Origin of the sequence: Vibrio gazogenes (assembly GCF_002196515.1) — a bacterium.
In the GTDB taxonomy this organism is placed as follows: domain Bacteria; phylum Pseudomonadota; class Gammaproteobacteria; order Enterobacterales; family Vibrionaceae; genus Vibrio; species Vibrio gazogenes_A.
The window spans coordinates 173,014-1,095,759 of record NZ_CP018835.1 but is presented as its reverse complement, the minus strand read 5'-3'; the positions used below and the strand labels follow the sequence as shown (position 1 = coordinate 1,095,759).

Below are 922,746 nucleotides of genomic sequence, written 5' to 3'. Positions count from 1 at the left end.
GTTGAGTGTTGAGTAGGCGAAAGACTCACTCATTCCCCAGGCCTCTGTAATCTCCAGACCCAGTTTATCATACCAAAGCAGCAGCTCAGGAGAGACCGGTGCCGAGCCGCAGCCAAGAACTCTCGCTTTATTCAGGCCTAATGCATGAGCGACCTTATTGCGGATGATGGTTCGAATCAATGGGATCTTGAGGAGCAGATCAAGCCGTTTTTGGGGGAGGGTATCCAGAATGCGTTGCTGAAAAAGTGTCCATAATCGAGGGACGGAAATAAATAGCGTCGGGCAATGCATTTTTACATCTTCGATAAACGTATCGAGGGATTCGGGAAATGCAGTCTGTACACCGGAGAAGATAGAAGAGCCAAAAATATAAACGCGTTCTGTGATATGTGCCAGCGGCAGATATGAGAAAAGCCGATCATGACGATTGATCCCGATAAACTGACTTAATTGGGTGACTGACCAGGCGAAGCCACCATAACTTAACATCGCACCTTTGGGGGTACCGGATGTGCCTGATGTATATACAATTGACATCAGCGACTGTTCATCATGTTCCGGTTTGTAGGTTGTAGGGGGATGATCGTGAATCAGTTGGTTGTACTGATATTGGCAGTGTGGCGCACTATCGTACGGAAGAGAAATACTGAGTAACTCAGGTTGGTTGTTCAGAACATCCATCACCGCGGTCATGTCATCCAGTTTGCCGATAAACGCTGCTTTGCACTCACTATGAGTGAGACAATAATCGATGGTGTCTTCTTTGGCAGTCGGAAAGATCGGTACGCTGACAAAACCGCCCAGCATCATCGCCAGATCGCAAATAAACCATTCAGCACAATTTTTAGAAATAATTGCGACTCGGTCTCCGGGGTTAAGGTTGAGATCATGTAATGCACTGACCAACCTTTGCGCATGGTCGGCCACTTGAGCAAATGTATAGGTCTCAAAGCGGCGATGTTTAATCTGCTTCAGATAAATATCATCAGGCCGCGATTCAGCCCAGTGGAACATACATTCGTAAGGTGTTTTGAATGTACTGCAATTGGTATGGTTTTGATGTCCTTTGTTGAGCATAAGGTATATCCATTATCAGACGGTATTATTTGGTAGTGTTGATGTCCAAGTGAATACACGATATATGACTTGGAGGGCGTCATCATACACGGGCCTTTATTGATACTCTATATTTATAGAGAGCCATTAACTGACGGTTTTATTGAGTTTCAAAGTTTTGATTGGATTAGCTTTACTTTAAGATGATTTCACTGATTTTGTTCTCTGTGTGATTCGTTTTTGTGATGTATTTCGAGATAAGTTACGTCAGAAAGTGACTCACTCTGCCACTTGATATTGGCGTGACAGGAATCAAGGACTGGTGATTTAGTCGGAGAAATGACTGGGATCCGGTTCTGGATATTTTCGGGTAATGTCTTTTAAAAATTCCTGATGGTTTCTCAGCGCATTGACACAATGTTTATCGAGTTTTCCTTCGGCAACCATTTTCTCTAGCTCTAATAGGGCAAAGGGGACAGAGCGCGCTTGTTTATAAGGTCGATGAGTGGTCAGTGCATCAAAAATATTAGCAACCGTGACAATTCTCGCAGAGACCGGAATATGATCGCCTTGGAGTCCGTGTGGATAGCCGCTACCGTCCATTAACTCATGGTGATAAGAAACAATTTCTTTCAGTGTCTGGATACAGGCATGATGCAGACAGTTGGCTCGTGACAAGACAGACTCCATAATCTCAATTCCTTTTTCTATATGCCCGATAACCTGCCGCCTTTCCGTCACCTCCAGTTCTCCGGGTTTTAAAAGCAAATGATGTGGTATCGAGAGCTTGCCGATATCATGTAACCGGGAAAAGAGCGTGATATGGTCGATTTTTTCATCGTCCAGATGATATTGCTGTGAAACACCCCAGGCGATGATTTTGGTGAAATGATGCATTCTTTCTTGATGATCACGGCTTTGAGCCAGATGTTTCGGGTTCTGTTTAAGAATGAAACTCGTCATATCCAGAATCTTATGAACGGTTTCATATTCACGGCCAATTGCCTGGCGAATTGTATCGATGTGTGTGGAGAGTTGTTGGTTGAGTTGTTCGTCGAAATGGTGTCCTTCGGCAGTATTGATAAAAATGAAACCAATAAATTCATCTTCATAATACATTGGAGAGGCGAGCGACGCGCCAAAACGTTGTTGTTTGAGCCATTGATTATGCGGTGTATCGTCTTCCAGTGACTGAATCGGATCGTTGATACAGCGATCACATTGTTCAACAGCACAGCGCTTCAGCTCGGTGAGTTGACTCAGCGGATATTCGTAGTGGCGTAAAATCTCATTGTCCGGGGTGCTGTCAGCATAGGTTTTTAAGTGATCGGAAAATGGTTCGTACAGGGCAAATGATATGCGGGCGATTTGAGGCAGTTGCTCGCGAATTTGTGCATGAATCTCAACAAACTGTTCATTTAGACTGCGCTGATGGGATGTATGTTGAACATCATTGTGATCAAGATGACTCATGTCGATACCCTTGCTACGATTTCTCACCAATGCCTTCTTGTTAGTTTAGAAGAATTGTGCATAAAAATAGCAGTCAGTTGTCGAAAAAATGCATTCTTTTCACACGACCCAATAGCGACTGTCGCGGCCTCGCATTTGCTATTCTGTGTGGCGGTTTTTGACAAGTCGTTAGTTGAGTTTTCTTACCGAGTCCCGTCTGACTAATGTGGGGGAAAAACGCAGCGATTGTGAGTCTGATGAGGTGCCTTTGGCCAGATTGAGTGCCAGTTGTGCGGCTTGCTCCCCCATCAGTTGAATCGGGTAGAGAACCGTGGTTAATTTAGGGCTGACATAGCGAGAAATTAATGCATCGTCAAAGCCGACAATTGAGACTTGATCCGGTAACGTCAGGCCGTTTTCTTCCAACACAAAAATTGCACCCGCCGCCATATTATCGTTGTAGGCAACGATTGCTGTGATATCCAGCGATTTTAGCAATAAGTTTGTGGTGGCGACTTCGCCCCCTTCGGTATTCGGTTCTGCTTGCTCAATATAACTGGCAGGCAGTGAAATACCATAATCATGTAGTGCGGCTTTGTATCCGGAAATTCGTTGGTCGGTATCTTCTATCGGGTGCGAAGAACTGATGCAAGCAATATTGTTATGTCCATTTTTAATCAGATATTCCGTTGCCAGATACGCCCCTTTAAAATTATCCAGAGAGATGCAGCGCTCGGCGATTTCTGGAATGTAACGATTAATCAACACCAATGACTTCACCTCTCGGGCATAATCAATTAACTCATCATCTGAAAGTGCTTTTGCGTGAATAACCAGCGCATCACAGCGACTGTTGATCAACAACTCTATTGCTTTGCGTTCGTGTTCAGCATGATGGTAACCATGACCGATCAAAACCTGTTTACCATTCTCATGAGCAACTTTATCGACGGCTTTCACCAACGTGCCAAAAAATGGATCAGATGCATCATTGACCAGAACACCGATAATATTGGTGCTTTGACTGACCAGAGCCCGGGCTGCGGCATTGGGACGGTAGCCTAATTTTTGCATTGCGGCTTTTACCGCTGTGATGGATGACTGACTGGCTTTCGGAGACTGATTCACGACACGCGAAACAGTTGCGACGGACACACCCGCTTCTCGTGCAACATCTTTTATCGTTGCCATTACATTCCTCTATACATCATTCAGATAAAATATGGTGCAGCGAACGATGACATCACAGCCCGTGAGATGAAGATGGGATTGTGTCTTCGGATGATGCCATCTTGGTGATATTTTCTGTAAACATGCGAATTCTATCATGAACGTACAGGCATAAAAATGTAGCGACCGCAAAAGTCTGAGTTTTCGTGAGGGCAAAATGAAATAAGGCCTCACGGAAGAGGCCTTCAATGATCAAGCTAAGACTTGCGTGAGGAGTTGGTCGATTTTAGGCCAGTGTTGCGGATGAATCCCTGCATAATTGACATACTTGGGGGCGTGACGATCATTCTCCAGTGGATGTTCCCAGCCATGCGTATGTTTAACGAAAAGGTGTGCAAAGGCTTCTGAAACCTCAAGGCAACCAGTGACAACCGTATCGATGTACGTTTGTAGGATTGGGCTTTGATGGCTCGGTGGCATGGGGTGATTTTTGACATAAACCCACACCGTATCTTCATCGCAGAGTGACAACTCAGTATCGATGTTGGCTGTGGCCAATTGGATACGATGATATCCCCGTTCACGCTGGTCAAACTGAGCCAGTCCTTCGGTTGATACATCGAGCAGCACTCCATTCACAATGCCGTCACCGAGTTGGGCAACCAGCGGTGAAGCCTGATAGCTGTCATCCACCATTCCCCAAGTTCGGGTTAATCCTTCAACCACCGCCGGACAGGTTAAACCTGTCTGCCCGGTCAATTGGCGTGAAGATGAATTCATCAGGCTGCCATACCCAAAGATGTAAATTGCCACAAAACCTCCGCTATGATGCTGTTATTTATTCTGTTTCGGCGCGATTAAGATAGGCTTCAACTTCTGATGTCATGCGCGCTTTTTCTGCGTCGGAGATGAAGCTGGCTTCAATCGCATTGAGTGTGAACTGGGCGAGTTCAGCATGCGTCATCTCATGGGCGTTAGCAACAGCAAGGAAATTATCAGTCATGTAGCCACCGAAATAAGACGGATCATCAGAGTTGATGGTGACACATAATCCTTGTCTCAATAACGCAACGATGTTGTGTTGTTGCATATTATCAAATACGCATAACTTGATATTAGACAGGGGGCAAACCGTAAGCGGCATGCGTGTCTCGGCCAGTTGTTGTACGAGTTGTGGGTCTTCAACACAGCGAACCCCGTGATCAACCCGTTGGACACCCAACAGATTCAAAGCATCGTCAATATTACTGGCGGGGCCTTCTTCACCTGCATGAGCGACGGGAATAAAGCCTGCATCCCGCGCCATTTGAAATACCCGGGCAAATTTTTCCGGTGGGTGACCTTGCTCTGAAGAATCCAGCCCGACACCGATAATTTTATCCTGATAAGGCAGGGCTTGTTTTAAGGTTTCAATGGCATCATCTTCACTGAGATGACGCAGGAAACACATGATCAACTGACTGGAAATGCCTAGTTCTTGCTTGGCTTTGTCCAGTGCAGCGGAGATTCCGTTGATGATTGTTTGAAAGGCGACACCACGGGCTGTATGTGTTTGTGGGTCAAAAAATATTTCAGTATGAATCACACGGTCAGCCTGACAGCGCAGCAGGTAGGCCCAAGTCAGGTCAAAAAAGTCTTGCTCATGAAGCAATACATTTGCGCCTTGGTAATAGATATCAAGGAAAGATTGTAGGTTGCTAAACTGATAAGCGGCCCGGACTTCTTCTGGTGTCTGGAAGGGGATCTTAACCTGATTACGTTTTGCCAGTTGAAACATCAGTTCTGGCTCGAGCGTGCCTTCAATATGAAGATGTAACTCGACTTTGGGGAGATTCTGGATAAAGTTTTGCATATCTGCCTCTGTGACAATCAGGTAACTCTACAGTGAATCAAGCGATTCACGAATATTTGCTCATGATAGCGGTGTATGATGAATGTGTTTTACCCGCTATTATATCTGTGCCACGGATTCTACTGAAAAAATCTGTGTTGTTCATCACTTGTCTGGCAAAGAAATGACGCTTTTCTATGGAGTTCAATATGCAGGTGCTGATGAATGCCATCATAAAAAAGCCGACCCATCAGGGCCGGCTTTGAATTTGAATCAAGGTGAGATGAATTCAAATAACATGAATTCATGCATTACGAATGTCACCTGCCCCTAGTTATTGCTGTGCAGTTCATCGTTGAGTTCTACCGCTGACTTATTGGCGAGACACTCGACCTGACCGGTCTGAGAGTTACGTCTGAACAGCAGATCGGAGACGCCTGCTAAATCACGCGCTTTGACGACTTCAACTTTGTTGCCATCTTTATCCAGCATTTGGACTTTGGTTCCGGCGGTGACATATAAGCCAGATTCGAGCGTACAACGATCGCCCAGAGGGAAGCCCAAGCCAGCATTGGCACCGAGAAGCGAGTTTTCACCGATAGATACAACGACTTTACCACCGCCAGAGAGTGTTCCCATGATGGACGCACCGCCACCGATATCTGAACCGTTGCCGACAAGCACGCCCGCAGAAATCCGGCCTTCAACCATGCTGACACCTTTTGTTCCCGCATTAAAGTTGATAAAGCCTTCATGCATAACTGTGGTGCCTTCGCCTACGTGAGCGCCGAGGCGAACGCGAGACGTATCCGCAATCCGTACACCTGCCGGGACCACGTAGTCAACCATCTTCGGAAATTTATCGACACAGTCAACACTGAGGACGCGACCCGCCAGACGTGCTGCCATTTGGCGTTCTGGCAGTTCCGGTAAGTCAATCGGCCCTTCGTTAGTCCAGGCAATGTTGTGGAGCAGGCCGAAAATGCCATCCAGTACGATGCCGTGTGGTTGAACTAAGCGATGTGAGATCAACTGAAGCTTCAGGAATCCTTCTGCGACCGTTTGCGGTTTCTCATCGCTTGCCAGAATCACCCCGACAAGCGGTTGTTCAGATGATGCAGCCTGAGTTGCAAACACAGCGCTGGCTTCATGCTCAGACTGAAATGCTTGCGCCAGTTCAGCGGCCTGAGCCTGAGTCACTTCAAATGTTTCGTTGCCACCCTGATAGTCGAGTATTGAGGTCAATTGGGAAACCAAAGCATCACTCGGGTTGAGAATCGGGGTCGGGAAATATGCTTCGATAATTTTTCCGTCACGGTTTTTCGTTGCTGTTCCAAGCGCTAGTGCAAAATAAGCCATTGTTTTCTCCGTTGATGAATCGCGTTGTGACATGGGCTCATGCTGGTGAGCTGTTCGTCTGAGTCAGCAACACGGGCATTGAAATCAGATATGACCATCATAAAGAGCCACTACACAGGATGAAAGCCTTCAAACGCAGAACGTCTGTCAATTGATATGAGTTGTCGTTTTAGCGATATATCATCCTATAAAGAAATCTTCAATCAAGCTGCCTGCTCATCGGTGTCGGTGGCTGCTTTAGGGGCTGACTTCTTCTCGGATTTAGGCTTGGCTGGTGCCGGTCTGCGTTTGGCGCCTAAGGCGTACAGCACTTCTTCTTTGTTTTGTGCCAGATACATAGCCAATTCTTCTTGCTTTTCTTCATTATCCAGTAATTCACTCTTGCCGAGTAAAGTGAATAATTCATCTGCCATATCGAGCATTTTGTCATAAGCATCTGCCTCGGCTTTAGAGGTAAAAGTCATTTTTTCTTCTCCATTCCGCTCGACCACGTACTTGACGATTACAGCCATGGTAATTCCTCTGTTTTGGTTGAATGATAAATACTGTTATTTTATACAGTAAAAATCATTATAAGTCTATTCATTGCGACGCCATTCAAAGCAAAATTGGATAAAGCATTTCAATAGCGGGTTTTGATATTTTTCTTTATGGACCAGCAACCAGAAGCGTCGGCGCATATCTAATGGGACGGATAACGAGGCGACTCGACCATCTTGTATCGCTGCCTTGGCTGCCAGTCGGGACAGACACCCGAGTCCTAACCCGGCGGATACGCTGTTAATCAATGCTTCGGTTGTATTGAGTTCAAATGCTTCATACCATCTTTCCAGACGAGGCGCGATGGTGCGGAGAAAAAACTCTCTGGAACCGGAACCCGCTTCGCGTAGTAGCCACTGGCTATGCTCTAAATCCGATAACTGGATGTCGGTTTTTTGAGCCAGCGGATGCTCAGGTGCACAGATGATGCACATTTCATCTTGACTAAATTGTTTGGATACTAAGGTCGGATGTAACGTTTTTCCTTCGATCAGGGCAATATCCAGCTCATAATCAACCAGTTTTTGGCAAATTTGCGCCGAGTTAGAAATAAATAATGTTTGTGTACTGTGCTGATATTGTTGCCGGAAGTGACTCAGAAGATAAGGTGCAACCTGATTGCCGATGGTATCACTGGCACCAATCCGCAACTGGCCGTATAGTCGGTTTTCGTGCTCAAATAATAGCGGAATATTATTGGCCCGGTTGAGCAGCTCATCCGCTAAGGGAAGTAACTTTCGACCTTCTTGATTGAGAATCAGCCGGTGATTCACTCGGTCAAATAACACATGTCCCAGCTGTTTCTCCAGCTCTGAGAGCGCCATACTGACGGCTGCTTTGGACAGAAATAGCTCTTCGGAGGCTTCTGTAAGGGTATTGTTACGGGTGACCACCGTAAAAATGTGCAATTGCCGGAGGGTGATATGAGTGAGCATATTGGGTTTTGTTCTCAACGGATAAGAATCTACATCTTTCGACATTTTATCTTTTTATTCAAGTCGGTGACATGGGAAAGCGAACAGGCAATATGCTAATCTAGTCAACAATGATGGTTTCTCAATCCGGACAACGCTTGTTTACTGTTTATCATTCAAATCAACTTGATACTCTCAAGATCCTGCTGGTTCATTTAATTCAAAGTGATCCATTGACTCACCCGTTTGAAGCCGAGCAAATTTTGGTTCAGAGTCCGGGGATGTCGCAGTGGCTGAAAATGGCGCTGGCGCAGGAGCTTGGCATCACGGCTAACATTGATTTTCCGTTGCCGGCGACATTTATCTGGGAGATGTTTTCCAGTGTGTTACCGGATGTCCCGAAGCGGAGTGCCTTCAATAAAGAAGCGATGACCTGGAAGTTGATGCGACTTTTACCGGAAATGCTCGATCAAGCCGAGTTTATGCCATTACAGCAGTATCTGGCGGATGACAATTCAGCGTTGAAACGATTTCAGTTGGCTGAAAAAATTGCCGATATCTTCGATGGCTATTTGGTTTATCGCCCCGACTGGATTGAACGTTGGGAAGCGGATCAACCGGTTGAATCACTGGCTGAGCGCCATCCGTGGCAACCGCTATTGTGGCAACGATTGTTTGAGGACACCAAGCGGTTGGGGCAGTCGCACTATCACCGCGGCAACTTATATCAACAGTTCATCGAACAGTTACAACAGACCCGGGTTCCTGACGGCATTTTACCCAAGCGGTTGTTTATTTTTGGTATTACGGCCCTGCCACCTCGTTATCTGGACGCACTCCAAGCTTTGGGAGAGCAGATCGATGTCCACCTGATGTTAACCAATCCGTGTCAGCATTATTGGGGGGAAATCCGTGATCGAAAGTATCTGGCCCGAGTTGCGAGTCTGAAGCGTAAACAGGTTGTATTACAAGAAGGCCAATGGGTTTCCGGTGGCGAACGCTCGCCATTAAAAGGGGGAATCGACGCCAATCTTGACGATGAACTGCATTTGCAGCAAGCGGTCGGAAATAGTTTGCTGGCATCAATGGGGAAACTTGGGCGCGATAACCTCTACCTGCTGTCGCAGATTGAAAGTGAAGAACATGAGTTTTTTATTGAAACGCCCCGAGATACGCTCTTACATCAGATTCAGGCCGACATTCTCCATCTCGAAGAACATCAGAATGATCAAATGCTGACCTCTAGCGAGCACAAGCAACCGATCAATAGCACTGATGATTCTCTGTCGATTCATCAGTGTCACAGTCCGCTGCGAGAAGTGGAAGTCCTGCACGATGAGCTGTTGTCATTGTTTGACCGTCACCCTGATCTCAAGCCCCGGGATGTGATCGTGATGGTTGCCGACATCAATACCTACAGTCCGGTGATTGAAGCGGTCTTCGGTAATGCATCCGCTGAGCGCTATATTCCATTTTCAATTTCTGACCGCACGGCGGATCAAGAATCCCCGGTTTTGCAGGCGTTCATGCGGTTGCTTCAGTTGCCGCACTCTCGCTGTCTTGCTTCGGAATTACTCGAATTGTTGGAAACCCCGACGATGATGGCGCGGTTTGATATCAATGAAGCCGAATTTTTACAGGCGAAGGGCTGGGTTGAAGCCGCCGGGATTCGCTGGGGGCTGAATGAGCAGACGGCAAGCGAGTTCGATTTACCGCCAACAAGACAAAACACATGGGAATTCGGGATTGACCGAATGCTGGCTGGCTATGCGATGTCCGATTCAGCAGCCATGCTGGAACTGGATGATCATAATGTAGCACCGTATAACGAGATTCAGGGGCTCGACGCTGAGTTGGCCGGCAAACTGGCTGCGTTTATCAGTCGGATTCGGGATTACCGTCAGCAGTTGCGGCAGACATTGCCGGTTGCCGAATGGCGTGAATTACTCCATGCCTTGCTGGATGACTTTTTTGTCGCTTCGGTGGAAGAGGAAGTCAGCTTTCAGCATATCCGCGATACGCTCAGTCATCTCCAGGAACAGTTACAGGACGCGCATTATGAAGCGCCGATTGCACCAGATATTTTATATCACTATCTTACCGGGCAGTTATCCAATGCCCGAGTCAGTCAGCGCTTTCTCGCCGGGCAAGTGAACTTCTGTACCTTGATGCCGATGCGTTCGATTCCTTTCCGAGTGGTTTGCTTACTGGGGATGAACGACGGGGTTTACCCTCGAACGGTGCCGGCCGAAGGGTTTGATTTAATGACGGAGCAGGCGCGCCCCGGTGATCGTTCACGCCGGGATGATGATCGTTATCTGTTTCTTGAAGCATTGCTCTCCGCCCGCGAGCGTCTGTATATCAGTTATGTCGGACGTTCAGTTCAAGATAATAGTCTCAGTTTGCCATCGGTTTTGGTGAGTGAGCTGGTGGCGTATTGCCATCAGAATTATTGTTTGGACGGGGATCAAGCGCTCGCCAGTGATACCTCCGGTGATCGGCTGGTACAACAAATGACTTCGTCCCACCCGATGGTGCCGTATAGCCCTGATGCATTCACCAGTCCGCACGGTAGTTATGCCAGAGAGTGGCTTCCGGCAGCGACGGGAACGGCGTTACCCGAGCCAATCGCTGCAGCCACGCAATTACCTGATTTCTTTGCCGATGTGGCATTTCCATTGGAATTGGACTTTGTCGAGTTACAACGCTTCTGGCGTTTGCCTGCACAGTATTTTTTCAATCGCCGTTTACGTGTCTGGTTCGAAAATGAGTTGGTGTCATTGCAGGATGAAGAGCCGTTTTCACTCAATGGTCTGGCACGTTATCACCTGCTCAATGAATTAGTCGCAGTCCTGCTGAGTGCGCGTCGCAGTGCCGCTGAGCCAGAGCACCATTCAGGCATGCCAGCACAACGTTCAGAAACACAGCAGGTTGAGCATTTTATTCAAACAAAGCGGGCACAAGGACAACTTCCTATCGGGGCTTTCGGTGAACTTGAGTTCCGCGAGCATTATGAACAAGCGCTCGCCCTGACCGAGGTCATCGATGAATTATGTCAGCAGCCGAAGCCTGACTGTGAGCTCAATTTCTATACCACAGCGTTGGGGGAGGATCGGCCGATTCAATTACTCGGTTGGGTGACTGACTATTTTCAATCCGGTCTGGTGCGCTATCGGGTTGGTCGTATACGTGCGCAGGATTATTTATCTGCATGGCTGGATCACCTAGCCGTTGCGGTCATGGGGGAATCATGTCCGACACATCTTATCGGTTATGAGCGCAAGAGTGGCGTTCAGCACCTGTATTATCCTGCGATGACGGCTCAGCAAGCCCAAGCCTATCTGGATGAGTTCATCCGCCTCTATGCTGAGGGTATGAATCATCCTTTAGCTTATTTTCCGCAAGTTGCGTTGGCCGGAATTGAAGCGGGTTTCAATCGTCAGCGGGAATGGCACGAAGATGAAGAAAAAGCCGCGAAAAAAATGCAAGAGGCCTTCATCGGTAATGACTTTAGTGCGGTTGGTGGCGAAGGGCAAAATGCTTATATTGGCCGTATCTGGCCGCAGTGGTCAGACGCTTTAAGTCAGACGGCGCATGCTTATGCGGTACAGATTTTACTGCCCCCGATGCTTTGGGTCAGAGCAGACACTGATGAATCATGAAACTCAGGGCATCACGCAAGTATGAAACCTGCGTGAGATGGTAAACCGAGGAAAGTGGGTGGCCGCCAGAAAATCGTTATTTTGTGTAGGGTGTTTGCTGTACGGCCACAGGTCAGAGGGACCATTATTCTATGAGTTGAGTAGTTCACTCAACTGAGGATGTCTTTAACTTGGAGCGAGATACTAATGATGAAAGGGTTAGTTATCCGTGAGTCAGATCTCACTCTCTTGTCAGGTATAAGCAGCGTGAATCGATTTATGTCAATTATATTGCTTAGATCACACTCCACCATGCTGAATCAATCGTTAACTTGGAGAACAAACGGGTATGAGTCACACAGCATCTGATGGCATGATCCCGCTAGAACCGATGCGATTTCCGTTGCATGGGATGCGTTTGATTGAAGCATCCGCTGGAACAGGAAAAACATTTACGATTGCTGGTCTCTATTTGCGCCTGTTGTTAGGACATGGCGATGCTCAGGTGCGCCATGCGACACCGCTGCGGGTGGATCAAATTTTAGTGGTGACATTTACAGAAGCGGCCACCGCTGAGTTGAAAGGGCGGATTCGTGCCCGGATTCATGAAGCCCGACTGGCATTTGCCCGACATCATAGTGATGATCCGCTGCTGCAATCCTTTCTCGATGAAATTCCTGATCATGCTGAGGCTGCCAGTGTCTTGCTACAGGCAGAGCGAGAGATGGATACGATGGCAGTTTATACGATCCACGGATTCTGTCAGCGGATGTTAGTTCAGAATGCGTTTGAATCCGGGAGCCGCTTTCATCACGATTTCATTACAGATGAAAGCCGTCTCAAAGCGCAGGTCGTGGCGGATTATTGGCGACGACAGTTTTATCCGTTGTCAGTTGAACTGGCGGCTGAAGTTCGTCACTTATGGCCGACCCCCAATGCTCTGCTGGCTCAAATCGGTCCTTATCTGAGTGGTCATGCGCCAGCGCTTTCCGTCAGTGCGATGGATGCCAGCCTTGAACAATTACATCAAGATAACTTGCACCGTATCGTTGAGATGAAGGCACAATGGCGACAGTATCAGTCTGATATTGATGCGTGTATTGCTGAATCGGATGTCAATAAGCGTGTGTACACCAAAAAATTCCGGCCACAGTGGATTGGGCAAGTGTCTCAATGGGCGGAAGCGGAGACGTATAGTTACTGGGTTCCCGAACAGTTGTCTCGTTTTTCACAACAAGTGTTGTATGAGAAAACGCCAACCGGTACACCACCGGAGCATCCGTTATTTGAGGTCATTGACGCGTTTCTTGCAACACCAGTGTCAATTGAAGCGCCTTTGAAAGCGCATGCGATTGACAGTTGTCGTCATTTGCTGGCAAAAGCAAAGTCGGAACAGCAGTGGTTATCGTTTGATGATTTGCTGTCTCAACTTTCATCAGCCTTGGATCTGGATAGCACCGGTCAGTTAGCGCAGCGGATTCGCACATTATATCCAGTTGCAATGATTGATGAGTTTCAGGATACCGATCCGCTGCAATACCATATTTTCAGCCACATTTACGCCCCGCATCCTGCGTGTGGCTTGTTGATGATTGGTGACCCGAAACAGGCGATTTATGCGTTCCGCGGGGCGGATATCTTTACCTATATCAAAGCGCGTCGTCAGGTAAGCTCCCATTATACGCTAGCGACCAACTGGCGATCCGGGCAGTCGATGATCGATGCGGTAAACCGATTGTTTGCCTCGTCTGATAGTCCTTTTCTCCATGATTCGGATATTCCGTTCATTCAGGTCGCGGCCCCACCTGAGGCGCAGCAGCGCCAATGGCAACTGTATCAGCAAGTGCAACCTGCCATGACTTACTGGTGGCCGGATGATCTTGAATCGGATTCCGTCATGACCAAAGGTGAATACGAACACATCATGGCAAATGCGACTGCGGCTCAAATCCAAACGGTTCTACAGGCCGCGCATGATGAGGCAGGGATCCTCTGTTCCAAGAATGGACCGAAAACGATTCAGGCTGGAAACATCGCAGTGTTGGTCCGGACGGGGCGTGAAGGACGACTCATCAAAGAAGCGTTGGCGCGTCAGGATATTGCCAGTGTCTATTTATCGAATCGGGAGAGTGTTTTTGCCAGTGACATCGCAGTGGATATTCAGCGTTTGTTGCAGGCGGTGTTGACTCCGGAGCAGGAGCGTCCGCTCCGGGCTGCGTTAGCCTCTCCTTTGTTTGGACTGGCGATTCAGGATTTAGATGCATTGAATAGCAATGAGTCGTTATGGGAGCGCGTGGTTCAGGAGTTTCGTCAGTACCGTACCATCTGGTCAGAACGCGGTATTCTGCCCATGCTACGGTCAGTGCTTTATCAGCGCCATCTTGCTGAGCGTTGGCTCGCACTCAAAGGCGGGGAACGATTGTTGACGGACTATTTACACATCGGTGAGCTGTTACAGCAAGCGGGAGCCGAAATTGAAAGTGATCATGGTCTGTTGCGCTGGCTGACTCAGTCGATGATTGATGTGGCTCAGGGAAGTCATCCGGAAACGTCGATCCAGCGGTTAGAATCAGAAAAAAATCTGGTGCAAATCGTGACGATTCATAAGTCAAAAGGGCTCGAATATGATTTGGTGTTTCTCCCGTTTGTGATGAGTTTCCGTGAGGCCAAAGAGGCGCGTTACTACGATGAGCAGCAGGATCGAATTGTTCTGGATATCACCCGTCAAGATGCGGCGCTTGCTAAAGCAGAACAAGAGCGGTTGGCCGAAGACTTACGTTTGTTATATGTGGCTTTAACGCGTTCAATCTATGGTTGTTATGTTGGGATCGCGCCGCTGAAAGGGCGTTCAGGAAAAGGAGCAAGCAGCGCTCATTTATCTGCAATCGGTTATTTGTTGCAACAGGGCGAACCCGGTGATGCCGGATTGTTGCAGCAGGGCATAGCATCTCAGTGTGATAGTGAAGGACACACGGTTATCGACATGCCGCCGCAACTTCCCGAGTCGCCTTTGCCCCGCGTTGACGCACCGCAGCACACGTTAACAGCGCAACAGAAACAGCAACCGATTGAGCGGGCGTGGCGCATGACCAGTTATTCCAATCTGGTTAAACAATCCGGCCATCATGCTTTTCTCGATGCCACACAAGAAGTACCTGGATTCGATCTCGATTCAGCCGGAGAAGCGGATGAATCTCTGTTCGATCCACAAGAACAGACGATTTTCACCTTTCCGAAAGGGGCAACCGCAGGGACATTTTTGCACAGTTTGTTTGAGCAGATTGAATTTACCGAGGCTCCGGATAGCCCGGCAAACACCAAGGTGATACAAACATTGATGACGTCGGCTGCGATTGATGAGTCTTGGCTGCCGGTCTTACAACAGATGCTCATGCATGTATTACAGACACCTTTAGATGGTAAAAAATTGCGTCTGGGGCAAATTCCAGCCCAGCAGCGTTTGGTTGAAATGGAGTTTCTGTTGCCGATTGATAAGTTACGTTCCCCTCTGTTGAACCGAATTCTGAAACGGTACGATGCTTTGTCCGCTCAGGCCGGAGAGCTGAATTTTGCTCAGGTCGAAGGGATGCTGAAGGGATTTATCGATCTCGTGTTTGAATATCAGGGTCGATATTACGTGCTGGATTGGAAATCAAATCATTTGGGAAATCAGCCTGAAGACTATAGCGCCTCTTATCTCGACGCTGCGATGGTTGAGCACCGGTATGATTTCCAGTATCAAATTTATACGTTGGCACTGCATCGATTTTTAGCCAGTCGTATGGTGGACTATACCTATGAGCAACATTTTGGTGGTGTGTTTTATCTGTTTCTGCGTGGTATGGATGGACAAACCCCGTCGGGGGTATTTGCCCATCGCCCTCAATTTGAACTGATTAATGCATTAGACCGTTTTTTTGCCGGAGAAGATGACAATATGCGTGCAACGCAGGAAGGACAAATGGAGCTCGACTTATGATCCAACTGGCTCAGTCTCTGGCATCGTTAGCTGAAAAACGTGTGATTCGTCCGTTGGATCAGCAATTTGCCCGTTTTATTGCTCATCAGTGCTCACAAGATCAGGCTGCGGTGGCATGGCTCGCTGCGCTGGTGAGTTATGAACTGGGTCGCGGACACATTTGTGTACCACTGGTGGGTGATGAAGGGCAAGTGGTGCGGTCGCAATTATTATTCGGTCATGCGGTTACTGAGTTGCACACGGTCAGAGACTGTGTTGAATCACTTGATTGGTTGGCGGTACTGACGCGTTGCCCATTGATTGGCGAGCCGGGCAGTTATTTGCCCCTGATCTTTGATGGAAAACGACTTTATCTCCAGCGTTATTGGTTCTATGAGCATCAGTTGGCGTTGCGCTTGCAGGGATTGTCATCACCCGTTCTGAACGATACGGCACAAACTGAATATTTAGCTGAAACGTTAAATCAATTATTTCCCCGTCCCTATGACAGCTTATTTGAGGCACTACAACAGGTGTCGTCAGTGGGAGAGCGGCAGCGTCTGGTCTGTGAATATCTCGATGTTGTTCAAGAATCTGCATTGGACTGGACGTCGATTGATGAATTATTACAGCAAGCATCCGGTGGTTCGGCACTTTCAGGGCTAAATACGTTGGTGCCGGAATCGGTATGTCTGAATTGGCAGAAGGTCGCAGCCGCGATTGCGTTAAGTCGCCGTTTTGCCGTCATTTCCGGTGGGCCGGGCACGGGGAAAACCACGACCGTCGCGCGGTTGCTGGCGGCATTGGTGAGTCAGAATCATGCGGTTCAGCAGAAGTTGGTGATTAAGCTGGTTGCCCCGACGGGAAAGGCTGCGGCACGGTTGACTGAATCGATCAGTCAGGCGGTTGAACGATTGACCATTCCTACGGAGATGAAAGCACGGATACCGACTCAGGCAAGTACGTTGCACCGGTTATTAGGTGCGATTCCGAATAGTGCCGAGTTTCGCCATCACCAGCACAATCCACTTCATGTCGATTTGCTGGTGGTTGATGAGGCGTCGATGATCGATTTGCCAATGATGTATAAGTTATTGATGGCCTTACCTGATCATGCTCGTTTGGTGCTATTGGGCGATAAGGATCAGTTAGCTTCTGTTGAGGCCGGAGCGGTGTTAGGCGATATTTGTGCGTTTCAGACTCAGGGATATAGCCGGAGTCAAATCACTCAGTTGGCTCGGTTAACGGGATACCAATTTGCTTCACCACTCCCTCATCAAGACGTGCCGCCACTGGCGGACAGTTTGTGCCTATTACAGAAAAGTTACCGGTTTCATGCTCGCTCCGGGATCGGACAACTGGCCAAAGCGGTGAATTCAGGTGATGTATCCCAGTTGTTTCAGATAACACAACAAAGCTACGCTGATGTACAAATTCATGGGTTGGATAGTGAAAGCTATCATCAAATGTTACAGACGTTGGTTGCCGAGTATGCACATTACTTGCACGCGATTGCGGATCAATCTGCAATCGCGGCGGGGACCACGCCTGAGAAAAAAGCGGAATATGTACTGCGGTTATTCCATCGTTGTCGATTATTGTGCGCGATTAGAGATGGCGACTTTGGTGTGACAGGTGTTAATCAGAGAGTGGAGCGAGCCTTAAGTCGTCATAAACTGATTCGTAAAAGTGATGAACCGTGGTATGAAGGTCGTCCGGTAATGATTACCCGTAATGATCACCATCTTGAGTTATATAATGGGGATATCGGCATTTGTATGCGAGATCCTCAGGATGATCGGCTAAAGGTCTATTTTGAACAGTTTGACGGCCATGTCCGAGGTTTTCTGCCAAGCCGGATTCCTCAACATGAGACCGCTTACGCCATGACAATCCATAAGTCGCAGGGCAGCGAATTTGATTTTACATTGTTGCTGCTACCACCGGATCATACCCCGCTTTTAACGCGGGAGTTGGTTTATACCGGTATTACTCGGGCGAGAAAGCGGTTGGCTCTCTTTACGTCTCCCAAAATCTTGCAGGCAGCTGTCAGGGTGAAAACACAGCGAGTGAGTGGTTTAAGAGAAAAAATGGCGGAGTGACTATTTGGGCTAATTCCGAAAAAGCCCGGAATTAGCCTGCAAATCGATGGACATCATTTATCGATTTAGGCCGATGGATGTGAATGTGATGGTGCGAATTTTGTAACGAGACTGACATTCCAGAATGAAGCTTTTTACTTGTTCATTCATCGGAAAAACGCAATGAACATTATGACCTTCTAAAAACTGATGGTCTCCCATGTCCCAGAAGCTTTGAAGTGAATTACAGATAACCGTTCTCATATTTTTGTGCTCTTAATGACTAATTTAGTGACTAAAAGCATCCTTGCGCTACTTTTTACTTTGAGTAAATACTGTGATCCGTGTTGCAAAAAATGTATCCATTGATTGATTGGGTGAATTTTACACAATTTGAAAATAGAGTAAAGCGGTTTGTTATCTGTTTAGTTTCAGTGCAATTTAAGTCTTTGCTATGACTGGCAATAAACATGAAACGGGCTTGAATGTCGCCATATGAGTGATTGCATCAGTGACTATCCAAGCCGAATCGTTCACGCCCGTTACAGTTCGAGACTCAATACTTTAGAGCGGCGTTGGTAGTTGTACAGGTTTTGTTTGATTGCCGGTAGTGAACTCACGTCCATCTCGACAAATCCCTGTTCTCTGAACCAATGCAGGCTATGCGTAGTGAGCACGAACATATGTTCGATCCCCATGTTCTTCGCTTGCCCTTTCATATGATTGAGCAACATCAGTCCACGATTACTATCTCGGTATTCATTATGAATGGCGACACATGCCATTTCTGCCATGCTCTCTTCCACATAGGGATAAAGCGCAGCACAACCAATAATCAGGCCGTCGCGGTCAATAATCGTGAAGCGATGAATTTCTTGTTCAAGCTGTTCTCTCGAACGACGCACCAAAATGCCTTTCTCTTCCAGTGGCTGGATTAAATCGAAAATACCCCCGATATCATCGATGGTGGCCTGACGGACCTGTTCTGAACTAGCCATGACAACCTGAGTACCGATACCATCAAAAGAGAACAGCTCTTGAATCAAGGCACCATCTTCTTTGTAGCTGACCAAATGACTGCGAGGAACGCCTGCGCGACAGGCTGAAATTGCAGCTCTGAGGAAACGAACTCTGCCAGTATGAATGTCTTGTTGCTCGTCGTCCTGGGGATCGGGTTCCATTCGGTTCAATAGCGCTTCGACGTCGGCTGGGAACAGCTCAGCAATCGCATTGCCGTGTTCATCAATAATGCCCTGTTCGGAACAGAATCCGATCAGTTTGTCGGCTTTGAGACGAATCGCAACTTGTGTGGCGACCTCTTCCGACAGAAGATTAAAACACTCACCGGTCACCGAACTGGCGATTGGGCCGAGCAGGACGATGGAGTCTTGTTCTAAAGCCCGGTTGATCCCATCGATATTGATGCGGCGCACCCGTCCGCTATGACAGTAGTCAATTCCATCATCAATCCCTAAAGGCTGGGCAATGACAAAATTACCGCTGACGACATTCAGTTGGTTACCTGCCATCGGTGTATTATTCAGGCTTAAGGAGAGTTTTCCGGTGATTGAAAGCTGGAGCTGACCTGCGGCCTGCATGACCAGTGGTAAAGCTTTTTCATTGGTGATCCGAATACCCTTATAGTAGGGCGTTGCACATGCTTGTTCCTGCAAAATCTGATTGATTTGCGGACGAGCACCATGCACCACGACCAGCTTTACTCCCAGACTATGCAGCAGGGCAATATCACTGATGATATTGGTGAAATTTTTGTCCGCGACCGCCTCACCACCGAGCATGATGACCATTGTTTTTCCACGGTGCGCATTGACGTATGGTGTTGATTGGCGAAAGCCTTTAACCAGTGCAGTACTTCTGTTTTTCACAGTAAAATATCCATGTTTATTTATGTTGAAATAATGACTTTTTATTCATTGTTGGGCAAGTATTTTTTATTGCTTTTTCATCCATGATTGTCTGCACGTCAGAAGTTGATAAATTTCGTTTAAATATCCGTCCTGTCGATTGCAGATGATGAATCAATTTGTCATGCTTTGCCAACCGTAAATGATGGAAAACGAACTGTGAAAAAAATATTGGGCCTGATACTGGCGTCTGTGATACTCAATGGGTGTGTGCACCCGACCGATCGTGCTCAACAGTATCTCGACGGCACATTATCAAATGATCTCAACCGGACAGAGACCATTACCTCCAACGCGCCTCGGGATTTTACCGAATTCCCGCTCCAGAGTGAGCTGGTTGTGCAAAATTCACCGTCACTGGCGATGCTCTATCAGCCGCTTTATCAGCATTTGAAAGAGTGGATTCAAGAAAGTGGCGATCCCGCAGAATTGCAACAGTACGGGGTTCAGGCGGCTCAGCTTCAAGGGGGCGATCAACAGGGGAATGTTTTATTTACCGGTTATTTTTCACCAGTGATTGAACTACGCCATACACCTGATGAGGTGTTTCGTTATCCACTATATGCCATGCCGGTCTGTGAGGCCGATTGTCCGACCCGGGCGCAGATTTATGCAGGAGCACTCTCCGGACAGGGATTGGAATTGGGGTACGCTGCAAATCTGATTGATCCGTTCATTATGGAGGTGCAAGGCAGCGGTTTTGTCCATTTCAGGGATGACGATTCTCTGGAATATTTTGCCTATGCAGGGAAAAACAACAAAGCCTATATCAGTATCGGCAAAGTGCTGATCGATCAGGGGGAGATCCCGCGTGAGAAAATGTCGTTGAAAGCGATCAAGCACTGGGTTATGACGCATCCTGAAGATGAAGTAAAAACGTTGCTGGAACAAAATCCGTCCTATGTGTTTTTTGAGCCAAGATCGGCGGCACCGGTGACCGGTTCTGCCGGTATTCAACTGTTACCGATGGCTTCGGTTGCCGGGGACCGACGGATATTTCCGATGGGAACGCCAATCTTGGCCGAAGTTCCCTTGCTCAATGCGGATGGCAGTTGGAGCGGAACACATGAATTGCGGTTGTTGATTGTGCTCGATACCGGCGGTGCGGTGAAAGATAATCATCTCGATCTTTATCATGGTATGGGTGAACGAGCCGGGATTGCTGCCGGGCATTACCGTCATTTCGGACGCGTATGGAAACTGGGTTTAGAAAACTCTCCGACGCAGGCACCGTGGGCTTTACCACCAGAAAAGTTAGAATAGTTTCCGGAGGGTTGTCTAGACTTTTGGAGCAAGAGTGCGTATAAATCGCACTCTTTCTTTTTCAAGATGCTTTGGCAAAATAGTTTTGACTTTGGGGAATGTAATGCGTGAATTAGATACGCCGGCTTCTGATGATTACAACCAGCGTTTTGGCGGAACCCGCCGTCTTTATGGTCATGATGCGGTTGAGATTCTCCGTGCGGCACATGTCTGTGTCATTGGTCTGGGTGGCGTTGGTTCATGGGGCGCGGAAGCGTTGGCCAGAACCGGTATCGGTGAACTGACTTTAATCGACATGGATGATGTATGCGTGACTAATGTGAATCGTCAGATCCATGCGATGCAAGGGACGGTTGGTCAAAGCAAAATCGACGTGATGGCGGCGCGAATTCGCTTAATTAACCCTGAGTGTCGCGTCAATTTGATTGATGATTTTATCTCTCCTGACAACCAACATTTGTATCTGAAACCCGAATTTGATTATGTGCTGGATGCGATTGATAGCCTGAAAGCGAAAGCCGCATTATTAGCTTATTGTCGCCGCAATAAGATCAAAGTGATTACCGTGGGTGGTGCCGGTGGGCAAGTTGATCCGACCCAGATACAGGTGGCGGATTTGACCCGGACGATTCAGGATCCACTGGCGAAGAAACTGAAAGATCGTTTACGGCGAGACCATCATTTTCCAAAAAATCCGGCGCGAAAGTTTGGTATTGAATGTGTCTTCTCGACCGAGCAATTAAAATATCCGCAGGCTGATGGTTCGGTTTGTGCGATGAAATCGACGGCCGAAGGTCCGAAGCGGATGGATTGTGCCACGGGGTTTGGTGCCGCAACCATGGTCACGGCAAGCTTCGGCTTTGTGGCAGCCGCTAAAATTGTCGAAAAACTGATCCGCAAATATCAACAGTGATGGAAGGGAATGTGATGCCTAGTTTACCGTTGTCGCCATTTGGTCGTGAAATCACTGCTGACGATGTGCAGCAAATCATGGCAAGCCTTCACGGCTGGGAAGATAAGTATCGCCAAGTGATTCAGTGGGGAAAACAGTTACCCGCGATGCCGGAGGATTTGAAATCCGAACGCGTTCAGGTCTCGGGTTGTGAGAGTCAGGTCTGGCTGGTGGCGGAATCAGAACAGGAGCAGTGGTTCTTTTGTGCCGATTCCGATGCCAGAATTGTCCGCGGATTGATTGCGATTGTAATGGCGGCTTATCAAGGGAAAACGGGTGATGCGATTGCGGCTTTCCCTATCGAAGACTATTTTTCCCGCTTAGGGTTGTTCAATCATCTCAGCCCATCCCGGGGCAATGGCCTTCGCGCTATCGTCCGGCAAATCCAGACACTGAGTCAGCGCTGACAGACAGGCAGCGTGTCACTCGGTGTCGTGTGCAGAACGCTGCGGTTAGAAAAAGCTCAGACTTTTGTCCAAGGCGGCAATAAACTTTTGCACATCCGCCATGGTGTTATAAATCCCGAAAGACAGACGAATGGTTCCTTGAATGCCAAACGCATCCATACAGGGATGAGCACAATGATGGCCCGCTCTGACAATAATGCCTTGTTGATCCAAGAGCGTGGCAACATCCTGATGATGCACACCTTCCACGATGAAGCTGAGAATACTGGCATTGGGCTGGTACCCGATTACCCGAACCGCTTCATACTGACTTAACCCCTGATAAGCCGAGTGTTGTAATTGATGCAGGTGTTGTTCTCTCTCTTCTGTTGCAAAAGACTGATACCAACGCATCGCTTCAGCCAGCGTAATTGCACCGGCGATGTTGGGGGTTCCCGCTTCAAATTTACCGGGTAATCCGGTAAATGTGGTTTGCTCAAAAGAAACCCTCTCGACCATTTTGCCGCCACCTTGCCAAGGTGGCATGGCATCCAACAAGTGCTGCTTACCATACAGAACGCCGATGCCCGTGGGGGCATACAGTTTATGGCCGGAGAAAACATAGAAATCAGCGTCCATCTCAATCATATTGACTGATTCATGGACGATCCCTTGTGCTCCGTCCACCACGACGACAGCGCCAGTCTGATGAGCCAGCGGAATAATCGCTTCTAGCGGTAGCCGAGTACCGGTGACATTGGTCATATGCGCAACCGCCACCAGTTTGGTTTTGGCATTGAGCAGTTGTGTATAAGCCTCCCAGCCAAACTCTCCCTGTGCCGTCATCGGGATCTTGACGACCCGTGCGCCTGTTTGTTCCGCAACCAATTGCCACGGTACGATATTCGCGTGATGTTCAGTTTCACTCACTAAAATTTCGTCACCTGCACTCAAGTTCGCTCTTCCCCAACTTTGAGCGATCAGGTTTAAGGATTCTGTTGCGCCCCTTGTCCAGATAATTTCCTGTTCGGAGGCCGCACCGATAAAGTCGGCAACCAGTGAGCGAGCTTGTTCGAATGCTTGGGTCGCCTCGGCAGTGAGATGATGGCTACCGCGGTGAACATTGGCATTCTGAGACTGATAATAGTGGGACAATCGCTCAATCACGCATTGTGGTTTTTGCGTGGTAGCGGCGCTGTCCAGATAGACATAAGCAGCATCGTTTAACGACGGAAACTGTTGGCGAACGGACGAAATATCAAGTGTCATGACGGTTACGACTCATTAAGTATTAAGCGGTTGAACGGGCGTAATCTCAGCCGGCGGTATCATCGGCTCAGCGACCTGCCACATGTGTTGTTCTCCGGAGAGCAGACGAACCAATTCCAGAGCGAATTCTAAGGCGGTTCCGGGCCCCTGACTGGTTAATAAATTGGCTGAGCTGTCGTAAACCACACGTTGTGTACTTTTCTGAGCATCGGGAATCTGTTGTTGAAAATTCGGGTGGCAGGTGAGCTGAGCTTCAGGGAACAGGTGGTGATACTGTAATACAATTGCCGGTGCAGCACAGATTGCAGCAACCAGACGACCGGCTTGTTTTTGCTGTCTGAGTTGCTCAATGAGGAGCGGATTGTCGCGGAAGTTTTCTGCACCTGTAAGGCCGCCGGGCAGAACAATCGCATCAAACGGTTGGTTGATGACATCGCGAAGCGGTGTTTCAGCGGTCAATATCACACCTCGCGAAGCTTTCATGACCCGTTGTTCTGTCGGATCGGCACTGGCGGTCACTACGTGATAACCCGCCCGAACCATCACATCAATGATCGTGATCGCTTCAATTTCTTCACTGCCGGTCGCAATTGGCACTAAGATGTTATAACTCATATGAGTGACTCCCACTGTTGTTCCAATATCCTGATGTGCTGATATAAGGCTTCGTTTTCTGGGACTGCAATTCTATGCTTTTTCGCACTGCTGAGCAGATATCCCGTAATAAAGTCTATTTCAGTTTTTCTCCGGTGATAAACATCTTGATGCATCGATGACTTATTTTCCGCTGTTGCAGTGATGACTCGGTCAATATGAGTGGTTAATTCTTCAAGATGTACCGGAATGTTCTCAGCTGCCATGACGGCACCCACTTCCGCAATCAGACGAGAGATGACAGCTTGGTATTCGGGAAGCGCTAAATTGCCATTCGGACATTGATGGATGGCGGTTAGAGGATTGATCACACAATTGACGGCAAGTTTGCGCCATAGGGCGTGTTCAATCTGGGGATGCCAGTGAACCTCAGGAAACGCATGTTCTAAGACATCGGTCAGAAACTGGCACCGATGACCTTGTTCATTCGCAGCACCGATTAAGGTTTCACCTTGTCCGGTATGGAAGAGTTGTGTCGGCGATGGCTTGAAAGCGCCATGTGTCGTCGTCGCCAGAATGATTGGATTGGTTGGTAATAAGGTTCTGACTGACTCAACCGTCCCCATTCCGTTGTGCATGAGCATCATGATGGTGTCTGGATCGATCTGATGGGCCAGTGAATGAAGGGCCGAAGTGACCTGCCAGGCTTTGACGGTCACCAAAATGAGATCAGCGTGTTTGATATCGTTGATCTGTCGGTTGCGGAATGTATAGCTGTGTTCACCGAACTGACATTGATAGTGAGATTCGGTTTGCCTGCCAAACACTGCGACCTGATGTCCGTCTTGCTGTAATTTGATGGCCCAAAGCGAGCCAATCGCTCCCGGGCCAATCACCAGAATATTCATGCTTTATTGGGGCTCATTGATTTGTTCCGAACGATTAGCGAGTCTAATCAAGCCTGATTTAAATGCAATCTTGTTTTCTGGATGCTTTTGCTTTTTCCAACAGATCCGTAAAATAATGTCGGAGCAGGTAAAGCATGATCAGACTCGGGACAACCATCACCGCAGTCAGAACAAAAAATAGCGGCCAGTTGTTAAGATAATCGACCATCGCGCCACTGAATGATGAGAGGACGGTGCGCCCGGCATTGCCTAAAGACGCTAATAGCGCATATTGCGTTGCCGAAAAAGCTTGTCCGGTCATTAAAGTGAGGAACGAGACAAATGCGACGGTTGAAAAAGCCGTAGTAAAGTTATCGACGATGACCGTTGCGAGAAAAAGGTGTTCATTCGGGCCTGCCTGCGCAATCCATGAGAACATTAGATTGCTGGCTGACATGGCGATCCCACCGATCATCAAGCCTTTCACAATACCGAATCGTACTGTCACCATACTCCCGATCAGCGTGAAGAACATCGTTGTCCACCAACCGATCATTTTCGAATAGTAACCAATCTGTTCATTGGTGAACCCGACTTCTCGGTAAAATGAAATCGACATTTTGCCCAAAAACGCTTCGCCAATTTTGAACAAAAATACAAATAGTAAAATTGTTAACGCAACCCGAACGCCGTTTCGTTTGAAGAAATCAATAAACGGTTCGACTACGGTGACGGAAAGCCATAGCAGAGCCGGCGATTCAATATACTGATGGTGACGCGCTTCCGCTTTTTGCTGCAAAAGATCCCGGTGGGTGACAGGTTCTCTGGTCATCAGTGTGAAGATGATCAGCACAACCATGACTGCGGCCATCCCAAAATAAACCGTATTCCAGCCATATTGATCGGCATTGGTAAACGCCAGATACCCCGGTAGAGAATAGCCCGTCCACCAACCGATAACGGCCATTGCGGAAGCTTGAGGTAGCTTTGACTCCTCAGCTTTATTGAAGGTGTCGATTCGGAAAGCATCAATCGCAATATCTTGAGTCGCTGAGACAAATGCGATCACCAGTGCAATCCCGTAGGTCATCATAAAATGAGTGGTGGTGGGATTGGAAAAAGAAGCAATTGCCAGTGTGGACAACAAAATGATGCACTGGCAGACAAAAATCCAGCTACGCCGTTGCCCGAGCCACCGACTCACCAGTGGGATATGAATTCGGTCTACAAGAGGGGACCATAAAAAATTGACTGAGTAGGCGACAAAAATACTGCTGAAATAACCAATATCCGTATTGGTAAATCCAGCATCTTTTAGCCAGCCGGACATATTGGAACCGATTAATACCCAAGGAAATCCACTGGAACATCCAAGCATGAGAACCCATGCTAAACGTTTATCGAAATAACTCTGAACAGTGGATTTCCACGTGTAGGATGATTTTTGCAACGAATAAACCTCTATTGTGCTGTTGATGTCGTTGCTGTGGTGTCTTTTTCAGGGACAACAAAAACACGTGTGATAATAATTGGTTCTACGGGGACATCTTTCATATATTTCTGGATGCCCGTTTTTTGCTGACCAATCTTTTGAATCACGTCAAACCCTGCCGTGACCCGACCAAATACGGCATAACCTGGTGGCCGCTTGCCGTAATTGAGGAAGTCATTATCAACCAGATTGATAAAAAATTGCCGGGTAGCGGAGTTTGGATCCTGAGTTCTGGCCATTGCGATGGTTCCGGTTTGATTGGACAAACCGTTATTGGCTTCGTTGGCGATTGGCGGGTAAGTTTTCAGCCGTTCCATTTGGGTACTGAATCCACCTCCCTGAACCATAAAGCCGGGAATGACTCGGTGAAAAATACTGCCGACATAACTGCCGTCTTCAACATAACGCAGGAAGTTTTTAACTGTGACCGGTGCTTGTTCGCTGTTCAATTCGACAGTAAACGAACCCAGTGTGGTTTCAAATGCCACACTGGGAGACGCCGAAGCGCTGAAACTAAACAGTGAAAAAAAGCAATAGGCCAGTATGACGGAGAAGCGATACCGACGCATTAAAAGTGCTCCCGCATATAGTTTTTCAACTCGTCATCTTGAGCAATCTTTTTCAGGACATTGTTGACGACATCATTAAAGACCATCTCGATATCATCATTTGATGCACTAAATGTTGACGTTTTCTTTGCGGTACCATGGTAAGTTTTGACCAGTTTTCCGGTTGGTGTTTCAGCCGTGATTTCAAGAACAACACTTGCGTTCATTTCGCTTTCCATAATTGAATGCTTCACTGAAACGAGCGCTTCTTGAATCTCTACCGTTACTGAGTTTTCGCTATTGACGCTGGTTGTAAAACCTTGAGATGAAAATTGCTGTGACAACGCATTCTCAATCGCGATTCGCACATTCTGGCGCGCATGAACCGGTTCGATATGTGCACGGCCGCTATCAACTAACGCAATATATTGAGAGGTTCTGACATCTTTACTCATCAGGGTAAAAGATTTTCCCTTCACAATATCACTCTGACTGAGGGCCGGTTGGGGGGCAAAGTTGATTTGTTGCTGCTGTGGGCCTGAACAGGCGGCAAGCAGTGCGACAGTCGCTGCAATAACCAGTTTTTTCATGAGTGGTTCCTTGTTCAAAATCGAGTAATCACATTAACAGATATGTATGGAAAACCAAGTCTGTATGGAACTCTAGGTTTGTGTAAAAACGTCATACGATTTGTGAGTGAGCCGATATTGAGAAATTGAGTGATAAACACTTCACCTTTCGCGTTTATCCTTCGTACTTCTCTTCTCCGACATCTATGGTCAGAGTTTAGCTGCTCACGATTTAGTTGCCTGTAAGATAACAAATTTTTTGTTCATCGCGACAGTTTTTACGTTAGATTTTCCAAATATTCTTGTGAGTTTTCCATCGTAGCCGAGGTGACGGTTACCGATCACTAATAATTCACCTCTCTTTTCCAGAACATGCTTTGCATCACAGAACATCTGCCAGGCAATATGATCAGTAATCGCATTCTGTTGGTGAAAAGGTGGGTTACATAAAATTAAATCAGCTGATGCGGGTGCCAAACCATCCAGACAATTATTAGCGATGCACTGCATATTTGCGCGGTTACCGAAGTGATAAGTTAAATTTCTTCGGGCTGATTCGACGGCCATAAAGCTTTCATCAATACAGGTTAAAGCCGCTTGTGGGTTTTGTTGTCCCGCTTTGATAGAGAGCACACCGTTACCGCATCCTAAATCGATAATGTGCTTGCAATTCGGCTTTTCTGGAATGTGGTCGAGGAAAAAGCGCGCTCCCAGATCAAGATTTTCTCCAGAGAAGACGTTAGGCAGATTGACTAACCGGATCGATTGATGATCAATTGCTGCGTCCCATATTAGTTCCGGAGATACCGATTGAAGAGGCGCATCCGCATTGGCAAACACTAAGCGATGTTTTTTCCAAGCGAGGGAGGTCTGAGTGGTGCCGAGATATTTCTCAAATAGTTGCAATGTTGAGGTATGGATGTCTTTCGCTTTGTTGACCGCAATCACTGGACAGGTTTTTGACAGATGGGTACGGAGCTGACTGAGTTGCCAGATAAGGTGACGATTATTCTTCGGTAACTGAAACAAAACCAAATCAATATCGGCAGGCAGATCTGCGAGCGTTGTCAGGCGGGTGATCGCGTGATTACCGTTCCGGGCCAAATTTTGTTGTACCCCTTGATGGGACAGATATGAATCACTCATCAGGGTGACTTGATGATCTTGAGCAAACCAACATGACAGTGCGCCAAAATGATCATTCAGAATCAAGACATGCTTGCCGGGAGATGGTGACATTGCTTCAACATGACGAATGAGATATTCGTCTCCGGCATCCCATGCCTGCAAATTTTCATAATGCTGCTCAGGGTAGCGGTGCAATGTCAGTGTTCGTTCGTTTAGTGATAATTCTGTCTTCATCGTTTTCAATCAGGCGCGTCGATTTATTAAATTATCGATTATTGTCGCAAATGCAGCACAAACAAGAAACTGAAACCTTTTTCTGAACGTCAGAGAGTAGTAATATATGTCGCCACAGGTTCACCGGAACATCTTTATCTGTGCTCAACACATTTTTCCGGTGATCTCGGAGAGAGAAAGTACATGATACAAGAAATTATTGAAGCGAAGTTACATCAGGCATTCCAGCCCGAGCACCTCCAAGTGCTTAATGAAAGTTATATGCACAATGTGCCAGCTGGATCTGAAAGCCATTTCAAAGTTGTGATTGTCAGCCCCTCGTTTGATGGACGGCGTTTAATTGAGCAGCACCGAGCAGTGAATCAGGTTTTGGCTGATGAATTGGCAGGTCAGGTTCATGCATTGTCGATCCATACCTATACACCTGAACAGTGGCGACAGAATTCTCAAGCGCCTGATAGCCCGATGTGTCATGGCGGTGGTCATAAAGAGATCTGAACGATGGCAAACGAAGTGGATTGCTAGTCATGAGATGTGATTGTCTCTGTCGTAGCTGTTTGTGCTTTCGAATCATCTATCTGTTTGATTAAACAACATGTTTACTTTAAATATACATCTTTGAAACGACTTGAGATAAGTGTGCTATTCGTCAAAATTATGATAATTTTTTGCATTATATTGCACCGTAATGAAGAAAGAAAAGCAGCTTAGATCATGGCATCAAATGCCTAAAAGATGGTACACTCCTGTGTCTGATAAATGTGCTTCACATGAGTGAGAAGCATGTTTGAAATAAGGTGTTACGACCTTGTTGCAAAAAGAATCAAGGCTGGATACCAGTGTCGTGTCTAGGGCTTATTTAGTTTTTCCGGCGTTTATCTCCGATTTGAATCACTAAACAGAGCCAAATTATTTACAGAATTTTAAAGAATCTTTTTCCCGATAAAATAGTGCAAGTGCGTATGATTACAATAAAGAAGGGATTGGATCTTCCTATTGCTGGAACTCCTTCCCAGGTGATAAGTGATGGTAAAACCATCAGCAAAGTCGCCTTGCTTGGCGAAGAGTACGTTGGTATGCGTCCTACGATGCATGTCCGCGTAGGTGATGAAGTAAAGAAAGCTCAAATTCTTTTTGAAGATAAGAAGAATCCTGGGGTTAAATTTACTTCACCGGTCTGCGGTAAAGTTATCGAAGTGAACCGTGGTGCAAAACGGGTACTTCAATCTGTTGTGATTGAAGTTGCTGGTGATGCACAGGTGACATTCGATAAGTTTGACGCGAGTCAACTTGCAAGCTTGGATCGCGAGCAAGTTAGAACACAGCTGGTTGATTCTGGCATGTGGACTGCGTTACGTACTCGTCCCTTTAGCAAGGTTCCTGCTATCGATTCTGCAACCAAAGCTATCTTTGTAACTGCTATAGATACAAATCCTTTGGCTGCCGATCCACAACTGATTATTAATGAGCAATCAGATGCTTTCGTTGCGGGTTTAGACATTTTATCTGTTTTAACAGAAGGTAAAGTCTACGTTTGTAAACAAGGAAAGAGCTTACCTCGTTCCGCTCAATCGAATGTGGAAGAGCATGTATTCGAAGGGCCGCATCCAGCAGGATTGCCCGGAACACACATGCATTTCCTTTATCCTGTGGATCTCAACCATGTGGCTTGGAGTATCAACTATCAGGACGTTATCGCTATCGGTCATTTATTCTTGACCGGAGAGTTATACGTTGATCGTGTTGTCTCTCTGGCTGGACCGGTTGTGAATAAACCACGTCTGGTTCGTACGACGATTGGCGCTAGCTTAGACGAATTGATCGATAACGAAATTATGCCTGGAGAAGTCCGTGTGGTTTCTGGTTCAGTCCTTTCCGGAGTGAAAGCCAGTGGTCCTCATGCTTATCTTGGACGTTATCATCTTCAAGTTTCAGTGCTTCGAGAAGGTCGTGAGAAAGAACTGTTTGGCTGGTTAGTGCCTGGTAAACATAAATTCTCCGTCACACGTTCGTACCTTGGGCACCTTTTCCAAGGCCAGCTTTTCAATATGACAACTGCCACAAATGGTAGTGAGCGTGCGATGGTTCCAATCGGTAATTATGAAAAAATAATGCCACTTGATATGGAACCGACATTGCTCCTTCGTGATCTCTGTGCCGGTGATACTGACAGTGCTCAGCGTCTCGGGATTTTAGAGCTCGATGAAGAAGATCTCTCACTGTGTACCTTTGTGTGTCCAGGCAAATACGAGTACGGCATGTTACTCCGTGAGTGTCTCGATAAGATTGAGAAGGAAGGGTAATTTCCATGGGTCTTAAAAAGTTTCTTGAAGACATTGAGCATCACTTTGAACCGGGTGCCAAGTATGAGAAATTGTATGCGCTGTATGAAGCGGCTGCGACAATTTTCTATACACCAGGCACGGTGACAAGAAAAAGCTCACATGTTCGTGATAGCGTTGATCTGAAGCGCATTATGATCATGGTTTGGTTAGCAGTTTTCCCTGCAATGTTCTGGGGAATGTATAATGCTGGCGGTCAGGCAATTGCTGCATTGAATCATCTTTATCAGGGTCAACAACTGTTAAGTGTGATTGATGGCAACTGGCATTACTGGTTTACCGAACTATTGGGTGGCACCCTAATGGCCGATTCGGCTGGTTGGGGCAGTAAAATGCTGCTTGGTGCAACATATTTTCTTCCGATTTACCTGACCGTCTTCATTGTCGGTGGTTTCTGGGAAGTCTTGTTCTGTATTGTGCGGAAACATGAAGTCAACGAAGGTTTCTTTGTGACGTCAATTCTGTTTGCACTGATTGTTCCGCCAACACTGCCTCTGTGGCAGGCCGCATTAGGGATCACCTTTGGTGTTGTTGTCGGTAAAGAGGTGTTTGGTGGTACGGGGCGTAACTTCCTCAACCCAGCATTGGCTGGCCGCGCATTCCTGTTCTTTGCTTATCCTGCTCAGATCTCTGGTGATGTGGTCTGGACTGCTGCTGATGGCTTCTCTGGTGCAACGGCACTGAGTCAGTGGTCTCAAGGTGGTCATAGTGCATTGGTTAATAATGTCACAGGTGCGACTATCTCTTGGATGGATGCATTCCTTGGCAATATTCCAGGTTCGATTGGTGAAGTGTCTACATTAGCGCTTGCGATTGGTGCTGCTTTTATCGTGTACATGGGAATTGCTTCATGGCGCATCATCGGTGGTGTGATGATCGGTATGATTGCGCTTTCAACCCTGTTCAATGTGATTGGCTCAGATACCAACGCAATGTTTAATATGCCTTGGCATTGGCACCTCGTTCTTGGTGGATTTGCTTTTGGTATGTTCTTTATGGCAACAGATCCCGTTTCAGCATCGTTTACCGATAAAGGTAAATGGGCTTATGGAATGTTGATTGGAGCAATGTGTGTTTTGATTCGTGTTGTAAACCCCGCTTATCCGGAAGGGATGATGCTGGCGATTCTGTTCTCGAATCTTTTTGCACCATTATTCGACCATATTGTCGTTGAAAAGAATGTCAAACGGAGATTAGCGCGCTATGGCAAACAATAACGATAGCATTAAGAAAACGTTGTTTGTTGTTATCGTATTGAGCTTAGTGTGCTCAATCATCGTTTCAACGGCAGCTGTAGGGTTGCGTAGTAAGCAACAAATAAATGCAGTTTTGGATAAGCAGGAAAAGATTCTGGAAGTTTCCGGTGTCGATATGTCATCCGGTAGTATCAAAGAACTTTACACGCAATATATCGAGACGAAACTGGTCGATTTTAAAACCGGTGAATTTGTTGAGAAGACTCCTGAAGGACAAACGGCATCTGACTATGATCAACGTGCGGCTTCAAAAGATCAATCACAGTCTCTGAAACTGCCTACATCTGAAGACCCAGCACAAATTCGTTATAGAGCGGATTATGGTTTGGTCTATCTGGTGAAGAAAGATGGCAAAATTCAGCGTTTGATTCTGCCAATTCACGGTAAGGGACTATGGTCAATGATGTATGCCTTTGTCGCAGTGGAGACAGATGGTAATACGGTTGATGGCATCATCTACTATGAGCAAGGTGAAACTCCTGGGCTTGGCGGTGAAGTTGAAAACCCAAACTGGCGTAAACAGTTTGTTGGTAAGAAGCTTTATGATGAAAATCACAAACCAGCAATTAAGATCGTCAAAGGTGGTGCACCTGCAGGATCGATACACGGCGTTGATGCACTGTCAGGTGCGACTCTGACCAGTGTTGGCGTCCAGCATCAATTTGACTTCTGGCTGGGTGATAAGGGCTTTGGTCCATTCCTGGCAAAAGTCCGTGACGGAGGTCTGAACTAATGTCTACTGTGAAAGATCTGAAAAAGAGTCTGTTAGGGCCGGTGTTGGACAACAACCCCATTGCTCTACAGGTCCTTGGCGTATGTTCCGCACTAGCGGTCACAACGAAGCTTGAAACAGCATTTGTTATGACAGTAGCGGTCATGTTTGTAACCGCGCTTTCTAACTTTTTCGTTTCATTGATTCGTAACCACATCCCTAACAGTGTGCGTATCATTGTCCAGATGGCAATTATAGCTTCGTTGGTAATCGTGGTTGACCAAGTTCTGAAAGCATATCTTTATGAGATTTCCAAACAACTTTCAGTTTTTGTTGGCTTGATCATCACGAACTGTATTGTTATGGGACGAGCTGAAGCATTTGCGATGAAAGAAGCACCAATTCCTTCTTTAATTGACGGAATTGCAAATGGTCTGGGTTATGGTTTTGTCCTGATCAGTGTTGGTTTCTTCCGTGAGTTATTTGGCTCGGGTAAAATCTTTGGAATGGAAGTTCTGCCGTTAGTGAATAATGGTGGTTGGTATCAACCAAACGGTTTGATGCTACTTGCACCATCTGCATTCTTCTTGATTGGCTTCTTGATTTGGGGCATCCGTGTATTCAAACCAGAACAAGTGGAAGCGAAGGAGTAAGGAACAATGGAACATTATATTAGTTTACTCGTACGATCCATTTTCCTGGAAAACATGGCGCTGGCTTTCTTTCTGGGGATGTGTACGTTTCTGGCTGTTTCAAAACAAGTCAAAACAGCATTTGGCTTGGGAATTGCCGTTACGGTTGTGTTAACCATTTCCGTGCCAGTCAATAACTTGGTTTATAACCTTGTTTTGAAAGAAAATGCACTGGTTGATGGTATTGATCTGACTTTCCTGAACTTCATCACTTTCATCGGGGTAATCGCGGCGTTAGTACAGATTCTGGAAATGGTTCTTGACCGTTTCTTCCCACCTTTATATAACGCACTGGGTATTTTCTTACCGCTCATTACGGTGAACTGTGCGATCTTTGGTGGTGTATCGTTTATGGTACAACGCGAATATGATTTTGCTGAGTCAATTGTTTATGGCTTTGGCTCCGGTGCTGGTTGGATGCTTGCGATCGTTGCGCTTGCAGGTATCCGTGAGAAAATGAAATATTCTGACGTCCCTCCCGGGTTACGTGGTCTTGGTATCACGTTTATCACGGTTGGTTTGATGGCGTTAGGCTTTATGTCATTCTCTGGTGTTCAACTGTAAGTCGGGTAAACCGCAGCAATAAGGAATAGTCAATGGACATTATTCTTGGTGTAGTGATGTTTACTCTGATTGTACTAGTTTTAGTTTTGGTGATTCTGTTCGCCAAATCTAAGCTTGTTCCAACAGGTGACATTACGATTCTAATTAATGACGATCCTGAGAAAGCGATCGTCACGAGCCCGGGTGGTAAACTTCTGGGCGCATTGGCGGGATCTGGTATTTTCGTATCATCCGCTTGTGGTGGTGGTGGCTCTTGTGGTCAGTGTAAAGTAAGAGTTAAATCCGGTGGTGGCGACATTCTTCCTACAGAATTAAGCCATATTTCCAAAGGTGAAGCTCGTGAAGGTGAGCGTCTGGCATGTCAGGTTTCCGTCAAAGCAGATATGGAAATTGAATTACCGGAAGAAATCTTTGGGGTTAAAAAATGGGACTGTACTGTTATCTCCAATGATAGCAAAGCGACTTTCATTAAGGAGCTGAAGTTACAAATCCCTGATGGTGAGTCTGTACCGTTCCGTGCGGGTGGATATATCCAGATTGAAGCGCCAGCGCACCATATTAAGTATTCAGATTTTGATGTTCCTGAAGAGTACCGCTCTGACTGGGAAAAATTTAATCTGTTCCGTTACGAATCGAAAGTTGACGAAGACATCATTCGGGCATATTCGATGGCAAACTACCCTGAAGAATTTGGCATTATTATGCTGAATGTTCGGATTGCAACTCCGCCACCGAATAATCCAAATGTACCGCCAGGCCAAATGTCATCTTATATCTGGTCTCTGAAAGAGGGAGATAAGGTTACTATTTCTGGTCCATTTGGTGAGTTCTTTGCCAAAGATACCGATGCAGAAATGGTCTTTATCGGTGGTGGTGCTGGTATGGCGCCAATGCGCTCACATATCTTTGATCAACTGAAACGCCTGAAGTCTCAGCGTAAGATCAGTTTCTGGTATGGTGCTCGTTCGAAGCGTGAAATGTTCTATGTAGAAGATTTCGATGCTTTACAAGAAGAGAACGATAACTTTAAGTGGTTCTGTGCGCTGTCTGATCCATTACCAGAAGACAATTGGGATGGTTATACTGGCTTTATTCACAACGTTCTGTATGAGAACTATCTGAAGGAGCATGAAGCGCCAGAAGATTGTGAATACTACATGTGTGGGCCACCAGTGATGAATGCTGCTGTCATTAACATGCTGAAAGAGCTGGGTGTCGAAGAAGAAAATATTCTTCTTGATGACTTTGGCGGTTAAGCTGTCATTTCATTCCCTGTACGATATGGCTGACTGTAAAGTCAGCCATTGTTTTATCTAAATGCTGTATTTTGCTATGGTTAATGACAGAGTATCCGATGATTATCGGCACGAGGTTTGTTGTTGAGATTGAGGTATTTAGTAAAAGCAGGGTAGGTGACTCGCTTGCGGATGAGTCACTAAAGTTGTGTGACTGGTGAAACGAAATTTGGGTTCAAAGAAGCTCTCTTCGGATCGATTCCCGCCTGTCTAAACCGTGAATGAGGTATAAATATGAGTACTTTCCTAATCACTTTTGCAATGTTTGTTGTTGTGATTGCAGCGATGGCGGTTGGATATATATTCCAAAAGAAAATGGTGAGTGGTAGCTGTGGTGGTTTGGGGGCTGTCGGTATTGAAAAAGTCTGCAACTGTCCAGAACCTTGTGATGCTCGCAAGAAGCGTGAAGCTAAAGCGGCGGCTAGAGCTGATCGTTTAGCTGAATGGAACAAAGACCGTATTGTTTAATTGATCTGACTTTGCCGATATTTATGCTGCTCTTAACGTTCCCATACTGAGAGCGGCATCCTGGCTAAATATCTCTAGTTAATTTCGTTATCCCCCTTCTGACTGGCATATCATCCTCGATTGTTTCGACAGTATCCATTCTTCCCATTCTGACCTGTCTCTATTGGTCAGTTCGTCTACCTATCTTCATGTTTGTCGTGTCGGGCATGATAGCGATAAGTCGGTTAACAAAAATTAGATCGCGATTTGGAGAAATATTACTTATTATATACTGTATGTATGAACAGTATTTTGAATTATTATGTCACGCGATGTATCAGGGAAGCGGTTTCAAAGTCGTGGAACGATGTCAGCTATCCCAGGGCGTTTTGATGTCCGTATTATAGAAACAGAGGATGAGTTTCATTCCGTCTCTTCACCGGACACGGAAATTCGCTACGAATACGCCAAGACTTTGATTACCTCAAATCAATCACCGGATATTCCGTTCCGCCTTTCAGTGAATCCATATCGCGGCTGTGAGCATGGTTGTATTTATTGTTTTGCCCGACCGACACATGCGTATCTGGATCTTTCTCCCGGCATTGATTTTGAAACACGTCTGACAGCCAAGATCAATGCCCCCGAGATTTTTGAAAAAGAGCTCAGAAATCCGAATTATCAGTGTCAACCCATTGCGCTTGGTATTAATACCGATGCCTATCAACCCATAGAGAAAGAGCTAAAGCTTACCCAAAAATTGTTGAATATTGCCTATGAATATAAACAACCAATTTCATTGATCACGAAAAGCTCTCTGATTTTGAGGGATATCGACTTATTGCAATCGATGGCATCAGAACACCTGATTCATGTCGGTGTTAGTTTGACGACGCTCGATAATGATTTATCGCGCAGGCTCGAACCTAGAGCCGTTCCGGGGGCTGTTCGCTTGAAAATGATCCGTGCCTTAAAGGAGAGAAATATACCAGTAACCGTGATGATCGCACCAGTGATCCCGTTTATTAACGATCATGAAATGGAGAATCTCGTACAGGCGAGTGTTGAAGCTGGTGCTGAGCGTGTTGGATATGTGATGTTACGTTTGCCTCATGAAGTTGCTCCTTTATTTGAAGATTGGTTAAAGATACATTTCCCGCTAAGGGCTGAGCGAGTTCTTAATCATCTCCGTAGTCTGCATGGCGGACAGCTTTATCAAAGCGAATTTGGTAAACGAATGACCGGCAATGGTGTTTATGCTGATTTCATTCGACAACGTTTTTATCTGGCAAGGCGTAAAGCTGGGGGTGATCAGCGTGAGTCCGCTATATTAGATAGCAGTCATTTCCGGTTACCTCCCCGTAGTGGGGAACAAATCACGCTATTCTGAATTAAGCATTTTTGCTAATGACGGTTATTCTAAGACATATTCTGGGGCTATGACGAAGTTCCAATATTGAGCAATAACACTTGAGACGGGGCTGAAAATGTATGCTCAGAAAGGTGTTATGTTATAAAAAGACGCTTTAAGTTAGACGTAATCTTGAGGATTTGAGAATAAGGGCTTATTCATATGTTCAATCTCCCCTCAAGTTATGGGAGATCGAACATTAGAATTTACCCTTTATGGAATAAGGCCAACCGAAGTTCTAACGAGCTGGGTTGTCAACACTTTGATTCAGGCACACTTTGCGTCGAGTTCGCGTGTCGTATAGCCAACTATAGCGACAATCATTATCATAGTTGTAACGGCCAACCTGAATTTGGTATGGGCCTAGCTGAACGCCCTGTAAAGATTGAAAACGACCTTGATAAAGTAAAGAAAAATGCAAATGTGGGCCCGTCGATGAACCGCCTTCACAAAGAGCGGTTGAACGTTGGTTCGCATAAATACCTAATTCAGTATCTCTCGTGACCCATTGGTCATTTTCTACTTGAATCCAGTCCATATGATAGTAGTTCGTTGCCCATCCGTTGGGGTTGGTCACTCTTACCTGACAACGAGACATGACTGTCACGTAACCATCATGAGCGGCTGTAACACTATAAGTGTTCTCTCCCCAACGTGGCCAGTTATAGGAAACATCGATAGATGATAAAGGATATCCATCTCCAGTGTGTGAATGTGGGCCATTGGGTATCCATGAATAGCCTTGCATCCATGGCCATTGGATAATACCGAGGTCATAATTAGCATCAGAAATCGCAGGCGCTAAAGCAAGAGCTGGAGATGCTGGTTTTACTTTCTGCTGTGCTTTTTGTGCAGGGAGGATCGGACCGAACCACTGTTCATATTGACGTTGCCAATTCATCCAATCTGCTAATGCCGGCAATTGCTGTACAACCGCCAAAGTGGCAGCATTGTAATTTTTCTGGGTCAGTGATTTGTGTGAATCGTAGTAGTAGAAATGTTGTGACAACTGATTTGCTACGGCTTTAATCTCATTCGCTGTCGGTACTTGTTTTGGATGAATAACCATTAGTGTCGTTAACAGCACTCTGGGATCAACACCGGTTGCTCCTGCCCAATGCTTCAGTGATTCCTTGTGTGCCCGCCATGAAGGTTGGTTATCCGCTAAAAAACGATCGATATCAAATGGTCGAAAATGGGGCTGGTAGACAAACTCGTTATCACCGATCAAAAGATTTGGCAGCTCACTACTGGTTAGCTTTGACTGTGGGATTTCGTGGGGAGTCGTGTTGGGATATAAAGAATGAGCCATAGCACCACTGCTTATACCTAGCAACACTAATCCGACATACATATATTTTTTTTTAAACATAAATGGTACTCCGCATGCGCTTAGTGTTTGCTCATCCTATAGCACAATATGCATCATATGGAGTGTTAAATGTGTAATTCTGGGAACATCCCACAAGTCAGTGTACATTTATGTAAATGTTAGATTATTCAATAAGTTTAGAGCGGTTTCGAGAATTTTACGTATATACGTTTCACTGAAGATGTTTTTTATTTTAGTGGGGTTGCTCATCAACATGTTTGATGACGAATTCGGTTGTTGAAACGCGCGCTCTTCCGACATTTCATCAATCAGCTTTTTACTCATGATCACTTAAAAGAAGCGATGAAAAACTATATACTGTATATAATAACAGTGTTTGTTGTTGGCTAGCAGCGTATCTATTTTGCTTGATAGCCAATTTAATACACGTGACTCAGTATCAGTATCGAGAATGACGATGACGAATAAAATCATTCACATAGATCTTGATTGTTATTATGCAGCGGTTGAAGCGCGAGATGATCCCAGCCTGAGAGGTATTCCATTGGCGATCGGAGGGTCTCAGTTTGGACGCGGGGTTCTCTCTACTTGTAGCTATGAGGCGCGTCAATATGGTATTCGTTCAGCAATGCCAACTGCCCACGCACTCAGACTATGTCCGCATTTGACGGTGATTTCTGGAAATATGGAGAAATACAAAGCTGTTTCTCAGCAAATCCGTGAAATTTTTACCCGATATACCGATGTGATTGAACCTCTGTCTTTAGATGAAGCCTATTTGGATGTAACGGATTCCTCGTTATTTCAAGGCTCTGCGACCTTGATTGCCCAAGATATCAGAAAGACCATTGAATCTGAGCTGAATTTAACTGCGAGTGCAGGGGTTGCCCCCATTAAATTTGTTGCGAAAGTGGCCTCAGATATAAATAAACCAAATGGGATTTGTGTCATTCCCCCGAGTGAGTTGCATTCCTTTATTGAGGGGTTAGCTCTGGGAAAAATTCCCGGTGTAGGAAAAGTCACATTAGAAAAACTACACAAGTTAGGTCTGTTTTATGGCAAGGATGTCAAAGCATATGAACATCATCTGCTGGTCAAACACTTTGGCCGGTTTGGTCAAACATTGTGGGACAGATGCCACGGTGTCGATAAGAGAGCCGTTGAAGTTTCCAGAGTGAGAAAATCCGTCGGTGTTGAAAGAACATTTAGTACAGATATTTATACGGAAGCAGAATGCTTAGCGGTGATTGACCGATTATATCCAGACTTAGTCACTCGACTTGAAAAAGCATCCCCGGGAAAGGAAATTATCCGCCAAGGGATAAAGTTGAAATTTGATGATTTTAAGCAAACGACAGTTGAGCATAAACAACAGACATTAGATAAAGATTTTTTTGCTGCATTATTGCGAGATGCGTTGTTGAGGCAACAAGGTCGGGGGATTCGTCTTATCGGTCTGTCAGTTGGACTAAATATCGAGCAAAGTGAAAAAGAACAGATGAGCTTCGATTGGTGATTTGCCGTAACCAGCTTTGTCACCCATTCTTGTGACTCACATACTATATCTATCGGCGGATAAAATAGAGACTTATCGTTTGTTTATATTGATTGACAGTTGAATATAGGAACATTTGAGCGTTGCATACCGAATATACGCTTTTTTGATTGTGAAAAGCCAATTTTTTGATTATTGTACTCATCAACTAGTTTATTGATATGTTGTATGAGTGGTATGGCACAATCTTCTTCGCGTGATTTTTTCGCGTCTCGACTTGGTTTCATTCTTTCGGCTTCAGGTGCTGCGGTAGGGCTGGGCAATATTTGGGGGTTCCCGACTCAGGTTGCCAGTAATGGTGGCGGTGCTTTCCTGTTAGTCTATCTGGTTCTGATTGCTTTTGTTGCATTTCCGATGTTGGTCGTTGAAATGGCGATTGGACGCCACGGTCAAGCAAATCCAGTTGATAGCATGCGTGCTCTTTCTTCTGATCCGAAAGCTCAGAAACTGGCCGCCGGTGTGGGGTGGTTGGGGTTAAGTGTTCCCTGTGCTGTACTTGCGTTTTACAGTATTGTTGGGGGCTGGATCATCTGTTTCTTTCTGGCCGCTCTCTGTCAGTTATTGGGATGGGCAGAACTCTCCCTGTGGTTAGAAGGTTTCTCTGTTGAGCGCAACTTGTTCGGAACCGTAATTTTCTATGTTCTAACAATTCTGATTGTTCAGGGGGGAGTAAAGCAGGGGATCGAAAAATGGTCGACACGTTTGATGCCAGCTCTGTTTGTCCTCTTTGCCGTATTGTTCATTTATATTTTGATGCAAGACGGAGCCATTGAAGGGCTCAAGCAGTATCTGATTCCCGATTTTACAAAAATATGGAATAAAGACCTGATTTTAGCTGCGATGGGGCAAGGGTTCTTCTCGCTGACAATCGGTGGTTGCTCGATGCTGGTGTATGGCTCTTATTTGAGTAAAAAAGAAAATCTCCCCAAAATGGCGTTGAGCGTCACACTGGTTGATACTGGGGTGGCCTTCATTGCCGGATTGGTTGTCATGCCCGCTATGTTTGTGGCAATGAAACAAGGTGTTGAGATTTATGCAGCGGATGGAAGCTTACTCAATTCTGATACCTTGGTTTTTCGTGTATTACCCATGATGTTTGAGAGTTTGGGCATTTTCGGACAATTTTTTGCTATTGTCTTCTTTTTGTTATTGACGATTGCTGCGCTGACTTCATCCATATCAATGCTTGAATGTCCGGTGACGCTTGTGAGTGAGCGATGGAATACCAGCCGAAATGGTACAACGTGGGCTCTGGGTGGCGCTATTGCACTCTTTAGTGTTGTGGTGCTCTATCATTTCTCGGCACTTTTTGGATTGGTAGTGATGTTGGCGACACAATACCTACAACCGCTTGCAGCCTTGATGTTCTGTCTGCTTGGCGGATGGGTTTGGCGTCATCGTGCTAAGATTACAGAACTTCAGCATGGTTTTCCGGGCGTATCTCAACACTGGTTTGGACGTTTATGGCCAGCATATATTAAATATGTCTGCCCTTTCTTTGTTGTTGCTGTGATGTGGTTCTCTCTATTTTCTTAGTTGAAGAGGGAACTTGAGATTCTATTTGTCTTTTAATGTCAGTGACTACTTTCCGTTATCGACGTTCCTTCCGTGACCAATACCCCCTCAAGAGCCTGTTACTTGGCTCTTGAGGGGCGTGATTATCCTCGTCCCCGTGTTCTTGTTGTTTTCAAAAGCGCATTCTTCTCGGCAAAATCAATGATCATGCCAGCGATATCTTTACCTGTCGCTTTTTCAATACCTTCTAAACCGGGAGATGAATTGACTTCCATCACCAGTGGGCCACGAGCAGAGCGGAGTAGGTCAACTCCGGCAACATTGAGCCCCATAATCTTTGCTGCATCAATAGCGGTTTTTCTCTCTTGAGGCGAAATTTTGATCAGTGTTGCTGTCCCGCCACGGTGTAGGTTTGAACGAAATTCGCCTTCAGCGCCTTGACGTTTCATTGAGGCAATGACTTTATCACCAATCACAAAACAGCGGATATCTGCGCCACCGGCTTCCTTCACATATTCTTGCACCATAATGTGTGCTTTGAGCCCCATAAAGGCTTCAATCACACTTTCCGCTGCTTTGCGGTTTTCTGCTAAAACGACACCAATCCCTTGGGTTCCTTCAAGGAGCTTGATCACAACCGGCGCTCCGCCGACCATGTTTAATAAGTCCTTAATATCATCGGGTTTGCTGGCAAATCCGGTGATCGGCATACCAATGCCTTTTCTGGACAGTAATTGCATAGAACGAAGTTTGTCTCTGGAACGACTGATTGCGACAGATTCATTGACCGGATAAACCCCCATCATTTCAAACTGACGTAAGACCGCGGTGCCGTAAAAGGTCACAGACGCGCCGATACGTGGAATGATGGCGCCAAATCCAGATAACTGCTCTCCTTTAAAGTGGATTTCCGGTTTTTCTGAGTTGATATTCATGTAACAGCGTAAAGCATCGATCACTTTGTAATCATGTCCCCGTTCTTTACATGCTTCAATCAGTCGTTGGGTTGAATAGAGTGAACTGTTTCTTGAAAGAATGCCGATTTTCATATGTTCTCACCAGAGGTCAGTAGAAATGATGCATCCGGATCAACGATGATTCTTGGTCGCATTGCTGTCCTGCCTAATAACATCCGAAATGCCATATTTTCACGATTTGTCAGCGTAATATCGATCGGCCATTGCGCTGTACCAAGCTTGATTTCTGTGCGGATTACATAACGTTTTTCCTCATAGCCACCGGAGTTTCTGACGATGCGTCGGTCAATCACTGGCGCTTCACAAATAACAACTTCTGAATCATCCTTTTGACGAGGATGCAGCCAGAATCGCACCCATTGTTCGCCTTCTTTTTTGAAAGTTTTCACTTTAAATGCGTGGAGACAAGATGTCTTTGCACCAGTATCAATCTTGGCATTGATCGCGGGAATTCCTAAAGCTGGGAGACTGAGCGTTTCTCTCCAGCCAATCATAATTTTTTCATTCATCTTTGTATTCTTCGATTAATAGACGTGAATCGATAGGAAAGGCGCTGGGCAATGTTATTCCTGCAAGGCTGTTCCCCCATCAGCAATCATAGTTCTTAGGGCGGATCTTATACAGAAATGCGCTTAATTTTTAAACAGATATGGTGTTGCCTGAGGGAACACTACCAGTAGTTTCGATATTGAGCGAATAAAAAAATTATCCGTCACGATAAATAATCATGATAGATGAAAAGGACTAAACTCTGGGACTCAATTATTTTTATTTTCAATGGGATAATATGCTTAAGCTTACGCCATATCAAAAGGGGGATTGACCGTAGCGGATGTTGTGATTTTCCGCTACGGCTGATAGGACTTAATCTTTTTCAGGGATACTTTTCAGCATCACAATCATCTGTTCCCAGAATTGCTGGACTGTGCTGATCTGCACTTTTTCGTCAGGAGAATGTGGGAATTTAATCGTCGGACCAAACGACACCATATCCATATCTGGGTATGGGCGCTTGAATAAGCCACATTCGAGACCTGCGTGAATCACCATGATATTCGGTTTATGACCATAGATATTTTCGTACTGTTCTCTGAAAATGGCCATAATGGCTGAATTTGTATCAGGCTTCCAACCGGGATAAGCATCATAGAAATCGACTCTCGCATCTGCGAGTTCAGCAATCGATCTCAGACTGCTTTCTACCTGCTGGCGTCCGGAGTCAATTAAAGAGCGAACTAAGCTGAGGATAGAAATGGTTGTTTCATCCGTTTTGACGACTCCCAGATTCAGTGAGGTTTCGACCACACCAGAGAAATCATCACTCATACGAATCACCCCATTAGGGCTGGCATTGAGCGTTGCAATGAAACGTTGTTGAGTCGATAAGTCGAAGACCTGATGTTGCTCCGGATCCAGTGCAACGTCATGGCATTCGGTGATGATATGACCTTCTGCTTGTGCCAGTTCCTGACGAATTGTTGCTGTGAAATGTTGGAATGCCTCTGTTAGCTTAGAGATATGCTCTTCAGGGAGACATAAGGTCACAGTGCCTTCACGGGGAATGGCATTTCTCAAAGAGCCACCCTGAAAATCAATCAGTCGTAATGCCAGTGGCTCGGCATGTTGTGCCAAAAATCGAGCGAATAATTTATTGGCATTTCCTCGGCCGAGATGGATGTCGCAACCTGAATGGCCGCCTTTGAGACCCTTAAGCTGGAGTTTGCGGACCACATGGTTTGCCGGAACTTGACTACGTTCAATATCAAAAGCGAGTAAGCCGTTAATGCCTCCGGCACATCCGACATAAACTTCACCTTCCTGTTCTGAGTCGGTATTCAGTAGGATCTCTCCTTCCAGATAACCCGGCTCCAGACCAAATGCGCCAGTCATGCCAGCTTCTTCGTTGATCGTTAACAGTACTTCTAAAGGACCATGTTGGATATTGTCTGAAGCCAACACGGCAAGGCAGGTTGCCATCCCGATACCATTATCTGCACCGAGAGTGGTCCCTTGAGCAGTGACCCAGTCACCATCAATATAAGGACGAATAGGATCCTGGGCGAAGTTGTGAACCGTCTCTTCATTTTTTTGTGGCACCATATCCAGGTGTGCTTGCAGTACGACCCCCTTGCGGTTTTCCATGCCTGATGTTGCCGGTTTCTTAATAAAAATATTCCCCGTCGGATCGCGTCTGACATCAAGGGACTGTTCTTTGGCCCATCCGATAATGTATTGAGCCAAGTTTTCTTCATGGTATGAGGGGTGCGGGATAGAACATATTTTATCGAAAAACGTCCAGACGAGAGATGGTGAAAGGTGACTAATTTCGGATTGGAATTCTGACACTGAAGACTCCTGTTCCACAATGTGGTTGTTGATGAAAAACAATGTGGTTGATAAAAAACAATGTGGTTGATGAAAAGTGGATCAAATTAAACTGAGTTGGTGCTTCATGCTTCATCTGTATTTAAGCATTCGTCTGTACTTGAGAAATCGAGTGTACTGAAGACCATGCGCACCAGTCGATAGCAAGAGAATATCACCCTCATCATGTAGGGGATAGCATGAGACCTGTTTTTTTAAAAAATCAGATATGAATAGTATTGATTTCGATTGCTACAGTTAAGGAATAAAATTACACAGAACAGTCATTTTTTGGTAATTAAATTACATCAATCTCAATAAAAGAGTCACTGAAATTTGATTTATTTGGTTTTGATCACGATATTGTTGTAATAAATTTTCTTTGTGGTATATTCAACACTGTTTGCAATGCTTCTATTTAACCCATTTACTGAGTGACCTGAATGAAGCATTCCTCTGTAAAATTGATGGGGGATATTCGGGACTCTGACTAGACCAATTTGCTTTGATGGTCTGTTGTGGAATTGGACATGATGGAAACTTGCAGCTCGGACATTTTTTGTTCACCCCTAATTTTTATTGGAAGATTTTGATCCCTTTCCAGCGCCACTTCATGTGAAGTGGCGTTTTTTTATCCTTTCACATGGTATTGTCTGGCCTGACCCTGTTCGTCATGGGGGGATGCCTCATGCATTTTTGATGACTTTTGTTGCGTCAATCGGAATATTTACAAGGTTTCATAAACTTGACTATTAGGTCAGTTTTTATATGAATTACGCTAGAATTTGCTGTCTTTACTCTCTATAATCGCCTCCCAATCGTTTACGCAACCGTTTACTTGAATCTATACAGGAACCATCATGCTCGAGAAGCTATTTAAACTGAGTGAACATGGCACAACCATGCGAACAGAAGTCATTGCGGGAATCACGACTTTTCTAACCATGGCTTATATCATTTTTGTTAATCCAGCGATCTTAGCCGATACGGGAATGGATCGTGGCGCTGTTTTTGTTGCAACCTGTTTGGCGGCAGCTGTTGGTTGTTTCATCATGGGATTTATCGCGAATTATCCGATTGCGCTGGCGCCGGGGATGGGGCTGAATGCCTTTTTTACCTATACCGTCGTGCTTGGCATGGGGTATACGTGGCAGGTCGCTTTGGCTGCGGTATTTGCTTCAGGCGTATTGTTCATCATACTGAGTTTATTTAAGATTCGAGAATGGATTATCAATTCGATTCCGATGTCTTTAAGGACCGGTATCTCAGCGGGTATCGGTTTATTTCTTGCCTTTATTGCATTAAAAAATGCTGGCATCATCGTTGATAATCCAGCCACATTGGTTTCTCTTGGCAATATTACCTCACTTCACTGTATCTTAGGCGCACTCGGTTTCTTTCTCACCATCGCACTGGTTTATCGCAACGTCAAAGGCGGTGTGATGATTTCTATTCTGGCGATCAGTGCAATAGGCTTGATGCTTGGTGATATCCACTGGGCCGGTGTGGTGTCGATGCCACCGAGTATTGCTCCGACATTTTTACAGCTCGATTTCTCAGCGTTATTAGATGTGGGGATGATCTCGGTTGTATTTGCATTCTTGTTCGTGGATTTGTTCGATACAGCCGGAACATTAGTGGGTGTCGCTCAAAAAGCAGATCTGATTGGTGAAGATGGAAAAATTCCTCGCCTGAACCGAGCATTGTTGGCTGATTCTTCAGCAACAGTTACGGGAGCATTGTTCGGAACATCGAATACGACCTCTTTTATTGAAAGTGCTGCTGGTGTTGCGACAGGTGGACGAACAGGATTAACGGCTGTTGTTGTTGGAATTCTCTTCCTGTTTGCTTTATTCTTTGCGCCTCTTGCAGGGATGATTCCCGCCTACGCAACCGCAGGTGCACTCCTTTATGTTTCTATTCTGATGCTATCTGGGTTGGTGAGTATTGACTGGCGTGATCTCACTGAGGCTGCACCCGTTGTCGTGACTTGTTTAATGATGCCTCTCACATCTTCAATTGCAGAAGGTATCTCTTTAGGGTTTATCTCATATGCAATGATTAAACTCTTGAGTGGTAAAGCCCGTCATGTTTCACTCAGCGTGTGGTTCATGGCTGCGATTTTTGTTGTAAAATATATCGCAGGTTAACGAATTTAGATTTTAGATAAAAAATTGGATAGAAAACAATGAGCAAAAGATTCCTGATTACCTGGGATAATATGCAGATGTATTGTCGTCAACTTGCCGAGCGACAAATGCCCGCAGAACAGTGGAAAGGTCTGATTGGGGTGAGTCGTGGTGGACTTGTACCAGCAGCGATTCTTGCGCGAGAATTGGGTATTCGTTACGTCGATACAATCTGTATTTCTAGCTATGACCATGATCATCAGCGTGATATGAGCGTACTGAAAGCGCCTGAGCATGATGGTGAAGGGTATTTGATTATCGATGACTTAGTTGATAGTGGTGATACAGCCCGTAAAATTCGTGAGTTGTATCCAAAAGCTAAACTCGTGACCGTGTGTGCCAAGCCGGCCGGTAAAGATTTAGTTGACGAATACATCGTTGATGTGGCTCAGGATACATGGATTGAACAACCTTGGGATACTGTACTATCCTATGTTGAGCCAGTGAATCGTAAGCTGAAATAGATCTTTTCGTATGAATTGATACTAATTTGAGAAAATGGTCCTGTTATGGACCATTTTTTTTGATGAATTTAAACGTTTTCTGAAGTGGTCCCGATTTATGTTTAAGAGTAACAAGAACAGTGACAACCTTTCTGAGCGATTGTTTGATAACCATAAACAGGCTAAAGAAACCTCTGCATTGACCCAGTACATGTCAAGTAGTCAAGGATTTGTGACTCAGAAAATTGAGGGCGCTTGGTATCGAACATTGAGGCGAATGCAATGGGCATGGCAGGGCATTGATTCGATTGATCAGGAAGAAGTTTTAGCACGGATCGCATCTTCATCACATTCGAGAACGGTTGATGAATGGCTAGATACGGTGATGGGATATCGGCAAGGTAACTGGGCTTATGAATGGAATAAATTAGGTACCCGTTATCAGCATGAATCTGATCAGCTTGAGGGGGAAGCCGCGGCTGAGCGCATGTTTGCAGCGTCCTTATGTTTTAGTATCGCCGGATATCCCCATCTCAAGAATGACACGCTTGCTATTCAGGCTCAGGCATTGGCAAACACCGCCTATACGGAAGCCGCGAAACGTTCTGGATACATTGTGAAACAGTTAGAGTTTCCGTATAAAAACAAGAACATTATTGCACATCTGCACTTATCACATACCGAGCGCCCCCAGCCTGTTGTTATTGTGACGGCTGGTCTTGATAGCCTGCAAACCGATATGTGGCGTTTGTTCCGAGATTATCTGGCACAGCGGGATATTGCGATGTTGACGGTTGATATGCCATCCATCGGATACAACTCGCAATGGCCTTTAACCGAAGATACCTCTGTTCTCCATCAAACCGTTCTGAATCAGTTGGCTCGCTTACCCTGGGTTGATCATCACCGCGTCGGATTAATCGGGTTTCGTTTTGGCGGTAATGCGATGATCCGGCTGTCATTTGTTGAATCCAGTAAAATCAAAGCTTGTATCGCTTTAGGCGCACCGGTTCATGATATTCTGTCTTCTCCTGAAAAATTAAAACGGATGCCGAAGATGTATTTGGATGTGCTGGCATCTCGATTAGGAAAAAATGTGGTCGACATTGATAGTTTATCTACGCAGTTGCGAGCGTGGTCACTGAAAGCACAAGGGTTTCTTACCGGTAGAAAAACAAAAACACCTATTTTGGCTTTGGGATTGGAGGGTGATCCGGTATCACCGCCTTCAGACAATCAATTGGTTGCAAACTATAGTGCTGGTGGGCGAGCAAAAGAGATTAAGTCAAAGACATTATTTCACGGATATGAGCAAGCCCTCGATTTGGCGATAAACTGGCTTGAAGATGAACTAATGCAGTGAATTTTTGTGCTATTTTATGTACAAGATATGCGCATTGTTGATCGTTAGAGTGACATGCAATTCTGTAAAAAAGGAGTGCTGAAATGCCAGAATTGAGCAAGGAACCAACCTACCACCGACTAAATGCAGCCTTTAAATCGTTAGGTCCATATTTGAGAGAAGAACAATATCAGAGTGGCACTTATCTATTTGATTGTCTGGCCGTTTGCGTTGATGATAAAAAATCACCGGAAGTGAGAGAGTTTTGGGGGTGGTGGATGTCATTATCACACTCGGATGAGCAGCAATTTGAAGCAAAATATGCCATCGGGCGATATGATCACGCTGGAAACTGGGTTCTTGAAGAGCCCCAACCGAAGGCATTAGAAGAAGTTCACCGAACTCAAAAAGCGTTCCACGAAAAGCTTGAAACGTTACTCAATGATAAATTTGGCTATGCGCTAGTCACCTGCGATCCTCTGTTAGTCGATAAATAATTCTCCTCTTATTTTCTCATTCTGTTAAAAAAGGTGCGGTTGCACCTTTTTCTACTTGTGAATTGCCCTTTTGATTGCTAAAAAGAATCTCTCCTTTTCTACTTAGATCGTATGATTGATGATGGCGATAGAACAACCTGAAAACGAACGACAATCAAAAACAATTATTATCAAGTTGGGAACCAGTGTTCTGACTGGCGGGACGCTAGCGCTTGATCGGGCACAAATGGTAGAGCTTGTCCGACAGTGTGCTGAGCTGAAGCGTCAAGGACATGCAGTTGTCTTGGTCTCTTCGGGGGCAATCGCTGCCGGAAGAGAGCATCTTGACTATCCGGCACTGCCGAATACGATCGCAAGTAAGCAATTGCTGGCAGCCGTCGGTCAAAGCCAGCTCATACAGGTTTGGGAATCTCTATTCTCGATTTACGATCTCAAAATCGGTCAGATGTTGCTGACTCGTGCTGATTTAGAAGATCGTGAACGTTTTTTAAATGCACGAGATACCGTGAATTCGTTAATCGCCCATGACATTATTCCCATCGTGAATGAAAACGATGCTGTCGCAACCGTTGAAATTAAAGTGGGCGATAATGACAATCTATCCGCGTTAGTCGGTATCTTATGTGGTGCAGATAAGCTCTTGCTTTTAACCGATCAATCGGGACTATTTACCGCTGACCCGCGTAAAGATCCCAATGCTGAACTGATTCGGGAAGTCAAAAAAATTGATGATACGCTGCGGAAAATTGCCGGGGGAAGTGGTACGACACTCGGAACCGGTGGTATGGCAACCAAGTTACAAGCTGCAGATATTGCTCGTCGGGCTGGTATTGAAGTGATTATTGCTTCAGGACGAGCCCCGAATGTGATTTCGGATTCATTGAGCGAACATCCTCAAGGGACACGCTTCTTACCATTGGAAGAAGCGTTGGAGAATCGCAAGCGTTGGATTCTGGCTGGGCCAGCAGCATCTGGCGAAATTATGATTGATGATGGCGCCGTGAACGCAGTTGTTTCTCAAGGAAGTAGTCTGCTGGCGAAAGGGATCATCGGCATTTATGGTGTATTTTCCCGAGGTGATGTGGCCATTATTCTCAATCAGTCACGGCAGGTGATTGCCCGAGGGATATCTTCATATTCCAGTCAGGATCTAGAGATTATTCAAGGCAAACATAGTAAAGAAATTAATGAACTACTGGGGCATGATTATGGTTCCGAAGTTGTACATCGGGATGATATGGTCGTGATTCAGGAATAAAAAGGAAGCATAGCGTGGATCTAATATCGATGGGAAAAGCTGCGAAAGAAGCCGCTTTCCAATTATCAACAGCAACAACGGCACAGAAAAACCGGGCTTTAACCATTATTGCCGATGAGCTGGAAGCAAACCGTGATGCAATTTTGGCAGCGAATGCGCTGGATATTGAGCAAGGACGTCAGTCAGGATTAAGCGAGGCTTTGTTGGATCGGTTATTACTCAACACTGAGCGTTTGGCCGGCATTGCCAGTGATGTACGGAATGTGGTTGGTTTACAGGACCCGGTGGGTCAAGAAATGGATCGTCGTATTCTGGAAAATGGCATGTCTCTTTCTCGTCGTCGTGTGCCGTTAGGGGTTGTCGGTGTCATTTATGAAGCCCGTCCCAATGTGACAATCGATATTGCCGCGCTATGTTTGAAAACCGGTAATGCGAGTATATTGCGAGGCGGAAAAGAGACGTTCAACTCAAATATGGCACTGGTCAAAGTCATTCAGTCATCATTGGAAAAAGCCGGATTACCGGCCGCATCGGTGCAATATATCGACAATCCTGACCGCACGCTGGTCAGCGAACTCCTGAAGCTGGATCAATACGTCGATATGATCATTCCACGCGGTGGTGCCGGACTACACAAAATGTGTCAGGAAAATAGTACGATCCCGGTGATTATTGGTGGTTTTGGTATCAGCCATATGTTTATCGATGCGAGTGCTGACCTAAATCGCTCTCTGGATGTGATTGAAAATGCCAAAGTGCAACGTCCATCAGCCTGTAATGCCTTAGATACATTATTAGTTCATCAGCAGATTGCTACTGAGTTTTTACCTCAACTGGCGCAACGTTTGAGTGATAAGGTGACTTTTGTTGCCGATGAATCAGCACAGGCTGGCCTGACGGATGCAGCATCTTTGAGAGCAGCTCAGGATGGTGACTTTGATACCGAATGGCTCAGTTATACGCTGGGTGTGAAAGTAGTGGAGAATCTGGAACAAGCGATTCAGCATATGCGAGCGCATCATGCGAGTCATTCGGATGCGATTTTGACCAACCGACTCGATCATGCTGAACAATTTATTAATGCTGTTGATTCTGCTGCGGTGTATGTGAATGCTTCAACGCGTTTTACTGACGGTGCTCAGTTTGGTTTAGGTGCTGAAGTCGCTGTTTCAACGCAGAAATTACATGCCCGAGGGCCGATGGGACTCGAAGAACTCACCAGCTATAAGTGGGTCGGCCGAGCGGATTATTTGTCCAGAAGTTGATATTTTTAGATGAATCGAATGGATTGTGTGATAAGCGGGCATTTTTGCCCCTTTTTCTTTCCCTCGCGTTAGCAATTCCGTTAAACTCACTCTCATTGGAGTGGAGGTGTTATGCATTGTCCTTTTTGTTCGGAAAATGATACGAAAGTCATTGATTCGCGTTTGGTTGCCGATGGACACCAAGTACGTCGCCGCCGGCAGTGTCTGGCTTGCCATGAGCGGTTTACCACATTTGAAACCGCAGAGCTGGTGATGCCCAGAGTGATTAAGTCAAATGGTAACCGTGAACCCTTTGATGAGGAAAAAATGATCAGTGGGATGCTGAGAGCGCTAGAAAAGCGACCTGTCAGCGCTGATGCCATTGATCTATCCATCAGCACGATTAAGTCGCGTTTGCGGGCGACGGGTGAACGAGAAGTTCCAAGTGACTTGATTGGTAACTTAGTGATGGAACAGTTGAAAGAGCTTGATAAAGTCGCTTACATTCGTTTCGCCTCGGTTTACCGGAGCTTCGAAGATATTCGGGAATTTGGTGAAGAAATTGCCAGATTGGAAGACTAGAAGGCAGTATTGATGAGTGTTTTTAGCGCGTTTGACTATCAAATGATGTCAAAAGCGATCGCATTAGCAAAGCGGGGGGTTTACACCACCACTCCCAATCCTAATGTAGGCTGTGTGCTCGCCAAAGCCGGTCAGATCGTCGGGGAAGGGTATCATGTTCAGGCTGGTGGACCTCATGCGGAAGTTCACGCACTGCGGCAGGCTGGAACGCAAGCGAAAGGCGCAACGGCTTACGTTACGTTGGAACCTTGTTCTCATTACGGTCGAACGCCCCCTTGTGCTGAAGGTTTGATTCAGGCAGGTGTGGTTAAAGTCATTTGTGCGATGCAAGATCCAAATCCGCAAGTCGCCGGCCGAGGAATTGCGATGTTGCAAGCTGCAGGCATTGAAGTTCTGACTGGCTTGCTGGAAGCCGATGCAAACGCACTCAATCCTGCTTTCCTCAAACGAATGAAAACCGGAATGCCATGGGTTCAGTTGAAAATGGCAGCCAGCCTTGACGGGCAGACGGCTTTAGCAAACGGTGTCAGTCAATGGATCACGTCTGTGGAAGCCCGGACCGATGTACAAAAGTTTCGCGCCAAAGCTAGTGCAATTTTGTCTACCAGCCAAACCGTGATTGCTGATGATGCGGCTCTGACAGTTCGGCATCACGCACTCCCTGAATCGGTTGGCCAGAGGTATCCATTGGCTGAGATTCGTCAACCGGTACGCATCATTTTAGATCAGCATCATCGCTTACATGACGGGCTGAAACTATATGATGGTGACGGGCCCGTGTTGACTGTGGGGCAGGACGACGCAGATATTTGTGTCGCTCTTGATTCAACAGGAAAACTCGACCTTCGTGCTCTGCTATGCCAATTAGCTGACAAGCACCAAATCAATCATCTGTGGGTTGAAGCCGGGGCGACACTCTCGCAGGCATTGCTGTCACAGCAGTTAGTCGATGAAATCATTCTCTATCTGGCTCCCAAATTAATGGGCAGTGACGGACGAGGGTTGTTTGGTCAGTTTGGTTTTGAATCGATGCAAGATGTATTTCAGCTCGATATCGCTGATGTAGTTCGGGTTGGCCCCGACGTTCGTATGACTGTGATACCGCAGTATCATTCCCCCAACGTACAAATATAAGAGTAACACCATGTTTACTGGTATTGTTGAATCTATCGGGACGCTCACCGCGATTACCCCGAAAGGTGAAGATGTTTCCATTCAGGTCGAAGTCGGTTCTCTGGATATGTCAGATGTCAAACTGGGCGACAGCATCGCGACCAACGGTGTGTGTCTGACGGTCGTGGCGCTGACGGAAAGAAGTTATACCGCTGATTTATCGTTGGAAACGCTCAATAAATCGAGTTTTGCTCATGCTCAAGTGGGCGATCGAGTCAATCTGGAAAAAGCCATGTTACCGACAACTCGGTTTGGCGGACACATTGTTTCCGGACATGTGGATGGGGTCGGCGAGATTATTGAGCGCGCTCAGGTTGGTCGGGCGATTGAATTTTGGATTGCTTTACCGGAAGACATTTGCCGTTACGTGGCGGAAAAGGGGTCTATCACTGTGGATGGGATCAGTCTGACCGTCAATGCATTACGCCACAACGCTTTTAAACTGACGATTATTCCCCACACATCGTCAGAAACTACCATTCACGCATTTCGGGTCGGGCGACGAGTGAATCTTGAAGTCGATGTGATGGCTCGTTATTTGGAGCGCTTACTGAGTGCCGGAGCTCCCGACAAGGGGGAGCAGAGTTCCGCAATGACCTTCGAATTTTTACAGCAGAATGGTTTTGCTTGAATGATCCACAATTTGTTGCTTGCGGTTGCATTGAAGCATCATACAGAACAATAGTCTAATTTCAGTACCGAGGATAAGAACGATGGCAATTAGCACCCCCCAAGAAATTATCGAAGATATTCGCCAGGGTAAAATAGTTATCCTGATGGACGATGAAGATCGCGAAAATGAAGGTGATATGATTATTGCCGCAGAGCATATTACACCAGAAGCGATTAATTTTATGGCAACGCATGGGCGGGGGCTGATCTGTCTGACGATGACCAAAGAGCGTTGTCAGCGTCTGGGGCTGGCTCCGATGGTTCAAGATAATAACGCCCAATTTACCACCAATTTTACGGTTTCGATTGAAGCTGCTGAAGGCGTTACCACTGGGATTTCTGCCGGAGATCGTGCCCGAACGGTTCAGGCTGCGGTTGCACCTGATGCAAAGGCTTCTGATCTTGTTCAACCCGGTCATATTTTCCCGCTTGCCGCTCAAGATGGTGGCGTATTGATTCGTGCCGGACATACGGAAGCCGGATGTGACTTGGCAAGATTAGCGGGTTTGGAGCCGGCTTCGGTAATTGTCGAGATTCTAAAAGAAGACGGTAGTATGGCAAGACGTCCAGATCTGGAAGTCTTTGCAGAGAAACACCAAATTAAGCTAGGGACGATTGCTGACCTCATTGAATACCGAAACAACACTGAAACCACGATTGAGCGTGTTGCGACTTGTCAGTTGCCAACCGTCCATGGTGAATTCGATTTAATCACTTATCGTGACGTCATCGATAACCAGGTTCATTATGCGTTGGTCAAAGAGAAAGAGAACCAAGATATTCCTCTGGTTCGGGTTCACTTGATTAATACCTTCACGGATGTACTTCATAGTGATCGGAATACCGATCGGAGCTGGAGTATTGAAGATGCGATGAAACGTATTAGTGCTGAAGGTGGTGTGTTAGTTCTGCTCGGCAATGAAGAATCTTCGGAACTGATTATTCATCGGGTCAAGATGTTTGAACTACAGGATAAAGGTGAAGCGCCTGCGATGGCCAAAAAACAAGGGACATCCCGTCGTGTCGGTGTTGGTTCACAAATCCTTGCTGACTTAGGCGTCACCAATATGAAGTTGCTCTCATCCGCGAATAAAAAATATCATGCATTAGGTGGGTTTGGACTGAATGTTGTGGAATATATCAGTCAGTAAGTCATCTGAGCGGGGATGCTCGGATGAAAACAGGCAATTTGTTTCCTTGCGTCTTCAGAAATACCATTAGAAATTAATCATGGAACTATGCTAGAATCCGCCGATTCTCGCTGATCAACAGAGTTTTAAGGAAAGTTTATGAAAGTGATTGAGGGAGGTTTCCCGGCACCTCACGCGAAAATTGCGATTGTCATTTCACGGTTTAATAGTTTTATTAATGAAAGTTTACTTTCCGGTGCAATTGACACGTTGAAGCGTCACGGTCAGGTAAGTGATGAGAATATTACGGTTGTTCGTTGTCCGGGTGCTGTTGAACTGCCGCTTGTCGCGCAGCGAGTTGCAAAAACAGGTCAGTTTGATGCGATCGTCTCTCTCGGGACCGTGATCCGAGGCGGAACACCGCACTTTGACTATGTTTGTAATGAGTGTAATAAAGGCTTAGCTCAGGTTTCTCTCGAGTATAGCCTACCTGTCGCTTTTGGTGTATTGACCGTTGATACCATCGATCAAGCGATTGAACGCGCAGGAACCAAGGCTGGTAATAAAGGTGCAGAGGCTGCACTGAGCGCGCTTGAAATGATTAATGTTCTTTCTGCAATTGATTCCTAATGGGGGCGCATGTGAAACCAGCCGCACGTCGTAATGCACGCCAGTTTGCTTTACAGGCTATTTATTCTTGGCAAATTACCCGTGAGAATGTCTCAACAATTGAGGCTCAGTTTCTCTCTAGTGATAAATATGATGATGAAGAGCACCGCTCAACGGAGCCAGCACTTCGCGCCCCTGAAACTGATGTTGAGTATTTTCGCGATTTGCTCACCGGTGTCGTGCAGAGTCACACTGAGCTGGATAGCAAAATTCGTCCCTATGCTTCTCGTCCGATGCAAGACCTGGACATGATGGAACTTGCTTTGCTTCGCTTGGCGATGTATGAGATGACGCGTCGCGGAGATGTGCCTTATAAAGTCGTGATCAATGAAGCCATTGAATTAGCAAAATCTTTTGCAGCAGAAGATAGCCATAAATTCGTCAATGGTGTGCTGGATAAAGCAGCGCCTCATGTTCGTAAGAAATAAGTGTTCGTAAGACGTAGAAAGCGATTAAAATGAGAAGGTCAGCGAGAGCTGACCTTTTTTATGTGCATGATATCTCTCTCCATATTCAGGAAAAATTTATGACGGGTGAATTTCGTTTAATTGATCGTTTCTTTAAGCAACGACAAACACAGCGTAAAGATGTTCAACTTGGCATTGGCGATGATTGCGCGATTGTAAAAGTACCTGAGCAAGTTCGGCTTGCGATCAGTACAGATACGATGGTCTCCGGGACCCATTTTCTTCCTGAGGCAGATCCTGCCTGGATCGCACATAAAGCTCTTGTCTCTAATTTAAGTGATTTAGCCGCGATGGGGGCTACACCAGCATGGTGTACGCTGGCTTTGACGCTACCTGAAACGGATTCAGTGTGGTTGAGTCGGTTTTGTGATGCCTTTTTTGAGTTAGCAAGTTACTACAATATTCAATTAATTGGTGGTGATACCACCAGAGGGCCGTTGAGTATCACGCTGACCGTACATGGCTTCGTACCAGAAACACAAGCGTTGACTCGCAATGGCGCAAAGGTCGGAGACTGGATTTATGTGACAGGAACACTGGGAGATAGTAAAGCCGGGTTAGAACTGATTTTATCTGCGGAGCAAACTCTTGATGATGTGAGTCGGGAACTCGAAAAGCGTCACTACTTTGCGACCCCCAGAATTCTTGCCGGGCAATCCTTGTTAAAACAGGCTTCGGCCGCGATTGATATCTCTGATGGCTTCATTAGTGATATCCAACACATTCTGACCGGCTCAGGTGTGGGAGCCAGTATTGACGTGAGTCGCCTGCCGATTTCTGAAGCACTGCTACAGTACGTAGGCGGTGATATGGTCAAAGCCCAGCAGTACGCATTAACAAGTGGTGAGGAGTACGAACTCTGTTTTACCGTCCCGGGGGAAAATCAAGGCTCATTGGTCAGTGCGCTCTCTCATTGTGATACCCCGTTAACTTGCATTGGACAGATTCGGTCTCAAGGACAGTGGGAACTACATCATGCAGGTAATCCCTTGTCATGGGAGTTAGCCGGCTATGATCATTTTCAGCAGGAGAAGTAATTGATGAAACCCACAGAAAGGCTGCATCTGGGCAATCTTTGGCATTTACTGGCGACGGGGTTTGGCAGTGGTTTATCCCCAGTGATTCCCGGCACTATGGGAACGCTGGCCGCAATTCCATTCTATTTATTATTGTCTCAGTTGCCATTTGCGATCTATGTCGCCATCACACTCTTCGCTACATTGATCGGTATAAAAATCTGTCAGCGGACTTCAGATGATATGCATGTTCACGATCATGGTTCGATCGTCTGGGATGAATTTGTAGGCTTTTGGATCACAATGTTAGTTGTTCCCTATATGGTTCAGGGGAGTGGTGAGTGGTCATGGATCGCTCTCGGTTTTGTATTATTCCGCTTTTTCGATATGGTTAAACCATGGCCGATTCGCTGGCTGGATCAGCATGTGGCCGGTGGATTCGGCATCATGATCGATGACGTACTCGCCGGAGTGATGGCAGGGATTGTGCTGGCGGGGATCGGTTTTGGGATTGGGTGGTTTGGCTGAGGCTCGATAGTTGTGAAAGCAAGGTTCCCAGCCGGGAACCTTATCTATCATTTTAATTTCATTAAATCATTTTCAATTTCGTGGATCTTACTGGTGACGACTTTTTCCAAATGGCGCAGATCACTGAGTATTTTTTCTTTCAGGTCTTGTTCGGAGAGTTCTTCTGGGGTTGTGATGTGGTTGAGTTCATCAATGACTAATGTGAGATTACGACTGATTTCTGTGATCTCTTTGTATTGGTGACTCCCACCATCGACCAGCACATTTTTCACTTGTCTCGGGTATTTGAACTTCACACTTTTCGCAAACAGTTCTCCTTTTTGTTTACGAAAATAAATCTTCAGCACATCTTTCAGGGCTTCCTGACGGACGGTGTAGCGTTCTATTTGGGTGGGATCATTGATTCCCAGGTTACTGAGGTGTGGGAACATAGACTATCTCTCCGATGGCTAGTGATAATATCAATGTATCAGCCTCTTCTCGGTTGAGGTAGCGCATGTTCCTATTTTGCATTGAAAGTTGTGGTATGGATCGCTCTATTTATCCCCGGTTTGAAGCGTGATAACCCCACTTAGTGGGGCATGAGTGCATCCACATTTTCGATTAAAACCTGTCGCAGATTTTCCTGTTCTTCAATACTCAGCTTGCCATGTGCGGTACTGGTAATGATGAATAAGTCTTCAGCTCGTTCACCGATAGTCGTGATCTTGGCACCGTGAATATCAAATCCCAACTCAGAAAATGTCGCACCGACTGTCGCAAGTAACCCTGGCATATCTAATGCTACAAATTCAACGAGTGTGCGTTTTTTACTCTTGGTCGGCAGAAAATCAACCTGCGTCTTGACTTTAAAGTGTTTTAAATTACTGGGGGTCCGGCGGGTTTTATGTAGGGCTGGTGTTCCCTGTCGGATCGCTCGGTAGAGATGGGAGGTCAGTGTTTGATGGCGCTCAGCATCAATGGTATCTCCATTTTGGTCCAACACCATAAATGTATCCAGCGCGTAACCATCTTTACTGGTCATGATCTGAGCGTCATGGACATTCAGGCCTTTGCGGTCAAGTTCTGCAACAACCGTGGCAAACAGCGCATGTTGGTCTTTGGTATACACAAAAATTTCTGTACCACCACGGGTGGCTTTCTTGCTGATTAAGATCAGAGGTTCATCTGGCGCTTGGTGGCGTAACATGTGCGTACAGTGCCAAGCGATTTGTTTATGTGTATGGCGTAAGAAATAGTCTGCTTTGAAACGTTGCCATAACGAATCAATGTCTTGCAGACTAAAGCCTTCTTTTCTTAGCAAAGCCGAAGAGAGTTGTTGGTTGTGTCGGATGCGCTCTCTGACATCTACTGGGTTTTCCAGACCTCTGCGGAGTGCCCGCTGGGTCGAATAAAACAGTTCTGCCAGCAAGGTCCTTTTCCAACTATTCCACAATTCTGGGTTTGTTGCACAGATGTCCGCAACGGTCAGACAGACGAGAAACTCAAGATATTCTTCATCACGGACTGTTTTCGCAAACTCAATAATGACTTCTGGATCATAGATATCGCGTCGCTGTGCCGTCACCGACATGAGTAAGTGATTCTGTACCAGCCATGATACCAATTTTGCCTCGGGCTTTGATAAACCATGTTCAATACAGAAGTCATAGGCTTCGACCGCGCCAATTTCTGAATGGTCACCGCCACGTCCTTTACCAATATCATGGAAAATAGCCGCGATAATCAGTAGCTCTTTCTTTTGCAGGCGAGGGTACACTTCACAGCAGATCGGGTGATGTTCATGATTTTTGGGATCACTGAAAATCCGAATATGTTTGAGCAAACGGATACTGTGTTCATCGACAGTATAAACATGAAAGAGGTCGAACTGCATTTGTCCGACAATATGACTCCACTGCGGCAAATACGCGGATAAGACGCCATGACGATGCATCAGGCTAAAAGCTTTCGTCAGCGCATTGGGGTGCCGGACCAATTCCATGAACTTCTCCCGGGCTGAAGGCAGCGTATGTAAAAAGTAGCTGAGTCGGCGTCGGGCTGTTCTGAGCTGTCTCATGGTCGTCGGAGCGACACCTTCAATCTGAGAGTTGTTCGCAATATGGATAAACATATCCAGAATTGTTTCCGGATATTGTTGGAAAAGCCCTTCGGTTCGAAGTTCGATCAGGTTGCCCCGTTTTTGAAAATGGTCATTGATGATTGTCGGCAGGGAGGCATCATCTTCATCCAGAATAGCCTGATCAAAGAGTTTGAGTAACATTTTATTGAGTTCAGCCACTCGTCTAAGCGTGCGGTAAAACTCTTTCATCATCATCTCAACAGCATGGTTGCCTTCTCCCTGAAATCCCAGATGTTCGGCGACTTGAGCTTGATGGGCAAACGTTAGGCGATTATCGTAACGTTTGAGCTCTAGATGTAGCGCAAAACGTACCCGCCATAAAAACTCCTGACATTCAGCCAGCTCCCGATATTCAGCATCTGTGAGGAAACCGTGGCTACTCATTTCGAATAATGAGGTTGCCCCAAAATGTCGTCTGGCAATCCAACTGAGTGTATGAATATCTCTTAACCCACCAGGCGTTGATTTGATATCGGGTTCCAAATTATAAGTCGTATCATGATAACGGGCGTGACGCGCTTTCTGTTCTTCAACTTTGGCCCGGTAGAACGTCTCTGTCGGCCAGAATGATTCTGACAGAATGATGAGTTTGAGTTGATGGTATATCTCTTCACAACCAGCGAGCCTTCTGGCTTCCTGTAGGTTGGTAGCGACGGTTAAATCTTCACGACCGATCTGACTACACTCTGCAATGGTTCTGACGGCATGACCGACTTCAAGTTTTAAATCCCAGAGAAGCGTGATGAATTTACTGATCTGTGTCTGAACGTGGGTTGGAAGTTTTTGTTTGGAAAGAATTAAAATATCGATATCTGACAACGGGTGAAGTTCTTTTCTGCCATAACCTCCCACCGCGATCAGTGTAAGTTCGTCGATCTGATGGAAATGATAAAACTGCCATAAACGTTGCAGCAATTGATCCATGAATTCTGCTCGACCATAAACCAAATCCGGTACTGAATGAGCGTTCAGAAACTGCTGTTTTTGCTCGTCGGCAAACATTTCCAGCTGATTTTTCAGCGAGGAAAGTGTTAGTTGTTCGTCTTGTAGTGTGAGTGGGGATTGAACATGCATATTAGTAGCATCCGTGCGACATACATCTTGTTTATAACTATGAATCTATCAAAGATACCTTCAGAAGCCTACCTTTTCCCTTTACATCCAATTGGAAAAAACACAGCCGCGATGAGGCAAGTTTATCGCGTTTTGAGTCGTGAATCGCATCGATTCTTAGCAGGAGGAGAATGCCTGCAATGCTAGGGTATCACGACATGCAGGCAGATTCTGATTTAGATATTGTGTAATTTAGATATTGTGTAAATGACGGGAAATTGTCTCGTCTTTGCGTAAGGTGAGCACTTCACAACCCGTATCGGTGACGAGCAGCGTATGTTCCCACTGCGCTGAGTTTTTGCAATCTGCGGTATAGACAGTCCAACCATCTTCTTCATCTAGGCGGCAGCTAAACTTACCCGCATTAATCATCGGCTCGATAGTAAATGTCATTCCCGGTTTCAGGACTGTTCTGTCACCGTTTTTATAGTGAACAACTTGTGGCTCCTCATGGAATCCGGCTCCGATACCGTGACCGCAGTAATCTTTCACAATAGAAAACTTCATTCGCGGATTATTTTTATTGTTCGTTTTGATGTACTTTTCAATCGCGGTACCGATTTCACCCAATTGGATGCCGGGTTTCACCACTTTCATTGCCAGATACAGGCTTTCTTGTGCCACCATACACAAACGCTTATCTGCCGGAGAGACATTGCCAACCAAAAACATTCTGGAAGTATCACCGTGGTATCCGTCTTTAATCACAGTGATATCGAGGTTGATAATATCGCCATCCTTTAGCACTGCTGGGCGCTGAATTTGGCCGTATGTACTATCTTCAGTTGCCGGAATACCATGACAGACCACATGATTAATGGACGTACAAATGGATTTTGTGAAGCCATGATAATTGAGTGGCGCCGGAATGGCCTGTTGGGTTTCTGTGATGTACCGATGGCAGATTTGATCCAGTTCTTCTGTCGTTACACCGGGTTTGACGTGAGGTTCAATCATTTCGAGTACATCTGCCGCAAGCTGGCCGGCAACACGCATCTTCTCTATTTCTTCTGCGGTTTTTATATTTACAGACATCGGTAATCTCTATTTTATTTGATAGGCACTGTATCGTACTGGTCACTTATTTTAACAAGCGCAGTCAGGAGCGCAAGCTGACAACATCGATGCAACATGATAAACCTGAATATCAAGCGGCGCACCTGTGGGAGATGATATTTTTTTCTAGCCAGTCAGCTGTGAAATATGATATAAAGCGCGCCGGAATGACAGAGTCGATTCCTATCTCCTACAGAGATATGAGTCAGTTTGCATTCCTTCCATTTACTTCTTTAAATCACACACATTCCGACACGTGTTCCGGGGTGCCTTTGTTGAAATCGTTCAAAGGTCGGATGCATGGGGGATGTGGAGGCCTAACCCCATAGAGGATGAAAATATGGCAACTGTATCAATGCGCGATATGCTGAAAGCTGGTGTTCACTTTGGTCACCAGACTCGTTACTGGAACCCAAAAATGAAGCCTTTCATTTTCGGTGCTCGTAACCGTGTTCATATCATTAACCTAGAAAAAACTGTTCCAATGTTCAACGACGCGCTGGCTGAGCTGGCAAAAATCGGTGAGAAAAAAGGAAAAGTTCTGTTTGTAGGGACAAAGCGCGCTGCATCTGAATCTGTAAAAGAAGCTGCATTAGCAAGCAACCAATACTATGTTAACAATCGCTGGTTAGGTGGTATGTTAACGAACTGGAAAACCGTTCGTCAGTCCATCAAGCGTCTGAAAGACCTTGAAGCTCAATCAACAGACGGTACTTTCGACAAGCTCACCAAGAAAGAAGCTCTGATGCGTACTCGCGAAATGGAGAAGCTCGAGAAATCTCTTGGTGGTATCAAAGATATGGGTGGTTTACCAGACGCTCTGTTCATCATCGATGCTGATCACGAGCACATCGCAGTTAAAGAAGCGAACAATCTGGGTATCCCTGTATTCGCAGTCGTTGATACGAACTCTAATCCAGATGGTGTTGACTATATTATCCCAGGTAATGATGATGCAATCCGTGCAGTTCAACTTTATCTGAATGCTGCTGCTTCATCTATCAGCGAAGGCCGTAACAAAGATGTTGTTGCTGTTGCTGAAAAAGATGGTTTCGTAGAAGCTGAATAATTGCGGCTCTGAGTCACACTTAGTCTGATGTGCAACATCTGTGACATATCGACTAGGTTATAGTTAACATTGGGGGCCGCAAACTGGCCCCTAATTTTTACCATATCCAGAATCAATCGAGGAATAGAGAATGGCTGTTACTGCTGCTCTAGTAAAAGAACTGCGCGAGCGTACTGGCGCAGGCATGATGGAATGTAAGAAAGCGCTTGTTGAAACAGACGGCGACATTGAACTTGCAATCGAAAACATGCGTAAAAGTGGTGCTGCTAAAGCTGCTAAAAAAGCAGGTAATCTGGCAGCTGAAGGCACTATCATTATCAAAGAAGGTGAAGGCTCTGCCGCTCTTCTTGAAGTGAACTGCCAAACTGACTTTGTTGCGAAAGATGAAAACTTTAGCGCATTTGCCCATGAAGTGGCTGCTGAAGCCCTCGCTTCTAAAGCATCTGTAGAAGAGCTACAGGCTAAATTTGAAGACACACGTGTTGCACTGGTTGCAAAAATTGGTGAGAACGTCACTATCCGTCGTGTTGAGTATATTGAAGGTTCAGCGATCGCGTCTTATCGCCACGGTGAAAAAATTGGTGTTGTTGTTGCTGGTGAAGGTGACGCTGAAACACTCAAGCACATCGCAATGCACGTTGCTGCATCTAGCCCTGAGTATGTGACGCCAGACGATGTACCTGCTGATGTTGTTGCGAAAGAACGTGATGTTCAAGTCGAAATCGCAATGAATGAAGGTAAGCCAAAAGAAATCGCAGAGAAAATGGTTGCTGGCCGGATGAAGAAATTCACTGGCGAAATCTCTCTGACTGGTCAGGCTTTCGTGATGGAACCGAAGAAATCTGTTGGCGAAATTTTGAAAGAAAAAGGTGCTTCTGTTTCTGCTTTTGTCCGTCTTGAAGTCGGTGAAGGTATTGAAAAGAAAGAAAGCCTAAGTTTTGCTGAAGAAGTTGCATTGGCTCAGAAAGGTTAATTTCTGATTCGTGAAGCGCTTAAAAGGACCGTGGCTATTGCTACGGTCTTTTCACGAATAAAACCATCATTAATTGTGATGAATATGTGTTTATAATTATCTGCAAGCATCTATTCATGACCATTAATCGATGAATAACTTTCTTGAGAAGGTAAACACCATGACAACGAATCCGAAACCTGCATATCAACGTATTTTGTTAAAACTCAGTGGTGAAGCTCTGCAAGGTGAGCAAGGCTTTGGTATTGATCCGACCGTGCTTGATCGGATGGCTCAGGAAGTGAAAGAACTGGTTGAGTTAGGCGTTCAGGTCGGTGTTGTGATTGGTGGTGGCAACCTATTTCGTGGCGAAGGACTTGCCAAAGCAGGGATGAATCGTGTTGTTGGTGACCATATGGGGATGCTGGCAACCGTCATGAACGGGCTGGCAATGCGTGATGCGCTGCATCGTGCTTATGTCAATGCTCGAGTTATGTCTGCTATTCCACTGAACGGTGTGTGTGATGATTATAACTGGGCCAATGCGATCAGTCAGCTGCGTCAGGGGCGTGTGGTGATCTTTTCAGCAGGGACCGGTAATCCTTTCTTTACAACAGATTCTGCTGCATGTTTACGTGGTATTGAGATTGAAGCTGATGTTGTGCTCAAAGCCACAAAAGTTGATGGTGTTTATAGTGCGGATCCGGTAGCAAACCCTGATGCAGAACTGTATGATAGGCTGACTTATAACGATGTCCTTGAAAAGGAACTACGGGTCATGGACTTGGCAGCCTTCACGCTTGCCAGAGATCATCAAATGCCAATCCGAGTCTTTAATATGAATAAACCTGGAGCTCTGCGTCGTATTGTGATGGGTGAAGCTGAAGGGACACTCATAAACAACAAGGCTTCATTGTAATCTTTATAGGTTGAGTAAGAATTAAGGTGATAATGTGATTAATGAAATCAAAAAAGACGCTCAAGAGAGAATGGACAAGAGCGTAGACGCGCTCAAAAATAACCTATCTAAAGTTCGTACAGGGAGAGCTCATCCAAGTTTGCTTTCTGGCATTTCCGTAGAATATTATGGTGCACCAACGCCATTAAATCAGGTTGCAAACGTCATTGCCGAAGACTCAAGAACACTTGCGATTACAGTTTTTGACAAAGAATTGGCACCAAAGGTAGAGAAAGCCATTATGATGTCTGACTTGGGATTAAACCCCATGTCTGCCGGTACAGTGATTCGCGTTCCCCTGCCAGCGTTGACGGAAGAACGTCGTCGTGATTTGGTGAAGATTGTTCGTGGAGAAGCCGAAGGCGGTCGGGTTGCTGTACGTAATATTCGTCGTGATGCTAACACTGAGCTGAAAAATTTATTGAAAGATAAAGAAATTTCAGAAGATGAAGAACGTAAAGCCCAAGATGACATCCAAAAATTGACTGATGTTGCGGTGAAGAATATCGATGACGTTCTTGCTGCAAAAGAAAAAGAGTTGATGGAAGTTTAATTGGTTTTTCCATATATTATTGAGGCGCTGCGCAAAGCCAGTACAGCGCCTTTTTGTTTGACATATTCTATTGAAAATCAATTCGTTTCTTATGCAAAAATCACAACTCTCGTCTGAAGCACTTCCCCAACATATTGCTATTATTATGGATGGTAATGGACGATGGGCTAAAGCGCGGGGAAAACCGAGAGTTTTTGGACATAAAAATGGTGTCAAAGCGGTAAGGAAAACGATAACGACAGCAGCCCAACTTGGCATTCAGGCGGTCACTTTATTTGCTTTTAGTAGCGAAAATTGGCGGCGACCTGAAGATGAAATCGGGGTGTTGATGGACTTATTTATTACAGCTTTGTCTACAGAAGCAAAGAAACTTCACAAAAATAATCTCCGATTACGGGTCATTGGTGATACCTCTCGCTTTAATTCTCGCTTACAGGATAAAATCGTTCAGACAGAAATGTTGACGGCTCAGAATACCGGAATGGTTGTGAATATCGCAGCCAACTATGGTGGTCAATGGGACATAACTCAAGCCGCGCGGCAAGTCGCTGAAAAAGTTGCGACAGGCGTTTTGACGCCATCTGACATTACCGAAAATATCTTGGCTCAACATATGACGATGTCCGATTTGCCAAATGTTGATTTGTTGATTAGAACGAGTGGTGAATGCCGGATCAGTAATTTTATGTTGTGGCAACTTGCTTACGCTGAGTTGTATTTTACGCCGACTTTTTGGCCTGATTTTAATGAAGAAAGCTTAATTGAAGCAATGACTTGGTTTGTGAACCGTGAGCGACGTTTTGGGTGCACCGGTGAACAAATTAAAGCAATGATGGATAAAAGATAAAGGTTCAGGATTTGAAGCTGAGAATTATTACCGCCTTGGTGTTGGCTCCCCTGGTTATATTAGGGATTTTTAAATTACCGTTGAGTATTTTCATCGCTGCATTGGCTCTGTTAGCGTTGCTTGGTTTTTGGGAATGGACACAATTTATTAGTCTAGATGCTCGTCTTATTTCGCTGCTGCCAGCCGTCGTTATCGGTGGTTTTAGTTTGTGGTGTTTACCTGAAGATTTTTCGATGAATCACGCTCTTCCGCTGCCTTACCAAGTTCTGTTATGGAGTGGTTTTCTGTGGTGGTTTATTGCAAGCTATCTTGCTGTTTCTTATCCAAAATCCCGACCGATTTGGGAGCACTCTAAAGGGCTCAAACATCTGTTTGGGTTGCTCACCCTTATTCCATTTTTCTGGAGTGTTTTACTGTTAAGAACGGAAGGATTATCCGTTGATCCATACCATGGCGCAAAGCTGGTTCTTTTTGTCTGTATGATTGTGTGGGTGGCAGATAGTGCTGCTTATTTTTCTGGCCGTTTTTTTGGAAAGCATAAAATGGCGCCAGCAGTTAGCCCGAATAAAACCATCGAAGGTTTAATCGGTGGGGTTGTGGCTGCATGTCTCGTTGCTTTTGGATTGGTAGAGTGGTTTGAATTGCACTTCTCAAGTACGAGCATGATGTTAGCGACGATTTTATTGACGGTTATTTTCTCTGTTCTCGGTGACTTGGTCGAGAGTATGTTTAAACGTGTCGCAGGAATCAAAGACAGTAGTCATATTATTCCCGGGCATGGTGGTATTTTAGACCGCATTGATAGTTTAACTGCCGCATTTCCTGTATTTGCATTCCTCTACTTTCAGGTGTAGTTGGTCGTTGGTGCTGTTCGGGTTTTGCTATGATGTCCCAAAAGAGTGATTCGATTTCTTTTATGCGTAAATTAACCATTTTAGGCGCTACAGGTTCCATTGGTGCCAGTACACTTCGGGTCATAGAAGCAAATCCCGAACGATTCTCTGTCGTCGCTTTAGTTGCCGGCAGTGATGTTGAGAAAATGTATCAACTGTGTTGTCGCTGGCAACCGCAATATGCTGTGATGGCATCAGAGCAGGCCGCGCATCAACTGCGGGGGCGCTTACAGGCCGATGCCGTGAAGACGGAGGTCTTATCCGGTATACAGGCAATGTGCGACGTTGCGGCGCTTAATGACGTCGATACAGTGATGTCTGCGATTGTTGGTGCTGCCGGATTGCTACCAACAATGTCTGCTATTAAAGCTGGGAAACGGGTATTACTGGCAAATAAAGAAGCCTTAGTGATGTCCGGTCAGTTATTTATCAATGCTGTCGAACAGTATGGCGCTCAGTTACTTCCTGTCGACAGTGAGCATAATGCCATTTTTCAATCTCTTCCGCCGAATTGCCAACAAGTTTTAGGACGATGCAATCTGGCCGAGAGTGGGATCTCTCATCTCTTATTAACCGGCTCTGGCGGGCCGTTTCGCTATACTCCGATCCAGACTCTTTCTGATGTGACGCCAGAGCAGGCCATCGCTCATCCTAATTGGTCTATGGGGCCTAAAATTTCTGTTGATTCAGCCACAATGATGAATAAAGGGCTTGAGTATATCGAAGCGAAATGGTTGTTTAATACTTCGCGCGATCAGCTTAAGGTTCTGATCCATCCCCAGTCTGTGATTCATTCTATGGTCCAGTATCGTGATGGGAGTGTGATTGCTCAGATGGGAGAACCAGACATGGCAACACCGATTGCTCATGTGATGGGGTACCCTGAGCAGCGGCTTTCTTCGGGCGTTGCACCATTAGATTTTTCTCAGTTGAGTGAGCTGACATTCATGCAGGCTGATATGGCGCGCTATCCTTGTTTGCAACTGGCGATTGATGCTTGTTATGAGGGGCAACACGCGACGACGTCACTGAATGCCGCGAATGAAGTTGCTGTTGATGCATTTTTAAATCGTGGGATTCGTTTTACAGATATTGCCGTGATTAATGAGCGTGTTTTGTCGAAGGTGTGTGCAACAGCAAGCGCTGCTTCTGTCATGAATTTGGAATCTTTGCTGGAGCTCGATACGATAGCGCGACAATCTGCACAGCAATTAGTCAAAGAGTATTCGTTATGAACAGTATTCTGTGGAATCTCATTTCATTCATTCTGGCATTAGGCATATTGGTTGCCGTTCATGAATTTGGACATTTCTGGGTTGCACGGCGTTGTGGGGTCAAGGTCGAGAAATTTTCAATTGGGTTTGGGCGTGCGATTTGGCGTCGCATTGCCAAAGATGGGACCGAATATAGTATCTCAGTCATCCCGTTAGGGGGATATGTGAAGATGCTCGATAGCCGGGTGGCTGATGTTCCTGAACACCTGCAACATCTGGCTTTTGACCAAAAAAGTTTATGGAGACGGACCGCCATTGTTGCCGCTGGGCCAGTCTTTAATTTTCTGTTTGCTGTTTTCGCCTATTGGGCCGTTTATTGTATTGGTATTCCCGCGGTAAAACCGGTCGTCGGTGAAGTTGCCCCGACATCGATTGTTGCGGATGCCGGATTACGTTCCGGTATGGAAATTCAGTCGGTGTCAGGCGTTGAAACAGGGAACTGGGAATCGGTCAATATGGCACTCATTTCTCATATTGGTGATGATCAGATGACACTCACGGTTCGTGAACCTGATGCTATCGGTCATCAGGAAATTTTGCATCTTGACCTGTCAACATGGAACTTTGACCCAGAAAAAGAGTCTCCAATGAAGGCTCTTGGTTTTAAGCCATATTCACCGAAGGTCTCAACGGTTTTGGCGCAGGTGATTGACGAAGGTGCAGGCGCTGTCGCTGGATTAACAAAAGGTGATAAGATTGTCGCTATCGACGGTAAAGACATATCTTCGTGGCAACAGTTGGTTCAGTCGGTACAAAGTAGTCCGAATAAGCCTCTGGAACTGTCGGTACTAAGAGGTGGACAACATCTTGAGATCACAATGATTCCGAACGCTAAAACATTATCTGATGGGCGAACCATCGGTTTTGCTGGAGTCTCGCCGACAGTAGGGAAGTGGCCGGAAAATTATCGTTATAATTTACAGTACGGTGTTTTTGAGGCTACTCCAAAGGCTGTTGAAAAAACGGGACAAGTGATTAATCTGACCCTCAGCATGTTGAAAAAACTGTTGGTTGGTGATGTTGGACTGAATAATTTAAGTGGTCCGATTTCTATCGCGAAAGGGGCAGGAACAACAGCTGAATATGGATTGGTTTATTTCTTAGGATTTTTGGCATTAATTAGCATTAATCTGGGAATCATCAATTTAGTGCCGCTTCCGATGTTGGATGGAGGACATCTGATGTTTTTTGCAATTGAGGCGATTACCAGACATCCTGTTCCGGAAAAGGTACAAGAGATTGGGTACCGAATCGGTGGCGCAATTATTTTTTCACTCATGGCAATCGCCATGTTTAATGATTTTACACGCCTGTGATGAATCTGCATTGATTAGGCATGGTTGTACAAAGGAATAATTAGAATAACGATGGCGATAAAGAAGCTTATCCTGACAACAGCGCTTGTCAGCAGTATGTCTGTTTACGGTGCCGAGCGGTTTGTTGTTCAGGACATTCAAGTTGATGGATTGCAACGTGTCACGCTTGGCGCTGTATTATTGAAAATGCCGATTCGTGTCGGAGATACGGTTGGCTCTCAGGACATTGCCGATTTAATTAAGGCACTCTATTCATCCGGTAATTTCGAAAACATTCGGGTCTTTCGGGATAATGGAACGTTAGTTGTTGAAGTCAAAGAACGACCAACAATTTCTAGTGTCTCTTTCTCCGGTAACAAAGCCATTAAAGATGAACAACTGACCGAAAACCTGAAAGCGTCAGGTGTGCGGGTCGGCGAAGCGCTCGATCGGACTGCGCTGAGTAACATCGAAAAAGGTCTGGAAGATTTCTATTATAGCGTCGGAAAATACAATGCCACAGTAAAGGCAGTTGTCACACCGTTGCCGCGTAACCGGGCCGACCTCAAATTTGTGTTTACCGAAGGTGTTTCAGCCAAAATTCAGCAGATTAATTTTATTGGTAATCATGTGTTCAGTGATGAAGAGTTACTGGCACGTTTTGATCTGAATGCCGATGTTTCATGGTGGAATTTCTTATCTTCAGATAAATATCAAAAGCAAATCCTTGCTGGTGACTTGGAAAAACTCAAGTCATTTTATCTTGATCGCGGGTATCTGAAATTTCAGGTTGATTCAACCCAGGTGTCCATTTCTCCTGATAAGAAGGGTGTTTATATTACCCTGAACTTAAATGAAGGCCGGCCTTATACCGTGAAAAAGGTATCCTTCAGAGGTGACCTCATCGGCAAAGAAAAAGAGTTCGAGACGCTGGTGCCTTTTGAAAAAGGAGATATTTACAAAGGTTCTTCTGTGACAGCGATGGAAAGCAGCATCAAGAAAATCCTTGGTGAATCGGGCTATGCCTATCCGACGGTACGAACTATCCCTGAATTTGATGACGACAAACAAGAAGTCTCTCTAGTGGTTCAAGTGTCTCCCGGAAAGCGGATTTATGTTCGAGACATTCGCTTTGTCGGTAATACAGTCACCAAAGATGAAGTGCTTCGCCGTGAAATGCGTCAGATGGAAGGTAGTTGGCTAAATTCTAAATCGATTGATGCCGGTAAAACTCGTTTGAATCGTCTGGGATTCTTTGAAACGGTTGATGTACAGACTGTTCGGGTGCCTGGCAGTGATGATCAGGTCGATCTGGTTTATAACGTCAAAGAAGCCAATTCAGGCAGTGTCAATTTTGGTATCGGTTATGGTACCGAATCAGGTATGAGTTTTCAGGTCGGATTACAGCAAGAAAACTTCTTGGGGACCGGAAACAGTGTGGGTATTACCACGACAATTAACGATTATCAGAAAAATGTCACTTTGAGCTATAACGATCCTTATTGGAATTTGGATGGCGTTAGTTTAGGGGGCAAGATCTTCTATAATGAATTTGAAGCATCAGAAGCCGGGATTGTCGATTATACCAATGAAAGTTATGGGACCAATCTGACGTGGGGATTCCCTTATGATGAACTCAATCGTTTTGCGTTTGGTGTCGGGTATACACATAACATGATTGGCAATCTGTCTCCTTATTTACAGATTGAAAAGTTCTTGATGTCTCAGGGAATCGATGCCAATACCGGGTCAACGGTTAATTTTGTGACAAATGATTTTGACCTCGATTTTACTTGGACACGCAATAACCTCGATAAAGGTTATTTCCCGACGGAAGGGAATTATCAACGTGCTTCTTATAAGATCACGGTTCCAGGGTCTGATACTCAGTATTTCAAGGCTCAATATAACATCAGACAATATATCCCACTGACGAAACAGCATGATTTCACCTTGCTGCTCAGAGGAAGATTGGGTTACGGAAATGGCTACGGGAAAAGTGGTGATAATGATAACCTTTACCCATTTTATGAGAACTTTTATGCTGGCGGTTTCTCCACTTTACGAGGATTCAGTTCAAATTCGGCTGGCCCAAGAGCCGTCTTCAAAAGTTTTGCAGATAGTAACAATGGTACATTAACAGCGACAGATAAGTCAGCTGGTGGTAATGCAATGATGCAAGCCAGTGCCGAGTTGATTGTGCCGACACCATTTGTGTCAGAAGAAGCTCAGAATCAGGTACGGACCAGCGTCTTTTATGATATGGCGAGTGTCTGGGATACTGAATTTAATTATCATGATCGTGGTTCAGATTATGGTAACGCATACTATTATGATTATTCTGATCCGACGAAGTACCGCTCGTCGTATGGTGCTGCATTGCAGTGGATGTCTCCAATGGGGCCACTTGTGTTTGCAATTGCTAAGCCGATTAAGAAATATGAAGGAGATGATGAAGAATTCTTCTCCTTCACGATAGGTAAAACTTTCTAAAAATGAGGATATTAATTGTGAGGAATCATATCAAAGCGATCAGTGTTGGTTTAGCTGTTTTGAGCATGTCATGTTTTAGTCTGGCAGCCGAGGCTGCGCAGAAGATTGGCTATATCAACACTGCCAAAGTGTTCCAACAGCTTCCTCAAAGAGAGGTTGTTCTGCAAAAAATGAAGCAGGAGTTTCAGGATAAAGCCGCTGAGCTACAAAGCATTCGGACTGAAGCGAAAAAGAAAGTTGAAAAATTGAAAAGAGACAGCTCATTAATGAGTGAGAGTGACGTCGAGAAACTTCGCATCGAAATTGGACAGCTTGATAGTAAGTTTAAAATTAAGTCACAGGCATTAGAACAAGCTTCTTCTAAACGAGAAGCAGAAGAAAAGGGTAAACTACTGAAAGTCATTCATGACGCGGTAGAAAAAATTGCCAAGAAAGAAGGTTTTGATATGGTCATTGATACTCAGGTTATGCAATATGGCAAACCTGAATATGACCTATCAGACAAGGTTATTAAAGCGTTGAAATAATTATATGATGGTAAAACTGACATTAGCCGAGCTGGCAGATATCACCGATGGTGAAATAATTGGCGACCCAACCGTTATGGTCGGGGCCGTCGCACCGATGAATACCGCAAAAGAGGGTGATATCACTTTCTTATCAAATCCGAAATATGCGCAGCATTTAGGTAGCTGTCAGGCATCGGTGATCATGGTCAAGGCTTCGCATCAGTCGCTATGCCCAAAGAATGTATTGGTCGTCAATGATCCATATGTTGCTTTTGCAAAAGTGGCTCAAGCTTTGGATACAACACCGCCTCCCGCATCAGGTATTGCAGCATCTGCTGTCATTGCTGAAGATGCTGTTTTGGGAAGTAATGTCTCGATTGGCGCCAATTCTGTCATCGAATCTGGTGTCGTTTTGGGTGATAATGTTGTTATTGGTGCTGGCTGTTTTATTGGTCAACATGCGGAGATTGGTGATAATACCCGCCTGTGGGCAAATGTTAGTGTTTATCATCGGGTCGTAATCGGTTCTGATTGTTTGATTCAATCCGGGACCGTTATCGGTTCTGATGGTTTTGGTTATGCCAACGAAAAAGGGGAATGGATTAAGATTCCTCAGTTGGGGACTGTCAGAATCGGTGATCGTGTTGAAATCGGTGCATCCACGACTATTGATCGGGGAACTCTCGATGATACGGTTATTGAAGGAAATGTTATCCTTGATAATCAGATGCAGATCGCACATAACGTGCACATCGGATATGGTACGGCAATGGCTGGTGGTACGATTATTGCCGGAAGTACAACGATAGGAAAATATTGTGTTGTTGGTGGTGCTTCAGTTATCAATGGACATATTGAAATTGCAGATGGTGTCACGATTACCGGCATGGCGATGGTCATGCGGAGTCTGCCTGAGAAAGGTGTTTATTCTTCAGGGATTCCTCTTCAACCGAATAAAGAGTGGCGTAAGACTACAGCCCGAGTGCTTCGGATTGAAGATATGCATAAACGGTTGAAAGCCGTTGAACAACTGTTGGAGCAACAAGTGGAATCTTAATTCTGCGATGTATCCTGAGCCGAATTTGATTGAGCGGTGAAGGATATAGAAAAAGGCTCGCATCGTGTGAGCCTTTTTTGTTGGCAATACACATATTGGTTTTTATTGATTTATATAGGAATATGACTTTGACTACTGAAAATAAAACGATGGATATCACTGAGATTCAGACACTCCTTCCACATCGTTACCCATTCTTGCTGATTGATCGCGTAATGGATTATGAGGAAGGGAAATATTTAGTTGGCTTGAAAAATGTTTCATTCAATGAACCTCAGTTCACCGGGCATTTTCCTCAATTTCCGGTGTTTCCGGGAGTCATGATTCTTGAAGCGATGGCTCAGGCGACCGGCTTACTTGCATTTAAAACTTTTGGTGCGCCTAAAGAGAATGAGCTTTATTATTTTGCTAGTATTGATAATGCGAAGTTTCGTAAACCGGTTACTCCGGGAGATCAATTAATCGTTGAAGTGGAATTCCTGAAAGATCGTCGGGGAATTGCACTATTCACCGGAGTGGCAAAAGTTGATGGTGAAGTCGTTTGTTCGGCGGAGCTAAAATGTGCTCGCAGAGAGTTTTAGTATGATTCATGAAACAGCTCAGATACACCCTACAGCAGTCGTTGAAGACGGTGCTCTGATCGGTGCGAATGTAAAAATTGGCCCATTTTGTTATGTCGAAGGCAATGTGGAAATCGGTGATGGAACTGAGTTACTGTCCCATGTCGTTGTCAAAGGCACGACGAAAATCGGTCAGGATAATCGTATTTTTCAGTTTGCTTCAATTGGTGAAGCTTGCCAGGATTTGAAATACAAAGGCGAAGAAACGCAACTGGTGATTGGTGATCGGAACACAATTCGTGAGAGTGTCACCATGCATCGGGGAACTGTACAGGATCAAGGGATCACCCAGGTCGGCAGTGATAACCTGTTTATGATCAATGCGCATGTAGCACACGATTGTATCGTTGGTGACCGGTGTATTTTTGCCAATAACGCAACGCTTGCCGGACATGTAAAAGTCGGTGATTACGCGATTGTGGGCGGGATGTGTGCGATTCATCAGTTCTGTCATATTGGGGAACATGTGATGTTGGGGGGCGGATCAATTGTTGTTCAGGATGTGCCACCTTATGTGACAGCTCAGGGGAACCATTGTTCTCCATTCGGTATTAATATTGAAGGTTTGAAACGGCGCGGATTTGAGAAATCTGAAATTCATGCTATTCGTCGTGCATATAAATTATTGTACCGTAGTGGTCTCAAGCTGGATGAAGCAAAAACGGAAATTGCAAAAGAAGCGCAATCAAGTCCCGCTGTTCAGATCTTTCAGGATTTTCTGCTGCAATCTGTACGCGGTATTATCCGTTGATTGATACACAATCAGCAAAAAGATCGCTTTGAATTGAGCGATCTTTTTTTATTGGTTCATCAATGCATTCTATTAGGGATTCAAAGTCAATAATGTTGGATAAAAGTAAGCCGCTCAAGATTGGTATCGTGGTCGGTGAGTTATCAGGCGATACGTTGGGTGAAGGATTGATCAAAGCGATTCGGGAACAGCACCCTGATGCTCATTTTGTCGGAATCGCGGGCCCGAAAATGAAAGCATTGGGTTGTGAATCTTTATTTGATATGGAAGAACTTGCCGTTATGGGGTTAGCTGAGGTCTTAGGACGGCTGCCTCGTCTTGTTAAGGTTAAATCCCACCTCGTTCGTTATTTTAAAGATGCTGACCTTGACGTTTTTATTGGAATTGATGCACCGGATTTCAATTTGCGTCTGGAGCGTAATTTGAAGGATGCCGGTATCACGACCGTTCATTATGTGAGTCCTTCGGTTTGGGCATGGCGTCAAAAGCGTATTTATAAAATTGCTCAGGCAACCAATTTGGTCTTGGCATTTCTGCCGTTTGAGAAAGCTTTCTATGATCGGTTCAATGTCCCCTGTGAATTTATCGGCCATACATTAGCAGATGCAATCCCTCTGAATTCGGATAAAAATGAAGCTCGGGCAACATTGGGGCTAGATACCGAAAAACGTTGGTTAGCCGTGCTGCCCGGTAGTCGGGGTAGTGAACTGAAAATGCTATGTCGTCCTTTTATTGAAACCTGTCAGAAACTTCGTCAGCGCTATCCCGATTTAGGATTTGTAGTGGCACTGGTGAACGATAAACGGCGTGAACAATTTGAAGCCGCGTGGCAGGAAATTGCCCCTGAATTAGATTTCGTGTTGGTGAATGGTACGGCAAGAACCGTCATTACTGCTGCGGATGCTGTGCTGCTTGCTTCCGGGACTGTTGCATTAGAATGTATGCTGGTGAATCGTCCCATGGTCGTCGGTTATCGATTTAATGCGGTGACGAATTTCTTAGCGAAGCGCTTGGTCAAAACCAAATATGTCTCGTTGCCGAATATTCTTGCCGATGAAGAGATCGTCAAAGAGTTATTGTTGGACGAGTGTACGGTGGAGAATTTATACCGAGAAGTCTGTGTTTTATTTGATGGTGATAATAGTTTGATGCAGAGCAAATTCACAGAAATTCACCAGCTAATCCGGAAAAATGCAGACAAACAGGCGGCTAATGCCGTTTTAAACCTGATAGAGCGATTGTAATGGCTAACGTTGAATTCCCTCCTTTTGAATATCCACTCGGTTATCAGCGTTTTGCTGGTGTGGATGAGGTTGGTCGCGGGCCACTCGTTGGCGATGTCGTGACTGCCGCGGTTATTTTAGACCCGGCCAGACCGATCTTGGGATTAACCGACTCAAAGAAATTATCCGAAAAGAAACGATTAGCGCTCTTCCCTGAAATTCAGGAAAAAGCAGTTGCGTGGGCGATTGGGCGTTGCTCTGCACAAGAAATTGATCAGATAAATATTTTACAGGCAACGATGCTCGCAATGCAGCGAGCCGTTGATGCACTGCCGGTTACGGCTGAGTTTGTTTTGGTTGATGGGAATCGGATTCCGTCCTTATCTGTTCCGGCAGCGGCTGTTGTCAAAGGCGATCTGCGAGTGGCCGAAATTAGCGCCGCTTCGATTTTGGCGAAAGTCACCCGGGATCAGGAAATGATGCTGTTAGATCAGCAATATCCAAACTACGGATTTGCGCAGCATAAAGGCTACCCGACCAAAGCACATCTGGAAGCGATTGAGCGTTATGGGGTGATTGATGTGCATCGCAGAAGTTTCAAGCCTGTACGGCGTATTTTGGACTTAGATAGATAATCACGTACAATATTTGGTTATCGCGTTTTTACAGACAGAGACGGTGGTTTTTTTACCGTGTCTGAACAGGATATTCATTAACATGTCTGACCCTAAATTTATCCATCTCAGAATTCATAGTGATTTTTCTATGATTGATGGGCTGTCGAAAGTGCCTCCTTTAGTCAAGAAGGTTGCAGAGATGGGAATGCCGGCGATGGCGTTAACCGATTTTACCAACCTATGTGGGTTAGTGAAATTTTACAGTACAGCCCATAATTGTGGCGTGAAGCCGATTATCGGTGCAGATTTTTCAGTCCGTTCGCAAGCATTCGGTGATGATCTGACTCGTCTGACGTTGTTGGCAGCAAATAATACTGGCTACAAGAATCTGACATGGCTCATCTCACAAGCCTATCTTCGTGGGCACATTCAGCATCAGCCTGTGATCGATCAGGAATGGTTGGCTGAACATTCGGAAGGTTTAATCGTTCTGTCTGGCGGTAAAAATGGTGATATCGGACAGGCTTTGCTCAAAGGTAACCAGAAACTGGTTGAGCAGTATGTCGATTTTTATCAGACTCATTTCCCCGACCGTTTTTATCTCGAATTGATCCGAACTGGACGTCTTGACGAAGAAACCTACTTGCACTTTGCCATCGAATTGGCAGAACAATATGACTTACCGGTTGTGGCGACTAATGAAGTTGTCTTTTTAAGTCGGGATCTATTTGATGCGCATGAAATTCGAGTCGCGATTCATGATGGCTATACGCTCGAAGATCCTCGCAGACCCAAACATTATAGTGAACAGCAGTATCTTCGTAGCGAAGATGAGATGTGTGAGCTGTTCAAAGACATCCCCGAAGCACTGGAAAATACCGTTGAAATTGCTAAACGCTGTAATGTGACGGTACGGTTAGGCGAGTATTTCTTACCGAACTTCCCCACAGAAGGGATGAATATTGATGACTTTTTAGTGAAAAAGTCACAGGAAGGGCTGGAAGAACGACTCGAATTCCTCTTTCCTGATCCACAAGTCAGAGAGCAGCAACGACCGGCCTATGATGAGCGTTTGCAGATTGAACTTGATGTGATCAACCAAATGGGCTTTCCCGGTTATTTCTTGATCGTCATGGAGTTTATCCAATGGTCGAAAGATAATGATATTCCGGTGGGACCCGGTCGGGGGTCGGGTGCCGGTTCTTTGGTGGCTTATGCTCTGAAAATTACCGATTTGGATCCGCTGGAATATGACCTGCTTTTCGAACGTTTTCTTAACCCGGAACGGGTCTCGATGCCTGACTTTGATGTCGATTTCTGTATGGATAAACGTGACCGGGTGATCGAACACGTTGCTGAGATGTACGGAAGAGATGCCGTTTCTCAGATCATTACTTTCGGTACCATGGCAGCAAAAGCGGTTATTCGTGATGTGGGACGGGTTTTAGGACATCCATTTGGATTCGTGGACCGAATTTCCAAACTAGTGCCGCCCGATCCGGGGATGACTCTGGAAAAAGCGTTTAAAGCTGAGCCTGCGTTGCAAGAACTCTATGACGTCGATGAAGAAGTCAAAGAGCTGATCGACAAGTGTCGCATTCTGGAAGGATGTACCCGAAACGCCGGTAAGCATGCGGGTGGGGTGGTGATATCACCGACCACGATTACCGATTTTTCCCCTATTTATTGTGATCCGGAAGGTCACTACCCAGTGACTCAGTTCGATAAAAATGATGTCGAGACTGCGGGGCTGGTGAAGTTTGACTTTTTAGGGCTGCGTACACTGACGATCATCGACTGGGCGCTTGGTCTGATCAATCCACGGTTAGAAAAACGAGGAGAGCCGCCGGTTCGTATCGAAGCGATTCCGCTCGTTGACCCCCAATCATTTCGGAATCTGCAAAACTCAGAAACAACCGCGGTGTTCCAGCTCGAATCGCGCGGGATGAAAGATCTGATTAAACGACTTCAGCCGGACTGTTTCGAAGATATTATCGCATTGGTGGCGCTGTTCCGTCCCGGACCTTTGCAGTCAGGGATGGTTGATAACTTTATCGACCGGAAGCATGGGCGCGAACCGATCTCTTATCCTGATGAAAAATGGCAGCACGAATCGCTCAAAGAGATTCTTGAGCCAACGTATGGCATCATTCTTTATCAGGAACAGGTCATGCAAATTGCTCAGGTCCTGGCTGGCTATACACTGGGTGGTGCAGATATGTTGCGCCGCGCAATGGGGAAAAAGAAGCCCGAGGAAATGGCGAAGCAGCGGGCGATATTCGAGCAAGGCGCGATCAATAACGGTATTGATGGCGAACTGGCGATGAAAATCTTTGACTTGGTAGAGAAATTTGCCGGTTATGGGTTTAACAAGTCACATTCGGCAGCATATGCTCTTGTGTCATATCAGACATTATGGTTAAAAACGCATTATCCAGCGGAGTTTATGGCTGCGGTGATGACTGCGGATATGGACAATACCGAAAAAGTGGTCGGTTTGGTCGATGAATGTATTCGCATGAATTTGACGGTGCTACCGCCTGATATTAATTCGGGGCTTTATCGGTTTAATGTCGATGATCAGGGCGCTATCGTGTACGGCATCGGGGCGATAAAAGGTGTCGGTGAAGGTCCGATTGATGCTATTCTCGAAGCCCGTAATGCTGGCGGACATTTTAAAGATTTATTTGATTTCTGTGCACGTGTTGATCTCAAACGAGTGAATAAGCGTGTCATTGAAAAACTGATCTATGCCGGTGCGCTTGATCGTCTTGGACCACATCGCGCTGCAATGATGGCTTCTTTGGATGATGCGGTTAAAGCGGCCAGCCAACATCGTCAGGCTGAATCATTTGGTCAAACAGATATGTTTGGTGTATTGACTGATGCACCGGAAGCGGTAGAACAACGGTATACCCAAGTGACGCCATGGCCGGAAAAAGTTTGGCTTGAAGGTGAAAGAGATACGTTAGGGCTTTATTTGACTGGGCATCCGGTCAATGCGTATCTGAAAGAACTCACTCATTATACTGATTGTCGCTTGAAGGATGTGACGCCAACACGACGCGATCAATCATTAAAAGTGGCGGGATTGGTGATTGCCGCGCGGGTTATGACGACGAAGCGAGGCTCGCGAATCGGGATATTAACACTAGATGATCGTTCCGGTCGGTTAGAAGCCATGTTGTTCTCAGATGCGCTGGAACAGTATGCAGAATTGCTGGAAAAAGATAAAATTTTGGTCCTAAACGGACAGGTCAGCTTTGATGACTTCAATGGTGGGCTTAAAATGACCGTCCGCGAAGTGATGGATTTAGATTCATCACGAGAGAAATATGCCAAGAGTTTGTCTTTATCAATCACTCAAAAGCAGATTGATGAACCATTTTTTGAGCGTTTCAGCCGTATTTTGGAACCTCACCGGTCCGGCAGTGTACCGATACATATTTATTATCAACGGGTTGATGCCAGAGCGAAATTGACCTTGGGTACCGAATGGCGAGTGACGCCGAACGATACATTGCTGGATGAACTGAAACAACTGCTTGGCCCCGGCCAAGTTGAACTCGAATTTAACTAAATTCAGCTGAAAATAAAGAAAGCTGAGTCAAAAAGGATCGGTAGATGAGCCTGAATTTTCTAGAATTTGAAAAACCAATTGCAGAACTTGAAGCGAAAATCGAAGCGTTGCGAGATGTTTCTCGTCATGGCGGGAGCACCTCAGTCGATCTCGATAAAGAGATTGAACAGCTAGAAAATAAAAGCATCGAGCTGAAGAAAAAAATCTTCAGTGACTTAGGTGCGTGGCAAGTTGCTCAATTAGCTCGCCACCCTCAGCGTCCGTATACTTTGGACTACATCAAACATGTCTTTACTGATTTTGATGAACTGGCTGGTGATCGAGCTTATGCTGACGATAAAGCAATTGTTGGCGGCATGGCGCGTCTGGATGGTCAACCTGTCATGGTGATTGGTCATCAGAAAGGCCGTGAAACTCGCGAGAAGGTGAAGCGTAACTTTGGGATGCCAAAACCTGAAGGTTATCGTAAAGCGTTGCGCTTGATGAGAATGGCGGAGCGTTTTAACCTGCCAATTATTACCTTTATTGATACGGCTGGTGCTTATCCAGGTGTTGGTGCTGAAGAGCGCGGGCAATCTGAAGCGATCGCGACCAATCTGAAGGTGATGTCCAGTCTAAAAGTGCCGGTGATTTGTAATGTGGTTGGTGAAGGGGGTTCCGGTGGCGCTTTGGCTATCGGTGTTGGTGATTATGTCAACATGCTGCAATACTCAACTTATGCGGTTATTTCTCCTGAAGGCTGTGCTTCTATTTTGTGGCGTGATTCAGATAAAGCACCTCAAGCTGCTGAAGCGATGGGACTCACTGCGCCACGATTAAAAGAGCTGGGACTGATTGATGAAGTTATCGAAGAACCTTTAGGTGGGGCGCATAGCAATCATCAGCAAATTGCACAGCGAATGAAAGAAACGTTGCAACGACAGCTTCAGGAGCTGGGTCAATTTGAGCAGGATGTTTTATTAGATCGCCGCTATCAGCGACTCATGAATTACGGTTATTGTTAAGTTCAATTCACGGTACGAATGCGCTTTGTTGTACTGAACATTTGATGCGATTGAAAGGGAGATCCGAATTGGGTCTCCCTTTTGTTTGCTCGTCGCTATCTCACTGAGGTCAATTCAGGTTTTCACCAGCAAAGCCCCAAGGTACACTGGCACCCTCCAGCGATTTTTTGAAATGCGATTTTGATGCTTTATCACGATTTTTCTCAGTTTATGACTGCTCAGATTCAATCACCGCAGGCTCGATGTATTCTGGCATTGAGTGGTGGTATTGATTCGCGTGTCTTGCTTCATCTGTTGGCTCGTTATGTGCGGGACAATCAGTGTCCGGCCATGGCGGTGCATGTCCATCATGGATTGAGCTCGTCTGCTGACCAGTGGGTTGAGCGTTGTCGGCAGTGGTGTGCAGAAGAAGCACTACCTTTTCAGGTGGCATATATCCAGTTCGATACTCAAGGTAAAGGTTTGGAAGCGGCTGCCCGTCAGGCAAGATATCAGGCATTAGAGCGTTATATCGACGAAGGTGATCTGCTGCTGACAGGGCAACATCGTGATGATCAACTGGAAACCTTTCTGTTGGCTCTCAAGCGGGGAAGTGGCCCGAAAGGCTTATCGGGAATGGCAGCATCGATGCCATTTCATCAAGGACGGTTAATCCGTCCGTTATTGCATTGTTCCAGAGCAGAGATTGAGGCGTATGCCAATACACATCAATTAAGCTGGGTTGAAGATGAGAGTAATCTGGATACTCGCTTTGACCGGAATTTTATTCGCCATGAGGTGATGCCCTTGTTGGTGGCGCGCTGGCCCCATTTCCCGCAAGCCGTACAACGTAGTGCCGAGTTATGTGCCAGTCAAGAAGCCTTACTGGATGAATTACTCCAAGAGCGCTTTCAGGCGGCGTTGCAGTCGGATAATCGCTTGTCGGTCCGTTGCTTATTAGACTGTGGAGACGCAGTGCGGGCACAGATATTACGGATGTGGTTCCATCAGTTTGAACAACAGATGCCGAGTCGGGGACAGCTTGAACAGATCTGTCATCAGGTCTTGCTGGCTAAATCAGATGCCAATCCGCGTTGTCGTATCGGCAATTATGAAGTGCGTCGCTTTGACGGTTATCTCTATTATATTCCTGTTTATGCGGATATTAGGGATTGGCAATGTCAGATAAAATTTAATCATCCGGTTGAACTTCCTGACGGGCTGGGCACACTAACATTAATCGATGATACTTTATTAACCTTAACCGAAAGCAGTCTATTGACTGAGCGTGCGACGGAGAAACCAGTTGAATTCGGGCTGGATAAACGTTGTCTGTCCATGCCACTTTGGGTGAGCTTTAATCCTGAAGGGCTGGTCGCTTCTCCCGTTGGGCGAAAAGGGCGACACAAATTGAAGAAGTTATTTCAAGAATACCGAGTTCCGAGTTGGCAACGAAGACGAATGCCGATTTTAATTAGCGGGCAACAAGTGATAGCCGTGGCGGGATTGTTTGTTGATGAGCACTTTTCTGGTTCAGACTATGAGCTGATTTGGCGCACTGACGCGTAAACTCTGTCACATCACCGTCAAAACGAGAATGCTTTGTGAACCGGAATATGTGTCATTGATGAGGCCATGTAATTTGATGGTATTGCACAGGTCCCTGATTGTGCTAGTTTGAGGTTGATTCGGATGAATCGAATCTCAGGTGTAGGGCGAGGATGATGCCAAGAATATATGATTAATCCATTCGTTTCATACTGGCGCGATGATTGCTTATCAGTAGCGGGATTGTTGAATGTTTTCTGCTGGTAATTGATAATGCCTGTAACCCATAAAGTTTAAAGGATGAACATGAAAAAGATAGAAGCTATTATTAAACCGTTCAAACTCGACGATGTTCGGGAAGCGCTTGCCGATGTCGGGATTACGGGGATGACAGTGTCAGAGGTCAAAGGATTTGGGCGTCAGAAAGGTCATACTGAGTTATATCGCGGCGCTGAATATATGGTGGATTTTTTGCCGAAGGTGAAACTGGAAATTGTTATCTCCAGTGATGTTGTTGATAAATGTGTTGATGCCATTATTGAAACGGCACAAACCGGTAAAATTGGCGACGGCAAAATATTTATCACCGATGTTGAACGAGTGATTCGGATCCGTACAGGTGAAGAAGACGAAGACGCTATCTAACCGAATGAAAGCAAGGAGCCGATGGCTCCTTCTTTCATTTATCAAGGATGTCATCAACGACTGTTTTATTCCTGCCATGTTATGCTTTGATTATTTTCCGGAAAATACACCATGAAAAAAAGATTGGCGATCATCTTTGCTGTCTTACTCCTCCTCTCTGGATTTGGCGCGACGATTGTTTTTCAAGTCCCGGACTCACCACAACTGATGACATTAGTACCTTCAACATCATCCGTTCCGGCAGTTGATGGGCAATGCTATCAGAATCGTCACCCGGCTGCTGCGATTGACGCTCAAGGGGCGTTGAATGTTTTGGTTTGGAATATCTATAAAGAAAACCGCTCCGATTGGGAGCCGGCTTTGACCGAATATAGTCAGCACAAACAACTACTCTTGCTTCAGGAATCAAGTTTTGGGTCGCCATTGTATCAATGGCTGATGCAGCAAAATTTGTCGGCATTGCAGGTTCGGGCTTTCTCTGTTTTCAACAAGTCTGCTGGCGTGATGAATATTGCAAGGCAACTCCCTGTTTCTGCTTGTGCTTATACTGCTGATGAGCCATTGATTCGTCTGCCTAAATCGGCTTTGGTTGCCTATTATCAGTTAAGTGACCCTCAGGCACAGACGCTGGCAGTGGTGAATGTCCATGCCATTAACTTTTCTCTTGGGATCGATGCATTTCAGGGGCAGTTGCAACAATTGACGCGAACGTTGGCCTCTCATCAGGGGCCGATCTTGTTTGCCGGTGATTTTAATAGCTGGAGTGATGAGAGAATTCAACTGGTCAATCAGATGATGGCCTCATTATCGATGCAGGAAGTCAAATATACGCATGACCAGCGGAAACAGTTTCTTTCTCACCCGCTGGATCATGTCTTTTACCGTGGGCTGATTCTGAATCAAGCCGATGTGATACAGACAACCGCATCGGATCATAATCCGATTGAGGTTTCTTTCTCTTTACCGCACTAGTGTATTGTCTCGAAGCGAGTATGGGGTCTGTGATTGAATGAGAGTCAATGAAAAGCGCTTTACCGGCGTTATAGGTGTTCCGGTAAAGCGTTTGCTGTGCTTAAACGCTGACTTTGGTTACATCGACATATAACTTCAACTGTTGGCCGGGTTGGAGATATTTTTCTCCCATCAGGCTATTCCACTTGATGATATCGGATGTTTTAATTCTGAATTTATTAGCAATGCCACTGAGGGTATCACCATTGCGAACCTTGTAAAATAAGGTCCGGATGATCGCGCCATCGCTGGCTTTTTTCCAAATCACCAGAGACTTACCAATCTTGAGCGGATCTTTCGGGCTCATTCCATTCCATTTAGCCAGAGATCGATGAGAGACATGATAGTGTTTGGCAATTGTCCATAAACTCTCCCCAGAGCGAACACGATGAGTCATCTTATATTGCCCTCGGACTCGGGACTGAATCTTCGCCAGTCGATTACTCATACTAAGTGTATAAGCTTTTTCGTCTTTGACTGAGGTTGGAATCATCAGATACTGTCCGACACGAATCAGCATCCCATCAAGATGATTCACGGTTTGAATGACTTTCGTGGTCGTATTGTATTTTTGGGCTATGGTGCTCAACACATCACCGGACTTAACCTGATAACGGATCAGTTTCAGCCCTTTTCCGTCGTCGGCCGCGATGGCCTGTTCAAATACACTGACTTTATCAACAGGAATCAGCAAGTTATATGGACCATTTGGGGATGTCGCCCATTGATTGAACGCTGGATTATAGCTCTGCAGTTCTCTGACACTGATGCCGGCATACTTTGCTGCAACGGCAAGATCGAGCTGCTTCTGGGGATCAACGCGAGCCAGTACAGGTTGGTTTGTAATCGGTGGGAGGTCAATACCATATTGCTGATGATGGGCAATGACATCGACCAATGCCAGCAGTTTAGGGACATAACTACTGGTCTCTTTGGGTAAATCTAGTGAGAAAAAGTCGGTTGGCAGGCCTTTTCTTTTGTTTCTTCGAATCGCAGAAGAGACTCGACCGCTGCCACTATTGTAGGCCGCAATCGCATGATTCCAATTGCCATTGAATTTCTTGTTCAGGTAGGAAAGGTAATCCAACGCTGCGTCGGTTGCCGCATCAACATCTCTGCGCCCGTCATACCAAAAGTTTTGCTTCAGGCCATATATTTTCCCGGTTGAAGGCACAAACTGCCATAAGCCGGCGGCTCTGCCATAAGAGTAGGCAAAGGCGTCAAACGAGCTTTCGACGACGGGGAGCAGTGCAAGTTCAAGTGGGAGATGACGTTTTTCAATCTTTTCAGTGATCAGATAGAGAAATGGTGTTGCTCTTTGGGCGACAGTTTCTATATGTCTGGGGTGTCTGAGATACCAAGCCCGATACCGTTTTACCGAGGCTTGATCCGGCACTGACAGACGAAATTGCATAATAATACGTTGCCACAAGTTTGCTTGTTCTTGTGGCGTGCGTATTTTTTTCTGTTCTTTAACAGCCGTCTGGAACGTTGCAGGCGGCTTTGCGGCTGCGTTTTCTGAATGCTCCGGCGACTGTGTATTGGTCGGTTCGGGAGTATTCGTTTGTTCAAACGGTTGGGTGGTTTGGCATCCGGTGACTAACAGCATTAGCACCCAACTGATATGTATTCTCATAAATTAATAACAGCCCTTTTTACACAGCCCGTGATGATACTTGTATCAGGATAATGATGACAAGAGAGGAAGTGTTAAAATTCATTTTTCCATTCACGCAATACTTTAAAAACAGAGACAGGATCAAGATCTGAGCTTCTATCTGAGACGGATTTAATGATTTCAGCCTGTTCCGGACGTAGAAAAGGATTAATTTGTTTCTCTAGCCCGATAGTTGTCGGTAAAGTGGGCTGATGATGGGCACGCAAGCGATTGACGGTATCGCGATATGCCTGTAGTGCTGGGTTTTCCGGCTCGACGGCTAATGCAAAGGCAATATTACTGGCTGTATATTCATGGGCGCAGTAAACTTTGGTTTCTTCTGGCAAAGCTCTCAATTTTTGTAATGACTGCCACATTTCCTCCGCTGTCCCTTCAAACAGGCGGCCACATCCGGCAGAAAACAATGTATCACCACAGAAAATTTCAGATTCACCCAAATAGCCGATATGTCCCAGTGTATGACCTTTTAAATCGATGATATGGAATATATGGCCGAAAACTTCAATTTGCTCCCCATCTGAGACGGGATGAGTGATACCGGGGATTGCTTCATTGGCCGGACCGACAACATGAATATGAGGGTAGTGGCGGACAAGTTCGCTGATGCCTCCCACATGGTCGGGATGATGATGTGTAATAAGGATTGCATCTAAAGTCAGATGATTGGATGTCAGGTAGTCAATGACAACGCCAGCATCTCCGGGGTCAACAACGACGCAGTGTTGATCTCGATTTTGGATGAGCCAGATGTAATTATCGCGAAATGCAGGTATGCTTTTGATGTTTAACATGAGTTATCTCCATTCACCTTCTTTTTATTGAGCTTATTGTAGCGGGGCAGTCATGGAACCGGCACGCAGTGAAAAAAAAATCGATAAGCCACACTCTTGGAACCAGTTGAAGAATGGTCAATGGGTCAGTGAGTCGATCCAAACCCGGTTAGATGAGTGGTGGCCGAAATTATTTGGTTATCATATGCTGAAATTGGGTGGTTTAAGTTGTGAGCTTGCCAGTAGTCTTTCAAATATTCAACATCAAGTCCATTTGGATATAAAAAACCCATTACATACACTCATTGCAGATGAGTATGACTTACCTTTTCTGGAAAAAAGTATTGATGTGGTGATTTTGGCGCATCAGCTTGATTATTGTAACGATCCGCACCGTATGCTCAGAGAGGTTGATCGGGTGATGGTTGATGATGGTTATCTGATTGTGACTGGATTTAATCCGATGAGTCTGAGTGGATGTGCGAGTTTCTTACCGTGGCGTAAGAAATATTTGCCGTGGAGTGGGCGGATGTTTACGCCCAGTCGTATCAGTGACTGGCTGGGCGTTTTAAATTATCAAGTGCTTGAATGCGAACGGTATGCGTTGTTTCCGGTTCAGAATTACCGTCCACTTTGGACTTGGCTGGAAAACAATATCAGTGATAGCTGTCGTACTTTCGGGAGTCTGTACTTTATCGTTGCCAGAAAAAGAACCTATCCACTGAAGCTGATTAAACCGCACTGGCGTTTCAAACGCCCGCTCAGTCCGGTTCGGGTCAATTACCGTACTCATTCTGAGTGATTGGTTACGGTTGATATCCTTCATCATCAGCGGTTGGTGACTCAGCCGCTGTACGAGCCAGCTCATCACAAATTTCATTTTCCCGGTGACCGGCATGGCCTTTGACCCAACGCCATTCAACGTCATGCCGCTGGGTTTCTTTATCCAGTGCTTGCCATAGGTCGGCATTTTTAACGGGCTTTTTATCTGCGGTTTTCCAGCCTTTCTTCTTCCAGTTGTGAATCCACTGGGTAATCCCTTGCCGGACGTATTGGCTATCCGTTGTCAGAATGACCTGACAGGGCTCTTTGAGACTTTTCAGTGCGACAACTGCCGCCATCATTTCCATTCGATTGTTCGTGGTTAATCGAAAGCCTTGAGACAGGTTTTTTTCAGTGCTTTTATAACGCAGAACAATGCCATATCCACCCGGTCCCGGATTACCGAGACAAGAACCATCTGTGAAAATTTCCACCTGTTTCGCCATGATTTGATACTATAAGCCACAGTGATTGAATCAATATAGTCTGACACAGTTATCCCAATGAATACTAGCAACAATTCTGAAATACATCGTATCGTGGTTCTCGATACGGAAACCACGGGTATGAATCAAGATGGTGGTCCGCACTATGAGGGACATCGAATCGTTGAGATCGGTGCGGTTGAAATCATCAATCGTAAACTGACCGGCAGACATTTTCATGTTTATCTCAAACCGGATCGCCAAATACAACCAGAAGCGATTGAAGTTCACGGTATTACCGATGAATTTCTCGTCGATAAACCGGAATATAAAGATGTCCATTCGGCTTTTCTGGATTTTATTCGCGGGGCTGAACTGGTCGCTCACAACGCACCGTTTGACGTCGGCTTCATGGATTATGAGTTTGCTAAGCTCAATGCCGACATCGGTAAAACAGAACAGTACTGTAAGGTGACCGATACGCTGGCGATGGCCAAACGGATTTTCCCCGGTAAGCGGAACAATCTGGATGTGTTATGTGAACGTTATGGGATCGATAATTCACACCGGACATTGCACGGCGCTTTGCTCGATGCGGAGATTCTTGCTGACGTTTATCTGTTCATGACCGGTGGGCAGACCTCATTGCAGTTTTCGGCAGGACAAAGCTCCGGAGATGGTGGTGAAGCCATTCGCAGAGTTGCCGCCGGACGAAAATCACTAAAGGTTTTAAGCGCAACTGCCGATGAGATACAAGCACATCAAGATCGTTTAGATTTAGTTGAAAAAAATGGCAGCTGTCTTTGGCGTCAGTAGGAGAGTGAATATATATGTTGCGGGTGTTAACGATCTTTATCGGGCTATGGGTATCGCTGGGAAGTTATGCTGCAACAAATTCTCCGGTGTCTTTGTTGGATAATCGCGTTCGGGTGGATCCGACAATCAGTCAGATTACTTTCGTCATCTACCGTGAGAAACCTTCGAAACCTGTGGTGTTAGTTCGTCCTGATGGTACTAAATACTATTCATGGCGGCATCCGGATAATGTCCGTTGGTATCAGGAACCCTCAATGGATATTATCTCGATTGATAAGCCCATGCCAGGTCCTTGGCAAGCGGTCGGGAAAGTGACACCTAAAAATAATATCAGACTCATCTCTAATCTGGCGTTGACCACCGATAAGCTCCCGTTACGGTTATATCAGGGCGAAGATATTAAGTTTACCGCTAGGCTGACTTCTGATGATAAGCCGTTAACGATCCGTGATTTCTTGGATCGCGTGAAACTGAAAGTGACCTTTACTAAATACATCGAAAATGAGGCTCAACTGGTCAAAGAAGCGCGTCCGACACCTGATGTTATTGGTGAATTTTCCGATGATGGTCGAGGGCTCGATGAAAAACCCGGCGATGGTGTTTTTACCGTTAAACTGAACATTTTTTCTGAGCCGGGAAGATACCGGGCTCGGATTACCTCGGGGAATGGTGTCTTTTTACGCGCACAGGAACAAGAAGTGCTGGTTTACCCGTCACCGATTACCACGTCTTTTATTCAGTCCCGTGTTGATGATCAGCCTCATCAAATCGTGTTTTCCGGGCTAGAAGGGACGATCAAACCGGGGTCGCTGGTGGCACATGTCGATCACTGGGATCGGTATGACAACCACTTTACTGCCGAAGGGCAATCCGGTAGTGACTCTCTGACCGTTAAACTGGCGATTCCCAACGATGGTGAAGTGGGTAACTTTAAATGGAATGGCCGAGTCTATGCGACTGAAGCCAACTCTCAACGGCCGCTTGTTTTCCCAATCCCTGAACATACGTATAGTGTTGTGGAAGATGTGAATATCGAGCAGACGCGCCTTATGCAAGAGAAAGCCCTTGCGGAAAAAGTTAAGCAGGAACAGCAGGAAGCGATACTGCAACAACGAGAGTCTGCAAGAATGTGGAAACTGATTTATATCGTGCTAGGGAATATCGGTGCTTTGATTTTGGGACTCATCATCTGGATGGTTGTCCGTAAGGTGAAAGCGAAAAAATCGGACGTATCATTACAGCTCGATATACCGAAAAAATAAGCGTGATGCCTTAAGTAACTTGTGGAATGCAAGCGTTATAAAAGAATGCCAGTCAGACTGACTGGCATTCTTGCTTATATCATGCTTATTTATGGCATGCTTAGTTATGGCAAGTACACTGCTTTTTCTGTATTCCTAAGTTTAGGATTCTTGTACCGGACTGGCTGTTTTTCGATTGCTACGTTTTGCTTTTCCTTGTTTCGGATGGTCAGGCGATCCGGCGGCTAACGTTTCCGGTGCAAAGTCATCGACATTAATCACATAGAGGCGTTCTTGTTCTGCCTTGATCAGTAGATCCGATTCATCACTTGAAATTAGCTGTTCATCCAGTGCTGTTTTGGCCAGTTGATCCAAATTGGTAAATGGATAATGTTTATTTTTCAGCTGACAGATTTTATCAAAAATCGGTTCTGCCTGAATGATTGTATCCAGAGCCTGATGGATTCGACCTGCTGGGTTATGTTCGCTTGCATACCAGTACTGATAACGACCCAGACGGTTTCTTGGTGCGGTATTCGATTGCAATAGTTTTGCAACTCGGTGATCCAGTTTGTCGCTGGGGCCGTGACAAACGCGTCCAAAAGGCATGAGGAGCCGTTTGAGCAGGGAACCCAAGACTGGGGACGGGTAGTTGTCGAGTAATTCTGACAATGCTACCTCCATCTGTTTCAGGCTATCTTCCAGAGCCCAGCGTACCAAATCTAGGTCTTCAGTGTGGCGGCCCTCATCGTCATAGCGTTTCAATGTTGCTGAAGACAAATACAGTTGACTCAGTAAATCTCCCAGACGGGCAGATACACGTTCTTTGCGTTTCAGGCTGCCACCAAGAGTCAGCATCGTCAGATCGGCCATGAGTGCGAGATTGGCACTGTAACGGTTAAGTTTTTGGTAGTAACGTTTGGTCTCATCATGATGTGGTGCTGCGGAGCCGAGTCCATTGGTGAGACCAAGCCAAAAACTGCGTGCTGCATTACTCACGGTGTAAGCAATATGTGCACTGAGTGTCTGGTCGAACTGTGCCATTGCGTTGTCACTTTGAGAGTGAGCCAGTTCCATTTCTTTGAGTACATAAGGATGACAGCGAATCGCACCCTGACCAAAGATAATCATCGAACGGGTCAGAATGTTCGCCCCTTCAACCGTAATTGCGATGGGCGCGCCCTGATAGTTTTTGGCAAGGAAATTTGACGGACCAAGGCAGATCCCTTTCCCGCCGGTAATATCCATGGCATCTTTGAGGCACTGTTGAGCCCGGTGGGTACAATGATATTTGACGATTGCTGAAATAACGGAGGGTTTTTCACCGTTCATGATACCCGTCACGGTGAGTTGACAGGCTGCATCCATCAGATAGGCATTGCCGCCTAAGCGTGCCAGTGGCTCCTCAATCCCTTCCATTTTTCCTATGGGTTGTTTGAACTGACGCCGGATTCTTGCGTAGGCACCGGTTGTCACAGCGGTTGTTTTAGTGACACCAGTCGAGTTCGATGGGAGGGTGATACCGCGGCCAACCGACAGACATTCAACCAGCATTCGCCATCCGTTACCGGCCATGCCGGGTCCGCCGATGATGAAATCGAGTGGGACAAAGACATCTTTTCCTTGAGTCGGACCATTTTGGAATGGAATATTCAGCGGGAAGTGACGACGACCGATTTCGACACCAGCCATATCGGTTGGAATTAACGCACAGGTAATGCCAATATTTTCTTCTTCACCGAGTAAATGATCCGGGTCTTGTAATTTAAATGCTAACCCTAATACGGTTGCTACGGGGGCTAGTGTGATATAGCGTTTATTCCAAGTCAGACGCATCCCGACGACTTCTTTTCCTTCCCATGTCCCTTTACAAACCACACCGAAATCAGGAATCGAACCGGCATCTGAACCTGCTTCAGGGCTAGTGAGGGCAAAACAAGGAATCTCCTGACCCGTTGCCAGCCGAGGCAGATAATAGTCTTTTTGCTCGTCGGTGCCGTAATGTTGCAATAATTCTCCGGGACCTAAGGAGTTTGGCACACCGACCGTGATGGCGAGAATACCAGAAACGCCTGCCAGTTTTTGCAGCACCAGTGATTGTGTATAGGCCGAAAATTCCAAGCCGCCATATTGTTTCTTGATAATCATGGCAAAGAATTTCTGCGCTTTGAGATATTCCCAGATTTCAGGCGGTAAGTCGGCCAGTTCATGAGTGACCTGATAATCATTGACCATTTCACAGACCTGATTCACCGGACCGTCTAAAAATGCACGTTCTTCTTCGGTCAGATGAGGTGTTTGATAGCGATGTAGTTGCTGCCAGTCGGGTTTACCTCGAAATAGCTCGGCTTCCCACCAGACGGTTCCTGCATCTAAGGCCTCTTTTTCGGTCTTGGACATTTTGGGAAGTTGGCGTTTAAAGAGGCTGAAAACTTGGGAAGTCACTAGATTTTGCCGGATGGATGGGACAGTCACGCAGGCAAGGACCAGTGCATAAATGACCCAGAATGTGAAACCGACCTGGCCAAGCAGCGTTAACACAATTAGTGACGCAGTAAGCATTCCTGTTCCCAATGCCATCGAGAGACGATGATAGGCGCAGATTCCCCATACCACGAGTAATACGACGATCGAGAGCAAAATACTCATATTCCTTTTCCTTAATCGGGAGATTCAGATATTTTTATCGTAGAACTATCGAAGAGGTCTTACCAGTTGTAATGTTGCAAAAGTGTTAAGGAGATCGGATTGTGAGTCACTTTCTGATGATTTGGTGCGATGATGCACTGGATCTGAGGGAAGAAACAGCATTCTTACAGGGCAAGGCTCGACAGAATGAATTGTTGGGGTAAACTCATGATTATCTCCGGAACATTTCACCAGTATTTTCTGAGTGAGCCGGGTAAACATGTATCGCTCTTGTCGTAAGAGTGCCATTTCAGCATACATCAAAGAGAATTGAGTTATGTACCACGATTTAATTAAGAACGAGCTGAACGAAGCCGCCGATGTACTAAACAAGTTTTTAAGTGATGAGCATAATATTGCTCAGATTGAGGCGGCTGCCAAGCTGATTGCAGATTCTTTTAAACAGGGTGGAAAAGTGCTTTCTTGTGGGAACGGTGGCTCCCATTGTGATGCGATGCATTTTGCTGAAGAACTGACCGGACGTTACCGTGATAATCGACCTGGCTATCCGGGGATTGCCATTTCAGATCCCAGCCATCTGTCATGCGTCAGTAATGATTTTGGCTATGAATTTGTATTTTCTCGTTACGTCGAGGCTGTCGGTGCGAAAGGTGATGTCTTGTTCGGACTGTCGACCTCCGGAAATTCCGGTAACATCCTGAAAGCCATCGAAGCGGCAAAAGCCAAAGGCATGAAAAGTATTGCTTTAACCGGTAAAGACGGTGGCAAAATGGCTGGCATTGCTGATGTTGAGATCCGAGTCCCTCATTTCGGCTATGCTGATCGTATTCAGGAAATTCATATCAAGATCATCCATATTTTGATTATGTTGATCGAGAAAGAAATGGCTTAATCACCGGTTCAATAGGGGAGCGTAGGTATGTGTGAATTGCTCGGCATGAGCGCTAATGTTCCGACCGATATCTGTTTTAGTTTTACTGGCTGGATTCAGCGCAGTGGCAAAACAGGGCCGCATCGTGACGGCTGGGGGATTACGTTTTATGAAGGGAAGGGGTTTCGCACATTTAAGGACCCGAAGCCGGGCTATCAATCCACGATTGCTGAGCTAGTTCAGAAATACCCAATCAAAAGTCGGGCTGTGATTAGCCATATTCGTCAGGCAAATCGTGGCGGGGTCAGTTTGGAAAATACCCACCCGTTTACGCGAGAGCTTTGGGGTCGTTTCTGGACGTTTGCTCATAATGGACAATTGAGTGGTTATGAGGCTCTCGATACAGCCAACCATCGGCCTGTGGGAGAAACAGACAGTGAACTTGCATTCTGTTGGTTGTTAAAACGTTTGGAAGATCAATATCCGACCCCTCCGGACGATGCAATAGAAGTCTGTCGTTTTATTGCTTCGCAGTGTGACCAGCTTCGGCAACTGGGGGTTTTTAATATGCTGTTGACGGATGGTGAGCATGTGATGACCTACTGTACCAATAATCTCTATTCAATTACACGTCGGTCACCTTTTGGTAAGGCAACCTTGATTGATGAGGAAGTCGAAGTCAATTTTCAGGAAGAGACGACACCCAATGACATTGTTACGGTCATTGCAACTCAGCCACTGACACTGAACGAGCAGTGGCACCGAATGAAGCCCGGAGAGTACAATATTTTTCATCAAGGCGAGTTGATTGATACCAATCAGTCTCAATTAGCGGATGTTCCGTTTGCGGAAGATAAACCCGGCTCTCAGGCTCCGACGGAGCCACTCGAGTAAAAAAAACAGAGGCTTGCGACATGGCAAGCCTCTGGCATTCCTTTTTGCAGATCTTTTATTTCAGCAAACCTTTTTGTGCAAAGGTTACTTTTGTTGCGTCATTCAGATCCAGCGTCTGAAGTTCTTCAGGATGCGCCCACTTAAATTCCTGAAACTCATCGTTAATTGCAATATGACGATTGGCACTTTCACAGTCGAATATCAGATAAATCATATAGATTTCTTCTTGGGTTCCATCCGGGTAAGTTTTGATCCGGGTATCATCTCTGAACTTCCAAGGGGAGATCCGCGTGAGCTCTAAATCAGGGCCCAGCTCTTCTCTGATTTCACGTCTTAATGCCTCTTCCATTGTTTCTCCCGGTTCCATACCTCCGCCGGGAAGCGCCCATTGACCGGGGAATACACCACGATCATTTGCCATTTTACAAAGTAAGTAATCCCCGTTGTTGGTGATCAAGGGGCAAACAATGGTTCGCTGTCGCATAAAGGCTCCTGTCTATTTTGAATTTTATTGGTAATTACATTGGGGATCGGGGACTATATTCATGAGTTCATGGCATAAAGTCATATATGTTTGATGCCGTTCTCCGGATATATTCTTGCTTATGCATAGAATATTGCAAATATATCATCCTTAATATGAGAGCGTTTCAATATAATATTAAAAGAGATGGTGTGGATAGACGGATTGCGTGAGGCATAAATTGAGGATGAGTAAAAACTGAACAGACGGCTCCGTGGAGCCGTCTGTTCGAGATTGAAAGTGCTGAGAATGTTGGTGATTAACGTGCTGAGTGGCCTTTATAGCCATAAACTCCCAGCGGCTCGCCATCAAGATAGGCTTTGCCGTCACGCATTTCGACGCGCTCTTCAACAAACCATTGTGTGACCAGTGGGTAGATCCGATGTTCTTGCTCCTGAATCTTACGGGTCAGGGATTCAATGGTATCATCATCATCGATGGGGACCCGAGCTTGCAGAATGACAGGGCCACCATCAAGTTGCTCAGTGACGAAGTGAACACTGGTGCCATGTTCTTCATCTCCAGCGAGAATCGCTCTCTGATAGGTATTCAGGCCGGGATACTTCGGCAATAGCGAAGGGTGAATGTTGATCATTTTTCCCATGTAATGACGAACAAATTCTGCGCTCAGAATACGCATATAACCAGCCAAAACAATCAGGTCTGGTGCGTATTCATCAATCTGCTCCATCAATGAACGGTCAAATGCATCACGCGTGTCAAAGGCTTTCGGATCGACAAAGATTGCCGCGGCATCTGCTTTTTTGGCTCTTTCCAGCGCATAAGCATCTGCTTTGTTTGAAAAAACAGCAGTCACCCTGCCATTGGGCATTTTAGAATCACAAGCATCAATGATTGCTTGTAAGTTGGTCCCGTATCCCGAAACTAAAACGACAATACTTTTCATGAACTATTTAATCTCTACTTGCGGTTCGTTAGCTTGTGCTTCTGCAATATGCCCGATAATCCAAGCATTTTCTCCTTCTGACTGGAGAAGTTCGACCGCAGCCTGAGCTTGTGCTTCTGGCAGCGCGATAATCAAACCGACACCGCAGTTGAAAGTCCGATACATTTCGTAAGTATCGACGTGACCTTTTTCTTGCAGCCATTTGAAAATCGCTGGCCATTCCCAACTGCTACCATCGATAACGGCTTTGGTACCTTGTGGTAGAACGCGGGGAATATTCTCCCAGAATCCGCCACCCGTAATATGAGAAATGGCGTGAATATCGTGTTCAGCGACGAGTTTAAGTGCTGATTTGATATAAATTTTGGTCGGTTCGAGCAAATGTTCACCAACGGCCTTTCCATCCAGCAATTCTGACTTATCTGCATTGGATACTTCCAGAATTTTACGGATTAGTGAATAACCATTTGAGTGAGGACCACTTGAGCCTACAGCTATTAAGCTATTACCGGCGCCAACTTTGGAACCGTCGATAATGGCTTCTTTTTCGACGACACCAACACAGAATCCAGCGACATCATAGTCTTCACCTTCATACATGCCGGGCATTTCTGCGGTCTCTCCGCCGATCAGTGCACAACCAGCCTGAAGACAGCCTTCGGCAATCCCTGAAACAACGTCGGCTGCGGTATCAACATCAAGTTTTCCAGTGGCATAATAGTCAAGGAAAAACAGAGGTTCTGCTCCTTGTACAATCAAATCGTTAACGCACATTGCGACTAAATCGATCCCAATGGTGTCGTGCTTTTTCATATCCAGTGCCAGACGTAATTTCGTGCCGACGCCGTCCGTTCCTGAGACAAGCACTGGGTGCTTATATTTGGTTGGTAATTCACACAGGGCACCAAAACCACCGATACCACCCATTACTTCTGGGCGACGCGTTTTCTTTACTGCACCTTTAATTCGCTCTACAAGCGCGTTGCCTGCATCAATATCAACGCCTGCATCTTTATAGCTCAGAGATGTGTTCTTGCCACTCACGGGGTCATCCTCGTTCTTTGGTTGGATATGAAAACGGCGCTATTCTACAGGGGAAAAAAGTAAAAGGAAAACGTTTGCGCTGATTTTTTTATCTGGTGAGATAGGCTGAAAATTCTTGGTAATCATCACTTCTCCATGTGCTAAATCATGATATTTCCTGATGTTAAGGATAAAATTAACGATAGAAAGTATGTATAATCGAAAAGTTTATTTGATTGAATGTCGGAGATGCAGATGAAAGTTGTCGAAGTTAAGCACCCGCTTGTCAAACACAAATTGGGTTTGATGAGAGAGGTTGATATTAGTACCAAGCGTTTTCGCGAGTTAGCCACTGAAGTCGGCAGCTTACTTACTTATGAAGCAACAGCAGATTTTGAAACCGAGCGCGTGACAATTGAAGGGTGGAATGGCCCGGTTGAAATTGATCAACTTAAAGGTAAGAAAGTGACGGTTGTTCCGATCCTTCGTGCGGGATTAGGCATGATGGATGGTGTGCTTGAGCATATACCGAGTGCCCGTATTAGCGTGGTGGGTATTTATCGGGATGAAGAAACACTTGAGCCCGTGCCCTATTTTAATAAGATTGCTTCAAATATCGAAGAGCGAATTGCTTTGGTGGTTGACCCTATGCTGGCAACCGGTGGTTCGATGATCGCAACGATTGATCTGCTAAAAGCGCAGGGATGTACTCAATTTAAAGTTTTGGTTTTGGTTGCAGCACCTGAAGGGATTCGGGCTTTAGAAAAAGCGCATCCGGATGTCGAATTGTACACTGCTGCAATCGATGATCATCTGAATCAACAAGGCTATATTGTTCCCGGGCTTGGTGATGCAGGAGATAAAATCTTCGGTACCAAGTAAATTGCATTCATCAGATAAAAAAACAGTCAGTCTTGCCATAGTCTGACTGTTTTTTTATTTTCGGTTTGTTTATCCCAATATGCGTGTATGGGTAAACAGACGCGATTGGCTACTATTTTGCTGGTTAATGAGGCCGCTTTTTCTGGTGACGCTCACGATTTTCCAGTTTTTGTTCCTGACTTTTACGCAAGAGAACATAGAGTGCGCCACTTCCACCGTGAAATCGCTGTGCACTGTGAACACACTGGACTTCTTCAATCTGGGGCAGCCAGTATGAAACATAACTTTTCATCAGTGCCGGCGGATTCGAATGTTCACCTTTTCCGTGAATGATGAGGACGGTTCTAATATCCATTCGCATACACTGACGTAAAAATTTCACAATCTCATCACGGGCCTGTTCCAGCGTTTTTCGATGAAGATCTAAACGTGCTTGGATGGGATATTTGCCTAGTCTGAGTTTTCGGTAAACACCATCCTGAACCCCGCTTTTCTTAAATTCGATCAGATCATGAGGTTTGACTGATGGTGCATGTTCCAGAGACAGATAATCAGACTCATGCTGTTCTAGTTTCATCGCTGCTTCTTGCCGGGCAAGGTGCGCCTCAGTAATCTGTAAATCTTTCTTCAGTTCGGCTGTATCGTGTATCAGAGGTTTGACATCTTCCATCATTTGCTGAAATAACTCGAAATCTTTCTGAGACATGCGTATTCCTCCGAATTGTTGTCAATCACATACCTTGAGGTCATTTTTGTATATATACCGAAGTGACTTTGATATGCAAGACTCTCGCAACATTCGTTTACCAAAGGTGGACCGGATAAAGGATAGTTTACTGTTCAGTTGGGGAAGCAATTGAAGCATTGTGTTTGAGTCATGACGGGAAATGTACGACAGACAAAAATAAAAAACCGGAGTGGAAAAGGGTCCGCTCCGGTGCATAGCTTATAACTGTTTTTTTACAGGAGCTAAGCGATCTAGTGAGGAGATTTGTCATTCATGACTTTGTTGATAAGAAACTGCACACTGTGACTAAACCGTGTTTACGCAGTGGCAATTTGTTTGTTAAAACACTCGACCTGTAAAAAGACTCGACTTGTAAAACAAGCTATCTGCCAAAGCAAAACCCTGATGTTCAGTTTTAAGCGATGTTTCCTCAAAGTTGCGAAGACGTACTAAACATAAAGTGAGTCAATCATTCAAGTGATGATCTGGATCAAGTGTATTGATGAAGTTACGTATTTGTTGAAATTCATGTGCCCATTGTCACATTTATAGTCAGAGGTGGATGTCTTTTGAGCACTTGATTCTTTTTTTTGAAAAATTAGCGAAAATGAGTTGCGTCTATAACAAGAATCCGTATTATAGCCACCCGTTGAGGCGCTGTTAACAGCCCCCAACCAAGACTCGGTGAATAGCGCAGTTTGGTAGCGCATCTGGTTTGGGACCAGAGGGTCGGGGGTTCGAATCCCTCTTCACCGACCACATTAAGAAGCCTCAGCATATGCTGGGGCTTTTTTCGTTTATCGGCATTGCTCCCGCTGGCTCGTTCCTTTCTCAATGGTATTTTGCCGGGTAATGGTGAATCCTTGTTTGGTCAGTAATTGAATTAAATTTTCCTGGCCGATTAAGTGTAAAGCACCGACGACAACGAGATATTTCGATGGGTGTTCTGTCAAGATCGGTGCGGTCGTCAGTTGCTTTAACCAGCGATGGTTTCTTTTGACTTCAAGTTGCTCAGACATTTCCTGGGGCATCTCGTGATGATCAATTAACTGTTTTAATTGTTCTGGATCGCCCAGATGCCAGCTTGTCACCAAACATTCAGTTTCGTGCGAATCTTCTCCCCAATCTTGCAGTCTGGTCGTCAGCAACGCCTTACCATTTTGCTTCATACCTGCCAGTAAATCGATTTGAGACTGGAGTGATTCGAGGCCAATAATCGGAATCGATGCAGATTCTGCTTTTTGAATCATATATTGATCAACACCGAGATCAGCTCGATACCCCAACCGATCGATAGCCTGCATTTGTAAACCGATAGCGGTTTGCCATGGTGGCGATGCTTTCAGACGCTGCACATTGAGATTTAACTCTTCAGCGATACGTTCTAATTTTTCCAGCTCCGAAGCGGAGAGCACTTGTTGTGAGGTCCACTTGACGGGTGGATATTGCAACTTGTTTGCCTGACGGATATCGGCTTCGACAATTAATCCATCACTGTCGCGAAGAAAGTCCATCACCGGTTTGGGTAACGGATACATATCCGGGTGCCCGACATGAATCGATCCCAACAGCATCAGTTGCGTCTGATCCTTACTGGCAAGCCAATATAATGGCTCGGCATTGGTATAGAAGCTGAGAATGATAGCGCCGACTGAAAGCAGGCGGGTGAGTTGCATAAGTTGATTTCCTATCTTGTGACATTCATCTGAACGCTAGCATAGATTGGGTCGTGGCTGATAAGCAACTGTTCATCACTCAAAATCATTGAGCCTTTGGTTCTGACGCATGCGGCTGATGCTGAGATCTAAATAGCCGCAACCGGTTGGCGTTTGTGACAACGGTAATCGATGATAAAGCCATCGCTGCTCCGGCAATGACAGGGCTGAGCAGGAAACCAAACCATGGATACAAGATGCCGGCTGCGACCGGGATGCCGAGGGTGTTGTAAATAAAGGCCCCGAGCAGGTTCTGCCTGATATTTTTTACCGTTGCTTTGGAGAGCGAAATGGCATTAAGAATCGACAAGGGTGAGCTGTTGAGAAATGTCATCTGAGCACTTTCGATGGCCACATCACTGCCACTCCCCATGGCAATACCGAGATCAGCTTGTGCGAGTGCTGGCGCATCATTTATGCCATCACCGACCATGGCGACGTTATGCCCTGCTTGCTGATATTCAATGATGTGTGCTGCTTTTTGATCGGGAAGCACCTGAGCGATGACCTCCTGAATGCCAATTTGGTTGGCGATAGCTTGGGCGACAGTATGGTGATCTCCGGTTAACATCACGGTTTTGATGCCCAGCGTATTGAGTGCTTGAATGGCTTCTGCCGCATCGGCTTTCATTGGATCGGCTACCGCAATCACGCCTTGAATATTTTGATCAATAGCAATCAGCATCGGTGTCCATGCCTGTTCAAGGAGATGATCAAGCGTGGTTTGTATTTGGCTGAATGAGGCCCCCAATGAGGTCATGTAATGCACTGAACCGATATGAACAGAATGACCTTTGTAAGAGGCTTTCACCCCGCGTCCGCGCAGGTTTTGAAAGGATGAGATCTGAGCCGGTGAGATTTGTTTCGAACGTGCGTATTCACATACCGCTTTGGCTAACGGGTGTTCCGATTGTTGTTCCAGTGCGTAGGCGATGGATAACAACTCATGTTGTTCCAGATTGATGCTTTCAACCGATTGCACCTGTGGTCTGCCTTCCGTCAATGTGCCGGTCTTGTCAAAGACAACCGTATCAATATGGCTGGTGGTTTGGAGTACCTCGGCATCACGGATTAGAATACCCATTTCTGCGGCCTTACCGACACCAACAGTTACTGATAACGGTGTTGCGAGTCCCAATGCACAGGGGCAGGCAATAATCAGCACTGTGGTCGCGACGACAAGCATATAGCTGATTTTGGGCTCGGGGCCGAACCAGAACCAGATCAACGCAGCCGCGATAGCGATAGCGACGACCACAGGGACAAACACAGCAGAAATCTGATCGGCAAGTTTCGCAATGGGTGGTTTACTGCTTTGTGCTTTTCTGACCATCTGAATAATACGGGAAAGCATGGTTTCACTGCCGACACCGGTTGCTTCAATCACCAGACTGCCATCATGGTTGATGGTCCCTGCGGAGACGGTATCTCCCGAACGTTTCAGTGTGGGAATTGGTTCTCCGGTTAACATGGATTCATCCAGATAGGATTCTCCTTGCATCACAACCCCGTCAACAGGCAGTTTATCGCCGGGTTTAATTCTCAGGTGCATTCCTTTTTCAATCTGTGTGACAGGAATTCTCTGATCATCACTCTCGGTGATAAGTGTTGCTTGTTGAGGCTGGAGCTGAATCAACGCTTGTAGCGATTGTGTTGTTTTCGCCTTGGCTTTTGATTCAATGGCATGTCCCAAAGAAATAAGACCGATAATCATGGCACTGGCTTCGAAATAGACATGACGGGCTTGGATAGGGAACCAGTGTGGTGCAATGACGACCATGATTGAGTAAAGCCATGCAACGCCTGTTCCTAATGCGACCAATGTATCCATGGTGGCTCTTTTGTGCCAAAGTGCCTGCCATGCACTTTGATAGAAGCCTCGACCCGCAGTACACAGTAGCCCTAAACATAAGAGACCGACGATCCCCCAGCTCAACTGTTGTTGCTGTGTTTGGATCAACATACTGCCACCGAAAACGCCCCATGCCATAATCGGAATCCCCAGTAACAGGCCCATGACAGCGTGACGGCGATGGTACTTGAGCATCGTTGTTAAATGGGCTTGCTGTTTTTCCTGCTGCTGTGCCGGGTCATCGATAATTTCAGCGTCATATCCGGCAGAGCGTACTGCTGCAATTAACTGCTGTTGATTCGGCGGTTGTGCGGAAAATGTTGCAGCACTTTGTTCTGATAAATGAACTTGTGCACCCTCAATACCGGAGACGGATAACAGCGCTTTTTCTACGGAAGTGACGCAACTGGCACAAGTCATGCCTTTGATGAGTAAATTGGTTGTGACGTCCATTTGATGTTGTTGACGAGATGGTGGTGTTGCTGACGTTAATTCAGCATCAGCATCAGCATCAGCATCAGTATCAGGAGGGAGATGACGACTGTTTGGGGATGATTCATTTGTAAAGGCTTGATAGCCAAGTGATGCAACTTGATCGAGAATGTCTTGTTCTGGCAAGGTTGTGACCAGTGAGAGCGACTCTTTGGTCACATTCAAATCTTGAATCTGTTCACTTTCACTCAGGAGGTCGGTGAGTTTTTGGACACACTTGCCACAGTGTAAGCCCTGCAATGTGTAATGTTGTTTTTTACCCACCTGATAGCCGAGAGATTCGATATTTTCGACAATTTCATCGATGGATGCATCGGTATCCATCTCAATGAGAGACGGGGAGAGATTGCAGATTTCGACATTCAAATTCGCTTTGAGCTGACGCTCTACTTTCCGAGCGCAGCCCATACAATGCAAGCCAGATAACGGTAGTTTTAAATGATACATGTTCGTCTCTTTCTCTATCCCATTTCGCATCAAAATAAACCTTGACGCAAGGGGAAGGTCAAGGCATTTCGCTATTTCTGGTTTTTTCTGCTGAGCGTGACGCGCTATCCACTGACATGACTGAAAATTCAGGACAAAGGGTCATTGTCGTGATTGATACTCAGGTGCTAGAATACTGGCCAAATTTTGGCTGATACATCTAGATCCGAAGTTGTTAAACTCGATCAGAATAAAGGTAAATCTCATGACGGTTAAAACGCGTTTTGCTCCAAGCCCTACAGGGTTTCTTCATGTCGGTGGTGCCCGTACGGCATTGTATTCTTGGCTCTATGCAAAACATCAGGGTGGGGAATTTGTATTAAGAATTGAAGATACCGATTTAGAGCGTTCAACGCAGGAAGCGGTCGATGCAATTCTGGAAGGCATGAGCTGGTTAGGATTGGATTGGGATGAAGGTCCTTATTATCAGACGAAACGTTTTGATCGTTATGATGAAGTGGTTGAACAGTTACTTGCAGCAGGGAAAGCGTATAAGTGTTACGCCCCTAAAGCGCTGTTGGATGAAGTTCGCGAAGAGCAGGAAGCCAACAAAGAGAATCCTCGCTATGACGCGAATCATCCGAAGATCAAAGCAGTGAATGATGCGGCAAAAGATGGCGATGCTTTTGTTGTGCGCTTCCGTAACCCGAAAGAGGGAAGTGTCGTTTTTGACGATCAAATTCGTGGACGGATCGAGATTCGTAATGATCAACTCGATGATTTGATTATCCGCCGGACGGATGGTTCACCTACATATAATTTCTGTGTAGTTGTTGATGACTGGGATATGGGCATCACTCATGTTGTACGGGGAGAAGACCATATCAATAACACTGCGCGTCAAATCAATATCTATGAAGCGCTGGGCGCGACGGTACCAACGTTTGCTCATTGTGCCATGATCTTAGGGGATGATGGTGCCAAACTTTCGAAACGTCATGGTGCTGTTTCGGTGATGCAATATCGGGATGACGGCTACCTGCCAGAAGCATTAAATAACTATTTAGTACGGCTTGGTTGGTCTCATGGTGATCAGGAAATCTTCTCTCGTGATGAAATGATTGAGCACTTTAGTCTGAATGCGATTAGCAAATCAGCTTCTGCGTTTAATACTGATAAACTGTTATGGTTAAACCATCACTATATCAAAAACTCGGATCCAGAATATGTTGCCGGACATCTGCAATGGCATTTGGATCATCAGGGAATCAATCCGGAAAATGGCCCAGCGGTAACGGAAGTTATCCAACTGCTGGCTGACCGGGTACACACCTTGGTTGAACTGGCGCAGCAGGCGCGTTATTTCTATGAAGACTTTGATGCGTTTGATGAGGCTGCCGCGAAGAAACATCTGCGTCCGGTAGCTAAAGCGCCTCTCGCGCTGGCTTTGGAAAAAATAACTGCGCTGGAGACATGGACGACTGAGAGCCTGCATCAGGTTATTGCTGATGTATGTGAGACACTGGAGCTCGGTATGGGTAAAGTGGGAATGCCGTTACGTGTTGCAGTGACTGGCGGGGGACAGTCTCCATCTGTCGATGCCACAATGCAGTTGATTGGTCAAGCACGTGTGATGAAGCGGATTCAAATGGCTATCGCGTTTATTGAGCAGCGTGAAGCGAATGCTGGCTGATATCATAAAATAGTGTGAAGACAAGTAAAAAACCGCAACCAAGGTTGCGGTTTTTTTATTTCGGTCATATAGAAAAGGTGTTGCATTGATTAAAGCGGGGCCACTGAATCTGTTGTCATGTTTCAAATGCGGTAAAGGTGACAGTAATTTTACACGCTCTTCTCTCATTCTTTACAGTGATGCAATACAGTGAACCTGATTCTATATGTTCGGTATTGATACAACACTGGGCATTCACAATAAAAAAGGAATAGCAGCATGAATAAAATGATAATGGTGGTATCGGCAGCATCATGGATGGTTTCCGCAATGATTCATGCCGAGGTTTATGTCGGTGGTAAAGTGGGCAAGTCTTGGCTGGATGATTCATGTCGTCCGACAGATGTGTGCGATGATGATTCATCGGCAGTCGGTGCATTTCTTGGATATCAGGTTTGGGATCATGTCGCACTTGAGGCCGGATATGATCATTTAGGCAAATTTACCGGGGCAGGCATGGTCAATGACCATGTGAATGCAGTAACCATTGCGCCTAAGTTTAATCTTCCTCTTTATCAAAACCTTGATCTGTATGCAAAACTCGGCGGTGCTTATGTTGACTATGGCTCTAAAGATGATTGGTCCTATCTGGCAGCTGCAGGGCTTGAATTGAGTGCGAATGACAATGTCGCTGTTCGCCTGGAATATCAGGCGCTCACTGATATGAATAATGATATTGTGCGAGCGCAAGGGAACATGGCAACACTGGGCGTCACTTATCGTTTTGGTCGCTCTGAGTCTACGCCTGTCGTTGCAAGCAAGCCTCGGCCTGCAGTTGCTGAGCCGGCCGTTGTTGCAGAAGCACCGGAACCAGCTCCGGCTGAACCCGCTGACACGCAGGAGATTAAGACGGTGAAAAAAAGCTTGAATAGTGCCAGCAGTTTTGCACTAGACAGTGCTGTACTGAGCAAGCAGGGCATCGCTGATCTTCAGGACGTCGTTGAGTTAATGTCTCGTCATTCTCAAGCGACAGCGATGGTGACGGGTTATACCGATTCAACCGGTTCAAAGAAATACAACCAGTCACTGTCGTTGAAAAGGGCACAGGCTGTTTCTGAACAGCTCGTTTCTCAGGGAATTGATGCTGATCGAATCACTGTGCGTGGTATGGGAGAATCTGAGCCTGTCGCCTCCAACGATACCAAAGAAGGTCGAGCGCAAAACCGACGGGTTGAAGTTGAAGTGCCGACATTCACTTATCAGGTTGTCATTAAAGAATAAACGCAAGACAGTTTCGAATTCAACTTGATTCAGCGCTGCGATATGAGGGCTTAAAGCTCGCATATCGCAGCGTTTTTATATGTATTTAGCCGTAAAATTCGTATTAAGAGCATGGGAAATACGGATGGAATGAATTACTCACTGTGTCGGGAGCGTCATCATTTCAGATCGATGCTATTTAATCGGCCCATAAAAATTAGAATATCGAGATAATCTTTGTGCGCATCGAGAAGCGCCTTTTTGGTTTTCGTATATGCGGCCAGCTTACCATGCTTGTTAATTGAACAAACGACACTCTTGAAGTGGCACTTCCCTTGATCGTCATAGGTACGCCAAGCGGCAATGTAGCAAGCATCCCGATAGTTTGGATTGTCTTTGGTTGGACGGGGTTTATAGATAATTTTAGGTTCAAGGCTGTGGGGTAATCGAGTCATCAGATAAGGATCTTTAAGGAGCATTCGCCAGTGCTTCCCCCACATTTGACGGCCGAGTTCATTACGAAGCAAAATCGCTTTTTTTAGCCCTTTTTTTTCACCAATACGAATGAAACCTACAGAGCGGTGTAAAACTTTATCATCTGGCGTATGTATGTGAATTTTGTAAGCTGTTTTCGCTTTAGAAATAAAGCGATGGCCAGTATTGGTTTCAAGATTACTCTTCTTCATCCGTTTGTTATCTATATTTTTATTATTAACAATAATAGATCAAATCACCACGAAGGTGAAGTGGTTCCGTTCACTTCAGTCATGAGTAATGCGACAGAGAATACAGCTCATGGCTGTTATCATTTACGTGTCTCAATCTTCTCTTTCATCCAGACAAGGTTCAGACCGATTCATGCCATATCAGCAACACTTTTTGTATTCTGAGCTAGTTTGAGATAACACACAACAATAGTGACAATATTCGAGAATGCCATTCAATTTTTATTGCAAGAAAAGTAACACTGGTACGCTTTGTTACTCAACATCACTGCTTGATGGGGTGTTTGGTTTAAATGACGATAGCCAAGACTTAAGCAGCGTGGAGAGTTGTGATTGCTCTGTTTGGCTTAAAACGCTGATCAATCTTTCCTGAGCTTGAACATGTTCTGCCAGAGCTTGATTGATAAGTTGGTGGCCTTGCTCGGTTAATTGCACCGAAATACTTCGGCGATCAATGTTGCTATGAATCCGGGTAATTAAATTCTTTTGCTCCAACTTATCGAGCCGGTTTGTCATCGCGCCTGAGGTTAGCATCGCAGTGCTGATTAATGCCGAAGGGGTTAGCTGATAAGGTGCACCAGAGCGGAGTAATGTTGCAAGTACGTCAAACTCTCCTGATTTGAGATCATATCGTTTATGAATATTGGCAACTTCTTGTTCTAAATGTTTAGCCAAATGTAGTATCCGGCCAAAAATGCTCATAGGCAGTGTATTCAGTTCTGGTTTTTCTGCCGCCCACTGATTGACGATCCTGTCGATAATATCCATAGCCTTATGCACCTGATTCAAAGAAGATAATGATATCTTAACATAAAGATTCTTTACAAAAACAAATTACTTTTTTATGATTAATAAAATTTCAACATAAAGATACTTTACATGAATATAATATTAGCAATGGTGGCTACATTTTTGTGGGGAACAACTTATGCAGTCACTCAAGCAACATTACCTGGATGGCCACCGTTGTTGCTCGGTGTATTACGAGCATTACCGGCAGGTATTATCCTTTTCGCAATTAAACCAACTTTTCCTGATAAAGGCACTTGGAAGGTATTACTCGCCACCGGTTTGCTGAACATTGCTATATTTTTCGGTTGCATATTTGTGATGGCACTGACCTTACCTTCAGCGATATCCAGTGTTGGAATGATGTCTGTGCCTGTATTTGCCATGCTGCTCCAATGGATAGTGATGAGAAAGCGGCCATCAGTGATTCAGATGGTTTGTGGTTTGGCGTTGTTTGGATTTGCAGCATTGTTATTTGACCCCGGTCGCTTGGATTTGAGCTTGTTTGGGCTTTCTGCCATGTTGATTGGTATCTTATGTATGATTTGCGGGAGCACATTGACTCAAATGTTGAACCAGAAATTGGCGTGGTGGTGTGTGTTGACTTGGCAACTAATTCTGGGTGGTTTTGCATTATTATTGATTGCGTTGGTTCACTTGAGCTACGAGCCGGCTCTCTATCTCAACGCATGGCAGCATTTGTCAGGTAAAAACGTGTTAGGACTGTTTTGGCTCTGTATCATGAATACTGCGGTTGCATATTCTCTTTATGTTTGGGCACTCAGACAGCTTTCAGTGGTTGAATTTACTTTTGCTGGGGTTGCCAATCCGATTGCAGGGATTTTGTGTGGTCTGCTGTTGGTTGGTGAATCTTATACGCCGATACAATATAGCTTGATGGTCGGTATGATTGTGATGTCCTTATTCCCTCAGTTCGTGAAAAGCTATCAGAAGCGAAGTGCATCAAAGAATCCTCTTCAGCCTCTCTCAGGGAAGTAACCCCCATTTCCTGAGGAGTAAAACAGAAAAAGCGGTGAGATACACCGCTTTTTAGTCATTTGCTTTTTCAACATCAGTTAATTTTTACATGCTGGGCCGTTTCGACTGGTTTCATTTCTATTTTCGGTACGACAACAACCAATACACCATCTTGATACTCTGCATAAATTTCTTTCGCGTTGATATTGTCACCTAAAGTAAAGCTACGTACCATCTTGCCTTGATAGCGTTCTCTATGAATGACTTTATCACCATCGGTTTTCTGTTCATTTTTCAAGGTCGATGCTTCGATGGTCAGCGCGCCATGCTGACAGCTCACCGAAATATCATCTTTTTCGACCCCGGGTAAATCCGCGATAATTTCAAATGCAGTTTCTTTATCCAGTATATCAACCCGCGGAGAAAAAGATTCAATATTAAAGCTTGGCCGAATCGATGGAAAAGCATGATCAAATAAATGATAGAAATCAGACCATGAGTCACGTGGAATTAAGCTCATCACAATCCTCCTGTTTGGCATCCTCGAACTCTCTATAAGTGTAGAACTCGTTCCGAAACTTAAATCAAAACATGCTTATAAATTGATATAAATCAATATTTAGGTGGCATTTTCGATATGGTTTTGAGTTATCTTTTTAAGTTTCTCAACATTATATTTCATGGGAAATGTGATTTTTTTAACATAATGATGCAAATTTTGTTTATAAATTTTACAAATTGATTTCCATCAAAGCAGTGTGGTTTTTATGTGCTACCGTGCGCCCAGTAGAGTCTTTTCGCCCAATGACAAGGAAAAATATAATGAAAAAAACACTTTGTGGATTAGCCATCATGACCGCCTTCGTTTCTGCTGGTGCTTTCGCCCACCAAGAGGGTGATTTTATCGTGCGTGCAGGGATTGCATCGGTTATCCCCAATGACAGCAGTGATAAAATTTTAGGTAGTCAGGAAGAGTTGGAAGTCAATTCCAATACTCAGCTTGGTTTAACGTTAGGTTATATGATTACGGATAATGTCAGCTTTGAAGTGTTGGCTGCGACACCATTTTCTCATGATATTTCAACGCCACTTTTAAATTTAGGTGAGATTGGTGAGACAAAACATCTGCCACCAACATTTATGCTTGAATACTACTTCGGTCAGTCAGATTCACAATTTCGACCTTACGTCGGGGCTGGTATCAACTACACCACATTTTTTGATGAAAAAATCAATGGTGCTGGTGCAGCAGCAGGCTTGAGTGATTTGAATCTGGATGACTCTTGGGGATTGGCTGTGAATGCTGGTGTTGATTATAAACTCGATGAAAACTGGTTTGTGAATGCTTCGGTTTGGTATGCTGATATTGATTCGACGGCAACCTATAAATTCAATGGTGCTGAAAAATCGACTGAAGTGCATATTGATCCAGTTATCGTGATGATTTCCGGTGGTTATAAGTTTTAAATACGCTCATTTCTATATGCATTTAAGGCAGCTTATCAAGCTGCCTTTTTCGTTTGTGTATTTCTCATCATTCAAGGTATCGCTTATGACGGTAGTCGTGCTAAGTCGTTGAAGATCGAGAGAGAAACGATTTGTCTCTTGAAATGACTTTCCGTTTTTTGTAAATTAGATTTTTCTAATTTAATAAGTGGGTCAATGTTATGTGGGATGACCGATATCAGGTCGATACATATATTTATGGCAAAGAGCCGAATGATTTTTTGCGTGAAAGTGTAAAGAATCAAGCTATTCCGTTAGGAAAGGTTTTGTGTCTGGCTGATGGTGAAGGACGAAATTCTGTCTATCTGGCGAAATGTGGTTATGAAGTAACAGCTGTTGACCTATCCGCCGTTGCGATTGAAAAGGCCCGCCAGTTTGCCGCTGAACAGGATGTGTCTGTGAATTTCATTCAGGCTGATCTGGATGAATTCGATTTGGGACAAGAAAAGTGGCAAGCCATTGTGGCGGTCTTTTGCCATCTGCCGCCTGTTGTGCGGCAAAAACTGCATCAGTCGTTACCGATAAGTCTCAAAACCAATGGCGTTTATCTGGTCGAAGGATATACACCAGAGCAGCTGAGATATCGAACGGGGGGGCCGTCTGAGGCTGATATGATGTTATCACGACAGATTTTGATTCAGGAGCTTCCGACGTTATCTCCTTGGTATATTGAAGAGAGAGAAAGGGAAATTCACGAAGGCGTGATGCATCGCGGCAGAAGTCATGTTGTTCAGGCGATTATGAAGAATATGCCATAGAAATTAACCGAGGTGGCGTCCCCTGCGAGATTTGAACTCACGTCTAAGACTTAGGAGGTCCTTGTTCTATCCAGCTGAACTAAGGGGACATCGGTATTTGCTGCACTGTTGGAAAACAGTACAGCAATATCAATATATATTACTGATTTAACTAAGATAAGTTAAGCCTTGATTTCATTTTATGAGCTGTTTGTGCATTACGTCGCCAATTTGAATGCTGTCAGCTAATTCGGCTTGATCAACTGACAGTTCGGCTTCCGTTTCATAAACACGATCAACGGTGAGTGTGATATCACTTTGAGTGACCTTATTGCGAGCCAATCCTCTTTGATCAATAAAGGAACCTGTATGCCATAATTGAAGCTTATCTCCTTTTTGAACCCCATGGATTCGGCCTAAATTCATCATAACAATATGGTCTGATTTAGAAATAACTTCCGGTAACGTGATTTTACACGATAGCTCAGATTCAAGATCCAACATTATGTGGCGGCTGAGACGGAGCAGCATTTCCCCATAGGTGGACGCCCAGAAACGAGCGCTTTTTGTGTCAACTTGGCTGGTTCTCGGGAATGGCCAACGCGCGATTTCACGATAATTACGATTGATGATGGCATTGCCCGTTTCGCCGTCAAAGACACTCAGATCCATTGCAAATTGACGATTAATCACTTCATCTCCGAAGGGTTCTGCAGCGATTGTTGCTGTGAGATCTGTGATATTACCGGCAATAATGTATTGGGCATTGTTATCTTCAGCAATCATTTTGAGTCGGGCTGGATAATTTTTATCAACCTCATAATCAGTGGTACCGACCGAGATAAAACTATGTGATTCCTTATCTAATTGCTTATTTAATACTTGAGAAAAGTCATCACCAATCTTGTAGATTTGTCCCATCACCGCCTGTTGCGGGGAAGCTAGTGTGATATTACTTACTAATACGGTTTTCTTATATTGTTCTACCTGGCAACCTGACGCAGATGGATAAATATCGATTCGAACTTTGACATAGGCAACATTGTTTTTGACCGTTTGTTCTTCGACCAGAATGTAGCGAACCTCATGATTGGTAAACTGAAACTCAGTACGCTGAGCATCCAGTAATGGGTAGAGGTTACTGATGCTACCGATATCTGCTCCGGAAAAGCTGATCGCTTTATATACGGCATCTTCAAGTGCATACAGTTTTGCCTGACTTTCTGATGAAACGACCGCGGCACTGCCGGTGACTTCATACCATGAGGCCGTTGCCGGTACTGTACCGAATATGAACAAAGAAAGTGATAAGAGGATGGTTCCTACATTTTTCATATTTACCTACCAATCAGGTATAAAATTTGCTTGTTATTCTGATAACGGTGATAAGAGCAGTTATCGGCAAAGCTTTTCTTCATGATGAATAACAAGAGAAAAGCAAAGAGTGTTCCACTTTTGCGTCAAAAACTGGACGCTTGAATGTCCGAGCTATCTGGAGAGCGGAAAATGAAAAAATGGCTATTGCTAGTGCCCGCGTTATTTTTAACAGCGTGTTCCTATGCCCCGATATATAATGGTAAAGAGCCCTATAAAGGCTCCCAGTTTATGTTATTAGAAAGTCCTCGTCACACTTTAGATTTCTTCGTTGAGAGTATGACTGAAGATTTAATGAAGTCGAATACCAGTGTGACAGCAAGAACACCGATTGCCGTCACCTCATTTGTCGACTTGCAAAATATGGATACCACTAACTGGTTAGGCAATTCAGTCACAGAGGGATTCATTCACCAGTTGCAACAACGAGGGTTCCAAGTTGTTGATTTTAAAACAACAGGTTCTATTCAGGTGACCCATCAAGGGGATTTTGCTTTCAGTCGAGATTGGAAGGATCTGGCTCAACAGCAGGAAATTCAATATGTGTTAACCGGAACGATGTTGCGTCAGGAAGGCGGGGTGTTGGTCAATGCCCGAGTGGTCGGAATGCAATCCCGGGTCGTTGTCGCGACAGCTCAAGGATTCTTGCCTGCTGATCGAATTGGCCGAGACTTGGATACATTGAATGCGGTCCGGACTGAAGATGGGGTATTGATTCGTTCTGATCCAACAATGACTCAGCCTTACACTGTTATTCTGCGTCCTTAGGAGTTGCTGATGAAAGTTTGGTTAATGAGCGCTATGTTTTTATTCTTGGTTGGATGCCAGCCGTTGCAGACCATGAAAAAACAAGAATGGCTGACGGCAGTTGGTTATGCTTCGATTAGTGAGCAAAAAGGTCGTAATGTAGAAGAAAAGCAAGTCCGTGCTATGCGGGCCTCTAAAATTGATGCTTATCGTGAGCTGGCTGAGCAGGTTTATGGTATGCGGGTTAGCGGACGAGCAGAGCTGATGGATCAACGACTTGGAACGGAAGCGACATCAGGTGCTGTTGACGGCGTCATTCGCGGAGCTGAAGTCGTAAGAAGCTATAAAGTCGGCGATAGTTACGTGACAGAACTGCGTTTGAATGTAGATAAGATGGAAAGACTAAGAGACTATGGTGAAGTCCAACAAGTTCCTGAAAAACGGCAGCAGACGTTGTTTTAATCTGTCGTGATTGATGGTTTTATTGCCACATGAGCGGCAAGTATTTTCTCTCCAGAATATAAAAAAGCGGCAATCATTGCCGCTTTTTTATATTGAAATCGACGAGCGTGTGAGAGCGAATGAATGAGAAAGCCTTATTAAGCTTTGATATTCGTGCCCAAAGTAGAAATGGAGCGTGTTTGCCCTTCCGCAGTGTAGGTCATGCCCATTTTACCTTGACTCTGTTGCATCAGATTATTCAGTTTATGAAAACTCATCTGTGCTCGGTTGAGGGCTTCACCATTAATATTGTTTGCTTGTTGGCAATCCCAAATGATGGATTTAATTTGTTCAACCAGACTTTTCAATGTCTCATCCTCTTGCAGGCTCGATACATGAGAATGTGATTCAATCCGTCGGTCAGTCTCGTTGAGCTGGTTAATCAAAGTAATTTTTTGTTTGGCAATGGCTTCTATTTGCGATGAATTACGTTGCGTAATGACCACCTTCTCCTGCTCTAGAAGTTCGGAGAGAGACTGAGCATTATTCAACTGAAACTCAAGTAGGTCTTGTAGTGCTGCCATGACTTAATTACCTGATTTCTTGGCACAGATGTCTGTGATATCGACCGATAATAATCGGTTGATTATTGCAGACCATCCAGCTCTTTTTCGAATTTGATCATGTTGTCGGCTAATTTGTCAGCGTCAACACGATAAGAACCATTCGCGATTGCTTCTTTGATTGCCTCGACTTTCGCGCTATCAAAAGCTGGGCTTGATGCAAGTTTACTATGAATTTCACCCATCGCTTTACTTTGTGAACTCAAAGACACTGCATCTTTCTTATCCGATGATGAAGCATGGTTTATTTTCTCTGAGTTTGATGTATTGTGCTCTGTACGGGACGAGTTCCGACTCGTATTCGTCAGAGACTGGCCAGAACGCACATTATCAATGCTTGCCATAATTGAGCCTTTTTATCAAAGTTAAATACCTGTACCGTCAATATCGACAGACCTACACCTTACTTTAGCATTTTCTTTGCCAAAAATGATGTTTTTTTATGCGGTATGGTTAGAAATGTTAAAACCGGACGGTCACTTCACCGATTCCGGAGACTTGAGCATCAATGATTCGGTTGGATTTATCGTTTTTCACCCGAATTTGTTCTCCCAGATCACCGTCTGATAGCGCTGTGCCTTGTGTGATAATAGACAACCCATTCTTAATTGCTTTGATTGTCACGGTTTCATTACGACAGACAATACAAATATCTCGGTCACTAATGACATCGTTTAGTGGAATATTTCTTTTAACTTTTGCTCCGATCACTTGATCAATTGTCGAAAATCCTTGCTGTCGGAAGCGAAGCAGATCTACCATACCCAAACTAACATCTTGTTGAGTAATGATTTGTCCTCGATTTAGCGGGGTGGCAGCAAGCACGGCAGGAACTGTGATATTCAATCGAACTGGTACATAGATCCGCCAATTATCTGTCGGACATTCAACAAGAACAGTGATATGGCTTGCAGAACCATTTCTTGATGAGGAAAAAGCCTTTAATCCTGTTGGACAATCGGATGCTTGTATCCGATTATCAAGAGGTGCCGCTGTGGCAACAATTTTCCCGCCTGTTGGATGCTCGATAACAGTGGTAGCGTATTTCTCTGCGGTTTCTCTAATGTGATCAATTTGTTCTTGAGTTGCTGCCTGAGTCGAAATATTAAAGAAAACAGATAAAATGACGATAATGCTATAAAAAAGTTTAAAGAAAGCTCTACACTTAGTAAAAGGCAGAGGGGATAGACACAGTTTCTTGAACATGATTCTGGTTCCCTTAATTTATTCATCGCTTGTTGTAGACTATCACTTTTTTACAGAAAAAGTTTGAGAGATGGAGATGGGGTTATGACGGGTATTCTTGATTCTGTGAATCAGCGTACACAACTCGTTGGGCAGAACCGCTTAGAATTGTTGACATTCCGGTTGAATGGTCGCCAGCGTTACGGCATTAATGTATTTAAAGTAAAAGAAGTGTTGCAGTGCCCAAAGCTGACTGCAATGCCAAATCTACATCGTTTAGTAAAAGGGGTTGCCCACATTCGTGGACAAACCGTATCTGTCATTGATTTAAGCTTAGCGATAGGTGGTCGGGCAACGACTGATGTTGAGAAAAGTTTTGTCGTTATTGCTGAGTTTAACCGGACCATTCAAGCGTTTCTTGTTGCTTCGGTTGAACGTATCGTCAATATGCGCTGGGAAGAGATTCTACCTCCGCCTGAAGGGGCCGGGAAAGCAAATTATCTGACGGCAGTCACCAATATTGAGAACGAACTGGTTGAAATTATTGACGTTGAGAAAATCTTAGCGGAAATTGCGCCGGTTGATGAAACGATGGATTCAACCATTGCAGAAGAAATTGCCCATGCCGAAGAAAATAAGGAACAGGAATTTGTTCGTCGCATCTTGATTGCCGATGATTCAACGGTTGCCCGTAAGCAGGTACAGCGTGCAGTGGAGTCTATCGGGTTTGAAGTGATTGCGGTAAAAGATGGTAAGGAAGCTTATGATAAATTGGTTGAGCTTTCTGACACGGATAATATCTATAACCATATTTCCTTAGTTATTTCAGATATCGAAATGCCTGAGATGGATGGGTATACACTTACCGCTGAAATTCGGCGTAATCCAAAACTGAAAGACCTTTATGTTATTCTCCACTCATCATTAAGTGGTGTATTTAACCAGGCTATGGTAGAAAGAGTAGGTGCGAATACATTCATCGCGAAGTTTAATCCTGATGAACTTGGTAATGCGGTAAAAGCTGCATTGGTTGACACTGAGCTAAAGAGAAGTGAATGACTGCAATAACAATCAGCGAACAAGAATATAAAGATTTTTGCCGCTTTTTAGAGTCTCAATGTGGGATTGTACTTGGGGATAGTAAGCAATATCTAGTTCGAAGCCGTCTTAGCCCATTAGTTACAAAATTTAAGATGGATTCTTTATCGACATTACTGAAAGAAGTCGTGAGAGGTGTTAGTCGAGATCTAAGAATTGCGGCTGTCGATGCCATGACAACGAATGAAACCTTGTGGTTTCGTGATAGTTACCCCTTTACAGTCTTATCAGAACGGCTGCTCCCTGAATTAGCAGCGAATCGCAGGCCGATTAAAATTTGGTCTGCAGCGAGCTCTTCTGGCCAAGAACCTTATTCGATTGCGATGACGATTCTAGAAACGCAGCAGAAAAAACCTGGATTATTAACAAATTGTTCGATTACCGCGACAGATATCTCTTCAACAATGTTAGATATTTGCCGTATCGGTAGTTACGATAGTCTTGCGCTGGGACGTGGTCTATCCCCAGAGCGCCGCCGCAATTTCTTTGAAGATGCCGGAGACGGCAGAATGAAAATCAAAGATAATGTGAAACGTTTGGTGAGCTTTAAACCTCAGAATTTGATGGAAAGTTATTCAATGCTGGGTAAGTTTGACATTATCTTCTGTCGAAATGTCTTGATTTATTTCTCAGCGGATATGAAATCGAAAGTTCTCAATCAAATGGCTAATAGCTTGAATCCGAACGGATATTTGTTATTGGGAGCTTCAGAATCGTTAACCGGCCTGACGGACCGTTTTGAGATGGTGCGATGTAACCCCGGCATTATCTATAAGCTTAAATAAATAGCTTCATTCTCTTTTTAAACCCGGCATTGCCGGGTTTTTCTTTTCTACTACCACAGTATTGGTCTGAAATTTGCGTGTGTTTTAGGTTAAAGGTAATCGTTAAAGTCATGATGAAGTAAAGTGATGCTATGTTCACTATGATTATCTTAGGATGAGCAGTAAAAGTTAAAGTTGGTACACAAATTGCTAAAAGTTATGGTGTGGCAATCAATATATCCATGAAGAGGCGTATATGGCAATCTCATTTGATAAAGCGTTAGGCATTCACCAGTACACAGTCGGTGTCCGTGAGCGTAATGCAGAAATGATTTCCAGTAATATCGCACAAGCGAATACGCCGGGATATAAGGCCAAAGCTTTAGATTTTGACAAAGCATTACAAGCGGCAAGTTCGGGGGCAAGTATTAGTCTGACTCGTACCAATGGACGGCATATTCCTGCCTCCATGGCAGTGATAGGGGAAGAGCTTTACCGCATCCCGACACAACCAGATACCGGAGACGGCAATACGGTTGATGTCGATTTAGAGCGAAATCTTTTTATGCAAAATCAGCTTCGTCATCAGGCATCCCTTGACTTTCTGGGTGGAAAGTTCAAAGGAATGACCAAAGCGATTAAAGGGGAGTAAATTAGATGAGTCTATTTAACGTATTCAATGTTACAGGTTCTGCCATGAGTGCTGAATCTGTTCGTCTAAATACCACCTCAAGCAATCTGGCGAATGCTGATAGTGTGAGTAGTTCTGCAAAGGATACTTATAAGGCGCGTCATCCGATATTTGCCGCTGAGTTAAACCGTGCAAAATCGAAAGATGACTATACCGTACCGGTGAAAGTCTTAGGGGTCTTGGAAAGTAATAAACCATTAGTTGCGGAATATAACCCTGACCATCCTCTGGCAAATGCAGATGGTTATATTTATAAGCCGAATGTGAATGTGATGGAAGAAATGGCAAATATGATTTCAGCTTCACGAGCATATGAAACCAATGTTCAGTTGGCTGAAGCGAGTAAGCAGATGTTGCTCAGAACATTGCAGATGGGTCAGTGAGGTATAGGAGATAACATATGGCCGGAATAGATAATGTTGGTCAAAATGGCAGTTTGTCCTATATCGATCAACTCAAGAAACTTCAAGAGCAAAAAAAGCCTGATGAGGTCACTGGTAAACAGGATCTGAAACAGGAAGACTTTTTGTCACTGCTCACTAAACAGCTGTCACAGCAAGATCCATTTAAGCCGGTCAGTAATGATCAGATGATTGCTCAAATGGCATCATTTGCGACGGTTGATGGTATCGGGAAGATGAACACTCAGTTTGAGAGTCTCAACTCTTCGATGACGTCGAATCAAGCGTTGCAGGCCTCTTCATTAGTCGGTCGTGACGTACTGGTTCCCGGGGCCAGCGGTGTGAAGAAAGATCAAGGCAATATGGCGGCAATGGTGAAGCTTCCTGCGTCTGTCGATAATTTACTTGTCCGGATTGAAGATGCTGCCGGACAGCTAGTAAGAACATTTGATGTCGGGGCAAAACCAGGCGGTGATAACCGGATCGAATGGGACGGCAAAGATCAAAGCGGCAACCCTTTACCGGGAGGCAAATATAAAGTTAAAGCTTCAGGTCTCGTAGACGGAAAGAGCAAAGAATTTGATGTTTCAACTTATGCAAACGTCAACAGCGTTCTTCTTGGCAAAGGTGATGGTAACGTACTACTCAATCTGGCTGGCTTTGATTCGCCAGTTCGACTTGCTGAGGTACTGGAAGTAGGCAAAGCGTAATACGCTAGCTAGATAGGAGAATTCAGGATGTCATATGTATCATTAAGTGGTTTATCGGCCGCTCAACTTGACCTCAATACCACCAGTAATAATATTGCCAACGCGAATACCTATGGTTTTAAAGAATCGCGTGCAGAGTTTGGTGATGTATATTCAAATTCATTGTTTACCAATGCGAAAACAACGCCGGGGAAAGGGGTTCAGGTCAACAAGGTTGCTCAACAGTTTCATGAAGGGTCGAGTATTTATACCAACAACCCTATGGACTTGCGGATTTCCGGGACCGGCTTTTTCTCTGTAGCAAAAGATCGTCTGGTACCACAACAGAATGAGTTGACACGTAACGGTGCTTTTCACATTAACCATGATAATTATTTAGTCACTTCGAATGACGAATACCTACTCGGTTATAACGTGAATCCCGATACCGGTGATGTATTGTCTTATGAGGCATCACCGATCAATATCCCGGCTGAGTTCGGTAAACCGAAGCAGACCTCCAATATTGATGTCGGTGTTAACTTGCCGGCAAACGGTGACTTGAAAGATCCTGCACTGTTCGATTTCGAAGACCCGGAGACATATAACCGTTCGACTTCATCGACGATCTATGACTCGATGGGGCAAGCCTACAAAATGACGACTTATTACCTCAAGGATCAGACTCAGCCTAATACTTGGCAGGTCTATTATACGATGACCGATTCTGCTGGGGAAAAACCAATCAATATTGTCGGTGGTGATGCAACGACCCCAACAGGACATGTCGGTCATACCTTGAAATTTAATAATGACGGGACTTTGGCGAGTATAAACAATGGACAAAATGTTGTATCTGAACCGTTAGGTGCCGGCGCGAATCCAATCAACCTCAACGGTGCGGATATCAACCAAGTGCTTTCATTCGGTCTGGATTCTTCAACCCAGTTTGCGGCACCATTTGAGCTGACTAAGTTTGATGAAGATGGCGCGACAACCGGATTTTTAACCAAAGTCGATGTCAATGAAGAAGGTAGTATTCTTGGTACATACTCAAACGGTGAGAATGTGACCTTGGGTCGTGTTGCTTTAGTCCGGGTTCCGAATGAACAAGGGCTAGATAAGAAAGGCGGGACTCAGTGGGATTCGACTAATGCTTCAGGGGATAAGATCTGGGGTGAATCCAATAAAGGTTCATTTGGGACAATTAATAGTGGGACGTTAGAGCAATCCAATATTGATATGACCCAAGAGTTGGTTGATTTGATTTCCGCACAACGGAATTTCCAAGCAAACTCCCGTGCATTAGAAGTCCATAATCAGACCCAACAGACGATTCTACAAATCCGCTAATTGGGGACTTAGGTTGAACAACATTCAACCACGAACGGTCAACAGCCCCTAGTAACGTTTGACTCAGACCGACGGCAACGTCGGTCTGACTTTTTCCTCCCTCCGGCAATCTTGCGGCAAAAATAGCCTCTCTGTTTTAATTTGTGCTGCTAATTATCTGATTTACATAGATATTGCAAGTTGGCATACCTATTGCTTTATACCTATCGTATGGCGATGATAGGAGTAAATTATGGACCGTGCATTGTTTCTGGCAATGAGTGGCGCAAAGCAGAATATGCAGGAAATGCAGCTCAGAGCGAACAACTTGGCCAATGTGAGTACGACTGGCTTTCGGGCTGATCTCGCCCAAGCTCGTGCGATGCAGAGTTACGGTGACGGGCTACCAACTCGCGTATTCAATATGACGGAGCGTCCGGGAAATAATTTTGCTCAAGGCAGCGTCATGACTACAGGCAGAGATTTGGATGTCACCATTCAGGGTGATGGATGGATTTCGGTGCTGGATGATACAGGTACAGAAGGCCTGACCCGCAACGGAAACTTCCAGATTGATGTCAATGGTTTACTCACAAGTGGCGGTGGGCATCTGGTTTTGGGTGATAATGATGCACCGATTACCTTGCCGATTCCACTGAGTAAAATTGAGATCGGTAAGGATGGTACCGTGTCCGTCATTCCTCAAGGTGCACCAGCGGATGCTCTCGAAGTTGTCGGACGAATTAAACTGGTTCGCCCTGATAATCGTTCGTTATACAAAGATTCAGTCGGCTTGTTTCGGGCCAAAGAACCGAATACCGCATTCAATGCAGATGCGGGTGTGACTTTACTGACTGGTGCTCTGGAAGGAAGCAATGTCAATGCTGTTGGAGAAATGACCAATCTCATTGATCTACAGCGTCAGTTTGAAATGCAAGTCAAAATGATGAGTACAGCAGAAGAAATGGATAAAGCGTCCAACTCTCTGTTGCGCACCGGTTAATGAGTGAGAGGAGAAGAACATGCATCCAGCTCTATGGGTAAGTAAAACAGGTTTAGATGCGCAGCAGACTAATATTGCGACGATTTCGAACAACCTTGCGAACGCTTCCACAGTCGGCTTTAAAAAAAGCCGGGCTGTGTTTGAAGATCTTTTTTATCAGAATATCAATCAACCCGGTGGTCAGTCTTCGCAGAACACTGAACTGCCAAGCGGGTTGATGCTCGGTGCCGGCTCTAAAGTTGTAGCGACTCAGAAAGTTCATACCAACGGGAATGTGCAAACAACCAATAACAGTATGGATATGATGATTGAAGGCGACGGGTTCTTTCAGATCATGATGCCTGACGGCAATATGGGTTATTCTCGGAACGGACAGTTTACCTTAAATGCTGAGGGAACGATTGTCACATCCGGTTCCGGCTACCCATTACAACCTGAAATCGTGGTGCCACAAGATGCTGTCTCAGTGACAGTCGGCAATGACGGGCAGGTCTCTGTTCGGATCCGAGGCCAGCAAAATAATCAGGTGATTGGTCAGATTACGACGGTGGATTTTATTAACCCCGGTGGTCTGGAGCCTGTCGGCCAGAACTTATATTTACCTACCGGTGCTAGTGGTGATCCGCAAGAAGGGGTGCCTGGATTAGATGGTTTGGGAAATATCCGTCAGTCGATGTTGGAAAGTTCAAATGTGAATGTCACTGAAGAATTAGTCAATCTGATCGAAGCGCAGCGGGTGTATGAGATGAACTCCAAAGTCATTTCTGCGGTAGATAAAATGATGAGCTACGTAAACCAGCAGCTCTAATTGGGATGATATGAGAGGTATTCGATGAAGCGCTTATTCATTTTGGGATTCATCTGTTTTTTATCGGGCTGCTCGCTCATGCCACAGGGAACGACGGAAGAGCAAGATGAGAGTGGCACAACGTTGGTTGATGCAGTTGAAGGCGATAAATCTGAAGATACAAGTGGTCAGGGATTGCTGGATGGATTAACCCGACGTGCAGATCCGGTTGCCGATGATCCAGCCTGGGCACCGATCCATCCCAATCAACGTCCGAAGCATTATGCCGCAGAAACCGGTTCTTTGTTTAATCTCAGTGCTGCGACGAGCTTATATAATGATTCAAAGCCCAGACAAGTCGGTGACATTATCACCGTAACCTTGAATGAAAGCACCAAAGCCGCAAAAAGTGCGGATGCCGATTTATCGAAAAAGAATGATGCCTCGATGGATCCATTGGAAGTGGGTGGTCAGGAAATGAAAATCGGGGACTACAACTTTTCATACAAACTTGGCAACGATAATAAATTCTCTGGCAGTGCCGCAGCTAACCAAAGTAATAGCATTTCCGGTTCAATCACGGTTGAAGTCATCGATGTGCTTGCCAATGGGAACCTGGTCATTCGCGGTGAAAAGTGGCTGACATTGAACACGGGTGATGAATATATTCGTTTAAGTGGTACGGTTCGTCCGGATGACATTGACTTTGATAATACCATTTCATCGAATCGGATTTCGAATGCCCGAATTCAATATTCAGGTACAGGAACCAATCAAGATATGCAAGAACCTGGCTTTTTGGCACGATTTTTCAATATTGCTCTATAGGATAAGTTTAAACGTCGTTTTTTTGGCATAGAAGACGACGTGTATAGTAGCGAAGCACAAGGTAAATTGAATGAAAAAGTTAACACTTTTTTTGCTGGCGACACTGTTTGTTTCCTTACCGGGACAGGCGGCAAGAATTAAAGATGTCGCACAAGTGGCCGGGGTGCGTAGTAACCAGTTAGTGGGCTATGGTTTAGTCACTGGGTTACCGGGAACCGGCGAATCGACGCCATTTACCGATCAAAGCTTCAATGCTATGTTGCAAAATTTCGGCATTCAATTGCCGCGAGGTACAAAACCAAAGACTAAAAATATTGCCGCTGTGATTGTTACTGCCGAGTTGCCGGCATTCTCCAAGCAGGGACAGACGATTGATGTTACGGTTTCCTCGATTGGTTCAGCCAAAAGCTTACGGGGCGGTACACTCATGCAGACGTTTCTCAAAGGTCTGGATGGTCAGGTCTATGCGATTGCCCAGGGGAATCTCGTGGTGAGTGGGTTCAGTGCCGATGGCGCTGATGGCTCTAAAATCGTGGGTAATAACCCGACTGTCGGTATCATTTCCAATGGTGCCAGTGTGGAACGTGAAGTTCCGAATCCATTTGCCCGCGGTGATTACATCACCTTTAATCTGATTGACTCAGATTTCACTACCGCCCAGCGTATGGCGGATACCGTGAATCAGTTTCTTGGCCCTCAAATGGCGACAGCAATTGACGCGACGTCAGTGCAAGTCCGGGCGCCAAGAGATGCAGGACAGCGGGTCGCGTTTCTTTCTGCGGTTGAAAACCTTGAATTTAACACCGCCGTGGGTTCTGCGAAAATTATCGTGAATTCGCGGACAGGGACGATCGTGGTTGGTCAGTATGTGCGGTTAAAGCCTGCTGCTGTGACACATGGTGGCATGACTGTTGCTATCAAAGAGAAACTAGGTGTGAGTCAGCCCGGAGCATTTGCAAATGGTCAAACGGCTGTGGTACCAGATTCCGATATCTCTGTGAAAGAGAAGAAAGGGAAAATGTTTAATTTCCAGACGGGAGTCACGCTTGATGATCTCGTCCGTGCCGTGAATGAGGTCGGTGCAGCGCCATCGGACTTGATGGCTATTTTACAGGCACTCAAACAAGCCGGTGCGATCGAAGGCCAACTGATTATCATTTAAGGGGAAGCACGATGGTCAATGACGTAAAAGATATCGGCTTTGTTCAAGATATTACCCAACTGGATCAACTGCGTAAGCAAGCGGTCAGCGGTGATAAAACAAGTGAGAAATCAGCATTAACTGCCGCAGCTAAACAATTTGAGGCGGTGTTCACATCGATGCTTTTCAAGTCGATGCGCAAAGCGAATTCCGGTTTCGAATCTGACCTGTTACATAGTAAAACGGAAGATTTTTACCGCGAAATGTTAGATGAACAGATGGCGAGCCAATTGAGTTCTTCTGGCCGGTTAGGGCTTGCAGACATGATCGTCGCGCAGCTTTCTACCAATATTGATGGGCAGACGTCGCAAACCGCTGAAGAATCATCTCAACCCGATCCTTTATTACAGGCATTGGCTCGTGTCCGAGCACATCAACAGCAAGTTTCTGAGCAGGAAAGTATGACAGATGTTCATCAGTCTGCTGCTATGACGGAGCCGCGTCGATTCGATTCTCCTGAATCTTTTATTCGTACATTGAAGCCTTATGCTGAAAAAGCAGCTCGCGTGTTGGGGGTTGATGCATCAGTATTGTTGGCTCAGGCCGCACTGGAAACAGGCTGGGGGACTAAAGTTGTCGCGAATGCTCGCGGAAGCAGCCATAACTTGTTTAATATCAAAGCGGACCGAAGCTGGCAGGGGGATAAAATGGCGACGCAGACCCTAGAATATTATGACCAGACACCGGTTGTTGAAAAAGCTTCATTCCGATCTTATGACTCATATCAAGATAGTTTCAATGACTATGTTCATTTCTTGAAAAAGAATCCACGTTATATGACGGCACTGAATAATCATCAGGGGAATCCGACCTCTTTCATTGAGGGAATTCATCAGGCAGGGTATGCAACCGACCCTGATTACGCGAACAAAGTTCTGCGGGTTCGTTCTCAAATTCAGCAAATGGATTAGTTCACTTTCTTCCGCCCTCTGCCGGGCGGAAATTTCCTTCCGGCATCTTAATAACTCATTGTATTTTATCTGATTAAATTAATGGCATACATATTGCTTCATGTTGGTAGAAGGTTCAGTTTTTACTGATGATTTTTATCTTGTGGGGGCGGTATGGCGTCTGATTTATTGAATATTGGGACTCAGAGTGTCTTAACATCTCAAAGACAGCTCAACACCACTGGTCACAATATATCTAACGTAAATACAGAAGGTTACAGTCGTCAATCTGTGATTCAGGGCGTCAATGCCCCACGCATGTACGGCGGTCAGACCTATGGTATGGGCGTTCATGTGGAAAATGTTCGCCGCTCTTGGGATCAGTTTGCCGTCAAAGAGCTAAATATTGCCACCACAGATTACTCCTACAAGCGTGATACTGAGCAGAACCTGGATATGTTATCCAAGATGCTCTCTTCTGTTGCCTCGAAGAAAATCCCGGAAAACATGAATGAATGGTTTGATGCGCTTAAAACGCTCGCTGATAGCCCGAATGATATGGGGGCACGGAAAGTCGTGCTGGAAAAATCTCAGTTAATAACCCAAAACCTGAATGATTTTCATGAAACGATTCGTCGTCAGTATGAGACGGTCAATAAAGGGTTAGATCTCGGCATCAAGAGAATTAACCAACTGGCTTTAGAAATTAGAGATTTACAGCGTCTAATGATGCGGACTCCCGGGCCACATAATGACCTGATGGACCAACATGAAAAGTTAGTGAAAGAGCTTTCTGAGTACACCAAGGTGACCGTCACGCCACGGAAAAATGCCGAAGGGTTCAATATTCATATCGGTAACGGACACACCTTGGTTTCTGGTACTGAAGCCAGCCAGTTGAAGATGATCGATGGTTATCCTGATACGCATCAATGGCGTCTGGCGATGGTTGAAGGGAAGGGGATTAAAGCCATTACATCGAAAGATATGGGGGGCAAGATCGGGGCATTATTTAATATGCGTGATAACGAGATTCCCAATGTACTTGATGAAATTGGCCGCCTTGCGACCAGCTTCTCTTATGATGTGAATAAATTGCAGCGGCAGGGTCTCGATCTGAATGGTGATATCGGTGACTTGATGTTTACCGATGTGAATGATGAGCGGATAGCCAAAGAACGGGTGATCACCAGTAGTGAATCTGAAGCCGATATGGCGGCTTATATCGAAGATGTTTCACAACTAAAAGGTGGTGAGTATTCACTACTTTATGATGGAAGTGACTACATTGCTATTTTACCGAATGGTGAGCAGAAAGTACTTTCTCCCAGCAGTGGCGAAATCTATATCGACGGAATGAGAATTGAAATTCGCAATGAACCGAAAGAGGGTGAGCGAGTGCTTGTCCGGCCAACTCGTTCCGGTGCGGCAACCATCAAAATGGAAATGAACGATCCGGCAAAAATTGCCGCTCAGAGTTATGAAGCTTCAACCACCTTTGCTCAGGGAAGCGCCACTTTTAATATTGTACAGGCCGGTGATTTACGAGAGTTCGAAATTGATGTTTCTGAGTTGGGAGATACCTTCACGGTTAAAGACAAAGACGGCAACATCGTTGCAGAGAATCAAGCTTATCCGCCGTCTGGCCCTGTGACCGTGATGGGAACGACATTTGAACTGTCTGCTGGTGCTTTGCCGAAAGATAAGTTTACCGCGAACCTGGTGCCCTCAGAAGGGGATAACGGCAACCTGAGAAAAATGCAGGATATCCAGACAGAGAAGAAGCTGGACAATAGTGAGTCCACGATTCTGGATGTGTACCACAATCTGAATACCAATGTTGGTCTGAGAATGTCTACGGCGTCTCGGTTGACTGATGTAGCCCGACTCGAGAAAGAAGCAGCCCAAGAGCGGATTGCTTCTGTATCCGGGGTGAACCTGGATGAAGAAGCCGCCAACATGATGAAGTTTCAGCAGGCATATATGGCATCTTCGCGGATTATGCAGGCGGCCAATGACACCTTTAATACCATTTTACAGTTGAGATAGGGAGGAAGAGCTTATGGTTAGTCGTATTTCAAGCTTCCATAACTATCAGGCTGTCCAGAATGATATTCGGCGGCAAGAAGCCAAGGTTTATCATAATCAGGCTCAATTGGCATCCGGTAAAAAGCTGATGTCTCCCAGTGATAATCCACTGGCAACGCATTACATTCAGAATGTGGGCCAGCAAGAAGAGCAGCTGCGCCAATACCTCGACTCCATTGTTCTGGTGCGTAACCGACTTGGACATCAAGAAGTCATTATCTCCAATGCGGAAGATTATGCCGATGAGGCAAAGCGAACGGTCATGGAGATGATCAATGGTTCTTTATCACCAGAAGATCGTCAGGCGAAAGAGCGAGAGTTGGAAGAGCTGTCTGATAACTTTTTGAATCTGGCGAATGTACAGGATGAACTGGGAAATTACATTTTTTCCGGGACTAAACCGAATAAGCAGCCCTTCTTTCGAGATAAAGAAGGCAATGTGACTTACGCCGGTGATGATTATCAACGCAAGATGAAAATCTCCAATAGTCTGGAAATGCCGTTCAACAATCCCGGCAGCAAAGTATTTATGCAAATCGATAATCCTTTTGGTGACTATGAACCTGATTATCGGTTGCAGGAAGGCTCCGAGTTATTACTGGAAAAAGCCACCAATACCGATCCTCAAGATCAATCAATGACCCGTCCTAACTAAGGTTGACACTTTTCCAGCCACAAATTGGAGAATGTCATGAAATCAATAGGTAAACGTACACAGCAAGATTATTCCCTTGCCTTTAAATTGGCGGTTGTTGAGCAAGTTGAAAAAGGTGAAATGACTTATCAACAGGCTCAAGAGCGGTATGGTATTCAAGGTCGCTCGACTGTTTTAGTTTGGCTTCGTAAGCATGGTCAACTAGATTGGTCTTTAGGCGCCTCTGAATTAAAGGGAAAAGGTATCGCTATGTCTCAGTCATCTTCCCCACAAACACCTGAACAACGCATTAAAGAGCTTGAACAACAATTAGAAGAAACTCAGCTAAAAGCCGATTTTTTCGAGGCTGTTGTAAAAGTCATGGACAGAGACTTCGGAGTCCGTCTTTCAAAAAAGCGCAAAGCCGAATTATTGAGGAAAAAACGCTTTCAAAGTTAACCGTGACAAAAGCTTGCTTGTTTATCGGGATTTCACGCCAAGCATACTACAAGCGCTGCGAAGCAGAAAAAGAACGAGTCTCCCATGAGACTCATGTGCTCATTGCTGTGAAGAAAGAGCGTCTGGTACAACCTAGAATAGGTGTCAGAAAACTAAAATATATTTTGTCACAAAAGTGTTTAATCATCGGCCGAGACCACTTGTTTGCTCTTCTTAAAGCGAACCAACTTCTTGTTCCAACAAGGCAAGCATACCATCGCACGACGAACAGCCATCATCGATTTCATTGTCACCCTAACATCATAAAATCGGGTTATGCGCCTGAGCGTCCCGAGCAGTTGTGGGTTGCAGATATTACTTATCTACCGACTCGTGAGGGAGAAACTTATCTCAGTTTAGTCACGGATGCTTACTCTCGGAAAATCGTTGGTTATCACGTTGATGACAACATGAAAACTCAATCCGTTAAGCAAGCGTTTATTCATGCGCTTAAAAGTAGAAGAACTCACCAACCACTCATTCATCACTCAGATAGAGGGTTACAGTATTGTTCGGCAGAGTATCAAACGCTTCACCAACAGAATGGCGTCAGTTGCTCAATGACAGATGGGTATGATTGTTACCAGAATGCGTTGGCAGAACGAGTCAATGGAATACTCAAAAATGAATATCTTCTTAACAAGCCTGCGAATTTAGAAGAAGCACGAAAGATGGTTGCAGAGTCGGTAAAAATCTATAATCAATATAGGCCACACACAGCTTTAAAATACAAAACGCCCGATGAAGTACATCGAGCGTTTTACTAAAATGTGTCAACCCATATCAGGACGGGTCACAAAATATACGGTTACTTTTGTTGATATGGGTAATGGCAAATATGGCTATCAGTTAGAACAAGATGGTAGTGCTGTTCAAGCCGGAGAATTTGACCCCAAGACCGGTATCAATTACGAAGGGGTCAATATTGAACTGAAAGGTCAGATTTCACCGGGAGATGTTATCGAGCTGTCTCCCAGAAAGACATTCAATATTTTTGATAGCTTCAAAAAGGCAATGGAATACTCACGTGATTCCGTTGCCGATGGATCAGCGACCGCTAAGCTCCATCAAGTGACAAGAGAGTTTCACGCGGCCTTTATCCACCTGACAAAAGTGAGAACGGATATTGGTGCGCGACTGAATACATTGGATATTCAGGAACAAGAACATGAAGACTTCAAACTGACATTGGCAAAATCCAAAAGTAGTTTTGAAGATCTTGATTATGCAGATGCCGTGATCGATTTTAATGAAAATACTCGTGCACTTCAGGCATCTCAACAGGCTTTCAGCAAAACGAAGGATTTAACACTGTTCAACTATATCTAACTTTCACTTGCCTTATGTGCCATGCCATAAGTCGCGAAAGGAGTTGTGTTGAATATTGTTTTTCGTTGAGACGAGCACTCGGATGAGGCGCGAGTTAAGAAAGCCAAGGTTTTGTCTGTTGCGGATGTCGATATCGTTATTGCTGAGGCAATCGGGCGGCAACGAAGCGGCAAAGCGGAAATAAAACAGGATTGCAGAGCAAACTAAATCCATCTTTATGTGGCTTAAGGTTGTTTTAACCTGTTGATTTGATTCAATAAAAAAAATTATTTTAAAGTTGGCACAGTAATTGAATTAAATCTATCAGAGCGCAAGTTATCGGTTTGGAACCGGCAATGTTGCAGATGTGGCAAGTTATTTACGGTCAGTGCTTCCAAATAAGAGTTAAAGCTGACCGCTTCGCAGAAAGCTTGCGGACTCAATAGGAGAGCAAACTATGACCATCACAGTCAATACCAATGTGTCAGCGATGACCGCTCAGCGTTACCTGAATAAGGCAACGGGTGAGTTAAACACCTCAATGGAGCGCTTGTCTTCGGGAAACCGGATTAACAGTGCGAAAGATGATGCGGCAGGTCTTCAGATCTCGAACCGGTTGACTGCTCAGTCCCGAGGGTTGGATGTCGCGATGCGAAATGCCAATGACGGTATTTCGATTGCACAGACTGCTGAAGGGGCAATGAATGAGTCAACCAGTATATTGCAACGGATGCGAGATCTGGCACTCCAGTCCGCAAACGGGACGAACTCCTCATCTGAGCGCAAGGCGCTGAATGAAGAGTATACAGCCCTTCAGGATGAATTGAACCGAATCGCAGAAACAACCTCATTCGGGGGTCGGAAACTGTTGAACGGTACGTTTGGTGAGTCTGCTTTCCAAATCGGTGCCAGCTCCGGTGAAGCGATCATTGTCGGTCTCACCAGCATTCGTGCTGATGATTTCCGGATGGGCGGTCAGACATTTGTATCCGAACAGGGAAAAGACATGAGTTGGGGTGTTCCTGCGAATGCCCGGGATCTGAAGTTAGAGTTTACCAAGAAAAATGGTGAACAGGTTTCAGTGGATGTCATGGCAAAATCCGGTGATGACATCGAAGAGTTGGCAACTTATATCAATGGGCAAGTCGACGATGTTACCGCTTCTGTGGATGATGACGGACACCTTCAGCTCTTTATGGCGGAATCTAATCTTCAAGGTAACCTCTCTATTTCTGGCGGGTTAGCAACAGAGTTGGGTTTGGATGGCGGACCTGGACAGAATACGACGGTTCAAACCACTGATATTATGAATGTTGGTAATTCACAGAACTCGGTCGGTGTACTTGATGCTGCGCTTCAGTATGTTGACTCGCAACGTGCAGATTTAGGGGCCAAACAGAATCGTTTAAGCCACAGTATCAATAACTTGTCGAACATACAGGAAAATGTTGAAGCGTCGAAGAGCCGGATTAAAGATACCGACTTTGCGAGAGAAACGACGCAGATGACAAAAGCTCAAATATTGCAACAGGCAGGTACTTCAATACTTGCTCAGGCAAAACAGTTACCAAACTCTGCAATGTCACTATTGCAGTAGTAATCGAGCTTTATCATTCAGCTCAGACGTGGGTATGTGATAAAGCTTGTTTGGTAAAGTGTGATTTGTGGATGGTATAAAGCTCTCTCAAGTTTAACACCTGCTTTATATTCATTCCTCATCATGCGCCCGGTTAGTCATGAGTGTTCATTTCTCTTGATCTCCACATGATTGACTTACCACCAATAGCCCCGGTTCTCTCAAAGATAAGGGGCTTTTTCTTTTCCCGTCATATCAATTCGTTATCCCCGAATAAGAAGACTTCAAACGCGATAATTCCGGCCTCTCGGCACCAAGAGGAAAAACTTGAGTCTTTTCTGAGTTTTATATGAGATTTGTGTTACCTCTCTCACTTTTCCCCCTCGCCGATCCCTTCATGACGAAAATTGCCCCTTTTTTCTAAAGGAAATTCATTCTGAGTCGCTAAAAGGTCGAACTTTGAGAGAACTATAGTTTTCCGAGACGTCGGAAAACAGTCAAGAATTTCCGCGACGTCGGAAAATCAATAGGAGAAACCACTATGGCGGTTAATGTTAACACGAACGTTTCTGCGATGACGGCACAGCGCTACCTTAACAGTGCAACGAAGTCGATGAACTCATCAATGGAACGCTTATCCTCAGGATATCGAATCAACAGTGCTAAGGATGATTCGGCTGGCCTTCAAATCTCAAATCGTTTGAGTGTTCAAAGCCGAGGATTGGGTGTTGCTGTTCGTAACGCAAATGACGGTATTTCAATTGCTCAGACTGCGGAAGGGGCAATGAATGAAACAACCAGTATTCTGCAACGGATGAGAGACTTGTCTCTTCAATCTTCGAATGGTTCTAACTCGAAATCGGATCGTGTTGCGATTCAGGAAGAAATTACAGCATTGAATGATGAATTAAACCGTGTTGCGGAAACAACATCATTCGGCGGTAATAAGCTTCTCAATGGTACTTTCGATACCAAATCTTTCCAGATTGGTGCTGATAGCGGCGAAGCTGTCATGCTCCACCTGAAAGATATGCGTAGCGATAATAGCATGATGGGCGGTATGTCTTATATTGCTGAGAATGGTAAGGGAAAAGACTGGCAAGTTCAAAATGGTGCCAACGATCTGACCATTACAGTCAATGATAAGTTAAATGGCGAGCAAACCATCAATATCAATGCGAAAGCAGGTGATGACATTGAAGAGCTGGCAACCTATATCAATGGTCAGACTGATATGGTGAAGGCATCTGTTGATGATGAAGGTAAACTGCAATTATTCTCGGATAGTAGTAAAGTGGATGGTCCAGTGAACTTTGGTGGTAGCCTTGCCGGTGAACTCGGTATCGGTGAAGGGAAAGCAACAACAGTCAGTAATATTGATGTGACTTCCGTTGGCGGTGCGCAACAGTCGGTTGCTGTCGTGGATGCTGCACTAAAGTATGTCGATAGTCATCGTGCTGAACTGGGTGCATTCCAAAACCGTTTCGGACATGCGATCAGCAACTTGGATAACATCAATGAAAATGTGAATGCTTCGAAGAGCCGGATCAAAGATACCGACTTTGCGAAAGAAACCACCGCATTGACGAAATCCCAAATCCTTTCTCAGGCATCAAGCTCTGTTTTGGCGCAAGCGAAACAAGCCCCAAGTGCTGCATTAGGATTACTTGGATAACCAGTTCGTTTATCCTTACGATAAAAATCCAGCTACGGCTGGATTTTTTTATGGCAGGTAAACAGAAAAAATAGGTTCTGAATCGATAGCATTCGATACATCATCAAGCATAATTTGTGTGGTTCAGATAAAAGAAAACCCAGACAGTTGTCTGGGTCAGAATCATGGTGCGGAAGGAGAGACTTGAACTCTCACACCTTGCGGCGCCAGAACCTAAATCTGGTGCGTCTACCAATTTCGCCACTTCCGCATTATATTTTGTTGAGCTTTCGCTCCGACTTTCAACATTGTATGTAAAGCAACATTATGCTCAAAGTCATTTGATATGGCAGGTCTACCTGGATTCGAACCAGGGAATGACGGGATCAAAACCCGTTGCCTTACCACTTGGCTATAGACCTGTAACATTCTTTTGCTTGGTGCGGAGGGAGGGACTTGAACCCTCACGTCCTAACGGACACTAGCACCTGAAGCTAGCGCGTCTACCAATTCCGCCACCACCGCATAAGAGTAGCAAAAGAATTCAATATGGTGGCTACGACGGGATTTGAACCTGTGACCCCATCATTATGAGTGATGTGCTCTAACCAGCTGAGCTACGTAGCCATAATCAGTTATCTGTTTGATAACAAATTCGTGGTGCGGAAGGAGAGACTTGAACTCTCACACCTTGCGGCGCCAGAACCTAAATCTGGTGCGTCTACCAATTTCGCCACTTCCGCATTGTTTATTGTTGAGCTTTCGCTCTGACTTTCAGTATCGTATATAAAGCAACACCATACTCAAAGTCATTTGATGTGGCAGGTCTACCTGGATTCGAACCAGGGGATGACGGGATCAAAACCCGTTGCCTTACCGCTTGGCTATAGACCTGTTGTCATAACTTCGTATCAAGAAGCTATCTTAAATATGGTGCGGAAGGAGAGACTTGAACTCTCACACCTTGCGGCGCCAGAACCTAAATCTGGTGCGTCTACCAATTTCGCCACTTCCGCATTGTACTTTGTTGAGCTTTCGCTCTGACTTTCAACATTGTATGTAAAGTCACATTATGCTCAAAGTCATTTGATATGGCAGGTCTACCTGGATTCGAACCAGGGAATGACGGGATCAAAACCCGTTGCCTTACCACTTGGCTATAGACCTGTAACATTCTTTTGCTTGGTGCGGAGGGAGGGACTTGAACCCTCACGTCCTAACGGACACTAGCACCTGAAGCTAGCGCGTCTACCAATTCCGCCACCACCGCATAAGAGTAGCAAAAGAATTCAATATGGTGGCTACGACGGGATTCGAACCTGTGACCCCATCATTATGAGTGATGTGCTCTAACCAGCTGAGCTACGTAGCCTCATTTTAGAGCGAGACAATATAATCAATCCCGCTGTTTGTTTCAATCTCTTTTTCCCAGATTGAGACAAATAAAATATGGCAGGTCTACCTGGATTCGAACCAGGGGATGACGGGATCAAAACCCGTTGCCTTACCGCTTGGCTATAGACCTGTTGTCATAACTTTGTATCAAAAAGTTATCTTAAATATGGTGCGGAAGGAGAGACTTGAACTCTCACACCTTGCGGCGCCAGAACCTAAATCTGGTGCGTCTACCAATTTCGCCACTTCCGCATATCTTTCCTAAAAACTTTTCATATTAAAAAGTACTTAGGAAATGGTGGCTACGACGGGATTCGAACCTGTGACCCCATCATTATGAGTGATGTGCTCTAACCAACTGAGCTACGTAGCCACAAACCCCAGTACAGGAAAGCCATAATCCTGCGAACGGAGCGCATTATGCGGATATGGCTTGAGAGCGTCAATAGTTTTTTTGAATAAATCGATGAAAATCAACTGTTCGTTTTTTTTTTAGTCAAACCGCGCTGTTTATAGACAAAATAACTCGCAAATCAATTGGCTGAGAGTTGTAAAGAGCGATGCCAGATTGATATTTCAGAGGAAGAGATGATGAGGGATTAAGCATAAGGCCCTCTGTTGAGGGCCTTATGTTCAGAGAATATTTGTAATCGGGTTAGACGTTGAAACGGAAATGAATCACATCGCCATCTTTGACAATATAATCTTTTCCTTCCAGACGCCATTTACCCGCTTCTTTCGCGCCACTTTCACCGTTGTACTGAATGAAATCATCATAACCAACGACTTCCGCGCGGATGAAACCACGTTCGAAGTCCGTATGAATTTTCCCGGCAGCTTGTGGGGCTGTTGAGCCAATAGGAATTGTCCAGGCTCTGACTTCTTTCACACCCGCGGTGAAATAGGTATGCAGTTCGAGGAGTTCATAGCCTGAACGAATTACACGGTTCAATCCGGGTTCTTCAATGCCCAAATCGGCAAGGAACTCATCTCGCTCTTCATCATCCAATTCAGAGAGTTCTGACTCAATGGCGGCACATACAGCGACAACAACATTATTTTCTTGGGCGGCAAATTCTCGAACCGCGTCCAGATAAGGGTTGTTTTCAAAACCGTCTTCATTGACGTTTGCGATATACATCGTTGGCTTGAGAGTGAGGAAATTGAGGTAACCAATAGCCGCTAATTCTTCTTTTGCCAGTGTTACACTGCGAGCCATTCCGCCTTCGGTGAGTACCGGGAGAAGTTTTTCCAGCACGGAAATTTCAAATTTTGCCGCTTTATCACCACCTTTAGCGCGTTTGGCTTGGCGTTGAATTGCTCGTTCACAAGTGTCTAAATCGGCCAAAGCCAATTCTAAATTAATGACTTCAATATCTTCGAGCGGAGACACTTTGCCAGAGACGTGCACAATGTTTTCGTTTTCGAAACAACGAACAACATGACCAATTGCGTCCGTTTCACGAATATTTGCCAAGAACTTGTTGCCCAGCCCTTCACCTTTCGATGCTCCGGCAACTAAACCGGCAATATCGACGAACTCCATGGTTGTCGGCAATACCCGTTGAGGGTTTACAATTTTAGCAAGCGCATCAAGACGCAAATCCGGAACAGGAACAATGCCTGTATTCGGTTCGATCGTACAAAACGGAAAATTTGCCGCTTCAATTCCTGCTTTGGTTAAAGCGTTAAAAAGTGTTGATTTGCCAACGTTTGGTAAACCAACAATGCCACATTTAAACCCCATGACTATAACCTTATTCAGCTTTGAATGTGTGTAAACGATTTTGTGCTTTCGTAAGACCTTCTTTGAGCAGTATGTCCAAACAGCGGACAGACTCGTCTACAGCGGCATCGAGGCATTCCTGTTCTTTTTCAGGCGCCTTACCTAACACATAACCTGTAACTTTATCTTTATGTCCCGGGTGACCAATGCCAATCCGAAGACGGTAGAATTCTCTATTATTACCCAGTTTATTGATGGTATCTTTTAAGCCGTTATGACCGCCATGACTGCCGCCTTGTTTAAATTTAGCAACACCGGGCGGTAAGTCGAGCTCATCGTGAGCGACCATAATCTCTTCCGGCTGGATCTGATAAAACTTCGCCAGAGCCGAGACGGCTTTTCCGGACAAGTTCATATACGTTGTCGGAATCAATAAACGTAAATCCTGACCTTGAATGGTGATTCGACCAGTCAGGCCAAAAAATTTAGGCTCATTTTTTAACACTGTATGGTGAACACGGGCTAGTTCTTCAATGACCCATGCTCCTGCGTTATGCCTTGTTCTTGCGTACTCTGGGCCTGGATTGGCTAGCCCAACAAGTAGTTTTATGGGTTGACTCACAGTCAGGCTCTCCTGATGTCTACAATGAAAAGCGCGGTATGATAGCACAGAATTTTTTATCCCCAAACTTCCTGGAAACGCCATCAGTTGTGATGATTTGTGTTGCAGCCGGTTTTTAGGAAATCAAAGCGAACGGCAAACTTTGGGAAATAAAAAAGCATCTCCGGAGAGATGCTTTTTACAACAGAAATGAACGATTAATTGAACATCGCTGAGATTGACTCTTCGTTACTGATGCGGCGAATTGCTTCGGCAAGCATTGTTGAAAGGGTCAACTGAGTCACACGGCCTGTTGCCTGCATTTCTTTCGAAAGCGTAATGGAATCAGTGATAATGACCTGATCAAGAACGGAGTTCTTAATATTCTTCGCTGCATTGCCTGAGAATACTGCGTGAGTCGCGTAAGCAAAAACACGTTTTGCGCCACGTGCTTTTAAAGCTTCAGCAGCTTTACATAGTGTGCCACCGGTATCGATCATGTCATCAACAATGACACAGTCACGGCCTTCAACATCACCAATGAGGTTCATCACTTCAGAAACGTTAGCGCGGGGACGACGTTTATCAACAATCGCAATATCGATATCCCCGAGTGCTTTCGCGGTTGCGCGTGCGCGGACAACGCCACCCAGGTCAGGGGATACGACGACTGGGTCTTCCAGACTTCTTGCTTTCATATCTTCAAGTAAGACGGGTGTTCCAAAGATATTATCAACAGGAACATCGAAGAAACCTTGAATTTGTTCAGCATGTAAATCGATCGTCAGTACGCGGTCAACACCAACGTTCGAAAGAAAGTCAGCGACGACTTTCGCAGTAATTGGTACACGGGCAGAACGGACACGGCGGTCTTGGCGAGCATATCCAAAATAAGGGATAACAGCGGTAATACGGCCTGCTGAAGCACGGCGCATCGCATCAATCATCACCACGAGTTCCATCAGGTTGTCGTTGGTTGGTGCACAGGTTGATTGGATGAGAAATACGTCGCTTCCTCGTACATTCTCATTGATTTGTACTGCAACTTCACCGTCTGAAAAACGGGAAACAGCAGCATCTCCAAGAGAAATATACAAGCGATCAGCAATACGTTGGGCTAGTTCAGGGGTAGCGTTACCGGCAAATAGCTTCATATCAGGCACGGTGGAAACCTCAGGGTTGCGTCCAGTATTTAAATAGGTTGGGTGTGGGCCGATTGATCATACTCTTGTCATGATGTCTAACAGACAGATGCGTCATTTTCCATCTTAACAATTGTTGTCTTCACAACGGTGAGTATAGCCTGTCAAAGTTTCTTTCAGCGGCGAAATATTACATCCTTTTGCTACAAAAGCAGAAACTCCATCCGGCAAACGGGAAAGAACATGTTGTGCTTCATTTTTGTTCGGAAATTCAGCAAAAACACATGACCCAGTCCCGGTCAATCTCGACGGCGCGTATTGTAGCAGCCATGAAAGTTGCTTATCAACCTCTGGGTAGAGCTTTCGGACAATTTTTTCGCAATCGTTTTCGTACGGCGCTTGTAAAAGCGTTGCCAGATCTCGCTTGAGCGTGTTTCTAGTTAATTTGGGATGCGAAAAAATGGCAGCGGTTGAAATACTGACATCGGGTCTGACAACGAGGTACCATTTTTCTTGGGGTGTGACGAATGTCAGCTTCTCTCCGACCCCCTCTGCGTATGCCGCATGGCCTTCAACGAAAACGGGGACATCAGCACCGAGTTGCAATCCGATTTCAGCCAGTTGATGTTGGGATAATCCGCATTGCCAGAGATGATTAAGTGCGACTAAGGCAGTCGCCGCATTGGATGAGCCTCCGCCGATCCCACCTCCCATCGGTAACACCTTATGTAAGTGAATCTCAGCGCCCAGCGATGTTTGTGTGTCGTGCTGAAGTTTCTGGGCAGCTTTCCAGATTAAATTATCATGTAACGGTACACCGTCAATTTCCGGATAGACCGCGATCTCCCCACTGGTATTGACTCGGATCGTCAGTTCATCGCCGTAATCGAGAAACTGAAAAAGTGTCTGTAACTCATGATAACCATCATCCCGTTGACCGGTTATGTAGAGAAACAAATTCAGTTTGGCTGGTGATGGCCAGACCGTCTGGCCAGTATTGAGTATTTCGGATGTATTCATTGTGTGACTTTCCATTGCGAAATATGGATATTTATTTTGGTTGATCCTTGTTGCAGGGATAAGCGCTCGGGCAGCGGAAGTTGCTGCGCTTTGAAGGTCACGGCTGTATATGTTTTATACTGTACCCGCCATTGTTGATTGGCGAGCTTTTTCTCTAGGTTATCCAGTGTGTTATCGGGCTTGAGAGCATACGTATCCGCAAGGGCGGGACGGCCTAGAATCCATTGACTGAGCGAACTGAGGGGAATATCCAGTCCGGTCAGTTGGTGTAGTAATAATTCCGGTGTCTGCGCTGTATAGTGTTGCCCTTCATAGGTCTCGGCTTCTGCACGTTGCGGATCAATATCCATCTTCAAGACGGTTTGCCCCAAAAATGTGGTTAGACGCAGTTGACTATGATGGTCAGATTTCTTCCATTGAAAATTGAGTGAGCGACGTTCTTGTGGCGATATGTAGCCCAGTTTTCCCGAGATTTGATAAGTGCTGATTTGTTGAAGACGTTGCTGGTGTGATTGCCATTCCACGGGTTGAAGAGGTGTCTGAACACTGCTACAGCCAGCTAAAATGATGATACTCAAAAATACTTGGAGGATACGATAAGTCATAAATACGGCTTTTGTTAGTCGAAAAACGGATGCTTTGAAACCAAAATACTATAACATTGATATCACGAAGTTATAAAAACAAATCCGTTAAAGTCTTTTCTTCAATAAGGGCATACAGTAAAATTCCTGTCTTACCCCTTAGAAGATGTGATCAGAGTACCTCCAGTCGATGTCCTTACTTGCCATTGGAATAAATCATCAAACAGCGCCTCTGGAACTGCGTGAAAAAGTTGCGTTTGGGCCAGATAAGCTTCCTGAAGCGCTGAGTCAGCTTCGGGAGTATGCGGATGTTAAAGGGAGTGTGATACTTTCGACCTGTAACCGTACAGAAGTGTACTGTGAGATAAAGCCAGCGAGTAAAGGACGTTTGATCGATTGGTTATCTGAGTTTCACCATGTCAATCCGCAAGAGTTAAAATCGAGTATTTATATTCATGAAGAGCAAGCTGCAATCCGCCACTTAATGCGCGTTTGTTGTGGCCTCGATTCTTTAGTTTTAGGCGAGCCTCAAATCCTCGGGCAGGTCAAGCAGGCGTATTCAGAATCGAAGGATCTGGCATCGGTTGATGCCGCGACAGAGAAACTCTTTCAGAAAGCATTCTCTGTTGCCAAAAGAGTCCGGACTGAAACGGATATCGGTGGCAATGCCGTCTCTGTCGCCTATGCGGCTTGTACGCTGGCAAAACATATTTTTGAATCTTTGACCAATGCAACGGTGTTATTAGTCGGTGCCGGCGAAACTATCGAGTTGGTGGCGAAGCATCTGGCAGCCAATGGTTGTCAGAAGATTATCGTGGCGAATCGCACCCGGGAAAGGGCAATGGGATTAGCCGCGCAATTTGATGCGCAGGTGATTCGCTTACAAGAGATTCCGGAACACCTTGCCAAAGCTGATATCGTGATTAGTTCGACAGCCAGTCCTTTGCCGATTATAGGTAAGGGGATGGTGGAAAAAGCGCTTAAAGCCCGGCGTTACCAACCGATGTTACTGGTTGATATTGCGGTGCCGAGAGATGTGGAAGCGGAAGTCAGCGAGATTGGTGATGCTTATCTGTATAGTGTCGACGATTTGCAGTCGATTGTAGACAGCAATATCGAACAGAGAAAGGTCGAAGCGATTCAGGCTGAAGCGATTGTCAGTGAAGAAAGCGCAGCGTTCATGAGCTGGATGCGGTCGTTACAGGCTGTTGATAGTATTCGCGATTACCGTGACAGTGCGAATCATATCCGTGAAGAACTTGTTCATAAAAGTCTTCAGGCGCTCGCGTTAGGGGGCGAGCCAGAAAAAATCCTTCAGGAACTTAGTTATAAGTTAACCAACAAATTAATTCATGCGCCGACTCGTGCATTACAGCAAGCTGCCGAGCAGGGAGAGCCTGCGAAGTTGGCTATAATCAGACAGAGTCTGGGGCTTGATAATCTTTAATTTCGATATTATTTCCGTATAAAGAAGAAACTATGAAAGCGTCAATTTTACAAAAGCTTGAAACGCTCGCTGAGCGCTATGAGGAAGTTCAGCACCTGCTTGGTGATCCTGACATTATTGGGGATCAAAACCGATTCCGTGCGTTATCAAAAGAGTATTCTCAACTTGAAGAAGTGACTCAATGTTTTCAAGCTTATCAGCAGGCGCAAGAAGATTTAGTTGCTGCCGAAGAAATGGCGAAAGAAGATGACGCAGAGATGCAAGAAATGGCTCAGGAAGAGGTTGAAGCCGCACAAGCGTCGATTGAACAATTAACCGATACACTGCAAATATTATTGCTCCCGAAAGACCCGAATGATGAGCGCAATTGTTTCCTTGAAATTCGTGCCGGTGCCGGAGGCGATGAAGCGGGCATTTTTGCGGGTGATTTGTTCCGCATGTATAGCCGTTTTGCTGAAAGAAAAGGGTGGCGTATTGAAGTCATGTCATTCAGTGAAGCTGAGCATGGCGGCTATAAAGAGATGATTGCTAAAGTCAATGGTGACGGCGTTTACGGCACATTAAAATTTGAATCTGGCGGTCATCGGGTTCAGCGAGTTCCGGCAACAGAATCACAAGGAAGGGTTCATACCTCCGCCTGTACGGTTGCCATTATGCCGGAAATACCGGAAGCCGAGTTACCTGAGATTAAAGCCAGTGATCTAAAAATCGATACTTTCCGTTCTTCGGGCGCAGGTGGTCAGCACGTCAACACCACCGACTCTGCCATTCGGATTACCCACTTGCCGACCGGTGTGGTCGTTGAGTGTCAGGATGAACGTTCTCAGCATAAAAACAAAGCCAAAGCGATGTCGGTACTGGCAGCTCGGTTAGCTCAGGCTGAAGAAGCGAAACGGGCGGCTGAAGTCTCAGATACCCGGCGTAACTTACTCGGCAGTGGTGATCGCAGTGACCGCATCCGAACTTATAACTATCCGCAAGGGCGGGTATCTGATCACCGCATCAATCTGACATTGTACCGCCTTTCAGAAGTGATGGACGGAGAATTGGATAGCTTGATTGGTCCGGTGATTCAAGAACATCAGGCCGATCTTTTGGCTGCATTGGCTGAGCAAAGCTAATCGATGATGTCTCTGCCAACCCGAATTGACGAATTAACTCGTTACAGCACTGCCGTGTTATTGGAAAGCGGCAGTCCTTCGCCTGCGATTGATGCCGCGGTATTACTTTGCCACGTCCTTGAGAAACCCCGTTCATATTTGCTGACATGGCCAGAGAAAACGCTGACTGAATCTCAGCTCAGCTGGTTTGCTGAATTATTGAATCGCCGTCAAAGCGGTGAGCCGATTGCCTATATTCTTGGGCAACGGGAATTCTGGTCCTTGCCGTTGCAAGTTTCCTCGGCCACGTTGATTCCACGTCCGGATACCGAATGTTTGGTGATTGTAGCTTTGGAAAAGGCGCGAGAAGTGACAGGGCCTATTCTGGACTTGGGGACCGGCACAGGGGCAATCGCCTTGGCTCTGGCTTCTGAGTTACCTGATATCCGAGTGACCGGGGTTGATATTCAGTCGGAAGCTTGCGAGTTAGCAAAGACAAACGCAGCGCAGTTGGGAATTACCAATGTGCAGTTTCATCAGGGAAATTGGTTCGATGGCATTGATGAAGGTACGAAATTTGCTTTGATCGTTTCAAATCCACCTTATATCGATGCGGACGACCCGCATTTACGATGTGGAGATGTTCGTTTTGAACCGTTGTCGGCCTTAGTTGCAGAAGAGCAGGGGCTGGCGGATATCCGAGCCATTGCAGTCGCGGCAAAGCAATACCTGCAACCTCACGGATGGCTGCTGTTTGAACATGGTTATGAGCAAGCCGAATCAGTCAGAGGATTACTGCAATCTTTGGGGTATCAGTCGATTCACACTGAGCAAGATGATTCTGGAAATGATCGCGTAACAGTCGGTTGCTTTCTGCCATAACGTTATTGATACCATCGCTTTATTTATGCCTAAAAAGTGCCCATAAGAGGACGTTTATGTATCTGGGATTAAAATATTTTCACCTATTTACCATTGTGACCAGTGTCGCTTTATTTTGTCTTCGCTACGGGCTGATGATGATGAACTCTCAAGCGCTTCACCATCGTTTTTTGAAAATCGCACCGCATGTGATAGATACCTTACTGTTGTTATCCGGTGTTGCATTGTGTGTCGTGACTGGCTTTATTCCTTTTACTCCTGAGGCTGCTTGGCTGACGGAAAAACTCATGTGTATGTTGGCTTATATCGCATTAGGCGTGTTTGCCTTGAAACTAGGCCGAGGGAAATTGCTGCGGACTTTCGCATTCCTTGGTGCGCTGGGCTGGGTTGCCATGGCGGCAAACATTTCTTGGACCAAGTTACCGATATTGATGCATTAATACTGGGCCGATATGTCTATGATTGAATTATTTGACGAAGATTTTGATGCGATGGAGCTGGTGGAAGGTGCACTGGTACTGAATCAGGCCATTAATCCTGAAACCCGGGTTACGTGGGCAGAACAGACATTAGTGAAGATGACCCATGAAGCTGAAGCGTATCTGGATGATGATGCTGATCCCAAAGCACGATTTGCCGCTTTTTTACAATTATTTTATCAGGATTGGGGATTTGCCGGTGATCACGAGGCTTATTTTGAGTCTCGTAATGCATTCATCGATCAGGTGCTGGAGCATCGTAAAGGCATTCCTGTCAGTTTAGGCGCCTTGTTATTGTATTTTAGTCATCGGCTGGGATTTCCGCTGAAGCCAGTGATGTTTCCGACTCAGTTTTTGATTCAGGTTGCTTGGTCCGATGAAGAACTTGTTTATTTGAATCCATTTTCTGGCGAATATGTTTCGAAGCATACGTTGCAAGCTTGGCTGATCGGTAGTAAAGGCCCCCTTGCCAAATTAAAGTCGAAACATCTTCAGGTCAGCGATCACCCGACCATCATCGGACGTTGGCTGGCCTTACTGAAAAGTGCGCTGATGCGTGAAGAACGTTATACTCTGGCGTTGAAGTGTACCAATCTGGCATTGACGTTTGTCCCCGATGATCCTTATGAAATTCGTGACCGTGGCTTCATTTATCAGCAACTGGAATGTCATCAAGTAGCGCTTTCGGATTATCAGTATTTTATTGAGCATTGCCCGGATGACCCCGCTGCTGAATTATTGAAAAATCAGGTGAATTTGTTGCGTAGTACAGCCGTAACAATCCACTAATATTGGGTTTATAGAGAGAATACGATGGAACAGAAAGTTGTAAAAGTTGGTGATATTGACGTTGCCAATGACCGCCCGTTTACTTTGTTTGCCGGTATGAATGTTTTGGAATCCCGTGATCTTGCGATGCAGGTTTGCGAGCATTATGTCAAAGTGACAGAAAAGTTAGGGATTCCTTATGTATTCAAGGCCTCATTTGATAAGGCGAACCGTAGTTCTGTTCATTCATATCGCGGTCCGGGACTTGATGAAGGGATGAAGATTTTTCAGGAACTGAAACAGACCTTCGGTGTCAAGATCATCACTGATGTACATACGGAAGCACAAGCGCAGCCGGTCGCGGATGTGGTTGATGTGATTCAGTTGCCAGCGTTTCTTGCCCGTCAGACTGATTTAGTGGAAGCGATGGCAAAAACAGGGGCGGTGATCAATGTGAAGAAGCCTCAGTTCATGAGCCCGGGACAGGTCGGCAATATCGTCGAAAAATTTGCCGAGTGTGGCAATGATAAAATCATCCTGTGTGAACGGGGTTCTTGCCATGGTTATGACAACCTTGTTGTCGATATGCTCGGTTTTGGCGTGATGAAAAAAGTCTCTCATGGTAGCCCGATTATTTTTGATGTGACCCATTCGCTACAAATGCGTGATCCAACCGGTGCAGCTTCCGGTGGTCGTCGTGAGCAGACGGTTGAATTGGCAAAAGCCGGTCTGGCAACTGGCATTGGCGGGTTATTCATTGAAGCGCATCCGAATCCTGCTCAGGCAAAATGCGATGGCCCTTCAGCGTTGCCTCTGAATAAACTGGAGCCATTCTTGGCACAGATGAAAGCCTTGGATGACTTGATTAAAGGTTTTGCAGATATCGACATTGATTAAATTGTTTCATCGGTGAAACAGAACACTCCAGAATTGTAGAAACCATCGTTTTATACGATGGTTTTTTTATGGGGGCTGAATACAGATCTGGCAGCTAATCAATGTGATACGGGCTCTGGTCAATGGAGATCGGCCGTGCGATCACATCATCAAATATTTGTGACCTTAAGTTCATAATCTTATAGTATTCTTTATCAGTTAATGTATAGGGCTAACTTATATTCAGGTCTCTTGAGGTGACCTGAATAGCAATGGACAGCCATGTCAGGGATCAGGATTGGCAGGAATATTATGCGATTATCACTTATTTCAACGCGATGGTTTTCAAATCAACTGTTTTCACATTTTTCAAATCAATGGCGTTACTCGAAAACCATGCTCAGTGCTCTGCTACTGGTGTTGCTATGGGGATGTACAACAACCCCTCAGAAACAGTGGCATCAGGATGAAACGTACCATCTGACGGTACTTCACACCAATGATCATCATGGTCGGTTCTGGAAGAACAGATATGATGAATATGGTATGTCTGCCCGAAAAACACTGATTGATCAGATCCGTCAGGAAGTGGCAGCCGAAGGCGGTAGTGTACTGCTATTTTCTGGTGGGGATATCAACACCGGTGTCCCGGAATCGGATTTGCAGGATGCCGAGCCCGATTTTAAAGGAATGAATATCATCGGATACGATGCCATGGCAGTTGGCAATCACGAGTTTGATAACCCGTTGGCTGTGTTATTCAAACAGCGCCTATGGGCGAATTTCCCCATGCTCTCGGCCAATATTTATGACAAGACAACCGGCAAACGCTTGTTCCGTCCGTATAAAATCTTTGATGAGCAAGGGGTTCGTATCGCGGTCATTGGTTTGACAACAGAAGATACCGCGAAAATTGGTAATCCTGAATATATCGGCAATGTTGAATTCAGAGATCCGAAAGTTGAAGCGAAGAAAGTGATCGCGACACTGAAAAAAACAGAACAGCCGGATTTGATTTTTGCTGTGACGCATATGGGGCATTACGTCAATGGTCAACATGGTATCAATGCACCGGGTGACGTTGCTCTCGCTCGTTATCTAGAACCCGGATCACTGGATATGATTGTGGGTGGTCATTCTCAGGAACCCGTTTGTATGGAATCCCCGAACGTTGCCGACACTCATTTTCAGCCGGGAGATGATTGTCAGCCGGATATTCAGAACGGGACGTATATTGTTCAGGCGCATGAATGGGGCAAATATGTGGGGCGGGCAGATTATGAGTTCCGCAATGGGCAGTTGAAGATGGTCAGTTATCAACTGATACCCGTCAATCTTAAGAAAAAAGTGATGCGCAATGGCAAGAAACAACGCGTATTGATCAATCAACAGATACCAGAAGATCCAGCGTTACTGAAGTTTTTGACGCCTTATGAAGAGAAAGGGAAGGCTAAATTAGAGCAAAAAATTGCCACAGTAAAAGGGCGCCTGGAAGGTGACAGAAATGTAGTGCGTTTTCAGCAAACCAATCTGGGCCATTTAATTGCAATGGCACATAAGAATAAAGTCAACGCTGACTTTGCTGTGATGAATTCCGGTGGGGTTCGGGATTCGATTGAATCAGGGGATGTTACTTATAAAGATGTGCTGAAAGTACAACCTTTTGCCAATATTATCACCTATGTCGATATGTCTGGTGCTGAGGTGATTGACTATCTGAATCAGGTTGCGACTAAACCCGTTGATTCGGGGGCCTATGCTCAGTTTGCCGGCCTTTCCATGACGGTCAGTCCTTCCGGTGTGTCTGACGTGAAAATTGGTGGTTCTCCGATTCAAATGACAAAAACCTATCGGTTTACCGTTCCGAGCTTTAATGCTGCCGGGGGGGATGGGTATCCAAAACTGACTGGACATGTCGGCTATGTGAATACCGGATTTGTCGATGCCGATGTTTTAAAAGAGTATTTACAGACCCATAGCCCGGTTGATGCTTCGTTGTACCAACCGAAAGGTGAGATCACTTATCAATAAAAAAAGTGTTTGACTCGGATTCGCGAGTGATTTTTACTTGAGGCGGCAAATTGCCGCCTTTTCAATTGCTGAAGGTGGCACGTTGCTTGATTGATAAAAAGGACTGACGTATGACTCCTGCGATTCGTTTGGCAAAAAAAAAGAAGATTTCTCATACAATCCATCAGTATGACCATGACCCGAATCATAGCAGTTTCGGGCTGGAAGCAGCAGAAGTGCTCGGGCAGGATCCGAAGAAGGTATTTAAAACATTACTGTTCGCGCTGAACGGTGAACCTAAAGCGCTGGCTGTCGCGATTATTCCGGTTGAGCAAAAGCTGAATTTGAAACTGGCGGCAAAAGCGGCTGGTGTAAAAAAAGCGGAAATGGCAAATCCTGACATAGCACAGAAAATAACTGGGTATGTGGTTGGTGGTATTAGTCCACTCGGGCAGAAAAAAATGTTGCCGACATTTATTCACTCCAGCGCAGAGACCCAAGAAACGATTTGCGTCAGTGCGGGTAAGAGAGGCTTGGAAATTGAATTAGCGCCTCGGGATTTGGCGGAACTGACACGCGCAAAATTTTTACCATTATGTTTAGAGAGTGAACCGACGGGATTGGAATATCAATAAACCGGCACTCATTTTCAACACGACATTTTCAACACGAATAAAAATCCCGGGCGTTGACGTCCGGGATTTTTTTATGGGTGATGCCGTGTATTAGTCTTCAATCTGCGCATTGTCAACGACATGGTTTTCGCCCAAGTCATCTGGCAAGATGAAATTTAACAAGATGGCAACGACACCACAGAGACTGATTCCCTGTAAGCTGAATTCACCGATACCGAAGGCCATACCGCCAATACCAAATACCAAGGTCACCGCGACAATCACCAGATTTCTGGATTTGTGCAGATCAACATGATTCTTGATCAGGGTATTCAAACCGACCGACGCAATCGAGCCGAATAACAAAATCATAATTCCGCCCATCACAGGTACGGGGATGGTTTGGAGTAAAGCGCCGAGTTTGCCGACCAGCGCTAAAATAATGGCAGTCACGGCCGCCCAGGTCATAATCACAGGATTGAACGCCTTGGTCAGCATGACCGCGCCAGTTACTTCACTATAGGTTGTATTCGGTGGCGCGCCAACCATCGCCGCTGCGATAGTTGCAATGCCGTCTCCGGCAATGGTGCGGTGTAGTCCCGGCTTTTTCAGATAATTTTTGCCGGTGACATTGGAGATAGACAGAATATCCCCCACATGCTCGACGGCCGGCGCAATGGCAACCGGAATCATAAACAGGATGGCATTAATATTAAATTCAGGCATGGTGAAGTGAGGGAGTGAGAACCAAGCAGCATTCTCAACCGCTTCGAAACTGACCACATCAAAAATCAGGCTCAGTGTATAACCGGCAATAATGCCACCGAAAATCGGCAGCAGTTTAAACATGCCGCGGGCAAAGACACTGATGAGAATTGTCGTAAACAGAGAAATACATGAAATCCAGAGGGAAATCTGTCCGTCAATTAATTGAACGGACCCGTCTCCCGTTTTTCCCAGTGCCATATTGACAGCTGTCGGGGCAAGCCCTAGTCCAATCACCATAATGATTGGGCCAATGACAACCGGTGGCAGAAGTTTATGGATAAACTCTGCGCCATTGACTCGTATCAATCCGCCGAGCAAAACATAGACGGCGCCGGCAGCAATCAGACCACCCATTGTGGCAGGTATGCCCCAAGCTTGAACGCCGTAAAGGATTGGTGCGATGAAAGCGAAAGAAGAAGCGAGGAAAATGGGGACGGAGCGACGGGTGATAAGTTGAAAAAGAAGGGTTCCGATACCGGCGCCAAAGAGAGCGACGTTTGGATCGAGTCCCGTTAGCAGCGGAACCAGAACCAGCGCGCCAAATGCAACAAAGAGCATCTGCACGCCTAATATGGCATTTTTCATGTTTTTTTCCCTGATTAAGACAAATTTTGAGGATTCTATCACTTATTGAAACGTTTGCCATGTTTCAAAGATGCTATTTTTTGTCAGGGAGGAGCAGGAATATTTGCTATTGTGGCAGGGTTTTCTTGCCGGGAAACCAATAGTTGCTTATGATCGGGACACGATTGTTGATGTATTTTGGATTACTATGCGAAATTTCGCTTGTCTGATTTTGTTATGCCTGACTTTTTCCGGTTATGCGGCAACTCAGGTCAATATTTATCGTTCGGAAGTCACGCTTGATCAAGAGCAAGATGAGTCTCAGGCTCGAATTCAGGGCATGGAGAATGTGATTATTCGGGCGACCGGGGAGCAAGACGCTGTGAATAACCCAGTGGTTAAGAAAGCGCTGTCTCAAAATCGTCTTTATTTGTCCCAGATTAGCTATGGTCAGAAAGATGACCAGAAGATAGTCAAAATGCAGTTTAGTGCCAAGCAGATACGAACGTTGTTGACTCAGGCACAACTCCCTTTCTGGCCGGTGAAACGGGCGACGATTCTTGTCTGGTACGTTGAAGACCAAAACTTTCAGCGTCATATCGCATGGGAAAACGTCGCGAATGCAAATGTTCAGCAATTGAAACAACTGGCTGAAAAACGGGGATTACCTCTTATTGTCCCGGTCGGTGATTTTGACGATATTACCAGTATTGAAGCATCGGATATCTGGGGTGAGTTTCTTCAGCCGATTCGTGATGCGAGTGAGCGTTATCATCCGGATGCAATTTTGATTATTCGGGCTCAGTCAGACACGCTGAACTGGAAGCTCTACGATCAAACACCAGAAAAACTGTTAGATATTACGGTGCCACCAATGAGCGGGAGCTTAAGTGGTGACGACGAACTTGCACAGTTGGTTAATCAATTAACGCAATACTATGCCAAGAAAAATCGGGTGGTGGTTGCCGGGCAATCGTCTCATTCGATGATTCTCAATGTGAAACATTTAAGCCGAGCCATTCATTTTTTCAAGCTGGAACAAGCGCTCAACCAACTAAGTTCGGTAGCGAGTGTTGATGTCATCCAAATTCAAGGGGATGAAGTGACATTCCGGGTGCATTTGTTAACCACTCAGGAAGCGTTTCAACAGGAGCTTGCTTCACTCAATTTGATTGAACGACAGCCCACCAAGCTTGATGCAGAGATGGGAGGTGATGGACAACCCGCTGCGCCTTCTCAAGCAGAGCAACCCACCTCATCTGAAGAGACTGCCGTTGACGGAACACTGAGTGACGAATCATTCTCTGAACAACCGCTATCTGCTCAACCATCATCTGAGGCACATTTGCCGAAGGATGCGACGGAAAAGAAGTCCGTAAATGACGTTGATTCTCAGGCGGTGGTCAATCCATCAGTAGAAATGGGACAATCTTCACTGCAATATCAATGGCGTCAGCATTCGGTGAATCAGCAAACAGATGATGATATTCAGGCCGAGGATTCACGCGACACGTTGTCCCAGCATCAGATCCCTCAAGATACACCGTAACAATCTGCGTTATGAGTATACGTAAAAAATAAAGGGCCATTCAGGCCCTTATTTTTACCGGTAAAATAGCAAACAGATGATAAAGCTTATGTATTTACTGTGGCAGGATTGAGTCGAATTGATAATGTAGCAAGACGCTGCCCAAGTCGTTGTGCGAGTGTCTTTTCTTCTGCACTCAATTGACCTGATACTGTAGCATGATGGCTGGCTCCATACGGTGTGCCGCCACTTTGAGTGGTATGCAATGCCGGTTCACTGTAAGGAATGCCGACAATCAGCATCCCATGATGGAGCAAGGGCAATTGCATACTTTGCAGTGTTGCTTCCTGACCACCGTGTAACGACGACGATGATGTAAAGACACATGCAGGCTTATCTATCAGAGCCCCACTGATCCAGAGTGGTGTGGTTGCATCCCAAAAGTGCTTCAGTGGTGCGGCCATATTGCCGAACCAGACCGGGCTTCCCATCGCCAAACCATCACAGTCTTTTAATTCATCATATGTCAGATAAGGATCAGATGACGGTTCTGTTGACGGCGGTATATCCGGGACGGTTCTCAGTAAGGCTTCACAACCAGCAACGGCGTTGACTCCTCGTGCAATTTGTCTTGCCAGCGCCAGAGTGGAACCATGGCGGCTGTAATAAAGCACAACAATCCGGTGGCTCATAGAATCTCGAGCACCTGCTCGGGGGGGCGGCCATGACGGGCTTTGCCGTTGGCAACAACGATTGGGCGTTCAATGAGTTTCGGATGTTCGATCATGGCTTGAAACAAGTCATCATCACTGAGTGAATCGCGGGCTAAATCGAGTTCTTTATAAATACTTTCTTTGGTTCTCATCATATCTCTGACACTGTGAACATCGAGTTGCGAATAAAGTGTTTTCAGGAGAGCAGGCGTGAGCTCGGTTTCCAGATATTTAATGACCTGAGGCTGAATTCCTTTACTTTCCAAAAGGGCAAGGGTTTCCCGGCTTTTTGAGCACTTAGGATTATGATAAATGACGACTGACATAATGACTCCTTCAACGGATTATTTTTGTAAAGCGAGGAATTGTTCCCGCTGGGTGATGAGTTGATCGATTCTTGCATCGTAGCGGGCTTGCTCCAAACTGCCTAATTTGGCGAGTTGGCTGGCCCGGGTATAATATTGGATCGCTTGATCCCAGTCTGCTTTCAGCGCAAACAATTCAGCGCGTGCGGCGTATTCTTCCTGTTGACTTCCCACATGATTACTGGCTTGTGAGAGTATAGACCAGCCATTCGGATCATCCGGATGATTGTGGGTATAGCGTTGTAGTGTCTGTACGGCACGCTGATATTGTTTGTCCGCCATTAAAGCATTGGCATAGTTAATCGTCAGGACTGAATTATGAGGTGATTGTTTCAGTGCTTGTGCGAGTAATTGGATGGATTGCTTGGCTTTCCCCTGCCCGATATAGAGATCGGATGCCGCATCAAGATAGAAGTTATTTTGCGGATCCGCTTTAAGCAGTCGTTCCAAAATAGGCGCTGCTTTATCGTATTGTTCATTGTCGATATAGACCAGTGCGGTGCCGTAATCACAGGCGGCTTGAATCACTGGGTCGTTCTTCTTGCGTTGGCGTTGTAACCAATCCAGCGCAGCTTTGTCATCAATGCCTGTATAGCGTACGACGACTCTGGCTCGGGCTAATTGATAGTCCTTTGCATAGGGGAGATTCACATGTTTATAGTGTTGTGCTCTGGCCCGGCTGTCAGTGATTCGGCTATCCGGTAATGGGTGAGTCAGCAGCATGGCTGGTGGATGGCTGGAGTACTGATACTCTGCGGATAATTTGCCAAAAAATCTTGGCATGGCATAGGGGTTGAACCCCGATTTTGCCAATGTTTCGATACCAAAACGATCGGCTTCTTTTTCATTCGCCCGGGTATAGTTAATCTGACTCTGGACTGAGCCTGCTGTTGTTGCTGTGATTGCTGCGATCCCTGCTTCAGGGGCCGCAATGGCTAACAAGAGCGAACCCGCGAGTGCCGCAATAGTTGCTGGAGAACGTTTTGCTTCTGCTTCCATGCTTCTGGCGAGGTGGCGCTGGGTCACATGGGCAATTTCATGTGCCATGACGGAGGCTAGTTCACTTTCTGTCCGGGTATGTAAAAATAGCCCTGAATGCAGCGCAACGTGGCCACCGAAGAAAGCAAACGCATTGATTTCACGGTTGCGAATCAAGAAAAAAGTAAATGGTGTTTTCACATCATTGGCATGTGAAACCAAACGGTGCCCTAGCGAGTTAATGTATTCATTTAACACCGGGTCATTGATAATGGGTTGTCTGCTACGAAGAATCCGCATGTAAGCATCGCCATATTGTTCTTCCTGATCAATACTCAGTGTCGCGCCAGCAACCGTGCCGATATCAGGAAGATCATTGGTATCAGCCGAGGCGGATGCAGATAACAATATCGATACAGATAGGCATGAGCAGAGTAAACTTCTGATTGGTAGGCTCATCATATTAATACTATTTTTCCTTTGCAGTCCTGACTATAGGACATTTTCTTCCGTTATTGGTTTCCCCAGCGTACCGGCATCGGTAGCAGACTGATTTTGTGCGATCCACTTTCCGATTCGATGACATGATTAACGGTGGCATACGTTGTAAAACACTATACAATAACAGCCCTATGGTGAGCATCAAGTGAAAGCATGAAACGCTATTTCCTCCCGATTAATATACATAGTTCAGCCTTATCTTCTTTGTTTTATGGTTTAACATCAATGCCAGAAAGCAATGTTTCAGTGATGAGGCAGGCTTTTTCCTATCTGACAATATCAATACAAAAACAGCTTAGAATATTTTCAGATGACATTGGTCTGTGTGCATATATCTGCGGAATGTAAGCAATTCGATAATTATTCTCAACTTTACGTAATAAAAGGACGTCATTACATGTTCGATATGTTGAATCGGTGGTACAAGCGGCGCTTTTCTGACCCCCATGCCGTTAGCCTTTTTGCAATGTTACTCTTCGGGTTCCTGATTATCTATTTTATGGGGCATCTTATTGCACCGCTTCTGGTTGCCATTGTGCTGGCTTACCTGTTGGAGTGGCCTATCATGCATATGGTTCGAATGGGGATACCAAGAACGTTGAGCGTGATTCTGGTCATTGCTGTTTTCGTGAGTTTAATGTTGGTCGCCGTATTCGTGCTGATTCCAACGATTTGGAATCAAGTCGGTAATCTGATTAATGATATTCCGAGTATGTATAGTCAGTTACAACATCTCATCAGTACCGTACCGGAGAAATATCCGGAGCTGGCTGATCTGGCAATTGTTGAGCCGATGATGGATAACATTAAGAATCAGGCTCTGCATTTTGGTGAAAGTGTGGTCAAAGGTTCGTTGGCCTCTTTGGTGAGTATTGCGACATTAGCGGTGTACCTGATATTGGTTCCTCTGCTGATTTTCTTTCTCCTGAAAGATAAAGGAGAGATGCTGAATACTGCCAGCAATATCATGCCCCGAAACCGGAAGCTGGTGACTAAAGTCTGGCTTGAAATGAATGAACAAATTTCGAACTATATCCGTGGCAAGGTACTGGAAATCCTGATTGTTGGTGGTGTGAGCTACATTGCGTTTGCCATTTTGGATTTACGGTATTCTGTATTGCTTGCTGTAGCTGTCGGTTTTTCGGTGCTTATTCCCTATATCGGTGCGGCAGCTGTGACAATCCCAGTTGCGATTGTCGGTATTTTTCAATGGGGGGTTACACCGCCATTTTATTGGTTATTGGTCGTTTACGGTGTGATTCAGACGCTTGACGGTAATGTGCTCGTTCCGGTTTTGTTTTCTGAGGCGGTGAATCTTCATCCGGTTGCAATTATTGTGGCAGTGCTGGTCTTTGGCGGGATGTGGGGGTTTTGGGGCGTGTTTTTTGCCATCCCTCTGGCGACATTAGTGAAAGCAGTTTGGCATGCTTTACCCTCTGGTGAGTTAGAGGATGAATCGTCACAAACCACGTCATAAAATTATAAAACTCGGCATTTATACATATAATAATTCATAAGTAAATAGACCGTATTTTTGGATATTTAAGCGTTGTTTTCACATTTGTCACATTGGCAAGTGTGGTTTTTTATTGTGGTGTCAGAGAGGTTTGCTATGAGGTTTAGCCAAAAGATAGTAGCAGCGTCATCGCTACTCTTGATCGTGACGATTTTGTTGTTGTCCTTGCAACAATTAAGAACGGTTAGAAGTAGCTTTGAGTCCTTAGTTTACAGTAGCTTACAAGAGTTAGTTTCAGGCGTAAAAAGTAGTATTACGACTGATATGCGAGCGAAAGAAGCCATGGCTCATTCGGTGACAGAAATAATTCAATTAGATCCCAACAATCGGGATTACGTCAAGAATGTGTTAGAAACCCCCACGCTCAAATCAGATTTTGTCGCTGTCGGGCTAGGGTATGCCGGTGATGGCGCAGTAATCGAAAATGATGATAACTGGGAACCCACACCGGACTATGATCCGAGAAAACGACCTTGGTACATTGATGTTAAAAAACAAGGGAAAATGTTCGTCACCGAACCTTATGTAGACTTCACGTCGAAGAAAATCATTATTTCTATCGCGACACCTATTTATAAAAATGGTCAGTGGCTTGGCGGGATGTATTATGATCTGGATCTCTCTGGTCTTTCGAATGTAGTGAACTCCGTTAACCTTTTCGATGCCGGTCACCTGTTTATCGTGACTGAGAAAGGGGAAACCATTGCCCATCCGAACCGAGAGTATAATGGGAAGCAATTTACCGATTATCTACCTGGCGCCCAGTTGAAAGCTGGTATGCAGCGTGTGGAAATTGATGGTAAAAACTACCTGATTAACTTCACTGAAGTGCCGAGTGAGCGTTGGTACGTTGGTGCTGTGATTGATGAATCTATCGCTTTTAGTACACTTTCTTCATTAAGAAACAGCTCTATTCTCTATACGCTAGTTGGTGTAATCATCAGCTTGATCTTGCTATCCCTGTTGATTAAACGGCTGATTCGTCCGCTTGGTATCCTGAACACTGCGATTGACGATATTGCTTCCGGTGAGGGCGATTTAACCAAACGACTGGAAACCGATCTGGATCACGAGTTTGCGACACTAGCGATTGGTTTCAATAAGTTTACCGAAAAGCTACAACATCAAATCAGTCAGTCGAAAGAAATTAGCAGCGATATCCTCGATGGTATCAAAACCATTGCGAATCATTCGAGACATTCGGCTGAAGGCATGCAATCCCAAATGTTGGAAGTCGATCAGCTTGCAACGGCAATGAATGAGATGGCCGCGACAGCGTCTGAAGTGGCTCATAACGCGCAAAATGCAGCGACGGCAGCAAAAGAAGCAGATGATGCGTCAAATGAAGGGGCTGAGGTTGTCAGTTATACCACGCAGTCCATCAATGAACTCTCAGCAAGAATTGATCAAGCGGTTGAAGAAGTCACTCAATTAGAGTCCGCGACTACGAATATTGAAACGATTCTGGAAGTGATTAATGAGATTGCCGATCAAACCAATCTGTTGGCATTGAATGCAGCGATTGAGGCCGCCAGAGCGGGAGATTCCGGACGAGGGTTTGCCGTTGTTGCTGACGAAGTGCGCACGCTGGCACAGAGAACGCAGAAATCAACAACCGAGATTCGAACGATGATTGAGCAGTTGCAATCCGGTGCGTCTTCTGTGTCTGCCGCAATGGGCGAGAGTAAAGGGAAGGCGGCTGAAGCGGTCGATAAATCGCATATTGCCAATCAGGCACTACAGCGTATCAGCCAAGCCATCCAGCAGATTAGTGATATGAATATTCAGATCGCTTCGGCTGCGGAAGAGCAAAGTCTGGTTGCTGAAGAAATCAACAATAACATGGTGAAAATCAAAGATATCAGTGGTGAAGTGGCTGACTCTGCCAAAGGAGCAAGCAATGCCACGCAGTTACAGGTTGATAAAGTGCATCAACAGGAAAAACTGCTGAATCAGTTTATTGTTTGATTTGTGATTAAATGATGATATTTAGCGAGCATAATGCCAGCCGTCAGGCTGGCATTTTTACATTGGTAGCTCTCGGTTCTTTTGCCACCGATTGGGCTGGGCGTTTTAAGCGAGGGGTTATTTACCGTTGAGGTAATCCAATACGACTTGATGGTGATCTTTCGTCTTGAACTTGCTAAATACATGCTCAATTTCACCTGATTCATTGATCAAAAAGCTTGTTCTGACGACGCCCATGTTTTCACGACCCATGAACTTTTTGAGTTGCCAAACACCGTATTTTTCACAAACTGCGTGATCTTCATCAGCGAGTAGGGTGAAGTTAAGTGCTTGTTTGTTAATAAAGTTAGTCAGCTTCTTCGGTGTATCCGGGCTGATCCCAAGAATAACGACGTCATGGGCATCTAGCTCAGCTTTTGTATCACGCAGCCCTTGCGCCTGAACGGTACAGCCTGGTGTTGAAGCGCGTGGATAGAAGTAGATCAAGACTTTCTTTCCTTGCAGCTCGGAGAGCGTTACCTGGTTCTCATCTTGGTCATTGAGGGTGAAATCTGGGGCAGTTTGTCCAGCTTCGATTGTCATGATTTTGGTCCTTACTCTCTCAATTTAAGTGATATGGCGTCGTATCGTTAGCGACGTCCTGTTTTGTGTTGTTATATCGTTAGAGTGTGTCTGTTTATCAATAACAAATTTTATCAATAACAAATTGTTCTGTTGGGTGGCCGCACTCTCGTGGATGGCCTGATGGCGGCACGCTTATACTCTCGGGATTTTATACCCTGAGAGTGAAAGAGACTCAAGTCAGACTGCAAGAAAGCTGAGACTCGATTCATCTAGGCAAATATGTCCAGAAACATCAAGCAACAATACCGATAAATCATTTGGATAGATTCTCTTATTTTACTCAAATAAGAGAACTTATTCACTTGTGTTTCTCAGTATCCTTACAGTACCATGCAGTGAGAGTCAACTTATGGAGAAAGACATGTTTTCTGGAAGTATAGTCGCACTAATTACCCCTTTTGATAGCGATGGAGAAGTAGACTACGGAAGTCTCAAAAAATTGGTCGATTTTCATGTAGATGCTGGAACCGATGCGATTGTATCCGTTGGCACCACTGGAGAATCTGCAACACTGACTATTGAAGAGCATGTCAAAGTTGTCTCAAAAACGGTTGAGTATGCACAAGGCCGTATTCCTGTGATTGCCGGAACAGGTGCGAATGCCACACATGAATCTCTGACATTTAGCCGTCTGTTGTGTAATACCGGTATTTCCGGGTTCTTAAGTGTCACACCTTATTACAACAAACCAACGCAAGAAGGTTTGTTCCTTCACTATAAAGCCATTGCAGAAGAGACCGATATCCCGCTGATTTTATATAACGTACCGGGCCGTACCGCGGTGGATATGCAGCCGGAAACAGTTGCGCGCTTAGCTGAAATGAAGAACATTATCGGTATTAAAGATGCGACCGGTGATTTGAGCCGGGTTGCGAAACATCGTGAACTTTGCGGAGAAGACTTTGTCTTACTGAGCGGTGATGATTCGACTGGATTGGAATTTATCAAGTTGGGTGGTCATGGTGTCATTTCCGTGACCAACAATGTTGCGGCAGCAGCAATGGCACAGATGGTTCATCTTGCCTTGGACGGGCAGTTTGATGCCGCTGAAGCGTTGAATGAAAAATTAATGGGTTTACATAAAAATCTGTTTGTTGAGTCGAGCCCGATCCCAGTGAAATGGGCGGCCCATAAAATGGGATTGATTGATGGTGGCTCGTTACGTTTACCCATGACAGAATTATCAGAGCCCAATCAACCGATAGTATTACAGGCATTGGCTTCTGCCGGATTACTATAGGTTTTTGAGGTTTGATTGCTGTGCCAGCATCATGGGACGGCAATCGTTGTACGAGAATTATTGTACGGAACCAAGCATTGGTTTTCGTGTAGGAGTATGAATGAAATTTTTCAATCAGCTGGTTTGTAGTTCACTGGCTGTATTTTTGATGTCTGGATGTTCTGATAGTGCGTTGACACGACAAACTGCAGAAGGCGACTTTGATTATTTAAACGCAAAATTATCCACGGCTTGGAAAATGCCTCAGGATGCTGAATTACAGCGCTACCACAATTATGATATTCCTGATGGAAAATATCAGGGTGGATTGGGGGAGCAAGTGGATATTCGTCCGCCTCAGTCCGTATTGACTTTGATCCCGGGTGTCCGGGTCGATAGTGATAAGAATCAGGTGACGTTCTGGACGGTGCAGCCGCAGCTTGCGGATGAAATCTGGCATGTTATTTCACAGTATTTAGAGCAGCATCAAGTCGCACGTTCGCAGTCTCGCCCATCACTGATCGATACCGCTTGGATATCATGGTCAGCAGAAGATGAAGTGGCACCCGTGAAAGCGAGATATCGTTATACCCGTTTACAACAAGGGAAAAAGTACGGTATTCAGGTCTCTTTGCTGGATATGCAGCAGAGTGGTTCAGCGGCAGAAAAGGCAATTTACATTCAGAATCGTTACACCGTGATCATGGCGAATGCGATTACGATGCAATATGATCAACAGGCTCAGGAAGAAGCGGCGAGAAAATCGCGTCAAATGGCTCAACAGATTGCTGTTGCCATGGGAGCGGATCGAAGTGGTTTGCCTGTAGTGATAGCCAGAACACCATATGACAATATGTGGCAACGCCTGCCTGATGCCTTAGCGAAGATTGGCTTTAGTGTCGAAGATCGCAACCGTTCTCAAGGCACGATAAAAGTTAAATTCAGTCAACCGGACGATGAAGTCTGGCAAAAACTGGATGTTGCTCCTGTTTCTCTTGATGGCGGCACATACACATTATTGCTGGGAGATTTAGGTAACCGGACGTCAATTAATATCACTGGTAAGGGTGATAAGCCTGTGACTGAAGAGAAGCTTAAAGCGTTTTCTACCGCGTTATCGGCATTGTTTCATCAATCGCACTAGACTGTGATTGATGATGAAAAGGGATGATTATTCATCCCTTTTTTTGATCTCTTGTTGATGCTTTTTATCTAACTCGATCAATCGATCCAAATCATTTCCTTGTTTCTTTTTCAGCTTATCGAGATTTTTGGGCGTCAGGTATTTGAGTGCGGCAATGTTTCCAATAATGATGCTGATAACGACAGTGATAATGAACCAAGGGGAGGCTAGGAAATCCATGTTATGCACCGTTCTGCTCGACATTGATGACAAATTGGGTGTAGATAGTATGGATCATTTTGTGGATCGTGTCTTTGCCTGCGATCGATTCATCAGCCAATGCCTGAAAAATAATATCAGGTGACATCTGATTGAGACATTGTGTTGCAATCAGATGATGACTGATATGCCACGGTTCGATCGACACGCCACCCCGATCCCGTTGATACGGCCGGAAAAAGCCAAATTGAGAAAGATGCTTGGTTAACCACGTCGAAAAATGAGCCTGATGACCGGATTGATATTCCCAGGGTTCCAGACGTAGGGATTCATTGGCGGGTAGCGCATTTCTGTCATACACATCAAAGTCTGTGCCCCAATGATGCCGACTGGCTCCGGGAAGGGCAGACCAGCGTAAAATTGCCAGAACTTTTTCTTGTGCTGGCATGTTTGAAGCATCAAGCGGACGACTTTGTGAATCGAGCAGCGGCCGTTCTCCTGAGAATTTTAGATTCCAGATAGAAAGCTGCTTGTGAAAATCACGGAATCCACTGGCAATCTGTAACTGGAATCCTGCTTGGTGAGCCGCCTGTTTCAACGCAAAAAAATCTTGAGCGACCTGCCGATGGATCAGGAAGGTCTTACTGTCCACAAGACATGCTTGCAGATGTTGCTCACTTTTTCCGGTTAATTGCGCAGGCGTCATATCATCGGGCCAGTAAGTTGTTCAAGGTATGTTGATACATATCGGTCAATTTCTCAAGGTCAGGAATACTGACACATTCATTGACTTTGTGAATTGTCGCATTGACCGGGCCGAGTTCAACAACCTGTGCGCCCATCTGAGCAATAAACCGCCCGTCGGAGGTTCCGCCGGTTGTAAGCAGTGCCGGGTCTTTATGGTTGATCTGGCTGACAGATTTGGTGACGGCTTCCACAAGGCTACCGGCCTCAGTTAAAAACGGTTTACCGTTCAATGTCCATTTCAGATCATAGTCCAGACCATGGGCATCAAATATGGAGTGCACACGATGTTGAATCTCTTCTGCTGTCAGCTCGGTACTGTAGCGGAAGTTAAATTGGACATGGAATTCACCCGGAATCACATTGGATGCACCAGTTCCCGCATGTACATTGGGAATCTGAAAGCTCGTCGGCGGGAAAAATGCATTGCCTTCATCCCATTGAATCGCAGCAAGTTCGGTCAATGCTGGCAGTGCTTGATGGACCGGGTTATTGGCTAAATGAGGATAGGCGACATGGCCTTGAATGCCTTTGACGACTAAGTCACCGGTCAACGAACCTCGACGGCCATTTTTGACCACATCACCGACGGCATGGGTGCTGGAGGGTTCACCGACAATACACATATCAATGATTTCATCCCGTGCCATCAAGGTATCGACAACCCGTGTTGTCCCATTGATAAACGGGCCTTCCTCATCCGATGTGATCAGAAATGCAATCGACCCTTGATGGTCAGGATGTGCTGCAATAAAGCGCTCAACCGCAACAATCATACAAGCAAGAGACCCTTTCATGTCTGCTGCGCCTCGGCCATGCAGATAGTCATCAATGACGGTCGGTTCAAATGGCGGGGTATGCCATAATTCTGCTTTTCCGGCAGGCACAACATCTGTATGGCCGGCAAAGGCAAATAGAGGGGCCTGTGTTCCTCGTCGGGCCCAAAAGTTGGTCGTGTCTTCAAAAACCATGATTTCGACGTCAAAGCCGAGCGCTTTAAGTCGCTCTATCATTAAGTCTTGGCATCCTGCGTCTTCAGGTGTAACCGAACGACGACAAATTAATTCTTTAGCAAGGGCGAGTACCGGACTATCGCTCATCCATTTGTTCCTTTCTATGCAAATATCTCAGAGTATTGTTCAGGAGAAAAACCAAGGTGGAAGGTGTTGTTGACCACCAAAACCGGGCGTTTGATCATTGCCGGGTATTCAACCAACAGAGGAATCACGGTTGTACTGTTTAAACTGTCTTTTTGTGCTTGCGTCAGTTGTCGATAGGTTGTGCCTCGTTTATTGACAACCTTGTCCCATTCTAAATTCTGACAAAATTCTTCAACGAGTTCGGCATGGATGCCGTCTTTACGGAAATCGTGAAAACGATATTCGATATTTTCAGCATCTAACCAGCGACGTGCTTTTTTTATTGTGTCGCAGTTGGGGATGCCATAAAGCGTAATGGTCATATGATTCCTCAAATTAGAGCAGGCTGTGAGCGCATCGTAGCAGGAAGTGAGTGCGCTGACAAAGTCATGATTTACCGTCAGCTCGATTGATGTGAGAGGTATTTTATTCATCGAGTGACAGATAAAAATGAAGTTATTGATCGAACGCAACACTCTTTGTGTGAAAACCGAAATAATGGGTTGGCACGTGAATAGGAGGTGTCAATGGAATTGAGTCCTGTTTTTGCAAGAAGGCTTTATCTAGCCTACTTGGTTGAAAATTTAGACAGGCCAAATGTCCCCAGATTAATTGAACATACCGGGTGGCCTCGTCGCACAATTCAGGATGTGTTGAAAGCATTACCGGCGATCGGTATTCAACTCATGTTTATCCAAGACGGAAGACGACACAATGACGGGTACTATCGGTTGTCCGATTGGGGGCCATTTGATAGTCAATGGATCGTCGAACGTCAGGATGATATAGCCGCCAGTCTGGGTAAATCCCTTTAGAGCGGGAAACGGATATCGTTTCATCGCGCTTTACTGTATGAAAATCAACAGAGTCAAGATGGTTTATGGCCCCTCTGCTCGAGCCTGTCAAAGGCAGCGAGGGTCATATTCGAATTGATATTCTTGGCAGAATCAGCTGACGGTTATCCTTGGTTGTGGGGTGATAATACGCAAGCCTAAAAGCCAGTATGTTCTGGCTTTTGTCCCTTCTTTTCTGAGTTGTATCCATTGTTCTAACACGGTTTTGAAATCTGATTTAGATTCAGAACGTGACCTGCATGAATAACCGCATAGATAAACAATCACTTAATATTTCCTCTCTGCATCCATTTCCGAATGTAACATTTCAAATGTAACAAAACTTTTCTGTTGTTAATGATAATTATTTTCGTTAGTATTTTTATTTGTGATTGTTCTCGCAGGATGTTTGTTATGTTAAAGCTGGTAAAGCTTTTCATTATTACGACGATTTTTACTTTTCATTACTCTGTTGCAGCTGCGGTACTTGACTATCAGGCTGCTGCGGATGATATCAATACGCGTCTGGATGAAGCGGTGCAACTTTATATGCATGGTGATGCTTTACAAGCGAAGCGCACGGTGCAAATGGCATATTTTGAAGTGTTTGAAGGTCTGGAAGGCCCAATCCGAATTAATTATTCCCAGAAATACGCGTATCAGCTAGAGGCTAGATTTGGTGAGATTCGGAAGATGATTGGCAATCAGGCATCGCTTGGTGACGTGAAGGACAACGTCGATTGGCTCAAAACTCAAATCGCATCGGTTCCTGCTATTCTGGAGTCAGGAACACAGTTAGTCGCAGAAACCGCGGACATCCATCATGCGTCAATTCTCCCTTACTGGCGAGAGCAAGTTCTGACCATTGAACGGCTGGTCAACCAAGGTTTAGCCAGTTATCGCACCTCAATTCAGGCTGAAACAGAACAGGCGCAGCAGGCAAAGCGGGAAGCCGCAGCGAAGCTGATACGACAGGCACAATTTGATGGTTATAAAAACTCTGACCTGGAAACCGCAATCCGCCTGAATCGTTCCGGTACCAAGGCTGCGCAATATAATGACATGTTCAAAGCTATGATTGATTTGGCGGAACAGCCATACACCATGCAGCATTTGGTCGCATTTGGTTATCAGGTTGCCACGCTGACCCAAGGGTTGAAAGATGATCTCCCCGGTCTGCCTGCGACTCGTGATGATCAGCAACAGACTCAGGAAGATGAACATTCAGGCGTTAAGCAAGACTGGCAAGCGGTGATCACCGGTATTGATGCAGCTATCGCTCAAGCGGTTGATCTCTACCAACAAGGTCAGATTGCTGATGCGATGATAGCGGTTCAGGATACGTATTTTGATCGCTTTGAATCGACCGGAATGGAAAATGCCATTGGTGCTCGGGACAGCGCGCTGAAATCTGAACTGGAAGGTTACTTCACTCGCATTGTGAGTCTGATGAAAGCCCGTTCTGAACTGGTTGATATTCAGGCGCAACAACAGGCATTGAGTCGTCAGTTGGATCAAGGTGCTAGTCTGTTGGGAGGCAGTCGTCAGGGAATTTGGGCAATGTTTATTGCCAGCCTCACTATCATTCTGCGTGAAGGTTTGGAAGCGTTACTGATCGTCGCGGCCATTACCGCTTATCTGGTCAAGAACGAGCATACTGACAAACTCTATATCATCAAAAATTCCGTCGTGGTGGGCGTGATATGCAGTCTGATCACTGCGGCCCTGTTCCAGTGGCTGTTTACTAATGCTGGCGCAAGTCGAGAAATGCTGGAAGGTATCACCATGCTGATTGCGGTTGTGGTGCTGTTTATGATGAGTTACTGGTTGTTGTCGAAAGTGGAAGCAACCCATTGGAAACAGTATCTCGAAAATAAATTATCCCGCTCACTCACCGCCGGTTCTATTGCCGGTCTGTGGTTCGCCAGCTTTTTAGCCGTTTACCGTGAAGGTGCCGAAACCGTGTTGTTCTATTATGCGCTGGGGGCTGATGGTTCATCCGATTCACTCATTGGGATCTTGAGCGGGCTCGGCGTGGGGATCGTGATTCTCGCAGTTATCTTTTTCTTGATGCGTTATAGCGTCGTGAAATTACCACTCAAACCTTTCTTTATCTTCACCGGTGGATTTATGTATCTGATGGCATTTGTATTTGCCGGTAAAGGTGTTTTAGAACTGATTGAAGCCAAAGTCTTTAACCCGACACTCATAGAGGCAGTTCCGCAAATTAGTTTGTTGGGGGTTTATCCTTATGTTGAAACGTTAATACCTCAACTCGCGCTGGTTGCCGCCGCGATTTTGGCATTGTTCGTCATTCAGCGTCAGGGTAGACAAACCGCGTAGCTCAATCTATGGCAATTTTTGTCTGTGACAACTTTTTATTGAAGGAATAATTCTAATGACGAATAAACTTTTAATCCCAGTTGCGATTTCAGCAATGACATTTGGTACCGCAGCGATTGCGGGTGAGCACCCGGCAGGGGATACCGTTGAAATGAATGGTATGGAACTGGCCGCAGTTTATCTGGAACCCGTCACGATGGAACCACAAGGAATGATGATGGCTGCTTCTCAGGCAGATGTTCACCTTGAAGCGGATATTCATGCACTGAAAGGCAATAAAAATGGCTTTGCAGCTGGTGAATGGATTCCGTATCTGACGATCAGCTACAAAATGAAGAATCTGGATACCGGTAAAACGCAACAGGGGACGTTCATGCCAATGATTGCCTCAGACGGCCCTCATTATGGTTCAAATGTGAAAATGCTTGGTGTGGGTAATTATGAGCTTTCGTTCCATATTGACCCGCCATCGAAAGGTGGTCTGCTTCGTCACACCGATGAAGCAACTGGCGTCGGCCGTTGGTACAAGCCTTTTGATGTGACTTACAAATTTAAATATGTTGGTCTGAACTAAACCTCCCGCCAAGTCTGGGACTTATACAAAGGTGGCTTTGCACTTGGTCAAAGCCACCTGAAAAATTTATCATGTGAGCGGATATGAGTTTTTATCTTTCTCAGGTTCTTTCCCACTTCCTTCTCCCCGCGATGATGTTCGGCTTGCTTTGGTCTGGTGCGAATACGTCGTATAAGCAAAGGTTCTGGTGGTTTGTGCTGCCTGTTGTCATTGGGGTTTGTGCTTATACGTTGTTGCCTTACAGCCAAGTCTATATTTTCTCAATCGGCTGTGCCTACATCGTGATATGCCTGTTGTTATTGGGCTACGGTTTTCTGAGTACACGACCGACCCGATTGTTGTTGGTCTGGCAGGCGATTGTGACGGTATTAGCCGCATTTATGTGGGCCAGAATCGCAAAACTGGACATGATGACAGCCACCAGTGTGATTAATACTGAACTGATCCTGAATGTGACGGCTTTGCTATTCGGGTTTGTTTTAATTGGTTCGGTTCACTTTTTTACCGGTAAAGTGTTCGAACAGCGCTCGCGTATCTTAAAAAATAGCTTCTTTTTTATCTTCATTTTGCTGGCAATTTTACCGCTCTCCGGAGAGGTGATTCTGGCTGGGATGAAGTTACAGATGATCGATCTGTATCAGGGACTGCTGAGTTACGTGTCAAAAGTAACCAATTTCTTCTGGTTGTATGCGTATGGTGTGCTGGCGCTGAGTCTGATTCCACTGAGTCTTATGACGTGGTGTGATGTGAAGCCGTTGAAAGATGCAGTGAAAGCACAACAGCAGCCGATCGCAAGACGTAAACTTCAGGCTCAACTGAATATTCAACGTCGCCGGGTGAGAAGTTTTGCAGTCAGCTTGGTGATGATTTTTTGCAGTTTACTGTATTGGGATGCTGTAGCGTCTCAGCCGCCAACACGTTCACCGGCGCAGACGATGACGTTGTCCGCCGATGATGCGGTCCATATTCCGATCACCGAGACGCTGAAAGACGGTAAATTACACCGTTATCAGTGGATTGCGAGTGACGGTAAAGTCGTGCGCTTTTTTATCATTGATCGCTACCCCGGTGAAATGAAGTTTGGCGTGGTCCTGGATGCCTGCATGTTGTGTGGTGATGCGGGGTATATTCAAGATGGTGATCAGGTGATCTGTCTGGCCTGTGGGGTACATATCTTTATTCCGTCGATTGGTAACCCGGGCGGATGTAATCCGATTCCGATTAAGCAATGGTCGCTGATCAACAATGAGATCGTCATTGGGAAAGCGATGCTTGAATCAGGTCTGCAGTATTTTAGCGATGTGGTGAAGATCACTGTGGTTGATCCGGTGAACGGCAAATCGCTGACCAATCTCGATGCCCCGTTTAGTTATACCTTCGGGGGGAAAACCTATTTCTTTACCGAGCAGGACTCTTACGATGCATTCCGTGATAACCCTTGGGGCTACGTTGAGCAGAGTTCAGCGATAGGAGGGGCACAATAATGCTATGGACAATGCTTCGTCAGTCATGGCGTCATGACCGTGGCCGGAAAGTGCTGGCAACGACCACTATTTTTCTGGCAGCCGGGTTAATTTCAGCATTACTGGCTATTTCGATTACCATTGGTGACAAGATGTCGGTTGAAATGAAACGCTATGGTGCCAACATCGAAATCAAACCAGAAGGTCAGGTGAATCTGCCTTATATGCTGAAACACGCGCTGACGGATATGGATAAAGATAGCCTGTTACTGGCGTCGGAATTACCCAATATCAAGAATATCTTCTGGCGGAATAATATCATTGGGTTTGCCCCTTATGTGCGCGGGGCTGTCACCATCAATCACGGGCAGCATGAAGTTCCTATTGTCGGCACGTTCTTTGACCAGCACCTTGCTGTCCCCGATGAACCGGATTATCACACTGGTAACAAGATTATCTCCCAGTACTGGAAAGTACAGGGACAGTGGCCGGATGATACCAAACAGCAGGCGCTGGTCGGAATTGTACTTGCCAGCCGGATGGGCTGGCACATTGGAGATCAACTGACGTTATCCGGTAAACAGCACCATGAACAGGTCACCATCACTGGTATTTTGACCAATGGTAGTGCCGAAGAAGAGTCCGTTATTGTGCCGTTACATGTCGGTCAGGCATTGCTGGGACTGGCTGGGCGTGTGGAAAGTATTAAAGTCTCTGCACTGACCGTGCCTGAAAATGCGCTGTCGAAAAAAGCGCGGGACAATCTGGAATCGTTAGACTCTGATGAATATGACTTATGGTTTTGTACCGCATTTGTTTCTTCCATCTCCTATCAGTTAGAAAAAGCGTTAAGTAACGCTGCTGTTCGCCCTGTTTGGCAAGTCGCGGCATCGGAAGGCATCGTCATTCGTAAAATTCAGAGTTTACTGTTCATGGTGACATTAGCCGCGTTTGTTGCTGCCTCGATGGGGATTGCTTCTCTGATGACCAATGCAATTTTGCAGCGTTCTAAAGAGATTGGTTTGATGAAATCCCTCGGAGCACATAACTGGCAGGTGTACTTGTTATTTTATGCTGAATCTATCGTGTGCGGTTTGCTGGGCGGCTTAATGGGATGTGCTGCCGGATGGGGATTATCTAAAGTGATGGGGTATGCCCTGTTTGGATCGTTTATCCCTTTTCACTGGATCATTATCCCGCTTATTTTGGTTATCTCGGTCATCATGACCATATGCGGTACCTATTTCCCTTCCCGACGAATTGCCGCACTTTATCCAATCGAGGTTTTGTATGGCCGTAAATAAACATTCGATGCAAAACCTGCTGATCATTCGTTCCCTGAAACTTCGTCTGCGTCGGGTTGTGGTGGTGCTTGCTGCACTGACCATGGGCGCGGCAATTGTGACCGCGATGGCTGGCGTTTATTTCGATATCAACCAGAAAATGAGTCATGAATTGCGTAATTACGGCGCGAATTTTTATGTTGGTCCTGATGCCAATGCTTCGACGTTATCGACTCGGGATTACCGTGACATGCTGGCTTTGGCGCCACAGGCGCAGTTAGTGGCATCCAGCCCGTATCTGTATGGGGTGGTGCAATCTGATTTAGAAAAAGTGGTCGCAATGGGCGTTGATTTTTCCCAACTGAAAAAGCTGGTGCCGTATTGGCAGGTTCGAGGGGAATGGATTGGTGTCTCTTTTGATCAACGCAATGCGATGATTGGTGTGAATCTGGCCAAGAAGTTAGAAGTGAAGGTTGGCTCTCAACTGAGTCTGATTCAGGGGGATACCCGGCATACTTTTACCATTAAAGGCATTATTGATGCTGGTGCTGATGAAGATAACTATTTGATCGTCAATATTTCGCTGCTACAGAAATGGCTCAACCAGCCGGATCAGGCCAATTACGCCATGTTTAGTATTGATAATGCGCAGGGACAGGTGAGCCAGTATGCCGAGCGTCTTAAAGCCCGTTATCCGAATCTGACCATTCGCCCGATTCTGAAAGTCTCTGCGTCAGAAGGAAAAGTGCTGAATAAAATCAAACTCCTGATGGGCGTGGTTGCGGTGGTGATTCTGATACTGTCTACCCTGTGCGTTAATACGACACTGACGGCAATGATTGGCGAGCGCCGCCATGAATTTGCGTTACAAAAAGCGCTGGGAGCATCCCATCGGGCAATTACCCGGCAAATTTTGTCAGAGACCTTGTTGATGACCATTGCCGCGATTGTGATGGGATTAGGTATTGGTTATATCCTCGCTCAAATCCTTGGGCAAACAGTGTTTAGTGCATCAATTGATCTGCGTTTTCCGGTCTTTATTATTACGACGATTTTATCGGTTTTTGCTGCGCTGGTGGCTGCAATCATCCCGACTTTACGCGCCATGAAAGTGGATCCGGCGAAAGTGTTGAAAGGAGAGTAATGTGTCTGAATTTGTCATTGAAACCAAAGGGCTGTGTAAGCGTTTTGAACATGTAAGTGCGCTGGATAATATCAACCTTTCCATCCGTCGGGGAGAATTTGTGGCGATTATGGGGGCATCCGGTTCGGGTAAAACCACCTTGATGAATATCCTGAGCTGTCTTGATACCGCGACGGAAGGACAGGTCATTCTCGATGGACATCATGCCGCGAGTCTTGATGAAGATGGCCGGCGGGCATTCCGGGCAGAAAAAATTGGCTTGTTGTTCCAGCAGTTCCATTTGATTCCCTATTTGACGGCGTTGGAAAATGTGATGTTGGCTCAGCACTACCATAGTGTCACGGATATCGATGCTGCAAAAAAAGTGCTGGCAGAGGTTGGTCTTGAAGATCGTATCAATCATTTACCCAGTCAGTTATCGGGAGGGGAGCAGCAGCGGGTCTGTATTGCCCGGGCATTGGTCAATGAATGCCCGATATTATTCGCCGATGAGCCGACCGGTAATTTGGATGAAGCGAATGAGCGGATTGTTTTGGAGATTTTCCAGCGTCTGCATCAACAGAACCGAACCATTATTATGGTGACGCATAACCCGGATTTAGGCCGTTATACTGACCGGATCATTCGTTTGCAACACGGCAAATACATGGGTGAGGAATTGATCAATGGTCATTAAGCGAATTGGCCTCAGTATACTGGTGGTAGCGCTTGCGGCGCTCAGTGGTTGTAAAGAGCAGACGTTGGCTGTTGGCGCGCCAGCCCCGGATTTAGCAGTGATGGATGCGCATGAGCAGCAGATGACGTTGCAACAGGTTCACGGTAAACCGGTCGTTGTTGAGTTTTGGTCATCAACATGTGGGGCTTGTCTGGTGATGATGAAAGCGTGGCAAAAATATGCAGATGCGCACCCCGATAAACTGCAGTTTATTGGCGTCGGGATTGATCCTCACCCTGAAAGCCTTGCTGCTTTTGCTGAGCAATTAGGCGTTACGCTGCCGCTTGGGCTCGATCAGCTTGGGATTACTCAGGAACGTTATCAGGTGATAGCCACCCCCACGACTTTTTTTATTGATCGCCACGGTGTTCTGAAGATGATTCATCTGGGGTACTCATCCGGAATGGATCTCGATCATTACGTCAATTTGATTCAGGAATAGGACAATACAGTGATGAATTTTTCATGGTGCCGTATGGGGCTGATTGTCATGCTCATGTCGGTCGCTAGTGTGGGATTTGCAGCAACCTCAGCCGAGAATATCGAAGTCGGCAAAGCGGAAATATTTATGCCGCAACCCAATGCCAGTGCCACTGGGTCAAAAATGACGATTTATAACCGTTCGGATAAGCCGCTCGTTATTCGTGAAGTCACCGGCCCGCGCTTTAAACAGATCATGTTGCATGGCACAACCTATAAAAGCGGGCAGCGTGAGATGTATCCGGTCGATCAGATTACGGTTGCCGCACACCAGAAACAGGCGTTAACGCCGAATACCTCACATATTATGCTGATGGGATTCACCCGGCCGCTACAAACGGGGGAGTTTGTGAGTCTGATACTGCATACCAATCAAGGCTTGGTGAGGGTTATCGCAAGGGTTGTACCGATGTCGATTCGTTAACATTCGTAGGTTCGTTAACATTCGTAGGTTCGCTAACATGTGTTCACGCTTTTACGTTTGTTTTTCCGTTCGTGTTTGTTTCACTGTTTTTGCTATCAGGATGTAACCATTTAAGATGAAATATCAAGCTTTACTCTCATTGTTCATGCTACCGGGGATCATGCTCCTTGGTGGTTGTTTTGATCATGAAAATCATGCCGAATCCGTGCCGCAAGCGTCCGTCACATCCCCGTCGAAAGCACAGCACAACAAAGTCATTCATCGTGATGAGAGACGGGCATTGCTGGATGTCGCCGGCCTCGGTATGGTTCACGATAGTACGGCGAATCTGATCAAGACATACTTTCACCCCGTATTACTGAATATGGAAAATCACACGCTGACGGATGAACCGGACGCAATTGCGCGTTATCGGGACAGTGTTAAGCACCACACGCTGGTCCGGCAGACGTTGGATGCCAAACAAAATCTAGCGCATTTGGCGAGTCGTGACCAATGGGCGATGGTGTATATCGTCGATGGTGATGATTTAGGCGAGACTGGTTCAGTCGCAAAGAGGGGGGCCGGACAAGAGCCCTCAAAAAGTCTGGGGAAACAGTTGATTGTGCCGCTCGAAGGTCAGGGATATTTGTCGATGTTGAAAGGTTATCTCTCCTTAGACCTTAAAACGCTATCGATTCATCGGATCCGCTTTTATGAGCAGGGAGAGACCCCAGCGCTAGGGGGCAAGATTATGACAAATGAACAGTGGCTTGCCCAGTTTCAAGGTAAACAGGTGCTCGCTGATGGTCAGGCTAGATTCCGCGTGGTTGCTCCCCATGACAGCAAGCAAGACCGTTTTACCGTTGATGGCCTGACTGGCGCGACCAATACCAGTCATAGCGTTGAAAATATTATCAATTACTGGCTGGGCCCGGATGGTTACTATTTTGCATTGACGTTACTACAGCAGCGCTATTTGTAAGGCAGGTTATTTGTCAGAGGCCGACGTTATATGACAAATGAGTTACATGCTAAATGAGTTATATAATAAGTAGCTGTATGACAAATTGTCAGTCAGACTGAGGCCCTGTGTCACTTATTTAGATAGCGACGTTAGCAGTTTGTTCTTCACGCATGACGGAGTATGATGTGTCCCAAGACAATTACACATCAGGGATCTTTTATGTCTCATCCTCAAACTGCAATTTTGCCAGAACCCGGACCATTTGCGCTGTATGCCATTTTTAAAGTTAAGCAAGAAGCGGCATCGGTATTGCGTCAGTTACAATCTTTACCGGATCTGGTCGAGACACTGAATGCATCTCAGCCCGGTGCTGACCTGTCCCTTTCCATTGCATTCAGTCATTCATTCTGGAAACAATTCGACGCGGCTTTACCGCCTGAGTTGGTGGATTTTACCCCATTAGGTCAGGGGGACATCCATGCGCCAGCGACCGACGTCGATTTTTTGATTCATGTGCACGGTCAGCGGCATGACTTACTGTTTTATATATTACGCCAACTGATGAATGGCATATCTGAATGGGTGGATATTATTGATGAAACTTACGGATATCGTTATCTCGATGCGCGAGATATGACAGGGTTTATTGATGGCACTGAAAATCCGAAAGATCAACGACGTCAGGAAGTTGCACTTATCCACGATGGTGAATTTGCCGGTGGTAGTTATGTGATGATGCAGCGATTTGTTCACCAGTTACCGGCATGGGAAAGATTGAACATTGCCGCTCAGGAAAAAGTGATCGGCAGAACGAAAGACGATTCAGTTGAATTAGATGATGTGCCGGCTGCATCTCATGTCGGGCGTGTTGATTTGAAAGAGAATGGTCAAGGGTTGAAAATCCTCAGACATAGCTTGCCATATGGGACAGTGAGTGGTGATCATGGCTTACTTTTCATCGCATATTGCCAGACTTTGCATAACTTCCAGGTGATGTTAGAGAGTATGTATGGCGAGCGTGATGGTAAAACGGATCAAATGCTCCGGTTTACGCAAGCGGTGACCGGGGCTTACTTATTTGCCCCCTCAGCAGCAATGCTACAGTCACTGAGCATGCGATAAATCCGCATTATTATAACGTTCATATCATAAGAGCTGTACATAATGTGACCGAGCCTGAGTGCTCGGTTTTTTTCACTAAAGATATCTCTAAAAACACCGATAGGGGGAAAATCCTGAGTGATTTTAGGTGAAAATTATGGCAATTACAGTCAATACCAATATATCGGCATTGCTGGCTCAGCATTATGTTAATCAGGCAAACAGTGCCTGGGTACAAGCGATGGAGCGTTTATCTTCTGGTTACCGGATCAATCATGCAAGAGATGATGCGGCCGGTTTGCAGATATCAAACCGCTTGGGGACACAAATGAGCGGGTTGGATGTTGCGGTGAGGAATGCAAACGATGGTATTTCAATCATGCAGACCGCAGAAGGCGCGATGCAGGAAAGTACATCACTCTTGCAGCGAATGCGTGATCTGGCCCTACAGTCAGCCAATGGTTCGAATTCCCAAGCGGATCGGCAGGCCTTGCAAGAAGAATATGTTGCCCTGAATGATGAGTTGAACCGCATTGCGGAGACTACCTCTTTCGGGGGCAGAAAGTTATTGAACGGGACTTTTGGCACTTCATCTTTTCAGATCGGTGCGAGTGCCGGAGAAGCGGTACAACTTTCATTCAGTAACATGCGTACCGATACGCTCGATATGGGCGGATTTAGCTATCTTGCCCAGAAGGTGCCCCCATCAAATTGGCGTGTCCAGTCAGATCAGAACCAGCTCACCATGCGTTTTAAAGATGCGCAAGGGGGCGATCAACAGATTGATATTGAAGCCAAAGCCGGGGATGATATTGAACAGTTAGCAACCTATATCAATGGCCAGACGGATCAAGTCTCTGCCTCGGTAAATGAGCAGGGGCAACTACAGATATTTATGGCCGGCAAAGAGACCGCTGGCACGATTGATTTCAGTGGCTCGCTTGCCAGTGAGCTACAAATCGGTGTGATGGGGTATGAATCGGTTAATGATATCAATATCACTCAGGTCGGTGGTGCACAAAGGGCGGTTTCCGTCTTAGATACCGCGTTATCGTTTGTCGATAAAAATCGGGCTGAACTGGGCGCATTTCAGAATCGTTTCGGACATGCCATCCAGAACTTGGACAATATTCATGAGAACTTAGCTGCTTCCAGAAGCCGTATCCGGGATACAGATTATGCCCGGGAAGCAACTCAAAGTATGAAGCAACAGATTTTGCAGCGAGTCAGTATGTCAATTTTGGCACAAGCCAAAAGGCAGCCGAATGTCGCCTTATACTTATTAAGATGAATCAGTCTAGAAATATGAGAAATAAAACACGATTGAGATAAGTGCGGTATCTCATTTTGAGTCCACGGGCTTACTTGACAGCAACGCACGGGTGCTGATGCCACAGTCTGATGAATCCGATTCCCCCGGTGAATCATTGCCTTTTATATTGTGAATGATTTTACGACTCACATCCTATCCAGTAAGCATATGAGCTGAGTGATTTAACACCGATATGATCGCAGGCTCCTCTCTGATTTGTTCGGTATGTCTTCCGCTCGTCTTGTTTTCTCATATCAAGTATACCCAAGTAACCTCAAGATGCAGGATTCAGAGTGTCTTCAATCGGCGTTATTCAAGGAAAATGTCGGCAGGAATGGCCTTCCCATTTCAATGGCATATTTGCTCTTATATCGAGTAGAAGCAGGGATTCGTCGTAGAAAAGGCTAAAAAGGTATGGAAAGTATATTGATGTGACGGTTTATGGCTGTAGATGAGGTGTCGTAAATAAAAGAAAAACGTCTCTTATCGTCCGGTTTGAGAGCATCTTTAGCAAAAAATGCAATGAATTTGATGAGCTGCTCAATCCTTGCGCAATTGGACTTTTTGTCGAAAAAAACTCAAAAAAATACTTAAGATTTTCCCACCCATGTCGTTAATAAAAGTAACTTTGAGAGAGCTACTTGGTTTTCCGAGACGTCGGAAACCGGAAACATCGGAAAATCAATTGGAGAAGTCATCATGGCAGTGAATGTAAACACAAACGTATCAGCAATGACCGCACAACGTTACCTGAATTCAGCAACACAAGCTCAGAATACATCAATGGAACGTTTATCATCAGGCTTTAAAATCAATAGCGCGAAAGATGATGCTGCGGGTTTGCAAATTTCTAATCGCTTGAATGTACAAAGCCGTGGCTTAGATGTCGCTGTTCGCAACGCGAATGATGGTATCTCTATTGCGCAAACCGCTGAAGGGGCAATGAACGAAACCACTAACATTCTGCAACGGATGCGAGACTTGTCACTCCAGTCTTCGAATGGTTCAAACTCTAAATCAGAGCGAGTTGCGATTCAAGAAGAAGTGACAGCATTGAATGATGAATTGAATCGGATTGCGGAAACAACCTCTTTTGGTGGTAATAAGCTTTTAAACGGCACTTTCCAAACTAAATCCTTCCAGATTGGTGCTGATAATGGTGAAGCGGTTATGCTGAACCTGAGAGATATGCGCAGCGATAATAAACAGATGGGTGGTACCAGTTATACCGCGGAAAACGGTAAGGACAAAAACTGGACCGTTCAGGCCGGGCAGAATGATCTTCAGATCAATCTGATAGACAAAGACGGGCAAGAGCAAAACATCGCTATCTCTGCTAAAGCGGGTGATGATATTGAAGAACTTGCAACCTACATCAATGGTCAGACCGATGCGATTAAAGCGTCAGTCGATCAAGATGGCAAACTACAAATCTTTGCCGGTAATAATAAAGTGGATGGTGACGTTACATTTGGCGGTGCATTAGCGGGCGAGTTAGGCATTGGCGAAGGTAAAGATGTAACCGTCGATACCATTGATGTGACTTCGGTCGGCGGTGCACAACAGTCAGTTGCTATCATTGACTCAGCATTAAAATATGTTGATAGCCACCGTGCTGAACTGGGTGCATTCCAGAACCGATTTAACCATGCAATCAGTAACTTGGATAACATCAATGAGAATGTCAATGCATCGAAGAGTCGAATCAAAGATACCGACTTTGCGAAAGAAACAACTGCATTGACCAAAGCTCAGATTCTGGGTCAGGCATCAAGTTCGATTCTGGCACAGGCCAAACAAGCGCCAAACTCAGCATTGAGTCTGCTTGGATAAGCCACTTACCACAAGACAGACCTTGTTTAAAAAATCCAGCTTCGGCTGGATTTTTTTGTATCAGAAGACATCATCCAGGCAATAAATTTTGAAGCAATTCACGCTTTTTTTACACAGTGGGCCGATTGAATAAAAAAATTAAAAATATTCTAAAGGATATAGATCCATAGCCGTTAACAAGATTGAGAGAAATGAGATGTGTGAAAGTGAGGTGAGAGACACAGCAGCACATCAACTATCCGTTAAAGGAGATCAATATGCCAATTAGTGTAAATACCAATATCTCGGGTATGACCGCGCAGCGTTATTTGAATAATGCTGCGGATAGCGCTCAGAAATCAATGGAGCGACTGTCTTCCGGTTATCGGATTAACAGTGCGAAAGATGATGCCGCAGGGTTGCAAATTTCGAACCGCTTAACCTCGCAAAGTCGCGGGTTAGACATGGCGGTTAGAAATGCCAATGATGGTATTTCAATTGCACAAACGGCTGAAGGTGCGATGAATGAGACAACATCTATCTTACAGCGAATGCGGGATCTGTCTCTGCAATCTTCCAATGGCTCCAACTCGAGTTCGGAGCGTAGTGCGATTCAGGAAGAGGTTTCAGCATTAAATGATGAGCTGAATCGGATTGCTGAAACGACATCGTTCGGGGGAAATAAACTCCTCAATGGGACGTTTGGTAGTAAATCTTTCCAGATCGGTGCTGATTCTGGTGAAGCCGTATCTTTGACGATGGGGAACATGCGTACCGATACGCAAAGTATGGGTGGTCGAGCCTATGTTGCGCAAGAAGGAAAAGCATCAGACTGGACGGTCTCTAACGCAACCGATCTTACCTTGAGTTATACTAACAAAGATGGTGACGCTCAAGAGTTGACGATTAATGCCAAAGCTGGCGATGATCTGGAAGAGGTAGCGACTTACATTAATGGGCAGAATAGTGATATTCAGGCTTCTGTTGGAGACGATGGCAAATTACAGCTATTTGCTTCTTCACAAAAAGTAACTGGCGATGTCACCATTGGTGGTGGACTGGGATCTGAAATCGGTTTCGGTCAAGGTCAGGATATGAACGTTCAAAGTGTCGATGTCTCAACTGTTGGGGGGTCTCAACTGGCGGTGGCCGTGATTGACGGTGCGCTGAAATCGGTTGATAGTCAGCGGGCTTCTTTAGGGGCTTTCCAAAACCGCTTCGGACATGCAATCAGTAACCTTGAAAATATTAACGAAAACGTGAATGCATCACGGAGTCGCATTAAGGATACTGACTATGCCAAAGAAACAACGCAGATGACCAAGTCTCAAATTCTGCAACAAGCAAGTACCTCGGTACTGGCGCAGGCGAAGCAGGCTCCATCTGCAGCTCTTAGTCTATTGGGGTAATCAACGGACTATTTTGAGCTTGGGGTCAAAGTAGTCTGATGATTTGAACCCAATGAGGTGGAAGGGAGATTGTTATGGAAGTTTCATCCTACACATCGAACATCCAGCCTTACGGCTCACAAAATGGCACTAAAATTGCTTCAGAGAATGACAGTAGTAGTGCAAGAAGTGTTTCTGTGAATAACGATGCAGAACGAATGGACAAACTTGCCGAAGAGATGAAAGAGCGGCAAGCGGATTCCGCTCAGACAGTCGAAAAACTGTCAAAAGAGCGGAAGCGAATTAACGAAGAACAGCGAGCCAAAGTGATGGAGCAGATGCATGAATTTGTCTCTTCACTCAATAAAGGATTGTCGTTTCGAGTTGATGAAGTGTCCGGACGAGATGTGGTGACGATTTATGAAGCCGACACAGGTGATGTAATTCGTCAGATTCCGGAAGAAGAGATACTTGTTGTCTTGCGACGCTTGGCCAGAGATCAAGATCATCGATCTGGTCTTTTGATGACCAAAGTGTAACGTTATTTTGAGGTGATTGGATGAGTCTGGGCCCGTTAGGGATGAATTCTGGCATGGATATTAATTCCATGGTTCGTAAGATTGTCGATTCGGAGCGTGTTCCCAAGCAGCAACGGATCGATAGTCAGCGGACACAAAATAATGCCAGTATTAGTGCCTACGGCCGACTCAGAGAGTCGTTGGATACAATGAAAGCGCTGATGGCAGATTTTCGCCAAGAAAAAGCGTTTGCATTGCGAAAAGTTGATACGACCAATGAAAATGTCGTTTCAGCGACAGCGACAACGGATGCCATCGCAGGAAGATACGCTATCGATGTGTTGCAGCTTGCCCAAAGCCATAAAGTTGCATCTAACGTTTTTGCGGAAGATGAAAAATTTGGGCCGGGTAAGCTGCATATTTCACTCGGCAACCGTCGTTTTACCGTTGATATTCAATCAGATTCGCGCCTAAAAGATGTCGTCAACGGCATCAATGCTGCGAAGGGCAATCCAGGGGTTCGTGCCTCTGTGATTAATGATATCGACGGTCCTCGTCTCATCATTGCTTCAAACCAATCCGGTCAAGAGAACAAAATTCAGATAGGTGCAGATGCGCCCAATGGTAGTAGCTTAAAAAAACTGGAATATAAAACGCTGGAGCAACGTGTTAAAGATTTAGAAAAAGCACGTTCCCAGGCGCAACAACTCATTACACCGCTCACACCAGAGCAGCAAAAAATTGCAGGGAAAGTTGCAGAAAAATTAGAAACGGCAGCCCGAGCCGTTGATCAGTCTGTCGCGGATGAGATCCGCCAGGCTGCTGAAAAAGTACAACCCGACACTTCTGCAACGAGCGAGTTATCTGACACTGCTGCCAGTGCAGCCGCAGAGGCCGCGAAAAAAGCGCAAGATTATGTCCGTCCTGAAGATCGCATTCCCGGATGGTCGGAAACCGCATCCGGGACATTATTAGACTCTTATCAGGAGCCGCAACCGGAACTGGATCAAAGTGCGATTGAGAAGTCTTCCGATGTGCCCGGATGGTCAAACACCGCATCAGGGACATTATATGATTCGTATGTAACGCCTAAAGAAGCTCAAGATAAACTGCAGAAAAAGTTAGCGCAGGAAGAAGCGGATATCGAGGCAGCCGTTCGCTCTGGTCAAATGACGCCAGAGGAAGCGAAAGCACAGGAACGCGCAAAATTATCGCCAGAAGAGCGGGCTTACATCGAAAAAGTAGAAAAAGTACAATCTGAACTGCAAGCTGCTCAGAACGCGTTTGATGCCTATCAAGGGATGTCAGAAGTTCAGTCTGCCCAGGATGCCAAAGTTATGTTGGATGGGGTTGCGACGCTGTCGAGCAATAACAACATTATTGAGAATGCGATTGATGGTGTTGATTTAAAGGTCAAAGGAAAGACCAAGGCCAACCAGCCACCGGCAGAAATTGACATTGAGTATGACCGGGATACGGTCAAAGATGATATTCACAAATTCGTCAATGCATACAATCAGTTTTACCAGTTGTCGAAAGAGCTATCAAATGTGGATCCAAAGACAGGACAAGCCGGTCCTCTCGCTGGGGACAGTGTTGTCCGTAATGCAGACTCTCGGTTGAAACGGGTTTTTTCTTCTCAGATCAAACAAGCGCCTGAAAATTTGAAAACACTCACGGAGTTTGGCATTACAACGACCCGGCAAGGCACATTGGAAATTAACGAAGATATGCTGACCCGACAACTGAACAACAATTTTAATAAGCTCGGTGAGTTTTTTGGTGGCCGAGATGGCTTTGCCAAAAGAGTTGAAGATGCGATTCAAGGGATGACGGGTGTCACGGGGTCTTTGCGTACTCGAGAAAAGAGTATGGTTGAACAGAATCGTCGTTTGGACGGTGACCAAGAGGCACTGGATCGCCGGATGAATACATTAGAACAGCGAACTCATGATAAATTTCTGGCGATGCAGGATGCCACAAGTAAGATGCAAAGCCAGTTGTCAGGGATGATGAACGCATTAGGTTCGTCAAATGGATGAGCAACTGAATCAACTAAGTGATCTTGATCACGAAATTAGTGAGCAACTTCAGGAAGAAGAAATAAACACTGAAGTTATTCACCGATTAGTCGATAAAAGGGATCAGATATTGCAGGTATTGGTTCAGGAAGCGTCAGAAAATCAACAATTCTCACGTTCAGAGCCGTGGCAGTGTGCAATCGAACGTACCCAACGACTTGTTGAAGAGATGCAACTGAAAACATCAGGTATCGGTCATTCACTGAAAAAGTACCGGTATGGGAATAAATCTGTTCAGCAGTACAAGAAGTTTTTATGAAAGAGGAAGACTATGCGTGGTTCTTTACAGGCTTACAAAAAAGTATCAGTGGACAGCCAGCTCAGTGCTGCCTCACCACATAAAGTCGTACAGATGCTGATGGCCGGAGCGATTGAGCGACTGATACAGGGCAAAGCAGCGATGATGCAAGGCAATATTCCTGTCAAAGGTGAGCGTTTAGGTAAAGCATTAGACATCATTATCAGTCTACGGAGTTGCTTGTCGATGGAAGATGGTGGGGACATTGCCAGAAACCTAGACCAGCTTTACGAATTTGTGATTACTCAGATCACACAGGCAAACCACCTTAATGAACCTGAGCTGCTTGATGATGTAATTGATATTATTCGAGAAATAAAATCGGCTTGGGATCAGATACCTTCAGAGTACCATCATCTCACGTCGTCTGAAGTGGGTGCATAGGTTTTATTGGAAGCATCTCACTCAATCGATGATTGAGTGTCGTCTTCGTATTGCCATATTTTTTGAATTCAATAGAATAGAGGCCACTATCACTATAGATTAGTGGCTTTTTTGTTGCTGGTCGTTTGAGTTTTTGTCTATGTTTATCTAGAGATAAATAGAGTAAACCATATCTCACAGGGTTAATATAGAAATTCAACGGCAACAATAACCTAATGGATGAAGGCAAATATACTTACCTATGCAAGGTTTAGCGAAACTGCTCGTGATTGAGGATAATCCTGCAATTCGTCAGCAAATCAATATTATTTTGGATTTTGTCGGTGAACCTTGCGAGGTAATCGAATCGTCTCAATTTGAACAGATTGATTGGTCTGACGTATGGGCTGGTTGTCTGCTCGGTTCATTACAAAGCGGACATCTGCCCGAGACAGTGCAGACACGTTTACAGGATCTCACTCATATCCCTCTGTTGATGATGGCTCAACAGCCTTATTCTCTGGAACCATTCTCTAATTATGTTGGCGAACTTGATTTGCCGCTTAATTATCCTCAACTGGCTGAAGCGCTGCGGCATTGTAAGGATTTTCTGGGGCGCAAAGGCATTTCTGTATTTACTTCCGGGCGTAAAACAACGTTGTTCAGAAGTCTAGTCGGGCAGAGTTCCGGTGTTCAAGAAGTCCGTCATCTAATTGAGCAAGTTTCAGGAACGGATGCGAATGTGCTGATTCTTGGTGAATCCGGAACCGGAAAAGAAGTTGTAGCCCGCAATGTCCATTATCATTCACCGCGACGTAACGGCCCTTTTGTGCCGATTAACTGTGGTGCGATCCCTGCCGATTTATTGGAAAGTGAACTTTTCGGACATGAAAAAGGTGCATTTACCGGTGCACTGACGGCGCGTAAAGGTCGGTTTGAACTGGCAGAAGGCGGAACCTTATTTCTGGATGAAATTGGCGATATGCCAATGGCAATGCAGGTGAAGTTGCTGCGAGTGTTGCAAGAACGCTGTTTTGAACGGGTTGGTGGTAATACCACGATTAAAGTCAATGTGCGTGTCATTGCAGCAACACATCGCAATCTGGAATCGATGATTGATAAGGAATTATTCCGCGAAGACCTCTATTACCGATTGAATGTTTTTCCGATTGAAATGCCTGCGTTGAAAGATCGTAAAGACGATATTCCTTTGTTAATTCAGGAACTGCTGACGCGCATGGAATCTGAAGGTGCTTCGCCTATCTGCTTTACGCCGAGAGCAATTCAGTCGCTGATGGAACATAGTTGGCCGGGAAATGTTCGGGAGTTGGCAAATCTGGTTGAACGAATGATCATCCTCTATCCAAATAGTTTGATTGATGTCAATCACCTACCAACCAAATATCGCTATAGCGATATCCCGGAATTTCAACCAGAGGCGAGCCGTTACAGTAGTATTGAAGAGCAGGAACGGGATGTCTTGGCAGACATTTTTTCCGAGGATTTTCAATTGAGTGATGTTGAGCAAGAGTTGATGAACCATGTCAATGCACCTCAATCTTTGCCACCTGAAGGCGTCAATCTAAAGGAATTATTGGCAGAGCTTGAAGTCAATCTGATTAATCAAGCCTTGGATGCTCAAGATGGTGTTGTTGCCCGTGCTGCAGACATGTTAGGGATGCGCAGAACGACGCTGGTTGAAAAAATGAAAAAATATAATATGAACCGTTAAACGTCAGAAAATAGTCAATATATTGTCATTATATTTTTCTGTTGATGTAATAACTTGAATTTTATATAGAAAATAGTCTGGAACGCTTTTTGCTTTTCAGACTATTGTTGTTTTTACAGAACAGAAAACGATTATGCAAGAATCTCAGGCGCAACAGCTTTCTCATCTCGATTCGATAGAAGATCAGGTTGAACGATACAAACAGGTACTGGATGTCATGCCTGCCGGCGTTATTTTGCTGGATACGCAGGGCATTGTCCGTGAGGCGAATCCTGAGGCGGTGCGACTGCTGGAAATTCCATTAGTCGGTGAGCGCTGGTACGCGGTGATTCAGTCTGCTTTTGCACCCAAAGAAGATGATGGACACGAAATTTCGCTACGCAATGGCAGAAAAGTGCGGCTTGCGATTTCAGCCTCGTCAACCGGTCAACTGATCCTCATTACCGATTTAACCGAAACTCGTTTGCTCCAGGCGCGAGTGAGTGATTTACAGCGGCTATCTTCACTGGGCCGAATGGTTGCATCATTGGCACACCAGGTTCGTACCCCTTTATCGAGTGCGATGCTGTATGCATCTAATCTTGCTGCGCCTCAGTTACCGGTTGCAACACGTGAACGTTTTCAAACGAAATTGATGGATCGGTTGCATGATCTGGATAAACAGGTCAATGACATGCTGTTATTTGCCAAGGGGGGCGACAATAAAGTCGTCAAACCCTTTACACTGGATGAGTTAGTTCAGGAATTTTATCCGATGGTCGAAACAGCGATACACAGTCATCAGATCGACTACGGGCAGGAAATTGAACATCCGGAGACAGCTTTGCTGGGAAACCCAAATGCAATTGCCTCAGCGTTGAGTAATTTGGTGCTGAATGCGATTCAGAATAGTGGCAAAGGTGCTCAGATTGATGTGTTCTTCCGACCGGTCCAGGACATGTTGAAGATTTCTGTACAGGATAACGGGCCGGGAATTGCTGCTGAAATGCAAAATAAAATTATGGAGCCTTTTTTCACCACGCGTTCTCAGGGCACGGGGTTAGGGCTTGCGGTTGTTCAGATGGTTTGTCGTGCACACGATGGACATCTAGACTTGATTTCTGAAGAAGGGGATGGGGCATGTTTTACGATGTGTCTTCCTCTGGAGCGGACGGTTTCTCATAAGAATTCAGAGACAGGAGAGTAATCATGGCTCAGAGCAAAGTATTAATTGTTGAAGATGATGAAGGTTTGCGCGAGGCATTGGTGGATACCTTAGCTCTGGCCGGTTATGAATGGGTCGAAGCAGATTGTGCTGAAGAAGCACTGGTAAAGTTAAAATCAGAGAGCGTTGATATCGTGGTCTCTGATGTGCAAATGGCGGGTATGGGTGGTTTGGCACTGTTGAGAAATATCAAACAGCATTGGCCGAATCTTCCCGTACTACTCATGACAGCCTATGCCAATATTGAAGATGCCGTTGCAGCGATGAAAGAGGGTGCCATTGATTATATGGCGAAACCATTCGCACCCGAAGTGTTGCTGAATATGGTTAGCCGTTATGCACCGGTTAAATCTGATGACAATGGCGATGCGGTTGTTGCTGATGAGAAAAGTGTCAAATTACTCGCTTTAGCAGAGAAAGTCGCTAAAACCGATGCAAATGTCATGATTCTCGGGCCGAGTGGTTCCGGAAAAGAGGTGATGTCTCGCTACATTCACAATGCGTCATTGCGTAAAGATGGTCCTTTTATCGCGATCAATTGTGCTGCGATACCGGATAATATGTTGGAAGCGACTCTGTTTGGTTATGAGAAAGGGGCTTTCACCGGTGCTATCCAAGCTTGTCCCGGAAAATTTGAACAAGCACAAGGCGGGACCATTCTACTCGATGAAATCAGTGAAATGGATTTGAACCTTCAGGCGAAGTTGTTGCGGGTGCTACAGGAAAGAGAAGTAGAACGGCTGGGAAGTCGTAAAAGTATTCAGTTGGATGTCAGAGTGCTTGCGACCAGTAACCGCGATTTAAAAAGCTATGTTCAGGAAGGTGAATTTCGTGAAGATTTATACTATCGCTTGAACGTTTTCCCAATTTCATGGCCAGCGCTGCGAGAGCGTCAGGATGACATCAAACCTTTGGCGCAGCATCTGGTTGAACGTCACTGTAAAAAACTGGGCATTGCAATGCCCCAGATCGCAACATCCGCAATTGAAAAACTACTCTCTTATCCGTGGCCCGGTAACGTACGTGAACTGGATAATGTCATTCAGAGAGCTTTGATTTTGAGTGAAAATGGCAATATCGACGAAGAACATATCCTCTTGGAAGGGGTCGATTGGAAAGATGCCGGCAGTTTACAAAAATTAGTTGAAAATGATCAGCCGCGCCCAACATCACAACCGGTTGAACCACCGACTGTCAAAACAGTGGCTCATAGTGAGATGAGTAGCCATCAGTCAAGTATTTCTGATTTGGGTGGAGAGCTTCGCGATCAGGAATATTCCATTATTCTGGAGACCCTGATCGCCTGTAAAGGGCGGCGGAAAGAGATGGCAGAGCGGTTGGGGATTAGTCCGAGAACCTTGCGCTATAAGCTGGCGAAGATGAGAGATGCAGGGATTGATATTCCCGGATAAATATCATTTATCAAATGGCACACTAATTGCTGGATAAGAGTTAAGCAACGGTTATACGAGTCAAAGATTTGGCTATCGGGGGAACTTATGAGACTAGATGGATTACAGACTGAAATGCAGTCAATGATACAGGAAGCCAGTGGTAAATCAGCGGCACCAACCGGACAGTCAGTGAGTGCTGACTTTGGTGAGCTGCTCAATACAGCGATTAATAATGTGAATGGGTTACAAAAGGCATCCAGTAATTTGCAAACACGCTTTGATCGGGGTGATGAAGGCGTGTCCTTGTCCGATGTGATGATTGCAAGAAATAAAGCAAGTGTTGCATTTGATGCGACCGTACAGGTTCGGAATAAGCTCGTTGATGCTTATAAAGAACTGATGAACATGCCGGTTTAACTTTGACGTTTCGGTATCAATTTTGAAGTATTGTAGGTAAGCAACGTGGCCGAAGATAACCAATCGACAGACCTGACTTTAAGCGACGGTGGGGCACTTTCCGCGGACACGGATTTGCCCGTTGATCATCAAGACCCTGATTTGGATGAGAAAAGTTCATCTCGGTTCGATTTTGCCGTCGGTGATTTGGACTTAATTCGTCAGGTCGTGCTTGTCCTTTCTATCTCTATTTGTGTCGCTTTGATCATGATGCTGTTTTTCTGGGTGAAAGAACCGGAAATGCGTCCATTGGGAGCCTATGATACCGAGGAATTAATCCCGATTCTGGATTATCTCGATCAGAGCAAAAAAGAATATAAACTCGATGGCAATACGATCTTGGTTCCGGTCACTGAATACAGTGGACTCAAACTGGATTTAGCCCGGGCTGGTCTGAATCAGGAGAAACAGGCCGGTGATGATATTCTGCTACAGGATATGGGGTTCGGCGTATCACAGCGCCTTGAGATTGAGCGCTTAAAACTGAGCCGCGAGCGCCAGCTAGCCAAAGCGATTGAAGCCATGAACCAGGTGAGAAAAGCGCGTGTATTGCTGGCGATGCCTAAATCGAGTGTGTTTGTCCGGCAAAATCAAGAAGCTTCAGCATCGGTTTTTTTGACGCTGAGAACCGGTGCAAATCTGAAACAGGAAGAAATCGATTCGATAGTCGATATGGTTGCCAGTGCAGTCCCTGGTATGAAAACCACCCGTATTACGGTCACCGATCAACATGGGCGTCTGCTTAACTCCGGCTCTGCCGATCCTGTATCCACTGCACGTCGAAAAGAACAAGAATTAGAGCGTAAGCAAGAGCAGGCACTCAAAGATAAAATTGATTCAGTGCTGATCCCGATTCTCGGGCTGGGGCAATATACTGCGCAGGTCGATGTTGAAATGGATTTCAGTGCGATTGAACAGACCAGCCGCCAGTTTGACCCGAAAAAACCATCGACCCGTAGTGAATACACGCTTGAAGATTATAACAACGCCAACGTTGTTGCAGGTGTTCCCGGAGCGCTAAGTAATCAACCTCCGGCCGATTCTTCTATCCCGGAAGATGTTGCACAAATGAAAGATGGTTCGACCCTCGGACAAGGATCGGTCCATAAAGAAGCAACGCGTAATTACGAATTGAACACGACTGTGAGCCATGAGCGGAAGCAGACTGGAGTGATTAATCGTCAGACCGTTTCCGTGGCCATTAAAGACCGTGAGGTTGTGAATCCGGATACGGGTGAGGTCACCTATAAGCCTTTGTCTGACAGTCAACTGAATGCGGTGCGTCAGGTCCTGATCGGTGCCATTGGCTATAATGAACAACGAGGCGATTTATTAAATGTCTTAAGTATGCAATTTGCCAAGCCTGAAGTGGAACAGTTGACCGATGTACCGATTTGGGAAAACCCGAACTTTGGTGATTGGGTTCGTTGGCTGGCAAGTGCATTGGTTATCATTGTTGTGATTCTGGTATTGGTTCGTCCGGCAATGAAAAAACTTATCAACCCAGCGGCAAGTGACGATGAAGACCAACTTTATGGTCCCGATGGACTCCCGATTGGTGCAGATGGTGAAACCAGCCTAATTGGGGAGGATATTGAAGCCGGTGATCTGTTCGAGTTCGGTTCGACAATTGACTTACCGAACTTACATAAAGATGAAGATGTACTGAAAGCGGTACGGGCCTTAGTTGCTAATGAGCCGGAACTCGCTGCTCAGGTTGTGAAAAATTGGATGGTGAATGATGGCTGATGAGAAAGAAAATGGCGGTGATCTGGTCCCTCAAGACATCGATGTCGGGTCAATTAGTGGCGATGAAAAAGCTGCAATTCTCTTATTGAGTCTGAATGAGGAAGATGCTGCCGGGATTATTCGTCATCTGGAGCCGAAACAAGTCCAGCGGGTTGGTAGTGCGATGGCTCGTTCGAGTGAGCTGAGTCAGGGCAAGGTCAGTGCTGTACACCGGGCATTTCTGGAAGATATTCAGAAATACACCAATATCGGGATGGGCAGCGAAGACTTTATGCGCAACGCCTTGGTTGCAGCCTTAGGTGAAGATAAAGCCAACAACCTGGTTGATCAAATCCTGCTGGGAACCGGTTCAAAAGGTTTGGATTCTTTGAAATGGATGGACCCGCGTCAGGTCGCCAGCATTATTGTCAATGAGCACCCGCAGATCCAGACCATTGTTTTGTCTTATCTCGAGCCAGACCAATCAGCGGAGATTTTGGCGCAATTTGCTGAGCGGGATCGACTGGATTTGATGATGCGGATTGCTAATCTGGAAGAAGTACAGCCATCGGCATTGGCTGAGTTGAATGAAATTATGGAGAAACAGTTTGCCGGTCAAGCGGGCGCACAAGCTGCGAAAATTGGTGGTCTGAAAGCCGCTGCCGATATTATGAACTATCTCGATAATAACGTCGAAGGCGTCCTGATGGAGCAAATGCGAGATCAGGATGAAGATCTGGCAACGCAAATTCAGGATCTGATGTTTGTCTTTGAAAACCTTGCTGAAGTTGATGATCAGGGTATTCAGAAACTGTTGCGGGATGTGCCACAGGATATTTTGCAAAAAGCACTGAAAGGTGCGGATGACACCCTGAAAGAGAAAATCTTTAAAAATATGTCTAAACGCGCTGCTGAAATGCTCAGAGATGATCTTGAAGCGATGCCGCCAATCAAAGTTTCGGATGTGGAAGCTGCGCAGAAAGAAATTCTGGCGATTGCTCGCAGAATGGCTGACAACGGTGAAATCATGTTGTCAGGTGGCGCTGATGAATTCCTCTGATCAATTGGTTTAAGGAGTCACGATGTCAGACAGAAAACGCGGATTCTTACGGCCGGGAACGGATACTGATGTTGAGTGTGCAAAAGTGTGGGGGTTACCCGATTATACGGCTGATACGCATGGTCAGGCAAAAGACACGGCACTGAAATATGATCCGGGATGGATACCGGAGGCTGAACGCTTGGTAGAAGAGATGCCACTGGAACTGACGGAAGAAGAAATTGAACTGATTCGTCAAGGTGCCTATCAAGAAGGATTGCATCAGGGTCAGGAAGCCGGTTTCAGACAAGGTTACGATAAAGGCAAAGAAGAAGGTTATCAGGCGGGGCATCAGGAAGGCCAAGAAGCCGGACAAAATGAAGGTCTGGCAGCCGGTCAGGAAATCATCGATACTCATGTCGCCAGTTTTGTTAATTTAGCGAATCAATTCGCCCAGCCCCTCGCACTGATGAATGCACAGGTTGAGCGTCAACTGGTCGATATGGTACTTGCTTTGGTCAGAGAAGTGGTTCGGGTTGAAGTACAGATGAATCCTCAGGTGATTCTGGATACGGTAAAATCTTCTGTTGAATCACTGCCGGTTACCGGTCATGACATTACACTGAAACTCAATCCAGAAGATGTTGAGATTATTCGTCAGTCCTATGGCGAAGAAGACCTTGATTTCCGGCACTGGACTTTAGTGAGTGAACCCTCTCTCAATCGTGGTGATGTTGAAATTGAGGCCGGTGAATCGAGCGTCAGCTACCGGATTGAAGAGCGAATCCGAACTACTCTGAAAAGTTTTTGTGAAGCAAACCGACATGGTGGTGATGCGTGTTAGCGTTAGAAGAGCGTTTTGCACAATACAAAATTCAGGGATTGTCCTCCCGTCCTATAGCTTCTGGCCGCCTCGTACGGGTGGTCGGACTGACTCTGGAAGCCACTGGATGTAAAGCACCCATTGGCAGTTTATGTAAAGTCGAAACGATGAGTGGTGAGATTGAAGCGGAAGTGGTCGGTTTCTCTGGCGCTCATCTTTATTTGATGCCGAGTGAACAAGTTTCAGGTATTTTGCCCGGAGCGAAAGTCACGCCGATTCATGGTGATACGGGTGTCCCCGTTGGTATGGAACTGTTGGGAAGAGTTATTGATGGTGTCGGGATGCCGTTGGATGGCAAAGGCCCGATTTATGCCGAACATAAAGCTTCTTTTCAATCTGCTGCGATCAACCCTCTTGCGCGTAAACCAATCTCTGAGCCACTGGATGTCGGTCTGAAGTCGGTGAATGGATTATTGACGGTCGGTAAAGGACAGCGTATCGGGCTCTTTGCCGGTTCTGGTGTGGGGAAGTCCGTGACATTGGGCATGATGACTCGCGGAACGACGGCTCAAGTCGTGGTGGTTGGTCTCATTGGTGAACGTGGACGAGAAGTTAAAGAATTTATTGATGAAATTTTAGGTGTTGATGGTCGTCAGCGGGCAGTTGTTGTTGCTGCTCCGGCCGATTCATCACCGCTTATGCGCCTTAAAGGGTGTCAAACCGCGTTGACGATTGCTGAGTATTTTCGTGATCAAGGGTTAGACGTCTTATTACTGATGGATTCGTTGACCCGTTTTGCGCAGGCACAGCGGGAAATTGCACTTTCAGTCGGCGAACCGCCGGCGACGAAAGGATATCCACCTTCAGTCTTTGCCAAATTACCAGCGCTGGTTGAGCGTGCCGGGAATGGCAGTGACGAGCAGGGGTCGATTACCGCATTTTTTACCGTATTGACGGAAGGGGATGATCTTCAGGACCCGATTGCCGATGCGTCACGGGCTATTCTCGATGGCCATATTGTTTTATCCCGGGAGCTGGCGGATGCCGGTCACTATCCGGCGGTGGATGTTGAAAAATCGGTGAGTCGGGTGATGCCTCAAATCACAACCGATGAACATCAGCTGATGTCAAAAGCCGTAAGACAAGTTCTGTCTGTTTGTCGTAAAAATCAGGACCTGGTATCGATTGGCGCTTATAAACCGGGTACTGACCCGGCGATTGATCAGGCATTTACCCTCAAACCGAAGATTGATATGTACCTGCAACAAGGCATGAAAGACACTGTTCCGTATGATATGTGTGTCAGTATGTTGAAGAATGTTTTGCAGATAGGTTCTGAATAATATGGAAAATGCACTGGAATTCTTGCTGGAACAGGCGAAAGAGACTGAAGAGAAAGCCGTGCTCGCATTAAATAGCGCACGTCAGGAACTTGAAGGTTATTACCGTCAGGTGAGTCAGATTGAACAGTATCGTCTGGATTATTGCCATCAAATGATTGACCGAGGGAAAGCCGGCTTAACGGCAAGTCAGTATGGCCATTTGAATCGCTTCTTAACTCAGTTAGATGAGACGCTTGCAAAACAAAGAGGTGCAGAACAGCATTTTATCGATCAAGTTGAAAACTGTCAGGAACATTGGCTTGAGGTGCGTAAAACGCGCCGTTCTTATGAGTGGCTACGAGACAAAAAACAGGCTGAAAAACAACAGGCTGAAATCAAACGAGAGCAGAAACAACTCGATGAATTTACAACGATTCAGTATGCCCGCAAAGCACTATTTTAAATGGACTCTTACCTTATCTGAATCACAATATTACTGACTGGATGAATGTTCTGATAGATATGGCTTAATTTTTGCTTATTTAATATCAAGTTGTTTGCATTAAAGTCATTTGTTTGTAATAGCAAATACCGTCAATTAGATTTGGTTTGCAAGAGTACTGGATATGAATATCAACCTCACGCCCACGTCAGGGACACAGAAAGTGCAGTCTCACCATAAAGCGGTTAGTGATGATACCGTTGTTGCTGGTGATGTTGCTGAATCGTCGCAAGAGTCCGGTGGCTTTTTTGCCAAACTGGCTGCTTTATTTAAGGGAGAGGATTCAGCTTCAGGAAAGTCCTCAGTCAAGAGCGGTGAGGCGAAACCTACCGAAGGGGGATCGGATGTTGCTGGTGATATGTCAGCGGATGCCCTATTGTCCGATCCAGACATCTCTGGCAAAAATATATCTGATAAAGAAGCTTCTGGAAAAGAGGGGTCTAAAGCCGAGTTGGTTGAGGCGCAGTCCCAGAAGAATTTGTCTGAAAACATTGATGATCTGGATAACACTCAAATTGCGGCTGCGAAAACATCTGGCGGACAACCTCAGCCTGATGGTGATACCGCAGTGCTAAATGCTCCTCAGCCCGAGTCAAACACGCAGTCCCATGCGACCATTTCTACGTCGTCTTCCCAGAAATCTTCTGAACAAAGTGACTCATCAGCACAGAAAGACGCCGCATTGCGGACAATGGGAGAGGGTGAAGCTGTGCTTAGTCGGCTTAAAGGCGCTGAACAGCAGCTTGTGTCGCAAAACGGCAACAAATTGCCAGCCTCGGATGACACTGAATCTGAGGGGACTAAACACTTAGCAAAACTTGTGCAGCAGGTCAATGTGACCGACCCAGATACACTTCAGAAAACAGCCGTCTCTTCCGCATTGCCTTTGGCTCCGGTGGAACCGGACAGTGACGCTTCTCAAACTCAGGGGCAAGGTGCGGATGAGCAGCAACTGACAGGAGAGAAGGCTGTGACGGTCGATTTGTCTCAGCTCCCGGACGCCGATGCCCAACAGCTTGGTCATGCTGCATCTGTTGTTTCATCTGCTGCTGTTTCATCTGAGGGACAAGCACATCGAGACGCGACCGTTTCACCGGAAAAAATACCTGCCGGGACAAATATCCAAGGTGTGCCAAATCCAAATATTATCGCTCAGGATGATATGCAGAATGTGACGCTAACCGATGGCGTTGACCACACTCAGGCGGCTGCATTATCTGGTACTGAGAGCAATACGGAAAAAGCCGCGCTATCACAAAAGCTCCTGCAATCGCTGAATCAAGATTTACCGCCAAGAGCGGATCCTCGCCATCATACACATATGGCTCAGCAGTTTGCCGCTCAACAATTGTCTCAGTCAACACCTGTTCCGGTGAATCCGTTGACTCAGGCGATTCAGAGTGATAGCCCCACCCATTCGCTCATGCATCTTCCCGGTGACTCAGCAGCTTCTCAGGCGGCATTACAGACTTTATCTGCGAGTGCTGTCGGACGTGAGCAATGGATTCGTCAGCGTCTGGCTGGATTTGGTGATGGTAAAGCCAGCTCTAGCTCAGAGGGAATGATTGGTGATGGTACGGGAAAAGAAGGACATTTTGCCCATCAGCTCTCATCACTGGCGGGTCAACAGAGTCAGAGTGTTCAAAGTCACATCAGAGCTGATGCTGCTCAGACTCCGACGTCAATTTATCTGGCAAAAGACGCCATGGCGGCTGATCAGCTTTCGGAGCGGGTCCAGATGATGATGTCCAAAAATTTGAAAAACATTGATATCCGCCTTGACCCGCCAGAACTGGGACGGATGCATATTCGGATGAACATGTCTGGCGATGCTGCGACGGTGCATTTTACCGTGGCAACCCCACAAGCCAGAGAAGCACTTGAACAGTCGATGCCTCGATTGAGAGACATGTTGTCACAGCAAGGTGTACAACTGGGGGAAACATCTGTCCAGCATCAAGGCAGTGGCAATCAACAGCAAGGCTATGCTGCTTCCGGGCAAGGTCAGTCCTCTGGACGAGGCGCTTTGACGGGGCAGGATTCTGTTTTTCATGATGATAATCCAGACACAGGTGTTAAACTTGATGTGGATGTTAGTTCGAAGCGTGATGGGATTAGTTATTACGCATAAGGTTAAAAATTAGTACGTTGCACATGCAGAGATAATTATGGCAGATGAAAATGATGTCGCAGATAATGCATCCGGCGGCAAAAAGAAACTTTTGATTATCATTATCGCCCTTGTGGTATTACTGATGGTTGGTGGCGGTGCTGCATTTTTTATGATGGGTTCGGATGATGAATCACCAAGTGCAGAGCCTGAACAGAGTGTTGAGAAGGCCGATAATAATAATGAACCGGTGGCTTATGTCAGTCTGCCTCAGCCGTTCGTATTTAATGTAACGGGCGATAAGCGTGACCGGATGGTGCAAATCAAAGTTCAGCTGATGGTTCGGGGCAGTGATAATGAAAATCAGGCCCGTTATCACTCCCCATTAATTGAAAGTTCTCTGCTCTCGACGTTTGCTTCTGCGACCGTGGAACAGCTGCGGTCACCCAATGGCCGGATTGAGTTACGTGACCGGGCGACGAAGGATATTCAGACTGCGCTGACTAAAGCGGTCGGTGAGCCAGTGATTGAACGTGTTCTGTTTACTGATTTTGTAATGCAATAGGTGATGTGTGACTGATCTATTAAGCCAGGACGAGATTGATGCGCTATTACATGGTGTTGATAGTGTCGATGATGATGATGAAGAAGAGTTAGACACGGATACGCGAGAAGCGGCCAACTTTGATTTTTCTTCTCAGGATCGCATTGTCCGGGGACGGATGCCGACGCTTGAATTGATTAATGAACGATTTGCGCGTCATTTACGTATCAGTTTGTTTAACATGCTGAGAAAAACAGCCGAAGTGTCGATCAACGGTGTACAAATGATGAAGTTCGGGGAGTACCAGAACACATTGTATGTCCCGACCAGTCTTAATATGGTGCGTTTTCGTCCATTAAAAGGGACTGCGTTGATTACCATGGAAGCGCGGCTGGTCTTCATTTTGGTGGAAAATTTCTTCGGTGGCGATGGCCGCTTTCATGCCAGAATCGAAGGACGTGAATTTACCCCGACAGAGCGTCGAGTTATTCAGTTATTGCTGAAAATTGTGTTCGGAGATTATAAAGAAGCTTGGTCTCCAGTGATGGGGGTTGAGTTTGAATATCTTGACTCCGAAGTGAACCCAAGCATGGCGAATATTGTCAGCCCGACAGAAGTCATTGTCGTGAGTTCGTTTCATATTGAGGTCGATGGCGGTGGTGGTGATTTCCATATGGTCATGCCATACTCGATGCTTGAACCGATTCGTGAACTTTTAGATGCTGGGGTTCAGTCGGATAAAATGGAAACAGACGTTCGCTGGAGCTCTGCACTGCGTGAGGAAATCATGGATGTGCCGGTTAATTTCCGCGTGAACTTACTGGAAAAAGTATTGGCATTAAGAGATTTGATGGAGTTGCAGGCAGGTGATGTTATTCCGATCGATATGCCTGAACATGCGGTTATGTTTGTGGAAGAGCTGCCGACCTTCCGCGTGAAAATGGGACGTTCAGAAGATAATCTGGCCATTCAGATTTCACAGAAAATTAAACGTCCTGATGTTGTGAAGACAGATTTAGCTTTTTTGAGTGAAGATATTATTTCTGATCTTGAAAGAGAAGATGAAGTAAAAGACTAAAGTAGGTAGCAAAGATGTCTGATATTGATGATCAAAAACTGGCAGATGAGTGGGCTGCGGCACTGGGTGAAGACCCGAATGCAGCATCAGATGACGATATTGATGAAATATTGGCGGCCCCGCTGGAAGAGTTGAAAGATACATCACAGCCTATTTCAGAAGATGAGCGACGGAAGCTGGATACGATTATGGATATCCCGGTGACCATTTCAATGGAAGTCGGTCGCTCGCAAATTAGTATCCGTAATTTGCTGCAATTGAACCAAGGCTCGGTTGTCGAATTGGATCGTATTGCCGGAGAATCACTGGATGTCCTCGTCAATGGAACCTTGATCGCTCATGGTGAGGTTGTGGTGGTGAACGATAAGTTCGGTATCCGTTTGACCGATGTGATTAGCCAGACAGAACGGATTAAGAAGCTGAGATAAGCGCGCTGATGAAACGATTAATTAGCCTGTTTAGTCTGTCTTGGTGTGCCTTTCCTGTCTGGGCAGAGGTTGGCGACTCCATGAGTATTTTGACGACGCTGGGGTCTTTGGTTTTTGTCATTGCCTTTATCTTGGTTTTGGCATTCTTACTCAAAAAGATGCGCTTACCTGCGTTGGGCCAACAAAAAGATCTGATGATCATTCGTCAACTTCCGATTGGTACAAAAGAAAAACTGTTGGTCGTTCAAGCGGGAGAAGAACAATTTTTAGTTGGCGCAACAAGCCATTCGATTCAATTGATTTCTAAACTTGAACAACCGTTGTCATCAGGATCTCAGACAGGGGAGCATCCCTTTGCGGGCCAACTTAATCGGTTTCTGAAAAAGAATGATAAAATATAGTTTCCATTTAATTACATCGTATTGGCATAGACTGGCCCTTCTTGGGCTGGTGCTGTGTTTAGGGGCGTTTTCAGTGATGTCTTGGGCGGCACCAGCACCAGGCGACGTTCAACCCGCTAATAGTTTAGTGACACAGAGTATTACTGCCCAGGGGCTTGCAAATACAGCAACGGCCGCTCACTCGAATCAAGCTGGTATTCCTGCGATAACCATGACCACCAATCCCGACGGTAGTCAGGATTATTCAATTAGTTTACAAATTCTCGGTTTAATGACGATGCTCGGCTTCCTGCCGGCATTAGTCATATTGATGACTTCGTTTACCCGGATTGTGGTCGTTATGTCGATTCTGCGACAGGCAATGGGGTTGCAGCAGACACCCTCAAACCAAGTCATTATCGGGATTGCATTGTTTCTGACCTTTTTTATTATGTCTCCGGTCTTTCACCAAGTGAATGAACGTGCGATCCAGCCTTATCTCAATGAGCAGATAAATGCCAAACAAGCTTTTGATGAGGCGCAGAAACCGATGCGAGCTTTCATGCTCAAGCAGACTCGGGTCAAAGATTTAGAGACGTTTGTGAATATGTCTGGCTCTCAGGCAACCGATCCACAAGATGTTGAAATGACGGTATTGATTCCGGCTTTTATCACCTCTGAGTTAAAAACAGCCTTTCAGATTGGTTTTATGCTGTTTCTCCCTTTTTTGGTGATCGACTTGGTGGTTGCTTCGGTCTTGATGGCAATGGGGATGATGATGTTATCTCCTATGATTGTTTCTTTGCCATTCAAGCTCATGCTGTTTGTGTTGGTTGATGGATGGAACCTGATTCTATCAACACTCGCAGGTAGCTTTGCACTTTAGGGGGATACGATGACACCAGAAGCTTTTGTTGAAATATTTCGCGATGCTTTATGGATTGTATTGTTAATGGTTTCGGCGATCATTGTGCCCGGTTTGTTGATCGGTTTAGCGGTTGCAGTGTTTCAGGCTGCAACCTCGATTAACGAACAAACGCTCAGTTTTCTTCCCCGTTTAATTGTGACATTGCTGGCGTTGATGCTGTTTGCCCATTGGATGACACGGATTTTAATGGAGTTCTTTTATTCCATGATTGATCGTTTACCACAAATCCTCTATTGAGGCGTTCGTTATGACATATCCGGCAAACCTGATTTTAGATTGGATCGCCACATATTTTTGGCCGCTGACTCGGATTTCTGCCATGTTGATGGTGATGACCGTGACAGGGGCCCGGTTTGTCACTGCCCGCGTTCGTCTTTATCTTGGCCTTGCGATTACATTCGCATTGATGCCTGTCATTCCGGTTGTACCCACCCATATCGAATTGCTCTCTGTACAGGGATTCATGATTACTTTTGAGCAAATTATTATTGGTGTCGCCATGGGAACAGTGACGCAGTTTATGATTCAGACTTTTGTCATGCTGGGACAAATTATCGGGATGCAATCCAGCTTGGGTTTTGCTTCGATGGTTGACCCTGCCAATGGGCAAAATACCCCGTTACTGGGACAGTTTTTTATGTTTCTGGCGACAATGTTCTTTCTCGCCACTGATGGGCATTTAAAGATGCTGCAACTTATCGCTTTCAGTTTTAAGTCATTACCGATCGGGCAAGGTGGGCTGACGTCTGTTGATTTTCGCGAATTGGCGTTATGGTTCGGGATTATGTTTAAAGTTGCCTTGACTATGTCACTTTCCGGCATTATTGCCTTGTTGACTGTCAATCTGTCGTTTGGCGTCATGACACGGGCTGCCCCACAACTGAATATATTTTCTCTTGGTTTTGCTTTTGCGCTCATGGTCGGGTTACTGCTGTGCTGGTACATTGTTACCGGGCTGTTCAGTCATTATGAAATTTTCTGGGAGCAAGGACAGGCTCAGGTCTGTCGGTTGATACGACTGAATTGTCAGGCACCTTAAGGAGAACCGATCATGGCTGAGTCTGACGGACAAGAACGTACCGAAGACGCCACGCCCCGAAGGCTACAACAGGCGAAAGAAAAAGGGCAGGTTGCCCGCTCAAAAGAGTTAGCGTCCGTGTCGGTACTGGTCGTCGGTGCGATCGCACTGATGTGGTTTGGCGAAAGTTTAGCGAAAGCCTTGTATGTGTCGATGGGACGGCTCTTTACTTTGAGCCGTGAAGAGATCTTTGACCTGCCGAAACTGTTCGATGTTTTATCCGGCTCGTTGGTGACACTGATTTTACCGATGATATTGATTCTGGTGACGCTGTTTATTGCTGCGCTCTTTGGTGCAACCGGTGTTGGTGGCATCTCTTTTTCGGCAGAAGCCGCCCGTCCTAAAATGTCAAAATTAAACCCGCTTAGTGGACTCAAACGTATGTTTGGTTTGCAAAGCTGGGTTGAATTACTCAAGTCTATTTTGAAAGTTACACTGGTTGCCGGTGCGGCTTTCTTTTTGATTAATAGTCAAAAAGTCGATCTATTTCAGTTGAGTCTGGATGCCTTTCCGCAAAATATTTATCACGCGTTGCAGATCTTATTGAATTTCGTGCTGTTGATTAGTTGTTCTTTACTGATTGTGGTCGCGATTGATATTCCTTTTCAAATTTGGCAGCACGCCAATCAGTTAAAAATGACGAAACAGGAAGTCAAAGATGAATACAAAGACACGGAAGGGAAACCTGAAGTAAAAGGTCGGATCCGGATGCTGCAAAGAGAAGCCGCGCAGCGACGAATGATGGCTGATGTACCTCAAGCGGATGTTATTATCACCAACCCGGAGCATTTCTCTGTTGCACTGCGGTATAAGCAAAATAGTGATAAAGCACCGATTGTGGTTGCAAAAGGTATCGATCATCTTGCCCTGAAAATCCGGGAGGTTGCCAGAGAACATGAGATTGAGATTGTACCGGCCCCCCCATTGGCGCGTGCGCTTTACCATACCACCGAATTAGAGCAAGAGATCCCTGATGGGCTGTTTTTAGCGGTGGCTCAAGTGTTGGCTTATGTGTTTCAGTTGCGGCAGTATCGGCGACGTGGTGGTAAACGGCCAAAACTGAATGAAGAAGCGATGACCATTCCAACCGATATGAATTATTAGCGTCCGACAGGGGGGATGCTGCTCGTTATTTTTATATTGCCGTTTGTGTTCTATTTTTCAGGAATCGACAGCAGTACCAGTAACGCACCATTGCCGCCAAAGACTAACGGTGCCTGATGAAAAGCCATGACGTCAGGATGCTGGGCCAACCACAAGGGGACTTTCTGTTTCAGAATGTGTTTACCAATCCCATGCTGAACACAGGCACAATGGATACCTTCTTTGAGACAGTAGGCGATCATTGCAGCCAGCTCTCTTTTCGCCTCTTTTTGAGTCATACCGTGCATATCGAGAAAAACGTCCGGTACATAAACGCCCCGACGTAGCCGCTTGACCTCATACTTGGAGACGTCACTGCGTGCATAGCGCGTCGGTCCTTCGTGATCAAGATGTGGCTCGAATTCATCAGAAAAATAGAACTCATTATCATCGGTATCACGCGTGTTGCGGCGTGTTAAATTGTGTTTGGCATTTCTGTTTGGTTGCCGGACTATGGTATCCTGATGCAACTTTTTTACGCCCTTTACTGCATCGTTGAATAAACTTGAGTCATCATCCTGATATGGGTCGTGGTCACTCATTCGCTGTTCATATGTTCGTTAAATATGGATAAGCAGTATTGTAGCGCTTTTTGGAGGCAATTTTGGATAAGATTTTTGTCGATGAGGCAGTCGCAGAGCTTCATACGCTTCAGGATATGATTCGTTGGACGGTCAGTCGCTTTAACGCTGCCGGACTATTTTACGGTCATGGGACCGATAATGCTTGGGATGAAGCCGTTCAGTTGATTTTACCCACTTTATATCTGCCGATCGATGCGCCTTCACATGTGTTAAGTTCTCGTCTGACGATGAGTGAAAGAACAGGTATTGTCGAGCGGGTGATTCAGCGTATTAAAGAACGTAAGCCTGTTGCTTATTTGACGAATAAGGCTTGGTTTTGTGGGTTGGAATTTTTTGTGGATGAACGGGTACTGATACCGCGCTCTCCGATTGGTGAATTGATTGAAAATCAGTTTCAGCCTTGGCTGACTGAAACACCGAATAAAATCATGGATCTCTGTACGGGGAGTGGCTGTATTGCCATTGCATGTGCGCATATGTTCCCTGAAGCTGAAGTGGATGCTGTCGATCTTTCTACTGACGCGCTGGCGGTTGCTGAAATCAATATTCAGGATCATGGGCTGGAACAGCAAGTCTTTCCCATGCGCTCTGATCTGTTCAGGGATTTACCCAAAGCCGCTTATGAGTTGATTGTCTCTAATCCGCCTTATGTCGATCAAGAAGACATGGATTCGTTACCGCAGGAATTTGAACATGAACCGGAACTTGGTCTGGCGGCAGGGGTAGATGGATTAGAATTAGTCCGCCGAATCCTTGCTAATGCACCGGACTATTTGACGGAGCATGGGATTTTGATCTGCGAAGTCGGTAATTCAATGGTGCATATGATGGCTCAGTATCCGGATATTCCGTTTACATGGCTGGAGTTTTCCAACGGTGGTCATGGGGTCTTTATGCTGACTCGCCAACAGTTAGTTGAATGTGCTGAGCATTTTTCTGACTACCGTGATTAAAGTGATTTGATGAGCGGGAAGCGCGGGGATTGCGGCTTTACATCAAATCAGAATCAAGCGACTATGAGGCCACGTATCGTGAATGTCGGTCTCATGAGCCTGATTGGTTCGCCAGAAATCACAACATAAAAAATAGTTATTCACAACATTAATAAACAGGAAAGTGCATGGCAGGAAATAGTATCGGGCAACATTTCCGTGTAACGACGTTTGGAGAAAGTCACGGTCTTGCTCTGGGATGTATCGTTGACGGATGCCCACCGGGACTCGAATTAACGGAAGCTGATTTGCAAGTCGATCTCGACAGACGTCGTCCGGGAACGTCTCGTTATACCACACAGCGGCGAGAACCGGATGAAGTGAAAATTTTGTCTGGGGTATTTGAGGGAAAAACAACCGGTACCTCGATAGGGTTGTTGATCGAAAATACGGATCAGCGGTCTAAAGATTACTCAGAGATTAAAGATAAATTCCGCCCCGGGCACGCCGATTATACTTACTACCAAAAGTATGGCATTCGGGATTATCGCGGCGGTGGTCGCTCTTCTGCACGTGAAACTGCAATGCGTGTGGCTGCCGGTGCCGTCGCCAAGAAATATCTGCGTCAGGCATATGGCATTGAAATTCGTGCCTATCTGTCACAAATGGGTGATATTTCTATCGACAAAGTTGACTGGGATGAAATTGAAAACAATGCTTTTTTCTGTCCGGATGTTGATAAAGTCGAACCATTTGACGCGCTGATTCGAGAACTGAAAAAACAGGGCGATTCTGTGGGGGCCAAAATTCAGGTTGTAGCGACATCCGTACCAGTTGGATTGGGAGAACCGGTTTTTGACCGTTTGGATGCAGATATTGCACATGCATTAATGAGTATCAATGCGGTGAAAGGTGTTGAAATCGGTGACGGGTTTGCGGTCGTCCAACAGAAAGGCAGTCAGCACCGGGATACATTATCACCGAACGGTTTTGGCAGTAATCACGCTGGTGGCGTGCTGGGTGGTATTTCAACAGGGCAAGACATTGTCGCCAATATTGCTCTGAAACCGACCTCCAGTATTACGATTCCCGGTGACACAATCACGAAAACGGGTGAAGAAACACAATTGATTACCAAAGGGCGTCATGATCCATGTGTCGGTATTCGTGCGGTTCCGATTGCGGAAGCGATGCTGGCGATTGTTTTGATGGATCACCTGCTGCGCCACCGAGGTCAGAATCAGCATGTCGTAACTGAGACGCCAAAAATCTGATCCGCTTTTTCTGCGCGAATTTTTTGCGTAAAATCTTGCTTAAATGCCTTCCTCGGAGGGCATTTTTTATGGCGAGACTTTACCTCTCATGGGAAAAACGGGAAAATGCACGCCGTCGTTACAACAGAACAAGTAAATCATGGGTCATCACTATCAGGACTTAATCAATATTTTTAATCAGACCTTTGCTGAACGTTATCAGACGCGTTTGGTAGCCGGGGATGATGAACCTATTTATTTACCGGCGAATGATTCGGTTCCTTATCACCGAATCGTTTTTGCGCATGGCTTTTACGCTTCCGCACTGCATGAAATTGCGCATTGGTGTGTTGCAGGGCCCGAGCGACGGCTGTTGGAAGATTTTGGCTATTGGTATGAACCCGATGGTCGGACTCGGGAAGTTCAGGCTGCGTTTGAGCAGGTGGAGATTCGCCCTCAGGCTTATGAATGGATTCTTTCAGTCAGTGCCGGTTTTCCCTTTTCGGTGAGCTGTGACAATCTGAATGGTGACTTTGAGCCGGATCGACTGCAATTTATGGTGAAAGTTCATGATGAGGTGATGCAGATTCTTCATCAGGGGCTCCCCGAACGGGTTGGTCTGCTGGCTGATGAATTACGAACTTTTTATCAGACGGCCCCGCTGTCTCCTGCGCTATTTGTTGTGAAATAATTTGTTGTGAAATAATGTTCGTCTGACACAGGATCGATGCCAATCATATTGTGCTCCCAATCAGGATAATTATATGGTTGCGCTGTCAAACAATCAGTCACTGTCGTGGCAATGAAGAGTATAAAATGATTATTGAATTTGAAGAAAAAATGCTGGCATTAATCGATGATGGGATTGCTCACGCTTCTGATGATGAGTTATTTGCCGGTGGTTATCTGCGTGGGCATATCTCACTGGCTGCTGCTTCATGTGAAGATGAAGGTGTTACCGAACTGGCTGAGCTGAAGACACGGATCGAAACCAGTCTGGACCACGCCCGTTCTGAGCTGGCACCGGCTGACCGCGTGATTGTTCAACAACTATGGGAAAGACTACTGTCTCAGATGGATTTTGCCAAGGCACCGTAAATCGCAGTGATGGTCATTCTAATTATTTGAATGTATCTATACAATTTTTGCGGTTGTTGCCATGGCGATGAAGGCTTATTCTGAACATACTATAGGATGATGAAGAGGTAATAACGGTGAAAATTATTGCATTTGGTGCGAGCACAAGTTCAGCTTCGATTAATAAAGCATTAGCAACTTATGCGGCAAATTTGGTCGCAGGTGCTGACGTTCAGGTCCTTGATATCAACAATTATTCAGTGCCGATGTTCAGCGAAGATTTAGAAAAAGAGATCGGTCATGCAGAAGGCGCGAAGGCTTTTTTGGATGATTTGTCGCAGGCGGATGCATTCGTTATTTCTTACGCCGAGCATAACGGCCATTATCCGGCAGCTTATAAGAATTTGTTTGATTGGATGACTCGGATTGAGCCGAATATCTTTCAGAGTAAACCTGCGGTTTATTTAGCGACATCTCCGGGCCCCGGTGGCGCTCAGTCGGTATTGGCTGCTGCAACTGCTTCTGCCAGCTTCTTTGGCGGTAATGTAAAAGCATCGATTTCCGTACCGAGCTTTTACGACAATTTTGACATAGAAAAAGGTCAAGTCACTAACCCGGCGATTGCTGCTGAGATTGAGCAAGCGGTTAAAACCTTACAGGGATAATCGTTGCGGGTTCTGATTGATGGTTTCGGCCAAACATAAATCACCCGAAGGGAAACCTCGGGTGATTTTTTTTGTCGTTAACGGGAGTTGATTGTGGGATTATGACGCCATCACGGCTTTGCCTTTGCGCAGTTTTCTGACCCACATTCGGCTGGGATGAATACGTTCTAGTAAATCGACAGATAGCGGCAGTGGATCGCCACACATGATAGAGGCCAGACATTCTGCCAGCAGTGGCGCGGAGCTTAATCCTCTGGAACCGAGCCCTAACATCCCGTAAAGATTAGGATAATGGTGAATTTGGGGGGCGGATTGCGCCGTTTGAGTCGCTAATGCATGATATTGTGTTTTGATGGTTTGCAAATCACCCAGATTACCGGCAAAAGGCAGATGATCACGGCTGACACAGCGAATCCCTTGTCTTGATTGATTTTGTGAAATATCGACGTCATCCGGCCACGATTGGTCCGGTATACAGGTTCGTAGCTTGTCTCGATTTTGTATTTGCGCGCTCGGGTCAAAGTCGATGTCAATATTCTGGCGATCATAACTGGCACCAATACAATGCTGTTGGTTGGCTGGATTGGCGGGCGTCATATAACCATCGTAACAAAGTACAGTGTTGAGATGATTGAGCGTATCCGTTGTCGGGATATGACTGACTTGACCTTTGACTTGAGCGAGTGGGAGTGTTTGAGTCTGGGGAAACTGATCAAACTGATGTCCGTTGGCAATGACGACACATTGATGACGGAAGATTTGATCCGCACTATGGAGTTGCCAGACCGATGTCTGGGCGTCCCAGTGGAGTTGATCAATTTGGGTGTGGAAATGGGTGTTGAGCCGGCCGGATGCCTGTAATGATGATAGTAGTTGCTCCGTGAGCTGTGCGGGACAAATCCAGCCGCCAAGCGGATAGTAAAGACTTTCCGATGTAACCGGTAAACCCAGTGTTGCTGAAGTCTGGTGAGCATTCAGACCGGTGACCAAGTCTGTCGGGAAACGCCCCGTTGCGATGGGATTCAATTTTTTGTGCGCCTGTTCGTTCCACATCAGCTGGGTGACGCCACACCACTGATAATCAAAATCGAGCCCGTCACGGTGTAGCTGTTCAACAAATTGTCGCGCATATAAAAAACTGGCGGCAAAAAAGCGGGATAATGGGTCATGTTGGGCATTCAGCAGCGGATAGATCGCCCCTTGACGATTACCTGATGCACCTTGTGCTGCTTGGTCATCTTGACAATAAAGCGTGACCTGAATTCCTCGGCGACTTAAGGTTTTTGCTAATGTGGCGCTGGCGATGCCGCCCCCGATAATGGCGACATCCGTTAAATCAGGAACCGACTGATGGGCATACCATGGCAGCATATTGGTGAATCCGGTCGGTGTTACAATTGTACCGACCAACATCTCTCGTTTGGTACCGAACCCTTTGACTTTTTGCATCGAAAAACCAGCTTCGATCAATCCTCGCCGGACAAAACCCGCGGCCGTAAATGTTGCACAAGTTGCTTCCGCTTTGGCTAGTTTTGCCATGTAATCAAACAGCTGCTGATTCCACATGTCGGGGTTCTTACTTGGCGCAAAACCGTCAAGAAACCACGTATCTATCAGGCCGTCTTGAGGGACGGGGACTAAAGGCATACAGTCATGAATATCACCGAACCACAGATCGAGCGTGACGGCACCGTCAGCGAGTGTGATTCGATGACATTCCGGCACTGCCAGCGGGTAATGTTGTTGGAGTTCTGCCGCATAATCTGCCAGTTCCGGCCAAGCTTGATGCGCTTTGATTAAGTCATCCCGGCTTACCGGAAATTTTTCAAAACTGATGAAGTGAAGTGACTGAAGCGGGGCGTCCGGATGTTGACGGTGAAACTGGTCAAATGCTTGCCATGTCGCGAGAAAATTAAGCCCGGTTCCGAATCCTGTTTCTCCAATCACAAATCTTGACCGATTAAAATACTCCCAGCGCTCAGGTAATTGATTTTTTTGAAGAAAAACGTATCTTGTCTCCTCAAGTCCATTCACATTCGAAAAATAGACGTCGTCAAACTCTCCGGATACGGGAGTTCCGACCTCGTTCCAGTCGAGTTTGGCGTTGGTTATTTTAGTCATAGCTGCGTTTTTCTTTTATGGGCGGTATACTAACGGTGAATGAATTGTACGAATTTCTTGGAAAGCTGACCACTTCAATGAACTTTGTCAGCTATCATCTTAGCGAAATTATACGAATTTTTTAAAGAATAGGGATCTTATATGAAACGAGTTGTAATAACCGGTATGGGTATTGTTTCCAGTATCGGTAACAATGTCGAAGAAGTTCTGGCATCTTTGAAAGCTGGAAAATCAGGTATTACAGCGTCTGAGCAGTTTAAAGAGAAAGGTCTGCGTTCTCAAGTATGGGGTGATTTGAAAATTGATCCATCAACTTTGATTGATCGTAAGCAAATGCGGTTCATGGGAGACGCTGCGGCTTATGCTTATTTGTCACTTGAACAAGCGATCGCTGATGCCGGATTGACACCAGATATGGTTTCAAACGACCGAACTGGTGTTGTTGCCGGTTCTGGTGGTGCATCATCATTGAACCAAGCTCTTGCTGTTGATACATTGCGTGAAAAAGGGGTCAAACGCGTTGGTCCTTATATGGTTACACGTACAATGTCATCGACTGTTTCTGCCTGTCTGGCGACACCATTTAAGATTCGCGGTGTGAATTATAGTATGAGTTCAGCATGTTCAACGTCTGCTCATTGTATCGGTCATGCAGCAGAACTCATTCAACTTGGTAAGCAAGATATTGTCTTTGCCGGCGGGGGTGAAGAACTGGATTGGACAATGACCATGATGTTTGATGCGATGGGTGCGTTGTCAACCAAATATAATGATACACCAGAGCGCGCCTCTCGTACTTACGATGCAGATCGGGATGGATTTATCATTTCCGGTGGTGGCGGTATGGTTGTCGTTGAAGAGTTGGAACATGCGTTGGCTCGTGGTGCCACTATCTATGGTGAAATCGTTGGTTACGGTGCCACTTCGGATGGTTATGACATGGTTGCACCTTCAGGTGAAGGCGCCGTGCGTTGTATGAAGATGGCGATGCAGAATACTGATCGCGTCGATTATATCAATACGCATGGCACATCAACGATTGCCGGGGATGTCAAAGAGCTCCATGCCATTCAGGAAGTGTTCGGTGGCAAAAGCCCTGCTATCTCAGCGACAAAAGCAATGACAGGTCATGCGTTAGGGGCGGCAGGGGTCCATGAAGCCATATATTCTCTGCTGATGCTTCAGCATAATTTTGTCGCACCAAGTGTGAATATCGAGAATCTTGATGAAGCGGCACAAGGGCTGGATATTGTCACAGAGAGCAGAGAGCAGGAACTGACGACAGTGATGTCGAATAGTTTTGGTTTTGGTGGGACAAATGCAACCTTACTGATGCGCAAGTATCAGGGGTAATTGTCCAGCCTCTTACACGACGATTTTGTGCAGTGACTGACGTTCTGCCTGTTCAATCGTTGTAAGTGATATACTTAAACTGAATCATTCAATGAAATACTCGGTGTCATATGATACCGAGTATTTTTGTATCAAACATTTATATCGAACCGTGTTCCGACTTTCTGTACAATCCTTCTTTAATTCATTTCGAAAAAGAAAAAAGATGATGTCAGGTATGAAAATCCTCATAGATGAAAATATGCCCTATGCTGAAGCACTATTCAGTCAGTTGGGTGACGTGATTCTAAAATCCGGACGTGATTTAACCGCTGATGACTTAGTAGATGTTGATGCATTAATGATTCGATCTGTAACGAAGGTCAATGATGCATTACTGCAAAAGGCGAATAAGCTCAAATTTGTCGGTACAGCAACAGCAGGTATGGATCATGTCGATCAGAAACTGTTGCAGGAAAGGGGAATTTTCTTTACCGCTGCACCGGGGTGTAACAAAGTAGGGGTCGCTGAGTATGTATTCAGTGTACTCATGGTGCTTGCACAACAGCAGGGCTTCTCTGTTTTTGATAAAACAATTGGTATTATCGGTGCCGGGCAGGTTGGCAGTTATCTTGCGGATTGTCTGTGTGGTATTGGCTTAAACGTATTGATCAATGATCCTCCTAAAGAAGCTGAAGGTGATCCACGCCAGTTTACTGAACTGGAAACGCTGTTGGAAAAGGCTGATGTGATTACTTTACACACGCCGTTGGTGAAAGATGGCGCTTGGCCAACTTATCACTTGATGGATAAGCAGCGACTCAATCATCTTCGGGCTGATCAGATTCTCATTAATGCGGCCCGAGGGCCGATTGTGGATAATGCTGCGCTGAAAAGTCGTTTGCAGCAACAGGATGGATTTACAGCGGTTTTAGATGTATTTGAGTTTGAACCAGAAGTTGATATGGCGTTGCTGCCATTGCTTGCTTTCGCGACACCACATATTGCTGGTTACGGTCTGGAAGGCAAGGCGCGCGGAACAACGATGATTTTTAACAGCTATTGTACTTTCCTCGGTAGTGATTTCTGGGCAAGTCCGAATAAGCTTTTACCGGTTGCTCCGATCTCTGAAGTGTGTTTGTCTCATGCTTGGGATGAAGCAACGCTCGTGAATTTGATCCATTTAGTTTATGACGTGCGTCGAGATGATGCGTTATTTAGAAGAGTCATTACCCAACCGGGGGCCTTCGATGCCATGCGTAAAAACTATTGGGATCGTCGTGAATACGGTGCAATAAAAATAACTGGTCAGCAGGATTGTCATTTGAGTCCGCTGTCAGAATTAGGTTTTCAAATTGAGGTAACACCATGAGCCAAAAATTTAACGTTGTTGTTTTCGGTGCCACAGGCGCTGTCGGTGAGACAATGATTGAAGTTCTTCAGGAACGTCAGTTCCCTGTAGAAACGCTCTTTTTGCTTGCGAGTGAGCGCAGTGAAGGAAAAAGCTACCGATTTAACGGCAAATCGGTGTATGTTCAGAACGTTGAAGACTTTGACTGGTCTCAGGCTCATATTGCTCTCTTTTCTGCCGGGGGAGAACTGTCGGAAAAATGGGCACCAATCGCTGCGGATGCGGGGGTTGTTGTTATCGATAATACATCTCAGTTCCGCTATGACTATGATATACCGCTGGTTGTTCCTGAAGTGAATCCTGAAGCGATCGCAGAATTTCGTAATCGTAACATCATTGCTAACCCTAACTGTTCAACGATACAGATGCTGGTTGCGTTGAAGCCTATCCATGATGCCGCCGGGATTGAGCGTATCAATGTTTCAACCTATCAATCGGTTTCTGGTGCAGGGAAATCGGGCGTTGATGAACTCGCCGGGCAAACTGCCAGACTATTGAATGGCGTACCTGCGGAGCCAAATCAGTTTAGTCAGCAGATTGCATTTAACTGTATTCCTCAGATTGATACCTTTATGGATAATGGCTATACACGTGAAGAAATGAAGATGGTGTGGGAAACTCAGAAAATCTTCAATGATCCAACGATTCAGGTCAATCCAACTTGTGTTCGGGTTCCTGTGTTTTATGGCCATGCAGAAGCGTTACACGTGGAGACCCGTACACCGATTGATGCGGATCAGGTGGCTGATTTGCTGCGCCAGTCTGAGAATATTGAGGTGTTCTCTGGTGAAGATTTTCCGACCCAGGTTGGTCATGCAGGTGGACAGGATAATGTCTTTGTTGGTCGGATTCGTAATGATATCAGTCACCATCAGGGGATTAACCTATGGGTCGTTGCTGATAATGTCCGTAAAGGCGCTGCAACCAATGCGGTTCAGATTGCGGAAATTCTTGTTCGGGATTATTTGTAATTCAGAATAGGATAAAAAAACCACCGATTTATCGGTGGTTTTTTTTACTTACGTTACTTACGTTTATGCGCGTTAGGGTTATCTTTGCAACTCCCTTCACGACATTTACCGTAAAGATAAAGACTGTGGTTGGTCAGTTGTACATTATACTGAGAAGCAATTTCTCTTTGGCGCTCTTCGATAACTTCATCAGAGAATTCAATCACTTCTCCACAATCAAGGCAAACAAGGTGATCATGATGCTCTTGTGTTGATAGCTCAAATACAGATTTTCCGCCTTCGAAGTGGTGGCGAGTCACGATACCTGCATCGTCAAATTGGTTAAGAACTCGATAAACGGTAGCCAGACCAATCTCTTCGCCAAGATCAATCAGTTTCTTATACAGTTCTTCAGCACTAATATGCTGGCACTCCGGCTGCTGCAAAACTTCGAGAATCTTTAACCGAGGGAGAGTGACCTTCAGGCCCGCATCCTTGAGTGCTTGGTTGTTATCAGACATATATTTTCCTGTTGATGATCTGCATCAGTAACAGCGTTTCATGATTTAAATTATTATAGGTTAGTCACCGCCAACAATAAACCACTAACTTTTAAAGGATATTGTATCTTTCCTGAGAGCGTGACAAACTATGCAGTTTGTTCCACATATAGATGCGAGTGATAATTGTACTTTATAAGATCCATCGGTAAATAAAAAGACCTGAACTGTCAAAGCCTGTCCAAAGTTTGAACATTCATTGTAAGCATAGGTCTTTTATCAATAAAAATCAGTCTTCTAACTCAGAAAGGCACATTTCATCGTAGACTTGGTTGACCCAGCGATTGACGCGATCTTCAGTGAGTTCCGGCTGACGATCTTCATCAATACATAGACCGACGAAGTTGTTATCATCCACCAGTGCTTTGGATGCTTCAAATTCATAGCCTTCCGTCGGCCAATGACCAATAATTGTTGCACCTTTGCTTTCAATGATATCCCGAACCGTTCCCATGGCATCACAAAAATATTCAGCGTAGTCTTCTTGATCGCCACAGCCAAAAATTGCAACCAGTTTTGTTGAAAAATCAATTCCTTCGAGCTCTGGGAAAAAATCATCCCAATCGCACTGTGCTTCGCCATAGTACCAAGTGGGGATGCCAAACAGCAGTAAGTCAAAGTTGTCAATGTCCTCTTTACTGCTTTTGGCAATATCTTGCACATGAACTAATTTTGTACCAAGTTGCTTTTGAATCATTTTTGCAACGGCTTCAGTATTACCTGTATCACTACCAAAGAAGATACCTACACTTGCCATAAAATCATTACCCTATATATGTGTCGTCTACTTATGGGATGGAACCCTGAAAATTCATCTCTGTATGATTGTCATCATGTACGGTTCGTTACCGCATTATCTGGATTGAGTGATTCAGTATGCCCATTTCGATCTGATGATTGCGCGAACTATACCACTGTTGTTCATTAAAGTTAATGCACCATCAGGAAGTGGATTGCTGATGGATTCCGTTGTTACTGAATAAGAATTTACGGATGACTCTCAACACGTCCTGAGGTTTTTCTGCGTGAAGCCAATGCCCAGTGTTCGCAATGATGTGCGCTTTTGCCTGAGGGAATTGTTCCAGAATCGGCGTTTGAGCATCTGAATTAATGTAATCAGAATCGCCGCCTTTCAGGAATAGTGTCGGCATTTGTACTGGCTGAATCGGTTGCCAGTCAAGAATATGCTCGTAATTGTTATATAGTGCCTCAACCTGAAAACGCCATGCCATTTTATCACCGTCTTTATAAAGTGATTTGCCTAAAAATTGGCGAACCGATTCTGGCTCAATATGTTGAGCCAAGATTTGCATCGCGGCTTCTCGGTTTGGCGGGTGCTTTTCCTGTACAGCGAATAATCCGGCAAACACATCATCGTGATGACGTTCATGATATTTCAGCGGAGCCATGTCAATCACAACCAACTCACTGACGAGCTGAGGATTGAGTGCTGCCAACTTCATCGCGACTTTCCCGCCCATCGAATGGCCGATTAATACCACTGGCGGCAGGTTGAGTGAGCGGATCAGATGAGCGACATCTTCAGCCATTAGTTCATAATTATGCGCTTCTGCTTGAAAAGACAACCCATGATTTCTTAAATCGGGACGAATGACTTGATAGTCGTTTTTTAGGTCTCGGGCCAGTAAACCAAGATTATCCAAGCTGCCGAACAGCCCGTGTAGCAGGATAATCGGTGACCCATCCCCTTCAATTTTATAGTGAAGTTGTGTAGACATTTTCTCTGTTTGTATTCGGTTTATCGTGGTGTATCGTAAAAGATCTCGCTATAATCCCAAAGAGTTTAAACATAGAGATTGTGAAAAGCGAATGAAAACAATTGAGGTTGATGAGGAATTATACCGTTATATTGCGAGTCAGACATGCCACATCGGTGAGAGTGCGTCGGATATATTACGTCGGTTGTTGAATGTCGATGGTCAGGAAGCACCGTCTCTGCCTGTTTCTCACGTTGCTCCATCTGTGCCGAATGAATCGGTGCACCCACAAGACCAGGCTGGTACTCAAGGTATCACCGTCAGTAAAGATGCAGGAAGAGAATCACAATTATCGGGTGTTCAGGTTATTCGTGAGTTGTTGATCTCCGATGAATTTGCTGCTCAGAAAAAAGTGATTGATCGATTTATGTTGGTGCTTTCTACACTTTATCATATTGATTCGGTTAGTTTTTCCGAAGCGATGGATGTGAAGGGTCGAAAACGGGTTTACTTTGCTGACAATGAGGAGACCTTGTTGGCAAGCGGTAAAACGACCAAACCGAAAGCGATTCCTAATACACCTTTCTGGGTGATTACCAATAATAATACCAGTCGTAAGCAGCAGATGATCGAGCAGCTGATGGTCCGAATGAATTTCCCGTCTGATCTAATCGACAAAGTAACGCTTTCAATTTAAATGAAATTTTATAACCTCATCATTGCTGATGAGGTTTTCTTATATTTGAGACGCTGTTCTTTGAAATACTGTGAGTTTAGATAACTATTATTTTGAAACCAAGGATGTCGTATGTCTATTCACCCGAGAGCTGGAAAGCAAGCACAACATGACGATTTGCAAAATATTCCTGTGCTTGTCTCTGATTATTACCGTCTTAAGCCTAATGCTGCTGAAAAGGCACATAAAGTCGAGTTTGGTACGTCGGGACACCGAGGCACTTCTGGAAAATCTTCATTTAATGAGAATCATATTCTGGCGATAACCCAAGCGATTGCTGAAGTGAGAAGTCAGGCTGGCATCACAGGTCCTGTTTTTGTTGGCAAAGATACCCATGCATTGTCGGAATGTGCATTTTCCAGTGTTGTTGAAGTTTTAGTCGCCAATGGTATTCAGGTGATTGTTCAGGCTGAGCAGGGGTATACCCCAACCCCGGGCATTTCCCACGCAATTCTGACCTATAACCGCAAGCATACGCAAAAAGCGGATGGGATTGTGATTACGCCTTCTCATAACCCACCTCAAGATGGCGGGATTAAATATAATCCACCGCATGGTGGTCCGGCTGAAGGTGAAGTTACGCAAGCGATCGAAAATCGGGCGAATGAAATTATTGCCGATGGAATAGCGACGGTTCAACGGATTCCGTTACAGCAAGCAATGGCATCAGAATACTATGTTGAACAGGACTTAGTGATGCCATATGTTGATGATCTCGTCAATGTGGTTGATATGTCTGCGATTCAACAGGCCAATCTGAAAATTGGTGTTGATCCACTCGGGGGCAGCGGCATTGAATACTGGCGGAAAATTGCAGCGACTTATCAGTTAAATTTAGAACTGGTCAATGAGTCGATTGATCCGACGTTTCAGTTTATGTCACTCGATAAAGATGGTGTGATCCGGATGGATTGTTCTTCGCCGTATGCAATGGCCGGATTGCTGGCGCTGAAAGATCAATATGATCTGGCATTTGGCAATGACCCGGATTATGACCGTCACGGAATTGTGACTCCGAAAGGGTTGATGAACCCCAATCATTTTCTGGCGGTTTGTATTGATTATTTGTATCGCCACCGTAACTGGAAAGCTGATGTCGCTGTTGGCAAGACGTTGGTTTCCAGTGCATTGATTGACCGTGTTGTTGCCGATTTAGGCCGGAAGTTGTGTGAGGTTCCTGTTGGCTTTAAATGGTTTGTCGATGGGCTGTTCGCTGGAGAGTTTGGTTTTGGCGGCGAAGAAAGTGCCGGGGCCTCTTTCCTAAGATTTGACGGAACCCCATGGGCGACGGATAAAGACGGCATTATTCTTTGCTTATTGGCTGCTGAAATCACCGCGGTGACCGGGAAAAATCCGCAGCAGTACTATGAAGCGTTGGCTGCAAAACATGGTGAGTCGAAATATAGCCGTCTTCAGGCTGTCGCAACCGGTTCGCAGAAAGCAGTCTTGAAAAAGTTATCTCCAGAAATGGTGTCTGCTCAGACACTGGCGGGAGACCCAATTACGGCAAGACTAACTCATGCCCCGGGAAATGGTGCTGCAATCGGTGGACTAAAAGTGACGACTGAATTTGGCTGGTTTGCTGCGCGTCCTTCTGGGACTGAAGATATTTACAAGATCTACTGTGAGAGTTTTAAAGGTGAAGAACATTTGAAACAGATCGAATCAGAAGCTCAGGAAATCGTCAATCAGGTTTTTGCCGATGCTGGTGTCTAGTTTTAATCTGTATTTGTCTCAATAAGATACAAGGGAGTGCTTCGGTACTCCCTTCGTTTTTCCCGAAATCAAACCGCCCCCAGAAAAATATAAATTTTTTATGAGTCTTTGTTCATATTTGTTGCGCTGCATTATATTCTCTCCGGTGATGAGCAAAATATGCTCAGTTATACCAATGTAAAAAATAAAGTCTGTTGTATACACCAATAGAGGATAACTAAATGAAACGTATCAAATGGCTGGGAATATTGTTAGCGGCACTGTTTGTTTCAAATGCATACAGTGCAAACTGGTCGAGTTGTGACCGGTGGGGAACTTATAACAATAATGGCTATACACTATATAATAATATCTGGGGACAGGGCTCTGGAACTCAATGTATGTGGGTAAACTCTTATAACAACTGGGGAGTCTGGGCACAGCATCCGAATACCGGAGGAATCAAATCTTATCCGAATGTATCTTTTGAACAGAATATCCGGGTCAGCCGGCTGAATACCTGCCGCAGTTCTTTCCAGATTGATGTTCCATCGTCTGGTGCTTATTCTGCCGATTATGATCTCTGGTATGACAATTACAGCTATGAAGTGATGTTATGGATGAACTATCGTGGTGACGTTGCGCCGATTGCTTATAATTATGATGCTTATGGGCGCCCGGTTCCGGCATATCGTAATGTGAATCTCGGTGGACATACCTGGAATGTGTATCGCGGTAGTAACAATGTTAATGAAGTTTTTTCCTTTGTACGCACCAGTAACACTCGCTCAGGCACCGTTGATATTGCAGCAATTTCAAAATGGATTCGCTCAAGAGGCTGGTTTGGTGATGCAAACCTTCACCAGATTCAGTTTGGGTTTGAAATCACATCTTCTCCCAACGGTGAAGATTTCCGGGTCGGTAACTATTCACTATCCTGTTATTAATTAAGCTCTTGTGATTAAAACGGTTGAATCATACTGACCAGATTCTGGTCAGTATGATGAGTTCTGTACCCGGTGATTCTCGCTGAAACTGCATCCTGAGATCATTTGGGGATACACGACAAGATGAACAACTTACTCCGGATCATGACAGACCGCTTCGACATTATTCCCGTCAGGATCCAGAGCAAAGGCACCATAGTAATGTTCATGGTACATGGGGCGGAGTCCCGGTTTGCCGTTATCTTGACCACCATGTGCGATAGCTTGGGCATAAAATTGATCAACAAGCTGACGTGAAGCTGCTGAAAAGGCCACATGACGTGGCGTATATGACTCTTTCGTCTCGATAATCCAGAATGCTAGTTTATCTTGTGGCCCGAAGGCACACATACGTTGTTGTGGAAATGCTTCATTCCATTCAGCGACCAATTCCATTTGCAGAGAGTAACCGAGTGGGGCAAAGACTGCGGCATAAAATGCTTTCGTTGTTTCATAGTCGGTTGCGTAGGTACTGAGGTGATCGAACATATTTTTGTTCCTTCTCTATTCATGTCTCTTGGGTTCTGAAATGCTCAGATTTAATGGGCAAAGTATAAACTCAGTTTTTATCACTGTATGGGCGGTTGAGATAATGTGCATTCTCTACTGTGGCCAGTGATCCGGCACGATAAACCAGAACTTCCCACTTTCTGACTGACAATGAACAGCCCGTTCCAATACATCTGGCTCGTAACGCTGGTTAGTTGCTGTTCGTCCGGTCATCCACTGGTCTCTTTTCAGTAAGTAGAGGGGTTCACGGATCTGGCTAAACTGAGCCTGATAGCACCAGTGGCCTCGGATTTGAGTTTGATTCAAGGTGTAACCCAGACAATCCTGAGGGATTGGCGCATCCGTAAACGGATTGATATAAAGTCGCCCCTGCATCAGGAGATGTCGCGATGCCACCTGCCATTGGGGGTATTGTTGTAAAACGATGGGATGCGTAGACAGCGGTAACTGATGGTTGAGCATATGCTGGAGTTTGATATCCAGCCGATCTTTCGCGTTTGGACCAAACCACAGCCCTTGATGGAGCAGATAGAACTTGATCGCGACTTCCCAATGCTCCTGTTGCGATGTGTGTTGATTATCGAGAATAAAGTCGATAGCTCCGAGAGTTTTGCCGTTATTGATAATCTGTACTTCTTCTGCGGTGAGTGTATAGGTTGCGCTGGATTTAAACAGATCTGAACAGACTGATTGATAGAGCAGCCCGAGTCGTTGATGTGGGTGCGCTGACCATGAAATCGGGACGGTGGCATGCTCTGTAAACGGTGAATACGGTTCTATCGGTGGCGCTGCCAGAAATAATCCGGGCGTCTCTCGGACCCATTGGGCAATTGCAGTTAAATCCATCGTGAATGCCTCTTGAAGTATTTCAGGTGTCATTGTAGCCTGCCTAGCACTTATCTCAAAAGCGGGAAGAACCATGAATAATCTTGAACTCGAAGCATTACTCCACGAGAAACTGCGTCCCGATTTAATTCAGGATTACAGTCCGAATGGATTGCAAATTGAAGGTCGTGCCGAAATCACCAAAATTGTCACCGGTGTTACGGCTTCTCAGGCCTTGATTGAAAAAGCGATTGCGCTGCAAGCCGATGCTATTCTGGTACACCATGGTTATTTTTGGAAGCGGGAGCCCGAACCGATTCGAGGCATGAAAGGGAAACGGATTCGGCGTTTAATCCAGCATGACATCAATCTGTACGCTTATCACTTACCACTGGATATTCACCCTGAGTTGGGGAACAACGCTTGTCTGGCTCGGTTATTAGAAATTGATGTGATTGGTGGCTTAGAAGGCCACGAGCAGTCTGTGGCGATGTATGGGGCTTTCAAAGAGCCGATAAGTGGTACGGATTTGAGCCGTAGGATAGCAACCGTATTACAACGGGAACCGCTGCATATTGCGTCAGGTGAAGATCAATTGATATCCACGGTTGGATGGTGTACCGGTGGGGGACAAGACTTCATTGATTTAGCTGCGGCCAAGGGGATGGATGCTTTTATTTCGGGTGAAATTTCTGAAAGGACCACACATAGTGCCCGAGAGCAGGGGATTCACTATTTTTCTGCTGGGCATCATGCCACCGAACGTTATGGTGTCAAAGCGTTAGGGGAATGGTTGTCCCAAACTCAAAATATAGCGGTTGAGTTTGTTGATATTGATAATCCTGTCTAATTAGACAGGTTAGAATCAAAAGGGCAGGTTGATCAACCTGCCCTTTGATTTATGCAAACATCTGGATTTTATTATTCACGTTCGTGTAGTGGTGAAAAATCGCGAAGTTTATATCCGGTATATAGCTGACGAGGGCGACCAATGCGACTTTCAGGATCACTGTGCATTTCATTCCAGTGAGCAATCCAACCGATGGTTCGCGACAGCGCGAAAATTACAGTAAACATAGAAATAGGAATACCGATTGCTTTCAAAATGATACCCGAGTAGAAATCAACGTTCGGGTAAAGTTTCTTATCGACAAAGTAGTCGTCAGACAAAGCAATTCTTTCCAATTCCATTGCGACATCCAGTAATGGATCGTCGATATTCAGTTCTTTCAATACTTCATGACAGGACTCACGCATTACAGTCGCACGGGGGTCATAGTTTTTGTAAACCCGGTGACCGAAGCCCATCAGGCGGAATGGGTCATCCTTATCTTTCGCCCGTGCAACGAATTCAGGAATGCGATCGACACTGCCGATTTCTTCAAGCATTCGCAGACACGCTTCATTCGCGCCACCATGAGCTGGCCCCCATAACGAGGCAATCCCCGCTGCAATACATGCAAATGGGTTTGCACCGGATGAACCGGCCAGACGAACTGTTGACGTTGAAGCATTTTGTTCATGATCAGCGTGCAGGGTGAAAATTTTATCCATTGCCCGCGCAACAATTGGATTGACTTCATACTCTTCACATGGTGTTGCGAACATCATATGAAGGAAGTTTTCCGCATAACCTAAGTCGTTGCGAGGATAAATGAATGGTTGGCCGACAGAGTATTTATAACACATGGATGCCAGTGTCGGCATTTTTGAGAGAAGACGATATGCAGCAATCTCTCGGTGACTATCGTTGTTGATATCTAGAGAATCATGATAGAACGCAGCAAGTGCGCCGACAACACCTACCATGACTGCCATTGGGTGAGCATCTCGTCGGAAACCGTGAAAGAAGCTAGCGATTTGCTCATGAACCATCGTATGGCGCGAAATTGTATTTTTAAACTCTGAGTATTGCTTCCTGTTTGGGGCTTCACCATAAAGAAGAATATAACAGACTTCCAGATAGTCTGCGTTATTCGCTAATTGATCGATAGGATAACCACGATGCAGTAGCACACCTTTGTTACCATCGATGTAGGTGATTTGAGATTCACAAGATGCAGTGGCAAGAAAACCAGGATCATAAGTAAAGTACCCGTTTGCTCCCAGTTGTCGAACATCAATTACCTCAGGTCCCATAGAACCGTTGATAATTGGCAGCTCGATTGGCGCTTTGCCTTCAACATGAAGGGTCGCTTTCTTATCTGCCATAACAATCTCCTTTGTTTATTATTTAATCCGTCCAGGATGTTTGCGAATGAATATTTAACTCCTGATTTTATTAAAGTCAATTCTTCTCCTGCGATGTGTGCACTCAATTGCGTTTTTTGCGCGAATTAAGTTAAAAATATGTTCTATGTAGCAAAAATTGTTACGTTAATTGTATTAGAATGTTGCGAGCCTTATATTGGCTGGGAATCCAGTCAGTCTGGACTGTATAAGAAGTGACCAGTAAGAAAATTTATGTTACATTTCTTAACCAATTTTTAACAAGTTTTTATCAATTTTTGTCCGTTTCTTACTTATAGTTGTATAAATATTGTTAAAACTTATCAGTTAGGGCTGACTCTTCGTTTATAACAATAATGCTCAATGAGGAGCTGAGTGAGCAAGCCTGTGAAAGAAAGAAATTTAAGACCCGTAAATCTTGATTTGCAGACCATCCGCTTTCCGATCACTGCGATTGCATCTATTCTTCATCGTGTTTCAGGTGTAATCACTTTTGTAGCTATCGGAATTTTACTGTGGTTGTTGTCTGTTTCGTTATCTTCTCCGGAAGGTTTTCAATATGCATCTGAACTTGTAGGTGGCTTCTTCGTGAAGTTTATCCTGTGGGGGATATTGACAGCATTGTCTTACCATATTGTCGGTGGTATTCGCCATTTGATCATGGACCTAGGTTACTTTGAAGAGTTGGAATCTGGCACTCAAACAGCAAAAATTTCATTTGCTGTTACTGTCGTTTTATCTCTGCTTGCAGGAGTCATGGTATGGTAAAGCATGTTTCATCTGTAGGGCGTAATGGGGTTCACGACTTTTTACTTGTTCGTGCAACCGCAATTCTGATGGCCCTGTATACCGTTTATCTTGTTTGTTTTTTTGCTTTCTCCGGTGATATTACTTATCAACTATGGTTTGATTTCTGGAGTGGTACCTTTACAAAAGTCTTCACAATGATTGCCCTCGTGAGTGTTCTGATTCACGGCTGGATCGGTTTGTGGCAGGTTCTGACGGATTATGTGAAATCCACACCGTTACGTGCTTTGCTACAGCTTGCCGTGATTGCTGTGTTATTTGGATATTTTTTCTCTGGCCTGTTTGTATTGTGGGGTGCTTAAGTGACTATTCCAGTTCGAGAATTTGATGCCGTTGTGATCGGCGCTGGTGGTGCAGGCATGAGAGCTGCACTACAAATTTCAGAGCAAGGCCTGTCTTGTGCTTTGCTATCTAAAGTATTTCCTACTCGTTCTCATACCGTTTCTGCTCAAGGCGGTATTACTGTTGCGTTAGGAAATTCGCATCAAGATAATTGGCAATGGCATATGTACGATACCGTAAAAGGTTCCGATTATATCGGTGACCAAAATGCGATCGAGTACATGTGTAAGAACGGTCCAGAGTCTGTTATTGAATTAGAAAAAATGGGACTGCCATTTTCCCGTTTTGAGGATGGCTCTATCTATCAACGTCCTTTTGGCGGTCAGTCAAAAGAATTTGGTGGTGAGCAAGCCGCAAGAACTGCCGCAGCAGCAGACCGTACTGGTCATGCTTTACTCCATACCTTGTATCAACAGAACATCAAGCATAAAACAACGATCTTCTCAGAATGGTATGCCCTAGACTTGGTGAAAAACCAAGATGGTGTTGTGATGGGGTGTACTGCTCTGTGCATGGAAACCGGTGAAGTGTGTTACTTCAAGTCGAAGGCGACCATTCTGGCGACAGGTGGTGCTGGACGTATCTACGCTTCAACAACAAATGCTCATATTAATACTGGTGATGGTGTTGGTATGGCATTACGTGCCGGTGTACCGATGCAGGATATGGAAATGTGGCAATTCCATCCCACCGGAATTGCTGGTGCCGGTGTTTTGGTGACTGAAGGTTGCCGAGGCGAAGGGGGTTACCTGCTGAATAAAGATGGTGAGCGTTTTATGGAGCGCTACGCGCCAAATGCGAAAGATTTGGCTGGTCGTGATGTTGTTGCCCGTTCAATGATGATTGAAATTCGAGAAGGGCGAGGATGTGATGGCCCATGGGGAACTCATATTAAGCTGAAACTCGACCATCTGGGTAAAGAAGTTCTGGAATCTCGTTTACCGGGTATCTGTGAGCTTTCCCGGACGTTTGCGCATGTTGATCCAGTCAAAGAACCGATTCCGGTTATTCCAACTTGTCACTATATGATGGGGGGTGTGCCGACTCAGGTCTCAGGCCAAGCGGTGAAACAAGATATTTCCGGTCATGATATCGACGTTCAGGGGCTGTTTGCTTGCGGTGAGATTGCATCTGTCTCTGTGCATGGTGCAAATCGTCTGGGTGGAAACTCACTACTGGATTTGGTTGTTTTCGGCCGCGCGACAGGGCTCCATCTTGGTGAAACATTGGCGGCTCAGGTTGAAGCGCGTGATGTAACAGAATCAGATATTGAAGCATCTCTGTCTCGCTACATGCGTTGGGAAAATAGCAAGGGTGGCGAAGATCCGGTGCAAATCCGGAAAGACCTTCAGGAATGTATGCAGCATAACTTCTCGGTATTCCGCGAAGGAGATGCCATGGCTGATGGTCTGAAAGAACTCAAAGTGATTCGTGAACGTTTGAAAGAAGCGCATCTTGCAGATAAATCCAGTGAATTTAATACTCAGCGTGTTGAGTGCTTAGAGCTGGATAACCTGATGGAAACCGCCTATTCGACAGCTGTTGCTGCCAATTATCGGACCGAGAGTCGTGGTGCTCATGCTCGCTTTGATTATCCAGACCGTGATGATGAGAATTGGTTGTGCCACTCGATTTATAACCCGGAAACTGAACAGATGAGTAAGCGTCATGTCAATATGACACCTGTTCATCGTGATGCCTTTCCACCCAAGATTCGTACATACTAAGGGGAGGACAATGTGATGAAACTTAACTTCTCTCTGTATCGCTATAATCCGGATGTGGATAAAAAGCCCTACATGAAGGACTATACACTGGACGTTCCTGAAGGTTCGGATATGATGGTACTGGATGCATTGATTCTGCTGAAAGAGCAGGATCCTTCGATTGCATTTCGTCGTTCATGTCGGGAAGGCGTCTGTGGTTCTGACGGTTTGAACATGAATGGCAAAAATGGCCTTGCCTGTATTACACCGTTATCAGCTTTGTCAGGCGATAAGATTGTCATTCGACCATTACCGGGGCTGCCGGTAATTCGGGACTTGATCGTTGACATGACACAGTTCTACGATAATTACGCAAAAGTGAAGCCCTATCTGATTTCTGATGGGAATTTACCGCCATCCAGAGAAAATTTACAGTCTCCTGAAGACCGTGAACATTTGGATGGATTGTATGAATGTATTATGTGTGCGTGTTGTACGACCTCCTGCCCTTCATTCTGGTGGAATCCGGATAAATTCATCGGACCAGCCGGACTGTTGGCTGCTTATCGTTGGTTGATTGACAGTCGTGATACAGCAACAGATGAACGCTTGTCTAATCTTGACGATGCGTTTAGTGTTTTCCGTTGCCACGGCATTATGAATTGTGTCAGTGTTTGTCCGAAAGGTCTTAATCCAACGAAAGCAATTGGTCATATTAAATCAATGTTGATTAAACGTTCTGTTTAGATGATGGTTTGCAGGTCTTCGGACCTGCATTTTCAGAGCTCGGCGTAGACCGTAGCAAAATGTGAAAACTACTGGTAAAGGGAAAATATGCACAACGGCGTGATGAAGGCATGGCTCGAGTCTTCACACTTGGCTGGCGCCAATGCAACGTACGTAGAAGATCTCTACGAACTCTATTTAAGTGATCCCGACCTGGTAAGTGAGGAGTGGAGACGTGTTTTTGAGGGGCTTTCGCGCTCTGATGAGAGTAATGTGGTTGAACAACCGCATTCACGTATCCGTGACTACTTCCGTCGACTCGCTCAAGAGACAAAGCATTACAATGTCCAAGTTAGTGACCCCGATGTCGATGCAAAACAAGTAAAAGTATTACAGTTAATTAACGCGTACCGCTTTCGCGGTCATGAAGCGGCTCAATTAGACCCTCTCGGTATATGGCAACGGCCGACAGTGGCTGAGCTTGCTCCCTCATTTCATAATCTTAACCCCGAAGACATGGAAGAGACATTTAATGTCGGTTCTTTTGCGATAGGTCAGGAGACCATGAAGCTTAAGGACATTTATGAGTCTCTGAATCAAATCTACTGTGGTTCTATCGGTGCAGAATATATGCACATGACCAATACCGAACAAAAGCGTTGGATTCAGCAGCGTCTTGAGTCGGTTGTCGGCCAGCCATCCTTTACTAAAGAAGAGCAAATCACTTTCCTTGAAGAATTGACTGCTGCTGAAGGTCTGGAGCGCTATCTGGGGGCTAAATTCCCCGGAGCAAAACGCTTCTCTCTGGAAGGCGGAGACGCACTCATTCCGATGATGAAAGAGTTGATCCGTCGTGCAGGTTCTCAAGGAATGCGCGAAGCTGTTGTTGGGATGGCTCACCGTGGGCGTCTGAACATGCTGGTCAACGTCTTAGGGAAGCGTCCTCAGGATTTATTTGATGAGTTTGCCGGTAAGCATGATGAAACTTGGGGAACCGGTGATGTGAAATACCATCAGGGATTCTCAGCTGATTTTGCAACCCCGGGTGGAAATATCCACTTAGCGCTGGCGTTTAACCCTTCACATCTGGAAATCGTTAACCCTGTTGTGATGGGGTCAGTCCGGGCTCGTCAGGATCGATTGGGTGATAAAGATGGTACAAAAGTGCTGCCGATTACCATTCATGGTGATTCAGCCATTACTGGTCAAGGCGTGGTTGCGGAAACATTCAACATGTCTCAGGCTCGTGGCTATCAGGTTGGTGGTACGGTACGTATCGTAATTAACAACCAAGTTGGATTTACCACCTCGAACCCTCGAGATACCCGTTCGACCATGTATTGTACTGATATTGCAAAAATGGTTCAGGCGCCTATTTTCCACGTCAATGCCGACGATCCGGAAGCGGTTGCATTTGTCTCCCATATTGCATTGGATTATCGAAATACATTCCGTCAGGATGTTGTGATTGATTTGGTTTGTTATCGCCGCCATGGTCACAACGAAGCGGATGAGCCCAATGCGACTCAGCCGTTAATGTACCAGAAAATTAAAAAGCATCCGACACCGCGTAAATTGTATGGCGATTTGCTGATTGAACGTCAGGATGTTGATGCCGAATTCGTGACTCAGGCCGTCAATGAATATCGAGATGCTTTGGATCATGGTGAAGTTGTTGTGAAAGAATGGCGTCCCATGGCAATGCATTCGGTTGACTGGTCACCTTACTTGTCTCATGAATGGGATGAAGTGTGGAAGAACGAATTTGACTTAGAACGACTGAAAGACATTGGTAAGCGTGTTTGTCTGTATCCGGAAAGTCATCAATTACAAAGCCGAGTCGAGAAAATTTACACCGATCGTCTGGCGATGATTAACGGTGAAAAATTACTGGACTGGGGGATGGCAGAGATTCTGGCCTATGCAACATTGGTTGATGATGGTCATCGGATCCGGATCTCTGGTCAGGATTCAGGACGAGGAACATTCTTCCACCGTCACTCTGTATTGCACAACCAACATGATGCCAGTACTTATGTGCCGCTGAAGAATCTTCACAGTAATCAAGGGCCATTCCAAGTCATTGATTCCGTGTTATCTGAAGAAGCAGTTCTGGCTTTTGAATATGGTTACGCGACAGCTGAACCCGGTGGTTTAACGATCTGGGAAGCGCAATTTGGTGATTTTGCCAATGGTGCTCAGGTTGTTATTGACCAGTTTATTTCTTCTGGCGAACAGAAATGGGCGCGTTTATGCGGTATTACAATGTTATTGCCGCATGGTTATGAAGGACAGGGACCAGAGCACTCTTCTGCTCGTCTCGAACGTTACCTGCAACTTTGCGCTGAGCAAAATATGCAGGTGATCGTGCCTTCTACACCGGCTCAGGTTTATCACATGCTAAGACGTCAGGTGATTCGTCCGATGCGTCGTCCTTTAATTGTGATGTCACCGAAATCCCTGTTGCGTCATCCACTGTGCGTTTCTTCAATGGAAGATTTGGCGAGTGGTACTTTCCAGCCAGCGATTCCGGAAGTCGATGAACTCGATGCTGCTCAGGTGAAACGCGTTGTTTTCTGTTCCGGTAAGGTCTATTACGATTTGCTGGCACAGCGACGTAACAATGAGCAAGAGGATGTCGCGATTGTCCGTATCGAGCAATTGTATCCGTTCCCGCTGGAAGATGTTCGGGCTGCCATTGCCCCTTATACCAATGTTGTGGATTATGTCTGGTGTCAGGAAGAACCACAAAATCAGGGTGCATGGTATAGCAGCCAACATAATTTCCGAGCCGCAATTCCTGCTGGTGCTGAACTGAAATATGCAGGACGCCCTGCATCGGCTTCTCCGGCCGTTGGTTACATGTCGGTTCACTTGAAGCAGCAGAAAGCGCTCGTTGATGATGCGTTGACACTAGATTAAGAACTAGAAATAAAAGGAAAAATAAATATGACAGTTGAAATTCTGGTTCCGGATTTACCTGAATCGGTAGCAGATGCAACCGTAGCAACTTGGCATAAAAAAGCGGGTGATGCGGTTGAGCGTGATGAAGTCCTCGTTGAAATCGAAACAGACAAAGTCGTTTTAGAAGTGCCTGCGCCAGAAGCGGGTGTGCTTGAGTCGATTTCTGAAGAGGAAGGCGCCACGGTACTATCAAAGCAATTGCTGGGGCTCCTTAAGCCCGGTGCTGTTGCAGGTGAGCCAACGTCTGAGAAAACAACATCGACGCAGCCTTCGCCGGACAAACGCCATAAAGCGAACCTGAATGAAGAGACCAATGACGCATTGAGTCCTGCAGTACGCCGTTTGATGGCCGAACATGGCCTTGAGGTATCTCAGGTCAAAGGTTCTGGTGTTGGCGGCCGGATTACCCGTGAAGATGTCGAAGCATATCTGGCGTCAGCGTCAAAAGCTTCAACAGCCGAGCAACAAGAAGCGGTTGCTGTACCTGCCGCAGCAAGAAGCGAAAAGCGTGTTCCGATGACTCGTTTGCGTAAACGTGTTGCTGAACGATTACTGGAAGCGAAAAACAGTACTGCCATGTTGACGACTTTCAATGAAGTCAACATGAAACCAATCATGGATCTGCGTAAACAGTACAAAGACCTGTTTGAGAAAAGACATGATATCCGTCTTGGTTTTATGTCGTTCTACATTAAGGCGGTTACAGAAGCGCTGAAACGTTATCCTGAAGTTAATGCTTCTATTGATGGCAGCGATATTGTTTACCATAATTTCTTCGATATCAGTATCGCTGTGTCAACACCGCGTGGTTTGGTGACTCCTGTGCTGAAAGACTGCGATATGTTGAGTGTTGCCGAGATCGAGAAGGGAATCAAAGCGCTGGCAGAAAAAGGACGGGACGGCAAGTTAACCGTAGAAGAACTGACAGGTGGTAACTTTACGGTGACAAACGGTGGTGTGTTCGGCTCTTTAATGTCAACACCAATCATCAACCCACCTCAGGCAGCGATTCTTGGTATGCATAAAATCCAAGAGCGTCCGATGGCGGTCAATGGCAAAGTAGAAATTTTGCCGATGATGTATCTGGCTCTTTCTTATGATCACCGTCTGATTGATGGCCGTGAATCCGTAGGATTCCTCGTCACAATTAAAGAATTGCTGGAAGATCCGACACGCTTGCTGTTGGATGTGTAATTAATGAGATGGCAGATATCTTCTTCCAGATATCTGCCATGCCGGCTGGGTTGCTCAACACCTGGTCTTGTGTTGTCAGCATGTATGGAAATAAACATGCCGTCATGTTTCAGCGCGTACTGAGTACCCTGCAAAATGTTTCGTTTCGTTGAAACGAAATTGAATGAAAAATAATATACAACGGAATAGCACAATGAATTTGCATGAATATCAAGCCAAACAGCTCTTTGCAGAATTTGGTCTGCCGGTTCCCGATGGTTATGCGTGCAGCACCCCACAGGAAGCTGCTGAAGCCACGGGTAAAATTGGCGGGACAAAATGGGTCGTAAAATGTCAGGTTCACGCGGGTGGCCGGGGAAAAGCCGGTGGCGTTGAACTACACGATACAAAAGATGGTATTCGTGATTTCGCCCAGAATTGGCTCGGCAAGAACTTGGTGACTTACCAAACTGATGCGAATGGTCAGCCAGTTACAAAAATCTTAGTTGAAGCGGCATCTGATATTGCCAACGAACTTTATCTTGGTGCTGTGGTGGATCGCTCCAGCCGTCGTGTTGTCTTTATGGCATCGACTGAAGGTGGCGTTGAAATTGAGAAAGTGGCAGAGGAAACACCAGAACTGATTCATAAAGCTGCTATCGATCCGCTTGTTGGTCCACAACCTTATCAGGGACGTGAACTGGCATTTAAGCTGGGTCTGAAAGGGGATCAGATTAAACAATTCGTCAAAATCTTCATGGGTCTTGGTGAAATGTTCAGTCAGTATGATCTGGCACTACTTGAAATTAACCCGCTGATTATTACCGGAGACGATAATCTGCTTTGCCTCGACGGGAAAATCAATATTGACTCGAATGCATTGTATCGTCAGCCAAAACTGAGAGAGATGCACGATCCTTCACAGGAAGATGAGCGTGAAGCTCATGCTGCTCAATGGGAGCTTAACTACGTTGCTCTCGATGGTAATATCGGTTGTATGGTCAATGGTGCCGGCTTAGCAATGGGAACGATGGATATCGTTAACCTGCATGGCGGTAGCCCGGCTAACTTCTTGGATGTTGGTGGCGGTGCAACTAAAGAGCGTGTTACGGAAGCCTTCAAAATTATTCTTTCCGACAGCAATGTACAAGCTGTTCTGGTGAATATCTTCGGTGGTATCGTGCGTTGTGACCTGATTGCTGACGGTATTATCGGTGCCGTTGAAGAGGTTGGTGTTTCTGTTCCGGTCGTGGTTCGTCTTGAAGGGAATAACGCTGAACTTGGTACGAAGAAGCTGGATGAGAGTGGATTGAACATTATTGCTGCAACTTCGTTAACTGAAGCTGCTGAGAAAGTTGTAGCTGCTGCGGAGGGTAAATAATGTCTGTATTGATAAATAAAGAGACCAAAGTGATCTGCCAAGGATTTACTGGCGGACAAGGGACTTTCCACTCCGAGCAGGCGGTTGCGTATGGCACACAAATGGTCGGTGGCGTATCACCGGGCAAAGGCGGTCAAACTCATTTAGGTCTACCAGTGTTCAATACTGTTCGTGAAGCGGTTGAAGCCACTGGTGCGACGGCATCTGTTATCTATGTTCCGGCACCTTTCTGTAAAGATGCCATTCTAGAAGCAATTGATGCGGGTATCGAACTGATTGTCACGATTACCGAAGGCATCCCGACGCTTGACCTGTTAGATGTGAAAGTTCGTCTGGATGAAGCGGGCGTTCGCATGATTGGTCCAAACTGTCCAGGTGTGATCACTCCGGATGAGTGCAAAATCGGCATTATGCCTGGGCATATTCATAAGAAAGGTAAAGTGGGAATTGTTTCTCGTTCTGGCACATTGACTTATGAAGCTGTGAAACAGACGACAGATGAAGGATTTGGTCAATCTACATGTGTTGGTATCGGTGGCGACCCAATTCCAGGGTCTAACTTTATCGACATTCTGAAGTTGTTCCAAGACGACCCAGAGACAGAAGCAATTGTCATGATTGGTGAAATCGGCGGCACGGCTGAAGAAGAAGCGGCTGCGTTTATTAAAGATCATGTGACTAAACCAGTTGTTTCTTACATTGCTGGTGTCACTGCACCTCCGGGTAAACGGATGGGACATGCTGGCGCTATTATCTCTGGTGGGAAAGGAACCGCAGATGAGAAATTCGCTGCACTTGAAGCTGCGGGTGTGAAAACCGTAAAAAGTCTTGCCAACATCGGTCAAGCTTTAAGAGATGTGACGGGCTGGTAAGTATTTCTAGTTCGTTCGAATGAGTAAGGAAAATCCCCCTCATGATTTGAGGGGGATTTTTTTACGCTTTATTTTTGACTAAGTGGCTCAGAATAAATAAACAACTGGCAGAGATAACCACTGACGGGCCTGCCGGTGTGTCAAACTCCCAGGATAAATAGAGCCCGCTTAAAACAGCGATCATGCCAATTGCCGATGCAATCATCGCCATTTGTTCCGGTGTCGTCGATAAACGTCGGGCACCAGCTGCCGGAATAATTAATAATGAAGTAATGATCAGCGCACCGACGAATTTCATACCGACAGCAATCACGAGGCCCACCATCAGCATTAATAATAGCTGCATCAAATCGGTATTGGTCCCTTCGACGGAAGCGAGTTCTTCATTCACAGTCGAAGAGAGTAACGGTCGCCAGATAAAGTAAAGCAACGTCGCAATCACCAAGACGCCTCCCCAGATAAAATATAAATCACTGGGGGTGACTGCGAGTAAATCGCCAAACAGATAGCTCATCAGATCAATCCGGACATCATTCAGAAAACTCACAGCAATCAAACCGACCGAGAGGGAACTATGTGCAAGGATGCCCAACAGGGTATCTGTCGCAATGAATTTCTGTCTTTGTAGAACGACTAAAATCGCTGCAATTGCTAAACAACATACCAAGAGTGCGAGGTTTAGGTTGATATCCAGTAAAAAGCCAAATGCTAACCCCATCAAAGAAGCATGCGCTAATGTATCGCCGAAATAGGCCATTTTCCGCCATACAACAAAAGAGCCAAGCGGACCAGCGATCAAAGCTATCCCGATTCCTGCCAGAATGGCAGGAAGTATAATCTCAACCATGGTGATGATGTCCGTGAGTGTGGTGGTTACATTGTGTCGCATCACCAGAGACCGGTTGTCCGGCTAGATCATGGTGATGTTGATGCTGGTGATGGTAAAAAGCCAGAGATTCTTCATGGCGTGATTGACCAAACAAGGCAATATAGTTGGGATGTTGGGTAATATCTGCGGGGGCACCATGGCAGCAGATATGGTGCTGAAGACAGATCACATGGTCTGTTTGCGCCATAACTAAATGGAGATCATGAGACACCATAAAAATGGCACAGCCGAACCGTTGTCTCAGCATTTGGATTAATTCATATAGATCAATCTGGCCCTGAACATCAACACCCTGAGTTGGCTCATCGAGTACTAAAATGTCCGGGCGTTGTAGTAATGCCCGAGCCAGTAAAACACGCTGTGTCTCCCCGCCTGACAAATGGTGCATACTGCTATGAGTGAGGTGTGCGGCTCCCACTAGTGTCAGGGCATCATTCAGCTCTTGGCGACTATAGCGCCCGGCAAGTTTCAAAAAGCGCTGGACGTTCAGCGGTAACGTTTCATCCAGTCGAAGCTTTTGTGGTACATAACCAATCTTCAGTCGAGGTGAACGTGTGATTTGCCCTGATTGAATCGATTGAAGTCCTAGCAAGACTTTGACCAGTGTTGATTTTCCCGCACCATTCGGGCCAATAAGGGTTGTGATTGTTCCTGACTCGACACGGAGACTGATATGGTCTAACACGTTTTTCTGGTTGAATGCGACGCAAACATTTTGTAGTTCGATCAGTGTTGACATGAAATAACTCGTTTGCAAAATGGTAATGTTATAATATAACATTTGTGAAAAATTGAAGCTATAAGCTGGGGATAAATTTCCATGAAGTTCTTTCGTCTCACTACATTCGCATTACTGTTGAGCCTATCAGTCCCTGTATGGGCACTGAATGTGTTAACCAGTATCAAACCGATTCAAATGATTAGTTACGAATTGATGGCAGGAGTCAGTCAACCGGATGTGCTGCTTGCGCCAAATACTTCGCCGCATGATTATGCACTTCGTCCTTCGGATGTAAAGCGGATCAAGCAGGCGGATCTGGTCATCTGGTTTGGGGAAGGGCTGGAACCCTTTCTATCGAAAGTCTTATCACATCAAACGAATCAATTGATGATTAGCCACATCAAAGGTGTACCGTTCAGACATTTTTCTGCGTCACATCATGATGATGGTCATCACCATCATGGCAATATCAATCCTCATTTCTGGTTGGGCGTTGAGCAGGTTCGAGTGGTTGCCAAAGCTATCACAGCGCGTCTGATTCAACAAGATCCGGATCATGCCACACAATATCAGGAAAATTTGACTCATTTTCTGGCGCAGTTAACCAAAACAGATAATCAGATTCAGACGCAGTTGGCTGCGTATCAGCACTATCCCTATTACGTTTTTCACGATGCATATGAGTACTTTGAGGCCCATTATCATTTGAATAATATCGGTCATTTTACCGTTAGCCCAGAACGAAAACCGGGCGCGAAGACTTTGATTGAGATTCGGACCAAACTGAAAGAACAGCCTAACGTTTGTATTTTTTCTGAACCTCAGTTTTTGCCTTCCGTGATTACCAGTGTCACTCGGGGGACATCGGCCAAAGTCGGAACGCTTGATCCGTTGGCAACCGACATACCACTGGCAAAAGGGAGTTATTTCCGCTTTTTAACCAGCTTGAGCCAGAGTTATACCAACTGCTTTAAAATGGCGCAGTAATTGAACCAATGACGTGGTATAGCGCTCGCTATACCACGTGTAAAAGCCTCCGGCATGAATGAAGACTTTGGAATTCTTCGAACTGTGTCTACTTTTGATCCTTCTCAATAATTTCCCTAATACTTACGCGTATACTAAAATCTGATAACGATAATGCTTCTCATAGATGATACCAGTAAGAATTAGCCATGAACCTATCTCAGTTAAACCCCGGTCAACGCGCATCGATTTTAGGATTTCACCAACTTTCTACGGAAGTTCGAAAGCGGTTAATGATTATGGGGATCTTGCCAGAAACCCCGATCCTTTTGATTCGAAAGGCCCCGATGGGAGACCCGCTTCAGATTGAAGTGCGTGGTGTCTCTCTGGCTATCAGAGAAAAAATTGCAACGGCAATTCAAGTGGAGATTATCGGATGAAATACAACATTTTAACGGTCGGTAATCCAAACAGCGGTAAAACAACGTTATTTAATGGTTTAACTGGTGCGCGTCAACAGGTCGGAAACTGGGCTGGTGTCACGGTTGAGAAAAAAACTGGGAAATATAGCTATTCTGGGAATGAATTCTCCCTCACTGATTTACCGGGTATTTATGCATTGGATAGTGGCAACGATAGCCACAGTATTGATGAATCGATTGCATCACAAGCGGTACTGTCACATCCGGCAGATCTCATTCTGAATGTCGTTGATGTTACCTGTCTTGAGCGAAGTTTGTATATGACCTTGCAGTTGCGTGAACTTGGTCGGCCGATGATTGTCGTGCTCAATAAAATGGATGTGCTCAAAAGAGAGCGCCGCTCGATTGATGTTAAACGATTAACGCGGTTGCTGGGATGCCCGGTTTATCCCATTTCTGCCAATAATAAATCGCAGGTAGTTCAGTTGAAAGAGAGTCTCGACAAAACCTTGGTACAGGGGATTACTCTCAATGAATTACGACTGGACTATGGTGATCAATTTGAGTCGATGATTGAGACGGTTACGCCATTATTTTCATCACAAACAGACACATCACAAGTCGTTTCGCATCGTGCTCTCGCGATCCGTGCACTTGGCTGTGACACCCTTATTACCAATCTTTTATCCGATTCAGCCCGACAACAATTGAATGATCTGCAACTGAATAGCCTTCTGGATGTTGACTTACATGTCGCGAATGTCAAATACACATGGTTACATGAGCAATGTCAGGATGTTCGTCGTGAGCAAGGTGTGTTAGGACATAACTTCACTAAGCGTGTGGATCAAGTGGTGCTCAATAAGTGGGTTGGTATTCCTTTTTTCTTTCTAGTGATGTACCTGATGTTTATGTTCTCGATTAATATCGGGAGTGCTTTTATCGATTTCTTTGATATTTCTGTTGGCGCTTTGTTGGTTGATGGGGGGCATACTTTATTGGATCAACATCTCCCGGTATGGTTGGTCACATTGTTAGTCGATGGTGTGGGCGGGGGGATCCAAACAGTTGCGACCTTCATTCCTGTGATTGCTTGTCTTTATCTGTTTTTAGCCATGCTGGAAAGCTCAGGGTATATGGCTCGGGCTGCGTTCGTCCTTGACAAAGTGATGCAGAAAATCGGCCTGCCAGGGAAAGCTTTTGTGCCGCTTATTCTGGGATTCGGCTGTAATGTTCCTTCAATCATGGCGACGCGAACGTTAGATCAGGAAAGAGAAAGACGATTGTCCGCTGCGATGGCTCCCTTTATGTCTTGTGGGGCCCGGTTGCCAGTTTATGCATTGTTGGCTGCGGCTTTTTTCCCTCATAGTGGTCAGAATATTGTATTTTCACTCTATTTATTGGGTATTGTCGCAGCAGTCTTCACTGGCATTGTGTTACGGCATACGATTTATCCTGGCAGTAGTGAAAGTATGGTGATGGAAATCCCAGACTATGAATTACCGACCCTACAAAATATTCTGATTAAAACGTGGCAAAAATTAAAACGGTTTGTATTAGGTGCAGGAAAAACCATTGTCGTTGTGGTGACCATTCTGAGTTTTTTAAATTCGGTCGGAACGGATGGTAGTTTCGGTCATGAAGACAGTGATACATCTGTGTTGTCCAAAGTTTCACAACACGTGACACCGCTATTTGCACCAATAGGAATAAAACAGGAAAACTGGCCGGCGACCGTCGGAATTGTGACTGGTATTTTTGCCAAAGAAGCCGTCGTTGGCACATTGAATAACCTATATTCCTCACAGTCAGATGACTCTGGTGATTTTGATTTACTGGCGAGCCTGAAAGAGGCATTGCAAACGATTCCTGATAACCTGATGTCGTTGAGTTTTTCTGATCCTTTGGGGATTGAAGTCGGGGATTTATCCGATACTCAATCTGCTGCTGCAGAGCAGGATGTGGATTCATCGATCTACAGTAATCTGCAATACTATTTTCAAAGTCATTCCGCAGCGTTTGCATATCTGATTTTTATTTTACTCTATACGCCTTGTGTGGCAGCGATGGGGGCTTATGTCAGAGAGTTTGGTGCCCGATATGCTCGATTTATTGCCGTCTGGACTTTTGGATTAGCTTATTGTTCGGCAACATTTTTCTATCAAGCGATGAATATCATGCAACACCCACTACAAAGTATGTTGTGGATGTCGTTCATCTTGATCGGTGGATGGGGCTTATATCGTTTGCTGAAGCATCAAGGTGATGTGATCAAAAACTTTGAGCGTCAAATCGTATGATTTTGAATGAGTTGAAAAGTTACCTGGAACAGCATGGCACAACCAGCGGTACGATATTAGCCCGTCATTTTCGAATCAGTGAAGATGGTATCGATGCCATGCTTGGCATTTGGGTCAAAAAAGGGATCATTTCCCGTTTTGTCGATACCAGTAAAAGTGGTGAGGTCCGGCGCATTCGTTATGCGGTCAATTCACCTCAGGCGCTGTCGCTGACGGCCATTCTTTGACGTTCTTTGAGTTAAACCGGTGTGAAAATACCGGACGGAGCCAATGCGGTTTTCAGTAAACTGGCCATATGTTGTTGTGCGGCATCACTTCTGCGGGTACCTGTCGTATTTCCCCAGACTGGCCCGGGCCATGCTTCATCTTCAGCAAATCTTGCAATGTGGTGATAGTGGAGCTGAGGGACCATGTTGCCCAACGCGCCCAAATTGATTTTATCGGGGTGATACTGAGACTCTAAAATCTGACTTATCCATTGAGATTCAACTAGGAATTGTTGCTGATCGACCATTGGTAAATGGTGGAATTCCTTAATTCCGGCACGTTTCGGGACCAAAATAACCCATGGTACTGCTTGATCCCAATGTAACAACACGAGAGAAAGCGGGAAGTCACCAAGGTAGGTTGTATCTTGCCGTAATTGTGGATGGAGTTCGAAACTCATTGCATTGCTCCCTACAATAAAATGAAACCAAGGGAGGATAACATACCTTCAGAGAGATATGCTCAATTCGTTGCCTGTGCTAAAAACGGTGATTGATTTTTGCAGTGATGAATGACATGAATTTCTAATTTTTTGATTTAGGACAGTATTTTTGTTCGATTTTATTGATGAAGATGATGAAAAATACACCAAGGTCTTCTCAATAGTTACCGATATACTAGGTATAAGACTGATTGATTTGGAGTAATTAATGAATAGTTTGATCCGTAAATTTGAAGCAGGAATGAATCATCCTGATGCTGCTAAGTTGATTCTCAGAGTGGGTTTCAGCTTAATGTTTTTACTGCATGGCATCCATAAAATATATGACGGAACTGCATTTATTCAGGGGATGTTTGTTGATCTTGGCCTGCCGGGATTTTTTGCCTATGCCGTCTATTTAGGCGAAGTGATTGCCCCGATCATGATTGTTTTAGGTCTGTTTACTCGTTTTGCTGCAACAGCAGTGATAGGGACTGCAATTGTCGTTATCGGGCTGATGCACCGGGATAATTTCTTTTCACTGAATGAATATGGTGCTTGGGCGGTGGAAGATATTGCGACCTATCTGTTTGCATCCATTGCTATTTTGTTGCTCGGCTCTGGTAAGTACGCGATGCGTCCAGATTAAAGCCAGAATAGTCCATAAAAAACCCAGCACATTTGCTGGGTTTTTTATTGTCAGTTCTAAACCACCGCCAAGGCGGTGGTGATGGTTGATCGCGATGATTTACATTCGTTCCAAGGTTTGAATTCCTAATAGATTTAAACCCTGTTGAATGGTTTTTGCCGTTAGGGCTGCCAGCTTCAGGCGACTGTTCCGCGTTGCCTCATCGGCTGCTGATAAAATAGGGCAAGCCTCATAGAAGCTGGAGAATTGACCCGCTAATTCAAACAGATAAGCACACATTAAGTGTGGCTGACCTTCACGGGCGACAGATTGAATCGTTTCTTCGAACTGGAGCAGTTTCGTGATCATCAATTTTTCTTTCTCATCGCGAATCAGCAGCTCGCCATTGAGATTGTCCATTGTGATGCCAGCTTTCGAGAAAATTGAAGCGACTCGCGTATAAGCATACTGCATATAAGGGGCTGTGTTGCCTTCAAAGGCGAGCATGTAGTCCCAGTCGAATACGTAGTCAGTGGTCCGGTGTTTGGATAGATCTGCATATTTGACGGCTGCCATCGCAACGGTTTTGGCGATATTCATTTTTTCGTCTTGGGCCAGCTCCGGGTTCTTACTCTCAATCAACCGGGTGGCACGATCTTCGGCTTCATCCAGCAGGTCAGTCAGGCGAACAGTTCCGCCAGCACGGGTTTTAAATGGTCGTCCGTCTTTCCCCAGCATCATCCCGAAGGCATGATGTTCCAGTGAAACACTCTCGGGGATATAACCCGCTTTCCGGACAATGGTCCAAGCTTGCTGGAGATGCTGATGCTGACGTGAGTCGATAAAGTATAAGACTCGGTCTGCCCCAAGTTGTTCATAACGATACTTCGCACAAGCGATGTCAGTCGTGGTATAGAGGTAACCACCGTCACGTTTTTGAATGATCACACCCATTGGCTCACCGTCTTTATTCTTGTATTCATCAAGAAATACGACTTGTGCACCATCATCTTCTTGCGCTAAACCTTGCGCTTTCAGATCGGCAACAACTTCCGGGAGCATGGGGTTGTACATGCTTTCTCCCATGACATCGGCGCGGGTTAAAGAAACATTGAGCCGGTCATAGTTAAGCTGGTTTTGAGTCATGGTGATATCGACCAGCTTTTTCCACATCTGGGTACAGAATGCATCACCACTTTGTAATTTCACGACGTAACCTCTGGCTTTTTCAGCAAAGGCTTCATCCTGATCATAGCGTTGCTTCGACTCACGGTAGAACGCTTCCAGATCTGCAAGCGCCATTGAAGGGGCTTCGTCATTTTGCTGAACGCGTTCCAGGTTGGCAATCAACATCCCAAACTGAGTTCCCCAGTCACCGATATGGTTTGCCCGAATGACTTTGTGTCCCAAAAATTCAAGGGTACGGACAACGGCATCACCGATAATTGTGGAACGGAGATGACCAACGTGCATTTCTTTTGCGACATTTGGGGCAGAGTAGTCTGCGACAATCGTCTGCGGCGCTTCTTGCGTAACGCCAAGTCGTGGATCAGCCAGTGCTTGTTCAGCTTGCTGAGCCAAAAATGTTTCACTGAGGAATATGTTGATGAATCCCGGGCCGGCAATTTCAGTCTTACTGGCAATTCCTTCCAGATCAAGTACATCCAGTACTTTTTGAGCAAACTCGCGTGGGTTCGTGCCCAGTTTTTTTGCAACCCCCATGACACCGTTGGCTTGATAGTCACCAAACTGTGGCTTTGCGGACTGGCGGACAGCGGCTGGGCTGCCGGCAGGCGCGCCTGCGGCTTCAAGTGCTTGAGATACTTTATCGTTTATCAATGCTTGGATATTCACGTACTTATCCTTCACTTCTAGGAATTGTCTGCTTGTGTATCATTCAGTGTGATACACATCTCGATCGGGTTCAAAAATTGGCGCACATCATAGCAATTTTATTATCACTCTTATAGAGAAAAGCGCCTGAATTTTTCTACTTTCCACCAGATCCTGTTAGGATTCAACCAGTCTTTCAACTGATGATGGTCGTCAAATGCATTCTCTCCTCACTACAAATCGTCTCACGCCAACACAAATGTATCAGGATGTGGATTTTTTCATTAATCAAATTAGTGAGTTATGTGATTCTCTCCAACTGGATTTAACCTCATTCCAACTGGATCATATTGCCATGCGCGTCAATAACTGGCAGCTTGCTGAAGCCGCTCATCAAGTTTGGCTAAATGAGGGAATGGAAATCTCATCGGCAATGATCAATGGCCGACCGATTATTGTGATTGAGCTGGAGACGCCGATCTTGCTCGGAGGATGGTCAACGCACTGTTTGGAGTTGCCTTATCCGGTGAAAGGGAAATCTTATCCGCGTCAAGGATGGGAGCATGTGGAATTTGTCATGCCTTCCAGTGCAACAAACGTGGACGATTTTTTGCAGGATATTTGGCAACGTTTCCCTGCACTGGAACAGATGTGGCCGACATTAGAACAGCGAGGGATTACGGTAAAATGTTCTGCGCCAAAAGGAGACAGAGAACGCTTGGTAAACCCGACAATTGCTTTTCGTCAGGGAGATGTTTGCCTCAAGTTACATCCCCATTCACTGGCACATGTGATCGCTTCAGAACATCATATTTAGCCTAGCTCATAAGCTTTCGGCATGAGTTGAAATGCTTCGATTGAGCCTATTTCTCTGCCCAGAGTGAGTTGTTCGGCACCATGGTGTACATTACCCTGAGTGTGCATGATGAGGCGATTGGCTGTTCTGGGTTTCAGTTCATTGACCACAAAGCGGATCATATCTGAGCGCGATAGTTGTTTCAGTGCCTGTAACACGAGTTCTCGCTGATTAAACTGATGGTCTTTATTGCCAATCGCGACCCAGAGACGTTGTGCCCGGCTTCTGAGTGTTGGATCCGGAATGGCAATTTGGTTGAACAACCCTCGTTTGCTGCTGTGCCATTGGTATTCGTTCAGTTCCAGTAAAACCAGATAAAAGGCATTCAGAAACTCATCAATCGAGGTGATTAAATCGATTGGCGCTGCATGGGGCGATTGCACATACATGACGATTCCCGGGTGGCGGTTCAGAGGGAGGTTCCCAGTCCCCACCATATATCCGAGCTGTTGTTTTGTCCTGATTTCATGGAAAAAGGTTGCAGACATCAAGTGGTTGGCTAAAGAGTACAGTGCAATACTTTTGGGTGAGATATCCGTACACTGGTAGTACAACACAACCGCGGAATCATCTTGATCACAGAAAACTTCCCGGCGGAAAGTCCCTTGTTTTCCCAGCATGACGAGAGGGCGGAGTGACTCTTCATAATGTTGATCTTGGACATGCAATGCCTGAATCAATTGTTGGCCGATTTGCAATGCATCCGATTTTCTCCAGTCCCCATAAACGAACATCTCCACATGGAGTTGGGATAACATCTGATCGACAAAAGGTGCCAGCTCTTGAACTTTGATTGTTTGCAATGCTTCAAGCAAACTTTCGTAGGGTGGGTTATTGGGCTGTAACAATCCAGTCATCGCATTAAACAGTTGTGAGATTGGTCGATCTTTCGCAGCATTTCGCCAGCTTCGTTCCAGTTGGGTTTTCACTGACTGGAAACGATGTTCACTGAATTCTCTCTTTTTGAAACGATCGAGAATGAGTGCCAACAGTTCTGGTTGTTTCTGACTGAAACCAGAAATGGACAGGGTCACTCCGCCTTGATGGGTATACATGTTATATCCCATCCCGGCAATTTCAGCCGGATAAGTTTCTTTAGCCAGTGAATCGAGAAAAATTTCGACGCACAAACGGGTCATTACGATATTGCGAGGACTCTGCACTGCATAAGGGCTATCAATGGCGACATAAATGACACCTTTGGGAACCAGGAATTCCTGATCTTGCATGTGCCACAGGCGAAATCCGTCACTTTCCTGAATAATTTGTGGTTGTGCATCATCAGACTCGATCGGTTTCGGTTGTAATCCATGGCAGATGAAGGGATTGGGCTCGGGCAATGCAATGTTGAGCTCTGACTGAGCCTGATGAAAACAGGCGAACTGAGCGTCAGTAAAATGGGTTACGGAATATGGGGTGTAATACCAATTCGCAGTCTGGTCATAGTCACCGCCCTGAGCCAGCAGGGTGGCTCTGAGATTTTCAGGTACAAACTGATCGATAATCTCTCTGAGCAGCGTTTCATCATAACCCACCATCATATAATCGCCATAGATGGTATCTTCTTCTTGGTAATGCTGCATATTCATGACCAGATGACTGACCATATCCAATGGGCGCGGGACTTCTTGATAACGGAACGTTGCTTCAAGAACCGCTTTTTTCTCTTCATAACGCCAAGCTTGCAGCCCTTTTTCCCGGATCAAACTGATATAGCTGAAAACTGCTTGAATAATGGCATCAACAGACGTCATTCCTTTCTCTGTGAGTAACATACTGATAGTAAATTCTCGGTAGTTACTTCCGCTGGTGCCGCCGCCGGCTGAAAGGCTCGTAATCCATCCTTTGTCTTTCAGCGCTTGTGTCAGGCTGTCTTTTCCTTCATAACCGAGTAGATGTGCAAAATAAGACAAGGGCTTTTGCTGATAATAAATATCCATGCAGGGTAATGGAAAGGACAAAAACAGCTTACGGATATCTTTCAGAGGTTCAACTTCAATCAACAGGCCGGTATGTTCGCTGGTGACATAGGGTTCCTGAACGCTTTTCCCCCGACGCTGCTGATTCATGATGTCAGCAAATCGTTCCGTAACCCACAGTTCCAATGTGTCGAGTGACTCTGGAGCGATGACCGCTAATGTCATTAAGTCTGCAGAATAGTGTTCATGGTGAAATTGCACAATTTCTTGACGAATACTGACCTGATGACGATCTGACAGCGTTTGTTCGTTTCCGACAGAAAATTTGGCGAAAGGGTGCTGTGGATGAATGGTTTCTTTATGCACTTGGTACAGACGTCGGATATCATCATTGAGTTTGAGTTTATATTCTGATTCAATGGCTTGGCGTTCTTTGTCGAGAGATTCTTCATTAAACAGTGGCGCAGTAAAAAATTGGGCAAAGCGATCCAGTGCCTTGTCAAAGGCTGCCGTGGTGACGTCAAAAAAGAAGCAACTATGCTCAGTCCCTGTCCAAGCATTATGTGTTCCACCATGTTGATTTATAAAATTTTGAAATTCACCGGGGTTTGGGTATTTTTCCGTGCCTAAAAATAGCATATGCTCTAGGTAGTGCGCTAAACCCTCACGATCCGCAGGGTCATCAAAGTGTCCGACGTTGATTGCCAGAGCTGCTGCACTTTTTTGCGCATTGGGGTCACAAATCAATAGCACCCGAAGTTGGTTTGATAAGGTGATATATCGGTAACTATTTGTATCATTTGGACTGATATGCACGAGACATGCCTCCAAGCGTGGCTAGGGAATCGATTATTAGTATGACGTTGAAAACTGACGTCGCCAACCTCAGATAACAATTTTATGAGTAAAATGTTATTTTAATTTGCTCAATTCGAGTGAAGCAGCCAATATAGAGTTGAGGTTTCTCTAACGACGAAAATCAGGACTTGGCTATATCGAGTGAGTATAAACTCACCTGTGAGTTTAATGGGGTATTTAAGGTAGCCATCGTATGAAAATTTTTATTATGCGTCATGGAGAAGCGGGATATTGCGCGACAGGTGATGCGAATCGGCCTTTGACCGATCTTGGAAAGAGTGATTCAGTTTCAGTGATGAAACAGGCGAATGACATACAGAAAATCAGTGTCGATAAGGTGTTGATTAGTCCTTATCTTCGAGCACAAGAAACATGGCAGGAAATCTCTGCTTACGTCGAAGCTCGCAGTATCGAAACTTGCGATGATATAACGCCGTACGGTAAATCAGATCGGGTGTTCGATTATTTGATGGCTTTGGCTGATATTGAGCGGGTCAATTCATTCTTTCTCGTCTCCCACTTACCTTTGGTCGGTTACTTGACCAGTGAATTCGTCAGAGACATGCCGGCACCGATGTTTCCAACATCTGGATTAGCCTGTCTTGATTATGTCCCTGAAACACAACAGGGTGAGTTATTGTGGCGTCTTGCGCCGAAGTAGCTTGTCGGTGATCGCGGTTCGAGACGGGTTTACAGACTTTTGTCAGAAAGGGAGGAACATTGAAACAGTCTGTCCCTCCCAATCTGGAACCAAAGAGGAAGTCATGTTCGGTCATTGACGTTTGTCTCTTGTGATGATTTCCGAGTGATTGATTTCCTATCTTTGTTATATCTTATGATGACGCCCGTCTGTCTGACGATGGCGTCATTTCTATTATCTATTCCTTATTCAGTCCTATTATTCTGGTGTGAACCATCTCATTTCAATGTGATGAGATGGCCAAGCGGGTGAGCCATAAATTTGACATGTTTATGGTGCAATTATTGCATGAACCGAGGAATCCAGAAATTCCCAATGACGGGCTGACGTTTAGGCTCTTCAACTTCCAACAGAGAATTATAAACGGTCATCTATGAAGTTTACGCTGCCATTTGCTGACAAATTATCCGCTATGCCACGGCGAACGATCCCTGCTATCGGTGCCCCGGTCATGGTACTTGCAACGCTGGGGATGGTGGTTTTGCCTATCCCGGCGTTTATGTTGGACCTCTTTTTTACGTTTAACATTGCTTTGTCAATGGTCGTCTTGTTGGTGACTGTATATACGCGCAGGCCCCTTGACTTCGCTGCTTTTCCTTCCGTATTGCTCATCGCCACATTACTGCGTTTAGCATTGAACGTTGCATCGACCCGGGTTGTTTTATTATATGGTCATGGTGGCCCGGGGGCTGCCGGTAGTGTGATCGAAGCATTCGGTAGTGTGGTGATTGGTGGCAACTATGCTGTGGGTCTGGTTGTTTTCCTGATTTTGATGATTATTAACTTTATGGTTGTCACCAAAGGGGCTGGCCGGATTTCTGAAGTAAGTGCTCGCTTTACGTTGGATGCCTTGCCCGGGAAACAGATGGCAATTGATGCTGATTTGAATGCAGGGTTGATAGATCAGGAACAAGCGCGTCTTCGTCGGTTTGAAGTGACAAAAGAAGCTGACTTCTACGGTTCGATGGATGGTGCTTCAAAGTTTGTGAAAGGCGATGCGATAGCGGGGATTCTCATCCTATTCATCAATATTGTTGGTGGGTTGACTATTGGGATGATCCAGTATGATCTGAGTTTCGGTGAGGCAATTCAGATATATACCTTACTGACGATCGGTGATGGTCTGGTCGCTCAAATTCCGTCGTTGCTCCTGTCCATCGGTGCGGCGATCATGGTGACGCGTCAAAATACCGATGAAGATATGGGGCAACAGGTAATTTTCCAGTTGTTCGATAATCCAAAAGCACTGATGATCACGGCTGCAATTTTAGGGGTAATGGGAGTCGTGCCCGGAATGCCTCATTTTGCTTTTTTACTCTTGGCTTGTCTGGCGGGTGGCGGTGCCTATTTGTTACATAAAAAACAGAGCAAAGTCGCTGAAAATGAACAATTACCCGCAGAAATCGATGCCGAATCTCCGAAGTTAAAAGAGCTGTCTTGGGATGACGTTCAGCCAGTTGATATCATTGGACTGGAAGTCGGTTACCGGTTAATTCCGCTGGTGGACCGCGATCAAGGTGGTGAATTATTAGAGCGGGTAAAAGGCGTCAGGAAAAAACTTTCACAAGATTTCGGCTTTTTGATCCCGCCCGTTCATATCCGAGATAATCTCGAGTTAACCCCGAACAGTTATCGGATCACATTGATGGGGGTTGCTGTCGGTGAAGCTGAAATTCGGCCTGATCAGGAGTTGGCGATTAATCCGGGGCAAGTCTATGGATTGATTGATGGTGAGCAGACCTTTGATCCAGCGTTTGGTTTAGAAGCGGTTTGGATTCGTGAAGATCAGCGAGAACATGCGCAGGCCTTGGGCTATACCGTTGTCGATTCATCAACAGTGTTAGCGACCCATTTGAGTCAGTTACTCACCAATAATGCTGCCCAACTGATTGGCCACGAAGAAGTTCAGAATTTGTTGGAGATGTTATCGCGCAGTGCGCCAAAACTGGTTGAAAACTTTGTACCGGACCAACTGCCGTTAGGCACCGTCGTTAAGGTTCTGCAAAATTTATTGAATGAGGCGATTCCGATTCGTGACATCCGAACCATTGTTCAAACCCTCGCTGAATATTCTGGAAAGAGTCAAGAACCTGACATTTTGACAGCGGCTGCCCGGATTTCCCTGAGACGTTTAATTGTTCAGGAAATCAATGGTATAGAGCCTGAATTGCCAGTGATTACATTGATTCCTGAACTGGAACAATTATTGCATCAAACAATGCAAGCGTCAGGTGGAGAGTCTGCAGGGATTGAACCCGGTCTCGCTGAGCGACTTCAATCTTCTTTGAGTCAGGCGACTCAAGAACAGGAGTTGAAAGGTGAGCCGGCTGTTTTACTTACATCCGGTGTTCTGCGCGCCACTCTGGCTAAATTTGTGAAAAATACGATACCCAACTTGCGCGTACTTTCCTATCAGGAGATTCCTGACGAGAAACAGATTCGAATTGTACAGGCTGTCGGTAACTAGCAGATAAACATGATGGTGGGTTGCTGCTTTGAAGATAAAACGATTTTTTGCTAAAGATATGAAAACGGCATTACTTCAAGTGAAAGAAGAACTTGGAGTAGATGCGGTGATCATGTCTAATAAAAAAGTTGCAGGTGGGGTAGAAATCGTTGCTGCGGTTGACAGCGATACTGTCGCTCCCAAAACACAAGCTCACGGTTATAATTCTCAACCGCGTTACCGAGATACGCCTTCACCTTCAGTCGGTTCATCCGGACGACGTGAGCTAGAAGAGGATCGCGTCCAACTCGGTCAACGGACGGCGGCAACGCTTCAGAAACCACAACGGCAGCAACAGTCGTCGAATCAACGTGGTTCAATGACCAACCGCTTTGCCAATTTACTGAAACAGTATACCCCAACTCAGTCAGACGAAGAGCCGACACGAGAAGATTCTTTATCGTCTTTGCTACAGCGTCAAACCAAAGAAAAACACACTTCAGCGAGCAATGGTGCTTCACGCAGCGGAGAGAATTCGCCTGTCAGTCGGTGGGAAGAGCGCGAAGAATTTCACAAGCCTCAACTGGATCCTTCCCGTTATGAACGTCGCCAGAAACGCGAAGAAGATGTGCAGAATTCACAGGATCTTGATTTGATGAAAGAAGACATTAATTCGATTCGTCGTCTTCTGGAACATCAGGTTTCTGGCTTAATGTGGCAGGAAGTTGAGCGTCGAGAGCCTCTCCGGGCCATGTTAATTAAGCGATTGTCTCGGATGGGATTGTCGCTGGAACTGGCGGATCAGCTTGCTTGTTATATACCGGAAGACACCCCGCCACCTAAAGCATGGCGCGCTTTACTTGGGTTAGTGTCAGATCAGATTCCGGTCGTCAATCAGGATATTTTAAAGCGGGGCGGGATTGTCGCCTTGCTCGGGCCCACTGGTGTCGGGAAGACAACAACAGTTGCAAAATTGGCTGCCAGAGCAGCAATGGAATACGGTTCGGATAATGTCGCGCTGGTCACAACGGATACTTATCGTATTGGTGCCCATGAGCAGTTAGCGATATATGGCAGAATTATGGGATGCCCAGTAAAAGTTGCTAAAGATTCCAACGAGTTAGCCGATGTAGTTCAACAGTTACGAAATCGACGTCTGATTCTTGTGGATACAGCAGGTATGGGGCAACGAGATGTGCGCTTGTCTGAGCAACTTGACACTTTAATGCAGGATCGCGGTGGCGTGATCAAAAGTTATTTAGTTTTACCAGCAACAGCACAAAGAAAGGTACTTCAGGAAACCATCGACCACTTCAGACGAATTCCCTTATCTGGATGCATCATGACTAAATTAGATGAATCTTTGAGTCTGGGAGAGTTTGTGAGTGTTGTGGTTGAAAATGCGTTACCAGTCGCTTATATCGCGAATGGCCAGCGTGTCCCTGAAGATATTGTGATTGCTCAGCCAAAATATATGGTAGCGAAAGCGAACGAATTGCTAGAGAAGTCGGCTGACAATGAGCCTCACTACTGGAGCAGTGACTCAGAGAGAATCTAGGCGGCGAATAAATATGACAGATAAAATGATTTTCGACCAAGCAAGCGGCCTACGCCGTTTAAGCCAACCGACACTGACAAAAGTGATTGCAGTGACTGGTGGAAAAGGTGGTGTTGGTAAAACCAATGTCACTTTGGGTATGGCAATGAGTATGGCTCGTCAGGGCAAAAAAGTGATGGTACTTGATGCTGACCTGGGATTGGCAAATGTAGATGTCATGTTAGGTATTCGTCCCAAAAAGAACCTGGGACATGTCCTGGCTGGTGAGTGTGAGTTAAAAGATGCTATCGTTGAAGGGCCATATGGGATTAGAATTATCCCGGCAACTTCCGGTACTAAGTCCATGGTTGAATTATCCCATGCGCAACATGTCGGGTTAATTCGGGCATTTGGCAGCCTAGAAGAAGAAATGGATGTGCTGTTGGTTGACACTGCAGCTGGTATTTCTGATATGGTTGTAAGCTTCGCCCGGGCGGCTCAGGATGTGGTGGTGGTGGTTTGTGATGAACCAACGTCAATTACCGATGCTTATGCTTTAATCAAGTTACTAAGTCGTGAGCATCAGGTACAGCGTTTTAAGATTGTTGCAAACATGGTGCGGAGTTATCGGGAAGGTCGTGAGTTGTTCGCGAAGTTGACCTTAGTCACAGAGCGGTTCCTCAATGTCGGTATAGAACTCGTCGCATGTATACCTTTAGACGATAATGTACGTCAGGCTGTGAAAAAGCAGAAAATTATTGTTGATGCATTTCCTCGTTCACCGGCATCGCTCGCGATTAGCTCTTTGGCGAATAAAGCATTAACATGGCCGATACCCAAAACACCGAGCGGCCATTTGGAATTTTTTGTTGAACGGTTGCTAAATCGAACTGAAATAGTAGGGGAACCTTTTGGTGAATAAGGCGCTGACGTACGATCAATATGGAAATCTCAATAATCAGCAGGCTTTTCTGGAAAAGTATTCTGTATTGGTTAAGCGTATCGCACACCACTTGATCGGGCGGTTACCGCCGAGTGTTCAGGTCGAAGATTTGATTCAAGCGGGAATGATCGGACTACTCGAAGCGCAAAAAAACTATGATAATAGTAAAGGTGCCAGTTTTGAAACTTATGCGGGGATCCGTATCCGTGGCGCAATGTTGGATGATATTCGTCGCGGAGACTGGGTTCCTCGCTCTGTCCATAAATATAATCGTGAGATCAGCCAAGCAATTTCGGTACTTGAAGGTGAATTAAATCGTGAACCGACCGATACAGAAGTTGCTAAGTATCTGGGAATGTCGTTAGATCAATATCATGGCGTCATTACCGATATAAATAGTTCTCGGATTGTTGGCATCGAAGATTTAGGTGTTTCTGATGATGCAATATCACCTTTTGATAGTGATGATGATAATTCACCATTTAAAGGTGTTGCTGACGAATCATTTCGTAAAGCATTGGTTGAATCAATAAAATCGCTTCCTGAACGTGAAGCTTTAGTACTTTCGCTCTATTATGATGAAGAGCTAAACTTAAAAGAAATTGGTGAAGTGCTTGGTGTGAGTGAGTCTCGCGTAAGCCAAATATTAAGCCAAACCATGCAGCGTTTAAGAACAAAGCTGCGTTCTTGGACACAAAATGACTAAATATCACTGATCTCATACTCAGTGGAGGCAATTTTGAATAAAAACATGAAAATCCTTATTGTTGACGATTTTTCAACAATGCGCCGAATAGTGAAAAACCTGCTCCGCGACTTGGGTTTTAATAATACTCAAGAAGCTGATGACGGGTTAACGGCTTTGCCTATGCTTAAGAAAGGTGATTTTGACTTTGTCGTAACCGACTGGAATATGCCGGGAATGCAAGGGATTGATTTACTGAAACACATTCGTTCTGATGAAGAGCTTAAGCACCTTCCTGTGTTAATGATTACAGCCGAAGCGAAGCGTGAGCAAATTATTGAAGCTGCTCAGGCAGGTGTAAATGGCTATATTGTCAAACCATTTACAGCGGCTACGCTTAAGGAAAAGTTGGATAAAATCTTTGAGCGTTTATAAGTCTTGAACTTTGATCTGAGTATCTGATCAGGTAAGAGAAACATTTATTCGCGTATAAAGGCTCTTCAGGATGATTGAATTAGAACAAGCACAACAGCTCGTCCATTTATTGGAAAGCGGCAAAAGAGAAGAAGCGAATGCATTATTGGTGGGAATATACAAGTCTAAGTCTGCTGATCCGATGTTTCGGCAGATTGGCGAGCTGACCCGAGAACTGCATGAGTCAATCAAGGAATTCACCGTTGATGAACGGATGAGTGAGATTGCGACAGCTGAAATTCCAGATGCAAAAGACCGCCTCCAGTATGTCATTTCCAAAACCGAGGTTGCTGCTAACAAAACGATGGATGCCGTTGACCGCTGTATGCCTATCGCTGATCAATTGCACCAGACACTTCTGGATGTTCGTCCTCAATGGAACGAGCTCATGAAGGGCCGAATCGCATTAGATGAGTTTAAAGCACTTTGCCATAGAATTGATGACCTACTCAGTCAGATTGAAGGTGATAGTTCGGAGTTACGTGGTGAATTGATGGACATTCTCATGGCTCAAGATTTCCAAGACCTGACAGGTCAGATTATTCGACGGGTTATCACACTGGTTAATGAAGTTGAGCAGCGGTTGGTCGATATTCTTACTGTGTTTGGAACAGAGCAATCAGAAGAACAAGAAGATAAGACAAAACATCAAGCCACTGCTCCTGAGGGGCCAATTTTGAACCCTCATGAAAGAAGTGATGCTGTTTCATCTCAAGACGAAGTTGACGATTTGTTATCGAGTCTTGGTTTTTAGAGGTGCCGTATGAGCTACGAATTAGACGAAGATATTTTACAGGATTTTTTAGTTGAGGCAGGTGAGATAATAGAGCTGTTGTCCGAGCAGTTGGTTGAGCTTGAAAATAATCCTGAAGATAACGACCTTTTAAATGCAATTTTTCGGGGGTTCCATACGGTCAAAGGGGGCGCTGGTTTCCTTGCTTTAACTGAGTTGGTTGCAACCTGTCACGGTGCAGAAAATGTCTTTGACATATTACGGAACAGACAGAGAACCGTCACATCTGGCCTTATGGATACGATGTTACGGGCTTTAGATACTGTAAATGAACAGTTCCAAGCGGTACAAGATCGTGAACCACTCGAACCTGCAGATCCTGCCTTACTTGAAGAATTACATCGACTTTCTCAACCCGCTTCAGCAGATGAAGATGAATCTGAGGATGCCGGACAATCTCCAGAGGCATCAGTGCCCGATGACGAGCCCGCAACACCGGTTGAGGATGTCTCTCAACCAACACCACCAGAAAACAACGCGACTTCTGAATCGGCAAGTACCAACTCGATTGATGAGATTACCCAAGATGAGTTTGAGCAATTGCTTGATGAACTCCATGGTAAGGGAAAGTCTCCGGTACATGGGGCTCCATCAACATCCAATGAGTCTGCACCAAAAGAGTCTAAAGCATCATCACCGCAGCATACAGTAAGTGATAGTGGTGATATTACCGATGACGAATTTGAAAAGTTACTTGATGAGTTGCACGGTGTTGGGAAGGGGCCTTCAGTTGAAGATGACGCACCTGTTACGACACCGCCACCGAAGAAAACACCAGCAGCAGATTCAACTGCTCAGTCGTCAGCACCGGCCTCAAGTGGTAGTGACAGTGATCTGATGACCGATGACGAGTTCGAAAAATTACTGGACGAGTTACATGGTGCTGGCAAAGGACCATCTATAGAAGAGCTGGAAATGGCGGTCAGACCGGCATCAGCTAATGTTGAACCTGCTGTGAAGGCAGAGCCTCCGAAAAAAGAATCTGCAGCACCAAAGGCTAGTACGCAGGCGAAACCAGCGGTTACTCCGCCAGTTAAAGAGAAACCAGAAGCGCAAACACAGGTTGCGAAACGGGAATCTAAGGAAGTCGCTGCCGCGAAAAAACCACAGGCTGAAGCGAGTGTCCGTGTGGATACATCTACACTGGATACCATCATGAACATGGTTGGTGAGTTGGTTCTTGTTCGCAACCGCCTGTTGAGTCTTGGCTTGAACAGCAATGATGAAGAAATGTCAAAAGCTGTATCGAATTTAGACGTTGTGACGGCTGATCTGCAAGGCGCTGTCATGAAAACGAGAATGCAGCCGATCAAGAAAGTATTCGGCCGTTTTCCTCGTGTTGTTCGGGATTTGGCGAGAAGCCTGAAGAAAGACATTGTGCTGGAAATGCGCGGTGAAGATACTGACTTGGATAAAAACCTCGTTGAGGCACTGGCAGACCCACTGATTCACTTGGTCCGTAACTCTGTTGACCATGGGATTGAAATGCCGGATGAGCGGGTGAAAACTGGTAAGTCTCGAACTGGGAAAGTGCTGCTATCTGCATCGCAAGAAGGTGACCATATTGAACTTTGCATCATCGACGATGGTGCGGGTATGAACCCGGATAAACTGAGAGGTATTGCCGTTAAGAAAGGGCTGATGGATGAAGATGCCGCTTCTCGTTTGACCAATAAAGAGTGTTTTAACCTCATCTTTATGCCGGGATTCTCCAGTAAAGAACAGATTTCTGACATCTCTGGTCGTGGTGTTGGTATGGACGTGGTTAAGACAGCGATTAATACACTCAATGGTTCTATCGACATCGACTCTGAGATTGGCAAAGGCACCAAAATTGCCATCAAGGTTCCGTTGACATTGGCAATTCTGCCGACACTGATGGTCGGTGTCGCAGGAAGCCCATTTGCGTTGCCGCTGGCAAGTGTGAGTGAGATTTTCCATCTGGATTTGAGTCGAACGAATGTGGTTGACGGACAGTTGACTATTATCGTACGCGAAAAATCTATCCCCTTGTTCTATTTGCAGAACTGGCTTGCGCCTCGTCAAGGTATCATTGAGCACCGTAAAGGGCATGGACATGTTGTCATTGTACAGTTGGGGAATCAAAGAGTTGGTTTCGTCGTAGATACATTGATAGGACAGGAAGAAGTCGTGATTAAGCCGTTGGATAATTTGCTGCAAGGAACACCGGGAATGGCTGGCGCAACAATTACCAGTGATGGGCATATAGCATTAATACTGGATGTTCCTGATTTATTGAAAAACTATGCTGCTGCATCTCGCATCTAACTGATTGGTGGAATAAGGGAAAATATGGCGATAAGAGTTTTAGTGGTTGATGACTCAAGTTTTTTCAGACGTCGTGTTAGTGAAATCATTAACTCGGAATCGCGTTTAGAAGTCATTGACGTCGCAATCAATGGTCGAGAAGCTGTTGAAAAAGCAAAAAGCTTGAATCCAGATGTCATTACCATGGATGTAGAGATGCCCGTGTTAGACGGTATTTCTGCTGTGAGAGAAATAATGGCAGATAATCCGACGCCAATATTGATGTTCTCTTCCCTTACTCATGATGGTGCGAAAGCGACACTGGATGCTCTCGATGCTGGTGCGATGGACTTTCTGCCCAAGAAATTTGAAGACATTGCCCGTAACCGTGATGAAGCGGTGACGTTGTTACAACAGCGAGTTTTAGAGATTGCGCGAAAGAAAGCGTATCTTCGTCGTGTCTCTCCGCTTTCTTCTCGTTCGAACACAACAACTTCCACGCGGACTCAGACGACCACACGAACGACTCGTCCTTTAAGTGGTAGTGTCAATACGGTACCGACTCGCTTTAAAGCAAGTGGTAAACGATATCAATTGACTGCTATCGGTACATCAACCGGAGGCCCGGTTGCGCTGCAAAAAATACTGGTGAAGTTACCCGCGAATTATCCTCATCCTATTTTGTTGATCCAGCATATGCCAGCGACTTTTACAGCAGCTTTTGCCAGCCGTCTTGATTCTTTATGTCAGATATCGGTGAAAGAAGCAGCTGATGGTGATGTTTTACAGCCCGGGGTTGCTTACTTGGCTCCCGGTGGTAAACAGATGATGATCGAAGGTCGGGCAGGCGCTGCCAAAATTCGTATTCTTGATGGTGGCGAACGGATGAACTATAAACCTTGTGTCGATGTGACATTTGGTTCTGCATCAAAGGTATACGCAGATAAAGTCCTTTCAATCGTATTAACCGGTATGGGTGCTGATGGGCGAGAAGGTGCCCGGATGTTGAAACAAGCAGGAGCAACGATTTGGGCACAAGACGAAGAGAGTTGTGTCGTTTATGGCATGCCACAGGCTGTTGCTAAAGCGGGAATATCGTCTGAAAGTTTGCCTTTGGAACGTATTGCTGAGCGTATTTTAGTAGAAGTGGGTCTTGCATAAGGAAAACCGATGATTGTTTGGAGTATTGCCAATCAAAAAGGTGGAGTAGGAAAAACAACGACAACGATTACGTTGGCTGGCCTGTTATGCAAAAAAGGTCATCGGGTACTTCTAGTGGATACTGACCCACACGCTTCACTGACGACTTATCTCGGTTATGATTCTGATCATGTTGAGTCAAGTTTATTCGACCTGTTCCAGTTGCCATCTTTGAATGAAGAATCAGTCCGTCCTCTTGTGATTGAAACTGATATTGAAGGGATGGATCTGATTCCGGCTCATATGTCTCTGGCAACGCTGGATCGTGTGATGGGTAACCGAAGTGGCATGGGATTGATTCTAAAGAAAGCTTTGTTAGCTCTTCGTCACCAATATGATTATGTATTGATTGATTGCCCGCCTATTTTGGGGGTGATGATGGTCAATGCCTTAGCGGCCAGCGATCGAATTTTGATTCCAGTTCAGACTGAATTTCTGGCAATGAAAGGTTTGGAGCGGATGGTGCGGACGCTCAGTATCATGCAGAAGTCACGTAGTCGAGAGTTTAAAGTGACGATTGTTCCGACGATGTATGACAAAAGAACAAGAGCCTCGCTACAGACATTAACTCAGTTGAAGAAAGATTATCCGGAGCAGGTCTGGACGTCTGCCGTGCCGATTGATACGAAGTTCAGAGATGCGAGTCTGAAACGTCTGCCTGCGTCTCACTTTGCTGAAGGAAGTCGGGGGGTATTTGCATACAAACAATTGCTTATCTACTTAGAGAGGTTGGCGATTAATGAATCGTGATGTCGCGTTATCGAGTGAACAAGCTTTAGACGATTACTTTGCTGCCTTATTAGATGAAGAGGCAGGGGAGTTAGAGCTGGTTCAAGAAAAAAACGCACAAGTTTCGCAAGAACCTGAAGTTGTACCACAATTACAGGCACAGCGTGTTAGTGTTATTCAACCATCTGAGACTCATCAACATGATGAAGCGTCGTTTCCGAATCTTGAGGATGTACAGCGGCTCTTGAATCAGATGGAATCATCGAATCCAGTTGATGAAATTGAAGATATTGAAGCATTGTTGGATAAAAATACTCTGGACATCTCCGGGTATCACGATGCAGTTGTTGATGAGAATGAGATTCAGGGTTGGGATATTGACCTGCAATCTGAAGATGTAATTGAAGTTGCAACGTCATCTGATGTCGATATTTCATCGGATGATGTATTGGAAGACGAGATTGCAACAGCGGAAGTTATAACCGAACCTCTGGCTGTTGAACCTGAACCTGAACCGACAGTTCAGACGGCTCAAGTCGAAGATGTTCAGGAGAATATTGAACAGCAATCGGATACCCAGCCAGAACCACAGACTCAGGTTGGTGGTACCATTGGCGAGATTACTTGGCATAGTACGGAACGGGCTGAAAACTTTCAGGTACTGTATTTTGAAGTCAATGAAATTATATTTGCTGTGCCGTTAGATGAATTAGGTGGTATCCATCGTCTTGAAAAAGTCAGCCATTTAATTGGCAGACCTCAATGGTATCTCGGTTTACAGACGAACCGCGATCAGCAATTGGATGTTGTCGACACTGCCCGTTGGGTGATGTCTGAAAAGTTAACAAATGATAGTTATAAGGACTCCTATCAATACATTGTGATGCTTGGTGACAGTACTTGGGGGCTCGCATGTGATCAATTGAGAGGAACCGAATCATTGAATCCTGAAAAGGTTCGTTGGCGTGAACGGGCAGGAAAACGCCCTTGGCTTGCCGGAATGGTAAAAGAGAAAATGTGTGCTTTGATTCATGTTGAAGCATTAACCGCCATGTTAAAGGCTGGATTAGATGTTAAAGCACTCGATAATGATTAGATTTACCGAAAACATTAGTGTCGGATTCGACTTAGAGAGGATAAGGTATGTCTCATACAAATGAAGTAGAAGTGAAAAAAGATAAGTCTAATGATGAAGTGCTTCAGTGGGTGACGTTCCAGTTAGAGGAAGAAACTTACGGCATTAATGTGATGCAAGTTCGGGAAGTCCTTCGCTATACTGAGATCGCCCCAGTTCCTGGAGCACCTGATTATGTATTAGGAATTATCAACCTACGGGGAAATGTGGTAACAGTTATTGATACCCGCTCTCGTTTTGGTTTGATTGATGGCGAAGTGACCGACAATACTCGAATTATTGTGATTGAGTCAGAACGTCAAGTTATCGGTATTTTGGTTGATAGTGTTGCAGAAGTTGTTTACTTGCGGACCTCTGAAATTGACACGACACCAAGTGTCGGAACGGATGAAAGCTCTAAATTCATTCAGGGTGTCAGTAATCGGGAAGGCAAGCTATTGATTCTGGTTGATCTGAACAAGCTTTTGAATGATGACGAGTGGGATGAAGTGGCTCACTTATAATGTATCGTGACATTTTATTAAGCTTTCCTGTACTGCTTGGGGGAGCTATTTTTGTTGTCTTCTTGTTGCTCTTGATAATATACCGTTTAAGGCGTCTAGTTTTAAAGCAGTCTGAGATGCGTCGTCAGGAGTCAAGGATATTAGATAAATCGCTGCAAAAGGCGAGTAAACAGCTTGTTGAGCTGCGTTCTGTCGTTGTGGGACTGGGGCAAAAAATCTCCGAGCAGGAGCAAATTATTTTGCATCAGGATGAGCGAATTAAAGAATTAGAACAGCAAGACAGCGATGCCCGACTTTACACCCGTGCTTCAAAAATGGTGCAGTTGGGGGCTGATATCAATGAATTAATTGAAGAATGTGAGTTGCCTAAAGCAGAAGCAGAATTGATGCTTTCACTCCAGAAGAAACTTTCCGGAGAGGAAAAAGTGCCACCGTTGAGGTCGCGTCCGGAAGGCGGGCCAGTCAAACGGAAAGTCTCTCCGAAAAAGTAAAGTGTATAAATTGATTGAAAAAGGAGTCTGCGGACTTCTTTTTTATTACATGTAAAAATACCGCAGGGCGTATGATACATGCATTGCAAGGTTGTTTGCTGCTGCGGTTATTCGTCGAGACTTTTTCAATCCTGAATCACAAAAGTGTGCTAAATTTCTCCGAAGGTATGCTGAATCAGTAGCGATGATTTGTCGAAATTGTTTGAGCTGAGACAGAGTGTAGCGGAGTCACATTCGAAATATGGTTATCAACAAGCTAATCTGGCTATTCGGAGAGTCGGTTGACGTTGTTATTGATAAACGATATGAATATACTTAGCAGGTTTTGAGTAGCCGATCATAGGACGCAACGATTTATCGGATTGAACGCTCATATCTGAATCAGAAAAGAAAACGGAAAAATAAAATGAATGACCGTATCAAGCGGCTTTGTCTAGGCTTTATTCTACTGGTTTTGGTTGGATGCAGTACAACGGATCATGTTGACCCACAGAACCCTAATGCATCGATAAATGATCCGCTTGAAGGCGTCAATCGCAGTTTTTGGACTCTGAATTACGATTATCTTGACCCTTACGTGATCAGACCCGTCTCTCTCGCTTATGTGGATCATGTACCCAATCCGATTCGCCGGGCAATTGCGAACTTTTTCTCGAATCTTGATGAGCCGTCAAGCATGATAAATAACTTACTTATGGGAAATGGCCACCAAGCGTTAGATCATTTTAACCGGTTTTGGTTGAATACGACTTTTGGATTGTTCGGATTAATTGATCTAGCATCTGAAGCTGGGATTACCAAGGCCGATCAGAAAGGATTTGGGGATGCGCTTGGGCACTATGGGGTTGGGAATGGCCCATATCTGATGGTACCCGCGGCCGGACCTTATACGCCCCGTGCAGCAACGGATTTAGTGGATGAAACCTACGCTCCACTCTCTTACTTGAATATTTGGGGGAGTGTTTCAAAATTTATTTTTGAAGGGATGGAAAGCCGGGCTGCATTGGTGAATCAGGAATCCATGTTGAAGGACTCTCCCGATCCTTATGCATTGACCCGCGAAATCTACTTACAACATCAGGATTTCAAAGCTGAAATTGAGAAAAAAGAGACCTATGATCCGGAGCAGGAAGAATTATTTGACCAATATATGAGTGAGTAAACGTGATCATCGGACTTATATCTTGAGGTGGCTGATTCAGGTAGACATGGTTCGGCCACTGAAATACTCGTTTTCTACAATATATTCGGTATTTCGAATCAGTTCATCTAACAAGACCGGTGTTGGCCGTGATTCACCATCAGCTGCTTCTAAAACGGGGATGACCGCTCCGACACGTATATTGAATGGTGTCAGTTCTTTTGCCCAGCTTTGGGTAAACCCAGTAACCATTGACGCCGAATTTTCAAATCCTTTGAGAGTCTCTTGATCGGTGTTCGAAATGATGTTGACAATCACACCGTCTTTTTTATCACGTCTCATGCGTTCAGCGCTCATCTGACCAAATGAAAAAATTGTCGAAGCCATAATGGTCAGATTATTCGTAAACATTTCTAAAGGCTGCTCATCTGTCACTGAAGGTAATGGGGTGTTAGGCCAGTGATTCACCAAGATATCCGGACCTTCATGATATTTCTCGGTAATAAAATTCAGTAATGCCTCGATTGAACCCGGTGTGTAATCCGGTAGAAAAAAATAGCTGGTACTTGCTGAAAGCTCTCGGATCCTTGTGTAAGTCGCTAACAGATCTTGTTGGTGTATATCTGCCAGGATAATTTTAGCGCCCAGTTGAGCGAAGCGCTCAGCTAATGCACTCCCCAACATCGTTGCTGATGAAGTGATCAGAATAATTGAATCCTTAATATGCATAACTGGCGTTTTCCTGTGGTTCATTATTTTTATTCATGTTTGACTAGCATGGTTGAACCGATCAGGGAACGATGTGAAAAGGGTCAAAGAATATATTTAAAGCTGTACGATGTGATCTGTTTTGGGGGGTAATTCACACAACCATCGGTGTATCACGGGGTGATTACAGAAAAACAGTTAGGCCTGAGCCTGAATCTGAGACAATCTCCGGTTAGTAACCAATTGATTATAAAGATCATAATTTAAAGATTGTGACGGTGTCTGGTCTTCAAGCTGGCGGCGTTGATGACCAGAGAGGTTGTGATAAACCGATTCTTCCAACTGGTGGGTATGCTCAGGGAAGTAAGACAAAGCGTCTGGATGTAAGTAATGCTGAAGTTTTGCCGAATGCATGCCGCCTTGATGAAATTGTAAAGCGATTTGAGCCCCGGATGGATAGCTTTCCTGATCTGAGCGCAAGGGTTGTGGTGATGCCAGAGCAAAGTGTTTTCGTAATTCACTGTCAGTATGATGAGTCGGATCAATCACTTCTGTTGCCGTGTTCTCACGCATATCGTTGGAGAGCATTGCAAGCAGCAAGGCAAAATCGGCGCGTCGATTCTGTGCAATCGCCTGATTGACGTTCTGCCCACATTGCAGCTCGTTGATCAGGTTTGCTTTATCCAGTGTATGTAGGATTTCGGTGGTTTGCGATTGCATCATCTTCTCCGTCTGATGATTACATATCGGCAGGAGTAGAGATGACTTTAATGTCATTCTTGTTGAATTTTATATAAAAAATCCCCTGCCAAGACAGGGGATTTTTTCAAATCCTGAAAGATTCGTAATGACCGAATTACTTCGCCAGATTTTCAGCCACAAAGTTCCAGTTAACCAGAGCCCAGAAAGCACTCATGTAATCAGGACGTACGTTGCGGTAATCGATGTAGTAGGCGTGTTCCCACAGGTCAACAGTCAGCAGTGGGGTTACACCAGCTTCAGTAATTGGTGTTGCTGCATTGGATGTATTGACAATATCCAGAGAACCATCAGCTTTTTTCACCAACCAAGTCCAAGATGAACCAAAGTTGTTGACAGCAGAATCTGTGAATTTTGCTTTGAAATCTTCGAAAGAACCAAACGCCTGATTGATAGCATCAGCAACAGCACCTGTTGGTTCACCACCACCGTTTGGTGACAGGCAGTGCCAGTAGAATGTGTGGTTCCAAATCTGAGCCGCGTTATTGAAAATGCCGCCAGATGAAGTTTTGATGATCTCTTCAAGTGACTTGTTTTCGAATTCTGTACCTGGGATCAGGCCATTCAGCTTAACCACATATGTGTTGTGGTGTTTACCATGGTGATAGTCGAGTGTTTCTGCTGAAATATGAGGTTCCAATGCATCTTTTGCATAAGGAAGAGCGGGAAGTTCAAATGACATTGCTCAGTTCTCCATTGTGTTTGAAAGAGTCACTCTTTCAGTTAGCTTCCAGAGTTATTTTCTTTTGATGTTCGTCAAAACGACTGACTTGGTTCTATTTTAGCAAGTTTTTACTTTATTTAAAGCACTAATTTGTCAACACAACGAGACAGCGTTGTATCCTGAACGAAAGAGACCATAATAATAATAGGCTTTTTATTCTCCGTTAATGATTTAGAATAGCCGATATTTTCAAACGCTCTGACGAGGACATCATGGAAACAATCGATAAAATTAAAAAGCAGATTTCTGACAATTCAATTCTGCTTTATATGAAAGGTTCGCCTAAGCTACCTAGTTGTGGTTTTTCATCTCAGGCAGCACAGGCACTGATGGCTTGTGGAGAAAAATTTGCTTATGTTGATATTCTCCAGAATCCGGATATCCGTGCAGAGTTACCTATTTATGCCCAGTGGCCGACGTTTCCTCAGCTGTGGATAGAAGGTGAGTTGGTTGGTGGTTGTGACATCATTCTGGAAATGTTCCAGAAAGGAGAGCTACAACCGTTGATTAAAGAAGCCGCAGCACGCGCAGAAAAAGAAAAGTAAACTGTATAAATTTACAGTTGATCCTGTTATGTTAAGGCCACAAATTTTTGTGGCCTTTATATTTTTATGCCTCGTCTATTTATTGCTGAAAAACCGAGTCTCGGCCGTGCGATTGCCGATGTTTTACCTCGTCCTCACCAGAAGGAGGATGGATGCATTCGTTGTGGTAATGGTGATATTGTCACATGGTGTATCGGTCATCTTTTAGAACAGGTTGAACCGGAAGTCTACGATGACCGCTATAAGAAATGGCGGTTGGAAGACTTACCGATTGTGCCGCAGCAATGGCAACTTCGTCCTCGAAAATCAGCCTCACGGCAACTGACCGTGATTAAGAAACTGCTTAAATCGCCACTACAGATTGTTCATGCCGGAGACCCGGATCGTGAGGGGCAGCTCTTGGTGGATGAAGTGTTAGAGTATTGCCGAGTTAGTCAACAGCGGCGTGCCGACACGGAACGTCTGCTGATTAACGATCTCAATCCGTCTGCGGTCAAACGGGCATTACAGCAGATCCGACAAAACCGAGAATTTATACCGCTCTCTGTCTCTGCATTGGCACGGTCCCGGGCCGATTGGTTGTATGGCATGAATATGTCGAGAGCCTATACATTGTTGGGGCAGCAATCTGGTTATCAGGGTGTGCTGTCCGTCGGCAGGGTTCAGACTCCGGTGCTAGGATTGGTTGTTCGTCGAGATGAAACCATTGAAAACTTTGTGCCTCGCGATTACTTTACTTTGCATGCCTTAATACCTTATCAAACCGCAGACCAAACCTTTGACATTCGAGCCCGCTGGAAACCGAGTGAAGCCTGCCGTCCGTGGCAAGATGATGAAGGACGTGTTCTCCATCGTCCATTGGTCGAAAACGTTGCCAGACGAATTCAAGGCCAGCCAGCGACTGTTACGGATTCAGAGCAAAAACAAACGCGCCAAAATGCCCCGTTACCTTATTCACTCTCTGCTTTACAGATTGACGCAGCGAAAAAATATGGAATGAGTGCCCAACAAGTGCTGAACGTATGTCAGGGCCTGTATGAAAAACATAAGTTGATTACCTATCCCCGTTCAGATTGCCGCTATCTGCCAACAGAGCATTGGCAGGCATCAGCCTCGGTGACTGCTGCAATCTCACATATTGCGCCAGCACTGAAGCAAGCGGTCGAGGGGGCTGATTTATCTTTGAAATCCAAGGCATGGAACGACAGTAAGGTTGATGCACACCATGCCATCATCCCCACACCGAAGACAAAAACCGCAATATTGTCAGGTGATGAGCAGAAAGTTTATCAATTGATTGCCAAACAGTATTTGATTCAGTTTTATCCGCCTGCATGTTATGCCGAGTCTCAACTGGTATTTGACATTGCCGGTGGTACTTTTATTGCCAAGGGGAAACAGATGGTCTCACCGGGCTGGAAGACCGTTACAGGGTTTCGTGATGATGACCAAGATGGTCTTGACGCTGTGCCCCCGCTGACCAAAGGAACTGTCTTGACTTGTCGTGAAGGAGAAATCGGCAATCATCAGACCGAACCACCGCGGCCTTTTACCGAAGCAACCTTATTGCTGGCGATGACGGGGATTGCTCGATTTGTTGAAGATAAGTCCCTGAAAAAAATTTTACGGGAAACCGACGGGCTAGGTACGGAAGCGACCCGCGCCGGCATCATTGATATGCTGATCAAACGTCAACTCTTACAGCGCGAAGGTAAACAGATCCGCAGCACGCCAGCAGGACGTGGGTTGATACATGCATTACCTGTTGCATCGACATATCCGGATATGACCGCTCAATGGGAGCATCAGCTTCAGGATATGGCGGAGAAAAATCAGGCTTATCAGCCTTTTATGAGCGCTTTGACACAACAGGTTGATCATTTAATGCAACAAGTGAAAACCGCACCGCCACCGGATTCTTTACGAGCACTCCCTCAGCCGGCGAAGCGAACGCGGGCAAGAAAGTCGTTTGCCAAACGAGGTTCAAGAAAGTCATCTAGCGCTTCATCAACCTGAAGAGGACGATTGTTGCAGGTAGGCCGCCATCTCATTTTCAGGAACCATGCCACCACCAGTTGCCCAGACTAAATGAGTGATATTCTGGGCCGGAATGTGATGAAGTTGAAGGCGGGTACAGTACGCTTGATCTTGCATGATTCGAATTGGACCGGGCATCCCGGCGAGTGCCGATGGTTCTAACTGAATATGCTCTTGTTGGCTGAGCATTTGTAAGTCACGATAAAGACGTTCGTCGCTGACGGTATAGAAACCGTCAATCAGCCGTTCCATCGCTTTACCGACAAACCCCGAAGGCCGGCCGACGGCAAGACCATCGGCAGCGGTTCGGTTATCGATTCCGATATCTTGTACGGCAATTGCATCATGTTGTCCGGTATAAACACCCAGTAACATACAAGGTGCATGTGTTGGTTCAGCAAACAGACAATGCACATGATCGCCAAATGCCATCTTCAAGCCAAAAGCAACGCCTCCGGGACCACCACCGACACCACAAGGCAGGTAAACAAATAATGGATGGTGTTGATCCACTATAATCCCCAACTGATCGAATTGTGTTTTCAGGCGCTGGCCTGCGACAGCATATCCGAGAAAGAGTGTTGTGGAGTTTTCATCATCGATAAAGAGACAGCGAGGATCCTGAGCTGCAGCATTACGCCCTTGCATGACTGCGGTGCCATAGTCCTGCTCATATTCTATGACCTTGACACCATGAGCGCGAAGCTTGTTTTTCTTCCATGCTCTCGCATCAGCAGACATATGAACCTCGACAGAAAATCCGAGCCTGGCACCGATTATCCCGATAGATAGTCCCAGATTGCCAGTTGAACCGACCGCAATTCGATATTGACTGAAAAACTGGCGGAAACGTTCTTCCAGTAATTGACTGTAGTCATCGGTTTCACGGAGTAAACCGGCTGCCATGACCAGCTTTTCAGCATGAGCCAGTACTTCATAGATCCCCCCTCTGGCTTTTATGGAGCCGGATATTGGGAGATGACTATCTTTTTTGAGCATCAGGCGACCCGGAATCTCAGTCCCTGAGTGTTGAACTAAGGCTTGCAACATGTCGGGTATTTCAACCACATCCGATTCAATCACCCCACCGGCATGGGCTGTTTCCGGAAATGCCTTGCTGATGTAGGGAGCAAATCGTTGTAATCGGTCACTTGCAGCTTGGATATCCGCATTATCAAGTCCAACATAAGGCAGTGCATTGGCCAATGTTGTCGCTGCCGGATTCAACCAACAGACTTCTTCTAATGCGGTCATTGATTGGATAAGAGGGTGTTGAGTCATCAACTGCTGCAGGGGCGATATATTCATCGATTCATTTCCTTACGCTGTTTCTGTGCTGGGCAATGTATTGTTGAGCAAAATATTGTCAGAAAGTTGATATCGGCACCACTCTTTTGCTGAATCGGCTAATATTTTACCGCTGGAAGCCGTCATGATCTTGTCGTAACTTCGGCAGAAGCGCTTTATCGCTGTTGGCAGGTAAGTAACAAAACGGAAGCTGTGAAGATAGTGATGCAAAAAGTTTCAGTGATGTGAGGCGGTCGTTTATTTCGAAATGCTGTCGGAAGAATGGATTGTCTCTTTCTATAAATCGACTATGCTTATCAAGGAAAATCGTCGCATTATCAAGATGATTGCTTGGTGATTCATATTATTGATTAATTTGTGTATAAATATGAATAAAAACAAATAAATGAGCGTTAATTCCATATCATGTCGGTAATCATCACGTATTCTGACTCGGAGTATAACGCCTCGCTGTATCATTTTTAATCGTGTTTACTGATGTGAAATACGATTCATTAAAATATAATCACGGAGACTTCATGAGAAAATATAAAGCAAAAGTCGTTCATATTAATCCAGAAGCTCGAGAAGAGATTACCTTTGATATTCATGGTTCAATTGTTCAATGTTTTTTAGGTCATGTCCCCAATGATATTCGTCTCGGGAAAAGCTATTTTATCACCTTCGCATTTCTGGACGAGGATTTCGCTGAACAATTTGGCGACGGTCTACCCGCAGTGACATCAGAACATGATGATTCTATGGAATTATCATTGTCGATTGGTGATGCGCCAATGGGGACTGAATATGCCTCACTGAATGGTCAATCTATCTCGATTCAGCTTGAACCCTGTCTCGAATCTTCGTTAGTTTAAAGTGACAATAATGAAATACTGTTATCTGATAAAAATCATCAATGATTTCAGGTGGCAGTTTATCATTGTTTCTTCAATATTTAGCCTTTCCTAATTTTATATATTCCCCAACGCTTTAAAATGACCCGACTCGACACCATGTATGTTGTGATTAGGTTTCTTGAATAGGAAATGTTCATTATATTTAATAAGTTCAACTGAACTTAAAATGACTAAATGTGAATTTAGTTGCATAATATATGCTATATGAAAAATGACCTATTTAAGATCCATAAAATACGATGTTCAACATGTTGTTGGAATGATGACAACGAAGCATTCGATGAGAGAGGAAAATATGCAGACATATCGGGCGGTTCATTTGGTTGAGAGACCCCAGCAGGAAATTACTGCAGATGTATTTTCAACCGAAACAGCAACAATACCAACGCCACAAGAGGGCGAGTTTTTGGTCAAAGTCACGCATCTTTCCCTGGATCCTGCAATGCGAGGCTGGATGAGTTCAGATGAGAATAGCTATATTCCCCCAGTGCAACTCGGTGATGTGATGCGTGCAAGCGGCATGGGTGAGGTTGTGTCTTCCAAACATCCGGATTTCCCCGAAGGAACCAGAGTGCTAGGTATGACGGGGATGCAGGAATATCTGGTTTCAAACGGAACCGGGCTGAACAAAATACCGGCAGAGATTCCGGCTGAAGCTGTGCTGGCGGTGATCTCACTACCGGGCGTTACGGCGTATCATGGCTTGTATCAGGTTTTACAGCCAAAGCCAGGGCAAACATTAGTTATCACGGCAGCCGCTGGGTCGGTTGGTTCACTCGTCGGACAAATGGCGAAGAATCTCGGATTGCGAGTTGTCGGGGTTGTCGGTAATGAAGAGAAAGGGCGCTGGATTACCGAAGAGTTAGGGTTCAATGCCGCTGTGAATTATCATGATCCAGACTTTGCCGAACAATTGGCAGCTGCCACACCGGATGGGATTGATCTGTTTTTTGAAAATACCGGTGGTGTTGCTCAGGCACCGATTTTCTCCCAGATGAATGCGCATGGGCGTATCGCTGTCTGTGGTCTGATTGCTGAATACAATAAAGACCAGCCTGATCCGGGGCCGAGTTGGATGAATATTATTAAGCGTCGCCTATCGATTCAGGGCTTTACTATGCCAGATCACTTTGATCGGTTTGCTGACTATGGCTTGGCCTTAGGCGGAATGCTGATGAAAGGAGAACTGAAGTATCGAACTCATGTCATTCATGGTATCGAGAATGCGCCTGATGCGATTAAATTGCTATTTAGTGGCGATAATCAAGGTAAGCTAATCGTCGAGTTATAAGAGTATATCTCTATCTCTAACGGGCTCTACTGAGCCCGTTTTTCATGGTGCTATCAACAAACGATTGATGCACAGCATGACGTTTTAGTTGTTGTTCTGAACACAGGTTACCAAGCTTTATAGATATGCTCGTAGCCGATACTGAATGCTGTATAAACCAAGAGTAAAGCTAATAGGTGTTGTATGCGTTGTAACCAGATTGCATTCAGCAGGTGTTTCCCGACAATCCCACCGATCACCGAATAACTCCCGGGCGCACATCCGGCAAACAGCGATAGTGCGACAGACCACCAGATGACCGGCCCTTCAGTCATGTTTTGTGCCGGAAACTGAATCGTTGCAATGGGGAGTGTTGCAATCAGCCCTTTGGGGTTGAGTAGTTGCATCATGAGCCCGCTTTTGAATGAAAGCGTGAAGGCGGTATATGACTTGAATGTCACGGATGAGCGTATCAACTGCCAGGCGAGATATAGAATGTAACAGCATCCGCAGAGTGCGATATAAGGGAGAATCTCATCATTGACGAGTGAGTGACCAAGATAACTTAAACTGATAAACAGGATGAACATTGCACAGGCCACCCCAAAGAAAAATCCGAGGTGGCGACGCGTGTGTCCCTGCATCCCACCGTTTAGACTGAGTAGGTTCACCGGACCGGGGGAATACATAATTCCCAGAGCATAAATCCATATTGCTAGCATAAGATGACAGACCTGTTTTGATGGTTATCAGGAGAAATGATATTGCTGGTTAGCGTTGTGGTACCAGATTCAGTTGCGTTTGATACTGTTTCGGGGTCATACCATAGAGCTTTTTGAAGCGGCGGTTCATATGACTGACGTCTGCAAAGCGGAACATTTGTGCAACTGCTGAGGCGGGGAGGCCGGACTCCAGCGCTTTTTGTGCGCCGTTGATACGGCAGTTGAGTACGTACTGGTGCGGTGTAATCCCAAATTGTGCCCGAAATAGTCGAATAAAATGATATTTCGACATATTCGCGACCGCTGCAATATCATCGACGATTAAATCGTCCTGATACTGACTGAGAATGAAGGATTTGGCTCGGTTCAGTAAGACATCCTGACGTCGTTGCGGCTTTGCTTCATATAAAGCCCCTGATTTTTTTACCAGCGTATGAGCTAAACGAAACAGGGCCAGTTCCTGTTCAATTTTCGAGTGATAACCGCTGTTGACGATGTGGATGAAAGCCAGGATCTGTTGTTTGAGAATCAGATCGTCAAACAATGTACCTTCGACTCGGACGTTGTGATTCGGTTTCACACCCAGTGCGAGAAAAAGGGCATGAAATGTCTGAGGATGGATATACGTGATCACATATGACAAATCCGTTGTACCGCCTGAATGCCCATCATGAACATCATCAGGATTGAAGAGTATGACGCCACCGGGAGGGCTTTGATGAAACCGGTGACAACAGAAAAAATCTTGTCTGCCACGTAATGTCACACCCAAAGAATATTCTTCATGTGCATGTTTGTCATAACTGAAATCGTGCATATTTGCCGTCAGTATCTTGACGCCCTCGAGCGCAGTGCTGCTTTCAAATTTGAAATGATTGCCTGTTCGCATATGAATATCTGACCTGCTGCGTATCACTTTTATTTTATGATAAAAAAGTCAATTTAGGAAAACTTGAACAAAATTGCTGAATTTGATTCGGGTTGTGCGCTTATTCGCTGAGGGACGTGGTGAGTGTTATGTGCTTGTATGACAGGGGCCTGGGAATAGCCCCCTTAAGGATGATACCTGAAGACGATGAGGTGAGATATCTTCGCCTTCAGGTTTTCGGTCACAAATCAGAGCACGATAGGGCAAGCGACCGCATGATGTTCATCGCCACTTAGTACCGGTTTATTTTGGGCACATTGTGGTTGCGCTTTCGGGCAGCGGGTGCGGAACACACAGCCAGATGGTGGATTGATTGGCGAGGGGAGATCTCCTTCCAGCATCTGAATTTTTTTCTCTCGTTCCAGATTTGGGTCGGGAATTGGCACTGCCGTCATCAAAGCGGTTGTATAGGGATGTTTCGGGGCTGCAAACAGCTTATCGGATTCACCAATCTCGACGACATTCCCCAGATACATCACCATGACCCGGTCAGAAATGTGTTTCACCACTGAGAGATCGTGAGCAATAAATACCAGACTTAACCCAAGCTCTTGCTGGATCTCTTTGAGCAAGTTCACGACTTGCGCCTGAATCGATACGTCCAGTGCGGAAACCGGCTCGTCACAGATGATCATTTTGGGTCGCAGAATTAAGGCGCGAGCAATCCCAATCCGCTGACACTGTCCGCCAGAAAATTCATGCGGATAACGGTTGATAAGGTTCGGCAATAATCCGACACGCATCATCATTTCTTTGACCCGGTCCTTCACTTCCAGAGAAGAGAGTTCCGGATAAAATGTCCGGAGAGGCTCAGCAATGATGTCACCAATCGTCATCCGTGGATTGAGTGATGCTAGCGGGTCCTGAAAGATCATCTGGATATCTTTACGGGTTTCCCGTCTTTGTACGGCTTTCATTCGGGTCAGGTCCTGACCAAGCCAGAGTACTTCACCTTCCGTCGCGTTGACCAGACCGATAATCGCGCGTGCAAACGTGGACTTACCGCAACCGGACTCACCAACCACACCCAGAGTTTCACCTTCGTACAGGCGGACGTTCACGCCATCAACGGCTTTGAGTGCTGTGGGCTTTGACCAAGGCCAAGCTGATTTGGCAGCCATCTGAAAATGAACTTTCAGATCTTTGATATCAAGTAGTAAGGGTTTCTGATTCATTTTTCCCAAGTCTCCCAGTCAGAAAAACAGGCCCGTTGGCGTTGATTGCCAAACGTTGTCAGGGCTGGTGTTTCATGTTTACAGCGTTCTGTGACCCGATGGCACCGTTCCTGATAAGGACAGCCGGGTGGGAGCCGTAGTAGATTGGGTGGGTTACCCGGAATCGTCGGGAGAACATCTCCTTCGGTATCCAAACGAGGAATCGCTCGCAGGAGGCCTTCAGCATAAGGATGACTCGGCTGATAAAAAATATCGTTGACGCTGCCATATTCCATCGTTCGGCCTGCGTACATCACCAAGACTTTTTCACAAGAGCCGGCGACTACACCAAGATCGTGGGTAATCATAATAATGGCGGTGTTGAACTCTGATTTCAGCTCGTTGAGCAGATCCATAATCTGGGCCTGAACGGTGACATCAAGTGCGGTTGTTGGCTCATCGGCAATCAACAATTTGGGGCGGCACAGCAAGGCCATGGCGATCATCACCCGTTGGCGCATTCCTCCTGAAAACTCATGGGGATACATATTGATACGCTTACGTGCTTCCGGAATTTTAACCGCTTCCAGCATCCGAATTGATTCTTCGAATGCCTCTGATTTTCCCATGCCTTTATGCTTCATCAGTACTTCCATGAGCTGGGTACTGACTTTCATATAAGGATTCAAAGACGTCATTGGATCCTGAAATATCATGGCAATCTGCTCTGCGCGAATTTTATTGAGCGATTTTTCTGGTAAATTCAGGATCTCTTGGCCTTCAAACAGGGCACTACCGGAAACTTTGCCGTTCTTTGCCAGTAGTCCCATCATTGCAAACACAGTTTGAGATTTTCCGGAGCCGGATTCACCGACGATTCCCAGAGTCTCCCCCTGTTTTAATGAAAAGTTCAGATCGTTGACGGCTGTTACGGTGCCATCCGGTGTCGAGAATTCAACCCGCAGATCTTTTACATCAAGTAAGTTCATACAGTGCTCCCGGATTATCTGTCTTTTGGATCGAGTGCATCACGCAATCCATCGCCAACATAGTTAAAACAAAATAGAGTGACAATCATAAATGCCGCAGGAAATGCGAGCTGCCAGATTGCCAGATCCATCGTATTTGCACCTTCTTGCAGCAAAGCCCCCCAGCTTGTCCGTGGTTCCTGAACACCCAGACCAAGGAAAGAGAGGAACGACTCAGTCAGAATCATCGTCGGGATAAGCAGTGTCGAATAGACGACCACAATGCCCAGTACATTCGGGACGATATGGCGGGTAATGATTTTCCACTGGCTAACGCCACAAACATGTGCCGCTTCGATAAATTCTTTACTGCGTAAGCTCAGGGTTTGCCCCCGAACAATCCGGGCCATATCCAGCCATGAGATTGCACCGATAGCCACAAAGATGAGCATGATGTTACGACCAAAGAAAGTCACCAGCACGATGACGAAAAACATAAAGGGGATTGCGTACAAAATTTCTAGCATACGCATCATGACACGGTCCACGCGACCACCGATAAATCCGGAAGCTGCACCATACAGTGTGCCGATAATGACAGCAACCAGCGCACCCAGAACACCGACAGCCAGTGAGATTTGACCACCAATTAAGGTACGGACATACAAATCCCGGCCCAGCGCATCCGTGCCGAAGATATGTTCGGCGGAAGGGGCTGCATTCATCGCATACCAATCGGTATCATCAAAACTGTAAGTCGCTGCATAAGGCAGGATGAGGACTGCCAAGGTAATCAAAACCAGAATGACCAGACTGACCATTGCTGCTTTGTTGCGTAGAAAGCGCATTCTGGCATCTTGCCATAAGCTTCTTCCTTCAATTTCCAATTGCTCGCTAAATCGCTCCAGCGCTTGGACATTGTCTTTTTTTCCTATCATGTGTCTGCCTCTCTCTAATAGCGGATTTTTGGATCGATATAAGCGAGAAGAATATCGACGATCATGTTGAACAAAATAAACAAAAATCCAATCAGGATGGTAATCCCGAGTACCAGAGAATAATCTCGGTTAAAGGCTGCGTTGACGAATAGTTTCCCGATCCCCGGTAAACCAAAGATTGTCTCAATGACCACCGAACCGGTAATAATGCCGACAAATGCAGGCCCCATATAAGATACGACCGGTAACAGCGCAGGCTTTAAAGCATGACGAATGACAATATAACTATAATTAAGCCCTTTGGCTTTGGCGGTCCGAATGAAGTTACTGTTGAGGGTTTCAATCATCGAGCCTCGGGTAATCCGGGCAAACGTTGCAATATAGAGCAATGACATGCCAAGCACGGGGAGAGCCATATATTTGAAAGAGCCGTCATTCCAGCCCCCGGCGGGTAACCACTCTAAATTAATCGCAAAGATAAAGATCAGCACCGGAGCAAAGACGAAGGAGGGGATCACGATACCCAACATGGTCGTTGCCATTAATGAATAGTCCAGCCAAGTGTTCTGTTTCAGGGCCGCGATTGTGCCTATCGCTACACCGAGAATGATCGTAAAGACGAAGGCTGTCGCCCCGATTTTGGCTGAAACCGGTAACGCTTTTCCGACCAACTCATTCACACTGAAATCTTTATACTTAAAGGAGGGGCCGAAATCTCCATGCAAAATGTTTTTCAGATAAGTGAAGTACTGGACACTAATTGGTTTATCCAGACCATATTCGGCATTGATGTTTGCAAGAACTTGTGGTGGAACTGCGCGTTCTGAAGAGAACGGGCTTCCGGGCGCAAAGCGCATTAGAAAAAAGGATATTGTGACCAGCACCAATAGCGTCGGTATGGCTTCCAGCATCCGTTTCGCAATGAATTTAAGCATAAACTCACTCTTGTGTATTTTAATTGCAACTGTGAAATGGAAAGGCTGTATGACATCTGCCATACAGCCCTGTCTTAATAACTCGGAATGACTTATTTTGCTTTAATATACATATCCCGAGTGTAAGTCATGTCTCCCGCATTATGGATCGGATAACCCCCTACGTAAGGCGCGAGTAAATGCGCTTTGACATACTGGTAAGTCGGAGCCACGGGCATATCTTGCGCAATCAACTTTTCTGCTTGGGCATAGTAGTTGGCACGCTCAGTGTCAGACGTGCTCACCATCGCTTTTTCCATGGTACTGTCATAGGCTTTGCTTTGATAGTGGGCATAGTTACCGCTGTTATTGGAGAGCATTTGAGAGAGGAAGGTTGATGCTTCGTTATAGTCACCACACCAAGCATCGCGAGCGACTTCGAAGTTACCTTGACGACGGTTGTCTAAGAATGTTTTCCATTCCTGATTTTCCAGATTGACTTTGACGCCTAAGGTTTTTTTCCACATCGATTGAATCGCCGTGGCAACTTTTTTATGGTTGTCAGATGTGTTGTAAATCAGCGTCAATGTTAACGGATTACCCTTGTCGTAACCTGCTTCAGCCAGAAGTTCACGCGCTTTTTGGTTCCGCTCTTTCTGTGTCCACTTGCCATATTCCGGCATCGGTGGCGTGAAGCCGGCAGTAATGTCCGGAGTAAAGGCATAAGCTGGCTTCTGTCCTTGGCCCATGATGGCCTTTGTGATGATATCGCGGTCAATTGCATAAGAGAGTGCTTTTCTGACTCGAACATCGTCAAATGGCTTTTTCCGCATATTGAAATCGTAGTAGTAGTTACACAGATATCCGGTGACAGAAACCGATTCAGGGTGGTCTTTCTTCAGTCGTTTGAAATGTTCTACCGGCATTTCGTAGGTGGAGTCCATCTCACCCGCGAGGAAGCGGTTCATTTCAGCATTTTGACTTTCGATCGGTAGATAAGTGACTTTATTAATGATCGTTTCAGCGTTATTCCAGTAAAGCGGATTGCGTTTGAGAACTAAACGCTCATTGACGACCCATTTGTCCAGAACGTACGCACCATTGCCGACAAAGTGTCCTGGTCGAGTCCATTTATTGCCCCATTTTTCGATAACTTTACGTGGTGCCGGGAACGTTGATTGGTGAACCAACATTTTGACAAAGTAAGGCGTGGGTTTATCAAGGTGGACTTCAAGTGTATGAGCGTCGAGTGCCTTAATACCCAGCGTTGATTTGTCTTTCTTACCTGCAACGATATCTTCGGCATTGGTCACATTACCTAACTGCAAATATTCAGCATAAGGTGAAGCGGTTGCAGGATCGACAAGCCGTTGCCATCCGTAGACGAAATCATCTGCTGTGACGGGGTCACCATTGGACCATTGTGCGTTTTTACGGAGATGAAAGATAAATGTTTTGTTATCTTTGGTTTCCCATTTGTCTGCGACACCGGGGATAAGTTTGCCGTAGCCATCTTCATTGACCAGACCTTCAAACAAGTCTCTGTCTACGTTCGCTCCGGGAACACCATTGACTTTCTGTGGATCAAGCGTTTCGATTTCTGATCCATTTCCCCGGACCAATTCTTGTACCGGAGCAAGTTTTGTTCCTTCGGGGACGTGTGCTGCATAGGATGGAAATGTTGTGCCGGCTAGAGTCAGGCCTAATCCCAGCATCATTGCTCGGGAAATCTTATTTTTATTCATGTAAAACTCCAGATTTTGTGTGATGACATCCGTGATCGTATTCATAAAGTGAGTGTCGATATAGGTATCCGAATAACTGAAAGAAATACTGGATTCACTATGTTGGACAAGTTGACTTTACTCATTATGCCCACTTTACAAATATCCCGTTACCCTAGCAACTTTTAGATGAATTTGCCATTTAGTTAACTATAAATTAATGATTTGATCTTTTTAAAACTTTAAACATGGTGTTTTGTCTGGTTTTTTGCCAGCAAAGGCAGACAGAAGAGTTTCATGAAATCCATTTCATCAACATTTTATATTGCTCGTTATATTGGGGGTTTATTCTGTTGGTAGGGAGAGAGCGATATTTTCATCTGCTATTGCTGAATATTTGAATAGCATTGTATTTTTTTTACTCAATAAGTTTGTCAATAATATGACGATCTGGTCTACGCTTTACATAAGGTAGCATTGGTTTGACCACTGCTGAATTAATTTGTTTCTCAGGGGCATAGACACACTTCAGGTGACGACACTCCTCCAAATATGATAAATCACAATGAAACAGAAATATATGCAGACCAGTTTAGAAAAAGAAATTCGGGCACGAGCGAAACGAGATCTTTTCTATATTTGTGCGATTGTTCTGATGTTGTCTGGTATCTCTTTGATAGCCAAAGTTGATCTGTTCGAACAACTCTACTTTTTTAGTCGTCAACATGAACACTGGGAAATGGATGAGATTACGCTGGTTGTGTTCTGGCTTGGTATCGGTGGGATTTTTTATGCTTATCGTCGGATGCAGGATTTACGAGACCTTCTCCATGAAGTATCGGATAAAGCTTTTTTCGATCAAGTGAGCCAATTGCCAAATCGAGTCTATTCACTGGAATGTTTAACACAAATGTTACACCGAGCAGAACGATTGGGGTATCAGGTAGCCGTGATATTCATTGATCTGGATAATTTCAAAATGGTTAATGATACCTATGGTCATGCCAAAGGCGACTTGTTATTGCAGGTTTTCGGTGAGCGGCTGCGTTATACGATCCGCAAAAGTGATATTGTCGGGCGTCTAGGCGGAGATGAATATTTGATTTTACTCGAGCTGGCAGATGAAGGTGAGCTGGCTCCCATACTGGAACGAATTAAATCCTTACAGGAAGAATCTTATCGTTTAGATGAAAATGATCTGGTGTTACGTTTTAGTGCCGGTGTGGCGATCTATCCTCATGATGGGGATACCGCAACCGATTTACTCAAAGCGTCTGATATTGCCATGTATCATTCTAAAGTGACCAAAAGAGGACAGATTGAACTCTATACCTCTGGGATGGCCGAGATACTCTATGCGCGCTATCAGTTTGAATCTGATCTGAAAACCGCGTTGCAAGATAAAACGTTCCATATGGCATACCAGCCACAGTTATCCCTGAAGGATGAGCAGATCACCGGTTATGAAGCACTCATTCGTTGGGAATTGAAAGGAAAACAGATACCGACCGCGCAATTGATTCAGATTGCCGAAGAAACCGGACATATTGAAGAAATCGGTTTGTGGGCGTTATATCAGGCACTTGAAGATGCATCATCCTTTTTGCAGGAAGATCAGCGATTGGGGGTGAATATCACCCCCCGGCATTTCTGGATGAGTGATTTTGTCAGTCAAATTCAGCAGGCATTAGCAGACTATAAATTCCCACCGCATCAGCTTGTTTTAGAATTGACGGAACCTGCGTTAGTCAGTGACATATTTGATGATATCCGACAGAAGCTCACTGATTTGAGTGCCCTTGGTGTCAAGGTTGCCATTGATGATTTTGGCATAGGATATTCTTGTTTGGGACGATTGAAAGAGCTCCCGATTAGTTGTTTGAAGATTGATCAAATCTTTACCCATGCGCTGGTGGACTCCGAGCGAGATCGATATGTGATTTCAACGTTGATTCATATGGCAAAGCATCTGAACTTGTCGATTCTGGCTGAAGGTGTAGAGTCCAAAGAACAGCTGGCACTGCTCCATCAGATCGGATGCCATATGGCTCAGGGCTACTATATTGGTGAGCCGGCATCTTTAACAACATTGGTTGAGCGGGTGAGGGCCTCATCTGGTTAGTGAACTCGCCCTTCGGGAGAGCCAAAAATGATGGCAAGTCCAATTGACTTGCCATGAATCGGTGATTCATTCGGCTTGCAGCCGTGATTACAACGGCATATGCAGCTTAAAGCCTTCGGTATCTGGTTCCAATGTCAGTGAGGTGTAGTCTGATATGGTGCTCACGCCCAGTAATGCTTGCGCATCTTGTACCTGTGTTAACAGACCGATGACCGGACATCCGGCAGCTAGCCCGGACTGTACCCCCGCGACAGCATCTTCAAATACCAGACACTGATCTGCTGTAAAACCGAGAGCCTGCGCACCGAGTTGGTAAGGTTCAGGGTCGGGTTTTCCGCGGGTAATTTGATCAGCGGTAATGACGACATCTGGTTTGGGAATCTTGGCTGCTTTGATTCTAGCATGCGCCACCGATTCATTACCGGACGTCACGATTGCCCATGGTACGTTGAGGTGATTCAACTGATGCAGAAAATCAATGGCGCCTGTAATCGGGACGATCCCCGCGGTATCTTGCGATTCAGCGTCTTTTAACCAGGCAATTTCCCGTTCAATCTCAGTTTGGGATTGACCCGCCATAAATTCAGCCACTGACTCGCTGGCAGGACGTCCGTGAATATGATGCAGAATGTATGCAGGGTCGAGTGACTGGCGTGTGGCAAACACAGTCCAGGCACGATTGACGGCAGCAATTGAATCAATCAGAGTACCGTCTAAATCGAACAGGCAAGCGCGAAAATGAAATTCAGTGGACACGAAGACTCCTTGGTTAAGGTGGGATTGGGTGAAACGGGTCAATCATAGTATTCCTGTGCGTATCATAACGGTAAGTGGGGATGACTTGAAGTCAGGTTTTGGTGAGATGAGTCGGTGATGGGGGCTACGTTGCGACATCGAGAACGATAGTGAAGACGTGCTTATCAAGATTAGTGAAGCCCCTGAAAATGAAGGGGCTTTGAACGAGCGTTTATTGGTCTTTATGGCGCCACAACATGGTTCTGACATAAGCAAATTGCGTCAGCTTACTCATCAGGATAATGGCACAAACGTGAATGGTGACCGCCCCCATTGTGGCATTGGCAAAAAATTCATGGATTTCAATCATCCAGTCTTCTCCCCAGAACCAGTCGGTTTCAGATAACCATCCCGTGATGGCTGTACTCAGAATGAGCAACCACATCAGCCAGATCATGATCGCACCGGCTGGATTATGGCCGACATGTTGGTCCTCTTTGGTGACCAACACCTCTTTCAGATGTTCCAGTGCCTGTGGTACAGAGGGCTTGAACGCCGATAAGCGCGCCGGAGAACGGGCTATCAGCCCCCATAGCAAACGGATACAGATCACGGCAATGACGGTATAGCCAACCCACTGGTGTAACGGACTGCCTTCCTCGGTCAGAAAATAATTCGATAGAAACAGTGCTGCCGTTGTCCAGTGTGTGATCCGGACGACTACATCCCAGATAAAGTCTTGTTTAGTCATCTTTTTCCTCTTTTACGACCTGCATATCAACCGGATTGTAGTAAATCTCAACTCGGTTTTTGTGGGGGTCATAGCCGTACAGTTCATAACAGCCGGTATGGGTTTTCTTAAATTTCTTAATCTGATATCCCATTTCAACAACCTGCGCTTTGGCTGTTTCGAAAGGTATCCATGCTGACTCTGGCTGGTGGGTACAGTGCGGGTCAGCAAAAGCCAGAGAAGAAGCGGTCACGGTTGTGAGTAAAATAGCCAGACGGTTCAACGTTGTTTTTGACATCATTTATGCTCCTGTTGCATCACGATTGGGTGGTGTCTTTCACAGGGCTGATTATGTGTCTGCAAACTTAAGAACGGCTTAAGAGATTCAGCGGTTTTCTACAACTGTTTCGGTTGATGTCGACTGTGCACGGGCGGATGATCAACTGGCGGTCAACGGTTCAATGGGAGCAATGATTATTTTAGGTAAACAGGCGCTGTCGGTGCGGTTCGGCAGCGATTCAGTCCGATGTCGTACAGAAAGGGGGCTATCCTGTCCGGTGCGTCGTATGACTCTGGAAACAGCGGCGAAAAAAGGGGACAATGGCGCGTTTTTCCAACGAATACGAGTCACATGAGCCAAAAAAGAAAGCCGACCAAGTCTAAATCATCGGTGTCTGCGAAATCATCATCTGATGTTAGTGTGAAAAAAGTGGCGGCTCCGAAAGGGCTACACCCACGCAATAAACATCAGGGGCGCTACAATTTTGTTGAATTGATCAACGTGTTACCTGATCTGAAAAAGCATGTTGTGAAGAATCCGAATGGTGAACCGACGATCAATTTTTCTGATCCGCTGGCCGTGAAGCTGCTGAATCAAGCGCTGTTAAGCCGATATTATCAGATAACGACATGGGATATTCCGCAGGGCTATCTCTGCCCGCCAATACCCGGGCGAGCGGATTATATTCATCGTGCCGCCGATCTGCTGGACCATGAGCCGGATTTGGTGTTGGCTCAGGTCAAGGCTCTGGATATTGGCGTCGGTGCGAATTGTATCTACCCAATCATCGGTGCTTGTGACTATGGCTGGCATTATACTGCCAGTGATATTGATCCGGTCTCAATCAAGAGTGCCAACCGAATCGCGGCAAGTAATCCAGTGCTTCAGGGGCGGGTTGAATGTCGGCTCCAGCAAGACAGTCGCTGTTTATTCAAAGGCATTATTCAACCGGGTGAGCGTTATCACCTCACCACCTGCAATCCGCCATTTCATCAGTCATTGCAAGCTGCTTTACAGGGCTCTCAGAGAAAACTGAATAACCTGAATGCCAACCGGATGAAACGTGGTCATGCCGGGCGTAACCAGAACCAGAACCAGAACCAGAACCAGCAACAGCCGAAGCCGACACTGAACTTCGGCGGACAAAATGCTGAGCTCTGGTGTCCCGGTGGTGAAGCGACTTTTATTAAAAATATGGCACTGGAAAGTCGCGAGTTTGCCGGGCAGGTCCTCTGGTTTACCACGCTGATCTCCAAGAAAGAGAATGTACGTTGGATGCAGAAACAACTGCAAAAGGTCGGTGTGCAGGAGATCCAAATCGTTGAAATGAGCCAAGGACAGAAGCGTAGCCGTTTTATCGCCTGGACATTTATGACTGCATCGCAGCGTCAACAGTGGCTGGTAGAGGGGTAGAATAAATATTCAAATCAAAGTCTGTATGTCTGGCCTGATTGAATTGATTGACTCTCAAATACGCTGTGTAAAATTATGCGCTGACAAATAGACGGCATCTGCTATTTATATTATTGTCGTTGGGTCTTATTGGATTGTCACTTCAGCGTTTTTTCCTGAAGGCAAAACCGGCATAGCTTCCTGATTGAAGCCGGCCGGTTTTTTTGTTTTGAACATCTGTTTTGAACATTTGTTTTGAATATGTGGTTTGAACATCATCATCGCTGAACTCAACTGACCGCGATCACCATTGGATGGGAAGGTATGCTATGAATCAATCTATTGGTAAATTATCAACGTTTTTACTCTCTCTATCACTGGCATTAGGCGGGACATCTTCTGCCTTCGCTTACACCGAACAAGTGACATTAAAGCAGGGCGTAATAACCGGCGTCACAGACTCAAATTCCGGCACCAATCACTGGCTGGGGATTCCTTATGCTCAGGCACCGGTTGGCGCATTACGTTGGCAACTGCCTCAGCCACCCAAGGCCAGTCATGAACGTTTTCAGGCCAATCAGCAAGGCAATCTTTGTCCTCAGCTCTCATCTGGGGAGGTGATTGGTGATGAAGATTGTCTGAATCTGAACATCTATCGCCCGAATACCCAGCAAACGCTGCCGGTTCTGCTCTATATTCATGGGGGCAACAATCAAGGTGGTCGGGCTGATGAGTTCGACCCGAGTCAATTGGCCGTCGATATCAATGCTGTGATTGTCACTTTGAATTACCGTCTGGGGGCGCTTGGTTTTAATCCGCTCACGGTGCTGAAATCCGATGATGCTGTTCAGGCTTCCGGTAATTTTACCTTGCTTGATCAGGCGCGGGCGCTGGACTGGATACGCAATCATATCAGTCAGTTTGGCGGGCAGGCAGATAATATCACGGTCTCCGGATTTTCAGCCGGTGGGCGCGATGTGATGGCGATGCTGATTTCTCCGCTGTTTGCCGGCAAGTTCGAACATGCGATTGTATTTAGCGGTGGGATGACGACATCGCCGGTAGAAGCAAGTCAGAAAGTTTTTCGTCGTGCGTTTGCGCCGTTGGTGGTCGAAGACGGGATTCAGCCGGATCAGCAATCTGCCGAAGCGTGGTTAGCGCAATCGACACCGACAGTTAAAAAATATTTGCTGGAACTTCCGGCGGATCGGATTGCCCGTTTGATGCAAAACGCAGCGATTCGGATGAGTGTCTTCCCGCATCTCTATCGGGATGGCACGGTGTTACCACAAGAGGGGTTTGCAACGCATCGCTATAACGAAGTTCCGACTATGATGCTGACGGGGCATGATGAGTTCTCTTTCTTTGCGTTAGGCGATCCCTATTTCCGCCAGAAAGAAGGTTGGACGACAGACCCGAAACTGGTCAATGAATATGGGTTTGTCTATCGATATGGCGGTATGTTGTATCGGTCATTTAATGTTGCTGAATCGGCACAGAAAATGGCGGCACATTTCCGGGCTCCGATTTATGCGGGTGAGTTTGACTACGGCTCGGATCCGACGGTGGTTGGCCCTCAAATGAAACATCTGGGAGCATTTCACGGCGTTTTCTTGCCGCTGCTGGATGATCACTTTCGTAAGCCTTATTTAGGCAAAGCATTTGATTCTCCGGGGGCGAAAGCTTTAGGTGCGTTGTTTAAGCGCCATCTGAAGGCATTCATCCGCACCGGCCATACGAGTTTTTCCGACGCGACGCGATGGAACCCGTGGAATCTGAAGCGTGAAGATCAAGGACAAACCGTTTACATGATGAATGCGAACCACGATATAGCCATTGCTTATCGAAGTGAACCGACTTTCACGGTCAAAGATGTCATCGCTATGATTGAAGATGACCATACCATTAGCCAAGAGAGTAAAGTCTATTTGTTGCAGCATGTGCTAAACGGTCGTTGGTTCAGTCGGGAACTTGATGAGCACTTTGGTAGTCCCACTTTATGGGCAGAGTGATTTTTATGTGTGCTGGATTGAGGTTTAACTCACTGAAAAGCGCCTCAGGACTGACCTCCGGGCTTCAGCACGACCATATAAGCATGATGTTTTAATGCATATCAGTTAAAATATTGTCCGCAACCACTGCCAGTCAATTGTCGTTCTTTGAACGTTCCCCCCAATGACGGCAGTGTGTTGCGGACAAACCTTGAATTTAGAATACGTACTCTAACATTGTGGTCTTTGTTTCATATTTATTCAAATTGTCTCTTCATTCAAATTTGTCTGGATCAAATCCGGTTGAATCAACCCCGCGACAGCATCACAGGCACTCCCACTTATACTCCGACAACGGTTGCAAGCATCTCGTTATGAGACTGATCCGGCGAAGCCCTAGAAAAACAGACACTATCCCCCAAATCATCGTCAGCGGGTGGGGTAAACACGCTCGAAACGGACGGTGATTCGAGTGTGATGTTCATCATCTGACCGATAGTTTTGGGTGCTATTTTTTTCTGACAGTAATGTTAAGATACCGAACCGTTATTCATTCTCATTTATGAATCGTCATCATTATCGTGTTCAATAGCATTCGTACTCATCGTCGTTTCACATACCGTTCATGGCTGAAGCTCAAGTGGCAACGGTCTATGGCGTGGTGTGGGCTATTCGCTATGTTGATGATTTATATGGCACCGTTAGTCTCCCAGACGATGGTGATGTCTCAAGCCGGTGTTCATTCTCAAACAGCGGTTGCTTCTCAAACCATGATGATGCACAAGTCAGCGCATCATCACCTGAATCGTCAATCCACCGAACATCCCACGACACACCCAGCAATGAACCACCAAGATGCTCACGCATTGCATCATGCTTGGTGTGGCTACTGTTCTTTGTTATTCCATATGAGTGCGATGACGTATTCGCCACTACAGTTAGCGTCTCACCGCGCTGTATTGACGTGGATTCGTGTGACGATTCAACCGTTCTTAATCCGTACCGAATGGCGTAAAAAACAGCTTCCCCGAGCCCCACCGATGACTTTGCTTTCCTCGATTTATCAACATTGATACAGCCCTGAATCTGGATGGTTCAGGGAGATTGTCGTGATACTTAAAAATCACCGGGATTGTGGTTGTGCTGCGTCCCGGCAAAGAGAATTAGAAATGAATGTTCAGTCTTCACAATCACCGGCAACTCTGTTGCTGGCTTTTATTGCGCGGCTTCACTTTTATGTGGGGATTTTTGTCGGTCCTTTTATTTTTATTGCAGCCCTGACAGGGACGCTTTATGTACTGACGCCTCAAATTGAGCAGCGGTTATATCATCATGAGCTCACGACCCCGAATCAGGGGGAGTTTCATACACTGGCGGCGCAGATCCGCGCAGCGCGGGAAAGCCTACCGCATGATTTAAAACTCAAAGCAGTCCGTCCTTCGATAGGAGAGGGATATACCACACGGGTCATGTTTATTGACCCGGATTTGTATGGTTATGAATCTCAGACTGTGTTTGTCGATCCCGTCACATTAGAGGTTCGGGGCAAACTGGCAAGTTATGGTACCAGCGGGATTTTGCCACTGCGTATCAAACTGGATTATCTGCATCAAAATTTGATGTTAGGGCAATGGGGACGCGTCTACAGTGAGTTAGCTGCGTCTTGGTTGTGGGTCGCGGCTATTGGTGGTTTGATTTTATGGTGGACGACCAGACGCCGGCAAAAGCGGATCCGGCAGCGGGGTAACAATCGTAATACTTATGTTAAACACCGCCGTCGTCATGTTCAGGCCGGTTTAATCATTGTTCTGGGGTTGTTTTTTATCTCAGCGACGGGGTTAACCTGGTCGAAGTGGGCCGGTAGTCATATTGCTGAGTGGCGTCAGGCGATTGGCTGGGTGACGCCTTCCGTATCCAGAGATTTACCCGGACATAAGACATCGATGTCTGGTATGTCCGCTAGTCATGATGCCCATGCCGAACACCACGCCAAACCACAAGATACCCATGGCATCAATCATGCGCAGGATGGGCAATTTGATGGTGTCCTTATGGCGGCAAGACAGGCTGGTATTGATGCTGCGAAACTAGAAATTGTGCCGGCAAAGACACCCGATAAAGCGTGGTTTGTGCGTGAAATCGACCGCGCCTGGCCGACACAGGTCGATAGTGTTGCTGTTGATGCCCACAATATGGTCGTCACCAGCCGCGCTGATTTCGAGCATTTCCCGCTGATTGCAAAATTGATTCGCTGGGGGATTGATGCCCACATGGGGGTTCTGTTTGGTTTACCGAATCAGTTACTACTTGCTGGATTTGGCCTGACGCTATGTATGATGGTGGTTTGGGGCTATCGCATATGGTGGAAGCGACGTCCTGCGGCGGGCTCTCCGGCACAGACATTATTGCAAACCTGGCTGGTGATGCCGATGTTATATCGGGTGCTCGCGGTCATCATTGCGGTGTCGCTGGGGCTGGCGCTGCCAGTGATGGGTGTAAGCCTGCTGTGTTTTGTGGTCATTGATGCATTGCGCTGGTGGCGTGCCGGGCAAGTGATGAAAACACGTTCCGCTTCATCCTGATCATTGACGGAAATAAAACCTCATTCTCTGGGCTTTGCGGAGAATGAGGTCGTGCTTGATCATTGCAGGTGATGGACATTTCTCTCATATCAACAATACTTGTTGAAGTGATGTTACTTTTCTGTCTCCGGAGAGGTGGTGCATAGCGATGGCGAACGAAACATTATCAGGATTAGACACCCAGACGCTGGCCCAAGTGTTTGAGCATATCGATATGGCCGTGGTTGTGGCAACCTTGGAACGTGAAGTTGTGTGCATGAATGCTGCCGCCAGAGCATTGTTCCGTTACTCGAGTGAGGAGATTTATCATCAGAGTACAGCGCTGCTCTACGCTGATCAGGCAGATTTTATCAGATTGGGACAGGAACGTTTCAACGCCAATGCCAACGAGACAAATGAGTCTTATGTTGTCCGTTACATCGATGCCGCCGGAGAGTCTTTTCAGGGACAAACATCGGGTGGCCTGATCAAGAATGCACAAGGGACACCGACATTTTTTGTGGCAATCATTCAGGATGATTCAGCGCGACTTGCAGCAGAAGAAATGCTGAATCGACTGCATATGATCACATCATCAAGACAGTTAACCTTCCATGAGCGCATTGAGGCTATCTTAGAGTTGGGGACGAGCCACTTTGGTTTACCCATCGGCATTTTCAGTAAAATATCGGGTGAGCAGTATGTGATTCAACAAGCGATTCACCCGGAGAATGCATTAGAACCGGGGATGACATTTGAACTGGGCATCACGTATTGCAGTCTCGTTTATCAGGCCAATGATGTACAGGGGTTCTCGCATGTATCAGAGAGCGAGATTGTTACCCATCCCTGTTTTGAAAATTTTGGTCTTGAAGCTTATATAGGCGTACCGGTGTTTGTCGATGGTGAGCGGTATGGCACGCTCAATTTCTCCAGTATTTGTCCGACGCGGAAATTTATTCGTCAGGATATCGAAATCGTACGGTTACTGGCCGAATGGGTCGGTCACGAAATTGCCCGTGAGCGAGACTTTAAAGCGTTAGAAACCGCACATGACCAGATGGAAGTTTTAGCCAACACCGATTCTTTAACCGGGCTTGCCAGTCGGAGCTGTATTGAGCAGGCGTTACAGGATCAAGTCACATTCGCGTTGAAATATGGCAAGAATCTGACGGTTGCGATTATGGATTTTGATCACTTCAAATCGATTAATGATCGATTTGGCCATCAGGTGGGAGATGAGGTTTTAGCATGTTTCGGTGAATTGGTCTCTGTGATGGGACGGAAAGGTGATTTTTACGGTCGTTGGGGAGGAGAAGAGTTTATCGTGCTTTTCCCTGATACCAATATGGCAGGGGTTTGCATCGCTTTAAACCGTTTGATGGATAGCCTGAGGCGCTCGGATCTGTCAGAAAAATATAGTGGCTTAACACTCACATTGAGCATCGGGGTCACGGAAATGTTACCGGATGACCATCCGGAAAGCATCGTACAACGTGCCGATCGGCTTCTTTATCAAGCCAAAGCGCTCGGGCGTGATCGAATTCAGCATGATTAAATTTCGGGTGAACGGTACTCCGGACAACCTGACAATGCAGGTATTTTAGATTCACTGCGCATATCTCTTCATCTTGTTCATTTTTCTCCTATGCTTGAAAAGCCTATATTGATAAAGATCACATTTAGACAATCGAAGTTACGATATTTTTGTTTGTTTTTGTTTGCTTGTTTTTTGTTTGAATCCTATCTCACCATTTATTTCCGATGTTTCTAGAATAATTTTAACGACGAGGGTGAGTGATATGTACAAAGAACTACGCCAAGAAAGGATCATTCAACTGTTGCGCCAACAAGGGCAGGCAACCGTTGAGTTTTTGTCTTTACATCTTGGGGTAACGAAGGAAACGATTCGGACGGATTTATCTAAACTTCAGCAAGATGGGGTATTGATACGACACCATGGCGGAGCATCGTTGAAAAAACATCTGCTCCAAAACGAATTGCAACAAGATAAAAGTTTGGATATTAGCCATTTGATGCGCACTCATCATCGTAATCGTGCTGTAAATTCGCAGCGAGCTTTATCCGCAGAAATGATCGGTAAGGTCTGTGTTTTTGGGGCATTTAACGTTGATATCGTTGCCCGGGTTGACCGCTTCCCTAAAAACGGAGAAACGTTGGTGGCTGAAAATACGACATTCGGACCGGGTGGTAAAGGTGCGAACCAAGCCATTGCAGCACATGCGGCAGGGGCTCGGGTTCATTTTGCGACCAAGGTCGGTAAAGACCAGTTCAGTCAGTTTGCCAAGAATCATTTTGATGCCTGTGGGATGGAGTCTTTTTCAATTTATGAAACGGATCAGGCGGCAACGGGCAGTGCGGTCATTTATGTCAATGATGCCGGGGAAAACTTCATCGCGATTTGTCCGGGGGCGAATCTGCTGGTTACGGATGAAGAAGTTGCGGAATTGATCCCGTATTTAACCGAATCAAAGGTGCTGTTAGTTCAGTTGGAAAATAACTTTGATGCCATTGACGGAGTGATGAAGCTGGCAAAAGGATTGAATGTCACGGTCATTCTGAATCCTGCCCCTTATTTACCCCAAGTTGATCGGTTTTTTGCGAATACAGACATTATTACGCCCAATGAAACGGAAGCTTCGCAAATTTCCGGCGTGGAAATCACCGATGTGGAATCTGCGAAGCAGGCGGCCCAGATTATTCATGAACGCGGGGTGCAGAACATCATTATCACCATGGGTAAGCAAGGCGTGGTGCTTTTTGATGGTCAACAGTGTTCCCATATTCCGTCGTACAGTGCTGTCGTCGTCGATACGACCGGGGCCGGTGATGCATTTAACGGTGCATTGGCTGCCGCGCTGGCGAAGGGGAAAAGCCTGACACAGGCAGCCTATTACGCGACCGCTTTTGCCTCTTTGTCTGTTGAGAGAGAAGGGGCTGCGAATATGCCGAATAATGCGCTAGTTGAGGCGCGAATGCTTCAGCAGCAAGTCACAGTTATCGCAATTTAGCGAATCAACTGAATGTTTTTAGGACATCGAGTTTTTAGGACACAGAAGATGAAAAAGATTGAAGGCATTGTACCGGTAATGTTGACACCGTTTACCGACCAAAATGAAATTGATTACAAAGGGTTAGAGAAGTTAATTGACTGGTACATTGCCAATGGTGCCGATGCGCTGTTTGCCGTCTGTCAATCCAGTGAGATGCTATTTTTGTCGCTTGAAGAACGGGTGGCCTTATCTCGGTTTGTGGTGGATTACACCAACGGACGGATTCCGGTGATTTCTTCCGGCCACATTTCACCGGACATTGATGATCAAATTACTGAGCTGACAGCGATGGCTGCAACGGGGATCGATGCTTTGGTTTTAGTCACCAATCGTCTTGACCCGGACAATCAAGGTACAGAAGCCTTCTTGAATCATCTGAATACGTTGATGGATGCCATTCCAGCGGACATGCCACTGGGATTATACGAATGTCCGGCACCTTATCGACGTTTGCTAACCGATGAAGAAATTCAATTCTGTGCAGATTCTGGTCGCTTTGTTGTGCTGAAAGATGTGAGCTGTGATCTGGAAACGGTGAAACGTCGTGTTCAGCTAACCAAAACCTCACCGCTGGCCATTATTAATGCCAATGCAGCGATTGCTTATGAAGCGATGCTGCATGGCTCGAAAGGCTTCAGTGGTGTCTTTACTAATTTCCATCCAGACCTGTATCACTGGCTTTATCACAATGCTTCTCAGGCCCCTGAATTTGCACAACAGCTCTCGTGGTTCCTTTCATTGAGCGCCGTGACTGAAACGCTGGGCTATCCGAAAAATGCTAAAGTCTTTCATCAGCGCCTCGGCACATTCAGTTCAGTGCACAGCCGCGTGACGGATGATGATGTGTTAGAGAAATATTGGGGCTTAGGGGTCATCCTTGATCAAATCGCGGCATCAGCGCAAGCATATCGGACGACGATGAAAACATTCGATTAAGTCGCCTATAGAGCGACTTTTACCTGAACCAATAAATAATATGACAGGAGCGCCAACATGAAACATCCCCTACAACTCAGTCTGATTACCGCGGCTCTATTGGCTTCAACCAGTGCCATGGCAGCGTGGCCAGAGAAACCGATTAAAATTATCGTTCCATGGGGTGCCGGTGGCAACACCGATACCGTCGCCCGTTTAGTTGCAGAAGGGTTGCAAGAGCAACTCGGTGTCAATGTCAACGTTGTGAACCGCACCGGTGGTGCTGGTGTTGTCGGACATGATGCGATGGCCAAGGCGAAACCTGACGGTTACACACTGGGTGTTGCAACGGTTGAAATCGCCATGATGCATCATCAGGGGATGACCGATCTGAACTATCAGAACTATACACCGATCACCCGATTAGCCGTGAACTTGGGGGGGATTCAGGTCGCAACTAACTCCCAGTTTAAAGATGTGAATCAATTGACGGATTATATCAAGCAACATCCGGGCAAATTGAAAGCATCTGGCAGCGGGCTGAATTCAGGCTGGCATTTGAATCTGATTGGGATGCTTGACGCGATGGGGGTTCCGACTGACTCCGTCACTTATGTACCTTCTGAAGGTTCAAGTTCTGCATTGATGGAACTGGTATCCGGTGGGATCGACTTTACGACCTCTTCTCCGGGAGAAGCGAAAAGTATGGTCGAAGCCGGTATGGTCAAAAACTTAGCCACTATGGCTGAAACAAATACCGGGCTGTACAAAGATATTCCGGTCTTCCAGCAGGCGACACCGTATAAATATAGTTTCTCAACGTGGAATGCTTTAGTGACACCGGCCGGCATTCCTCACGAGGTTCAGGAAAAACTTATTGCCACGATGAAAGCCGTATTTAAAGAAGGAAAACTCCAGAACTTTGCGACTAAGCAAGGGTTTGAAGTGTACCCATTGTACGGTGATGATTTAGGGAAGTTTATGAAATCAGAAGATGAGAAATACGGAAAACTCATCAATAAGCTGAAATAACGATAGTTGAAGTAACCATAGTTGAAGTACATAGGGGCGGAGGCTGCGGTTTCCGCCCGGATATTTAGCCTGTTGTGATGTGTAATCAATATAGGCTCTCAGAAAAACGTAGGTATCTTATGCGTTCATTACCTCTTTCCCAATTTATTCTTGGGATTTTTTCACTGCTTATACTTATTACCAGTATCCATCAATATGGTGGCATCGGCACTTACGGCGCAGGGTACATGCCAACCATTCTCAGTGCTTTTTTGTTGCTGTTTACCGTACTGGATGCCGTAATTCACCTGCGCCAGCGGCCGGAAAAATTACAGCTGACGGCTGTAGAAATTCGCGCGTTACTGCTGGTTATTGTGTCAATTGGGTTATTTACCTTTTTGATTTCCTATCTGGGTTTTCTGATTTGTGCGACAGGGCTGTTATTTGGCCTGATGAGTTTGCGTAACCCTCAGAAAATATTCATGAATATGGTCTTTTCAGTTTTGTCTGCAGGGACTATTTATTATGTTTTTGGGCATATCCTGATGGTCGCATTGCCTGAAGGTTTCTGGTCATAGGAGTGAATATGTCTGTTTTAGTCGAAGCATTTCAGTATATCGATATGAGCGCGATTCTGGCGGTGATTGCTGCCGGATTGTTCGGTCTCATTGTTGGATCAATCCCAGGGCTGACCGCGACGATGGCTGTGGCGCTGATGGTACCATTTACTTTTTTCATGGATCCGATCCCGGCACTGGCGCTGATGATTTCTATCGGAGCATCGTCCATTTATGCTGGTGATATTCCGGGTGCATTGCTGAGAATTCCCGGGACGCCAGCGTCTGCCGCTTATGTTGCGGACTCAAATGAGCTGGTGAAGCAGGGTAAATTAAATCGCGTACTCGGTATTGGCCTCACCAGTTCGGTTATTGGTGGTGTCATCGGTGCCCTTATCTTGATGTTCGCAGCACCGGTTCTGGCCCGATTCGCCTTAAAGTTTAGTTCTTATGAATATACGTGGCTTTCACTGTTGGGTCTGACCTGTGCCACATTAGTGGTGGGTAACCAACCCGTCAAAGGCATGATAACGTTGTGTTTTGGTTTGCTCCTCGCCTGTGTCGGTTACGATCAGATTACCGGTGTACCACGCTTTACATTCGGGCAGGTGAGTATGTTGCAGGGGATCAGCTTCATTCCTGCGATGATCGGTTTGTTTGCCATTTCCGGAGCGATTGAATACTACGCTGATCGGATTACCAGTAAAAAGCAAGATGTGATCCCGACTCAATCGAGCTTTAATCTGTTTAAAGGCATTCCGAAAACGATGTGGCGCTATAAGCTGAATATTGGTCGTAGTAGTATTTTAGGAACATTGATTGGGGCGCTGCCGGGCGCTGGTGCTGATATTGCGGCATGGATTTCTTATGCACTGTCACAAAAGTTTTCCAAAACCCCGGAGAAGTACGGTAAAGGATCTGAAGAAGCCATTATTGATGCATCATCGAGTAATAACGCGAGTTTAGCCGGTAGCTGGATTCCGTCTTTGGTATTCGGTATTCCGGGTGATTCCGCAGCCGCGATTATTATCGGTGTTTTGTATATGAAGGATATGAACCCCGGGCCGACACTATTTTTATTCCATCCTGAGAAACTTTATGCAGTATTTATACTGTTTTTCATTGCGAACTTGATGCTGCTCCCATTAGCAACCATTGTGGTTAACTTTATCAAGCGCGTGATATTTATTGATAAAGCAATTTTGTATCCGATTATTATTATTTTCAGCACCGTCGGTTCTTTTGCGATTAATAACTCGTTATCTTCAATTGTCGTGATGTTAGGTATGGGGGTTGTCGGATATTTACTTCAACGCGCACAGTATCCCATTTCTCCGATTATATTGGGGATGATTCTGGGGCCGATGCTCGAGAAAAACCTGCTCTCGTCACTGATTAAATCAGATGGGAATCCGCTGGCCTTCGTAGAGCGCCCGGTTTCAATGGTTCTCGCGACTTGCTTTGCTGTCGTGGTATTAGTTCAGGTCCGCTCGATCCTGAAATCTTTCAAGCAAGCGTAAGATAAAATACATCAATAGTCTGTGTGCTGATGACAACGATGGATAGACCTTCGCGCAAATAAAAATGCCACTGATTGATTCAGTGGCATTTTTTGTGGCTTCATCCAGTAAAAAACAATGGTGTTTAGCCCGCGACTTTAAAGAAAGATAGTCTGGTGTGTAGCTGCTCAGCCAGTACATTCACGGCTTGATTGGATTTTGAGCTTTCTTCAATCCCTTTAATGTTCTGCTGAACGAGTGTATTAATCTCTTCAAGCTGTTTTGAGATATCTTGCGTGACCGCGCTTTGTTCTTCGGAAGCCGTTGCCACAATGGCATTGACTTCAGTAATTCTGGTCACTTCCTCAGAGATGACTTCAAACGAGTTGGCTAATTCTTCTGTGGCAGCTTTCGCTGAAACCATCAATGCAACATTCTGACTCATTGAATCATCCGCCAGCATCGATTGTTCTTGCAGTTGAGAAATGATTTTTTGAATATCAACAGTTGATTGTTGCGTTTTCGCGGCTAACGCACGGACTTCGTCAGCAACAACCGCAAAACCTCTGCCATGTTCACCGGCACGCGCTGCCTCAATCGCGGCATTCAGCGCTAATAAATTGGTTTGCTCAGAAATACTATTGATGACTTCAACAACGGTATTAATATTTTCCGAATACTCTTTCAGGCGGTTGACGATATCTTTCGCGTCACGAATCGACGTGCTGATTTCTTCGGTTGTTTGCGTTGAATTTATCAGGATAGACTGGCTGGCGCCGATAATATGATTGGCCTGTGCGGCTGCTTCTTCGGCTTTGATTGCATTGGTTGCAACATCATGGGCTGTGGATGCTAATTCTGCTGAGGCTGTTGCCACTTGCTCAACAGAGGAGAGTTCGTGAAAGGAGTTGGTACGATTTTGCTCAACCAACATTAAAGACTGATCCTGTTTCATTTTGATTGAAGACATCACGTCCTGACTTTCTGAAACGACGTTAGATAATTGTTCAGATAACGTTCCTAGCGATGCAGATATACTATCCAGCTCATTGTGGCTCAAGGGCAATTCTTCCCGACTGACTCTGCCTTCAGCAAGTGCTTTTAACCACGCCACGATTTTGGGTAAATTTCTGACTTCTCTTTTGGCAAACCAGAACGAGAGCAAAGAAACGAGCAGTGATGTCGAAAGTGTAATTACCCAGCCCCAAAATGTCGCGCTTTTCAATTCACTTTGTGACATGGTGAATTCTTTATTCGACACATCGAGTTGAAGGTTAATTAATGCGGTTAAATCTCCTCCCATAGCATCAATGAGTGTATACAGCTGTTTGATCAGCGTGGCATCATCGATTTGATTATTTTTGTGTTGCTCTATCAATTGTGGGATCTGTGATTCAATTCTCTGAAATTTGACATTTAGCTCTTGGGTGAGCTTGATTTCCTTACCCGTTAATGCTGTTTCTAGATAGGCTTGCCAAATTTTATTTGCTTTATGCATTGCATCTGAAATGCTTGAGTAAAGTTGCGTTTTTGTGATTAGGCCGACGTGATGCTTATTGGCAGCATCAATCAAATTTACAGCGTATAAATCGGAGATTTTTTTCAAGTCAGCTAATGGGACGATCCGATCCAGATATACCGATTCAAATCGATTCATCACTTCTCGGGAAACCGTACCATTTAAAGTATGGACACTAAATAAAGCAAGGGAAAATAATAAAGGGATCAATAATAATTTGGTGGAAATGTTTTTCATGAGGTTAGTACGCCAATTGTTGGAGTTCAGTGAATACGAGAGCCATTAATGACGTGAAATTGTAATTATAGTCAATACAGGAATGAGTCTATTCTATAAAAAGTTGAGTTTCTACTCAAAAAAATATATTTTTACCCGTAAATCATAAATCAGTGAATTATTCTTATATTTTTCATTACATTAGGGTGTTTATTAATTTATTGTTTTTTTTATGGAAAACTGTTTCTAAATAATAGAAGAAATCAGATAAAAAAATGGGGCGGGAGAATTGCATTTTTTCTGGAATGTTTGACTAAGGTGTACTCGCTATGACGCGGAGCGAGATGCATTCGTCGGTCAATATGGCATGAGATAACCATAGAAAAAAGGATGGCCTCCCATCCTTTTCCTTAAATTTTTATACTATATCAATCAAAGGTTTTTTGTGATGTTTAGAGTTTCGCAAAGTATTTGCGAATCTCATCGACGGATTCACCTTTTGCTAAAGCTAATTCTAAAATAACTTTTGATTTCTGTGGATTATAAAATCCTGAACCGATCGCATTCTCATGTGTTGAGACATAACCGGTATAAACACGACTTGCCACGACAACAGGAATCCCTTTTTTCATTGCATCCTTAATCGCATCTTGAATCCAGCTTGGTGTTGATCCATCCCCCGTACCTGCGATGACAATTCCTTTCGCCCCGTTTTTAATCGCGGCTTTCATCAGTGAATCATCCTGATCCTGATAGCTATACAAAATATCGACTTTTGGCAGTTCTTTCACATTGGAGATGTCAAAATGTGGTTTTTCCATCGGTTGCGTATTTTTGTAATAAAAGTATGGCTGCCCACTGATAAAGCCACCGAGATAACCCGCTTCCGGCGCTTGGAATGTTTCTACGGCGTGAGTATTGGTTTTTGTGACATAGTAGGCTGGGCTAATCCGGTCATTCATGGCAACCATGGTGCCGCGACCATTTGCTTCATCAACACTGGCAAGTTTGACAGCATCATATAAATTCATCGCGCCATCAGCACTAATAGCTGTTGCCGGTCTCATCGCGCCAACGACGACCACTGGTTTTTTACTGTTCACCGTCAGATCTAAGAAGAAAGCCGTTTCTTCTAATGTATCGGTACCATGAGTCACAACAACGCCATGCGTTGTATCTTTGGCTAAATCTGCATTAATCGTTTTCGCCATATTCAAGAGCGTCTTTTTATCAATGTCAGGAGAGCCAACGTTAGCGATTTGGACACCACTTACATCTGCGAACCCTTTTAATTCTGGTACCGCATGGATCAGCTTATCTACGCCTAAACTCCCCGCTTTATAGTCGGTACTGTCCACATTCGAAGCGGATGCCCCTGCAATGGTTCCGCCTGTGGCGTAGATTGTTACATGAGGTAAATTGTCAGCATAACTAGAGATGCTGGTCAGTAACATGATTGCCGAAACCAAATATCTTTTTTTCATTACAAAGTCCTTTTAATAGAAAATACTGCACGATCAATACAGCATGATTCATGCCATGAAAATACAGTGTTTTTCGTAGCTAAAAGGGCATTCTTGGGTTACTTCAGTGCAATCGGTTACATTTTGCACCAAACTTGAACAAAATATATTAATTTCAATAGGTTGCATATGTATCATGCTAAATGATATGAATTCATCTGTGCCAGGAATTACGAACTTATTTATATGAAATTAGTGGAATTTGTCTTTTATTATATGAATGCTGCATATGATGATGTTTTTACGCTGAATCCTGCCTGACACAATGATTCAAGCACTGGGCTGATAAAGAAATGCCCTGTGATTTTATTCACAGGGCTTGGGCGCCTATCCCGTGGCTAAGCACCAGATTACATTGATGACTGTTCGTATCGAGAATCGAGAGCTTGAGCGCTCACTGTCTTTCTATGGTTCACGATTAGTGAGAAAGCGATAGGGTGGCACCGAAGGCGATCAGCCCGACCCCGCAAACCTGATTTACTCGGTGTCCAATACTTTGAAAAACAGATAATATTTTCTTCGAGGTTATAAGATATGCGACCAGGCAGAACCACAAGATATGCAATGCAGAAATGTACAGCCCATAAAGCAACGCAAAAGATGTGCTGTTATCCGTGTCAGGGGAAATAAGTTGACTAAATATACTGAGGAAAAACAGCATTGTTTTCGGATTCAACATGTTACAAAAGAATCCCTGTGTAAAATATTTCCGCGCATGATAGGGCTCCTGCGGTGCGGCTATCGCGTTACGGTTGAGTGTCAACTTTGAATAGAAAATGCCAGTTATCCCTAGGTAGATTAAGTAGGCTGAGCCGACGTACTTAATTATGCTGAATACAATGATGTTCTGTGATAATAAGTGACTGATGCCAAGGATTGAGTAGCTAATATGGATGCAGACACCAATCCCAATGCCAAGCCCGGTGAGTAGCCCTGCTTTTCGCCCGCTGCTCAGACTGTTTTTGACCACTAAAACGAAGTCAGCCCCTGGGCTTACGACAATTAACAATCCCAAAATTATGTAGCTTGTGATCTCCATATCTGTTCTCTGATCAGTTGATTTGAGATTATTGTAACTATCATCGAGCAAGTTATAATCGAAAAGATTACACATATTATGTGAGAAAAATTCACAAATGAGACACCTTAAAGCTTTCCATGTTTTTCATGTCGCCGCAGCGTCTGCCAGTTTTACTGAGGCAGCAGATAAACTTCACATTACTCACGGTGCCGTAAGTAAGCAAATTAAGTTATTAGAAGCGCACCTTACTCAGCCTCTGTTTTACAAGCAAGGTCGGGGATTAAGACTGACCCCAGAGGGAGAGTTACTGAAGCAGTACACTGATATTGCTTTTGATGCATTGGATACCGGTATTCATCAGATCAAGAGTGCCACCGTTGATTACCTTGAAGTTTCATGCGAGCCGACATTAACCATGCGCTGGCTCATGCCGAGACTGGCAGAGTATTACAAGATGTCTGGCGTGGATATCCGGTTATCCACCGCAGGAGGACCGGTTACTTTAGGCGAGAGCGGTTTATCAATGGCCATTCGTCGTGATGATTTTGATATACCGTCAAACTATGGGGTGCATCTGTTGGCTGAAGAGTGGGTCGGGCCGGTATGTTCACCTGAATACTGGCGTCAGGTTCAGCATGATTTCTCAAGTATCGTTCTGCTTCACAGTGAGACGCGTCGTGGCGCTTGGGAACATTGGTCGATTCAGTCAAATCATCAACTCCACCGCAACCAATGCAATCAATCGTTTGACCATTTCTATTTTTGTTTACAAGCGGCTGTCGATGGGCTGGGGGTCGCGATCGGTTCATATCCTTTGATTGCGGATGATTTGAAAAATGGCAGACTGGTTGCACCTTTTGGCTTTATTTTGTCCGGCTATCACTACGTATTATTGCGACAATCAGCAGCGTTAGTCCCCCAAGAGCAGCAGTTTCAGCAATGGCTTGAAAATGAATTCTTAGCGTGTGTGCCGCTCATTTGATCATGAAATTAAATAGCACAGAAATCGACAAACTCATTGCGCACCATGCAACCAATCAATATTAAGATGTAACTCTGGCATGTGTTGACTTTTCTGCATAATTTGATTGCCTCTTCAGAGGAGGAATATTTTCGGGAAGATTAAAAGAGTGAGGGCAGCGATGATGGCCCTTTTAATGTTGGTATTTATATCAAATAACGAATCCAGTTATGCAATTAATTAATGGCATTATAATTAATTTGATTTACTTTTGAGCAGAGAATCTATTTTCAAATTAATATATCATGAATCAATAGAGATAATTTTCATTTAAAATACAATGATTGGCATTGACTAATATAAGGGAGCATGCCATGGCACATGTGGCGTACATTACCATTAATGGTGAAAAGCAAGGTTTAATTTCCAGTGGTTGTAATACAAAAGATTCAATGGGTAATAAGTTTCAAGAACCACATAAAAATGAAATCACAGTTTTAGCCTGTGATCATCATGTGTCGAAAAACCCACAACAGCATAGTAAAAATCATTCACCAATTTTTATTACAAAAAATATAGACAAGTCGACACCATTGCTTGCCACTGCTTTTGCTAAACAAGAACATTTAAACTGCGTCATTGATTTCTTCCGCACAAATGAACAAGGCTATAATGAAAAATTTTATTCAATTGAATTGAAAAAAGCTGTGATTTCAGATATCAGTTTTTCACTTCCTCATACTGTTCATAATTATCAACATGAAATGTGTGAAGTCATCGCTCTTAGTTATCAAGAAATCACATGGAACCACAATGTTTGTGGGACTATGGGGTATGATAATTGGGATCAGGGAGGATGGTGAAATTTATCAATGGATTATAATATAATTTGAATAGTTTTGGTGGGTATAGGAATGATATCTATTAATGGCAGTGTCGGATATAAGTCCAATAATAGTCCATTGGATGTGGAAAATATAATAAATCTTTTGTCTGAGCGAAAAAATCAGTCTAGATATAATAAAGTTCTTTCTGAAATGTATGTACCTTCACCTAATGAGGTTGGATGTATAGATAAGTTAACGACTGCTATAAAATATTTTCAGAGAAATTTTCAAAAATTAGGAAAGCCTGATGGAATAGTATCTCCCAATGGAAATACTATCTTGTTTCTTGGTGGTATTCGATCTTCTGATAAAACGATAATTGTTGATTTAGATAAGCAAAATCTATATGCATATTCTGGGTCTAGTTTGGTTTTTGACTTTTACTGTACATCTGGTGATAGTTCTCATCCTACAGCAACGTGGCCATCACTACATAAGATAATGAGAAAATATGAAATTTACCGAAGCCGAACGTATGATGCACAGATGAATTATGCTATGTTTTTCACGTATGATGGAAAAGCAATTCATCAGTCACATGCTGTTGGTGTTACCACATGGTTGAAATCAGCAGGTATAGATGCATTTGGTTCTCATGGTTGTGTCAGGCTGTCAGAAATAAATGCTAGAATGCTGTTTAACTGGACACCAATGGGGACTCCGGTTTTCATTGACTTGGAGAAATTATGAAATTCGGTATTACACTATTGTCTTTAGTCGCATCTTTTTGTATTGGTGCCGCATTATCTAGTGTTTATTTTGAAAATAAAATATCTAATTTTAAAGAGGACATCGTATCTAAGGAAATGTCACTCTTGTCAATGTCTAGTAATGTCAGTGCTCCATGCAATGAAATAAAAAAAACAGATAGATGGTTTTCTCAAGAATATAAAGGATTTACTATCTTTTGGAAAAAATTAGACAGTAACGCTATTGTTAAATTCGTTGTTGATGATAATTATTCAAGTGCAGTTGATATATTGGATAATTCATGTCAGGTGAAGTGATGTGAATTTGTATTTCTCTCATAGAGCTCTAGAACTGAGTTGTATGAGATGTTTTTTAATTGGATACTTTTGTGGTGCGTGCATGAACGATACAGAAATCGACAAACTCATTGCGCACCATGCAACCAATCAAAATTAAGCAGTCACTCACATAAAACAGAAAACCTTATGTCACCCAAAGTACCAATCTCTCCGATACACAACAAAATCCGGTAACTGAGCAATCGCTATGAACTCCCACAGCGATTACGATTCTCAAGCTCCAGAAAAAGCGGGGCTGGGATTCGAACCCCGCACATTTACTTCTTTTTGATTTGGGCGTTGTACTGTAGTCGATTGCTATTGGTAAATCTTCGACTGTGCAGGTTGGTTCGAGCCGCCCCAGCCCCGGTACATGCCTTCGGTGTTGAATGGGAGGGCGATGTTCCCTTGGCTATCGACCGCAATCACGCCACCGGTGCCGCCAGTGCTGAGCAGGTCTTTAAACACAACATGGTTGGTTGCTTGCTCTAAGCTTTCGTGTGCCAGTGCCATACGAGATGAAATATTGTGGGCGACCACATGTCTCAGGAAATGCTCGCCATGGCCCGTCGCTGATACCGCGCAAGTTTGGTTGTTGGCATAAGTCCCTGCGCCAATAACGGGTGAATCGCCAATCCGGCCATATTGCTTGTTTGTGATACCACCGGTTGACGTTGCAGCAGCCAGATTGCCGTGTTTATCAAGCGCAACCGCACCGACAGTACCGAATTTGTAGTCGTTCTGCGTTGGTTCGAGAATAACTTCTTGCGCTTTCAGTGCCGACTGAAGTTGCTGATAGCGCATCTCGGTCGAGAAGTAAGTATTGTCTACTTCGACTAAGCCAATATCGCGAACAAACTGCTCTGCGCCTTCTCCGCCCAAATAGACATGAGGGGAGCTATCCATCACCGCACGGGCGACGTTAATCGGATTCGGACTGTAACGTATGCCTGATACCGCGCCGGCATCAAGTGTTTTGCCGCACATGATCGACGCATCGAGTTCATGTTTACCGGCGTGATTGAATACCGCACCTTTACCGGCGTTAAACCACTCGCAATCTTCCAGCATATTGACTGCAACTTGCACGACATCCAGTGCATTTGCACCGTCTTTCAGGCTTGCTAAACCGTCTTCGATGATGTTTTTTAATACAGTTGTAATTTCTAATTCTTGCTCAGGGGTTAGCTTCCCCTTAGACATTGCACCTGCGCCACCGTGAATGGCGATAGAATATTCGTTTAACATAGACATCCTTAGTGGTGGATCAGCTGATTAAGAAACTCGCGCGTACGAGGTGATTTGGGCGCAGAGAAAAATGCTTCAGGGTTGTTTTCTTCAACGATCTGCCCTTGGTCCATAAAGATGACCCGGTCAGCGACTTTGCGCGCAAAGCCCATTTCATGCGTCACGCACAGCATGGTCATTCCTTCGCTGGCAAGATCGGTCATGACATCAAGCACTTCAGCGATCATTTCCGGGTCGAGCGCGGAGGTTGGCTCATCAAACAGCATGATTTCAGGATTCATACAAAGTGCGCGGGCAATCGCGACACGTTGCTGCTGCCCTCCGGAGAGTTGGCTTGGATATTTGTTCGCTTGCTCGACGATTTTGACTTTTTTCAGCAAACTTAATGCTTTATCAATCGCAACCGACTCTTTCGTCCCTAAGTTTGCAGTCTGCGGTAATACACAGTTTTCCAGAACGGTCAGGTGAGGAAACAGGTTGAACGATTGAAAACACATTCCGACTTGCTTGCGCAGTTCGATCAGCTCTTTGGGGGTGTCACTGACGACCTGACCGAAAACATTGAGCGCACCGGATTGGTGTTTTTCTAACTGGTTGATACAACGGATAAGCGTTGATTTCCCTGAACCAGAAGGGCCGCAGATAACGATACGCTCACCTTTTTTCACGCTGAGATTAATATCGCGTAGCGCATGATATGAGTCGTACCACTTATTTAAATTTTTGGTGCTGATGACTTCCATGTAGTGACTTCTCCTAAAGGGGCATTATTTTAAGCGGCGTTCTAAATGAGCAGCGTATTGAGACAGTGAAAAACAGCAGATAAAGAAAAAGACAGCCAGAAATGCGTACATTTCATTTTCTAATCCGACCCATTTCGCATTGGAGAGGGTACTGGATGCCACGCCGACAATGTCTAATACACCGACGATCATCACCAATGTGGTCTCTTTTAAAATACCGACAAAGTGATTGAGCAATGATGGAATCGAGTTTTTCAACACTTGCGGCAGAATGATTTGTCCCATCATTCTCCAGTAACCGAAACCAAGTGCCTGAGCTGCTTCAAACTGCCCCTGAGGAATCGACTGCAGCCCGCCACGAATCGTTTCTGCCATATATGCCGCAGTGAACAGAACCAGAACGGCGACAACCCGCAGCAACACATCGAACTGTTGACCCGGTGGCAAGAACAACTGAATCATGAGTGAAGCCATAAACAGCAAGGTGATGACAGGAACAGAGCGCACCAATTCGATATAAGCCACACTGAGCCAATGGATCACCGGACGTTTCGAGCGGCGCCCCAAGGCAAGTAAGATGCCAAGCGGAAGGGCGAACACCATGCCGAAAATAGCCAAAAACAGTGTCAGCATCATACCGGCGAACTTGGTGGTTGAGATGGTCTCTAAACCGAATGTTCCGCCTTTAAGCAACATCCACATGGCAAACGGCAGCACCGCGATATAACAAAGCATCACGAGTTTGTTGAAACGCTTGATGTACAGCATTGGTATCGCGATTGCCGCCAAACCAAAGGCAACATCGACGCGCCATTGTTGAGCATCGGGGTACATACCGTAGGTGAATAGCTCGATCCGGTTTACCACGGGGAGCCAGCAGGCACCACCAGAGACACAGTCCGCTTGCGATGTTCCGACAAACGTGGCATCAAAAATAAACCAGTTCAGCAGGGTCGGGACCAACCACACCACAAACAGTAAGCCGATAACGGTTAGACAAGTATTGAATACTGAAGAGAACAGGTTTTGATGACACCACGCTTTCCATCCGGCTTTCATCTCAATCGCTGGGCGAGGCTCAATATATGCCATGGTCGTTTTACTCTGCATGTTTATTTCCTCCCTACCGCAACGTGTGAGTTGTACCAGTTCATTAATAAGCTGGTTACCAGACTGAATACACAATACGTTCCCATGACAATGAGAATACACTCAATGGCCTGACCGGTATTGTTTAAGGTGGTACCGCCGGTAGAAGACACCAGTTCCATGAAGCCGATGACGACCCCTAATGATGAGTTCTTAATGATGTTCAGGTAGACACTGGTGATTTGAGGCACCATCGGATAAATGGCTTGTGGAACAATCAACTGCCACATGATGGCTGAATCGTTAAATCCAAGTGCTTTGCCTGCTTCATGCTGACCTTTGGCGACTGACTGAATACAACCGCGGACAATTTCCGCAATGTAACTCGCACTGTAAACAGAGAGTGCAATCCACAATGCGACTAGCTCTGGAATTACGATCATGCCGCCTTGGAAATTAAATCCGGTCAGCTTGGGTGTGCTGTAATCGAAGTTACCCGAGAGCAAAGTCACGAGCACCACCAACAAGGGTAATGACACGATGATCGCGAGTAGCCGAGGCCACAACACTGGGGTAAATCCGACCCACTGAACTTTTTTGATCACCATTTTGCGATAACAAAAGGCGATACAACACGAGACCAGCAGCGCGAGAAACACATATCCTCCCCAGCCAGAGAATGATAAGTGAGGAATCGCCAAGCCACGGTTAGAAAGGTAGATATTATCGCCGAGCTGAATACTGTTACGAACCGCCGGTAAGCTTAGAAATATGGCATACCACCAAACGAGTTGAACCACGAGAGGCACGTTACGGATAAATTCTACGTATGAACGGCATAGGCGATTGACCACCCAGTTATTCGATACGCGACCAACGCCGATAATAAAGCCGATCACTGTCGCCAGAATAATGCTTAAAAATGATACAAGCAGTGTGTTGGCGACCCCGACATAGTAGGCCTTTAAATAAGTATCATTTTGGCTGTAATCAATCAGGCTAAACGAGATGTCGTAACCTGCACGCTCATCAAGAAAGTCGAAGCCAGTGGTAATGCCGAGTTTGGCAATATTTTCAGCAGCATTGGTACCTAAGTACCAAAATAAGAGCGTTACCGTGATTAAGAGCAGGGCTTGCTGACCCCAATCTATCAGGGTTCCTTTGGTCAATTTCATGTGTAATCCCAACCTGTCCATGAAGTGTCAGCCCACGAAGCCGCAGGCTGGCTGTTAAAGAGAATTAACGGAAAGGAGGGGAGTACATTAAGCCGCCATTTGTGTACAGAGCATTTGCACCACGTTCAAATTTCAGGGGTGAATTAACACCGACATGGCGTGCAAAAATTTCACCGTAGTTTCCTGTGGCTTGAATCGCTTTCAGTGCCCAGTCTTGTTTCAGGCCTAAATCTGTACCAAGGCTACCTTCTGTACCGAGCAGGCGTTTAACCACGGATTTTGGCGATGACTTCGCCAGCTTGGCCGCATTTTGTTGTGTGACATTTAACTCTTCTGCTTCGATAAGTGCGTTACCGACCATGGTGACAATGTCGCGCCATTCGTCATCGCCTTGTTTGACGTAAGGCCCCAGCGGTTCTTTGGAAATAACTTCAGGGAGAATGACATGCTTGCTTGGGTCTTTAAATAGGGTACGGCGTGCTGCCAGGCCGGTGATATCATTGGTGAGAGCATCACAACGGCCTTTTTGGTAGGCCGCGTAAAGCTCTTCTGTCTTTTCAAATACAACGGAACGATAAGTCAGCCCTCGAGCACCGAAGTAGTCTGCAAGGTTATGTTCAGATGTGGTCCCGGGGGACAGACAAAACGTTGCGCCATTCAGCTCTGCCGCAGATTTGATACCGAGGGATTTACGAGTCATGAAACCTTGGCCGTCGTAAAACCAGACAGTGGTGAAGTCAGCGCCCAGTTTCGCATCGCGAGAAACGGTCCAGGTTGTCGAACGGGACAGGATATCAATTTCACCGGAAGCCAGCGATGTGAAGCGGTTTTTCGATGTTGTAGTAATGTATTCAACTTTTTTCGGGTCACCGAGTACAGCCGCAGCGACCGCACGACAGTAATCCACATCCATGCCTGACCATTTACCTTGGTCATTGATATATGAGAAACCCATTTTATCGCTTGAAATACCACACTTTAGTGTGCCACGTTGAATCACATCGTCTTTAAGATTTGCATAACTACCCGCTGAAAAACCAACCGATAATAATCCATATGCAATAACTGCTATTGACTTTAATCTCATAATAAATCCTTTTATTTATTACATTTTTGTGGGTTTTTAATCAAAAAACCTTTCCTTCGATGACAATTTATGCGTTTATCTATGTTGATGGGAAGCATTTGATGTCTTGTATTTTGCATGACTTATGCAAAATTTCGATAATGTAAGGATAGAGGGTTTGAAGGATGAATGTTCGTTGGCTGAAAGACTTTATTACATTGGCAGATTGCCAAAAATTTTCACTGGCAGCTCAGCTAAATGCATCTTCTCAAGCTGCGTTTAGTCGCAGAATTCAGCAGCTAGAACAACATCTTCGTGTTGAGTTGTTTGACCGAAGCCGGACGCCGGTCAAGCTAACACCCGAAGGGAAGCGACTTTATCCCATAGCCGCAGAAATGGTTCAAATGGCAGAGCGTTGTGAAGAGATGGTTGCGAATAAGCCGAACCCGATGGTATTTGCATCTCTGCATACTTTGGCTTGTAACTTTTTCCCGCAGTGGTTTACGCAAATATTGAGCTACATGACGACGCCGCTGGTTAGCAGCATTGACTCCGGTGTGCGTTCGGTGACGGGGTACCAAGCGGCATTGCAATCTCAGAGAGCGGATTGTTTATTGTTTTATCAAAGCGACCAAGCGGCACGCTATTTTGAATCTGATGAATTTGAAGTCTTAAAACTGGCGGATGATGCGCTGGTCTGGGTTTGTGGAGCCTTGTTTCCTCTCGAATCGTTAGAAGAAGCATCGATTCCACATTTGACTTATGCTCCATCTTCTCAGCTTTTAGAGTTGTCTTTGCCACTCTTTAACGCCACCCCTCAAGCGAAAAAACTCTCGGTTGTTTTCCAATCGACCATTTCCGAATCTCTGTTGCCGATGGCGATACACGGTAACGGCGTGGCTTGCATTCCGTATTCTGTGGCCCGGGAATATATCGATGACGGCCGACTGATACACATTTGGCCGGAATATAGCGCACCGCTGGAAATTGTGCTCGTCCGACTGGCCGATTCTAAAAGCCCGCATCCTTATATCAACGAGTTATTTGAACATGCCAGAACGATTGCCGGGCAGGTGGGGAAATGAGGGGATGTGATTAACCAAGGGCAAAAACCAAAACGATTTTTGAAGCTTTTCTGAGCAAGGGACTGCGCATAAAAGCTGCCCCGGACAGCGCTCGCGAATCAACAGGCCTTTTGGGGCACTTTTGCGGCCAAGGCAAAAGTGTCTGGGGCGTAAGCATCGAATTGTGGAGAAATCGATAAGCCCAATGCGCACGATATTATTCCTCTTCAGCATAGCTACCCAAACCATTTGATCAGAACTAAAACGCGAACTCACACGCAAAAATGAGTAACCACTATGTCACCCAAAGTACCAATCCTTCCGATACACCACAAAATCCAGCAATCTGCCAATCGCTATAACCCCCCACAGCGATTACGCTTTACAAGCACCGACAAAACCGGTGCTGGGATTCGAACCCCGCACATTCACTTCCAGCATATAAAGATAATGCCTTGTATCGCATACGCTTTATGTGTAGCCTTAGCTCGCTCAAGTTACGGTGAGCTGGCAAGGCAACCGCTGGTTGGCCGTTCGGAAGTGCGGTAGTTCGAACCTTGTTCAGCTCACCACTTTCAGAGATTCGAACCTCTTAGTGGTGATGACAGATACTAACTTCCAAGAGAGGCCATATGCCGAATTCAGAACTTCAACAAATCAATAAGCCTTTACACCTTATCGCCCGCGAATACCTGATGCTCCTGCAAGGTTCATGTACCGATCCAAGCACAGACTACTGTGAACTCTGGCATGTACTGACTTTTCTGCATAATTTGATTACCGCTTCAGAAGCCGAATATTTGTTGGAGGATTAAAAGAGTGGGGTTGGTGAGTCTTGATCTTGCAAATCCACATAAAAGTTAATTGTAAACAATTTTAGATTGTACTAAAAAATTAAAAGGCTACCCAATGAGTAGCCTTTTGAAACCATTTATTAATTTTAAGCTGTCGATTTTTCAGAAAGGACATTTGATTTTTCTACTTCGTCTTCAAGCTCATTTATACAAAAATTGATGTAATAAACATTAAAAAATAAAGTGTAAAATGAGTTCATTGAATAATCTATCTTATAATTATTTAACATCATCTTCTGTATGGCTTTTTTAGCTTTAAATGCCCAAGCGACATAGAATATACAAGATAAAATACTTAACAAACCACCGAGTGCAGATACCTCAGGTTCAGCAGATAAAGCCGAAGACCAACCAATAAAAGCAGCTAAAACAATTAGAATTCGATAATCAAAGAACTTATCTTCTAATATTTCTTCCATTACACTATTGTTTTTAAATAACCACATTACATTGTAAATACCTAAAGTTGCAATTGATAGTAGAACAAAGTTTGATGTTTTAGTATTTACTTTATTTTTTAATAGATTCGCTTTCATTTAGTTTAACCCATATACGCTTACATAAAATTCTTCACCACTGTCGGTCACTTCCACTGTATAAGTAATTGGGATCTCATTAGATTCACCCGTTTTACTCGCATGGATCTCGAGTTGTGCCGCACATTCAAACATACCTGTTTTATCATCTTCATCTGTTGTTCTAATAGCACTAACAGAATATGAAAATAATTTTGCTACTTCTGCACCTACCTGTTTAACCATTTCATCATTTGCAATTTCTTTCACCAAATCTGTTGTTTCAGTATCCCCACACTTTGGAACTGATGGCGAGCATCCGCATAAAAAAACCATTAACGGCAGACACAATAACATTCTTCTCATATATAGACACCTTATTACATCCTAATAATCAGTATCTTATACTATACTAACTCAATAGCTTAGGGTAGTGTTGAATATCATAATTTTGATAATTTTATATATAAAATCGATGTTTCTTTTAAACAGTCAAGCAACAATATATGAAATCATATGCATTTTTTTCAATAGAAATATTGATAATTACTGACACTCCATTTTTTCAACAGTGTCTTTAAATGACTTAGAAAAGCTATCTTTGATAAGAATAAAATACAAAGGACTGAGATAAACAGCTCAAGTAAATGTTGTATTTCAACCAGTCGATCTGTCGAAGTAATCAATTTCAATTCACTGCAAACAAGGTTGCAAAATAAGAATCTAGTTTATTAAAATAATGTTGCATATTAAAAATATAGTTGTAATTTAATATTGTTCATATAGAAGCAGTATCATCAAAATAATTGAACTACCATCCCGAATATCTTTCCAGAGTGGATGATAACGAAGAGAGTATTATCCAATCTATGTCATTCAGCCTTGAAGAGATTTACCCGTTTTTCTCATGAGATATCCAGCGTTTTGTTTTTGACTTCCTCATATATTAGTAACCATCAATCAGTGAGGATGAGGATACCGAAATGCAAAGTAATCCTATGACAAAAGACAAGCCACTTGGCAAAATTTCCAATCAAAAAGCGCCGCTTCCTTCTGCTTCAAATGAACTGGAAATGGATGAAATCAGCAGTCAGATATTGCTCCAGAAGAAAATTCGGGTTCTGTTATATCAGGAAATTCCGGAAATTTTTGAATCACTGACGACCAGTCAGGTCATTCAGCTCCGGAAAGAATTTATACAGTATATAGCTGAATGCATTATCGATATTGTTGATAGTGAAGTCGGAGAGATTCGCCTGACTAATGCATCTGTTGGCGCGAAATTAGGCTGGTATGTCACTGAAACCTTATTGAAGGTAGCGTTGAATATGGCCTCTCAGTCAATTGGTGGCATCATTCTTGACTCTTTACATGAGGTTTTGAACACGCATGGTTCTTCACCATTTGAACTCAATAAACAGATGAAAGAGGTCCATTTTTCCGATGGCAGCTCGGGTAATGTACAAACAAGGCATGCCCAACCTTGGACAGCCGTGAATGATATTGATTTTGATGTTTTTTACCGTCAGCTCCTGAGTGATATAGGCGATACGACTTATACTGATATAGAACGTGAGGTCAGCAATTCGCTACTGGGACAAATTAAAGACAAAATGAGTACGTTTTTCTCTTGGCGAGATCGAACCCGCAACGGGTTGAAGTTTCAGACATTAACACATGAATCGGCGCTTGAAAGGCTGTTGATGCCTCTGGAAATATTAAGTTGGCGGATGACCATTGTCGAACAGTTAATTAATGCTGTGGTATTTGAAGAAATTGCTGAGGTGACCAAGCAGAAGACAGCGCATGATGCGAACTATAAACCCAATTTGAATGACTTGAAAACTGGGGTGAGAAATGCGAAACAGCGCATGGTCCGGCTGAATATTCATGGTTATATCACCTATCTGAACGACATTGCCCGCAGCTATATTCCCCGCGTGAATAAAAGGCGTTTGTCGACACTCATACTGGCAGAGACTCTGCTTGAGAATTCCCCAAATGTTTTGAGTCACTCGCAGGTACTCTCAAATTCATTCTGGCAATATCTTGATAAGAAAAAATTGATTGCTAAGCGAAAAGAGAATGCGCTGCCATCAGGAACCCCCCGAACAGATCTCCAGATCTACAAACTAAAGATGGATAAGACATACGACAGCAAGAAGAAGGACGATAAGCTCTGGAAAATGGTGGGTGAGTCCTTCCGTCATCGGCGCTTAGCCACGACGACCAGTGATAATCAATTTGGGCCAACCAGCAGTTTAGCGTGCTTTCTTGCGGCTGAATTGTTTGTTGATGAGAACTCAGAAAATGAGAAGCAAATTATCAAGGATGTTCATCAGGATTCCTCCTATCGGGCCTATACCCAATTTATTGATCTGGATAAATCGGATCGGGATTTTCTGGAGAATAAGCAAAAAACTGAGGAACTGAAGCTGAGTATAGGCGTGCCATCTTATCTCTACCCCAAAAAGAATTGATGAACCATCCCGATAACACGCTTGAATCAACAGGCCTTTTGGGGCACTTTTGCGGCCAAGGCAACAGTGTCTGGGGCGTAAGCATCGAATTGTGGAGAAATCGATAAGCCCAATGCGCACCATACAATGACACTCAAGATAGCGTAAATAAACCTAGTTGACTAAAGTTCGGCAAGTGGATAAAAACGCTATTCTTGTAGATAGGTGTGAACGAGTTCATCATACTTACCAGAGCGCTTCAATTCATCTAAGGCTTGTTGCCATTTATCAATCTCATCATCTGAGTGGTCTTTTGAAAAAGCGATATATCCGGCGTTCTTCTGAACCAAAACCGGGGTTTTCCGAATTTGTTTATAGGTGACTTCTGCCTGATTCATCATCGCCTTGACTAAGGAGTCACTGACAGGCACCAAGTCTATCCGATCAATTGCCAGCATTTTTAGGCAAGCAGTCCAGGTGTTGACGTCATAAACATTCTTAAATCCTTGTTCAAGCAGGTTTTCGTGCTGTGACGTTCCCCGAAGAACGCAAATCCGCGGAACTTCTTTAGCTTGCTCAAAGTCGGTGATAGGCGGTGTTTGATGCACCGATTCATAAAAATAGACATTATCAACCTGCAGCGGGCCAACCCACTTATACAATTTTTCTCTTAGCTTAGTTCTTGCGATGTTAAATAGAGCCTTTCTTTTCTTCTTGAGTTCAACCTGTCCACGTTTGAATGGCATGATCTGAAATCGAACCGGATGTCTGACAATAAGCATCATTTCACGGACAAGCTCCACATTAAACGCTCGTCTGCCACCATGCTTTAGACCGCGCAATTCACCATTTTCGTCAACATACACTTTCCCGAGGGTACTGTGGGTCAAAAAATCGGTTGTTTCGGCAACAGAGCTATTGGATAGCACGACCGCTAGCACAAGAAGGAAAAAGCTGATCCCATGACAATTACGTTTCATTTTCCATCCTCCCTCGAAACTGCACAAAACGAGTGACTATTTAGTACAGTGTAGCTCGAAATCAACCAAGAGTAAGAAGATGCGGGACAGCTTTGCGGCGCTCGGGCAGTTGTCTGTGGCTGCAATCGTACTCTGAGAAGATTGTACTATCGTGTCGAATGTGTTGGCTTGGAGGGGGGAAGAAGCGGTGTAATCAATCATTCCGAGTGAGTTCAAATTTATTCTTGTCGGTGATATAGACATTTTATGATGATGAAACACTGATAAAGACGAGTGTATAGGGGCTGTTGATCTTTCATGGTTGAATTTTGTTCAATCTGAACGGGTATTGATCGCGGCGCGGGGCATGCCGCTTAGCTATCCTAAGCAAATGACCCGTAACAAAGAGCAAGGCTCGTTCAGATGAACCCTTTGGGCAGCATTTGTCGCTCATTTATCCAGCGTTAGGTCATGGTTCATGTAGATCGCTACACTTCACATGACCTGCCTTGACTAAATGCACGACAAATTGCTGCAAAAACCATCACGAAAGGTCAACAGCCCCTAGCTTATACACTATACTGGAAAACTTAAGGGTGTTGAACGCTAGTATTGTCAAAGATGTCTCCCTTTCTATCAAAATTTAAATTAATGCGATACTAACGGAGAGATGAATGATCAATGAGAAATATATCGAACAGAACAGATATTTTAATTATAGAAATGTAGAACCTACGCTATATGATAATGTTGTACTGCCAGCCTGGATAAAATCAGAAATCGATGATCATCATGCTAATATATTGGATTATGGATGTGGATTTGGACAACTGATGCAAGCGCTATTAAATGAAAAATACATGAATGTGTTTGGCTTGGATATAGAAAAAAGTGCAATCGCACACTGCCATAGTAAAAATTTAAATGTCATGGAGTTAGATTTAAATGAATTGCATAATCCATTCAATATTAAATTTGATGTAATTATTTTTTCTCATGTCATTGAACATATGCCGAAAGAAAAAATAATTAAGACATTAGAACTTATCAAAAATACATTTTTATCTGAAGATGGTAAGTTTTTAATCGCTGTTCCAAATGCACAGGCAAATACTGATGCATATTGGGCTTATGAGGATTGGACTCATACGACACTGTTTACCTCTGGGTCTATTTATTATGTTTTGAAAGCAGCGGGGTTTAACAATGTAGAATTTTTAGATATAGATTGTACTTTAGGGATTCACTCAACGTTAAAGAGATCGATAGTGAAACTCTTGTTGAAAATATATATATGTAACAAAAGTTTCTGGAATAAAGTAACGCATAGTTCCTATCATAAACCATCACCACAGATATTTAGCTATGAAATTAAATGTAAAGCTTATTAGACTCTATCACGATTAGATATGGAGACTGTTGAGACTATTCATTATTCTGTGTCACGCCCATTGTTATAAATCTAGATATGGAGTGAGTCGACCTTCAAAGTGGATGCTGAGCTGAGACAACATCAGATTCCAGTGTTGCACCCGATGCGTCCACTTGTCACTGGCTTTCAACATCCCTGCACACAGCAATCTAAGCTCGGTGATGTTTACACGAGGAAGTCGTCTTGTCGTGGGCGTGTTGATGTCCTTTTCTGTGGTTGCCCGTTTTACCGCCTGCATGACGATGCGAGGTTTGTCTGTCATTGGTGAAAATTGCCAGTAAGACTGCGGCGAGCAGGCTGAGTAAGCCGGCACAGAACATAACCATCCCAAACCCCGCCGCGATAGCGGTTCGGTAGGCTGAGACGAGTGCTTCATGGCCCGCGGGGAAATCATTGCTGACGACTGCGCGACGGGCAACTTCAATGGCATCAGTCATGTTACCGGTGTTGATGATCCCGGCCATGTTTTGGATCGCATAGAGGCTCATGATGCTGCCAAGTACGGCAATTGCCAGCGTCATGCCTACCTGCCGCAGGGCATTCATGGTCGCGGAGGCGATCCCTGCTCGTTCGGTGGGTGCATACCCCATGACCATCATCCCGGTCGCGGGGACGGTGATGCCCATTCCCAAGCCAAGGAACATCAGAGTAACGGCGACAAAAATGTAAGGTGTATTGGCGCTAAACAGCGACATTGCACACAGAGACACACCGATCAACGCGTATCCACCGACCATCAGTTTTTTCAGCGCAATATATTGGGCCATCCGGCCAAATAGAAGCGATGACACCCCCATAACCATGAACTGAGGCGTCAGATGCCACCCGGCTACCGATGGTGCGTCTCCCCGAGCTTGCTGTAGGTAGAGTGACAGGAAAAAGAGGCTGGCATAGGCCGAAAAGCCCAGAGCAAAAGAGGCTAAATTTGCCACGGCCAGAGAGATATTGCGAAAAAGCTGAATGGGGAACAGTGGCCGTTTGATAGTCAATTCTGTCCGGACAAAGGCCGCAAAAGCCACCACGGCACAGAAGAGCGGAAGCAGGACTTTCTCCGTGGAAGCGCCATGTTCACCAATTTCAATGAGGGCATAACTGAGCATCCCAAGCCAAATCATACTTAATATCTGGCCAACCGGATCAAACGCTGCATGTTCAGGATATTTGCGCTCGACAATTCCCCAGACCCCAAGTAAAGCCGCAATGAGACCAATGGGGACATTGACCAGAAAGATGCTTGACCAGCCAATATGCTCAATCAGCAAGCCACCGATCAACGGCCCCGAAACCAATGACAAGGCATTACAAGCTGACCATCCACCGATGGCTCGAGCACGCTGGCGGGGATCGGGAAATGCGTGGGTCAGGATAGGCATGGCGCCGGGGATCAGCAGTGCACCGGCAACCCCTTGTACTCCACGACCCCACAGCAGGGTGTTCAGATCGGTGGAGAAAGCGCAAATCATAGAGCCTATAACAAATAGGGCAACGCTGCTTAGCCACACCCGCTTGTGCCCATATTTATCTCCCAGAGGGCCTGCGGACAGCATCACTGCAGAGAGTGCGATAGCATAAATGTTAATGATCCACTGAAGTCCTGCCATATCTGCATGGAGGGCCTCCTGAAGTGTCGGCAACGCGACGTTGACAATACTGATGTCCAGTGTCGACAGAAAGGTCCCAAGATAGGCCGCGATGACCAGAGCATGAGTTCGATATCGTTGCATGAGCCTTTTCCATTAAATGAGAATGAATCTCAATACTACATATTGACCGACCGACGGTCAATATGTAGATAACGTCGTAACTCGGATGGAAAAGCACCATAATCGCAGGATTTGACCTGTCGTTTTTGATATGCTTACGAAAACTTTCCGGTGAATGAATCTAAGGTAACTTTGGTCGTATCACTTTGAATCCGTTGCTTGATATTCGCGATAACCTCAAGTTCACGCGCCACGAATGTGCAAGCGGCACAGTTTGAAATGGAAAACACTGCTTACGATGAGATATAAAACAAACCATACGGCGTCTGCTCCTTCGAAAGTTAGGCGTGTCAAACCCGCGGAAGTTCGCCTGGATGAGTTGATGTCAGCCGCTGAACAACTGTTTCTTGCCAAGGGGGTCGACTCGACGACCATCAACGAGATTGTCGAGTTGGCACAGGTCGCCAAAGGTACTTTTTACCATTATTTCGCTTCTAAGAATGAGTTGCTTGCCGCCATGGGAGAGCGCTACACCGCCCAGTTTTTACAGCGGCTTGAAGAGAAAATCGAGACTTGTCAAGCAGATGACTGGCTGGGCCGACTTTGTGTCTGGATTCAGGAAAGCATTGAGGCTTACGCAGACACGTACCGCCTGCATGATATTGTTTACACCAATCATCATCACCATAACCGCTCGAACCAGGAGAAGAATGCGATTCTCGCGCAGTTGCAGCTCATTCTCGAAAACGGCACCCGTGTTGGTGTGTGGCAGATTGCTGAACCACGTATTACCTCGCTCCTGATTTATGCCGGTGTACACGGTGTGACCGACGACATTATTGCTTCTCCGGAAACCGATCGGGAGCATTTTATTCGTGCGGTCCTTGCGGATTGCCTGCGGATGGTCGGGGTCTCGGAGCGATGAAGACTTTCGAGAGACAATCGAGACTGGTATTGTGTTCGTTTTATTAAAAATCAGTATCTAAACAGGCCATAATATGCCAAATATAGCGCATGGATGTGTGTGCTGTTAAAGCGTTAATTTCCCGATATGAAAAGATTAAATTATGCATAAAAAACAAGCAGTAGAACCCTCGCAAAAAACGAAGGAAGAAGCGATGGATATCGCTAGAGCGACACAGCTCCCGGGTCAAAAGAAAGCGGAGACACAACGTATCGCTCAAGGCATTGAAAAAGGTATTGCGCTTTACAAGAAACAACAAAAAGCCAAAGCAAGGGCTGCCGACAAAGCCAAAAAGCAAGAAGCGAAATCAAAGGCGAGACGCCAAGATGATGAGCCAGTGACATTCGTAGAAACCAAAATTGAAACAAAGGTATCACCACTGCCTTGGGTGTTATTAATTGCGTCATGGATCGGCTTCTTGTTATTCTATTTTTTGAGATAGTTTCGCTTTTATTGATAGTGAACAATTACATCTTGAGCCGATTGGCTGAACCCAAATAAATCTTGATACGGGCACTGAACCCGAGCAGTAATCCTCCCGCCAGACCGAGTAGATGCGCTTGAATGGCAACCGGTGCTTCAATCAGCGCTCGGGTTGTTTCAGAAGCGCCAAAACACTGCTCCCAGATAACCTTGCTACATACACCCACAACGAGTAACCAACTGCTTTTTCTGCCTTGCAAAGCTTCGTTCAGCGCAAAGCTGGCAAATAGACCATGTAATATACCGGACAGTCCGACATAGAAATAAAGCTCAGTCCAGAGAAGCCCAATGCCAATGAACACACTTAATAACAGAAGTTGTTGCCAGAGTATGCGAGCGGAAGGTCGAAAAATGGAAGTAATCAGCCAGAGTGCGATCAGATTCATCGCCAGATGGGTAGTATTGGTATGGGTGAAATTTCCTGTTACGATCCGCCACCATTGACCTTGCGTGATAGCCTGCCTGTCCCAGTCCAGTGCATCTGCGAGCGGAGAAAACTGAGCGAGGATACAAATGAAACTGATCAGACTAAGTGTGAGATAGAGATGGGATCGCGTTATTGTATTCAATGTCAAAAAGCGCATAAGGCCTGTCTTTGCTCCACGATTGTCCCGTTGTCATCAACGATTGAGCTTATCATCCTTCAGCATCCGACAGAAGTCCGGAAGCCGACTGGAACGGCATGTATTCTGACTTTATCACTAGAGAATGCGGTGTGTCTGGTCGGCGAAAACTTTACTCAAGATGAAACATTGAACGCCTTATTGAATGAAACGGATGTTGCACATTTTGTCTTGTTTCCCGGAGAAGGCACTGCTTGTGTCAGTGATATTCCGGCTCCTTCGCCCGCACAGCGCTATAGAGTCATTCTGCTCGATGGTACTTGGAAGAAAGCTTACAAAATGTGGCAATTATCGACTATCTTGCATGAACTCCCCAGACTGCGTTTACCGGAATCCCTCCAGAGTTGCTACCGGATTCGCAAAGCCCCTCGAGACAACTGCCTCTCAACGGTTGAGGCCGGATATTATATATTGTCAAACTGGCAACCGGATCAGGACTTTAGCCCGCTATTGCATAGCTTCGAACAAATGATTCAGTTTCAGCTTGCGCAGATGCCACCCGAAGTCAGACTGCGGTATGAAAATAGTGGAAAATAGTGGGACACACGCTAAAAGATATATAGAAGATATATAGAGATATATAGGACACACACCGATTCTCTGGGGATACTGGGAATACGGGACACACACCTATCATTAATTGATAAGTGCGCTTGGTTATTCAGTTCATTTAAGTGCTTTAAATAGATTTTTAATCTGATTATCAAGCAGATAATCAGAGAAAGGGGAGGGGAATAATCCGTGAGTCACAGGTTTTATGGTATGACAAAACCTCAAGGACAGCGACGAAGGCTGAAGGTTTTGTATCGATTAAGAAATATGAAGGCCTATCATACGTTTGCGCTTGAGATGATGTTTAGCGAAGTTCAGACGTTCTGATGAACCAATCCAGAGTCGCGGCTCCTTTTCTAAAGCAGTGCAAAGGGCGAGACATTCCTGCTGAGGCAGAGATAGCCGTGTTAAAATATTTGGCAATTGAGGTGAAATATAGCCCTGTTTATCTGCTCTGATTTGTCGTCCGACCCAATCGACTAATTCAATATAATCTGTTAGCCGGAAAGGAATTACGTGCCTTTTCTCTTGATGTCCATATCCCATAAAATCAGCCAATTCAGGGACTTTTATTTTTCCTTGTTCAAGTGCAGTCAGCCGTTTTTTTAGTGCTGTATGCTCCGACTGTTCCGGTGTTTCAGCGACACTGGCCCGAACAGGGTTTAGGTCAACATAAGCCATCGCTGCCAGTAACGCTTTGTCATCAAGTAAAGCCTGAGATTTGAATCGACCCTCCCAGAATCGCCCGGTGCATTGGTCTTCTTGGTTAGCGAGCAGAGCAATTTCGTAATTGATTTCTTTCATGAACCAACTGAGCGAGTAGAGTCGCTGGCGCCAAGTTTCAATGATTTGATCACACGCTTTGTACTCAGCTTTAGAGACCAAATGACCGGACACAAAACGTTGGATTAGCGATGGCATCTGATGCGCTGTACACCATCGTTCAATGACGTCGTGTGGCGAAAGAGACAGGGCTGTTTGCTTATCAATAAACGCGACCAGATGATAGTGATTACTCATCACCGCATAGGCACAGATACCGATGCAATAAATAGAAGACAGTGACAGAATCCGAGATTCAACCCATTCACGGCGATGTTCATACGATTGACCGTTATAGTTGTCGTATCCACATAGAAATGAGCGACGGACACAACGAGAAACGCAGTGATAATAAGGTGTTACTTCAGGACAGATGAGTTGTGAACGGGCAGTTGTCATCGGTTGATTTTAGGTGATGAAAGATGAGGCAATCGTGAAGAAAGGTGTGAGTAAAAAGAAGCCCTGAACCGAACTATTTCGAGTGAATGCAAATTTATATTTGATTGGTTATGCAAAATTTCACTGAAATGGAGAGGGTGATTTGGGTGTGTGTCCCCATAACCCCACCATTGACCCCATGCACAATAACTTTAAAGCGCGAGTCCTCGTAAGCTAACCTATAGGTGTGTGTCCTCCATAAACCTCAACCCCATATATGTAAACCTTTCTTACAAAAGTTGTACAAGAAAAAATTTGTACAACTTTTTAAATTGCACTATCTTAGATTAAGAAGTTATACGGAAATTTTTCTTGTACAACAAACTGAGGTCAGTTCATGGATGTCCAAACCGTTGCGCTGTTCTATGCTCAGCTCAACAAACATAACCTAGATACACTGAACGATATTTATCACAATGAGATTGTATTTGAAGATGCGGCTCATCGTATTGACGGATTGACCTCCCTCTCCGACTATTTCATTAACCTCTATCAAAATGTTGAACGCTGTAATTTTACGATTCATGAACAGCACTCGACTGACAACGGTGGGTTCTTGATTTGGACCATGCATTTGCAGCATCCGAAGCTCCGTCAAGGTCAACTGGTCAATGTTCAGGGCGCGACGCAGCTACGCTTTCAAGATGGCAAAGTCATTTATCACCGTGACTACTTTGACTTGGGGGAAATGCTGTATGAACAGCTGCCAATCCTTGGTCGTGTGGTTCGCTGGATTAAGCGGAGGTTGGGACAATGAGTAGCGTACTAATTACCGGCGCGACGTCCGGTATCGGTAAGCAGTTAGCACAAGATTATGCACGGCAGGGATGGCAAGTGCTCGCTTGCGGCAGAAATGAGGCCGTGTTGAACGAACTCAGCGAGATGAGTTCTTCGATTACACCACTGCAGTTTGATTTGACTGATTATGAGCAAACACTTGCAGTGCTCAGTGAGCTGCCATTTATACCCACTTTGTGGATCTTAAATGCCGGAGGTTGTGAATATATCGATGATGGCGTGATGGATGCACAACTCATGTCGCGTGTAATGCAGATTAATCTACTTGGGATGGCCAATACCATTGAAGCGATTCAGCCGCATTTAACATCGGGACATCGTGTGGCTATTGTCGGTTCGATAGCCAGTGAACTGGCGCTCCCCCGAGCAGAGGCTTACGGGGCATCCAAAGCTGCGGTTGGATACCTGGCGAGAGCGTTACGGCTGTCCTGGGCCAGCAAAGGCATTGATGTGACTTGCGTGTTTCCCGGGTTTGTTGCCACACCACTGACTGAGAAAAATACCTTTGAGATGCCAATGATGATTTCGGTAGAAAGTGCATCGCAGGCGATTCGGTGCGGGCTAGAGAAAGGCGTGGCAAATCTCTATTTCCCGGCTCGTTTTACTTGGATGATTCGTTTGTTGGGGGGATTGCCCTATCGTTGGCAATATCAGCTCGTCAGTCGGTTTTTTGCGCCGAAAAGGACCAGACAATGAAGATTGCGATTATAGGTACGGGAATTTCAGGACTCACGTGTGGTTATTACTTGCATCAACAGCATGACATTACGCTGTTTGAGGCGAACGATTATATTGGCGGTCATACCGCGACGGTAGACGTCAATATGAACGGTCAGCCCTACGCAGTCGATACCGGATTTATTGTTTATAATGACCGTACATATCCTCATTTCATACGCATGATGAACGAAATCGGCGTCAAAGGGCTTCCGACTCAGATGAGTTTCAGTGTGCGTAATGACGCCAATGGGCTTGAATATAACGGTCACACGTTAACGACATTATTTGCGCAAAAGCGGAATTTACTTAAGCCGAATTTTTATCGGTTTATCAGCGAAATTCTGCGTTTCAACAAGCTTGCAAAAGCAGCGGCAGACAATCCCCGACAGCATCTACAAACCCTTGGGCAGTTTCTGGTCCATCATCGTTTCTCCGATTACTTCTGTCAGAATTACATCTTACCAATGGGGGCTGCAATTTGGTCATCCTCTTTGGCGGACATGCGCGCATTTCCGCTGATGTTTTTTCTGCGGTTCTTCATCAATCACGGCCTGCTGGATGTCACGAACAGACCCCAATGGTATGTGATTGAAGGGGGATCCCGTGCCTATATTGAGCCACTGACCAAAGGTTATGCCGATCGGATTCGTCTCAGTACACCGGTCAAACAGGTAAGACGCAGTCAATTTGGCGTCGATATTGCGACCGAGAGTGGTATAGAGACATTTGATGAGGTTATTTTTGCCTGTCACAGCGATCAGGCTCTTGGCATGCTTGAAGATGCCAGCCAGTGTGAAATCTCAGTGTTATCCTCCATGGCATATCAGGCGAACGAAGTTGTTCTGCATACCGACACAAGTCTGCTGCCCAAACGACCGGCGGCTTGGGCGGCCTGGAATTACTGGTTGCATGGTCACGATGGTGAGGAGATGAAGCTCCCGTCACTGACCTACAATATGAATATCTTGCAACACATCGATAGTGAAACAACGTTTTGTGTCACGCTCAACAGTACTGAGTATATCGAACCGGACAAAATTCTGCGTCGTTTCATATATCACCATCCGGTATTTACGGAATCCTCAATTCGGGCGCAGCAACGTAAATCAGAGATCAGTGGCGTCAATCATACTTGGTTTTGTGGCGCATACTGGCACAACGGATTCCATGAAGATGGGGTAAAAAGTGCTCTCGATGTGATCACTCAATTGCAATCTCAGGCGGTCAACAGAGACAAGGGTGTCGCATAATGACCAAAACAACGAGTGTTACACGCAGTGCATTGATGGTCGGCCATGTTCGTCACCGTCGCTTTACACCGGTTGAACATTCGATTCATTCACCACTCTTTATGCCGTGTATCGATTTGGATGAATGGCCCGCGCTCCGGCAACAGGTTTGGGGACTGGGTGAACGTTGGTGGCACTGGGCGCGTTTTCGTCGTGCCGATTATCTGGGAGACGGCGATTTGAAAACAGCCGTTCAGGATAAAGTGTTGCAGCTTACGGGAGAGCAAGTATGCGGCAAAGTGCTAGCCGTGGTGCACCTGCGTTATCTGGGGCTCTATTTCAGTCCGGTTAATTTCTACTATCTTTATGATCAGCAAGGCCACTGGCGTTATCTGCTCGCGGAGGTGAGTAATACACCTTGGAATGAACGACATTATTATGCGGTTCCGGCTGAATCTGGTGAACAAGGTGAGAATTGGACACATGACAAAGCATTTCACGTGTCACCATTTAATCCCGTGGAACAGCAGTATCGATGGAAACTGAAACCGTTGTCTGATGCCCTGATGGTGCACTTGGCGTGTCACCGGGACACCAAGGAATTTGATGCCACATTGGCGTTGAAAGCACAACCTTTTACCTCAAGAAGTTTGCTCAGATTGTTGATTCGGACACCGATCATGACGGTTAAGGTCGTCACAGGGATCTATTGGCATGCACTGAAACTATGGCTCAAAGGTGCACCATTTTATTCACACCCCAAATACCGCCGACATGAGACAGATAAAAAATAATTAGGAGAACGCGCAATGTTCAATTCGCCTTCATTAGAGATGCCTCAATCACTGACGTCGTGGCAGCAAGGTGCCCGAACCATGGTGCTGAAATCCCTCCGCCTGATAAAAATTGGCAGCCTGACATTGGAAGAAAATTTTGCAGGACAGTCGAGTATGTCTAACCAGAATGTTTCGAACCAAGGCACGATAGAACAATTTGGGTTTGCACATGACGATCAGCCACAGGCCCATATTCGGGTCAATCATCCTGACTTTTATGCCAGTGTGCTGAAAGGCGGTAGCATTGCAGCAGCAGAAGCATATATGGATGGTTGGTGGGACAGTCCCAATCTGACGGCTGTGACTGAACTGATGGCGCGTAACTTAAATGCACTGGATCAGTTGGAAGCACAAAGCAGCATGCTTGTCCGGGCGATGAATAAAGTGGGTCATTGGCTGAAACGCAACTCGATTGGGCGTGCCAAGCAAAACATTGAAGCCCACTACGATTTGGGCAATGACTTATATCAGACATTTCTCGATCAACGGATGCTCTACTCCAGTGCGCTCTACCTCAGCACCAACGATTCACTGGAACAGGCACAAATGCAGAAAATGGAGCGTTTGTGCCAGCAATTGCAACTGACAGCTAATGATCACGTGATTGAAATCGGCACAGGGTGGGGGGCGATGGCGATTTATATGGCACAACATTATGGATGCCGAGTCACGACCACCACGATATCGGAACAGCAGTATGCGTATGCGCAGGCCGAGATTCAGCGTTTGGGGCTTCGTGAGCAAATTACCTTACTCAAACAAGATTACCGCTTGCTTGATGGGCAGTTCGATAAACTGGTGTCGATCGAAATGATTGAAGCGGTCGGGAAATCCTATCTGCCATCTTATATTGCAAAATGTCAGTCGCTGCTCAAACCCGGCGGACGGATGGCGATTCAGGCGATAACCATTGCCGATCAGCGTTTTGACGACTACAGCAATAACGTGGATTTCATTCAGAAATATATCTTCCCCGGTGGATTTTTGCCCTCGATCACCGTCCTGACCCAAATGACGACGCAGCATACAGATTTCATCGTCCGTGATGTGTTTGACCTAGGGCTTGACTATGCCCAGACACTGGCTGACTGGCGCCATCGTTTTGAAGCGTCCTTGAACAAAGTGAAGTTACTGGGTTACGACGAACGTTTTGTCCGCATGTGGCGTTACTATCTGTGTTACTGCGAAGGCGGCTTTAAAGCGCGTACCATCAGCACCATTCATATGACGCTACAGCGGGCACAGTGATGCGTCGCTTCCTGCTGATTTCATTGTGGTTTGAAGCACTTTGGCTACTCGCCGTATTAGGACAGGCGCGTTTGCAGTGGATTACCATTGGCTTGGTAACAGTCACCATGGCGTACACTGCGTTACGATTCCCCTTGATACTCGGACGCATCATGATGGTGGCAGCCATTGGCATTACGCTCGATTATGTCAACCTCCATGTCGGGCTGTTTTCCTTTACCACCTCCTCTCTGCCGATCTGGCTGATCGGGTTATGGTTTGCCTTTGCTTGGTTTGCCAGCTTTGCTATTCCGGTATTCAGCCATCTACCGTCATTACTCGTTTTCAGCGCAACAGCTTTGGGCGGCGCATTGAGTTATTGGGCGGGGTATCGTTTTGGCGCCGTGCAATTTGCATGGTCTGTAGAAGGGGCGGTGTTCGCTTTGTTCTTGGAATGGTTCGGACTATCTTTGCTATTGATGAAGGTATTTAGAAATGCTAACCCCACGTTTAACCGCAACACTGTATCTGACCATGATCCTCTGGACCGCCACCGTTAACGGTGCTGAAGAGAAGGAGAAGTCATCAGCATCATGGGCCGACTGGCCGGTCGTCGGTCAGGCAACGCTATCTTGGTTGTGGTTCGATATTTATTCATCACAGCTTCGTACACCGGACGGCCACTACGAGCAAGTCCCGAATGATGTAACACCGCATCCTGTGGCGTTAGAGATTCGCTACTTGCGTGATATCAGCAGCAAAGATTTGCTTGAGGAGACACAAGCCCAGTGGGAGAGATTGGGCTATGACACGGTACAAACCAACGCATGGTTAACGTTGCTGGCCGAAATAATGCCCAGCGTTAACACGGGTGAGCGTTTGGTCTATGTCTCTGAGGGTCGTACCGGGCAGTTGTATTACCTCAATCAGCAGGGGCAGCAACGTTTACTTGGCAAAGTGGAAAATCAACAGATGAATGACGCATTTTTGTCGATTTGGCTGTCACCGAAAGCCGAATATCCGAAACTTCGTAATCAACTCATAGGAATACAACAATGAGACATATATTGAACGTGTTATCGCTGGTCATGTTGATGCTCATTGCCGGTTGTTCAGCCGATTTAAAAGAGTACCAAGCCAGCCAACCTGCTTTTGATCTGTTTGGTTATTTTCAGGGAGAAACGCATGCATGGGGCATGGTACAGGATTATAGCAACAAGCAGACTCGTCGCTTTGAGGTCAAAATTAAAGGGACAGTCACCGGTGACACTCTGACTTTGGTCGAAGATTTTGTGTTTGATGATGGTGAAAAGAATCAGCGTATCTGGACAATTACCCGCAGCGCTGACGGACATTATCAAGGGCAAGCCGACGATATCATCGGTGTTGCGACAGGGCAGGAGATGGGGAATGCGTTACAGTGGCAATATGATTTTCTGCTCAAAACGGACGATAGTGAAATCACGGTTTCCTTCGATGATTGGCTGTTCCGTCAGGACGAAAAACATCTGTTTAATGTCACCAGCATTCGCAAGTTTGGTTTGGAAGTCGGGCGCATCACGCTATTCTTTGTCAAATAACATATTCTTTGTTAAATAACAGTGTCGCGAAGTAATCGCTTCGAAAAGTCATATCTCTGACAAGTCATCTCAGCCGTTCATTCAATCTCACACCAAGATAACGCGTTGTTGCCGTAGATTATCTTGGTGTGTGTCCTCGTTATTAAAGGTGTGTGTCCCCGTAGTTTTTTAACCAATCACTTGTTTGATGACATCGGCAAACTGACCTCGGCTGCTGTCTTCTAACGCGTGGTGGCCGTCTTGAATGCACGCTTTCCCCGCAACAAAAACATCTTTAATCAGATTGTCATGGCAGGCAAATAGCCAGCGATTGATGAGGTCGGGCGTCTGACTTGCCATCAATAGTGGATGGGTCGTGTCCAACACCATAAAGTCGGCACGACATCCAACCGCAAGCCCCAATTGGATACCGCAAGCTTGATTACCACCGTGTAATGCCTGCGTATAGAGGTGATCACCGACGGAGGTTTGTGACTGGTTGTAGAGACGGTTACGTTGTTGGTCACGGAGTCGTTGACTATATTCCAGCAGGCGTAATTCTTCGGTCGAGGACAGGCAGACATGACTGTCGGAGCCAATACTCCATCGTCCGCCGGCTTGGGTAAACGCCACTCCGGGGAAGATACCATCACCCAGATTGGCTTCCGTACTTGGACACAAGCCGGCCACGGCACCGCTGGCAGCGATCATCTGAATTTCGTCATGATTGAGGTGGGTGGCATGAATCAGACACCAACGTTCGTTCAGGCCGATATGATTGTGCAGCCACTCAACCGGCCGCTGTTGGCTCCAGTTGAGACAATCATCGACCTCTTTCTGCTGCTCAGCAATGTGGATGTGGATTGGCTGTCCGTGATCCAATTCCGTCAACACCTCTTGGATCTGTTGCTGGCTGACCGCCCGTAGTGAATGAAAACAGATCCCAAGTCGGTGGCGGTTATCTGTGTGTGTCCCTGCTATCTGAGCGGTGTGTGTCCCCGTAAGCGCTTTCGCAAGTTGGTGGTGTAGTTGCAGATAACTGTCTGAGGAATGAATGAAACGCGCCTGTCCTTGATGTGGCGGTTGAGCGCCAAAACCCGCATAGCTGTATAGTGCCGGGAGCAGGGTCATACCGATCCCCGTGCGATCGGCAGCATTCAGGAGTTGGTGAGCCATTTCGGCCGGATCGCTGTAAGGCTGACCGGCTGCATCATGGTGGAGGTAGTGAAACTCACCGACCTGTGTATATCCGGCTTTGAGCATATCAATGTATAACTGCGTGGCGATGACATGAACCTGTTGCGGGGAGAGTCGGCCGACAATCTTGTACATTAAATCGCGCCAACTCCAGAAGCTGTCATTTGGATTGAGGCTGATTTCCGCCATACCTGCCATGACACGCTGAAAAGCATGTGAATGAACATTCGCCAGTGTCGGCAGAACCGGGCCTTGCAGACGTTGCACACCATCCGGTGGTGTCGCCTCTGTCGTAATCTGTGCAAAGTTGCCATTAACGATTTCAAACAGCACATTGTGTTGCCAGCCAGTCGGCAGCCATGCCTGTTCGGCAAAAATAAAAGAGCGGTCTTGTCGGGTTTCTGAGTGGGTTCCTGAGTGGATCGTCATCGCGTCTGTCCTCGTCACTGATGCTCATGAGTCTAGCAGAACTCATCTTGTCTATACAAGTGATGTTGCTGTCTATGCCTGTCCTGTTAAGCGGTTCATTTTTCCGCTATAATCCGGTCTTTATGATGTCAGTGGATAGCTGTAAATAAGATGGAAAATTCAACCACCCAGATGATGTGCCACTTGTCTCAATTGATCGATGATGCACCCGGTCCGATTTATGCCAAAGTCAAACAAGCGATTTGTCGTCAGATAGACACGGGAGAATGGCAACCGGATCAGAGAGTCCCGTCTGAGTCAGAGATGGTGAAAGCTTTAAGTGTCAGTCGCATGACCATCAATCGTGCGCTGCGGGAACTGACAGATGAAGGCGTTTTGATTCGTCAACAGGGGGTCGGTACTTTTGTCGCGAGAAAGAAATCTCATTCGGCGTTGTTTGAAGTGCACAATATTGCCGATGAGATAGCCAGTCGTGGTCATCGTCATCACGCAGAGCTGATTGAAATCACACTGGCAAAAGCGACGATGGAAGAAGCGATGAACCTTGGGGTCCGTACCAATCACCGTATTTTCCGTGCCACGATTCTCCATTTCGAGAATGAGCTGCCGATTCAAATCGAGTATCGCGTGGTCAATGCAGCACTGGCGCCTGATTATGATCAGCAGGATTTTCAGCACAATGGTGCTTACCATTATCTGATGAAAGTGGCTCCGATGACGGAAGGCGAGCATCTGGTTGAAGCGGTGCTTGCCTCTCCGGCAGAATGTGCATTACTCAACATTGACGCCTCGGAGCCGTGCTTGCAGATCAAACGTCGCACATGGTGTCGGGAGCAACTCGTCACCAATGCCCGCCTGATTTCTCCGGGGTCGAGATTCCAATTATTCGGTCACTTCGAGCAATAATATTGAGCCAGTTTCGCCAGACGGAAAGGTGTTCGGTGTCTGTTGATGATTGACTGATTCAATGAGTGGTTGATTCATCCAAATCAAATTTGGTAAGCGAAGCAAGGGGGAGAGCCGCCTTGCTTTTTTTATGTGTTTTTTTTGTGATGATGCTTGTGAAGAAAAACTTGCGCTGATTACGGTTTACTTTTATTGTTCTGTTAACTTGTATAGACATGTAATGTCATGATAAGCCTATCTTAGGCATCAGACTTGAAGCGTACGTGACGGAGAACATAAGCTCATGCCCGAATTAACATTACAACCCGGACAACTCACGCTCAGTGAGTTACGTCAAATCAGCCGAGAGCCGATCAAAATCTCACTCGACAGACAGGCCATTGCCGCCATTCATGCCAGTACCGAGGTGGTCAATCGGGTGATTGTCGAAGACCAAGCAGTTTACGGGATTAATACAGGGTTTGGTTTATTAGCTAATACCCGGATTGCCGCGGAAGATTTAGATGAATTGCAGCGTAGTATTGTGTTGTCTCATGCTGCCGGGATTGGTGAATTCATGAATGATGCCACCGTCCGATTGATGATGGTGCTCAAAGTGAACAGCCTTGCCCGCGGCTATTCCGGTATTCGTCTTACAGTGATTGAAGCGATGATCGCCTTGATTAACAAAGAAATATATCCCTGCGTACCACAAAAAGGCTCGGTCGGTGCATCGGGTGATCTGGCCCCCCTTGCGCATATGAGTGCGGTGCTGCTCGGTGAAGGACAGGCGCGTTATAAAGGAGAAGTTATTTCTGGTCAGGCAGCACTGGCGATTGCTGGGATGGAACCGATCCAATTAGCACCGAAAGAAGGGCTTGCCTTACTGAATGGTACTCAGGCATCAACTGCTTTTGCGCTCGAAGGGCTGTTTGCTGCCGAAGATCTCTATGCTTCCGCGACTGTCTGTGGTGCACTTTCTGTTGAAGCCGCACTGGGCAGTCGTCGTCCGTTTGATGAGCGAATTCATGCCGTCCGGGGCCATCAGGGCCAGATGGATGCAGCTGCGGCTTATCGCCATCTGCTGACGGAACAGAGTGAACTGGGAGAATCCCATTCCAATTGTGAAAAAGTGCAAGATCCGTATTCACTGCGCTGCCAGCCTCAGGTGATGGGCGCATGTTTAACCCAGATCCGCCATGCCGCAAGCACACTGCTTGTCGAGGCCAATGCGGTCTCGGATAACCCGTTGGTATTTGCTGAGCAAGGCGATATCGTTTCCGGGGGGAACTTCCATGCCGAACCGGTGGCTTTTGCGGCAGATAATCTGGCACTTGCCATCGCTGAAATCGGCAGTTTGTCAGAGCGACGGATGGCACTGTTGATCGATAGCCATCTGAGTAAGTTACCGCCATTTTTGGTCGAAAATGGTGGTGTCAACTCAGGGTTCATGATTGCGCAAGTGACTTCGGCAGCGCTCGCCAGCGAGAATAAAACGTTTGCTCATCCGGCATCCGTCGACAGTCTGCCGACGTCTGCGAATCAGGAGGATCATGTATCCATGGCGACATTTGCTGCCCGACGACTCAAAGATATGGCGGAAAATACGCGCGGGATTCTGGCGGTTGAAATCCTCGCCGCGGTACAAGGTTTAGACTTCCGGTCGCCGTTGAAATCAACCGAGCGGCTGGAGCAAGCCCGTGCCGACCTGCGTGCACGAGTTCCTTTCTACGATAAAGACCGCTATTTCGCTGCGGATATCGAAAAAGCCAACGGACTGTTGACGGAAGCCGTTCATAATGAACTGATGCCAGTCGGTTTACTGCCAAGTGTGACAAGGGAGCATTATGAATAAACAGCTGAATTTTGATTCACTGTGGTATGGCTGTGATGCCGCAACCATGGTGAATGGTCAGTACAGTGTGATTGAAGATGCTGCAATTGGCGTACACGACGGGCGAATCGCGTGGATAGGTCCCCGAACGCAACTTCCTGACTGTGATGCGCAGCAACAACATGATTTTCATGGTGGATGGGTCACGCCCGGTTTAGTCGATTGTCATACGCATTTGGTGTTCGGTGGCAATCGGGCCCATGAGTTTGAGCAACGGCTCAACGGCATGAGTTATCAAGCGATTGCTCAGGGTGGTGGCGGGATTGCGGCCTCGGTTCAGGCGACGCGCCAAGAGACTCCCGATCAATTGCTGGCTTCTGCGGCCCGGCGGCTGAAATCTCTGATGTGTGATGGGGTGACGACGCTGGAAATTAAATCCGGTTATGGCCTTTCAACCGAACATGAAGTGAAGATGCTGGAAGTGGCGCATCGGCTGGCTGAACAGTATCCGGTTGACATTCGGACCACATGTCTGGCTGCTCACGCGGTGCCGCCGGAATATCAAGGTCATACCGATGCCTATATGGATTATCTCTGTGATGAACTGTTGCCGGAAATCGCCCAACGAGAGTTGGCCGATGCTGTGGATGCCTTTTGTGAAACCATTGCATTTAGCCCGGCGCAGGTGGAACGTTATTTTCGCACGGCTCAGTCTTTCGGGATGCCGGTGAAACTCCATGCGGAGCAATTATCCTCGCTGGGAGGCGCCACTCTGGCAGCTCGTTTTCAGGCGCTTTCAGCGGATCATCTGGAGTTTATGACTGAAACGGATGTTGCAGCAATGCGTGAGTCCGGCACAGTTGCCGTGTTGTTACCGGGCGCCTATTTCACCCTCAAAGAAACCCAGTGTCCGCCCGTCGATCTGTTACGCCGCTATCAGGTGCCAATGGCGGTTGCTACGGACATCAATCCGGGTACGTCTCCGGTACTTTCACTACGTCTGATGATGAATATGGCTTGTACGCTCTTTGGTCTGACGCCCGAAGAAGCATTAGCTGCCACTACCATTCATGCCGCTCAAGCATTGGGTTTAGCCGAGAGCCACGGGCAACTGAGTGTCGGGAAAGTCGCCGATTTTGTTTGTTGGGATGTGGCAAGCCCGGGTGAGCTTAGTTACTGGCTGGGCGGTGATTTACTGAAAACACGAGTCAAAAGGGGAGTGATCAGTCATGTGGATGCCAATTGATCAGCCATTTCATTTTCGACCAGGGCAGAGTCCGCTCTTGGTCAGTATGCCTCATTGCGGAACGGCACTTCTGCCGGGGATGGATGCCCGACTGACCGATGCGGCCAAAGCACTGCCGGATACCGACTGGCATTTACCGGCGCTGTATGATTTCTTGGCCGAGATGGATGTCAGTGTCATTCAAGCCCACTATTCTCGGTACGTCGTCGATCTCAATCGTCCGGGTGATGATAAACCTTTGTATACCAGTAAAACCACCGGATTATTCCCTGATATCTTATTCTCGGGTGCGCCCATATTTATCGATGGTGGGTTTGATGAGGCGACGAAAGCGCGTATCAAAGCTGAAATCTGGCAGCCTTATCATCAAAAAATCAACGAGACATTAGCGCAGATTCGTGACCGGCACGGCTACGCAATCCTGTTCGATGCACACAGTATTGCCGCGCAGGTGCCGATGCTGTTTGACGGGACGTTGCCTGACTTTAATTTCGGAAATAACAATGGCCTTGCCTGTGATGCGGCCATGCTGGAAAACCTGGCTGAGTTGGTGCAACACAGCCCGTATACCCATGTGTGTAATGGTCGTTTCAAAGGGGGATACATCACCCGTCATTACGGGCAGCCTTCAGCACAGATTCACGCAGTTCAACTGGAGCTCTCTCAAGCGACTTACCTTGTTGATGCCCCTCAGACGCATCATGCTCAAAGCGATGCATCAGACGCTCAACCGGAGCAGACAATATACCGACTGGATCAGGCCAAACAGCAGCGTGTCGGGCCTCTGTTACAGCAGTTGATTCAATCACTATTAGCGCATGGTCACCCCATGGATGAAGTCAGATAAGGATTGAGGCAGGGTAAACATGAAGGTAAATGATATGACATTTAAAGCGATGATTTTAGAAGGGATTCCTGCAACTTTACCGCCTAAGCGTGAGCGCAATGAAAACCTCAGCCATGCACCGAAAAGAAAAGCCATTCTGAGCCGTGAAGAAAAAATCCTCGCGGTCAGGAACGCACTTCGTTATTTCGACAAGCAACATCATGCCGAACTGGCTGCGGAGTTTTATGCAGAGCTGGAGACCTATGGCCGAATTTATATGTATCGGCTGATGCCGGATTACCCGATCACTGCGCGCTCGATTGATGCCTTTCCACATCAGTCGAAGCAGGCTGCGGCGATTATGCTGATGTTGAGTAACAACCTTGATGAAGCTGTCGCCCAGCATCCGCAGGAACTGATTACCTATGGCGGCAATGGGGCGGTGTTCTCCAACTGGGCTCAGTATCGTTTGACGATGAAATATTTGGCAGAAATGACCGATGAGCAGACACTGGTGCTCTATTCCGGTCATCCGATGGGGTTGTATCCGTCCCATCCCAATGCACCGAGGGTCGTCGTGAGCAACGGTATGATGATCCCCAATTATTCAAAGCCGGATGATTGGGAGAAGTTCAATGCCTTAGGCGTGACTCAATACGGACAAATGACGGCGGGCTCGTTTATGTATATCGGTCCGCAAGGGATTGTGCATGGCACCACCATCACGGTGATGAACGCGGTCAGAATGAAACGCGATCGGGATCCGAACACGCTACCGCTGTTCGTGACTTCCGGCTTGGGAGGCATGAGTGGGGCTCAACCCAAGGCCGCTGTGATTGCGCACACCATTGGGATCGTCGCTGAAATCAATCCGAAAGCAGCCTATAAACGTCATGAACAAGGGTGGGTGGATGAAGTCCATCCGGATTTAGACAAACTGATTGAGCGGATCAAGCAGGCCCAAGTCGATAATCAGCCCGTTTCATTGGCCTATCTGGGGAATATTGTTGACTTGTGGGAGCGACTGGCTACAGAGGATATCCACATCGACTTAGGGTCGGATCAAACGTCACTGCACAATCCATGGGCGGGCGGTTATTATCCGGTCGGTTACACCTTTGAAGCATCCAATGCGATGATGGCCAGTGACCCTGAGCAGTTCAGAGCGGCGGTGCAGACAACATTGAAGCGCCATGTTGCAGCGATCAATCAATTAACCGCGAAAGGTATGTATTTCTTCGATTACGGCAATGCATTCCTGTTGGAAGCGAGTCGGGCTGGCGCTGATATTCTTAAAGCAGACGGCTCGTTTAAGTATCCTTCCTATGTTGAAGATATTATGGGGCCGATGTGTTTCGATTATGGGTTCGGTCCTTTCCGCTGGGTCTGTGCTTCATCGGATCCTCGTGATCTGGCGGTAACAGACCGGATTGCCGCAGAGATTCTGGAAGAGATGCACCAGCAGGCACCGGCAGACATTCGTCAGCAGATAGCCGATAACCTGTCATGGATTCGGCAGGCGGAACAGAACAATCTTGTGGTCGGTTCGCAAGCTCGGATTTTATATGCGGATGCCGAAGGGCGAATGCGTATTGCAGCAGCTTTTAATCAGGCTGTGAAACGTGGGGACATCTCTGCACCTGTCATTCTTGGCCGCGATCATCATGATGTATCCGGTACGGATTCGCCGTATCGGGAAACGTCCAACATTTACGACGGGTCTCGTTTCACTGCGGATATGGCGATTCACAATGTCATCGGTGATGCTTTCCGGGGAGCGACTTGGGTCAGTATTCATAATGGTGGTGGTGTCGGCTGGGGTGAAGTGATCAATGGTGGATTCGGGATGGTACTGGATGGCTCTGACGAGTGCGATACCCGGCTGAAATCAATGCTGCACTGGGATGTTAACAATGGTATTTCTCGCAGAAGCTGGGCAAGAAATGAAGGTGCGCGCTTTGCCATTCAACGGGCGATGGCACTTGAACCGCGGCTGAGAGTAACGATACCTGAAATCGCAGATGATGCATTATTAAATAAGGTGGTGAAGTAACACTACCTTCAAATTCAGACCGAACAGAAAGCGCCGCAACTGCGGCGCTTTCTGATCACAATGATGCTACCCTGAGCAAAATGAGGGGATTTAGCCTGAAATTTTATCGAAAGTGGTGGTACAGCTATCGCAGAAAACATCCATAAATACTGCCACTTCGGGCATGGTTGCGGTGAGTTTTTCAATCGTTCCGTCGAGCCCTTCTTTCACATGTACGAACTCATCGTTGTTAAAGCGTAACTCATTCAAGGTTTTGATATAAGCGGCAAGAATATCCGCAGCTTTGACGATGGCTTTATACTCAGCATCGACATGTTTTTGTACCAGTAAACCGGTGAACTCATCACGCAGGTCTTCCGGCAGGGTATCCAAACACTCTTGCTCAGCAATATCCTCAAGTTTTTTAAAGGCTGCGGTAAATTCCGGGCTATGGTACTTGGTCTTGGAATTGATATCTTGCAGCTTGGTTTCAGAGATCTCATGATAAATTGCAATCACGGCCGCTCTTTCCGGGTTTAGTTTGCCGCCGAAGCGTTTATTTTTAATCACCGTCAGCAAATGCGCAATGACAGCGACCTGATGTGAATGCTCGGAGACATTCTCTTCTTGAAAACAGTGCATCAGTGCCCAACGTTTGATCAGCGGCATCCGCGTGACCCATGCCATGAACGTACTTGGTTTTTTCTTCACTGGATTATCCTTTACAACTGAGGTGATACGGGGCGATGAACAGATATCATCACACACTGGTTATGGTACATGATTTGGGAAGGTGCGTCTCACCGTGTTGATCCGCACCAGAGGTTTGAGGCACTGAGTTAAGTGAGTAAAATCACTAACGGGGTGAACGATGACAAAAACGAAGTGATTAAATTGATTGAGTTTGAGTGCACCAAACCACCGCATTGTAGCGGTGGTTATTCAATGTCTGACGATCAGTTTTTAACTTTAACTATTGTCGAGCAATGAATTCTTTCCACATAATCATCGCCATAATCTTTATAGGTCATCCCTGATAGGTAGCTTCCTTTGGGGCAATAAGTGTTCCCTGTATACTTGACATGTTCCCAACTGACACTTTTCACAGTCACAGAATATGGATCGACTTCTAGGCAGCGAAAAGCCTCGACACTATCATCACCTGAATCTTCGTAATATAACTCAGTGATAATGCTATTTTTAGGGCATAAATAATCTTTACTGCCTTTGCCATCCATTTGTATTTGGGCCGTTCTATAATTTCCCCATCCCCAGCTTGGTGTTTCATACTGAAATTTTTCGATACTCCGATCACTGCCTCCAGAGCCGTATACGCCGTTAATACCACCGTTTACCCCATACCAACCTGTTCCTTTGCCATTCATTTGTTTCCAAGATGAAGATGCTTCTTGACCAGATTTAGTGGCGATGGAAGGGGAAGAAAAATAGTCCACTGTACTGGGGAAATCTTGATAACCTTCCTGACTCTCACCTGCCAATGTGTTCATCGACATACAAAGAATTGTACCTGCCATCATGAGTTGTAATTGTTTTTTCATTTTCTCAATGTCCTTATTTGATGATTAGCGTTTGTGAAACTCATTGCATTTACACTGTAGTCTATAAAAGGAAATGTTTTATTTTTGTTTCGGTTTTGTTTTTAATTTGTGATGAGCGTGTGGTTGCCGACGCTGGGAGGGGGGCTGGTACCCATGAGGCTGAAGTTGATGAAGCTTCAGCACACCAAACAACAGCACCACAAGTTGATCCGCCATGAAAGATGATTGAAGGCGGATGAATGACTTTAGTTGAGCTGAAAGCGTGAAGAAACCTCGCTTAAGCTCTGACTGGTGGATTTTAGATCCTCACTGAGTTTTTCAGTGTCATGGACACTCTGGTAAATATCCTGAGACATTTGGTGAATCTCATTGATGCTATGAGCCAGTTCTCTAGCCACATCCACTTGTTGCTCGGTTGCCGCGGCAATCATGTGGCTCATACCATCGATGGTTGTTGCAGAGGTCATGACATGGCCAATACTTTCTTGGCTGCTGCGGGCTTTTTCGAGCCCTGATTGCATCTGAGTTTGGCTAATTTCCATGGTGTTCACAGCTTGATCGGCATGGTTTTGAATGACATTAATGGTCTTATTGATCTCATCGATAGAGTCTTGGGTTTTTTGCGCTAAGGAACGAATCTCGTTGGCAACCACAGCGAAACCCCGTCCGGCTTCGCCTGCCCGGGCAGCTTCGATAGCGGCATTGAGTGCTAATAAATTGGTTTGCTCTGTAATATTGCGAATAACTTGAGAAACCATTTCAATGCCTGCACTGTCATTTTTCAGCGCTTGAGTCACGACAGATGCTTCAGAAATGGCACCAGAAAGCGATTCTGTTTGGTTGAGTGACGTTTGGATCACCTCTTTGCTGTTGATCGCATGGTCTTTGACGTCTGCTGCACTTTGCGCGGCTGTCACCGTATGCTGAGCCACTTCGGCAAAGCTCGTTTGTAATTGCGACATTGCTGATGCAACCGTGCTGATTTCGCTTTTCTGTTGATCGAGACGCATTGTGGTATTCGCCATTCTTTCCAACATGATTTGGCTGGCATTCTCGACGGTCTGAGTATTTTGCTGCACACCCTCAGCCAATCGATAGATACCTTGTTGCATTTGGTCAAATGAATGCGCTGCGCGTCCTAATTCATCGTCAGCGAATTGTGTTAATGTTAAGCGAGTGCGCAAGTCCCCTTTTTCTACCGTATTCATTTGCTCAATCAGCACTTTCAATGGCTTATTGACCTTGCGTGTCAGTAAAACGCCGAAAACGACCAAAAACAGGAGCAAGATTGTTCCAACGATGGCCTCAACCACAATCGCACGTTGCATTGCTCTGGATTCTTCTTCTTTCATCTTTATGCCTTGTGCTAATAACTGCTGTTGTAAGTCACTCAGCGAATCGACAATGGTGTTAAAAGGCGCGAGCATCGGGCCGAGCATTTCTGCGCGTGCTTTATCGATTTCTCCTTGGTCGATCAACGAAAGGTAGTGGTTTTGCATGTCACGATAAGCATTAATGCGGTGTTGTACCATTTTCATAAAGGATTTCATTTCTGCTGTATCGGCCACAGCACTAAAACGTTGCAGTGATGCTGCCACTTTATTGTTGTTTTCATCGATGGTTTTTTGAATATCCGCATGAGCACTTGCGCTGGTGGTGAGCCCGTAATCCAAAGCGAAACGACGGTAGGTAACCGTATAGAAGCGCAAATCCGAAAGTACAGACTGCACCTGTAAGTTATGGGTGACCAGTGTATTGAAGTGATCGCGAACATTACTGATGACGACAATCAGGTAGATACCGACAGCAAATACCATGGTGATGGCGATGCCAAAGCCCCATTGCATGGCTCTGGCAATTGATATTCTTGATAACATGCCTATTTCTCCTCATAGACGGATAATGGGGGGGCGATTATCAAGAATTTGGTTAAATAAATAAAATATATTATATGAATTACATTAATAGTTTTTGCCTATCAATGGTCGGGTGTGTGTCCTTGTAAGGTAGCCTTTGATCAAGCCGGAGCGTTCCAAACCTCAATTCAACGTTTTACCTTTCCAGTCTTTTACCTTTCCAGCCTTCGGCGCCGAAATATGACGCACAATGATGTTTTTTGATTTCAGCGGCAGTGGTGCTCTGTGCGCCAGTCACTCTTGCCAAGATGCAAGAGTGACCAGAAAATCTTGTTTGTTTGGCTTGGGTGCATGTTGTCCAGAACCGGCTTTTACAGGCGTCCTGCCCGGAAAAGCCTAACCATTCTCCCGGAATGGTTTTCTTTGTTGGATGGTTGATTTGAATGGGGTGAAACACTGAATCAATGACGCCAAATTGATCGATGATCTCAGGGGAAATTCAGGACGAATTTTCAGGATATGCTAACAGGAACAAAAAAAATGCAGCACTCAGGCTGCATTTTTCATTGTAAGTAAATGATTAATAATCAGACTCAAACGCGCCTAAATCAGGTGCGACGCCTTTATAACTATCACCGGCATAGATACCGGCATCAATTAAATCACTGCCTTGTTTTAGCAGGGCGTATTTGATTCTCGGGAGGGAACCATCCGCTTGACGCGGGTACATCAACTCACGTTCATCCAGACGGCGGAAATCTTTTGATGTGATCGTCACGGGCAAGTTGAAATAGTTGTAGATCATATCGTTTTCGGTGTTGTTGCCCAGATTGATGACTTCGTTGTGACCATCAAATCCTAAGTTATTCCGCATGTAGTGCCCGTAGCCTTTCACATCGGTTCTGTTGTCATCAAGCGTCGATAACATATTGTAGTTCGCGCTTTGGTTACGAATCGAAGTGTTGTTGATCCAATTCTGTCCGCCGATATGGTGATTGGCGTAAAAACCGGCAGAGCGATTACGTACCGCTAAGTTGTAACGAATAGTGTGGCGAGGAATGACGCTGGGTGTGGCACTGCCGTTGCGGCCATAACCGCCTGCTTTGAAACCATTACCATCACCCAATCTGGTGAAGTCTTGGTCATAACCATTGTAAAAAGCCCAGCTATATTCAATGGTGACTGCGGCATCAGCATTGATGAGATCAAAACCGTCATCACTGTTAAACCAGGCTCGTGAATGGCTGATGACATTGCCGGTATAGGATGATGAGGTTGGGTGCACCCCAAACCCATCAACGTTACCATTCGAGTGATGGTTTAATCCACGGTTATTGTATGCATCGACATTGAGGACATAGTTGTTACTGCCGGCAACCAGGTACCAGCCAATGGCCATACCATCATGAATCGCTAAGTTCTCAAAGCGATTACCATTGCCTTTGTTGATCATAAAGGCTTCGGATTGAGTGTGATGATCATCAATCGTGACCTGTACACCAACCACATCAAAGCCTTTAAATACGCAGTTATCCGCCCGGACCATAAAGGCCGTATTGCGATAATTCGCCGGTTTGACATTCGAAAAGTCGAAGACTGGTCGCTCGGAACCATAGTTAATATAGCGAATATTATCTTTGGTGATATTGTTGACGATTGCGCGAACACTTTGGTGTTGGGTGATATTCGAATTGTTTAAATAATAAGTACCGCCTCGGATATAGACCGTATCACCGGCTGAAGCAGCCGCTTGTGCTGCCATAATGGTTTTTAATGGGGAAGAGAGTGTGCCGGCATGACTGTCAGAACCGTAAGGGGCAATATATAGGTTTTTAGCAAAACCCAGATGGCTCACGGCCATGAGCATCGATAGCGAGATGATTTTAAATTTCATAATTGATCCATGTGTTATTTGTTTCATATAATAAAATATACGTATTAATTAATAAGATCGATCAATTAAGAAACGACGTTTCACATTTCTGAATCATGGTCACTGTTGCGTCAAAAATAGAGTCACCTTTGGTGATGATTGAATTGATATATTCTCACATATCAGCATTGGGATATGACTTGCTCTGATTTCAATGACAGGTTCCCCGAGCTGTACTGGCTATTGCAACAAACGGAAATCATTCTCACTACGATTGAACAGAGTTCACATCAATGCAAAAAATATATCAATCGTTATCAATAGTTAAATGAGAAATCATTGCAATAACATATAGGTGTTGATATGTTATAACATACCATTTAATGATAACTTACTCATTTTGTATGAAAAAAATATTGCTCGTCGTCGTGATTTGCATCATCGCTATCGCGATATATCAACATCGTCAGTCTCAGGATAATACCCAACTCACCATTTCCGGGCCGTTTGAGTTTAACGGTACCGACCTTTCCAGAGATGGATTTCTTTACAGTCGTCTCGGCGTTACCGAATCTTTAACCCGCATTCTTCCGGATGGAACGGTACAGCCATTATTGGCCACCGGCTGGACCCCTTCAGATGATGATCTGACATGGCGTTTTCGCATTCGTTCTGATGTGCATTTTCATGATGGTGTAACGCTTGATGCTGAAGCGGTGCGGCAGAATTTAGCTTATGCACGCACGCAACCGGGGGTGATTCGGCAAGTACCGATTCAGTCGATTGCGGTGAACAATCATGAGTTAGTCATTAAGCTATCGCGTCCTTATAGTCCGTTGTTGAGTGTGCTTGCACATTATAGTTTGGGCATGGTTTCTCCGGCGACGCTGGGTCAGGAAACGGATGGAACAGCCGTGATTGGCACCGGTGCATATGTGGTCTCTCTGGCTCAACCGCCGCATAAAATTGAACTCACGCAAAACCCGAATTACTGGGGGGAGCCTGCACATATCCATTCAGTCAGTTATCTGGCCGGGCACCGTAGTGAAAGTCGGGCATTGTTAGTGCGCAGTGGTCAGGCGGATATCGCTTATTCAATTGATCCGATTAGCGAAGAGGGATTAAGTGAATCGAAAAAGGTTACGGTGCATTCATTCGCGTTACCCCGAACGGTGTTACTGAAACTGAATCTTGCTCATCCGCAATTACGTCATCGGGCCGTTCGACAGGCGATCAGTCTGGCGCTGGACCGTGAAGGGATGGCTTCCACGGTGCTGCGTTTACCGGGATCAGCAGCTTATCAGCTGTTTTCGCCTTCACAGTCAAACTGGCATGTCGATAACCTCAAACGTGAGCGTAATCTTCAGCAAGCTAAAACACTGATGATGCAACAGGGCTGGTCTTATGATGACAAGGGTTGGTTAGTGCGTGATGGTCAGCCGTTCACGTTGACGCTCGTGACTTATGCCAACCGGCCTGAATTACCTGTTTTGGCAACCAGTATCCAGAACCAGTTGGCACTGCTGGGAATTCGGGTTGAGGTCAGTATTGATAACGCCAGTGCGATTCCGGCGAAGCATCATGATAATACGCTCGATATCGCGCTTGTGGCGCGTAACTTCGGGACGATGGGGAGCCCGCTGCCGATTCTTTATGATGACTTCTCTTCTCCGCGTGGCAGTGACTGGGGCCATATGAACTGGGATTCACCAGAAATCCGTGCCATCCTGACCCAACTTCTGAGTGAATCCGACCCGCAGGTCGCCCACCAGTTGTCTCAGCAGGTTGCACAAATAATGGCTGATGAGCTGCCCGTGATTCCGATTGCCTACAGTCACCAATTGATCGCGGTCAGTAAACGTGTCTCCGGATTCTCCTTTGACCCGTATGAGATTGATTATCGTCTGAAGGAGATGAAAATTAATGATTAACCTATTACTGAGACGTTTCTGTCAGTTGATATTTGTCGGCTGGTCAGTCGGCACAGTGACGTTTGTGATGATGAAATTTTTGCCCGGAGATATGGCGTTTCGCATTGCTGCTGCCCGTTATGGCCATGACTATGTGAATTTAGAGTCAGCCCAGCGAGTGGCGACCGATCTGGGGCTGAATCGTCCGGTGTGGGAGCAGTATGTGAGCTGGATGTGGGATTTAGCCCATTTCAATCTGGGTCAATCGATGGTCAGTGGTGAACCGGTGACAGCAAAAATTATGCACCATTTGGGCTATTCATTGTGGCTGGCCGTGGTTGCACTGGGGTTGTCACTGTTGATTGCTTTTCCTATCGGTATTTACTGTGCACGCCATGCCGGGCAGTGGCATGACAGGGTCACGTTACTGATTTCAAGTTTTATGCGGGCACAGCCGGTTTTTTTGATCGGGCTGGTGCTGATCTTATGTTTTGCGTTGAAACTTGATTTATTACCTGTGGCAGGGTTCGGACGTTTTGAACATGTGTTGCTTCCGGCTTTGGCACTGGCTTTGTCTCTGGCAGCCATGTCGAACCGAATGATCCGTAATACGGCAAAGCGAATTTTTGATGCACCATTTTACCATTTTGCGCGGTTGAAAGGTCTGAATGAATCGCAGACTTATGTGCATCATGGTCAGCGTAATATTACGTTACCACTGCTGGCATTTATCGGTGTGCAGGCTGTCGGGCTGGTGGAAGGGATTGTCATGATTGAGTCCCTGTTCTCTTGGCCGGGCATTGGTCATGCGCTGTCCCATGCCATATTCGGCCGGGATATTCCGGTGATTCAGGGGGCGGCATTGATGATGGGATTATTTTTTGTCGTGATTAATACTGGGGTTGATTTGGTTCAGTATCACTTTGATCCGCGCTATCGTCGCTCAGTTGCCGGAGGGATGGCATGAAACTCTATCGGACACAATGGATCGGTCTGTCGATCCTGACTATCTTGTTGGCGTTTGTTTTGATTGAAAAGCTCTGGTTTAAAGGGGATATTGCCCGTCAGCAGCTTGAACTGACGTTTGCTGAACCCAACTGGCACGATATTCTTGGCACCGATCATTATGGTCGCAGTAATGCCGCCCGCCTTGCCGATGCGATTATGAACTCGTTGCTGATGGCCGGGTTGTGTGTGACAACGGCATCATTGCTCGGGACGATTTCCGGCGTCTGGGCCGGATGGCAAAAAGGTTGGGTCGATCGTATTTTTTCGCTGTTGGTGAATATCGTCATGGCACTGCCCGGATTGGTTCTGGTGTTGCTGTTCGGTGCGATTTTTCCGGGGTCGTTTTTCTTACTGTTTATTGCTATTTCAATCACCATGTGGGCGGATTATTTCCGGGTGATTCGTAGCGAGACACAGGCGGCGGTATTGTCGGATGCATTTGAATCCTCGCGCCTGTTCGGATTCAGTCGCTGGTATCTGTTCCGGCGTCACATCTGGCCTGAAATCCGCAATGACGTCTATACCTTGTCCTGTTTTGGGGCCGGTCATGCCATTTTATCGCTGGCTGCGCTTGGTTTTTTGTATGTTGGGTTACGTCCGCCACACGCAGAATTAGGCATGATGATGGTGGAACTATTTCGGTATTATGATCAAGGATTCTGGGTGCTACTTCAGCCGATTGTAGTTGTTTCACTGCTCATATTCTCATTTCACCTACTTGCACAGCGAGGGTCTCGGACATGACACCATTACTTGAAGTTCGGCAATTGTCTGTCTGGCTGGGAGAGCACTGTGTCGTCGGGCCGGTCTCGCTGGCATTGGCGCATGGTGAATCGTTGACCATTCTTGGCGAAACCGGAGCCGGCAAGAGTTTGCTGCTGAAAGCGATTATCGGGGCATTACCGGCGTCATTTACCAGCCGTGGGGAAATCTGGTGGTCAGGACAGGCACTGCATACCATGTCGGTTCATGAACGGGAAAACTTATGGGGGCGGGTCTTCTCCATTTTGCCTCAGGAGCCTTCACTCGCGCTCGATCCCTTGATGCCGTTGTCCCGTCAGGCGGAGGAAGTACCGGCATTGTTACGCAACCATGATGCGCAAACAAGCCGAGCGCAGACATCACGCTTGTTTGATTCTGTCGGACTGCGTGGCCATGAGCCGAAATATCCGGTTCAGTTGTCCGGCGGGATGGCACAGCGTGGGGCTTATGTGTGTGCCGTTAGCGGTGGCGGTGAAATTTTGATTGCTGACGAGCCAACCAAAGGGCTTGATGATCATAACCGTGAACGTCTGGTTGACATGTTAGAGCAGTACCGTCAGCAGGGGGCGTTGTTGACTGTCACCCATGATATTGAAGTTGCAGAACAACTCGGTGGTACCATCATTGTGATTCAACAGGGCGATGTGGTCGAGCAGGGAAAAGCCGATGCTGTTCTTGCGGAGCCACAACATGCGTATACGCGCCAGTTGATCAACGCGCACCCTCGTCACTGGGCCATGCTCAATGACCATCAGCCTGGTGAGGTGTTATTGCGAGTCCATCAATTAACCATGGCAGTTGAGAATCGGGTTCTGTTTGAAGATTTGTCTTTTGAACTCCGGGCCGGGGAAGTATTAGGGATCCGTGGACCAAGCGGATGCGGTAAATCAACCTTGTGTCAGGCGATTCTCGGTTTACGGGCACCACTTGCGGGAGAGATTGAATATCTGCAACCACTGGGCGTCGGTCAGAAGCTCAAACTCTATCAGGATCCACCGAGTGCATTTGCTTCACATGTCAGTTTAGGCACTTTGGTTGATGATATTTGCCGTCGCTATCAGATTGCAGATGATGTGCCGCAAGCATTGATGAAACGGCTCCATTTAGATCCGAAACTATTGCAACAATCAGCCAGTCAGGTCTCCGGTGGGGAATTACAACGGTTTGCCATCTTGCGGGTATTACTGTTGAAACCCAAGTTACTGATCGCTGATGAACCGACCACTCGGTTAGACCCGTCCACGGCTCAGGAAACTCTGGCGCTGATCTTAGAAGCCGCCCGGGAAATTGATTGTGCGTTGTTATTGGTCAGCCATGAACACAATATGTTGAACAAAGTGTGTCACCGGGTTATCGAGTTGTCGTCGGATGTGCCGATCAGCGGGCAAGAGCCTGCGATGGCAGACCAACCGCTCACCGCTTCTGATTAAACACGGCGTATTGCAACACGGTAGATTGCAATACCACCATGGATGACAACACGCCAATACTGACTGGTTTATTTTGGGTTGGCTGTTGGTCTATCCGTTGGCATGTAAATAGGCCCGAATCATATTCGGGCCTATCTATTTTCAGGGGGGGGGGGTCAGGTCAGTGATCACACCATGAGCTGATGGTTTGTCGCTTACTGTCGGTAAGTCGAGAGGAACTGCTCGAAACGACTGATGGCAATTTCCAGATCTTCAACGTGCGGCAGTGTGACGATACGGAAATGGTCGGGTTTCGGCCAGTTGAAGCCGCTGCCCTGAACCAGTAAAACTTTTTCCTGAATCAGAAAATCGAGCACCATTTTCTGGTCGTCGTGGATGTTATACATCTTGGTATCAATTTTCGGGAATAAATACATCGCCCCTTTGGGTTTGACGCAGGACACGCCCGGAATCTGATTGATCATTTCCCATGCGCGATCGCGCTGTTCTAATAATCTGCCACCGGGCAGAATCAGTTCATTGATACTCTGATAGCCGCCCAGCGCGGTTTGAATCGCATGTTGCATCGGCACATTGGCACACAAGCGCATCGACGCCAGTATATCCAGCCCGGAGACATAACCCGCAGCAAGATGTTTCGGACCCGTGAGGAACATCCAGCCCCCTCTGAATCCACAAACACGATAAGCTTTTGACAGCCCGTTGAATGTCACCATGAGGACATCATCAGCGAGCGTTGAGATCGGTGTATGGGTTGCGCCGTCGTATAAAATCTTGTCGTAGATCTCATCGGCAAAGATAATCAGATTATGCTGCCGGGCAATTTCGATAAATTCCAACAGAAAATCACGGCTGTAAACCGCGCCTGTCGGATTATTCGGGTTGATGAGTACAATACCGCGGGTGTTCGGGGTGATTTTCTTTTTAATGTCTTCCAGATCGGGATACCAGTCTGACTCTTCATCACACAGATAGTGCACCGCATTCCCGCCGGAGAGCGAGACCGAGGCCGTCCACAGTGGGTAATCCGGTGCCGGTACTAACATTTCATCGCCATTATTCAACAGCGCTTGCATTGACATGACGATCAGCTCAGAAGCACCGTTACCGATATACACGTCTTCGACATCGAGGGCGCGTAATCCTTTTTTCTGATAGTGCTGCACCACGGCTTTACGGGCAGAATAGATCCCTTTGGAGTCGCAATAACCTTGCGATGTTGGCAGATTACGAATGACATCGACGAGGATTTCATCAGGGGCATCAAAGCCAAAAGGTGCCGGATTGCCGATATTGAGCTTTAGGATTTTATGTCCCTCTTCCTCCATTCGTTTAGCATGTTTGAGTACAGGACCCCGAATGTCGTAGCAGACATTATCAAGTTTTAATGACATCCCAATATTTTGCATGGCAGCTCCCCCGAAAATAATTGAATTTTTTTATTAAGTTACACTAAATCATGTTTTAAAAGAATAAAAATCTAAAATTATCTGATTTCTGGGCTAGAGCTTCGGGAGCATCTGACATAAAATGCTTACATCCTTTGACAGGAACAGATAAATCAATCAATAGAGTCGTTATTGATTCTCTCAGTTGAGGTCGCTTTGTCTTATTTTTACCAAGCAGTAAACCAACTCATTCACCAGATTCATCAGGCTTCTCCACAGGTAAGCCGATGCCAACAGGCGCTTGATTTCCCTCCTCATTTTGCTCTGCCAGACTGGCTTGCCGCGCAAACTTTATTTCCCAAATTCTATTGGCAAGATCGGGACAGCCGAGAAGAAGTGGTGGCTCTGGGGGCGTGTGTTACGTTTTCAGATCCCGCACCTGCCTATCAGGTGATCTCCGACTCTCAGCGTATTTGGGGCGGGCGTTCCTTTGATGGCGGGACAACTAAAAATCCGCACTGTAAAGAAGCGTTTTTCTTTCTGCCGCAAATCGAGTTAATTCGCGAAGGGCATTCATGGTTTTTATGTGCCAATTTAACTCAAGCGCGTGACACGACAATTCAGGCGTTACGGCAACTTCAGTATGAAATTCCGGCCTTACCACCGATTGCAACTGAAGTGCTTTCCGTTGATCATGCGCCTCAGCGTGCTCAATGGTGCCAGTTAGTTGAGCAGGCGTTGTCTGCGATGACACAACAGCAGTTTGATAAAGTCGTCTTGGCGCGTCAGTCTACGTTTCAACTGACGCAGTCGATTCAGGCGGCACAGTTATTAAAAGAGAGCCGACGTCAAAATGATCAGAGCTTCCATTTCTTGCTGGCAATTGACCAGCGGCATAGCTTTGTCGGTTCGACGCCGGAACGTCTGTATCAACGCCACGGAGAAGCGCTGTTTACCGAAGCGCTCGCTGGCACCATCGGCAGAAGCGATGATATCCAACAGGATCAGGCGTTATCCGATTGGCTGATCCATGATGATAAGAACGTGACGGAGAATCAGTATGTTGTCGATGATATTGTGGATCGTTTAACGCCTTTGGCGCGTTCTGTTGACGTTGGTGCTGAAACAGAGTTGGTGAAACTGCGTCGCGTACAACATTTGAAACGTCACATTACGGCGGAATTAAATCCGACCATTAATGGCGTCCAGTTACTGGGCGCATTACAACCGACCGCAGCCGTCGCGGGTCTGCCAAGACAAGCCGCTAAAACGTTTATTGAACGTTATGAGCCTTTCTGCCGAGGATGGTATGCCGGTTCGATCGGATATATCAGCCATCAACGTGCTGAATTCTGTGTTGCCATCCGCAGTGCGCTGGTCATGGATAAACAGGTCAAACTTTTTGCCGGGGCAGGGATAGTGAGTGGTTCGGTTGCCGAACATGAATGGTTAGAGTTGGATCGCAAGATGTCAACTTTACTCAGTCTGATTACAGAGATCTCTCCGGAGGAAGTCGTATCGTGAAATCTCAACAAGCGGTGATGAATCGCGTCTGGAGTCGGTTGATTCTGGAAGAATTATCGCGTCTGGGTGTACGTGATGTGTGTGTTGCACCGGGATCCCGTTCGACACCGCTAACACTCGAAGCCGATGCGCATTCGGCCCTGCGGCTCCATCGTCATTTTGACGAAAGAGGCTTGGGCTATCTGGCGTTAGGGTTGGCGAAAGCCAGTCATCAACCGGTTGCCGTGATTGTGACATCGGGCACCGCGGTGGCAAATTTGCTCCCGTGTGTGGTTGAAGCCAATCTGACGGGGGAAAAACTGGTGTTGTTAACCGCAGACCGACCGGTGGAACTGGTTGACTGTGGTGCGAATCAGGCGATTGAACAACCGGGAATCTTTACTGCACACGTGGCCCATGCGGTTAACTTACCCAGTCCGTCCACGGTCATTGCGCCCAACTGGCTGCTCACCACGCTTGATCAGGCACTCTTTGTGCAGGCGCGCCGTGGTGGTGCGGTGCACATCAATTGTCCGTTTCCCGAACCCTTGTATATACCGGAGCAAGATGAAGTTATCGACGATGCGGTTTATCTGGCTGGGGTTCTGCCGTGGCTGGCGAAGCGAGAGCCTTATATTATCAAGCAAAGCGAACCGCAGTTACCGCTGCCGTCTGACCCGACACTATTCTGTCAGCGTGGTGTGGTGATTATCGGTTCTCTGACGTTGGCCGAGGCTGAGCAAGCGAAAGCGTTCGCGCAGCGGTTGGGCTGGCCGGTATTCTGTGATCCTCAGTCCGGTGTCTCAAGTGACTGGGCATATTTCGATATCTGGCTTCACCATCGCACCGCCCTGCAAATCTTGTCTGAATGTGACGTCATCGTTCAGTTCGGAGGACAACTGGTTTCCAAACGGCTGAATCAATGGTTGCAACAGCATGTCATGCAACACGGAAGTCGTTATCTGTTGATTTCTCCGGATGAGAAACGCAACAATCCGTCACACCTGCCACAACAGCAGATTGTCGCACCGATTGAGGCTTGGGTTGATGCTCAAGTCGAGCAGAATCAGGCACAAACGGTCGGGTCATCAGCGGGGTGGGCGGATGCGTTACTCCCGTTGATTGGTCAAATTCCGGCGGTGGTACAGCAAGTTGCACAGCGTTCGGCATCCATTTCGGAATTAGATGTCGGCCAGTCAGTGGCAACGCTTGCCCCCGCAGCCGATTTATTTTTCGGGAACAGTTTGATGGTGCGCTTGGTGGACATGTTCGGCAAGGTCGCGCATCAGAACGTTTATTCTAACCGGGGAGCGTCGGGTATTGATGGGCTGGTGGCAACGGCAGCCGGTGTTCAGCAAGCGCGACAGCAACCGATGTTGTTAATGCTCGGCGATACATCACTTTTGTATGACCTCAATTCGCTCGCTTTATTGACTCGTACGCCTCAGCCTTTTGTGATTGTGGTGACCAATAATGACGGTGGGGCGATTTTTGACTTACTGCCAGTGCCACAGCAGCAGAAAACCGACTTGTATCAGATGCCACATGGTTATGATTTTCAACATGCAGCTGCCCAGTTTGGGTTGCGCTATGCCAAGCCCGATAGTGTGAGTGCATTGACAGACTGTGTCACGCAGCATTTCGAACACGGCAAGCATGGTTTGATTATCGAAATCAGTGTCCCTGCCGGTCAGGCAGCACAACATATTCAGCAGGTCATCCAGCATGTCTGTACTTTATAGCGTTTACACGCCAGCGGAGACGGAGCTTAATCAGGATCGACCCGTGCTGGTTTTTTTACATGGTTTACTGGGCAGCAGTGACGACTGGTCGAAAACCCTGACTCATTTACGCGACTTCCCTTGTTTGACCATCGATTTGTGTGGACACGGACATAGCCGTGAGCTGCGTTGTAGCGATTTTGACGACGTTTGTGCGCAGATTGCCCGGACGATTGCGAGCCGTTTACCCTCAGCGCAGCCGCTGGTGCTGATTGGCTATTCGTTGGGAGGACGGTTAGCGATGTACGGCGCCGTTCACGGGGCTTGGTCGGCCTTGAATATGACCACGTTGGTGATTGAAGGGGGGAACTTCGGATTGCATGATGAGTCCGCTCGTCAGGCGCGCTGGCAACAGGATCAAGCTTGGGCGAATCGCTTCGCATCAGAGCCGATTGCTGATGTTTTAATCAGTTGGTATCAGCAGCCGGTATTTTCTTCACTCAATGATGAGCAAAGACAAGATTTGATCACCCGACGGAGTGATAATCTTGGCACCGCCATTGCAGCGATGATGCGTGCGACATCGTTGGCTTTGCAGCCGGACTTGCTACCGGCATTGAAAACACAGCCGATTCCCGTTCAGTACATCTGTGGGGAACGCGATCAAAAATTTCGTCAACTTGCTGAATCCAGCGGGTTGCCAACACAGATTGTTTTGCAGGCAGGACATAATGTCCATCAGGAGCGACCCGAGGCGTTTGCCCGGTGTCTTCGGACACAACTCGCTCAACAGAGACGACAGCTTAAACAAGATAGGTAGATTATGACAATTACTGTAGGTATCAGTGAAGAAGAACTTTATGCACCGGTCAACTGGAACGATTGTAGCGGTGAGTATCAAGATATCCACTATCATAAATCGGATGATGGGATTGCGAGAATTACCATTGCCCGTCCACAGGTTCGCAATGCATTTCGCCCCCAGACAGTGAAAGAGATGATTCAGGCGTTGGCCGATGCCCGTTATGATTCTGGCGTGGGTGTCATTGTATTGACCGGGCTGGGCGAGGATGCATTCTGTTCGGGTGGCGATCAGAAAATTCGCGGTGATTATGGCGGCTATCGCGATGACGAAGGCACACACCATCTCAATGTACTAGACTTTCAGCGTCAAATCCGGACTTGTCCGAAGCCAGTGATTGCAGCCGTAGCCGGTTGGGCTGTTGGTGGAGGCCATGTTCTGCATATGATGTGTGATTTAACTATTGCGGCTGACAATGCCAAGTTCGGTCAGACCGGCCCGAAAGTCGGATCATTTGACGGTGGTTGGGGAGCCTCTTACATGTCACGGATCGTCGGCCAGAAAAAAGCCCGCGAAATCTGGTTCTTGTGCCGCTTTTATGATGCGCAGGAAGCTGTGGATATGGGGCTGGTAAATACCGTTGTACCATTGGCAGATCTGGAAAAAGAAACCGTACGCTGGTGTCGGGAAGTTTTACAACACAGCCCGATGGCGCTGCGCTGTTTGAAAGCAGCCTTGAATGCTGACTGTGATGGTCAAGCCGGGTTACAAGAGCTGGCAGGTAATGCAACGATGATGTTTTACATGACTGAAGAAGGTCAGGAAGGTCGCAATGCATTTAATGAAAAACGTCGCCCTGATTTTCATAAGTTTCCTCGTAACCCGTAAGTTGAAAAGCTCGGCAACGATTGAAATACAATGATTGAAATAAGATGTCTGGTGGTGATTGAACCCCCGGACATCGGGTCAAGAGGATCAGTGAAAATGCGTAGTGCAAAACTGTACCGCTATCGATTACCGATGGATAGCGGCGTGATTCTTCGCAACGAGAAGCTTCTGGAACGAGAAGGCTTCATCGTAGAAATGCATGAGCAGAATCAGGTAGGCCGGGGTGAAATCGCACCATTAGTTGGATTCAGCCGGGAATCTTCAACGGAAGCTGGTGTACAGCTTCAAGAGCAACTGGCACGCTGGTGTCGCGGTGAAGGAATTGACTATTCGTCATTATATCCATCCGTGGCGTTTGGTTTGTCTGCCGCAGAAGCCGAGTTATCCGGTGAACTACCACAAGCAGGGCATTATTTTGCAGCGCCCTTATGTATCGGTGACCCGGATGAGTTGATCGAGCGTCTTCAGGAATTGCCGAAAAAAGTCGCCAAAGTCAAAGTCGGTTGGTATGAGCCGATCCGTGACGGTCTGGTGGTGAATCTGTTGCTGGAAAGCATTCCTGAGTTATCACTGCGATTGGATGTCAATCGTGGCTGGACACCAGAGCAAGCGGCCAAATTTGCCAGTAAAATTTCACATTCTTATCGGCAGCGCATCGCCTATATCGAAGAACCGTGTGCAGCACCGAGCGATAGCATTGCCTTTGCGATTAATACCGGGATCGCGATTGCGTGGGATGAAACCTTACAAGAATCATTGCATGATCCCGATTTCAGTCTGGAAGACCTGACCGGTGTCAAAGCACTGATCATCAAACCGACGCTGATTGGTTCGATTGAACGCTGCCGTTACTTGATCGAAAAGGCCAGAGCTCTGGGAATGCAACCGGTAATCAGTTCCAGCATTGAGTCGAGCTTCGGCTTGTGTCAATTGGCACGACTGTCACGCTGGCTGATACCGGATGAAGTGCCGGGACTTGATACCGTCGGTCTGTTTCAGCAACAGTTGGTCGCCGCGTGGCCGGGATGTGACTTACCCGTTGTTGCGCTGGAAAGTCAGGAACTGATCTGGACGTCTTGATGATCAATGATGCCCCTGACCCGAACGCCCCGTGGCTGCGCTGGGCAATTGAACGGCCGACAGCCATTGCGCTGAAAGTCGCGCAGCAAACTTATACGTGGCAAGCGGTGGCTGAGAAAGTTGCCGCCATTGCAGCAGCACTACAGCAACAAGGCGTCGCTGCCGACGATATCGTCACATTGGTCGGCAAGAACCATCCCGATGCCGTCTGGGTGTTTCTGGCGAGGTTACATGCCGGGGCGTTGAGTGCCTTGTTGCCGCCACAGCCGACTGCCATGTTGCAGCGTAAACTGGAGACGATCTATCGTCCGAGTCAAACCATGTGGCTGTTCTGTGCCGATCCCAGTGAGGCTGCAGCATTGCAGATGCAGTTGCCGGACTGTCGCATGGTTGATTGTCAGCCCGCTCCCAGTGTCGTTAAGCCCGCCAACTACCATCCTGAGCAATTGAGCTCATTAATCTTTACTTCCGGTTCGACCGGTGAGCCAAAGGCGGTTGCCCATACGTCTCGCCAGCATTTCGCCTCTGCGCAGGGGTTGTTATCTCAGTTTCATTTCTCCGCCAGTGACACTTGGTTATTGAGTCTGCCTGTTTATCATGTGTCCGGGTTGTCGATTATTTATCGCTGGTTACGAGCGGGCGCTTGTCTGCGGATCGGACGCATTGAAGATTGTGATATGACCGATGTGACCCATGCTTCGCTGGTGCCGACTCAGTTACAGCGACTGCTAGATCAACCGATTCCTCACGCACTGACACATGTGTTGCTCGGTGGGAGCCATATTCCGCCGGAACTTGCCCATCGAGCAGCTGCGCTCGGCATTGAAACATGGCTGGGGTATGGCATGACGGAAGCGGCATCAACGGTTACTGCCAAACGTGTCGATGGTCGCGAGAGTTGTGGCAGCGTATTGCCTTTGCGTCAGGTGAGAATTGACCACGAACGGATTTATATCAGCGGTGACACGCTGGCTTGCGGTTATTATCGCCAGGGGACGCTGACACCGCTGTGTGACGATTCCGGCTGGTTCGACAGCAAGGACATGGGGTATTGGCATGCACAAGAACTTCATGTCACCGGTCGGGTTGATAATCTGTTTATCTCCGGTGGAGAGAACATCCATTGCGAAGAAATTGAAGCGGTTTTGGTCCGACATCCGCAGATTGATATTGCAGTGGTGGTACCTGTTGCTGATGCAACCTATGGGGCGCGTCCGGTCGCGGTGATTGGGTGTGAACAGGGTTGGCAGTCGATGGGCGCAGACATCCATGCGTGGCTTGAGGGACGGTTGGAGAAATTTAAATGGCCGGATGATTATTACCGATTGCCTGAATATTTTTATATGGAAGGCCGTACGCAAGGGATTAAAATTTCTCGTGCTGCGGTCAAAACGTGGCTGAATGCTGAAATCAAGATGTGCTGCGATCCAGACAAGCAGTTATGAGTTAGTCCAAAACAGAATTTTGGTTTGATATGCCTTTTCGTCATAATTAACCCAGTTTAATTAACTAAAAGGCATACCTAATGAAAAAAGGGCTTATGATTGCGACCATTATCATTCAGCTTTTCGTGGCCGTGCTGACCAGCGGTGCGACTCGGTCACTGGCTGAGTTAACTGCATTTTTGTTGATTGTTGCACTGTTTCTGGAACGCGCTCCCCGATCGTCATCCCGTCAAACCTCTTCGCTGTAAATCTGGCACCGTGTGCGTGTCTCACGATGCCAGTCAGCTGACTCACTGAGCGAGCATGATCCAACTCAGTGATGATACCGAGATAAGCACCCATAAACCGACGCCGAAAAGTAACGGTCTCGGACCTGCCTGACGTAACTTACTCAATGACAGACTACAACCAATCAAAAACAGACAAATGACTAAGGTCTGTTTCGCCAGCGCAAAGATGCCATGATAAATGGCGGAGAATTGCGGGAACTGATCATGAAAAACAATCGCAGCACAATAGAACAAAATGAAGTAAGGAATAGTGATTTTTCGTGATTCGCTACGAAATAAAAAGGTACTGACGAATGTCACCGGAATAATCCAGAGAGCACGAGCCAGTTTTAACGTTGTTGCGGTTTTGAGTGCTGTTTCTCCATAAGCAGATGCCGCACCGACGACGGAAGACGTATCATGAATGGCAATGGCAGCCCAGGTGCCGAATGTTTCCTGACTCATATTGAGCAGATGACCAATGGCCGGGAAAATAAATAAAGCCAGTGAATTGAGGACAAAAATCGTCCCCAGTGCGAGACCAATCTGGTCATCATCTGCATCGATGGCGGGTGCAACAGCAGCAATGGCACTCCCACCGCAAATCGCAGTCCCTGAGGCAATCAGATAACCGGTTTTACGCATCAGTCCAACCCGGACACTGACAAACCAGCCGATCAGCAAGGTCGTGAACAAGCTGGCAACGATTAACCCCAAACCATGTGTTGTGACGGTCAGTGCCGTTTGCAGCGGAATACCGAATCCGAGGCCGATTATCGAATAAGCGAGGAGCTTTTTAGTGATTTTGGCTAAAGGAATCCCTTGCGGAACCATGCCCAACGTGGTCAGAAAAAAACCGATGACCAGTGCTGTAGGCGAGGTGATATAAGCGGTCGTACAGGCCAGTAATCCAAGTACAAACGGAATGTTTTTGATCTGACAAGCATTTTTGAGCGCGTCAGAGGTTTCGCATGAAAAAGTACGGCTGAACAAACGACGGAATAAAGGGGCCATGTCGATACCACGGTCAGAAAATAGAACGCCATTCTAACGGAAATAAACGATCAGTCAGTTTGAATGTCTTTAACTTTCATTCAATAAAACTGAACAACTACCGCCATGCCCCTCTTAACTGCGCAACGTGTTGCTGTAACTGCTCACTGCTGGTGTCGGTCGCAACGATTGGCGGTGCCGCTTCTACTTCAATCTTGGCTCTGAAGCGTTGGGGGAACCCACGACAAGCACGGCCGCGGTGACGACTGAAATAACTGCCCCACATTCCTTTCAGTGCCATCGGAATGATCGGAGCGCTGGTGTGTTGAATAATGTGGTCCAGACCGCGTAGAAATGGCCCGATTTCACCGTCTGACGAAAGGCGTCCTTCAGGAAAAATACAGACCAGCTCTCCTTGTTGAAGTGCCTGTTCAATCTGGACAAACGCTTTGCGAATCGTTTTGCCGTGTGAAGCACAGATCGGGATAACGCCTGCACGATTCAAGACTGGCCGAATCAGCGGCACAGTGGTGTAATCGGCTTCCATCACAAAGCGGATCAAGCGCGGTGAAGCGGCACTGAGAATCAGCGCGTCCAGATACGTAACGTGGTTACAGATAATCAGAGCACCTCCTTGCGGCGGGAGATGATGCAGATTGCGGTAACGAACGCGGTAGCATAGCTTTGCCAGACATGCCAGCACGAAACGTAGTGTCTCAATCGGTCGCTTGTACAGTAAATAAACGGCAACGCCCAGATTGATCAGCGAGAGTAACAAAAACAGCTCGGGGATTGACCATTGCAGCAATGACAGGACGACAATAGCTAAAATCGCGCTGATGACCATAAACAGTGCGTTGTAGATATTGAGGGCTGCAATCACTTGAGCACGTTGGTCCGGATGGGCGCGTTGTTGCAATAACGTGTATAAGGGGACGATAAACATCCCACCGGAGACGCCCAGTAATAATAGACTCACAAAGAGCGGCCACAGCCCGGTGTGGGTAATAAAGGTTGTAAAGTCCATCGTGTGGGGGAGTGCGTCCGGCACGCCGTCGGCCAAACCGTAACCAAAGAGTGAGATTCCCAAGCAGGCCAGTGGCACAAGTCCGAGTTCAATACGATGGCGTGAAAGACGGTCACATAGGAGTGAGCCGAGTGCAATACCTACGGAGAACAGCGTCAACAGCCAAGAGACCGCGCCTTCGTTGCCGTGGAGGAAATCGCGTGTGAAGTTGGGAAACTGGGTCAGATACGTCGCTCCCATAAACCAGAACCAGCTGATGATCAGAATGGTCCGGTGGATCACGGGATCCTGTTTGGCAATCCGCAGCGTGTTACGTGTCTGTGAGATAGGACGCCACTGAAACCGTTGACTCGGCGCGGTTGCCGGGGCATTGGGAATGTAGCAACTTGCCAGATAGCCGCACAGGGCGACGATCACGACGGCTCCCGCCGCGATGTATTCTGCGCTCGGGGTTGAAGCTATCACACCGGCCAGTAAGGTGCCCAGCAAGATGGCTAAAAACGTTCCGGTTTCAACCAGCGCATTGCCGCTCATCAGTTCATCTGGTTTGAGTTGTTGTGGCAGTAAAGCATATTTGACCGGGCCGAATAAGGCAGACTGCGTCCCCATCAGAAAAAGCAGCAAGAGCAGAATAAGATAACTATGGGTGATGAATCCGATAGCGGCCAGACTCATGATGACCACTTCTAACATCTTAATTTTTCGGATCAGTTGGCTTTTTTCCAGTTGATCCGCAAGCACACCGGAAGATGCAGAAAATAAAAAGAAAGGCAGAATAAATAAACCGGCCGCGAGATTAATAAACAGAGTGCTTGAAATCGCCAGTTGTCCGGCACTGCTGAATGCAACAAACAACAACAGGGTATTTTTAAACACATTGTCGTTAAACGCCCCGAAAAACTGGGTGATAAAATAAGGCAAAAAACGCCGGGAAGAGAGCAGTGATGAAGTCGTATGAGACATGGGAGCATCCTTTTTACCCAGTGCGATTGAGTTAACGCTATTCTGGCGGGTTTGGTTACCAAGCCTTGAGATAATGAGTCAGTAGATTATGAATCAGTTCATTGCCATCAATTGGTGAGGAAGCAAAGAATTTATCATCGACACTCAGTAACGTGATGCCGTGGACACCGGCCCACAATACACGACTGGTGGTGGTAATCTCTTCTGCTGAACGTTGTGGTGCCAACTGTTGTAAGAGGGTTTCCAGTATGTCTGTCATGTGATCGATTCTTTGAGTCTGCCATTCGGGCAGATCTTCGCCATTCATATTGTGTTCAAAAATCAGTTGCCAGCGGAAGGTATGGCGTTGGGCAAAATCGTGATAGCAGTAGGCGAGCTGAAACAAGGCGTCGCGGTGATCGGTACTCTGACCGACGGCTTGTCGGGCGTCTTCAATCAGCTCATCGAGTGTTTGAGCGACAGCGTGTAATAACAGGAGGTTATAGTTACCGAACACATTGACTAATGTACTGGGGACATACCCAATCATAGCAGCGACTTTGCGTAAGCTCAGCTCATGATAGGAGTGATTGGTTAGAAATGTTTTGACATGTTCCAATGTCAGTTGAATGAGCTCTTCTCGCGTGTGATCGTTTCTTCTGGCCATGATCTGTAATCGTTAATGAACAACGTTCAATATATTATTGTTCCCTTGTCTGAGCGTCAATCAAAGCCTGCAATATTCTGATACATGTACAGTGTTTCTTTGGCGAGAGGGAGTGTCTATGATACTTGTGATCCCTTTTGACAAAATACAGGATAGACATGAAACGTTTTTTATCGTTGATGACTCTAATCATTGTTTCAGTGGCGGTCATGCCGGTTGCTGATGCAAAAAAATTCGGTGGTGGTCGCTCTTTAGGCAATAGCTTCAAAACAGCGCCAGCATCAAAGCAACAGTACAGCAACACCAACACACAGAACAATAAGGCAGGGCAGACTCAAAATGCCGGACGCAAAGGACTGATGGGGGGACTCATGGGTGGTTTGCTGGCTGGTGGTCTGTTAGCAGCCTTCTTTGGTGGTGCTTTCGAAGGTATCCAGTTCATGGATATCCTGATTATCGGGTTAGTGGCGTATTTTATCTTCAAACTATTGCGCGGGGTGCTGGCGGCCAAGCAGGGCAGTATGAATCAGCAGCAACCGGCATTTGGCGGAAACGCTCATCGACAGTCTCATGTGCACAGCTTTGAACAACCTGATTATGCCGCAGGTGGTCGTGGATTTGGTGCCGATGCTGCCAGCGATGTACCACACCGTTATCCGCCAGAGTTTGACCGGACGGCCTTTCTCAATGGTGCCCGGGAACACTATCGCATCTTGCAGGGGGCATGGAATCACAATGAGTTAGACACCATTCGTGAATATGTTTCTGTCAGTTTGTTTGAAGACTTGAAAGCAGAACGGGAGAAGCTTATCGGTGAGCAACATACTGATGTGATGTATGTCGACGCTGAATTTGTCCGGGCTGACTACGATGCAAACCGCGCCCAGTTAAGCTTACAATTCTCAGGGCGTTACCGTGATGCGGTAGAAGGCACTGAAGAAGAGATTCAGGATATCTGGCATCTTGAACGGGACTTAACCGTGCCGAATGCACCTTGGCTGATTGTCGGTATTCAAGGTTAATTATCGACCAGCTAGCTTGTTGATTGATAGAAACCAGTTGATTGATAAAAACAAGTTGTTCGATAAAAAATGCCTCCGTTTGCGGAGGCATTTTTCTGTTCAACGGACGGCCAGTTTAACCATTATCCCTTTGTTGAATCGATAATGAACAATGATCTCATACCTACTATTTTAGGTGAATTATAGAAAGGTATATACTATAGCCGCTCGCCTTGAAAGGTAGTTTCACTATGATAGATAGAAGGTAAATTGTTATATATGAAGTTCATTCAATTGTTTTTTCGTTGGCTAACAACTCAACATCCAGAAAAACGAATACGCTACAATGTTCAGCTCATGTTGTTTTGTCAAGGAAAGGGCCAGAAAAGGCTAAGAAAATATTTTCAGCGGAAAATATATTACAATCATTCGTGTGACATTAGTTGTACTTCAAAAATAGATAAATCCGTCACTTTTCATCATCCATTGGGGATAATTATAGGTGATAAAGCAGTGATTAGTGAGAACGTCAGAATATATCAACAAGTCACGATTGGTTCAAAAATGGTTGGTAACGAAATGCCAGTTATCAAGGAGAACGTGAAGATTTACGCTGGAGCAAAGTTGCTTGGTGGTATTACTATTGGTGCGGGCTCGATTATTGGAGCAAATTCAACAATAACCAAGTCTGTACCGGAGCGACATCTGGCTGTTGGATATAATCGTATTATCCCGTTAGATGAAGAGCTGACCGTTCAAGCTGTTTCAAATAATGAAGTTGTTTTAAATAATAAGGCAACAGATGCCGCCTTATTATTGTGAAAGACTCATTGGTATTCTTAGAAGCAAAGCGAGAACCTCGTGATTTAATACTATATCGATCAAATCAGCTAATCATTCTCCTTGATAAGAACATTATTTAAGCGAAGTGCAGGACATCACCGCTAGGTAGAACCCGGGCCAGTCGCGGGAAAATGGTTTCAAAAGCCATGTGGTGAAATTCAGCCGAGAATGAGCTACAAGCATTTTCGATGGTGATCATGTTATATCCGAGCTCCCAACCGTGACGCAGGGTTGATTCCACACCCATATTGGTGGCGATACCAACGACAACAAGATGACGAATCCCACGTCTGCGGAGCTGCATATCCAGCTCTGTTCCGGTAAATGCGCCCCATTGCCGTTTGGTGATCCGTAAATCACCGTCTTGAACCACGCCATCAGCCAGTGTCATCCAGTGCGCCATTGCGTCCGGTGCCGGTGTCGGTTCATCAACCACGCCGGGTGGGTAATCCTGTTGGTCGGCAGACCAACCGACATTGACGCCGACAACTGTTGCACCGTGCTGGCGAAAACGCGCTGCCAGAGATTGACACCGGGTTAGTATGTCATCTGAGGGATGTGGATAGCGTTGCGGTGCGAGTATGCCATGTTGTAAATCGATCAGAATCAATGCGGTTTCATGAGGATTCAATGTCAGCATCATAGTTTCCTTGAATGAATGAGAATCAGAGATTACGCCCCAGCCTGTAATTCAGGTTGAGGTGTGATCTTGGATTGCTGATCCGCAGAAAAATTCCCATTTCGTTCAAATGAATCCAGTTGTGTCAGATAAGGTGTGATATCACCGAAATGTTGACGCACCCAAGCTGGATTGTAATAGCAGTCCAGATAGCGTTCACCATCATCACACCACAGTGTGACGAGAGAGCCGCTTTCACCGTTACGTTGCATTTTCTGGGCGAGTTTGAGTGTCGCATAGAGGTTAGTCCCTGTTGACGGACCAGCTTTACGGCCGGTTTGTTTTTCCAGCCAATAAATGGTTGCGATACTGGCAGCATCAGGGACAGCCATCATGGTGTCGATTACACCGGGAATAAAGCTAGGCTCCACTCTGGGGCGGCCAATCCCTTCAATCCGGCTACTGTGTTGGCAAGTCAGTTGGGCATTATTGTGGACAAATGCATCGTAAAAGACGGAGTTTTCACAATCCGCTACACACAGTTGGGTTGGATATTGGCGGTAATGAATATGGCGTCCCAGCGTGGCAGAGGTGCCGCCGGTACCGGCTGACATCACCAGCCAGCTTGGTAGCGGGAAACGTTCTTGGGCCATCTGATCAAAAATCGCATGCGCGACATTATCGCTGCCACGCCAGTCAGATGCCCGCTCTGCATAGGTGAACTGGTCGATATAGTATCCATTGAGTGTCTCAGCCAGTTGTCGGGCTGCCGGATAAATATCACCAGCACGATCGACAAAGTGGGCCTGGCCTCCATATTGTTCGATCAGCTCAATTTTCTTACGCGCAGTGGTTCGTGGCATAACGGCATAGAACGGCAGGCCCAGCATCCGGGCAAAATAGGCTTCGGAGATGGCAGTACTACCGGAAGAGGATTCAATAATCGGCGTATCCGGTCCGATCAATCCATTGGTTAAAGCATACAAAAATAGTGATCGCGCCAAACGGTGTTTCAGTGAACCGGTCGGGTGGCGGCTTTCATCTTTGAGGTAAATATCGATGTTCTGCAAACCGGGGACAGGCAGTTTGATGAGCGGCGTCTCTGGGTGATGGGCTTCTTCGGCCATAATTTGATGAATTGCCTGCTTAATCCAACCATGATTACTGGACATATGAATACTTCCTCTAAGCGGATAAGATGAATGAACGACTAGAATAAAAATAACCGTATTCTGAGAGAAAAAGGTTTCATTTTTTACTGTTTATTGGCTAAATAGTAGAAAAATTTTCTCTCAAGTTGAGGTTGTGGAGTATGCAGTTGGATAAAACCGATAAACACTTACTGCGACTGTTACAGCAGAATGCGGATTGGTCTTTGAATGAACTTGCCGAGGCGGTTCATCTGACAACGACACCATGCTGGAAACGGTTAAAGAAGCTTGAAGAAATGGGTGTGATTCACAAGCGAGTCGCATTGCTGGATCCGGAAAAACTGGGATTAAACTTCACAGCCTACGTGATGCTCAAAACCAGTAATCACTCGCATGAGTGGTATGTCCGTTTTGTTGAAATTGCCTCAGAGTTTCCTGAAGTGATGGAGTTTTACCGGATGGCGGGGGAGTACGACTATATGATGAAAGTTGTGGTGAAAGATATGCGTTGCTTTGATGAATTTTACAAACAGCTGGTCAATCGTGTTGAAGGATTGAGTGATGTGACCTCAACCTTTGCGATGGAGTCACTGAAATATACCACGGAGCTGCCCTTATCATGAATGGTGATAAATGATCATGACGATGCTGAAGATTCGGTGAGTAAGCATGATCAACCATCATGGCCTGTCAACATTGGAAAACTTGTGGGCAGGCCATTTTAGTGTGAGAGCGGTCAGTTAACCAAATGCTCATTCACTCAATAACAATTAACCAAATAACAATGTAATCAAGACAATAGCGGCAAACAAAACGCCAATATATTTCAAGAAGAGACTCACATTTTTACTCCCTCCCGGTGGGGGGGTATTACAACATCCCATGCTGACCTCCGGTGCTCATGGTGAAGACATCCGTATCATAAAGCTTCCCCTTGGGGGAAAGTAAAGTCTGTCGTCATAAACTCTTTTATCTGGATGTGATGGCGTTCAATTAAGTGTTATTGGATTGATCACTGTCATCGGATTGCTTTGGACTGGCGTGATCGAGAAAGCGCATCACACCTTCTTGTACCGCACTGGCAACCAAATCACCTTGCTGATTGTAGATTTCACCCCGTACCAATCCACGGCCATAGGTAGCACTCGGACTCTCAATCACAAACAATAGCCACTCATCCATATTGAACGGGCGGTGATACCACATCGAGTGGTCAATGGTTGCGACTTGAAATCCCGGTGTCATCATCGTGACAGCATGTGGCTGCAATGCTGTGATCAAAAAGCCCCAGTCAGAGGCGTAGGCGAGCAGGTATTGATGGAGCAATTGATCACTCGGTAACTTGCTGTTAGCCCGGATCCACAGATACTGCTTGGGTTCGATTTTTTCCGGCTTGAACGGGTTCACCACATGCACCGGACGAATTTCAATCGGTTTCTCTCGACAAAACATCTTCTTGGCAGGTTCGGAGATGCGATGGGCAATTTGATTCATCAACTCAGTTTCAGAAGCATAATTTTCCGGACCGGGAATGTCAGGCATCGTGTTTTGGTGTTCGAAGCCGGTTCCTTCACCGTGGTATGACGCGGTCAGATAAAAAATCGGTCGGCCATTTTGAATCGCTTTCACGCGTCGGGTACTGAAATTACGCCCGTCTCTGAGCTTTTCTACATCATAAACAATCGGTTTTTCCGGATCACCCGGATGAAGAAAGTAGCTATGAAATGAATGGACTGTCCGCTCAGGATCGACGGTATAGCGGGCAGCAGAGAGCGCCTGACCGATCACTTGTCCACCATAAACCTGAGGTAACCCGAGATGTTCACTGTTGCCCCGGTAGAGTCCTTCCTCTAGTTTTTCTAATTGTAAAAGTTCGAGTAAATTATTGAGAGCTTCGCTCATACTACCTCACTATGTTATTTACACACCGACATCAGACGCTGTTACAAATCAAAAATCAAGTTTTGCCCCATTGATATTTATCTCTATAATTATGGGGTCAAAATGGAAGATATATAAAACTTATAATGATGAAACCTAACAATCAATGGTGCCTTTTGTTGTCCCTTCTCTGTGTTTTTCTCAGCAGTGCGGGACAGGCACACTCACAAACTCAAGCCCATGAACCTCGTATTGAACATATGACGGGCACATTACTCGGTGATTATCCATTACCGAAAAATGTGTTCGTGGTGGTGACCCTCAATGATCAAACGCAACATGATCAAGTCATTGCGAAATACCAGTTTCATGGTGATGGTTTAACATTGCCGATTGACTTTCAACTCGCTTATTCCGATTCGAACATCCGACCAAATCATCGCTATTGCATTCAGGCGAAGATTTTTGAACGAGGCAATGTCCGGTATTTCGGTACGGGGATGGCAACAGAGCTTGCGCTTGAACCGTCCGTCTATGATGGTCAGATCCAAATGACAGCGGTGAAAAGTGCATCATCACATTGAACCGGGTTGCCAGCGGTAGCTGCGCAGTGAAATCTTGCCGCGGCTGCTGATTGGTATCCCTTCTGCGACTAATTCAGCGCGTTGTCGTTCGTAATCCGGACCGGACAGTGAAATCTCACCCTTACTATTAATCACCCGAAACCAAGGGAGTGTCGAGCCTTTGGGCAGTTGCCCCAGCGCTTTACCGACATGGCGCGCGTAGCCCGGATAACCTGCCATTTTAGCCACATCACCATAGGTGCTGACTTTACCGGCCGGGATTTGGTGAATCACGGTAAATACCTGAGCGAGAAACTGCTGTTTATCATCGGAGTGAGCCATCATTGAATCCGTCAGAAAAGTCTATGTCATACGTTGATAACTTGAATTGATGCATATCAGTGTATGATCAAAACGCCTGTCTGTCAGGTACTTGATGAGCATCATGCATTGAGCAGAAGCGGCTTTATGGCGTAAAACGAGCAAAGCTGATTAATCCCTGCGCACTCAGTCGGTCTCTGTCCACTTTTATCAGAAAGGGGCTTGCAATGCCGATCTCAATCCTTGATAATCACCTCGCTTTCGATGCTCACCATCAAAGCCCTTATCTATGGAGGCCCTGGTCCTCCCGCAACACTAATTCGTGAACCTGGTCAGGACCGGAAGGTAGCAGCCACAGCGAATGACGTGTGTGCCGGGATGTGGCTGGGGCTTCCACCCAATTGTCTCTTTCCTGAGAAAAATCAATCCCTCACGTTTCATCTATTTATGCTTGCTCAGGTACTAAAATACGCTATTGATCCCAATTAAAAAAAGGCTCTTGGCAGTTTAGATTTCAGGTTCCGGCGCAGTTTCGCGAACTACGGATCATAAATGCGAATACAAACGAAATTTCGGGTTTATTGACAAAAGCTCTGCTAGATTGCTTGCGTTAGATGACCCGTCCTGATATGGGTTGACACATTTTAGTAAAACGCTCGATGTACTTCATCGGGCGTTTTGTATTTTAAAGCTGTGTGTGGCCTATATTGATTATAGATTTTTACCGACTCTGCAACCATCTTTCGTGCTTCTTCTAAATTCGCAGGCTTGTTAAGAAGATATTCATTTTTGAGTATTCCATTGACTCGTTCTGCCAACGCATTCTGGTAACAATCATACCCATCTGTCATTGAGCAACTGACGCCATTCTGTTGGTGAAGCGTTTGATACTCTGCCGAACAATACTGTAACCCTCTATCTGAGTGATGAATGAGTGGTTGGTGAGTTCTTCTACTTTTAAGCGCATGAATAAACGCTTGCTTAACGGATTGAGTTTTCATGTTGTCATCAACGTGATAACCAACGATTTTCCGAGAGTAAGCATCCGTGACTAAACTGAGATAAGTTTCTCCCTCACGAGTCGGTAGATAAGTAATATCTGCAACCCACAACTGCTCGGGACGCTCAGGCGCATAACCCGATTTTATGATGTTAGGGTGACAATGAAATCGATGATGGCTGTTCGTCGTGCGATGGTATGCTTGCCTTGTTGGAACAAGAAGTTGGTTCGCTTTAAGAAGAGCAAACAAGTGGTCTCGGCCGATGATTAAACACTTTTGTGACAAAATATATTTTAGTTTTCTGACACCTATTCTAGGTTGTACCAGACGCTCTTTCTTCACAGCAATGAGCACATGAGTCTCATGGGAGACTCGTTCTTTTTCTGCTTCGCAGCGCTTGTAGTATGCTTGGCGTGAAATCCCGATAAACAAGCAAGCTTTTGTCACGGTTAACTTTGAAAGCGTTTTTTCCTCAATAATTCGGCTTTGCGCTTTTTTGAAAGACGGACTCCGAAGTCTCTGTCCATGACTTTTACAACAGCCTCGAAAAAATCGGCTTTTAGCTGAGTTTCTTCTAATTGTTGTTCAAGCTCTTTAATGCGTTGTTCAGGTGTTTGTGGGGAAGATGACTGAGACATAGCGATACCTTTTCCCTTTAATTCAGAGGCGCCTAAAGACCAATCTAGTTGACCATGCTTACGAAGCCAAACTAAAACAGTCGAGCGACCTTGAATACCATACCGCTCTTGAGCCTGTTGATAAGTCATTTCACCTTTTTCAACTTGCTCAACAACCGCCAATTTAAAGGCAAGGGAATAATCTTGCTGTGTACGTTTACCTATTGATTTCATGACATTCTCCAATTTGTGGCTGGAAAAGTGTCAACCTTAGTTAGGACGGGTCAAGAACATGAAATAGAGATTCACAAACGCATGGGTGCTGTCGTCTACAACAGACAAATTTCAAACTTCGATCAGACATTTGTCGATTATAAACTTCGAAGGCACATAACTCGTTAACCAAACACCATTCTCAGAAATATAGAATTCAAAACCTTGCTCATACATGAGTTGGGATTTTATTTTTAAAATAACAGGTTTACCGTATCGCTGGCCAACAGTGACAGCTGTTTCCTTATCTGCAGATAAATGGACATGCTGGCGTTGCTGTGGTTTTAATCCTTCTTCGAGAATACTATCTAAAAATCGGGTCGCAGTACCATGATATAAAAATTCTGGTGGAACAGAAGGTTGTAGTTGTAAATCGACATGAATCGAATGTCCTTGGTTAGCTCGAATATGCTGACCATCTTCAGAGATAATGAAACGCTTTTTATCATTGGTATCTACAACGTCTTGAATTAAATTTCTGTCAATATCTTCGATTTCATTTGAAGTAGATGCTTTATCAATCAGCTCATCAATATTAGCCCATCCATGTGGGTCGAGCGTTAGGTCAATCGCTTCTGGTTTGTGGCGTAGCACAAAGCTTAAAAATTTACTGATCTGCTTGAGTTGATTTTGGGAAGTCATATATTTTATTTTCTCTATTACATATTCAAGTTAGTTAATTATTCTTTTCAAACAACCCCGTTCCACCAATCCTTTCAACCGCTGCACTTCTGTTTCCAGATATGCCAATTCTTCTTCGGTGATCTCATAATGCTCCGAGTAGCGGGCTTCGATATAGGCGCGTTGCAGGCGGCGGAAGCTGCGGCGGTGGAATTTGTTGTCGAGCGGGAAAATGGTTGCAAATTCAGCATCGATTTGGGCGCATAGTTTCCCCAGCTTTTCGATGTTGTGGGATTTGGGTAAATAATTGGTGCAGGTGAGCAGGGTACAGGCAAACAATTTTTCCGTGACTTGGTGAAGCTGAAATGCCGCAGTCTTCAGATGATGATTCGCAGTCATGAGTTCAAAACACATAAAGAATTCGTTGGCACTCGTAAACCACTGTTCATAATGCTTACGAGCGATCTCCCGTTGCTCTGCTTCGGTTAAATCCCCCGGCTCTGCCAGCGGTTTTGGTGTGGCGGCAAACAGTTCAATCCCTTCTTCGCAGATATCTTTGAAGAAATAATGCCCTTGTTGTAGCCGTTCGTTCACTTCCTGCAAATCATGGACAATCAATCCCAGCGGTGCGGAAGTGACTTTACGGTCGATTTGCTCTTTGGCGCGTTGCCAGACGACATCTTCTTCAACCAGTGCGGCTTTATTCACAATCACCAGAATATCGTAGTCACTGATATAGCCATTGACCGGATCGTTGACCCAAGTGCCTTTGGCGTGGCTGCCGAACAGGATGATTTTCACAATACGAAACTCGCTTTTACTCGCTGTTTTGCCCTGAAGATAGTCTTCCAGCGTATCGCGCAGAATAGTCGATATGGTAGCAAGCTCCTGCTGTTTGGATTCAGGCAAATGGTCGAGAGATGTTTTCATAAAGCAATGTTTGGTCGGTGTGGATTGAATGGCTCATAGGATAAAAGAAGCGAGCGGCAAAAAACACTGTTTGTCATGGTTTTAGTGGTGTTGCCTAGGGAAATGCGACAGGGTTCGGTTTTAGTAGTTTGTCTTGTTGTAGCCTCCGATTCCGAAATATGACGTACTTTAAGGTGTGTGTCCTGATAAGCGCGTAAACAATGAACCTATCTGGTGAACAATAAATTTCTATCGATGATCTATTAACCCACGACCATGATTCGTTTGTTAATTATTCAGATGTACAGCAGATATTCGATGGTCTGGATTGGATTGTACGTCGTAGTCAATCTGGAAATTTTACACCGTCGATGCTAATAACAGGTAAGACTGGGACAGAGGATTATATAGAGTTGCCGGAATCAGGTTTTCAGCTTCCTTTTTCCATAAATAAGATGCAAAAGCCCTCAGTACAAATACTTTCTCGAATTGATCACCGACGGAACTTGAACTTATTGCTTGTCCTTTTTAGTCAAAGTTGTTAGAAATCAATAATCGCTACTGAGTTTTTTTAGACTGTATTTATAATAACAGAGATTGAAAACATAATTGCTTTCCCATTCATTAAGTTCAACCCGCTAGCAGAATTAGTTTTTCCAGAAGCAATATTGCCATTAATTAAAGAAGTTTTAAAAAGTTAAGCATTGTATGACAAAGACCATCATTTCCCTAACTCGTTGGCTTGCCAACAGCATGAATAGTATTGCGTTATGGCTCGAAAGCAAAGATAACTCTGCCAGCAGCCAATCAAAATTCGTAGACCTTGCGCCTACTGATGAAGCAGACAAAGATGGCGTATATTCCGAAGCGATTCTGTTTGCGACAAACAATGAGAAAGTCTCCAATATTGCTCTGACTGGCCCTTATGGTTCAGGTAAGAGCAGCATCATTCAATCCTTCTTGAAAAAGTATCGGCGGCCTGCGCTTCATATTTCTCTCGCTGCGTTTGTTCCTGAAATTGACGTAGATGATGAAGCAGATGAGAGAAAGGTGAGCCGTCAAGAGATTGAAAGAAGCATTCTTCAGCAAATGCTCTATGGTGCAGACGCTAATAAGCTGCCATTATCACGGTTCAAAAGAATTCAGTCGCCCGGCGTTTGGTCGATTTTGAAATCTTTTTATATGATGCTTGGCATTGTCTCGCTTTGGTTTGTATTTCATCAGCGAGAAAAAATTATCAGCGGCACTTTTTTCGAACCTCTGACCCTCAGTAATTGGCTTAATTTAGGGATTTTTGGGTTCGCGGTCATATTCTTTTGGGTGATACTACATCACTTGTATGTTGCCAGTTTTGGCTTATCACTCAAGAGTATTTCGTTGAAAAGCGTAGAGATAAAGCCAGCACATGAGGATCAGACTTCCATACTAAATCGTCACTTAGACGAAATAGTCTATTTCTTCCAGTCAACCGATTACGATCTTGTCATCATTGAGGATTTAGATCGATTTAATAATGCCGATATTTTCGTCACACTGCGTGAAATTAATAGCCTTGTGAACGAGAATGCAGGGGTAAAACGCACCATCCGATTCCTTTATGCTTTGCGCGACGATATGTTTGTCAACACGGATCGCACTAAGTTCTTTGAATTTATTATACCTGTTATACCGATTATCAATACATCGAATTCAATCGATATGGTATTGGCTGAGGGAAACAGGCTTAAACTGGATGGCCGTCTGAATCGGCAGTTCCTGAGAGAGGTTTCACGATACCTGAACGATCTGAGATTGATTCAGAACATCTTTAATGAATATGCCATTTATGTTGCTAATTTAGAAAAAGATGAAGAGAACCTGCTCGACGCTAACAAGCTCCTCGCAATCCTGATCTATAAAAATGTTTACCCAAGAGATTTTGAGCAACTACACCGTGGAGAGGGGATGCTCGCCAATATATTGCACCACAAGAATGAACTGATTGAACAGGGCGAGGCAACGTATAAAGCGGAGATCTCGGAACTTGAAGCGCAGCTTGAAGCCGCTGAGCGGCAGACGCCATCAGACCTGAAAGAATTACGGCAAATTTATGCTATGGCACTGATTGAGAAGCTTCCAGAGGACATTGCCGGTGTTAGTTTAAATCACGGTTACGGTTGGATTCCACTTAAAAATCTTGTTAGCCATGATGAGTTTGAGCAATTGATAGAAGCGTCTCAATTAAACTACTACTACTCAGGCAGAAGAGGTCATTCGAGCCGAGTCAATGTGTCCCAATGGCAAAAAGAGATAGATTCTCAAAAATCCTACCAGCAGCGCAAGGAAGAGCTCGAAAGCAAGACTACTGATAATAAAAACAAGATCTTAAGCCAAATACGAGATCTAAGAGTTAAACTCCCAACACTTCGTACAACAAAGTTGAACGAGTTATTACGAGTGAATACTGACCGCATACGGGATCTTTTTGAGAATTTTGGGGAAAATGGGGATCTTGCCCGTTTTCTGATTCTGGAAGGTTATCTTGACGATAGCTATTACCAATACACATCACTCTTTCACTCAGGTCGTTTATCTCCCAATGACAACAAATTTTTGATCCAGATTCGGGCATTTGTCACGCCTGAACCGAGTTTTCCGCTCGACAATCCCAAAGAGGTCATCGCTGCGATGCGAGATGAGGATTTCCGGCAAAGTTATGTCTTAAACGTCAAACTTGTCGATAATCTTCTGAGTGACCGGACGCTTTACTTTGAGCAAACGAAAAAGCTCTTTAAATTTCTTTCGTCAGAATTCGAAAGCTGTGAAAACTTTTTCGATGCCTATTACAGTAGTGGCCAAAATGTTGCGGGTTTACTTTCGGGGCTGGCTAATAGTTGGGATGATTTTGTTCTAACGGCCATCGCCAATAATATTTCTCACGTTATCCAGATAGTTTCGAACTTACCGGAAAATTTACTCAAAAAGCTTGCAATGGAGTTTGCAGAATTTCCGACGTTTGTTGCGGAAAACCTTCCTGAGATTCTGCTGAATGTACCTGGCCTGGCATCAGAACGACTTGTTTGCCTTGGTTTTGAAGTTAAAGATCTGGCCGCAATAAAAGGACATCATGAAGTCGTAAACGTCATGTTCGAGCGGGGACTTTTCGAACTCACGCTTGCAAATATGGAATACATTTATCAGGCATTTGAGGGAGAGAGCGATTTTGAGCCGCTACATAAGAAGAACTTCACGACCATACGATCGATGCATAGCCCAATTTTATTGCAGAGAGTTGAACGCGATTTTGACCGCTATTTACGTGATATTCTTTTGGTAATTCAAGAGAATTCAGAAGAGGATGCTTCCACTATTCTGGCTGTGATTTGTCACGATGAGCTTGAGCAAGATGATCTGAGAACATTTCTTGAGCGGCAGACAATACAGCTTCCATCTTTAGAGGATGTTCCTGAAAGATTGTATGAAATGCTGTTTAAGCTATGCATGATCGAACCAACTTGGTTGAATTGTCTTGCTTTTATGGAAAGTGAAGGATTTGAGGTGGATATCTTGGTTGGGTATCTGGATCGAGATGATGTTCGTAAAATTATCCTGAAAGAGTCTATACCCAGCGACTCTGATTCACAGAAACTGCGTGTGTTCCTATTTAACGCGGGCTCGCTGTCTGATATCAGCTATAAAGAATATGTGAGCGCTTTACCTGAATTTTTCAAAGAGTTTCCTACAGGTTTTGAGCTATCAAAACTTCGAATTCTTATAGATGAAGGAAAAATTACATTCACTAAGGAGAGTTTGGAAGAGCTCTCTGATAGTAGGGATTTACAGGTACGATTCGTAGTGGCTAATATCAACACATACTTGGCTAATCCAGACAACTTTGAACTCGACGATGACTTCCTGGAAGTGCTTCTTCAATCTGAAATTGATAACGTAGCTAAGCTGGGAGTAATCAAATTGATGGATCTGGATGCGCTCGTGAACCTTCCAGAGCGAGCTGCCCTTGTCGGCCCTATTATTAACAGTACCGATGCCAAGATATCCAACCTTGATGGAAATATTGTTCAATCTCTGGTCATACACTCTCAGCCTATTGGGACTCAAATTTCACTCTTTAACAAATATCACGATTTAATGGATGATGATGATGAAGTACGTCACGTTTTGGCTAATCTTCCTGAACCCTTTTCCGAAATAAAAACGGGGTACAACACGCCGAGACTACAAAACACATCTGAGAATCAGGAATTGGTTAAATGGCTTAATTCAAGAAATATTATTTCGTCATGGAGTGAGAGCTACTTCAAGGATGAAATAAAAGTGAATCTCTATAGGCGCTGAATAATATGTACAGAATAAGAAGACAATACTACACTTCTGCGATCTTGTTCTTTTTCCTATGGACTCGAGTTTTCAAGGATATAGGCTTTAGTAAATCTTATTCGAAGCAGATTAAGGAACTTACCCAGTATATTGATGCCTCTTCCCTAAAAAAGAATAAAAAAATTGCAATTGAAAGGAAGGATACACACAGTTAGATCTCAGTATATTGATTGGATTCCGTTCTTTAAGACAAATTATCGATTTATATTGTCAGCTTCTTTTTTTGCGTATTCATTCGTTGAGTTTTTTAAATTCAAAGGGTTTGTAGTAGTGGATGGTTCATGTGTAAATCTCCCCCTGAACTAGCGGTACACCATTTTAGAGTTCTTCGATTTTCAGCGATCATTTATCAAAAACAGCAGGTACTAAAATCCGATTCATTCAGCACATAAAAAAGTCAGAACATACTTGCTCTGACTTGACAAGAATTGCTGATTTACTATGAATTATATGTATCACTAATAGTAACTACAGTTGTCTCGGTATTCACTGACGCGAAGACTGCTATCAAAATTTTGTCCACATAAAAATTGAGTATAGCGTTCATCTTTATCAATAAAGCGCTTCATCCATGCAACACCATTCCGCCCCAAGATATCTTCGCTAGGGTACCCTGTATTGGCACAAAAATGACTGCCTAACGCAATTTCAAAATATGCTTTTGGGGTGGTTCCCGGGATTTGATTATAAAAGCGAGAAGCGTGTACGCTCACTGGTGCCACAACATCGGCTTGGCATGCAATGATCATCGTTGGTGAAGTAATACTAGAAAAACGACTCAATCCAAGATACCAAGGGGCTTGAGGGATCACTGCATCAATCTTTCTGTCTGTTGCCAGTTTGAGGGAGCCGCCACCGCCCATAGACCAGCCAATGACGCCGACTCGATTTGGATCCACTAATCCATAAATCGGAGAGCTTCGATCGTTACCTTTATCAATGACATAATCGATTGCTGCACTGAGCTGACTTGCTCGACTGTCAGGTTGATCATAAATCGTATTTGTATCGATCGTAATCACCGTAAAGCCCCAAGATGCCAAACGTGGGCCCCACCATTTAATACTACCTTCTAAAGAAACATAGCCCGGAACGACCGCAATGATACCTTGCTGGCCTCCTGATTCCGTCGAGTAATGGATCGTGCCACCACCAAACCCTCTGGCAAGTCTAGAAACGTTGATAGTTTTTACCGAATAAGGTCCTCTACTGGATTCTAACTGATCAACCCGAGGAACTTGGCCCCGTTCAAATCCATTTGAACAGTCCGAACACGGTACCGCAAAACTTGGCAATGAAAAAAATATCGCTATGATTCCCAATGCTAGCTTACATTTTGTTAAAACATTCATAATCACTCCATTGTGTTTTGAGCCTTAACAGCACATTGGCACCACCAATAATGCGTTTGGGTGCATATGTGTTCCATTATAAAAGCTAGGGGAATTGCTCGTTTTTTCAACAATTGAATATTGTATATGTCGTTTATCTATGTTTTATTCGAGGTCTGTATAAAAATAAATGGGTATTATTTATGTTATTTATAAGTAATGGGAATAAAAAGGCTTATAAATGAAACATTTCGCATGCCTATTTTTTTAGGGGATTTCTGATTCGTCAGCCGAATTTCAGTGTGATACCCGACAGTTTTTTTGTCCCAAACAGCGTTTATTTTCGCCTTTCCATATAGGTTTTCGGTGGGCAACCAACCCTATTCTTGAAAAAAGTAGTGAAGGCGCTGTCGCTGGAGAACGCCAATTGAGAGGCCACTTCAGATTGGCTCCACCCAAGAGAGAGCATTTCAATCGCTTTATTCAATCGCCATTGTTGACGCCATTGCTGGTAACTCAAACCCGTTTCGCGTTGAAATATTCGGCTAATCGTTTTTTCGGAAGCGCCTATACGATGTGAAAGTCTGTTCAGCGGTGGGAGCGCTTCTTGAGCAACGAGGTGGCGTAGACGCCGATCAGTGGGCAGTGGGAGTAACGTTACTTCAAGCGGTGCTGATGTGATTTCGTCAAGGCAGACGGCCAGAATATTAGCGTAAGCGCCATCTTGCCAGTTCGTGTTGAATGGTGCTAACGCAATACGTTCCAGAGCCTCACGCAAAAGTGGTGAGGCGGTGAATACGGTAACCTGTTCAGGCATGCCATCATAGTGATTGCAATCTATATAAATGGAACGATAGCCAACGACGTCATTCACTTTAACACGATGTTCTATCTGAGGTGGAATCCAAGCAACCCTTACCGGAGGGAGCAGGCAAAGGCTGTTATCTAGCGTGATCCGCATACTGCCTTGTTTGCAGAATAATAACTGCCCTTTGTCATGATAATGGACGCCAGAGTCGTGCTGTGCCAATTCGGCAGCAATTCCCAATACACGATTGTCTAAGGCATCAGGATTAAAACTATCCTGTGCCTGAAGCCATGCCATATTGTGTCCTATTTTGTAAATTTATTGTCTTTCTTATTGTAATCGTCTCTATGGGTAAGATGCTACCGTATGCATCTTATTTTTGGATCTGGATTTTTTATGAAACGTAGACTGACCCTGACTCTGGCAACGTCATTGATGATGTTTCCCCAAGTGGTTGAAACGATATACAGTCCGGCTTTGACCTATATTGCTGATGGATTCCAAGTTAGCGCGGCAATAGCAGCACAAACACTATCATGTTACTTCTTCGCCTTTGCATTGGGCGTGGTGTTTTGGGGACGTATGTGCGATGTCATTGGGCGGCGTCCTACCATTTTGTTGGGTCTCATACTCTATTTAATCGCTTCAATCGTTGCTTTATTAAGCAGTCGTTTCATCGTGTTGTTAGCCGCACGTATGTTGGCGGCGTTTGGTGCATCTGTTGGATCCGTGGGGACGCAAACTGCGATACGAGATCGCTTTGACGGTCTTGAATTGGCAAAAATTTTTTCGCTCATGGGGATGGCGATGGCCGTTAGTCCTGCTGTGGGGGTCTTAAGTGGTGCATTGCTGACGTATTATTGGGGATATCAAGGCGTATTCGGAGGCTTGGCCGTGTTGGCTGCTGTACTTTTGGGGTATGCGTATTTGAAACTACCGGAAACATGCCCAAAGCAGATATCGGCGAGTTCGTTTGGAGGAACTTTGGTTAAAATGTTGAAGGACGGCGATATTTGGCTCAGCGCATCGCTAGTCGCGTTATTTAACATTTGCATGTTTAGTTACTACCAGCTGGCACCGTTCCTTTTCTCTAAGCTTGACGTTCCGGATGCGTGGTTTGGTTATACCGGTATGATTCTGGCAGCAGGTGTCGGTATCGGTGCGGTGATCAACAAATTTTTGGTTAGCAAACACTGGCAGTTTTCGTCGCAACTCACGTTGGCGTGTATTCTTTCCCTGAGTGGCGGTGTCTTGTTGTTATTGTTTGAGGAGACCGTATGGTTCGTATTGCCGATGATGTTAGTGGTCATGGCGTACGGTATAGCGATACCGAACATACTAGCGCGCGCTCTGCGCAATTATAAAGAGTGTATGGGGACTGCCGGTGCGATCTTGGGCTTGATGTACTACTTGATGGTAGGTGGTGGTTTGGTCTTGGTAGGGTTGTCTCAGCATTTAGGTATAGTCCTGACTTTGTGTAGTCTCTGCATACTATTCTTCGTGTATTTGGTCGTGTACAACGAACGTCGATTACCGTTACCGGAAAGTGAAAAAGCCTGAGCAGGGTTTTGAATGGTTAACGGAACATGATATGCCTTCATTCAGGGATGGTTGACATGAGAACTGCACTAAAGTTGTCAACGCGACTTTAGTGCGCACTGTCTGCCGGATGCGCCGACTTCTGCCAGCGTAGGCTGTACATCCGACACTCGGCAATTAAGGCCCGAATTGCCGGGTTATGTTCGCTGGCGCGGTTCATTAATAGATAGATACCGTGTGATTCGGCGAGCTCTGGAGCCAGCGGGTAAAACTTCAAGCCAATTTGAGCAGACACTTCGCTCATGCGGGTCGGTAATAGCGCGGCATAAGCCCCGGCTTTTAAAGCGAAGCTCAAGCCGAAGATGCTGGAAAACTCAGAGTGAATCTCGACTTTGCCATCCAGTTTGGCGAGCACTCTATCGAAGGCCTCCCGTAGGCCAAAACCTTTGGTGAGGGTCATGTAAGACTGACGACGGAGGTAGTCTGCCTGAATCGGCACCTGCGATGGTTTGGGTTGTTCACTGGTTATGGCGACAGAAAAGCTGATTTGGTCATCGAACAGTTTCATCGCGGTGTAGCTGGTGTTGTGTTCCAGCAGTTGGTCGCCATAAATCATCAGTACATCGAGCTCTGAACGTTTGAGTTTATCAAGCAGCTCGCAGTTCGAGCCGGAATGAAACTCCAGTTGGACATCAGGGCGGCGCTCGCGATAAGCGGTCAACAGATGGGGCACTAAGTCGATGGTCAGTGAATTGACGGAGCCGACGCGTATTTTCTTCGGCGTGATCCCTGCGGCGATCTGGGTGTTGTCAATTGCACGGGAAAGGTCGCTGAGTGTTGTGACACACTGTTGATAGAGGATCTGCGCTGCCTGCAATGGCACGAGGCTGCGGCCACGTTTTTCAAACAGCACACAGCCTAAATCTTCTTCTAATGCATGAATGGCGCGATATACCGAGAGGGTGTTGATATCCATCGTTTCCGCCACTTGGTTCATGTTGGTCTGTTCCATGTAGTTGATGAAAATCTCTAACCGTTTAATCGTGGTCGGTATACGTCTGTTCATAATGTCTCATTGATATCGCTGGATTTTTTAACCATATTGACGCATCAGGGCCACGAGATTATTCAGGTTTTCTGATGCCATCGCTACTGCGATAGTATCCGGCATACTGGCTTTACACAAGTTGGTCAGTACGCTGCCCGGCTTCATCTCAATCGCTAAGGTCACACCGCGTTCTTTGAGCATTGCAACCGTTTCCCACCAGTGCACCTGTCTGGCCATATTATGAGCTAAGTCGTCACGGATACGGTCGGTCGGGTAGAGCACGCGGGCCGCATTGGCACTCACATAGGTAATTTTCGGGCGCGCAAGGTCAATACCATCAAAGGCTTGGTTAAATATTTCAGCCTGAGGCGCAAGCAGCTCACAGTGTGACGGTACATTCACTTTGAGCAGTTTTGCGCTGGTGGCCTGTTTGGCTAACGCGAGTTCGCACACAGCATTGAGCGCCGCGACACTGCCGGAGATGACCACTTGCGATTCGGTGTTGATGTTGGCGATAAACACTGGGTGACCTTGTGCCTGTGCCTGACGCAACAGTGTTTGTAATACCGGTAGACTTAACCCAATCACCGCGGCCATACCGTAATCTTGCGGATAGGCACTTGCCATTAATTCACCGCGGCGTGCCACTAAGTCCAGCCCTTGTTCGAAGGTGAGAATACCGGCGGAGATGGCCGCAGGAAATGCACCAATAGACAGACCCAAAACATAATCGGGTTCAATGCCAAGGTCGCGCAGAATCTGTGAGCAGGCGTAACTGCACACTGTTAATGCGACTTGCGTATTGCGGTTATTCAGCAGTGCCGTTTCGTTATCCAAACTGAGGATATCCTGGGCTAAATGGTCACTGGCTTGTTGTAAGATTTGCTGACCGAGAGGAAATGCATTGAGCTCGGTGAGCATGCCTGCTTTTTGAGTTCCCTGACCGGGATAAGTGAAGAGAGTTGCCATAAAAACGTGCCTTCATTAAGCGTCTGTTTGCCAAGGGTTCGCGCTTAAAAACGGCCCTTGGTTACTTTTGATCATTACGCTGCCAGAGGTTTGCAACCACTCGGATAGTGCAAACGCCCCCAGCGCTGTTTCAATTTGCACATCCGGCCTTTGGGCGAGTGTTGCCAATTGTTGCGCCAGTTCGCTGGCTTGTTGTTTATCCAATGGTGTCGGTGCCAAAATCCGCAGGTCAATATCACTTTGCGGATTGGCGGTATGCATGCCGGTTGCCAGTTCAAAGGCAAGACTGCCGGTGATACCCCATGCGAGTGAATAAGAACGGAAAATATCGTCGATGTCTGCGAGTGTTTGCCAATGAGGCAGGGGATGGTTTTGATACTGCGTGTACCAGCCCTGTTGTTCGACTAATTGCTCCGGTGTGAGATGGCGAACAATTGCTTGCGGAGTCACCAAGCTGGCGTGACGTTGTGAACGGCTGAAACCGCGGATACCGACCGCAATGCGGTCGGCTTGGTATGGGGCTCGTCTCACCACGACTGGCCGTGAAATCAGGTCTGTCAGGTGAAACCACGCGGGTGGTTGTTCATCATCAGATAAGTGGTTCACCCAAAGTAGGTCGTGGGGTTGATAGACGAGTTTCATTATCACCTCTTACAGTAAGCAGTACATAAACAGCGGCATTGTGATCGCAAAGAGAATCGTTGACAGCAGCAATGTACCTTCTGAATCTTCGTCCTGAACACCAAAGCCGTTTCCGAACATCACCCCGAAGAAACCTGTTGCCAATGCAATGAGGAACACCGACGCTGCAAGTAAGGCCGCTGGCAGGCCAAAGGCGATGGCAATCCCGTATGCAATCACCGGTTGAATCAAGTTCTTGAGGACGAAGCCAAAGATAACCGCACCATTGATTTTGAGCTGACGTGCTGAAACGATAAGACCGGTGAGGAACAGCGCACCACCACCTGCGGCAGCGGCCAAAGGTTTTAAAGCATGGGTCAGCAAGTCGGGCATTGTTGTCCCAAAGCAAGAGAAAATCGTCCCCAAAATCGGCCATAACACAATCGGGTTTTTCAGTGCTTTCATCAGCAGAGGCACAATCAATGCACTCATCGGTGCATCTTTAAATTCTGCTTTGGTTTCTTTTTCCAAGACCATTAAAGTCAGTGGCGAAAGGAAGATTGAACCGCACGCAATTGCAATCGCAACGTTGAGTGCAATATCACTCCCGGTAGCACCGCTGATGGTTTCACTTAAGATTGGCACACCGAGTGCCGCGTAGTTGGGCAGTGAAATAGTCAGCGCGTAAACCGCTGCCTGAGCCGGTTCTTTATGGAAGACGTTACGGGCAATGTAGTAGGTGAATGCCCACAGGACCCACATCGCCAGCACTAAGATAACAATCAAAGGCAATTTAGCGATGAAGCCGGCGACAGGGGTATGCCAAGTCGCAGTAAAGAGAGCGGTTGGCAGCGCAAAGCGCATGACAAACACGTTCAGGACAGACACATTCTTATTATCCGCGATTTTGCGGTAGCCACAAAAATAACCCAAACCTAACACAACAAAAATGGGGGCAATGGCATTCAAAACAGCATGAAACATAATCATTTACCTTTAAGGGCAGCATAACCCTGTTATCCACTCCGGGATGCTTCGGGTTATGCTGCGAGGGGGAATATTACCAAGCTTTCGCCATCTGCTGACGAACATCGAGTGAAGCACGACGGTTACCGTCATTCAGGCGTCCGGACAGATCGCGTTGGCTGTCTTGAGCGATGTCTGCCAGTGCCTCAGTCAGAACCGTATTGATGCTGTCGATATCCTGAGCCGTCGGTGCTTGTGCGTCCGTTACGGCTACTTTTTTCCAGAGCAGACCCAGTGTGCTGTAGTTTTGGATATCGTAGGCCATGGGGGGAATGGTCGCGGCCAGTTTTTCCAGTTCAGCGACAGAGCGTAGCGTGATACGCGCGGCTGACGCTTTGCCCATGGCGTGTACCATACAGCCTTCATCATCGAGCGCGATAAGGCGGTTGGCCTGATAGCCGTGTGCAAGGAAGCCCCCGGACATCGCTTTACCGACGATAAGACCAATCACCGGGTGCCCGGCGTTACGCGCCGTGGCATAAGCATTGGCTGCTGCTGCGAGCGCTTGGTGGATGCCATATGCTTCTTCACGACGCCCATACGCTTGTGAAGGCACATCAATCACGGCCACGATAGCGGTTTTGTTGTTGCTCTCTTTTTCTTGAGCCACCACTTCGCTGATGGCTTTTGCGAGGTTCCAGCCTTCAAGCAAACCGACTTCGCCTTGACGAGCGCGAGGAAAGGCGTTGTTTTCATCGGTCACAACCGCGATAAAACGGGCTTTTTGGTCACCGAGCGTGCTATCAACCACTTTGACTGATGGGGTAAAACCGTCGGCTGCTGTGCCGTGAGCGGTTAAGGCTTGAAGCCAAGTCAGACCACGATTACGCATTGGATTCTCCTTTGGCAAAATAGTGACGAACAAGTTCCGGAGTGGCTTGTTCTTGTTTATCCATCGCTGCGAATACAGACAGGAAGTGTTCCACTTGCTCACAACGTGCCGTTTCTGGCAGCGGTTGATTGATGATTTGGGCGACCTCGCGACGAATTTGCTCCGCGTTGTCTGCAACGAAGACATCGGCAAAACCGGTGGCAACCCGTGGTGCTCCCCCGGTAAACGACCAAATGAATGGACGGTTACGAGAGTCATACTCTTCAATCCCCGCTTCTTGTTCGATCACTTGCGGGCCGTTAAGTCCCAAACGTGCTTCTTGGGTCAAAATCAGTTTGCTACACAGACCGGCTGCGATAGACATGCCGCCGAAACAGCCGACAGTACCTGCAACCACACAGGTGACCGGCACGTATTGACGTAGCGCGATGATGCCAGCGTGAATATCGGCGATCGCTGCCAAGCCAAGGTTGGCTTCTTGCAGACGTACACCACCGGTTTCGAGCAGCAGCACCACCTGCGTTGGGTGACCGGCTTTGGCATCTTCAAGGGCCAGCTCAAGTGCGGCGGCCATTTTCGCACCGGAAATTTCACCGATAGCGCCGCCTTGGAAGGTGCCGTCAATACCAATTACCACACTTGGTTTTCCGTCAATGGTGCCTTTGGCAACCACAGCACCATCATCGGTTTGTGGCACCACACCTTGCGGAACAAGCCATGGCGAGAATGAGTGGTATTCGTTGCCCAGCACCTCACGGAAGCTGCCGTTATCGAGGATGAATTTGGCACGGTCACGTGCGCCCATTTCGATAAAGGAAATATTCCCGAGCGGTGTTGCTGTCGTCGGGGTTGGTTCGCTGTTGAGTTGTTCCAGCGCTTGAATCAGCCGTAGACCAATCACACCCGGCGTGGCACCAAAATCGTTGATGGTCACTGTCATCCCTGCGCTCTGCGCGTCGAATTGACGGTCAAAGACAGCCTGCCAAAGTGGCTGACGGTTATCGACTGAAGTCATTAAATCGATAGTAATTTCGTTGTGCTCATTCGGTTCAAGCAAAATCTCTAAATCGCCAGAACCGACGTTACCTACACGGACCATCTTGTTGATAGATTGTTGTCCCTGATAGGAAAAATGTAGTTGTTCCATAAGTGGAACCTCCCGATTATTTGGATAGTTCTGAGTGTTCAACCCAGTCGACAAACAGCGTGGCAGCCAGTAGGTCAGCGGCGCCGCCGGGTGAAGCATTGAGGGCGATCATGTCGGCATCCAGTTGTTCCAGCAGGGCGTAGCCTTGCGGGTGACTGACGCCGCCAAGCGCCAAAATATCGCGGCTGCGAGTTTGTAAGTGTGTCTGTCCGGCTAAGCCTGCCCGACTTAACACACAGGTGTCAGTCAGATGAGCTGTCAGTGCCAGCAACGCATTCAGGCGTGCTTCTGTTTCTGAATGGCCACGCAGACGACTAAGACGCAACGTTGGCAGTGCATGGTCAGTCACGGCAGGAAAACCGAGCTGAGCCTGTTGTTTCGCGCCATTCACCTGAAAGTGATTGCTCGCTAACTTTCCTTTGCTAAAGGTGTTCGGCGCATGACGATCTGTCAGGCTGGCGATCTGTCCGGCGAGCGCGCATAGCCGCTCTGCCGTTTTGTCTTGCGAGTCCGTGACCATGGCCGCGGTACTCAGTAACCCTAATGCCCAGATAGCGCCGCGATGAGTATTGACCCCTTGGGTTGTTGCCATCATCGCCACTTCAGCGTGACGCCCAATGGCACCAATTTGCTCTCGCAGCCAGACGGATACCGGCTGACCCAGCGCCACTTGTGCCATTTCGGCAAAAAAGGGCGCTAAACAGCTTGCGGAACGCAGCATTAAGTTGACGGTCAGATCGGTGTGTGAGCCCGTATTGCGGTTATCGACCAGCCCCGGTTTTGGGGTCAGAGTGACCTCTGCAATCAAGGCTTGTTTGGCAAGCTCGCCAATGCCGACACACTCGGTTGGGGCGAAACATGCGTTCTGACAACGTTGCATCGTCATCACCAGCTACGATATTTGGCTGGTGGCTGATATAAGCCGTTTGACCAAGTCACCAGATCAGCAACGCTTTTCGCTGCCAGAAGTGAACGGTTTGCATCGCTGCGTTTGATGCCGAGATCTTCCGGTGTGGCGACTTTACCGGCAGCGCGCAGTGCTTGAACACGCGCTTTGGTCACGCGTTGACCAAATTCGGACACGCCCGCAACGGCGGCAATCATCTCTTTACGCTCTTCAAGATCTTTTGCCATGTAGAGGTAAGCGATGCCTTCTTCTGTCAGCAGGTGAGTGACGTCGTCACCGTAGATCATGATCGGTGCGATCGGCATCCCGGCTTTTTGTGCGACGTCCACGGCATCTAAGCGATCAACGAAGGTCGACTTCGAACCGTCTTGATAGGTTTCAACCGATTGAACTACCAGTTTTTTCCCTTTGACGACGTCGCGTTGTTTTTCTTCGTCAGTGATCATGTTGAGCCATGCGTCGGTTGCGTGGCGACGACCGCGTGGGTCATGCCCCATGTTTGGTGCGCCACCGAAACCGGCCAGACGACCGTGAGTGACGGTTGAAGAGTTACCTTCCGGATCCATTTGCAGGGTTGAGCCGATGAACATATCAGCAGCGTATTGACCGGCCAGTTGACACATTGTCCGGTTGGAACGCATTGACCCATCAGGGCCGGTGAAGAATACGTCAGAACGTGCACGTGCATACTCTTCCATCCCCAGTTCGCCCCCGAAGGAGTGCACGGTTTCTACCCAGCCCGATTCGATGGCCGGGATTAAGGTTGGGTGCGGGTTCAGGGTCCAGTGTTTACAGATTTTGCCTTTCAGGCCAAGCTGTTCACCGTAGGTTGGCAGCAGCAGTTCAATCGCTGCGGTGTTAAAACCGATCCCGTGGTTCAGAGTTTGCACCCCGTGTTTGGCGTAGATGCCTTTAATCGCCATCATCGCCATAAGAATATGCGTGTCTTTAATCAGGCGAGGGTCACGGGTAAACAGCGGTTCAATGTAGAAAGGTTGGTCCGCTTGCACAATGAAATCGACCCAGTCACCCGGAATATCAACACGTTCGAGATCTTCGGTGTTGTCCACGATTTCGTTCACTTGCGCGATCACCAAGCCATCTTTAAAGGCCGGAGCTTCAACCAATCCGGGGGTATCTTCAGTCGAAGCTCCGGTGTAAAGGTTACCTTTGCGGTCGGCTTTATAGCCGGCAACCAATGCCACGTTAGGAATCAGGTCAGCGTAGAGGCGTGCATACAGTTCGATGTATGTGTGAATGGCACCGATTTCTAAAATGCCGTCTTCGAGCATTTGTGCCACGCGCACACTTTGTGAGCCGGCGAAGGCGAAGTCCAGCTTGCTGGCAATGCCTTTTTCGAAAATATTCATATGTGATGGCAAGCTCACACTTGGCATGATCATATGAAGATGATGAATTTTGTCCGGGTTGACCTGCTCAAGAACGCGAGCAAGGAAGTCTGCTTGTTTTTGGTTATTCCCTTCAAGAACGACACGGTCATTCGGCTTAATCAATTGTTCCAGTGCGTCAACCATTTGATCGGTTGGTAGCACTTTCCCATCTGCCAAAGACGCTACCGCAGCGATGCGCGCTAGCTTTTCTGTTCTCTTGGTTGTCCATTGTTTGGTAGACATGAGACACCTTCTCTGTGAGATATGAATACACATTACTGATTGTGCGGTCATTGATGGCCGGTCTCAGTAACTCTGTATATCCATCATACGAGTCAGGTGATGATGAAAAATCAGCACGAATGAACGCTTTATATACAAAAAGTGATAACGTTGCGTGATGGGGGATTTTTGGCGCGGTGTCCGCTCAGCCGCGAGCAAGTGAGTATTGTGGTGGGGTGAGGGCTGAAGGCGCAGTACACGCCTTCAACCAAGGTGACGCTTTTTAACTATGCGCTTGACTACTTTCTGTTTTGTTTGACCCTGAGCCTTGATTAAATGCAACGGCTATCAAAATCAATAACAGGGCTATCCACGTATTGAGTCCCACATTCTCTTGCGCGAAAACAAAGCCAATGAATACCCCAAAAGTCGGGACGAGGTAATTGGTCAGTGATGTAAATATCGGACCGGCTTCAGCAATCAAAATCATGTATAGGAAGTAGACGATGCCGGCACACATGACGCCCAGATAAGCGACTGACAGGATCGCATCTGAGGTCAAGCTGCTTGGCAGTTTAACGCCGGTAACTAGCGTGATCAGTAATATTTGCAGGCTGGCCGAACCCAAGACATTTCTTGCCACAATCAGCGGATGCTCATCACCGCATTTAGACAGTAGCAACAGCGCGATACCGAAAGAAGCGGCACCGACCAGAATCGCAATTGGCCCCAGAATGTTGATTGACCCTTCACCGGCGAGGATTCCCGGCGCAAATAATGAGACGAGACCGAGAAACCCGACGACGACACTGAGAATACTTGAACGTGAAATCTTGCTTCCATGCGTTAACAGTGGCGTAAACAAGATCACAAAAAATGGGATCGTACCGATGAGCACTGAGGCAATCGATGAAGATACATACTGTTGTCCCCATGGAATAAGGGTAAAGGGTATCGACGCTTCCAGTAATCCGATCAGCATATAGATCACCCAGGATGTCGTTCCTCTCGAATTAACTTTGAGTATTTTGCAGAGAATAAAAAGCGTTAAGAAACCGACCACAGCCCGGCCGACACCGATGAGTTGAGGGGGGAAAGCCGTGAGGGCGATTTTTTGGAATATAAACTGAGATCCCCAAATCAAGCCTATTAATGCCAGCAGGAAATATTTGTTCTTCATTTCCGGTTTCTCCTAGTTAATGATCGCGGAAAATACGGGTAGCACTGATAAGTTTATCTGCAATACCATTGGTTCTAAGTGCATGTCAAAATACGACAGCATTAATACTAAGTAAAGGGATGCCAACATGAGGTTCTAAGTTATTGGCTATATTGATAAAACTAATATTTGTGCCACATTGCACGATCGCGTCTAGATTATTATTTTTGGCATCTAATAACTCCACAATCGTCTTGGTTTTTTGTTCACCTGGAATATGAGCAATATGCTGAGTGTTACACATGCTAATCCAACAATATGAATCGGTAATGTTCTCTTTAAATCATCCCGCAGAATTTTTGTTGACTTGCTGAGTGAATTAAATCTTCCGGCATTTTTACCTTCATGAGTGAGTATTTCTCTGATTCTGGTACAAGAAAGTAAATCATGTCCTGTTTTTGAATTTTACCCGGAAGATTGTGCCAAATTGCTTAATCATTTGATTGAGATTTTTCTTGTAAATGGATAGAGGGATATAACGAAGAACGTTCTCATCATTTTCTGAGTTCTCTGACATCATGAAAATATTTTATGAAGCATAAAAAACCAGAAAAATCTAATTATGGATATAACTAATTAGGGGAGGGGTACTATTTAACTTAACTATAAGTTATTGAAAAATAAAAAATTTAATATTTATTGAAAACACATTGTGTAAGTTTGGGCATATAATTATTTTTGTAATATTATATTGATAATATTATTGATTTAGTATAAAACTATCGATGTTCTTGAACATTATTTAACAAAAGATATGAACACAATAATCATTTCAATCTGAAATGCAACTAGTTATTTCACACTAACATTCAACTTTACTTATTTAGTGAACTTTACAGCGCAACAATACACCGGATTCAATAAACAATAAAGGAATACATTTCATGAAGAAAGCGATATTTACCTTGGTTCCCTCTTTACTTCTGGCCACAACAGCAAACGCCAGTAATATTATTAAGCTGGATAACTCTAGCTTGGATATTTTTGGTCGTGCAAAATTTACCGCGCAGAATGATTCTGAAGACAGTAACTCGTCCGATTTTAGCACTCGTTTAGGTGTTAAAGGAGAACTTAAAAGCGAAAACGGCACTAAGGCCTTTTTTATGACAAGTTGGGAAATGCTCTCTTCTTCTGATAAAGCGGCATCGAATAACTTTAAAACTGTACAAGTTGCAAATCCTGATAAACCAACGGATAAATCAGAAAGATATGATGTTCTTACATCATCTGGCAGCAGCGACGACATTTCAGCTCGCTATCAATTTGTAGGACTAAGCTTTGATGGTATTGGCAAATTTACATTTGGCCAAACAGACACGCCTTTTTACAGTCTCGTCACTAGCACGACTGATATTTTTCAATATGACGGTCTTGAAGCTTCAGCTAACACATATGGTACTCCTACTCGTGCGTCTAACTTAGCTCTTTACTCAAACTCATTTGGCAAACTTTCCGTTCAGACATCTTATCAATTCAAAACAAAAAAGGGCGGTGATTCAGACACTGGTTCTGTTGTGGATGTATTTTATGGAGGACTAAATACTGAAAATTTCAACACGCAAAGAAATGCTTATAGTGCAGCTGCGGCTTATGCTCTTAGCGATGCTCTAAACCTTCGTGCTGGTTATGCTCATCAGAGCTTTACTGAACAAGCGACTAAATCAAATTATGGCGTAGCTGTTGATTATATGCTTAGCAATCTTTACGTTGCTGCTGTATACACGAGTACTGTTGAAGATGACAGTAAGAACACAACGACTCGCAATGGTTATGAAGTAGCAGCATCATACAGTATGGACAAATTCACGTTCACAACTGGTTATGCATACGGTAACCAAAAAAGTGACGTAGCAACAATTACAAACGCCGGCACCGGAGATGTCTCGAAAAATGATGACATCCGCTATGCCGAAGCATTTAAACTAGGCGTGACGTACAATGTCTTTAACAACTTTATAACCATTGCTCAAGTCACGCACAACAAAAATGCTTCAGATATTTTTTACGGCGGATTGAATTACTCATTTTAATATAGGGAATTCGTCTAGCTAAAATTAAGCGTTGACAGTATCGATTTAATTGCCTAAACAGCAATTAAATCGATATAAAATACTCTGTGAAACATTGGGCTTGATCACCAATTTTACTCGACCACTTCATATCCTTTCCAACTAAGCCATTCCTTAAATTCACCGTCGAATACCTCAATTATGCTAATGGCAGGCACATTAGACGGTGATTATTTTAATTATAGAAAACATTCAACATACCAAATATCACTCATTATCTTCGTGTTGAAAGCAACAACCCGCTAGTCCTGATACTTCTCTAGTTTGTTGTACAGTGTTTTTACGCTGATTCCGAGCTCCTGCGCCGATTCTGTTTTGTTGCCTTGATTCTTTTCCAGTGTGTTCAGAATGGCATGTTTTTCTAATTCTTCGAGCGGCACTCCTGTCGGGATAATGTCTTCCAAACTGGTGCCGGTTTCTAATGGTGGCGTATCGTAAATCAAATGTTCATCTTTGATGGTATCGTCAGCCAGAATGAATGCTCGTTCAATGGTGTGTTTCAGCTCTCTGACATTACCGGGCCAATCGTGCGTGACGATTTTCTGGATTGCAGAATCGAGAATCGTCTTTGCTTTTGATTCGTTGGCGTTGCGATGGGCAATAAAGTGTTTGGCTAACCCGACGATGTCGTCACCGCGCTCACGCAAGGGCGGAACCGTTAATGGGAAATGCGATAGTCTGAAAAAGAGATCTTCCCGTAGAAATTGCTCTTCGATGGCGACTTTGGGATCGCGGTTCGTGGCCGCAACAATACGAGTGTTGGCGATATGAGCCGTGTGACTGCCAACGGGGCGGTATTCGCCCGTTTCCAGCACGCGCAGCAGTTTGACCTGGTGCTCGATCGGCATTTCGGTGATCTCATCGAGAAACAGCGTGCCACCTTCGGCTTGTTTAAATACCCCTTGGTGGGTTTTATTGGCACCGGTGAACGCGCCTTTTTCATGACCGAATAGCTCGCTATCAACTAATTCCGGGCTGATTGCGCCACAGTTGATGGCAATAAAGGGTTGTTGCTGGCGGTTGCTGGCTAAATGAATCGTTTGCGCCACAAGCTCTTTACCAGAGCCACTCTCACCAACGATCAAGACATTGGCTTCGGTTCGTGCGACACGGCGAATCATTCGATAAAGCTGGTGCATTGGTGAGGAAGAGCCGACTAACAGCCCAAACTGATCCAAATCGCTGGTGGCGACTTTACGACCTTGTTCTTGCTTGTGTTGATAATACTGACTGACTTCTGTCAGTGTGTGGGACAAGGTTGTAAAATCGACCGGCTTTCTGTAATGAAAAATTGCACCGAGACTCATCAGTTTATCAAGGTTCTCGTTGGGAGCGCCTGAGCTGATGATAATGAGGTCCATGTCATAGATAGCGTCGATATCAGACAGCTGTTGATAGTCAGCATGAGTGAAATCAATGACTTCTACGATAGCAACATCGGGTCGAATATCGATAAAGGGTTCAATCCAATCGTCTTCTGCTTCCGCATCATACAAACGAAATTGATGTAATTCCTGACAAGCCGTGATGGCTGCTTTGAGTTTTGGATCTTGTATGCTGAGAAACAGGCTTGGTCCTGACATAGAAATGTCCTCTTCACTATGACAGAAAGAATGTACGTGTATTGCCTCAACAGTACAAGCTAGAATATTGTCAAAGTCTATTTATTGTATAGTTGATATTAGTTTAGCTTATTTTATGACCCGCCCAGTCTGTTCTTTGTCATAAGTTGCTGGCTCACTCGTTTTTAATGCACACATTGCAGATCGTTTCCAGTCGCTGAAATTGGATCGCGATATTGAACGTGAATGTCATGATTAAAAATTACATTTCTGCTCTGTAAATAATTCACGGATAGGTAATGCATTCATCACCGGGAAAACGGTAAATTTGTGTTTAATTTAATAAAAACAGTTAGTTAAAAAGTTGGCATGTACATTGCTTTATTAGATTTGCAACGTCAATAGAGGAGAATGACCATGAAAAACATCGCAGCTAAAATTGTACTGACTACAGTTCTTGCAACGTCATCTGCCACAGTATTAGCCAGTGATAAATGGGAAAAAGAATCCATGGACGCTTGGTTAGATGGTAAAGCCGAAACAACATTACTGCTCAATACCAATTTGAACTCGTTTGATATCAATACTGATGTTGAAGATCAGGTGGTGACGCTGACAGGTTCAGTGAACAACGATTTAGAAAAGTCGTTAGCAGGTGAGTTGGTCTCAGGTCTTGATGGGGTGAAGAAAGTCAATAATGAGCTGACGGTTGTGAATCCAAAGACGCAGAATAACGATTCTGATGCATCCGTTGTATTAACGGATTCTAAAATTACCACCGTGGTAAAAACCCGCTTACTCATGAATACCAATGTCAGCGGCACAGACATTAAGGTGACCACAGACCATCAAACCGTTACGTTAACCGGTAAAGTTGGCTCAGATGCTGAACATGATCTTGCTTTATCGATTGCCAATAACACCGATGATGTCAATAAAGTTGTCGATAAGCTTGAAGTGGTTCAGTAATCGCGAACAGTTGTAATTTCACTGGCGTGAGACGGGAAAGCATGAATACAGTTCGCTGTATATACGTAGACGAGTTATCACGCCGCTTTCCTTAAATATGAAGGGCTCTCAACATAACAGGGCCCTCAACATGAAGGAGACACGATAATGCTTCGTTGGATATTTATTTTCCTTGTCTTAGCTCTCGTGGCTGGTGTACTTGGATTTGGTGGTATTGCTGGTGCAGCCGCTGCCGTCGCGCAAGTGATATTTTATCTGTTCTTATTGTCACTCATTGTTTCAATTGTATTGGCGATATTTGGAAAGAGAAACATAAATAAATAGATAGGTAGGAGTTTATATGCGAGTTACGTCATCAATTTATCGTATTGCAGCTGTATTTGGTTTGGTATTTGCGTTAGCAGCATGTAGTGATGAAGGTCCTATGGAGAAAGCCGGTAAAAAGTTGGATGAAACCGCGCAAGACACGCAAAATGCGATTGAAGACAGTTGTGAAAACATCAAAGAGAATTTGGACGCGCAAGACAAAGATTGTTAAACGTTCACCTCTCTGTTCTATAGCAAAATATCAATGTATAGCAATATCAAAGGGCGGCGTTATTACCGCCCTTTATTATACTAAGAATTCTGAATTGAATAAGGAGTCAACGATGAAGAACATATTTGATGCGCTAAAAGAGAGTCATGAAAAACAGCGCCTTTTACTCGATTCATTAGTCGAAACTTCCGGAGATTCTCCAATTCGCCGAGAATTTTATGACAATCTGAAACAAGAGCTTGAGCAGCATTCTGCCGCGGAAGAGCGCTATTTTTACGCACCACTGATTGAAAGTGATCAGACGATTGAACTGTCACGTCACGGGATTGCGGAACACCATACCATTGACAAACTGCTTGCGCAGCTCGATGAAACCGATAACGGCTCACCGGCTTGGCTGGCCAAAATGAAGACGCTGCGTCACAAAGTGTTGCACCATCTGGAAGAGGAAGAACAACGCTTTTTCCCTATGGCCGGTAAAGTGATGTCAGACCAACAAAAACAGCAGTTAGCGAATGACTATCTCAAAGAGATGACCCGCTAAGATTTATGGCATAGGTTCGGTTTTCAGGAGGTAACATGTTCATCGTTAAATATTATCTGCTTGGCGCAGTTGTATCGCTGCTTGCTGCTATCTACACCCCGCCAATGATGGTCAGCATATTACTGCTTTGGGTTTCACTCTCATTGGCCTTAGTCAGCGTCGCTTATCTGTTCGATTTTCCATCCTTGTTCAGAAAGAGTCAGGACGGCAAAATTGTTTGGTGGATACGATGGGCATTCATTCCTTTCTTACTGGGGGCCCGAGCCTACAATGCCTGGGAAAGGCGGCATGACTCAGTGCCGCCTATTCAGCAAGTCCGTGACCAACTCTATCTTTCCCGTCGTTTATTCCCCAGTGATTTAGAATTTCTCGAATCTCATGATATCTCCTGCATCGTCGATGTTACGGCAGAGTTTGCCGGATTAGAAAGTGCCACGACTGACAAGCAGTTCAACTACCTTTCTATTCCCGTTCTGGATCATAAAACGCCAACCTTAGCGCGTTTACGTCACGCGATAAATTGGATCGATACACAAGTGACATGCGGACGTTCGGTGGTCGTTCACTGCGCGCTGGGGCGTGGTCGTTCCGTATTTGTGGTGGCCGCTTATCTGCTCAGTAAAGACCCATCACTGTCCGTAGAATCGGTGATGCAAAAAATTAGCAGTGTCCGTCAGACAGCAAGGCTCAATCATTTACAGATGAAAGTGCTGCAAGCTATCAGTGAAAAAGGCGTGCTGGCTCTCGGAGATACGGCCTGGCTGGTGGTCAATCCTGTCGCAGGAGGCGGAAAATGGCAGCAATATGAACAGCAAGTCATTCGCGAACTGACGAAGAAGTATTGCCTCAGTATCCATCAAACAGACGAAACAACCAGTGCTGAAATGCTCACCGAGCAAGCGAAAGAGAATGATGTGAGTCAGGTGATGGTTTCCGGTGGTGACGGGACGGTGACAGAAGTTGCAAGCCAGCTTGTTGATACAGAGATCAAACTGGGGATTATTCCGTTGGGGACCGCGAATTCGCTGTGTCATGTGTTGTATGGCATTGGTTCGAAGTTATCTCCGGTTGAAAAAGCGTGTGAAGCGATTCTCTCGGGAAATAGCCAACGCATCGATACCGCTGCATGTAACCAGCGATTAATCCTGATGGTGCTCGGTATTGGTCTGGAACAGAAGATGGTCGAACATGCCCAGCGGGAAGAAAAAAATACCTTCGGGCAGATAGCGTATTTAACCGGCTTCTTTAATGCCCTGATCTCAGAAGAGACGCAAACCCTGCATGTTGAGATGGAAGGGGGAGGGCAAGCACCGCATGAACAGCCATTTGACGGGCAGGCCATTGAAGTACACAGTTTTGTTGTTGCCAATACAGCGCCGTTCAGTACCGTACTGGCGCAAGGAGGAGGGCAGCCGCAGCCTGATGACGGGCAACTGCATATTACTTATCTTGATAACACGGAGTCTCTTGGCGGGCGTCTGGTCGCGCTGTCGGATCTGACTTTAACCGGTATTGGTGGGCAGGAGCAGTCGAATCTATTTCAGTCTGCCAAAGCGACCCAGGTGACCATTAAGTCGCCGAAGCCGATCGATTATGTGATTGATGGTGAGTTGTATTCCGATAGTTGCTTAGAGATTGAGATTCACCCTCAGTCGCTTAGTGTTTTTGTACCTAAATGAAGTGTTTTTGTACCTGATTGAACTGATAGAGTTGGTCAACCTGACAAGGGGTGAGTAGAGGGCGCTACTCACCTTGAGGCAGACATTTTTCAAGTTCATCGTTTTCGACTTGCAATGCAGCGATCCAGTAAGAAATCAACGTCGCCAGACGGGTATCATCCAGATCGTTGAGTTGCTGTTTTAACTCTCTCAGGAGTTGTGCATTCATAAAATGCATCTCTTGATAATTGCTGAGTGCTGTCACATTGGTTTTATTGGTCTGTTCTGCGATGAAATCATCCCCGCTTTGATCAAATAATAGATCGGCTATCTTGCTGATCATCACTTTCTCTATTTTCACAAACCGAGAGGCGGAACGATCAATATTCTGATGTGAATGAGGATCGACAAGCGGTAAACACGTTTGTCGGTGGTTGGCTATCTTTTTCAGCAACGCTCTCACCCGCGTAAACTCTTTCACTAGCGTATTACTAAACGTCATACTAGCCTCTTTTGATTATTTAATATTCATACTTTTGTATTCTGATACACGTCCATTTGTTGATCACATTTGTGATTTTGATAATCGTTTAATCCTCATCAAATATGACTGATATGAATTAAGCATTTTATATGCCAGAGGGCCTTTGTTTCATTTATACCAATGAATATAAGGTGTTACGAACATTGTGATGAGTCATTGAGCGCATTGCTTGGCAGGAATAAGAAAAAATTACAAAGAGGAGTGAACAAACAGGAAATAATTACCCGTTATTTTGAAGTTGATGACGGTTGTTTTATATTATTATAATAAAATCAGTCACTTAATAACTTGGCATGGTAATCGCAATGTAGTGAATAGAGTAAACGGAATCATTTGATTCTGACCAAGTTACTCATCAACGCAATCTAAACTAACGGAGGCTCGTTATGGCGACGACTACAACAGCAAAAGAAAGCGCAGCAAAAACACAAGAGCAGCTTGAAGAAGCGGCAGATGCAATCAAAAAGAGCGCCAAAGAAAAACTGGAAGCCGGTGCAGAGAACATCCAGCAAGCGACCAAGTCCGCAGAAAATGTGATTAAAGAGCGCCCGTTGCTCAGTATCGGTTGTGCATTCCTTGCCGGTTGGGCTGTGTCTAAGCTTATCAAATAAGCGCTCTTCTCACATGTCGCTTTAATCAGGAAGGAAGCGTTCTATGAATGATTCCGAGCATACCACCAATCAGCATCAAGGCCCGGCGACAGCAAGCCGGGCCCCGGACGGGGCTGAAACACAGCAAGTTGAACAAGCCATGCATAGGCTGCGGGCGATTCTATCGCAGCTTGGAACACTGTCGACATCCGTGAAAACGTGGTCAGACGCGACGCTGGATTTGTTTCTGCTTGAGGTGAAAGTCAATGTCGAGGCAGCGCGTCAAATCGTCCTGTGTAGCATCATTTTCACTTTGCTATCCGTGCTATTTATCTTTAGCTTTTGCCTGACAGCCGGTGTCGTAACTTATTCCCTGACAGCGAATGTATTGTTCGGTGCCGGTGTGTTTATTGTGTCGTTGGGACTGGCATTGGTGGGGGTAGCCTGGTGGCAGCTACGACTGACGCGCTTTCTTGGTTTTAAAAATACGACGGTTCAATTGCAGGAGGGATGGGATGTCTTATCTAACAAAACTCAATCGGGCGATGCAAATCAAAAGGACCGAGGGTAAAGCAGCGCTGGCGCAATGCCAGTTGGATAAGCAAACCCTTCAGTTCACCGCAACCCGATTTGTGCGGGAAAACCCGTGGACCACACTTGGCATCAGTGCATGTGCTGTACTGGCGGTCAGCAGAGTGAAGGGGCTTTCCGGCATGATGTCTTCAATCTCATCTATCAGTGTATTATTCGGTGGCACCATGGATCTGAGCCGCCAGTTTGCTGAGCAATTCGTTGCGGGTCAGGCGGCTCCTGAGCAATCCATCTCCGAATCATCAGTGTCTGAACAGTGAGCATACCAGCGTTCATCCCACAGACTTCATAAACAAAAGTCTCAAATATGAATGTGTTTGCGTATTAGTATGGTCAGGTTTTCACTGAAAACTTTAAATCGAAGCAAATGAATCATACGTATCTGACTGATCATCATCAGTGAGTCGTTTCAGTTTTGACAATGACTCATGGCGAATATAGATATCCCCGTCATTCAGTGGATGACGGGGATATTGAGTTTAAGCACGACACAAAAGAGTTTAAGACTTGAATCCTGCGGCAGTCATTAACAGACGAAAGCCCATCGATACGGCCCCTAATGCCACCACACTCAGTGCCCAGATGCCAATCATCCAAGCCCATTGTTCAATGCCACGTTTAATCTTCATATTCAGCCCCCATGATTGCTGAGTCGTATTCGGTTAGTGGTACGCTTCACCTTCTTTCACTTTGCCGGTGAAGACTGAGTAGCTCCAGAATGTGTAAGCGAGGATCATCGGTAAAATCAAGACAGCGCCGTACAACATGAAGCGCTGGCTACTGGCTGGTGCCGCGGCTTCCCAGATAGAAATATTCGGTGGAATGATATTTGGCCAGATACTGATACCAAGCCCGGCAAAGCCAAGAATGATGATGATCAGCGCCATCACGAACGGACTCCGTTCTTGGTGTTTTTTAACGGCATCGGCCATTTTCAAACAGACCAGACCGGTGATGACCGGAATTGGCAGCAAATAGAACAAATTGGGTGTTGAGAACCAACGCGTCGCAATTGCCGGAAATTCAAGGGGGGTCCATACACTAACCATCACCAACGCTACGACGACTGCAAGCAGGGCTTTATGGGTGAAAGCGAACATCGAGCGTTGTAACTCACCTTCAGTTTTCATGATGAGCCATGTACTGCCGAGTAGGGCATAGGTTGCGATCAGTGCGAAACCGCAGAAAATCGGGAATGGTGTGATCCAATCCAGCTGTCCGCCGACGAAAACACGGTTTTCAACATCAAAGCCCTGAATCACCGCCCCGACCACGATCCCTTGGAAGAACGTCGTACCGATTGAACCGACCATGAATGAACGATCCCAAAATTGCAGATGGTTTGCCACCGCTTTAAATCGAAATTCAAATGCGACACCGCGGAAAATTAAAGCAATGAGCATCAGTGTTAATGGAATCGTTAACGCTTCAATAATCACCGAATATGCGAGAGGAAATGCCCCGAACAGCGCAGCACCGCCAAGTACAATCCAAGTTTCGTTACCGTCCCAGACTGGGGCGACTGAATTGACCATCACATCTTTGTGTCTTTCATTGTTGACAAACGGCATCAGGATACCGAGGGCAACCATCGAGGTTGCAAAGAAATGTAGCTTGTTACCGATACGGTTCCAGCCGAATAGCATTACACCGAGAAAGCCGGATCCAGCGACAGGATCCGGCGGTTAGGTTTATCTGACTGACCGAAACTGCGTCGGTGTTCAGATGGGGGATATCGGATTGACCTTACTCAGCTGGGGGACCTGCTGGCTGATCAACCGGTGGATATGCATTCTCCAACAGATATTGGAACCCTGCGGAGTACCAGCGACCTGCGTGTGGTGCATTATCCATTGCCCCAGTGGGGAGTGGTGCAGAAGTGCTCATTTTATCTGGGTCACACATTGCATCGTATTGCTTCGCTGGGTCATCTGGATCAGGCTGGAAGTCTGGTTCAGAGATACCATCGGATTCACCCGGTGGTTTCACCCAAACAAAAGCATCAACGCCGGCATAAGGGTCAGCCCATGGTTTGTAGCCAATACCACTCGGTTGGTTACACCAGTTACCACGGTGATAACGACGATCGATCCGTGATTCATCAACATAGGTGTTCTTATCCGATGAAGAACTGACATGTGTTGGTCGTTCAGGACCACCCCAGCCGTTGCGACCCGTATCAATCAACATCCCGATGGTGGTTGGTGCCCCTTTGGTTATCATCCGTTTACGGAATTCAATCGCATAGTCTTTCTCATCAAAGTTCGGGTTCCATTCATAGAAATCGGCACTTCGAATCGGGCCGCCACCGACATTCTTGTCTGGATTTGGAAGGTAGGTTTCAACCAACGGACTGTAGTTGGCGGTGTTGGTCACGAAACCAGCAACACTATCCCAGCTTGCATCGGTGCCTTTGATCACGTTGGAAATCAGGGTAATCGCCGGATCAAAGTTACTATCCCAGCCTAGCCAACCTGAGTGAGCCGCATCAATGTATGAATACACGTTTTTGATTGGTGCGAACTTATTCAGTGCGTAGGTGATCCCTTCACGATAGCCGCCAGGGCCATTTGCTTCTGCACATTTTGGAATGTCCAGATTGGTGACGAGGTTTGGCAAAGAGTCAATCTCGATAACCGCAGCAATACGGATGCTCTGATATTTCGGATCGGCAAAGATTTCTGCAATTGGGTCGATAAACTCATTTTTATAGCGAACGATGTCGCCTCTGGAAATGAGCAACTCACCATTCGATGCCAGAGCTTTACAGTCACGGTTTGGTAAGTCATATACCACCACAGTGAACAGATTTGCGCCTTGCTCGAGAGCTTCATCTAAGTGTGCCCGCAGACCCATTTTGCTGTCTGTCCCTTCAATCGCACCAATGCGATCGAGCCAGACCCCTGTGTTTTGGTCAGCGATTGCGCTACCGCCCGGTTCTGATGCGGCTAACGCAGACCACTCAGGGTTGACATACCAAGTTGCATCACGGAATGGGTTGTCCACACGTTCAACGGTTGGCGGGACATCATCATCGGTGACATTGACGGTTTTGACAATTTTGCTGGTATCCATGCCGTCGCTGACAATGAGCGAGACCGTATATTTACCGGGATCGGCATATGTGTGTGACGTAGTCACGCCTGAACCGGTTGCGCCATCACCGAAGTCCCAGATATAGGTGAGAACATCGTTATCTGCATCGCTTGACGCAGATGCATCAAAGTTAACCAGTAACGGTGCTTGCCCGGATGCCGGTGTCACAGTCATCGCTGCCACAGGGGGGGTATTGCCGGATTCGGTCGTGACATTGATCACTACATTGGCAGTATCGACGCCTGTGCCATCACTGACGGTTAGTTTCGCGGTGTACTCACCGGGTTCAGTGTAGGTATGTAGTACATCTTTGCCTGTACCGGTTTCACCATCACCGAAATCCCAGACGTAGGTTAACGCATCCCCGTCAGCGTCGCTTGAGCCACTGGCACTGAAGCTGACTTCGAGTGGCGCAATACCGGAGACCGGTGTCGCATCAGCAACTGCGTCAGGTAAGTTATTGGGTGGTGGGGTGTCGCCGCCAGTACAGGTTGAACCCATTAATTCGACATTCGCGGCACTGGTCGCGTTGCGGCTTCCCATAAAGTTAACAGCCAAGCTTTGGCCTTGTTTAATCGTTCCGTTCCACTCTTTGTTCACAATGTAATAGGGGTTATTCCCTGAAAGTTCGCCACTCCAAGATTGTGTGACCACCACGCCAGCTGGGTATTTCATCCCGATTTGCCAGCCATTAATATCGGCACTTTCGTCATTCGTGATGGTGACAACACCTTGAAATCCGCCGTCCCATTCATTGGTTAATGAATACGAACAGGATGCAGCTTGTGCACCAACTGACGACAATGCCGCCCCCAGTGCAAAGACCAGCGGTAACAACCGGAGTTGTTTCTGCCTTTTCCTCATTTCTAGCCTCCTACGGTTAGTTTTATACATATTTTCTCAATCCTCCTGATTAAGAATTGCTTTTTATTGCTATTGATTGAAATGTTATTTATTAAGAATGTATGACTAACAAATATTCATACTATTTGGATCTAGATGGCACTCGTATTAACGTCAAGAAATCACGATGAAATAATGTGAATAGTTTTATTTATTGTGAGGCTATCCACGAAATAAAGAGTGAGGAATAAGTAAATGGTCAGCTCTTTTAAAAATTTGATATGAAATTGAAATAAAATTTTAATTATTGGTGTTTTATTTTTAAGTAATTGATTTTTAATGTTTTACTTTTTTATTATTCTTATTATGTTTTTTGGTTTTTTTATTTAAATTTGTTGTATTTCAAAATGATATTTATAGCTAAATTTATAATGATTCAATATTATAATATGACATGCTATATATTGATGATTTATTTAATAATCAAGAATGTTTTGGAGTTTGTTGTAAGTAATTATTCCATGTATTTGGAATGATGATCACTGAGTATTTTAATTGCTATAAACTATTACGGAGTCCTTTTTTAAATAAAAGAGAAGATAGGGCAAGCCTACTATTTATGCAATTAGTTTAGTATTTAAATAAGCCGATTCACAGCATCATTCAGCAGGATGATCGTTTATCGAATGGTTGTGCATGGTCGCGATATGAATGGCGTGCCACGATTTTCTCTGGGTCAGCGCTGCATTTCATATTACACTGCGGCTTCAGAAACACGACCAGCAATCAAAGGCCAGCCAGATGAAAAAAGTTCTGTTACTTGTTGATGTACAAAATGTGTATTACACCACTCGACAAGCCTATCAACGTCACCTGAATTACAACAAATTGTGGGCGAAATCGACTGAAAACAGACAAGTGGTCAAGGCGATTGCTTATGCGATTGACCGGGGAGATCCGAAGCAACAGGAATTTCAGAATATCCTGAGAGCGATCGGTTTTGAGGTCAAACTGAAACCTTTTATTCAACGGGCGGATGGTTCCGCGAAAGGGGACTGGGATGTCGGGATTACCATCGATGCAATGGAGTATGCAGCGGATGTTGATATTGTCGTGTTGGTTTCCGGAGATGGTGACTTTGATGTGTTGGTGAAAAAGTTATCCGGTGACAAAGAGAAATGGGTTGAAGTATATGGTGTCCCGGAGCTGACCTCTGTGACGCTGATGCAAGCGGCCAGTCAATATTTTCCGATTGATGCAGCATTGTTGATGGCATAAGACTTGGCGGATGACGCTCGGTTGAGAGCGGGAGTACAGTCATGACCCGATTGTCATGACTGTAAAAGGATGGTTTTTTTGGACGTGTGCAGCACTTTATTGAATCACGCTGACTTCCTCATTCGACGGAGTGTTTGTTCTTTATCCCACCGACCCCCGTTATTCCACGTCATTTCAGAGAGCCGCGGGAGTGCCAATGAATCGTGATTGGTGCGAGAGCGTTTAGTCCAGATAAGCTTTTAGCCCATCAACCAAACGTTTGACGGCTTCGGTCAGTTCTTCCGGGCTGGCATTGGTAAAATTCAAGCGCAATGCTGCCGGCGATGGTGCCGCATTGGGATAAAATACCGGGCTTGGGACGACCGCGACACCTTTCTCTAACATTGCTTTTGCCAGCGCAAAGGTGTCGCAATCCGGTAACGAAAGCCAGATGAACATGCCGCCAGCGATAGGCTTGATATGACAACGTTCCGGCAGTTGTTGACGTAGCGCTGTATACAGACAGTCATAACGTGACTGATACAAGTGACGAATCCGTTGGAGATGTTGATCAAAATCGGGGTGTTGCAGCAGTCCGAGCAGCAGCGCTTGCATTGGTACACTGGAATGTAGATCCGCACCCTGTTTGACTTTAATTAATGGTTCGAGATCGGTGTGCTTTCCTGTGACTACGCCAATTCTCAGCCCCGGGGAGGCAATTTTTGAGAATGAACGTAACACGATTGAATGATTCGGGCAGAAATCAGACACCAGCGGCAGCGCTTCACCGCTGAAACGTAGCTCTCGATAAGGCGCATCTTCAATCAAAACAACGTTGTATTGGCAGCAAAGTGCCGCAACTTGCTGGCGGACGGCCAGTGTCCAGCAGACGCCGGTCGGGTTGTGGAAATCAGGCACGGCATAAAAGGCTTTTGGCTTTTGTTGCTGAAAGCACTGTTCAAGTAACGCGACATCCGGGCCGTCTTCGGTTTGAGGCACGGTGACAATATTGGCCTGAACCAAATTGAAAACCTGCATAGCACCCAAATAACTCGGGGCTTCCATCGCAATGGTGTCTTGAGGGTTAAAGTAAGCTCTGGCAATCAGATCCAAGCCTTGTTGTGACCCGGTACAGATCATGGCAGCGTGCGTATCGGGTAATTGATACAGATCGTGCAGGTAGTCGAGCAACGGTGCATAACCAGCGGTTGCACCATATTGAAAGACTTCCGGCATATGCGCCAGTTGCCCCAGCATCGGTTGCATCAGGTCAATCGGAAAGGTCTGCTCGTCTGGCAGACCACCGGCCAGCGAGATGACATTTTTATCAGTGGCGGCACTAAGGATTTCCCGAATATAAGATGAACGGGTCTGTTGTAATGAATGCGCAATTTCCATGTCTGTTCCTGTTTGGTGTTTGTTGTGTCGGGCTGTTTTCTACTGGAGCACAGCCTCTAGGGAGAGATAGTACAGGGGATTGCATAAATGCAAATGTCCATTTATGCTGAACAATATGTCCATTTATGCTATTTGTCTGCCGTGAACCCCCATCATATTTCCCGTATCAATGATATTCTTTTTTATATTCATAAAGATATCAGTAGAGAACTGTCAGCCAAGACCCTGGCCGAGGTTGCCGCTTATTCTGAGCAGCATTTTCACCGCGTGTTTAAGCAAACGGTGGGTGAGTCAATTCATCAATACATCCGGCGCACGCGGATGGAGTATGCAGCCAACCAACTGATGTTTGATCCCACGTCATCTGTGTCCGAAATCGCCAGTAACTGCGGTTTCAGTTCGGCATCCTCGTTTAGCCGAGCGTTTAAGGCGACTTTTCATATGTATCCCGGACAGTGGCGACAGCATGATATGGATGTTGCTGCAAAACCTTATCTCAAAGACCCTGAAATAGCGGCCGGATACCAGCGCGTCGCGACTCGCCTGCTCCAACCTGCGAAAATTCTCGATGTGCCGGATCGTATGGCCGCTTATGTGCGGCATACGGGATACAATCGTTCGATTCGCCATGCGTGGTTAGTGCTGAAAGCATGGGCGGAGAGCGAAGGGCGGGATTTTTCCACTCAGTTTGGATTACATCATTCGAATCCTGCTTGGGTCGCATTGGATAAATGTCGTTACGTTGCCTGCCTTGAAATCGACCGACCGCTGTCGTTTCGGGGAGTGGTCAATCAAATGATGATCCCCGGTGGTTTACATGCGGTTTTTCATTTACAGGGCGTCTATGGCGATCTGCTGCCGTATATCAGCCTGATTATGGAACAGTGGTTACCGACTTCAGGGTTTAAGCTGCGCTCGACACCGGCTTATGTTCACTACCAGCAAAATCATTTTCTTCACCCTGATGAACAGTTTGAGTTGGATTTTTATCTGCCGGTGAAGTTTTTTTAAGCGCGCTTTGTCTGCAAGTCATGACGTCATCAATTTGTTGGGGTTCATTGCTCGTTGCAGGGTGTGTTCGTCACCTTTATCTGTCAATGCTACCTTGTTCATACCGTTCTGTGAGATGAAACGAATTAATATCAATTGAGATACGGTAGGGTCTGCCAGCATCATACAGATGATGGCGAGCGAAAAGGGGCACAGTTGGCCCTTTTGCTCAAGTGATTCGCAATCTTTAAGGAATTCAAGCATTGGACATTCCACGGATTTTCAATATTACAGAAAGCGCACACCGCATCCACAATCCATTCACGCCTGACAAGTTCGCGACTCTCGGTGCTGCGTTACGGCTCTCACCGAAAGACCGCATTCTGGATCTCGGCAGTGGCTCGGGGGAGATGCTTTGTACCTGGGCTCGTGACTACGGTATTGTTGGTACCGGCATCGACATGAGCCCGTTGTTTACGACACAGGCGCAGCAGCGAGCTGAAGCACTTAGCGTTGCCCATCAAGTTAAGTTTTTCCACAACGATGCCGCAGGTTACGTCTCTGACGAGCAAGTTGATGTGGCAGCTTGTGTCGGTGCCACATGGATTGGTGGCGGTGTCGCCGGAACCATCGAACTTCTGGCAAAAAGTTTGCGCCCTCGCGGTATCATTCTGATTGGTGAACCTTACTGGCGACAGGTGCCGCCAACGGAAGAGATCGCCAAAAAGTGTTTTGCTAACTCAATCTCCGATTTTCTCAGTCTGCCAGAGTTTCTTGCGTCGATTGGCCACCTCGGTTATGACGTGGTGGAGATGGTTCTCGCCAATCAAGATGGTTGGGACCGCTACGAAGCGGCCAAGTGGCTCACAATGCGGCGCTGGCTTGAAGAAAACCCTAACGATGAATTGGCTGAAGAGATCCGCGCCAAACTGAGTACAGAGCCTGTACGTCACGCAACCTACACGCGGGAGTATTTGGGGTGGGGGGTGTTTGCGCTAATGCCGGCCATTCAATGGCGTGGGAGAACCCAGAAGAATTAGCGTTAGTCATTAAGAAGTCTATCTTATAAACTGAACAAAGTGCTTAAAAGGGACAGCTAACATTTGGCGGTGATGTTGTTAGCCCTCAAGGAGGAAATTTTGGCAAAGGTTATATCGGTCAGTAAAAGAGAAGGTCACCATTTTTCTAAATCGGTGGTGCGATCAATTACCTTAATTCAAGGTGAAGGGGTTGAAGATGATGGACACAGAGGGAAAACCGTCCAGCATCGCTCCAGAGTTAAAGCGGATCCAACTCAGCCAAATTTAAGACAAGTCCACTTGATTCATGCTGAATTATTCGATGAGTTGCACGAGCAGGGATTTGATATCGAACCCGCCGCGTTGGGCGAAAATATCACGACATGCGGCATTGATTTATTATCCCTGCCCAAAGGTTCATTATTACAATTTCCGAGTGGCGCTGAAGTCTCTATCACTGGTCTTCGCAATCCGTGTCCGCAAATAGAAAATTATAAAAAAGGATTATTGTCTGCGGTGCTCAGCCGAGATGAGTCAGGACAGGTGGTCCGTAAGGCCGGTATCATGGGGATTGTGACCGTCGGAGGGCAGGTGAACGCAGGAGATGATATTGAGGTTGTTTTCCCTCATGAGCCATTTGAGGCATTAGAGAGGGTTTAATTTTAGCGCCTCGTTAGCCCTAGGGTATTGTGGGTTGACGCATCATTGCATTGTTCGGTTTCAGGGACGTTGATGTTCTGTGCGTTACCCGAAAATCTTTTTTTGTCACTGTTTTTGCTAAAAGAAAAAACTGCAAAAACATCACCAAGCTATTTGCCGTGTCTTACGGCGTTAGACATTGAGGAACATTCATACATGAACTCTAAACGGATCGCACTTATCACTGGAGCAAACAAGGGAATTGGTCTGCAAGTATCACGAGAACTTGCTCTGTTGGGTTATACGGTCCTGATTGGCGCTCGTTCCAAGACCCTTGGGACTGAAGTCGAAAAAAAATTCACCGAAGAGGGTTTAAGCGCTGTGTTTGTTCCGATTGATGTCACCGATCACAACACGATCGAGGCAGCAGCGAGTCTGATTGGAAAGCGTTTTGGCAGACTCGATGTGTTGATCAACAATGCAGGTATTGCTTTAGACGCCGGAATGCCGCCAAGTCAAGTAAGCGTGGAATCACTTCGGAAGACCTTCGAAACAAATGTATTTGGCGCTTTCGCGGTGATACAAACCATGCTTCCGTTACTTCGCAAATCTGAAGCAGGACGAATCGTCAATATGTCATCCGGACTTGGCTCGTTGACACAAAACAGTGATCCAAATTACGAGTTTGCGCATGTAAAACCGCTTGCCTATAACTCATCCAAAACGGCGATCAACGCTTTGACAGTTCAGTTTGCCTATGAGTTACAAAACACATCCATTAAGATCAATTCAGCGGACCCCGGCTTTACCGCGACTGATCTCAATAATCACAGTGGTACACGTACCGTTGAACAGGCCGCACAGATTGTCGTGAAACTTGCGTCTTTGCCAGAATCCGGTCCCACAGGTGGATTTTTTGATGAAAATGGACAGGTACCATGGTGAAAAGATCGAATCAGAGCTTGCAGGGGATAATGGCAAAGATGGCCGCGCCCTGTGAAGCTTTGCACTCTAACCAAGGTAAAAAGTGTAACGAGCCATCCTAAATAGGTTTTAACGAAATCGCGGAAATATTAGCATGATCAAAATTCGAAATTATAAAGAATCAGATGCACAAGCCTTGTGGAAGATTTTTTATCACACGATCCACAATGTGAACATTCGAGACTATTCTCAGGCTCAAGTATCGGCTTGGGCGCCAGACAGATTTGATTTTGCTATATGGCAGCGCAAAATGGATTCTATATTACCCGTCATTGCGGAAATCGATGGTGAAATTGTGGGATATACCGATATTCAAAGTAGCGGTTTGATTGACCATTTCTTTTGTCACCATGAACATCAAGGTAAAGGTATTGGACGCTGTTTGATGGAGCACATCATTGCGGTCGGGAAAGCAAAGGGAATCACTCGATTCTACTCAGAAGTCAGCATTACCGCACGTCCGTTTTATGAGAAGCTTGGCTTTACCGTCGTGAAAGAGCAAACGGTAGAGATGCGTGGCGAAAAGCTCCAGAACTTTGTCATGGAGAAATTTAGCTAAAAAAGCGTTAAAACGATGATAAGACATAAATGAAGGTGAAAGTAACCTAGTTCATATCATCCAGTTTTGAGCATTTTGGGTAATTCCGTTATGCTTTAAGCCTTTATCATTCGTCTTATCCGATATGGCTGAATCTCAATTTAATCATTTACTCGCAGAATCTATTTCTGCTTTGAAATCACCGAGTTTTACACCGAAGTTAATGGCTCTTATCGCTTCGATATTGAGCTATGACTGCGCAGTGATTCTCGGCCTACGTAAAGGCAAACATCCTATTTATCTTTACGATTCCATTGAAAATAACCGAGAATTGCTTTTTGACCGTTACCTCACCTCCGCATTTCAAGATGATCCATTCTACAAAATGCTCATTATTCATGAGCAGCAGGGCATTTTCTCATTAAAAGACGTCATCAAACGAGATATGGATTACCAGACATACTGTAATCAATTCTACCTGCAAACTGGCTGGAAAGATGAATTAAGTATTCTCATTGAAGTTGAAGCAACGCGCTGGGTCGTTATCTATTTGGGGTGCACTGATGCCGACAATGTATTTTCGCCATTCAAGGTTGAAACGTTAAAGTCATACTTTGCAGTCATTCAATCATTATGTCAGCAACATTGGCAACAAACGGAATTCCTTCTTGCAGAACCAGTTTTTTCTCCTGAATCCTACTCAGTAAAAAGACGTGAGTTCATCGAGGATGGCCTGCATTCTTTTGGCAACGACTTGCTTTCAACCCGAGAGAAACAAATCGCCCGCTTAGTCGTGCAAGGGCTTGATACGAAAGAAATCGCACAACAGTTGGATATTACGGAAGGCACGGTAAAAAATCACCGAAAGCGTATCTATGCTCAATTACGGGTGACATCCCTCAGTGAACTTTTCCAAGTTTTCCTCAACCATATTATTACCCGATAAATGTACCGACTGTCCCTTTAGGGATATATCGCACATCCGTTTCTATTCGTAATCTGTACACACATGATTGATACAGATAAGACGTTATAGATGACATTGATTCAGGAATTACAGACGCGTGGTTTAATTGCTCAAGCCAGTGACTTAGAGCAAATAGAGCAACAATTTAGCCAGCCTCAAACGGTTTACTGTGGTTTCGATCCGACAGCCGGTAGCCTACATATTGGACATTTAGTGCCACTCATTATGCTCAAACGTTTTCAGGATGCCGGGCATCAGGCATTAGCGCTGATTGGTGGCGCGACAGGTAAGATTGGCGACCCTAGCTTCAAAGCAGCAGAGCGCAGTTTGAATACCGAAGAAACGGTAAACGGCTGGGTCAAAGATCTCACCACTCAAATTGAGCAGTTATTAGCACCTCATATCAGCAAGCCAATGACAATCGTCAACAATGCTGATTGGATGAAAGAAATCAACGTCATCGATTTTTTCCGAGATGTCGGTAAGCATTTTTCAATCAACACGATGATCTGTCGGGAGTCTGTGAAGCAACGATTGCAAAGACCTGATCAAGGGATTTCATTTACCGAATTTAGCTACAGTCTACTGCAGTCTTATGACTTTGCTGTGCTTAATCGTAACTATGGTTGCCGCTTACAAATTGGTGGTAATGACCAATGGGGAAATATCGTTAGCGGTATTGATTTAACCCGTCGTCAGAATGGCGAGCAAGTGTTTGGTTTAACCCTACCGTTGATCACGAAATCGGATGGCACCAAATTTGGTAAAACAGAAGGCGGAGCCGTTTGGCTTGATCCGGAAAAAACATCACCGTACATGTTTTACCAGTTTTGGTTGTCTACTGAAGATTCTGATGTATACAACCTGCTGCGTTACTACACATTCTTATCCTGCGATGAGATTGAGAAGATTGAATTGAAGGATAAAGCTAGCGACGGTAAACCCGAGGCGCAAAAAATTCTGGCTCAAAATATGACACGTTTTGTTCATGGTGAATCGGGATTACATAGCGCAGAACGTATTACGCAAGCTTTGTTCACAGGGAGTGTCGAGAATCTAAGTTTAAGTGAAATCAAACAGTTAGAGTTAGATGGAATCCCCAGCATCGAGAGCACTGAGCAAGACATTGTAGAATTGCTGGTCGAGTCACGACTCGCTAAATCAAAACGTATCGCAAGAGAGCTTATCGAGGGCAATGCGATTCGCGTCAATAGTGAAAAGATAACACCAGAAAGTTCACAGCTTGATTTTCCACTGTTTGATCAATATTGGTTAATTCAGCGCGGTAAGAAGCACTTTTGTTTAGTCAAACGCAAATGAAGTCGATAAAGTAGCAACAAGTAATGTGCCTCTGCTTTGTCGTATACAGAGCGGGGTACATTTGTCGCACGTTTCCCCAAACCGGCTTGACGGGTGTCCTAACCGGAACAGCCAGACCATTCTCCCGGAATGGTTTTCTTGGTTGGGTGTGAATAGCCACCGACTTGATAGACACCTTTTAGTGAGTGGTAGACTGCCACTGCTTTCCTATTCCTAGACAAATCTCGCTTATTCCAAATCTGAGCGGTTACTTACCTTCTCGCGATAATCCACACTGCGTGAATGATTCCGGGAATGTAGCCAAATAACGTGAGAATAATGTTCAGCCAAAAAGCCCCGCCAAGGCCAACTTGTAAGAACACACCAAGTGGTGGTAATAAGATTGAGAAGAGGATTCGAATTAAGTCCATTGGGGTTCCTTATATGTTAAATCGTATTTTATTACAGCAGTTTTCATGCTATTCAGTGGAATTGGAACTAAACTTGCCTTTACTGTATACCTTGAATAGAGATTAAGTTCATTAGTTAATGATAGACTTCGAAAGCAACATCGCCTTAGTGTTATGTCATCTTATACAGATTGCGACTGCTTTGGTATTTGTTTTCTATAGGTGATGCTCAAGCGAGGGTCGTGTACAGGGTTATGACTGGCATTGGATTTATTGGTGGTGGGGCCATTTACAAAAGCGATACACATGTTGAGGGAACGGCAACTGGAATTTGGCTCACTGGCGCTTAGGGGGGGCGGTTGCGTATAGGCGTTATGAAATTGCGTTGGATCTAAGCACCGTTGGGAACTTGGTTTTTCTATGACTTGAATCTTATCACATAGGGATGAAAGACAGAAAAAACATAGCATAAGTCAGTGATAATATACATTTAGCCTATGTAAGGATAAAAATGATAGAGTTTCATAGCGTAAGTCAATCATATCGAAAAGTTATTAACAGTATTGCATTTTACCCTTCTTTAATTGCCATTGTATTTTTAATTTCTGCATTAATTACATTGTTTTTTGAGTACTTAGAACCAGTTAAACTGTTTGAACTGCATTTCTCATATGTTCTGGTTGATAGTGTCGAAAATGCCCGTAAAATTCTAGGTATTTTAATTGGTAGTATTATATCACTCACCGTTTTTAGTTTTTCAATGGTGATGGTTGTACTGAATACTGCCAGCATGAATCTTTCGCCACGTCTCGTGCCTGGGCTGATATCAAAAAAGTCACATCAGTTGGTGTTAGGGTTCTATTTGGGGAGTATCATTTATTCCACAATTATGCTGATAAATATTGATGATGTATCAAGTAACCATACCATTTTAGATATTCCCGCTTTAGGTATTTTATTCGCACTTTTACAGGGGCTAACATCCCTTGTATGTTTTGTGTATTTTATTCACTCTATTTCACAAACGATTCAAGTGGATAGAGTGTTAAATAGTCTATTTTCAAGAACAAAGAATGAAATGAATGCGTTAGTTGAACTGCACCAAAATCAAGATGAGGTGAGTTCAAGTAAGTTTGAACAGTGGCATGAACTACAAAGTAATACTAGCGGATACTTTAAAGGGGTTAAGACTAAGCAGTTATGTAATATATTGGAACGTGAAGCGTTATCCCTTTATGTTTGTGTAAAGCAGGGCTACTTTACGGTTGAAGGTTACCCGTTTCTGCGTTGTAATAAGCCAATAAAAAATGACACACAATTAGTTGAAGAAATTTTATCTTGCTTCATTTTTTATGTGGAAGAATATATTAGTGATCATTACAGCTATGGAATGACGCAAATATCGGAAATTGCTGTTAAAGCAATGAGCCCAGGCATTAACGATCCGGGCTCGGCAGTTAAAGCCATTGACATGCTAAGTCTATTGTTAATTAAACGCATGGAATTAAAAAATATTAGTGTTTCTAGCATGCAAAAAAATGCAAACAGTAGATTGTTTTTCCATGAGGTTTCAATAAGCGAACTACTGCATGATAATTTCACACCGATTAGGCATTATGCAAGAGGTGATGCTTTTGTAATGGAAAACATATTGGAAGCATTTAAAAACATGCTATTTGTTACTAATGGTGAGGGGTTGGTTAGTGAGGAAATATATCGCTATTTATATGCCATCATAAGCGATATAAATAAAAATATTGATAATCACTACGATAGAGAAGTGCTGCGCAATATGCTTGAGGCTATTTCCCGGGTAAACCCTGAAGAAGGGGATAAATTATTAACTTATTACGACAAAAAATAATCGGGCCAAGTTATTAAACTTGCTCCGGCAAAGCGTTTTATGTGAATCGGATTGACAATCACAAAAGGCAAATTGGCTTACTGCTATCTCGATAGAGGAGCCAATGCTGCAGTGAGCTGCTACGCTGCTACATAGAAAGCTTTAGTTGCAGCTAAAGTCTGGGTCTCACCTTACCCGATTGGAGTACTTATTATCCATACAAGCAATTTAAGAGGGATCCACAACGCTTGGCATTTTTGCTTCTACTTCAAATTTAGCTCAGAAAGATATTAAGCCTGTTTCGATGTGTACTGCATTTTCAGAAGGGTTCTTAACAAACGTACTCAACCCCAAGGTATCAATGTTTTATTTGTCGGCTTTTCCACAATTCATATCCACAAACGAGGGTGCGATGAATGCATATGCGTTGGTCACTGCACACTCTATAGTTAACTTTATGTGGTATTCTGCAATGGTATTTATGTTGTCTCGCATAAAAAATCTGCAAACAATGCTCAGTTTAAGAAGTGGCCAAATTCAATGACAGGTATTGTATTTATTGGATTCGGTTCTAAATTGGCGTTAATGAAAAACGGCTAACAAACCAATTAATCCGACCTCAATACGCTGCGCTTCTTTCGGCGGCTTATTGGGGCGTTAGTTGCACAGGGAGGTTTCGTGGAAGAATTATCAGGCGGAAGAGAATCCGCAATATATCGAGATGGTGAAGTTGTCTATCGACCTCTTCAACCGTGGAGTCCTACAATTCACCTTATTTTGAAGCACCTTGAGCAAGAGAATGTGGCTGAATGTCCAAGATTCCTTGGTGTAAATCAAGATCAGGAAATCTTAAGTTTTGTCGTCGGTCATACTTATAATTATCCGCTAGTCGGTGCAATCGCCACAGCTGATGCCCTCATTTCTGCGGGTAAATTATTACGTAAAATACATGACTCAACAGTGCCACTTTTAGAGCAAATTGATGTTAATGCCAACGAGTGGATGCTAGAGCCAAGAGAACCTTTTGAGGTTATCTGCCATGGTGACTTTACTCCATACAATGTTGCTCTGTCAGAGAGCACCGTTGTTGGTGTATTTGACTTTGATACTGCACACCCAGCCCCAAGAATATGGGATCTAGCTTATTCAGTTTATTGTTGGTCTCCTTTCAAAACGGACAATAATGACAAGCTAGGCTCAATCTCAGAACAGGTGGTTAGAGCTAAGTTGTTCTGTGATAGTTACGGTGCAAGTGAGTCCGAAAGAAATCAATTAGCCGATGCAATGGTTCAGAGATTAGAGGCTTTAGTCTCGTTCATGCGAAGTGAGGCTGAAAATGATAATGAATCCTTTGCTGAAAACATAGAGCAAGGTCATCTTCAAGCTTACCTAAATGACATAGAATATATCATTGAAAATAAACAAAAAATTCAGTGCGCATTGTGCAACTAACAATTTAAGAGTGATTCAGCACGCTTGGCATTTTTGGTTTGGGTTGAGTTCAGTGATTATGGTGGTCAAATTGAGTGTCGTGGTCGCGTGCTTCACGCCTTAATTGGGCGTTATGAATATACGTATCATATACAATATTTTAGGAGTTTCATGTTCCAGAAGTTTTCATCCACAATTTCGATTTATCGGGGTTTGCCAGCGAATATTTATTATCTAGCTGTAGCTAGAATGATCTTAGGTATGGGTAATTTTATTATTCCATTTCTCGTTTTACTATTAACAGATAAGTTAGGTTACTCAGCAACAGTCGCGGGCTCTTTAGCTATGGGGGTTACTGGAACTTATCTATTAGGTAGCTTTATTGGTGGTAAATTATCCGATGTTTTAGGGCATAAGCGAGTCATGGTATTTGGAGAATGTTCCGGTGCTTTATTGCTTATTTCATGTGGCTTCTTTCCTGATAATACTTTTTTAGTACCAGCGTTTTTATTTGGTGCATATTTCTTTATTGGTTTGGCATTACCGGCAAGTAATGCTTTAGTCGCAGACTTATCTAATAAGAATAATCGCGACGCAGTCATGTCGTTGAGCTATCTTGCCTATAATTTTGGCTCAGCTCTAGGTCCAATTATGGCTGGGTATTTGTTTTGGAGCCACACAGAATGGATATTCTTTGGTAATGGTTTTGCTGCATTACTTGGTGTTGTGATTGTGGCTATGTTTATTAAGGTGCAGCCAGAAATTGACCGCACAACTGGTAATGAGTTAGAAATGCCCGTTTCTGGTTCTGTCTGGGCAGTATTGAGGTCAAGACCTAGACTCTTATTCTTTACATTCCTTTGTGGGTTGTTGTGGTATTCATTAAACCAAATGACAATGGCAAGTCCATTATATTTAAGTCATATATTTGGTGAAGAAGGTCCAATTGTATTTGGTCAACTGATGACTTATGCGTGTGTAATTGTTGTGCTTATTACGCCAGTTTTAATGAAATTTACGTCAGGTAAAGCTGAAACAATTAGTTTGGCATATGCCGGGTTTATGTTTGCTTTTGGCTACGCACTAGTCATGTTCTTTCCTAGTATTCCCATACACTTTATAGCTTGGCTATTTCTATCAGCAGGTGAGGTTCTCTTATTGACGAAAGAAAGCATATATTTAGCTAATAACTCACCCTCTAGTCACCGAGGGCGTATTCAGGGGGTTCTAGTTACACTACGAAGCGTTTTAGTTATGCCAAGTTTTATCGTGGTCGGTTATCTTATTGACAGTTATGGCTACAGTTTTACTTGGTCTAGTATCATTGCAATTTCAATTGCCGCTTCTATTGGGCTCTACCTAATGACAGTTCGAAATAAGCCTGGATCTCACATTACCCGAAACCGGTCGATTAATGGGGGATAATTTCCCATACAAAGCATTTAAGAGTGATTCGCAACGCTTGGCAGTTTCGCTTCGCTCAAGTATAGCCAATCGCCATGTGTGATGCCTCGAAGCCGAAACCTGAGACGATCATCGGGGAACGAAATAAAAAAGAACCGCGTCGCATTTTATCCGCCCACAATGCTAAAACTATGATAAACAGTATTTTTTGCTGAACGCTTCTTTTATGCTATAGCCATGTTATCCACCAAAGCGAAGCGCGATTATGAAAACCTCCCTTGATCACCTGCCTGAATATAAACAGCAAGAGCTTGCGACAATCTCGACCATTCTGCGCGATACGTTGGACGACTATCTTCAAGGCAAAACGGGGAGTAAAAGCGAGTTTCGCATCCTGAAAATCATTCTGTTCGGCAGCCACGCCAAAGGCAATTGGGTCAGCGATCCGGTCAATGGTTACATCAGCGATTACGATATTCTGGTGATCGTCAACAAAGCCGCCTTGGTGGAAGATTATGTGGTCTGGCAGCGGGCGGAAGAGCAAATTGATCGCAAAGTAAAATCCGCACCGCTTGGTTTGATTGTTCATGATTTGCAGGAAGTAAATGAACGATTGCAGCAGGGGCATTATTTCTTTAAGGATATCTGTGATGAAGGGATTGAACTGTTTGCCGCGACACCGAAGCCACTGATTGAGCCGGGGGATTTAACCGAGACCGAAAAACGGGAAATTGCACAAAAGTATTTTATGCGATGGGTTAAAAGTGCACATGATAGTTTCGCGATGTTCGGTTACGCCATGAAAGATAAACGTATTGAGCAAGCTGCTTGTGAACTTCATCAATCCGCAGAAAAGTTTTTCGCCTGCGCGTTACTTGTCTGTACGAATTACTTACCCAAATCCCACAATATCGAAAAGCTGAGTAAACTGTGCGCACAAATCGAGCCAGAGTTTAAGACGATTTTTCCGCTCGACAATAAATTCCACCGTCGTAGCTTCCGCCGCCTGCAACGCGCCTATATCGAAGCCCGTTATTCGGAGCATTATGAAATCACCGCAGAAGAGTTAGCTTACCTCGAAGGGCGGGTGTTGCAGTTAAAAGCAGTGGTTGAACGGGTTTGTTTAGCGCGGATAGATTGATTTATTCTGCCTGAGGGCAGCCATTGCCTTTATCCCAGCCTTTGGCTCTGGAATTTGACGCACAGTTACGTTTTTTGGTTTCAGAGGCTTCTGAGCTCTGTGCGTCAGTTCATCTTTCAGAGATGAAAGACGAACCAGAAAATCTTTTTTGTTTGGCTGAGGTGATCGCTTTCCAGAACCGGCTTTTACGGGCGTCCTGCCCGAAAAAGCCTAACCATTCTTCCTTGAATGGTTTTCTTTGTTGAGGGGTTGATTTGAATTCAGTGAGACATTTTAGAAGCTAACTTGATCGATGCGCTCAGGGTGAAAAATCAGGACGATTTTTCAGGATTGCTTGAGCAGGATGCGAATCAATCCGACCCTGATTACGTGCGCTGAACTCAAACCCTAGGCATTTTGGGGTACTTTTTCTGCCGTGAAAAAGTACCTGGGGCGCAGTCGGAGATGCTAACGAAATCGAGGAAAGTGATTGCGTCCCAAACTCAGCATCATCTTTTTACTTTTCCAGCCATCGGCGTTGCAGTTTGACGCACAGTTACGTTTTTTGGTTTCAGAGGCATCGGTGTTCTGTGCGCCAGTTCATCTTTCAGAGATGAAAGACGAACCAGAAAATCTTTTTTGTTTGGCTTGGTCACGTACTGTCTGGGCACGGATTTTACGGATGTCCCTATCCGGAAAATCCTGAAAACCTCGTCCTGAGGTTTTCTCCCTAATGATTCGATTTCATTAATTTTTTTGCAGAGAGGCAGGAAGATAATTCACTGGACTCAGGGTAAAATTCATAAATGAATTTTAAGCAATTCCCTAACAAAAGAGCTAAGCAGGAGCGAATCAATCCGCCCCCGATTACACGCACAGAACCGTCCGTGAAAACGGGGTAGAACCCACTGGTGATTGTCTGCACTACATATCGTCATGTGCAGATTTTTTGAATCAGTTTTTTCCAACAGGTAAAACACGTAACAATTCAAGTAAGAAAGACGCGCAAAAAGCGCGCACTTCTTCTTGAGGTGTTATCGCACAAGGAGAGTTATGAAATTTTTTCTTATTTTCATCGTTGCTGTAGTTGCCTCTGCAAGTAGTTTTATTGTTCATGTGGCAACCGTGGAGTGGCTTCCCTCTTGGGTCAGTAGTCAGATGGAGAGGCTATCAATCCAGCCGTCCTGGGATGTACGCTATATTGCTGGAGTTACTTCTCTAGAATACGGAATTGCTGCAATTGCGCTGTATTATCTTGGACGCAATAAACTCATTGGCTTTGGTAAATTTAAAGCATCTTTAGTGTTTTCTGTCTTGCTTATGGCTATCCATGGTGCGTTTCTTAGGCAGCCGTTTATGGACTATGTGGTTGGAAACCCAATTCACGTTATCTTGGTTCAAAATTTCTTTAAATGGCTTGTTTGGTTGCTGATGTCATTTTGTGTTGTATTTGGTTTCGAATTCGTTATTAAAGTTGCATGCGCTAACAAATCAATCCAGCCGACCGCTAACTCGTCGGCTGATTGAGGTGTTAAATTTATGAAGTGGCAATGACCAGAGTCGAATTTTTCAACGCAGTGAAAAATAAAAGGTTAGAACAACTTTCATTGGAAGAACTAGCTCATTTATCGGATGCTAACTTCACCGAGACTAATCATGGTCTACTAACTTCTTCTTTGTTTACAGTGTTGGGTGAGATTAGATCAGTGACGTCAGAAGAAATTCAATTGGCATAGACAATCCTTGTGCTCATCAATAAAAAAAGCCAATCACAAAGGTGTGATTGGCTATCGATATGAACAATTTGGTTCACTAACAACGTCAGTTGGCTAGGTGACCCTCGGCTTAATAAGGGTCACTGTAATTATTGCACTATGTGTGCCAACTTTTGATTTTTTATAACCATTTGATTTTTATTAGTTTGATTAAATATTAATCAGAATTCAATACAGTTGTACTCATATAACAATTGCAAAATGCGATCTGTTTTTATTTTGCAATTGTTATATCTTTGGCGAAATGAGATGTTTTATCGATTTGTGCTTTGAGACAGGAGTGGGTGATGCAGCGGAAGGCGTTGAAAAAGAACGGGCCACTCATGAAAGTGACCCGTGTTGAGTGATATGCTGGCTTAACTTAATATCTCGGCCAGCCGTTGCTATCCCAGTTGAGTGTGCTAATCAGCAGCTTACTATTACCGCCATCAGTCGCATCATAGCTATGACGGACGATCACATCGGTGTTGGCAATGTCCTGACCACCGGGGCCAATCCATCTGTTGCTGCCTTTATCAAGTAAAGTCCCGCCACCATTCATCATATTTTTTCCACTTTTATCCAGATACGGACCCGTAATATCGGTCGCCCGGCCATAACGGATCTGGTAGGTACTGTCGACGCCACGACAACAGATACCCGTGGATACAAACAGATAATAGTAACCGCGACGATACACAATGCTGGGGGCTTCAATCCCACCGGAACGACTTGCCAGACTCAATACATCACCCATCGGTTTCATGGTGATGGGGTTGAGGCGGACGAGCTTGATACCCGAGCCAAAAGAACCAAATGTCAGCCACGGATCACCGTCTTTATCAATCACTAAGTCAGGATCAATGGCATTGTAGTTATTGGCAGCAGTGGTATGAATCACCATCCCGTGATCTTGCCAGTCTCCGGAGGCTAAACTTGAAGCCGAAGCCAAACCAATCGCTGATACGCGGGAGCCAAATGTTGAAACAGCATAGTAGAGCCATACCCGGCCGTTATAATGCTTCACATCCGGCGCCCATACGTCATCGTTTTTCAAGCCGGGAACATAGGTGTACCACCAACGTAAGCCATTGGGGAAAACAGATGGCAGCGGATTCCAGTCCAAGCCGTTATAACTGACTTTGCCATAGATACCTTTACCAGTCTGATATTCCCACCAAGTTCCGTTTTCATAGGCAATCGTTGGATCGTGTGTGCCTAAGTTACCGCTGAGTGGCCAATGATTGGTTCTGCCATTGGTGGATGAGGTATCCACCGGCTTACCACCAGAGGCTTTGATTAAACTTAAGCGAAATTGCTGAACATCGAGATTATTGACCTCCCACTGATCAAGATTGGCACCGTCAGATGTGTCCCAGTCCCATAAATCCAGCGCTTTACCGCTGTTTTTATTCACCAGCACATGGTAGTTATTATTCAGATCCCGAATATCCCACTTTTGGGTATCACCACCCCAATACTGCCATTGTGAGACATTGTCGCCATTTGCCTTACCAGCGTTATAGACTTCCATTGCTTTCGCACTGTTAAGGTTAATGATGGAGTAATAGCCATCATCGCGTTGCGTAATGAGCCAACGTTGTGTGTTATGGCCGTTATCCGGCCATTGACTAATATTAGCGCCATTACTTTTGTCAGCATTTGCGACTTCGACTAACTTACCACTGACTTTTGACTGAATTGTATAAACACCATTCTTGACGCTTGCCTGTACAGTTCCTGCGAGCGTGACGCCCGCAAGAAATATAATGTAGAGTGTTCTCATCGAAACTCCTTTCACGATCATGAGAGGTCAATTATCAACTATTACTTAACGGTGTTTGAATCCCACAACCGTTGTAACATGTCCCATTTCTCAGTTTCGAAGCCAGTCCATTCACCCCAGCCAGATGTGTTGGTCCGTGCATCATAGGCGTGTGAATATAAACCACCGGTGTCGTCTGATTCTGGGTTGATACTCCAGTAGCAGCCTTCGATGTTTTTGTCTGACATGTAGTCAACCAGTGCATTTTGCCATTTTTTATCGTAATCAGAACGAGGGAGGTAACCCCACATGTCTTGGATACGAACTGCGCCAGATTCCGGCCAGTCATAGTGACCACCGAATTCACCGATCACAATGGCATAGCCTTCATCTTTAAGGTAACCGAAGTGTTCTTCCCAACCTTCTCTGAGTAGTTCAGGGTTAATCACAATGTTACATTTGGCTTTGGCTGCTTCTTCTTCAGACAAACCAGCACATTCTGGTTGGGCAGGATCCATAAACTGTTTCTGTACAGAAACGGAAGGTCCGTAAGTATGTGGTGACAGCACTAAACGATCTTTTGGAATGTCCAGTGGGCTTGTCGCCATTGAGAAGAAGTTTTCACCCCAGTTAGGATTGGTTGCTTCATCACCATGAGGGCTTGATGCGCCGTCTGATGTGCCGCCACTGATCCCTTCAACCCAGATCAACACATTTTTGTTTTCTTCGTTGATGGCTTCGTATGCATGCTCAGCCAATGTTTTCCAGTCTGTCCAAGTGTAATCCCATGGTTCGTTGAAGATATCGATACCGAGAATGTTGTTTACTTTCAGCTCGTCTGCGAAACGCGCCAGTTGACGGAGGTCTTCCAGCCATTTCTGTTCGTTGTATTCCTGAACAGTGACACCGGGGCCGACATCTGTACCACAGGCGTAGTCTTCACGTTTGTAAGGGTAGTTATCACGATTGGCATCTGAGTAAGGTGGGGTTGCATCCAAACGTCCGGCACGCCAGCCGAGATAATTCGAGCATGAGTGAATATCGAGCAGGATATCGAGATCATTTTTATCAGCAAGCTTGATGAAGTCTTCAAGCGCCTGACGTGCACTGGTTGCACGTACAGATGGGTGGTTTTTAAAGACACGAGGCTGACCTTGCGGGTCATCCGGATCGAGTGTTTGTGGTGCAATCGGCAGACGAATCAGGTTGATCCCTTTCGCTTTGATTTCATCCATAGTTTGTTGGATCGTCCGGCCTGTTCCTTGACTATTGTTCGCCCAGAATGTGTTACCCATATAGAGTTCCATCGGTGCGCCGCTAGGGTTGGTAGCGTCGTTTGCCTGTTCGTGACGACCTTCCAGACCGAACCATGAGCCACAGCGAACCGGTTTGACGACATCATCTTTAGTGATGTGACCATCTTCATTGACACGGAAGACGACTTGGTTGCCTTCGCCTGGGTCACCTGGGTCACCTGGGTCACCTGGGTCGCCTGGGTCGCCGGGGTCACCTGGATCGCCACCATCACCACATAGTGAACCGGTCAGCGTTGGGACTTCAGACGTACCAGTGCCTTGAAAGCCGAACGAGGTGCTAGAGCCAGGTTGTAAGTTACCGTTTGAAGCCGTATTTTTTGCTGTATATGGGTTACTGCCTGACAGGACAGTGTTCCAACTATTGGTTATTTTTGCCCCTTGAGTGTACTCCCAGCCGACATTCCACGCTGATACAGCGCTGGATGTATCATTCTTTACAGTGACGTTCACCACGAAACCTGAGCCCCAATCACTCTGAACTTCATAGGTACATTCTGCATATGCAGAACCGGATAAAGCGGCTAAAGCCAGACTGATACCAAGACTTAGAGTTTGTTTCTTACATCTGATATTTTTGAAAACTTGCTGTTTTCTCATTTGTTACTCCTATGAATTATTTTAAAATATTTATTGTTATTGCTGAAAATGATCTGTTGCTATCCATAAATGAGTGCCTATCTACCCCCTGACGCCATAAGTTTAGATAAATTCCTGAGATGATTTATTTGCTTATCATTTGTGACAAATTGATAGCTATAAAGTCATCAGTAGAAAACTGAAAATAAATTGAATTCAAATAAGATCATCAAGCATATTAACCATTAGTGGCTGATCAATGACCTGTCAAAATTTGATTGTGTTATTTTTTGGATTAATTATCGAATTGTTATTTTTATCGAAAAAAATAAGATTATAATTTATATGCCTATCATCATGAATTACTGTATGGCATGTTTTTATTTGAGATTTTAATAAATATATCGGAGATATTTATTAAGTGATAAATAAGATGTCATGCGCTATATTAAAGATGTGTTTTATGCGTTCAATAATGCCAGTTATTTATGAGCTAGTTTAATATTAATGCGCTATCTTTTCACTTACATGATTGATTTTTATAGTTTTATTTAATTGGCTTTGCTAGTAGTAGTTGGGTAGGATGATTTCAGTGCTTAATTTTTTTGAAATGAGTCATTGTTTTAAATTATTCCTGAAATATTTCATGGTCTTTGTTTTTATTATATTTGGTAATGGCATTGATAAATTTTGTTTTAAAAGTGAAATTATATTTCAAATCTGTAATAAAATAGAGTAAATGACTGTTTTTTTATTTTTATATGGTTGAAACTTACAGGCAGGTATTCAGTTTGAGGAGGGAAAGGCCTCATTGAGTGTCAGTGTGAAGTTTAAATCGTTGATATTGATGCTTCAATCAAGGTGTTGTGTTTGTATGTCTTGAAATGGTCATTTATTGACGATGATGCCATTCAGGCCAAAGCAGTGTTACTTTGGCCTGAGCGTTGTATTATTGATCAACTGTGCCGATGATTGAAATTTATATTGATGCTTTATCGTAGGCTTTGATTAACACGGAAGTATCCATCCGCCCCAGACCCTGATCCTGAAGTGTTGCGTACATGGCATCGACCTCTTGTGTCATCGGGAGATCTATTTGGTGACGGGCTGCTTCATTCAGGCAGAAACCTAAATCTTTTCTCATCCAGTCGATAGCAAAACCGAAATCAAACTTATTTTGTGACATTGTCACAGCCCGGTTTTCCATCTGCCAAGAGCCAGCAGCACCGTGTTTGATCACATTGACCACTTGTTCAATATCCAGATCAGCAGCTTGTGCCAGTTGTAATGCTTCACTTAATCCTTGTAGCACGCCTGCAATACATATTTGGTTGACCATCTTACAGCGTTGACCCTGTCCGTGCGTACCCAGTAACTCGGCTTGTTTGGCATAGTTGGCAATGACGGGCTGGATCTGGCTGAATACATCTGCTTCACCCCCACACATGATTGTGAGCGTACCATTCTCAGCACCAGCTTGTCCGCCGGATACGGGAGCATCAATAAATGAGATACCGTTTTCCTGACACGCCTGAGCTAACTCTAGTGCAAGTTCGGCTGAGGTGGTGGTGTGATCGACGATAATCGCGCCCGGTTTTGCACCGGCAATTATCCCGTCATCGCCATACATCACGCTGCGGACATCCTGATCGTTGCCGACACAGAGAAAAATAACGTCACAGCCTTCAGCCGCCCGTTTAGGTGTTGAATAAGATTTACCGGAATAGTCTTGCTCCCAAGCTTCCGCTTTCGTAGACGTTCGATTATAGACGTGAGTCTGATAGCCTGCCTTGGCAAGATAACCCGCCATAGGGTAGCCCATCACGCCTAAGCCTATAAATGCGACATTGGTAATATTCATGAGTGCTCCTTGCGCTACAAGTAGATTGATATATGTCATTGTGTCTGTTGAATGCTAACAACAGATATAAGGCAATTTCTGTGATTTGTTGCGAGTGATAGTGACTATAAATCAGCTCATTGACATATGTCAATTAATGTTTGTCCATGATTACTTCTGAAATCAATGTCGACCGTTTTTCAGTGATGGATAGCCAATTTCGAGCTCGGTGTAGCCGATGCCACTATCAATGATGTGGACGTACTCTGATAGAAAGAGAGCATGCACTAGGTAAAGAAACTGAGAGATCTCTCAGTTTCTTTGTGTATTTGATTCAAATAATGAACACTTTTAGTATAGAATTGCATAATAATTTCCAATCATCTCATGATGATCCGTGATGTGTCGTATTGAATTTTGTGAACTAAACTGTCATTAAGAACAAAAATAATCAGCATGATAATAGTGTAGCGTCGGGGGGTTACTCGGTTGGTATTACCTAAGTACGGAAGTCGTAAACTAGGATTTTATATGGTAGAGCATTCATCCGATAAGCTATATAGGACAAGTAAAATCAGATCATATGTTTTAGCTTTGAAACAACCGGTACAACTGATTTTTCTTACGATCCTCTTTCTTGGCATTTTTGCGCAAATGATGATGACGACATTTCATCGTGAAGAGATGAAAAATGTTGCTTATCTTACTCTCAGTCATGCCAACCAAATTGCAACGCAACTGGGTCAAGCGATACAGTTACTGGCAGACAGTGATACAGTGCCATGTAGTCTGGAAGACGAACATTTGATGCAGGATATTCTGCATATCAACCACTTTATTGCTGATATTGGCCGGATAGAGGGGGGGATGATCCAGTGCCTGACACTCAAAAAATTAACGAAACCGCTGCACTTACCTGAAGCTCAATATATGTCAAATGGCTATTCTTTTGTCAAAAATTACCCATTTGAATCATTACCGCATCGTGTTCCGATTGATCTGACTTTTCGCGATAATGTGATTGCGATGACCGCCCCGCGAGCCTTTGAGGGGTTTGAAATTTCCACCAATTACACCGTTGAAATCCGCAGCTCAAACTTGGAGCATATGTTTGAACAATTGGGCGATACCACGTTGTCAGAAATTAAACCAGACGAACGTTTGTCTCACTTGTTGATTGAAAAACAGTGTAGTCATCAACCGTCACTTTGTGTGTTGGTCAGAGATAACAATCCTTTTCTCTATCATGTTTTGAATGGTCCTATTCTGGTTGCTTTTGCCATTGTTATCTTATTTATCTTACTCAGTTATAAAGTCTGGGGAGTCCCCGTTTCTCGGGGAAAACAGTTGAAAAGTCGTTTGCGTAAGGCAATTGCTCATCGGCAACTCTCGTTGGTGTATCAACCTAAATTTGTGCTGAAAGATGAACGCATTCAAGGGTTTGAAGTGTTGTGTCGTTGGTACGACCCTTTACTGGGAACCATCAGCCCTGAAGTCTTTATTCCATTGGCGGAACAGACGAAGCAGATTCGACAGTTGACACTATTTGTTATCGAGCAGTCGATTCAAGATATGGCGCGAGTTTTACAAAAGTATCCGGAATACACGTTGAGTATCAACTTGGCCGTGGATGAGTACCTGAACGAGCCTTTCATTGAGCGCGTGACTGAGCTGGTGAAAAAATATTCAGTCAATGTCAATCAGATTATGTTTGAAATCACCGAACGGTCATCTTTTGGTTGTCAGGATGTTGTTTCCGTGTGTGATGCGCTCCGGCTGCGTCATTTCCGTGTATCGCTTGATGATTTTGGGACGGGATACTCGAATTTGTCGTGGCTGAGTGATATTTATACGGATGAGATCAAGATTGATCGCATGTTTACCAGTGCACTGGGGACTGACACGATTGCTGGACGAACCGTGAACATGATGTTAGATCTGCTGGAAGGATTTGAGAATGTCGCGATTGTGTTGGAGGGGATTGAAACCCTCGAACAAGTTGAATATCTGCGCAAACGGGATATCGCGGTGATTGGACAGGGATGGTATTACGCCAGACCAATGCCGATTGAAGAGGTTAAAGCCTTTATTCATCGCCACTCGGTCAGAAACATTATTTAAGTTCAACATCCCCAAAACCAGACCAATATATCAATGCAATGCCTTGGTTTGGGGGGGCATCGTGTCGATTCTGTCCTGTTTGACATCACTAACATGGAGGGCGTTTCTAGTGAGAGCATCCGGGCAGATGCCTGACATATATCAGTTAGGAGAGCACAGTTATGTGCTTCAGGCACCGGAACCGGTGACATTATCTCAGCAACAGAAAATCTGGGCTATTGCGGAACAGCTTAGAACCAGACCTGAAATGGTCGATGTTGTCCCTGGTATGAATAATCTGACGGTTCGGGTTCAGCCCAGTCTCATCGACAACGAGTCAGATGAATATGACCATGTTTGTGAGTTGTTCGATCACTATTGGGCGGCCGATGCCATGATATTGACCGATGGACGGCAACTGGAGATTGCTGTGACATTCGGTGGAGAAGCCGGTCCTGATTTGGCTCATGTTGCAGCGCATGCCGGATTGAGTATTGAAGCGGTGATTCGTCTTTATACCGAGGCTGAATATCGTGTTTATTTTTTAGGCTTTCAACCGGGGTTTGCTTACCTGGGTGGTCTGCCTGAAGCACTGCATACACCCCGACATGCTTCTCCCCGGACAAAAATTCCAGCAGGATCCGTCGCAATTGGTGGTGCTCAGACCGGTGTTTATCCCAATGCCTCTCCCGGAGGCTGGCAAGTCATTGGACGCACGGATGTCGTTTTGTTTGACCCACAACGCGCACAACCTTCTTTCTGGTTACCGGGGGATCGGGTCACATTCACGGTTGCGGAGGTCGATGATGATTGAAGTACGACAAACCGGACCATTGGTGAGTGTGCAGGATTTGGGGCGTGAGAGATTCCGTCATCAAGGCGTATCCCGCGCGGGTGCGCTCGATACTCTGGCGTTGACGATTGCCAATCGACTGGTCGGTAATCCCGACAATACCGCCGGGTTGGAAATCATGTACGGGGCCAGTGCGTTTCTCTTTCAAAGCGATGTTTGTTTTGCGCTGACTGGTGCCGATTGTTTTGCCCGGCTAGATGATGAGCCTGTTTATCCCGGATGGCGCTACGGTGCCCATGCCGGACAGTGTTTACAGCTCAAAATGTCTAAGCGGGGATTGTGTACTTATCTGGCGATTCAAGGCGGGATTGATGTGCCGCTGGTGATGGGGTCGGCTGCAACTGATTTACAGGCTGGTTTCGGCGGCATGGATGGTCGGCCATTGCGCAAAGGTGATCTGCTGTCTGTCGGAGACAGCTACGCTGTAGATGATAGGGTGGCCGATCAGCGTGTAGGCCTTTTATTGCCGATCTCTGATCCCATCATTCGTGTCTGTCCCGGCCCTGAATTTAGACACTATACTCCCCGTGCTCAAGCACAGTTTTTCACCACCGCGTGGCAAGTGAGTCCTCAGAGTAATCGAATGGGATTCCGGCTTGAAGGTGCACCGATTGAGGGGCAATCTGAGGTTCAACTCTTGTCTCATGCGGTTTTCCCCGGGGTGATTCAATTGCCTCCGGATGGGCAACCGATTATTCTGGCAGCAGAAGGGCAGACCAGTGGGGGATACCCGAGAATGGCTGTCGTGATTGACAGTGATTTGTGGCGTTTAGGTCAACTGCGCCCGGGTGAGTCGGTGTATTTTCAGCCGGTCTCTTTGGCTAAGGCACGGGAGGCTGCCGATGTTCAGGCGCGTTATTTACAACGTGTGACACTGGCACTGAACGCCCGCTGAACGGGAATACCAAGCGTCTAGTTATCAAACCGAGTTAAGCCGTGAGGACAATATGAACAGCGTTGATCTGAATTGTGATATGGGAGAAAGCTTTGGTGTGTATTCACTCGGCAATGACGTCGCATTGATGGATTTTGTCAGCTCGGTGAATATTGCCTGTGGCTTTCATGCCGGTGATCCGAGTGTCATGCGCGAGACAGTCAGACATGCACTAGAGAAACGTTTATCCATTGGGGCACATCCGGGACTACCTGACCTCGCCGGATTTGGTCGTCGGATCATGGCAATTACGCCTCAGGAAGCCTATGACATGGTGGTTTACCAGATTGGCGCGTTACATGGTTTTGTGCGTGCTGCCGGTGGGCGTTTGCATCATGTGAAACCGCATGGGGCGTTATATAATATGGCCGCTCAGGATGCGTTACTGGCAGGCGCGATTGCCCGGGCTGTGAAAGATATTGATCCAACGTTGGTATTGTATGGATTATCCGGCAGTGCACTGATCTGCGCCGGAGAAAGTGAAGGGTTGCGTGTGGCGCATGAAGTTTTCGCAGATCGCACTTACCAGTCTGACGGGACGTTAACGCCTCGTGACCGACCCGATGCTTTGATTCATCATGACGATGCAGCTTTGAATCAGGTGCTTGATATGGTCTGCCAAGGTAAAGTTCAGGCGACCGACGGGCAGTGGGTTGAGATTCAAGCCGATACCATCTGTATTCATGGTGATGGTGCCCATGCACTTGAGTTTGCAGCGAAGATTCACCAGACATTGCAGTCGTCAACTGTTGTTCAGTCGATGTAACTGGCAATGTCGTGATTCTTATTCATTGATAAAGGTTCTGGCAACACGTCGCGTTAACTGAATCACCAGTTCATATGGAATGGTTCCGACTAATTTGGCAACTTGCTCGACCGGTACATGTTTTCCCCAAAGTTCAACGGAGTCTCCAACCTGATCGGTTGCGTTTGCCCCCAGATCGACGGTGATCATATCCATGGATATCCGGCCGGAAATCGGCACAATACGTCCATTAATATAGACGGGCGTACCGTTCGGAGCCGATCTCGGATATCCGTCACCATAGCCCATTGCAACCACACCGATATAAGTGTCTCGATCAGATGTCCAGTTTTCACCATAGCCGACGGGTTGGTTTGCCTGATGCTGGCGCACGGCAATTAACTTGGACTGTAGTGTCATCACTGGTGCTAAATCACGTTGTTGACCGACTTCATCAATACTGGGAGCAATGCCATACAAGGCAATCCCGGCACGAACTGCGTCAAAGTGAGCCTCGGGCCAGAATAGAATTCCGGCTGAATTAGCCAGTGTTTTCATCCCCGGGTATGGTTGCGTATGAGTCTGAAAATGTTCAAGCTGAGCCCGTGTTGCGTGCGAGTTCAGGTCATCAGCACAACTGAAATGGCTGATAAATCCGACATCACCAGCAACTTTACCGCTCTTTTTCAAGCGAGTGATGTAAGTGCTGATCTCATCGGCCTGAACACCGAGACGGTGCATCCCCGTATCTAATTTTAACCAAACTGAGGTATGTTGCGTCAGTGGGGTTTGCTCGAAATCTTGTAGTTGCTCAATACAGTGGATCGTGGTGTGAAAATTGAGCTGTGCAGCCAACTGGAGATCCTCCGGGCAGAAACAGCCTTCCAATAATAAGATAGGTTGAAGAATATCTGCTGAACGTAATTCAATCGCTTCTTCAATTCGAGAGACAGCAAACATATCAGCATGTGGTAGTGCACGCGCGACTTGGATGGCGTTGTGCCCGTAAGCATCACCTTTTAAAACCGCAATCATTTTGGTGTCACTATCACAGTGGGATTTTAATAAGGTGAAGTTATTCCTTAATGCATTTAAATCAATAACCGCTTCAGCAGTAATCATAATCGTTCCTGATTTGAGCAAACATAGAGAGTTAATTTTTGGTTACAGCAGTGTATATTGCCTGCTTGAGCAATGCATATATTAATCATTTACATATTTATCATACGCATCCTATCGCGTCACTTCACGAGTATGTCATCAGCGGATGAGAGCTGTGCAATTTCCATTGACGACCATCATATCCAAGCAGCAAAGCAGAAGAAGCAATATACAGGCCAGAGCGCTGAGACGACGGAAGTCTTGCGGGTTGTGTATTGGATGAGAAAACCACATCTGTGCAGACTGTGCCCGAGAAATGTTGTTAACGACAGATTTGTTATGATACGACCTTTCATTTTATGCTGTAAATATTGTTTTTTATGGTTTTAAATTTCAAGGCATAACCTGAGTATGGAATGAGTAATTGAATTCGATTCATGAGTGAGCATCATATGATTCCGATTTTAAAAAACGGTTTTGACCAGAATAATTTCAAAATTTAGCACTAAAAATGTGCAATATGCACTTTTATTGGGCATTACTAGCAGCGGAGGCTGGCGCGATATACATAATTTATCATTAATTTAGTGATTATAATCACATATCTGTAAGGTTTTGTCTGGTTTGGCGGTGTAGTTTGAATCACTGAATAATGGTTGCTTCTGTAAAATTATATAAATTTGAAAAAGGGATGTAGACCGTGCTTTTTTCTGATTCAGTCTGTGGGTTTAGAATAAGACTCTGGAAAAATCCACTGGTATGGCTGTTTCTATCATATGCTCTCTTTGTGTTGATTGAATTTTTATTCTGTTATTTGTTTTTATTTGAATAATTATTCACGATTAGCGCGCAAAAATGATGCGCTTGCTGATTTCCTTTCCCTCATGTTGTCATGTATTTTGCTCTGTAAATGATGATTGACCCATATTGAACATTTTATAGTTATGCTGATTTTGATGGAGTGATTGCGAGATGGAACTGAAGAAACCGTATTTGTTATTTCTAGGTGATGCAGCCGATGCATTAGCTGCCAAGGTTGCCCAAGGCATTAAAACATGGCGTCCGGAGTATTGTGTCGGACAGTTTCGTTTAGAGAACTGCAATGCTGATTGTGATTTGCCTGATATGAGCATTTCAGATGCTGTGGCTGCTGGTGCAAAAACACTGGTGATTGGGGTTGCAAACCGAGGCGGTATTATTTCTGACGAATGGATCAATGTACTGGTTGAAGCGTTAGAGGCGGGAATGGATATTGCGTCGGGATTGCACAATAAGCTGACCGATATACCCACCTTGGTAGCGGCTGCGGAGAAACAAGGTTGTGCTTTGTTTGATGTCCGCTATCCGACTCAGGCCTATCCGGTTGCGAATGGTAAAAAACGTACAGGTAAGCGCTTGCTAACGGTGGGAACCGATTGTTCCGTCGGGAAAATGTATACATCTCTCGCAATTGAAAAAGAAATGCGCGACCAAGGGATGAATGCCGATTTTCGGGCAACCGGTCAGACAGGGATTTTGATTTCAGGTGAGGGCGTCAGTGCTGACTGCGTCGTCGCGGACTTTATCTCTGGTGCGATTGAAACAATCTCTCCCGCCAACACTTCCGATCACTGGGATGTCATTGAAGGACAAGGTTCTTTATTCCATGCGTCATTTGCCGGTGTCACCACCGGATTGATTCATGGCGCTCAGGCAGATGCGCTGGTGTTGTGTCATGAGCCGACTCGTCAGCATATGCGGGGGTTACCGGACTATGCCTTACCGGATATTGATGTCTGTATGGCTGCCAATCTGGCGACGGCACGGTTAACCAACCCGAATGCCCGGTTTGTCGGGGTATCGATCAACACGTCGGGACTGGATGAGCAAGCGGCATTGTCATATATGGCAGCGCTTGAAGAACAGCTTGGATTACCCGTGGTTGACCCTTTCCGGCAGGGGGTCGGTCGGATTGTTGAACAACTGGTGACGTGCTCATGAACATTCGTCTCTATCGGAAAAGCTGGCCGATTCGAGGCAGTTTCACGATTTCTCGCGGGAGTAAGACTTCCGCTGAAACCATTGTGGTTGAGATTGAAAAAAATGGTTTTATCGGACGGGGAGAGTGTGTTCCCTATAACCGTTACGGGGAGTCTATTGATAGCGTTATCGCACAGATTGAAGGCGTTTTTCCAGAAATCAAATGTGGGATTAACCGTCAACAACTCCAGCCCTTATTACCAGCGGGGGCGGCTCGGAATGCAGTCGATTGCGCTATGTGGGATCTGGAATGTAAGCTCGGGCAAACCTCGATTTGGTCACAGCTTCAGGTCGAGCCTTGTGCGTTGACAACCGCTTATACCTTATCGCTGGATAAGCCTCATAAGATGGAAGAGGCAGCGGTCGCGAATGCTTTTAGGCCGCTGCTCAAGTTGAAGTTGGGTGGCCCGGAGGATTTGGAGCGTGTCCGTGCTGTTCGTCGTGGCTCACCGCAGGCAACCATTATCCTTGATGCCAATGAAGCTTGGGATGTTGCAACCTATCAAGCATTGATCCCTGAGTTAGAGCTGTTGAATGTCGCGATGATCGAACAGCCGTTTCATGCCGATGAAGATAGCGTCTTAGACGGATTGGCCCGACCGATACCGATTTGTGCTGATGAATCTTGTCATGACCGACAGAGCCTGAATGGTGTGATTGGCCGTTATGACATGGTCAATATTAAGACAGATAAGACCGGTGGGCTGACCGAAGCACTGGCATTGAAACAAGCGGCTCAGGAAGCCGGATTAAAGATTATGGTGGGGTGTATGTTGTCTTCTTCACTTAGCATGGCACCCGCGTTTGTTGTTGCTCAGGGCGCTGAAGTTGTTGATCTGGATGGGCCGTTATTACTGAGGCAGGATATTGAGCATGGTTTTGAGTTTGAAAACAATCAAATGTTGCCCTTTGGGTCAGAACTGTGGGGATAGAGGAAAAATTACTTATGGAACGGATTGTTTATGTCGATGGAGCGTATGTTCCTGAATCGGAAGCGAAAGTGTCAATTTTTGACCGGGGTTTTTTATTTGCCGATGCGGTTTATGAAGTCACATCTGTGTTGGATGGCAAACTGATTGATAATGCTGGGCATATTGCTCGTCTGGAACGCTCATGTCGTGAGCTGGGCATTAAAATGCCAGCCACTGCGGCACAACTGACGTCCATTCAGCAGACGCTGATTGAAAAAAATGATTTGGTTGAAGGGGGCATCTATCTGCAATTAACCCGGGGTAATGAAGGGGATCGTGATTTTTCATACCAAGATGCGATTGAACCGACATTAGTTTTATTTACTCAGGCCAAGCAATTGGTCGATAGCCCGAAAGTGAAGCATGGCATTAAAGTGATTTCATTTGAAGATATCCGCTGGAAACGCCGGGATATTAAAACCACCAGTCTGTTGCCAGCGTGTTTGGCAAAACACGCCGCACACGCAGCAGGCGCTGATGATGTGTGGCTGATTGAAGACGGATACGTCACTGAGGGGGGCTCCAGCAATGCGTATATCGTGACGCAAGAAGGCACATTGGTTACGCGGCCACTGAGTCATGATATTTTGCATGGAATTACCCGGGCGGCTTTGATGAAGCTGGTTCAAGATACCGGGCTCACGGTTGAAGAGCGTTTATTTACCATCGAAGAAGCCATGCAGGCCAGAGAAGCATTTATCAGTTCGGCAACCACGTTTGTCTGGCCTGTTGTTGCAATCGATGATCAGCCCGTCGGGGATGGTCAGCCAGGCCCCATCGCGTTGCAGCTCAGAGATATTTATATCCAGACAGCGAAAGCTCATTCTTGATGCCAATCCGTTGTTCACGGCCTGAAAACCCAATCATTTTGATTGGGTTTTGACATGATTGTATCGACCGATAACAAATAAGTATCCGTGATGACTGTATTCAATCTATTTAGTACCCTATAATTCCCATTCTGAGTCGTCATTGATAAATATATTATATTAATGACTTCAATTGCTTGAAATGCGGCCATCATTAACCACACTTTAACCCGTTAAATATCTAGAATGTAGTTAGTTCTCTGTCATTTTGTGACAGTATGATTTGTGACGGCTGATTAAAGTAGCGCCATAACAAATACATATGCATGACGATTGATGCTGCCTGATTAGTCTGTTTGTAGAAATTCTTCGCGGTGTCACTGTGAACACAATGATGACCTAATCATGTACAGAATAAGGAATGAGGCGCTGAAGTAATGTGACTTCAGCGCCAGTAGCATAGTTTTAGGAGAGTAATTCATGACGAAAACCTTCCCTCTTTATCGCCAGTCATTGGTCGCCTTCGGGTTGGTGTTTACGCTAGTTGGGTGCCAACCGGATGGCACTAAGGCTGAAGCAACCAGCCAACAAAAACCACAGGCTGTCGCGGTTGATGCTGTTGCGCTCCAATCTCAGCCTATCGAGTTGACCGCTCGGCTTCCCGGACGAACAAGTGCTTATCGGGTGGCAGAAGTAAGACCTCAGGTTGCTGGTATTATTATTAAACGCTTATTTGTTGAAGGTAGCATCGTCAAAAAAGGTGAAGTGTTATACCAAATTGACCCTGCAACATATGATGCAACTTTGGATAGTGCCAAGGCGAGTTTAGCTTCAGCCCAAGCCACATTAGAAAAATCAAAGTTACAGGCTGAGCGGTATCGGACACTGGTGAAAAGCCGTGCGATCAGTGAGCAAGATTATGAAGATTCACGCGCGACTTACCGTGAAGCGCTTGCCGCAGTGATGGCTGCTGAGGCCTCTGTGAAATCTGCCCAGATCAATTTAAATTATACCCATATTAAAGCACCGATTTCCGGACGGATAGGGAAGTCAAATGTGACCGAAGGGGCGTTGGTTACAGCCAATCAGACCAACTATTTGGCGACGATTCAGCAACTCGATCCCTTGTACGTCGATCTTTCTCAATCCAGTAATGAACTTTTGAAACTGAGAAAACAAACGGCCAACAATGACAAGAAGCTGAGTGGTATCAAACTGAGTTTGGATGACGGGACGAAAATTGAGCAGGAAGCGACCTTACAGTTTGCTGATGTGACGGTGAATGAGAACACCGGTACGGTGAACCTGCGAGCTTTACTTCCTAACCCTGATCAACGTCTTCTGCCCGGACTGTTCGTGAGAGCTGAGCTACCGACAGAATATCGTGAAAAAGCGATTTTAGTCCCACAGGCTGCAGTCACGCGTGATGACAAGGGTCAGGCTCACGTCATGGTGATTAATGCAGAAAACAAAGTCGAAGACCGTCACATCACCACGAACCGGATTGTCGGGTCGCAGTGGCTGATTGATTCTGGTCTGAAAGCCGGAGAAAAAGTTATCGTGAGCGGATTACAAAAAATTCGTCCGGGAGCAATGGTGACGGCAAACATGGTAGAGCAGGGGCAATAAAATATGGTTCGCTTTTTTATCGACAGACCAATTTTTGCATGGGTGATTGCGATTGTGATCATGCTTGCTGGTGTACTGTCCATCAAAACTTTACCGATTGAACAGTATCCACAAATCGCACCACCGGCGGTGAGCATCTCTGGTGTTTATATCGGTGCATCTGCTAAAACCGTGGAAAACAGTGTCACGCAGGTTATCGAACAAAACATGAATGGTATCGATAATCTGTTGTATATGTCTTCTAACAGTGATTCGTCCGGTTCATTTTCTATTAATCTGACATTTGCAACGGGGACGAATCCGGATATCGCTCAGGTTCAGGTACAGAATAAATTGTCTGCCGTTGAATCGTCGTTGCCTAAGTCGGTTGTGACCCAAGGGATTACGGTTGCGAAATCAACCAGTAGCTTCTTGATGGTGATCGGTTTTATTTCATCTGATGGCAGCATGAACAATACCAGTATCGCGGATTACATCGCCTCAAATGTTAAAGATCCGATTAGTCGTGTTCAAGGTGTGGGTGAAACCCAAGTCTTTGGGGCGCAGCATGCGATGCGAATCTGGCTGGATCCGCATAAACTGAACAAGTTCAGTCTGACTTCCAGTGATGTGCTCGGTGCTATTAATACTCAGAATACGCAGGTATCTGTCGGTGAGCTGGGTGGAACGCCCGCAGTCAATGGGCAACAACTGACCGCAACCATCACGGCTCAAGGACGTCTGAGTAGTGTCAGCGACTTTAAAAATATTCTGCTTAAAGTGGATACCGATGGTTCTCAAATTCGTTTGCAGGATGTTGCGCGTATTGAAATCGGTGGTGAAAGTTATGCCGCTGTTGCTCGGTTCAATGGTTCGCCATCAACGGGGATCGCGATTCGGCTTGCCACGGGTGCCAATGCTTTGGATACCGCGGATGCTGTGCGTGCCAAGATGGAGGAATTGAAACCATTCTTCCCCAGCTCTCTGAAAGTTGTTTATCCGTTTGATACAACCCCATTCGTTAAAATCTCGATTGAAGAGGTGGTTCATACCCTGATTGAAGCCGTTGTATTGGTCTTTTTGGTCATGTACCTCTTCTTGCAGAACTTCCGTGCGACCCTGATTCCGACCATTGCGGTGCCAGTCGTGTTATTGGGGACGATGGGCATCATGGCGGTCTTTGGGTTTTCAATTAACACCCTGACGATGTTTGGTTTGGTGCTGGCGATTGGTCTGCTGGTGGATGACGCAATTGTTGTGGTTGAAAACGTCGAACGGGTAATGGCAGAGGATGGTTTATCTCCCTTAGAAGCAACCCGTAAGTCGATGGGACAGATTACCGGCGCTCTGGTCGGAATTGCCTTAGTTCTGAGTGCGGTATTTATTCCGATGGCCTTCTTTGGTGGGGCTGCCGGGGCTATTTATCGGCAGTTCTCTCTGACAATCGTATCTTCCATGGCGCTGTCTGTTTTAGTGGCGATGATTCTGACCCCGGCACTGTGTGCGACGATTCTGAAACCACTGTCGGAGGGCAGTCATCAGGCGAAACGTGGCCCGATTGCGCTGTTTAACCGACTGTTTAATCAGGGAACCGTGCGTTATAAAGGCACGGTAGAAAAAGGGATCCACCAGAAGATCAGATACGTGTTGATCTATGCGCTAATCGTTGGCGGGCTCGGTGTTTTGTGGCATAAGTTGCCGACTTCCTTCCTGCCTGATGAAGATCAGGGTGCCTTCTTGGTGATGGTCAAACTCCCTGCCGGTGCAACGCAGGAGCGAACACTCGGTGTGATGGAAAAAGTCCGTAATCATTTTATGCAAGATGAAAAAAATGATGTTGAGTCGGTCTTTACTGTTGCAGGGTTTAGTTTTGCCGGACGCGGTCAGAATATGGGGCTGGCATTCATCAAACTGAAGGACTGGAGTGAGCGCACCGAGCCTTCTCAGTCCGTCGAAGCGATTATCGGGCGTGCATGGGGTACTTTTGGACAGATTAAAGAAGCGCAAATATTTGCATTTAACCTGCCTCCGATTATTTCGTTAGGGACAGCCAGTGGTTTTGATGCATATCTGGTTGACCGCGGTAACCTTGGACACGAAGCGCTGATTCAGGCACGTAACCAATTGTTGGGGATGGCAGCAAAGAATCCGAATCTGATGTCTGTTCGACCGAACGGGATGGAAGATACGGCGCAGTTCCGGATCGATATCGATTATGAAAAAGCGATGGCTATGGGCGTTGCGGTTAGCGATATTAACTCAACGTTATCTACGGCATGGGGGTCGACTTATGTCAACGACTTTGTCGATAACGGACGGATTAAGAAAGTATATGTTCAGGCGGATGCACCGTTTCGGATGAACCCTGAAGATTTCAATCTCTGGCATGTACGTAACGCCGAAGGCGATATGGTGCCGTTTGACTCCTTTGCGAAAACTTACTGGACCTATGGTTCACCGCGGTTAGAGCGTTTTAATGCTTCACCTGCGGTTAATATCCAGGGGTCGGCTGCACCCGGAAAGAGTTCGGGTGATGCGATGCTTGAGATTGAAAAATTGGTTCGACAGTTGCCCAAAGGCATCGATGTGGAATGGAGTGGTTCTTCGTATCAGGAAAGACAGGCCGGCTCTCAAGCCTCGTTGCTGTATGGCATCTCTTTGCTTATCGTGTTCCTCTGTCTGGCAGCCCTCTATGAAAGCTGGAGTGTTCCGTTCTCGGTGATTTTGATTGTGCCGTTGGGGATTTTTGGTGCGGTGTTAGCAACCTCTTTAAAAGGGTTGGCGAATGATATCTATTTTCAGGTTGGCCTGTTGACGACGATTGGTTTATCCGCGAAAAACGCGATTCTGATCGTTGAGTTTGCCAAAGCTCAGTATGACGAAGGCATGGATCTGTTCAAAGCAACGGTTGAAGCCTGTCGGATGCGTTTACGTCCGATTCTGATGACATCTTTCGCATTTATTCTGGGGGTTTTACCGTTAGCACTCAGTAGTGGTGCAGGGGCTGCCAGCCGAAATGCGATTGGTTGGGGGGTCGTTGGTGGGATGGTCTCTGCCACTGTACTGTCGATTTTCTTTGTGCCGGTATTCTTTGTCTTGGTGATGCGACTATTCCGCACCAAGCCTAGAGGCGACCTCTCTGCGACTTCGGCTGTGGAGGATAAAACAGGTGCAAATTAAGTTACTGCCACTGATGGTTGCGGCTGTTTTGAGTGGCTGTAGCCTGGCACCGGATTATCACCAGCCTGAGATCCCTTCAACACAGGGGTGGCAAGGTGTTGATGCAAGTCAGACGGCAGAAAGCGAGCTGCCTGACTGGCGTACTTTTATGCCTGATGAGCGGTTACAGTCGTTGATTGAGCTGGCTCTGGCAAACAATAAAAACTTGAAAACGACACTGCTGAATGTTGCCTCTTTACGTGCAACGTACCGAATTCAGGATGCAGAACGCTATCCGGGGCTGGATGCCTCGGGGAGTGGTTCGAGAACACGTTTTTCTGATGCGAATACGGGCAATGGGAAGTCATATTCTTCCCAGTATAAGGCAACAGTCGGTGTGACAAGTTATGAGTTGGATCTGTTTGGTCGGGTACAAAGCCTGAGTGATCAGGCACTTGAAAGTTATCTGTCTCAGGATGAGATTCGGCGCAGTACGGTGATTGCTTTGATCAGTGAAGTCGCCAGTGCTTACATGAATCTCCTCACCAATCAAGAGTTGCTGAAGTTGACGGCGGAGACAGTCGACGCATATCAAGAAACCCTGTCATTGGTGCAAACGCGCTATGATGCCGGATACAGTGATGCTTTGACCCTCGCGCAAAGTAAAACCGCATTGCATAGTGCTCAGGCGACACAAGCACAGTACAAACTGGCAGTAGCGAAGGGATACAACGTGTTGCGACAGTTGGTTGGTGCGCCAATCATGGAATACATTGACGGACGTTTGCCAGAGGAAAGTGGGCAGATGCTGTCAGCGTTGCAAGTCGGTGTCTCATCAGAATTGTTACTCAAGCGACCGGACATTTTATCTGCTGAGCATGCGCTCAAGGCGGACAATGCAAATATTGGTGCGGCACGCGCTGCATTTTTCCCGAGTATTCGTTTAACCGCAAGCGCGGGCAGCGCCAGTAATTCTCTGTCGGGGTTATTTAACTCCGATTCGGGATATTGGCAATTTTCACCGTCTATCTCTTTACCTATCTTCGACTGGGGCAGTAATCAAGCCTCTCTGGATGTAGCAAAGATTAAGAAGCAGCGTTCAGTGGTTGCTTATCAACAGACGATTGAAACCGCGTTTAAAGAAGTCTCTGATGCACTGCTAGGGCAAACCTATTACATGGAAGAGTGGCAAGCGCAACAGAATAATATGGCGGCAAACCAAACGTATTATACGCTGGCGAAAGTGCGCTATGAAAAAGGTAATGATAGTTATATGGATCTACTGGATGCACAACGATCGTTATTTAGTGCGCGCGAGAGCGAACTGTCATCGCATTTGAATTTGCTGCTGAGCAGGATCAATTTATATAAAGCACTCGGTGGGGGTTGGCGAGCTGCTGATCAGCAAACATCGACTCAGGTTTCATCCGTTTTGGACACCATCGATCAATAAATGCTGACACTGAATCTTGCTGATTTGTCATGAATAAGCGTGCGTGATAGCACGCTTATTTTTTGGCCTGAAGTGATGATTCTTGCGCCATCCGCGTCTGATCATATTGAGATTGAAGACTTTGGATATCCATAATATTGTCTTCGAGCCATTCGACCAAGATGGCCGCTTTTTGTGTCACAGTGTGACCCCGTTGGGTGAGCTGATATTCGACATGAGGCGGTACTACAGGATGGGCAATTCGCGTCAGAAAACCATCGCGTTCTAAGGTTTGTAGTGTTTGTGACAGCATTTTTTCACTAATCCCCGTAATTCTCTTCCTCAGTTCACTAAATCGATGCCACGCACCGTCATTTAGAGCAATCAAGACCAAAATCCCCCACCGACTGGTAATGTGGTTGAGGACTTCCCGAGACGGACATTGCGCGATAAAGACATTGCCGCGTTGAGGTTGTTCAAATTGAGATATTTTTTTCATACTTACCTTTTTGTATGTACTTACTAAAAGTTAGTTTTGGTTTTAGTATAGATTCAGTCGGCCTTGTGAGCAATCTGTCTGTGATGTGCCAGTTAATCCGTGGTGTTTTATGGTGAATGAGGTCGTGATTGATTCTGAGATGACAAAGCAAAAGGAAAAATTATGTTAGCGATTACAGGTGCAACCGGCCAACTTGGCCGTCTCGTGATTGAAGCCTTACGGCAAACCGTACCGGCATCACAAATTGTCGCGATAGCGCGTGATGTTCATAAAGCACAGGACTTGGCGAAACTGGGAGTGGAAGTGCGGTATGCAGATTACACCCAACCTGACTCATGGCGTAATGCGTTTGTCGGTGTGAACAAAGTACTGTTGATTTCTTCCAGCGAAGTCGGGCAGCGGGTTGAACAGCATCGCACTGTCATTGAAGCGGCGAAAGCCGCGAACGTCACTTTACTGGCTTATACCAGTATTTTGAAGGCGGATCGTTCTTCTTTGATGTTGGCCGAAGAACATGTCGCGACAGAAGCCTTGATTCAGCAATCCGGACTCCCCGCGGTGATTTTGAGAAATGGCTGGTATTCGGAAAACTATACCATGGGGATCCCCGCAATTCTGCAACAGGGCGTGATGATTGGATGTGCCGGAGAGGGCCGTATTTCCTCCGCCCCCCGTCGCGATTATGCCGAAGCTGCCGCACACGTCCTGACACGCGAGGGGCAGGACGGTAAAATCTACGAACTGGCAGGTGATCAGAGTTTCACTCTGGCTGAGTTTGCGGATTCCTTGTCCAAAGCAACAGGACAACCGATAACTTATCAAAATCTGTCTGAATCTGCCTATGTTCAAGCATTGGAAAGTGCTGGTGTTCCGGCACCATTTTCAATGGTATTAGGGAACTCTGAAACCGGGGCGGCTGCGGGCGATCTGTTCAGTTCGTCAAATGATCTCAGCTTGCTTCTGAGTCGTCCGAGTACATCGATCAATGTGACGATAAAAGAGGCGCTATCGGAGATGACAGCGTTGCGCGATTGACAATATGTTGTGCTGCCTATGGTATCGATACATCCCTTATCCCTCAAAGGTCACTTTTGAGGGATTTTTTATGTCTCCCCGACTGCACAGCGAGATTTCTGTTAACAGGCGCACTGTTTTGTCCCTTCGCGTTGCTGAGAATCAGCTACACTAAAGCTAACGCATTGAGAAAACAGCGTTCGTAAATATCACGTATCGGTTTTAGCTCAGTTACCTTGGGGAATCATCATGGCGGACTTACAGTATTTCCAGCCGGCAAGGGTTGCGGACATGGTTGGAGAAGAGAATGTCAGTGAGATGCTCAGTGGCTATCTAACCTCACTGGATGAATCATTGTCTCAGTTACGCTCCTATTGGCAGGAAGGTGATATACAACATGTCAGAATGACATCTCACCGGATGAAATCATCAGCACGTTTTATCGGTGCGGATGAGCTAGCAGAAGTCCTTCAGCAGATTGAAACGGACTCGCTCAATGAAACGGATAATATTTGTGCGCAGACGACTCAGCTTAGTGTCGTTGAACAATGGTGTCATGATTTGACACGAGAGATTCACCATTATTTAGATTCTGCGGGTTAAGGGTTGGGGTATGGCAAATCTTGAAGTGGTATGTGTTGATGATGATGAGTTTATGTTAAAAGCCATTGGCCGTTTGGTGCGTCGTTTGCGCCCTGAATGGCGGTTTCTCCTCCTTGATGAACCGATGCGGTGGGAGGAGATTATGGCTGACTCTGACATTGAACATCCAGCGATATTTATTTCGGATCTATTGATGCCAAAGAAGCGCGGTGATGCGTTGCTGAATGAAGTCAAAATGCGTTTGCCGGAGTCAATCAGAGTACTGTTAACCGGCGATACAACTCAAGAATTACCTCAAAAAGCTCACGGTTATGCCCACTTCGTTTTACCCAAACCATTTACTCAGGATGATTTTGAACACCTATTTCAGTGTGCCGAACGCTTACATAAAATGCCGTTTAATGCGGAATGTCGTCAAAAGCTAGGGTCTTTATCGGGGTTGCCTGTATTGCCGCATACCGTGCAGGAATTACAGAACGTCATTGCCTCACCTAATTGTGACATGCATTTAATGGCAGAGGTGATTAGCCATGAGCCCTCTTTAGTTGCCCGGATATTCCAAATTGCCAATTCATCGTATTTCGGATTCAGAAGACATACGGATTCACTGTCTGAAGCGGTCAGTCGATTAGGGGCGACATTAATTGAAACGATTGCTGTGTCTTTATTAACGCAAATTCCTCATCACCGGGTTTCACCGAGACAGCATCAGCAGGTCGCAGAACGAGCTCTCAGGGTCGGTTCGATTGCGCGATTAATCGCAAAAGAGATGAATTTTGCTCGTCATGAACAGGATAAAGTGTTTGTTGCCAGTCTATTAACATCAATTGGGACGCTGCTCGTATTGGAAGAAGGGGCAACACTTGAAAATATCAGAACCTATCTGGGGTTGCAGGATGGCTACTATGATCACCATGTTGCGGCTGCTTATCTGCTGATTCTATGGGGATACGATATTGATATCGGTGACATGATTTTATCTCAGAGCCATATCGATTTTCTCAGTCAGGATGAAACCGTCGTATATGGCAGTATTGTCGGCTTGGCTTACATGGTTGAGAAGTTCAAGGCAGAAGAACAATTCAATCAGCTCGCAGAGCAATTACCCAGTGTTGTCGGGGGGGCCGTGTCGGCGTTGATTCCATTATTATTAGAAACAGCCTAATAAATTTTTTAAAAACAATATGATAACAAATTAAATTACAACAGCGTTGATGATTTCTTGAATGTGAGGGAGATGCCAATGGCAATCAATGTAACGATAGCAGATGATTCAAAAATGTCGCGTAAGTCAGTGATGAGAGCATTACCTGAGCGGTGGGATGTGAGTATTCATGAAGCCTCGAACGGGAAAGAGGCGATCAACAATTATAATCAGGGGCTGGCAGATGTCATGTTTCTCGATTTAACCATGCCTGAAATGGATGGCTTTCAGGTGTTGGAACACCTGCATCAAATTGATGCTAAAACGGTCGTGATTGTGATTAGCGCAGATATTCAACCTTATTCTCAGGATAAAGTAAAACAATTAGGGGCTGCATCATTTATTCAGAAACCGTTAGACCCGACACTATTGGAACATGTATTACATGAGGTGGGATTGTTATGAATACGGTTTTATCTGCAGATCACCAAGACGCACTTCAAGAGTTCATGAATATATCGATGGGGAGAGCCGCGAATAAACTAGCGACTTTACTGGATCTCCATGTCACAATTTCTGTGCCGAATATTCGTTTAGCGACTGATGAAGATTTAGCCCGCCTGAAACAATCAGAGTCTGATTACTATTACACGCGACAATCCTTTTTCGGTGGTATGGATGGTGAGCTGATCACCTTAATCAGCCGTCTCGGATGCCAACAGGTTGTGGCGGACTTGAATCGTGTCAAAGGGCATACATCCGATGCAATCAATGTAGACGAAAGTATTCTGGATATTTCAAATATTCTGTCTGGGGCAAGTCTCAAGGGATTGTGTGAACAGATCGAAGTCAAAACTAAAATTCAACCCCCAGTCTTATTTGAACCTTCGAGACAGCCTTTACCTGTCTCTGAATGGAAACTTTCTCTGATTATGGAAATCTCGTTTCTGATTGAGAAAGATTCGTTTGCCGCGCGAACAATTATCTGTTTTGCGGATAGGGAGTTAGACCGAATGCTTGAGCGCCTAGATGAATTGTTATAGGAGTCAGTATGGCTAAAAGTAGGTTATTACTGTCAGATTTATTAGACCAGCTTAATTTTGCGTTGTGTATCATTCGCAATGATTACTTGATTGTTAAAGCAAATGAGTATTTTCAGTCACGAGTGATTTATGCAGGAGGTGCGATCCAAGGGCAGAATATTCTGACGCTTTTTCCTCACTCCGCTGATTATCTGAAGCGAAAGATTGATACTGCATTAGTGATTGAGTCATCGAGTTTTTCGTCATGGGAACAAAAACCCCATGTTTTACCCTTCAAAAGTTCTCGACCCGTATCCGGTGAAGAAGAGCAAATGTTCCAAAATCTGGAAGTCATTCCGATCCACAATGAAGATGGCTCTATTGAGCATGTCTGTCTTTGTATTTACGACGTGACCATTCAAGCCAGCCAACAAGCGCAGTTGCGGAAGATTTCTCAACAATTGGAGATCGAACATCAAGAACAAAAAATGTTGATTAAGAAACTGGAAGAGACGCAAGGGCAGTTGATCCAATCTGAAAAAATGGCATCGATTGGTCAGTTATCTGCGGGCATCGCTCATGAAATCAATAATCCGGTTGGCTTTATCACGTCAAATATTCAGACTTTGCATGATTACTTTCAGCGTTTGGCTCAAGTCATTGAGAAGATGAAAGAGATGATTGATGAAGGCGGTGATAAGGCATTGGCAGAGCATTGCCAAGCCGTATTACAGCAGCAGCAAGTGAGTTTTATTTTGGAAGACACATCAGATTTAATTCAGGAGTCACTGGAAGGTTCATCCCGAGTGATGTCTATTGTGAAGAACCTGAAAGATTTTTCACACATTGATGGTTCGGAGTGGGGGTATGCCAGTCTTGTGAATGGCATTGAATCGACACTGAAAATCATTCATAACGAGATTAAGTACAATATTGCGATTGAAAAAGATTATCAGGCAGATATTCCGGATGTTTATTGTCAACCGATGCAAATCAATCAGGTATTGCTGAATATTTTAGTGAATGCCAGTCAGGCGATTGAAGGAGAAGGGACGATTTATATTTCCGTCCATCAAGTCAATGAACGTTATGTTGAAATTCGGATTCGTGATACGGGGAGCGGTATTCCTCCTGATATTCAGGACCGCATTTTTGATCCTTTCTTTACCACGAAAGCGGTTGGATCCGGAACGGGATTAGGGTTATCTGTTTCTTACGGGATTATTAAAGCGCATAAGGGGACGATTGCCGTTCAGAGTGAAATCGGAGCTGGCAGTGAGTTTATTATTCAGCTCCCTATCGATGAAGTGACGGCAACCGATGAAGCTGTTGAGCAAGCAACACGTTGAGTTGCGTTTTCTGTTTTTGGTCTGAACACTGAAGGATAGATAATGTGGGACATGCGTCAATAGAAAACGATATTCAAACCAAGCCAGTGATTCTCTCTGATGAGGCTCGATTGTGTGCAAACCCCGATCTTACTCTGGATACCCTGCGGCGGATACTGACTTCTGAAAGTCAGGATGAAAGCATTGATCTATTTGTGGACTTCATGAGCGAGACCTTTGCTGATACGGACATTTACCTATTTACTCTCCATGAGTTAGATTCTTTACGTTTGATACGTTCTCGTCCGTTATTGACTGGCCCGGTTCGAGAGCAATGCTTTCCGATTTTCACTCATAACGAGTTTTGTTGTATCGAACAACTCAAACACTCCCGTTTCTGGGCTGAACACTATGCCCCTTTTCTCCCAGCGATGAGCCAAGCATTGGGTGTAACGATTCAGGTTCATTCTCGTTATTACATGATGTTACTCACTTCTGAGTCTGAAGCGTTGTGGCAGCCAAACAGTCTAGGGACATTGCACCACATTATTGAAGTGGTGAAGATTGCTCTCACCTATATAACATCGACCGAGATGATGTATAACAATCGAGATGTCGAACAGACTGAGAAATTTGCCTCTTTAGGCAAATTAGCAGCAGGCGTCGCACATGAAATCAATAATCCTCTGGGATTTATCATGAGTAATTTAGGCACGCTGAGTGCTTATATGAGAGAGTTTAAACAATTTGTCTCGATGTCTGAGACACAAAAAACTGCCGTAGAAGAGATACTGAATGATAGTGAGGCAATTATCTCTGAGACGCTCGAAGGACTCTCCCGAATTCAGAATGTTGTGTCGAGTTTGAATGTCTATAATCATGTCTCCAGTTCAAACATCGGGGTTGTTGACCTGCGGGATGTGATTAGTTCATCGCTGGGTCTGATCCTTGGTGAACTCAAGATGCAGGCCAGGATTGATTATCAGGCACCAGATCGTCCCATGTATGTCAAAGGGCAATCCAACAAACTGCAACAGGCGTTTATCCACTTGATTATGAATGCTTTCCAATCGATTACACATACAGATGGTGTCATTTGTATTCGTTTGGAATATGAGACGGGTGTACTCATACCGAGAAAGCGGAATCTGTGTCTATCGATTCAAGACAATGGTAAAGGCATTTCCGAGGAACACTTGGAACATATTTTTGAACCGTTTTTTACCACCAAGCAAGTGGGGAGTGGTGCCGGATTGGGGCTCTCTGTTGCCAAAGAAATTATTGAAGAGCACTTTGGTCTGATTTCAATTGAGTCTGAGTTAGGCAAAGGGACTCAGGTCGAGATTCGGTTACCTTGTGTTGTCAGTATGCCTTAGGCTGACATGTACGCTGATGCGCATTCGTGGACTTGATGATAAGCGTTCGGTTGTAAAATTTGCCCTAGGAAGTTCAGGCCCCATTTTGGAGTCCAGTTCAACATTGGTGTAGCCGCTTCCGGTACATTTTTCACCAAGCCTTGAAAAGTATAATATAATTGAATTACTTACAGAGAAAGTCCTCTCGGTGGTGATTTGGGGTTGATAGTCCGAGCCTATAGAACAAACCCATATTGTTCTGATAAGCGAACAGAAGCAGGAGCGATCATCATGGAAAGTCATGTTACAGAGTCGGATCGACTGACACTGCTCTTATTAGATGATGAAAATGATATTCTGAAAGCGCTTAATCGGGTGCTTCGTCTCGATTATGATGTCGTGAGTTTTAATGATGGTCGCGAAGCATTAGCGCATTTGCAAGAGAATGAAGTCTCAATCATTATTTCCGATATGCGGATGCCAGAGATGGATGGTGCGGAGTTTTTATCTCAGGCGAAAGAAATTGCACCGGATGCGATCCGGATTCTTCTGACGGGGTACAGTGATATACAGTCTACTGTGAGAGCGGTGAATGCCGGTGGCATTCATACCTACATCAGTAAACCTTGGGACAATGAAAATTTAAAACTGATCATTGCCAAATCCGCTGAGTTTTTTCGTTTAACCAAAGAAAAAGAACGCTTGTCGGAAGAACTCGAAGAACGTAATCAACAGCTTGAAACGATGAATCAGGCACTTGAAACCTCCAACCAAAAATTATCCGATTTTAATCATCAACTTGAATTACAAGTCCAGGAAAGAACTCAGGCATTAAGCGCGTCCAATACTCGGCTAGAAATGTTGCTGAAGAGTCGTAATAAAACGTTCAGAGATATTTTGGGCATGGTCACCGCGATTATTCAGCATCGAACAGGATTCCCCGCAGATCACGCGGAGCGAATTGCCAATCAGGCCAAGTCTGTCGCGCAACGTCTGAAATTACCAGAGGCTGATATCGGCCATATCTATTTATGTGGTCTCATGCACCAGATTGGCTTGATCGGTGCGCGGGACTCTGAAATTGAAATGACTAAAGTCGATCCGGAAAGTCAGGTGCCGATTTCACCGAATGCAAATGCGGTTGTCGGGGCAACAATTGTCGAACGGATTAAACGTTTTGAGCCATTGGTTGAAATGATTCGTCATCAGGATGAACTCTATAATGGGTTAGGACGGCCTGATCATCTGCGAGGACCGGAAATCCCCATTGGTGCCAGAATCATTAAAGTGGTGAAAGACTACGATTTCTATGTCGCTTCACCTTATAACCCGAAGAGAATGACCACCAAAAGTGCGCAAGGATATCTGAAGCAACAGGCCGGTGAATTGTATGATCCTCAGGTGGTTGAGGTGTATCTTGAGATGCTGAAACAACCTAGCCGAGTTGAAGAAGGAGTTGAACTCTGCATTGGGTTGAGTGAAATCAAACCGGGGATGGTGATCAAGCGCGATCTCTATCTTCCCAATGGCAATCTGATGCTCACCGCCGGAAACGCCATCAGCGCGGCATTATTGTCTCGGCTGAAGTCAATCGAGAAACAGACCAATATGCCGATTACGGTTTATATTGGGTAATGTCGGATACGTCTGTGAGTTTGATGGACGGGCTGATAAGCGATGATTGACCGATGGTTTGTTGCTCAACAGTCTGTTGATAGAAATGATGTAACGGGCCTTTCCCCCGGCCTACATCCAATTGACTTGCATGACGAATCGCACCGGAAATATAGGTTTTCGCTGCTTCGACGGCTGAAGAGAGTGAATGACCACGAGCTAAATAAGCGGCAATGGCTGAAGAGAGTGTACAGCCTGTACCATGCGTATTTGATTCATCAATTCGGGGGGCACTGAACATCGTTGTCGTTGATGCTGTGATAAGCCAGTCTTGGCTGTAATGCGGGTCATCGGCATGACCCCCTTTGAGTAAAATGGCCGGTAAACCGAGGCGCTGTAAATCTGCGATCATCTCTGTTGGGCGCTGAATGGACTCATCTTCTGTATCTCCGGTCGGATAACCTAGTAGTACTGCTGCTTCCGGCAGATTTGGTGTGACTAAATCTGCCATTGGCAGCAGCCTGTCTTGTAATGGTTGTAAGGCATCTTGACTCAGTAACATTCGTCCACTGGTTGATAACAGCACTGGGTCAATCACCAGATGGCGGGGACGAACGGCCTGAAGTTTATTGGCAACCGCTTCGACAATCTCTGCATTGGCAAGCATCCCAATCTTGACGGCTACAATATTTAAGTCTGAAAACACCGCATCAAGTTGCTGCATCACATGACTGACGGGAAGCGGTAGTACATCAAATACGCCTTGGGTATTTTGGGCTGTGGAGGCGGTCATTACTGAGCAGGCGTAACAACCTGTTGCGGCGATAGTTTTAATATCGGCTTGAACCCCAGCGCCACCGCTGCTATCACTACCTGCAATGGTCAGCACAACCGGAATCGATGATGGGGAAGACGGAGTCATAGCGGTGTGTCCTTTTAAATTGTGCTGTGAGGGCTGTGCTCGTTTTGCCGTTTGAGCGAGAGTCATTCTATACATTGAATCGATGCGACATCAACCAACTTGAGCTGACAGATATAACATTATTTTGAAAATAAGAATGACTCTCATATTTGTTTAGATATAATGCAGCTTCTTTCTGATTTTTTTAGTTTAAGCCGAGTATCATCAGTGATTCGAGATTCTGATCAGGTTAATGGGGAACGTATGACGATAGTGGAGGAGACTGTGCTATCCGTATTACTCATTGATGATAGAAGTTATGGTCTGCTCGGGCCATATTGTCACCGGAGTTAAAACATGCAAGCCGATTTAATGCTTGAAGCAGTTGCGAAACAGAGAGCCAACGAAAAAAAACGTTGGACAGTCATTGGTACGATTTTGGCGGTTCTCGTTGTTTCGTTTATTCTCGATGTCGCCACGGGACCGTCGATGCTTGACGTCTCTCGGGTTGGCAACGCCTTGTTACAGTGGTTGGGTTTTCCTGTCTCAGTGGATCCGATGACGCAAGTTATCGTAACCAACCTCAGGCTACCTATTGCTCTCATGGCCGTGATTGTGGGGGGCTCGCTTGGCATTGGCGGTGCAGAAATGCAAACCTTGCTGAATAATTCCATGGCGAGTCCTTATACATTGGGAATGGCTGCTGCGGCAGGGTTTGGTGCAGCGTTGATGCTGTATATGGACTCTCTGGGGCTTGAATCATACGTTGCCGTACCGTTGGGTGCTTTTTTCTGCTGTATGCTCTCCGCCTGTTTTCTGTTTGCCTTGGCAACGATGCGTCATATTACCTCCGGGCAGTTGATTCTGGCCGGGATTGCCTTACTGTTCCTGTTCCAATCACTGTTGTCACTGGTTCAGTTTGTTTCTTCTCCGGAATTAAGCCAGCAAATCCTATTTTGGCTATTTGGTAGCCTGTCGAAAGCGACTTGGACAAATCTGATCATTACTGCGGTTGTGACAATTATCTGTTTATTCATGTTATTGAAAGACTCTTGGAAACTAACCGCGCTGCGACTCGGAGAAGAGCGGGCTAAAAGTCTCGGTGTTCATGTTGCGAGTCTACGTTTGAAAACGCTGTTTATTGTTGCGGTCATGACCGCTACGGCAACCAGTTTTGTTGGCATTATCGGTTTTGTCGGGATTGTCGCACCGAATATTGCACGGATGCTGGTTGGGGAAGACCAACGATTTTTCCTGCCATTATCTTTTCTGATCGGTGCTTTTTTGCTGTCCAGTGCATCCGTTCTTTCTAAAGTGATTGTTCCCGGCGCACTATTTCCGATTGGGATTGTTACCGCAATTATCGGCGTTCCGTTTTTCTTCTGGCTCATTATTGGTAAAAGGCGTTAGTAATGCTTCATGTGACTGACTTAAATTTAAATATTGATGGGTTAACCTTGGCTGATCAAATGGCTTTTAGCCTTCAGCCCGGTAAAGTGAGCGTCATTATCGGCCCGAATGGTACGGGGAAGAGCACATTGCTGAAAACGCTATTTGGCGATCTTCGTCCCCAATCCGGAGAGATTGTTTTTGGCGACCAAGTTCTTCAGCACAATAAAATTTCAGACTGGCGTCAGCAGTTTGGTTATATGCCTCAGGATATTCGCCTCGATGTTAGCCTGACGGTGATTGAAGTTGTCTTACTAGGGCAATTGGATGCATTGAGTCTGCGGGTCGATGATCAAATGTTGGAAGACGCGCTGACGGCATTAAAACAGATTGGATTATTACATCTGGCGAATCGGGATGTCCGGACCTTGAGTGGCGGGCAGTGCCAGATGATTTTATTTGCACAAGCATTGATGCGTCGTCCTGAGATTCTAATGCTGGATGAACCCGTAAGTGCTCTGGACCTTCATTTCCAACATGTCTTGTTGGACCATCTGGTCGAACGGACGGAAAGTCAGGGCTGGGTGAGTCTGATGGTACTACATGATTTGAATCTTGCCGCACAGTATGCCGATCATTTATTAGTGCTGAAACAAGGCAAGGTTGTTGCGCAAGGAAGTCCACAAGCGGTCCTCACCCCAGCGTTAATTCGTGATGTGTATGGGGTAGAGGCTGAAGTGACTCATGATCAGCAGGGCATTCCTTTTGTCCGCACATTGCGTTCAGGGCGTATCAATCGCGCAGCAGCATAATGTTCAGCTTCTTGATAAAGTTAACCGACTCTTAACCAAAATTTTATTACATTGCGTGTGGATATTGACACATGTAACCTGAAGATGCCTATTATGATGATATGACAGTCAGGTAAAAATTTGCGGGCAAGAGGGTGAGCAGAATTTCAGATGCTGAAAGTATTACTTGTCGAAGATGATTTAGATTTGGCAACAGCTATCATCGATTACATGGCGCTTGAAGATATTGAAGCGGATTATGCAGCCGATGGGCAGATTGGCTACAATCTCATCACCAGCCATACATATGATGTGATAGTGCTGGATTTAAACCTACCTAAAATAGAGGGTTTGATTGTTTGTGAGCGAGTACGTTCTCAAGGCATTCAAGTCCCGATTCTGATGTTGACCGCGAAGGATACGCTTGACGATAAACTACGAGGTTTTTCAAAGGGTGCAGATGACTATCTGGTGAAGCCGTTTGAAATGGAGGAGTTGATTGCTCGGGTGAAAGTTTTATCGAAAAGAAAGAGCGGTCAGGTTTCCAAATTGGTTGTCGAAGATCTTGAGTTAGATTTGGCTGTCAAAGAAGTTCGCCGGTCCGGTGAATTGCTGAAGCTTTCTCCGATAGCAACCAAAATTCTGGAAATTCTGATGCGTGAATCACCCTCGACGGTTTCCCGGGAAAAACTCATCCAGACGGTTTGGGGCAGTGAACAACCCGATAGCAATAGCTTGAAAGTTCATATATTCAACCTCCGCAAACAGGTCAATAAAGCGGGTTTCAAACCGCTGATCCACACGGTTCCCAGTTTTGGATTTGCTATCAAACCGGTGGAAGATTGACATGCGAATTCGTCGTAGTCTGAAAATCTATTTTCTATTTGCCGTGATTTCAGTCGGTGCATTGGTGGTACTTGTTTTTTCGACCTTAGCTGCCAGTTTCTTTATTCAGGGGTCTGACGTAAGTATTCGTTATGCGATGACCCAAATGGCACGGGAAATTGCACATTCAAAGGTGCACCCGAATCAACTACAAGGGTTTGCTGTTTATCAACACTGGGAAGATACGCCTGCACTGGTGAGGGAACATATCCCGAAATTGCAGGCTCATCAGGCTTTTGGCAAATATATCAAGCGGGATAACTGGTTTGATATTCCGACCGCAGCGGCTTTTGTGTTGCGTTATGATAATGCACCACAAGGGACTTTCTATATCTCTTGGGTATTTACCGATATTCTCTCTCATCTTCAGCAAAATAATGCGGATACAAATTATTATCTGCGCATTCTGATTTACGCCATTATTGCGATTACCCTTTTTGCATTGATTATGGTGGTTCTATTGCATCGGATTGCCATTCCGGTTGAGCGTCTTATCGACTGGGCGAAAGCATTATCTTCCGGTAATCTCAATCGTGCAGCGCCTGATTTTTACTATAACGAGTTAAATAATCTGGCTGAAATTATCCATTCAAGTTTGCAATCAGTACAAACAACGCTGAATCGAGAGAAACAATTTTTGTCGCATGCCAGCCATGAATTGAGAACACCTATCTCGGTGGTTCGAAGTAATAGTCAGTTGATGAAACGTCTCCTGCAAAAAGAGGGGACGGAAGAAAAGCAGCAGCAAGTGCTGGATCGGATTCTCCGGGCGGGAATGACGATGACAGAACTCTGTGAAACGTTGCTTTGGCTGAATCGTGGCAAGTTTGACAATCTATCGGCAGAGCGTGTGGATCTGGAAAAATTAGTCCATCAGATTTGCGATGAGCTGAATTACCTGGTGCGTGATAAAGAGATTGATATTACCATCGAAACTGACCCAGCCAGTTACCAATTACCTTTGGGTATGGTCAGAATTGTATTGGGAAATTTAATCAGGAATGCTTTTCAGCATACTTATCATGGCCAGGTCGAAATTATTCAGTTAGGTCAGACGGTCAAAATTAGAAACTATAGTGGCATTGGCGAAACGGATGAGAGTCTTGGATTTGGTCTGGGACTGCATTTGACCAGTTGTATTATCGAACATTATCGATGGCCTTATCATGTTGAAGAGCTGGCAACCGGGAGAGATGTCTATATCAGTTTTACGACTGTTGAGGTAGACAATGAGACACCTCAGTCATGAAGCGATGTAAAAAAGCCCATCGATGATGGGCTTGGGGGAAGCGGTGAGAGTTGACTAAGCCGCAGCTTTCGTCTGCTGTTTTGCTTTGTTTCTCACACCCAGAGCATAAGTTAATCCGAATGCAGTGATAAACGAAATTGCCATACCAATTATATAATAGCTGAGTTTGGCCGGATTGATGGAAATAATTCCTGGTAGGCCTGCGGCTCCCAATGCATGTGCTTTTACATGGAAAAAGGTAATGAAAGCACTGGCGATCGCCGAACCGGTGATTGCAGCGATGAAAGGATAGCGCATTTTTAAGTTGACCCCGAACATTGCAGGTTCTGTAATACCGAGTAGTGCTGTAACCCCTGATGGAATTGCAATCCCTTTCAGCTTTTGATCCCGTGTCATCATCCCGACAGCGAGAGATGCAGCGCCTTGAGCAACATTGGACATTGCTGCGATTGGGAAGATAAATGTACCACCTGTGACTGCGACATCAGCCAAAAGTTGCGTTTCAATCGCAATGAAACTGTGATGCATACCGGTAATCACGAAAGGCGCATAAATAAAGCCAAAAATAGCCCCGCCGATGAAACCAGCTGATTCATACAACCAGTTCAAACCGTCACCTAATAGGAAACCTAAATCTCGTGTGAACGGGCCGACCACGGTGAAAGTAAGAAAGCCTGTGACGAACAGTGCCAGTAGTGGTGTGAGCAGATTATCCAGAACGGAAGGGATGACTCTCCGCAGGCTGTTTTCAATCTTCGCCAGAATGAATGCACAAACAAGAACCGGAAGGACCGAGCCTTGATAGCCGACTTTCTGAATCTCGAAGCCTAAAATATTCCATGTTGGGATTGTCCCGTGGACCGAGGCACTACCAAATCCCCAACCATTGAGTAAATCCGGGTGAACCATCAACATCCCGAGTGCGGCACCAAGGAATGGGTTACCACCGAATTTTTTGGTGGCGGAAAATGCCAGTAAGATGGGTAAATAAACAAATGGCGCATTGGCGAAAGTATTGATCATGCTGGCAAGGTCAGCCAGTCCCGGATTGGCGTCAATCAACGACTGACCATCAATGAATAGCCCCTTGGCGGTGAGGACATTAAATATCCCCATCAATAAACCACCGGCAACAATCGCAGGAATAATAGGGACAAAAATATCAGACAGCCCTTTGACGGCACGCTGGACAATATTCTGTTTTTGGGCACCAGCTTGTGCGACATCATTGGTTGACATCTCCGCCATTCCAGTGGCTTCTGACATAGCGGCATATACTTGATTGACAATCCCGGAACCAAAAATGATTTGGTATTGCCCTGCGACTTTAAATTGACCTTTGACGCCTTCGATCTCATTAATGGCATCTTCATTAATCACAGATTCGTCTTTGAGTGCTAATCTTAGACGAGTTGCACAGTGTGCTAATGCTTGGATGTTTTGTTTGCCACCCAGATGCTCTAGTAGCTGTTTCGCGATGACTGGATAGTCCATAACTTACTCCGATTCTGTTATTGGATTATATTTTTGTATACAGATAATTCTATCTTTTGGGAACGTTTGCAATTTGGATTCTTGTCAATAATTAACAAATGGTCAAAACCATGTGGAGTATTATGTGAGTCAGATCGCTAATGGAACGACGAATTATGACGAAAACAAGGGTAAAATCACGTTGTCACGACTGATGGTGACATTTCATCCCCAATTTTTAGTTGACACCTGGGTGTGATTGCAATTGATTCCAAAAGGTATAAGGAAACGGAATGGCGAGTTTACATGATGTCGCAAGGTTAGCTGGTGTTTCAAAATCAACAGTCTCGCGTGTAATTAATAATGAATATGGCGTAAAAAAAGCGACCAAAATCAAAGTGTTAGAAGCTGTTTCTCAATGTGGCTATGTTGTCAATCAGGTTGCAAAGGATTTAAAATCCCAGAAAACGAATTTGATCGGTGTCATTGTACCGCGGGTCTCATCACACGCAACTGCACAGGGTGTCGATGGTTTGACAGCCATTTTTGAGCCTGCGGGAAAACATGTTCTGCTGGCCAATACGCATCAGAATCATAGTAAAGAGCTCGAATATATCCAGATTTTTAACCAGAAGCGGGTTGAAGGTATTGTGTTTTTCGCAACACATCTGGATATGCCATTGATTAAAGCTATCCAACAGTCATCTGTTCCAGTGGTACTCATCGGTCAGGATGGTTCTTTATATGATATTCCCAGCATTATCCATGATGATTTTCGTGTTGGTTACGAAGCCGGGCAGCGTTTAATCGCGCAGGGGTGTCAACAGGTTGGATTTATTGGTGTACAAACGGATGATCTTGCCGTAGATGAGCTCCGTTCCCAAGGGTTGGAGAAGTCGTTGCACCTACATCAACAACAAGTCGTCTTCCATGCCCACGGTGACTTCTCCATTGAATCGGGTTATCAGTTGGCACGTGAGTTTTTACAGGCATATCCGGCAACCGATGGACTATTTTGTGCGACAGACCGAATTGCGGTCGGGGCGATTAAAGCGATGCGTGAGATGGGGATAGCAGCCGGAGAGCAGGTTAAAGTGCTGGGGGTTGGTAATGATGAGTTGGCGTATATCAGCAGTCCATCACTTTCAACGTTTAATTATGCCTTCGACAAAGCCGGAGAAAATGCAGCAAGAATGCTGCTAGACCGAATTGAAGGCCGTGGTAAAGAAATGAGCAAAGTAGTGTTGACCTTCGAGAATATTGAGCGTGAAACCTGTTGAGCAATGAAGAGTTGTGCCGATGTTCACATAATATGAATTTGGTATGACCAATTTGTCGTGTTCTCTTGCATTTTTTTGGCAGATCTATATTTTGAGAACGTTCCCAGAAATATAGGACTATCGATACATGTGCTTAGAAGATCTCATCGAGTTGGCTGGCGGTGTCAGTAATATCTATCGGGTATTGTTGCCAGAACATCATGTTTCTCTCGCTGTCCGAAATCCGGATGTCATTCAGAATTTACCTGCTGATGTTGTACTTGAAGAAGTATTGGGAGAATGGCATCTCACCGATTTATCTGATGAAACCGTGAATGAAGATGCTTTATTCCGTCTGGGAAGAGCCATTGAAGCGCAGCAAAGAACACAATTGAGTGATTTGGCACAACCTGTGGCTTGTCATTATCGTCCATCTTGGCATATTGCTCCCCCTCGTGGGTTATTGAATGATCCGAATGGATTTATTTTCCATGAAGGGCAGTACCATTTATTCTACCAGTGGTCTCCAGTTGGTTGTGCCCATACGGATAAGTATTGGGTCCATACGTTGAGTGACGATTTACTGAATTGGCGCTGGAATGATGTTGCATTGACACCATCAGATTGGTTTGATAGTCATGGTGTTTATTCTGGTCATGCTGTCAGTCTGGATAAAGCGTTGATGGTCTTTTACACGGGGAATGTCAGGCTGGGTCAAGAGCGCTCCCGTCAGACGATGCAGTGTGCTGCGATCTCACAAGCTGGTGAGCCGCTACATAAAATTGGTCCCGTGATTCGTGAATTACCACCGGGTGTGACTGAGCACACGCGAGATCCGAAGGTCATTTACCGAAATGGCAAATGGATGATGTTCCTCGGAACACAAACGACAGCGATGCAAGGTCGTTTAGCCGTCTACCATTCCGTCGATCTTCGCCATTGGCAATTTGATAATCTGTATGGTCATGAATTGGGTGATTTTGGCTATATGTGGGAATGTCCGGATATTTTCAATGTAAATGGCCAGGATTGCTTCGTTTTTGCACCACAAGGCATTCAATCTGAAAGTGAATTGAATACCGTCCCACATCAGAATCGTATTGCTCAGGTGTCATTTAACGCGCAGGATGAAATCTCAATTTCTAAGCTACAAGTGCTGGATCACGGCTTTGATTTTTATGCCCCGCAGAGTATGGAAACACCGGACGGACGACGAGTGATGTGTGGCTGGATGGGATTACCGGATGAACTGAAGCATCCGACTTGTCGTTCTGGTTGGATTCACCAGCTAACCGCATTACGTGAGCTTGAATTCGTCGGTGGTAAGATTGTTCAGCATCCTCTGCGGGAGTTGGCCGCGCTACGCGGCGAATTACATGATATTTGCTTAGAAAATGATGCTGTCGATCTGAATACCAAAACATTTGAGCTGTTTGTAGAGCTTGAGTGGGGAAGTCGGCTTCGTTTATTTGAAGACGAGCAATACTATATTGAGATTTATCTTGACCCGATTAAACATCGTTTATTGCTTGATCGTACCCATACTCAAATTGAAGAAGGGGATACTGTTCGTGAAGTTGAATTATCTTCCGGTAGTGTTGCGTTACAGATTCTTGCTGATAATTCATCACTAGAGATCTTTATCAATCATGGAGAAGCCGTGATGACGACTCGGGTCTTTACACCTGAGTCTGCCACACGACTGTCCGTAAAAGATGCCACAGTGAATTTACAGGTTTACGAACTACAGGCGCCGGTAACGCCTTATCGTTCATAGCATCTTTTTCATAACGGGTGATGCAATTGCGTCACCCGTTTTTATCAGAAATCGATTAATTTTTACCAGAACTATGTTCACGCATAATCAGTTCGAGTAGTTGATGACGTTGCGGTAGAGCAGTCATTGCACCTTTGTGTGTCGTTGCCAAACCACCGCAGCAATTACCCCACGTCACAGCATCAATGATCGTTGCTCGATTCTTCCATTGTTCGAACTCAGATAAACGGCAGAGCATCCCCCCGACAAATGCATCTCCGGCACCCGTGGTATCAACGACATCGACTGGACGACTGGGGACTTTGATCTGTTCTCCCTGACTGACAATGAGTGTCCCTTCTGCACCTAATGTAATGACAATTAATGGGATCGAAAATTTAGCCAATGTTTGCAGGCCATCTTCAATCGTTTCAGTTCCGGTCAGCAAAGTGAGTTCTTCTGCGGAAAATTTAACCACGTCAGCTTGATATACAACTTGCATGACGGTCGGAATCATTTCTTCAGGATTTGACCAGACTTCTTCTCTCAAATTGGGATCAAAACTGAATGAGCCACCAGCTTGTTTGATCTGTTGAATGGCAGCGAGTGTTGAACTTCGACTCGGTTCATTTGCCAATGCAATGGAGCACACATGCAACCATTCATTTTGTTGAAACTGCGGGATATCATCGGGGATTAGAAATTGATCGGCACTTGGTTTTACCATAAATGTGAAACTACGTTCACCATGATCATCTAGATCGACGACGACAGTGGAGGTTCGCTGTGCTTTATCAAGTAATAAATAATCAGTATTGACCGATTCTTCAGCCAAGACCTGGCGCATAAATTTACCCATCGGGTCAAAACCGACGCGACCAAAAAATGCACTTTCTCCACCTAAACGAGCGATAGCAACTGCGACATTTGCCGGTGCACCACCCGGGCATTTTAAATAATGAGATTCACCGTCAGGGATTAAATCAACGACAGCATCTCCGGTTAACCATATCGTATTCACTGTGATGTCTCCTGTATATTTCACGGCTATTATTTTACCTGAACCGATCAAATATATCACGTGTTATTATGATAATAATGATATTATATTAATTCATATTTTTCAGTGTTTTATGTTAATTTGTTGTGGTTATGGATAGTGCTAAATCTTTGTTTTTAGCGCTTATGGGTAGTTTATTTATAAGCGGTTTTTATAGATAATTTAATTGATTTTAAAAAATTTAAATGATTATTTTTATTTGTTTTAATATCAGGTTTTTTCTATTTTTTAAATTATTTTATATAGTGATTTTTATATTTTAAGGCTATTCAATGATTATTCTATTCGGTTTTTAAATGGTGATGAATCATATCATTCATCATTGATGATTTATTTTTTATACCTTTTATTGACATGATTTCTATTGAAATGGTTTTTATTTAGATGCTACTGGCTGTTCATTCGAATTATTTGAATATGAAAGCCAGAGATGGTGAGTGTTGAATCGGGTGGTATTTTCCTATAATCGACCTATACAGAGATAAGGGGGGATTTATGGGAAAGCTTATTGAAGGTACATGGCATGATGTTTGGTACGACACAAAGAGCCAGCAAGGGCGTTTTGTTCGTGAGGATGCAGGGTTTCGTCATTGGGTAAAGCATGATCCTGATGCACAGTTTCAACCAGAATCCGGACGTTACCATCTGTATGTCTCTCTTGCTTGCCCGTGGGCGCATCGGACCCTGATTTTCCGTCAGCTTAAAGCGCTGAATGATCATATTGATGTCACAATCGTTTGTCCGGATATGATGTCTGAAGGATGGACATTCGGGATTCCGGAGCCACTCTTTGGTCATACCCGATTGCATCAGATCTATACGCGAGCAAAACCGGACTATACCGGTCGGGTGACCGTTCCGGTCCTTTGGGATAAAAAGACCAATACGATTGTGAGTAATGAGTCGTCTGAGATTATCCGGATGTTTAACAGCGAGTTTAACCATCTGACAGGCAATTCGCTGGATTTTTATCCGAAATCATTACAGGCAGCGATTGATCAGTGGAATGACCGCATCTACCCGAATGTGAATAATGGGGTTTACCGTTGTGGGTTTGCAACCACTCAGGATGCTTATGAAGAAGCGTATGAATCGTTGTTTGAGGAACTAGATAAGATCGATGCTCACCTTGCCGGTAGCCGTTATCTGGTTGGTAATCAGTTGACCGAAGCGGATTGGCGGTTATTTACGACATTAATTCGTTTCGATGCAGTCTATGTCGGCCATTTCAAATGTAATAAACGTCGTATTGCAGATTACGAGCATTTATCCGGCTATCTGAAAGAGTTGTATCAAATTCCGGGGATTCAAGACACAACTGACTTTTATCATATCAAGCGGCATTATTACTTTAGCCATACAGGGATTAATCCGACACAAGTGGTTCCCGCAGGCCCTGAGTTGGATTTGCTGTCTCCGCATGGCAGAGCGCATCTTACTTAAGGGTAAGCGGATATCAGTGCTAACCTGTGCTGACTTTGGATGACAATATAAAAAAGCCCTCGCTCCAAAACGCAGCGAGGGCTTTTTTTACGAACCAGACATTATTTCTGTTCTTGGCTCGCCTGAATCGCTGTCAGAGCAACGGTGTAGACAATATCGTCAACCAGAGCGCCACGAGACAGATCGTTAACAGGTTTACGCATGCCTTGCAGCATTGGACCGATAGAAACCAAATCAGCAGAACGCTGTACCGCTTTATAAGTGGTATTACCCGTGTTCAGATCAGGGAAGACAAATACCGTCGCTTTACCTGCAACTGGTGAGTCTGGGGCTTTTGACGCGGCAACGTTTTCCATGATTGCGGCATCGTACTGAAGCGGACCATCAATGATTAGATCAGGACGTTTTTCTTGTGCGATGCGTGTTGCTTCGCGAACTTTATCAACATCCGCACCCTGACCAGAAGTTCCTGTCGAGTAAGAAATCATTGCAACACGTGGTTCAATACCAAACGCAATCGCAGAATCAGCAGATTGAATTGCAATTTCAGCCAGTTGTTCTGAATTTGGATCCGGGTTGATGGCGCAGTCGCCATAAACCAGCACCTGATCCGGAAGCAGCATAAAGAAGATTGAAGACACGAGTGAAGCATTTGGTGCGGTCTTAATCAACTGTAACGGCGGGCGAATTGTATTTGCTGTTGTATGCACAGCACCGGAAACCAAGCCGTCAACTTCACCTTTTTCCAGCATCATCGTTCCCAGAACAACCGTATCTTGTAACTGTTCTCTGGCGACAACTTCGGTCATACCTTTGTTTTTACGCAGCTCAACTAAACGTTCGACATACTGTTCACGAGCATCAATCGGGTTGATGATGGTGATACCTGTACCCAATTCAACACCTTGTTGGATAGCGACACGTTTGATCTCTTCTGGGTTACCCAGCAGAACACACTCTGCAATGCCACGCTCAGCACAAATTGATGCGGCTTTGACGGTGCGAGGCTCATCACCTTCAGGTAAAACAATACGTTTGTTCGCACGACGTGCAAATTCGGTAAGCTGATAGCGGAAAGCCGGTGGACTGAGGCGACGGACACCTTGTGTCCCTTCAGTCAGAGAGTCGATCCACGGCCCGTCGATATGACTGGCAACATGCTCATTGACGAACTCGATTCGTTCTTTGTCATCTGCCGGTACTTCGAGGCTGAAACTCTGTAGGTTCAGGGATGTTTGCCAGGTGTTACCTTGCGCTTTGAAGATCGGCAGACCCGATTCAAATGCCGGGCGACATAGGTTCATGATTGTCTCAGGCATATCATAACCACCGGTCAGGAGCACCGCACCGATATCAACCCCATTCATTGCTGCTAATGCTGCGGCAACCATGACGTCAGGGCGATCCGCTGAAGTAACTAATAGAGAACCCGGTTTGAAATGCTCAATCATGTTTGGTAGTGAGCGGGCACAGAAGGTAATACTTTTGATCCGGCGCGTGTTGATTTCACCTTTGTTGATGATTTCTGCATTCAGGTGCTTCGCCATATCAATCGCACGTGTTGCAATCAGATCAATACGCCATGGCACACAACCCAGAACACGAATCGGACTGGAATTGAAGATTTGCATGACTTCAAGATTAGTCTGTTTGGCTTGATCACTATCGTCAAAAATTTCTGACAAATCTGGTCGGGTACGGCCGTCTTCATCAACGGGAGCGTTGAGCTTGTTGATGATCACACCAGAAATGTTGTTATTCTTCGTGCCACCGAAGTTTGAACAAGCCACTTCAATCCGTTCTTTCAACTGTGTTGGATTGTTCGTTCCCGGAGTGGCGACAAAGACAATTTCGGCACCCAGAGTGTTGGCAACTTCAGCGTTGACTTGATTGGCGAACGGATGTTTCCGCGTTGGAACAAGACCTTCAATCAGCGTGACTTCGGAATCTTTGTTCACTTGATTATATCTTTCCACGATGGTCTCAAGGAGAACATCCATCTGTTCACTACCAATCAGTGTCTCAACCTTTGACATCTGCATGGGTTCAGCGATTTTGATATCGCTGCTTGAACTTAAAATGGCTGAAGTCAGATCCGGTTGGTCTCCGCCGTGACGAGGTTGGGCAATTGGCTTGAAAAAAGAGACCTTAACACCTTTGCGCTCCATCGCGCGGATTACCCCGAGACTGACACTGGTTAAACCAACACCGGCACTGATAGGGATCAGCATAATAGTACGAGACATGAGTAGAGTACCTTTAGCTATTGATTGCAATACAAGTGAAAATTTGATTGCAGAAAGGAAAAAAGCTTAACGTATAGACGTTGTTAAGCCCCAGAACAAAACTGGCTAACTCATCGAGTTAGCCAGTGTGACATTACAGACCTGCGAGTCTTGCAGTGTCTTCAGCGATGACCAACTCTTCATTGGTAGAGATGACCATTGCTGGAATTCGACTCTCTTCAGTGGTGATTGTACCTTCACCACCGAAGCGGGCTTTCAAGTTCGCTTCTTGGTTCAACTGAATACCAAAAATGCTTAAACGATTTAACACCATTTCACGAATAGGTGCTGAGTTCTCACCGATACCGCCGGTAAATACGATGGCGTCCAGACGACCATCCATACTTGCAGTGAAACCTGCAACGTATTTTGCCAGACGATGACAGAATACATCCATAGCACGGGTTGCATCTTCTTTTGTACCGTAGTTTTCTTCAACGTAACGACAGTCAGAAGTGACTTCAGTCAGGCCTAGCAATCCGGATTCTCTCGTCAGCATGGTGTTGATCTCTTGAACAGAGTAGCCGAGCGCATCATGCAAATAGAAAACAATGGCTGGATCGATATCACCACAACGAGTTCCCATCACGAGACCTTCCAGCGGCGTAAGTCCCATCGATGTATCGACAGATTGACCGTTTTTGATCGCACACACTGAAGCACCATTGCCTAAGTGGCAGTTGATGATATTCAGTTGGTCGCTTGGTTTACCCAGAAGCTTCGCAACTTCACGCGTGATAAACAGGTGAGATGTACCGTGCATCCCATAGCGGCGAATACCGTGTTCTTTATAGAGTTTATATGGCAGTGCATATAAAAATGATTCTTCCGGCATGGTCTGATGGAACGCTGTATCAAACACGACAACATTCTTCAGACTTGGAAATGATTTCTGTGCTGCTTTAATACCGATAACATGAGCATGGTTATGCAGTGGTGCAAAGGCGGCTGCGTCTTCGATACCTTTCAGGACGGAATCATCAACCAAAACAGATTGAGTGAAATGTTCTCCGCCATGTACGATTCGGTGACCGACTGCTGCCAGATTGTCTGCCAGTTCTGGTTTAGAAGCGAGAATGGTTTCAACGATAAAAGCTAAAGCTTCTTCATGGGCAGCGCCATTTCCTAGTTGTGCTTCATGCTTGCCATCCAATTTCCATTTGATTCGAGCTTCTGGAAGGTGGAGACATTCAGCAAGACCGGTGAGATGCTCATTGCCATTTTCGGCATCAACGATCGCGAACTTTAGAGAGGAACTACCGCAGTTTAAAACTAAAACTAGCTTTGACATGAATAACTACCTGTATAATCGGTTTAGATAAAATCGGCTCCAAGAATAATATGACAAAGTGGGTCATAAACTAATCTTGGTCAAACAAACATCAACTTACGTCTACCTATCGTGATTGACTTAAAGGTTACACGTTTTATTATCGCCTAACGAAGTTTCAAAGTTGCTTAAATCACAAATCAAGGCAACAATGAGAGTAAGGCGCGCAAAGGATAGCGATGTTCGATCATTATAACAAAAAAAATTGAACAAATATTAATTTCGGACAAGATTTTACGGGATTAGTTGAAGATTTCAATTATTCTTATAGTTTGTCTGCCAGTGAGTGAGAAATGCCAATGAGCCATAATGCAGGATTGATCCATAATCTGAGAGATGGGCAAAAGTACATGGATATCTGGCCAATGCGTAAAGAGCTAGCCCCGATATTCCCTGAGCAACGGATCATCAAAGCAACTCGTTTTGCGGTGAAGGTCATGCCCGCAGTGGCAGCGATTAGTGTACTGACCCAAATGGTTTTTCATAATATCGGCGCTGTGCCGCAAGCGATTGTCGTTGCTCTGTTTGCGATTAGCCTCCCCTTGCAAGGGATATGGTGGTTAGGAAATCGGGCCAACACACGATTGCCACCTTCTCTGGCAGAATGGTATCGCGAGCTACATCAAAAGATTGTTGAAACAGGTTTTGCGTTAGAACCGATGAAGGCGAGACCCAGATACAAAGAGTTAGCTCAGGTATTAAACAAAGCATTCCGCCAATTAGATAAATCAGCTCTTGAGCGCTGGTTTTAATTTCTGCTCATCGACATATCTTCTATTTCATAGTCTTTTATAAAAGGCTATGAAATCTATTTTATATTTGCACCCTGCCTGATCGTGATTTATGTATATATCTATCACTATATTATTCTTCTGAGTGAACGAAGGTATAAATCACGCTTCCCTTTACTGTAACTTGCTGGTAATAATGTTGTTCATTGCAGTTTGTAACGCAGTAATAACAACTTAAATACATAAAACACAACATTAAAACTTAATGCCTTAGATTTAAGGAGTCACGATGAAAGCAGGAAAACTTGCAGTAACCGCTGTTCTGGCCGGAGCAGCGCTCATTTCCTCAACCAATATTATGGCGAAAACGGCAAAGGTCGCCGTGTCACAAATCGTTGAACATCCAGCGCTAGATGCGACCCGTCAGGGGCTTCTGGATGGATTAAAAGCGAAAGGATATATTGAGGGAAAAAATCTGGATTTTGAATACAAGACCGCACAAGGAAATCCAGCGATAGCGGTGCAGATCGCCAGACAGTTCGTCGGAGAACGTCCGGATGTTCTGGTCGGTATCGCCACGCCAACCGCTCAAGCTTTAGTTTCCGCAACCCGTTCTATTCCAATCGTTTTTACTGCGGTGACTGATCCTGTTGGGGCGAAGCTGGTTAAAACCATGCAGCACCCGGGGAAAAACGTGACGGGTCTATCTGATTTATCTCCGGTCAAACAACATGTCGAGTTGATTAAAGAATTGATGCCGGACGTCAAAACTATCGGTGTTGTTTACAATCCCGGAGAAGCGAACGCTGTTAGTTTGATCGAACTTCTCAAACAGAGTGTCAAAGAAAATGGCCTGAAACTTGTCGAAGCCACCGCATTGAAAAGTGCCGATGTACAGTCTGCGACGCAGAGTATTGTTGAGAAGTCTGACATCATTTATGCCTTAATCGATAATACGGTTGCCAGCGCTATCGAAGGGATGATAGTGACGGCCAATCAGGCGAAAACGCCCGTTTTTGGGGCGGCGACTTCCTATGTTGATCGCGGGGCGATCGCGAGTCTTGGTTTTGATTACTATCAGATTGGTATGCAGACTGCGAATTATGTCGCCGAGATTCTGAATGGCAAAGATCCGGGATCGATTGATGTCACTGTCGCAAAAGGTTCTGACTTAGTTGTGAATAAAACCGTTGCGGATAAGCTGGGCTTCAAGATTCCTCAATCTGTTCTGGATCGTGCAACCAGCATCAAATAATCACAACAGTAAACGGGCTAGTGGACCAGCCCGTAATTAATAAGCAGAAAGGGAGTATGGGATGTCTGCTTTTGCCTTTTTTGGAGCTCTGGAGATAGGGCTGATTTATGGATTAGTGGCACTCGGCGTTTATTTGACGTTTCGAGTGCTTGATTTTCCTGATTTAAGTGTGGATGGTAGTTTCCCTATGGGGGCGGCGGTTGCTGCAACAGCGATTGTCGCGGGGATTAATCCATGGGTTGCAACCGGATTAGCCATGATTGCCGGAGCGATGACCGGCTGGGTGACCGCTTTTCTAACGGTTCGATTCGGGATTTTAAACTTGCTGGCCTCGATCCTCACAATGATTGCTGCATTTTCAATTAACATTCGGATTATGGGACGTCCGAATCTGGCATTAATTGGTGAAGATACGATTTTAACCCCTTTTGAAGCGATGGGGGATCCGATGTATATCCGGCCTCTGGTCGTTGGTGTACTGGTGTTAGTGTCCGCTTTATTCATTGTTCGCCTGCTGAATAGTGACTTTGGTTTAGGTTTGCGAGCTACAGGTGTGAACGCGCGGATGGTTGCCGCTCAGGGGGGGAGTACCGCGTTTTATACTTATTTTGGCTTGGCGCTGTCGAATGGTTTTGTCGGCTTTGCCGGCGCGTTGTTCGCGCAGACGAACAGTTTTGCGGATGTGACCTCAGGTGTCGGCACCATTGTTGTCGGACTGGCAGCGGTGATTCTGGGACAAACGTTAATTCCCGGAAGACGTATCTGGGTTGCCGTGGTCGCGGTGATTCTTGGTTCAGTGCTTTATCGCCTTGCTGTCGCATTTGCGCTGAGTTCGGGCATGTTTGGTTTGCAGGCTTCCGATCTGAACCTTGTGACGGCTGTTCTAGTTGCGATTGCGCTTATCATGCCGCGTATGAAGAAAAAAATGAAATCGAACCGGGCCGGAGGTGCTGCATGATTCGGCTGGAAAATATACAAGTTACTTTTAATCCGGGCACAATTTTGGAAAACCGTGCTTTGAAAGGGGTATCTTTGACGGTACCTGAACATCAGTTTCTCACGGTTATTGGTTCAAATGGTGCCGGTAAATCAACGCTACTGGGTGCGGTGACGGGCGAAACGCCCATGGTCGGCGGTAAAGTGTTGATTGATGATATTGATGTGACACGGCGAAGTGTTGATCAGCGTGCGAATTTCTGTGCGCGAGTGTTTCAGGATCCACTTGCGGGAACTTGTGGCTCGTTAACCATTGAAGAGAATATGGCACTGGCTTACAAGCGGGGGAGCCACCGTAGTTGGAAATATGCGCTTTCTTCCAAACGGCGCCAGCTGTTTCAAGAGCGTATCAGTATTTTGGGACTGGGTCTGGAAGATCGGCTTGGTGACAGTATCGGTCTGCTTTCCGGAGGTCAGCGGCAAGCCGTGAGTTTGGTGATGGCGACTCTCGCAGAGAGTAAGTTACTCCTACTGGATGAACACACGGCTGCACTGGATCCCCGGATGGCTGCATTCATTATCGATCTGACGAATAAAATTGTGAAAGAGTTTAATTTGACGGTAATGATGGTGACCCATTCGATGAAAGATGCACTGGCTTGTGGTGATCGGACGGTCATGCTTCATCAAGGTGAGATCGTTCTCGATGTTTCGGGTGAGCAACGGCAGCATATGGATGTGCCGGACTTGCTGGATATGTTTTCAAAAGTCAGGGGTGAGACATTAGCTGATGATAGCCTACTTTTGAGTTGAGTTTGTGCTCATAACTGAACAAGAAAGTCTGAAACAAGAAGGCGCGCAGTCAGCGCGTCTTTTTTTGGATACAGTAACGAATCATCTGATTTCATATAACAAAAATGAATTCTTATTATCTTTTCATATAGAAATTTGATATAAGTCGATACTTTAAAATTTTTGGTGTTCTTCTTTGTATTACGCTTAAAAGAACGACCTCTCACTGAGTGTATATCCGTGAATGAATAAAAATTTTTCTATCAAAGGGCGACTTTTGATCCCATTCATTTTTGCTTTGGCACTTGTAGGAATGCTGTTTGAAGGGCATATCAGACAACTGGAAAGAGAACTGAGTGAAGAGTACGAAAGAATCGAACGGGAATTCTTTCGCGCATCCAAGATGCTGACCATTTTGGATTATAGCTTGAATAACTACATCAAAGTTCGTCAATCTTTGATACTGGCGCATACAGCAAAAATTGTGAACGGTGTATGTCATATGCGGCCAAAGCTGTCAATCGATGCAGGGGACAGCCCCAATGCTCATCTACGGGCGCTTGAATACATTATCGTTGGCGATAAATCACTGTGCGACAAAAATAGCCCGCTCTATCACGAAGTGGGGTTTAGAATTGCACTGGCTCCGGTGATTTCATTGCTGCATGATCTGGATGATTATTTGATCGGTGTTCATTATATTGATCCGTCGGGTTATATTATTTCTTCTCCTGATACGCTGTCGGTGAATGCGACGACAGATGTGCTCGAACAGATTCAATCGCCAAGCTGGGACGTATATCAGGATTTGGGCGAAAATCAGCCGATTAAAGTTCGTGGGCCGATGGTACTTCAGGAGTTGCAATCGACAGAAAACCTCGTTTCTTTGATGTTGCCGGTTTACTCGAATCATCAATTTGAAGGAGTCATTTCTCTGAATATCAGGCTAAATAAACTGTTGAGTGCCAACCAACGTTTTGCGGGTAAGCTCCATTTTATTGATACACAGAAAGAATCATTACCAACAAATGCCTTTCAACCCCATGCTCTTCAGGATGAGGGGATCTCATTTCATCATGCCATGTATTACGATATGCATTGGGGGAATGAGCTTTATCAGTTTGTCAGTCAGAGACAAAAAACATTAATACTGATCACCGTCATGTATGTACTGGGGGTGATGTCTTTTCTGTTTATGAATACCCGTCATGCGAAAAGTTATTATGAAGGGCTGGCGGTGCGGGATCCATTGACAGGCTTGCGCAATCGACGCGGGTTTCAAGCCTTTATTGAACATTCACCACATCAGTCTTATGTTGCGATCGCGATGTTTGATATTGATAACTTTAAGGCGATCAATGATCATTTTGGTCATGATATCGGGGATGATGTCATCCGTTATACTGGTGATCAGATTCACAGCCATATTCGTGCTACCGATACAGTTGCCCGCTATGGTGGTGAAGAGTTCGTGCTGTATCTGACTGCTGAACGTAAAAGTTATCTCAAGAAGACCTTGACCCGCGTGAAAGGTGCGTTGTGTGAAGAGTCTGAAACCGTTGTGGAAGGGGGCTTTACGATTTCCGGTGGTGTCGAAATCATAGACAGTCGTGAGTTACAGGATATTGATGCTATCTTGAAATCAGTCGATGAAAAGTTATACATCGCTAAAAAGAGCGGTAAAAATCAGCTGATTTTTTAAGGGGTGATGCGTGTGGTGCGAAAGTGAGTTTACACGCATTCCTGCGGTTGTTCGGATTGATGATGTTTAATTCGTTCAATAATTGGATCGACGCTTGTCAGCGTTCGAATCTCGCGGAATAAGTCATTCGCCTGAGGATAAGCCTGCCGTAGATAAGTAAACCACTGCTTGACCCGGCTTGAATAGTATTTGCTCTTATCGCCATTCACTTCACAGCGAGAATAGATCAGCAAGAGCTCGATGACCTGAGACCAGGAAAGCGGGGCATGATTGTATTTGATCATGTTACCCAGATTCGGACGATTTAATGCTCCGCGGCAGACCATGAGGCTCTCGGCGCCGGTAACATCAATACATCGCTGTGCATCGGCTGCATCCCATATTTCACCGTTGGCAATTAATGGCAGGCGGGTTTTTTGACGAATCTGCTGGATATATTCCCACTTAATTTCATTGGCTTTATAGCCACCGGCTTTGGTCCGAGCATGAACGGTCAGTTCATTTGCACCAGCCTGCTCAATGGCATCGACAATTTCAAAACAATCTTGTGGATTTTCTAATCCTAAACGGATTTTCGCTGAAACGGGGATTTGCTCGGGGACGGCTTCCCGGCAAGCTTTGACGATCTGATAAATTAATTCCGGAAATTCCAAGAGGGCCGCGCCACCTTTGCTTTTGTTGACGGTTTTTGCCGGACAGCCGAAGTTCAGATCGATACCATGTGCACCGAGCTCTGCCGCAAATGCAGCATTTTCCGCCATCCAGTCCGGATCTTGTCCGAGTAATTGGATATTGACGGGAACACCGGAACGGGTGCGGGAACCGTGGTGCAGTTCAGGACAGAGACGATAGAAGACGTGTTTCGGCAGCAACTGATGGACAACCCGGACAAATTCTGTCACACATAGGTCGTAATCATTCATTTCTGTCAGTATCTCTCGCATCAGATGATCGAGAACACCCTCCATCGGGCCCAGAACAATACGCATAAACTTCCGCTCTTCTATCAGGACGCGCGATTGTAATTGGGTCCGTCGCAAATGTCACGCCAGAATCTTTCCGCGACGTGTCATTGATTCGTGTTCTCGGTATAATGCCCAGCGACTGAAGACTAGGAAAGAAGTACCATGACTTATCAATTGCTGGATGTAACTGAACTGCGGACTGACGAGTCGCCATTATTGATTGAAGGCGCAATTCTTGCCGCCAATATGGCTTGTCAACCACTGGAAGCACATGTGTGGATGTCACGATTGGTGGCTGAACTCACCGACACAGCAGAGCAAGCATTGACGGTTCATTATCAGCAGCAGTATTCAGCATTACTGAGTGATCAGTATTGTGTTGCTGCGTTTCTTGATGTGACCAATCAGGATGATCTGGCTGAGTTTGCATCAGGGTTTATGGCAATATGGCCTTTATTGGAACCGCATTGGCAGCAGGTTGCTGTGTCAGATGGGACACAACGAATGCTGCAAGCATTGCTCACGACCTTAATGCTGGCCGTTGATGAAGCCGAAACCCGACAACAGATGAAAGACGCAGGGATTGACGAACCGCCTTATTTAGCCGAGATGGTTGACCATCTGGACATGATGATTCATGAAGTCGCTTGTGCCGCAGATGAACAGCAAAGTGGTGCACGGGCACACCGGGTCAACCCATATAAAACGGTCGGCAGAAATGACTCTTGTCCGTGCGGCAGCGGTAAAAAGTTTAAACAGTGCTGCTTGCAAACCGAGTAATTTCACTTGAGTGTGTGTGACTGGGCGATTGACTCATCGCACGGCATTTTTTTAACTGACGTATTTTTTTCGACATACACATGACAAAAAGCCGAGAAGAATGGTCTATATCCATCAATAACAATTCATATTTGTTCAGCAACGGAGAACACATGAAAAAACTGGTTGCCTTCTTTCTATTGATATCAATGGCCGGTAGCTTTTCAGCACTGGCGGATCCGAAAGATGAATTAAGTACGAGACTTGCGTTAAATGATGGATTCAGTGCTCATTTTCAACAGCAGGTTCTCAGCCCTGATGGTGACGTTGTTGCTCAGGGAGAAGGGAAAGTGGACATTGCCCGCCCGAGTCTGTTTCGCTGGGAAACGGTTTCACCGGATGAGAATCTACTCGTATCGGATGGCACAACCGTTTGGTACTACAATCCTTTTGTAGAACAGGTCTCTATCTATAATCAATCTCAGGCAACCGAGCAGACACCATTTGTGTTGCTGACGAGAAACCGCAAACAAGACTGGGAACACTATCGTGTTTCGCAGCAAGGCAATGAATTTACACTTGTTCCGACAACAACAGACAGTCGGCAGGGGGAATTTCATATTCGAATTGATAAAAAAGGTGTGGTAAAAGGTTTTGATGTGATTGAACAGGATGGGCAGAAAAGTTTATTCTCGTTTCAGCAAATCAAACTGAAGCGGCCGGATAACCATTTGTTTCAGTTCAAAATTCCCGCAGGTGTCGAAGTGGATGATCAGCGGCAATAGCTTCACAAGAACAAATTGTGTTACAAGAACAAATTGTGTCAAAAGAACAGTTGCTCTAACGAATGACGGATAAACATCATTGTGGATAACTACAGTTTAGATTTTTCTGGGGATGAAGATTTTCGTCCGCTTGCAGCAAAGATGAGACCGCAGTTGATCGAGCAATACATCGGTCAGCAACATATCCTTGGTCCAGGAAAGCCGCTGCGCAGGGCGCTGGAAAGTGGTCATCTCCACTCGATGATTCTCTGGGGACCACCGGGAACCGGTAAAACAACATTGGCGGAGTTGGCAGGCAACTATGCCAATGCTCGTGTTGAGCGAGTGTCTGCGGTAACCTCCGGGGTGAAAGATATTCGCGCTGCGATTGAACGGGCCCGGGAAAATCAACTGGCAGGTTTCCGCACGATTCTATTCGTGGACGAAGTGCATCGGTTTAATAAATCACAACAGGATGCTTTTCTGCCACATATTGAGGACGGAACGGTTACTTTTATCGGTGCAACGACCGAGAACCCTTCATTTGAGCTCAATAACGCACTGCTTTCCCGGGCGCGGGTTTATAAGCTGACCTCTCTCAATACACAAGATATTGCCGATGCCCTGCAACAGGCTGTAACGGATGAGGTGAGAGGATTCGGTGGGATTGCGGCTGATTTTCAGGATCAGGTTCTAGACCGTCTGGCTGAATTGGTTCAGGGGGATGCGCGAATGGCGCTGAACTACCTGGAATTGTTATATGACATGGCCAATGAAGATGAGGCCGGCAAAAAAATTATCGATCTGTCCTTGTTGGCAGAAGTCGCCGGTGAGAAAGTCGCCCGTTTTGATAATAAGGGCGACATTTGGTACGACCTGATTTCAGCAGTTCATAAATCGATTCGTGGCTCAAACCCTGATGGCGCATTGTACTGGGCTGCCCGGATGATCGCTGCCGGCTGTGACCCGTTATATATTGCACGTCGTTTACTGGCAATTGCTTCCGAGGATATTGGTAATGCTGATCCAAGGGCAATGCAGGTCGCTTTATCTGCGTGGGACTGTTTTACGCGTGTCGGTCCGGCTGAAGGTGAGAGGGCGATTGCCCAAGCGGTGGTTTATTTGGCGTGTGCGCCGAAGAGTAACGCCGTGTATACAGCATGGAAGCAGGCATTGGCGGATGCCCGCGATGAACCTGAATATGAAGTGCCGTTTCACTTACGCAATGCCCCGACGAAATTGATGAAAGAAATGGGCTATGGTGATGAATATCGTTATGCTCACGATGAGCCGGGGGCTTATGCTGCCGGGGAGCGATATCTGCCGCCGGAAATGGTTGGTACTCGCTATTATCACCCCTCGGAAAGAGGCTTGGAAGGGAAGATCAACGAGAAACTCAAGTATCTGGCTGAGTTAGACGCAAAAAGCACACGAAAGCGCTATGAAAAATAGCCACTTTTCGTTAATCTCTTATACCCAAATTGCTTCAGGCTATCTGTCGGGCTATCTGTCAGGGAACCGGGCATGTCAATTTTCATGACGTTTTGTGTTGTTGCCATCTGATTGGGACAACACCGAGCGCTTTTTACAACCCATTAAGCATAGGATTAGCAATGCTGGATTCTAAATTACTTCGCACAGAGCTGGATGAAACAGCGATAAAACTGGCGCGTCGCGGATTTACCCTCGACGTCGAGACCATTCGTCAACTTGAAGAGCAGCGTAAATCGATTCAAGTCGAAGTTGAAAATTTACAATCCACTCGCAACTCCATTTCGAAACAGATCGGTCAACTGATGTCGGCGGGTGATAAAGAAGGTGCTGAAGCAGTAAAACAGCAAATCGGTTCTCTGGGCAATGATTTAGATGCCCGTAAAGCAGAACTGGAACTGGTGCAGAAACAGCTGGAAGATATTGCGTTATCTGTGCCGAATATTCCTGACGATGCTTCACCTGATGGTCTGGATGAAGAGAGTAATGTCGAAGTTTCCCGTTGGGGTGAGCCGAAGCAATACGATTTTGCAGTCAAAGATCATGTTGATTTAGGTGAAATGGGTGACGGACTGGATTTTGCCAGCGCGACGAAAATCACCGGTGCCCGGTTTATCGTAATGAAAGGCCAGTTCGCTCGCCTGCACCGGGCGATTGCTCAGTTTATGCTTGACCTGCACTCGGATCTGCATGGGTATACCGAAATGTATGTGCCATATCTGGTGAATGCCGATACCTTGTATGGTACCGGGCAATTGCCTAAGTTTGGTAAAGACCTGTTTCATACCGAGCCACTGGCTGAAAAAGTCAATGATGAAGAGCCACGTCGCTTGTCACTGATTCCGACTGCGGAAGTGCCTCTGACAAACTTAGTCCGTGGCTCAATTTTGGATGAGGCTGAACTCCCACTGAAAATGACGGCACATACACCGTGTTTCCGTTCTGAAGCCGGCTCTTATGGTCGTGATACCCGGGGGCTGATCCGGATGCACCAGTTTGATAAGGTTGAGCTGGTACAGATAACGCGCCCTGAAGATTCGATGAATGCATTGGAAGAACTGACGGGTCATGCTGAAAGAGTGTTGCAGTTATTAGAGTTACCTTACCGTAAAGTGATTTTGTGTACCGGAGATATGGGATTTGGGGCACGTAAGACCTACGATCTGGAAGTCTGGGTACCTGCACAGGAAACTTATCGTGAGATTTCATCTTGTTCAAACATGTGGGATTTTCAGGCGCGTCGGATGCAAGCACGTTTCCGCCGCAAAGGTGAGAAAAAACCAGAGTTGGTACATACCCTGAATGGCTCTGGTCTTGCTGTTGGCCGAACCATGGTTGCGATTCTGGAGAATAATCAACAAGCGGATGGACGTATTGCGATTCCTGAAGTGTTGCACAAGTATATGGGTGGTCTGACTCATATCGGATAATCATTATCCAGTCACATCATCAATGATCAGTAAAAGCCGGGAATTCAATCCCGGCTTTTTTATGTGCTTTTGATGTGTAATACGCTGTGGCTGAGTTGCTCATGAATGTACGAGAGACTGCATGGTGATCAGGGGGTGTCACAAATCGTCACAGTTACCGAAAAATGGAATGGATATACTAGGGGCTGTTGATCTTTCATGGTTGAATTTTGTTCAGATGAACCCTCTAGGCAGCATTTGTCGCTCATTTATCCAGCGTTAGGTCATGGTTCATGTAGATCGCTACACTTCACATGACCTGCCTTGACTAAATGCACGACAAATTGCTGCAAAATCCATCACGAAAGATCAACAGCCCTAGGTGTATATTATTGATGGATTCAGGCAGATTAGGGTTGCTTTCTGGGTTAACTGTTTGAAATTAAATGATTTTAATGAATTAATTCGCATTTTATATTCTATGATAGATACAAGTATGATGGATATTCTCAGCAATAAAACGATTGTTGTGGTTGAAGATGATATTGAGTTAGCCGTGCTGATGAAAGATTTCCTTAGCCGTTACAATTTTAATGTCGTGCTCGTCGATAACGGGATTGATGCCGTCAAGACGATTCTGAATATTGACCCCGATCTGGTTATTTTAGATATCTTACTCCCGGGCATGAATGGCATGGAAGTCTGTAAATCAATCCGTCATCAGTATCAAGGGTTCATCTTGATGCAGACGGCTTTAGAAGACGATATTGATCAGGTGATGGGGTTGGAAATCGGTGCGGATGATTATGTGGTGAAACAGGTACAGCCCAAACTCCTGTTAAGCCGTATTCATGCATTATTGCGCTGTGCTCAAAGAGGTTGTGCTGCAAAAGAGGCCCCCAAAAAAATGGTAAGCAATGAATCTGACTATCAATTTGGCCCGTTGAGAATCAGCCTCGTTAGTCGCAGCGTGACATTGCATCAAACGAGCGTGGATTTAACGAGTGCTGAATTTGAATTATTAGTTTTACTGGCTCAGTCCATCGGGGAAGTTGTTTCCAGAGATGAGATGATTCACCGGCTCAGAGGATTTGAATACGATGGTCTTGATCGTTCAATTGACCGCAGAGTGTCGCGACTCAGGAAAAAAATTCAATTGGAGAACGGTGACGATCTGATTAAAACTGTCAGAGGGGTGGGTTATCAACTGTGTATCTATAGTGAGTGAGTATCGATGATAAAGTCATTTTCAGGCCTATGGTTTCTGGTCTTCGGCCCCTTATTTTTTCTCCTCTATCCTAGTCATTTGAATCCGATATTATCATTCAATAATTATATTGAAGGGCAGCGGTATGAGCGAATCTATCAGGGGACATTTACGTTGATTGAGTCCCGACTTGAAGCCATGCCGATTGATACGTGGCAGCAAGAAATAGATGAATTAAGTCAACATTTCGGTTTTGCGTTGCAATTACTGGATATCAATAAATCCAACCTTGGACAACAGAACCGTGAGGAAATTGAGCAGCAACAGATTATTTTTTTCAATGAAGAGCCTGAATTTTTAATTAAAAAGATTGGCAACAGCCCTTTCATGCTAAAGATATTTGTGGATGCTCCAGAAGCCGAAAAAATACGACGGGGTTCAGAAGGGACGGTGTATTTGCTTCAGCAACAGTTTGCCTCGACTAAACCAGAACATTGGCCGACGCTACTACGTGATCTTTCAACGCACTTTCCGTTTGATTTACAAATCGCCACAAGCGATCAGGTCAAGCTCAGTCAAACCGAACAGAGCCAGCTCGTAACCTACTCTTTTTTCTGGCGAACCAATTCAAGTGACGAAATTACATTTTATATACGATTGAGTGATGGCAACTCTTTTCTTTTAGCCAATTTAATTCCGCTGTCTTCGGTGAGTTCGTCAGTCATTATTGTATTGATTCTGGCTTTTGTCCTTTCCATTTCGCTGTGTATGTTTTTCTGGACTTATCCGCTATGGCGGGATTTGAAGAACCTGCTGGCGGCCACATCGCGGTTCGGTCATGGTGATTTGAATAGCCGGGCAGTGGTATACAAGATTTCGACAGTGGCAACGTTGGGGAATGCTTTTAACCGTATGGCGGATCGTATTGAGCAACTGTTAAAAGGGCAAAGAACACTGACCAATGCGATTGCCCATGATCTTCGGACCCCGCTTTATCGTCTCAGGTTTGCATTTGAAATGTTATCTCACGCCACGACAGAGATTGAAAAGGAAAAATATCAACGGTCTATCTCGAAGAGTCTTGAAGATCTGGATAGTTTAATTAACCAGACCATGGTCCTGTCACGCTACAGTGGCGACAGTCAATTGCTTTCTTTTGCTAAACATCACTTGGCACAATTGATTGATGATGAATGTGTGAGTGTTTTTCAGCTTTATCCGGACATTGAGTATCAGTTGCAAATTGCACCTGAAGCAATCGATAAACTGGCTCTGATTGATCATATCGCGATGAAACGGGCGATGAGTAACTTACTTGTCAATGCGTGTAAATATACCCGGACCCGAGTGTTTGTGTCTCTGTCATATGTTGCTGAGACAGATATGTTCGTGATTAACGTGTGTGACGATGGTATCGGCATTGATGAAAGCGACTGGGAGCGGATTTTCTTACCATTCGAACAACTTGATAATGCCCGTAGTCACGTTGCTTCAGGCCATGGACTTGGCTTAGCCATCGTCAAACATATCGCCCAATGGCATCAAGGGTCGGTATGCGCAGGACGGTCCGAACTGGGTGGGGCACGATTTACATTTCAATTTCCAAATCGGACATAAGCATGGCTCTGCGCGTTATCCATTATGGCTTTGGTCAACGTGATTCATTTTATAGTCAATTTGATAGGTAGGTGAACAATGACTCTTGAACGTAAATTAGCGGCACTATTTCATTTAGATGGCAAGGGGTGGGACAGACATGCCAATCCGTGGAGTGTCTGGACCCGATATAGCGTTTTACCACTCTTTATCTTTGCCGGGTTATTGAGAGAGTGGAGTGTTTGGTTGAGTATTTTGGCTGTGGTCATGGCGGTTGTGTGGATGTTTTTAAATCCGATCTTATTTCCGAAACCCGTCTCGTTAAAAAGCTGGGCAACGCAGTCGGTACTTGGAGAACAAATTTATTTAAACCGGGATAAAGAATCATTGCCTGAGCATCATCAGCTACCCTTATTTGTGATACTCCATTTGACATCAACTGTGGGGCTCATATTAGCGGTGTGGGGTGTTTATCAGTACGATATACAGCTCTGTATTTTATCGACCCTGATCACCTATCTGGCCAAAAGCTGGTTTTTAGATCGTATGGTCTGGTTATATTGTGACTATCGTCGTGAGCATCCAGCGGACGAATAAACGTACTCTGCTTTTCCATCAAGTCATCGATGCAATAGTGATTCTGTCGCTGGTGTTGAGCCTGATGATTGAATCAAATCGTTACAATGATTTAGATATATCTAATATTATCACTCGTTTTATCTGTCTACTTTTGTCTGCATAGATAAACAAACCGCTACACAAAGACAGCACAAGATTCGTTAAGTTATTTATCACGGTGAATGACAGATATTGAATAGAAAATGAAACGATTAATAAAAGGATATGCGATCACGGCTATATTTATTTTAAGTGGCTGTCATCATGAGAATTATGGTTTCTCGGCACAAGGTATATGGGTCTCTGAACATGATGGTTCGGCGTTGAAAATTATGGATAATTCGGTGACATATTATGAATTTACTTCTGGTTACTGTGTATTAACAAATCAAGAAACATTCAGTCAGAAAACGTTTGAAAAATATTATCAGCAGGTCGGTAGTCAATTAGTCAGTTTTATTTATCCGGGATTAAATGTTTATCCGACCGACTACGCGATTAAATATGTGAAAAATACTGAGTTACCGAATAGCTGTATCAAGAATATCAGTGTCGTCAATGAGATGGATAATGATCCGATTAAAAACCTGAATATTTTTTTACAGACTTTCGATGAATATTATTACAATTTAGATACTTTGATTGTTGATTGGAGTGCAGTTAAACAATGGGCCCGCAGTCAGATTTCTGAACATTCAACGCGAGATGAACTGTTCGAGATTATGTCACAAGTCATTGCCCCATTACAAAACGGGCATGTCTATGTATTCGATCAGGATAAACTGGCTCGTTTCAGACATCGAGACCGACCGATTCTATTGGATCGGTTACGACAAGAATATATCAATGATCATGGCCTGGTTACTCCTTTTTCCGAATCTGAGAATACGGCAATTCAACAGTATATTGATGATAACGAGGTGCTCATTCAGTCTATGATTACCAATCAACTGAATCTGTCGGGGAGTCTAGGTGAGCATATTATCTGGGGAAAAGGAAAGAGTGATAATATTGGTTACCTGTATATTGATGGATGGAGTGACTTTGTCGCGGGTAATGATCATGCCGAAACTTTAGCAGTGTTCAGACAAACAATGAACCAAGTGATGGATGATTTTGCATTAACCGATGGAATGGTGATTGATCTGCGCTTTAACGGTGGCGGTTATGCATATCTTGCGAGAGCCTTAGCCGAATATTTTGTTGACCATCAAACCTTAGGCTATATTAAGAGCGCCCGTGACGGGGCTGGATTCGAGCCCGAGCATGACATTTATCTTGAGCCACAATTCCCGAGTTATCGAAAGCCGGTTGCTGTTCTGATTAGTCATACGACAGCATCCGCTGCTGAGTTATCGGCACTGATGCTCAGTGCCTCGGATCAAGTCATTTTGATTGGTGAAAGAACGCAGGGGATGTTATCGGGCAGCTTAGGTAAAACGCTCCCTAACGGGTTTCGCTTTGGTATATCGAACATAAAGACCTTATCAGCCGATCGGGTGAACTATGATCAGGTTGGGATTCCCCCGGCGATCACCACTTCATTTTTTACGAAAAATGATCGCACCAATGGCATCGATAAAGGGCTTGAAGCTGCTTTTAACTGGATTGAATCTCGTTAATGACCCTCTATCTTTAAATATATACCCAAATGACCTCAAGATGCCGTTTCAGCGAGAATCACTGGGCTCAGAGGCAAGGCAGAGATTTGAGTCATAGCCATTCTATGGCGAGAAGTATATATCATTCCTTCTTGGTTAATATTCCCCCAAATAGTTCGGTCTTTTTATTTTTCTTTTCGCGACAACACACTTGAAAAGAGTTATTAATTGACGATAGATAAATATGAAATCAATACAATAATAAGCATTCTTTTCTATCACTGAGTTTCATATCGAAAGGATATTTTGGGGATGCTTCAAGCCATGTTGATGTTTCATATTGTGCGATAGATATGATTTTATGATCTATTTATGCCGTGATCTATGATGCAAAATTCAATATGATCGAAGCATTGAAAATGTATCTTCGGGCAATAAGGTCGATTCGGATATGTATTTTTGGAGAGATAATGAAATTTACGCATTACGATCTTAACATGTGTGAGCGAGGGCAAAAAATAGAAGTGACGTTGAAAGATAACACGGCCAATGTTCTGCTACTCGATGATGACAATTTTCAAAAATACAAGAAACGCCGCAATTATAAATATAATGGCGGGCATATGACGGATACAGTGAGTGTATTGCTGATTCCTTATTCAGGACATTGGCATGTGGTTGTTGACCGTGGAGGGTATGCCGGAACTGTTCAGTCGAGTGTGCGGGTAATTGCTGACTGAGCAGAAGACTGACGATACGTATGTACCGTCAGTCTGCCGTATTCTGCCGAACTCGGGTCAATTAACCGAGCAGGCCTTGTTTCGCCAGATATTCATCGTAAGTGCCGTGGAAGTCATTCACGCCATCTTTGGTAATTTCGATAATGCGTGTGGCGATTGAAGAAACAAACTGACGGTCATGGGAGACAAATAGCAGCGTTCCCGGGTAATTTTCCAGGGCTAGGTTCAGAGCCTCGATCGATTCCATATCCATATGGTTGGTCGGTTCATCCATCAGCAAAATATTGGGTTTTTGCATGATCAGTTTACCGAACAGCATGCGACCTTGTTCTCCACCGGAGATGACCTTGACTGACTTCTTAATCTCATTTTGTGAAAAGAGCATCCGGCCTAAGATACTCCGCACGGTTTGCTCATCATCGCCTTCTTTTTTCCACTGTCCCATCCAATCCATTAAATTGAGATCTTCACTGAATTCGTGGGCATGATCCTGCGCGTAGAAACCAATGTTATTGTTTTCAGACCATTTGACTTCACCGGCCATGGGGGGCATCACAGCTGCCAGTGTATTCAACAGGGTTGATTTACCGATCCCGTTTTCCCCGATAATGGCAATCCGTTCACCGACTTCGACCATCAGGTTGACATCATTAAACAGAACATTGTCGCCGTATCCCTGTTTGAGTGCGTTGACCTCGAGCGCATTGCGGAACAGCGGTTTTTCCTGTTCGAACCGAATAAACGGAGATTGACGGCTGGAAGGTTTAACTTCTTCAAGCTGAATTTTTTCAAGCTGCTTCTGGCGGGATGTTGCCTGTTTGGCTTTTGATGCGTTTGCAGAGAAGCGGCTGACGAAGGTTTGTAACTCCGCGATTTGTGCTTTCTTCTTGGCATTGTCAGCATGAAGGCGCTCTCTGGCCTGTTCTGCTGCAATCATATATTCATCGTAGTTACCGTGGAACAAGCGCAATTCACCATAGTCGAGATCGGCCATATGGGTACAGACGGTATTCAGAAAGTGACGGTCATGCGAGATGATAATCATCGTGCAGTTACGAGCCAGCAGGGTCTGTTCTAACCAAGAAATGGTGTGCATGTCCAAGTTGTTGGTCGGTTCGTCGAGCAGCATGATTTCCGGTTCGGCAAACAATACCTGTGCCAGCAGCACTCGCAATTTCAGACCCGGGGCGATTTCACTCATCAACCCGAAGTGTTGTGCTTCTGGGATGCCGAGTCCGAGCAAGAGCTCTCCGGCACGGGCTTCCGCTGAATAACCATCCATTTCGGCAAATTCTGTTTCCAGATCGCCGACACGCATTCCATCTTCATCTGACATTTCAGGCAATGCATAGATACGGTCGCGTTCTTCTTTGACTTCCCACAGTTCTTTATGACCCATAATCACGGTGTCAATGACGGAGAACGTTTCAAATGCAAACTGGTCTTGTCCCAGCTTTGCCATGCGTTCATTGGGATCGATTGAAACACTTCCGACGGAAGCCTCTAGTTCACCACTCAGAATTTTCATAAAGGTGGATTTGCCGCAACCGTTCGCGCCGATAAGACCGTAACGGTTACCGTGGCCAAATTTAATGGAGATATTTTCAAATAATGGCTTATCGCCAAATTGCATGGTGATGTTTGCAGTTGATAGCACAGGGAATTCCAGATTGAGTGGTGAATATGAAAAAAGCTGGCCTTGCGGCCAACTTGATAGATAAGCGTTATATTAACAGATTCTGTGATAGACATCACCCCTCATGTGGCACGTGACTATGAGGGGGTCACGGTACCATGATGCGTACACTGCCATGATTGATGCTGTGCTTTTCCTTGCCACACTTTCTCGTGGAAGTAATAGGCACAGGTATTGATGCTCGGTTCAATCAGCGCCATGACGCCCCCGATCAGCCAGCTCCCGGTCAATAAATAGGCCACATTAAAGGCAACACTGAAATGGATCACCGCGAAACTGGCGGTTTTAATATGTGGCGCTGAGGCATAACGCTGGAGCGGTGCATATTGAGACCATACTTTTTCATGAAAGTAGAATGCCACGGTATTGATCATCGGCTCTAGCATGGCAATTAAACTCCCCAAAATTACATCGCCAGTCAAGATATAGGCAACTGTAAACGCGATGCTGAAGTGAATGACTGCAAAACTAATGGTCTTTTTCATGGGTTGTCCACCTGAATCATAGATTGAGGTGTCATTATTGATAATTATTATCATTCAGTAAATTTGATTATATCTATCTATGGTATAGGCAAAACCGTATATATCGATCCATGGTGGGCAGCGTGTGAAAGGTAGGGCAGATAAGACGGAGCTTTCTGTTATTGGCGATTACTGTCGGTACAGATTGAATGGGCTCTCAGTTACGCGGTGAAGAATGATGAGTAATTCGCCTGATTGTGATCCTGCTAACTCACCCATTCCTTTATTTTCCTGTAAAGTAAAACACTGTTTCAATTTTATAAAATAAATCGAGTGTATGTGGTTTAGCGCTCTTTTCTGCTAAAGGATAGTCAAATGAATCAGTTGATTAAAACCATACTTATGACGAGCATGATCACGCTGACCAGCGCTGCTGTTTTTGCTCATAGCACTTATCGTAATGATGCCCCGGCTGGGCCTGATTACGTCACGCAAGCGATCGATTCGCCTGATAATAGTTTTCCGCTGTTTTATGAAAAACTGAAAGCGTCGCGTATGCCGTACAAACTTGCGTGGCATGATGGCTACAGTCCGGAATTGTGGCACAACCTTGCCAAGGCCAAGGCGCAGGAAATTATTTTACCTTATCAAGATGACACTCCGTTTAATCCGATGGTGATTGACCAGATTGATCGGGGCAGTTATATCGCTCAGAAAATCGTATTCAATATCAGTCATGAAAGCCGGGTACTGGCATTGATGTTAACGCCTAAGGGGGACGGCCCTTTTCCTGCTGCGTTATTTTTACATGATCACGGGGCGCGGTTTGATATTGGCAAAGAGAAATTTGTTGAGACTTGGGGAGATGATGCCCGCGTATCGTCATCGCGTGAATGGGCGCACCGTTATTTTACGGATCGTTTCCCCGGTGATGAATTGGCAAAACGTGGCTATGTGGTTTTATCCATCGATGCATTGGGTTGGGGGGATCGCTCCGTAGCGGGATTTCGCACCAATTCACAGCAAGCGTTGGCATCGAACCTGTTTAATTTAGGCACTTCGTTTGCGGGGATCATTGCACTGGATGATTTACGGGCCGCGAAATTTCTGGCGAGCCAACCCCAAGTTGATCAATCGCGTGTCGCATCCGTCGGTTTCTCCATGGGCGCATTTCGTTCTTGGCAAGTGGCCGCATTATCGGACGATATTACCGCCAGCATTGTGGATTCATGGATGGGGACAATGAAAGGTTTGATGGTGCCTGGTAATAACCAGTTGAAAGGCCAGTCTGCGTTTACGATGTTGCACCCGTATATGGCGCGTTATCTGGATTATCCCGATGTTGCCGCGATTGCGGCGCCCAAGCCAATGTTGGTTTTTGCCGGTGGCTTGGATCCGTTGTTTCCTGTTGATTCAGTCCAAAATGCATTCGATAAATTGCATCGTGTCTGGCGAGCGAATGGCGCAGAAGATAAGCTCCACACGCAAATCTGGCCGAATAAAGGGCATATTTTTACCGCAGATATGCAGGAAGCCGCGTTCAACTGGCTGGATCAACAGTTTGAGATGGATTAAGACGTCCAGAATATCGTTGTTGATATGATGAAAAACAGGCGCTTGATCAAGCGCCTGTTTTTTTCTTCGGTGAGTGGGGAGAGAATGATTGCCGAAAGATAAGGTGCGAGATAAATAAAGTCAGCAGTCAGAAAATCAATCCGTGTTCCACGATTTAACCGTTTATTCGAGCATTACTGTGGACAATCCGCCGAGCTGAGAGCGATCCAATTGATTGACCACTGGTAGCCATTTGCCGTTGCAGGAGTAAGGGCTCTGCCATTCGGATATCTTATATAGACCCGAAAGCCAGTCTCTGTCGCATTGTAGATAGATGTAGTGCCAGTGATTTCCCAATGAGTACTGTTGCCGTTCATCGAAGTCATATATGTCGGCATGGACGTTAACTCACATGCAGAAGTATCGATATCTACATATATTCCTGCACTATAAGGGTATTGTTGCCAGCTTGTATCTCCGGATGTTGTCTGACCCGAGCAGACAATGTTTGGTGTTCTACACACAGTGTCTGCTTTAGCCGGAGAGATCATACCGGCAGCAAGCCCAACCAAACTGAATGTAAGAATCGTTTTTAATTTCACGATTTGTCTCCATGTACTCTCTTCATTATTCATCACTCAACACCGAGCACTTAAATGCATCATGATTCATATCTTGAATAGAGTATAGGCTATCCAATGTTAATTACATTGGATAATTTATAAATTGTTGAAATTAAAATAAAAATTTTAATTGAAACGTTGTGCTATAAAATATAACCCATCCGTTTATACACTTGTATCAGCCCCAAAGAGAAGGCCATTGATAGCAGCACACATCCAATTGCCATAGGCGTATTCTCCCACGGATGAATTTTCGTCAGCACACTTAAACAGAACGGATGAATCAAATAAATGGCCGTCGAAAAATGCGCCAGATGCTTGTTGTTGGTGGTGCGCTGAGAACGCATGGCCAGTAGGAATAATACCGGGCAGATCCATATCAGTGAAAGATAGTTATCAAACACCCCGGTACGATCTGGTTGGTTGAGGTTATACCAGCTTTCCCCCAACAACAGCCCGATGCCGATCAGCGCTGCGATGAGGAGTGTGCTGGTCGGTGTTTTGGCAAACAGTTGATGTTTACGAATCAAGAAACCGATATAGAAGAATGGAAAGCCTAACAATAAAAAGTTGCGGTGGGTAAAACCAATGTTGAAAAGCTCATCGGCAAATGTCGAAGACATCAAATGGTAATTGCCGATGTACTGGACGATCACACCCAGCACAAAACAGACTAGTGCCAGTTGTGCGCCTGTCCGGGTTCGCTCTCTGAACACATAGGTCATCAGTCCTGCGCCAAGCATACCAACCAAATACCACAAATGGTGATAACCGACGATGAGTGTTTCGACGACAGTCATCATACCGATGAAATTCAGAGTAAGCGGCTTCATCCAGAAATAAGCGTAGAAGAGGGTCCAGAACAGATAGAGGATTGCGACTCTTTTACTCCATTGGAGCAACTGATCTGTGGCGGTAATGGTGATGAAGTAATAACCATTGATAATAAAGAAAATCGGCACTGCGATTCTGAAAATACCCGCAGTGATGAGGTAGTATCCTTCCGTGGTCAGTTCGCTGAGAAAATTGCTGTGGATACCGATAACCATCAAAGCCAAGACGATTTTGAAAATATCTAATGTTAAATTTCTGTTGTACATAAGTTTGAGTAAACTGATTGCGATAGAGACTAAATGTAGCATTCAGAATCATGGATAGCGTCTTCACTATGTCATTTCTCTGAAATAAGACGCACACTGTTAAACACTATCTTTTGCAATCAGTCTCATAACATTGAGGGGGTTAAGCTTTGCTGAGTTTCTTATCGGCTTCTGAGCGAGCTTTACTCAGATAGTAAATGTTTGCACCAGTAATAAACAGGTTTGCCAGTGTTACCGGCCATGAATCAATAATCAGACCGTAAGTGACGAAGAGCAGACAGCCAATACAATTGACGATCCGTAGCTTGATAATATCTTTCATCGTAAATGACAGCGCTACCATCAGTGATGCAGCGTAACCAATGATTTCTACTGTATTTGCATTCATTTTGTGATCCTTGTCTGGTTCGTTCGCGGGCACTATAACAGCAGAAAATGGCGGTTCAATCCTTTGCCAAAAAATTTGGGAAGGTGAACGATGACGCAATCGTTTGACCACCCAAAATAAATATTTGCTTTGGCTCGGGTATCCACGGAGAATAAGCCCCAGGTTGCATTCAGGTCAGTTGAGCGTAAGTCTATGTCCCTCATCATCACATCATTACAAATGGTGAAAAAATACTGGTTAATCGTCATGGGCTCGATCTTGATTTCTATCACGGTTTTGTCATTGTGGCCGCTGGCCACTTTACCGAGCGTACCGGGTACCGATAAAACTCACCATTTGATCGGTTATGCCGCCTTAATGTTTCCGGTCGCATTACGACAGCCTCGGCAGTGGGGATGGATTGGGTTTGCCTTACTTGCCTACAGTGGTGGGATTGAGCTGGTTCAACCTTACGTCAATCGTTATGGGGAGTGGTTGGATTTGGCCGCAAATGCTGGTGGACTGCTTTGTGGCTGGCTGTTGGCGGTGGCGCTGAATTTCTGCTTGTCAGCACAGGACCGGCAACGATAACCCATCATCGCAGGGGGCAGAGGCGACTCTGCCCACCAATCATTTCAGGCATCCGCTCGGATGTATGACACCGTACATCACTGAAAAAACAGGGTCGGTTGTTGCAACGCCCGTTCAATGGCTTGAACTAGCTGTGCCAAATCATCATGGGTCGAAAGGTAAGGTGGCATCAGGTAAATTAATCTGCCAAAGGGGCGAATCCATACGCCCTGACTGACAAAATGAGCCTGAATCTCTTCCATTCTGACTGCCTGATGGGTTTCTACCACGCCAATTGCACCGAGCCAGCGGACATGTTTGACCATCGGGTACTGTTGAAGCTGGGGCAGACGGGCGGCAAAAAAAACCTCAATTTGCTGTACTTGTGTTTGCCAAGCACCAGTTTCAATCAGGCTTAGGCTTGCTTCAGCAACTGCGCAGGCTAACGGGTTTCCCATAAATGTCGGGCCATGCATAAAACATTGCGCTTCTCCTGAACAAACGGTTTGAGCAACGTGCTGCGTGGTCAAAGTGGCTGACAACGTCATATAGCCACCGGTTAATGCTTTACCGACACAGAGTATATCCGGCTCGATCTCTGCGTGTTCACAAGCAAATAGTTTCCCCGTCCGGCCAAATCCGGTTGCGATCTCATCGGCAATCAGCAATACATTGAATTGATCACACAGTTTTCTGACTTCCTGCAAGTAGCGGGGATGATAAATCCGCATACCGCCGGCACCTTGAACAATCGGTTCCAGAATCACGGCGGCAATTGTCTGGTGATGTTGTTCAAGTCGCGCTTGAAAATCGTCGATATCCTGTGGATTCCACGGCGCATAAAACCCGGTTTCTGGTGAATCGGCAAAGAGATGTTCCGGTAGAAAACCCCGATACAGACTGTGCATCGAATTGTCCGGATCCGTGACCGACATCGCCGCAAATGTGTCACCGTGATAGCCGTGACGAAGTGTTAAGAAACGAGGACGGGATTCTCCGCGACTATGCCAGTATTGCAGTGCCATTTTCAAGGCCACTTCAACCGCAACCGATCCTGAATCAGCGAGAAAAACATGTTGTAGTGAGGGGGGCACCATTTGCAGTAACTTTTGACACAAACCGACGGCTGGCTGATGCGTCAGGCCGCCAAACATCACATGAGACATGCGTGACAACTGCTCGGTGACGGCTGCGTTCAACCGGGGATGATTGTAACCATGAATGGCTGCCCACCACGAAGACATCCCGTCGATCAGTATTTCACCACTTTCCAGATGAATTTGATTTCCGGCAGCATGACTGACCGGATAGCAGTTAAGCGGTGAGAGGGTGGATGTATAAGGGTGCCAGATGTGATTTCGGTCGAAATTTAAATCCATTTTGTTCATATTTAAATCTATTGTAAACCTTTATATATTTATTTTGTTGACAGTGTAGCGCTTCTGTTTAGACTAGCCAAGAAAAGTTGTCCTCATAAAAAGAAAGGAATACACGTGGAAGTTCGTCATGATTGGACGGTTGCAGAAGTGCAATCTTTACTCAATAAACCCTTCATGGATTTATTGTTTGAAGCCCAGCAAGTACATCGTCATTATCAACCGCATAACTATGTTCAGGTCAGTACATTGCTTTCGATTAAAACCGGTGCATGTCCTGAAGATTGTAAATATTGCCCGCAAAGTGCTCACTATCGCACCGATGTTGACAAAGAACGTCTGATGGAGGTTGAGCGAGTATTGGATGCGGCTCAAAAAGCGAAAACGTCCGGTTCGACGCGCTTTTGTATGGGAGCCGCATGGAAGAATCCGAAAGCGCGTGATATGCCACTGTTGAAGCAGATGATTTCCGGTGTGAAAGAGATGGGACTGGAAACTTGTATGACATTGGGAATGCTCACTGCCGAACAAGCTCAGGAACTGGCGCATGCCGGGCTGGATTACTACAACCATAACCTTGATACCTCCCCTGAATTCTACGGCAACATTATTACCACCCGAACTTATCAGGATCGTCTTGATACGCTGGCTCATGTCCGGGATGCAGGGATGAAGGTCTGCGCCGGTGGTATTATCGGCATGGGTGAGAGCACAAATGATCGCGCCGGACTGCTGGTTGAGCTGGCAAACCTGCCGACACAACCGGAAAGTGTGCCGATCAATATGCTGGTGAAAGTGAAAGGAACACCGCTGGAATCTGTTGATGATGTGGACCCCTTTGATTTTATTCGTTTGATCGCTGTTGCACGCATTATGATGCCTCAGTCCGCTGTCCGCTTGTCAGCCGGACGGGAGCAAATGAACGAACAAATGCAGACGCTCTGTTTTATGGCTGGGGCGAACTCTATTTTCTATGGCTGTAAATTACTGACGACGCCGAATCCGGCAGAAGACAGCGACATGCAACTGTTCCGTAAACTGGGGATTAACCGTCAGCAGGTGGTACAGAAACCGGACGAAATCGAGGAAAACGAGTTACTTGATCGCGTGGTTGAACGTGTTGCTGCGCGTCCCGGGAAAGATGACCTATTCTATGAAGCCGGCATTTAAACAACGCTTGAAGAGCGTTTTAGCTGAGCGCGAATCGCGAGGGCTGACGCGGGCGTTGGTCCCTATTGCACGTCAGAGCGGGGCGCAGTTCGTTCATCAAGGACATCAATATCTTAACTTTTCCAGTAATGATTATCTCGGACTTGCCACTGACCCGAGCCTGATTGCTGCATGGCAGGAAGGCCTTAGCCGTTATGGATGTGGCAGTGGTGCCTCACCATTAGTGACAGGGTTCCACCAGACGCATCAAACGCTCGAAGCCATGTTGTGTGAATGGTTGGGGTATGAGCGGGCGATTCTGTTTAATTCAGGGTTTAGTGCCAATCAGGCAGTTTTATTCAGTCTGCTACAGCGTGGAGATTTACTGCTTCAGGATCGTTTGAATCACGCCTCGCTGATGGAAGCCGGTACACTCTCGGCTGCCACGATGAAGCGCTTTCGCCATAATGATGTCGCCCATGTGTCGGCACTGTTGTCCGCAGAACACATCAATGTGGTGGTTACCGAAGGGGTGTTCAGTATGGATGGCGATTGTGCACCGCTGGCTGAATTGAGCGCTTGTGTGCAGCATCGAGCGGTCTTGATGGTTGATGATGCCCATGGTATCGGGGTGTTGGGTGAGCGTGGCATGGGTAGCTGTGCTGCTGCGGGAATCCATCCCGATCTGCTGGTTGTGACCTTTGGTAAAGCATTTGGTCTCTCGGGCGCTGCGGTGTTGTGTGATCGGGATACGGGGGATTACCTGACTCAGTTTGCACGGCATCATGTCTATTCGACCGCCATTCCACCGGCACAGGCTTATGCGCTGAGCCGGGCCATTGAAATGATTCAACAAGATCAATGGCGACGTGACAAACTCCGACAACTGCAGGCGCTATATCATAACTGTCTCGCTTGGCATGGTGCGACTTCGCTGTCACAAACGCCTATTCAGCCTCTGATCATTGGCAGTAGCGCCCAAGCTTTACAGTTGGCGAGTGCATTGCGGGAACAGGGGATTTGGGTGAGTGCGATTCGTCCGCCAACGGTGCCGGAAGGTACCGCAAGATTAAGAGTGACCTTGACGGCCGGGCACACTGAAGCTCAGGTTCGTCAACTGGCAATGACATTGCAGCAAGTGATGGAGCAGCTCGGTGAATATTGAAATGATCCAACATCCCTCATCATCGTCTGCTTCGCAGAGAAAAGCGCGCATTGCTGCAGCATTTGGCAAGGCCGCACACAGTTATGATCGCCATGCAGCTTTTCAGCGTGATGTCGGGTTGAAACTCCTCAATGAGTTACCACAGGATTTACACGGCTATGTTGTTTTGGATTTAGGTTGTGGAACAGGTTTTTTTTCGGAACAGATACGTCAGCGAGGTGCAGCCGTCATTTGTGCTGATATATCGCAGGATATGCTGGTTCAAGCCAGACAACGTTGCGGTATGTCCGGATTTGAATACTGTCACTGTGATGCTGAAGCTTTGCCTTTGGCCGATCATAGCGTGGATATCGTGTTCTCTAGTTTAGCGTTGCAGTGGTGTGACTCACTGGCGGTTTCATTCCGGGAAATCAAACGGGTTCTTAAGCCGACAGGGAAGGGCTATTTCTCGATTTTAGCTGCCGGCTCTCTTCTCGAACTGGAACAAGCTTGGGCGAAGGTTGATTCAGCCCAGCATGTGAACCGTTTTATCTCTGAGAATGCGGTAAAAATTGCGTTAGCGCAAGCTGAGTGCATACCGTATCAGATAGACTTATGTTCATTCGGGCTCTGGTACGACTCAGCAATGCATCTCATGAAAGATCTAAAAGGCATTGGTGCAACACATATTGACGGGCGGACGAATCGACTTATCAGTCATCGGATGCTTGCTCAGGTTGAGGCGGCATATCAAACATTTGCTAACCGAGAAGGGCTACTTCCTGCTACTTATCAGGTTTGTTTTGGGGTTATTCATCAATGATCGACGCACTATTTATTGCAGGTACAGATACGGATGTCGGTAAAACGGTCGCATCAAAAGCGATCTTACAGGCACTTGCTGCCAAGGATTTAAAAACGATAGGTTATAAACCTGTGGCGTCAGGATGTGAGAAAACTGAATCCGGTTTTCGTAATTCTGATGCGTTACATCTCATCAAGGTTTCTACTTGTCAGAGTGATTATGACAATATTAATCCTTATGCACTCGAATTAGCGACGTCGCCACATATTGCCGCGCAACATGCCGGTGTTGCGATTGATTTTTCGGTCTTAAGTGACAAGCTAGCACAGCATAAAGCCAATACCGATATTGTTTTGATTGAAGGTGCAGGCGGCTGGCGTGTGCCAGTGTCAGACTCGGTGTGTTTGTCTGACTGGGTGAAACAGGAACGCTTGCCGGTTGTTTTGGTGGTTGGTATCCAGTTAGGATGTCTGAATCATGCAATGCTAACGGCAGAAAGCATTCGGGCGGATGGTTTGGACATTATCGGATGGGTGGCAAACCGTATCAATCCGGGGACTGAACATTACGCGGATATCATTGAGATGCTGGAACAGAAAATGAACGCACCGAAGCTGGGGGAGATCCCTTATGTGCCAAGTGCGAAACGTCAGGAGTTAGGGCGGTTTATTGATGTCTCACCACTACTGGTTTAACCCGTTTCATTACCTATCACGATAAAAAATGCCGAGAAAATCTCGGCATTTTTTTATCGTGTGAGGATTGTTGTTGCCCCTCACTTTGCATTGCGGCTCGGTTAGCCTCCCCAGCTCCGGCTGGAAGAACCAAAGCTACGACTTGAAGAACTGCCCCAGCTTGATTTAGCCGATGATGTCGAGCCAAAACCACCGCGTGAGATTGTTCGAGTCACGGTTGGCTTGGGTTTCATTTGATCGCGATGAATTTTAACCGGATTGGTGCGATAACTGGAACTACCATACTTATTCCCGCTCGCACTGCGCCACTGATGGTAATAAGGGCTGTATGGGTAATCGGAATAGAACATCGGTTGTGAATAATAAGAACGGGGACCATCTAACATTCTGGCAAACATAAATCCGGCCATGGCTGGCATAAACCAACTATGATTGTTCGGATCCGAGCGACACATATCAACACCAAAATCGGCAATACACTCATTGAGTGAATTGTAGCGGGGAGCGGTCCGGGCTGATTCAGACACAGCATTTTGGTAAGCAGCCTTACACTCAGTGGTATAGCTTGGATTGTCGTTGATACAATCGTTAACATTCTTATAAATGACGGCATCTTTACCGCTGTCACCACAACCGGACAACGCAAGGCCGGCAATTGCAACGGTAATCGGGGCATAAGCGGCACAACGCCAGTCTTTCTTCATGTGTGCCAGAACAACTTGTTTACTTCTCTTCATCATCCGGCTCCTAGTAGGTCATACAGGCCGCATTTAACAGACCGACAGAGATAGACATCGCGGCCATCATAATAGCAGCAGGGATTTCATCGGCTTCGATTCGCTCTGCGAGTTTTGGCATAAAACCAAAGCGGACCACTAGGAAAGCGACAATTTGGGCAATCAGCGCGACGACACTCCAGACACAAAAATCAACGAGATTGACTGAGTTGCTGGCGGCACCGGCAAGCGCCAGAGAAAAGCCGATCATCGAACCAGCCAAGGCGATTCCTGCTGCGGTATTCTTATTATCTTTAACCAGTTTCCACTCATCATAAGGGGTAATTCGTACATAGATCAGTTTAAACAGGATTAGAAAGACCAGTGATATCACAAAGTAAAGTGAAAAATTACCGAGTCCAAGGAGTGAGTGACGTATAAGTTCCATAAATATTTCCTAATACAGCAATGATTATCCAATGATTTTAAAATCAGTCGGGGTGAGTTCAAAATAAGTGCTTAATACCAGACAGTGTTCAGCGTTGTACTGATTGAACACTTCTTCTCCAGCCACCATCAGGCCTTCAAAATAACCAGATTCAGTTTCGCGTTCGTAAACCATGACAAACTGATCGGTTTCAGTCACTGTGCCATCTTTGTGCCAAGTTTTTTCTGTCATGGCGACGGGCACAATATTATCCCAGGCTTTTTGAAATTGTTGGTCTTCTAATGACCAGTCTGTTTTGACGATGCCACTTTCAAGCAGTGTCTGCCATTGATTTTCAGTATCGATGGGGGACGTGTCATAGTAATAAAACATTTTCACTTCACGGACATCAGCGTCTTGCGTCCCTTCTTGTAAGACCTGCACATAACCATCGTCATCGGTATAAAAGCGCAGTAAGCGGGTTTGCTCGTCCAGTTTGACTTCACCGACCGCTTGAATCAATTGTGTGGGTGAGACCCCTTCGATAATCAATTCCGGTTCGATTAATTTGAGTTTGAGGGTATCAAACTCAAATGCGCCTCCCAGACGAAAACCGAGCACTTCAGGCGCTGTCGGTTCAGATGTTTGTGAATCATTTACTTTGTTCTTCAGCCAGCTAAACATGTATCACCTTGATTAAAGTCATGATGATGCGCTGAATAACGAGCGCTTATTCAAGCGAAGTTAGACAGACCATCGAAATTGATGAATGCGTTTTTCAGCGATATAAAATAGTTTGTCACCACCAGTTATTAATGTATCCAGTGGTGGGTTGAGTTCAATCCCTTGCCCGCGATCAACCGCAATCAGAATTGCCTCATATTGCTGCTTGAATTGCAGAAATAAAGCTTCAAGCGATGTTTGGCTCTGTCCGGTCGGGTAAATGACGGAATATTGGGTCATCCCTTTCTCTGAACTGAGCAATTCATGATGAAGTGTACTGGAACCCGGATCTACCGCTGCTTTTGCGAGCATTTCGACAGAAACGGAAGGAATGCATTCGACATTGGGACAGTGGTGTTTCAGAAGCGTACTGAGGCCTTCATCATTAAAATAAGCCAGAATATGGGCATTCGGGTTTTGACCGGCACAGAATAAAGCGGCAGAGAGGGTAATATCATCTTCCGGGTTATCAATGATAATACAGCTTGCGTGTTGGACTCCGGCCCGGTTCATGCCGGCCTGATCGGTGAAGCTGGTCACGCGGACGAACTCTATTTCTCCGGGACGCGGGTTCTCGATTTCCGGGCGGACACAAAGCACGATGGTACGTGGTGTATCTTGTTCGTGTTGTAACATATTGAGCAGGTGAAGGGTTCGTTGTTCGTTCCAGCCCAAGACTAAAATATGGTCATTCACTTTAATTTTCCGTTTGCCAAGTAAACTACGTTTCCAGTACAGAATGAACAGCGTGGCGATGCGACCAACCGTCAGGGCAAAGATTCCCAGCCCGACCGGAATAATAAACAATGCGACAAACCATTTACCCGCATCGGTCACCGGTGAAAAATCACCATAACCGACCGTTGAAGACGTCACGACGAGGTAGTAGACGAAATCGGTAAATGATTGTGTAATTGCTGTCTCGCCTATAGCATTCATTCCCAGCCAGCTAATCAGCAGATAACCACCAAATGCGAGAATAATGTTTTTCTCGTTCATCTGGGTAATTTGTGTGTATATCCAACGTCTTAATTGAATAAAGATAGGCATAATTGTTTTGAGTTCTATTGCTATGATGATCACGGTGTTGGCAGTTGTTCACACAACTGCCAACCTGTGAAAAGCGGGATCCTATTATTGGCCGCCTTTCAGGATACGCTCTAGTTCATCACTGGCTGAACTTGAGCCACCGGCGGTAATACCCGCTTCTGCCAGTTTGCGATCCAGACTTTGGCCACTGTTTTCTTCGGCCATTTCTGTGGCAGCTTCCAGTTGAGCACTCCGCTCAGCCTGACGCTTCTTAATCCGCTCTAGCGATTCAACGGCAGTATGCATTTTCGCATTGGCACCGACGTTCGTCGCTGAAACAGCACTTTGTGCTTTTTGTACCGCTTCATTGGCTTTGACCACATCGATCTGCTGTTCCAACTGGCGGAGCTTACTTTTCGCCTGCTTGATATTGGTTCGCATCACTTGCTCAGATTTCTTGAACTCTTCGAGATAGTTATTTTCCGTTGAAGATTCATTTCTGAGTTCGGCAACTTTTTGCGCACATTCAAGTGCGAGCTCTTGCGCCCCTTTTTCCATCGCGTTACGGGCATGGGTTTCGTATTCTGCGATCCCTTGCTCCTGCGAGGCTATTTTTTGTTCGGAGAGCTTACGTTTAGCCACAATACTGACTAGGGCTTCATCTGAACGTTTCAACTCTGCTTTCGCTTCTCGAATTTCTTGATCCAAAATACGCAGTGCTTGTTGATCGACAATCGCTTCTGCAGTTTCGTTGGCACCGCCTTTAATCGCGGTAAATAATTTTTTCCAGACACTCATAGTCATTACTCCGTGATTAATTCTTCCTGATACAACTCGATAAATGCTTCAACATTACGAAACAGGGTTTCAACCTCGATGAGGATGCTTTCTGCTTTGGACTGAGATGACAACGCACCAAAAGCCACATAGTAATCTGCCTGATTGATCTCATTAATCGCGATGGTTGAGAGAGGAAACATCTTGTGCGTTTTTAGAATCAGCGCATTGAGTTGTGCCTGATCTTTGGCATGTGTGGCTGGAAATAACACCACTTCAGCAAGAATCTGTTCACCAGCGACTGCAATATAAGCTTCGATACCGTCAGCATTGGTTACAATCAGAGTATCTCCCTGAGTTTTAACTTGCCAATCGTCATTGTGTTGAAGAATGGGCATCATTTCATGAATTTGCCACATAGGTTTCTCCTTGTTTTTGAAAATACAATCAACTAAAAGTCAGGCTATGTTCGACAGCCTGAAAACTGGCGTGTTGATGCATTTCACCTTTTTAATTATGGTTGATGCTACCTTGTCACTATCAAGAGAAAACAACAACCCCTGCATTATTTTTTTATTGATCATCAGGTCGATGATATCCACAGCTTGGCGGTGGTATCTGTCAGTCAATAATGATATGTGGCACATAGCGAGACATATCCTGTGTGACCCGCGAAACATCTTCCCGGATAGAAATTCCTGCTGCTTCTTGATTGACTAACCAACTGCCGACCAAGGTATAGTGTTGTCCGAATTTTGGTAAAGGATGGTAAGCCTGATAGATCACGCCCTCATCGCCATACGGTCCTTCGGTTCTGAGCGTCTGGCGGCCATTTTGGACAATGGTTATATTCGCACCTTCCCGAGCAAAAATCGGTTTAATCACATAGTCTTTCAGCGTGCCCAGATCTTTATCATCGGCAAAGTAGGCTGGTAAAAGATTCGGATGGTTGGGAAACATTTTCCATAACAAAGGTAGTAATGCTTTGTTACTGATAATTGACTTCCACATTGGTTCTAACCAGTTGACCGAAGCTGTCTGAATATTGGTTGCGTATTCTTCCCGGAACATAAATTCCCAAGGATAGAGTTTAAATATCCAATGGATCGGTTTATCGGTTAAATCAGTGAATTGACCTTGGGTGTTTAGCCCAATATCTTCGACATAAACAAAAGTGGTGGATAATCCGGCCTCTCGCGCGCAATCTTCCAAATATTGAACGGTGCCGCGATCCTCAACAGAGTCTTTACAACAACAGAGGTGAAGTGTTTGACCGGGCTGGTAAGTTGCCAACTGTTGGAAGCGGCTGATCAGTAATTCTTGCAGTAAATTACATTGATCGGCATCGCGGCGGATTTTTCCTTGGTTGACCATATCTTCCAGCCATAACCACTGCCAGAATGCCGTTTCATAAAGACTAGTGGGGGTATCTGCATTGTTTTCATACAACTTGGCAGGTTGTGTACCGTTGTATGCAAAATCGACGCGAGAATACAGGGACGGCTCACGTTTTTGCCAGGAATCATACAAGCCTTGCCACATGGGCTCGGGGATTTGGAATTTACGGAGCCAGTACTCATTCCCAACAACAGTATCCACAACTTCCAGACACATCTGATGGATGTCTTCAGTTGGTTTCTCTAAGTCATCTTCGATCTGTTTGAGTGTGAACTGGTAGTAGGCCGTTTCATCCCAGTAAGGTTCGCCATAAGCGGTATGAAATCCAAAGCCGAATTTTTTAGCTAAATCCCGCCAGTGTGGCCGTTCCTCGGTATTTAATCGAAGCATTGTTATATCGCTATAATCCGTGTGGTTGGCAAAATTGTCCAAATAATGAGCTGTCGGATAGATAAAATATCTAAAATTCAAGCGATTATATGAGTTTTACTGAGTATGCTTCAAGTCATTTATCAAGTAGTAATGAAAAATATCAACAGACATAACATTATTGGTTTTAGGTGAGACTTAATTGGCAGGAAAATGTTCCGAGTAAATGCGAACAACGAGGTGATGGCTGAACCGTAAAAATCAAAGCCGTCATCTGGCGCGATGACGGCTTTGAGAGAGAAAACGCTAGTGGGCTGCCGGATATGTATATTGCGCAGACTTTGCATGTGATTGATTTTGTTTTTTCTGCTCATATATCGGTTGGTCTATACCGAGTTGTTGCTTCGCTTCTTCCTCGGACAAACCCAAATGACAGCGTAATAAATCAATAGCCATTTGATAGTTGTTAGCTTCTGACATGACGGTTTCCTTTTTTATCATGTATGGAACGACATCGTACACGCTAAAAGTAGATGGCTTTCCGTGAATTGACAATAAGACTAAAGTCTAATTTATAGGGCTATCTTTATCGTTGAATGACGACCATTCCTGTGGTCGGGCGTTACATATCAGGACGTTCAATCTGAATTTGGCTGGTGTGATATTGTCATCAAATGTTGCAATTTACCGCTTCACCTTGTTTTTGAAATAGACGACCATACTTATGAATATATGGGTCAGTGCGCTTTATTTGGTGGTAAACAAAAGTTTACCATCAATAAAAATGGCGGATGGCTCTGTATAACAATTAGAGAATAGATCGTAACAGCATGAATTCAGCGAACGGTCAACTTGTGTAGTTTCTCCTGGGAGAGTGAGTCATGAAACGCATTTTGTTATTTTTGGCAACCAACCTTGCGGTTATATTGGTACTCAGTATTGTCTTGAATATTGTTTATGCCGTAACGGGGGTCAGACCGGGGAGTTTATCCGGCTTATTGGTGCTGGCCGCTGTGTTTGGTTTCGGCGGATCACTGATTTCATTGCTGATGTCTAAAGGCATCGCATTACGTTCAGTCGGTGGTATGGTGATTGAGAATCCAAGAAATGAGACTGAACACTGGCTATTTGAGACCGTGAAACGTCAGGCGAAGCAGATGGGGGTCGGTATGCCGACCGTTGCCATTTATGATTCACCGGACATGAATGCATTTGCGACCGGTGCAAAGCGCAATGACTCATTGGTTGCGGTTTCTACCGGGTTATTGCACAACATGACCCGGGATGAAGCGGAAGCTGTCTTGGCCCATGAGATGAGTCATGTCGCGAATGGCGATATGGTGACCATGACGTTGCTTCAGGGGGTCGTCAATACATTCGTCATCTTTATGGCGCGCTTTATCGCTGGTATTGTCTCTTCCCGGGATTCCGATGAAGGGGAGAGTGGTAATCCCATGGTTTACTTTGCGGTCTCCATCGTCTTGGAACTCGTGTTTGGTATTCTGGCGAGTATGATTACGATGTGGTACAGCCGCCATCGGGAATTTCATGCAGATGCCGGTGCGGCACAACTGGTCGGTAAACAGAAAATGATTGCGGCTTTAGAGCGTTTGAGAATGAGTCATGAGTCTCAGTTAGAGGGATCAATGATGGCATTTGGTATCAATGGGAAGCGTTCTCTGACCGAGTTATTGATGAGCCATCCACCACTGGAAAAAAGAATTGCAGCATTACGCCAACTGTAATGCTTGGCGATCTCACACATCAAAAAGGCTTCCGGTTGGAAGCCTTTTTTCTGACCACTGACCCGTCCTAACTAAGGTTGACACTTTTCCAGCCACAAATTGGAGAATGTCATGAAATCAATAGGTAAACGTACACAGCAAGATTATTCCCTTGCCTTTAAATTGGCGGTTGTTGAGCAAGTTGAAAAAGGTGAAATGACTTATCAACAGGCTCAAGAGCGGTATGGTATTCAAGGTCGCTCGACTGTTTTAGTTTGGCTTCGTAAGCATGGTCAACTAGATTGGTCTTTAGGCGCCTCTGAATTAAAGGGAAAAGGTATCGCTATGTCTCAGTCATCTTCCCCACAAACACCTGAACAACGCATTAAAGAGCTTGAACAACAATTAGAAGAAACTCAGCTAAAAGCCGATTTTTTCGAGGCTGTTGTAAAAGTCATGGACAGAGACTTCGGAGTCCGTCTTTCAAAAAAGCGCAAAGCCGAATTATTGAGGAAAAAACGCTTTCAAAGTTAACCGTGACAAAAGCTTGCTTGTTTATCGGGATTTCACGCCAAGCATACTACAAGCGCTGCGAAGCAGAAAAAGAACGAGTCTCCCATGAGACTCATGTGCTCATTGCTGTGAAGAAAGAGCGTCTGGTACAACCTAGAATAGGTGTCAGAAAACTAAAATATATTTTGTCACAAAAGTGTTTAATCATCGGCCGAGACCACTTGTTTGCTCTTCTTAAAGCGAACCAACTTCTTGTTCCAACAAGGCAAGCATACCATCGCACGACGAACAGCCATCATCGATTTCATTGTCACCCTAACATCATAAAATCGGGTTATGCGCCTGAGCGTCCCGAGCAGTTGTGGGTTGCAGATATTACTTATCTACCGACTCGTGAGGGAGAAACTTATCTCAGTTTAGTCACGGATGCTTACTCTCGGAAAATCGTTGGTTATCACGTTGATGACAACATGAAAACTCAATCCGTTAAGCAAGCGTTTATTCATGCGCTTAAAAGTAGAAGAACTCACCAACCACTCATTCATCACTCAGATAGAGGGTTACAGTATTGTTCGGCAGAGTATCAAACGCTTCACCAACAGAATGGCGTCAGTTGCTCAATGACAGATGGGTATGATTGTTACCAGAATGCGTTGGCAGAACGAGTCAATGGAATACTCAAAAATGAATATCTTCTTAACAAGCCTGCGAATTTAGAAGAAGCACGAAAGATGGTTGCAGAGTCGGTAAAAATCTATAATCAATATAGGCCACACACAGCTTTAAAATACAAAACGCCCGATGAAGTACATCGAGCGTTTTACTAAAATGTGTCAACCCATATCAGGACGGGTCACACTCTTCTTTAACTGTCATTGAACAGCGCTTAGAGTTTGTCCGTAAGTTCGATAGCCTGACCAATATAACTTGCAGGTGTCATCTGTTTCAGACGCGCTTTTTCTGCTTCAGGAATCTCGAGCCCTTCAATAAACTGACGCATCGCTTCGCCATCAACGCGTTTGCCACGAGTGAGTTCTTTCAGTTTTTCATAAGGCTTTTCGATACCGTAACGACGCATAACAGTCTGGACAGGTTCTGCAAGTACTTCCCAGTTTTGGTCTAACTCGGCCAGTAATGCTTCACGGTTGAGTTCGAGTTTGCTGATGCCTTTCATTGTTGAACTATACGCAATCACAGCATAGCCGACACCCACACCGAGATTACGGAGTACGGTTGAGTCGGTTAAGTCACGCTGCCAGCGTGAAATCGGCAGTTTCTGGGCTAAATGCGCGAACACGGCATTGGCTAAGCCAAGGTTGCCTTCTGAGTTTTCAAAATCAATCGGGTTCACTTTGTGTGGCATGGTCGAAGAACCAATCTCACCCGCAATGGTTTTTTGTTTGAAATGACCCAGTGCAATATAACCCCAGACATCTCGGTCAAAATCAATCAGGATCGTATTGAAACGAGCGATCGCATCGAATAGTTCTGCGATGTAATCGTGTGGCTCGATTTGTGTTGTGTATGGGTTCCATGTCACACCAAGAGACTCGGTGATGAATGATTCACTGAACTGATGCCAGTCTAATTCAGGGTAAGCCGATAAATGGGCGTTGTAGTTGCCGACCGCACCATTAATTTTGGCCAAAATTTCAATATTCGCAATTTGTTGGTACTGACGCTCCATACGATAAGCGACGTTGGCCATCTCTTTACCCATGGTACTTGGAGATGCCGGTTGGCCATGTGTGCGGGAAAGCAGGGGAATATCGCGGTACTCTTCTGCAAGTGCACGAATGGCATCAATAATTTTGCGAATTTCAGGAAGAATCACAGTCTCTCTGGCTTCTTTCAGCATCAGTGCATGAGATGTGTTGTTGATATCCTCAGAAGTACATGCGAAATGGATAAACTCACTCACCGCATTCAATTCAGGATGTGTCGCGACTTTTTCTTTCAGGAAATACTCAACCGCTTTTACATCGTGATTCGTTGTGCGTTCAATTTCTTTGATTCTCTCTGCATCCGCTTCACTGAAGTTGGCTGCAATCTCATTCAGAATATGATTTGCTTCTTGGCTGAAGGCAGGGACTTCCTGGATGCCGGGGGTGCTGGATAGCTTCTGTAACCAACGGATTTCAACGATAGTTCGATACTTTAGGAGGCCATATTCACTAAAGATACTGCGTAACGCAATCGTTTTACTTCCGTAACGGCCATCTACCGGTGAAACAGCAGTCAGTGCTGACAGTTCCATGTTTTTCTCCTGAATATTGATATTGAGTTAGATTTGAGAGTGAATTTAGTTCGCCTGAATGCGAGGTATTTTAAATTCGGGCTAAAAGAATTCTAGCCTGTTCGACCATTTTCTTCCGGCCAAAAATAAGATGACGGCGTTTACCACCGACTTGACGCCATAAAACCGCACTTCTGATCCCGGCGAGGAGCAAAGCACGGACTTTATGTTGATTCGAGGTTTGTTGTAATACGGACGGTGTGCCAGTGACTTGAATGCGTGGACCAATTGGACTGATGACATCCAGATAGACACTGGCAATATTACTCATCATTTGTTCATCTAAAATTTCGAAGTGAGCGGATTGACGTTCGAGCATTTCAAGACGATCACCGAGTTGTGACATCGCATCCCGACGAGTGTTCAGTTTACGTTCCAAAGCCATCAGACTAATAATATAGCGTGTCAGTTCACTACCGGATGGGGTGCTGTCCAGTCCGTTTGTCAGGCATTCGAGCCCGACTTTCAGGTTTGCTTCGTTGCCAAACACATCAATGGTACTGGTCGGATTCATATTCAGAATCGCTTTGATTGAAGTTTCAAAGGCGTCAGAATCACAGTAACCGTTTTTCGCAACCTGTTGTACCAGAAATGCTGCCTGACAAATTCCTGCAAAAGCGATGGTGCGGTCATAGTTTGTGTTCGCCACGTAAAACTCCTGAATCTTATAATACTGTGTATGGAATTCGTGTTTCGATGACCCCGCCACCGAGACAGACATCACCGAGATAAAATACAGCGGACTGTCCTGGTGTCACAGCGATTTGAGGCTCATCAAACATGACTTTCAGTTTGCCATTATCGGCTGGGATGATAGTACATGGGATATCCGTTTGACGATAGCGCGTTTTTACGGTGCATTTAAACGGATTTTCCGGTACGAGACGATCGACCCAATGTAGTTGTGAAGCAATCAATCCGTCCGATTTTAACAGTGGATGATCGGTCCCTTGGACTGCGATTAGCACATTCCGTTGTAAATCTTTTTCGGCAACATACCAAGGTTGTTCACTGCTGTCTTTGAGACCGCCGATGTGCAGGCCTTTACGTTGTCCAAGTGTATGGTACATCAGCCCTTGATGTTCACCGATGACCTTACCTTCAGGTGTTTCTATCTTACCCGGCTGAGCAGGAAGATAGCGTGACAAGAAATCGGTAAATTTTCTTTCTCCGATGAAGCAGATCCCCGTGGAATCTTTCTTTTTCGCGGTAACCAGACCTTGTTCTTCGGCGATCTGGCGGACCTGAGGTTTTTCCAATTCACCGACCGGGAACAGGCTTTTGGCAATCTGTTCATGGCTCAAGGTATAAAGGAAATAACTCTGATCTTTATTGTTGTCTAAGCCTCTTAACATTTGTGGCTTCTCACCACCTGACGGGAATGTCCGACGGACATAATGTCCCATGGCAATGTAGTCGGCATCCAGAATCTCTTCAGCAAACTCTAAAAAGGCTTTGAACTTGATTTCTTTGTTGCACAAAATGTCGGGATTTGGTGTTCTTCCCGCTTGATATTCGGCAAGGAAATATTCGAATACATTATCCCAATATTCAGCAGCAAAATTGATCGTATGAAGATAAATACCTAACTTATCGCAAACAGCCTGAGCATCAGCCAGATCTTCGGCTGCTGTACAGTATTCTTCGTTATCATCTTCTTCCCAGTTTTTCATGAACAGGCCTTCAACTTGATAGCCCTGTTGCTGGAGAAGAAAAGCTGAAACGGATGAATCAACCCCGCCAGACATGCCGACGATAACTTTTTTCTGTGCGTTTGCTTCTCGGTTTTCTAACATCTCTCAATACCACTTGTTCTGTTGAGGCAGCTGATTCTATCAGAAAGAATGTGGCGGTTACAGCTTGATCTAGCGCGGTTATCTTGAGGGATTGCAGTCAATCTGCGTTGGGAGTATTCCGCTCAGAATCAATCTATTGTATTGGATGAATAGCAGCCGGATTGAAATAGGGAAGTTATCAATATTGGATAAAAATAAAGCTGACGAACGTATTGATATATGGCATGTGATTTTTTTGTAAGATTTTTTGTCATTCTCGTGTGAGTCGATATTTTTAGTGACAAAGAAAAGAGACAAAAATAGTTATCGAATGAATACAAAATATATGTGATTGTTATAAAAATAGTTGTTTAGAGCGTGGATGATCTTTTGATATTTAATATGCATCAATGATTTATTTGTCAAGTTTCTCTTTGGTGAAAAATACTGAAAAATTTGGAACGGAGGTAATAGTTTTATAAAATTAATTTTTGTTGCATCTATATTCAGGCGCTAGATTTCATATATTGCACTCAGGGGATCTAAATTTTTGATGTGAAATCGATTACTGTTGTGCAAGCCATTGCCGAGGACTATATTGGCGGCTAAACTTACGCTGTCTTTTAATTCACGATAATTTAAATATGAAGTTTCCCGGCCAGCGCAAGTCAAAACATTATTTTCCTGTCGATGAGCGAGATCTACTCATTCTACGCAGTTCCCAACGAAAAACCGCCCCCCATACCCACGTTATTGGTATTGACCAAACGATTGTTGATATTGAAGCGACCGTTGATGAAGATTTAATTCAACGTTATGGGTTAAGTCTTGGTCACTCTTTAGTTATTCAGGATGAAACCGCTGAGTTACTTTATTCGGAGTTGGTTGAAAAGCATTTGATTACGAATGAATATGCTGGTGGCACTATCGGTAATACCTTACATAACTATTCCGTATTGGCTGATGACCGTTCGACCTTATTAGGTGTGATGTGCAAGAATATTCGGATCGGTAGTTATGGTTATCGCTATTTGTGTAATACGTCGAGTCGGGTCGATTTGAACCATTTACAGGGGGTAGATGGTGCGATTGGGCGTTGTTTTGCACTGGTTACTTCAAGTGGTGAGCGAACTTTTGCCATTAGCGAAGGTCTGATGAATCAGCTCCAGCCAGAAAGTATTCCAGAGCATATTTTTCAATCGGCTTCTGCTTTAGTTTTAACGTCATATTTAATTCGTTGTCAACCGGGTGATCCGATGCCCCAGGCGACGATGCAGGCAATCGAATACGCGAAAAAATATCATATTCCGGTGGTATTAACGCTTGGGACAAAACATGTTATTGAGCAGGAGCCAGCTTTCTGGCAAGACTTCTTAAAGCAGCATGTCACGGTCGTTGCGATGAATGAAGATGAGGGCTGCGCTTTAACCGGAGAAATCGATCCATTGATGGCTGCCAATAAAGCGCTTGAATGGGTGGATCTGGTGTTATGTACGGCAGGTCCACTTGGTTTATTTATGGCTGGATATACAGAAGAAGATGCCAAGCGCCAAACCAGCTTGCCTCTATTACCGGGCAGTATTCCTGAATTTAATCGCTACGAATTTAGCCGACCAATGATGAAGCAGAGTTGTTCTCATCCGATTAAAGTGTACTCACATATTGCACCTTATATGGGTGGGCCGGAAGTGATTAAAAATACCAACGGTGCGGGGGATGCTGCATTATCTGCTTTATTACATGATATGGCGGCAAACCGATATCATAAAATGAATGTACCGAATTCAATTAAACATCAATATGATGCTATTACTTATTCATCATTCTCCCAAGTGTGTAAGTATTCGAATAGAGCAAGCTATGAAGTTTTAACGCAACATTCACCGAGATTATCAAAAGGTTTACCAGAAAGAGAAGATAGTCTAGAAGAAGCATATTGGGAACGATAACAGAAATAATTTAGTGCGATAATGTTGTTCAATAGTTTCGCAAAAAATAATCGGATTAGCACAAAGGTTCATATAATTTTTTGAATGTGAAACAATTAAAAAGGCTCCATACGGAGCCTTTTATTTTTTCGCTTCTGGAATTAGAGTGAAAAATCATCCAGAGATTTGCCTTCATCAAGGGCTTTTTGAATTACTGATGGTGTACGACCTTGACCTGTCCAGGTTTTTTCTGCACCATTTTCATCAATATATTTATATTTCGCAGGGCGTGGTGCACGTTTACCTTTTGTTTTACCTTCGGTGGAAAGTGCAGAAATCAACGCATCTACATCGATACCATCTTGTGCAATTTGTTCAGCAATTTGTGCCAGTTTTTCTTCTTGCTTTTCTCTTTCTGCCCGTTCTTTTTCTTCTGATTCTCTGCGCTCTTCAACGACAGAGGTCAGTTTTTCTAAAGCTTCTTCTAACTGAACGAGTGTTAAATTACGTGCATAGGCACGTAAGCTACGAATATTCAGTAGAGTTTTAGTTAGTTCCGACATTTTTTTATTCCCACAACTTTATTTAAACACAATGTAATAATAAACGTAGATATTTATTATGACAACATTAGTGAACTAATAATATATAAAAAAATTGGCAGAATCGTAAATTATTGTAAATGCTTGTGTCAAATAATCATTAATTACGATGAATATCATATATGAGCTTGATTTGTTAACTTGAGTTATTGATTGAGATTAATACGATACGCTTGATTGCCCCTTTTGGTTTAAAGAAGGACAAACCTATTGCAAATGGTTCCGGTATTCGTACAATGGGCGCGTTCTAATTCGGTCATCAACATATACTGCCGTTATTTTGTCAAAACGGTGGTGAATTGTGCTAGTCCGTGTAGAGGTGCAATCAAGATCAGTAAATCAAGTGAGGGTGATGCCTATAACCTTGATTGAAAGGCTTTTTTGCCGAAGTGAACGTGTCGATCAACGGCCGTTTGCTGGGGTTGTTCTCGAATAGGGGCAACACTGCCATAGTCTATTTATTTGTATAACTATGGAGCGCTACTGTAGGACTGGGTGAAACTCGATTGTTTTTCACTTGGTTCATCTTTGAATGACGCAAACCGCTTATTCATACCATGACAATGCAGTAGGTCTCTTACCATATTGAATCATTGGTTATTGAAGATCATGACATTAGTTGATTTTTCCTCCTCCTTAATATCTCTTGTTCCGCCGGTTGTTGCTTTGGGTATGGCGATCCTGACCAGAAGGGTGCTGCTTTCTTTAGGCGTTGGCATCCTGTTAGGGGCCTGCCTGTTGAACGGCTACTCACTATTTTCTTCATTGGATTATATTCAAGGCAAAGTTTATGCACTGGTCATTGAAGATGGTGCAATAAACAGTTGGAACATGAGTATCATCGGCTTTCTCCTCCTGTTAGGGATGATGACGGCAATGCTGACACTTTCTGGTGGTACACGTGCATTTGCATTGTGGGCTGATCAAAAAGTAAAGGGTAATAAAGGTGCACAGCTGCTCGCTGCTTTTTTGGGCGTTTTTATTTTTGTCGATGACTATTTTAATAGTCTGGCGGTCGGCTCGATTGCTCGTCCGGTGACTGACCGGTTCGGTGTTTCACGTGCAAAACTCGCGTATATTCTTGATTCAACCGCAGCTCCCATGTGTATTATCATGCCTGCTTCTAGCTGGGGCGCATATATTATGACCATTATCGGTGGCATTTTAGTGTCCCACGGTATGACGGAATACACCCCGTTGAATGCATATGTTGAGCTAATTCCGATGAACTTCTACGCCATTTTTGCTTTGCTTATGGTGTTCGCGATGATTGTTTTTCAATTAGACATCGGCCCGATGAAACATCATGAGCATCGTGTTACATCCGGAATCGGACGTAATGATCAGGCGGCAGAACTCAAAGATGAGCTCGATATTCAAGAAAGTGAATCGGGGCGAGTGCGTGACTTAATTGTGCCGATTATGGCATTGGTCATTGCTACCGTTGGCGCGATGATCTTTACCGGCTGGCAGTCACTCACTGCTGCTGGTGAAACATTCAGTATTTTAGGGGCGTTTGAAAATACGAATGTGGGAATGTCTTTGATTGACGGTGGTTTAGTCGGACTAATGATGGCGCTGTTTTCGGTTCTGAGACAGCGAATGCCGCTGGGTATCATTCTGAGAACGCTGTTGATTGGTCTGAAGTCAATGTTCGGTGCAATCTTAGTGCTGTTTTTTGCATGGACGATTGGGGCAGTGATTAAAGATATGCAGACGGGGATCTATCTCTCGTCGATGACGCAAGGCAACATTCCGGTACATTGGTTGCCAGCAATTCTGTTTGTGTTGTCAGGTCTCATGGCATTCGCGACTGGTACATCGTGGGGAACGTTTGGCATCATGTTACCGATTGCCGGGGATATCGCTGGCGCAACCGAACTGGCGTTGATGATGCCAATGTTAGCGGCTGTGCTTGCTGGTTCTGTCTTTGGGGATCACTGCTCTCCGATTTCTGATACAACGATTTTGTCCTCCACTGGGGCACGGTGTAACCATATTGATCATGTTTCGACCCAGCTCCCTTATGCACTATTGGTCGCATTTATCTCGTTGATTGGCTATATCGTTTTAGGATTGAGTGATTCTGTTGGCTTATCTCTGCTGGTGACATTTGCCGTGTTTGTCATGATCTGCTTTGGTTTCCGGATACAACAGCAATCGCAAGACAATCGCTCTGAGCAGGCCTGAGAATGATTCGGCCTTATCGAGTGTTATTTTGTCTTATGAAGATTATTTGCATAAAAAGTCAAAAGAGGGGTTGCAAAACCCCGAAAGCTTGTATAGTGTGAAGAAAGCTTGATAGGCAAGTTAAAAATTTTTCCAAGTATGCGCGGTTTTATTATGAAAACTTTGATTGTGAAAAACAGTTTCGTGATGAATATTCATCACCATCATCATCCCTAAGTTATCTTTCGGGAGGTGAGCGCATACCCGGGAGATAAAATTCTCCCGGAGGTGAAATGAAAAGATTCAATGAACCCTCGGGAGTAATTCCGAGGGTTTTTTTATATGCTTTACATCAAGAAACAGCTGATATTCAAGAGCTGAATGGATATTGAAAAAGAACAATGATAGACAAGGAATTATTTATGCAAGCACAACAACGCCTGAGAATTGCAGTCCAAAAAAAAGGTCGCCTGAGTAAGGAATGTATGGCACTCCTGAAACAGTGTGGTGTGAAGTTTAATGTGATGGGGGAACGGTTGGTCGTTCACTCATTGAATATGCCGATTGATCTACTGTTAGTCCGTGATGATGACATCCCGGGATTGATTATGGATGGCGTCGTCGATTTGGGATTTGTTGGTGAAAACGTACTCGAAGAAGTCCGCTTGGATCGTCTGGCGTTGAATGAACCGAACGAATTCGTTTCTCTAAGACGTCTGGAGTTCGGTGGATGTCGCCTGTCGATTGCGATTGATAAAGACAAGAGTTACAACGGTCCACAAGATTTGAATGGGATGAGAATTGCAACGACGTATCCTCATCTGCTCAAAGCGTATATGGATCGTCAGGATATTCCGTTTACCACCTGTATGTTGACCGGCTCGGTTGAAGTTGCTCCGCGAGCAGGGCTTGCTGACGCGATTGCCGACTTAGTTTCAACCGGAGCAACACTGGAAGCCAACGGTCTGAAAGAAGTTGAAGTGATTTTCCAGTCTAAAGCGACATTGATTCAGCGTCGTGGTGATTTTGCCGCTGATAAGGCAGCTCTGATCGACAAACTCCTGACTCGGATGCATGGGGTTCAGCAGGCGAAAGAGTCGAAATATATCATGCTTCACGCCCCTGCGGAAAAACTGACAGAGATTAAGCAATTATTACCCGGAGCAGAAGATCCAACGGTATTACCGCTGTCAGCTGATAAATCAAAAGTTGCGGTACACCTCGTCAGTTCAGAGAACCTGTTCTGGGAAACAATGGAAGACTTGAAAGCCTTGGGAGCCAGTTCCATTCTGGTTCTGCCGATTGAAAAAATGATGGAGTGATCATGATGAGAACGGTTGTATGGCAATCTTTAAATAAGGACCAGCAAGCTTCGATTTTGGAGCGTCCTGCGATCATTGAAGGCGCAAATGTTACGGCAGCGGTTGCAGAGGTGATTGAGCAAGTTCGCCAGAATGGTGATGAGGCACTCCGAGAGCTGACGGAGAAATTCGATCGGGTGCGCCCTGAAAATATTCGTGTCTCAGCAGAGGAAATTCAAGCTGCTTCAGCCCGTCTTTCCGACGAGATGAAACAGGCACTTGATCAGGCTTATACCAATATTGCGAAATTTCATAAAGCACAAATCCCTCAGCCGATTCGGGTAGAGACGATGCCAGGGGTTGTGTGTGAGCAGATCACGCGTTCTATTAATACCGTTGGTTTATATATTCCCGGTGGTAGTGCTCCGCTGCCTTCAACCGTTTTAATGTTAGGTGTTCCGGCTCGGATTGCCGGTTGCCGGAAGGTCGTTTTGTGTTCGCCACCACCGATTGCTGATGAAATTCTGTATGTCGCCAAGTTATGTCAGATTGATGAAGTTTATAACGTCGGAGGCGGACAAGCGATTGCTGCGATGGCCTATGGCACTGAGTCTGTCGCCAAAGTGGATAAGATTTTTGGTCCGGGGAATGCGTATGTTACCGAAGCCAAACGTCAGGTTAGTAATGATTTTCGTGGGGCCGCGATTGACATGCCGGCAGGCCCTTCTGAAGTGATGGTGATTGCCGATGAAACGGCTAACCCAGACTTTATTGCTGCTGACTTACTCAGTCAGGCGGAACATGGCCCCGATTCTCAAGTTGTTCTGGTGACACCATCTCCGATTATCGCTGATCAAGTCACTGATGCTGTGAAATCTCAACTCAGTGTTCTGTCTCGGGCAGCGACGGCGGAAAAGGCACTGGCATCCAGTCTGGTGATTATTTCCGAATCGATGACGCAGGCCATTTCTATTTCTAATATCTATGGTCCGGAACATTTGATCGTTCAAACGAAAAATCCACGAGAACTGTTGCCATTACTCGATAACGCCGGCTCGATCTTTTTAGGCAGTTGGTCACCGGAGTCCGCCGGGGATTATGCTTCGGGAACGAATCACGTTTTACCGACCTATGGTTACACCAGAACCTATTCCAGTCTCGGGCTGGCTGACTTTAGTAAGCGCATGACGGTTCAGGAATTGTCCGCTGATGGGCTGCGTAAGCTGGCGCCGACAGTCGTGACAATGGCAGAAGCTGAAGGACTGGATGCACACAAACGTGCCGTGACTATTCGAATTGAACAATTAAATCAGGCGGAATCGTAATGGAAAAACTGGCGAGACAACAGGTTCAAAAATTAACGCCTTATCTCTCCGCTCGACGAATCGGAGGCAGTGGTGATGTGTGGCTCAATGCAAACGAATCGCCTTATGATAATGCGTACCAACTGAATTTGTCCGGACTGAATCGTTATCCTTCCTGTCAGCCTGAAGGGATGATCACCGCTTATGCCTCCTATGCCGGAGTTCAGCCGGATCAGGTTTTGACAACGCGCGGTGCAGATGAAGGGATTGAACTGATTATTCGGGCATTTTGTGAGCCGAATGAAGATGCAATCCTTTACTGTCCGCCAACTTACGGCATGTATGCCATTAGTGCTGAGACGATAGGTGTTGCAAGAAAAGTGGTACCGCTGACATCCGATTGGCAGCTTGATCTACCAACCATCGAAGCCAATTTAGATGGGGTCAAGGTTGTGTTTGTTTGCAGTCCAAATAACCCGACCGGTAATTTAGTCAATCGGGAAGATATAGTCGCACTGCTCGAACTGACCAAAGACCGTGCCATTGTGGTCATGGATGAAGCTTACATTGATTTTTGTCCGCAAGCATCGACGGTCGATTTATTGGCTCAGTACGAGCATCTGGCTATTTTGCGCACATTGTCGAAAGCATTTGCGTTGGCTGGTTTACGGTGTGGATATACATTGGCCAATGCCGAATTAATCCAAGTGTTATTGAAAGTCATTGCGCCTTATCCTGTGCCATATCCGGTCTCTGAAATTGCTCAGCAAGCGCTTTCAGAAAGTGGTTTGGCCCGGATGAAATATCAGACCTTGGAAATTAATACCAACCGTGCTTACCTACAGGCAGGGCTTGCGGCCATTCCCGGGGTGACGGTATTTGATGGGTGGGGGAATTATTTGTTGGTTGCGTTTCCTGATGGCGATGCGCTGTTTCAAGCTGCATGGGATAACGGGATTATTTTGCGTAACTCACCGATTGAAAACTGTGTCCGGATCAGTGCCGGCAGCCGGGAAGAGTGCGAAAAAACCTTAGAATTTATTCGCCGCTTTTATCAGTAATGGATGTATCAATAATGCACGGTTTGACTGCTAACAAAAGGATGACTCTGTGAGCAAACAACAAAAGATTTTATTTATTGATCGGGATGGCACATTAATCGTTGAGCCACCGATTGATTTTCAGGTGGATCGCCTTGATAAACTGAAGCTGGAACCGGATGTGATTCCCAGTCTATTGGCTCTCCAGAATGCCGGATATCGTTTAGTCATGGTAACCAATCAAGACGGTCTCGGAACGGAGAGCTACCCTCAAGCAGATTTTGATGCCCCGCATCAGATGATGATGGATATTTTTACATCACAAGGGGTAACGTTTGATGATGTCCTGATCTGTCCGCATTTTGCAGCGGACAATTGTACCTGTCGTAAGCCAAAACTTGGACTGGTCAAAACGTATTTGCAGGAAGGGCGGGTTGATTTTCAACATTCTGCGGTGATCGGTGATCGTGCCACCGACTTGCAGTTGGCTGAAAATATGGCGATTCGCGGTATTCAGTACAATCCACAAACCATGGGATGGAAAGCGATCGTCAAGCAACTGACGACTGCACCGAGAACGGCAGAAGTGGTCCGTCGAACGAAAGAAACAGATATTGCGATTACCGTCAATCTGGATGAAGCAGGTGATAATCAAATCGCAACCGGGCTCGGATTTTTCGATCATATGCTTGATCAGATTGCGACACATGGGGGATTCAGTCTTTCAGCTCAGGTGCAAGGTGATCTGCATATCGATGACCACCACACGGTGGAAGATACCGCATTAGCTTTAGGGCAGGCGATCAAAGAAGCGCTGGGAGAAAAGCGTGGGATTGGCCGTTTTGGCTTTACGCTGCCGATGGATGAGTGTCTGGCACAATGTGCTCTGGATTTGTCCGGTCGTCCTTATTTTAAATTTGACGCCCAGTTCTCACGCGAGCAAGTCGGAGACTTTTCAACAGAAATGACTTACCACTTCTTCCGTTCGCTGACAGATACTCTGGCTTGTACACTGCATCTTTCTTCTGTCGGTGACAATGATCATCATATTATCGAGAGCCTGTTTAAAGTATTCGGCCGGACACTCCGTCAGGCGATCAAAGTCGAAGGGAATGAATTACCCAGCAGTAAAGGAGTTTTGTAATGACGAAGGGAAAAGTTGTCATTATTGATACCGGGTGTGCCAATGTGTCGTCGGTCCGGTTCGCTGTCGAACGACTCGGTTATCCGGTCACGATTTCCAAGCAACCGGAAGTCGTGTTAGCGGCGGATAAACTGTTTCTGCCCGGCGTCGGTACCGCGAAAGAAGCGATGAAAAATCTCAGAGAGCGAGATTTGATCGGTTTAGTCAAACAGGTTGAGAAACCGCTATTAGGTATCTGTCTGGGTATGCAACTACTTGGCAAGCTCTCTGAAGAGAAAGTCATGGATGGTAGTGATACGGTCGAATGTCTTGGCCTCTGTGACGGAATCGTGAAACGGATGGACAGTGGTTCGTTCCCGTTGCCACATATGGGATGGAATACCGTGACTGCGATGGATAACCCTCTATTTAAAGGGATTGAAAGCGGCCATCATTTCTATTTTGTTCACAGCTATGCGATGCCCATCGGGGACTATACCATTGCCGAGTGTGATTATGGTCAGCCATTCAGTGCCGCCATTCAGAGTGGTAATTATTACGGTGTTCAGTTCCATCCTGAGCGTTCTAGTAAAGCCGGTGCAAAATTGATTCAGAACTTCTTAGAACTCTGAGAAGCAGACAAGGGATATTGTTGTGATTATACCTGCATTAGATTTAATTGACGGTCAGGTTGTCCGCCTGTTTCAGGGAGATTATGGACAAGTGACCGAATATAAAGTTGATCCGGTTGAGCAGTTCAACCGTTATCATCAGGCCGGTGCTGACTGGTTGCATCTTGTCGATTTGACCGGTGCAAAAGATACAGCTGCTCGTCAGTTAGACTTGATTGCCCGTCTACTGGCCGGAACTCCGGCAAACATTCAGATTGGTGGCGGCGTGCGAACAGAGCAAGATGTCGTCGATCTGCTTCAGGCTGGCGCGCAGCGGGTCGTGGTGGGTTCTACTGCCGTGAAGCAGCCTGCCATGGTTAAAACGTGGATGGACAAGTACGGTCCGGAAAAAATTGTTCTGGCACTGGATATTAATATTGATGCCACGGGACAGCGTCGGGTAGCGATTTCGGGTTGGCAGGAAGATTCCGGGGTCACGATTGAAGCCTTAATTGAAGACTATCTGACCGTTGGTTTGAAACATGTCTTGTGTACCGATATTTCACGAGATGGCACACTGAGTGGTTCGAATGTCGATTTGTATGTTGACCTTTGTCGTCAGTATCCGCAAATCGCATTTCAATCGTCAGGGGGAATCGGGTCTCTGGACGATATCCAAGCGTTGAAAGGTTCAGGGGTGGCTGGTGTGATTGTTGGGCGGGCACTATTAGATGGGAAATTTACCGCAGAGGAGGCATTTGCATGTTGGCAAAGCGAATAATCCCTTGTCTTGATGTCAGAGATGGCCAGGTGGTGAAGGGTGTACAGTTCCGTAATCACGAGATTATTGGTGATATTGTTCCTCTGGCACAACGTTATGCTGAAGAAGGGGCCGATGAGCTGGTCTTTTATGATATTACGGCATCCAGTGACGGCCGTGTCGTGGATAAAAGTTGGGTTCAGCGGGTTTCTGAAGTGATCGACATTCCGTTTTGTGTTGCGGGAGGGATTCAATCCACAGAAGATGCTGCCCGTATTCTTGAATTCGGGGCGGATAAAGTGTCGATCAACTCTCCGGCATTAGCCAATCCACAGTTGATTACAACCCTCGCAGATCGGTTTGGGGTGCAGTGCATTGTCGTCGGGATCGATTCCTATTTTGACCAGCAAACCGGTAAATATCAGGTTTATCAGTTTACCGGAGACGAGCACCGAACCAAAGCAACGCAATGGGAAACAAAAGATTGGGTACAGGAAGTTCAACGACGCGGAGCCGGTGAGATTGTCTTGAATATGATGAATCAGGACGGGGTGCGTCAGGGATATGATATTCAGCAACTGAACATGGTGCGTGAAGTCTGTGACGTTCCTTTGATTGCTTCCGGTGGTGCGGGGGAAATGGTACATTTTGCCGAGGCATTTTTACAGGCCAATGTTGATGGTGCATTAGCAGCGTCGGTATTCCACAAACAAGTGATTCATATTGCCGAACTAAAACAGTATTTGAAGTCAGAAGGGATCGAGGTGAGATTATGAGTTGTAGCGAAACCCTGGCATCCCTTTCAAAGCGGATTGATTGGGATAAAGTAGAGGGATTGATTCCTGCCATCGTACAGGATTTTAAATCGGGTCAGGTGTTGATGATGGGATATATGAATGCCTCAGCACTGGAAAAAACTTTGTCGACGGAACAAGTTACCTTTTTCTCGCGGACCAAACAGCGGTTATGGACCAAAGGTGAAACCTCCGGCAATGTGTTACAGCTGAAAAATATTGCGCTGGACTGTGACCATGACACATTGCTGGTGAAAGTCGATCCGATTGGGCCGACTTGCCACACCGGGACAACCAGCTGTTGGGATGCGGATCAGCAAGAAGAGTCTCAAATGGTGTGGCTTCACCAACTGGAGCAGCTTTTGGGTGAGCGCAAACAAGCCGATCCTGCGTCTTCCTACACAGCCAGTTTGTATGCCCGTGGCACCAAGCGTATTTCGCAAAAAGTGGGTGAAGAAGGCGTTGAAGTCGCGCTTGCAGCGACGTCGGGTGATAAGGCGGAGTTAGTCTGTGAATCTGCCGATCTTATCTATCACCTATTGGTCTTGTTGCAAGATCAAGGGTTATCGATGAACGATGTGATCGATAAACTTAAAGAGCGTCATCGATAACCGAATCGGTTGCTCAAAGCAATCAGCGCCTCAAGAGGTGCTGATTTCTTGCCATTCTCCCGGTTGCAAAGCACTTAACGTCATGTCGCCAATTGAATAACGAATCAGACGCAAGGTTGGGTAGCCAATATGGGCCGTCATCCGTCGAATCTGACGGTTTCGTCCTTCAATAATGGTAATCGCTAGCCAAGTGGTCGGAATGGCAGCGCGAAACCGGACAGGCGGTGTGCGTGGCCATATCTGAGGCTCAGGGATGATTTCGACAGTTGCAGGCAGAGTCGGGCCATCTTTGAGTGTCACTCCGCGCCTGAGACGTTCAAGATCTGACTCTTTCGGTGCCCCTTCGACCTGAACCCAGTAAGTTTTGGGCGATTTTGACTGTGGTTGTGTCAGTTTGGCTTGTAACTGACCATCATTGGTTAACACCATCAAACCTTCACTATCTCGATCCAGACGACCAGCAGCATAGATATCTTTGATTGGAATAAAATCAGCCAGTGTTTGGCGGCCGTCACTATCCGTAAACTGACTCAATGTATCATAGGGTTTATTGAATAAAATGACTCTTCTTGCTTCCGGTGTAGAAAAGGTCCGTGATTTTTTCTGGCTTGATTGTTTGGCACGATGGGACGAACGCTGAGAAAGTTTTGCGTTTTTTGACCGCTGATGAGTGGAGCGACGCAACGATGAGGGATTGCGTGACGGGAAAGACATGTTAACTTCCTTGCAAATTTGTAAATGAACTGTATTTCTGAGTTTTCACAATGTTGAGTTTAAGCTATTATTTGCGCGCTCTGATACGATAATGAAGTGTGGATAATAGACTATTTCTTCAGTTTCGTTTAATTATACTCAATCAGCCTGTCATTCGATAGGCCGTAATATACCCGGATTGCTTCTGGTACGATGATGCTCAGTAAGTCGTACAGAGTGAACAAAAAAACACCACACGATGCTCTGAAGTCGTTTGGGTATGGCAATCATTCACTCATAAATCTGTATCGAATATCTGTGAAGGGCTTTTGATACAGCATGAGTGATTCATGAAGAGTGGCCTGAACAATCACTCAGGACATCTCAGATATTCACATAACTAACTGCCACAATCACATGGGGTTGTTAAGAACAGATAGGGAAAGTTCATGCCTACAAACAAACCTACTATTATTTATACAATTACGGACGAAGCACCCGCTCTTGCAACTTATTCTTTATTGCCCATTATCAAATCTTTTACTGCATCGTCAGGGATCGAGGTTGAAACTCGGGATATTTCACTGGCTGGTCGTATTATTGCTAATTTCCCTGAATGCCTGACAGAAGAACAGCGTATTGGCGATGCTTTAAGCGAGCTGGGTGATCTGGCCCAAACGCCAGAAGCTAACATTATCAAATTACCTAATATTTCAGCATCGATTCCTCAGTTGAGAGCTGCAATCAAAGAATTACAGGAAAAAGGGTATAACCTACCGGATTATCCTGCTGAACCAAGCAATGATGCAGAAGCGGCTGTGAAAGCAACATACGATAAGATCAAAGGCAGCGCGGTGAATCCTGTATTGCGCGAAGGTAACTCTGATCGTCGGGCGCCTTTGTCAGTGAAGAACTATGCGAAGAAAAACCCACACTCAATGGGGGCATGGTCTGCTGATTCAAAATCACATGTTGCTTCAATGGAAGCACAGGATTTCTTTGGTACTGAAACATCGCTGACGATTCAGGGTGACACTGAAGTCTCGATTGAGTTTGTTGCTCAAGATGGTCAGGCCAAAGTCCTGAAAAAGCCATTTGCTTTGCTCGATAAAGAGATTATCGATACCTCGATCATGAGTAAAAAAGCGTTGAATGCATTTTTTGAGCAAGAGATCGAATCTGCAAAAGCGCAAGATGTTCTGTTCTCTCTGCATATGAAAGCCACCATGATGAAAGTCTCTGACCCAGTGATTTTTGGCGAAGCAGTGAAGGTTTTCTATAAAGATGTCTTTACCAAATATGGCGAGTTGTTCGAGCAGCTAGGTGTTGATGTTAACAACGGTCTGGGCGATGTTTACGCGAAAATTCAGTCACTGCCGGCAGAGCAGAAAGCAGAGATTGAAGCCAGTATTCAGGCTGTCTACCAGGATCGCCCTGAATTAGCGATGGTTGATTCTGATCGGGGTATCACGAACTTGCATGTGCCTAGTGATGTCATTGTGGATGCATCGATGCCTGCGATGATCCGTGCTTCCGGACAGATGTGGGGACCGGATGGTCAGCAGAAAGATACCAAAGCTGTGATTCCGGATCGTTGTTATGCCGGTGTTTATCAGACGGTGATTGATTTCTGTAAAGCACACGGTGCATTTGACCCTTCTACCATGGGTAGTGTGCCCAACGTTGGTCTGATGGCTCAAAAAGCAGAAGAATACGGCTCACATGACAAAACATTTGTCATGGATAATGATGGTGTTGTCCGCGTGGTTGATCGTGCTGGTCACACGCTGTTGGAACAAAAGGTTGAAGCTGGTGATATCTTCCGGATGTGCCAAGTGAAAGATGCACCGATCCAAGATTGGGTCAAACTGGCGGTTACACGTGCGCGTTTATCTCAGACACCTGCAATTTTCTGGTTAGATCCAGAGCGTGCTCATGACGCTGAGTTGATTAAGAAAGTTGAGCAATATTTACCGGAGCATGATACCACTGGACTTGATATTCAAATCATGTCACCAGTAGAAGCGACCGAGTACACCCTCGCACGGATGAAAGACGGCCAAGATACAATTTCTGTGACAGGGAATGTTCTGCGTGATTATCTGACCGATTTGTTCCCGATTTTGGAATTGGGTACTTCGGCAAAAATGTTGTCTATTGTGCCACTGATGAATGGTGGTGGCTTGTTTGAAACTGGCGCGGGTGGTTCTGCACCGAAACATGTTCAACAAGTACAGAAAGAGAACCACTTACGTTGGGATTCGCTGGGCGAATTTTTGGCATTGGCGGCATCGTTAGAGCATCTTAGCGTGACGATGAACAACAATAAAGCTCAGGTTCTTGCTGATGCATTGGATAAAGCAACGGGTGTTTTCCTTGATGAAAACAAGTCACCTTCACGTAAAGTCGGTGAGTTGGATAACCGGGGCAGTCACTTCTATCTGGCGAAATATTGGGCTGAAGCGCTGGCTGCACAATCTGATGATGCTGATCTTGCTGCTGAATTTGCGCCAATTGCACACCAGTTGTCGGCTGAGGAAGAGAAAATTGTTGCTGAGTTAAGTCAGGTTCAGGGTGTTGCCGGAGATTTAGGCGGATACTACTTACCAGATTTCAGCAAGGCTGTTGAGATCATGCGTCCAAGCCAAACGTTGAACGCAATTATTAGTCAGTAAACGTGTTGTCGGTCAATGCTCAATTGGCCGACATGTATAAATAACGAAACCCGCCTTTGGCGGGTTTATTACAACCATGTATAGACATGTTTGGCAGCGACAATGATATGTTTACTTGGCTTGTTGAGCCTCGATTGGTACAACGGCGCTAGCGTGGAAGCCTTTTGGTCCTTGTTCAATCTCATATGAAACATGTTGACCTGCTTTTAGGGTACGATATCCATCCATTTGGATCGTTGAGTAGTGAGCAAAAATGTCACCTTCTCCTTCCTCAGAGCAGATAAAACCAAATCCCTTGGCGTTATTGAACCATTTTACTTTACCGGTAGCCATGCTTTACATCCCTCATGCATTTTTTTACTGATGTTGTCGACAAGAAAACGTTACTGTTTTTTACAATTTTGTTTTCACTGCTGTGATCTTTAATTCAGCGCTGCTGCCAAATTAACCAGTCACTAATTGACCAATTTAAACAATCGTTAGTGACAGTCAATAGAAAAAGTGTGTAAACATCGACATCTTTGCAACAAATTGCGTTATTGTTTACATTTCTATAACTACAATAAATAGACATTTGTCGTGAAAAAGTAGTTAGCATCGATATCGTGATTCGAATTAGCAATCTTTTATTTGCAGCGATACAATTGGTGCATTAGTCTCTAAGTATGAGATGTTTTCGCTTCGGCGCTCGGAACTTCATATCAGTTGGCTAAGAAACATAGTTCTATTGCTAGAAGCCTAAATAATTAATCTAAATGGAAAACTCTCTGATTCACAACCGTTATGAGTAAAAATTTTGAATGGGTGGCTCCAGACTCAGAATTACTGGAGAAAGAAAAAACAGCAGTGAAGCCCCCGTCTATGTATAACGTGATTCTGATGAATGACGACTATACACCGATGGATTTCGTGATTGAGATACTGGAGCGTTTTTTCGCGATGGATATCGATCAAGCGACTCAAGTTATGCTTAAGGTGCATTACGAAGGGAAGGCGATTTGTGGCACGTATACTGCTGAGGTTGCTGAGATGAAAGTGGCACAAGTGTCACTGTATTCGAAGAAACATGAACACCCATTGCTTTGTATCATGGAGCGAGCTTAGTACTTGCCGAACAACAAGGTTGTTCCTTAAGGGGGTCCCAATGCTTAACAAAGAACTAGAATCTAGTTTGAACAATGCTTTTGCCCGAGCCCGGGATAAAAGGCATGAGTATATGACTGTCGAGCATTTGTTGCTTGCATTATTAGAGAATGGAGCAGCGAAAGAAGCATTAATCGCTTGTCGAGCTGATCTGGATGCTTTGCGTTCAGAGTTGGATGTGTTTATCGACAAAACCACACCCCTGATTCCGGAAAGTGACGAAACGCGGGAAACACAGCCAACCCTGAGTTTTCAGCGGGTATTGCAACGCGCGGTATTTCATGTTCAGTCTTCTGGACGAAATGAAGTCACTGGTGCGAATGTTCTGGTCGCAATTTTTAGTGAACAAGAATCACAGGCAGCTTATCTACTGAAAAAACACGATATTAGCCGTCTTGATATCGTCAATTTCATTTCTCATGGTATTACTAAAACATCCGGAGCCAGTGATGAATCTGCACCTGATTCTTTCGGTGCAGACAGCGCAGAAGATACACCTTCTGAAGAACGTCTCGAAAACTTTGCTAGCAACCTGAATCAGTTAGCAAAAAATGGTCAAATTGATCCATTGATTGGACGCGACTATGAACTGGAACGAACTGTTCAGGTCTTATGCCGCCGTCGTAAGAATAATCCACTACTGGTTGGTGAAGCCGGTGTCGGTAAAACTGCTATTGCCGAAGGGCTTGCCTGGCGAATTGTCGAAGGACAGGTTCCCGAAATTATCAAAGACAGCGTGATCTACTCACTGGATATTGGTTCTTTGCTGGCAGGGACAAAATACCGTGGTGATTTTGAAAAACGCTTCAAAAACATTCTCAAACAGCTGGAAAAAGAAAAAGACGCAATTCTGTTCATTGATGAGATTCATACCATTATTGGTGCCGGTGCTGCGTCGGGCGGGCAGGTGGATGCTGCAAATTTAATTAAGCCACTTTTGAGTAGCGGTAAGTTACGTTGCATCGGATCGACTACCTATCAGGAATACAGCAATATTTTTGAAAAAGAGCGTGCGCTTTCTCGTCGTTTCCAGAAAATTGATATTGTGGAGCCATCGTTGGATGACACCACGAAAATTTTGATGGGGCTGAAAGCGAAATATGAAGCTCACCATGAAGTGCGTTACACCAATAAAGCGCTTCGAGCTGCTGTTGAGTTATCGGCGAAATATATCAATGAACGTCATTTACCTGATAAAGCGATTGACGTGATTGATGAAGCAGGAGCAAGGGCACGTCTGGTACCTGCGAGTCGGCGTAAGAAAACTGTTGGTGTCTCAGATATCGAAACAATGGTTGCGAAAATGGCTCGTATTCCTGAAAAATCATTGTCTTCTTCTGATAAAGATGTTTTACAAAGCCTCGATCAGAAAATGAAGATGTTGGTATTCGGACAGGATAATGCGATTGATGCACTGAGCGAAGCCATCAAATTGTCGCGAGCCGGGTTAGGTGCCGAAAACAAACCGGTTGGTTCATTCCTGTTTGCAGGCCCGACAGGTGTCGGTAAAACCGAAGTGACCATTCAGCTTGCGAAGTTGATGGGAATTGAACTACTGCGGTTTGATATGTCTGAATACGGTGAGCGCCACTCGGTCAGCCGCCTGATCGGTGCACCTCCGGGTTATGTCGGATACGACCAAGGTGGATTATTGACAGATGCTGTGATCAAACATCCTCATGCAGTCGTCTTGCTTGATGAGATTGAGAAAGCGCATCCAGATATCTTCAATCTGTTATTGCAAGTGATGGATAATGGTACTCTGACGGATAACAATGGACGCAAAGCGGACTTCCGCAATGTTATTATGGTCATGACAACCAATGCGGGGGTTGCCGAAACCGTCAAGAAATCAATTGGTCTGATTCAGCAGGATCATAGCCATGATGCGATGTCAGAGATTAAGAAGGTCTTCAGTCCAGAGTTTAGAAACCGATTAGATAATATCATCTGGTTTAATGCACTGGATGAGCGTGTCATTCATCAGGTTGTCGATAAATTCGTGGTTGAATTGCAAGCCCAACTGGATGCTCGTGGCGTGTCACTAGAGGTTTCTGAAGAAGCAAGACACTGGCTGGCACAGAAAGGCTACGATAAAGAGATGGGTGCACGTCCGATGGGACGAGTCATTCAGGAAAAACTGAAAAAACCATTGGCAAACGAATTACTGTTCGGTGCGCTTGTGGATGGTGGTACAGTGAAAGTTTCTCTGAAAGATGATGAGCCTGTGTTCGAGTACATCGGGGCAAAAGAAGCCGCAGTTCATTAATTATCTGTGAATTGTCGTGATAAAAAACGGAGCAAAATGCTCCGTTTTCTTTTTGGCAGACTACTTGAGGGATTAACGGGCGCGGAAGACGATACGGCCTTTAGATAAGTCGTAAGGTGTCATTTCAACCGTGACTTTGTCTCCGGTAAGAATACGAATGTAGTTCTTACGCATTTTTCCTGAAATATGTGCAGTAACGACGTGACCGTTTTCCAGTTCAACCCGGAACATTGTGTTAGGTAATGTATCAAGGACTGTTCCTTGCATCTCAATTACGTCTTCTTTAGCCATTTAATCCTCTTCAAAATGTGGCGAAAAATCCGGCATGTATTTTGCCGTCATCTCTGAAAATAGTAAAGTTGCGCGTATTCTACCCTTGCCAACGTTGATTTACTAGCCTTTGATGCGGTTGAAAGCGTGTTTTATAGTTCATTGCTGGACATTCATCGATCTGATAACCCAGATATAGCCAAGTTTTTTGCTGTTGATGGCAATATTGTGCCTGCAAGAGGACTGCCAGTGTTCCCAGTGAAAGCTTCTCATCCGGGTCATAAAAAGTGTAGAAAGCGCTTGCACTTTGAGGCAAAAGATCAGTCACGGCAACCGCAACGAGTTGTTCTGCCTTATAAATATGTAGATAGACCGTTTTGAGCCAACTGCAGGAAGAAAATTGGGCGAAATCTTCTCGGTTAGGAGGATACATGGAGCCATTTCGGTGACGCTGGTTAATGTAGCGTTTGTATAGGTCGTACCAGTCTGGGTCCAGACTGTCTTTGACCTTCCAGCGAAACTGATTCGATTTGTTTAAGAGGCGTTTTTGACTTCTGCTCAGATGAAATGCAGTGATAGACACGCGAATCGCCTGACACAGCTGGCAGCTATCACAATGGGGTTTGTAGATTGTATCACCACTTCTTCTGAATCCGTTGGCGAGTAACATTTCATATTGGGCAGGTGTATGTAGATCGCCATCCATAGCAATCGCGACTCGCTCTTGCCGATCCGGTAAATAGCTGCATGAATGATTATGGCTTAATCCAATTCGTATATTTTGCATAAAATTCGATCAGTCTGCTGATAAGTCCAATGATATCCACTGTGGTGAATAACAGCTGGGATCTATCTCTTTATATTTAAGTTTGGATAATATTTTTATAAATTGATCACGTTCAAGCTCTTCAGCGCCTAAAGATGCCAAATGAGGATTCATGACCTGACAATCGATCAATTGCCCGCCATGCCGGGAAAAATGCTGACAGAAGGCCCATAACCCGATTTTAGAAGCGTTGGTTTTCAGACTGAACATGGACTCACCGCAAAAGAGCTGTCCGATTTGAATCCCATATAACCCTCCAATAATGTCTGAACCTTGCCAGACTTCAATTGAGTGACAGGCGCCTAAGCGAGATAGCCGTTGGTAAGCTGATTTCATTTCAGGCGTTAGCCAAGTTTCAGAGGGAGACCGTGTATTTGCACATAATTCTATGATTCTATCAGTACACTGGTTCATACTGATGGCATAGCTCGCTTTTCTTTGAAATTTACGGAGACTTTTGGCGGGTTTAAATGTCTTAGGTGAGATAATGGCTCGTGGTGAAGGGCTCCACCACAGAATGGGCTCTCCTGGACTATACCAGGGAAAGATACCAGAACGGTATGCAGCAAGAAGCCGATCCGGATGGAGATCGCCACCAAAGGCAAGTAACCCGTTTGGATCATCTAGTGCTTGATTGAGCGGTGGAAACGAATACTCATCCATGGCCAGTTCTGGGAGATAGATTGTCATATCAATTCAGTTCATCGGAGATCTATTTATGCGCTTGTTAATCCTGATCTTATTTGTTTTTCCTCTGATTGCAAATGCTGCTTATGAAAGAAATGTTGCGCGTCCAGTAAATCAAGTTGTTTTTGGTCAGATTGAGTCGGTTCGTTATTTTTCTCAGACCGAAGTTGTTCACGCCCGCGACAATGGCTGGCAAACTTTCATTGGTGCAGTCGCTGGTGGCATCCTCGGTCATCAATTTGGTGATGGACATGGTCAGTCACTGGCGACGATTGTGGGTTCGATTGCTGGCGGAAGTATAGCCCGGCATCATGCAACTCGCTCCTATCAAAGAGAGGATAAGGCGGTTGAACTATTGGTCAAAGTTGAAGGAAAACGGTATATCGATGTGATTCAGGAAGTCGATCCCAACATGATTTTTACTCAGAATGATCGGGTTCGTATTCTTTACTTCGATGATGGCGTTCGCGTCGATAAAGTCTATTAAGCGCAGAAGATTGGTTCTAACAAGGTGCCTTTTCTACGGAATTGACGTTTTTGAGACTAGTTTTCACTCAGGAATTTCGATAGTCTCAGTATACGAAAAATTTTCACTGCTCATCAAAATAAACACGAGCGGTGCAAGGAAAACAATCTTTAGATGGAAAGCCTTACATTACAACCGATCAAAAGTATTCAGGGTGAAATCAATTTACCCGGTTCAAAAAGTGTATCCAACCGAGCGTTACTTTTAGCTGCCTTAGCCAAAGGAACAACGCGTCTGACCAATCTGCTCGATAGTGATGACATCCGTCATATGTTGAATGCGTTGAAATCACTGGGTGTATCCTATCGCCTTTCCGAGGATAAAACGGTTTGTGAAGTGGATGGACTTGGGCATGCCTTCCAATCTGAACGTGATGTTCTGGAACTGTTTCTTGGTAATGCCGGTACAGCAATGCGCCCTTTAGCTGCGGCCTTATGTCTGGGTATCGGCTCTTATACACTCACCGGTGAACCCCGTATGAAAGAGCGCCCGATTGGCCATTTGGTTGATGCATTACGTCAGGCGGGTGCAGATATCCAGTATCTGGAGAATGAAAATTTTCCGCCACTGTGGATCCAGGGGACGGGGCTGAAAGGTGGAACCATTCGCATTGACGGGTCTATTTCCAGCCAGTTTTTAACGGCCTTCCTTATGTCAGCACCATTGGCTGATAGTGAAACACGGATTGAGATTGTTGGTGAATTAGTTTCTAAACCCTATATCGATATTACGCTGCACATTATGGCTGCATTTGGTGTTTCCGTGACCAATAACGATTATCGTGAATTTATCATCCAAGGCGGTCAATCCTATGTGTCGCCCGGTGATTTTCTCGTTGAAGGCGATGCTTCGTCAGCCTCTTATTTTCTCGCCGCTGCTGCAATTCAAGGTGGCTCGGTAAAAGTCACTGGGATCGGTAAAAACAGTATTCAGGGTGATATTCACTTTGCCGATGCGCTAGAACAAATGGGTGCGAACATCGAGTGGGGAGACGATTATATCTGTGCACACCGTGGTACGTTAAAGGCTGTCGATATGGATTTCAATCATATTCCTGATGCAGCAATGACGATCGCAACCACAGCATTGTTTGCTGAAGGTACGACGACTATTCGTAATGTATATAACTGGCGAGTGAAAGAAACGGATCGTCTGACCGCGATGGCCACGGAACTCCGCAAAGTTGGTGCTCAGGTTGAAGAAGGGGAAGACTATATCATGATTACCCCCCCCGTGGTTTTGCAACATGCGGCAATTGACACCTATGATGACCATCGTATGGCAATGTGCTTTTCACTGGTTGCTTTGAGTGAGACTCCGGTGACGATTAATGACCCGGGGTGTACGTCGAAGACTTTTCCTGATTATTTTGACCGTTTGAAAGGTTTAAGTTGTGCGCATGATGTGTAATCACGGATGACAGAGCGCAGTTAATCACATCAGGACACCAAAATATGCCGCTTACCTGATGTAAGTGGCATAAATTAATGACATGAATGCGTTTCTATCGTGTTGCGCTGGCTTCACCTTGGAGCGTAAATTCTTTAGACAGCTGATGTGCTAAATATTTGAACATATTAAATACTGCGGTTGTTTTTGTGGTCGGTAAGCCTTGTTCATCGAGAAAATAGTTACCTTTGAATACCAATACACCGTCTTTTTCTTCAACGGAGTCTGCGCGCATCCCTTCAATGTAATGTTCATGTTCCTGAATCAATTGATTGGCAATCATCAGTAGATCTGAAGCGGAAATGGCTTTTTTATCGTTCATTCGTACCTCCTTTCATCCAAGTTGGCCCATTTTATACCGAAATTGCTCTGGATATGCAGTTTTTGTGAGGAATCGATCGTTCAGGAGCCAGAATGATGGGGGCTATCATGGTTTATTCTGTGACTTATCCCATAGAACGGTGGATTTTTTTCGAGAGATGTCGAGAGTCCATTTAGTATACGCAGGCAGTTTGAGATAGCCGTTTAAAAAAGTGTACCAGCATGCAAAGCGGTATCCTGAGTGAGATTACCTGAGTGTATATCTGAGTTTTAGACTAAGCTAAAATTCGATTCGGACAATTGTCGAGCAATTAAGTATCAATTTGCAAAAACAGGTTGATCTTCTTGTTATCTCGCTCGATAGTAAAAAGAAGTCTAATTTTGAGTGTAATTGCGGCCAAGTTCGCATTTGGATTAAGGACATTTGAGTCAATTATGGGTAAATCACTGGTTATAGTGGAGTCTCCAGCCAAAGCTAAAACGATTAATAAATATCTTGGCCGAGACTATATTGTGAAGTCTAGTGTCGGTCATGTCCGAGATCTTCCTACCTCTGGTCAAGCAAGTTCAACCAAAAAATCAGCACCCGTTTCAACGAAACATTTAAGTGCAGAAGAGAAAGAACGTTTAAAAAAAGAAAAAGAACGCAATGCATTGATTAAAAAAATGGGGGTTGATCCTTACCATGGTTGGGAAGCAAATTATCAGGTGCTGCCGGGCAAGGAAAAAGTCGTTTCTGAACTCCAGAAGTTAGCAAAAGATGCTGACTGCGTTTATCTCGCGACGGATTTGGACCGAGAGGGGGAAGCAATCGCATGGCATCTACGCGAGATTATCGGTGGAGAAGAAGATCGCTATAAACGCGTTGTCTTTAATGAGATCACCAAGAATGCGATTCAGCAGGCTTTCCATGAGCCCGGTGAATTGAATATGGATGGTGTGAATGCCCAGCAAGCACGCCGTTTTATGGATCGTGTTGTCGGGTTCATGGTTTCTCCGCTGTTGTGGAAAAAAGTTGCTCGTGGCTTGTCAGCTGGTCGGGTTCAGTCCGTGGCGGTCAAGCTATTGGTTGAAAAAGAGCGAGAAATTAAGGCATTTGTGCCGGAAGAGTTTTGGGACATCCATGCGGATACTCAAACCCCTGACGGTAAAGCCTTGCGGTTACTCGTCGCTCAGAAAGATGGTGTGGCATTTAAGCCACTGAATGAGCAGGATGCAACGACAGCGGTCCGCGTACTTGAGTCTGCACAATATGAGGTGTGTAAGCGGGAAGACCGTCCCACATCGAGCAAACCTTCAGCCCCATTTATTACCTCGACATTGCAACAAGCGGCAAGTACACGTCTGGGATATGGGGTGAAGAAAACCATGATGCTCGCGCAGCGTTTGTACGAGGCGGGTTATATCACTTATATGCGGACGGACTCGACGAATCTGAGTTCTGAAGCTGTTGATGCTGTCCGGGATTATGTGCAGACAAACTTCGGAGACGCATATTTACCCGACAGTCCTAATGTGTATGGCAGTAAAGCCGGCGCTCAAGAGGCCCATGAAGCGATTCGTCCTTCAGATGTCAATGTTTTGGCTGATTCACTTGACGGGATGGAGGCTGACGCACATAAACTATACACATTAATCTGGAACCAGTTTGTTGCTTGTCAGATGACGCCAGCACGCTATGATTCGACCACAATTAGTGTGAAAGCTGCTGAATATACCTTGAAAGCGAAGGGGCGTATTCTGAAGTTTGATGGTTGGACTCGTGTTCAGAGACCAATGGGTAAGAATGAAGATCAAATTCTGCCAGGTGTGCAAATCGGTGAAACGCTCTCTTTAGAGGCATTGGATCCGAAGCAACACTTTACCAAACCACCCGCAAGATATACGGAAGCCGCACTTGTAAAAGAGCTTGAAAAACGTGGGATTGGTCGTCCATCAACTTATGCGTCGATTATCTCCACAATTCAGGATCGCGGCTACGCAAAAATTGAGCAACGGCGTTTCTACGCTGAAAAGATGGGTGAGATTGTCACCGATCGTTTAGATGATAGTTTCAATGACCTGATGAACTATGATTTTACTGCCCGAATGGAAGAGAAGCTGGATCAGATTGCTGAAGGGCATGTGAAATGGAAAGGTGTACTTGATAACTTCTTCAGCGATTTTTCTGTTTCTCTGGAACAAGCAGAGAAGCAGGAAGAAGATGGTGGGATGAAGCCGAATCATATCGTTTTGACGGATATCGAGTGTCCGACATGCTCTCGGCCGATGGGGATTCGTACCGCGTCCACTGGGGTATTCCTCGGATGTTCGGGATATGCTTTGCCACCGAAAGAACGTTGTAAGACGACGATTAATTTGGGTGATGAGGATGGGGTGATTAATGTTCTTGAAGAGGATGTTGAAACCGCTGCCTTACGAGCCAAAAAACGTTGTCCTATTTGTGAAACTGCGATGGATGCTTATCTGATTGATGATAAGCGGAAATTACATGTCTGTGGTAATAACCCCAATTGTGACGGTTATATTGTCGAACACGGTGAGTTTAAAGTTAAGGGATATGATGGGCCGGTTGTCGAATGTGACAAATGTGGCGCTGATATGGTGCTGAAAAATGGTCGTTTCGGCAAATATATGGGATGCACCAATGAGTCGTGTAAAAACACTCGTAAAATTCTGAAAAATGGTGAGGTTGCCCCACCGAAGGAAGAACCCGTTCATTTCCCAGAGTTACCTTGTGAGAAATCAGATGCTTATTTTGTCTTGCGTGATGGGGCTTCCGGACTGTTTATGGCAGCCAGTAATTTCCCGAAATCAAGAGAGACCCGGGCACCGTTAGTCGAAGAATTTGTACGTTTTGAAGAGCGAATCCCCGATAAGTTTAAGTATCTGGCTTCTGCGCCAACTCATGACCCTGATGGCGCACCCGCCGTCATTCGGTTTAGCCGTAAATCGAAAGAGCATTATGTGCGTACGGAGGTTGATGGTAAACCCACCGGCTGGACCGTTCTGTATGTCGATGGTCAGTGGCAAGTCACAGATAAGAGAAAAAAAGCAAAATCATAATGAACTAAGGCAGCAAATCGCTGCCTTTTTTATATGATTACTTATGTATCGTTTGGATATTCCGGCGGGATCGGTAGAGAGGGTTCGTATGATTTCATTCGAATCCTTTGTTCGGGGCCGTAGCATGATGTTCATAATATTCTTACTTTTTTTCCTTTCTGTGAACTGGCTTGGGAGTTGAAGACGCTAACCGATAGGTGCTTCACTAGTTTGATGTTTCAATTTTGTATTCTGTGATAATCCCGATAACGTTATAAACAACGTGTTGCATTATTTTTCTGTGACATTCAAGAGATTAAAAATAACTACCGACCTATAGCACTAGGTTGTAGCAGATTATAAAAGGTAATATGGAGTTTCAATCATGGCTGGTGTATTGAGTATGATCTTAGCTGGTGGTGAGGGATCTCGGCTGAGACCTTTAACTGAAGGCAGAAGTAAACCCGCAGTTCCGTTTGGAGGAAGCTATCGGTTAATTGATTTTGCTCTGAACAACTTTGTTAATGCAGACTTGATGCGTATTTACGTATTGACCCAATTTAAGTCCCAATCACTTTATGTTCACTTGAAAAAAGGTTGGAATGTTTCTGGCATTACGGATCGATTTATTGATGTGATTCCTGCTCAGATGAGAGATGGAAGACGTTGGTATGAAGGGACCGCTGATGCCATTTATCAAAATGTTCGTTTCATCGAACTTGCCTCACCTGATTATGTTTGTATATTCGGCTCGGATCATATCTATAAAATGGATGTTCGTCAGATGCTGGATTTCCACAAACAAACAGAAGCTCATCTGACCGTCTCTGCGTTACGAATGCCAATCAAGGAGGCATCCCAGTTTGGGGTTATTGAAGTTGACCGTGACGGAAAAATGATCGGTTTTGAAGAAAAGCCAAGCAACCCTAAGCCGATTCCCGGAGAACCGGAGTGGGCGCTGATTTCGATGGGCAACTATATTTTTGATGCAGACGTGCTTTGTGATGAATTGAAGAAAGATGCAGTCAATGAGCACTCCAGCCATGATTTCGGAAAAGATATCATTCCGAAACTTTTCCCTGAAGGCCATGTTTACGTTTACGATTTCTCAACAAATAAAATCAAAGGTGAAAGAAAAGCAACCTATTGGCGAGATGTCGGAACCATTGATTCTTACTGGGCAGCCAACATGGACTTGTTGAGTAATGACCCTCTATTTTCTCTGTACAACCGGAGCTGGCCACTCCATACCTATTATCCACCGTTACCCCCGGCGACATTTGTGGATGCAGATGATCGCCGCGTTAAGATTACGGATAGTCTGGTGTCGGGGGGAAGTTACATTCAAGGGGCGACGATTTTTAAATCAATCCTTGGTTTTCGGAGTAATATTGCTGCTGGCTCTCATATCAGTGAATCTGTTATTTTAGGTGATGGAAAGATTGGTGCCGGTTGTACTATTAAGCGGACGATTATTGATAAGCATGTTGAAATTGCACCCGGCACCGTGATTGGTGAAGACTTAGAATTGGACAGGAAACGATTCTATGTTTCTGAAGGGGGAATTGTTGTGATTGCAAAAGGAACGAAAGTTGGATTCTGACATGGAACAAATCGATGTATGGTTTACCGTTTCTGAAGTTGAAGGGATTATAAAAAGTGGTGGTTTGGCCGATGTCGCAAAAGCGCTTCCGACAGCTTTGAATAGCCTGGGACATCGCGTAAGAATTGTGTTGCCGGGTTATCGCCTCGTACCGGACAAAGCTGATACAGCTGTGATTCTGGAGACTGAATTGTCTCACTGGCCTCATACGGCTTATCAAGTTCGTAAGTTTGACCGAGACGGTGTCGAGATTTACTTGATTGACTGTGATAAATATTTTGATCGCCCAGAGCTGTATTCCGAACATAATCGAGCCTATGCCGATAATGGGGAACGCTTTGGATTTTTTTCTGCTGCGGTATTGGACGTTTTACCGAAATTGGGTATTCAGCCTAATATCATTCATGCCAATGATTGGCATACTGGGTTTGTCCCTTTCCTCTTAAAAACACGTTATGCTGATGATCCTTACTTTCAGCGGATGAAGAGTATCTTGACGATCCATAATGCTTTATTTAAAGGGGTATTTTCTTATGATGAATTAGAAATTATCCCTGAATTGCATTTAAGTGGTATGGCGGCTCTACAATATGGTCATGGTTATGTGAGTGCGCTCAGAGTCGGTATCGCATATGCGGATAAGATTAATGCCGTTAGTCGTCACTATGCGGCTGAGTTACTGACACCACTTGGTGCCCACGGATTAGTCGATGATTTTGTCCGTCGAGAGAGAGACCTGTTCGGGATTATTAATGGCTGTGATTACTCGGAGTGGGATCCTCGAATTGACAGTCATATTCCACGTAATTACACCAATGAGCCCGACTCCTTAAAAGAAGGGAAAGCAACCTGTAAACGTCAGTTACAAGAAGAGTTGTTATTACCAACCCGGGATGTCCCCGTGTTTGGGATGGTTTGTCGTTTGACCTATCAAAAAGGATTTCACTATTTGTTACCGATTCTGGAGCAATTCCTGCGAAATGACGTGCAATTGGTGATTGTCGGGACAGGCGAGCCGGAGATAGCAAATCGTCTACACCAGATCTCTGCAACATCATCACAAAAGTTTGCATTTGTTGATGCTTACAGTAATCGTTTTGCTCATCTGGTTGAAGCCGCCTCTGATTTCTTTTTGATGCCCTCTGAGTTTGAAGCGTGTGGGTTAAACCAGATTTACAGCATGGCTTATGGCACATTACCGATTGTCCGAGAGGTCGGTGGGCTGAAAGATACCGTTTTTGACTATGATCTCTTTCCCGATAAAGCGACAGGGTTCAGTTTTACTGAACCGACACCGGAAGCATTACTCATTTGTATGCAACGTGCACTGCTGCTCTATCTGCAACAGCCAGAGAAAAAGTTAGCGATACAGCGACGGGCGATGGAGCAAGATTTTCGTTGGGAAGATTCTGCTCAGCAGTATGTTCGGATGTATGAAGCCGCACTGATGGGCTACTCACACACGCATTGATGCTGATTTTATTGAGAAACATGATTGAATAAAAAAGCACCGATTATGGTGCTTTTTTTGTTCTGGCTCGACGAGCAAATAGGAGGTGTATACGTTGAAAATGTATACGAGAGTAGAAAGCTTATTCAGCAAATTAAATTTGCCGAGCTAGCTCGTCGCGTCTTGCTTGAGAAATCACGGACCAGTGTTTTCCTTCAATTGCACCTTCTAATGCCCATAGGAGTTCTAATGGCGGTTGTGTAGAAGGATGAGAGCTTATGATTGCTTTATATGCGCTGAGAGAACCTTTCTGATGAAGCTCTTCAACGGAATTAATCCCTGCTTTACGTAGCATCCGTTCGGTTGCTAAGCGAAGGTTAGGCAGATCTTTCAATCGTTGTGGTTTCGTCTCGACATGGGTCGTTTTTTCATTTTTTGCGTTCAAATAGGCTTGTTTCGCAATATTGAAAATTGTATCTACATCATTCCAATAGTCTGCGGGAAGTGCAAAGTACTTCGTTACAACAGGAAACCCACGTTTTGTATACACATAAGGTTCAAAACCTTTTGCTTTAAATGTTTCCAGTGAGTGACTGTCTGCCCGTATATGTAGTTTATCTTGAACGACAAGTGCGAACATGATGTCATTGACGAAAATTCCAAATCCGCCAAACATTGAGCGTGACTTGACACGGCCTAATTGTTCAAAAAGCCGCATTGAATCTCTAAGAATTGGTTTATCCATGCTTTTACGTCTCGGTGTATTTTTAAATGAATACGCCACCAAAGTCAGGTCCGAGAATGTAGCAAAAGAATGCAGAATATATGTTAACAGAACGTCAAATGATTGACGAACATGAAATGCATTTTTGCCATCGGTAACCCCGCTACCTATCATCTTAATGGTTTAGGCCGGAGGCTTTGCGTCCCATCTTTTCAGATGGTTTGCCCTGTGCGTGACACTTTTCCAGTACGGAATTATGAAGTGAATATCCTAATAATCACTCCACAATGTGTGATTCTAGTCCAATTAATAAATGTTATCAATAGAAAGAAAGTGGTTGGAGGAATGACCACCCTCCAACGGGATGTTAATTTTGTGTTATTTTTTATTTAAATCTTTAACGGTATTGCGTTCCACAATTTCAGGGTGCATTTCAAAGGTACGGCGTTCATGTTCTTTACTTTTGATTCGTTCTAACAAGATTTCAAAAGCGTTTTTCCCGACCCGACGTTTTGGTTGGTGAATGGTTGTCAGTGGCGGAGAAAAATATTCAGAGATCTCAATATTGTCGTAACCGATCACCGAGATATCTTCAGGCACCTTGATGCCTCTCTGTTGTAAGCGACTTATCAGCCCTAAAGCCATTGTATCGTTGAAGCAAAAAACGGCAGTGGGCTGTTCGTCCATCGCAATAATCTTGTCTGCAGCCAAGACCGCGGTATCGCATTCGAAGTTACCTTCCAGAATCCAGTTCTCATTCGGGGTCAAACCTGCTTCTGCCATGGCTCTGTAGAACCCTTGGATCCGTTCCTGACAAGCAGCTTTTGATAAATGTCCACTTAAACAAGCAATATCGCGGTGACCTTTATCAATGAGATACTTGGTTGCAAGGTAGCCACCTTCTTCTGAATTATCGATGATTTTGTCAGCTTGTGAGCTTTCAGGGCCCCAGTCCATAATGACTTTCGGAATATCACTATAGGCTTCTAGCATTTCCAGAAGCTCGGCAGTCAGGTCAGAACACATGACTAACATGCCATCGACCCGTTTTTCAGCCAGCATCCGGATGTAGTCACGTTGTTTTTCGTATAAACCACCGGTATTACACAAGATGAGCGTGTAGCCTTGTCGATAACAATAGCTTTCAACACCATCAATGACTTCAGAAAAGAATGGGTTAGTAGACTGAGTGACTAACATGCCGATTGTTCGCGTAGAGTTGCACTTTAGACTCCGCGCCACAGCACTTGGTGCATAGTTCAGTGTTTTCACGGCTTCCATGACTTTTTCTTGGGTCGTTTCTGCCACAAATCGAGTTTTGTTAATTACGTGTGAAACAGTTGTTGTTGAAACTCCCGCCAAGCGGGCAACGTCTTTTATCGTAGCCATAGGTATTGTCCTGTCGCTTATGCTGAAGATCCAGCAATCCGGAGCAAATTACAATTGAATGTTTAGTGATGAAGATTTTATCTATTTGTATAACCGGATAACCCGCATAGAAATGACATTCTAAGGTTATTCTGCAATAAGGACAAAAACCGCTAAATCTAGCGGTTTTTGTCTAGGGGCTGTTGACCTTTCGTGATGTTTTTTGCAGCAGTTTGTCGTGCATTTAGTCAAGGCAGGTCATGTGAAGTGTAGCGCTCTACATGAACCATGACCTAACGCTGGATAAATGAGCGACAAATGCTGCCCAGAGGGTTCATCTGAACGTGTCTTGCTCTTTGTTGCGGGTCATTTGCTTAGGATACTAAGCGGTATGCCGCGCGCCGCGATCAATACCCGTTCAGATTGAACAAAATTCAACCACGAAAGGTCAACAGCCCCTAGTATAGAATATGCTTTAACCGCGAATTTTAGACTGCTGATTCAGTAATAGCAATCAAAATGAAACACTCATTCCACTCAACGGCTGAATCATCGATCCACATGAAGAGCTAACATGATGCTACGGCTCTTGTTTCGATGGTTCAGCAACGGTCGCTTCCTGATTGGCAACCCAGTTTTTCAAATAGTGCCAAAACCTTCCCAATGTCTCATACCAATATTTTTCTGTTTGTTCGAGATAAATCGCCTTAGGGGCATATTTTATCCACGGTTGCGCTATATTTTTATAGGACAGGTAGTTGGTCGGTGCCGGGATCGGATTGAGTCCGGCAGATTGAAACTCGTGCAATGCGCGATCCATATGACTGGCAGAGGTGACGAGCACCAACTTTCGTGGTCCGACAAAACTTGCGGCTAACTGGGCTTCTTCCCACGTATCTTTGGCACTTTCGAGCAATACGATATCTGATTTTGCCACGCCGAGAGATAAGGCCACTCTTGCTAACATCCGAGCATGGCTGAATCGGGTACCACCCGCATATCCGGAAAGAATCAGGCGAGAGCCCGGATACATCCGCATAATCCGGATCCCCTCGGTGAGTCGTACTAGCGCTGAGCGACTGAGCTGAGATGTCGGTGGGAGTTGATCATCGACGATATGACCACTACCGAGAACCATGATGTAGTCAATGCTACCCTCAACGGGTAAAAAGGCTGAATACTTACGTTCCAATGGTGCGAGAAGACGATCTGACACGGGTTGAAATGATGCTAGAAACAGCAACGTATAGGAGAATAGAACAATCAGGCAACCGGTTTTCCTTTTTGTTGAAAACATAATCATCATGAGGCCAATAAAACCAATGATGAGTAAGGCGGGAAGGGGCATCATTAATGCAGCTATGATTTTTTTAAGCTCAAACATATAAAAAATAGTCCGAAAAAACAGCAATTGAGATTAAAAACGAATAATCCTCTTTATTCCTGCCATTCCTATGACAGAATAGCAGCATGATTCGTTATCATAACTCAAGCTACTGTGACTGAAGATCGCAATTTCGACGATATTGCCCACAAATTTGCAAAAAATATATATGGCTCTGACAAAGGTATGATCCGTCAGACCATCGTGTGGGAAGATATTCAAACTATTTTAACATCATTTCCTCCGGAACAGCTGCCACTTTCGGTTCTGGATGCCGGTGGTGGGCTGGCACAGCTATCGCAGCGGCTCGCGATGCAGGGACATCAGGTGACATTATGTGATCTTTCTTCGGAAATGTTGCAGTTGGCGCAGACCGATATTGAAAAAAAAGGTCTGCTTGCGCAGTATCGCTTTGTCCATGCGGCAGTGCAGGATATGCAACAATATCTCACTGATCCGGTTGACTTCTTGATGTTTCACGCCGTGATGGAGTGGTTGGCCGATCCGAAGGATGCGCTGGAAAAACTACTGACTCAGGTTCGAAGCGGTGGCATTGCGTCTATCATGTTTTACAATCATCACGGATTAGTTCTAAAAAATGTTATATGCGGGAATATTCCTCATGTATTAGATGGTATGCCATATCGCAAACGATTTAAGTTGCAGCCACAGCAAGGCCTGAATCCAGAGGATGTCTATCAATGGATAGAAGCTTGTGGATTCAGTATTGAAGGCAAAAGCGGTATTCGCTCGTTCAGTGATTACATTGGTAATCGTCAGAATATGGGGGAATACACTGAAGAAGATGTACTGGCGCTTGAAAGGCAATTATGTCGGCAAGAGCCTTATTTATCTCTGGGTCGTTACATTCATGTATGGGCCAGAAAAAAGTAAAAATGATGGAAACAATGATAGACGAATTGGCGCAACAAGCCGAAGTACAACCAATCGATGAATTGGTTGGATGGGTCAGGCAGCATGACTTGTCTCTCAATCTGGATACCGAGCGACTCGCATTTTTGATTGCGATAGCCGTATTGAGTCGGGATCGATTTGATGACGAACTCGGTGAAGGGGAATTACATGATGCATTTGCGATCGTCACACGGTTATTTGATGAAACCGGTGAAGCATCTGCATTTCGGGCCAATAATGCGATCAATGAATTGGTTCATCAGCGGCTTATCCGACGTTTTACCAGTGAAGTGACCGATGGTGCGAGTATCTATCGATTATCACCGTTGGCGATTGGCATCACAGATTATTACCTGCGCCATCGTGAGTTTTCGAAACTGAAACTGTCGATTCAACTGTCGATTGTTGCGGATGAAATGGCAAAAGCCAAAGAAGCGGCTGAAAAAGGTGGTACGGAATCTCACTGGCAAAAGAATGTTTATGGCATCTTAAAATATTCCGTGGGCGAGATTTTTGATCAGATCGATCTCAATCAACGGGTGATGGACGAGCAACAACAAGAGATCAAAGAACAGATTGCCCAGTTGTTGAACAAAGATTGGCGTGATGCCATTCAGAATTGTGAATCGCTCTTGTCAGAGACATCATCGACGTTAAAAGAGTTGCAAGACACGCTCCAGACTGCCGGTGATGAAATGCAGACACAGATCCTTGATATTCAGGAATGTGTTTATGGTGAATCCGGACTGACGTTTATTGAAGAAACATTATTTCAGTTGCAGCTCAAACTCGATCGAATTATCAGTTGGGGTCAACAGGCTATTGATTTATGGATCGGTTACGACCGACATGTGCATAAATTCATCCGGACCGCGATTGATATGGACCAAAACCGAGCGTTTAGTCAGCGTTTACGTCAATCGATGAACGATTACTTCGAGGCCCCTTGGTTCCTCACTTTTGCCGATGCTGAGCGCTTCATGGATATGCGAGATGAAGCCTTGGTTCTCCGTGACGATGAAGTGACCGGACAAGTCCCCGAAGATGTTGAATACGAAGAGTTTCAACAGGTCAACGATGTACTGGCAGAACAGATCGGTGAGATGCTGATCGTGCATAAAGAGCAAGGTACACCGATTGATCTCGGCACCATTTTAAAGAATTACCTCACAGAACATCCAAAAACGCATCATTTTGATTTAGCCAGAATCGTGGTCGATCAGGCCGTCCGGTTAGGATATTCAGCGTCTGATTATCAGGCGATTCAACCGGATTGGCAGGCAATCAATGAATTTGGTGCAAAGGTACAAGCAAATGTCATCGACAGATATGAATGAATACATGCCAGAGAAACTGGTTAAAGCACTTTCCAATCCGTTATTTCCGGCACTGGATAGTTTATTGCGTGCCGGCAGGCATGTTTCCGGTGAAGATATGGATAATCACACATTTTTGTCTGATTTTGAGCCTGAGCTGGCCCAATTCTATCAGCGTTATAATACCGAGCTGGTACGTGCCCCCGAAGGTTTCTTTTATTTAAGACCGCGTTCCACATCACTGCTTAACCGGAGCGTATTATCCGAACTCGATATGTTGGTCGGCAAGGTGCTTTGCTTTTTATATCTCAGTCCTGAACGACTGGCCCATGAAGGGATTTTTACACACCAGGAATTGTATGAAGAGTTACTCACGCTGGTCGATGAGAAGAAGCTAATGCGGTTGGTGACTTTCCGGGCCGGTGGGTCGGATCTGGATCGGGAAAAGTTATTTGAAAAAGTCAGAACGTCCTTAAGAAAACTGCGCCGGATGGGCATGCTGGTCGTTCTGGGAGAAAGTGAAAAATTTCGGATTACCGAAGCGGTGTTCCGTTTTGGTGCCGATGTCCGTGTCGGTGATGACATGCAAGCAGCACAATTGAGACTGATTCGTGACGGTGAAGCGGTCATTCCTGGCCAAGACGTTCATGAAGTGGCGGAAGATACCGATGAGGCAGCAGCAGAAGCGACCTCATCAGAAGCATTAACAGGATTTGAAGGTGAAGCATGATTGAAAGAGGTAAGTATCAATCGCTGACCATGATCAACTGGAACGGTTTTTTTGCCCGTACGTTTGATATCGATAATTTGGTCACCACGCTTTCCGGCGGAAATGGTGCGGGGAAATCAACCACAATGGCGGCCTTTATCACCGCACTGATCCCTGATCAAAGCCTGCTGCATTTTCGTAATACTACTGAAGCGGGTAGTTCTCAGTCATCGAGAGACAAGGGATTACACGGTAAGCTTCAACCCGGCACCTGTTATGCAGCGTTGGACGTGGTCAACTCACGTAAACAGAGAGTATTGTTTGCTGTCAGGTTACAACAGGTTGCCGGTCGGGATAAAAAAGTCGATATCAAACCGTTTTTGGTGCAGGGAATCCCCAGCCATATCCGACCCACTGATATTTTGATTGAAACACTTTCCGATCAGCAGGCACGGGTTCGAACCGTCAGTGAAGTGAAAGAGGCTGTCGCAGGCCTGGAAGGGACACAGTTTAAAACATTTAGCTCAGTGGTCGATTATCACACCCAGATGTTTGAATTTGGCGTCATCCCGAAGAAAATGCGGTCAAGCAGTGACCGTTCTAAATTCTATCGTTTGATTGAAGCATCCTTGTATGGCGGGATTTCCAGTGCGATAACGCGCTCGTTGCGAGACTATCTGTTGCCGCAAAATGGTGGGGTGAAAAAAGCGTTTCAAGATATGGAAGCGGCACTTCGGGAAAACCGGATGACGCTTGAAGCGATCAAAACCACCCAAGCGGATCGGGATTTGTTCAAGCACCTGATTACTGAATCAACCAACTATGTTGCGTCTGATTACATGCGTCATGCGAATGAGCGCCGTAGTAAAGTTGAACAGGCACTGACATTCCGCCAGACCTTGTTTGGTGCGCAGCAAACCTTAGTCACGCAAAGTGAGTTGCTTACACGTGTGAAAGAGGAACTGGATGAACTGACAGCGCATGAATCGGCACTGGAACAAGATCACCAAAGTGCATCTGATTATTTGCAATTGGTTCATAACGCTTTGCGTCAAAAGGAAAAAATTGAGCGTTACCGAGACGATCTGGAAGAGCTGAATGAACGACTAGAAGAACAACTGATGGTGGTTGAGGAGGCGCAGGAACAGACGCATGAAGCTGAGTACAATGCCACGATTCTAGAAGATGAAGTCGATAGCCTGAAGTCGCAACTGGCTGATTATCAGCAGGCACTCGATGTTCAACAAACCAGAGCACTCCAGTATCAGCAAGCCGTTCAGGCACTCGAAAAAGCGAAAACAGCCCTGGGTGATGAAAGTCTGACGGCTGAAAATGCATCGCAGAAAATTCAGATGTTGAACCAATCACAACACGAGATGACTGAACGAGTTTTGCAACTGAAACATCGTCTGGATATGTCGGCCGCTGTCGCATCTCAGTTTGAGCAGGCATTTCAGTTAGTTCAATCCGTACTCGGTGATGTGACTCGCCAAACCGCCTATGGGCACGGTGTGTCACTGATTGAAAAATCGCGACAGTGCAACCAATTGATTGCTCAGGAAAACCAGTGGTATACCCGTCAAGGTGAAGTCTCCCGTCAATTAGAGCGGCAGAATCATATCGTCGCACTGGCAGAGGCCTACCAACAGGAACATCAGGAAAGTCTTGAGGATGAATCCGCGATCGATGAAGCGCGTGAGAAGCATCAAGAAGTGCTGGATGTTGTCGAAGAAGAGCTGATCGCACTGCGGGAATCTCGCAGTGATTTACGCCGCAATCAAGAAGATGTCCGGGCACAAATTCAGCGATTAGAACAAATTGCACCGCAATGGATTGTTGCGCGTAATGCGTTAGATGATTTGCGAGCACAGAGCGGTGAAGCGCTGGAAAACTCACAGGCTGTATTTTCTCATATGCAGCATACGCTGGAACGAGAAAAACAGCAGACATCAGAGAAAGAAAAATTAGCATTACAACGTCACAATCTTGAGCAAGACATTGAACGTCTGGCTTCTCCCGGAGGGGCCAATGATGCGCGGTTAAAATCACTGGCTGACTCACTCGGCGGTATGTTGTTATCTGAAATTTATGATGATATTACGCTGGAAGACGCACCTTATTTTAGTGCGATGTACGGCCCTGCCAGACATGCCATCGTCGTCTCTGATTTGTCAGAAATTCAGGCGCGTTTAGCCGAGTTGGATGATTGTCCTGAAGATGTATACATCATTGAAGGGGATGTCGATGCTTTTGATGACAGTTCGTTTGATGCCGATGAGCTTGAAGGTGCGGTATGTGTTCGCCTGAATGACCGTCAGATTCGTTATTCCCGTTTCCCTGAGATTCCTTTATTTGGCCGGGCTGCAAGAGAGCAGCGATTGGAACAATTGCGGGCGCAGCGGGACGACATTGTTGAGCTGCATGCCAAAGCGTCATTTGATGCTCAAAAGTGCCAACGTTTGTATCAGGCCTATCAGGCTTTTGTTGCTTCACATATGACAACCGTATTTGAAGCCGACCCGGAACAGGCACTGCAGACATGCCGTGAACAGTTAAATCAGTTTAGTCGTTCTTTGACTGAGTTGACCCATCAGGAACAGCAATTACAGACGCGACAACAACAGAGTAAAAACGCGTTATCAAGCCTTGAAAAGGTTGCCCCATTTGTTCACTTATTGGCTGATGACACATTACAGGATCAAGCCGGTGAGATTGAAGAAAGACTTGCGGAGCTGGACGAGGCCAAACGCTTTTTAACGCAACACGGTACGACCATTGAGCAATTGAGTCATTGTATCAATGCCCTCGAAAACGATCCGGAGCAGTTTGACGCACTGGAAAGTGAGTATCATGAGGCAGATCAACAGTTGCAGCAGGTGAAAACCCAAATCTTTGCGATCTCAGATCTGATTGAGCGTCGCCATCATCTACAGTATTCCGATGCCGTAGCATTGGTCAATCAGGGCGATGCTCTGAGTGAGCAGCTGAAAGAGAAATTACAACTGGCCGAGTCACAACGTAGTGCGGTAAGAGAAACGCTCAAACAGCGGCAGGGGCAGGTCAGTCAGTACAACCAAGTACTGGCCTCACTTAAGAGTGCACATCAGTCAAAACTCGAAACCGTGCGGGAGTTTGAGCAAGAGTTACAAGAACTGGGTGTACATACTGATGCGAGTGCACTGGAACGTGCAGAAAGCCGTAAGAATGAGCTTTATGAGCGTTTACATGTATCTCGACAACGGCAGAGTGAGCTGGAGAGAACGCGGACATCGACCGAAATGGAAATGACCTCGCTGAGCCGGCAACTGAAGAAGGTTGAAAAAGAGTATCGTGAGCTCAGAACGTTTATTGTGAATGCCAAAGCCGGATGGTGCTCGGTGCTGAGATTGGCACGGGAGCACGATGTTGAGCGACGGTTACATCGACGGGAACTGGCTTATTTGTCAGCTAGTGAACTGCGTTCCATGTCCGATAAAGCATTAGGTTCTCTGCGTTTGGCGGTGGCCGATAATGATACGCTGAGAGACGCTTTACGTCAGTCTGAGGATAATGCCAGACCGGAGCGTAAGGTGCTCTTTTATATCGAAGTGTATCAGCATCTGCGTGAACGGATTCGTCAGGATATTATTCGTACCGATGACCCGGTTGAAGCGATTGAAGAAATGGAAGTGGAACTTGGCCGGTTGACGGAAGAGTTGACCCAGCGAGAGTCACGTTTGGCAATCAGTTCTGAGTCGGTCGCCAGCATTATTCTCAAGACCATTCAACGTGAGCAAAACCGGATTCGGATGCTGAACCAAGGTTTGTCTAATATCCACTTTGGTCAGGTGAATGGTGTGCGTTTGAATGTCAAAGTGCGCGAAAGCCATGAAATGTTACTGACCGGATTATCGGAACAACAAGCGCAGCATCAAGACTTATTCAATAGCTCGCGTTATACGTTCTCAGAGTCGATGGCGAAATTATTCCAGCGGGTCAATCCGCATATTGATATGGGGCAACGTTCACCTCAGGTTTTAGGGGAAGAGTTACTTGACTACCGGAACTATCTGGAACTGAATGTTGAAGTAAACCGGGGCGCTGATGGTTGGTTACAGGCCGAATCTGGTGCGCTCTCGACAGGGGAAGCGATCGGGACTGGTCAGTCGATTCTATTGATGGTCGTGCAGAGCTGGGAGGAAGAATCCCGTCGGCTGCGCAGTAAAGATATCGTCCCGTGTCGTCTCTTGTTCCTCGATGAGGCTGCGCGTCTTGATGGCAAATCGATTTCAACACTATTTGAGTTGTGTGATCGGTTAGATATGCAATTGTTGATTGCCGCTCCGGAAAATATCAGCCCGGAAAAAGGCACCACCTATAAATTGGTGCGGAAGATTCACAAAAACCATGAACATGTGCATGTCGTTGGTTTGCGTGGATTCGGTCAGAATCATGCGGCTGAATCCGATGATCTGACGGCAGAAGCATCCTGAGGTTCGCTGAATTTATTACTGTGCAAATCATAAAAACCATCTGAAAACAGATGGTTTTTTTCGTTTGAGATGACGATATATCGGTTTAATCGATAGAAACCAATAATTGATCACCTTGCTTTTCAAGCGTTGCTTCTCCCTGAACCTGTGCTCTCGGGACATCTTTAACAATGATGTCTTTATCATGCCAGCCGTATTGATACAGATAAGGCTTGATATAGTGCAGTCTCAGGTTGGATAAATTCTTAAATGCATCAGAACCGGTGAGTTTGTAGAAGTAAGCACTGGTCTTGGTTTCATCCACGCTGACAATGATTTTTCTGAACTGCTGTGGTTGTTGCAGATAATTGTGGACATCATGTTCCGTCACCATTTCAGCAAACAGAATTCTTTTTTCGTTATAACCATAGTTATATTGATGCATCTGCCAGGCAAACGGGACAAATAATGTTACCCACAGCAGGGCTCTCCACCAGAAGTGAGGGACCAACAAAATCAGCATCGCCATTCCCAGAGGTAGGGTAATTCCGGAGCGAAGCGGTACTTTCACGCCTAGCGGAATCACGCTGGCATAGATGGAAAAGACCACCAGCAGAGCCACCAACGTGTATTTCAGATGATGCTTGAGTGCCCAGAGCAAAGTAATGGCGGCCGGAATATAGAACAACGGACTCAACGCTGCCAGATAACGGGCATTGCGTTCAAAATTTCCCGCACTCTTCGCAATGTTGGCGATAATACCGCTGATATCCGTCGATGGTGTTGATTTCCGCCACGACACAAACTCAATAAAGTGACCGGTGCCGTTCTGGAGCAGGGTATAGCCATAAACACTTAAATTTGCGACAGCGTAGCCGAGGACGTAACCGACAACCCAGAGACACAGAAATTGCAGCAGACTGCGGAAGTTTTCTTCATTCAACTGACGGATAAAGAGTAAAGGCATTAAGAAGTAGAATGCAGGATAGGTTGCAAACAACAAGATACCTGACATGAGCAAAATCACCGGACGAGAATAGCGGTCTTTGATGCAACTAAACAATGCCAGCATTAAGGTACCGGGGATCAGGGTCATCGGCCATTTGAACAACATGGTGAAATAGGGAACATTGATAACCAGCAGTGCAAAGCAGCAGGCGAGCCAGCGATCTTTCCTGACGCCCATGGCGACCTGATAGCCAAAAATGAAAATAAACACATTACATAAGATACCGGCAGCCACAGCAGGGACGAGGCGTAACGTGTCGAATAAAGCGAAATTAACCCAACGCCCTTCAGAGACAAATTTAGACACATAACTGTCCATGTAAGGCAGCGCATCATGTGCCACATTTTCTAACATCGATTCATGTAAATTGAATACGGTCCATATCAGACCAAATGCCAACATGCCCCATTTTAGCAGTGAGACAGTATCGAACGGATGGTATGGCATTGAGGGGGATGAAGCATGATTATTTATCATTTGTCCTCCGAGAAGAAAACACGGTGCGATAACCAAGGTAGTTGATGGTCATTGACACACCGATAGCAATAACCTGTGCAAAATAAACAAACATTGCGAGTTGTTCGACCAACAGATACAACACACAGGTACTACAGGCGAGTGATGATAGATTGATCAGACAGAATGGTAGTAACTGACCACGCCTCGCGGTACTTTTGAACACAAAGCTTCGGTTCAGTATGAAACTGATGAGCATTCCGCCTGCATAAGACAGAACCGATGCAACAATATAATAACCCAATAGCTGGTATAGAATGACGAATAGGATATAACTCGCCCCGGTATTCAAGACGCCCACGAGCGCAAAGCGGAGCGTTTGCTGGAATTCGGGGCGAATCCGGTTATTTAGCCACGGAATGTTTCTTGGTAGATTCAAGAGCTCTTCCTTTTTTCAGGATATAAAGCGGGCGACCTTTCGCTTCATTGTAAATACGAGCGATATATTCACCGAGTATGCCAATTGAAATTAACTGTACACCACCAATAAACAGGATCGCGACGAATAACGACGTCCAGCCGGAAACCCAGTGGTCGGTCATCATCCGAACATAAATCGAATATATCAGCATGGCAAAGGCAACACCGGAGCACAGGAATCCCATCATGATAGATAATTTCAGGGGTTTCACAGAAAAGGAAAGGATGCCATCCAATGCGAATTTGAGCATTTTACTCAATGGATATTTTGATTCTCCGGCGAAACGGGACGAACGTTCATAAAGAATCGATGTTTGGTTAAAACCGACCCAGCTCACCATGCCACGGATAAAACGCGCTTTTTCCGGCATAGCTGTCAGTTGATCAACAACTTGTCTGTCCATGAGCCGAAAATCGCCGGTATCGAGTGGAATCGGGACTTCTGATAAGCGGTTAAGCATTCGATAGAATAGCTTGGCTGAAGCAAGTTTAAAGGCTGATTCGCCCTCCCGGTGATCACGTGTACCGTAGACCACATCATACCCTTCCTCCCATTTAGCGATCATTTGCTCGATGAGCTTTGGTGGGTCTTGTAAATCGGCATCAATCAATACCACTGCATCGCCGGTGCTGGCATCGAGCCCCGCAGTCACGGCTTGCTGATGACCGAAATTACGTGAAAGAGAGAGCAGGCTCACCTGATGATATCGGCGGCTATGTGCCAGTAACTGTTGTTCAGTGTTATCCGAACTACCGTCATTGACAAAAATCAGCTCAAAACGGTAGTCGGGAATTGAATTGGTGACGGAAATTAGTTCTTTGACAGTGAAGTCAATCACTTCGCTTTCATTGAAACAGGGAACGATCACGGATATTTTCTTTTTCATATTCATAGTCTGTCACATTGCTCCATCATGGATAACGACATGCAATCAGGCTAGCAAGCGAATGTAAAAATCATGACAAAGTGAAGTGAAAAGATCGGCAGCCTTGAAGAGATGTCGTATGCCCCCTGATACTATCTCGTTTGAGCTTTCTATCACGATAGTATGCAGATAGGATCGGGGGCGGTGGTATTGAGTTTATTGGGTTAAATGTTGTGATGTCGCCGCAAAGTGCTGCATGGAATATTCAACGCGTTCTTGAGCGGTTAATGGTAATTCAGGTGAGCCAATATGTTCGATATGTCTGAGTCTGGGGAGCAAACCTGCACCATTCGCGATTTGAATGGCAAGACCAGGACGGGCATTGAGCTCTAATACCATCGGGCCTTTATTTTTATCCAGTACCATATCGGTTCCGATATAGCCTAAACCCGTCATTTCCCATGCGCGTGCGGCAAGTTCAAGCAGGCGTTGCCAGTGAGGTACATCCAGTTCAATTAATGCTCGTCCTGTATCGGGATGATGGGTGACGGGCTGTCCAAACTGAACAGCTCGTACCGCACGACCGGTCGCAATATCAATCCCTACACCAACCGCGCCCTGATGTAAGTTCGCTTTTCCATCCGATGCCCGTGTGGAAAGACGCATCATGCACATGACTGGGTAGCCTTTGAACACAATGACCCGAACATCCGGTACACCTTCATAGCTGAAGCCGTCGAAGCAGTCGTCAAACTGAATCAGATTCTCAATGATAGCCACGTCATTTTTCCCCCCGAGGGAAAAGAGGCCCGCGAGCGCATTACTGACATGTCTTTCCACATCTTCAGCACTTAATGTTGCACCGGAGGGTTTGACATAAACACCGTTCTGATGGGAAGTCACGACCAAAATCCCTTTACCGCCACTACCGCGGGCAGGCTTAATCACAAAACTTGGCCATTGCTGAACCAGTTGATGTATTTGTTTGACTTCAGATTGGTTGCGGATCACACCGATAAGCTGGGGCACGGTGCATCCGGCTTTTTCGGCAATGATTTTGGTTTGAAGCTTGTCATCAACTAGGGGATATTTAGAGCGATCATTATAACGACCAATATAGCTATGGTTACGCTTGTTCATCCCCAGAATCCCCTTATGCCTTAAGCGAAAAGGGGAGGTATATTTTTCGAAAATCATAGTTCATCTACCAGAGGTTTGAAGCGTTTTAATTCGCTGACACGATAGCCAGTATAAGTTCCCAGCAATAGAATGAGTGCCAACACAATGAGCTGTAACCCGATAAAATTAAACGTGAGATGCTGAACATATGAATTCGTCATTCCCAGATAAACGAGAATGGCTGTAAACAGCGACCCACCGCCTTGCAGGAAGACTTCTTTGGCACCGTCTTCTTCCCAGAGAATCGACATTCGTTCAATGGTCCATGAAAGAATAATCATCGGGAAGAACGTAATTGTGAGTCCTTCGGTAATCCCCAGCCGGAAGGAGAGCACCGTAAAGAGCGAAATCATCAGAATTACAGCGATGATAACGGCCGATATTCGGGCAACCAGTAACAGGTTGAGTTTGGACAGGTAACTTCGGATAAATAACCCTGTTCCCACAATTAATAGAAAACCGATAATACCTGTGAGCAATTGCGTCTGAACAAATGCCACAGCGATAAGAACTGGCATGAAAGTCCCGGATGTCTTGAGTCCGATAATGACGCGAAGAAAGACCACAATCAGGGCACCGATAGGAATCAACATGATGGTTTTAAACATCGCTTGCTCTTCTAACGGTAGGCTATGAATCGATAGATTAAGTAATCCGTCCGAATTGACTTTGCTGTTGGTGGCTTCCTGCGGTGAAACCTCGCGGGAAATCATACTAAACTGTACCCGGCTGTTTTTACCGCCGACCACATCAAGCAAAGAGACATTAGATTCATCCCATACTAACAAGTTCGGATGGTTGGCCTGTTTGCCAGTGTCCGGATTAAAGACGATCCAACGTTCCCCGTCCCAGACTTCATTCATTGGCTCTATACTCTGACGACGACGACCATCTTCCAGTTGCAGGACACCAACAATCTTATTGGGAATCCCTGAATATGAAAGCATCTTTTGCGTCGCTTTATATTTGGTCATTTGATTCAACAAGAGTTGCGCGTTCTGACTTTCTTCGTCATTCAGAGCCTTAATGAGCTCTCTGGTAAACGAAATGTCATCGGCTGAGCGTTCATTTGCCTGAGTAATCAGGGAAACAGCCGCTGCTTCTTCGGGACTATCGAACGTCGGGGGATCGACCGGGCCTTGGGGTGGTTCGGGACGTGATTTGGCCTCAGGGTCAACAAGAAACTGTGTTTTATAATAGATAGTCTGTGGACCACTGGCTCGACGAATCGACCATTCAGCCCGACGACTACCCGGAGTCGATTCAAGGTAAGATACCCCATACCCCGGTGAAGATGCGGATTCACTAATCAGCGTGAATCCATCTTGCGTGTATGGCGCGGCAAGGGAAACTTTTGCTTCTTTGCCCTGTGCATTAAATTGAATGCGCGCTTCAATTTCCCAGACCTGTCTGGTTTCACCGGGTGTCCAGGGAACACCATAAACCTGATGGCGAAAAATGCTTAAATAAATGCCGATCGCAATCAGCAGGATGATTGAAATATAAAATGGAATTCGGGAGGTCATGATCAATACTCACCAGATAATTATTTGGCCGTGGATTGAATGTACTTTTTACTCACATCCACCAGCGCAATATCGCGAAGGAATTCACGTCCCAATAAAATCGGGTGTGACATATGGGAGCGATCGGCAAGGGTAAATTCTGTCCGCTCACGAATATTCCCGACATTTATCCATAATTCAACAACGGCTCGTCGCTCGGTTTCCGATGTCGAAGCTTGTCGAATTTTGACATAACGTAATACCGGGGCTTCAATCCAGTTGTCCTTGGCTTCTTTTTTGGCGGCTTTGTTGTCAGCATTTTTCTTGTCTGCTGTTTTATCCGTATCGTGTTCATCTCGGCCAGATAAATGAAATCTAACCCAGTTTTTCCCATTTCTTTCAAACTCTTCGATATCGGTTGCGTCAAGAGAAGAGGTTGCAGCGCCTGTATCAACCCGGGCATCGAATGTTTGTTTGATCGATTCGATACTGATTCGCTCAACTTGACCAAGAACGACCTTATTTGCCGGCACAGGATCAGATGAAGCGAGATGTTGCAGTGATTGAGTTGAGTTAATCTCCTGCAGTGATGAATGCTGATAGTGATTTTGATTGAGTTTATGTATTTGCTGTTTTAAAGAAGAAACTTCATTCTCCAAACTATCGATGTAATCGACTTGATTACTGGATTGCAACTCCAGATTGGTCAGACGTTGGTTAATATTGCTTTCTGAACCATGAATTGCCGCGATTGTCTGTTGATGTAAGCTTCTTTCCTCTGTTGTGACGCATCCCGCTAGTGTGGATATTGCGGCCACAAGTGCAAGTCGTTTAAACATGAGTAACCTAATTCTTGAGTTGTTATGATTGATAAAAGCATTCACTAGTGATTTCCAAGACCTAGCGTACTCTGAATTTTTATATTGCGCGTTAGATGTATGTCAATTATGGTTTACGGGCAATCAGAATCGCTCTTCTCGGTGCTGGATAGCCTTCGATTGTTTTCTTCGGATTTGTCGGGTCAAGATAGTCAGGTAATGAGTTATGTGTCATCCATGAGGTTGTACGCTGTTCTTCTGTCGATGTTTCGTTTTCATCGGCAATGACGACATCAATAAATCCACATTTCTCCAGCCACACTTTTAATGCCAGCGCCGAAGGGAAGAAGTACACATTTCGCATTTGCGCATAGCGATCTGCCGGAACTAACACCGCGTTTTCATCCCCTTCAATAACCAGCGTTTCCAGAATCAATTCTCCGCCCGCAACCAGTTGATCTTTTAACTGTAACAAATGGTCCAACGGTGAACGACGGTGGTACAGCACACCCATGCTAAATACCGTATCAAATGCTTCCAGTTTGGGAAGCGCTTCGATACCTAATGGTAATAGATGGGCTCTCTGGTCATTGCCCATTAACCGTCGTATTGCTTCAAATTGAATCAGAAATAAGTGAGATGGGTCGACACCAATACAAAGACGAGCACCTTCTCCCAACATCCGCCACATATGGTAGCCATTACCGCAGCCAACATCGAGCACATTTCGGTTTTTCAGCGAAGAAATATGCGATAAAACACGCTCCCATTTCCAATCTGAACGCCACTCCGTATCAATATGGATACCGTGAATGTGATAAGGCCCTTTTCGCCACGGATGAAATGTTTTCAGCAGGTTTTCCAGTTTCTTTTGTTCTCCGGTTGGCAAGGGCGTCTGATTCTGGATAGCAACCTCAGTTTTTAGTTCGACCTGATCAGGGGTAAAAGTCGGGAGCTTATTCAATGATCGGAGCCAGCGCTCAAAATCTCCGTGCGAATCGTTTTGCCAATCCGTCAGTTGCTGAGGTAAAACATTCAGCCATGGCTGGAGGCGTTGATCTTGCGCGATGAGCTGATAAAAATTAGCAAAGTTAAACATTGAATCGAGTATCCTGCGAACGAAAAATAAAACTGGGAATATTCTCAGCAGAGAAAGGGACTGTTCCGCCAGATGTTGCGTGGACGATGGTCGTTGTCCACTTTATTTGAACGGCAAACATCATTTGATAGCAAACATTGAACCGAAGTTAAAACACTGGAACCAAACGTCAAAACTACTGAAACCAATTTGGGCGAAACGATTTTTGTGGGTTTCAATGGTATCCGGTTGTAGGACGTTCTCAATCGCACTGCGTTTCTGACTGATTTCCAACTCACTGTAGCCGTTGGCACGTTTGAATTCGTGATGTAAATCGATAAGTAGATCATTGGTTGTTGTGTCTGCAAAACTGTATTTTTCAGACAGAATCAAAATGCCGCCCGGACGTAACCCATGGTAGATCTTTTCTAACAATTGGCTGCGATCATCCGGAGAAAGAAACTGAAGGGTAAAATTCAGTACAACAATAGAGGCGTTGCTGATCTCAATGTTTCGGATATCGGCTTCAATCACCTTAACCGGTGTATCGGAGCGATAAGCCTCAATGTGCATACGGCAGCGCTCAACCATTGCTGATGAATTATCGACTGCAATAATATGGCAACCTTCGTGATGAATATGGCGACGCATCGAGAGCGTTGCCGCACCCAGAGAACAGCCAAGGTCATAAATATTGGTATTGGGTTTGGCAAAGCGTTCAGCCAGCATCCCGATTGTAGAAATAATATTATTGTAACCGGGAACGGAACGCTGAATCATATCAGGAAAGACCTCAACAACCCGCTCATCGAATGTAAAGTCTCCGACCTGTTGAATCGGTGCTGAATAGATGGTGTCTTTATGACTCATGTAAGCCTCGTGATATCTCTATGACAAACCGCCCATTGCGAACGGAACCAAGAAAAGGGGCGTATTTTATGCAATAACCGAGTGATTGTCATCATGAGTGGATTAGAACATGCTGATCTGGTGGTTATCGGCAGCGGTTCCGGGAAAAGAAGGGAGCTCAGGCAGTGCGAGATGCTGTTGCAACTGCTGATAAAGGCGCTGCGCCAGCTCAGGAGCCAATTGGTTGTCCGGTGTATGAATCATCAGGTAGGGCTGTTTGCCTTGTGCGACCCATGTTGGGAGTTTTTGGAGCCAAGCCGCGAAAAAGCCATCATTTTCCGCAATGTCCGGATGGCCGATAAAACGAACCATCGGACGATTCGCCGTTGCAATGGCATGGACGGGAACCCGAGGTTTTTTCTTTTGTGCATCGATGATCACATCATTATCCGGTGGTGCTGAAAACACGGGGCGGCTATCCATGATGATTCGATCCGTCTGAGTTTCGACCAGCCATTGATTAAACTGTTTTTCTTCGGGGCCTTTGTGAAAAAATGCCGGATGGCGGACTTCGACACCCAAGGGGTAATCAGCCGGGAAATAACGACAGAAACGCTGTAACGCAGGAAGGTGTGCCGGACTAAACGCTGCGGGGAGCTGAATCGTCCATAGACCAACCCGTTCGTGAAGGGGTGACATTAACTGCATGAAATGGTTTAGTAAGTCTTCACAGCCTTTCAACATCAATTCATGTGTAATTTGTTTGGGTAATTTAAAGGTAAACCTGAAGTCTGGCCCAGTGGCTGCTTTCCAGTTGGCAACCGTTGACGGAGAAGGGGATGCATAGAATGTTGTATTCCCTTCGACAGTGTGAAAAACTTGAGCATATTTTTCGAGTCTCTCGGACACGGCCGTTCCTCGCCCGTACAGGGTTTGCTGCCATTGTGGGTGTGACCAGAGCGTGAGCCCGAGTCGAATAGGAAGTGTGTTTGTCATTTTTTCAATTTAAATTGTGTCAAATGCGCGATATCGTTTTGAAGAAGCCGGTCTTTTAGCGCTATAATCAGCGCCTATTTCTTTACACCGTTATACACGTACACGGTGACGATTGCGACTGAGTCATGGGTGCAGTGATGATCTTCAAGGTTTACCAAGTCATCAAATACTGCGAGATCCAATGCAACGTTATTAGCAAATATTGATTCGGCATTGTATGTCGCAATTACTTGATTGAATAGCTTGGTTGAACAGTCGCACGGTTATTTAGGATATTTTGTTGTTGTCCGCTGGTCTGGATATACAAGCGGGCAGTGAAGATTTGAATCAGTTATTGGAAATTGGGAAACTCATTATGCGTAGCCATTATTGTGGTCACCTAAACAAGTCCCTTGTCGGGCAGAATGTAGAACTTTGTGGTTGGGTGAATCGTCGTCGGGATCTGGGCGGACTGATCTTTATTGATATGCGAGATCGTGAAGGACTGGTTCAGGTTGTTGTTGACCCTGATATGGCAGATGTCTTTGAGGTTGCGAACCAACTGCGTAGTGAGTTTTGTATTCGTTTGATCGGTGAAGTCAGAGCACGTCCGGACACTCAGATCAATCGCGATATGGCAACCGGAGAAGTCGAAATCCTTGCTACTCAGCTGGAAATTATCAACCGATCTGATGTATTGCCATTAGACTCTAATCAGAAAAACTCTGAAGAACAGCGTTTGAAATATCGTTATCTGGACTTACGTCGTCCGGAAATGAGTGACCGCATCAAATTGCGTGCTCGTGCTTCCAGCTTTGTGCGCCGCTTCCTCGATGGACAGGGATTCCTCGATATCGAAACACCGGTCTTGACGAAAGCCACCCCGGAAGGGGCGCGCGACTATCTTGTGCCGAGCCGGGTTCATAAAGGTAAATTTTATGCGTTGCCTCAGTCACCACAGTTGTTTAAACAATTGCTGATGATGTCAGGATTTGACCGCTACTATCAGATTGTGAAGTGTTTCCGTGATGAAGACTTACGAGCGGATCGTCAGCCTGAGTTTACTCAGATCGATATTGAAACATCATTTATGACTGCTGACGAAGTGCGTGCCGTGACCGAGAAAATGGTCCGTGAGATGTGGCAAGAGCTGCTTGATGTCGATTTAGGCGCATTCCCAGTGATGCCATATAGTGAAGCGATGCGTCGCTTCGGTAGCGATAAGCCTGATTTGCGTAACCCGCTGGAATTGGTCGATATTGCCGATTTGGTCAAAGAGGTCGAGTTTAAAGTCTTCTCCGGGCCTGCGAATGATGCCAAAGGTCGGGTTGCCGTGATTCGTGTGCCGGGTGGCGCAAGCTTGACGCGTAAACAGATTGATGGGTACGGTGAATTCGTCTCTATCTATGGTGCGAAAGGATTGGCATGGTTGAAAGTCAATGACCGTGCAGCTGGTATGGAAGGCATTCAGTCTCCTGTGGCTAAATTCTTGTCTGAATCTGTGATTGAATCGATTCTGGAACGCACGCAGGCTCAAAGCGGCGATATCATTCTCTTTGGTGCCGATAAAGTCAATGTTGTGTCAGAAGCATTGGGTGCATTGCGATTAAAACTGGGTACAGACTTATCCCTGACAGATGAGTCTGCCTGGGCACCGTTATGGGTCGTTGATTTCCCAATGTTTGAAGAAGACGATGAAGGGCAACTTCATGCGATGCACCATCCGTTTACTTCACCATTAGGTGTCACAGCTGATGAACTGAAAGCCAATCCGGCCAATGTAAACTCAAATGCCTATGACATGGTCTTGAATGGCTATGAAGTCGGTGGTGGCTCAGTGCGTATTCATGACTCTGCAATGCAGACCGCTGTGTTTGATATCTTAGGGATTGAAGAAGATGAACAGCGCCGGAAGTTCGGCTTCCTGTTGGATGCACTAAAATTCGGTACACCGCCTCATGCTGGTTTAGCCTTTGGTTTTGACCGCTTGGTCATGTTGCTGTGTGGCACTGAAAATATTCGTGATGTGATTGCATTTCCGAAGACCACCGCGGCCGCTTGCCCGATGACTGAAGCACCAAGCGAAGCAAATCCTGCAGCACTTGAAGAGCTGGCGATTGCTGTACGCGCTAAAGCGGAAGATGTTTGATTAAGCAGAATGATGTAACAAAGGTGGCTGATTGCCACCTTTTTCGTATTCGGCGCTCAAAAAAGAAACAAGTTGTATAGGCAATTTTTTGTATATAGAGATTGTCTGGTAATGAACACAGGAAAATACTTTGGCCCAGATGTATTTTTATTACTCTGCTATGAACGCAGGGAAATCGACCACACTCCTTCAATCTTCTTTTAACTATCGGGAGCGGGGCATGAATCCCGTGATTTATACCGCAGCCATTGATGATCGATTCGGGGTGGGAAAAGTCAGCTCTCGAATCGGGTTGGAAGAAGAGGCTTATCTTTTTCGCGAGTCTTCCGATTTGTTTGAGGAAATTGACCAATTACATCAGCAAATGAAAGTCGACTGTATTTTAATCGACGAATGCCAGTTTTTATCGAAAGAGCAAGTGTATCAGTTGACAGATGTCGTGGATCGACTTGGTATTCCGGTGCTTTGCTATGGGCTGCGTTCTGATTTTAAAGGTGAACTCTTTCCGGGAAGTCAGCATCTGTTAGCTTGGGCGGATAAGTTGGTGGAACTGAAAACCATCTGTCATTGCGGTAAAAAAGCCAACATGGTGGTGCGTGTCGATGCCCAAGGACAACCGATTGCCGAAGGTGCTCAGGTTGATATTGGTGGTAATGACCGTTATGTCTCCGTTTGTCGCAAACACTATAAAGAGGCATTGGGGCGTCTGTGATTGGCCCCTTCTTGAAAAGATTATAGGTAACGGAGTGCATCCAGCGTGTGCTGATAATGGAATGAATAGCCGCAACGGCAAAGTTTATCACTGCTGACTTGCTTATCTTCCTGCGCGACAATCGGTGGTAAAGCCGCTTCTGATGACACGGTGTCTAGTGCTGCTTGATAAAACTCTGCTTTGCTGACGGTTTCCGGCGTTGTGACATTAAAAATCCCGGAGAGTTCTTGTTCCAGAATATAACGAACACTGCCAATGGCATCATCAAGATGCAATATATTGGCGGGTGCACGTGAACTGACTTGTTTGAGTTTAGGGACAAATCGAGCCGGATGGCGTTTGGGGCCGATTAATCCGCTAAAGCGCAGGATTGCATAGTCGAGCCCGCTATCGATCACATGCTGCTCTGCCGTGAGTAAGACTCGGGCTGATGTACTGAAATCAGCATTATCTTGCGCGAGGGTCAGGCTTGCATCTTGCTCTGTCATCACTCCGGGATGGTTGGGATAAACACCGGTCGTACTGATCATGACTAACTTTTTCACTTGTGCAATTTTGCATTGCTCGACCAGGTAGCCCCAATAATGCGCATATTCATCCTGTTTATTCTGTCTGAATCCAGGCGGAAAGCAGCCAATCACTATTTCGGACTGCTGTGCGGCCAGTGTATCGGATAAGGGGCTGTTGGACTGTTCGAAATGAAAGCAGAAACTACGAATGCCCTCAAGTTTCAGGGCATCGGCTCCGGCCGGTGTGGTTTTACTGGCGAAAACACGGCAAGAATCAGATAAATGATGTGTCAGTGGTAAGCCAAGCCAGCCGGCACCAATGATTGTAATATGTTTCGTCATCTCTGTTTTTATTCCGGTTCCGGTGCCAGCACTCGGAGAATACGATCAGCATCCTGAGCAATTTCGATACCTTCATCAGTTAAATAACCACCGTCCGGATGGGTGCATAGGTTTTTCCGATAGAGAGCTTCAACGGCATCCTGAACTTTCTTTTCGGCCGTTTTGTGGACTTTAATACCGGTATCACGACTATTCAGATCAAATTGAAGTAGTAAGTTAAGTTCATTAAGCAGTTGTGCAGTAAATTTCATGGCATTTTCACCTGTTCACAAATGGATGGCATTACCATAGAAATAACCGCTGTATATCGCAACAGTTGAATGTCGAAATTGTTAGGTCAGAAGAAGAATCTGACGGGACGGGTCAGGGAGATCGGCGGGGCTTACACCATTTGAGTGTAAAATAGGCAAATAATTCAAAAAGCAAAAAATTTTGTTGACTGCATTGAGTGAATCCGTAGAATGCGAACCCGTATCAGAGACGGGAATTTCACCTCTTCGATATGTAAAAGTTGGCGCGTTGGCAGAGTGGCTATGCAGCGGATTGCAAATCCGTGGACCTCGGTTCGACTCCGGGACGCGCCTCCATTTTCTTCCGAGACTTCAATGCGACACTAGCTCAGTTGGTAGAGCGCAACCTTGCCAAGGTTGAGGTCACGGGTTCGAACCCCGTGTGTCGCTCCAAATCTTTTTCCTGAATCTCATTTTCTAATCAAAAGCATGTCGCTATTGTGAGTTTGTTTTAATATCTCTTTCTGCATTTCGTTTCCCCTGTTTTTTGTCTATCACATCAGTCAATCAGAATGTGAACTTGACCCATATTGTCATGATAACCGATGAAATAGACTAGACTTACATTGTCCCTCATAGTATTTTGAACACTGTTTTTTATTTTGATGTGATGAGAACTTATGGCATTCGATATTGTTTCTAGTGGTATCTATTTACCTAAAAATCGGTGGTCTTCGGAGCAAATGGACGATTTTCTGGCACTGCCTAGCGGAACAGTCAGAAAAAGGTTTGGCGTTGAGTACCGGCATGTTGCCGGAGAAACGGAAAGTGCGATCGAGATGGGGCGCAGGGCCGTCGAAGATTGTTTCAGTCAGACCGAATTCAGTCTCTCAGATATTGATTTGGTCATTTATGCCAGCGGGACCCATCATCAATCGTTACCCTATGATGCATCTGCACTGCTTGCTGCCCTTGATGCTCCGTGCGGTATCGAAAGCTTTGATTTAAATAGCACCTGTTTGTCATTCTTAACGGCATTGGATCTATCCCACAGCCTGTTTTTGGCAAAACGTTATCAACGTATTCTGATTGTAACGAGTGAAGTCGCAACGGGAATTACGTTAAATCGTTCTTTTCCTCCCCAGAAAGAAATTGCGACGTTATTTGCCGACGGTGCTGCTGCATTTTTACTTGCGGCCAATCAGCATAGCCCCGGATTGGTCACTCGTCGCTTTGAAACCCATCATTCGGGATATCAATATTGTCAGATCCCGGGCGGAGGTAGTTTTCTTAATCCTCATCGAATATCTCACGATGAGAATCTCAATGTTTGTCGCTTTTTTATGGATGGTAAAAATTTATTTCGCAAGGTGGCTCAAGTCTTACCGGAATTTCTGCAACATGGGCTGGCTCAGGCACAGATGAGTCAAGACGATATTGATTATTTACTGCCGCATCAGGCGAGCTTCCGGGCATTAGAAAAAATGCCCAAAATGACAGGGTTTTCTGCCTCGCAAGTCGTCAACCGTTTTTCAACGTTAGGCAATCAGGTTGCTGCTTCCATTCCTATTAATCTCCATTTGCTGAGACATGAACCGGATACGAAGGGTAAAAGTGTATTACTGATCGGTTCGGCTGCTGGGCTATCACTTGGGATGGGTTTGATTTATCTATGAAAATTCTCATTACCGGCGGTAGCGGTATGTTGGGTAGTGCACTGATACGCTTATTCCATCAGCAACACCAACTCCGTTTTATTGCCAGAAATGCTGATATCGCGCGCCAGTTGGAACGTGACTATAATGCCGTTGCATATTTACTGGATTTAAATGATCGGGCAGCGTTGATAGAGGCTTGTCAGGGCGTTGATGCCATCATTCACTGTGCCGCTTTATCCAGCCCTTGGGGAACTTACGAGCAATTCTTTCAAGCGAACGTTGCGGCAACCCAGAATCTTGTTGAAGCGGCCCGAATTCAGAATGTGCCATGTCTGGTTCATATCTCAACCACCAGTGTCTATTTTGACTACGCTGACCGATGGGCAATTACCGAGAAAGATGCGCTGGCGCGTCAATGGTGTAATGACTATGCGAAAACGAAATATCTCGCGGAACGTGTGGTCGAGAATAATCCAGTCAAAAGTATTATTTTACGTCCGCGTGGTATTTTCGGGCCGAATGACCGAGCGATCATTCCACGAGTGCTGAGTAGCGTATTCCGCGGGCAGTTGCTATTACCATCAGGCCGTAATCCGGTGGTCGATTTAACGTGTGTTGATAACGTTGCCCATGCTGCGATGCTGGCCTGTACCCAAATTGAAGATTTGTCACACGGGGAGATTTTCAATATCAGTAACGGTGAACCGATGCCTGTTGAGATGCTGTTGCAACAGTTGCTGACGGCCCTGAATCATCCGGTGACTATCCGACGACTCCCGTATTCGGTTTTGCGGCCACTCTTGACACTGAATGAGTGGATCCGTCAGCGGCTTCCTTCTCATCCTGAGCCCCGTTTGACTCACTATAGCGCCGGACTTCTTCATCATCACCAGACGCTGGACATCACGAAAGCCAGAGAAATATTAGGTTATCAGCCACATGTCACAATCAACCAAGGAATCGAGCAATATGTCAGATGGTTTGCAACTCAGAATCTTTGAAGGTGGCTATTGTGTTCATCCGGGGTTTGTCGTCAAACCCGGCAGTGGCCTCAAACCAAGGGCTTTCCCCGCTGCGGTGGCTTTGATCAAGCACCCTGAGCAGGGCTATGTACTCTTTGATACGGGATATCATCAGCATTTCTTCGCTGCGACGCGCACCTTTCCGGAAAGGTTTTATGCATGGACAACACCGTGCCATTTGCAGCATGGAGAAGACATTACTGCGCAGCTTGGTCGCATGGGGATTGATACACCACAGGTGAGCCATTTGGTATTGTCTCATTTCCATGCCGATCATATCGCTGCGGTGAGTGAATTCGGCCATGCTGCGATTCACTGCTCAAAAACGGGGTTTAATGCGATCAAGCATCGAGGTCGTTTTAGTGGTGTCAGAAAAGGGTATTTGCGTCAACTGATTCCGGATGATATTCACCAACAGTTGCACTTTCATGATCAATTTGATCACCGCATCGATGCACTTTTACCACAGCTTCAAGGTGTTGAGCTGTATTGTAAAGATTTGTTTAATGACGGCTCACTTTATCTGGTCAGCTTGCCCGGACATGCTGCCGGTCAGATGGGGATGTTAGTCCGATTGCAGGCGCAATGGGTATTTTTGTTAGCTGATGCCTGTTGGCTGATCGAGAGCCTCAGTGACAATCTGGATCAGCACTGGCTGGCGAATATTATCTGTGAAGACACTAAAGCATACCGTCAGACATTGGCACAATTGAGGTTATGTTATCGACTCGCTAAAGCGGAGATTCAGTTTGTGCCTTCCCATTGCCTGACCAGTATTCGGGCACTCTGTGAGCAAGGATGGCTACGATGATCACCTTGTTACGTCAGTTTGCTTTTGCACGCTATCATCGGTTTGCTTCTCGCTCCCAAGTGCTGTCTTGGCAAGATAAACAGCTAGAGCGCCATTTGCAGTGGGTCTGTCAACATTCACCTTTTTATCAGTCGTTCCGTAATCAGCCGCTTGAAGCATTTCCCATCATGAATAAATCGCTGATGATGGCGAATCTGGAGACGATCAATACCCGTGGATTAAAAACAGATCAGTTGATGTCAGTTGCACTCGAAGCGGAACAATCACGACGGTTTGAACAATCGGTTGTCAATGATGTAACGGTCGGGCTCTCCTCGGGAACCTCGGGTCAACGAGGACTCTTTTTGGCTGATGACCGGGAAAAACAGCTGTGGGCCGGTAACATACTTGCCAAGCTACTGCCTCATCTATGGCAGAAACATCGGATTGCATTGGCACTCCGGGCAAACAGTCCGTTATATAAATCTGTTGCCAAAGGGCCGATTCAGTTCTTTTACGCCGATTTAAATCAACCTTATGAGGTTTGGATTCGGGCGTTGGATCGTTTTCAGCCCACACTCCTGATTGGCAGTGCGCAGGCATTGCAATGCTGCGCAATGTACACTGGGACATTCGGTGAGCGGAAGATGTCTCCTGCACGCATCATCTCCGGGGCAGAAGTCTTAACCCCCGTTGACCGCACCTTGATAACGCAGACATTTGCCAGTGAACTTCATGAAGTTTATCAGTGTACGGAAGGTTTTCTTGCCTGTACGGATATGCAAGGGCAGATGCGTTGGAATCAGGATATCGTTCATATTGAGAAGCATTGGTTAAATCCGGAAAAAACGCATTACAGCCCGATCATTACCGATTTCCGGCGCCGAACCCAGCCGGTCATTCGTTATCAGCTTGATGATGTGATTGCTGCGAAACAAGATGACGCGCCATTCGAGCCGCTCGGTGCGATTGCCGGACGCTGTGGTGATTGTCTGGTGTTAGAACAAGGCGGGGCACAGACCGTCGTATTACCGGATCTGGTCTATCGCGCTGTCACACTGGCGATAGAAGAACGCGTGGATTATCGCATTACCCAAACCAGCGCCAATCACTTAAAAATTGAAGCCGCTCCCCAGTTTCATCAAATGATTCAGGAGGCGTTATTGGGGTTGTTACAGCAATTGGGGCAGGTGACTGTAACATGTGAATATGCACCACCACCTGACTGGCACCCGATGAATAAACAACGACGAGTGGTGAATGAATGCAAGTCTTGATTACCGGCGCGCGTGCGCCAGTGGCATTAGAGTGGGCAAACATTTTCTGTCGTCAGGGACACCGGGTTATCATGACTGATGCATTAAAACAGCCTTTGGGATCATTTCTAAAGCAGATTGAAGGTTATATTCAAACCAGTTCACCTCGGTTTTCTTTTGCTGATTACCAGACGCAGATACTCGATATCATTGATCAGTTTGATATTGATATGGTCGTACCGACCTGTGAAGAAGTGTTTTTTCTCGCTGAGATCGTAAAGCAAAGACCTCATGTGAACTGGTTTATGCCGGATGCAGAATTATTACTAGTATTACACAATAAATTGACAGTCTTTGACGCTTTATCCGGGCTGCCCAACGTCGTGCTCCCAGCGACTCATTTAGTCACTGATCGCTATGATGTGGAGTGTGGTCCTGAGACCGTATTGAAGCCGGTTTATTCTCGTTTTGGCGCACAAGTGATCTGTGATGTCACTCCACCAGCCTTGGCACAGATCAACATATCGGCCGATGTGCCTTGGGTTCAGCAACAAAAAATAGCGGGGCAGCCGATTTGTAACTATGCCTTGTTTGAGAACGGGCAGATGCAGATTCACCAGGCTTATCGACCGAGACTGTGTGTTAATCAGTCTGCGGCCAGTGCTTTTCAGCCCATTGATGATCCGGCAATCGAACAATTTATGCGCGCATTTGGACAGCGATTTGGTTATCACGGGCAGGTTTCATTTGATTTTATACGTGACCCGCACGGTTTATATGTGATTGAGTGTAACCCGCGGGCAACCAGTGGGTTGCATTTGGTCGCACCATTTTGTCAATCTGTCATGCCCCAGTTTGTGTTCTCTGAGCCAAAACTCGCATCACTTTACCATCTCGGTGCGATGGTATTTTTAGCCGGTGGTATGGCATCGTTATTCCGATATCAAACATGGCAAGGCTATTTTTCGGGTAAAAATATCATGCAGCGCCATCACAAAGAATTATCGATATTCGCCCCTGTATTGAGCTTTTCAGAACTCTATCGACAAGCTAAAAAACACCGAATTTCGCTCAGTCAGGCATCAACTTATGATATCGAATGGAATGGGCCAGGACAGACCGTCTGAAACTTACCCTTTTGGTGAACTTCGTCACACTATTTAACCCTCAGATGTATCTCGGTTCGCCTCATATCTCAGCTGATCAAGACCAATCAGCCTGGGGAAACGCACAGAAAATGAGGAAATAGACCGATTTTTAGCCATACAGTTCATCATGGTGGATTTTCTTGTTGACGAAAATTTTGAATCCAGTAAAGTACCTCTCGTTCCTCAGTGGTGATTACCTTTTAGGAATCATTCAAGTGAGGTAATGCTTTGATATGCTCTGCCCTGGTGGTGGAATTGGTAGACACAAGGGATTTAAAATCCCTCGGCGTTCGCGCTGTGCCGGTTCAAGTCCGGCCCGGGGCACCATCAAAGATAATGCGACATTAGCTCAGTTGGTAGAGCGCAACCTTGCCAAGGTTGAGGTCACGAGTTCGAACCTCGTATGTCGCTCCAAATCTCAGTTCATCTATCTTCTCTTCAATAATTCAATTTCGTCTTCATACAATTTTTTATTATCTTTTGTCGGATTTTGATGATCCTGTTGTGATTCGATCCGTCAATACCATCTACCAAAGCCCTGATGTCATCCTATTCTTCCGAGAAGATTTTTCAATAAAACCCTAGTCGTTAATTTTTTGTCATCAAACTCTGTTGAATTATTGCTCAATAACCACATGAAAAACGATTACAATTTGGCTTTACAAGCGGCTTTGGGTACTATGTATAGCTATTTTATTAGACCTAAAAATTGTTCGGGAAACCGAAAGAACCTTTGTGGGAACTGCCAAGTAAGGCAGATGAGGAAACGATGCAACATCTACAAGAGATTATTGCCAGTGCAAGTGCGGCAATTCAGGCTGCTGACACGCTGAATGCATTGGATGAAGTTCGTGTTCAGTATCTGGGAAAAAAGGGCGAGCTGACTGCTCAGTTGCAAAATCTGGGTAAGTTACCCCCAGAAGAGCGCCGAACTGCCGGTCAGGAAATCAATGCTGCCAAAAATACGGTTCAGCAGGCTATTTTTGCCAGAAAAGAAGCACTACAGCGTGCAGAATTAGAACAAAAACTGGCTGCCGAAACCATTGATGTCACGCTGCCGGGACACCGAATCGAGAATGGTGGCATTCATCCGATCACTCGGACGATTGAGCGCATTGAAAGCTTTTTTGGTGAACTGGGCTTTACCGTTGAGTCCGGACCGGAAATTGAAGATGACTTTCACAACTTTGATGCACTGAATATTGCAGAAGATCATCCGGCCAGAACCGATCACGATACTTTTTTCTTTAATCCTAAGTTAATGCTCCGCACCCATACGTCTGGCGTACAGATCAGAACGATGGAAGCCAGTCAGCCACCGCTACGCTTTATTGCCCCTGGCCGTGTTTATCGGAACGATTATGATCAGACGCATACACCGATGTTCCATCAGGTAGAAGGTATGCTGATTGATGAAAATGTGAATTTTGCACATTTGAAAGGCATCTTGCATGACTTTTTGTGTAACTTCTTTGAAGAAGAGCTTGAAGTTCGTTTTCGTCCCTCTTACTTCCCGTTTACTGAGCCGTCAGCAGAAGTTGATGTGAAAAGGAAAAACGGAAAATGGCTTGAAATATTGGGGTGTGGCATGGTTCACCCGAATGTCTTGCGTAGTGTTGGTATTGACCCTGAAAAATATTCCGGATTTGCTTTCGGAATCGGGATTGAGCGTCTGACGATGCTTCGTTACGGAGTCAATGATCTGCGGGCATTTTTCGAAAATGATCTGCGTTTCCTCAAACAGTTCAAGTAATTCAGGGGTGAAATTAGAATGAAATTCAGCGAATCATGGCTGCGCGAGTGGGTGAATCCTTCTGTAACGACAGATGAACTGGCGCATCAAATTACAATGGCAGGTCTTGAAGTTGATGATGTGACTGCTGTTGCCGGTACATTCACCGGTGTAAAAGTTGGCCATGTGGTCGAATGTGGTCAACACCCAGATGCCGACAAGCTTCGTGTGACGAAAGTTGATGTTGGTGAAGACGAGTTGCTTGATATTGTTTGTGGTGCGCCAAACTGTCGTCAAGGTTTGAAAGTCGCGGTCGCAACAGTTGGGGCTGTTCTGCCGGGTGATTTTAAAATTAAAAAAGCGAAATTGCGTGGTCAACCTTCTCACGGCATGTTGTGCTCATTTTCAGAACTCGGTATCGATGTTGAATCCGACGGCATCATGGAGCTGTCTGCTGACGCACCGATCGGCATGGACTTTCGGGCTTTCCTGAAATTAGATGATGTCACTATCGATGTGGATTTAACCTCAAATCGTGCCGATTGTTTTAGTTTACGAGGTTTGGCCCGTGAAGTCGGTGCTTTGAATCGGATGGATGTTGCTTCTCCGGATCTTCAAGTTGCCGCTCCTTCAATTGATGCGCAAATTGCGATTGATGTGCAAGCACCGAGTGCATGTCCTCGTTACCTCGGCCGCATTGTGAAAAATGTCAATCTGAATGCGAAAACCCCATTATGGATGCAGGAAAAATTGCGTCGTAGTGGATTACGTTCAATTGATCCGGTTGTTGATGTGACCAATTACGTCATGTTAGAGCAAGGCCAACCCATGCATGCTTTCGATTTGGCTAAAATTGAAGGTGGTATTGTGGTGCGGATGGCAGAGCAAGATGAAAAACTGACTCTGTTAGATGGTGCGGAAGTGTCACTGAACAGTGATACATTGGTCATTGCTGATCATCAGAAAGCGCTGGCGATTGCCGGGGTATTTGGTGGTGAAGCGTCTGGCGTTAATGAACAAACTCAAGATATCTTGTTGGAATGTGCCTTTTTCACACCGGATAGTATTCGTGGGCGTGCGAGAAGTTATGGCTTGCATACGGATTCTTCAATGCGTTATGAACGCGGTGTTGATTATGCTCTGCAAACCAATGCGATGGAGCGGGCAACTGCGCTGCTACTAAGCATCTGTGGTGGCGAAGCTGCTCCTATAGTGGTTGCTGAATCTGAATCACACCTGCCAAAACCGAATCAAGTGACGCTTCGTCGTGAAAAGCTTGACCGTCTGTTAGGACATGTGATTTCTGATGAAGATGTGGTTGAAATCCTGACTCGTTTGGGGATGGATGTGACGACTGTTGAAGGCGGTTGGCGTGCTGTTGCACCAACATGGCGTTTCGATATTGCTATTGAACAGGATCTGATTGAAGAAGTGGGTCGTCTGTACGGCTATGACAATATTCCGCTTCAGGCACCACAAGCCGGATTAACCATGAATCGGCACAAAGAAGCTGATTTACCATTGAAACGCGTTCGGGATCTGTTAGTTGATCGTGGTTATTACGAAGCAATTACTTATAGTTTCGTTGAACCGGAACAACAAAAACAGATTGTCCCTGATGTTGAGCCACTGGTACTGCCAAATCCGATTTCAGTGGATATGTCAGCAATGCGATTAGGCTTGATCCAAGGGCTGTTGAATACCGTCGCTCATAATCAGAAGCGTCAGCAATCTCGTGTACGCTTGTTTGAACATGGTTTACGTTTTATTCCTGATCAACACGCTGAGCAGGGCATTCGTCAAGAAGCAATGATTGCCGGTGTGATTGCCGGGCCTCAGACAGAAGAGCACTGGCATGTAGAGAGCCGCACTGTTGATTTCTTTGATGCAAAAGGTGATGTGGAAGCGATTCTGGAGCTGACTTCAAATCCGAACGCTTATTCATTTGCTGCGACCCAACATCCAGCATTGCACCCAGGACAGGCGGCCGCTATCTATTATGAAGGACGGCAAATTGGTGTCATTGGTGCTGTGCACCCTGAAGTTGAACGTAAGTTTGGCTTGAATGGCAGAACCATTGTGTTCGAAATTGAATGGTGTGGGCTGAATCAACGCTTAATTCCCGAAATTGCATCAGTTTCAAAATTCCCGGCGAACCGTCGTGATATCGCTTTAGTGGTTGATCAAGCGGTTACATCTGGTGAAGTCGTCGCTGCTTGTGCCAATGCTGGTGGACCGCTTCTGAAAGAAGCGAAACTCTTTGATGTATACGTCGGCAAAGGGGTTGAAGACGGTAAGAAGAGTCTTGCGATTGCGTTGACGCTGCAGTCTGTCGATCGGACGCTTGAAGAAGCTGAAATTTCCGCTGTGGTTAGCGAAATCGTTACTGCTGTTTCTGAGCAATATGGTGCATTCCTGCGCGATTAATCTTTGTTATCATCGTATAAACAGGCTGGTGAATGTATGTCACCAGCCTGTTTTTTATCGGAAATAAAAAATATTCAGAGGCGCTGAGTTCACATATTTGAGGTTTTGATGTAGATTTGACATTATTATGATAATAATCAATTGGTTATATTGTAGGGTTCCTATAGATTACATCATCTCTTCTCGATTGAATCATCAGTTTTTGCTGATTTAAATGTGACATGCTCCCACAATAGTCGCGAATAACGTGTTTCTTTTGCGAGCGATTTAATAAAAAAGTTGGCGTAAATCAGAAGGTTGGCATACACTATTTACAATAAAGCCGATATGTTGTTGATTGGCTGAGTAAAAATGCTTTGGTGCTGTCACATCGACAGTAAGGTTCAATATAGCTTTGAGGGAAGTTTTATGGCGCTCACAAAGGCCGATTTGGCTGAAAACCTGTTTGAAACGCTTGAGTTCAGTAAACGGGATGCCAAGGAAACGGTTGAAGCATTTTTTGAGGAAATCCGTAAAGCTCTGGAAAATGGCGAACAGGTCAAATTGTCTGGTTTTGGTAATTTTGATCTGCGAGACAAGAATGAGCGTCCGGGGCGGAATCCGAAAACCGGAGAGGATATTCCGATTACTGCAAGACGTGTTGTTACATTTCGTCCAGGACAAAAATTGAAAGCTCGTGTCGAAAATATCGATCCGAATGAAAGGTAGCATACTCTGAAAGTGTGGTGATCATGCCGCTTTCATGAGAATGACTCTATTTTTCGATCTCTAGTTTTTTTGCCACTGATAAACAGTGCTGTTATAGCGTGCTGATCAGTGGCTGTTGTTTTTATATTAGAGAAGTGTTTCATGGATAAGGAATTTTGGCATAGTAAGTGGGCTGCCAACCGCATCGGTTTCCATATGACAGATGTGAATCCACTGCTGTTGGAGTACTGGCCTGCATTGTCACCGCAGCGAGAGGAGCAAGTCTTTGTTCCTTTGTGCGGTAAAAGTGAAGATCTCGTTTGGTTAGCAGCAAAACATGACAGAGTCATCGGTGTTGAACTCAGTGAGATTGCCGTGAGATCGTTTTTCTCTGAACACTTTTATACACCGTTAGTTACACAGATTGATTCATTTCATCAGTGCTATGAGTTTGATGAATTACAAATTTATCAGGGTGATGTTTTTACTGCACCACTTGAGCATATCGAGCTGATTTATGATCGGGCGGCATTGGTTTCTATCATGCCATCCCAGCGGGATGCGTATATACAACGGTTACGTGCTTTGTTAAAGCCAGGCGGGCGGATGCTTTTAATTTCTGTTGACTATGAGCAGACAGAATTGGCCGGACCACCGTTTAGTGTTGATCGTAACCAGATCCAGCATTTGTTTCAGGGGATGAAAATGACATTGCTCTGCCGTAAAGAAGCCGATCCGGGACATCCGAAAATTGCGAAACAAAAGCTAAGTCGATTTGCTGATGAAGTGTGGTTGATTGAAGCTTAGTTGTTATATTAGAGAAAAATTCAGGCCGGGACGTAATGCACGTTCCGGCCTGTTTTCATTCTATTGCTCTTTTTTATTTAAATGGTCTAACGTGGTTTGCATCATCTTATCGATTAAGAACATATTTGGGTCGATGAGATGATATCAATAGTGTAAGACAATATGACTCGCACACGCCAGTGCGGCGTCTTTCGCTTGTTGTGTATCTTCGCCTGTGGCGAGCGTCACCCCGAGTCTTCTTCTGCCATCAATCTCTGGTTTCGCGAACAGACGGATTTGTGTATTGGGAACCATCAGTGCATTCGCCACACCATCAAAACGGACATTATCGGATGTGCCCTGGCCGAGTAAAGCCACTGATGCGGCAGGCTGATACGATACAATCTGCTGGATAGGTAACCCTGTAAATGCACGGACATGTAGGGCGAATTCAGATAAATTCTGCGAGATTAAAGTAACGAGTCCCGTGTCATGGGGGCGAGGGGAGACTTCGTTGAAAATGACTTGATCACCCTTAACGAATAGTTCAACACCAAAGATTCCGTATCCACCGAGTGCGGTAACAATTTTTTCCGCAACCGTCTGAGCATTTTTTTGGGCCGCTTCAGACATCGCTTGAGGCTGCCAAGATTCACGATAGTCGCCATCTTCTTGCCGATGGCCAATGGGGGCGCAGAAATGGATGCCATCAACAGCGCTTACCGTGAGTTGGGTGATCTCGTAATCAAAATCGATAAAACCTTCAACAATCACTCGACCGGCACCGGAGCGCCCCCCTTCTTGTGCATAATGCCAAGCTTTATCGATATCTTGCTCTGATTTGAGAACACTCTGGCCTTTGCCTGAGGAACTCATTACCGGCTTAACAACACAGGGAAGCCCGATTTCGGTAATGGCATCACGGAAGTCATGATAGTTATCTGCAAAACGGTAAGGAGAGGTCGTGAGAGATAATGTTTCAGCTGCCAGACGACGGATGCCTTCGCGGTTCATTGTCAACTGAGTCGCTTTGGCTGTTGGCACAATATGAACGCCTTCATCTTCCAACTCGACCAGTGTTGCCGTGGCAATCGCTTCCACTTCAGGGACAACATAATCGGGCTTTTCGAGTTCGATGACACGACGCAGTGCATCTCCATCCAACATGTTAAAGACATGGCAACGATGCGCAACTTGCATTGCTGGTGCGTCGGCATATCGATCACAAGCGATAACTTCCAGCCCTAATCGTTGGCATTCGATGGCGACTTCTTTACCTAACTCTCCGGAGCCAAGTAACAGAACTCGTGTTGCACTTTCTCTTGTCGCTGTCCCTAACATTCTCTGATTACCTCTTCTCATTTTGAAAACTGCGGCAATCATACTGAAAAACCCCAGAAAAGCAAACGTTTGCTTTTCTGGGGTTTTAGATAGGGATTTATTTTTTATCTTTAATAATTAGCTAGTTATAAATTTATAATGCTATATCTCAATATGTTCCAGCTGAATATGTGGCGTAATTTTTTGCAACACCGAACGGGTTGTATCTAAATGGGTCACAGTTGCATTTTTGGTCTCAGCAAGCACGACACGATTGATATCATGCCATGAATAGCCACCCATTTTGAGCAAGATCACCGCAACTTGCAGAGGTGGAAGGCTTGGATTGAAAGCTGCATTTTCGGCATAAGCTCCCAGACAAATGTGTTGATCTTTGAGTTCAATAGCGACACCACTCAGTGAATGACTATAGGGTGCATAACTGTGATTGAGAGCTTTCAATGCTGCTTGTTGTAATGGATCTGAATAATCAGCTTGGAGCTGATGTGTTTGCTGATCCATGAGTCGAATCTTCATGCCCAGATCTGCTGGGCCAAAAGCTGCCGGAAGGTAATCGTGTAGTTTTTTCGTTGCCTGATTGGGAAGCGTGATTTGGAGTGCCTCAACGTTGGCAAGTTCATTCATAAACTGACGGCAGTGCCCACATGGTGGTGTATCAACAATAATGTCGCTGAGTTCGTTTTCACCACACATCCATGCATGCGCAATGGCGGCTTGTTCTGCATGAATCGTTTGTCCAAGTGAGACTCCGGAAAACTCGATATTGGCACCAAAATACAGTGCGCCGGAGCGGCCTCGAGCGATGGCACCAACATGGAAGTCGGAAACGGGTGTCTCCGCATAAAGAGCTGCCAACGGGAGTAAATGTTGAGCGAGGATGACGGCATCGAAACCGGTCGCATCCATTAAATGCGCAACTTGTTGCTCTGTGAGAGTGGCTGAAAATTTCGGATTGATAACAATCTCTTCGAGTGGTTTAGCCAGTGCTGCTGGTAATTGGCTGAGAACAGTGAGTCGGTCTTGGGTCATATGTTCATCTCTTTCATCACTTCAGGCATTTCATACTAACGCAGTTTGATGAAATTGTTGTGACTGAATTCCTGTTATAGTGATGTACGTTATTTTTATTTCATCAATAATGTGACATAAATCAACATTAAGAAATGCAATCACTCACTAAGTTGTCAGTAATGGACTTAACCATAGCACCAATGCGTAAGCGAGAGGGGCTAGTATTGAAGTGATGATGCCACAAAGCACGAGTGCTAGTGAGCTGAATGCTGCATCGCGGGGATCATTTTCAACACAACTGGCTGTGCCTAATGCATGGGAAATGCTTCCCATGGTTAACCCTTTTGCGATTGGATGGGTGATATGGAGTAATCGATAAATCGGATAAGCGAAAATAGCGCCGAATAGTCCGACAATCAGTACCAGGATTGCAGCAATTGATGGCTCACCACCAAGGTTACTGGTGATTTCCATGGCAATCGGTGTCGTGACTGACTTGGAAAGTAACGCGGCGATAAGCGGTGTATCAGCATGGAATAAAACCGCGATCAATGCCGTGGTCAGCATCGACATGACGCTGCCAAAAACGCAGGCAAACAGGATAATTCGCCATTTGGCACGAATTTGCGGTAATTGCTCATACAGAGGGTAGGCAAGGGCGACAACTGCGGGTTGGAGTAAAAAATTCACCCATTGATTGTCTGCGGCGTAAGTTTCATAGGGCACGTTAAAATAGAGCAGAATGCCGATAATGATAATGACACAAATAAGTAGTGGGTTCGCTAAAGGGGTATTACATTTTTGACATAACCAGCGAACGGCAAAGAAAATAACAATAGTAATCAACAGCCACATGGATGATATTCCTCAGAGGTGTTCTTTTTTCAGCATACGATCGAGTAACAAACCCATACAGACCAACACAATGACTGTCCCTCCAATGGCACTGGCAAATATGGGGAGTGCATTCTCAATCAGTGTGTCGAAATGGGTCATCAAACCGATACTGATCGGTACAAAGAGAAAAACCATATAGCGAATAAATAGTGACGCCCCCGGTTTCACCCACGAGACGGGTAACAGACCACTGGCGAGTGCGATAAAGAGAATCAGCATTCCCAAAACACTCCCGGGAATAGAAAGATGTAACCAGACCTGAATGAGTGTACCAAGCCATAGGGAGGCCATAATTAATCCCAAAGAAACCACAAATTTGAGTAGTGAAATGATCATGTCGATTTCCGAAATTGAGTGATGATTTATTTTTGGCTCATGCAAGTCATATTCATCAGTAGGGCTTGCATGAAGCAGAGAGATTCAGCAAGCGGTCCGTTATGATGTCAGGTTAAGCACATATTGGTAGATTGATTTCAGGATCTGCATCTTATGAGGATCGTGCTCATGTTCATGAGCCAGATTTTCCAGACGAAGAATATAATCATCCATATGTTGGGAGAAGTAGTCCTGACAGTGTGATTGCCACTGTTTTTGTTCATGCAAGGTGAGTGTTTCAGGATAGTTTCTGGCTCGATAACGGAATAATAAGGGCTTAATCCGTGCGTCTTGGAAAGAGATTGATAAGTCTTGTAAGGCTTCGGGCGATGTTTGGCGGATAATCTCCATCGCAGCCTTGTCAGCCGGGTTGAAAAAGTCTTGGTATAACATCGTATCGACGTCAGTATCCGTTGGATAGTCTCTCTCTTCACTAAATACTTGAACCAGTTTTTCTCTGATATCCTGAGCTTGCTTCATGAGAGATAAATGATGTAAACATTTGTCTCTATCGATGCCAATCACACGCGCATTTTCTGCTGTGAGCGTCTTGGCAGGAGCGAGGATCGGGCACTTATTGAGATGAACCAGCTTCACCGGAATCGGTAACTCATCTTCTTGTAAATCATCACGTTTTGTGTAGAGCCGCTCCCGAATTTCGTCAGCATTGAGATCAAAGAGAGGCTGAGGATCTTTCGCCAAATCAACCATGATCACTGCATTTTTGTTATGCGGATGCCAGGCAAGCGGCACAACCCAACTGGTATATTGGCAGTGGCTGCCGAGCATACCGGACACATGCATTAAGGGCGTCATACTGACAATATCGATTAAAGCATTCAGTTTGCGTTTATGGCGCATGGAATAGAAATAATCGAATAATTTCGGTTGCGCATTCTTGATGACTTTTGCCAATTCGATGGTTGCATACACGTCGGCCATCGCATCATGGGCATTACTATGCTCGATACCATTTGCAACGGAAAGATGTTCGAGTTTAAAGCTAGTATTGCCATCTTCATTTTCAGGCCACACAACCCCTTCCGGGCGTAATGCATGACAGGCGCGAGCGACGTCTAGCAGATCCCAACGCGAATTGCCGTTTTGCCAGCTCCATGCATAAGGATCAAGAAAATTACGATAACAGGTATAACGGGTTACTTCATCGTCAAAACGGATATTGTTATAGCCCAGACAGGTGGTATTGGGATGAGACAATTCTTGATGGATACGCTGAATAAACTCGGGCTCTGACAGACCTTTGGTATTCGCTTGCTGTGGCGTAATACCAGTGATGAGTGCGGCTTCCGGTGTCGGCAGATAATCGACCGGCAGTTGACAGAAGATGACCAGCGGCTCGCCAATGATGTTGAAGTCCATATCTGTTCTGACCCCGGCAAACTGACAGGGACGATCTTTCGCGGGATGGACTCCCCAGGTTTCATAGTCAAAGAAGAAGAATGTTGGTTGTGCGTTGTTTTTCATATGCTTTATGTGTTGATTAAATCAGCTAAATCAACCAATTGAATGAATACGACAGGCCATTGGAACAACGGCAGGATGGACTTCACAACTGGTAGAGATGATCATCTCGTTGGCAGTGATTCTATTTCAATAAGTATCCGATAATCAGTCATCGAAAGGCAAGACAATTCATCAATGTGTACCGATGCCGACTGTCATACCAATATAGCGAATACTATCATTTCGGTGATGAAGAGAAAACAGAATGTCTTAGAGTGTCATCATAATTTGTTTGACGTGGCCGATGATACGGAATCGATCGGTATCAAATTCAAGGGGACGATAGATTGCATTGAGTGATACCAGTAATTGATGTGGACCGTCAATTTCTAGTTTTTTGACAGAGACATAATCATGCGAATGATAGTCAACGACGACGATGATTTTACCGTGTTGCATCTCATGATTGGGTTCGACAATCACGATCGAACCTTCGGGGATACTTGGAAAACCATTCGGATTACACATTGAGTTGCCATGTATTTGCATCGCGAATGCTTGCGCTGAAATATCATCGCTGACGGTTACCCACTTTGTCACATCACGGGGGGGAAGAGGTGCGTTCGATTGTGCGAGGACTTGCTCTGGCGTCAATAGAGGTAATACTCTGGATTGATGTTTCGCCAGTGGCTTAAAGTTTTGAATACTCTTGTCTGGCGTTGTATTTGCTGTGATGACACTCGATGATTGATGGCTTATTTCTGGTTTTTTGAGCGCCAGTGTATCCCTGCTCCCGAGTAGACACTCTACTGTTGTCCCTAGTAATTCCGCGATATTGATCAGTTTTGACGTCTCTGGTATGGCTTCACCGATTAACCATTTTCTGATTCCAGTCAGTGAGAGCCGGTAGGGGAGATTCTCCTGTAGATACCGGGCTCTGCCTCGTACAGGAATCCCTTGTTCATCGCAGATTGTGTTGAGCCGTTGCGCAAAAGTGAGAACATTATGGTTAGTCATGATTAAATCTCTAATATGAAACTGATAGTTCGCATTGTGGGCTTGAAAACAAACCGATAGTTGTATTTAATTTTGTAACTATTGGTTCTTATTGTAATGAAGTCGCATCAGAATTGCTACTGCCTGAAACTGTTTTAAATGAAACGGGATCATGATAAGACCAGCAACACTTTTTATATGTAACTATTTGTTTTTTATAAGGGAAAATCATGAGACCTGAAACATTACTGGCAAAATTTAATCTGAAAAGTATGGATTATCAAAAAATGAATCAGGGAGGAAAAAGTCGATTCAGTGTTGAGGAACAGCTCTCAATGGTCGGTGTAAGCTGGAAAGCCTCACCGGTTGGCTTTCTCATTTTATTTGTCGAAACACAGGGATGTCTTCATTCTCGCCGGGCGTTGGAAAAAGAGATCCAGTCTGAAATTGTCACACTAACGACAAACTGGCGTGGTCAGCGCAGTGAGTCAGCATTTGCAGCAATGGTCAACGCGGCAATTGAAGAAGCGACTCATCCACAAGGCTGTATTTGTTCATCCTGTGGTGGTACTGGTCTTTATAAGACACCTCACCGGCAGATGAGAAAGTGTACGCATTGTAAAGACGGCCGCGTATTATGGAGTCCTGAATCACGTTATGTTGCGATGTGTTCTAATCACTTTATTTGTTCGTACCCGATATTTAAACGATACCATGTCGTTCTGGAACAGTTGAGTCAGTGGCTTGCGGCACAACGTAATGCTGCTATGTTGACGTTGATGGAAAGAATAAAATTAGAAGAAGAAGCGTATGCTCTCATGAATTAAAATATTTTTATACCATATAAAAATACTTATATTTGAATATAATTTAATTTTATCAATAGTGTGAAATATATACTTGAGTGGCATGTGACATTCACAATAAAAACTATGCCTGAATGGTTTTTTATTTCCATTGTTTGAGTTTGTTATATGTTCTCTGTTCGCAATGATGTGAAATAATATATTGAAATATACATTCAAATGGCGCATGATATCCACAATGTAAAGCTCTGCCCAAATGGTGGAGCTTTTTTTATTTTCACCATTGTGGATTTGTTATATTTTCTGTTCGCAATAATGCGCAAGGAAGTATTGAAATATACATTTGAATGGCGCATGATATCCACAATGCAAAGCTCTACCCAAATGGTGGCGCTTTTTTATTTTCACCATTGTGGATCTGTTATATTTTCTGTTCGCAATGATGCGAAAGGAAGCATTGAAATATACATTTGAATGGCGCATGATATCCACAATGCAAAGCTCTGCCCAAATGGTGGCGCTTTTTTATTTTCACTATTGTGGATCTGTTATATTTTCTGTTCGCAATGATGAGAAAGGAAGTATTGAAATATACATTTGAATGGCGCATGATATCCACAATGCAAAGCTCTGCCAAAATGGTGGAGCTTTTTATTTTCACCATTGTGGATCTGTTATATTTTCTGTTCGCAATGATGCGAAAGGAAGCATTGAAATATACATTTGAATGGCGCATGATATCCACAATGCAAAGCTCTGCCAAAATTGTGGAGATTTTTTATTTTCACCATTGTGGATCTGTTATATTTTCTGTTCGCAATGATGCGAAAGGAAGTATTGAAATATACATTTGAATGGCGCATGATATCCACAATGCAAAGCTCTGCCAAAATTGTGGAGATTTTTTATTTTCACCATTGTGGATCTGTTATATTTTCTGTTCGCAATAATGCGAAAGGAAGTGTTGAAATATACATTCAAATGACGCATGATATCCACAATACGAAACTCTACCTGAATGATTAAATTTTTATCTGTGTGAGATTTAATTTGTTCCCCTATTTGTTTAAATAACCCGTTAGATCCTGCTCAGGATTTAATGGGTTATTTTCGTTAGCAGAAGTGAAATTCTATTTATATTTAATTGTATTTGTGAGTATTGAATTATTTGTCAATTTGAAAGGTTAATACACCATGTCGTGTATGTCTTCCTTTATACAGGAGATGTATTTTGAACTCAGAAACATTACAGCTTGAATACCCCAGTCAGCTTTATGAGCAGATTGAACAATCCCTTGGACAATTATTGGGAAGTGATGTGGTGGTGAAAAACTATGATGAATATCGCACCATGACGATTGAGTCTCTGACTCTCCTGATTGAGTTTCGCTTTGGCAGAGCGGGTGCCCGAAATAGCAGTGGACAATATTGTCATGGCTATCATATTCGGATTCATTGTCTATTACCGCGCTCAGCTGAGCGCTCTTTTTTACGTGTCTTAGACAAGGTTGCAGCGATTGAGCGTTTTGTTGATCGTAACTCTTGGGGTATCAATATTCGTCAAATTGATATGCCTGAATTTTTGCGTTCAGAGCCGAGTGGACTGCAGTATCAGTTCGATCAAGTTGTTGCCCGAGCCGTTACTTGGCGACAAAACTTGTATCTTGGCGAGGGTCTCAATCAGTCAGACGAAGTGCGAGAAGGGATTGCTTGGGCGGTGAATCCGGTCAATTTAGATGATGCGGATGAATATCAGTCGTTGGAGGTACAGTATGCGTCAGGCCATTGAGCTACTCGTCCGAGAGATGCTGAGCCCATATTTAGAACGAATCGAAACGCTTTCCAATGAACTTGAAGATTTACGCCGCCGCAACCGAAGTCTGGTTCGATTAGGTCAGGTTGCTGCAATCCATGAAAACGGCTATTTGATCAAAGTGAAGCATGGTGACTTAACCACACCATTCATCCGGTGGTTTGCTTCTTCTGCCGGTGAAACCAGAGACTACCGTTGTCCATCGATTGGTGAACAGACTTTGGTACTGAACTATGGGGCTGGTGATAACGGTAGTCAGACGGTGGCTTTGACAGGATTATTTAGCGATAACTTTCCTTCTCCAAGTGGTGATCCCAATGAAATTTTACGGGTTTATCCTGATGGTAGCCGTATCAACTATCACGCACAAAATCACGTACTGACAGTCGATATCAAAGGCGATGCTCATATCAACGTTGACAAGAGTGCTCATATCGTTGCCGGAGGTGTCGCGACAGTGGATGCGAAAAGTATTGCTTTGAATGGTGGATCGCCCTGTGTAACGACAGCACACATTTGTCATTTTACAGGCAATCCACATGGCGATGGATCTAGTACAGTAACTGCGGGGAAATAATATGGCAATGGATGTAACTAAGTTAGAAGATTTAATTATCAATAAGTTAGAAAACAATGAGTTAGAAAGCATGAATTTTAAGACCAGCGGAAAACATGCCTATGCGAAAGTGATGGTTCACGCAGTCGCTGAAGCCGTTGTTGAACATATTTCGAATCAAGCTGAAGTGAGCGTCACCAGCGGCTCATCAGCTGGAATATATAAGGTGAGCTGATGATTGGTATTGATCGTATCACTGGCAGAAAAATTGATGGTTATGAACAATTGGTCAGTCGGATCACCCAAGTGATGACCACGCCGTTAGGCGGTCGGGTCAAGCGTTCGGGTTTCGGGAGCCGAGTCCGGGAAAATCTGGCGGCGAATATGACCGACAGTATGTTGGTTCGTATCCAATCAGACGCGATTGACGCATTTTATAACCCAGAAAACGGACTGTCAGACTTTATTCCAGACAGATGTATCGCCAAACGTCATGCCACTGGCCTGAGCCTTTTCTTTTCAGGTCGTTGGCAGGGACGAACAGTTAAGTTTGAGGTGCCACTGAATGTTTCCACATCAGAATCCATTACCTAAACCAGAAATTATTAAGACACCACCGTTTGAAGTCCTACTCCAACAAGTGCAGCAGGATATTCTGGCATATTTTACCGAACATGCGCCAGATGATGCGACAGCGTTGGGTGAAACACTCGGCAATGAAGCAGAGTTGCTGACGAAATTTGTCGAAGCATTCACGGTGATTCTCCAAAATCATATCCGGCAGTTGAATGGTCAGGCGCAACAGATGTTTGGTATGTATGTGACCGATGATGACATGACCGATTTGATTGTGAGTCAGTTAGGTGTAACCCGCCAAGTTGTTGATCCCGGAGACCCTGGTGCATTTCCTCCGATTCCACCTGTTATGGAGAGTAATGACTCTCTGCTGTCTCGATATTATTTAGCAGCTTATGCTTTGGCGAGTACCGGCACACGTTCAGGGTATCGTTTCCATGCGATGACCTTGGGGGGCAGACCGGAAGTTCAGATTGACAGTCATGAGCCGAAGCGAGTGGTCGTGACTTATGAATATTTAGAACATGAAATGGCCGGTTTGACCAAGGATGCACAAGCCCGACAAGTTTCTCCCGGTGTTGTGGATTGTTTCATTCTGACACATGAAGGCAATGGTATGCCAAGCTCGTCATTAATCGAAGCGACTCAATCTTACCTAACGCGGGATGATATTGCTCAGGAAACAGATTTGATCACTGTAAAGTCACCAGAAATTCGCCAATGGCAATGTGAAGCGAAACTTTATACTCGTCCCGGCCCCGATGCTGATGTTGTGCTGGCTGCAGCAGAGAAAGCGGTCCGGGCCTATGCACTAAAACAGCATCGGCTTGGTGGCAGTATCGAGCCATCTATGCTCTACAGTGTTCTACTGGAGTCAACCGGAGCGTACCGCGGAGAAATCATTCAACCTGCGCAGCCATTGCGTTGTGCTTACAGTGAGGCGCCTTATCTTGAATCAGTCAAAATTACCGTTGGCACTGAAAACGTATAGTGTCCTTTCTGATAACCGAAGTCCGCTCGAACGTTCAATGGAGTTGTCATTTAGTCAGCAAATTTATGGTATTGGCAATCCATACCCGCATCTACTCGATGCCCAAAAGACAGCGTTTGAAATCGTCCCCTATATTGCGTCTGAATTTCAATTGCCGGTGTGGGATACATCTGATACAGAGCCTGTTAAACGCAACTTAGCCGGACATGCATGGCAGGTCCGAAAAATGAGTGGTACCCGTGCTGGGCTGAAGCTTGCACTGGAGTCTTTTGATTTTCAGAGCCAAATCAAACCGTGGTATCAGCAACAGCCACAAGGTCAACCATACAGTCTGGAGATTGTTGCCTGGGAAAAAGGCAACAAGCCGGTGAACGTGGCCAATGTGAAAAAGCTGCTGGCTTATATCGAAGACACCAAATCAGAGCGGGATCAGATCGAGCTATCCCTGATGTTTGGGATCGGAACGAGCATGGGCATCGCTGGTGCCCAAGCCCCAACGACGAACGTGAAAGAAACAACCAGTCAAGCCAGTTTATGGTCAATGCCTGACGCCAAGATGAGCTTTGCGATGACTGGTGCTGTGCCACCTGCGGTAAGTATTAGCCCTATCGATGCAGAGGCAACGATTCCTATCATGGCGGCTCATGTCCAGATGAATATCATGGGCTATTCAGCGCATTACAACATCACTGTTTTAACCATCAATGCGAGAGCAACGTTATGAGTGAAGACACAATTAAGTTAGTGATCACCCACAAAGGCCTGGAAGCGTGTATCAGCGCCAAAGCAAAAGGGATCCAACTATCATTAAAATGGGTATCAGCTGGCGATCGTGCCTATACCCCAAGCCCTGATCAGATGACTTTGCAAAATGAATTACAGCGAGTTGAGTTTTGTGAATTCAAAGATATAGGCGAGAGCCAAATACAGGCGGTGGCTAAGTTCTCTGGACCTGATGAATATCCTATTCGTGAGCTTGGCTTTTGGCTAGAAGACGGCACCTTGTTGGGTGTGATCTCGGGGCCGAATACAACGCTGAACTATAAAGCGAAAAATGGTCATTGTATTCAGCCGTTTACTTTAGATTTATCGGCTATCCCAACGAATTCAATTACAGTCGAAGTTGGCACTGAGAATCTGAATATCATGTTAACGGAAGAGATGATAACAATTGCTTGCGCTTTCATTAAGTCTCAAGCCATAAGCACAAGACAAATACATAATCAAATGTCAATCACAGAGCGACTACGTCATATTGAGGAACTTTCATCATGTCTATAGAGCAAAAAATCGTAGAATTGCAACAAGTATCTGCTGAACAAACGGCAGCTTCTCAAGCGATCGTGCAGGAAGTATCTGGCAAAATGGCTGACATTGATGAAAAGACCAATGACTCGATAGCCAAGGCTGAAAGCACATATGATCAAAAAGTCAACGGCTTGACCATTATTGCCACAGACGGCTATCGCAAAGCGGTCGAGCATAACTCAGGTGGTCGAAATACGGTTATTTATGATGCTCAGGGAAATCCTAATATCATGTGCGTTATTCCGCGCTTCAACGTTGAAGATCTGGGATTAACGGCGCTTGAGCTGGGTACAGGTGTCCATCCGGCATTTGTAACCAACGGAGTGCCTCGCGGTGAAATCCTCGTCGGCAAGTATCTGGCATCATCGGTCGCAGGCGGCTCCGCCGTTATCGGTGGGTCACAGCCGCGAACCTCGGTTGACTACGACACGGCAAAGCAGCTTTGCACACAGAAAGGCGACAACTGGCACCTGATGTCGGTTCATGAATCGGCTGCGATTGCGCTCTGGTCTCTGGCTAACGGTACTGTACCTCGCGGTAATACGAACTATGGTCGCAGCCATGAGGCGAAGTGGGAGACCGCTCGCCGTGCCGATAACGGATTGCCTGGCGACGCTAGCGGTATCGGACGAACCGACACAGGCAAAGGTCCCGTAACGTGGAATCACGATCATACCGAGTTCGGCGTATGTGATTTGGTCGGTAATGTGTGGGAATGGATTGACCAGATGAAATTGGATGACGGTCAGCTCCTGACCACGCTGGATAACAATCCGGCAGTTGCAGAGGTGAACTGGCATCGTCACCCAGCCTATTTTGATTCGACGTCTGACAACCAAAGCGGCGGAGATGTCTACGGCGGTTCACCAGTGCTCAGCAACGCAGTGACCAAGCGTAATGGGCCTGTTGACGACGATAGTAACAACTATCCGTACATACATAACCCGCATTTTGCTGCGATCACAAAGTCGGCTGAGTATACACCTAGCGAGCTGTTGCGCCGATTGCTCATTGAATCAGCAACCACGACGACAGTTGGCGGCGGGATCTGGTGTTGCAACTATGGCGAGCGGTTCCCGCATCACGGGGGCTTCTGGTTCGATGGTTCGGTCGCCGGGCTGGGCGCGATCGCTCTGAAATTTGCACGGTCGTACTCTGACAATTTCATAGGTTTTCGCCCTGCTTTGTTTGTGTAATAGGAGTAAAAGAGATGTTTCGTTACATTTTTCAGGGTCAAACTCAAACAGATACGACCTGCAGCTATATGAATTCGTTGGGTATGACTCAGGAGCAGATCAAGGCGGTTTTGCAGCAAAAGGATTTTGAGGCGGCTCAAACCGTCGTCAAACGACAACAAGCTTACCGCCTGGAGTCAGACGCGCTCTTTATGGCGTGGCAGTATGAGCAAACTGAAGCCAAAGAGACAGCTTGGCGAGATAAAGTTGCTGAGATTAAAGCCCGTTATCCCCTACCATCAGCATCGTAACTAACCGCCTCAATCAAGGCATTTTTTGTACCCCAATCCCAGCCTAGTGCTGGGTTTTTAGCGTCTGGCGTATGAGGTCCAAAAAATGAGTGAGTATAAGACAAATACATAATCAAATGTCAATCACAGAGCGACTTATATCATGTCTATAGAGCAAAAAATCGCAGAATTGCAACAAGTATCTGCTGAACAAACGGCAGCTTCTCAAGCTGTCGTGCAGGAAGTATCTGGCAAAATGGCGGCCATTGATGAAAAGGTCCATGACTCGATAGCCAAGGTCGAAAGCACATATGACCAAAAAGTCAACGGCTTAACCATTATTGCCACAGACGGCTATCGTAAAGCGATCGAGCATAACTCAGGCGGTCGAAACACGGTTATTTATGATGCTCAGGGAAATCCTAATATCATGTGCGTTATTCCGCGCTTCAACGTTGAAGACCTGGGATTAACGGCGCTTGAGCTGGGTACAGGTGTCCATCCGGCATTTGTAACCAACGGAGTGCCTCGCGGTGAAATCCTCGTCGGCAAGTATCTGGCATCATCGGCAGCAGGTGGCTCCGCCGTTATCGGTGGGTCACAGCCGCGAACCTGGGTTGACTACGACACGGCAAAGCAGCTTTGCACACAGAAAGGCGACAACTGGCACCTGATGTCGGTTCATGAATCGGCTGCGATTGCGCTCTGGTCTCTGGCTAACGGTACTGTACCTCGCGGCAATACGAACTATGGCCGCAGCCATGAAGCGAAGTGGGAAACCGCTCGCCGTGACGACAACGGATTGCCTGGCGACGCTAGCGGCAACGGACGAACCGATACAGGCAAAGGCCCCGCAACGTGGAATCACGATCATACCGAGTTCGGCGTATGTGATCTGGTCGGTAATGTGTGGGAATGGATTGACCAGATGAAATTGGATGACGGCCAGATCCTGACCACGCTGGATAACAATCCGGCAGTTGCTGAGGTGAACTGGCATCGTCACCCAGCCTATTTTGATTCGACATCTGACAATCAAAGCGGCGGACATATCTACAACGGTTCACCAGTGCTCAGCAACGCAGTAACCAAGCGTAACGGGCCTGCTGACAACGATAGTAACGACTACCCGTACATGGATAACCCGCATTTTGCTGCAATCTCAAAGTCGGCTGGGTATTCGCCTAACGAGCTGTTGCGTCGATTGCTCATAGAATCAGCAACCACGACGACAGTTGGTGGTGGGCTCTGGTGTAGCAACTATGGTGACCGATTCCCGCTTCACGGAGGCTACTGGGGCGATGGTTCGGTCGCCGGGCTGGGCGCGCTCAGTCTGGACTATGCGCGGTGGAACTCGTTCGTTAACGTCGGTTTTCGTCCCGCTTTGTTTGTGTAACAGGAGTAAAAGAGATGTTTAGTTACATTTTTCAGGGTCAAACTCAAACAGATACGACCCGCAGCTATATGAATTCGTTGGGTATGACTCAGGAGCAGATCGAGTCGGTTTTGCAGCAAAAGGATTTTGAGGCGGCTCAAACCGTCGTCAAACGACAACAAGCTTACCGCTTGGAGTCAGACGCCCTTTTCATGGAGTGGCAGTATGATCAAACTGAAGCCAAAGAGACCGCTTGGCGTGATAAAGTCGCTGAGATTAAAGCCCGTTATCCCCTACCATCAGCATCGTAATTAACCGCCTCAATCAAGGCGGTTTGTACCCCAATCCCAGCTAGACGCTGGGTTTTTAGCTTCTGGAGGCCGCTATGACAACTCAAACATCAAAGTCGGCAGAGCGTCTGACATATGAGGTCCTTTCGCCATACCTATAGCGTCGATTTGCTTCCCTGTGAAGCTGAATTTTTAAAACTGGATGGCAAGGTGGAAGTAGTGCTGACCACTCAACAGAAGGAGAAGGCGAATGCCTGATGCTGGAATTGACCCTTCTATCAGTGGTGCAACTGCACCCGAATTGAATGCAAATGCTGTCGAGGCAAGCGCTGTTATTCCAGCGATTGTTGGACATGGTTAAATCAATATGACTGGCTATTCAGACCATTACAATATCACTATTTTAGCCATCAATGCGAGAGCAACACTATGAGTGAAGACATAATTAAGTTAGTGATCACCCACAAAGGCCTGGAAGAGTGTATCAGTGCCAAAGCAAAGGGAATCAAATTATCATTAAAGTGGGTATCAGCTGGTGATCGTGCCTATACCCCAAATCCTGACCAGGCGACTTTGCAGAATGAATTGCAGCGAGTCGAATTTGGTGAATATAAAGACATGGGGCTTGGTCAGATCCAAGCCATAGCTAAGTTTAGCGGTGAGCTCGAATATCCAATTCGAGAGTTAGGGGTCTGGCTTGAGTCAGGAACACTGTTAGGGGTCATCTCTGCCCCTGATACAACATTGAACTACAAAACGAAAAATGGCCATTGTATTCAGCCGTTTACACTGGACTTGAGTGTTCTTCCAAGTGACACAGTTACAGTGGTGGTCGGTATGGAGAACTTCAATATCCTTATCGATGATGAATTTGCTCAGATGGCGAAAGCTCAGGTGGATACCATGCACCGGCAAATTCTTCAGGAGTTCCGGATATTGGAGTTGGAAAACAAGTAATAAAGGATCTTAGTGACTCAAAGAACTGCCGTTTTTTGAACATGTCACTCATTTAAGCAGCAGCGTATCAGGCGCAGTTCATGGAATAGCGCCAAACATTACGTGATATTCCACAACACAACAGCGACCCGGATGCTGTTGTACGGTCTGAAACCAACTATCTAACCAGCGCCGAAATCAAGGTGCTTTATCCTCAAATAGAATGAAGGAGTTGTTTATGTTCGCGCAAGAACTTGCAGCATTAACGGAATCAGTGAATGCAGTGACAGAAGCCGTCACAGGAAAAATCGGGCAGATTGACCAGCGGATGATGTTGGCTGAAGCAGAGTTCAAGCAGTTTTTAACAAACGCTGATGAACGTTATACCACACGGGAAGGCACATCCGTTGATGTTTCTGGAGAGGAAGATAAATTCTATCCGGTTTATATTCCTGCGGCACAATGGGGTATCACAGAATTACAAATTAGTCGGAGTTTGCACGATGACCGAGAAGGAGCCGGTGCACTAACCGCTCGGTACTTATTACAGAATAATGGCTGGGGTGTTTTATTTGATGTTTTACTGGTTGATATATTTGGACATAAATTTAATGAAATGACACCAGATGCAGTTAAAACGGATGGGTTTATTGCTGATTTTATCAATGGTAGTGCTTATGTTCTGGGGGCGATATTTTGGTTGCGTGGGGGGCACCGTTATTTAATTTCATCGACCAAAAAAGAATTTCAGCAAGTGATTACGCATGATGAACTTATTACAACAAATATTTTTGACCATCATAATATTCGGGTATTCAAGTCTGGATTTGATATAGATATCGGCGAATCTCATATCGTGACTGAAGTGAAGACGTCGCGTAATCTGGATCATATACCGACGTTGGAATATATCCGAGGACTATGATTCATCTCAGCCCACTTCGCTTCACAATGATGAACATCTTTATTTAGCAGCCATCCAGACTGCTGCCATTGACAAAATAACTCGTTAGGTAACAAATATGAGCACAGAAACCACAGCAGAAGTGCTAAATAGCGTGAACCGATTGACTGAAACAGTCACTGACAAAATTGCTGAAATTGATGCTGCAGTAACAAATGCAACAACAGAGGTAAAAAATACCATTGTAAATCAGACTATCGTAAGGGTTTATGTCGATGCTGAACATGGTAATGACAATAATGACGGTATCTCGGCACCCTATAAGACACTTAAAGCGGCACTAGCGCGATCGATGCCATACCAGTCTTCTTTGGAGATTAAACTCACATCAAACATTGATATTACGTCGGAAATATGGTTCAGCGGTCGACATGTCGTGATCGATTTAAACAAACACACCCTGAACTTCTCGTCGATCAATGTATTTGATCGAAGTGGTACACTGGTCGGGACAGGTGTTGCGTCATTAAAAGGAGCACGAGAGACCTCTCTCGTCATCCATAATGGGGCAATAACGACAGGCGACGCGATCTCCAACCAAATGGGTGAACAATGGTTCTATCAGCGTGGTCGTGTCATGCTCCAAATGGGTGGTATCGTTAGCAACCCTGGTCTCTATACGGTGACGTTAAACCAATTGACCATTACTCTTGGCCAAAATGTTATAGGGTTGAGTGGTGGTAGTGATGGTGCCAATGTTTACTCTGGACAAGGGATGATTCATTCAACAATGTATGAATCATCAGTTGATGTCTCGGCCACAAATTCAAAAATGTTTGGATATGGAGTGAATATTCGTAATGATACATTTATTGATAATGCAGGCAATACGATCACAGGAACAGCAGCATGAGCAAGATGATAAAAAACTGGATCTATAACGGTGTTCACTTGATGAACTTTCCTGTATCAAATACGGATGAAAACGGTCAGAGAATGAACCAATCGTTATCCTCAGCGTTTCTGACCGCTGCCTATCAGCAAGAGCGCTGGTCAGAAGTCCGTGCGGAGCGTAATACGAGAATTGCGGCAACGGACAGCATTTATATGCGGCATAGCCGAGAGCTATGGACAGGAAAAATTGTTGATGATGCAGATAACCCGACAACGCTGTCATCAGGCAATTTAGCCAAATTGAATGATTATGTTCAGACGCTCGCTGATATTCCGCAACAATACAGTGATCCTGATGCAGTTGTCTGGCCGTCATTTCCTGAGTTTTGATAGGTAACATAAGCAAAAACTGAAGTGCCGCGAAAGCGGTTTTTTTGTACCCGAATCCCAGCCTAGAGCTGGGTTTTTAGTTTCTGGAGGCCGATATGGCAACCCAAAAATCAAAGTTGGCAGAGCGTCTGGCGTATGAAGTTCTTTCGCCATACCAATGTCCGAATCATCGGCACTGGTATCAGAAAGGCGACAGCGTCGATTTGCTTCCCTGTGAAGCTGAATTTTTAAAACTGGGCGGCAAGGTGAAAGCTGTGCTGGCCACTCAACAGAAGGAGAAGGCGAATGCCTGAGATTGCATCATTTGTGCATAATGGTATTAGTGTCGAGAATCATCCCGCACCACCACCAATGGGGCCTCTGGGCAACATCGTTTTAGGTGTCGTTGGGACTGCCCCCAATGCTGATACATCATTAACCCAAAATACACCGATTCGTATTGCGAATATGGCTGATGTCGCAAAACTTGATATGACCGGGGAAGAAAAAGGGACGTTGTGGCGAACTTGTTACGAAACATTCCGTTTGGTGTCTGTGCCGATCTATGTCGTGATTGTTGAAGAAGGCCCAGAGCTGTCGGATACGATTAACAATGTGATTGGTAAGGTTGATGCAACCACTGGTCAGCGAACCGGGATTCAAGCCTTGGCCGATTGCATGGAAACACCAACACATATCAGTGCGCCGGGATTTAACACCAAACCGGTAGCTGATGCTTTGGCTGCTATGGGGAAACGTTTATTTGCGATTCCTGTCGGTGATGGTCCGAATACCAATGACAACGAGGCCGTTGCCTATTCACAAAGTCTTGGTGGTGAAGGAACCGGTTATGAATCTTTCTATCTGGTTGACCCACAGGTCTCAGTTTACAGTCAGGCGGCAAAAGGCAATGTCTCTTTCTCTGGTGCTGCGATTGCTCTGTCTTGTTTCGCACGAGTCAAAGCATGGGAAAGCCCTGCGAAAGGGGGAATGGGTGCATTGATCAACGGTACGGCCCGGACGATTGATTACAATATTATGGATAAATCCACCAATGGGGATTTGTTAAACCGTAACGGCGTGTCCTACTTCGCTCGGACATCATTAGGTGGTTTCTCACTGATCGGTAACCGCTGTGTTATGGGGCGCTTCGTCTCTCAGGTCGGTCTGGAATACGCCATTGTGCGTAAGTTGGCCAAGACGGCCCAGAGCGCGATGGCAATAAATTTGAGTAAATCCTTCATGGAGCAGGAAATCACCAAACTCAATGTTTGGCTGAAATCACTGCAAGCGGATGAAACCGTGATGGGTGCTCAAGTCTATCTGCATCCGACACTCAATAACGTTGAAAATTACCGCAATGGCGAATGGCATATTGCTATTAAATATTACGGCTATGCGCCGAATGAACATATGGTGTACCACATGATTGAGGACACCGGTATCGTTGAATCATTTCTTGAGGAGGTCCTTTAATGGCAGGCCAACGTTCACGCATTACTCGTTATGCAATGATTAAGGGGCATCCGTTAATCAAAGAGCTAGACGAATTTACCCCACCAGAGATCAAAAAGGTCATGCAAGAAACCCGTGGTGGTTCTTTCATTCCCGGTGAGATCATGGTTGGTCTTGAAAAGATGCATAGTAAGTGGAAAGTCAAAGGCGCCAACCAAGCGCTTCTATCTGCTTATGGATTAGCCCCTGGAGAAGATTGTCAGGTTGATATCAAAGAATCCCATCAGGATGAAGATGGCAATAGTTTTGCAATCGTTTATAGCCTGACTGGGGAAATTGTCTCCGTGACTGAATCGGCTAGCAAAATGGGGGAATTGCCGGATCACGAAATGGAAATGGCCGTTAATGCATATAAGAAAACTGAAAATGGCAAAGTCATTTATGACATCAATCGTAAGGCTCAAATTCTCAATCTGGGCAATGGCGATCTGATGGCAGTTCATCGCCTTAATGTCAGTATAGCCTAAGTTCAGGATTGATTTTTCTGGAATTACTACCAATCAGGCCCCTTTCGGGGCCTTTTTTATAAGGTATTTTTGAGGAGAGCTTTGCCCTATGTTGCATATTCACAATCTAGTTTGGCCCATTGAAGATGATAAGGGTCAACAACTAAATCACGTACAAATTCATACCATTACCGTCGGGCAACAGCGAGAGCTCAGCCGAAACCATCAGCATGATGACAATCAATTGCTCTGGGAGTGTGTCTGTTTGAGTACCGGATTGACACCATCTGAATTGAAAAAGTTAGTGACCCCTGATTTTAATTCGATTCGAGAACACGTACTGGAACTGATGCAATCAGGCGCTGCAACATTTATGGCTGATGAATTCAATCGTGATGAACCCACATTACTGATCCCGATTCAAGGCGATGATGGTCAGGAAAAAACGCACTATAAATTGCGTCCACCAACGGTGGCGACTACTGAACTGATGGAAACCCATCAGGATGAATGGGAAAGAACGCTGTTCATCAGTGCCAGTTGCTGTGGTTTTACGCATCAAGAGCTGATGCGCTTGAGTCTGCCAGACTGGAATCAGCTTCAAGAGCGGCTCATCGATTTTTTGCAACAACCGGCGGACTACTTTCGCCAAGAGATGTTGAAGTCCTGACGGATGTTATCCCACTGGTCTACCACGTATCCCCGAAGGAGATCATGGATTGGCGTATTGATGACGCGCTGCGTCGTTACTATTTGGCTACGGCAAAACTGGGGATTAAGAAGGGATAAGTCATGGCTGATTCGAAAATAACGCCCCAAATGGCGGGGGCTAACCGTCAAAGCGAGATATCGCTCCGCGTTGATCATTTGCAGATGCCCAATTCTGGTGTTGTACCTTCAGGAGAAACAGATCTCAAAGGTGAAATGACACAGTTGGTCAAGCAAGTGAAAACGGATATAAGTTCGGCGCTGAAACCAGTGTTGGCAGTGGGTAAACGTGTTGTTGCATCTGAACGTGCATTTGCCGATGTTAAAAAATCAGTGCACTTTTCCAATGACCAAGAAGCCAATCAGTATCAAAGCGATATGATGCGTTTGGCAGGTGATCTGGGTTTAAAACAGGAATCTGTTGCTCAAATTGTGAGTGATGCAGCCCAATCCGGCATTGAAAAAAATCAACTGCTGTCATTTGCTCAATCGGCGGCAAAAGTCGCCGTTGTATGGAATGTCTCGGCAAAAGATGCAACGGCAACACTTGCGCATTGGCGTGCTTCAATGCAGCTTTCACAACAGCAAGCGATGGGATTGGCGAATGCAACCAATGCCTTGAGTCATAGTATGGGGGTGAAGGCTAAATCTGTAGCCGCAGTCGTGACAAAGCAAGGGGAAGCAGGGACCAAGGCTGGCTTAAATGTTCAAGAAACAGCGGCATTATCAGCCAGCCTGCTTACCAGTGGCTCCACTGAAGCACAGGCCAGTGAGGCCATCAGCAATATTCTTGGATCTCTCACCGCAGGGAAAGCGAAAAACACGCAACAGAAAGCAGCAATGACAACGCTTGGTATCGAGCCCGCCGCTTTAGCTCAACGGATGGAAGCAGATGCCCGAGGAACCTTGCTTGATGTTTTCGACCGCTTGAAAAATATTTCGCCTGATCAACGCGAAGATGTTGTTACGGATCTATTTGGTGAGAAATCAACAGCCGCGATCTTAAAGTTAGTCGGGAGTCTGGAACGGGGAAATAAAAGCTTAAATGCAGCGTTCAAACAAGTTGATAACAAAAGCAACTATTCAAATAGTATCGACACTGATTATGACATATTCGCGAAAACGTCTGCTCATCAGTTGGCACAGCTCCGTGTACGTTTTGACCAAATATCTGTCGCACTAGGTCAGAGGTTGTTACCGATTGTGAATAACATGCTGCCGCCATTGCTCAGTGTGGTCGATAGTATGAATAAATTCGCTGAAGCGAACCCCAAACTTGCCACCGGTTTATTGGTTGCGACAGCGGCTGTCATTCCATTACTCAAAGCTGGTTCTGCCATTGTTAAATTCTCTCAGTTGATGAAGGGCGGTGGTCAGGATCGTCTCAAAGTCGATCAAAAGAATATCTTTGCTGCCGGATTGAATAAAACTCGTCGAGCAGCCAAGCGAGCGACATTGCAACTAGCTCGTTTGAATCGAGAATTGAATCGACTTGGATCACAATCATTGAATGATTCCGGTGGCAGTGATTCAGGCGGTAGTGATGGCGATGAATCACGTCGCAAGCGTAAAAAACAGCCTCGGAAACGGCCTCGGAAACGACCCCGTATCCGCAATGCCGGAGGGTTACGTCGTCAAACTGCTCGCTTTGCTCGGTGGATTGCCCGAACGCCTCAAATTGTTGGTTCTATGTTCAGCGGTTCAAAACTGAAGTCCGGCCTATCGGGTGCCATGTCAAAAGTCGGTAGTGTATTTAAAGGCGTGGGCGGTGCAGTGTTTAAAGGTGCGGGCAAGTTATTTAAACCGTTAGATATTGCGCTCAATGGCGTCAAACTGGTTTCTGCTCTTGCCAAGGGCAATAAAAAAAAGATAGCAGGGACTGCGGGAGATATGCTTGGCGGGATGGGCGGTGCAGCAACAGGTGCAATGGCTGGTGCTGCGATAGGATCCGTTGTTCCAATTCTTGGAACCGCTGTGGGGGGATTAGTTGGTTCTGTTGTGGGCGGACTTGGCGGTAGTAGTGTTGGTCGCTGGTTGGGAGAGAGTTTTAACTCTCTGCTCGGTCAAGATAACGACAAAAAAAGCCCCTCGAAGCAACAGAGCGGTATGTCGCTACGTTCCATCAGTGCGCTCGCTATGGGCGGTGGTGCACTTCTGCCGCTTGGGATCTCCTTCGGTGAAGTTCTGGGCGATAAAATCATGGATTGGTTTGGTGAAGATAAAACCGACAAAGCAGCGCCTGCAACTGTTGCAGAGCAGAGCAAGCAGTTAGAAAAATCTTCTCAGCAACAAATCAATTTTGCCCCTGTCATTCATGTTACACCATCGGGGAATCCAGCTTATGATCAAGGGTTTAGTACGCAGCTGTTAGAGCAAATGAAAGCTGAGCTGAGCCCGATCTTGCTCGGAAATAATGATGTTGCAACTCGGGCTGATGCCAGTCTTCTAGACAGGAGTAATACATGAAAGAAATGATGTCATTGGGGGGGTTTGCTTTCTCGTTAAGTAATCATACGCCTTATGAAGGTTTACAGCGCACCAGTAATGGGGGATGGGTGACTGTCCCCCGCTATGGTCAGAAACCAATCAGTCAAAATCTGGGTCAGCCTTTGGACAAAATCAGTATGACTGGCACTTGGTTTCATGGGGAGGGTATGAAAAATATGCAGGCGTTGAGACAGTTACAGGCTCAGCGCAAGCCTTTGGTTTTAATGGATGGATACGGGCAATCCATGGGCCAATGGGTCATCAAAGTATTGCAAGAAAAACAAGACAGAGTCATTGATGATGGAACCGCCTTTGTGGTGGGGTTCTCCATTGAGTTAGAGGAATATGTGAGTTAGAGGACGATGCAGATGACTACCATGCTCAGTCGTGACGGGGACTTAGTCCCACAATTATTATGGTTATCATTGGGTCGGGATGATGATGAAGCGGAAGAGGCGCTTTATATGCTCAATCCTGGTCTAGAGCTTTATGGGCCAGTGCTTCCAGCTGGTATTACAATCAAGTTACCAGTCTTACCCGAGCTGATGCCAACGACGGTGGTGAACATATGGGATTAGGCAGTATTCCTCAAGTTCGAATTAGTGGCCCCGGGGAGAAAATTATTAATTCACGGTTAACCTCTTGGGAGCGGGTCGATGTCTCTTCTGACCAATCTGATGTGATCACGCTGCATGTTGATACGGCTGGTCAGACCGGGTTACCAAAAGAGGGGGCCGAATTAATATTTTCTGAAGGGTATCAAGGCCAGTTAGTTCATAAGGGCAAGTATAAAATTACCCGCATCTCTCCGCGATTATTTCCACCAACCGTGACGATTGTTGCAACTGCAGCGCCCTTTCAGGTTCAAGATAAAACGGGGTTTAAAGAACGCCATACACGGACATTTACTGCCATATCGCTGGCTGAGATCTTCCGTCAAATTGTGACATCACATGGTTTTAGTCCGAGAGTGGCATCGAAATTTGAAACCGTATGGTTTAAACACCTTGATCAGATGAACGAAACGGATAGTGCATTTTTATCCCGTCTGGCGAAGCGTCACGATGCGATTGCTAAACCTGTCGATGGGTTATATGTTTTGGCAGAAAAAGGACAGACCAAAACAATCACAGGCCAAGATGTACCTTCAGTGACTGTTGATGTTTCCGATAATAATCATCCTTCAGATTTCAGAAGATTTATCAATTGCCAGCTTGAATTGGCGAGCCGGAGAAATGTTTCGGGTGTCAAAGCCAAATGGATTGAGAGTGATACTGGGCTTGAATATGAAGTGTTTTCAGGCAAGGCACCTTTTATGGTGTTGCCACAATCTTATGAAACGTCATCTGATGCTCAACAGGCATGTGATAATGAACTGCAGAAAATCATGCGTGAGAAAGATAGTATCCGTATCGATCTGCCCGGTGACCCCTATTTAGTAGCAGAAGGCATACTCGAACTCAATCAATCGTTCCCCTCGGAAATGGTTGGTCAATGGTCAATTGACCAAGTGACTGCCCGTGGCGATAGTTCTGGTGGTTATCGTTGTGCTGTTGTTGCGACGCGACCCGTAAAGCGGGCTGAATAAGCGTTTGTTTGTGCATTGCCATCCATTCAGTTGTCCCTATTTTCGTACTCCCGTCACAGCTTGTGTCCGGCAAAACAGTAACATAGCCGAAACCTGTGATTCCGGTTAGACTGGAATACATGAAGGGATGATGCAAGTTTGCTGCTGTTGCGAGGCATAAGAGGATAAGCAATGTTGGATACAAGTCTGAGCGATATGATTCAAAACCGAATTGACCAGAAAACCAAACCGCTCGGTGCTTTAGGTAAATTAGAGGCTGTGGCCCATCAATTAGCCCTGTTCCAGAGTCAGGGACTGGCTCAGCCGGTTGGGCAAATCTGTATCAATCAACCGACCGTTCTGGTTTTCGCTGGTGATCACGGTATTGCGGATGAAGGCGTGAGCATTGCACCGAGCGCTGTCACACAACAGATGGTCCTCAACTTTCTTGCCGGAGGCGCTGGTGTGAACTGTTTCTGTCGGGCGAATCAGGTTGCACTCAAGGTGATAGATACCGGGATTTTGCTACCGGTTGAATCAGAATCGGAGCAATTGATTGTCCAGCGTCTCGGGGAACGGACGGGGAACTTGGCAAGAGAACCCGCAATGACCATGGCACAGGTTGAGCAAGGGATCGCTCTGGGACGACAAGTGGTATTAGACACCATTCAGAACGGCTCTAATTTGGTTATGTTCGGTGAAATGGGAATCGGCAATACCAGTAGTGCTGCGGCCATTTTAGCGGCATTATCCGATGATGACGTTGAATCTTGTGTCGGTTTGGGAACCGGTATTTCACAGGCGCAATATCGGAAAAAAGTGGCATTGGTTACCGCCGGAGTTCATCGGGCAAAAGGTCTTGCACCCAAAGCGGTTCTTGCCGAAGTTGGTGGTTTTGAAATCGTTCAGATCGTTGGCGCTTTTTTGGCTGCCGCAGAGCAACAGATCCCTGTTCTGGTTGATGGTTTTATTGTCACCGTTGCAGCGATGGTTGCCACGCAACTGCAACCCGAGTGTCGAGAGATCATGATTTTTGCGCATCACTCACAAGAGTCGGGACATCAACGTGCGTTGGCATTATTAGATGCAAATCCGTTGCTGGATCTTGATTTGCGTTTGGGAGAGGGGACTGGTGCTGTCCTTGCTGTGCCGCTCGTCCGCGCTGCGGCTGAATTTTATAATACCATGGCCAGTTTCGCACAAGCTGGCGTTGAGGTGACATGTTAAGTCGGGTCACGTATCAGCTTGAATTGTTTCTGCTGTCATTGAGCTTTTTCACTCGGATTCCTGTGCCAGCATCCGTACCTTATTCAACTGAACGGATGAATCAGTCCGGTCGCTATTTCTCGTTGGTTGGTTTGCTGCTCGGATTGATTTGCTATGGTGTTTACAGTCTCTGTGCTCTGGTACTGCCGGAACATCTGAGCATTCTACTGATGATGGGATGCAGTCTTCTGCTGACGGGGGCGTTTCACGAAGATGGCTTAACCGATATGGCTGATGGCATCGGTGGTGGCATGACCGCGGAGCGGCGTCTGGCCATTATGAAAGACAGCCGAATTGGGACTTATGGCGCAGCGGCGTTAATCATGGCCTTACTTGTGAAATATAGTGTGCTTTCTTCGCTGGCAATGCATGTTTCTATGTTACAGATTCTGTTAGTGGGCTATGGACTGAGCAGAGCCGTCGCCGCTTCGCTTATTTATGACATGCCTTATGTATCAGAGATTCACACCAGTAAGAGTAAGCCGTTGGCCAACCGTCAGACCACCCGAGAGTTAGGCGTCTTACTGTTTTTCGGTATAATTCCGTGTATCGGCTTGGATTTATCGATACTGTTGATCATCGGTTCGGTCAGTTGTCTATTACGATTTGCTTTAAAACAGTGGTTACTCCGTCGCATCGGTGGTTTTACGGGGGATTGTCTGGGTGGGGTTCAGCAGATCACAGAATTGGCGATTTATCTGATCTTTGCAACGATGATGATGCCTCAGGCAACGGCTTAACGGTTGCTGAAATACCAAAACTTGACTGGGGTGATGGGGTTCGGATGATGCATGGATAAGGGTTCGTCATCGTCTGATAGGATGTAAAAAGCATTGGTGTCACATTGTGGATAGTTACGCGATGCTTTTCTGCAACTTAATGATAAAATTGCGCTTTGTTGAGTCATTGGGCACTGCGGTTCGTCAGGCCTTAATATTGCTGTTCTATCGGTTGAAGGAGTAACACATGAGCAATTCACTTTTTCGTCAGTCATTTCTGATTGATAGTTTATATAGTGATGGTGCTCTTTTATCGAGTGAATATACAACGGATGATGGGGTGTTGTTAAAGCTACATGGTCCGGGGATTCTGGAAGTCATTCCACCACAAATGGATGAACTGACACAGCATATTGTCGTCTCATGTGCGATTCACGGTAAAGATGCCGGGCCGGTTGAATTAGTCAATCGGATTGTTTCTGATATCGACAGTGGATTTCAGCCAGTCCGGGAGCATTGTCTGTTTATCATTGCTCACTTAGACGCGCTCAAACACCATACGCAGTTTTTTGAGGAGAATCTGGAACGTTTATTTGATGATAAGCCAAGAGAGTCTTCACAAGAGTTGGTGATCGCCGATAATCTGAAAGTTCTCCTTAAATCATTCTGGAAAGACACCCCCAGCGATCAACGCTGGCATTTTGACTTACACAGTACTTTAAATCCCTCCCTTTATCACGCATTCGCCATTAGTCCCAAAGTTCGACATCCTGTTCGGCCAAAAGAACTGATCCATTTTGCTGAACTGGCCCACCTTGACGCACTGGTTTTAGCCAATGCGCCTTCTAGTTCTTTCAGCTGGTATACCGCAGATTGTTATTCCGCTCGTTCTTTGGCGATTGAACTGGGTCAATCATCCCGGCTAGGGCAAAGTCCATTAGAAGGCTTTAATGCATTTGACATTACGCTGCGTGATTTGTGTGCCCGGGAAGTGAATGAACACTTGCCAAGAAAGATAAAATTTTATCGGGTCAGTCGGACAATTGTTCGGCTCAATGACGATTTTGATTTTATTTTTTCAGATGATGCCGAAAATTTTACTGCTTTTATGCACGGAGAAGTGTTCGGTCATGACGGTGATAAGCCGTTAATGGCCAAAAATGAGGGAGAGGCGATCCTCTTCCCTGATAAACATGTTCCGATTGGTGAACCTGCTTTATTGATGGTTTGTCCGGTAACCGTGAGGTATGAGCAGGATCAATTGGTTTATGACTAATTGTTATGTGTGATATGACAGTCTTTGTCATCTTCGGATATATTTCAAAGCAGAGGTCTGCCGGATAGGAACAATCATCGGCATGACCTCTTTCTATTTCTTGGGTGAAACGTTAAGGTGAGCCCCTCTGTTTTCTCTGATTTGATAGTCCATGAATTTTACACAACTTCTTTTTGAAAAAAGGAAGCGCTGGTATCGTGCAATGATCACGATGAGTGTGCTGCTACTGGTGTCTGGTGCCGTTTATATTTTTGCCGGAGAGGTCTTTATTGCACCGTGGCACGAGATGACAGGGTTTGAGCAGCAATTGATTTTGGAACTACGCTTGCCTCGATTACTTGCGGCGATGGTGATTGGTGCATGTTTGGCTGTGTCAGGAGCAACGTTACAGGTGTTGTTAGGCAATGTCCTGGCTGAGCCGGGAATTATCGGTGTTTCCGGTGGTGCAAGTGTGGCGATGGTGGTCATTCTGTTTTTCTTCCCGTTTGCGGCCACACCGTTGGTTTTTATGTTCGGTGCTATCGTCGGTGCTATGATTTTTACGGCTATTTTGGTCGGAATCGCCCGAAGTATGAAATTGACGACAATTCGACTATTGTTGGTCGGCGTCGCGTTGGGGATTCTGACTCGCTCTGTCGTCACTTGGGCATTTTACTTTAGTAACGATTTGAGTTTGAGACAATTGATGTACTGGCTGATGGGGAGTCTTGGTGGTATTGATTGGTCTTACCATTTACTTTCATTATTGATCTTACCCGTGTTGATATGGCTGATGGGACAAGGGCGAGTACTGGACCGGTTGATGATGGGAGAGGTGCATGCCAAGCAGTTGGGAATTGATGTCCATCGTATACGCTGGAAGTTGGTGGTCGCCGTGGCTGTGCTGGTGGGCGCATCAGTTGCCTTAGGCGGAATCATCGGCTTTGTCGGACTGGTTGTACCGCACTTATTACGTTTGGCTTTCGGGACCGAGAATCGTTATCTCTTACCGCTTTCAGCCGTTGCAGGGGCACTGTTGCTGGTCTTTGCTGATTTAATTTCCCGGACGGCACTTGATGCTGCTGAATTACCCTTGGGGGTTGTGACGACAACGATTGGTGCGCCTGTATTTGTATGGATGTTATTGAAAAATCATGATTCACGTTAAAAATCTCTGTGTCGGTACGCGCCTGCTTCCTCTGGGGTTTAATTGTGCTCAAGGTGAATTGATCCATATTGTCGGCCCTAATGGTAGCGGTAAAAGTACACTACTGGCTGCTTTGGCTGGCATGATCGCGCATCAAGGCAGTGTACAGCTTGGAGAGACCGATCTGACGCGTCTTTCCTTGCCGGAATTAGCCCAGCTCCGTGCTTATTTGTCGCAACAGGAGCGTCCGACTTTTGCGATTGATGTCTGCCAATATCTTGCGCTCTCCATTCCGTCGGCTCTATCCGTCACTGCCGAACAGTCATCTGACGTTATTGAACTACTGATTCAGCGATTAAATTTGCAGGATAAATTACACTGTTCGATTCACCAGATTTCCGGAGGCGAGTGGCAACGGGTCAGATTGGCTGGCAGCTGTTTACAAGTATGGCCGACACTGAATCCTCATGCTCGCTTCATGATTTTAGATGAGCCGGCCGCTGCACTCGATGTTGGGCAGGAGCACATGTTGTATGAATTATTACAAGACATCAACCATATGGGACTGACCGTCATTATGGCGAATCATGATTTGAATCGAACACTTCGATATGCCGACAAAACCCTATTATTAAATCAAGGTATTCTGCAACAGTGGGGAGAGACGCGATCCGTTCTGACGCCTGACCATGTTGCAGAAGTCTTCCAAACAACAGTTCAGTCAGTTGAAATCCAAGGGAAATCATATTTGCTTTTCGATTAGTCGTCGTATGTGGGTTAGGGTTATCTATGAATAATTTTGGTGCATCAAGCACAATGCTAGAGCAGGGATGAGGATGAAATGAATGCTACTTGGGAGTGCTTTGGGTTATTTCAATATAAATCAATTAGTTATATTTAAATAAAAAGTTGGCATACAAATCGCATTAATATAATCGATACATTCTCGTTCTTGTTAGGCTTTTTATAGTCTCCTCGGCCACCTTGCTCCACAAAGTGGCCTTTTTTTTATACTATTGAGTTAGTTTTGTCAGATCCGCCGGACGATAATAGACGGACTTAAGGACTTTTCCCTGACGAATCGTTTTTTCCGCACTGACAAAATCTTCTGCACATTTGGCAATAATATAATCACCTTTGATAACCGGAGATAATTTGATGCCTTGTTTCGCATAAAATGATTCGGTTTCATCATATTCGGTTTGGTTACGGCAGACCTTGCTCATATTTGAACTGTGGACTTCATCCCAGCAGGGAATGAAATCGATGTTGCGATGGGTCGCAACATTCAGCAATAAATCAATCAAGTAGCTGATACCCGGATTATGCGCTGGTGTATCATGTCCAAGATGCACCAGTCGTCCCATCAGAACGTAAACAGTATCAACAATCGCATCAGCCTGTTCAACTTTATCCTGAGCTTCGGCGAGTTCTGTAAGCTCTTCAATTGCCAGTGATGTATGGAGCGTATCTGCATCTTCGTCGAGGCTTTCGGGTTGACTCACCGGGAGATCAAAGGTACGACGAAATTCAACAATATCGTTATATAAATGTGTGAACACGGCTGATGTTAACTTAGATAAATACATGGGTGTCATCTCAAAACTATTTGATGCAAAAAATCAGGCTGAACCATCTGTTGCGATGGTTTCAGCCCAAGAAATATAATTAGAGAAGAGTATCATCCCAGACCGAAAAGTGGTACACCTCATCCTTATCAATCGTATGTTGGTGAACCATCATAACAACCTGCGGTTATCTCTTTTCTGTCTGGTGTCGAGCAATTAATAGGTGTGCCGATTGGGTGGGAGCGTCGAAAAAATAGTCCATCTTTTCTCAACATCGCCTTTATAGCCAACAACTGTTGCAGAGACACGCCGATTTTTGGCATCACTAACTTGATCTTCACCCGTCGCTTCCGGATTGGATTCGCCAAATCCTACGATTCTGATTCTATCCGCAGAGACGCCTTCTTTTATCAGCCGAGCTTTTACACTGTTTGCCCGTTGTTTGGATAACGCTTGGTTGTATTGCGTTTCACCACTGCGGCTGGCATAGCCTCTAAGCTCGATTGACGTTTCAGGGTAGTCCGCTAAAAAACGCGCCATCTGCTTAATCTGTATATTAAAGATTGAATTAATATTACTGGAATCATTCTCAAATAAGATTCGTAGTTGCCGTTGAGTTTTACTCCGGTGATAAGTTTCACAGCCATCGTTATCTATTTTGGCATTTTGAGGGGTTTTCGGACATAAATCCCGCGCATTAATGACACCGTCATGATCTGAATCTGCAAGATCAAAAGCTTGTGCAGCCGTTGGGGGAGGAATGTAATCATACTCATCCTGGCTTTGGTCAGCGATACCCTTTGACCAAATCGGTAATGAGACTAAAAATAGTAAGTAACTGAATTTCATCTTAATCACCTGACTGGTCAGCCCATTCCTGTGGGACCGTGACTTTCAGACTATCGAGCAAGTTTCCCACAGCATTCATCACGCGATATTGTGCATATGCCTGAGTGTATTTCGCCTCAAGATAGTCCTTACGCGCTTCAAAGAGTTCATTTTCACTATTCAATAAATCAAGCAATGTTCTTTGACCGATTTGATATTGTTTTTCATATGCGATTACTGTCTTTGAAACAGAATCGACAAGATCGGCGAGGAAAGTGCGTCTTTGACTTGAAAAATCAAGTGATTGCCAAGCCAGTTCAAGCCCACCTAACACTTCCCGGTATGACTTTTCCCGTAAATCTTTTGCTTTATTCAACGCATAGGCCGCACTCATTTCATTTGCACGATCTGAGCCACCATTATAGAGATTATAATGCATCCGGATCATTGCTGTCGTTTCAGAGCTACTCCCGAGGTAACCCGCAGCATCATTCTTGATACTATGATTCGCCTGCAAAGAAATACTCGGATAATACGGTGATTGATTTTGTTTATATTGGTAACGGGCCGCCGCAATATTTTGCTGTGTCACCTTTAGAATTGGGTGTGATTTAAATGCCAGAGCTTTCGCATCCTGAAAGCTGTGAGGAATTTGTTCCTGGTCAGCTTGGGGGAAAGTCAGATCAACCGGCTCTTCTCCAACGGTTTCTTTGAATTTCGAATGGGTTTCAAAGAGATTATTTTGCGCGGCTAACAGATTTGATTCAGCTTTTGCGACACGAGCTTCAACTTGGGTTACATCAGCAGTAGACCCCAGTCCAGACTCTGTTCTGCGCTTGATATCCCGGTATATTTTTTTATGTATTTGTAAGTTCGCTTCAGATAGTTTTAATACATCATTGGCTTTCTCTGCATCCAGATATAATTTTGTCACGTCCAGCGCTTTATCTGACGCATCAGCTAATAATTGATAACGACTTGCTTCAGCTTCGGCTGAGGTTCTGCCCATATCATTCAGGGTTGAAGATCCATCCCAAATCAATTGAGTCAAGGATACGCTAACTTCTTTTCTTGTTAAGTCAGTATTTTCTTTGGCATTTCCCGCCGCAGGCTCGATCCCTTCGTATCCTATGCCAGCATCTAAATCGACTTTAGGCAGGTAAGCGCCCTGAGATGCTCTCGAATTCTGTAACTTGCTTTGATATTGATTGAATGAACTTTCCAGTTCTGGGTTTGTCGCCAGTGTAACAGAGACCGCTTGCTCAAGTGATTGCGCGAGAACATTGCTATTCATGATCACAGCAAACAATACCACAACTTTGAGTAGGAATGTTTTCAAAGAACCCCCTATTATTAGACTAATTGCACTAAATATCGTCCTAAAGTACTCAGCCTACGCAAAAAACGATCTCATGAATGAGAATGTGGTTATATTAATATCTCTCTTTCCATACAGTAATTTGTGAGTATCACTCACATTAATACATGGAAATACAAGTATATAACCTTTTCTAGATTGTTTCTGAGGCTTAAAAGCTATTGTGTCTTAAATTTTCAAAAAAGTAGCATCGTGAGAGAGTCGGGCTATTATTGTAAAAACCCCCTCTTAATAATGTGATTTGTGCCACGAATATAGTGTTAGACTGCTGTATGATATATAATCAAGAAATGTATGAATATAGCGATTGTCAGGTGTATTGATTGAGAACCGATAGTTATACGTTAAGTTGATTAACACGTTGTTGATATACATGTGATTTAGGGGTGCCATTTATGAGGTTTGAGTCAAAGATTTCTCTGCCTGATGTAGCAAAAGACCAAGTTATTATCATCGATCAGGATGGAAACGTCATTACCATCAAACCTGGAGAAATTATCCCGCCAGGAGTGGTTATTTTAGAAGGCGGGAACTTTTTAAATCATGATGAATATACGGCTCTTAACGCGAAGGTTGTAACAGCGGATGGTGATAAAGTTGATATCACGAATGATGTGAATCAATTGCTTACGGCGATCGAGCAAGGGAATGACCCGACACAGTTAGGTGAAACCTTTGCTCCGGCTGCGGGTAGTGCTTCTGGCTCAAGTCTGTCAACAAGTGCGACGGTTGAAGCGATTAATGACGAGCTTATTGCACAAACCGATTTTAGTACGCAAGGTCTCTATCGTTTCTCCAGTTTGTCGCTATCAACCACACAAGGTCTAGCGCTGCTTGATGTTTTCAATACATTAGCTTCCACGAATACTCCTGATCCTGCATCGAATGGATTAACCGGAGATTCCACTGACGGTAATATTGTTGATACTAACAACGCCCCTGTCGCCCAAGCTGCAACGGCTTCGGTGAACGAAGATGCAACGATTACCGGCAGTCTCACCGCCACCGATGTCGATTTGCCTACCGGCCAAAATCTGGTATTTACCACTGATTCCAACGTACCCGGTCTAACCTTAAATCCGGACGGCTCTTATCGTTTTGATGCGTCCAGCTATGATCAATTGTCGGAAGGCGAGACGCAGGTGATTGAAGTGCCCGTAACCGTGCTTGATGAGCGCGGTGCGAGCGATACCACCACACTGACCATCACCATCACCGGTACTAATGATGCGCCTGTCGCCCAAGCCGCAACGGATTCAGTGAACGAAGATGCGGCCATTACCGGCAGTCTCACCGCCACCGATGTCGATTTGCCTACCGGCCAAAATCTGGTATTTACCACTGATTCCAACGTACCCGGTCTAACCTTAAATCCGGACGGCTCTTATCGTTTTGATGCGTCCAGCTATGATCAATTGTCGGAAGGCGAGACGCAGGTGATTGAAGTGCCCGTAACCGTGCTTGATGAGCGCGGTGCGAGCGATACCACCACACTGACCATCACCATCACCGGTACTAATGATGCGCCTGTCGCCCAAGCTGCAACGGGTTCAGTGAACGAAGATGCGGCCATTACCGGCAGTCTCACCGCCACCGATGTCGATTTGCCTGCTGGTCAAAATCTGGTGTTTACCACTGATTCCAACGTACCCGGTCTAACCTTAAATCCGGATGGCTCTTATCGTTTTGATGCGTCCAGCTATGACCAATTGTCGGAAGGCGAGACGCAGGTGATTGAAGTGCCCGTAACCGTGCTTGATGAGCGCGGTGCGAGCGATACCACCACACTGACCATCACCATCACCGGTACTAATGATGCGCCTGTCGCCCAAGCCGCAACGGATTCAGTGAGCGAAGATGCGGCCATTACCGGCAGTCTCACCGCCACAGATGTCGATTTGCCTGCTGGTCAAAATCTGGTGTTTATCACTGATTCCAACGTACCCGGTCTAACCTTAAATCCGGACGGCTCTTATCGTTTTGATGCGTCCAGCTATGATCAATTGTCGGAAGGCGAGACGCAGGTGATCGAAGTGCCCGTAACTGTGCTTGATGAGCGCGGTGCGAGCGATACCACCACACTGACCATCACTATCACCGGTACTAATGATGCGCCTGTCGCCCAAGCCGCAACGGATTCAGTGAGCGAAGATGAGGCCATTACCGGCAGTCTCACCGCCACCGATGTCGATTTGCCTGCTGGTCAAAATCTGGTGTTTACCACTGATTCCAACGTACCCGGTCTAACCTTAAATCCGGACGGCTCTTATCGTTTTGATGCATCCAGCTATGATCAACTGTCGGAAGGCGAGACGCAGGTGATTGAAGTGCCCGTAACCGTGCTTGATGAGCGCGGTGCGAGCGATACCACCACACTGACCATCACTATCACCGGTACTAATGATGCGCCTGTCGCCCAAGCCGCAACGGATTCAGTGAGCGAAGATGAGGCCATTACCGGCAGTCTCACCGCCACCGATGTCGATTTGCCTGCTGGTCAAAATCTGGTGTTTATCACTGATGCCAACGTACCCGGTCTAACCTTAAATCCGGACGGCTCTTATCGTTTTGATGCGTCCAGCTATGATCAATTGTCGGAAGGCGAGACACAGGTGATTGAAGTGCCCGTAACCGTGCTTGATGAGCGCGGTGCGAGCGATACCACCACACTGACCATCACTATCACCGGTACTAATGATGCGCCTGTCGCCCAAGCCGCAACGGATTCAGTGAGCGAAGATGAGGCCATTACCGGCAGTCTCACCGCCACCGATGTCGATTTGCCTGCTGGCCAAAATCTGGTATTTACCACTGATTCCAACGTACCCGGTCTAACCTTAAATCCGGATGGCTCTTATCGTTTTGATGCGTCCAGCTATGACCAATTGTCGGAAGGCGAGACGCAGGTGATTGAAGTGCCCGTAACTGTGCTTGATGAGCGCGGTGCGAGCGATACCACCACACTGACCATCACCATCACCGGTACTAATGATGCGCCTGTCGCCCAAGCCGCAACGGCTTCAGTGAACGAAGATGCGGCCATTACCGGCAGTCTCACCGCCACCGATGTCGATTTGCCTGCCGGTCAAAATCTGGTGTTTATCACGGACTCAAACGTACCCGGTCTAACCTTAAATCCGGACGGCTCTTATCGTTTTGATGCGTCCAGCTATGATCAATTGTCGGAAGGCGAGACGCAGGTGATCGAAGTGCCGATCACGGTCACCGATGATCGCGGTGCGACAGCTAAGACCACACTCACTATTACCGTGGTGGGCACCAATGATGCGCCGATGGCTGAAGCCGAGACCCGCTCGGTCAGTGAAGATGCGACCATTACCGGCAGTATTACCGCCACTGATGTGGATTTACCGGATGATGCGAGTCTGATATATAGCACCGAATCAACCGTCCCCGGTCTGACACTCAATGCGGACGGCAGTTACAGCTTTGACGCTGCCAGCTATGACGCGCTGGCTGCGGGAGAGACACAGGTCATCGAAGTGCCTGTGATCGTGACGGATGATCGGGGCGCGACGGCTGAGACCACACTCACTATTACCGTGGTGGGCACCAATGATGCGCCGGAGGCACAGGCCGCGGTGGGAATCGTGGCGGAAGATGCGACCATTACCGGCAATATCACCGCCACTGATGTGGACTTAGCGGATGATGCGAGTCTGATATATAGCACCGAATCAACCGTGCCCGGTCTGACGCTTAATGCGGACGGCAGTTACAGTTTTGACGCTGCCAGTTATGACGCGCTGGGTGCGGGAGAGACACAGGTCATCGAAGTGCCGATCACGGTGACCGATGATCGCGGTGCGACAGCTAAGACCACACTCACCATTACCGTGGTGGGCACCAATGATGCGCCGATGGCTGAGGCTGAGACCCGCTCGGTCAGTGAAGATGCGACGATTACCGGCAGCATGACTGCGACCGATGTGGACTTACCGGATGATGCGAGTCTGATATATAGCACCGAATCAACCGTCCCCGGTCTGACACTCAATGCGGACGGCAGTTACAGCTTTGACGCGTCCGGCTATGATGCATTGGCTGCGGGAGAGACACAGGTGATCGAAGTGCCGATCACGGTCACCGATGATCGCGGTGCGACAGCTAAGACCACGCTCACCATTACCGTGGTGGGCACCAATGACGCGCCGGAGGCACAGGCCGCGGTGGGAATCGTGGCGGAAGATGCGACCATTACCGGCAGTGTGACAGCGACCGATGTGGATTTACCCACGGGGCAAGATTTGGTGTTTACCACCGAGTCGAATGTGGCCGGCTTGACGCTTAATGCGGACGGCAGTTACAGTTTTGACGCTGCCAGCTATGATGCGTTGGCTGCGGGTGAAAAACAGGTCATCGAAGTGCCGATCACGGTCACCGATGATCGCGGTGCGACAGCTAAGACCACGCTCACCATTACCGTGGTGGGCACCAATGATGCGCCGATGGCTGAGGCTGAGACCCGCTCGGTCAGTGAAAATGCGACGATTACCGGCAATATCACCGCCACTGATGTGGACTTAGCGGATGATGCGAGTCTGATATATAGCACCGAATCAACCGTGCCCGGTCTGACACTCAATGCGGACGGCTCTTATCGTTTTGATGCGTCCGGTTATGATGCGTTGGCTGCGGGAGAGACACAGGTCATCGAAGTGCCTGTGATCGTGACGGATGATCGCGGCGCGACGGCTGAGACCACGCTCACCATTACCGTGGTGGGCACTAACGATGTTCCAGTAGCTGAAGCGGAGACCCGCTCGGTCAGTGAAGATGCGACCATTACCGGCAATATCACCGCCACTGATGTGGACTTAGCGGATGATGCGAGTCTGATATATAGCACCGAATCAACCGTGCCCGGTCTGACGGTCAATGCGGACGGCTCTTATCGTTTTGATGCGTCCAGCTATGACCAACTGTCGGAAGGCGAGACACAGGTCATCGAAGTGCCGATCACGGTCACCGATGATCGCGGTGCGACAGCTAAGACCACGCTCACCATTACCGTGGTGGGCACCAATGATGCGCCGATGGCTGAGGCTGAGACCCGCTCGGTCAGTGAAGATGCAACCATTACTGGCAATATTACCGCCACTGATGTGGATTTACCGGATGATGCGAGTCTGATATATAGCACCGAATCAACCGTGCCCGGTCTGACACTCAATGCGGACGGCAGTTACAGCTTTGACGCGTCCGGCTATGACGCGCTGGGCGTAGGTGAGACACAAGAAATTGAAGTCCCCGTGATCGTGACGGATGATCGCGGCGCGACAGTGACCACCACACTAACCATTACCATCACCGGCACCAATGACGCGCCGGAGGCACAGGCCGCGGTGGGAATCGTGGCGGAAGATGCGACCATTACCGGCAGTGTGACAGCGACCGATGTGGATTTACCCACGGGGCAAGATTTGGTGTTTACCACCGAGTCGAATGTGGCCGGCCTGACGTTTAATGCGGACGGCAGTTACAGTTTTGACGCTGCCAGCTATGATGCGTTGGCTGCGGGTGAAAAACAGGTCATCGAAGTGCCGATCACGGTGACCGATGATCGCGGTGCGACAGCTAAGACCACGCTCACCATTACCGTGGTGGGCACCAATGATGCGCCGATGGCCGAAGCCGAGACCCGCTCGGTCAGTGAAGATGCGACGATTATCGGCAGCATGACTGCGACCGATGTGGACTTACCGGATGATGCGAGTCTGATATATAGCACCGAATCAACCGTCCCCGGTCTGACACTCAATGCGGACGGCAGTTACAGCTTTGACGCGTCCGGCTATGACGCGCTGGGCGTAGGTGAGACACAAGAAATTGAAGTCCCCGTGATCGTGACGGATGATCGCGGCGCGACAGTGACCACCACACTAACCATTACCATCACCGGCACCAATGACGCGCCGGAGGCACAGGCCGCGGTGGGAATCGTGGCGGAAGATGCGACCATTACCGGCAATATTACCGCCACTGATGTGGACTTACCGGATGATGCGAGTCTGATATATAGCACCGAATCAACCGTCCCTGGGCTGACGCTTAATGCGGACGGCTCTTATCGTTTTGATGCATCCGGCTATGATGCCTTGGCTGCGGGAGAGACACAGGTCATCGAAGTGCCGATCACGGTGACCGATGATCGCGGTGCGACAGCTAAGACCACGCTCACCATTACCGTGGTGGGCACTAACGATGTTCCAGTAGCTGAAGCGGAGACCCGCTCGGTCAGTGAAGATGCGACCATTACCGGCAATATCACCGCCACTGATGTGGACTTAGCGGATGATGCGAGTCTGATATATAGCACCGAATCAACCGTGCCCGGTCTGACGCTTAATGCGGACGGCAGCTACAGTTTTGATGCGTCCAGCTATGATGCCTTGGCTGCGGGTGAGACACAGGTGCTTGAAGTGCCGATCACGGTCACCGATGATCGCGGCGCGACAGCTAAGACCACGCTCACCATTACCGTGGTGGGCACCAATGATGCGCCGATGGCTGAAGCCGAGACCCGCTCGGTCAGTGAAGATGCGACGATTACCGGCAATATCACCGCCACTGATGTGGATTTACCGGATGATGCGAGTCTGATATATAGCACCGAATCAACCGTGCCCGGTCTGACGCTCAATGCCGATGGTAGTTACAGTTTTGATGCGTCCGGTTATGATGCGTTGGCTGCGGGAGAGACACAGGTCATCGAAGTGCCGATCACGGTGACCGATGATCGGGGCGCGACGGCTGAGACCACACTCACTATTACCGTGGTGGGCACCAACGATGCACCGGTGGCTGAAGCGGTGACCCGCTCGGTCAGTGAAGATGCGACCATCAGTGGCAGTATTACTGCGACTGATGTGGATTTACCGGATGATGCGAGTCTGATATATAGCACCGAATCAACCGTCCCCGGTCTGATACTCAATGCGGACGGCAGTTACAGTTTTGACGCATCCAGTTATGACGGGCTGGGCGTAGGTGAGACACAAGAAATTGAAGTCCCCGTGATCGTGACCGATGATCGGGGCGCGACCGCTAAGACCACGCTCACCATTACTGTGGTGGGCACCAATGATGCGCCGATGGCTGAAGCCGAGACCCGCTCGGTCAGTGAAGATGCGACCATTACCGGCAATATCACCGCCACCGATGTGGATTTACCGGATGATGCCAGTCTGATATATAGCACCGAATCAACCGTGCCCGGTCTGACGCTTAATGCGGACGGCAGCTACAGTTTTGATGCGTCCGGCTATGATGCGTTGGCTGCGGGAGAGACACAGGTCATTGAAGTACCTGTGATCGTGACGGATGATCGCGGTGCGACAGCTAAGACCACACTCACCATTACCGTGGTGGGCACTAACGATGTTCCAGTAGCTGAAGCGGAGACCCGCTCGGTCAGTGAAGATGCGACCATTACCGGCAATATCACCGCCACTGATGTGGATTTACCGGATGATGCCAGTCTGATATATAGCACCGAATCAACCGTGCCCGGTCTGACGCTTAATGCGGACGGCAGTTACAGTTTTGATGCGTCCGGTTATGATGCGTTGGGTGCGGGAGAGACACAGGTCATAGAAGTGCCGATCACGGTGACCGATGATCGCGGTGCGACAGCTAAGACCACGCTCACCATTACCGTGGTGGGCACCAATGATGCGCCGATGGCTGAAGCGGAGACCCGCTCGGTCAGTGAAGATGCGACCATTACCGGCAGTCTCACCGCCACCGATGTCGATTTGCCTGCTGGTCAAAATCTGGTGTTTATCACGGACTCAAACGTACCCGGTCTAACCTTAAATCCGGACGGCTCTTATCGTTTTGATGCGTCCAGCTATGATCAATTGTCGGAAGGCGAGACACAGGTCATCGAAGTGCCTGTGATCGTGACCGATGATCGGGGCGCGACAGCTAAGACCACGCTTACCATTACCGTGGTGGGCACCAATGATGCGCCGATGGCTGAAGCGGAGACCCGCTCGGTCAGTGAAGATGCGACCATTACCGGCAATATTACCGCCACTGATGTGGACTTACCGGATGATGCGAGTCTGATATATAGCACCGAATCAACCGTCCCTGGGCTGACGCTTAATGCGGACGGCTCTTATCGTTTTGATGCATCCGGCTATGATGCCTTGGCTGCGGGAGAGACACAGGTCATCGAAGTGCCGATCACGGTGACCGATGATCGCGGTGCGACAGCTAAGACCACGCTCACCATTACCGTGGTGGGCACTAACGATGTTCCAGTAGCTGAAGCGGAGACCCGCTCGGTCAGTGAAGATGCGACCATTACCGGCAATATCACCGCCACTGATGTGGACTTAGCGGATGATGCGAGTCTGATATATAGCACCGAATCAACCGTGCCCGGTCTGACGCTTAATGCGGACGGCAGCTACAGTTTTGATGCGTCCAGCTATGATGCCTTGGCTGCGGGTGAGACACAGGTGCTTGAAGTGCCGATCACGGTCACCGATGATCGCGGCGCGACAGCTAAGACCACGCTCACCATTACCGTGGTGGGCACCAATGATGCGCCGATGGCTGAAGCCGAGACCCGCTCGGTCAGTGAAGATGCGACGATTACCGGCAATATCACCGTCACTGATGTGGACTTAGCGGATGATGCCAGTCTGATATATAGCACCAAATCAACCGTCCCCGGTTTGACGCTCAATGCGGACGGCAGCTACAGTTTTGATGCATCCGGTTATGATGCGTTGGCTGCGGGAGAGACACAGGTCATCGAAGTGCCGATCACGGTGACCGATGATCGGGGCGCGACAGCTAAGACCACACTCACCATTACCGTGGTGGGCACCAATGATGCGCCGATGGCCGAAGCCGAGACTCGCTCGGTCAGTGAAGATGCGACGATTACCGGCAATATCACCGCCACTGATGTGGACTTAGCGGATGATGCGAGTCTGATATATAGCACCGAATCAACCGTGCCCGGTCTGACGCTTAATGCGGACGGCAGCTACAGTTTTGACGCTGCCAGCTATGATGCATTGGCTGCGGGAGAGACACAGGTGCTCGAAGTGCCGATCACGGTCACCGATGATCGCGGCGCGACAGCTAAGACCACGCTCACCATTACCGTGGTGGGCACCAATGATGCGCCGATGGCTGAGGCTGAGACCCGCTCGGTCAGTGAAGATGCGACCATTACCGGCAATATCACCGCCACTGATGTGGACTTAGCGGATGATGCGAGTCTGATATATAGCACCGAATCAACCGTGACCGGTCTGACACTCAATGCGGACGGCAGCTACAGTTTTGATGCATCCGGTTATGATGCGTTGGCTGCGGGAGAGACACAGGTGATCAAAGTGCCGATCACGGTCACCGATGATCGCGGCGCGACGGCTGAGACCACACTCACTATTACCGTGGTGGGCACCAATGATGCGCCGATGGCTGAAGCGGAGACCCGCTCGGTCAGTGAAGATGCGACCATTACCGGCAATATCACCGCCACTGATGTGGACTTAGCGGATGATGCCAGTCTGATATATAGCACCGAATCAACCGTCCCCGGTCTGACGCTTAATGCGGACGGCTCTTATCGTTTTGATGCATCCGGCTATGATGCCTTGGGTGCGGGAGAGACACAGGTGCTTGAAGTGCCGATCACGGTCACCGATGATCGCGGCGCGACGGCCGAGACCACACTCACTATTACCGTGGTGGGCACCAATGATGCACCGATGGCTGAAGCGGAGACCCGCTCGGTCAGTGAAGATGCGACGATTACCGGCAATATCACCGCCACTGATGTGGATTTACCGGATGATGCCAGTCTGATATATAGCACCGAATCAACCGTGCCCGGTCTGACGCTTAATGCGGACGGCAGCTACAGTTTTGACGCTGCCAGCTATGATGCGTTGGCTGCGGGTGAAAAACAGGTCATCGAAGTGCCGATCACGGTCACCGATGATCGCGGTGCGACAGCTAAGACCACGCTCACCATTACCGTGGTGGGCACCAATGATGCGCCGATGGCTGAAGCGGAGACCCGCTCGGTCAGTGAAGATGCGACGATTACCGGCAATATCACCGCCACTGATGTGGATTTACCGGATGATGCCAGTCTGATATATAGCACCGAATCAACCGTGCCCGGTCTGACGCTTAATGCGGACGGCAGCTACAGTTTTGATGCGTCCGGCTATGATGCGTTGGCTGCGGGAGAGACACAGGTCATCGAAGTACCTGTGATCGTGGCGGATGATCGCGGTGCGACAGCTAAGACCACGCTCACCATTACCGTGGTGGGCACTAACGATGTTCCAGTAGCTGAAGCGGAGACCCGCTCGGTCAGTGAAGATGCGACGATTACCGGCAATATCACCGCCACTGATGTGGATTTACCGGATGATGCGAGTCTGATATATAGCACCGAATCAACCGTGCCCGGTCTGACGCTCAATGCCGATGGTAGTTACAGTTTTGATGCGTCCGGTTATGATGCGTTGGCTGCGGGAGAGACACAGGTCATCGAAGTGCCGATCACGGTGACCGATGATCGGGGCGCGACGGCTGAGACCACACTCACTATTACCGTGGTGGGCACCAACGATGCACCGGTGGCTGAAGCGGTGACCCGGTCGGTCAGTGAAGATGCGACCATCAGTGGCAGTATTACTGCGACTGATGTGGATTTACCGGATGATGCGAGTCTGACGTATAGCACGACGGCAACGGTGCCGGGGCTGACGTTTAATGCCGATGGCAGCTACAGTTTTGATGCGTCCGGTTATGACGCGCTGAATGCCGGTGAGACGCAAGTGATTAAAGTGCCGGTGACCGTAGCGGATGAGCTGGGTGCGACGGTGACCACGATGCTTACCATTACCGTGACCGGTACCGATGATGCGCCGGTGGTGACCGGTACCGTCAGCGGCAGCGTGACTGAAGGGGATGTCGGGGATGTGGCGCAGGTCAGCGGCAGCATCGCGATCACCGATGCGGATGCCGGTGATAATCCGGTGTTTGCCGATACCACGGTCGATGGTGCTTATGGCAGCCTGACTCTGGTGAACGGACAATGGACTTACACCTTAGATCAACAGCAAGCCCAGTCTCTGGCGCAAGGTGAAACCGTCACAGATACCCTGACTCTGACCGCCAGTGACGGCACGACGCAGAAGATTGATATTCAAATCACCGGGACCAACGATGCACCGGTGGCTGAAGCGGTGACCCGGGCGGTCAGTGAAGATGCGGCCATCAGTGGCAGTATTACTGCGACCGATGTGGATTTACCGGATGATGCGAGTCTGACGTATAGCACCGAATCAACCGTCCCTGGGCTGACGTTTAATGCCGATGGCAGCTACAGTTTTGATGCGTCCGGTTATGACGCGCTGAATGCCGGTGAGACGCAAGTGATTAAAGTGCCGGTGACCGTAGCGGATGAGCTGGGTGCGACGGTGACCACGATGCTTACCATTACCGTGACCGGTACCGATGATGCGCCGGTGGTGACCGGTACCGTCAGCGGCAGTGTGACTGAAGGGGATGTCGGGGATGTGGCGCAGGTCAGCGGCAGCATCGCGATCACCGATGCGGATGCCGGTGATAATCCGGTGTTTGCCGATACCACGGTCGATGGTGCTTACGGCAGCCTGACTCTGGTGAACGGACAATGGACTTACACCTTAGATCAACAGCAAGCTCAGTCTTTGGCGCAAGATGAAACCGTCACAGATACCCTGACCCTGACCGCCAGTGACGGCACGACGCAGAAGATTGATATTCAAATCACCGGGACCAACGATGCACCGGTGGCTGAAGCGGTGACCCGCTCGGTCAGTGAAGATGCGGCCATCAGTGGCAGTATTACTGCGACTGATGTGGATTTACCGGATGATGCGACTCTGACGTATAGCACGACGGCAACGGTGCCGGGGCTGACGTTTAATGCCGATGGCAGCTACAGTTTTGATGCGTCCGGTTATGACGCGCTGAATGCCGGTGAGACGCAAGTGATTAAAGTGCCGGTGACCGTAGCGGATGAGCTGGGTGCGACGGTGACCACGATGCTTACCATTACCGTGACCGGTACCGATGATGCACCGGTGGTGACCGGTACCGTCAGCGGCAGCGTGACTGAAGGGGATGTCGGGGATGTGGCGCAGGTCAGCGGCAGCATCGCGATCACCGATGCGGATGCCGGTGATAATCCGGTGTTTGCCGATACCACGGTCGATGGTGCTTATGGCAGCCTGACTCTGGTGAACGGACAATGGACTTACACCTTAGATCAACAGCAAGCCCAGTCTCTGGCGCAAGGTGAAACCGTCACAGATACCCTTATTCTGACCGCCAGTGACGGCACGACGCAGAAGATTGATATTCAAATCACCGGGACCAACGATGCGCCGGTGGCTGAAGCGGTGACCCGGTCGGTCAGTGAAGATGCGGCCATCAGTGGCAGTATTACTGCGACTGATGTGGATTTACCGGATAGCGCCAGTCTGACGTATAGCACCGAATCAACCGTGCCCGGCCTGACGTTTAATGCCGATGGCAGCTACAGTTTTGATGCGTCCGGTTATGACGCGCTGAATGCCGGTGAGACGCAAGTGATTAAAGTGCCGGTGACCGTAGCGGATGAGCTGGGTGCGACGGTGACCACGATGCTTACCATTACCGTGACCGGTACCGATGATGCACCGGTGGTGACCGGTACCGTCAGCGGCAGTGTGACTGAAGGGGATGTCGGGGATGTGGCGCAGGTCAGCGGCAGCATCGCGATCACCGATGCGGATGCCGGTGATAATCCGGTGTTTGCCGATACCACGGTCGATGGTGCTTACGGCAGCCTGACTCTGGTGAACGGACAATGGACTTACACCTTAGATCAACAGCAAGCTCAGTCTTTGGCGCAAGATGAAACCGTCACAGATACCCTGACCCTGACCGCCAGTGACGGCACGACGCAGAAGATTGATATTCAAATCACCGGGACCAACGATGCACCGGTGGCTGAAGCGGTGACCCGCTCGGTCAGTGAAGATGCGGCCATCAGTGGCAGTATTACTGCGACCGATGTGGATTTACCGGATGATGCGAGTCTGACGTATAGCACCGAATCAACCGTCCCTGGGCTGACGTTTAATGCCGATGGTAGCTACAGTTTTGATGCATCCAGCTATGACCATTTGTCAGAAGGTGAGACGCAAGTCATTAAAGTGCCTGTCAAAGTGACTGATGATCAGGGTGCGGAGACGGCCACTACACTGACGATTACCGTGACCGGCACCAATGATGCACCACAAGCTCATGAAACGATGAGGATAGTGGCGGAAGATGACGCGATTACCGGTCGCATCGTTGCCACCGATGTTGATTTGCCCGATAACGCGAGTCTGACGTTTAGTACTGAATCGAATGTGGCAGGCTTAACGCTCAATGCTGATGGTACTTACAGTTTTGATGCATCGAGCTATGATGCGTTGACTGCGGGTGAGATACAGATAATTAAAGTACCGATCACGGTGACCGATGATCTTGGCGCGACGGGGACCACGACACTGACTATTCGGGTGGTGGGCACCAATGATGCGCCGGTAGCAGAGGCAGTGACTGACTCGGTTACTGAAGACGCGACGATTACCGGCAGTATAACGGCGACCGATGTAGACTTACCGGCGGGTGCTGGTCTGACGTTCAGTACCGAATCAAATGTGTTAGGCCTGACGCTCAATGCTGATGGAACGTATCGTTTTGATGCTTCCGGTTATGACGCCTTAGAGGAAGGCGAGACACAGGTGATTGAAGTGCCTGTCACGGTCACCGATGATCTCGGCGCAGAGACGGGTACGACACTGACGATTACTGTGACCGGGACCAATGATGCACCGGTGGTGGATACAGCAGGGGCGATTGTGGCGGAAGATGACGCGATTACCGGTCGCATCATTGCCACCGATGTCGATTTACCGGATGACGCGAGTCTGACGTTTAGTACTGAATCGAATGTGGCAGGCTTAACGCTCAATGCTGATGGTACTTACAGTTTTGATGCATCGAGCTATGATGCGTTGACTGCGGGTGAGATACAGATAATCAAAGTACCGATCACGGTGACCGATGATCTTGGCGCGACGGGGACCACGACACTGACTATTCGGGTGGTGGGCACCAATGATGCGCCGATGGCTGAAGCCGTGACCCGGTCGGTCAGTGAAGACGCGACGATTACTGGCAGCATTACTGCGACCGATGTGGACTTACCGGATAGCGCCAGTCTGACGTATAGCACCGAATCAACCGTGCCCGGCCTGACGGTCAATGCCGATGGCAGCTATAGCTTTGATGCCTCCGGTTATGATGCCCTGAATGCTGGTCAGACTCAGGTGATTGAAGTACCAGTCACTGTGACTGATGATCACTATGCGAGCACGACCACCACCTTGACCATTACGGTGACCGGTACCGATGATGCGCCGGTGGTGACCGGTACAGTCAGCGGCAGTGTGACCGAAGGAGATATCGGTGATGTGACACAGGTCAGCGGCAGCATCGCGATCACCGATGCGGATGCCGGAGATAATCCGGTGTTTGACGATACCACGGTCAGTGGCACTTATGGCAGTTTGACCCTAGTGAATGGTCAATGGACCTACACCTTAGATCAAAGTAAAGCCCAGTCTCTGGCGGATGGCGATCATGCGACTGATACCATTACCCTGACAGCAAGTGATGGCACCACACAACAAATCGAGATTGATATTACCGGTACGAATGATGCGCCTGTTATTGCTTTGGAGGATTCAGCAAAACAGGTCTCGATTTCTGAGGAAGGTTTAGAGCAGGGGAACCCTGATACGACCGGTAGTCGTGATACGACAAATGCCAGACAAGCTTCAGGGTCTTTTTCTGTATCCGATTCGGACTCATCTGGCGTGACGTTGTCACTTGTTGCACCAACAACGCCGTTGTATAGCCATGGTATCGCGATCATCTGGACGTTGCTGGAAGATGGTTCTTTGATTGGTCAGGCAAATGGTGAAACCATCATGACGATTAGTATTTCCGATGAAGGAAATGGCGACTATTCGTATTCAGTTAATATGCAAGGTCCGGTCGATCATCCTGATTCATCAGGTGAAGATTCACTTCAAGTTGATTTCGGTATTTCTGCGGATGATGGTCAAACGGTTTCAACTCAATCCATTCAAGTCTCGATTGAAGATGATTCACCGGATTCCCATACAACAGACGTTGTGGTTGAAACTGATGATGCGCCGTTTGATTTTTCGGTTTCCGGGACGACAGTGTCATTGGGGAACTCTGTTTTTGATAATGGTTGTTGGCACACTCAACAAACGGATTCAAGTATTACTTGGGGAACCTCGGGGCCGTGGGATAGTAGTTACTCCTCTTATCAAGTGTCATCACAGCAAAGGGCGTATGATTATACTGAGGGGCAGCCATTTGAACTGGCGACTTTAGTGCACCACAATGGTTCGGTTTTGAGCAATGAGTCGACACTGGATAGCACGGTATTAACAATCGTTACTCAGGTGACAGTGAATGGGGTGACCCAGTCGATTACCATTCACTTGAATGTTGATCATGATGAGACGTCAAATAACACGAATACTGATGGTGATTCAATTACATTGACGACGGATTATGTTGATGTCGAAATCGATGGGGTTATGTATCGATTAGATATTGAAGGCTTTAAGAAAGACGACGGTACGATTTCGAAAACTGTCGTGACAGCAGAAGGCGAAACCGAAACCTATACGCTCGTTGCGAGTCTGAACACGCCTCCGGATTCTCATCCTGACCAAATGGTAACAGGAACGGTCGATTATGATGCGGGTGCTGACGGCATGGCTTCCGTGGTGTGGCAATCCGGGACAGAAAATAACGGTGCCACGGTAATCCATGGGGAATACGGTACTCTTACCGTTTATGCTGATGGTCATTATACCTACGATGTCAATGAAGATGCGCTGGCAGCTCTGGATGAAGGGACAACGGCAACGGATTCATTTAACTATGTGGTCACGGATAATGATGGCGATAGTGCAACCAGTTCACTCAACTTTGAAGTGTCCGGAAATTCTGCCGCACCGTTGAGCTCAGGCCTCCATGGTGAGTTTTATAACTACCAAGAAAGTTGGTCTAATCACTGGAATAATGTCGATAGCCTTGCTGATGCACTGGCGATTATCCAGAATCAGGATCCGAATGCTGAATTTACCTCGACCCAAGTTAATTATCAGAGTGATTTGTTTGCCAATGATTTAGGAGGATATGATTCATCTTATTGGTTAAATGGTCGCACAAATCTCGAAGAATGGCTGGAAGATACCGGAGATGATGGCTCTGTTGTTTTCAACGATAAGGAAAGTTCATCAGATGCTGTTGTCCGTTTAACCGGTGGTGTTGCGCTCGATAGCGGTACTTATTCAATGAAAGTCACCGCGGATGACGGTTATCAGGTTAAAATTAATGGGGTTGTTGTCGCCGAATATGATGGTATTCAGTCTGCGACAACCGATACCTTTACCTTTACCGTGGATGGTTCCGGCTATCAGACTGTTGAAATTATTTATTGGGATCAGGGTGGAGCCCATCAATTAACGGTTTCGTTGGCTGATGTAACGGATGGTGTTACGGGGGATTATTCCGTACTGGGCAGTGATGCTTATCCAACTGTAAATGGTGATGTGACGGCGGCAGGCTCTGTTGATGTGATCACCGACCATGAAGCAATGGCAGCAGGATATGAGGACCGAATCGACCAGTTTGAAGCCGGGCATTATTGGCAAACTGATGGAGACCATAAAGATAATTACTTACTTGGTTCACTCGATAATGATCATATGGACGGTCATGGCGGAGACGATAGGATTGATGGCGGACTCGATGGTGCCGATTGGTTAAGCGGTGGTCATGGTGATGATGTTATTATCAGTAGTTATGGTGGCGAAGGTGATTTACTCGATGGTGGAGACAATGATGACTATCTGTATGGCCGGGATGGTAATGATATTCTGATTGGTGGTACGGGTGATGATTATCTCTCGGGTGGTGCTGGTAATGATATCTTGATTGGTGGCTCACAAGATGACCATCATGCAGATGGCTCTGATGTGATGATTGGTGGTGCCGGTGAAGACCTGTTTGTTCTGGACTCTTCTTCTGTTGATCGAATTCAGGATTTCCAAAGTTCTGAGGATGCGATTGATTTGTCTAACCTGCTAGCCGATGCCTTAGATAACCAGGATAATGATGCAATTCAGCAATATCTGGATCAACATGTTGAAGTGACAACTGAACATGGACAGACTCACCTGAGTATCAATGATGTGAATGTTGCCGACTTTGGTCATGATTCCAGCTTTGATGTGAGTAGTACCATTGCAGTGATTATTAATGATCATGAGTTCTCGGTGAAATATCACGGTTAATCACGTCGCTGCGTTGTTGCTGAAATATTAAAGCCAGTGTGGGAGTCCGCACTGGCTTTTTTGTCTGTATTACTTGCAATGACTGGTCATCAAATAGCTGAATAATCGATTTTTTTCTTCAGGGGCGAGGTCTTTTATCCGCTGAATATTATGATCAGGGATTAATTCGGGGTGAGGGTAGTGAGTCAGAACCTTTTCGATGCTTTCTTCCCGGATGAGATGAAAAATCGGATAGGGGGATTTGTTGGTGAGGTTGTCATCATCTTCAGGATGATTACCGGCAAAGCAATAATCGGGATGAAAAGTCGCAACTTGATAAATGCCTTCCCATTGATATTGCATGATGAGGGCGTCGATCCAGTCAATGAACTGATTGTAATCCTCAAATGATGCAAGAAAATGAGGCACAACAACCAGTGTTGTTTCCAGTTGTTCAGGTGGCGTGGTGTTTAATTCGAGCAATTGCTGATAGATATCTTCCAGTAATGCCTCATCTTGCCGCGCTTGACTGATATGGATTTTGATCTGTTTCTTTTTATACGGTTTGGCTGCAAAAGGACATAAATTCAGGCCGATGACAACTTGCGTCAGCCATTGTTCGACCATTTGATGAATCAGTGTATGATCTGATTGAGAGTTCATAGTATCAAATTACTGCATGGACAAATTTGCAGGCAGAATACCATGAAATTTAGATTGAGTTCGTATGTTGTTGCGTCTGGAAAGTTTCAAACGCTTTCAGTCGCCAGCATAAGATAAACAGCAGCAGATAAATGACTGTACCTCCGGCAACGACCATATGCCAGCCGCCATGCTGCCAACATGCAATCAAGAAGAATCCGCCAAGACTCCCGCCCAAGTAATAATGCACCAAATAAAGCGCGGTCGCTGTTGCTTTTGCTTGTTTGGCATGTTGACTCACCCAAGCGTAAGCCAATGTATGACTGAAGAAGGCGCCTGAGCTGATACAGATTAAACCAATAACGAGCATTGGCAGTGATTCAATCATTGCGAGCCACATGCCGGATAAGCTCAGGCATGTACCAGCAACCATGCCGGTAACGGTACTGTGATGTCTGAGCCAGCGAGCGGTAAGACGTGAACTCAGAGTCCCTCCCAGATAACAGACGAAGATTAGTGATGCCAGTCCGACAGGAATCGAATAGGGTGCAGCAACTAAACGAAATCCCATTACAGAGTACAAGTTCACAAACAGAGCAAAATTTGCCCCACCAAACAACATCGCCAGCCATAATTTAGGTTGGCGAAGATGCATTAATACGGAACGTTGATGTTGTAAAAACTGTCCTTTACGGGGGGTGAAATGTTGCTGAGGCGGGAGCTTGAAATACACATATAATGCGCCAGCGATGCTCAAGACACTGACCACCGCGACAGCGGTTTGCCAACTGAACAGATCGGTGAGGTTGCCTCCGGCAATCCGTCCGCAGATCCCTCCTAAAGAATTCGCTGCAATATAACTTCCGATCGCTGCTTGAAAAGCCTGAGGTGAAAATTCCTCAACCATATAAGCGACAGCCACGGAGGCAAAAGCTGCAATCGCGACCCCGGTCAGTGCCCGTGCTGTGACCAGAGTCCACCATGTCGGATGAATCAGCAGGGCAAGGCCAAGTAAAGGGAGTATCAGTAAGCCAATCATCATGATTTTTCGGCGTCCGAATGCTTCGGAACAGATTGCCCAAGGTACTAATGTGACAGCCAACGCTAAGGTCGATGCTGCAAAAAGCCAGTTTACTTTTGTTTCAGACAACTGATAGAGCTCGGCCATATGGGGGAGAATCGGCTGAAAAAGATATAAATTACAAAAGACAATGAAGGCACCGAAAGCTAATCCGAAAGAAACCTGACGGTATTGGGGGGTATGGCATTCGATCATTCATTTGTCCTGTCGTTTATCTTGTGACCAACGTAACATTAGCATTTCGATTAATAAAATATATTAAAAATATTGTTGCTATATAATTTATATATGATGGAAATTCGTCAACTGAAATACTTCACCGCAATTGTCCAATCCGGAAGTTTTACCGCAGCGGCTCGATCGCTGCATATTGCCCAGTCAGCTTTAAGCATTTCGATTAAGAAGTTTGAGCAGCAGTTGGGAATGCGTTTGCTCAAAAGAGATGAGCGTAAAGTGAGTATGACTGATGAAGGAAAGATACTGTATGAGTACGCGCAGCGTATTTTACAGCAGGTTGATGATGCGCATTTGGCGATGGATGAGTTGAAAGGTCTGGTGAAAGGGGAAGTTCGTCTGGGAACACCGAGTATGACTGGATCTTATTTTTTCCCTGAAATTGTCATGGCTTTTAAGAGTCACTATCCGAATCTGAAAATGACAGTGGTTGAGGCCGGTGGTCAATCCATCCGGAATATGTTGTTGACCGGAGAGTTGGATATCGGTGTAATTTTAAATCGAGACATCCCGGAGGGGCTGAATGTCGATCCCTTACTGACATCTCAGATGGTCGCAGTTGTCAGTCAGCATCATGAATTGGCCGATAATTCCCATATCTGTCTGGATACGTTTTTACAACATGAATTGGTTACTTTTCAACCGGGATATTATCATCGAGAATTTATTGAGCAAGCCTGTTTGGCTCATGATTTCCATGCTCAGATCTCATTTGAAACCAATCTGTTACCGATGATTTTAAGGATTGTAAAACGTGAATATGCAATCAGTGCATTATTGGAATTGGTGACAGATCAGGAACCGAGTGTTCGCGCGATTCCTTTTGATCCCCCAGTGCCAGTGCATTTGGCATTAGCGTGGCGTAATGATGGCTATCTATCTTATGCAAATCAGGCTTTTATTCAGTTTGTGAAAGACCATGTGTCTTAAGATACAGTGAGTATAAAAGTGTAAAATGTTAGTCAGAACAATGTGCATGCGTTGAAATCGTGCTAGGTTTAAGACAGCTCGTTTCAGACTGAACTCGCAATCAGGGAGGTTGAAATGGATGCTGATATGTACTTGCCGTGCCAACCTTACTGGTTATGTCGATATTTGATGTTGACATTCTATGTTGTTGTGGCGTGTGTGGTTGTTTGGATGATTATCCTCGTTATTCGTGAATATATCCGTATTAAAAATCGAACCAAATATGTTCAGGAACGTCGTAGATTGCATTACAAAGAAAGGCATCGATTGAAATCTGAACGTGTCATCCAACGTTCAAAACGACCAAAGCGACCAAGAAGGCGAAGGTAATTCGTTGCTTGTGCCTGAATAATATGTAGAGTCCGCTATGCTGAAAGGAGCATAATGATGGATATTCAGGTTTTTTATTACGCACCATGTAAACCTGATTGGTTATGCCGCCCGGCTCTGATCGTGATTGGGATTATGCTTGCGGTTGGACTGATTTTATTCATTCGGCTGATCATCCGAGAATACTTGCGGATTCACCGCACACAATATGTTTTAAAACGCAGACGCCTCCATTACAAACAACGACATAAGTTGAAGCCTTATCATCCCATGCGTTGGCCGAGAACACCTCGTGATTAGCGATGGCGATTCATCTCTTGCTCTAATTGATGCTGAAATACCAGCGATTGTTTTGTTGTTCCGAAATCTTGAATGAATGTAGCAAGACGCGTTCTGGCAACGGCAAGTTGCCGGGCTTTGATTGCCATTTGAATAAGATAAAACTGAGACTGGAATCGTTTGGGATCATGATTCAGTGCCTGCAAAAAATATTGATGTGCTTGCAAAGAATGACCGGATTTTAGTGAGCAGAGCGCGGCATTCTCATAGCTGGCGGCAATCTGAGGGTAGTTTGCTCTTGAGTAAACTTGAGCGAAATAGTGTTGGGCCTGTTTGATCTCCCCCTGTTTACACAAAAATGTCCCATAGTTGTTGTATACGTCCGGATCGTTCGGATGCTCGTTTAGTGCCAGCACATACTGTTGTTTGGCTTTATCGGTTTCACCTACCGTTTCATAGTAATAAGCTTGCGCGAGTTGTAATCGAATATAATGAGGCGCGATTTTGGCAGCCTGTATCAGGTTGAACAGCGCTTTTTGAGGTTCATGACGTTGAAGGTAAGCAATACTCAGCGTAATTCTGGCATCTGCAATTCGGTTATGCTCAGCAGGTGAGGGGAGCGTATGGCTGCAACCTGAAATGACAAGCCAGCACCCTAGTATGAATTGACGTGTCATATGGCCTCCGTTCGATCTCTTTCTCATTGATTTGACGGATGATATAGCGATTCAACAGTAATGAAATATGGCAGCGAATATCTTGCGACGCAGATAAAAAAAGAGCGACCTCAACTGGCCGCCCTTGAATAAAAAGACATTGTTTTAATCATCTTTGGTGAACTTATCTTCACTGAAATGTTCCAGATCATAAGGTGTTTGCTGGTAAACACAGTAGTTAAGCCAGTTTGAAAACAGCAAATGTCCGTGACTTCGCCAACTGGCGATGGGTTGATTGTCAGGATTATCATTCTGGTAATAGTTGACCGGAATGGTCGGTTCCAAGCCCTCGCCTAGATCCCGGACGTACTCGCCGTGTAGAGTGAAGGCATCATATTCAGGATGGCCAGTCACAAACACATGACGTTTATCCGGGCTGGTTGCCAGATACATGCCCGCATCTTCTGAAGTTGCAAGAATATCGAGACTGGTGTTTTCTCGAATGTAATCGACAGGAAAATCTGCATATCTGGAATGCGGGGCAAGAAAAGAGTCATCAAATCCACGGAGCAGAGGATGGAAATCTTTCTGTAGGGAATGGGTATAAACTCCGGAGAGTTTTTCCTTACGGGTCAGTTTTGGCAACCCATAGAGAATATTAAGTCCTGCCTGAACGGCCCAACAGACATATAGCGTTGAAGTGACATGATCTCTTGCCCACTGGATGATGGATTCGAGATGCTGCCAGTAGACAACATCTTCAAAAGCGACCAATCCCAGCGGTGCACCCGTTACAATTAATCCGTCGAAGTAACGGTCTTTCACCATCTCAAACTGCCGATAAAACATATCTAAATGTTCTTCGGGCGTATTGCGACTCGGACGATTATCGATCCGTAACAGTTCAACATCTACCTGCAAGGGGCTATTGGAGAGCAGGCGTAAAAATTGAGTTTCGGTCTCAATTTTTTTCGGCATTAAGTTCAGTATCAGCACTTTGAGGGGTCTGATTCCTTGAGTAGAAGCTCGAGATTCATGCATGACGAAAATGTTCTCATGCATAAGAACATCAGTTGCAGGAAGTTGATCAGGAATCTTTATCGGCACAGTATCACTCTCACAATAAATCTATCTGGACGTCTATACATCTAAACTTAACCGAATCGTTCACATATGTCGAGAAAAAATCAAGTTCGTATGTGAGCTGATATGTGATGGTTATTAGGGGCTGTTGACCTTTCGTGGTTGAATTTTGTTCAGATGAACCCTCTGGGCAGTATTTGTCGCTCATTTATCCAGCGTTAGGTCATGGTTCATGTAGATCGCTACACTTCACATGACCTGCCTTGACTAAATGCACGACAAATTGCTGCAAAAAACATCACGAAAGTTCAACAGCCCCTAGGTTTGTACAATGGCTGCCAATTCATGCTGAACGATGAAAAGTAAAATCGTAACAACAAAGACAACGACAATCACCACAGATAAGCACTTACGCTGAATGGTTCGCTTATCTGTGGTAACAAGAGAAGAGATGACAGACAGTGGTCAGATTTACTTATGAAAACTCGGGCAGAAGAAATCTGCTCGCCATATGAGCTTATTTTTACCTTTCATCGATAACAAGACGTCTTTGCCTTTCATTTGAGGAAATGCAAGCAAAGGCGGTAAATCGTCGACATCATTAGCGACGGCCTTATAAGCACGGATACAAGTAAAAGTTGAATCTAAATTGTCTACCAGCATCTTATGGGATAAACAAATACCTAGCTCATCACGTCTCATTGTATGTTCCTTATGTTTTTGCCCTTCCAATTTTTCCCCCGGCGTACCACATACTTTTCGGATGATTTTATAATACATGCAATAGTTTCAGCACTTCGTATAAAAAGTATACAATCTATATGGTAACACCAAGGACATAAATCATCATTTTCTTGTGATCTTTACCTAAATTCATAATGAAATTTTTAAAGTTTTTTTCGTGATAACAGATTCTTTTATCTAGAGCGTGTTTCAGTGAATTAGCCTACGAGACTGACGCAGACTTAGCTGATGAATTTATTGTTATTTTTACAAAATCCTGACAATATGAGCGACGGAACATCTATGTGATCGGTGTTGCTCTGATAAAGAGAAACTTTTTGTTTGAGGTGAAACAATCAGATACTGGTCATATTCTTTCGTTTATTCGTCGATAAAATAACGATAGTCGGGTAGATAAGATCTACAATAACAATGCTAAAATTGCTGTTTTTACAGCCCGGACCAATCCAGAATAGAAGTAGAGCAGTATGAGTAATCCAACTAGTACGATCTTGACAGAAAGCGGTACCAATGAGCTTGAGATTATCGAGTTTCACATAGAAAAACGGCTACCGAGTGGTGGCACCAAAACTTGTTACTATGGTATTAACGTTGCAAAAGTCCGAGAGGTCATTCAAGTCCCGGAAACTACAGATTATCCGAATGCTCAGCCACATATGATTGGGGTGTTTTCTTCTCGGGATATATTGACCCCGCTGGTTGATCTCGCTGGTTGGCTGGGGATCCCGAAGTCACCGGATGTTGAGAGCAAATTTGTTATCGTGACAGATTTTAACCGGATGACGAATGGATTTTTAATCGATAGTGTCAGTCGGATTCACCGAATTTCTTGGAATGACGTTGAATCGCCAAGTCAGTTTCTCGAAGCCGGGGAGCAGGATTGCGTTGTTGCTGTCGTGCGCAAAGAAGGGCATCTGATTATGATTTTGGATTTTGAAAAAATCATTGCAGATATTAACCCAGAACTGAGCATGGAGAAATATGATGTCAGAGTGGATAAGAGTATCGACCTGAATCAGAAAATGGTGAGCAAGAGAAATGCAAAAACCGTAATGGTTGTTGATGATTCTGCGTTTATCCGTAGTCTGATCCAAGACACACTGAGCTCTGCCGGTTATAACGTCATTGCTTGTAAAGATGGCGGCGAAGCTTTTGAAAAACTCATGAATATTGAACAAGCCGCTGCGAAAGAAGGTGTGCCGGTTCGAGAGCTGATTGATGCGGTCGTGACCGATGTTGAAATGCCTCGTATGGATGGGATGCATTTGGTAAAACGGCTGAGAGAGAATAACTCATATCGTGATATTCCCATTGTAATGTTCTCTTCGTTGATGAGTGATGACAACCGTCATAAAGCATTGACATTGGGAGCTAACGATACGATTACCAAACCGGAGATCGGTAGATTGGTGGGGATGATGGATCAGTATATTTTCGAGACCGAGTAGCCAGGCTAAAAACAGTTATGATGCTGTCTGGTTTTGATTCAGGATTTCGATTGATTGGGTATTCTGTTTTATCAGACGATTGGTTGATGTAATGTTTTTGGGTGGTACGTTTCTGGTTTATATTCAGGTGCATCACTGGGGGATTGAATTACGATGCTGAACATTTTTATTATTGTTGCATTGTTAGTCTTGTTCTTTCTTTTTGCTCAGCGGTACATCATTAAAAAAGATGACACAAAAGAGTTTAGTTATCGACGGTTTGGACCGCTGCTCAACCCCGCTGAAAGTATTTTTTATCGTGCGTTAATTGAAGCGGTCGGAGACCAAGGTGTTGTGTTTGCCAAAGTGAATATGGCTCAGGTATTGGTCCCCACTGGACTGAAAAAGAAAAAAGATATTTTTATTGCCAGTCACAAGATCTCAAAATATAGCTTTCAGTTTGTTGTCTGTGACCCCAGAACATTTGAAGTCCGTGCGGCCATTGAACTCGATAATGGCAAATCCTTGAGTAAGGCAAAGATCGAGCGCGAAAAATTACTATTGAGTGTCTGCCGCTCGGCGAATATCCCTCTGATTGGCACGACCATCAAATATAGTTATCAGGTGAGCCGCTTGCGGCGACTTTTGGCAGCGCATATCGATTTGATTGAAGCGGATAGAGAAGTTCGATTCTGTAAAAAATGTGGTAGCCCGATGATCATTCGGGTAGCAACGCAAGGTGACCATAAAGGGAGACGATTCTTTACATGTAGCCGCCAGCCTCATTGTAATTATACAGAGAATTACAACGTCGTGTATGAAGATAATGAGGAGGCGAATTAAGTTTACAATCAGGAATTAAGCCGATTTATACTCAATATCATCATCAAGTGACGTTTGCGAGTCCCCCTGACAAATCCGCACTTGATTCTTCCCATTTTTTTTCGCTTTATAAAGTTCAATGTCTGCCAGTTTCAAAATGTCAGAGAGGTTATCGCCATTGCGGTAACGGCAGATCCCGATACTTAACGTTAACTGTAAACGTTTGTCACCGAAGTTGAACAAATGATTACTGACGGTATAGCGAAGTTGTTCACCGATTTTTTTGGCTTCATCCAAGTCTATATCAAGCAAGGTGACACAAAACTCTTCTCCGCCAATTCGAAACAGGTTTTCATCACCGACAATCCGGCTGATGAGCAGGCTGGTTTCGATTAAAACTTTATCACCGATATCATGGCCAAAACGATCATTGATCTGTTTAAAGTAATCAATATCGAGGATCAATAAGCTGAAATGCTGTTGCTCTTTTTTTGTACTCGTAAAACGATGGAACGATGTTGACAGCGATAATCGGTTATGTGCCCCGGTCAAGGAGTCTCTGGAAGCCAGATACATCAGTGAGTTTTCAATATCGGAACGATTGGATTCATAAAGATGCGACACAATCCAAATCCCGATATAGCAGAGGACCAGATTAAACATGCTTTCTATCATGCTGTAACTGCCGTCTTGGCTCAGCTTCATCACAATAATTGAGGACTGAATTACCAAGAACGAACCACTGGAATACATGCCGTGTTTGATACCGAGTAATAGATACAGCACAATCGGGGCAAGGCAGCTCCAGACGAATAATCCTTGAGTAATCGGTTGAAAATAGGTCCCGACCAGCAACATGAGCATCAGATAATAAGCGTAATAAAGAATGTACTGCTTGGGATATCGCTTTTGTTTGAGCTGGTTATAAATGAAGTAAGAATAAACGGACAGAATCACTTCCATGAAGGCCAGAAATAAGTCATCTCGATGAATGACGTGGAAGAGAGCGTAGAACAATGCTATCAATGTTAAAAATAGACTGATACCGGAAAGCACAGAAGTTCTGAGCAAATATGATTTATTAGGTAATCGGTCATCCATTTTAAGAGCGTTCTGCATATGTTCTAGCCAATTGAGGTATGTTACGCAATCATTGTAATACTTCAACTAGTTTTTTGGGTTAATGTCACAAAATAGGACTCGTATTACAATTTGTATTCATAGGGAAAAACGAGAGGATTTCGACGCAAAACACTTGAAATCGAGCAAAAAAAATCCATGTTGATGAACTTAAAGGCAATCGGTTCATTTTCAGGGAAATTTTTCTTGCACAACGTTAAGACTGTCGTTAATATCCTCTCCGTTCTTAATTGATGCGTCCGTAGCTCAGCTGGTTAGAGTATCGCCTTGACATGGCGGGGGTCGGTGGTTCGAGTCCACTCGGACGCACCATACAAGAATATATCTATATTTTTATGCGTCCGTAGCTCAGTTGGTTAGAGTATCGCCTTGACATGGCGGGGGTCGGTGGTTCGAGTCCACTCGGACGCACCATATACAAGAATATGTCTACACTTTTATGCGTCTGTAGCTCAGCTGGTTAGAGTATCGCCTTGACATGGCGGGGGTCGGTGGTTCGAGTCCACTCAGACGCACCATATCTTACTATCTCCTCTATATTTCTTTTCTGTACAACTCTTCGTTACTCTGCTTTGTCGACATAAACAGACATCTATGATTGTTTGAGTTGAGATCGTGGTGATTGATTATACGATATAACAACCATTCTATGCTTTATTCTGGTCAAAATAGTAAATCATTCAATAAGTTCAATCTTTATCTATCCAGATTGGTCGCATGTTTTGATGGGTGCAAGTTACAATAACGAGCTTTATTGTACCTGCTTCCTCTATTCTTCAGTCTGCTGAACCATTCACAGCACTATCAAACGGGTTATGTTACGAAACCGCAGTGTTACTTCCCGCATTTTTCAGCTTGCATCGTATTGATTGCATGGATAAATGTCTGCTGAATATTGGGTATGCGGAGTGTTTTTGCTTCATCTAACAGCGCCAGTGCTTTGGCGATATCGTGATCACTCACCGCATGTTTGATTGCTGACTGATAATAATGCGTAGATTCTGTTTGTGGTGGTGCCGTATGTTGCCATGAATTGCTCTTAACATCTGGCTTCGGAGATATCGGTCGATTTACCATCGTGCGGTTACCTGATGTGGGCAGAGATTGCTGGAGAGCATGTTGACGAATCGACTCTGTTGTCACACTCATCGTCAGGGAGCCCTGATAGCCAGTGGTGACGGAGATATCTGCGACAATCGGCAGTGGCGCGCCATCTTCAATCGCGCGTCGTTTTGCGGGATGAGGAATGGTGATGGTTTTACCGACTTGATTCGGCTGGGTAAAAATAATCAGATAGGGCGTTTGTTCGGCATTGATTTGGTAGCTCTGTTCGAGTCGATCGGTTTCCAATACATCGCTGAACCGAAGTTGATGCGCATCGATCTGATACGTTTTTTGCGGATGGTAGTTGGCATCAAGAAACACCAGCGTTGGCATGAATATCTGATCATGGAACACCAAACTCTTGAGCGTCAGTTTGACCGTGCCGGAACGTGGTGAAAATTGAAATGCACCAAAATATGAGCGCCCGCTGCTGAAATGCCGCACCGGAGACGATGAATCAATTTTGAGTTTGATGTCGTCGTTGGCATTTAGTGGCGTCCAGTAAACATCTTGATAACGGTTACAACACACGGCGTCTTCAGCAGGCGGGGAAACGATATTCTGAACCTGTTTTGTTGTTGAGCACCCAGAGACCATCAATAGTGCCAAGGAGAAATGGATCAGTTGCTGCATTTTCTGCATAGTGACTACCTGCTTCCTGTTATGTTCGACAATCGTTATGTTCGGTCATGGCCGATTCAGGCAACCATGCGGTTGCCTGTTTTCACCATGGTTTATCTGGTATCAGAACCAAATTTCAGCCTCGATGCCGACACGCGTTTCCGTGTTGTCATCACCGGTGGTCCAAGCATAGCCATTATCGCTTGATTTCATATAAGTGATATAGGGTTTGATCTGTGGGCGTCCCCAGTAATCAGCATTGACAGTCAGAACCGGCGCTAAAGTGGCGGTATAAAATGATGTATCGGCATCTTCACGTCCCCATGTTCCGGCTGCACCTAGACTTTCCAGTGCGTAGGTCAGGGTCGCTTCCATGCGGAAGTTGTCATTCACTCGATAAGAGGGAGTGACACCGACGATCAGGCGTGACACCCCGTCTTTAGAGCCCCAGACATCGTGAGTGGTGTTGTTATCCAGTTGCCAATAAGTGACTTCGGTACCCAATTGAATATCCTGAGCAATATTGGCGACCCCATAAGATGTCAGAAACAGAGAACGGTCATCTTTTTTCCAGTTGCCGCTCCACTGACCGAAGTTGACCCCCCGGTTGGCAGAAACGCCTTTCCCGTAAGTAATCGCCGTTGTCGACCAACCATCGAAGCCGTAATAGTCGCGATGATAGGTAATCGCCGCCCCGACACCATTTTTGGCGGTACTCGACTCATCAACATGTTTACGCGAAGTGATTTTCAGATCAAAATCGAATTTCCCCCCTAATCCTTCAACGCCGTAATAGTAAAAATCAGCCGAAGTGAGGGTGGTACTCCGTCCGTCACTATCTAAAGAACACTGTTTGGAATTGACGTTTGCCCCCGAGAGTGTACAACTGCCTTCACCGGGATCCGCTGACATGACCGCAAATCCGGCGTCATGATACTGAACCCCGGCCCCGACACCCGAAGATTGCTTCCAGAACTCCTTGGTAATGATGCCTGACTGACGGTTCAGATAACGTTGACCGGCCCACAGGCTGAGTCCATCGGCAAAGTAGGATAAATCGCCCAGCTCAATGTAAGCTTCTTTGAATTCCACCTGACCACTTTCCAAGTGTCCTTCATTGCCTGAAGATGAGGTATAAAATCCGCGGCCATTCCCCCCTTCATTGTTACCGTACTCCGCTTTTAGCACATATTTCGCCCAGGAGCCGGAATCAAAATTCTGACCTTTGGTAACGGTAAATTCGACCTGTGTCGGGTTACCGGAAAATGCCGCACCAGCCGCGTGATAGTCTCTGCGGTGACCATAGCTGTCGTTTAAAGAGAGTGATTCGCCGACATTGTATAGCAGGTGACCATAACCATTGACTGTCCAGCCTTCATGAACTTTGTCTTCGGCTGAGGATTGCATTGAAAGCACTGCTCCGGAAATGGCTAAAGCAATTAAGCTTACCTTCTTCATGTGATTTGCTCCTGTTTATTGTGATTATTCCTATGTGCTCCGCTGACCCCCATTGATGGTGCCGAACCGGGGTGTCAGCGGAGAGGAAAAATGTGATTGCGTCGTTCGAACAAATCCCGACTCATCACGAATTTGTTCTGACTAGAGAACAAGATAAGGAACGCGACAGGGGCTGACTTCCTCTTCTGGCGTGAAATCTATGGAGGAAGCGTTGGGATGAGAGAGGCGGAGAAAAAAAGGAATCGCGATACAATGTTAGCTGAATCACAAATCTGGGGTGGAGGAAGGGGAGCCGCAGTGACAAACTTCCGGTAATTGGGTGATCTGCATCGCATTTTATCGTGCAGCAATACAGAATGGCCTCGAACATCAATGTGCAAAAATGTGAAATATCCCCGATTTTGTGACTGGCCGGTCAACAAAAAATCGGCTGTGCAGCGAACACCACACAGCCGTCGGAGAGGTCATTTAGTATCCCATTAAGCTCAGCAAGCGTTCTGCCGTTTCTATGGCTTCTTTGCGGTTGGTCAGATTCAGTTTCTGATAGAGATTTCTGATGTGGGTTTTGATCGTGGTTCCCGCGACTTCCAGCTCCTGAGAGATCTGCTCATTGCTGAAACCAGAATAGATCAGGCCAAGTACTTGCCATTCACGTTGCGTCAATGGACTGGTACGAACCAGCTCAGGAACCTTGGGATGGTGCAGCAGCTTATCGATAAATTCCTCATCGAAATGCAATGAACGACTCCGCTGTTTCTGGGCGATCTCACGGAGCAAATATTTAGCGCGATGCTTTTCTAAATCCTCAAGCGTTTCACCTTGCAGCAGTTGCTGTAAGATCGGATATAAGTGTTGTCCTTCGATGAGAAAATCCGCCACCATACCCGTCTGATTGGTCATCTTTAAGGCTTGTCGTAACACGGTTTCAGCCACTTGTGGTTGTTGCTGATGCACCGCGAGTACCGCTTCGACAATCAGGTTACGGTTGGTATCGGTAAAGAGTTCGGATTGTTGCGCTTCATGCTGCAAAAACGCCAGACTCTGCTGCGCTTTCTCCAGTTGGCCAGTATAGATCTGAGCCCGTGCGATATTACGCCACTGGAGTTGTAAAAAATGATTTTTCGCTTCAGAAGGGCGGGAAGCCTGCGCGAGCCATGTTTCGATTGCATCGGCATCATCCCGGACTTGCCAGTAGAGCAGTAAAGCGAACGAGGCATTCGCAGTCCAGTCAATATGGTAGCTGGATTGGCTCAACAGCGTTTCTATCTGCGCGACAAACTTTGCCGCGCGATCAATTTCTCCACGGGCTATCGCAATCCGGGCAAGAATCGAGTAACTATGCAGATGTTTACTGATGTCTAAGTTACCCAGGACTCGGATCCCTTTTTGGGCAAAGACTTCCGCTTCATCCAGTGAATTCCAGCACCAGAGAATTTGCGCATGGAGCCGTAGCAGAAATTCATGTAACGGCACCTGATGTAACTGTTGGGCTTCAATCAGTTTGAAAGCTGATTCATGTAGCTCGAAGGCGGCCTGAACATACCCCTGAGCGAGCAAAATCTCGCTCTGCTGGATTAAAGCCCATAATGCCTGATGATAAACCTGATGCTGACGGGCTAACTTCTCGGTTTGTTGCATCAGAGAAAGCGCCCGGTTGAGCTCCCCATGCACGTGATTGACTTCTCCGACAATCGAGGTGGCAATGATCCGGCTGCGAAAATCGGTCGTTGCCAACTGACTCAGGGCGAGTTCAGCCAGTTCCGATGCAAGTTCCGGATCATTATTGTTGATAGCAACCTGAGCTCTGAGGGTGTTGATTTGTCCTTGCTCCGGCTGAGAAATCGAGATGTTTCTCAGACGCATCTCATGCTCGGCCTGCGTTAACATATCCTCGACCCGGGGATAGCTGTGCTGACTCTGGGCTAACCAAGCCTGAAGTAACGGCAATTTCACACCAGCGTAGAGATGCTCGGCATCAAGTTCATCCATTGCTGTTTCCAGAATATTTAACTCACCATGATTGAACATGCGCCAGCCGTGAGCGAGTAAAATCTGGGTGGTCAAATCACTATTGTTGGTTTGCTGAGCGTGTTTCAGCGCCTGATGTGGAATATCCAATTTAAGCCACGCCTGAGCGGCCCGGCTATGTAATCGTTGTTCCTCATCAGGAATGATTTTATGCCGTTGATGGGTCAGAAACTCTGCAAACAGGTGGTGGAAGCGATACCAGTTTTGTTCACTTTCCAGCCGATGAATGAACAGGCCATAACGGTTGAGAGACTCAATCATGTTCAATGCATCGCTGCGCTGGGTCAGCTCAGCAACCAATACATCGTTGAAGGTCTCCAGAACCGCACATTGCAACAGAAACAACCGTGTGTCGCTATCAATATAAGCAAACACTTCTTCAATTAAGTATTCCCACAGATGATCATGATTGAACCGAGCGACCGACTGTCGTGATTGCGCCAACGAGCGGTTTTGATGCTTGGCCTGTAACGCGATCAACTGTAGGGCGGAAGGCCAGCCTTCGACATAATGCCGCAGCTCGCTGACCGTTTCCGAATCAAATTCATCGTGAACGACCTGACTGAAAAAGCGGGTTGTTTCTTCGTCATCAAATGCCAGCATATCGTGATCAATTTCGATGAGCAGATCGCGGACACGCAGGTTCGCAATACCCAACGGCGGATTGGCACGGCTGGTGACGACCACCGTCATGTTGTCCGGCATATGTTTAATAAAAAAACGCACCGCTTCGTGGATTTTTTCATCATCAATCAGGTGGTAGTCGTCAAGAACCAGATAACAAGGTTGCGTGACATCCTGAATTTCATGAAAGAGTTCAGCAAACAGAGAAGAGACAGAAGAGTATTGGCTGCGTTCGGCAAGGGTCTGACTATTCGGGCAGCCATTGCTGGTGGCAATATTAATCGCCTGAATGAAGTAATTGATGAAACGAAATGAATCATTGTCACCGTCATCGATGCTATACCAGCCGACAGCAGGGCTATCGGCGAGCCACTGTGCCGCCATGGTTGTCTTACCATAACCGGCAGGTGAGCGAAACAACACCACTTTACACCGATGCGCATGGCGCAGGGTATCGAGCACCCGTTGTCGAGAGATCGCATGGTGTAGACGACTCGGACGTGTCAGTTTTGATGGAATCCACATAAATTCTGCACTATATCTTCAAGTTGCATTAATGCTCGGTAGTTTAGCGTGGTGCGTACGGTCTGGAACTTGATCGACTTCTTAATACACAAATTTCTAACAATTTTATGAATTGGGTGCTGCCTTTTTGAGCCATCGGTCCATCATCAGGCTCTACGCCCATTGACTCCTACCATAATTCCCTCCCTGCGGGAGGATGTTTCATGACGCAGGACTATGCAGGATATACCCATACCTTTAGCCCTTAAATTAAGCAAGATGCTGTAAAGAGTGAGATAGTCATGAACAATGAACCAACCAATCATTTTGAGCCGGAGGCATTCAAACAGAGTGTCTTACATCATTTGAAGACCACCTATTCGCAAGAGATTGAGCACGCAAGCACTCGGTCATGGTACTTGGCGATGGTGAGAGCGTTGTCTGAAATAACCGTTGCCGATCTGGTCGATACGGAACATGATCCCCGGGTTCGCAACGCAAAACATGTGAATTATCTGTCACTCGAATTTCTGATGGGACGTCTGACGGGCAATGCGCTGATTAACATGAATGTGTATGCGCAGGTCGAGCATGTCATGCAAACGCTGGGACAGTCATTGTCTGATCTACTGGAGCATGAGCGCGATCCGTCACTCGGCAACGGTGGGTTGGGGCGTTTAGCCGCCTGCTTCATGGACTCCTGCGCTGCTCAGGAATACCCCACAGTCGGATACGGGTTACATTATGAATACGGGTTGTTCAAACAGTCTTTTGTCGCCGGACGACAACAGGAAGCACCGGATGAATGGCGCGGAGAAGAGGGCTACCCGTGGGAGCGGATGCGCCCTGAACTGACGCGGCGAGTCGGGTTCTTCGGCCATGTGGAAACCTATCAACATCAAGGCAAAACCAAACACCGTTGGCTGCCGGACCAAATTGTAAAAGCCATCGCATGGGATATTCCGATTGTCGGATATAAGAGTCACACGGTTTACCCGCTGCGTTTATGGGAATGCCGGGCAGAACAAGGGTTCTCGCTCGATAAGTTTAATGAAGGTGCTTATATTGAAGCGCAGCAGCGCATGATTGAAGCGGCAAACCTGACCAAAGTGCTTTATCCGAATGACAATCATGAACAAGGTAAAGTCTTGCGCCTGATGCAACAATACTTTCATAGTGCGGCATCCATCGGTGACATTGTCGCTCGTCACGAACAAGCCGGACGTGATTGGGAGAGCTTACCCGATTATGAAACCATCCAATTGAATGACACCCATCCTGCAATCGCGATTCCCGAACTGATGCGGCTTCTGATCGATGAGAAAGATCTGGCGTGGCAAACTGCGTGGTCGATTTGTGCGCGGGTTTTTGCTTACACCAACCATACCTTGATGCCAGAAGCCTTAGAAACTTGGCGCAAATCTCTGATGACCAAGTTACTGCCCCGACATATGGCGCTCATCACGGAAATTGATCAGCATTTCCTGAAACAGGTCGAGCAACAGTGGCCGGGTGATACCGACAAGCAAGCGAAGCTTGCGATCGTCTCCACGGAGAAAGAGCCAATGGTGAGAATGGCCAATCTGTGTGTCATCGGCTCTTATGCAGTCAACGGTGTTGCCGCAATGCACACGGAGCTGGTGCAAAAAGAATTATTCCCTGAATTTAATACGTTATTTCCCAACCGGATTCGTAATGTCACCAACGGGATTACCCCGCGTCGCTGGTTAACCTATTGCAACCCCGATCTGGCGACGCTGATCCGCCATAAAATCGGATACCGGTGGGAAGACAATCTCGACCATCTGGCAGCGTTGGCTGATTATGCCGAAGAATCGGATTTTCAGGCTGCATTTATGGCGACGAAAAAAGCCAATAAAGAACGTTTGGCACAATGGGTGCTGACCAATCTCGGGTTAGAGATTAATCCCAATGCGTTGTTTGATGTACAAATCAAACGCCTGCATGAGTACAAACGTCAGCATTTAAATCTGCTACATATTTTGTCTTTATATCACCGTCTGTTACATGAACCGACGTTTGATATGGTGCCCCGCGTGGTCTTTTTTGCTGCCAAAGCCGCTCCCGGTTATCACCTTGCCAAAGAGATTATCTATGCTATCAATCAGGTGGCTGAGACCATCAATCAAGATGAGCGAGTCAACGATAAACTGAAAGTTGTGTTCATTCCCGATTACCGGGTCAGCATTGCAGAATTGATCATTCCCGCTGCGGATCTGTCTGAGCAGATTTCAACCGCAGGGAAAGAAGCATCCGGGACCGGCAACATGAAACTAGCCCTCAACGGTGCGCTGACGATCGGGACGATGGATGGTGCGAATGTGGAAATTCGCGAAGAAGTCGGTGACGAAAATATCTTTATCTTTGGCTTAAACGTGCATCAGGTGAATCAATGCCTGAAAGACGGTTATGACCCGAACACTTACTACAGGACTGACCCGCTCCTGAAAGCAAGCCTTGACTGGCTTAACACTGACGATTTCACACCGGGAAGTCCACACGGATTAAAAGCGGTTTACGACACCTTATTACGTGACGGTGACCCTTATCTGTGTCTGGCTGATTTCCGCGCTTATGTTGACGCACAAGAAGCGGTGGACCGCCAGTACCGTGATGTGCAGGGTTGGGCCCGCAAAGCGATTTTAAATACGGCCTTGGTGGGTAAATTCAGTTCGGATCGGTCGATTCGCGATTATGTGGAGACGATCTGGCGGCTGCAACCCGTCAAACGTTAATTCAGCAATCGAATGACATGGTGTATCGGAGCCGGGCATTCCGCCTCGGCTCATTCATCTTATGAATTTTTATCAATGCAATGTCATTGGAGTGAAACATGATAACAAAACCAACATTGGCGCATGTGGCTGATCTCGCCGGGATTGCCAAGTGCTATACGGATGCATGGGGCAATGAAACGGAAGTTCCCGAGCAGACGTTGCGTCAGATTCTTGCCATTATGGGCTATGATATGTCAGAAGATGCCCGACTCATGGCATCCGCAATCCACAAACATCAATCTCGGTTGTCAGAGCCGGTCATCGTTGTTCGTGGCGACGGGCAGCCCGTCGATATCACACTTAACATCGGCCGCGATGCTTCATATGAGCATTTCTCCTGGCAAATCCGGACAGAAGACCATCAGCATCTTGATGGGGAAGTGGCTACACACCTCCTTGCGGATCACCGCGACAGCGACGGCACTGTGACGCTGCGGATCACCGGGTTAACACAGGGCTACCATCAATTGTGGGTGAGAGACAAACGTAATGGTCATTTTGAGGAAAGTCTGCTGATCATTGCGCCGATTGCGTGTTATAAACAGCCCGCATTATTGTCTGGCCAGAAAATGTGGGGGCTGAGTATTCAGCTTTATACGCTCCGTAGTAAAGATAACTGGGGAATCGGCGATTTTGGTGACCTGAAACAGTTGATCACCGAAGTGGCCGATCAAGGCGCTCAGTTTATCGGGCTCAACCCACTGCATACGCTTTTTCCGGCTTGTCCTGAATTTGCCAGTCCTTATAGTCCCTCTTCAAGATTCTGGTTAAATACACTCTATATCGATGTTAGTTCGGTGCCTGAATTTGTCCTCAGCCATGCCGCGCAGTCGTTGGTCGGCAGTGCCGATTTTCAGCACCGGCTGGAGCAGACAAGAGCCAAACCGTGGGTTGATTACACCGAAGTGAGCACCCTTAAAATGATGGTGTTGCCGTTGTTGTATCAGGAGTTTCGTCACCGTCATCTGACGCATCATTCTGAGCGGGCACAAGCGTTTATGCAGTTTGTGGCGCAGGGCGGTGATAGCTTGACTGCGCTGGCAGTGTTTCATGTGCTGTCTGAGACCTTCGGCCAGCGCGGGGACGAGACGAATGAGGTGCCCCAACCCCGGGGATGGGCACAGTTTCCACCGGAATATCAAGATTATCAGAGCGAAACAGTACAAGCCTTTATTGAGACGCATCAGGATGAGATTCAGTTTCATATGTACTTACAGTGGATTGCTGAAAGCCAGTTGAAAGAAACACAATTAATGGCGCGGGAACGGGGCATGGCGATTGGCTTATACCGTGATTTAGCCGTTGGTGTCAGTAAAAATGGTTGTGATACCTGGGTTGATGGCAATCATACGCTGGTTAAGGCGGTGAGTGTCGGTGCGCCACCGGATATCCTCGGGCCGCTCGGACAAGACTGGGGATTGCCGCCATTTCATCCGGTCACGCTGCGGGAGCACGGGTATCGTCCTTTTATTGATTTACTCAGAGCCAATATGAAGCATTGCGGGGCTTTGCGCATTGATCATGTGCTGGGATTATTAAGGCTGTGGTGGATACCCGAGGGGAAAACCGCCAAAGAGGGGGCTTATGTTTACTATCCGGTTGAGCATTTTCTGGCGATTCTGGCTTTGGAATCCCACCGACATCAGTGTGCGGTCATTGGTGAAGATTTAGGCACGGTTCCGACGCAGATGGCGGAGATTCTCGCAACCGCAGGCATCCATTCATATAAAGTATTTTTCTTCGAAAAATCTCAGCAAGGCGTGTATACGCCACCGTCAGACTATCCTTATCAGTCGATGACGGCTTTATGTACACATGATATGCCGACACTGAGAGGGTTTTGGCATGGTTCTGATCTGTCATTGGGGCAGCAACTGGGGCTTTATCCCGATGAGACACAACTCGAACAATTGCATCAGGATCGTGCTCAAATTCGTCATGGTGTGTTGCAAGCGCTGGGGATGTTAAATGCGCAAGGGCAAGATAGCACCGGTCAGGTGCCAACGACGACGGCTGAAGCACATCTGGTCATGAACCCATTATTGGGTGAATTAATCCAGCTGCATGTGGCCTCGGGGCGTTCGGCGCTGGTCAGTATCCAGCTTGAAGATCTGCTGGCGATGGATGAGCCGGTTAATGTGCCGGGGACTGTTGATCAATATCCTAACTGGCGGAGAAAACTTACGGCTGATTTAACCACGATGTTTTCGTCACCGGCCATGCGGCAAATGCTGGTGAAGCTCACTCAGATTCGCGCTGCCTGAAGTGATTGAGCATGCAGAAATGAAAAACCGGTTCTCATCTGAGAACCGGCTTTTGGTTTGGGAGACATCACGCCTGAATCATGACGCGACGAATTCATGGGTATCAATCGTGATAAGCAGCCTCGAAATCTACACCTTTTTCACGATAACATCTCGGACAAGCGCTGCCGTCGCTGTGGAACAGATGACAGCGGTTCGGTTCGATACCAATCGTATACGCATCACCGACCTCAACATCCAGGGTATCCATTGCCCGATAAATCACATTGGCATCAGCGCCTTTCAAATGCAGATAGATCTGCGTTTCGTTACCGAGTTTTTCGACGATCTGGACGGTGCCCGATACCGTAAATGAGGCGGATTCAGCACTGATTAAATGTTCCGGACGAATCCCCAAAGACATCCGTTCTCCCGGATGAACCTGATCGCCTTTGACCGGAATCCAGAACGTTTCACCGTTGGGTAATTGCACCATCACTCGTTCGGATTCCACAGCTTCAACATTCACCGTCATAAAATTCATTTTCGGGGAGCCGATAAACCCTGCCACAAAACGGTTTTTAGGATAATGATAGAGCGCCAGCGGCTGGCCGACCTGAGCAACAGACCCTGCTTGAAGCACAACAATCTTATCGGCCATTGTCATGGCTTCAACCTGATCATGCGTGACATAAATCATGGTGCAACCGAGCTGGCGCTGTAATTTGGTAATCTCACTGCGCATATTGACCCGTAACGACGCATCGAGATTTGAGAGCGGTTCGTCAAGGAGAAATACATTCGGCCTTGAGACCAATGTCCGGCCAATGGCGACTCGCTGACGTTGTCCACCGGATAATGCTTTGGGCTGGCGGTCCAGCAAGTGGCCGAGCTGGAGAATTTCAGCCGCTTCAACGACGCGGGCGTGGATTGCTTTTTTATCGGCTTTGGCGAGTTTGAGGCCAAACGACATGTTGTCATACAAATTCAAATGGGGATAAAGGGCATAGGATTGAAAGACCATCCCGACACCTCTTTTGGATGGCTCAATATCATTGACGCGTTGCTCACCAATATATAAATCACCTGAGGTGATATCTTCTAAGCCGGCAATACAGCGTAGCAGGGTGGATTTACCGCATCCTGACGGGCCGACGAAAACGACAAACTCACCATCGTTGATTTCCAAATTCACATCTTTGGTAATCACGACATCATTGTAAGCCTTCGATACATTTTTCAGGGTGACACTTGCCATCTCGATCATCCTTAACTCAAATATAGATTTGTGACATGTAATGGGTGCAGCCATACTCAGTGACTGTGACTCATTATCAGCTATTGTTCCACTTTGCGCAGTCATTCGGGGAATGCGCGGTGATTTGAGAATAGTATGCGTCAAAGGATGCTGCGGTGCATCCTCCTGCGACATAGAACACAGGGTGGACAGGAAAGGATTAGCACCGGGAAAGGGATGAGAGAGAGGTGGGCTTGCGCTTGCCGGAAATCAGGCGGAAAAGTGTCATCAATCACATTTTACCCAACATTTAAGTGATTCAGTGACACAGATGTTGATGGGAGTCACGAAAATACCGTTATATCTCAGGGGCGTAGGGCTCAGGATGATGAGGAACGACGCAATATTTTTCATCATATGTCATCACCTCCTACGACAAGTTGAAAAATAAGGATAAGCGCATGAAAAAGACCCTACATGCTGTCGCGATTTGCACCTGTACAGCTCTGGGCTCGTTGAGTCTGAGTGCAAATGCTGCCATTGCGGAAGGACAGCTCACAATATGGATTAATGGAGACAAGGGCTACAACGGTCTGGCGGAAGTTGGTAAAAAATTTGAACAAGACACGGGGATTCCGGTCACGGTACTGCACCCGGACGGGTTACAGGATAAGTTCCCGCAGACCGCTGCAACCGGTGACGGACCTGACATCGTGTTTTGGGCGCATGATCGGTTTGGCGGATATGCTGAAGCCGGATTGCTGGCGGAGGTTCATCCGTCCCCGGAACTGAAAGCAAACATGTTCGATTTCGCATGGGATGCAGTCCAGTATCACGGCAAATTCATCGGCTATCCGGTCGCGGTAGAGTCATTGTCGCTGATTTATAACAAAGATCTGGTACCTGAGCCGCCCAAAAACTGGGAGGATATTGCCAAACTGAATGACAAGCTGAGCAAACAGGGTAAAAGCGCAATTATGTGGAATTTGAAAGAACCGTACTTTACCTGGCCACTCTTGGCGGCCGATGGCGGGTACGCGTTTAAATTCAGTAGTGATAAGGGCTACGACATCAAGGATATCGGGGTGAATAAACCCGGCGTTCGCAAAGCGATGACGTTCTTGAAAGGGCTGATCGACAGTCACGTCATTTCACCGGATATGGATTATTCCGTGTCTGAGTCTGAGTTCACCAAGGGCAATACGGCTATGACGATTAACGGGCCGTGGAGTTGGGGCAACATTGACAAATCCGGTATTCGTTACGGCGTCACTACGTTACCTAAATTTAATGGCAAAAATTCCAAACCATTTGTTGGGGTGTTGTCCGCCGGGATCAGTACCGCTTCACCCAATAAAGATCTTGCCGTTGAATTTCTTGAGCACTATCTGTTGACTGATGACGGTCTGGCGATGGTGAATGCAGATAAGCCGTTGGGTGCTGTCGCTTTGAAATCTTATCAGAATAAACTTGCCAGCGATCCGCGTATTGCTGCCACAATGTACAATGCGACCGATGGTGAGATTATGCCGAATATACCGCAGATGAATGCATTCTGGAGTTCGATGAAAAATGCCATTATCAATGTGGTCGATGGGCGTCAGTCGGTTGACTCGGCATTAGCTGATGCGCAAAAGCAAATTGCACATTAATGGAAATGAGTCAGGTGCTATGAAACTGGAATGGGCCATCGGTGATGGTCCGTTGGTTTGGTTTCACCTGACCTGAATTAGCTTGATTAAATTTCAGGAAGTTTTATGCAATTCGTTCAGAAAGCAGACCCCGGCAGTTTGAGTACCGGTCATAGAATCAAGTGGATCAAGTGGGTGATACTGTTTGCGATAGGCAGCCTGAACGGTTATGCCAGTATCATGATGTATGCGCGTGGTGAAATTGCGTTTGCGTTGTTGACCATTGTTCTGACGGCGCTGGCACTGTACATTTTTGGCAGCCGGAAAACATATGCGCACCGTTATATTTATCCCGGCATTGCAGGCATGATCCTGTTTATTATGTTTCCGCTGGTTTACACCATCGGACTCTCCTTCACCAATTACAGCGCGAAAAACCAACTCTCGTTAGAACGCGCGCAGTCAGTCTTACTCGATCAGACTTATCAAAGCGGCCAGAATTATCCTTTTACCCTGTATCACACGCAGAACGGCTACCGCTTGGTGATCCGCAACGGGGAGCAGTTACTGGCGACTCCGGCATTTTCATTGGGTCGCCATCCGGCTAAACAGTTAGCTTTAACACCGATTGAGTCTCCGCAAGGGTGGACAAAAGAGTCACTCAAAACCGTGATTCAACATCGGGATACACTGTCCGGGCTGAAATTAGTTACCCCAGACGAACAAACCATTCGGATGAATGGGTTACGTCGGTTTTCAGCCATTTTCCCCAAATATCAGTTGCTCGATGATGGGATGACGCTGCGTAATCAGCACAATGGTGAATTACTCAAGCCCAACATGGATATCGGCTTTTATCAGCCGGTTGACCAGCATGGTCAGTTTGATAAGACGCCGATATCTCCGGGATTTATTGTCAAAATCGGGACGGCTAACTTTGAGCGGGTGTGGCAAGACGACGGCATTAAAGAACCGTTCATCAGCATCTTTATCTGGACGGTGGTTTTTTCCGCGCTCACCGTCGGGCTGACCCTGATCATCGGTTTGGTACTTGCCAGCGTCGTGCAGTGGGAAGCGCTGCGTGGACGGTCGGTTTATCGTGTACTACTGATCCTGCCTTATGCGGTACCGGCTTTCATTTCGATTCTTATTTTTAAGGGGTTGTTTAATCAGAGTTTCGGTGAAATCAACATGGTGCTGAATGCGCTGTTCGGTCTCAAACCGGCATGGTTTTCCGATCCCATCATGGCTCGGGTTATGGTGATTGCGGTCAACACTTGGCTTGGATTTCCCTACATGATGATTTTGTGTATGGGATTACTAAAAGCGATTCCCGAAGATCTCTATGAAGCCTCAGCGATTGATGGTGCAGGGCCGTTATACAATTTTACGAAAATCACGCTCCCGTTGATGATCAAACCGTTAACGCCGCTATTGATTGCCAGCTTCGCGTTTAATTTTAATAACTTCGTGATGATTTATCTGCTGACCGGCGGTGGGCCAAATATGATCGGGACGACCGAGCCGGCCGGCTATACGGACTTACTGGTCAGCTACACCTATCGGATTGCCTTTGAGGGCAGTGGCGGTCGGGACTTCGGTCTGGCCAGTGCCATCGCAACACTGATTTTCTTACTGGTGGGTGCATTGGCATTAATCAATCTTCGTTTCACTCGGACAGAACAAGATTAAGGAGTTGCATGATGGCAATGGTTCAAGGAAAAAGTTTGAAATACCGAGTCTGGGCAACCCATATTGGTCTATGGTTCTTTCTCTCACTGATTATTTTTCCGATGCTGATGATCGTGGCAATCTCATTACGGGAAGGCAACTTTGCCACTGGGAGCATCATTCCGGAACATCCGTCTTGGGAGCATTGGAAATTAGCATTGGGATTTGCCGTCACTCATGCTGACGGGAGTGTGACCCCACCGCCATTTCCGGTTTTGACCTGGCTGTGGAATTCGGTCAAGGTTGCGACGATCTCCTCGGTGTTGATCGTCGCCTTATCCACCACATCGGCATACGCGTTTGCACGGATGAAATTCGGGGGAAAAAGTCTCATCTTAAAGGCCATGATGATCTTCCAGATGTTTCCGGCAGTGCTGGCGCTGGTGGCGATTTACGCCCTGTTTGATAAGTTAGGCCAGTATATTCCTTTCCTCGGATTGAACACCCACGGTGGGCTGATCTTATCTTATCTGGGGGGAATTGCGCTCCATGTATGGACCATCAAAGGTTATTTTGAAACCATTGATGGCTCGCTGGAAGAGGCTGCCGCACTGGACGGTGCAACCCCGTGGCAAGCCTTCCGTTTGGTGCTGTTACCGCTGTCCGTGCCGATTCTTGCTGTGGTTTTCATTCTGTCGTTTATTGCCGCAGTCGGTGAAGTTCCGGTGGCATCTCTGCTCCTGTCTGATATTAACCAGTACACGTTGGCGGTCGGAATGCAACAGTACCTTTATCCGCAAAACTACTTGTGGGGCGATTTTGCTGCGGCAGCGGTATTATCGGCACTGCCGATCACCCTGGTGTTCTTGTTAGCGCAACGCTGGTTAGTCGGTGGTCTGACGGCTGGTGGCGTGAAGGGCTGATGCTGCCATTTTCTCCGTCGGTGGCGGCGCATAGCCGCCCTGACGCGAGGTTTTAACCCGGAGTCTGACCAGACTTTCACACAGCGACACGGCACACGTGACCCCATCGAGCACCGGGATGGCAAACTGAGCCGATAGTTTTTCCGCCAGATCAACCATCCCGGCACAACCAAGGACAATGGCTTCCGCCCGATCTTCGACAATCGCTTGCTCAATTTCCTGGCCGATTTTCTGCATCGCATCTGAGCCGTTGCGTTCTAATTCAAGCACCGGGATTTCAGAAGAACGCACGCGGATACATTGTCTTTCCATCCCATAACGCAATAAATTGTGTTCCAACGCAGGTACAGAGCGGGCGAGGGTTGTGACGACGCTGAATTTGTTGGCGAGCATTGAAGCAACCCGATAACCCGCTTCACCAATGCCAATCACCGGTTTATCGGTGATACAGCGAGCGGCGTCCAGACCCGTGTCATCAAAACAGGCAATCACTACGGCATCGAAATTCTCATGGGCCTGAATGGCCTGAAGCATCCCGGGGACAGCCAGTGCCTCATCATAATATCCTTCAATTGAAACCGGCCCGTGTGCCGAGGTCACGGCGATAATTTCAGTCCCCTCAGAGGCAACTTGCCGGGCAGCAAGACAGGCTTTTTCGGTCATACTGGCTGTCGTATTCGGGTTAACAACGAGAATCCGCATTGTTTTAATCTCTCCATGAGTAAAAGTTTGGATGATGACAAGTTTCAGAGCATGATGCAGATTGTATACAATTTCAAATGGAATTTATGATTGGTGGTGATTTAAATACCGACGGCAGACAGTAGAACGGCTACTGAAAAATCAAACGCTATTAACGGATAATATATAGCGACATGGGGTAACCTTTGACTGAATTAAACAGTATTGCAGCTTTGACGTCATACTGTTTGGATTTAAATACCCAGAGTTATGGGGCGACGTCTGCTATTTCCGGTTCGCATGTTTTTATATATCAGACATTCATTAATGGATAAAAAGAATATCAAAAGAATGACATTATTTTATCGCAAAGCGTTACTTTGTGTTGCTGTTCTCCTTGTCCTATCCGCTATTTTGCTATACGCAGGGGTGCTAATTTCTACCCATGAAACCGCTTTTTTGCCGCAGAAGCATAGTGATATCAACTGGTTTTACAGGACTGAGCCGCCAGATCAGCAGCAAGACGACAAGGTTGTGGTGTTCAACAGTGGAGAAACGTCGCAGCCCATCACCTTTGATTTTTGGGTTTCTACGGAGGAAAAATATCCCTATACCTCTTTTATTATCAATCTTGCCGACCCACAAGATGTGAGTGACCTGATCGACCTCAGTTCTTATTCCAGAATCAGTTTTCGTATTCAATGTGAGCCTGAAAATATTCTTGTTTTTGCGCTCTATACTTATGTCGACCATGTGACAAAACTTGGAAAACCAGAAACCTATCGCGTTAGCCTCGATTTTCTAACCTGCAATAAGAAAAGCCGTAAAATATCGTTCAAATTAAACGATCTGGATTCCGCTGACTGGTGGCTTGAGCGCTATGGTCTGGCGTATACAGATCGCACTGCAGATTTACGAAGGACGCATGGTTTTTCCATTAATAACTCGCTCCAGAGCCCAAGAGGAAGCCACTCGAAAATTGAAATATCTGATTTGGTACTGGTTGCGGAGAACGTCAGCTATGTGTGGGGAAGTGTCGCGATTATCGTCGTTGCTTGGTTAGTCTTGGCATATTTTTTAATGAAATTATATGTACAGGAAAAAATATGTCGTGCAAAAGAACAAGTGAATACCAAGCGTCCCTTTATTGCTTATCAGCAGTTGTCGGTCAAACAGCAACCTGACGATCCGAAGTCGGCGCTTCTCTCCCATATTGCTGTTGAGTACATCAACCCAGCGATCAATATTGAAAGCGCCGCCGCTACTCTGGGAACAACCCGCTCAAAAATTAATAAGCTCTTAAAAGCTGAATTCAGTCTCACTTTTACCGCATACGTGAATAAACTTCGTCTGGCAGAGGCCTCACGACTACTGATTGAAGAGCAACATCTTAGCATCAAGCAAATCGCTCTTGGTGTGGGTTATGCCAATGTGACTTACTTTAATATGTTGTTTAAAAAGGAGTACGGTTGCGCACCCAAAACATTCAGGCAGAACCGCTTTAAAGACGCTAAGGAGGAGTGTTAGTGATCTGTGCCACAAAATGTGGCCTTTGAGTGTCGCGATTCTCCCAAGCGTACTGGCGAGGATCTCAAGGATTAGGATGCAATTTATTTCATAAACTTTAACGATTTAAAAAAAGTATTTAACGATTTGGATTACAAACATTTAAACCTTTTTTGTTTATTTTCTTATTCTCCAGCATCTTAAACAATGGCTTTCTCAGTATGTGAGCATGGATAGGCGAGTCTGTGCTCGACCATAGCAATAAAGAGAAAGTTCTTCCTGCATGTTTTTCTGATGAAACACGCCATTTCAAAAGAATGTCGGTACTTACCTCAACCTAGTCAAGGATTCAAAACGATGATCAAAAAACGATTTTCGGCTTTGTGCGGTGCGCTGTTGTTATTTTGTACGAGTGTTCACGCACAAAATGAAACACTCACTGTCGACATGTCAGATCCGATTGGTCCCGTGACACACGCTGCATCTGGCGCACTTTACGGTATCACGGATAGTTTACCCACGGACATTAATGGCGATGTCGCGCCGCTTCATCCCAGAATGTATACGCAACCCGCCAGAAGTGGGGCGGGGTACCAACAGCCGATTGGCGCTGCTATCCCCGTGTCGAAAAGATTAGCGAATACCACCGCCGAAGTGACGGTCCGTTTGGCGGATTTACTGCCCGGCTGGCCTTATCAGTGGTCGGGCTGGTCACATTGGTCTGCGAGAGTTCGCTCGGTTATCGCAGACAAACGTGCCTCAGGAAGAGATAATTACTACGGTTATGAAATTTTCAATGAACCCAATATTACCTGGGATGACGATGCGAACGGAAACTTCAAATCATCTCTGTGGAAGCCCACCTATGACCTGATTCGCCGTCAGGATCCCGGTGAACGCATCATCGGTCCATCAGCGGCTTGGTATCATGCCTCATATATTCAGGCGTTTCTCGAATACTGCGTTGCAAACAACTGCCTGCCCGATGTGATCAGCTGGCACGAACTGGGTGGTTCAGACAATATCACAGCAAATATTGCCGACTACCGCGCCCGGGAAAGGGCGTTGGGTATTTCGCCCCGTCCCATCAGTATCAACGAATATTCTCATGACACGCACAAATATGAAGGTGCGCCGGGGGTATCCGTACCATTTATCGCAAAATTCGAGCGCAATCGGGTGGAATCGGCAAATATCTCTTGGTGGTTCACCAACCTGCCAGGCAGACTTGGTAGCCTGCTAACGGCCAATAACCAACGCGGTGGTGGCTGGTGGCTGTACAAATGGTATGGGGATATGACAGGCAACATGCTCAATGTTACACCGCCCCGTCAAAATGGTGATGGTTTGGATGGCTTCGCCAACTTAGACACCCAGTCCGGTTCCGCCAGTATCTGTCTCGGCGGTAACTTTACCGGTACTGCGAATGTTGTATTCAACCATATCCCAGCCAGTTTTGGTGATACTGTCGATGTGACAGTGGAATATGTTGCCTGGGCAAATAAAGATACACCTGTTGCCGGGCCTGTTACCGCGATGCAATCGGTAGAAACTGTGTTTAACGGTTCGCTCACTGTACCCGTTGATGTTTTTAATCCGCTTTATGGTTACCGAGTTACGATTAACGGGCAGGGTTTCGGCTCCGAAGGTTCCTCCGCTCAAGTCGAACTGGAAAGCTTGTCGAGCCAAGAACAATTCGCGCCGTTTTCTGTGTTATCAGATGCCGGAGCGCAGTATATTGTCTGGCCCAATAACGGTGATCAATTCCTGAATTCGGCATCGGATGATGCAAGTGGCCAAGTTTTAATCCCCTTTAGCTTATCGCAGTCGACAGCTGTCCAACTGCAGATCCGCGCCAACCTGCCAAACGCCAACGATGACTCGTTTTATTTCAAACTGGATGATGGCGACTGGCTCACTCAAAACAACAAACAAACCAGTGGCTGGAACACTTTCACACTGGGGACTTTCGATAACCTTGCGGCAGGCGACCATACATTGCGTATCGAACGTCGCGAAGATGGTGCCAAACTGGACTTTATTACACTATTAACGGCTGCGGGTGATATCGAGATCGGTGCATCGGATAACCCTTCGGGCAACAGTTGCAACGGTATTCATGTTTACCCCAACTGGCCGGCTAGTGACTGGCCCGGTAGTGGCTATAATCACGCTAACGCTGGGGACCAAATGGTTTATCAAAACAAGCTGTATCAAGCCAACTGGTACACCAACAGCATTCCGGGCAGTGATGCATCCTGGACGTTGATTGGCGATTGTGACTGATGACCCGCACCAGAATGCAAAACTAACACCGCTGCCATGAGAACGGTGTGTACCATATAAGATACGACTGCGGCTGGAACGGCTTACGCTGTGCACCAGCCGCCTCTTAGTTTTGTATTATGTAATAAGGCCAGTTTGTGAAATGGAATCAATTACGCACTAAACTGCTACACCTCAATTATATATTCCCCGCCTCCGAAGTTTGACGCACAATTTGTTCCTCGGTTTCAGAGGTATCGATATTTTGAGAAATAATGGTCTTGTAATAATTATTGTAATTGATAATATTAAAAATCAATGATTTAGGTGCGATAAATATAGCGCAATCTATTTTTAAAACTGAGCTCTATACTCAGGATTAGGCGAAAACTCTGTAATTTTTGTTTGGTAGAAAAATTATGAATCCATATGAACAGTATAAAAAAAATGGTTTATCTAAACCGATAGCACTTAAGCCGACTTTAAAAATGCATCTTTTAGTCTGGGGGGGCGGGTTGTTTCTTATATTATGCTGCTTTCAGGCACTACGCGATAATGATATTAAAATGAACCTCATTGGGATTCTCGGGATGGTCTTTTCTGGTTTTGCTCTTGCTCTGTTTGTCAGTGTGTTGTTTCGCGGAAGGGATAAAGGTCTTGTTGAATTTTCAGAAAATGGCCTTTGGTTATCCTCAATAGGAATAACTTTGCCTTGGCACGCTATTGGTCCTGCATGGATCAATACCACTAGTCATGATGGTGGCAAAACAGATGAAACTGTTTTTATTGTCAAAGGGATAGACAATTACACATCAGATGTCGGATTGTTTTCTCGTATTTTCATAAAACTACTGAAACGGACGTTGAATATTGGCAAGGAGGGCGGTATTGATTTTGGCCTAGACAGCCTGCTTTATCTTTTAGATAGTCGAGAATCATTTGATGAAATAGCTGAACAGATGGCATTTGTTAGACAGCAAACAGGAGATGATCCGTCAGCAATATTGTTGAACATACCAGCGCCATTTCGAGTCGGAATTAGTTCTAATGAATTGGTGGCAATTATAAACAGTGAAGTATTAAAGAAATAAGATTAATACGCATATTTAACACGAGGCAGTTGGTATGTTTCCCAACAGGAAAGTAAAAACCACCTAGGTGTATGTCGTTACAACATCGGCTCAGAATGCTTTATACAACGGCCCCACAAATTTGGAGACACAATGACAACCCCACGAACTTTAAACACTCAAATTAAAGATATAACCTGTGGTGAAAACGTCACGATTGTTGAGCCTGCCAATATTTATGGCTGTGAGCTCAAGGATGATGTGTTTGTTGGGCCGTTTGTCGAAATACAAAAGAACGCAGTCATTGGTGCCCGGACAAAAGTACAGTCGCATACTTTTATTTGTGAGTACGTCACGATTGGCAACGACTGTTTCGTCGGGCATGGGGTGATGTTTGCTAACGACCTTTTTAAGAATGGCCAGCCAGATCCAAACCCAGATAATTGGGGGTGTACCGTGATTGAAGACAACGTGACAATCGGGTCGAATGCAACCGTGCTGCCTGTTCATATTTGTGGTGGCGCTGTGATTGGTGCCGGGAGTGTGGTGACCAAGGACATTATTGAGAAAGGGATTTACGCGGGAAATCCGGCCAGAAAGTTAAGAGATTTACCGTAAGTTTCCATATTTCCCATCCTAACCTCCGGCACCGAATTTTGACGCACAATTCCGTTCCTCAATTTCAGAGGCATCGGTGTTCTGTGCGCCAGTTACTCTTGCCAAGATGCAAGAGTAACCAGAAGATCTTTTTTGTTTGGCTGAGTCGCACGTTGTCCAGAACCAGCTTTTACGGGCGTCCTGCTCGGAAAAGCTTAACCATTCTTCCATGAATGGTTTTCTTGGTTGGGTGGTTGATTTGGATTGGGTGAAATCTCTTTAAGGCGAAGCCAAATTGATCGATGTTCTCAGGGTAAAATTCATGGATGAATTTTAAGCTTTTCGTGAGCAGGAGCGAATAAAAGCGGCCCGACCAGCGTCCACGAACTAAAGCGTTCTTTTGGGTACTTTTGGAACGCCAAAAGTATCTGGGGCGCGTACATCAGATGCCGCAGAAATCAATAAACTCATTGCGCACCAAATCACTTTCCTCAATTTTTATATCCCAGCCTCTGGCTCCAAATTTTGACGCACAATTCCGTTCCTCAATTTCAGAGGCATCGGTGTTCTGTGCGCCAGTTACTCTTGCCAAGATGCAAGAGTAACCAGAAAATCTTTCTTGTTTGGCTTGGTCACACGTTGTCCAGAACCAGCTTTTACGGGCGTCCTGCCCGGAAAAGCTTAATCATTCTTCCATGAATGATTTTCTTGGTTGAGTGGTTGATTTGCGTGCGGTGAAACATTTTTAAACAGTCAATTTAGTCACTGAACTCAGGGTGAAAAATCATGGACGATTTTTCAGGATTGCTTGAGCAGGATGCGAATCAATCCGACCCTGATTACACGCACTGAACCAAAAAAGATGTTTTTGGTTCCTTTTGACATCTATCAAAAGGAACTGGGGCGCAGTCGGAGATGCTAATGAGATCGAGAAAAGTAATTGCGTCCCAAACCGCAGCATTACCATTCCATATACCAAACCACAATTTAATCATTTCAGGCGGGCCTCCCTGTTACCCCCATTCCAAACACCACATTTTCCCTATCAGAAAACCAAATTCAAACATGACTTATAAACTCTATTGAGTATAATTATTGATTCATATGAGAATAAAACTATCAATAAACGAGCATCAAGAAACATTCATCGATAAAACAATCACGGCTTAACCAACAACGTTAATGAACGATCAAATCACTCAAATCTATCACCTGATGAGTTACGAATTTGCTCAAGTTGAAGGGGATTTTTCATCCCTGCGCGAATCGGCTATCAAATCTGTGATGCCTGAAGGAATGCGCTTTGCTGATTTTCTCGAACAGCTGCGCAGCGGTCATCAGGTATTACTGACGGATGTACCGTCGATTCCGTTACTCATTCGGGATAAAGATGAATGGGGCAATTCATACTGGCGGGTCAATCCCGAGGCTGAGCCTCAGCTCGACGGGCTGGCCTACAAGGCTTATACCGCCAGAGTGGCGCTGGTCAATCATGGTATTGGTTCATCTTACTCTGGCAGTGTGAATGCTTCTGTGTCTACCGAGCCTTATGTCGAACGCGAACCTTTGAAGCTGAGTTTACAAGAGCGATTGAGCAGGCAACGTCAGGAGCGATTACAGGCGCTGGATAAAATCCCATTGTCTTCATCCGCATGGCAAAACGCATTTAACCAGCCGCCAGCCAAACCCACCCGTTTCGCCAAATCCGCGCTGGTGCCGAGAGGCACGTGTGACATCGGTACACAACGAGAGTCGCTTTCTGTGCTGGGGGATTATGCGGCTTATACAATTGCCGTCGGGCAGGGGATCCGTGCTGCTTCTGAACAAGCCTTTTTAACACGTGTTGGCGGTGCGGCACTGGCAGAACTGCCGGGGCTGACCATGACAATTATCGGGCGAGCCGGAATGCTGGCCGCATTTGTGCCCAACAAATTAGCCGACAGCACGCTCTACAGTGCAGCCGATATGCTCAATAAAGACAGGGTTGAAACCAATATCCGCTTGGGTTTCAATATGGCAGGGCGGATTTACGGCTATCACGTCAATGGCGCGATGATTCCTAAGCGTGAGGTCAAACGGGTCGGTGAGCGCTTTGTCGTTGCGTTAGAGCCGGATGTCACCATTGAGTGGGTGCCGATTAGCGGCGATTTCGGCGGCAAACCGATTCTGATTAATCCCATTCCGGAGATGGAAAAATTCGATATCTGGATCCATCCGCAAGCGGAGCAAGGCCAAGAATTTGATAACACCTACATCACGCCAATTGTTGATGCGGATCTGCAAGACTATATTCTGACCTTTCCGGCAGAAACTGGGTTACCACCGTTGTATGTGGTTTACAAAGAAAGCGCTCGCAACGAGTCGGGCGTCGTGACCGGCTACGGTGAAGATATCACCGGCCTGTGGTTGGAAGCCGCCGGAAAAGAGTTAGGTGTACCGGTGCCGTCGCAAATTGCGGATCAGCTTAGAGGCCGTGAGTTCAGTAGTTTTGATGGGTTCCGGAAAGCGTTTTGGACGGAAGTATCTAAAGACCCAGAACTGCGAGTACAGTTTAGTCCGCAAAATCAAGCACGTATAGAAATTGGTAAAGCACCAAAAGTAAGATCCAGAGATAAAGTTGGTAAACGTAATTCGTTTGAGCTTCATCATATTGAAGAAATTCAGCATGGCGGCAAGGTCTATGATATGGATAATCTCAGAGTGAATTCACCTAAAAATCATATAAATATACATAGAAAGAGTAACTAATTATGAAACAGGCTATTACTGAGTTTTCAGAGTCGGAATTCACTCAATTTGTAGAGAAAATATTTAAAGAAAACGTTGCGGAAACTGATGATGTTCTTGATGAATTACTGGAACAATTTGAGTCTTTAACAGAGCATCCAGATGGTTCAGACCTGATTTACTATCCAGATGATCCGGCAGATGCGACACCGGAGCGTATTGTTGAGATTGTCAAACAGTGGAGAACCTCGCAAGGCTTGCCATGCTTTAACGATTGATTTGGTCTTTTTAATTTCCAGTCTTGGGATCCTAAATTTGACGCACAATTTCTTTCTGCGGTTTCAGAGGCATTGGTGTCTTGTGCGCCAGTTACTCTTGCCAAGATGCAAGCGTAACCAGAAGATCTTTTTTGTTTGGCTGAGTCACGTACTGTCCGGGCTCGGATTTTACGGATGTCCCTATCCGGAAAATCCTGAAAACCTCGTCCTGAGGTTTTCTCCCTAATGATTCAGATTTCATTAATTTTCTTTGCAGAGAGACAGAGAGATAATTTACTGAATTCAGGGTAAAATTCATGGATGAATTTTAAGCTTTTCGTGAGCAGGAGCGAATAAAAGCGACCCTGATTATGTGCGCTGAACTCAAACCATAGGCATTTTGGGATACTTTTTCTGCCGTGAAAAAGTATCTGGGGCGCATCCGAAAATGCTAATGAAATCAATGAATGTGATTGCGTCCCAAACACCTATATCACAAGTCTTATTAGTCTAGCCTCCGGCACCGAATTGTGACGCACAATCTCGTTTTTCGGTTTCAGAGGCATCGGTGTTCTGTGCGCCAGTTACTCTTGCCAAGATGCAAGAGTAACCAGAACATCTTTTTGTTTGGCTTGGTCGTGCGTCGCTCAGAACCAGCTTTTACGGGCGTCCTGCCCGGAAAAGCCTAACCATTCTCCCGGAATGGTTTTCTTTGTTGGGTGGTTGATTTGAATTGGGTGAAACATTTTTTGAAGCTAAATGAATCACTGAACTCTGGAACGTTATCGGGCATCAAACCACCGCATCACAATTTCCACTGATTGTTAAAACGCTGCAATTTTGTACAAACCTTATCCATATCAAAAAATGTCATGTTTATGTCAATTTTTTCTGGCGATTTTCTGTAACTTATTCAATGCTATGTACGGTGTTTCGATGCTTATTCGCGAACAGATGGGCTTATCCGAGATGTTCCGAATGGTGGTAGCACTGGTGAATCATTCGTGCGCAGATTAGACAGTACAATGCTGTGATTTCTGATGTAATGTTATTTTTTACTGGCATTTTGTCTGTATTTTTATGCTATTAGGACAGAAATTTCATCGAGTGTCAGTAAGTTATACAGAAGTATTCCTGTAGAGTGGTTCTGTATAATAAATTGTTAGGCAAAAGAATCCCGCTATGGGTAGACGTGTCTTCTGGAACGGCGACAAAAGCATAGGAGGTATTAATATGGTATACAGTACGCGTCCTGATCATATTGATGTATGCCTGTAAACGTTCCCACATTTCGTGCCCTTTCTGGGGATGTCTTCTTCGATTATTCGAGGACGATAGAAATGTCGAAAGAGAAGAAAGTTGATAGGCTGCTAACCTTGGTAGGTATTGTTGTAGGTGTTATTAGTATTGCTGTTACCTTCGCAAGCATTCTAATTACACTAAGCCAAGTAACGACGTAGGCCATTCGAGGGTGGTTATTGAATGCCTATAACCACTCTCACCTATGAATGAAGAATTGCCTAACAAGTCAAATCACACGGACTTGGTAAAGCTGTCACCTTTTTTGTTCCAAAAAAGCCGCCAACTTCACCAAGCTGGTGTTTGAGGCGTTAGGTGACCAAGGAGGTTCTGAGTGAAACTGGACAATGAAGAGCTATATGAATTGTTGAAACGCAGAAGGGTGTCAAACCTTTTCCATGCAAACACAGTAGCGACCTCAATAACTTTTATTCAAGAGGGTGGTCTTCTATCGAGGCAAGATATTGAAGAACAATCCCTGTACCAAACCCCTCAGACTTCGGACGACATTGATAAACTATTTGATGTGTTTGGTGATATATTTCTAGACACAAAAGATTTGCACAAGCACTTTTCTAGACAAAATCACTACGGACCAGTTCTCTTTAAGCTTAAATTGGAGCTCTTGCTTGATGAGAGCTTGGAGATTTGGGTAACTAAAGACAACCCAATACATTGGGGTAGGCATTCGAAGCCAGAAGAGAACTATTTTCGAAGTGTCAAACAGCTAGCTAAAGAATGGGATAATTACGATATTCAAAGAAAGATGTTTACTGTCAGGAAGCCAGCCAAGCCGATTCTCTTTGATTACCTTGACGAGATAATCCTTGACAATCCGAAAGTAAAAATAAATGACGACGTTAGTTTACGGAAAGAGTCAAGAAAGGCTTTAAAGAAAGCCACGAAGAGAAATTCTCAGCTTCGAGAAATTTTGACTTGGAGGGAATGCGGGCATTGCTTTTGTCAAGATAATTATCTTAATCAAGTCCAAGTGCCAGAACTAATACAAAAGTTTTTGCCGACATATCATGCAGAGTTTGAGGAATAGTCACCTAACAAACACATCAAATTCGCTCCCTTCGGTCGCCGGACGCTTGCAAGCTCGCGCCGTTTATGTGGTGCGTTATATTTTCAATCGAAATGGAAGAGTTACCTTAAATGAATATAGATAGTAGAGTTCAATTTAGTTTATTGGTTGTTGCAACACTGAGCTTAGGTTGGAGTGCTGGTTATTACTCTCGTGCAGATAGAATTGAAGCACTGAGTACTGAATTAAATTCATACAAGTTGCTGCGCTCGGAAAAATTACTCGCTTCGCTCCCAATTTTCCGGTGATCAAAGCGTTATGCAACATTCAGAATAAGGAGTTCCAATCTTATGACGAAGCAAGGAGATGATCTTGAAAAAATAGTGGAGTTAATAGAAAGATCTATTTCTCCATCTTCAGTTATTCGTCAGAATGTATTTTTGCCAGTGTTGAATTCACCAACGGGAAGAACTAGGCAATGTGACGTTGTCATTGAGAGTGGTCCTGAATTTCGTTGTAACGTGACAATCGTTGAGGTTCAGGACCGTAAGTCGCAAGTTAACATCGCCACCTTCAACGATTGGTTAACGAAGTTAGATGATGTAGGCGCTAACAGCTTAATTTGTATTTCGAGGAAAGAATTCCCAGAAAGTATAAAGGAAGTAGCAAGGTTTCAAGGTAATAGGGTTCTTCTGGTTAACCTAAAAGAAGAGAACCCAGATACACTTCCACTGAATTTTTTGTCCTTTTATGTGGCATATGAAAACGTCAGTATTAACGGCATAGATGCTTTGAGTTGCTGTGTCGAGAAAGGCAATACTGATTTAGCATCACTAGACTCCCAAATTATGCACTCAAACGAAAAAATATGGTCTAGAGACAAAGCCTCAAACATGTCTATTGTCGAATTGCTATCTCCTTTAATAAAGGAGTTACATTGTGACTCAAAAGGTATAATAAAAGATGTGGCTTCTTTTACGTTTCAAAACGACAGGCGTTTGGTTCTATATTGCAACATGAATGGTGAATATATTCGCGTTGGGTTAAATGTGGTCGTTCAATATGCTTATGATAATCATCTTCTTCCCATGACGGTATCTAGCTATGAACAAATTGGTCACGGAGTATTAGCTTGGGTTTTCGAAATAGACCATGAAACGAGCCATGGCAAGATAAGAACTAAAGTCCCTGTAATTAAGCATGGTGACAATACGTATGAAATGCTGGATGTTATCAACGCTACCGATTTCAACTCTCAGGTTACAATAAGGAGCTTAAATGAAAAACCTATTGCATAGAAAAACACTCAGGCAGACGCATAAATGTCCGGCGCATGCGTTTTTAAGTTTTGTTGTTAATTAAGTGAATGTGCTGCTTAGCTCAGTGTTAGCTGTTTTGCGCATAACATTAATATGGAGAAAAAATGAGTTTTATATTTAAGCAGAAAGCTTGGGTTTATGCATTGATTTATCTGTTACTCATCCCTGTTTTTGCTTGTATTTATGCAGATGTTGAACTTACTCTTGGTGTTCACAAAGATACCCCAATGACATACTTGTATTTTAGCGTTGTCTCAATTACAACGTTAGGATATGGAGATATTTTACCAAATAGCTCATATGCTCAGTTTGCAACTGCATCAGAGTCAATTTTAGGAATTGTACTCATTGGGCTTTTTCTAAATGCTCTTTCTTTACAGCACTCTCAAGAAATTGAGAATGTAAATCGAATGAAGAAAGAAAAAGAAGAAAAGGATAATGCTATAGCTAGATTAAGTGAACTGACATATTACCGTGGGGACGATGAATCATTCCGTCTCTTTGGGGCATTGAGATATGTTTTATCTCTGGGCATTGATGAAGTATCAATTCCCGAAGGGAAGTTAACTAAATTAAAGGTAAAATCACTTAGTTTGCAAAATTCCAACCTTATAGCAGTGGACTTTTCAAATAGCAGGCTGAATGATGTGAAGCTTACAGGTTGCAACCTTGAAGCTACTCAATTTGTTGATACTAATGTTAGTAGCTGTGTTTTTGAAAATGTTAACTTAAAGCGTGCAAAATTCATTAAATCTGAATTGAAAGGCTTTGACTTTCGGTATTGTTACCTTGTAAATGCAACATTTAAAGGTTGCGAACTTCAGAGTGCCATTTTTAAAGGGGTTGACTGTAAAGGGGTAAGTTTTAGAGGTTGTGACCTAAGGTCAGCAAACTTTAAAGATGCAAAGAATATTACCGAAGAAATGATAAAAAAGGCAGATAACTATAAATATGTAATTTTGCCTAATGGTGATGTTTTATAATCAGGAGGGAATTGAACACCTCTAGTGACAGAGTCACGTCCGGGACTATGTCCCTCCAGCAAACCAGCTAATTGGCCTACTAAATTACTAAAAGTTAGAGAAAAAAACAATGGGGTAATGAAAAGTAGTAGTTGTCATTTGATACACAGCTAACAAGATAATTGGACTCCTGCTCTAATTACTGACTAACATTTGAGTGGGCAAACTTGTTGGGAAAACGAGATGAATACAATAATTATTGGCGTTGACTTGGCGACTAAAGCTATTCTTAGATTGCGCGAACAATGTATCGTTTTATCTTTGTATCGTCCGCTCTCACCAGCACTGACAAAAAGATAAAGCAAGAAATCCGTCGCATTTTATCCTTCAACAATACTAAAACTATGATAAACAGTGTTTTTTGCTGAATGCTTCTTTTATGCTATAGCTATGTTATCCACCAAAGCGAAGCACGTTTTATGAACACCTCTCTCGATCACCTGCCTGAATTTAAACAGCAAGAGCTTGCCACGATCTCGACTATTCTGCGCGATACGCTGGACGACTATCTTGAAGGTAAAACGGGGAGTAAAAGCGAGTTTCGCATTCTGAAAATCATTCTGTTCGGCAGCCATGCCAAAGGCAGTTGGGTCAATGATCCGGTTAATGGTTACATCAGCGATTATGATATTCTGGTAATCGTCAACAAAGCGGCTTTGGTTGAAGATTATGTGGTCTGGCAGCGGGCGGAAGAGCAAATTGATCGCAAAGTGAAATCGGCCCCATTGGGTTTGATTGTGCATGATTTGAACGAAGTGAATAATCGACTGCAACAGGGTCATTATTTTTTTAAAGATATCCGCGAAGAGGGAATCGAACTGTTTGCCGCGACGCCGAAACCGTTGGCGGAGCCGGGGGATTTGAGCGAAACCGAGCTACGGGAGATTGCCCGTAAGCATTATGAGCAGTGGTTTGAAAGTGCTTCTGATTTTCTGGTGACTTATCGATTTGATAAAAATCGCGGCAAGTTAAAACAAGCGGCTTTTCTCTTGCATCAATCGACGGAACGGTTTTTCGCCTGCACGCTACTGACCTGCACCAATTACTTACCCAAATCCCACAATATCGAAAAGTTGGGGAAATTCTGTTCACAAATCGATCTTTCCTTTGCTGAGATTTTCCCGATGGACAACAAATTCCACCGCCGCAGCTTCCGGCGTCTGCAACGCGCCTATATTGATGCGCGCTATTCGGAGCATTATGAAATCACCGAAGAAGAGTTGAATTATCTGGAGACAGAAGTACAGCGCTTGCAGGTGTTAACCGAACAGGTTTGTCGGGGGAGAATCGGGGATTGATGGCTATCGTTTGATTTGTAGCTTTTGGCATTGGAATGTGACGCACAATTACGTTTTTCGGTTTCAGAGGCATCGGTGCTCTGTGCGCCAGTTACTCTTGCCGAGATGCAAGAGTAACCAGAAGATCTTTTTTGTTTGGCTTGGTCACACGCTTTCCAGAACCGGCTTTTACGGGCGTCCTGCCCGGAAAAGCCTAACCATTCTTCCATGAATGGTTTTCTTTGCTGGGTGGTTGATTAGAGTTGAGAGGAACATTTTTAAAGCTAACTTGATCGGTGATCTCAGGGTGAAAAATCATGGATGATTTTTCAGGATTGCTTGAGCAGGATGCGAATCAATCCGACCCTGATAACGCACATCGAACCCAAAAAGATGCTTTTGGTTACTTTTGACATCTATCAAAAGTAACTGGGGCGCGTTCGAGGATGCTAATGAAATCAATGAATGTGATTGCGTCCCAAACACCTGCACAAAAGTTTTATTTGCCTAGCCTCCGGCTCTGAAATTTGACGCACAATCAGCGTCAGTGATTTTAGAGGCATCGGTGCTCAGTGCGCCAGTTACTCTTGCCAAGATGCAAGAGTAACCAGAAGATCTTTTTTCTTTGTTGGGTGGTTGATTTGAGTTGGGTGAAATCTTTTTAGAAAGCCAACTTGATTGATGTGCTCAGGGTAAAATTCAGGGATGAATTTTAAGCTATCCCTTAACAAAAAGACTGAGCAGGAGCGAATAAAAGCGTCCCTGATTACGCACACCGAACCCAAAAAGATGCTTTTGGTTACTTTTGACATCTATCAAAAGTAACTGGGGCGCGTTCGAGGATGCTAATGAAACCGAAGAAAGTCATTGCGTCCCAAACCACAGAGCCACCATTTCTCCCCCAAACACCTATATTTCCACCATATTCACATCCAACAATCAAAAGCGGTCAATAAGCCGCTTTCATCCCCATAAGATTAAAACCATCCCCCAATCTCATTGATTTTCCTGCCCGTTCGGGCAGAATCATTGGGTTAACTCGGGGGGAGCAATCTATCTATGGCGACATCTCTTTTTATCGGTGGGGCGCGGAGCGGAAAATCCAGCTATGCGGAACGGCAGGCATTGGCGCTGCTCAAACAGCGAGTGTCACAAGGCGCCACCGCACAACTGCATTATGTTGCGACCGCAATTGCGTTTGATCCGGAGATGACGCAGCGAATTGAACAGCATCAGCGTCGCCGCGGGCCCGAATGGTGTAACCACGAATCTCCGCTCATGTTGGCACAAACGCTGGCACAGTTTCAGCCGCAGGATATCGTCTTGGTGGACTGCCTGACTTTGTGGCTCAATAACGTCATTTACAACGATGGCGAGACGGCATCTAAGGCGATGATCGAGCAGCAGGTGCAGGCCTTAGTCAGTGCGTTGCATGACTCTCCGGCCACAATTTTGTGTGTTTCCAACGAAGTCGGTCTCGGTATTATTCCGATGGGGGAGATCTCGCGGCTGTATGTCGATCATGCCGGATGGATGAATCAGGCGATTGCTGCGATGGCTGAACAAGTGACGTTTATGGCTGCCGGTTTACCCATGTTGCTAAAAGACGTTGTTAAAAGACGTTGCTGAGAGGCGCTTAAATTTTAGCCATGGGAAAGCACATCCCTGAGTGCCTCAAGTAATTGCTGATTGTCCTCACCAGTCCGAATTGCCACGCGGTAGTATTGTGCCGACAGGCCGTGGTAGTTGGCGCAGTGACGAATCAAAATGTTGTGCTGCATCAGGGCATGTTGTAAATCGAAACCGGCTTGGTTGAGGCGAAAGAAAATATAGTTGGCCGTTGGCGGGTAGACCGTGAGCGCCGGAAATTGTGATAACCCTTGATATAATGTGTGCTGCTCACGTTGCAGCCAATGATAAGTCTGCTGCGCATAGGTGTGATCCTGTAAGAGGATGTCTCCTGCCAGTGCTGCAAATGCATTGATCGTCCACGGCTCTCGTGTGTCACGCAGTGCTGCCAGCATGGGTTGATTGGCAGATAACAGATAGCCAAGCCGCAACCCCGGAATGGCATAAAACTTCGTCATGGAACGGAGTAAAAACAGGTTTGGATAACGATCAAGGACATCGGTGAGACCCCGATGTTGCGGCAGAAAATCAATAAAGGACTCATCGACAAAGAGCTGAATCCCAAGTTCAGCCGAGCGGTTTAAAATCTGTTGCAGCAGGGCGGGTGGCGGCATCAGGCCGGTCGGGTTATTCGGTGTGCAGAGAAACAGACAATCCAATCCCTCATGCAGTGCTGCCAATAAGCGCTCGGTGACAGCAAATCCTTCCTGTTCGACTAAAACAAACCGCTCAATGTCACACCCGATACGTGTCAGTGCCTGACGGTATTCCGCAAATGTCGGTTCGACAATCAACGCTCTACGGGGTTGTGTCTGTTGTACCCACTGAAAAATCAGTTCGGTTGCCCCGTTACCTGCGATGACATAACTGGCTGGGAAATCACTGTCAGGACGATTGATTTGCGCAGCATGGTGACGGGCAATTGCTTGATGCAGATGTTGGTAGTCAATGTCCGGATAGCGTTCAACACAAGTCACTTGACTGATAATGGCATCCCGTAAGGATTGAGGCATCCCCAATGGATTGATGTTCGCGCTAAAATCTAATATGTCTTCCGCTTTTCGGCCATACTTTTCGGCCATTTGCCGTGTGTTACCGCCATGTTGTCCACTTTTTGCCATTGAATCGTCGGTGTAATGCTTTGCCATGAATGGCTGACAATGTAGCGGATTCACACGGGATGCGCCAGTACGAACAGAATGAAGGGATTGACTTGATGACCAATACCAGTGATCACGGACATGATCAAAAATTTTTAGGATTCATGTGTTTGTCATATTGTGGTTCAAAAATTAAAGTTTGTTGATAATCATATGGATTCAGTTTCATCATTATCAGTAAGCCATGTTGATTTTTTGAGAACACACCTGACTATTTGCATTCTAACGATGTTTTTTCACAGATTTGCTAGGCTAAAATAGAAAGAGTTTTATCTCACCGCTGTGTTTTTGGTCAAGGATTGATTGCTGATGCATGGTTGCGTGATATATGAAGTGATTGATGTATCAAGGAGTATTCGGTGGAACCTAGGATTAGTATCATCACACTCGGTGTGAAAAATTTAGAAGCCTCATATGATTTTTATGCCGCTCTTGGCTTTACTTCCCCCCAGAAACCAGCGGACGGTATCATTTTCTTTAAAACTGGTGGTGTGTGTCTGGCATTGTATCCGTTGGATGAGCTGGCTGAGGATATTTCACCGGCGCATGCATCTCACAGTCCGGGCTTTTCTGGGATTACGCTCGCTCATAATACGCGTTCGAAAGAAGAAGTTGATGAAGTCTTGGCACTGGCGGTCAGCGCCGGAGCCCGGTTGGAAAAACCGGCAAAGGACGCATTTTGGGGCGGTTACAGTGGCTATTTTTCTGATCCCGATGGCTACTTGTGGGAAGTCGCGTATGGTGATTGTTGGGATTTCCATGATGATGGTAGTCTGGTCATTCAGTAGCGGTATTGCCCATAAGTTCGGCTTTGATGACGGCGGTTTTGCTAGACATGTTTCTCTAAGCATTGTTTTTATAAACATTGTTTCTCTAAACATGCTTGGCTGAAATCGTATGGCTAAAAATATGCAAAGACGGATGATTTATCCGTTAGCTTTGACGCATATCTCAGGTTCGCCGGGTCGAAATCGATAGAATGCCGCATTCGTTGTGAAAATAACCGAACGTGATATTAACGCGAGAGAATAGGGAAGAACGCCCAACCTCATCTGGCGGTTGTCCCGTTGTGTCGTTTTGTTTTTGTGTTGGCATTTTGCCGGCATTTTTGATTTTTGGATTTAAATTTTAATGGAGGATTTTATGTCCTATCAATTTGCGTTGATTGGCGATATTGGTGGCACGAATGCCCGTCTAGCATTATGCGAACTGGCATCAGGGAAAGTGAGTCACGCCAGAACATATGCCTGTGCCGAATATCCGAGTCTTGAGTCCGTAATCAAGCATTATATTGACGACTCAGAAGTGGCAATTCAGCAAGCCTGTATTGCGATTGCTTGTCCGGTGCAGGGCGACTGGGTTTCGATGACCAATCATAGTTGGGAATTTTCGATTGAAACCCTGCAACATAACTTGGGGCTGGAAACATTTCAGGTGATCAATGATTTTACGGCGGTTTCGATGGCGATTCCGGTGCTGGCAGCATCCGATGTGGTGAAAGTGGGGCACGGGGCTGCTGTCGAAGGAAAGCCGATTGCCGTTTATGGTGCCGGTACGGGGCTGGGTGTGGCGCATTTGTTGCCAGTCGGGGAGCAATGGCTCAGCCTGCCGGGGGAAGGTGGCCATGTGGATCTGGCTCCGGGAAGTCCGGAAGAAGACCGGATCTTAGCCGAGCTGCGTAAAGATTTTGGTCGCGTTTCAGCGGAGCGATGTCTGTCGGGACAAGGGATTGTTAATCTTTATCATGCGGTGGTTCGTGCTGACGGACGTACACCGGAAGCATTCACTCCGAAAGATGTGGTTGAACACGCACAGGCAGACACGCAAGCGGACTGTCGCAAAGCTTTGCATCTATTTTGTGTCTTGATGGGACGTTTTGCCGGCAATCTGGCATTGAATCTGGAAACTTTTGGCGGGGTTTACATTGCCGGTGGCGTTGTGCCGCGCTTTGTCGATTTTCTGCTGAACTCTGAATTCCGGACTGCATTTGAAGATAAAGGTCGGTTCAATACTTACCTAGAGAATATTCCCGTTTTCCTCATTACTCATAAAGAGCCGGGACTACTGGGTGCCGGTGCTTACCTGAGACAATCACTCGGTCTGTCTTTATCGGCGGCGTGAATTTGAGCGAGGTGTTCACAATCACAAATTGAATCACACAACGCGTCACGCATTACTGTTACCGGAGGTTGCCAATCACCATGTTGTATCTGACTTGTGTCAATGCAGACGGCCTCCGGAACAGTCGCTTCCTGCATCAATCGTTTTCTCTTGAACTAACAGTTTTCTCTTGAACCAATAGCTTTCTCTTGATCCAATGGTGAATTTATCAGTGCGAAAACTGATAGAACCACAACAACGCAAAACATAATAACAGCATGGTAATCGCGTAACGCCAGTTCATTTTCAGCAGGCTGATCGCACTGATGTCATAGCGGGATTGAATACTAAGCTGAACACCGGAGAACGGAGAGAGTAAGATGCCGAGCGACCACCCCATCAATAACGTCATGCCTAACAGGTTCGGATCATGAACCGATGGTGCAAGCAGGCTTCCGGCGAGTACCACGCTGGTGACCGGATGCATCCCCGTCATTGCCAGCGCAACCAGAATCATCACGGTCATACTTGCCTCCATGGGGCCGAAATGTGCCGGGGCGAGGTGGATATCCAGAGATGCCAGCGTTGCAGCCGTTCCTGATGCCAACAACGCGGCGGATGCGAATAACACCACCTCACCCGCGGAGCCGACAACGCCTGACTCTATATGTTGCTTGAAGCGAAATAACCCTTTGATGCCATCACGGATGAGTAACCAAGTAAAAATAAACAGGATAGCAGTCAGCGTGACCAGGGTCAGAACGCTGACTTGCGGTTGCCATTCATGCATTCCGATCACGATGAAAGCCAGTAAACAAGGCATCCACAGTGAGTGACGGGCAATCGGATAACCGTGTAGCTCGCCAGCATCCGGTTGTCTGAGAATTTCCCAGGCACTGAAAGCGATTGCGGCAATGCTGATCGGAATCCCATACAGCACCAGTGTGCTCAGTTGTGCGCCGGGCGAGCTGATCAGCGCTAATCCCATTGCGGCAAAGAAAGGCGACCAGAATGCGCAGATACAGAATGCCCGGAGCAATAATATTCCCTGTAGTGGTGTCATACGGCGCTGACTGGCAAGTCGATCTCCGACAATAATCACCGAAGACATATTTAACACGGCACCGAAGAGATGTGTGCCAAGCAAGGTCCGCAGCAGCGCCCCTTTACCTTTTGGCAAATTTTCTTGGCTATGGATACTTGCAGTGGCAAAAATTTTGAGAAAACCGACCCCAATCAGCATATTAATGACTTTTTGATTGGCTTCTATCGCTTTGAAGACGTAAGTCATGTTAGCTTGATTCAATACCCCGAATAGCAACCCTGTTAAACCGATTCCCAGTAAAATGAATATTTGCCTTTTTTGGGCGGCTTTCAGGCTCGGAATTAACACGCAGGAAGCCAGCCAGATCGGGATGCCAGCCCAGTACACCGGAACTGAATCACTAAATGTGGATGTGACGGAGAGCACTAAACTGAGCATCAACATCCAGCCACAGAGTGTTGCTATTTTTTCTTTCATGTTGAATTACCGTAACAAATTAAATTACTGTAACAAACACATGCATCGTACATGGCTAGAAGAGCTCTATCATATCAGGCGCGTACACGGGTTGACATTGATGCATGAAAACAAGGGTATAAGAACAACAGACAAACAGAGTTAATAGGAGATTAATCTCATATAAAACTGTGTATACCGACAATCATACGCATTGATAAATCACACAGCAATACATTCTTTAGAGATGAATCGCGTTTGTTTGCAACATTTCATTATGACTGCCTTACTTTTGAGAATAAAAGGCATGAACCGCATACAAAGTGGCGGTATTGGATGATGTCGTCTAGCGGTAAATGAGAGACGGTAGTCCAGAATGTCGACATCGCTGTCCACAAAAGTGCATGCACTGTCCATAAAATGGAATAACGGATCAGCACAAATTTGTGATAACAATTACTTTTACAGGTTTACATATCGTGGGTAAACTCGATGATGAATGCGAATGATTCACGAATCTTAGCGGCTAGGCAACCAAATGGTGACAGAGGAACAGGGATGAGTAGTGGGAAATGCCATGAACAAGCAACTGCTTGTGATCACTGTGACTGGGTGAATGTGATGCCAGCGATGCAGGCTGGCGAACAACTGCATTGTGCCCGTTGTGGGCATTTGATCGTCACGTGTCATCCGAATGCACCACAGCAGTTGCTGAGTAACGGATGCTCAGCCGTGCTGATGTTCATCATGTCACTTTGTTTTGTGTTTCTCGGGTTTTCTTCGCAAGGCAGTCATCAGCGGATCACCTTGTTAGATTGTATTTATGGCCTCATGGGCGAACATTATATCTCACTGGGTATTATTGTGACACTTACTTTGCTGGTGTTACCGGTCGTCTATCTAAGTGCGGTACTCTTGACTGCTCTGGCCTTGCGTCAAGGGCGAATGAAACCTATCCATTATGGATTGGCCCATACAATCAGCGCGCTCCAACCTTGGTTGATGGTCGATGTCTTCCTGCTCGGCGGGTTAGTTGCTTTAGTTAAACTGCATAGCTTGGCTGAAATTGAATTGGGACTGTCTTTTTGGGCTTTCTGTGCTTTTACTATCTGCTTATTCAGAATGGTCTCTTTTGTCGATAAGCGCTGGATTTGGCATTGTTTATGTGGCCCGGCACCGTCGGTCGCTGTCCGTTCCGGCTCGGCATTATCTCAGGGGCTGAAAGGGTGTCAGTATTGTGGGGCATTGGTGCCTGCGGACACGCATAAGTGTTCCCGCTGCCATCATATTCTCCATCAGCGTAAACAGGGCAGCCTCAATCGTACGCTCGCGTTATTATTTGCATCTTGTGCATTATATCTTCCTGCGAATATGTTTCCGATTATGATTACGACCTTTCTGGGGAGTAGTGAGCCGTCAACCATCATGGGCGGTGTTATTTTATTGTGGGGAATGAAGTCATATCTCGTGGCCGGTGTGATTTTCGTGGCCAGTATTTTGGTGCCGGTGATGAAAATTTTGATGTTGTTCTGGCTCTGTTGGCAAATCCGGTTTGGTCATGGCGAGCATGAAAAACCGACTCAGCAGATCTACCACATCACAGAATTTATCGGCCGCTGGTCAATGGTTGATGTATTTGTGGTTGCGATTTTGTCAGCGTTGGTTCAACTGGGGGCGATGATGAATATTATTCCTGGTGTTGCCGCTATTTCTTTTGCTGCTGTGGTTATTCTGACTATGCTGGCAGCAATGTCGTTCGATTCCCGCCTGATCTGGGATAAATCTGAGGAGATAACCATTTGAGTCGCTCATCATCTGTTACGGAATCCGCTCACCGGATGCATTTTAATTCGATCTGGTTCGTGCCTTTAATTGCCGCAATTGTCGCCGGGTGGATGTTGGTCGAAAACTGGTCCCAGCAAGGGCCGGAGATTATCGTTGTCGCAGAAAATGCAGATGGTCTGGTCGCGGGGAAAACCAAAGTGAAAGCGCACAATGTCGATGTCGGAGAAGTCACCGACATCCATCTCAGCGATGACTTTAATCATGCGATCATCCGCATCCGGATGGAGCAGGGTTCCGAGGCGATGTTAAACAGTAGAAGCAAGTTCTGGGTGGTGAAACCCAGAGTCGGTAAAGAAGGTATCAGTGGGTTGGGGACGATTCTTTCCGGTGCATATATCAACGTCCATCCGGGAAAAGATGGTGAAAAACGTGAACGTTTTACCATGTTGAAACAACCTCCGTTATCGACGGCTGATAATGAGGGGATTCGGCTAAAACTCTATTCGACGGACAACGCGAAAATGGAAGTCGGATCACCGGTCCATTTTCGGGGATTTGAAGTTGGCTATATTGAGAATGTTGGTTTCGATGTGAAACGAAAAGCGATTACATACCATATCTTTGTGAATGCGCCTTATGATGCTTTGGTTCATAGCAATGTGCAGTTCTGGATGACACCCGGACTGGTGGTTGAGGGAACCGCAAAAGGGGTGGAAGTACGGATGGACTCTTTACAGACCCTATTCTCCGGTGGGATCTCATTTGGTACCACAAACGCGAGGGATTCCGGTTCACCCGTTAAAGATTTAACCGAGTTCCGCCTGTTTTCTTCTAAAGAAGCTGCCGCCAATAATCGCTATGACAAATATATTGATTACATCATGTTAGTTCAGGGGAGTATCAGTGGCTTACTTCCGGGGGCTCCGTTGGAATATAACGGGATTCGTCTGGGGACAGTGGAAGAAGTACCATTTCGTAGCGGTGGAATTGAGAGTGCAGAGGATATTCGTATGCCGTCGATTCCGGTTCTGGTCCGTTTGGAGCCGCAAAGAATCGAGACGCATTTGAGTACGAAAACCATCAAGCTGGATGAGTGGCGTGAGATGTTGGCACAAGGGTTTGAGCAAGGCATGCGTGCGACGTTGAGTAGCAGTAATTTACTGACCGGTGCAAAAGTGGTGTCGGTGGTGTTTGTCAAAGATCCTAAACCGATGAAGGAAACAACCTATCACGGATATCCGGTTTTCCCGACGGTCAGTAACTCTCTGGCTTCAATGCAGGAAAAAATTACACTGATTCTCGATCATCTGGCTGCGTTGCCGATGGAGAAAACCGTCGGGCAACTCAATCAAACACTCGTTGCAGCTGATGACACCTTTAAAGAGTTACATGAAGCGAGCAAAAGCCTGAAAACGTTGCTGTCACAACAGAGTACACAGGCCATTCCAGATCGGTTGGTGGGGGCATTGGAAACTTTGAATGAAACGTTGAGTGACTATCAGGCACAAGGCGCTTTAGGACAGAATATTCAGCAAAGTCTTGATGCCGTACAGCGTAATCTTGAAACATTATATCCATTACTCCAGGATTTACGTCGCCAGCCGAACTCGATTATTTTCGGCAAACAGAGTGAAGCGGATATTGAGCCGAAAGTCAAAGAAGGGAGTCGGGCGAAATGAGATTGACAAGGCGAGTTGTCGCGCTAGCGGTTATGCTGATCCTACTCGGTGGATGTGCGAGTAACACCCCATTAGAAACGACGCAATATCTGCTTCCGATGCCGGAGCAGGTTCCGGCGTTGAAAACATCGGCCAAGATGAAGATGAGTCAGCCGATTCAAATCAAAGCAATCAAGATGCCGGGATATCTGGAAAAACCCAATATTGTCATGGTTGATCCCGACGGACAGGTTTATCTGGCATCACAACATTTATGGGCTGAATCACTGAGCTCTCAGTTGGAAAAAATGACATTGAGACGGCTGAAAGAGCGATTACCGATGTTCACATGGATTCCTTCTTATCAATATATCCGGCCTCACTTACTGCTGGATATTGAAGTTTATCGCTTTCATGCTGACAGGCATGGAAAAATCACAGCATCCGGGCACTGGTCACTTTGGTCATCGTCAAAACAGTTGCTCCATGAAGCATCATTTGACCGCGTGGAGATGATGCAACAGAGTGGTTATCCAGCCATGACCCAACAACTTTCCCATCTTTGGCTGACTCAAATTGTTGATCCGATTGCGACAACATTAGCGGCTCGCCAGTAAATTGTCTCTGACACCGGATTGGAATCACGGTCCGGTGTTTTTCTCTCTGTGTCGTGATGGTCTCATCGCGTCATCAACGCCTGTTGATTTCAATTGTTCTCTTTTTTACACCGCCATTTTCGACACCGCCATTTTCGACACCACTATTTTCGACACCACCATCTTTGACACTGGCATACGACGATGAATATCGCTTTTATCGCCCTTGTGACTCATCAAGCGTATTCAATGCTGTTAAAAAAGGAAAAATGACGATTTTTATCCCGCTACTGTACGAATAAGTAGGATGAGATCTCGGTATTGAGTGATGATTAAGTGCAATATATTCGGTATGGGCGTCTGTTTCATGCCTGAGTCAGAGACGTTTCATGTATTTCTTTTGTATTTTTGTTCTGCTCATCTATCGCGAGAAAATAAGCGTATCAATGAATACGAAATGAAATTGGTCATAAAAATTTGGGTAAGTCTTAAACATTTATTTGGTCGTAAGACATTGAATAAGTAATAACAAAATCATCAGGGGGACGCGATTCCTCCGTCACGTCATTATGAGTTATTAATTCAAATAACATATAAAAATATTTCACAAACTTAGGGAGTACTTCCTATGCAATTGAGTTTGAAAAGGAAAATCGTTCTTTCGGTGGTTGCTGCAATTACATTGACAACCACCATTTTAGTTACCATCAGCTATCAATCATTTAAGCAAGACAGTTGGCGTGCGATTCAGAGTGAAAGCCACAATGCATTACAGGCTTATGCGAAAGGCATTGCCGGATGGTTTCATGACAAGCAACTGGCTATCGAAGGATTAAAAGCAGAAATCGAACGCGATCCGTCTTTAGATGTCGTCCCTCATTTAAGACAAACGTTGAAATCTGGTGGATTCGGTTTGAGTTATTACGGTAACGAGAAAGGGGAGATGTTCCGGCAAGATCCTTCGCTGAACAAACCCGGTTACGATCCCCGAGTCAGGGGTTGGTACAAACTGGCGAAGTCAAAGAACGAAGCCGTCACGACTGAACCGTATGTCAGTGTGACGACGAAAAAGTTGGTTGTGACTCTGGCCGATCCGGTTCGGCAGAATGGTCAGTTTATTGGTGTTGCAGCGTCCGATCTGGCGTTGGATCAGTTAACGCATGATGTCTTAAACATGAAAGTCTTAGGAGATGGCTATTCGATTCTGGTGAATAAGAAAGGGAAATTCGTTGCTCATCCGAACAAAGACCTGATCCTGAAACCTATCCGTGACGCGATCCCACAATTGAATACTCAGTCTTTGTCTCAGGCCGCTGATTCCGGGAAACCACTGTTCGTCGATATCGACGGTCAAGATAAAGTGGTGATGGGGCAGAATATTGCACACACCGACTGGATGCTGATCATGATTATGGATCGGGCCACGTTGGAACAACCGATGAATTCGTTGTTGCTGAATCAAATCATTATTGCGGTGGTGATCCTGATAGTCATTGCCCTATTCATATCATGGGTACTCTCCCGACAGCTCAAAGGGATTGGTGATATTAGTGAAGCGCTGGCTGAAATTGCCGAAGGTGATGGTGACTTGACCAAACGTCTGGACGTTAATCGTCAGGATGAAGTCGGTATGCTGGCTGACCGATTTAATCAGTTTGTCGATCGGCTTCATACGATGGTGAAGAACGTTCACGATGTGTCGGTTGCCCTGAATGAAAAAGCGGACAGTGCGGCATCGGCTGCGAAAACACGTAGTCAGCAGTTGAAGACCCAGCAAGATGAAATCACTATGGTTGCAACGGCGGTGACTGAAATGGCTTCTGCGACGGCTGAGATTGCCGGTAATGCTGACAATACAGCGAAAAGTGCCAACCAGTCAGTCGAGTTGGGTGCGGAAGGTTATGCGCAAATGCAGAAGAGCCTGAAGTCGATTAACCAGTTGGCTGAAGAACTGACACATGCGGCCGGGATTGTCGGTGATCTGGAAGCTCATGCGAATGAAATCTCAACCATTCTTTCGACGATTCGGGCGATTGCCGAACAGACCAACCTGTTAGCCTTGAATGCTGCGATTGAAGCGGCGAGAGCGGGTGAGCAAGGGCGCGGTTTTGCCGTGGTTGCCGATGAAGTGCGCGTACTTTCGCAAAGAACACATGCATCCACAGAAGAAATTCAGTCGAAGATTGAAGGATTGCAGAAAGTCACCAACAATGCAGTCGAAGTGATGCAGGCCAGTCATCATTTGGTTGATGACAGTGTACAAGATTTCAATCACACGGGTGACAAACTGCGAATGATTAGTGAATCAATCACGCTGATCAGTGACATGGCAACCCAGATCGCTTCCGCAGCAGAAGAGCAGTCTTTGGTGACTGCGGATATTAATGGGAATACCGAGTCTGTCCGGGAAGTGAGTGATCAGATGACCCATGAAGCGCAATTGGCGGCCGAAGAAGCGCAGGAAGTCCATCGTTTGATGACCGAGCTGGGACGAGAAATCTCCCGCTTCAAACTCTGAAATGTGGTCAATCATTCAATGATGGTCATGTCATTATTAGTCAGCAATAGACCGGCAGCTTTCTCTCTTGAGCTGACCCAATGATTGATCTGATTGCGGCAACATGAGCAACTTGCCAGTGACGCATCTCTGACACCGGATTCGAACCACGGTCCGGTGTTTTTCTCTCCATTTCGTGATGGCCTCATCACGTCATCAATGTCCGTTCACTTCAATTGTTATACCCAAGTAACCTCAAGATGCAGGATTGAAGCACTCCCGAAGAGCGAGTTCACCGAACTCAGAGACTGTGCTAGAGATTCTCGCCATAGAATGGCTATGACTCAAATCTCTGCCTTGCCTCTGAGCCCAGTGATTCTCGCTGAAACTGCATCTTGAGGTCATTTGGGTATATCTTTATTCCCGAACGATTGTCTGGTTTACAACAATAAGCATCGCTTTTATCAATATTTTTCCTCAAGAAAACGTGATTAATGTCGCTAAAAGAATGAAAGTGACGGTTTTTATCTTGTGAGTGTACCAATAGAGAGGATGGGTGCTTGATATGAAGCGATATGATCGAGTGCCGTGTATTCGATATGGGACGTTTTTTAATGCTTGAGTTAGAGACGCTTCACATAACTTTTCTTGTATTTTTGTATTGTTATCTATTGCGAGGAAATAAAAGTATCAGTGAATGCGAAATGAGTCGGATGTAAGAATTGGGTAGATCGTAAAAATTGAATCAGTAATCAAAAAAATTATGGACAGGGGACCGCGATTCCTCCGTCTCCTCATTATAAGTTATTGATGTAAATAACAGATAAAAATATTTCACAAACTTAGGGAGTGCTTCCTATGCAATTGAGTTTGAAAAGGAAGATTGTTCTTTCTGTGGTTGCTGCAATTACATTGACAGCAACTATTTTAGTTGTCATCAGCTATCAATCATTTAAGCAAGACAGTTGGCGTGCGATTCAGAGTGAGAGTCGTAATACATTACAGGCTTATGCGAAAGGCATTGCCGGATGGTTTCATGACAAGCAACTGGCCATCGAAGGATTAAAAGCAGAAATCGAACGCGATCCGTCTTTAGATGTCGTCCCTCATTTAAGACAAACGTTGAAATCTGGTGGATTCGGTTTGAGTTATTACGGTAACGAGAAAGGGGAGATGTTCCGGCAAGATCCTTCGCTGAACAAACCCGGTTACGATCCCCGAGTCAGAGGCTGGTACAAACTGGCGAAGTCAAAGAACGAAGCCGTCACCACTGATCCGTATGTCAGTGTGACGATGAAAAAGCTAGTTGTGACTCTGGCCGATCCGGTTCGGCAGAATGGTCAGTTGATTGGCGTTGCAGCGTCGAATCTGGCGTTGGATCAGTTGATCCACGACGTCTTAAATATGAAAGTATTGGGAAACGGCTATTCGATTCTGGTGAATAAGAAAGGGACAGTCGTTGCTCATCCGAACAAAGACCTGATCCTGAAACCTATCCGTGACGCGATCCCACAGTTGAATACTCAGTCTTTGTCTCAGGCCGCTGATTCCGGGAAACCACTGTTCGTCGATATCGACGGTCAAGATAAAGTGGTGATGGGGCAGAATATTGCACACACCGACTGGATGCTGATTATGATTATGGATCAGGCCACGTTGGAAAAACCGATGAATTCGTTGTTGCTGAATCAAATCATCATTGCGGTGGTGATCCTGATAGTCATTGCCCTATTGATATCATGGGTACTTTCTCGACAGCTCAAAGCAATTGGTGACATTAGTGAAGCGCTGGCTGAAATTGCCGAAGGTGATGGAGATTTGACCAAACGTCTGGACGTTAATCGTCAGGATGAAGTCGGTATGCTGGCTGACCGATTTAATCAGTTTGTCGATCGGCTTCATACGATGGTGAAGAAAGTTCACGATGTGTCGGTTGCCCTGAATGAGAAAGCAGACAGTGCGGCATCGGCTGCGAAAACACGTAGTCAGCAGTTGAAGACCCAGCAAGATGAAATCACCATGGTCGCAACGGCGGTGACTGAAATGGCTTCTGCGACGGCTGAGATTGCCGGTAATGCTGACAATACAGCGAGAAGTGCCAATCAGTCAGTCGAGCTGGGGACGGAAGGTTATGCGCAAATGCAAAAGAGCCTGAAGTCGATTAACCAGTTGGCTGAAGAACTGACACATGCGGCCGGGATTGTCGGTGATCTGGAAGTTCATGCGAATGAAATCTCAACCATTCTTTCGACGATTCGGGCGATTGCCGAACAGACCAACCTGTTAGCCTTGAATGCTGCGATTGAAGCGGCGAGAGCGGGTGAGCAAGGGCGCGGTTTTGCCGTGGTTGCCGATGAAGTGCGCGTACTTTCGCAAAGAACACATGCATCCACAGAAGAAATTCAGTCGAAGATTGAAGGATTACAGAAAGTCACTAACAATGCAGTCGAGGTGATGCAGGCCAGTCATCATTTGGTTGATGACAGTGTACAAGATTTCAATCACACGGGTGACAAACTGCGAATGATTAGTGAATCAATCACGCTGATCAGTGACATGGCAACCCAGATCGCTTCCGCAGCAGAAGAGCAGTCTCTGGTGACTGCGGATATTAATGGGAATACCGAGTCTGTCCGGGAAGTGAGCGATCAGATGACCCATGAAGCGCAATTGGCGGCCGAAGAAGCGCAGGAAGTCCATCGTTTGATGACCGAGCTGGGACGAGAAATCTCCCGCTTCAAACTCTGAAATGTGGTCAATCATTCAATGACTGTCACATAATAAGAAAGCCCCGGTCAACCTTTGAGCGGGGTTCTTTTTTTTATGAGCTCGTTTATGTTTATGTTTATGTTTATGTTTATGTTTATGGGCAAGTTTATGGACAAAGTTGTCATAAAAAAGATGATAAAGGGAAATAAAAGATGAAAATTATCAATGCACGTTTAAGAGGTTCTGAAGGGCTATACTCGATTCAAATTGAAGCGGGGATATTTCAAAAGATTCAATTGCAGTCTGGTCTGCTTGAGGACCATGCGGATATTGATGCCATGGGGAAATTATGTTGCGCCCCGTTTGTTGAACCTCACATTCATTTAGATGCGGTGTTGACTGCTGGTGAGCCGCGCTGGAATATGAGTGGTACGCTCTTTGAAGGGATTGAGTGCTGGGCGGAAAGAAAGGCATTGCTGGATATCGATGATGTCAAACGACGTGTACTGACTGCGGCTGAGTTGTTGATTGCCAATGGGGTGCAGTATATACGTACTCATGTTGATGTGACCGACCCTGAATTAACCGCGCTGAAAGCGATTAACCAACTGAAACCGATCCTTCAGCCCTATCTTGATTTACAGATCGTGGCTTTTCCTCAGGAAGGTATTTTCTCTTACCCGAATGGTAAGGCATTGATGGAAAAAGCATTAGAGATTGGCATTGATGTCGTCGGTGGTATTCCGCATTTTGAATTTACCCGGGAATACGGTGTTGAGTCGATGCACTGGGTGGTCGAATTTGCCCGTCAACACGGCAAGTTGGTCGATGTGCATTGTGATGAAATTGATGATGAAAACTCTCGCTTTCTTGAGGTTCTGGCAACGGTCGCGTTAGAACAGAATATGGGGTCTAAGGTCACTGCCAGTCATACAACGGCTATGCACTCGTATAATAATGCCTACTGTTCCAAATTATTTCGCTTACTGAAAAAGTCACAGATTAATTTCGTCTCCTGTCCGACGGAGAATATGCATTTACAGGGACGTTTTGACGAATTTCCGAAACGGCGAGGGATTACTCGGGTCAAGGAACTTCATCGAGCAGGAATTAATGTTGCCTTAGCGCAAGACTCGATACAAGACCCATGGTACACCTTAGGAAATGGGAAATTATTACGTGAATTAGATTTTGCCATTCATGCTTGCCATATGATGGGGTATGAAGATTTAGTGAACGCATTAAGTTTTATTACCGACCATGGTGCTCAAGTGTTAAATATTGCTGATCAATATGGGATTGCGGAAGGGAAACCCGGGAATCTGATTATTTTGGATGGCACTGATGATGTCTCTGTTGTGAGAAATCAGAGTGATGTGCTTTGGTCAGTCAGAGCCGGAAAAGTCCTTATTGAGCGTCAGCCATCAATATTGAGACACTTGGTTAAAATCAATTCTTGAGGGCAACATTGTTGATGATTTTGTAATCTAAACAAGTTAACCTGCTATAAATAACTTATTAAATAATAAATTGATGATGCGTATTTTATTAAGCCTTCCGCGGTAGTTGGGAGGCGGTTAAAAAACAATGCTAAATATGATTTGAGAATTCGCGGCTATGAATCGTGCAAATTCGCCTTTGGAAAATGAGCGACATTTATTGTGGATTATTCAACTGGCACCAATATTTGTTGTTGGTTGTTTGGCACTTGTGCTGAACGGTTATTTATATGAAGCCGATCGGCAACGGTTAGCTGATAATAGTAGTGCGTTGTACCATGAAATGATGCTCTCAGAGAAGTTGCTGACGCAGCAGCATGTCGCATTAATTCATAAAGAATTTGACCGACAAAAGGCTTACTTGATGCAACACCTTCAGTATCAAGTCCGTCAACGGGTTTACGATGCGTATGAGCTCATTCGTCATCTTTATCATCAAAACAATGCTCTTTCTCCGGAAGAAATTAAACTCGCGGTCACACAAGCGCTTCAATCCCAAGGCGAGCTCCCTCGTTCTGGCTATTTCTTTATTCAGTCCCGTCATCAGTCGGGAATGTTGCGTGCACAGCCAGACAATATTCAACTGTTACCTGCCTCTTTCCATCCCGATACCTCGGTCTCGGAAGATTTTCTGAGACAGATTGAACGTCAGGGAGAATCTTTTTTTCGTTGGGATGTTCAGTCCCAATTCCCCTCATCTCTGTCGAAGCCAAGCCAGAGAGAGAAAATGGGATTTGGCAAGTATTTCTCTCCATTGGGGTGGGTTGTCGGTGCGGTTGAGAATGTCGCGGATATGGAACACAACGTCCAACAGTCATTACTGAAGTGGATTAATCAATACCCTTATGAACATGTTCGCCACCAAAACGGTGGTGCGTATATGATAGCGGTGGTTGATCAGAATGGTCGCGTATTGGCAGATAATGAATCTACTTATATAGGCAGACAGTTGAAAAACATATTGTCCCCTGAAGGGGACGCCAATACTTGGCAGTCATTGGTACAATCACATCTTCCCAATCGTTTCGTGCGCGGAAAGATGATGTTCAGTGACAGCTCGGTGGGCGATGAATCCATGCTTTATATAGAAAGTCTGGGGAATTGGGGATGGCATGTTGTCGCCGGATTCCCGATGGTGCGTTTTGATGGTTACTTCCAGCAGAAATTCACCCAGATCAAACAGAAAAGTGATCAGGCCTTATGGAATATCGTCATTTTCAGCGTATTGTTCTCAGGTATCGTTTTACTACTGTCTTTTTATATCGGTCGATTGATTGCAGGCCGCTTCCACCGATATCAGGAAAAGATTCGTCAGCATATTGAGCATGTAGAAGATTCCCGGGATCAAATGCATTTTATGGCCATGCATGATGTATTGACCTCATTACCCAACCGAATGATGTTTTTAAAGGGGATTAAAAAGGAAATATTCAGACTGCGTGCGCAATCTCAGGTGCAATATCTGGTCATTGTATTTGTTGATCTGGATGAATTTAAGAAAATTAATGATACCTATGGCCATGCAGTAGGCGACCAGTTATTAATGAACGTCGCTGAGCGTTTTCGTCATTTGCTGGGTGAGCATGACTTGGTTTCAAGGTTCGGAGGAGATGAGTTTGTTTTCTGCTTTTCTGCACTCTCTCACAAAGCGGATGCGGAACATAAAGTCTCGCGGATACAACGGGTGTTCGATGAGCCTTTTGAATTAAGCGGAACACAATTACAAACGACATGTAGTATCGGCGCAAGTTTGTACCCCGATGATGGACAACTTGCCGAGGAATTATTAAATAAAGCCGACGTTGTGCTGTATCAGGCGAAGAAAAAACAGAGGGGGAGTGTCGTTTTCTACAATCAGGAGATTCATGCACATTTACAACATTTTCTTGCGATTGAAGCGCAGCTACAACATGCCTTACGTAAACATGAAATGTTTATTTGCTATCAGCCGTTAGTCCATGTCAAAACGTGGAATGTACTTGGTCTTGAGGCTTTGGTGCGGTGGAATAATGATACGCTTGGGACGGTGAAACCAGAGGAGTTTATCCATATTGCGGAAGATACCGGCCTGTTTTATACCTTGGGGAACTATATTTTTGAACGCGCTTGCCGCGAAGTCCTGACGTTGAGCCCGAATGGGCGTTATGCGTTAAGTCTGAATGTCAATGTCTCCGCTAAACAGCTTCTGACTCCGGGATTTGTCGATGACATTGTGGCGATCATTACGCACGTAGGGATTGATGTCAGCCGTATCCATATTGAAATTACAGAGAGTGTTTTTATCCGCGAGTTTCAGCAGGCCAAAGCGGTGTTATTCTCTTTGAAACGGGCTGGGATTCGTATTTCGCTGGATGATTTTGGCAAAGGCTATTCCTCCCTGAGTTATCTTAGCCAGCTCCCGATTGATGAGGTTAAAATTGATAAAAGCTTTATCGATAAAATGTTATGTAGTGAAGAGAGTCGTGCTCTGATTAAAACCATACTGGCGATTGGGCAGTCAGCCCATTTTGGTGTGGTTGCTGAAGGTGTCGAAACTCATGCGCAGCTGCTGGCATTGACTAATCAGACAGCGGCAGGGTGTCTGGTTCAGGGATATTATTTTGACAAACCCATGAGTGTTGAAATGATTCAGCAAAGAATACGCTCTTCGAAGCGCTGGGACTGTCAGCCTCATTAAGATTTATGAGAACAGCCCCTAGACAGCTGGATATCCTTATTGCAAGATGAAGCAGTTTCTATGCACAAAAGGATATATCATGTTTAGTCACATCGTCGTTGGTTCAAACGATATTGAAAAATCGAAAACGTTTTATGATGCAATTTTGGCTACTTTAGATTACCCGGCAGGCGTAATTGATGAGAAGGGGCGTTGCATGTATGCCAACTCCGAGGGCATTCTGATTGTTACACCGCCCATTAATGGTCAGGAAGCAACACCGGGGAATGGGATGACGATAGGTTTTAACGTTTCAAGCCCAGAACAAGCTGATGCGTGGCATCAGGCGGGCGTCGAAAATGGTGGCGTTACCTGTGAAGATCCACCAGGGGTACGTGCTTATGGTGAGCGGAAGTTATATCTAGCTTATCTGCGCGATCCGTCCGGTAATAAACTGTGTGCCGTTTATCGTATTGCTTCATGATATCCGTCTGTTGATAAAAAATATCCCGGAGATTTCCGGGATATTTTTTATGGGCACCAATAGGCTATTGATACCGTCGCAACGATTTAAATGACCGCAGCGAGCGCCTTACACAATGGCAACATATTGTTCTTGGTCATACCCGCGACACTAATTCTTCCTGAACCGACAATATAGATACCAAACTCATTTTTTAGCTGTGCCACTTGCTCAGGGCTCAGGCCAGAGAATGAGAACATGCCATTTTGACGGGCAATGAAACTGAAGTCTTGCTGAACACCTTGCTCTTTCAACGTTGCAACAAACAGATCACGCATTTCCTGAATGCGATCACGCATTTCTGCGACTTCCTGAATCCACTCGGCATAGAGTTCCGGATGATTCAGAATTGTTGTGACAACCGCAGCACCGTGAGCCGGTGGGTTCGAGTAGATTGAGCGAATAATGCCTTTCACTTGGGAAAATGCAGTCGTTGCGATCTCTTTTGATTCTGCCACCAGTGTGAATGCACCAACCCGTTCGTTATACAGCCCGAAGTTTTTCGAAAACGAGCTGGCGACAAGGAGTTCTTTATTGTAGCGGGCAAAAATACGCAGACCTGCGGCATCTTCTTCAACCCCTTTTGCAAAGCCTTGATAAGCAAAATCGAACAGCGGAATCAATCCTTTCTCTGCCACTAGCTTCGCGAGCGTTTCCCACTCTTCAGCCGTTGGATCGATACCGGTCGGGTTATGGCAGCAACCGTGTAATAAAACAATATCGCCAGCTTGTGCGCCTTGCAGGTCGGCAACCATCGCTGAAAAATCTTTATCTTTGGTGGCTGCGTCGTAGTAGCTGTATTGCGCGATTTCGAGACCGGCAGCTTTGAATACGCCATTATGGTTCGCCCAAGTCGGATTGCTGATCCAGATTTTAGCGCCACTCATATGACGTTTGATGAACTCACCCGCCACACGGAGCGCACCGGTTCCGCCCGGTGCCTGAGACGTTTTGGCTCTCTGACTGGTGACGATTTCCGCATCTGCTCCAAACAGGAGTTTTTGCACGGCCAGTGCATAATCAGCCATACCTTCAATGGTCAGATAAGACTTGGTTTTTTCTGATTCGAGCAGTATGGCTTCCGCTTTTTTTACTGTCGCAAGGATCGGGGTTTGACCGGACTCATCCTTATAGATCCCAACCCCTAAATTGATTTTTTCTGAACGGGGATCGCTTTTGAACTCTTCAGTGAGTCCGAGAATCGGATCGGCCGGTGCAGCGACAACTTTTTCAAACATGTTTTTCATCCGTGTAAAATTGAAAGGAAATAGTGAATTTTTATGCCAGTTTCGTGACATCGTGATGCAATTATTTATACCTCTATGGCGATCTTGTTACAACCGTCACACGGTGAAAAAAGTTAAATAATTGCTGATTCTGTTTTTCGTGCATGGAAAACGACCTTTCAGCGTTTTGCCCTCACTAACAATTATCAAAGGAGCAATAAAAAATGCCACCGTAAACGATGGCATTTTGCAGGTTAAAACGACGCTTCGGATTAGAAGTTAGCCGAACGTGGTGCTCTCGGGAACGGAATCACATCGCGGATGTTACCCATGCCGGTGACATAAGAGACCAACCGTTCGAATCCGAGGCCAAAGCCTGAATGAGGAACCGTGCCATAACGGCGTAAGTCACGATACCAGCCCATACTTTCTGGTTCGATCCCCATATCGAGCATCCGTTTATCCAGAATGTCTAAACGTTCTTCACGCTGAGAACCACCGATAATTTCACCAATGCCCGGTGCGAGTACATCCATCGCGGCAACGGTTTTGCCGTCATCATTCATTCGCATATAAAAGGCTTTGATATCTTTCGGGTAGTTTTTCACAACCACCGGCGCTTTAAAGTGTTCTTCAGCGAGGTAGCGTTCATGTTCGGAAGACATGTCGATGCCCCATTCAACCGGGAATTCAAATTCTTTACCGGAATCCAACAGGATTTGAATCGCATCCGTGTAATCAACTTGTGCAAAATCTGATTCAACAAAGTTTTCCAGACGGCTAATCACATCTTTGTCGATTCTTTGGGCAAAGAATTCCAGATCATCACGACGTTCTTCAAGCACTGCTTTAAAGACATATTTGAGCATATCTTCAGCAAGCTTAGCGATGTCATTCAACTCTGCAAATGCAACTTCGGGCTCGACCATCCAGAATTCCGCTAAGTGGCGGCTAGTGTTGGAATTTTCAGCACGGAATGTCGGGCCAAAGGTGTAAATTTTGCTTAATGCACACGCGTAGGCTTCACCGTTTAACTGACCTGAAACGGTCAAAAATGTTTCTTTACCGAAGAAATCTTCATTAAAGTCCACATCACCTTGTTCAGTCAGGGGCAGGTTGGTCAGATCCAGCGTTGAAACACGGAACATTTCACCAGCACCTTCACAGTCAGCGGCGGTGATCAGCGGGGTAGAAACCCAGAAAAATCCTTGTTCGTGATAAAAACGGTGAATAGCTTGAGAAAGGCAGTTACGCACACGGGCAACGGCACCAATCACATTGGTGCGCGGGCGCAAGTGAGCGACTTCACGCAGGTACTCAATCGAGTGACGTGTTTTCGCCATTGGATAAGAATCCGCATCTTCAACCCATCCGACGACTTTAACGGCTGTTGCCGCGAGTTCAAAGTCCTGACCTTTGGCCGGAGACGCAACAATTTGACCGGTCACTTCAACAGAACAACCCGTTGTCAGCTTTAAAACTTCTTCATTGTAATTATTGAGATTATTCGGGACCACGGCCTGAATCGGGTCGAAACAAGAGCCGTCATAAATGGCAAGAAACGAAATTCCGGCTTTGGAATCACGACGTGTACGGATCCAGCCGCGGACAGTAACTTCACTGTCAACTGCAAGCTTACCGCTTAATACGTCAACAACAGGCGCGTACGTCATAGTAGTGTTTGTATCCTTTAGTTAATTAATTATTACAAATCAAAATCTTATGCCGAAAGTGTTGGGGCAGTCTCTGACAGTCATTCTTCCCCAGCATCAGTGGATGCTTAACAATACACTAAAATCAATGACTCTTGAATGCTTTAGCGTGAAGAAACGCGGAGAAGCGTCTCCATGAATGACGTTTTTAAGCCATCTTCAGCTGTCATGGTTGAACTTTGTGCTATTTCAGTCACTTTTCAACAGACTCTCGCTGGCTGAATCGTATTCCCAGGACTGATTTTTTATTCACCGCTATGTCGCAAATCGACATCGGTGAGGCGTTTCGAAACATATCGACATAGAGGTCAGCCGATAACATCAGCGGGTAAGGACGATATGCCCTGAATAAAGGTCAGCATGGAGAAAAATAAATGTTTACAAAGAATGATTCGATAGCCGGTTTCGATGATGCGGTATGGGCGGCAATGCAGCTTGAGGCAAAGCGACAGGAAGAACACATCGAGCTGATTGCATCAGAAAACTATACTAGTCCGCGTGTCATGGAAGCACAGGGCTCTGTACTGACAAATAAATATGCCGAGGGCTATCCGGCGAAACGTTACTACGGTGGCTGTGAGTTCGTCGATCAGGTAGAAATTCTGGCTATCGAGCGTGCTTGTCGTCTTTTCTGTGCCGATTACGCCAATGTACAACCTCACTCCGGTTCTCAGGCGAATGCTGCGGTTTACATGGCACTGTGTAATCCGGGCGACACGATTTTGGGAATGAGCCTCGATCATGGCGGGCATTTAACGCATGGGGCGAAAGTCAGCTTTTCCGGAAAAATCTACAATGCGGTTCAATATGGTCTCAATCCTGAAACCGGTGAAATCGATTATGATCAGGTCGAGCGTCTGGCGAAAGAACATCAGCCGAAGATGATTGTTGCCGGTTTCTCCGCTTATTCAAGAAAAGTGGATTGGGCTCGTTTCCGTGAAATTGCCGATATGGTTGATGCATATCTGTTCGTTGACATGGCGCATGTGGCTGGTCTGGTCGCTGCCAAACTTTATCCTAATCCCGTCCCATGGGCTGATGTTGTCACGACCACAACGCATAAAACATTACGCGGTCCGCGTGGTGGCCTGATCTTGGCACAAAGCAATCCAGAACTGGAGAAAAAACTCAACTCAGCCGTTTTCCCCGGTGGTCAGGGTGGCCCGTTGATGCATGTGATTGCGGCGAAAGCGGTTGCTTTCCAAGAAGCGCTTCAGCCGGAGTTTAAAACCTATCAGCAACAAGTCATTCTCAATGCTCAGGTCATGGCTGAAGTGCTGAGTGGTCGCGGGTTCGATATCGTCTCTGACGGGACAGATAACCATCTGTTCTTGCTGAGTTTAATTAAGCAGGGCTTAACCGGAAAAGCCGCGGATGCTGCACTTGGCAGAGCAAACATTACCGTGAATAAGAATGCCGTTCCCAATGACCCTCAGTCACCATTTGTGACGTCTGGGTTGCGGATTGGGTCTCCGGTTGTGACGACGCGAGGATTTAAAGAGCAAGAATGTACACTGCTGGCCGGCTGGATCGCGGACATTCTCGATGTCCTTGATGACGAAGCAAAGCTGGAGAAAGCAATAGAAGAAGTTAAGTCACAGGTTATCGCGCTTTGCGCTGAATTCCCTGTGTATCGCTAAGTCTGCTAAGGATTGTCTGGGAGTAGTATTTATGGAGCGTTATTCTGGATTTGGACTGTTGAAACACAGTCTGGCCTATCACGAAAACTGGCAGCGCGTTTGGCGTAATCCCAAGCCCAAGAAGAAATATGATGTCATTATCATCGGGGGCGGTGGTCACGGTTTGGCGACAGCTTATTATTTAGCGAAAGTGCATGGCATCACCAATGTTGCCGTGATTGAAAAAGGTTATTTAGGTGGCGGAAATACCGCTCGTAACACCACCATTGTTCGTTCGAACTATCTATGGGATGAGGCCGCTCATCTTTATGAACATGCCATGCAACTCTGGGAAGGTTTGTCTCAGGATCTGAACTATAACGTGATGTTCTCTCAGCGTGGTGTGCTGAATCTCGGGCATACCCTTCAGGATATGCGTGATATTGAACGACGGGTCAATGCGAACCGTCTCAACGGCATCGACGGTGAAGTGTTAGATGCCCAGCAGGTAAAAGAAATCGTCCCGCATATGGATTGTTCACAGAATCGTCGTTACCCCGTGATGGGGGCATCATGGCAACCACGAGGCGGGGTCGCCCGTCACGATGCAGTTGCATGGGGTTATGCCCGTGGGGCAGACAGTTATGGCGTGGACTTACTCCAGCAATGTGAAGTCACCGATATGGTGATTGAAGATGGTGCGATTGTCGGGGTGAAAACCAACCGTCACGGCATCATCAAAGCCAATCGGGTCGGCTGTGTAACGGCCGGTAACTCGGGCGTGATGGCAAAAATGGCTGGCTTTACCATGCCGCTTGAGTCTCACCCGTTGCAAGCGTTGGTTTCTGAGCCGATTAAACCAATTCTGGATACCGTGGTGATGTCTAACCACGTTCATGGCTACGTCAGTCAGTCTGATAAAGGTGATTTAGTCATCGGTGCAGGTATCGATGGTTATAACGGTTACGGACAGCGTGGGTCATATCATACGATTGAGCATACGCTTCAGGCGATTGTTGAGCTCTTCCCAATCTTTAGTCGTGTCCGCATGAACCGTCAGTGGGGCGGTATCGTGGATACCACACATGATGCCTGTCCGATTATCTCAGATACGCCAGTCGAGAATCTGTTTTTCAACTGTGGCTGGGGAACCGGTGGCTTTAAAGCGACGCCCGGATCCGGGCATGTTTTTGCTGAAACACTGGCAAAAGGTGAAGCCAATGCGTTGGCAAAACCATTCTCTATGTTCCGCTTCCACGATGGTGCATTGGTGGATGAGCATGGCGCTGCGGGCGTAGCACACTAAGCGAAGGAGAGCATTCTATGTTTCACATCTATTGCCCGCACTGTCATGAAGTGCGGGAAGAAGAAGAATTCCATGTGAAAGGTCAGGCACATATTTCTCGTCCGCTTGACCCCGAACAATGTTCAGATAAAGAGTGGGGGGAGTTCCTCCATTTCCGGGATAACCCTCGCGGGTTACACCATGAGATTTGGTATCACGCACTGGGATGCAGAAAGTTTTTCAATGTGTCCCGCGATACAGTGACTTACGAAATCAAGCAGGTTTATAAAATTGGTGAGCAACCTGAAAGCATGGCGAAACAGGGCTAAGGAGCGGAACAATGAAGCAAAAAAATCGCTTGTCGTCAGGTGGACGTATCGACCATTCAAAACCGCTGAATTTCACTTATAACGGTCGTCGTTATCAGGGTTTCAAAGGGGACACGGTTGCCTCGGCATTATTGGCTAATGGGATTGACATCGTTGGTCGTAGTTTTAAATACAGCCGCCCGCGCGGTATTGTGGCAGCCGGTGCAGAAGAGCCGAATGCAATTTTACAGTTAGGTGCCAGTGAAGCCACACAGGTACCGAATGTGCGGGCAACGCAACAAGAACTATTCGATGGACTGGTTTGTGCGTCAACCAATGGCTGGCCGAACGTTGAAAAAGATTGGATGGGTGTTTTCGGTCAATTCAGCGGGAAGATGATGCCGCCGGGATTCTATTACAAAACGTTCATGTCCCCGGCGTCTATGTGGCCGACTTACGAAAAATATATTCGTAAAGCAGCTGGCCTTGGGCGTTCTCCGGTGGAGAATGACCCGGATATTTACGATCACCTCAATCAACATTGTGATTTGATGGTGGTTGGTGCCGGTCCTGCCGGTCTGACCGCTGCACTGAGTGCTGCGCGTGCCGGTGCGAGAGTGATTATCGCTGATGAGCAGAATGAATTCGGTGGCAGCCTGTTAAGCTCACAGGATGTCATCGAGGGTAAACCGGCACTGGAATGGGTGCAGACGGTGGTTGCTGAATTGGAAACGTATCCGGATGTCATGTTGCTCAAACGGTCGACCGTGAATGGTTACCACGATCACAACTTCCTGACGATTCACGAACGGAAAACCGATCACTTAGCGGATCGTGCCGGACCGGATCAGGTTCGCCAGCGTCTGCACCGGGTCCGTGCCCGTTGGGTGGTTCTGGCGACGGGAGCACATGAGCGTCCGTTGGTTTACGGCAATAACGATGTTCCCGGCTGTATGCTGGCATCTGCTGTATCAACCTACATCAACCGCTACTGTGTTGTTCCGGGTGAGAAGCTGGTCTTGATGACCACCAATGACGGTGCTTATCAGACCGCGATCGATTGGTTGAATGCCGGGCGTGAAGTGGTTTCAATTGTGGATACACGGCCGAATCCCCAAGGTGATCTGATCGATCAGGCGAAAGCGCTTGGGATTGCGGTCGTGACCGGCAGCGCTGTGATTGATGTGGAAGGCAAGAAGCGCGTCTCTGGTGCGGTTGTGGCAAGTATCGACAGCGAAGGGGACAAGGTCACTGGCAATGTTCGCACCATAGCCTGTGACACGATTGCCAGCTCAGGTGGCTGGAGTCCGGTTGTTCATTTGTCTTGTCATACGGGCAGCCGTCCGATCTGGGATGACAGCGTCATTGGTTTTATCCCCGGAAGAACGATACAGCGTCAGTTGACCGCAGGGTCTATCAACGGTTTGTTCAGTCTGGACGAAGTGCTGAAGCAAGGGGTATCGATTGGTCACAAAGTCACAGAACTGCTTGGCTTTACCGCGGAAAAAGTGGCAGTGCCGCAAGCTGCCACCATCACAGAAGGTCCGGCGATGGCGCTCTTCCATGTGCCCCATACCAAACCGACCTCACGTGCACCAAAACAGTTTGTTGATTATCAGAATGATGTCACCGCTGCCGGGATTGAGCTGGCAACGCTGGAAGGCTTTGAGTCAATCGAACATGTGAAACGTTATACCGCAATGGGCTTTGGGACGGATCAGGGCAAACTGGGAAACATCAACGGCATGGCGATTGCCGCCAAAAAGCTAGGGCAGACCATTCCTGATACAGGAACAACTATCTTCAGACCGAACTATACACCGATCACCTTCGGTGCGATTACGGGGCGCCACTGCAATGAGCTGTTTGACCCGATGCGGTATACGGCAATGCATGAATGGCATGTTGCCCACGGTGCCAAGTTTGAAGATGTCGGTCAGTGGAAACGCCCATGGTATTACCCACGCGGTAACGAAACGATGCAAGAAGCATTGAACCGTGAATGCAAAGCCGTCCGTGAAAGCGTCGGTGTACTTGATGCTTCCACACTGGGTAAAATCGATATTCAAGGTAAAGATGCCCGGGAATTTATCGGCCGTGTTTACACCAACGCATGGGCAAAACTGAGCGTCGGTAAATGTCGCTACGGCTTGATGTGTGGTGAAGACGGCATGGTGTTTGACGATGGTGTTACCTCTTGCCTTGGTGAGAATCACTTCCTGATGACGACCACTTCCGGTGGGGCTGCGCGGGTACTTGAGTGGTTGGAATTCTATCATCAGACCGAATGGCCGGAGCTTGAAGTTTACTTCACCAGTGTTACGGACCACTGGGCGACCATGACTATCGGCGGACCAAACAGTCGTCAGTTATTGTCTGAACTGACGGATCTCGAACTCAGTAACGAGCACTTCAAGTTTATGGACTGGAAACAAGCGCATGTTGCTGGCGTGCCCGCCCGTATCTTCCGAATTTCGTTTACCGGGGAGCTGTCGTTTGAGATTAACGTCCAGGCAAACTATGCCCAATATGTCTGGGACAAGCTGTTTGAGCATGGCGAAAAATACAATCTGACACCTTATGGAACAGAAACCATGCATATTCTGCGGGCCGAAAAAGGTTTCATTATCGCCGGACAGGATACCGATGGTTCCGTGACACCGTACGACTTGAATATGGGCTGGTGTGTCGCGAACAAGAAACCGTTCAGCTTTATCGGTAAGCGTGGTATGGCATTGGAAAGTAATGCCCGTGAAGGCCGTAAACAACTGGTTGGCCTGAAAACCATCGATCCGAAAGTGGTGCTCCCTGAAGGCGCACAAGCGGTCAGTAATCCGAATCAGCCAGTACCGATGGAGATGCTCGGTCATGTGACTTCAAGTTACTGGAGTGCAAATTTGGATCGCAGTATTGCGATGGGGTTTGTGAAAAACGGCCTGCAACGGATGGGAGAAAAGGTCTATTACCCATTGGTTGACGGACGAGTCGTTGAAGCTGAAATTTGTAGCGCTGTATTTTTTGATCCGGAAGGAGAACGCCAGAATGTCTGATGTATTAAGCCCTGAAAAACAACAAGCGCCTGAAGCTGATCTGGTGGCGGTCATGGATCAATATGCGTCGGTGCCTACCCAAACCCCACTGCATATGAGTAAAAAGTCATCGGTTGCATCGCACGCAACGACTGCCGGTGTCACAATGAAAGAGGTCGCTCTGCTGGGGCACCTCATACTCAGAGGTGACAGTCACGATCAAGGACTGGTTGATGCGGTGGAGAAAGTGTTGGGACTGTCGTTACCAACGCTGCCGCTGACGTCATCAGAGGAAGATGATAAAGCCATTTGCTGGATGGGGCCTGATGAATGGTTGATTCTGGTTCCGGGCGAGCAGGCTTACGCGGTGGAGGTTGCGCTGCGTGACCATCTTGCCGGGCATTTTTCAATTGTCAATCAGAGCAGTGGACAGACAATCATTGAGCTGAGTGGTCCTCAGGCGGTCAATATACTGAAGAAAAGCACCACACTGGATGTGCATCCGAAAGAATTTCCGGTTGGGAAAACCGCCGGTTCTGTCTTGGCGAAAAGCTCGGCGGTGTTCCGCCGGGCTGATGAGCAACGCTGGCAAATTATTGTCCGTCGTAGTTTCGCGGACTATATCTGGCGATGGCTCTCGGATGCCGGTAAAGAATATGGTTTATCCATTGAAAAATAATAAGTGACGACACTGCCGGGTTTTGACCCGGCAGTTTTGACTGGAGTAACGAATGAAGCCTTCTTCTGACACTTGGATTGTGACAGCAAGCTGTCCCAGCCGTTTAGGTACGGTTGATGTCGTCACCCGTTTTATGGCGGAATCGGCAAATTATATCAATGAGATCCATTCATTTGATGATCGGGTGCTTGATCAATTCTTTTTGCGGATCGAGTTTACGCCGGAAGATAAAAACTTTTCTCCTGAACGGTTTAATCAACAATTTGCAATAAGAGCCGAGCCATTTGAGATGAATTGGCAACTCTATCCGGCGACGAAAAAAGATCGGGTGGCAATACTGGTCTCGAAATTTGACCATTGCCTGAATGATTTACTGTTTCGCTACCGGACCGGCCAGCTCAATATTGAAGTGCCGGTGATTATTTCCAACCACCCGGATTTAGAGTCGCTGGCCAAGTGGCATGATATTCCGTATTACCATCTGCCGATCACACCGGAAACCAAACGCGAGCAGGAAGCGCAGATTTTGCAACTGGTTGAACAATATCAGGTCGATTTAGTGGTATTAGCGCGCTATATGCAGGTGCTGTCCCCTGAAATGTGTGCTGCTCTAGATGGTCGGGCGATTAATATTCATCACTCGTTGCTTCCCGGGTTTAAAGGGGCTCGTCCTTATCATCAGGCTTGGGAAAAAGGTGTAAAAATGGTTGGGGCAACGGCGCACTATGTGAATAACGACCTCGATGAAGGCCCGATTATCACGCAGGGGATTCAGTCGGTTGATCATGCGCATTATCCTGAGGACTTAATCTCGAAAGGGCAGGATGTCGAGCGGATTACCTTGTTTAATGCCGTCCGTTATCATGTCGAGCGGCGGGTTTTTCTCAGTGGTAACCGAACAGTTGTTTTTAGTAACTAGGGGCTGTTTCTTTCATGGTTTAATTTTTTCAGATGAACCCTTTGGGCAGCAAGAAAGGCAACGCTCTGCTATAAAATGATAAAGGGAACCAATGGGTTCCCTTTATCATTTTCTCGTCGACATCAGTGGTCAGGATGTCGTTTTAAAGCATGTCTTCATGCTCTGAATCACCAATAATTCAGCATAAAACAAGAAACGGATTTTTGTAGGAGCGAGTCATGAGTATCAGCGTATTTGATCTGTTTAAAGTCGGCATCGGACCATCCAGTTCCCATACTGTTGGCCCAATGCGAGCCGCCAGTCTTTTTGCTGAAGCGCTGGTGAGTCAGCAATTGTTGGCCAGGATTGAACGGGTTGAAATAAAATTATACGGCTCGCTCAGTGCTACCGGGGTCGGGCACGGCACCGATAAGGCTGCTGTGATGGGGCTGATGGGATATCAGCCGGATACCATTGACCCTGTAGCCATTGAGCCGGCAATCAAAGCGACACTAGAAACAGGCACGTTGCGGCTGGCAAAACAGAAGACCATTTCTTTTGACTGGCATACCGATTTGCAGTTTATTGATGAAGCCTTACCGTATCACCCCAACGCGATGTATCTGGCGGCTTATGGCGCGGATAATACCGTTGTGAGCGACAACACTTATTATTCGATCGGCGGTGGGTTTGTGCTGGATGAAGCATCGATTCAGAAAACGGAATATGTCACACCACAGGTCAAACTCCCTTACGAGTTTTCGACGGCGCAAGAGCTACTTGAGATTTGCCAACAACACAAACTGCGCATCAGTGAATTGGTGATGAAAAATGAGCAAACCTGGCGGACAGTCCCGGAAATCAATGCCGGGATTGAACAGCTGTGGCAAGTGATGCAGGAATGTATTGCCAACGGCATTGAGCAAGAGGGGATTCTGCCCGGAGGATTGCAGGTGAAGCGACGGGCTGCGTCTTTGCATCGTTCCTTAATCCAATCCAGCGATGACAACGTGATATACACGTCACTAAGTGGTATGGACTGGGTCAATCTGTATGCGTTGGCGGTCAATGAGGAAAATGCTGCCGGTGGACGGATGGTGACAGCACCAACTAATGGCGCGGCAGGGATTATGCCAGCCGTATTGATGTACCACATGCATTTTCATCCGAAAGCCAAAGCCGAAGACGTCAATAAGTATTTTCTGGCCGCCAGTGCCATCGGTGCTTTGTGTAAAATGAATGCTTCGATTTCCGGTGCTGAAGTCGGATGTCAGGGAGAAGTCGGCTCTGCCAGTGCGATGGCCGCGGCAGGATTGACCGAAGTGCTTGGCGGGACGCCCGAGCAAGTCGAGAATGCCGCTGAAATTGCGCTGGAACACAATCTGGGGCTGACGTGTGATCCCGTTGGTGGATTAGTTCAGGTCCCTTGCATTGAACGTAATGCGATTGCTGCGGTGAAATCGATTAATGCCGCGAATATGGCGTTACGGGGGAATGGCGAGCATTTCATTTCACTCGATAAAGTGATTCGTACAATGCGAGATACAGGGCGGGATATGCAGGATAAATATAAAGAAACATCCCGTGGCGGATTGGCGGTAAATGCCATCGAGTGTTAAACCAATCAATATTGCACTGGCAGAATCAATGATTCACAGATGATTGTCTTCGTATCATGGTTGTCTCAATATGGTTTTGGTAGGGGCTGTTGACCGTTCGTGGTTGAATTTTGTTCAGATGAACCCTCTGGGCAGCATTTGTCGCTCATTTATCCAGCGTTAGGTCATGGTTCATGTAGATCGCTACACTTCACATGACCCGCCTTGACTAAATGCACGATAAATTGCTGCAAAAACCATCACGAAAGGTCAACAGCCCCTAGTGTTGTCATCCGCTCTCGGTTTTATTCAAGACCCATCGATTTAGTACGCATCTATTCAACATACAGCCATTCAACCCAAGGTCGTCTCATCCAAATATTTACTGGAACATTCATTTGCAGCAGTCGTTGATTATGGTATTCAATCTTGTGTATATCAAAGAGATGCATCCCAACGTTGCGCTGGGCTCACTGAGTGCGCCATTTTAGGGTGAGCCGATGAGTCATCTTGGTGCACCCCCCTTACTTTATGCAAGTTAGTTGCAAAAAATTTCATATTTTAGTGACCCATTTTCCCTTCTGGTCCTGCCAGAAAATCGGCTGTATTCCCTCTCTTTTCTGCCTTTGCGACTTCGATCAATTTTTGTCAAGTCAATAGATGAATTTTAGAGGGAGGCGTGTTTATTTTAAGGTATAAATGTTGCTAATTTGTTTCTGTAAGGTATTTACAGTTAACTAATTGTTAAAAATGTTCTCCACTATTACAAAGCAAAATGGAGTCGCGCAATGTCAGCACTATTAAATAGCTCACTCAAAAAAGAATATCCGCAAAAGGAAGTTAGTCGTATAGGCTTCTTGCTGTTAAATAATTTCACCATGATCGCCTTGGCATCAGCGGTTGAGCCGTTAAGAATGGCGAATCAGCTCAGTGGTAAAGAACTCTATGATTGGTATACGATCACAGAAGACGGAGAGTCGGTTGCGGCGAGTGATGGCATAACTGTAACGCCGGATATATCAATCAATGCCGCACCAAAGTTAGATACATTGATTGTTGTCGGTGGCGTCAATATTACCCGGAGTTATACACGCCGTCAGGTGAGCTGGGTTCAGTCTTTGGCCCGTAAGCACGTCAACCTTGGTGGGGTCTGTACCGGTCCTTATCTGTTGGCTGATGCCGGTGTCATGGATGGCTATGAATGTAGTGCGCATTGGGAATGTATTGCTGCCTTGCAGGAAGCGTATCCTCGCGTTTCATGTACCAATAATTTGTTTGTGATTGACCGTGATCGCATGACCAGTACCGGCGGCTCGGTACCCATGGATATGATGATCAACATGATTAAACGCGATTACGGCCATCAGCTGGCTGCCAGTATCTCTGAGATGTTTATTTGCGACAGAATCCGGGGTGAAACGGATTATCAGCGCATTCCGCTGCGGCATGTTTTGGGAACTGCGCAACCGAAACTGGTTGAAGCGATTACGCTGATGGAAGCGAATATTGAGGAAACCATCGAGCTTGACGAGCTGGCTGCCTATGTCGGACTGTCGCGCAGACAGTTGGAGCGACTGTTCCAGAAATACTTGCAGTGTCCTCCGTCAAAATACTATTTGAAATTGAGACTGTTCCGAGCCAGACAGTTGTTACGTCAGACTTCGATGTCAATTATTGATATCGCAACTGCATGCGGATTTGTTTCATCGCCGCATTTCAGTAAGTGTTATCGTATTCATATTGGTATTTCACCACGGGCTGAACGTCTTGGTCACGGTGAAACGGAACTCGAGAATGTGCTGCTGACCCCTGATGTGGTTGAAGATAATCCGGTTCAGGCCGATATTTCTGTATTTGAAGTCCCAAGTCTTCGCTCTTCACGCGCCTTATATGAAGCACAGTATGAACCGACTTATGGTTCGGTTTTAGTCTGATTCTATACGCCTTTCTGTCAGGCCGCCGGATATTCCGGCGGCTTTTGTCTGTCTGTAAGAACCATCTGTAAGAACCGCTGCTGAATCACCTCAGCTGAATGTCTGTATTTGCAAAGATAAACCAAAACGACACCCCCAAAACTAACCCCGAAAAACTGCCCGAAAACGACGTAGCAAGTTACGCAAAAGGTGTTCTGAGTGACGTTTTCAGAACACTACTCAGTTGCAGGAATACCTATTCTGAATACCAAGCTCACAGTGAAATGAATCAGGTGAAAAATGGACTCAAGGGAATTGCATGATGATGCGATCGTTATCGACGGACTCGTGATAGCGAAATGGGATCGTGATTTATTTGAAGATATGCGTAAAGGCGGAATCACGACGGCAAATTGTACGGTATCAGTCTGGGAAGGCTTCCAGAATACAGTCAACAACATCGTTGAGATGAACAATCTAATTGAAGCAAACAGCGATATTGTGACCAAAGTACACACCACCGACGATATTCGCCGGGCGAAGCAGGAAGGAAAAACCGGTGTCATGATGGGTTTCCAGAATGCGAATGCCTATGAAGATCAGCTTGGCTACGTACAAGTCTTCAAAGATTTAGGGGTTGGGGTGGTTCAGATGTGTTACAACACGCAAAACCTCGTGGGAACCGGCTGTTACGAACGTGATGGTGGTTTATCCGGTTTCGGTCATGAAATCGTGGCGGAAATGAATCGTGTCGGGGTGATGTGTGACCTGTCTCATGTGGGCGCAAAAACTTCAGAAGAAGTGATTCTCGCGTCGAAAAAACCTGTCTGTTACTCCCACTGCCTGCCCAGCGGACTCAAAGATCATCCACGGAATAAATCAGATCAGGAACTGAAGTTCATCGCGGATCACGGTGGTTTTGTCGGTGTCACGATGTTTGCCCCGTTTTTGAAAAACGGCATTCATTCAACCATTGAAGATTACGTGGAAGCAATTGCTTATATATTCAATTTGGTTGGCGAGGATCAAATCGGCATCGGGACCGATTTTACGCAAGGTCATGGCCAGCCCTTTTTTGAATGGTTAACTCACGACAAGGGCTACGCCCGTCGCCTGACTAACTTTGGCGAGATTATCAACCCGGAAGGTATTCGTACGCTTGGTGAGTTTCCTAACTTAACTGACGCGCTGTTACGGCATGGTTTTACTGAGACGCAAGTCCGGAAAATTATGGGCGAAAACTGGCTTCGTGTTTTAGGTGACGTGTGGGGTGAATAAACCACCGTCATGGCGTTGAACCGCAAATGAAAAGGAGAATCCGAAATGGGAGTACACGCACCTGAAATGCCAATACTGGTCGATGATGAGACCGGTGTCTGGACAACCGACGCGCTGCCAATGCTTTATGTCCCTCGTCATTTCTTCGTCAACAACCATATGGCGATTGAAGAAGAAATGGGTGCTGAGCGTTATGCACAAATCCTCTACAAAGCAGGTTACAAATCGGCTTACTACTGGTGTGAAAAAGAAGCGGAAGCTCATGGTATCGAAGGGGATGACGTCTTCGAACACTATATGAATCGATTATCTCAACGTGGCTGGGGTATTTTCACCATCGAGCATTTGAATATTGCCGAGGGAAGCGCCCGGGTACGTCTGGACAATTCAGCCTTTGTTTATCAGTACGGCAAAGTGAACCGCAAAGTGGATTACATGTTCACAGGCTGGTTTGCCGGTGCGATTGACCAAATCGCCCAAAGTCTGGGGTATACGGTACAAACTCAGGCAGAACAGGTCCAGAGTGCAGCAGAAGATGGGTGTGACCACGGCATCTTCGACGTCTCACCGGTCGCCTGATCACACATATAAATACAAAAACACTGATTACTAAAAAGTATTCGTCAAGGAAGACAGCCTTATCCGGTCGGAGATAAGGCTGGTATAGAGGTGAAGCATGTCTCAGTTTGATATTCTGTTCCAACCATTAAAAATCAATCATCTGACGATTCGTAACCGCATCGTCAGTACCGCTCACGCCGAGGTGTACGCAACCGACGGCGGTATGACAACGGATCGTTATGTCAAATACTATGAAGAGAAAGCCAAAGGCGGCTGTGGTCTCTGTATTTGTGGCGGTTCCAGTGTGGTTTCTATCGACAGCCCACAAAGTTGGTGGAGTTCGGTCAATCTTTCAACAGACAGAATCATTCCTCATTTCCAGAATCTTGCCGACGCCGTCCATAAGCATGGCGGAAAAATCATGATTCAGATTACTCATATGGGACGGCGTTCGCGCTGGGACGGTGAAAACTGGCCGAGTCTCATGTCACCGTCAGGGATTCGTGAACCGGTTCACCGCGCAACCTGTAAAACCATTGAAGAAGAAGAGATCTGGCGCATCGTGGGTGACTTTGCCAAAGCTGCGGTACGGGCAAAAGACGGTGGTCTGGATGGGGTTGAGCTTTCCGCAGTTCACCAGCATATGATTGATCAGTTCTGGTCTCCCCGGGTCAACAAACGGACTGACCAATGGGGCGGAACGTTTGAAAACCGGATGCGCTTCGGCATGGAAGTGCTGAAAGCAGTCCGTGAAGCGGTTGGCCCTGACTTTGTGGTCGGGATGCGGATTACCGGTGATGAATTCCATCCGGACGGCCTTGATCACGAAGAGATGAAAAAAATTGCCGCTTACTATGATGCCACGAACATGGTGGATTACTTCGGTGTGGTCGGCTCCGGCTGTGATACGCACAACACACTGGCTAACGTTATTCCGAATATGAGTTATCCGCCAGAACCATTCCTCCATCTGGCAGCCGGGATTAAAGAAGTGGTTTCTGTACCGGTGATTCACGCACAGAACATTAAAGACCCGAATCAGGCGAAACGTATTCTGGAAGGCGGCTATGTCGATTTCGTCGGGATGACCCGTGCGCATATCGCGGATCCGCATCTGATTGCCAAAATCAAACTGGGTCAGACCGACCAAATCCGCCAGTGTGTCGGGGCAAACTACTGCATCGACCGTCAATATATGGGGTTAGACGTTCTCTGTATCCAAAATGCAGCGACATCCCGAGAATATATGGGGATGCCGCATCTGATTGAAAAAACTACCGGCCCCGTCCGTAGAGTTTTAGTCATCGGTGGTGGTCCCGGCGGGCTTGAAGCTGCAAGGGTGGCAGCCGAGCGTGGCCATCAAGTGACGCTGATCGAAAAAGGTGAAGCGCTGGGCGGACAGATTACGATTGCCGCGAAAGCACCACAGCGTGATCAAATGGCCGGGATTACCCGCTGGCTGGCGATGGAGCTGGAGCGTTTAGGGGTTGAAATTATTCTTAATACCAGTGCCAGTGCAGACATGGTTCGTGAAATGAGTCCGGATGTTTGTATTCTGGCGACCGGTGGCCGTCCGTTTATCGACCAAAACCCAGCATGGGGAGCAGAAGAAGGCTTGGTTGTTTCGAGCTGGGATATTCTCAACGGAACCGTTGAGCCGGGTAAAAATGTGTTGGTTTATGACACCATTTGCGAGTTCTCCGGCATGTCGGCTGCGGATTACCTGACGTCGAAAGGTGCGATGGTTGAGTTGGTGACTGATGACATCAAACCGGGAGTCGGTATCGGTGGGACCACCTTCCCGACGTATTACCGCAGTTTGTATGAAAAAGAAGTCATCATGACCTCAGACCTGATGCTCGAAAAAGTCTACCGGGAAGGGGATAACCTGATTGCATTACTGGAAAACGAATATACCGGCCAGCAAGAAGAGCGCGTTGTCGATCAGATCGTGGTTGAAAACGGTGTCCGGCCGAATGAAGCGCTGTACTACGAGCTGAAAGCGGACTCGATCAATAAAGGTCAGGTTGATAATGAAGCACTGTTTGCCTCCGCACCGCAGCCAGTGTTATCTGCGGATGACAAGGGCATGATTCTGTGGCGTTTGGGAGATTGTGTGTCACAACGTAACGCCCACGCTGCGATCTACGACGCATTACGTCTGTGTAAAGATCTCTAAGGAGGTGCCTATGAACCTTGAGTGGTTGCTTCCCATTTTAGTCGTGACCGCCAGTACGCTGGCGGTCCTCGGGATGGTCCGGCGTGTCCGCATGTGGTTGCGGGGACAGGCGTCTCCGGTTGCCATCATCGGTGGACTAATGGCAATGCCCCGGCGTTATCTGGTGGATCTGCACCATGTGGTCGCCCGCGATAAAGTCATGTCCAATACCCACGTCGCGACAGCCGGTGGTTTTGTTCTGTCAGTGCTGCTCATCTTTGCTGTGCACGTTTTCGGTGTTGCTCAAGACATTCTCTCTTATCTGTTACTGGCTTCTCTGGCGCTGATGTTTACCGGCGCGCTGTTTGTGTTCCGCCGTCGTTTGAACCCGCCAGCAAGACTATCGAAAGGGCCGTGGATGCGTTTGCCGAAAAGCTTACTGATGTTTTCCGTCAGTTTCTTTCTTGTGACGCTTCCGGTCTCTGGGGTACTACCAGAACAATTTAGCCACTGGGCTATCGTCACCGTGTTATTGGTTGCCATTGTCTGGGGCATGGGAGAAATGTTTTTCGGGATGGGCTGGGGCGGGCCGATGAAGCATGCCTTTGCCGGCGCGCTGCATTTAGCATTTCACCGCCGACCGGAACGTTTTGGCGGTGGGCGGTCAACCGGCCTGAAACCCGTTGATCTTGAAGCCGACAAACTCGGTGTTGAGCACCCATCCGATTTTAAATGGAATCAGTTGCTGGGATTTGATGCCTGTGTTCAGTGCGGTAAGTGTGAAGCCATGTGCCCGGCATTTGCTGCCGGTCAGCCGTTGAACCCGAAAAAACTGATTCAGGATATGGTGGTCGGATTGGCCGGTGGGACTGACCAGCATTATGCCGGTAGCCCGTACCCGGGCAAGGACGTCGGTCACGCCAAAGGCGACCCGCATCAACCGATTGTCGGTGGCGTACTGAACTCAGAAACGCTGTGGTCTTGTACCACTTGCCGGGCCTGTGTCGAAGAGTGTCCGATGATGATTGAGCATGTCGATGCCATTGTTGATATGCGACGCTTCCTGACGCTGGAAAAGGGACAGACACCCGAAAAAGGTGTCGAGGTGCTGGAAAACCTGATCTATACCGACAACCCAAACGGTTATGCACCACAGCGTCGTTCGCACTGGGCTGCGGATCAGTCACTAAATCTGATGTCTGATGTCAAAAGAGCGGATGTACTGTTCTGGGTCTCTGATGGGGCGTTTGATATGCGCAGTCAGCGGATTCTCAAATCTTTCGTGCAGATCCTGAAAGCTGCCAAAATCGATGTCGCGATTCTCGGTGACGAAGAGCTGGACAGTGGGGATGTCGCCCGCCGCTTAGGGGATGATGCAACCTTCCAGCGTCTGGCTCGCCGCAACATTGAAACACTGGAAAAATATGAATTCAGCTGTATCGTCACGACCGATCCACATGCATTCCACTGTCTGAAAAACGAGTATCCGGATCTTTATCCGGCAGGGCAATCACCACAATATCAGGTCTGGCATCACACCACGTTTATCAATCAACTGGTTGAGAAAGGTCTGATTCACTTACGCCCTTATCAGGGCGGCAAGGTCACTTACCATGACCCGTGTTATCTGGGACGTTATAACGGTGAATATGATTCTCCCCGCGCGGTTCTGGCACAGCTGGGCATTGAAGTGAGTGAGATGGCGCGTTCCGGTTTCCGCTCTCGCTGCTGCGGTGGTGGTGGTGGCGCACCGATTACCGATATTCCCGGAGAACGCCGGATTGCAGATATGCGTATGGATGACATTCGTGAAACCGGTGCAGCGCTGGTTGCTGTCGGGTGTCAACAATGTACAGCCATGCTTGAAGGGGTGGTTGAACCAAGGCCTGAAGTGAAAGATATCGCTGAGTTGGTTGCTGAAGCATTATTTGAAATAAGTGTTGAAGCCAGTGAAAGCCATTCAGCGGATGCCGGTGTATGGACACCGGATACTCAGGCCGTAACGGTGTAGGGGGAAGCGATGAGTGAAATAATTGTACGCCGTGATCGCCGCATTGAATGGATTATGCGTAACCGGCTTCATCCACAACATGACAGCTTTGTTACGCAGCCGACAGAGGAAAGAGGCCCGAGCGGTCTCCTGCGCCGCTATCCGCACCGCGTCGGTTTTATCGGTCCGAACGGCCTCAAGCGAATTGATCGTCTGCATGGCAGTGGGGCCCCGTCATTTTCAGTCCGTTCTCAGGGTGCTTCAGCCGAAGTTCAGTTGCCGTTACATACGGTTGCCGAGCCTGACTATTATATTGTGGTTGTACCGGATATGCCGGGCGGCCGCTTAAGCAGCCATGATCGTGATGTCCTCGGGCAGGCGCATCAGCTTGTTCAGCAGCACGCTGGTGCTGGCGCTGTGATGGCGGTTGTTTTTGGGCCTCACCGTGAAACTCAGTTTGATACCGCCGGTGTTGACCGTTTGCTAAATCTTGCCGATGACATCTATACCGGATATTGCCCGGAACAGAAAGTCGCCGCACTCGAACAGGTTGAGGCGCAATATGTACCGAAACACTGGTTGTTCCCGGACAGTATTTCCGGTGGATTTGAGCTGGGCGCACGCCTGACCGCGCGGATTGGTGAACGCCCCGCGACCCAAGCGTGGCAGGTAAATTCGCAACAGACCGTTTGCCGTGCTGCCGGTGGACGGAGTGATATCAAACGTGCAACGCCGCGATGCCTGCTGTTGGCAGAAGAGTGCGCACCACAAATTGATGAAACCCGTCACGAGGCGCTGGCCGTCACACTTGAAGCCACGACATCAATTCAGCCGACGATTGCAGATTTGGGGCAGGTTGCCATCGATCCGCAGTCCGTTCCTTTGACCGAAGCTGAATTTATCCTTTCTGCCGGAAACGGCATCCATGATTGGGAATTATTCCACCATGCAGCACAAGAGCTCGGTGCCACTGAGGGCGCGAGCCGTGTCGCCGTAGACAATGGATTTATGCCGCGTTTCAGACAGGTTGGTGCGACGGGGTCTTGGGTGACCGCTCGGGTTTATATTGCAGTGGGGATTAGTGGTGCAATTCAGCATCTGCAAGGCATTGGCGGATGCGACAAAGTGATTGCCGTCAATACCGATCCCGGATGTGACATGGTGAAACGCGCTGATTTGAGTGTGATTGCTGACAGTCATGAGTTGCTGGCAGCGTTGGTTTCACTGATCGAGAATCACCAGAAAGAGGAACTCAAGGATGCAGCCTAGTTTAACCAAATCATTCGTTGTTAAAACCCTGGTCTCGATTGGTGCCCATCCTGACTCTGGCCGTCCGCGTCGGGCGATGACCGATTCCAGAGCGGTAGAGCTGGCACTCAATCTGCCTGACAGCGAACTGGAAGTGATTCATGCCGGTGATCCGGCGCATCCGGCCCTTGGTTATTACAGTGGTATGGGGTTATCCCGTATTCGTGTTCTGGCACAGGAAGCACAGGCGGATGCCGTGGAGACATTAGCCCAGTATCTGCAACAAGAGATGCCAGACATTGTCCTGACCGGGACACGCGCTGAAAGTGGCGAATCGTCAGGATTATTACCTTTTTTTCTCGCTCAAAAGCTTCAATGTCCGGTGGTCGTCGGGATTGCAGAAATTCTTTCGATTGAAAACGGACAGGCGAAAGTGCTTCAGGCTTTGCCTCGCGGGCAGAGACGTGCTTTGAGCGTTTCTCTACCTTTTGTTGCCAGCGTCGATATGGCGGCACCCCAGCCAAGGCAAAGTGCTTTCGGCATTGCCCGCCGTACGCAAATTGACGTGAGTAAGGTCGATAGTATGACACTCGATCATGAGTGGATGAATTGGGAGGAAACCCCCGCGAAAGCGAAAGTAAAACGTTTGAAAGTGGTGAAAGCCAAAACGGCAGCCGATCGGTTCAAGGCTGCAACTGCAAAAACGACGTCTTCAGGTGGGCAGGTCATGAAAGATCAGCCAGTCAGCGAGATGGCTAAGGCGGTGTTTGATGTATTGCTTGAAGAAGGCGTCATTCGTCAAAAATAACAAGCGTATTCCGGTAACAGGAATTCACCGGATGAAAAGCGAACGTCTGTACATCTTGTGACAGATGGTATTGATGAGGGATCGCATGAAAACGACTATAGATTCTCCAAAACGTCGCAAACCCGTATCACGGATTCAGTATGATACTGATTATTGTGCCGGGCAGGATAACGTTAAGATTTGGGGGTTGGACATTCACAACCCTGTATTTGGGATTAGCGTGGGTTTGATACTGTTATTTATTATTCTCACTTTGATTTTTCCTGAAGGCGCAAAAACGGTACTGACACAAGCACGTAGCTGGTCAATTGGTCACTTTGACTGGTTATTTATGGCAGGTTGTAATCTGTTTGTGCTCTTTTGTTTGGTATTGCTGGTTTTACCCGTCGGCAAAATCCGGCTTGGTGGCGTTGATGCTACCCCGGAATTTTCAACCCTATCTTGGTTTAGTATGCTATTTGCTGCCGGAATGGGTATCGGCTTGATGTTCTGGAGTGTTGCCGAGCCCGTTGCTTACTATACGGATTGGTACGGTACGCCATTGAATGTGGCACCGCGTACCGAAGATGGTCGGGCATTGGCGCTCAGTGCAACCATGTATCACTGGGGATTACACCCGTGGGCTATCTATGCAGTGGTTGGTCTGGCATTGGCATTTTTTGCTTATAACAAAGGGCTGCCACTGACGATTCGCTCCGTCTTTTATCCTATTTTCGGCAAACGTTGCTGGGGCACCCTGGGTAACATCATCGATATTCTTGCTGTGCTGGCGACTATTTTTGGCCTGGCAACCTCTTTAGGGTTTGGTGCACAGCAAGCGGCTGGCGGTCTCAGTCACCTCTTTGGGATTAGTAATGGTCTCGGCACGCAGATTGCATTTATTGTCGTCGTCACCTTGATCGCGATTATTTCCGTCTCCCGCGGACTGGACGGTGGGGTAAAAATCCTGAGCAATATCAATATGCTGATGGCGGGCAGTCTGATTGCACTGGTGATTGTTGTCGGCCCGACACTGTCGATTTTCCAGACGGTCGGCACCATTGCCAAAGGGTATGTCGAAAACTTTATGCCATTATCGAACTGGATGGGGCGGCAAGACACCGAATGGTTCCATGGCTGGACCGTGTTCTACTGGGCATGGTGGGTATCGTGGTCTCCGTTTGTCGGCATGTTTATCGCACAGGTTTCCAAAGGACGCACCGTGCGTGAATTCGTGACAGCGGTATTACTGATCCCGACACTGGTTACGGTTTTATGGATGAGTGTCATGGGAGGAACCGCTCTTGAGCAAGTCACCCATGGTGTGGGAGAGCTTGCGAACGGGATCAGTGACGTTTCTAAAGCAATGTTCCAGATGTTTGATCATTTGCCGATGGCATTTTTACTCTCTACACTTGGTATTCTGTTGGTTCTGCTGTTTTTCGTCACATCCTCGGATTCCGGGTCGTTGGTGATCGATAGCATTACTGCTGGCGGTAAAACCGATGTCCCGACAGCACAGCGAGTATTATGGGCATCATTGGAAGGGGTGATTGCGATTGCCTTGTTGTTGGGCGGAGGGGATCAGGCTCTGACAGCCCTGCAAGCCGGTGCAATCACCACTGGGCTACCATTTACACTGGTACTGATTTTGATGTGTTGGAGTCTGTACCGGGGGCTAGCAACAGAGAAACATTTATATTGACACTCACCAATATAAATTGACGCGATATAAGGATGAACGCGCCTTAATGAGTTCAGAAATCAGGGTTTAGACGCGAACCCTGAATCATTCAATATCAAGGAGAGAAATGATGATGTATGCCGAATTGGTCGATATGGAGGATTTCACTTTTATGATGGGGAAATTCGGAATTTCGGCCAGTCACCAAAATACAGCCAATCAAGTCCACACGGATAGTGATGAACTCAAAGGACAGATCAAGGCTTGGTTAAATCAGGCCGATGAACGTGCGTTGTGCGCTTTCTGGGAAACCATCGATCGCATTGAAGATGATGGTATTCTCTTGCCGGATGTCGAAAATATTATTTGTTGGAGTCGCCAGTATTACGCTTCTCGTTAGTTAGTCGCTTCACCGATTCAAGGCCTCGTCAGAGGCCTTTTTACTGTTATTCGTCTCCTCATGATTCATTTTCTGGTTACTCATTCACTCCCTGTTTCACACCAAAAATGAGAGATGCATTCAATAAAATGCATCTGGTAATGAAAGTGAACTGATAAAGGCTGAACTCGGTAAATTAAATTGAATACAATAGCAAGTTGTTGAATAAATCATCATCGCGCGCTTGGCGGGTTTATTTGGAGATCAATCAGCCGTGGCGACGCAAATTAGAACAAAACATCGACACTCTCAAATCAAACATCAAAGGTTTTCTTCATGGCAACGTTAGGTTTCAGGCTCACGATCAATGGGGTCAATGATGCGTCATTGGTGGTTCGTGACTATCAGGGATTTGAATCTGTTTCAGCATCGGTGGACGCCAGCGGGCATCCGGTTTATGGCTATCGTTATCATCTCGAACTCGCCAGTCGCAACAGTGATTTGAGCTTTGAGCAACTGGTCGATACCACCGCGCTGCTTGAAGTGCTGCGCAACGGGCAGGTGGTGCAGAAAGTGCATGGCATCATCCGCAATTTTAGCCGTGGCGATACCGGCCATCACCACACCTTTTATTCCCTGACGCTGGTGCCGTCGTTCGAACGACTTTCACTGCGCCACAACAGCCGGATTTTCCAACAGAAAAGTGTCCCGCAAATTCTCTCGGTGCTGTTACAGGAAATGAACATCACCGACTATGCCTTTTCCACCAAGCGCGAATGTCTCCCGCGTGAATTCTGCGTGCAATACCGCGAAACCGATTTAGATTTCTTCCACCGCCTCGCCGCTGAAGAAGGGCTGATGTACTACTTTGCTCACGAAGCAGACAAACACACGCTGGTGGTGACCGACAATTCGGAAGGCTTTACCCGTCTTGGTGGCACGGTGCCGTATAACGTATTGTCCGGCGGCGTGTCTGAGACCCCGTATGTGTCGGCGATGACTGCGCGCAAGCAGTCTGAAGTCAGCTCGGTGTGGATGCAGGATTACAGCTTTAAAAAGCCGACCTACAGTTTTAAACAGTCGGTTGAAGCCAGTGATTTAGACTATCAGTTGCCGAATTATGAATATTATGACGCACCGGGGCGTTACAAAGACGATGCCAGCGGCAAAGCGTTCAGCCAAATCCGCCTCGATGCGCTGCGATGCAATGCACATACTGCTAGCGGCAAAAGTAATCAGGCGATGCTTCAGGCCGGGGTGCGGTTTGACCTCAGCGACCACCTCGACACGGCGATGAATCAGAACTGGCTGCTGGTACAGGTCGCGCATCAAGGCAGTCAGCCCCAGGCGCTGGAAGAATCTGGTGGCAGTGGTGCCACCACGTATGCCAACCAGTTTACCGCCATTCCCGGTGATAACTTATGGCTATCACCCGTCACGCATAAACCGCGGGTCGACGGCACGATGATCGCCACGGTGGTCGGCCCGGCCGGAGAAGAGATCTACTGTGACGAGCATGGCCGCGTCAAGCTGCATTTCCCGTGGGATCGCGAAAGCAACGGCGATGAGCTGAGCTCGTGCTGGGTGCGGGTGTCACAGCAGTGGGCGGGCAGTCAGTACGGCATGGTGGCCGTGCCGCGCATCGGTCACGAAGTGATTGTTGATTTTCTGGAAGGCGATCCGGATCAACCGCTCATCACCGGACGGGCATTCAATGCCAGCCATGTCCCGCCTTATCCTTTACCGGCGAACAAAACCAAAACCGTGCTGCGGACCGAAACCCACCAAGGGCAGGGTTTTAACGAGCTGAGTTTTGAAGATCAGGCCGAAAGCGAACAAGTCTATCTCCATGCGCAGAAAGACACCGAAGCCCTGATTGAACATGATGCGACCACACTGATCCGTCACGACAGCCATTTAACGGTCGAGAACGACCGGTATGAACACATCAAGATGAACGACCATCTGACCGTAGACGGCGAGCAACGGATCAAAATCACCCAAGATCAGAGCCATGACATCGGCGGTGATTTACAGCAGCAAATCGGCAGCCTGACCGCGGTCGAAACCGGCAGCGCCATCACCCTCAAAAGCGGGGCGAAGATTGTAGCTGAAGCCGGCTCGGGGCTGACCTTATCGGCCGGTGGCAGCTTTATCAGCATCGACAGCGGCAGTGTCAACCTGTCCGGTGCTGCGATTAACCTCAACGCCGGCGGCAGCGCTGGCAGTGCGGTCGCTTATGGCGGTAAAGCCGCGTTGTTGCCCGGAGAGCTGGAAGACATTCAGCCAATCGCGGAAATATCTCCGATGAAGCAAGTTGCTGCATTAAAATCTGCTGCAGCGAATGTTCAGGGGCTTTGCCAAATCTGTGAAGAAATGCAAGAGGCATAATTTGATGTTACCTGCAATAGAAACCACACAGCCGCTCTATCTGTTGCTGGACGGGGCTCAAATTGATGCGCTGGCGAAACGGATTGCTTTGCTTGATGCTGCTGACCAAGTGATGCCGCTGTATGCTGGAACCCGGTTACAAGATGTTATGGAAGTTTCCCCTCTTTTAGTTCAAGTCTCATCACTGACCCCTTTTGCTGAATTATTGGCCAGTGATGAGAACAAAGACGGGTGCCTGATCCTTGAATCTGACGCTGGATTTGATGACCTGTTTCGGTACTGGCAGGCTCAGCTTTTCGCTTTATCTCCGGAAAGTTCGGAACCGATGATTTTTCGTCTGTATGATCCGCGCATTTTTGCTGCTTTTCAGAAAACAGAGCATAGCTTAGAGAAGAAACGGCTTTTCGGTCCTTGTCGTCGAATTTGGTGTTGGCATCGAAAAGAGGCATGCTGGGAAAATTTTCAGACGGAAGAAACTGTAGATAGAGAAATCTGGCAGCAGTCACCATTTGTGATGACTCAAGCGCATCTGGATGTTTTGTTTGCGCTGAAAATTGAACATTTTATCCATCAACTGCATCAGCATATTCAGTCTTATTTTCCACATTTATTACCGCTGGGTGAAACCCGTGAGGATTTCGCTCGTTTTTTGTATCAAAAATCGATGTCATTGGGGTTTGAGAGTCCGCAGTCAATTTTTTATTTTGCCAATATCTGGTGCCACCTCGGAGAGGCTTGTCTGGATAAAGCAATGTATCCGGAAGTTGCCACTTTACTTACCGAGCCCAGTCCGCAAATCCCACAGCAGCGAATAAAAACCGCTGCCCTGCAACTTGCCAATTATCAACCCAATCTGACGCATCGCGTAGCAGACTATATTTGTTGAGGTCAACATGACGGAACATATCTTATTAGCGAATAATGCCGCCGCATCCCAATCGACAGAGGATACTGGTAGCCTTACGGGAGCCTGCCCGTATATGAATCCAATGATCCAACTGGTTCCGATGCGTTATGCCATGAGTGAGGAAGGGGAAATAGTCCCTGAAAACCTCAATGCCAGTTTGTATCGAGACGGAGGTGTGCCCCAAGGGTTTCGTCCGCTGAATCCCGGTTTTCTCTATATCATCCACAGTGAAGATAAAGAGACGTTATATGAATTTGAAGTAAAAAATGATCAAAGCTTGACTGGACGTTATTTTGAAAAAGGAACGGAAGCATTTCAGAGCAGCGACCTTAAGTCGATCATCGTGCCTCGGCGAGGGATTTTACACAGTCTATTTATGCCAGTTGCGATGACACCGGAGCGAGCAGAGATTTTGCTTGGAGCAAGCAACGACCAGTCTGAACTGATGAATCGGGTCTTGTTGGGCGATGTTGACCCAATTGATGGGACAAAGGGTTTGATGCCAACAGAGAAAATTCCGGGCTGTATCGATTTTTCGACACAAAAAACAGAGTCTAGTGGTCAGTATGATTTAGGTAAGTATTTGTGGCTATCCAATTTAATTTTTCAGCCGGAAGTTCAGTCACCGGTACAGTCTTCGGTATTACCCGCATATGAAAAAGACAGTGCCGTCTTGTTGATTAATGATATTTGTGCCGATCTTGTCGAAGCCGCTGAACGGCAAAACGATTTAAAGACCCAATATAAAACTTGGTATGAAAAAGAAGTAGACGGGCACCGTAACTGTGATCGCTATGAAGTTGCGCAGTTATTGAATAACCTGATGCAGGTCGATCAGTTCTTAGCTGGGCGATTTGATTCACTACTGGATTCATTGGGGATTAGTGTCTCTGATAATGAGCAAAGGAAATCCCTGCTGGCACGGTTAGAAAAACATATCGAAATTTTAAATGATCCGAGCGAGTACCATTGGGAAGTTTCATCAACGTCAAGCCTCACGATCAATGTTGGTCATAGTGTCAATGATAAAGCGAATGCAATGGCAAAGAAACTGGCTGAGGATTACAGCATTGCTTATGACACGGCGAAAAGCACGCTGGAAAAGTGCGCCGCTGAATACAAGCAATTGATTGAGGGTGGAGCCTTTGGCAAAGACGGCATCAAAACGGTAATCCATTATGATGAGATGACCGATTTCGTGAAAAAGTGGGATGATTACAAAGTCACTGTTTCAGAGAATTTAGAACGTCTGAATCCTTATGTGAAAGGCATTGCGCCCAAGTGGTCTCTGCTGGCTGCTTATATTTCACCGGAAAATAAAGAACATTTCAAAATTAAGCTGGATTATGAAGATATTCTGACTGCTTTTTTTAAAAACAACGATGATGCGTGGTTACTGGAATATTATGCGGGTACGGATGATTTTCCGCTGTCAGTTTACGACGATATTTCCGCTGATACCACGTTTGTTTCGGTAAAAGATGCACTTAATATCAGGAAAAAATTTGTCAGTATCGGGGATGCTCTGAAAGGGGTTGAATCATTTAATGATAAAGTCCAGACAGCCAATAACCTGAATCATCTGAATCCGATCCTTGATGATGATCTAAAGGCACGGGTTGTTCAGAGTTTATCTTTGAAGAATGAAGTATTTGTTGTATCGATGACTGCAGCATTACAGGCACCGAGTGGCGAAATGAACTTTACTCAGCGTTTGAGTAATAATCTGGATAAGCTGAGTAAGGGTACAAAACAACTGCTGAATCTGAACTTTAAAATGAATGATGTTCAGTGGCATATTCCGGATCAACAAGCAGCCAATAAGCTTCAGTCGCTGCATCAGGAACTTGAACAGGTCAATAAAAATCTCAAACAGACAGAGCAGACGATCAAAACTATTAAAGGTCGTAATGATGGCATTTTGCAAATGTCAAAATCAGCTCGTCAGGCTGCCAGGGCTCAGTATGTTCGTGAGTTGCGGGCAGCAAAGGGTACTAAGACTCGTTTACTAGGTCAGTTCAGGTCAAAATATAATGAAATTATGAGTCACTCCGGCCCAGAAGTGAGCCTCGGCATCAAAAAGAGTGGTAGCTATCCGATGTCTCAGGTGATGGATGAAGCCAAGCAGATGGTTAAAAGCATCAATGCCCGAGGAACGGTTCGGGAAATGCTTATGGCGGAAGGCAAACCCGATGCCGGCAAAATCGCCAAGAATGGTATTGCTTTCCTACTGACGTATATGTACGTCTGGAGTGCTTGGCACGCGTGGGAAGCTCTGACCGATGATGACCCCCAAGAAGGAGAATTACTCACTTTTGCGGAGGCTGGGATTACCGCAACCGCGGCCGTTATTTCTTCTGCCGGTACGATTTATACCGCGTGGCTCAATGCCTCTTTGAAAGTGGGTGACGAAACGCTACAAAAAGCAACACTGGCACGTCTGGCAACATGGTCGGTTTACAGTACACCGATTGTCACCGCAATGGGTGCAATTGGAATGGGGGTTCGGACGTGGAATGCGAGTATGGATGCTTATAACTCTTGGTCTAAATCATCAACACAATTATATATATCTGTTACACGTGCCCTTGTTAGTTTTGGAGGTGCTGTCGTTGGTAGTCTTGAAGCAGTTAAATACATTTCTACAAGTTTCCGATTCTATACAGGCGCTAAAACTGCTGCTGGGGTAGTAGTAACAGCTGAAGCTGCTGTTACAGAGACATTGGCTGTTGCGGCAAAGTTTATTCGTCTAAATGTCTATTTGTGGGTGGCGTTTTTTGTGCTCGATAAGTTGTGGCAGTACTACAAGTGGCCGCCACTGGTTGATTGGGCGGATGACACCGCTTGGGGTAACGATGATCAAGGCTGGTCACTGACCAACCATTATGAAGTCTTGGCACCGCAATCGTTCGAGCCGGGAGCCAGCTATGAGGTCATCAATAATACCTACACTGATAAGCAATCTGTTGAGACCGAAGTGCAGTTGAAAATTTTTCTGCCTCAGATTGTGCTACCGACAACTGAAAACTGTAAACTGGAACTGAAAGCATTTTGCCGCGATCCGAGACGCAGATTCCGGGGGGAGTGGGTTGATGTGCTGGCGCAACTGAAAGTGGATGCGACGCTACTACCGATGAATGGGGGGTGTGAAATGACTTTTTTTGTTCGCAGTGACTGGTTAAATGAAAGATATATCAATCAAATTCGGTGCTGTGTATCGCTGCGGAGTGGTGAAAACAAATGGTATCGGAAAAACTGGGATTTTCATATGAATCAGGCAGTGTATATACCGTTTACCGACCATAATGTGCTCAGCCTCAGTCAGGAAGAAATCGATACCCCTTCGGGCTCACATCTGGTTGCATGGAGTTAAAATTATGAATGAGTTAGCCCAATCTGAAAATACTCCGATGATGTCCTGTGGGCAGAAAGTCAAAATTAACGGCATAGAGAAACTGGCGTTATCTCCTTTGCCGGTCACGAATAATCGTCAACCGATTGCTATAACCAAGTTTATTTCGGTGAATCAACATGGCTTATTGGCATTACGCAGTGTTAACTCTAGTATTGGAGTGGTAAAATTATTATTTTTTAGTCGAATATTTTTAATGGGAGTTATTGTATCTTCTTGGTTTATTTTCAGTAAAATGCTTTTGGTCTTCTTACCCTTATTAATATTATCTACTCTTTTATTAGGTGGGAGTTTGTATTTTGATTACATAGATGGAATGAAATCTGCTAGAAGAACTCTACCAGCAATATTTAACCCCCAACGAAGAGGTGTTTTTTTTTCGTGGATAAGTGGTGGTGGACTAATTCGACCTTCTTTATTTGGAGCATTCACCAGTGAAGGATATAGTCAGGGAATGCCAGATAAAGTTATATTGTCTGGGTTTTTGGGGGCTATTCTTATCTCTTTAGGGTGGACTATGTGGCTTCGTGAAAATCAAATATTTTGGTTTATTACTGGAACTATTTTAATTTTATCTGGGACTTTTCTCCTCTACTTTCCTCTCAAACCTTGGTTCACTTATTTTCGTCAGTTAAGAGCGCAGCCTCGTCAAACCGAGCAACAACAATTTATCGGTGTGCCGTGGGAGCAAGTGGCGGTTGAACTCCATCACTTAAGTGCCGTCAGTTATATTGGTTTACGGACGATGTATACGCTGAATTTTATCTGCCCTTTGCCGGGCGAGACGGATAAAAAGTATTTGATCAGTTTACCGGTGTATTCAAAAGAAGAAGGTTTGTCATTGTTTGAGTTGATCCGTGATTATATGGAGCACGGTGCACAAGGGATTGAACAGACAGCCGCTGCCAAACTGCAAACTGAAACGGCAGATTATACCCGGGCGGCTTATCGGCAGAAGATGCAGGAGATGCGCCGAAAAAATCCGCTGTTTTATCCTCTATGGCGGCTGTGGAATATTGTGACGTTACGCTACTGGGCACACTGGTATCTGGAGCGTGATTTAGATGTGCTACCAGCACAGATGATGAACCGAGAAGAAGTGGTCAACTGGTGTCAGCCACTCCCCGAATCTGAGTGGCAACCGATGAGTGCTGAACTCCAAGAAGCCAACCAACGGGTCAGAGCGTTATATGCTGTCGGTTATCAGTGGGAAAGTGAAGAAGTTCGCTCGGTACTGCAGGATTATGTGCAGGTATCGTGAGATCAATGATGTTCAATATAACGAGCCGCAACCGCAGCTCGAAAACTGGTTATCTGATGTGAAATGATGAGTGAATCTATAGCCCAATCGGAAACAATTTCTATGATGTCCTGTGGGCAAGAAGTTAAAGTTAATGGCATAGAGAAACTAGCACTGGCCCCATTGCCGATTACTAATAATAGACAACCTATTGCTGTAACAAAATTCGTGGCGATTAATAAAAAAAAATTGCTAGAAGTTCGTCGGGTTAATGCAAATATTGGTGCGGCTAAACTCATGCTCTGTGGGGGAGTCTTTTTAGCAGTAAGCATTATTTTTGTTTGGTTTATCATGAGCAAGATGCTTTTGTTTTTTCTACCGATGCCCTTATTTTTTAGTTTGTTTCTAGGTGGAACACTATACTTTGACCATAAGGATGGAAAAGAGAATGCTCGTAGAAATCTACCTGTTTTTTTTCATCCGCAAAGGCAGCAGTTACTGATTTCTAGAGAAAATAGTAACAAGGTAAATCGCCCTTCACTGTTTGGCTCAATGAACGGAGATAGTTTTAATAAAGGTATATCAGATAGAGTAATTTTAGCTGGTTTCTCAGGGGCTATTATTTTTTCACTTGGTTGGGCTAGAGCTGTTGGTCATATTGTTGATTCAAAATATGATGAAGGATTGCCTTTGACAATATCCTTTATACTTATTGGTATTTGCTGCCTCTACATCCCCCTCAAACCTTGGTTCACTTATTTTCGTCAGTTAAGAGCGCAGCCTCGTCAAACCGAGCAACAACAATTTATCGGTGTGCCGTGGGAGCAAGTGGCGGTTGAACTCCATCACTTAAGTGCCGTCAGTTATATCGGTTTACGGACGATGTATACGCTGAATTTTATCTGCCCTTTGCCGGGCGAGACGGATAAAAAGTATTTGATCAGTTTACCGGTGTATTCAAAAGAAGAAGGTTTGTCATTGTTTGAGTTGATCCGTGATTATATGGAGCACGGTGCACAAGGGATTGAACAGACAGCCGCTGCCAAACTGCAAACTGAAACGGCAGATTATACCCGGGCGGCTTATCGGCAGAAGATGCAGGAGATGCGCCGAAAAAATCCGCTGTTTTATCCTCTATGGCGGCTGTGGAATATTGTGACGTTACGCTACTGGGCACACTGGTATCTGGAGCGTGATTTAGATGTGCTACCAGCACAGATGATGAACCGAGAAGAAGTGGTCAACTGGTGTCAGCCACTCCCCGAATCTGAGTGGCAACCGATGAGTGCTGAACTCCAAGAAGCCAACCAACGGGTCAGGGCGTTATATGCTGCCGGTTATCTGTGGGAAAGTGAAGAAGTTCGCTCGGTACTGCAGGATTATGTGCAGGTATCGTGAGATCAATGATGTTCAATATAACGAGCCGCAATCGCGGCTCGAAAACTGGTTATCTGATGTGAAATGATGAGTGAGTTAGCCCAATCTGAAAATACTCCGATGATGTCCTGTGGGCAGAAAGTCAAAATTAACGGTATAGAGAAGCTGGCGTTATCGCCCTTGCCGGTCACTAATAATCGTCAGCCGATTGCTGTAACCAAATCCATTTCGGTCAATCAACATGGATTATTGGAATTACGTAGTGTTAATGCTGCTCCAGGCTTGATACAGATGTTGCTGCTCATCGTATTATTGGCTCTCGGTTTTATCACTGGTTTTTGGATCTTTGGATTGATGTATTTTTTATTACCTATTTTACCAGTTCCGGTCTTGTTTACCTTATTTGTGGGGGGAGGGATTTATTTACAGTTTAAAGATTCTGCTGATAGTGCTTGTAAAAATATACCAGTAATTTTTCATCCTCAGAAGCGAGAATTGTTAATCTCAAGAGTCAAATCAGCTGGCCTTATTCGACCTTCTTTTTTTGGTAATATAACAAGCAAAGGTTATAGCGAAGGTATGTCAGATCTCACCCTCTTATCTGGGTTTGCTGGATTTGCTTTATTTTCTGCAGGGTGGGGATTATTTTTTGCTGAAAGGGAACTTTCCACCGCTTGGTTGATAACCGGTATTATTTTTTTGTTAGGAGGTGCATTACTAATATATATCCCCCTCAAACCTTGGTTCACTTATTTTCGTCAGTTAAGAGCGCAGCCTCGTCAAACCGAGCAACAACAATTTATCGGTGTGCCGTGGGAGCAAGTGGCGGTTGAACTCCATCACTTAAGTGCCGTCAGTTATATCGGTTTACGGACGATGTATACGCTGAATTTTATCTGCCCTTTGCCGGGCGAGACGGATAAAAAGTATTTGATCAGTTTACCGGTGTATTCAAAAGAAGAAGGTTTGTCTCTGTTTGAGTTGATCCGTGATTATATGGAGCACGGTGCACAAGGGATTGAACAGACAGCCGCTGCCAAACTGCAAACTGAAACGGCAGATTATACCCGGGCGGCTTATCGGCAGAAGATGCAGGAGATGCGCCGAAAAAATCCGCTGTTTTATCCTTTATGGCGGCTGTGGAATATTGTGACGTTACGCTACTGGGCACACAGGTATCTGGAGCGTGATTTAGATGTGCTACCAGCACAGATGATGAACCGAGAAGAAGTGGTCAACTGGTGTCAGCCACTCCCCGAATCTGAGTGGCAACCGATGAGTGCTGAACTCCAAGAAGCCAACCAACGGGTCAGGGCGTTATATGCAGCCGGTTATCAGTGGGAAAGTGAAGAAGTTCGCTCGGTACTGCAGGATTATGTGCAGGTATCGTGAGATCAATGATGTTCAATATAACGAGCCGCAACCGCGGCTCGAAAACTAAATCAACCAATCAATCATCACACCAAATCTGATTCATCCGGCTCTTCATGATAGCGCACGTAATGGGTGGTAATCAGATTATTCAGATACAGCAGCACATTGCGCAGCTCTTGACTATTGTGCCGCTGTTCGGCTTCAAATATTTCTTCTAACTGGCGCAGATATTCGCGGGCTTTTTGGGCGAATTGGTGATCGTAAGGGATGGTTTCGTACATAGGTTATAACCTCTGTTTGCGATGAAATTCAAACCACCACGCAAAGGTTCCTAATCTTTAGGTGGTGAACTAGACAAGGTTAGGAACAACCGCTCGCAATACACGGTGCGCCGAAGCGCCCTAGCCTAGCTCACCAAAGTGGAAGTGTGCCAAAGCCCAACGTAAAAATCTAGCAAAGAGCAGATTTTTACGTGTATGCGAACAGAATGCGGGGTTCCTAATCCCAGCACCGGATTTTGCCAGTGCAGAGCGTAGGTTATCTGTTTTTGGGAAAATAAAAGTATTAAAAAAGTATGAGATTTTGGGTGTAGGTTCTCAAAATAATCAGCCGATGAGCGTTTCAGCGAATTTGAGTACAGTTTTAAAAAGGAATTGGACAGATGTTTGTCAGCGGCTTTCCTAAATTAGCAATTTATGGATAACTACAAGTTTGGAAAGTCGTTAGCTTTATGTCCAGTATCAAAGGTGCAGATCACAACTCTATCTAACACTTTCATTTTAGAGCTAAACCAAACCTGACACTCTGTTTCGTGACAAAAGCAGACTTTAACCCTTACAAATTTACACCATGTAAAAAATGGTTATTTCTTCGTTGCTCTCCCTCGCTGCTAACTACATTAAAAAATCCTCTGCTAACATCGTCTGAAACATCAATAATGTGTTTTAACGCAGAAAGCGTCTTAAATTGCTTGCTAGTTAAGCCTGCCTTATCAAGCACTAATTGCTCGTCATTTACATCTTTTAAGTAAGAAAAATACTTACCTAAAAAGCCTGCTATAATATCAGATAGTTGAACAGCCTCTGAGTTGTGGGATGTAACGAATTCATGATTATGTATTGGCATGCCATTATCAGTTAACGGGAAATCTTTAACGTCATCCTGAATGCTTTTTTCTTCATCAAATATGTGAATGGAATTTTTAAATATATACAGATTTCTTAAATAAAATACCATAAAGCTATCGATCAGTACTCGACCATGAAATCCCGATATGAACGGTAGACTTTCGATTCTCAGAGATTCTTTAACCAAATTTTCGAGCACATTCGCTCGAAAATTAGACAGCATACAACTGTGTATGCATGTAAAATCGATAAGCCATAAGCAAAACTCATGAGCTTTTTCTTCTGGAATATCTGGATAGTTAAACTCATGTAGAGCATTCAGAAAAACATCAGAATTGCTATTGGCAAGTTCATAAAAATCGCTTTTAAGTGACATGTGATTCATGATATAAAAAGGATGATCTAACTCACCAATAATAGAATCAATAATGTCAATAATAGACCAGTATATGATATTAAGATTAAAATAATGAATGTAGAATTTGTTTTCGATGAGCCAGTTTAGAATAATTAAAAGCTTATCAGATTTAAGCATATCCAAAAAATCACCCTTAGCAATATGCTTGAGCTTTAGCTCCTGAGCACTTTTTTGAAGATTAAGCATTTTAAATAGAGTTGAATAATCACTGCCAGTGCTGAACCCTTTGTGCAGTATGCCTGCAAGAATGAAATTATCCGTCTTGTTAACATTAAAACCAGAATCTTTTAAATATAGCTTTCGGATGTTATTCGTTTCATCATAATAAAACGTATAGACTTCATCAGTATTTCTAAGATCATTATACTTGATGAGCATCTCTCTAAGCTCATTTACATCCATTTTATTCCCCTTATGCAATTCTCAAAAGAAGGTCAATTTCGATATTTATCCGTTTATTTTTATTTCTAGACTGCCTACATTCGTATAACGTTTTGATAAATGACAACAATCAGTGCAATCGTAGTAAAAAAAGGAAGTAGCCAACAAAATATCGTTTTGACTAAAGCTAAAAATGAAGATTCAAATTTTACTGCGATTAGTAATTCCAAAGGAGTTTGAACTACTACCTTTTTTCTTGCTGAACGATATGATGTCCAAGTCCCTGTATTAACTGTAGGGTGTGACCAGCCTAGTAAAATCGCTTTTGATACACGATCTCTTTTGTTGCCAGTTGTTTCTTGAAGTTTGTGATTAACATAATAAATTAGTCTAGAGTGTGACTGCGATATCTTTTTCTGTTCATTTTTAAGTACTTTCCAGTTAAAAATACAACACGCAAAGCCAAGGATAATCGCTACTAATTGAGTAATCAGCTCTACTTTAGGCACCGTGACATTATTAATAGTTACTACGCCGAGGTTGAGTGACAGAGATTCAAATGTAATCCCCAGCTTCATTGCCAAAATTAAAGCAAAGACAGTATAAAAATACATTTCCACACGTTTAAAGTCTAACAAGCTACCTCCTGTCGTTTAACACTTTGAATAGCTACTGAATCAGTTGATAGAAGCGTGTCATATGGATAATCATATTGATGCATTAGGGGAATTTGGTCAAATATAGATAACTAGGTGTAGCGTGATTAGTTGCTCTAAAGGGAAAAGGGGTATGAATGAGTTACCACCTTTTTAATCATTAAAATCCTCTCTCAAACAATATACCTACGATGCCCAACATGTGATTCAGTCGCGCGAGCTGGCCGGTGGGGCGGTGTTCCGCTGGGAATGGCAGGGCGAAGGGAAGGATGTTCGGGCGGTGCGCCAGTACAGTAACCTGACGCAGGTCGATACCCGCTATGACTGGGATGAAGAGGCCGGGACGGTGACGCTGACCAACAGCGACGGCTCGCAGCAAGTTTACCAGCATGATGAAAACGCGCGGCTGATTAAAGAAGTGGACGGCAGCGGCGGGGAGTACCTCAAGGCCTATGATGACAAAGGGCGGCTGACTAAAGAGACTGATGCGCTCGGCAATGTCACCGAATCGGTGTACAACGATGCCGGTGAGTTGGTCGCTAAAATTGCGCCGAACGGACTGACAACCCATTTTTCATACCGGAACGGCTTGCTGACTCAGGTGCAGCAGGACAAAGCCGTGTGGCGTTACCGACATGACCGCTGGGGTCATATCACCGAGCAGACCGACCCGCTCGGTCATACCACCACTTACGATTACAACGACCACGGCCTGATTGAGAAAATCACTTATCCGGATGGTGACATTCACCAACTGACCTGGAGCCGCAACGGTCATCTGGTCGATGAGACCACCCCGCAGGGGGAAGTGATTCGTTACCGCTACGATATTCTGGGGCGGTTGCGGCTGCGTCATGACAGTCAGGGCGTTACAGAGCTCTCCTATGACCGCAGCGGGCGGTTGACCAAACAGGTATTGCCGGGCGGGCAGACCCGCTTTTATGAATACAACGCCTATAACAAGGTCACCAAGTTCACCGATGAGCAGGGCAGAGCCACTACCTACGATTATGAGTTCCCGCTGCATCTGGTGACGCAGAAGACCAACCCGGACGGCAGTACGGTCCAGTATCGTTATGACAACCCGTTCCACTTTGTCAGTGCCATTATCAATGAGCGCGGTGAGCGCTATCAGATAGACTACACGCCGACCGGCCATGTCCAGCGGGAAGTGACCTTTGACGGGCGTCAGTTTGTCTATGAATATGACGCGCACACGCAACTGACGGCAAAAACAGAAATCGGCAGTGAAGGCACCGAGCTGACGACCCGTTACGCGTATGACGCACAGGGCAAGCTGATTGAGAAAACCCTGCCGGATGAATCGACAATTCAGTACAGCTATGACTTACTCGGCAATCTGACCGGGGTGGATGACGGCCGTTGGCCGCTGGCGTATGCCTATGATGTGCTGGGCCGGTTGACTACCGAGCATCAGGGGTGGGCAACCACCGGTTATCGTTATGATGCGCTGGGCCACATCACGGCTCAGTTACTGCCGGACGGGCAGCAGCTTGACTATGACTTCCAACACGGGCGGCTGCATCAGGTCAATCTGAACGGTCACTGCCTGACACAACACCAATATCAGGTCAGTGGTCTGGAAACCCGCCGGACGCAGGGGGCGCTGAGCAGTCATTTTCAGTATGATGAAACCGGTCGCCTGACCGAGCATCGGGTCAGTCAGGCTCAGCAACAGACGTTGTTCCGCCGTTATCAGTACAACCGCTCGGGGAACTTAACGCAGGTGGAAGATAACCTGCGTGGGTTGACACAATATCACTATGACCCGTTAGACCGTCTGACGCAGGTGCGCGGCAGCCTGAGTGAGAACTTTGCCCACGACCCGGCAGGCAACCTGATACAGAGCCGGCAGAGCAATGTTGAAGGCAACCGGCTGCTGTTTCAGGGAGACCGACACTATCAGTATGATGAATTTGGTAATCTGATACAGGAAGCGCGCGGCACCAATCAGTCCCTCATTACTCGCTATCAATACGACGGCCAGCACCGCCTGACTCACGTTGAAAAGCCCGACGGCACCCTTGCGGAATACCAATACGATGCCTTTGGCAGAAGAACCCATAAAACGGTCACTGACAAAACCGGTCACCAGACCACCACTGAGTTTTTATGGCAGGGTGACAAGCTGCTGGCCGAATCGGGTGAGCATCACTATCAGACCTATCTGTACGAATACGGCAGCTTTAAACCGCTGGCGCTGGTCACCGGTGAAGGGGCGGAGAATGCAACACCGTACTTCTACCACCTTGACCAAATCGGCACCCCGCTGGAAATCACCGATGCAGAAGGCCGTGTTGCCTGGTCGGTGGATTATCACAGTTACGGCAATGTGGCTTACCAGCGCAAGGCCGAAATCGTCAGCCCACTACGTTTTCAGGGGCAGTATTACGATGAAGAAACGGGTTTACATTACAACCGCCATCGTTACTATAGCCCTGACTCCGGTCGGTTTATCACCCCGGACCCAATTGGCCTCGCGGGTGGTTTAAACAACTACCAGTATGTGGTGAATCCGACGGGATGGGTGGATCCGCTGGGGTTGAATCAGTGTGAGGGGAGTTGTGCAGGGAACCCCCAAATTAATGCTGGGACAATTCCTCAAGAGACTGTTGATAAAGTATTAAGTATAAAAAAAGGGGAAAGACCTCTTCCTGAAACCTACTTATCACAAGAATATAGAGATGCGCACGCAGCATTATTTAAAAATGGTGTGGCACGAATTCAGCCTTCAGCACCTACGGGAAAAATTGGTTACGATGAAACATGGGTTATGCCAAAAACTACAGCCCTTGATGCGATAGAAAAAGCTAATGGTAATCCAAGAGTTTTAGAGAAATTGCTAGGGATGGATCCCAATTATTTGGGTGATTCTCCGGTACTAATTGATATTCCTAAGCCTAAAAGCTATAGAATTCCTAGTGGAAACGAATATGCAGCTTATGACGACTACTGGCGTCCCGGAGGTTTTACATACCCTGGAGGATTGCCTGAAGCTGTTATAGATCCTGTTCTCCCTAATCAATATTCAGTTCATTTGATTTTTAAAAAGTAATTATTTATGAAAGAAAAAATTTATGATGAAGATAATATTGCCATATTTAAAAATGATGGGAAATATTACATAAGATATGATGCTGGTGCTCATCAAGTTGCTATTCGAGAGGATGAGATTAATGAAGAAGAAGCTAGTATGATTATTAATGATAGAAGTAAATTGATGAAGGTTTTACGTTCATTGCAAGAACACTTGATAAAAAAGGGTGAAAAACCATATATATCTAATGTTTGATTTTACATTTTTATATGGAATCCTAATCGAGCCGCAATAGCGGCTCGAAAACTGAATCGACCAATCAATCATCACACCAAATCTGATTCATCCGGCTCTTCATGATAGCGCACGTAATGGGTGGTAATCAGGTTATTCAGATACAGCAGCACGTCGCGCAGCTCTTGACTATTGTGCCGCTGTTCGGCTTCAAATATTTCTTCTAACTGACGCAGATATTCGCGGGCTTTTTGGGCGAATTGGTGATCGTAAGGGATGGTTTCGTACATTATTTGACTCCTGGATAGTGATCAAAATAATTTCACCACAGGAGTTCCTACGCTCGGGTGGTGAACTGGAACAAGGTGTAGGAATGCCGTAATCCAGGACACGGCCAGCCAAAGCTGCCTTGCCCAGCTCACCATAATTCAGATGTGCTGAGGCCGCATATAGTAAAAAACCAACGTAAAGTTAGCAACCTATAATGTCTGGATAGATATCAGCGGGTTCCTACGCCCGGCACCGGATTTTGCCAGTGCAGAGCGTAGGTTATCTGTTTTTGGGAAAATAAAAGTATGAAAAAAGTATGAGATTTTGGGTGTGGGTTCTCAAAATAATCAGCCGATGAGCGTCTGGAATTGATAAAATTCGACCCAGTTGCAGCGCTTTGAAAAGGTGGATTTTACGCTTTAAAATGTTGGTAGATTGTTAATGATGAAATTTCTTTTTATTGATCAATGATCTATATTTAGAGTGTTCCCCGTACACACGGGGATGAACCGTCTAATTCGCTCGGCCTCTTCTGCTGCTTTGCGTGTTCCCCGTACACACGGGGATGAACCGTGCAAAACTATCACGGACAATACAGTTAGCCAGTGTTCCCCGTACACACGGGGATGAACCGCGGGATAAGCCGGATTTGGCCGGGCTTTGGCCGTGTTCCCCGTACACACGGGGATGAACCGTAGCCGGCACGGATTGGTCGAGGGTTATCACCGTGTTCCCCGTACACACGGGGATGAACCTGACTGTTCCACTTTGTCAGTGCCATTACCAACGAGCGGGGCGAAACCCACAGTATCGGCTATTACCCGAATGGTCTGGTACAGACGGAAAACACCTTCGACGGTCGGATGTTCAGCTATGAATACGACCTGCTGGGGCAACTGACCAAGAAGACCGAAACCGGCACCGAAGGCACTGAGCTGACGACAACGTTTGAGCGGGATGAGATGGGGCGTCTGGTTAAGAAGACGCTGGCCGATGGCAGCAGTATTGACTACCGCTACGATGAATACGGCAATCTGACCGAAGTAGATGACGGCGAGCGTCCGCTGGTATGGCGTTATGACCTGATGGGCCGGGTGACTGAAGAGCATCAGGATTGGGCCTCGAACTATTTTAGCTATGATGCACTTGGGCAGGTTGAAAGCTGGCAGCTTCCCGATGCCAATGTGCTGAAGTATCAGCGTGGCAGAGGCGGTGTGCTAAAGCAGATTGACCTCAATGACTCAGTTTTGACACAGCACCTGTACCAAAATGGTTTAGAGAAAGAGCGTCATCAGGGCGCTGTTATCAGCAGCTTTGCCCATGACGAGCAGGGCAGGCTGACTTACCAGCAGCGCAGTTTGAGCCGTCAGGTGACTCGTAAACGGGATTACAACTATGACGCACGGGGCAATCTGACTCATATCAGTGACAGCAAAGACGGAGATATTCATTTTGAGTATGACCCGTTATCACGTTTGAAGGCAGTGCGGGGGAATATCGAAGAGCGGTTTGTGCATGATGTGACGGGGAACGTATTGTCGCAAATCCTCGGGCGTCATGATGACATCACCGGGGACAAGCTCGGTAATGCGCAGGGCAACCAACTGGCCTTTCATGGTGACAGTCACTATGAATATGATGAATTCGGTCGGCTGATGACCGAGAAACGGGGTAAGGGGCAGAGCCTCATTACAACCTATGAATACGACTGCCAGCACCGGCTTATCAAAGCCAGTCTGCCGGATGGCGCAATAGCCGACTACAGATACGATGCCTTCGGCAGACGGACCCACAAAACCGTCACTGATAAGGCCGGTAAGGCGACCACGACAGAATATTTGTGGCAGGGTGATAACCTGATAGGGGAAACCACCAATAGCGAATACCAGAGCTACATCTACGAGCCGGGCACTTTTAAACCACTGGCATTGCTTAAAGGTGAAGGTAAAGATGCGACACCGTACTACTACCACCTTGACCAAATCGGCACACCGATGGAAATCACCGATGTAGCAGGGCAGAGTGTGTGGGCAGTACAGTACCGCGCTTACGGTCGTGTGCTCACTCAACAGGTTGAAGAAATCCAAAGCCCGCTGCGTTTTCAGGGGCAGTATTACGATGCAGAAACGGGTTTACATTACAACCGTCATCGTTACTATAGTCCGAGCACTGGCCGCTTCACCACTGCTGACCCGATAGGGCTGGCGGGTGGTCTGAATAACTACCAGTATGTGCCGAATCCTACGGGATGGGTGGATCCGCTGGGGTTGGATAATAAGGCAACTAATTGTCCGGGGAGTAAGAATTCAGGGAATTCGAGTTCTCCAGAACCAGAAATGCCTCAGGTGCAGAAAGAATCGTTAGATTGGGATTCTGTGGTTCCTACAAAAGGAAAATAAGGGGCAAAGTCGCCCAGATCATGTTCGCCTTCATAATGTTGATAATCCTAATAAGCCTAGTCATGGTGTATTTTATGGAGATGGAGTTGATATTACTAATCAAGCATGGTCCAAAGCATTGCAAGAAGGGTTATCACCTGATGCTCAAGGAAGTCTATTTGTACCAATGAATAAGCTGGTAGGGCGGTCAGGTGGTCAAGCTGCTGATACAGGGGAGTTATTTTATGGTGTACATATAAAACTCGTTCCTGATTCGAACAAAATTATAACTGCATATCCTGGAAATTAGAGATTAAGTATGGAAAAGTTCTATTGGTTTTGTGAATGTTCTAACTGTCATCAAGGGCGGCTGATAATAACAGAAGATATAACAAATAATAGGTTGTATCTTCACTGCGAAGAGTGCGAGTACGGGTGGCTTAATCCATTAGATACTGATGATATAGAAAAAGGTTTTTTAACTTTATTAGAAGAGTTTGAAACTCGTAATCCTAGTATTGAAGATATTGGTCAATATAATTGGTTGGATTATGCAAAAAATAGTTTTGTAGAATGATATGGCAGCAAAATTAACAGGACAGATCTCTAACCCGATTCACAAATCCTGACCCCTTCAAAAAACAGCCGGGCTAAAAATAGTCCCGGCTGTTTTATTTCATATCAACTGATATCAGGGATGAGCACAATACAATCCGCGGTGATATTGACGGTGATTTTTACCCCGGTCTCAAACGTTATCTGGCCTATAGTCCGAGCACTGGCCGCTTCACCACTGCTGACCCGATAGGGCTGGCGGGTGGTCTGAATAACTACCAGTATGTGCCGAATCCTACGGGATGGGTGGATCCGTTGGGGTTGGATAATAAGGCAACTAATTGTCCTGGCGACGCTGCTACTTCTGATGAAGATTTAGATTTGTCTGGTGAACCTAGTTTGCCAGATGTGAATAGTTATTCTACACCTTATCAACCTTTAAGTGCATCACAACGCAAGGTAATAAGGAACAAGATTGAACAACGGGCTGTTTCTAAACGAGAATATCAGCATTATGATTGGGATAGACGTTTTAGTAACAGACGTAATCGTGGTGTTGATAGATTCTGGCGAGAAGAAAAGAAAAGACTTAAAAATGGTCAATGGGATGAGGCTCAAACAGAAGCTATATTGAATGGCAAAAGGCCTAAATTTGAGGGTGAGACAATGGAAGCACACCATCGATATAATGCTTTATCTTATCCTCATCTTGCGGATAATCCTGTGAATCTGTATCCCGCAACAAGATATGAACATTTATATCGTTGGCATGGTGGAAACTTTAGAAATGAAACGAGTGGAAAACCATTGAATGTTAATGTGAAAGAGGAATTTTAATGTCTAAAATATCTATATCAGTTAGTCAACCATTGGATAATATTGATGCTGCGAAATTTCTACATAAAACTTTAGGGATGTCATTAGTCGCAGCTAAAAAGACATTGGGATATGGTTATGAAGGTGTTTTTTTTACAGCAGAATTGTTCTTAAATGATTACCCTCAAGTTGCAAAGAAAATTCGTAGTATTCTTAAATATTTTGATTCGATTGGTGTGGAGTTGTACATCGTTGAAATATCCCCAGAAGAAGATTGGGAAGGTAAGATTAATGACGATAACAGAATATCTAGAGAAGAACTGATTCATATTCTGGATGAATCCGAAGGTAGCTATGAATGATTTTTATGCTCATTAAAACGAGCTGTGAAAATTAATAGAAACAGGCCGCTAACCTGATTCACAAATCCAACCCCCCCCCTCAAAAAACAGCCGGGCTAAAAATAGTCCCGGCTGTTTTCATTCACATCAACTGATATCGGGGACGAGTACAATACAATCCGCTGCAATATTGGCGGTGATTCTTACCCCGGTCTAAAACACAGCCTCACTCAGCCACTTGCCCTTGAGATGAATATCTGGGGTGCAGGTATTGTCCTGATAAATATGTAGCCAATGAGTTACATCTTATATTCCAAAACGAGCCGCAACTGCGGCTCGAAAACTAAATCAACCAATCAATCATCACATCAAATCTGATTCACCCGGCTCTTCATGATAGCGCACGTAATGGGTGGTAATCAGATTATTCAGATACAGCAGCACATTGCGCAGCTCTTGACTATTGTGCCGCTGTTCGGCTTCAAATATTTCTTCTAACTGGCGAAGATATTCGCGGGCTTTTTGGGCGAATTGGTGATCGTAAGGGATGGTTTCGTACATTATTTGACTCCTGGATAGTGATCAAAATAATTTCACCACAGGAGTTCCTACGCTCGGGTGGTGAACTGGAACAAGGTGTAGGAATGCCGTAATCCAGGACACGGCCAGCCAAAGCTGCCTTGCCCAGCTCACCATAATTCAGATGTGCTGAGGCCGCATATAGTAAAAAACCAACGTAAAGTTAGCAACCTATAATGTCTGGATAGATATCAGCGGGTTCCTACGCCCGGCACCGGATTTTGCCAGTGCAGAGCGTAGGTTATCTGTTTTTGGGAAAATAAAAGTATGAAAAAAGTATGAGATTTTGGGTGTGGGTTCTCAAAATAATCAGCCGATGAGCGTCTGGAATTGATAAAATTCGACCCAGTTGCAGCGCTTTGAAAAGGTGGATTTTGCTCTTTAAAATGTTGGTAGATTGTTAATGATGAAATTTCTTTTTATTGATCAATGATCTATATTTAGAGTGTTCTCCGTACACACGGGGATGAACCGATTGTCACTGGAGGATAGGGCTAACCTTATTAGTGTTCTCCGTACACACGGGGATGAACCGCGGCTTATGATTTGTTCATAACAGCATTCCCAAGTGTTCTCCGTACACACGGGGATGAACCGAATGTTTGAACGCCTTATGAATAGAATGAAAAGTGTTCCCCGTACACACGGGGATGAACCTGACTGTTCCACTTTGTCAGTGCCATTACCAATGAGCGGGGCGAAACCCACAGTATCGGCTATTACCCGAATGGTTTGGTACAGACGGAAAACACCTTCGACGGTCGGATGTTCAGCTATGAATACGACCTGCTGGGACAACTGACCAAGAAGACCGAAACCGGCACCGAAGGCACTGAGCTGACGACAACGTTTGAGCGGGATGAGATGGGGCGTCTGGTTAAGAAGACGCTGGCCGATGGCAGCAGTATTGACTACCGCTACGATGAATACGGCAATCTGACCGAAGTGGATGACGGCGAGCGTCCGCTGGTCTGGCGTTATGACCTGATGGGCCGGGTGACTGAAGAGCATCAGGACTGGGCCTCGAACTATTTTAGCTATGATGCACTGGGGCAGGTTGAAAGCTGGCAGCTTCCCGATGCCAATGTGCTGAAGTATCAGCGTGGCAGAGGCGGTGTGCTAAAGCAGATTGACCTCAATGACTCAGTTTTGACACAGCATCTGTACCAGAATGGTTTAGAGAAAGAGCGTCATCAGGGCGCTGTTATCAGCAGCTTTGCCCATGACGAGCAGGGCAGGCTGACTTACCAGCAGCGCAGTCTGAGCCGTCAGGTGACTCGTAAACGGGATTACAACTATGACGCACGGGGCAATCTGACTCATATCAGTGACAGCAAAGACGGAGATATTCATTTTGAGTATGACCCGTTATCACGTTTGAAGGCAGTGCGGGGGAATATCGAAGAGCGGTTTGTGCATGATGTGACGGGGAACGTATTGTCGCAAATCCTCGGGCGTCATGATGACATCACCGGGGACAAGCTCGGTAATGCGCAGGGCAACCAACTGGCCTTTCATGGTGACAGTCACTATGAATATGATGAATTCGGTCGGCTGATGACCGAGAAACGGGGTAAGGGGCAGAGCCTCATTACAACCTATGAATACGACTGCCAGCACCGGCTTATCAAAGCCAGTCTGCCGGATGGCACAATAGCCGACTACAGATACGATGCCTTCGGCAGACGGACCCACAAAACCGTCACTGATAAGGCCGGTAAGGCGACCACGACAGAATATTTGTGGCAGGGTGATAACCTGATAGGGGAAACCACCAATAGCGAATACCAGAGCTACATCTACGAGCCGGGCACTTTTAAACCACTGGCATTGCTTAAAGGTGAAGGTAAAGACGCGACACCGTACTACTACCACCTTGACCAAATCGGGACACCGACGGAAATCACCGATGTAGCAGGGCAGAGTGTGTGGGCAGTACAGTACCGCGCTTATGGTCGTGTGCTCACTCAACAGGTTGAAGAAATCCAAAGCCCGCTCCGTTTTCAGGGGCAGTATTACGATGCAGAAACAGGTTTACATTACAACCGTCATCGTTACTATAGTCCGAGCACTGGCCGCTTCACCACTGCTGACCCAATAGGGCTGGCGGGTGGATTGAATAACTACCAGTATGTGCCGAACCCGACCGGGTGGGTGGATCCGCTGGGGTTGGTTAAGAAGGATGGGAGTGGATGTCCCAAGCCTAGTTATCCTGCTGTTTTAGAATATGATGAACATGGCAATGAGATTATGTATAGGACTATGTCTGAACAGCATTTTGAGCATTTGCAACAGACTGGCGAACTTTTACCAACAACGGAGACATCTACATCTCCACTTCTTTCATATTCATCAAAGTATGATGGAGTTACTGTTAAGCTGGTTACAAATCCAGGAACATCTGCGGAACTTCAGAAAATAGGAATTGCAGCTAATAAACCTGCTTCTATAGAGTTTCCGAATATGTCAACTCGAACTGGTAAGTGGATGGATACAAATGCACGGTTTAAAGTGGAAAAAGGGCAGATGACTACTCAGTTAGGTCAAGGGAAAGCTATGCAGATATTTAATGAAAATTTAGTAGACTTTGAGCGTGTTTCTAAATAGCAGATGGGTAATTGAATGTTTTTAGAACAGAATAGAACAGATTTTTCCATGAAATTGGTTTTCCAATTATCTGAGGAATTAAAAAGAGATCCTAAGAGAATAGAAAAGACACAATCGCTAACTTTAAATTCATCAAAGCCACTCATGGGGTTAAAAGGGACTTATGGTCTTTTTGCATCAGACGAGTGGTGGAAGAATATTAGGTTAGGATTGATGCCTCAATTATATATAAAAGGAATTGTTCAGCGGGTTTATGAATCTGGTCAGGATACCTCAGGTATAAATAATACTGTTGATTTGTTATCAGATGATGGTTCCTTTCACTCTGTCGGTATTTATGTGAATGATATTAGAGATACTGATCTGTTTTGCGTTGGAAAAGAGGTGGAAATATTATATGTACTTGATGAGCTGAAAAAACAGCCTGCTTCAGATGGTAGTGTAAATTACTCAAGAATTGCAATAGAAATGGCTGTATCTATAGAAAATGATGGTAGATAGGAAGTAAGCCCTTATTAGGGAATTTTCTCCTAAATCCAATATCAATGTCATAATTTCTGAATAGTGATTCTATTGATAAAATGCTCTTAATATCTTATATCAATCAAAAGAATTGGGGTTTATACCTGATTCTTTCTTGAGAAAGATTAATTGTTTTTGCAATTTCTTCGATTAGTGGGTAAGGGGATTCCTGAGGAAGCAATGTTTCGGCTTCCTTGATGTTACCATCGATAATCAATTCATGGATATGCTGTGTTGTTTCTGTAATATCAGTAATATTTTGAATCCATTGATTCACATAAAGTGGTACGGCTTCATTAGATAAGCCGATCTGAATTGATCGATATTCTAGAGGTTGTAGATGAATGTCTCGCTCAGGATCCCATTGAATGCGAACCGGTGTCGCTTTCTTGATTTTTAACCATTCGTCTTTGTTTGTGTAATCGTTGGATTGATGACTAAGAAGACTGTGTGATAATGCCCATTCAAAGCCTGCTCTTGTAATATCGATTGCTAAGATACGGTTTTGCCTATTATCTTTTTTACCCCAACCCGAACGGTACATCATCCAGAGAAAAGAAGGCTTAATCCATGTCATTCGCTCTATCTTGAATGGTGGGGAAACGAAACGTCCATGTTTGAGTGCTGAATCGGCGATAATGTTGTTATATGCTTGATAGACACGAATGGTTTTGTCGTTATATGTAGCTCGGATCTGACGTGTTGGTGTAGTCATATTTATGTTTGATGTGGAAAAATACTTACCGGATTATACCAATTGAAATACCCTCCGTACATACGGCATGAACTGAGTGGAATTGTATAACACATACCAATATTGGTTTTGAATAATTTAAAATTTTAGGTAGAAAACCACTGTATACCCTATTTATTAGGAAATTTTATGAAAATCAGTTTTTTATAGAATAACTTAGAAGAAGTATTTAGACCTTTTTGCACATCAGATGTTGTTAATGATGATGGAATTAGCATTGTATCTTGTCTACTGATGGACGATGGCGGCTTATCTTATACAGATACAATTTCTTGGATTGATGAAGGGCTAGATAGGATCACTTCTGTTTTATCTGGAAAAGAGAGTTCTATAGATTGGTCTCGTGAGTCTTGGGGAGCTTCGATAACTATAGGTGGTGTCATTGTATATAGTGAATCATGCTGGTCATCATCAAGTTAGTATAAAAATCGCTCAAGAATATCCAGTAATGAATCGGGCTGCTGAGTTGGGCTATAACATAAATAGAGGCTCTAATGGTATAGCTTTGCCGACTGATATTGGAACATCTCTTGAAACTGGCCTGCCTTTGCACACAGGAAGGCATTTAAGTGCTCGACACGAAGGCTCTGCTGATGCGCTAGTTCACCGTGAAATGAATGCATTACAGAGAAAGTATGATAGAGGGATGATTGATGATTCAAACCTTATTAGTGAGATCGGAAATATTGAAGATAGGATTAGATTAGCACTTAAAACTAATCAAGTCCGTTTACAGGCGGCAGACCCACATTGGAAACCTAGGAATTAAGATGACGATTAAAATTTGGACGAATAAAGTTGATAACGATTTGTATTACACAACAGGAAAAGCCAGAAACCAGTCTATTCTTCATAGTTTAAAGTTAACTAGTGGCACCGCTCTATCCGATAGGTGGCCTGAAGTCGTTATTGATATTACGTCTGATTATAAGCCTGCAGATAGCTTTTTAAGTGGACCCATGTTAATCGTCAGTCGAGAATTAGCCGATCTAATTTATAAGTTTGCAACTGATAAAGAAGTAGAATATTTACCTGTAGAGGTTGTATATAAAGGAAATCCTCAGGGAGAATATGGATTTCTGAATATTCTTAATATATGTGATGTATTAGATCGAAGTAACTCTCAGTTTACGGAAATTGATGGGATGATTGATTCCATTGATTTAGTTAGAATTGATGAATCAGCAACAGAAGGGAAAACAATTTTTCAGTTAGACGCGATAGAATGGATTGTTTGTGTTGATAAAGGATTAGCAGAAGAAATTGAAAAAACAGCGTTTACTGGTATTGCCTTTAAATCGGAATCAGAATGGCAACCTTTTTAGTTTTTGATATTAAAATGAGATAAATTTTTAAAATTAACGAGGAAACTCAAACCCTAGGGCGGGATTGCACTTTGTAACAGATATGCTCTGTTGTTCAAGGACAGTCCGAATATTATACAACTGAGAGTGCTTTGGAACGTTCGGGATATAATGCAGAGAAGTTGTTTAGTGGTCTTCAAGTTGCTCCTCATCCTGATTATGGCTACAGACCGGGAGTTACAGCATATGAAGTTATGGAAGATACTCCGGCAGCATTTTGAAGGGGAAATACCTGCTGATACTTATAGGATTATAGAATGAACAGAGATATCAAAGAGCAGTTAAAAATTCTAACTTCCAAAGTTGAATCAGCAATGATTTTTGAGTCAGATGATGATGAAGAGGAATATAAAGTTAATAAAGAAAGCAAAGAGGAAGTGTTTGATTTTATATTAGGACAGTATAAAAATTTTAAAGATGAACTTATTTCTGAAAGCGATTACATATTTTTATTTGAACAGTGTATGGGTTTACTAGCTAATAATACTGGTTGTGCTGAAGATATGGAAATATTAGAATCCATATTGGATCGATTGTATGATATGAATATCATAGATCAAAATTGTTATCGAAATATAGTTGAGTCAAGTTCTTTAGGACGATGGTTAGATTGAGCTAAAAAAGAAATGACACATTATGTCTGATGATAAATAGGTAGCATTGAGGCGAGACTGTTCATTATTCTGGGTAGAATTCCAGGACAGTCCGAATATTATACAACTGTGAGTGCTTTGGAACGTTCAGGATATAATGCAGAGAAGTTGTTTAGTGGTCTTCAAGTTGCCCCTCATCCTGATTATGGCTACAGACCGGGAGTTACAGCATATGAAGTTATGGAAGATACTCCGGCAGCATTTGGTATAACTAGAGCTAATCCTCATTTAGGAGAAGGTGGTTTACCACAATTATATGTGCTAGATTTTCAAGTAAAATTAAAGCCATTATATTCAATTAAACTTGAGTAAATGTTTATGAGTAAAAACTATTGGGAGTTTATCTGGAAAAGTAGTCAAGGAATGCCTTGGTCTAGTCTCGAAAATAGTGGTCTTCAACATGATCCTTATATAAAAAATAAGGATTATGAATCGATCAAGTTTTCTAACATTTTGTGTGGTAACTATAAATATTATTGTGTTCTTTTCTTTTATCAGAAAAAGCTGACTCACATTCATGTCTATTCATCAAGTGATAATGCCAATGAACAAGATGCTTTAAATTATTGGAAGAACAATTTTGGAATGAAAATGAATTGGAATCAGTGTGATATTTTAGATGATAAAAAGAGTGGATATAAATATATAATAATATCTTGATTATACTGGTATTTTTATATTTAAATTAGCAGGAACACCTAATCAACACATTCAAGCCACCTCAAAAAAAACAGCCGGGCTAAAAATAGTCCCGGCTGTTTTCGTTCATATCAACTGATATCGGGGGCGAGCACAATACAGTCCGCTGTGATATTGACGGTGATCTTCGTCTCACTCATCCGGTTCTTCATGATAGCGCACGTAATGGGTGGTAATCAGATTATTCAGATACAGCAGCACATTGCGCAGCTCTTGACTATTGTGCCGCTGTTCGGCTTCAAATATTTCTTCTAACTGACGCAGATATTCGCGGGCTTTTTGGGCGAATTGGTGATCGTAAGGGATGGTTTCGTACATTATTTGACTCCTGGATAGTGATCAAAATAATTTCACCACGAGAGTTCCTACGCTCGGGTGGTGAACTGGAACAAGGTGTAGGAATGCCGTAATCCAGGACACGGCCAGCCAAAGCTGCCTTGCCCAGCTCACCATAATTCAGATGTGCTGAGGCCGCATATAGTAAAAAACCAACGTAAAGTTAGCAACCTATAATGTCTGGATAGATATCAGCGGGTTCCTACGCCCGGCACCGGATTTTGCCAGTGCAGAGCGTAGGTTATCTGTTTTTGGGAAATAAAAAGTATTAAAAAAGTATGAGATTTTGGGTGTGGGTTCTCAAAATAATCAGCCGATGAGCGTCTGGAATTGATAAAATTCGACCCAGTTGCAGCGCTTTGAAAAGGTGGATTTTGCTCTTTAAAATGTTGGTAGATTGTTAATGATGAAATTTCTTTTTATTGATCAATGATCTATATTTAGAGTGTTCCCCGTACACACGGGGATGAACCTGATGACGGGGAACCAAATCCCCATGTTCATATGTGTTCCCCGTACACACGGGGATGAACCTGACTGTTCCACTTTGTCAGTGCCATTACCAATGAGCGGGGCGAAACCCACAGTATCGGCTATTACCCGAATGGTCTGGTACAGACGGAAAACACCTTCGACGGTCGGATGTTCAGCTATGAATACGACCTGCTGGGGCAACTGACCAAGAAGACCGAAACCGGCACCGAAGGCACTGAGCTGACGACAACGTTTGAGCGGGATGAGATGGGGCGTCTGGTTAAGAAGACGCTGGCCGATGGCAGCAGTATTGACTACCGCTACGATGAATACGGCAATCTGACCGAAGTGGATGACGGCGAGCGTCCGCTGGTCTGGCGTTATGACCTGATGGGCCGGGTGACTGAAGAGCATCAGGACTGGGCCTCGAACTATTTTAGCTATGATGCACTTGGGCAGGTTGAAAGCTGGCAGCTTCCCGATGCCAATGTGCTGAAATATCAGCGTGGCAGAGGCGGTGTGCTAAAGCAGATTGACCTCAACGACTCAGTTCTGACACAGCACCTGTACCAAAATGGTTTAGAGAAAGAGCGTCATCAGGGCGCGGTGATTAGCAGCTTTGCCCATGACGAGCAGGGCAGGCTGACTTACCAGCAGCGCAGTCTGAGCCGTCAGGTAACTCGTAAACGGGATTACAACTATGATGCACGGGGCAATCTGACTCATATCAGTGACAGCAAAGACGGAGATATTCATTTTGAGTATGACCCGTTATCACGTCTGAAGGCAGTGCGGGGGAATATCGAAGAGCGGTTTGTGCATGATGTGACGGGGAACGTATTGTCGCAAATCCTCGGGCGTCATGATGACATCACTGGGGACAAGCTCGGTAATGCGCAGGGCAACCAACTGGCCTTTCATGGTGACAGTCACTATGAATATGATGAATTCGGTCGGCTGATGACCGAGAAACGGGGTAAGGGGCAGAGCCTCATTACAACCTATGAATACGACTGCCAGCACCGGCTTATCAAAGCCAGTCTGCCGGATGGCACGATAGCCGACTATCAATACGATGCTTTTGGTCGGCGGACCCACAAAACCGTCACTGATAAGGCCGGTAAGGCGACCACGACAGAATATTTGTGGCAGGGTGATAACCTGATAGGAGAAACCACCAATAGCGAATACCAGAGCTACATCTACGAGCCGGGCACTTTTAAACCACTGGCATTGCTTAAAGGTGAAGGTAAAGATGCGACACCGTACTACTACCACCTTGACCAAATCGGGACACCGACGGAAATCACTGATTTTGGTAAAGGGTTTTATACGACAACTGATTTCGCTCAAGCTAAAAATGGGCTGAACGTTATTCTGGTGAAGTATTAGAGTTTAGGATCCCACGCGAGGAATTTATGAGTCTTAATGAACTTAATATGGGCTCAAAAACTAACTCATCGTTGTTTAGGTTTTTCCGGCATAACAGGCTTGGCGGCAGGATGCATCAATATGATACTGTGTCTGGATCAATGTTGAGTAATCCTGGAGTATTTCTTCGTGGTGGAACAGGAAAAGCCTTTGGTCAGCAGACCACATTCCATACACAGAGAGCTATTAAGTTACTTTTTAAAGGATTACGGAAATGAGTCATTTTGAATTTAAGACAGATAGTGAAAGTGCGGCGTATTGTGAAGAGATCCTTGGAAAAATGATCGAATTATTTGCAATAGATAGTGAAGAAGCTATTGGAAGAATGAATAAGTATTGGCATAACCAAATAATCGTTGGTGAAGATGATCCTATCTACCATGAAGATGAAGAATATTGGGCAAAGACCATATTCTATGGGAAAGATTCTTTTTGGTGGATGAATCCACCAGATCTTAAGCCATTACCATATCCATAATAAATTTGGCAGTAATACTATCCCTAGAAGTTGAACGGAAACGAGCCGCAATTGCGGCTCGAAATCCAAATAACCAATAACTACACCAAATCCTCTCCTGGAAATTAGAGATTAAGTATGGAAAAGTTCTATTGGTTTTGTGAATGTTCTAACTGCCATCAAGGGCGGCTAATAATAACAGAAGATATAACAAATAATAGGTTGTATCTTCACTGCGAAGAGTGCGAGTACGGGTGGCTTAATCCATTAGATATTGATGATATAGAAAAAGGTTTTTTAACTTTATTAGAAGAGTTTGAAACTCGTAATCCTAGTATTGAAGATATTGGTCAATATAATTGGTTGGATTATGCAAAAAATAGTTTTGTAGAATGATATGGCAGCAAAATTAACAGGACAGATCTCTAACCCGATTCACAAATCCTGACCCCTTCAAAAAACAGCCGGGCTAAAAATAGTCCCGGCTGTTTTATTTCATATCAACTGATATCAGGGATGAGCACAATACAATCCGCGGTGATATTGACGGTGATTTTTACCCCGGTCTCAAACGTTATCTGGCCTATAGTCCGAGCACTGGCCGCTTCACCACTGCTGACCCGATAGGGCTGGCGGGTGGTCTGAATAACTACCAGTATGTGCCGAATCCTACGGGATGGGTGGATCCGTTGGGGTTGGATAATAAGGCAACTAATTGTCCGAGGAGTCCGGTTAATCCAGATCGAATTGTTAATGGAAGAAAAATCATTAATTCTGATTTAGCCGGTACAAAAGTTAAAACTGCGGGTGGTGATGTTTGGTTTGATAATGATGGATTTCCTGATTTTTCACCTTATTCACAGAAAAGTGTTCGTGTAGATGGACTCACGGGTGATATGTCGAACGATGTACCTCTTGCAATGAAAAAAGCTAATTTATCAACATATGATGAGACAAATTATGTATGGCACCATCATCAGGATACAAAAACTATGATGTTAGTTCCACGTAGTGTACATTCTGTGAGAAATGACGGCGTAGCACACACAGGAGGACGGGCAGTCATGCAGCATAACCTGAAAAATCCTACGATTAAATTACAATATCCTTCACCACCAGAGAAGTTATAAGAGAGGGGATTAAATGGAAAATTTATCTGATATCAAAAATATGTTAGATGGTATATGGAATGAGCCTTTGCATAGTGATCTAGTCACTAAAAAAATCGATGTTTCTATCTATGATGAATTAAGCAGCAGTATTCCTGATAGTAGTGTGTTAATAAAAGAAGTTTTCCCAGAAGATGAACTGTTGGAAATATGGAATAACTATAAACCATATTTGGAAGAATATAGTATTTTCCCATTTTTAGGTACGTTGGGAGAGGCTGTAATATGTATTGGGTATGGGAGTTATAATTTAGGTAAAATATTCTATTTTGACTTCGATTTTGGTCAGTTTTGCTTGGATAATGATTCATTGAATGTCTTCTTATCTAAATTAATTGATTAGTTTGAGGCTTCTTGTATTAAATTAACAGGGACGCTCTAACCGAAATCAAAAATTTAGAAACCCTCAAAAAAACAGCCGGGCTAAAAATAGTCCGGGCTGTTTTCATTCATATCAACTGATATCAGGGATGTAGTCAACGAGTTACATCTTATATTCCAAAACGAGCCGCAATAGCGGCTCGAAAACTAAATCAACCAATCAATCATCACACCAAATCTGATTCATCCGGCTCTTCATGATAGCGCACGTAATGGGTGGTAATCAGATTATTCAGATACAGCAGAACATTGCGCAGCTCTTGACTATTGTGCCGCTGTTCGGCTTCAAATATTTCTTCTAACTGGCGCAAGTATTCGCGGGCTTTTTGGGCGAATTGGTGATCGTAAGGGATGGTTTCGTACATAGTAGACTCCTAGAGGATGTAGAGATAATTTCACCACGGGAGTTCCTACGCTCGGGTGGTGAACTGGAACAAGAGTAGGAATGCCGCCCTCTAGGTACGACTAGCCGAAGCCGCCTTGCCCAGCTCACCATAATTCAGATGTGCTGAAGCCGCATATAGTAAAAAACCAACATAAAGTTAGCAACCTATAATGCTAGAGGTTATTTGCGGGTTCCTACGCCCGGCACCGGATTTTGCCAGTGCAGAGCGTAGGTTATCTGTTTTTGGGAAAATAAAAGTATTAAAAAAGTATGAGATTTTGGGTGTGGGTTCTCAAAACAATCAGTCGATGAGCGTTTCAGCGAATTTGAGTACAGTTTTAAAAAGGAATTGGACAGATGTTTGTCAGCGGCTTTCCTAAATTAGCAATTTATGGATAACTACAAGTTTGGAATGAAGTCCCCTTGGACTGAAGGTCAGATTTTGTGGAAACACTGCAAGCATCGGGTGAAATACGCATAATATTCAGCGAAATCGCGGATAAGTAAAGCGGGTCTCTGGTGAGAAAGATGAGGTTGTGACACCTCATCCTGTATGGGGCGAAAGTTAATGAATCACGATTTTATTTACAACAGCACTGGAACCATTGCATGACTGAATGAAGTATCGGCTTTCTACTCCAGCGTTGGTTTGTGCAAAAGCTTTCTTGAGGACAGTTATGTAATCGTTAATAGAAAGATCCATAAATTTCGGGTTCAGTACGATCTGATTCGAACCACAGCGAGTGTAAGTATCTAGCTGAATTTTATGAACCGGAATTAATGTAGCGTTCTTGCCATAAACAATACTACCTCGTTCGGCATCAGAAATGATCAGAGCATCAAATTCATTTTTATCGGTATACTTTGAATTAATTATCTGTTTTAACTGACTCCCTTCATATTCTTTATTTCCCAGTTCAAGCATTTTGAGATGCTTCATGTTACGCAATGTACCAATAGGAAGCGGGTGATGAGCATCAAGAGTCAGTTCCTCTATCTCCATTTTTTCAAGAGGGCTTACATTTATCGTCGGGTGATGTAGTTCGAGTGATTTCAATCCGGTCATTGCAGTGATCTGACCAATGTCACTGATATTTTTTCCGATTTTGTCTTTAAAGTACTCAGTGTTTCCCAGATAACGTCTATCATTCGGGTCATGAGTATCCCGATAATGAATCACCAGTTTTTGAATTGCTGGGTTATGAATAGCTGGTAGTTTTTCAACACCGGCAATATCGATTGTTAGCTGGTTTAAGGATTTCAGCATTGTAAGCGCTGAATAATCGGTTAGCCGGATGGTATCAAGTCTAAGAGACGTGAGGTTGGGAAATTGCTCGATTCCATTCAGAGAGGTTGTTTTATGCAGCACCAGAACCATTGCTTTGATTGTCGGTATTGGCGTGTGTAAGTCAAAAGTCAGGTGTTCTGCGGTGATGTCCAGCGTTTGGATATTTCTGAATCTTTCCAACCCATTTGTATGGAATTCTGGTGAGCTGATTGATAGCTCTTTTGTCGTATTTGGCAGTACAAGATTTTGTGGCGTGAATTTGGGACTGGTAAGGCTAAACTCTTTCAATCCTTGCAACTGGCTCAAGTCAAGCCGAGGCATCGGAGACATCAACGTGATATTCAAATTGGATAATTTCTTGAATTGCTTCAGAGAGGAGATTGTTTGGTAGAATTTCTCAGGATGGTCTGACTGTAATGTAAGTGAGATTCTTGTAACTGTATGATTTTCACCGATAAATTGAAGATCAATATCCCCGGCAGTAATTGATAGTATCCCCAAGATTCTGAATTTATTGATATTTTTTATATTAACTGAGTCTAGTTTTTCGAAACCGGAAGTCGTAATGTATGCGTCAGTATCAGTCATACGTCCGGCTAGCTCTACTTGTTCTGTTTTGGCAAAAATTTGAAATGAACCGCATAGATTAATGATGCCAATAATGAAGATTATCCTGATGAAAGATAACATGGTACCAAGCCTTATTCTTGTAATTGATAATATGTAGTCACTCTTATTGAGATGCTCACTATGATTAAACTACCTGACTCAATCAAGATAAAACGATGCGATTTTTTCTTTTTGGGATGAGAATCATATCAATACAAGACGAAGGCTCATCTGTGTTAAAGAGCATTCATCAATCTACCTGATAAATCCTGCTCATCTTATGGCCTGTTTTAAACATTTATTAGCCCAAGTTATATTTCTCAAAATATGTGAAATTATATTTACATTTAATATTAATTGAGGATAACAACATGTCACAGAATGCTAAATACTTGTTTTTTCGGGCAGATGATAGCAATCATATTATTGAGAAAAAATATTTTGCTGTTGCAGAAAATCAGTCACTGACTTTTCCTGAAATTGATTCATGCATAGCCCTTGTATTTGTCGGTAATAATAAGCTTGTTGGGTTTCATCTGGTTGCTACTGATTCTCGAAACGAATTTTTAGGATTTCCAGGAGCCGCAACAGGTACAAACATCCGCCAAAGTATTGATGATGTATTGTTAGGAGAAAACATCACGCTTGGTGCGAACAGCAAGTTTTTGATTGCTGGCGATTACAATAATGAAATTTGGAATGCGGTCTTGGGGGACGTCACAAATGGCCTTGCAGATGGTAACGGTACAAGGGTGGAAGAACATGGAAACTTACAAGTCACTTATAATACGGCCAATGCAACATTCACAGTGACTAAATAACGTTGTGATGCTCTGTACCTTTGATAACCCATCTTGAGACCCATCTGTAAATGGTAGCAATAATCATGTTGCTACCATTCTATTTTTATGAAAAATAATGACACATTAAAAATGGTTGATTATATGTTTCCGTATTTAAACGTATAATCCTTCTAATAAAAATCATTTATTATCTATCAGATTGATTCAAATCGAGCCGCAACCGCGGCTCGAAAACTAAATCAACCAATCAATCATCACACCAAATCTGATTCATCCGGCTCTTCATAATAGCGCACGTAATGGGTGGTAATCAGATTATTCAGATACAGCAGCACATTGCGCAGTTCTTGACTATTGTGCCGCTGTTCGGCTTCAAATATTTCTTCTAACTGGCGCAAGTATTCGCGGGCTTTCTGGGCGAATTGGTGATCGTAAGGGATGGTTTCGTACATAGTAAACTCCAGAGATTGATGAGAAGAATTTCACCACGGGAGTTCCTACGCTCGGGTGGTGAACTGGAACAAGGTGTAGGAATACCGCTCTCTGGAATGCGGTCAGCTAAAGCTGCCTTGCCCAGCTCACCATAATTCAGATGTGCTGAGGCCGCATATAGTAGAAAACCAACGTAAAGTTAGCAACCTATAATGCCAGAGATTTATATCATGGGTTCCTACACCCGGCACCGGATTTTGCCAGTGCAGAGGGTAGGTTATCTGTTTTTGGGAAAATAAAAGTATTAAAAAAGTATGAGATTTTGGGTGTGGGTTCTCAAAACAATCAGCCGATGAGCGTTTCAGCGAATTTGGGGACAGTCAGTTTTAAAAAGGAATTGGACAGAAACGTGCTAGATCCCATGCTCTAAAACGTTTCTGTCAGATTAGGAAAAGTATATTGATACCTTGATTGTTTGTATGGACAATAAATATCCAAATTAGGGTAAAGTGAGCCCCAGGCTTTAGCAGCAACTAAAGCTTGTTAGCTTATAAACTATGAATAGTACTTAAACACATAAAACTGATTTGAACGAAAGCAGCCACGCGTTTGTTAGCCCACTGTACTTCAACGTTCAAAGAACCTTGATGACGACCGAGATGACCATGCATCCAAGACTATTTGAGCACTCTCTAATGGCGTTTGAATACTTGTATCAAGCTCAAAATCATACTCCGAGTAACTATGTACATGCGCTAAGTGGTATTCAGCCTCGCCACTGTACCTATTGCCAATATGTCGATCGTCTCGCCCTAACTCCCTTTCACGTAAAATACTAATTGGACAGTGAACGCCAACAAAGAATAAGTCATGACCAGCTAACATTACCTTTAGTTCATCGTACCATTCATTCGACTCAATTATATGGTCTAAGATGACATTGTTTCCTGAATCTAATATCGATTTTATACACGTATGGAAGGCAGTAAAAAACTTTGGACGATTGAACTTCCAATCAAACACTCCACCATCATTTTTGCGCTTTGGAAGCATACCCACTTCCACTAGTTGATCCGAAGCGAAGTGCCAAAAAGGAATTGGCGCTTGAGCCTGAATTTGTTTTGCAAGCGTAGACTTTCCGCTACTGCAAGTCCCGTTTAGAAAGATAATTTTTGACATAAAATCCTTTTTGATTGCTTGTGGGCTAACGCCTCAATCAGCGGCTAACCGAAGTGAAGGCAAATTTGGGGTAACGTGAGCGCAGCGAACCCCAAATTTGACGGAACGGAGGTTAGTCCGCCTGCATTGATTTGTTATGCAATGCCCAGTTTTTAAACTTCAGTCTATATAGCCGCACCAGTCGGTTATGAAACTCCTGAACCGTGTAATCCCCAAATCCCGCCTTCTCGGCAACCCTGACAGATGCGGTATGTTCCGGCTCGATGATAACAACTATCGATTCACAGCGTTTTAGATCGAAAGCATAATTTATAACACCTTTTGCAGCTTCAGTCGCGAGCCCTTGATGCCAGTACCTACGCGCCAATCGATAACCTAGATTAATTTCCTCAACTTCACCGACTAACTCAGGGCCAACACCGCAGAAGCCAATAAGGTCACCCGATTCTTTCTCAGACAAAGCCCATGGGCCGAGTCCGTGTGATGAATAACACTCAATGCACCAGTCTATAAATTTACGGGTGGCCTCCTCGTCGCAAACTCCACGAACGGAATACTTCATAACTTCCGGGTCACTTAGAATCTCAGCTAGTGCTGGAACGTCCTGGAAAGATAACTGCCTTGCGATCAATCTATCCGTTTCAAACAGTTGCACTAAATTCTCCCTATGCATAACAGTGATTATACAAATATAGCCTATATAAAATTGTGAGAAATCACAGATACAATTTAATTAACATACTGTTTTATAAGTCTTAAACTTCCCTAGGCTCACAGATTACAGAAGATGCCTGTATACGTTTTATCTACTAGATGCATACTCTGCTATTAGAAAAAATAGGTCAAGATCTAACATAAGACAGTGGTCAGGAACCTAGGCCCAATACATTTCGGGGCACAAACTAATGATGACCTCACCGTTTAATCATCAAAATCTTCTCGCAAACAATACACCCATGATGCACCGGATGTGATTCAGTCTATGATCTGTCCGGTGGTGCGGTGTTCTGCTGAGAGTTACAGGGGCGGGGGCAGCTCACCGGTATAGAACGAATATTGATTTGAATCATCTTATTGATAGAAAAAGCAAATAGTTAGAATGAGTTATCTATAATTAAAGAAATACAACCTGACTCACCTTGAGGTATTGATGAAACATCTCAGTTTACTTGCTCGTTTTAGTGCCGCAGGCTTTATATCGATTCTCTTGGTCTGCTTTTTATTTATCTGGGGCGCGGTGCGTTTAGCTCAGCAGTTATCGGATGACTTTATTTTTACAAAGATGGCCGGGCTGGAACAACAGGTACAGTTCCAAATCGATTCGATCCTGTCCAAAAGTCAGTTAGCGGTAGATACGATTGCCGCTTTGCCTGACGTCCAAAAAGCCGTCGCACAGCATGATAAGAATAAATTGAGTGAGCTATTTGATGCGCAATGGCCACAGATCCGGGCATCGGGGGTCAGCCAGTTTCAATTCCACATTCCGCCAGCCTACTCACTCTATCGGGTTCATAAACCGGGGAAAAGTGGTGATGACTTATCGTCTTTTCGCCATACGGTGGTTGATGTCAATACTTCGCATCGGCCTATCTCCGGAATTGAAGCGGGTGTTGCAGGGCTTGGTTTGCGTTATGTTGCCCCGATCCGTTTTGAAGGGAAACCTGTCGGTAGTGTCGAATTCGGGATGACACTAAACCGGGAGACCTTCGCGAATTTGCTCAGAGATAAACTGACGGATGTCGCGATTCGCGTTCAGAAAAATGATGGATTGAAGGATGTAGTCACTCCCCGGACAGGCGGTGTGTCGGTTTTGACACCGGAGCAATATCAGCAGGTTATTTCCGGTCAGACGATGGATATCCGTTCAGAGCAGCAAGGTCATGAAACAGCCATCAGAGTTTTCCCGCTGCAAGACTATTCCGGAAAAGCTATCGGGGTGGTTGAAGTCAGCTATCGTATCTCCCAGTTGCAAGCGATGATTTGGTCTGATATCAGCATGATGATGATATTCGGGCTGCTCAGTGCGTTCGTCGTCGCCGCTGGATTGATATGGATGACCCGCTACTCAATCCGTCCGATGAAGGACATCATTGATGCCATCGAAAAAATGGTTGAAGGACAACAAGGCTTAGATGCCAGACTGGAAGACGGTGGCCCTCGGGAGATCGCAAGCCTGACCCGGGTTTTCAATCGTTTTTGCGATAAATTGCAGGCGACTTTTTACCAAATGTCAGATGCGATCAATCATATGGTCGTCCAGTCCGATCATTTATCGAACGAATCGGTGATGACCGACAAAGGGATGAAGGAACAAAAAGATCAGCTGACCTATGTGTCAACAGCGATGACGGAAATGACGGCAACGGTACATGATGTTACCCAGAATATTGTGCAGGCTGCCGACAGTACATCACAGGCAAATGATCAATCTCAGGTCAGTAAAGCCGTGCTGCAAAAAGCTATCAATCAGATGCTGCAACTGGACGAATCTATCCATCAGATCGGGGATCTGAGTTCTCAGGTCCATGAAGCCAGTACTTCAATCGCATCGATTCTCGAAGTCATACAAAATATTTCTGAACAGACGAATTTATTGGCTCTGAATGCAGCAATTGAGGCCGCCCGTGCGGGAGAGCAGGGAAGGGGGTTTGCTGTGGTTGCCGGTGAAGTGAGAAATCTGGCACAGAAAACGCAGGCATCAACGGAGGAGATCCGCCAGAAAATTACGATTCTGGAAAACAGTGTGAATGCTACGATTGTGGTGATTCAGTCCAGTCAAGAACAGGCGCGACAAAGTGTGGATAATGTTCAGGTTGCCGGTGGGGCAATCTCTGAGATGGAACATTCTGTCGGGCAGATTAATGAGATGACGACTCAGATAGCGGCCGCCTCGGAACAACAAGTTCAGGTCTCCGATGAAGTGAATGCGAACATCAGTAAAATTCATGAGTTAGCCGAGACGACTGCCAGCTCCTCACTTCTGACTGCGAAATTATCCGCGGAGATTGCCAATGATGTGGAACAACTGAATAAATACTGTACCAGTTTCGGCGGCGATTCTGATGCGCAGAAATTGAAACAGGCAAAAACATCTCATCTGGCATGGAAAACGGTTATCCGCAGTTATCTGTCCGGATTAACGCAGATGAATCAGCAAGAAATCGTCTCTCATAAAGAGTGTCATTTCGGTCAGTGGTATGACGCGGTCGGTCGGCAGAAATTTAGCGACATTCCGGCTGCGGCGGCAATTGATATGCCGCATAGTGAGATGCACGCAACCATCAAGAAAATTATTCAGGCCAAAGAAAGCGGTGACATGATGGCGGCTGATCGTTTATTTCAGGATATGGAAAAATATTCCGCTGATCTTATCGCACTGCTCGATGAAATTATTCTTCAGGTCGAGCAGCAGGAAACCGCTGAAAAGCAAAAGATTTGTTGAGAATCCAGCACTAGCAGATCTAGGGGCTGTTGACCTTTCGTGATGGTTTTTGCAGCAATTTGTCGTGCATTTAGTCAAGGCAGGTCATGTGAAGTGTAGCGATCTACATGAACCATGACCGCCCCTAGTGCTGTGTGGTTAGCTTGTCTGATTATTTTTAATAAATGATACAGCACTATCGATTGCCTGATCGGCTTCGGGCTGTTGTCCGGCAAACAGGTGCCAAACATGGAACATACCTGGCCATACTTCAATCGATGTACGTACTTTTGCTTCGGCAAGGTTTGTTCCTAACCGTAATGCATCACTCAACATGACTTCGTTTTCACCCAACTGTAATAGGATGGGGGATAACCCCTGTACATTTGCAAAAACAGGTGAAGCATCGGGGTGAGTGGCGAGTTCATCGCCTAAAAATATGCGCCCGAGTTGATTTAAAAATGCAACGTTACAGATCGGATCGACACCATCGCGAGTAACGGCAGACTGACCACTATGAGTCAAATCAGCCCATGGTGAGAAAGCGACCCCTGACGAAGGTAGTGGTAATCCTGCGTCGCGCGCTTTTCTCATAATCGTTACGACCATTGCGCCACCGGCTGAGTCGCCGACAAAACTGATATCTTTAGGGTGATAACCTTGTTTTAGCAGGCTTTGGTAAGTTGCATAGACATCGTCAATAGGCGTCGGGAATGGGTGTTCCGGTGCTTGTCGGTAGTCTGGAATATAGACCTTGGCATTGAGTTTTTGGGCTAAATTCCCACAGAGTGCTTTATAAGCCGCTACGCCACCGTGAACATACCCGCCACCGTGAATGTATAAGATGATGCGCTGTGGCTCTGACAGATTCTGAGGGACACAAACTAACGAATCAACGGTTCCCATGCGTTCTGTCTGATAGTCTACGTCTTCAAGGGCGGGGAATAATGCTTCCAGACCAGACATATACAGCTCACGCGTTTCTTGCCAAGATACTTCAGATTTATCTAATACTTTATCGACAACCGGGCCTGCGGCTGCAATCCAGCCATTTAATGTCTCTTGTGCTTTTTGGGACAACATGTAGAAATCTCCTCTCTGTTTGCTCTACAATCGGTACTATAATTGATTTATTAACGAAAAATATTCCCTTATGAGTGATAGAAGATTCCCAAATAAAGCCCCCTACGGAACATCTTTGGATTTAATGGCGATTCGTATTTTTGTGGCTATAGCAGAAACAGGGAGTTTTGTTGCAGCAGGAAAAAGCATCGGCCTGACTCGCTCGGCCGCAGGAAAAGCGCTCGCCCGATTAGAAGGTTATTTAGAAACTCGGCTGTTTCACCGCACCACGCGTCAAGTGACACTGACTGCGGAAGGACAAGCGTTTTACGAACGATGTTTACAGATACTGAAAAGCATAGAGGAGGCTGAATCCAGTCTGCGTCAGCAGCCAACTAAACTGAACGGTGTGCTAAGAATGACCGTATCGGAAGGGTATGGTAAAACGGTCATACTCCCATTTATTCATCAGTTTCAACAACAATTCCCTGAACTTTCTTTTGATATCAGCTTTACTGACCGCATTGTTGATTTAGTCGAAGAGGGGATTGATGTCGCGATCCGAGTTGGTGAGTCGTATACCAGTACACAATATATTACTCGTGTGATTGATCGGTCGAGAATCGGTCTATATGCCGCCCCTGACTATTTGAAGAAAAATAACCCACCAAGAACCATCGCTGATTTAGATAAACATCAGGTCTTGATTTACGGCTCAGGAACAGCGCCGGCTTACTTTCAATTAAAAACCGAGGATCATCGATGGGTGAAAGTTCAAGGCCAGTCATTTATGAAATTTGATAGTGGTGATGCGATTCGTGTTGCTTGTTGTACCGGCATGGGAATCAGTCTGTTACCTGAGTTTTTAGTCAAAAATGATGTGAAGGCAGGGCTGCTTATTCCGCTGAGTATGGATGATCAACACGAAGATAGTGTCTCCATTCATTCAATTTATCCAGATCGTCAATTTCTTCCGAATCGTGTGCGTGTATTCCTTGATACCTTGATCGCGTATCTGGGTTGATACGACGCCTGAGAAAAAGCAGTGATTGAAGCAGATTATCCTTGATCGTGTCGCGATACGTTGAAAACGAGCCGCGATTGCGGCTCGAAAACTCAATAATGATGCGTTACCAAGCATAATTGAAAGATGCATTAAACGAGCGGCCCGGGTTGTAGTAGTTTGCAGTCCCTGAACCGACCACATACTGCTTATCCGTTACGTTTTGTACATGAAGTGACAACTGGGCCGACTTTGACATGTGATATGCAAATGCTGCATCAAAGAGTGTTGCCGAATCGCTTTTCCCTTTATTCGCGGCATCAAAGTAATACGTACCCACATAGCGTGCCCCTAAACCAATATCCATGGTTTTATTGGGCAGGGTGTAGTAACCCCATACAGAAGCGCTATGATTTGGGACGGTCGCGAATGCATTGCCGTCTAGCACATCACCGCTTCTTGTACTGCCTCGAATCACTTTCGACTTCGTGTAGGAGTATCCACCCGTGACATTGAAACTGTCGGTGACTTCGGCTTTGACTTCCAAATCGAGGCCACGGACACGTGTTTCACCAATGGTTTCGCGTTCAATGGTTCCATCCCCCTGAACAATCGCCATGGTCACATCATTCTTTTCAAGATTGTAAACCGCCGCTGAGAACAGCGCATTCATACTCAGTGGTGCAAACTTCACCCCTGCTTCTAGCTGCTCGCCTCTTTCCGGCTTCACGCCAATACTTGGCGGCGCAACAGACTCGACCTGACTGATATAGGTGGACCATTCTGGTGTCACTTTTACGGTAAACGCACCGCGCAGCGATGTCTCAGAGAATTCACCACTTGAATCGCGGTTACTGATATCACGGCTGGTTAAATCCATATAGTCATGACGTGCACCCAATGTCAGGATGTATCGGTCATCCCATGATAAGTTCTGCTGAATGAATACCGATTTTGTCGTCTCATCCTGATCATTTTTGCTGTAAGGCGCACCGATTGTCGGCATGCCAGAATATGATGGGCTGTCGATATTAATGCTGCTTGTCGTTCCATAAACGGATGCATCTTGAGTCGACGCATCACGGTATTCCAAACCAATTAAGGTGCTGCTATCAATATGTTCAAAACTCGCATCGTATTGCAGAATCGTATTGCCAATCAGCTGCTTAGAATGCGTATCGGTTCCGAAATAGTAACGAGCGATATCACTGCCTGTTCTTCCTTCGTAGTCATACAGATAGACATAGCCGAAATCGTCTTCGAGTTTGCTATAGCGCAAGTTACCGCTGAATGAGATGCCGTTGTCAAAATAATGTGTGATTTGCGCTGTAATGTTCGTCCGTTCAACATCGTGTTTGTTGTAATCGGGCTCACCATAAAATTCACTGCGGCTGTATTCTCTGTCCAAGGGGTAACCACCACTGTTCGGCGTGGTGTCCCGGTCAAGATAGTCAACGATAAGCGTGGCTGTCGTTTGTACTGATGGCTGCCATGTTATCCCGCCCATGAAGAACTGAGCGTTATCTTTTGAATGATCGTATTCAAGATCGCCGTCTTTTACTTTCGTGGTAAAGCGATAGGCGAGTGTTTCCGACTCATTCAGGGTATCCCCAAAATCCAAGCCAATTTCTTTATGATCAAAGGAGCCGTAGGAAACATAGCTGCTGCCGAAGCGTTTAAATTTCGGCTTTTTACTGACAAAGTTCACGGAGCCGCCCGGATCAGCAGGACCAAACAGGGTCGAGTTTGCCCCGCGAATGACTTCAACACGTTCATAAGCATAAGGGTCTTCGCGCACGCCACGCATTGAGCCGAGTGTCATGCCGTCACGATACGTGGTTGCCTGATAACCACGTATCATAAAGTAGTCATTGCGGTCATCGGAGCCGTAGTAATCTGTCACCAACCCCGGGGAATACTGCAAAATTTCTTCAGTTGTCGCTGCGTTACGCTGGTTGATCTCTTTTTCGGTGATAACAGAAAGCAATGCCGGGGTATCTTGAATATTGGTTGCCACTTTACCGCCAACCCATAATTCTTCCGCGACTGTGGTATCGGCATCCTCTGCGATGGGCTGCCCATACACCGTAATGGTGTTTACACGGTAAGCCTGGTCTTCTTGAGCGTGATCTTCTTTTTTAACACGATCATCTTTCACTTCTGTATCAACAGACGCATAAACAGCGCCTGAATAAGAAAGAACAGGAACGAAACAGAGGAGTAGGTGCATTGCACGCCAATGCGCCTTACCACTTCTAATATTTGCCATTTTTAATAATCCTATACTGCTAGTTTTTATTGTTATTTAATACTATTGATAATACAAATGATAATGCTTACTATTTGTGATAAATTAAATTGATATATAGTTATCAACCGATGCCGAGAGAGAAACAACCTCATGGAGCTACGCCACCTCAAATACTTTTTAGCGGTCGCTGAAACACAAAACATTCGTCTAGCTGCCCAAAAAGTGCACGTTACTCAACCGGCCATATCAAGAAAAATCAAAGAATTAGAAACAGAGTTGGGCGTTCTATTATTTGACCGCCAGCCGAAAGGATTACGTCTGAATCGGGCAGGAAAGGCTTATCAAAAACAGTTAGGCGCAATCATCAGACAAATTGACGACGCCAACGAGCATGTGCGTCAGTTTACCCATACGCATGGCTCTCTTGCTTTGGGGGCTCATGACTTCGTGCTGTGGGAGGGCGAGATGAATCAGTGCGTGAGCCAGTTTTGCCATGATAACCATGACGTTGAACTTGAGGTGTATTCAGATACGCCAATCGTGCTGCTGAAACGATTAGAGCTTGATCAGATTGACGGGGCTTTTTTGTATCACTTTTCTGAGTTGTCTTCAGAATACGTGGTACAACCTATCGCTCAGGACAAGTTGGTGCTGGCTTATCCTGCGAGCTGGGGGAGAACCATCTCACCATCAACGACAGTTGAAGCGCTCAACCTATTGCCAGCGGTTCGCTTGCCAAGAAGTGTGGATCCTTACTACTTCGATTGGCAAGAAGCGCTGTTTCACGAGATCGGCTGGACACCAGCAGTCACTCAATGGGCACACGGAGAAAGCACTATGCTTGGTTTGGTCGCAGCCGGTAATGGTGTCGCCATTGTCAATGAGCGCCACTTTACCCGGCCTTCGAATATGATCGGTTATACGTCGCTGGATGTTGTACCGCATACGTCACCGCTAAGTTTTGTCTATAAAAACACGTCGGATAATCCTGCACTGATGGCATTTTTGCAGTGCCTTTCCAACTAAAGGTGCCTTTCAGGTTGCGCTGGTGGACGGTGGACGTTGTTCTGCTACGGTGGCTATTTCAGTTTGTGTCGGCCGATCGGAATCATCATCGGAATATTCGACACCGGATCAATCATGATATGGTTGTTCAAACCAAATACTGCTTGAATGGTCTCATTCGTCAGCACTTTTTTGGGCTCACCATGTGCGTGAACCTGCCCGTTGATCATTGCAAGCAGATGGTCTGAATAGCGGGCAGCTAAGTTGAGATCATGCAAAACCATTACGATGGTAATGCCACGTTGCAGGTTCAGATCCACCAGTAAATCCAACACTTCGATTTGATGCGTCACATCTAAAAACGTCGTCGGTTCATCGAGCAGCAAAATATCTGTCTCCTGAGCCAGCGCCATGGCAATCCAAACGCGTTGACGCTGTCCGCCGGAGAGCGCATCAACGTCTCTGTCAATCAGGTCTGTTAGCTTGGTGACTTCCAGCGCATTCGCGATCGCGACATCATCTTGCTTGCGCCAGCGTGACATGATCCCATGATGCGGATGACGCCCACGGCTGACGAGATCACCAACCGTAATACCTTCAGGGGCGATCGGAGATTGAGGCAGCAACCCCAATGTTCGCGCTAATGTTCTTGTCGGGCTTTGATGGACCGATTTTCCATCAAGCAGCACTTGCCCTTGAGACGGGGCCAGTAAACGAGACAGGGTTTTTAACAGTGTTGACTTGCCACAGGCATTCGCCCCGACAATCGAGGTAATTTTTCCCGGTGCTATCTTGAGCGAGAGATCTTTAACGATCGTTTTTTCGCCATAACCGGCAGACAACTGCGTTACCACAAGTTCATGCGCTTTTGTCATAAAGACCCCCCGTTACGATTCACGCGAATAATGAGATAAATGAGGTAGGGGGCTCCTAAAGCGCCCGTTATCACACCGACCGGATAGCGGCTTGGAAGAAGAAACTGCCCAATGTAATCGCCCGCCAACACTAATACCGCCCCGACTAGTGCAGCCGGAATGAATCGTGTGCCGTTAGAGCCGACAATGCGCGCAGCGATTGGCCCGGAGAGAAATGCCACAAAAGCGATAGGACCTGTCACGGCGGTAGCAACCGCAATTAAACCGACAGCACATACCATAACGATGATGCGGGTGACGGTGATATTGACACCCAGAGCCGCTGCGGTGTCATCGCCCAGCCGTAATGCCTCTAAGGATTTTGTCTGGCTCAGGAGCAGACCGCCAAAAATAACCAATGACATCAACAGTGGCATACTTTGATCAATCTGTACGGAATTGACGCTGCCCGTTAACCAACGCATCGCTTCTTGCAGATCCCAAGATGAGGCTTGCGACAGAAGATAGGCGATATAACTTTCAATCATTGCGGAAACACCAATCCCGACCAGAATCAGCCGCGTCCCGGCGACACCATTTTTATAAGAGAGACCATAGACGGCCAGTGCAACAGCCAAACCGGCCAAAATTGAAAAAATAGCAACAGCAGAACCATTCATATCCAGCACAATGATGGCAAATACTGCTGCCGCACTGGCTCCGGAACTCACCCCGACGATATCAGGGCTGGCTAAAGGGTTACGTAGCATGGTTTGAAATGTGACACCGGCTAAGCCAAAACTCATGCCGACCAATAGCGATATCATCGCTCTGGGGAATCGCAAATACCCGACGGTGAAACTCGCGCCGGGGATCGTTTCACCTTGTAACACGCTCCAGACGACTGACGGAGACGTATACGATTGACCCAAGACCAGCGTTAAGCACCAAGCTGCTGCCGCTAAAATCAATAAGCTCATGGTGATCAAAGACCAGCGTCGCATGCGTTGCTGACGGGTCGTTCTCACTCGTTGTAAAAGAAGCAATTCAGCGGACATCACAATTCCCTAACACGCTGACGGCGCACAATCCAGATGAAAAATGGCGCACCAATAAATGCAGTGACCACGCCTACAGATAACTCGCTGGGGCGGGAAATAATGCGTCCCATAATATCGGCAAGCAGGAGCAAACTGGCACCGCCCACCGCAGAGAAAGGTAATAGCCAGCGGTGATCCACCCCTACGAACAGGCGGCAACAATGCGGCACGACCAACCCGACGAAGCCGATAGGCCCGCAAATTGCGGTGGTCGCGCCACAGAGCAGAACCGCACCCAGTCCGGCGACACTTCGAGCCAAAACTACGTTTTCACCCAAACCAGCGGCGAGCTCGTCTCCAAGCGCTAAACTGTTTAATTTTCTTGCACTGAATGCCGTGATGACTAACCCGACAAGTAAGAAAGGCCAAACGAGACGCATGGTTTCGAATGTCGCCCCCCCGACACCGCCGATCTGCCAGGATCTGGCTCCGCCTGCGATGTCATTGCGTGGCAATACCACTGCGATGGTGAAACACGATAAAGCGGCTGATGTTGCCGCACCTGCTAATGCTAACTTCAGTGGTGTTGCGCCACCTCGTCCCATTGAGCCGATGGTATAAACAAATGCGGCGGTGAGAGCCGCACCTAAAATGGCCATCCAGACATAAGTCTGGATCTGATTCATGCCCAACCAAGCTAGTCCCACGACCACGAAAAAAGCCGCGCCAATGTTTACACCGAGAATGCCGGGGTCGGCAAGGGGATTGCGAGTGATACCCTGCATGACCGTACCTGACAAGCCTAAAGCGGCACCCGCAATGACCGCTAAGACGGTACGCGGAATGCGCATTGCTACTGCGGCTTCTCCCACCGTATTGAGGTTTCCTTGCAGTGCGCTGATGATTTCTTCCCATGTGACTTCTCTTGTCCCCAAGGCGACAGAGAGCAGACACACAAGCAACAAAACGATCACGAAAGCCACGAGCATCACCGAGCGCGACATCACAAAACTTCCCACAGTGAACGGATTGTTTTTTGTAACCGGGGAACTCATTGGGTTTTGCGTGCGGCTGTGGCCAACGCCTCTAGGTAATCATCCAAGACCCATGAGATAGATAACGGTGTTGGATTGGCAGCGGTGGCTAACGGCCCATTGCCCAGCATGACAATTGAACCGTGCTTAATCGCATTCATTTTTGACATCAATGGGTTATCGGACAGTGGTTTTAACAGTGCTTCACCACCGTACGTGACGAAGATATCGACATCATTAAATGCATCGATTTGTTCAATACTGGCTTCGCCGGAAAACTGCCCGGAACGACTCAAATTACGAATGCTTTGCGGTGAGACGAGGGTTAAGTCATTGAAAAATTTCACTCGTGTGTCGTTCGCGGTGTAAAAGTGCACCACACTCAAATCGGTCGGGTCTAAATGGGTAATAAACATGGCCGATTTTCCCTTCAGTTCTGGATACTTCGCTGTTCGCGATGCGATGTCTCGCTCAATACTTGCAATGAGCGCTTCACCTTCTTTCGCCATTCCCAGCCCCAGACTGTTGATGCGGATCATACTCCGCCAGTCAGTCGACCAAGGTGCATTCGGGTACGCCACCACCGGTGCAATCATGCTGAGGGTTTCGTAATCAGAGCGGCTTAAACCAGAATACGCAGCAAGAATGACATCTGGTTGTGTTGCAGCAACGGCTTCGAAATCGATCCCATCCCCTTCATCGAACAGTGTCGGTGTTGGTGCACCAAGTGCATCGAGTCGCGCTTTGACCCAAGGCAGAACGCCGTCTCCGTCATCGTCGCCAAATGTCGCGGCAGCAAAGCCAACCGGTACGATACCAAGCGCCAGCGGCACTTCATGGTTCGCCCATGCGACCGTCGCAACCCTCACCGGTTTTTTCTGAATGAGGGTCGTGCCAAAGGCATGCTGAATTTTGATGGGATAGGTCACGCTATCGTCTGCCCAACTCAACGTAGTCGCGAAAGAAACAAGAAAAACGGTAAAAACGGCTTTGAGATTTAACATTCGATTGGCTTCGGTTTATGGCTGCAAATATCTAAGAGTGCATCTCGTCGAGATGGTATTTGACTCTGTCCTATGAGTTAGAACATGATAATGCAAACCAATTTCAAATGAAACTAAGTATCATTTACAAATAGTTTATAACCGATAACAAAAGAGAATGCCTCAAATGACGCAAATCACCACATTGGAACAATTAAGAGAGCTTTATCACACGCCGCATCCACTCGCCGTTGCCAAAGAGATCCAACACATTGATCCGCACTCCCGTACATTCATTGAAAACAGCAGACTGTTTTTTCTCGCGTCAACCAATCAAGATGGTTTGTTAGATATTTCTCCCCGCGGTGGCGAAGCTGGGTTTGTCAAAGTCTTGGACGACAAAACGCTGGCTTTTCCGGACAGTCCCGGTAACAACCGATTAGATACCTTAACCAATCTCATCACCAATCCCAAAGTCGGGTTACTGTTCATGGTTGCTAACATCGAAGATGTGGTGAGAGTCAAAGGGACGGCATCCATCCATGTTGATGATGACATCAGGGCGTTGTGTCTTGATGGGAAAACAAGGCCGAAGCTGGTTGTCAAAGTGACGGTTGACGCACTGTTCTTTCATTGTCCCAAAGCGCTTATGAAATCCAAAATCTGGTGTAGTGAATCGCATATCAACCGTGAGTTTTTGCCGTCTCTGGTGACGATTATTCAGGATCAGCAAGTCGAAAAAGAGCAGCGAGGCGGCGATTAAGCAACGAATTTATGGGCTTCAATCAGTCATCACATGACATCATGTCATGAATATAAATATTTAATGATGCTCTAATATGAATTTTATTCATGTTTATGATGAGAGATTCTCAATATAATTTCCTGAATACTGTGGTTAAATACCTGCATGGATGTTTAGCGGTATAGAAGTCTAAAATGGCAAATATTACAATTTTGGATGGTGGGATGGGGCGTGAGCTGAAACGTATCGGTGCACCTTTTTCCCAACCACTTTGGAGTGCGCAGGCGCTGATAGAATCGCCAAAGCATGTGAAGCAGGCTCACCAAGGTTTTATCGAGGCCGGCGCACAGATTATCACTGTCAATAGCTATGCTTGTGTACCTTTCCATTTAGGTGCAGAACGCTTTACCGAGCAAGGGGCTGAACTTGCCGAAAAAGCGGCTCGGATTGCGCAAGAGGTCGTTTCTGAATCCCAGCAAGAGGTTTTGGTCGCAGGATCGATCCCGCCAGCGTTTGGTTCATATCGTCCAGACCTGTTTGAAGCTGCAAGCGCTTATGAGATCAGTTCGACGCTATTTAATGCTCAAGACCAGTATGTTGATATCTGGCTGGCTGAAACAGTGGCGAGCCTTGCGGAAGCGGCAGTGATCTCAAAGGTTTTGGCTCACACGGATAAACCGGTTTATTTCTCTTTTACCCTGATGGATGAGGTGGGTCAGCCATCCCGCCTTCGCTCAGGTGAATTGGTCAGCGATGCTGTTGAAGCCTTATTCGCAACCAATGCCGCGGGGATCTTTTTTAACTGTTCGGTCCCTGAGGTTGTTGAGCAAGCGATTTTGGATGTCAATCAAGAGCTGGAACGCTCAGGCAAGATGCTGACCATTGGTGTATTCGCGAATAGTTTTACGCCGATCAAGTCAGGGCACCAAGCCAATGACACCATCCAGACAATGCGCAATGTTTCACCACAAGAGTATCTTGAGTTTGCTCAGAAGTGGCACCAGCTAGGCGCGAGTATCATTGGTGGATGCTGTGGGATTGAACCAAGTCATATTAAAGCGCTAGCGACATGGAGAGACAGCGTTGAATAATCTCAACTTTGGACTCACGATTCCGGCTATCATGCTGGTATTACTTCTGCTGGTTGTCTCTTCCTTATATCCAGATTTGTCTCAGGCGATGGCCGGTGATGCCATGACTTTTGTGACAAATTGGTTCGGCTGGTTAGCGCAACTGGCTAGTTTAGCATTAGTGTTTTTTCTGTTCTGGCTCGCATTTTCTAAATACGGAGCGATTCGTTTAGGGGACGAGAAGCCTGAGTATTCAAACTTCTCTTATGGCGGCATGATCTTTACTGCGGGTGTTGGGGCTTCTCTGATATATTGGGGAATTGGCGAACCAATGTATAACCTGCAATCTCCACCGTTGTTCGCCGATGCCAATAGTTACACCGCAGCCGCATGGTCGGTCACCTATTCAATGTTTCATTGGGGCATTACCGGTTGGGCGATTTACTGTTTTCCGGCGATTCCTTTTTCTTACGCCTTTTATGTCCAGAAGAAACGTACATTAAAACTCTCAACGTTGTGTGAGCCGGTATTAGGCAAGCATCCGATTGTCGCGAAATGTATCGATCTGGTTGCCATCTTCGGCACTTTAGCTGCTTTTGCCAGTTCATTGGCGCTGACGGTGACACTATTGAGTGAAGGCGTATCTCAACTGTTTGGGATTGACAACAATTTGATGCTTCAGGGCAGCATCATCTTGCTGTTCGTCTTGGTATTGTTTGTGGTCATGCTGGTGGGGTTCAATCGAGGGATCAGCAAGGTTTCTGACTACACTGTCGTGGCGGCCATCTGCTTTGCGCTGTTCGTGTTATTTACGTCAAACGCCCCCTTTATTTTAAATAACGTCACCGATTCTTTCGGGGTGATGTTGGACAGTTATTTCCGGATGTCATTGTGGACCGATCCGGTGCAGCAGAGTGGTTTTCCTCAGAGTTGGACGCAATACTATTGGTTCTGGTACTACGCTTATCTCATCATGATGGGGTTATTCATTACCCGTATCTCAAGAGGTCGTACAATCCGTGAAGTGATTTTGTACACGATATTTATGGGGTCACTGGGATGTGCATTCTTTATCTCTATCTTTGGCGGGTATGCAGTTTGGGCTCAGCTTCTTGGCGGCTATCCGGTGCAAGATTGGATGAGCGAGGGCGGACTTACCTTTGCCGTTGTTTCACTTATTCAAACCCTGCCGGTGAAAAATGTCATTTTAGCCGTGTTCTTAGTGATTCAGTTCTTCTTGATGTTAACCACGATGTCGAGTGCAAGTGTGGCTACGGCCATGTTGACGACGAATCAGTTATCGTTAAGAGGTGACCCGGATAACAAAGTAAAACTCATGTGGGCAGGGGCAATCGCACTGATCAGTTTCAGCGTTTTCTTGTGTGGTGGTGGCATTGATACGATTAAGTCACTGTGTGTTGTCGCAGGACTCCCCATGATGTTTGTTTATGCTATTTTGGTGAAGCAATTACTGATGCAACTTTCAAACGGTCAGGCGCAAGAGGGGCAATCTGAGGAATTAGTCGAATATCAAGAGTTCATGCCTTAATGGTCAAATGAAATATATTCCTTCGCTGACCAATGAGACGCGACATCAATGTTGTCCCGTTGCTTACGAATCGACCACCGCTGACAACGGTGGTCCTTTGCTTTTTGGGAGACTGAAACGTGATTTGATTTCCCTTGTCTTTCAAAAAGAGCCGCGCTTGCGGCTCGAAAAGGAAATAAACGAATGAATAGGGTTATTTCTCTTTCAGGTTATTCAATACGCGATCTGAATACCAATCGACGAAGTTAATTACGCCAAATTCAAAGGTTTGTGAATAAGGTCCCGGTTCATAAGCGAGTGAATTAATGCCGCGTTGGTTTTCTTCACCCAGAATACGGTCTTGATCATTGGTGGCATCCCAAACCTGACGCAACCGCTCCGGATCGTAGTCCTGACCTTCGAGCGCATCTTTGTGGACAAACCATTTGGTGGTCACCAGACTTTCCTGTGCTGAAATCGGCAGAACGCGGAACACGATAAAGTGGTCACTTTGCATGTGGTTCCACGAGTTAGGCAAATGCAGAATACGCAGTGAACCGAGCTGACGGTTTTTAACCCGTCCCAGTAGTTTCTCACAGCCTTGATTGCCATCGATGGTCATCACTTCTGTGCCTTCTTTGAGTGGCATACGGACCAGACGATTACGTGTTCCGAAATTTTTGTGTTCGTGTGGGATCTTCTCTGCATCCCACTCACTGGCCATTCGCTTGTAGTGAGCGAGGAATTCTTCTGAAGCGCGAGGGTCGTTGGTATCATCCCATTCCAGCAGCGTATTCAGTAGCTCAGGGTGGCTGCCGGAACAGTGATAACACTCCCGGTTGTTTTCCAGAACCAGCTTCCAGTTGGCTTTTTCATACATGTTTGATTCAACCGCCAGCTTGGTGTTTTCGACATCATACGGTTCCATGTATGCTTCGAGGGTTGCCAGAAATTCATCAAAGTCAGATTCAGGGGGATTTTCCCCCAGACAGATGAAAATAAAGCCGCCTGCGGTTTTACAGTGCACTGCGTGCAGCTTATGTTTTGACATGTCAAAATCATCACCCATTTCTGTACCGGCAAAGAGTAAGTTGCCCTTGGTGTTGTATGTCCACTGGTGATAAGGACAGACAAGGTTGGCAACTTTTCCCCGATGTTCGAGACAAATGCGTGAACCGCGGTGTCGGCAGGTATTGTGAAACGCATTCACAGAACCGTCGGCATCGCGGACAATCAGAACCGGGTTTTGAGCAATTTCGACAGTAAAATAGTCTCCTTTACTGGGGATCTCACTTGTCATCCCGACAAACAACCACTCTTTTTGGAAAATCTCTTCGACATCAACCCGGAACATCACCGGATCATTATATAAGGGACGTGGTAATGAGTAATTCGGTTTACGTTCACTCAGTAGTTCGGTCATTTTATCGCGGGCTGTATCCAAACTGGCATAGCTAATATTGAGTAAATCATTCTGTGTCATTGCTGCTATCTTCTTTTCTGGGGGTTAGTTTTATACCCGAGCCGGGCTTCCTTGCTGCACACCTCAATCCCCGCCCTTAAAAAAAATAAGGGAATGAGTTAGTGTCTTTGCGTATCGTGCACGTTTACATTATTTGAGAAGAGTCTATACACGACATCGAATGATGCTGTTTGAGACAAAGGGGGAAAAAAATCAAAATAAATGACTGTATTAGACAACAGGACGTCGTTAAGAGATAAATGTATTTTTGCGTATACCTGAACAATACGATCAACCTCCATGGAGGGATATAACTATATAAAACCGTTGCGGAGATGCCGGATATGAATACCCCGAACAACACACCTGCCACTAGCAATTCATTTATTCCCGTTACGACACAAACATGGAGCAACGGTCGTCATGTTGTGAGATGTGTGAAGACGATACAAGAAACGTGGGATACAAAAACATTCTGTTTTATGGCTGATCAGCCAATTATGTTCTTTTTTAAACCGGGTCAATTCGTCACATTAGAACTTGAGATTGCTGGTGAACAGATCTTCCGCTCCTACACAATATCCAGCCCTCCGTCTGTCCCTTATAGCTTTTCCATTACGGTAAAACGTGTTCCCGGCGGGTTGGTGTCAAATTGGTTGCATGACAATATGGACGAAGGGTTTGAGCTGGCAGTGCATGGTCCGGTCGGCAACTTCAATAGTATTGATTTCCCGGCAGAAAAGATTTTGCTGTTATCCGGTGGGGTGGGGATTACGCCGGTGATGTCCATGGCTCGCTGGGCGTATGATACCAACACCGATGTCAACATTGTGTTCGTGCATAGTGCCAGAACGCCTCGTGATGTGATCTTCCACCGGGAACTGGAGTTTATGTCTTCGCGAATTTCTAACTTCAATTTACACCTGATTTGTGAAAGGTTGGAGTCAGGCCAGAACTGGTCAGGATACCGCGGCTTTTTCGATGAAATTAAACTAAAAATGATGGCGCCTGATTTTATGGAGCGCGAAATTTTCTGTTGTGGGCCGACACCATACATGAAGGCTGTGCGTGCGATGTTGGAAAGTGCCGGTTTTGACATGCGCAATTATCATGAAGAAGCCTTTGGCGCGACACCGGATGTCGTTGAAGAGCAGGCTGCTCACGATGCGGAAGTTGCTGCTGAAGAAGCGGAAGCAATTCTCCCAAGTGAAATGATTGAAGTCGCGTTTACAGCCAGTGATAAAACCGTCCAGGTCGCACCGGGAGAAACCGTGCACGCGGCTGCTGCCAAAGTGGGACTGACGATTCCGAAAGCTTGCGGGATGGGGATCTGTGGTACTTGTAAGGTGAAAAAACTCAAAGGTGACGTTGAGATGACGCACAACGGTGGGATTACCGACGAAGATGTTGAAGAAGGATATATCCTGTCATGTTGCAGTGTGCCACAGGGTGATGTTGTGGTTGAATATTAATCACTAGACGCACTCACGCAGCGATACTCTGATTCCATTTGAATCAATCAATCCCCGGACGATGGTCCGGGGATTTTTTATGTCATTTTGCTGCCGTTGAGAGAATCAATGACGGAGGATATTCGTTTGGCAATTTTTAGCATGTGACAATAGCGCTTTTTCGCGTATAATAACTTGTTTGTTTTTATTTTAAGTTATTGATATTTATAGAGTTTGAGATGATCATATATAAAGAGTTTACATTTGAAGCCGCCCATCATCTGCCTCATGTGCCTGAAGGCCACAAATGTGGGCGTCTTCATGGGCACTCTTTTTTGGTTCGAGTGAGTGTTGAGGGAGAGGTTGATCCTCAGACTGGCTGGGTCATCGATTTTGCAGACATTAAGGCTGCGTTTAAACCGATTTATCAACGCCTCGATCATTATTATTTGAATGAGATTGAAGGGTTGGATAACCCGACCAGTGAAGTGTTGGCCCGCTGGATCTGGCATGAATTGAAACCGAATTTGCCATTGCTCAGCCAAATCGAAGTAAAAGAGACCTGTACCGCAGGATGCGTTTATCGCGGAGAATAATGCATCAGCCAATGGGTTCAAACCGTTGTGATTCAAGTGATTAAAAACGCCCTTCATGTGAAGGGCGTTTTTGTTGAAGCAGAATTCGATCAGTTCGGTATCCGGTGTTACTGGTTACGGCTAACCCGTGGTTGTTCGTCGATGATTTTTAATCAGTGACTTTTAGCAGGTAACTTTTAACAAGTGACTTTTAACAAGTAACTTTTAACAAGTGACTTTGACCGCAAGGCCACCTTGTGACGTTTCACGATATTTTGCATTCATATCTTTACCGGTTTCGAGCATGGTTTCGATCACTTTATCGAGAGAAACCCGTGGTGCAGAAGAGCGTCTCAGTGCCATGCGTGTTGCATTGATGGCTTTGACCGCTGCGATACCATTTCTTTCGATACAAGGGACTTGTACCTGACCGGCAACCGGATCACACGTCAGACCGAGGTTATGTTCCATGGCAATTTCTGCGGCCATACAGACCTGTTCCGGACTACCGCCTAACAGCTCAGCCAAACCTGCGGCAGCCATAGAGCAGGCAACACCGACCTCACCCTGACAACCGACTTCTGCGCCGGAGATCGATGCATTGCGTTTGTAGAGTCCGCCAATAGCACCCGTCGTTGCCAGATAACGAATATAATCTTCTTCATGTACGGTCTGAATAAACTTGTTGTAGTAAGCCAGTACTGCCGGGACGATACCACAAGCGCCATTGGTTGGGGCGGTGACCACACGTCCGCCGGCAGCATTTTCTTCGTTGACGGCAAATGCATACATGTTCACCCAGTCGATCACGGCCATTGGATCGTTGGACGTCCGCTCCGACGTTTGGAGCTGCTGGTTGAGCGCTGCCGAGCGGCGGGGAACTCGCAGTGGGCCGGGAAGAATACCTTCGGTTTTCATGCCTCTGGCGATACAGTCTTTCATCGTCTGCCAGACTTTGTGCAGGTGCGCATGAATCTCTTCTTGGGAGCGCAGTGCTTTTTCATTCTCTAACACCAGAGTGCTGATGGATAACCCCGATTCACGACACTGGCTGACCAATTCTGAGGCACTGATATAAGGGTAGGGCACCTCGTCAGATGATTCGATTGACAGCCCAAAATTTTCTTCATCGACAATGAATCCACCGCCGATTGAGTAATACGTCTTGGAGTAGAGGCACGCATCATGCTGCCAGGCATGAATTTTCATGCCGTTCTCATGCAGAGACAGATTACTGGTGTGGAATGTCATTCCATCTGCTTTGAGAAAATCGACTTGATAGTCGTAGCAGACGATTGGGAGCTTCTCCGTCTGTTCAACTTGACGGATAAAATGGGGAATCTGGTCGATTTCTACAGATTCCGGACTATACCCGGCTAAACCGAGAATGGTTGCGGTATCGGTTTGGTGGCCTTTCCCTGTCAACGACAGAGAGCCATAAACATCAACCGTAATCTTCGTTACATTGGGTAAAATTGCTTTCTGGTATAGCTCGTCAATGAACTGTTTCCCGGCCTTCATTGGCCCTACCGTATGAGAGCTTGATGGCCCTATGCCGATTTTAAAAATGTCAAAAACACTAATCATAGATGGCTTACTCACAAACAGCTTATATCAACAAATAACAGCAAATGATGATTTCATCCTGAATGACGCGAAATAACGCAGTCTGAGCAGGTTGAAATAGCGGAGGGAGAGTACATGACTCCCCCTGCCTGCACAACTGATAATCTACTTAATCTGCGGTTATTTTTGCTATCTATGAACTGCTTCAAAATGCTAAAAACTGAGGCCGATATATGCACCATACATACGGTATTCGTTTTTACCGCTGTTTGCCGTTTTATAATAGCGCGCATAGGTTGCCAGTTTCAGACGGGAAATAGACAGCTCTACACCCACCTCAGGATACACCCCGACCGTCAGATCTGAATTGCAGTTTTGGTAATCATAACTGTTGCTCAGATTGTTATAGCTTTTATCGCACATTTTATTTTGTCCGCCAAAAAGTCCCGCCCCCACATAACCTTTTAAGACCGGTGTACCAGTGGTGAGATGAAATCCGGCGTTGATTCCTTCATAAAGGTTTTGATCATGGGCAAACCACATAGCGGCGACATTGAATTCGGTAAACTGGGAGTAAGGGACGCGGACCCCGATTTCAAATACACCACTTTGGTTAATATCTTCATGCAGATATCCCATGTAGTAGGTTCCTTTTTCTTCGGCGGCGTTGGCGTAGAGAGGAGCGAAACATAACGGAAGGAGTAAAAAGTATTTTTTATTCATCGTGTTATTCCAAACTATCTGAATAAGAGTTGTTCAATCACGCTTTAAAGAGAGGGAGTGCATGATAGGTAACTTGTTGATGTCGCAGAAGCTTATACTACATTTAGTTGCTCATTGCTACTGTGTTCCCAAGTTATGGGCTGGCGGTATATATTTGGATCTGTTTTTGTAATGCATGGACGATCTGGGCTGTCACGCCCCATATAAAATGTTGTTGATAGGGGATGGCAAACACCCGATGTCGGGCATTTTTCAGGATAAATGTCGTATGGTGAAGATTTCGGGGGTGGAGTAAATAATCTGCCGGTACTTCGAAGACTTCTTCAACTTCATTCGGGTCTATCGTGGCTTGATAGTCGGGGGATGCGAATGCGACGACTGGCGTTACCGAGAAGTAGCTGACGGTTTTTAATTCCGGCAGGCTGCCAATTAATTCAACCTGATGTTGCGTCAGACCTATTTCTTCGTGTGCTTCTCGAATCGCAGTCGCATAGACGGATGAATCCCACCGCTCACACTTGCCACCGGGGAAGCTGACCTGACTCGGATGATGTTTCAGATGTGCTGCCCGTTTGGTAAAAATGACATTCAATCCCGTTGGCCGTTCGACAAAAGCAACCAATACGGCTGCTTTACGTAACTTTTGCCCGGAAAGATGCTTGGTCCGCGATAATGATTCCAAGGCATAGTCACTCGGCTGACGGAGTTGAAAATCTCTTAATATCGTTGTTCGGGTCAGATGCATCTTCAGTCTCTTCGTGGCAGATTATGATGATAATACGGGTAATATCCGACTCAGTTTATCAAATGTTTCTTGATATTCGCTGGCACACTCACTATCAGCGACGATCCCCCCGCCAGCCCAGACATAGAGCTGCTGATTTGTGGCGATCAGGGTGCGAATTGTAATGCTGGTATCCATCTGACCATCGCGGCTGATATAGCCGATACTGCCGCAATAAACACTTCTGCGCTGAGGCTCCAGCTCTTCGATGATTTCCATCGCCCTGATTTTCGGCGCGCCGGTAATGGAGCCTCCCGGAAAACAAGCGCGCAGCAAATCTGCGGCGGTGTAACGGGCATCTAACTCAGCCTGAATGGTGCTGACCAAATGATGAACGGCAGGGAAACTTTCAATTGCAAATAATGTCGGGACATGGACACTGCCCGGTTTGGCGACTCGACCAATATCGTTGCGTAATAAATCAACAATCATCAGATTCTCGGATTGATCTTTTTCCGAGGCGGCTAATGTTTGTGCATGTTGCCGGTCAAGGGTTTGATCCGCGCTACGCGGCATCGTGCCTTTAATGGGCTTTGTCTCAATGACCGGTGCTTTATATTGTAGAAAACGTTCCGGAGATATACTTAAAATGACGCCTTCTTCAATGCGGAGATAAGCCGAAAAAGGCGCCCGGTTTTCATTTTCTAATTGTTGATAGGCTTGCCATTCACTACCGGTATAACCGGCTTGAAAGCGCTGCGTCAGGTTGACCTGATAACAGTCTCCCGAATGCAGATATTCATGAATGGCGTCGATTTTATCGCGGTACTCATGCGCAGTCATGTTCGCTTGCCAGTCGGATGTCAAACGAAAAGGGGGGTGTTCAACGGTTTGTTGTGCATTGAGCCATTGCGCTGCGGCGTCCGTTCCGATTCCGACCAATGCCGCTGTTTGCTGACGATGATCGACAATCAGTGCCCAGGTATAAATCCCCACTGCCATTTCTGGCAAAGGAATATCTCGTGCCGCTTGCTCAGGTAATTGCTCGATACGTCGTCCCAAATCATAAGCAAAGTAGCCCAGAGCGCCACCGGCAAACGGATATGCGGTCATCTCCTCAAGGGCCGGGGTGTATTGATTTTGGTAGTGCGTCAGAAGTTCAAACGGGTCGTCTGGTGACGAGATGTTGCCGTCACTTGTTTGAATCTGCGTCACAGCGCCTTGTGTTTTTAGTGTGACAACGGGCTGAGTTACGAGGATATCGTAGCGGCTGTCGGTATGTTCCGCCGGAGAGCGCAGTAGCATCGACCAAGGCAGATGTTCAATACGAGAGAAATACTCAATAGCGAGCTGAGGATGATATGTGAGTGACTTATGTTCAATGTATTGATCCGGGGCATTATTCATGGCTGTTCATTTGTATAAACTGTGACGAAAAGTCCAATCGTCGCATGGCTTGTTGGTGCAACCAAGAGTATCATAAAAAGCAATAACTATAAGCTAGTGAATCTCCGGTAAATGACAGTGTTTGAGCGTTTTATAATCAGATTTTCTGTCGTCTGAAATGACCCCGGAAGCATAAATAGAATGAGGTAAGCAATGACACTAATTCGGAAAGAAGATCTCATCAGTAGTGTGGCTGATGCGCTTCAGTATATTTCTTATTACCATCCGCTTGATTTTGTTCAGGCGTTAAAGAAAGCCTATGACCGCGAAGAGAGTCAGGCCGCGAAAGATGCGATTGCCCAGATTCTGATTAACTCGCGCATGTCTGCGGAAGGACACCGTCCGATCTGTCAGGACACAGGTATCGTGACTTGTTTTGTCAATATCGGTATGAATGTCCAGTGGGAAGGTGATATGACCGTTCAGGAAATGGTTGATGAAGGTGTTCGTCAGGCATATACCAATCCGGAAAATCCACTGCGGGCATCGGTATTGCACGATCCGGCAGGGAAACGGATCAATAGCCGCGACAACACGCCGGCTGTTGTTCATATCAATATGGTTCCCGGTGATCAGGTTGAAGTCCAGATTGCTGCCAAAGGGGGCGGCTCTGAAAACAAAACGAAAATGGTGATGCTCAATCCGTCAGATGATATTGCAGAGTGGGTCGAAAAAACGTTACCAGCAATGGGTGCCGGCTGGTGTCCGCCGGGAATGCTCGGTATTGGTATCGGTGGTACAGCAGAAAAAGCCGCTGTACTGGCAAAAGAATCCTTGATGGAACATATCGATATTCAAGAGCTGATAGATCGCGGCCCACAAAATGCCGAAGAAGAGTTGCGTCTGGATATTTTCAACCGGGTGAATCGTTTAGGAATTGGTGCACAAGGGCTGGGTGGTTTAACCACGGTAGTTGATGTGAAGATCAAAACTGCACCGACACACGCAGCATCGAAGCCTGTCTGTTTGATCCCGAACTGTGCAGCAACACGTCATATCCACTTCACTCTCGATGGCAATGGTCCGGCTGAGTTTGTACCACCGAAGTTGGAAGATTGGCCGGATATTACGTGGGAAGCGGGTGAAAACACGCGTCGCGTTAACCTTGATCAGGTCACGAAAGAAGATGTCCGTGAATGGAAAACCGGTGAAACCCTATTGTTGTCAGGCAAGATTCTGACCGGACGTGATGCGGCACATAAACGTATTCAAACCATGCTAAACAATGGTGAAGGTTTACCTGAAGGTGTTGACCTGAAAGGTAAGTTTATCTATTACGTTGGGCCGGTTGATGCTGTGGGCGATGAAGTTGTTGGCCCTGCGGGTCCGACAACGTCAACACGCATGGACAAGTTTACTGATATGATGCTTGATGATGTGGGTGTGATGGGCATGATTGGTAAAGCGGAACGCGGTGCGGCAACGGTTGAATCGATCAAAAACCATCAAGCGGTTTATCTGATGGCTGTCGGTGGTGCTGCTTACCTCGTTGCCAAAGCCATTAAGAAAGCACGTGTGGTGGCATTCGAAGAGCTGGGTATGGAAGCTATCTACGAATTTGAAGTCGAAGATATGCCTGTCACAGTGGCGGTCGATTCTCATGGTGTCAATGCGCACCAGACCGGCCCGGATGTATGGAAGGTCAAAATCGCAGAAGCCGAGAAATAAAACCTGTCCGTGATAAAAAAAGCCTCTGAACAGAGGCTTTTTTACTGGCTGATACAGCCATCACTCATCTCGTGATCATCATTGAATCATTTTCACTTCAAATTCTCAGACTCTTCAAGGTACGAGAATCAGTAATCAGATATTGCGAATGCTGATTGATTTAAGATCAATTTCGTTGTTATTCCCCGTGTAATCATATTGGTTATCCGTAAAAGTGCCTTGGCTGAATACATCTTTAGCGGGGATATAATCAGCACTGCTGACGCCATCACTGAATTCAATATTAAATGGTGTTGCACTGGAAATGAGGTTTAAGCTTTGTTTGATCAGTGGGACATCTGCATGTGTTGCCGTGAAGGCGCGGTTGATCCTGAAAATCAGATAATTACTGACAAAACCACCGTTGAATGTTGTAAGTCGATAGGCGACCGAACCGATATCATTGGTCAGAATGTTATTACTTCCGACAATGACACCACTGTTTGGCCGCACGGACATGATTGTCCCTGCTTTATTATATTCGACAATAAAGTCGCCACCCGTCCAGTTTGTCTCATAGTAAATATTGGGGACTTTTGATGTATTCCCGACTTTAATCCGAATGTCACCATCATCGAATGTTGAGTTATGATTCAAGTCGAATGTCACCGTGATATTACCTTTTTCAATTTGTTTTTCATTCAATTGATTATATAAGTGGATGGCGACATCGAAACCATTGGTAATATCATTGAATCCTAATCCATTGGATTGGTAATTGACGGGGGAATATGACTCATCGCCATCGGAACCACCACAGGCAACGAGTGACATGCTCAGGATTGTACTGTAAATAATTTTTTTCATTTTTTGTTGTCTTGTCGTTAGGGAAAAATATTGTCATTTTGAGGGAAAACTGGCCGATATATTCATAAAATGGATAAATAATATGAATTGCTTATTATATCTATGACTTTAATGATTTTATCAATATATATGCCAGCATGCATTCAATAAAAATGCATATAGTTGAATGATAACGTGATAGACCCTCATAAAATGTATCGTTCGTTGTCAGTTATGTGACGGATTGTGACCGATTCTTGATTCAATCTGCTGAGAACCGTTTGAGGAATGATGAAACGCTTTCAATTTCTATCCAGTTTGGTATGGTTTGCTACCGATTTAATTTTACGAGAACAACCATGCAGTGGTTAAAAAAAATCATCCTGATTACCGCCATTATTGCTGCCAGTCTTTATATGGCGAGTGTTGGATTTCTAACCTACTTGTTTTCTTCCGCAGAAGATGAGCCGCAGGAACAAGAGCAGATTTCTGAACAGGCGGCTGTCTCTGAAAACCCGGCAACAGCCCCTAGGGATTTAATTCGTCAATAATGCGACTGATGAATGAGGGAGCGGGACTTGATAGACTTTTTCTTCAATCACAGCGGTCATATTTAAGAAAGTCTCATAAGTAGAACGCAATAAGAGTTTATTTTCCAGCCAGAGCGGAATATGACCGGCAGCACTCCCTTGACCTTGATACGAAATCTGAGTCTGCTGGTTGTCCAGTCGAATTGCTTGCCACTCACCACGGACATGTTTCATGCGCACATAATTTTGTTCGAGAGGATACTGATCGCCCACATCCTGCACGCTAATTGTTAATCGTTGGGCCTGCGGATCATAATGAATCACGGAATCAATCACCATGTCCCGATCTTCAACAGGCCAGGGCGCACTGTAATAGACATGGATGATGCGTTCATGAGCGGATTTGGTTGCAATCACGACTTGACGGCAGTTTGCTATCCATTCGGGACCACGTTGTGCATCATGTAATAAAGCCACTAATGCACCGGGAATCGCTTTAACAGTGGCGACCGCTTTGACTTCTATATGACCCGTTGCCGTTTTGTGGCTGTATATTTTGACGTTATCGTTTGCTTTATAAAGCGACCATGGTGCTGTTGATGAATTTGTCGCATGAGCCGATGTGGGCAAGTTAAGCAGTAGCAACATAGCCAGTGAGATCAATCGCATGATGTCGGATGTCCCTGATGATATTGAGTAATTTCCTCAGTTTCGTTTTATCATCATAGCGGTGCGATCACCCGTTAGCGAGGGGAAATTGGTATCCCCCTCACAAGATTGCTTTTTCACCACACGTCAGTGCTTTTTCTCACCGGTGCGGATCAATTTCGAGCGAGTCTGAACCGCTGTCCGAACAGATTAATCAGCGCACCGGAGACGATGAGAATGCCGCCGATCAACGTCCAGACCGATGGAATTTCATCAAATACAGCGATACCGATAAGCACGGAGATCACTATCTGTACATAAGCGAATGCTGCTGCTCGGCCTGCATCCTGAGTCTGCATTGCTTTTGTCAGACCGTATTGACCTACCTGAGTAAATATACCAACCAAAATCAGCAAAATCGTGATATTGAAATCAGGCCAGACGAAATCATCACCAATCAGCAGAGACGCGATTGGTAGTGCAACCAGCGGAAAATAAAAAATAATGACGGAGCTGTCTTCGGTCGTGCTTAGTTTCTTGACGATGACATAGGCGATTGAACTACCGAATGCCCCCATCAATGCGAATGCGACGCTCAATAAAGGGAGTGGTGTGGTTGAATCTGAAGTCATATCAGACTGTAGGATAAAATAGAGCCCAAGCAAACAGGTCAAAATACAGAGAATGGTTGCCGGCTGAACCCTTTCTTTTAAGAAGAACACGGCTAACAGCGCGGTAAACACCGGATGGACATATTGTAAAATCGTTGCTTCAGCCAAAGGGAGTGTGGTGACAGAGTAATAGACGCACATCAGCGCGACTGTACCGACAGCACCCCGGGCAAACAGCAACGGTTTATTGTTGCCCCAAATTGAAATTTTCTTACGCTTGACATCGATGTAGCTGATGATCAGCGATACTAGTGCACGGGCGGCAACAATTTCGAAAACGGGAATACCATACTGGTTGGTCGCTTTGACACATGCAGTCATGAGGGCAAATCCCAAAGCCGACAGAAACATAAATTGGACACCGATGGGAAAAATCGGTTGCTGGGGTGATTTCATTTTTATAACAGCTTATATTGGTCAGTAGATTGGAGAAAAGAGAGAGGTCACATTTTAGCTGGATTCAGCTGAGTTGTCTCTCTTTTTACGGGGACTAAAAGACGGATAACGATTCCGAGTGAGAATCATTTTTGATGAATTTAGATGAATACAATGCGTTTTGTCGTGCCTTACCTGCGACGACTTATGTGGTGCAATGGCATCATTCCCATGTGTGGAAAATCGGTGGCAAAGTTTTCGCCATTGGTCGTTTGAACCGCGAAGGGCAACCGGCATTTACGTTTAAAACATCACCACTGAATTTTGACTTTCTAAGTGAGCAACCGGGATATCGACCAGCCCCTTATTTTGCTTCCCGTGGGATGAAGTGGATCCAGCATGATAAAAGCACCCCCGATACTGATGAAGCGCTGATGTATTATCTGGCTGAATCTTACCGGATCGTTTCATTGGGATTGAGTCAACGTACACAGCGAGCACTAGGCGTGAATCAGCCGCCATGCTCCTGAGCCTTCACACTGCATTTTAGGTGGTTAGAGTATATAATTGCGGCTAAATATAGCTTAAAAGAATAAAGGTGGTATTGATGCGACAGATTGGTCAGGATGTTTCGGAATTGATTCAGCGCGGACTGGACGCGAATATCAAAATCGCTGTCACAGGGCTGTCTCGGGCCGGTAAAACGGCATTTATCACATCATTACTCAATCAAATTCAATATCTTTCGACCCATCGGCATCTGCCTTTTCTGGCCGCGAGTCAACAGCAACGGATTATCGGTACCAAACGGATTCCACAACGGAACTTGATGGTTTCTCGGTTTGATTATGAGAAAGCCATTGCCGCCATTCAGAGTCAGCCGCCTTTTTGGCCGGAGCCAACCCGGGATGTCAGTGAAACCCGGGTGGCTATCAAATACCGCCCGGAAAAAAGAAGTAAACGTTTACTGGGCAAGTCGCTGACATTGTATATCGATTTGATCGACTACCCCGGAGAGTGGTTACTCGATCTCCCGTTACTGGAGTTGAGTTTTGAACAGTGGTCGGCTCAGCAGATACAGCAGTTAAGTGGTCAAAGAAAAATCATGGCCGATGGGTGGCTCGAGATGAGTCAGGCACTGGATTTGAGTGCGGAAGCCGATGAGCAACGATTGGCGGGCATTGCGACCGAGTACACGGATTATCTGCATCGTTGTAAAGCCGCAGGATTTCACTGGGTACAACCCGGTCGTTTTGTTTTACCCGGAGAGCTGGCCGGAGCGCCGGTGTTGCAGTTTTTCCCGTGTCTTCCACCAGAGGAACAGCACTCCCGTCGTTCACTGACACAGCGAATTGCCACCAACTACGACGTGCTCAAAGCCCGTTACCAAGAATATCAATCAAAAGTGGTGCGCCACTTTTATCGGGAATATTTTTCCACATTTGATCGTCAAGTGGTGCTGGTGGACTGTCTGAGCCCACTCAATGCCGGGCATGATGCATTTGTCGATATGCAACAAGCCTTGGTACAACTCCTGCAAAGTTTCAAATACGGGCGAAGTGGTTTATTGTCACGACTGTTTTCTCCAAAAATCGATAAAGTGCTGTTTGCTGCCACCAAAGCAGATCATGTGACACCGGATCAACATGTGCATTTGCTGCATTTGTTGAATCAAATGATTCAGCCAGTCTGGCAAGATGTATCTTATGAAAATGTGTCGATGGAATGTCTGACTTTAGCGTCTGTTCAGGCGACGCAAGCCGGATATATTTCAACACCGGAAGGGCAGATACACGCAATTCAAGGTACGACACTGAGTGGAGACAATGTGACGCTTTTTCCCGGAGAAGTCCCGGATAAACTCCCATCCTCGGCATTCTGGCAATCTCAGCAGTTTGATTTTACCGAGTTCCGCCCACAAATTTCTGATCCCCGACAGCCGATTCCTCAAATTCGTCTGGACACGGTATTGGAATATTTAATCGGAGATAAATTGCGATGACACCTTATCAACCGAAACGCGTCTTTCAACAAGACTTAGAATCATCGAATGAGAAAACAGCATCACTGCTGGCGCAACAGCAGTTTGATGAGGCAACTTTCACGCCTGAGCCGGTCTCTGAGTCGTCATTGGCGGAATCAGAAGCTGTCAATCTCGACAAGGTTATTCGTCCGCGGAGCAAAACGCCTTGGTTTTGGCGGTTGAGTAGCTGCACCTTTGTCGGTTTAGTCGGCTGGCAGGCGGTAGATACGATTTTTTCGGCATATCAAAATGGTGAATGGTTAACATTGGGATGGACAGCCCTCGTCACAGCGGTTGCCGGCGCAGGGATCAGTCAGTTATTGAAAGAGTGGTTTACACTGCGCGCCTTGCGGAAACACTTTAACCGCCAGACGGAAGCTGAAGCGCTGATTCAGTCACACAGTGTCGGTCAGGCAACCGATCTGTGCCGTAAAATTATCGATGATGCGGGTTTGATTCATGGCTCCGTGTCAGCGATCGAACCTCAGCATGTAACTGAATGGGAAAAGCATCTGAATTCAGCCTATAACGATGGTGAGGTTTTAGCGCTGTTTGATGTGTTTGTTCTGAAGCATCTTGATGAAAAAGCAATTCAGTTGATTTCCCGGTATGCGACTGAGTCAGCTGCATTGGTTGCGGTTAGCCCGCTGGCGATCACCGACATGCTGCTGGTTGCGTGGCGAAATCTGACGATGATCAACCGATTGTCTGATTTATATGGGGTTCGTTTAGGTTACTGGTCTCGGATTCGTTTGCTGCGGACATTATTTATCAACATGGCGGCAGCCGGAGCAAGTGAAATTGCGATTGATGCCGGAACTGATCTGCTTTCGGCCGGGCTGGCCGGAAAAATCTCAGCCAGAGCCGGACAAGGTGTCGGGGTCGGGATTCTGACCGCGCGGCTGGGGCTTCAGGCGGTGACACTATTACGGCCATTGCCATGGGTTCCTGAGCGGAAAGCGAAACTGACCAGTGTCAGGAAAGCCATTGTTTCGAGAGTGCTTGGCCTGATGAAGACCGCGTGATGAGCATTTTTCTGTGCAACAGATCCAGTTATGCGCCTTTGGGGTCAGTGCCTTATTAAATTGTGATATCAGTACATTGATTCTGACGCATGGCATGTTTGTGACTTGACGGAGGTTGAGTGTTGATAGACACTACTGTCAACTTTTCCTTACACGTGTGGGTTGCTTTTTGTGCGTCTAGAAGTCTTGTGTGAAGACCGTCTCGGGTTGACCCGGGAGTTACTGGATATTCTGGTATCCAGAAATATTGATTTAAGAGGTATTGAAATTGATATTTCTGGGATTATTTATCTGAATTGCCCGGATATTGATTTCGTGACGTTTAGTGAACTGATGGCTCAGATTCGGATGATATCAGGCGTGAAAGATGTCCGGAAAATTCAGTTTATGCCAATGGAACGGCATAACACTGAGTTGGTTTCACTGTTGAACAACTTGCCAGATGCCGTATTAACTATTGATTTAAAAGGTTTTGTTGATACAGCTAACCATGCTGCTTTATCATTGTTCAATCGGCAGGAAAACGACGTCATCGGTCATGCGATTTCAACACTGGTGCATGCGTTTAACTTTTCTCGCTGGCTTGAGGGGAGCAAATCCCGTCAGCGTGAGGACATTGTGTTGAATGGTCTGGACTATATTCTGGAAATCATGCCCGTTTATATTCAGAGTGAGTCAAAAGAATCGATTCTGGCCAGTGCGATGGTGATCCTACGCGCCAGACAGTTCCAGCATGAAATACAGCACACGCAATTACCGCTGCATAGCGAACTGGGATTTGAACATTTCGTTGGTATTTCCAACCGGCATAAACACCTCATCAATCAGGCGAAAAAGCTGGCGATGCTGGATCAACCGTTGTTGATCGAAGGCGAAACCGGGACCGGCAAAGAAATGTTGGCGAAAGCCTGTCATAACCGCTCAGAACGGGCATCGAGACCATTTTTGGTCGTCAGTTGTGCATCGATGCCAGATGACGTCGCTGAAACTGAGTTATTCGGCCATGCGCCAGGATCTTTCAATCATCGCGAAGGGCATAAGGGCATTTTCGAGCAGGCGAATGGGGGCACTGTATTTCTCGATGAAATCGGTGAAATGAGCGCCCATCTGCAGATTAAATTGTTACGTTTTCTCCAAGATGGAACATTCCGCCGAGTCGGGGAAGAGCATGAAATCCATGTGGATGTCCGAGTGATCGCATCAACGCGGCATAATCTGGCAGCTTTGGCTGAATCCGATCAATTCCGTGAAGATCTGTTCTATCGGTTGAATGTGCTGACTTTGTCAATTCCACCGTTGCGCGAGCGGCCAAGTGATGTACAGCCATTACTGGAACTCTTTATCGCCAAGCATGTGCGTCATATGGGAATGGTTAAACCGCATTATGACGAATCGGTCATTGAACAGTTGTCGCATTATCAGTGGCCGGGCAATATGCGCCAGTTGGATAATATGGTGCTGAGAGCATTGACTGAGATGCCAGATGATGAATTAAAAATCGAATATTTCCATCTTCCGGGTGTTGAAGTTGTGAATGGGGCGATTGGATTGCTGAACCTCGATGGCTGTCTGGATGATATTATGAAAGATTATGAAGCCAAAGTTTTGGAGCGGCTCTATCAGTCATTCCCATCGAGTCGCAAGCTAGCCAAACGATTGAATGTCTCTCATACCTCAATTGCAAACAAATTGCGAGATTACGATATTCGGAAACATTAATTTCTCCGCGATGTTCATCGCCTTGTGATTGAGGCTGATGTTCTCGGAGTGACAAGCAACAGGACGCTAAGTTATTTATGTATAAACAAGTTTATGATGTCGATGGCGACATTGTGATCCGTTCGGCTCGGGTTGATGACGCCAGAACGATCGCCCGGTATTTTAATGTCAACCGCCACTTCCTTACCCCATGGGAACCGAAGCGGGAAGCAGAATTCTTCCTTGAACAAGGTTGGACACAACGTCTGATAAAACTCAAAGAATTAGAAACGATGGCGATTGGTTTCTATCTCCTGATTTTCGATATTTCTACCCATGAAATGCTCGGTACGATCTCGTTTAGCCAAATTTCACGTTTTCCGGTTCATAGCTGTTATGTCGGTTATTCACTGGCTGAAAATGCGCAGGGGAAAGGCGTGATGACCCGGGCATTAAAAATGGCTTGTCGGTTTATGTTTGAAGCGCAGAATATGCATCGTATCTCCGCTACATATATGCCGCGCAATCAACGCAGTGAAGCCGTACTGAAGCGGTTAGGGTTTCAGTATGAAGGCGAGCTGAAAGATTTTCTGTTGATTAATGGCCAGTGGGAAGATCATTATCTGACTTCACTCATCAATCCGGGGTGGAAAGCCTAGTCTGCCTCGTGATCCCCGTATTTTGAATGACAGCGGATATATTCGTATTGTGGCTAGGGGTTGTTGACCGTTCGTGGTTGAATTTTGTTCAATCTGAACGGGCATTGATCGCGGCGCATGCCGCTTAGCTATCCTAAGCAAATGACCCCTAGCATCTGTGATACTTTATGAGCTGTTGTTACGCTTTCTGTCTGATTCGATAGTCATTCAGGTCGCGCTTATTCATCGATTCACCTATTCATCGATTTACCTCTCATGCATGACATTGCTCATCATGCCACTCGGCTTTTCTCTCCTTTCATTCGTGCTTTTCGGCCGTTCAATCAGTTCTACATGCCTATAAAGTCGATGACTTTAAGCTAAATTGTTGACAATTTTTTTAGGTCAAAAAAAGTATTCAAGCTATCTATTTGTTTTTAAATAATTTAATTTTTAATTGATTTATGGTGAAGGTTTCACGGGTTAGACATTAGTCTAAATTGTCAACAATCTGCTTGCTGTTCTACCTGTGGATCGGCTATTTTTTACATGAAGTCGGTCAGAAGACCTCATTAAAAGAGAGACGACAGTGGATCAAGCGACAGATTTAATTCAGCCAGAGAAAGACAATACCAAGTCAGAACATCTGACGGATTATTTGATTGAGGCAATTATTCAGGGAGAGATTGCGTCGGGAAGTAAAATCTCCGAACCCAGTCTTGCCCGTCAGTTTCAGGTCAGCCGGGGGCCATTGCGGGAAGCGTTGATGCGGCTGGAAGGTCTCGGTCTGATTGAACGGATACCGCATGTTGGTGCGAGGGTGATTGCACTGTCTTATGAAAAGTTGATTGAACTGTATGCGGTGCGGGAAGCGCTTGAAGGCATGGCTGCGCGTCTCGCAGCCCGATATATCACGCCCGCAGAGTTGAGCAATTTAGAGACCGTGTTAGAAAAACATGCTCGCCATCTCTCTCAAATTGAAGGGGCTTCATACTTTCATCAACATGGAGATTTCGATTTCCATTATTGCATTATCAAAGCCAGCCGTAATCAACAGCTTATCCGGCTATTGTGTGATGAGTTGTATCATTTGCTGCGTATGTTTCGTTATCAATCTCCCCGGGCGCATAGCCAGCCGAAAGAAGCGTTGGGGGAGCACCAGTTTATCCTGAGGGCAATCCGGGAACGGGATGAGGAACTGGCAGAAATGTTGATGCGGCGTCATATCGCGGGCAGTCGGAAACTGATTGAAGTCCACATGCTGTCCGAACAGGGAGAACAATCATGAACAGTCCGGGTAAAAAATTCAGAGCAGCAGTCAGCAATAACCACCCCCTTCAAATCGTCGGCACGATTAATCCGTATTGTGCCATGATGGCGCAACAAATCGGCCATCAGGCGATTTATCTGTCTGGTGGCGGTATTGCAAATGCCTCTTACGGGGTACCCGATTTGGGGATAACGACCCTCAATGATGTGTTGGTGGACGTTGAACGGATTACCAATGCGAGTGACTTACCATTATTAGTTGATATCGATACGGGTTTTGGCGGTGCTTTCAGCATTGCCCGAACCATCCGGGCGATGGAAAAAGCCGGTGCGGCGGCAGTTCATATTGAAGACCAAGTGCTGCAAAAACGGTGCGGACACCGGCCCAACAAGGCGATTGTCAGCCGTGATGAAATGGCCGATAGAATTAAAGCGGCTGTGGACGCACGTGTCGATGATGATTTTGTCATCATGGCGCGTACCGATGCTTTAGCGGTTGAAGGTATGGAAAAGGCGATTGAACGGGCGATTGCTTGTGTTGAAGCGGGTGCTGATATGATTTTTCCCGAAGCGATGGTCGAATTGGGTCAATATGAGCAGTTTGCGACAGCGCTGGAAGATGCCACGGGGAAACCCGTTCCGATTTTGGCGAATATTACCGAATTCGGCCAAACACCTTTGTATAACTGTGATGAGCTTGCCGGTGCGAAAGTGAGCATGGTGCTGTATCCGTTGAGTGCATTCCGAGCCATGAATAAAGCAGCAGAAATGGTCTATCAACACCTGCGCACAACGGGTAATCAGCAGACGTTATTGCCACAGATGCAGACTCGGAAAGAGCTTTATGACTACCTGAATTATCACACCTATGAAGACAAGCTGGATCAGTTATTTTCTGGCCAGCATCAGTCGGATTCATAGGGCGGATCAGGTCACAACACCTGATTCACTGAGATTAGGCAGCCGATGATTGGCTGTATCAAACCATTTAGATCCATAACGTGAAATCAATCCTGCCGACTGAATCATTGCCCATTTGGGACGATGATTGTCCGTCAGAGATAAGCGGCAGGTAACAAGGAGCTCAATATGCCAAACAAGGAATTGGGAGGTGCAGGGTTGCGGGGTCAGAGTGCTGGCACGACGGCTTTATGTACTGTCGGACAAACCGGAACAGGGTTAACCTACCGCGGTTACGATATTACAGACCTTGCCAATCATGCGCAGTTTGAAGAAGTGGCTTACCTGCTACTCAAAGGCAAACTGCCGAATCAACAAGAGTTGGATGCCTACACAACGCACCTGATGCAGTTACGAGGATTACCGCAGGTACTCAAGGATGTTTTAGAACGCTTACCCGCAGAAACCCATCCGATGGATGTGATGCGCACCGGATGCTCGGTACTCGGGAATCTTGAGCCTGAGACGGATTTTTCCCAACAGTTGTCAGCGACAGAACGGTTATTGGCCTGCTTCCCGGCCATTATCTGTTACTGGTATCGGTTTAGTCATGATGGGGTACGAATCGACACCGAAGATCGGAGCGAATCCTCGATCGGAGGATACTTTCTGAAGATGTTGCTTGACCGTGAACCCGACGAGCAATTCCGTCAGGTCATGCATTGTTCACTGATTTTATATGCTGAACATGAATTTAATGCATCTACATTCAATGCCCGGGTGTGTGCTTCGACTTTATCGGATCTCCACTCCTGTATTACCGGGGCGATAGGCACGCTACGCGGTCCACTGCATGGGGGCGCGAATGAGGCAGCCATGGCAATGATTGAACAGTGGCAGACACCGGAACAAGCGGAAACAGCGCTGCTCGAAAAACTGGCCCGTAAAGACAAGATCATGGGATTTGGTCATGCGGTCTACCGGGAATGTGACCCGCGAAATGCACTGATCAAACAGTGGTCCCAACGTCTTTCACAACAGGTGGGTGATCATCACCTTTATGCTGTCTCCGAACGGGTCGAAGCGGTGATGAAACGGGAAAAGGGACTGTTTTGTAATGCCGATTTCTATCATGCGTCCGCTTACCACTTTATGGGGATTCCTACACCATTATTTACCCCGATTTTCGTCATCAGTCGTTTGACCGGTTGGGCTGCTCATGTGTTCGAGCAGCGGGACAATAACCGGATTATTCGTCCGAGTGCCGACTATCAAGGCCCTGAACATCAGGATTGGATTCCCATTGAACAGCGTTAATCAAGGACAGACTCATGAGTCAGAATGTAGATTTTAATCAACGGCAACAACCGGATGAACTACTGGTTCAAATTGCCGATTATGTCGATCAACAGCCCATTACTTCACAAGAAGCCTACCACACTGCGCGGAATTGCCTGATCGACACTCTGGGATGTGGTTTGCTTGCGTTACGGTTTCCTGAATGTACCAAGCATTTAGGTCCCATCGTACCGGGCACTACGGTGGTCAATGGCGCACGGGTTCCGGGTACCTCCCATGAGCTCGATCCGGTCACGGCCGCATTTAACATTGGCTGCATGATTCGCTGGCTTGATTTCAATGACACATGGCTGGCAGCCGAGTGGGGTCATCCCTCAGATAATCTGGGAGGTATCCTCGCGACCGCAGATTATCTGAGCCGCATGGCTGTTTCTCAAGGCAAGCCACCGCTGGTTATGAAAGATGTTTTAACCGCGATGATCAAAGCACATGAGATTCAAGGCATTCTGGCATTGAACAATAGTTTCAACCGGGTTGGCCTTGACCATGTACTTTTGGTACGAGTGGCATCTGTTGCGGTCGTGACCAAGATGCTTGGTGGCAGCAGAGAGCAGATTATTGATGCGCTTTCTCAGGCTTGGGTTGATGGTGGGGCGCTGCGAACCTATCGCCATGCGCCCAATGCCGGTTCGCGCAAATCCTGGGCTGCCGGAGATGCGACCTCGCGGGCGGTTCGGCTGGCGATGATCACCATGAAAGGCGAAATGGGGATCCCGACGGTACTCTCAGCACCACAGTGGGGATATTATGATGTGCTGTTTAAAGGAAAAGCATTTGATATACCACAAAACTTTTCCAGCTATGTGATGGAAAATGTGCTGTTTAAAATCTCATTTCCTGCTGAGTTTCATGCGCAGACGGCGGTTGAATGTGCGGTTAAATTGCATCCTCATGTCCGTGATCGGATTGACGAGATTGATCGCATTGAAATGACAACGCATGAATCCGCCATTCGTATCATCTCCAAGGTTGGTGAACTGGCCAATCCGGCAGACCGCGATCATTGCCTGCAATATATGACGGCTGTGCCATTGTTGTATGGTGATTTAGTTGCTGAACATTATGAAGATAGCTTCCATCTGAGCGACCCGCGTATTGATCAGCTCAGAGATAAAATGGTGATTCAGGAAGATGCCCGTTATAGCCGTGAGTACCTCGAATCAGATAAACGTTCGATCGCCAATGCAATCCAGGTGTTCTTCCGTGACGGGTCATGTACAGAGAAAGTTGAGGTCGAGTATCCGATTGGTCACCGGCGTCGCAGAGAAGAAGGGATTCCTGTACTTGAGCAAAAGTTCATTCGCAATTTACAGACGCGTTTCCCTCAAGGCCGTGTTAAAGCACTGACAACACTGTGTCTGGATCAGGAACGTCTGGAGCGTACACCAGTTGATGAGTTCATGGCGCTATTCATGATCAATTAACGGGTGTGAAACTAACTTCCCAAGGTCGCTGGTATCAAACGGATACCAGCCACTATCTATGGGGGAAATGATGCTTACATATGAACGAGAGTATCAATTTGCCAAGGATTACCCAGAGGCATTCTGGGGCGAGCAGGCAAATCAACTGGATTGGTTTCAGAAACCACAAACCATTCTGAGTATCGATGAACATCAGATCGAACGCTGGTTCTCTGATGGGGTGATGAATACGTCATGGATGGCGTTGGATTATCATTGTCAGCAAGGGCGGGGAGAACGAACGGCGCTGATTTATGATTCACCGGCGACAGGCGTCCAAAAACAGTGGAGTTATCAAGCTTTACGGGATGATGTTGCTCGTGTTGCTGGCATGTTAGCGGCCAAAGGGGTGACGAAAGGGGATCGGGTGGTGCTTTATATGCCGATGATTCCAGAGGCGGTCATGGGGATGTTGGCTTGTGCACGCTTGGGGGCGATTCACTCTGTGGTGTTTGGCGGTTTTGCCCCGAATGAGTTAGCTGTCAGAATCGAAGATGCTGAGCCGAAAGTGCTGATAACGGCTTCATGCGGTATCGAAGTCAACAAAATTATTCCGTATAAACCTTTGGTTGATAAAGCGATTATGGACAGTCGCTGGAAACCGGAACAGGTCATTATCGTACAACGGCCGGTTCATACCGCTGAACTCAATCAAGCAAGAGATCATGACTGGCAACAACTGCTTGAGGTTGCGACACCACATGAGTGTGTTCCGGTCCGGGCAACCGACCCGTTGTATATTCTCTATACCTCGGGGACGACCGGCAAACCGAAAGGTGTCGTCCGGGATAATGGTGGTCATGCTGTGGCAATGAAGTATTCGATGTCTGCTATCTATAATATGCCGCAAGATGGGGTATTCTGGGCTGCTTCAGATGTCGGATGGGTTGTGGGGCACTCCTATATTGTCTATGGGCCACTGCTTCATGGTTGTGCGACAGTGCTTTATGAAGGCAAACCGGTACGAACACCGGATCCGGGCGCTTTTTGGCGAGTCTGCGATGAATACCAAGTCGATGTGCTTTTCTCCGCACCGACCGCGTTCAGAGCGATAAAAAAAGAAGACCCGCACGGCGAATTTATCCAACATCATTCACTCCAATCGTTGCAGGCGATTTTTATGGCCGGAGAGCGGCTTGATCCGCCGACGCTGGAATGGGTGCAGTCTCATACCGATAAGCCCGTGATCGATCACTGGTGGCAGACCGAAACTGGCTGGGCGATTGCCGGAAACCCGTTAGGCATTGAAAAAATGGCGATTAAACCGGGGTCATCAACCAAAGCAACACCGGGATATGTGGTTGACATTCTTAATGAGCAAGGTGAGCCTCAGCGCTGTGGTCAACAGGGGTATGTGGCCCTGAAACGGCCATTGCCGCCCGGGTGTCTGCCAACCATCTGGCGTAATCATGATCGGTTTGAGTCGGGGTATTTGAGTCAGTTTCCCGGTTACTATGTATCCGGTGACGGAGGATATACGGACGAACAAGGCTATCTGTTCATCATGGGACGCATCGATGATGTGATCAATGTTGCCGGGCATCGGCTATCAACCGGAGAAATGGAAGAGATCGTCGGGGCGCATCCTGCTGTGGCCGAGTGTGCTGTGATTGGTGTACATGATGAGCTGAAAGGTCAACTTCCACTAGGATTGGTGGTGCTGAAAAATGGTATGAAGGTGGATTCGCATCAGTTAGAGCTTGAGTTAGTCGGGGAGGTGCGTGACAAAATCGGGGCGGTCGCCTGTTTTCGTCATGCTGTGGTGGTGGAGCGGTTGCCCAAAACCCGTTCCGGCAAAATTTTGCGCCGCGTGATCCGGCAGATCGCAGATGGGGAGAATTACACGGTTCCTTCAACCATTGATGATCCGTTGAGTTTATCGGAGCTTGAACATACGTTGCACCCTGATAAACCATAACGCTGTGTGAAAAATACAAAAGATGATGTCATCATCTTGCTGCGGAGAGTGTTACCAACGCAAGGCAGACTCTCTGCGGTCTTGTTTTTGCGTTATTTTTTTACCTGAGAGAGTGTCGGGTATAAACTAGCCATATTCCTATCTTGTGCCTGAGGCAGCTATGGTTAATATTCGGTTGGCGAAATCGTCGGATCTCCCGGTTCTTGAACAGATGATGTATGAATTACACAATGAGCATCACTTAGCTTGCCCACAGCACTTTAAGTCGGCAGATGCGGTGATGCAAGAGAAGCGAATTGCTGATTATTTAGAATCCCCAGAAGGGCTGGTGTTTGTTGCGCTTTGTGAGCATCGCTGTATCGGTTTTGTTTCTGGTCATTTCGCTGATTTAATTTCCTCCGTCAGCAAAACCGTCCTGATGGGCAGCATTGACGAATTTTATGTACTTCCGTCCCATCGCGGACAGGGTACTGGTAGTCAGCTTTTACAGCGTATAGAAAGAGAATTCGAAGATTATGGTGTACAACAAGTCTTTGTTGAAGTCTGGGATTTCAATCAGTCTGCCGTCAAACTCTATCAGCGACTCGGCTTTCGCCATCATATCCATTGCTTAAGAAAGGGAATTCAATAAAAAAGCGCCAGAGAGATTCAACGACTCTTAGCGCTTCTCAGTTGCGATGACGCTCTGAATACAGGATTCGAGCGTCTATTGATTCACCGTTGCTGTTGATCTGGTGCCGATGCCAAAGTAAAGGATAGACGTCTGTTACACCAGTATAAATTTTTCAATGGCTTGTGCGACGCCGTCTTCATCATTACTTGCGGTAATGTAGTCGGCAATCGCTTTGGTTTGTGGCATCGCATTTGCCATCGCAATCCCTAAACCTGCGTATTCGAGCATGTGATGATCATTTTCAGCATCACCGATACACATGACTGCTTCGGCCGGAATACCTAACCGTTCGGCTACGGCTTGAATCCCTAATCCCTTATTACTTTGTGGGTTCAGAAATTCTAGAAAATGTGGGGCGCTCTGGACAATCGTAAATTTTTCGACGACTGCCGCAGGCAAGTTTTGATAGGCCTGAGTCAGTTTTTCCGGTTCATCAACGATCATCGCTTTTATCATGGGATGATCGTCATCCAGTGTCTCAAAATCGACTTCATGGATATCGATATGATTGATTTGCGCTTCCAGCTGTGTGTATTTCGAGCTTTTGGGGGTAATGAGTCCCAGTATTTGACTGAAAGCATGGGTATTGACGTTGAGTGACCGAGCTGTTCGACCAATCGTTTTAACATCGGCAGCGCTGACAACTTGTTGACGAATGATTTCACCCGTCAGCACATTCTCGACAAAAGATCCGTTGTAATGAACGGCATAATCGTGCTCGCTGTTCAACCCTAACTGGTCGAGATAGGCCCGCAGCCCTTCTATGGGGCGGCCAGAGGATAAAACAATTTGGACGCCCTTATCCTTTGCTGCCTGTATGGCAGACTGAGTGCGGGCGGAAATTTGTTTTTGACTGTTTAGCAACGTGCCATCCATGTCGATTCCGATCAGTTTATACATGATTTATCACCGGTAACTTCAGAAATGTGGGACTAAAAATAAAACGGGGCATGAGATTTTATCCGTGGGATAACTGCCCAAGACGCACCAATATGAGGGAGTTTCAGCACAAATACAAGCATAACATCCAGTGTCATGATGGTGTTTTATCGCGATAAAACACCGATGCCGGATGTGCTTGAAATCACCCGTCCAATGGTTTCAATGCGGCGCTCCGTATGTGAGTGGAGAAATCGGACAAAGGCGTATCTTTTTGAATTTTATTATAATTGTAGATTATCGCATTGATTTTTATGTTAATACGACATGGGTTTAATTTGACCTTCTGACAAGCTTCTATTAAGGTCTGCGACTCGCATAATATGACCGCTGAATTAGGATTCATTTTGAGTATCTATAAAGTCAATGAAATCTTTCAAACTATCCAGGGTGAGGGTGTCTTTACGGGCGCACCTGCTGTTTTTGTCCGATTACAGGGGTGTCCGGTCGGGTGTTCTTGGTGTGACACGAAGCATACTTGGTTTACCGAGCCGCAGGATCAGCGGTCTGTTGACGATATTATCGTGAAAACTCAGGATAGTCCTCTTTGGTGTCAAATGAGCGCAGAAGCGATCATCGATTGTTATCATCGCCAAGGTTATACCGCGAAACATATTGTGATTACAGGCGGAGAGCCGTGTCTTTATGATTTGACCGTGTTAACCGAAGCTTTTGAAGCGATCGGGTGTCGTTGTCAGATTGAAACCAGTGGTACGGCTGACGTTCTGGCTTCCGCTCAGACATGGGTGACAGTGTCACCAAAAATAGCAATGAAAGGTCGCTTACCGGTACTGGAAGGTGCATTGCGACGAGCCAACGAAATTAAGCATCCTGTCGGGACACGTAAGGATATTGAGCAGCTCGATCATTTACTGCACCAGACACCGGTTGCCGATGATACAATCATTGCTTTACAACCGATTAGCCAGAAACCACGAGCGACTGAGTTATGTATTGAGGTGTGTATCGAACGCAATTGGCGTCTATCGATTCAGACTCATAAATACTTGTCGATTGCCTGAGGAATTGTTATGAAAAAAGCTGTTGTTGTTTTTAGTGGCGGACAAGATTCGACCACTTGCCTTGTTGAAGCGCTGCAAACTTATGATGAAGTCCATGCGATTACGTTTGATTACGGACAGCGGCACCGGCTTGAGATTGAGACTGCTCGTCAATTAGCAGCTCAATTGGGTGTGAAAGCCCATAAAGTGATGGATGTCGGCTTGCTGAATGAATTAGCGATCAGCTCACTGACACGTGACGATATTCCGGTCTCTCATGAATTACAGGACAATGGATTACCCAATTCATTTGTGCCCGGCCGCAATATTTTATTCCTGACACTTGCGGGGATTTATGCGTATCAAATCGGTGCTGAGTCCGTGATTACCGGTGTGTGTGAAACAGACTTTTCAGGATATCCGGATTGTCGGAATACGTTCATCCAAACCATGAATCGTGCACTGGTGCAGGGAATGGATCGGGAGATGCGTATTGTGACCCCGTTGATGTGGCTGAATAAAGCCGAAACATGGGCAATGGCTGACCACTATGATGCATTAGCGTTAGTCCGGAACCAGACGCTCACATGCTATAACGGTGTGATTGGTGATGGTTGCGGTGAATGTCCTTCCTGTCACCTAAGACAAGCCGGGCTGGATGAATATCTGCATAACCAAGAGGCCGTCCAACAAGCCTATTTGGATAAGCGGACCACTCAAACGCACGCATAATACCATTTTCTTAGCGAAGCTCCGATGAATGCTGTTAAGGCGTCATCGCGCCCTTCCTCAGTGCCCCATCTTTCAGGATTGATGCTCATCTGAAAGGTGGGGTTATTTTTTGAATGATATTTTTATCCCATCGAGTAACTCGTCATTCTAAGCGCTTGTTTGTCATATTTTGAAACAAAATTGGCCGTACTATCGCCTAAAAGTGAAAGCCAGAAATCATACTTGTTTTTATTGATATACCCAAATGACCTCAAGATGCAGTTTCAGCGAGAATCACTGGGCTCAGAGGCAAGGCAGAGATTTGAGTCATAGTCATTCTATGGCGAGAATCTCTAACGCAGTCTCTGAGTTCAGTGAACTCGCCCTTCGGGAGTGCTTCAATCGGCGCCTTTCTGCGTCAAATGCCATTGAAATGGGAAGGCCATTCCTGCCGACATTTTCCTTGAATGACGCCGATTGAAGACACTCTGAATCCGGCATCTTGAGGTTACTTGGGTATATAGTGACTGATGTATAAGTTGAATGAAAATGAATTAATATATTTAATGAGGTATCAACCACATCAAGTGATGAATGTAATAATAATTATAATTAAATGATAAAAAATGATTTTATATTAAACGTGCCAGCGCTTATTTAGTGAGGTAAATTAACATTGATACTGATGTGAGATGGTGGGTTATTTTGTGGTGTACTATTATCTGTTGATGTTTATTGAGCTGTTTTTATAAATCGATGTTATATTTTTTGATGTATGATTTCTTAGTTTAATTGCAAGTAAAATAAAAGCTTAATCAAAATGAAGGAAGTATTATTGACCCGAGAAGGCTGCCTGTTATTTCCTATCTTCTATTTATCCAGTGGTCATATTTTATCATCTAAAATAAGTTGCTGTTCCTTTTATATCCACATGATGAAAATCATGCACCGAGCTATGCGCCCATTCGCACGATTACACTCATAACACGGATTGTGCTGAGAACAAGCTGCATCTCGCACGAGCGCAAATCTTTAAGGGGCTGGATAAAGATGCTGACGATAGAGCCATCACTTGATTCCATAAGTTAAATTAATCCTGAAAAATATGGGATGAAACGCTGATTTCATCGGCGAAATTAAATCACATCGATAACAGTGATAATGTTTATATTTGATGGAATACATACAGAAGGTATCGTGCTTTTAATATTAGATTGAATAATAAGATGGCGAGTGTTCATATCATTATAAATAATATCTCAGATATTGTTCGATCATGCTCTCATTTTTAATGTTCTTTTGGTTTTTTATACAACAAGTTGAACATTGAGTGTTGAGATGTGTATATTTTCAGCCATAATATACCTGCTTGTTTATTCTATATCGGCTTTATTTGTCTTTAAAATAGATGAGTAATATAGAAAGATAACAAGGAAGCGAAAGTTAAAATTATATGTTGTTGCTCCGTGTGCTGAATTTTAATGTCAAGCATATTGGGTACCTTTTAAATAAGGCATTATTTCATTTAATGACTTAATTTGAATATATTTTGGCTTTCGTTATTGAAAGGAAATTAATGTTCACTAAATAGCCTATAAAAACGGAAGAAATATTATGAAATTAACACCTATATTCGCTGCTCTTATCGCATCAGTTGGCCTGAGCAGTCAATCAGCATTGGCTTCAACACAAGAACATGCAACTGTAGACAATGCGCCTACTGTGGCAAGTTGTTCCGCACCTGACTGGTTGATTGCTTCGGGAAGCCTCACTCCGGGAACCGTTGTCGCTGGTGGCAAAGTATCTGTTGAAACAACTGTTACCACAGGGTGCCCTCAAAACTCTGGGACTGCTCCGACGCTAGGCGTTTTACTGGCGGATGCGAATGGACAGCCGTTGGGACTTTTCGGTGAGATTCCGATTGCGCTACCATCAGGTGCACGTTACAGCTTCACGCTCACTATTCCTAAATCACTTTCTGCGGGTAATTACATGATTGTCTTATCTGCCGATTATCGTCAGGTCGTAAAAGAGACGAATGAGAGTAACAACGTTGCAGCAGCACGTCTGACAGTTGTTAACAGCGCTGCTGAAGTTGCTGAAGCACAAGCTGAGCAGTCTTCGCAACTCAGCACCAGTGGACCGGTGAATTATATCGATCGCAGCACAATGAGTAGCGATATCTTCATGGGAGCAGGAGTACCTGAAATCGAAGGTATGACTGTTGTGGAAGAAAATACCAAAGTTGTTGAAGATTTATTGAAACGTCATTCAGCCAAATAAGTCATATTGACTGATTCCGGGCGAAGTCATTCGCCCGGATTTTCTTCTGCCTGTCATCGTTTTTCTCTATCTGCCACTTCTACCATCAATTCATATCGCGCATTGACCACGGATAGCGAACGCTAAAGTAAAAGTAATCCACTTGGCAGGGTATCACCGAAGATGCGTTGTGAGTCACTTTCAGAGACTTGGCTGACTTCATTAATGAGAGCAAGCCAGCTTTGTGGCGCTTTGCTTTGTTTGAGTTTATCCGTGACAGCCGTACGCAGCGCATCAGCAATATCAATCTGCCGATCTCCGGTTTTTCTGGACATCATCATGGCTGCAAACCCGATCATCGGCTCTTTTTTCCAATCTTGTTGCAGTAATTCCGCTAACCAGTGACTGAGTTGGGTGCTCGGTATCACTTTATGCTGGCTGCCATAAAGTAGCACTCTTGATGCCAGACGGCCGACCGCCCACCAATGCGCTTGTGCATATTGAGACTGGCGCAACGCCCGTTTGATGAACCAGTTCGCCAACAGGATCTTATCTTCCGTTTCCAGGTGCTCCAGTGAAGCAGCCAGACGAACCATCGCTTCATACCCTTTTTCCTGGGCTATTTTGGCCTGTTTACTGCTGTTATGTGCACCGGGATGGAGGTATTTGGCGATATCGGCCAAAATGGTTTCTTGTCGTTCCTGATTGAGGCCACCGCAAATCCGACGCCAAAAAGTCCACCAGTCACTCCAGCTTTGGTGGGTCTGAAATTGAATGCCTTGCGAATAGAGTGACCAAATCTGCTCGATACGCCAACTATCGACCGGATCACCGAATCCCGGACGTAAGGTGAATCCTGCCAGCCGCAGCCAGTTTTTTTCGTGTGCTTCGGAGCGTCGGCGTCTTTTCTTACCCTGATCCAATCGATCAAATAACTGGCGGTTGGTGATGATATCCCAGCCATCTTTTTCACCGAGCCAGTGAGTCAGTGATTTATTCAGTGTCCGCGGATCGGCCTGAGGATCACTGTTTCTATTGCCACTGTATAAGCCGGTAATCAGTTCACAGGCCTGAGCTAGCCCGGGAATATCCGATGACGTGGCGGCTTCATGCTGTGACTGATGACGGACTTCAAACTCCAACTGCCAGCGATGTTGCTCGTTATCGACCTGAACACATTCTAACTGCAAGGTGCCGACTGGAGTGAGCTGGGTGGAGAGATATACTTCAACCCGATCTTTTTGATTGGCCGCCAGCGATTGCTCGGACATCCGTTCTAGTGACGTAATGTAGGGCGGTAATGGTGAAAAATAGTCGGGGTCGACATCGACCAGTTGTCCGTTTTGAATCGATGACTCATCACCGAGGCTATCATGTCGTGAGGTCAGTAGGTTAAAACGCACCGGTTCGCCAAGGGTGAGAGAAAAACGACGGCTCGACAAGCGGATTTCGTGGCCTTCATCGGTGCCTTTGGCTAACAGGCAGAGCGCCTGAGACGTTTTCTGTTTACGCTGTTCTAAATGCAAAAAGTAAGACCGTGCCGCACCGCCACCGATTTTCAGCTGTGCGCCTCGGCAGGCCTTAAGATATCCGACAGAACCGAGCGCGACAGCCAGATCGGGGTGAGGATTGTCGAGCAGGATAATCGGTTGTCCGGTCCAGTCCGACAACACTTGCGTCAGCCGCTGTTGAATTAGCGCGCTATTAAAAACGCCACCGTTAAGTAAGAGGCCAAGCGGGGCTGACGGTTGATCGGTTGTCCGGGTTAACGTCGGATGCTGCGCCAGAAATGCGGCGATATGTTTGGTAATCGCAGGATCGGCAGCATAGGGCAGACCGAACTCAAGCACCGCACCTTTTCTCTGGGTCGGCAGGGTATCGAGCGTGGTGTGAGGAAAGAATCCATCCAGTGCCATCTGCTGAACTTGCGTTTTATCGAGGTGAATACTTTTGGTGCCTCCCAAAAGTTTTGAACCACTGCCCAATAAGGTAATTTTGGCTGATTCCGGTGACTGCGCCGCAAGTAGGCTCTCTTTGGTTCTTCGGGTTTGCTGAATGAGTTTACTCAGGCGAGACGAACTAAGCTTTTGAGTCTGATTATGTTGCTGAGTCAATTGTTGCTCGGCAAGATGGGCCAGTGCGAGATCGATGTTATCCCCACCGAGCATTAAATGTTCTCCGACCCCGACCCGATCCAATTGCAACGCATCCTGTTCTAATGTTGCCGAGATGAGGCTGAGATCGGTTGTGCCGCCACCGACATCGCAAATCAGAATCGCGGATACATCTTTGAGCTGTGTGGTTGCTTGAGACTGGAAGCGATTATACCAGTCATAACAAACGGCCTGCGGCTCCTCAAGGAGTTTGACATGAGGCATCCCCGCCAGTGCCGCCGCTTCCAGTGTCAGCTTCCGAGCGCTTTCATCAAACGAAGCCGGTACGGTGACTACAATGTCCTGTTGCTCGAGCGGGGCGGCCGGATGGTGATAATTCCACGCCTGACGGATGTGGTTGAGATAACTGGCGCTGGCGATGAGCGGAGAAACTTTTTCGACATCTTGTGTGCCGGCCCAGGGTAAAATTGCTTCGTAGCGATCAACCGAAGGATGCGACAACCAGCTTTTAGCACTGACGACCTGTCGGCCTTCAACCTGAGCACCGAGTTCTCTGGCCCATTCCCCGATAATTACCGGTGTGAAATCACCATCGACCGGCTGATGTGTCCAAGGGAGTTCGGTATCCGTCGGGTGGTGCTGTCCTTGTGCCGGATGAAAACGAAACGAGGGAAGTGTCGCCCGACGGGCGACTTCACCGGGGCCGATGAGTTGGTCGATTTCAAAAAGCCGGATCGGACATTCGGATAGATTCTGGCCGTTCTCGCAATAGGCCACAACCGTATTGGTTGTGCCCAAATCGATGCCGACTAAATAATGTTGTGTCGCCATAGTTATCCTTCACGTACATCAAACTCGACATGCCATGTCTGGCCGTTATCGGTGGCGATTGCTTCCAGATACAACGTGCCCACTTCGGTTACCCGGGCGGCGAGCGTGACCGGAACAATCTGGCCGTTTTTACGCCCTTCGGTGACGGGGAGTGTCACTTGAATCTCTGGCAGTTCTTGGAGTTCATCACCAGACCACGTCTCTAAATGAGTGCCGGCTGAGTCATCGCGCCGAACTGTTGAGCCGAAAAACTGGAAGTGAACCGGTTGACCGATCACCAAACCGAATTCCCGCTGGTTGATGATGACACAGGCGCCTTCTTCCATCCCGAACGGGGCGACGCACATGGCTTCCAGCGGTGGTGCCATGCCCGGAATTGCCGGCATCGCACTTTCAATCCCGACATAATAAGCACTGGCTAATCCGCCGCGAATTCTGACGCCGCTTCCCTGACGGACTGCACCATAATACGCAGCGCCCTGAGACACCGCCAGATCAAGGTGAATACCCGTCAGGGTACGAGCGGGTTCGGCCCCGGCGTCGGTCAGCCAGCGATTGATGGTGGTCAGCAAACGTTCGGTCAGTAGTGTTGATTTGAGCACACCACCGTTGAGTAAAATCGCGCTGGGTTGGATAAAGGCTGGCGTACTGGCCGCTTCCAGACCGGGAATTCCGCCAAATGGCATCATGGCATCTGTCGTGTCAGTGGCGGCATTTGCTTGCTTGGTTAAAAATGCTGCAATGTGACGAGTGATTCCGGCATCTTGCGCATATGGCAGACCCATTTGCGTCAGTGCGCCTCGGGCTCTTTGCTGAGGCAGTTCATCAACCCCGACTTGGGGGAAAAAGCCATCAACCAGTGTCTGGCGAACATCTTGTTGAGTGAGTTCGGTTTTCAACGTCGAACCGAACAGTTTCGAGCTTCTGCTTGGTACAACAATTGGTACGGCAGCCAGCGCTGCATCATTAAGCAGGGCTTCTTTGGCATCACGGCAAGCGTGGGTGAGCGCCTGAATTTGCCACGCTTGCAGTTCTTGACCATTTTGCGCCAGCTTCATTTTCAGACGATAGGCGAGGGCGAGATCCATATTGTCCCCGCCCAGAAGAATATGTTCACCGACCGCAACCCGCTCCAGAACCAAGTGTCCGTCACTTTCTTTGACTTCAACCAGCGATAAGTCGGTTGTGCCGCCACCGATATCGACAACCAAAACCACATCACCGACGTTGACACGGTCACGCCATGACTCACCATTGGCATCAATCCAGCTATAGAGTGCTGCTTGAGGTTCTTCCAGCAGTGTCCGGCGGTTGAGGCCGATATTTTTGGCGGCTTCTGCGGTGAAGTCACGCGCTGCCGGGTCAAACGAGGCCGGAATCGTAATGGTGACATCCTGTTCGGCTAAAGGATACTGAGGAAACTGATGATTCCAGGCGTTTTGCAAGTGCTCAAGATACAGTTCGCTGGCCTGTAGTGGCGACAGCTTACTGACATCATCCGGACTGCCGGCCGGTAAGAACGCATCACGGCGGTTGACGCCACCGTGACACAGCCACGATTTGGCACTGGCGATGAGGCGAATCGGGGTTTTGCTGCCCAACTGGCGGGCGATTGCCCCGACCAATGCTTGCGGCTCATCACTCCAAGGGAGGATCCGCGAACTGGGCGACATTTCATGTTCATGGGGCTGATAGATAAATGAGCCTAACTGAGGTAATGATTCAACCGTCCCCGGTGCGGTCATTTGTGGAATAGATAATACCGAAACCTGCGGGGTTTCAGCGTGCATATCCACATAAGACAGCACACTATGAGTGGTTCCGAGATCGATACCGACACAGTAACGCGCATGTTGTTCCATTACAGTTCCACCTCTGCTGGCGCAATAATCGATGCATCATAGTCTGGTGCGGTTTGAGGAAGATTGATCGCTGTGACTTGCCAGCCTTTGTGAATCAACAACCCCTGATAAGGTGCATTGCCGGTGACATGTCCTGTCAGACGAATGGCTTGCGGGTTGAAATCGGCTTCAATCGTGATATTGCTTTCTTCTGCTTCATCGCGAACCGGTTGCAGACAGAGATAGTCATCGAGCACTTTTTTACCACCGCTGTGGATCACGCGTGCAGCGGCACCGACTTCTTCATCGGAATAGTGGATAATATCTTCATTGAGAAAATCGACCAGTCTGGCTTCTTTCTGGAACAGAGCAAGTATTTGTAAGGCAGAGTCCGTTGGTGCTGTTGCCAGTTTGGATTCAACGACTTTCTCCACGACTTTTTCGACTTCAACAACTTTTTCGACTTCGACAATCTTTTCAACCGGTTTTTCAACGACGGTTTCGACGGGTTTCTCTACAATTTTTTCGACGACTTTTGCCCGGCGGCTGATGACTAAAATAAATAAAACGATGGCACACAGGGCTAAAATGGCATGAAGCATGTCGAAACTCGTCGGCATTGTGTTTAGATCGAAGGTCATATGTAATTCTCTGCTACATTAAAATAGTGGCGCAAATCTTAACACAAAAGGCCATAAATCCATGTATGAAGTCTCTGGATTTGCCGTTATCAGGCGCTTGTTCGCTGATTATTTGTTCATCCTGTTCGGGGGATTGTCTCTGTGATTCGCTTTTTGCGATTATTTCATTATGATCACGGGTTTGAGCGAAATACTGGGTATATAGGTTATGAACTGCAATCGGGTAGTCTGCTTCGATCTGGAAATGTGTTGTTGGAATGAAAACGGTGTCGGCACAACCGGAGAAATTATTGAAATCGGTTTGGCTGAAATTGCGCTGGATGAAGGTAAGATCGTCAAAAGAGCCCAGTATTATGTTCAGCCGGAACAGGATGAGGTGTCTTTATTCTGTGCAGAACTGACCGGAATTACCCCGCGTAAACTGGAGAAACAAGGGCGACCTCTGGCACAGGTGATTCAGTCGATGATCAAAAACTTTGGTTCAACCAAGAAAGTCTATATGGCATGGGGCAGGGATGATCTGATTTTGCAACGGGAGTGTGAACAGAAAGGTATCGAATCGCCGATTCATGAGTTTATCAATCTGGCAACCTTGTACCGGATTCAACACCGGGTGAAAGAACGCCGCATCGGACACCGGACGGCTCAAGAGTCGGCAGGGATTCCGTGGGAAGGGCGTCAGCACTCCGGATATGTTGACGCCTATAATCTCGCTAAGCTGGCGTTGACCATGTTATAGCTCGGTGTATTTACAGCGCGAAAGAAACGTTCCGGCTTACCGCGTTGCTATTTATTTTATTGCTGTCTTACAGTGTTGCAACATCTTACAGCGTTGCAATGGCAACCAATACGACACTGCCGACAATCATGCTGCCACCGATCCATTGTTGTAAGCTCATCCGTTCATGGAAGCGACGTTTGGAAAAGTATAGTGTGCCGAGAATCTCGATTTGTCCCAGTGTTTTGACCAGTGCCGGATTTATCAGGGCAAAGCCGGTGAACCATCCGATCGAGCCCAGTGAACTGAGAATACCCACTTTGGTACTGAGCAGAAAAGACTGTTTCACTGGCGCTAAGAAATCACGGCTGCGATAGATTTGCAGACCACATAAGAGTACCGATTGTAGGGCAAGGACGTACCAGATGGTGACACCCGCGCTGGTAATAATCGAGCCCTGCAATGAGTGGCTTGCAAGTGACGCTGTCACTGATGTGATGGCAAAACAGAATCCACTTCCCAGCCCAGCCAGCAGCGACATATCTTTATGCATATAACGTAAATTGCTCAGTCGCATACTCATCACTAATGTCCCAGTGACACCCAGTGCAATACCGCTCCAGGCAATCAGGTTCAGCGAGTTGTGTAATAGTGGAATACCGATCAGGGCAGCAAGTACCGCTTCTGTTTTTGCCAGAAGTGTACCTAACGCAAAACTGCCGGATTGAAATACCCGGAGCATCAGATAGGTAGCAAGCACTTGTGCAATGGCACAAACGGATGCATAACCCAAAAATAGCCCAACGGACGGTAAGGTGACTTGCCCGATGAAATGCCAGCAAATCACTAAATAAACACTCACAATGGGCAAGCCGTACAATGAACGTGCCATGGTGGCATGTAAAAAGCCTTGCTCTTGAGACAGTGTTTTTTGATAAGCAGTCCGGATCGATTGGCAGGCCGCAGCAAAGAGTGTTACAAGAATCCACATCTTAAGGAATCCTTTGTTAGAAAAAGAGAGCGGAAAAGAAAAAGCAGCATAGCTTTTGTTGCTGCTTTTGTAAAAACAATCATGATGATAGAAGCAATCATCATGCTGACGGAGGGAGAAAAGGTTTAGATACCGCCCGCAGTATCTAAACCCGATGAAAGATCTAAATCTGGTGCAATATCTAAATCTGATGAAAGCGTCTTAGTTCGCTGTCAGGCTGCCCCACAGATCATATTCGTCAGCATGTTCAATGGTGACATTGACCAAATCACCGGCTTTTACACCCGTTTCGCCATTGAGATAAACCACACCGTCGATTTCCGGAGCGTCAGCGTAAGTACGACCAATTGCACCTTCTTGATCCACTTCATCGATCAGCACTTGCATCTGGCTGCCGATACGCTGTTGGAGTTTTTGGGTGCTGATTGCTTGTTGTAACGCCATAAAACGCTCATAGCGATCCTGTTTGACCGATTCCGGTACCTGTTCGGCCAGCTCATTGGCTGTTGCGCCTTCAACCGGAGAGTATTTAAAACATCCGACCCGATCGAGCTGCGCTTCCTGAAGCCAATCCAGTAAGATTTGAAAGTCTTCTTCTGTTTCTCCGGGGAACCCGACGATAAAGGTAGAACGAATGACCAATTGCGGACAGATGTTACGCCATTGCTGGATGCGTTCCAGCGTTCGTTCTGCCTGACCCGGCCGTTTCATCATCTTCAATACGCGCGGGCTGGCATGTTGAAACGGAATATCGAGATAGGGCAGAATTTTTCCTTCAGCCATCAACGGAATGATGTCATCAACATGCGGGTAAGGATAAACATAATGGAGTCGAACCCAAATGCCCAATTGACTCAGGTGTTCACTGAGTGCTTTGAGGTTTTGTCTCACTGGGGTACCGTTTGAGAAACCAAGACTGTGTTTAGTATCTACGCCATAGGCACTGGTGTCCTGACTGATCACGAGCAGCTCTTTGACGCCGGCGTTTTTCAGTCGTTCTGCTTCTCCGATGATATCTCCAACCGGACGGCTGACTAATTTACCGCGCATGGAAGGAATGATGCAGAAGGTGCAGCGATGGTTACAGCCTTCCGATATTTTCAGGTAAGCGTAGTGTTTCGGTGTCAGTTTGACACCATGATCCGGGACGAGACTGGTATATGGATTATGTGCCGGACGAGGCACGAACTGATGAACATGCTCAAGTACATTTTCGTAAGCGTGAGGCCCGGTAATACCTAAGACATTCGGGTGAACTTCTCGGATCTCATCTTCGCGTGCTCCGAGGCATCCGGTCACAATGACTTGGCCATTTTCATGCAGCGCTTCTCCGATCACATCCAGAGACTCCTGAACGGCACTGTCAATAAAACCGCATGTGTTGACGATAACTAAATCCGCATGCTGATACTGACTGACGATATCGTATCCTTCAGTGCGTAATTGCGTCAGAATTCGCTCCGAATCGACAAGGTTTTTCGGACACCCCAGAGAGACAAATCCGATTCTGTTGCCTGTCACTGCATTGTGCATTGATTCTTGCTGGGTCAGTGTTTTTTGTGCTGTATCTAGGGTCGTGGTCTGATTTGGCGTATAAGTATGGACGGTCATTGCTTTATTTTGCTACCTAATCGTATGTTATCAATAGCCACTGCTGTCATGCTGTCATGCAGTGATGCGGACAACCAGTCTCAATGGTTGTCTTACATTTTTATCTTACATAGGATTCCGGATGGCTTGAGACTATTTTTTAACATCCGGTTATCAAAAGGCGTACATTATAGCGGATGTGTAGAAATTGAACAGAAGAAGTCGAGCTGGGCGGCTCGACTTCTATCAGAAAATGAATGGATGTCAGTGTGTTATATTCATCATGACGAAAAATCGCGGCTGATATACCCAAATGCCCTCAAGATGCAGTTTCAGCGAGAATCACTGGTCTCAGAGGCAAGGCAGAGATTTGAGTCATAGCCATTCTGTGGCGAGAATCTCTAGCGCGAAGCTGTCTTGGCGGTTAAGACTTAGGCTCAGTCACGATCAATTTGGCCCGGATAAACTCACTGTGATCAACATATAAAAGCTCTGCGGTCTTCCGAATCACTGCATCTTCAAACGGGTCGATGTATTCATCGGCATTCGCGACTTCCCACATGGCTCGGATCAGTTCGAAACGTCTTTCTTGAGATAATGCTCGCAGTTGAGATGTAAAATCATAGAGCGAAGCGGAATCTCTGACTTGTTGTGTAGCCTGCTTTAATAAGTTGTCAGCTTCGGGTTGAGTCAATTGACACAGTTTGATGAGAAGCTGAGTTTGCGCATCTTTTTCTGGTCCGGATATGTCGTGGTCAGCGCCGGACACTTCAGTCAGCAGACAAGCGATAGCCAGTTGCGGACTGTCTTCATGGTGACCGAGGTCTTGACCTTCAAGTAGTTCTTTAAAAAGCGATGTAATGGTATTAAACATATTTTCCTCACAGAAGCGCTTGATTATCAGCCGTAAGAAATATCATAGGATCAACAGAAAATAAACGTGCTCCAGTCGATATTGATTGCTTTATACCCAATTGCATTTGGGAAAGATCATGCCATGTCATCCTACGAATTGATGGAACCTGCTTAAAAATCCCCATTTCTTGCAAGACCACATTGATGTTCTTTTGATATTTTGACCATCAGAGTGTGATCTGGTTCATTTTCAACGTCCACCGTATGCGTTTTGAGACCCATGTCGTTTAAACATTCATCATCAATAGGGAAAATGAAAATGATTCTCAGTTAAATAATGGTTGACGACGGGGTTTGGCTTGGATTATTTTAGAGTGACTAGTCACTCTAAATGTATTGTTTTTGATGAACACAAAGAAACAGCAGATTATAGCAGCATCAATTCGCTTATTCGCTCAGGATGGGGTGGGGGTTTCGACCGCAGCCATTGCAAAAGAAGCCGGCGTGTCTAATGGCACGCTGTTTAACCATTTTGAGACCAAACAGATACTGATCGATGAAGTTTATATCTTTGTTAAGCAAAATATGGCTGATGTCATTTTGAGTCATGTGGATTTCTCTGCTTCGGTCTTCGACGTCTGTTTTACACTATGGATTGCTTTTGCGAACTGGTCTTACGATCATTTGACCGAATATCGGGCAATGAATGTCCTGAATACCTCGCAGTTATTAGGGGATACCGCACGTCAGTATGTAGAAGGGTTATGGGGACCGATGTTCGATAAACTGGAAGACGCTCAGCAGAGCGGCATACTCCACCCGACGTGTCCCGAACTGATATGTATCAATATGCAAAGTTACCTGCATGCGTTGGTGGCATATACGAACCGGAAGCAATATTCCCAGCAGGAAAGAGAAAAGATATTTCGGGAGGCATTTCGTGTGTTCTGGCGTGGCATTGCAATGTCTACATCCTGTTTAGATTTAAATGGGTTCGATTGAATTATGTATCGCATTAACCGCAAATGGCCGGTGCTGGTCACTGGCGCGACAGGATATGTTGCTGGGTGGCTGATAAAACGTCTACTTGAATCCGGCGTCACTGTTCATGCAACCGTCCGTGATTTGAGGGAGCAGGACAAACTCGAATCTCTCAACCAAATTGCGCGAACAGCACCGGGAAGCATCCGCTATTTTCAGGCCAATTTACTTGACGAAGGCTCATATGCTGAAGCGATGCAAGGCTGTCGCGTGGTCTTCCACACCGCGTCTCCGTTTCGGATTCAGGTCCGCGATCCGCAAAGTGAATTGATTACGCCAGCCGTACAAGGCACACACAATGTGCTCAATCAGGCGACGTTAACACCGTCAGTACAGCGTGTGGTTCTGACCAGCAGTTGTGCTGCAATTTATGGTGATAATGCTGATTTGTTAAACTTAGAGCACGGTATGGTTACCGAAGAAAGCTGGAATCATTCCAGTTCTCCGGAGCATCACCCATACGCTTATTCTAAAACCGAAGCTGAAAAAGCAGCATGGCGTATCGCCGAGGCGCAACAACAATGGACGCTGGTTGTCATCAATCCTTCTCTGGTGATGGGACCCGCTGTCAACCCTGATGTAACCTCTGAAAGTTTGCGCATCATCCGTCAGATGGGAGATGGTTCCATGAAAGTCGGTGTGCCAAACTGGGGGATTGGGGTTGTTGATATTCGGGATGTTGCTGAAGCCCATTTATCAGCTGCGTATACCACGCATGCCCGTGGACGATATATTATCTCGGGGTGTAACACGACATTATTTGAAATGGCGCATCAACTGTTGCCTAAGTACGGTAAGCATTATCCACTGCCTAAACGGGTATTGCCGAAGTTTCTTGTCTGGTTGTTTGGGCCGATGCTCAACCCGGGGATAACCCGGAAAACGATTATGCAGAATGTCGGCTATGCCTGGAAGGGCAACAATACCAAGAGTATCGGGGAACTGGGAATGAAATACCGACCATTGTCGGTGACGATGAATGATTGCTTTGCGCAGTTAGTGGCGACAGGAAAACTGGAGCGCTGATCGCGCGTTTTACTTATTGATAGGTTAAGTAATTGATAGGTTAAGAAATCGATGGGTTAAGTTTCTTGATCGTTTTCTGGAAAATCGCTTTCTTGCCCATGACTTTCTTGATCATAGCCTGCTTGCAAACTGCTTTCTTGCAGGCTGATCTGTTCAAGCATTTCGACGACATCAGATGACGAGTGTTCATGCGCATAAAGAATTAAGGCCAGAATTGCATCCCGCTTATGTTCTAAAGGCGCTTTTTCCGTAAAAATCTGCATGATATGGCTTTTCAGCAATGACAGTTCATGATCGACAAACCCTCTGCCTTCTTCTTCCCCTGCATTTTCTTCCGGTGCATTATCAAACTGACAAAATAATAAATTATCGAGATATTTGGCGTGCAGCAAACGCTCCGGCAGCCACGTTTCTCCGGTCACAATTTCCGGATCATTGGGCAGGGCATTAAGGATATGAATCAATTCAGAAGCTTTCACGTTATTTATAGTCTCACCTGCATGTCTGGCATCAAACGAAATATACATCAAAAATGTTGTACCTGCACCAGTAGCAGTGAGAACTGACTCATTAGTCTGATGATGAAAATCAAGGAGTTTTGGTGTCATGGCCTGACAGTGATACAATCCGGCCAGTTTCAATCAAGTATACAATAGGATTCGCTTTGACGTCGTCACAGCCACATACCCAACCCCCTCAGGCACAGCCAAATACTCCGGGCACACTGCGTCATGCATTGAACGAATGTATGATCAAAGATCGGTTCCGCCTGAGTAAACGGATTCAGGGGGCCAGTAAAATTAACAATCCCAACGCTAAACAGGCCGTCTTTGATGAAATTGCTCAGGACATTGCCAAATCGATGATGGCCGCTGAACTGAGACAGCAAACCTCTGCGGTATTAGATTACCCGGAGATTCTGCCGGTCAGTCAGAAACGAGATGACATTGCACAAGCGATTGAAAAACATCAAGTCGTGATTGTGGCGGGTGAAACTGGCTCAGGGAAAACCACACAGTTGCCGAAGATCTGTGCTGAGCTGGGGCGTGGCACATATGGGGTTATTGGTCATACACAGCCTCGTCGGTTAGCCGCACGCTCTGTCGCCGCCCGGATTGCTGAAGAAACCAAAACTTCACTCGGCGATTTCGTGGGGTATAAAGTACGTTTTAATGATCAGATATCCGATCAGACTCAAATTAAATTGATGACGGACGGGATACTGCTGGCTGAAATTCAGCATGATCGATTCCTGAATCAGTACGATACGATCATTATCGATGAAGCCCATGAGCGTAGTCTGAATATTGATTTTATTCTCGGCTATTTAAAACAGCTGCTGCCGAAGCGTCCGGACCTGAAAGTGATTATCACGTCGGCAACAATCGATCCTGAACGGTTTTCCCAGCACTTTGACGGTGCGCCGATCATTGAAGTGTCCGGCAGAACGTATCCGGTGGACACCCGTTATCGTCCCTTAGCCGGTGAAGATGAAAGTGAGCGTGATCAGCTCGACGGGATTTTTGACGCTGTGGATGAGCTGAGTGATGAGGGGCCGGGAGATATCCTGATCTTTATGAACGGAGAACGTGAGATCAGGGATACCGCCGATGCCTTGAGCAAGCGCAACCTCAAACATACTGAAATTGTGCCTTTGTATGCGCGTCTCTCAGCGGGAGAGCAGAACCGGATTTTTCAATCCCACAGTGGCCGGAGAATTGTTCTGGCGACCAACGTTGCTGAAACGTCTCTGACAGTGCCGGGAATTAAATACGTGATTGATCCGGGCACCGCTCGCATCAGTCGTTATAGCTACCGCACCAAAGTGCAGCGCTTACCGATTGAGCCGATTTCTCAAGCCAGCGCCAATCAGCGTAAAGGGCGTTGTGGCCGGGTTGAAGCCGGGATTTGTATCCGGCTTTATTCCGAAGATGATTTTCAATCTCGTCCTGAGTTTACCGATCCCGAAATACTCAGAACCAATCTGGCATCGGTTATTTTGCAGATGACAGCCTTGGGGCTTGGTGACATCGAGGCATTCCCCTTTGTGGAAGCCCCGGATAAGCGCAATATTCAAGATGGTGTCCGGCTGTTGGAAGAATTAGGTGCCATTCAGACGCAATCTCAGGAGCGCAAAAAACGGTTAACTGCAATTGGACAAAAGTTATCGCGTCTTCCCATTGATCCACGGCTGGCTCGTATGGTGCTTGAAGCCCCGAAATGGGGATGTCTGAAAGAAGTAATGATTATCTCGGCGGCGTTGTCGATTCAGGATCCGCGAGAGCGGCCTTCGGACAAACAACAGTCAGCCGATGATAAACACCGCCGTTTTTATCATGAAGACTCTGATTTTCTGACCTTTGTTAATCTATGGGATTACATCAAACAACAACAAAAAGCCCTGAGTAGTAATCAGTTCAGACGTCAGTGTAAAAGTGACTATCTGAATTATCTGCGCATTCGTGAATGGCAGGATGTCTATTTTCAATTGCATCAGAGTATGCATGACCTCGGGCTGAAGCTGAATGAAGAACCCGGCAGTTATCAGGGGGTACACACCTCGATTCTGGTTGGATTGCTGTCTCATATCGGTATCAAAGATCAGGAAGAGAAAGAATATCACGGGGCGAGAAATGCCCGTTTTCATATTTTCCCGGCGTCCGGCCTGTTTAAGAAACAACCGAAATGGGTGATGTCGGCTGAACTGGTGGAAACTTCGAAACTTTGGGCCAGAGTGGTGGCGAAGATTCAACCGGAGTGGATTGAACCGCTGGCACAACATTTGATCAAACGAAGCTACAGTGAACCGCATTGGTCGAAAAAGCGCGCAGCGGTGATGGCGTATGAGAAAGTGACATTGTTTGGTGTACCGATTGTTGCCAAACGACTCGTGAATTATGGCCCGATTGATGCGACCTTGAGCCGGGAAATCTTCATTCGGAGTGCTCTGGTAGAAGGTGAGTGGGAGACTAAACACGCTTTCTTCAAACAAAACCGCAAGCTGTTGCAAGAAGTAGAAGAGCTGGAACATAAATCGAGACGGCGGGACATTCTGATTGATGATGAGTCCTTGTTTCAATTTTATGATCAGCGCGTCGGCACGGAAGTTGTCTCCGGCCGTCACTTTGATACATGGTGGAAAAAGACCAGCCGGGAGAATCCGGAATATCTCCATTTTGAAAAAGAGATGTTGTTCAAAGGTGATGCCAGCCATGTGACCGAACTCGATTATCCGAATTTCTGGCATCAGAATGGCATCAAGCTGAAGCTCAGCTATCAATTTGAACCCGGTGATGATAGTGACGGTGTCACGGTTCATATCCCGTTGGCTGTATTGAACCAAATTGAACCGATGGGGTTTGACTGGCAGATCCCCGGGCTACGCCATGAACTCGTGGTCAATTTGATCAAATCGTTGCCGAAGACATTGCGCAAGAATTTTGTACCGGCACCGAACTACGCGGATGCATTTTTGGCCCGGACGACCCCAATGGAACTGCCATTATTGGATGCGTTGGAAAAAGAGCTGAAACGGATGTCCGGAGTGACCATTCTGCGCGAAGACTGGCAAATCGATCAGATTCCGGATCACCTGCGAATGACATTTCGGGCCGTCGATCACCGGCATAAAAAGTTGCGGGAAAATAAAGACCTATTCACGTTAAAAGAGAGCCTGAAAGACAAAGTCAAAGAGACTCTGTCTCAGGTAGCCGATGATGATATCGAACAGAAAGGTCTGCATACCTGGAGCTTTGGAGAGCTTCCTCAGGTCTACCAGCAGAAAAAAGGTGGTTTCGATGTCAGAGCCTATCCGGCACTGGTCGATGAAAAAGATAGCGTCGCTATCCAGCTATTTGAGACCGAGCAAGAGCAACAACGTGCTATGCGAGCAGGGGAGCGGCGATTAATTTTGCTGAATGTGCCGTCTCCGGTGAAATATTTGCACACTAATCTACCGAATAAATCGAAACTCGGGCTTTATTTCAATCCATATGGCAAAGTGTTGGATCTGATTGATGACTGTATTACCTGTGGTATCGACAAGCTTATCGATGGGCAAGGCGGATTAGTCTGGGAGGCTGAGGCGTTTGAAGCGTTGAAAGAGTATGTTCGCGCTGAGTTGGGTGACACCGTTGTTGATATTGCAAAGCAAGTTGAAGAAATTTTGACAACTGCGTATCAAATCAATAAAAAGCTGAAAGGGAAAGTCGATTTTACGATGGCATTTGCACTTTCTGATATCAAAGCACAAATTGAAAGCTTGATCTTCAAAGGCTTTGCCACGGAATGCGGTTGGAAAAAACTGCCGGATATCCTAAGGTATATGAAGGCTATCGAGCGTCGATTAGAAAAATTACCCATCGATCCCAACAAAGATCGACTTCATATGCTGAAAATAGAATCGGTGACACAAGATTATCGGGAGTTATTGAACAAAATTCCGAAAGGCGCACCGATTCCCGAGAATGTTAAAGCAATCCGCTGGATGATAGAAGAGTTAAGAGTGAGCTTCTTTGCTCAACAACTTGGTACGCCTTATCCTGTTTCGGATAAGCGAATCAAGAATGCAATCAGTGAATGCTAATTTAGGTTCGATTTTTGCATAAAACAGACTATTACAGAGAATTCTGTTAGTTTTTTGGCGAGCGTAGGCAATTTTATGCCGCTTTGGTATCAACACCAATAGTATGATCACCAATCGTATGATCACCGATGAAAAAGTAGAGAAGGTTCATCATGAAAAAAACATTAATTGGATTGGCACTTTTAGGTGCATCAACATCTGCCTTGGCAGATTCATGGATTTATGGCGGCGCTTCCGTTGGACAATCTGACTTTAAAGGTGAACATGGTACAGCCTACAATATTCATGTCGGCACAGGTATTCTGCCATTAATTGGTTTAGAAGCCGGTTTTACAAAGTTTGATGAGATTGATGTTTCGCCAGCCAATAAAACCGAAGCGACGACAGGTTATTTTGCAATTAAGCCAAGCATTGATTTTGGCCCGCTTCATGTCTATGCCAAAGGTGGCCTGCATGCTTGGGATGAAAAGGTCAACGGTGCCAAAGTGGATGATGGTGTTGACCTGATGTACGGTGTCGGTGTGGAATACTTCATGATGGGGCCGATTTCTATCGGTGCCAGCTACCAGACCTATGTTATGGATGATGATGACATGAAAACGTTCAACTTAAATGCAACATTCCATTTTCTTTAAGTTTTCCCATCATTGTTCGATCAATTTAAGCCAGCACTTTGCTGGCTTTTTACATTTTAAATCCCGGTAAACAGAGGAGAGGCGGCAGATGGCATTGCCATATAAAGCAGTTATTTTTGATATGGATGGTGTGTTAATTGATTCAGAACCATTCTGGCGACAGGCACAGATTGAAACACTGGCTACTTATGGGGCCGAAATCACGGTTGAAGCATGTATTCAGCACACCATGGGAAAACGGTTAGACGCGATTGCTTCGACTTGGTGTCAACGCTGTCAGCTTCAGGTTGATCCGGCGATTCTTGCGCAGCAAATCCTAGAAAAACTGATTGTTCAGGTGAGGGCTCATGGACGTGCTCTGCCGGGCGTTCATCAACTTTTAGCGGCGCTGAAACAGGCGGGTTATCGTATTGGTCTGGCGACCTCATCCGGGCCGGAAATTATTCAGGCGGTGCTCCAGCGTCTTGAGATCGAAGCATATTTCAGCCAAGTGTGTAGCGCCGAGGATGAAGAGTACGGTAAACCGCATCCTGCCGTTTATTTAAGTGCCGCACAAAAACTCGATGTGTCGCCTGATCAATGTCTGGTGATTGAAGATAGTGTGACCGGTATGACCGCAGCCAAAGCTGCATCAATGACGACATTTGTTGTGAACGCGCATCAGCAGGATCCCCGGTTTGCACTGGCTGATCAATACTTCACGTCACTGGAAGCGATTGTATCGTTGGTTCGTGCAAACGACTGAATGAGCCGAAAGATAAGAGTCAGCCCCATATCTGTGACTGAAACCGCGTGGGTTACAACAGATATAGGGCAGACAGGCAGTGTGGGGAAAATTTAGAACAAATATTTGACGCGCAGACGTAAACCGCTGTCAGTCTTGTCGGCATCTTTTACGTCAGAGTAATAACCACCGGCGTACAGTGCCAAGTCTTCAACATCCATAATGTTGGCGAATTTATACGAGGTATAGACGGTGGTGCTTTTCTCGGTAGTGCCTTTATCGGTTTCGCCATAGACATAGGCAATAAAGAAGTTTTGATATTGGGCGTTGACACCGTAGGTGGTATCTTCTTGGTTGGTGGTGCCATCAAAGTCACGGGTGGCATAGCTTACATTCATATTGATGTCACCCAGTATATAGTTCAGCGTTGCACCATAACCGGAAAAATCATTGGCAGCATCTTCTTCATCTGCGGTTGCATTAATTTCTGCACCAACGGCTAACTTCAATGAGTCAGTCAGCGTGGCGGCGACGACCGGACGAAGAAACACCGCATTATTTCTTGCGTTGATATTACTATCATCGTTGGCCATGAAGGTGGTGCTCAGTTCGAAATAGACGCGTTCAGTCGTTTTGGATAAAGCAATCTGGCCGTTATCACTGCGTCCGCGGGCATACTTGGTCATATAAACGTCTTGCGCGTAATTGACAAACGTATCCTGACCAGCAGGGAAGAGGTCATATGCTTCAAAGCGTCCCATTTTAATTTCCCAGTCAGCTTTCTCACCGATTGCAATCCACGCATCATCGGCAGTGATGTCACCATCGAGATGCAGTAATGTTTCAGCGTTTGCATTGATATAGCCATTGCTACCGACATCCCGCGAACCGGAAACACCAATTAAAAGGCGGCCATTTTGATCATAAGTGGTTGTGTCGGGTCCGGTTGTTTCTTGGTTATGGTAGTCATTATTAAATTCCACATCACCGTGGATCGCGAATGTTCCCATTTCATTGGTGACACTGGTGCCGGCCTGAACATTGAGTGCAGCAGAAGTCAGTAGGGCGATTGCTGATAATTTCAAAATACCACTTGTTTTCATCGTTATACTCCGTAAAAAGTTACTCATTTCTTAAGCCCCATAAGTGGTTCAATCCACCATTATTATTTTCTGGGGATCCAATCATTGATTGAATTTTGTTGATTTCATCTTGGTGATGAATTTAGAGGTTACATTTGCTAATTGAATGAAACTTTCGGTTAGATCACTTTTCGGGATCGTTCCCTATTTTGGTCGTGGCAAGTTTGATTTACTTCATATTATTGACTTTATTGTTAGTCATTGGTGACAGTTATCTATACAGTTGATCGGTTTTATTTGGTGTTTATGGATGATTTTTTGGTTTTACAGTTATGAAATTGAATGTATTTACTGATTTTATCGCGATCACATTTTTTGGGAACGTTGTCTTTTTCTGCCTTGTGCAGTTCTTGATTGTTGGCGCGCTTTTCGGCTTCAAATGATTGCGAGTTCCTATGCTTGGTATCGGATATTGTCGGGGGAGCAGGTCATCTTTTTTGGCAAAAGGGAAGTATGAAAAGAGGATGAGATTGTGGAGGGGAGAAAACGTTGTAGGCTTTAAAGCTGTGAAATTGCGCGTGACTCAATTTTTGATGATGCCCCTCTGAACATCGAGGGGCAGGGGCGTGCTCTGTGATGCGTTATTCAAGAAAAGCATCCAGCGCCTGAGTCGGGCGACGGGTATTTGGATTCCATGCGCCTAGGGTATAGCCTTGCCAGTTATAGGCCTGTGGCTCCCAATAGAAGATCCCAATTCCTTTGCCCTGATTGACATGACGTACTTTTTGGATCATGTCTGCAACGATACGTTTAGATTCAGGGTCATCCCAGGGGACACCGATTTCGGTAATCATCACTTCGGTCCCATAACGATTGACCAGATCATTGAGGTTATTCAGGCATCGTTTGTTTGCTTCTTGCCAAGACAGGCCGGTTGCATTTTTGGGATAAGAAGAGGCCCCAATGACATCCCACCAGGCACTATTGGCCTGTAAGCCATCCAGTATCCAGCGGAAATTGGCGTTGTCATGGCAGTTGGCTAAATGAACAATAACTTTGGCATTGGGGAATACTTCTTTCGCCGCGTTACGTCCGCTATTAAATAGCCATGCATAGTTACGCATGTGACTTGAAGCCATGCCATCATTCCAAAGCATGCCATTATTGGTTTCATTCCCGATCTGAATCCATTTTGGGGTAATCCCCGCCGCTTTTAAGGTTTCGAGTGAATCGCGAGTGTAAGACCAGACGCGAGCCATTAAGTCGTTAAAGCTGAGTTGGGCCCATGCCGCAGGCTTCCACTGATTGCCCGGATCTGCCCACGTATCGCTATAATGGAAATCGATCATCACATCCATATTGGCAGCTTTGGCCCATTTTGCTTTGACGATCACATCTTCAAGTGAGTTGTAATAACCATCACGTGGGTTGACCCACACACGTAAGCGCACGGCGTTCATACCATGGTCGCGTAAGATTGACAGGACATCTTGTCGATAGCCCCAATCGTTGTAGAACTCGTAGCCGCTATCTTCCATTTGGGTTATCCAACTAATATCCGCGCCTTTAATCAACGCGTGAGAATAGCCCGATGTGACTAATGAGCCGAAGATTGCTAGTGTTTTTAGGGTATTTTTCATCGTTCCACCGTTTTTATCAATTCACGTTATCGTCACTTGAATGACGTACAGAATATAATAGCAACGGATTCTAATATTGATGTGATTAATAAAAGTGTTGTGACTATTTGAAGCAATTATTTTATGTGGTTGTGATTGTGAAGGAATTATCTAAGTAAATTTACTGAGATAATTGTGATGATGGTCTTTGTGAAAAATAATCAGATCAATTCGTCTATCATCGTCTTGTTTTACACAAGACGGCTGATGTGAGAAACAGATTGGTTGAAATAAAAAACCTGTTGAATAATAAAATACATCGTATTTATTTCATCTTAAAGCTATCCCGCCATATAAATTCATGACCGAATAAAACCGTTTTCTTATACTGTCTGCCAGCCATTTTCTCAATGAACATATCGATTGCAACTTCTCCCATTTCAAATGGAAACAGCCTCATGGTTGTCAGGCTTGGACTCATGTGTCGGGCTGACGAAATATCATTGGTCCCGATGACTTGTATGTCCCCCGGAATGGTTAACCCAGATTCATAAATGGCGCGATAAACACCGACGGCGACCATATCTGTCGCAGCGTAAACCACATCGGGTAGTTCATCGAGGTGTAGCATTTCTTTCATCGCTTGATATCCCGATTCGATGCAATATTCTTTACTGACTTTACATAATGCTTCGTGATACAAACCATTTTCTTTGGTCACTTTGCGAAACACATGTAAGCGTTCCTCATTGTTACCAATAAAAGCAGGGCGTTTACAGTGGTTGTTTAATATATTCTGCATGACGTCATTCGATAATGCTAATCGGTCAATTAAGACCGCATCTGTTTTACTCCCCAAGGGATTTGAATCAACAAAAATAATATTAGGGTTCGTGTTATATAATGTCTCGACAATATGCTCATCGAAGTGTCCGACTGCGATCAGCGTCGGGGCTTTTTCTATCAGCTTTAGACTGGCATCGATTTGATCTAAATGGATTGTTCTTAAATCCACACCTTTCTCTAAGCAGCGGTTTTGAATACCGGCACGAATGGACGTGAAATACGGATCGTCGATTTCTTGTGTGGGGGTTAAAAAGTTCAACATCACAACATGATGTGCGCCAACCGGTTCATTCACTCTGGGGGCTTGATGATGAATAAACTGTTTTTTACTCCGTTTCGGCGATTGATAGCCCAGCGATTCGACGGCCTCCAAAATAGCTCGCTTCTTATCTTCACTGACCGATAAAGTTGGGTCTTCGTTCAGAAAGCGCGAAATCGTGGAAGTAGAAATGTTAGCTTTTTGTGCAATGTCTTTAAGTGTCGCCAAAAGATTACCCTATATTATTTTTATTGGATGGTCCTACAATGCCAAAGCGCATTTAAAATGCGCTTCGGTGCCAGAGCGTTAATGCGTTGATTGTACAGAATCAAATTTTATGACGCTTCCATCAGCTTCAAAAATGTGTAAATGGGAAGGTGATGCAAATAACGAAATTGACTCACCTGGCTGTACTTGCGTATCCCCATGATGAAGATACTTAAAGTCATCCACACCGCCACATTGGCCAAAGATATACGTCATCCCTCCCAGGCGCTCGATCACTTCACACTGGAAGGCCAGCATAATCGTCGCCGGATTGGTTGTGAGGTGTTCAGGGCGAATCCCTAATGTGAGTGTTGTGCCGATTTCAATGGGGGCTGTTTTGATCGGTAAGGTGATTGAGCGACCAACATCCAGTGTGACGGTTAAACTATTTTCATCCCAGCTTTCAACGGTACAAGGCAGAAAATTCATTTTAGGTGAGCCGATAAATCCGGCAACAAATCGGTTCACTGGATGATGGTACAGATCCATTGGTGACCCCACTTGCTCAACTTTTCCATCACGCAGTACCACGATTTTATCAGCCAATGTCATGGCTTCGACTTGATCGTGCGTCACATAAACCATCGTTGACTGAAGTTCTTGATGTAATTTCGCAATATGCAGACGCATATCTACACGTAATTCGGCATCAAGATTTGAGAGCGGCTCATCGAATAAAAAGACTTTGGGATCTCTGACAATTGCCCGGCCGATGGCAACGCGCTGACGCTGGCCCCCTGAAAGTTGGGCCGGTTTACGATCAAGCAGATGCTCTAACTGGAGTGCTTTGCCGACCAGTTGTACTTTTTTATCACGTTCTTCTTTTGGCACTTTGTTGACTTTTAACGAGTACCCCATGTTTTCTGCAACGGTCATATGAGGGTAGAGCGCATATGATTGAAATACCATGGCAACGCCTCGTTCTGATGGGGGCGTGTCGTTGACGATATTTCCTGAAATAGAGATGGAGCCATCACTAATATCTTCCAGACCGGCGATCATACGCAACAGCGTCGATTTTCCGCAGCCTGATGGACCGACAAAGACGACAAATTCACCTTCTTCTATCGATAAGTTTACGTTGTGAATGGTTTGGGTATCGTCAAAACGTTTTACGACATTGGATAATTGAATCGAAGACATTTTAAGTTCCTCATAACTGGTAATAAATAAAAAGTGTGTGATCTAATTCGTCTTTTATTTAGTAAATTTTATTTTTAATTGCTCGTTTTATCACAATAACTGTTAGTAAAAGTGACTTATATCACGTCAATGGATTGCGTCTATGGAAAAAATAACACAAAGGAGCATATTTGCACCATAAATTTTATTTTTTACCAAAAACAAAGGCGTGAAATTTTATGGATAATAATAAATTTAGTAAAAAAATAGCTGCTCTCGCAGTGACCGCTTTATTTTGTTCGCCAATGGTGCTGGCGCAGCAATCTTTATTAGTCTGGGAAGACATTCAAAAGTCTTTTGGTAATGAAGACGCGGTTGCAGCATTTGAAAAACAACACGATGTAAACGTGAAAGTGCTTGAAATGCCATACGGTGGTCAGATCGAATCTCTGCGTATGGACGGTCCGGCGGGCACCGGTCCTGATGTTGTCTTGATTCCCCATGATCAGATTGGCGGGGCGGTGATTCAAGGTCTGCTTGCTCCGGTTCAGGTTGATAAAGCGGTTACCGATACATTTACGCAATCTTCGATTGATGCATTGACATACAATGGTGTGCTCTACGGCTTGCCAAAGTCGGTTGAAACCGTATTTATGGTGTACAACAAAGATCTTATTTCGAAGCTCCCTGATACGATGGATGAAATATTTGAGTTGTCGAAGAAGTTTCGTAAGGAAAATAAATACGGTTTATTGGCTAAATGGGATGAGCTTTATTACACCTATGGCATTTTACACGGAATGGGTGGCGATATTTTCGGGAAAAAAGCCGACGGCTCTTACGATCCTAATAAAATATTACTGAACACTCCCGGAGCGATAGAAGGTGCGAAATTCATTCAGAAATTCTATCAGTCTAAAGTATTTCCGACCGGCATTATTGGTAATAATGGTCTGAATGCAATCGATTCATTATTTACGTCAGGTAAAGCTGCCATTGTTGAGACTGGCCCTTGGTCACTTCAGCCCTATAAAGAAGCGGGTATCAATTATGGTGTCGCACCACTTCCAAAATTGCCATCTGGTCAGCCAATGGGATCATTTATGGGCGTGAAGAGTTACAGTATCTCCACCTTCTCGAAAAATAAACCACTCGCGCAAGAGTTTATTACGTTCATCAATAATTATAAGAATGCCAAACGCCGCTTTGAGCTGACAGGTGAAGTACCTGCTGTGAAAAAATTAGTGGACGATCCGATCATCAAAAATGACCCGGGTGCAAATGCAGTTGCGATTCAGTCCATTCATGCGACCTCCATGCCTTCCATTCCAGAAATGAATGAAGTCTGGGGACCTGCAAACAGCGCATTACAGTTGATTGCGACCAATAAACAAGATCCGAAAAGTGCTCTCGACTCTGCGGTAGAAAGCATCCAAATGCAAATTGAAGCGAACCACGCAATGATGGGGCAATAATTGAAAGATATTGTTCTGGTAAATATCGTTTTATGAATATTGTTCTATGAATATTGTTCTGGCGGAAGCAGTTGTTAGCCCTATGTGCCCGTTTTGGCTTGGGCTGACAGACGCCAGAAGTTTTCCTCAGATGTTTTCTGAAATGGAGTTTGTAAGTGATACCTGACATGAGTGAACGTTTTAAGCATGACTCGGGACGATATCGATCCCACCGACTGACGGCTTCCTTACTTGCGTTAATACCTGGCTTTGGCCAATTCTATAACCGCCAGTTTGTCAAAGGCATGATGTTTTTCATCTTGCTCACGAGTTTTTATGCCGTCACGCGTGATTTTATTTCCCACGGCATGTGGGGGCTGGTCACGCTGGGTGAAAATCTCCCTGAAGACAACTCAGTTTTCCTGCTCGCACACGGGATTATCGCTGCACTTGTGGTGGTATTTGGTTTGGTGGTGTATGTCCTGAGTATCAATGACGCTTATAAAAACGGTAAGTTGTTTGATGAAGGCCGCCCGTTGAACTCATTACGAGTTCAGTACCGCAATGTTATTAATGCCGGCTTTCCTTATCTGATGATCAGCCCCGGTTTTATCCTCTTAGTCTTTGTGGTGGTGTTCCCGATTATCTTTGGTTTTGCCATTGGTTTTACCAACTATAACTTGTACAACTCACCGCCTGCGAAGCTGGTTGACTGGATTGGGTTAAAGAACTTCTTCAACATTTTCCAAATCAATTTGTGGCGCAACACCTTTATTGATGTATTGCAGTGGACGGTCGTCTGGACACTTGTTGCATCAACGCTGCAATGTACCGTCGGGGTTCTGTTGGCAATACTGGTAAATCAGAAAGACCTTAAATTTAAGCCATTGATCCGGACTATTTTTATTCTGCCTTGGGCGGTACCCGGTTTTGTGACCATTCTTATTTTTACCGGGATGTTTAACGATAGCTTTGGCGTGATTAACAACGTCATTCTCGACTTCTTCGGCATTGAGGCGAGAGCTTGGCTGACGGACCCGTTCTGGACCAAAATTGCGCTGATCATGATTCAGACCTGGCTTGGCTTCCCGTTTGTCTTTGCCATGACAACCGGTGTTTTACAGGCGATTCCCGGTGATCTCTATGAAGCCGCGACGATGGACGGTGCGAGTAAATTTCAACAGTTAAGAACGATCACATTACCGCTGGTACTGTATTCCATTGCACCGATTCTGATCACACAATATACGTTTAACTTCAATAACTTCAATATTATTTATCTCTTTAACAATGGTGGTCCTGCTGTCATTGGGAGTAACGCGGGCGGTACCGATATCTTGGTGTCATGGATTTATAAATTGACGATGTCTTCATCGCAATACGGGGTCGCATCGGCAATCACCTTGTTACTATCGATTTTCGTAGTCGGTATTGCGCTGTGGCAATTCCGGATGACCAAATCATTCAAAGAAGAGGCGAGATAACAATATGAGTATTAAACGCAATAATATGAGTATTAAACGTAATAATCGCATTCGACTGACTTTGAGTTACGGTCTGATCCTCTTGGTATCCGTGATCATTATTTACCCATTGGTGTGGACGGTCGGCGCATCATTCTATCCGGGCAACAGCATCATGGGAGAATCCATTTTTCCCGATAACCCGACGTTGAGTCACTATGCAACGTTGTTTGCGAATGACAAAGTCGCCTATCTGACTTGGTTTTGGAATAGTTTGAAAATCAGCTTTTTGACGATGGCTCTCACGCTGATCTGTGTGTCATGTACGTCCTATGCATTCTCACGGTTTCGCTTTAAGGGCAGAAAAAACGGTTTGATGTTGTTTCTTCTGTTGCAGATGATCCCACAATTCTCCGCCTTGATTGCGATATTTGTTCTGGCACAGATGTTGGGTTTGATTAATAGCCATCTTGCATTAGTACTGGTTTATGTCGGCGGTATGATCCCGATGAATACGTATTTAATGAAAGGTTACTTAGACGCTATACCGAAGGATCTGGATGAATCGGCCAAAATGGATGGCGCCAGTAATATTCGTATTTTTCTGGAAATTATATTACCCATTTCAAAACCGATTATTGCCGTTGTCGCATTGTTCTCTTTCACCGGGCCATTAGGTGATTTCATTCTCGCAACCACGATTTTAAGAACGCCTGAAAATTATACCTTGCCGATCGGTTTATATAATTTGGTCGTGGAAAAAATGGGCGCGAGTTATACCACATATGCCGCAGGTGCTGTGCTGATTTCAATACCGGTCGCGCTGCTTTATCTATCGCTACAGAAATACTTTGTATCTGGCTTAACAGCAGGTAGTACGAAAGGCTAATACGAGAGAGAAAGATATGAATAGAAAATTAAAGGTTGCACTCATTAGTGCGGCAGTGGCTCTGGCTGGCTGTCAATCCGTGAATTCATCAGTCAATCATCGTGCAGATATGAATACCAACTCGAAAGATGAGGTGATCACTGCGCCACACCTGAGAGCTGATTTTATCCGTGGTATGGATATTTCTATGTTGCCTGAAATAGAAAAGTTAGGCGGGAAATATTACCAAAATGGTCATCAAGAAGATCTGGTTAAAATATTAAAAGAGAATGGGGTGAATTCGATCCGCGCACGTTTATGGGTTGATCCCATGTCTGCCAGTGGTGAAGTGTTCGGTGGCGGGAATAATACGTTAGCGCGTGCCATCGAGCTTGGTCAACGCGCACAGGAAAACGGTATGTCATTCCTGCTTGATATTCATTACAGCGATTTCTGGGCGGATCCGAAGAAGCAGCAAAAACCCAAAGCATGGCAGCAACTGACATTTGAGCATCTGACTGAGAAAGTCTACGACTACACCGCATATGTGATGAAAGCACTCCACGCGAAAGGTGTTGTGCCAGACATGGTTCAGGTCGGTAACGAGCTGAATAGCGGAATGCTGTGGCCTGATGGAAAGAGTTGGGGACAAGATGGCAAAGAGTTCGATCGCCTGTCTCGTCTCCTGAAATCCGGCATTCAAGCCGTGCATGATAACGACAGTGGTAAAGACATCAAAATCATGTTGCATCTTGCAGAAGCGGGGGACAATGGCCTGTTCCGCTGGTGGTTTGATGAAATCACCAAACGCGACGTCGATTTTGATGTGATTGGTATGTCCTACTACCCGTGGTGGCATGGCCCCATCGATAAAGTCAAAGCCAATATGAATGATGTGATTCGTCGTTATCACAAGCCTATCGTATTGGTGGAAACGGCTTTTCCTTTTACCACTGAGAATGGGGACTCACTCAGTAACAGCTACGCCGGTTCAGGTCCGATTGAAGGATATAGCGTTTCTGTCAACGGTCAGGCGCAATACTTGGCTGACATCATGACGATGTTGAATGAACTGCCAAATGAACAAGGCTTAGGAATCTATTACTGGGAGCCGGCATGGTTACCGATTAAGGGTGCAACTTGGTCAACGAAAGCTGGCATGAAATATAGTGGCGACAAAGGGGACATGGGGAACTCATGGGAAAACCAGACGCTGTTTGATTTTGAAGGTCATGCCTTACCGTCATTGAAAGTATTTAAAGGTCAATAATGAATTATAAAAAACATATTATTCCCAAGATAAAAGGTTTGCTCCATGGGGCAGATTACAACCCCGAGCAGTGGCTCGACAGACCGGATATTTTAGCCAAAGACATTGAACTGATGAAGCAGACACAATGTAACGTGATGTCTGTCGGTATATTCAGTTGGTCTGCGCTTGAACCGGTTGAAGGGGAGTTTCAGTTTGAATGGCTGGATAACGTCCTTGATACTTTGGCAGACAATGGTATTTCTGTATTTCTTGCTACACCAAGTGGCGCTCGTCCTGCTTGGTTGTCAGCGCGATACCCTGATGTGCTTCGGGTCAACAGTGCACGGGTGAAACAGTTGCATGGAGAGCGGCATAACCATTGTTACAGTTCGCCAAATTATCGCGAAAAGGTGGCGATCATCAATACCAAATTGGCAGAGCGTTACAGCCACCATCCTGCGGTGATCGGCTGGCACGTTTCCAATGAATATGGTGGCGATTGTCACTGTCATTACTGCCAGGCTGAGTTTCGGCAATGGCTGAAAAACAAGTACGGCTCGCTACATAATCTGAATAAGCTGTGGTGGAGCGCTTTCTGGAGTCATACCTATACCAGTTGGGAACAAATTGAGTCGCCATCTCCGATTGGAGAGAACTCCGTGCACGCACTGAAACTGGATTGGAAACGGTTCTGTACCGATCGGGTCGCCAATTTCTGTGAGCATGAGATTGCACCGCTGAAGTCGATCAATCCTGATCTACCGACCACGGCAAACTTTATGGAGTATTTTTACGATTACAACTATTGGGCGCTGGCGAAGTCAATTGATGTCGTTTCTTGGGACAGTTATCCGCTATGGCACCGTGACCCCGATGAGGTTGAACTCGCTTGCTATATCGGGATGTACCATGATTTGATGCGCACCCTGAAAAATCAGCCGTTTTTACTGATGGAATCCACCCCAAGTCAAACCAACTGGCAGCCGATTACTAAGCTCAAGAAAGACGGTGTTCATTTGCTGTCTTCATTACAAGCTGTGGCACATGGCTCTGATTCTGTTCAGTATTTTCAGTGGCGAAAAAGCCGTGGTTCTGTTGAGAAGTTTCATGGTGCCGTGATTGATCATGTGGGTCATGCCAATACACGTACCGGCCGGGAAGTGACCGCTGTCGGTGAGTATCTGCAACAGATCAATGCTGTCGCGGGAACGGGCACGCAGGCGGAAGTCGCCATTGTTTTTGATTGGGAAAGCCGTTGGGCAATGGATGATGCTTCAGGCCCTCGCAATGAAGGCCTGAACTATGAACAAACGGTGTGTGATCATTACCGGGGTTTTTGGCAGCAAGGAATCAGTTGCGACATCATTGAACAGCTCTGTGACTTTACGCCTTACAAAGTCATTGTTGCGCCGATGCTGTACCTCATCAAACCGGGTGTTGCTGAACGTCTGGAAGCGTTTGTTGAGCAGGGCGGTACTTTAGTTGCAACGTACTGGAGTGGCATCGTTGATCACAATGATCTGTGCTTCTTGGGCGGTTTTCCCGGTGGAGAAGGGAGCCCGCTGCGGCGCACATTCGGTATCTGGGCCGAAGAGATTGACTCACTTTACGACGATGAGCGCGTTTTATTTGCGATGGAAGCGCATTCCGGTCTTGGTTTCACTGGTGAATTTCAGGCCAAGCACTTAATGGAGCATATTCATTTAGAAACGGCAGAAGCTTTGGCTTATTACCGCGAGGACTTATTCGAGGGTTGCCCGGCTATCACGAAGAATCAACTCGGTAAAGGTTGTGCTTATTATATTGCGGCACGTACCGAGACAGAATTCAACCAGTTATTCTATACCGCACTTGCGCATTTACATGATATTCGCAAGCCCATTGATAATATTCCTTACGGTGTGTCAGTGACAACGCGTGAAGATGAACAGTCGCGCTATTTATTTATGATGAACTTTATGAATGAACAGCAAACTGTGAATGTGCCACACGGGGAATGGATGAATGTCAATACAGGTGATGCAGTTCAGGAGAATATATTGATTCAACCTTATCAAGTCATCGTTATCGAAAATAATAAATAATGATTCCGCCTAATGATTTAGGCGGATATCAATCACCCGATTTAAAAATGAGATGAGATTCATCTCACGGGTCAGTATTGCCTGAATTAATGGCATGGCGATATTTACCCATCCAATAACTCAAAAATAAAACAAAAGGAAATGCAAATGAAAAAAGCAATATTGACAGTCGCTATTTTAAGCGCTTTATCTGCCACTCAAGCTTTCGCAGTTGATTTTAGTGGTTATGTTCGGGCTGGTATCGGCGCGAATTCTGATGGGGGGGGGACGAAAGGTGGCGATGAGTTTAACAAATCGAAATTAGGCCGCTTGGGGAATGAGTTTGATACCTATTCCGAAATTGGTTTAGGGCAAGAATTATTTAATCAAGACGGCCGGTCAATGTATTTTCAAAGTATGGTTGAGATGTCATCAAACGGAAATCTTGAGACGGAAAATACGGAAAATGACGATGAGAGCAAGACCAAATTTGGAATTAAACAGTTAAACATTCAGGCGAAGGGCTATATTCCATCACTACCGGATGCTGTTATCTGGGCGGGAAAACGTTTTTATCAACGTCATGATATCCATATTATCGATACCAAATACTGGAATGTTTCCGGTTATGGTGCCGGTATTGAAAATATCAAGTTAGATACTGGTGCAGTGTCAGCCGCGGTCATCCGTGCTGATAATGAGCTGGCTACGTGGAATGGTGGTAATAAAACCAGTTACGGTGATCTGAATACCTACTACTTAGATTTACGCTACGCAGGGTTTAGCCCGTGGGAAGGCGCGTGGACGGAGTTCGGTGTTGACTACGCGATTGTGAATCCAACCGATAAACAAAAAGAGTTGACGGAAAATTTCGACAACGGTTTGATGTTAACTGCTGAACTGAGTCAAAACTTTTCATTGGGTTATAACAAGTTTGTCTTGCAATACATGGACAAAGGACTGGCACAAAATGCTATCTCACAAGGCGGCGGATGGTATGACATCTGGCATGGTGATACGAGTCAAGCAAAAGGCTTTCGTTTCATCAGTACCGGTGATGTGAACTTAAGCAAAAATGTCGTGATCGATCATGTCCTTACTTACGGTCACGTGAAAGATCATGATGACGGGCTTGGTAAGGAAACGTTGTTCTCATTTGTTGCGCGTCCGACCTATATCTGGTCGCCATACAACAAAACCATGTTAGAAGTCGGTTACTTTGACCAAGACAAAACGGATCACTTAGGTTCTGAAGAGAACTCTAGCGGTACAAAATTCACGCTTGCCCATGCCATCTCTGCCGGTGAATCTTTCTTCGCTCGTCCCGAAATTCGCTTCTATGTGACTTATTTGAAAGATAATGAAGGAAAACATTTTGACAACAACAACAGTAACAACACCTTCAACTACGGTGTACAAATCGAGGCTTGGTGGTAATTGATTAACATTGTGAATTAATCCTATCGATAGGCCAGTGGTATGCCATGCTGGCCTATCTTGGGATCCTCTGCCATTTGCTCTTGAGGTGAGTCATATTTAGCCGCACAAATTTCAAGAGCCTTTTTATCTGGACTGATATATGAAATCTCTGTCGTTGAAAAATAAGATTATTACCTTGTTTGGGATGTCATTAATTATCACCATTATGAGTGCATATTTTAGCGTTAAATATGTGATTGGTGATTATATTAATAAAACTTACGACAGTCGTATGGCTAGTAATGTAAATTTAATTAGTAGTGAAATCAGAAAATCGATTGAACGCGATATATCGGTGATAGAGAGCCTTGATTTTGGCATCATTGGTATTCGCGACACCAAACAAAAGCTCGGTTATGAACAAGTTGTCAAGCTGATTAACAAAACTGCGTTAAGCGACAAAGGCAGCTTAGATAAAGCGCAGTCCCAATATTATATTGACTTAGCCCATGACCACCCTGACGGGATTAAAATAACGCAAATTTTCGCAAAAAATGGTCAGGCAAAAATCATTATTTCGAAAAAGAAAAATGGGGTTGTGGACTTCTTTACTATCAATTTAGGTCTAATTGGTGAGCTAATTGACAGGTATAGTGTACCGGGCGTTTATTTTGAGTTGCTGGATGATCAGAATAATTCTATTTATTCAACCAGTAAATCCAATTTAGCGTTAAAGCAAACGGATACGATCACGGTTGCCGGTTCGAACTGGCATTTACGTTCATATATTGATTATGGCTATATCAATACAATCATCGATAAAATCAATCAGGATATTACCAAGTATATGTCACTTTGTGCATTGATTATGCTGGTGATCAGTTTAATGATCCTGAATACGCAATTAAATCCGTTATCAAAATTAAAGCAGCTCATGGAAAGTCTATCTGGTCGTGATGCTGACTTAACCCAAAGAATTAATCTGAATCGCCAAGATGAAATCGGTGACATCTCTCGGTCAGTCAATGGCTTTATCGATAATTTACAGGCTTTATTTAAAAATATCTCTGGCTCGAACCAAGCGTTGAATGAAGCCAGAGAAGCGCTTGATGTGCAAATTGGGCGCAATGTTTCGACGGTCGCCAGTTATAACCAGCAAAGTGAAAGTTTGTCGGGTGCTATCAATGACATTCAACAGTCATCACTGGATATCCAACAACAAACACATCTGGCAATGACGTTAGCAGAGCAAGTTCGTCATCAGGTTGGTGAAGCGGTCGAAAAAGGTGTCATTGCTGAAAACACAGTGATCACCTTAGGCGAAAATACAGCACAAATCTCATCATCAATTGGTGTGATGGAGACTGTCTCGCAGGGGATCAGTCGCATTTTGAGTTCCATTCAGAAAATTGCCGATCAAACGGATTTGTTAGCGTTAAATGCATCGATTGAGGCTGCGCGCGCCGGTGAATCAGGTAAGGGGTTTGCTGTTGTCGCTGATGAAGTAAGGGCACTTGCGTCGAAAACACGAAGCAGCACCATCGAAATTGATCAGTTTCTGATTCAGTTTTCCAATTCGTCAGATCAAATTGTCGGACAAATGTCTCAGGTTCTTAAAAGTAGCGAGCTAAGCCGCAACAGCACTTTAGCCGTGATTGAACAAATTCAACTGGCTGAGCAGGCCGTCGGTGAAATCAATACCATTAACTCAGGCATTTCTCAGGCGTCAGATACCCAGTGCGCAATGATGCAGAAACTGAACTCAGAGGTTGAAGTGTCCAACTCGCTGAGCGATGAAATTACTCGGAGTGCCAATGCTATCGCGAGTGTGCATGGTGATATTAGCCGGGTTTCCTCTGCATTAACGAAAGACGTAGCGATTTTCAAAGTTTAACGACCCAACGGAATCATCCGAAATGAGGAAAGGAGAATCAACAATGAAAGTTCTGGTGACAGGCGGAATGGGATATATCGGTAGTCACACGTGTGTCCGGCTCATTGAATCGGGTATCGAGCCAATCATTATCGATAATTTGTCTAACGCCAAAGTAGAAGTCTTAAGCAGAATTGAAGCTCTCACGGGCCAACAACCTTTGTTTTATCAAGGCGACGTCCGAGATGAAGTCTTCTTGGATTCCGTCTTTGCAAACCACAATATCCAAGCGGTCATCCACTTTGCCGGCCTTAAGGCGGTGGGCGAGTCCGTTGCAAAACCGCTGGAATATTATGACAACAACGTCAACGGCTCATTTGTTCTGGCGCGTTGTATGCGTAAAGCCGGTGTAAAAAGTCTGGTCTTTAGTTCTTCTGCCACCGTATACGGTGATCCTGACACGGTGCCGATTACTGAAGCATCGCCGACCGGTGCGACCACCAATCCTTACGGGCGGAGTAAATACATGGTGGAACAGGGGTTGAGCGACTTATTTTTTGCCGAAGGGGACTGGAGTATTACGTTGCTCCGTTACTTTAATCCGGTCGGTGCGCACCCCTCTGGCACGATGGGGGAAGATCCACAAGGCATCCCCAATAACTTAATGCCATTTATTGCTCAAGTCGCGATAGGGCGTCGAGAGTATCTGTCGGTATTCGGTCACGATTACCCAACACCAGACGGCACGGGCGTGCGCGACTACATTCACGTCATGGATTTAGCCGAAGGCCATATCGCCGCGCTCAAAACGGTTGGTGAACAGTCAGGGTTACACATCTATAACCTCGGGACGGGCCAAGGTTCGAGTGTGCTTGAAATGGTGGAAGCTTTCAGTGCAGCGTGCGGTCAGCCGGTGCGTTACGAGTTGTGCCCTCGTCGTCCGGGGGATATTGCTGAATGTTGGGCCAGTACAGAAAAAGCAGAACGTGAACTGGGTTGGAAAGCAACACGCAGTGTGGCAGAGATGACGGCCGATACTTGGCATTGGCAGTCTAAGAACCCACAAGGATATTCCCCTGAGTAATTGCAGTCGTTACAGCGTTGTAACCCGCGCTTTCTAAGTTGTTTTGGCTGCATCCCTCTATTTTTCAGTTTTTATAGGGATGCAGAGGAAAGAAATGTTAAGAGTTGAGTATAAGATGTCGAACGTTGAATTTAACCCTGTGGATCACCCACACCGCCGTTACAACCCACTGACAGGTCAATGGATTTTAGTGTCACCCCACCGTGCAAAACGGCCTTGGAGTGGCGCAGATGAGCAACCTGCAATGGATCAATTACCAAGCTACGATGAGACATGCTTCCTTTGCCCGACAAACACGCGTATTTCTGGCGATGTGAACCCCGACTATCAAGGAACATACGTGTTCGATAATGATTTCGCTGCGCTGATGGTGGATTCACCGGACGCGCCAGAGTCAGACAGTCCACTGTTCAAAACCCAAGGGGTTCGTGGTTTGAGCCGCGTGATCTGTTTTTCTCCTGATCACAGCAAAACCTTGCCAGAGCTTCCCGTGGACAACATCCGTTGTGTGATTGATACGTGGAACGAGCAAATCGAAGCGCTCGGCAAAGACTACATCTGGGTTCAGGCGTTTGAGAATAAGGGCGAAAGCATGGGCTGCTCTCAACCGCATCCGCATGGTCAAATTTGGGCGAATAGCTTCTTACCGAACGAAATTGCGCGCAAAGATCATCACCAGAGAGCGTATTACCAAACGCATGGCAGCAACTTGTTGGTGGATTATGTTCAAGCTGAACTGAAAGACGGCTCGCGCACTGTCGTTGAGACTGAACACTGGCTCGCGCTGGTACCTTATTGGGCTGCGTGGCCATTTGAAACCATGCTGCTGCCTAAAACCCATATCCGCCGTATGAGTGAACTGAGTGATGAGCAACGTGATGATCTTGCCATCGCGATCAAAAAGCTGACCAGCCGTTACGACAACCTATTCCAATGTGCTTTTCCATACAGCATGGGGTGGCACTATGCACCGTTCTTTACCGAAGCGGATGCGGAAGGGGAAAGCATTGAACATTGGCAATTACACGCGGTGTTTTACCCGCCACTACTCCGTAGTGCGTCGGTGCGTAAATTCATGGTGGGTTACGAAATGTTGGCCGAGGCACAACGAGATCTCACCGCCGAACAAGCGGCGCAGCGCCTGCGTGACCTGAGCGATGTGCATTACAAAGCGCAGTAAGCCCGCGAATGCGGCTGATAACCCCTTACAGGATAGTGCGACCGAACAGACAAAAGTCAGGTGTGCTATCCCATCCCAATTTTTATGTTTAAGAGAGCGACCTTATGTCTGATTGTATCCAAGATGTGAAAAAGAGTTTTGCACAAGTGTTGGGCTATGCACCAAGCCATATAATTCAAGCCCCCGGTCGGGTGAACTTGATTGGTGAACACACTGACTACAATGACGGTTTTGTCTTGCCATGCGCGATTAACTATCAAACTGTGGTTGCTGCCGCAAAGCGGAACGACAATCTGGTGCGGGTTGTATCGGTTGATTATGACAATGCCGTAGATGAATTCGATCTCGCTCAGGCAATCACGTTTCAGCCGGATAAAATGTGGGCGAACTATATTCGCGGCGTTGTAAAGTGCTTGCTGGCTCGCGGTTATCAGATTGGTGGTGTTGATATCGCTGTCAGCGGCAATGTTCCCCAAGGGGCAGGATTAAGTTCATCAGCAGCGCTTGAAGTGGTGATCGGTCAGACGTTTAAAGCGCTTTTCGATCTCGACATCAGTCAGGCTGAAATTGCATTAAATGGTCAGCAAGCGGAGAACGAGTTTGTCGGCTGTAACTGCGGCATCATGGATCAAATGATTTCTGCACAAGGTCGTAAAAACCACGCCATGCTATTGGACTGCCGGAGTCTGGCAACCGAAGCTGTATCGATGCCCGAAGACATGGCCGTACTCATCATTAACTCTAATAAAAAACGCGGTTTAGTGGACAGTGAATACAACACGCGTCGTCAGCAATGTGAAACAGTTGCACGTTTCTTTGGGGTCAAAGCCTTGCGTGATGTGAATATCGAGCAGTTGTATCAAAGACGTGCAGAACTTGATGAAGTCGTCGCTAAGCGCGCCCGTCATGTCATCACTGAAAATGAGCGCACGCTTGAAGCTGCAAAAGCGCTGCGCGCCCATGATATGCATCGCATGGGTCAGTTAATGGCGGAGTCACATGCATCGATGCGTGATGATTTCGAGATCACCGTGAAAGAAATCGATACCTTAGTTGAAATCGTCAAAGAAGTGATTGGCGAACAAGGTGGTGTGCGGATGACCGGTGGCGGCTTTGGTGGCTGTGTCGTTGCGTTGATCCCATCGACCTTGGTTGATAGCGTCAAAGCGGCTGTTGAAGCGAAATATGAACAAGCAACCGGCCTCAAAGAATCGATTTACGTCTGCAAAGCAGAAGCGGGCGCCGGTCTTGTTACCAGTGAGCTGTGACGTTGGTGTGAATATCTTGATAAACTTGAACGAAAGCCAGCGTGAAAGCGCTGGCTTAATATGGTGGTATGAATATGATTCACAAAGGATACTGACGGTATCGTGCCTGATAGTATAAATACCAAGCGGTTTGACGAAGTCGCATCCCACATTGTTTATTGATGTTATTTACGCTCCGATAAACGCCCCTGTGCGTCCAAAATTTGCTCCCCATCTTCCTTGAAGTAGGGGCCGGCCGGCCACTTGTCGAGTAAATCCAGCACCGCCTCACTTGGCCGACATAATTTGATGCCTTTCGGGGAGCAGACGATGGGTCGGTTGACGAGCACCGGATGTTCAAGCATGGCAGTGATGAGCATTTCATCGGTGACATTCTCATCGAGTAATCCCAGCTCTTTGGCAGGAGATTTTGTCGTTCTCAGCGCTTCACGGGGTGTGATGTTTGCCGCTGCAAAAAGCCCTAAAAGCTGATTTCGCGTCCAGCCATCTTGTAAATATTCCACGATGACCGGTACATATCCCGCATCTTGAATGATCTGCAAAACATTGTTTGATGTACCACATTCCGGGTTGTGATGTATCACAATCATAATTTTACCTTATTCCTTTCATTGAATAGCCTGCATTGCTCAATTTGGACTCGGGTGACAGTGATGACACTGAATCAGCCAGCCAGCGAATTGGGAGAACACTTCAAACACGTTTATGCGCTGAACCAATGACGAGTGCGGTTCGCAAACCATACCAGCGACAGCATGACGGGCACTTCTACCAACACCCCAACCACAGTGGCCAGTGCCGCGCCTGAATGCAGACCAAACAACGAAATCGCGACGGCAACTGCCAGCTCAAAGAAGTTCGATGTGCCAATCATGCAAGCGGGCGCAGCAACGTTATGAGGTAACTTCAACTGCTTTGCCAGAAAATAAGCAATCGCAAAAATGCCGTAAGTCTGAATCAGCAGAGGAATGGCAATCAGTACGATCGCTTGCGGTTTTGCCAGTATTGTTTCCGATTGAAAACCAAAGAGTAAAACGACGGTTGCCAGTAAACCGATCACTGACCAGGGTTTCATCGTCGCTAAAAACTGATTCAATCGGGAATGGTCATCCGCCTTATCCAGCTTTTGCCGTGTTATTGCTCCTGCAATCAGGGGAATCAGCACATACAAGATGACCGACAGAAATAGTGTATCCCACGGCACGGTAATATCAGTGACACCTAAGAGCATCCCTGCAATCGGTGCAAAGGCAAAGATCATGACGATGTCATTGATGGAAACCTGCACCAGCGTGTAGTTCGCATCGCCTTTGGTCAGTTGACTCCAGACAAACACCATTGCGGTACAAGGCGCTACGCCGAGTAGTATCATTCCTGCGATATATTCGGTTGCCGTGTGCGGGTCAACCCAGTCAGCAAACAGCCCTTTGAAGAATAACCAGCCAAGGAACGCCATGGTAAACGGCTTGATGAACCAGTTAATCACGAGTGTGAGGGCAAGACCTTTGGGTTTTTTACCTACATCTTTCAACGAGGAAAAGTCAATCTGCACCATCATTGGATAAATCATCAGCCAGATGAGTACGGCAATCACCAGATTCACGTGCGCATATTCTAAACTGGCGATGACAGCGAAAGCATCAGGGACAACACTGCCAAGGAGAATACCAATCACAATGGCAATCCCCACCCATACCGATAAATAACGTTCAAATAAGCCCATATCTTCCTCTTAATCCCTTAAATAGAACGCTGGTTGACACGCTGGCTTAACTGTTCAGCCGACTCAACACGTTCAGAATACCGGTCTACCAAATAGTCTTTATTACTTCGGAGCAATAAAGTGAATTTCATGAGTTCTTCCATCACATCAACAATACGATTGTAGTAGGAGGAAGGCTTCATCCTGTCATTTTCATCAAATTCAAGAAAAGCTTTCGCCACGCTGGATTGGTTTGGGATGGTGACCATGCGCATCCAGCGACCAAGAATACGTAATTGATTCACCACATTGAATGACTGCGAGCCACCACAGACTTGCATCACCGCTAACGTTTTACCCTGCGTCGGCCGTACGGCACCAATGCTCAGAGGCACCCAGTCAATCTGGCTTTTGAATATGCTGCTCATTGAGCCATGGCGTTCTGGCGAACACCACACCTGACCTTCTGACCACATCATGTATTCTCTGAGTTCTTTCACCTTGGGGTGATTTTCATCTGCAGTATCAGTTTGTGGCAGACCTGCGGGATCAAAGATTTTCACTTCTGCACCCATTCGTATCAGAAGCCGAGCGCATTCTTCGATCACTAAGCGGCTGAACGAGCGTTTCCGTAAAGAGCCGTAAAGTAAAAGTATGCGCGGTGCATGGTCAGCCGATGTACTCTGGCATTTATCAAATACCGGAATTTCAAGCTGCGACGCATCAATATTCGGCAGTGTCATGTCGTGAATCATGGCTACAGTGCTCCTAATTTCGCCAGTTCAGCTTTTAGTTCGGCAGGGGCGAGCGCTTTTTCTGCTATCGGGAGTAATTGGTTAACCCGCGCTGTGATTTCAGCAATACAGGCGCGAAACCCAAGTGCTTTTTCGGTTTCACTCCCTTCTATTTTGGAAGGATCGGCCAGCCCCCAATGGACTTTAACTGAATTGCCAAACCACACCGGGCAGGCTTCTCCGGCAGCAGAATCACACACGGTAACAACCACATCGGGTTTGAAATCTTCAAACTCATCCCATGACTGGCTTTGCAGACCTTCGACAGCAATGTTGGCTTCTCTCAGGTACTGAACAGAAAGCGGATGCACGACCCCTGAGGGCTGGCTCCCCGCACTTCTTGCAATAATTCGCTCTCCAGCGACATGATTGGTGATGGCTTCAGATAAGATACTTCGACAACGGTTGTGGGTGCAGATATAAAGAATTTTCATGGTGACTCCTTTCGGGCTAACAGCATGAATCTTGCTGTTTGGTCGCTGTTAGTTTTGACAAGGCTTCAGCAAAATAGCTGTGATTGCTTTCAGCCGTTTGGCTGATAACCGTTTTCGCCCAGTCAGGCAGTTGTTCATGGAGTTGGTAATATACCCATTTGCCACGGCGCTCATCTCGCAAAATATTACATTTACGTAGCTCGGCTAAATGGCGTGAAACTTTGGGTTGGTCAAGCTCAAGTGCTGCCATGAGATCACACACGCAAGCTTCCTCAAGTTGGTGAATAATCAGAATCGACTTGAGTCTGGTGTCATCTGACAAGCATTTAAAAAACTGTAGTGGTGTCATGGTTTATATCTCTTTTAACACATATCTCTTAAAACATATATGTGTTAAATAATATATATGTTTTCCCATATGTCAAACTTGTATTGTACTTGTGCGCAGAGGTAATAGCGTGCCGCAAGGTTTGCTGACCTTATGGGCATTTTAGTTCCAACGCCCGACATTGGATTTTGCCAGTGCAGGAGTCAGGTTATCGAATTGTTGGGAAGAGAAAGTATGGAAAAAGTATGAGATTTTTTGGGGAAGGGGATTGGTTCATACGACAGTGACCAAAAAATGAGTGATGATTCAGTACACATTATCATGCCATCAATTCACTCAAACATTGGATATTATCGCCAGCAGGAACGCCGTTTCCTGCTGACTGGTTTATGGTGATTTTAGTTGATATCCAGCTCAATCCAACCAGAATCGGGGTCGTTGCCGAAACAATCCAGCGACGCACGCGCCATGTATGAATGCTGACAATATTGGCCATTATACGGAGGCAGGGCGTCACTTGGTAACTCGATATTGACTGTCCATTCGTATTTTTCATTGGCATTTAAAACTTGCCCGTCATCCACTGTGATTTCTAATTCTGTGGTGGTGGTTTCTGCTCGTACGATTTCTAGGCGCCGTTCCTCTTCGTCATCGTACTCATAAATGACATCGACATCCGGTACTTCTATTTCTTCTATACCTTCAATTTCAACATAAACGCGATCGATTTTTAAATCAGCATCATCAACCTGAACTCTAATTCGCAATTCAAACTGCTCACCAAACACAATTTCTGATGAGTCTAAATAAACTTTCGCCGCACCACCGGTAATGAAATTCTTAATTGATTTTACTTTATCGAAAAACCCCATTTTTTTTCCTTTAATTTAACTATGGTTTAAAATTTGAACCATGAATAGATTCTGAAATATTGACGTTGTATTGTTAAATGCATAACGCTGCATTTTTACGAATCTTCTTATGATTTCTATATAAAAAAGATTATCGCGCATCACTTTTCGAGCTGATGAATTTCGCTCAAAAATGCGGTCAGACTGGGAAATATGCGTCTATATGATGTGCGATACTTCGATTATACAACAATATTTTTATCAATAATGTCTTTGTATTCACAAAAAAGCTGATTTATCTGATGCTTGCAATCAATCTGAGTCTGAATGGTGTGACACTGAATTGACTAAAAATTGGTCGTTTCATTGGTGATGCTTGAACTTCGAAGAACCATCGCACCTTGTTATTGGTTATATTTGTCGCAGTGACGGGGTGTTTTGTATAAATATTAATCAAAAATATTGCTCTGCTATAAATATATTTTTAATATGATTGATAGCTTGAATGGAATGATGAAATCGAGATATTCAGAAATGGATGACGATTGGGGGGAAATAATAAGTTGTTCACAGTTTCTCAATGTGTAAGCTCGTCGGTTTGACCACTAAAGCAGTTTGCTCAGGCGCTCTCATAATCTAAATCAGCATCTATTATGGCTATTTTATAAAACGAGCCGCAATAGCGGCTCGAAATCTAATCACTACATCAAATCCTCTCCATCAGGGGCTTCATGGTAGCGCACATAATGGGTGGTAATCAGGTTATTGAGATAGAGCAGTACATTACGCAGTTCTTGACTATTGTGCCGCTGTTCGGCTTCAAACATTTCTTCTAACTGGCGCAGGTATTCGCGGGCTTTTTGGGCGAATTGGTGATCGTAGGGGATCGTTTCGTACATAGTTGACTCCTGAAGAGTAAAAAGTTGTTTCACCAACATAAAGTTAGCAACCGATAGTACCTGAAGAACAAATGACTGCGGGTTCCTACGCCCGGCACTGGATTTGGCCAGTACAGGAGTCAGGTTATCTGATTTCAGGAAATTAAAAGTATTAAAAAAGTATGAGATTTTGCGAGTGAGTTAACAGGGTTTATTCTTTTATATGCTGGCAGTGGTATATTAGCCAGATTAATAGCCTAACATTATTTTAAAGGTTCAATTTAATTTGATAGAAGAGCGAGAAAGGTAGCCGAGCATCATATAAATAAAATGTCTATATTTTTACTTCGTACTATAAATACGTTCAATTAGAAATATAGCGACAGATGCCATGCTTCTAAATTGTAATTTACCATTATTATACTGACTTCCCCAGTTTGTGGTTTCGGGGGGCTGGTATGGCTCTCCCGTTATTACATAAATCTCATCGAAATTTTCATAACATTATGATTTAGTTGACTAAAATTATAAATCGGTCATCCCTCTTGTTCCAACTCATATGATCTGCGCAATCGTGTATTGGCTGTCAATTCTTTTCATGCCCCGTGCAAATAACATATTCCTACTATATTTCTTTGAGCGATCTCACAGTAGAAAATATATTAAATAACTCTTACTTTTTTTTGTGAATTCATTGGCAATAAAAGTCAACTTTTCTTGAAGCAAAGTTGGTTCGAAGTATATTAATTGAGCTGCAAACGTTTGCAAGAACGTTCTCAGTTTGAGGGAAAAATACAACGAATAAATAGGAACGAATGATGAAACATGAAATTGATTTGAAAGGTCTTGTGCCTGCTCCAGTAACTCCTTTTACCCGTGATGGCGATGTTGACTTTGCTGCGATCAAACGCCTCGGTTCATGGCTGGCAAGTGTTGATGGCGTGAAAGGGCTTGTTGTGCTTGGTCATGCGGGCGAAGGGACTTTTTTAACACCTGAAGAGCAGTGCGCGGTGATTACTGCTTTTAAAGATGCGGTCAATGATGAAATCCCAATTATTGCCGGTATTACTGGTGAAGGAGATATGGTTGCAGCGCTGGAAGCGAAGCGTGCGGTCGAAGCCGGTGCTTCTGCGGGTTTGCTATATCCTTCACATGGTTGGCTACGTTTTGGTTACCAAGAAGGTGCCCCGCAAAAACGTTATAAAACAGTCCATGAAGAAAGTGGATTACCACTGATTCTGTTCCAATATCCTGATGTGACGAAAGCGACTTATAACCTGCAAACCCTGTTAGATATTGCAAAACAGCCGGGTGTGATTGCGATGAAAAATGGTGTTCGCAACATGCGCCGCTGGGATACCGAAATTCCAATTATTCGTCGTGAATGTCCAGAGCTAACGATTTTGACCTGCCATGATGAATACCTACTTCACACTATGTTTGATGTTGACGGTGCGCTCGTCGGTTACGGCGGTCTGGCGCCTGAGCCTTTGGTTGAACTGATTGAAGCAGGTAAAGCGCGTGACTATCCGAAAGCCCGTGCCATTCACGATCAATTATTCCCAGTAACGCAGAATGTTTATCACCGCGGTTCACATATGGAAGGAACAGTGGCCTTAAAAGAAGGACTGGTTGCCCGAGGGATTCTTGAGCATGCAACAGTTCGTAATCCACTCCGCCCCCTACAAGAAGGTGCGCACGAAGAAATTGCCGCCGCTCTTCGTTCTGCCGGACTCGTTGATTAACACGAGCATGTCGAGACCAGAATCCAAGAGATTCTGGTCCTCTATAAAAAATAATAATTCAAACGTGAAACAAAAAATGTAGGTATTGTATGAAATCTAATACGAGAATAGAGACAGTAAAAACTGTCGGTAACTCGTATCAACAAGGCGAAAAGTCGTCTAATTGGTACAAGATTTTACTCCTCATGGGACCCGCATTTGTTGCTGGTGCATGGCGATTCGGCCCCGGTGCACTGACATCAGCCGTACAAGCAGGTAGTCAATATGGATACCATCTACTATGGGTCATCGTTGTCTCTGGTATTCTCATGTTTTTCTTTAATGACATGTCTGTGAGAATCGGCCTTGCAACGGGTGAAAAATCATTAGTTGATACAATCAAGGAAACTTTAGGTCACAAAATTGGCGTGTTAGCTGGGGTCGGTGTATTTTTCATTACGTTATGTTTTTCTGTTGGGAATGCAGTCGGCTCTGGTATCGCTTTACAGTTATTATTTGGTGGTTCAGTTGTTGCTTGGGTATTGGCTTCAACTGTCGCAGTTGGTATTTTGATTGCGATGAAAAATGCGTATCGCGCATTAGAGAAGATGCTTGTCGCTCTGATTGCAATTATGTCATTAGGTTTTTTGGGATCTGCGATTTTAAGTGATCCTGAGTGGGTTGATGTCTCTATGGGATTTATTCCCACAATACCGGCTGAAGCAGGGTATTTACTAATAGCATTAATTGGCACAAACTTTTCGATTAATTCAGCATTTTATAGTGGATATTCTATCCATGAGCGCGGGCTGAAACCAGAGCAATATAAGCACCTTACGATTGCTGATACGATCCCTGGCAATATAGCTACGGCGGCTATGACAATGTTGGTTATCATTGTATCTGCCGCAGTATTTAATGTGACAGGTGAAACAGCGAATAATTTTACCCAACTGACTAAAGTATTAGAGCCGTTATCAGGAAAAATGGGATCCATTATTTTTAGTATTGGGTTCTTTTCTGCGGCATTTTCATCTATGGCCGCAAATGCCTCTGCTGGCGGAACACTATTATGTGATGCGGTAGGGTGGGGTAATAAATTATCATGTTCAAAAGTGAAATTTTTTGTCTATGGTATTTTAATATTTGGCGCATCAGTTGCCATATTTAATAATGGCTCACCAATTAAATTAATTATTTTAGCACAAGCTTTAACAGTTCTTGTCGCACCGTTTTTAGGTATCCTATTATTTGTTATTTCATCTAAAAAATCCATTATGGGTAAGTTAGTGAATAAAAACTTACATCTAACAATGGGATTGATAGGTTTACTTGCAATATTTTCTTTGTCATTTAGATTGATTATTAAACTTTTTGCATAAAACAGCATAACATCTAGGGGATATTCGTAAACCCTAGATGTTATTTGAATGAGGTGATATATGATATTCGGAATATCCGGTAATTTTAAAGGTCATTTAGGTCAAGTAAATAAGGGAAATAACAACATTGATATTCCTGGGTGTATATTCCCAATTTATGCCAAAGGAATGGATGGTTATCTTAGTGTTTATCCTGTCAGCGAAGATTACCTGAGAATAACAAATGATTATAATTATCAAATTGAGCCTGAAATATCCCTTTTTTTCGATGTGCAATATAAAGATGGTAAAGTCGTTAACCTGAGCGCTACACATTATACTTTATTTAACGATTGCTCAATTAGAAGTAATGACATAAAGAAAATCTCACTGAAGAAAAACTGGGGGACTTGCTCTAAAGGGGCTTATTTGAAACCTATTCCTTTATGTTCATACGCTGAAGATTCGGAATTAGAAAATTTAAGAATTGTTAGTTTTGTAAAGCGAAATAATGTCCTTCATCAATACAATGAGGATTGTTCTACAAAAGAGTACACATTCAAATATGATACATTGTTATCTTGGATAAAAGATACAATAAATAGTCAAGAAGAAACTGAAGTAAAAGATGATTTAATCAATATCCTGGAAAGTTGTGACTTTCCTGAAACGATTCAAATTGCCATAGGCGCGACTCGCTATACTGATTTTGGGAAAGATAATTTCTTAAAAAATGGTGATGAAGTGTTTATATTGTTATATAAAGACGGGCAGTATGATAAAGAAGAAATAGAGAAAATAGTTAATAACTATGATTTAGATAAAGAGAATATAGTAAATATATATCAAAAAGTTATTATATAAGTATCAGTCGTTAAAAGTGATGGGATAGAGGGCATTAATCCGAGTGATATTTTACTCGGATTTGTTATTGATAAACTTTTTCTTGTAAACGATGAATAATATCTACACCTTGTAATAGATGGATGAATGTCTAGGAATTAAGCTCGGCATAATTTCTACAATTTCGCCTGTTTTGTCTCCAAATAAAAGATCGACCGCTTTGTAAGCGATAAAATCTAACGGAATATGAACAGATGATATCGGTGTCGGTAGCATATTTGCGAGTGGCGTATCATTGTAGCCAACTAACGCAAAATCTGTTCCTGGCGTTAATTTGAATTCTTTTGCTGCAGATATAACACCGAGGGCTAGGTTGTCGGTCACGGCGAAAATGGCAGTCGGTCTATCTGGCAGACTTAAAAGGGTTCTTCCTGCATTCTCTCCGGATTCAAAATCAAAACGTGATTCAATACATAGCGATTGTTCAAACGCTATTCCGGCTTGTGTTAATGCATTTTTATACCCTTCAGTTCGACCCAATGAGTTCGATGAGTAACTCGGACCAGCAACAATCCCAATTCTTGTATGGCCGAGATCGATTAAATGACGAGTCGCTATATATCCACCATGAATATCGTTGCCCACAACGGAGTTACTCGTATGGTCGGTTCTCAATACTAATGTATGAGGCACTCCGGAGCGTCTTAACTTTTCTGTAGAATGACTATCTAATCTTGAAGTCGCAAGAATGAGCCCATCAACACGTCTCCCTAAAAGAGATTCAATCGCTTTTTCTTCCTCTTCTAACTCATCACCACACGTAGCCACAATTGTAAAATAGCCACTTTGTTGAGCAGCTTTTGCTAACTCTTCATACAGAATAGCCATCACGGTGTCTGTAAGGTGAGGAACCAAAACGCCGATAGTTCCAGTTCCACCTCTCCTTAAACTGGATGCCATGACATCTCGTGTATATCCAAGCTCTTTAGCGACAGCCCTGACTTTCTCTGCCGATTTGCTCTTGGATTTAGGTAATCGCTCATCAAGGATCCGAGATACGGTAGATATACTTACGCCAGTCGCTTTTGCGACATCTTTTAACGTTACAGGTAAGGCTTTTGCCGGAGGTTTTTGGTTCGTTAAGTCATTCATTATAGTAATATCATTTATAATAGTCGGGCAATTATAACACTAGAGCCTGCCGAGAGTAAAAGTTACATGACGGCATGGAACGTTCGTTTTAAAGATTCAAATGCTTCAATCTCATCTTATAATTTGCAGTACATTTTCATGTCACATCCTCATTTCCTTAAAACGTATTAAATAAAATTTCTGTGTGCTAGATCACGTGGAAAGATGCACGAAATAATTCTTATTTTTTTTGTGAATTCATTGGCAATAAGCAGCAACTTTTCTTGAAGCAAAGCTGATTCGCAGTATATTAAACCCAAAGTGCAAACGTTTGCAAGAACGTTTGCACTTTGGCAAACAAATACAAATAAATAGGAACGAATGATGAAACACGAAATTGATTTGAAAGGTCTTGTACCTGCTCCAGTAACCCCTTTTACCCGTGATGGCGATGTTGACTTTGCTGCGATCAAACGCCTCGGTTCATGGCTGGCAAGTGTTGATGGCGTGAAAGGGCTTGTCGTGCTTGGTCATGCAGGCGAAGGGACTTTTTTAACGCCTGAAGAGCAGTGCGCGGTGATTACTGCTTTTAAAGATGCGGTCAATGATGAAATCCCAATTATCGCCGGTATTACTGGTGAAGGGGATATGGTTGCAGCGCTGGAAGCGAAGCGTGCGGTCGAAGCCGGTGCTTCTGCGGGTCTGCTGTATCCTTCACACGGTTGGCTACGTTTTGGTTACCAAGAAGGTGCCCCGCAAAAACGTTATAAAACAGTCCATGAAGAAAGTGGATTACCACTGATTCTGTTCCAATATCCTGATGTGACGAAAGCGACTTATAACCTGCAAACCCTGTTAGATATTGCAAAACAGCCGGGTGTGATTGCGATGAAAAATGGTGTTCGCAACATGCGCCGCTGGGATACCGAAATTCCAATTATTCGTCGTGAATGTCCAGAGCTAACGATTTTGACCTGCCATGATGAATATCTACTTCACACCATGTTTGATGTTGACGGTGCGCTCGTCGGTTACGGCGGTCTGGCGCCTGAGCCTTTGGTTGAACTGATTGAAGCTGGTAAAGCGCGTGACTATCCGAAAGCCCGTGCCATTCATGATCAATTATTCCCAGTGACTCAGAATGTTTATCATCGCGGTTCACATATGGAAGGCACAGTGGCGTTAAAAGAAGGTCTGGTTGCTCGGGGTATTCTTGAGCATGCAACAGTTCGTAATCCGCTCCAACCCCTACAAGAAGGTGCACACGAAGAAATTGCAGCCGCTCTTCGTTCTGCCGGACTTGTTGATTAATGAAAAAGCGTATAGCCAGTCACCGAGTTGCTGGCTATACGGTTTGAAAAAAGTAGCAGTGGTTAGCTCTGCTGAGGTGAATATGTCTCAACGAGTTAACCGGCAGAGGTGGTATCTTATGAAGTGAATAGCAGACCATTTATGCCTTTCTAAAACGAGCCGCATTCGCGGCTCGACATCATCTTACCAGTAACTACACCAAATCCTCCCCATCAAGCTCTTGATGGTAGCGCACGTAATGGGTGGTAATCAGATTGTTCAGATACAGCAGCACGTTGCGCAGCTCTTGACTGTTTTGCCGCTGTTCGGCTTCAAACATCTCTTCTAACTGGCGCAGGTATTCGCGGGCTTTTTGGGCAAACACGGGATCGTAAGGGATAGTTTCGTACATAGTTGATTCCTTGGAGAATGATGAAAATAAACTCACCACAAGAGTTCCTACACTCGGGTGGTGAACTGGAACAAGGTGTAGGAATACCGCTCTCCAAGACACGGTCAGCCAAGGCTGCCTTGCCCAGCTCACCATAATTCAGATGTGCTGAAGCCGCATATAGTAGAAAACCAACTAAAAGTTAGCAACCTATAATACTTGGAGTCTTGTGAGCGGGTTCCTACGCCCGGCACCGGATTCTGCCAGTGCAGGGCGTAGGTTATCTGTTTTGGGGAAAATAAAAGTATGAAAAAAGTATGAGGTTTTGCGAGTGAGTTAACAGGGTAGCATTGAAGTGACAGTGGCTGTCAGATCACTACAGCCACCGATTGATTGGGAAGTCTTGATTTAGAAATAAACCGACTGTTTTTCAAGCGTGCTTAACTTTGCTTGGGGCGATATCCGCAATCAGTTGTCTGTTGCGTTGTTCTAATCGGCCCAAGTCTTGTTGCAGCTACTATAGCGAATTGAAAAAACGATGCTTCGTTGATGACCGAAATATGGTTGTGGGGGGAATTTCAGCAAAATGTCGAAAATCTTCAATCTATTGCTCAGCGCGTTTTTTATCATGTACAAAATAAAGGAGAAAGACCATGCAAAAACGACTCAGCTATACTGACATCGCACCAAAGGCAATTGACATCTTGTATGCTCAGGAAGCGTATTTCCATGAGCAATTTCGCCAATCTGACACCATGAATATGACCATATGGGAACTGGTCAAGTTGCGTGTTTCACAAATCAATCAGTGTGCATTTTGTATCGATATGCACAGTAAAGACGCACTTAAACTCGGAGAACGGCCTGAACGGATATGGGGGCTTAGTGCGTGGAAAGACATGTACTTCTACAGCGATCCAGAACAAGTTGCGTTGGGCTGGGCTGAATTACTGACGGCAGGCCTGCCGGTCGATGATGATACCTATCAACTTACTTTGAATACCTTTGGTGAAAAAGCGATGGTCAACCTGACGTTTGCGATCAATGCCATCAATAGTTGGAATCGAATCGTGAAGGCATTTAAGCCTCAGGTGGGTGTATACCAGCCCAAATAATTTAACTCGGGTTAATCTAATCGTGACTTCACCGTTTATACTTTAACTTAAGACGAAGAAGAAAGCGTATCAATTGATACGATGTTCTTTTCTGAGTTGCGGTTAAATAGGGATAATTCGTTTGAGTTTGGACTTTGAGATATTTAAACCTCAGGGGAGGTTAGCTAGCCATATTCAGGCAATCTGGTCGGTTTCCGTCGCGTCTGACACGGTGCAAACGGTGCATAAGCAATTACTCAGTGATGCCGGAACTGGCGTGACGTTCATTTTGCAAAATGAGGTGCAGATGGACGGCGAGTGGCAGAGCCCGGGGGTTCTGTTACTGCCAGTCAGCACACTGGCGCATCAGGTTTGTCTGCCACCCGGTACAGTTATGGCCGGGGTGCGCTTTCATCCTGCTGTCAGTTATCAGTTGTTTGGTCAACGCTTAGCACAGCCGTTACGAATTGAGGGGGATCATCCGCTCGCCTCTTTGGCGTTAGCGACATTTGAATCTCTGCAAGCAGCGCATTCGCCGTCAGCAAGAATGGTTGCGTTATACCACTGGTGCCAAGATCTGATTGCAGCATATGAGCCTCAGGATGTCAGTCATATTATCCACCAAGAGCGAGCAACGATCAGTCAGCGTCAGAGAGAACGTCAGTTTCAGAAATGGCTGGGGATTACTCCGAAACATTATCAGCGCATTATACGGGTGAGACAGACTTTAGAGCAGCTTCGGGCACAGCCTAACATCTCTTTATCGGATCTGGCGCTGGAGCAGGGCTTTGCTGATCAGGCCCATATGACCCGGGAATGTCAGCAGATTGCGCGTATGACACCCAAACAGTTTGTGCGGAAAAGAAAAAAGCCGAACAGGCTTTAATTAAGCGGTGATCCGATAATTGGTGAGTCATTTCGGCTGGTGTGAGCTCGTGACATGAAAGTCAAAAAGCGGAATGAATTCCGCTTTTTGATTATTCCAAGATAGATCTAAACCAAGATAGCTTAACCGAGATAACGACCTTCAAGGTGGGCTTTAAAATGCTCAGCATTCAACGTCTCACCCGTCGCTTGTTTCACCAGCTCATCGGTGGTTAACAAACTCCCTTTACACCAAATATTGTCAGATAGCCAAGTGAATATCGGTGTCAAATCGCCACTGTGGATGACTCCGTCAACATCGACCGTTTTCTTCATGGCCGCCATAAATTGAGCGGCATACATCGCACCGAGTGTATAAGAAGGGAAATAGCCGAATGAGCCGTCAGTCCAGTGAATATCTTGCATACAACCTTGGCGATAATTGCCTTGGGTGGATAGCCCGAGATAGTTCTGCATTTTATGATCCCATAACTCGGGTACATCACGGAATTCGATCACACCGTTGATCAGGTCGCGCTCGATTTCGTAACGCAAAATGACATGGGCAGGGTAGGTGAGTTCGTCGGCATCGACGCGGATGAAATCCTTGCTCACTCTGGAATAAAGTTTTTGCAGATTGGCTTTGGCAAACACGGGGTCATTGTGTGCGTTGAAATGCTGCGATGCCAAATCGGCCAGATGATTGATGAACAACGGATTGCGCCCAATCTGCATTTCAAAGAAAAGTGATTGCGATTCATGAATCCCCATCGACCGTGCTTCACCGGCCGGTGTGCCGGCATATGCTTTGGGTAATCCCTGTTCATAGCGCGCGTGGCCGGTTTCGTGGACGATTCCCATCAACGATTGCACAAATTCCGTTTCACTATAGCGTGTCGTGATACGGACATCGGTAGGCACACCACCACAAAACGGGTGAGTGCTTTCATCCAGCCGCCCGTGATCGAAATCGAATTGCAGCTGTTTCATGACAGCTAATCCCAGCGATTTTTGTGTCTCACTCGGATAGTTACCCCGCGGTAACAGAATAGATTCATGCGACTGTTTTTCAAGAACACGATCAATGAGCGCGGGCAACCAAGATTTGACGTCGTCAAACAAGCTGTCCAGTGTTTGGGTCGATGCACCGGGTTCATAAAGGTCAAGCATTGCATCATATGGGGTCTTGCCTGTCGCTGCGGCCCGGATCTGTGCTTCTTCGCGTGAGAGTTTAACGACTTCCTCCCAGTTGGCTGAGAAACCGGCCCAATCATTGTCTTGTCTTTGTTGCCGCCACGCATGTTCACATCGGGCGCCAGCGATTGATTGTGCCTGAACTAGTGATTCAGGCAGCACGGTGGCTTGTTGCCACTGCCGTTTCATCTCGCGAAGCACGGCTTGCTGCTCTGCTGAAAGTGGTTCTTGCTCTGCCTGAGCAAACCATTCAGTCAGTTGGGGCTGATTCATCAACTGGTGAATATGGACTTGTAACGCGGCCATTGCTTGGGCACGCGCTTCAGCCCCGCCTGCTGGCATCATCGCTGCCTGATCCCAGCCGCAGATTGCAGAAAGATGCTCGAAGTGAGCGATATTTTTTGTATGCTCAACCAACTGATGGTACGCGTTCATAGATTCAACCTCTTATTTAAGTGGTAGCAAATGAACTCAAGGGTATATCAAGATGCAGTGAAACACACAATGATTTTTATTTTTTATGACTTATTGATTTTTATGTGCTTTTTATTATGGGTTCTATTTGTTAAGTGACTCCCAAAAGTGATCTAAACAGCAAAATGCAATCTTCATGATGGGAAGAATATTGATAGAATTATTTTCTCATTTGAGATTAAATGTTTATTCATATGAGTTTTGTTGTGTGGTAAACAATTTGTTGAATCCGTTGTGTTTTTGGACGGAGTCGTTTCTCGCCTATCTATATAAAAGGAATGATCATGATAGTCACTTGTGATGTCTCTATTTGTTATGTCGGCCATCTTCTGAATCATCTTGTCTGTACATCTTCTCGGATCACCGTGGATGGTTTGGCACGATGAGCATATTGCAATCTGAACAAGCATTGGCTCGAATACCGACAGGTACGGAGCATCATCTGTATTTGTTTGTGGATGGCCGACAACTGCCACCGTATAACCAAAACTATTTTCCTGGTGAGCCCATTGTCGAGTCGGCCGCAATTTATCTCTATGAATCGGATGAAGAACAGTCACCTTATCTGTTGGTTGTGAATGATGTCGTGAAGCAATGGTTTTTGCGACACCAGCGCGGGGCGGAGGGATTTTTCTTCAGTTCATCCTGGTCGATCGAGACACTTGCTGAACATTTTCGGCAGCAGATACAGGTGTTGTCTCCTTATGGGACAACAAGTTATCTCAACATGGCTCATGCCGATGTGGCATGGACTTTACTCAGTGCGTCGTGTCATTGGTTTTGGCTGCCGATGAATCAGGTGTGGCTCCCAACCTCTTTAGGCTGGAAAGCGATAGACCGGTCTGATTTTGAACCCATGGTTGAATTTGAATTACCGCTGCAACTCACCCCCGTGCAGTGGCAACAACTCAGCCAGATCGCGTGGCAGAGCCTGCTTGAAGCGATATACCATCACATGAAACGACATTTTCCCGAGGTGCTGTTCCAGCAAGAACGTGGCGATCTGTGGGTTGAAGCCCATGCTCAGATTGCCCGTCAGAAAGGGTTTGTCACCCGTCAGGATCAATTGAATTACTTCAATATCATCGGTTGGTTGGGAGAATCCGCGGTGGCGGGGGAAGTGTATCCAGACATTTATCAACTGATTCACTTTCCCTCACCGGAAAGGACACCGACTCAGCGGATTCGTCAGGCCGCCCGATGCGCAAAACAGTATGCGTTGGGTGTGTGATTGCTCGGTGCGTGTTCGCCAGTACCGACGTGTGGGTTCAGAAGGCGAAGTACCGACAACAGTCAGAGAGGATTACATCGGGTTTTATCACTGCTTATGCAAGATAACTGTCATATAAATCACGTAATTTATAGTCATCAGGTAAGTAATCATGAAGGTTTATTATGCCGGGTGCATTTGCCCACATCACGGCGGTCAATCAGGCATTCATGCAGGGAGATGTTCGGTATACTTTGCCCAGCCAAATGCAGCGTATTTTACTGGTGAATCAACGCTATGTTGAAATGGGTGCGGTTTCTCCGGATTTTCCTTATCTGAAAATTACCGATTCGCTTCAGGCAGCATGGGCTGATCGAATGCATTATCAATATGTCGGGGATTTGGTGCGCGGTATGATTGCGCATGTGCGTCGTCTGTACGGAGAGCAGCAGGACCGAGCATTTGCCTGGCTGAGTGGGTTTCTCGCCCATGTGATCACGGATGTCACGATTCACCCGGTGATTGAGATCAAAGTCGGGGACTACGATCAGAATCGACAGCAGCATCGGGAATGTGAGATGCATCAGGATGCGTTTATCTGGCAACGGATGGGGTTGGGTGATATCGGGTATGTCGAACGTTTATCGCGTCATTTGTTGCACTGTGCTGCAATACAGTCGCCGAATCAGATTGATCATGTGATTGAGATGATCTGGCGAGAGTCGTTGCTGGATACATACGGGCAACGGCTCGGGACACCGGATATTCATGGTTGGTATGTCGCTTTTATTCGTGTCATGGCCTTGGTGGAAGACCAATATCGGTTATTTCCGTTTTCCCGTCATGTTGCGGCTTTTCTCGGCTTGGTCTATCCACAGATTTCAGCCATTGATCAGCAGTACATTACCCATCTGGAGACGCCTTATGGTGATTGGCACTATGATCAGGTGTTTGATTTTACGGTCGCGAACGTTGTTCACTATCAGCGGCTGCTTGGCCGGAGCGTTTATGATCATGCGACAACAGACTGGCTTAAGAACTGGAATCTGGACACAGGACGATGTGAGCAGGGGAATCTAACACTTTGGTCGCAAGAATGGGCGGAGCGGCAAAAGCTACAATCGACAGCAGCACCTACAACGAGCTTTGGTAAATCGGGATTGAGCGCGCTTGTGGCCGATCACACAACGCGCGCTACTCAGCGTTAAACCTTGAACGGTATTCAGGCTTCTGCGGGCGCAGACTTCATCATGCCGTGGCGGAAGAATAACGCGGTTTCTTCAATAACGACTTTTCGTAACATCAGCAAGCCAATCAAGTTCGGGATGGCCATCAAACCATTGACGATATCGGCAATAATCCAGATTAAATCCAAGTGCAAAAATGAACCGGAAGCAATCAACGCGATGAAGATCAGTTTATAGGGCAGAATGCCTTTGGTGCCGAACAAGAAGACGACACAGCGTTCACCGTAATAGTTCCAGCCCAGAATCGTGGTAAATGCAAAGAAGATTAAACCAATCGATACGAGTAGTGGACCAACCGTGGCTGAATCAAGACCGACTGCAAATGCATGAGTGGTCATGGCGGCACCGGACAAATCTCCCTGCCATGTATTGGTGAGGATTAACGCCAGCCCGGTCATGGTACAGATCAGAATCGTATCGAAGAATGTCCCCGTCATCGAGATCAACCCTTGCCGTACGCAAGAATCGGTTTTTGCGGCTGCGGCGGCCATCGGTGCGCTACCGAGGCCGGACTCATTGGAGAATACCCCGCGAGCAACACCGGCCTGAATCGCTAACATAATGGTTGCACCGGCAAAACCACCGGTTGCAGCTGTTGATGTGAAAGCGGATTGAATCACTAGCAGGACCGCCGGAACAAACTGATCTGCTTGCATGATTAAGATCGACAGACAGGCCAGAATATAAAATAGGGCCATGGTCGGTACCACTTTACTGGCAACTTTCGAAATTGACTGAATACCGCCAATGGTAACGATGGCAACAAGCAGCGTCAGGATACCGGCCGCGAGTTCTCGGGATACCCCGAATGAGAGTTGTGATGCATCGACAATGGCGTTGACTTGCGGGAATGTGCCGATCCCAAAGAATGCAACACCAATCGCAAACACAGCAAAGGCAGTCGCCAATAGTTTTGAGCCGACACCGTACTGTAGAAAATACATTGGCCCGCCAACCATTTGGCCTTTTGCATCGGTTTTACGATATTTGACGGCCAGCAAGCACTCTGCGTATTTGGTGGCCATGCCAAACAAGGCCGCAAACCACATCCAGAACAGCGCACCGGGGCCGCCGAGCTTGATAGCTGTTGCGACACCGACAATGTTGCCGGTTCCGATCGTTGCGGATAGGGCGGTACATAATGCCGCGAAGCTGGAAACATCACCGGTTTTCCCTTGAGGGGAGCGACCAAACACGAGTTTTAACGCGGTGGGTAGATGACGGAATTGCAGGAGTCCGAGACTGAACGTGAAATAGATACCGGTTCCGACCAATAAGCAGAGTAATGGTGGTCCCCAAATAAAACTATCGATAGCACTGAATATGGATTGCAGGTTTTGCATGATTTCCCCTTAAAATAAGTACACATAAGGAGAAGAGGAAAGGTTTATTATAAAGTGATCATCCTGACATTACGGACGACGCGTTGAATTAATTTCAAAAAATGGGCCTTTCACTCCTCTGTCCTTTTGCCTGAGAGTTTCATCCCGGATGGGACTTGCTCCTTCGGCGACCGATTCAACGGTTCTCTCCAGAGGTTCCTCCAACTACAGTCCTCGTATCCCAAAAAATGAAGCGTTCTTCAAAATTGAAAGCTCTTCAACATTAAGCGTGATACACCTGAAAGATTTACTTCTTCGGTGGGAAATGTTAGTCCTAATGTTAAAATTAGGTTAACAACCTCTCTCCTGTAGTCTTCACTGGAACAATCATCTAGTTTGATGATTTACGAGCTGATGTTAATCCAAAAAAATTGTGATGTCACCTACAGAATTTACGTAAATCTATAAAAAATGATGACTTGATGTATTATCGACTTTCCTCTGACCTTAAATAAAAGAATCATGATATAAACCCTAGATGAGTAAGGCGGAATAATTATGGTTAGACTCATTGCAATTATTGTTTTGATTGCGCTTGCATATGTTTTGGTTCGATACGACACTCGTGAGAACATACAGAAGGGCATCATCATCGTTCTTTGTAGCGCTTTTGCAATTTACCTGATTGCCGTTGTTGTAAGTGAATTAATACGTTAAGCAGATGGAGTTATTGTGAATAAACAATCTGACAATTTGGATGATGGAGATGAAGACGTTGTTGTTATTGAACAAAGAGACAAACGAACTTATCTCTACATTGGTATCGCTGCCGCCATCGGTATTGCCGCAGGCGGGCTGATCGGTGCCTTGTTGTCGGGGCAACGTTGGCAGCAGAGTTATCAGGCACTGGAGGCTCGTTATCATCAGCTTGAACAGGCCAACCAGAAAACACTGGTAGATTCAGACCAACAAACTCATTTAAAAATTCAGCAATTGAGTAAAGCGTTTGATCAGAAGCTGGCCGAGCAGAAAAGTACCTACCAGCAACAGTTAGATGTGTTGAATGGAAAAATAGACCAATTGACACAGGAAAAAACAGCGCTGACGAAGCAGTTGTCGAAGGAGAAATCCAAGATCACGCAAGTCAACAAAGTGAATAACCGACTCAATCATCAGGCCGATCTTCAAGCAACGATGTTTGAGCGGTCGCGAGAATTGTTCCAGAAGGAACTCAAAGTAAAACAGTCCCTAGAGTCACTGGAACAAGAGCGGGATACACTCCAGCAGAAAAAGAAAGAATTAAAGAAAGAGTGTGACCTTTATTTACAAGGAACCTCTTGGGATGCCCATTCAGATGCTTGTGATCAACAAGATGCTGCCAATGAACGTTTGGGTAAAGTCAATCAACTGATTAAAGTCAATCAGATGGATTTGAAAGAAATTCAGGCACTGGCAGAAGATCTGGGGATTGAGTAATCACAATTGATGAACCGGAACATTGGTGGCCGGTTCATCGCAGGATCTTCTGTTGGACCACCTCGCTGATACGTGCTCGATCAAGCAATTCCCGCTATTCCTCTGTCACCAGTTATTCCTCTCTCAGAAAAGTCGATGGTTAAGATTGCGTCGGTAAGTCATGGTTTAAGAATCGTTCCGGAAAGTCACTGAAAATCGCATCGACGTCAGACAGACGGCGAAAGTGTGGGTTGTTGACCGTATAACACCAAATCTCAACTGACTTTTCGCGCAGTTTTTTAATCTGTCTCTTGGTCAGCCAGCGTGCATTGAGGTGACAACTGAAGGCTGATACTTCATCAATCAGTCGCATGACTTTCATATTTGCTCTTTCCGCTAAAACACCGAGACGGAAATCAGCAAGCTGCTGACTCATTTCACGCATGACATCATGGTGAAAACTGGATAATAAAATTGAATCGGGGGAGATGTTACTCGTTTCAAGCTCTTTTTTGAGTGAAGCAATTACTGGCCCGACAGCATCATGATCGAGTTTCACTTCGAGATTGACCCGGATATCAGTGGCTTTGACAACTCTGAGCAATTCTTGCAAGGTCATGATCGACTCTCCGGCAAAGCTAGGCGCAAACCAACTGCCGAAATCGAACTGTTGCAGCTCATCGAGTGTCAATTCATCAATGCGCCCCTGACCGTTACTGCACCGATTAATCTTATAGTCATGACAAACAACCAGCGCCTGATCTTTGGTGGGTTGAATGTCCACTTCGATCCATTCGAGGCCGAGGTCAATCGCGGCCATGATGCTGGCCATGGTATTTTCCGGATAACTTCCGGCGACACCGCGGTGTCCGACGATTCGGGGTTGCATTGTATACTCCTGACAAAAATGTGCCCCAAATAATAGACTGAAGTGGCTGTAAACGACAGCACCGCGTCTGAATATCTGGAGAAAGTTGTCCGATCCGCGCGTGGTGTGGCGGCTGTATCATTTCATGCCAATCGGACAATAGAATTGATTTATCTATTGATAATGAGATTTTTTCTCATTAAGATGAAGACAATTTGACGCAACCAACTTTATTCTTATGAATCGTTTTAGATCCAGTGCATTCGTTTTGGCTGCATTAACAGCATTTCCAATACTTGCAGCACCAGTCGACCAGGCTCAATCCATTCAGAAAAAGACCAATCAAGCCTCCGTCCGTAGCCAGAAGGTGATTGATAAAAGTGCCTCGGCATCCATTGAACTCAAAGCATCAATTGAAAGACTGAGAGAAGAGGTCAATAACTTAGAGGTGTATCGTCATCACCTGAAGACATTGATCGATAGTCAGAACCAAGAGATGGACAGTCTGGCGCAGCAAATCAGCAATATCAAAGAAACCCGGCAGGGGATTGTCCCTTTGATGTACCACATGATCGATGGACTCAAACAAATCATTGCACAAGATAAACCGATCAAGCTTACGCAACGCCGGGAGCGCGTCGAGAAACTGACAGCATTGATGGGGAGAGCCGATGTGAGCGAGGCGGAAAAGTATCGTCGTATTTTAGAGGCCTATCAAATCGAAATGGATTACGGGAATAAGATCGCGACTTATCAGGATGAGATTACCACATCAGACGATGTGACTCGTGAAGTTGATATTCTCTATATCGGTCGTTTAAGCCTGATCGCAAGAAGTTTAAATCATCAGGCGTACTGGATGTGGGACATGCAATCTCATCAGTGGATCAATGGTGATACCGCGCAGTTAACGCGCATCAACCAAGCATTTGATTTAGCCAATCAACATATCGCACCGACTTTGCTGGATGTGCCGGTTTCTCTTGCTGTAACGGAGGCGAAATAAGATGACATTAAAAGTATGCCTCAGCCTTTGCTTATTGAGTTTAACGACGTCTGTTATGGCTGATAACAGCCAGACATCTTTGGTTCATCAAGCCCAAAGTGCACAACAGCAGGAACGCCAACATAACCGGGTGCGGGAGAAGTCGTTTCAAGAAACTGAGCAAACGTTGCGAGCAGAAGCGAAACGCTTACAAAAAGCCAAAGCTGATCTGCAAAAAGAGATTGATTCACTGACGTCTCAATTCAGTCACAATGAAAGCGCGTTGGCGAAACAGGAAGAGAAACTCCGGCTTGAAACTGGCTCGTTGGGCGAAATATTCGGTGTGGTACGACAAAACGCCAAGACCCTCAAATCAGATTTATCTCATTCGATCACGCAAATTGATCGACAGACTTACACACCGGTTGTCGATGAGATTGTTGCCGCGAAATCACTTCCGTCACTCAAACAGCTCAATGGCTTGTGGCAGAGTATGAATGAACAAATTCGTGCGAGTGGTGAAGTCACACAAGTGAAGGTGCCTTATGTCAATGAATCGGGGATCAAAAGCTCCGAGGCGGCAGCCCGCCTTGGCTCATTTGGTCTGATTGCTAGCCAAGGGTACATGAATTGGGATGACAATAAACAGGTCGCGTTCCCTTATCTCAAGCAACCTGATGACGGTCCGACACTGAACAGCATTGGGCCATTACTGGCCGGTCAGACACAGTCACTGGTTGTTGACCCGTCAAAAGGAACTTTACTGGCTCAGTTGGCAAATGTACCAACCTTACTTGATCGGTTAAAAGCGGGCGGTGTTGTCGGAAATATTATTCTGGGTCTGCTTGCCATTGGTCTTGTCATCGCGATTTTGCGCGGTATTTCTCTGGCGATAATCAAGCAAAAAATCAAAGCGCAGCTTAAAGCGCCTCAGCAACCGGGCGACAATCCGTTAGGCCGGGTGCTGAGTGTGTATGACAAAGAGAAACATCGTAGCGTTGAAGCATTGGAACTCCGTTTACTGGAAGTTGTTGTTGATGAGCAAAGCCATCTCGAAAAAGGGTTGTCCATGCTCAAACTGCTTGCTGCGTTAGCGCCGATGCTTGGGTTACTCGGGACGGTGACTGGTATGATCGAAACATTTCAGGTCATTACTCAGTTCGGGAATGGGGATCCGAAAGTCATGGCTGGCGGCATATCCATGGCGCTGATCACCACGGTTCTGGGATTGGTTGCAGCAATGCCCATGTTACTGGCGCACAACATCCTTTCTTCTCAGGCCGAAAGTATTCGTACCATCCTTGAAAAACAGGGGATTGGTTTAGTTGCCGCACAAGCAGAGAACGATCAAGTCTCAAAAGATGATTTGGAGCATGCTGCGTGATGGATAGTTTCTTCATGCCGTTTGAGCAACTGTTGCTACCGCTGGACCATTTTATGTCCCAAGGGGGGACGGTGCTCTGGTGGCTGGCAGCCGTTGTCTGTTTGAACTGGTTACTGGTGATTGAGCGCTTGATTTATCTGTTTTTCCTGTTTCCCAAACAGAAGCAGCACTGGATTCAAGAATGGATTGAGCGTGATGACCAGACATCATGGTATGCCCGCTCAATCCGTGAAGGTTGGTTGGGGCAGGCCCACGACGCGCTCTATCAAAACCTGAATTTTATCAAAGTATTGGTGAGTATTTGTCCGATGTTGGGATTGCTCGGGACGGTGACGGGCATGATTTCCGTTTTTGATGTGATGGCGAATCAAGGCAGTAGTAATCCGAAACTGATGGCTTCGGGGATTTCTCTGGCAACACTACCAACCATGGCGGGTATGGTTGCCGCGCTTGTGGGGATGTTCATCTATGCCCGATTGTATAAAAAATGTCAGTGGCTTGAAATGAAGCTCGAAAAATCACTGAGGAGTCGTTTATGAGACTGGGAAGACGCTCAGTAAAGCAGGATGAAGCGCAGGTCGATTTGACCTCGATGCTGGATATCGTATTTATCATGCTGATCTTTTTTATCGTGACGAGCTCTTTTGTGCGCGAGTCTGGTGTCGAAGTTAACCGGCCGCAGGCTGCGCATGCGGTGAGCCAGAAACAGGCTGGTGTTTTTGTGGCGATAACGGCTGCGAATGATATTTATATTGATAAGCGACGCGTTGATGTTGAAAGGGTGCAGGCAACATTGGAACAAATGTTACTGGATAAACCCGATGCATCCTTGGTGATTCAAGCCGATAAACATGCTTACAACGGGACGGTCGTTCAAGTGATGGATGCCGCTAAAAGTGCCGGTGTTAAACAAATCGCGCTGGCAGCGGAGAAGCGGTAATGATGCGCTGGTTATTTGCTCTGCCGGTCGCCATTGTTTTCTCTGTCGCTCTGTTTAGCTTTATGGCTTGGATGGTGGATAACGGCTCGCACCAGAAACCTGAAGAACAACGTGCTTTGCAGTTCAATATGGTGATGACTGAACCGGATGATGCGGTGCAACGGCGTCAGAGAACGGTGCCGGAAAAGCCGAAACCGCCTGAAGCGCCGCAGATGACTTCGGCTGCTCAGCAACAGTCGGTCGCCGATCATGTTCCGACGATGGCGTCCGTCCCTGATTTGGGATTACCTACCGGTTTGGAAGGGGTTGCTATTCAGGCGCCGGCGTTTGATATCAATGCGATCGGCGGTAGTCGGCAAGCGATTCCTCTCTATCAGATCAAACCTGATTATCCGCCCCGGGCGAAGCGAAGAGAAATCGAAGGCTCGGTAACATTACAGTTTGATATTGATGAAAGCGGGCGGGCGGTCAATGTACAAGTAATAGAGAGTCAGCCGAAACGGATTTTTGATCGGTCAGCCAGGCGAGCGATCAAACAGTGGAAGTTTCAGCCTCGAATTGTGAACGGCAAGGCTGAGAAGCAGGTAGGGATGACTCAGATCATCAAGTTTGAGATGGATAAATGAAGATGAAATATATTTTTATCGGTTTGTTATGGTTATATGCCAGTACTGTCTCTGCGGTGGAACTGAGTCGTCATGTCGCCGCTCAAGTGGTTCAAGCTCAAAAACAGGCTGAACAGCAGCAGTTGGAACAGGCAATTCAGACATTACGAGCGGTCACTGCGGCGAAGCCACAGGATCAGGCTTATGTTGCTTTAATCTTAGCCAATTACTACTGGCAAAATGAACAGAGCCAGCAGGCAATTGAACAGGCTCGTTACGCGGTCACATCTAATCAGCTCAAAGATAATCTGGCATGGACCGCTAAGCGAATGCTGGCAGATCTGCTCGCGAATGACCATCAGTATCAAGAGGCCGTTACCTATTATCGACAACTGGCAGAATCGGCCCCCCCGAAAAAAGACGTGTCTCAACTCTGGCTTCGAATCGGACAAATTTATTATCAGCTATCTCAGTGGAAAAAATCACTGGCGGCAATCTCCCGATACGAACAATTTCGACTGCCGGATGCGGTGACGCCACTCTCGGTGAAACTAGGTGCGCAAATCCAGCTTACTCGCTATCGGGCAGCCATTCCAACCATTAAACGATTGTTGACACTTGAACCGGATCAACGCAACTTGTGGCTACAGTTAGTGAATATGGAAATCAAAACGAAACAGTTCCGTTCGGCGCTTGCTTCGTTAGAACTCGCGCGATTGAAAGGGGTGGCACTTTCAGAGCAAAACCTGAAATTGCTCGCGAATCTATATGCACAAAACGGTATTCCGGAAAGAGCTGCCCGAGTCATGGCCGGGTTGGCGAAGCAATCGGCACCGGCACTCGAAGAAATAACCCAAACGGCTTACTACTGGCAGCAGGCAAAAGAGTGGGATAAAGCGATTGAAAACTGGCAGCTCGCTGCACAACACGATAAAAAATATTATCGCTACGTCGCACGCTTACAGCTCCAGCAAGGTCGTTATCAGCATGCGCTCGATGCGTTAGCTTTATTACAAGGACATGATAAACCGGCCGATATTGCACTGTTACGGACGCAAGCACTCTACAAGCTGAACCAATTTGAACAGGCGCTCAGTCAAGCGAAGAAGGCTGATAGTCTTCAACCGTCCCGAGAAGCGAAAAGCTGGATTAAGTATCTGACTCAGTTGCATGCATATCGACAAAACAGAGAATCTTAGCGGTACGTTGCGAGTCATCGCACACGATTGATGAACCATCATGTTCCTGATGAATGAGAAACTGAATTCTCTCTCGAATTAAAACCAGTTATGTGATGACGCCTTTCACGTACACCGTCATGTTATCGACAGTTCAACCGATAACAGGATATTGCCACCGTGAAAATAAAAATGACGCTTCTCTCGCTCTTGATGCTGTCACAGGCAGCAGATGCCGGACGGCATGATGAATCATCTCCCGAGCAAGTCATGCTGGCCAACACTTACATTCCCGGCCGTTATGAACTTAAATTCAATCATTACCGAGCCAGTGAGAAACTGGATGGTATTCGCGGAGTCTGGGATGGCAAGCAGTTACGGACTCGAAATGGTACACCAATTCATGCACCGCAGTGGTTCTTACGCCAGTTGCCACCGTTTCCGGTAGAGGGAGAACTCTGGGCCGGAAGAGGGCAGTTTCACTTGGTTCAGCAGACTATTTTGGATCAGCAACCTGATCCGAACAGCTGGCAACAGATGTCATTTATGCTGTTCGATATTCCCTTCGGTGTTGGCCCTTATCATCAGCGCTATCATAAAATTGCTTCATGGTTACGCCATCAGTCCGACGTATCCCACATTCATTTGATTGAGCAAGTTGCTCTGACATCTCAAAAGGCGCTGGACAAATTGATGCAGCGGATTACCCAAGCGAATGGTGAAGGGATTATGTTGCGGGACTGGAATGCTGTTTATCATTCGGGCCGGAGTGACACCTTGCTTAAGATAAAACCTTATCGCGACGATGAAGCGCAGGTGATTGGTTACAAAAACGGCAAAGGGAAGTATCAAAATCAAGTCGGGGCGCTGTTGGTCAGGAGTCGTCAGGGCGTCGAGTTTTATGTTGGGAGTGGTTTAACCGATCAGCAGAGAGCATCACCTCCGACTATCGGGAGCTGGATTACTTATCGTTATGACCGGATGACCGCGAAAGGAAAGCCTCGATTTGCCCGGTTTCTTCGGGAGCGCTTGCCCTGAATCATGTATCGCGATGCGGTTTATGGCTAAGTGCAGATATGGTTGAGTGTCAAAATGGAAAGCAGAAGTTCAGGTCCGTTAGACTCAAAAACCACGGGGGATACATTGCTGCATCCCCCGTGGTTGGAAATCATCCGGTGATGAGATGATTCAATTATGACGAAGCCACATTCAGTTTAGGAACCGTATGCTGTTTGAAGATCCATCCGAGTCGAGCGCCCAGCATCAATGCTGCTGAAGAGAGGCCGATGATGAATCCGACCCAGAATCCGGCTACACCCATTGGTTCTACAATCCAGTTGGTAAAGGCCAGAATACAACCGAAAGGTAGTCCGAATAGCCAATAAGCAATAAAAGTAATGTAGAAAAGGGACTTCATATCTTTATAGCCGCGCAAGGCACCGGCAGAGACAACTTGAATTGAATCGGTGCATTGATAAATCGCGGCAATAAACAGCAGGTGAGCGGCCAATGCAATGACTTCAAGATTATCTGTATACATCCAAGCCAGTTGTTCACGGAACAGAACCGTTAATGTCGCGGTGATCACTGCTGTACTAAGACCTAAGGCGATGCCGACTTTTGAGGCGATGATCGAGCCATCAAAGTCATCTTCACCTAGCTTATGACCCACACGGATACTGACTGCGGCACCGATACTCATCGGGAGCATAAATACCATCGATGAAAAGTTGACTGCGATTTGGTGTGCCGCGACAACGGTCGCTCCTAATTTAGCAACCAGAAGGGCAACCACGGCGAAAAGTGACACTTCAAAGAAAATAGCAGCAGAAACAGGCAGCCCCAGAGAGAAAATCCGCATCTGCTCTTTCTTATTGATACGAGAAAGTGACTTGAAAGGAGAGAACGGGGCGAGCCGTTTGGCCGTGACAATATAGAAACATAACATCGAGAACATCGTCCAATAGACGATTGCTGTTGCGATTCCGCAGCCAACACCGCCCAATGCCGGTGCACCGAACTTACCGTAGACGAAGATCCAGTTCAATGGAATGTTGATCAGTAAGCCGAGAAAACCAATCACCATGGCCGGTTTGGTCATCGACATCCCGTCAGTCAGGTTTCTCAGTGCCTGAAAGAGCAAGAAGGCTGGCGCACCAAACATCATGGCATACATGTAATGGCGGGTTTTTTCTGCCAGAGGGAGATCGATATCCATCCAAGTCATAATTTGGTTGGTCTGGAAGAGGATCAGAATGACCGGAATTGTCAGCAAAAGCGCCGCATAGATGCCTTGCTGAATTTCGTAAGGAATACTGCTTTGTTTACCAGCACCATTCAACTGGGCAATGACAGGCACCAAGGCCATCAGAATCCCCATACCGAAAAGAATGGTTGGCATCCAGATACTACCAGCGACAGCAACAGCAGCCATATCGACAGCGCTGGCGCCACCGGCCATCACAGTGTCAACAAACCCCATTCCTGTCTGCGCCACTGAGGCGATTAAAACGGGAACGGCAAGGTTAAATAATTTTTTTGTTTCTGCTTTATAGAGATGCACAAAATTACCCAATGAGACAAAAAATAAAACGAGTTAAATTCACTGCTATTCATATATACCCCATGTTCAGACAGAGATCGTATTCAATCCCTGACGTGTCATTTGGGTATATTACTGCAGCCCGATAGCCTGAGCCCTGCTGGAGATAACATGGATAAACCGAAGTTATCTCATCTTGCATATCCCTGCCTGACGATATTCAATGAAACTATTATATTTGCGTCATATGAATGTCGTCTGAATATATTCTATCACTGTCATACTCAGGAGGCAGCAAGAATGTTTACAGGAATCGTTCAAAGTTCAGTAAAAGAGCTTCGGGAAGAACGAAAAAAAGATCTTTGATATTCATATGGTTGCGCTTGATGCCCTGTATGACTGAAGCGAAGAGCTGCGCCCCTCGCTTATGATACAGATAGTTATGAGTGGTCCGACTTGGAGAGTGCTTTTTGAGCGGCTTGACCGATAGAGTCAACATCGGTGTTGTTTGAGGATAAGAACTGCTCGAACAATGGCATGAGCGCCCCCATTTTCTCATCAATGGCATCACGAACTGTGTCGACAATCACTTGCGTACCACGCTCGATTTCCACATTAATATTTGCACCGCTCTGTTTGTCTTCAAAAGTGGTCATTCTTCGGGTTTCCGGGATCAACCAAACATCAAACCAACCTTCATTTTTATTCACATCCGAAACAGTCAGGCTTGCACCATTTAAGGCAATATACCCTTTGGGGAAAATGTACTTACCCCATTCACGCGGTGCTGAAATACGGACACGATAGTTGTCGTCGATTTGTTGCACGTCAAGCACTGATGTTTTGAAATCAATGTGTCCCGAGAGAGGATGTCCACCAATCTCAGCACCATCTTTTGCAGCGCGTTCGACATTGACTCTTTGGTTCTGCCCGTATTCACTCAGTGTCGTAATTTCTAAGCTTTTGAGCATGACGTCAAACTTCACTGTGGTACTTGTAACTATCTCCGTCACTGTTAAGCAAACACCATCCACAGCAACACTCGCCCCAACTTCCAGGTTGGTACAAAAACCAGGTTCAAACTCAATATTAAATGTTCTTATACCCTTGTGGTCACTGATTGATGAGATAAGACCGACAGACTGAATGATACCTGTGAACATCGTTGTTTCTCCTGTTATACCCATGTGACAATGTCGTCGGTATTCTGAACCAGTTGTCGCTTAATTCCTAGGGGCTGTTGACGGTTGTCTCGCTATGATTCTTCTAAAATATAGCGAATCGACTGTTGGGCATCATCGAGATAATGACCGCCGAAGCAGTTACAGTGATTGAGGATGTGATAGAGATTATAAATATGCTTGCGTTCCTGATATGCCAGTTCTAACGGAAAAATACTTTCATAACCCTGATAGAATTCAGGCTCGAATCCACCGAATAGTTCTGTCATGGCAATATCGCATTCTCGATCCCCCCAATAGCTGGCAGGATCAAAACAGAAAGGGGCCAGTCCGTTGTCCGCCACATTTCCATGCCATAAATCACCATGGAGTAATGAAGGTTTGGGTTGATGGGCTCCAAGTCGCTGAGCAACTATTTCGACGAACTTATCAATATCAACAAATACGATGCCTTTTTCATACAGCAGTTGTAACTGCCAGCCGATGCGCTGTTCGGCAAAAAAACGGTGCCACTTTTTGCTCCATGAATTGGGCTGGATGGTGACACCAATATAGTTATCTTGATCAAAACCATACTCTTTTTGTTCTTGCCATTGATGGAGACGCGCTAGCTGTTCACCGAAAAGGTAGCTGCGCTCACCGCTTTCCAACGGTTTTAAATGAATATAATCCAGCACCAGAAAAGCATGTGTTTTAGAACTGCCGACCAATCGTACTTTGGGAATATTCACACAATGACTACGCCCAAGAGCCTTGAGGTTATCTTGTTCGCAAATTAATTGTGAGAGTCCTTCTTTCTCCGTGACTTTAACAAAATACTTATCTTGTCCGTCATTGATGACATAGCAGGCATTGATATCACCGCCATGAATTTTTTGTCTCTCGTGAAGTTGAAACTCTTTGCCTAATGTAAGTGATAGTTGTTCTATGATACCTTGCCACATAACGATTACCTCGCAACGACGCCTTCGTAAGTCTAGGAGAGAGTTAGTTATTTTTCCTATTCTTTATAATTAATAGTGACTTGGGTAGGGTTCATCCTCTGAATAGTGTGATTTAATGCATGTTCTGCTGTTCCGATTTCAACATTCTGTTCTTGAAATTGGCTACAGATTATCTATAGACTGTGCTAAACGTTCAAAAACAATAATTTTCTGAACAGCACTACTGTAAAAATTGCGTTCTATAATTAGAATAGAAGTAATTGCTGGCTTAGATATGAATCATCGTGGAGTACAAAAGTGGTTGTAGAAACCGAAGGCTATTTGGCATTGATCGAGCATCTCTCATTAAATCTCGACGTGTTCATGCACGAAGGTGATATCGGTCAGGAGAGTGTTGAAGACGTTGTGACGGATTTAGTCGCAAGTAATATTATGGATATTTTCGAACAGAATCCTGATCTTCACTCAAGTGTCCGTTTTCAACTTCTGAAAGAAGCGGATCTGGTTGCTGAAGATTTGGAAGAAGTGTTGGCTGGATGCTGGAAGAAAAAGGCAACCAATGAGCAGATCAGTTTTCTGGATGAGTTTATCTCATTGATGAAGAACCTGTTTGACACGGCTGTTGCAAAATATGACTGAGTATGAAGAATAATTCGCTATCATGTTAGCGTTTAGTTATATTATTATCACTGTCATAAATTTGTCATATCACTGTTACACAACTGAAATTTTTTATTCTTAGCATCAACTCAGGTATTCACCAGATGACCAACTCAGATGCTAAATATTTTCAAATTTTTTTCCTCATCTTCCCTTATCAGAATTATCAGCGCTTGTTTCGTCGCTTTTATTCTGTTTGTTGTATTACTTTCTTATCAAGGACTCCGCGGGCTCCATTCTGTCGCCGGACAATTTGATCACTTGTCTAACCGGGCGTTTCCATTGGCAATTACCAATGCTCAGCTTGTGCAAGCGATTCTAGAAAATACCAAGCTGATGAGTGCTGGTATTCGTACAACACAACAAGCTCAACTGACTCAAATTCGCGCAGGCATTGATCAAAAAATTAATGCGACGCAAAACCTGTTAGGGCAGCTCAAGCAAGCGGTGGATGAATCAGTTCAGAACAACAGCCTCACCAAAGAACAGGTTGATACGATTATTCGTAATGTAGACACCTTTGTCTCTCTCAGCCGCTCATTAATGTCGATACAAGCTGATAAGTTAAAAGAGCAGGTGCCATTAAAAGATGCCGCAGATACTTTTCGTTATGGTGTGAGCTCTATCGGACCAGAAATGAATCGAATTGCCAACATGCTGGCTTTTGAAAATCCTGAAGCAATGGATGCTGCTAATCGGTTTGTTGCGAATGCCGCAAAAATGGAAAGTCTGTTTTTGATGCTGATGATGGAGAAAGATGAAGCCGTTGCGCAAAAACTTTATAAGACATTGAGAACCAGAGAGTCGGCCGTCTCACTGGCTTTCGATGATTTTCGGGAAATGTATCCAGACGTATCTGAATTTGCCAGTCTGACCGCGCCTTACGAACTCATGGAGAAAGGCTTTGCTGACCACGGTGTTATCAAGCAGGTGCTGGCACAAATCGATCTGATCCACAAACAGGATGAGCAACTTAACCAAGCGATCGATATTGCAACCGAAACGATTCAAAAACTGGATGAGATTTCACAGGGGGCCAGTCAGCAGATCAAGAATAATCAGTCTCTGGTGAAAGAGACGCTTAGTCTGACAACCTCGGCTCAGATATGGTTCATGGTGATTGCGATTATTGTTTTGGTCATGATTTGGTTTCTTTTACGTCGCTGGGTGCTACATAGCTTGCGCCATATTCTGACCGAATTGCATTCGCTCGCCCAAAAAGACTTCTCGGATAACCTGATTGAATCAGGCCCGTCAGAACTAAGAAGCGTTGCCCGAAATCTGAATGAAGTGGTTGACGCGATCCGTCTGTCACTCAATCAAGTGACGGAAACATCTTCATCACTTTATCAGGCTTCAGAAATCAGTCATCAAGCATCAGAAAGTAGTCAGCGACGTTTGACGCGCCAGAATGAAGCGCTGGCAGGTATGAGCACAACCATGACAGAAATCGAAGCATCGATTAGCGAAATCGCATCAATTACCGGTGAAACCCATCAAGAAAGCCAATTATCCGTTGCTCATGCCCAGAAAGGGCTCGATGTGCTGCTTCAGAATCAGGATGCGCTGAAATCTCTTAATGCACGACTGGACAGTAGTGATGATGCAATGAATGAACTCGTGGAACGGGTTGATCAGATTCAGGGCATGGTTAATTTGATCAGCGGGATTGCTGAGAATACCAACCTGTTGGCGTTAAATGCGGCGATTGAGGCTGCCAGAGCGGGTGAGCAGGGCAGAGGCTTTGCTGTGGTCGCAGATGAAGTGAGAAAGTTAGCCAGCGGTACATCGGAACAGACCACGAACATTCGTCAACTGATGTCAGAGTTGGTTGCATCAGCGAATCGTTCTCGTCAGGCTGTAAATGATTCGCGTCGACAAATGTCACTGGCATTAGAATCGGGAGAAGACGTTAAATCATCGTTCAACTCGATTGAATCATCGGTGCAAGGCATTTGTGCGCGGGTTGAACAGATCTCTGTCGCTGCAGAGCAGCAAGAAAAAGCTACGGCAGAGGTAAACTATTCCATCGCTTTAATTGCTGAACAAGGGCAACAGACAGCATTAAGCCTACAGGAAGTAGTTGGTAGTGCCGGGCAGGTCTCCGACATTGCAAATCAGCAACAGACGATGTTGTCCCAATATCAGTTGTCACAACATCAACGATCAGCGACGGCCGCTGCATCTGCTTAAATGCCATTCGCATCAATCCTCATCTCATTGCGGTGCTGATCATCATTAGCACCGCTTCACTTCTGAATGTATCAGTGTTTGAATTGGGTATATCATCTGAATTTAGGTATATTGTCTGCATCGGATACGGACCAAGCCGTACGATTGTGATGTGCGGCAGTGCCCGAAACAATCACCCAATGATAAATCACCGTTATGGAGGAGGCGTGCCATGTATTATGGCTTTGACGTTGGTGGAACGAAAATTGAGTTTGGTGCATTCGATACAACATTGACCCGAGTTGCAACCGAACGCTTGCCAACCCCGCTGAAGCATTACGACCAGTTTATCAAAGTGATTGCCGAACAGGTTGAAAAATATGATGAAATTTTGGGCTGTGTTGGTCAAGTCGGGGTGGGACTCCCCGGCATAGAGCGTGTAGATGATGGTTCGTTGATGACGGCCAACATTCCGAGTATCAATGATCGTCATTTACGTCACGATTTGGAAAAACGACTGCAACGTCCCGTTCGCATAGAAAATGATGCAAATTGTTTTATCTTATCTGAAGCATGGGATGACTCACTGCGGGACAGTCCTTCAGTCATGGGGCTGATTTTAGGCACTGGCTTTGGTGGAGGAATTGTCTATCGTGGGGAAGTTTTTTCCGGCAGAAATCATGTCGCAGGAGAAGTCGGCCATATGCGAATACCAATTGATGCATGGTTTTGGTTAGGCGACAATCCGCCTCTGTTTCAGTGTGGATGTGGTCAGCAAGGTTGTCTGGAAAGCTATATTTCTGGTCGCGGTTTTGAGGGCCTGTATCAACACAAATATGGCCAATCTAAACCTGCCGTTGAGATCATTGAGAATTTTTACGCAGGTGATAAGACAGCAAGTGACTTTATTGATTTTTTCATCGAACTGCTGGCGATATGTCTCGGAAATATTTTTACGGCATATGATCCGCATACCGTTGTGCTCGGTGGTGGATTATCAAATTTTGAACGGCTCTATCAGGCGCTGCCGCAGCGAGTCTCCCGTTATTTGTTACCTATCGCACAATGTCCGGAGATCAGAAGAGCAAAATATGGCGCAACCGGTGGTGTCCGAGGTGCGGCATTTTTGAATCTTCAGCCTTGAAATGATGATGTGTCTCTTGTTCTAAGATGAATGAGCAGTCTGATTCGTTCGGGCTGCAATGTTGTTCACTGTCATGCTGTTCATTGTATTGATGCCGGAAGAATGTGTGATTGAAAGTCTTGTACATACTGCATCACAAACTCAGCAATCTGGGCCGTATCATTCAAATCCAGACAAGGTAGGGGACAGGTGATCATGCGATCTGTTGCGACGGCAATAATATCCGGATCATCAGGATAGAGCCACGGTTTGTTAATTTCGTGACGGTGTAACTCTATTTTAGGAAAGCGCTGTTCCTTACACCCTTCAACCAGAATGATATCCAGATTCTCTGAATCAAATTGTTGTAGCAAATGATAGAAATCAGGAGATGTCGGTATCTCGGAAAATTCAGTGGTCAGAATGGCTCGCGCCGGTGTCGAAAGTAATGTCTGAAATGCCCCGGCTTTGCGCAGCCGAAAACTGTCTTTTCCCGGTTTATCTTGTTCGATGACGTGATGTGAATGTTTATAAACCCCCACGCGAATGCCATGTGCGATCAAGACCGGAATTAGCGATTCAAGTAGCGTTGTTTTTCCGGTTCCGGAAAAAGCCGCGAAGCCGAGTACAGCAATATTGGGCAGTTTGTCTGAAAGACTCGTCATGTTAATGATGTCCCTTAGAAAGTGGTTGTGAGGTCAGGCTTTTTAAACCATCGGCTGATCTTGTGGGTTGCACAGCTGTTCCGGGGTATTCACATTCATAAACATCGACTGAATATCGTGACAATCAACAGGACAAGCACCGAGCTGGTCAAAAAAGCGCATCACTTTTCGTTCGCCTTGAGCCAGAAAGTGTTCAAGCTGACTGAGCACAGAACGGTGAGCAAGGGCATAAACCGGTTGATATTTGTGACCGTCATGAGCGACATAAACCTTCCCACCCCGTTTACTTGCCTGACAAAAGCGTTCAACTAAATCATGGCTGACATGTGGGCCATCACAAGGAAGAATGCCAACCCATTCCGTTTTTGCATGTTTTAAAGCGCTGTGTAGCCCGGCCAGTGGTCCGGGATAATCCGGATAAAGATCTTCAATAACAGGCGCGTATTGCCGATAAGCCGCTTGATTGCGGTTGGCACAGATCCAAAGAGAGGAGACCTGCGGTTGTAGTGCGTCAATCACCCGCTGGATTAATGGCTGCCCTTGATAAATTAACAGCCCTTTATCATGACCACCCATCCGCGAAGATTGTCCTCCGGCAAGAATCACCCAAGTGATTTGATGTTCTTCGAGCATATTATATTTACTTCATACCGAGACAAGCGTTCACTTTATCTCAATCACGATTTATCTCAACTACAATATCAATACTTGTCTGGTGGTAGACACGAAAGTCTCTGGTTCGATGACTTTTGAAATAAGATCACGAAACGATTGAAGAAATAACATGGATTTGATGAATCGTTTCATGAAAAGGTGACAATAGTTTCAAGGTGGGCGACAATATTCCGTATGTTATTCTGAATAATCGATTCCGTTGCCTGAAAATACCAGAGCATCTAGCCGAGAATCATACTTGTGAAATTACTAACCGAACGACAATTTCTGACTTTTTCTGTACTGGTGATTAGCCCTCAGCCAGAAGTTTTAGTGCAGTTTGTCCGTGCATTATCGGGGTTGGTTTCCGGATTAGATACGATGAGTAACCCGCAGGGTGATAGCCAACTGTTGGCACTTTATGACCTGATTATTCTGGACGTCAATGCGTGCCAACCTCATGAAGTTGCTCAAATTTCATCATGTTTTGAAGGTGAAATCCTGCTGCTGTTAAATGAAAATGATCTTAAATCAGACCTTGTTCAGGGACGTTATTATCTTTTGCCCCCGTTAAACGCACACCAGATTCAGCAAGCCGTTAAGTGTGCCTTACAACGGTTGATTGAAACGCAAAAATATACCGTGCTGACACAAACATTAGAGCAGTATCATCAGAACGTGATTGTTGGTCATTCGGACAGAACAACATCTCTCAAGCAACAGATCATGCAGTATGCGCCGTCAAAAGCACCTGTTCTGATTGAGGGGGAGACCGGGACAGGTAAAGAATTGGCAGCGCGAGCCATTCATGAGTCGAGTGGGCGAGTCGGACCTTTTGTCATGGTCAACTGTGCAGATATCCACTCCGATTCAGTGGCAACAGAGCGACTGTTCCATCATGGCGGATCATTACGTCTTGCCAATCATGGCACGCTATTTTTGGATGGTATTGAAAATATCCCAGCTGATTTTCAACATATTCTGGTTCAGTTACTCGAAGGGCGAACCGTTCAGTCGCAAGGGGGGAATTCTTCGTATTTAATTGATGTTCGTTTAATATCCGCAACGACGAAAGGGATGCTCAATATTGTCAGAGAAAATGGATTTTGCAGAGAGTTATATGAACGCTTATCGGTATTAAAAATGAATATTTCACCACTGCGTGATAGGTTGAGTGATTTAAGAGAACTATTCCCTTATTTAACCCAACGTCTTTGTGGGAAATTATCACTTCCTATACCGACATGGTTAAACGAGTACGATTTTTATCAAGGTGAATATAACTGGCCGGGGAATGTAAGAGAAGTTATTAATCTGATTGAAAGATGCCTGATCATAAATAAATCACCTAATGATTACTGGCATGAATATATGATACAGCCATCACAATATACATCAAAAGTGATGGTTAGCATCTCTCATCACAGTGAAATGCCTGAATTTCCTTTCTCAAGAGCACTAACACCAACACCGATGCGGGGTTATCCGAGTGATTGGAGTTTACAGGAAATCGAAAAATCCCATATACAGAAAGTCGTTGATTTTTATGATGGTAATAAGTCAGCAGCAGCACGTCAACTCGGTATCTCACGCAAGACACTGGAGCGAAAATATAAAGAATGGCAATCCGAGTCTGATTGAGATCACTAAAACGTGTCATGTGACCTTATTTACAGTAAAAACTCCTACTAATACTTCATTCTTCTCTAAAAAATGAGACATTTGCTTATTTATTGATAGGCTATTCTATTCTGATATTCGGATCTTAAATCTTATTTTTATTGCTATCGCAATAATTTTTACAAAAATTTTGTGACAAATAAAAAGTGAGACGGAATCGAATTTCAGAGCCTGTTAATAAAAAATAAGAGCGATTAAAATGTCATATTTAAAAAAACCTACAAAGTCAGAAATTACATGGCTAATTGAATGTCAGTTTATTGAACACCATATTACTGCCGGTGCATGGGTCACAATACAAAAGCAGTTAGTTGGATTTGAACTGATTCCTGATCTCGATTCGGAAAATCTTGGCACATTACGACTGCATCGTCGTGAAAAAAAAGACTACCGAAAAAACTTAAAATCCAAAGAGCCAAAGCTTTATGCGGTATTAAACACAACCCCCCAAAAAGAGATTCGAATGCTGACTGCATCTCCCCAAATGGCCCGACGATTGATGGATCAAGAATATTTGGTCCTCTCAAATCGAATGCCGAGTGAAGTTCGGTCATGGATAGCATCTTATCTTGATAAGCGCTAGCGCTGATATCGATAATTGTTTCACTTAACTGGGTGCCCAATATTGATGCATTTAGTCAATATTGGTGCACTCTCATGTCGCAGGGGAAAAGCTTATCAGGCTCGGCTGGAGAAAATATCTCTTATTATTCAATTTGTTAATATTAATTTTTTGCCATGTCTCGCTAGTTTATGATTTGGCATAAATTCTGCTTAGTTCGCTGCAAACTATTATTCTCCCCAAAATGGGGATTTTTCATTTTTATGAGCACTAAGTTAGGGCGTCTTATGGAAAGCGAGCTTCTTTCTGGGATGTCGGGTGCAGTTGAATTGATGGAGAGAACGCGAATGGAGCACAATTTAAGCCAAGTTCAGGGGGCCGTCCAGACCCTGACCCAAAGTTCAGATACACTGTTTTTATTACTGGGGGCAATTATGGTTTTTCTGATGCATGCTGGCTTTGCTTTTCTAGAGGTTGGTACGGTTCGGAAGAAAAATCAGGTCAATGCCTTAGTCAAAATTCTGGTTGATTTCGGTGTATCAACCATCGCTTATTTCTTTATCGGTTACTGGATTGCATATCACACGACGTTTTTCTCTGGTGCCGAAGTACTGGCGGCCGGGAATGGTTATGCGCTGGTTAAGTTTTTCTTTCTACTGACTTTTGCAGCAGCGATCCCTGCGATTGTTTCTGGTGGTATTGCCGAGCGAGCCCGTTTCCATCCGATTATGATCGCGACCTTTTTCACGGTTGGTATCATTTATCCATTTTTCGAAGGGATGATCTGGAATGGTAACTTCCAATTCCAAAACTGGCTTGCAGCTCAGTTCGGCCATCCGTTTCATGACTTTGCCGGTTCGGTGGTTGTCCATGCTGTTGGCGGATGGATTGCGCTGGTTGCCGTGATCTTTCTGGGCATGAGGAAAGGGCGGATTCGGGCCGGGAAACATACCAACTTCGCACCATCAAATATTCCATTTCTTGCTTTAGGCGCTTGGATTCTCAGTGTGGGATGGTTTGGTTTTAATGTGATGTCGGCACAAACACTCAACGGGATCAGTGGTCTTGTTGCTATGAATTCTCTTATGGCAATGGTTGGTGGCATTCTGGCTGCATTTATTGTCGGCAAAAATGACCCCGGATTTATTCATAACGGCCCTTTAGCAGGATTGGTTGCGGTGTGTGCCGGTTCGGATCTGATGCATCCTCTTGGTGCATTGGTCACGGGCGGGATTGCAGGGGTTCTGTTTGTCTGGGTGTTTACCTGGCTACAGAACAAAACGCATATTGATGATGTGTTGGGAGTTTGGCCTCTCCACGGTTTATGTGGTGCCTGGGGCGGCATTGCCGCAGGTATTTTTGGTCAGCAGTCACTTGGTGGTATTGGTGGTGTGAGTCTGCCGGCTCAGGTACTGGGAACCATCGCCGGCATTCTTGTTGCGCTATTCGGTGCACTGATTGTTTACGGTTCACTTCAGAAAATCATGGGATTAAGACTTTCTGAGGAAGATGAATTTAATGGTGCAGATCTATCGATTCATAAAATTTCCACTATCAATGAAGAATAAATCATCACTTATAAGCACGGGGTTCATCCCCGTGCATATTGGCTGATGTAATGATTGGATTCATTTAAATAACATCATTTCAACAACTACCTTTCGCATCACTTTTTCTTATTCATACAATTAGAAATAATCATGTATAGCACGTTAAATTCGTGACCCGGATTGTTTTTTGTCAAGCTTATCTTTAAGTTCATTCACTTCCGTATTCCCAAAACTTCTGATTGCTGGTCAAATATAACTGAAACTTATTTTTAGTATATTATTTTGCCAATGATGAGAAACTTAACATGAATACAACAATATTAGTACAAAATAACAAATATTCATCTGGTAAATGGACTTACAAAGATTTTACATGGTGCCTCTCTCTGTTTGGAACAGCCGTCGGTGCGGGTGTGCTTTTCCTGCCGATTAAAGCAGGGGCCGGTGGCTTTTGGCCATTAGTCATTCTTGCCCTGATAGCCGCACCAATGACCTGGTTTGCGCATAAAAGTCTGGCGCGTTTTGTGCTGTCAGCCAAACGCCCTGAATCTGATATTACGGATACGGTTGAAGAACATTTTGGGAAAACCGGTGCCAACCTGATTACGTTTGCTTATTTTTTCGCGATTTATCCAATTGTGTTGATTTATGGGGTAGGAATTACCAATACGGTAGACTCCTTTCTGGTGCATCAACTTGCGCTACCCTCAATTCCGCGCTGGTTACTGTCCGGTGTATTGATTCTGACGATGACGGGTGGGGTGGTATTTGGTAAGAGCCTGATGTTGAAAGCCACCTCGTTGATGGTTTATCCACTGGTGTTGATTTTACTCGCATTGTCGGTTTATCTGATTCCGGACTGGAATACATCGATGATGGAAGTAAAACCCGATTGGTCCGCGATGCCGATGATCATTTGGCTGGCGATTCCACTGATTGTTTTTTCATTTAATCACAGCCCAATTATTAGCCAGTTTACCAAAGAACAGCGTTTAACCTATGGGGATGATGCAGCGCAAAAGACCGACATGATAACTGGTGGTGCAGCGTTTATGCTGATGGCATTTGTGATGTTTTTTGTGTTTTCGGTCGTATTGTCGCTTTCTCCTGAGCAACTTGCACTTGCAAAAGCGCAAAATATTTCGGTCTTGTCTTATCTGGCGAATGAACACGATTCACCGTTGATCTCTTATTTGGGGCCTATCGTGGCATTTGCTGCCATTACATCCAGCTATTTTGGTCATTTTCTAGGTGCACATGAAGGGTTGGTCGGGTTGATTAAATCTCGCAGCAATATGGCGGTAAAATCAATTGATCGCACTTCTCTGATTTTTATCGTTTTGACGACTTGGATTGTTGCCATTATTAATCCGAGTATCTTGGGGATGATTGAAACCATGGGTGCACCGATGATTGCAGCCATTCTATTTATCATGCCGGTCTATGCGATGAGACGTGTGGGGGCGATGAAGAAGTTCAGAACTTCTGTGCCAGTACAGATTTTTACCATGGTTTGTGGCTTGGCTGCCATTACTTCTGTGATTTGTGGCGCTTTATAACGCTTGGTTTGAGCTCGATATCTTACACCCCCACAGAAGATGACACCTGTGGGGGTGTTCATTTTTATGGACGGAACAGTCGGTCAATGGGAGAAGTACCGAAGATCCTTCCGGGAGAAGGGCGCATATCATTGAAGGCTCTGAACGAGGTATACCATGGTCTATTTTTGTCTGCAAAGAAGATCAGGTATATTAAAGGTAAACCATGAAATCATAAGGATATGACATGCACTATCCATATCGTAATATTGTTGTTCTCACTGGCGCTGGTATTTCTGCTGAATCAGGGATTCAAACCTTCAGAGCACAGGATGGCCTTTGGGAAAATCACAGTATTGAAGATGTTGCGACCCCCGAAGGGTTTGAACGCAATCCGGAACTGGTTCAGAATTTTTATAATCAGCGGCGGCGAAAATTGCTTTCAGCATCGATTCAACCGAATTCTGCTCATCTTGCTTTAGGTAAACTTGAAGCAGAGCTCGATGGTCAGGTCACCGTCATTACCCAAAACATCGACAATTTACATGAGCGCGGCGGGAGTAACAATGTGATCCATATGCATGGTGAACTGTTGAAAGCGCGTTGCTGTGTATCACAGCAAGTGATTGACCAAAAAGATGATTTACACATGGGTGATCTTTGTCATTGCTGTCAGATACCTTCTCAATTACGTCCTCACATCGTGTGGTTTGGTGAAATGCCGTTGAGAATGGGAGAAATTTATACAGCTCTTGAACAAGCGGACTTATTTATTTCAATTGGTACTTCTGGGGTGGTTTATCCTGCAGCAGGTTTTGTTCATGATGCCAAAATGCATGGTGCCCATACGATAGAAATCAATCTTGAGCCGAGTGCTGTAGAAAGCGAATTTGTCGAGAAGCGTTATGGTAAAGCCAGTATTGAAGTCCCGAGACTGGTTGATGAGTTACTTTTACCTGATTAGCTTTTTGTCTGATGAGACTCTCGTTTGAAGGGGATTTTATCTGATTCGGTGCTCATTAAGAGACATCATTACGAGACAATGGATGGCGTATAAAAAAGTGGCTTTCGCCACTTTTTTATTAAGATCAGACGACTGTTTGTTACAAGTCGGACAATAAATCCCTAGGTCAACAGCCCCTAGTTACTGACTTTCAGCTTTTGGAAGTACGATTCGTACAAGTGATTTGCTTCACCGACTTCATCCTGCCAGACACCGCTATCCATCACGGATTGTGGCGGGAAGATATTTGGATCATTGGCGAACTCGCTTGGCAATTGCTTATAAGCGGCCTTCACCGGCGTCGGATAACCAATTTCCAGCGCAATTTTTGCTGCGTTTTCAGGACGAAGCAGGAAATCAATCATTTTATGAGCCGCTTGAACATGTTTGGCACCTGAAGGAATCGCCAGACTATCCATCCAGAAGATCGTGCCTTTTTCCGGCCAGATGATATCAATGGGCGCACCTTCTTGCCGTGCCATATAAGCCGAGCCATTCCACAGCATGCCCAGAGCAACTTCACCGGCAATATAGGGATTTGCCGGGAAATCAGAATTGAACACGAGTACATTCGGCATGAGCGATTTCAATGCTTCGTAAGCAGCTTTAATTTCATCCGGATTGGTGGTGTTGGGTGAGTAGCCCAATTTTGACAGCGCGATATGGAAAACTTCACGCGCGTCATCCATCAGCAACAACTGACCTTTCCAGTGTGGGTTCCATAAATCATCCCAACGATGAATCGTCGATTTATCGACAAGGTCAGTGTTGACGCCGATACCTGTTGCTCCCCAGATATAGGGAATAGAATAGTTGTTATTTGGATCAAACGATTTATTCAGATAATTGGGATCCAGTCCATCAAAATGGGGGAGCAGAGATTTGTCAATCGGCTGCAACATGCCTTCTTTACGCATTTTGGACACAAAGTAAGTTGATGGCACCACCAAATCATAACCGGATCCCTGAGTCTTCAACTTTGCGTACATTGTTTCATTCGATTCGTAAGTTGAATAGATGACTTTAATCCCAGTTTCTTTGGTAAATTCCTGAAGGATGTCATTTGGAATATATTCAGACCAGTTGTAAAAATAGAGCGTCTGATCGTCTGCCATACTATAGCCGGAAAATAATGCGGCGGTAGACAAAATACCTGCAAAGAATTTATTTTTCATTATTGCTGTGGATCCCTGTTAGCCGTGGAAAGTGTTCATCACATCTAGAGAGAATGATGTGATACGTCTGCGTAATTATGGCATTGAAAACCATGATTATAGCCAATGAAGTTGATTCAAAACTTCAAAAAATGAGTGATTTCTTATCTTTGTGACAATTCATTTTTAGCGGCGTTGAAGCTTATCTCTCCCAATATAATGAGAAATAACAACCAGTGTAAATGATATCAGTAACATCACTGTTGCCAGCGCGTTAACTTCCGGAGAAATACCGACCTTCACCATGGAATAAATTTTTAAAGGCAGTATTTCGTAACTCGGGCCAGTCACAAATGAGCTGATAATGACATCATCCAATGAGAGGGTAAAGCTAATCAGCCAGCCTGAGGCGACAGCCGGCTTGGCTAACGGGAGGATAATTTTATGCAGAATCACCCATTCGCTGGCCCCTAAATCTCTGGCGGCTTCTAACATTTTGACATCAAAACCATTCAGGCGTGTATAGACAGCAACGACAACAAAAGGCAGACAAAATGTAATATGGGAAAAGAATAAAGTCAGAAAACCGAGATGAACACCTAACACAAGGAAGAGGGCCAGCAGAGAAATCGCCATCACGATATCCGGTGACATCATCACGACAAACAACATCCCATTGACCAGAGATTTGCCTCGGAACCGATAACGAAATAGTGCCACAGCGGTCAAACTACCGATGATAGTTGCCGTCGTCGCTGAAAACACCGCGACATTAAAAGAGTGCCATGCGGCCTGCATCAAACTGTCATTTTCGATGAGCGCGTTATACCATTTGGTAGAGAACCCATCCCAGCGCATGCCAAATTTATTGGCATTGAATGAATTGATGATCAGAACAAAAATCGGCAGATACAGAAAACTATATACGATAGTCATCAGGCTAAAGCGAAAGACTTTTGTCATGGTTTAAAGTTCCATTTTTCTGTTTAACAGGCGGCCTGTTTTGTAATAAACATAAAGTAACAGCGCCATGACGAATGTCAGAGCGATGCTGGTTGCTGCACCGGCTGGCCAGTCTCTCGCATTGAGTATTTGGCTCTTAATAATATTACCGATCAACGGATTTTTCGCACCGCCCAGTAAGTCAGAAATATAAAACATGCCAAGTGCCGGTAATAATACGAGTAAACAGCCACCGATAATACCCGGTATTGTAAGAGGGATAATAATTTTGATTAACGTCTGAAACTTATTTGCCCCGAGATCTTGCGCGGCTTCCACATAAGCGTAATCCAGTTTTTCGAATGCGGAGTAAAGCGGCAGAATCATAAAAGGGAGTAAAATATAGACCAGCCCGATCATCACAGCGATTTCGGTATACATGACTCGAAACGGGGTATCAATCAACCCTAAACTAAGCAATGCTTTATTCAGGATTCCATTGGTTCCCATCACGATTTTCAAACCATAGGTACGGATCAGAGAATTGGTCCAGAATGGTACAATTACGAGAAAAAGCATAAAAGGGCGCCGGGCCGCTGGCATCTTTGCAATTGCAAATGCGAAAGGGTAGCCGATAAGCAGGCAGAGTAATGTCGCGATTCCCGCCATATAAAATGAATGTGCCAGCACTTTGATATAGAGCGGATCGACCAGATTGATATAGTTTTCCCAAGTGAGTGTAAAGTTGATGAGGTCTGTCTCATCTCTGGTAAGAAAGCTCGTCCCAATGACCATCAGATTAGGGATGAAAACGAAGATCAGCAACCAGCTTACAATCAAATAGATAATGGCTTGGCGGAGACTAATTCGAGGCATTTTCATCCAGAACGACCTCCCAACTTTCAACCCAAGTGAGTACTACTTTTTGCCCGAGAGAGTGATCGACATCAGGATCATCTTCATTGAAAAATTCACTGACCATGATGCGCAGGCCGGACGACAATTCAACCACTGAATCTAATGTCATTCCTTTGTAGGTTCGATCGATTACGTGTCCGGTAATCCCTTCGCTATCGCTTTCTTTTACTTCTTTCAGACGAATATCTTCAGGACGCAGCAAAACCTGAAGTCGCTGACCGGCAATCACGGGTTTGTCGAAATCAATGATTGCATTTGTCCCTTCAATTGAAACAAGAATTCGTTTGTCATCCACTCTTTCGATGGTCACCGCTTCAAACACATTGATTTCACCGATAAAGCGGGCGACGAATAGGTTTTTCGGGTCTTCATAAATGGCTTTCGGCGTACCGTCTTGTTCGATATTACCGTCTCTCATGACAATAATTCGGTCTGACATCGACAGCGCTTCTTCCTGATCATGGGTAACAAAAATGAAAGTAATCCCCAACTGGCGCTGAAGCTGTTTCAGTTCGACCTGCATTTGTTGACGCAGCTTATAATCAAGCGCGGATAATGATTCATCTAGCAAGAGAACTTTCGGTTTATTCACCATCGCCCGCGCGATGGCAACCCGTTGTTGCTGCCCACCGGATAACTGATGAGGTTTGCGTCCGGCATAATCATCTAATCGCACCATTTTCAGCACGTCGAATACTCTGGTGTGAATATCCGCTGTCGGTACTTTGCGCATTCTCAACCCAAAGGCAACATTGTCAAAAACCGTCATATGCGGGAAGAGGGCATAACTTTGGAAAACAGTATTCACGTTACGATGTTCTGCCGGAATCGCCGTGACATCTTGTCCGTCGAGGAAGATTTTGCCCTGATCGGCTGATTCAAATCCTGCAATCATTCTCAGGATGGTGGTTTTGCCACATCCGGATGGCCCGAGAATGGTTAAAAACTCACCGTGATTCACTTGTAATGAAATGTCATCAATGATTTTTTTCCCGTCGTAACTCTTGCTCATTCCTACCAGAGAAACAACGGGAGATTCATGTGATTGTGCTGCGTTCAATGTTTCCATTTCTCCATTGAAAGGCTGAGACTGTCAGCGTCGATTAAGGTATCTCATGCTATTCGCTGCATCATAATATTCACTCATTTGAAGTCAATTCAATTTTCGAGGCTTGACAATGAATTTTTATGACAACTTCAACAAATTACTCGAATGATGCATGGAAATCAGTGTCAACAAGGGCGTTTTTATCAAATGAATAAAAAAAGTTACATCTATGCAATTTCGGGTTGAAATCAATTTCAGTATAATGCCCCCTTCGTTATGAATATGGTGGTCTGAGTTACAGCCATCCAAGAGGTAGCATGAGTCAGAAATTTGAAAAAGAGTTTAATTTAGGGGGAAGCTTAGAAAAAGCTTTGACTGGCGATTATGAACTGAAAGTGGGTGCGATTCTCAGGGAAGGCGCATCCTGTACGGCCAAGCACTTCTGGTCCTTTACTCCGGCTATATTTATTTTGCTCGCAGTGCAACTCATTATTTTCTACGTTGTTCTGAAACTTCAGCTACCAGATTTGGACAGTATTCTGGCGAGTGTCCAGAACCCAGAGAAAATCGATCCCCGTTTAGTACAAGCTTTTTTTATTGCTGTATTTAGTTTCGAAGTGGTGAGTGCCCCGATTTATGCTGGAGCCAGTCTCATGGCGATGAGTCATGCTGCGGGGCTAAAAACGCAGACTCGGCATATTACCAAAGGTCTGCAATTTACAGTTTCTGTCACTTTGGCAACATTGCTGATGCTCATTACTCAATCGGTCCTCGGGCAAATTTTTTGGCTTCTTTCCATGTATGCATCTGTTGCCTTTAGTCATACGATTCTGTTGATTTGTGAGAAGCGCTTACCGATCTTCAAAGCATTATTACTCTCACTGAAAGCAACCAATAAAAAAATCCTGCCGCTGACCAGTATCTACTTTATTTTGATGATGCTGACTGGGTTCGCGATTGTTTTTTACGGTATCGGTTTTATTTTTGTCTTGCCGTTTTTCTTACATGTCAAAGGTATTTTATATCGAAACATGTTTGGGATTCGGTTGACGATTGTTTCGACATCAGACAATGATCAGCAAAATAAGGTTTTCAATGCGTAAACTGATTTATTTCTTTTTCTCCGTCGTGGTACTGATTCTCGGCAGTTGTACTTATTATCAGTTACATATTGAAGAGAGTCGTTCGACGATTGAAGAAAAACAACCGCAAGGTATACCTGTTGCAACTGCACCAAAATTTAAGGCGTTTAAAAATGTAGCGCAGAAAAAACATGCGTTCTTTCATTATCTTAAGCCGGGTATCGAATATGAAAACTACAGAACCCAGAAAGAAAGGGAGTTTTTGTTAAACACCAAAGAGGACATCGAGTCTGGCTCATTGTCTCAGGCTGAGATTGAGCAACTGGCTGAACTTAGCTCGCTTTATTCGGTTAAAATTCCTGTAGAAGGGCCCGACTTAAAATGGCTGGATAAAATGCTGCATAAAGTCGATATCCTACCGGAGGCATTGGTGCTGATTCAGGCTGCAAATGAATCAGCTTGGGGTACTTCCCGCTTTGCCAGAGAAGGCAATAATTATTTTGGCCAATGGTGCTATCAAAAAGGGTGTGGCTTGGTGCCACTCGCCAGAGGGGAAGGGATGGCACATGAGGTGGCGAAGTTTAAATCGGTACAACAATCGATTCATCGGTACTTTATTAATGTTAACCGTAACTTAGCTTACCGAAAATTACGTGATATTCGTTATCAGCTGCGCGCAGAAGGGCAGGACCTTTCATCGCTGGAGAGCGCGATGCAATTAACGAACGGATTAACCAAATATTCAGAGCGAGGGATGGCTTACGTGAAGTCCCTTCAGACGATGCTTCGTCATAATCAGAAGTATTTACAAGATGATGCAACGGCGACTGAATAACGCCTATATGACCGAGCCGGAATTGACGGCTCGGTTTCATCGCCTGCACTGCAGTCATATTTAGCCATTTACATATATTTCAACCCGCGCGAAAAATCCGTATAATCCACGCCCTACAGAGAACCTAGCATTAATCTACGGTCGGAATAATCGACAGTGTGAGAAGTCGTCATGAATCAAAAAGATACCAGAAAAGAAACCCTTGAGTTCAACAAACTCCAGAAGCGTCTGCGCAGAAATGTTGGCAATGCCATCATCGATTACGGCATGATTGAAGAACATGATGTTGTGATGGCTTGTATCAGTGGCGGAAAAGATTCATTTGCGATGTTAGATATTCTGTTGAATCTACAAAAAGCGGCACCTGTTCAATTCGATGTCGTTGCAGTCAATCTCGATCAAAAACAACCAGGATTTCCCGAGCATGTGCTACCGCAGTATTTTGAGAGTCTGAATATTCCTTATTATATTGTGGATAAAGATACTTATTCGGTCGTCAAAGAAAAAATACCGGAAGGGAAGACAACATGCGGGCTATGCTCTCGGCTCCGTCGCGGTACGTTGTATTCGTTTGCTGAAAAAATTGGGGCAACAAAGATTGCGCTTGGACACCATCTGGATGACATTGTCGAAACGTTGTTCCTGAATATGTTTCACGGCTCACGGATGAAAGCTATGCCGCCGAAGCTTCGTTCTGATGATGGGCGTAACATTGTCATTCGGCCATTAACCTATTGCCGGGAAAAAGATCTGATTCAGTATGCAGAGCATAAAGCGTTCCCGATTATTCCCTGTAATTTGTGCGGCTCTCAGGAAAATTTACAGCGACAGGCGATTAAGGCAATGCTCATGGAATGGGATAAGAAAACTCCCGGACGTGTCGAAAGTATTTTTAAGTCGCTGCAAAATGTGAGTCCAAGTCAATTGGCAGACAAATCATTGTTTGATTTTATTGATCTACCATTGGCACGAGAAGGAGACAGAGGTGAATATGCTTATAGTGAAGCCATTGTTTCTTCAACAAATATTGGGTCTTCAACAAATATCGATGAATCTATGTTTATTGATGTGACAAACGTTTAGGCTGAATATTCACTAAATCAGCCCCGTGATATGGTCCAAAATGACCTGAACCACAAAAAACCTTGCGCGATTGACGCAAGGTTTTTGTCCATATAGATGAGTTTAGCTATCTAATCTACGAACTCTGATTCGGATCAAGTGGGCTGATATATCCTTCCGGTTTAATTGCCAAGACATCACAGTCAATTTTATCAATGACATGTTCAGCGGTGTTACCGATAAAAATCGAAGATAATCCTGTTCGGCCTGTTGTGCCAATAATCACCATCGCTGCATTCAATTGCTTCGCTTGTTTCGGAATAATATCTTCAGGTAAACCTTCTTCAACGATAGCTTGCGCATCATCAATTCCAAAAGACTGACGCAGCTCTTTCATCGATGTCAGGCAGTGAGAGCGGACGGCATCCCGATAGGCCGTGATATCAAACTCAGGTAGCTCAAGTGTGATATTACTCGGTGTGACCGGATATGAACTGACTAAATACGGTGTGGCATCGAGATGATCAGCAATACTCAGTAATTGTTCGGTGAGTTTTACATTCAATGAATGATGGACCTCATTCTCAGAACCAACATGTACGGAAGCCATCACATTGGATTGCTCCTGCCACTCAGCGTTTTTGACCAGTAACACAGGGACCGGACATTTACGCATCAGGTGCCAATCGGTTGGTGTGAAGATCACCGATTCGAGGAAGTCATGTTTGCGGGTTGCTTTGATGAGAATATCGTATTGCCCGGAAAAGACTTCAGCAATAATTGCTTCATAGGGGCGATGGTACCAAACAACTTTGACCGTAAAATCGATCGAGTCGTCGAGGTAAGGTTTAGCGACATTCTTGAGCCAATTTTCTCGCTGATGAATGACGCCGCGACGCATCGCTTCTCGTTCATCAGCAGAGAGCATGGATGTCATGTCATAAGAAAAATCATAGATAGAGAGGAACAACGTGATGTGACTAATCTCTTTGCTTTTCTTGGCCAGTAACATAGCTCGCGCAAGTGCCGATTGTTCATCATGGTTAACATCTGCAATCACAAGAATATTATTGTAAATACTCATTATATCTCCCTCATATCATGGGGCTTCAATACAACTCTAGCTTAAAAGGGGGCAGAAGATGAGAAAAATCGTGGGGGAGTCTGTAGAAGTTTGATACAGCTCATTCATTGAATGAACTGTATCATAATGATGGTTAGCTATCTGCTGAGACGCCAGCCAGTTCCATGAGAGAATCGTGATCTAATATGGTGATATACTTACCTTTTACACTCAGGATCTCCGATTTTTGGAATCGGCCTAATAGACGACTGATCGTTTCGACGGTCAGGCCTAAATAGTTACCGATATCACCCCGAGTCATCGTAAGGCGAAACTCTCGTGGACTAAAACCACGTTGCGCGAAACGAGTGGATAGGTTGAAGAGGAAAGCGGCTAAACGTTCTTCCGCATTTTTCTTGGATAACAACAGAATCATTTCTTGATCGCCTTTAATCTCATTACTCATCAGGCGCATGATCTGTTGGCGTAACTTGGGCATTTTCCCTGATAGATCGTCTAAGATTTCGTAAGGAATCTCACAAACCATTGAGGTTTCTAATGCCTGGGCAAAACTGGGGTGGCTGTCTCCGGTAATTGCATCGAAGCCAACTAAATCACCAGCCAGATGAAAAGCAGTAATCTGTTCATCACCTTGCTCTGTAATCGTATAACTTTTGATGGTTCCGGACCGAATGGCATACAATGAGCGAAGCTCATCACCGGCTTTGAATAGCTCCTGTCCTTTTTGGATAGGCTTCTTTCGCTCAATAATTTGATCGAGCTGATCTAACTCAGACTCATTCAAAGTAAAAGGAATGCAAAGTTGGCTAATACTGCAATCCTGGCAGTGAATCGCACACCCTCCAGATTGAATCCGTTTCGTACCTGGCTTATCTGAAATCATAATAACCTTTCACTATCTTGATATACATCAATATTTTACCATTCCTTGAACATAAAGAATAGTCAAAAAAAGAGTACAGGAATCAGGGGATTATATAGCGTTCTTGTAAAATTGACAGATAAACTTTACCTGAATGAGACCTGTATTCTTGTCACATCTTCTGACTCAAGGTAATGAGCATATACCTCCATTGTAACACGCTACTTATGGCATACAAATCATTCGAATCGAATTTCCTCCGTTCAGGCTTCAGTGGTAGACTAATCGCTTTTCAACAGTCTTTGTCGGCTGTTCATCTGAAAATTGAGAATATTGAAGTCACTATGCCCGCAGAAAAACTCACCAAACAGAGATTGATCCATATTGTCGTGATTTTAACGATTTTAGTTGCTGCATTTTTCTGGCGAACTTATCGCTATTCGAAGCCTGAACAATTGTCTTGTGACTATCCGTGTCAGGTTGCGATTGATGGTCAATCGACTCTCATTACTACAGGTAAAGACGCGGGGAGCATTACCATTTTCCCAGCGCAAAAAAGTTGGTCAATTGTAGAGCAATCCTCACAAATTGAGGAAAATGACGATGGCCAGATGAAGCTGACTTTGATGCTTGAAAATCGCGACCAGTTTACTTTAGTTACAGGTATGCATAAAAAATATATTATCCATATAAAAAACAGATAGAAACACTGCTGAGTTGATTGTATCTGATATAATTATTGTTAGAATGCCCAACAAATGACAAGAATGATGAACGGTGGCAAGATGCGATTTTTAACTCAAGTTTCTCAGGTTATTGATCCGGTTGCGGCCGTGACTTCACTTGTATCTGCGTTAGATCATCCTCACTTGCGCGGTGTATTTTTTTACTATACGGAAGAGTATGCACCGGAAGTCTTATGGCAAGAGCTGGTTCGTCAGTTACCGAATGTCCCGATCGTCGGGTGTTCGTCATATCAAGGTGTCATGACAGAGAAAGGCTATTTTAACGGCCCAACGGTTGCCTTAATGGCCATTCAGCATGATACCTGTACGTTCGGAACAGGATTTGCTGAATTAGCAAATCACGCCACAATCAATGATGCTGTTCAAGACGCTATTCAGCAGGCATTAGAGCATGCACAACGCTGTGGCGAAGTCCCTGACTTGGTTGTTTTACATGCGATTCCCGGATATGAAGAAGAAATTATTGCTGCAATAGATGCTGCTTTTGGTATGCCAGTACCGATAATTGGCGGTAGTGCAGCGGATAACTTTATTCAGCAGCGATGGTCAGTGATGACCGATAAAGGCTGGTCTGGCAATGCGGTTGCCATTCAACTATGTTTTCCTATCAGTGCCGTGGCGACAGGCTTCTGTGCCGGTTATTCTCCGACTGAATGCGTTGGAACCATTACCAAATCCCGTGGCCGCCTATTAGAAGAAATTGATCATGAACCAGCAATTGATGTTTATAAGGCTTGGATCAGTGATCATTCGAATCGACTGATTTCTGATGAATATGTCTATCAACACATTACGAGTTTTCCGCTCGGACGTATTGCCGGACAAATCTACGAACAGCCTTATTATAAGCTGACCCATCCCAGACAAATCACGGAGCGGGGTGGACTGGAATTGTTTGCTGATGTTCAGGTCGGTGAAGAAGTGACATTAATGACCGGTTCTCAGGAACAGTTAGTGAATCGAGCGGCGAGAGTTTTGAAAGAAGCCCGGGCTAAGAATTATACTCACTCGGAGATTCTTGGTGCCATCTCGATTTTTTGTGCCGGTGCTATGGCTCGATTGGGCAGTGATATTCAGAGTGTACAGAAACAGATGTGTGAGCAGTTAAACGGCAAGCCTTTTATCTGTCCGTTTACTTATGGTGAGCAAGGGCAGTTTGTCGGTGGTGAAAATGCGCATGGTAACTTGATGATTTCATCTGCCATTTTATATGAGCCGGAGTCTTTCTCGTGATGAAGAATCTTGAGCATATCGAAGTGTTGAATGAAACCTTACTCGAGTTGAGGCGATGTCGGGAGCGGGAAATCAGTCTGGCTGAAGAAAACCGAACTATTCTGGCGACCCTATCGGCGTTAAGTAATTCTGAAAACAAATATCAGATATTTGATGAACTCCAAAAAGTGCTGGGGCAATACATTGATTTCAGCGACTTTATCGTCATTTCCAAACAAAAATCAGAACTGACATTTACCACGTTTCTGACGACCAATCGCGTATTTAAAGACAGACACTGGCGCCACGGTAATAAATTTCAGCGAGTGCTTGATGGAGAATGTATTTTACTGTTCCAGCCCGATTCTCTAGCTGAGTTTAGCTTTTTAAGTGAATCGCTCAGGCAAAGTATCAGGATGGCTCTGATGATTGGTATCCGAGCGCAAGCCAGCGACTCGGTTCTCTTATTACTCGGATCTGAAAATGGTCAATTCAACACCGATACCAAGTCAACGTTCCTCCGTTTTCGGCCACTGATCGAACGTGCAATCAGTGAAATCGAGCACAAAGAAGCCCTGCAAAATATTGTTGATCAGCGAACTAAAGAGTTACAAGAAGCCCGGCAGATTGCCGAACAAGCGAATGAAACTAAATCTCAGTTTCTCGCAATGATGAGTCATGAACTGAGAACACCGCTGAATGCGGTAATTGGTATCATCGATATCTTGCAGCAAAGCTCCGATGACTATCAGAGTGATTTATTAACACGTATGGGACATTCTGCGGAATTACTACACGTGATTATCGGCGATATTTTGGATGTCAGTCAGATTGAATCCGGACACTTTAAATTACATCGCCAATGGACTAATTTAAACGAACGTCTGCTCGGCTCTCTGGAACATTATCAAAATAATGCCGAACAAAAAAATCTGGCGTTTCACATTTCAGCTCAGGTTTCAGACCAATATGAATATTTTGTTGATCCAGTCCGGCTTATGCAGATTATTTTTAATCTGGTGGGTAATGCGATCAAATTTACGGATGAAGGCGAAGTTAGCGTTGAACTCAATACAGCGGATGATCAGTTGACAATTATTGTTGCTGATACCGGTATTGGGATTAAGCCAGAGAAACTGCATCATTTATTCACTCCGTTTATTCAGGCTGACAGTACCAAAACAAGGAACTATGGGGGGACAGGACTTGGCTTAGCGATTACCAAGCATCTTGTTGATCTTATGGGGGGACAAATTCATGTTGAAAGTCGATTAGCCAAAGGGACAACTTTTCATGTCACCTTACCGCTGTGTTTGAAAAAAAACTATCAGGCCTCTCAATCCGAATTACCACCGAGTACGCCGTCCTCATACAAGCCAGCTACCCAGAAGAATGTGTTAGTGGTTGAAGATACAAAAACCAACCAGATGGTCATTCAAATTCTGTTAGAACAAATGGGTTACGGTGTCACTATTGCTGGAAATGGGCAAGAGTTTCTCGATGTTATTGCAGAGAATACCAATTTTGACCTGATTCTGATGGATATTTCTATGCCGGTAATGGATGGGATAGAAGCGACGAAAAGATTACGTCATCACAATATTCTTACACCAGTCGTGGCCTTAACTGCCCACTCAACACCGGAAGATCGGGACAAATGTCTGATGGCGGGAATGGATGACTTTATCGTTAAACCGTTCAGAAAGCATCATATCCAAGCAATCGTCAATAAATACCTTAGTGAAAACCGCTAGTTCTCTGGAGACGTCGGGTCATCTTCATCCATGCCTCAACCAAACATCTCCAGTGCAGCATCTTATTCTTTTGCGCTTGAGGTGAATTGGAACAGCATCTGATCTTGCATAAAATCAACCGGAATCGATGCCGGTGAATACTGACAAATATCGGATACGGGAGTGAGTGTGCCATGCCAACCATATAAGGTATGGAAGAAAATTACCCGTCCAGTCGTATTTTGTTGCTGGTCAGTTGGGATTTCTGCAAATTTCATATCCCGATCAATACATCCTCGCCGCGAACCAGAAATGACCGCGCTCGCATCTACATAGTAAGGCTGTTCAAACACCAAATCATTCACGGCGGTATCCCGTACAACAGGCCTGATTTTTTCGGGTTGAGAGGTAATCGATTTGATTTGTGCTTGAAGTGAGCCAGACCAAAACAGAGGAACCTCAAGTGTATATTCACCGTATTCATTAGACTTTGGCTGACTCAGATAGCCTTTCACTTTGACATTTGAAACGGGTAAGAAGTTTTCTGTCAGCACATGCCCTGAAAGGGTGACGGTTGGGGTGGGATGCGTATACAACATGGGATGATCTGCCCCGACCAATAACGTTCCCCGACTAAATCCAAAAGAGTATCCAAAATTAAGGTTAGGGGATTCATTCGTCAGAACATTGCTATATTGCCATTGTCCTCGTCTGTTTAAATCAAAACGATAGATTTTTTGCAGTTCATCATCACCAATCAATAATGTTGTACCTTCCAGTTCGACATCATGACCAAAATATCCTTGCTCGGAATCAATATCGGATTGATAAATGGTTTGCGAGTATTGCCAAGGTTGTCCGACATGACGACGTGTATAGATACGAACATAGCCAGAACCGAGCATATAACTGCTCACTGCAAGGACATGACGATTGACATCAAATGCAAAAGAAAATTTCACACTGTAATCTAAATCATCGTTGGCCGGTGCTTCAATCACCTGAGTTCTTTGCCAGCGACCATGTGTTTGTTTAAAGACTAAAAGACGATCTGCGTCAGAATCACTGATATAAAGTTCATTCTGAACCCGTCGTATTGTAATCCCAAAAGATTCCAAATTGGGACGAGGAAGCTCTTCGGCACTGAGGGTTGTGCTGAGTTCCCATTGACCTTGTGATTGGGTGTAAAGATAAACAAGTTGCTCGCGAACATCTGCAACAGCAATAAGATGGTCATCAACATAAACAGACTCACCATAACCGACACTGCCTTGTCCTGAGGGCGGGGTCAGTATCGCTTCTTGCTGCCATTGATTGCCTGAACGGCGGAAAACCCAGGCCAACCCTTTGTTGCGCTCGCCAATTACAATTAACTGATGGCTGATACCAATATGTCGATATGAAAAACTATATCCTTGTACCGGTAATACGGGACCTCGTCGCCAAATACCATGTTGCTTATAAATTACCTGATTCTCAATGACGCCGACATGATGATAGAGCGCAGCTGCACCGGAAGCATCATCAATGACCTGTTTTGCACGAAGGTCGGGTCGTTGCATATGTGCGGATACGGTACCAGAGAGTAGTAGTAAACCCCATGTGAGCCACTGCCGTCGTAGTATTTTTACGCGATGAATTTGTATCATATGATTTTCCTTTGCGGGTGAATGAATAAAATTCCATTTGATCAACTCAGATCAAGCATGTCATTGTTCTACTTCATTCTAAAATAATAAATAAAACAAATGAGACATTGTGTCTATATATGTATCTTTTATGTCTCTAAAGGAAATCACGCTGATTATGACGCATCAAATCGGTCATTAATTGGCTTAGCCGAAAAAAAACAACCAGCCCAAAAACGGACTGGTTGTTTGAATTGGTTTTAATGATGTGGTCTCAGGTTACACGACAAACGGAATAAAACATTTCACTTTACGCTTATAATTTTCCCACTGTTCACCATAGCGTTCGCCAGACATTTTTTCACTTTTCGGAATAGCGTCACCATAATATTGTCCGATATTCGTGAGGGGAGCAATCAGCCCAATCCAATGATTGGCGAGCAGCCCGAAACTGACAAAAATCAGGAAATCACCAAAGTAATTGGGATGACGGGATGTCCCCCAAAAACCAGTGTTTAACAGTCTGCCGCGATTGTTCGGGTTCTGTTTGAAACGGCGCTTCTGATAGTCGCTCCCGAAGTGGTAAATGGTGCCAATAATGTAGACAACAATTGCCAGCCATTGCATGGCGCCGAATGGCCCTTGCTGATCTGCCGCCCAGTAAAACGGTAAGCAGTAGAGCCAACCAAAAATATTGACCATCATCACCGCCAGCATTGGTTGTTGTTGTTCGGGAATAACGCCACCGAGCTTCGCTGCGGCTGTGTTCACATACCAACGTGTTAATACAATATTCATCCGCAGTAAATAAAAGCCGACAAATATAATAATTAAGGCTTTATGTCCAAAATCACCCGTTCCCCAATAACAATAGGCGAGGGCAACAGGGGCCATACTATTAAATCCCCAGACAAACATAGGGCGGGTATCTTGTGCTTTTCGAGTGGCACGATAAGACAGGCCGGATAAAACCAACATAATGACAACTAACGTGATCCAAATTTCCATAGTAACTCCTTCTTGCGAGGACAATTTATATTTTCCCTCTTGTCGCTGAGGGCTTCATCGATCGTTAAAAAATCAATCGATCGTTAAAATACTGTCTAAATGACGTCGGGGCGAAACCTCTGCTGCAATTTTGATTTGCCCAAATCGGGCAAAAAATATTGGCAGATGAGTCATTCCCAGCGTATTTGCCAGTGTTGTTTTGGGTAAATCGTGTTGAACGAGCACACTGAGTGGGTGAATCCCCCAACCCCATTGCTCGAGTAATAACCACACTTGAGCCAATCTCATACCGGTCACAAATAGATTGTGCGGGTTGGGATCGGGAAGGCTCAGCGCCAGATATTGCGGACCTTGTCCGGTGAGTTTCGAGAACTCGCGCGCCATGAACTGGGGTAACCGCAAAAGGCGTGTGAATCGGTTCAGTTTCGGATGAAAACCGATCCGGAACAACCACGCCATATAGGCAGGGATTTTGCCAAATAGATGATGGAGGTAAAACCCATCCTCAACCGGCTTGTTTTTATCAAAATGAATAAAACTATAAGTTTCCTGCCAAGCTGCTTTGTCGGCAAAGTCCAGGGCCGCATATTGATACACTAAATCAGCAACCTGTTTACGACTGGTTTGATTTTGCCATATGTCTAACCGGACTGGGGCATCGGTGAATATTTCCCGAAGCTGAAACTGTTGTTGTGCGGAGAGCGTCGTCGTTTCGTAGGGCATTCGGTTGGTATGACGATGGCGAATCTGCTCTGCCAGCTCATGATAAGCATCTGGATTTGCAGTTTGCGGCTCTGTCGGACAAAAACAGATGAGACCATCTTGTTCTTGAGGGAGTGTCGGTGTGGTATGAAACGCATTAAACCATGTCCACTGTAGCGGAGTGCCGGCGTGACACATTAATGTCTCAATATGCTGAAAGAAAATCCCACAGCTCATCAGCATTTCGTTTTCTAATGATGGCAGACCTTTCAAAGCCCGGCGCCGATCAATGGCCAGACAGCCAGTGTGGGATACGGGGGAATAGTGCACAGCCCAAGGCTGACAATTATGAGAAGAGGGTGCTGAACGAGCAACTTCAATCGCATCAGCCAAGTTTTGTTCAAATGATGTCGTCAACATAGTGATGGGCTCCTGGCGGATGAAACGGTCAATGGTACAAGGCGGGATACATCCCATTTTGAACAATCGCTTTCAGGGCAATAACAGATTGCGCAAACCCAATATAAGCCATAAACCATCCAGAACATCCGTTCACTCAGGTTTGCGGTAGGATCTGATACCCGCTGTTGTTGCCAGTCGATGTCGATGGTGCGTAATAAATGTGGCAGCCCGACACCATGACTCTTTAAAAAGGCTTCTCGTATCGCCCAAGTTGCACAAAGGAACGTTATGGACTGCGTACGTTCTTCGGCAGTGAAAGCCCATTGCCGGGCTGACGGGCCAAAATGTCGGTAGCACTGGAGATCAATCCCTAATGACGGTTGTGATGCGGTGGCCATCGCATACCAGATACCACTGTGACTGACTGACACACCGCGAACACCTAAGTCTGGATGAAAGCCAAATGGCTGACCTTGCTGAGTATATATGACATTAAATTCAAAGCACTTGGTTTTCTGTGAAACTGTGTTTTCGGTCAGGTGGTCTAGCGGTTCACCAGTGGTCTGCCACACCTGATTCAGCCATCGTTTGGTTTGCCAACGCGCTTGCTGCCTGACTTGAGACCGCCTGTCAGCGACCGTTGTATGAGCATCGAAACACGCTTGTGCAATCATCAAGCGAGGCACATCCGTGCCCGCTGAATACTGATTGGTGATGCGTGTATGGTCTTCACTGTTGATAACCATTACCGATTCTTTCTCCGGAAATTTCTTCAATGACTTCGGCCATTTGCTCGAAACGGGCAACCAGACTTTGAAAGACTGGGGTTTGCATATCACGGTCGAATGCTTCCAGACCGCTGACACGAATGATCTCAATCAAATGGAATTGCGCATCGGCGGACTGGCTGACATCAATCACATCAAATGCCAGAACAGAATCAAGCTGATGACAAGCTTGATAGTCGGTATGAATGACCCAGTCACGGAACTCGTGGTACAGGGCGATATCTTTGAGGCGAATTTTATGCACAATTGTTTTCATTTTTCTGTCCTTCTTTCATTTATGGTTCTCAATACCCGTTATTCACTGTGAGCCGTTGCACCACCGGCTTGTTCGATAATCAGGTGGTAATTGATCCCGCCTGTACCGAATGAGTTGATGGCTGCGATACGTCCTCCCGCATCAGGGTAAGGCCAAGGTATCGGCTGTTGAGGAATATCAGCCGGAAGATCCGTTAGCATCAACTGAGGGTTGATTTGCCCGTGGATCGGCATCGGTGGCATCTGTTCGTGTTCAAATGCACTGAGCACTTTACACAGGCTCAGTGCTGCGGCACCGGCAAAGCAATGACCGAAGTTATATTTCACCGAGCCAATGAATAATGGCACCTGTTGTTGTGTTGTATCTGTTGCGCTGTTTACGCGCTGATAATGTTGTCGAATCGCACTGATTTCTGAGATATCCCCCAGAGCGGTTCCGGTTCCGTGAGCTTCAATATATTGAACCTGCTCCGGTGCTACGTCAGTCAGAGCCAGTGTTTTCTCTATCGCGAGAGCTTGTCCTTCCTTATCCGGTGCTGTCATTGAGCGGCTGTCACATGAGCCTGAAATTGCACGAATCGTCGCAAGTGCTGCTGAGTTATCGGGTTGACGGGCGAGAATAAATACCCCACCGCCATCACCGGGCGTAAAGCCATCATTTTTATCGGCAAACGGACGGATCCGAGATGTTGAGAGCATCATCTGGGCACTGCACAACACTAAATCGCGTTCCGTCGTAGCCATTTCAATACCAGCGACGATCACTTGATCGTAACGTCCCGACTGCAATGCTCTCACCGCATCATGCAGGGCAGCCATCGAGCTGGCACATGCAGCTTCAACCGCGTAACAGTCAGCCTCAATCCCTAATTGTTGCGCGAGTAACATCGCTGAACCGATACCACTGGCACCATACCAGTTCCAACGGTTTTGCGGCTGTGGCTGAGGACGAGGGAGTGTGATCGTCTGAGGTAATTGATCCCATAAATGACGTACAGTACGAAGTCGATCTGGCGTCAACGATAAATTGGTTGCGACAATAATCGCGGTACGACGCTGGGGATCGGGTGATGGCAGCGATAAACGTGTACTGGCATTGAGCAGGTATTGTTGGGTGACATCCAAGCGGTGCTGCTTGGCTGGCATCATCGGCTTCTCGGCAGTCACATCCTGAATCTTGTGGCTGGGAAAGCACATCGCCTGGTGAATATAGGTGCTGAGTTTCTGGGGATGGGGACGAAACAATGCCACCTGATGTAGTTGTTCGGCAGATAATGGCTGAATGGTATCGTCCCCTTGGGCCAACGTTTGCCAAAATGGCGGCTTGTCACAACCGAGCGCTGTCAGCGGACAATAATCCAAAAGCTGGATCGGTGCCTGTGGATGAGCAATTGTCTTATTGACCGATGTCGGACTAATTTGCCATCCGGGACCGGTGAATGAATGACCGCAACAGTGCTGTTGTTGCGCACGCAGCATCTCAAGTAATTGACAGAACACCTGATTGGCACCGGCAAAATAGTTATTGGGCGCTGGGGTTATCTCCGTTGATGGCAGCGTATCGATATCACCTAATTCAGCAAGCACCGGCCATTGGTTCTCCTGAGCGACTTTGACGGGGCAAACCAGCAGGCTAATCGCACCTTCCAGCCAAGTTTGATTTACGCAGACGCCTTGTTCCAGTAACAGGTTGGCTTGCTCGGCATGGTGAAAACATTGAATCGATGTTAAAAGGGCAATCTGACTGTCTTGACAGCGAAAGCTATCTTGCGCCAGTTGTAAAAGTCGCAATCCCCCGAGATCCGCACCATCGATGGTCTGACATTTCCCGCGGGTCTGAGCAAAATGTGCAATCCGAGCTGGAATGCTGGAAGCCATTTCACCGATACGGTCATGGGAAGAGGCCCCCAAGTTTTGCGCCAGTTGCTGTTTATACGCATCAATCTGTTGTTCGGTTTCTTGCGATGTATTGCCATGTTCTGTCAATTGATCGCCAAGTAGACGTAGTACCTGAACTTTCGCAGCATTACGATAGGCTGCATCGCTCCCCAGATGCACAGCACAAAATTGATCACAGTGATCCCGTAGGGATTCAGGGAGCGAAATCTGTTTGAACACATCTGCCGCCGCAAGCAATGCCAGCCGGGTTTCTTTACTAACCGCCTTGCGAAACAGCGGGGGGATCGCGAATTTTCTGAAATCAAAGCCCTCATCACTGACTTGGCCGATAGAGAGAGGAGCTTTGGCGTCCAGCGCTGTATCTAAATGCTGCCATGGCGAACCGTAATGCTGTTGCACCAGTTGTTGCCATGCATGTGGCTCTGACACATGATTAAAATCGCGTTGACCGGGGAAAACGCATCCAATACTGACAATTGCCAGCCGGTTGTTCGATTGCTCTGAACTCATCGTGGCGTGACCTCCGCTAAACGTCTGCGGTCTACTTTGCCGTTGGGATTCATCGGTAATTGTTCCGTGATCACCAGTTTCTGCGGCAACATATAAGCGGGCAATTTCTCCCGGAGAAACTGCTTGATAGCAAGCAGACTCAATTTTCTATCCGGTGCTTTCAAAACCGCAACCATGACCAATTGTTGGCTTAGTTCGCCGAGTTCGACAAACAAGGCCACCTGTTGAATCGCAGGGTGCTGGTATAACGCCGACTCAATTTCTCCTAGTTCAACCCGATAGCCGTTGATTTTGACCATATCGTCGATTCGACCACGATAGATGAGACCATCTGACGTCATCTCCACGCGATCTCCGGTTGCATGGCATTGTTTGGCATGGAGCGAGGTTTGTCGCGATTCGGGAGCATTCAAATAGCCCGGTGTCACACAAGGGCCTGAAATCAATAACTCACCACTGACTCCGATACAGTCAGGGATTCGATGACGCTGGCCGGCATCATCTTCAATTTCGCCTTGAAGACCGGAGAGCGGATAACCAATAGGAATATGACTCAGTTGGGATAAACGGTCTCGATCAATCGTGTAAGCGGTACATACATTGGTTTCAGTCGGGCCATACCAATTACTGATCCGACAGTGGCGGGGGAGATGTTTAAGCAACTGACGAAATGCCGCAATCGGGTAGGCCTCTCCGGCAAAAATGACACGTCTTAGTGACACTGTCACATCTTGATTCAATAGACCGCTTTTTTCCATCATTGCCAGAATCGACGGGACGCTGTACCACACCGTGACTTGGTGTTGTGCAATCCCTTCAATCAAAGCCGGACAATTTTTCTGTTCGGATTCTCGAATAATCCAGACACAAGCGCCGACGGAGGCTGCGGCAAACAGATCGAACGTACTCAGATCAAAAGCAAAACTGGCATGGTTAGCCAATGTATCTTCCGCTTGTAATGTCACATCAGCGATAGCCCATTCGACAAAAAATTGGAGCATCGTATGAGTGAGCTGAACACCTTTGGGCTGACCAGTGGAGCCTGAGGTATATAACACCGCTGCAAGCGGATGACTGAAGGTCTGGAAATCTTCAATGGCTGCTATCGGCATTTGTTGATGATCGAGTGAATCCAGCCAATCCTGATCAATGATGAGGGCAGGCTGGGCAATGTCGATAATCCGCTCGATTCTCGATTCCGGTTGACTGAAATCAACCGGAATATAGTGATTGTCCGTCAGCCAGACTGCATAAATCGCTGCAACTGTATCCGGGCTTTTGGGCAGATTGAGCAAAATGCCCTGACGAGATACATTCATCTGCTGTAGTGCTGCAGCAATTTGCAGCACCCGTTGACCCAGTTGTGCATAGCGCCAGTGCTGCGTTCCACAACGCAGCGCTGAACGATCCGGTGCATGACGGATATGAGATAACAAACGGTTTAAAATCGTTGGTATCGCCATATTATTATGCCTCCGCGATGGCAACTTTTTCCCGGACTCGAACGGTATCAGCAACAGGGACACCGACCTCAAGTGCTGAATCGACCAAGATTTGATAGGCTTCATCGAGATCCTGACGGGTATGCTCACTGGTGACACTGATCCGCAGCCGGGCATCACCGACACTGACACCAGGGAAGACAACAGTCTGACAATACATGCCACGTTTTCTGACGGCTCGGCCAAACAGTAGTGTCTTCGCATCATCACCGACAACGACCGGAATAATCGCTGAATCGGAATTTTCCAGATCAAAGCCGGCATTGAGCAGACGCGTCCGGAAATAGTAAATGTTATCCCACAGACGAGTGAGACGTTCTGGTTCACGGAGCATGATATCAATTGAAGCGATAACCCCCGCAGCGACATGAGCCGGGATTGTGGCGGCAAAGACATAGGAATTGGAATAGAAGCGTAAATATTCGACTACGTCACCATCAGCACAAACGTACCCACCCAATCCTGACAGCGATTTACTCATCGTCCCCAGTTCGAGGTCGACTTGACCTTTCATATTGAAGTGTTCAGAAGTACCGGAGCCGGTTTTCCCTAACACACCGGTGGAGTGGGCATCATCAACCAAGACTTTGGCACCATATCGTTCTGCCAGTTTGACCAGACGCGGCAGATCGACGATATCACCGTGCATACTGAATACACCGTCGGTCACAATCAGTTTTCCGCCCGGATGATCGGCATACTTCGCCAATGATTTTTCTAAACTGGTCAGCGAGTGATCGTAAATTTTGCGTTGTGCGCCAGCCAGTTTACAACCATCTTGAATACTCATATGGTTAATTGAGTCGGTAAATACCAGATCATGTTTACTGGTCAGGGCAGAAATACAGCCGAGGTTGGCCGAGTAACCGGATGGATAAACGATACAGTCATCGCGTCCTTTCAGTTTGGCCAGCTTGCGTTCCAGCTCCAAGTGCAGCATGTTACTGCCGGCAATAATCCGACAACCGGTATTGGTCGCACCGTATAACCCCGCAGCATCCTGAATCGCCTGAATGACTTCGGGATGACTGGATAGCCCAAGGTAGCTGTTTGAACCAAACATCAGAAACTCGCGACTTTTCCCGATGGTTTCATCAAAGATGACCGCACGGTTCTTACAAGGCGTCTCAAGTGGCATCCCATACCAGTAAAGCTGGTTGTCCCGTTTCTCATGATAAAACTTCCGGAACTCACGGGCTTTATGAAATAGATCCGGATGTTGAATCCCGACAAAATCGCGCATGGTTCTCGGGTCACCGACTTGTTTGCGATCCGCCTCTGAAGACATCGCAAGGTGCGCATATGGGTTCTCTTCATTCGGTGCCACTGCTTCCGTTTGGGCGATCACAGGAGGTTGATAGCCTTCACCATTTTGTGGCAACTGAGCGATAAGCGCCGTTTTCATCGCAGCCAGAGTATCTACTTTGGGTAAGGTTAGTTTCGGATCGAGTCCCAGCATCGTCAGCAATTCACTCTGGATCGACAGCACATTGATCGAGTCAATCCCTAAATCATTTTCAATCTGAGCATTCATATTGAGAGATTCAGCAGGGTAGCCGCTATTGTTAGCAAACACCTGACAAATCATGTCGTCCAACCAATGACTTTCAGACGCAGGAGTGACCGCGGACGTAGCACTCGGTAACTGATAGGCCGTCAATTGAATCGCTGACATGATATCCGCAATGGTATCGAGCTTATCTGTCGCCAGCGGTGCTGCAAGTTGCAGTTGCTTGGTCAGTGTGGTGGCAATATCTGCCAGTGCAATTGAATCAATGCCTAAATCATTTTCCAGATGGCTGCTTACTGATAATGCATCGACCGGGTACTCGGTGATTTCGGAAAATGTTTGCAAAATGAATTGCTGTAGCGCATCAGATGCTGCTTGGTTATGTTCTGTCATGCTTGTTCTCCTTCAGTTTGATTCCCTTTCAGCCGTTCAACCAGCGAAACCATCGCGGCAACAGATGCAAAGTTTTCCGGATAAATATCCTGCATTTTGATCTCAACCTGAGCCTCGTTCTTTAAAAAATCGACCAGATCGAAAATTGCAGCGGAATCAACGATATTCAGCTCAAATAATGGGGTGTCGCGCTCTAAACCATCCGTGTCTCCGTCAAGAAACTGCTGGGCGATGTGCTGGATTAATTGGTTCGTTAACATCATAGAATTCCTTATTGATGGGTCGATTGAGGCTTATCGCCGCAGATGAGTGTCCGTGGACCGGACAGTTCGATAATCCGAACATTTTCAAATCCGACCGCCCGGAAACGTTCCAGATATTCCTCGGTACTGCTTTCTATGCCACCATCGGTTGAAACCAGCATGTTGAGAGAGAGCAGAGCCGTAAATTCGGGGCCGGATTTCTCATCATTTAACGGTGTTTCGGATGCCATAAAGCGTCCGCCGGCTGGCATCGCTTCATAAATATTTTTCAAAATAGTCAGCTGAATTTCCGGTGCATAGTCATGTAACATCCAGCCCAAATGAATCAGATCGTGATCCTGTAACGAAAGATTGCCCGAAATTACATCACCTTCAATCACATTGATTCTGTCGCCATAGCCTTGAACAGCTAATCGATCACGCAGAAATGCACACGCTTGAGGCAGCTCGCAAATCGTCAGATGAATGTCGGAATTAACCCCGGCAACGGCAATTGGCAGAGTGCCGATACCACTACCAATATCCAAGAACGAATCATGCTGAGTGAAATCGTAACCTTGAATAAACCCGTCAATGAACGGGGCTGCGAATTTCCCCAGAAACTCCTGAAAATCAGTCACATCATCCGGATTTTGGTAAAGAATATCGAACCAGCTCCGGTTATCCCCGAAGACGGTTTGACGTTGATTGGTGTCACTGGCAACCGCTGTTTTCAGCTCACCCCATAATGGATACAGGAATGTGTCGATATGACGGCCTAACCATCCTAACCACATCGGTTCACTACTGACCAAAAAGGAGGCGTGTTCCTGTGGCAAGTGGTAGCACTCGCCCTGTTTTTCCAAATAGCCCATTGCGCGCAGTGCGATGAGCATTTGCTCTACGGAGCGCAGCGGACTATTGAGTTTGTCGGCAACCGTCTGAGCGCTTAAATCTTGGTTGTGTAAATGGTCGAATAGTTTTAAATCTAATGCCGCTGTCAATGTTTTGGCCTGAAAAAAGCCCATCATTTGATTCACAGCGTCTTGTTTCGTTAGTGTCATGAAAAATTCCTTTATAGGTGCTCAGTTTTAAATTCAGCGATTGAATTCCGTGAGTGAATTCAGTGCTCAGTCCATAAATGTCGAGAGTTCTTCACAGACATCGGCAAACGCAGTCACAAACCGTTCCATCTCTTCCTGTTCAATAATCAACGACGGTTGAATACGAATCACGGTTGAGCTGTTCGCAGTGATAAATGTCAGAATGTTGTGATCCAGACATAATTTGGTGACAAACTTCATACAGAACATTTCACCCAGTGATTGTTCCATACGCGTCATGGCAATTTGGAGATGTTCACGGACCGGATCCGGTAAGAACTTCCACATGGTGTGCCAGTCACCGGGCAGGCGTGTCGCAAACTCACGCGCTGATGCCGCAACAGCACCGGCAAAAGATTGCTCAAACTGGATTCCCAGCATGAGTCCACGCCCACGAATTTCTTTGATAAACGGATATTGTGCGGCTATCTCTTCCAGCGCCTGCTTGAGATATTGCCCCGAGCGGTTCGCTCGTGCCGGCAGATCTTGGGCGACCAATTCGCGCAATGCATTCAGGGCAACGACCGAGGCAACGTTACCGCCACCGAATGTTGAACTGTGGACCAGAAAACGATCTGCCGTGCCATAGGCTTGTTGCCAGATGTCAGCACGACACAAGGTTGCGCCAATCGGAACCAACCCGCCGGACAGCGATTTCGACAGAATCATGACATCCGGTTCTAGGTTGTCCCATTCACAGGCAAACATTTTCCCGGTGCGGGCGAGCCCGGTCTGAACTTCATCCACCATCAACAATGTTCCGGTTTCCCGACATAACTGCTGGGCCCGTTGCAGATAACCTTCGGGGAAGAGGTGTACGCCGCCTTCTCCCTGAATGGGTTCAAGGATCAGCGCACCGACATCATCACGTCGGATCGCCGCTTCTAAGGCTTCCGGATCAGCGAAGGGTACTTCCACCATGCTTTCTAACAGCGGCTGGAAATAACGACGGTGTTTATCGCGACCGGTGAGTGAGAGCGCACCGAGTGTTTTGCCGTGATAACTGTTGTTGATATACGCAATACCTGGTTTGCCCGTAGATGCTTTCGCAATTTTGATCGCCGCTTCAACAGCTTCGGTGCCTGAGTTACTGAAAAAGACGCGTCCCATGTTTCCGGGGGAGAGGTAACACAGCAGTTCAGCGAGTTTTGCCGTCTGTTCCGGGATCGAAATATATTGAATGAAGTTGGGGCCTTGGGCATCGAGATAATCTTTTAATGCATTCACCAGTGGCTGAGGGTTGTGACCAAGGCTCAGACAGCCATATCCCGCAACCATATCCAGATATGAGGTTCCGTCTGCTGTCCATAATGTTGTCCCGGATGCGCGTCGGAACACATTGTCGCAATGCTGTAGACGAAGAAAATCAACCATCATTGGGTTCACATACTGACGATAACGATCCAGAGTGTCTTCGCGTTCAGCATCCTGACTGAGCAGTCCATCAATAAAGGCTAACTGTGCAGAGGCGCTTTCAGTGTTGTTATCGTAAATATCATGGTGGTAATAGCGTTTGAGGTTGGTGACCTGCTGACGCTCGAGTCGTTCTCCGAAAGAAGCGAGCGGGTAGGCGTAGAAGCCGTGTTTTTCTGCAATTTCACCGATCTCAAGCACTTTCTCCGGTGGCAGATAGCGACCTAACGAGAATTTTTCACGGCGGCCTTCTAATGCCAAGACAATGGTTTCAGCCATACAGCCATTTAACTGTTGCTTGATAGTGACGTTCAATGACTCACCACCGAGTTTGACGGCATCGGTCGCGGTAACACAACCACCGTCGATGATCAGAATGTCTTCTCGCTGAGGGCGAACTTCGGTATCGACATCCCGGGGGAGTGCAATATCAATAAAAATTGAGCCGGGTTGCAGACGCGCGGTTTCGATAATGCCACCGGAAGAGGTTGCTCCCGCAAACAAACGGCATGACCGGTAGAGTGTCTCCGGATCTCCGGTTAATGTGACACGGTGGTGGTACTGTTCCGGCAAGTGACTGAGCAGTTCAGACTGATCTTTATGACTGGCACGATGCAGCAGGTAAAGCGAATAACCTTCTGCCAACAAGAGCCGACTCAAAGCCAGACAGATCGAGCCGGGATAACCGACAATGGCAATCGGTTCTTTTTCCGGATTGATATCCAGCCATTCTGTAATCTGGCGGAGCGCGCGGTAACCCGCATACGTTGTCAGTGAATTTCCTGATGTCACCGGCACCGGTGATTTTTCAGCGGTCGCTTCTCCGCGTCGTCCGACAATCGAAGTGAATCCGCCCAGACCAACCAGCTCAGCACCTTCATCGACAAGCTCTTCGATTCCCTGAAGTACCCGTTGCGCGATGACTCGCGGTTCCGCCAACATTTCGTCGGCAACCAACGGCATATAACGAATAATCCCTTCACAAGTTGCCCCGGTTGCTGAGGTAATCCGGGCAAAGTTCATAAATGGCACGAGGTTTTCTTTATGCCATAACTCTCGGTTGTAACCGCTGTGGAGTTCATTCGAACTACGCTGAAGCAGATCCAGCATTTTGACATAACGTTTTAAACCAACAGATGTTGGATGAGCAATGAACCCGAACTTCATGATGTGACTTCCTTTGCTTGAATATGGTCGAATGATTGGCTGGCAGACTCTGATGGACTAGCCGCCGCTGTACGTTGTTGTAAGGTTTCTTTATCGCAGGGATCGCGCTGCCAGCCTTTGGCGGTTGCCAGTGAAATACCGTCCCCTTCATTGTTGTGGCCGAGAACCACGGAAAATAAGTTCAGTCGCTTCGAACTTGTCAGCGCATCCCGGATGACGGTTTCATCAAAATGCGTCAGCGTTTGATTTTTGATCTGAAAGTCATTGATGCTCTGTTCAAACGCTGGTTGATCGAGGTTCATCAGACGCATCTGTCGGGATGTCCGGTTAAAGAGAATCCGTTCCTGATAGGTATTAATGACGGATAACCCACCGTTGCATAAATAGAACACCGTAATACTTTTATTCAGTGACTCCGGATGGGTGAGAATGTTGTCGATAAATGCCGGTAACATATCAGGCACAATCCCTTTTGCTCCGTCGCCAATAAATGCAATGACATGCGTCGGACTGGTATGCGCCAGATAGGTTGTTGCCATTAAGGCATCTCCCATCAGAGCCCGGCCGTACCAGCCAGAAAAACCGCGGCGGGTTCTGGCGACATTTCTGACCGCTGAAATCCCGCAGCGGCCAACATCATAAATGCCGGTATAGTCGTATGACTGCGTTGCAATTAAATCTTCAATCACTCGATTGAGTTGCGAGAAGAAGTAGTTCGGTGACATCGGTAGTGTCGGTAAACGACTGACCACATCTGAAGGGGAATCCAGATAAGTACGGATCAGCGCCTGACGTTTTTCTCGCAGGCTTTCACTGACATTGAGGTTGGCTTTCACTGCCTTGAGGAATGCCAAACAATCCATGTGGAGATGGATATTGGCATAAGGTGATAAATGACGTTCATCATGGGTTAATTGAACAAGATGCACTTTATTTTCTAACCGGCCATCGGAGAAGGGCGTCGTGATCTGGGCCACGCGGCTTTTGATCATGAACAGGCTCTGCTCGTGGAGTGGATTGATCTTGTCTTTGGTATGCATAAAGTTATAGACGCGCGGGCTATAACCGTAAATCGCCAATGTACCGAGATAGTGAGGATTTAATTTGCCTTGATAATATTTCGGTGCTGTACCGGGGTGTGCTAATGAATCAACCAGCGCGATGCCAGCTTCGTCAGCGATTTCATGGATCAGGGCGTATTCATCATCAGTGACGGGTCCAAGCTGCCAAATGAGTTTTTCTGGACCGGCATTGATGAGTTGCATCGCCTGTTCAAATGCGTCACTCGATATGAATGAATCATCCGCGGGTTGAATCGGTAGGGAGGATACATCGCTGATCACATGCTCTAAGGGCAGGCTGGATTCTAATACATTCTGAGTGGCAAGAATGACCACCGGTCCTTGATTGAGATGATACAACCGGAAGACTTCGGTCAGTCCTTCGGTCATCTGACTGACATCGTGAATGTAGACATATGGGATTCGTCGGGCTTGCAGGACTTCCCGCATGTCTTCTGTCGGTGTTAGCGTTCCCTGAAAACTGTACCACTGGTTATTGCGGTTTTCTGCAACCACCAAAATCCCTTTAGCTGCGGTTTCACGCAGGTTCGCTAAGGTCCCTTTGAACTCGTCCATCATGCCGGATGTGACAACGCCAAGAAATGGCATTCGATAGAGCTGCCAGTTTGCGATCGCACCACAGGCAATGGCATGTTCATTCGGACCGCGTAGTGTTAAAGCACCATGTGCCTGAGCATGTTTATCCAGATAGCCAATGAGATTGGAGACGATAGAACCCGTGTAATAAGAGAATAGCCACTGATCTGGCGTCACATCTTCAAAAAAGCGGATCAGTTGATCGGCCAATGTATTATGTAGTACCGCAGCTCCTTCGGGCTTAACCCGTCGGTTGGCGTAATTCATTTCAAAAAAATCCATCCATAGACAGAGGAGCTCGGTTTGGAAAACCTGAGGATCTTGAGAACGAACGATCTCTCGGTATTGCTGCGGTAAATAACGACAAGGCGAGCGCAGACTACGAATAAATGTCACCGTAGAAAACGTGGTATAAAACGCTGGAATCCCCGTTTTTTGCATCGCGCAATAGAATGCATCCAGATCGCGATCGATTTTCTCGATTTGATCATCGCTTTGCCCTAAAGAGGCTTGATCGTAAAACAGCATGCCCACCTGAAATGCCGATTGCTCTTCCAACGCGTGGGAATAGACGATCTTACCAGTGGCTTCTGCGAGACTGCTGCACTGGATGACCTGAATGTTGATGGCTTTTTTCTGCTCTTTCAGAAAATGAATGGCTTTGCCTCGCGTCTCCAGATAGAGCTCATCATAAGATAAGTCGAGGAGTTGCAAGGGCAGGTCTGACTGGATGTGGACCTGGTTAAATGAGTAATCGCGGATGTCATTCAATACACTCAGGCCAGTCTGAAAAAAGGCGGGATCTTGAGTTACGACAATGACACCGACAGTAATTGTATCCAGTTTCATTTGAGACTGCTCTTTGTGAGTCGCTTGCCAAAACTGCTCATATAAGGCGCCGGAAGCGTTTGTTGCTTGTCCTATCATGGATCGGTTCCTTGTTTTCGCTGAAATCATGGGAGTCATCCAACTCGCATGTGTACTTGCTCAAATGGGGCGAGCTATATGATGAAATACAGCCGTTGCCCGATAAAAAAACGTAGCAACCCCCGTCGAATCATCAGAGATGATTCAATGTCTATTTGTCATCATGTTGTTGACGGTGGCAGGGTTTCTACCACCGATATGGGTGATTTTTGTGCCTAAGATTCCTGACGCTGGATCCTGACATGCCCGTTATCGCCGTCGATAATCAGCGTATCGCCACTCTGAATCTGCTGAGTTGCCGTTTTCAGATTCACAACTGCCGGAATCCCAAACTCTCGCGCAACAATACAGCTATGGGAGAGGGCAGAGCCGATATCTGTGACAATTCCTCCGGCCAAAGCAAACAGCGGGGTCCAGCTGGCATCGGTATATTTTGCAACCAGAATTTCACCAGGCTGCAATTCTCCGGCTTGGCTTTGCAAATCGGTAATAACCCGAGCCTTCGCAACAACTTGTCCCGGACTTGCGGCTAAACCTTTTAGCTGGTCGGGGTTATCGTCAGTAGCTGAGACTTTGAGTTGTGGCGTATAACCACCGATAATTGCCATTGGTGGCTCATCCGCATGAAGATTCAATAAATGCTGATGGCGGTTTTGATTGAGCAACTCGGGAGCAAATGCTTCATCGGTAGAAATCCGACCGGCCACATAGTCACGAAAACGCTGAAAATCGATATAAGGTAAATCCTCGCGACGGACGATATTCTGCGTTTCCAGTCGTCCCAGCACTTCCAGAATAATCCGGCGATAGAACCATGTTTCGGTGATAAATGTTGGACGAGTCGCTTCTCTGCGTTCAGCCATCACGCCATAAAGTTTCATCAGCATTTTCAGCTTGAATCGTCCCATAAAGGGCAGGCCGCTCAATAATTGTTCACTGTCCTGATTGCGCAGGCTTTCCGTCTCTTGTAATTTTTTCTGTAAATCAACCGGATGCTGGAGATACATTTTCATTACTTGTAATAAGTAACTCGGGTCATCACGCCAGCGTGGGATACTTAATTCAAACTCCTGTCTTCCCCGGGAGCCGAATTCAAACAGAAAATCTTCAAATGGCCCATTCCAGAAGACTTGACCATCAGGGTCCTTCGGCAGGCGTTCGACCAGTTCATTCGCTTCATAACTTTCAAAAAGCTGCTTCAACCGAGGTTGCTGATGAATAATATCAACCAGTTTGAAAATACCGAGCGTGACTTCGATGGTTCGTAGATTATTCATCGACGCTTTAATGCGATTTTGCAGGCCATTGCCTTTGTCGCCCAAATACGCCTCACAGGTTTCGGTTAATGCATCATACAACGCAAAAGATTGCAGGAAGAAAGGCATATACGCGGCACAGCTTTCCAGAAAGTATTGATCGGCACGCTCTAATTCACGGTTCAGATCGGCCAGCGTCATTTTGCTGAAATCCAGAGCCAGAAAACGCTGTGTTTCTTGCTGACGCAGGGCAATCATGCGTTCAACGATTTTGGGGGCATGACGGACATTATGAACCTGCTGCTTGAGCCAATACCAAGCACTTTTGACATAATCCCAACCTTCAACGCCGGGGCCATAAGGATTCTTATAGTGAGTGAAATCGATATCGTCTGTCGCATAACGGGTGGTAAATTTCATCTCATCACGAGTCGGCGGACACTGTCTGAGCATATGGGCTGAACCGGAAATATTCAGATAGACCTGTCCCTGAATGTAGCCCATGTAGATCGTCCAATCTGAGATATCCGCCATCCCCATTTTCTGAATCGATGGGCCGTGGATATGTTTCTGATAATATTCACAAAAAGACAAGCCCAGCGGGGTCATCAGCCCGGTTACGATTTCACCGGTATCCATCCGGGAAAACAGCGCACCGTCTTTGACGGATTGTTTGGATTCCCAAGGGTTGGCATAAATGACGGTCGCTTCTTTTGCCTCGGTTGTAACCGGACGTGCCTGTAGCAGCCAAACTTTGTTATCTTTCACTGCCCATTCGATATCTAGATCGGTGCCGTAAATTAACCGGGCCTGACGTGCAAGGTTGTTCAGCTCGCTTAAATGTTCCGGTGTCAGGCTGGGTTGCTCTTGCAATGCATCCGGGGTTGGCAGAATCGTCACTTGTCCCTTTTCATCACACTGACAATAGTGGGGTTTGTGACGGATCTCCTGAGCGATGATGCTGCCCGTCTGCTTGTCGAGCGTAAAGGTATCGGTTGTGACCTGACCGGAAACAACGCCTTCACCAAGTCCCCAGCAACTATCGATAACAATCTGCTCCTGATTGCCGGACAAAGGGTCACAAGTGAACATCACACCGGCTGCATCGGCATCAACCATCTCTTGTAAGACCACAGCGATAGCACTTTCCGTAGCATGACCTTGACGATAAAGCGCCGCCCGATCTGCCCATAGCGATGCCCAGCAGGAACGGACTTTCTGCAAGACATCTTGAATGCCTTGGACATGCAGATAAGTTTCGTACTGACCTGCAAATGACTGAGATTGCCCGTCTTCATCCAGTGCGGATGAGCGCACGGCAATGCGCGGATTCTCACCTAGATCTTGATAGGCTTGCTGAATGGCCTGTTTAATGGGTTGAGGAATATCAGCACTGAGAATCGTTTCCCGCACTTGCTCGATCTCTCCGGATTCCAGTAGTGGGGCGGGCAGCGTTTCCCGAATAAATTGCTGATAAGCATCTGCGGTCACGCAAAAAGCGACCGGAACGGGCAGGCCCGCATGAACCAAATGGTTCAGTGAATAACCTTTACCACCTAAATGTTGATGAGCGAGTTGCTGATCACCGGAGATCCCGACGACGATCTGTGAATCCGTCATAGTGTTGCTCCTGCTAAAGAATCTTCAGTTTGAGGTTGAGAGGCTGTATCCGGCTCAGGGGTAATCTTAGCCTTGAGCTGTTGTTTGACTGCTTTGGATGTTTTCAGACCAGAGGAAATTGCACCTTCAATATTCCCGATCCCGACACTATCCTGATTGGCAAATTGAATGCATTTAAATGGCTGTCCGGCAGTGGTAAAAATACCACGACTATGATGTCCTTTAACCGCAGTCACCAGTCCGCCCGACCAATGCCAAATTTTGATATCTTCAATAACACTCGGACTGATACCGATATTGGTCAGAAGTTTGGAAATTTCAAAATAAGTCTGTTTTTGCAGCGAACGGAATTTTCCGTAAGCATCACGACCTTTGCGTTCAGGACGAGTCGTCGGCATGAGTAGTGTGAGCACCCCGACTTCATTATTGCCGTTAGGATCCATCCAATTCGCGACCAGACAGGTGCCGGGTTTACACCAGTAGTACGGTTCGTTCACTGATGCGTGTTCAGGCTCGATCATATACCCGCCAAACGCATGACTCAGTACGGGTTTTGATAACAACACACTGGCCATATAATAATCTTCGTAACAAATCGTCTCAATGGCTTCAACCTGAGATTGTGGCAAAGTTGGAACATAGGGAACAATCGCACTTTTCTGCGCAGACCAAATGACTTGCCGCGTATTGACCTGTATTGATTGGCCTCCCACCATCAACTGTAATTGAGCATGATGATCAGAAAGTTGGTTGATGTTTGCCAAAGTTGCATCGGTCACCATGGTTACATTTTCTTTCGTATCAAGGTAGCGACACAATCCTTCACTTAATCCGCCATTGCCTCCGGGCAGCGCCATGAGATTGCCGCGTAAGTAACCGATGAGGAAATAAAGACCGGCATAAGCAGACACATCATTGAGATCAGAACACTCAACCCGCAGTGCCACTCGAATTGCATTTTCAACTAATTTACCAAGAGAGACGGGCGGACGAAGATGTTGGGGGATATGGGCAATTTTTTCGGGCTCAAACAGATAGGTGTACAGAGAAATATTATCCAGCAGTTCCATTTCTTCCCGAGGCCAACCACTTTCTTCACTCCAGGGCATTTGAGGATAGAGTCGGGTACCGGGCGCGAATCGGTCTAGAAAGCGATAAAGTTCAGCAAAAGTTGGATCACCGAGTTGTTTTGATGAGCTTACAAACGGTTTACCAATGATGGCATTGATAAAGAGCTGGCAGGTGAGCCCCCATACTTCAGGCTTGAGCAGAAAAGCCGGCTTTTTGAGAAAGCCAACGATCACTTCTCCCAAGCAACGCATCAACAACATTGTATCGAAGAAAACCAGCATGTCTTCTGCATTCGAGCGGTAGCTTTTATCCAGTCCGATTTTTTTCAGGATATGCATCATTTCAGAATCGGGGAGTGGCTCTTGAAAACAGACCCCGCCGACGGGGTGTTTGAGTCCTTGATAGGATTCATGACGGGCATTTCCTCCCAAAGATGCTGTTTTTTCAACGACTAAGACGCGTTCTTGATCAAATTCACTGGCTGCGGTTAACCCAGCAATCCCGCCACCAATGATGACTACATCATAGTTCTCACCATTTTGAGGCCGTTCTGCTTGAACGCCGGTTGATTGCAGTAGAGAAAAATCTTGCGTGGGGAAGACGCGAAATGCTGTTTTGCGTCGGTATTGATTGCGGAGCATGTACAGCGCTGCTAAAGCAAAGACGGCATCCAACAACACGACTTGAGGTTGTGAGCGGTGCAAAATAGTAACAAAAACCACCATCATTAGAAGCTGGCCATAAATTACCCATTTTGTCCAAATTGGATTCAGGAGCAAAACGAGTCCTGAAGCGAAAAGAATAACACCGGAGAGGAGGTTAAAAAATTGAGCATGAGTACCAATCCAAACAGAAATCCCTTCATACCAAGTTCCCTGATTTGCCACTGCAGCGATTTGGAGTTCTGCAACAACATCTTCAAACTGAGGGAAAAGTTTAGCAATGCCGGCAAGCATATATAGTACGGCGAAAATACGTTGAATTATCATTCGATAGTTACCTCTATAAAGCCTATTTTGCGAACGATAATCAGTGATTACCGTTCGAAGCGGACAACTCATCGGGCGGGTAACTTACTTTTCCAGAAATCATCTGTTCTAAAAATCATATACTTTTACAGTCTATAAACTATTAAAAAAGAGTGATTCTGGTTATATCCAGTTCGTTATATTCAAAAACTCTATTGTACAGATAAACACAATCTGCATCTATTATTGATATAGATGATATTAATGACGTATTTATACTGCTGATAAAATAAAATTCCTGTACCTAGCCCTGACGTTGTTATAATTGTTGTTCAAAAAAACACTTATTGATAAATGTGTAATATTGCTGTTTTTTTTACGCTATACCTCAATTTGTGTTTTATATCGACCATTCTGCTGTGATGGCTCGTTGTATTATTTTATAAATTAAAAATATTAAACTTTTAAGTCAAAGAATATTTTTTAATTAAAACCTTATTCGTTGTGAAAATAATTACCACATAATTAGAGATACTATCAAGATTAAAATATTAAAGTTAATAATTGCTTAACAATTGTTCAGCAATTATTATCCATTAAAATCAATAGGATAGAATAGACGTTTCATTTTTGAAAATAATCATTGAAAATTTCAACATGAGATGTACTTCTCAAAATATTAGGAAATAGGAATTGTGATTTTCAGTTCAAACAAAGGGGGGAGTTATTTCATTTTTTGATTTACATCTTGCTGTGCTAGGTATTAACTAACATAAATGTAAAAAACAAAATAGAGCTTATACTTTAACTAATGAAGTGTAGAAGAAAAAAAGCACTTTGTAAAAATTTACTCACATGAAAAAACTATTCACTATATTTCAAAGAGTTAAGAACATCAGGAAATAATTTATATTTCTATCAAAAAAACATAACCTCATTTTATCTTATCAAGTAGGGTTGAATGTTGACTTTTATTTTTCGAGTAATTACTCCAACAATTAAATGGTAAAATATTCAAATAAGAACATGTATTCGATGATGAGGATTATGAAAAACAGCAGTGTGAATGTATTTAGAATAGGTATTTAAGATTTATTTCTTCTGATGCCATTACATTTTTTAAAGAGAAGCAAACCAACAATGAGGCATTGAGTGCTGTATTGATATTAACCAATTGTCGATGATTATGGCCGTTTAGAACAGATAAAATAAATAGGTTATGTTTTGCTTTGGTACCGATTATACTGGGGATTCCGTTCCTACACAGAGCAGTTGTTTGGCTCCTGGAGCTGTGACGCTATAAATCATTTTCCTTATACATTATCACTCCAATTATCGTATTTAACATAATATATACAGTCACGTCTTTATCCTTTTAATAAAAAACCCCTAAAATCAGGGGTTTAATCGATTATTCTTGATTCTTATTTTGAGAAGGCTAGGAGGCCATTAGCTTCAATAAAGCTTGTTTAGCTTTATCATTTGTTTGCTTTTCAGCAAGGTTAGAAAGAATCACAACATCTTCATCTATATTTAAAACTCTAGCCACTTTTATAGCTATTTCTTCACTCATTACCTTACCATTACGCCATCTAGACACCGCTTGATGAGTAACATTGAGAAATTTTGCAACAGCATAGTCACTAGGCAAGTCTGCCTCTTCCTTTAGCATGTCTAAAAGTTCAATTGTAGTAATCATAACTACCTCCTACGGCAAGCATAAATCACCTGATTGCGTAGTGCACCACGCAATCAGGTGATTGCTTAGGTGTTTTGATCGTCATATTCTTTGTTTCGTGTTAGCTCTCTTAACCGGATTCGAACGCTGAAAAAAGGGCACGTCCGTTTGTTGTAATCAGTGCCGGTTAAGAGAGCGCTCTCATTCAGGGAGTAGCACAGAGCGAATAACACGGAGAACTAAGCGCATGGCTAAATCACATCAAAATCGAAAATCACAAAAATGTGATGTGCATCTAGAAAAGAATCAGTTTAGAGATGCATACCGCATAATCAGAACACTCTGTCATCACACCCAAAATCTTAGCTCTAACACGTTTGACGACTTTCAAGATGCGTTATGTCATCTAATCGATGCGGTGCCGTATAAGAAAGCAATCTATTTTATGCAAGCACAAGAGTCATGGATTAATCGTGAGTCGTGTTACAAAACTGCATCCCGGGTACAAGCGCACCTATACCGGAAAGAACTCACCGAAATCGCGGAGAGTTTCGACGCATGAGCATGATCAACGCGACAGGAAAGCAGCGTAAGGACAGGCCATTAGCCGCCCTGAATCGCTCGATCTTGTCGAAAATTGCTCACTGTCCTTCATCATCGGCAGCATTCACGACCACAAATGGTCGGGCGATCCGTCAATCATTTGCGCGTGATATCTGCCGTGTGATGACCGTTCTCGTTGATGAAATGTGCTTTCATTCAAATAAGGTCGGGGTTGCAACGGTTCACGGCTTCTCTCTCAGAACATGGGGATTTATTGCTGAAGCTGTGAATCTACCGCTTTGGCGGGTCAAACAATGCGTTAAATATGCATTTCAAAAGGGATGGATCACATCTAAGCAACCGAGAGAACGCTACACAGGCAAAGACAATCGCGATCAATGGCGCGGACTTGCATCAATTAAGCGGGTTACAGAAACCTACTTCAAAGACCTTGGTATCTATGAGCAGTATCAAGAGGCTAAGACAGCCGCTAAACAATGGCTGAAAATGCTTGCCAGACGTTTACAACGCCCCGTCAAATATATTCAAACTCCGATTACATTATTACGCAGACGCCGCAAAGAAGCGGCTATCAATCATCTCCCTCAAAATACCTAACCTTTCTAGCCAATATTTGCCCCGGCCACGGGGCTCTTTTTCGTACCTGACATTTATTTTTGATTAATTAATAATCAAATTCTAATTTCCAGATCCTTTTTTAGATCCTTTCTTGATGATTGTTCACATTCGTTCACTATAGGGATGGTTGTTTTTTATACAGCACCCACAATTTTTGTGGATAACCATCTGTATAACCCATTTAAACTACTCCTAGTTATCGCTATCAGTTATCGCTCTTCATTGCCGGACAACATAGTCTTCGACTAGAACAGATGATATTAGTGAAATTAATAGATTTATATTCTTATCCCCGGCAAAGCGGGGATAAATGGTACCTCCCATTAAATCGCCTTCAGACAAGAGCGGCCAACGGAACACCAACGGGCGATTTAACGGGCCCCGTAACGGAACATGCCAACACAGTCGATCAGCTTCATCATGCGCTTGATGGATATAGGCCGTTTATGTCGCTTCGCGACGGGCTTAGCAAGGAGAAGGGGAGAAATTGAGGCCTCAGAAAAACGAAACCACTTCGCAAGGAAGTGGCTTTGTTTCATACGGTTATGATATTGTTCGAGGGTCGAATCTAAAACATTATCAACCATATGATAGGAACAGTATGATCAATGAGTATTGAATTTGCAATATTTAAAGTAGTACGGAAAGGCTATAAGAACATGATTTCATTTTTTAGAAGAAATGAGCTGAAAGATCCCGAGCTGATTGATTTTGAATTAGCTGATGTGCGGGTTGTTAATTTCGGTACGGCATTAAAAATTGATATTTTGGTGAAGAACTTCGGTTTAACCTCACTTTCTATTTCATCCATTCATCCGGCAATTTCTGTGGCGGACTATATGATTGATACCGCGCCCATTGTAACTTATACGAAAATTCCGCCAGAAACCCGCACAGGCCAACGTGTCTCTTTGATTGTTCCGTCTCCTTATCTCTGTGATAAAAAGTTCCGGCAAGCGTCTCATATTGTCAGTGTGAACCATTTAACATTGCTGGCTCACCGGAATAACGAATCAAAATTAATCGAGATGGATTATATGGGTCATACAAAATGGCAACGGGAAATAAAGAATTACTTTTAATAGTTTAATCATTTATGATTTTTATATAAAATACCCGTCGGACGTGTCCTTATTCAGTTAGCTAGGTATGAATATGGACAATAAAAATAATCACCATCCATTTTTTTCTGTTGGCAATCATCGTATCACCTACGAGCAGCAACAGAATTTCCCCCAAGATAGAGAAAACTGCATCGCTGTTGACTCTATCCGATCCCTCGAAACACTCGTAAACCGGAGTCAAGAGCCGTTAGAGATTGTGTTTCATCCTTCAGAGCCGGACGTATGGCCTGAATTCATGGCTTTCATCATCGCGTGGCATGTCAGACAGTCGGTTTCCGGCCTGTTTCGTGCTGCCTGAACAAAACTAATAACGCAGTAGGCAAAATATGAAAACACTATCCATTGATGAGATTAACCGGGATTTAAACGCGTTGGATGCAGCAGATCAACTGACCTCAGTATTGAAAGCGGAGATAGACAAGTTTAAGGACATGAACCCCCAAAAACTGGTTAAGCAGGCAATGGGGATGCTGATGAAAGGTGATATGTCACTCGAAGCACTCGGTTTACCTGTCAATCTGTTTGACCAAATTGAGCAACTCGAAAAAATCAATCGTGTTGCCAGAGCAAAATATCGGGCTCGAATTATCGCAGACAGGGCAATGCTCGGTGAAATTGAACCCGCTTTGATGACGGAGGCTTAGGTTATGGCCAGACAGCAAAACCCAGTGCGTGGATTCGTCCGTTGTCCCGTCTGTACGTCATCATCAACGGTTCATCAAGTCGGGGAAGGTCGGTTAATTGAAACCGGAGAGCCGCCCAAAAATAACCGTAACTTGGGGCTTATGTATTACCGTTGTCCTGAATGTGGCAACAGCTCGATCAGTCGGAAAGTGAATGATTTTATCGGGGTCAACATGGTTGAAAATGAATCTCAGCTACAAGCGGAAGCCCGGTTACCTGACCCGGTTACACCGTTACCGATAACCGGGGAAGTGGTCACCGATGAAACCAGTCAGGACACGGTTTCAGAGCAGGATAACCGGGTGGTTATCAGACGATTCATCATGTTGATAGGCGTGATCGTATTCATCGTTTGGTTAATTCGTCGGTTCATGCTTCGCGTGAAACTCAATGAGGTTAATGAGAGTGCAGGGGTACAAGATGCAACAGCCTGATACGGACAGCGAATTACTTGAGCCGGATACATCCACTGATGATTGGGGGGATTTCAGCGCGGTCATTGATGCGTTAAATCAGCAGGAAAATAAACCGACTGAACCGGATGATACCGAACCGAACAAATCAGATGACAAAGAAGAGCAAAGCGAAGCCGCGGCCGCTTTCCTTGACATTGCTTTTGTGGTCACCGAACAAGTTACATCCATGTTAGTCGGTTTTGAATTTGAATTTGACGAAAAAGGCAAGACCAAAGTTATTGAAGCGGCAAAACCAGTGTTAACCAAGCATAGTGAAGGTATTTTTATGAAAATGCTCGGGAACTACTTTGAAGAGGCAACCTTGCTTTTTGCGATCATTACTTTGGGTTACAGCACCAGAAAGCAGATCGTCAAAACGAAAAAGCTGATTGCTCAACAAGCCAAACAGGACAGGGGGGAAGGAGAATATGCCGAAGAAGCCACAGCCGTTGCAGTTTCCTAACCCGGTCAACTCGAATCAATCTTTAGATGCAGAGCATACCATTTATGTCGCGGGCACTGGGGGTGGGAAAACCTCCGCGGTGAAACATCTCGACTTAATCCCCAAAGGGGCGCAAGTCGTTTTCTTTGACCCATACAAAAACTATGCTGAAGACAAGTTTAAAGGTCAGATGGTTCAGGCCACCTCTTCACGTTTAACGTTTGTTCGCGCTTTAGTGTCGGCTCGCAAGCGAGGGGATACCTTTAAATTAGCCTATGTTCCTGAAAGTGGCGCGAACAGCGAAGAATTGGAATTTTTCAGTGCTGTTGTCTGGTCGGTCGGGAACGGCCATGCTCCAGCCCTGCATGTCGTGATTGAAGAGCTGGCTTCCTGTGCCGAGACGTCTGCCAAACTCAAGGGACGAGCCGGAGAGTTATTACGGGGCGGGCGTCAGTATGGTCTGGTGATTCATACGGTCTTTCAGAAGGGGCAGGAAGTGCCTAAAACGGTCACCGATCAATCGGCCGTTTGGTGGATCGGTGCCGTTAATTCTGCCGCGGATGCTGAATGGCTTTCAATTCGTCGGGGAATTAATGTGAATCGGATAATAGGGCTAAAATCTGCCAAGGTGAACAAGAAAACCATCAATAAGCCGATTGCGGAATATCTGCTTGTCCGGGACGGGATCGGCAATATTGAACATGCTGCTTTTAACTGCCGAACAGGGGCAAAACTATCTCTGAATTATCGCTAAACGACAGCGATTAACATCACAATTCAACCTATAGGTTAAGCGCTTAACCTATAGGTTATCCAAGCTTTCCAAACTTCAATTTTCCTCGTTTTATAAAGCCGAACTTGGGCATTTTCGCCCTAATTAACTCACCAACGTCGCAAGACAAGGGGATTTTTATTTTATGTTCGGTTTTAAACCTAAACAACTACTCGCAATCGCGATTGTTTCCGCATTGGTAGCAGCCCTTACCGTCTGGGCATCAAACAATGTTGACGCTGTCGAAGACGTCATCGGAGATTAAGCACTATGAATTCAGTTATGAAATTAAACTCGTTCACTGGTGTTGGCTACGGTGAGAAAGCCTCGTTGACGATCCCGACGGGTCCGGTTTATGAAGAGATATTTCTCGAAACCAACCTGTCACCGGAACAAATCAAACGAGTCTCGATTACGCTCAACGCAGATGAAATCATTGTGCTTGATGGCCGTCTGATGAAAGCTTTGGAAGCCTATAAAGGAATGCCGTCAATTGATGGTTTCTATCATATTCCACTGGCAGACATCACCGCAAAAACTAAAAACGGGATGCGTTATACAGCGCTGGTCACTGAGCCTGGGGATAACATCGTACTGGAAATTGAAATTGCACCGGATAACTCCGGTAGCGCTCCGGCGATACAGCTAAAAGGTCATGCGACGGTTTCCCCACAACAAGCGGCACGGATTGTTGTGCCACAAATCAAAAAACACACCATGCAAGCCACATCAACAGAAAATGAGTTCCTTGATCTCACGTCATCGCCTCTTCTGCTGGTTCGTCGGATGCATTTTTTGTCAGAGACGGTGAACTCACTCGAAATTCACCGTGATTATATCAAAGTCTATGACACAACACGGGCTGTTGAAACCATGCGCGCCAAGCGAAATAAAAAGTATTGGCAATCGGGAATGTATCACTTCGATCCGATCATGCGCGGTTACTTCATTGATGAACTGTTCCAGACAGCGCACACCAATGAACTCAAATTCACAGTGAAAACTGATGAGGCTGTCGGCTCTATTCCGATCATTGTTGAGTCAGTCAAGATTGTTCGCCCTGACCTAGTTCAGTAAGGGGGGTAATCATGGCGTTCTTAGATGATTTAAGTAATTTTGGCTCCGGCTTACTCGATAGTGTCGGGGAAGGTTTCGACAGTCTTGTCGGAGCCGCTACCAGTGACAACAGTTCAGTCAACGCCAACACGCAACCACAGGCAACTCATCAGGCCGATAATAACGGTAATAAAGTTACACCATCACAACCGTCTGAGCTCAATCAAACATGGCTCTATGTCGGTGGAGGCATCGCGCTACTGATATTGATTGTCTTGTTTGTCATGCTGATGAAACGGTAAAGGGGGACGTATGCCAGTATTTGTAATCCCTCTTTTAGCCAGTGTTGCAGGCTTTGGGGTTGGACTTTGGACGGGGTCGGCTACAGGAAAACTGTTAAAGGTCTTTGCGGCACTCATGGTTATCTATCTTGCATGGCGTTTCTATAACGCGAAAGGGGGTGGTCAATGATCCCATCATTCGGGGGAGGACTCACCAATTCCGGCACGATGCCGATTAGTGCAAATGGCGGACAGGCTGGCCCAAGTGGTGCCAGCAATAAATCCAGCTTTGGGGGGATCCGTAACGGTGCCATCAACTTTGGTGGCGGCAGTCCGGGACAATGGATCCCTTGGATTGCGGTAGCAATAGGGGTGACATGGTGGCTATGCAGAAAATAACAATCAGCTATCTGGCACCGTCGCGTCGGGATATTAACGCTCATTTTGAATTACTCAAGCCAGCATTTAACGGCTCTCATGACCCTAAATCTGAATGGTTGGATGTGGTAGAGAAGGTGCAAACCGGACAAGCGAGTTTGTACTTGATCAAAGCAAAAGATGTTCAGATCCGTTTTGTTGGTCGTGTGATTGACGGGATTTATCACGTGATCTGCTCACAAGGTCGCGGCCTTGCTCATGCTGCACCGGTGATTATTGAGCGGTGCCTCAGTATGGGGTATCCGGCAATCTCTTATCATGCTTATCGCCCCGGAATGGGGCGTCTGTTACGGGGATTCGGGTTTGAGCTGGACAGTGTTCCGGCTCCGGGTGAATCGCGTTATGTGCTGAATTTGGAGGGCTACAAGCATGGGTAAAGGGGGCAGTAGTTCAAGCAGTACCACAAATAACAACACCAATATCAACGGCACCAATGCCGTTCAGGGCGACAATCTTGGTGTCTTAATTAGTGGGGTTCAGGGGAGTGTCGGCAACATTACCATGACCGACCAAGGCGCAACCAAAACAGCCGGAAAAATCGCAGAAGAGGCGCTCAATCTAGGTGGAGACACCGTTTCAGCAATGGCTTCCTCAATTGATAAAACCCTTGATTCAAATACAAAAGTGTCAAAGGCTGCGTTTGATTTTGGCGAAGAGTCTCTCAAAGGAGCTTTGTCTGCCAGTAACAAGTCCCTCGATAAGATGGAAAGTGTTTCAGAATCGGCAATGAGTGCTTTGAAGTCTATGGCTAGTCAAAGCAACGAGAGCGCTAGAGCTGCCCTGACCATGGCTGGCGACGCCAAACAGCGTGAACAGATAGGTAACGCAACAGAATGGACAAAAGTCGCTTATGCGATTTGTGCCGTTCTTGCGATTGGTGCGGTGGCCTATGCAATCGTGAAGGGGAGCAAATGATTTTACAACCCAATACCGAAACCCCAATTTCAGTCGGGGGACGGGGAAAATATTTGATTGTCCGGTCAACATCGGCACCGGTTTTTATTTCTGCCGACGGCCTCAGTCCTCAGCGGCTTGAATCTGGTGACCGGATCAATGTTCTGGAGTTTGAAAAGATGTTTTTAAGTCATCATTCACATAAAACAGTGAATTTTGACTATCAGATTTCAGACTTAGAGCACAAACCAGCCTCAACATCGGGGCTGGTTGTTCAGCGCATCATTGAGCCGATTCAGTTTGAAGCCAGTGTGAGAGTTGAGGACGGTTTGAAGGTGGCAACAATACCTTCATCGCAAATGGTGACCCATCCTGATATTGAAATCACACCCCAAACCAAGACCAAACTGACATCGGGCGGTTATCGTCAGGTCGTGATGCAAGTCATCAGTGATGAATTGACCGACTTGCGTGTCGGTGACTTTAACGTCTCAGGCAACCGAGGCGCACTGGTCATCGGTAGCAAAGCGGCAATCGGCTCGCTCTCGTTTAATTTTTCAGGGGAGCTGTATGTTTATAACGTCAGTAGTAACACTGCTCGTCTCGCGGTTTTGGAGGTGAAATGATGCAAATAAATAGCCCTGTATCCGTGGTCCAAAGTCTACCTGAGGTTGAGGTGAAAACCATGCCTCAGATTGAGGTGAAAACCATGCCTCACACCGAGGTCAGTGTCACCAACTGGAAAGCGGTTCAGACCGTGACCCAACAACCAACTGAGATTTACGGCCGCAATGACGTGGTACTCAATGGCAGCACTCAACGTATCGATGCCAATCCAAAGCGTCAGGGGCTGATTTTACAGGCAGATGAAGGGAATCAGGGGGAGATTGTGATTCAAAGCTTTCTCCGTGTCCCTGCTGGTGCGGTGGTCGAATTTCCGGCCTCGAATGCGGTCACCGTAGAGGGGATCGCGGGGGATGTACTTCATATCGGGGAGCGCGTATGAATTTTAGTTATTCGCAAGCCTCCGGCTGGAAACGGGGAGATATACGGATTTGGACACGCCCGTTAAGTGAAATTCCTCACGGCTGGCAACTGTGCGACGGCACCAACGGCACCCCGAATTTACTTGATCGTGCATTGGTAGGAGCCGGACGGATGTATCAACAACATGAAATGTTTGGCGATACATTTCGATATCCGGGAGTCAATGTACAACCTCGCACCTTAACTCATCAAAACTTACCAGCACACAATCATACGTTTGCCCGTGTATGGTTCCATGAGAGTTCAGGCGGCAGTAATGTCTGGGGGATTAGTGGCTCTAGTTCTGCACCCACAGCAACGAGTTATACAGGTGGGAACGTCGCCCATAACCACGATGCAACCGTGACCCCAATTGATACCCGTCAACCATCGATAGGTATTATTTTTATTATGAAAATGAGGTAACAACGTACTATGAAAGTTACAGCAATTACACAAGACCAAATGATTATCGTTGATGGCGTTGTTGCAGAGATGTCCAAAATCGGCGGCTATCAGATGACCCATGGTGAATGGGCGGTTCAGTACGATACCGCAATCGGAGCGGGGCATATCGAATATCTGGACGCCCGACCCAATCAGGTGATTGGCGAAAACGAATTTAATGCGCGCTATGCATGGTTGATTGACGAGCATCAGCGTTATCAAGACTACGTCAAAGACCAGAGCGCATGAATCAGCCGCTCTTGATTAGCCTGACCATCATCACAGGAGGACTTGCCTATATGCTTTACCGCTCAACGCTTCCGCGTGGCGTTCGGAATAATAACCCGCTCAACATTCGTGACTCAGCGAATGATTGGGAAGGTAAATCAGGATTTAACCGTGATAAAGAATTCGAAGAGTTCAAACACCCTGTCTACGGCTTTCGGGCTGGCGCACGGATACTGAGAAGTTACAGCCGCCAAGGATACAAAACACTCAGTCAAATGATTTACCGCTTTGCCCCAGACAATGAGAATGACACCGCGCTCTATGTGCAGCAAATCAGCCAATGGACAGGGCTTGAGCCAAATCAGACAGTTAATGTCAATGATAACGACCAACTCGCCCGCCTACTTTATGCAATGAGCCGTAAAGAGGTCGGCAATTATTACGGCCTGAGCATGGCACAACAAGGGGTTGCAATGGCATGACAAAGCAAGACATGAAACGGATCGCCCTGTCGGTTGCCGGTGCAATTCTGGCAGCGTACACCATCAAATATCTGAAAAGGAGCCATCTATTATGAGCGATTTTTTCAAAAACAAATTAGGCATCGATATCAACCAAGCATCGACCAAAAAGGGATTCGCGTTAATCGGTGCAGGTGTCGCACTAGCGGCCGGACACCCTGAACTATTAACCGCCAGTATCACACCGGACGGGGTTCACTATGGTGGTTTAATTGGCACCGCTGCCCCTGTATTCATCGGTATCTGGGAAACGCTGAGAGATGAATTCAAGTAATGGCAGAATATCAAACCCTGATAGTTGCTGCGGTGAGCGCGTTATTTAGTGGGATTGGTGTTGGTATCACCTTGAAAACTGATGTGAAGTGGCTCCGGGTGATGTTGGAAAAAATAGATCAACGGGTGACTCATCTGGAACAAGGTAAGGGACAATGACAGAACAAGAGATTGTAGTAAAACATGATATTACTTTAAAACTTGCGGCAACCATATCTGCGATTGTCTTTCTATCAATAGCAATAATTAAAATGAGGTGATATGGCAAAGTCTCTCACAGTCCGGCAAGCTGGCCGTAAAGGCGGGAACGCAACCAAGCGAAAGTGGAAAACCGATAAACTTTTTGCTGCGACGATGCGAAAGAAACTCAGTGCAGCAGGAAAGAAAAGCGTCAAAGTCCGTCGCCAAAAGAAAAAATGACATACCAGAATGACAAAGCCCCCGTATTGGGGCTTTTTGCTATCAAAAGCAGTAACGCCTGATAGATATATTGATGTATAGGTGATGTTAATACAGGCTAGCTCTCAAGAACACAACCCAACCAATACGAACCCTTGTGCATATAAAAACGCTTAGTATGATACATAAAATAAAACGAGAGAAATAATTATGGCTAGGTTGTGTCGATTTAATTTCGATAATTTTGTATATAACTTCGAATCAAATGTTGTAGCAAATGGGTTCTCGTTACCGACTACAATAGGTGGGGCAATTGCTGAACCTCTTTCCATGCTAACAGCAATAGATAGTGCTTTAAATTTTGGAGCAAGGATACCGAAGATCCCCGGAGGGAAAGCAGCAGTATATGGTTATGCTTTATATGGTGCTTATTATGCAGGGGTTTTACTCGGATCGGCAATAATGGCTTCGAACCGGGCAACGCGATGTGATTTGAGGCAATTGAGACGGGCAGCTAAGGACTTAAGTTTATACGGCTCTTGGATCGATGATGCTGTAAATCATTTTCCCGACATTATGAGGGCACAGTAATGAAATCATATCTTATGGATCGAATGAAGCTACTTTCGGTAGCCTTATTATTTGTGTCTATCATGATTCTGGACAGTATATATATTCATAACTATATCAAAATTGCTTTGGCCTGTGCTTATGGCCTTTATTTGATATTGAGTATTTATTACAAGATAAAAAATCGTAATCAGAACCCGCCAACATAGGCGGGTTTTTTCTTATTAAGATCTTTTAAATCTCTTTTTACTTCTCATCAGCAGAGCATAGCTATCATTTGATTTAATGTTCTTGGGTATATTAAGTTCTATTGCGGAGAACTCACGGCCAGAGGGTGTCAGTAACTTATCTCCACGGATCTTGAACCCATACCATGGTGTAGAGCTGGGAAGATACCCCCGGTGCCTAATCAAGAGTAAGCGTGCTTGTGCAACAGGCCATTTATTTTGTTGTTTAAAACGGTAGAGAGAAGACACTGAACATCCTAAATAGTCCGCGGCTTCTTCCATTGAATCAAACTCGCTGATCAAAATCTCGCTGAGCTGACGATTTAACACACCGCATTGATACAATTCATCGCGCAATTTGATGCGCTGCCTTAGCTTTTTCACGTGATGTACCTCACAAAATCATCAAAAAAATAGAAAATGATGATTTCAGGTGTTAGGGCGCTTAGCTTGCGCCTAACACTCAAAATCTGAGGGATTATGTAAATGATTGCTATGAATGAATGTATCAATTAAGAGGTGAGAAGCATTAACGCATTGAATCGACTCAATTATCTTATTTAACATAATATATATAATACGTACTATAGTTATGTGCAATATTTAGTCTGTTTAGCTTCCGCTGCGTTAACATGATTACTCTCAACGAATTTAAACCCATTACCATGTTCGCTACATCATGATGTTCAAACGCTATCTTTCTGCGACACCCATACCAGCTTACAGCTCTCGGTAGCTGATTTTCTTCCGGCTTTCACGTAGAACTTTTTGTTGAGATGCTGTACCAATAAATACGGTATAGATGCATGTGTCTGTAATTGTCAGTTTCAGCTAGCGAACTATCTCAATATTCGTAGAAAATAACGATGTTGTTTGCCTCTTAGACTTAGTGATTTGTGGTTGATTGGGTCCGTGTTATCTATCTTTGCTGGAGATTTATATTGTTTGGTTTCTTCTAAAAAACTAGTTATAGTGCGTTAGTTGTGACAACATCTTGAGATCCAATATCTCATCAAATCAACTCTATATTAGGTGTTTCTATCTCTTGTGAGTTTGCCACTAATGATGGTTGCTCACTGTTCAGAAGCCCAACAACCTGGCAACGCCCACGATCTTTAGCTTCATACAACCCTTGATCTGCTTCATTTAATAACTCAGCGACTGAGTCTTTTCCAAGCGATGAACTAACGCCTAAGCTAATGGTGACCTGGCCCGTCTGCCTAAAGCGATGTTGGGAAACCGCATTGCAAAGTTTCTTGGCAAGATGAAACGCCTCTAGGTAGTCTGATTGAGGACAAATCACAACAAACTCTTCACCTCCCCAACGGCCAATTTCATTCGGCTGATTTAAAGACTGTTGCAGTAAGCAAGTCACTTCAATCAAAGTATTATCACCAACCAAGTGTCCATATTCATCATTGATAGCTTTGAAATAATCAATATCGATCAGAATGATGGAAAACTCACAACCTGATTTTTCTGACTGATTGAGACATTTTCTCATCAACTCATCGAGTTTCATTCGGTTGTAAATACCGGTCAATGGATCTCTTTCGGCCATTTGCTCGACTTGTTTACGATCAGTCCTGTCAGTAAAAATAGCCATATAACCGGTCAGATTCTGACGTTTATCAAATCTCGGTATGACGGATGTATGTAACCATAACTCATCCCCAGTTCGCGTCTGGCTATGGAGTTCTCCTTGCCACTGTTTACCGGGTAACAATGTTCTAAACATTGAGAAAGGTTCTTGCTCGATCACATGAGGAGCGCTGAGCATACCGTAAGACTGTCCGAGTAATTCATTCTTTGTATAACCCGTTAATTTTAGAAAAGCATCATTACAATGCTGAATAAGGCCCTGCTTATCAGTGGAAATGACGGGAATATATTGGTCGATGATATTGAGATTATCCTGATTTTCAATTGATAACTGATTTAACATAATCTTACGGTGAATTGAGTGCCATACGACCAAAATTCCGAGCGGTACAGAAAAAGCAGCGACGGCCATTACTGCAATCAATAAGATGCTCATGTCTGCACGATAAGCTCCGCGCATTCGATATGCCAGAGTCAACGGTTCATGACTGGGAATCAGTCTTGAGAAACCAAAAGTAGAAAATCCTGAGACTTCCCACATAGCCAAAGTTGTTGGTAATGACTGATACGCATCATGCTTATGACTTGAACTTCGGTTCGAATACAAAATCTGACCGTGCTCATTCAACAAGTAAATATCAGCATCTGGCTGAAAAAATAAGTGCTGCAGAAACTCAGTAATATCAAGATTGACAATAAGTGCACCAATCAATCGTTCTTGCATAAAAATCGGTAAGCCAGCCTGAAGCATTACTTTTTGTGCCTTCATGAGGCTGGATGCCTGCGTTATCTGAGAGAACCAAATCTCATCGGACTCAACTTTAAGTCGTTGGTGAATATCTGGGAAAATAGGTTCTTGATCCGCTGGTAAAAAATCTATTTGACTGTTTAGCTCAACCGTCTTTACAAAATGGAGTAAAGAGCTTCCGTTGACATTCAAAATGTCTAGTTGTTCAATTGCAGGAAAACTCTGTGTAAGTTGCTGAATTATAGTACGAAGGGGTAACTGATGACTGGTGTCGGAATTGATTAGGTAATTCTGTACAATGTCACTCTTTTGTACCGCTTGAAGTGAACTTTTTACGAATTTCACATAAAGATCAGAGTATTGTTCAGCGCTAGCAAAGAAAAACTGCGCACGATTCTCCACAATCGCACCTTTCTGGTACTGATGATATATCAGTACCAATGACACTGACGTTATCGAGAGAATGAAGTAAATAAACTTCGTATATGTTTTGGGCAGAGCCATGACATTGTTCTTATTCCTTGACTTAAACAATATAAAATCTAGCTCATATTCAAGGAATAGCAAACAGAGGTCAGGTATATAGAATTTAGTGTTTATTTTTTTGATTAATGCCTGATTTTTTCAGCCCACTGAAAGGAAAAACATTGCGAATCCGCTGCTGGATACTCTTTGGCACCGACGGAGAAAATTTGAGTCGAATTCCCTCTCGGCGCTGATAGGCTTTCAGATATCCATCAAATGGAGAATGGTGGCCAATTTCTGTCAGGTTATGCTTTAACGTCACTGGTAAATGACCTTTGACTTTAACCAACTCACCTTTCTTAAAATGAACGTACAACACAGGCCGATCAAGAACAAGCAACCAGAAAATGACAACAGCTGCAATAATTATGACGTACATCATTATATAATTCCTTGATTATTCAGATAATAATCGATTTAAATCCTCTTTAAGCGAACTCATTTTCTGACTCGTTTTTTCAGTTTTAGAGGCTTCGCTGAGTAAGTATTCAATCGCTTCAGATAAGGTGCATCCTAGTTCATTCGCACGAAAAGCCAGTTTTTCCCATACGCGATAATCTAAATCAATAGACTTCTTGCGGGTATGAATCTGTTCAGCATTATAATGTCTTTTCCGTTTCGCCCGAATCGCCTGTTTCAGCTTGTTATCCAGTTCAGGTGACATATGTTGCTCAATCCACTCCAATACGTGGATGGGCTCATGTTCAATCTGACTCAGTAATGCAACGGCATGATCAATCTCACTGCTATCGATGTGGCGAGTAATCTGAACCCCCTCTTTATAGCGATCCATGAGGTATTGCCATTTCCATCCACATTCCAGATTTTCAAGTTGCTGGTATTTCATTTGGGATAACCTATTGTTTTATGCAGAATGAGCTTAGATGCAGTGACAGCGTAACCCATGATATAAATATCTGCAAATAGATCGTTGATCAATGGGATGTGAATCTGTTTTCCAAGTAACTTTTTCTATATAATCTTTCATCTTTAAATTCATATCGAATATGCAATGACAAATGATATATGGCGCTTTGTAACGCCTCAGTTCGACGACTACAGCACACAATTATCACAATACCCATCGATTCAACCCGCTGATTTTATGTCAACCCAGCCTCGACTCCAATCGACACTACGTCGCTTTACCGAGCTGACAGGACTGAGCCGCTTATTGGTTATCCATGCACCTGACAATTCAGTTTATCGCCATATCATCCAGAATAGTCTCTCAGCTCTACTTCCAGAGAATATACCGGTGATCACCAGTGAGTCTCTGGAAAAAAAGCACATGTTTACCACGGTCAAAGCAGATAATGGGCACCTTGTCAGCGAATTTTCCGGTTTGCTCGATAAAGCTGATGGCGGTTATTTGATTGTCTCTCCTAACTGGCTGATCAAAAATGCCGCTAGCTGGCCAATTCTGAAAAGTGTTTTGCTTGGTGAAGAAGTCTCGGCATTGAACTGTGATGAAAAATCACCACTCCAGTATGAATGGGCGAAACGTTACGATATCAAACTGATCCTATCTGGCGATCGCGAGCAGTTGGCAACGGTCGATTATATTGATGATGATATTCGTAGTGGTTTATCTCTTTATACAGAGATGGAACTGGAGATGAAAATTGAGCCAGACACCCTTACCCACTATTTCGCATATTTAAAATGGTTGCTGCAAACTTACCGCTATCCGGACCTTTCAGAAGACGCTGTTCAGTTACTGTTGGCTGCTGGCGTTCGTCAAACCGAAGATCAGCAATATATTCCTCTGTGTTTATTCTGGCACCGGACGTTGTTGGAAGAAGCAGCCATTGAAGCTGGCAAGAGCATGATTGAGTCTCACCATATTCAGTCTGCACTGGATAAACGCTATTATCACGAAAGTTATCTGCCGGAACGCGCACTGAGTGATATTCTCAATGGTCAGGTATTGATTGAAACACAGGGCAAACAAGTCGGTCAGGTCAATGGGTTAACGGTGATTGACATCGCAGGACATCCTGTCTCTTACGGAGAGCCAGCTCGTATTTCATGTGTTGTTCACTTTGGTGACGGAGATATCAGTGACGTCGAACGTAAAGTCGATTTAGGGGGTAACCTTCATGCGAAAGGCATGATGATTATGCAGGCATTTGTCAGCAGTGCTCTGGAATTGAATGCACCACTCCCCTATTCTGCATCGGTTGTATTTGAACAATCATATAGTGAGGTCGATGGTGACAGCGCTTCTTTGGCTGAAGTCTGTTCATTGGTGAGTGCATTATCAAACATCGCCATTGATCAACAGATTGCCGTGACTGGTGCGGTGGATCAATTCGGCAGAGTTCAGGCTGTCGGTGGCTTAAATGAGAAAATTGAAGGGTTTTACCATGTTTGTTGTCATCAAGGTCTAACTGGCAAGCAAGGAGTCATCCTGCCTAAAACCAATTTAAGGAATTTGGCACTTCACCATACTCTGGTGAGTCGTATACAAGCCGGAGAGTTCCATATCTGGCCCGTATCAACCGTTGACGAAGCAATTCCTATCCTCATGGGAAAACCCTTTCGTCGGAAAAATACAGATGAAGCCCTAAACAAAGATAGTGGCTTTGAAAAAAATAGTGTTCTTGAAAAGATAGCTGAGAGAATTGAATTATTCGAGCGTGAAGAAAATCCGGAAAGTTTATGGGAAAAACTCAAAAATAGACTGAATTTCTACTGATCGGAGTTGTTTCACATACACTGCTTCACTAACATGCTCGCTGTTGATATTTGGAGTAATAAATAATGCAAAATAAACGTGAATCTTATAATCGTGACGACCTTCTGGCATCAAGCAGAGGTGAACTCTTTGGGCCAGGATATCCACAATTACCAGCTCCCAATATGTTAATGATGGATCGTGTAACTAAGATGTCTGAGACAGAAGGTGAATTTGGTAAAGGTTTGATTCTAGCTGAGCTTGATATTACTCCTGATCTATGGTTTTTTGACTGCCACTTCCCTGGTGATCCAGTGATGCCAGGTTGTCTCGGACTTGATGCAATGTGGCAACTTGTCGGCTTCTTCCTCGGCTGGGTTGGCGGCAAAGGTAAAGGCAGAGCTTTAGGTGTTGGTGAAGTGAAATTTACCGGCCAGATTCTGCCAACAGCGAAAAAAGTGACTTACGAAATTAACATGAAACGTGTCGTCAACCGTAAACTGGTTATGGGTGTCGCGGATGGCCGAGTTTTAGTTGATGGTAAAGAAATTTATGTAGCGAAAGATCTAAAAGTTGGCCTATTTCAAGATACATCAACTTTTTAATCATGAATGCGATACAAGGCGGTTCGTTCACGAACCGTTTTTTTATTCTGCTGATAATTAGTTATAGTGCATTAGGTGCGTACAATAAAGCCCCTGCTTACAGGGGCTGCGTCTCAGTGTATGTGGAATGTTTCGTTATTTATAGAGACCTGCATTCTTGTCATCTCTGGCTTCGCGCCAACCGCCCATCCAATAGGAGCGAACATCCATCTGTTGGTAAGGGCACTCCTCAGCAGAACGACCATTTAACCCTGCTTTGTACCCCTGAGACTGTGCTCTTCCCAGACGATCTCGCTTTTGTCTCTTCATAGTAAAGTCCTCATACATTAACGATTCATTAACTGATAACTGTTACAAAGGTGTGGCTTTTTTATGACCACACCTCTAAGAATCGCTCAATTAGGAATCAGACTCAAGCATAAAAAGGGACCAAAATAAGTGCAAATCTAAATCTGTGACTCATTCCGATTATTGACAAAACTCACCGTTTTCGACGGAACCAAAGCAGAGTCAGTAGTGTCAAACCAGCGCTACCCAAAGCACCACCACTTCGCTTCGTCGGGCTTGATTCATGTCCTCTGGCACTGATGTCACTGCTGGTTGCATTCTCTATCGGAATGAGCTTCACCGCAACGGTTGTCTCTGTTCGCCCGCCATCACCACATGTCGCATTGTGAGCGGTTGAATCATATCCACCACTACACTTAATTGCCGTTGCTGCAATTACACCCGCATCATTAATATCAGATGCATTCAGAATACGGTATTGATTGTTATTTGCAGAAAAATTACCACCGTTAGTCAAATCATCCAGTAACCAAGGTCGGTTGGCGAAAATACCCATCCGTGTGGCGTTACTACCGGTTGTATTATACGGATAGATAAACGCACGCTTGCGTCGCGGCTTACCACTACTTTCACGACTGGATTCCGTATCGACCTGACCAACAATTTCATTAAAGTTATTGATCGCATTCGCATGGCCACCAGCACCGGAGAACGAAATGTTGTCAGAGATAAACTGCGCGGATGGTGATGTGGCACTGACATCCGGTACGACAAAAAACCGATTAGCCGCAGCACCACCGGATGGCCGGCTTCCCGCCCGTTTCGCTTCGCCAATCGCAACCAGGTTGTCATTAACAGCAGTCAAAACAGTATGACTATAGATTCGATCATTGCCCGATTTGGCCTTTGCGTCATTAATCTCAGTGGATTGCCACGATGCTACGCTCGCATAATTGCCTGTAGCCACCTGAAAGACTGTCGCATTCATAAAATTATTATCGCTGTCGTAGGTATTATAACCGACGCCATAAATGTTCCCATTTTTGACCACAAAGTCACGCATACTGCCTTGGGCAAGGCGCTGATCTTTTTCCTGACTAACCCCTGCTCCCCAACCAATTTGGATCACCGCCCCATCACTGCCCCAAATCGCAGCATTAGAACTGTAATAGTTACCAAAACTATTGGTTTTATTGCTCGATACACTCCCGACAGTGAAAGTCCCATCGGTTTTCCAGGCTCGGGATTTATCAAATCCATTTTTGACTGGTTTTATAGATGTTGGAACTTGGGCTTCAACAGTCTGACGGTTATCCCCTGTCGACAGTTGAATCCCAATCGGACTAGAGCTGGTTGTTAAGCTGTTGATCACGGTATTCTGACTACTCAAGACAGAACCGCCTTCGACAAAGGCGATTGCGTTAACAGTATGATCACCGGTCAGCTCACGTCGCCATTCCGTCCAATGGGATTCACCCCAAGCATCACAAGTTGAATAAAGCAACTCACTCGAACAATAATTCTTTAAATCATTCTCTGTCTGAGCGAAAGAGAAAGCGTTATCCATCCCGAAAGGTACTTCTTCGCGATAACTGATTCCATCAACCGCTTCACCAGCCATTGTTTTCTGAATTCGAGTTTCTCCGGCAAGATTAAAACCAGAGCAAGCCGTCCCACCGATCGAGCTCGCGAGAAAACAACTATTAAAATTAGTGGCTGAATGACTATCATCCGTAGAAGGCTGAATTGCGACACCAAATGCACTTTGGTAACTATTTGAAGAAACAGGGGGCGTCACTTCAACAATTTGATAAAGAGCAGCATGAGCCTGCGTCGCTGCAAATACAGAAAAGGCTAAAAGTGATATTTTCGTCTTGATTGGTGTCATTATTATTTACTGTCCTGTTGTAATGCTTCAAGCTCTTCCCAGCGGTTAAATGCCTGCTCAAGTTCTTTTTCCGCGGCATCTAATCGTTCCAAAGTGGGTTGAGTCTGTTCAACACCCTGCGAAAAAAAGTCAGCATTGTTTACTTGCGCCTGGAGTGTTTCTATCTCTTGTTCCAAAGCTTCGAGCTGTTCCGGAAGCGACTCAAGTTCACGTTGCTGCTTGTAAGATAATTTTTTACCTTTACTGACCTTCGCAGGAGGATTTGTTTTCACTGAAGCGCCCGTTGCCTGCACCGGAGAGACTTCCGGCTGTGACGCTTGACGCTTCATCTGTTCATTTCTTGCCGCGAATACTTGCTGCCGCTGTTGCTGCGCATCGTGATATCCGCCGACAAACTCTTCAATCTGGCCATTGCCCTCAAAAATCCAGCTTGTCATCACAGTATTGTCCACAAAATGACGATCATGGCTGACCAAAAGCAATGTACCCTGATAGTTGGCAAGTAAATCTTCCAAAAGTTCCAGTGTCTCGATATCTAAATCGTTCGTTGGTTCATCCAGCACCAAAAGATTATTCGGGCGGAGGAATATTCGGGCTAACAATAATCGATTTTTCTCCCCGCCAGATAGCGCTTTCACTGGCGTTCTTGCCCGCTTCGGAGAAAAGAGAAAATCCTGCAAATAGCTTAAAGCATGGCGTGGACGCCCACCGACCATCACTTCTTGCTTACCGTCAGCCAAATTATCCATTACGGTTTTTTCAGGATCCAGTTTCTCTCGATACTGGTCAAAATAGGCAACTTCCAGTTTCGTACCACAATGTAAGCGGCCATGAGTCGGCTGGATTTTCCCTAATAACAATTTTAACAATGTACTTTTACCGCAACCATTTGGCCCGATCAAGGCAATTCGGTCACCACGCATAACATTAAAGCTAAAATTATCAATGATACAGCGACCATCAATGTCATACGAAAGATTTTCAGCCTCAAAGACAATCTTACCGGAGCGAACCGTATCATCTAATTGTAAGTTTACTTTACCCTGAACCTCACGTCGCTCACTGCGCTCTTGGCGAAGTTTTTTTAAGGCTCTCACCCGCCCTTCATTACGTGTTCTACGGGCTTTAATGCCTTGACGAATCCAAACTTCTTCCTGAGCGAGCTTCTTATCAAATTCAGCATTTTGCAGTTCTTCAACACGTAGCAGTTCTTCTTTCTCCGTCAGGTATTGTTCATAACCCGTCTCGAATGAAGCAAGCTGCCCGCGATCTAAATCGACAATCCGAGTCGCCATCGACTGAATAAAGCTACGGTCATGTGAAATAAAGATGATTGACCCTTTGAAATCCTTCAGAAAATTTTCCAACCACTCAATCGTCGTGACATCCAAATGGTTGGTCGGTTCGTCGAGTAATAATACGTCAGGTTCACAAACCAGTGCCCGGGCCAGTGCGGCCTTCCGCTGCCACCCACCGGATAGATCGGTTAATAACGTCTGACCATCAAGATTTAACGAAGCCAAGACATTTTTAATCCGTTCATCAAAACGCCATCCGCCATTATGATCCAGTTGCTCCTGAACCTGCGCGAGTCGGGTAATATTTTTCTCACTTGGATCACGTTCAATCAATGTCAGCAATTCTTGATAGCTCTGAAGCTGTTGACCAACATCAGCCAGACCATCGGCAACATACTCAAATACCGTCCCTTCCTGATCTCTGGGCGGGTCTTGCTCCAGACGAGAAACCACGACGTCTTGTGTTACGGTCATTTTGCCGTCATCCAGATGAATCTCTCCACAGAGAACTTTCATTAACGTTGATTTGCCCGCACCATTTCGGCCCACCAGACAGACCCGCTCGTTTTCCTGCAGAGAAAAGTCAATATGATCCAGCAACGGATGATCACCAAATGCTAAATACCCGTTATGAATGCTTATTAATGCCATATGCTTCTAACCAATTTTGAATGCTGTGAATATAACGGTCATTTTGATACTCATCCCTGAAAGCTAAGCGCCATTTGTGACGGTGTCACTATGATTTGCACTTATTTTCCAGTCATCATCATTGACTGACCAACAAAGCAGGCTGATTTTGGGTCAGCCTGTTCACTAAATAAAATTATCGCGCTGTATGTTATCGGGAAATGAAGCAAGATATCAATTATTCCGCATCTGCTTCACGATGACGAATGATCCAACAGTTATGGATTTGCTGATGCCGTTTAAAATCTAAAGGCAATGTTTGTGATGAGATATTCTCCGCAGAGAGTTGTAGTGCGGCCATACCTTCCATATCCATCTTAAACTGCCGTTTATTATTAGAAAATACGATGACACCATCCTGACGCAGAATACGTTTCAGATGTTGCATGACATGGATATGATCTCGTTGAACATCAAATGTCGCCGCCATTCGTTTCGAATTTGAAAATGTCGGAGGGTCAATAAAAATTAAATCATATTGCCCTTTCGCTTGCTCAAGCCATTGTAAGCAATCCGCTTGCTCGTAGCGATGTTGACGCCCAATCTGCCGATTGAGAGCCATATTTTCTTTCGCCCATTCCAGATATGTTTTGGACATATCAACTGTCGTGGTTGATTTTGCCCCACCCAATGCAGCATGGACCGTCGCTGTTCCTGTATATGCGAACAAATTCAGGAAATCCCGACCTTTTGCCATCTCTCCCAAACGACGGCGTGTCAATCGATGATCGAGAAACAGTCCGGTATCGAGATAGTCATATAAATTAACAATAAACTGAGCGCCATATTCCCGCACTTGCGAGGTTTTAGCTTTGGTGGACATTTTCTGATACTGCGCATGTCCTTTCTGTTTTTCTCTCACTTTCAGGACAATATGATTTGCATCGACATCCATCACCTGCGTCGTCGCCCGAATCATATCGGTCAGACGCCGTTTGGCTTTCTCCGGTGCAATTGATTTTGGTGCCGCATATTCCTGAATAACCACATGGTCGCCATACACATCAATTGCAGCATTATAATCGGGCAGATCAGCATCATAGACACGATAACAATCAAGCTGTTCTCGTTTTGCCCATGGGGTGATTTTTGCGATATTTTTGCGTAACCGATTGGCAAAATCGGCAGCGACTTCCTGAGTTGCCGACTGGCGCTGGCTCTCGTCTCGCTCAGCAATCGCATAGATTTTTAAGTGACAAGGTAACGAACCATTTCTCATTTTGAATTGTTTATCAGCCCGCATCCGCAAACAGCTTAATAACTCGTCAGAACTGGAAAGGAACATCGCCTTACATCCGCCAAACTCAGATTTCAGCTGTGCACCTAACGAAGCATACAATGCAATGAGACTAGGCTCCGTCCCTAACCGCTCCCCATAAGGTGGATTAGAAATAATTAAGCCAGCCTGAAAAGACACCGGACGTTGTAGCTTTGCAGCATCCATCGATTGAAATTCGATTAGGTCACGTACACCAGCACGACGGGCGTTTTCTTTTGCCAGCTTCAGCATCTTCTCATCATAGTCATAACCATAGATAGGTACTGAGACTTGTTTGATTCCTCTTTTCGACTGAACACTGGCTTGTGTTTTGACTTGTGTCCACAGCTCGGGTTCATAGTCAGGCAGAGACTGGAATCCCCAATGAGCCCGATTGATACCGGGCGCTATCCCAGCAGCCATCATCGCCGCTTCAATGACGATCGTGCCGGATCCACACATTGGATCCATCAACGCAATCTCACCCTGCCAACCACTACGCATGATCATCGCTGCCGCCAGCGTTTCTCGCAAAGGCGCAGCACCAGCTTCGGTCCGGTAACCTCTGATATGCAAGCTTCCCCCAACCATGTCGATCCCCATGATGGCTTTTTCTTTATTCAAACGGACATGCACCCGAAGATCCGGACGATCTTTACTGATCGTTGGTCGAGGTAAGTTTCTTTTCGTAAAATGATCAACGATCGCATCTTTTACTTTAACCGCCCCGTACTGACTATTGCGGATCGACTGATTGGTACCGTTGAAATCGACTATCACCGTTCCCGATGGCTGTAAGTAATCACTCCACCGAATGGCTGATGCCGAGAGATAAAGATCCATATCATCCTGACATGAAAACTCTGAAAGAATTCGGATAAAACGTGAAGCGACTCTGCTCCAAAGGCAGCAACGATAAATTACTTCATTGGTGGCGCGGAACCGGACACCGGCCTGAACAACTTGGGTGTCACTAACACCTAAACGGTTCAACTCTTCTGCTAATAGATTCTCAAGTCCGATTGAAGTCGTGGCTAAATACTGATGCATCGATGGTCTTTACTCTGAAAATTGGCCCGCAATTATACCTGACATTCGTCTATTTGGGTAAATCAAACCAAGGAATTTTTCTTTTTCTGCTCTGAAAGTCGTCATTTTTTCTCTCCTTATATATCAATGCTTCCCGAGTAAGTGAGTATTTATTCACTGCTAAATTGGTCTATACCAGACCCTTGTTTACAATGTAAATTTATTACAAAAACACCCCAAAAGAGGAAGTCTTGTGTATAAAAGGTCATCATTACAGTGATTTTCGCTATCGCATTGGTGATAAATTTATCGAAATTTATGGATGAATCTCACAGTTGAGATTTTCATCTGGATAGCATGGTGGTTGGATGCGGGATCTTAAGGCAAAAAAAATCGGCCTTTCAGCCGATGGGAAATAAAAAAAGGAACAAAATACGAATGGAAATCACTAGCCAACTAAGGCTACAGGTTGTGAACCGAGGTTCACGTACTCCATACGGTCATGCATAACTTTGATAGCCTGACCATATTTGAGTTCTTTACCCGGAGCCAGTGTAAATGCTTCCAGTTCAATGCTAGCGCATAAACTGGCATATTCACCGACTTCCAGAACAATAAAGCGACCAGCGTTCATTCTATTCTTTAGCTGGACAATCTCCCCGACATGCGGGACGGTTTCTGCATTCTGGATATCAAAGAACCAGCTTTTCGGTTGAACGGGTTTATGAAATCTTTTCGCTGCGACGCAGTTTAGAATGAGTTCAACTTTTCTGGGTTCAGACAAGTCCAGATACGCAACACTCTCTTTAAACACTTGGTAATCACTGGCATCATCAACAGTGAACTGACCAGAAGTAAAAGCGCAAGTAACAAGCAGCTTTTTGGGTAAAAGGGTTTTAAAAACCATCTCATTTCCCAAATCGAGCATTAAGTGGCCTTCGCTATCACAAAAATACCAGTTCCATTTATCACTCGGTTTCAGCATATTACAACTCTTTTCAATACGGATCATTTATGATACTCGTGCCCTGATAGAGCAGTTTACCAACGAATCAATATCATTCTAAAAGTGAAAAGAGAAAAAAAAAGAGGAAATGAATGCTCATTCCCTCTCGAAAATTTCAGGCTGATTTGATGTAAATCAGTGCAATATTGTCAGATGACTATAAATTTTTGACGATGTCTCTTACTAGACCAGGCCCATGGTAAATAAAACCCGAATAAACCTGCACCAATTTAGCACCTGCCAGTAGTTTTTCTTTGGCAGCAACATAAGAGTCAATACCGCCCACACCAATGATTGGAATTTGCTCACCCAATTCCTGATATAATTTGCGAATCACTTCGGTACTTCGAAGTTGTACAGGACGCCCACTCAAACCACCCGCTTCATTGGCATGTTTCATTCCTGCCACAATTGAACGATCCAATGTCGTATTCGTTGCAATCACACCATCGATATTGTTGCGCAGCAGAGACTGACAAATCTGTTCGAGTTCATCATCACTTAAATCCGGTGCGATTTTCAGTGCAAGCGGAACATATTTATCGTGCAGCTTCGCTAATTCAGCTTGTTTTGCTTTTAATAACGTCAGTAGTTCATCCAACGCTTCACCGTACTGCAACGAACGCAGTCCCGGTGTATTGGGTGATGAGATATTGACAGCTATATATCCGGCATATGGATACACTTTATCCATACAGATCAAGTAGTCATCCGCTCCTTTCTCAATCGGAGTATCTTTATTCTTACCGATATTGATTCCCAGAACGCCATCATAGTTTGACTTTTTGACATTCTCGAGTAGTTGATCAACACCTTGGTTATTGAATCCCATCCGGTTGATAATCCCTCCCGCTTCCACCAATCGGAACAGTCGAGGTTTATCATTCCCGGGCTGTGGCTTTGGTGTTACCGTGCCAACTTCAACAAAACCAAATCCCATGGCACCAAATGCATCGATACATTCTCCGTTTTTATCCAGCCCCGCCGCTAATCCGACTGGGTTTTTGAACATCAAGCCCATACATTCGACCGGACGATGCGGTAAATGCTGGCGGTAAAGGAGATCAAGAGGTGTGCCTGTGAAACGTTTAAAATTTTGAATTGCAAGATCATGTGCCTTTTCGGCATCCAGTTGGAAAAAGCCACTTCTGGCGATACGGTAAAGCATTGTGCCTCCGAAAGAAAAAAGCCCCGTACAAACGGGGCCTTATTATTTACTCATTTGCCGAACAATTCAAATTTAATAATGTAATTCGTAATGACAAGCAGTGATCTGTACTAACCATAGATACACATCAAATCCTTAAGAGGATGATGAACTAACTTCGATTTAAACACACGATTGGTACACTGTACTTTTGAGCACTTCGGGCTATTGAGGACGGTGAAATAACATTCAATTTTTTAGTGTTTCCTTCTTTATAGCTAATACCTTGTTCATCTAAAAAAATGCTAAGTATCGACGACTTAATAACTTGTTTATCTGTGCTTGTTACTAATCCAACCACTTCACCGCTTTCTGAAAGAACAGGACCACCAGTATTACCTTTACTAAGGCTATTTGTAATACTCATATAACGAATATCGTTATAATCGCCAGAAGCTAAGCTGATAATTCCATCGGTAATTTTCCCTTGATAGGAAGGTATTTGTGAGTTAATAAGATCCGATAGGTCATAACCATATGCATAAGTCCTATCCCCTTGGGTTGTCTTCCTTTTGGAACTTATACTTACACTAATTTCTGAAGGTTCAGACGATTTCAAAACTGCTATACCATTTACCTTATCAACACGTATCACTATTGTATTTATTAATTTCCCATTCCTTTCAAAGTTTATTTTTGTGCATTTTTCTACAGCTTCGCTTGTTGTAACAATATAGTATTTGTTTACAAAGAATCCACTAGCTGCAAAAATTAAATCCGGTATGTAGCTAACACCATTTGACATAATGTTATAATTTGTAACCATATTTACCCTACTGTCTTGAGGACTATTTGAAGACCAAGGCTTACCGTCAACTTCAGTAATACTACAGTTCTTACCACCTGATTTTTTACAAGTTTTAAGAGCCATATCCCTAGCTGATTCTTGAGTCGTAGCCCCCCATGAGGCACC

Annotated in this window: 813 protein-coding genes, 22 tRNA genes, 1 other RNA gene, 5 pseudogenes, 1 CRISPR repeat array, 3 riboswitches and 1 other annotated feature (2 of these 846 cut by a window edge); of the genes and pseudogenes, 534 read left to right on the top strand and 307 right to left on the bottom strand. The window is 45.8% G+C overall.

The features are described from left to right. The 8 genes from BSQ33_RS05040 to BSQ33_RS05000 form a co-directional block, all read right to left on the bottom strand. Positions 1-1,077, bottom strand: the 5' portion of a protein-coding gene (locus tag BSQ33_RS05040) for an AMP-binding protein (RefSeq protein WP_088133501.1). The gene continues 639 nt to the left of window position 1, outside the view; only the first 1,077 of its 1,716 coding nucleotides appear in the window; it begins with the start codon at positions 1,075-1,077; its stop codon lies off the left edge, out of view. 306 nt (positions 1,078-1,383) lie between these two features. Further along, entirely contained in the window at positions 1,384-2,529 is a 1,146-nt protein-coding gene (locus tag BSQ33_RS05035; RefSeq protein WP_088133500.1) for an HD-GYP domain-containing protein, read from the bottom strand. Between the two features lie 168 nt (positions 2,530-2,697). Next, positions 2,698-3,699, bottom strand: a complete 1,002-nt coding sequence (locus tag BSQ33_RS05030; RefSeq protein WP_088133499.1) for a substrate-binding domain-containing protein — start codon at positions 3,697-3,699, stop codon at positions 2,698-2,700. A gap of 231 nt (positions 3,700-3,930) precedes the next feature. Then, positions 3,931-4,485, bottom strand: a complete 555-nt coding sequence (locus BSQ33_RS05025) for a gamma-glutamylcyclotransferase family protein (RefSeq protein WP_198298181.1) — start codon at positions 4,483-4,485, stop codon at positions 3,931-3,933. 31 nt (positions 4,486-4,516) lie between these two features. After that, complete coding sequence (locus tag BSQ33_RS05020) at positions 4,517-5,530, bottom strand: adenosine deaminase (protein ID WP_088133497.1); 1,014 nt, start codon at positions 5,528-5,530, stop codon at positions 4,517-4,519. Positions 5,531-5,839: 309 nt separating this feature from the next. Continuing rightward, on the bottom strand, positions 5,840-6,868 hold the full coding sequence (gene dapD / locus BSQ33_RS05010; protein ID WP_088133495.1) for a 2,3,4,5-tetrahydropyridine-2,6-dicarboxylate N-succinyltransferase: 1,029 nt from the start codon (positions 6,866-6,868) through the stop codon (positions 5,840-5,842). Between the two features lie 203 nt (positions 6,869-7,071). After that, positions 7,072-7,380 (bottom strand): YebG family protein, encoded by a 309-nt coding sequence (locus BSQ33_RS05005; protein ID WP_088133494.1) that lies wholly within the window; start codon positions 7,378-7,380, stop codon positions 7,072-7,074. Positions 7,381-7,446: 66 nt separating this feature from the next. Beyond that, positions 7,447-8,343 carry a LysR substrate-binding domain-containing protein gene (locus BSQ33_RS05000; protein ID WP_088134536.1) on the bottom strand — a complete coding sequence of 299 codons (897 nt, stop codon included), beginning with the start codon at positions 8,341-8,343 and terminating at the stop codon, positions 7,447-7,449. Positions 8,344-8,480: 137 nt separating this feature from the next. On the opposite strand from BSQ33_RS05000, the gene recC reads away from it, so the two are divergent. The 3 genes from recC (at position 8,481) to recD (ending at position 18,023) form a co-directional block, all read left to right on the top strand. Continuing rightward, positions 8,481-11,984 (top strand): exodeoxyribonuclease V subunit gamma, encoded by a 3,504-nt coding sequence (gene recC / locus BSQ33_RS04995; RefSeq protein ID WP_088134535.1) that lies wholly within the window; start codon positions 8,481-8,483, stop codon positions 11,982-11,984. A gap of 328 nt (positions 11,985-12,312) precedes the next feature. Next, entirely contained in the window at positions 12,313-15,942 is a 3,630-nt protein-coding gene (recB, locus tag BSQ33_RS04990; RefSeq protein WP_088133493.1) for an exodeoxyribonuclease V subunit beta, read from the top strand. Next, positions 15,939-18,023, top strand: coding sequence for an exodeoxyribonuclease V subunit alpha (recD, locus tag BSQ33_RS04985; RefSeq protein WP_088133492.1), 2,085 nt, complete (start codon positions 15,939-15,941; stop codon positions 18,021-18,023). The genes recB and recD overlap by 4 nt, the downstream gene beginning before the upstream one ends. Before the next feature lie 57 nt (positions 18,024-18,080). Here the strand turns inward: recD and BSQ33_RS21945 are convergent, their stop codons facing one another. Both BSQ33_RS21945 and argA read right to left on the bottom strand, forming a co-directional pair. Next, complete coding sequence (locus BSQ33_RS21945; protein WP_088133491.1) at positions 18,081-18,266, bottom strand: hypothetical protein; 186 nt, start codon at positions 18,264-18,266, stop codon at positions 18,081-18,083. 278 nt (positions 18,267-18,544) lie between these two features. After that, positions 18,545-19,888 (bottom strand): amino-acid N-acetyltransferase, encoded by a 1,344-nt coding sequence (argA, locus tag BSQ33_RS04975; RefSeq protein ID WP_088133490.1) that lies wholly within the window; start codon positions 19,886-19,888, stop codon positions 18,545-18,547. 198 nt (positions 19,889-20,086) lie between these two features. On the opposite strand from argA, the gene mltA reads away from it, so the two are divergent. From mltA to csdE, 3 genes are all read left to right on the top strand, one after another. Continuing rightward, a complete protein-coding gene (gene mltA / locus BSQ33_RS04970) occupies positions 20,087-21,190 on the top strand; it encodes a murein transglycosylase A (RefSeq protein WP_088133489.1) in 1,104 nt (367 codons plus the stop codon). 103 nt (positions 21,191-21,293) lie between these two features. Then, entirely contained in the window at positions 21,294-22,103 is an 810-nt protein-coding gene (gene tcdA / locus BSQ33_RS04965; RefSeq protein ID WP_088133488.1) for a tRNA cyclic N6-threonylcarbamoyladenosine(37) synthase TcdA, read from the top strand. Positions 22,104-22,117: 14 nt separating this feature from the next. Further along, the gene (gene csdE, locus BSQ33_RS04960; protein WP_088134534.1) at positions 22,118-22,549 is read left to right on the top strand and encodes a cysteine desulfurase sulfur acceptor subunit CsdE; all 432 of its coding nucleotides are present in this window, start codon (positions 22,118-22,120) and stop codon (positions 22,547-22,549) included. Between the two features lie 45 nt (positions 22,550-22,594). Here the strand turns inward: csdE and csdA are convergent, their stop codons facing one another. The 7 genes from csdA to BSQ33_RS04925 form a co-directional block, all read right to left on the bottom strand. Then, a complete protein-coding gene (gene csdA / locus BSQ33_RS04955) occupies positions 22,595-23,797 on the bottom strand; it encodes a cysteine desulfurase CsdA (RefSeq protein ID WP_088133487.1) in 1,203 nt (400 codons plus the stop codon). A gap of 15 nt (positions 23,798-23,812) precedes the next feature. Further along, entirely contained in the window at positions 23,813-24,412 is a 600-nt protein-coding gene (locus BSQ33_RS04950) for a DJ-1 family glyoxalase III (RefSeq protein WP_088133486.1), read from the bottom strand. Next, positions 24,409-25,299: a 2-dehydropantoate 2-reductase gene (gene panE, locus BSQ33_RS04945; RefSeq protein WP_088133485.1), complete on the bottom strand. Its 891-nt coding sequence runs from the start codon at positions 25,297-25,299 to the stop codon at positions 24,409-24,411. Before panE ends, BSQ33_RS04950 begins: the two co-directional genes overlap by 4 nt. 58 nt (positions 25,300-25,357) lie before the next feature. Continuing rightward, the gene (locus BSQ33_RS04940) at positions 25,358-26,728 is read right to left on the bottom strand and encodes an AmpG family muropeptide MFS transporter (protein WP_232471951.1); all 1,371 of its coding nucleotides are present in this window, start codon (positions 26,726-26,728) and stop codon (positions 25,358-25,360) included. An 11-nt stretch (positions 26,729-26,739) separates the two neighbouring features. Next, on the bottom strand, positions 26,740-27,339 hold the full coding sequence (locus tag BSQ33_RS04935) for a peptidylprolyl isomerase (protein WP_088133484.1): 600 nt from the start codon (positions 27,337-27,339) through the stop codon (positions 26,740-26,742). Next, positions 27,339-27,908 carry a YajG family lipoprotein gene (locus BSQ33_RS04930; RefSeq protein WP_088133483.1) on the bottom strand — a complete coding sequence of 190 codons (570 nt, stop codon included), beginning with the start codon at positions 27,906-27,908 and terminating at the stop codon, positions 27,339-27,341. Before BSQ33_RS04930 ends, BSQ33_RS04935 begins: the two co-directional genes overlap by 1 nt. Positions 27,909-28,112: 204 nt before the next feature. Then, the gene (locus BSQ33_RS04925) at positions 28,113-29,249 is read right to left on the bottom strand and encodes a methyltransferase (protein ID WP_088133482.1); all 1,137 of its coding nucleotides are present in this window, start codon (positions 29,247-29,249) and stop codon (positions 28,113-28,115) included. 183 nt (positions 29,250-29,432) lie between these two features. On the opposite strand from BSQ33_RS04925, the gene BSQ33_RS04920 reads away from it, so the two are divergent. The 9 genes from BSQ33_RS04920 (at position 29,433) to BSQ33_RS04880 (ending at position 37,947) form a co-directional block, all read left to right on the top strand. Continuing rightward, positions 29,433-29,747 carry a BolA family protein gene (locus tag BSQ33_RS04920; RefSeq protein ID WP_088133481.1) on the top strand — a complete coding sequence of 105 codons (315 nt, stop codon included), beginning with the start codon at positions 29,433-29,435 and terminating at the stop codon, positions 29,745-29,747. A gap of 464 nt (positions 29,748-30,211) precedes the next feature. Beyond that, positions 30,212-31,552 (top strand): Na(+)-translocating NADH-quinone reductase subunit A, encoded by a 1,341-nt coding sequence (locus tag BSQ33_RS04915; protein WP_088133480.1) that lies wholly within the window; start codon positions 30,212-30,214, stop codon positions 31,550-31,552. Positions 31,553-31,557: 5 nt separating this feature from the next. After that, positions 31,558-32,808, top strand: coding sequence for an NADH:ubiquinone reductase (Na(+)-transporting) subunit B (locus tag BSQ33_RS04910; RefSeq protein ID WP_088133479.1), 1,251 nt, complete (start codon positions 31,558-31,560; stop codon positions 32,806-32,808). Continuing rightward, positions 32,795-33,580: a Na(+)-translocating NADH-quinone reductase subunit C gene (locus BSQ33_RS04905; protein ID WP_088133478.1), complete on the top strand. Its 786-nt coding sequence runs from the start codon at positions 32,795-32,797 to the stop codon at positions 33,578-33,580. The genes BSQ33_RS04910 and BSQ33_RS04905 overlap by 14 nt, the downstream gene beginning before the upstream one ends. After that, on the top strand, positions 33,580-34,212 hold the full coding sequence (locus BSQ33_RS04900; protein WP_074371725.1) for an NADH:ubiquinone reductase (Na(+)-transporting) subunit D: 633 nt from the start codon (positions 33,580-33,582) through the stop codon (positions 34,210-34,212). Before BSQ33_RS04905 ends, BSQ33_RS04900 begins: the two co-directional genes overlap by 1 nt. Positions 34,213-34,218: 6 nt before the next feature. After that, on the top strand, positions 34,219-34,815 hold the full coding sequence (gene nqrE / locus BSQ33_RS04895; protein WP_038183383.1) for an NADH:ubiquinone reductase (Na(+)-transporting) subunit E: 597 nt from the start codon (positions 34,219-34,221) through the stop codon (positions 34,813-34,815). 32 nt (positions 34,816-34,847) lie between these two features. Next, positions 34,848-36,071 carry an NADH:ubiquinone reductase (Na(+)-transporting) subunit F gene (gene nqrF, locus BSQ33_RS04890; RefSeq protein WP_088133477.1) on the top strand — a complete coding sequence of 408 codons (1,224 nt, stop codon included), beginning with the start codon at positions 34,848-34,850 and terminating at the stop codon, positions 36,069-36,071. A 273-nt stretch (positions 36,072-36,344) separates the two neighbouring features. Next, positions 36,345-36,578 carry a (Na+)-NQR maturation NqrM gene (gene nqrM, locus BSQ33_RS04885; protein ID WP_088133476.1) on the top strand — a complete coding sequence of 78 codons (234 nt, stop codon included), beginning with the start codon at positions 36,345-36,347 and terminating at the stop codon, positions 36,576-36,578. Positions 36,579-36,879: 301 nt separating this feature from the next. Further along, positions 36,880-37,947, top strand: coding sequence for a PA0069 family radical SAM protein (locus tag BSQ33_RS04880; protein ID WP_088133475.1), 1,068 nt, complete (start codon positions 36,880-36,882; stop codon positions 37,945-37,947). A 259-nt stretch (positions 37,948-38,206) separates the two neighbouring features. On the opposite strand, the gene BSQ33_RS04875 is transcribed toward BSQ33_RS04880, so the two are convergent. Further along, positions 38,207-39,340: a M23 family metallopeptidase gene (locus BSQ33_RS04875; protein WP_088133474.1), complete on the bottom strand. Its 1,134-nt coding sequence runs from the start codon at positions 39,338-39,340 to the stop codon at positions 38,207-38,209. 418 nt (positions 39,341-39,758) lie between these two features. On the opposite strand from BSQ33_RS04875, the gene dinB reads away from it, so the two are divergent. Together dinB and BSQ33_RS04865 are read left to right on the top strand one after the other, a co-directional pair. Beyond that, positions 39,759-40,817: a DNA polymerase IV gene (gene dinB / locus BSQ33_RS04870; RefSeq protein WP_088134533.1), complete on the top strand. Its 1,059-nt coding sequence runs from the start codon at positions 39,759-39,761 to the stop codon at positions 40,815-40,817. A gap of 216 nt (positions 40,818-41,033) precedes the next feature. Further along, positions 41,034-42,392 carry a sodium-dependent transporter gene (locus tag BSQ33_RS04865; protein ID WP_088134532.1) on the top strand — a complete coding sequence of 453 codons (1,359 nt, stop codon included), beginning with the start codon at positions 41,034-41,036 and terminating at the stop codon, positions 42,390-42,392. A gap of 122 nt (positions 42,393-42,514) precedes the next feature. Here the strand turns inward: BSQ33_RS04865 and rimK are convergent, their stop codons facing one another. From rimK to BSQ33_RS04850, 3 genes are all read right to left on the bottom strand, one after another. Continuing rightward, positions 42,515-43,420, bottom strand: coding sequence for a 30S ribosomal protein S6--L-glutamate ligase (gene rimK / locus BSQ33_RS04860; RefSeq protein WP_088133473.1), 906 nt, complete (start codon positions 43,418-43,420; stop codon positions 42,515-42,517). After that, entirely contained in the window at positions 43,417-43,857 is a 441-nt protein-coding gene (locus BSQ33_RS04855; RefSeq protein WP_088133472.1) for an ATP-dependent zinc protease, read from the bottom strand. The genes rimK and BSQ33_RS04855 overlap by 4 nt, the downstream gene beginning before the upstream one ends. A 355-nt stretch (positions 43,858-44,212) precedes the next feature. Further along, positions 44,213-45,694: an aminoacyl-histidine dipeptidase gene (locus BSQ33_RS04850; protein ID WP_088133471.1), complete on the bottom strand. Its 1,482-nt coding sequence runs from the start codon at positions 45,692-45,694 to the stop codon at positions 44,213-44,215. 878 nt (positions 45,695-46,572) lie between these two features. Here BSQ33_RS04850 and BSQ33_RS04845 point away from each other — a divergent pair. The 14 genes from BSQ33_RS04845 to pgpA all read left to right on the top strand — a co-directional run bounded on the left by BSQ33_RS04845 (position 46,573) and on the right by pgpA (position 58,922). Next, positions 46,573-47,862, top strand: a complete 1,290-nt coding sequence (locus BSQ33_RS04845) for an NCS2 family permease (RefSeq protein ID WP_088133470.1) — start codon at positions 46,573-46,575, stop codon at positions 47,860-47,862. 38 nt (positions 47,863-47,900) lie between these two features. Further along, positions 47,901-48,365, top strand: coding sequence for a xanthine phosphoribosyltransferase (gpt, locus tag BSQ33_RS04840; protein WP_072956220.1), 465 nt, complete (start codon positions 47,901-47,903; stop codon positions 48,363-48,365). 97 nt (positions 48,366-48,462) lie between these two features. After that, complete coding sequence (gene frsA, locus BSQ33_RS04835; RefSeq protein ID WP_088134531.1) at positions 48,463-49,707, top strand: esterase FrsA; 1,245 nt, start codon at positions 48,463-48,465, stop codon at positions 49,705-49,707. Positions 49,708-49,790: 83 nt separating this feature from the next. Next, positions 49,791-50,183 (top strand): sigma factor-binding protein Crl, encoded by a 393-nt coding sequence (crl, locus tag BSQ33_RS04830; protein ID WP_088133469.1) that lies wholly within the window; start codon positions 49,791-49,793, stop codon positions 50,181-50,183. Between the two features lie 118 nt (positions 50,184-50,301). Then, the gene (proB, locus tag BSQ33_RS04825; protein WP_088133468.1) at positions 50,302-51,441 is read left to right on the top strand and encodes a glutamate 5-kinase; all 1,140 of its coding nucleotides are present in this window, start codon (positions 50,302-50,304) and stop codon (positions 51,439-51,441) included. Between the two features lie 14 nt (positions 51,442-51,455). Then, positions 51,456-52,706, top strand: coding sequence for a glutamate-5-semialdehyde dehydrogenase (locus BSQ33_RS04820; protein WP_088133467.1), 1,251 nt, complete (start codon positions 51,456-51,458; stop codon positions 52,704-52,706). 111 nt (positions 52,707-52,817) lie between these two features. Next, positions 52,818-53,267, top strand: a complete 450-nt coding sequence (gene nrdR / locus BSQ33_RS04815) for a transcriptional regulator NrdR (RefSeq protein WP_088133466.1) — start codon at positions 52,818-52,820, stop codon at positions 53,265-53,267. A 12-nt stretch (positions 53,268-53,279) separates the two neighbouring features. Further along, complete coding sequence (ribD, locus tag BSQ33_RS04810) at positions 53,280-54,401, top strand: bifunctional diaminohydroxyphosphoribosylaminopyrimidine deaminase/5-amino-6-(5-phosphoribosylamino)uracil reductase RibD (RefSeq protein ID WP_088133465.1); 1,122 nt, start codon at positions 53,280-53,282, stop codon at positions 54,399-54,401. A gap of 10 nt (positions 54,402-54,411) precedes the next feature. Continuing rightward, a complete protein-coding gene (locus BSQ33_RS04805; protein WP_088133464.1) occupies positions 54,412-55,071 on the top strand; it encodes a riboflavin synthase in 660 nt (219 codons plus the stop codon). Between the two features lie 82 nt (positions 55,072-55,153). Then, entirely contained in the window at positions 55,154-56,263 is a 1,110-nt protein-coding gene (ribBA, locus tag BSQ33_RS04800) for a bifunctional 3,4-dihydroxy-2-butanone-4-phosphate synthase/GTP cyclohydrolase II (RefSeq protein ID WP_088133463.1), read from the top strand. Between the two features lie 138 nt (positions 56,264-56,401). Next, the gene (gene ribE / locus BSQ33_RS04795; RefSeq protein ID WP_072956243.1) at positions 56,402-56,872 is read left to right on the top strand and encodes a 6,7-dimethyl-8-ribityllumazine synthase; all 471 of its coding nucleotides are present in this window, start codon (positions 56,402-56,404) and stop codon (positions 56,870-56,872) included. Further along, positions 56,872-57,339 carry a transcription antitermination factor NusB gene (gene nusB / locus BSQ33_RS04790; RefSeq protein WP_088133462.1) on the top strand — a complete coding sequence of 156 codons (468 nt, stop codon included), beginning with the start codon at positions 56,872-56,874 and terminating at the stop codon, positions 57,337-57,339. Before ribE ends, nusB begins: the two co-directional genes overlap by 1 nt. Positions 57,340-57,437: 98 nt before the next feature. Further along, positions 57,438-58,415, top strand: a complete 978-nt coding sequence (gene thiL / locus BSQ33_RS04785) for a thiamine-phosphate kinase (RefSeq protein WP_088133461.1) — start codon at positions 57,438-57,440, stop codon at positions 58,413-58,415. After that, positions 58,416-58,922, top strand: coding sequence for a phosphatidylglycerophosphatase A (gene pgpA, locus BSQ33_RS04780; RefSeq protein WP_420070621.1), 507 nt, complete (start codon positions 58,416-58,418; stop codon positions 58,920-58,922). It begins immediately after the preceding gene. 47 nt (positions 58,923-58,969) lie between these two features. Here the strand turns inward: pgpA and BSQ33_RS04775 are convergent, their stop codons facing one another. The 3 genes from BSQ33_RS04775 to map form a co-directional block, all read right to left on the bottom strand. Then, entirely contained in the window at positions 58,970-59,353 is a 384-nt protein-coding gene (locus tag BSQ33_RS04775; RefSeq protein ID WP_088133459.1) for a DUF3461 family protein, read from the bottom strand. 140 nt (positions 59,354-59,493) lie between these two features. Next, entirely contained in the window at positions 59,494-62,118 is a 2,625-nt protein-coding gene (gene glnD, locus BSQ33_RS04770) for a bifunctional uridylyltransferase/uridylyl-removing protein GlnD (protein ID WP_088133458.1), read from the bottom strand. A 231-nt stretch (positions 62,119-62,349) separates the two neighbouring features. Next, positions 62,350-63,192 (bottom strand): type I methionyl aminopeptidase, encoded by an 843-nt coding sequence (gene map, locus BSQ33_RS04765; RefSeq protein ID WP_088133457.1) that lies wholly within the window; start codon positions 63,190-63,192, stop codon positions 62,350-62,352. 361 nt (positions 63,193-63,553) lie between these two features. On the opposite strand from map, the gene rpsB reads away from it, so the two are divergent. From rpsB to BSQ33_RS04660, 20 genes are all read left to right on the top strand, one after another. After that, complete coding sequence (rpsB, locus tag BSQ33_RS04755; protein ID WP_088133455.1) at positions 63,554-64,282, top strand: 30S ribosomal protein S2; 729 nt, start codon at positions 63,554-63,556, stop codon at positions 64,280-64,282. A gap of 130 nt (positions 64,283-64,412) precedes the next feature. After that, positions 64,413-65,255: a translation elongation factor Ts gene (tsf, locus tag BSQ33_RS04750; protein ID WP_088133454.1), complete on the top strand. Its 843-nt coding sequence runs from the start codon at positions 64,413-64,415 to the stop codon at positions 65,253-65,255. A 160-nt stretch (positions 65,256-65,415) separates the two neighbouring features. Further along, the gene (pyrH, locus tag BSQ33_RS04745; protein ID WP_059121414.1) at positions 65,416-66,153 is read left to right on the top strand and encodes a UMP kinase; all 738 of its coding nucleotides are present in this window, start codon (positions 65,416-65,418) and stop codon (positions 66,151-66,153) included. Between the two features lie 34 nt (positions 66,154-66,187). Beyond that, the gene (gene frr / locus BSQ33_RS04740; RefSeq protein ID WP_088133453.1) at positions 66,188-66,745 is read left to right on the top strand and encodes a ribosome recycling factor; all 558 of its coding nucleotides are present in this window, start codon (positions 66,188-66,190) and stop codon (positions 66,743-66,745) included. Between the two features lie 91 nt (positions 66,746-66,836). After that, the gene (gene uppS / locus BSQ33_RS04735) at positions 66,837-67,592 is read left to right on the top strand and encodes a polyprenyl diphosphate synthase (protein WP_088133452.1); all 756 of its coding nucleotides are present in this window, start codon (positions 66,837-66,839) and stop codon (positions 67,590-67,592) included. 11 nt (positions 67,593-67,603) lie between these two features. Then, positions 67,604-68,446: a phosphatidate cytidylyltransferase gene (locus BSQ33_RS04730; protein ID WP_088133451.1), complete on the top strand. Its 843-nt coding sequence runs from the start codon at positions 67,604-67,606 to the stop codon at positions 68,444-68,446. 62 nt (positions 68,447-68,508) lie between these two features. After that, positions 68,509-69,720: a 1-deoxy-D-xylulose-5-phosphate reductoisomerase gene (ispC, locus tag BSQ33_RS04725; RefSeq protein ID WP_088133450.1), complete on the top strand. Its 1,212-nt coding sequence runs from the start codon at positions 68,509-68,511 to the stop codon at positions 69,718-69,720. Next, positions 69,717-71,075, top strand: a complete 1,359-nt coding sequence (gene rseP / locus BSQ33_RS04720; RefSeq protein ID WP_088133449.1) for a sigma E protease regulator RseP — start codon at positions 69,717-69,719, stop codon at positions 71,073-71,075. The genes ispC and rseP overlap by 4 nt, the downstream gene beginning before the upstream one ends. Before the next feature lie 51 nt (positions 71,076-71,126). Continuing rightward, a complete protein-coding gene (bamA, locus tag BSQ33_RS04715) occupies positions 71,127-73,547 on the top strand; it encodes an outer membrane protein assembly factor BamA (RefSeq protein WP_088133448.1) in 2,421 nt (806 codons plus the stop codon). 17 nt (positions 73,548-73,564) lie between these two features. Beyond that, entirely contained in the window at positions 73,565-74,074 is a 510-nt protein-coding gene (locus tag BSQ33_RS04710; protein ID WP_088133447.1) for an OmpH family outer membrane protein, read from the top strand. Between the two features lie 7 nt (positions 74,075-74,081). Next, positions 74,082-75,113, top strand: coding sequence for a UDP-3-O-(3-hydroxymyristoyl)glucosamine N-acyltransferase (gene lpxD, locus BSQ33_RS04705; protein WP_088134530.1), 1,032 nt, complete (start codon positions 74,082-74,084; stop codon positions 75,111-75,113). A gap of 149 nt (positions 75,114-75,262) precedes the next feature. Continuing rightward, positions 75,263-75,694 carry a 3-hydroxyacyl-ACP dehydratase FabZ gene (gene fabZ / locus BSQ33_RS04700; RefSeq protein ID WP_198298180.1) on the top strand — a complete coding sequence of 144 codons (432 nt, stop codon included), beginning with the start codon at positions 75,263-75,265 and terminating at the stop codon, positions 75,692-75,694. Position 75,695: 1 nt separating this feature from the next. Continuing rightward, entirely contained in the window at positions 75,696-76,484 is a 789-nt protein-coding gene (lpxA, locus tag BSQ33_RS04695; RefSeq protein WP_088133445.1) for an acyl-ACP--UDP-N-acetylglucosamine O-acyltransferase, read from the top strand. A 92-nt stretch (positions 76,485-76,576) separates the two neighbouring features. Beyond that, a complete protein-coding gene (lpxB, locus tag BSQ33_RS04690; RefSeq protein WP_088133444.1) occupies positions 76,577-77,728 on the top strand; it encodes a lipid-A-disaccharide synthase in 1,152 nt (383 codons plus the stop codon). Beyond that, complete coding sequence (gene rnhB, locus BSQ33_RS04685) at positions 77,728-78,342, top strand: ribonuclease HII (RefSeq protein WP_088133443.1); 615 nt, start codon at positions 77,728-77,730, stop codon at positions 78,340-78,342. Before lpxB ends, rnhB begins: the two co-directional genes overlap by 1 nt. A gap of 82 nt (positions 78,343-78,424) precedes the next feature. Beyond that, entirely contained in the window at positions 78,425-81,904 is a 3,480-nt protein-coding gene (gene dnaE / locus BSQ33_RS04680; RefSeq protein ID WP_088133442.1) for a DNA polymerase III subunit alpha, read from the top strand. Positions 81,905-81,948: 44 nt separating this feature from the next. Further along, complete coding sequence (gene accA / locus BSQ33_RS04675; protein ID WP_088133441.1) at positions 81,949-82,908, top strand: acetyl-CoA carboxylase carboxyl transferase subunit alpha; 960 nt, start codon at positions 81,949-81,951, stop codon at positions 82,906-82,908. Between the two features lie 183 nt (positions 82,909-83,091). Further along, positions 83,092-84,456 (top strand): tRNA lysidine(34) synthetase TilS, encoded by a 1,365-nt coding sequence (tilS, locus tag BSQ33_RS04670; RefSeq protein WP_088133440.1) that lies wholly within the window; start codon positions 83,092-83,094, stop codon positions 84,454-84,456. A gap of 285 nt (positions 84,457-84,741) precedes the next feature. Further along, the gene (gene glnB, locus BSQ33_RS04665) at positions 84,742-85,080 is read left to right on the top strand and encodes a nitrogen regulatory protein P-II (RefSeq protein WP_088133439.1); all 339 of its coding nucleotides are present in this window, start codon (positions 84,742-84,744) and stop codon (positions 85,078-85,080) included. A gap of 111 nt (positions 85,081-85,191) precedes the next feature. Further along, positions 85,192-86,052, top strand: a complete 861-nt coding sequence (locus BSQ33_RS04660) for an endonuclease/exonuclease/phosphatase family protein (RefSeq protein WP_088133438.1) — start codon at positions 85,192-85,194, stop codon at positions 86,050-86,052. Between the two features lie 100 nt (positions 86,053-86,152). On the opposite strand, the gene BSQ33_RS04655 is transcribed toward BSQ33_RS04660, so the two are convergent. Together BSQ33_RS04655 and gloB are read right to left on the bottom strand one after the other, a co-directional pair. Next, entirely contained in the window at positions 86,153-87,727 is a 1,575-nt protein-coding gene (locus BSQ33_RS04655; RefSeq protein WP_088133437.1) for a lytic transglycosylase, read from the bottom strand. A gap of 74 nt (positions 87,728-87,801) precedes the next feature. Next, positions 87,802-88,560: a hydroxyacylglutathione hydrolase gene (gene gloB / locus BSQ33_RS04650; RefSeq protein ID WP_088133436.1), complete on the bottom strand. Its 759-nt coding sequence runs from the start codon at positions 88,558-88,560 to the stop codon at positions 87,802-87,804. 52 nt (positions 88,561-88,612) lie between these two features. Here gloB and BSQ33_RS04645 point away from each other — a divergent pair, with 52 nt between their 5' ends. Then, positions 88,613-89,341, top strand: coding sequence for a methyltransferase domain-containing protein (locus BSQ33_RS04645; RefSeq protein WP_088133435.1), 729 nt, complete (start codon positions 88,613-88,615; stop codon positions 89,339-89,341). A gap of 4 nt (positions 89,342-89,345) precedes the next feature. Here the strand turns inward: BSQ33_RS04645 and rnhA are convergent, their stop codons facing one another. Beyond that, positions 89,346-89,807 (bottom strand): ribonuclease HI, encoded by a 462-nt coding sequence (rnhA, locus tag BSQ33_RS04640; protein ID WP_088133434.1) that lies wholly within the window; start codon positions 89,805-89,807, stop codon positions 89,346-89,348. Between the two features lie 57 nt (positions 89,808-89,864). Between rnhA and dnaQ the strand changes: the two genes are divergently transcribed. Together dnaQ and BSQ33_RS04630 are read left to right on the top strand one after the other, a co-directional pair. Continuing rightward, positions 89,865-90,602: a DNA polymerase III subunit epsilon gene (gene dnaQ / locus BSQ33_RS04635; protein ID WP_088133433.1), complete on the top strand. Its 738-nt coding sequence runs from the start codon at positions 89,865-89,867 to the stop codon at positions 90,600-90,602. Positions 90,603-90,616: 14 nt separating this feature from the next. Continuing rightward, a complete protein-coding gene (locus BSQ33_RS04630; protein WP_088133432.1) occupies positions 90,617-91,864 on the top strand; it encodes a TIGR03503 family protein in 1,248 nt (415 codons plus the stop codon). A gap of 141 nt (positions 91,865-92,005) precedes the next feature. Here BSQ33_RS04630 and fadE read toward each other — a convergent pair whose 3' ends face one another. Continuing rightward, on the bottom strand, positions 92,006-94,492 hold the full coding sequence (gene fadE / locus BSQ33_RS04625; RefSeq protein ID WP_088133431.1) for an acyl-CoA dehydrogenase FadE: 2,487 nt from the start codon (positions 94,490-94,492) through the stop codon (positions 92,006-92,008). Between the two features lie 316 nt (positions 94,493-94,808). On the opposite strand from fadE, the gene lpcA reads away from it, so the two are divergent. Both lpcA and BSQ33_RS04615 read left to right on the top strand, forming a co-directional pair. Continuing rightward, positions 94,809-95,384: a D-sedoheptulose 7-phosphate isomerase gene (lpcA, locus tag BSQ33_RS04620; protein WP_072956322.1), complete on the top strand. Its 576-nt coding sequence runs from the start codon at positions 94,809-94,811 to the stop codon at positions 95,382-95,384. A 27-nt stretch (positions 95,385-95,411) separates the two neighbouring features. After that, positions 95,412-96,257 (top strand): class II glutamine amidotransferase, encoded by an 846-nt coding sequence (locus BSQ33_RS04615; protein WP_088133430.1) that lies wholly within the window; start codon positions 95,412-95,414, stop codon positions 96,255-96,257. 55 nt (positions 96,258-96,312) lie between these two features. On the opposite strand, the gene nudI is transcribed toward BSQ33_RS04615, so the two are convergent. The 3 genes from nudI to purM form a co-directional block, all read right to left on the bottom strand. Then, positions 96,313-96,741 (bottom strand): nucleoside triphosphatase NudI, encoded by a 429-nt coding sequence (gene nudI, locus BSQ33_RS04610; RefSeq protein WP_088133429.1) that lies wholly within the window; start codon positions 96,739-96,741, stop codon positions 96,313-96,315. Between the two features lie 298 nt (positions 96,742-97,039). Beyond that, positions 97,040-97,687 (bottom strand): phosphoribosylglycinamide formyltransferase, encoded by a 648-nt coding sequence (purN, locus tag BSQ33_RS04605; protein ID WP_088133428.1) that lies wholly within the window; start codon positions 97,685-97,687, stop codon positions 97,040-97,042. A 3-nt stretch (positions 97,688-97,690) separates the two neighbouring features. Continuing rightward, entirely contained in the window at positions 97,691-98,731 is a 1,041-nt protein-coding gene (purM, locus tag BSQ33_RS04600) for a phosphoribosylformylglycinamidine cyclo-ligase (protein ID WP_088133427.1), read from the bottom strand. Positions 98,732-98,965: 234 nt separating this feature from the next. Between purM and upp the strand changes: the two genes are divergently transcribed. Further along, positions 98,966-99,592 (top strand): uracil phosphoribosyltransferase, encoded by a 627-nt coding sequence (upp, locus tag BSQ33_RS04595; protein ID WP_088134529.1) that lies wholly within the window; start codon positions 98,966-98,968, stop codon positions 99,590-99,592. Positions 99,593-99,716: 124 nt separating this feature from the next. Here upp and smrA read toward each other — a convergent pair whose 3' ends face one another. After that, entirely contained in the window at positions 99,717-100,298 is a 582-nt protein-coding gene (gene smrA, locus BSQ33_RS04590) for a DNA endonuclease SmrA (RefSeq protein ID WP_088133426.1), read from the bottom strand. Positions 100,299-101,001: 703 nt separating this feature from the next. Between smrA and BSQ33_RS04585 the strand changes: the two genes are divergently transcribed. Continuing rightward, a tRNA-Pro gene (locus tag BSQ33_RS04585) sits at positions 101,002-101,078 on the top strand. Positions 101,079-101,116: 38 nt separating this feature from the next. Here the strand turns inward: BSQ33_RS04585 and BSQ33_RS04580 are convergent. Continuing rightward, positions 101,117-101,995 carry a TraB/GumN family protein gene (locus tag BSQ33_RS04580; protein WP_088133425.1) on the bottom strand — a complete coding sequence of 293 codons (879 nt, stop codon included), beginning with the start codon at positions 101,993-101,995 and terminating at the stop codon, positions 101,117-101,119. A gap of 85 nt (positions 101,996-102,080) precedes the next feature. After that, positions 102,081-104,825 (bottom strand): heavy metal translocating P-type ATPase, encoded by a 2,745-nt coding sequence (locus tag BSQ33_RS04575; RefSeq protein WP_088133424.1) that lies wholly within the window; start codon positions 104,823-104,825, stop codon positions 102,081-102,083. Positions 104,826-105,069: 244 nt separating this feature from the next. Here BSQ33_RS04575 and gltX point away from each other — a divergent pair, with 244 nt between their 5' ends. Further along, on the top strand, positions 105,070-106,497 hold the full coding sequence (gene gltX, locus BSQ33_RS04570; RefSeq protein ID WP_088133423.1) for a glutamate--tRNA ligase: 1,428 nt from the start codon (positions 105,070-105,072) through the stop codon (positions 106,495-106,497). A 258-nt stretch (positions 106,498-106,755) separates the two neighbouring features. Further along, positions 106,756-107,757 (top strand): OmpA family protein, encoded by a 1,002-nt coding sequence (locus BSQ33_RS04565; RefSeq protein ID WP_088133422.1) that lies wholly within the window; start codon positions 106,756-106,758, stop codon positions 107,755-107,757. A 158-nt stretch (positions 107,758-107,915) separates the two neighbouring features. On the opposite strand, the gene BSQ33_RS04560 is transcribed toward BSQ33_RS04565, so the two are convergent. Together BSQ33_RS04560 and BSQ33_RS04555 are read right to left on the bottom strand one after the other, a co-directional pair. Next, positions 107,916-108,422, bottom strand: coding sequence for a Fe3+-citrate ABC transporter substrate-binding protein (locus tag BSQ33_RS04560; protein ID WP_088133421.1), 507 nt, complete (start codon positions 108,420-108,422; stop codon positions 107,916-107,918). 294 nt (positions 108,423-108,716) lie between these two features. Further along, a complete protein-coding gene (locus BSQ33_RS04555; protein ID WP_088133420.1) occupies positions 108,717-109,229 on the bottom strand; it encodes a MarR family winged helix-turn-helix transcriptional regulator in 513 nt (170 codons plus the stop codon). 111 nt (positions 109,230-109,340) lie between these two features. Here BSQ33_RS04555 and BSQ33_RS04550 point away from each other — a divergent pair, with 111 nt between their 5' ends. Next, positions 109,341-110,249, top strand: a complete 909-nt coding sequence (locus BSQ33_RS04550; RefSeq protein WP_088133419.1) for a DMT family transporter — start codon at positions 109,341-109,343, stop codon at positions 110,247-110,249. Between the two features lie 73 nt (positions 110,250-110,322). Here the strand turns inward: BSQ33_RS04550 and BSQ33_RS04545 are convergent, their stop codons facing one another. Next, positions 110,323-110,748: an Hsp20/alpha crystallin family protein gene (locus BSQ33_RS04545; protein ID WP_088133418.1), complete on the bottom strand. Its 426-nt coding sequence runs from the start codon at positions 110,746-110,748 to the stop codon at positions 110,323-110,325. A gap of 302 nt (positions 110,749-111,050) precedes the next feature. On the opposite strand from BSQ33_RS04545, the gene ompW reads away from it, so the two are divergent. Both ompW and BSQ33_RS04535 read left to right on the top strand, forming a co-directional pair. Beyond that, positions 111,051-111,695, top strand: a complete 645-nt coding sequence (gene ompW, locus BSQ33_RS04540) for an outer membrane protein OmpW (RefSeq protein WP_088133417.1) — start codon at positions 111,051-111,053, stop codon at positions 111,693-111,695. Between the two features lie 200 nt (positions 111,696-111,895). Next, positions 111,896-112,492, top strand: coding sequence for a class I SAM-dependent methyltransferase (locus tag BSQ33_RS04535; RefSeq protein WP_088133416.1), 597 nt, complete (start codon positions 111,896-111,898; stop codon positions 112,490-112,492). A gap of 13 nt (positions 112,493-112,505) precedes the next feature. On the opposite strand, the gene BSQ33_RS04530 is transcribed toward BSQ33_RS04535, so the two are convergent. Both BSQ33_RS04530 and BSQ33_RS04525 read right to left on the bottom strand, forming a co-directional pair. After that, positions 112,506-112,581 (bottom strand) — tRNA-Arg (locus BSQ33_RS04530). A gap of 85 nt (positions 112,582-112,666) precedes the next feature. Beyond that, entirely contained in the window at positions 112,667-113,806 is a 1,140-nt protein-coding gene (locus BSQ33_RS04525) for a flagellar assembly protein FlgT (RefSeq protein WP_088133415.1), read from the bottom strand. Positions 113,807-113,977: 171 nt separating this feature from the next. Here BSQ33_RS04525 and BSQ33_RS04520 point away from each other — a divergent pair, with 171 nt between their 5' ends. Together BSQ33_RS04520 and flgP are read left to right on the top strand one after the other, a co-directional pair. Next, positions 113,978-114,613, top strand: a complete 636-nt coding sequence (locus BSQ33_RS04520) for a FlgO family outer membrane protein (RefSeq protein WP_074371652.1) — start codon at positions 113,978-113,980, stop codon at positions 114,611-114,613. A 9-nt stretch (positions 114,614-114,622) separates the two neighbouring features. Beyond that, complete coding sequence (gene flgP, locus BSQ33_RS04515) at positions 114,623-115,054, top strand: flagellar assembly lipoprotein FlgP (RefSeq protein WP_088133414.1); 432 nt, start codon at positions 114,623-114,625, stop codon at positions 115,052-115,054. A gap of 137 nt (positions 115,055-115,191) precedes the next feature. Here the strand turns inward: flgP and BSQ33_RS04510 are convergent, their stop codons facing one another. From BSQ33_RS04510 to flgA, 3 genes are all read right to left on the bottom strand, one after another. Then, on the bottom strand, positions 115,192-115,617 hold the full coding sequence (locus tag BSQ33_RS04510) for a flagella synthesis protein FlgN (protein ID WP_088133413.1): 426 nt from the start codon (positions 115,615-115,617) through the stop codon (positions 115,192-115,194). Positions 115,618-115,679: 62 nt separating this feature from the next. Then, on the bottom strand, positions 115,680-116,000 hold the full coding sequence (flgM, locus tag BSQ33_RS04505; protein ID WP_088133412.1) for a flagellar biosynthesis anti-sigma factor FlgM: 321 nt from the start codon (positions 115,998-116,000) through the stop codon (positions 115,680-115,682). Positions 116,001-116,118: 118 nt separating this feature from the next. Then, a complete protein-coding gene (flgA, locus tag BSQ33_RS04500; RefSeq protein WP_088133411.1) occupies positions 116,119-116,862 on the bottom strand; it encodes a flagellar basal body P-ring formation chaperone FlgA in 744 nt (247 codons plus the stop codon). 84 nt (positions 116,863-116,946) lie between these two features. On the opposite strand from flgA, the gene BSQ33_RS04495 reads away from it, so the two are divergent. The 17 genes and pseudogenes from BSQ33_RS04495 to BSQ33_RS04410 all read left to right on the top strand — a co-directional run bounded on the left by BSQ33_RS04495 (position 116,947) and on the right by BSQ33_RS04410 (position 134,304). Then, positions 116,947-117,900, top strand: a complete 954-nt coding sequence (locus BSQ33_RS04495) for a chemotaxis protein CheV (RefSeq protein ID WP_088133410.1) — start codon at positions 116,947-116,949, stop codon at positions 117,898-117,900. After that, a complete protein-coding gene (locus BSQ33_RS04490; RefSeq protein WP_088133409.1) occupies positions 117,897-118,724 on the top strand; it encodes a CheR family methyltransferase in 828 nt (275 codons plus the stop codon). Before BSQ33_RS04495 ends, BSQ33_RS04490 begins: the two co-directional genes overlap by 4 nt. Before the next feature lie 235 nt (positions 118,725-118,959). After that, complete coding sequence (gene flgB, locus BSQ33_RS04485; protein ID WP_088133408.1) at positions 118,960-119,355, top strand: flagellar basal body rod protein FlgB; 396 nt, start codon at positions 118,960-118,962, stop codon at positions 119,353-119,355. 5 nt (positions 119,356-119,360) lie between these two features. Further along, a complete protein-coding gene (gene flgC / locus BSQ33_RS04480; protein ID WP_038183591.1) occupies positions 119,361-119,777 on the top strand; it encodes a flagellar basal body rod protein FlgC in 417 nt (138 codons plus the stop codon). A 17-nt stretch (positions 119,778-119,794) separates the two neighbouring features. Beyond that, the gene (gene flgD / locus BSQ33_RS04475) at positions 119,795-120,505 is read left to right on the top strand and encodes a flagellar hook assembly protein FlgD (RefSeq protein WP_088133407.1); all 711 of its coding nucleotides are present in this window, start codon (positions 119,795-119,797) and stop codon (positions 120,503-120,505) included. Between the two features lie 27 nt (positions 120,506-120,532). Then, positions 120,533-121,837 (top strand): flagellar hook protein FlgE, encoded by a 1,305-nt coding sequence (gene flgE / locus BSQ33_RS04470; RefSeq protein WP_088133406.1) that lies wholly within the window; start codon positions 120,533-120,535, stop codon positions 121,835-121,837. 232 nt (positions 121,838-122,069) lie between these two features. Then, complete coding sequence (locus tag BSQ33_RS04465; protein WP_088133405.1) at positions 122,070-122,819, top strand: flagellar basal body rod protein FlgF; 750 nt, start codon at positions 122,070-122,072, stop codon at positions 122,817-122,819. A gap of 19 nt (positions 122,820-122,838) precedes the next feature. Then, complete coding sequence (gene flgG / locus BSQ33_RS04460; protein ID WP_088133404.1) at positions 122,839-123,627, top strand: flagellar basal-body rod protein FlgG; 789 nt, start codon at positions 122,839-122,841, stop codon at positions 123,625-123,627. A gap of 24 nt (positions 123,628-123,651) precedes the next feature. Next, on the top strand, positions 123,652-124,434 hold the full coding sequence (gene flgH / locus BSQ33_RS04455; RefSeq protein WP_088133403.1) for a flagellar basal body L-ring protein FlgH: 783 nt from the start codon (positions 123,652-123,654) through the stop codon (positions 124,432-124,434). Positions 124,435-124,504: 70 nt separating this feature from the next. Continuing rightward, positions 124,505-125,596, top strand: a complete 1,092-nt coding sequence (locus tag BSQ33_RS04450) for a flagellar basal body P-ring protein FlgI (RefSeq protein WP_088133402.1) — start codon at positions 124,505-124,507, stop codon at positions 125,594-125,596. An 11-nt stretch (positions 125,597-125,607) separates the two neighbouring features. Continuing rightward, the gene (flgJ, locus tag BSQ33_RS04445; protein WP_088133401.1) at positions 125,608-126,546 is read left to right on the top strand and encodes a flagellar assembly peptidoglycan hydrolase FlgJ; all 939 of its coding nucleotides are present in this window, start codon (positions 125,608-125,610) and stop codon (positions 126,544-126,546) included. A 153-nt stretch (positions 126,547-126,699) separates the two neighbouring features. Then, positions 126,700-128,574, top strand: coding sequence for a flagellar hook-associated protein FlgK (gene flgK, locus BSQ33_RS04440; protein WP_088133400.1), 1,875 nt, complete (start codon positions 126,700-126,702; stop codon positions 128,572-128,574). Between the two features lie 13 nt (positions 128,575-128,587). Further along, positions 128,588-129,259 (top strand): annotated as a pseudogene (gene flgL, locus BSQ33_RS04435) (flagellar hook-associated protein FlgL); the annotation flags it as partial. A gap of 45 nt (positions 129,260-129,304) precedes the next feature. After that, positions 129,305-130,512, top strand: a protein-coding gene (locus BSQ33_RS04425; protein WP_198298138.1) for an IS3 family transposase whose coding sequence is annotated in 2 segments (ribosomal slippage) — positions 129,305-129,656 and positions 129,656-130,512 — 1,209 coding nt in all. Because the reading frame shifts where the segments join, the coding sequence is not laid out codon by codon here. A 28-nt stretch (positions 130,513-130,540) separates the two neighbouring features. Then, a pseudogene (locus BSQ33_RS04420) lies at positions 130,541-131,074 on the top strand (flagellin); the annotation flags it as partial. A 436-nt stretch (positions 131,075-131,510) separates the two neighbouring features. Continuing rightward, positions 131,511-132,650, top strand: a complete 1,140-nt coding sequence (locus BSQ33_RS04415) for a flagellin (RefSeq protein WP_088133396.1) — start codon at positions 131,511-131,513, stop codon at positions 132,648-132,650. A gap of 520 nt (positions 132,651-133,170) precedes the next feature. Then, complete coding sequence (locus BSQ33_RS04410; RefSeq protein WP_088133395.1) at positions 133,171-134,304, top strand: flagellin; 1,134 nt, start codon at positions 133,171-133,173, stop codon at positions 134,302-134,304. 165 nt (positions 134,305-134,469) lie between these two features. On the opposite strand, the gene BSQ33_RS04405 is transcribed toward BSQ33_RS04410, so the two are convergent. From BSQ33_RS04405 to lolB, 18 genes are all read right to left on the bottom strand, one after another. Continuing rightward, positions 134,470-134,554, bottom strand: a tRNA-Leu gene (locus BSQ33_RS04405). 76 nt (positions 134,555-134,630) lie between these two features. Then, positions 134,631-134,705, bottom strand: a tRNA-Gln gene (locus tag BSQ33_RS04400). 16 nt (positions 134,706-134,721) lie between these two features. Then, a tRNA-Leu gene (locus BSQ33_RS04395) sits at positions 134,722-134,808 on the bottom strand. A gap of 25 nt (positions 134,809-134,833) precedes the next feature. Then, positions 134,834-134,910 (bottom strand) — tRNA-Met (locus BSQ33_RS04390). Positions 134,911-134,941: 31 nt separating this feature from the next. Continuing rightward, positions 134,942-135,026, bottom strand: a tRNA-Leu gene (locus BSQ33_RS04385). Between the two features lie 76 nt (positions 135,027-135,102). Next, positions 135,103-135,177, bottom strand: a tRNA-Gln gene (locus BSQ33_RS04380). 37 nt (positions 135,178-135,214) lie between these two features. Continuing rightward, a tRNA-Leu gene (locus BSQ33_RS04375) sits at positions 135,215-135,299 on the bottom strand. A gap of 76 nt (positions 135,300-135,375) precedes the next feature. Beyond that, positions 135,376-135,450: transfer RNA gene (locus BSQ33_RS04370), tRNA-Gln, on the bottom strand. A gap of 16 nt (positions 135,451-135,466) precedes the next feature. Continuing rightward, a tRNA-Leu gene (locus tag BSQ33_RS04365) sits at positions 135,467-135,553 on the bottom strand. A gap of 25 nt (positions 135,554-135,578) precedes the next feature. After that, a tRNA-Met gene (locus tag BSQ33_RS04360) sits at positions 135,579-135,655 on the bottom strand. Positions 135,656-135,733: 78 nt separating this feature from the next. Continuing rightward, positions 135,734-135,808: transfer RNA gene (locus BSQ33_RS04355), tRNA-Gln, on the bottom strand. A 37-nt stretch (positions 135,809-135,845) separates the two neighbouring features. Then, a tRNA-Leu gene (locus BSQ33_RS04350) sits at positions 135,846-135,930 on the bottom strand. A 44-nt stretch (positions 135,931-135,974) separates the two neighbouring features. Next, a tRNA-Met gene (locus BSQ33_RS04345) sits at positions 135,975-136,051 on the bottom strand. Positions 136,052-136,333: 282 nt separating this feature from the next. Beyond that, complete coding sequence (gene ychF / locus BSQ33_RS04340; protein WP_072956485.1) at positions 136,334-137,425, bottom strand: redox-regulated ATPase YchF; 1,092 nt, start codon at positions 137,423-137,425, stop codon at positions 136,334-136,336. Between the two features lie 10 nt (positions 137,426-137,435). Further along, positions 137,436-138,026, bottom strand: coding sequence for an aminoacyl-tRNA hydrolase (gene pth, locus BSQ33_RS04335; protein WP_088133394.1), 591 nt, complete (start codon positions 138,024-138,026; stop codon positions 137,436-137,438). Between the two features lie 197 nt (positions 138,027-138,223). Next, a complete protein-coding gene (locus tag BSQ33_RS04330; RefSeq protein WP_088133393.1) occupies positions 138,224-139,168 on the bottom strand; it encodes a ribose-phosphate pyrophosphokinase in 945 nt (314 codons plus the stop codon). 105 nt (positions 139,169-139,273) lie between these two features. After that, a complete protein-coding gene (gene ispE / locus BSQ33_RS04325; RefSeq protein ID WP_420070620.1) occupies positions 139,274-140,182 on the bottom strand; it encodes a 4-(cytidine 5'-diphospho)-2-C-methyl-D-erythritol kinase in 909 nt (302 codons plus the stop codon). Next, on the bottom strand, positions 140,164-140,772 hold the full coding sequence (gene lolB / locus BSQ33_RS04320; protein ID WP_088133391.1) for a lipoprotein insertase outer membrane protein LolB: 609 nt from the start codon (positions 140,770-140,772) through the stop codon (positions 140,164-140,166). The genes ispE and lolB overlap by 19 nt, the downstream gene beginning before the upstream one ends. 169 nt (positions 140,773-140,941) lie before the next feature. On the opposite strand from lolB, the gene hemA reads away from it, so the two are divergent. The 8 genes from hemA to ybaK all read left to right on the top strand — a co-directional run bounded on the left by hemA (position 140,942) and on the right by ybaK (position 148,948). Beyond that, a complete protein-coding gene (hemA, locus tag BSQ33_RS04315; RefSeq protein ID WP_088133390.1) occupies positions 140,942-142,198 on the top strand; it encodes a glutamyl-tRNA reductase in 1,257 nt (418 codons plus the stop codon). 32 nt (positions 142,199-142,230) lie between these two features. Continuing rightward, on the top strand, positions 142,231-143,319 hold the full coding sequence (gene prfA / locus BSQ33_RS04310) for a peptide chain release factor 1 (RefSeq protein WP_088133389.1): 1,089 nt from the start codon (positions 142,231-142,233) through the stop codon (positions 143,317-143,319). A 6-nt stretch (positions 143,320-143,325) separates the two neighbouring features. After that, a complete protein-coding gene (gene prmC / locus BSQ33_RS04305; protein WP_088134528.1) occupies positions 143,326-144,180 on the top strand; it encodes a peptide chain release factor N(5)-glutamine methyltransferase in 855 nt (284 codons plus the stop codon). A gap of 56 nt (positions 144,181-144,236) precedes the next feature. Next, entirely contained in the window at positions 144,237-144,620 is a 384-nt protein-coding gene (locus tag BSQ33_RS04300) for a SirB2 family protein (protein WP_088133388.1), read from the top strand. Between the two features lie 18 nt (positions 144,621-144,638). After that, positions 144,639-145,448: a SirB1 family protein gene (locus BSQ33_RS04295; RefSeq protein WP_088133387.1), complete on the top strand. Its 810-nt coding sequence runs from the start codon at positions 144,639-144,641 to the stop codon at positions 145,446-145,448. Between the two features lie 24 nt (positions 145,449-145,472). Then, entirely contained in the window at positions 145,473-146,324 is an 852-nt protein-coding gene (kdsA, locus tag BSQ33_RS04290; RefSeq protein WP_088133386.1) for a 3-deoxy-8-phosphooctulonate synthase, read from the top strand. Positions 146,325-146,699: 375 nt separating this feature from the next. After that, a complete protein-coding gene (gene ushA, locus BSQ33_RS04285) occupies positions 146,700-148,334 on the top strand; it encodes a bifunctional UDP-sugar hydrolase/5'-nucleotidase UshA (protein WP_198298179.1) in 1,635 nt (544 codons plus the stop codon). Positions 148,335-148,444: 110 nt separating this feature from the next. Continuing rightward, a complete protein-coding gene (gene ybaK / locus BSQ33_RS04280; protein WP_088133384.1) occupies positions 148,445-148,948 on the top strand; it encodes a Cys-tRNA(Pro) deacylase in 504 nt (167 codons plus the stop codon). A 90-nt stretch (positions 148,949-149,038) separates the two neighbouring features. Here the strand turns inward: ybaK and BSQ33_RS04275 are convergent, their stop codons facing one another. After that, complete coding sequence (locus BSQ33_RS04275; protein WP_088133383.1) at positions 149,039-150,280, bottom strand: uracil-xanthine permease family protein; 1,242 nt, start codon at positions 150,278-150,280, stop codon at positions 149,039-149,041. A gap of 103 nt (positions 150,281-150,383) precedes the next feature. On the opposite strand from BSQ33_RS04275, the gene BSQ33_RS04270 reads away from it, so the two are divergent. Continuing rightward, positions 150,384-151,808 carry a DUF2066 domain-containing protein gene (locus BSQ33_RS04270; protein ID WP_157721350.1) on the top strand — a complete coding sequence of 475 codons (1,425 nt, stop codon included), beginning with the start codon at positions 150,384-150,386 and terminating at the stop codon, positions 151,806-151,808. An 86-nt stretch (positions 151,809-151,894) separates the two neighbouring features. Here the strand turns inward: BSQ33_RS04270 and wrbA are convergent, their stop codons facing one another. From wrbA to BSQ33_RS04255, 3 genes are read right to left on the bottom strand one after another with little or no spacing between them, the layout of a single operon-like run. Next, entirely contained in the window at positions 151,895-152,479 is a 585-nt protein-coding gene (gene wrbA, locus BSQ33_RS04265) for an NAD(P)H:quinone oxidoreductase (RefSeq protein ID WP_088133381.1), read from the bottom strand. Then, the gene (gene arsC / locus BSQ33_RS04260; RefSeq protein ID WP_088133380.1) at positions 152,476-152,826 is read right to left on the bottom strand and encodes an arsenate reductase (glutaredoxin); all 351 of its coding nucleotides are present in this window, start codon (positions 152,824-152,826) and stop codon (positions 152,476-152,478) included. The genes wrbA and arsC (BSQ33_RS04260) overlap by 4 nt, the downstream gene beginning before the upstream one ends. Before the next feature lie 18 nt (positions 152,827-152,844). Then, complete coding sequence (locus tag BSQ33_RS04255; protein WP_420070619.1) at positions 152,845-154,305, bottom strand: M48 family metalloprotease; 1,461 nt, start codon at positions 154,303-154,305, stop codon at positions 152,845-152,847. A 436-nt stretch (positions 154,306-154,741) separates the two neighbouring features. On the opposite strand from BSQ33_RS04255, the gene BSQ33_RS04250 reads away from it, so the two are divergent. Further along, the gene (locus BSQ33_RS04250; RefSeq protein ID WP_088133379.1) at positions 154,742-155,821 is read left to right on the top strand and encodes an AI-2E family transporter; all 1,080 of its coding nucleotides are present in this window, start codon (positions 154,742-154,744) and stop codon (positions 155,819-155,821) included. 135 nt (positions 155,822-155,956) lie between these two features. Continuing rightward, a complete protein-coding gene (locus BSQ33_RS04245) occupies positions 155,957-157,828 on the top strand; it encodes a methyl-accepting chemotaxis protein (RefSeq protein ID WP_088133378.1) in 1,872 nt (623 codons plus the stop codon). 117 nt (positions 157,829-157,945) lie between these two features. On the opposite strand, the gene bcp is transcribed toward BSQ33_RS04245, so the two are convergent. After that, positions 157,946-158,410 (bottom strand): thioredoxin-dependent thiol peroxidase, encoded by a 465-nt coding sequence (gene bcp, locus BSQ33_RS04240; protein ID WP_088133377.1) that lies wholly within the window; start codon positions 158,408-158,410, stop codon positions 157,946-157,948. Between the two features lie 403 nt (positions 158,411-158,813). Between bcp and dapA the strand changes: the two genes are divergently transcribed. Then, the gene (gene dapA / locus BSQ33_RS04235; protein WP_088133376.1) at positions 158,814-159,692 is read left to right on the top strand and encodes a 4-hydroxy-tetrahydrodipicolinate synthase; all 879 of its coding nucleotides are present in this window, start codon (positions 158,814-158,816) and stop codon (positions 159,690-159,692) included. A gap of 100 nt (positions 159,693-159,792) precedes the next feature. After that, entirely contained in the window at positions 159,793-160,815 is a 1,023-nt protein-coding gene (gene bamC / locus BSQ33_RS04230; protein WP_088133375.1) for an outer membrane protein assembly factor BamC, read from the top strand. A 27-nt stretch (positions 160,816-160,842) separates the two neighbouring features. Here the strand turns inward: bamC and BSQ33_RS04225 are convergent, their stop codons facing one another. The 4 genes from BSQ33_RS04225 to BSQ33_RS04210 are packed head-to-tail and all read right to left on the bottom strand — an operon-like array spanning position 160,843 to position 163,219. Then, positions 160,843-161,034, bottom strand: coding sequence for a DUF2897 domain-containing protein (locus BSQ33_RS04225; RefSeq protein WP_088133374.1), 192 nt, complete (start codon positions 161,032-161,034; stop codon positions 160,843-160,845). A 1-nt stretch (position 161,035) separates the two neighbouring features. Continuing rightward, positions 161,036-161,719: a M15 family metallopeptidase gene (locus BSQ33_RS04220; RefSeq protein ID WP_088133373.1), complete on the bottom strand. Its 684-nt coding sequence runs from the start codon at positions 161,717-161,719 to the stop codon at positions 161,036-161,038. Position 161,720: 1 nt separating this feature from the next. Beyond that, positions 161,721-162,857, bottom strand: a complete 1,137-nt coding sequence (gene dapE, locus BSQ33_RS04215) for a succinyl-diaminopimelate desuccinylase (protein ID WP_088133372.1) — start codon at positions 162,855-162,857, stop codon at positions 161,721-161,723. A 14-nt stretch (positions 162,858-162,871) separates the two neighbouring features. Next, positions 162,872-163,219, bottom strand: coding sequence for an ArsC family reductase (locus BSQ33_RS04210; RefSeq protein ID WP_072956535.1), 348 nt, complete (start codon positions 163,217-163,219; stop codon positions 162,872-162,874). A gap of 204 nt (positions 163,220-163,423) precedes the next feature. Between BSQ33_RS04210 and BSQ33_RS04205 the strand changes: the two genes are divergently transcribed. The 36 genes from BSQ33_RS04205 to flhB all read left to right on the top strand — a co-directional run bounded on the left by BSQ33_RS04205 (position 163,424) and on the right by flhB (position 199,824). Next, on the top strand, positions 163,424-163,711 hold the full coding sequence (locus BSQ33_RS04205) for a winged helix-turn-helix domain-containing protein (protein WP_038183694.1): 288 nt from the start codon (positions 163,424-163,426) through the stop codon (positions 163,709-163,711). 432 nt (positions 163,712-164,143) lie between these two features. Next, the gene (locus BSQ33_RS04200; protein WP_198298152.1) at positions 164,144-166,072 is read left to right on the top strand and encodes an FTR1 family iron permease; all 1,929 of its coding nucleotides are present in this window, start codon (positions 164,144-164,146) and stop codon (positions 166,070-166,072) included. A 55-nt stretch (positions 166,073-166,127) separates the two neighbouring features. Then, on the top strand, positions 166,128-166,646 hold the full coding sequence (locus BSQ33_RS04195) for an iron transporter (RefSeq protein WP_088133370.1): 519 nt from the start codon (positions 166,128-166,130) through the stop codon (positions 166,644-166,646). Between the two features lie 83 nt (positions 166,647-166,729). Then, a complete protein-coding gene (locus tag BSQ33_RS04190; protein ID WP_088133369.1) occupies positions 166,730-168,130 on the top strand; it encodes a Fe-S-containing protein in 1,401 nt (466 codons plus the stop codon). Next, entirely contained in the window at positions 168,130-169,413 is a 1,284-nt protein-coding gene (locus BSQ33_RS04185) for an ABC transporter permease (protein ID WP_088133368.1), read from the top strand. Before BSQ33_RS04190 ends, BSQ33_RS04185 begins: the two co-directional genes overlap by 1 nt. After that, entirely contained in the window at positions 169,400-170,536 is a 1,137-nt protein-coding gene (locus tag BSQ33_RS04180) for an ABC transporter permease (protein WP_088133367.1), read from the top strand. The genes BSQ33_RS04185 and BSQ33_RS04180 overlap by 14 nt, the downstream gene beginning before the upstream one ends. Before the next feature lies 1 nt (position 170,537). Continuing rightward, entirely contained in the window at positions 170,538-171,212 is a 675-nt protein-coding gene (locus tag BSQ33_RS04175) for an ABC transporter ATP-binding protein (protein ID WP_088133366.1), read from the top strand. After that, positions 171,202-171,693: a TlpA family protein disulfide reductase gene (locus tag BSQ33_RS04170; RefSeq protein WP_088133365.1), complete on the top strand. Its 492-nt coding sequence runs from the start codon at positions 171,202-171,204 to the stop codon at positions 171,691-171,693. The genes BSQ33_RS04175 and BSQ33_RS04170 overlap by 11 nt, the downstream gene beginning before the upstream one ends. A gap of 12 nt (positions 171,694-171,705) precedes the next feature. Next, on the top strand, positions 171,706-172,155 hold the full coding sequence (locus BSQ33_RS04165; protein ID WP_088133364.1) for a copper chaperone PCu(A)C: 450 nt from the start codon (positions 171,706-171,708) through the stop codon (positions 172,153-172,155). 115 nt (positions 172,156-172,270) lie between these two features. Further along, entirely contained in the window at positions 172,271-173,119 is an 849-nt protein-coding gene (locus BSQ33_RS04160) for an FMN-binding protein (protein WP_088133363.1), read from the top strand. A gap of 201 nt (positions 173,120-173,320) precedes the next feature. Continuing rightward, complete coding sequence (locus tag BSQ33_RS04155; protein WP_088133362.1) at positions 173,321-174,223, top strand: Dyp-type peroxidase; 903 nt, start codon at positions 173,321-173,323, stop codon at positions 174,221-174,223. 136 nt (positions 174,224-174,359) lie between these two features. Next, positions 174,360-175,493, top strand: a complete 1,134-nt coding sequence (locus BSQ33_RS04150; RefSeq protein ID WP_088133361.1) for a flagellin — start codon at positions 174,360-174,362, stop codon at positions 175,491-175,493. A 720-nt stretch (positions 175,494-176,213) separates the two neighbouring features. After that, a complete protein-coding gene (locus BSQ33_RS04145; RefSeq protein WP_088133360.1) occupies positions 176,214-177,347 on the top strand; it encodes a flagellin in 1,134 nt (377 codons plus the stop codon). A gap of 257 nt (positions 177,348-177,604) precedes the next feature. Further along, positions 177,605-178,735, top strand: coding sequence for a flagellin (locus BSQ33_RS04140; RefSeq protein ID WP_088133359.1), 1,131 nt, complete (start codon positions 177,605-177,607; stop codon positions 178,733-178,735). A 74-nt stretch (positions 178,736-178,809) separates the two neighbouring features. After that, positions 178,810-179,253: a flagellar protein FlaG gene (gene flaG, locus BSQ33_RS04135; protein WP_088133358.1), complete on the top strand. Its 444-nt coding sequence runs from the start codon at positions 178,810-178,812 to the stop codon at positions 179,251-179,253. Between the two features lie 20 nt (positions 179,254-179,273). Then, entirely contained in the window at positions 179,274-181,274 is a 2,001-nt protein-coding gene (fliD, locus tag BSQ33_RS04130; protein ID WP_088133357.1) for a flagellar filament capping protein FliD, read from the top strand. Next, positions 181,267-181,572 carry a flagellar protein FliT gene (locus BSQ33_RS04125; protein ID WP_088133356.1) on the top strand — a complete coding sequence of 102 codons (306 nt, stop codon included), beginning with the start codon at positions 181,267-181,269 and terminating at the stop codon, positions 181,570-181,572. Before fliD ends, BSQ33_RS04125 begins: the two co-directional genes overlap by 8 nt. Before the next feature lie 12 nt (positions 181,573-181,584). Then, on the top strand, positions 181,585-181,995 hold the full coding sequence (gene fliS / locus BSQ33_RS04120) for a flagellar export chaperone FliS (RefSeq protein WP_072956554.1): 411 nt from the start codon (positions 181,585-181,587) through the stop codon (positions 181,993-181,995). Between the two features lie 241 nt (positions 181,996-182,236). Next, positions 182,237-183,706 (top strand): sigma-54 dependent transcriptional regulator, encoded by a 1,470-nt coding sequence (locus BSQ33_RS04115; RefSeq protein ID WP_088133355.1) that lies wholly within the window; start codon positions 182,237-182,239, stop codon positions 183,704-183,706. A 133-nt stretch (positions 183,707-183,839) separates the two neighbouring features. Beyond that, positions 183,840-184,892 carry a sensor histidine kinase gene (locus tag BSQ33_RS04110; RefSeq protein ID WP_088133354.1) on the top strand — a complete coding sequence of 351 codons (1,053 nt, stop codon included), beginning with the start codon at positions 183,840-183,842 and terminating at the stop codon, positions 184,890-184,892. Between the two features lie 2 nt (positions 184,893-184,894). Further along, positions 184,895-186,322, top strand: coding sequence for a sigma-54-dependent transcriptional regulator (locus tag BSQ33_RS04105; RefSeq protein WP_088133353.1), 1,428 nt, complete (start codon positions 184,895-184,897; stop codon positions 186,320-186,322). An 87-nt stretch (positions 186,323-186,409) separates the two neighbouring features. Further along, on the top strand, positions 186,410-186,721 hold the full coding sequence (gene fliE, locus BSQ33_RS04100; protein ID WP_088133352.1) for a flagellar hook-basal body complex protein FliE: 312 nt from the start codon (positions 186,410-186,412) through the stop codon (positions 186,719-186,721). Between the two features lie 45 nt (positions 186,722-186,766). Next, positions 186,767-188,509, top strand: coding sequence for a flagellar basal-body MS-ring/collar protein FliF (gene fliF, locus BSQ33_RS04095; RefSeq protein ID WP_088133351.1), 1,743 nt, complete (start codon positions 186,767-186,769; stop codon positions 188,507-188,509). Then, the gene (gene fliG, locus BSQ33_RS04090; RefSeq protein WP_088134526.1) at positions 188,502-189,548 is read left to right on the top strand and encodes a flagellar motor switch protein FliG; all 1,047 of its coding nucleotides are present in this window, start codon (positions 188,502-188,504) and stop codon (positions 189,546-189,548) included. The genes fliF and fliG overlap by 8 nt, the downstream gene beginning before the upstream one ends. 22 nt (positions 189,549-189,570) lie before the next feature. Beyond that, positions 189,571-190,371 carry a flagellar assembly protein FliH gene (gene fliH / locus BSQ33_RS04085; RefSeq protein WP_088133350.1) on the top strand — a complete coding sequence of 267 codons (801 nt, stop codon included), beginning with the start codon at positions 189,571-189,573 and terminating at the stop codon, positions 190,369-190,371. Then, the gene (gene fliI, locus BSQ33_RS04080) at positions 190,365-191,693 is read left to right on the top strand and encodes a flagellar protein export ATPase FliI (protein WP_088133349.1); all 1,329 of its coding nucleotides are present in this window, start codon (positions 190,365-190,367) and stop codon (positions 191,691-191,693) included. The genes fliH and fliI overlap by 7 nt, the downstream gene beginning before the upstream one ends. Position 191,694: 1 nt before the next feature. Next, positions 191,695-192,135, top strand: a complete 441-nt coding sequence (fliJ, locus tag BSQ33_RS04075) for a flagellar export protein FliJ (protein WP_088133348.1) — start codon at positions 191,695-191,697, stop codon at positions 192,133-192,135. A gap of 163 nt (positions 192,136-192,298) precedes the next feature. Continuing rightward, positions 192,299-194,305 (top strand): flagellar hook-length control protein FliK, encoded by a 2,007-nt coding sequence (locus BSQ33_RS04070; RefSeq protein WP_088133347.1) that lies wholly within the window; start codon positions 192,299-192,301, stop codon positions 194,303-194,305. 37 nt (positions 194,306-194,342) lie between these two features. Then, a complete protein-coding gene (fliL, locus tag BSQ33_RS04065; RefSeq protein WP_088133346.1) occupies positions 194,343-194,849 on the top strand; it encodes a flagellar basal body-associated protein FliL in 507 nt (168 codons plus the stop codon). A 7-nt stretch (positions 194,850-194,856) separates the two neighbouring features. Then, positions 194,857-195,906, top strand: coding sequence for a flagellar motor switch protein FliM (gene fliM / locus BSQ33_RS04060; RefSeq protein ID WP_088133345.1), 1,050 nt, complete (start codon positions 194,857-194,859; stop codon positions 195,904-195,906). Between the two features lie 14 nt (positions 195,907-195,920). Beyond that, positions 195,921-196,334, top strand: coding sequence for a flagellar motor switch protein FliN (gene fliN, locus BSQ33_RS04055; protein WP_059121292.1), 414 nt, complete (start codon positions 195,921-195,923; stop codon positions 196,332-196,334). An 8-nt stretch (positions 196,335-196,342) separates the two neighbouring features. Next, entirely contained in the window at positions 196,343-196,735 is a 393-nt protein-coding gene (gene fliO, locus BSQ33_RS04050) for a flagellar biosynthetic protein FliO (RefSeq protein ID WP_088133344.1), read from the top strand. Continuing rightward, complete coding sequence (gene fliP / locus BSQ33_RS04045) at positions 196,722-197,600, top strand: flagellar type III secretion system pore protein FliP (protein WP_420070618.1); 879 nt, start codon at positions 196,722-196,724, stop codon at positions 197,598-197,600. The genes fliO and fliP overlap by 14 nt, the downstream gene beginning before the upstream one ends. Before the next feature lie 9 nt (positions 197,601-197,609). Next, a complete protein-coding gene (gene fliQ / locus BSQ33_RS04040) occupies positions 197,610-197,879 on the top strand; it encodes a flagellar biosynthesis protein FliQ (protein ID WP_059121289.1) in 270 nt (89 codons plus the stop codon). A 10-nt stretch (positions 197,880-197,889) separates the two neighbouring features. After that, entirely contained in the window at positions 197,890-198,681 is a 792-nt protein-coding gene (fliR, locus tag BSQ33_RS04035; protein WP_088133343.1) for a flagellar biosynthetic protein FliR, read from the top strand. Positions 198,682-198,693: 12 nt separating this feature from the next. After that, the gene (gene flhB / locus BSQ33_RS04030) at positions 198,694-199,824 is read left to right on the top strand and encodes a flagellar biosynthesis protein FlhB (RefSeq protein WP_088133342.1); all 1,131 of its coding nucleotides are present in this window, start codon (positions 198,694-198,696) and stop codon (positions 199,822-199,824) included. A gap of 50 nt (positions 199,825-199,874) precedes the next feature. On the opposite strand, the gene smrB is transcribed toward flhB, so the two are convergent. Further along, a complete protein-coding gene (gene smrB, locus BSQ33_RS04025; RefSeq protein ID WP_088133341.1) occupies positions 199,875-200,405 on the bottom strand; it encodes an endonuclease SmrB in 531 nt (176 codons plus the stop codon). Between the two features lie 62 nt (positions 200,406-200,467). Between smrB and prmB the strand changes: the two genes are divergently transcribed. The 5 genes from prmB to BSQ33_RS04000 all read left to right on the top strand — a co-directional run bounded on the left by prmB (position 200,468) and on the right by BSQ33_RS04000 (position 204,374). Then, complete coding sequence (prmB, locus tag BSQ33_RS04020; RefSeq protein ID WP_088133340.1) at positions 200,468-201,400, top strand: 50S ribosomal protein L3 N(5)-glutamine methyltransferase; 933 nt, start codon at positions 200,468-200,470, stop codon at positions 201,398-201,400. 167 nt (positions 201,401-201,567) lie between these two features. After that, positions 201,568-202,653, top strand: a complete 1,086-nt coding sequence (gene aroC, locus BSQ33_RS04015) for a chorismate synthase (RefSeq protein ID WP_088133339.1) — start codon at positions 201,568-201,570, stop codon at positions 202,651-202,653. Between the two features lie 139 nt (positions 202,654-202,792). After that, positions 202,793-203,323, top strand: a complete 531-nt coding sequence (locus tag BSQ33_RS04010) for an elongation factor P hydroxylase (protein WP_088133338.1) — start codon at positions 202,793-202,795, stop codon at positions 203,321-203,323. 125 nt (positions 203,324-203,448) lie between these two features. Beyond that, a complete protein-coding gene (locus BSQ33_RS04005) occupies positions 203,449-203,730 on the top strand; it encodes a YfcL family protein (protein ID WP_088133337.1) in 282 nt (93 codons plus the stop codon). Between the two features lie 116 nt (positions 203,731-203,846). Further along, on the top strand, positions 203,847-204,374 hold the full coding sequence (locus BSQ33_RS04000) for an NADPH-dependent FMN reductase (protein ID WP_088133336.1): 528 nt from the start codon (positions 203,847-203,849) through the stop codon (positions 204,372-204,374). Between the two features lie 99 nt (positions 204,375-204,473). On the opposite strand, the gene mnmC is transcribed toward BSQ33_RS04000, so the two are convergent. Continuing rightward, on the bottom strand, positions 204,474-206,495 hold the full coding sequence (mnmC, locus tag BSQ33_RS03995; protein ID WP_088133335.1) for a bifunctional tRNA (5-methylaminomethyl-2-thiouridine)(34)-methyltransferase MnmD/FAD-dependent 5-carboxymethylaminomethyl-2-thiouridine(34) oxidoreductase MnmC: 2,022 nt from the start codon (positions 206,493-206,495) through the stop codon (positions 204,474-204,476). A gap of 141 nt (positions 206,496-206,636) precedes the next feature. On the opposite strand from mnmC, the gene fabB reads away from it, so the two are divergent. The 3 genes from fabB (at position 206,637) to BSQ33_RS03980 (ending at position 210,209) form a co-directional block, all read left to right on the top strand. Then, positions 206,637-207,848 carry a beta-ketoacyl-ACP synthase I gene (gene fabB, locus BSQ33_RS03990; RefSeq protein ID WP_088133334.1) on the top strand — a complete coding sequence of 404 codons (1,212 nt, stop codon included), beginning with the start codon at positions 206,637-206,639 and terminating at the stop codon, positions 207,846-207,848. A gap of 217 nt (positions 207,849-208,065) precedes the next feature. Then, positions 208,066-209,199, top strand: a complete 1,134-nt coding sequence (locus BSQ33_RS03985; RefSeq protein WP_088134524.1) for a 4-phosphoerythronate dehydrogenase — start codon at positions 208,066-208,068, stop codon at positions 209,197-209,199. Beyond that, complete coding sequence (locus tag BSQ33_RS03980; protein WP_088133333.1) at positions 209,196-210,209, top strand: aspartate-semialdehyde dehydrogenase; 1,014 nt, start codon at positions 209,196-209,198, stop codon at positions 210,207-210,209. The genes BSQ33_RS03985 and BSQ33_RS03980 overlap by 4 nt, the downstream gene beginning before the upstream one ends. 53 nt (positions 210,210-210,262) lie before the next feature. Here the strand turns inward: BSQ33_RS03980 and fcrX are convergent, their stop codons facing one another. The 3 genes from fcrX to BSQ33_RS03965 form a co-directional block, all read right to left on the bottom strand. Beyond that, positions 210,263-210,709 (bottom strand): ferric iron uptake transcriptional regulator FcrX, encoded by a 447-nt coding sequence (gene fcrX / locus BSQ33_RS03975; protein ID WP_072956628.1) that lies wholly within the window; start codon positions 210,707-210,709, stop codon positions 210,263-210,265. A gap of 268 nt (positions 210,710-210,977) precedes the next feature. Further along, positions 210,978-211,505: a flavodoxin FldA gene (fldA, locus tag BSQ33_RS03970; RefSeq protein ID WP_072956630.1), complete on the bottom strand. Its 528-nt coding sequence runs from the start codon at positions 211,503-211,505 to the stop codon at positions 210,978-210,980. A gap of 184 nt (positions 211,506-211,689) precedes the next feature. Continuing rightward, on the bottom strand, positions 211,690-212,487 hold the full coding sequence (locus BSQ33_RS03965) for an alpha/beta fold hydrolase (RefSeq protein WP_088133332.1): 798 nt from the start codon (positions 212,485-212,487) through the stop codon (positions 211,690-211,692). A gap of 91 nt (positions 212,488-212,578) precedes the next feature. On the opposite strand from BSQ33_RS03965, the gene seqA reads away from it, so the two are divergent. The 3 genes from seqA (at position 212,579) to BSQ33_RS03950 (ending at position 215,844) form a co-directional block, all read left to right on the top strand. Next, positions 212,579-213,163: a replication initiation negative regulator SeqA gene (gene seqA, locus BSQ33_RS03960; protein WP_088133331.1), complete on the top strand. Its 585-nt coding sequence runs from the start codon at positions 212,579-212,581 to the stop codon at positions 213,161-213,163. A 111-nt stretch (positions 213,164-213,274) separates the two neighbouring features. Beyond that, the gene (gene pgm, locus BSQ33_RS03955; protein WP_088133330.1) at positions 213,275-214,918 is read left to right on the top strand and encodes a phosphoglucomutase (alpha-D-glucose-1,6-bisphosphate-dependent); all 1,644 of its coding nucleotides are present in this window, start codon (positions 213,275-213,277) and stop codon (positions 214,916-214,918) included. A 221-nt stretch (positions 214,919-215,139) separates the two neighbouring features. Beyond that, positions 215,140-215,844 carry a GH12 family glycosyl hydrolase domain-containing protein gene (locus BSQ33_RS03950; RefSeq protein ID WP_088133329.1) on the top strand — a complete coding sequence of 235 codons (705 nt, stop codon included), beginning with the start codon at positions 215,140-215,142 and terminating at the stop codon, positions 215,842-215,844. A 132-nt stretch (positions 215,845-215,976) separates the two neighbouring features. On the opposite strand, the gene BSQ33_RS03945 is transcribed toward BSQ33_RS03950, so the two are convergent. Together BSQ33_RS03945 and BSQ33_RS03940 are read right to left on the bottom strand one after the other, a co-directional pair. Continuing rightward, entirely contained in the window at positions 215,977-216,372 is a 396-nt protein-coding gene (locus BSQ33_RS03945) for a VOC family protein (RefSeq protein ID WP_088133328.1), read from the bottom strand. Between the two features lie 114 nt (positions 216,373-216,486). Next, positions 216,487-217,239, bottom strand: coding sequence for a DUF1853 family protein (locus tag BSQ33_RS03940; RefSeq protein ID WP_232471969.1), 753 nt, complete (start codon positions 217,237-217,239; stop codon positions 216,487-216,489). A gap of 73 nt (positions 217,240-217,312) precedes the next feature. On the opposite strand from BSQ33_RS03940, the gene BSQ33_RS03935 reads away from it, so the two are divergent. Beyond that, positions 217,313-218,068 (top strand): Nif3-like dinuclear metal center hexameric protein, encoded by a 756-nt coding sequence (locus BSQ33_RS03935; protein WP_088133326.1) that lies wholly within the window; start codon positions 217,313-217,315, stop codon positions 218,066-218,068. A 71-nt stretch (positions 218,069-218,139) separates the two neighbouring features. Here the strand turns inward: BSQ33_RS03935 and BSQ33_RS03930 are convergent, their stop codons facing one another. Continuing rightward, entirely contained in the window at positions 218,140-219,429 is a 1,290-nt protein-coding gene (locus tag BSQ33_RS03930; RefSeq protein WP_088133325.1) for a citrate synthase, read from the bottom strand. 393 nt (positions 219,430-219,822) lie between these two features. Here BSQ33_RS03930 and sdhC point away from each other — a divergent pair, with 393 nt between their 5' ends. From sdhC to sucD, 8 genes are all read left to right on the top strand, one after another. Continuing rightward, positions 219,823-220,215 (top strand): succinate dehydrogenase cytochrome b556 subunit, encoded by a 393-nt coding sequence (gene sdhC / locus BSQ33_RS03925; RefSeq protein ID WP_088133324.1) that lies wholly within the window; start codon positions 219,823-219,825, stop codon positions 220,213-220,215. Beyond that, on the top strand, positions 220,209-220,556 hold the full coding sequence (gene sdhD, locus BSQ33_RS03920) for a succinate dehydrogenase, hydrophobic membrane anchor protein (RefSeq protein ID WP_088133323.1): 348 nt from the start codon (positions 220,209-220,211) through the stop codon (positions 220,554-220,556). The genes sdhC and sdhD overlap by 7 nt, the downstream gene beginning before the upstream one ends. Then, entirely contained in the window at positions 220,557-222,323 is a 1,767-nt protein-coding gene (gene sdhA, locus BSQ33_RS03915; RefSeq protein WP_088133322.1) for a succinate dehydrogenase flavoprotein subunit, read from the top strand. A gap of 15 nt (positions 222,324-222,338) precedes the next feature. Next, positions 222,339-223,049: a succinate dehydrogenase iron-sulfur subunit gene (locus tag BSQ33_RS03910; protein ID WP_088133321.1), complete on the top strand. Its 711-nt coding sequence runs from the start codon at positions 222,339-222,341 to the stop codon at positions 223,047-223,049. Between the two features lie 87 nt (positions 223,050-223,136). Further along, positions 223,137-225,950 carry a 2-oxoglutarate dehydrogenase E1 component gene (gene sucA, locus BSQ33_RS03905; RefSeq protein WP_088133320.1) on the top strand — a complete coding sequence of 938 codons (2,814 nt, stop codon included), beginning with the start codon at positions 223,137-223,139 and terminating at the stop codon, positions 225,948-225,950. Between the two features lie 27 nt (positions 225,951-225,977). Continuing rightward, complete coding sequence (gene odhB / locus BSQ33_RS03900; RefSeq protein ID WP_088133319.1) at positions 225,978-227,186, top strand: 2-oxoglutarate dehydrogenase complex dihydrolipoyllysine-residue succinyltransferase; 1,209 nt, start codon at positions 225,978-225,980, stop codon at positions 227,184-227,186. A 193-nt stretch (positions 227,187-227,379) separates the two neighbouring features. After that, the gene (sucC, locus tag BSQ33_RS03895) at positions 227,380-228,546 is read left to right on the top strand and encodes an ADP-forming succinate--CoA ligase subunit beta (RefSeq protein ID WP_074371553.1); all 1,167 of its coding nucleotides are present in this window, start codon (positions 227,380-227,382) and stop codon (positions 228,544-228,546) included. Continuing rightward, complete coding sequence (sucD, locus tag BSQ33_RS03890; protein WP_074371552.1) at positions 228,546-229,418, top strand: succinate--CoA ligase subunit alpha; 873 nt, start codon at positions 228,546-228,548, stop codon at positions 229,416-229,418. Before sucC ends, sucD begins: the two co-directional genes overlap by 1 nt. A gap of 61 nt (positions 229,419-229,479) precedes the next feature. Here sucD and znuB read toward each other — a convergent pair whose 3' ends face one another. Continuing rightward, complete coding sequence (gene znuB / locus BSQ33_RS03885) at positions 229,480-230,265, bottom strand: zinc ABC transporter permease subunit ZnuB (RefSeq protein WP_088133318.1); 786 nt, start codon at positions 230,263-230,265, stop codon at positions 229,480-229,482. Next, complete coding sequence (gene znuC / locus BSQ33_RS03880; RefSeq protein ID WP_088133317.1) at positions 230,258-231,046, bottom strand: zinc ABC transporter ATP-binding protein ZnuC; 789 nt, start codon at positions 231,044-231,046, stop codon at positions 230,258-230,260. Before znuC ends, znuB begins: the two co-directional genes overlap by 8 nt. Before the next feature lie 75 nt (positions 231,047-231,121). On the opposite strand from znuC, the gene BSQ33_RS03875 reads away from it, so the two are divergent. The 4 genes from BSQ33_RS03875 (at position 231,122) to BSQ33_RS03860 (ending at position 234,943) form a co-directional block, all read left to right on the top strand. After that, on the top strand, positions 231,122-232,015 hold the full coding sequence (locus tag BSQ33_RS03875; protein ID WP_420070624.1) for a zinc ABC transporter substrate-binding protein: 894 nt from the start codon (positions 231,122-231,124) through the stop codon (positions 232,013-232,015). A gap of 188 nt (positions 232,016-232,203) precedes the next feature. Further along, entirely contained in the window at positions 232,204-232,434 is a 231-nt protein-coding gene (locus tag BSQ33_RS03870; RefSeq protein WP_088133315.1) for a FeoA family protein, read from the top strand. Continuing rightward, positions 232,431-234,716 carry a Fe(2+) transporter permease subunit FeoB gene (gene feoB / locus BSQ33_RS03865; protein WP_088133314.1) on the top strand — a complete coding sequence of 762 codons (2,286 nt, stop codon included), beginning with the start codon at positions 232,431-232,433 and terminating at the stop codon, positions 234,714-234,716. Before BSQ33_RS03870 ends, feoB begins: the two co-directional genes overlap by 4 nt. After that, positions 234,713-234,943, top strand: a complete 231-nt coding sequence (locus BSQ33_RS03860) for a FeoC-like transcriptional regulator (protein WP_088133313.1) — start codon at positions 234,713-234,715, stop codon at positions 234,941-234,943. The genes feoB and BSQ33_RS03860 overlap by 4 nt, the downstream gene beginning before the upstream one ends. Before the next feature lie 11 nt (positions 234,944-234,954). Here the strand turns inward: BSQ33_RS03860 and BSQ33_RS03855 are convergent, their stop codons facing one another. After that, positions 234,955-235,383: an HIT domain-containing protein gene (locus BSQ33_RS03855; protein ID WP_088133312.1), complete on the bottom strand. Its 429-nt coding sequence runs from the start codon at positions 235,381-235,383 to the stop codon at positions 234,955-234,957. A 250-nt stretch (positions 235,384-235,633) separates the two neighbouring features. Between BSQ33_RS03855 and BSQ33_RS03850 the strand changes: the two genes are divergently transcribed. Continuing rightward, positions 235,634-236,053, top strand: coding sequence for a DoxX family protein (locus BSQ33_RS03850; RefSeq protein WP_021018778.1), 420 nt, complete (start codon positions 235,634-235,636; stop codon positions 236,051-236,053). 99 nt (positions 236,054-236,152) lie between these two features. Here BSQ33_RS03850 and argS read toward each other — a convergent pair whose 3' ends face one another. Further along, positions 236,153-237,886, bottom strand: a complete 1,734-nt coding sequence (argS, locus tag BSQ33_RS03845) for an arginine--tRNA ligase (RefSeq protein ID WP_021018779.1) — start codon at positions 237,884-237,886, stop codon at positions 236,153-236,155. A 196-nt stretch (positions 237,887-238,082) separates the two neighbouring features. Here argS and BSQ33_RS03840 point away from each other — a divergent pair, with 196 nt between their 5' ends. Next, entirely contained in the window at positions 238,083-238,682 is a 600-nt protein-coding gene (locus tag BSQ33_RS03840) for a VOC family protein (protein WP_088133311.1), read from the top strand. Here BSQ33_RS03840 and BSQ33_RS03835 read toward each other — a convergent pair. Beyond that, positions 238,679-241,456 carry an insulinase family protein gene (locus BSQ33_RS03835; protein WP_088133310.1) on the bottom strand — a complete coding sequence of 926 codons (2,778 nt, stop codon included), beginning with the start codon at positions 241,454-241,456 and terminating at the stop codon, positions 238,679-238,681. The genes BSQ33_RS03840 and BSQ33_RS03835 overlap by 4 nt on opposite strands. 235 nt (positions 241,457-241,691) lie before the next feature. Between BSQ33_RS03835 and sixA the strand changes: the two genes are divergently transcribed. The 14 genes from sixA (at position 241,692) to BSQ33_RS03765 (ending at position 256,564) form a co-directional block, all read left to right on the top strand. Then, entirely contained in the window at positions 241,692-242,159 is a 468-nt protein-coding gene (gene sixA, locus BSQ33_RS03830) for a phosphohistidine phosphatase SixA (RefSeq protein ID WP_088133309.1), read from the top strand. Between the two features lie 412 nt (positions 242,160-242,571). Further along, the gene (gene flhA, locus BSQ33_RS03825) at positions 242,572-244,665 is read left to right on the top strand and encodes a flagellar biosynthesis protein FlhA (protein ID WP_021018784.1); all 2,094 of its coding nucleotides are present in this window, start codon (positions 242,572-242,574) and stop codon (positions 244,663-244,665) included. Positions 244,666-244,693: 28 nt separating this feature from the next. Next, positions 244,694-246,202, top strand: coding sequence for a flagellar biosynthesis protein FlhF (gene flhF / locus BSQ33_RS03820; RefSeq protein WP_027693962.1), 1,509 nt, complete (start codon positions 244,694-244,696; stop codon positions 246,200-246,202). A gap of 13 nt (positions 246,203-246,215) precedes the next feature. Continuing rightward, positions 246,216-247,103, top strand: a complete 888-nt coding sequence (locus BSQ33_RS03815; RefSeq protein ID WP_021018786.1) for a MinD/ParA family protein — start codon at positions 246,216-246,218, stop codon at positions 247,101-247,103. After that, positions 247,096-247,830, top strand: coding sequence for an RNA polymerase sigma factor FliA (locus tag BSQ33_RS03810; protein ID WP_021018787.1), 735 nt, complete (start codon positions 247,096-247,098; stop codon positions 247,828-247,830). Before BSQ33_RS03815 ends, BSQ33_RS03810 begins: the two co-directional genes overlap by 8 nt. A 45-nt stretch (positions 247,831-247,875) precedes the next feature. Beyond that, positions 247,876-248,244 carry a chemotaxis response regulator CheY gene (gene cheY / locus BSQ33_RS03805; RefSeq protein WP_038179952.1) on the top strand — a complete coding sequence of 123 codons (369 nt, stop codon included), beginning with the start codon at positions 247,876-247,878 and terminating at the stop codon, positions 248,242-248,244. A 70-nt stretch (positions 248,245-248,314) separates the two neighbouring features. Beyond that, positions 248,315-249,037: a protein phosphatase CheZ gene (locus tag BSQ33_RS03800; RefSeq protein WP_021018789.1), complete on the top strand. Its 723-nt coding sequence runs from the start codon at positions 248,315-248,317 to the stop codon at positions 249,035-249,037. A 9-nt stretch (positions 249,038-249,046) separates the two neighbouring features. Continuing rightward, entirely contained in the window at positions 249,047-251,365 is a 2,319-nt protein-coding gene (locus BSQ33_RS03795; protein WP_088133307.1) for a chemotaxis protein CheA, read from the top strand. Between the two features lie 24 nt (positions 251,366-251,389). Beyond that, positions 251,390-252,505 (top strand): protein-glutamate methylesterase/protein-glutamine glutaminase, encoded by a 1,116-nt coding sequence (locus BSQ33_RS03790; RefSeq protein WP_021018791.1) that lies wholly within the window; start codon positions 251,390-251,392, stop codon positions 252,503-252,505. A 9-nt stretch (positions 252,506-252,514) separates the two neighbouring features. Then, positions 252,515-253,294 carry a ParA family protein gene (locus BSQ33_RS03785; protein ID WP_021018792.1) on the top strand — a complete coding sequence of 260 codons (780 nt, stop codon included), beginning with the start codon at positions 252,515-252,517 and terminating at the stop codon, positions 253,292-253,294. Next, positions 253,284-254,369, top strand: coding sequence for a chemotaxis protein CheW (locus tag BSQ33_RS03780; RefSeq protein ID WP_088133306.1), 1,086 nt, complete (start codon positions 253,284-253,286; stop codon positions 254,367-254,369). The genes BSQ33_RS03785 and BSQ33_RS03780 overlap by 11 nt, the downstream gene beginning before the upstream one ends. 47 nt (positions 254,370-254,416) lie before the next feature. Beyond that, positions 254,417-254,911: a chemotaxis protein CheW gene (locus tag BSQ33_RS03775; RefSeq protein WP_021018794.1), complete on the top strand. Its 495-nt coding sequence runs from the start codon at positions 254,417-254,419 to the stop codon at positions 254,909-254,911. Next, complete coding sequence (locus BSQ33_RS03770; RefSeq protein WP_021018795.1) at positions 254,911-255,402, top strand: DUF2802 domain-containing protein; 492 nt, start codon at positions 254,911-254,913, stop codon at positions 255,400-255,402. The genes BSQ33_RS03775 and BSQ33_RS03770 overlap by 1 nt, the downstream gene beginning before the upstream one ends. Positions 255,403-255,808: 406 nt before the next feature. Further along, positions 255,809-256,564 (top strand): VacJ family lipoprotein, encoded by a 756-nt coding sequence (locus BSQ33_RS03765; RefSeq protein ID WP_088133305.1) that lies wholly within the window; start codon positions 255,809-255,811, stop codon positions 256,562-256,564. Positions 256,565-256,600: 36 nt separating this feature from the next. Here the strand turns inward: BSQ33_RS03765 and BSQ33_RS03760 are convergent, their stop codons facing one another. The 3 genes from BSQ33_RS03760 to sodB form a co-directional block, all read right to left on the bottom strand. Beyond that, the gene (locus BSQ33_RS03760) at positions 256,601-257,272 is read right to left on the bottom strand and encodes an SDR family oxidoreductase (RefSeq protein WP_021018797.1); all 672 of its coding nucleotides are present in this window, start codon (positions 257,270-257,272) and stop codon (positions 256,601-256,603) included. A 177-nt stretch (positions 257,273-257,449) separates the two neighbouring features. Further along, positions 257,450-257,974 (bottom strand): VC2046/SO_2500 family protein, encoded by a 525-nt coding sequence (locus BSQ33_RS03755; protein ID WP_420070617.1) that lies wholly within the window; start codon positions 257,972-257,974, stop codon positions 257,450-257,452. A 133-nt stretch (positions 257,975-258,107) separates the two neighbouring features. Beyond that, entirely contained in the window at positions 258,108-258,692 is a 585-nt protein-coding gene (sodB, locus tag BSQ33_RS03750; protein WP_088133304.1) for a superoxide dismutase [Fe], read from the bottom strand. Positions 258,693-258,946: 254 nt separating this feature from the next. Here sodB and BSQ33_RS03745 point away from each other — a divergent pair, with 254 nt between their 5' ends. Beyond that, complete coding sequence (locus tag BSQ33_RS03745; protein ID WP_088133303.1) at positions 258,947-259,279, top strand: Grx4 family monothiol glutaredoxin; 333 nt, start codon at positions 258,947-258,949, stop codon at positions 259,277-259,279. A gap of 66 nt (positions 259,280-259,345) precedes the next feature. After that, entirely contained in the window at positions 259,346-261,295 is a 1,950-nt protein-coding gene (locus BSQ33_RS03740) for a DNA topoisomerase III (protein WP_088133302.1), read from the top strand. Here the strand turns inward: BSQ33_RS03740 and dsdA are convergent. Beyond that, positions 261,287-262,624 (bottom strand): D-serine ammonia-lyase, encoded by a 1,338-nt coding sequence (gene dsdA / locus BSQ33_RS03735; protein ID WP_088133301.1) that lies wholly within the window; start codon positions 262,622-262,624, stop codon positions 261,287-261,289. The two genes, BSQ33_RS03740 and dsdA, sit on opposite strands and share 9 nt — an antisense overlap. Before the next feature lie 518 nt (positions 262,625-263,142). Here dsdA and BSQ33_RS03730 point away from each other — a divergent pair. Both BSQ33_RS03730 and BSQ33_RS03725 read left to right on the top strand, forming a co-directional pair. Further along, positions 263,143-263,478, top strand: coding sequence for a hypothetical protein (locus BSQ33_RS03730; RefSeq protein ID WP_021018803.1), 336 nt, complete (start codon positions 263,143-263,145; stop codon positions 263,476-263,478). 337 nt (positions 263,479-263,815) lie between these two features. Further along, on the top strand, positions 263,816-264,811 hold the full coding sequence (locus BSQ33_RS03725) for an NADP-dependent oxidoreductase (protein WP_088133300.1): 996 nt from the start codon (positions 263,816-263,818) through the stop codon (positions 264,809-264,811). A gap of 107 nt (positions 264,812-264,918) precedes the next feature. On the opposite strand, the gene BSQ33_RS03720 is transcribed toward BSQ33_RS03725, so the two are convergent. The 7 genes from BSQ33_RS03720 to BSQ33_RS03690 all read right to left on the bottom strand — a co-directional run bounded on the left by BSQ33_RS03720 (position 264,919) and on the right by BSQ33_RS03690 (position 272,159). Further along, positions 264,919-265,512 carry a LysE family translocator gene (locus BSQ33_RS03720; protein WP_088133299.1) on the bottom strand — a complete coding sequence of 198 codons (594 nt, stop codon included), beginning with the start codon at positions 265,510-265,512 and terminating at the stop codon, positions 264,919-264,921. A gap of 49 nt (positions 265,513-265,561) precedes the next feature. After that, on the bottom strand, positions 265,562-266,329 hold the full coding sequence (locus BSQ33_RS03715) for an AraC family transcriptional regulator (protein ID WP_332457865.1): 768 nt from the start codon (positions 266,327-266,329) through the stop codon (positions 265,562-265,564). A gap of 299 nt (positions 266,330-266,628) precedes the next feature. Further along, positions 266,629-267,615, bottom strand: a complete 987-nt coding sequence (oppF, locus tag BSQ33_RS03710) for a murein tripeptide/oligopeptide ABC transporter ATP binding protein OppF (RefSeq protein ID WP_198298151.1) — start codon at positions 267,613-267,615, stop codon at positions 266,629-266,631. Continuing rightward, positions 267,612-268,583: an ABC transporter ATP-binding protein gene (locus tag BSQ33_RS03705; RefSeq protein ID WP_021018808.1), complete on the bottom strand. Its 972-nt coding sequence runs from the start codon at positions 268,581-268,583 to the stop codon at positions 267,612-267,614. The genes oppF and BSQ33_RS03705 overlap by 4 nt, the downstream gene beginning before the upstream one ends. Positions 268,584-268,597: 14 nt before the next feature. Further along, entirely contained in the window at positions 268,598-269,500 is a 903-nt protein-coding gene (oppC, locus tag BSQ33_RS03700; protein WP_021018809.1) for an oligopeptide ABC transporter permease OppC, read from the bottom strand. Positions 269,501-269,514: 14 nt separating this feature from the next. Next, the gene (gene oppB / locus BSQ33_RS03695; RefSeq protein ID WP_021018810.1) at positions 269,515-270,435 is read right to left on the bottom strand and encodes an oligopeptide ABC transporter permease OppB; all 921 of its coding nucleotides are present in this window, start codon (positions 270,433-270,435) and stop codon (positions 269,515-269,517) included. Between the two features lie 92 nt (positions 270,436-270,527). Beyond that, complete coding sequence (locus tag BSQ33_RS03690) at positions 270,528-272,159, bottom strand: ABC transporter substrate-binding protein (RefSeq protein WP_027693964.1); 1,632 nt, start codon at positions 272,157-272,159, stop codon at positions 270,528-270,530. 544 nt (positions 272,160-272,703) lie between these two features. Here BSQ33_RS03690 and BSQ33_RS03685 point away from each other — a divergent pair. Beyond that, positions 272,704-274,260 (top strand): putative bifunctional diguanylate cyclase/phosphodiesterase, encoded by a 1,557-nt coding sequence (locus tag BSQ33_RS03685; RefSeq protein ID WP_088133296.1) that lies wholly within the window; start codon positions 272,704-272,706, stop codon positions 274,258-274,260. Between the two features lie 87 nt (positions 274,261-274,347). Here the strand turns inward: BSQ33_RS03685 and BSQ33_RS03680 are convergent, their stop codons facing one another. The 3 genes from BSQ33_RS03680 to BSQ33_RS03670 all read right to left on the bottom strand — a co-directional run bounded on the left by BSQ33_RS03680 (position 274,348) and on the right by BSQ33_RS03670 (position 276,023). After that, on the bottom strand, positions 274,348-275,016 hold the full coding sequence (locus tag BSQ33_RS03680) for an HAD-IA family hydrolase (protein WP_021018813.1): 669 nt from the start codon (positions 275,014-275,016) through the stop codon (positions 274,348-274,350). Between the two features lie 211 nt (positions 275,017-275,227). Beyond that, on the bottom strand, positions 275,228-275,746 hold the full coding sequence (locus BSQ33_RS03675; RefSeq protein ID WP_088133294.1) for a cytochrome b/b6 domain-containing protein: 519 nt from the start codon (positions 275,744-275,746) through the stop codon (positions 275,228-275,230). Next, the gene (locus tag BSQ33_RS03670) at positions 275,739-276,023 is read right to left on the bottom strand and encodes a PepSY domain-containing protein (protein ID WP_088134523.1); all 285 of its coding nucleotides are present in this window, start codon (positions 276,021-276,023) and stop codon (positions 275,739-275,741) included. The genes BSQ33_RS03675 and BSQ33_RS03670 overlap by 8 nt, the downstream gene beginning before the upstream one ends. A 333-nt stretch (positions 276,024-276,356) precedes the next feature. Here BSQ33_RS03670 and rlmF point away from each other — a divergent pair, with 333 nt between their 5' ends. The 10 genes from rlmF (at position 276,357) to BSQ33_RS03620 (ending at position 289,026) form a co-directional block, all read left to right on the top strand. After that, positions 276,357-277,418 (top strand): 23S rRNA (adenine(1618)-N(6))-methyltransferase RlmF, encoded by a 1,062-nt coding sequence (gene rlmF / locus BSQ33_RS03665; protein WP_088133293.1) that lies wholly within the window; start codon positions 276,357-276,359, stop codon positions 277,416-277,418. Between the two features lie 308 nt (positions 277,419-277,726). After that, the gene (locus tag BSQ33_RS03660; RefSeq protein WP_157721348.1) at positions 277,727-279,409 is read left to right on the top strand and encodes a carboxylesterase family protein; all 1,683 of its coding nucleotides are present in this window, start codon (positions 277,727-277,729) and stop codon (positions 279,407-279,409) included. Positions 279,410-280,065: 656 nt separating this feature from the next. Beyond that, on the top strand, positions 280,066-280,461 hold the full coding sequence (locus tag BSQ33_RS03655; RefSeq protein ID WP_157721347.1) for a DUF2946 domain-containing protein: 396 nt from the start codon (positions 280,066-280,068) through the stop codon (positions 280,459-280,461). A gap of 36 nt (positions 280,462-280,497) precedes the next feature. Next, entirely contained in the window at positions 280,498-281,970 is a 1,473-nt protein-coding gene (locus BSQ33_RS03650; protein ID WP_198298150.1) for a PepSY-associated TM helix domain-containing protein, read from the top strand. Positions 281,971-282,118: 148 nt separating this feature from the next. Next, the gene (locus BSQ33_RS03645) at positions 282,119-283,507 is read left to right on the top strand and encodes a diguanylate cyclase (protein WP_088133289.1); all 1,389 of its coding nucleotides are present in this window, start codon (positions 282,119-282,121) and stop codon (positions 283,505-283,507) included. 244 nt (positions 283,508-283,751) lie between these two features. After that, on the top strand, positions 283,752-284,981 hold the full coding sequence (gene rbsK / locus BSQ33_RS03640; RefSeq protein ID WP_021018822.1) for a ribokinase: 1,230 nt from the start codon (positions 283,752-283,754) through the stop codon (positions 284,979-284,981). A 48-nt stretch (positions 284,982-285,029) separates the two neighbouring features. Further along, positions 285,030-285,959, top strand: a complete 930-nt coding sequence (locus BSQ33_RS03635; RefSeq protein WP_088133288.1) for a dihydrodipicolinate synthase family protein — start codon at positions 285,030-285,032, stop codon at positions 285,957-285,959. A 57-nt stretch (positions 285,960-286,016) separates the two neighbouring features. Continuing rightward, positions 286,017-286,970 (top strand): tripartite tricarboxylate transporter substrate binding protein, encoded by a 954-nt coding sequence (locus tag BSQ33_RS03630; protein ID WP_021018824.1) that lies wholly within the window; start codon positions 286,017-286,019, stop codon positions 286,968-286,970. Between the two features lie 119 nt (positions 286,971-287,089). Beyond that, positions 287,090-287,527 carry a tripartite tricarboxylate transporter TctB family protein gene (locus BSQ33_RS03625; RefSeq protein WP_021018825.1) on the top strand — a complete coding sequence of 146 codons (438 nt, stop codon included), beginning with the start codon at positions 287,090-287,092 and terminating at the stop codon, positions 287,525-287,527. Between the two features lie 8 nt (positions 287,528-287,535). Then, complete coding sequence (locus BSQ33_RS03620; protein ID WP_021018826.1) at positions 287,536-289,026, top strand: tripartite tricarboxylate transporter permease; 1,491 nt, start codon at positions 287,536-287,538, stop codon at positions 289,024-289,026. A gap of 124 nt (positions 289,027-289,150) precedes the next feature. Here the strand turns inward: BSQ33_RS03620 and BSQ33_RS03615 are convergent, their stop codons facing one another. The 3 genes from BSQ33_RS03615 to BSQ33_RS03605 all read right to left on the bottom strand — a co-directional run bounded on the left by BSQ33_RS03615 (position 289,151) and on the right by BSQ33_RS03605 (position 293,302). Then, complete coding sequence (locus BSQ33_RS03615) at positions 289,151-290,761, bottom strand: methyl-accepting chemotaxis protein (RefSeq protein WP_021018827.1); 1,611 nt, start codon at positions 290,759-290,761, stop codon at positions 289,151-289,153. A gap of 431 nt (positions 290,762-291,192) precedes the next feature. Then, positions 291,193-292,224: an asparaginase gene (locus BSQ33_RS03610; RefSeq protein WP_021018828.1), complete on the bottom strand. Its 1,032-nt coding sequence runs from the start codon at positions 292,222-292,224 to the stop codon at positions 291,193-291,195. Between the two features lie 457 nt (positions 292,225-292,681). Further along, positions 292,682-293,302: a LysE family translocator gene (locus BSQ33_RS03605; RefSeq protein WP_027693966.1), complete on the bottom strand. Its 621-nt coding sequence runs from the start codon at positions 293,300-293,302 to the stop codon at positions 292,682-292,684. A gap of 97 nt (positions 293,303-293,399) precedes the next feature. Here BSQ33_RS03605 and BSQ33_RS03600 point away from each other — a divergent pair, with 97 nt between their 5' ends. From BSQ33_RS03600 to BSQ33_RS03585, 4 genes are all read left to right on the top strand, one after another. Then, positions 293,400-294,266: a LysR family transcriptional regulator gene (locus BSQ33_RS03600; protein ID WP_088133287.1), complete on the top strand. Its 867-nt coding sequence runs from the start codon at positions 293,400-293,402 to the stop codon at positions 294,264-294,266. A 353-nt stretch (positions 294,267-294,619) separates the two neighbouring features. Continuing rightward, positions 294,620-295,108, top strand: coding sequence for an Hcp family type VI secretion system effector (locus tag BSQ33_RS03595; RefSeq protein ID WP_088133286.1), 489 nt, complete (start codon positions 294,620-294,622; stop codon positions 295,106-295,108). 51 nt (positions 295,109-295,159) lie between these two features. Next, the gene (locus tag BSQ33_RS03590) at positions 295,160-295,822 is read left to right on the top strand and encodes a L,D-transpeptidase (RefSeq protein WP_198298149.1); all 663 of its coding nucleotides are present in this window, start codon (positions 295,160-295,162) and stop codon (positions 295,820-295,822) included. Then, positions 295,819-296,139 (top strand): hypothetical protein, encoded by a 321-nt coding sequence (locus tag BSQ33_RS03585; protein ID WP_088133285.1) that lies wholly within the window; start codon positions 295,819-295,821, stop codon positions 296,137-296,139. Before BSQ33_RS03590 ends, BSQ33_RS03585 begins: the two co-directional genes overlap by 4 nt. Positions 296,140-296,478: 339 nt before the next feature. Here BSQ33_RS03585 and BSQ33_RS03580 read toward each other — a convergent pair whose 3' ends face one another. The 5 genes from BSQ33_RS03580 to BSQ33_RS03560 form a co-directional block, all read right to left on the bottom strand. Next, on the bottom strand, positions 296,479-297,408 hold the full coding sequence (locus BSQ33_RS03580) for an isoaspartyl peptidase/L-asparaginase family protein (RefSeq protein ID WP_088133284.1): 930 nt from the start codon (positions 297,406-297,408) through the stop codon (positions 296,479-296,481). Between the two features lie 8 nt (positions 297,409-297,416). Next, positions 297,417-298,151, bottom strand: a complete 735-nt coding sequence (locus BSQ33_RS03575; RefSeq protein WP_088133283.1) for an amino acid ABC transporter ATP-binding protein — start codon at positions 298,149-298,151, stop codon at positions 297,417-297,419. Between the two features lie 24 nt (positions 298,152-298,175). Further along, positions 298,176-299,261, bottom strand: a complete 1,086-nt coding sequence (locus tag BSQ33_RS03570) for an amino acid ABC transporter permease (RefSeq protein ID WP_021018835.1) — start codon at positions 299,259-299,261, stop codon at positions 298,176-298,178. Positions 299,262-299,263: 2 nt separating this feature from the next. Then, positions 299,264-300,415, bottom strand: coding sequence for an amino acid ABC transporter permease (locus tag BSQ33_RS03565; protein WP_088133282.1), 1,152 nt, complete (start codon positions 300,413-300,415; stop codon positions 299,264-299,266). Positions 300,416-300,479: 64 nt separating this feature from the next. Continuing rightward, positions 300,480-301,502, bottom strand: a complete 1,023-nt coding sequence (locus tag BSQ33_RS03560) for an amino acid ABC transporter substrate-binding protein (RefSeq protein WP_021018837.1) — start codon at positions 301,500-301,502, stop codon at positions 300,480-300,482. 164 nt (positions 301,503-301,666) lie between these two features. Between BSQ33_RS03560 and BSQ33_RS03555 the strand changes: the two genes are divergently transcribed. Both BSQ33_RS03555 and BSQ33_RS03550 read left to right on the top strand, forming a co-directional pair. Next, positions 301,667-302,566, top strand: a complete 900-nt coding sequence (locus BSQ33_RS03555) for a LysR family transcriptional regulator (RefSeq protein ID WP_088133281.1) — start codon at positions 301,667-301,669, stop codon at positions 302,564-302,566. 611 nt (positions 302,567-303,177) lie between these two features. Then, on the top strand, positions 303,178-303,360 hold the full coding sequence (locus BSQ33_RS03550; protein WP_088133280.1) for a hypothetical protein: 183 nt from the start codon (positions 303,178-303,180) through the stop codon (positions 303,358-303,360). A 125-nt stretch (positions 303,361-303,485) separates the two neighbouring features. Here BSQ33_RS03550 and BSQ33_RS03545 read toward each other — a convergent pair whose 3' ends face one another. Continuing rightward, complete coding sequence (locus BSQ33_RS03545) at positions 303,486-303,935, bottom strand: DUF4234 domain-containing protein (protein ID WP_088133279.1); 450 nt, start codon at positions 303,933-303,935, stop codon at positions 303,486-303,488. Continuing rightward, positions 303,936-304,280, bottom strand: coding sequence for a hypothetical protein (locus BSQ33_RS03540; protein ID WP_088133278.1), 345 nt, complete (start codon positions 304,278-304,280; stop codon positions 303,936-303,938). Between the two features lie 617 nt (positions 304,281-304,897). On the opposite strand from BSQ33_RS03540, the gene BSQ33_RS03535 reads away from it, so the two are divergent. Continuing rightward, complete coding sequence (locus BSQ33_RS03535; protein ID WP_088133277.1) at positions 304,898-306,394, top strand: hypothetical protein; 1,497 nt, start codon at positions 304,898-304,900, stop codon at positions 306,392-306,394. A 188-nt stretch (positions 306,395-306,582) separates the two neighbouring features. Here the strand turns inward: BSQ33_RS03535 and BSQ33_RS03530 are convergent, their stop codons facing one another. Continuing rightward, positions 306,583-307,353 carry a substrate-binding periplasmic protein gene (locus BSQ33_RS03530; protein ID WP_088133276.1) on the bottom strand — a complete coding sequence of 257 codons (771 nt, stop codon included), beginning with the start codon at positions 307,351-307,353 and terminating at the stop codon, positions 306,583-306,585. Between the two features lie 653 nt (positions 307,354-308,006). Between BSQ33_RS03530 and BSQ33_RS03525 the strand changes: the two genes are divergently transcribed. Continuing rightward, positions 308,007-308,723, top strand: coding sequence for a class I SAM-dependent methyltransferase (locus tag BSQ33_RS03525; protein WP_021018840.1), 717 nt, complete (start codon positions 308,007-308,009; stop codon positions 308,721-308,723). Between the two features lie 63 nt (positions 308,724-308,786). Here BSQ33_RS03525 and BSQ33_RS21940 read toward each other — a convergent pair. Both BSQ33_RS21940 and BSQ33_RS03520 read right to left on the bottom strand, forming a co-directional pair. Next, a pseudogene (locus BSQ33_RS21940) lies at positions 308,787-308,918 on the bottom strand (IS256 family transposase); the annotation flags it as partial. Further along, entirely contained in the window at positions 308,914-310,488 is a 1,575-nt protein-coding gene (locus BSQ33_RS03520; RefSeq protein WP_198298148.1) for an MFS transporter, read from the bottom strand. The pseudogene BSQ33_RS21940 and the gene BSQ33_RS03520, both read right to left, overlap by 5 nt. Before the next feature lie 277 nt (positions 310,489-310,765). Between BSQ33_RS03520 and BSQ33_RS03515 the strand changes: the two genes are divergently transcribed. Then, on the top strand, positions 310,766-311,392 hold the full coding sequence (locus BSQ33_RS03515; protein WP_088133275.1) for a TetR/AcrR family transcriptional regulator: 627 nt from the start codon (positions 310,766-310,768) through the stop codon (positions 311,390-311,392). A 142-nt stretch (positions 311,393-311,534) separates the two neighbouring features. Continuing rightward, complete coding sequence (locus BSQ33_RS03510; RefSeq protein ID WP_088133274.1) at positions 311,535-311,873, top strand: DUF2956 family protein; 339 nt, start codon at positions 311,535-311,537, stop codon at positions 311,871-311,873. 25 nt (positions 311,874-311,898) lie between these two features. Here BSQ33_RS03510 and rrtA read toward each other — a convergent pair whose 3' ends face one another. After that, entirely contained in the window at positions 311,899-312,498 is a 600-nt protein-coding gene (gene rrtA / locus BSQ33_RS03505) for a rhombosortase (protein ID WP_088133273.1), read from the bottom strand. On the opposite strand from rrtA, the gene BSQ33_RS03500 reads away from it, so the two are divergent. Next, the gene (locus BSQ33_RS03500) at positions 312,460-313,074 is read left to right on the top strand and encodes a tRNA-uridine aminocarboxypropyltransferase (protein ID WP_088134521.1); all 615 of its coding nucleotides are present in this window, start codon (positions 312,460-312,462) and stop codon (positions 313,072-313,074) included. The genes rrtA and BSQ33_RS03500 overlap by 39 nt on opposite strands. A gap of 273 nt (positions 313,075-313,347) precedes the next feature. Here BSQ33_RS03500 and BSQ33_RS03495 read toward each other — a convergent pair whose 3' ends face one another. Further along, complete coding sequence (locus BSQ33_RS03495) at positions 313,348-314,310, bottom strand: transposase (protein WP_088133272.1); 963 nt, start codon at positions 314,308-314,310, stop codon at positions 313,348-313,350. 376 nt (positions 314,311-314,686) lie between these two features. Here BSQ33_RS03495 and BSQ33_RS03490 point away from each other — a divergent pair, with 376 nt between their 5' ends. From BSQ33_RS03490 to BSQ33_RS03455, 8 genes are read left to right on the top strand one after another with little or no spacing between them, the layout of a single operon-like run. Continuing rightward, a complete protein-coding gene (locus BSQ33_RS03490; RefSeq protein ID WP_021018847.1) occupies positions 314,687-315,106 on the top strand; it encodes a nuclear transport factor 2 family protein in 420 nt (139 codons plus the stop codon). Then, complete coding sequence (locus tag BSQ33_RS03485; protein WP_088133271.1) at positions 315,103-315,843, top strand: SDR family oxidoreductase; 741 nt, start codon at positions 315,103-315,105, stop codon at positions 315,841-315,843. The genes BSQ33_RS03490 and BSQ33_RS03485 overlap by 4 nt, the downstream gene beginning before the upstream one ends. After that, positions 315,840-317,117, top strand: coding sequence for an NAD(P)/FAD-dependent oxidoreductase (locus BSQ33_RS03480; RefSeq protein ID WP_021018849.1), 1,278 nt, complete (start codon positions 315,840-315,842; stop codon positions 317,115-317,117). Before BSQ33_RS03485 ends, BSQ33_RS03480 begins: the two co-directional genes overlap by 4 nt. Then, the gene (locus BSQ33_RS03475; RefSeq protein ID WP_088133270.1) at positions 317,117-317,890 is read left to right on the top strand and encodes a DUF1365 domain-containing protein; all 774 of its coding nucleotides are present in this window, start codon (positions 317,117-317,119) and stop codon (positions 317,888-317,890) included. The genes BSQ33_RS03480 and BSQ33_RS03475 overlap by 1 nt, the downstream gene beginning before the upstream one ends. Before the next feature lie 15 nt (positions 317,891-317,905). Further along, complete coding sequence (locus tag BSQ33_RS03470) at positions 317,906-319,180, top strand: SAM-dependent methyltransferase (protein WP_088133269.1); 1,275 nt, start codon at positions 317,906-317,908, stop codon at positions 319,178-319,180. Next, positions 319,180-319,719, top strand: coding sequence for a DUF2878 domain-containing protein (locus BSQ33_RS03465; protein ID WP_088133268.1), 540 nt, complete (start codon positions 319,180-319,182; stop codon positions 319,717-319,719). Before BSQ33_RS03470 ends, BSQ33_RS03465 begins: the two co-directional genes overlap by 1 nt. After that, positions 319,655-320,218 carry a chalcone isomerase family protein gene (locus tag BSQ33_RS03460; RefSeq protein WP_232471950.1) on the top strand — a complete coding sequence of 188 codons (564 nt, stop codon included), beginning with the start codon at positions 319,655-319,657 and terminating at the stop codon, positions 320,216-320,218. Before BSQ33_RS03465 ends, BSQ33_RS03460 begins: the two co-directional genes overlap by 65 nt. Continuing rightward, positions 320,215-320,739: a DUF3833 domain-containing protein gene (locus BSQ33_RS03455; RefSeq protein ID WP_088133266.1), complete on the top strand. Its 525-nt coding sequence runs from the start codon at positions 320,215-320,217 to the stop codon at positions 320,737-320,739. The genes BSQ33_RS03460 and BSQ33_RS03455 overlap by 4 nt, the downstream gene beginning before the upstream one ends. A 168-nt stretch (positions 320,740-320,907) precedes the next feature. On the opposite strand, the gene BSQ33_RS03450 is transcribed toward BSQ33_RS03455, so the two are convergent. Further along, a complete protein-coding gene (locus BSQ33_RS03450) occupies positions 320,908-322,344 on the bottom strand; it encodes a formimidoylglutamate deiminase (protein WP_088133265.1) in 1,437 nt (478 codons plus the stop codon). A 150-nt stretch (positions 322,345-322,494) separates the two neighbouring features. On the opposite strand from BSQ33_RS03450, the gene hutC reads away from it, so the two are divergent. The 5 genes from hutC to BSQ33_RS03425 all read left to right on the top strand — a co-directional run bounded on the left by hutC (position 322,495) and on the right by BSQ33_RS03425 (position 329,188). Continuing rightward, on the top strand, positions 322,495-323,250 hold the full coding sequence (gene hutC / locus BSQ33_RS03445; protein WP_021018856.1) for a histidine utilization repressor: 756 nt from the start codon (positions 322,495-322,497) through the stop codon (positions 323,248-323,250). A 283-nt stretch (positions 323,251-323,533) separates the two neighbouring features. Continuing rightward, positions 323,534-325,084 (top strand): histidine ammonia-lyase, encoded by a 1,551-nt coding sequence (hutH, locus tag BSQ33_RS03440; RefSeq protein ID WP_088133264.1) that lies wholly within the window; start codon positions 323,534-323,536, stop codon positions 325,082-325,084. Further along, positions 325,077-326,309 (top strand): imidazolonepropionase, encoded by a 1,233-nt coding sequence (hutI, locus tag BSQ33_RS03435; RefSeq protein WP_088133263.1) that lies wholly within the window; start codon positions 325,077-325,079, stop codon positions 326,307-326,309. The genes hutH and hutI overlap by 8 nt, the downstream gene beginning before the upstream one ends. Then, the gene (gene hutG / locus BSQ33_RS03430; protein WP_198298147.1) at positions 326,293-327,156 is read left to right on the top strand and encodes an N-formylglutamate deformylase; all 864 of its coding nucleotides are present in this window, start codon (positions 326,293-326,295) and stop codon (positions 327,154-327,156) included. The genes hutI and hutG overlap by 17 nt, the downstream gene beginning before the upstream one ends. A 34-nt stretch (positions 327,157-327,190) precedes the next feature. Next, on the top strand, positions 327,191-329,188 hold the full coding sequence (locus tag BSQ33_RS03425; protein WP_088134519.1) for a urocanate hydratase: 1,998 nt from the start codon (positions 327,191-327,193) through the stop codon (positions 329,186-329,188). A 90-nt stretch (positions 329,189-329,278) separates the two neighbouring features. Here the strand turns inward: BSQ33_RS03425 and yfbR are convergent, their stop codons facing one another. From yfbR to BSQ33_RS03405, 4 genes are all read right to left on the bottom strand, one after another. Continuing rightward, on the bottom strand, positions 329,279-329,878 hold the full coding sequence (yfbR, locus tag BSQ33_RS03420; protein ID WP_021018861.1) for a 5'-deoxynucleotidase: 600 nt from the start codon (positions 329,876-329,878) through the stop codon (positions 329,279-329,281). 245 nt (positions 329,879-330,123) lie between these two features. Further along, complete coding sequence (locus BSQ33_RS03415; RefSeq protein ID WP_088133262.1) at positions 330,124-330,726, bottom strand: hypothetical protein; 603 nt, start codon at positions 330,724-330,726, stop codon at positions 330,124-330,126. Between the two features lie 245 nt (positions 330,727-330,971). Beyond that, positions 330,972-332,603, bottom strand: coding sequence for a methyl-accepting chemotaxis protein (locus BSQ33_RS03410; protein ID WP_088133261.1), 1,632 nt, complete (start codon positions 332,601-332,603; stop codon positions 330,972-330,974). 559 nt (positions 332,604-333,162) lie between these two features. Then, positions 333,163-334,476, bottom strand: a complete 1,314-nt coding sequence (locus BSQ33_RS03405) for a right-handed parallel beta-helix repeat-containing protein (protein WP_198298145.1) — start codon at positions 334,474-334,476, stop codon at positions 333,163-333,165. A gap of 383 nt (positions 334,477-334,859) precedes the next feature. Between BSQ33_RS03405 and BSQ33_RS03400 the strand changes: the two genes are divergently transcribed. Genes BSQ33_RS03400 through BSQ33_RS03385 form a run of 4 tightly spaced genes read left to right on the top strand, consistent with a single transcriptional unit; the run spans position 334,860 to position 339,565 of the window. After that, positions 334,860-336,386 (top strand): ABC transporter substrate-binding protein, encoded by a 1,527-nt coding sequence (locus BSQ33_RS03400; protein ID WP_021018868.1) that lies wholly within the window; start codon positions 334,860-334,862, stop codon positions 336,384-336,386. Continuing rightward, the gene (locus BSQ33_RS03395) at positions 336,379-337,332 is read left to right on the top strand and encodes an ABC transporter permease (protein ID WP_021018869.1); all 954 of its coding nucleotides are present in this window, start codon (positions 336,379-336,381) and stop codon (positions 337,330-337,332) included. Before BSQ33_RS03400 ends, BSQ33_RS03395 begins: the two co-directional genes overlap by 8 nt. Continuing rightward, positions 337,329-338,117 carry an ABC transporter permease gene (locus BSQ33_RS03390; RefSeq protein WP_021018870.1) on the top strand — a complete coding sequence of 263 codons (789 nt, stop codon included), beginning with the start codon at positions 337,329-337,331 and terminating at the stop codon, positions 338,115-338,117. The genes BSQ33_RS03395 and BSQ33_RS03390 overlap by 4 nt, the downstream gene beginning before the upstream one ends. Continuing rightward, positions 338,114-339,565: an ABC transporter ATP-binding protein gene (locus BSQ33_RS03385; protein WP_088133260.1), complete on the top strand. Its 1,452-nt coding sequence runs from the start codon at positions 338,114-338,116 to the stop codon at positions 339,563-339,565. Before BSQ33_RS03390 ends, BSQ33_RS03385 begins: the two co-directional genes overlap by 4 nt. 194 nt (positions 339,566-339,759) lie before the next feature. Here BSQ33_RS03385 and BSQ33_RS03380 read toward each other — a convergent pair whose 3' ends face one another. Beyond that, entirely contained in the window at positions 339,760-340,974 is a 1,215-nt protein-coding gene (locus BSQ33_RS03380; protein ID WP_088133259.1) for a pyridoxal phosphate-dependent aminotransferase, read from the bottom strand. Positions 340,975-341,169: 195 nt separating this feature from the next. On the opposite strand from BSQ33_RS03380, the gene BSQ33_RS03375 reads away from it, so the two are divergent. The 7 genes from BSQ33_RS03375 to BSQ33_RS21795 all read left to right on the top strand — a co-directional run bounded on the left by BSQ33_RS03375 (position 341,170) and on the right by BSQ33_RS21795 (position 348,640). Then, positions 341,170-342,477, top strand: a complete 1,308-nt coding sequence (locus BSQ33_RS03375) for an isochorismate synthase (RefSeq protein ID WP_088134517.1) — start codon at positions 341,170-341,172, stop codon at positions 342,475-342,477. Continuing rightward, positions 342,474-344,198, top strand: coding sequence for a 2-succinyl-5-enolpyruvyl-6-hydroxy-3-cyclohexene-1-carboxylic-acid synthase (gene menD / locus BSQ33_RS03370; RefSeq protein ID WP_088133258.1), 1,725 nt, complete (start codon positions 342,474-342,476; stop codon positions 344,196-344,198). The genes BSQ33_RS03375 and menD overlap by 4 nt, the downstream gene beginning before the upstream one ends. Continuing rightward, entirely contained in the window at positions 344,182-344,997 is an 816-nt protein-coding gene (menH, locus tag BSQ33_RS03365) for a 2-succinyl-6-hydroxy-2,4-cyclohexadiene-1-carboxylate synthase (protein WP_021018875.1), read from the top strand. Before menD ends, menH begins: the two co-directional genes overlap by 17 nt. 3 nt (positions 344,998-345,000) lie before the next feature. Continuing rightward, a complete protein-coding gene (gene menB / locus BSQ33_RS03360; RefSeq protein ID WP_021018876.1) occupies positions 345,001-345,867 on the top strand; it encodes a 1,4-dihydroxy-2-naphthoyl-CoA synthase in 867 nt (288 codons plus the stop codon). A gap of 96 nt (positions 345,868-345,963) precedes the next feature. Continuing rightward, the gene (menC, locus tag BSQ33_RS03355; protein WP_021018877.1) at positions 345,964-346,947 is read left to right on the top strand and encodes an o-succinylbenzoate synthase; all 984 of its coding nucleotides are present in this window, start codon (positions 345,964-345,966) and stop codon (positions 346,945-346,947) included. Continuing rightward, a complete protein-coding gene (gene menE, locus BSQ33_RS03350; RefSeq protein ID WP_088133257.1) occupies positions 346,947-348,392 on the top strand; it encodes an o-succinylbenzoate--CoA ligase in 1,446 nt (481 codons plus the stop codon). Before menC ends, menE begins: the two co-directional genes overlap by 1 nt. A gap of 80 nt (positions 348,393-348,472) precedes the next feature. Next, entirely contained in the window at positions 348,473-348,640 is a 168-nt protein-coding gene (locus BSQ33_RS21795) for a hypothetical protein (RefSeq protein ID WP_198298144.1), read from the top strand. A gap of 42 nt (positions 348,641-348,682) precedes the next feature. Here the strand turns inward: BSQ33_RS21795 and BSQ33_RS03345 are convergent, their stop codons facing one another. From BSQ33_RS03345 to BSQ33_RS03335, 3 genes are all read right to left on the bottom strand, one after another. Further along, positions 348,683-349,675 (bottom strand): YeiH family protein, encoded by a 993-nt coding sequence (locus tag BSQ33_RS03345; RefSeq protein ID WP_088133256.1) that lies wholly within the window; start codon positions 349,673-349,675, stop codon positions 348,683-348,685. A gap of 97 nt (positions 349,676-349,772) precedes the next feature. Beyond that, the gene (locus tag BSQ33_RS03340; protein ID WP_088133255.1) at positions 349,773-351,644 is read right to left on the bottom strand and encodes an MFS transporter; all 1,872 of its coding nucleotides are present in this window, start codon (positions 351,642-351,644) and stop codon (positions 349,773-349,775) included. Positions 351,645-351,699: 55 nt separating this feature from the next. Next, on the bottom strand, positions 351,700-352,290 hold the full coding sequence (locus BSQ33_RS03335; RefSeq protein WP_021018882.1) for a TetR/AcrR family transcriptional regulator: 591 nt from the start codon (positions 352,288-352,290) through the stop codon (positions 351,700-351,702). A gap of 158 nt (positions 352,291-352,448) precedes the next feature. On the opposite strand from BSQ33_RS03335, the gene BSQ33_RS03330 reads away from it, so the two are divergent. Then, entirely contained in the window at positions 352,449-353,312 is an 864-nt protein-coding gene (locus tag BSQ33_RS03330) for a Tim44 domain-containing protein (protein ID WP_021018883.1), read from the top strand. Between the two features lie 258 nt (positions 353,313-353,570). Beyond that, positions 353,571-354,113, top strand: a complete 543-nt coding sequence (locus BSQ33_RS03325; protein ID WP_021018884.1) for a serine O-acetyltransferase — start codon at positions 353,571-353,573, stop codon at positions 354,111-354,113. Between the two features lie 97 nt (positions 354,114-354,210). Here BSQ33_RS03325 and BSQ33_RS03320 read toward each other — a convergent pair whose 3' ends face one another. Beyond that, positions 354,211-354,777, bottom strand: a complete 567-nt coding sequence (locus BSQ33_RS03320) for a hydrolase (protein ID WP_198298143.1) — start codon at positions 354,775-354,777, stop codon at positions 354,211-354,213. A 29-nt stretch (positions 354,778-354,806) separates the two neighbouring features. Continuing rightward, positions 354,807-355,925, bottom strand: coding sequence for a PLP-dependent cysteine synthase family protein (locus BSQ33_RS03315; protein WP_088133253.1), 1,119 nt, complete (start codon positions 355,923-355,925; stop codon positions 354,807-354,809). A gap of 140 nt (positions 355,926-356,065) precedes the next feature. On the opposite strand from BSQ33_RS03315, the gene BSQ33_RS03310 reads away from it, so the two are divergent. Then, entirely contained in the window at positions 356,066-356,527 is a 462-nt protein-coding gene (locus BSQ33_RS03310) for an Lrp/AsnC family transcriptional regulator (RefSeq protein ID WP_021018887.1), read from the top strand. 370 nt (positions 356,528-356,897) lie between these two features. Here BSQ33_RS03310 and tesB read toward each other — a convergent pair whose 3' ends face one another. Continuing rightward, on the bottom strand, positions 356,898-357,806 hold the full coding sequence (tesB, locus tag BSQ33_RS03305) for an acyl-CoA thioesterase II (RefSeq protein WP_088133252.1): 909 nt from the start codon (positions 357,804-357,806) through the stop codon (positions 356,898-356,900). A gap of 125 nt (positions 357,807-357,931) precedes the next feature. Here tesB and BSQ33_RS03300 point away from each other — a divergent pair, with 125 nt between their 5' ends. Beyond that, a complete protein-coding gene (locus BSQ33_RS03300; protein WP_021018890.1) occupies positions 357,932-358,369 on the top strand; it encodes a YbaY family lipoprotein in 438 nt (145 codons plus the stop codon). Here the strand turns inward: BSQ33_RS03300 and BSQ33_RS03295 are convergent. Continuing rightward, complete coding sequence (locus tag BSQ33_RS03295; RefSeq protein WP_021018891.1) at positions 358,361-358,690, bottom strand: MGMT family protein; 330 nt, start codon at positions 358,688-358,690, stop codon at positions 358,361-358,363. The two genes, BSQ33_RS03300 and BSQ33_RS03295, sit on opposite strands and share 9 nt — an antisense overlap. A 275-nt stretch (positions 358,691-358,965) precedes the next feature. Between BSQ33_RS03295 and ffs the strand changes: the two genes are divergently transcribed. Continuing rightward, an RNA gene (ffs, locus tag BSQ33_RS03290) (signal recognition particle sRNA small type) lies at positions 358,966-359,062 on the top strand. Between the two features lie 251 nt (positions 359,063-359,313). On the opposite strand, the gene BSQ33_RS03285 is transcribed toward ffs, so the two are convergent. From BSQ33_RS03285 to BSQ33_RS03275, 3 genes are all read right to left on the bottom strand, one after another. After that, a protein-coding gene (locus BSQ33_RS03285; protein WP_198298138.1) for an IS3 family transposase occupies positions 359,314-360,521 on the bottom strand; the annotation gives its coding sequence in 2 pieces (ribosomal slippage) (positions 359,314-360,170 and positions 360,170-360,521; 1,209 coding nt in all). A gap of 111 nt (positions 360,522-360,632) precedes the next feature. Next, positions 360,633-361,202, bottom strand: a complete 570-nt coding sequence (locus tag BSQ33_RS03280; RefSeq protein ID WP_088133251.1) for an RNA 2'-phosphotransferase — start codon at positions 361,200-361,202, stop codon at positions 360,633-360,635. A 30-nt stretch (positions 361,203-361,232) separates the two neighbouring features. Next, complete coding sequence (locus tag BSQ33_RS03275) at positions 361,233-362,111, bottom strand: HEPN domain-containing protein (RefSeq protein ID WP_088133250.1); 879 nt, start codon at positions 362,109-362,111, stop codon at positions 361,233-361,235. 687 nt (positions 362,112-362,798) lie between these two features. On the opposite strand from BSQ33_RS03275, the gene BSQ33_RS03265 reads away from it, so the two are divergent. After that, positions 362,799-366,425, top strand: a complete 3,627-nt coding sequence (locus BSQ33_RS03265) for a DNA-binding protein (protein ID WP_088133249.1) — start codon at positions 362,799-362,801, stop codon at positions 366,423-366,425. A gap of 500 nt (positions 366,426-366,925) precedes the next feature. On the opposite strand, the gene BSQ33_RS03255 is transcribed toward BSQ33_RS03265, so the two are convergent. Further along, on the bottom strand, positions 366,926-367,819 hold the full coding sequence (locus BSQ33_RS03255) for an alpha/beta hydrolase family protein (protein WP_021018894.1): 894 nt from the start codon (positions 367,817-367,819) through the stop codon (positions 366,926-366,928). Positions 367,820-368,135: 316 nt separating this feature from the next. Further along, positions 368,136-368,903: an AraC family transcriptional regulator gene (locus tag BSQ33_RS03250; RefSeq protein WP_021018895.1), complete on the bottom strand. Its 768-nt coding sequence runs from the start codon at positions 368,901-368,903 to the stop codon at positions 368,136-368,138. 99 nt (positions 368,904-369,002) lie between these two features. Between BSQ33_RS03250 and BSQ33_RS03245 the strand changes: the two genes are divergently transcribed. Further along, positions 369,003-370,166: an MFS transporter gene (locus BSQ33_RS03245; RefSeq protein WP_088133247.1), complete on the top strand. Its 1,164-nt coding sequence runs from the start codon at positions 369,003-369,005 to the stop codon at positions 370,164-370,166. A gap of 88 nt (positions 370,167-370,254) precedes the next feature. Here BSQ33_RS03245 and BSQ33_RS03240 read toward each other — a convergent pair whose 3' ends face one another. The 9 genes from BSQ33_RS03240 to BSQ33_RS03200 form a co-directional block, all read right to left on the bottom strand. After that, complete coding sequence (locus BSQ33_RS03240) at positions 370,255-371,211, bottom strand: LysR substrate-binding domain-containing protein (protein WP_021018897.1); 957 nt, start codon at positions 371,209-371,211, stop codon at positions 370,255-370,257. Positions 371,212-371,238: 27 nt separating this feature from the next. Further along, the gene (gene mdcH / locus BSQ33_RS03235; protein WP_088133246.1) at positions 371,239-372,162 is read right to left on the bottom strand and encodes a malonate decarboxylase subunit epsilon; all 924 of its coding nucleotides are present in this window, start codon (positions 372,160-372,162) and stop codon (positions 371,239-371,241) included. A 15-nt stretch (positions 372,163-372,177) separates the two neighbouring features. Continuing rightward, on the bottom strand, positions 372,178-372,804 hold the full coding sequence (locus BSQ33_RS03230) for a malonate decarboxylase holo-ACP synthase (protein WP_021018899.1): 627 nt from the start codon (positions 372,802-372,804) through the stop codon (positions 372,178-372,180). Positions 372,805-372,813: 9 nt separating this feature from the next. Next, a complete protein-coding gene (locus BSQ33_RS03225; protein WP_088133245.1) occupies positions 372,814-373,767 on the bottom strand; it encodes an AEC family transporter in 954 nt (317 codons plus the stop codon). Positions 373,768-373,843: 76 nt separating this feature from the next. Continuing rightward, positions 373,844-374,641, bottom strand: a complete 798-nt coding sequence (mdcE, locus tag BSQ33_RS03220; protein ID WP_088133244.1) for a biotin-independent malonate decarboxylase subunit gamma — start codon at positions 374,639-374,641, stop codon at positions 373,844-373,846. Beyond that, positions 374,634-375,788, bottom strand: coding sequence for a biotin-independent malonate decarboxylase subunit beta (locus BSQ33_RS03215; protein WP_072961796.1), 1,155 nt, complete (start codon positions 375,786-375,788; stop codon positions 374,634-374,636). Before BSQ33_RS03215 ends, mdcE begins: the two co-directional genes overlap by 8 nt. A 16-nt stretch (positions 375,789-375,804) precedes the next feature. Further along, positions 375,805-376,668 (bottom strand): triphosphoribosyl-dephospho-CoA synthase, encoded by an 864-nt coding sequence (locus BSQ33_RS03210; RefSeq protein WP_088134516.1) that lies wholly within the window; start codon positions 376,666-376,668, stop codon positions 375,805-375,807. 5 nt (positions 376,669-376,673) lie between these two features. Further along, the gene (mdcA, locus tag BSQ33_RS03205; protein WP_088133243.1) at positions 376,674-378,329 is read right to left on the bottom strand and encodes a malonate decarboxylase subunit alpha; all 1,656 of its coding nucleotides are present in this window, start codon (positions 378,327-378,329) and stop codon (positions 376,674-376,676) included. Between the two features lie 262 nt (positions 378,330-378,591). Continuing rightward, the gene (locus BSQ33_RS03200) at positions 378,592-379,488 is read right to left on the bottom strand and encodes a DMT family transporter (protein ID WP_088133242.1); all 897 of its coding nucleotides are present in this window, start codon (positions 379,486-379,488) and stop codon (positions 378,592-378,594) included. Between the two features lie 923 nt (positions 379,489-380,411). Between BSQ33_RS03200 and BSQ33_RS03190 the strand changes: the two genes are divergently transcribed. After that, the gene (locus BSQ33_RS03190; protein WP_021018908.1) at positions 380,412-381,557 is read left to right on the top strand and encodes a porin; all 1,146 of its coding nucleotides are present in this window, start codon (positions 380,412-380,414) and stop codon (positions 381,555-381,557) included. 281 nt (positions 381,558-381,838) lie between these two features. Here BSQ33_RS03190 and BSQ33_RS03185 read toward each other — a convergent pair whose 3' ends face one another. After that, positions 381,839-383,179, bottom strand: coding sequence for a sigma-54 interaction domain-containing protein (locus BSQ33_RS03185; RefSeq protein WP_088133240.1), 1,341 nt, complete (start codon positions 383,177-383,179; stop codon positions 381,839-381,841). Between the two features lie 396 nt (positions 383,180-383,575). Here BSQ33_RS03185 and BSQ33_RS03180 point away from each other — a divergent pair, with 396 nt between their 5' ends. From BSQ33_RS03180 to BSQ33_RS03160, 5 genes are all read left to right on the top strand, one after another. Then, positions 383,576-384,127, top strand: a complete 552-nt coding sequence (locus BSQ33_RS03180) for a BON domain-containing protein (protein WP_021018910.1) — start codon at positions 383,576-383,578, stop codon at positions 384,125-384,127. Between the two features lie 147 nt (positions 384,128-384,274). Further along, positions 384,275-384,451, top strand: coding sequence for a DUF1328 family protein (locus tag BSQ33_RS03175; protein ID WP_021018911.1), 177 nt, complete (start codon positions 384,275-384,277; stop codon positions 384,449-384,451). Between the two features lie 16 nt (positions 384,452-384,467). Further along, positions 384,468-384,665: a hypothetical protein gene (locus BSQ33_RS03170; protein ID WP_088133239.1), complete on the top strand. Its 198-nt coding sequence runs from the start codon at positions 384,468-384,470 to the stop codon at positions 384,663-384,665. Positions 384,666-384,777: 112 nt separating this feature from the next. Continuing rightward, entirely contained in the window at positions 384,778-385,209 is a 432-nt protein-coding gene (locus BSQ33_RS03165; RefSeq protein WP_021018913.1) for a hemerythrin domain-containing protein, read from the top strand. Positions 385,210-385,244: 35 nt separating this feature from the next. Then, positions 385,245-386,888: a diacylglycerol kinase family protein gene (locus tag BSQ33_RS03160; RefSeq protein ID WP_088133238.1), complete on the top strand. Its 1,644-nt coding sequence runs from the start codon at positions 385,245-385,247 to the stop codon at positions 386,886-386,888. A gap of 64 nt (positions 386,889-386,952) precedes the next feature. Here BSQ33_RS03160 and BSQ33_RS03155 read toward each other — a convergent pair whose 3' ends face one another. After that, on the bottom strand, positions 386,953-387,369 hold the full coding sequence (locus BSQ33_RS03155) for a hypothetical protein (RefSeq protein WP_021018915.1): 417 nt from the start codon (positions 387,367-387,369) through the stop codon (positions 386,953-386,955). Positions 387,370-387,797: 428 nt separating this feature from the next. Between BSQ33_RS03155 and BSQ33_RS03150 the strand changes: the two genes are divergently transcribed. The 3 genes from BSQ33_RS03150 to BSQ33_RS03140 are packed head-to-tail and all read left to right on the top strand — an operon-like array spanning position 387,798 to position 388,852. Beyond that, positions 387,798-388,022 (top strand): hypothetical protein, encoded by a 225-nt coding sequence (locus BSQ33_RS03150; protein WP_021018916.1) that lies wholly within the window; start codon positions 387,798-387,800, stop codon positions 388,020-388,022. A gap of 43 nt (positions 388,023-388,065) precedes the next feature. After that, the gene (locus tag BSQ33_RS03145) at positions 388,066-388,572 is read left to right on the top strand and encodes a phage holin family protein (RefSeq protein ID WP_088133237.1); all 507 of its coding nucleotides are present in this window, start codon (positions 388,066-388,068) and stop codon (positions 388,570-388,572) included. Further along, a complete protein-coding gene (locus BSQ33_RS03140) occupies positions 388,517-388,852 on the top strand; it encodes a DUF883 C-terminal domain-containing protein (RefSeq protein ID WP_088133236.1) in 336 nt (111 codons plus the stop codon). Before BSQ33_RS03145 ends, BSQ33_RS03140 begins: the two co-directional genes overlap by 56 nt. A gap of 240 nt (positions 388,853-389,092) precedes the next feature. Here the strand turns inward: BSQ33_RS03140 and BSQ33_RS03135 are convergent, their stop codons facing one another. The 3 genes from BSQ33_RS03135 to BSQ33_RS03125 all read right to left on the bottom strand — a co-directional run bounded on the left by BSQ33_RS03135 (position 389,093) and on the right by BSQ33_RS03125 (position 392,552). Then, the gene (locus BSQ33_RS03135; protein WP_072961778.1) at positions 389,093-389,221 is read right to left on the bottom strand and encodes a DUF2474 domain-containing protein; all 129 of its coding nucleotides are present in this window, start codon (positions 389,219-389,221) and stop codon (positions 389,093-389,095) included. A 33-nt stretch (positions 389,222-389,254) separates the two neighbouring features. Further along, positions 389,255-390,238 (bottom strand): cytochrome d ubiquinol oxidase subunit II, encoded by a 984-nt coding sequence (cydB, locus tag BSQ33_RS03130; RefSeq protein WP_088133235.1) that lies wholly within the window; start codon positions 390,236-390,238, stop codon positions 389,255-389,257. Positions 390,239-390,338: 100 nt separating this feature from the next. Continuing rightward, positions 390,339-392,552: a glycoside hydrolase family 6 protein gene (locus BSQ33_RS03125; RefSeq protein WP_198298142.1), complete on the bottom strand. Its 2,214-nt coding sequence runs from the start codon at positions 392,550-392,552 to the stop codon at positions 390,339-390,341. Between the two features lie 780 nt (positions 392,553-393,332). Here BSQ33_RS03125 and BSQ33_RS03120 point away from each other — a divergent pair. Then, positions 393,333-393,809, top strand: coding sequence for an NYN domain-containing protein (locus BSQ33_RS03120; RefSeq protein WP_072961820.1), 477 nt, complete (start codon positions 393,333-393,335; stop codon positions 393,807-393,809). 222 nt (positions 393,810-394,031) lie between these two features. On the opposite strand, the gene BSQ33_RS03115 is transcribed toward BSQ33_RS03120, so the two are convergent. After that, positions 394,032-395,186: a PLP-dependent aminotransferase family protein gene (locus BSQ33_RS03115; RefSeq protein WP_088133233.1), complete on the bottom strand. Its 1,155-nt coding sequence runs from the start codon at positions 395,184-395,186 to the stop codon at positions 394,032-394,034. A 141-nt stretch (positions 395,187-395,327) separates the two neighbouring features. Here BSQ33_RS03115 and BSQ33_RS03110 point away from each other — a divergent pair, with 141 nt between their 5' ends. Continuing rightward, positions 395,328-396,197 carry an AraC family transcriptional regulator gene (locus tag BSQ33_RS03110; RefSeq protein ID WP_088134515.1) on the top strand — a complete coding sequence of 290 codons (870 nt, stop codon included), beginning with the start codon at positions 395,328-395,330 and terminating at the stop codon, positions 396,195-396,197. Positions 396,198-396,215: 18 nt separating this feature from the next. Here the strand turns inward: BSQ33_RS03110 and BSQ33_RS03105 are convergent, their stop codons facing one another. Beyond that, entirely contained in the window at positions 396,216-396,440 is a 225-nt protein-coding gene (locus BSQ33_RS03105; RefSeq protein WP_021018927.1) for a hypothetical protein, read from the bottom strand. On the opposite strand from BSQ33_RS03105, the gene BSQ33_RS03100 reads away from it, so the two are divergent. The 6 genes from BSQ33_RS03100 to tyrS all read left to right on the top strand — a co-directional run bounded on the left by BSQ33_RS03100 (position 396,440) and on the right by tyrS (position 401,643). Further along, on the top strand, positions 396,440-397,216 hold the full coding sequence (locus BSQ33_RS03100) for an SAM-dependent methyltransferase (protein ID WP_088133232.1): 777 nt from the start codon (positions 396,440-396,442) through the stop codon (positions 397,214-397,216). The two genes, BSQ33_RS03105 and BSQ33_RS03100, sit on opposite strands and share 1 nt — an antisense overlap. Positions 397,217-397,315: 99 nt before the next feature. Further along, positions 397,316-397,855 (top strand): MOSC domain-containing protein, encoded by a 540-nt coding sequence (locus BSQ33_RS03095; RefSeq protein ID WP_198298141.1) that lies wholly within the window; start codon positions 397,316-397,318, stop codon positions 397,853-397,855. Between the two features lie 72 nt (positions 397,856-397,927). Next, complete coding sequence (locus BSQ33_RS03090; protein ID WP_021018929.1) at positions 397,928-398,779, top strand: SDR family oxidoreductase; 852 nt, start codon at positions 397,928-397,930, stop codon at positions 398,777-398,779. 133 nt (positions 398,780-398,912) lie between these two features. Then, a complete protein-coding gene (locus BSQ33_RS03085; RefSeq protein ID WP_021018930.1) occupies positions 398,913-399,377 on the top strand; it encodes a GNAT family N-acetyltransferase in 465 nt (154 codons plus the stop codon). A gap of 124 nt (positions 399,378-399,501) precedes the next feature. After that, the gene (locus BSQ33_RS03080) at positions 399,502-400,302 is read left to right on the top strand and encodes a helix-turn-helix domain-containing protein (RefSeq protein ID WP_021018931.1); all 801 of its coding nucleotides are present in this window, start codon (positions 399,502-399,504) and stop codon (positions 400,300-400,302) included. A gap of 90 nt (positions 400,303-400,392) precedes the next feature. Then, positions 400,393-401,643, top strand: a complete 1,251-nt coding sequence (tyrS, locus tag BSQ33_RS03075) for a tyrosine--tRNA ligase (protein ID WP_088133231.1) — start codon at positions 400,393-400,395, stop codon at positions 401,641-401,643. Between the two features lie 251 nt (positions 401,644-401,894). On the opposite strand, the gene BSQ33_RS03070 is transcribed toward tyrS, so the two are convergent. Continuing rightward, positions 401,895-402,053 carry a YqaE/Pmp3 family membrane protein gene (locus tag BSQ33_RS03070; RefSeq protein ID WP_021018933.1) on the bottom strand — a complete coding sequence of 53 codons (159 nt, stop codon included), beginning with the start codon at positions 402,051-402,053 and terminating at the stop codon, positions 401,895-401,897. Between the two features lie 490 nt (positions 402,054-402,543). On the opposite strand from BSQ33_RS03070, the gene BSQ33_RS03065 reads away from it, so the two are divergent. From BSQ33_RS03065 to BSQ33_RS03035, 6 genes are all read left to right on the top strand, one after another. Continuing rightward, the gene (locus BSQ33_RS03065; RefSeq protein WP_088133230.1) at positions 402,544-403,896 is read left to right on the top strand and encodes a DUF2254 domain-containing protein; all 1,353 of its coding nucleotides are present in this window, start codon (positions 402,544-402,546) and stop codon (positions 403,894-403,896) included. Between the two features lie 283 nt (positions 403,897-404,179). Further along, the gene (locus tag BSQ33_RS03060) at positions 404,180-404,419 is read left to right on the top strand and encodes a LysE family translocator (RefSeq protein ID WP_232471949.1); all 240 of its coding nucleotides are present in this window, start codon (positions 404,180-404,182) and stop codon (positions 404,417-404,419) included. A gap of 134 nt (positions 404,420-404,553) precedes the next feature. Then, on the top strand, positions 404,554-405,327 hold the full coding sequence (locus tag BSQ33_RS03055) for an aminoglycoside phosphotransferase family protein (RefSeq protein ID WP_088133229.1): 774 nt from the start codon (positions 404,554-404,556) through the stop codon (positions 405,325-405,327). Between the two features lie 240 nt (positions 405,328-405,567). After that, positions 405,568-406,731 carry an MFS transporter gene (locus BSQ33_RS03050; RefSeq protein WP_420070623.1) on the top strand — a complete coding sequence of 388 codons (1,164 nt, stop codon included), beginning with the start codon at positions 405,568-405,570 and terminating at the stop codon, positions 406,729-406,731. A 244-nt stretch (positions 406,732-406,975) separates the two neighbouring features. Continuing rightward, on the top strand, positions 406,976-407,851 hold the full coding sequence (locus BSQ33_RS03045) for a HEPN domain-containing protein (protein ID WP_088133227.1): 876 nt from the start codon (positions 406,976-406,978) through the stop codon (positions 407,849-407,851). A 1,032-nt stretch (positions 407,852-408,883) separates the two neighbouring features. Continuing rightward, entirely contained in the window at positions 408,884-409,357 is a 474-nt protein-coding gene (locus BSQ33_RS03035; RefSeq protein WP_088133225.1) for a hypothetical protein, read from the top strand. Between the two features lie 609 nt (positions 409,358-409,966). On the opposite strand, the gene BSQ33_RS22105 is transcribed toward BSQ33_RS03035, so the two are convergent. The 3 genes from BSQ33_RS22105 to BSQ33_RS03015 form a co-directional block, all read right to left on the bottom strand. Next, positions 409,967-411,370 (bottom strand): RICIN domain-containing protein, encoded by a 1,404-nt coding sequence (locus BSQ33_RS22105; RefSeq protein WP_088133223.1) that lies wholly within the window; start codon positions 411,368-411,370, stop codon positions 409,967-409,969. 41 nt (positions 411,371-411,411) lie between these two features. Next, positions 411,412-413,262 carry a cellulase family glycosylhydrolase gene (locus BSQ33_RS03020; protein WP_088133222.1) on the bottom strand — a complete coding sequence of 617 codons (1,851 nt, stop codon included), beginning with the start codon at positions 413,260-413,262 and terminating at the stop codon, positions 411,412-411,414. Between the two features lie 958 nt (positions 413,263-414,220). After that, a complete protein-coding gene (locus BSQ33_RS03015; RefSeq protein WP_021018945.1) occupies positions 414,221-415,102 on the bottom strand; it encodes an NAD(P)-dependent oxidoreductase in 882 nt (293 codons plus the stop codon). Between the two features lie 573 nt (positions 415,103-415,675). Here BSQ33_RS03015 and BSQ33_RS03010 point away from each other — a divergent pair. From BSQ33_RS03010 to BSQ33_RS02995, 4 genes are all read left to right on the top strand, one after another. Next, positions 415,676-417,202 carry an EAL domain-containing protein gene (locus BSQ33_RS03010; protein ID WP_198298140.1) on the top strand — a complete coding sequence of 509 codons (1,527 nt, stop codon included), beginning with the start codon at positions 415,676-415,678 and terminating at the stop codon, positions 417,200-417,202. Between the two features lie 127 nt (positions 417,203-417,329). Beyond that, positions 417,330-417,995: a 5-oxoprolinase subunit PxpB gene (gene pxpB / locus BSQ33_RS03005; RefSeq protein ID WP_088133220.1), complete on the top strand. Its 666-nt coding sequence runs from the start codon at positions 417,330-417,332 to the stop codon at positions 417,993-417,995. Then, complete coding sequence (locus BSQ33_RS03000; protein ID WP_198298139.1) at positions 417,985-418,929, top strand: biotin-dependent carboxyltransferase family protein; 945 nt, start codon at positions 417,985-417,987, stop codon at positions 418,927-418,929. The genes pxpB and BSQ33_RS03000 overlap by 11 nt, the downstream gene beginning before the upstream one ends. Positions 418,930-418,981: 52 nt before the next feature. After that, positions 418,982-419,734: a LamB/YcsF family protein gene (locus tag BSQ33_RS02995; RefSeq protein ID WP_021018949.1), complete on the top strand. Its 753-nt coding sequence runs from the start codon at positions 418,982-418,984 to the stop codon at positions 419,732-419,734. An 18-nt stretch (positions 419,735-419,752) separates the two neighbouring features. Here BSQ33_RS02995 and alr read toward each other — a convergent pair whose 3' ends face one another. After that, positions 419,753-420,835, bottom strand: a complete 1,083-nt coding sequence (alr, locus tag BSQ33_RS02990) for an alanine racemase (RefSeq protein WP_021018950.1) — start codon at positions 420,833-420,835, stop codon at positions 419,753-419,755. A 951-nt stretch (positions 420,836-421,786) separates the two neighbouring features. On the opposite strand from alr, the gene dgcN reads away from it, so the two are divergent. From dgcN to BSQ33_RS02960, 6 genes are all read left to right on the top strand, one after another. Further along, positions 421,787-422,794: an N-acetyltransferase DgcN gene (dgcN, locus tag BSQ33_RS02985; protein ID WP_088133218.1), complete on the top strand. Its 1,008-nt coding sequence runs from the start codon at positions 421,787-421,789 to the stop codon at positions 422,792-422,794. Then, entirely contained in the window at positions 422,791-423,765 is a 975-nt protein-coding gene (gene dgcA / locus BSQ33_RS02980; RefSeq protein ID WP_088133217.1) for an N-acetyl-D-Glu racemase DgcA, read from the top strand. Before dgcN ends, dgcA begins: the two co-directional genes overlap by 4 nt. A gap of 14 nt (positions 423,766-423,779) precedes the next feature. Beyond that, complete coding sequence (locus tag BSQ33_RS02975; protein ID WP_088133216.1) at positions 423,780-424,634, top strand: D-amino-acid transaminase; 855 nt, start codon at positions 423,780-423,782, stop codon at positions 424,632-424,634. Between the two features lie 459 nt (positions 424,635-425,093). After that, complete coding sequence (locus BSQ33_RS02970) at positions 425,094-426,242, top strand: efflux RND transporter periplasmic adaptor subunit (RefSeq protein WP_021018954.1); 1,149 nt, start codon at positions 425,094-425,096, stop codon at positions 426,240-426,242. 3 nt (positions 426,243-426,245) lie between these two features. Beyond that, positions 426,246-429,401 (top strand): efflux RND transporter permease subunit, encoded by a 3,156-nt coding sequence (locus BSQ33_RS02965; protein ID WP_088133215.1) that lies wholly within the window; start codon positions 426,246-426,248, stop codon positions 429,399-429,401. Then, the gene (locus tag BSQ33_RS02960; protein ID WP_021018956.1) at positions 429,391-430,833 is read left to right on the top strand and encodes an efflux transporter outer membrane subunit; all 1,443 of its coding nucleotides are present in this window, start codon (positions 429,391-429,393) and stop codon (positions 430,831-430,833) included. Before BSQ33_RS02965 ends, BSQ33_RS02960 begins: the two co-directional genes overlap by 11 nt. A 55-nt stretch (positions 430,834-430,888) precedes the next feature. Here BSQ33_RS02960 and BSQ33_RS02955 read toward each other — a convergent pair whose 3' ends face one another. Further along, positions 430,889-431,311, bottom strand: a complete 423-nt coding sequence (locus BSQ33_RS02955) for a winged helix-turn-helix transcriptional regulator (protein ID WP_021018957.1) — start codon at positions 431,309-431,311, stop codon at positions 430,889-430,891. Between the two features lie 162 nt (positions 431,312-431,473). Between BSQ33_RS02955 and BSQ33_RS02950 the strand changes: the two genes are divergently transcribed. The 8 genes from BSQ33_RS02950 to BSQ33_RS02915 all read left to right on the top strand — a co-directional run bounded on the left by BSQ33_RS02950 (position 431,474) and on the right by BSQ33_RS02915 (position 439,412). Continuing rightward, entirely contained in the window at positions 431,474-432,346 is an 873-nt protein-coding gene (locus tag BSQ33_RS02950; RefSeq protein ID WP_088133214.1) for an SDR family oxidoreductase, read from the top strand. A 228-nt stretch (positions 432,347-432,574) separates the two neighbouring features. Next, positions 432,575-432,928, top strand: coding sequence for an Hpt domain-containing protein (locus tag BSQ33_RS02945; protein WP_051116154.1), 354 nt, complete (start codon positions 432,575-432,577; stop codon positions 432,926-432,928). Positions 432,929-432,938: 10 nt separating this feature from the next. Further along, positions 432,939-434,093 (top strand): HDOD domain-containing protein, encoded by a 1,155-nt coding sequence (locus tag BSQ33_RS02940; RefSeq protein ID WP_027693990.1) that lies wholly within the window; start codon positions 432,939-432,941, stop codon positions 434,091-434,093. A gap of 78 nt (positions 434,094-434,171) precedes the next feature. After that, the gene (locus BSQ33_RS02935) at positions 434,172-434,537 is read left to right on the top strand and encodes a response regulator (protein WP_021018959.1); all 366 of its coding nucleotides are present in this window, start codon (positions 434,172-434,174) and stop codon (positions 434,535-434,537) included. Beyond that, the gene (locus tag BSQ33_RS02930) at positions 434,534-435,115 is read left to right on the top strand and encodes a chemotaxis protein CheC (RefSeq protein WP_021018960.1); all 582 of its coding nucleotides are present in this window, start codon (positions 434,534-434,536) and stop codon (positions 435,113-435,115) included. Before BSQ33_RS02935 ends, BSQ33_RS02930 begins: the two co-directional genes overlap by 4 nt. 8 nt (positions 435,116-435,123) lie before the next feature. Beyond that, positions 435,124-436,443: an ATP-binding protein gene (locus BSQ33_RS02925; protein WP_021018961.1), complete on the top strand. Its 1,320-nt coding sequence runs from the start codon at positions 435,124-435,126 to the stop codon at positions 436,441-436,443. A gap of 44 nt (positions 436,444-436,487) precedes the next feature. Next, positions 436,488-437,798: a sensor histidine kinase gene (locus BSQ33_RS02920; RefSeq protein ID WP_088133213.1), complete on the top strand. Its 1,311-nt coding sequence runs from the start codon at positions 436,488-436,490 to the stop codon at positions 437,796-437,798. 270 nt (positions 437,799-438,068) lie between these two features. After that, a complete protein-coding gene (locus BSQ33_RS02915) occupies positions 438,069-439,412 on the top strand; it encodes a response regulator (protein WP_021018963.1) in 1,344 nt (447 codons plus the stop codon). Here the strand turns inward: BSQ33_RS02915 and thiD are convergent. Further along, positions 439,393-440,313: a bifunctional hydroxymethylpyrimidine kinase/phosphomethylpyrimidine kinase gene (gene thiD, locus BSQ33_RS02910; protein ID WP_021018964.1), complete on the bottom strand. Its 921-nt coding sequence runs from the start codon at positions 440,311-440,313 to the stop codon at positions 439,393-439,395. The genes BSQ33_RS02915 and thiD overlap by 20 nt on opposite strands. A 336-nt stretch (positions 440,314-440,649) precedes the next feature. Here thiD and BSQ33_RS02905 point away from each other — a divergent pair, with 336 nt between their 5' ends. The 4 genes from BSQ33_RS02905 (at position 440,650) to BSQ33_RS02890 (ending at position 444,606) form a co-directional block, all read left to right on the top strand. Beyond that, complete coding sequence (locus BSQ33_RS02905; RefSeq protein WP_021018965.1) at positions 440,650-441,702, top strand: FecCD family ABC transporter permease; 1,053 nt, start codon at positions 440,650-440,652, stop codon at positions 441,700-441,702. Positions 441,703-441,704: 2 nt separating this feature from the next. After that, positions 441,705-442,493: an ABC transporter ATP-binding protein gene (locus tag BSQ33_RS02900; protein ID WP_021018966.1), complete on the top strand. Its 789-nt coding sequence runs from the start codon at positions 441,705-441,707 to the stop codon at positions 442,491-442,493. 150 nt (positions 442,494-442,643) lie between these two features. Next, on the top strand, positions 442,644-443,318 hold the full coding sequence (locus BSQ33_RS02895) for a response regulator transcription factor (RefSeq protein ID WP_021018967.1): 675 nt from the start codon (positions 442,644-442,646) through the stop codon (positions 443,316-443,318). A 1-nt stretch (position 443,319) separates the two neighbouring features. Continuing rightward, positions 443,320-444,606, top strand: coding sequence for a sensor histidine kinase (locus BSQ33_RS02890; RefSeq protein WP_021018968.1), 1,287 nt, complete (start codon positions 443,320-443,322; stop codon positions 444,604-444,606). 54 nt (positions 444,607-444,660) lie between these two features. On the opposite strand, the gene BSQ33_RS02885 is transcribed toward BSQ33_RS02890, so the two are convergent. Beyond that, on the bottom strand, positions 444,661-446,100 hold the full coding sequence (locus BSQ33_RS02885) for a sucrose-specific PTS transporter subunit IIBC (RefSeq protein WP_088133212.1): 1,440 nt from the start codon (positions 446,098-446,100) through the stop codon (positions 444,661-444,663). Between the two features lie 272 nt (positions 446,101-446,372). Between BSQ33_RS02885 and BSQ33_RS02880 the strand changes: the two genes are divergently transcribed. After that, a complete protein-coding gene (locus BSQ33_RS02880) occupies positions 446,373-447,359 on the top strand; it encodes a LacI family DNA-binding transcriptional regulator (protein WP_088133211.1) in 987 nt (328 codons plus the stop codon). A gap of 127 nt (positions 447,360-447,486) precedes the next feature. Then, a complete protein-coding gene (locus BSQ33_RS02875) occupies positions 447,487-449,115 on the top strand; it encodes a glycoside hydrolase family 32 protein (protein ID WP_088133210.1) in 1,629 nt (542 codons plus the stop codon). A gap of 55 nt (positions 449,116-449,170) precedes the next feature. Here the strand turns inward: BSQ33_RS02875 and BSQ33_RS02870 are convergent, their stop codons facing one another. After that, the gene (locus BSQ33_RS02870; RefSeq protein WP_088133209.1) at positions 449,171-450,115 is read right to left on the bottom strand and encodes an aminoimidazole riboside kinase; all 945 of its coding nucleotides are present in this window, start codon (positions 450,113-450,115) and stop codon (positions 449,171-449,173) included. 534 nt (positions 450,116-450,649) lie between these two features. On the opposite strand from BSQ33_RS02870, the gene BSQ33_RS02865 reads away from it, so the two are divergent. Then, positions 450,650-451,597: a glutathione S-transferase family protein gene (locus tag BSQ33_RS02865; RefSeq protein ID WP_021018973.1), complete on the top strand. Its 948-nt coding sequence runs from the start codon at positions 450,650-450,652 to the stop codon at positions 451,595-451,597. 101 nt (positions 451,598-451,698) lie between these two features. On the opposite strand, the gene pta is transcribed toward BSQ33_RS02865, so the two are convergent. After that, positions 451,699-453,843, bottom strand: coding sequence for a phosphate acetyltransferase (gene pta, locus BSQ33_RS02860; RefSeq protein ID WP_021018974.1), 2,145 nt, complete (start codon positions 453,841-453,843; stop codon positions 451,699-451,701). Between the two features lie 133 nt (positions 453,844-453,976). Then, the gene (locus BSQ33_RS02855; protein ID WP_021018975.1) at positions 453,977-455,173 is read right to left on the bottom strand and encodes an acetate kinase; all 1,197 of its coding nucleotides are present in this window, start codon (positions 455,171-455,173) and stop codon (positions 453,977-453,979) included. A 338-nt stretch (positions 455,174-455,511) separates the two neighbouring features. On the opposite strand from BSQ33_RS02855, the gene yfbV reads away from it, so the two are divergent. From yfbV to BSQ33_RS02830, 5 genes are all read left to right on the top strand, one after another. Beyond that, complete coding sequence (yfbV, locus tag BSQ33_RS02850) at positions 455,512-455,964, top strand: terminus macrodomain insulation protein YfbV (protein WP_027693991.1); 453 nt, start codon at positions 455,512-455,514, stop codon at positions 455,962-455,964. A 268-nt stretch (positions 455,965-456,232) separates the two neighbouring features. Beyond that, positions 456,233-457,198: an ABC transporter substrate-binding protein gene (locus BSQ33_RS02845; protein ID WP_021018977.1), complete on the top strand. Its 966-nt coding sequence runs from the start codon at positions 456,233-456,235 to the stop codon at positions 457,196-457,198. A gap of 61 nt (positions 457,199-457,259) precedes the next feature. Further along, a complete protein-coding gene (locus BSQ33_RS02840; RefSeq protein WP_088133208.1) occupies positions 457,260-458,156 on the top strand; it encodes an ABC transporter permease in 897 nt (298 codons plus the stop codon). Further along, a complete protein-coding gene (locus BSQ33_RS02835) occupies positions 458,153-458,947 on the top strand; it encodes an ABC transporter ATP-binding protein (RefSeq protein ID WP_021018979.1) in 795 nt (264 codons plus the stop codon). Before BSQ33_RS02840 ends, BSQ33_RS02835 begins: the two co-directional genes overlap by 4 nt. 223 nt (positions 458,948-459,170) lie before the next feature. Next, the gene (locus BSQ33_RS02830; protein ID WP_088133207.1) at positions 459,171-460,628 is read left to right on the top strand and encodes a sensor domain-containing diguanylate cyclase; all 1,458 of its coding nucleotides are present in this window, start codon (positions 459,171-459,173) and stop codon (positions 460,626-460,628) included. Between the two features lie 29 nt (positions 460,629-460,657). Here the strand turns inward: BSQ33_RS02830 and dusC are convergent, their stop codons facing one another. Further along, on the bottom strand, positions 460,658-461,617 hold the full coding sequence (gene dusC / locus BSQ33_RS02825) for a tRNA dihydrouridine(16) synthase DusC (RefSeq protein WP_021018981.1): 960 nt from the start codon (positions 461,615-461,617) through the stop codon (positions 460,658-460,660). A gap of 138 nt (positions 461,618-461,755) precedes the next feature. On the opposite strand from dusC, the gene BSQ33_RS02820 reads away from it, so the two are divergent. The 9 genes from BSQ33_RS02820 to BSQ33_RS02780 all read left to right on the top strand — a co-directional run bounded on the left by BSQ33_RS02820 (position 461,756) and on the right by BSQ33_RS02780 (position 471,778). Next, on the top strand, positions 461,756-462,373 hold the full coding sequence (locus BSQ33_RS02820) for a YecA family protein (protein WP_088133206.1): 618 nt from the start codon (positions 461,756-461,758) through the stop codon (positions 462,371-462,373). Between the two features lie 152 nt (positions 462,374-462,525). Beyond that, the gene (gene lolA, locus BSQ33_RS02815; RefSeq protein ID WP_021018983.1) at positions 462,526-463,137 is read left to right on the top strand and encodes an outer membrane lipoprotein chaperone LolA; all 612 of its coding nucleotides are present in this window, start codon (positions 462,526-462,528) and stop codon (positions 463,135-463,137) included. An 81-nt stretch (positions 463,138-463,218) separates the two neighbouring features. Then, positions 463,219-464,568 carry a replication-associated recombination protein A gene (locus tag BSQ33_RS02810; protein ID WP_021018984.1) on the top strand — a complete coding sequence of 450 codons (1,350 nt, stop codon included), beginning with the start codon at positions 463,219-463,221 and terminating at the stop codon, positions 464,566-464,568. A 161-nt stretch (positions 464,569-464,729) separates the two neighbouring features. Next, complete coding sequence (serS, locus tag BSQ33_RS02805) at positions 464,730-466,037, top strand: serine--tRNA ligase (RefSeq protein WP_021018985.1); 1,308 nt, start codon at positions 464,730-464,732, stop codon at positions 466,035-466,037. 478 nt (positions 466,038-466,515) lie between these two features. Further along, positions 466,516-467,244: a response regulator gene (locus tag BSQ33_RS02800; protein WP_088134513.1), complete on the top strand. Its 729-nt coding sequence runs from the start codon at positions 466,516-466,518 to the stop codon at positions 467,242-467,244. Between the two features lie 6 nt (positions 467,245-467,250). Then, positions 467,251-468,840 (top strand): ATP-binding protein, encoded by a 1,590-nt coding sequence (locus tag BSQ33_RS02795; protein WP_088133205.1) that lies wholly within the window; start codon positions 467,251-467,253, stop codon positions 468,838-468,840. A 78-nt stretch (positions 468,841-468,918) separates the two neighbouring features. After that, positions 468,919-469,416, top strand: coding sequence for a DUF6653 family protein (locus tag BSQ33_RS02790; protein ID WP_088133204.1), 498 nt, complete (start codon positions 468,919-468,921; stop codon positions 469,414-469,416). 224 nt (positions 469,417-469,640) lie between these two features. Beyond that, a complete protein-coding gene (locus BSQ33_RS02785) occupies positions 469,641-471,059 on the top strand; it encodes a S41 family peptidase (protein WP_088133203.1) in 1,419 nt (472 codons plus the stop codon). Positions 471,060-471,508: 449 nt separating this feature from the next. Continuing rightward, a complete protein-coding gene (locus BSQ33_RS02780) occupies positions 471,509-471,778 on the top strand; it encodes a DUF1883 domain-containing protein (RefSeq protein WP_021018990.1) in 270 nt (89 codons plus the stop codon). A gap of 61 nt (positions 471,779-471,839) precedes the next feature. On the opposite strand, the gene BSQ33_RS02775 is transcribed toward BSQ33_RS02780, so the two are convergent. After that, positions 471,840-473,435 (bottom strand): ABC-F family ATPase, encoded by a 1,596-nt coding sequence (locus BSQ33_RS02775; RefSeq protein WP_088133202.1) that lies wholly within the window; start codon positions 473,433-473,435, stop codon positions 471,840-471,842. 116 nt (positions 473,436-473,551) lie between these two features. Next, entirely contained in the window at positions 473,552-473,959 is a 408-nt protein-coding gene (locus BSQ33_RS02770; RefSeq protein ID WP_088134512.1) for a DUF2061 domain-containing protein, read from the bottom strand. Positions 473,960-474,313: 354 nt separating this feature from the next. Here BSQ33_RS02770 and BSQ33_RS02765 point away from each other — a divergent pair, with 354 nt between their 5' ends. Then, a complete protein-coding gene (locus BSQ33_RS02765; protein WP_021018993.1) occupies positions 474,314-475,513 on the top strand; it encodes a dienelactone hydrolase family protein in 1,200 nt (399 codons plus the stop codon). A 173-nt stretch (positions 475,514-475,686) separates the two neighbouring features. Here the strand turns inward: BSQ33_RS02765 and BSQ33_RS02760 are convergent, their stop codons facing one another. The 3 genes from BSQ33_RS02760 to BSQ33_RS02750 form a co-directional block, all read right to left on the bottom strand. Further along, positions 475,687-476,094 carry a hypothetical protein gene (locus BSQ33_RS02760; RefSeq protein WP_157721346.1) on the bottom strand — a complete coding sequence of 136 codons (408 nt, stop codon included), beginning with the start codon at positions 476,092-476,094 and terminating at the stop codon, positions 475,687-475,689. Positions 476,095-476,258: 164 nt separating this feature from the next. Beyond that, positions 476,259-477,257 (bottom strand): acyltransferase family protein, encoded by a 999-nt coding sequence (locus tag BSQ33_RS02755; protein ID WP_088133200.1) that lies wholly within the window; start codon positions 477,255-477,257, stop codon positions 476,259-476,261. A 100-nt stretch (positions 477,258-477,357) separates the two neighbouring features. Continuing rightward, positions 477,358-477,603, bottom strand: a complete 246-nt coding sequence (locus BSQ33_RS02750; RefSeq protein WP_021018996.1) for a YgjV family protein — start codon at positions 477,601-477,603, stop codon at positions 477,358-477,360. 192 nt (positions 477,604-477,795) lie between these two features. Between BSQ33_RS02750 and BSQ33_RS02745 the strand changes: the two genes are divergently transcribed. After that, positions 477,796-478,173 carry a hypothetical protein gene (locus BSQ33_RS02745; protein ID WP_021018997.1) on the top strand — a complete coding sequence of 126 codons (378 nt, stop codon included), beginning with the start codon at positions 477,796-477,798 and terminating at the stop codon, positions 478,171-478,173. A 77-nt stretch (positions 478,174-478,250) separates the two neighbouring features. On the opposite strand, the gene bioA is transcribed toward BSQ33_RS02745, so the two are convergent. Next, complete coding sequence (gene bioA, locus BSQ33_RS02740) at positions 478,251-479,531, bottom strand: adenosylmethionine--8-amino-7-oxononanoate transaminase (RefSeq protein WP_088133199.1); 1,281 nt, start codon at positions 479,529-479,531, stop codon at positions 478,251-478,253. A 114-nt stretch (positions 479,532-479,645) separates the two neighbouring features. Here bioA and bioB point away from each other — a divergent pair, with 114 nt between their 5' ends. Genes bioB through bioD form a run of 4 tightly spaced genes read left to right on the top strand, consistent with a single transcriptional unit; the run spans position 479,646 to position 483,321 of the window. After that, the gene (bioB, locus tag BSQ33_RS02735) at positions 479,646-480,698 is read left to right on the top strand and encodes a biotin synthase BioB (protein WP_088133198.1); all 1,053 of its coding nucleotides are present in this window, start codon (positions 479,646-479,648) and stop codon (positions 480,696-480,698) included. Then, complete coding sequence (gene bioF / locus BSQ33_RS02730; RefSeq protein WP_088133197.1) at positions 480,682-481,842, top strand: 8-amino-7-oxononanoate synthase; 1,161 nt, start codon at positions 480,682-480,684, stop codon at positions 481,840-481,842. The genes bioB and bioF overlap by 17 nt, the downstream gene beginning before the upstream one ends. Before the next feature lies 1 nt (position 481,843). Next, on the top strand, positions 481,844-482,644 hold the full coding sequence (gene bioC / locus BSQ33_RS02725; protein ID WP_088134510.1) for a malonyl-ACP O-methyltransferase BioC: 801 nt from the start codon (positions 481,844-481,846) through the stop codon (positions 482,642-482,644). Beyond that, on the top strand, positions 482,641-483,321 hold the full coding sequence (gene bioD / locus BSQ33_RS02720) for a dethiobiotin synthase (protein WP_021019002.1): 681 nt from the start codon (positions 482,641-482,643) through the stop codon (positions 483,319-483,321). Before bioC ends, bioD begins: the two co-directional genes overlap by 4 nt. Before the next feature lie 101 nt (positions 483,322-483,422). Here the strand turns inward: bioD and BSQ33_RS02715 are convergent, their stop codons facing one another. The 8 genes from BSQ33_RS02715 to BSQ33_RS21790 all read right to left on the bottom strand — a co-directional run bounded on the left by BSQ33_RS02715 (position 483,423) and on the right by BSQ33_RS21790 (position 489,240). Further along, on the bottom strand, positions 483,423-484,061 hold the full coding sequence (locus tag BSQ33_RS02715; protein ID WP_232471948.1) for a DUF1190 family protein: 639 nt from the start codon (positions 484,059-484,061) through the stop codon (positions 483,423-483,425). Positions 484,062-484,068: 7 nt separating this feature from the next. After that, the gene (locus BSQ33_RS02710) at positions 484,069-484,485 is read right to left on the bottom strand and encodes a DUF350 domain-containing protein (protein WP_021019004.1); all 417 of its coding nucleotides are present in this window, start codon (positions 484,483-484,485) and stop codon (positions 484,069-484,071) included. Between the two features lie 24 nt (positions 484,486-484,509). Then, positions 484,510-485,148, bottom strand: a complete 639-nt coding sequence (locus BSQ33_RS02705) for a YjfK family protein (RefSeq protein WP_021019005.1) — start codon at positions 485,146-485,148, stop codon at positions 484,510-484,512. Between the two features lie 60 nt (positions 485,149-485,208). Further along, complete coding sequence (locus BSQ33_RS02700; RefSeq protein WP_021019006.1) at positions 485,209-486,237, bottom strand: potassium channel family protein; 1,029 nt, start codon at positions 486,235-486,237, stop codon at positions 485,209-485,211. 84 nt (positions 486,238-486,321) lie between these two features. Then, on the bottom strand, positions 486,322-487,014 hold the full coding sequence (locus BSQ33_RS02695; protein WP_021019007.1) for a PspA/IM30 family protein: 693 nt from the start codon (positions 487,012-487,014) through the stop codon (positions 486,322-486,324). A 5-nt stretch (positions 487,015-487,019) separates the two neighbouring features. Further along, positions 487,020-487,412, bottom strand: coding sequence for a DUF2170 family protein (locus tag BSQ33_RS02690; protein WP_021019008.1), 393 nt, complete (start codon positions 487,410-487,412; stop codon positions 487,020-487,022). Between the two features lie 202 nt (positions 487,413-487,614). Next, a complete protein-coding gene (locus BSQ33_RS02685) occupies positions 487,615-488,781 on the bottom strand; it encodes a glutathionylspermidine synthase family protein (protein WP_021019009.1) in 1,167 nt (388 codons plus the stop codon). Between the two features lie 285 nt (positions 488,782-489,066). Further along, on the bottom strand, positions 489,067-489,240 hold the full coding sequence (locus tag BSQ33_RS21790; protein WP_088133196.1) for a hypothetical protein: 174 nt from the start codon (positions 489,238-489,240) through the stop codon (positions 489,067-489,069). Between the two features lie 401 nt (positions 489,241-489,641). On the opposite strand from BSQ33_RS21790, the gene htpX reads away from it, so the two are divergent. Both htpX and BSQ33_RS02670 read left to right on the top strand, forming a co-directional pair. Beyond that, entirely contained in the window at positions 489,642-490,505 is an 864-nt protein-coding gene (gene htpX, locus BSQ33_RS02675; RefSeq protein WP_021019011.1) for a protease HtpX, read from the top strand. 111 nt (positions 490,506-490,616) lie between these two features. Then, positions 490,617-491,824 (top strand): IS3 family transposase gene (locus tag BSQ33_RS02670; protein ID WP_198298138.1). Its coding sequence is split into 2 segments (ribosomal slippage): positions 490,617-490,968 and positions 490,968-491,824, totalling 1,209 coding nucleotides; the frame shifts between segments, so codons are not numbered across the junction. A gap of 59 nt (positions 491,825-491,883) precedes the next feature. Here BSQ33_RS02670 and purB read toward each other — a convergent pair. From purB to mnmA, 3 genes are all read right to left on the bottom strand, one after another. Next, on the bottom strand, positions 491,884-493,254 hold the full coding sequence (gene purB / locus BSQ33_RS02665) for an adenylosuccinate lyase (RefSeq protein WP_088133194.1): 1,371 nt from the start codon (positions 493,252-493,254) through the stop codon (positions 491,884-491,886). 70 nt (positions 493,255-493,324) lie between these two features. After that, positions 493,325-493,942, bottom strand: coding sequence for a high frequency lysogenization protein HflD (gene hflD, locus BSQ33_RS02660; protein ID WP_021019013.1), 618 nt, complete (start codon positions 493,940-493,942; stop codon positions 493,325-493,327). A gap of 16 nt (positions 493,943-493,958) precedes the next feature. Next, positions 493,959-495,089 (bottom strand): tRNA 2-thiouridine(34) synthase MnmA, encoded by a 1,131-nt coding sequence (mnmA, locus tag BSQ33_RS02655; RefSeq protein WP_021019014.1) that lies wholly within the window; start codon positions 495,087-495,089, stop codon positions 493,959-493,961. 623 nt (positions 495,090-495,712) lie between these two features. Between mnmA and BSQ33_RS02650 the strand changes: the two genes are divergently transcribed. Next, positions 495,713-497,017: an inosine/guanosine kinase gene (locus BSQ33_RS02650; RefSeq protein WP_088133193.1), complete on the top strand. Its 1,305-nt coding sequence runs from the start codon at positions 495,713-495,715 to the stop codon at positions 497,015-497,017. A gap of 140 nt (positions 497,018-497,157) precedes the next feature. Here the strand turns inward: BSQ33_RS02650 and BSQ33_RS02645 are convergent, their stop codons facing one another. Further along, positions 497,158-497,559, bottom strand: a complete 402-nt coding sequence (locus BSQ33_RS02645; protein ID WP_021019016.1) for an H-NS family nucleoid-associated regulatory protein — start codon at positions 497,557-497,559, stop codon at positions 497,158-497,160. 345 nt (positions 497,560-497,904) lie between these two features. Next, positions 497,905-498,089, top strand: a riboswitch (Lysine riboswitch). A 118-nt stretch (positions 498,090-498,207) separates the two neighbouring features. Here BSQ33_RS02645 and BSQ33_RS02640 point away from each other — a divergent pair. From BSQ33_RS02640 to hisIE, 9 genes are all read left to right on the top strand, one after another. Then, positions 498,208-499,788 carry a Na+/H+ antiporter NhaC family protein gene (locus BSQ33_RS02640; protein ID WP_021019017.1) on the top strand — a complete coding sequence of 527 codons (1,581 nt, stop codon included), beginning with the start codon at positions 498,208-498,210 and terminating at the stop codon, positions 499,786-499,788. A gap of 194 nt (positions 499,789-499,982) precedes the next feature. Continuing rightward, positions 499,983-500,109, top strand: a sequence feature (His leader region). 80 nt (positions 500,110-500,189) lie between these two features. Beyond that, positions 500,190-501,089, top strand: a complete 900-nt coding sequence (hisG, locus tag BSQ33_RS02635; protein ID WP_021019019.1) for an ATP phosphoribosyltransferase — start codon at positions 500,190-500,192, stop codon at positions 501,087-501,089. Positions 501,090-501,094: 5 nt separating this feature from the next. After that, positions 501,095-502,393 (top strand): histidinol dehydrogenase, encoded by a 1,299-nt coding sequence (hisD, locus tag BSQ33_RS02630; RefSeq protein WP_088134509.1) that lies wholly within the window; start codon positions 501,095-501,097, stop codon positions 502,391-502,393. Beyond that, positions 502,393-503,433, top strand: a complete 1,041-nt coding sequence (gene hisC / locus BSQ33_RS02625; protein WP_021019021.1) for a histidinol-phosphate transaminase — start codon at positions 502,393-502,395, stop codon at positions 503,431-503,433. The genes hisD and hisC overlap by 1 nt, the downstream gene beginning before the upstream one ends. Before the next feature lie 49 nt (positions 503,434-503,482). Continuing rightward, positions 503,483-504,556, top strand: coding sequence for a bifunctional histidinol-phosphatase/imidazoleglycerol-phosphate dehydratase HisB (hisB, locus tag BSQ33_RS02620; protein ID WP_088133192.1), 1,074 nt, complete (start codon positions 503,483-503,485; stop codon positions 504,554-504,556). Further along, a complete protein-coding gene (gene hisH, locus BSQ33_RS02615; RefSeq protein WP_021019023.1) occupies positions 504,556-505,167 on the top strand; it encodes an imidazole glycerol phosphate synthase subunit HisH in 612 nt (203 codons plus the stop codon). Before hisB ends, hisH begins: the two co-directional genes overlap by 1 nt. A gap of 22 nt (positions 505,168-505,189) precedes the next feature. After that, a complete protein-coding gene (hisA, locus tag BSQ33_RS02610; RefSeq protein WP_021019024.1) occupies positions 505,190-505,927 on the top strand; it encodes a 1-(5-phosphoribosyl)-5-[(5-phosphoribosylamino)methylideneamino]imidazole-4-carboxamide isomerase in 738 nt (245 codons plus the stop codon). Beyond that, complete coding sequence (gene hisF / locus BSQ33_RS02605) at positions 505,909-506,682, top strand: imidazole glycerol phosphate synthase subunit HisF (RefSeq protein ID WP_021019025.1); 774 nt, start codon at positions 505,909-505,911, stop codon at positions 506,680-506,682. Before hisA ends, hisF begins: the two co-directional genes overlap by 19 nt. Beyond that, entirely contained in the window at positions 506,679-507,311 is a 633-nt protein-coding gene (gene hisIE / locus BSQ33_RS02600; protein ID WP_021020230.1) for a bifunctional phosphoribosyl-AMP cyclohydrolase/phosphoribosyl-ATP diphosphatase HisIE, read from the top strand. The genes hisF and hisIE overlap by 4 nt, the downstream gene beginning before the upstream one ends. A gap of 30 nt (positions 507,312-507,341) precedes the next feature. On the opposite strand, the gene BSQ33_RS02595 is transcribed toward hisIE, so the two are convergent. Continuing rightward, on the bottom strand, positions 507,342-508,025 hold the full coding sequence (locus BSQ33_RS02595; protein ID WP_088133191.1) for a pseudouridine synthase: 684 nt from the start codon (positions 508,023-508,025) through the stop codon (positions 507,342-507,344). Between the two features lie 428 nt (positions 508,026-508,453). Between BSQ33_RS02595 and BSQ33_RS02590 the strand changes: the two genes are divergently transcribed. Further along, complete coding sequence (locus tag BSQ33_RS02590; RefSeq protein ID WP_088133190.1) at positions 508,454-510,679, top strand: NADP-dependent isocitrate dehydrogenase; 2,226 nt, start codon at positions 508,454-508,456, stop codon at positions 510,677-510,679. 111 nt (positions 510,680-510,790) lie between these two features. Here BSQ33_RS02590 and cspD read toward each other — a convergent pair whose 3' ends face one another. Next, positions 510,791-511,012 carry a cold shock domain-containing protein CspD gene (gene cspD, locus BSQ33_RS02585; protein ID WP_021019029.1) on the bottom strand — a complete coding sequence of 74 codons (222 nt, stop codon included), beginning with the start codon at positions 511,010-511,012 and terminating at the stop codon, positions 510,791-510,793. Between the two features lie 450 nt (positions 511,013-511,462). Here cspD and clpS point away from each other — a divergent pair, with 450 nt between their 5' ends. After that, positions 511,463-511,783, top strand: coding sequence for an ATP-dependent Clp protease adapter ClpS (gene clpS / locus BSQ33_RS02580; protein WP_021019030.1), 321 nt, complete (start codon positions 511,463-511,465; stop codon positions 511,781-511,783). 40 nt (positions 511,784-511,823) lie between these two features. Continuing rightward, on the top strand, positions 511,824-514,091 hold the full coding sequence (clpA, locus tag BSQ33_RS02575) for an ATP-dependent Clp protease ATP-binding subunit ClpA (RefSeq protein WP_021019031.1): 2,268 nt from the start codon (positions 511,824-511,826) through the stop codon (positions 514,089-514,091). A gap of 72 nt (positions 514,092-514,163) precedes the next feature. Here the strand turns inward: clpA and infA are convergent, their stop codons facing one another. The 3 genes from infA to aat form a co-directional block, all read right to left on the bottom strand. After that, positions 514,164-514,382 (bottom strand): translation initiation factor IF-1, encoded by a 219-nt coding sequence (gene infA / locus BSQ33_RS02570; RefSeq protein WP_001040192.1) that lies wholly within the window; start codon positions 514,380-514,382, stop codon positions 514,164-514,166. 79 nt (positions 514,383-514,461) lie between these two features. After that, positions 514,462-515,148, bottom strand: a complete 687-nt coding sequence (locus tag BSQ33_RS02565) for an arginyltransferase (protein WP_021019032.1) — start codon at positions 515,146-515,148, stop codon at positions 514,462-514,464. 9 nt (positions 515,149-515,157) lie between these two features. Then, positions 515,158-515,877 (bottom strand): leucyl/phenylalanyl-tRNA--protein transferase, encoded by a 720-nt coding sequence (aat, locus tag BSQ33_RS02560; RefSeq protein WP_021019033.1) that lies wholly within the window; start codon positions 515,875-515,877, stop codon positions 515,158-515,160. 28 nt (positions 515,878-515,905) lie between these two features. Here aat and BSQ33_RS02555 point away from each other — a divergent pair, with 28 nt between their 5' ends. Both BSQ33_RS02555 and aroA read left to right on the top strand, forming a co-directional pair. Continuing rightward, complete coding sequence (locus BSQ33_RS02555; RefSeq protein WP_088133189.1) at positions 515,906-516,361, top strand: glycine zipper 2TM domain-containing protein; 456 nt, start codon at positions 515,906-515,908, stop codon at positions 516,359-516,361. Positions 516,362-516,514: 153 nt separating this feature from the next. Beyond that, entirely contained in the window at positions 516,515-517,810 is a 1,296-nt protein-coding gene (gene aroA / locus BSQ33_RS02550; RefSeq protein ID WP_088133188.1) for a 3-phosphoshikimate 1-carboxyvinyltransferase, read from the top strand. A 94-nt stretch (positions 517,811-517,904) separates the two neighbouring features. Here the strand turns inward: aroA and BSQ33_RS02545 are convergent, their stop codons facing one another. After that, complete coding sequence (locus BSQ33_RS02545; protein WP_088133187.1) at positions 517,905-518,171, bottom strand: YciN family protein; 267 nt, start codon at positions 518,169-518,171, stop codon at positions 517,905-517,907. 434 nt (positions 518,172-518,605) lie between these two features. On the opposite strand from BSQ33_RS02545, the gene topA reads away from it, so the two are divergent. From topA to glgA, 3 genes are all read left to right on the top strand, one after another. Next, entirely contained in the window at positions 518,606-521,236 is a 2,631-nt protein-coding gene (gene topA / locus BSQ33_RS02540) for a type I DNA topoisomerase (RefSeq protein WP_021019037.1), read from the top strand. A gap of 364 nt (positions 521,237-521,600) precedes the next feature. Then, positions 521,601-522,818, top strand: a complete 1,218-nt coding sequence (glgC, locus tag BSQ33_RS02535) for a glucose-1-phosphate adenylyltransferase (protein WP_021019038.1) — start codon at positions 521,601-521,603, stop codon at positions 522,816-522,818. A gap of 1 nt (position 522,819) precedes the next feature. Next, the gene (glgA, locus tag BSQ33_RS02530) at positions 522,820-524,289 is read left to right on the top strand and encodes a glycogen synthase GlgA (RefSeq protein WP_021019039.1); all 1,470 of its coding nucleotides are present in this window, start codon (positions 522,820-522,822) and stop codon (positions 524,287-524,289) included. A gap of 133 nt (positions 524,290-524,422) precedes the next feature. Here glgA and BSQ33_RS02525 read toward each other — a convergent pair whose 3' ends face one another. The 3 genes from BSQ33_RS02525 to elyC all read right to left on the bottom strand — a co-directional run bounded on the left by BSQ33_RS02525 (position 524,423) and on the right by elyC (position 527,771). Then, positions 524,423-525,013 carry a TfoX/Sxy family DNA transformation protein gene (locus BSQ33_RS02525; protein ID WP_027694000.1) on the bottom strand — a complete coding sequence of 197 codons (591 nt, stop codon included), beginning with the start codon at positions 525,011-525,013 and terminating at the stop codon, positions 524,423-524,425. Positions 525,014-525,142: 129 nt separating this feature from the next. Beyond that, positions 525,143-525,228, bottom strand: a riboswitch (cyclic di-GMP riboswitch). A gap of 142 nt (positions 525,229-525,370) precedes the next feature. Beyond that, complete coding sequence (gene purR / locus BSQ33_RS02520; RefSeq protein WP_021019040.1) at positions 525,371-526,381, bottom strand: HTH-type transcriptional repressor PurR; 1,011 nt, start codon at positions 526,379-526,381, stop codon at positions 525,371-525,373. A 559-nt stretch (positions 526,382-526,940) separates the two neighbouring features. Then, positions 526,941-527,771, bottom strand: a complete 831-nt coding sequence (gene elyC, locus BSQ33_RS02515) for an envelope biogenesis factor ElyC (RefSeq protein ID WP_198298137.1) — start codon at positions 527,769-527,771, stop codon at positions 526,941-526,943. Positions 527,772-527,858: 87 nt separating this feature from the next. On the opposite strand from elyC, the gene cmoM reads away from it, so the two are divergent. The 4 genes from cmoM to mukB are packed head-to-tail and all read left to right on the top strand — an operon-like array spanning position 527,859 to position 535,156. Continuing rightward, positions 527,859-528,638, top strand: coding sequence for a tRNA uridine 5-oxyacetic acid(34) methyltransferase CmoM (cmoM, locus tag BSQ33_RS02510; protein WP_021019695.1), 780 nt, complete (start codon positions 527,859-527,861; stop codon positions 528,636-528,638). Positions 528,639-528,652: 14 nt separating this feature from the next. Then, entirely contained in the window at positions 528,653-529,996 is a 1,344-nt protein-coding gene (gene mukF, locus BSQ33_RS02505) for a chromosome partition protein MukF (RefSeq protein ID WP_088134507.1), read from the top strand. Then, a complete protein-coding gene (gene mukE, locus BSQ33_RS02500; RefSeq protein WP_021019697.1) occupies positions 529,974-530,705 on the top strand; it encodes a chromosome partition protein MukE in 732 nt (243 codons plus the stop codon). The genes mukF and mukE overlap by 23 nt, the downstream gene beginning before the upstream one ends. After that, positions 530,702-535,156, top strand: a complete 4,455-nt coding sequence (gene mukB, locus BSQ33_RS02495) for a chromosome partition protein MukB (protein WP_088133186.1) — start codon at positions 530,702-530,704, stop codon at positions 535,154-535,156. The genes mukE and mukB overlap by 4 nt, the downstream gene beginning before the upstream one ends. An 85-nt stretch (positions 535,157-535,241) precedes the next feature. Here mukB and BSQ33_RS02490 read toward each other — a convergent pair whose 3' ends face one another. The 9 genes from BSQ33_RS02490 to BSQ33_RS02450 form a co-directional block, all read right to left on the bottom strand. After that, entirely contained in the window at positions 535,242-536,621 is a 1,380-nt protein-coding gene (locus BSQ33_RS02490; protein ID WP_088133185.1) for a hypothetical protein, read from the bottom strand. After that, positions 536,611-537,039: a GtrA family protein gene (locus BSQ33_RS02485; RefSeq protein WP_021019700.1), complete on the bottom strand. Its 429-nt coding sequence runs from the start codon at positions 537,037-537,039 to the stop codon at positions 536,611-536,613. The genes BSQ33_RS02490 and BSQ33_RS02485 overlap by 11 nt, the downstream gene beginning before the upstream one ends. Then, positions 537,005-537,967, bottom strand: a complete 963-nt coding sequence (locus BSQ33_RS02480; RefSeq protein ID WP_027694094.1) for a glycosyltransferase family 2 protein — start codon at positions 537,965-537,967, stop codon at positions 537,005-537,007. Before BSQ33_RS02480 ends, BSQ33_RS02485 begins: the two co-directional genes overlap by 35 nt. 195 nt (positions 537,968-538,162) lie before the next feature. Next, positions 538,163-539,143 carry an alpha-L-glutamate ligase-like protein gene (locus BSQ33_RS02475; RefSeq protein WP_027694095.1) on the bottom strand — a complete coding sequence of 327 codons (981 nt, stop codon included), beginning with the start codon at positions 539,141-539,143 and terminating at the stop codon, positions 538,163-538,165. After that, positions 539,140-540,651, bottom strand: a complete 1,512-nt coding sequence (locus tag BSQ33_RS02470; RefSeq protein WP_021019703.1) for an inactive transglutaminase family protein — start codon at positions 540,649-540,651, stop codon at positions 539,140-539,142. The genes BSQ33_RS02475 and BSQ33_RS02470 overlap by 4 nt, the downstream gene beginning before the upstream one ends. Positions 540,652-540,671: 20 nt before the next feature. After that, positions 540,672-541,469 (bottom strand): RimK/LysX family protein, encoded by a 798-nt coding sequence (locus BSQ33_RS02465; protein WP_021019704.1) that lies wholly within the window; start codon positions 541,467-541,469, stop codon positions 540,672-540,674. Positions 541,470-541,575: 106 nt separating this feature from the next. Further along, positions 541,576-542,547 (bottom strand): tRNA 5-methoxyuridine(34)/uridine 5-oxyacetic acid(34) synthase CmoB, encoded by a 972-nt coding sequence (gene cmoB / locus BSQ33_RS02460; RefSeq protein WP_021019705.1) that lies wholly within the window; start codon positions 542,545-542,547, stop codon positions 541,576-541,578. Positions 542,548-542,667: 120 nt separating this feature from the next. Continuing rightward, complete coding sequence (cmoA, locus tag BSQ33_RS02455; RefSeq protein WP_021019706.1) at positions 542,668-543,396, bottom strand: carboxy-S-adenosyl-L-methionine synthase CmoA; 729 nt, start codon at positions 543,394-543,396, stop codon at positions 542,668-542,670. Between the two features lie 102 nt (positions 543,397-543,498). Beyond that, positions 543,499-544,371 carry a DUF72 domain-containing protein gene (locus BSQ33_RS02450; protein ID WP_021019707.1) on the bottom strand — a complete coding sequence of 291 codons (873 nt, stop codon included), beginning with the start codon at positions 544,369-544,371 and terminating at the stop codon, positions 543,499-543,501. Between the two features lie 355 nt (positions 544,372-544,726). Between BSQ33_RS02450 and aspS the strand changes: the two genes are divergently transcribed. After that, complete coding sequence (gene aspS, locus BSQ33_RS02445) at positions 544,727-546,499, top strand: aspartate--tRNA ligase (protein ID WP_088134506.1); 1,773 nt, start codon at positions 544,727-544,729, stop codon at positions 546,497-546,499. 130 nt (positions 546,500-546,629) lie between these two features. Beyond that, positions 546,630-547,211: a thymidine kinase gene (locus tag BSQ33_RS02440; protein ID WP_027694097.1), complete on the top strand. Its 582-nt coding sequence runs from the start codon at positions 546,630-546,632 to the stop codon at positions 547,209-547,211. Positions 547,212-547,231: 20 nt separating this feature from the next. On the opposite strand, the gene BSQ33_RS02435 is transcribed toward BSQ33_RS02440, so the two are convergent. After that, a complete protein-coding gene (locus BSQ33_RS02435; RefSeq protein ID WP_088133184.1) occupies positions 547,232-548,062 on the bottom strand; it encodes an NAD(P)H-binding protein in 831 nt (276 codons plus the stop codon). 8 nt (positions 548,063-548,070) lie between these two features. After that, the gene (locus BSQ33_RS02430; RefSeq protein ID WP_021019711.1) at positions 548,071-548,313 is read right to left on the bottom strand and encodes a TIGR02647 family protein; all 243 of its coding nucleotides are present in this window, start codon (positions 548,311-548,313) and stop codon (positions 548,071-548,073) included. A 262-nt stretch (positions 548,314-548,575) separates the two neighbouring features. Between BSQ33_RS02430 and BSQ33_RS02425 the strand changes: the two genes are divergently transcribed. From BSQ33_RS02425 to BSQ33_RS02365, 13 genes are all read left to right on the top strand, one after another. Continuing rightward, positions 548,576-548,649: transfer RNA gene (locus tag BSQ33_RS02425), tRNA-Cys, on the top strand. A 20-nt stretch (positions 548,650-548,669) separates the two neighbouring features. After that, positions 548,670-548,745, top strand: a tRNA-Gly gene (locus BSQ33_RS02420). A gap of 227 nt (positions 548,746-548,972) precedes the next feature. Then, complete coding sequence (locus BSQ33_RS02415; protein WP_021019712.1) at positions 548,973-549,968, top strand: ketoacyl-ACP synthase III; 996 nt, start codon at positions 548,973-548,975, stop codon at positions 549,966-549,968. Further along, complete coding sequence (locus tag BSQ33_RS02410) at positions 549,965-550,951, top strand: NAD-dependent epimerase/dehydratase family protein (protein WP_021019713.1); 987 nt, start codon at positions 549,965-549,967, stop codon at positions 550,949-550,951. Before BSQ33_RS02415 ends, BSQ33_RS02410 begins: the two co-directional genes overlap by 4 nt. Next, positions 550,920-551,783, top strand: coding sequence for an MBL fold metallo-hydrolase (locus BSQ33_RS02405; protein ID WP_088133183.1), 864 nt, complete (start codon positions 550,920-550,922; stop codon positions 551,781-551,783). The genes BSQ33_RS02410 and BSQ33_RS02405 overlap by 32 nt, the downstream gene beginning before the upstream one ends. Next, complete coding sequence (locus BSQ33_RS02400) at positions 551,780-553,039, top strand: F390 synthetase-related protein (protein ID WP_088133182.1); 1,260 nt, start codon at positions 551,780-551,782, stop codon at positions 553,037-553,039. The genes BSQ33_RS02405 and BSQ33_RS02400 overlap by 4 nt, the downstream gene beginning before the upstream one ends. Beyond that, positions 553,027-554,145 (top strand): carboxylate--amine ligase, encoded by a 1,119-nt coding sequence (locus tag BSQ33_RS02395; RefSeq protein WP_088133181.1) that lies wholly within the window; start codon positions 553,027-553,029, stop codon positions 554,143-554,145. Before BSQ33_RS02400 ends, BSQ33_RS02395 begins: the two co-directional genes overlap by 13 nt. Before the next feature lie 261 nt (positions 554,146-554,406). Next, a tRNA-Leu gene (locus BSQ33_RS02390) sits at positions 554,407-554,493 on the top strand. Positions 554,494-554,504: 11 nt separating this feature from the next. Continuing rightward, positions 554,505-554,580 (top strand) — tRNA-Gly (locus BSQ33_RS02385). Positions 554,581-554,935: 355 nt separating this feature from the next. After that, positions 554,936-555,919, top strand: coding sequence for a phenylalanine--tRNA ligase subunit alpha (pheS, locus tag BSQ33_RS02380; RefSeq protein WP_074373463.1), 984 nt, complete (start codon positions 554,936-554,938; stop codon positions 555,917-555,919). An 18-nt stretch (positions 555,920-555,937) separates the two neighbouring features. Beyond that, positions 555,938-558,325: a phenylalanine--tRNA ligase subunit beta gene (pheT, locus tag BSQ33_RS02375; protein WP_088133180.1), complete on the top strand. Its 2,388-nt coding sequence runs from the start codon at positions 555,938-555,940 to the stop codon at positions 558,323-558,325. A gap of 408 nt (positions 558,326-558,733) precedes the next feature. After that, positions 558,734-559,033: an integration host factor subunit alpha gene (ihfA, locus tag BSQ33_RS02370; protein ID WP_021021763.1), complete on the top strand. Its 300-nt coding sequence runs from the start codon at positions 558,734-558,736 to the stop codon at positions 559,031-559,033. Positions 559,034-559,174: 141 nt separating this feature from the next. Then, complete coding sequence (locus BSQ33_RS02365; protein ID WP_021021764.1) at positions 559,175-559,819, top strand: thiopurine S-methyltransferase; 645 nt, start codon at positions 559,175-559,177, stop codon at positions 559,817-559,819. A gap of 144 nt (positions 559,820-559,963) precedes the next feature. Here the strand turns inward: BSQ33_RS02365 and purT are convergent, their stop codons facing one another. The 6 genes from purT to BSQ33_RS02335 form a co-directional block, all read right to left on the bottom strand. Next, entirely contained in the window at positions 559,964-561,139 is a 1,176-nt protein-coding gene (gene purT / locus BSQ33_RS02360; protein ID WP_088133179.1) for a formate-dependent phosphoribosylglycinamide formyltransferase, read from the bottom strand. A gap of 141 nt (positions 561,140-561,280) precedes the next feature. After that, the gene (gene cdd, locus BSQ33_RS02355; protein ID WP_088133178.1) at positions 561,281-562,168 is read right to left on the bottom strand and encodes a cytidine deaminase; all 888 of its coding nucleotides are present in this window, start codon (positions 562,166-562,168) and stop codon (positions 561,281-561,283) included. Between the two features lie 147 nt (positions 562,169-562,315). Continuing rightward, positions 562,316-563,005: a CidB/LrgB family autolysis modulator gene (locus BSQ33_RS02350; protein ID WP_021021767.1), complete on the bottom strand. Its 690-nt coding sequence runs from the start codon at positions 563,003-563,005 to the stop codon at positions 562,316-562,318. A 12-nt stretch (positions 563,006-563,017) separates the two neighbouring features. Continuing rightward, entirely contained in the window at positions 563,018-563,383 is a 366-nt protein-coding gene (locus tag BSQ33_RS02345; RefSeq protein ID WP_027694409.1) for a CidA/LrgA family protein, read from the bottom strand. Positions 563,384-563,482: 99 nt separating this feature from the next. Beyond that, a complete protein-coding gene (sbcB, locus tag BSQ33_RS02340) occupies positions 563,483-564,907 on the bottom strand; it encodes an exodeoxyribonuclease I (RefSeq protein ID WP_021021769.1) in 1,425 nt (474 codons plus the stop codon). Positions 564,908-565,156: 249 nt separating this feature from the next. Continuing rightward, positions 565,157-565,903 carry a S24 family peptidase gene (locus tag BSQ33_RS02335; RefSeq protein WP_088133177.1) on the bottom strand — a complete coding sequence of 249 codons (747 nt, stop codon included), beginning with the start codon at positions 565,901-565,903 and terminating at the stop codon, positions 565,157-565,159. A 209-nt stretch (positions 565,904-566,112) separates the two neighbouring features. On the opposite strand from BSQ33_RS02335, the gene BSQ33_RS02330 reads away from it, so the two are divergent. The 29 genes from BSQ33_RS02330 to btuD all read left to right on the top strand — a co-directional run bounded on the left by BSQ33_RS02330 (position 566,113) and on the right by btuD (position 590,038). Continuing rightward, a complete protein-coding gene (locus tag BSQ33_RS02330; RefSeq protein WP_088133176.1) occupies positions 566,113-566,709 on the top strand; it encodes a hypothetical protein in 597 nt (198 codons plus the stop codon). Between the two features lie 1,210 nt (positions 566,710-567,919). Next, positions 567,920-568,477 (top strand): hypothetical protein, encoded by a 558-nt coding sequence (locus BSQ33_RS02315; RefSeq protein ID WP_088133173.1) that lies wholly within the window; start codon positions 567,920-567,922, stop codon positions 568,475-568,477. Next, positions 568,461-569,078 (top strand): phage baseplate assembly protein V, encoded by a 618-nt coding sequence (locus BSQ33_RS02310; RefSeq protein WP_021021774.1) that lies wholly within the window; start codon positions 568,461-568,463, stop codon positions 569,076-569,078. The genes BSQ33_RS02315 and BSQ33_RS02310 overlap by 17 nt, the downstream gene beginning before the upstream one ends. A 1-nt stretch (position 569,079) precedes the next feature. After that, positions 569,080-569,292 carry a hypothetical protein gene (locus BSQ33_RS02305; RefSeq protein WP_088133172.1) on the top strand — a complete coding sequence of 71 codons (213 nt, stop codon included), beginning with the start codon at positions 569,080-569,082 and terminating at the stop codon, positions 569,290-569,292. Beyond that, positions 569,292-569,651, top strand: a complete 360-nt coding sequence (locus BSQ33_RS02300) for a phage baseplate protein (RefSeq protein WP_021021776.1) — start codon at positions 569,292-569,294, stop codon at positions 569,649-569,651. The genes BSQ33_RS02305 and BSQ33_RS02300 overlap by 1 nt, the downstream gene beginning before the upstream one ends. Then, on the top strand, positions 569,623-570,624 hold the full coding sequence (locus tag BSQ33_RS02295; protein ID WP_021021777.1) for a baseplate J/gp47 family protein: 1,002 nt from the start codon (positions 569,623-569,625) through the stop codon (positions 570,622-570,624). The genes BSQ33_RS02300 and BSQ33_RS02295 overlap by 29 nt, the downstream gene beginning before the upstream one ends. After that, entirely contained in the window at positions 570,584-571,348 is a 765-nt protein-coding gene (locus BSQ33_RS02290; protein WP_088133171.1) for a phage tail protein I, read from the top strand. The genes BSQ33_RS02295 and BSQ33_RS02290 overlap by 41 nt, the downstream gene beginning before the upstream one ends. Further along, entirely contained in the window at positions 571,345-571,905 is a 561-nt protein-coding gene (locus tag BSQ33_RS02285) for a hypothetical protein (RefSeq protein WP_021021779.1), read from the top strand. The genes BSQ33_RS02290 and BSQ33_RS02285 overlap by 4 nt, the downstream gene beginning before the upstream one ends. Continuing rightward, complete coding sequence (locus tag BSQ33_RS02280; RefSeq protein ID WP_232471947.1) at positions 571,896-573,128, top strand: SUMF1/EgtB/PvdO family nonheme iron enzyme; 1,233 nt, start codon at positions 571,896-571,898, stop codon at positions 573,126-573,128. Before BSQ33_RS02285 ends, BSQ33_RS02280 begins: the two co-directional genes overlap by 10 nt. 14 nt (positions 573,129-573,142) lie before the next feature. Further along, entirely contained in the window at positions 573,143-573,418 is a 276-nt protein-coding gene (locus BSQ33_RS02275; protein ID WP_088133169.1) for a hypothetical protein, read from the top strand. A 142-nt stretch (positions 573,419-573,560) separates the two neighbouring features. After that, entirely contained in the window at positions 573,561-574,793 is a 1,233-nt protein-coding gene (locus BSQ33_RS02270; RefSeq protein WP_232471946.1) for an SUMF1/EgtB/PvdO family nonheme iron enzyme, read from the top strand. A gap of 14 nt (positions 574,794-574,807) precedes the next feature. Continuing rightward, positions 574,808-575,083 carry a hypothetical protein gene (locus BSQ33_RS02265; protein WP_021021783.1) on the top strand — a complete coding sequence of 92 codons (276 nt, stop codon included), beginning with the start codon at positions 574,808-574,810 and terminating at the stop codon, positions 575,081-575,083. Between the two features lie 408 nt (positions 575,084-575,491). Further along, positions 575,492-576,019, top strand: a complete 528-nt coding sequence (locus tag BSQ33_RS02260; protein WP_021021785.1) for a tail fiber protein — start codon at positions 575,492-575,494, stop codon at positions 576,017-576,019. A gap of 217 nt (positions 576,020-576,236) precedes the next feature. Further along, positions 576,237-576,923, top strand: coding sequence for a hypothetical protein (locus tag BSQ33_RS02255; protein WP_021021786.1), 687 nt, complete (start codon positions 576,237-576,239; stop codon positions 576,921-576,923). A 97-nt stretch (positions 576,924-577,020) separates the two neighbouring features. After that, on the top strand, positions 577,021-577,815 hold the full coding sequence (locus BSQ33_RS02250; RefSeq protein WP_021021787.1) for a hypothetical protein: 795 nt from the start codon (positions 577,021-577,023) through the stop codon (positions 577,813-577,815). Next, complete coding sequence (locus BSQ33_RS02245) at positions 577,812-578,186, top strand: phage tail assembly chaperone (protein WP_021021788.1); 375 nt, start codon at positions 577,812-577,814, stop codon at positions 578,184-578,186. Before BSQ33_RS02250 ends, BSQ33_RS02245 begins: the two co-directional genes overlap by 4 nt. 95 nt (positions 578,187-578,281) lie before the next feature. Next, a complete protein-coding gene (locus BSQ33_RS02240) occupies positions 578,282-578,479 on the top strand; it encodes a hypothetical protein (protein WP_021021789.1) in 198 nt (65 codons plus the stop codon). Beyond that, positions 578,472-579,641, top strand: coding sequence for a phage tail protein (locus tag BSQ33_RS02235; RefSeq protein WP_072958476.1), 1,170 nt, complete (start codon positions 578,472-578,474; stop codon positions 579,639-579,641). Before BSQ33_RS02240 ends, BSQ33_RS02235 begins: the two co-directional genes overlap by 8 nt. Beyond that, positions 579,641-580,147, top strand: a complete 507-nt coding sequence (locus tag BSQ33_RS02230) for a phage major tail tube protein (protein ID WP_072958473.1) — start codon at positions 579,641-579,643, stop codon at positions 580,145-580,147. The genes BSQ33_RS02235 and BSQ33_RS02230 overlap by 1 nt, the downstream gene beginning before the upstream one ends. Positions 580,148-580,235: 88 nt before the next feature. After that, the gene (locus BSQ33_RS02225) at positions 580,236-580,796 is read left to right on the top strand and encodes a phage tail assembly protein (protein ID WP_072958471.1); all 561 of its coding nucleotides are present in this window, start codon (positions 580,236-580,238) and stop codon (positions 580,794-580,796) included. A 122-nt stretch (positions 580,797-580,918) separates the two neighbouring features. Continuing rightward, on the top strand, positions 580,919-583,300 hold the full coding sequence (locus BSQ33_RS02220) for a phage tail tape measure protein (protein ID WP_088133167.1): 2,382 nt from the start codon (positions 580,919-580,921) through the stop codon (positions 583,298-583,300). Continuing rightward, the gene (locus tag BSQ33_RS02215) at positions 583,297-583,677 is read left to right on the top strand and encodes a phage tail protein (protein ID WP_021021794.1); all 381 of its coding nucleotides are present in this window, start codon (positions 583,297-583,299) and stop codon (positions 583,675-583,677) included. The genes BSQ33_RS02220 and BSQ33_RS02215 overlap by 4 nt, the downstream gene beginning before the upstream one ends. Before the next feature lie 12 nt (positions 583,678-583,689). Further along, positions 583,690-583,899 (top strand): tail protein X, encoded by a 210-nt coding sequence (locus BSQ33_RS02210; RefSeq protein ID WP_027694413.1) that lies wholly within the window; start codon positions 583,690-583,692, stop codon positions 583,897-583,899. Then, a complete protein-coding gene (locus BSQ33_RS02205) occupies positions 583,890-584,909 on the top strand; it encodes a contractile injection system protein, VgrG/Pvc8 family (RefSeq protein ID WP_088133166.1) in 1,020 nt (339 codons plus the stop codon). Before BSQ33_RS02210 ends, BSQ33_RS02205 begins: the two co-directional genes overlap by 10 nt. 171 nt (positions 584,910-585,080) lie before the next feature. Beyond that, positions 585,081-586,115, top strand: a complete 1,035-nt coding sequence (gene cobT, locus BSQ33_RS02200) for a nicotinate-nucleotide--dimethylbenzimidazole phosphoribosyltransferase (RefSeq protein ID WP_088133165.1) — start codon at positions 585,081-585,083, stop codon at positions 586,113-586,115. Beyond that, positions 586,109-586,894, top strand: coding sequence for an adenosylcobinamide-GDP ribazoletransferase (locus BSQ33_RS02195; protein ID WP_021021798.1), 786 nt, complete (start codon positions 586,109-586,111; stop codon positions 586,892-586,894). Before cobT ends, BSQ33_RS02195 begins: the two co-directional genes overlap by 7 nt. Positions 586,895-587,120: 226 nt before the next feature. Next, complete coding sequence (locus BSQ33_RS02190) at positions 587,121-588,149, top strand: succinylglutamate desuccinylase (RefSeq protein WP_021021799.1); 1,029 nt, start codon at positions 587,121-587,123, stop codon at positions 588,147-588,149. Positions 588,150-588,300: 151 nt separating this feature from the next. Further along, positions 588,301-589,296 carry a vitamin B12 ABC transporter permease BtuC gene (gene btuC, locus BSQ33_RS02185; protein ID WP_021021800.1) on the top strand — a complete coding sequence of 332 codons (996 nt, stop codon included), beginning with the start codon at positions 588,301-588,303 and terminating at the stop codon, positions 589,294-589,296. Beyond that, entirely contained in the window at positions 589,283-590,038 is a 756-nt protein-coding gene (btuD, locus tag BSQ33_RS02180) for a vitamin B12 ABC transporter ATP-binding protein BtuD (RefSeq protein WP_021021801.1), read from the top strand. Before btuC ends, btuD begins: the two co-directional genes overlap by 14 nt. Before the next feature lie 250 nt (positions 590,039-590,288). Here btuD and BSQ33_RS02175 read toward each other — a convergent pair whose 3' ends face one another. The 3 genes from BSQ33_RS02175 to BSQ33_RS02165 form a co-directional block, all read right to left on the bottom strand. Continuing rightward, positions 590,289-590,864 carry a nucleoside triphosphate pyrophosphohydrolase family protein gene (locus BSQ33_RS02175; RefSeq protein ID WP_088133164.1) on the bottom strand — a complete coding sequence of 192 codons (576 nt, stop codon included), beginning with the start codon at positions 590,862-590,864 and terminating at the stop codon, positions 590,289-590,291. A 195-nt stretch (positions 590,865-591,059) separates the two neighbouring features. Then, positions 591,060-591,692 (bottom strand): OmpA family protein, encoded by a 633-nt coding sequence (locus BSQ33_RS02170; protein ID WP_088133163.1) that lies wholly within the window; start codon positions 591,690-591,692, stop codon positions 591,060-591,062. Between the two features lies 1 nt (position 591,693). Next, on the bottom strand, positions 591,694-593,010 hold the full coding sequence (locus BSQ33_RS02165; RefSeq protein ID WP_021021804.1) for a TolC family outer membrane protein: 1,317 nt from the start codon (positions 593,008-593,010) through the stop codon (positions 591,694-591,696). Positions 593,011-593,444: 434 nt separating this feature from the next. On the opposite strand from BSQ33_RS02165, the gene BSQ33_RS02160 reads away from it, so the two are divergent. Continuing rightward, the gene (locus BSQ33_RS02160; protein ID WP_088133162.1) at positions 593,445-610,544 is read left to right on the top strand and encodes a VCBS domain-containing protein; all 17,100 of its coding nucleotides are present in this window, start codon (positions 593,445-593,447) and stop codon (positions 610,542-610,544) included. A gap of 69 nt (positions 610,545-610,613) precedes the next feature. Here BSQ33_RS02160 and BSQ33_RS02155 read toward each other — a convergent pair whose 3' ends face one another. Together BSQ33_RS02155 and BSQ33_RS02150 are read right to left on the bottom strand one after the other, a co-directional pair. Next, positions 610,614-611,186, bottom strand: coding sequence for a DUF1415 domain-containing protein (locus BSQ33_RS02155; protein ID WP_088133161.1), 573 nt, complete (start codon positions 611,184-611,186; stop codon positions 610,614-610,616). 49 nt (positions 611,187-611,235) lie between these two features. Further along, positions 611,236-612,441, bottom strand: a complete 1,206-nt coding sequence (locus BSQ33_RS02150; protein WP_088133160.1) for an MFS transporter — start codon at positions 612,439-612,441, stop codon at positions 611,236-611,238. Positions 612,442-612,537: 96 nt separating this feature from the next. Between BSQ33_RS02150 and BSQ33_RS02145 the strand changes: the two genes are divergently transcribed. Together BSQ33_RS02145 and BSQ33_RS02140 are read left to right on the top strand one after the other, a co-directional pair. Further along, positions 612,538-613,410: a LysR family transcriptional regulator gene (locus BSQ33_RS02145; RefSeq protein WP_021021899.1), complete on the top strand. Its 873-nt coding sequence runs from the start codon at positions 612,538-612,540 to the stop codon at positions 613,408-613,410. Positions 613,411-613,833: 423 nt separating this feature from the next. Then, entirely contained in the window at positions 613,834-614,079 is a 246-nt protein-coding gene (locus BSQ33_RS02140) for a hypothetical protein (protein WP_232471945.1), read from the top strand. On the opposite strand, the gene pilW is transcribed toward BSQ33_RS02140, so the two are convergent. The 3 genes from pilW to BSQ33_RS02125 form a co-directional block, all read right to left on the bottom strand. After that, on the bottom strand, positions 614,076-614,735 hold the full coding sequence (gene pilW / locus BSQ33_RS02135) for a type IV pilus biogenesis/stability protein PilW (protein WP_157721345.1): 660 nt from the start codon (positions 614,733-614,735) through the stop codon (positions 614,076-614,078). The genes BSQ33_RS02140 and pilW overlap by 4 nt on opposite strands. Positions 614,736-614,879: 144 nt before the next feature. Then, positions 614,880-615,821 carry a homoserine O-acetyltransferase MetA gene (gene metA, locus BSQ33_RS02130; RefSeq protein WP_021021902.1) on the bottom strand — a complete coding sequence of 314 codons (942 nt, stop codon included), beginning with the start codon at positions 615,819-615,821 and terminating at the stop codon, positions 614,880-614,882. A gap of 447 nt (positions 615,822-616,268) precedes the next feature. Next, entirely contained in the window at positions 616,269-616,499 is a 231-nt protein-coding gene (locus tag BSQ33_RS02125; RefSeq protein WP_027694429.1) for a hypothetical protein, read from the bottom strand. 509 nt (positions 616,500-617,008) lie between these two features. Here BSQ33_RS02125 and BSQ33_RS02120 point away from each other — a divergent pair. Both BSQ33_RS02120 and BSQ33_RS02115 read left to right on the top strand, forming a co-directional pair. Beyond that, positions 617,009-617,989, top strand: a complete 981-nt coding sequence (locus tag BSQ33_RS02120) for a chemotaxis protein (protein ID WP_021021904.1) — start codon at positions 617,009-617,011, stop codon at positions 617,987-617,989. Between the two features lie 153 nt (positions 617,990-618,142). Next, the gene (locus BSQ33_RS02115; RefSeq protein ID WP_021021905.1) at positions 618,143-618,811 is read left to right on the top strand and encodes a DUF2726 domain-containing protein; all 669 of its coding nucleotides are present in this window, start codon (positions 618,143-618,145) and stop codon (positions 618,809-618,811) included. 15 nt (positions 618,812-618,826) lie between these two features. Here the strand turns inward: BSQ33_RS02115 and BSQ33_RS02110 are convergent, their stop codons facing one another. Next, a complete protein-coding gene (locus BSQ33_RS02110; RefSeq protein ID WP_027694430.1) occupies positions 618,827-619,891 on the bottom strand; it encodes a GGDEF domain-containing protein in 1,065 nt (354 codons plus the stop codon). Positions 619,892-620,165: 274 nt separating this feature from the next. Here BSQ33_RS02110 and BSQ33_RS02105 point away from each other — a divergent pair. The 3 genes from BSQ33_RS02105 (at position 620,166) to BSQ33_RS02095 (ending at position 620,448) form a co-directional block, all read left to right on the top strand. Beyond that, positions 620,166-620,242, top strand: a tRNA-Val gene (locus BSQ33_RS02105). 25 nt (positions 620,243-620,267) lie between these two features. Further along, a tRNA-Val gene (locus tag BSQ33_RS02100) sits at positions 620,268-620,344 on the top strand. 27 nt (positions 620,345-620,371) lie between these two features. After that, positions 620,372-620,448: transfer RNA gene (locus BSQ33_RS02095), tRNA-Val, on the top strand. A 316-nt stretch (positions 620,449-620,764) separates the two neighbouring features. Here the strand turns inward: BSQ33_RS02095 and BSQ33_RS02090 are convergent. The 3 genes from BSQ33_RS02090 to malT all read right to left on the bottom strand — a co-directional run bounded on the left by BSQ33_RS02090 (position 620,765) and on the right by malT (position 626,290). After that, positions 620,765-621,676 carry a MalM family protein gene (locus tag BSQ33_RS02090; protein WP_088133158.1) on the bottom strand — a complete coding sequence of 304 codons (912 nt, stop codon included), beginning with the start codon at positions 621,674-621,676 and terminating at the stop codon, positions 620,765-620,767. Between the two features lie 102 nt (positions 621,677-621,778). Then, on the bottom strand, positions 621,779-623,113 hold the full coding sequence (locus BSQ33_RS02085) for a carbohydrate porin (protein WP_021021911.1): 1,335 nt from the start codon (positions 623,111-623,113) through the stop codon (positions 621,779-621,781). Positions 623,114-623,581: 468 nt separating this feature from the next. Next, entirely contained in the window at positions 623,582-626,290 is a 2,709-nt protein-coding gene (gene malT, locus BSQ33_RS02080) for an HTH-type transcriptional regulator MalT (protein WP_021021912.1), read from the bottom strand. Between the two features lie 281 nt (positions 626,291-626,571). Between malT and BSQ33_RS02075 the strand changes: the two genes are divergently transcribed. Both BSQ33_RS02075 and malQ read left to right on the top strand, forming a co-directional pair. Next, a complete protein-coding gene (locus BSQ33_RS02075) occupies positions 626,572-629,025 on the top strand; it encodes a glycogen/starch/alpha-glucan phosphorylase (protein WP_088133157.1) in 2,454 nt (817 codons plus the stop codon). Positions 629,026-629,123: 98 nt separating this feature from the next. After that, positions 629,124-631,331 (top strand): 4-alpha-glucanotransferase, encoded by a 2,208-nt coding sequence (gene malQ / locus BSQ33_RS02070; protein WP_088133156.1) that lies wholly within the window; start codon positions 629,124-629,126, stop codon positions 631,329-631,331. A 103-nt stretch (positions 631,332-631,434) separates the two neighbouring features. Here malQ and malK read toward each other — a convergent pair whose 3' ends face one another. After that, positions 631,435-632,568 carry a maltose/maltodextrin ABC transporter ATP-binding protein MalK gene (gene malK / locus BSQ33_RS02065; protein WP_021021915.1) on the bottom strand — a complete coding sequence of 378 codons (1,134 nt, stop codon included), beginning with the start codon at positions 632,566-632,568 and terminating at the stop codon, positions 631,435-631,437. Positions 632,569-633,008: 440 nt separating this feature from the next. On the opposite strand from malK, the gene malE reads away from it, so the two are divergent. The 3 genes from malE (at position 633,009) to malG (ending at position 636,772) form a co-directional block, all read left to right on the top strand. Continuing rightward, positions 633,009-634,199 (top strand): maltose/maltodextrin ABC transporter substrate-binding protein MalE, encoded by a 1,191-nt coding sequence (malE, locus tag BSQ33_RS02060; protein WP_088133155.1) that lies wholly within the window; start codon positions 633,009-633,011, stop codon positions 634,197-634,199. A 105-nt stretch (positions 634,200-634,304) separates the two neighbouring features. Beyond that, entirely contained in the window at positions 634,305-635,870 is a 1,566-nt protein-coding gene (malF, locus tag BSQ33_RS02055) for a maltose ABC transporter permease MalF (RefSeq protein WP_088133154.1), read from the top strand. Positions 635,871-635,881: 11 nt separating this feature from the next. Then, on the top strand, positions 635,882-636,772 hold the full coding sequence (gene malG, locus BSQ33_RS02050) for a maltose ABC transporter permease MalG (protein WP_021021919.1): 891 nt from the start codon (positions 635,882-635,884) through the stop codon (positions 636,770-636,772). Here the strand turns inward: malG and BSQ33_RS02045 are convergent. After that, on the bottom strand, positions 636,734-637,474 hold the full coding sequence (locus tag BSQ33_RS02045; protein WP_088133153.1) for an aspartate/glutamate racemase family protein: 741 nt from the start codon (positions 637,472-637,474) through the stop codon (positions 636,734-636,736). The genes malG and BSQ33_RS02045 overlap by 39 nt on opposite strands. Before the next feature lie 306 nt (positions 637,475-637,780). On the opposite strand from BSQ33_RS02045, the gene BSQ33_RS02040 reads away from it, so the two are divergent. The 11 genes from BSQ33_RS02040 to cobU all read left to right on the top strand — a co-directional run bounded on the left by BSQ33_RS02040 (position 637,781) and on the right by cobU (position 653,448). Next, complete coding sequence (locus BSQ33_RS02040) at positions 637,781-638,980, top strand: helix-turn-helix domain-containing protein (RefSeq protein ID WP_198298136.1); 1,200 nt, start codon at positions 637,781-637,783, stop codon at positions 638,978-638,980. Between the two features lie 336 nt (positions 638,981-639,316). Next, positions 639,317-641,245, top strand: a complete 1,929-nt coding sequence (locus BSQ33_RS02035; RefSeq protein ID WP_232471944.1) for a cellulose-binding domain-containing protein — start codon at positions 639,317-639,319, stop codon at positions 641,243-641,245. A gap of 398 nt (positions 641,246-641,643) precedes the next feature. After that, positions 641,644-642,315 (top strand): hypothetical protein, encoded by a 672-nt coding sequence (locus BSQ33_RS02030; RefSeq protein WP_088133152.1) that lies wholly within the window; start codon positions 641,644-641,646, stop codon positions 642,313-642,315. Positions 642,316-642,447: 132 nt separating this feature from the next. After that, complete coding sequence (locus tag BSQ33_RS02025; RefSeq protein WP_088133151.1) at positions 642,448-642,912, top strand: acyltransferase; 465 nt, start codon at positions 642,448-642,450, stop codon at positions 642,910-642,912. Positions 642,913-644,073: 1,161 nt separating this feature from the next. Then, positions 644,074-645,639: an S-type pyocin domain-containing protein gene (locus BSQ33_RS02015; RefSeq protein WP_088133149.1), complete on the top strand. Its 1,566-nt coding sequence runs from the start codon at positions 644,074-644,076 to the stop codon at positions 645,637-645,639. A gap of 2 nt (positions 645,640-645,641) precedes the next feature. After that, entirely contained in the window at positions 645,642-645,896 is a 255-nt protein-coding gene (locus BSQ33_RS02010; RefSeq protein ID WP_088133148.1) for a bacteriocin immunity protein, read from the top strand. 1,612 nt (positions 645,897-647,508) lie between these two features. Then, the gene (locus BSQ33_RS02000) at positions 647,509-648,222 is read left to right on the top strand and encodes a hypothetical protein (protein WP_088133146.1); all 714 of its coding nucleotides are present in this window, start codon (positions 647,509-647,511) and stop codon (positions 648,220-648,222) included. 329 nt (positions 648,223-648,551) lie between these two features. Further along, positions 648,552-649,499 (top strand): hypothetical protein, encoded by a 948-nt coding sequence (locus tag BSQ33_RS01995; RefSeq protein ID WP_088133145.1) that lies wholly within the window; start codon positions 648,552-648,554, stop codon positions 649,497-649,499. Between the two features lie 125 nt (positions 649,500-649,624). Beyond that, positions 649,625-650,503, top strand: a complete 879-nt coding sequence (locus BSQ33_RS01990; RefSeq protein ID WP_088133144.1) for a pentapeptide repeat-containing protein — start codon at positions 649,625-649,627, stop codon at positions 650,501-650,503. 458 nt (positions 650,504-650,961) lie between these two features. Then, a complete protein-coding gene (locus BSQ33_RS01985) occupies positions 650,962-651,840 on the top strand; it encodes a HEPN domain-containing protein (RefSeq protein WP_157721344.1) in 879 nt (292 codons plus the stop codon). A 1,038-nt stretch (positions 651,841-652,878) separates the two neighbouring features. Then, positions 652,879-653,448, top strand: a complete 570-nt coding sequence (cobU, locus tag BSQ33_RS01980; protein ID WP_088133142.1) for a bifunctional adenosylcobinamide kinase/adenosylcobinamide-phosphate guanylyltransferase — start codon at positions 652,879-652,881, stop codon at positions 653,446-653,448. A gap of 14 nt (positions 653,449-653,462) precedes the next feature. Here cobU and cobD read toward each other — a convergent pair whose 3' ends face one another. Next, positions 653,463-654,623 carry a threonine-phosphate decarboxylase CobD gene (gene cobD / locus BSQ33_RS01975; RefSeq protein WP_198298135.1) on the bottom strand — a complete coding sequence of 387 codons (1,161 nt, stop codon included), beginning with the start codon at positions 654,621-654,623 and terminating at the stop codon, positions 653,463-653,465. Positions 654,624-654,967: 344 nt separating this feature from the next. Between cobD and BSQ33_RS01970 the strand changes: the two genes are divergently transcribed. Then, complete coding sequence (locus tag BSQ33_RS01970) at positions 654,968-655,396, top strand: VOC family protein (RefSeq protein ID WP_021021936.1); 429 nt, start codon at positions 654,968-654,970, stop codon at positions 655,394-655,396. A gap of 355 nt (positions 655,397-655,751) precedes the next feature. Beyond that, positions 655,752-656,729 carry a glucokinase gene (gene glk, locus BSQ33_RS01965; protein WP_021021937.1) on the top strand — a complete coding sequence of 326 codons (978 nt, stop codon included), beginning with the start codon at positions 655,752-655,754 and terminating at the stop codon, positions 656,727-656,729. A gap of 208 nt (positions 656,730-656,937) precedes the next feature. On the opposite strand, the gene BSQ33_RS01960 is transcribed toward glk, so the two are convergent. Further along, positions 656,938-658,230, bottom strand: a complete 1,293-nt coding sequence (locus BSQ33_RS01960) for a hypothetical protein (protein WP_232471943.1) — start codon at positions 658,228-658,230, stop codon at positions 656,938-656,940. A gap of 537 nt (positions 658,231-658,767) precedes the next feature. On the opposite strand from BSQ33_RS01960, the gene BSQ33_RS01955 reads away from it, so the two are divergent. The 4 genes from BSQ33_RS01955 (at position 658,768) to BSQ33_RS01935 (ending at position 664,766) form a co-directional block, all read left to right on the top strand. Continuing rightward, complete coding sequence (locus tag BSQ33_RS01955) at positions 658,768-660,012, top strand: PqiA/YebS family transporter subunit (protein WP_021021939.1); 1,245 nt, start codon at positions 658,768-658,770, stop codon at positions 660,010-660,012. Then, positions 660,009-661,673, top strand: coding sequence for an intermembrane transport protein PqiB (pqiB, locus tag BSQ33_RS01950; RefSeq protein ID WP_021021940.1), 1,665 nt, complete (start codon positions 660,009-660,011; stop codon positions 661,671-661,673). Before BSQ33_RS01955 ends, pqiB begins: the two co-directional genes overlap by 4 nt. Then, positions 661,670-662,269: a PqiC family protein gene (locus tag BSQ33_RS01945; protein WP_088133141.1), complete on the top strand. Its 600-nt coding sequence runs from the start codon at positions 661,670-661,672 to the stop codon at positions 662,267-662,269. The genes pqiB and BSQ33_RS01945 overlap by 4 nt, the downstream gene beginning before the upstream one ends. A gap of 607 nt (positions 662,270-662,876) precedes the next feature. Next, positions 662,877-664,766 carry a methyl-accepting chemotaxis protein gene (locus BSQ33_RS01935; protein WP_088133139.1) on the top strand — a complete coding sequence of 630 codons (1,890 nt, stop codon included), beginning with the start codon at positions 662,877-662,879 and terminating at the stop codon, positions 664,764-664,766. A gap of 11 nt (positions 664,767-664,777) precedes the next feature. Here BSQ33_RS01935 and BSQ33_RS21510 read toward each other — a convergent pair whose 3' ends face one another. Beyond that, on the bottom strand, positions 664,778-664,954 hold the full coding sequence (locus tag BSQ33_RS21510) for a hypothetical protein (protein WP_157721343.1): 177 nt from the start codon (positions 664,952-664,954) through the stop codon (positions 664,778-664,780). A gap of 649 nt (positions 664,955-665,603) precedes the next feature. On the opposite strand from BSQ33_RS21510, the gene BSQ33_RS01930 reads away from it, so the two are divergent. The 4 genes from BSQ33_RS01930 (at position 665,604) to BSQ33_RS01915 (ending at position 672,093) form a co-directional block, all read left to right on the top strand. Next, entirely contained in the window at positions 665,604-667,493 is a 1,890-nt protein-coding gene (locus BSQ33_RS01930) for a methyl-accepting chemotaxis protein (RefSeq protein ID WP_088133138.1), read from the top strand. A gap of 173 nt (positions 667,494-667,666) precedes the next feature. Next, positions 667,667-668,914: a cytosine deaminase gene (gene codA, locus BSQ33_RS01925; RefSeq protein ID WP_088133137.1), complete on the top strand. Its 1,248-nt coding sequence runs from the start codon at positions 667,667-667,669 to the stop codon at positions 668,912-668,914. A 157-nt stretch (positions 668,915-669,071) separates the two neighbouring features. Next, the gene (locus BSQ33_RS01920; RefSeq protein WP_021021272.1) at positions 669,072-671,630 is read left to right on the top strand and encodes an EAL domain-containing protein; all 2,559 of its coding nucleotides are present in this window, start codon (positions 669,072-669,074) and stop codon (positions 671,628-671,630) included. A 79-nt stretch (positions 671,631-671,709) separates the two neighbouring features. Further along, entirely contained in the window at positions 671,710-672,093 is a 384-nt protein-coding gene (locus BSQ33_RS01915) for a VOC family protein (protein ID WP_021021273.1), read from the top strand. An 86-nt stretch (positions 672,094-672,179) separates the two neighbouring features. On the opposite strand, the gene BSQ33_RS01910 is transcribed toward BSQ33_RS01915, so the two are convergent. Together BSQ33_RS01910 and asnS are read right to left on the bottom strand one after the other, a co-directional pair. Next, entirely contained in the window at positions 672,180-673,370 is a 1,191-nt protein-coding gene (locus BSQ33_RS01910; protein WP_021021274.1) for an amino acid aminotransferase, read from the bottom strand. A gap of 260 nt (positions 673,371-673,630) precedes the next feature. Further along, entirely contained in the window at positions 673,631-675,031 is a 1,401-nt protein-coding gene (gene asnS, locus BSQ33_RS01905; protein ID WP_021021275.1) for an asparagine--tRNA ligase, read from the bottom strand. A gap of 413 nt (positions 675,032-675,444) precedes the next feature. Here asnS and glyA point away from each other — a divergent pair, with 413 nt between their 5' ends. From glyA to BSQ33_RS01790, 22 genes are all read left to right on the top strand, one after another. Next, complete coding sequence (gene glyA, locus BSQ33_RS01900; RefSeq protein ID WP_088133136.1) at positions 675,445-676,710, top strand: serine hydroxymethyltransferase; 1,266 nt, start codon at positions 675,445-675,447, stop codon at positions 676,708-676,710. A gap of 31 nt (positions 676,711-676,741) precedes the next feature. After that, positions 676,742-677,995, top strand: a complete 1,254-nt coding sequence (locus BSQ33_RS01895; RefSeq protein WP_021021277.1) for a sarcosine oxidase subunit beta family protein — start codon at positions 676,742-676,744, stop codon at positions 677,993-677,995. 17 nt (positions 677,996-678,012) lie between these two features. Continuing rightward, positions 678,013-678,303: a sarcosine oxidase subunit delta gene (locus tag BSQ33_RS01890; RefSeq protein ID WP_021021278.1), complete on the top strand. Its 291-nt coding sequence runs from the start codon at positions 678,013-678,015 to the stop codon at positions 678,301-678,303. A gap of 11 nt (positions 678,304-678,314) precedes the next feature. Continuing rightward, entirely contained in the window at positions 678,315-681,332 is a 3,018-nt protein-coding gene (locus tag BSQ33_RS01885) for a sarcosine oxidase subunit alpha (protein WP_021021279.1), read from the top strand. Next, the gene (locus BSQ33_RS01880) at positions 681,325-681,990 is read left to right on the top strand and encodes a sarcosine oxidase subunit gamma (protein ID WP_088133135.1); all 666 of its coding nucleotides are present in this window, start codon (positions 681,325-681,327) and stop codon (positions 681,988-681,990) included. The genes BSQ33_RS01885 and BSQ33_RS01880 overlap by 8 nt, the downstream gene beginning before the upstream one ends. 52 nt (positions 681,991-682,042) lie before the next feature. Beyond that, the gene (gene purU / locus BSQ33_RS01875) at positions 682,043-682,909 is read left to right on the top strand and encodes a formyltetrahydrofolate deformylase (protein WP_021021281.1); all 867 of its coding nucleotides are present in this window, start codon (positions 682,043-682,045) and stop codon (positions 682,907-682,909) included. 218 nt (positions 682,910-683,127) lie between these two features. After that, entirely contained in the window at positions 683,128-684,507 is a 1,380-nt protein-coding gene (locus BSQ33_RS01870) for an L-serine ammonia-lyase (RefSeq protein WP_088133134.1), read from the top strand. Between the two features lie 767 nt (positions 684,508-685,274). Further along, positions 685,275-686,420 carry a GlxA family transcriptional regulator gene (locus BSQ33_RS01865; protein WP_088133133.1) on the top strand — a complete coding sequence of 382 codons (1,146 nt, stop codon included), beginning with the start codon at positions 685,275-685,277 and terminating at the stop codon, positions 686,418-686,420. Between the two features lie 279 nt (positions 686,421-686,699). Further along, complete coding sequence (locus tag BSQ33_RS01855; RefSeq protein WP_072961454.1) at positions 686,700-687,677, top strand: dipeptidase; 978 nt, start codon at positions 686,700-686,702, stop codon at positions 687,675-687,677. A gap of 45 nt (positions 687,678-687,722) precedes the next feature. Further along, entirely contained in the window at positions 687,723-688,256 is a 534-nt protein-coding gene (locus BSQ33_RS01850; protein WP_088133131.1) for a DUF5943 domain-containing protein, read from the top strand. 97 nt (positions 688,257-688,353) lie between these two features. Then, positions 688,354-690,417, top strand: a complete 2,064-nt coding sequence (locus BSQ33_RS01845) for an NADH:flavin oxidoreductase (protein ID WP_021021286.1) — start codon at positions 688,354-688,356, stop codon at positions 690,415-690,417. Positions 690,418-690,427: 10 nt separating this feature from the next. Continuing rightward, complete coding sequence (locus BSQ33_RS01840) at positions 690,428-692,407, top strand: (Fe-S)-binding protein (protein WP_088133130.1); 1,980 nt, start codon at positions 690,428-690,430, stop codon at positions 692,405-692,407. 9 nt (positions 692,408-692,416) lie between these two features. Continuing rightward, positions 692,417-693,655, top strand: a complete 1,239-nt coding sequence (locus BSQ33_RS01835) for an electron transfer flavoprotein subunit alpha/FixB family protein (RefSeq protein ID WP_021021288.1) — start codon at positions 692,417-692,419, stop codon at positions 693,653-693,655. Then, the gene (locus tag BSQ33_RS01830) at positions 693,645-694,442 is read left to right on the top strand and encodes an electron transfer flavoprotein subunit beta (RefSeq protein WP_021021289.1); all 798 of its coding nucleotides are present in this window, start codon (positions 693,645-693,647) and stop codon (positions 694,440-694,442) included. Before BSQ33_RS01835 ends, BSQ33_RS01830 begins: the two co-directional genes overlap by 11 nt. Before the next feature lie 85 nt (positions 694,443-694,527). Then, positions 694,528-696,126 (top strand): BCCT family transporter, encoded by a 1,599-nt coding sequence (locus BSQ33_RS01825; protein ID WP_088133129.1) that lies wholly within the window; start codon positions 694,528-694,530, stop codon positions 696,124-696,126. A 106-nt stretch (positions 696,127-696,232) separates the two neighbouring features. Continuing rightward, on the top strand, positions 696,233-696,505 hold the full coding sequence (locus tag BSQ33_RS01820; RefSeq protein WP_141650701.1) for a hypothetical protein: 273 nt from the start codon (positions 696,233-696,235) through the stop codon (positions 696,503-696,505). A 315-nt stretch (positions 696,506-696,820) separates the two neighbouring features. Beyond that, on the top strand, positions 696,821-698,875 hold the full coding sequence (locus BSQ33_RS01815; protein ID WP_088133128.1) for a type VI secretion system Vgr family protein: 2,055 nt from the start codon (positions 696,821-696,823) through the stop codon (positions 698,873-698,875). Between the two features lie 4 nt (positions 698,876-698,879). Further along, the gene (locus BSQ33_RS01810) at positions 698,880-699,761 is read left to right on the top strand and encodes a DUF4123 domain-containing protein (protein WP_157721342.1); all 882 of its coding nucleotides are present in this window, start codon (positions 698,880-698,882) and stop codon (positions 699,759-699,761) included. Positions 699,762-699,768: 7 nt separating this feature from the next. Further along, positions 699,769-703,155, top strand: coding sequence for a toxin VasX (locus tag BSQ33_RS01805; protein ID WP_088133126.1), 3,387 nt, complete (start codon positions 699,769-699,771; stop codon positions 703,153-703,155). A 556-nt stretch (positions 703,156-703,711) separates the two neighbouring features. Then, positions 703,712-704,455: a hypothetical protein gene (locus BSQ33_RS21505; RefSeq protein ID WP_157721341.1), complete on the top strand. Its 744-nt coding sequence runs from the start codon at positions 703,712-703,714 to the stop codon at positions 704,453-704,455. Positions 704,456-704,518: 63 nt separating this feature from the next. Beyond that, on the top strand, positions 704,519-705,832 hold the full coding sequence (locus tag BSQ33_RS01795) for a hypothetical protein (RefSeq protein WP_157721340.1): 1,314 nt from the start codon (positions 704,519-704,521) through the stop codon (positions 705,830-705,832). 63 nt (positions 705,833-705,895) lie between these two features. Continuing rightward, on the top strand, positions 705,896-707,203 hold the full coding sequence (locus BSQ33_RS01790) for a hypothetical protein (protein ID WP_088133123.1): 1,308 nt from the start codon (positions 705,896-705,898) through the stop codon (positions 707,201-707,203). 65 nt (positions 707,204-707,268) lie between these two features. Here the strand turns inward: BSQ33_RS01790 and BSQ33_RS01785 are convergent, their stop codons facing one another. The 3 genes from BSQ33_RS01785 to BSQ33_RS01775 form a co-directional block, all read right to left on the bottom strand. Beyond that, on the bottom strand, positions 707,269-707,466 hold the full coding sequence (locus BSQ33_RS01785) for a hypothetical protein (RefSeq protein ID WP_021021299.1): 198 nt from the start codon (positions 707,464-707,466) through the stop codon (positions 707,269-707,271). A 553-nt stretch (positions 707,467-708,019) separates the two neighbouring features. Further along, the gene (locus BSQ33_RS01780) at positions 708,020-709,132 is read right to left on the bottom strand and encodes a DUF3800 domain-containing protein (protein WP_088133122.1); all 1,113 of its coding nucleotides are present in this window, start codon (positions 709,130-709,132) and stop codon (positions 708,020-708,022) included. A 74-nt stretch (positions 709,133-709,206) separates the two neighbouring features. Then, a complete protein-coding gene (locus BSQ33_RS01775) occupies positions 709,207-709,749 on the bottom strand; it encodes a hypothetical protein (RefSeq protein ID WP_157721339.1) in 543 nt (180 codons plus the stop codon). Positions 709,750-709,969: 220 nt separating this feature from the next. Here BSQ33_RS01775 and BSQ33_RS01770 point away from each other — a divergent pair, with 220 nt between their 5' ends. Together BSQ33_RS01770 and BSQ33_RS01765 are read left to right on the top strand one after the other, a co-directional pair. Next, complete coding sequence (locus BSQ33_RS01770; RefSeq protein WP_088133120.1) at positions 709,970-712,843, top strand: RHS repeat-associated core domain-containing protein; 2,874 nt, start codon at positions 709,970-709,972, stop codon at positions 712,841-712,843. A 6-nt stretch (positions 712,844-712,849) separates the two neighbouring features. Beyond that, positions 712,850-713,080, top strand: coding sequence for a hypothetical protein (locus BSQ33_RS01765; RefSeq protein ID WP_021021573.1), 231 nt, complete (start codon positions 712,850-712,852; stop codon positions 713,078-713,080). 71 nt (positions 713,081-713,151) lie between these two features. On the opposite strand, the gene BSQ33_RS01760 is transcribed toward BSQ33_RS01765, so the two are convergent. After that, the gene (locus BSQ33_RS01760; RefSeq protein WP_088133119.1) at positions 713,152-713,349 is read right to left on the bottom strand and encodes a hypothetical protein; all 198 of its coding nucleotides are present in this window, start codon (positions 713,347-713,349) and stop codon (positions 713,152-713,154) included. A gap of 463 nt (positions 713,350-713,812) precedes the next feature. After that, positions 713,813-714,085: direct repeats of the CRISPR family, unit length 29 nt; unit sequence GTGTTCCCCGTACACACGGGGATGAACCG. Between the two features lie 107 nt (positions 714,086-714,192). On the opposite strand from BSQ33_RS01760, the gene BSQ33_RS01755 reads away from it, so the two are divergent. The 5 genes and pseudogenes from BSQ33_RS01755 to BSQ33_RS01740 all read left to right on the top strand — a co-directional run bounded on the left by BSQ33_RS01755 (position 714,193) and on the right by BSQ33_RS01740 (position 717,440). Then, the gene (locus BSQ33_RS01755) at positions 714,193-715,728 is read left to right on the top strand and encodes an RHS repeat-associated core domain-containing protein (protein WP_232471942.1); all 1,536 of its coding nucleotides are present in this window, start codon (positions 714,193-714,195) and stop codon (positions 715,726-715,728) included. 298 nt (positions 715,729-716,026) lie between these two features. After that, positions 716,027-716,284 carry a hypothetical protein gene (locus BSQ33_RS01750; RefSeq protein WP_088133117.1) on the top strand — a complete coding sequence of 86 codons (258 nt, stop codon included), beginning with the start codon at positions 716,027-716,029 and terminating at the stop codon, positions 716,282-716,284. A gap of 89 nt (positions 716,285-716,373) precedes the next feature. Then, positions 716,374-716,529: pseudogene (locus tag BSQ33_RS22165) on the top strand (hypothetical protein); the annotation flags it as partial. Between the two features lie 54 nt (positions 716,530-716,583). Further along, the gene (locus BSQ33_RS21785; RefSeq protein ID WP_198298134.1) at positions 716,584-717,099 is read left to right on the top strand and encodes a hypothetical protein; all 516 of its coding nucleotides are present in this window, start codon (positions 716,584-716,586) and stop codon (positions 717,097-717,099) included. Next, positions 717,099-717,440: a hypothetical protein gene (locus BSQ33_RS01740; protein ID WP_088133115.1), complete on the top strand. Its 342-nt coding sequence runs from the start codon at positions 717,099-717,101 to the stop codon at positions 717,438-717,440. Before BSQ33_RS21785 ends, BSQ33_RS01740 begins: the two co-directional genes overlap by 1 nt. A 342-nt stretch (positions 717,441-717,782) precedes the next feature. On the opposite strand, the gene BSQ33_RS01735 is transcribed toward BSQ33_RS01740, so the two are convergent. Then, positions 717,783-717,980 carry a hypothetical protein gene (locus BSQ33_RS01735; RefSeq protein WP_088133114.1) on the bottom strand — a complete coding sequence of 66 codons (198 nt, stop codon included), beginning with the start codon at positions 717,978-717,980 and terminating at the stop codon, positions 717,783-717,785. Between the two features lie 783 nt (positions 717,981-718,763). Between BSQ33_RS01735 and BSQ33_RS01730 the strand changes: the two genes are divergently transcribed. Next, entirely contained in the window at positions 718,764-720,605 is a 1,842-nt protein-coding gene (locus BSQ33_RS01730) for an RHS repeat domain-containing protein (RefSeq protein WP_232471941.1), read from the top strand. Between the two features lie 15 nt (positions 720,606-720,620). Continuing rightward, a complete protein-coding gene (locus tag BSQ33_RS01725) occupies positions 720,621-721,106 on the top strand; it encodes a hypothetical protein (RefSeq protein ID WP_088133112.1) in 486 nt (161 codons plus the stop codon). Positions 721,107-721,209: 103 nt separating this feature from the next. On the opposite strand, the gene BSQ33_RS01720 is transcribed toward BSQ33_RS01725, so the two are convergent. Next, complete coding sequence (locus BSQ33_RS01720; protein WP_088133111.1) at positions 721,210-721,842, bottom strand: DUF4291 domain-containing protein; 633 nt, start codon at positions 721,840-721,842, stop codon at positions 721,210-721,212. Between the two features lie 430 nt (positions 721,843-722,272). Here BSQ33_RS01720 and BSQ33_RS01715 point away from each other — a divergent pair, with 430 nt between their 5' ends. From BSQ33_RS01715 to BSQ33_RS01695, 5 genes are all read left to right on the top strand, one after another. After that, the gene (locus tag BSQ33_RS01715; protein ID WP_232471966.1) at positions 722,273-722,650 is read left to right on the top strand and encodes an AHH domain-containing protein; all 378 of its coding nucleotides are present in this window, start codon (positions 722,273-722,275) and stop codon (positions 722,648-722,650) included. Between the two features lies 1 nt (position 722,651). After that, positions 722,652-723,206: an imm11 family protein gene (locus BSQ33_RS01710; protein WP_088133109.1), complete on the top strand. Its 555-nt coding sequence runs from the start codon at positions 722,652-722,654 to the stop codon at positions 723,204-723,206. 296 nt (positions 723,207-723,502) lie between these two features. Then, a complete protein-coding gene (locus tag BSQ33_RS01705) occupies positions 723,503-723,859 on the top strand; it encodes a hypothetical protein (protein WP_088133108.1) in 357 nt (118 codons plus the stop codon). A gap of 117 nt (positions 723,860-723,976) precedes the next feature. Further along, on the top strand, positions 723,977-724,210 hold the full coding sequence (locus BSQ33_RS01700) for a hypothetical protein (RefSeq protein WP_088133107.1): 234 nt from the start codon (positions 723,977-723,979) through the stop codon (positions 724,208-724,210). Between the two features lie 6 nt (positions 724,211-724,216). Then, positions 724,217-724,558, top strand: coding sequence for a hypothetical protein (locus BSQ33_RS01695; RefSeq protein ID WP_157721338.1), 342 nt, complete (start codon positions 724,217-724,219; stop codon positions 724,556-724,558). Positions 724,559-724,729: 171 nt separating this feature from the next. Here the strand turns inward: BSQ33_RS01695 and BSQ33_RS01690 are convergent, their stop codons facing one another. Then, positions 724,730-724,915: a hypothetical protein gene (locus tag BSQ33_RS01690; protein WP_072961407.1), complete on the bottom strand. Its 186-nt coding sequence runs from the start codon at positions 724,913-724,915 to the stop codon at positions 724,730-724,732. 660 nt (positions 724,916-725,575) lie between these two features. Here BSQ33_RS01690 and BSQ33_RS01685 point away from each other — a divergent pair. The 6 genes and pseudogenes from BSQ33_RS01685 to BSQ33_RS01660 all read left to right on the top strand — a co-directional run bounded on the left by BSQ33_RS01685 (position 725,576) and on the right by BSQ33_RS01660 (position 728,807). After that, positions 725,576-726,799, top strand: a complete 1,224-nt coding sequence (locus BSQ33_RS01685; RefSeq protein ID WP_232471940.1) for a hypothetical protein — start codon at positions 725,576-725,578, stop codon at positions 726,797-726,799. A 253-nt stretch (positions 726,800-727,052) separates the two neighbouring features. Beyond that, on the top strand, positions 727,053-727,316 hold the full coding sequence (locus tag BSQ33_RS01675) for a hypothetical protein (RefSeq protein ID WP_088133103.1): 264 nt from the start codon (positions 727,053-727,055) through the stop codon (positions 727,314-727,316). Positions 727,317-727,433: 117 nt separating this feature from the next. Next, positions 727,434-727,691 carry a hypothetical protein gene (locus BSQ33_RS01670; RefSeq protein WP_088133101.1) on the top strand — a complete coding sequence of 86 codons (258 nt, stop codon included), beginning with the start codon at positions 727,434-727,436 and terminating at the stop codon, positions 727,689-727,691. Positions 727,692-727,780: 89 nt separating this feature from the next. Next, positions 727,781-727,936: pseudogene (locus BSQ33_RS22160) on the top strand (hypothetical protein); the annotation flags it as partial. Positions 727,937-727,990: 54 nt separating this feature from the next. Next, the gene (locus BSQ33_RS21495) at positions 727,991-728,425 is read left to right on the top strand and encodes an HNH endonuclease (RefSeq protein ID WP_198298133.1); all 435 of its coding nucleotides are present in this window, start codon (positions 727,991-727,993) and stop codon (positions 728,423-728,425) included. 13 nt (positions 728,426-728,438) lie between these two features. Next, complete coding sequence (locus BSQ33_RS01660; protein WP_088133099.1) at positions 728,439-728,807, top strand: SMI1/KNR4 family protein; 369 nt, start codon at positions 728,439-728,441, stop codon at positions 728,805-728,807. Between the two features lie 205 nt (positions 728,808-729,012). On the opposite strand, the gene BSQ33_RS01655 is transcribed toward BSQ33_RS01660, so the two are convergent. Together BSQ33_RS01655 and BSQ33_RS01650 are read right to left on the bottom strand one after the other, a co-directional pair. Then, positions 729,013-729,210, bottom strand: coding sequence for a hypothetical protein (locus BSQ33_RS01655; RefSeq protein WP_021021299.1), 198 nt, complete (start codon positions 729,208-729,210; stop codon positions 729,013-729,015). A gap of 585 nt (positions 729,211-729,795) precedes the next feature. Then, positions 729,796-731,208, bottom strand: coding sequence for a hypothetical protein (locus BSQ33_RS01650; protein WP_088133097.1), 1,413 nt, complete (start codon positions 731,206-731,208; stop codon positions 729,796-729,798). 290 nt (positions 731,209-731,498) lie between these two features. On the opposite strand from BSQ33_RS01650, the gene BSQ33_RS01645 reads away from it, so the two are divergent. After that, entirely contained in the window at positions 731,499-731,948 is a 450-nt protein-coding gene (locus tag BSQ33_RS01645; protein ID WP_088133095.1) for a hypothetical protein, read from the top strand. 236 nt (positions 731,949-732,184) lie between these two features. Here the strand turns inward: BSQ33_RS01645 and BSQ33_RS01640 are convergent, their stop codons facing one another. The 3 genes from BSQ33_RS01640 to BSQ33_RS01630 form a co-directional block, all read right to left on the bottom strand. Then, complete coding sequence (locus BSQ33_RS01640) at positions 732,185-732,382, bottom strand: hypothetical protein (RefSeq protein WP_088133093.1); 198 nt, start codon at positions 732,380-732,382, stop codon at positions 732,185-732,187. A gap of 607 nt (positions 732,383-732,989) precedes the next feature. Next, entirely contained in the window at positions 732,990-733,541 is a 552-nt protein-coding gene (locus tag BSQ33_RS01635) for a chloramphenicol phosphotransferase CPT family protein (RefSeq protein ID WP_088133091.1), read from the bottom strand. 112 nt (positions 733,542-733,653) lie between these two features. Next, entirely contained in the window at positions 733,654-734,196 is a 543-nt protein-coding gene (locus BSQ33_RS01630; RefSeq protein WP_021021578.1) for a GNAT family N-acetyltransferase, read from the bottom strand. A gap of 495 nt (positions 734,197-734,691) precedes the next feature. On the opposite strand from BSQ33_RS01630, the gene BSQ33_RS01625 reads away from it, so the two are divergent. Then, the gene (locus tag BSQ33_RS01625) at positions 734,692-736,983 is read left to right on the top strand and encodes a methyl-accepting chemotaxis protein (RefSeq protein WP_088133089.1); all 2,292 of its coding nucleotides are present in this window, start codon (positions 734,692-734,694) and stop codon (positions 736,981-736,983) included. Positions 736,984-737,121: 138 nt separating this feature from the next. Here the strand turns inward: BSQ33_RS01625 and BSQ33_RS01620 are convergent, their stop codons facing one another. Then, positions 737,122-738,045 carry an alpha/beta hydrolase gene (locus BSQ33_RS01620; protein WP_027694373.1) on the bottom strand — a complete coding sequence of 308 codons (924 nt, stop codon included), beginning with the start codon at positions 738,043-738,045 and terminating at the stop codon, positions 737,122-737,124. 70 nt (positions 738,046-738,115) lie between these two features. Here BSQ33_RS01620 and BSQ33_RS01615 point away from each other — a divergent pair, with 70 nt between their 5' ends. Beyond that, complete coding sequence (locus BSQ33_RS01615) at positions 738,116-739,048, top strand: LysR family transcriptional regulator (RefSeq protein ID WP_021021580.1); 933 nt, start codon at positions 738,116-738,118, stop codon at positions 739,046-739,048. 106 nt (positions 739,049-739,154) lie between these two features. On the opposite strand, the gene BSQ33_RS01610 is transcribed toward BSQ33_RS01615, so the two are convergent. Further along, positions 739,155-741,296: a TonB-dependent siderophore receptor gene (locus BSQ33_RS01610; protein ID WP_232471939.1), complete on the bottom strand. Its 2,142-nt coding sequence runs from the start codon at positions 741,294-741,296 to the stop codon at positions 739,155-739,157. Between the two features lie 132 nt (positions 741,297-741,428). On the opposite strand from BSQ33_RS01610, the gene BSQ33_RS01605 reads away from it, so the two are divergent. Next, positions 741,429-742,304 carry a LysR family transcriptional regulator gene (locus BSQ33_RS01605; protein WP_021021582.1) on the top strand — a complete coding sequence of 292 codons (876 nt, stop codon included), beginning with the start codon at positions 741,429-741,431 and terminating at the stop codon, positions 742,302-742,304. A gap of 53 nt (positions 742,305-742,357) precedes the next feature. Here BSQ33_RS01605 and BSQ33_RS01600 read toward each other — a convergent pair whose 3' ends face one another. From BSQ33_RS01600 to BSQ33_RS01585, 4 genes are all read right to left on the bottom strand, one after another. Beyond that, positions 742,358-743,158, bottom strand: coding sequence for an ABC transporter ATP-binding protein (locus tag BSQ33_RS01600; RefSeq protein ID WP_021021583.1), 801 nt, complete (start codon positions 743,156-743,158; stop codon positions 742,358-742,360). Beyond that, entirely contained in the window at positions 743,155-744,195 is a 1,041-nt protein-coding gene (locus BSQ33_RS01595) for a FecCD family ABC transporter permease (protein WP_021021584.1), read from the bottom strand. Before BSQ33_RS01595 ends, BSQ33_RS01600 begins: the two co-directional genes overlap by 4 nt. Beyond that, entirely contained in the window at positions 744,195-745,160 is a 966-nt protein-coding gene (locus tag BSQ33_RS01590) for a FecCD family ABC transporter permease (protein ID WP_232471938.1), read from the bottom strand. Before BSQ33_RS01590 ends, BSQ33_RS01595 begins: the two co-directional genes overlap by 1 nt. A 68-nt stretch (positions 745,161-745,228) precedes the next feature. Further along, the gene (locus BSQ33_RS01585) at positions 745,229-746,215 is read right to left on the bottom strand and encodes an ABC transporter substrate-binding protein (protein WP_021021586.1); all 987 of its coding nucleotides are present in this window, start codon (positions 746,213-746,215) and stop codon (positions 745,229-745,231) included. 166 nt (positions 746,216-746,381) lie between these two features. On the opposite strand from BSQ33_RS01585, the gene BSQ33_RS01580 reads away from it, so the two are divergent. From BSQ33_RS01580 to BSQ33_RS01570, 3 genes are all read left to right on the top strand, one after another. Next, positions 746,382-746,957 (top strand): MSMEG_1061 family FMN-dependent PPOX-type flavoprotein, encoded by a 576-nt coding sequence (locus tag BSQ33_RS01580; RefSeq protein ID WP_088133085.1) that lies wholly within the window; start codon positions 746,382-746,384, stop codon positions 746,955-746,957. A 176-nt stretch (positions 746,958-747,133) separates the two neighbouring features. Further along, positions 747,134-748,030: a homocysteine S-methyltransferase family protein gene (locus tag BSQ33_RS01575; RefSeq protein WP_088133083.1), complete on the top strand. Its 897-nt coding sequence runs from the start codon at positions 747,134-747,136 to the stop codon at positions 748,028-748,030. Continuing rightward, entirely contained in the window at positions 748,023-749,558 is a 1,536-nt protein-coding gene (locus tag BSQ33_RS01570) for a BCCT family transporter (protein WP_088133081.1), read from the top strand. Before BSQ33_RS01575 ends, BSQ33_RS01570 begins: the two co-directional genes overlap by 8 nt. A gap of 193 nt (positions 749,559-749,751) precedes the next feature. Here BSQ33_RS01570 and BSQ33_RS01560 read toward each other — a convergent pair whose 3' ends face one another. Beyond that, complete coding sequence (locus BSQ33_RS01560; protein WP_088133077.1) at positions 749,752-751,020, bottom strand: aromatic ring-hydroxylating oxygenase subunit alpha; 1,269 nt, start codon at positions 751,018-751,020, stop codon at positions 749,752-749,754. 416 nt (positions 751,021-751,436) lie between these two features. On the opposite strand from BSQ33_RS01560, the gene BSQ33_RS01555 reads away from it, so the two are divergent. Both BSQ33_RS01555 and queD read left to right on the top strand, forming a co-directional pair. Then, positions 751,437-752,471 (top strand): FAD-binding oxidoreductase, encoded by a 1,035-nt coding sequence (locus BSQ33_RS01555; RefSeq protein WP_420070616.1) that lies wholly within the window; start codon positions 751,437-751,439, stop codon positions 752,469-752,471. A 218-nt stretch (positions 752,472-752,689) separates the two neighbouring features. Next, on the top strand, positions 752,690-753,046 hold the full coding sequence (queD, locus tag BSQ33_RS01550) for a 6-carboxytetrahydropterin synthase QueD (protein WP_021021592.1): 357 nt from the start codon (positions 752,690-752,692) through the stop codon (positions 753,044-753,046). Between the two features lie 204 nt (positions 753,047-753,250). Here the strand turns inward: queD and BSQ33_RS01545 are convergent, their stop codons facing one another. The 4 genes from BSQ33_RS01545 to pabB all read right to left on the bottom strand — a co-directional run bounded on the left by BSQ33_RS01545 (position 753,251) and on the right by pabB (position 757,445). Beyond that, complete coding sequence (locus BSQ33_RS01545; protein WP_027694377.1) at positions 753,251-754,612, bottom strand: L-serine ammonia-lyase; 1,362 nt, start codon at positions 754,610-754,612, stop codon at positions 753,251-753,253. A 192-nt stretch (positions 754,613-754,804) separates the two neighbouring features. Further along, complete coding sequence (locus BSQ33_RS01540; protein ID WP_088133075.1) at positions 754,805-755,314, bottom strand: hypothetical protein; 510 nt, start codon at positions 755,312-755,314, stop codon at positions 754,805-754,807. Positions 755,315-755,447: 133 nt separating this feature from the next. Then, complete coding sequence (locus BSQ33_RS01535) at positions 755,448-756,059, bottom strand: CoA pyrophosphatase (protein WP_088133073.1); 612 nt, start codon at positions 756,057-756,059, stop codon at positions 755,448-755,450. 21 nt (positions 756,060-756,080) lie between these two features. After that, a complete protein-coding gene (gene pabB / locus BSQ33_RS01530; protein WP_088133071.1) occupies positions 756,081-757,445 on the bottom strand; it encodes an aminodeoxychorismate synthase component 1 in 1,365 nt (454 codons plus the stop codon). A gap of 192 nt (positions 757,446-757,637) precedes the next feature. Here pabB and BSQ33_RS01525 point away from each other — a divergent pair, with 192 nt between their 5' ends. After that, positions 757,638-759,152, top strand: coding sequence for a fumarate hydratase (locus tag BSQ33_RS01525; protein WP_021021597.1), 1,515 nt, complete (start codon positions 757,638-757,640; stop codon positions 759,150-759,152). Between the two features lie 135 nt (positions 759,153-759,287). Here BSQ33_RS01525 and BSQ33_RS01520 read toward each other — a convergent pair whose 3' ends face one another. After that, the gene (locus BSQ33_RS01520; RefSeq protein WP_157721337.1) at positions 759,288-759,998 is read right to left on the bottom strand and encodes a hypothetical protein; all 711 of its coding nucleotides are present in this window, start codon (positions 759,996-759,998) and stop codon (positions 759,288-759,290) included. Positions 759,999-760,336: 338 nt separating this feature from the next. Between BSQ33_RS01520 and BSQ33_RS01515 the strand changes: the two genes are divergently transcribed. Then, on the top strand, positions 760,337-760,528 hold the full coding sequence (locus BSQ33_RS01515) for a hypothetical protein (protein ID WP_088133067.1): 192 nt from the start codon (positions 760,337-760,339) through the stop codon (positions 760,526-760,528). On the opposite strand, the gene BSQ33_RS01510 is transcribed toward BSQ33_RS01515, so the two are convergent. After that, complete coding sequence (locus BSQ33_RS01510; RefSeq protein ID WP_088133065.1) at positions 760,514-761,176, bottom strand: START domain-containing protein; 663 nt, start codon at positions 761,174-761,176, stop codon at positions 760,514-760,516. The two genes, BSQ33_RS01515 and BSQ33_RS01510, sit on opposite strands and share 15 nt — an antisense overlap. 152 nt (positions 761,177-761,328) lie before the next feature. Next, positions 761,329-762,222, bottom strand: coding sequence for a DMT family transporter (locus BSQ33_RS01505; RefSeq protein WP_021021601.1), 894 nt, complete (start codon positions 762,220-762,222; stop codon positions 761,329-761,331). A 134-nt stretch (positions 762,223-762,356) separates the two neighbouring features. Between BSQ33_RS01505 and BSQ33_RS01500 the strand changes: the two genes are divergently transcribed. From BSQ33_RS01500 to BSQ33_RS01450, 11 genes are all read left to right on the top strand, one after another. Continuing rightward, on the top strand, positions 762,357-762,731 hold the full coding sequence (locus tag BSQ33_RS01500; RefSeq protein WP_088133063.1) for an MmcQ/YjbR family DNA-binding protein: 375 nt from the start codon (positions 762,357-762,359) through the stop codon (positions 762,729-762,731). Positions 762,732-762,808: 77 nt separating this feature from the next. Then, the gene (locus BSQ33_RS01495; protein ID WP_088133061.1) at positions 762,809-764,203 is read left to right on the top strand and encodes a YcjX family protein; all 1,395 of its coding nucleotides are present in this window, start codon (positions 762,809-762,811) and stop codon (positions 764,201-764,203) included. Continuing rightward, entirely contained in the window at positions 764,200-765,249 is a 1,050-nt protein-coding gene (locus BSQ33_RS01490; RefSeq protein WP_088133059.1) for a YcjF family protein, read from the top strand. Before BSQ33_RS01495 ends, BSQ33_RS01490 begins: the two co-directional genes overlap by 4 nt. Before the next feature lie 171 nt (positions 765,250-765,420). After that, positions 765,421-766,968, top strand: coding sequence for a transcriptional regulator TyrR (gene tyrR / locus BSQ33_RS01485; protein ID WP_088133057.1), 1,548 nt, complete (start codon positions 765,421-765,423; stop codon positions 766,966-766,968). A 77-nt stretch (positions 766,969-767,045) separates the two neighbouring features. Next, positions 767,046-767,606 (top strand): GNAT family N-acetyltransferase, encoded by a 561-nt coding sequence (locus BSQ33_RS01480; protein ID WP_021021606.1) that lies wholly within the window; start codon positions 767,046-767,048, stop codon positions 767,604-767,606. Between the two features lie 568 nt (positions 767,607-768,174). Continuing rightward, positions 768,175-768,873, top strand: coding sequence for a GntR family transcriptional regulator (locus BSQ33_RS01475; protein WP_021021607.1), 699 nt, complete (start codon positions 768,175-768,177; stop codon positions 768,871-768,873). Continuing rightward, positions 768,870-769,775: a methylisocitrate lyase gene (gene prpB / locus BSQ33_RS01470; protein ID WP_021021608.1), complete on the top strand. Its 906-nt coding sequence runs from the start codon at positions 768,870-768,872 to the stop codon at positions 769,773-769,775. The genes BSQ33_RS01475 and prpB overlap by 4 nt, the downstream gene beginning before the upstream one ends. Positions 769,776-769,943: 168 nt before the next feature. After that, positions 769,944-771,071 carry a bifunctional 2-methylcitrate synthase/citrate synthase gene (prpC, locus tag BSQ33_RS01465; RefSeq protein ID WP_088133055.1) on the top strand — a complete coding sequence of 376 codons (1,128 nt, stop codon included), beginning with the start codon at positions 769,944-769,946 and terminating at the stop codon, positions 771,069-771,071. A gap of 14 nt (positions 771,072-771,085) precedes the next feature. Beyond that, the gene (locus BSQ33_RS01460) at positions 771,086-772,537 is read left to right on the top strand and encodes a bifunctional 2-methylcitrate dehydratase/aconitate hydratase (RefSeq protein ID WP_088133053.1); all 1,452 of its coding nucleotides are present in this window, start codon (positions 771,086-771,088) and stop codon (positions 772,535-772,537) included. 70 nt (positions 772,538-772,607) lie between these two features. After that, a complete protein-coding gene (locus tag BSQ33_RS01455; protein WP_088134500.1) occupies positions 772,608-774,494 on the top strand; it encodes a propionyl-CoA synthetase in 1,887 nt (628 codons plus the stop codon). Between the two features lie 160 nt (positions 774,495-774,654). After that, positions 774,655-775,125 carry a GNAT family N-acetyltransferase gene (locus BSQ33_RS01450; protein ID WP_021021612.1) on the top strand — a complete coding sequence of 157 codons (471 nt, stop codon included), beginning with the start codon at positions 774,655-774,657 and terminating at the stop codon, positions 775,123-775,125. 135 nt (positions 775,126-775,260) lie between these two features. Here the strand turns inward: BSQ33_RS01450 and yidA are convergent, their stop codons facing one another. Then, a complete protein-coding gene (yidA, locus tag BSQ33_RS01445; protein WP_088133051.1) occupies positions 775,261-776,067 on the bottom strand; it encodes a sugar-phosphatase in 807 nt (268 codons plus the stop codon). Positions 776,068-776,429: 362 nt separating this feature from the next. On the opposite strand from yidA, the gene queE reads away from it, so the two are divergent. The 3 genes from queE (at position 776,430) to BSQ33_RS01430 (ending at position 780,101) form a co-directional block, all read left to right on the top strand. Continuing rightward, on the top strand, positions 776,430-777,128 hold the full coding sequence (gene queE / locus BSQ33_RS01440; protein ID WP_198298131.1) for a 7-carboxy-7-deazaguanine synthase QueE: 699 nt from the start codon (positions 776,430-776,432) through the stop codon (positions 777,126-777,128). A 9-nt stretch (positions 777,129-777,137) separates the two neighbouring features. Continuing rightward, complete coding sequence (gene queC, locus BSQ33_RS01435) at positions 777,138-777,839, top strand: 7-cyano-7-deazaguanine synthase QueC (RefSeq protein ID WP_088133049.1); 702 nt, start codon at positions 777,138-777,140, stop codon at positions 777,837-777,839. Positions 777,840-779,432: 1,593 nt separating this feature from the next. Further along, complete coding sequence (locus BSQ33_RS01430; protein ID WP_088133047.1) at positions 779,433-780,101, top strand: CARDB domain-containing protein; 669 nt, start codon at positions 779,433-779,435, stop codon at positions 780,099-780,101. Between the two features lie 122 nt (positions 780,102-780,223). Here BSQ33_RS01430 and BSQ33_RS01425 read toward each other — a convergent pair whose 3' ends face one another. From BSQ33_RS01425 to BSQ33_RS01415, 3 genes are read right to left on the bottom strand one after another with little or no spacing between them, the layout of a single operon-like run. Further along, entirely contained in the window at positions 780,224-783,025 is a 2,802-nt protein-coding gene (locus BSQ33_RS01425) for an Hsp70 family protein (protein ID WP_088133045.1), read from the bottom strand. Positions 783,026-783,027: 2 nt separating this feature from the next. Beyond that, positions 783,028-784,887: an Hsp70 family protein gene (locus tag BSQ33_RS01420; RefSeq protein ID WP_088133043.1), complete on the bottom strand. Its 1,860-nt coding sequence runs from the start codon at positions 784,885-784,887 to the stop codon at positions 783,028-783,030. Beyond that, complete coding sequence (locus BSQ33_RS01415) at positions 784,887-785,507, bottom strand: DUF2760 domain-containing protein (protein ID WP_088133041.1); 621 nt, start codon at positions 785,505-785,507, stop codon at positions 784,887-784,889. The genes BSQ33_RS01420 and BSQ33_RS01415 overlap by 1 nt, the downstream gene beginning before the upstream one ends. Before the next feature lie 208 nt (positions 785,508-785,715). On the opposite strand from BSQ33_RS01415, the gene BSQ33_RS01410 reads away from it, so the two are divergent. Beyond that, the gene (locus tag BSQ33_RS01410; protein ID WP_027694382.1) at positions 785,716-786,246 is read left to right on the top strand and encodes a 3'-5' exonuclease; all 531 of its coding nucleotides are present in this window, start codon (positions 785,716-785,718) and stop codon (positions 786,244-786,246) included. Between the two features lie 85 nt (positions 786,247-786,331). Here BSQ33_RS01410 and BSQ33_RS01405 read toward each other — a convergent pair whose 3' ends face one another. From BSQ33_RS01405 to BSQ33_RS01395, 3 genes are all read right to left on the bottom strand, one after another. Then, entirely contained in the window at positions 786,332-787,216 is an 885-nt protein-coding gene (locus BSQ33_RS01405; protein ID WP_021021621.1) for a DMT family transporter, read from the bottom strand. A 201-nt stretch (positions 787,217-787,417) separates the two neighbouring features. Further along, positions 787,418-788,827 (bottom strand): 30S ribosomal protein S12 methylthiotransferase RimO, encoded by a 1,410-nt coding sequence (gene rimO, locus BSQ33_RS01400; protein WP_088133039.1) that lies wholly within the window; start codon positions 788,825-788,827, stop codon positions 787,418-787,420. Between the two features lie 403 nt (positions 788,828-789,230). After that, entirely contained in the window at positions 789,231-789,680 is a 450-nt protein-coding gene (locus tag BSQ33_RS01395) for a TerB family tellurite resistance protein (RefSeq protein ID WP_021021623.1), read from the bottom strand. Positions 789,681-790,066: 386 nt separating this feature from the next. Between BSQ33_RS01395 and BSQ33_RS01390 the strand changes: the two genes are divergently transcribed. Then, complete coding sequence (locus BSQ33_RS01390; RefSeq protein ID WP_021021625.1) at positions 790,067-790,663, top strand: TetR/AcrR family transcriptional regulator; 597 nt, start codon at positions 790,067-790,069, stop codon at positions 790,661-790,663. A gap of 3 nt (positions 790,664-790,666) precedes the next feature. Next, on the top strand, positions 790,667-791,728 hold the full coding sequence (locus tag BSQ33_RS01385; RefSeq protein ID WP_088133037.1) for an NAD-dependent epimerase/dehydratase family protein: 1,062 nt from the start codon (positions 790,667-790,669) through the stop codon (positions 791,726-791,728). Positions 791,729-791,784: 56 nt separating this feature from the next. Here the strand turns inward: BSQ33_RS01385 and BSQ33_RS01380 are convergent, their stop codons facing one another. Further along, the gene (locus BSQ33_RS01380; RefSeq protein WP_051116235.1) at positions 791,785-792,207 is read right to left on the bottom strand and encodes a hypothetical protein; all 423 of its coding nucleotides are present in this window, start codon (positions 792,205-792,207) and stop codon (positions 791,785-791,787) included. A gap of 185 nt (positions 792,208-792,392) precedes the next feature. On the opposite strand from BSQ33_RS01380, the gene hrpA reads away from it, so the two are divergent. The 3 genes from hrpA (at position 792,393) to hxpB (ending at position 797,693) form a co-directional block, all read left to right on the top strand. Next, on the top strand, positions 792,393-796,313 hold the full coding sequence (gene hrpA, locus BSQ33_RS01375) for an ATP-dependent RNA helicase HrpA (RefSeq protein ID WP_027694383.1): 3,921 nt from the start codon (positions 792,393-792,395) through the stop codon (positions 796,311-796,313). 152 nt (positions 796,314-796,465) lie between these two features. Then, the gene (locus tag BSQ33_RS01370; RefSeq protein ID WP_021021629.1) at positions 796,466-796,948 is read left to right on the top strand and encodes an outer membrane beta-barrel protein; all 483 of its coding nucleotides are present in this window, start codon (positions 796,466-796,468) and stop codon (positions 796,946-796,948) included. Positions 796,949-797,036: 88 nt separating this feature from the next. Then, complete coding sequence (gene hxpB / locus BSQ33_RS01365) at positions 797,037-797,693, top strand: hexitol phosphatase HxpB (protein ID WP_021021630.1); 657 nt, start codon at positions 797,037-797,039, stop codon at positions 797,691-797,693. Between the two features lie 92 nt (positions 797,694-797,785). Here the strand turns inward: hxpB and BSQ33_RS01360 are convergent, their stop codons facing one another. From BSQ33_RS01360 to BSQ33_RS01345, 4 genes are all read right to left on the bottom strand, one after another. Then, positions 797,786-798,775, bottom strand: a complete 990-nt coding sequence (locus BSQ33_RS01360; RefSeq protein ID WP_021021631.1) for a carbohydrate porin — start codon at positions 798,773-798,775, stop codon at positions 797,786-797,788. 620 nt (positions 798,776-799,395) lie between these two features. Further along, positions 799,396-800,394 carry a glycoside hydrolase family 53 protein gene (locus tag BSQ33_RS01355; RefSeq protein WP_021021632.1) on the bottom strand — a complete coding sequence of 333 codons (999 nt, stop codon included), beginning with the start codon at positions 800,392-800,394 and terminating at the stop codon, positions 799,396-799,398. Positions 800,395-800,698: 304 nt separating this feature from the next. After that, entirely contained in the window at positions 800,699-801,706 is a 1,008-nt protein-coding gene (locus tag BSQ33_RS01350) for a LacI family DNA-binding transcriptional regulator (protein ID WP_021021633.1), read from the bottom strand. Positions 801,707-801,784: 78 nt separating this feature from the next. Further along, positions 801,785-802,888, bottom strand: a complete 1,104-nt coding sequence (locus BSQ33_RS01345) for an ABC transporter ATP-binding protein (RefSeq protein WP_021021634.1) — start codon at positions 802,886-802,888, stop codon at positions 801,785-801,787. Positions 802,889-803,106: 218 nt separating this feature from the next. On the opposite strand from BSQ33_RS01345, the gene BSQ33_RS01340 reads away from it, so the two are divergent. From BSQ33_RS01340 to galK, 10 genes are all read left to right on the top strand, one after another. Next, the gene (locus tag BSQ33_RS01340) at positions 803,107-804,342 is read left to right on the top strand and encodes an extracellular solute-binding protein (RefSeq protein ID WP_021021635.1); all 1,236 of its coding nucleotides are present in this window, start codon (positions 803,107-803,109) and stop codon (positions 804,340-804,342) included. 167 nt (positions 804,343-804,509) lie between these two features. Beyond that, positions 804,510-805,805, top strand: a complete 1,296-nt coding sequence (locus BSQ33_RS01335) for a carbohydrate ABC transporter permease (protein ID WP_051116234.1) — start codon at positions 804,510-804,512, stop codon at positions 805,803-805,805. 4 nt (positions 805,806-805,809) lie between these two features. Then, the gene (locus tag BSQ33_RS01330; protein ID WP_021021637.1) at positions 805,810-806,673 is read left to right on the top strand and encodes a sugar ABC transporter permease; all 864 of its coding nucleotides are present in this window, start codon (positions 805,810-805,812) and stop codon (positions 806,671-806,673) included. A 16-nt stretch (positions 806,674-806,689) separates the two neighbouring features. Then, positions 806,690-807,922: a glycoside hydrolase family 53 protein gene (locus BSQ33_RS01325; RefSeq protein ID WP_088133035.1), complete on the top strand. Its 1,233-nt coding sequence runs from the start codon at positions 806,690-806,692 to the stop codon at positions 807,920-807,922. Then, the gene (locus tag BSQ33_RS01320; protein ID WP_021021639.1) at positions 807,922-809,988 is read left to right on the top strand and encodes a beta-galactosidase; all 2,067 of its coding nucleotides are present in this window, start codon (positions 807,922-807,924) and stop codon (positions 809,986-809,988) included. The genes BSQ33_RS01325 and BSQ33_RS01320 overlap by 1 nt, the downstream gene beginning before the upstream one ends. Before the next feature lie 147 nt (positions 809,989-810,135). Continuing rightward, complete coding sequence (locus BSQ33_RS01315) at positions 810,136-811,404, top strand: maltoporin (protein WP_088133033.1); 1,269 nt, start codon at positions 810,136-810,138, stop codon at positions 811,402-811,404. Positions 811,405-811,546: 142 nt separating this feature from the next. Then, on the top strand, positions 811,547-813,280 hold the full coding sequence (locus tag BSQ33_RS01310) for a methyl-accepting chemotaxis protein (RefSeq protein ID WP_021021641.1): 1,734 nt from the start codon (positions 811,547-811,549) through the stop codon (positions 813,278-813,280). A 43-nt stretch (positions 813,281-813,323) separates the two neighbouring features. Next, positions 813,324-814,343, top strand: a complete 1,020-nt coding sequence (galE, locus tag BSQ33_RS01305; protein ID WP_088133031.1) for a UDP-glucose 4-epimerase GalE — start codon at positions 813,324-813,326, stop codon at positions 814,341-814,343. A 115-nt stretch (positions 814,344-814,458) separates the two neighbouring features. Then, positions 814,459-815,523, top strand: a complete 1,065-nt coding sequence (locus tag BSQ33_RS01300; protein ID WP_088133030.1) for a UDP-glucose--hexose-1-phosphate uridylyltransferase — start codon at positions 814,459-814,461, stop codon at positions 815,521-815,523. A gap of 104 nt (positions 815,524-815,627) precedes the next feature. After that, on the top strand, positions 815,628-816,791 hold the full coding sequence (gene galK, locus BSQ33_RS01295; protein ID WP_088133028.1) for a galactokinase: 1,164 nt from the start codon (positions 815,628-815,630) through the stop codon (positions 816,789-816,791). Positions 816,792-816,955: 164 nt separating this feature from the next. Here the strand turns inward: galK and arsC (BSQ33_RS01290) are convergent, their stop codons facing one another. The 7 genes from arsC (BSQ33_RS01290) to BSQ33_RS01260 all read right to left on the bottom strand — a co-directional run bounded on the left by arsC (BSQ33_RS01290) (position 816,956) and on the right by BSQ33_RS01260 (position 821,799). Beyond that, entirely contained in the window at positions 816,956-817,381 is a 426-nt protein-coding gene (arsC, locus tag BSQ33_RS01290; RefSeq protein WP_088133026.1) for an arsenate reductase (glutaredoxin), read from the bottom strand. Positions 817,382-817,494: 113 nt separating this feature from the next. After that, positions 817,495-818,514, bottom strand: coding sequence for an ACR3 family arsenite efflux transporter (gene arsB / locus BSQ33_RS01285; RefSeq protein WP_021020253.1), 1,020 nt, complete (start codon positions 818,512-818,514; stop codon positions 817,495-817,497). A 17-nt stretch (positions 818,515-818,531) separates the two neighbouring features. Continuing rightward, a complete protein-coding gene (gene arsH / locus BSQ33_RS01280; protein ID WP_198298170.1) occupies positions 818,532-819,236 on the bottom strand; it encodes an arsenical resistance protein ArsH in 705 nt (234 codons plus the stop codon). Between the two features lie 14 nt (positions 819,237-819,250). Continuing rightward, positions 819,251-819,721, bottom strand: a complete 471-nt coding sequence (locus tag BSQ33_RS01275; RefSeq protein ID WP_021020255.1) for an arsenate reductase ArsC — start codon at positions 819,719-819,721, stop codon at positions 819,251-819,253. A 16-nt stretch (positions 819,722-819,737) separates the two neighbouring features. Further along, entirely contained in the window at positions 819,738-820,070 is a 333-nt protein-coding gene (locus BSQ33_RS01270; protein WP_088133022.1) for a metalloregulator ArsR/SmtB family transcription factor, read from the bottom strand. Positions 820,071-820,447: 377 nt separating this feature from the next. After that, a complete protein-coding gene (locus tag BSQ33_RS01265; protein WP_088133020.1) occupies positions 820,448-820,921 on the bottom strand; it encodes a sporulation protein in 474 nt (157 codons plus the stop codon). Between the two features lie 680 nt (positions 820,922-821,601). After that, positions 821,602-821,799 carry a hypothetical protein gene (locus tag BSQ33_RS01260; RefSeq protein WP_088133018.1) on the bottom strand — a complete coding sequence of 66 codons (198 nt, stop codon included), beginning with the start codon at positions 821,797-821,799 and terminating at the stop codon, positions 821,602-821,604. A gap of 794 nt (positions 821,800-822,593) precedes the next feature. On the opposite strand from BSQ33_RS01260, the gene BSQ33_RS01255 reads away from it, so the two are divergent. The 3 genes from BSQ33_RS01255 (at position 822,594) to BSQ33_RS01245 (ending at position 825,727) form a co-directional block, all read left to right on the top strand. Beyond that, entirely contained in the window at positions 822,594-823,523 is a 930-nt protein-coding gene (locus BSQ33_RS01255; RefSeq protein WP_198298130.1) for a dihydrodipicolinate synthase family protein, read from the top strand. An 89-nt stretch (positions 823,524-823,612) separates the two neighbouring features. Further along, the gene (locus BSQ33_RS01250; RefSeq protein ID WP_088133016.1) at positions 823,613-824,884 is read left to right on the top strand and encodes an Nramp family divalent metal transporter; all 1,272 of its coding nucleotides are present in this window, start codon (positions 823,613-823,615) and stop codon (positions 824,882-824,884) included. A gap of 60 nt (positions 824,885-824,944) precedes the next feature. Then, positions 824,945-825,727 (top strand): DUF5718 family protein, encoded by a 783-nt coding sequence (locus BSQ33_RS01245; RefSeq protein WP_088133014.1) that lies wholly within the window; start codon positions 824,945-824,947, stop codon positions 825,725-825,727. Positions 825,728-825,829: 102 nt separating this feature from the next. Here the strand turns inward: BSQ33_RS01245 and BSQ33_RS01240 are convergent, their stop codons facing one another. Further along, the gene (locus BSQ33_RS01240; RefSeq protein WP_088133013.1) at positions 825,830-826,858 is read right to left on the bottom strand and encodes a LacI family DNA-binding transcriptional regulator; all 1,029 of its coding nucleotides are present in this window, start codon (positions 826,856-826,858) and stop codon (positions 825,830-825,832) included. A gap of 360 nt (positions 826,859-827,218) precedes the next feature. Here BSQ33_RS01240 and BSQ33_RS01235 point away from each other — a divergent pair, with 360 nt between their 5' ends. Next, positions 827,219-828,148: a dihydrodipicolinate synthase family protein gene (locus BSQ33_RS01235; RefSeq protein ID WP_198298129.1), complete on the top strand. Its 930-nt coding sequence runs from the start codon at positions 827,219-827,221 to the stop codon at positions 828,146-828,148. Between the two features lie 193 nt (positions 828,149-828,341). On the opposite strand, the gene BSQ33_RS01230 is transcribed toward BSQ33_RS01235, so the two are convergent. Beyond that, on the bottom strand, positions 828,342-828,539 hold the full coding sequence (locus tag BSQ33_RS01230; RefSeq protein WP_021020260.1) for a hypothetical protein: 198 nt from the start codon (positions 828,537-828,539) through the stop codon (positions 828,342-828,344). 632 nt (positions 828,540-829,171) lie between these two features. Here BSQ33_RS01230 and BSQ33_RS01225 point away from each other — a divergent pair. Both BSQ33_RS01225 and BSQ33_RS01220 read left to right on the top strand, forming a co-directional pair. Next, positions 829,172-829,633 (top strand): carboxymuconolactone decarboxylase family protein, encoded by a 462-nt coding sequence (locus BSQ33_RS01225; RefSeq protein WP_088133009.1) that lies wholly within the window; start codon positions 829,172-829,174, stop codon positions 829,631-829,633. 121 nt (positions 829,634-829,754) lie between these two features. After that, complete coding sequence (locus tag BSQ33_RS01220; protein WP_088133007.1) at positions 829,755-830,498, top strand: helix-turn-helix domain-containing protein; 744 nt, start codon at positions 829,755-829,757, stop codon at positions 830,496-830,498. 122 nt (positions 830,499-830,620) lie between these two features. On the opposite strand, the gene BSQ33_RS01215 is transcribed toward BSQ33_RS01220, so the two are convergent. Beyond that, positions 830,621-832,105, bottom strand: a complete 1,485-nt coding sequence (locus BSQ33_RS01215) for a carboxypeptidase M32 (protein WP_088133005.1) — start codon at positions 832,103-832,105, stop codon at positions 830,621-830,623. 421 nt (positions 832,106-832,526) lie between these two features. Here BSQ33_RS01215 and BSQ33_RS01210 point away from each other — a divergent pair, with 421 nt between their 5' ends. Both BSQ33_RS01210 and BSQ33_RS01205 read left to right on the top strand, forming a co-directional pair. Continuing rightward, complete coding sequence (locus BSQ33_RS01210; RefSeq protein ID WP_021020263.1) at positions 832,527-833,375, top strand: DUF4123 domain-containing protein; 849 nt, start codon at positions 832,527-832,529, stop codon at positions 833,373-833,375. A 164-nt stretch (positions 833,376-833,539) separates the two neighbouring features. Beyond that, positions 833,540-834,562 carry a zinc dependent phospholipase C family protein gene (locus tag BSQ33_RS01205; RefSeq protein ID WP_088133003.1) on the top strand — a complete coding sequence of 341 codons (1,023 nt, stop codon included), beginning with the start codon at positions 833,540-833,542 and terminating at the stop codon, positions 834,560-834,562. A gap of 14 nt (positions 834,563-834,576) precedes the next feature. Here BSQ33_RS01205 and BSQ33_RS01200 read toward each other — a convergent pair whose 3' ends face one another. Continuing rightward, positions 834,577-835,944, bottom strand: coding sequence for an alanine/glycine:cation symporter family protein (locus tag BSQ33_RS01200; protein WP_021020265.1), 1,368 nt, complete (start codon positions 835,942-835,944; stop codon positions 834,577-834,579). A 108-nt stretch (positions 835,945-836,052) separates the two neighbouring features. Next, a riboswitch (glycine riboswitch) is annotated at positions 836,053-836,146 on the bottom strand. A gap of 509 nt (positions 836,147-836,655) precedes the next feature. Between BSQ33_RS01200 and BSQ33_RS01190 the strand changes: the two genes are divergently transcribed. Next, positions 836,656-837,399, top strand: a complete 744-nt coding sequence (locus BSQ33_RS01190) for a hypothetical protein (RefSeq protein WP_021020267.1) — start codon at positions 836,656-836,658, stop codon at positions 837,397-837,399. Positions 837,400-837,538: 139 nt separating this feature from the next. Here BSQ33_RS01190 and BSQ33_RS01185 read toward each other — a convergent pair whose 3' ends face one another. Beyond that, the gene (locus BSQ33_RS01185) at positions 837,539-838,267 is read right to left on the bottom strand and encodes a glycerophosphodiester phosphodiesterase family protein (RefSeq protein WP_021020268.1); all 729 of its coding nucleotides are present in this window, start codon (positions 838,265-838,267) and stop codon (positions 837,539-837,541) included. Between the two features lie 217 nt (positions 838,268-838,484). Here BSQ33_RS01185 and BSQ33_RS01180 point away from each other — a divergent pair, with 217 nt between their 5' ends. The 7 genes from BSQ33_RS01180 (at position 838,485) to BSQ33_RS01150 (ending at position 844,376) form a co-directional block, all read left to right on the top strand. Beyond that, a complete protein-coding gene (locus BSQ33_RS01180; RefSeq protein ID WP_088133001.1) occupies positions 838,485-839,252 on the top strand; it encodes a DUF3450 domain-containing protein in 768 nt (255 codons plus the stop codon). Between the two features lies 1 nt (position 839,253). Further along, entirely contained in the window at positions 839,254-840,615 is a 1,362-nt protein-coding gene (locus BSQ33_RS01175) for a MotA/TolQ/ExbB proton channel family protein (RefSeq protein ID WP_088132999.1), read from the top strand. After that, positions 840,615-841,154 (top strand): MotA/TolQ/ExbB proton channel family protein, encoded by a 540-nt coding sequence (locus tag BSQ33_RS01170; RefSeq protein WP_021020271.1) that lies wholly within the window; start codon positions 840,615-840,617, stop codon positions 841,152-841,154. The genes BSQ33_RS01175 and BSQ33_RS01170 overlap by 1 nt, the downstream gene beginning before the upstream one ends. Next, complete coding sequence (locus BSQ33_RS01165) at positions 841,151-841,555, top strand: ExbD/TolR family protein (protein WP_021020272.1); 405 nt, start codon at positions 841,151-841,153, stop codon at positions 841,553-841,555. The genes BSQ33_RS01170 and BSQ33_RS01165 overlap by 4 nt, the downstream gene beginning before the upstream one ends. After that, entirely contained in the window at positions 841,555-842,181 is a 627-nt protein-coding gene (locus tag BSQ33_RS01160; protein WP_021020273.1) for an energy transducer TonB, read from the top strand. Before BSQ33_RS01165 ends, BSQ33_RS01160 begins: the two co-directional genes overlap by 1 nt. Before the next feature lie 2 nt (positions 842,182-842,183). Next, on the top strand, positions 842,184-843,359 hold the full coding sequence (locus tag BSQ33_RS01155) for a tetratricopeptide repeat protein (protein ID WP_198298128.1): 1,176 nt from the start codon (positions 842,184-842,186) through the stop codon (positions 843,357-843,359). Between the two features lie 159 nt (positions 843,360-843,518). After that, positions 843,519-844,376 carry a DNA ligase gene (locus BSQ33_RS01150; protein WP_232471937.1) on the top strand — a complete coding sequence of 286 codons (858 nt, stop codon included), beginning with the start codon at positions 843,519-843,521 and terminating at the stop codon, positions 844,374-844,376. Between the two features lie 154 nt (positions 844,377-844,530). Here the strand turns inward: BSQ33_RS01150 and BSQ33_RS01145 are convergent, their stop codons facing one another. The 3 genes from BSQ33_RS01145 to BSQ33_RS01135 all read right to left on the bottom strand — a co-directional run bounded on the left by BSQ33_RS01145 (position 844,531) and on the right by BSQ33_RS01135 (position 848,005). Next, entirely contained in the window at positions 844,531-845,901 is a 1,371-nt protein-coding gene (locus BSQ33_RS01145) for an MATE family efflux transporter (RefSeq protein WP_027694184.1), read from the bottom strand. A 419-nt stretch (positions 845,902-846,320) separates the two neighbouring features. Continuing rightward, entirely contained in the window at positions 846,321-847,043 is a 723-nt protein-coding gene (locus tag BSQ33_RS01140; RefSeq protein ID WP_088132993.1) for a riboflavin synthase subunit alpha, read from the bottom strand. 92 nt (positions 847,044-847,135) lie between these two features. Next, entirely contained in the window at positions 847,136-848,005 is an 870-nt protein-coding gene (locus BSQ33_RS01135; RefSeq protein ID WP_021020278.1) for a fructosamine kinase family protein, read from the bottom strand. 297 nt (positions 848,006-848,302) lie between these two features. Here BSQ33_RS01135 and BSQ33_RS01130 point away from each other — a divergent pair, with 297 nt between their 5' ends. The 3 genes from BSQ33_RS01130 to nagK all read left to right on the top strand — a co-directional run bounded on the left by BSQ33_RS01130 (position 848,303) and on the right by nagK (position 851,981). Continuing rightward, a complete protein-coding gene (locus BSQ33_RS01130) occupies positions 848,303-848,644 on the top strand; it encodes a DUF3802 family protein (protein WP_021020279.1) in 342 nt (113 codons plus the stop codon). A 138-nt stretch (positions 848,645-848,782) separates the two neighbouring features. Next, positions 848,783-850,858, top strand: a complete 2,076-nt coding sequence (locus BSQ33_RS01125; protein ID WP_021020280.1) for a methyl-accepting chemotaxis protein — start codon at positions 848,783-848,785, stop codon at positions 850,856-850,858. Between the two features lie 211 nt (positions 850,859-851,069). After that, positions 851,070-851,981: an N-acetylglucosamine kinase gene (nagK, locus tag BSQ33_RS01120; RefSeq protein WP_088132991.1), complete on the top strand. Its 912-nt coding sequence runs from the start codon at positions 851,070-851,072 to the stop codon at positions 851,979-851,981. An 80-nt stretch (positions 851,982-852,061) separates the two neighbouring features. Here the strand turns inward: nagK and mobB are convergent, their stop codons facing one another. Both mobB and mobA read right to left on the bottom strand, forming a co-directional pair. Beyond that, the gene (gene mobB, locus BSQ33_RS01115; protein WP_088132989.1) at positions 852,062-852,625 is read right to left on the bottom strand and encodes a molybdopterin-guanine dinucleotide biosynthesis protein B; all 564 of its coding nucleotides are present in this window, start codon (positions 852,623-852,625) and stop codon (positions 852,062-852,064) included. A gap of 42 nt (positions 852,626-852,667) precedes the next feature. Continuing rightward, positions 852,668-853,258 (bottom strand): molybdenum cofactor guanylyltransferase MobA, encoded by a 591-nt coding sequence (gene mobA, locus BSQ33_RS01110; protein WP_021020283.1) that lies wholly within the window; start codon positions 853,256-853,258, stop codon positions 852,668-852,670. A gap of 282 nt (positions 853,259-853,540) precedes the next feature. On the opposite strand from mobA, the gene BSQ33_RS01105 reads away from it, so the two are divergent. The 5 genes from BSQ33_RS01105 (at position 853,541) to cobB (ending at position 859,573) form a co-directional block, all read left to right on the top strand. Next, positions 853,541-854,920, top strand: coding sequence for a sigma-54-dependent transcriptional regulator (locus BSQ33_RS01105; protein WP_021020284.1), 1,380 nt, complete (start codon positions 853,541-853,543; stop codon positions 854,918-854,920). A 238-nt stretch (positions 854,921-855,158) separates the two neighbouring features. Next, complete coding sequence (locus BSQ33_RS01100; RefSeq protein ID WP_021020285.1) at positions 855,159-855,542, top strand: DUF3305 domain-containing protein; 384 nt, start codon at positions 855,159-855,161, stop codon at positions 855,540-855,542. Between the two features lie 326 nt (positions 855,543-855,868). After that, a complete protein-coding gene (locus BSQ33_RS01095) occupies positions 855,869-857,089 on the top strand; it encodes an ammonium transporter (protein WP_021020286.1) in 1,221 nt (406 codons plus the stop codon). A gap of 287 nt (positions 857,090-857,376) precedes the next feature. After that, positions 857,377-858,630, top strand: a complete 1,254-nt coding sequence (locus tag BSQ33_RS01090) for an aromatic amino acid transport family protein (protein WP_088132987.1) — start codon at positions 857,377-857,379, stop codon at positions 858,628-858,630. A gap of 226 nt (positions 858,631-858,856) precedes the next feature. After that, the gene (gene cobB / locus BSQ33_RS01085; RefSeq protein ID WP_088132986.1) at positions 858,857-859,573 is read left to right on the top strand and encodes a Sir2 family NAD+-dependent deacetylase; all 717 of its coding nucleotides are present in this window, start codon (positions 858,857-858,859) and stop codon (positions 859,571-859,573) included. A gap of 176 nt (positions 859,574-859,749) precedes the next feature. Here the strand turns inward: cobB and BSQ33_RS01080 are convergent, their stop codons facing one another. The 4 genes from BSQ33_RS01080 to potA form a co-directional block, all read right to left on the bottom strand. Continuing rightward, entirely contained in the window at positions 859,750-860,787 is a 1,038-nt protein-coding gene (locus BSQ33_RS01080; RefSeq protein ID WP_088132984.1) for an extracellular solute-binding protein, read from the bottom strand. 165 nt (positions 860,788-860,952) lie between these two features. Then, on the bottom strand, positions 860,953-861,729 hold the full coding sequence (gene potC / locus BSQ33_RS01075; protein WP_021020291.1) for a spermidine/putrescine ABC transporter permease PotC: 777 nt from the start codon (positions 861,727-861,729) through the stop codon (positions 860,953-860,955). Between the two features lie 3 nt (positions 861,730-861,732). After that, positions 861,733-862,590, bottom strand: a complete 858-nt coding sequence (potB, locus tag BSQ33_RS01070) for a spermidine/putrescine ABC transporter permease PotB (RefSeq protein ID WP_088132983.1) — start codon at positions 862,588-862,590, stop codon at positions 861,733-861,735. Next, positions 862,571-863,695, bottom strand: coding sequence for a spermidine/putrescine ABC transporter ATP-binding protein PotA (potA, locus tag BSQ33_RS01065; RefSeq protein ID WP_021020293.1), 1,125 nt, complete (start codon positions 863,693-863,695; stop codon positions 862,571-862,573). Before potA ends, potB begins: the two co-directional genes overlap by 20 nt. Positions 863,696-863,991: 296 nt before the next feature. Between potA and BSQ33_RS01060 the strand changes: the two genes are divergently transcribed. The 3 genes from BSQ33_RS01060 to ttcA all read left to right on the top strand — a co-directional run bounded on the left by BSQ33_RS01060 (position 863,992) and on the right by ttcA (position 866,674). Beyond that, entirely contained in the window at positions 863,992-864,777 is a 786-nt protein-coding gene (locus BSQ33_RS01060) for a hypothetical protein (protein ID WP_021020294.1), read from the top strand. Then, positions 864,770-865,591: a glucosaminidase domain-containing protein gene (locus BSQ33_RS01055; RefSeq protein WP_021020295.1), complete on the top strand. Its 822-nt coding sequence runs from the start codon at positions 864,770-864,772 to the stop codon at positions 865,589-865,591. Before BSQ33_RS01060 ends, BSQ33_RS01055 begins: the two co-directional genes overlap by 8 nt. A gap of 171 nt (positions 865,592-865,762) precedes the next feature. Then, entirely contained in the window at positions 865,763-866,674 is a 912-nt protein-coding gene (ttcA, locus tag BSQ33_RS01050) for a tRNA 2-thiocytidine(32) synthetase TtcA (protein ID WP_088132981.1), read from the top strand. Between the two features lie 115 nt (positions 866,675-866,789). Here ttcA and uspE read toward each other — a convergent pair whose 3' ends face one another. Together uspE and BSQ33_RS01040 are read right to left on the bottom strand one after the other, a co-directional pair. Further along, positions 866,790-867,737: a universal stress protein UspE gene (uspE, locus tag BSQ33_RS01045; RefSeq protein WP_021020297.1), complete on the bottom strand. Its 948-nt coding sequence runs from the start codon at positions 867,735-867,737 to the stop codon at positions 866,790-866,792. Between the two features lie 133 nt (positions 867,738-867,870). Then, positions 867,871-868,620 (bottom strand): FNR family transcription factor, encoded by a 750-nt coding sequence (locus BSQ33_RS01040; protein ID WP_021020298.1) that lies wholly within the window; start codon positions 868,618-868,620, stop codon positions 867,871-867,873. Between the two features lie 206 nt (positions 868,621-868,826). Between BSQ33_RS01040 and BSQ33_RS01035 the strand changes: the two genes are divergently transcribed. The 3 genes from BSQ33_RS01035 to BSQ33_RS01025 all read left to right on the top strand — a co-directional run bounded on the left by BSQ33_RS01035 (position 868,827) and on the right by BSQ33_RS01025 (position 872,311). Continuing rightward, positions 868,827-869,303: a hypothetical protein gene (locus BSQ33_RS01035; protein WP_088132979.1), complete on the top strand. Its 477-nt coding sequence runs from the start codon at positions 868,827-868,829 to the stop codon at positions 869,301-869,303. Between the two features lie 81 nt (positions 869,304-869,384). Next, positions 869,385-870,578, top strand: a complete 1,194-nt coding sequence (locus tag BSQ33_RS01030; protein WP_088134496.1) for an FIST signal transduction protein — start codon at positions 869,385-869,387, stop codon at positions 870,576-870,578. Next, entirely contained in the window at positions 870,578-872,311 is a 1,734-nt protein-coding gene (locus tag BSQ33_RS01025; RefSeq protein WP_088132977.1) for an ATP-binding protein, read from the top strand. The genes BSQ33_RS01030 and BSQ33_RS01025 overlap by 1 nt, the downstream gene beginning before the upstream one ends. A 62-nt stretch (positions 872,312-872,373) precedes the next feature. Here BSQ33_RS01025 and BSQ33_RS01020 read toward each other — a convergent pair whose 3' ends face one another. From BSQ33_RS01020 to BSQ33_RS00950, 15 genes are all read right to left on the bottom strand, one after another. Further along, positions 872,374-873,939, bottom strand: coding sequence for a hypothetical protein (locus BSQ33_RS01020; RefSeq protein ID WP_088132976.1), 1,566 nt, complete (start codon positions 873,937-873,939; stop codon positions 872,374-872,376). A 258-nt stretch (positions 873,940-874,197) separates the two neighbouring features. Further along, positions 874,198-874,926 carry a DUF1295 domain-containing protein gene (locus BSQ33_RS01015; protein WP_021020303.1) on the bottom strand — a complete coding sequence of 243 codons (729 nt, stop codon included), beginning with the start codon at positions 874,924-874,926 and terminating at the stop codon, positions 874,198-874,200. Between the two features lie 72 nt (positions 874,927-874,998). Beyond that, entirely contained in the window at positions 874,999-876,048 is a 1,050-nt protein-coding gene (locus BSQ33_RS01010; protein ID WP_088132974.1) for a prodigiosin biosynthesis protein PigM, read from the bottom strand. Further along, positions 876,042-876,776 carry a 4'-phosphopantetheinyl transferase family protein gene (locus BSQ33_RS01005; protein WP_088132972.1) on the bottom strand — a complete coding sequence of 245 codons (735 nt, stop codon included), beginning with the start codon at positions 876,774-876,776 and terminating at the stop codon, positions 876,042-876,044. Before BSQ33_RS01005 ends, BSQ33_RS01010 begins: the two co-directional genes overlap by 7 nt. After that, a complete protein-coding gene (locus BSQ33_RS01000; RefSeq protein ID WP_021020306.1) occupies positions 876,760-877,074 on the bottom strand; it encodes a RedY in 315 nt (104 codons plus the stop codon). Before BSQ33_RS01000 ends, BSQ33_RS01005 begins: the two co-directional genes overlap by 17 nt. A 38-nt stretch (positions 877,075-877,112) precedes the next feature. Next, a complete protein-coding gene (locus tag BSQ33_RS00995; protein ID WP_088132970.1) occupies positions 877,113-879,482 on the bottom strand; it encodes a polyketide synthase in 2,370 nt (789 codons plus the stop codon). Then, positions 879,479-880,945, bottom strand: coding sequence for a D-alanine--poly(phosphoribitol) ligase (locus BSQ33_RS00990; protein WP_088132968.1), 1,467 nt, complete (start codon positions 880,943-880,945; stop codon positions 879,479-879,481). Before BSQ33_RS00990 ends, BSQ33_RS00995 begins: the two co-directional genes overlap by 4 nt. A gap of 4 nt (positions 880,946-880,949) precedes the next feature. Further along, complete coding sequence (locus BSQ33_RS00985) at positions 880,950-882,887, bottom strand: aminotransferase class I/II-fold pyridoxal phosphate-dependent enzyme (RefSeq protein WP_021020309.1); 1,938 nt, start codon at positions 882,885-882,887, stop codon at positions 880,950-880,952. Continuing rightward, on the bottom strand, positions 882,884-883,150 hold the full coding sequence (locus BSQ33_RS00980; protein ID WP_198298127.1) for an acyl carrier protein: 267 nt from the start codon (positions 883,148-883,150) through the stop codon (positions 882,884-882,886). Before BSQ33_RS00980 ends, BSQ33_RS00985 begins: the two co-directional genes overlap by 4 nt. Positions 883,151-883,158: 8 nt before the next feature. Next, positions 883,159-884,193, bottom strand: coding sequence for a methyltransferase (locus tag BSQ33_RS00975; RefSeq protein WP_021020311.1), 1,035 nt, complete (start codon positions 884,191-884,193; stop codon positions 883,159-883,161). A 66-nt stretch (positions 884,194-884,259) separates the two neighbouring features. Further along, the gene (locus tag BSQ33_RS00970) at positions 884,260-886,812 is read right to left on the bottom strand and encodes an aminotransferase class III-fold pyridoxal phosphate-dependent enzyme (protein ID WP_088132966.1); all 2,553 of its coding nucleotides are present in this window, start codon (positions 886,810-886,812) and stop codon (positions 884,260-884,262) included. Beyond that, positions 886,809-889,397, bottom strand: a complete 2,589-nt coding sequence (locus tag BSQ33_RS00965; RefSeq protein ID WP_198298126.1) for a hypothetical protein — start codon at positions 889,395-889,397, stop codon at positions 886,809-886,811. The genes BSQ33_RS00970 and BSQ33_RS00965 overlap by 4 nt, the downstream gene beginning before the upstream one ends. Before the next feature lie 215 nt (positions 889,398-889,612). Further along, positions 889,613-892,273, bottom strand: a complete 2,661-nt coding sequence (locus BSQ33_RS00960; RefSeq protein ID WP_088132963.1) for a PEP/pyruvate-binding domain-containing protein — start codon at positions 892,271-892,273, stop codon at positions 889,613-889,615. Further along, positions 892,270-894,333: a DUF6041 domain-containing protein gene (locus tag BSQ33_RS00955; protein WP_088132961.1), complete on the bottom strand. Its 2,064-nt coding sequence runs from the start codon at positions 894,331-894,333 to the stop codon at positions 892,270-892,272. Before BSQ33_RS00955 ends, BSQ33_RS00960 begins: the two co-directional genes overlap by 4 nt. Positions 894,334-895,750: 1,417 nt before the next feature. Then, the gene (locus tag BSQ33_RS00950; RefSeq protein ID WP_088132960.1) at positions 895,751-896,011 is read right to left on the bottom strand and encodes a helix-turn-helix domain-containing protein; all 261 of its coding nucleotides are present in this window, start codon (positions 896,009-896,011) and stop codon (positions 895,751-895,753) included. A 537-nt stretch (positions 896,012-896,548) separates the two neighbouring features. Between BSQ33_RS00950 and BSQ33_RS00940 the strand changes: the two genes are divergently transcribed. The 21 genes from BSQ33_RS00940 to BSQ33_RS21490 all read left to right on the top strand — a co-directional run bounded on the left by BSQ33_RS00940 (position 896,549) and on the right by BSQ33_RS21490 (position 906,233). Then, positions 896,549-897,151 (top strand): hypothetical protein, encoded by a 603-nt coding sequence (locus BSQ33_RS00940; protein ID WP_088132956.1) that lies wholly within the window; start codon positions 896,549-896,551, stop codon positions 897,149-897,151. Between the two features lie 629 nt (positions 897,152-897,780). Next, on the top strand, positions 897,781-898,254 hold the full coding sequence (locus BSQ33_RS00930) for a hypothetical protein (RefSeq protein ID WP_088132953.1): 474 nt from the start codon (positions 897,781-897,783) through the stop codon (positions 898,252-898,254). A gap of 73 nt (positions 898,255-898,327) precedes the next feature. Then, positions 898,328-898,594, top strand: a complete 267-nt coding sequence (locus BSQ33_RS00925) for a hypothetical protein (protein WP_088132951.1) — start codon at positions 898,328-898,330, stop codon at positions 898,592-898,594. 28 nt (positions 898,595-898,622) lie between these two features. After that, positions 898,623-898,940: a hypothetical protein gene (locus BSQ33_RS00920; RefSeq protein ID WP_088132949.1), complete on the top strand. Its 318-nt coding sequence runs from the start codon at positions 898,623-898,625 to the stop codon at positions 898,938-898,940. Positions 898,941-898,943: 3 nt separating this feature from the next. Further along, entirely contained in the window at positions 898,944-899,414 is a 471-nt protein-coding gene (locus BSQ33_RS21775) for a hypothetical protein (RefSeq protein ID WP_198298125.1), read from the top strand. Continuing rightward, entirely contained in the window at positions 899,401-899,898 is a 498-nt protein-coding gene (locus BSQ33_RS00910; protein ID WP_088132947.1) for a hypothetical protein, read from the top strand. The genes BSQ33_RS21775 and BSQ33_RS00910 overlap by 14 nt, the downstream gene beginning before the upstream one ends. Continuing rightward, a complete protein-coding gene (locus BSQ33_RS00905; protein WP_088132946.1) occupies positions 899,864-900,631 on the top strand; it encodes a hypothetical protein in 768 nt (255 codons plus the stop codon). Before BSQ33_RS00910 ends, BSQ33_RS00905 begins: the two co-directional genes overlap by 35 nt. Positions 900,632-900,919: 288 nt before the next feature. Next, positions 900,920-901,726: a major capsid protein P2 gene (locus BSQ33_RS00900; protein WP_088132944.1), complete on the top strand. Its 807-nt coding sequence runs from the start codon at positions 900,920-900,922 to the stop codon at positions 901,724-901,726. Between the two features lie 11 nt (positions 901,727-901,737). Beyond that, positions 901,738-902,007, top strand: coding sequence for a hypothetical protein (locus BSQ33_RS00895; RefSeq protein WP_088132942.1), 270 nt, complete (start codon positions 901,738-901,740; stop codon positions 902,005-902,007). Positions 902,008-902,017: 10 nt separating this feature from the next. Then, positions 902,018-902,176, top strand: a complete 159-nt coding sequence (locus BSQ33_RS21770; protein ID WP_198298124.1) for a hypothetical protein — start codon at positions 902,018-902,020, stop codon at positions 902,174-902,176. Beyond that, a complete protein-coding gene (locus BSQ33_RS00890; RefSeq protein ID WP_088132940.1) occupies positions 902,173-902,385 on the top strand; it encodes a hypothetical protein in 213 nt (70 codons plus the stop codon). The genes BSQ33_RS21770 and BSQ33_RS00890 overlap by 4 nt, the downstream gene beginning before the upstream one ends. After that, positions 902,373-902,801, top strand: a complete 429-nt coding sequence (locus tag BSQ33_RS00885; protein WP_157721478.1) for a hypothetical protein — start codon at positions 902,373-902,375, stop codon at positions 902,799-902,801. Before BSQ33_RS00890 ends, BSQ33_RS00885 begins: the two co-directional genes overlap by 13 nt. Further along, positions 902,794-903,339: a hypothetical protein gene (locus BSQ33_RS00880; RefSeq protein WP_088132937.1), complete on the top strand. Its 546-nt coding sequence runs from the start codon at positions 902,794-902,796 to the stop codon at positions 903,337-903,339. Before BSQ33_RS00885 ends, BSQ33_RS00880 begins: the two co-directional genes overlap by 8 nt. Then, positions 903,336-903,944 (top strand): hypothetical protein, encoded by a 609-nt coding sequence (locus tag BSQ33_RS00875; RefSeq protein WP_088132935.1) that lies wholly within the window; start codon positions 903,336-903,338, stop codon positions 903,942-903,944. Before BSQ33_RS00880 ends, BSQ33_RS00875 begins: the two co-directional genes overlap by 4 nt. After that, positions 903,941-904,324 carry a hypothetical protein gene (locus BSQ33_RS00870; RefSeq protein WP_088132933.1) on the top strand — a complete coding sequence of 128 codons (384 nt, stop codon included), beginning with the start codon at positions 903,941-903,943 and terminating at the stop codon, positions 904,322-904,324. The genes BSQ33_RS00875 and BSQ33_RS00870 overlap by 4 nt, the downstream gene beginning before the upstream one ends. Then, complete coding sequence (locus tag BSQ33_RS00865; protein WP_088132931.1) at positions 904,321-904,770, top strand: hypothetical protein; 450 nt, start codon at positions 904,321-904,323, stop codon at positions 904,768-904,770. Before BSQ33_RS00870 ends, BSQ33_RS00865 begins: the two co-directional genes overlap by 4 nt. A gap of 9 nt (positions 904,771-904,779) precedes the next feature. After that, positions 904,780-905,040, top strand: coding sequence for a hypothetical protein (locus BSQ33_RS00860; RefSeq protein ID WP_021020713.1), 261 nt, complete (start codon positions 904,780-904,782; stop codon positions 905,038-905,040). Between the two features lie 50 nt (positions 905,041-905,090). Beyond that, positions 905,091-905,501: a virion protein gene (locus tag BSQ33_RS00855; RefSeq protein WP_088134495.1), complete on the top strand. Its 411-nt coding sequence runs from the start codon at positions 905,091-905,093 to the stop codon at positions 905,499-905,501. Positions 905,502-905,592: 91 nt separating this feature from the next. Then, positions 905,593-905,814, top strand: coding sequence for a hypothetical protein (locus BSQ33_RS00850; protein ID WP_021020710.1), 222 nt, complete (start codon positions 905,593-905,595; stop codon positions 905,812-905,814). After that, the gene (locus tag BSQ33_RS21765; RefSeq protein ID WP_198298123.1) at positions 905,814-905,972 is read left to right on the top strand and encodes a hypothetical protein; all 159 of its coding nucleotides are present in this window, start codon (positions 905,814-905,816) and stop codon (positions 905,970-905,972) included. The genes BSQ33_RS00850 and BSQ33_RS21765 overlap by 1 nt, the downstream gene beginning before the upstream one ends. 102 nt (positions 905,973-906,074) lie before the next feature. Further along, entirely contained in the window at positions 906,075-906,233 is a 159-nt protein-coding gene (locus tag BSQ33_RS21490; RefSeq protein ID WP_157721336.1) for a hypothetical protein, read from the top strand. A gap of 773 nt (positions 906,234-907,006) precedes the next feature. Here the strand turns inward: BSQ33_RS21490 and BSQ33_RS00835 are convergent. The 4 genes from BSQ33_RS00835 to matP form a co-directional block, all read right to left on the bottom strand. After that, positions 907,007-907,393 (bottom strand): DUF3653 domain-containing protein, encoded by a 387-nt coding sequence (locus BSQ33_RS00835; protein ID WP_088132926.1) that lies wholly within the window; start codon positions 907,391-907,393, stop codon positions 907,007-907,009. 628 nt (positions 907,394-908,021) lie between these two features. After that, positions 908,022-909,863, bottom strand: a complete 1,842-nt coding sequence (locus BSQ33_RS00830; protein ID WP_088132925.1) for a sensor domain-containing diguanylate cyclase — start codon at positions 909,861-909,863, stop codon at positions 908,022-908,024. A gap of 85 nt (positions 909,864-909,948) precedes the next feature. Continuing rightward, on the bottom strand, positions 909,949-910,266 hold the full coding sequence (locus BSQ33_RS00825; protein ID WP_088132923.1) for a DUF3634 family protein: 318 nt from the start codon (positions 910,264-910,266) through the stop codon (positions 909,949-909,951). Between the two features lie 15 nt (positions 910,267-910,281). Further along, on the bottom strand, positions 910,282-910,731 hold the full coding sequence (gene matP, locus BSQ33_RS00820; RefSeq protein WP_021020319.1) for a macrodomain Ter protein MatP: 450 nt from the start codon (positions 910,729-910,731) through the stop codon (positions 910,282-910,284). 165 nt (positions 910,732-910,896) lie between these two features. On the opposite strand from matP, the gene BSQ33_RS00815 reads away from it, so the two are divergent. Together BSQ33_RS00815 and fabA are read left to right on the top strand one after the other, a co-directional pair. Next, on the top strand, positions 910,897-912,585 hold the full coding sequence (locus BSQ33_RS00815; RefSeq protein WP_088132922.1) for a S16 family serine protease: 1,689 nt from the start codon (positions 910,897-910,899) through the stop codon (positions 912,583-912,585). Positions 912,586-912,650: 65 nt separating this feature from the next. Next, entirely contained in the window at positions 912,651-913,169 is a 519-nt protein-coding gene (gene fabA, locus BSQ33_RS00810) for a bifunctional 3-hydroxydecanoyl-ACP dehydratase/trans-2-decenoyl-ACP isomerase (protein WP_021020321.1), read from the top strand. A 135-nt stretch (positions 913,170-913,304) separates the two neighbouring features. Here the strand turns inward: fabA and rmf are convergent, their stop codons facing one another. The 7 genes from rmf to BSQ33_RS00775 all read right to left on the bottom strand — a co-directional run. After that, complete coding sequence (gene rmf, locus BSQ33_RS00805; RefSeq protein WP_027694189.1) at positions 913,305-913,478, bottom strand: ribosome modulation factor; 174 nt, start codon at positions 913,476-913,478, stop codon at positions 913,305-913,307. A 172-nt stretch (positions 913,479-913,650) separates the two neighbouring features. Continuing rightward, positions 913,651-915,345, bottom strand: coding sequence for a DUF3466 family protein (locus tag BSQ33_RS00800; RefSeq protein ID WP_088132920.1), 1,695 nt, complete (start codon positions 915,343-915,345; stop codon positions 913,651-913,653). A 2-nt stretch (positions 915,346-915,347) separates the two neighbouring features. Then, entirely contained in the window at positions 915,348-917,294 is a 1,947-nt protein-coding gene (locus BSQ33_RS00795; protein WP_088132919.1) for an ABC transporter ATP-binding protein, read from the bottom strand. A 217-nt stretch (positions 917,295-917,511) separates the two neighbouring features. Beyond that, on the bottom strand, positions 917,512-919,641 hold the full coding sequence (rlmKL, locus tag BSQ33_RS00790; protein ID WP_021020325.1) for a bifunctional 23S rRNA (guanine(2069)-N(7))-methyltransferase RlmK/23S rRNA (guanine(2445)-N(2))-methyltransferase RlmL: 2,130 nt from the start codon (positions 919,639-919,641) through the stop codon (positions 917,512-917,514). 427 nt (positions 919,642-920,068) lie between these two features. Continuing rightward, complete coding sequence (locus tag BSQ33_RS00785) at positions 920,069-920,605, bottom strand: cell division protein ZapC (protein ID WP_088132917.1); 537 nt, start codon at positions 920,603-920,605, stop codon at positions 920,069-920,071. Between the two features lie 178 nt (positions 920,606-920,783). Further along, positions 920,784-921,794: a quinone-dependent dihydroorotate dehydrogenase gene (gene pyrD, locus BSQ33_RS00780; RefSeq protein ID WP_088132915.1), complete on the bottom strand. Its 1,011-nt coding sequence runs from the start codon at positions 921,792-921,794 to the stop codon at positions 920,784-920,786. Positions 921,795-921,945: 151 nt separating this feature from the next. Next, positions 921,946-922,746: the 3' portion of a trypsin-like peptidase domain-containing protein gene (locus BSQ33_RS00775; RefSeq protein WP_088132914.1), read on the bottom strand. It continues 150 nt past the right edge of the window; the window shows 801 of its 951 coding nt (coding positions 151-951); its start codon lies off the right edge, out of view; its stop codon occupies positions 921,946-921,948.

Coding starts and splice junctions, on each gene's coding strand:
- BSQ33_RS05035 (WP_088133500.1), bottom strand. CDS start 2,529: ATGAGTCATCTTGATCACAATGATGTTCAACATACATCCCATCAGCGC.
- BSQ33_RS05030 (WP_088133499.1), bottom strand. CDS start 3,699: ATGGCAACGATAAAAGATGTTGCACGAGAAGCGGGTGTGTCCGTCGCA.
- BSQ33_RS05020 (WP_088133497.1), bottom strand. CDS start 5,530: ATGCAAAACTTTATCCAGAATCTCCCCAAAGTCGAGTTACATCTTCAT.
- dapD (WP_088133495.1), bottom strand. CDS start 6,868: ATGGCTTATTTTGCACTAGCGCTTGGAACAGCAACGAAAAACCGTGAC.
- BSQ33_RS05005 (WP_088133494.1), bottom strand. CDS start 7,380: ATGGCTGTAATCGTCAAGTACGTGGTCGAGCGGAATGGAGAAGAAAAA.
- BSQ33_RS05000 (WP_088134536.1), bottom strand. CDS start 8,343: ATGCTCACTCATATCACCCTCCGGCAATTGCACATTTTTACGGTGGTC.
- recB (WP_088133493.1), top strand. CDS start 12,313: ATGAGTCACACAGCATCTGATGGCATGATCCCGCTAGAACCGATGCGA.
- recD (WP_088133492.1), top strand. CDS start 15,939: ATGATCCAACTGGCTCAGTCTCTGGCATCGTTAGCTGAAAAACGTGTG.
- BSQ33_RS21945 (WP_088133491.1), bottom strand. CDS start 18,266: ATGAGAACGGTTATCTGTAATTCACTTCAAAGCTTCTGGGACATGGGA.
- tcdA (WP_088133488.1), top strand. CDS start 21,294: ATGCGTGAATTAGATACGCCGGCTTCTGATGATTACAACCAGCGTTTT.
- csdE (WP_088134534.1), top strand. CDS start 22,118: ATGCCTAGTTTACCGTTGTCGCCATTTGGTCGTGAAATCACTGCTGAC.
- csdA (WP_088133487.1), bottom strand. CDS start 23,797: ATGACACTTGATATTTCGTCCGTTCGCCAACAGTTTCCGTCGTTAAAC.
- BSQ33_RS04950 (WP_088133486.1), bottom strand. CDS start 24,412: ATGAGTTATAACATCTTAGTGCCAATTGCGACCGGCAGTGAAGAAATT.
- panE (WP_088133485.1), bottom strand. CDS start 25,299: ATGAATATTCTGGTGATTGGCCCGGGAGCGATTGGCTCGCTTTGGGCC.
- BSQ33_RS04935 (WP_088133484.1), bottom strand. CDS start 27,339: ATGCGTCGGTATCGCTTCTCCGTCATACTGGCCTATTGCTTTTTTTCA.
- BSQ33_RS04930 (WP_088133483.1), bottom strand. CDS start 27,908: ATGAAAAAACTGGTTATTGCAGCGACTGTCGCACTGCTTGCCGCCTGT.
- BSQ33_RS04925 (WP_088133482.1), bottom strand. CDS start 29,249: ATGAAGACAGAATTATCACTAAACGAACGAACACTGACATTGCACCGC.
- BSQ33_RS04920 (WP_088133481.1), top strand. CDS start 29,433: ATGATACAAGAAATTATTGAAGCGAAGTTACATCAGGCATTCCAGCCC.
- BSQ33_RS04915 (WP_088133480.1), top strand. CDS start 30,212: ATGATTACAATAAAGAAGGGATTGGATCTTCCTATTGCTGGAACTCCT.
- BSQ33_RS04910 (WP_088133479.1), top strand. CDS start 31,558: ATGGGTCTTAAAAAGTTTCTTGAAGACATTGAGCATCACTTTGAACCG.
- BSQ33_RS04905 (WP_088133478.1), top strand. CDS start 32,795: ATGGCAAACAATAACGATAGCATTAAGAAAACGTTGTTTGTTGTTATC.
- BSQ33_RS04900 (WP_074371725.1), top strand. CDS start 33,580: ATGTCTACTGTGAAAGATCTGAAAAAGAGTCTGTTAGGGCCGGTGTTG.
- nqrE (WP_038183383.1), top strand. CDS start 34,219: ATGGAACATTATATTAGTTTACTCGTACGATCCATTTTCCTGGAAAAC.
- nqrF (WP_088133477.1), top strand. CDS start 34,848: ATGGACATTATTCTTGGTGTAGTGATGTTTACTCTGATTGTACTAGTT.
- nqrM (WP_088133476.1), top strand. CDS start 36,345: ATGAGTACTTTCCTAATCACTTTTGCAATGTTTGTTGTTGTGATTGCA.
- BSQ33_RS04880 (WP_088133475.1), top strand. CDS start 36,880: ATGTCACGCGATGTATCAGGGAAGCGGTTTCAAAGTCGTGGAACGATG.
- BSQ33_RS04875 (WP_088133474.1), bottom strand. CDS start 39,340: ATGTTTAAAAAAAAATATATGTATGTCGGATTAGTGTTGCTAGGTATA.
- dinB (WP_088134533.1), top strand. CDS start 39,759: ATGACGAATAAAATCATTCACATAGATCTTGATTGTTATTATGCAGCG.
- BSQ33_RS04865 (WP_088134532.1), top strand. CDS start 41,034: ATGGCACAATCTTCTTCGCGTGATTTTTTCGCGTCTCGACTTGGTTTC.
- rimK (WP_088133473.1), bottom strand. CDS start 43,420: ATGAAAATCGGCATTCTTTCAAGAAACAGTTCACTCTATTCAACCCAA.
- BSQ33_RS04855 (WP_088133472.1), bottom strand. CDS start 43,857: ATGAATGAAAAAATTATGATTGGCTGGAGAGAAACGCTCAGTCTCCCA.
- BSQ33_RS04845 (WP_088133470.1), top strand. CDS start 46,573: ATGCTCGAGAAGCTATTTAAACTGAGTGAACATGGCACAACCATGCGA.
- gpt (WP_072956220.1), top strand. CDS start 47,901: ATGAGCAAAAGATTCCTGATTACCTGGGATAATATGCAGATGTATTGT.
- frsA (WP_088134531.1), top strand. CDS start 48,463: ATGTTTAAGAGTAACAAGAACAGTGACAACCTTTCTGAGCGATTGTTT.
- crl (WP_088133469.1), top strand. CDS start 49,791: ATGCCAGAATTGAGCAAGGAACCAACCTACCACCGACTAAATGCAGCC.
- proB (WP_088133468.1), top strand. CDS start 50,302: ATGATGGCGATAGAACAACCTGAAAACGAACGACAATCAAAAACAATT.
- nrdR (WP_088133466.1), top strand. CDS start 52,818: ATGCATTGTCCTTTTTGTTCGGAAAATGATACGAAAGTCATTGATTCG.
- ribD (WP_088133465.1), top strand. CDS start 53,280: ATGAGTGTTTTTAGCGCGTTTGACTATCAAATGATGTCAAAAGCGATC.
- BSQ33_RS04805 (WP_088133464.1), top strand. CDS start 54,412: ATGTTTACTGGTATTGTTGAATCTATCGGGACGCTCACCGCGATTACC.
- ribBA (WP_088133463.1), top strand. CDS start 55,154: ATGGCAATTAGCACCCCCCAAGAAATTATCGAAGATATTCGCCAGGGT.
- ribE (WP_072956243.1), top strand. CDS start 56,402: ATGAAAGTGATTGAGGGAGGTTTCCCGGCACCTCACGCGAAAATTGCG.
- nusB (WP_088133462.1), top strand. CDS start 56,872: ATGGGGGCGCATGTGAAACCAGCCGCACGTCGTAATGCACGCCAGTTT.
- thiL (WP_088133461.1), top strand. CDS start 57,438: ATGACGGGTGAATTTCGTTTAATTGATCGTTTCTTTAAGCAACGACAA.
- BSQ33_RS04775 (WP_088133459.1), bottom strand. CDS start 59,353: ATGTTCCCACACCTCAGTAACCTGGGAATCAATGATCCCACCCAAATA.
- glnD (WP_088133458.1), bottom strand. CDS start 62,118: ATGCATGTTCAATCCCCACTCACACTACAAGACGAACAACTAACACTT.
- map (WP_088133457.1), bottom strand. CDS start 63,192: ATGTCTGTAAATATAAAAACCGCAGAAGAAATAGAGAAGATGCGTGTT.
- rpsB (WP_088133455.1), top strand. CDS start 63,554: ATGGCAACTGTATCAATGCGCGATATGCTGAAAGCTGGTGTTCACTTT.
- tsf (WP_088133454.1), top strand. CDS start 64,413: ATGGCTGTTACTGCTGCTCTAGTAAAAGAACTGCGCGAGCGTACTGGC.
- pyrH (WP_059121414.1), top strand. CDS start 65,416: ATGACAACGAATCCGAAACCTGCATATCAACGTATTTTGTTAAAACTC.
- uppS (WP_088133452.1), top strand. CDS start 66,837: ATGCAAAAATCACAACTCTCGTCTGAAGCACTTCCCCAACATATTGCT.
- ispC (WP_088133450.1), top strand. CDS start 68,509: ATGCGTAAATTAACCATTTTAGGCGCTACAGGTTCCATTGGTGCCAGT.
- rseP (WP_088133449.1), top strand. CDS start 69,717: ATGAACAGTATTCTGTGGAATCTCATTTCATTCATTCTGGCATTAGGC.
- bamA (WP_088133448.1), top strand. CDS start 71,127: ATGGCGATAAAGAAGCTTATCCTGACAACAGCGCTTGTCAGCAGTATG.
- lpxD (WP_088134530.1), top strand. CDS start 74,082: ATGGTAAAACTGACATTAGCCGAGCTGGCAGATATCACCGATGGTGAA.
- fabZ (WP_198298180.1), top strand. CDS start 75,263: ATGGATATCACTGAGATTCAGACACTCCTTCCACATCGTTACCCATTC.
- lpxA (WP_088133445.1), top strand. CDS start 75,696: ATGATTCATGAAACAGCTCAGATACACCCTACAGCAGTCGTTGAAGAC.
- lpxB (WP_088133444.1), top strand. CDS start 76,577: ATGTTGGATAAAAGTAAGCCGCTCAAGATTGGTATCGTGGTCGGTGAG.
- rnhB (WP_088133443.1), top strand. CDS start 77,728: ATGGCTAACGTTGAATTCCCTCCTTTTGAATATCCACTCGGTTATCAG.
- dnaE (WP_088133442.1), top strand. CDS start 78,425: ATGTCTGACCCTAAATTTATCCATCTCAGAATTCATAGTGATTTTTCT.
- accA (WP_088133441.1), top strand. CDS start 81,949: ATGAGCCTGAATTTTCTAGAATTTGAAAAACCAATTGCAGAACTTGAA.
- tilS (WP_088133440.1), top strand. CDS start 83,092: ATGCTTTATCACGATTTTTCTCAGTTTATGACTGCTCAGATTCAATCA.
- glnB (WP_088133439.1), top strand. CDS start 84,742: ATGAAAAAGATAGAAGCTATTATTAAACCGTTCAAACTCGACGATGTT.
- BSQ33_RS04660 (WP_088133438.1), top strand. CDS start 85,192: ATGAAAAAAAGATTGGCGATCATCTTTGCTGTCTTACTCCTCCTCTCT.
- BSQ33_RS04655 (WP_088133437.1), bottom strand. CDS start 87,727: ATGAGAATACATATCAGTTGGGTGCTAATGCTGTTAGTCACCGGATGC.
- gloB (WP_088133436.1), bottom strand. CDS start 88,560: ATGTTAAACATCAAAAGCATACCTGCATTTCGCGATAATTACATCTGG.
- BSQ33_RS04645 (WP_088133435.1), top strand. CDS start 88,613: ATGGAACCGGCACGCAGTGAAAAAAAAATCGATAAGCCACACTCTTGG.
- rnhA (WP_088133434.1), bottom strand. CDS start 89,807: ATGGCGAAACAGGTGGAAATTTTCACAGATGGTTCTTGTCTCGGTAAT.
- dnaQ (WP_088133433.1), top strand. CDS start 89,865: ATGAATACTAGCAACAATTCTGAAATACATCGTATCGTGGTTCTCGAT.
- BSQ33_RS04630 (WP_088133432.1), top strand. CDS start 90,617: ATGTTGCGGGTGTTAACGATCTTTATCGGGCTATGGGTATCGCTGGGA.
- fadE (WP_088133431.1), bottom strand. CDS start 94,492: ATGAGTATTTTGCTCTCGATCGTCGTATTACTCGTGGTATGGGGAATC.
- lpcA (WP_072956322.1), top strand. CDS start 94,809: ATGTACCACGATTTAATTAAGAACGAGCTGAACGAAGCCGCCGATGTA.
- BSQ33_RS04615 (WP_088133430.1), top strand. CDS start 95,412: ATGTGTGAATTGCTCGGCATGAGCGCTAATGTTCCGACCGATATCTGT.
- nudI (WP_088133429.1), bottom strand. CDS start 96,741: ATGCGACAGCGAACCATTGTTTGCCCCTTGATCACCAACAACGGGGAT.
- purN (WP_088133428.1), bottom strand. CDS start 97,687: ATGAAAAGTATTGTCGTTTTAGTTTCGGGATACGGGACCAACTTACAA.
- upp (WP_088134529.1), top strand. CDS start 98,966: ATGAAAGTTGTCGAAGTTAAGCACCCGCTTGTCAAACACAAATTGGGT.
- smrA (WP_088133426.1), bottom strand. CDS start 100,298: ATGTCTCAGAAAGATTTCGAGTTATTTCAGCAAATGATGGAAGATGTC.
- BSQ33_RS04580 (WP_088133425.1), bottom strand. CDS start 101,995: ATGCAACTCACCCGCCTGCTTTCAGTCGGCGCTATCATTCTCAGCTTC.
- BSQ33_RS04575 (WP_088133424.1), bottom strand. CDS start 104,825: ATGTATCATTTAAAACTACCGTTATCTGGCTTGCATTGTATGGGCTGC.
- gltX (WP_088133423.1), top strand. CDS start 105,070: ATGACGGTTAAAACGCGTTTTGCTCCAAGCCCTACAGGGTTTCTTCAT.
- BSQ33_RS04565 (WP_088133422.1), top strand. CDS start 106,756: ATGAATAAAATGATAATGGTGGTATCGGCAGCATCATGGATGGTTTCC.
- BSQ33_RS04560 (WP_088133421.1), bottom strand. CDS start 108,422: ATGAAGAAGAGTAATCTTGAAACCAATACTGGCCATCGCTTTATTTCT.
- BSQ33_RS04555 (WP_088133420.1), bottom strand. CDS start 109,229: ATGGATATTATCGACAGGATCGTCAATCAGTGGGCGGCAGAAAAACCA.
- BSQ33_RS04550 (WP_088133419.1), top strand. CDS start 109,341: ATGAATATAATATTAGCAATGGTGGCTACATTTTTGTGGGGAACAACT.
- BSQ33_RS04545 (WP_088133418.1), bottom strand. CDS start 110,748: ATGAGCTTAATTCCACGTGACTCATGGTCTGATTTCTATCATTTATTT.
- ompW (WP_088133417.1), top strand. CDS start 111,051: ATGAAAAAAACACTTTGTGGATTAGCCATCATGACCGCCTTCGTTTCT.
- BSQ33_RS04535 (WP_088133416.1), top strand. CDS start 111,896: ATGTGGGATGACCGATATCAGGTCGATACATATATTTATGGCAAAGAG.
- BSQ33_RS04525 (WP_088133415.1), bottom strand. CDS start 113,806: ATGAAAAATGTAGGAACCATCCTCTTATCACTTTCTTTGTTCATATTC.
- BSQ33_RS04520 (WP_074371652.1), top strand. CDS start 113,978: ATGAAAAAATGGCTATTGCTAGTGCCCGCGTTATTTTTAACAGCGTGT.
- flgP (WP_088133414.1), top strand. CDS start 114,623: ATGAAAGTTTGGTTAATGAGCGCTATGTTTTTATTCTTGGTTGGATGC.
- BSQ33_RS04510 (WP_088133413.1), bottom strand. CDS start 115,617: ATGGCAGCACTACAAGACCTACTTGAGTTTCAGTTGAATAATGCTCAG.
- flgM (WP_088133412.1), bottom strand. CDS start 116,000: ATGGCAAGCATTGATAATGTGCGTTCTGGCCAGTCTCTGACGAATACG.
- flgA (WP_088133411.1), bottom strand. CDS start 116,862: ATGTTCAAGAAACTGTGTCTATCCCCTCTGCCTTTTACTAAGTGTAGA.
- BSQ33_RS04495 (WP_088133410.1), top strand. CDS start 116,947: ATGACGGGTATTCTTGATTCTGTGAATCAGCGTACACAACTCGTTGGG.
- BSQ33_RS04490 (WP_088133409.1), top strand. CDS start 117,897: ATGACTGCAATAACAATCAGCGAACAAGAATATAAAGATTTTTGCCGC.
- flgB (WP_088133408.1), top strand. CDS start 118,960: ATGGCAATCTCATTTGATAAAGCGTTAGGCATTCACCAGTACACAGTC.
- flgC (WP_038183591.1), top strand. CDS start 119,361: ATGAGTCTATTTAACGTATTCAATGTTACAGGTTCTGCCATGAGTGCT.
- flgD (WP_088133407.1), top strand. CDS start 119,795: ATGGCCGGAATAGATAATGTTGGTCAAAATGGCAGTTTGTCCTATATC.
- flgE (WP_088133406.1), top strand. CDS start 120,533: ATGTCATATGTATCATTAAGTGGTTTATCGGCCGCTCAACTTGACCTC.
- BSQ33_RS04465 (WP_088133405.1), top strand. CDS start 122,070: ATGGACCGTGCATTGTTTCTGGCAATGAGTGGCGCAAAGCAGAATATG.
- flgG (WP_088133404.1), top strand. CDS start 122,839: ATGCATCCAGCTCTATGGGTAAGTAAAACAGGTTTAGATGCGCAGCAG.
- flgH (WP_088133403.1), top strand. CDS start 123,652: ATGAAGCGCTTATTCATTTTGGGATTCATCTGTTTTTTATCGGGCTGC.
- BSQ33_RS04450 (WP_088133402.1), top strand. CDS start 124,505: ATGAAAAAGTTAACACTTTTTTTGCTGGCGACACTGTTTGTTTCCTTA.
- flgJ (WP_088133401.1), top strand. CDS start 125,608: ATGGTCAATGACGTAAAAGATATCGGCTTTGTTCAAGATATTACCCAA.
- flgK (WP_088133400.1), top strand. CDS start 126,700: ATGGCGTCTGATTTATTGAATATTGGGACTCAGAGTGTCTTAACATCT.
- BSQ33_RS04415 (WP_088133396.1), top strand. CDS start 131,511: ATGACCATCACAGTCAATACCAATGTGTCAGCGATGACCGCTCAGCGT.
- BSQ33_RS04410 (WP_088133395.1), top strand. CDS start 133,171: ATGGCGGTTAATGTTAACACGAACGTTTCTGCGATGACGGCACAGCGC.
- ychF (WP_072956485.1), bottom strand. CDS start 137,425: ATGGGGTTTAAATGTGGCATTGTTGGTTTACCAAACGTTGGCAAATCA.
- ispE (WP_420070620.1), bottom strand. CDS start 140,182: ATGGAAAGTCACACAATGAATACATCCGAAATACTCAATACTGGCCAG.
- lolB (WP_088133391.1), bottom strand. CDS start 140,772: ATGACTTATCGTATCCTCCAAGTATTTTTGAGTATCATCATTTTAGCT.
- hemA (WP_088133390.1), top strand. CDS start 140,942: ATGTCCTTACTTGCCATTGGAATAAATCATCAAACAGCGCCTCTGGAA.
- prfA (WP_088133389.1), top strand. CDS start 142,231: ATGAAAGCGTCAATTTTACAAAAGCTTGAAACGCTCGCTGAGCGCTAT.
- prmC (WP_088134528.1), top strand. CDS start 143,326: ATGTCTCTGCCAACCCGAATTGACGAATTAACTCGTTACAGCACTGCC.
- BSQ33_RS04300 (WP_088133388.1), top strand. CDS start 144,237: ATGTATCTGGGATTAAAATATTTTCACCTATTTACCATTGTGACCAGT.
- BSQ33_RS04295 (WP_088133387.1), top strand. CDS start 144,639: ATGATTGAATTATTTGACGAAGATTTTGATGCGATGGAGCTGGTGGAA.
- kdsA (WP_088133386.1), top strand. CDS start 145,473: ATGGAACAGAAAGTTGTAAAAGTTGGTGATATTGACGTTGCCAATGAC.
- ushA (WP_198298179.1), top strand. CDS start 146,700: ATGCTCAGTGCTCTGCTACTGGTGTTGCTATGGGGATGTACAACAACC.
- ybaK (WP_088133384.1), top strand. CDS start 148,445: ATGACTCCTGCGATTCGTTTGGCAAAAAAAAAGAAGATTTCTCATACA.
- BSQ33_RS04275 (WP_088133383.1), bottom strand. CDS start 150,280: ATGAAAAATGCCATATTAGGCGTGCAGATGCTCTTTGTTGCATTTGGC.
- wrbA (WP_088133381.1), bottom strand. CDS start 152,479: ATGAGCCACCGGATTGTTGTGCTTTATTACAGCCGCCATGGTTCCACT.
- arsC (WP_088133380.1), bottom strand. CDS start 152,826: ATGTCAGTCGTCATTTATCATAATCCTAAGTGCTCAAAAAGCCGGGAA.
- BSQ33_RS04255 (WP_420070619.1), bottom strand. CDS start 154,305: ATGATGAGCCTACCAATCAGAAGTTTACTCTGCTCATGCCTATCTGTA.
- BSQ33_RS04250 (WP_088133379.1), top strand. CDS start 154,742: ATGTTCGATATGTTGAATCGGTGGTACAAGCGGCGCTTTTCTGACCCC.
- BSQ33_RS04245 (WP_088133378.1), top strand. CDS start 155,957: ATGAGGTTTAGCCAAAAGATAGTAGCAGCGTCATCGCTACTCTTGATC.
- bcp (WP_088133377.1), bottom strand. CDS start 158,410: ATGACAATCGAAGCTGGACAAACTGCCCCAGATTTCACCCTCAATGAC.
- dapA (WP_088133376.1), top strand. CDS start 158,814: ATGTTTTCTGGAAGTATAGTCGCACTAATTACCCCTTTTGATAGCGAT.
- bamC (WP_088133375.1), top strand. CDS start 159,793: ATGAAATTTTTCAATCAGCTGGTTTGTAGTTCACTGGCTGTATTTTTG.
- BSQ33_RS04225 (WP_088133374.1), bottom strand. CDS start 161,034: ATGGATTTCCTAGCCTCCCCTTGGTTCATTATCACTGTCGTTATCAGC.
- BSQ33_RS04220 (WP_088133373.1), bottom strand. CDS start 161,719: ATGACGCCTGCGCAATTAACCGGAAAAAGTGAGCAACATCTGCAAGCA.
- dapE (WP_088133372.1), bottom strand. CDS start 162,857: ATGAGCGATAGTCCGGTACTCGCCCTTGCTAAAGAATTAATTTGTCGT.
- BSQ33_RS04210 (WP_072956535.1), bottom strand. CDS start 163,219: ATGACCATTACGCTTTATGGCATCCCCAACTGCGACACAATAAAAAAA.
- BSQ33_RS04205 (WP_038183694.1), top strand. CDS start 163,424: ATGGAATTGAGTCCTGTTTTTGCAAGAAGGCTTTATCTAGCCTACTTG.
- BSQ33_RS04200 (WP_198298152.1), top strand. CDS start 164,144: ATGTTAAAGCTGGTAAAGCTTTTCATTATTACGACGATTTTTACTTTT.
- BSQ33_RS04195 (WP_088133370.1), top strand. CDS start 166,128: ATGACGAATAAACTTTTAATCCCAGTTGCGATTTCAGCAATGACATTT.
- BSQ33_RS04190 (WP_088133369.1), top strand. CDS start 166,730: ATGAGTTTTTATCTTTCTCAGGTTCTTTCCCACTTCCTTCTCCCCGCG.
- BSQ33_RS04185 (WP_088133368.1), top strand. CDS start 168,130: ATGCTATGGACAATGCTTCGTCAGTCATGGCGTCATGACCGTGGCCGG.
- BSQ33_RS04180 (WP_088133367.1), top strand. CDS start 169,400: ATGGCCGTAAATAAACATTCGATGCAAAACCTGCTGATCATTCGTTCC.
- BSQ33_RS04170 (WP_088133365.1), top strand. CDS start 171,202: ATGGTCATTAAGCGAATTGGCCTCAGTATACTGGTGGTAGCGCTTGCG.
- BSQ33_RS04165 (WP_088133364.1), top strand. CDS start 171,706: ATGAATTTTTCATGGTGCCGTATGGGGCTGATTGTCATGCTCATGTCG.
- BSQ33_RS04160 (WP_088133363.1), top strand. CDS start 172,271: ATGAAATATCAAGCTTTACTCTCATTGTTCATGCTACCGGGGATCATG.
- BSQ33_RS04155 (WP_088133362.1), top strand. CDS start 173,321: ATGTCTCATCCTCAAACTGCAATTTTGCCAGAACCCGGACCATTTGCG.
- BSQ33_RS04150 (WP_088133361.1), top strand. CDS start 174,360: ATGGCAATTACAGTCAATACCAATATATCGGCATTGCTGGCTCAGCAT.
- BSQ33_RS04145 (WP_088133360.1), top strand. CDS start 176,214: ATGGCAGTGAATGTAAACACAAACGTATCAGCAATGACCGCACAACGT.
- BSQ33_RS04140 (WP_088133359.1), top strand. CDS start 177,605: ATGCCAATTAGTGTAAATACCAATATCTCGGGTATGACCGCGCAGCGT.
- flaG (WP_088133358.1), top strand. CDS start 178,810: ATGGAAGTTTCATCCTACACATCGAACATCCAGCCTTACGGCTCACAA.
- fliD (WP_088133357.1), top strand. CDS start 179,274: ATGAGTCTGGGCCCGTTAGGGATGAATTCTGGCATGGATATTAATTCC.
- BSQ33_RS04125 (WP_088133356.1), top strand. CDS start 181,267: ATGGATGAGCAACTGAATCAACTAAGTGATCTTGATCACGAAATTAGT.
- fliS (WP_072956554.1), top strand. CDS start 181,585: ATGCGTGGTTCTTTACAGGCTTACAAAAAAGTATCAGTGGACAGCCAG.
- BSQ33_RS04115 (WP_088133355.1), top strand. CDS start 182,237: ATGCAAGGTTTAGCGAAACTGCTCGTGATTGAGGATAATCCTGCAATT.
- BSQ33_RS04110 (WP_088133354.1), top strand. CDS start 183,840: ATGCAAGAATCTCAGGCGCAACAGCTTTCTCATCTCGATTCGATAGAA.
- BSQ33_RS04105 (WP_088133353.1), top strand. CDS start 184,895: ATGGCTCAGAGCAAAGTATTAATTGTTGAAGATGATGAAGGTTTGCGC.
- fliE (WP_088133352.1), top strand. CDS start 186,410: ATGAGACTAGATGGATTACAGACTGAAATGCAGTCAATGATACAGGAA.
- fliG (WP_088134526.1), top strand. CDS start 188,502: ATGGCTGATGAGAAAGAAAATGGCGGTGATCTGGTCCCTCAAGACATC.
- fliH (WP_088133350.1), top strand. CDS start 189,571: ATGTCAGACAGAAAACGCGGATTCTTACGGCCGGGAACGGATACTGAT.
- fliJ (WP_088133348.1), top strand. CDS start 191,695: ATGGAAAATGCACTGGAATTCTTGCTGGAACAGGCGAAAGAGACTGAA.
- BSQ33_RS04070 (WP_088133347.1), top strand. CDS start 192,299: ATGAATATCAACCTCACGCCCACGTCAGGGACACAGAAAGTGCAGTCT.
- fliL (WP_088133346.1), top strand. CDS start 194,343: ATGGCAGATGAAAATGATGTCGCAGATAATGCATCCGGCGGCAAAAAG.
- fliN (WP_059121292.1), top strand. CDS start 195,921: ATGTCTGATATTGATGATCAAAAACTGGCAGATGAGTGGGCTGCGGCA.
- fliO (WP_088133344.1), top strand. CDS start 196,343: ATGAAACGATTAATTAGCCTGTTTAGTCTGTCTTGGTGTGCCTTTCCT.
- fliP (WP_420070618.1), top strand. CDS start 196,722: ATGATAAAATATAGTTTCCATTTAATTACATCGTATTGGCATAGACTG.
- fliQ (WP_059121289.1), top strand. CDS start 197,610: ATGACACCAGAAGCTTTTGTTGAAATATTTCGCGATGCTTTATGGATT.
- fliR (WP_088133343.1), top strand. CDS start 197,890: ATGACATATCCGGCAAACCTGATTTTAGATTGGATCGCCACATATTTT.
- flhB (WP_088133342.1), top strand. CDS start 198,694: ATGGCTGAGTCTGACGGACAAGAACGTACCGAAGACGCCACGCCCCGA.
- smrB (WP_088133341.1), bottom strand. CDS start 200,405: ATGAGTGACCACGACCCATATCAGGATGATGACTCAAGTTTATTCAAC.
- aroC (WP_088133339.1), top strand. CDS start 201,568: ATGGCAGGAAATAGTATCGGGCAACATTTCCGTGTAACGACGTTTGGA.
- BSQ33_RS04010 (WP_088133338.1), top strand. CDS start 202,793: ATGGGTCATCACTATCAGGACTTAATCAATATTTTTAATCAGACCTTT.
- BSQ33_RS04005 (WP_088133337.1), top strand. CDS start 203,449: ATGATTATTGAATTTGAAGAAAAAATGCTGGCATTAATCGATGATGGG.
- mnmC (WP_088133335.1), bottom strand. CDS start 206,495: ATGACTAAAATAACCAACGCCAAACTCGACTGGAACGAGGTCGGAACT.
- fabB (WP_088133334.1), top strand. CDS start 206,637: ATGAAACGAGTTGTAATAACCGGTATGGGTATTGTTTCCAGTATCGGT.
- BSQ33_RS03985 (WP_088134524.1), top strand. CDS start 208,066: ATGAAAATCCTCATAGATGAAAATATGCCCTATGCTGAAGCACTATTC.
- BSQ33_RS03980 (WP_088133333.1), top strand. CDS start 209,196: ATGAGCCAAAAATTTAACGTTGTTGTTTTCGGTGCCACAGGCGCTGTC.
- fcrX (WP_072956628.1), bottom strand. CDS start 210,709: ATGTCTGATAACAACCAAGCACTCAAGGATGCGGGCCTGAAGGTCACT.
- fldA (WP_072956630.1), bottom strand. CDS start 211,505: ATGGCAAGTGTAGGTATCTTCTTTGGTAGTGATACAGGTAATACTGAA.
- BSQ33_RS03965 (WP_088133332.1), bottom strand. CDS start 212,487: ATGTCTACACAACTTCACTATAAAATTGAAGGGGATGGGTCACCGATT.
- seqA (WP_088133331.1), top strand. CDS start 212,579: ATGAAAACAATTGAGGTTGATGAGGAATTATACCGTTATATTGCGAGT.
- pgm (WP_088133330.1), top strand. CDS start 213,275: ATGTCTATTCACCCGAGAGCTGGAAAGCAAGCACAACATGACGATTTG.
- BSQ33_RS03950 (WP_088133329.1), top strand. CDS start 215,140: ATGAAACGTATCAAATGGCTGGGAATATTGTTAGCGGCACTGTTTGTT.
- BSQ33_RS03945 (WP_088133328.1), bottom strand. CDS start 216,372: ATGTTCGATCACCTCAGTACCTACGCAACCGACTATGAAACAACGAAA.
- BSQ33_RS03940 (WP_232471969.1), bottom strand. CDS start 217,239: ATGGATTTAACTGCAATTGCCCAATGGGTCCGAGAGACGCCCGGATTA.
- BSQ33_RS03935 (WP_088133326.1), top strand. CDS start 217,313: ATGAATAATCTTGAACTCGAAGCATTACTCCACGAGAAACTGCGTCCC.
- BSQ33_RS03930 (WP_088133325.1), bottom strand. CDS start 219,429: ATGGCAGATAAGAAAGCGACCCTTCATGTTGAAGGCAAAGCGCCAATC.
- sdhD (WP_088133323.1), top strand. CDS start 220,209: ATGGTAAAGCATGTTTCATCTGTAGGGCGTAATGGGGTTCACGACTTT.
- BSQ33_RS03910 (WP_088133321.1), top strand. CDS start 222,339: ATGAAACTTAACTTCTCTCTGTATCGCTATAATCCGGATGTGGATAAA.
- sucA (WP_088133320.1), top strand. CDS start 223,137: ATGCACAACGGCGTGATGAAGGCATGGCTCGAGTCTTCACACTTGGCT.
- odhB (WP_088133319.1), top strand. CDS start 225,978: ATGACAGTTGAAATTCTGGTTCCGGATTTACCTGAATCGGTAGCAGAT.
- sucC (WP_074371553.1), top strand. CDS start 227,380: ATGAATTTGCATGAATATCAAGCCAAACAGCTCTTTGCAGAATTTGGT.
- sucD (WP_074371552.1), top strand. CDS start 228,546: ATGTCTGTATTGATAAATAAAGAGACCAAAGTGATCTGCCAAGGATTT.
- znuB (WP_088133318.1), bottom strand. CDS start 230,265: ATGGTTGAGATTATACTTCCTGCCATTCTGGCAGGAATCGGGATAGCT.
- znuC (WP_088133317.1), bottom strand. CDS start 231,046: ATGTCAACACTGATCGAACTACAAAATGTTTGCGTCGCATTCAACCAG.
- BSQ33_RS03870 (WP_088133315.1), top strand. CDS start 232,204: ATGAACCTATCTCAGTTAAACCCCGGTCAACGCGCATCGATTTTAGGA.
- feoB (WP_088133314.1), top strand. CDS start 232,431: ATGAAATACAACATTTTAACGGTCGGTAATCCAAACAGCGGTAAAACA.
- BSQ33_RS03860 (WP_088133313.1), top strand. CDS start 234,713: ATGATTTTGAATGAGTTGAAAAGTTACCTGGAACAGCATGGCACAACC.
- BSQ33_RS03855 (WP_088133312.1), bottom strand. CDS start 235,383: ATGAGTTTCGAACTCCATCCACAATTACGGCAAGATACAACCTACCTT.
- BSQ33_RS03850 (WP_021018778.1), top strand. CDS start 235,634: ATGAATAGTTTGATCCGTAAATTTGAAGCAGGAATGAATCATCCTGAT.
- BSQ33_RS03840 (WP_088133311.1), top strand. CDS start 238,083: ATGCATTCTCTCCTCACTACAAATCGTCTCACGCCAACACAAATGTAT.
- sixA (WP_088133309.1), top strand. CDS start 241,692: ATGAAAATTTTTATTATGCGTCATGGAGAAGCGGGATATTGCGCGACA.
- flhA (WP_021018784.1), top strand. CDS start 242,572: ATGAAGTTTACGCTGCCATTTGCTGACAAATTATCCGCTATGCCACGG.
- BSQ33_RS03815 (WP_021018786.1), top strand. CDS start 246,216: ATGACAGATAAAATGATTTTCGACCAAGCAAGCGGCCTACGCCGTTTA.
- cheY (WP_038179952.1), top strand. CDS start 247,876: ATGAAAATCCTTATTGTTGACGATTTTTCAACAATGCGCCGAATAGTG.
- BSQ33_RS03800 (WP_021018789.1), top strand. CDS start 248,315: ATGATTGAATTAGAACAAGCACAACAGCTCGTCCATTTATTGGAAAGC.
- BSQ33_RS03795 (WP_088133307.1), top strand. CDS start 249,047: ATGAGCTACGAATTAGACGAAGATATTTTACAGGATTTTTTAGTTGAG.
- BSQ33_RS03790 (WP_021018791.1), top strand. CDS start 251,390: ATGGCGATAAGAGTTTTAGTGGTTGATGACTCAAGTTTTTTCAGACGT.
- BSQ33_RS03785 (WP_021018792.1), top strand. CDS start 252,515: ATGATTGTTTGGAGTATTGCCAATCAAAAAGGTGGAGTAGGAAAAACA.
- BSQ33_RS03780 (WP_088133306.1), top strand. CDS start 253,284: ATGAATCGTGATGTCGCGTTATCGAGTGAACAAGCTTTAGACGATTAC.
- BSQ33_RS03775 (WP_021018794.1), top strand. CDS start 254,417: ATGTCTCATACAAATGAAGTAGAAGTGAAAAAAGATAAGTCTAATGAT.
- BSQ33_RS03770 (WP_021018795.1), top strand. CDS start 254,911: ATGTATCGTGACATTTTATTAAGCTTTCCTGTACTGCTTGGGGGAGCT.
- BSQ33_RS03765 (WP_088133305.1), top strand. CDS start 255,809: ATGAATGACCGTATCAAGCGGCTTTGTCTAGGCTTTATTCTACTGGTT.
- BSQ33_RS03760 (WP_021018797.1), bottom strand. CDS start 257,272: ATGCATATTAAGGATTCAATTATTCTGATCACTTCATCAGCAACGATG.
- BSQ33_RS03755 (WP_420070617.1), bottom strand. CDS start 257,974: ATGATGCAATCGCAAACCACCGAAATCCTACATACACTGGATAAAGCA.
- sodB (WP_088133304.1), bottom strand. CDS start 258,692: ATGTCATTTGAACTTCCCGCTCTTCCTTATGCAAAAGATGCATTGGAA.
- BSQ33_RS03745 (WP_088133303.1), top strand. CDS start 258,947: ATGGAAACAATCGATAAAATTAAAAAGCAGATTTCTGACAATTCAATT.
- BSQ33_RS03740 (WP_088133302.1), top strand. CDS start 259,346: ATGCCTCGTCTATTTATTGCTGAAAAACCGAGTCTCGGCCGTGCGATT.
- dsdA (WP_088133301.1), bottom strand. CDS start 262,624: ATGAATATATCGCCCCTGCAGCAGTTGATGACTCAACACCCTCTTATC.
- BSQ33_RS03730 (WP_021018803.1), top strand. CDS start 263,143: ATGAGAAAATATAAAGCAAAAGTCGTTCATATTAATCCAGAAGCTCGA.
- BSQ33_RS03725 (WP_088133300.1), top strand. CDS start 263,816: ATGCAGACATATCGGGCGGTTCATTTGGTTGAGAGACCCCAGCAGGAA.
- BSQ33_RS03720 (WP_088133299.1), bottom strand. CDS start 265,512: ATGCTAGCAATATGGATTTATGCTCTGGGAATTATGTATTCCCCCGGT.
- BSQ33_RS03715 (WP_332457865.1), bottom strand. CDS start 266,329: ATGCACGATTTCAGTTATGACAAACATGCACATGAAGAATATTCTTTG.
- oppF (WP_198298151.1), bottom strand. CDS start 267,615: ATGAATCAGAAACCCTTACTACTTGATATCAAAGATCTGAAAGTTCAT.
- BSQ33_RS03705 (WP_021018808.1), bottom strand. CDS start 268,583: ATGAACTTACTTGATGTAAAAGATCTGCGGGTTGAATTCTCGACACCG.
- oppC (WP_021018809.1), bottom strand. CDS start 269,500: ATGATAGGAAAAAAAGACAATGTCCAAGCGCTGGAGCGATTTAGCGAG.
- oppB (WP_021018810.1), bottom strand. CDS start 270,435: ATGCTTAAATTCATTGCGAAACGGATGCTGGAAGCCATACCGACGCTA.
- BSQ33_RS03690 (WP_027693964.1), bottom strand. CDS start 272,159: ATGAATAAAAATAAGATTTCCCGAGCAATGATGCTGGGATTAGGCCTG.
- BSQ33_RS03685 (WP_088133296.1), top strand. CDS start 272,704: ATGAAACAGAAATATATGCAGACCAGTTTAGAAAAAGAAATTCGGGCA.
- BSQ33_RS03675 (WP_088133294.1), bottom strand. CDS start 275,746: ATGACTAAACAAGACTTTATCTGGGATGTAGTCGTCCGGATCACACAC.
- BSQ33_RS03670 (WP_088134523.1), bottom strand. CDS start 276,023: ATGTCAAAAACAACGTTGAACCGTCTGGCTATTTTACTCACAACCGTG.
- rlmF (WP_088133293.1), top strand. CDS start 276,357: ATGAGCCAAAAAAGAAAGCCGACCAAGTCTAAATCATCGGTGTCTGCG.
- BSQ33_RS03660 (WP_157721348.1), top strand. CDS start 277,727: ATGAATCAATCTATTGGTAAATTATCAACGTTTTTACTCTCTCTATCA.
- BSQ33_RS03655 (WP_157721347.1), top strand. CDS start 280,066: ATGTTGATGATTTATATGGCACCGTTAGTCTCCCAGACGATGGTGATG.
- BSQ33_RS03645 (WP_088133289.1), top strand. CDS start 282,119: ATGGCGAACGAAACATTATCAGGATTAGACACCCAGACGCTGGCCCAA.
- rbsK (WP_021018822.1), top strand. CDS start 283,752: ATGTACAAAGAACTACGCCAAGAAAGGATCATTCAACTGTTGCGCCAA.
- BSQ33_RS03635 (WP_088133288.1), top strand. CDS start 285,030: ATGAAAAAGATTGAAGGCATTGTACCGGTAATGTTGACACCGTTTACC.
- BSQ33_RS03630 (WP_021018824.1), top strand. CDS start 286,017: ATGAAACATCCCCTACAACTCAGTCTGATTACCGCGGCTCTATTGGCT.
- BSQ33_RS03625 (WP_021018825.1), top strand. CDS start 287,090: ATGCGTTCATTACCTCTTTCCCAATTTATTCTTGGGATTTTTTCACTG.
- BSQ33_RS03620 (WP_021018826.1), top strand. CDS start 287,536: ATGTCTGTTTTAGTCGAAGCATTTCAGTATATCGATATGAGCGCGATT.
- BSQ33_RS03615 (WP_021018827.1), bottom strand. CDS start 290,761: ATGAAAAACATTTCCACCAAATTATTATTGATCCCTTTATTATTTTCC.
- BSQ33_RS03610 (WP_021018828.1), bottom strand. CDS start 292,224: ATGAAAAAAAGATATTTGGTTTCGGCAATCATGTTACTGACCAGCATC.
- BSQ33_RS03605 (WP_027693966.1), bottom strand. CDS start 293,302: ATGGAGATCACAAGCTACATAATTTTGGGATTGTTAATTGTCGTAAGC.
- BSQ33_RS03600 (WP_088133287.1), top strand. CDS start 293,400: ATGAGACACCTTAAAGCTTTCCATGTTTTTCATGTCGCCGCAGCGTCT.
- BSQ33_RS03595 (WP_088133286.1), top strand. CDS start 294,620: ATGGCACATGTGGCGTACATTACCATTAATGGTGAAAAGCAAGGTTTA.
- BSQ33_RS03590 (WP_198298149.1), top strand. CDS start 295,160: ATGATATCTATTAATGGCAGTGTCGGATATAAGTCCAATAATAGTCCA.
- BSQ33_RS03585 (WP_088133285.1), top strand. CDS start 295,819: ATGAAATTCGGTATTACACTATTGTCTTTAGTCGCATCTTTTTGTATT.
- BSQ33_RS03580 (WP_088133284.1), bottom strand. CDS start 297,408: ATGTTAAACGAATATTCTATCGCCATTCACGGTGGCGCAGGTGCAATG.
- BSQ33_RS03575 (WP_088133283.1), bottom strand. CDS start 298,151: ATGGAAGTCATCAGCACCAAAAATTTAAATAAGTGGTACGACTCATAT.
- BSQ33_RS03570 (WP_021018835.1), bottom strand. CDS start 299,261: ATGCAGAGTAAAACGACCATGGCATATATTGAGCCTCGCCCAGCGATT.
- BSQ33_RS03565 (WP_088133282.1), bottom strand. CDS start 300,415: ATGAAATTGACCAAAGGAACCCTGATAGATTGGGGTCAGCAAGCCCTG.
- BSQ33_RS03560 (WP_021018837.1), bottom strand. CDS start 301,502: ATGAGATTAAAGTCAATAGCAGTTATTGCATATGGATTATTATCGGTT.
- BSQ33_RS03555 (WP_088133281.1), top strand. CDS start 301,667: ATGAATGTTCGTTGGCTGAAAGACTTTATTACATTGGCAGATTGCCAA.
- BSQ33_RS03550 (WP_088133280.1), top strand. CDS start 303,178: ATGCCGAATTCAGAACTTCAACAAATCAATAAGCCTTTACACCTTATC.
- BSQ33_RS03545 (WP_088133279.1), bottom strand. CDS start 303,935: ATGAAAGCGAATCTATTAAAAAATAAAGTAAATACTAAAACATCAAAC.
- BSQ33_RS03540 (WP_088133278.1), bottom strand. CDS start 304,280: ATGAGAAGAATGTTATTGTGTCTGCCGTTAATGGTTTTTTTATGCGGA.
- BSQ33_RS03535 (WP_088133277.1), top strand. CDS start 304,898: ATGCAAAGTAATCCTATGACAAAAGACAAGCCACTTGGCAAAATTTCC.
- BSQ33_RS03530 (WP_088133276.1), bottom strand. CDS start 307,353: ATGAAACGTAATTGTCATGGGATCAGCTTTTTCCTTCTTGTGCTAGCG.
- BSQ33_RS03525 (WP_021018840.1), top strand. CDS start 308,007: ATGATCAATGAGAAATATATCGAACAGAACAGATATTTTAATTATAGA.
- BSQ33_RS03520 (WP_198298148.1), bottom strand. CDS start 310,488: ATGCAACGATATCGAACTCATGCTCTGGTCATCGCGGCCTATCTTGGG.
- BSQ33_RS03515 (WP_088133275.1), top strand. CDS start 310,766: ATGAGATATAAAACAAACCATACGGCGTCTGCTCCTTCGAAAGTTAGG.
- BSQ33_RS03510 (WP_088133274.1), top strand. CDS start 311,535: ATGCATAAAAAACAAGCAGTAGAACCCTCGCAAAAAACGAAGGAAGAA.
- BSQ33_RS03500 (WP_088134521.1), top strand. CDS start 312,460: ATGGGATCGCGTTATTGTATTCAATGTCAAAAAGCGCATAAGGCCTGT.
- rrtA (WP_088133273.1), bottom strand. CDS start 312,498: ATGCGCTTTTTGACATTGAATACAATAACGCGATCCCATCTCTATCTC.
- BSQ33_RS03495 (WP_088133272.1), bottom strand. CDS start 314,310: ATGACAACTGCCCGTTCACAACTCATCTGTCCTGAAGTAACACCTTAT.
- BSQ33_RS03490 (WP_021018847.1), top strand. CDS start 314,687: ATGGATGTCCAAACCGTTGCGCTGTTCTATGCTCAGCTCAACAAACAT.
- BSQ33_RS03485 (WP_088133271.1), top strand. CDS start 315,103: ATGAGTAGCGTACTAATTACCGGCGCGACGTCCGGTATCGGTAAGCAG.
- BSQ33_RS03480 (WP_021018849.1), top strand. CDS start 315,840: ATGAAGATTGCGATTATAGGTACGGGAATTTCAGGACTCACGTGTGGT.
- BSQ33_RS03475 (WP_088133270.1), top strand. CDS start 317,117: ATGACCAAAACAACGAGTGTTACACGCAGTGCATTGATGGTCGGCCAT.
- BSQ33_RS03470 (WP_088133269.1), top strand. CDS start 317,906: ATGTTCAATTCGCCTTCATTAGAGATGCCTCAATCACTGACGTCGTGG.
- BSQ33_RS03465 (WP_088133268.1), top strand. CDS start 319,180: ATGCGTCGCTTCCTGCTGATTTCATTGTGGTTTGAAGCACTTTGGCTA.
- BSQ33_RS03460 (WP_232471950.1), top strand. CDS start 319,655: ATGCTAACCCCACGTTTAACCGCAACACTGTATCTGACCATGATCCTC.
- BSQ33_RS03455 (WP_088133266.1), top strand. CDS start 320,215: ATGAGACATATATTGAACGTGTTATCGCTGGTCATGTTGATGCTCATT.
- BSQ33_RS03450 (WP_088133265.1), bottom strand. CDS start 322,344: ATGACGATCCACTCAGGAACCCACTCAGAAACCCGACAAGACCGCTCT.
- hutC (WP_021018856.1), top strand. CDS start 322,495: ATGGAAAATTCAACCACCCAGATGATGTGCCACTTGTCTCAATTGATC.
- hutH (WP_088133264.1), top strand. CDS start 323,534: ATGCCCGAATTAACATTACAACCCGGACAACTCACGCTCAGTGAGTTA.
- hutI (WP_088133263.1), top strand. CDS start 325,077: ATGAATAAACAGCTGAATTTTGATTCACTGTGGTATGGCTGTGATGCC.
- hutG (WP_198298147.1), top strand. CDS start 326,293: ATGTGGATGCCAATTGATCAGCCATTTCATTTTCGACCAGGGCAGAGT.
- BSQ33_RS03425 (WP_088134519.1), top strand. CDS start 327,191: ATGACATTTAAAGCGATGATTTTAGAAGGGATTCCTGCAACTTTACCG.
- BSQ33_RS03415 (WP_088133262.1), bottom strand. CDS start 330,726: ATGAAAAAACAATTACAACTCATGATGGCAGGTACAATTCTTTGTATG.
- BSQ33_RS03410 (WP_088133261.1), bottom strand. CDS start 332,603: ATGTTATCAAGAATATCAATTGCCAGAGCCATGCAATGGGGCTTTGGC.
- BSQ33_RS03405 (WP_198298145.1), bottom strand. CDS start 334,476: ATGAAATTTAAAATCATCTCGCTATCGATGCTCATGGCCGTGAGCCAT.
- BSQ33_RS03400 (WP_021018868.1), top strand. CDS start 334,860: ATGAAAAAAATATTGCTCGTCGTCGTGATTTGCATCATCGCTATCGCG.
- BSQ33_RS03395 (WP_021018869.1), top strand. CDS start 336,379: ATGATTAACCTATTACTGAGACGTTTCTGTCAGTTGATATTTGTCGGC.
- BSQ33_RS03390 (WP_021018870.1), top strand. CDS start 337,329: ATGAAACTCTATCGGACACAATGGATCGGTCTGTCGATCCTGACTATC.
- BSQ33_RS03385 (WP_088133260.1), top strand. CDS start 338,114: ATGACACCATTACTTGAAGTTCGGCAATTGTCTGTCTGGCTGGGAGAG.
- BSQ33_RS03380 (WP_088133259.1), bottom strand. CDS start 340,974: ATGCAAAATATTGGGATGTCATTAAAACTTGATAATGTCTGCTACGAC.
- menH (WP_021018875.1), top strand. CDS start 344,182: ATGTCTGTACTTTATAGCGTTTACACGCCAGCGGAGACGGAGCTTAAT.
- menB (WP_021018876.1), top strand. CDS start 345,001: ATGACAATTACTGTAGGTATCAGTGAAGAAGAACTTTATGCACCGGTC.
- menC (WP_021018877.1), top strand. CDS start 345,964: ATGCGTAGTGCAAAACTGTACCGCTATCGATTACCGATGGATAGCGGC.
- menE (WP_088133257.1), top strand. CDS start 346,947: ATGATCAATGATGCCCCTGACCCGAACGCCCCGTGGCTGCGCTGGGCA.
- BSQ33_RS21795 (WP_198298144.1), top strand. CDS start 348,473: ATGAAAAAAGGGCTTATGATTGCGACCATTATCATTCAGCTTTTCGTG.
- BSQ33_RS03345 (WP_088133256.1), bottom strand. CDS start 349,675: ATGGCCCCTTTATTCCGTCGTTTGTTCAGCCGTACTTTTTCATGCGAA.
- BSQ33_RS03340 (WP_088133255.1), bottom strand. CDS start 351,644: ATGTCTCATACGACTTCATCACTGCTCTCTTCCCGGCGTTTTTTGCCT.
- BSQ33_RS03335 (WP_021018882.1), bottom strand. CDS start 352,290: ATGGCCAGAAGAAACGATCACACGCGAGAAGAGCTCATTCAACTGACA.
- BSQ33_RS03330 (WP_021018883.1), top strand. CDS start 352,449: ATGAAACGTTTTTTATCGTTGATGACTCTAATCATTGTTTCAGTGGCG.
- BSQ33_RS03325 (WP_021018884.1), top strand. CDS start 353,571: ATGAAGTTCATTCAATTGTTTTTTCGTTGGCTAACAACTCAACATCCA.
- BSQ33_RS03320 (WP_198298143.1), bottom strand. CDS start 354,777: ATGATGCTGACATTGAATCCTCATGAAACCGCATTGATTCTGATCGAT.
- BSQ33_RS03315 (WP_088133253.1), bottom strand. CDS start 355,925: ATGTCCAGTAATCATGGTTGGATTAAGCAGGCAATTCATCAAATTATG.
- BSQ33_RS03310 (WP_021018887.1), top strand. CDS start 356,066: ATGCAGTTGGATAAAACCGATAAACACTTACTGCGACTGTTACAGCAG.
- tesB (WP_088133252.1), bottom strand. CDS start 357,806: ATGAGCGAAGCTCTCAATAATTTACTCGAACTTTTACAATTAGAAAAA.
- BSQ33_RS03300 (WP_021018890.1), top strand. CDS start 357,932: ATGATGAAACCTAACAATCAATGGTGCCTTTTGTTGTCCCTTCTCTGT.
- BSQ33_RS03295 (WP_021018891.1), bottom strand. CDS start 358,690: ATGGCTCACTCCGATGATAAACAGCAGTTTCTCGCTCAGGTATTTACC.
- BSQ33_RS03280 (WP_088133251.1), bottom strand. CDS start 361,202: ATGACTTCCCAAAATCAACTCAAGCAGATCAGTAAATTTTTAAGCTTT.
- BSQ33_RS03275 (WP_088133250.1), bottom strand. CDS start 362,111: ATGAAAACATCTCTCGACCATTTGCCTGAATCCAAACAGCAGGAGCTT.
- BSQ33_RS03265 (WP_088133249.1), top strand. CDS start 362,799: ATGACAAAGACCATCATTTCCCTAACTCGTTGGCTTGCCAACAGCATG.
- BSQ33_RS03255 (WP_021018894.1), bottom strand. CDS start 367,819: ATGAATGTTTTAACAAAATGTAAGCTAGCATTGGGAATCATAGCGATA.
- BSQ33_RS03250 (WP_021018895.1), bottom strand. CDS start 368,903: ATGGCATGGCTTCAGGCACAGGATAGTTTTAATCCTGATGCCTTAGAC.
- BSQ33_RS03245 (WP_088133247.1), top strand. CDS start 369,003: ATGAAACGTAGACTGACCCTGACTCTGGCAACGTCATTGATGATGTTT.
- BSQ33_RS03240 (WP_021018897.1), bottom strand. CDS start 371,211: ATGAACAGACGTATACCGACCACGATTAAACGGTTAGAGATTTTCATC.
- mdcH (WP_088133246.1), bottom strand. CDS start 372,162: ATGGCAACTCTCTTCACTTATCCCGGTCAGGGAACTCAAAAAGCAGGC.
- BSQ33_RS03230 (WP_021018899.1), bottom strand. CDS start 372,804: ATGAAACTCGTCTATCAACCCCACGACCTACTTTGGGTGAACCACTTA.
- BSQ33_RS03225 (WP_088133245.1), bottom strand. CDS start 373,767: ATGTTTCATGCTGTTTTGAATGCCATTGCCCCCATTTTTGTTGTGTTA.
- mdcE (WP_088133244.1), bottom strand. CDS start 374,641: ATGCGTAATCGTGGTCTGACTTGGCTTCAAGCCTTAACCGCTCACGGC.
- BSQ33_RS03215 (WP_072961796.1), bottom strand. CDS start 375,788: ATGGAACAACTACATTTTTCCTATCAGGGACAACAATCTATCAACAAG.
- BSQ33_RS03210 (WP_088134516.1), bottom strand. CDS start 376,668: ATGCAACGTTGTCAGAACGCATGTTTCGCCCCAACCGAGTGTGTCGGC.
- mdcA (WP_088133243.1), bottom strand. CDS start 378,329: ATGTCTACCAAACAATGGACAACCAAGAGAACAGAAAAGCTAGCGCGC.
- BSQ33_RS03200 (WP_088133242.1), bottom strand. CDS start 379,488: ATGAAGAACAAATATTTCCTGCTGGCATTAATAGGCTTGATTTGGGGA.
- BSQ33_RS03190 (WP_021018908.1), top strand. CDS start 380,412: ATGAAGAAAGCGATATTTACCTTGGTTCCCTCTTTACTTCTGGCCACA.
- BSQ33_RS03185 (WP_088133240.1), bottom strand. CDS start 383,179: ATGTCAGGACCAAGCCTGTTTCTCAGCATACAAGATCCAAAACTCAAA.
- BSQ33_RS03180 (WP_021018910.1), top strand. CDS start 383,576: ATGAAAAACATCGCAGCTAAAATTGTACTGACTACAGTTCTTGCAACG.
- BSQ33_RS03175 (WP_021018911.1), top strand. CDS start 384,275: ATGCTTCGTTGGATATTTATTTTCCTTGTCTTAGCTCTCGTGGCTGGT.
- BSQ33_RS03170 (WP_088133239.1), top strand. CDS start 384,468: ATGCGAGTTACGTCATCAATTTATCGTATTGCAGCTGTATTTGGTTTG.
- BSQ33_RS03165 (WP_021018913.1), top strand. CDS start 384,778: ATGAAGAACATATTTGATGCGCTAAAAGAGAGTCATGAAAAACAGCGC.
- BSQ33_RS03160 (WP_088133238.1), top strand. CDS start 385,245: ATGTTCATCGTTAAATATTATCTGCTTGGCGCAGTTGTATCGCTGCTT.
- BSQ33_RS03155 (WP_021018915.1), bottom strand. CDS start 387,369: ATGACGTTTAGTAATACGCTAGTGAAAGAGTTTACGCGGGTGAGAGCG.
- BSQ33_RS03150 (WP_021018916.1), top strand. CDS start 387,798: ATGGCGACGACTACAACAGCAAAAGAAAGCGCAGCAAAAACACAAGAG.
- BSQ33_RS03145 (WP_088133237.1), top strand. CDS start 388,066: ATGAATGATTCCGAGCATACCACCAATCAGCATCAAGGCCCGGCGACA.
- BSQ33_RS03140 (WP_088133236.1), top strand. CDS start 388,517: ATGTCTTATCTAACAAAACTCAATCGGGCGATGCAAATCAAAAGGACC.
- BSQ33_RS03135 (WP_072961778.1), bottom strand. CDS start 389,221: ATGAAGATTAAACGTGGCATTGAACAATGGGCTTGGATGATTGGCATC.
- cydB (WP_088133235.1), bottom strand. CDS start 390,238: ATGCTATTCGGCTGGAACCGTATCGGTAACAAGCTACATTTCTTTGCA.
- BSQ33_RS03125 (WP_198298142.1), bottom strand. CDS start 392,552: ATGAGGAAAAGGCAGAAACAACTCCGGTTGTTACCGCTGGTCTTTGCA.
- BSQ33_RS03120 (WP_072961820.1), top strand. CDS start 393,333: ATGAAAAAAGTTCTGTTACTTGTTGATGTACAAAATGTGTATTACACC.
- BSQ33_RS03115 (WP_088133233.1), bottom strand. CDS start 395,186: ATGGAAATTGCGCATTCATTACAACAGACCCGTTCATCTTATATTCGG.
- BSQ33_RS03105 (WP_021018927.1), bottom strand. CDS start 396,440: ATGCTTGAATTCCTTAAAGATTGCGAATCACTTGAGCAAAAGGGCCAA.
- BSQ33_RS03090 (WP_021018929.1), top strand. CDS start 397,928: ATGTTCTGTGCGTTACCCGAAAATCTTTTTTTGTCACTGTTTTTGCTA.
- BSQ33_RS03085 (WP_021018930.1), top strand. CDS start 398,913: ATGATCAAAATTCGAAATTATAAAGAATCAGATGCACAAGCCTTGTGG.
- BSQ33_RS03080 (WP_021018931.1), top strand. CDS start 399,502: ATGGCTGAATCTCAATTTAATCATTTACTCGCAGAATCTATTTCTGCT.
- tyrS (WP_088133231.1), top strand. CDS start 400,393: ATGACATTGATTCAGGAATTACAGACGCGTGGTTTAATTGCTCAAGCC.
- BSQ33_RS03070 (WP_021018933.1), bottom strand. CDS start 402,053: ATGGACTTAATTCGAATCCTCTTCTCAATCTTATTACCACCACTTGGT.
- BSQ33_RS03065 (WP_088133230.1), top strand. CDS start 402,544: ATGATAGAGTTTCATAGCGTAAGTCAATCATATCGAAAAGTTATTAAC.
- BSQ33_RS03060 (WP_232471949.1), top strand. CDS start 404,180: ATGTGTACTGCATTTTCAGAAGGGTTCTTAACAAACGTACTCAACCCC.
- BSQ33_RS03050 (WP_420070623.1), top strand. CDS start 405,568: ATGGGTAATTTTATTATTCCATTTCTCGTTTTACTATTAACAGATAAG.
- BSQ33_RS03045 (WP_088133227.1), top strand. CDS start 406,976: ATGAAAACCTCCCTTGATCACCTGCCTGAATATAAACAGCAAGAGCTT.
- BSQ33_RS03035 (WP_088133225.1), top strand. CDS start 408,884: ATGAAATTTTTTCTTATTTTCATCGTTGCTGTAGTTGCCTCTGCAAGT.
- BSQ33_RS22105 (WP_088133223.1), bottom strand. CDS start 411,370: ATGAGAACACTCTACATTATATTTCTTGCGGGCGTCACGCTCGCAGGA.
- BSQ33_RS03020 (WP_088133222.1), bottom strand. CDS start 413,262: ATGAGAAAACAGCAAGTTTTCAAAAATATCAGATGTAAGAAACAAACT.
- BSQ33_RS03015 (WP_021018945.1), bottom strand. CDS start 415,102: ATGAATATTACCAATGTCGCATTTATAGGCTTAGGCGTGATGGGCTAC.
- pxpB (WP_088133220.1), top strand. CDS start 417,330: ATGCCTGACATATATCAGTTAGGAGAGCACAGTTATGTGCTTCAGGCA.
- BSQ33_RS03000 (WP_198298139.1), top strand. CDS start 417,985: ATGATGATTGAAGTACGACAAACCGGACCATTGGTGAGTGTGCAGGAT.
- BSQ33_RS02995 (WP_021018949.1), top strand. CDS start 418,982: ATGAACAGCGTTGATCTGAATTGTGATATGGGAGAAAGCTTTGGTGTG.
- alr (WP_021018950.1), bottom strand. CDS start 420,835: ATGATTACTGCTGAAGCGGTTATTGATTTAAATGCATTAAGGAATAAC.
- dgcN (WP_088133218.1), top strand. CDS start 421,787: ATGGAACTGAAGAAACCGTATTTGTTATTTCTAGGTGATGCAGCCGAT.
- dgcA (WP_088133217.1), top strand. CDS start 422,791: ATGAACATTCGTCTCTATCGGAAAAGCTGGCCGATTCGAGGCAGTTTC.
- BSQ33_RS02975 (WP_088133216.1), top strand. CDS start 423,780: ATGGAACGGATTGTTTATGTCGATGGAGCGTATGTTCCTGAATCGGAA.
- BSQ33_RS02970 (WP_021018954.1), top strand. CDS start 425,094: ATGACGAAAACCTTCCCTCTTTATCGCCAGTCATTGGTCGCCTTCGGG.
- BSQ33_RS02965 (WP_088133215.1), top strand. CDS start 426,246: ATGGTTCGCTTTTTTATCGACAGACCAATTTTTGCATGGGTGATTGCG.
- BSQ33_RS02955 (WP_021018957.1), bottom strand. CDS start 431,311: ATGAAAAAAATATCTCAATTTGAACAACCTCAACGCGGCAATGTCTTT.
- BSQ33_RS02950 (WP_088133214.1), top strand. CDS start 431,474: ATGTTAGCGATTACAGGTGCAACCGGCCAACTTGGCCGTCTCGTGATT.
- BSQ33_RS02945 (WP_051116154.1), top strand. CDS start 432,575: ATGGCGGACTTACAGTATTTCCAGCCGGCAAGGGTTGCGGACATGGTT.
- BSQ33_RS02940 (WP_027693990.1), top strand. CDS start 432,939: ATGGCAAATCTTGAAGTGGTATGTGTTGATGATGATGAGTTTATGTTA.
- BSQ33_RS02935 (WP_021018959.1), top strand. CDS start 434,172: ATGGCAATCAATGTAACGATAGCAGATGATTCAAAAATGTCGCGTAAG.
- BSQ33_RS02930 (WP_021018960.1), top strand. CDS start 434,534: ATGAATACGGTTTTATCTGCAGATCACCAAGACGCACTTCAAGAGTTC.
- BSQ33_RS02925 (WP_021018961.1), top strand. CDS start 435,124: ATGGCTAAAAGTAGGTTATTACTGTCAGATTTATTAGACCAGCTTAAT.
- BSQ33_RS02915 (WP_021018963.1), top strand. CDS start 438,069: ATGGAAAGTCATGTTACAGAGTCGGATCGACTGACACTGCTCTTATTA.
- thiD (WP_021018964.1), bottom strand. CDS start 440,313: ATGACTCCGTCTTCCCCATCATCGATTCCGGTTGTGCTGACCATTGCA.
- BSQ33_RS02905 (WP_021018965.1), top strand. CDS start 440,650: ATGCAAGCCGATTTAATGCTTGAAGCAGTTGCGAAACAGAGAGCCAAC.
- BSQ33_RS02900 (WP_021018966.1), top strand. CDS start 441,705: ATGCTTCATGTGACTGACTTAAATTTAAATATTGATGGGTTAACCTTG.
- BSQ33_RS02895 (WP_021018967.1), top strand. CDS start 442,644: ATGCTGAAAGTATTACTTGTCGAAGATGATTTAGATTTGGCAACAGCT.
- BSQ33_RS02890 (WP_021018968.1), top strand. CDS start 443,320: ATGCGAATTCGTCGTAGTCTGAAAATCTATTTTCTATTTGCCGTGATT.
- BSQ33_RS02885 (WP_088133212.1), bottom strand. CDS start 446,100: ATGGACTATCCAGTCATCGCGAAACAGCTACTAGAGCATCTGGGTGGC.
- BSQ33_RS02880 (WP_088133211.1), top strand. CDS start 446,373: ATGGCGAGTTTACATGATGTCGCAAGGTTAGCTGGTGTTTCAAAATCA.
- BSQ33_RS02875 (WP_088133210.1), top strand. CDS start 447,487: ATGTGCTTAGAAGATCTCATCGAGTTGGCTGGCGGTGTCAGTAATATC.
- BSQ33_RS02865 (WP_021018973.1), top strand. CDS start 450,650: ATGGGAAAGCTTATTGAAGGTACATGGCATGATGTTTGGTACGACACA.
- pta (WP_021018974.1), bottom strand. CDS start 453,843: ATGTCTCGTACTATTATGCTGATCCCTATCAGTGCCGGTGTTGGTTTA.
- BSQ33_RS02855 (WP_021018975.1), bottom strand. CDS start 455,173: ATGTCAAAGCTAGTTTTAGTTTTAAACTGCGGTAGTTCCTCTCTAAAG.
- yfbV (WP_027693991.1), top strand. CDS start 455,512: ATGAGCCATAATGCAGGATTGATCCATAATCTGAGAGATGGGCAAAAG.
- BSQ33_RS02845 (WP_021018977.1), top strand. CDS start 456,233: ATGAAAGCAGGAAAACTTGCAGTAACCGCTGTTCTGGCCGGAGCAGCG.
- BSQ33_RS02840 (WP_088133208.1), top strand. CDS start 457,260: ATGTCTGCTTTTGCCTTTTTTGGAGCTCTGGAGATAGGGCTGATTTAT.
- BSQ33_RS02835 (WP_021018979.1), top strand. CDS start 458,153: ATGATTCGGCTGGAAAATATACAAGTTACTTTTAATCCGGGCACAATT.
- BSQ33_RS02830 (WP_088133207.1), top strand. CDS start 459,171: ATGAATAAAAATTTTTCTATCAAAGGGCGACTTTTGATCCCATTCATT.
- dusC (WP_021018981.1), bottom strand. CDS start 461,617: ATGCGTATTGTTCTGGGCCCGATGGAGGGTGTTCTCGATCATCTGATG.
- BSQ33_RS02820 (WP_088133206.1), top strand. CDS start 461,756: ATGACTTATCAATTGCTGGATGTAACTGAACTGCGGACTGACGAGTCG.
- lolA (WP_021018983.1), top strand. CDS start 462,526: ATGAAAAAACTGGTTGCCTTCTTTCTATTGATATCAATGGCCGGTAGC.
- serS (WP_021018985.1), top strand. CDS start 464,730: ATGCTGGATTCTAAATTACTTCGCACAGAGCTGGATGAAACAGCGATA.
- BSQ33_RS02800 (WP_088134513.1), top strand. CDS start 466,516: ATGGATATTCTCAGCAATAAAACGATTGTTGTGGTTGAAGATGATATT.
- BSQ33_RS02795 (WP_088133205.1), top strand. CDS start 467,251: ATGATAAAGTCATTTTCAGGCCTATGGTTTCTGGTCTTCGGCCCCTTA.
- BSQ33_RS02790 (WP_088133204.1), top strand. CDS start 468,919: ATGACTCTTGAACGTAAATTAGCGGCACTATTTCATTTAGATGGCAAG.
- BSQ33_RS02785 (WP_088133203.1), top strand. CDS start 469,641: ATGAAACGATTAATAAAAGGATATGCGATCACGGCTATATTTATTTTA.
- BSQ33_RS02780 (WP_021018990.1), top strand. CDS start 471,509: ATGAAATTTACGCATTACGATCTTAACATGTGTGAGCGAGGGCAAAAA.
- BSQ33_RS02770 (WP_088134512.1), bottom strand. CDS start 473,959: ATGAAAAAGACCATTAGTTTTGCAGTCATTCACTTCAGCATCGCGTTT.
- BSQ33_RS02765 (WP_021018993.1), top strand. CDS start 474,314: ATGAATCAGTTGATTAAAACCATACTTATGACGAGCATGATCACGCTG.
- BSQ33_RS02755 (WP_088133200.1), bottom strand. CDS start 477,257: ATGCTACATTTAGTCTCTATCGCAATCAGTTTACTCAAACTTATGTAC.
- BSQ33_RS02750 (WP_021018996.1), bottom strand. CDS start 477,603: ATGAATGCAAATACAGTAGAAATCATTGGTTACGCTGCATCACTGATG.
- BSQ33_RS02745 (WP_021018997.1), top strand. CDS start 477,796: ATGTCCCTCATCATCACATCATTACAAATGGTGAAAAAATACTGGTTA.
- bioA (WP_088133199.1), bottom strand. CDS start 479,531: ATGGATTTAAATTTCGACCGAAATCACATCTGGCACCCTTATACATCC.
- bioF (WP_088133197.1), top strand. CDS start 480,682: ATGAAGCCGGCATTTAAACAACGCTTGAAGAGCGTTTTAGCTGAGCGC.
- bioC (WP_088134510.1), top strand. CDS start 481,844: ATGATCCAACATCCCTCATCATCGTCTGCTTCGCAGAGAAAAGCGCGC.
- bioD (WP_021019002.1), top strand. CDS start 482,641: ATGATCGACGCACTATTTATTGCAGGTACAGATACGGATGTCGGTAAA.
- BSQ33_RS02715 (WP_232471948.1), bottom strand. CDS start 484,061: ATGATGAAGAGAAGTAAACAAGTTGTTCTGGCACACATGAAGAAAGAC.
- BSQ33_RS02710 (WP_021019004.1), bottom strand. CDS start 484,485: ATGGAACTTATACGTCACTCACTCCTTGGACTCGGTAATTTTTCACTT.
- BSQ33_RS02705 (WP_021019005.1), bottom strand. CDS start 485,148: ATGTTTAGCTGGCTGAAGAACAAAGTAAATGATTCACAAACATCTGAA.
- BSQ33_RS02700 (WP_021019006.1), bottom strand. CDS start 486,237: ATGCCTATCTTTATTCAATTAAGACGTTGGATATACACACAAATTACC.
- BSQ33_RS02695 (WP_021019007.1), bottom strand. CDS start 487,014: ATGAGTGTCTGGAAAAAATTATTTACCGCGATTAAAGGCGGTGCCAAC.
- BSQ33_RS02690 (WP_021019008.1), bottom strand. CDS start 487,412: ATGTGGCAAATTCATGAAATGATGCCCATTCTTCAACACAATGACGAT.
- BSQ33_RS02685 (WP_021019009.1), bottom strand. CDS start 488,781: ATGCTTCGATTAAATACCGAGGAACGGCCACACTGGCGGGATTTAGCT.
- BSQ33_RS21790 (WP_088133196.1), bottom strand. CDS start 489,240: ATGTCAGAAGCTAACAACTATCAAATGGCTATTGATTTATTACGCTGT.
- htpX (WP_021019011.1), top strand. CDS start 489,642: ATGAAACGCATTTTGTTATTTTTGGCAACCAACCTTGCGGTTATATTG.
- purB (WP_088133194.1), bottom strand. CDS start 493,254: ATGGAACTGTCAGCACTGACTGCTGTTTCACCGGTAGATGGCCGTTAC.
- mnmA (WP_021019014.1), bottom strand. CDS start 495,089: ATGTTAGAAAACCGAGAAGCAAACGCACAGAAAAAAGTTATCGTCGGC.
- BSQ33_RS02650 (WP_088133193.1), top strand. CDS start 495,713: ATGAAGTTTCCCGGCCAGCGCAAGTCAAAACATTATTTTCCTGTCGAT.
- BSQ33_RS02645 (WP_021019016.1), bottom strand. CDS start 497,559: ATGTCGGAACTAACTAAAACTCTACTGAATATTCGTAGCTTACGTGCC.
- BSQ33_RS02640 (WP_021019017.1), top strand. CDS start 498,208: ATGACATTAGTTGATTTTTCCTCCTCCTTAATATCTCTTGTTCCGCCG.
- hisG (WP_021019019.1), top strand. CDS start 500,190: ATGCAAGCACAACAACGCCTGAGAATTGCAGTCCAAAAAAAAGGTCGC.
- hisD (WP_088134509.1), top strand. CDS start 501,095: ATGAGAACGGTTGTATGGCAATCTTTAAATAAGGACCAGCAAGCTTCG.
- hisC (WP_021019021.1), top strand. CDS start 502,393: ATGGAAAAACTGGCGAGACAACAGGTTCAAAAATTAACGCCTTATCTC.
- hisH (WP_021019023.1), top strand. CDS start 504,556: ATGACGAAGGGAAAAGTTGTCATTATTGATACCGGGTGTGCCAATGTG.
- hisF (WP_021019025.1), top strand. CDS start 505,909: ATGTTGGCAAAGCGAATAATCCCTTGTCTTGATGTCAGAGATGGCCAG.
- hisIE (WP_021020230.1), top strand. CDS start 506,679: ATGAGTTGTAGCGAAACCCTGGCATCCCTTTCAAAGCGGATTGATTGG.
- BSQ33_RS02595 (WP_088133191.1), bottom strand. CDS start 508,025: ATGTCTTTCCCGTCACGCAATCCCTCATCGTTGCGTCGCTCCACTCAT.
- BSQ33_RS02590 (WP_088133190.1), top strand. CDS start 508,454: ATGCCTACAAACAAACCTACTATTATTTATACAATTACGGACGAAGCA.
- cspD (WP_021019029.1), bottom strand. CDS start 511,012: ATGGCTACCGGTAAAGTAAAATGGTTCAATAACGCCAAGGGATTTGGT.
- clpS (WP_021019030.1), top strand. CDS start 511,463: ATGAGTAAAAATTTTGAATGGGTGGCTCCAGACTCAGAATTACTGGAG.
- clpA (WP_021019031.1), top strand. CDS start 511,824: ATGCTTAACAAAGAACTAGAATCTAGTTTGAACAATGCTTTTGCCCGA.
- infA (WP_001040192.1), bottom strand. CDS start 514,382: ATGGCTAAAGAAGACGTAATTGAGATGCAAGGAACAGTCCTTGATACA.
- BSQ33_RS02565 (WP_021019032.1), bottom strand. CDS start 515,148: ATGCAAAATATACGAATTGGATTAAGCCATAATCATTCATGCAGCTAT.
- aat (WP_021019033.1), bottom strand. CDS start 515,877: ATGACAATCTATCTCCCAGAACTGGCCATGGATGAGTATTCGTTTCCA.
- BSQ33_RS02555 (WP_088133189.1), top strand. CDS start 515,906: ATGCGCTTGTTAATCCTGATCTTATTTGTTTTTCCTCTGATTGCAAAT.
- aroA (WP_088133188.1), top strand. CDS start 516,515: ATGGAAAGCCTTACATTACAACCGATCAAAAGTATTCAGGGTGAAATC.
- BSQ33_RS02545 (WP_088133187.1), bottom strand. CDS start 518,171: ATGAACGATAAAAAAGCCATTTCCGCTTCAGATCTACTGATGATTGCC.
- topA (WP_021019037.1), top strand. CDS start 518,606: ATGGGTAAATCACTGGTTATAGTGGAGTCTCCAGCCAAAGCTAAAACG.
- glgC (WP_021019038.1), top strand. CDS start 521,601: ATGGCTGGTGTATTGAGTATGATCTTAGCTGGTGGTGAGGGATCTCGG.
- glgA (WP_021019039.1), top strand. CDS start 522,820: ATGGAACAAATCGATGTATGGTTTACCGTTTCTGAAGTTGAAGGGATT.
- BSQ33_RS02525 (WP_027694000.1), bottom strand. CDS start 525,013: ATGGATAAACCAATTCTTAGAGATTCAATGCGGCTTTTTGAACAATTA.
- purR (WP_021019040.1), bottom strand. CDS start 526,381: ATGGCTACGATAAAAGACGTTGCCCGCTTGGCGGGAGTTTCAACAACA.
- mukF (WP_088134507.1), top strand. CDS start 528,653: ATGATAGACGAATTGGCGCAACAAGCCGAAGTACAACCAATCGATGAA.
- mukE (WP_021019697.1), top strand. CDS start 529,974: ATGTCATCGACAGATATGAATGAATACATGCCAGAGAAACTGGTTAAA.
- mukB (WP_088133186.1), top strand. CDS start 530,702: ATGATTGAAAGAGGTAAGTATCAATCGCTGACCATGATCAACTGGAAC.
- BSQ33_RS02490 (WP_088133185.1), bottom strand. CDS start 536,621: ATGATAAATAATCATGCTTCATCCCCCTCAATGCCATACCATCCGTTC.
- BSQ33_RS02480 (WP_027694094.1), bottom strand. CDS start 537,967: ATGAAAAAGAAAATATCCGTGATCGTTCCCTGTTTCAATGAAAGCGAA.
- BSQ33_RS02475 (WP_027694095.1), bottom strand. CDS start 539,143: ATGATTTTCGAAAAATATACCTCCCCTTTTCGCTTAAGGCATAAGGGG.
- BSQ33_RS02470 (WP_021019703.1), bottom strand. CDS start 540,651: ATGACCTCCCGAATTCCATTTTATATTTCAATCATCCTGCTGATTGCG.
- BSQ33_RS02465 (WP_021019704.1), bottom strand. CDS start 541,469: ATGTTTAAACGACTTGCACTTGTGGCCGCAATATCCACACTAGCGGGA.
- cmoB (WP_021019705.1), bottom strand. CDS start 542,547: ATGTTTAACTTTGCTAATTTTTATCAGCTCATCGCGCAAGATCAACGC.
- cmoA (WP_021019706.1), bottom strand. CDS start 543,396: ATGAGTCATAAAGACACCATCTATTCAGCACCGATTCAACAGGTCGGA.
- BSQ33_RS02450 (WP_021019707.1), bottom strand. CDS start 544,371: ATGACAAACACACTTCCTATTCGACTCGGGCTCACGCTCTGGTCACAC.
- aspS (WP_088134506.1), top strand. CDS start 544,727: ATGCGTAGCCATTATTGTGGTCACCTAAACAAGTCCCTTGTCGGGCAG.
- BSQ33_RS02435 (WP_088133184.1), bottom strand. CDS start 548,062: ATGACGAAACATATTACAATCATTGGTGCCGGCTGGCTTGGCTTACCA.
- BSQ33_RS02430 (WP_021019711.1), bottom strand. CDS start 548,313: ATGAAATTTACTGCACAACTGCTTAATGAACTTAACTTACTACTTCAA.
- BSQ33_RS02415 (WP_021019712.1), top strand. CDS start 548,973: ATGGCATTCGATATTGTTTCTAGTGGTATCTATTTACCTAAAAATCGG.
- BSQ33_RS02410 (WP_021019713.1), top strand. CDS start 549,965: ATGAAAATTCTCATTACCGGCGGTAGCGGTATGTTGGGTAGTGCACTG.
- BSQ33_RS02405 (WP_088133183.1), top strand. CDS start 550,920: ATGTCAGATGGTTTGCAACTCAGAATCTTTGAAGGTGGCTATTGTGTT.
- BSQ33_RS02400 (WP_088133182.1), top strand. CDS start 551,780: ATGATCACCTTGTTACGTCAGTTTGCTTTTGCACGCTATCATCGGTTT.
- BSQ33_RS02395 (WP_088133181.1), top strand. CDS start 553,027: ATGCAAGTCTTGATTACCGGCGCGCGTGCGCCAGTGGCATTAGAGTGG.
- pheS (WP_074373463.1), top strand. CDS start 554,936: ATGCAACATCTACAAGAGATTATTGCCAGTGCAAGTGCGGCAATTCAG.
- pheT (WP_088133180.1), top strand. CDS start 555,938: ATGAAATTCAGCGAATCATGGCTGCGCGAGTGGGTGAATCCTTCTGTA.
- ihfA (WP_021021763.1), top strand. CDS start 558,734: ATGGCGCTCACAAAGGCCGATTTGGCTGAAAACCTGTTTGAAACGCTT.
- BSQ33_RS02365 (WP_021021764.1), top strand. CDS start 559,175: ATGGATAAGGAATTTTGGCATAGTAAGTGGGCTGCCAACCGCATCGGT.
- purT (WP_088133179.1), bottom strand. CDS start 561,139: ATGTTAGGGACAGCGACAAGAGAAAGTGCAACACGAGTTCTGTTACTT.
- cdd (WP_088133178.1), bottom strand. CDS start 562,168: ATGACCCAAGACCGACTCACTGTTCTCAGCCAATTACCAGCAGCACTG.
- BSQ33_RS02350 (WP_021021767.1), bottom strand. CDS start 563,005: ATGTGGCTGTTGATTACTATTGTTATTTTCTTTGCCGTTCGCTGGTTA.
- BSQ33_RS02345 (WP_027694409.1), bottom strand. CDS start 563,383: ATGATCATTTCACTACTCAAATTTGTGGTTTCTTTGGGATTAATTATG.
- sbcB (WP_021021769.1), bottom strand. CDS start 564,907: ATGAAAAACAACGCACAACCAACATTCTTCTTCTTTGACTATGAAACC.
- BSQ33_RS02335 (WP_088133177.1), bottom strand. CDS start 565,903: ATGACTAACCATAATGTTCTCACTTTTGCGCAACGGCTCAACACAATC.
- BSQ33_RS02330 (WP_088133176.1), top strand. CDS start 566,113: ATGAGACCTGAAACATTACTGGCAAAATTTAATCTGAAAAGTATGGAT.
- BSQ33_RS02310 (WP_021021774.1), top strand. CDS start 568,461: ATGCGTCAGGCCATTGAGCTACTCGTCCGAGAGATGCTGAGCCCATAT.
- BSQ33_RS02305 (WP_088133172.1), top strand. CDS start 569,080: ATGGCAATGGATGTAACTAAGTTAGAAGATTTAATTATCAATAAGTTA.
- BSQ33_RS02300 (WP_021021776.1), top strand. CDS start 569,292: ATGATTGGTATTGATCGTATCACTGGCAGAAAAATTGATGGTTATGAA.
- BSQ33_RS02295 (WP_021021777.1), top strand. CDS start 569,623: ATGTTTCCACATCAGAATCCATTACCTAAACCAGAAATTATTAAGACA.
- BSQ33_RS02285 (WP_021021779.1), top strand. CDS start 571,345: ATGAGTGAAGACACAATTAAGTTAGTGATCACCCACAAAGGCCTGGAA.
- BSQ33_RS02280 (WP_232471947.1), top strand. CDS start 571,896: ATGTCTATAGAGCAAAAAATCGTAGAATTGCAACAAGTATCTGCTGAA.
- BSQ33_RS02275 (WP_088133169.1), top strand. CDS start 573,143: ATGTTTCGTTACATTTTTCAGGGTCAAACTCAAACAGATACGACCTGC.
- BSQ33_RS02270 (WP_232471946.1), top strand. CDS start 573,561: ATGTCTATAGAGCAAAAAATCGCAGAATTGCAACAAGTATCTGCTGAA.
- BSQ33_RS02265 (WP_021021783.1), top strand. CDS start 574,808: ATGTTTAGTTACATTTTTCAGGGTCAAACTCAAACAGATACGACCCGC.
- BSQ33_RS02260 (WP_021021785.1), top strand. CDS start 575,492: ATGAGTGAAGACATAATTAAGTTAGTGATCACCCACAAAGGCCTGGAA.
- BSQ33_RS02255 (WP_021021786.1), top strand. CDS start 576,237: ATGTTCGCGCAAGAACTTGCAGCATTAACGGAATCAGTGAATGCAGTG.
- BSQ33_RS02250 (WP_021021787.1), top strand. CDS start 577,021: ATGAGCACAGAAACCACAGCAGAAGTGCTAAATAGCGTGAACCGATTG.
- BSQ33_RS02245 (WP_021021788.1), top strand. CDS start 577,812: ATGAGCAAGATGATAAAAAACTGGATCTATAACGGTGTTCACTTGATG.
- BSQ33_RS02240 (WP_021021789.1), top strand. CDS start 578,282: ATGGCAACCCAAAAATCAAAGTTGGCAGAGCGTCTGGCGTATGAAGTT.
- BSQ33_RS02235 (WP_072958476.1), top strand. CDS start 578,472: ATGCCTGAGATTGCATCATTTGTGCATAATGGTATTAGTGTCGAGAAT.
- BSQ33_RS02230 (WP_072958473.1), top strand. CDS start 579,641: ATGGCAGGCCAACGTTCACGCATTACTCGTTATGCAATGATTAAGGGG.
- BSQ33_RS02225 (WP_072958471.1), top strand. CDS start 580,236: ATGTTGCATATTCACAATCTAGTTTGGCCCATTGAAGATGATAAGGGT.
- BSQ33_RS02220 (WP_088133167.1), top strand. CDS start 580,919: ATGGCTGATTCGAAAATAACGCCCCAAATGGCGGGGGCTAACCGTCAA.
- BSQ33_RS02215 (WP_021021794.1), top strand. CDS start 583,297: ATGAAAGAAATGATGTCATTGGGGGGGTTTGCTTTCTCGTTAAGTAAT.
- BSQ33_RS02210 (WP_027694413.1), top strand. CDS start 583,690: ATGACTACCATGCTCAGTCGTGACGGGGACTTAGTCCCACAATTATTA.
- BSQ33_RS02205 (WP_088133166.1), top strand. CDS start 583,890: ATGGGATTAGGCAGTATTCCTCAAGTTCGAATTAGTGGCCCCGGGGAG.
- cobT (WP_088133165.1), top strand. CDS start 585,081: ATGTTGGATACAAGTCTGAGCGATATGATTCAAAACCGAATTGACCAG.
- BSQ33_RS02195 (WP_021021798.1), top strand. CDS start 586,109: ATGTTAAGTCGGGTCACGTATCAGCTTGAATTGTTTCTGCTGTCATTG.
- BSQ33_RS02190 (WP_021021799.1), top strand. CDS start 587,121: ATGAGCAATTCACTTTTTCGTCAGTCATTTCTGATTGATAGTTTATAT.
- btuC (WP_021021800.1), top strand. CDS start 588,301: ATGAATTTTACACAACTTCTTTTTGAAAAAAGGAAGCGCTGGTATCGT.
- btuD (WP_021021801.1), top strand. CDS start 589,283: ATGATTCACGTTAAAAATCTCTGTGTCGGTACGCGCCTGCTTCCTCTG.
- BSQ33_RS02175 (WP_088133164.1), bottom strand. CDS start 590,864: ATGTATTTATCTAAGTTAACATCAGCCGTGTTCACACATTTATATAAC.
- BSQ33_RS02170 (WP_088133163.1), bottom strand. CDS start 591,692: ATGAAATTCAGTTACTTACTATTTTTAGTCTCATTACCGATTTGGTCA.
- BSQ33_RS02160 (WP_088133162.1), top strand. CDS start 593,445: ATGAGGTTTGAGTCAAAGATTTCTCTGCCTGATGTAGCAAAAGACCAA.
- BSQ33_RS02155 (WP_088133161.1), bottom strand. CDS start 611,186: ATGAACTCTCAATCAGATCATACACTGATTCATCAAATGGTCGAACAA.
- BSQ33_RS02150 (WP_088133160.1), bottom strand. CDS start 612,441: ATGATCGAATGCCATACCCCCCAATACCGTCAGGTTTCTTTCGGATTA.
- BSQ33_RS02145 (WP_021021899.1), top strand. CDS start 612,538: ATGGAAATTCGTCAACTGAAATACTTCACCGCAATTGTCCAATCCGGA.
- BSQ33_RS02140 (WP_232471945.1), top strand. CDS start 613,834: ATGATGGATATTCAGGTTTTTTATTACGCACCATGTAAACCTGATTGG.
- pilW (WP_157721345.1), bottom strand. CDS start 614,735: ATGACACGTCAATTCATACTAGGGTGCTGGCTTGTCATTTCAGGTTGC.
- BSQ33_RS02125 (WP_027694429.1), bottom strand. CDS start 616,499: ATGAGACGTGATGAGCTAGGTATTTGTTTATCCCATAAGATGCTGGTA.
- BSQ33_RS02120 (WP_021021904.1), top strand. CDS start 617,009: ATGAGTAATCCAACTAGTACGATCTTGACAGAAAGCGGTACCAATGAG.
- BSQ33_RS02115 (WP_021021905.1), top strand. CDS start 618,143: ATGCTGAACATTTTTATTATTGTTGCATTGTTAGTCTTGTTCTTTCTT.
- BSQ33_RS02110 (WP_027694430.1), bottom strand. CDS start 619,891: ATGGATGACCGATTACCTAATAAATCATATTTGCTCAGAACTTCTGTG.
- BSQ33_RS02090 (WP_088133158.1), bottom strand. CDS start 621,676: ATGCAGAAAATGCAGCAACTGATCCATTTCTCCTTGGCACTATTGATG.
- BSQ33_RS02085 (WP_021021911.1), bottom strand. CDS start 623,113: ATGAAGAAGGTAAGCTTAATTGCTTTAGCCATTTCCGGAGCAGTGCTT.
- malT (WP_021021912.1), bottom strand. CDS start 626,290: ATGTGGATTCCATCAAAACTGACACGTCCGAGTCGTCTACACCATGCG.
- BSQ33_RS02075 (WP_088133157.1), top strand. CDS start 626,572: ATGAACAATGAACCAACCAATCATTTTGAGCCGGAGGCATTCAAACAG.
- malQ (WP_088133156.1), top strand. CDS start 629,124: ATGATAACAAAACCAACATTGGCGCATGTGGCTGATCTCGCCGGGATT.
- malK (WP_021021915.1), bottom strand. CDS start 632,568: ATGGCAAGTGTCACCCTGAAAAATGTATCGAAGGCTTACAATGATGTC.
- malE (WP_088133155.1), top strand. CDS start 633,009: ATGAAAAAGACCCTACATGCTGTCGCGATTTGCACCTGTACAGCTCTG.
- malF (WP_088133154.1), top strand. CDS start 634,305: ATGCAATTCGTTCAGAAAGCAGACCCCGGCAGTTTGAGTACCGGTCAT.
- malG (WP_021021919.1), top strand. CDS start 635,882: ATGGCAATGGTTCAAGGAAAAAGTTTGAAATACCGAGTCTGGGCAACC.
- BSQ33_RS02045 (WP_088133153.1), bottom strand. CDS start 637,474: ATGCGGATTCTCGTTGTTAACCCGAATACGACAGCCAGTATGACCGAA.
- BSQ33_RS02040 (WP_198298136.1), top strand. CDS start 637,781: ATGGATAAAAAGAATATCAAAAGAATGACATTATTTTATCGCAAAGCG.
- BSQ33_RS02035 (WP_232471944.1), top strand. CDS start 639,317: ATGATCAAAAAACGATTTTCGGCTTTGTGCGGTGCGCTGTTGTTATTT.
- BSQ33_RS02030 (WP_088133152.1), top strand. CDS start 641,644: ATGAATCCATATGAACAGTATAAAAAAAATGGTTTATCTAAACCGATA.
- BSQ33_RS02025 (WP_088133151.1), top strand. CDS start 642,448: ATGACAACCCCACGAACTTTAAACACTCAAATTAAAGATATAACCTGT.
- BSQ33_RS02015 (WP_088133149.1), top strand. CDS start 644,074: ATGAACGATCAAATCACTCAAATCTATCACCTGATGAGTTACGAATTT.
- BSQ33_RS02010 (WP_088133148.1), top strand. CDS start 645,642: ATGAAACAGGCTATTACTGAGTTTTCAGAGTCGGAATTCACTCAATTT.
- BSQ33_RS01995 (WP_088133145.1), top strand. CDS start 648,552: ATGACGAAGCAAGGAGATGATCTTGAAAAAATAGTGGAGTTAATAGAA.
- BSQ33_RS01990 (WP_088133144.1), top strand. CDS start 649,625: ATGAGTTTTATATTTAAGCAGAAAGCTTGGGTTTATGCATTGATTTAT.
- BSQ33_RS01985 (WP_157721344.1), top strand. CDS start 650,962: ATGAACACCTCTCTCGATCACCTGCCTGAATTTAAACAGCAAGAGCTT.
- cobU (WP_088133142.1), top strand. CDS start 652,879: ATGGCGACATCTCTTTTTATCGGTGGGGCGCGGAGCGGAAAATCCAGC.
- glk (WP_021021937.1), top strand. CDS start 655,752: ATGTCCTATCAATTTGCGTTGATTGGCGATATTGGTGGCACGAATGCC.
- BSQ33_RS01960 (WP_232471943.1), bottom strand. CDS start 658,230: ATGAAAGAAAAAATAGCAACACTCTGTGGCTGGATGTTGATGCTCAGT.
- BSQ33_RS01955 (WP_021021939.1), top strand. CDS start 658,768: ATGAGTAGTGGGAAATGCCATGAACAAGCAACTGCTTGTGATCACTGT.
- BSQ33_RS01945 (WP_088133141.1), top strand. CDS start 661,670: ATGAGATTGACAAGGCGAGTTGTCGCGCTAGCGGTTATGCTGATCCTA.
- BSQ33_RS01935 (WP_088133139.1), top strand. CDS start 662,877: ATGCAATTGAGTTTGAAAAGGAAAATCGTTCTTTCGGTGGTTGCTGCA.
- BSQ33_RS21510 (WP_157721343.1), bottom strand. CDS start 664,954: ATGAGGCCATCACGAAATGGAGAGAAAAACACCGGACCGTGGTTCGAA.
- BSQ33_RS01930 (WP_088133138.1), top strand. CDS start 665,604: ATGCAATTGAGTTTGAAAAGGAAGATTGTTCTTTCTGTGGTTGCTGCA.
- codA (WP_088133137.1), top strand. CDS start 667,667: ATGAAAATTATCAATGCACGTTTAAGAGGTTCTGAAGGGCTATACTCG.
- BSQ33_RS01920 (WP_021021272.1), top strand. CDS start 669,072: ATGAATCGTGCAAATTCGCCTTTGGAAAATGAGCGACATTTATTGTGG.
- BSQ33_RS01915 (WP_021021273.1), top strand. CDS start 671,710: ATGTTTAGTCACATCGTCGTTGGTTCAAACGATATTGAAAAATCGAAA.
- BSQ33_RS01910 (WP_021021274.1), bottom strand. CDS start 673,370: ATGTTTGAAAAAGTTGTCGCTGCACCGGCCGATCCGATTCTCGGACTC.
- asnS (WP_021021275.1), bottom strand. CDS start 675,031: ATGACGTACGCGCCTGTTGTTGACGTATTAAGCGGTAAGCTTGCAGTT.
- glyA (WP_088133136.1), top strand. CDS start 675,445: ATGTTTACAAAGAATGATTCGATAGCCGGTTTCGATGATGCGGTATGG.
- BSQ33_RS01895 (WP_021021277.1), top strand. CDS start 676,742: ATGGAGCGTTATTCTGGATTTGGACTGTTGAAACACAGTCTGGCCTAT.
- BSQ33_RS01890 (WP_021021278.1), top strand. CDS start 678,013: ATGTTTCACATCTATTGCCCGCACTGTCATGAAGTGCGGGAAGAAGAA.
- BSQ33_RS01885 (WP_021021279.1), top strand. CDS start 678,315: ATGAAGCAAAAAAATCGCTTGTCGTCAGGTGGACGTATCGACCATTCA.
- BSQ33_RS01880 (WP_088133135.1), top strand. CDS start 681,325: ATGTCTGATGTATTAAGCCCTGAAAAACAACAAGCGCCTGAAGCTGAT.
- purU (WP_021021281.1), top strand. CDS start 682,043: ATGAAGCCTTCTTCTGACACTTGGATTGTGACAGCAAGCTGTCCCAGC.
- BSQ33_RS01870 (WP_088133134.1), top strand. CDS start 683,128: ATGAGTATCAGCGTATTTGATCTGTTTAAAGTCGGCATCGGACCATCC.
- BSQ33_RS01865 (WP_088133133.1), top strand. CDS start 685,275: ATGTCAGCACTATTAAATAGCTCACTCAAAAAAGAATATCCGCAAAAG.
- BSQ33_RS01855 (WP_072961454.1), top strand. CDS start 686,700: ATGGACTCAAGGGAATTGCATGATGATGCGATCGTTATCGACGGACTC.
- BSQ33_RS01850 (WP_088133131.1), top strand. CDS start 687,723: ATGGGAGTACACGCACCTGAAATGCCAATACTGGTCGATGATGAGACC.
- BSQ33_RS01845 (WP_021021286.1), top strand. CDS start 688,354: ATGTCTCAGTTTGATATTCTGTTCCAACCATTAAAAATCAATCATCTG.
- BSQ33_RS01840 (WP_088133130.1), top strand. CDS start 690,428: ATGAACCTTGAGTGGTTGCTTCCCATTTTAGTCGTGACCGCCAGTACG.
- BSQ33_RS01835 (WP_021021288.1), top strand. CDS start 692,417: ATGAGTGAAATAATTGTACGCCGTGATCGCCGCATTGAATGGATTATG.
- BSQ33_RS01830 (WP_021021289.1), top strand. CDS start 693,645: ATGCAGCCTAGTTTAACCAAATCATTCGTTGTTAAAACCCTGGTCTCG.
- BSQ33_RS01825 (WP_088133129.1), top strand. CDS start 694,528: ATGAAAACGACTATAGATTCTCCAAAACGTCGCAAACCCGTATCACGG.
- BSQ33_RS01820 (WP_141650701.1), top strand. CDS start 696,233: ATGATGATGTATGCCGAATTGGTCGATATGGAGGATTTCACTTTTATG.
- BSQ33_RS01815 (WP_088133128.1), top strand. CDS start 696,821: ATGGCAACGTTAGGTTTCAGGCTCACGATCAATGGGGTCAATGATGCG.
- BSQ33_RS01810 (WP_157721342.1), top strand. CDS start 698,880: ATGTTACCTGCAATAGAAACCACACAGCCGCTCTATCTGTTGCTGGAC.
- BSQ33_RS01805 (WP_088133126.1), top strand. CDS start 699,769: ATGACGGAACATATCTTATTAGCGAATAATGCCGCCGCATCCCAATCG.
- BSQ33_RS21505 (WP_157721341.1), top strand. CDS start 703,712: ATGTGGCTTCGTGAAAATCAAATATTTTGGTTTATTACTGGAACTATT.
- BSQ33_RS01795 (WP_157721340.1), top strand. CDS start 704,519: ATGATGAGTGAATCTATAGCCCAATCGGAAACAATTTCTATGATGTCC.
- BSQ33_RS01790 (WP_088133123.1), top strand. CDS start 705,896: ATGATGAGTGAGTTAGCCCAATCTGAAAATACTCCGATGATGTCCTGT.
- BSQ33_RS01785 (WP_021021299.1), bottom strand. CDS start 707,466: ATGTACGAAACCATCCCTTACGATCACCAATTCGCCCAAAAAGCCCGC.
- BSQ33_RS01780 (WP_088133122.1), bottom strand. CDS start 709,132: ATGGATGTAAATGAGCTTAGAGAGATGCTCATCAAGTATAATGATCTT.
- BSQ33_RS01765 (WP_021021573.1), top strand. CDS start 712,850: ATGAAAGAAAAAATTTATGATGAAGATAATATTGCCATATTTAAAAAT.
- BSQ33_RS01760 (WP_088133119.1), bottom strand. CDS start 713,349: ATGTACGAAACCATCCCTTACGATCACCAATTCGCCCAAAAAGCCCGC.
- BSQ33_RS01755 (WP_232471942.1), top strand. CDS start 714,193: ATGTTCAGCTATGAATACGACCTGCTGGGGCAACTGACCAAGAAGACC.
- BSQ33_RS01750 (WP_088133117.1), top strand. CDS start 716,027: ATGGAAAAGTTCTATTGGTTTTGTGAATGTTCTAACTGTCATCAAGGG.
- BSQ33_RS01740 (WP_088133115.1), top strand. CDS start 717,099: ATGTCTAAAATATCTATATCAGTTAGTCAACCATTGGATAATATTGAT.
- BSQ33_RS01735 (WP_088133114.1), bottom strand. CDS start 717,980: ATGTACGAAACCATCCCTTACGATCACCAATTCGCCCAAAAAGCCCGC.
- BSQ33_RS01730 (WP_232471941.1), top strand. CDS start 718,764: ATGTTCAGCTATGAATACGACCTGCTGGGACAACTGACCAAGAAGACC.
- BSQ33_RS01725 (WP_088133112.1), top strand. CDS start 720,621: ATGTTTTTAGAACAGAATAGAACAGATTTTTCCATGAAATTGGTTTTC.
- BSQ33_RS01720 (WP_088133111.1), bottom strand. CDS start 721,842: ATGACTACACCAACACGTCAGATCCGAGCTACATATAACGACAAAACC.
- BSQ33_RS01710 (WP_088133109.1), top strand. CDS start 722,652: ATGACGATTAAAATTTGGACGAATAAAGTTGATAACGATTTGTATTAC.
- BSQ33_RS01705 (WP_088133108.1), top strand. CDS start 723,503: ATGAACAGAGATATCAAAGAGCAGTTAAAAATTCTAACTTCCAAAGTT.
- BSQ33_RS01695 (WP_157721338.1), top strand. CDS start 724,217: ATGAGTAAAAACTATTGGGAGTTTATCTGGAAAAGTAGTCAAGGAATG.
- BSQ33_RS01690 (WP_072961407.1), bottom strand. CDS start 724,915: ATGTACGAAACCATCCCTTACGATCACCAATTCGCCCAAAAAGCCCGC.
- BSQ33_RS01685 (WP_232471940.1), top strand. CDS start 725,576: ATGTTCAGCTATGAATACGACCTGCTGGGGCAACTGACCAAGAAGACC.
- BSQ33_RS01675 (WP_088133103.1), top strand. CDS start 727,053: ATGAGTCATTTTGAATTTAAGACAGATAGTGAAAGTGCGGCGTATTGT.
- BSQ33_RS01670 (WP_088133101.1), top strand. CDS start 727,434: ATGGAAAAGTTCTATTGGTTTTGTGAATGTTCTAACTGCCATCAAGGG.
- BSQ33_RS01660 (WP_088133099.1), top strand. CDS start 728,439: ATGGAAAATTTATCTGATATCAAAAATATGTTAGATGGTATATGGAAT.
- BSQ33_RS01655 (WP_021021299.1), bottom strand. CDS start 729,210: ATGTACGAAACCATCCCTTACGATCACCAATTCGCCCAAAAAGCCCGC.
- BSQ33_RS01650 (WP_088133097.1), bottom strand. CDS start 731,208: ATGTTATCTTTCATCAGGATAATCTTCATTATTGGCATCATTAATCTA.
- BSQ33_RS01645 (WP_088133095.1), top strand. CDS start 731,499: ATGTCACAGAATGCTAAATACTTGTTTTTTCGGGCAGATGATAGCAAT.
- BSQ33_RS01640 (WP_088133093.1), bottom strand. CDS start 732,382: ATGTACGAAACCATCCCTTACGATCACCAATTCGCCCAGAAAGCCCGC.
- BSQ33_RS01635 (WP_088133091.1), bottom strand. CDS start 733,541: ATGTCAAAAATTATCTTTCTAAACGGGACTTGCAGTAGCGGAAAGTCT.
- BSQ33_RS01625 (WP_088133089.1), top strand. CDS start 734,692: ATGAAACATCTCAGTTTACTTGCTCGTTTTAGTGCCGCAGGCTTTATA.
- BSQ33_RS01620 (WP_027694373.1), bottom strand. CDS start 738,045: ATGTTGTCCCAAAAAGCACAAGAGACATTAAATGGCTGGATTGCAGCC.
- BSQ33_RS01615 (WP_021021580.1), top strand. CDS start 738,116: ATGAGTGATAGAAGATTCCCAAATAAAGCCCCCTACGGAACATCTTTG.
- BSQ33_RS01610 (WP_232471939.1), bottom strand. CDS start 741,296: ATGGCAAATATTAGAAGTGGTAAGGCGCATTGGCGTGCAATGCACCTA.
- BSQ33_RS01605 (WP_021021582.1), top strand. CDS start 741,429: ATGGAGCTACGCCACCTCAAATACTTTTTAGCGGTCGCTGAAACACAA.
- BSQ33_RS01600 (WP_021021583.1), bottom strand. CDS start 743,158: ATGACAAAAGCGCATGAACTTGTGGTAACGCAGTTGTCTGCCGGTTAT.
- BSQ33_RS01595 (WP_021021584.1), bottom strand. CDS start 744,195: ATGTCCGCTGAATTGCTTCTTTTACAACGAGTGAGAACGACCCGTCAG.
- BSQ33_RS01585 (WP_021021586.1), bottom strand. CDS start 746,215: ATGTTAAATCTCAAAGCCGTTTTTACCGTTTTTCTTGTTTCTTTCGCG.
- BSQ33_RS01580 (WP_088133085.1), top strand. CDS start 746,382: ATGACGCAAATCACCACATTGGAACAATTAAGAGAGCTTTATCACACG.
- BSQ33_RS01575 (WP_088133083.1), top strand. CDS start 747,134: ATGGCAAATATTACAATTTTGGATGGTGGGATGGGGCGTGAGCTGAAA.
- BSQ33_RS01560 (WP_088133077.1), bottom strand. CDS start 751,020: ATGACACAGAATGATTTACTCAATATTAGCTATGCCAGTTTGGATACA.
- queD (WP_021021592.1), top strand. CDS start 752,690: ATGATCATATATAAAGAGTTTACATTTGAAGCCGCCCATCATCTGCCT.
- BSQ33_RS01545 (WP_027694377.1), bottom strand. CDS start 754,612: ATGATTAGTGTTTTTGACATTTTTAAAATCGGCATAGGGCCATCAAGC.
- BSQ33_RS01540 (WP_088133075.1), bottom strand. CDS start 755,314: ATGAATAAAAAATACTTTTTACTCCTTCCGTTATGTTTCGCTCCTCTC.
- BSQ33_RS01535 (WP_088133073.1), bottom strand. CDS start 756,059: ATGCATCTGACCCGAACAACGATATTAAGAGATTTTCAACTCCGTCAG.
- pabB (WP_088133071.1), bottom strand. CDS start 757,445: ATGAATAATGCCCCGGATCAATACATTGAACATAAGTCACTCACATAT.
- BSQ33_RS01525 (WP_021021597.1), top strand. CDS start 757,638: ATGACACTAATTCGGAAAGAAGATCTCATCAGTAGTGTGGCTGATGCG.
- BSQ33_RS01520 (WP_157721337.1), bottom strand. CDS start 759,998: ATGAAAAAAATTATTTACAGTACAATCCTGAGCATGTCACTCGTTGCC.
- BSQ33_RS01515 (WP_088133067.1), top strand. CDS start 760,337: ATGCAGTGGTTAAAAAAAATCATCCTGATTACCGCCATTATTGCTGCC.
- BSQ33_RS01510 (WP_088133065.1), bottom strand. CDS start 761,176: ATGCGATTGATCTCACTGGCTATGTTGCTACTGCTTAACTTGCCCACA.
- BSQ33_RS01505 (WP_021021601.1), bottom strand. CDS start 762,222: ATGAAATCACCCCAGCAACCGATTTTTCCCATCGGTGTCCAATTTATG.
- BSQ33_RS01500 (WP_088133063.1), top strand. CDS start 762,357: ATGAATTTAGATGAATACAATGCGTTTTGTCGTGCCTTACCTGCGACG.
- BSQ33_RS01495 (WP_088133061.1), top strand. CDS start 762,809: ATGCGACAGATTGGTCAGGATGTTTCGGAATTGATTCAGCGCGGACTG.
- BSQ33_RS01490 (WP_088133059.1), top strand. CDS start 764,200: ATGACACCTTATCAACCGAAACGCGTCTTTCAACAAGACTTAGAATCA.
- BSQ33_RS01480 (WP_021021606.1), top strand. CDS start 767,046: ATGTATAAACAAGTTTATGATGTCGATGGCGACATTGTGATCCGTTCG.
- prpB (WP_021021608.1), top strand. CDS start 768,870: ATGAACAGTCCGGGTAAAAAATTCAGAGCAGCAGTCAGCAATAACCAC.
- prpC (WP_088133055.1), top strand. CDS start 769,944: ATGCCAAACAAGGAATTGGGAGGTGCAGGGTTGCGGGGTCAGAGTGCT.
- BSQ33_RS01460 (WP_088133053.1), top strand. CDS start 771,086: ATGAGTCAGAATGTAGATTTTAATCAACGGCAACAACCGGATGAACTA.
- BSQ33_RS01455 (WP_088134500.1), top strand. CDS start 772,608: ATGCTTACATATGAACGAGAGTATCAATTTGCCAAGGATTACCCAGAG.
- BSQ33_RS01450 (WP_021021612.1), top strand. CDS start 774,655: ATGGTTAATATTCGGTTGGCGAAATCGTCGGATCTCCCGGTTCTTGAA.
- yidA (WP_088133051.1), bottom strand. CDS start 776,067: ATGTATAAACTGATCGGAATCGACATGGATGGCACGTTGCTAAACAGT.
- queE (WP_198298131.1), top strand. CDS start 776,430: ATGACCGCTGAATTAGGATTCATTTTGAGTATCTATAAAGTCAATGAA.
- queC (WP_088133049.1), top strand. CDS start 777,138: ATGAAAAAAGCTGTTGTTGTTTTTAGTGGCGGACAAGATTCGACCACT.
- BSQ33_RS01430 (WP_088133047.1), top strand. CDS start 779,433: ATGAAATTAACACCTATATTCGCTGCTCTTATCGCATCAGTTGGCCTG.
- BSQ33_RS01425 (WP_088133045.1), bottom strand. CDS start 783,025: ATGGCGACACAACATTATTTAGTCGGCATCGATTTGGGCACAACCAAT.
- BSQ33_RS01420 (WP_088133043.1), bottom strand. CDS start 784,887: ATGGAACAACATGCGCGTTACTGTGTCGGTATCGATCTCGGAACCACT.
- BSQ33_RS01415 (WP_088133041.1), bottom strand. CDS start 785,507: ATGACCTTCGATCTAAACACAATGCCGACGAGTTTCGACATGCTTCAT.
- BSQ33_RS01410 (WP_027694382.1), top strand. CDS start 785,716: ATGAACTGCAATCGGGTAGTCTGCTTCGATCTGGAAATGTGTTGTTGG.
- BSQ33_RS01405 (WP_021021621.1), bottom strand. CDS start 787,216: ATGTGGATTCTTGTAACACTCTTTGCTGCGGCCTGCCAATCGATCCGG.
- rimO (WP_088133039.1), bottom strand. CDS start 788,827: ATGACCGTCCATACTTATACGCCAAATCAGACCACGACCCTAGATACA.
- BSQ33_RS01395 (WP_021021623.1), bottom strand. CDS start 789,680: ATGTTTAATACCATTACATCGCTTTTTAAAGAACTACTTGAAGGTCAA.
- BSQ33_RS01390 (WP_021021625.1), top strand. CDS start 790,067: ATGAACACAAAGAAACAGCAGATTATAGCAGCATCAATTCGCTTATTC.
- BSQ33_RS01385 (WP_088133037.1), top strand. CDS start 790,667: ATGTATCGCATTAACCGCAAATGGCCGGTGCTGGTCACTGGCGCGACA.
- BSQ33_RS01370 (WP_021021629.1), top strand. CDS start 796,466: ATGAAAAAAACATTAATTGGATTGGCACTTTTAGGTGCATCAACATCT.
- hxpB (WP_021021630.1), top strand. CDS start 797,037: ATGGCATTGCCATATAAAGCAGTTATTTTTGATATGGATGGTGTGTTA.
- BSQ33_RS01360 (WP_021021631.1), bottom strand. CDS start 798,775: ATGAAAACAAGTGGTATTTTGAAATTATCAGCAATCGCCCTACTGACT.
- BSQ33_RS01355 (WP_021021632.1), bottom strand. CDS start 800,394: ATGAAAAATACCCTAAAAACACTAGCAATCTTCGGCTCATTAGTCACA.
- BSQ33_RS01345 (WP_021021634.1), bottom strand. CDS start 802,888: ATGTCTTCGATTCAATTATCCAATGTCGTAAAACGTTTTGACGATACC.
- BSQ33_RS01340 (WP_021021635.1), top strand. CDS start 803,107: ATGGATAATAATAAATTTAGTAAAAAAATAGCTGCTCTCGCAGTGACC.
- BSQ33_RS01335 (WP_051116234.1), top strand. CDS start 804,510: ATGAGTGAACGTTTTAAGCATGACTCGGGACGATATCGATCCCACCGA.
- BSQ33_RS01330 (WP_021021637.1), top strand. CDS start 805,810: ATGAGTATTAAACGCAATAATATGAGTATTAAACGTAATAATCGCATT.
- BSQ33_RS01325 (WP_088133035.1), top strand. CDS start 806,690: ATGAATAGAAAATTAAAGGTTGCACTCATTAGTGCGGCAGTGGCTCTG.
- BSQ33_RS01320 (WP_021021639.1), top strand. CDS start 807,922: ATGAATTATAAAAAACATATTATTCCCAAGATAAAAGGTTTGCTCCAT.
- BSQ33_RS01315 (WP_088133033.1), top strand. CDS start 810,136: ATGAAAAAAGCAATATTGACAGTCGCTATTTTAAGCGCTTTATCTGCC.
- BSQ33_RS01310 (WP_021021641.1), top strand. CDS start 811,547: ATGAAATCTCTGTCGTTGAAAAATAAGATTATTACCTTGTTTGGGATG.
- galE (WP_088133031.1), top strand. CDS start 813,324: ATGAAAGTTCTGGTGACAGGCGGAATGGGATATATCGGTAGTCACACG.
- BSQ33_RS01300 (WP_088133030.1), top strand. CDS start 814,459: ATGTCGAACGTTGAATTTAACCCTGTGGATCACCCACACCGCCGTTAC.
- galK (WP_088133028.1), top strand. CDS start 815,628: ATGTCTGATTGTATCCAAGATGTGAAAAAGAGTTTTGCACAAGTGTTG.
- arsC (WP_088133026.1), bottom strand. CDS start 817,381: ATGATTGTGATACATCACAACCCGGAATGTGGTACATCAAACAATGTT.
- arsB (WP_021020253.1), bottom strand. CDS start 818,514: ATGGGCTTATTTGAACGTTATTTATCGGTATGGGTGGGGATTGCCATT.
- arsH (WP_198298170.1), bottom strand. CDS start 819,236: ATGACACTGCCGAATATTGATGCGTCGCAGCTTGAAATTCCGGTATTT.
- BSQ33_RS01275 (WP_021020255.1), bottom strand. CDS start 819,721: ATGAAAATTCTTTATATCTGCACCCACAACCGTTGTCGAAGTATCTTA.
- BSQ33_RS01270 (WP_088133022.1), bottom strand. CDS start 820,070: ATGACACCACTACAGTTTTTTAAATGCTTGTCAGATGACACCAGACTC.
- BSQ33_RS01265 (WP_088133020.1), bottom strand. CDS start 820,921: ATGGGGTTTTTCGATAAAGTAAAATCAATTAAGAATTTCATTACCGGT.
- BSQ33_RS01260 (WP_088133018.1), bottom strand. CDS start 821,799: ATGTACGAAACGATCCCCTACGATCACCAATTCGCCCAAAAAGCCCGC.
- BSQ33_RS01255 (WP_198298130.1), top strand. CDS start 822,594: ATGATGAAACATGAAATTGATTTGAAAGGTCTTGTGCCTGCTCCAGTA.
- BSQ33_RS01250 (WP_088133016.1), top strand. CDS start 823,613: ATGAAATCTAATACGAGAATAGAGACAGTAAAAACTGTCGGTAACTCG.
- BSQ33_RS01245 (WP_088133014.1), top strand. CDS start 824,945: ATGATATTCGGAATATCCGGTAATTTTAAAGGTCATTTAGGTCAAGTA.
- BSQ33_RS01240 (WP_088133013.1), bottom strand. CDS start 826,858: ATGAATGACTTAACGAACCAAAAACCTCCGGCAAAAGCCTTACCTGTA.
- BSQ33_RS01235 (WP_198298129.1), top strand. CDS start 827,219: ATGATGAAACACGAAATTGATTTGAAAGGTCTTGTACCTGCTCCAGTA.
- BSQ33_RS01230 (WP_021020260.1), bottom strand. CDS start 828,539: ATGTACGAAACTATCCCTTACGATCCCGTGTTTGCCCAAAAAGCCCGC.
- BSQ33_RS01225 (WP_088133009.1), top strand. CDS start 829,172: ATGCAAAAACGACTCAGCTATACTGACATCGCACCAAAGGCAATTGAC.
- BSQ33_RS01215 (WP_088133005.1), bottom strand. CDS start 832,105: ATGAACGCGTACCATCAGTTGGTTGAGCATACAAAAAATATCGCTCAC.
- BSQ33_RS01210 (WP_021020263.1), top strand. CDS start 832,527: ATGAGCATATTGCAATCTGAACAAGCATTGGCTCGAATACCGACAGGT.
- BSQ33_RS01205 (WP_088133003.1), top strand. CDS start 833,540: ATGCCGGGTGCATTTGCCCACATCACGGCGGTCAATCAGGCATTCATG.
- BSQ33_RS01200 (WP_021020265.1), bottom strand. CDS start 835,944: ATGCAAAACCTGCAATCCATATTCAGTGCTATCGATAGTTTTATTTGG.
- BSQ33_RS01185 (WP_021020268.1), bottom strand. CDS start 838,267: ATGCAACCCCGAATCGTCGGACACCGCGGTGTCGCCGGAAGTTATCCG.
- BSQ33_RS01180 (WP_088133001.1), top strand. CDS start 838,485: ATGAATCGTTTTAGATCCAGTGCATTCGTTTTGGCTGCATTAACAGCA.
- BSQ33_RS01175 (WP_088132999.1), top strand. CDS start 839,254: ATGACATTAAAAGTATGCCTCAGCCTTTGCTTATTGAGTTTAACGACG.
- BSQ33_RS01170 (WP_021020271.1), top strand. CDS start 840,615: ATGGATAGTTTCTTCATGCCGTTTGAGCAACTGTTGCTACCGCTGGAC.
- BSQ33_RS01165 (WP_021020272.1), top strand. CDS start 841,151: ATGAGACTGGGAAGACGCTCAGTAAAGCAGGATGAAGCGCAGGTCGAT.
- BSQ33_RS01160 (WP_021020273.1), top strand. CDS start 841,555: ATGATGCGCTGGTTATTTGCTCTGCCGGTCGCCATTGTTTTCTCTGTC.
- BSQ33_RS01155 (WP_198298128.1), top strand. CDS start 842,184: ATGAAATATATTTTTATCGGTTTGTTATGGTTATATGCCAGTACTGTC.
- BSQ33_RS01140 (WP_088132993.1), bottom strand. CDS start 847,043: ATGTTCACAGGTATCATTCAGTCTGTCGGTCTTATCTCATCAATCAGT.
- BSQ33_RS01135 (WP_021020278.1), bottom strand. CDS start 848,005: ATGTGGCAAGGTATCATAGAACAACTATCACTTACATTAGGCAAAGAG.
- BSQ33_RS01125 (WP_021020280.1), top strand. CDS start 848,783: ATGCTAAATATTTTCAAATTTTTTTCCTCATCTTCCCTTATCAGAATT.
- nagK (WP_088132991.1), top strand. CDS start 851,070: ATGTATTATGGCTTTGACGTTGGTGGAACGAAAATTGAGTTTGGTGCA.
- mobB (WP_088132989.1), bottom strand. CDS start 852,625: ATGACGAGTCTTTCAGACAAACTGCCCAATATTGCTGTACTCGGCTTC.
- mobA (WP_021020283.1), bottom strand. CDS start 853,258: ATGCTCGAAGAACATCAAATCACTTGGGTGATTCTTGCCGGAGGACAA.
- BSQ33_RS01100 (WP_021020285.1), top strand. CDS start 855,159: ATGTCATATTTAAAAAAACCTACAAAGTCAGAAATTACATGGCTAATT.
- BSQ33_RS01095 (WP_021020286.1), top strand. CDS start 855,869: ATGGAGCACAATTTAAGCCAAGTTCAGGGGGCCGTCCAGACCCTGACC.
- BSQ33_RS01090 (WP_088132987.1), top strand. CDS start 857,377: ATGAATACAACAATATTAGTACAAAATAACAAATATTCATCTGGTAAA.
- cobB (WP_088132986.1), top strand. CDS start 858,857: ATGCACTATCCATATCGTAATATTGTTGTTCTCACTGGCGCTGGTATT.
- BSQ33_RS01080 (WP_088132984.1), bottom strand. CDS start 860,787: ATGAAAAATAAATTCTTTGCAGGTATTTTGTCTACCGCCGCATTATTT.
- potC (WP_021020291.1), bottom strand. CDS start 861,729: ATGACAAAAGTCTTTCGCTTTAGCCTGATGACTATCGTATATAGTTTT.
- potB (WP_088132983.1), bottom strand. CDS start 862,590: ATGAAAATGCCTCGAATTAGTCTCCGCCAAGCCATTATCTATTTGATT.
- potA (WP_021020293.1), bottom strand. CDS start 863,695: ATGGAAACATTGAACGCAGCACAATCACATGAATCTCCCGTTGTTTCT.
- BSQ33_RS01060 (WP_021020294.1), top strand. CDS start 863,992: ATGAGTCAGAAATTTGAAAAAGAGTTTAATTTAGGGGGAAGCTTAGAA.
- BSQ33_RS01055 (WP_021020295.1), top strand. CDS start 864,770: ATGCGTAAACTGATTTATTTCTTTTTCTCCGTCGTGGTACTGATTCTC.
- ttcA (WP_088132981.1), top strand. CDS start 865,763: ATGAATCAAAAAGATACCAGAAAAGAAACCCTTGAGTTCAACAAACTC.
- uspE (WP_021020297.1), bottom strand. CDS start 867,737: ATGAGTATTTACAATAATATTCTTGTGATTGCAGATGTTAACCATGAT.
- BSQ33_RS01040 (WP_021020298.1), bottom strand. CDS start 868,620: ATGATTTCAGATAAGCCAGGTACGAAACGGATTCAATCTGGAGGGTGT.
- BSQ33_RS01035 (WP_088132979.1), top strand. CDS start 868,827: ATGGCATACAAATCATTCGAATCGAATTTCCTCCGTTCAGGCTTCAGT.
- BSQ33_RS01030 (WP_088134496.1), top strand. CDS start 869,385: ATGCGATTTTTAACTCAAGTTTCTCAGGTTATTGATCCGGTTGCGGCC.
- BSQ33_RS01025 (WP_088132977.1), top strand. CDS start 870,578: ATGAAGAATCTTGAGCATATCGAAGTGTTGAATGAAACCTTACTCGAG.
- BSQ33_RS01020 (WP_088132976.1), bottom strand. CDS start 873,939: ATGATACAAATTCATCGCGTAAAAATACTACGACGGCAGTGGCTCACA.
- BSQ33_RS01015 (WP_021020303.1), bottom strand. CDS start 874,926: ATGGAAATTTGGATCACGTTAGTTGTCATTATGTTGGTTTTATCCGGC.
- BSQ33_RS01010 (WP_088132974.1), bottom strand. CDS start 876,048: ATGTTGACGACATCATTTGAACAAAACTTGGCTGATGCGATTGAAGTT.
- BSQ33_RS01005 (WP_088132972.1), bottom strand. CDS start 876,776: ATGGTTATCAACAGTGAAGACCATACACGCATCACCAATCAGTATTCA.
- BSQ33_RS01000 (WP_021020306.1), bottom strand. CDS start 877,074: ATGAAAACAATTGTGCATAAAATTCGCCTCAAAGATATCGCCCTGTAC.
- BSQ33_RS00995 (WP_088132970.1), bottom strand. CDS start 879,482: ATGAGTTCAGAGCAATCGAACAACCGGCTGGCAATTGTCAGTATTGGA.
- BSQ33_RS00990 (WP_088132968.1), bottom strand. CDS start 880,945: ATGGCGATACCAACGATTTTAAACCGTTTGTTATCTCATATCCGTCAT.
- BSQ33_RS00985 (WP_021020309.1), bottom strand. CDS start 882,887: ATGACAGAACATAACCAAGCAGCATCTGATGCGCTACAGCAATTCATT.
- BSQ33_RS00980 (WP_198298127.1), bottom strand. CDS start 883,150: ATGATGTTAACGAACCAATTAATCCAGCACATCGCCCAGCAGTTTCTT.
- BSQ33_RS00975 (WP_021020311.1), bottom strand. CDS start 884,193: ATGACACTAACGAAACAAGACGCTGTGAATCAAATGATGGGCTTTTTT.
- BSQ33_RS00970 (WP_088132966.1), bottom strand. CDS start 886,812: ATGAAGTTCGGGTTCATTGCTCATCCAACATCTGTTGGTTTAAAACGT.
- BSQ33_RS00965 (WP_198298126.1), bottom strand. CDS start 889,397: ATGATAGGACAAGCAACAAACGCTTCCGGCGCCTTATATGAGCAGTTT.
- BSQ33_RS00960 (WP_088132963.1), bottom strand. CDS start 892,273: ATGACGGATTCACAGATCGTCGTCGGGATCTCCGGTGATCAGCAACTC.
- BSQ33_RS00955 (WP_088132961.1), bottom strand. CDS start 894,333: ATGATAATTCAACGTATTTTCGCCGTACTATATATGCTTGCCGGCATT.
- BSQ33_RS00950 (WP_088132960.1), bottom strand. CDS start 896,011: ATGATTACTACAATTGAACTTTTAGACATGCTAAAGGAAGAGGCAGAC.
- BSQ33_RS00940 (WP_088132956.1), top strand. CDS start 896,549: ATGAGCATGATCAACGCGACAGGAAAGCAGCGTAAGGACAGGCCATTA.
- BSQ33_RS00930 (WP_088132953.1), top strand. CDS start 897,781: ATGAGTATTGAATTTGCAATATTTAAAGTAGTACGGAAAGGCTATAAG.
- BSQ33_RS00925 (WP_088132951.1), top strand. CDS start 898,328: ATGGACAATAAAAATAATCACCATCCATTTTTTTCTGTTGGCAATCAT.
- BSQ33_RS00920 (WP_088132949.1), top strand. CDS start 898,623: ATGAAAACACTATCCATTGATGAGATTAACCGGGATTTAAACGCGTTG.
- BSQ33_RS21775 (WP_198298125.1), top strand. CDS start 898,944: ATGGCCAGACAGCAAAACCCAGTGCGTGGATTCGTCCGTTGTCCCGTC.
- BSQ33_RS00910 (WP_088132947.1), top strand. CDS start 899,401: ATGCAACAGCCTGATACGGACAGCGAATTACTTGAGCCGGATACATCC.
- BSQ33_RS00905 (WP_088132946.1), top strand. CDS start 899,864: ATGCCGAAGAAGCCACAGCCGTTGCAGTTTCCTAACCCGGTCAACTCG.
- BSQ33_RS00900 (WP_088132944.1), top strand. CDS start 900,920: ATGAATTCAGTTATGAAATTAAACTCGTTCACTGGTGTTGGCTACGGT.
- BSQ33_RS00895 (WP_088132942.1), top strand. CDS start 901,738: ATGGCGTTCTTAGATGATTTAAGTAATTTTGGCTCCGGCTTACTCGAT.
- BSQ33_RS21770 (WP_198298124.1), top strand. CDS start 902,018: ATGCCAGTATTTGTAATCCCTCTTTTAGCCAGTGTTGCAGGCTTTGGG.
- BSQ33_RS00890 (WP_088132940.1), top strand. CDS start 902,173: ATGATCCCATCATTCGGGGGAGGACTCACCAATTCCGGCACGATGCCG.
- BSQ33_RS00885 (WP_157721478.1), top strand. CDS start 902,373: ATGCAGAAAATAACAATCAGCTATCTGGCACCGTCGCGTCGGGATATT.
- BSQ33_RS00880 (WP_088132937.1), top strand. CDS start 902,794: ATGGGTAAAGGGGGCAGTAGTTCAAGCAGTACCACAAATAACAACACC.
- BSQ33_RS00875 (WP_088132935.1), top strand. CDS start 903,336: ATGATTTTACAACCCAATACCGAAACCCCAATTTCAGTCGGGGGACGG.
- BSQ33_RS00870 (WP_088132933.1), top strand. CDS start 903,941: ATGATGCAAATAAATAGCCCTGTATCCGTGGTCCAAAGTCTACCTGAG.
- BSQ33_RS00865 (WP_088132931.1), top strand. CDS start 904,321: ATGAATTTTAGTTATTCGCAAGCCTCCGGCTGGAAACGGGGAGATATA.
- BSQ33_RS00860 (WP_021020713.1), top strand. CDS start 904,780: ATGAAAGTTACAGCAATTACACAAGACCAAATGATTATCGTTGATGGC.
- BSQ33_RS00855 (WP_088134495.1), top strand. CDS start 905,091: ATGCTTTACCGCTCAACGCTTCCGCGTGGCGTTCGGAATAATAACCCG.
- BSQ33_RS00850 (WP_021020710.1), top strand. CDS start 905,593: ATGAGCGATTTTTTCAAAAACAAATTAGGCATCGATATCAACCAAGCA.
- BSQ33_RS21765 (WP_198298123.1), top strand. CDS start 905,814: ATGGCAGAATATCAAACCCTGATAGTTGCTGCGGTGAGCGCGTTATTT.
- BSQ33_RS21490 (WP_157721336.1), top strand. CDS start 906,075: ATGGCAAAGTCTCTCACAGTCCGGCAAGCTGGCCGTAAAGGCGGGAAC.
- BSQ33_RS00830 (WP_088132925.1), bottom strand. CDS start 909,863: ATGGCTCTGCCCAAAACATATACGAAGTTTATTTACTTCATTCTCTCG.
- BSQ33_RS00825 (WP_088132923.1), bottom strand. CDS start 910,266: ATGATGTACGTCATAATTATTGCAGCTGTTGTCATTTTCTGGTTGCTT.
- matP (WP_021020319.1), bottom strand. CDS start 910,731: ATGAAATACCAGCAACTTGAAAATCTGGAATGTGGATGGAAATGGCAA.
- BSQ33_RS00815 (WP_088132922.1), top strand. CDS start 910,897: ATGACAAATGATATATGGCGCTTTGTAACGCCTCAGTTCGACGACTAC.
- fabA (WP_021020321.1), top strand. CDS start 912,651: ATGCAAAATAAACGTGAATCTTATAATCGTGACGACCTTCTGGCATCA.
- rmf (WP_027694189.1), bottom strand. CDS start 913,478: ATGAAGAGACAAAAGCGAGATCGTCTGGGAAGAGCACAGTCTCAGGGG.
- BSQ33_RS00800 (WP_088132920.1), bottom strand. CDS start 915,345: ATGACACCAATCAAGACGAAAATATCACTTTTAGCCTTTTCTGTATTT.
- BSQ33_RS00795 (WP_088132919.1), bottom strand. CDS start 917,294: ATGGCATTAATAAGCATTCATAACGGGTATTTAGCATTTGGTGATCAT.
- rlmKL (WP_021020325.1), bottom strand. CDS start 919,641: ATGCATCAGTATTTAGCCACGACTTCAATCGGACTTGAGAATCTATTA.
- BSQ33_RS00785 (WP_088132917.1), bottom strand. CDS start 920,605: ATGCTGAAACCGAGTGATAAATGGAACTGGTATTTTTGTGATAGCGAA.
- pyrD (WP_088132915.1), bottom strand. CDS start 921,794: ATGCTTTACCGTATCGCCAGAAGTGGCTTTTTCCAACTGGATGCCGAA.